Here is a 922,746-nt window from a genome sequence, read left to right as displayed (position 1 = left end):
AAATACTGAAGATTTAAATAATCAAAAGATGTAATTTTCTTTCTACATAGAGCACACTGATCAAAATTAAGACCATATCCTGTAATCTGTAAAATTTTTAGTTCAAATGCTCTGGCTAAAGTTTCTACATCAACTCCATGACTTCTTATAAGATAAAAAGAAGTAACCAGATATCTAAATAATTCACTGCTAGTTTCACCGTCATTCATTGCTATATCCGTAAGTTCACAAAAATAAGAAGCATAGGTTAAATCATTTAAATCATTTAATAAATCTTGAAATGAATCTATTAAACTACTTTCATTTATTACATACAAGTTCTTACCTTTATAGACTACGTAATCTCCATAACAAAACTGAAGTGTAGTAGAAAATAGAGAGTTTTTACTACTTTTTGATCCTCTAGCTATAGTTGCTATCTTGCCTAATTTTTCAGTAAAAAGCCACACCAATTTATCTGACTCTTTTATATCTTGAGTTTTAATTATGACAGCTCTAGTTTTGAATATGTTCAGAAAATCATCCCCCACTACAGTTCTAATTATATTATGTCCTTATTTTAAAATAAATTCCCATACTATTTATATCCTAATTCTTTTAACAATCTATCACTATCTCTCCATTCTTTCTTAACTTTAACCCATACCTTTAAATAGACCCTTGTATCTAAAAATTTTTCAATATCTTTCCTTGCATAAGTTGAAATTTTCTTCAACATAGCACCATTTTTACCTATAATTATACCCTTATGAGAATCTTTTTCACAGAGTAATGTAGCTTCTATATTGTAAATTTCCTTCGAGTCTTTTTTCATTGAGTCTATCTCTACTGCTATTCCATGTGGAACTTCTTTTGAGAGAAGCCTGAGTGCCTTTTCCCTAATTATCTCGGATACTATAAATTTTTCCTGTTTATCCGTAATCATATCATCCGGGTAATACTTAGGCCCTTCGGGTATATACTTTACCATAAGATCTATTAATTCTTCCACATTCTTTCTCTTTAATGCAGATATAGGTATTACCTCCACAAAATTAAATATAGCTGAATAATTTTTTAAAGTTTCTGCCACTCTATGTTCTGGATTTTCATCTATTTTATTTAAAACTAAAAACACAGGTACATTGCATTTTTTAAGTTCTTCTAAAATATATAAATCTCCTTTGCCTGGCTCTAATTCAGGAGTAGTTAAAAAAAGCACCAAATCTACATCTTTGATGGAATCTTCAGCAGCTTTAACCATATAGTCCCCCAGCTTATGTTTTGGCTTATGTATACCTGGTGTGTCTACAAAAACCAACTGAAAATCATCCTCTGTTAGAATAGTCTGTATACTGTTTCTAGTAGTCTGCGGTCTACAAGATACAATAGACAACTTTTCCCCCATTATATTATTCAAAAGCGTTGATTTTCCCACATTAGGTCTTCCTATTATTGTAATAAATCCTGATTTAAACATAAATTTTCTCCTTATTTTCTAAATCTTTTTTGCAAAAGTTTCTACTAAAATTTTTTCTATATTCTTATCATGCAAATTTTCATATGTCTTAAATAGTATACTTTCCATATTTCTGATGAAAATTCTAAAATTACTTGTCTACATAATTCATATTATTCCCCTAAAAAACATATAAATATAATATTTAAATTCTCCTTTTAGCTAAATACTCTAAAAAGGAATACAGTTATCAAAACACCAAATGCTCCTCCACAAACTACTTCTATGACTGAATGAGTATCTGAATCCACCCTGCTTTGCGCCACTATAAATGCCAAAAGGTAGCTCAATATTACCACTGCTAATTGCTCTGATATAAGCGCTATAGTAGTAGCTATAGAAAAAGCTATGGCACTATGACCACTTGGCATTCCTCCTTTTAATGGAGTTCCTTCACCAAAAATTGCCTTTATAATTATTGTAGTTATAAATACAATTGCAAGTATTATAAATATTACATAAGGATTTGTACTTTTTACCTTTCTCATGACTATAAAATTAATATACTTTAGTTTATCCCAAAATATTATATATCCTACCACAACAGCATTTACAGCAGCAACTAGCACTCCACCAGCAGCCACATTTTTAGCAATTTTAGCAAGTGGATGATAGTAGTTTATAGTGGCATCTATAGCAGATTCTACAGCAGTATTAAAAAGTTCCGCAATAATAACAATACTTATCGTTATTATTACGGCTAATATCTCCATTTTACTTAAATCATAAATAAAGCATATAACTAATACTAAAAGAGCTGCTATCATATGTATTTTCATATTTCTCTGAGTTCTTACAGAATATATTATACCTTCAATAGCATAGTTAAAACTATCCAATAGCTTTTTAACCTTCATCTCTATTCCCCATTTTATGTAATTTTAACTTATATACATTATTACAGTTTGAATCCGCTTAAAATTTCCTCTTCCCTCTGCCTCATGATTTTTTTATCACTTTCTTCCATATGATCATACCCTAAAAGGTGAAGTACTGAATGTACTGTTAAATAACAAGCTTCTCTTAAAAATGAATGCCCAAATTCCTGAGCCTGTTCCTCTGCTCTTTCAAGAGAAAGTGCTATATCACCTAATACTAAATTTCCCTCATCCATATCGCTTTCTTCAAATTCATGATTTACATATACCTGTTTAAATACAGTGCCTTCTGGATACTCTAACATTGGAAAAGATAATACATCTGTTACCTTATCTATGTTTCTATTCTCCATATTTATATTTTTTATCTCTTCATTATCTATAAAAATAACACTTATTTCACAGGGAATATTTACATTCTCTTCTTTTAGAGCACATTGTATTACACCTTTTATATTTTCTTCTAGCTCCTGTGTTACTTCTATTTTATTTTGTCTATTATCTATAAAAATCATTTGCGTTCCTCCCAATTTAGTATGTAAAAGTTCTACTTTAAGTAGAACTTTTTAATTAATTGATAGATTTTTGAGAAAATTTAGGTATTTGAAAGAAAATAACAAGTCAAAGATGCGACGAATATTTTTTATCAAACAAGGAGGCAGGTTCCGCAGATAGTAAATCCTATCTAAGGGTTCTGCCGACGCAGTATGATAGAAAATAGGCTAGCATACTGACTAGTTATTTCTTTGAAAATGTCTTATCCTCCGGGTATTCTATTCTATGGTGATATATTCCTTGTAAAGCTTTTATAAATGCAACTTTTATTTTGCCTATATCTTTTAAAGTAAGCTCACAATTATTAAGCTGTCCTTCATCTAATCTGTCTTTAATTATGTTATTTACCATTTCCTTAATTTTATCCTCAGTTGGGTCATTTATTGATCTTACAGCAGCTTCTACACCATCTGCTAACATTATTATACCTGATTCCTTTGTCTCAGGTATTGGCCCTGGGTATCTAAAATCATCCTCTTTCACATCCTCTGGTTTTTCACTTGAATTTTTCATAGTAACATAAAAATATTTTACAAGAGACGTGCCGTGATGCTGCTGTATAGCATCTATTATTATTTCAGGAAGCTTATACTCCCTAGCCATTTCAATTCCGTCTTTAACATGGGATATTATTATTAAAGCACTTAAGCTAGGAGTTAACTTACTATGAGGATTATCTTTTCCCAATTGATTTTCTTTGAAAAAATAAGGTCTTCTTATTTTACCTATATCATGATAATAAGCCGCTACCCTGGCCAAAAGTGGATTTCCACCTACTTCTTCTGCTGCTACTTCTGCTAAATTTCCAACTAGTAGACTATGATGATAACTTCCCGGTGCCTCCATGAGCAATCTCTTTAGAAGTGGATTATTAGGATTAGATAGTTCTAAAAGTTTTATAGTTGTAACTATATTAAATACTCCTTCAAAAAGAGGCAAAAAACCTATAACTAAAATTCCAGAAATTATAGTTGAAATTCCAATATATACTGCCTTTTCAACTACATCTGCCATATTATCACTGATTAAAAATCCCATTGAAAAAGTAAGTATAACATTTATTACTGTCATATATAAACATGAAAATAATATATCCATTCTCTGCTGCATTTTTTTAAGAATAATAGCCCCTAATACAGCATTCACCACAGCTAGCACTGTTATGTCCAAGCTAAATTGTACAGCCACACTTATTAAAACACAATTAATAGTACTTATTACTAACGAAACTTTTTTTCCAACAAGAAGTGATACTATCATAGGTACAAATGTAAGTGGTATTAAGAAAGTAGAAATTATGCCAATGGTTCTAGCCATCAATATAGCTAGTAAACTCAGTATATTAACCATTATAAGCATTTTTAAGTCATTATATATTTTAGGACAATATATGAAAAAATATGTCCATTCCAATACCAATACTAAAAGAATCAGTACACCTAATGAAATATAAATGTGCCATTGAAAATGTGAACTATTATTTAGAAGTCCTAAGTCTCTTAATACTTCTATTTGATATTTTGTTACAGGTTCGCCTTCTTTTACTATAATTTGATCCTTTTTTATTATAACTGGTGAGACTTTTTTTACAGCTTCTTTTCTAAGTTCTTCTGTCTTATCTTTATCATAAAAGAAATTTGGTGAAATTTGAGAATATCCCATTTTAGTAGCTATATCCTTTAAGTTTTTTGACAAACTATTAGAAGTACTAACTTTCAACAATATAATTTCCTGAGCCTTTTTTATATCTTCTCTATTATCCCTTTGTGTATTGTCGCTTATATTATTGTTATCATACATATCTGAGAGAGATTTTTGCAAAAAATCCTGAAGCTGTTTTAATTCATCTTTATTCAACTTTATTATATCCTGATAATCATCATCTGCTAATCCTATATTATCTTCACTTTTTAATTTTTGTATTTTATCCTTTTCTTCCAATTGTGAACTATTTACCTGATCTATTTTAGAAAAAAAACTATTTAATTTACTGATAACTCCAGTTTTCACTTCAGGTTTTTTATTGTATTGAATTGGTACAGAATCCTCTGCCTGTCGAATGCGCGTTTCTGTGGATAATTCATCCTTAACTTCCCTTGGTGCTTTTATATCGACTTTGGCAATATCTCCTTCCTTCAAGTTATATTTTTTTGTCGTTAGTCCAGTTACAAGTAGTGAATAAATAAATATAAAACTTATCATAAAAACAATTATTTTATTAACTTTTTCTTGTAAAAAAACCTTTTTTAATGATAGTTTTTTCAATTAAGCTCACCCTTTATTCTTCATTTTATACGTAATCTCTTTATATAATCTTTAGTTATATTTTGCCCCTAATTTGTAATTGTATCTGGAATGGCTATATTTTCTTCTGCTGTAACTTGTACTTTAACCTTACAAGGATCCTGACCTTCATAAGTAACCACCTTATTTACAATTTTTATAGATTTATCCAAATTGCAAGATATATTATTGTAAAGTTTTTCTCCAGTGTCTTGTACTATTTTTTGAAGATTTCCTTTTACTGTGACTTGTTTAACTTCAAAATAAGTCTCTTTCCCAAAGATGAATTTACTTTCCTCTATTTTATCATATTTATTAAATTTATTATTATCTTTTTTTAGATACTGTTTCTTTCCCCTGAAATTAATATAATAGTTTTCTATTTTCTTGCCTGTTCTCTCATTTTTTATATTATTTACTTTTACAGTTTCAGATGCCTCATAGGTAGTCGTGCATATAATATATCCTGCAGCATGAACACTATAGGTTGATCCTTCCACTCCTTGTTCACCTTTTACAAGTAGCTGTCCCTTTTTTACATCATCCCCTAGTTTTACAACAACAGTTCCTTTAGTGGTATATGCCCTTACAACTTTTCCGTCCCTTTTGGCTATTAAATTACAAGGAGTATTTTCTTCCACTATATTAGGAGGTGATTTTCTCTGAACTACACTTACATTTAATTCAGAACCCTGTATTCTCACCTTGGCCCACATTATATTGTCATTATCCCTTACTAAATCTTTTTCTATTTTATATACATTTATTTTATCTTTGTTAATACCTGGCTTTACGCCATAGGATTTAAGCTGCTGTCTTATTATATAAGGTGGCAATCCTTCTTCAGAATTTATTTTTACACTCCATATAAAAGTAGATAAATAATATATTGTTCCTATAAATAAAATTATTCCGGATACTAAAGTTATTTTTCTCTTAAGCTTAATTATAAAAAATATAGGACCCCTTCTATTTATTATCTTTATTCTAGTTCCAGTTCTCCTTGCTATATCCTCTATCTTATCATAATCTCTTAAATTTATCTCCATAGTCATAGTTGTAATACTTTTCTTTTTAATATTTTTTATGTAGATATTATTTTTCCACATAACGTTAATAAATTTTTCAGGTATAAGGGATTGTATTTCCAATAAAATTATTCCGCTTCTATAGTTTTTAAAACTAAATTTACTTGTTTCCTTCATAGACTATAGACGTAAATCTTCCTCCTATAGTTATAGTGCTTCCTCCCATAAAAAGCACTTCAAACCTACTTCCATATATGGATATCAATCCTATACCTGAATTAACTTTTATTTGACTTTCATCAAATGTTATAATACCTCTATGATTTTCAATTATTATTTCATTATCTCCTGTAATTTTGATCTGGGGCATATTTAAGATTATATCTCCGGGCAAATCCAGTTTATGTGCAATATTCCGTTTTGCATTGTATATCTTGTCTCCCATAGTATCACCTCTAAGAATTTATATATATTAGCTTACTCCTAATAATTTATGAAATATGTATATAATAAATTACAGAAAGTTCCTAAGTTTATTAGATATATATAATTACAATCTTTGAGGCATACCGGAAGTAAAAAAAGGTTGAGATACAATCTCAACCTTTTACTTATTTAATTTAAATGTTCTTTTACTATTTGACTTACAAGTTTGCCATCTGCTCTGCCCCTAGTTTTAGGCATAACAATTGCCATAACCTTTTTCATATCTTTAATACTTTCTGCACCCACTTCATTAACTGCATTCCGAATAATTTCGGAAATTTCCTCTTTACTTAACTGCTGAGGAAGGTATTCCAACAAGATATCTATTTCAGATTTTGCTTTTTCAACTAGATCCTGCCTTTTCCCTTTTTCAAATTCAAGTATAGATTCGCGCCTCTCTTTGACTTCTTTTGCTATTATATCTATAATTTTCTCATCATCAAGTTTTTTTCCATCAGTTTTTTCTACCAACAAAACAGCCGCTTTAGCCATACTTATAGTGTTTGCTTTAAATTTGTCTCCAGATTTTAAAGCATTCTTCCAGTCTTCTTGCAATCTTTCTTTAAGAGACATTACCAGTTAATACCCTCTTTCAAAGAATTCTATTTAAATTTTCTCTTTCTTGCAGCTTCTGATTTTTTCTTTCTCTTTACACTTGGTTTTTCATAGTGTTCTCTTTTTCTAACTTCTGAAAGAACACCAGCTCTAGCACATTTTCTCTTAAATCTTCTCAATGCACTTTCTATAGTTTCATTTTCTCCAACTTTTATTTCTGACATATTATCTCCCTCCCTCCGCTAGCTCAATTCAATTTAAAAAATCAAATACAGTTAACATGGGTCAAATAGCACATAGCCATTATACAATAAACCTTTCGATACTGTCAACAATTTCATAACTCTTAAATTGTTCTAAATTTTAGCCCGGAGGCCATGCAAACGATCTACCACCTAATAAATGAAAATGAACATGATGTACTGTCTGTCCTGCCTCTTCTCCACAGTTAGTTACAATTCTATATCCTTTTTCATCTATACCAAGTTTAGCTGCAATCTGTTTTGCAACTAAATATACATGAGCAATTATTTTAGAATCATCTTCGGTAAGATCATTTATACTTCCTATATGTTTTTTAGGTATTATAAGTACATGTACCGGTGCAGCTGGTTCTATATCTTTAAAACTTAGTACCATATCATCTTCATATATTTTTTCAGATGGAATTTCACCTTTTATTATCTTGCAAAAAATACAGTCTTCCATAAATTTCACCTCCCTTAACAGTATAATATTCAATAATTAATGATAAAATCCTGCTAAAGTCAAATAAATTTTTTCAACTTTCCTTCTATATATCCATCTTTTGTACTTTCAAGTTGTGTACACAAGATTTTGCCTTCCAAATCTAAAGCTTTTTCGCACCTTGTTACTACCTTTATATAATTTGGCGTATATCCTTCGAAATATGTTCCATCATTGTCAATTTCTTGTTCATAGAGTACATCCATATTATATCCCAAAAATTTATTCATAAACTTCTTTTCTAATTTTTTATCTAACTCCAATATCTTACTGCTTCTTTCATCCTTAATTTTACCATCTACCTGTCCGGGCATATCTGCAGCTTTAGTCCCACTTCTCCTGCTGTATTTAAATACATGCATCTTGGAAAGAGCTATTCTATTTAAGAAATCGTAAGTTTTATTAAATTCTTCTTCTGTTTCCCCAGGGAACCCAACTATGATATCTGTAGTTATAGATGCATTTTCTATGGCACTCCTTATTTCATATACTATTTTTTCATATTCTGAAGTGGTATATCTCCTGTTCATTCTCTTTAAGGTTTCATCGCATCCACTTTGAAGTGAAAGATGAAAATGAGGACATAACTTTTCTAATTTTGACATTTTCTCTATAACGCCTTCTGTAAAAAATTGAGGATCTATAGATCCAATTCTAACTCTATCGATGCCTTTTACTTTATCTATTTCCTGCAATATTCTTAAAAGATTCCAGTCTCCGTCTATATCTGTACCATAAGATGCAATATGTATACCTGAAAGTATAATCTCTTTAAAATTATTATGAGATAATTTCTCTACTTCCTCAATTATTTTATCTGGAGATTTACTGCACACAGCTCCCCTGGCAAAAGGTATTGCACAATAAGAGCAAAATCTATTACACCCATCTTGAATTTTTAAAAAAGCTCTCGTTCTCTTTTGGTATTCGTCTATTTTTAAGTCTTCAAATGTTTTATTTTTCAATACGTCATTTACTCTGACTATTTTTTTTCCTTCATAAGATACCCTACTTACCCAATATACTACGTCTCCCTTATTTCTAGTTCCTAGGACTACATCTACCCCTTCTATTTCTGATACCTTGTCTGGTGCAATTTGAGAATAACACCCTACTACAGCAATTACAGCGCTATTATTTTTTTTCCTAGCTCTATGTATCATCTGCCTAGATTTTTTATCTCCCATATTGGTTACAGTACAAGTATTTACCACATACACATCTGCATAATCCTCAAAGTTTACAATATCATATCCTTCTTGTATAAATTTTTCAGCCATAGCTTCAGTTTCATACTGATTTACCCTGCATCCTAAAGTAGACATACCTACTTTTTTATTTCTTCCATAAGCATTAAAGAATTCTTTGTTATCAAGGGTTAAATCAAATTTTTTTTCATTAATTGAATTCACCTAGTAAAGACCTCCTAAATCTCCTAATTCATACATGATAAGTGATATGCATACAAAACCTGCCGTTTCAGTTCTAAGTATTCTTGGCCCTAATGTAACTATATGAGAGTTTATATTTTTAAGTTCATCTATTTCTTGTTCTTCAAATCCACCTTCAGGTCCTATCACAATAGCTATTTTCTCTAGATTACTTTTATCTTCTATAGAATTTACTATTTTTTTTACACCTGCATTACTTTCATTTTCATAGGGAACTACTATAAGGTCCATACATTCCCCTTCACTCAAAAGTTCTTTGAAACTAATTGGAACATTTACCTTAGGAATTATGCTTCTCTTACACTGCTTACAAGCTTCCTTAGCAATTTTATTCCATCTATCTACCTTTTTAAATTCTCCTGAATCATTTTTTACAACAACTCTACTTGTAACAACAGGCGTAATTTCATAAACTCCAAGTTCAACAGCCTTCTGTACTATCAAATCCATTTTACCGGACTTAGGTAACCCTTGAAAAAGATAAATTTTAATATTGCTTTCATTATATAGCGTAAGTTCTTCTATAATATTTACAACAACTTCATCTTTATCTATTTTCTCTATAGCACCTAAAAATTCTTTTCCATTACAGTTATTTATGTTTATCTTGTCTCCACATTTAAGTCTAAGTACTTTTCGTATATGTTTTACATCTTCGCCCCTAATATAGGCTATATTAAAATTTATATCTTCCTGAGGCACAAAAAATTTATTCATAACATACCACCTATTTCACTGATGCTACTATGCACACCCATTCTCCATCTTCATTTATTTCTTCTATTTTAAATCCTGTTTTATTTAATTTATCAACTACCTCTTCTTTTCTCTCTAATATTATACCGGAGCATATAAAAACTCCTCCTGGAAGCATAAAATTCTTAACTCCATCAGCTAAAAAAATTATAACATCTGCAATTATATTGGCAATTACAATATTCACCTTGCCTTTAACTACATCCATAAGATCTCCGTGAAGTATATTTACATTTTTAATATTATTATATCCAACATTTGTTGATGCAGACTTTACAGCTACAGGATCCAAATCAACTCCTGTAACCTCTTTTGCTCCAAGTTTTGAAGAAGTTATTGCTAATATACCTGAACCAGTTCCTATATCAAATACAGTATATTCAGGTTTAATATATTTTTCTAACGCCTTTATGCACATTTTTGTAGTTTCATGAGTGCCAGTACCAAAAGCCATACCTGGATCAAGTTCTACTATTATATCATCTTTTTCTGCTTCATAATTCTCCCATATTGGTTTTACTACTATATTTTTCCCAACTTTATAAGGCTTATAATACTCTTTCCACTTATTCTCCCAGTCTTCTTCATTTACTTTAGATACCGTAATTAAACCTTTTCCTTTATCTATGCCAAAATTTTCTAAGTTGTTTATACTATCTTTTATGTATTTTAAATATCCATTTAAGTTATTATCTTGCTTATAATATCCTTTTACTACTGCTGTTCCATCTTTTATTTTAAGCAAGCTTTCATCAAAATAATCCCAATCTTCTGGATGTTTTTTCTTAAATTCTACATCCTGAGAATCTTCTATAGATACACCTTTAACTTCAGTATTGTAAAGTATTCCTGAAACTGCCTCTACTGCCTCGCTGCTAGTAGTAATTGAGACTTCTATCCATTCTTTGTCCATAGGTTTCCTCCTATACAAAATTTTAACTTATACGCAGATATATTTTAAATTAATAATTCAACTTTCGCAGTTTAAAAAAAGTGTGAAACAAAGCTTTTAAGTTGAGAGTTGAAAATTGATAGCTGAGAGTAAAGGTTGATTTTTTGTAGTGTAACGGAAAAAATCCACATTAACTCTCCACTTTCCACTCTCAATTCTCAACTAAAAAAATTCAGTTAATAATTCTTCATTCTTAACTATTAATTATTAATTATATTAGTGGTGATGTTTAAGTTTATCAAAGATAGACTTTTTTCCACTTTCTCCTGCAGGTATTTCTCCACTTGCCTCCATAAGCATTACAATGGCTTCTCTCTGCTTTTCATTTAAATCCTTAGGTACATCAACAATTACATTTACGTATTGGTCACCTCTACCATGACCATTAACCCTAGGGACACCCTTGCCTTTAAGCCTAAACACAGTTCCTGATTGAGTTCCTGATGGTACATCATACTTTACATCCCCATCTATAGTTGCAACTTTTAAACTAGTTCCAAGGGAAGCTTTACCAAAACTTATATGTGTATCTGTATATATATCAAATCCATTTCTCTTAAACTTAGAATGAGGTGAAACCCTTATATTTACATAAAGATCTCCTGACTGTCCTCCATTCTTGCCACTTTCTCCTTGTCCCCTTAATGGAATTATATTTCCATTATCTACTCCTGCCGGAACCTTCACTTTTATCTTTCTATGTTTTCTTACTGCACCTTTTCCTCTGCATTCTGGACAAGGATCTTTTATTATAGTTCCTCTTCCACCACATTTATCACAAGTGCTCATACTTACAAAGCTTCCAAGAGGTGTATTTCTCTGAGTTCTCATCTGTCCTGTTCCACCGCATTTATCACAAGTATGGGGCTGTGTTCCTTTTTTAGCTCCTGTTCCACCACAAGCCTCACATTTTTCATTTCTAGCTATATTTATTTCCTTTTCCACTCCAAAGACAGCTTCTTCAAAAGTCAAATTTAGAGTATATTCAAGATCTGATCCTTTTTGTGGTGCATTTCTTCTTCTGCTGCTAGATCCAAATCCGCCACCGCCGCCTCCAAAGAAAGAATCAAATATATCTCCAAAGCCTCCCATGTCTGAAAAATCAAAACCTCCAAAACCTCCAAAGCCTGCATCACCGCCGCCATTGAAGTCAGTTGTTCCAAACTGATCATATTGCGCCTTTTTCTGAGGGTCTGAGAGTACTTGATAGGCTTCATTTATTTCCTTAAATTTTTCTTCAGCTTTTTTATCGTTGGGGTTCCTATCTGGGTGGTATTTCAATGCTAATTTTCTAAATGCTTTTTTTATATCTTCATCACTTGCACCTTTTTCAAGTCCAAGTACTTCATAATAGTCCTTCTGTGCCATTTTTTACTTTTCACCACCTAAAATATTTTCATTGAACTAAAATTTGAGTTCTAATTTGTGTAACTCCTTTTCCCTTCGGTCAAATGAGTAAGTGATTCACACCAAATCGAAGATTTGGGTTCTAATTTCTGTAACTCCTTCTCCCTTTGGTCGAATGAGTAAGTGATTCACACCAAATCGAAGATTTGGGTTCTCTACTTAAATTAAGGGAAGAGTATAAAAACTCATCCCTTAACTATTACCATTATACACACTTATCATATAATCGTGAAGAGGAAATATTATTTATCATCATCTACTTTATAATCTGCATCAACTACATTGTCATCTTTTTTTTCTGATGCACCTTGAGAACCTGCTCCTGCTCCTGCTCCTGGATTCTGTCCTGCTCCCATGTTTGGATCTGCTCCTGGATTTTGACCAGCTTGAGCATTCTGACTATATATTTTAGATGTAATTCCATAGAAAGTTTGAGTTAAATCTTCAGTAGCTTTCTTTATTGCCTCTAAATCTTCTCCATCTTTTATTTTCTTTAAAGCTTCAACTTTTTCCTCTACAGTTTTCTTATCTTCAGCTGATACTTTATCTCCCAAGTCCTTTAATGTCTTTTCTGTCTGATATACAGATTGATCGGCATTATTCTTTATATCTATGGATTCTTTTCTCTTTTTATCCTGTTCTTCAAACTTTTTGGCTTCATCTACTGCCTTGTTTATTTCATCATCACTTAAATTAGTTGAAGCTGTAATTGTTATATTAGCTTCTTTTCCTGTTCCTTTATCTTTAGCAGATACATTTACTATGCCGTTGGCATCTATATCAAATGTAACTTCAATTTGAGGAATTCCCCTTGGAGCTGGAGCTATTCCTGAAAGTGTAAATCTTCCAAGAGTTTTATCATCAGCAGCCATCTTTCTTTCACCTTGAACTACGTGAATTTCAACTGAAGTCTGGCCATCTGCTGCAGTTGAAAATACCTGACTCTTCTTAGTTGGTACTGTAGTGTTTCTGTCAATAAGTGGAGTAGCAACTCCTCCTAAAGTTTCAATTCCAAGGGTAAGTGGTGTAACATCAAGGAGTAATACGTCTTTTACATCTCCAGTTAAAACTCCGGCCTGAATTGCAGCTCCTACAGCTACACATTCATCAGGGTTAACTCCCTTTGATGGATCCTTACCAGTAAAATTCTTAACTGCTTCTTGAACAGCTGGTATTCTTGTAGAACCACCAACTAATATGATTTTATTTATATCATTTATTGTAAGTCCTGCATCATTTAATGCTTTTCTCATAGGTTCAATTGTCCTTTCAACTAAATCTTGAGTCAACTCATTAAATTTTGCTCTTGTCAAGTTCATGTCTATATGTTTTGGACCAGTTGCATCTGCTGTAATAAATGGTAAGTTTATATTTGTTTGAGTAGATGCTGAAAGTTCAATTTTTGCTTTTTCAGCCGCTTCCTTTAATCTTTGAAGTGCCATTTTGTCATTTCTTAAATCTATACCATTCTTAGCTTTAAAATCTTCTGCTATATAGTCCATAACTTTCTGGTCAAAGTCATCTCCACCTAGACGAGTATCACCATTTGTAGCTTTAACTTCAAATACTCCATCTCCAAGCTCTAGTATGGATACATCAAAAGTACCTCCACCTAAATCATATACAAATATCTTTTGACTTGTATCAGTTTTATCAAGTCCATAAGCAAGTGATGCAGCTGTTGGTTCATTTATTATTCTACGTACATTTAATCCTGCAATTTTACCTGCGTCTTTAGTTGCCTGTCTCTGACTATCATTAAAATATGCTGGTACTGTTATAACTGCTTCAGTTACAGTTTCTCCTAAATAAGCTTCAGCATCTGCCTTTATTTTTTGGAGTATCATTGCAGATATCTCCTGTGGTGTATAATCTTTTCCATCTATATTTACTTTATGGTCTGTTCCCATTTGTCTTTTTATTGACATTATTGTCTTATCAGGGTTTGTTATTGCCTGTCTTTTAGCAACTTGACCTACCAATCTTTCTCCATTTGCCTGGAATGATACCACTGATGGAGTTGTTCTTGCTCCTTCTGAATTTGCTATAACTGCAGGATCTCCACCTTCCATAACTGCAACACATGAATTAGTTGTTCCTAAATCAATACCTATTATTTTTGACATATTAACTTACCTCCTAAATTTAACTGCGTTAAAATTATCTTGCATATATTTAATTCAAACAAATTTAATTTGTATGTTTTAAACTTAATTTGCTACTTTAACCATACTGTATCTAATTATTTTGTCTTCTCTCTTGTATCCTTTTTGCAATACTTCTACTATAGAATTTTTATCATATTTATCATCTTCTATATGCATAACTGCATTATGTAGATTGGGATCAAATTCTCCTTCGCAAGGTATTTCCTCTACATTTAATTTTGAAAGGGCATTATTAAATTGCTTCATTGTCATCTCTATACCTTTTTTCAAATCTTCTGCATTTCCTTCTACATTTACTGCCCTTTCCAGGTTATCTAACACTGGTAAAACTTCTTTTAATATATCCTTACAAGCATCGGAATAAATATTATCCTTCTCTTTAATAGTTCTTTTTCTAAAGTTATCATACTCTGCCATAACTCTTGCAAGTCTATCTTTAGTAGAATCCAATTCATTTATGGCCTTCTTATTTTCATCTTTTAATTTCAAATTTTCTTTTTTTAATTCTCCTAGCAAACTTATCTCTTTATCTTCTGTTTCTTCTACTTCCTCTTCTGAATTATCCTCTGTGCTTTCATCTACACTTTCATTATCTTTATCTTTTTTTTCATTTTCTGAATCATTTTCACATTCTTCATTAAGGTCTTTTACATTATCACCTTTATCCTTTAACATTTAGATATTTCCTCCAATCTAACATTTATACATATTTTACAAAATTTATTCTATTTTTCATCAGAATAAGCATTACTTAAAATATAATTCATTTCCTTTACTACATTTGCAAGTATTGATATGACTTTAGAATAAGGTATCCTTGTAGGTCCTATGACTCCAATTTCACCTATAGGTCTTTCATTCAAACTGTAAACAGCAGACACAACGCTACAATCTTCTGCACCTTCTGTATAATTTTCCTTACCTATTTTTACTGAAATATTTGAATTACTGTTCAGTAAGCTGCTAACTTTATCTTTATTATCCATCATAGATAAAAATTCTCTTGCCTTTTCTATATCCTTATATTCCGGATAATTAAAAATATTTGTAGCCCCCTGGGTATATATATTTGAATTATCTACACTATTTAAACTATCATACAATGCAGAAATTATATTATTGAATATATCTTCATATCCTTGGAAATCATTTTTTAAATTATTTATAACTTCCAAATTTATCTGTTCAGCACTTAAATTCTTTAATCTGACGTTTAGCATATTACTTAATTTAACAAGAGTATCATCTGAAATAGTTTTTCCTACCTTTATCAAATTGTTCTTTATAATACCGCTATCAATTATAAGTACCAATAATATATTGGTGCTTGATTCAATGTTTATTAACTGTACATGCTTTATATAGCCCCTTTTAACTGAAGGTGCTCTAACTATAGAAGTAAGTTTAGTAAGCTCCGATAAAAGACAAACAGCCTGCTTTAATATTTTATCAACCTCAAATAAAGCTGCATCTATAATCTGTGATTTTATTATATACATTTCTTCTTCGCTCAAATTTGGTATCTGTATCAATTTGTCAACATACAACCTGTATCCATTATTAGAAGGTATCCTTCCTGAAGAACTGTGAAGTTGTTCTAAATAACCCATTTCCTCCAGATCCGCCATTTCATTTCTTATAGTAGCTGAACTTACACCTAAGTTGTATTTTTTAGCTATGGTTCTGGATCCAACAGGCTCTGCAGTGTTTATATAATCATTTACTATTGCCTGAAGTATTTTTATTTTTCTTTCATCCATTTCCATAATATCACCTCTTTATTAGCACTCATTGTTGTTGAGTGCTAATTGCTATGATTAAAAAATATCACTCATAATTTTTTTTGTCAATACTATATAACTATATTATGAAGTTAAATAATATGTTTTTTATAATTTAAAATGAAATTCATTGAGGTTTCTCACATTTACTTAAAATATCTAACTCACTTGAAATTATGTCAATATAAAGTCACACATTACACTATTAGATACTTCTATTCCTCTTTTACTTAAGTACAACATATGTCCCTCTTTTATTAAAATACCCATGTTTATGTACTTTTCAATTACATTACCATATACAGAATAAATATTCTTGTTAAATCTCTTGTAAAAATCTTCTGTAGAAATTCCATCTATTTTTCTGAGACCCATAAATACAAATTCCTCCATACTGTCACAGATAGAATTTTTATGTTTATCTAATCTTAAAAACTGGTTTAAATTTCCCTGTAAAATATATTCTTCTATATTTTTTGTATTTCTATACCTGTACCCATCTACATAGGAATGAGCACCTGCCCCACAACCTATATATTCCTCTAAGTTCCAGTAAATTAAATTATGCTTGCATTTTCTATATTTTTTCGAAAAATTGGATATTTCATATTGTTCATATCCCATTTTAGACAAAAAATCTAGTGTAAAATAATACATCTGTCTTTCTTCTTCTTCTCCAGGCAAATTCAAACTTTTTGACTCATGTGCTTTGTAAAAAGGAGTACCTTTTTCCACTATAAGGCTATAACAAGATATATGTTCCGGATTCAACTTAACTACATTTTGCAGAGATTCTTTCCAATCTTTTATTGTCTGACCTGGAAGTCCAAACATAAGATCTATGTTTATATTTGAAAAACCAAATTTTCTTGCCATGTCATATGTCTTTAAAAAATCTTCTAAAGTATGAATTCTACCTATACATTTAAGTATAGAATTCTGCCAAGCCTGAAGACCTATACTGAGTCTATTTACTCCCATCTTCTTTAAAGCTTTAATTTTCTCTTCTGTAAATGTACCCGGATTACCTTCTACTGTAAATTCTAAGTCATCTTCTACATTTATTTTCTTTAATACTTCATATATGTTATTCCAGGATTCTAATGATAAATAGGTGGGAGTTCCCCCACCTATAAATATAGTTTTTATTTTTCTATCTCCTATAGATTCTATATCTTTAGCCAGTGCTTTTGTATAATTTACCATAAGTTTTTCTTTTCCACTATAAGATGGGAAATCACAATAGAGGCACTTTTTTTTACAGAAGGGTATGTGTATATATAGAGCCACAGCCTTTTTAACATCTATATTTTTATCTTGCATAAAACCACTTCCAAACTCCTATTTTCCTAACAAATTTGCTATTAGCTACTAATCCTCAGTTTTAAGTATGGCCATGAATGCTTCCTGAGGGATTTCTACGGAGCCAACCTGCCTCATTCTCTTCTTTCCTTCTTTTTGTTTTTCAAGGAGTTTTTTCTTTCTTGATATATCTCCTCCATAACATTTTGCAAGTACATCTTTTCTCATAGCCTTAACTGTTTCCCTTGCTATAATTTTTCCACCTATCGCTGCCTGTATTGGTATTTCAAAAAGTTGCCTTGGGATTATTTCCTTTAATCTTTCTGCTATACCTCTACCCCTTTCATAAGCTCTCTCTTCTGGAACTATCATGGACAATGCATCTACCACTTCTCCATTTAAAAGTATGTCAAGCTTTACTAATTCAGCAGCTTTATATCCTTTTAACTCATAATCAAGTGAAGCATAGCCCCTTGTTCTAGATTTTAATACATCAAAAAAGTCATATATTATTTCATTTAGTGGAATTTCATAATTTAAAGAAACTCTGGTAGTTTCTATATACTGCATATCCTTAAAAGTTCCCCTTCGATTTTGAGAAAGTTCCATAACTGCTCCCACATATTCAGAAGGTGTTATTATTGATGCCTTTACTATAGGTTCCTCCATGTACTTTATTTCTGAAACTTCGGGCATATTTGTTGGATTTGTAAGTTCTATTACAGTACCATCTGTTTTTCCAATCTTATATATAACAGAAGGAGCTGTAGTTATTATATCAAGGTTAAATTCTCTTTCTACCCTCTCCTGTATAACATCCATATGCAAAAGTCCTAAAAATCCACATCTAAATCCAAACCCCAATGCTATAGAAGTTTCTGGCTCAAAGCACAAAGCTGCATCATTTACCTGAAGCTTTTCCAGTGCATCTTTAAGCTCACCATACTTTGCTCCATCTACGGGATATATACCACTATATACCATTGAAACAACAGGTCTGTATCCCTTTAAGGGTTCTTTGGCTTCTCTAGAAGCTTCGGTTACGGTATCTCCTACACGTGCATCTCTTACATTTTTAATGGACGCAGTAAAGTATCCTACATCTCCTGCTTTAAGTTCGTCTCTTGGCATAAAATTAGGAACAAAAATTCCTGTTTCCGTAACCTCATACACTTTTCCTGTAACCATAAGTTTTATCTTCATTCCAGGTTTTATTACACCTTCCATTACTCTTATATGACAAACTACTCCTCTATAGCTATCATAATTTGAATCAAATATAAGAGCTTTTAAAGGTGCATTTTCATCTCCCTCAGGAGCTGGCACTTTGCTTACTATTGCCTCTAAAACCTGTTCTATATTTAGTCCAGTTTTTGCAGAAACTGTTGGTGCATCAGATGCTTCTATTCCTATAACATCTTCTATCTCATTTTTTACCTCTTCAGGCCTTGCACTTGGCAAATCTATTTTATTTATTACAGGAACAATCTCCAAATCATGATCCAGTGCCAAATAACAATTTGCAAGGGTTTGTGCTTGTATGCCCTGGGTTGCATCCACAACCAAAATAGCACCTTCACAAGCTGCCAAGCTTCTTGAAACCTCATAGTTAAAATCTACATGTCCCGGTGTATCTATAAGATTTAGTATATACTCTTCTCCTGAAGGCCTTTTATATATAAGTCTAACAGCCTGAGACTTTATAGTTATTCCTCTTTCTTTTTCCAACTCCATATTATCAAGTACCTGGGAGTCCATCTCCCTCTCAGTAAGAGTTCCTGTCTTTTCAATTAATCTATCTGCAAGTGTAGATTTACCATGGTCTATATGAGCAACTATAGAAAAATTTCTTATATGTTTTTGTCTTTCGCTCTGCATACTATTTTCCTCCAATACCTATGAAAAGTTAAAAGATTTTCATTACTTGATCAATCTCTAGCTTTCCTGTACGAATAACTACAGTAAATTATATCATAACAAATATGCAGTGAAAAGTACATTATTTAGGGAGCTTACTTTCTAGATTTTTAAATGTCTCTGAAGTTTTATTTATAATATAAGAAGTACCTGAATGTACTTTTTCTCCCACTATATTTATAACTTGTTTAGATCCGTTTTCAAAATTATAAACTATTTTATTATTTAAACATAATGAATACTCCCCTACATCAACTGTAAAATCAAAGGGAGAAACAGTATAATTTATTTTAAAATTAGATTTATCTTTTATATATTTAGGTAGTCCTGCTGTTATAGTTACAAATCCCAAAAGTACTATTATAATGCAAAATATTATCACAACTCTAATACCTTTTTTACTCAAAAAAAATCACCCCACATAGAAACTAGATTTAAAACCATAAAGTTTCTATTATAAGGATGAACACTTCTACTAATTTTATACAAAAGTTTTTAAATTTATCACAACTTTCGCAGTTTAAAAACTTTGCGAAGTAAAGCTTCGCAAGTTAAGAATTAATAATGAAAAATTAATAGTGAAGGATGATTTTTAGCTGTCGCAAAAAATCTTTAAATTTATATAAGTAAGCTCTTAGTAATGTTTTGCTTTAGCAAAACGAGTGGTGAAAATCTTAATCAAAGATTTTTTGTAGTATAACGAAAAAAAATCCACATTAACTATTAATTCTTCATTCTTAACTATTAATTAAAAATATTGCTTTCCAAAGTTTTTATATTAAGTCAAGATCCCATACGTGTGAAAGTTGCATTATTATTTATTATTAAGTACCTCTGCTATTATTCTAGCAACATATTTACCTGTGGCTTTGGATTCATCCGAAGTGTTTATATCTGCTCCAATCTCCATCAGTATTGCATTGTTACTCTTATCCTGATTAAAGTACCTTGTTCCATAATTATAGTAACAAACTCCCTTGCAAAGTCCTGGAAATAGCTTATTTGAAGTATTTATCACAGAATTTGCCATAGCCATGTTTTTATCAAAATGAGGATTTTTTCTAGCCATAACCAACATAAATTTAGATATATTTTCTCCATTCATCCTAGCTGTAACTGATTTTTTATCATCTACAGAATCTCTGTGTAAATCTATTATAAGCTTAAAATCACCATACTTTTTTAAATACTTGTCAAGTGTTACAGCAGATCTGGAATAACTTTGGGTATAAGCTTCTGCATCATGCACTGTCTTATCATTTATTGCAGATATACCATAGTTATTTTGAAGTTCATTTACTATTACATCTCCTACTGCACATACATTTTGGGTAGTATCAAAACTATTTGCATCACCTGGTTTATAGCTTTCCGTAGTATGTGTATGATATATTAACACTTCAGGTTTACTCACATCTAAAGTTTTTTTAAGTTTTGGGTTATACACAGTTACGTCCTTATTTTCTAGATTCAAATCATTTTGAGTATTTGATTTAGACATACTTCCATTTTTTTTAACCTGTTTGTCATCTAACTTAAACTCATTAAAACTTACATCTTCATTTTTTGAATAGCTTAATCCTAAAAAAGCCACCTCTCTTCCTAAAAGAGATTTTGGATTATTTATATCTAATCCTACAGTCTTCAAAATAGTATTTCCTATAGAAAAACAATTTTCTGCCATATCATCTTCAGAAAAGGAAGTAGTCTTTACTGTTGGCATGGCATAGTTTAAGACTTCAACATAGAACATATTTCTCTTTACATTGCTGCTGTACGAATTGGCCTTTGCTATGCATGGCAAAATGATAACTAGTATTACCGTTAACATTAAAATACACATTTCTAATTTAGAATCACCTTTAAAATTAAATCTTCTGTAATTCAATATTTGACTGCTTTAAAATTTCTTAAAGCAATTCCCCCCTCTCATGTAAACTTAATACTGTTAATTTATATGAGAAGAAAATTAAAATTATCACAAGTGTAAATTAATTTAAATAAGTATTTATGTCCTCCAAATCAAGAGCAGGTTGAAGTGCTATGTTTATACCACCAGCAATTATTTTTGAAATTGAATCCATTACTAAATCCACGTCTTTAGGAGTCACTATAATATTTTCCCCGTAAGGTTCCATTATCTCTTGTATAACCCCTTGTTTTTCATCTTTATCCACAGATTTTAGCATTTTGTAAAATTCACTTCCACCTTTACTTTTATTTATAAGATCATCTAAAAGTAAGTCAATGGTATCATTGGCCATAGTAGCCGCATCTACCACCGTAGGAACTCCTAGAGCTATTACAGGCACTCCTAAAGTCTTCTGGCTCAATTCCATTCTCCTGTTTCCTATACCCGAACCTGGAGATATTCCTGTGTTACCTATTTGTATTGTTGAATTTACTCTATCCATCTTTCTGGATGCCAATGCATCTATACATACTATTAAATCTGGCTTTACCTTTTCACAAACTCCCCTTATAATTTCTCCTGTCTCAATTCCCGTAATTCCTAGTACTCCAGGAGATATGACACATACTGGCCTTATACCTTCATCTATTTTGTCAGGCACAAGCTGCTTTAAATGCCTTGTTACCATTAATTTAGAAACAACTTTAGGTCCCAGTGAATCCGGAGTTATATTCCAATTTCCCAATCCTACAACTAATACCGTGGCACTATCTTCTATTTTTATTACTCCTGATAACACTTTTCCAACCACTTTACTTACCTTATCTCTGATTTCACCATCGTAGTGGGTAAACTTAGGCATATCTATAGTTATATAAGATCCCTTTGGCTTTCCCATAACCTTTTCTCCTATGTCATCTACTATGTTCACATATGTTATTTTTATGTCATCTTCAATTTTTTCCTCTGTCTCTACACCTGGAACTTCTTCTCCTCTTTCTTTTCTACATACTTCTCTTGCCTCTACTGCTAGATCAGTTCTCACACTAAACATATTATCCGCTCCTAATTCAACTTTTATTTTTATCCGATGGCTACTATCCGTAACACTCCATCCACTTCAGATGGGAGATATTAGAACTCTTGAATTTCAGCAATTTAGAGTTCTTATGCTGTGTATAACGGCTAGTACGCCCCTGGATAAGTTCTTCCCCTAAAGGATAACGTATTCTAAGTGCTAAAGGCACTAAGAATACTGTTAATAAAACTTAGATGGAGAGATGTATTCCTCTTAAGCAAGCTCCACCTAAGTCTAAGAATCACTTGATAGGACTTTAAAATAATTAATAAATTTATTATTAGCTGTTTTCATACTCAATATACCAACACATAATTCAATTAACAATTAACAATTGACAGTTCACAATGCACAATTAATGAAGATTTTCTACTTGAAGTAGTTGAAATTTAATGCTATAATATCATTTGTTAAATAGAATGACCCATTAGCAAGTTTCCCCAACGCTGTTGAGGTCTATAAAACTAATAAGGGGGTGAAAGCATGGCAAATATAAAATCAGCAAAAAAAAGAATAAAAGTTATTGAAACTAAAACACTTAGAAATAAAATTATAAAATCTTCATTAAAGACTACTATAAAAAAATTCTTAGCTTCTGTTGAAACTAAAAATGTAGAAGAAGCTAAAGTTAATTTTACAGCAGCTGTAAAAGCTTTAGATATGGCTGAATCAAAAGGTATAATCCACAAAAATAAAGCATCAAGAAATAAATCTAAATTAGCTTTTAAGTTAAATAAATTAACTGCATAATAAATAAACCGGTTTTAACCGGTTATTTATTATGCAGTTGTATTTATTATCAAAAGTTCCATTTCAGTTTTCTCATCTATAGATAAACTCTTTATTCTCTTTTCTGTATTCAAACACAATACCACTGCTCTTTTTAGTTGACTTATTGTAAACTTTTTACTCTGCTTTACCATAATGCTGTAACCATATTCTGATTTTATGCTTAATTCTTTCATAATTTCTTCTTTGGTTATTCTCTCTTCCAGGCATATTTTTATTTTAAAAAGAAGGTTGAACTGTCTCTCTACCATAGATAAAATATAGCTTATTTTATACCCTTTATACATAAGTTCATTTAACATGTAAAGTGCATCTTTTATCTTTTTATCAGATATTGCATTTACCAAATCAAATATATCCTCATCACCGCTTCTTAAAAACATCTTTTTCATGTCTTCTCTCTCTATATTTTTTCCATAAGTGTAACAGCATAATTTTTCTACTTCATTTTCTATTATGCTCAAATTATTTTCGTTCATAAGGCTGCAGAATATCCTTAAATCTAATTTTTTTATATCTTTTCCACGCTCATAGAAAAATTCTTGAACTTTATTTTCCAGCTGTTTTCCCTTTACTTTATCAGCTTTTACAACACAAATGTCCTTGTCAACGCTATATATTTTTCTTCCTGGTTTATCCCTTTTACTTTTAAATACATAGTAAAATATTAAAATACAGTGCTTAGGTAGGTTTTTCAAGTAACTGTGTATGGTCTTAAATTCAGTGGACAATTTATTTTTATCTTCGCCAAAAAAAGAAGCTCTATATACAAGTACAACTTTTTTTTCACTCATAAAGGGCAGTGTCTCACAGGCATTTATTACAGGATCAAAACTTTCAAGGGAACTTCCATCAAATTTCATATAATTTAAATCCATAAAATTAGGATTTATAACTTTTTTAATTAAAGCTCTTATATTTTCTTTTATAAGTAGTTCATCTATACCACAAAACAAGTAACAATTCCCCAAATCTCCCTTTTCTAAATTTTTTTCAAAGGTAAATATGTCTATCAATTTTACTCACTTCCATTTTAATCGCATATTGTAGGTATTTTAAAAATCATATTAAATATTATAACATAAGAAGTACTGCCTTCTAGTGGATTCTCATACTTTTTAGTTGAATTTTTATTTTTAGATTTAATTCTAGGAATAAATATGCAATTGTTTCTATTAAAGACTTCAGTATCATTTTTATTTCCATCATCAAATAGAATTTGGAATTCCTTATTTCTTACATGAAGTTTGGGATTCATATCATTATCTGTCTTTAAATAGGAATTACTATTTATTATATATGTAAAATTTTTTATGGGATTGGTTATTACTTTTCCTATATACTGATCATCTTTTATATTTGTTATCCAACTGGAATGAAAGTCATCATAGCTGCATATCATAACTTTGCTTATTCCCTGTTTTATAATTGCAGCCTTTCCATTATCATTATTTATGAAAGTTATATTCATAAATGGTGCATAAACTCCCAAAAACATTAAAATAAGACATACTATTGGGACATATTTTAATTTTCTATGTCCTTTTTTATACATTAGGAAACTTACAAATACTGCAATAAAAGCAAGTCCGTCTATATACTTTAAATATATAATTTCAGGACATAGTTTCAAAACAGCCATATTGGCACCATCTATAGCTGTAAAAATAATGTCCATGGCTTTACACAATAATTTAAATAAAGGTTCTACAAAGCATACACAAAGTGCAGCATTTCCTAAAACAACTATAATTGAAAAAAGGGGAAGCAAAAATAAATTGCCAAGCATAAATCCCCAACTGAAATTTTGAATTGTAAAAGCAATATAAGGTAGTGTAAATATTTGAGAACTACAAGTTAAACTTATACTAGATGCCACTTTTTGTGGAAGCATAAAAAGTTTTTTATAAATTTTTCCATTGTACAGAAGTATTCCAAGAGTTGCTAAAAAAGAAAGGTCAAATCCTAAATCCATTACATAATATGGTTTTACAGCCATTAAAATCAGAGCTGACAAGCTAAGAGAGGATATGCTGTCATATTCTTTAAAAAATATTTTTGATAATTTAAATAAAAATATCATTATAAATGATCTCATAGTTGCAGCTGCCATACCTGTAAAAAATACATAAAGTGCTGATACAATCACAGCTATTTTAAGTCCTGCTATACTCTCCAATACCTGATATATTATAGCCATATGAAAACCTGACACACTTACTGCGTGAATTACTCCAAGTTTTTGAAACTTCTGCATTTCATCTTGACTAATATATGAAGTTTCACCATAGCATAATGCCATAACAAGAGCTGATCTTTCTTCGCCTATGACTTCTTTAAACTTTTCATATATATTTCTTTTAAATTCATACATGGAGTATATAAAATCTTTTTTTCCAGTCTCATATTTTTTTATATAGTAAGTACCTATTATACCTTTTTGTGCATTTAATTCTCTTTTAAAATTGCCATATACCTTTATATTCTCTCCTTCCTTTAACTTATCTAATTTATTTTTTAGCATGATTTTTCTTCCTCTATAATCTCCTATAAAATAGTAGTTTTTCTTTTCCACTACCCTAATTTGAGAAGTATTTTGAGGCCGTATATTAAAATACACATTGAAACTTACCACTCCAAAAATAAAAAAAATAGCATTTAAAATACAAAATTTAATTTTCAAGGTATAAAACATTATTATAAAAAAAGAAGCTGCTATTGCTGCAGCTATAAAAACATTATCTAAAAATACCAAAGCAGACAAAGACCCTAATGCCAAGGAGATAGAGTAAAACACCAATGGTCTTTTCATATCTTCCTTAACCTATTGTAGTAATAATCATAATATAGTAAAGTCAAAAAATCCACCTCCTGTTACTTTATATTATCCAAAAAATAACAGGTTAAACATACTCATTTTTACTAAATTTATAGACCATACAAAATATAAACCAAATGACAGTGCCAATTAAAAAAATCTTCCAGTAATTTATGTCAAATAAAATCTGAAAATTTCCTAAAACTAATATACCAATCAACTGAACAATAACATTTGTGATTACAATTGCATTTGAATATATGTTATTAAAAAATTTTTCATTTGAAAAACTGTATATAAATAACACAGCACAGGTATTTAGTAACGAAATAGAAGTAAATAACGGAAATCTATTTTTTTGTATACTAGCAAAGTAAAAAACTCCAAACGCTAAAACCCCCATTAAAAATCCTCCAAAAACAATAAAACTCATGTTTTCTCTAATTATATCTTTATCAATAGTATACGTATCATAGTCTCCTTCTTCTTCCTTGTACTGACACATAAGAGCTAGGGATGATAAAAATACAAGTGCGCTGTTGAACCAGAGTGACTCCACAATCATACTATTGGAAATATTAAGATCAAACAACAAACTTATCATTAAAAACGCAAAAAAACCGGTACTACAACTTATAATATACACAATCATTTTTTTTATCATATGCATAATTTTTCTTGAATCTTCTATTGTATCTATAATACTCATGAAATCCATATTTTCTGTAAATATATCACATAATTTTTTTACTATGTTGCTTTTAGTATTAGTTATTCCAACATTAGACATTTTAAGTGCAGGCAAATCCGTTAACTTCCACCCAGTTATAGCAGTTATATATCCATAACTTTTTAAAGCCTTAACTATCTTTACTTTATGCTTAGAATTTATCATAGAAAAAATACTAACTTTTCCTCCAATACGTTCAAATTCTTCATCTGTCATATTATCTATCTCCACACCAGAAATTATTTGTGAAAGCCTAGATACAAAATTTAGCTTTTTTCCTACAGATAAAGCTGTAAGTTTATTATCTTCTGTAATTATAATAGGTTTAATTGAAAGTGAAAGAGCCTTCTTTATAGAATTTACTGCATTTTCTTTGAGCATATTATCAAAACCAATTAACCCTACAAAAACTAAGTTACTCTCAATGTTTTCTTTAAGACTCGGTTCATAGTTGAAATTTCTATAGGCAAATGCTACCACATAAAGGCAATCATTAGCCATACTAATATCCGCATCTTTTATAGCCTTTATATCTTCTTCTGTTATCTCAACTTCTACCCCATTTTTCATCATATGAGTACATCTATCTATAATGGAATCCGATGCTCCCTTTACATGAGCTCTATATTTGCCATCCATTCTATTTACAGTTGTCATTATACGTCGTTCACTATCGAATAAAATTTGAAATATTCTCTTATGCCTTCTATCTAAATCTTTTTTATCCATTCCATTTTGTTGGCAAAATTTTATAAGAGCCTGTTCTACTAAATGTTCTCTAGAGTTTTCTATATTACCATTTATAGATTTAACATCATTGCATAGAAGCCCTATATGCATCATTCTATACAAGCTTTCATGTATGCCGTCCTCTAAAGATTCCTCACTAATATCAATAAATCCAGTACTTCCATAAGCTTTTACAATATCCATTTTATTTTTAGAAAAAGCCCCAACTTTATCTGTACAGACAGTGGATATCTCTGAAAGTTTTTCTACACTAGATAAATCTTTAAAATTTATATTCCTTTTTTCTAGATTTTTAAATAAAATAATTCCCATAAGTAAAATTATTACTGACAATGTCTGAGGCAAGGAAAGTAAATATACATTTGCCACTCTCTTTAAGCTATAATAGATTTCATGATGAAATATGTAATTGGATACTCCTCCAGCAATTAAAAGGCCAAAAATTAAAATTTCACTAAATGTATTAAAAATCTTATTGAGCCTAAAGCCTAAAGATTTTCTGTCCGCCTCTTCTTTCAGTAAAAGTTTTACCATGTTAGCTACTTGAGTATCCATTCCCACAGCTACAACTATCCCTGTACCATCTCCTGAAACAACAGAAGATGATTTAAATAGTACATTTTTCATATCTGAAAGTGTCAGTTCATTATCATCTATTTTGGATTCATATTTTTCCGATATAAAGCTTTCTCCTGTAACGGAGCATTCATCTATTTTTAGATCATTGCTTTCTATAATTCTCATATCAGCTGGCACTAATTGACCCTGTTCAACTATAACTATATCTCCTACTACCAATTCTTCAAAAGGTATCCTCATAGTTCTTCCTTCTCTTATTACCCTAGCTGTTCCGAAATTTAATTTCCTCAACTCTTTAAAATTTCTCTCTTCCTTATATTGTTCTAGTGCTACAGCAAAAATATTTAAAAATATTATAAGCAGAGACAAAGATGTCTGTATAAACATACCTAAATAGGAAAATATGGCAGCACATAAAATTAAAGATATAACCCATATCTCCTTAAACTGCACCATAGTAAGATAAAACAAACTTTTACTATCCGGCATAACAATGTGATTTTTCCCATACTTTTCCCTAAGAGGGCTAATTTGATCTTCATCAAGTCCATAGTATGTGTTACTATTTAATTCCTTTACTATTTCACTCCAGGAGCGTTTGTACCACTCAATCATATATTAACACCTTCCGTTTCCAGGTCTAAAGCTATTAGCAATTTATACTTAAGGCATTTTCAAAGAAATAACTAGTCAGTATGCTAGCCTATTTTTTATCATACTGCATCGGTAGAACCCTTAGATAGGATTCACTATCTGCAGAACCTGCCTCCTTGTCTGATAAACAAAGTTCTTGACATCAGATTAAGTTTTTAACTTCATCTGATACTTAGAAATTGTTATCCATGGACGTAGCCACTCTTTGCTTACACTTGGAAAAGTGTAAGTATTAGAGTGAGTAGTCATCGGATAAAAAATATTTGTCGCATCTTTGACTTGTTATTTTCTTTCAAATGCCTAATATAATTATCATCTTTTTAATAATCGTTTAGTTCCATTACATACTTTAATATTACGTCTAAAATATGGTATAATGCAAACATTATGTTAAGTTTTTTTCATATTTACTTTGGAAGAAGGAATGACGTTGGCAGTGCAGATAATACTTGTAATGTTCATAGTTGGAATTGCACTTGGATTTGTAGGGGCAGGTGGTTCTGGATTTATAATATCCATTTTGACTGTAATTTTTGGTTTTACCATTCATGTATCCCTTGGAACTGCTTTAGCTGCAATGATTTTTTCATCCATATCTGGAGCTTTTAGCCACTATAGAGAAGGCGATGCTGTACTAAAAGTGGGACTTGCCGTAGGAATTTTCGGAGCTATTGGCTCTTGGACTAGCTCTAATTTCTCTGCAATTATACCTGCCAGTGAATTAAAATGGATGACTTCAGGGATGTTATATTTGTCAGCCTTAATTTTATGGATTCGTATGTTTATTATAGAAAAAAGACATTCTTCTCAGGATAAAAATTCTTTACCTAATGGCGCTAGTTTCTGGATACGTGCCTGCGGAATAGGACTTGTTACAGGGGCCATTTCAGGTTTATTTGGCATAGGCTCTGCTTGTTTTATTCAAATCGGATTGATGTTTATTCTAGGTATGTCAGTACGTCAATCTGTAGGGACTACTATGATGGTAATTATACCAATTGCTTTAGCTGGAGGAGCAGGATATTATCACTTAGGATATTTAGACATACACCTTCTCATTGAAGTAGTTGTAGGTACAATAACAGGTTCTTATATAGGTGCTAAATTTACAAAAAGAGTACCTATACCAATATTAAAGGTTGCAATGCTTTTAGTTCCTATTACAGCCGCCACCTTGCTCATAATTTAAACTTTTTTACAAGTCATCAAAATAGAGACAAGGGATACAATTCATCCCTTGTCTCTGTTTATTTTTTACTTGAAATGCTCCAAGCTCTCTACTATTTTCTTACCCTGTTCCATATTCATGGAAGGATCTTGTATAAGCATATCATAATTAAATCCATCTTCACTCCATGATATACTTTTTATAGTATCCTCCATAGAAGTTCCATTTTTACCTCTTATAGTAATATCTTTTTCTCCGTCAAGTTTTAAATCATCTTTATTAGAAGGTATTTTGTTATCATTAAAAATTATAGTTGTAAGAATTAAAGCTTCTGCCCCATTTTTTTCATAGGTCTGATTTATCTCTTTATGCTTAACTGCCTTTGCATCCAAGTAGGTAATACTTTTCAACTTGTATCCAGATTTTTCATTTAAAGTTAATATAGGTTTTCCTGCTATCTTTTCTGCTTGCTTCATATCAATTTTATTTTCATTAAGTTTTTCATCAATCTGTTCTATCTTAACATCAGAAGGGAGCTTTTGAGTAAATAAGCTATTATCAAACTTAGGTGAAAAATCAAGCTTTGTATACTCCATACTTGATTTGGTATTAGCATTTTCCGACGTATTTTTTACTAAGAACCAATTGTCCTTATCTATCCAAAAATTCACTTCTCCTATTAAACTCTTTTCCTGTTTTGGTTTAGCAAATATGTGGTAAGTTTTAAATCCATTTATAGTTTCCTCACCTTTATAAAACAAAGTATGAGTTTTTGATATTGCGTTAAGTTCCTTCATAAGTTGAGATTTATAATCAACACTGTTGTCAGTCAAATCCCCATCTGCTTTCATAGTCATTGCCTTTTTTTCTTTTTCCATGTATATGAGCATTTTGCCTCCATCACTTGTAGATATCACTTTACCTGATTCGTTGTCAACTTCTATACGCCTTCTTATTTTATTGTTTGAATTATCTGTCCATTCCTTTATAGTACCATTCATAACCGCCTTGCCATTTTCATAATTCTCCATCTTTGCCTCTCCGTAATAGGATTTAGGCTTTTCATATGCAGTCATAGCCTTACTTATAACATCTCCAGGTATTATAGTGTCTTTCTTTAGTCCATCACATCCACTAAATATACCTGCCGTTAATATCCCCATCGTCAATATTGCTATAATTTTCTTTTTCATAATAAATTTCTCCCTTCAATATCTATTTAATTTTCAACCATAGGTATAGCACATATAAAAACAGTGCTGTTTTCTTCTGAAAATACTTTTACTTCACCACCATGTTTTTGTATTACAAGTCGTACAATACTTAATCCAAGCCCTACACCTTTCCACATATTTTTAGTTCTAGAATCATCACTTTGATAAAATGGCATAAATACTTTTTCCTTTTCCTTATCTTTAATTCCACTTCCTTCATTTTTGATTAAAATCAAGAGCCTTTTTTCTTTCCAGCTTTTTATCTCCTTATGGAAATTAATTCCAAACCAATTAGGAAGTTTCTCATCAGGTGAAAATGCTCCCATGTATATAGCTCCTCCTTCTTTTGTATATCTAAATGCATTTGCCATTAAGTTATCTATTACCCTTGTCATTTGTCTCACATCTACATTGTACTTGCCATTTACTTCTATATTTGAAGTAAGTTTTATTTTCTTTTTTTCACAAGACTTATCATATCCTGAAAAGAGCATTTCAAATAACTCTGATCCTTCAAGTTCCACAAATTTCATTTCATAATCTGTTGTAAGAAGATTGTACATCATTAGATCATCTATCATATTTTTCATATAATCACTTTTGCGAAGTATAATAGAAACTTTATTTTTTAAATCTTTCATATCTAGGTCTTCTTCACATTCCATTGACTCCGCATAAGCTCTTATTGCAGTAAGTGGCGTTTTTAAGTCATGCGATATTGCGGATATCATGTACTCCTTAGATTTTTGCTGAAGTTCTATGGTTTTTCTTTTTTCTTCAATATCATTTTTCATATTGTTAAAGTGGTTTATAAGCTCTCCTATTTCATCACTACATTTGTAATTTAAATTATCCTCATCTCCAACAGCAAACTTATTCATGCCTTCTATTAAGAGTTTGATAGGCTTATTAAATTTTTTATTTAAAAGAATTACTACTAATGCGAATACAACTAAAACCATAAATATAAAACATAAAATAACTAAAACAGTTCTATAATTTACAGCTTGAATAAAGTCATCTCTTGTCATAACTATTTTATAAAAACCAACTAATTTACTATCTTTAAATACAGGCATTTTCAAAGTATTGGCTTTAGATCCTGTTTGTATTTTATATAAATCAGAATAAATCTCACTTTTGTCAATATATCCTAACATGTTATCATCTGAGGAATATATCTGCTGACCCATTGCATTGTATACTTCTATTGCAACAGAACTTTTATCTTCATCCATTACAAATTTTTTATTCATTAAAGAACTGCCATCATATATATTAGGATCATCAAGTACTTTCTCGTATGCCTTAAATTTGCTCATGGTAGATATATAATTCATAACCTGTGTATTTCTGTTGTAACCATTTATAATTACAAACAAAATTAAAGCCAAAATTATAGGTGTCAGCATAACTGCTAAATGAGATAATATAAGCCACTTTTTTAATTTCATATCTTTCTCCTAACCTGTACAATATCATTATACAAATACTTTTCATTTCTTTATAAAACTTAATAATTTCTTTATAATTAAGAAAAAAGCCATATCACCTGCAAAAATACACATTTTGATACAACTTTTTTATATTTTGCTAAAAGCTAGTTAGTAAATTCATTTTACTTTAAATTTTTAACTTGTCCTATAGTTAAACCTGTTTTATCTGCTATAATTTTCACATTCAACACATCCTTCAATTTCTTTGCTATATTTACTTTCTCTTCTAATCTACCTTCTTCTATATATTGATTTATCGTATATTCTTTTACATCTGAAGATTTTTTATTATTTTTCCAAACAATCATAGCCTTTTCATTAGTTCTTAAACGCTTTACCCCTTCTTCTGTTATCTTTATTTCCATTTCTCTCATGATTCCAAATTTACCGCTGTAATCAATTTTCCCACACTTAACTAATTCTTTCACTCGCCAAAATATATAGGTATCAGAAATTTCTAACTCACTATTGCCCATTGCTGATCCTACAATTCTAGCTGATTTTCTAAATTCCTTTGGTATATATTTTAATATATCTATATCAAAATAATTTTCATCTTCACTTTTTATTTTTTCATTTTTGAAAATACGCAGCATAGAGTTATCTTTTTTTAATAACTCCCATGTACTTAGTAATTCTTCATATTTATTTGAATCCAGTTTTTGCTTTGCTACAGCATATTTCTTTATATCTTCTGGATTAATTTGTCCAACACTTCTAACAAAATACACATTATCTTTATGTTTAACAATTGTATCTGTTACATTTATTAAATATATATTCAAGTTTCTATCCTTTAAAAGCTCTAAAGCATATAACATACCACATATTTCTTGACCAGAACCATACCATAAATATAAAATATTACTATTCTCCACTTTAGAAATTTCATCATGAAATGTATTATAATTTTCCTTTAAATCTTCCACACCACAATTAGCAAAATACTCATCTTGATCAACAGTACTCCACCAATTAATTCTTTCTTCAATGTCTACTTCATCTTTTATAGGTCCATGTGAAAGATCATCAGAAAAAACTATAACTTTTTGATTTTCTGGCAGTTCACCCATCTTAATGGCAATTTTAAATATTGCTCCTGCACATTCTGAAAAACACATATTGATTATATTATTCATACTTATCCTGCTCCTTATTTAGTTCTTGCTTTAAACTATCGATGTATTCCTTAGCTTCAACTAACCCACACCCTGTAGACTCTCTATATAATTTAATTGCTTTAATTCTTTCATTCTCTAAAATAAGCTTTTTTAATTCATCCTTTAATGTATCAAATGCTCCTATTTTTCTAGCAATCCTATTCAAAGTTGCATTCATTCTCATATTATCACTTCGTATTTGGCTTATATCAGCCACTATCCATATTAGAAATCCTGCTGCTGCAAGCATCAGAACAATTTTATAATCCATAATTTCCCTCCAAACTTTTAACTTGTTCTATACTTAATCCTGTTTTATCTGCTATAGTCTTACCATCTAAAACATCTTTCAATTTTTTCGCCATATCTATTCTTTCTTCCATTCTACCTTGTTCTCTGTATTTATTTTCTGTCTCTTGTTCCGCTTCTGATTCTTTTCTATCCTCTTCCCAAATCTTCATGGCATCTTTATCCTTACTTAAATATTTTAATCCTTCTTCAGTTATTTTTATTTCCATTCCTATAACTCCAAATTTACCATTGTGTTCTATTTTTCCTGATTTAATTAATTCTTTTATTCTCCAGAATATGTATTCATCTGAAATTTTTTCTTCACTTTTGCCTAATACATCTCCTATTGTTCTTATGAGATTTCTAAATTCTTTTGGTGTGTATTTTAGTATATCTATGTCAAAATAATTTTCATCTACACTTTCTAACTTTCCATCTTTAATAACACGTAATATGGAGTTATCTTTTTTTAGTAATTCCCATCTGTCAAGAAGCTCCCTATATTCATTTGAATCCAGCTTTCTTTTTGCAGCTGCATATTTTTCTATGTTCTCCGGTATAATTTCTCCAGTAGACCTAGCCTTAAATTCAATTTCTTTACGTTTAATAACTGTATCTTTTACATTTATTAAATATATATATAAATTTCTATTTTTAAAAAGCTCTAAAGCATATAACATTCCGCAGAACTCTCTACTAGAGCCATACCATAAATATAAAATATCACTATCATCTACTTTAGAAATTTCACCATGAAATGTACTATAATTTTCTTTTAAATCATCTATATCATAATCAACAACTGGCTTTAATTGATTTTCTCTCTTAAAAATATCATACCAATTGATTCTTTCCTCAATATTTATTCCATCCTTTATAGATCCTTGTGAAAGATCATCAAGAAAAAATATTACCTCTTGATTATCTTGAAGTATTTCAGTACTAATAGCATGTTCAAAATTTCCTTTTGCACTTTCTGAAAAACATATGTTAATTATCTTGTTCATAGTTATCCCCCTACTGATTTTTTACTTTTAAATCTGTAATTAAATACAAAATACCTTTCAAAACTTTTAAAAAAATTGCAGCTACTTGAATATAAAATGTTTCAAATAACTGCATTAAGCATTATCTTGTTTTGTTCCATATTATATCTCTATACATTCTTTTCTCCTATAAACTTATAACCTACCCCCCATACGGTTTTTATAAAAGTAGGATTTTTGCTACTGTCTCCTATTTTTTCTCTAAGTTCTTTTATATGTACAGTTACAGTATTGTTTCCTTCAACATCCATACTATCCCATATGTGATGATATAATTCTTCTTTTGAAAATACCTTATTGGGGTTTTGTGCCATAAGACTTAAAAGTTCAAATTCTTTTATAGTCATTTGAATTTCTTTTTCATTCACAGTAACCTTTTTTTCTTCAGGTATTATAATAAGTCCATTTTTAAATTTTAATATTCCATTTATGGCAGACTCTCTATCTACCTTTTTATACCTTCTTAAATGTGCTTCAATTCTTGCAGAAACTTCAATCAAACTAAAAGGTTTTGTTATATAATCATCTGCTCCAAGCTTTAATCCTTTCACTTTATCCATTTCTGTTTGTTTTGCACTTACTATCATCACAGGTATATCTTCATTTATCCATCTTATATTCTTGCAAAGAGTAAAGCCATCCATTTCGGGAAGCATTATATCTATCATTACAAGTGCAAATTCATATGTCTTAAAGTCTTCTAGCCCCTCTTTGCCACTTGATGCCCAATTAACTTCATACCCTTCCTTTTCAAGGTGTTCCTTTAATATGTTTGCAATTGCCTCATCATCTTCAACTATCAGCAGCCTTTCGCCCATTAATCAAACCTCCATCTCTAACCTCTAAAATTATAACATAAATTTTCCATATTTACATTGTATATATATTTTCTTTACGAAGAAGTAAAATCACATTTGGAATATTTAATGAAAATTAATCATGGCAAAAAGGTTGTTGTATTCCTTGATAATGCTAAGAATCATACTAGTTTCCTAATTTAAAGTTTTTACCAAAAGGTTAAGGAAAAACTGAAGCTTATTTATCTTCCACGTTATTCACCATATATGAATCCTCAGGAGAATATATGGAATTATCTTAAAGCTAGATTGTTTAAACCTTCTTCTAGAAGTTGTATTGAAGAGTTAACTTTTAAATTGAAAACCCTATATGTGTAAGTTTTCTAACTTAAAAATCAACTTATGCATAGAAATATTTTTACAATAAATAAGCACATTTAAATATTTTGTATATAAGTCTTAGTGGAAAATTTATAAAAATATTTAACCGTACTTGTGATTGTAAAGATATTTGAAACATAAGTTGATTTTTCCTCTACAGACTCTATATATAGCCATTCTAATTGAAATTTTAAATTATACATAAAATAATACTAATAAAATTAAAATCACACTTAAAAACTTTTTTTATAAGTCTTAGCGAGGTATTTTAGAAAATCTTAGAAGCTTATATTTGTCTGAGGTACGAGTTTATATAAGCTTCTTTAGATTTTGAAAATACCGAGCTTTAGACTTACAAAAAGTTTTTAGTGTGATGCATTTTATTAGTATATGGCTTGTATAAGTAAACTTTCTACTTAGAAACTCTCTATATATATTCTATCTTATTTCAATATAGCTTTTAAATCATCATCTACTGTTGTAGTAGGCTTTATGCTAAATTTATCAACTAAAACATTCAACACATTTGATGAGAAAAATGCTGGAATAGAAGGTCCTACATAAATGTTTTTGATTCCAAGGGATAGTAAAGTAAGCAGTATACATACAGCTTTTTGTTCATACCATGACAGTACTAGTGTAAGAGGTAAATCATTTACTCCACATTTAAATACATTTGCAAGTGCTAAAGCAATCTGTATAGCAGAATAAGCATCATTACACTGACCAACATCAATAATACGTGGAATACCTTGAATATCTCCTAAATCTAAATCATTAAAACGATATTTGCCACAGGCAAGAGTTAATATAAGACTGTCCTTTGGTGCTTTTTTCACAAATTCAGTATAATAGTTTCTTCCAGGTTTTGCTCCGTCACAGCCTCCTACCAGGAATATGTGCTTAATTCCTCCATTTTTAATTGTTTCTACTATTTTATCTGCTACACCAAGCACTGCATCATGGGCAAATCCAGTTGTGAGAACACTTCCACCATTTATACCTGTAAAATTTTTATCTTCAGTATATCCACCAAGTTCAAGTGCTTTATTTATAATTTCACTAAAATCTTTTCTTCCATTTTCATCTGCCGTAATATGTTTAAGTCCAGGGAATCCTACAACATCTGTAGTAAATATCCTATCTGAATAATTTTCATTTGGAGGTACAAGACAATTAGTTGTAAATAATATAGGTGCAGGAATATTGTCAAATTCCTTTTTTTGATTCTGCCATGCAGTACCAAAGTTTCCCTTTAAATGTTTATATTTTTTAAGTTCAGGATATCCATGTGCAGGAAGCATTTCTCCATGAGTGTATATATTTATTCCTTTTCCCTCTGTCTGTTCAAGGAGCATCTTTAAATCATATAAATCATGGCCTGTAATAACTATAAATGGTCCTTTTTCAACATTTGTAGTTACTTTTACAGGAGCTGGTTGTCCATAAGCAGATGTATTAGCTTCATCTAATAATGCCATACACTTTAAGTTGACACCGCCAAATTCCATTAAAATGTTTAGCCACTCTTCTACTGAATGCGTTCCCCCAACTGCTCTCATACCTTTATAGAACCAATCCATAACTTCTTCGTCTTTTTTACCAAGCTTATAGGCATGATATGCATATGCTGCCATACCACGAATTCCAAAAAGAAGTGTAGAGCGAAGGGATACAATATCAGTATCTCCATCCCAAAGTCCATTAAAATTAAATTTGCTGTCAGCTTGAAATTTTTCACTTTGTACTTCTACGGCATTTATAATTTCATCAATCCTTGATACATCAAAATTTACATTAGTAACAGTTGAAAACAAACCTTCCATCATAACTTCATCTGCAGCTTTATCTCTATTTTTTCCTTCAGCAGCATAGGCAAGTTCTATGAGTTTACATGTAAGCTTATCCTGTTTATTTGCAACATCAGGCTGCTTTCCACATGCCCCTACTTTTGTACACCCACTTCCACAAGCAGTTTGCTCGCATTGAAAACAAAACATATTATCCATATTTACACCCCATAACCTTATTATTTTTTAATTGCTTTTATGAGATGAGTATAATATAATAATGGTAATAAATCGGTATCCTCTGTTACCAAATTAAAGGTGATTAAATGTTTGAAAAATATGTAGATATATTATCAAAAATTAGCTTATTTCAAGATATTACTAAAGAAGATATTACTGTCATGCTAAATTTCATTAAACCTAAAATCAGTCAATTCAAGAAAAATGATTTGATTGCTATAAGTGGAGATGAATTTAAAAGCGTTGGAATTGTAATAGCTGGGAAAGCTGTTGTAGTAAAGGAAAATGCTGCAGGAAACAGAATGTTTATGACAAATTTGAATCCAGGAGACATGTTTGGTGAAATGGCTGTTTTTTCAGGAAAATCTGTACTTCCTGCTACCGTTGAAGCCCAAGATAAGTGTACAGTTTTATTTTTACCTGGTGAAAAAATTATAGGTGAATGTAAAAACATGTGCTCATGGCATCGTACACTTATCCGTAATATGTTTAAAATTATATCCAATAGGGCACTAGTACTAAACAAACATGTAGAGTATTTAAATATCAAAAACTTGAGAGGTAAAATAAGTACCTTTTTAATAGAACAATATAAAAAATCAGGAAAAAGTACTTTCAAACTTCCCTTAAAACGAAATGAATTAGCCGAATTTTTAAATGTTTCAAGGCCTTCCCTTTCACGGGAAATGTGTAATATGAGAGATGAGGGACTTATTGATTTTAACAGATCATCTTTTCATATTAAGGATATTGAAGGATTGAAAAATATGTCAGAGTAAACATAAAATCTATAAGTAAAAAATCTCTATTTAATTTGTATTTAAAAAAGTAATAGTGAAAACAGTTCCCTTACCTATCTTACTTTTTACATCAATCATACCACCGTTTCCATCGATTATGGATTTTGAAAGGGCAAGACCAATTCCAATAGATTCAGTACTTTTATTCGTCTTTCCCTTATAAAATCTTTCAAAAACATGTTTAAGTTCTTCTTTCGGTATTCCTTCTCCATTGTCTTTAACTATGATCCTGGTACAAACCTGACTTACTTCAGTAAACACATTAACTTCCCCACCAGACTTCGTGTGTTCAATTGCATTCTTAATTACATTTACAATTGCTTCACTTATCCAATTATGATCATGCTTTAACATAATTTTATCTCTGCCAGGATAAAATTTGAGTTTAACATTCTTACTTTCTGCTTTTATATCTAAGAATTTTAAAGATTCCATTACAGTTTTATTTATATCTAAACTTATCATTTTAAACTTTATTGCACCTGCATCTAATTTTGCAAGTTGGAGTAAGCTTTTCACAAGCCATTCAATTCTATTTAATTGGTTTTTACTATTTTCTAAAAATTCAATTTTCTTATTATTGATTATTTCGCGTTCACGGAGCCATCAATACGCAATTGAGAGCCACCTATTCGCATAATGATTCCACTCTGTTTTTTATAAGGTCATTCGTGGAATGATTCCACTTATTCATAAATCTTCTGTACAATAAATATGGAGCTAAAAGCTACCTAATTTTACAGAAGGGAGGCCTTTTTATGGCCAATAAAATCAAAGTGAAGCTCATCCTAGAGCTTCGAGCAGCACGTATGTCACGTAACACAATTGCAGCTACCAGGCATATGTCTAAAAACTCTGTTAGTGATGTGTTTCACATCGCTGATTCTCTCGGCATTACCTTCGATACTGTCAAAGACATGGATGAGGAAATCGTATATCGGATTTTCTATCCGGATAAGCATGTCATCGAAAATATGTATAGGAATCCTGATTATGAGTATGTTCACAAAGAATTGAAGAAAGTTGGTGTTACATTAAAACTGCTTTGGCAGGAATACTGTGATAAATGTAATAGCTCCAACGAAATCTCTATGGGCTACACTAAATTCTGCGAGGGATACAGTGATTATACGATTGCAAACAAACTGACTAATCATCTGGATCACAAGCCAGGTGTCATCACAGAAGTAGACTGGTCAGGACCAGGGATGTCTTATGTTGATGCTACAACAGGTGAAGTGATTACCGTATATCTGTTTGTTGCTACACTTCCATATAGCCAGTATTCATATGTAGAGCCCTGTCTTGATATGAAGCAGGACACATGGCTTAGATGTCATATTCACATGTATGAATTCTTTGGTGGTGTCACCATCCGTACTGTTTGCGATAATCTCAAAACTGGTGTTATATCCCATCCTAAAGAAGGCGATATCATACTTAACGACAATTATGAGGCACTTGGTTCTCATTACATGACAGCAATCATGCCAACCGGAGTCAGAAAACCTAAACAGAAAGCATCAGTAGAAGGTACTGTTGGAAAGGTAGCAACTGCCATCATTGCTAAACTTCGTAATAAGCTCTATTACTCATTTCATGAATTAAAGATGGGTGTCTCAAATGCCCTTACGGACTTTAATAACAAAAAGTTCCAAAAACGTGAGGGAAGCCGAAAGGCAGTTTTTGAAGAAGAAAAGAGTTATCTTCATAATCTTCCAATCATCCCATATGAAATCGCTGAATGGATTTATGGCAGAAAAGTAAATCTTGACTGTCACGTGGTCTATAACAAGAATCGATATTCCTGCCCTTATCAATATGTTGGTAAAACAGCAGACCTAAAAGTTACCGATTCTAACTTGGAAATATATATATCAAGGGAACGTGTTGCTACCCATACAAAGTTTCCTGATTATGTAATCAATCGTTATTCAACACACGCTGAAGACATGCCTGATCAGTTCCAACAACCTGAATGGGATAATACACGAATCAGACGACGGGCTTATTCTATCGGAAGCAGTACCGGTGAGGTTATTGATAGGATATTTGCTGGAGTAAAAATAAAAGAACAGGGATACAACCCATCCCTGTCCGTTTTACGCTTGAGCAAAACCTATTCAGAAGCCCGTCTGGAAACTGCCTGCGAGTTGGCACTAACTAGAGTCAAAACGCCCCGCTATCATCATGTTAAATCTATTCTTGCTACTAATCAAGACCAGATTTATCTAGAAAATAAAAATGCATCCGTAAAACCCAAGAAAAATACAGGTGGATATGTACGTGGTGCAGAGTATTACGGAGGTAGCAGTAATGATTAACGATGAAACAAAACGAAAACTGCGTGAACTGAATCTTAGTGAACTCATTACTGCATTGGAAATACAGCAGCGAGACATCAACTGTGTCACTCTGCAATTTGATGAACGCATACAAAGGCTGATGGATTATCTTTACCAGGAGAAATATAACAGTAAGATTCAGCGACTTATGAAGCTTTCAAAGTTCAGGCTTCCCAAAGCCGAAGTAAATGATATCTATTATTCAGAACGTGGTATTGAAAAGCAGGTGATTCAAGAATTGTCCACATGCCAGTTCATTGGAAACAATTCAAATGTCATTTTTCAAGGCTTTACCGGTTCTGGCAAAACATATCTTGCATGTGCACTTGGAAGGCAAGCCTGCAAATATCAGATCAAAACTAGGTATATAAGACTTCCAGACTTATTAGTAGAGCATGATGAGGCTTCTCTAGTCACTAAGGGCTCAGCAAAACTACTTAAGAAGTATAGCTGTTATGGATTGCTAATTTTGGATGAATGGCTACTTGAAGATATCTCTGAAGAAGAACAGCATTTCATCTTCGAACTGATTGAACGCAGACACGATTCAACATCTACTATCTTCTGCACGCAATACCGTCAGGAAGACTGGCATTCAAGACTTGGTGGTGGTGTTCATGCTGATGCCATCATGGACAGAATAGTACATAATGCAATCTGGGTTGAAACAGGATCCCTGAACATGCGTGAGTACTGTGCTAAACACAAGCTATAATTTCAAGTGGATTCATTCCGTGAATTGCTGGATTCAAGACGGATTATTACTGGTACGGAGCTATGCTCCGTACTGGATTCTTTTCCGCGAAATAATCATTATCATCTATCTTTCTATTCAAAAGTATATCGTTATATATTATAAGGGACGAAATTGGAGTTTTTATTTGATGTGATATATCCGACAGAGTGTTAACTAAAAAATCTTTTTCATGCTGTATTTGTGAAAAATTATTTTTTAAAATCACCCTCATGTTATCAAAAGCATAGGCGAACTTTGCAAAAGTACCTTCTGCATTTTCATAAATTCTTATGTCAAAATTATAATCTAACATATTTTTTGCTGCTAGTATAAGTTTTTCAAGTTTTTTATATATTCTTATATATAAAATAGCATTTGTTAAAAACACTATTGCAAAAAAACAAACCATAGAAGTAAGTAAAAATTTAATTAAATTTCTATAGTTATTTTCCAATTGAGGCATCAAGCCTATATTCAATTCTGTGCTATATCCATAATATTTTAGTATTTCTCTTCCACTTTTTATATCTTCCCCACTGCTATTTTTCGTTATAATAGCTACCACTTCATTTTTCAATTCAGGATGAGTCTTTACTATTTTACCAACAACAGCTGCATTATTATCTACATAACTATCCTTTATTCTTTCATAACTCTTATCAATAGTATAAGAACTTATAAGTATTGACAATAAAGCTAAAATCAATATAATACAGGAACTTTTCCTAATTTCCGGATTTTCATAATACTCCTTCATATTTTACTCCTTTTCAACTTCCAAATCCCACTCATATCCAAATCCTCTTTTTGTTTTTATATACTTAGGATTTGAAGAGTCCTCCTCTATTTTTTCTCTTATCCTCTTTATATACACGGAAAGCGTATTTGTATCGAAGTAATCTCCACTTCCATCACTAAGCTTGTCTAGTATTTCTTCTCTATTCATAGCCCTTTTTGGATTAGTCATAAAAAGCAATAACAATTTATACTCTTGCATAGAAAGGGACATATCACATCCATTTCTATAGGCTTCTAATTTGGTTGTATTTAAAACAATTTTTCCAGATTTTAATATATCACTCTTATCCGAATTGTTTTTTTCCGTTCTTCTCAAAATTGCCTTAATTCTAGAAATGAATTCTTTTACTCTAAATGGTTTTGATATATAATCGTCCGCACCTATATCAAGTCCTAAAACAACGTTTACTTCTTCGTCACAAGCAGTTAGAAATATTACTGGAATCTGACTTTTTTTACGTATATATTTACATACATCATATCCACTTCCATCTGGTAACATTACATCCAGTATAATAATATCTAAAGTTTCACTGTCAAAAATTTTTTTAGCTTCACTAACACAGGAACACCTTTTCACTTCATATCCCTCATCTTGAAGAGTAAAATCAATTCCAAGTGCCAGTGCCTCATCATCTTCTAGAAGTAATATTTTATTCAACTTAGCACCTCCACAATATATCTTTAAAATATATTCTATACACTAAATAAGGTTTTTGTCTAGTTATATACACAAATTGATAAGCACCAGATGAAATATTTTTTTATCTGGTGCTTATCAATAGTTATCCGTGTAAATTCGCAGCCAATGGCACTGTATATTTAATTAGAGAAACAATTTGTTTTCTTTACTTTTTATTTGACTTTCTATCTTTTACAACCATAATAATTATAGCAGCGCAAATAAGTCCAGCAACAAACATAAAACCAAACCTCATATAACCACCTTCTACAAGATTAATTTATGGGATTCTCAGTGAAATTTAGCAGCATATGGCCTATATCAAACCAATTTTTAATCTAGAAACCCTATATAATATATTACACTTAATCTTCTTGTCTTATGACATCTATTATATTTTCTCTTTTAATTCTAGCTAAAGGTTTTATTACAGATATTAACCCTATAAATATTGCAGCTAATCCGCTCACAAGTATCAAATTCCATGGAATATTCCACTTAAAATCAATAATTTTTCTCATAGGTGATGATACTGCATAAGATAACAGACTGCCTACAATACCGCCATAAAATGCACCATATAATCCATATAAAACTCCTTCTTTTAATATCATCTGTCTTATATTTTTATAAGTCATGCCAATAGCACTTAAAGATGCTATTTCTTTTTTTCTTAAAATCAGGTTTGTAGTTATAGTATTTATTATATTAACTGCACCTATTAGGGAAATTACAGCTATAAATCCATACATAAGTACCATAAGCTGCAGTGTATTCCCCCTAGCAGCTTCAGCTTGTTTGGATATATCAACAGCCTTTACTCCTTCTTTATCACATATTGGTTCAATAAAACTATTAAACTTATCCTCATCTTTTTTATCCTTTAAACGTATTTCAGATATTTTAACAGGCATCTTATTTAAATCTCTGCCAGTAATATTCTTCATCACATCTTTTGTCATTATAATATGAAAAAGTTTGAGATTATCTGAATAAAATTGATATGGTGCATCATCTACTACTGCTGCTACTTTTACCTTTATCATATTGTCTTTATTAAACTCTTCATTTTCCTTTTTGTTCTTATCAATATAATCTTCTCCCTGTACTGGTCTATACATCATATTTTTATCAATATAAATAGTATCTCCAACTTTTAAATTAGTAATTGAACCATTATAGTATTTTTTATTTACAGTTAACATACTATTCTTTACTATGACAACACCATTTTCCTCAGCCATATTTGAAGTATCTACCTTACCAGATTTAATATAGCTTTTAATGCTTCTAATCTTGTCCTCATCATAAATATCAAACAATGTTGTTATAGAACTCATCTTTTTATTTTCAAATGTTACATCACTATAAGTCTTAGGTGCATTTTTGACTAAGTAGTCATTTCTCTTTTCATTTGGAATCAACATACTAGAAGAATAAGTTCCATAGGATACATATTGTTTATCTACAAGTTTACTTTGATTTACTTTGTTTATAATATTTTCTTTAAGAGAGCTTGCTCCCTTTTTATCAACTACACCAATTAATTCAAAATTCATTTTTACATCTTCAGACTGTGAACCTGTAAAAATTGTCATCATATTTATAAAAGATGAAAAGAATATAAAAAGTGTTATACTTATTACCATTGAAAAAACAGTAACTCGGAATTTTTTCTTATTTCTCTTTATATTTTTAAATGCCATTAAACTTTCAATGTTCAAAAATCTTTTTAAAATATTTCCCCTCTTTTTGCTTATCTTTTCCTTTGATATAGATGTCCTGCTGCTTATAGCAACTAAAGGTGATACCTTTGATGCAGCTCTTGCTGGAATAAATGCAGATAAATATATTGAAACCACTCCAACTAATGCACTTATAACAAGCACATAGTAGGGAATTACTATTTTTAAATTGTTAAACGCTGTATCTGACATTATACTAAATATCTTGCTCACTACAAACATTGCAAATATTCCAGACAAAAGCCCAAGTGGAATGCCTATTGCACTTATTATGGATGCTTCTCTCAAAACTATTTTTCTAATCTGTGCTGGTGTCGCTCCAACAGCTCTCAAAAGTCCAAATTGCTTCATTCTCTCAATTACACTTATCTGAAAAGAATTATATATGACGGCTATCGTTGCTATTACAATTATACCTATTATTACACCTGCTATACCATATAATTGTTTATTTAAATTACTACTGCCTTCACCTGAATAGTCCAATAAATCTTTATTTAAAATACAGTTGTCTTTAAATTTATTACTTAATTCTGATACGGTATTTGATATTCCTGCCTTTTTGTATATGCTCACATATACTGCAGATTTTTCTATATTAAATATAGTAGAATAAGTCATGCCTAAAGCTGTACCATTGTATTGAGTTTCAGCCTGATTTTGAATAATTCCTGTAATTTTAAATTTTTTTTCTTCTCCTTGATCTGTCTCAAATTTTATAGTATCTCCTATTTTTAGATCACCCTTCATATAACTAAATGCCCAGTTTTCAATTGCTATTTCTCCTTCTTTTTCAGGAAGTTTTCCCTTTACTGCATTATAGCTTTTAGGTAAAAATCCTAAAGCAGATTTATTGTATTTATTAATTTCAATCTTTTTTCCATCTTTTAAATTACTTTCAAACCACTTTTCTTGGATACCTACTTTTTCAATTTTAGGATTAGCTTTTAACTGGTGGTAATCATCTGCAGTCATTTTTTGAATCTTAACGTGGTAACTTCCATTTTGTTTTATAGCATTTTCAACAAAGGAATTTTGGAGACTTTTAATAAATAATCCTACTGCCGTAATCAATGCTACAGAAAGTATTACTCCTAAAATAGTGAGCATTGTTCTCTTTTTGTTGTGTTTTAAATATTTATTTGTTATTTCCTTGTAACTATTCATCTTATATCACCTCCCTACTTTAAATTGATTTATCTGCTTTTATTTCTCCATCAAATATAGTAATAACCCTATCTGCTTGTTCTGCTACATTTATATCATGGGTTATGATAATTAAAGTTTGATTATATTTTTTTGATGATAACTTTAAAAGTTCTATTACTTCTTTACTATTTTTGCTGTCTAAATTTCCAGTTGGTTCATCTGCAAGTATAAGAGCTGGTTTATTTATAAGAGCTCTCCCAATTGATACCCTCTGCTGCTGACCTCCTGATAACTCGGATGGAAGGTGAGTTATCCTTTCTTTTAATCCAAGCATACTTATTACTTCATCTAAGTAACCTTTATCTGCTTTCTCCCTATCCAAAAGTGATGGAAGAGATATATTTTCTTCTACATTTAAAACTGGTATGAGATTAAAAAATTGAAATACAAACCCAATATTTCTTCTCCTGAATATAGCTAATTTTTCTTCATTTAACCTATATATATCTTCATTTTCTATATACACTTTTCCAGATGTTGGCCTGTCAAGTCCTCCCAACATATGTAGAAGTGTACTTTTTCCAGAACCAGATGCCCCTATTATTGCTACAAATTCACCTCTATTAACAGTAAATGATACATTCTTTAGAGCTTCAACTTTATTTTGTCCCTTGCCATAAGTTTTTGATAAGCTTTCAACTTTTAATATTTCATCCATATTGTTATCCCCCTCTATATCCTGATTTACTTTAAATGACTAAATAAAAAACTTTTTATTATGTTTTCTTAATTCATTATATTTTTTTAAGTAATCTATAACAATAACTAGACTCTTACAATTAAAACATGAAATCTTACATTTCTGTAAGTATACAATTTTGCAATTTAAACTCATATAATAAAGTCTAAATATTTTTGACATTAAAAGCAAAACCCCAACTTAATTTTAAGTTGAGGTTTTGCTTTTAAAAATGTACTAATACTATAACTTAAATTTACCTATTTCTTCTTTCAATTTTCCCATGCTCTCACTTGACATTGCTATTTGTTCAACTATACTGTTAGTTTTAGAATTAACATCATCTATCTTTTTGGCAACATTTGTTGTACCTTCAGCTCCCTGTGATGAGGCTTCAGCTATCTGATCTATAGTTTTTAGCATATCACTTACTGATGTTGAAAGGTGCCTTGAAGTATTACTAAAGTTACCAACAAGATTGTTTACAAAGCTGGCATCCATACTATAACTTTCTGCTGCCTTAATCATAAATTTGTAGTCATTACTTATATCCTCAGATAAAAATTTTAACAACTTATTTGAACTTTTGGATAAAGTATCAACTGCCCCAGTAACTTTTTCCGTCATATTTTTTATCTCAGTAACTGTACTATTGGATTCTTCTGCAAGCTTTCTTACTTCATCAGCAACTACAGCAAAACCTTTACCAGATTCCCCTGCTCTTTCAGCTTCTATAGCTGCATTCAATGCTAGTAGATTAGTTTGTTCCGTTACTTCCATTATGGTTTCTGAAAGTATATTTATTTGCTGAACTATCTTAGAATTTTCAATGGCATCTTCAAGTTCCTCCTTAGTCTTTATAAAAATAGATTCAGTTTTTTTCTGTGATTTAGTTACATTTTGCTTAGTTTCCTGTCCTCTTTTATCTATATTATTAGCTTCTATATCACCATCTTGAGATTTCTTTGCAATGTCCTCTATAGCCTTTCCAATTTCTTCTGATGCAGCGGCCATTTCCTCTGAAGAAGCTGCTGTCTCCTGCATTCCTGCTGCAATTTCTTCCGTTGTTGCAGATACATCTTGTATATTATTTGACAGTTCATTAACATTATTGTTTATGTCCTCATTTATTGAAATAACGTTTTCAATTGATTCATTAACTCCCTTCATTATTTCTTTTATATTGAATATAAATTTATTTAGGCTTACAGCTAATTCACCAATTTCATCTTTGGAATCAATCTTTATTTTTTGTGTTAAATCTCCACCCCTTTCTGACAATAAGTCCAATTCCTTCTTCATAATGCTTAATGATTTTACTATACCTTTTGTAACTGTTAGTCCAAATGTAAGTAATAATATGGATAAAATTAAAATAATAATTATGTATACATTTCTAGCTTGTACATATATATTATTACCTTGAGTGCTTGCTGAAGCAGCCATCTTTTTATTAAAATCAACAAGCTTTGAACAGGATGAAGAAAACTCATCAAATGCTTTTTTTGAATCACCATTCATAATTTTCATAGCATCGTCAGTCTTCAATTCTCTACTTAACTGTATAACTTGCTTATGCATATCAATATACTTATTCCACTCATTCTTAACATCCTGAATTAAATTTTTGTCTTCAGTATTATAGATGGACTTTTCATATAATTTGATTTCACTGTTTATCTGAGTAATTTTGCTTTGCATTTCTCGTTCCTTTTCATTCATTGTATTAGAATCCACAGCAATTATATGTTCATACTCTAAAACTCTAAAATCAGAAGTCATATCGCTAATGTTTTGTGAATGCTGCATTGCCGGCATCCATGTTTCATCTATAATAGTAGACTTTTTATTGACTGAATCTAAAGTTATCAGCGAATATATTCCTAAAGATGTAATTGAAATAATCACAGCAGCAACTAATAGTATTAGCTTACTCTTTATTGTTTTTGGCATATTATCCTCCCCTAAATTTAAACTGTTTACACATTTTGAATTAATTTACATCAATTTAGTTATAACTCCCATTAACTAAATTACATTTGAGTTATATATCGTGCCCAAATTTAATTCCTTTACATAATAAAAGTAATTGACAACGCTTACTCTTTTAATCCTAAAAAATCCATTACAGTTTTACAAATACTAAAAAAGGACTTCTATAACATAACTATTATAGAAATCCCTTTCTTTATCTTTATCCGATGACTACCTGCTCTAATACTCCCACTTCTCCAAGTGGTAGTAAAGAGCAGCTACATCCCTGGATAACGATTTTCCCTAAAGGATAACGCCTTCTAAGTGCTGAAGCACTAAGAAGCCTGTTAATAAGCATCAGGTGGAGTCAAAACTCCATCTGATGCCAAGAACTCTGTTTATATAGCTTTTTTAAATCCTTTTCCCATTATTTCAGAAGCATCAGATATACTTATAAAAGCTTTTTTATCACAAGAAGTAACAATCTTTTTTAATTCAGGTAATTGAGATAAAGGAATTATACAAAAGAGTATCTTTTTTTGTTTTTCCGTATAGGCACCTTCTCCATAGAGCATTGTTACTCCACGGTTAAGGTCTTCAAGTATACGTTTAGTAACCTCTCTTTCTTTATCAGTAATAATGATTACCGATTTAGATTTATATAACCCTTGTACTACTTTATCCAGTACAGCAGATGTTAAATACATGGCTATTAACGTATAAAGAGCATTGGATATTCCAAATATAAAAGCACTAATGGAAACTATAATAAGATTTATACCAAAAGATGTTTTTCCTATATCAAAATTAGAATACTTTTTTCTAATGAGCATAGATATTATGTCCAAACCACCTGTAGACCCATGATATGAAAACACAATACCAAATCCTATTCCATTTAAGACTCCCCCATAAATACAATAAAGTAAATTATCATTAATATGTAACATGTTTGATATAGGTTGTGTAAGAATTAATCCTATAGAAAACGTTAACATGCCTATCAATGAATAGATAGTAAATCGTTTATTTAATTTTACTATGCTTAATATAAATAGAGGAATATTTAATATAAGTACAACATATCCTGCTTGTATTTTAAATAAATATTGTATTATTAAAGCTATTCCAGTAACACCACCGCTTAATAAATGAGCATGAGTTAAAAACATGTTGACACTAATACATCCCAAAAAACTTCCCAGAATAATAAGCACTACATTTATAATGTCATCTTTTTTTATAAATTTCATAATAAATTTCATATCTTTATAATGACCCCCCTCGCTAACTAGTATATTTATTATAATAGTTTTTTTCCACGGGTTCAATATTATAGAAATTTAATCAAGTGATTTTTAGATTCAGATAAAGTTTGCTTATAAGGATGACTTTCTCCAGCTGAACCTTATTAACAGTATTCTTAGTATATTTAGCACTAAGAATACTGTTAATAAGCATCAGGTGAAGTTAAAACTCCATCTGATGCCAGGGACTCTGTTTATAAGGCTTTACAGATATATATATAAATTAGCATAAAAATTATTTACTCTCTATTTTCTAATAAAATATTATTCTTTTCTTTTTACTTGTCCTTTAATAATGTTAGGTTGTGATAAGATGGCTGCAATACTACAATTTTTATCAACGAAATCGTTCATCTTTTCAATTTCCTTGTCATCTGCATCTGTTTTAACTAAGATATCCACTTTGATGTTTAAGCCTATTCCATTCTCAACTTCATCAAAATCACTGCTGATTTGAGCTTCACATTCTTCTAAATTAATTCTCCTTTTCTGAGCATAACTACTTATCACCATTAGCTTGCATCCAGCCAAAGCCGCTAATAGCATTTGGCCTGGTATCGCACCCTCATCCTTTCCACCATTTTCAATTGAATGGTCCATAATATATTCATGATTTCCTACTTTAGCACGTACTTTAAATGTTCCATCCAATTTTGCATTACATTTAAGTGTTAACATTACAAACTCACTCCCTCAATAATTTATCATTCTAAGTTAATCTTTATTTGCATTTTAATGTGTTTGTATATAATATGTAACTTTCTATTGTAATGTAAATAAATCTTTATAATTTTTTTACTCTACCTTCAAGTTTATCTGATGGCTACCTACTGTAACACTCCCACGCACACAGCGAAAGCGACTATACCAAATCAAAGATTTGGAATATCTGCTTTTCTATCAAAGTGGGAGCTAACAGTAGCTACGCCCCTAGATAATTCATCTAAACTTAGTGGTAGAAACAAACTTCCATTAAGTAAGATTCATTGATTATTTACTAAAGAATAAATTACTGGAACGACAATAAATGTTAAGAAAGTAGCTGTTAAAAGACCAAACATCATAGCAACTGACATAGGACCAAATAGTGCACTTCCTGAGAAAGCTAGTGGTATAAGTGCTGTAATAGTTGCTACAGAACTCAATATTATAGGCCTGAATCTTTGGCTTACAGCATATATACAAGCGTCATCTACAGAAAGCCCATCTTCTCTACCATTATTTATATATTCAATAAGAAGTATGGCATTTCTTATAACAACTCCAATTAAACTTATTACACCCATAAAAGCTGTAAGTGACAAATCCATTCCAAAAGCGTGAAGTCCTATTGACACTCCTATAAGGGACAGCGGCAGTGCACACATTATTACAAAAGGTTGTACAAATGATTTAAATTGAACAAATAAAAGTATATATACTATTGCTAAAATAAGTACACCTGCTATGCCAAGGCTTGTAAAGTACTTACTTATTTGAGCCTTTTCCCCATCATATATAACTTTTACTGGTTCTAAATTCATTCCATCTATTTTTTGCTTTAATGCATTTTCTATATCAACTGAATTATATCCACTTTTAACATCACTATAAACAGTTATAGTCCTATCCTCTTTATAATGCTTTATCTCATCCAGCTCTGAGTTAAGCTTAATAGATGCTACCTCATATAAAGGCACTTTCTTCTTAGTAACACTTGATTCAATATATAAATTTTTAAGGTCCCCTACAGATGAAATATTTGTTTTAACCATGATGTCATATTCACTACCATTTTTCCTATAAACAGAAGCTGTATAACCTTTAAGTGCAATATTTATCTGCTGCAGAATATCTGATTTCAATACTCCAAGTTGTGATGCCCTATCTTCATCTATATTTATTTCATATTGATAACTTTTTTTAGCTGCATCATCTCTTATATTCATAGTTCCAGATATATTTTTCAATTGCTGCTGTATTTTTTCAGAAGCATTCTCAATCTGATCTAAATCATCTCCAGTAATTCTCAAGCGCACTGGTGCCCCTATAGGTACTGCTTCTTCAAGTTGTTTTACTGTAGCTGTACCTCCTGAAATTTTGCTATCCAATTGTTCTTGAATATGCTCAACCAATTCCTGTCTTGTCTTGAACCTTTTAGTCTTATCCAAGTCTACCTTTACCATAATTTGAGCTTTATCATTAGAAGGATTAACTGTAGGCAATGTTACATAAAATGGAGGCATACCACCACCTATAGCTGAAGTATAAGTTGTAACTTCTTTTTGCTCTTTTAATACACCTTCTATATTTTTTACAAGCTTACTAGTACTTTTTATATCGTCAAATTTTTCATTTGCAACATCTATATATACTTCATTCTTATCTACATATGGAAAAAGCTGCATTCCGAGTGTTTTAATTAAAATTAATGCTACTACAAAAACAGCTAGTGCTGCCCCAATGATACTCTTCTTGTGTTTAAGTCCATATTTTAAAAGGTTCTCAAACATCATACGAATTGGATTTTTTCTGGTACTTTCCTTGCTTTTTCTAAAAAACAATGCAGACATAACTGGAGTTACAAACAATGCAGATAAATAAGAGCAAATTACACATATTATAACAACCTGCGGCAGGCTTTTTAAAAACTCACCTACTTCTCCTGATATTGATAATAGAGGTAAAAAAGCTCCTACAATAATTAGAGTAGATGTAAATACTGGAACAAACAGCTTCTTTATGCCATTAAATGCTGCTTCATCCCTTGTCATGCCTTCATCTATTCCAACCTGTATGACATCTCCTATTACTATGGCATCATCAACAAGTATTCCAAGGGCTATAATAAGTGCTGTAGTTGACATCTGCTCAACTTTAATTCCAAGTGCATACATAATGATAAATGTCATGCAGATAGATATAGGTATAACTGCAGATACTACCATTGAATTTCTAAAGCCCATACCTATAAGAACAGTTACAATTACAAGTATTATTCCATCTCTAAGATTTTTCATAAAGAAAGAAACAGAATCGCTTACGTCTTTAGGCTGAAAAGTAATCTCATCTATAGTTAAATCCTTTGGCATCTGCTTTTTTATCGTATCTAATTTTTTTGTTATATCTTTTCCTATTGGAACTATATTTTTATTTTTTTGAAAATACCCTGCAAGTAATACCGCATTTTGGCCATTGTCAATAAATTTATAATTTGAATCATCATCATAATCCATATATACTTTAGCTATATCCTTGATTCTTACGGTTTCACCAGTACTGCTTGAAACTCCTACAACAGTATTTTCTATATCATGCAGTGAACTAAACATACCGGTTGTATTTACTTTTATTTTACCTGTTGCTAAATTTAAAGATCCCGACGGTATGTCTACATTTTGTGCACTTAATACAGAACATACATCTGCTGCAGATACTTGATACTTATTTATTTTGTTCCAATCTACCTGTACTTTCACTTGCCTGTCCTGCTTACCTTTTATATCTATTCTTGAAATACCACCAGTATCACGAAGCTGCTTCTTTATATCATCAGCATAACTTCCTAATTGTTGATAAGAATAATTATTGCCTGATACACTTATTATGATACCAGCCGTTTCTGCAAGGTTAGTATTAATCTCACTATCATTACATCCATTTGGAAGATCAGACTTTAAATCCTTTACTTTGTCTCTTAAATCTCTCCAGGCTTTATCTTGATCAGCATCATTGTTTAAATATATGATAACTATTGATGCATTGCTTTCTGAATAAGATTCTACATAATCACATCCATCAACTTCTTCAACTTTCTGTTCAACTTTTTTGGTAACTAACTTTTCTATATCACTAGATGAGGCACCTGGATAAACCGTAGTAATCATAGCTGCTGAAGATGCAACATCCGGGGTTTCCTGTTTTGAAATACCACTATAACAGTAAAAGCCACCAATTATAACTATAGCCACCAGGAATAATACAATCTTTTTATTTTTTATAGCTGCCTTAATTAATCCCATATTATATTCTCCTCTTCCTTTATTTAACCGTAACTTTATATCCTGACTTTAGGCTTTTCATTCCTTCAACTACGAGTTCATCTCCACTTTTTAAACCGTCCACTGAAACTTTATCTTCATCAGTATCACCTAAAGTTATATTTTTCTTAACAGCATGTCCATTTTCAATCACATAAACATAATCTTCGCCATCATTTAAGACAGAACTAATTGGAATAGATATTGCATTCTTATCTCCCATATCTATATAAACTGCTGCTGTTTCTCCTATATAATATTTATTATTATCTATTAGTTTTGAAAGTTTAATTTCTGCACTATATGTTCCAGACTTACTGTCAGCCATTTGAACTACATTTATAATTTGCCCTTCTGCACTGTCATCCCCTATCTTGACCTTTGCATTTGTACCAACTTTTACTTTCTTTACATCATCATCTGAAAGTCCGACTGTAATGACTTCATTTTCACTTCTAAACAAAACTACTGGGTCTCCTGCCTGCTGCATTTCTCCTTCTTTGCCCAGTACATCTACCACATATCCATTTTGGTCTGCTGCCATAGAGGCATCTTGAATTAAATTTTCTTTTGAATCGTAATTTACTTTTGCTTCATTTAATTGTGCTAACAGTGCCTTTTTATCTTCATCTCTAGAACCTTTTTGCACTTGTTCAAGGCTCTGCTCTGCACTATTTAATGCATTCTGAGAATTGTCTAATTGTAACTTGACATCATCTAATTCTTGTTTTGAAATGGCCCCTGAACCACTTAGTTTACAGTACTTATCATACAAATCTTTATAATAATTATTACTGTCTTGTGCATTTTTAACTGCTATCTGTGCTTTACTTACATCTTCCTGCTGTGCACCGTTTACCGCCTTATTATACTGTGCAGAAGCAGCATCAACTTGAGACTTAACAGCTTGTGCTGCAAAATTAAGATCGCTTTTATCAAGATCTACCAGCTTGTCACCTTTTTTTACATGCTGGCCTTTAGATATATATATTTTTAAAATCTTAGCTGAACTTTTAAAGGATAATTTTCTAACTTCACTACCTCCAGTTAGCCCCTGATATTGCAGTGACATAGGATAACTCCCACTCTTAATTTCTAAAGTCTTTACTGGATAACTCCTTGCATACGTTTTTTCCTCATTAGATTTTCCACCAATTATAAAATATGTGCTTAATGCTGCTATAGTAACAACAGCCAAGCAAATGCAAATTATTTTCTTTTTTTTATTTAATTTTTTTACTGCTGAACAAATATACTTAAATTTATATATAAATTTCCTCATGTTATACCTCCTTTAGCTTAAACACCGTTCACAATTCAAAATTTCAGTAGATTTTTAGATTTCCTGTGACAACAGAGAATCATCCTTAATTTTGAATTGACTACTAACACAAACAATATCAATGATAAGACGCTTGTATTTTTATCAACATGCGTTTATTATAAAATGTGTGTTGTATAACTTCAATCATTAATCTATTGCCCTTTTGTTGGTTATTCAACATATAATAGACATATGTTGAATAATTATTGAAATATTTTTTGTGGAGGGTTTTTTATGGAGGGAAAAAAACTTGATAGGCGTGTGAGAAAAACTAAAAAGGCTCTACTTCAAGCCTTGACAAAACTTATGTATAAAAAGAAAGTTAATAATATTACAGTAAAGGAACTTACGGACTTAGCAGATGTTAATAGATCAACTTTTTATCTTTATTATAAAGACATATTTGATATGGTAGATATGATAGAAACTGAATTGGTTAATGATTTCAGTGAAGCTTATGACAAATTTTCAAAGGAAGCTACCACCTATGATGACTTACTATCTTTTTTTGTATATCTATTCGAGTTTGTACAAGCTAATGCTGAAATGTTTAAAATATTTTTGGGGTATGATGGGAACTACGCTTTTATAGAAAAATTTAAAGATGCTATAAAGCACTGCAAGATTCCCCTAGACGATACATCCTCAGAAGCAGAAGCTCACTATGTTATGCCTTTCGCTATATCAGGCTGTATTGGAGTAATACAGCAGTGGTTGAAAGATGACATGATTATTTCTTCTGAAGATATGGCTGCCATTCTTGTTAAAATGCTTTAAATTAGAGACTTTACGGCACCAATTCCATACTTAATATTTGTACCTTAAGTTCTTTTTTGCATAAAAAACATTTTGGATTAATTTATTTCTAACATTAATCCAAAATGTTTTTTATTTACAAGAAAAATGTTTTATTTCAGTTATGTAGCTTAAAACATTTTTTTACTCATTTCATCTATTGCCTTACTTACTGTCTCATATACATTTGGGAAATATCCCTTAGGTAAACCCGCAGTCAGGCATGGAATAAAGTATTTCTTTCCATTAGCTTTGCAAGCTTCTTCCACATGTTTGATACAATTTTCAAGTGTCCAATCCGGGAAATCAATCAAACCGCTGTGGAGTCCTCCCATAAAGGATATTTTTCCACCATATTGCTTGATTAGTTCAGGAATGTTATTAGTATTCATAACGCCTTGCCATATATCGATGCCCATTTCGATCATATATGGGACCAGGTTAGCGGCATAAGAATCGCTGTGATGAACAATCAATTCAACACCATTGGCTTTATAGTAACCATAGATTTTTTTATAAGCCGGAAGAAAGAACTCTTCAAACATTTTAGGAGCCACAAAAGAGTTTTTTTGACTTCCCCAATCATCATGATGGAAAATGCAATCCGGATGAAGTTTTTCAACTATCACTTTTGCAACATCCAGCTCATGCTGCGTAAGTGCATCAATTAACTCATGCATAGCTTCAGGTTCTTCATATAAACCCATTAACGCATCTTCCATACCCATAAGATGATGTGTCATTTCAAAGACACCTGGGGCATAGAAAGGTGCCACAAATTCCTCATTACGGTCAACAGAATTGGCATGAGCAATAGCTGGAGCCCAAGCTTCATCCGAAGTCTCGACTTCAGGAATTTTAACATATTTCTTCCATTCAGTAACATCTTTTAAAACTCTGTGTTCGTCATCATGAACAGGGAACGCACCAAGTTGACCTTCTGGCCATTGCCATGTTATCCCCCAATTATCTTTCCAAGTACAACCGTAGTTAGATCTACTTCCCAAAGGCATTTCCATGATCATATTCAAAAATTCATATTGATTAACAAAACGATCTGGATTTCCACCTTTAATAGTTTCAAGTAAATTCTGTCTTTTAGTTAACATACAACAATACCTCCTTATATTATTTATGATATTAGGCGTTTGCGAAACGCTACAACCCGTATAAATGCGGTGTATTTTTTGTTACAAAACAAAATAACTCCTCACTGATTTATGGTAAAATTGAATTGCAAAGAAACAAAATCACCATATACCTCAGAAAGGAGTTATATATTTATGATACCATATAAACAGCTTTCTTTGGCAGATATTTTTTCTGATTGCAAAGAAAAATTTGAAAATAACAAGCCTCAGTTTCTTTCTTTACTTGAAAATACTATTAACCTTGATGATTTAATCCCTGCTTCCTTCATAAATCATTTTTATGCTTCTACTGGAAGGCCCCGTAAATACAGTCTTTACGCCATGCTCCGTGCTTTGATTTTGCAGCACATTTTTTCTATTCCTACGGATTCCCTTTTGATTATTTTTCTTAAATATTCTCAAGAGTTAAGGGATTTCTGCGGTTTCCTTAAAGTCCCTGATGCTTCTAAATTCACACGTTTTAAACAGGATTTTATTCTGGACTTACAATTGATATTTGATAATCTCGTTGATATTACTGAACCAATATGCCAGCAAATTGACCCCAAACTTGCTTCTATGACTATTTTTGATACTTCTGGTATCGAAGCTTTTGTTACTGAAAACAACCCTAAGTATGCTAACCGCATCATAAAACAGCTTAAGACTTTTAAGAAAGTACATGCTTTAGATGATTCTTATGATCCTTATAAAGCTGCCTATGGTTCTATGCCTCCACACGCTTCAGCTAATCCGGCCATTCAACAAATGTACATTAACGGTCATTTTTGCTATGCTTTTAAATTTGGCATTGTAACCAACGGACTTGGTATTGTAAGAGATATTTCATTTTACAATCAGGATTTTCTAAAAGCACATCCTGATATTGTTATTGAGAAAAAATCTGATTCACCGGATGAAGATAAATCTCTTGCTGATTCTAAAGCTCTTATACCTGTTCTTATGGATTTCTTTGCAAAACATCCTTTGATAAATCCAAAAATCTTTTTAGGTGATGCTGCTTTTGACAGCATTCTGATTTATCGATACCTTTTGCATGATTTGAAATTTGAAAAGGCATTCATTCCATTAAAAACTAAACTTGCATCAAAAGAATTCGACTGCCCTTTAAATGAAAATGGTATTCCATGCTGTCCTTATGACCATTCGCTTCCAATGAAACGAGAAGGCAGTAAAACACACTTACGTTCTGGAATTCCATCAATGAAATTCGTATGTCCCAAAATGAAATGGGTATACAATAAAAAAACTAAAAAGAGCAAACGTGTAACTCTATGTGAAAATCCATGTACAAAATCTTCTTGCGGCAGAATGTTTTACATTTATCCTGAAAAGAATCTTCGTGCATATCCTGGAACTACTCGTGGAACTCTCCAATGGGAAAACACTTATAAAATCAGGACTGCTGTCGAGAAAAACATCAACCATTTCAAAGGCAGTTATTGCGTTGCGGATCGTAAGACACAAAATGAGCTAACGCTTCATTCTGACTTACTTCTAGCCGGTATAACTCAGCTAATAACAGTTATTGTAGCAAATAAAATACATAAAAATGAATATATTAGAAGCCTAAAACCATTAATTGCATAAATTTTATTTGTAAAAAATAGAAACCCAACTTTGCTTTATTTCGTGCGCCCTTTTTTATCAATATGGCTATTTCAAATCATAAAAATTTGTCTTTAAACTTCTAACAATACTTTTGCAACTTCTAAACATCTTTTATTCATTTTTATTAGCGAGTTTCGCAATTACCTATTTATGATATATTTATGCCGTTGCCAATTCTTTAGCCTTAACTGCAGCACTACCTGCATCAGGTGTATATGCATCTGCCCCTATTGAAGCCGCAAATTCAGCTGTTACAGGAGCACCACCAACCATTATCTTGAATCCTTTTAATCCACTTTCTCTTAAAACCTTAACTGTTTTCTTCAAAGCTGCCATTGTTGTAGTAAGAAGTGCTGAACATGCTACTATTTTTACATTTTCATTTGCCTTAACTGCTTCAACAAATTTAGCATCAGGTACATCTACGCCAAGGTCTACTATTTTAAATCCAGTACTTTCCATCATCATTGCAACCAGATTTTTTCCAATATCATGTAAATCCCCTGCAACTGTTCCAATAATACATGTGCCTAAAGAAGTTGAAGCTCCGCTTGCAAGATGAGGTTTAAGCACTTCTACACCTCTTGACATTGCTTTTGCTGCTATTAGCATTTCAGGTACGAATATTTCTCCTGTGGAGAATTTATCTCCTACAACACCCATTGAGTCAATCATAGCTTGAAGTATATCTTCTGCTTTGCTTCCCTCATCTAGTGCTTCCTGCACCAATCCTTTAATAAGTTTAGTTTTACCTGCCTCTAAATTAACTTTCACTTCTTCAATTTTAGACATTATCTTTTCCTCCTTATTATTTTATGTTTATTTCTTTTTACCAAATATTCCTTCTCTATATGCTCTAATATATTCCATGCAGTACTCGTCTTCACCTAATAGTGCTTCTGTTGCAAACAACATCCCTATTAAATCCTGATTTAATGGATCAAGAATAAAGCTGTCCATTCCTGCATTCATAGCCAATACTGCAAATGCCTGATTTACAATTTTCCTGGCTGGAATATTAAAGGAGATATTACTAACAGCTCCAACAACATGAATCGTAGGATACAATTCTTTGATTTTCTTCATAACTTCGGTTACCATGGTAATCCCTTCTTCTGATGTACACAGCATTTCAATCAAGGGATCAATATGCATTCTGGACGGATCAATGTTGTATTCTTTTACTTTTGCCATTAACTCTGCAAATACATCCAAACGGTCTTTAGCAGTCTTTGGGATTCCTTTGTCGCTGTTCAAGAGAGCAACACACTCCCATTTTGTATCAGCTATTGCAGGGAATGCTACATCAATCTTGTCCCCTTCCATTGACACGGAATTGAAAAGGCCTGGCTTCTTACAGTATTTCATGGCTTCTACGCATGTGTGGGGATTAGGACTATCCACTGCAATAGGCACATCGGTTGCATCCTGTACGATGTCTATAAGCCATTTCATTGTTTCCAGTTCGATATCATCATCCACTGAAGCACAAACATCAATAAAATCTGCACCTGCTTCTGTTTGCTTTATTGCAAGATTTCTTATAAATTCTGCATCTTTTGCTGCAATGGCTTTACCTGTGGAAGGAATCGCTCCATTAATTTTTTCACCAATTATTATCATAATATGCACTCCTTCTTCAAACATTTATTTTAAGTTACAATTATATCAATTAATACTACAACACTTTAAATTTCTTTGATTTGTACCTTATGCTTTTCATCTAAACTTTTTCCACTTTTAATAAATCCAATCACGGCAAATATGCCGGCCACAAGACAAATCACACCTATTATGGCTGGTTCGCTGATAATAGCATTAACTAAATTATCATTTTTAATACCTAGTATAAATTACTTACAATAGGTATCACGACCATATCACCCATTGTACAAATAGTTGATAAAAATAACACAGTGAGATTCAGAAAAATGAGATTAGGTGCTTCTACAATATTTTTGTATATAATATGTTCATCATCCTACACCCAAAAAATCCTATTAAACATTTACATTAAGAAAATACAGGCCCTAATCAGGATATGTATCTGCTGCCTTAATTGAAAAGATATGTCATAATCTCTAATTCTCCTGACTAAATTTATGCATTTTTTATTATCGTATAAGTAACAGAAGAACCAGCAGAAAGCGTTGTAATTTATCAACCATTTGATATAATTATATTATAACAAATGGAAATTTGTAATTCTATTTGCAGAATATACATTTTTTAAAAAATAATTTATACAAAATGTATGAATTAGAGGTGCTCATGAAATTAAATACATATATTATCAAAGACTACGTATCATTTCCTATAATCACAAGTTTTTTGAATTCCAATCCTATTGATTGCAACCTGGAACGTGTGACGGTTTACCATCAGGATAAAACACAGCAATCTTTCGATTTGACTTTGATTAAATTAGATGAGTTAATCTCACTTCGAAATTCTGAGCAGGATGGGGCATATATTTGTTTTGGATATGATAAAAGTATAGAATTTCACAAAAACATGGATATTATTTTTGTAACCCCAGAACTTAATCCACTAGAAATAATGGAAAATCTACAGGATACGTTCAACCTGTTTTCAAATTGGGAGAAAAATCTGCTAGAGTTGTTAGCCAATAATGCTCCACTGAGAGAGCTAGGTGAATCTGCACTTCCGTTCATAAACAACCCAATTGCAATATATACGCCGGGACTTCGAAACATTTTTTTCTGTGAGAGAAAAAAAGCGAGAAATCTGATGCTGTATTCAGAGGAAGACACCAATAAATATTTAAGTCCCGAAGAAATCGATGAACTAAAGTTTAATCCGGAATTTATCAGTACAATAGACGCTACGGAACCGACATTGTTTTCTGCAGAAATGTGGGGATATCGAATTCTGTTTTACAACATTCGCATTTGCGACATTTACGTAGCGCGCATCGTAGTCAGTGAAACAGAGCGGCCATTCAAGATGAGCGACTCACCGTTACTGAAATTTTTAAGCAGCATATTAGAAGTTTCCATGGTCAAGCAAGATTTCCCGATGAACGATCATCCTAAGGGCTTTGAAACAATCATCAACCAGATTTTAGATAAACAAAGTGTGGATGAATCAAAACTGCAGAAAATTTTACACTATAAGAACTGGAATATAACGGATCGCTACTTCTGCATTGCAGTCGAAGTCAGTAGATATGACCAGGTGATTCATACGGTTTCAACTATTGGCTCCATACTTGAGGCAAATATTCCGGGAAGTGTAGCTTTAGAGCAGAAAGACTATATTTTGGCGATTGTGAATTTAAATGCAGCGGCTAAGACAAGAGATGAACTTCTATCCGTATTGGTTTATATTTTAAGAGATGGACTTTTGAAAGCTGGTATAAGCGAAGAATTCCACAATTTTAAAAATCTCAATGAATACTATCTTCAAGCATGTGATGCAATCCGTATTGGAAGCATTTATGATGAAACAATTTGGTGCTACCGTTATGAGCAATACGCTCTAAAGCGATTAATTCTCCGGGCGGCTGCTGAATCAAAGATAGAAGCTCTCTGCCCCCAGGGCTTGCTCAGGTTAATGGACTATGATAAAAATCACAGGCGGGAATATACCAAAACCTTGAAAATATATTTGCAAAATAACCTGAGTGTTGCAAAAACTATCCGGCATCTTTATATGCAGAGGGCAACATTTCTATATCAATTGAAGCGGATTCTTGAAATATCGAAATTGGATTTAGATGATCCTAAAGTCAAGCTTCATTTGCTAATCGTATTTGAAATAATGGAAGAAAGAAAATTAATTTTGAATGCCAAAGAACATCCTTTTAAAATTTGATATAATTCCTTTTATATAAAAAGCTGTTGTAGGAACAAGCTCAAAGAATAGCACTCCGGTTTAACATAAGCGTAAACACTCATAATAACATAGATGTTTCTCATATAGATTTTTTTAATAATATTTCTGTTAACAAATATGGAATTAATGATTTAACTATGAATTTAGTATACAAATTTAATTTTGATAAATCCTTATTTCTATAAAACAGCATAACAATTTATTATATAAAAAAGAGACCTTTATAAATATAACTATTTATAGAAATCTCTTTTTTGGATTTCTAAGTCTCTCATGTATTAAATCTTTGACTTGTTATTTTCTTTCAAATGCCTTAATCCAGTATCATAGAATCTATAAAATACTCCTGAAAATCTTTTCTTTTTGATAACTCTATATATGTCGTTTTATTAATAATATCTGCTGCATTCTCTCTTATTTGTTTTGATAGCAAATATGTTTTAGCTCCACCACCTGCACAATTACCCACAGATTCAATCTTACCCTTGAGCTCTTTGGGTATCATGCCTATATCAACAGAACTTTCTATATCCATATAATTACCAAATCCACCGCCAATGTACACTTTTTCTATTTCATTAAAGTTTATGTTCTTTTCTTTTAAAAGTATTTTGATACCAGCGCATACAGCAGCCTTTGCTAATTGAACTTCTCGTACATCCTTTTGTGTAAAGGTAATACTTTCCTCATGTATACTATTTTGTACTAGAATAAACTGTCTCATATTATCTACCTCAACAATCCTATTCTGATAATCCTTGTTTTCCACTTCGTCCGCTCCTGCCATTCTACCTGCTTCATCTAATATTCCAAACTTCACAAACTGTGCAACAGCATCCAACACTCCTGAACCGCATATTCCGCAGGGTTTTTCATTTCCTATTGTTTCATATATTTTATCCCTTGATAAATCAACCTTGCTTATAGCTCCTTTTACGGCACCAATTCCATGCTTAATATTTGTACCTTCAAAAGCTGGTCCAGCAGCCGTAGAACAAGTTACTACTTCGTTTTTATTGCCCAGCGCAATTTCTCCATTAGTTCCAAGGTCTAATAACAATGAGTATTTTTCTGAATTTAACATACCACAGGATAATATACCCGCAGTTATATCACTTCCTACAAAAGCTGATATACCAGGAAGTAAGCTTACCATGCCTTTAGTCTTAATTCCAATCTCCTTAGCTTCAAGTTCCAGTGCCTTTGTAACCACTGGAATATATGGTGACCTAGTTATATTTTCACATGGAAGTCCAAGTAGTAGGTGAATCATAATAGTGTTTCCAACAATAACTATATCATATATGTTATCTTCACTTATGTTATTTTTTTTACATAACAGTTCTATCATATCATTAAGCTGACTTACAATATTATCCTTCAATATACCTAATCCCTTTGGATTCTCAATAGTAAAATTTATTCTTGAAACCACATCAGCACCATAACTCCTCTGATTATTAACTCTTGAATCTATATCTATTACTTTCCCATCATTTAGATTTAATAAATAGATTACTATAGTAGTTGTGCCTATATCTACAGCTAATCCATAGTTTTGTTGCAAACAGTTACCGTTTTCTAAATGTAAAAGACGATTCTTATAAAGTGATGCGGTAACATTAAAATCAGTTTCTCTTAACAAATTACTTATTTGAGGTAAATATTGTAAGTCAATAAGTAAATCATCACTTTCACAAGCATCACTTAACCTTCTATAATCATCTCGTTGATCATTAATGGATGGTTTCTCAATTACTAAATATTTTTTCTTCACTACAGTATCTAAAGTATATTGCTGTTCTGTCCCATTTATTAATACTTTCATATCTTTATTCTTTTCTAAAAGTACTATTTCTGTATCTTCATTTATAGTAAAATTACAGGATAACCTAAATCCACTTTCTAACTCTTCTTTAGCTAACTGTTTTATATCAAGTGGAGTAGGTTTCTTTAATCCTTTTATTACTTTAACTTTACATTTTCCACAAATTCCTTTTCCATTGCAGGGACTATCTATAAATATTCCCTTATCGATTAATACATTAAATAAATTTCCCCCTGATTTAACCCTTATGATATCTTTACCCTTTTCTGAATTAATAATAAGTTCAATTTTCTTATTCAAAATATTCATGTAATTCCTCCTATGAAGTATTTTTCTTTAAATATAATTATATTCTACTTGAATATACATAATTTAAGTTTTAGAATATAGGAGTTTCCTATATATTAGACAATAAAGTGAGACTCGTGCTTGACCTTGTAACAAACAAAAAACTCTCAGTAGGAAAAAACACATGTCACAAAGTGTCATCAACCGGCTGTGAGCCAGCACTTAAAGGTGATGAACTGACTTATGGAATGTGCAGAACCTATGGAGTAATTGAAATGTCATTAATAGAAAATGGTGATATAAGGTAATTAACTTCTTTTTTGCATAAAAAACATTTTGGACTAATTTATTTTTAACATTAATCCAAAATGTTTTCTATTTACAACAAAAGTGTTTTGTTTCAGTTATGTAGCTTAAAACATTTTTTTACTCATTTCATCTATTGCCTTAGTTACTGTCTCATATACATTTGGGAAATACCCCTGAGGTAAACCCGCAGTCAGGCATGGAATAAAGTATTTCTTTCCATTAGCTTTGCAAGCTTCTTCCACATGTTTGAGACAATTTTCAAGTGTCCAATCCGGAAAATCAATTAAACCGCTGTGGAGTCCTCCCATAAAGGATATTTTTCCACCATATTGCTTGATTAGTTCAGGAATGTTATTAGTGTTCATAACGCCTTGCCAGATATCGATGCCCATTTCGATCATATATGGAACCAGGTTAGCAGCATAAGAATCGCTGTGGTGAACAATCAATTCAACACCATTGGCTTTATAGTAACCATAGATCTTTTTATAAGCCGGAAGAAAGAACTCTTCAAACATTTTAGGAGCCACAAAAGAGTTTTTTTGGCTTCCCCAGTCATCATGATGGAAAATGCAATCCGGATGAAGTTTTTCAACTATCACTTTTGCAAAATCCAGCTCATACTGTGTAAGGGCATCAATTAACTCATGCATAGCTTCAGGTTCTTCATATAAACTCATTAAGGCATTTTCCATACCCATAAGATGATGTGTCATTTCAAAGATACCTGGGGCATAGAAAGGTGCCACAAATTCCTCGTTACGGTCGACAGAATTGGCATGAGCAATAGCTGGAGCCCAAGCTTCATCGGAAGTCGGAATTGTAGGGAATTTAACGGATTCCTTCCATTCAGTAGCATCTTTTAAAACTATGTGTTCTTCATCATGCACAGGGAAAGAACCAAGCTGACCTTCTGGCCACTGCCATGTTATTCCCCAATTATCTTTCCAAGTACTACCGTAATTGAACTCAACTCCCAAAGGCACTTCCATAATCATATTCAAAAATTCATATTGATTAACAAAACGATCTGGATTTCCACCTTTAATAGTTTCGAGTAAATTCTGTCTTTTAGTTAACATACAACAATACCTCCTTATATTATTTATGATATATTTATGCCGTTGCTAATTCTTTAGCCTTAACTGCAGCACTACCTGCATCAGGTGTATATGCATCTGCTCCTATTGAAGCCGCAAATTCAGCTGTTACGGGAGCACCACCAACCATTATCTTGAATCCTTTTAATCCACTTTCTCTTAAAGTCTCAACTGTTTTCTTCAAAGCTGCCATTGTTGTAGTAAGAAGTGCTGAACATGCTACTATTTTTACATTTTCATTTGCCTTAACTGCTTCAACGAATTTATCAGCAGGTACATCTACACCAAGGTCTACCATTTTGAATCCAGTACTTTCCATCATCATTGAAACCAGATTTTTCCCAATATCATGTAAATCGCCTGCAACTGTTCCAATAACACATGTGCCTAAAGAAGTTGAAGCCCCGCTTGCAAGATGAGGTTTAAGCACTTCTACACCTCTTGACATTGCTTTTGCTGCTATTAACATTTCAGGTACGAATATTTCTCCTGTGGAGAATTTATCTCCTACAACACCCATTGAGTCAATCATAGCCTGAAGTATATCTTCTGCTTTGCTTCCCTCATCTAGTGCTTCCTGCACCAATCCTTTAATAAGTTTAGTTTTACCTGCCTCTAAATTAACTTTTACTTCTTCAATTTTAGACATTACTTTTTCCTCCTTATTGTTTATAATAATTATTTATCCTTATTATTTTGTATAATTATTTCTTTTTACCAAATATTCCTTCTCTGTATGCTCTAATATATTCCATGCAGTACTCGTCTTCACCTAATAGTGCTTCTGTTGCAAACAACATCCCTATTAAATCCTGATTTAATGGATCAAGAATAAAGCTGTCCATTCCTGCATTCATAGCCAATACTGCAAATGCCTGATTTACAATTTTCCTGGCTGGAATATTAAAGGAGATATTACTAACAGCTCCAACAACATGAATCGTAGGATACAATTCTTTGATTTTCTTCATAACTTCGGTTACCATTGTAATCCCTTCTTCTGATGTACACAGCATTTCAATCAAGGGATCAATATGCATTCTGGACGGATCAATGTTGTATTCTTTTACTTTTGCCATTAACTCTGCAAATACATCCAAACGGTCTTTAGCAGTCTTTGGGATTCCTTTGTCGCTGTTCAAGAGAGCAACACACTCCCATTTTGTATCAGCTATTGCAGGGAATGCTACATCAATCTTGTCCCCTTCCATTGACACGGAATTGAAAAGGCCTGGCTTCTTACAGTATTTCATGGCTTCTACGCATGTGTGGGGATTAGGACTATCCACTGCAATAGGCACATCGGTTGCATCCTGTACGATGTCTATAAGCCATTTCATTGTTTCCAGTTCGATATCATCATCCACTGAAGCACAAACATCAATAAAATCTGCACCTGCTTCTGTTTGCTTTATTGCAAGATTTCTTATAAATTCTGCATCTTTTGCCGCAATGGCTTTACCTGTGGAAGGAATCGCTCCATTAATTTTTTCACCAATTATTATCATAATATACACCCCTTCTTTAAACATTTACTTTAATTTGCCACACCCATTATTCCAATTGCTGTACCCTGCATATTTTCCGGCACTACTTCTAATCCTAATGCGGCGCCCATAAAAATCAAATGGCATATCAACATATAGTAATCGTTGACAATTACACTGTCAACGACAGAAGTAAACGTCAACAAGACAAAGCTGATAATGATTAACGTCTTTTTGTTTATTCTGTCTACTAAAGCACCGCTAATGAATCAAAAAATAACACCTATTATGGCTGGTCCGGTGATAATAGCATTGACTAAATTATCATTTTTAATACCTAATATAAATTACTTGCAATAGGTATCACGACCATATCACCCATTGCACACATAGTTGATAAAAATAACACAGCAAGATTCAGGAAAATGAGATTAGGTGCTTTTACAATATTTTTGTATATAATATGTTCATCATCCTACACCTCAAAAATCCCATTAAACATTTACATTAAGAAAATATAGGTCCTCAGCTGTTCACAACATTTAATTGACCCTAATCAGGATATGTATCTGCTGCGTCAATTGAAAAGATATGTCATAATCTCTAATTCTCCTAACTAAATCTATACATTTTTTATTATCGTATAAATAACAGAAGAACCAGCAGAAATCGTCGTAATTTATCAACTATTTGATATAATTATATTATAGCAAATGGAAATTTGTAATTCTATTTGCAGAATGTACATTTTTTTAAGAATAATTTATACAAAATGTATACATTAGAGGTGCTCATGAAATTATGAGCAGGATGGGGCATATATTTGTTTTGGATATGATAAAAGTATAGAATTTCACAAAAACATGGATATTATTTTTGTAACCCCAGAACTTAATCCACTAGAAATAATGGAAAAGCTGCAGGATACGTTCAACCTATTTTCAAATTGGGACAAAAATCTGCTAGAGTTGTTAGCCAATAATGCTCCACTGAGGGAGTTAGGTGAATCTGCACTTCCGTTCATAAATAACCCGATTGCAATATATACGCCGGGACTTCGAAACATTTTTTTCTGTGAGAGAAAAAAAGCGAGAAATTTGATGCTGTATTCAGAGGAAGACACCAATAAATATTTAAGTCCCGAAGGAAGTGTATCTTTAGAGCAGAAAGACTATATTTTGGCGATTGTGAATTTAAATGCAACGGCTAAGACAAGAGATGAACTGCTATCCGTATTGGAAACATTTATGATGAAACAATTTGGTGCTACCGTTATGAGCAATACGCTCTAAAGCGATTAATTCTCCGAGCGGCTGCTGAATCAAACATAGAAGCCCTCTGCCCCCAGGGCTTGCTCAGATTAATGGACTATGATAAAAAGCACAGGCGGGAATATACCAAAACCTTGAAAATATATTTGCAAAATAACCTGAGTGTTACAAAAACTATCCGGCATCTTTATATGCAGAGGGCAACATTTTTATATCAATTGAAGCGGATTCTTGAAATATCGAAATTGGATTTAGATGATCCTAAAGTCAATCTTCATTTGCTAATCGTATTTGAAATAATGGAAGAAAGAAAATTAATTTTGTGTGCCAAAGAACATCCTTTTAAAATGTGATATAATTCCTTTTATATAGAAAGCTGTAGAAAAAAATTAAAAAATAAAAATCTTACGTCGTCAAATCCTAAATTTTGCAAAATAAAAAAGCCTTAAAAAAATTTAATAAACTCTTCTAAAGCTTGTAACATCAATTGGCGGGAATATGTGAGAATCGAACTCACCCATCGTGGTATTAGCACGACAACACAGTTTTGAAGTTTCACTTATACCCCTTAGATTACTTGTTTATTTACATATTGCTACAATTACAATATAAATAGTATATTCTACACATCAAATTGACATTTGAATTGTTTTAAGCATAACTCTTCATAATTATCTTGTCAAGACAGATTTACCACCTTGCTGCTAATTTTATTTTTATAGTTCCACTAATAGAAGGATTTGTTTTGCTTGTAGCAGTTACAGTCAAATATTGACTTCCAGTACCTTTTAAATTATTAATACTAAAATTATTACCATCAATTATAGTCAAAGTATAATAACTAGGATCACATCCACTTCCTGTAACTGTAAATGTATCATTTATAACATTATTATTGCTATCAGTTTCGCTAATAACATAACTTTGTGTGTGTCCTAGCTTAATCTTATTAGGATTAGGACTTTCAGTATCAGAAGTTCCTAATGTAATTGCTATAGTTTTAGTTAATACTGCATTAATTGTAACAGCTATAATCTTAGTATATGTATTACCATCTTCGCCTACATAAGAAACTATAATATTAGCACTCCCAACGCTTATACTAGTAACAAGTCCTGTATTATTTACCGTTGCAACTGCTGTATTATCTGAGTTATATGTAAGAGTTGGATTACTTACTGCAATTCCTTTATCTGTGACACTAGCTGATATTTGTTGTGTACTCCCATTCTCTACTCTAATAGATGCAGGGCTTACAGATAATATGTAATTATGTGCCTGAGCAACTGCTACAGGTATTGTTTTAGAATAAGTTTTATTGTCCAATCCTATGTAATTTACAATAATATTAGCACTTCCAGAAGCACTAGCAGTTACCAATCCACTACTATTTACAGATGCTATAGAATTATTATCACTTGAATAATTTATAGTAGGATTATTTACTATAGTTCCATAATTAGTTACACTTGTAGTAATTTGTGAAGTTTCTCCTACATTAACAGATATGGTTTCTGGTGAAGCACTCAATACATAGTTATATTCTGCTGCTACAGTAGCAAGAACATTTCCATTTACTATGTCATAATCACCATGATAAGTTACATCTATATTACAAGAACCTTCATTAACTCCAGTAACTAATCCGTTTGAATCTACTTTTACTATATTTTTATCACTACTTGTATATATTAATGTAGGATTTTCTATTGTAGTTCCATTTTCAGATACAACTACAGTTAATTGTTGTGTTTGTCCCTTCTTTATATTTACAAGATTAGGTGTAATATTAAATGAATAAGAAGGTTTTTGATCATTATTAGGTATTTCATTAATTATATCATCACCTGGTGCTATTTGGTCTTTATCTGCATTAACTTTGATTATTCCATCTAAACTTTTATCTAATCCAACTATTGTCCATGCACTCCCCATAGCAATAAATCTGTCATTGACTGCTAGTTTATCCGTTGTATTATTTCTACTTATGATTACAATAATTTTTCCAGTAGGCAATATAATACTCTGATTGGTTTGTACATCTATTGTTTTTGTTTGAATAATGCTGGGTATTTTTTGAAGTATATGCCCTGCTTCAAAATTAATAAAATAAGGTTGTTTTTGTATTGTATACTTATAATAAACTCCATTTACTTTTTCATTTCTTGTCATAACCAAATAATTTACATTACCACATGATATTTCAGTACCTTGATGCAAATCTTCCATAGCAAAAAGATATTTACTATCTATAGACTGTAATTTATCATCAATCTCCTTTATTAATCCTTTAAAGAAGATAGTTTTTTTATAATTATTGAGTTGTGAGCCACTCCTTTTTATACATTGGTTATAAAAATTTAATACTGTATTCATTTAACCACCTACCTATCTGATGTAAATAACATAAAAACGTTAGAATCCTCACCTGTATCATCATTTGGATCAGGTAAAGTTGTTATTTTATCTTTGATTCTTTCAATTCTCTGTTCAAGGAGTTTTGAACATTCAGATATACTCATATTATTAGTAGTATCTTCAATTTTTCTCATCATATCAACATCATTAGAAATTGCTTCTAATATATCAATTACTGTAAGTAATAAATTACGCTGCATAGTAGTTTTATTATATGTATCTGTAGAATTTAAACTATTTTCTGCCAAATACATAGTATATTCATCATCCGTAAAATAATCTTTGTGATTTAATTCAACTTTTAATCTATCTAATATTGTCATTTATATATACTTCCTTTCTTATTTACATAAATAATATTGTAGTTGCCCTGACATATCACCAGCAAATTCAAATTTAACGTTATTGATAGCAAAGTCCTTTAATACTAATTCATTTAGTCCATTGTTACCGCCAACTAATATATAATCTGTAGAATTATTAATATATACTTTGAATTCACCTGTAGTCATGTACACTCTTATATATTCATAGTTATCACAGTCAAATTCCTGTATTTTAGTTGCATCTGAGCTGTTGAATTTAATTACACCATTGCTAGATTTTATTTTGCTATATTTTACAGTTCCCATTTATATCGAATCCTTTCCATTTTTTTAAATTTATTTATTTTTGAGTATAAAAAATAGGCATTGCTATGTAGCAACACCTTTTAATATTATTTATTCATTAAAATTTAGTCCATTATATTTATAAAATCATTATTAATTTTTATTTTTTTGTGAAACTTACTTTGAATCATTGCTAATATATTCCACTACAAATTTTCTTATTTCATTCATCTCTTGAAAATCTTGGCTACTAACTATTATATTATTTTCATTAAATATTAAAGCTCCTACATATTCTTTTTGAAAACACACTAAAAAGCAATTATTTTTAACAAATAAATATATAATAATAAATTTCAACTTTGTACAAATATTACTACACAAATTAATTTTAAATGTATAATCATATTGTTTACCATTAATATCAATAGTAGCTATATTATTATCTAAATTATTAATATCTATGTCTTTCTCTTCTAATTTAATAGTTTTTAGTTCATCTAAATAATAAACGTTTGATTCTTTATCCACCATACTACATAATTTTTTTGCTTCATCTTTTAGATCATTTATAGTATCATCTTTATAATGATCCATCTTTTTTAATATACGTTGTAACAATAAAGCTGCAATTAGTATTATCATAATAATAATTGCTATATTCACTACTTTATCCATTAATAACATCCTTATCTATTATATTTTAATCTTTCAATATATCATCCATTGATTTTTTAAGTTTCATTTTTTCATAATAATCTTTACCTTTTTCATCAATTATTCTCAACTCTTTTTTAACTGCAAATTCAATTATACTCATATTTTCTCGATATCTTTTATATGAACAAACTGCATCTACATCAACACCTTTATATTCGGTTCTTATTCTCAGAGTATCATCCCACCTACTTATTTGACATACAATTTCTTCATCTTCATATTGGAATGGATCATACTCAAAATTATCAGTTGTCATAAAATCACTCTTCCTTATACTTTCAATTTGTAAAAATTTTTACCGAATTATACATTTTGTACTTGCCTAAAACAATCTACTACTTTATTACTACATTACCACCTATATCCGCATTTGTTACATTCATAAGTTTTTGTTAATTTACCCATTGAAAAAATACCAACTAAAGCAACTGATCCTGCTTTACTTAAACCACTAATTCTTTTTACATTAGTTGATCTACAATTAGGACATTTAATTACATTGTCTTCAACAGTTTGTCTATCTTTAATATCTTGAGCATATTCAACTTTTTTAGCTTCTTCAATATTTTTATCATCCTCAATGTAATTATTATCTGAATAGTTTGTATAACTATTTTCTTTATCAAGCTCAATGCTAATTGTAGCACCTACACCTTCCAATTTACTCTTATAATATTTTGCTTCTCTTAATATTAAATCATCTAATATTAAGTATGGTGGATATTCTGTCATTGAAATAGCCGTATCCATATCAATTCCAAATAATTCTACTAATTTGTTGTTTACACCTTCTGGTGTTTTACCTGTTTCTTCTAAAATGATAGAATATTTATCTATTGTTTGAGGTTCTTCTTTTTGCACTTCCTTTGGTTCTTCTCCTTTTTTCATTGGTTCACCACAATTAGGACAAAATAATGCATTTGGAGAGATCATTTTCCCACACATAGGACATTCTATTAAATTACCCATATTATCACCCCTATTAAGTTTCTATATTAATATTATACTTTTACATTTTCTACTCTTTATATTATCAATATTCTACAATTTAAAGACAAATCCTGCTAAAATATTCTATTATATTAAAATTTTACTGTAAATATCCATAATAGAATAATAGTATTAAGAGTATAAAAAATGCCCTCAAACCTACCCCATTAACACGTTTAAAGACATTTTATATTTAAAATTTGTATTTGTAAAAAGTCAAATTTTTCTGTGGGTAAAAATTGTACTAACTGCAACGATTTTTTTAAATTTAGAGTGATTGAGTTATTTTTAATGCAATTTTGCTTCAAAAAATAATAAAAGACATACCTCTATGCCCTTCTATCAAAATATTTTTATACAATATTCTATGAAATTTTATACATTTATAATGCAGTACCTAATTGATAATATAATTCAATTAACACATCAACTTCGCTAAATAAATCCTTAGCGAACTTAGTCAAGTACCTTAAAATGCCTCACATCCGTTGATATAACTTGTTTATCGCAGTTTCGCTTTTTTATTTCGTTCAATTATGTCATTGAGAATAAGGAAAATTGGTAATTATTTTACCTTTTAATGCCATATATTGCATTTAATGTGATATATTTTGCTATTTATTGAAATGAATAAGTTTGCATGATTAAAGTATATAAATACATAACATACGTTTCCTATTTTTATACTTTAATATAGTCAATTTATGTAGTTATAAATTTAAAATTGTTTTTTATAATTCTTGTTCGTGATTTTAATTTTTTAAAATTTTTACTTTATAAAAAATTTTTTGAGATACCTTAAAATTGACTTTTTTCCATAACAATAGATTTTTAAAAAACTGACTGACTAGTCAGTATTGCTCTGTGTTATGTTAACCTCTTTACTATTATAAATTTATACTTATTAATTATTATCAGTATTCATACTACTATTGCCTTTACTATTTATATTATCACTTTCCCCTTCTTCTTTCAATCTATCTAATTCTTGCGTTACGTCAGTTGTTATAGGAGATTTCTCAATAATAGTTTTCTTTGATATAGCACCCATATCATATTGCTTATTTAATTGATCTAGTAAGTCACTAGCATTTACTGGTCTACTATAATTAAATTCTACATCAATATATTCATCATCACTAAACGTTACTCCTTTTAATGACAATAACTTATCAAATACTTCAAACCTTTGGATTAATCCTGTCCTTATACATTGTTCATTGACCATTGCATATACGTCAGCCAATTGATATAGTATCTGTAAACTAACTTCCGATACATTAGATATATTACCATTACCACCAGTTGCAATGCTTGGCATATGTGCTACAAAATTGAGTTTCTGTTCCAATTTATCAAGATACATTTTAATGGTATTATAATCCATCGTAGCATTTACATATTTCATATCACTAGCATTTTCAAGTGAAATAGAATAACCTACTGCATCCTTATCAATTGTACCTTCTATTTGTTGCCCTGTAATTACTGGAATAGGACTTAGTGACAATGTATATATACTATCACCTAACTTAGATAATAAGTCCTCTATTTCATCTAATATAGGTAATATATCATACAATAGAGACTCTCCATAATTAATATTCCAATCATTTTTATTGTGGTAATGTATGGGTAATCCACTTAGATTGGGACTACTTGATATTAGATTAATACCTTCGTTTTCATTATTATAAGAATCCACCCTATCTGGATAATATACATTATAATAATCAATACCATTTACAGTCCAGTATTCAATAAAAGCAACATAATCATTAGTTTCTGTAATTACTGGATAACCGTCTGCACTATCTATTATTTTAGATACAATGTTCTTCTTATCATCCAAGTACATATATTCATAGGCATCACCAAACTTGCCTATATTATCTATAATATCATAGTCTATCTGATTATAATTGCCTTTTCTATATATGTCTTGATATGCAGATACTTTATTTTCTGAACCCGTTAAACTCAATGGTTTTCCTAATAAATATGTACTATGAAAATTTAATATTGTTTTTGCTTCCTGTATAATTAATTTCTTTGTCTTATATTCCTTACCTTTATACTGCATATCCTTTTTTTGTAATATTCTATGTATTCCATGCAAATATTCTTTATTGCTTATTACTCTGCTAATTCTATCTAAATGAAATCCCTGATTTGCTTCTTGAACAAACCATTCAGGATCACCACTATATACTTTATTAATATATTCATTTATATCCATTTAATCAATCCTTTCTACCATTTATAATTTATTCCATGCTTTATGATATATAATGCAAGTGCTGTAGCCATTACACTATCATCATGCTGGCCACTAACGGCTCCCATAGTTCCACTATCATTAATTTCAAATACCTGCATTTCCTGAAGCAATCTTGCCGAATTAATTTGTATTGCTCCAGTATCAAAGTTTTCTACAAAATCATTTATAATAATTCCCTTGCTTTTAGAATTGGTATCAAATCCTAGTCTAGTTATCATTTTATTGTTTTCATCAAATAATTTTTGCTTGTATATTCTCTGATATTTGAAAGTATATCTCAATCTTTCAATAACACTATTACCACCACTGGCTCTTTCAACATTTAATATTGCTTTATTATAGTAATGACCTAATGTATCAATTATTTCTGCCATTTGATAAGGTTTAATCTTATTATTATAAAACTCTGCTACCTGTTCACCATCTTGGGAGAATACTTCACATACAGAATAATCTTGTCCTACACCTTCAGACATATCTACTCCAATAAAATAATGTTCTCCTGCTTTCTTCGTCTTATAAACAAAAAATGACTTGCCATAATATTTTTTCAATAATACTGGCAAGTCAATCAAATTATCTTTCTTTATGTAATTATTCTTTGGAATACTTCTTTGTACTTCTGTAATTCTTTTATTGCTGAATATATTTGCACCTGTACTTATAAATGCTTCTATATCTGTAGAAGGGTATTCCTGGTGAAAAGCATCTAATCCACTACTAGCAACTTTTAATCTTCTCCACATTAATTGTTCCATACTAGCACCTAATTTAATTAATCCTACTTCTTCATCATCTAATTCTTCTTTAATAAGTGATTTGTTATTATGTTTTGCTTTATATATTTCAACACTATTTTTATAATCTTTTTCAAATAATGTACTGCCATCAATCCAATTAAAGAAGAATGATTTATAACTGTTCTCATTATTTTTTGCTTGAAAGTATAAGTCATGAAAATAATTCAATCCATTTGCAGTAGATTCAATAATTAATTTTCCATCTGGTGCTAATGCCTGAGTAATACTATTTAATTGTTTCTTGGACATTTTCCAAAATGCAAATTCTGATAAATGTACTAGATGCAATGTATCACCTCTTGCTACATCTTTATTACCTGCGCATACACAAGTAATCTTACTACCATTTGTCATTTTAATTTCCTGTCTATTGTTGGCAATTGTCTTAGGTCTTAACCAATCGGGTAATGAATTAAACTGCTGCTTTAATTTATCGAAAATAGTATTGCAACTCTTCTGGTCATGACTAACCAATAAGCAGCAACTATTAGGATATACAATACATTGTCTTATAGATAAAGCAACTGTACATACAGATAGTCCTAATTGCCTACTTTTAAGTACAATATTAAATTTATTTAATCCTTCAACAAATTCTTTTTGCTCTTTTGTTAAAATAAAAGGTACTAATTTTGTATCTTTATTAACTATTTTAATAAATGCTCCTACCCATTTAATTTCGTGTCCATCTTGCCACAAATATTTTAACTTTTTAGCATTGTCAATACTTAATGACATTATTTATCACCTTGCAGTCCAGGTATATTAATTCCATCAAGATATTCATTAACTTCATCTTCTCCATTTTTGAAGAAATCAGATTTAAAAAAATCTTCGCACCATTTAGCTGAATTTACATCACCTTTTTTGATTGCTTTATTGTACATACTATTATAAATATCAAGCATTTTTAAATTCTTTACTTGCTTCAAATATGCTTTTATTGCTTCCTGTACGTCTTCTCTCATTATCCAATCTGACATAGCAGTTTCATACTCAACTGCTGTACAATTTTTTATCTCTTTATCATAATTTTCTTTAGTTCTATCACTATCTATATACCACTTAACAAAATATGAGATTTTTTGGCTATTACCATGTAACATATTCTTTATATTTTCTGGTGGAGTTTTTTTTGCCATATATATATTACTTCCCTTCTTTATTATTTTGTTGTATTAAAAAAGACACTATAAAATATAGCATCTTTAAAATTCTTATATATCTATTGAAATCTCCTTTTAAAGTTTTTAAAGTCAACTTGAAAAACTTTAAAACTTATTTTAGAAGATTATCTCACATTTTTTGAACACTTTCTATCCACTTTCTTATTTGACACTTACAGTAATTTTATCTTGCCACTAACAATATCCTAAATTATGTTCTAACCATTTTAATTTTTCAACCTTATAACCTCTTCCAAATTTCATATTTTCACATACTTCGTAGGATAAGAATGATTTATAGGGTCTTCAGCAAAGGCAGCAGAAACTTCTCCATTTAATACTAATTCTCTAAATTTTTTACCTACCATTTTTTCATTACATCTCATCCATCTAACATTTGGTACTAATTGATTCAAAGTGAACTGGAAACCACTATTAAGAGTATTTAAATTCATTTTTATTTCATTTATAATTTCATCAACACTTATTTCACTTAACATTTATATTACTTCCTTTCTAATATTTTAGAATCCTTTATTACATTATATATCTAAATATATCGAAATTTCAATATTTACCATATCAACTTTTCAATGTCTTCCTCCATCTTAATAAAAGGAATAATTCTAATTTTTTATATAAAAAAGGAACCTATATTTCTATAAGTTCCTTTTTTTATAATTTAAAAACCATCTTAATAAATTATTTATATATTATCTTTAGTTCTCCTTCACCTTTTCTAGTAGGAATGAACCAATCACTTTTTTTAGTAGCTTGATTTCTTGGTATTGTCGTAACTTTAATACCACATTTATTTTTCAACATGGCTGTAACTTCTTGATTTCTTCTCTTTCTAATTGATGCAGATAGTGCCATAATAACACCTCCCTGTTTATAGTATACCATACTTTATTATTAAATTTCTAAAATATTTTTTAATATTTTTTCTAATTCACAACATAAACATAAAAGTTTACTTTCCCAATTATCTTCACTTAATAACATAGGATTACATGATATTAATAAAACATATTTTTCTTCATTTAAAGATAAACATTTAGATATGTATGCTCTCCCATTTTTGTCACTTAAGCCATCATGCTGAAAGATAAAATAATCCTTTCGTAATATAGCTTGGAAAATTCCCGTTCTCTTTTTTAATTTTATTTCATTAATATCGACATTTCCAAATATCTCTTCAATAATTTTAATTCCATTATTTTCAGTATCTTCACAATTACATATATCATCCTCATCTTCATATAATATAGAAATAATAGTTTTCAAAATTGCATATAAATCAATATCTTTGTCCTCAAAATCCATTTTAGATTTATTCCTTAATTCATTTTTTAAATTACTTATTATATTTTGGGCAATACGATCTATAGATCCAAATATCGCAAATATATATTCTTCACTATCATTTTCCGATTCTTCCAACTTTTTATATAATTCTATTATATTATTTAAATTCTCAAGTATGTGTGTTGGAATAGTATAATACGATTGCATAATACAATTAATATTTATATCTTCCTTTACATAACCTCCATCATATCCAACTTGTATTATTGTATCTTGCTTTTTCGGAATATACTTATATTTATATAACTGAGCTGATTCAACTATGTACTTACTATCTATAAATTTTTTTAAATTCTCTTGTAATATATCTCTTATTTTAAATTTTGTTAGATCACTATATCTACTTAATAGTTTTCCAGCTTCAGTTTTTAAATCATTTTTCAATTCTAAATTATTATCTTTTAAAATTTTAATTTCATATTCCTTATTTTCTAAAGTTTTATAATAAATGCTGTATATTATCGTACATAGTAACCATATAAAAATTATAATATATACTAATGTAACATTAGAAATCATAGTTTCTGAAAAAAGATAATATAAAATTTTTTGTGTAAACTTGGTACTTGAAGTAATTGTTTCAGGAGCTACTTTTGAAATAGCTAATGAAATTAATGTCGATATTGCAAATATTATAACATTAGATGTAGGATCAATTTTAAAAAATTTACATTTAATAATAATCCGCCCCAATCTTCTCTAGTATTCAAATATTTAGTATTTTCTTACTTGCCTTAAAATTTCACAGACACCTTTTCTATATTATAACATTTCATGTATACTTTGACTTATTATATTCAAAAATTTGCTTTAATTTTTACCATAAAAATAGGTAATTACATTTTATAACATTTCAGAAATTCTTATACACCAACCCTTTACACTCCTATAGATAAAACCTCTATAACCATTGATATATAAGGATTTTAGCCACTATAGTTCCTATATCATCAAATAAATAAATCCTGTATGCAGTATACGACTAATTATACACATTTATATTGTAGTCAAATTATATAATTGACTATAAATATTAAAGCACAAAAATCCACTAAAAGATCTTAATATATATACCTTTTAATACAAAATTTGTGCATTATAAATCTATAAATATAAATTCCCATTTTTAACGCAGCATCCAAATATATAATCATTGTAATACTGATGTTCATCTAAAAGCATTTCTTTATTTTCATCCCAGTACTGTGGGTTTATATCACTTCTATAGCAATGTAATATGTCCGAAACTTCAAAATCAAAGTTTTTGGTATCCTCTACTAAGTTGTATGCTTCTTTTATAATTCTTTCCTTTATATCATTTAAAGATCTTTCTCCATCTACCATAGTTAACGTATAGTACCCTTTATGATTGGAGTAGTTACACATCACTTCATCATTTATTATTAATTTAAAATATATTACCATGAATGGCATTTATTAATCATTCCTTTCTTTTTTTATCTATTATAAAATGTTGATTCTCCTTTATTTCTTTGATAATTTCCATATTATAATTAACACTTTTTAACACGTCTTTATTATTTTTGTCCATATAATTTCCCTTAATTTTTTTGTATAAAAAAAGATGCTACTTATTATGTAACATCCTTTAAAATTATTTTATTTGATTTTTAATATCATTTATTAATCCACTACTATCATCAACTTGAAGAATTATATCTTCATTTTTATCTTCCCTCTCATAAGAAATAACCACATATTTAACTACATTAGTTTTGGATTTTTTAAATGCAAATGCAAACAATCCAAATAAAAATACTTTTGGTACAGTTACCCTATCCCCTATAGATTCTTTTGTATTAAAATTTATATCTACTACATTCTCCATAGGAATCTCTATACTATATCCATAACTTTCCTTATCAATTTGTTTTATATAAATAGAATCAGTAAATATAAAAATTCTTATTTTAAATCCTGCATCATACACATCTGAACAACCTTTTATATAAATTCCTTTATAAGAATTCACATAATTATTACCTAAACTTTTTATATATTTTTTTCTTTCTAATTTATAAAGTATATAAAGTATTACTATAACTGTAACTATTGCTAGTAAAACTGTAAATGTCGCATCATCCATATATTAATATCCCCCAAACAGTATATTATCACATCTATTAATTTATAATAGCAATATTCTAAGTTTATTTATTTAAAGACATTACAATTATGTGCCAAACTAAATAGAAAAAAACACCAATCATGAAAAAACACATTTGTCCTTTTCCAAGCTTATTTGCTTTATTAGAATTTGATATCATTGCCTCTCTAATACCTTCTGAAGCAGCTTTTATAAGCTGTGGGTGAATTCCAACTTTTGGATGTTGACCACTTTCTACTTTTAATAATTCACTATTTGCATAAAGAGTTGAATTAACATATTCTCTGTTTATGCAACCACATAAAAAACTAATACCCCAACTTATAACACTTATTAATAAAGGTATTTGATTAATATTCAATTTCAAATTTTGAGTTCTTGTAATTGCAAAACCAATTGCTGCAATAGTAGTAGCTAAAATAAAATAAACATATTTATCTTGACTATTATGTAAAGTTTTATAAACTTCTCTAAAATTTTCGTCATTCATAATTTAACTCCAATCATATTTAAATAATATTTTTAAAAATTAATAAATATCATTTAATTCAAGACATATTGAACCTGATCTTTATCTAATGTTGCAGTTGTACCATCCATATATGTTATATCAATTTCATTTATTTGAGCTTTAACTATTGTATTATTGTACCATGCATTTTCCCATACTTTATTTTCGCCATAAGATTCACCTGGATTAATCGGCCCTGTAACTTTTCCCTTAAAGCTTGGATCATGTCTTATAGTACACTCCTGTGGATCTCCAACTGAATTATACGGAACCACCTGAAAACTAGCATATTTTACAACTTTACTAGATTTATTTATCCATGTAATATGTAAATCAACTCCACCAGCAACATTAGGTTCACTTGTATATATACTTGTCACCTGAATTATGCTTCTTGCATTATTTATAGCATCCTGTTTATCTTTTTTCTGCAATTGTGATTCATATTGACTTTTTAACTGTTTGGCTTGTGATTCTAATTCATTAACCTTTTCATTATCTGAGCTAATTTCTAGAACTTGAGCCATACAATTAATTGCATCTTGATATTCTGCTTTATTTGCTGAATCTTTTGCTTTGACTATTTGATCATTAATATATAAAGTTGCACTTTCATCAGCTTTAGTTTTAGCTTTATCATATCTTTTCTTATCTTCTGATATTACTTGTTTTAAACTATTATAAGCATTTAAATAATCTTTCTTATTAAAAAAATTCATTCCATCATTAAAATTATTATATGAAGATTGCATATCATCACATAATTTTACTTTCTTTTTTATGTCATTATCATCTTTATATTTTAAAGCAACTTGATAGTATTCTTTAGCTTTAGTGAATTGATCTAATTTATAGCTATTTTCAGCTTGCACAATATTATTATTAAAATTTCTATTATCAGCATATACTTTATATTGATAACCTCCAAATGCTGCAATAAAAATTATAATAACTACTGTAAAAACTAAAATCTTATGCTTCTTTAAAAGCAGTTTAATCTTCCCCATAATTAATCCCCTTTACTTTTTAACATTCATTGTAATTTTTTCATTCCTTCTAAAATCGATGTATTATTGTTTCATAACCAATTATAAATATATAAAAAATTAACAAAACATACAATAATATTCATAATTATATTTATTTTCTTATTCATAATATAAACACTATAATTGATTCAACTTATTATAATCAAATGATTGCTTTACTTCTTTTCCATCTGGATAAACAACAATAATCTCTAATTTTTGAGGATTTAATTTTACAATATCTTTAGCATTAAAAGTTCCTGATATCCCTCCACTATATAAAGGATTATTAGGAAAAAATTTAGATGTATCAGCTAATTTTGAATTACCATTACCTATATATATTTTTTGAGGTTGTAATACTTTAGTCTCATTTTTACCATATACTCTTAATACCATATGCAAATTTTTTAAAAAATCAATACTATCTCCTCCAACACATGCTATACATTGAAATGTATTTATATCAGTATTCCCATCCTTTAATGTTTGTATAGTATTTTTATCCGTAATATCTTTATATTGTTCAGCATTCTTTTTACTTGCATCTATTACTTCTACATAAGGAGTATAAATAACAAATATTCCTCCATATGTTTTCTGAAATGTATTTTGATCATTTGTTATTTGATTAATTCCTTCTATGTTTGTATTTTTATTTTTATATTTTTTTCCTAATGATTCTGCTTGATGAAATTGATCTTTTGTAAGTGTATTTCCAAGATCTAATCCATCAATTTTATTTTCCTCTTTGATTTTTTGTTGTGTTACTGATATCGATTGTCCAATAGTTGTCTTGTTAGAATTTTTATTGTTATTTCTATTAGCAAAATAATATCCTCCATAGAATAACAATACTAAACAAATAATACCTCCTATAATAATTCCTATTTTCTTTTTCATAATAGAAATCCCCCTCGTATGCTTATACCCATTCATAATTTATTCATATATCATTAATATTCTACAAATTTATGGCTAAATCCTTCTAAAACATATTATTACATACAATTTTTACTTAAAATGTTTTTAAATTATTTTTTTGTATTTACGACACTGAGTGGTACAAAATTTTAACCATCTATTAAGGCCACTGCATCTGAAATGTTTTGATTTTTATTTAGTCGATTTTAATTTTTTTAAGCTTTCAATTTGATGATTAATTTGTAGATAGATTTGAGGATTAATATAGGGTGTATACGGTCTACAAATTAGTACTTATAAATGGCTTGGTTGAGCTATTCAATAATCTCAATAAGAAATATAGGAAATACATGAGAATATAAAAATATAAGATTTCTACTCGTCCCATTTCAAAATAACCGACCTTCATGTGCAGAGCAATTATTACCTTTTAAAGGAATTGTCCATCGTGGCCATCTCCTATTATGGGGATTTAATGTTTTCATGGACTGATAATATTTTTACAACCTATTTAAGACAATTCTATTTTACATATAAGTATTTAAACTCAATCTCATCATTTCCAGCATCAGTAAAAAACGGTATACTAAAATATTTTATCTGATCTCTGTTAATACAAATAGTTTTCTTTTTCTTATAATCATTAAAAATGAAATATTTATTATTAAAATTTTCTTTATCTTCTATTTTGTTACTTTGTATTGCTTTATTATTGTTAAGCCAATCCACAAATTCTGTAGATTCTGCTATAGTAGTATATATATTTATTTCCTGCCTGAACCCTTTCAATAGGATATTTACATCTATAAGAGTTGTATCTAAATTTATTTTATATTTTTTTATTTTTGCCATTATCAAATCTCTCCTTTTCCTATATTCAAATTTAATTTTTATATATAGTAACTGTACTTTCCACTATTTCTATATGTAAGTGCATAGCTAAATAATTTTGTATTTTTATTTGGTGTTCCTGTACCTTGTCCAAAATTTTGGCAAATAAAAAACTCCTCTTTAGGGAGTTGCAATTTAATTTTAAATATTTCATTTAATTCTTCTAATTTAATATCTGTATGTAAATATCCATCTTTACATTTAATATTTGAATGTAGATTATATTTTTCTAATATGTTATAAAAATACTCTTTCGTACGATTCTTTAGTATATGTATAAGTTCTGGATAGCCCAAAATATCTGATATGTAGTATCGAGCCATATTTTTATCGAAGTAATATGATTTGAACATACAATCAACAGAAAGTAATATTTCCTGCTGCTGTTCAGTAAAATTATTTATGTCAACATTTAGCAAACTTAAAACCATAAGAATTGTATTGCCAGCATATTTAGATGTGTAATTAATACTCTCAATTCTCGCAAATCTATTAAGATTGATACAATCTTTATTACTATTATTTACTACGTGATTTCCGAGGCATCTTCCTTCTAGTAAATCAATATCCACACCGATACATTCATTTCTATTAATTTTAGATTTACAATATAGCCTATTAAAATCATAGAAGTATTCAATGCTCCAATCCTTGTACATTGATAAATAATAGCATGACATTAAACTGTCAATATCATCCGAAAGACAAAGATTATATTTTCCTTTCTCAGTCCACCATCCTGGTATTTGTTCTATGTATTTGTTCATTTTTCGTTAGGGAATTATAAATATCTCTAACTCTTCTGTATTTTACTCATAATCTTTTCTTAGTTACATATTATTTCTTAAATCTACTCTCATCTACTCATAGAAGAGTAGATTTATGTATTATTGCCCATTTTTTCACACCTTTCTTATCATAATTAATTAAAATTTACTTATTTTTTCTTCTATCATTTTTGAGTTTTCTAGCAGTATTTATTTTTGTTTTTAATCTATTTTCTTCAGATCTCGTATGCTTTTTATGCTGAGAATCTTTAATTATTTCACGACTTTGTTTCTTGAATTGTTCCATCATTAAATTAAATTTTTCTTCTTTACTTAGTGGCTTCTTCTGTTGTATCTGATTTTTCAACCTTTTCACCCTTCTCTTTATCTTTATTATCTTGTTCAACTTCTTTGACATCATCTAATATTGCAGTAGTATCTTCTTTTTGCTTTTTCTTTGCTGTAGATACCGCATAAATAGCATTTATATATTTTTCATACTGTTCATGTGAAAAAGTATGTTTCCTATTTTCAATCTGAGATATATAATTTTTTGAAACTCCCATATAATCTCCAATATCCTTCTGTGACAAATTATGTAATTGGCGTAAAAATTTCATTCTTTCTGGTGATAACATTTATTTTATTCCTCACTTTCTATTACTTTACTTATTCTATCTAATACTTCATTATTTTTTTGAAACTGTATGTTGTCTTGATTTATTTGCTTGTATAATTTTTGTATCATGTCTTCTTGTTTTTGTATTAAATTTACATAGCCATCTACAATTTGTTGTACTTCTTCTCTTGTAAATAAATCTTTTTTCATACAAAACGCTCCTTAATTAATTGATTTATGTTAACAAAATCACTAAAAAAAGTAAGAACCTACACTAAGTAAGAATAAATAATAAAAATAAGGTAAAATATATAATATACCTTACCCTGCTCTTATTATTTATTCTTATTTGACATAAATTCTTACTTCTTAAATATGTATAAATTAATTATGCTATGGTCTTTTTAAGCATAACTATTCCATCTGTAAGCATTTTAACTGCGTACATATACGAACCCACGATATCAGAACAATGAAGTTTTTCTTCACGTTCTTCTACTATGTTTATTGCCTTCTTTTCCTTATAACCTAATGCATCTTTCTTTATGATAAATGATTTACATTCATTTGTCGTAGAATCAAAAGTACCATGATTACTATGAAAAACTGGTATACCCCTAAAATATCCTATCATACCATTTCTAACTATACCATTTCCTGTCTGTGTAAATGTTTTATTCACATCAACAAATTCATCCATTGAATAGAAAGAACTATCTATTCTACTATTTACAACAATTCCTGCCATATCATCAACATCAGCATCATCACCATAATTAGCTAATGCAGTATCTAATTCTGCTGCTGTTATCGCTGTCGCACTTGCTGTAGCAGTTTTAAGATCTGTAGTTGAAGCTTCTATACATAAATCTGTATCCAATGCCCTCGCAAACACTACAGCTTGTTGGCTTGAAGCTTCTTCTAACTGATTGCCAATTTCAGTAACACTATCATAGTCATAGCATCTAACAATTTTATCAATAAACTTGATTTTTGCAGTAGAATCATCCTGATCTAGTGTTTCTATTGTAGATTGAGTACCTTTGACAACTTCCGTTGCATCTCCTATTATTTTCCACTTAGGAAAATGTATTGTATCTCCCTGTTGTGCAAATTCTGGTAAATCACCTATAGGTGTTGCAAGTAAAGCAACCCTTATTTTACCTAAAAATTTTTCTCTTACTAGCTGAGAATAAACTTGAGGTATTATTAATGCCATAAAATATCATTTCCTTCCTTATTTAAAATTTTGATTATAATAAAAAAGTCACTTACCTTTTTATAGATAAGTAACTTTTTATTTGCTTAATTTTTCGTATAATTCCTGATTTGTTTTGAATAAATTCATTCTATCCATTAAACCCATCTTCTGAAATTGTTCTTTAGTTATAGAATCTTCTTTAGATTTATGTTGGTCTGGTTTAAAACCACTTTGAATCTGAGCATTATTAAATAATTCCTTTAAACTTCCAATTTCAGTTTCTACCTTATCATTTTCAACACCTGACAAATATTTTGCTAGTTGTTCTGGTAAACCCTGTTCCTTTAATTTAGAAGAAATATTCATAACCTTCTCTTTCCGAGCAACTTCTTTTTCCTTATCTTCTAACACTTTAAGACGTTTCTCCATTTCAATTTCTGCTTCAGATTTTTGGACTGGCTTGTACTTATTTATTTCATCATTTGCATCCTTTAATTTTTTTGAATATTCAGTGCGAACTTTATCAGTTTCACTCTGTAGTTGCTTATTTAAGTCCTCTTGAGATACATAGTCCTTAAATGCTTCCTTTGCCTTTGTAACCTCACCTGTAACATATTCAGTAACCTTTGCTCCCTGTTCATCATTTAGACCTAATTCTTTAATATCCATATTAATATCCTTCCTTTCAAAGTTTTTAATTTAGTCCCTTAATGAGTTACTTCATTAAACCCTTATTAAAATTTTTTATTTAAATGCTATAAAGCATTATAATCATATATATTTTTATTATTAAAATTAGCAACATAGTTGAGGTACTTTTAGTGTACCTCAGATCTATGCAAGTATAATCCTCGTATGCTTTATACCGTTTGGATTGCTACAGATAGCCTATACTTGTTTTGGAGGAGGCTAAGGATTTGCACCTGCTACAAGGCTATCGGAACTTACTTTTTCATGTCAAATTATATATACAATATGCACAAAAAACTATTTTTCAGCATCTATAGAATAAATACTGAAAACAAGTACCTAAAATATAGGTAACTCTTATCAATATTTATTTTTAAAGGGATGGATTTTTTACTCCACCCTGTATTATCAATTTTTATTTAACTAAGCATCTTTAATATATTTTTTCTTTGTTCTCGTTTTATTCTCATACCTTCCTTGTATTCTTCTATAATATTGTCTATACTTTCATTACATTCAAATGCAAATACAGATAATTTCTTATCATATCTGTTAGGTCTTAAATCTACTATACTGTAACCTTCTTTTAATAACTTTTTAGCTAATATAGGACTTTTTACTATTCTTATTTCTGGTGGCTCCATTTATATCTCTCCATTCATTTTATTTTTGTTGGAGGAACTCATTGAGTATTCACCCTTTGCAGTTCCTCTAAAGTTTATATATTTAATTTTCATTATTTACATTATTATGTTTACTGAGAAGTCGCTGACTGGCGACTTATTCTTCTTCATCCTCATTCAAAATCTTATCGTAAATAGTAAAATATTCTTCCTTTTCTCCATTCTCTAACAACTCCCTCAATTCTTCTGTATCCATATAAGCATCTATAAAACACCACATTCCTAATCCATATAAAGCAAAATCTTTAATTTTGCCATTTATACAATCATTTTTATTAATTTGGTCTAGCAAAAACCAATTGTTCTTATTTATTAGTATAATTACGTCTAATATTTCTCCACCTATGTCTTCTACATATTTTTTTAAATCTTCTTTAGTTCCTGTGTTCCAAATGTCTAAAACATTCTTCATTGCTTCTTTTATATAATTTAACTCTTCTTTACTAAAATTTATCATCAAATTTCTCCTAAAAAATTATTTAATATCCATAATAAAAAAGAGATACAATTAATGTACCTCTTACATTTCAATCCCATATTTATTAATTGTGAAACTGTCAAATCCATGTTCATCTTCATTATGTGATACAAATAATTTTTTATTTTTTAAACTTACATAATCAATATCATCTATTGCCACTAATTCTCGTATATTATTTGTTCCATTATCTCTTATATAAATCATATCTCTATCACAAAATAATTTGCACCAATAATTTAATTTATTAAATTTTTCTACTACTTTTTCAATAAAATCTACTGTTATTGGTTCAGCATTATCATTTTCTTCAGATTCTATAGTTCCATCAAGCAGATTAATTTCAAATTTTTCTTCATCTGAATAAATTTCTAATATATTATTAATTTTATCATTGGCAATATAATCTACATCATTCAAGCTTATTTCATATTCATTTCCATATAAGTATCCATCGAATATGTATAATTCTTCTCCCTGAAGTTCACTAAGTATGTCTATTATGTATTTTTCTTCTGGAGAAGCAATATGTTCATTGTTCCATTTTTTATTTTTCATACAATATATTACTGTTTCAAAATATTCTTCATTTGTAGCATCTATTGGATATTTTAAATTTATTTCCTTATAATCATAATCATTTTGATATATATGTACTGTTATCCCTCTTTTAAATGTTTCATATCCTAAATTTGTATAAACCATTTCTACTTTATCATATTTTTTCTTTAATAATTTCTCCAACTCTTTTCCTATCTGTTTTTGTTCCTCATCTAATAAGTCCCATTTACTCATTTTAATTTTGTTTACATTTTTATTTTTTCTCATAAATTCATCATTCTCCTTAGAATTAATTTTTATGTTTGACTTGGATCAACTAAGTTTTTTGCATAACAAAAAGACAAGTAAGATATAATTCCCACTTGTCCAAAGTTGTCCATTAATTGTAAAAGAAATATCATAATGAAGACATATGATTAATTCATCAATCTTCACTTATGAGGACATGACTATGTCCGATATTTAATTATCATCATTAAAAATCACATAAACAATTTCATTATAGTCTACCATTGTAAATATATTAAATAATAGACGTTCTTTTACCTTTTGTATGACCATCTCTTAATATAAAGGGCTAGTACGTCACTACGTTCCTACTATCCCTAATTATATTAAGACCTAGCCGTCAAAAGGTAAGCCACTAGGGCAAACCAAAAACGGCTACTATATTTTCATTTTTTTCAGTCCCCGTCTGTAGTAAACTATATAAATAGTAAACAATTTATTTTCATATTATCTAACGATAAATAATTTAAATATAACTTTTACTATTTTTATTATTGACATTAATATATACATATGTTATCTTAATAGTGGATTATTATTTTGAAATTTTTGAAATTCCTGATTTAATTTTCATATAATAATCTTTGTAGCCGTTGATATATAAGAGTTTGAGAGGGGTTGCCACTTATTCCTATAATAATATAGTATTAATGTGGCAACCCTTTAGTAAAGCTAATTATATCAATGCCTTTCGCAATTTAATAAATACCGATTTTTATAATTCTAAATTAATATTGTATTTACCTGTCAAGGTCAATCAAAGTGAATTATTTATAATTCATCTACACAGTACAGACGGGATTTAGGCAATCAATATATATGCTTGTTCCTTACCCATACCAACCTTAATATTATTTTTATTCATCCAATCTTGTATTGATCTCAATTGTCTGCTTAGTTTATCTTTTCTTAAATTAACCGTTGTACATAGTTCATTTTTTTTAATTTTATTTTTACCATTGTTTTTTGCTTGAAGTATATAGTCCTTTATTTGTTCAATTCTTTCATTATTTTTTGGTTCTTTTTTAGATTCCTTTTTTACATATAGATCTATAGTAACATCATTTTTATATCCAGCTTTAATATTTTTAAATTGTGTAATTAACAATTTAAAAATACATTCATCTGTTAAGAATACATTAAATGTACATTTCCTTCCGTCCCTTGCTATACGCTTTAATGCTTGGTAATATTCTCCTAACACTATACTATTTTTAAATTTATTAAATTCATTATTTTTAAATACTGTATAATTTGAATATGTACCTTTTACTAGTCTAATTTCACAACTTGTATTTCCATTTAAATCTTGATTACTGTAAAATAAATATTGCAATATGTACTGAATCCATGAATAATATGGAGTTTTAATTATCCATGCATTGTTATAATTTTTCCAATCATTCTTTCCTATTAAAGCCCCAAAGTGTGTTATAAATATGCTATACATTTTATTATAAGTTTCTTTTTGAAAATCTGTCAATCTATCTTCTGTATCAATATCTGCTACGATTAAATGTTCATCTTCAGAACAAAAATCTTCTGGTAATTCAAGATTTGATATATGATTACATACATCTAATAATATATTTTTATATTTTTTTAGTGCTGTTTTAGTAGTAGGAATTGGATACATATTTATTGTACTATTAGAATAATCAAAAACCTTTGATTGATTATCTAGTTTAAATAAGTCAGGTCTTAATTTGTACCTCATATCAAAAGCTCCATTAGCATCCAAAATCACATTATTTTCTTTTGCTAAAATATAATCTACATAATGGAAACTATATAGCATTGGATATTTTTTACTTCCGATCCGTTCTATTGTATAAACACTTGAATGGCTAAATAATTCTATTACATTTTTAGCTATATCTATAGTTATTTTATGTGCTATTATATTGTCTTTTTCAGCTTTTTCAATAATAGTTTGTAATACTTTTATGTACTTTTTAATATCTAATTTTTGAAGATTAATAATTTTCATTTCAGATTTTCCATATTTGTTTTCTAATTCATTTAATTTACCATTTATAAAACTGACCATTTCTTCTATATCAGATTTTTCCTTATCTGTAATCAGTGTAAATCCTTGTAGTCTTGTTAATTCTAGTTCAGATATATAAAAGCTTTCAAATAAATTAGGAAATTCATCTATTATCATAACATCAGAATTTGATATAAGATTACCACTTGGACAATTTTTACATATTTCTAAATATCTTTTATGTGTTATACATATTACTTGTTTTTCACTTAGTATTTTTTTATGTAAATTCTGATTTTTAGAACATAAATATCCTGATATATTTTTGCCTGCATATTTATTTATATCATTTACTGTTTCCTCTAATTCTTTTGTATCCTGTTCTTTACTATCTTTGTGTGCAAACATCTGAATATATATTATTTTTTTATCCGTTGTAGTAGCTAATTTAGCAATTGATTTTTTAGTTTCAACACTTTTACCACTTGCTGCTTCATTATTCATAACTCTAAATTTATCATTATACCAATAATTTTTATTTATTATCACATCATCTAAATGTTTTAACTGTTTCTCCAGTTTTTCTTGTATGACACCCATATATATGAAACCTCCTATTACTCACTTAACAATTGTTTAAACTGATTATATTTACTCATACAATTTCTTATCTGTTTAGTATCTTTAAATATGTAGATTAATTTATTAGATTCCACATTATCGTTTTGTTCATATAATTTATGAAAGCCGTTAAATTGTAACCATCCTGCCATTTTTTCATTTTTAATTATTAATTTTTCACACATAAATCTTTTTTCGCTCCCTTTTAAAAGGAGGGAGAGTTTTCTCCCTCAACCCGCTTATTTATATAAATCTACAATTGCATTAAAGCTTGTCTTATTTAATTTGTTATTTTTACCCTTACCTGAAAATAATCTTTCAATTTCTTTAACTCTAACTTTATAACCAGATTTATTAGGAATGTCTGCTTTACTGTAATCTAATGCTTTTGAATTAATTCCTATTACTATATTTCCATTCATATCTGCCACCTGAACAAAAGCATTTTCTTCCTTTAAAATAAATTCTTTTTTAGTTATATCTTTTAGTAAATTTTCAACATAATTTTCTTTATCTTCCCTGTAATGCTGCTTATTTGCAACAAACAAAAGCTTAATATCCTCTATTTGTTCTATATCTGTATCAATAATGTAATCTTCTAATTTATCTAGTGACATATCCTCCTCCTTATAATATTTTATTTCATCATTAGTGATTGTTAGTGTATACTTCCTGCCAAAGTATCCAAATGTATTTGTATCTTCTGAATCAGCTAAACTTACATTATATTTTTCGGTCTGTTTATTTTGCAAATTGTATATAAATCCTTTTTCTGCAACTGTCCACGCATAATTAAAAGCTGAACTCTCTTCACTGTTGTATACATGCTGATATAATGCTTGTGCTAGAACTAAATCATTGCTGCATATTTTTCTAGCATCCTCCTTAGTTCTAATTGCTAAGTCCTTAAATTTTAATCTATTTTGCAGTCGAGCTTCCTTATTTGCATCATCTTTACTAAATTGATTAATGCTCTTTTTTTCATCAATTAGTTTTTTGTTTTCATTACTATAGGATTCAATTAGCCCTTTAAATTGTTCCTGTATTTTTTTCAATTCTACATTATTATTTATTTTAGAATTTTGAATAAGTTTTGGGGTGAAATATATTGAATGATTTGATATATTTTCTCTTACTTTGCTTCTAAATAGCTTAGATATAGTTGAATTTAACCCTTGTATTTTCTTACAAAAACGATCCATATGAGAATTAAAACTCTTATCTAAATTATTTTCATCTTTACCTTTCATTACATAAAATCTAGGTTGACTTTTATATATTTTGCCTAACATTTCAGCTATCTCTACAACTCCACCTCTTTTACTCATATCAATAATAATTCCTTGAAAGAACTTGCAGTATTTGTTTGTTAATCTTAACTGTTTTCTTCTATCCTCAAGTTCTTCTTCATTTAATCCAGTATATTTATAATCTTTAAATTTATCTTCAACATTATATTTTTCATAAATTTCTCCAAACCACAATGCAAAATAATCTTGTAATATAAGTGAATTTAGTTCGTTTAATGCAATTGTATTATAATCTGTAATTATTCCTGTTTTATCATCACTATTTACAAGGAATTTATGAATATTATTAGTATTCCATTCCTGGCCTTTAACCGTAACTCCATCACTTGGATTTACAATTATTTTGTTATCATCTGATATTAAATCAGCTAATGTTACAGTTTCTTGATCTTTAAATCTAGTATTATAGTATACTTCCATCTGTTCTTTAATCCTATCTAAGTTAGTCAATTCAATTTTAGTTTCTTCATCTTTTTCAGATTGTTTTACTTCTTTTATAAAATCATAATTAATTAACCAATCAAGATTATAATTTTTAAGGTTATGATCTAAATGAATTAACTGCATTTTATCTCCATCTACATCAAATGTAGCTTTTTGAAATGCATATGTGTTCATTGGAGCCTGTATAATATTACTAAGATGTTTAATGTATTTATAATCCTCATTTTTAGATAAATCCACAAATACTGGTTTAAATATTTCTCCTTGATACATCATAGGGTTTCTATACATTACTTTATTCCCTACAACACCTTCGCAAAACCATTGGTTCTTACCTAAAGTTCCTTCTATTTCTGTTGAAGATAATTTCTTTCTATATTCTTCACCTACACATTTGTCATTTGAAAATTGACTAGCATATTTTAAAAATCCTAGAATATCTGTTGTTACATATAAATAATTGCTTTTAACCTTTATTTGCCCTATAGATAATTGATTTAGTTCTCTTTCAATTTCTTTACTTAAAAAATTTGTAAATTTCTTATCAAAAATCATATTTCTATTAAGGTCTATACATTTTATAGCTGTAGCAACATATTCATCTTGATCCTCAGTAATATACTTTTCTTCAATTAAATTTTGCAAGTAACATTTAATATATTTAATATCTTCCCAATTTATCTCTTGCCCTGATCCCCTATTCTCTCTATAAATTTTAATAACATTATAAAGCATCGTTCCATGTTCCTGTGCAAGTGCTAATAATTCGTACTCAGTAGCATTTAAAGCTTCTAAAAGCTGATATGTAAGTGTTCTGTATTCATTTTCTCTTCTTGGATGAGTATAGTTAGCTATGCCTATGCAATCATACCCATTAGACACAATATTGTCCCTGTACTCTTGATAACTGTTCCACATCCATTTCTTATTTTCTCCAGTTTCATCCGTTTCAATTTTTGCTTTAAATGTAGATTCTGCTGCAATAATATCAATATCTTCTATGTTCCATTTGTAACCGAATTTATCATATATGTATTCAATTTTATGATCCCTGAAATATCTTTTAAAATCCACTATTGTATAAAATCCCTTTTGCTGTGGTAATCTTAGCTGACAACCATTTATAGTATAATCATACATATAGCTTCTAATATAATCACCCAACTCTAGAGATAAAAGTCCAAATCCATCAAAATTATTTATTGGCAAACTTTCATTATAATCTACTACTTTATAACCTAGTGACCATTCATCAATTTCAAAAATGTTATATTTTAATTCAATAGTCTGGTTTTCTGCATAGATTATTCTATTTTTATCACTACGATACAAAGGATTGTCTACTTCCTCCAACATAACAAGTTTATTATTTTCAGTTAACCATCTATTAGGAGTTTTATATGCATTATAGTTTGTTTTAAGTTCTAAATTTTTAAATTTATCCTTATTTTCTTCTTTTTTAAATTCTTTTTTTACTTGTGCATATTTCTCTTTCATAGCTTTATAATCTTGAAAATCATCATATTTTTGTTTTTCTTCATCTGTAAAATCTCTATATTCATATGGAATTAAAGTTTCAAGCTTATTCGGGAACACCTTTTCAACTTCATTATCTGGCAAAATACACACATTTAACATATCTAATGAATATGGTATCTCCCATATAGCAGTTGTTAAAAGTGCATTAGAAGTTAATCTTTTAGGTATAATACAATGTTTCAAGTTTTTTAAATTAATTCTTTTTTCTACTTCTGAATGTATTTCTTCCTGCACATAAAATTGTTTTACGTGTTTTACATGACTTCCACCTACGGCTCCTATAAATTTCATGTTAAGGTTGCTTAATTTAAATCCATTTTTAATACATTTTTCAATTAATTCTTCATTCTCCTTAGTTACCTTACCAAACTCTATAGAAGTAAATTTAACAAATGCATCTGCTTTAAATTCTCTACTATCCATTTTAGTCAGTAATTCATTTAATCTCTTAATACTTTTATGTACTTTATTTTCTAATTCTATTTTCTCAATTTGTCTTAATATAGTCGTTGCACTCGTTTGAACAAAATTATATTTATCAGGTTTTGCAATAACTTCTCCTTTAGCATTTATCGTTAAATCTTTTTCGCTTAATTGTATTACCACAAATTGTCTTTTCTTTATTTTAATATTTTGCAAACTATCGCTCCTTTTGAATAATTTTTATTTTTTAGAATACTATTTACTTTGTTTAAGCTGCAATGTTATTTCTGTTAAATCTTTTAATAATTCCTGGTTTTCCTCAAACAAAAAAACTTTAAATCTATTATTTTTCAAGTTAGTCTCTGTATCTTTCAAATCATGACCTCTACGAATTAAACACATTGCTACAGATTTTTTAAATATCTTTTTTATCATTCTGAATTGCTTCCTTTATTTTAAATTTGAGTATACACTCACTAAAGCCCAAGTGAATACGCAGGGCTGACATTATAAGAAGTAAGGGGAATTATCTTCCCCATGATCCAATATGTTTAATTATCCATTTCTATATCTATGTTAATATCATTTTCTTCTAAAAAATTTTCAAATTTATCAGTAATTATGTTTTCTATATCTTTTTGATCAAACGCATATATAAATGTTTGGCTTTCATAAAAATTACATTCCTCCCATTTATCCCAAATATTATATTGATGATATATATTTTTTTTATCCCCAAATAGCTTTGTAAAATTTTCTTTTAATCTTGTAAATACTTCTTCTAAATTAGAATAATTTTTAAATTTTTGCATATTAAATATTATATTAAATTTTTTTAAATGTTTAAATTTATCATTATTTTCTATTTTTTTGTCTAAATAATTAAGAAATTCTTCTGAAATATCTTCAGCACAATCATCTAAAATTAAAAATTCATTTTTCTTTGTAGTTTTCCATTCTAATTCATTTTCAATAGCTGCATCTTCAAGCATTATACAATCATTAGAAAAATTTTTACCTGCATAAACATACCATCCTTCCCCTTGCCATTCTATTACTGATCCAATATCTTCTTTTGTTACTTCTTCATCATATTCATCAAAATATTTAACCCAATTTTCAATTAACTCTTCTTCTGTTTTTGCATATATTGTATCTTCTTCATAATTGTCTTCATTTAATTTTTTTAAAATTCCTTCAATTACTTCTGTTTTCATTTTTAACCCTCCATTTGCCTTTGAATTTTAACACTCAGCCCCTTGCCTATCGTTTTTTGTGGAATTGAAATACTCTTAATTCCATCACTAAAAATTTTATGGTCGCCTGTTTGCCTTACTTCTTCAAAGCCACTGTTTTTTACTAACTTATTTAACTTTTTATAATCAAAAATTTTTTTAACTTTAGATTTCTCTACTTTATCTGGATATTCTTTTATAATAGAAGTAAATTCTTCTCCTTTATCATGCAAAATTTTTGAAATATCGTCTATTTCTTCATTTAATATTTCATAATAAGGATTCACAACTTCATCACATACTGTATTAATTACAAATGTTATACGTCCCATAGTTTGTATAGTTCTGCAATGTATTGTATTTGATAATTTTTGCATATCATTGTAATATGCTAAAGCTTCTAATGTCATTATTTCATCAGAAAGATTATCTACCTTATTATTTAAATCATCTACAATTTCAAAATATATGTTACTTTTACAAATTTTCTTGATTTCTTCTATTTTGTTATGAATATTAAAATACTTCTCTCTAATTGTCTTATCAGCAAAATCAGATAACTTGTCATTGCCATCTTCAAACCAATAATCCTCCAGTTTCTTCTGTATTTTTTTAAATTCATTATTTAACTTTACTTCCATTGGATTCAATGTATATTCCCTCCTTCATTTAATCTTAATTTACATAAATTTACTTAACTCGTTCAATTCATTTTGTTTGATTTGTTCTAATTCTTTATCTTCATTATTAGTAGATTTCACTTCTACTACTTTATCTTCAAAGTTATTTAAATCTAATGTAAAATCATCATTTTTAGTGTCTTTTACTGAAGTTGGCTTACTATCAACTTCTTGCATTACTTTTATATCATTGTTAGCACCTTTTACTATCTCTGAGTTACCGTCACTACTTTTAACTATCTTTGTATCATTATCAGTAACAGTGAGTAACTTCTTATCACTGTTACTTTTTTTAACTATCTTTGATTTACTTTTACTACCTTTAAGCGACTTGGATTGTAAATTATTATCCGTTACTAATTTAGTTTTACTTTTAGGTTTTCTCCCTCTTTTTGTAGAACTTTGATTGACTACATATTCATAAAGAATCCTTTTAATCTCATTATTCTCATTGAAACTTGCTGAGAGGTAATCCATAATTAACCTCTCATGCTCTTTGTTCCTATTTAATGTTAATTGAATTCTTTTGCTACAACTGCTTATTGACATCACGCAACAGCATCCTTTAACATAATCTTACTAGCTTCCATTGCCCCAATAATGTTTGAATATATAGCTTCTTCATGAATTTTAAAATTTGGTAATTTTAACTGATTTATATATTCAGATAACATAATGCTTCCTCCTCCTGTAAATATTACTTTATAGGTTGCTAAATTAATAATAGGTTTGATCCTCTCCAATATATTATTCAAAAATTCTATATATTGCTTTTGATATACTTTGATAATTCCTTCATCAATCAATCTTTTTATATCTTCCTCGACAAACCTTTCCCCTTTTCCATTTTCAATGTCTTTTATCTTTGAAAAGAAATTATAAGTACCTATTGGAATAGTATTTATTTTTTGAATTTTTCCATTATATAGCACTACTAAGTTAACCGTCCTTGATCCAATATCTACCAGTGCCACTGAACCTTTCTTATCCGTACTGTTTAAGGAAAAATATGATACATAACCTTCTGGCAATATAAGTACATTATGAATTGAAGCTATAATATCTTTTCCATTATATTTAAAATTAAATTCCTTATTTTGTAATTTGCTTGTTAATTGATCTTTATTTTGCATCTGGATTGCTGGGAGCAATAAAGTAAGATTGGTCTCTAATATTTCATCCGTTGGATGTGATTTACACAATGCATATAAAATTTGTGGTATCAAACAACCTTTTTCTATCTTATTAAATTCTTTTTGAATTTCTCCTACTTCAAAGAATGTAGTTTGGTCATTATATTGTATTCTCTGAAATCCTTCAGGATAAGATTGATATTCCGTGCTAATACGACTTGAAAATATTCCTTTAGTTCCATCATTATTCATCCACTTCTGATTCCAATTACCACTGTCTAACACTGTTATTTCAGTAACCCCTTTAATTTCTTTCTCATTTTCATTTTTTACAGTCTCTTTTTCCATAATATAAACTCCTCCTATATACTCTTTAATATTTTTTAATTTTGTAGTTTAAATTTAATTAATTGTGTATAATATAAATAGGTTTAAATTTTTAGATGGTAGAAGTTAAGTTTGCCGACTTAAGATCTACATAAATAATTACATATTTTTATTTAGGGCATGGTATTTTTCCATGTCTTTTCGTTTTTATCTTCATAACCTTCCACCACCTTTCAATATTAATTATTTATACTAAGAGTGTTTTTAAAATACTCTATTGATTATCATCTTCCCATAAATCTTTTACTTCCTTCAAATATTTCTTGTTTTTCTCTTCTTCTTCCTTAATGGCTTCCATTACTTTTCTTATAAATTTATCACTTTCAAATCCTTTTCCATAAGCTAATCTAATAGCCAGTAAAATTTTTCTAATAGTATTTTTATTAATATTTTCGTTCCTCATTATATCTGCAAACTTATCAAAATCTTCTAATAAAGTCCATGCATCATGCAATCCACCATCCATCGAATCATCATCATCGTTAAAGCAGTTGTCCAAGGTTCTTTTTATTTTTGCATATAATTCTTTTTCTTGAATTTCATAACTTAAATTCTGCAAATAAAATTCTTCTCCACTACCTAAATAAGTCCTAGTAATTGTAATTTCTTCTCCTGTTTTTTCATCAATAATAGTGTCCTCATATTCTGTTTCATCCATTTCATTTTCAATTTTCATCTTTTGAATTTTCAATTTATCAATATCACTAAGTTCTTTTTGAAATATTTCTTCTGGAATATTAAACATTTTAGATACAATAGGTAAATATTTTTTAGGAATTTTATTTTTGCCTCTTATCCATTGATTAATGTTTTGTCTTTTAATTCCTAATTCTTCAGCTAATTTAGAATGATTTATATTATATAGTGCTAATATATATTCTAACCCTATCATTTATTATCTCTCCTTGTCATTGTCAAGTACAATATTATAATACAATTTTTGCTTGTCAATGTCAAGTAAATTTAGAAATTTCTTTTCGTTAATTTTGTCTCTGATATTAATAATTAAGTCATTTTATTTTCCTCCTATTCAATTTTTTTAATAAAAAAAGTGCTATTACACACTTCAAATAGAAATAGTTCAACTAATAGAATTATCTTAAAAATAATTCTAATTACCAAACTATTCTATTTTTATTATATGTAATAGCACTTATGGCTATAAAAATACCAAACGGCAATAATCTCTTTATTTACTTAACATTTATCATTATATTACCTAATTATAGCCATGTGAACACATTTTTTCTAATTTTTATTTTATCTCTTCATAAAATGCTACTACTTTTAACCTAATAAATATTATTTTGTCATATTGCTAATTCTATTCATTTACAGTTATATTCAATCTAGCCAGTTCCTATACTCTGTATTTAACAATCTAAAGATTCTATGATATTTATGCTGCTTATGCATCTGTAAAAGATTCTTTATATTCCAACCACTTTCATGATTCAATAGTATATCCTTGATTATTTTAAATTTACTATTACTCAAATATTCCTGAAATGTTTGTTCTAAAAATTCTTTTAGGTTGACTATATTAATATCAATAATCTGTTCAATATTTGCATCAATTAATTCTTTCCTATACTTATACATCTGATATACTGGTCTATTACTATTTAGTATGCTATTAACTTCCTTACCACCTGTTAATAGCATATATTCGTTATAATTAGTCTCTCCAACTGATTCTAAAACTCTTTCTTTAATATTTGCTTTTAACATATAACTGTCTCCTTTTTTAATTAGCATATTTTACAAAATTCCTGATAGCTAAGTTTAGATTTGATTTTTACTGGTATTGTTCCTCCAATATAAGCAGTAAATACATGTTCATTAGAATTAGGTTTATTTTTGTAATCAAATGGTACAATCTCACCTAACTTGTCCCTCAGCTGCACTCTTTTAACTTCAAAAATGTTATCCATACTACTCCTCCATCTCAATATAATCCTGTATTTTTTATCTCCATAACTTTTTAAAACTATATAATCCATTTACTGTAGCTTGTTTATGTTTTGATTTACATTGTTGTACATATTCTATTAAAATATAAACACTCATTTTTTTATGTGCCTCCCTTCAACACTTACTATAAATGTGAATTAAATAATCTTAATTTGATTTTACCTAACCATTAGTGATATACTTAAGTTGCGAGTTCAAGTATTCAGCTTCTATAGGTTGGGTACTTTTTATTTTGTAAATTTCACCTTTTAGTTTTTTAAACTATAAATTACAATAGTAGAAAACTTTATTCCAACTATGATTGTTTTCTATAATCTCATTATACTCTCTCAAGCACTATTGGTCAAGCACTATATTTAAAAAATAGATCTTTTTATTTCTCTTGACCAATAGTGCTTAAAAGTATATAATTGTAATATAGTAAAAATTACTATATTAGGAGGTAATGATTATTATGATAAATATTAAAATAAACGATCAGCTAAAAAAACAAGGAAAGACAATTTATTGGTTAAGTAAAGAATGTAAATGTAATTATGCTAATTTAAAAAAACTTGCTGCAAATAACACTGATTCCATAAAATTTTCTTTGCTTGAAACTATATGTGAAGTTCTAAAATGTGATCTTCTTGATATAATGGAAATAGTTAAAATTGACAATGAAGAAAAGGTAGAGAAATAATCCTCTACCTTTTTAGTTTTTAAATCTATTACTAATTTAATCTTGACTAGCATAAAGTATTTGTAAAGCATATGAAAAATCCCACATCATATATAGGTATTTGGTCAATTTTTCATCAAAATTACCATCAATATTATCAATACGCCTATTAAAATCTTCACTTGGATATGCAGTGAATCTCTTCAAATCTTCACTTAATTCCAATGAAATACTACTATTACTAATGCGTAAAGTAAATTTATCTTTGAAACCTTTTATAAATTTTATATGATATGTAGTTTTTTTATTAGGAGTATTTATATAATACAACAATCCTTCCTTAAGAGGAGATTTTCCAAGTATAAATAGTGATTGTTTTTGATTTTCTTCTCCAAATGTAATGCTCCCATTATTTTTTTTAGCAAAATCCTCTGCAACAATAAGTACTTTAGAAATAAAATTTTGAAATTTATCTTCAGTCATAGTACAAAGCATCTCCCTTCTTTTGTAAGTATTCTACAAATTAAAGGAAAATCCTCTATTAAACACCATATAATTTAAACTCTATAAAGATAATTTAAACTAAAATTCCATTAATTGTTTCTAATTAAAAGGAATATTTTTAATGAGTTTTATATATACTACTACTGAAAAAAAATTGAAAGGAGATTATAATTTATGTATAATAAAGAACACTTATTTAAACAATTAAAAAATTTAAAATTGCAATACCAAAGAATTATTAAGATTCATGGGGAAGACATAAACGAAGAAACTATAAAAGTTAACATAGTTAAAAAATTTTTAACTATTATTGGCTACAATGAAGATTATTTTTATTTTGAACTTGTTCTAGGAAATAAAGACAGGGTAGATATGGCTATTAAAAATATCAAAACGTTGGTAGAAGTTCTTTATGTTGAAGTAAAAAAAGTTCGCCATAAATTTACGGATGACGATTTTACTCAATTAGCTAATTATCTTAATGCAAATAACATTAATTGGGGAATATTAACTAATGGGAAAACTTACATTTTATTTAATCAATTAGTTAATGGTAAAGCTAATGAAAAATTTATTTTAACGTTTAATTTATTTAATAATGAACTAAAAAATGATTTTATTATATCTAATTCACGAAATATTAATAATTTGAAATTATTATCTTACGATTATCTAATTAACGATAGTAAAAGTAATTATTTTATTCAATTAGCTAATTTTAGGAACACATTTCAAAACGAACATTCATTTAGACAATATGAAAGCACTTTATACAATTATTTAAATTATCTAGCAGATAACACTACCTATAATTTAACTAATATTAATCCAGATACTTTTAAAAAATTCTTAATCAAGGATTTTAAATTTTCCTCAGTAAATAACAAAAAAACAAATCATAGAGAGACAATAATAAATAAGTTTTCCCATGTGAATAGTTTCTATACTAAGGTTATAGAACCAATGGAAAAACGAAATCCTTTTAAAATTTTAACACAAACTGATTTTTTAAATGATATATTAGGGTATCACCATGATTTAAAAGAAAAGGAAGCAATACATGCACCATCAATTACAATAGAAGAATTAAATATGCTTTTTAAAACCCTCGATAATAACAGACATAGTTTAAGAAATAAAGTTATACTATTGTTCTTTATTTATGCTGGATTAGATAAAAAAGATTTATGTAATTTAAAAATAAAAGATATTAATATAAACTCAATGAAACTAACTCTTGCAAATAGAACATTACCTATTCCTATACATTTTAAAGGAATTTTAGAAGAATATTTGAAGGAAAGAAAATCTATTAATACGAACTGTGATTATTTATTTTGTGGTGGCAAATATAACGAAAAACATACTAAGATATCAGATTCTACCATGAATACAATTATAAATGATCAATTCAATTCACTTAATATATGTGAAGGAAGGAAAAAAATATTAAACACTTCTTTTATCAAAAGATCTTTAATAAAAGATATGTTTAATAATCAAATTCCTTTACAGGAAATTGCTAAATTTACTGGTCTATCATTGTCATCCTTAGAAGAATATATAACAAAAGATGATATTGAGAAAGTTAAATTAAATAAAGTATTAAAAAAGCATCCCTATAATGAAATGTTTGACTCATTATAAATCATAGTATCTAATTTTAAATATACTTTAATGTAGACATATATAAAAAACGAGTTAACCATATATGTCTACATTATTATTTGTAAAAAAGTCGCATATGTTTTATATTGGTGCAGTAATATATCTTATAAGGTTTTTTCCAAACTCTGTTGTCCTTGAAGCAAAAACTCCAGACGAAGTCATCATCGTTCCACTTAAACGTTCTATGGTAAATAATCCTTTTTGATAAAGCTCTCTTGCAACCAAATTATAAAATTCTTGCCTACCCCCTAATTCTTCATAAGCATCTTCTAATATATCAGATGGTGAACCTGTATAAACATCAGGAATGTTTTTATTATGTTTTTCAAACCATTCAGTTGGATTTTTAAAAAATTCAAGTATTTTTAAATGCCATGGAGTTAATTCATCAATATAATTTATATACATTAATTGTACTGAATCATCAATATCAATATTCATTGCAGAATTTAATACTGCATTTTTTAAAGCTTCCAATTTTATTTCATGATGATTTCTAATAGCAATTTGACTAGCATTCATTAGAGCTGTAACAAACATTTCATTATTACATAAATTATTTATATCAAATCCATTTACTTTTTCTGAAAGATTATCTAACTCATTTTTAATCTTTATAAGCCAATCATCTCTTCTTTTTGAAATTGGTTGGGATACTATCGTAGAAAAAAACTCTCCAAGTGCAGATCCAACTAAAGGGACTGAAGAAATTCCCGATTTAACTATAGTATGTAAATAATCACCTTTTGTATTTTTTAAATCTTTTTCTATTTCATCTGACATTATTATAATAACCTCCTACCTATATCTAATCTAACTTATTATTATTTTACCTTATTTTACAATTTGTGTACATACTATATAGTTAATTTTAGCACCTGATTTTGATAAAAATCTATATGAAACCAGCACATCAAACTTCTAGCATACCAACTATACCTATATCCAATTACTTACTCCAATTACTAATAAATTTATTAAGGAATCTACTCTAAATTTTGATTATACACTTTACTTTAGGTTCAGGTCTTATATACTTGCGGTTTGTTAAGCACTTTCTGGAATATAGTTTGCCCTAAGAAAAGGGCAAAAATAAAAATATACTTGTGTATGTGCTGAAGTATCCTGTTTATATTACTGCTATTGTAGTATATTTTTAATATTTTAATTGCTACCCTAAAATACTTATCCACACCTGTGGACAATTAATATACTGCCGATATTTCTATATCTAGCAAACCTACCTATCTAATTTATTAGTTGGTCAGATACACCCAACTGAGGGGCAAATAATACAATAGCAGTAATATTGCTTGTCCCCATGAATTTTATAGCATCGGCTTCATGTAACCTACTAGAATTATTTACCGTTGTTCCAGTGTAAGCACAACTCACATATACCTTAAAAAAGGGTATAGGAAATACACTTGCAAAATCTTAGTTTTTTTGATAAACTATATATTAGTTGGATATAAGATTATCAATAATAGTTTTGGTTTTACAAGACATATTGTTGATATTAAGTTGTAGTCACCTTTTGGGTGGCTTATTTCTTTTATATACCTTTACATGCTCCATATAGCCATTCTGAGAAAGTCCATTTTGTAGATGTATATTTACTTGTCTACATGAATTAAACGTCTTATATATGCCAATTCATGTGATTATTTTCTAAAATATCTATCAACAGTATTAATTTTGTTGTGATTTCTTTTTAAATCTTTTGTTTCTAATTGTATATACTTTCTAGTGGTCACAATTGAAGAATGTCCCATGATTCTCTGGAGTGTAAATATATCCATACCTGACTTCACTGCATTTGTGGCAAATGTATGCCGAAATAGATAAGGTGAACATCTATGTTCTAATCCAACTTTTTTACCTATTTTTTTAAAACTTAACATTAGGTTCTGCTTTTTTATATATCCACCATAGGTATTTTGAAACATGTAATCCCCACTCCCCATTTCTGTTACAACATCTATTAATTCTCTTAATACTTTTGCTGTTCTAGTTGAAATCGGTAATTCTCTTGATACTCTCGTTTTAGAAACATCCGCTCTTACTTTAACAAGTCCATCTTTTAAATCAAAATCACTAATTCTTAATTCCGCTGCTTCACCAATCCTAATACCGCAATCCAAAATCAAAAGCATCAATGAAAAATCTCTAAAACCTGTATAGGTATTTAAATCACATCCATTTAATAATTTTTTAACTTCAACATCAGTAAGTGGAATTTTTGCATCATCTGGTGTTTTTTGCAAATGGATCTTTATTGCTATATTTTCTGTAATATAATTGTTGTTGTAAAGCCATCGTAAATATGCCAATAAAGTTCTTAATCTTAAGTTAACTGTAAAAGGTGAATATTTTTTTTCAAAGGTCATATAATACACATAACTTTTAAAAATATCTGAATTTATCGACACATCAGTTTTTTCAAACTGTGTTTCACTATCCATATATTTTTTAAAGTATTTTAAGTGAATTCTATATTGTTCAAGTGTTCTTTCTCTAAGGTTTTCCAGCTCTTTTTCTCCCATAAATTTCTCATACAAATTAAAAAATTCAGATATAGTTATATTGTCAGTCGTTCTACCTACTTTTTTTAAATTTGTAATATGGCTTAACCTAATTTTCCTCTTAGCCATTGATATACATATCCTCCTTCCTTTTCATAATTTTCAACACAACATAACAGTTTATTATATAAAAAAAGAGACCTTTATAAATATAACTATTTATAAAAATCTCTTTTAAATATGTAATTAAATCAAGTAATTTCAGTGCTTGTAACATCAATTGGCGGGAATATGTGAGAATCGAACTCACCCATCGTGGTATTAGCACGACAACACAGTTTTGAAGACCATTTTAGCCGTGAAATGAGCTGTAACCAACTAATTTTAAATTGAATAAAATTCAGTAATATCAATGCTTATATGTTTTTTGTTCAATTTAATTAGAACCAGATTAAACGTAATTATATATGTGTTGTCGTCAAATGGTCGTCAATAAAAATATAACTCCAGCTTAGTTTTAGGCTGGAGTTTATCTATTTTAATTTATATGTGACCATTCTTTACAATGCAAACTGTAAATCATGTAGAAGAAAATACTAAGCATTTCCATATAAAAAGCTCGTAGGGCTTAATTAAATTAACTGATTTTAAATTGTATTTTAACTTTATCACTAAATATATTGTCTTGGTACTGTAATAACATTCCTTTATCTTCTACTGGTTCTTCAAAAATAACGCTTCCTTCTACTTCTCCACCTGGTGCTAATTCTCCAGATTTTAAAGCAGTATCTTCATTTACAGTTGAGAACGTTTCATCTTCAATTTGTCCTTTGCTGTTTTGCATTTTAAAATACAAAGGATTATACGATAGTTTTTCCTTAGCATTATTTTTTATTTTCACTCTAGCTATAATAAATTCTTTTCCATCTTTAGGTTTATCGTACTCTGAACCATTAGACTTATCAACTTTTGTTACTGTCATTTCTACACCTTTGTATTTTGCAGTTTCTCCAATAGCATAAGAATCTTTCAATTCATCTTTCTTAGGTTCTGCTTTCTTTGTTTCAGTCTGACTGCTTTTAGTACTTTGGTTTGTAGCAGTTGATTTATCATTATTTCCACCTCCTAATGCTGATCCAATACAACCTAGTACAATAATTACAATTACTACACTTACTATTTTATGTTTCATGAAAAAATTTCTCTGGTCCTTGCCGCAATGTGGACATTTTTTAACACCTTTTGCAATTTGCTCACCACATGCTTTGCATGTAGTCATTTTATTATTTTCCACTGTAGAACCCCCTTAATTATGTAACTTTAATTACATTGTAACAAAATATTCATATTATGTCTATTTTGCTAAATTATATTTTTTAAGGAAAGCTTGACTTTAAGCTGAAGCAATTTATGCTTTGGAGGAGGTTAAGCAATTGACGCAATTTCCCCTAAAATCAGGGGAAAAAGAAAAAAGCATAGCAATTTATGCTTTGTTATCGAGTTGAAGTTTCTTTTAGCACTGCTATTGTATTCTGTATCTTAATATGTTAAAAACTGCCCTAACATACTTATTAACATATTATACACATCTTGTCCATAGCTATCTGTTAATAATTATATAGAATCCTGTCTTTCGACCAGTTTACCTACCTGTATAATTTAGCATAGACGGTCATACACACCCGACTGACTAACAAGTAATACAATAACAGGAATATTACTTATCGGAGCTTATTTTCTGCGTCAGCTAAGCTAAACTATACAATTTATTTAAAGTTGCTTGTATGCTTAAACAACTAACCTATACTATTTTAGGATATAGGAAATAAAACTATTGAAAACATCATTTTTTTAAAATATAATATAGTTGCGTAGTTTAATGAAGTTTAATAGACTTTATTTAGCTGTATTTATAGGGTAGGTATGCCAGTACCTACTCTATTTATTTTTATATGTTATATTGTATTACTAAGTGCGCACCTTGTCAACATCTTAACGTAGTGATATAATTATTTTATAAAGTACTACAGAGGTGAATAAAATGGCTATTCCAGAAGGAAAAGAGAGAATAACTCTCACTCTACCTAAAGAGTTAAAAGTAAGGTTCTTAGAAATATGTGAGCAAGAAAAAAGGACTCCAAGTAAGCAATTTGAAACTATTTTAGAAAAATTCGTAAAAGATTATGCAAAAGAATAAGCCCTAGGCTTTTATCCCAGGGCTTAAATTACCTTTTGTAATATTTTTTTCTAAGATCATCCTGTTCTAATTTTCTTTTCTCAACATCTTCTCTTAAGTAGATTCCCTTTTTTATTGCTATTAACTTTCCTTGTCTATTCATATCGGAAAGACGTTGTTTACTTACACCTAAGTATTCTACAACTTCACTTGAATTCATAGTGTTCTCCTGGATTAATTTTATAAGCTCATCACGATCCATAATTTACTCCTTATCTTGCTTTTTTAATAGCTTATTTTTTTCATCTTCTAATTTATTCTTTTTTATTCTAACAAACATAAGCCTGCATCCTAATGTCACAATTATTATTGCACAAATTATCAAAGAAAAGTTTAATATTTTCATATTATCGTGTATAATGGATAGGTAAATAAAATATTTTTTAGAGAGGGAAGTTATTTCCCTTCCCTCAATTTTTGGATTTCCAGCTCTAGTTTTTTAATTTCTAACTTCGTTTTCCTGTAAGTCACGTTCAGTTGACGAATTGTTAGTATTGAAATAACTAGGGCTATTAATTTACTTATCCATTCCACTTCTTCACCTCCTTCTCCTTACAATTATATTATAACATATGTGCGTAAAAAGTCAATAGATATACTAGATTTTTATTACTTTTTTATACATAAAGTACTATTTTTTTAAATAAAAGAGGATTCTTACTTATTTTATAGAATTTATTATTATAAGCAAAATTAACATAAAGGGAGACTTGAACATGAATAAAAAAGTAAAAATTTTATCATCTACGCTAGCAGCTCTGTTACTAACATCTGGTATTACATTAACCAATGTACAAGCTCAAGGCGTTCAAAACAATTCTTCAGTGAAATCAGTTTCTAATATTAACACTTTAGGAAAAACTCAGTTTTTAGAGTATATGTGGTTTCCTCATAATCAAGTTGAGCAAATGTCTTCATTTCTTCAAACAACAACCAATGTCAATGATTTTGTACGTTTTCTAACAGGTGACATCATAGTTTCAGGATCACTAGCAGAAAAAGTAGGTCCAAGTTTATTTTTCTTTGGGAAAAACAATATATTAGCACAAGCGGATCATGGGAAAGGAGTACTTCTTTATACACCCTCCCAAGATTATTGTAAAAAGTTCACATTAGTACCATTTGGCCCTGCAGGGGAGGATAATTTTGATGTTTACTATACACTTACAGGTGTACAAGCACATGAAATAGAGAATTATATAGACCTATATAATCCTCAAAACAGTACCCAATTAGCAAATTTTATGGTAGAAAAAAGTATACTTTCTGATCCAACATATGCAAAAGGCGTTGCTACAGTAATATTTCAAAGTGAAAGTTATTTTAAAGCTAATGATCAGAATGGTGTGTTAATTTTACAAGCACAATCAAACCCTGAAATAAAATATGTTGCTACTTCTGCACGATAACTATACTAAAAATCATCCTTCTAAGTTTTGCAATTATTTAGCAAAAATAAAGATTATAGAAATGAATAGCCCTAGGCTTTTACACCTAGGGTATAAATCATTTCTATATTTATTGAGGCGTGTTTTGAGGTTGTGCAGATGTTAGATTACTTTGTACATTTGATATAGTCTGCTTTAATTGAGCATTTTCATTTGTTAATGTAATAATTTTTGCCTGTAATGTCTGTTTCTCAGCTTCCCTTTCTGCATCCGTCTTATCCTTATGACCAAGATCATTTACCCAATACTGGATAACATCATCTATAATTTTTTGCTGATTTTCTGTAGGATTAATGTTTAATTCTTTTAAATTAGCGCAAACAGTATCATGGGCGGACTTGAACCTATCTTTATCACTTACTAGTTTACCTGCGTGATATAATTGTTCCGCATTTCCCACACCAATTTTAGCCCAATGTTCTATAAGGTCAGCTGTAGTTACAATAGGATTTAAAGGTGCTATTTCTTTGCCAGCTGAAATAATAGGCTCCACAGCTGTAATAACTTTGTCTACATTATCCAAATCTTTAGATATATTTACACCTTTCTTATTAAGAAAAGCAAATACTCCTCCAGATCCTAAAACTATTCCAACTACTCCACCTGAAATTAACATTTGTATTGTTTGTACACTTAACATAAAAATTTCCTCCTAAAAATTTATTTTTGATAATTTAAAAAAGAGCTTTATAAGCTCTCCTAATTATTTAAAAAAATGTTCCATGTCTCCATCCTCATAATACCGTCAGTAGGCTTTCCCCAATTCTTTTGAAGGTTGGTTATTGCCTGGAATGTCATTTCTCCTAGTATTCCATCATCTTGTCCATTTTTTAGGTATCCCCACTTTATTAATTTTTGCTGCATCCATTTAACTACATAGCTCTTATGACCTTTAACTAATATATTTTGTATTCCTCGTAATGCATCTAGGGTTTCCTGCCATATGTTACCGTCAACATAAATTAGTTTTGCATTATATTCTGAATTAAGATCATATTCCAGAGCCTTAATTTGTTGTATCCTTGTTGGATCTTTTACATTTTCAATAAGAGTATCGGCGGCAGAATTATCTGCTACGTTACCTGAGCCAAAGAACATAGCAGCTTCTTCTTTTCTACGTCTTAATAGTCCTGGTAATACTTGTCCACCAGCTTTATCCCACATTTCAAAATCAAATGTTATCGTATCAGCATCTCTTATACCATTACAAATATTACGATATAGCGTAGAACTCAGTACGCCACCAACGCCAATGTTATAAGCCATTGAAACAAGTGCATCAAATTGATTTTGACTAAGACTTACTCCTCTACTATCTAGGTCATTTTTAATAGGTGCAGCATATTTTCTATTTAACCAATCTTCTAGCATATTAGTTGCTTGTTCTTCTGTTACTGAAGTTAATCCAGTTATTTCTTCACCTGTCATTCCATAGCCTAAAGTCGGAACACCTACTTCATCCCGATAAACAGTAGAAGAAAATCCTTCAAACCCTTTAACAAAATCAACAAGTTGTTTTGATACTAATTTACACATTTTATATTCCTTCCTTTCTTATTTTTTTGTAAAAATAAACCCCAGTATTGTTCCAACTATTCCAGAACATATTGAGGTTATAATGGCTAATTTAATTTTTGAGTAATCCTCTGAAGGCTTTTCCTCTATCTTTTCAAGCTTTGAACCAATATCTTTTATGCTGTCTTTAATTTCATTAAGTATTTTAAATATCATCTTTATCTGTTCACCACCTGAAGCAGAAAATTTTTCAACAACAATTACCCTTTCATCTAAACTTTTAAGCTCACTTTTCAGTGAACTTACATCATCTTTTAAGTTTTGGATGTAAGGACACTCTTTACAATTATCATTCATTCTAGGCCTCCCATTTAAGTAATTTTAAGTAAAATAAAAAGGCTTACATCAATAAGTCTTTAGTTCATAAAATTATTTATAATATTTTAGATATTGGAGCTGTGTATAAGTGTATTTATATTTTGATTTATTTCAGTATAAACATCTTCAACTTTTTTGCCCTCTTTTTCTCCAATTAGATGGCAACAATGGACAGTAACTATATGCAGAACTGCTTTAAGTTCATCTCTATCCTCTTTCATAAGTCTAAGTTTTTCTTTTAAATCACTAATTTCTTTCATTAAATTTTCCAAACTTATTCCTCCTAAAATTTGAAGGATACTTTTTTAAGTATCCTTCAATATAATTATATTATTCTTCTTTTTGATTTGTAGATTCTTTTGTATCTTCTTCTGGAATTTCCTCTGACTGTTTTTCTACATTGGCTTCTTTTATCAATAGTGTTTTTGATTCCTCTAAATATTTTTGTTTTAAGTGATCTTCTAATGAGAATATTTTATCATCAATTTTAACTTTGGCAGTTTGTCTAACTAACGTTCCAATGGATTTCACTAATTTATAATTATATTTATAAGCATTTTCTTCATTGATATCAATTCCTAGTTTTTTATATTTTTCTGTAATCTCTGCATCTTTACCAAGTAAATCTAAAATTTGTTTACATCTTAAGACTTGTCCCTCAAATGTATATTTATTAAAAACTAAGTCAATTGTCTTTTTCATTAAAAATGCAAATGCACTAATAACTGAGGCACTACCAATAATTGATAAAAATAAAGAACCTGATTCAACTTTTAATATTTTTAACTCATGTTCACTTAAAGATACATTAAGTATTTGACACATAATTTCATAGCTATTTTTAACAGCTTGGATGTTTTTGATAAAATACTCAGGATTAATGTGCTTATCATAAAAATGCAACTTTAGTATTTTTTCGTCCTCTTTTTCTTCTATTTTATTTTCTGTTTTTAACATAAAACTCTTAATATTTTGATAGTTACTAACAAATTTATTATAGTTATTAACTATCAAAGATGTTTTATTAATTAATTCAACAATTATAGAATTGCTTCTTGATTTTACATATTGGTAAATTGTCGAAGTCACTTGGTCATACTCGTCTAGTAAATTAATTATTTTGTTTTTTTCATCTTCTAATTCTAATTGATATTTTTTAAAAATTGTTTCAATAGCATCTCTAGACCTTATTAGTTTTTGATGATTTCCTAAAATATCAAAGTCCATTGCAAATTTTTGTACGCAACTAATAACAGCAGCTTTTCTAGAACTTAGCTCACCTAATATATTCGCATTATTTATGTCAAAAGTATCTGGATAAATAAGATTTAGTAAATTATCTTGATTTTTATTAATTTCATTAAGTAAACCAGATAATGTATCGTTATATGCGCTTAGATTTTGCATTTCATTAAGTAATTCCTCATAAAAGTCTAATAATTCATATGATGTCATTTTTATTCCCCCTTATGCTTACTATGTCAAAATATAACACTTAAATTCTAACATAAATACCCATCACATGAAACATTGATAGTAATTATCTTTTAGTTCGTAAAAATATTCTATTGTGGGTTAATAGTATTTAATATTTCTGCTTTTTCTACATCTGTAAGTTTAGTATATCTAGTAATAACCTCAGCAGCAATTTTATTTTCCTGTAACATTAAAGCCTTAATAGCATTTACAAAAATACTTTTCTTCCAAACCTCCATTTATTACACCCCCATCATATTTGCTACAGCTACCTCAACTGCAGATAACCTATCTGTTATTTGTTGTGTGTTTTGTTTATTTTTAGTTTCTATAGCTGTTTTTTCTGAAGTATAATCTGCCTCTGTTATTTCTACTATATCAGCAGATAATGTTGTTAATTCTTCATTTGTTGCAAATATTGCGTAAGTAACATTAGGTGGATATAATTGACTTCCTGCACATATTTGATTTAAATCTAATCCTTTATAATCAGGCTGATCAAATTTATTGTAAAAATTGTTTATTTTTATATATTTCATATAATCCTCCTTTTATAATACATAACCAATATATTGTTTTTCAAAACCTCTACCTATAAATGTAGAACCACTAATTATATTATTCTGTACGTCTATAGAACAAATTGCACTACAAGAGTTTTTAACAAAAATCATATCACCCATTGGTATAATAACTATATTTCCACTACTAATAATAGCAGACTGTTTCAATGCACTAAAACTTAAACTATAAATTTCAAACCACCCATATGATTTATTTACAAACATAATTCTACTATTTTTTTCATCTATATAAGCTCCAGATATATCAAAAGCCCTAGATATAGTTTGTAGTAATGTACCACTCTTATTATATAAGCATACAACATTACTATTACCTGCTAAAATATAATTTTTAGATATATAATAAATACTGTACAACGAATTTAAAGTTACAGTATTTATTACATTACCATTTAAATCATATTGTTTAGCTATATATTTATTATTATTATCAATAAACCAATTTTCATCTGCAAAAAGTGATGACACCATTGTTAAATTATTTGAAATTAAGCTATTCAGTAAAGTTGCTTTATTGGGTTTTTCTTCTGCTGTTCCTATAACTCCAAATATAGATTTATCTTTTAATATGTTTGGGGATTGTAAATTAGAGTCACCCTTTATAGTGATAGTGGCATCATAAATACCTGCACCTTTTACAATATCAGAGTTTCCAGGTGTTACTGTTTGTGCTGCTGTAGCCTGTACAGCTAAACTTCCAGTTATTTTACTACCATTTACGTATCCTACCTTTCCACTTCTTACTGTACTTGCTGCAATAGGATTAGCTGATTCTGTCGTTTCTACTACACTAGATTTTCCTGATACTCCAAATATGGAAACACCAGACTTAATATTAGACGTTACTAAATTAGTATCTCCCTTTACATAACCAGTTCCTGGATGATAACCTTGTGCTATAGCTTGATTTACAGTTGTAGGTGTAAGTACTACTGTTCCATTATTAGGCATACTACCATGTCTTAAAATACCATCTGAATTACTAAAATCTGCTCCACTTAATACCTGGTTTTCTACAGCATTCCCTTGTCCTCTTGCTATACAATTTATAGCAGCTATAATTTGATCCCATGTAGATGTGGTACTAAGACTTTGTCCTTTGCTGTTTACGGCACTAATCGTATTAGATTTTACGCTAGTGCCAGATTGAAAAACCTCGTTTATTGCATTTACAAAATTATCTTTAGCAGTTGTTAGTAACTTACTTCTATCACCAATACCATGAGCCGTATTATCTGCCTTATGTGTATCAAAATCTTCTTTAACTGCTTCTAAAGTTTTCCCATCTGCAGCTAATACATTTGATGCAGTAGTCGTTGGATTATACTTTGTATAATTACCATCACTTTCTTTTTTTAGCATATCTAATTTTTTTTGCTGTGTTATACTTCCCATAAAATCACTTCTTTCTTAGTTAGTTTTATACCACCAATCCCCTACATTTAAACTTGGTTCTGTTGTACTTGTTACTATCTTTGTTACCTGGTCTGTATTAACCAACTTCCTCCATATATTGCTTCCACCAGGAGTAATAGTTCTATAATAAATCGTATCATCCCAAAATCCTTGTGCTATCCATAAGTTATATGGATTGTATTGACTATCTGGATTACTTCCAGTGTGACAATTCACTATAAGATGCCACCATGTATTATATGGCATCCCTGATGCACTATTTTGTGGAACGTTGTAAAATCCCGAAGGCAATATATTGTTACCAGGATTGCTAATACTTTTAGTTTTAGTATTGCTATCTCCAAACACTAACCTTGAAATATCAACATTTCCTATAGTATTAGCGTTTCCACCATTTGCTGGCAATGAAGTTGGTTTAATACTATCTGCATAAGATTTTGCATTACCTTCGGCTTTGTTTGCTTTTTCCTGTGCACCCTCTGGAGTTTCTTTAGTACCTATTAAATTAGTTATGGTTGTTGCAAAGTTGGGATCATCATCCAAAGCTTTTGCAAGTTCCTGTAAAGTATCAAGTGTCTGTGGTGCTGAGTCAACTATACCTGCAACTTTATTGTCAGCATAAGTTTTAGCAGAACTTAGTGTATTCGCATCTCCTGTATCTGAGTATTTTTTAGCATTACCCTCAGCTACATTTGCTTTCTGTTGTGCACCAGATGTAGTTTCAAATCCACTATCATTTTGAATCTGTCTTGTAGATGTAGGTATTTGATTTTCAGTAGCATAATTCTTATCATTCTGTAACTGGCTAACTTTTGTGGGTATATCAGCACTCTCAGCTAATCCTGCATCATTTTCAAGCTGACTTAATTTTCTTGGTATCTCTACAGAACTTGATTTATTATTCTTAAACTTATCTAATATAGTTGGAATATTAGTACCCAAGGTAGCTTCTAAACTAAATCCACTGACCTCATATATTTCTTTTAGCTCAATTATTTGTGCATCCATAGTTATGTTTAATTTCCTATCCTGTGCTGTTATGAAATCTCCTAAATCATAATCCTGTCCATAAATAAAAGAGCCTTCTGGTATTACTTGTACCTCAAAGCTCTCTGTCTTTTTCAATTCACCTAGCTTTTGTGATCCCAATGTTAAAAGTTCATTGGCATCCTCTGCTGAACTACAGTCTATAAAAGTTTCTATCCTTTCAAGTCCGGAAACTTCACCTATTTGTTGTATAAGCCTGTCTTCATTTTCTCCCTTGCCACCACAGTATCCTACATTCTTAGCATTAATAATGCTACCAATATATTTTCTGTTTTTTATGCTGTTAAAGTCTATAGAAAAAATTACAGGCGGTAAAATATCCTGATCTGTAATTAAATTCTTGCCTTCTATTACATCAAATACCCAGGCATTATTATTAGCATCTAATACAACATCCCAACCTATCTTGGCATATTCCCCAATTTCATCTAACTTATCTGAAAGTATTTCAAACCTAGAACGCCACTTATCTTGTTTTCCTCTCTGCTGATCTGCTGCTATTGTAACCTGTGGAATTTTTCTTGATGCATCTGCAGGATTAACAACACTATTATTTACAAATGCTTTTAAAATAGTTTCTATGTTTCCAGTTTGACTGTCATAGCCATTAGAATTTACAGGTGGTACTATAAGTCTTCTGGACATAACACCTTTTAAAGTAGGACCTTTTATAATTAATGTATCTGTAGGCTCTCCATTTTGGTCATAACCACTTTCTCTGTGCATTATAATTCCAACTTTATTAAAGCTACTACCTAAGAGTATTAAATTATTCTCCTGCAACTTATCTGTATTGTTTTTATTTATATTAATATGGAGTTCAAATTCTCCTACCTTGTAAAATCTTCTAATAAATTGCAATGACTCATAATCATCTATTTCTCCAAGCAGTTCAAAATTAGGACTTATTATTCTTATAGGCACATTGTCCATGCTATGTCACCTCTTTTAGCCATATATCCCCTGTCTTAATATCTGTAGGCTCTTCAGTTCCTGTAAACACTTTTGGTATAGCAGTTATCATATTGTATAAATTGCCTGCTGCATCACCACTAAGAACAGTTTTAACATTTTGAAACCATGTATTAAAGTCATTTTGAAATTGTGATTTTATAGCATCAACTTGATTTTGTTCGCTTGTCGTCATACTACTATACCAATCTTCATATGTTTTTTTCTTAGCATTTGTCCAAGTGGTAAAATCAGTGTCATATATACTTTTCTTAGTATTTAACCAATCTAAATATTGGTCAAATATAGCTGTAGTATCTACTTGATTTACAGTTCCATGCACTATACCACATAAGTCCTTGTTTAATCTCAAGTCTGTTATATCAGCCTGTGCTATGCCTATTGATCCAGCTTTAATGCATATGTCTGCTATTCCTAATTCATAAGCATCTGCATCCCTTTGCAATACTTGTGCTACTGGAGAACTTGCAAAAGCACCTTTTTTTACTGAAGCTCTTATTTCTCGATTTACTACATCATATTTAAGAACTACCCTATCAATTCTATTTAATACACCATCTGCTACATCTACATTAAGAATTAGGTCATCTGTATTTATATAGATAAATCCATTAATCCAACCTCTCCCAGCTTTAAGTATAATAGTCATATCATTATTATTTGATACAACTTGCAAGTTTGTAGCTGGATTAGGAAACACGCCATTCCCTATAAAAGTAGCAAAATACTCTGCAAAATTTTCAGCCTTGTATACCCTATCCCATGAATCTCCTACTTTCATAGCATTAAAAAAACCTGACTTTTCCAAAATATCACCCCCTAAACTCCTACATATAGTGGCCTGTAATATACCGCCATTTCTAGGTTATCCAATCCCTTTTCCGCATCATACCTCAAAAGGTTATCTCCTACAGCTAACTGTAAAAATGTAGTTTGCAGGTCTATCCAGTTAAATACATTAGTTACTGTTCCATTGCTTTTAACAATCTCTACTCTCTTATTAGCAAAAGATGTGTTTATATTAAGTTTATCTCCTGCCTGCAGAGTTCTCCTAACCTTTATAAATTTTCTAGTATACACATTAAATAACGAAGGATTAACCACAGTTGCTAGTGCAGTAAACTCAATTCTCATGCCACATTCTACGTCACCTTTATTACACACATTTACTATTAAATTACTTATCCTATGTCCCATAGTTATTCCATCCGGCGGAATTATAAGTGGAAAATGAAAATCGCCAACCCAAAGAGCAATTTCTTCTTTAGATTCCTGGACGTCCATCCAGAACGGATTAAAACAATCTAGCTGTATTAAAAATTGCTGAACTGGTTCATGTCTATCTTTTGGAGTAACACTGTTAACTCTGCACTTTATAATATATTCTCCTGATCCATTACTATAAAAAAGAGTACCTTCCAGTTTAGGATTAAACGCAGAGTTTAATTGTTTTTTTCTTACAAACATATCCTGACTGTTATCTCCTAGTACAGCAACCTGTATGCTTAACACCCTTTCATCAAGGAGTACTCCTTGAACGGTTTTTCCATCCTGTCCAGGTGCTTTTGTTGTAAGCATTGTAGTTTTAGGCGGATCTGGATCAAACTTTTGTAACAAAAAAGGGCCTGAGTTTTTTAATTTTATACTCTGACCTCTCTCATTTGTAAATATTAAATTCTGCATACTTTATTCTCCTTCTTATGACATTTTAAAAGCAAGCCTTTGCAATGTGGCTTCCATGTCTGTACGCTGTTGGCTTGGAGTTTGTGCTACAGGACTTGATATGTTTACTTTATTATTTACTACAGTTTTAGTTTCTGAATCAGAACTTCTTCTGGGTACTCCTTTATATGCTGGAGCCATAATACTTACAGAATCAGAAATTATAGTGTCTTTTACCTTTTGTATAGCACTATCTCTGGCATCATTTATTTGTGCTGTTATACCACTAATCATCTTTACTATATCGCTTATTTTCTCAGCAAAACCATCATAAAGTTTTTGGCCAAGTGTTCTGCCTGCATTTTCATAGTCAGGAGAATAAGACTCTAATAAACTAACTATATCTTTTTGACTATCATTCATAACTATCCATTCAGCCTCTGCTTCTAATTTTACTGAATCTAATTTTTTATCATAGAAGTCTTTTGTATCCTGCAGCTTTTTTTCTAAATCAGTTTTATTAGCTTCATACAAAGTATTTAAGTTATCAAGTTGATTTTGCTTTTCCTGTTCAAGTGCTGCCTTCTGGTCTGCTATTTCCTGCTCATGAAGCCTTTTAGTTCTATCAGCTTTAGCTTTACTCAGCTGTTTTTGAAGCTGCTCTTTATTATATTCATTATGCTCATAGTCAATATTTCCCTGTAAATCATTAATATTTTTTAATTCTTTGGCATCTGTTTCAACCCTATCCTCTGCTTCTTTTTCCGACTCCAAAGCTTTTATTTTGGCATCATATACCGCATTAATGTTTTTCTCAGATTCAGTTTTCCACTTTTCCAAATTAGATATTTGAGTGTTTATAGAATCTTCCTGAAGCTTTTCCTCTTGAGTATATTTTTCCTTTAGAGCGTCTTTTATCTTATTTGTAAAATCATTTATTCCCGTAATTGTATCATTTTCAATTTTGTCTGAGGCATCATCCATTTGATTTTGAAGGTCTTTAATATCTTTGCCTAATTGAATAACAGCATCTGAATCCTCTCCAAGCAAATCGCAAAGTTCTTTATACTCCTGCTTCATACTTAACAATTTTAAATAATTAAGTGTGTATACCTGAGTCTGCCTGTCTATCTCTTCGCTAAAATCACTGCATGTTTTGCTTAACTTTTCAATATCAGAATCAAGTCCGTTAAGAGACTGCTGGTATTTATCTGTTATAGTATCCTGCTGCAATTTTTTAGTATTATTTTCTATTTCTACAGTAAGACTTGCTATATCTTTTTCCAGTGAAACTGCACTATCGTCAGCCTCGCCAACACTATCTACAAGTTCATTATATTCTTGTCTCATTTCAGAAAGCTTTCTATTTCGCAAGTCAAGTGTATCCTGCTGTTTCTTCAATTCCTCTGTGGTACTGTAAGTATCCTTACCTAACTTAACATTTGCTAAATCTATCTCGTCAAAAATCTTTTTATACTTGTCTTCCACCTTTTTAGCTGGATCTTCATCCTCATCCATACTTCCCATACCAGAATTTTTCCATTCTGCAAAAATATCTACACTGTCAGTTTCCATACCTGCAAGCTGTGCTCCGGATGCTCCTACACTAGCTATTTCTTTCATTATGCTGCTTAATGTGCCCTGTACATTTACTGCTGCGGTTTTTACTTCTGTCTGTACATTCTTCATGGCATTTCCAACTATCCCAGGAACTAAATCAGTCCAGCTCTTAACACCTTTTGTAAGTCTTTCACCTAATGTCATTCCAGAATCTTCATACAAATTTCCATATTTATTTAAAATGCTTACAATAGCATCCTGATTTTTAGAAGTTATTAATTGCTCTGCCTGTGCCTGTATGGCATCTTTATCTAATCTTTTTTCATAGTAGGTATTTACATATTGTAGTAAACTGTTTAACTGGTCTTTTGTAAGCTTTTCTTCCTTGACCTTAACCTTAACACTTTCTAATGTAGCCTCTTTTTCAGCTTTTAATTTTCTTTCAATTGCCTTTTCAAGAACATCATTAAGCTTATCAATAGTACTTACTGCTTTTTTCTTAGCCTCAAGCTCCTGCTGTATCTGTTCTTTAGACATTTTGCCTATTTTTTGTATCTGCTCTATTTCCTTTTTAGCCTGTTCTTTTCTGAGTTCTATTTCATCTTTTATAGTTTTCTTTTTTGCAGTATATTCATCCTGAATAGAATATCGTGAAGAGCCTTTAACTCCTCTAAGTGAAACACTCTCCTGCTGGTTTAAATTAGATAACTGATTGCTTAAATCTTTCGTTTCACTTGCAAGCTTATCTTTTATAGATTTTATCTGTTGCGATACAAGGTCAGCTACTTTTTTAACAGCATCTGTTGGTTTGTCTGAATTTTCTTCCATAGTATCTGCCAATAACTGCATGAAGTCACCGCCGTAAGTATCCGCATCACTTAGTGGTCCAATATCAGGAACTGAGAAATGAAGATAACTTCTTATTGTATTTGCTACCCCACTTACAGTGCTTTCAATACCGCCAATCATAGATTCTATACCATTTATCAAGCTTTGTATCATATCAGCACCCCAAGAATAAAATTGAGATGGTAAGGACGTTAAAAAACTTATGGCACTACTAAAACCACTTTGAACAATTCCGTAAAGTGCAGATAAAGTGCTGGAAATAGCACTATTCATGGCATTAAACATTGCACTTCCTAAACTAGCAAGTGTGGATGGTAAACTACTAAAGAAACTTAAAATTCCATTCCATATGCTTCTTATAGTCGCACTGGTTGCTGTAACGATACTTGATATAGCACTTTTCATTGTGTTCCATGTACTTTCCGCTAAACTTACAAGTCCTGACCAAAGGCCACTTAAGAAACTTAGAATTCCATTCCAAACGGCACTTACAGTTGCACTAATACCCTGCCAAGCAGCACTTAATAATGAAGATATTGCCTCTATGGCTCCAGTAAATACTTGCTGTATACCCTGCCAAATATTAGAGAAAGCAGTTTGTAAGTCATTCCATATTAATTGAGCATCTTGAGATAATTTAGTAAAATTTCCGGTAACTAAGTCTAGTATTAACAGTACAGCTCCAAGGAATATTGTCTTAATAGCTTCCCATATACCAGTAAAGAACTGTGACAAGCCATCAAATATAGTCATTATTCCTGTTTTCATACTGTTCCATAAACTCAAAACACTAGATACAATAGGAGTAACTACAGCTATTATAGCCGTCTTAATTCCATTCCATATCCCTACTACAGCCGTTTTAATACTGTTAAATATTTCTACAGCTCCACTTTTTAAACTATTCCAGATAGATGTTAGGGAAGATTTAATACCATTCCACACATTCACTGTTGTCGATTTAACTGAGTTCCATACATTGCTTATAGTTGTTTTTATGTTATTAAAGTGTGTACTTATAGCTGTCTTTAGTTCTCCAGCTTTGGCTTTTATGGTGTCCCAGTTCTTATACAATAAAACTCCTATAGCTATTGCTGCAACTATTCCTAATACCCACGGATTAAGCAATGTTCCTAGTAAGCTTTTAAGTCCACCAAGCTCAGTTATTTTAGTCTTAAGTTTGCCAAATGCGGTTATTGTTTTACTTATTCCAGTACCTATACTGCCTATCTTTTCAATTAACGTACCAATAATAACTAAAACCGGGCCTATAACTGCAGCTATAAGTCCCAATGTAATAATTGTTTTTTTAGTACCATCATCAAGACTTGCAAAAGATTTAATCATGGATGTTATTTTTTCAATTACAGGAGTTAAAGAAGGCATTAGATCCTGACCAAAAGCTACCGCCAATGCATGTGCAGATTCTTTCATTTCCTTCAATTTATTTGCATTAGTATTTTTCATGCTGTCAGACAGCTTTTTAACTTCTCCAGTTGAGTTTTTAGCACCATTAGCAAGGCTTCTTAAATTGTCTCCGCCTTTATTTAAAAGTACATTCCAACTTGCAAGAGATTCTTTCCCAAATATAGTTGCTATAGCTGCTTGCTTTTCTTGGTCTGTCCAACCTTTCATACCATTTTGCATATCATCAAGTATCGTAGGAAGGTCTTTCATCTGGCCCTTTGCATCAAAAACTTTTAACTTCATTCTGTCCATTGCTTTTGACATATCATCTGTAGGTTTTGTTAAATTAACAAGACCTGCTTTTAATGAGTTTGCAGCTGTAGATGCATCTATATTGGAACTTTGCAATTCACCTATAGCTGCCGCAGTAACTTCCATTGGTTGTTTTAATGAACTTGCTGTTTGTCCACAAATACTAAAGGCTTCACCTAAACTGGTAACACTAGCTTTTGTATGGTTACTTACATAAGCAAAACTATCAGCCATATGTGCCATATTCTGTGTTGTTTGGGCAGCATTATTAGTTTTCATGCCATAGGCTTCTAATGATCCACCTAAACCATCAACAACTGTTGCCAAATCTTCATTGGCTCCACGTGCTGTGTATAAAGAAGTTTTCATTATATCCATGGCCTCTGAACCTGAATATCCATCTTTGACAAGAGTAAGCAATCCTGCATTTATAACATCTGTACTTTGGCCAAAGTCTTCCGACCATTTCAAGGATGAACTTGACATATTAGCCATCAAAGAATTAACCTGAGTAATAGGCATTCCAGTAGCTACTATTTCTTTTTTAATATCAGCCATCTGGTGGTCAAAATCTGTTGCAGCTTTACTGGCTAATGCTAATCCGCCTACTATTGGGGCTGTTACTTTTCCGGACATACTAGAACCAACACCAGCCATTTTTTCTCCAGCTGAATTTAACTTTTCTCCAACTTCTCCAGCCTTTACTCCTAATGATTGCAATGCCGGACTTGTGTCAATGGCTTGTTTTTGCAAATTTTTTAATTTATTTTCAGTTGTTTCAACTTCCCTTTGGAAAGCTCTATACTTATCCTCACCAATCTTGCCATTTGCAAACTGTTCATCTACTTGTTTTTGTGCCGCTTTTAAAGTTTCAAGCTTATTTTTTGTATTTTCTATTTGTTCACTTAGTATCTTTTGCTTTTGTGCTAATAATTCTGTACTAGATGGATTAAACTTTAAAGCTCTCTCAACTTGTTTTAACTCACTTTGTAAATTTCTAGTAGTACTATTTACACTTTTTAAAGCTTTGTCTAATGGTCCAGTATCACCACCAATTTCTACGGTAATTCCTTTTAAATTACCTGCCATTTATCTACCTCCTTTCCTCTAAAATAAAAAAGGAAACCAATAATTACATATCAGTTTTCTTTCATCTTTTCTCTTAAACTCTTCCTATCAGGTTCAGTCTGCTCTATTCTCCAGCAATTTTCTAGATACTCTCTGCCTTCTTTAGTTTGTTTATAGTTATAAATAACTGCATCACGCAACAACAGCCAATACTCAAACACATTTAATTCTTCTAATTCTTTAAAAGTATATCCACTGTATTCACATACAACTTTTTCTTCAATAGTATTAACTTCATAGTGGCCCTTATCATCATCCTTGTCCTCCGGGTAATAAGGGATCTTTAGTTTGGGGAATTCTTAGTGTTTTTTATCCAATTAAAATATTCAGATAAAATTACAATTATTTCATCTATATCTAATCCGTCAGTAAACTCTTTTGTCACCTTATAGTGAGTTTTATTTTTATTCAGGATCATATTCACAGCTTCATATAAAGTATCAGGTGCCTCTATGTCTTTAACACCGGACAAAGAAACTACTTTATTAAGCATTTTCTTTGTTGGTGCTTCAAGCTGCAGTCTTACATTACGCACTTTTATATCAAAGTATCTTTTACTTATTTTGTTTAAATCAAACATTTATATCCCTCCTATACTGTTTTTGAAGTTACAGTTGCTTTTCCGGCATTAACAGCTTTAAATGAACTATCAACTTCAACTATTAATATGTCATTTCCTGATACCGCTGTAATCTCATCAGTTCCATTCCAAGCTGTGTAACCTGCTGTTGTGTTACAAACATCATTTAACTTAGGTATTGAAGTATTCGCTGCTATTTTATACATATAGCTGTTTCCATCTGATAGTGTTGGAGTTACAGCTATTTTTGTTTTACCAGTTGTTGATCCTGCCGTAGATACAACATTCAAAGCTCCTATTGTATTCTCTGTTACCTGCGGAATGTCTTCTTCATATATAATTTTTGTACCTTCATCATCCATAGGAGCTGCCTGGAATTCTGCATCTACTACAGTTTCCTTTCCCTTTGTAAATTTAAAACCAAATCCAGCTTGGTTATTTCCAACTATAGTTACACGAATATTACCATCAGCTTTATCTTCATGTACAAATCTAATTACATATAACTTTCCATCATAATTTGCCAACCCACCTATTTTAACAGTCCTTTTTCCTTTCTGTTTGTCTTCGGATACCCTTGCAGTAGAACATAATCTTGCAAGTGTCTTTCCATTCCATGTAAGTACGCCACTCTTAAGTGTTACGGTTTCCTCTGTTAAAATACTTTTTCGTATAATTCCCAAATCATCTTCTACTTCATAGAACTTTGGTTTATACTCTAGATCTGCACCACCAGAAATAAGTCCTAATAAATTTTCATTAGTTTCAATAGTTTTATCATCTGGTATTGTATCATTGAATAACATTGTATATAATTTTCCACTGCCTAAAACAATTTTCTCGTCTGCTGTTGACATCTATATTACCTCCTAAAATTTTTCTAATAAATCAAAATCGTACACAGTTTGAAAGAATTTTTCACTATCAATCCATGTACGATCTTTTTTATAGCTTATTGCTTTTTCGTTTAATAAAGCTTCAATTTTACTTTCAGAAACATAGTCTATGCGCTCTGAATATAGTTCAATACTTATAGCTCTATTAGCTATACAATTTTTTTCATCTGCACCACCTACATCTCCACTCTCTGTAAAAACAATATAAGGTAATGGTGGAGGTTTTAAAAAAAGCTCATTTGCAACTTTTAGCTCTGTTGTTTGAAACCAATTCTTAATGTCCAGCATTTTCTACCGCCTCCTTTGCTAATTCTACCATCCGCTTTTTAGCAAGTTCTTCTCCATACTTTATATGCGGGTATGCTTTTGCTCTGCCGCCTTGATGAAGAGCATGACCATTCTCTAATAAATGCGTTAACCTATACTGGCCATTTCCAACATACCATGTATTAACTTTCTTATATCCATCTTCATATATCTTTTTAATTCTAAAAGCTTTTACATATTTACCTGTATGCTGTTTAAATGTAATATGATTTTTTATTTCTTCATTTACCTCTTTTGATACAGTATCAACGGATTTTTTAATACCTTGCGTTACTTCTTCAGTATAATTGCTCATATATTCAGCTATTAAATCAGCCATTTCATCAACCTTTACACTACTCATGATTTAACCTCAAACATTTCTACTTGTCTAAGTGTCAAGTCAATACTTGGTGGGTTTGTTGTAAATATAACTTGCGCCAATTCAATATCATATTTACCAATATCAGCAACTTCTACAGTATCATGTATATCAATACCGATTACTTGTGGTATTCTAATAACTGCATTGGTTTGCACCTGTACTGCTTTTGCGGCAAAAGCTCGATTATACCCTAAAACCCTATTAGTAAAACCTAATTTTTTATATTTATAAAGTTTGTTGCCTTCTTCATCCTCTGTATAAATGTCACATATTCCATCAGAGAAAGAAATAAATTCAATATTATTTCTTTTAATTTTCATGATTTTCTTCACTCTCCATTGCTGCAGCCTGATATTTTAAGTGCAGACTTATTAACTCTGATAAAAAATTCTTTTCAAACATTTCAAGAGCCTGACTATTTGCATACCTGCAGTAATCAAAAAGTAACTGTCTTGGCAAATCTTCTGTTATAAAATCTAAAGAAGGCACACCTGCTTTATCCTGCAAATATGTCTTTCCTCTATTTATATATCCAGTTATATTCTTATCTGTATTTTCATCTTTCCACGTGACATGTAAGTAAGCTTTAACATCTAGTAATAACTGCTCGTCTGGTGTCATTGTATCTAACATTTAAATCACCTCATTAAGCTGACGCTTTAGTAGTTACAGTTCCTTCAACTTCTTTAACTGTTACTTCTAATGTAGCAGGTTTTATACCACTTATATCCAAAAGTATAAAAGCATTATCATCTAACGCCCTACCATTTCCATACATTCTGGTCAAATAAACTCTTTCATCATCCAAAAACCTAAATTCATCTGAGAACTCTATTTTTCCACCCCTTTCACCAGAACCTAATCCCATAAAATATTTATTTGCTATTCCCATAACAGCCTCATTGGCAGCAACTGCTGGAGATTGTATAACAGTAGTAGGGAATGGAAATACATCATGGCTGTAAGTTCCATCTGCAGCTCTTACCGTTGTTGCTGGAAAAATCTTAGTAAAATAATCAGATGGATTAACAACTAAAATCACATTTGCAATTGGCCTTGTCTTATCATTAGGCGCTTTAGAAAGCTGTCCCAAAATAGCTCCATATGAAACTGGATCAAATGCTGTTATTACCTTCGCAGTTTTTTTTGGATATACTCCCCCTGTTACTGTTACATCATCTGCTACAGACCTATTCATTCCTATAGGTTCATCCTTGCCAGTACCATCTATAATAGCAGTCTCAAGTGCAAGAGCTATAGCTTCACTTAATGTTCCTCTTACATAGGCATCTACCCATGATGGTCCAACATTAAGCATATCTTTAGATACAGGCATATAAGCAGTTAATTTACAAATCGTAAGATCTATTTTTCCTATAGCACCTTCAAGTTCTTTAGTAATTTTAGAATTTAAAGCACCCCATGCCGCTAATTGAGAACCCTGTTTATTTACAAGCATTTTAGTAAGTATAGTGGTATTAGTAAAAGTTATTTGATCCAACAATGGATGTGCTGTTGTTATATCATTTAAAATATTATCAATTATTGTCTCAGGAAAAGCTACATCAATATCAGCTATAGCCTGCTTTGGATTTGAAGATTTCATAGCATTAATTAATTTATCATAATATTTTTGTTCTATAGAAGTTAACTGGTGGATTCCTCTTTTAGCTAAAATATTGGAATCCTGTGTTTTTTGATACATGTTATATTCTTCAAGTACATTTTGCTGTACAGTTTCTGCAAAATCAGTAAAAGCTTGTGTTATAGCATCTGGGTCTTCGGATTTAAATGCATCCGCCAAATTTTGTTTTAATTCCTGTTGTATTAGATCTTTACTTTTCATTGCCATATTATTTTTCCTCCATTTTCTTTTTAAATATTGCCATCATTTTTTCGGCATTAGTCTTCTGTTTTGTAAATTGCTTTGGTACCTCAATCTTATTTTGCGTTTGTGTAATCTGTTCCTTCAAAGATTGTTCAAACCTCTGTTGTGCTGCTGTTATTTGAGTATCTTCCTTCCCTGCTATTTCATCAGCAAGTCCATATTGGACACATTGTTCAGCATTAAGCCAGGTTTGAGCATCTAAAAGTTGATTTAACGTTGCTTCATCTAACTTATCACCAGCCTTTGTAAGATAACTTGAACAACTTGCCTTGTCTATTACATCAACATCATTTGCCGCTTTTCTAAGTTCATCAGCATTTCCAAACATGCCCATAGCTGCATGATGTATCATCATTAAAGTATTTGGACCCATAATAACTTTATCTCCCGCCATTGCAATTACAGAAGCTATAGAACACGCAAATCCATCAACATAAACAGTCTTTTGCGCCGGATGCCTCTTTAAAATATTATAAATTCCTAATCCTTCTTTCACTTCACCGCCATAACTGTTTATATAAATATTGATGTTAGTTATGTTATCACCTGCCTGTTCAAGCTGCTCTTTTATATAATTGGCAGATGTCTCACTTTGTATTGTTTCTCCAGTCCACCAGTCTACGCTATCACCCTGTACATAATCATAAATGTACAGTTCTAGTGTATTTGGCTCTGCTGCCTGTTTTATTAAAAAAATTGGTTTAGCCACTACTCTCACCTCCCTCCAAATTATCTATTTCTTGATAGTTCTTTGTAATCCAATGCTTACCACTCCAATCCGTATTTAACATAGTATCCTTTGCTTTAGTCCTTAATTCATCAATACCATACATACCACTTGCTATAAGCTTGTCTATTTTTTCAGCTATTTCAAATACGTCTATGTGCTTAATGCATGTAGTATCTATACTTAAATAGCTTCCAGCTAGAAATGCTTTTTTACCATATCTTTTTCTATTAATTTCTTTCTGCAGCATATTACATAATGGATCTATACAAAATGTTAAAAAATCATCTACAAGGCCATCATCATTCGCTATATCTCCTAAAAGCAAACTTGGCGGTATTTTTAAAGCTTGTGCTGCTCTTTGGAAAGCCTCTTTTACTAATGATTCAATATCAATAACGTCACTTGTTGATTTCTTCGTTGTATCTCCAGCATTTTCTTCATATTCAACGCCTTTAGGTAAATTTACAACTGCATTTTCTGCTTCAAAGTAATTTTTAAATTTATTTTGAAATAAATCGTCAATTTTCTTTTTATACTCTGTATCTCCGGAAGGTGCTTTGTCTATTTTTGCTATACCTTTTCTTCCACCGCTGCGCTTATATTTTCCTATGGACACATTGATTATATTTGTATAATCATCAAGTAAGTTAATCAATAATTTCTGCATATCAGGATTATCCATCTTCAAATACAGAACATCACTCATGTAAAAGGTTTTATTAAAATTCATAGTACCGCTTGTAACATTAGTAAATGAATTTGGCACTACTGCATATTCCTGCTGGCTAAAACTATCTGCATTAATCAGTTGTCCATTAACTTCAACTGCCAATGCTTCACCATTGAATAGGAGATTTGTTATAAATCCTGCTATAAATTCAGGTGCATTTTGATTTACATTAGGTTCAACATTCCAAAGATAATATTCATCACCTTTAACCTCTTTGCCATTTAAATATGTTTTAAACTCACATTTACTTATTGTATTTGCGATAAAACTTATAGCTAAGGAGGTTGCAAACATTTTTACATCAAGTTGAGTTTCTTGATTTTCTATAGCCTTATCATTGACATAAACTGTGTCTTTATCCTGACCAAAAAAACCCTTAACCCAATCCCAAAGTTTCAATTCCCCACCTCCCTTCTAGTCAAAATGAAAAAGCCTTATTCATTCTTTTAATACGTATAAACTCCAATATCAAAGTCGATCTCTTCTCCGCTATCTTCAAGTTCAACTCCACCAGCACACATAGCAGCTATAAAAGCCATAAACCCATCTGTTTTCCTCGACTTAGGTTCTATCTTACCAAAACTAAAATTATCGTGAGCTTCTGCTTTTCGGCAAGTATTATTTGTATACCACCTCATTAAAGGATTATCTCCCCAAACAACATTATGATTAGTGAATAGACTATTAATTGTTGGATATATAAGCATTTGATCGCTAGGCCTAATAAGTTTTATATTATTAATGCCTTTTTTATCTGTATCAAATCCCACAGTTCTCAATGCTTTTGCTAATAAAGTATATCTATAATTATCCATTCCTAAAGTAGTTATATTATATTTCTGTCCTTGCTTGGCCAACCAATTAGCTGGAATGTCTGGAGATATTTCTACAGCATCCACAAAAGTTAATAAACCAATGTCTTCCCATTCTTCCAAAGGTGGTTTAATCCTTGCTAAATCATTGCAATTTCTGCATACCCAAGTATGCGATAACCAATAATATTTCCCTTTATATTTAAATAGCAAACCAGCACATACGAAATCAGTAGTTTTAGCATAATCTATTCCTGCAATACAGGTGCATCCTGATAAATCCGGAATTTCCTGATTAGTTGCCAAAATATTTTCCCATGAAGTAACTTCAACATCCTTATTGCCTTTAGGAATATTCATTCTTTTAGTCATAAAAGCACTGTTGCTAATAGGATCTTCTTTATAATCTATATATTCCTTTTCTATTTCCCTAAAAAGTTCTTCATTGTAATTCAGAGTAGGATTAGCTTTATCCCACATTTTTTTATTGTCTACTTCTTTCTCATTGTCCAGCTTACAAATAAAAGGAAGCATACCATTATCTCCACCCTGTTCATTCAATATTCTTTTTGACCTTGTTTTTATATTGTCGAGTGGTCCACCTCTAACATCTCCATCAGTTGTAGTTATTGTAGTTCTAGGATTCTTCTTTTTCCCTAAACCAGTTTTAAAAACTTGTATAGATTTATAATCCTCATACTGGTGGTATTCATCAAAATCCACTTTTCCAGGCCTGCCACCATCTTTTGTTTTAGCGTTGGAAGTTCTAAATCTCAGCTTGGATTTTGTTTTTAAATTATATATTTCTTCTTTATTCCAGTAAAAATGCTTTTTCAACTTTTTTTCATTAGATTCTAATACATCATACACATCATCAAATGAAGTTTTGGCCTGATCCTCTGCATTGGCACAAATATCAATATCATAATTTCTAATTTTGTTATATTCACTGATAAGGCAAAAATCCTCAAAACTTAAATATCCATTCTTTCCAGAACCCCTGCCAACATAAATAAATAAGTCCGGCCATCTTAAAATACCAGGTTTACTATAAGTACAATTATGCAGAGTAAAACAAAATACTTCCCACTCATATAATTCAAATGGAAAGTATTTTTGTAAACTTAAATATTTATGGAGCAACTCTTCATCAACAAAGAGATTTTCTTCTTCAAAACATTTTTCAACATAATCGCATAACTGAAACTGTTCTTTACATATTGCTATTTTGCCACTACGGACTAAATCAATATAGTTTTGTATTTCTGGTATAAGTTTTTTACAACTCGTCATCATCATCACTGCCCACATTATCAGTTGTCAGCTCTAATTGTTTCAAAATAGCAAGCTTTTGTTTGTTGTACATAACTGCATTTTTTACGGAGGGATTTTCTTTTTCATATTCATTACCAGATGCAGACATAGTAATATAGGTTCTACCACGAATTTTAATATCCTTTTGCATAGCTTTTTCCTGATTAAAATACCAAATATAATCATCAATTAAGCCTAAAAAATGCTCTACATTTGCATCTTTATTTTTAAGTTGTTTTATTAAAGATTCCTTGATTTTCTTAGCACCAGCCATGTTTTTAATCCCTCCTTTTATTGTAAATTTTTGTTATTTTACAGCCATTTTTCCTCACACGCGCGAGGCAGATGTTTTGTCGTCCCTATATACCGTTCTCCCACAGGCTAGTACTTTTTGATTTTTTTCACCCGGGGGTACTTCTACCACCTCTCAATATTTAACTGAGGTTTAAGGCTTGGAACAATCTTATGATGTATATTATAATGACAATCCTTACATACCACTAATAAATTACTTTTAGTCAGTGCTAATTGTGGGTACTTACGTAAAAATTTAATATGATGCACTGTATTAGCTGGCACATATAATCCTTTAACTTTACATAGTTGACACTCATGATGCTGTTCTTCTAATACCTCAACTCTTATATGTTCCCATAGTGCTGAATTATAAAAAGCTTTTATATTATTATTTCTTATAAGTGTATTAATCCATTGAACTAGCTCTATGCTATTCAATTTTCTTAACTTCATGATTCTGAAAATACATAGGATTTTTAAATCCATCAACTAGAACATGTAGTCCTGGAGAATTGCAAACCATAGTGCCATAACCTTTTACATCCCATGTATCGACATAAACACGCTCCCCTACATTAAACATAAAACCATACCCTCCTTTACACTTAACATAAATAAGACACTCAGAACTTAATCTAAGTGCCTTTCTAAATATTTTCTATGATACTATTCTACATCCATATTTAACTATAAAAATGTCAGCTTACAGTTTTAAAACAGTTAAAAAACAGTACTAAGACAGATTAAAAATTGTAAATTAACTTTCCTAAAGACTCTATTATTTCACATCTCTTTCTACAGCAATAGTCTTTATCCATATTTAGTTTTCTACCTATGGCAGTCCATGTTTGCTTACCATTAAAATATCTAAGTTTAACTAATTTGAATGATTCTTCAGGCAATGTTCTTAAAGCATTATCTATTTTTCTCTTTAAGTTTATATTGTAGTTCTTGTCTCTTTCTAATTCTTTTATTAAATCACCTATGTTTTCTTCTCTGTTTATAACTTCATTCTCTACAACCGAATTAAATTTATTTGTTGATTGAGACCTTTCCTTATAACTTATAGGAGCTATACCTTGATAGTTATTTTTAAGAGATTCTATATCAATATCTAAGTTTGTTATTTTAACTTCTAAATTTTTATAATTATATAAAGTAGCTTCCGTTTTTTTAAACAAATTTTTATTACATTTGTCCATCTTATCAGCTCCTTAATTTACTCTAATGTTTTAATTCGTTTTCCGCATTCTGCTTTTTCTGCCTGAAGCTTGGCTACTTGCTTAAAATCTTTTCTATTCTCAGCATCTAAAATATCAACTTCAATTTGCTTTATTTTTGTTTTATAAAAATCAGTAATTTCCAATTTAACTCACCTCATTTTATTTACATTTAATTGAATTAATTGTTTTAAATCACTTGTAATTAATTCCATACGACTTATTTGTACTACTTTTTTATGCTAAAATCTCTTATTTTTTTATTTTACTTAAAATACATTTAAACCATTGATACAACTAACTCTGTAAATGTTTTTATATACTCAGGTTACCTTTTTGGTTACCCTATTGAGTAACCTTGGAACGCCAGTATTACCAAGACTTTAAGACATATTTTCATTGGTTACCTTTTTATAAAAATACTGTGTGTATGTTTTATATGTGTGTATGTAAACCTCACATAGAACATATATATTTATATTTTAAGTAACTTTTATATAATAATATATATAAAGCCTTGATAATACTAGCTTGCAGAGGTTACCCAAAGGTTACCTTTTAGTATTTGCAATATTCTAATAGCAAGCTTCAAACCCTTTATTAGCAATGTTTTCTATTGGTTACCCAAATGGTTACCTTTTGGTTACTATTTTATTTAAACGGAATTATGTTATCTACTTCTGTGACATCTTCCAACTCAGGTGGAATAATAGAATTAACTTTCAATTTTCTTAACATTTCTTTGCTATAAGTATCAAATTTTACTGATTTATCATTAACTTTTATGACTTTATTTGATACTCCATTTAAATATCCTGCCTTCATTGCTTGCTTTCTAAAGTCCTTAACTCCCAGTGAAATTACATCAGTATTACCAACCTTATTTATATACTCATTTATCTGATTTATCATTTCAGTAGTTTTTATAAATATGCCATCACCTCTATATTTGACAACATTCTCATATTCATAAGCTCGGCCATCTTCTATCAAGTCATTATATAAATTAAGCATACTTTCCACTGCTGAATATATCTCAACTCCATTTTCCAGCACCTCGGTTTTTATGTTTTCCATGACATAATCTACATAGTTGCTTATTGGAGCTATATCATTTTTCTTAAGTAGAATATTAAATATCTCAATGCCGCAGCATATATTTATTGCAGTATTTGAAGGTCTATCCTTCAACCCCTTAATAAGCGGAATAATACTTTTTCTGATTTCTGCATATTCTTCTACCTTCAAATTCAAGACAGTATCAATTAAACTCCTGCCAAATTTATTTAATATGCTTTCATTTTCCGTGATCCACTTCATAGCCTGGGTATGTTTTTCAGTTCTTTCCCTTTTTCCTAAGTAAACTATGCAGCTTCTTTCAATTAAGGCTTTTTCTTGATTGGGATAGCTTTCTTCTCCTGCAATTATTACAGGCCTATTTAATTGATAGTACTCTACATTCAGAGATTTATTTCCCCTGGAAACTGTATCTCTATCATATAAATTTCTTAAAATATCAGATATTTTTAATATCTTATACCTGTCCATTCGTGAAGGTTTAAATTCATCATATATCTTAGGGTAATTTCCTAGACTTAATCCCTTTATCATTCCAAAAGGGCTTGCAGCACCTATGGCCTCTTTAGCATTTTTAGGGTAATTTAAAATTGGAATTATAACATTTTCAATTATGGTAGATTTTCCACTTCCTGATTCTCCAACAATTAATAAGTGATGTAGCTTTTGCTTTATCTGTTGGTTTTGATAAACTGCTAAATCATTTATTACAGTTCCAATTATGGGAATTGTTTTATCTGGAGTAGCAAACTTAAAAATGTGTTTTTTAATTTCTTTTAATTCTTCTTTATTTATAAGATCTATTTCCATTATGTTTACATTGTCTTTTCCATTGGATTTTATATTTTTAAATACTTTTCCATTTCCTATAGCTCCATCATTAGTGATAAAAATAATGTTTCCATTTTTATCGGTGAATTTAACTCCCTGGTGGATTTCTTCTAATTCCAGAGCAAAATATTTATTTATCCAGTCTTTTAAATCGACTAATTCCTCAACCCTGCCCTTAAAACTCAGGTCCAACGTTCCTAAGAAATTTCTAAAACTCCTCACATCATCAAAAACCGTTGAAACTCCTACTTTTTCTATAATATGACCGGTGGGAGATTTTAAAACTAATTTAACTCCTTCCTGATCCTCGTCCTCAAAACTTATTCTAGTTGCTTCAACTAAATTGAAATTAGTTAAATACTTTTTATACTTTTCAGCATCTTCACCCTTGCCTTTATAGGCTATTTTATATATACCGCCTTTATTTTGTTGAAGTTCATATTCTGATTTTAAATCTAAGGATCTATCAAAAACATTTAGTAAATCTTTTTTATCGTGGCCAACTTCTAACCAGTCAGTAACATCTTTGTTATCTCCTAGATTTTTTATTCCAGGTAAATTTATAAATTTAAATGACTTGGCTGTACGAAATAGCTTTTTATATATTGACCACTTGTATATTTCTCCTGCTTCTCCCGTATCACCGCAAATGTATAAGTATGCATTTTCATACATAGACAAATCTTTTGCATTTTTAACACTGGTAGCAACACAATCACTTCTTTTAAGTACAGAGTTAAGATTATTTACATCTTTTTCGCCTTCACATATAATTATTACTTTTCCATTTTTAATTCCCTCTATGACGTTATACAGGTTATATGGTAACTCTTCAGAACCACGTTTATTAATTACATTGTCGCCTTCAATATGATAGTAAGAAAGTCGCTTTTCGCCTTTATCGTTCTTGAACTTGGCTTTAAAATATGCGATTTCGCCCTTATCGTTCGTAAAAGGAAATAATCCTATAAGCTTATCCTTCCACTTATTTTCTTTTATCTGCCAATCTATGAAGCCTTGTACCCTTTCAACTTGCTGTTCTTGAACACTTTTTTCAACTGTAAGCCCCAAATACTCCCGGGCTTGGTTATATGTCATGTTTTTAATTTTTTCTATAAAGTCTATTGCATCCCCTACTTCTCCACAACCAAAACATTTAAATTTATATTTGTTTGCATCTGGAAAAAACTTAATAGATAGGGAAGGTGTTTTTTCATTATGGAAGGGGCACTTTATGTACCCCTGTCTATTAAAATGTTCTCCTGTTTCTCTTTCTATCAATTCTTTTAAGTCAATGTCTTGCAGTTCCACCTTCTCACCTCTTTTCTAAAGTACAAATTTAATTATTATTGAGCTTTAACTTCCAGTTCCTTTTCCTCAATAAATCCTTTATGAACTAAAATATTTCTTACGCCGTACCTTAGAGTGTTGTATATCTCACTTGCTATAACTTCTTTGCTATAAGGCCTTATTATTGTATGAAATTCTCTTTCCAGAGCTTTAAGTCTTGCATATAAAGTATGAGATTTATATTGGGACCTGTAATTACCTAATCTAATATTCTTATCAAAATTCTCATCTTCTAAAAAAATGTAAAACTCTATATCATGTCTATTCATATTAGAAAATTCATATTTAAGCCTGTTGTAGTCAGTTTTAAGAACTTTAGTTAAATATTTTTCTCCTAACAACTCAATTGTTTCCTTTTTTATTTCATTTAAATTAGTTTTTTTATCTTTTAAATTCATTGCCAATTCATCAATGCAAAATTTTCTTTCTATTATCAATTCATCTGTAAAATAAATATCTCTTGTTTGTCCTCCAAAACTTCCTAAAGGTAGATAACAGCTATAATCACCATAATCAAGTTTTTGTATTTTATATTCTTTTTTATTTTTGCTTAACCAGCTTAATATATGGAGGTTGACCTGTTCTCTTGAATCCACTAAGATTACTATATTGTTTAATATTTCGGTTATTTCCTTGTTAGTAAATTTATAAATCATTTAATCACCTGCCTAGTTTTCTTTTTCGTTAAGATAATCTTCAAACAATCTTTCAAAGAAATGTAATTGCTCTAACAACTGTTCATCTGTCATTTTTTTGTAATCAGGCCCATGTCCAGGTGCAAATCTATATTTAGATAATTTCTTTAAAATCTCTTTTCTGTCCATTAAACTGGCCTCTTTTAGAACGGTATGTCCCCATCGTCCTCAACTTCTACATACTCAGCGTTATTACTTTGCTGAGTATTTTGACCTGAATTATTATTTGCCTTATCTCCCCATTCTAAGAATTGAACTTCATCAGCAACTACTTCAGTGACATATCTTTTAGTACCATCTTTCGCTTCATAATTTCTTGTTTGAATTCTTCCTGCAATTCCTGCTAATTTACCTTTTGTTAAATAATTGGCAGCACTTTCAGCTTGTTTATTCCAAACCACTATAGGTACAAAATCAGCTTCCTGCTGTCCTTCTTTTTTAAACCTTCTATCAACTGCTAATGTAAATTTTGTTACTGCTGTACCATTGCCGGGTAAAAACTGCAAGTCAGGATCTTTGGTTAATCTTCCCATTAAAACAACTCTATTCAATTAAAATCACCTCTAAGCTTTAAATGACATTTGTTTTGAACTTTCGCCAGGCTCTAAATGTACCTCTAGTAAATAACTTGTCTCCATATCTGCCGTATGAAGTGCAACTGCTGCCGGAAATATACTGTACGTATTATTTAAATTCATTTGCATTTCTTTAGGCTCTGAAGCTCCCATGTGCCACCTTATTAAAAATATTTCTTCTCTGGTCAGTCTTATAAAATTTTGGAGCATTATAACTGATTTCTCACCATGTCCTATAGGAAAATCATCTTGTACTTTATAGCCTTGATAACTTTCCCACCTATTGGAGTCATTCTTTCTCCAGCATGTTTGCTTATTATAAAAATTAATTTTGCAAAAATCATGTAATAGTGAAGATATAATTACTGTTTCATCAGACAATCCTAAATCAAATCGTTTATTCTTTTCTGAAAATAATGTGTGAACATTTAAACTATGTTCTGCCAAACCACCATCATAGTTGCCATGATATTTAGTGGAGGCAGGAGCTTCAAAGAAGTCGCTGCTCTCCAAATATTTAAGGACTCTATCCATGCCTTTTCTTTCTGTACTATTTAATAATTCAATTATTTTATTTTTAATTTCTTCCGATTTCATTTTTTACTCCTCTCTAAAATGGATCTATATCATCATTTTCAGTATTTTCCTCTACTTCTTTAACTGGTTGCTCTTCCACAACTGGCTCAACATCTATAACCTGCTTATATTCTTCAAGAGCTTTTAATAGCTCATTTGCACTGTCATAGGTTAGTTTTCTAAGACTTGCACCCCGTTCATTAGCAAATGTTTCAAGCTTACTTATATCTGCTTCTCTGCCTTCACCTTCTACTAATCCTTTTTGTTCTCCAAGCTGCATAATATATTGCTTTTGTTCTTTTTGAGCCGGCTTTGGTGGGTCTGGTATTTCGTTCTCTTTTTCAAGTTCCTTCTCTGGATCTACTGGATCTGTTTTCAGGTCCTTATCATCAATATTCATTTCTTCAGCTACATATAATCCTTCAAAATCTTCTGGATATGCTTCTCTAAGTGCTTGTACTAAAGCTACTTTTCTTATCATTGTGGCTGGTCTTTTGGTCCAATTTGAATTAGTGGACCCATCTGATTTAGTACCTATATATTCATCAAGAGTGACAGTAATTTCAGTAGGAAATTTTTTATTTTTTCTATAAGCTTTGGCCCAACCACCAACTAATTTTTCCTGACCTTTAAGATAAAATGTTCCACTTCTTCGTTCAATTTCTTTTTTTAGGTTTATTACTATTATTCCGGCTTCATGACCTTCACTATCTGGATTCCTTGATTCTCGTTTTGTAAATGTATCTTTTCCAACTATCATAGTAGCTGGCTTATTACCATATTTGACAAGGTATGCTTCTCTTAAAAACGGATTTAATTTCTGTCCTTTACATAATTGAAGGAAAACCCCTACTTCTTCATTTGTAACTTTTGTTGGATCTCCTGATACTAAATATTTCTTTACTATAGAAGATGTTAATTTTACCTTGCTGCCATTAACCTCATATTCAACCCTTGTCATTGCTTGAACTTCATCATTATTTAATCCTTGCATTATTTAAGTACCTCCACCTCTAATTTTTTATTTTCAACAACTCTAGCTATTAGCATTTGTGTATTTAATTCTTGTATTTGTGTAATACTTTCAGCATTATCAACGAATACTGGGAAATGTAAATCTAGCATATTGGCTATAAAATTACTCATTTCAAGACCTGCTTTAATCTTTTCTGCATTAGATAACTTATTGAATTCTCTACCTTCATAAAGAATTTTAAAATCATCCTTAAGTTCGCCATCTTTGTTTAATTTCTCAAATTGGAGCTTGACCTTATCTAAATATTTACCTATCATTTCAGACTGTTTTTTTAACTTTATAGAGTTGTATTGTTTACCTGCATCTATAACAACTTTTAATTCTGCTATCTTAAGTTTAGAATTTTCAATCTCTTTTTTAGATTGTTCTACATCATGCTCAATCTTTTCATTCTGCTTTAGCAGAGAATCTATATTTGCATTATGAATTAAAACTTGCGTTTCTTCTTCTTTAAGTTCTGACAATCTATCTCTCATTACTCGCAATTTTTCTTCATTCTCTTTGTTAATTTCATTTGTTTTATTTCTCAATTCTTCTATTTTTTTATCTATAACCTCAAGCTGCTTACCAATTAAAGTTTTCCATTTTGCAGATGCTTGACTGTTCTTCTCTGTAATTTTTTGATTTTCACTTGAAATCCTATTTATCTCAGCCTTTTTAAATTTACCTTCCTGAAGTACTTTTTCTAAATTGATACTTAAACTTTTTCTTATAGTTTCATTAATATCTATTTCATTACCGCACTTACCACATTTCACTATATTTTTACCTAAGTTGTCTATCTTTACTTTAATATCTTTATATTGTTTTAATAGTGAGTCTTTTTGAGCTTTCATAATAGATATATCTGTTGTTTGGGTTCCCTGAAATCCTAATGATAATTCAACTTCTAAATTTTGTTTTTCTTTTTCAAAATCTTTTATCTTAGGATCTTCAGGCAATATTTTTATAGTCTCTATTTTTGATTTAAAACTATTTAATTCCTTATCATCAAATACTTTCTTTTCTGGAATTTCTATAGGCTTGGATCCTTCAACAACACCTTCACAGAATATAATATTTTCTTCCTGCTCTTTCAGTTCTCCCCTTTTATCACTTAAAAATGTTTCAGGTACCTTAAATTTATTTTTTACTAATTTCTCTTTTAAAAAGTCTCCAAGTTCTTTAAATATCTCTTCCTTGTCTATAGGTTTTAATATGCTGCTTAATAAACTCTTTGCATTTTTAGGTGCTAACTCTGGAAAATAATAAGGATTAAATATGCTTAAAAAAATATCTTTATTCTTATATAAATCCCTTGTTAAATCATTATTACTTACCTTATCTTCATTCCAATAAATCTCGATGCTAGAACCTTTCTTTCTTCTTGTCAATGTTTGTGCTTGACCATCTAATTCAAATTCCATCATAACCTCAGTTAACTTGGGTTTTTTATCATTTACAAGTTTGGTAGTAGCCTTTTCATTTCCACTTATATCACAACCTGTCATGCACCAAACTATTGCATCACCTATACTTGATTTTCCAAGTCCATTGTCTCCAGTTATCTCAGTTCTATATCCTAGTGGAAACTCTACTTCTTTTAAATAACCCTTAAATCCTTTGATTGTAATTTTGTTTATTTGCAATTTCATCCTCTCTACCTCCCCTTATTTACCTGTATACTTACAATTAATCGTTTGGCTATCTGTTTCAATATCTAGCCTATTTTTATCATGTATCCATACGCATATCATCTGACAACTTGGATCTATCTTAAAATTAAGCTCTTTAACAAGCTTATTAGCTAAAAATTCAACTTTCTTTTGTTCAGGAATTTTATTCAATTTAATCTCAAGCCTATATTTCCAAAACTTAAATAGTTTTTTAAACATTCCTCTACCCCCATTGACTTATTTTCAATCCTATATTAAGATTGAACTAGCAAATTTTTTATTTTAGTCCTTTTGATAAGGGCTTTCTTTTTTTACTTCAAAACTAAGATTGCAGGCACTATTTGTACTCTTACAAGCATTAGGACAATTTTTATTTTTTGTACAATAAATACAACATAAAGCTTCTTTTAAATCTCTCGGACATCTGCCAACCTTACAATAAATCAACTTACTACCACCCTCTTTATTACCTTATAAGCTCTTAGAGCTATATGAGATACTTCATTTAAGTTTGTCCTCTTACCAAATTTAATGCGGTTTTCTCTTATATCATCTGTAGTCATTTTTAAAATTTCTTTAAACTCCTGGTCTGTTACTTCAATGCCTCCATTCTCAAATAATTGTTTTATCATGCTTTCACCTTCTTTCTAAAAGCTTTTAACCTCCTAAATGTGGCGTTCATACTCATTCCAAATATTTCACCAATAGATCTATATGTGAAACCTTGATTCCTTAATCTTTCCATTTCCATTAGATCCTTGACTGTTAGCTTTACATGCTTTTTCTTTCTACCAATAATCCTCTTTCCTCTATCTAAAATCTGAAATGCCTGCTCTACAGTAACCGGAAATTGGCTTGCTATTATTAAGGCGTACCAATTCTCATTCAACTTTTTCACCCCTTTCCTTTAATACCAACTTCCATCTTTTAAGATATGCAGCCAATCACCATCACTTAAAGTTACTTTTAAATATCCTTTAGATTTTTCTATTTTTACTGGTGCGTGGTCTTCTGGATGTTCCCATACCTTGTAGAACTTCTCACAAAACCATCTAAAAAGTTTCTTGTCTGCATCATTCAGCTTACTAAATCCTTTTACACTCTCAGCTTTAAACATTTTTCTTCCTCCTTTCTATGCTCCACACTCTTCCTCAAAATACTTTGCTACTTCATCAGGTGTATCAAAAGTTATACTATGTTTATAAATAGATGCCCCACCATAAGCACTTTTAGTCCTAACTAGTTTTATAAAATCATCACCCTCATTGTAATAATAGTTGTTAGTATAACTCGGATATATTTTGCTTTTTACCATATTTAATTCACCTCCAAACAATCTTCTAAACAATCTTCTAAATCAGCTCCGTTTAAATATGCCAGGCAATCCTTTAAATCCTTAAAACCTTCTGTCCAGGCGTCTCCTGTCTGATTGTCTATAGCTGTAAATCCTCCCTTGTCCAATACTAAAAACTGACCTATAGGTTTTCTAGTATCAATTACCTTGCCTGCTTCTTTTTCTGAAATTATTTTAATCATTTAATATCACCTGCTACTAACCATTAATTTTTCATTTTCATTTTGCTTAATATGTGTATCCTCCAAAAATACTTGACTTATTTTTAATAACTTTAATTGAGCTGTTTTAAGCTGTTCTTTTAACTGATTGTTTTCTTTTTCCAGTATTACTTCTTCCTCGGTCTTATAATCATTTTTTACAATTTTCATATACTCACAAAGCTGCTGTTCACTTACTCTTCTGTCAGAACCAACATAAAAACATTTAAGTTTATTTCTATTAATTTCATTAGTAACTGTTCTAGTTGTAACTTGTAAGATGTTAGCTACTTCGCTAAGTTTATAGGCCTTCACTGTTTTCTTAACCTCCTTTTAAATAGGCTTACTGTTAAAACTATTGATTAAATTTCTACCCCTCCTTTGTTTCAATATCTTCCATCTTTATGTCACTCAATTTTATAAATCCTCACCATCTTTCTTTTTTTTATTAAGCATTGCACTTAATTTATGTTATACAAGAGCTGTCTTTCTGAAACTTTTAGAATGGTTGCATTTTACTCATATAGCGTAATCTTATTCTAAAAAAGTATCATCCAATGAAATGTTTAATACCTTAGCTATAGAAACCATAACTGGCATACTAGGTTTTTTTCTTCCTTTTTCTATATCACAAACAAGTGATGTACTCTTGCCTATAGCTTCAGCTAATTCTGTTTGAGATATATTTTTAATTTTTCTAGCACTTATTACTGCATCCTTAAATTGTTCTTTAATTAATTCGTCCATTTTATCACCTCGTTTTTTTATTTTATTTACGCTTCATGAGTAAATTATAGTACGCATACAGCGTAACATCAAATTTCAAATATTCCGCTTTAAGCCTAAAACTTAAGATTAATAAAGGTATTCTTACTCTATCAGCGTATATCTAATTATTTCGCTGTTTTACGCTTACAGTCAATGTTTACACTAAAAGCGTAAAATAATATAATAAATACATAATCTAACAGGAGGTTAGTAATATGAAATTATCTGCTAAATTGAGAGAACTTAGAAATACAAATAATTTAACTTTAAAGGAACTATCTAAAAAAAGCGGTATTTCAGTATCCTTTATATCTGATATAGAAAATGGCAGACGTAATCCAAGTATAGAAACATTAAAATCATTAGCTAATGCACTTGGTATTTCAGCTGATGAATTCTTAAAGACAGATAACAATTCAAAAGAAAAACCTATAGATAAAATAAATAAATTAGTTAAAGATAGTGGGATAAACACAATTGCTGCTCATTTTGAAGGTGAAGAATTTACAGAAGATGATAAGGAAGATATAGAAAATTTTATAAAGTATGTGTTATCAAAGAAAAAGCAAAAATAATTTTTAGCCGAGGAGATGACATATGGAATACACTGACTTAATTAACGAAGTTGAAAAAGAAGGTATTGAAGTAGTTGAAATGAATTTTAAGGGTAAATCTAAAGGATATTATCTAGGTAATACAGTTGCTATAAATTCTAAAATAAAAACTACAGCTGAAAAAAAATGTACTTTAATTGAAGAAGTTGGACATGCTAAAACGTCTTCTGGTAATATCCTTGATAATAGGGACGTGAGAAATATTAAGCAGGAAAAAAGGGCGAGACGTTGGGGCTATGAAAAACTTGTAGGTATAGTAGATTTAATAAATGCTTTTAATGCTGGTGTTCATGGTAGATACGAAATATCACAATATTTAAATGTTACAGAAAACTTTTTGCAAAAATCTGTTGATTATTATAAAGAAAAGTATGGTATATATTTTGAAATAGATACTTATATAGTATGCTTTGAACCAAGTTTAACAATTTTTAAGAAGTATTAAGGGAGGTGGTACGCATGTAGGTACTATATATTTTTTAATTTTACAAGAACATTTGTTTGTAACAAAGGAGGATAATTTAAAAATGAGGGGTAGTATACGTAAAAGAGGTTCATTATGGGAATATACAATTAATCTCGAACCTGATCCTATAACAGGAAAAAGAAGGCGTAAAAGTAAGGGAGGTTTTAAAACTAAAAAAGATTGCGAAGCATCTATGAATAAAATATTAGTTAAAGTAGAAAATGGCGATTATTTTGAAGCATCTAATATGAATATTAGAGAATTTTTAGACCATTGGATAAACATTTACAAATCCAATATTGAAGCTTCAACTTATGAAAGGTATAAAGAATTTAGTAAAAACATAGCAAGCCATATTGGAGGAATGGAATTATCAAAATTAAAACCAATTCATATACAGAACATGTATAAAAATCTCGAAACAAATCTATCTAGTGGCACCGTACTTAAAATACATCGTATGTTTCATCTAGCTTTAAAACATGCAGTCAATTGGCAAATGATAAATAATAATCCTACTGACTATGTAACAGCTCCAAAACGAAATAAATTTGAAGTTAAAGTGTGGGATACTGATACATTAAATAATTTTTTAAAAGATATATATGGTACTAATTTATATATTCCTGCTATGCTGGCACTAACTACTGGAATGAGGGAAGGTGAAATAGCAGCATTAAAATGGGACAATGTAAATTTCAAGGAGCATTTTATTTCAGTAACCCATAACTTTCAAAGAGTTGGTAATAATTATGAGCTTAAATCTCCAAAAACAGCTAAATCCAAAAGGAATATTGCAATGATGGATTTAACATTTAAGGATTTAAAAACTCATAGAAAATCTCAAATAAAACATATGCTTAAAAATGAAACTAGTTATAATGATGAAGGCTTTGTATGTGCCTGGGATAACGGTCAGCCATATAGACCCCATTATATATCTGATATGTTTAGAAACAGTGTTAAAAAATTGGGATATCCAATTATAAGATTTCATGATCTTAGGCACACTCATGCCACCATGTTATTATCAAAAGGTGTTAACCCTAAAATAGTAAGTGAGAGATTAGGACATTCTACTGTATCTATAACATTAGATATCTATTCCCACGTATTGCCTAACATCCAGAAAGAAGCTGTAGAAAGACTAAATGATATATTCAAATAAAAATCTCATGTCGTCAAATGGTCGTCAAGTCTAAAATTCCTCAAAAGAAAAAAGCCTTAAAAGAATTTTATAAATCCTTCTAAAGCTTGTAATATCAACTGGCGGGAATATGTGAGAATCGAACTCACCCATCGTGGTATTAGCACGACAACACAGTTTTGAAGACTGGCAGGCACACCAGCACCTATCTACTCCCATTTCAAATCACCAAGTACTATTATAAGTAAACCAAAACCCAATGTCAACGAATTCATATGTGGTTAATAAAGGATTCTTTTATCTTCCATCCTCTTGGTAAACTTTATAGTATCAAAATGCTCCATAAGTGCTAAAGCATACTTTCTGCTGGTTTGTAGTTCATCTCTAAATTCAGCAATTGATATGTTTCCATGCTCCTTTATAAAATTTATTACAATATCTTTAGCCTTTTGATAGTACTCAGAGAGAAGCCAGAAATTCTCAGAAATTTTAACTATATCTTCCCTATCAACTAAAGATTCAAATACCATTCTAAATGATTTTTTATCCTTGCACCTACTCTCTAAATCCGAGTACTTTGGTGGAATAAACTTTTGCTTTTTAAACTCACTCAGTATATTTTTTCTAATATCATTCTGCATATCATTGTATTTAGGTTTAAAATCTATTAGGGATACAAAATTTTTGTAAGTATTTATAACATTTTTATCCTCTAAAAACTCCATTATACAATCATATATTTTTTGCTTAATTTTTTTCCCAAATACTTTATTTTTAATTTCTTCTTTTGATATTCCTATTTTTAAAGGATTATTTTCATGAAACTTTTCTAATATATCCTCTAATACATTAATTTTTTCATTCAAAAAATCTTTATGAAGATATACATTTTTTTCTCCTCCATTTAATATTACTATTGTTCCACTATCTACTAGCTTTTTTAACTGATTCTTTATGCTGACTTCGTTTTTACCCAAAGCCTTTAATATATCCTCTTCTTTAGGATAACTTTCGCTCAAATTTTTAATGACACCTTCTAGTATATTTTGTGTATTCCCTTTTTCCTTTATTCTTAACTCTTCTATATATTCCTCATTAAATCTTTTAGCTTTCTTAGCAGAAGGTTCTATTATGATTCCTCCACCTATTGTACTCATAGGAGAATAACTTCTTATTACAAATCTATCTTTTCTCTGGGAAGTAAGCTGCTTTTCCAATCTAAATTGAATGTAAGAATCTTCTCCTGGATTTACTTCCTTCTTATCAAGTATCACTACCCTACATATGATTTCACTGGTACCATGGTAAATCCTTACCCTTTGTCTATTCTTCAGAGGTTTTGGTGCACTCTTTAAATAATGTAATTTGCAATCTATCATGAGAGATGGTTCCATTAAATTTTCTAATGATATGACATCTCCCCTATCTATACTACTAGTTTTTACATTTGCTAAATTTATTCCGCATCTTTCACCTGCTTCAGCTTTTTTTACCTGTTTATCATTTATTTGTATGCCTCTCACTTTAGATAATACTTTGGAAGGATATATTTGTACTTGTTCACCTTCTCTAATACTTCCACTAATTACAGTACCCGTTACAACTGTGCCAAATCCACTTATAGAAAAAACTCTGTCTACAGGAAGCCTAAAATGTCCTCTTATATCTTTACAGGAAACATCTTCTGTAAGTCTATCTATTTCTCTTGCCAGAGAATCTAAACCAATTTTAGTTTTAGAAGAAACTTTGCATATGGGAGCATTCTCTAAAAAAGTTCCTTTAAACTCTTTCTTTATATCCTCTATTACCATATCCAGCCACTCTTCATCTACTAAATCTATTTTAGTAACCACAATTATACCTTTATTTACATTTAAAAGTTGAAGTATTTCAAAGTGCTCTCTAGTCTGCGGCATAACTCCCTCATCTGCTGCAATCACCATAAGTACTAAATCTATACCACTAACCCCAGCTAACATATTTTTTATAAATTTTTCGTGACCAGGTACATCTATAATTCCAGCTTTTTTTCCTGATGGCAAATCAAAGAAAGTAAATCCAAGGTTTATTGATATTCCTCTTTCTTTCTCTTCTTTTAAAGTGTCAGTTTCCCTTCCCGTCAAGGCTCTTATAAGTGCAGTTTTGCCATGGTCTATATGCCCCGCTGTTCCTATTACAACATGCCTCATACAAAATTACCTCCAAACTGAAATGTATCAAGTTAGGCATTTCAAAGAAAATACCTTAAGCTACAACTCTGTAAAAGCATCTACCAAAATATCAAAATCCCTATCTAGCATAGTTCTTAAATCCATTATAACTTGATTATGCGCTAATCGTACAATTATAGGTACTCTTCTCTTTCTAAACTTTTTATCAACCTGTTCTGGTGACACACTGCTGCTTTCTGCTTTAATTACATAGGTAGGTATTTTTTGTCCTGGCATGGATCCCCCTCCTACCATGGAATAATCTTCTTCTACAGTAAATTTAAAATTCAAATTCTTATCTTCAAGTTTCTCCTTCAAAATAAGAGCTCTGCGTTTTTGCTCGTATTCACTTGCAAGTATCATATGCAGTGTTGGTATATTTTTTATTGCTTCACTTTCATCTAGATAATATTTTAATGTGCCTTCAAGAGCTGCAAGAGTCATTTTATCTATTCTAAGAGCCCTTGTAAGCTGATTTTCTTTCATCTTGTCTATATATTTTTTCTTTCCTACAATTATGCCCGCCTGAGGCCCTCCCAGCATTTTATCTCCACTAAAAGTAACTACATCAACACCTTTATCTATGCTTTCCTGTACTGTAGGCTCATACTCAAATCCATATCTAGAAAAATCTATAAGTGTTCCACTTCCTATATCCTCTACTACCGGTATCCTGCTTTTTACTGATAGTTTCACCATTTCTTCTAAAGACACCTCTTCTGAAAAACCAATTATTTTAAAATTAGATGTGTGAACTTTTAAAAATGCTCCCGTATTTTCACTAAGGGCATTTTCATAATCTCTCAGATGAGTTTTATTAGTTGTTCCTACTTCCACAAGATTGACTCCACTAAATTCCATAACTTCAGGTATTCTAAAAGAACCCCCTATTTCCACCAGTTGTCCCCTAGACACTATGGCTTCCTTTCCACTGCAAAGAGTATTTAAAACCAAGACTACTGCAGCTGCATTGTTATTTACAACTAAAGAAGCCTCTGCTCCTGTAATCCTTTTAATCAGCTCTTCTACGTGGCTATACCTAGATCCTCTTGTGCCTTTTTCCAGGTCATATTCTAAATTACTATAATTATGAGCTGCATCAATTACATTCTTTAAAGCACCATCACTTAAAATGGATCTCCCTAGATTAGTATGTATGATAACTCCCGTAGCATTTATTACATTTTTCAAGTTGGGCTGCTTTTTTTCTTCAATTATTATTCTAAAGCTTTTCAATATACCTTCTTTTGTAAAGTCTTCAATTTTACCCTTTAAAATAAGATTTCTATAATTGTCTACAGCTTCTCTTAAAGATTCCATTACAATTTCTTTCATTGTAGTGCCAGTCTCTAATTTTACAATTTCTTCATTCAAGAGTTCATCCATTTTAGGAAGTTTTCTTAATAATTGTTTTTTATCCACAACTTGACTTTCACTCCTTTAAACCATTATTCTACTTCTATATATTTCTTCTCCTGAAAAGGTACGACTTCACCTATTACAGAAGATTTTACTTCAAGCTTTGAAAGTTCCTTCATAATTTTAATACCTTCTGATTTGCTGCAGGTTATAAGAAGTCCACCAGACGTCTGTGGATCAAATAAAATATCTTCCATCCACTCAGGTACATTTTCTATTGAATATTTACCTTTCAAATAGTCTTTATTTCTATATGCACCTGCCGGTACCAATCCCATTTCGGCATATTCTCTTGCCTCTTGTATATAAGGTATTCTACTTGCATAAAGCTTTAATGTAACACCAGATGCAGAAGCCATTTCATATCCGTGCCCCATAATTCCAAAACCAGTTATATCTGTACATGCACTTACAGAGTATTTACTTACTATTTCTCCTGCGTACTTATTTAAAGTAGACATAACTTTAATTGCCTTATCATAAGCTTCTTTAGATGCCATTTCTCCTTTTATTGCAGTATTAATTATTCCTATACCTAAAGGCTTAGTAAGTATAATTACATCCCCTACTTCAGATCCACAATTTTTAAGTATGTTACTAGGATGTACGAGTCCCATAACTGACAACCCATATTTAGGCTCATTATCCTCTACAGTATGGCCTCCAACTACTACTGCACCTGCTTCAATAACTTTATCAGCACCACCTCTTAGTATTTCTCCTAGCACCTCTTCAGGAAGACAGGAAGGAAAACAAACTATATTAAGTGCTACTTTAGGCTTTCCTCCCATCGCATATATATCACTTAGAGAATTTGCTGCAGCTATTTGACCAAAAGTATAAGGATCATCCACTATTGGTGTAAAAAAATCAAGTGTTTGTATTACTGCTGTATCATTATCTAATTTATAAACCGCAGCATCATCCGAAGTCTCTATTCCAACCATTAAATTTTCATTTTCCATTCGAGGTAACTTACCCAGTATTTTAGAAAGGACCTCCGGTCCTATTTTAGCTGCTCACCCAGAAGTTCGAGCAAGTTCTGTTAGTCTCTTATGCTTCAAAATAACACCTCCAATAGAAATTCATTCTCTACAATATTGTACACCATTTTATAACAAACTTCATCTATCTATATCTACCTTACCTCTATCTTATCCTTTATCTTTTCAATGGTTTTATCACCTATTCTTCCTACCTTTTTTAAATCCTCAATAGAAGAAAAATCCCCATTTTTTTCTCTATAGTCTATTATCTTTTGAGCAGTAACATCTCCAACTCCAGGTATTGTTTTTAATTCTTCTTTGGAAGCTTTGTTTATATTTACCTTTCCATCCTGTCCTACTCCTCCACTACTGCCTCCTTTCCCACCAGATTCAACCTTATTTGTCCCATTCTCTACTTTTTTGTCTACATATATATAATCTTCATCCTTTAACTTCTTAGCTAAATTTAGTTTACTTGTATCCGCTGCAGCTGTAAATCCACCTGCTTCCTTTACAATATCCTGTATTCTACTATCATTTTTCAATTTATACACTCCAGGATTTTTAACTTCTCCATTTACATATACGGTTATGCCTTTATATGGCTTACTTTTAGAGGCTTCTCCAGCATTATCCTGATCTTTAAATACTTCTTCACTCTTCACTGCAGTATTACTGGATGGTCTCGAGTTCACATACCCTATAATTAAGAATAAGGCAAATACAATCAAAATAACAATTGAACCTACAATTTTTTTCTTATCTCTCATTACTATTCCCCTCTTATATAATTGTAATTTGCAATGAAATATATTTATGTTTATAATTTAAATTATTGACAATTTAAAAAAATTATGTCGCATATATATTATTTTTTTGATATAATATTTAGGAATTGTCCTAAAGGAGGAAAAAATGAAAAGAATAGTCACATTTGCACTACTGTTTTTGCTTATTTGTTCTAATAATCCCTATGGAGTAGTTCATGCTAAAGAAATGCCTCCTCCTGTTTCAGCTGATGGCGCTGTAATTTTGGATGCAGCTACTGGCCAGCTTTTGTATTCTAAAGACCCAGATACTGCGTATCCACCAGCATCCACTACCAAAATAATGACTGCACTTTTAACACTTGAAAATACAAATCTAAATGATAAAGTTATAATCGGTAAAAATCCACCAAATGTAGATGGAACTAGAGTTGGACTCTGTGAAGGTGAGCAATTAACTGTAAAGGATTTGCTATATGGTTTACTGCTAGCTTCAGATAACGATTGTGCAGAAGCACTAGCAGAACATATAGGTGGTACTATGGATAAGTTTGTAGCTAAGATGAATAAAAGGGCTAAGGAACTTGGAGCTAAAAATACCAATTTTGTAAATCCTACTGGATTATTTGATGAAAACCATAAAACCTCAGCAAGAGATTTAGCTCTAATGATGAGAGCACTATCTAAGCATCCTGAATATTCTAAGATAGCTACTACTATATCTTATACTATCCCAGCTACCAACAAATCCCCACAGCCAAGGGAAGTATGGAATGAAAATAAATTGATACAAAAACAATCCACCTATTATTACAGTGGATGCCTAGGCGGTAAAACAGGATATACCGTACAATCATTTCACTCCTATGTATCTACAGCTACAAGAAATGGACAACAGCTTATAGTGGCACTAATTCACGATAAAAATAAAACTTTTTTCCCTGACGCAGTAGCTTTATTTAACTTTGGATTTAACAATTTTACCTTTACCAAGTTATACCAAAAAGGAGCTTTAGTCACAACTTATAATAAAGATGGACTTTCTATTCCACTGATTGCTGCTTATGATTTTTACTATATCAAAGCTAAGGATGATACAAATGTACCTCAGGTAACCCTAAAGGATAAAAACTTAATGTTTAGATTCTTTAAAAAGGGAGATATAGTTGATGAAGCTTCTATATCCTTTGAAGGAAGAGAAATAGGAAAATTAAAGCTTGCAAGCAGCATAACTCATGGTGAAAAACAAGTATTAAATTCTAACAATATGCAAAAAATTATTATGAAAAATAAGTATTTACTCGCTGTACCACCTATCATTATAATTTTAGCTGTTGTATTTGTGTTGAAAAGACGTGTATTCTCTAATAAATAATTATATTAAAATAAGCTGAAACTTAAAATACATAGAGTTTTAGCTTATTTTTTCTATTAATTTTAGAATATCTTCTGGGATAGCAGTTTCTAGCTCCAATATCTTATTTCCTCTAGGGTGTGGAAATTTAAGCCTATAAGCATGAAGTGCCTGCCTATTTATATACATACTGTCGTTCTCTTTTCCATACAATGTATCTCCATAAAGAGGATGACCTAAATAACTTAAATGTACCCTTATTTGGTGGGTTCTTCCCGTTTCTAACGTAAGCTTTAATAACTGATCATTCTTAAAATCCTTTATTACCTTATAGTGAGTAATGCTTTTCTGTCCTCTTTCATCTATAATTCTTCTTATGTCTTCTCCTTCTTGTCTATATATTGGCAAATCTATAGTTCCTTCATTTTCTTCCATCTTTCCATGAATGACAGCAATATAACTCTTTTCAAATTCTTCACTTTTCATGTCTCTTGCCAGAGCCATATGAGCAAATTGATTTTTTCCAACTATTATAAGACCTGAAGTATCCATATCCAATCTACTTACTAATCTTACTATACAATCTTCTCCCTTCTCCTTAAAATAATACATAAGTCCATTAGCCAAAGTACCTGAAGGATAACTTCTTGTAGGATGCACCACTATACCCGGTCTTTTATTTACAACTATCAGATCATCATCTTCGTATGCTACTTCTATATCCATTTTATCAGGCTCTACATTTTGAGACTCCTCTTTTACAAGGTTTAAAGATATACTTTCCCCTGACTTTACTATATGGTTTAATTTTACCCTTTTATTGTTTATCTCTATCCTTCCACTCAAGGCCGCCCCTTTTATAAGTCTGCCTGAAAGTTTTTGAACTCTTTGCAGGTAGTATCTCAATTTCAATCCTTCATCTTTTTCATCTACTATAAATACTATCTTATTTTCTTTCATATAACTTTTCCTTTCTGCAGCAAACTGCTAAATACAATTAAGAATTAATTGTTAAGAATTAATTGTTATGGATGATTTTCTTTCGTTAAAACTCCAAAAAATCTAAAATATAATGCTGCTGATGCAATCTTAAATTAGAAACCCTATATGTAAATTTTCTAGCTTAAAAATCAACTTATACTCCGGATATTTTTTCAACATTCAATTATAGGGTTAATGATATATAGTGGTTCTAATTGAAATTTGAACTTATACATAAAATATACTGACAAAATTGAAATCACATTTAAAAACTTTTCCATAAGTCTTAGCAAGGTATTTTAGAAAATCTTAGGAGCTTATATATGTCTGAGGTACGAGTTTATATAATCTCCTTTAGATTTTCAAAATACCGAACTTTAGACTTATTAAAAGTTTTTAGCGTGATGAAATTTGTCAGTATATTGCTTAGTATAAATCAACTTTCAAACTAGAAACTCTACAATTAATCAACTAATGCTATTACTTCTACTTCAACCAATGCATCTTTTGGAAGCTTTACTTCTACACAAGATCTTGCAGGCATATCCTTTTTAAAGTATTTTGCATATACTTCATTTACAGCTGCAAAATCTGACATATTTTTTACATATACGGTAGTCTTAATAACTTTATCAAAACATGTTCCTGCTTCTTCTAGTAAAGCTTTTATGTTTTCAAGTGATCTCTCTGTTGCCTTTTTAATGTCACTTGAAACTAATTCTCCTGTAGATGGATCCAGTGGAATTTGGCCTGATGTGAATAAAAAGTTTCCAACCTTAACAGCCTGAGAATAAGGTCCTACAGCCCCTGGTGCTTTTTTTGTGCTTATTATTTCTTTTTCCATTATAAAAAAACCTCCTAAAATAAGCTTAAAATTTTTAATATACTAATTATAGCGTATTTATTCGCATACAATTAGAATTTATTTATGAGCTTTTTTAAAAACCAAATAATTTCTGCCGCTAATTGTATTTACATGCAAGAGTTGTCCCCTATCAATTACAACTTTTATAGTATTATTAAAGGCATCTAAGAGTGCAGTATCTAGATCTGTAAACGCCTCTTCTCTAAGTATTGCTACTCCTGGAAAATTTCTTAAAGGCTCTATGTAATCTGCAATATACACTATCTTTTCTAAAAGATTCATATCTTTCTTACCTGTAGTATGACAAGCTACTGCACTCAATATTTCCTCATCATAAATCCCCATAACATTTTTTGCTATCACTGCAGCAATATTTCCATGGAGAAGTTGAGGATTTAATGCACTTACTTCATCTATAGGAACCTGATTCTCATGTGCCATAGACAACATTTCATCATTTGACATGTGCTTAGCACAATCATGAACAAGTCCTGCTGTACTTGCCTTTTTAACATCCGCATGATAAAATTCAGCTAACTTTATTGCCGTATCCTGTACACTCAAACTATGCTCATATCTGTTTTTCTTCAGCTTCTCATTTAAATATTCTTTGATCTGTTCTTCACTCCACATCCCTTATCACTCCAAAAAATTATTTAATTTCATTTATAAAGATTATGTTGTTTAATAATGTCATAAACACTCTCGGGAAGAAGATAACTCACATTTCTGCCCATTTTAATATTTTTTCGTATATCTGTAGAAGAAATATCAAATAGAGGAGCATCTAAATATATAATTTTAGTAGAATACTTTTTTTCTACTTTTTCTTTCTGTTCTTTTATGTTTTGTGCAGTAAAATCTGGAAACCCTGGCCTATTAAATACTATAAATTGGCACAACTTAAATATATCCTCTACCCTGTTCCAATTTTCAATGTCCATTAGACAGTCTACTCCCGTTAGGAAATACCATTTGGTTTTCCTTTCAGCTTTATTAAAATGTTTTAAGGTATTATACGTATAGCTTAAATTAGGTTTATTTATTTCATATTTACTTACAGAGAATTTACTTTCCGTACCTACAGCTGCCTTTACCATCTCGTATCTCAAAAAAGCACTTGTTACATCTTTGTTCGCTTTGTGGGGAGGATTACCTGTCGGTATAAATACAATATTATCTACTCCCAATCTATATAAAGTTTCATAAGCTATATGTATATGTCCATTGTGTATTGGATCAAATGTTCCCCCAAAAATAGCTTTTTTAACCATCTATTTTCTCTCCATTTATTTTTTTATTACATTACATAATCAAATTCAAAATCATTCAGCTTAACTACATCCCCATCTTTAATTCCCATATCCATTAATTCCTGCATAACTCCTTTGTTTTTAAGTACCTTATAAAAATATCGTAATTCGTCAGGATCATTTACATTTACGCTTCCAAGTAACCTATCAACAAAGCTTCCTTCCACTATAAAAGTATTTTCTTCTTTTCTTATGGTATAAGTAAATTTCTTTTCTTCAGGTACAAATTTATCTTCTTCATTTATTTCAATATTTTCTACAGGTATAGTACCTAGTATCCTAGCAGCTTCCTTCATAAGTTCTTTAACACCCTGTCCTGTAGCTGCAGATATTTTAAATACCCTGTCATATCCTAACTTGCCAACTTTTTTTCTAAAGTTTTCAAATAATTCATTGTCATATAGCATATCTGATTTGTTTGCAGCAATTATCTGAGGTTTATCCCAGAGTTTCACATCGTACTTTTTTAATTCCTTATTTATTTTGGTAAAGTCATCGAAAGCATCTCTTCCTTCAATTCCTGATATATCTACTACATGTATTAAAAGCCTTGTCCTTTGGATATGTCTTAAAAATTCAATTCCAAGACCTACTCCTTCTGCTGCACCTTCTATTATACCCGGTATATCTGCTATTACAAAACTCTTTATTCCTGAAATATTAGTTACCCCTAGATTAGGGGACAATGTTGTAAAATGGTAATTTGCAATTTTAGGTGTAGCCTTAGTCACTATAGACAAAAGAGTAGATTTACCTACATTTGGAAATCCCAAAAGTCCTACATCCGCCAGTAACTTAAGTTCCAATGATATATATCTTTCTTCTCCTGGCATTCCTGGCTCAGCAAAATCTGGTGCCTGCCTTACAGAAGTTGTAAACCTCACATTTCCTCTTCCGCCTCTTCCACCTTTTGCAACTATGCATTTGTCTTCAGGATGGGCAAGATCTGCCATTATTTTATTCGTTTTCACATCCCTTACAACTGTTCCCATAGGTACTTTTATGTAAAGATCTTTTCCATTTCTTCCAAAACACTTAGATCCTGCTCCATTTTCACCTTTTTCTGCACGATATTTTTTCCTATATGCAAAATCCAAAAGTGTAGTACTTTCTGTATCTGCTACAAGTATAACATCTCCGCCTTTTCCACCATCTCCACCATCTGGTCCTCCAAAGGCTACATACTTTTCCCTTCTAAAAGAAATGGATCCATCTCCACCATCTCCAGAGGTTACAAATATTTTAGCTGTATCTACGAACATGCCGCTCACTTCCTTTCAAAAGTTAATTATATTAAATTAAAAAATCACTTTATTCTAAATTTTATTATTCCCACAGATAAGTAAGTAATTCACTCTAACCTCAGTATACAACTTTTTTCTTAAAATAAGGAATTTTAAAAAAGCACCCTCATTAGGGTGCCTTAATAATACTATTCAGCTGCTAATTCTTCTAACTTTAAAGGATATACGCTGGCCTTCTTTTTAGTCTTTCCTACTCTTTCGTATCTAACTACACCATCTATCTTTGCAAATAAAGTATCGTCAGATCCTCTTCCAACGTTAGTTCCAGGATGAATTTTTGTTCCTCGCTGTCTAACTAATATGTTTCCAGCTAAAACAAACTGTCCATCAGCAGATTTAGTACCTAATCTCTTGGATTCACTATCTCTACCATTCCTTGAACTACCTACTCCTTTTTTGTGGGCAAATAGTTGAAGATTCATAATTAACATAAAATTACACCTCCTCTACCTTTACATTTATATATTCACCAAAATTAAATTCAATACTTTTCAAACCAAGTAACATAGTTTCCATAAGCACCTGACATTTTAAAATGTCATCCTCTTTCATATCTTTTAAAGAAAAGCTTAAAAATCCATCCTTTATAGAGTACTTTAATTTAAGCTTTAACACTTCTGTTATTCCTATTACAGTAGTTTGAGATATGGCAGAAACAGCACTACACACCATGTCATACCCCTGGTTGACTGACTCTGCATGGCCTTTAAGTACAACTGAAACCAAATTACAGGATTTCCTTTTAAAAAATGCTTCAATCATAATTACGCATCAATTTTTTCAATTTGTAATTTAGTGTAAGGCTGTCTATGTCCCTGCTTCTTTCTGTAATCCTTTTTAGCCTTATACTTGAAGACTATAACTTTTTTAGCTTTTCCCTGTGCCAATACTTTAGCACTTACTTTAGCTCCTTCAACTACAGGTTTTCCAATAACTACACCTGCGTCATCTTTACCTACTACTAAAACTTTGTCAAGTTCAACTGTTGAATCAACTTCAGCATCTAATTTTTCAACATATATAACGTCTCCTTCTGAAACCTTATACTGTTTTCCACCAGTAGCTACAACTGCATACATTTAAAACACCTCCTCAATCCAGTCTCGCCTAAAAGGTATATAGAAAATCCATTCTTTCTATAATTTATAAAACCTTTTTTGAGCGGTCTACAGATGTCATTTTAACACATATGTTATTGTTTGTAAAGTTTTTTCAATTTACTTTAAACTCTTTCAGATGCTCTATCTGGCTCATAAACTCAAGTGGTTCTATCTTATAAGATACTTTCTTTTCATAAGTAATATATATTCTCTTGTCCCCAGCACCTATGCCTTTTATGAACCTATCCATATTATTTTTAACATCCTTTTCATAAGATACATCTATCTGTATGTGAAAATCTTTTACATTCCTGTCACAACTTATATTTGAAATTTCATTTCTTATGAGAACCATCATATAAGATAGTTTTATTTTTTTTCCTGTTCCATCACAGTACCTGCAATCTTCCTCTATATAATCATATATTGGTTTACCCTGTCTTTTTCTAGCTATCTGCACTAGATTTAACTCTGTAAAAGGGTATACAACAACCTTACTTTTGCTATTTAAAAAACCAGCTTTAAGTTTGTCCATAACCTTTTTCTTATCTACCTCATCCTCCATATCTATAAAATCTATTAATATTATTCCACTTAAATTTTTAAGCACTATTTGCCTTGCAATTTCTTCTGCCGCTTGCAAATTAGTTATAAATACTGTTTTATCCATTTTATTATTTCTTATGTTTTTACCCGAATTAACATCTATTACAAACATAGCTTCTGTTTTATTTATAACTATATATCCACCACAATTTAATTCTATTCTATTATCTCGTAAATTTAATATTTCATGTTCCATATTATAATGAGACAGAAGAGTTTTTTCACCCGTATACAGTTCTAGGTGTGCATTTACATTGCATACACCCTTTAGAAAATCCTCTATATATTTATAATCCACATCATTATTTACATATATCTTTAAATTACTGTCCCACAATCTATCTCTAAGTACTTCACCAAGTGCACCCCCACTATCAAACATGAGTTCAGGCTTTAGAGCATACTGAGCTTTATTTTTTAACTTATTATATATATCATTCAACTTATGTATTTCTTTGTTTATAAATTCTGATGGAATATTCTGGGCATCGGTTCTTATCATTACCCCAATACCTGATGGTATTTTTATTTTCTCCAGTATAAGCTTCTTAAAGGATTCATCCTGTATTTTTTGTGAAAACTTCATGCCTTTGCTAAAATTACTTAAAACACAATATTTACCTGGTAAGCTTATAATTTTGATAACTTTAGCTCCTTTTCTTCCATAATCTTCCTTTGTGACCTGTACCAAAATTTTTTCACCTTTTTTTAAGTTAAGATTTCTAAATTTGCTATCCATATACATATAGGCATTTCTCCTGCAGTTTATATCTATAAAAGCACATTTTATAGCTGGTACTACATTTTTAACTACACCTATGTACACTTCTCCCGGGTAAGCATTGCCCTTTTCTTCCTGAATGTGGCATTCCTTTAGAATACCATTATCCTTTATAGCAATTCTCAAAAAACCTTCCACACTTCTTTCAACAAATATTTCTTCCAAACCATAGTTCACCTCTCCTTCAGGTTAATATAAGTCTGATACATACTCATATAATGGGAATAACTTATTTTGTCTTCTCCCATATACTTCTTCTCTCATTATATCAATAAAACAATCTTTATCAGAATTTTCCGTATTGTCTTGTATAAAACTTGATAAAAGTTCTGGAGATAAATTTTCTACACTTCCACAACTTATCACAGTTTCTAATCTAAGCTTATTTTCAAAAACATCATAGTCCAATTTTTTTACTAACTTTTTTATATCTACTTCTTTCTCTCCCTTCTTGGTCTTCTTTATTGTATTCCAAGTTGGGCATTTCATTAAGTTTTCCATATTTTCTTTAAGCTTACTTACATCTTTATATTTTATGTTAATTATATACTTAGCTGCATTTATTTCTGCCATGGATTTAAACACTTTTTTATTTTCTACATTTTTTACCTTATCTACCCTTAACACTTCTATTCCACTAGGTGCACTTTTATTTAATTTTTCTTTAATATGATCTTCTAAAACTTCTTCTTCAAAATATAAGTCCATATATTCTCCGCAGGAATAAACTCCTACAGCTAGAGGCTGTGCTATAGACATATTTATATGTGGATTAAATCCCTTAGAATATTCTACAGGAAGCTCTGATCTCTTTATCATCCTCTGTATGGTTCTCAATAAATCAAGGTGCCCTATAAATCTTATACTATGTTTTTTACTGAACTTTATTAAATACTGCGCCCTCAAAGCATTCACCTCCTAAATTAACATTAACTCCACAATTTTTACATCCCAATCTACAATCTGGAGTTACTTCAGCCTTTTTAGCTCTTTCATTTTCTTCTATTAGGAATTTCTTATTTACTCCTATATCTATGAAATCCCAGGGAAGTATTTCTTCATAACTTCTATTTCTATAAGCATAAAAATCCCCATCTACATTACATTCTTTAAAAGCTTCTTCCCATAAATCAAAATTGAAATACTCCGACCAACTATCAAACTTAGCTCCTTTTTCGTAAGCTTTAATAAGTACTTCACAAAGCCTTCTATCTCCCCTTGCAAATACAGCTTCCAAATAGCTTAAAGGACTTTCATGCCAATTATATACTATATGTCTACTGCTTATGGAAGATCTCAATTCTCTAATCTCTTCTTTAACATCTTCCATTTTTATTTGAGCCGTCCACTGAAATGGTGTAAAAGGCTTTGGTACAAATATGGAAGTACTAACTGTTACTTTTAATCCTTTTTTTCTTTTATCCTTAGGTACTTTGAAATATTCATCCACTACTTTTTGGGATAAATGTGCAATTTCCTTTACATCTTCCATAGTTTCGTAGGGAAGCCCTATCATAAAATACAACTTTATTGTAGACCATCCAGACTCAAAAGCACTGCTTACAGAATCCATCAAATTTTTCTCTGTAACACCCTTATTTATTACATCTCTCATTCTCTGACTTCCTGCCTCTGGTGCAAAAGTAAGTCCAGTTTTCCTAACCTTTTGTATTTCATTTATAAGTCCTACAGAAAAAGAATCTATTCTAAGTGAAGGCAAGGATAACCCCACTTTGTCTTTTTCATGTTCATTTATAAAATTAACAACTAAATTTTTTAAATCTGAATAATCACATATGCTCAAAGAAGTAAGTGATACCTCTGAATATCCTGTACTTTTTATAAGTTTATCTGCTGTTTCTAAAAGTTTAGATGTTTTTTTCTCCCTTACAGGTCTGTATATCATACCTGCCTGACAAAACCTACAACCTCTAGTACATCCCCTAAAAGTCTCAAGAGTTATCCTATCATGTACTATATCTGTATAAGGCACTATAATTTTATCTGGATATTCCACATCATTAAAATTTTTGATTATCCTTTTAGTAATCTTAGGTGGCACATCATCATAAAGCGGTTTAAATTCTCTTATGGTTCCATCTTCATTATAGTTTACATCATAAAGAGAAGGCACATATATACCCTCTATATGGCACACCGCCCTTAAGAACTCTTTTTTTCTTCCTCTATACTCTTTGTAAAGATCCATAATCTCGTTCATCTGTTCCTCAGATTCACCTAAAGCAAACATATCTGCTATATCAAAGAGAGGCTCAGGGTTATAGGCACAAGGCCCTCCACACATAATTATAGGATCTTCTTCTCCTCTATCAGAAGCTCTAACAGAAAGTCCAGCCAAATTTAACATATTTAAAATATTAGTATAACTCATTTCATATTGAAGAGTGAACCCTATAAAATCAAAATTCTTTATAGGATCTTTGCTCTCAAGTCCATAAAGTGATATATTATTTTTTCTCATAAGTTCTTCCATATCAGGCCAAGGTGCAAATACTCTTTCACAATAAGTATCTTTTCTTTCATTTAGTATGTAGTAAAGTATTTTCATACCAAGGTATGACATTCCAACTTCATATACATCCGGAAAGCAAAATGCATATCTAATATCTACTTCATCTTTATTTTTTACATAGGAATTCATTTCCCCTCCAATATAGCGGGCAGGTTTTTCCACTTTAAATAATATATCATCAGAAATTCTATTCATTAAAAATCCTCCTCTTAGGTATCATTCCTATATTTTAGCATAACCAAAAATAATTTAAAATATATAAACCTAAGGCAAAGACAAAATCTATACAATCTTGCTCCTTCCTTAGGTTAAAAAGTATTATTTATCATTTAATATTTCAATAAATTTTTCTAGAGTTATATTTCCATATAACTTCAACCCTTCTATAATCTCTTCTTCATATATTGTATCCATTAAATTCATCTCATCATCTAAGACCATAAATGTATTATACTTATTCTTATCAAACAACCCCATAGCTGTAAGCAAATCCTGTCTATAGTGTATTGATAAAGTTCTATTTTCAATATAACCTCTCTTTATAAATTTATATCTTTTTCTAATTATATCACCCATAATTATATATGATATCCTTTCATTTTCCCTTAAAGAAGTAGTAACTATAAATATCCCTATTATTCCTATACTAAAATTGCTATATCCATTTAAAAATAAGAGAATGTACATAAACATAAGTGCTATTCCAATAAATATACTTGTTATTATCATAATTCTATTTGCTTTTCTATAAGTCATTTTTAAGTTTAGAATACTTCTCAATATTCTTCCCCCATCCAAAGGAAAAGCCGGTATTAAATTAAATAATCCTATAGCTAAATTTATAGAGAAGAGCATATAGAAAATGCTTAAATAAAAATTTTTATATGCAAAATAAAAAACTGCACTAAAGATTAAATTAGCTGCAGGACCAGAAATTGAAATTATTAAATCCTCTCGTGGAAATGCTTCATCTAGATCCTTAAGTTTTATAACTGTCCCTATTGCTATAAATTCTATGTCAAACCCAGAAAATTTATAATATCTAGCAACTAAATAATGAACCATTTCATGGAAAAAAACTATAATAAAAGTATAAATAAGTTTCCCTTTATACCCTATGAAAATCAGGAATATCACATATGGTATAAAATATTTACTTATTTTAATCACAGAAATACCTCTTAAAATTTATTCTTCTTCATTTACTCTAATTCGATTCATTACATTTTCAGCCCCGTTTTTAATATCATTTATATTTATATTTTTGAGTTGAGTTTCTATTTTGCTATAATCATAATTTTCATCCACAATTTCCTTAGAATAACTATATACACTTTTAGTCTGTGGAGTCTGTATAATTTTACAAACTATAACGAATGCAAATAACACTAAAACTCCTATTAGATCCCTTATAATTCTCTTGACCAAATAATTACTCTTTTGAAAAAAGAAACCCCCACTACTTCTCATTCTATCATGGTGCGGTGAATAATTGGCTCTTCCTTTTAAAGAATTATAATAATTTTGGTATTCCGAATCATAATTTCCCAATATAGATTCCCCCATTTAAAATGATACACATAATTATATATATTTAAGGGGCGACCTATTTATTACTTAAGCATACTTTCAATAATTAAAAATTAATAGTTAAGAATTAATAGTTATGGATGATTTTTTTCCGTTAACACTTCAAAAAATCTAAAACATAGGCTATTGAAGCAAAGCTCCAATAGCCTATGTTTTAAATGTAACGTAAAAGAATCCACATTAACTATTAATTCTTCATTCTTAACTATTAACTAAAAAAATATAGCTTGTCTATTAATTATGTGACTTTAGTGCTTTTACAAAAACTTCTGCAGAACCTAGATTAGTAGCTAGAGGAACACAGTGAACATCACAGATTCTAAGCAATGCAGCAATATCTGGTTCATGTGGTTGTGAAGTTAAAGGATCTCTTAAAAAAATAACTATATCCATTTCTCCCTGTGCCACTTTACTTCCTATTTCCTGGTCCCCACCTAAAGGTCCTGAAAGAAATCTATTAACTTTTAGACCTGTCATCTCATTTATAAGTTTTCCTGTAGTTCCTGTAGCAAAAATCTCATGGCCTTCAAAAACATCTCTATATCTTTTTACAAAATCTACTATATCATCTTTCTTTTTATCATGTGCTATAAAAGCAATTTTCATATAAATTCCCCCTTAAAAATTAATTTTTTTCCTTCTCATACCTATGTTCAAAATTAAGGCTATTTCTATAAATGCTGCAAGCAGTGAACTTCCACCATAACTCATAAAAGGCAATGTTATACCTGTTATAGGAAGTAATCCTATAGTCATACCTACATTTTGAAAAATTGAAAATAACATCATTGAGGCTATTCCTACACATACTATAGATCCAAAAATATCTTTAGCTTCCCTTGATATTTTTATAAATCTATAAAGTATAATAACATAAAATACTATCAAAGCTAAAGCCCCAACAAGTCCCCATTCTTCTCCAACTACAGAAAATATAAAATCTGTATGTGCCTCTGGTACATATCCTCCTGATATCTGGGTTCCTTTTAAGAATCCTTTTCCCCAAATTCCACCTGAACCAATTCCTATTTGTGATTGAGTAACTTGAAGTGAATAAGACATTTGATATTTTTCGGGACTAAATAGGGATATAATTCTCATTTTTTGATATTCTTCTATAATAGGTGTATTTAAAGCTATAACTATTAAAATAGTTAATGCTAAAAGTCCTCCTATTAATACTCTTAAATCCAATTTTGCAATAAAAACTATTCCAAGAACTGCAAAAAAACATACCATTGTCATTCCCATGTCAGGCTGCTTTACAATTAGAGCCATAGGAATAAGTGGATAAATCATAAGCTTGATAAAATTTTTTACATTGTTTATGTTTCCTTCCATATCCTCTAGTTTTTTTGCAATCATTAATATAATTCCTATTTTTGCAAATTCAGAAGGCTGCATGCTAACAGGACCGATTTTAATCCATGATGAAGCTCCATTAACTGTAGACTGAAATGCCGGTATACAATTTATTATAAGTAGAAACACACCAAACCAGTATATTATACCAACATAACCTTTTATCACAGAATAATCTACTAGAAGTATAAAATAAGTTAGTACAAGCCCTACAGCCGTATAAATAAGCTGCGATTTTAAAAAATGAGTTCCATCACTCATATGGGAGGCACTATAAATATTTAAACTTCCAAAGATACATATAATTATGGCAGTAATTAGTATAGGAAAATCAAATTCCCTTAAAAGTTTCCTGTTTATGACAAATTTTTCAAGCATTTTATATATCCCTCCAATGCAACTATAATGATTATAACACAGGAACATAAAAAAGCTATGCATAATTTATACATAGCCTATTTATTATACTTAACCTTTTTTATAGGTATACTGGCCACAAGTGCTGCTGAATTTCCCGTTAATTCCTCTGAATTTGTCATTTTTACATCTATTTCAGAACGATCTATCTCCATATACTTTGAAAGTACTTTAAGTATATCATCCTTTATATTGTCTAATACTTCCTTTGACATATCACATCTGTCGTGTATTAGTATTAATCTCAATCTTTCTTTAGCTACATCCTTGGAAGATTGCCTAGAGAACATCTTAAACAAGTCCATTCCCCACTACCCCCTTATTTAATACCAAATAGTTTCTTTATTGACGAAAATAATCCTTCATGGCTAGTATTCAAATCCATAAGAGGCACTTTTTCTCCCGTTATTCTTTTAGCTATATTTCTAAATGCTTGTCCTGATAATGATCCACTGGTCAATACTATAGGTTCACCCTTATTCGTAGAAATAGTTATATTTCTGTCATCCGGCACTACTCCTATAAGTTCTATAGCCAAACTGTCTAATATGTCATTTACATCCAGCATATCCCCATTTTTAGTCATTTCATAATTTATTCTGTTTACTATAAGTTGATGCTTTTCAATTCCCTTAGCATCTAACTTTCCAACGACTCTGTCAGAATCTCTAACCGAAGTAACTTCAGGATTTACTACAACTAATGCCCTATCTGCCCCTACTATTGCATTTTCAAATCCATGCTCAATTCCTGCAGGACAATCTATAATTACGTAGTCATATTCACTTTTTAATTCTTCAATTAAATTTAGCATATCTTGGGTACTTATATCATCTTTATCTCTTGTTTGTGCTGTAGGCAAAAGATACAAGTTTGGTAATCTTTTATCCTTTATAAGAGCCTGCTTTAACCTACACTTGTCTTCTACTACATCAAGTATAGTAAATACAATTCTATTTTCAAGTCCCATAAGAACATCTAAATTTCTAAGTCCTGTATCTCCATCTACTACTACTACACTTTTATTCAAAGCAGCTAATGCAGTACCTATATTTGCCGTAGTAGTAGTTTTTCCAACTCCACCTTTGCCTGATGTTACTACAATTGCTTCTCCCATCTATACTACCTCCATCAAATAAATTTATTAGGTAAATCTCCCTTGATATATGAACGTATACAATTAACTATAATCATCTAAGCAATAAAACCATCTATAGAATATTATACTAGACATAACAAGAATAATCCAGAATATTATTCAGTACAATTTATACCAATTATATAGCTTTAAGGTTACTAACAAAGAACTTCAGCACAAAATGAAGCTGAAGTTCTTACTAACTATGAGATATCAAATAAACTTATTTGGCAAATAGGGTTCTACTATTATTATATTTTCCCTAATCTTAGCTACTTCTGGATACTGGGGTTTAATATTATCCTCTGGTGATCTGGTAACTATGTCTGCAATTTGAAGCATTTCCGGCTGCAAACAAATTGAAGCAACTATAGCTTTTGAATTTCCCCCAAATCCAGCATGGGCATATCCATGAAGTGCTCCAAAAACTATTATATTCCCCCCTGCATATATTTCAGAACCTGCATTTACATCTCCAATTACAACTATATTTCCCGAATAATTTACTATTTGACCACTTCTAACCGTCCTATGCAAAAATTTAGTTCTTCCTTCGTAAATTCCCGAAAATACTTTGCTTGGTTTTTCACTGCTGTCCTCAAATATACAATCCTTTATGAGAAATTTTTCAAACAATATATTTTTAAGTTTATTAAATTGCTTTTCATTTACACTCTTTAATTCCGTTGTTATTTTTAGAGTGCATCCCTTATAAAACATTTTCCCAGTTGAGAGCCTTTTAATTAAACTTTCAAGCATTTCATCAAAATCTTTAAAACCATTATTATTTATAATTATATTTATTCCATCTCTATTGCCCTTAATTATTATATTATTATTCCTCATAATTAGCCTCCATAAGTCACCTCATATACTATTTCAACACCCTTTACGTAAATCCTTCCTAATTTCCAATTTTATTTTTTAATATAATACTTGTTCTTGAAATTCTTATTTAAGCTAAATTCTAATTAAAATTATTATCATATAAAATTTGCGAATAGCCCCTTCTATTCGCAAATTCTAGATTCTAATTACTGTTTTGTTGAGTATTTGTACTAGTAGATGTACTAGTAGTTATGCGTCCTGTTTCAGTAAAATATGATGAAAAAATATCTCTTGTTACAGTAGCTGCACCATATCCTCCTTGACCACCATCAAATAGAACTACACATACTGCTATTTCAGGTTTATCAAGAGGCGCAAATCCAACATATTCAGAATAGTCTGTTCTTCCTATTTGTTCCTGATTTCCTAAACTTGCAGTACCGGTTTTTCCTCCTGTAGATATAGGGAATCCATTAAATACCTGCGCTGCAGTACCTCCTTCATTAACTGATCCCATTCCAGCTTTAATGGCTTCTACAGTTTCTTGATTAATTCCAGTTTTCTGTATGACTTCCGGTTTAACCTGCTCAATAATTCCTCCATTAGAATTTAAATATTTGTCTACCAAATGTACTTTATATCTAGTTCCACCATTCACAAGAGTAGCAATATAATTTGCCATCTGAAGAGGAGTAAACTGGTTAAGTCCCTGTCCTATAGCAGCATTTTCTATATTAGCCGGTACCTTTAACTGAGCATTTGCATCTGAAACAGTTATGCTATATATGACATCAATCAAATCATCCATCTTCTCATCACTTATATCCTTTTTGTTATTAGGATCTTCCTTTACAAGTTCAGAAAATAATTCTTTATATTTTGCTTTATCAAAAGCACTCTTTCCATCTTTTACAGAATTCTTTATCAAAGTTTTGATATCATTTTTAATTTGCTTTACCTTGCTTGAATCACTGCTATTATCATATAGATTAACTGAAACTACCTTATGACCCTTATCATCCTGGCCATCTCTAAGATCAGCCATAGTTTGCCATAAATAAGTACTGGCATAGGTATTTTTATTTGATACTGTATTGTATACCTGCCCAAACTTTTCTGGAATCTCTATCCCAGTGGATGCTTTTACATCACTATTTACAGGAACGCCCAAACCAAACTTCCAGGCATATTTAGCAAGTCCATCGTCTCCAATAGCATCGCGAATGCGCTTACCTACAGTCATAAAATAAGGATTACTGGATACTTGTAGAGCCTTCGCCAAATCCACTACTCCTTTTGGACCATCCAATATAAACTTTACAATTTTTCCACCCTGATCAAACTGTCCCGTATCATCTACACAAAAGCCTGGATTTATTACTTGGCTTTCAAGACCTGCAATAGCAGTCATTGGCTTGAATGTAGAACCCGGAGGTATTAAAGATTGAGTAGCATAATTATAAAACGGTTTTGGATATATGTCATAAACATCTTGTCTTATAGTAGTGTTATTTTTTATACTTGTATCAAGTGGAAATAATGTATTTAGCACCTGATCTTCTGTCTCTCCTGGAAAATTTGAAGTTATATTTCTCTTTTCTATATATTCCTTCCCAAAAGCTCCTAAATCCGGATTGAAATATTGCCTATATAAATCTTGAGAAATCATTCCAGGAACTGCAAACATATTTGGATCATATCCTGGTCTGCTGGCCATGGCAAGTACAGCTCCCGTATTCACATCAAGTACCACTGCTGCCCCTCTAGTTGCATTGGTAGTATCAGATCTCTGCTGCCCGTAAGGATTAGATCTGAGACTTGCCATAGTAGTATCGAGTGCATCTTCTGCTGCTTTTTGAACTTTGGAATCCACTGTTAGCTGAACTGTTTGACCTGGGTAAGAGTCTCTTGTTCCTAATTCTTGAACTATTTTCCCATTTTTATTCAGCTTTACTATTTTTCCTCCCTTTGACCCTTTCAATCTATCTTCAAGTGCACCTTCTATACCTGACTGACCTACGTAATCACTACTTACATCGTAACCTTTTTCCTTGTATTTATCATAGTCAGAAGATATTTTAGATATATATCCTATAAAACTAGATCCTAATTCATTATTAGGATAATATCTTATAGGCTGGGTATCTACATCTATCCCAGGAAGTTCATTTGACATTTGTAAAAATTTAAAGGCAGTATCCTTCTTTATATTACTTGCAACTGTTACAGGTTTATACCCAGAATAACTCTGCATTTTTAAAGTATCCTTAATAATCATATATCTTCTCTGATCTTCCAAAGAATATGTACTACTTATTTTGTACTTGGCAATAAGTTTTTTGAAAGTATCCTCTGGAGTTATTTTTAGTAATTCTTTATTCACTAGACTCTTCAAATCATCCTCAGATATATTTTTATTTTTGCTTTTAATTTTCTTTTCTATTTCGTCATTTAATCCTCTATCCCTTTTAAACTTAATTTCAAGATTTTTTCTAGTTTGTTCATCATCACTTCTAAATTCAAACCTATAAGGATTTATCTTAAGTTCAAAATCATCCTTCTGACTTTCCCCACTCTCATCTAATATCTTAAATACTTTACTCATAGTAGGGAAGAAGGTCTTATCATTTTCATCCGTTTGATTGTATATGAGCACATAACTTTGGTTACTAGTAGCTAAAATATTACCATTCTTGTCCAAAATTTTTCCTCTTGGTGCCGCTTCCTGTATTTCTGTCAAAGATTTATTATTGGACTGCTCTTTATATTCCTGGCCCTTTACTACTTGAAGAAAGAGAAGTCTTCCAGTAATAGTTGCAAAAATAGCTACCATAATAACTGCTAGTACAGTATATCTTGTAATATTAGAATGCTTCTTCTCTTTCAAAAAATATCATCTCCACCTTTAAAATTTCCACTTAGCTTCCATATAATCTTTACTACAAAGATTATATATTGGCTTATACATAAAGATACACAAAATCATATCATAAATTCCTGTAAAAAATACATTTTTTATATTCACATACACTCCACATGAGTATAGAATACCCATTATTAACAAGCCCTTAAATAAGACAAGTAAAAAACAAGAAATGACAGGAATAAGTCTTCTTTTTCTAAATATACTATTTCCTACAATACCTGCAATTACACATACTATCATATTTGTAAACGAGTTTATTCCAAACCCATATGAAAAGTATATATCCTGAAGCAACCCTGCAAATACTCCAAGCCACATACCTTCCCACGTTCCATTTACAATAGAATAGCAAATTACAAATATTATAAGTAACCCTGGATAAAAACTCTTTACCGCAAAAAAAGGCATCAGTGAATTATCCAAAATAAATAGCAGAACTGATAATAGAACTAATACTAATAATTTTTTCATTTTACATCCACCCTAGTATTTTATATCCGTTTTGTCTTGAGGCACTACAATAAGTAGCTCCTGAAGCTTATCAAAATTCACATAAGGTTTTATCAAAGCATTTTTCATTACTTTTCCCTTATCATCCTCTACACTTATTACAGTTCCAATTCTTATTCCTCTAGGATATGAATTATTAATTCCTGATGTTAAGATAACATCTCCCTTTTTTATAGTAGATTCCTGTGGAAGATAATATAACTTTGCTAAAAATTGATTATTACTATCACTGTATCCTTTTACCATACCACTATTTGTCACATCATTTGCATCTGATGCAGCACCTTCAATAGTTCCACCTACTGCTAAATTTTCATTAGCCAGAGACTGTACTATAGACCAATTGCTTTCCACATGGACAACCTGTCCCACCAACCCATCTGCAGTAACTGCAACCATCTGCTTTTTTATACCGTCCTTACTGCCTCTATTTATTGCAAATTCATTTAAAATTCCATCACTACTTCTGCCTATTACGTCACAGCCTATATAATCATATTCCGATTTTTGGCTTTTAAAATTCAGCTCTTTTCTTAGCTGGGAATTATCATTTTTAAGTGAATTATATTCTACTAATTTATTTTTTAATGAACTATTTTCCTTCTTCAATTCTTCATTTTCACTTTTTACCCTAGAAAAGTTTATTATAAAACTCAGAGAATTTTTTATACTATTATTGACCTTGTATAATCCTCCTTGAAAAGAATTAAAAGTAACACCTATGCCATTTCTTACAATTGAGTTGCTATTACCCTTGATACTAAAAGAGATCAAAGCTAAAAAAATAATTGAAAGTACTATTATAGCTAATACAAGTTTATTTCTCAAAAATCTCATAATACGTCACTATTTTCTACTAGCTACTATTTTATCAATAGTATCAAGAGCTTTTCCAGCGCCTAGTGCAACACAATCAAGAGGTGCTTCAGCTATATGAACAGGCATATGTGTTTCTTGATTTATTAACTGATCCAATCCTCTAAGCATTGCTCCACCACCTGCAAGCATAATTCCTTTGTCCATTATATCTGATGCAAGTTCTGGTGGTGTCTTTTCAAGGGTAGTTTTTATAGCATCAATTATTGCTACTACAGGTTCCTTAAGAGCTTCTCTAATTTCACCTTCTGTTATATTTATAACCTTAGGTAACCCTGATATTAAGTCTCTTCCTCTTATCTCCATAGAATTTTCTTCGCCTATATCAAAAGCTGAACCTAATTCAATTTTTACATTTTCCGCAGTTCTTTCACCTATCATTAAATTGTATTCTTTCTTTATGTAGCCTATTATAGCCTGATCTAACTCATCACCAGCAATTCTTAAAGATTTGCTTGTAACAATTCCTCCAAGTGATATTATAGCTACTTCTGTAGTACCTCCACCTATATCTACAATCATACTTCCTGTTGGTTCATTTACTGGAAGTCCTGCACCAATAGCAGCTGCCATAGGTTCTTCCATTAAAAGCACGTCCCTTGCGCCTGCATGTTTTGTTGCCTCTTCTATTGCCCTTTTTTCAACTTCAGTAACTCCAGATGGAAAACATACAAATATCCTAGGGCTAGTAAATGCTGACTTAGGACTTACTTTTTCTATAAATTTTCTAAGCATAGTATGAGTAACATCAAAATCAGCAATAACACCATCTTTTAATGGTCTTATAGCCACAATATTACCAGGAGTTCTTCCTATCATTTCTTTTGCTTCATTACCTATTGCCATTACCTTCTTTACATCATTGTTTATAGCAACTACAGAAGGCTCTCTAAGTACTATTCCCTTTCCTTTAACATATATGAGTGTATTAGCTGTTCCTAAATCAATTCCCATGTCTCTTGACATTCCAAAAAATCCCATTTATATTACTCCTTTCAATATCCAAAAATTCCTTTTTGTTTTAAACTAACATATATTTCGTTTCCTATTATAAGATGATCTAATAGCTGTATGCCTAAAAGTTCACCGCATTCTTTTAATCTATGTGTTATATTTATATCCTCATTACTAGGTGATGGATCTCCTGAAGGATGGTTATGGCACACAATTATAGATGCACTATTTTTCTTTATAGCATAGTAAAATACTTCCCTTGGATGTACCAGCGCAGAATTTAAACTTCCTATAAATACATCTCTAATGCCTATAACTATATTTTTTGTATTCAACATAATAACTTTAAAATATTCCTGCTTCAATCCTTTCATTTCTTCCATGACAAGCATTGCTGCATCTCCTGGATCGCATATCTTATAATCATCACCATCCCTATAGGATTTGAATCTCTTTGCCAATTCCACCACAGCAAATATTTTAGCAGATTTTGCCTTTCCAATGCCCCTAATATTCATAAGATCTTCTAAATTAGAATTAAAAATTCCATTTAGTCCTCCATTGTCTTTTATAATCCTGCTACTTAAAGATATTATATTTTCTTTTTTTGTACCTGAACCAAGTATTATTGCCAAAAGTTCTGAATTAGAAAGAACTTCTGGTCCATATCTGAATAACCTCTCCCTAGGTCTTTCATTTTGTGGTAAATCCATAATTTTTACTAATTCATTCATTTAAAAACTCCTTATTATAGATTTAACCCCATCTCACTTAACATATTATACAACTTATTTAAAGGTAATCCTACTACATTATAATAACATCCATGGATTTCTCTTACAAAAATTCCTCCACGACCTTGAATGCCATAGGCACCTGCTTTATCTTTATATTCTTCTGTTTTTAAATACTCCTTTATGCGTTTATCGTCTATTTTAGAAAATATTACACGAGTACACACAAAGTCCTTAATTATTTTATTTGAAGATTTATCTATAATTGCTATGCCTGAATATACCTTATGCTCATTTCCGCTTAAGGACTTCAGCATATGAAAACCTTCGTCTATACTACCTGGTTTTCCAAGTATCTTTTCTTTAAAAAATACTATTGTATCACATCCTATTATTATAGAACTACTGTCTTTCAACTTTGAACACACATTTTTAGCCTTACCTTCAGCTAGCTCCATAACATAAGAACCACAATTTCCATCAAATTCAACAGAATTTTCATCAAAATCACTTACCATAACTTCAAAATTTCCTGTTAATCTCTTTAAAAGTTCCTTTCGCCTACTGGAAGCCGAAGCCAATACAATCTTCATGTCATCACTTCCTAATACCTTCTATATAGTATTATAGCCACAATTATACCAATTATAGTCATAATGTTTATACTAAACTTTACTCCTAAAGTCAATACTACAACCTTAAGATTTAATACAACTGGTTCGGTCATCCCCACAGAATAAGAATTTTTAAAAAAGTTTAGAAAACTAAAATTATTCCCAATAGCATCTCCTACAAGGCTTCCACATATAGCTCCTAAAATTATAAGAAACCATAAAAAGCTCTTACCTTTTTCAGCCCCTCTCACAAAAATCCCCTACCTTAATATTATATCTTATATAGTTTATCATTTAATAAAAGCATAAACAAGTACATATATTATTGTTCAAAAAAATTTTTTAATTAAACATAAAAATGACAAGTATTGGTGTAAATGTCCCCGTACTTGCCCTTATATTATAATCGATTATCTTAACAATATAGAATTAATTAGATTTCACTTTTTTTAATATATTAAATATATAAATATAATTTTCTTCAGCTTTATCCTTCGTTATTTCTTTAGGAAGTTTACTTACATATTCCGTTAAATCTTTTAAAACTAATTTATTATTGCCATCTTCCATTTTTTTACTCTTTAAAGAAGAACACCATTTTTTTAATTCATCTGTTTGTATAGATTTTACATCCTGTTCTGAAAGCTTATTTAGTATCTCTAAGTTTGCATTTATTATTTCCGCTATTTCAACATTACACAGATCATCCCTCTTTATTGTAAATGCCATTTTTGAATTGTCTACTTTTTGGTCTGTAAGAGATTTCATCATTTTCTCTCCAACATCCTCTTGAAACACGCCTAAAAATACCCTCGTCTTATCTGAATCCTGTACAGAAAAAGGAAATCCATATTTAGTTAACAAACTTTTTTCCTCTGCTGCGTTATTTTTATCTTTGTAAATTCCACCTTGTACAGCTATAAATTTAGTAGCTTTACCATCTACAGCGGAACTGCTCTTATTAGAAGTATTTTCAACTTTATTTTGAGATACAGTATTGGCCGCATTGTCATTTAAATTTCCTGATGTTCTAAATACCACTTTAAATATAAAAGTTCCCAATATAAATGCAGCCGCAAGTATTATACACGTAAAAAACACAAAAGGCTTAGTACTTTTCTCTCTTTTTAAATCATATCGCGTGTACTTCATTTTTTCACCCCTAATTTTATACTATTTCTATATATTAATATTAAGGGATAAAAAAATTATTACTGTTAATTATTAAATTTTTTTCATAATTATCATGTCCATGTGCTTTCCATATATGTCATAGAAATTCTTTACTATTCTAATAGCTTTATACCCAGCACTTTTCCAGATATTCATATTTTCAATTTCATTTTTAATTGTTCTAGCAAAAAATTCAGTCACATCATATTCTCTAGAAAAATACTCTATTATTTCTTTTATTAAGATGCCCCCTAAATTTGTATTTTTATATACTTCAGATAGATAAAAATACCATATCCAAAGTTCATTTTCATTTTTAAACTCAATTCTCCCCTTTAATATTCCTATTAAAATACTGCCCTTTTCTATTTTTAAAAAGAATTCACACTGACTTATATAGCTCTCCAAAAATCTCTCTCTTAGATCTTCTAAATTTGTTTCTCCCTCTAGAAAATCCTTCTTATTCATCAATTTTTGTATGGACACTAAGTCTTTTTCTTGCACATTAGAGATTTTTATATCTTTATATTCTATTTTAACATCCAGCATTGCTTCACCTCTTTTGTACATTTAATTTGATTTAACTCTATTAAAGGATTATACTTTTAAAATTCTACACAAATTTAAAAATTCCTTTATTTATTAAATCAATTGGCATAAAAACAACACTGAATTCTTAAATTACTAATTCCAATTAACTACATTACCATTAGTAGACTAATTTAAAACTCTAGCTCCCTGTAAATCTGGATCAAGTAAAATAACCTTCCAAGTATCTTCTAGTTCATTCAAGAAATTTTTCATGGAACTTACAAATTTCTCTGCATTTTTGTCTACTACTGCCATAAGTGTAGATCCTGAACCACTTATAAATTCTCCTATAGATCCTAAGTCTTTGGATTTTTTAAAAACATCATCAAAATTTCTTATCAAACCTTTTCTATAAGGTTGATGAATTTTATCTTCAAAACATATTCTAAGTTTGTCAAATTCATTGTTATAAAGAGCACTTATAAGCATAGCAGACCTAGACGTATTAAATATACAGTCCTCTTTTAAATAAGATTTAGGCAGAACTTCCCTAGAAAGAGCTGTGCTAACCTTAAAAGATGGTATCATAGCAACAAATTTTAATTTATCTGGCACATTTACCTTTGAATGTTTTATATCCTCGCCCACTTTTATAGATATTACCATTCCTCCAAGTGCTGCAGGTACAACATTATCAGGATGTCCCTCTATCTTTGTGGCCAAATCAATTATATCTTCCATATCCATTTTATTTTGCATAATTGCATTTGCAGCTGTTATGCCACCGACTATACAAGCAGAGCTACTTCCAAGCCCCCTTGACATAGGTATGTCACATTTAAGCACATTTATTTTAAATCCATTATAAGAATATCCTTGTTCATTCATAGCACTCACTATACTTTTGTATATAAGATTTTCCCTAAAATCCTCTTCTGACCTTAATCCACCATTATATATTTCAGTTTTTCCACTTATTTCTTCAACTTCAATTTCATTATATAATTTAAGTGCCATACCTAAAGTATCAAATCCCGGCCCCATATTTGCTGTAGTAGCCGGCACCCTAACCTTCACTTTAGTCATATCTAATATTCCTCCAATTTTGTAAATATTTTTGCTAAAACTCTATTCTCATTATTTATCCAAAACCAATAACTTCTTTACAAACTGTGCATGCTTTTCACTTTTTACTTTTTTAATATAATCGTCTATTAAATCTTCGTTATCTGCATTTACAAAAGCTACAACTTCTTTTTTATTTCCAGAAACACTATTAGATAAAATATAGCAACTTTTAAAGCTTGAAGATATACTTTCTATAATTTCTACTCTATTTTGTGTTTTAATTCTCAAAAGCCACTTACTTTTTAAATCCCAGCTCTTATTTATACTAGCCTTTTCACTACTAAAAGTAATAGTTTTTTCTCTTTTATTTTCAACTATATCTGCTATATCTGCAAAAACTGCACTAGCCGTAGGAAACATCCCTGCTCCTTTTCCTGAAAACATCACGTCCCCTACTGCATCTCCTTCCACTAAAATAGCATTGTATTCATTCTCAATTTTCCCCAGCATAGAATCTTGTTTTACCATAACTGGCATAACAGCTGCATATATATCATCTTCAGATATTTTGCTAATTCCAAGAAGTTTTATACTGCACTTTTTCATTTTGGCATATCTGAAATCATCGCTATCAATTTGTGTAATCCCCTCTATATTTATATCTTTCCACTCCACTCTTCTGTTATATGCAATAGTAGATAAAATTGAAAGTTTTCTAGCTGCATCATATCCTTTAACATCTGATTCCGGATTTGCTTCTGCAAAACCTAGTTCCTGGGCAAGTTTTAAAGCTTCTTCATAACTCATACCATTATGGCTCATTTTTGATAATATAAAATTTGTAGTACCATTTAATATAGATCTTATACTCTTTATTTCATTTCCCACAAGACATTCATTCATTGATTTCAGTATAGGTATTCCCCCTCCAACACTTGCCTCAAAATGAATGGTAACTCCATTTTTTTTAGCTAACTGCAAAAGCTCATATCCTCTTTCTGCCATCAAATCCTTATTAGCTGTAACTACATGTTTTTTCATATTTAAAGCTCTTTTTATATATTCATAAGATGGATTTAGCCCCCCCATAGCTTCCACTATGATATCCACCTTTTCATTGAATATATCCTCTATATTTTCTGTTAAAAGCCCCCTGTTTTTATTGTTTAAGTGTTTATCTACATTTCTAACCAAAATTTTTGATATTACTAGTTCCTCATCTAATTCATCTTTAAATTTATATCTATTTCTAGATATAAGTTCAGCTACTCCGCTTCCTACTACTCCATATCCAAGCATTGCTATATTTGCCATTTTACTTCCCCCTAATTATTTAATCTTATCAAGCTATTCCTAGGCTCAAATAAATTTACTTAAGTATTAAGTTACCTTCTAATGTTAAAAAAAAACTCTTCCCCACTGGGACGAGTTTTATCGCGTTTCCACCCAATTAACAGTGTAAATTTTTAGTTATTACTAAAATAACTAAACCCCATACAGCCTAGGATATTTATCCATTACTTAAAAGCCATTACTGTCTCTCAATATCCATAACGCAGACCTGCGGAAATACCTACTGTTAAATTTCAGTATACAACTCAAAGGTGGTTTTCAATAACATTAACTTAGGGAATATTACAGCCTATGAATCCCCTTCTCTAAAAGCAATGCATTATTTACTTTTCCTTTTCATTGTTTTTGCACATAATTAAAATAAACTTCATCTATTCCACTGCTACCAAACTTACACTTATAACGCTGTCTAACTTACCTATCTCTTCAACAAGTTCATTAATTTCTACTTCCAATTTAGAAGCATCAAAAGTTATAGATACAGCAGCAGCATTATTTATGGGTATATCCTGATTTAAAGTCAATATGTTGCCACTTCTCTGCGCTATTTTATCAAGTATATTTGATAGTGACCCAGTCTTATGAGCTAGTATAAGTCCAATAGTTACCTTGTGACTTGTTATACCTTCAGATAATGTAAACACTGAATCTTTGTATTTATAATAACTACTTCTACTTATACCTACTTTCTTTACACCTTCTGATATATCTTTTACACAACCAGTTCTCAAAAGTTCTTTTACCTTTACAACTTTGTCAAATACATCAGGAAGTATTTTAGTATCAATTATAAGAAATCTATTATTCATAAAACCCCGCCTTGTCCGCCAATCAAATACACATGTATGTTGTTGAAGTATATGAATTATAATATCATAATAAAAATAAATATTCAACAGTTTTTATAAAAATTTTTATCTCAAAATGCAAGTAATCCTTTACACACAAATTATATTTTAATTAAGAGTTAACTCAACTTTCGAACATATAAAATTTTTTAGTTAATAGTTAAGAATGAAGAATTAATAGTTAATGTGGATTTTTTTCGTTACACTAAAAAAATCTTTAATTTAAAAAGTGCTGTTGAAGCTTTGCTTTAACAGCACTACATTTTAGATTTTCTGAAGTGTTAACGTAAGAAAATCATCCATAACTATTAATTTTTAACCCTTAATTTTTAATTATATTTTGTCAATTATCTATAAAATATCCTTAAAAACCCTATACGAGTGATTCTAATTGAAATTTTAACTTATATATAAAATATACTAACAAAATAGAAATCACACTTAAAAACTTTTTTGTTAAATATAAGCAATCCTTTACACACAAACATTACAAAATCAGATATAAAGTTTTAACTAAAAAATAAACTTGTGCGTAGAAATATTTTACAATAAGCAAGTACATTTTAATATTTTGCATATAAGTCTTAGTGAAAAATTTGTAAAAAAACTTAGGATTTTTGAATTGCCTGAGGTACGAGTTTTCAAAAGTCCTTAGATTTTTGCAAATTTTCTACTTAGACTTATCAAAATATTTAACGTACTTGTGGTTGTAAAAATATTCGGAACACAAGTTTATTTTTCGTTTAAAAACTCTCTATTTCCTTTAATCTTCAAATATTATATATGGTACTGTAACTATAGCTATATTTCTTCTTCTCAAAAGCATGGTTTTAATAAATAATGCTGTTTGATTGTGAAGTATATTTCCCCACCATTTTGTAACTACAAATTGTGGGAGAACTACAGTAACTGTATCTTTAGATCCTGCTGAGTATTCTTCGGATTCTATGAATTTAACAAGAGGGCCCACAATACTTCTGTACGGTGATTTTTTTACTATTATAGGTATGTCCACATCATATTCATGCCATTTTTTCAAAAGCTTATTTGTAGCTTCATCGTCTACAGAAACGTGAAAAACTATTATATTTTTAGAAATTGTTCTTGCATAATTTAAAGCTTTCAAAAAAGATTTATTCAAAGTGTCTATAGGCACTATTACGTATCTCTTTTGTTCTGCAAAGTTTATTTCCTTAGGTTTTTCATCAATAGATAGTCTTAACTGTTCTGCTACTTTGGTATAATGTTTTTTTATAATCGCCATGAAATATACTATAGTTGGTATAAGTATAAAAACTATCCAAGCTCCACTTGTAAATTTTGTTATTCCAAGTAAAACAGCTGTAAATAAGGTTACAGAAGCACCTACACCATTTATAAAAGCTCTGTGAACCCACCCTTGTTTCCTTATTTTAACCCACCTTACAAGCATTCCAAACTGTGATAGTGTAAAAGATATAAAAACTCCCACAGCATAAAGAGGCATTAAATAGTGAGTTTCACCATTAAATAATACTACTAATAAACAAGATATAACTCCTAAAGTTATAATTCCATTAGAATATCCAAGTCTTTTTCCCCTTTTAGCAAACTGTCTTGGTGCAAAACCGTCCTTAGCTATATATGCTAACAACATTGGGAGTCCTGCAAAGGCTGTATTACTTGCCATAATAAGTATAATTGCAGTAGTTGCTTGAATTATATAAAATATAACATTGTTTCCAAATACCTGAGCTGCTATCTGAGCTACTACGGTTACATTAGAATTAGGAACTGAATGATACAATGTTGCCAGGTAAGATAAACCTAAAAATACTATAAATACAGTAAAAGAAAGAAGTCCTAATACTTTTTTAGCGTTTTTCTGACACGGTTCTTTAAAGTTAGGTATTCCATTACTTACCGCTTCAATACCTGTTAAGGCTGTACATCCTGAAGAAAAAGCCCTTAAAAATAAGAAGAGAGTTATATCTCCTGTAGCCTGAGGTATTTTATAAGCAGCTACTGGAGTATATCCAAAAATTTTAACCTTACATATTCCCCATATAATCATAACTAGTATAGATATAATAAACAAATATGTAGGTACGCCAAACATTTTAGAAGATTCTCTAAGTCCTCTAAGATTCCCTATAGTCATAAATAGTATTAGTAATAAAGTTATTTCAACTTTATATGGAAAAAGTGACGGAATTGCAGATGTTATTGCTGCTGTTCCTGCACAAGCACTAACTGCAACAGTAAGTATATACCCTATAGTAAGTGATGCACCTGCTACAAGTCCCGGGGTTGTACCTAGGTTGTCTTTGGCTACAATATATGATCCACCACCGCCTGGATAAGCATCTATAGTTTGTCTATAAGACATAGTAACTAAAAACATTAAAAGTACAATACACAATGTAGCATAAAACATATATTTATATGACATTATTCCAATTACAGGTATTAATACCCAAAGTATTTCCTCTCCTGCATAAGCCACTGAAGAAATAGCATCACTAGATAATATAGGTAGTCCCCAAAATACATTTAATTTTTCACTTTTTAATTCTTCAGTTTTTAAACTTTTTCCTATTAAAAGTTTTTCTAATTTAGATCCCATTTTTTTGCTCCTCTAAAAGTAAATTTTCTTTTAAGTTTAGTATGGAATGATTATATATTATAATTAACTTTTATCATAACCTTCTTTTGAATATTTAAAGCTTATTTTAAATTAAATTAGTCAACCTAAAGCTTAAAAATAGGTTATTTATCTATATTATTCATTAATTCTTCGATTTAATACGATTTTAGTATATTAGTAATTATTGACTATTAAAAATAATAATTATTTTTCACATATAATGTATTTATAATTCTAATTAACCAAGTAAAAACTATATTTATATGTGTTATATAAATATAGTTTTTACAATTACCCTATAATTGCACAATATTATTGCATTCTAAAATCAATATATCAAACTTTCAATATGTACTTATTTTAAATCATGTGCCAATTCTTTCATCTCAATAGTCATAGATAATACTTCCTGTAACCCAGAATTAATTTGCTGGATAGATGCTGCTTCATTTTCAGTAGTTTTTGATGTATAATCGGAAGTTTCCAAAGTTTTTGAAACAGAAGTCTGAATATTTGAAGTAAGTTCTATAACTCTAGCAGCAGTTTCCTTTGAACTATCCGAAAGTTTTCTTATTTCGTCCGATACTACACCGAATCCTTTTCCAAATTCTCCAGCCCTAGCAGCTTCAATAGCTGCATTTAATCCAAGCATTTTTGTCTGATCTGCAATACTCTTTATAGAACCTATAATTTCATATATTTTAGACGACAGTTCCTTTATACTTTGAATCTCCTTATTTAAGGATTGTTGATTTTCTGAAACCGTAACAGCAGAAGATGCTAGTCCTTGCATAGCTTGAGATATTTGCTGTAAACTTTCGTTTATGTTTTTACCCATATGTTCTAACTTGTATTTATTATACCCGAGTTTGGATAAAGTATTTGCCATCATATATAATACCTTCGCTATAGCTTCTACTCTATCTTTTTCTACAACTTTTACTTTTCTAAGTGCCTCTATATATTCATTTGGATCTACTCCTATTTCTAGGGCTATTTTTCTAAACTTGTCTTCATCAGGTGGTGCTGTCAAAACTTGTCCTCCAATAACGCTGCCAATAACTTTGCCTTGTAATACTATAGGAGCTGCATAATCCGTAAGTCCAGCGTGACAAGTATAAACAGCAGGTTTACCTGTTCTATAAGATTCTTCTCCACCTTTTTTATCGCATTCCTGGCACCTTTCATTGCCAATTTTACATCCTCTTGTAAGCTTCATGCAGAAATCGGTAAAACAACTTCCTTCTGTTACAGGTGAACCTGTATCATCTATAGAAATACTTGCAGTTCCAGTACCTTTAGAAAAATTATCTTGAAGCTCTTGCAAAAACTTCAAATCGATTATGTCCCCTATTTTTATTTCATTAAAATCTTTTTGCTGAGTTTTATTATCCATATCGACATATATCCCTCCTAATTAATACAAGCATACCTTATTGTATATTTATCGTAATTATAATCCATTTACTTTATATAATATAACTCAACTTTCGCACATATAAAATAATGCGAAGCAAAGCTTCGCAAGTTAAGAATTAATAATGAAAAGTTAATAGTAAAAGATGATTTTTAGCTATCGCAAAAAATCTTTTAATTTATACGAACCAGCCATGTTTCGCTTTAGCGAAACGAGCTATCAAAAATTTAATCAAAGATTTTTTGTAGTGTAACGGAAAAAAATCCACATTAACTATTAATTCTTAACTCTTAATTTTTAATTATATTTATCATCTAACGTTCATCCCATTCAATAGAATCTACAATACCTACGATAGAAGCATCTATTGGTATATCATTTTGAGAATCACTAGAATTTCTTGATCCACTTCCTGTAACCACAATTACAGTGTCATTAGCACCTGCACCTACAGTATCTACAGCAACAAAATGATCACCTATTAAATTTTCTTTTTCATCTATTTTTTTTACTATTAATAATTTGTTTCCTATAAGCTTTTCACTTTTTTGGGTAGAAACAACCTTTCCAACAACTTTACCTAAAAACATACATATTCCCCTCTATTAATTTTTTAATCACTAGTATTATACAATTAAGATATTTAGCAATATTTTTAATTGTTTACATGTTATTTTTCGCTTTTTTATTATATTTATTAGTATTATAACTATACTTTAATTTTAAAGTTAAATTAATTTTCAGATTTATCATTGTATAAATTCAAATCTATACAATACTTAGTTATTTTTCTGTATATAGTCGCCTTACCTATTTGTAATAATTCAGACGCCTTCATGACATTTCCCTTACAATATTGAAGTGCATTTCGAATACACCGTTCTTCTACTACTTCCAAAGGTAAAACCTCTTTTGATAAATCATTACTTATTGGTGCTTCAGCTTTTCCACCCCTACCAATAAGGTACTTTGAAGTTATCATTGTATCCTCACAAAGATAATAGGATCTTTCAACTACATTTCTAAGTTCTCTTGTATTTCCCTCAAAATTATATCTTTTCAGCTTTTCTATGTAAGAAGGGTCTATATATTTGGGATCACATGGATTCTTAATATTAAGCTGACTCACAAAATACTGAGCTAAAAGTTCTATATCCTCCTTTCTATCTCTTAGAGGAACAAGATGAATATTCATGACATTAAGTCTATAATAAAGGTCTCCTCTAAAATTTTTGTTTTCAACCTCATCTTTAAGTACTCTATTTGTTGCCGCAATTACTCTTACATCAATAGATTTTTCATAGTTTCCTCCAACTCTAACTATCTTAAGGTTATCTAATACCCTCAAAAGTTTTGATTGAATATCAAGTGGAAGTTCTCCTATTTCATCTAAAAATATTGTACCTCCATCTGCTAATTCAAATTTTCCTGGATTTCCTCCTTTTGACGCACCAGTAAAAGCACCTTTTTCATATCCGAAAAGTTCACTTTCTACTAATTCTCTAGGTATTGCAGCGCAGTTTACAGCTACAAAAGGCCCCTTACTTCTACTGCTGTAATTATGAATAGATTGCGCAAATACTTCTTTTCCCGTGCCGCTTTCACCTTCTATGAGTATATTGCAATTTGTTTTAGCTGCTCTTTTAGCTAACTTTATAACAGTTTTCTCCCTTTCATTTTTTGTAATAACATCATCAAAAGTAAATGAGGCCTTATAACCCACTAAGTTGTTTACCATTTTATGCAAATTTTTAGTATCTCTAATAGCAAGTACCAATCCTATAATTCGTCCTCTTAATTTTACAGGCACCAAATTTACAACACATCTTATCCTTTTTCCATCTATATAAAAACTGCAATCTTGTGACCACTTGTTTTCTCCAGTAAGTACTACAGTTTTTAATATTTCATCCTTTAATATTTCATTTAAATAAGTTAAATATAAAGTTTCTTCTTTTACTCCCAGTATTTTAACAGTTGTTATATTCACTTTTTTTATTAAAAGGTTTTCATCTGTAATTATGAGACCATCGTAACAGCAATCAAAAATAGCTTTAAGTATAAAAGATGATATATCATATTCCAATATACTGTCCATATCAATCCTGCACATACTACCTACATCATCTAGAAAACTCATATCTTCCATTCTATAACCTCCTCAATATGTAAATCTTCTATTTAGTTTTAGTATATCACATTTTGAGAATAATCATAAAAAATTATTGTATCATTATGATAAATATTTATATAATATCATAATGATATTGACTTTTTGTGTCATTATGATATTATATAAATATAAAGCGTCTTGTTTCAATAGGACAACAATTGGCACAAAAATTGCTTTAATATAAATGTGAATATATGTTTGAAAAAACATTTTAATAGCCCTAAACCTAAAAGCCTAAAATCTAAGTAAAAATACTCCAGCATAGTTAGACCCCTATGCTGGAGTATTTTTTGCTTATCCAAATTACTCAACTTTCACACATATGAAATTTTGATTTAATAAAAAATAATGAAAAGCAAATTTTTTAAAAAGAACAAATTTCAAATAGCAAAGAACAGATAAAGATGATTTCCCTTGTACCTCAGGAAATCTATAATTTTAATATTTTCTGACGTTAGGAAGAAACTTATCCTTATTTGTTCTTTAATCTTTGTACTTTGATATTTAAGAAATTGAGTTAAGTTATATACAATAAAAAGCTAAGAGCTTTCACCATATGCTATGATGAAAGCTCCTAACTTTTATTTATAATTTTATATAATCTTTAGCCTACTTCACGTTCGTCGTCATCTTTTTTTTCAACTATATTATTATTGTCATCATAAGTAACTAATTTGAGAGATTTTGTAGGACAAACTTCTATGCAAGCAGGTCCTCCATCCCTATCCTGGCAAAGATCACACTTATTTGCTACCACTCTTCCTTTTCCATTTACAGTAGGATTACCTTCCTCACTCATCTTAAGTCCCTTTTGGTCTACAACTTCTCCATCCTTATATTGAGAAGCTAATTCAATAGCTCCAAAAGGACAAGCTAACATGCAGATTTTACATCCAACACATACATCTTTATCTACACTAACATAACCATTTTCATTTGAAATAGCGTTAACTGGACAAGCTTTACCACAAGGTGCATCTTCGCATTGTCTGCATTGAACAGGAGCACTTACTTTAGCAGTTTTTATCACATTTAAGCGAGGATTAAAATTAATTTTGGATACATTTGTATTAAAAAAGTCCCCTCCTGAATGTGCAATACCACAAGCTGCTTCACAAGTCCTACATCCTATGCATTTATTAGGATCTGCTACTACGAGGCAATTCTTCATTTTATTAACTCTCCTTTTTTCTTGAGATATATTTAGTGTGCAATAATTCATGAGACTTAGCTCCTAATGGTTTGTCTAAGAACTCATCATATATTTTCTTTATTTCTGGATTTTCATGTGATTTTCTATAAGTAAGATTAGCGTCATGATTATATAGTCCCTTTTTCCTATTATTATAAGCTTCTTCTTTATCTGAATCAAGTATAACCTTAGGTTGTCCTCCACCACTTATACATCCTTGAGGACAAGTCATAACCTCTATAAAGTGTAAATCACATTTACCTGCCTTTACTGATTCCATAACATCTTTTACATTTTTTAAGCCGGAAACTACTCCTACTTTTAGTCTAATATCTCCTAAATCTACTTCAGCAGTTCTAAAACCTTCTCCACCTCTTACCATAGTAAGATCTATACTTGGAATAGTTTTTTTAGTATAAAGTTCATATCCAGTTCTAAGTGCTGCTTCCATAACTCCACCTGTAGCACCAAATATAGTTCCTGCACCAGTATACATACCAAGAGGAGTATCAAACTGTTCTTCTTCAATAGTATTAAAATCTATATCAGCATCTTTGAACAGTTGTGCTAATTCCCTTGTAGTTATAACTGCATCTACATCTCTGTGTCCACTGTCATGCATTTCTTCTCTTTCACTTTCAAATTCCTTGCATGTACATGGCATAACAGATACATTATAAATTTTAGCCGGATTAACCTTATTTATCTCTGCTCCATAAGTTTTAAATATAGCTCCAGCCATCTGATTTGGAGACTTACAACTTGAAAGATGAGGTAAAAGTTCTGGATATGTTTGTTCTGCATATTTTACCCATGCTGGACAACAAGAAGTAAACATTGGCAAAACTCCACCTTCAGCTACTCTTTTTAGTAACTCACTACCTTCTTCCATTATAGTAAGATCTGCACCAAAGTTTGTATCATATACTTTGTCAAATCCTAATTTTCTGAGTGCAGCTGCCATTTTTCCTTCACTTAAAGTTCCAAGAGGCATTCCAAAATCCTCTCCTATAGCAACTCTTACAGCAGGTGCACATTGCACAATTTTAAATACATCTTTGTTTTGTAAAATTTCTTTAACTCTCTTTGCCTGACCTTTATTATATGCTGCAAATAATGGTTCATCTACTTCCTTTAACAATCCTCTATCAAATAACCTTTTGCTAACTGGAGTAGGAATATCATCGTATACAGATTGATAGCCTTTACAAACTTGAATGCATTGTCCGCACATAACACACTTTTCAGTATTTATCTTCTGAGGTTTACCCTGTTCACCTTCTATAGCATCTACAGGGCAGACATCCGCACATCGTCTGCAGCCTGTACATAATTCTTCATCTATATTTATCATAGAAGTACTAGTTGGCATATTTAACATTCCTTTCTTTTCCGGATTTTTATAACTTATAAATTAGAGATTTGCGTTTATATTTAACAGTTCCATAGCAGCTTTCACACTACGATCTTTTTTATCTTCTCTAGGATCTACTAACCTTAAGGCCTCTTTTGGACATTCTTTGACGCAGGCAGGTTCTCCTCCCTCTTCCTTACATAAATCACATTTATAAGCTGCTGCTCTTACTTTAACCTGAATTCCTCCTGTAACTACTTTACCTTGAGTTCTAGGAAGTAAACTTACAGCACCTACCGGACATACTATTGTACAGGTCTGACACCCTATACATGCACTTTCATTTATAATGATACTTCCATCTTTTTCAACTATAGCATTAACTGGGCAGGCATTTAGACATGGTGCATCCTCACAATGTCTGCATTGTACCGGCATTACATTTCCTTTATTTTTAACAAAGAATAACCTTGGAGTAACTTTATTATTCATAGTTCCAATAGTTTTTCCTTGAGTATCTTCTCTATGTTTTGCAGCACAGGCAATCTCACAAGATCTACAGCCTATGCACTTGTCAGGATCGGCTATTACAAAAGAATTAAACTCTGGTTTCATTTAAATTACCACCCCTCTTTTAATTTTCACACGTTCTCAAAAATATTTTTGACATCTTTGGCTGTAACTTTCTTCTTGCAGCTGCTGCACATAAGCTTTTCTGGCTGCTCTTTTCCAAGCCTATTGTAAGCATATTTTACGTGTTCTTCTGTAGCAAAATATTCTCCGCACAAATCACATTTAACCATCTTGAATTTTTTGCCCCATATTTCTCTTTCTCCATCTTTATCCACAACTTTTATTGCATTAGTTGGACAAACATTTGCACAGGAAGCACATCCTATACATTCTGGTGAAGATTCGTGATATGGAGTTGCTACTTCTTTATACATACCCCTATTAACTGTTGAGATTGCTCCAGTACCTAATTCCTTGCAAGCTTTTGCACAAAGTCCGCACAAAACACAATTTTGTTCTGGATCCAATTTGAACCTCTTTACTCTCTTTTCCTCTACTCCAAAGGCTTTAGCTAATTCATTTACTTCTTTATTTTCAGGGCATCTTACTTTTAAAAGCATAACTATGTTTTTTCTCATTCTCTTTATTTCATCGTCATTAGTTATAACTTCTACTTCCTTACTTACAGGGAATATACAGGAAGTTACTATCTTTGCACGTCCCCTATCTACTACTTTAACTATACACAGTCTACAGCTAGCAAGCCCAGGCAATGCATCACTGTGGCACAGTGTAGGTATATATATATTATTTCTTCTTGCTATTTGTAATATGAATTCTCCTTTTTCAGCTTCACAAGCTTTTCCATCTATTGTAATTTTCATATCTACATTCACCTCCCTATAAAACCTTAACAGCATCAAACTTACAGATGTTCATGCAGTTACCGCATCTCAAGCACTTATCAGCATCTATTGTATGTGGTTTCTTAATTTCCCCTGTTATACAATCAGCTGGACAATTCTTTTTACACATATCGCATCCCTTACATTTATCTTGATCTATACCAAATGTAGTAAGTTTCTTACAAACTCCTGCTCTACATCTCTTATTCTTTATATGTTCTTCAAATTCATCTCTAAAATATCTTATAGCTGCTTTTACTGGATTTGGAGCACTCTTACCAAGACTGCACAGAGATGCCTTGCTTGTCATGGAACATATTTCAAGAAGCTCTTCTATGTCTCCTTCTTTTCCATCACCATTGCATATATCAGTGAGTATTTCAAGCATTCTCTTTACGCCTTCTCTACAAGGTACACACTTTCCACAAGATTCTTCAGCTAAGAAACTCAAGTAATATCTAGTTACATCTACCATACAGGTTCTATCATCCATTACGATCATTCCGCCGGAACCCATCATAGAATCCGCTTTAACCAAAGTATCATAATCTACTGGCAAGTCTAAATATTCAGATGGTAAACATCCTCCTGAAGGTCCACCTATTTGAACTGCCTTAAACTTTCTGTCGTTTAATACTCCACCGCCAATATCATATATTATTTCTCTAAGAGTAGTTCCCATAGGTACTTCTACAAGTCCAGTATTCTTAACTTTTCCAACTAATGAGAATACTTTTGTTCCCTTACTCTTCTCCATAGTTCCTATAGCATGATACCAATCTCCACCTTTTTCAATTATTATAGGTACATTGGCCCAAGTTTCTACATTATTTAAAACAGTAGGTTGTCCCCACAATCCTTTTTCTGTAGTGTGTATATATTTAGCTCTAGGTTCTCCTACCATACCTTCTATAGATGACATAAGTGCAGTAGACTCACCACATACAAAAGCTCCTCCACCTCTTACTATCTGTATATCGAAGGAAAAGTCAGTTCCTAATATATTATTACCTAATAAATTTTCATCTTTTGCTTTATTAATAGCTTTCTGCATATTTTCTACAGCAAGTCCATATTCATCTCTTATATAAGCAAAGCCGTTTGTACCTCCTACTGCATAGGCACACAATGTCATACCTTCTATAACACTGTTAGGATCTCCCTCCATTATACTTCTATCCATAAATGCTCCAGGATCTCCCTCATCACCATTGCATACTACATATATAGGTGATGTATCAATATCTGCAGCAGTTTTCCATTTACGTCCTGTTGGGAATCCTGCTCCACCTCTTCCTCTAAGACCTGATTTTGTTATTTCTTCAAGCACATCTTCAGGTTTCATGCTGCTTATTGCTTTTTTAAGAGCTTTATATCCGCCTCTTTCAACATAATCTTCCAAACTTATTGGATCTATTTCACCAACATTTCTGAGAGCAATTTTGTATTGTCTTTTACAAAATTCACTTTCTTTATGATTTCTTAATCTCTGTTTTGTAGCAGTTTCAAAATATAATAATTTTTCAATTATTTCCCCATTCATCAATGTCTTTTTTACTACGTCTTCTACATCTTCTACTTTAACTTTAAAATATGCAATGTCATCTGGATATATTTTCAGTACAGGACCTTTCTCACACAATCCATCGCAACCTGTTGCTTTTAATTTAACATTTACTTCTGCATTTGCCCCTAATTTAGCTATTTGTGCCTTCATTTCTTCATATACTTCCTTGCTGCCTTTAGCTAAGCAACCTGTTCCACAACATATATTGACAATTTTTTTATCACTCATGGCTTTCACTCCTATACTCACTAAGAATTTCTTCAACCAGTTTAGGTGTTAAATTTCCAAAATATTTGTCATTTATCATCATGACAGGAGCTATTGCACAGCATCCTATACAGTTAACTGTATTTATTGAAAATTTAAGATCTTCTGTAGTTTCACCTGGTTTAATTCCTATTGCCTTTTCAAGTTCATCCATTACAACCATAGAACCAGCAACATGGCAAGCGGTTCCATCACATACAGTTATTATGTTTTCCCCTTTTGGAGTAAGGCTCAATGCCTTATAAAAAGTAGCCATACCATACAGTCTACTTACAGGCGTGTCCAAATACTTAGCTAAATTCTCCAGTGCTTCTCTGGGTATATATTTGTACTTTCTCTGTATATCCTGTAGTATAGCAAGAGTAAATCTCTGCTCTTTAGGATATTTTTCAATTACATCTTGTCCAGACAGGTCTTCATTTTGCTGTTTAGTTAACATTAAATACTTCACCCTCCCATTTGAATATTATAATTGATTTCCCCCTTAAAATATTAGAAGGAATAAGATATTAGCTCTAAATCAAAGATTTGAGCCTCTATGCTTAAGAAATAATTTTAAAACATATAACATATTTAATTTAAAATTATTTTAATTACCTTATTTAAAAATTAAAATATAAATTTAGTCCTATTTAATTAAGAACTAATTATCAACATTAAATATTATATTATTTTTATATAACTATATGACTAATTTTTTAAGATTATATTCAAAAATGTATTATCAGAAATTACTATATTATTCTCTGTGGATTTGTATATACATTCATTCTTTCTCCCCTTACAAATCCAATTAATGTAACATTTAAAGCTTTTGCAAATTCTATAGAAAGATTTGTAGGTGCAGATTTAGATATTATTATAGGTACCCCAAGTCTAGCAATTTTATATACCATTTCAAAAGATACCCTGCTGCTCACAAATATTATTTTATCTTTTAAACAAATATTTTTTATAAATGCCTCACCTATAAGCTTGTCTACAGCATTGTGTCTGGCCACATCCTCACAAATAGATATTACTTTATCTTCATCACAAAGAGCTGCACAATGTGCTCCTCCAGTGAGTTTAAAAGTCTTGGAATATCCAAGATTGTCCATCATTAAGCCATAGATTTTATCAACATGTATGTAAACATTATCATTATTGATTAGACTAATTTTCATGGAATCAATAATATATGAAAAGAATTTACTTTTTTCATTTTCATTAAATGTTGTAGGAAGTACTTGCTTTGAATACAACTCTTTATTAAATTGTCTATTTTTCAAGATTACCCTGGACGCTCCACTTTTTTCATCTATCTCTAAAGATTTTATTTCATCTAGAGATTTTATAATACCTTTAAAGACCAAGAAACCTATTGTTAATTCCTTAAGCTTTTCAGGAGTACATAAGAGCACTGTCAAATGTTCACCATTTACAAATACATTTAAAGGATATTCGCAAATAGTTGATTCCTCCACTGTCTTTTTACATTCTTTGTCATATTTGACTACATGAAGTTCCATGGTTTTCTCCATTTTTGTTACCTCCTATAAAGTTGCTTTCAATAAAATCAGCTACTTTTTTTGTATCATTTATATCAAATACAGGAATATCAGTTATTAAATTTTCATTGGTTACAATAGCTACAAAATTTTGAAAATTATATTCAGAATTTTTGTAGAGTAAACATTTACTTGCATTTTTCCTGTATACTTCTATTTTAGGAAATTCGTTGCCCTTAAAACCTTCCACTATTACAATATCTACATCCTGAAAAAGCAACAGCAATTCTTCTATACTTTTTGGTCCACTTACTTTTTTTATCATAGCCACTGTATTATCCGATGCAATAACAACATTGTCTGCACCTGCCTCTGTAAATCTAAAGCTGTCTTTTCCTGGATAATCTATCTGTAACTTATGAGCATCATTCTTTATTGCACCAACCTTATATCCTCTGCTTTTTAAAATTCTTATTATTCCTTCTATTAAGGTAGTCTTACCTGAATTTGAACTAGATGAAATAATAGAAATTACTGACCTCTTATTTGAATATAAATTTTCCATTTAAAATATCTCCAGCTTTTGCTATACTAGTTCCCTTTTTCATGATAACCACGCCATTTGACTTAGTAAGTGTAAAAAGGCCATTGGAATCTTGTCTTCCTACATCATAAGCATAATAATGGTTATCTTCCTTTTTTATATCTACATACATATAACAGTCTCTTTCTTTTCCTGACTTAAAATCATCTTTTAAAGTTACAGGAAATTCTTCAGGAAATGCATCATCTCTTCCAATCATTTTTTTAATAGATGGTGCTACAAAACTTTCAAATGAATTTATTACTGAAAGTGGATTTCCTGGAAGTCCAAAGAATAATTTATCTTTAAAAGTTGCAAAAACAACTGGTTTTCCTGGTTTAATAGCTACCGAAGTAAATTTTATATCTGTTCCTATTTCCTTAAGAACATCTTCTATAAAATCGTAATCACCCACAGATGCTCCTCCAGTAGTTATGATTATATCTCCCTCTTCAAATGCAGTTTTTATAGCATTAAAAATTTTATTCTTATCATCTCTTATTATCCCATACGATTTAACTTCTGCGTTTAAATTTTTAATAAGGGCAATTAATGTGTATTCATTACAATTTCTTATTTTACCTTGCATTAAGTTTTGATCTATATTTATAAGTTCATCCCCTGTATTTATTATTATAATTTTAGGGACTTTGTAGCATTTTATTTTAGTATAACCTAGTGATGCCAATAACCCTATTTCTGCAGGTCTTACGATTTTTCCCTTTTTTAAAGCAACATCACCAATTTTTATCTCCTCACCAGTTTTAAATATGTTGGTTCCAGGAGATACCTTTTCCAATACATGAAGTTCTTTTCCTTCTACTTTTACTTTTTCTATTTGAATAATTGCATCTGCACCTTTTGGTACTGGAGCTCCTGTCATTATTTTTATGGCTTCACCATTTTTTAATACTATATCAGAAAAATCTCCCGCCTTTATGCTTCCCTTAATTTGAAATTTTGACATTTTTTCCTTAGTATCTTCACTTTTTAAAGCATACCCATCCATACAGGATTTGTCAAATGGGGGAAGATTATCTTTTGAGCTTATATCCTCTGCCAATACCCTGTTAAGAGAATTTATCAGGGACATATCTTCACTTTTAAGCAGTTTTGTATTATTCATTACTATATTGAATGCTTCATGTACGTCTATCACAGTCTATCAACTCCTATTGATTTAAAGCTTTTGGCTAAAAGACCTTTTAATCAAGGTCTTTTTAGCCATCTTTATATTAAACATTCATCTTTTTCTTTATTGAAGCATATTGATCTTTTATAAACTTTTCAGCTTCTTTCTGATCTTCTATAGCTTCTACCTTCACTGCACAATACTTTAATTCAGGAGTTTTTGATACTGGATCTAAATTATTAGCTGTAAGCTCATTACATGCACCTACCCACCATTGATAGGTCATATAAACTGCTCCTTTATTTGCCCTTTCAGTAACAAGTGCACGGGCAACCACAGAACCTCTTCGTGAACTTACTCTCATAAGCTCACCATCTATTATTTTCTTAGCCTTTGCATCCACTGGATTAATTTGTACATATCCTGGTTCATCAGCTAACTGCTGGAGTGCTCTACAGTTTCCTGTCATTGTTCTTACAGAGTAATGCCCTACTTCTCTAACTGTAGAAAGAACAAGTGGATATCCTTCATCTGTCTTCTCTATAGGAGGTCTCCATTCTGCTGCAAATAAATTTGCTTTTCCAGTAGGTGTATTAAATTTATTTCCTTTGTAGAGATAAGAAGTTCCTGGATGGTCTTCAGATGGACAAGGCCATTGAATTCCTCCTAATTCATCCAATCTCTTATAAGTTGCTCCTTTGAAATTTGGACATAAATTTATAAGTTCGTCCCATATTTCCTCAGTATTGTTATAATGCATATCATAACCCATAGCACATGCGATTTCTGAAATTATCTCCCAATCTGGTTTAACATCACCCTTAGGTTCTACAGCCTTTTTAAATCTCTGGAATCCTCTATCAGCAGAACTGAATACTCCTTCATGTTCTCCCCAAGACGTAGAAGGTAAAATTACATCTGCATGGAGTGCAGTTTTATTCATAAATATATCTTGAACTATTACAAGTTCCATTTTATCAAGTGTTTCCCTCATTTCATTAGAATCAGGATCACTTTGAACTGGATCTTCGCCCATTATATAATATGCCTTTATTTTATTCTCTTTAAGCGTTAATTCAGGAACTCGCGTTAAGTGATAACCAACTTTGTTTGAAAGCTTAACTCCCCAAGCTTTTTCAAATTTTTCTCTAATTGCATCGTCAGTTACACTTTGATAACCTGGGTACACATTAGGAAGTGCTCCCATATCGCAGGCGCCTTGCACATTGTTTTGGCCTCTTACAGGTCCTATGCCTACATTAGGTCTTCCAAAATTTCCAGTTAATAATGCTATAGAAGCTAATCCTTTAACTACATCTACAGCTTGAGCAAACTGGCATACTCCCATACCATATAATATCATAGCATTTTTAGCACTGGAGTACATTTTCATAGCTTCTACTATATCCTCTGCAGGTATACCAGTAACTTTTTCTGCATATTCAGGAGTATAATTCTCAACTATAGATTTATATTCTTCAAAACCAACAGTATGATCTTCTACATATTGTTTGTCATAAAATTGCTTGTTTATAAGTATATTGGCAAAAGTATTTACAAGAACCATATTTGTTCCATTTTTTATAGGGAGCCATAAATCTGCTATCCTACCAGACTCTGTTATACGTGGATCTACAACTATTACCTTTGCACCCTTTTGTTTTGCACTAACTATTCTCTTAGCAACTATTGGATGCGAAGCTGCTCCATTATATCCAAAAATAAGCAGTAAATCTGTATCATCTATTTCATGTATTCCATTTGACATAGCACCATTTCCTAAAACGTAAGCCAGACCGGCTACAGAAGGAGCATGTCAAACTCTGGCACAGTGATCTATGTTATTGGTTCCAATAACCGCCCTCATAAACTTTTGCATTACGTAGTTTGCTTCATTTCCAGAACCCCTAGCACATCCTGTTCCCATTATAGAATCAGGTCCATATTTCTCTTTTATTTGTGACAACTTTGAAGCCGTAAAACTAATAGCTTCATCCCAACTTACCTCTTCTAACTCTCCATTTTTTCTTATCATTGGATGTTTAAGTCTAGATGTCAATATCTTAGGATCGTTTAGAAAATCCCAGCCAAATCGTCCTTTTAAACACAAGGACCCTTCATTTGTCCTACCATTAGCAGGTTCTGCTTTAATTATATTACCATCCTTTACATGCAAGTATAACTTACAACCAGCACCGCAGTAAGGACAAACAGTTAAAACTTTTTTATCCATTGTTTAACCCCCCAATAACTTTATATATTAAATTTGCCTATAAATTACTTTTACCGATTACAATTTCATTTTAAAATATTCAGAATTTAAAGTCAAGGTTACTAAGGTTACTTTTGTTTAATTTTTTTAAATACTTTATTGAGATTTTATTGCAATTTAAAAGAATAGTTCCATTTTTTCAAGCACTTTTTAAATATGCTTTTAAAATGGATTAAAACGAAATACAGATACATTATGTTGAACATAAAAAGAGAGATCTCTCAACCTCTCTTTAGAAATCATAATCTTCACGATTACTTTTATTTTATCCAAAATACCGTTTAACCTTACTTTGACACCTATCCAAAAATAGGTGGATGTTCTCACAGATGTCTCCATCTTCCTAAACTTTCAATTATAAGTAGGCTTCATGTACACATCTAAATATTGAACTTCCGTTTATATAACGTAGGTTCAAAACTAAAGCTTACGTATACTTCAGATCTTTTATAAATATTTAAAATGCTTTGATAACGTTTTTACAAATTTATTATATAATAAGTCATTTGACCTGTCAATTATACTTTATATATTTTTTACAATATCTTTTGTAACTGTAAAATATACACATATCTGTACTACTATCATATATATATCTGTACCATTATTCTAGTAAATAGTTCCATATAATTCTTCAAATTTTGCAACTATTCCTTCGAAATTTTACTTTCCAACTCTTTCTTCAATATCCTTCCAAACTTCTTCATCTTTTTTATCTCTAATTATCTTATATTCATTTCCTTTTATAGATGTATCAAATTGGCAAATAGCAGAATAAATACAATAACTACATCCTGTCTTGCTTTTATTTTTATATGGAACTGCCTCTATATCCCCTTTTAGTATCTTTTCACTTAAGTCTACTATTGTGCTTCTTACATATTTCCTTAGTAATTCAAATTGCTCCCTAGTTGCTAGAGATGATTGAACCTTTGAAAGGTTACCATCTTTCTTTATGGAAGCACATATAATATCTGAGGTTTTTTCCATTTCGCTATCCATTTGCCTTATTATCTCAGGATCATTTAAAAGCAATCCGTTCATCCTAAGACTCTTAAGTATCCTCTTCTCTATCTCAGAGTCACTTATATTCCCTTCTGTTTTTATTATGGGATCATCCAATTTAAAATATAATATTCCTCCCGGTATACCTTCTTTATTAAATTTTTCATCCAGTTCCGCAAGTATGGCATCCAAATATATTAAAAGCTGCATTTGAAAACCATAATATATATCTGACAGCTTAAATTCCTTTCTACCAGATTTGTAGTCTATTATTCTAAGATATACAACTGAATCCTGCTCTAATAAATCTATTCTATCCACTCTTCCTATGAGACTAACTTCTTCTCCAGAGTGAAGTTTTATTGAAATAGGAGGTATATCTCCAGAATCTCCAAAAGAAAGTTCGTAAGCCCTTGGTACAAATTTACCTCTTTTCATATGTTCTGCTATAAGCCATACTGACCTTGTAAGTATCTTTTTTAAATTATCTGTAATATGTTTATACTTCTTTGAACTGTTCAATATAGACCCTGGTATACCACTTAAAGTACTATCTACTACAATTTTTACATTTTCCTCACACCAATTCTTATCTATATCATTCCAGGTTAAATTTTTTTCTTTTAACTGTATGGAAAACTTTTTAAGTATATCATGCATAAAGCTTCCCAAATCCGGAGAACTTAAATTATACATTTTTCTATCTTCAACTTTAAGTCCGTACTGTACAAAATATGCAAAAGGGCACTCTGAAAATTTCTCTAGTCTTGAAACACTTATATTCAAGTGGCTTCCATAAAGTCTTCTAACTTTACTTTTGTCTAAAATTTCAATGTAATTATTATAGGAAAATCCTTTTAAAACAGTTTCAACTTTCTTACTCCAACTAGTATTATTTTTATACCATCTATATACATTAATCCAAAGTGGATCTACAGAATTGTTATCTTCTATACTTCTTCTTATATTTGAAATCAATTCACTAAATGTATCTTTAGGTCCATTTACAGCTTCTATCCCTGCTCTCTCTCCCAAAATACCTTTTAAATTACTCTCTTCTTGAATCTTAGGAAATAATTTCTTTATAATAGATATGACAATAGATTGTCTTTTACTTTTTCCTTCTTCATCACTCATTGAATAGCTCAGTGTTAAATATTTATCTGCTTTAGTAAGTATTCCATATACTAAAAGTTGTTCTTCAAAAGCCCTGCTTCTAGTATCTTTTGCAAGTTCCATTCCTCTTTTCCTCAGTTCATCCCTGTCTTCATCTGTAAATACTCCATCTGCAGATATAGATGCTGGAAATATTCCATCATTAACTCCAACAATATAAAGTATTCTTACATCATGACTTCTTAACCTAGTTACACTACTGACTAAAACTTGATCTAATGATGCAGGTATTACTCCTATTTCATATTGGGAAAAGCCATTTGCAAGCACTTCACTAAATAGCCCCATTCCAATGGATTCATCCCCTATAACAACTGCTATTTGATCTAATATGTCTACTACTATATTCCATATTTGGCTATACTCATTTGCCTTATCTAATTTAGAAGTATTTCTAAACTCCTTTATAAGTGCCTCCACTTTTTCTGGCACCTCTAAATTGAGCAAAAAATTATATAGTCCTTCACACATCTGTTGTCCTGTCTTCTTACCTTTTATATCTTCCGAAAGCTTTAAAATAGGTTCCCTAACTTTATCCCTTATACAGTTTATATTTTTTAAATATTCTGCCTCTTCTTCAGATATTTCTTCATCAAAATTTCCATAGTTTATTCTATAATTCCACGGTTTTGGATCAGTCCATTTTTTTCCTCTTATTCCATTAGCAAGCACATAATTTTCTAGCATATCTATCTCATCAAATTCTAAATTCAAAAGTCCTGTTTTTAAATATCTAAATACAGATTCATAGGACCAATTTTTTGAAAGTATTTCTACGGCTGAAATTATTAAAATTATAATAGGACTATCATCAATTTCTCTTTTTTTATCTATAAAATAAGGTATATTATATTGATTGAACACAGCTTTTATAATATTTTCATATCCATCCAAATCTCCCGTTACAACTGAAATATCTCTAAATCTAAAACCTTCATCCCTGCACATTTTTAATATGTCCCGAGCACTATTTTCCACTTCAGTATATTTATTTAAGGCCTTAAATACCCTTATGCTTGAATTTGATCTTTTATAAGTTTTGTAAGGATATGAAAAAATATATTGTTCTAGATGTCCAATCTCTGCATTATCTTTAAATCTGCCATAAGAATTGGATTTTAATGATTTTGGTTTGTCATAGGCTATATTATTATTTTTAGCTATTTCTAAAAGTTTTTTTTCGGTAACTTTGGTAGGTAAAAATAAGTCCATACTTTCAAGAGAAGAATTCTCACTTAAAATATCTGTACATAAGGTTATATTTGTCCTATATGATTTACATATAATCTTTTCCAGTACTTTATATTCCTGAGGCGTAAAACTATAAAATTCATCAATCCATACTTCCGCATTGTTAAAAAAATTAGATCTATCAAGTTTTTCATATAGCAGGGATAGTATATCCTCAGAATCTATATAATTCTTATAAAGCCTCTCCTGAAACTCCGAGTAAATTATTATTATATCTTCTAACTTGTTTTTCAGATTTATATTTTCTATTCTATCTAGACTATCTTGTAAGAGTTTAATTGATATGTTATACTTTTTTAATTCAGTTATCATATCTGAAATCATATTTACAAAACCTTGTTTTTTAGTAGATTTACCAAATACCTTTAATTTCTTTTTATTCCTCTCTATTATTTCATAGAGAAGTATAGCTTTTCCTGAATCATTTACATGCTTTCTTGTACCACCACCTACTTCACCAAACACTCTTTCTGCAGCTCTCTTAAAACTCAGTACCTGAGCTTTTAACATTCCCTTTTGTCCTACTGATTTTAATAAATTTTTCTCTGCTTGAAAAGAAAATTGTTCAGGTACCAAAAATATGAGATTTCTATTTTCATTTTCTTCTATTCTCTTTTTTATGCTCTGAAGGCAATAATAACTTTTTCCACTTCCTGCCCTTCCATATATAAACCTTATGCTCATAATAATCACACACCTGTAATATTAATTTTTCTTCATATTCTTAATTAATTTATTCCATTCATCTACATAACTTCCCAATGACCATTGAGACATAACTGCTGTTTCTCCATTTTTCAAGTCAAACTCCCTGTCTAGTTTGCCTATTTTTTTATTATTTAAAGAGTAGATTTTTAACTCAGTTTCAGTTAAAACAACTATAAAGTCCCTATTTGGAGAAGTATACGCATCCACTGCATCTGGTATCTCTTTTTTTATTACATCAAATGATGGATATAAATCATCATAATCAGTTAAAATTGTAGGAGCTGCATACATTACATCAAAATTACCATAAGGAATTCTCCCTCTTAGCATCCACCTGCCGCTTCTCCTATCTACAGACCAATTAGTTTGCAGCTTATTTTCATCTATTTTATTTTTACTTAAGTTCATCTTTTTTAAATATAAATCTGCACTATATTTTAATCTACTCCCTGCATCATCCCCAAAAGCTTTAGAAAAATCCATCCTATTTCCATTGAAATTATCTAGAGGAAGTACACTAAAATCTCCATTTTCAAATCTTTGGTCACCATCATCATCATTATAAACTTTTTTGTCATCCATAGAAATATATTCTTCACCTACAAATAATATTTCGCTGCTAATCCCAGAAATATTACGATACTTAATTCTTGAAGTTTTGTTGTTTCCAAGGGTTTCGCCCCAAACAATATCCTTTTTCACACCTTTTTCCCATACTTTTTTTACTCCAACCTTCCAAAATCCACTTTTCCTTGGAATTACTAAATCTTTTATATTCACAATAGGCATAATCTTCCCATATGAGGAACTTATCCACAAAGTTCTATAATTACACCCTAGTCCCGACTCATCAATACACTTAAGTCCTAAAAGCAATCCAGATTTAGAATTTGTCTCTTTTTGACTCTTGGGAATTATAATCTTAGAATTATTTTTATCTATATTTTTAAATTCAGAATTGTTTATTTGTGTGCCATCCTTAACGAAAAAAAATATTATTCCATCTGTAAACTTTAACATTACGTTTCTATTTATCTGAATGAATTCATCAAAAAAATTATCTTCAGAAGACACAGTAACCACTTTTATGTACTTTTCATTTATTCCTATGGAAGAGGGGTCAATTTTAAAATTACTTTGAAAATAATCCTGACTATCTAAAACTTTTACTTTAAAACTAGGATTTTTACATGTCAAATTATCAAAGTATACTCCCTTATCACTGAATTCAGCCTTTTCACCTAGCATACTTTTAGCCTTGTCCTCAGAAATAGAAGAATCCCCTGTAAATACATATCTATCTAAAATCCATGTTCCTGCAATAGGTAAATTTATATTCTTTACGGGAACAATGTTGGGATTAAGAGAAGAATTTATATTTTTATACACTACAAATACTATACATACAACTAAAATACCAATAAGTGCAGTAAGTTTTTTCAAAAATATCACCTTTTCTAAAATTCTAGTTGTCTTCTACTGGAATGGTCAAAGTTATTTCAGTTCCCTTAACCAATTCACTTGTTATTTCAATTTTTCCTCCATGAAGTAAAACTATTTCTTTGCATATTGATAGTCCTATTCCGTTGCTGCACTTATCACTTTTGCCTTTAAAAAACTTCTCAGTGACTTTTGGGAGTTCATCTTCAGGTATCCCAATTCCAGTATCACCTACTATCACAATTAAGTTTTCATCTCTCATAAAAGCCTTTAAAGTTACCTTTCCTCCTTCTTGCGTAAATTTAAATGCATTGTCCAGCAAATTGTTAAGCACCTGTTTAATTCTATTTTCATCCAGTAAAACCAAAGGCATATTATCCTGAACTTTTACAGAAAAGTTTATATTTTGTCGCCATGCCCTTAGAGAAAATTGCTTTTTTATATATTCTATAGTACTTTTTATATCTACATAATCTTTTTTCAGTGTAATTTTACCAGATATAAATTTAGAAAAGTCTAAAAGTTCTTCTACCATTTTAGTTAACCTATCACTTTCATTTTCTATTATCTCAAGTCCAGTTTGTAATTCTTCCCTATCACTGAAATCTCCAGTTCTCATAGTAGAAGCCCATCCCTTTATAGATGTAAGTGGGGTTCTGAGTTCATGGGATACGGAGGCTACAAATTCGTTCTTTAGCTTCTCATTTTTTAATATCTCATCTGCCATAAAATTTAGTGCATCAAATAGTTCCCCTATCTCATCATCTCTCTTTTTTTCAATTCTCTCATTAAATCTTCCACTCGCCATTTTTCTTGCCATAGCTGTGACCTCTCTTACCGGTCTTGTTATACTATTTGAAATGAACACGCTTACAATTCCTGCCATTACTATTACTGCAATTCCTATAAATATGAGCATAAAAGATATTTTTTTTATTATCGTGTCCACTTCTGAAAGAGAAGTAGCAAATCTAAGTACTCCTTCAACTTTTCCATTGGATTTTAAAGCTTTAGATACATACAACACTTTTTCACTAGTTTTTTTATCTGTTTCTATAGAAATGCCTAAATCTCCATTTAAAGCATTTTTTATGTCTTCCCCTTTCACTTTACCAGGTATAAAGTTTCCTATAGAATCCATAAGCATTCTTCCTGAAACATCTATTACTTGAACTTCTGCAGAAGTATTTTTCCAAAATATATCTGCATTGTCACTTATATTTTTTTTTAAACTGGAAGAAGCTAGATAGCTATTATAAAAATCTACAGAAACTTTTATTTGATTAGAAACCATATTCTCCATATTTTTATAATAGTATCTGCTAATGGAGAATATCAAAAAAGATTCAATTATCACTACAGTAAAAATTATTATAAATAGATAGCTTCCTATCATTCTTTCCTTTATTCCATTTAACATATTATTCTTTTCTCCATCTATACCCTACTCCCCAAACAGTCTCAATATATTTTGGTTTTGAAGAATTTTCTTCTATCTTCTCTCTAAGCCTTCTAATATTTACGTCAACTATTTTTGCATCTCCAGGATAACTATACCCCCAGACAAGATTTAGGAGTTCATTCCTATTTAAAGCTTTTCCTTGATTTTCTATAAATATTTTCATCAACATATATTCTTTTGGGGTAAGTTCTAATTCCTGTTCACTTCTATAGACTTTCATGGCTCCTTCGTCTATTTTAAATTCACCCGATACAAGCACTTCATTTTTACTATCACTTTGTATTCCTATTCTCCTCAAAAGTGCATTTACTCTAGCTATTAACTCTTGGGGATTGAAAGGTTTTATTACATAGTCATCTGCTCCAAATCCAAAACCCATTATCTTATCCATATCCTGACTTCTGGCTGTAAGCATTATTATACCCATTTTAGGAAATTCTCTTCTAAGTATTTCACAAGTCTTGAATCCATCCATTCCAGGAAGCATTACATCTAATATTGTAACTATTGGATGTTCAGTTCTTGCCTTTTCTAAAGCTCTTTCTCCCGTACTTGCTTCTATCACTATAAACTTGTTTCTTTTAAAATTTATTTTTAAAAATCCTCTTATAGAAGCTTCATCTTCTACTATTAAAACCTTTTTCACACAAACTTCCCCCATATTTCAATTATCAATTTCAATTTAAAAGTATATAACCTCTCAAACTACAATTTTTTAACTCTTAACTAAAGTTACTAACTGCTTTTGATTTCAGATATCTATATAAGATTTCCAATTGAAGTTTAAACTTATACATAAAATATAATGACAAATCTCGATTAGAAAGCCTATAAGGATTCTCATCTTAAATTTGAACCTATTCGCAGAGATATTCTTACAATAATGAAGCTCTTTCAAATATTTTGCAAATAAGTCTTAGAAAAAATTCGTAAAAACTTAGGACTTTTGAATTGTTTGAGGTACGAGTTTTCAAAAGTTCTTAGCTTTTCTAGAATTTTTTACTTAGACTTATCAAAATATTTAACGAGCTGAAGGTTGTAAAAATATCCGGAGAATAGGTCAAATTTTAAGCTGTAACTCTTATAAAAATTACTTCTTCTGAAGCATATCTGCTATTGCTGCTATATTGCCAAGAGAAGAAATGGACTCATTTGGCAATATCAATTTATTTGCCGGATTTTTAGCCATTTCTTTCAATGCTTCTACTTGTTTAAGTGCTATTACCTTTTCATCTGTACCTGAATCAATTATAGCCCTATTAACAAGATGAATTGCCTTAGACTGTGCTTCTGCTACAGATTCTATTGCCTTTGCTTTACCTTCTGCCTCCAGCATTTGAGATTGTCTCAATCCTTCAGCCCTTCTTATATTTGCTTCCTTTTCAGCTTCGGCTTGCAGTATCTTGGCTTGCTTTTCACCTTCGGCTCTTGCTATATCACTCTGTTTTTGACCTTCTGCCTGAAGTATAACAGCCCTTTTATCACGTTCTGCCTTCATCTGTTTTTCCATGGCTTGCTGAATCTCAGCCGGTGGAATAATGTTTTTAATTTCTACAGACAATATTTTTATGCCGTAGGCATCTGTTATATCATCTACTACTTTTAAAAGCTCTGCATTTATTTTATCCCTTCCCGACAGTACTTCATCTAAAGTCATATCTCCTACAATATTTCTCATATTGGTTATTGTTGAAAAAACTATACCTGCTTTGTAATCCTCTATATTATACACAGCATCCTTAGCACTTAATATCTTATAAAAAATAACATTGTCAATAGATATCTTTACATTGTCTTTAGTTATAACACTTTGAGGTTCAATATCCAGTATCTGCTGCTTATTTGAAACTTTTCTTCTTGCAAAATCAGCAAAAGGAATTAGAAAATGCCATCCTGGTTCCAATACCCTATGAAATTGTCCAAATCTCTCTATAATAGTTACATAACCAGTATTTACTACCTTCATAGAAGAAACTATAACTGCAATAATAACTACAAGTACAATCAAAATAAAAATTTTACTTATCATATATTTACATCTCCTTTTTTATAATAACTTTATTTCCTTCCATTCCAATTATCTTTACGGTATCTCCATCCTTAATAGTATATCCTTCGTTCTTTATATTCCAGTACACCCCATCAACCTTTATTCCATTATTTTTTACCATTTTCTTATCTATAGTAATCTTTTTTCCCACATAAGTTTTTTCCCTAAGCAAAGTAGGCTTTATAGATTTTTTAATATTTTTTTTAACTATTGGATAACAAACAACTGTAAGCACTATGCTAACTACTAAAAACACTATAAGTTGAACTATAAAGGAATATTTTAACATTCCTGCTACAATGGCAGCAATTGCTCCTATAGTAAACCATACAAATAAGAAAGCACTAGTTACCATGTCTACAAATAGGGCTACTAAACCAATTACAGTCCATAAAATAATATTAAACATGTAAATTCCAACCCCCTATCAAAATTTTTCTATCTTTAATATTATAAATAGTATACTATATCTATTCATCAATAAATCTGATTTTATATAAATTTTATTTTTGCATCCATAAATTAAAGCTGGCATCTGAAGGCATTCTCCAATCTCCTCTAGGAGATAAACTTACAGTACCTACCTTAGGTCCATCTGGAATTGCAGATCTCTTGAATTGTTGAGTGAAAAATCTTTTTGTAAATACTTTTAGCCATTTACAAATAACATCATTAGTATAATCATTTTTAAAAGCTTGTTTTGCCAAAAACAATATCTTTTCCGGTGAATAACTATGTCTAACAAAATAATACAAGAAAAAGTCATGAAGCTCATATGGACCCACTATGTCTTCTGTTTTCTGGACTATCTTTCCATTTTTATCTTTAGGCAAAAGTTCTGGACTTACTGGGGTATCAAGTATGTCTATCAAAATATCCGATATATTTTTTGATACCTCTTTATCTGCTACATATCTTACTAAATATCTTACCAGCGTTTTAGGTATGGAACAATTCACACTATACATAGACATATGATCGCCGTTGTAAGTGCACCATCCAAGTGCAAGCTCAGAAAGATCACCTGTCCCAATTACAAGTCCCCCTTCCTTATTTGCTATGTCCATTATAATCTGCGTCCTCTCTCTTGCCTGAACATTCTCATAAGTTACATCGTGTATTTCTCTGTCATGGGATATATCTTTAAAATGTTGGAGACATGCATCTACTATATTTATTTCTCTAAGTTCCGTTCCTAAACTTTTACACAAATCTACTGCATTATTATAAGTTCTATCTGTAGTACCAAACCCTGGCATAGTAACAGTTATTATATTGTCTCTCGATATCTTTAACATATCAAAGGTTTTCACTGTAACAAGCAAGGCCAAGGTAGAATCAAGTCCACCCGATATACCTATAACCGCTCTTTTTAAATTAGTATGACTTACCCTTTTAGCAAGGGCAGAAGTTTGTATATTAAATATTTCCCTACATCTAAGTTCCCTTTCATCTTTACCTGAGGGTACAAAAGGATGTTTGTCAACAGCTCTATCAAATTTTCCATAATCCATAGTTTCAAATTGAAATTTCACTTCTATAGGTTTCTCCAAAAATAACTTTACGCTGTCCCTAAAGCTTACATTTCTTAAACGCTGCCCAGCTAATCGTCCTAAATCTACAATTGTAGTAATAACTTGATTTTCTCTTTTAAACCTTTCACCAGATTTTAGAATTGCTCCATTTTCAGAAATACACATATCCCCACTAAACACTAAATCTGTAGAAGATTCAAATACTCCACAAGATGAATATATATAAGAACACATGCATCTGGCACTTTGAGATGATATTAAGTTTCTCCTATAAGTGGATTTACTTACAACTTCATTAGATGCAGAGAGGTTTCCTATAATATTTGCACCCATAAGACATAAATAACTGCTTGGAGGTACTACTGTCCATAGATCTTCACATATTTCAATTCCAAATTTAAAATTACCACAGGTAAATATCAAGTTTGTTCCAAATGGAATATCTTCCTGAAAATAAAAGTTAACTTTTTCATCTATAACCTTTAGTCCCTCTGTAAACCATCTTTTTTCATAAAACTCCTCATAATTTGGAATATAACTTTTGGGAACAATACCTAGAATACTGCCCCGAAATATTATGTATGCACAATTATAAAGACAACAATTATATGTAAGAGGTGCCCCTACAGCTATTAGTATGTCTATGTCTTTTGAGTAATCACACAGATTTTTTAGAGCTTCTACGGATTTCTCCAAAAGTAGCTGCTGTTCAAAAAGATCTGCACAAGTATATGAGGTTATACAAAGCTCCGGAAAGACTACAAGCTTTGCTTTTTGTTCTAAAGCCCTACCTATACAAAGCTTTATATTATTTAAGTTAAATTCTATATCTGCTACATTTGTTAAAGGACATGCTGCAGATACTCTTACAAAATCCATTGATGACATTATATTTTCCTCCCTAATAATCTTTTAACTTTTATTATATACTTTATATTATAAGTGATGTAAAGCAAATTTAAAGCTATTTATGAGTTTAATCTTAAATCATAAGAAATTGCCTTTTCATTTAGATAAGTGTAAACTGTACAAGGATATTTTTTACTTAGGAGGAGGAAAATATGACTAAAGATAGATTAGCAGAATTAGACATAATGAGAGGAATCGCCTTTATTTTAGTAGTAATACAACACACTTTTGGCGGTTATTCTTTTATAAAAGATATTTCTCTAGAAAATAGACTTATTTCAAAGCTTATTTATTCAATAGGTAAAACTGCTGTACCTATGTTTGTAGCATTAACTGCCATATGCCTCATTTATGTATATTATGATCGTATGGATGTATTAAATTTCTATATCAAAAAATTAAAATTTTTAATTTTACCTTATATTTTTTGTTCCCTTATAAATGATTTAATTTTAAATCACAGCACTTATGGTTTTACCAACTTTATAGGACAAATAGTTACTGGTAATTCTGCCTACCATTTATGGTATATGGGCATGATAATCAGATTATATCTATATATACCCTTAATCTTTCTATTTATAAAGAAATTAAATAGTACAAGCACTTTCATAAAAAAATCGTTTTTTATATTTTCTTTTGTACTATACTACTTAATACTGAAAAACAACAATTATGTTACTTCTACAATTGGAAAATTATTATTTGGAACCCCATCTAAATTGCAGCAAAGTTTTATAAATATAACACCTCTACTATGGATTTTTTATTTTGTAGTTGGAGCATATATGATTTTTAATTATACAAATTTAAAAGTTATGATAAAAAAATACAAATATTCACTTATTGGTGGATACACTATACTTTTATCATATTTTTATTATGATGATATAAAAGATTTTATAGGTAATCCACTGCCATTTATAAAATTTGACCATGCTTTATATATAGTATATGTAACTACAGCAATAATTTTCTTCTATATGCTGTCTCTATACATAGATACTGTCAGCAAAAAAATTAGTATTTTACTATCATTTGTAGGAAAATATTCTTTTCCAGCATATATGCTCCATATTATTGTTATTCAAAAATGGTCAGAAAAGATACCTTCAACTCACTATCTATATAGTCCATTAATAAAACTTTTAGTAACTATAATAATAACTCCTATTATTTGTTGTGCAATAAGTTACATTCCTGGTAGCAAGTACCTGATAGGTATTAGATCAAAATTTAAAATCAAATCTACAGTAGTACAGAAGTTAAAAATAAATGTTAACAGGTAGATTATTTTTGTTTAATATGAATTTATTTATTCTTTTTGTGTACTAACATTAAAACAAGTGAAAAATAGGGCATTGTACTTAAAATTAGTTATAAAATTAAGTTACAATACCCTATTTTTATATTAAATTTTGCTTCAAAGTTGCATAGAAATTTTATCAAAAGCAAGTTACACAAATACTAATTATGTAAACATTTAAACAAATCATAGTGTACAGAAGCATCATTTCTACATTCATCAATAAAGATGCGATATAATATTCTGTCATTAATCAGAGTTTGTACAAATACACCATTTGAATAAATTGCATACTGCTCGTCTTCAAATTCAAATATGTCCTTATTAGTTTTAATAGTTTCAATCATAACTTTGTCAAACGTCTTAATTTTTTGAAAAAAACTTTTCTCAGAATTAATTATCATAATGCACTCCCCTTTATATTAAACTTAGATTAATAAACAATTAGCATGTTCCTTTTTAATATTTAATTAATTTACAGAATTACCTAACTTAGATTTAAATCCATTTTCGACCTAATATTCTTTATTAATTATAGTATATTTTTAAATCTTATTGTCGAAAGTTTACATTTCTTAAATATATTTAACGTAGAATTAACATAACACTAACAAGTAATTATTATGTATTATTCAAATTCAATAATATTAATAAAAAAGAAGATTTTGAGAGAAAATATTCTAGAGAAAATCCAATACTCCATTTCAAAAAAGCCAACTACAGTTGGATGTAAATATATTTTGGTAAAGTTCTTCTTATAAATCCTACTTTAAATACTAACTTAACTGGCAGTAACTATGATATTATTATATAATATGTTTGAAGTAGAAGTATTTTAAACATTACAGAGGAGTGAAAATATAGTTGATACTAATAGGGAAATTTAACAAACTAAGAATAACCAGGGAAGCAAATTTCGGATACTACTTAGATGCAGGAACAGGTAGAACTAAAGATGATATACTTCTTCCTAAAAGCGATATTACTGAGGATACCCTTTCCATTGGCGATGAAGTCAATGCATTCATATATAAGGATTCAAAAGACAGAATAATATCCACTTTAAAAAAACCTAAGGCAGAAATAGGTGAACTTGCCTATTTAAAAGTTGTAGCTAATACTAGTTTCGGGAGTTTCGTAGATATAGGCTTGGAAAGAGATGTACTTGTACCTTTAGCAGAACAAAAATATAAGCTGACTCCAGAAAAATACTATTTATTTTATCTATATGTAGATAAAACCAATAGAATTGCAGCTACTACAGACATAGACAAATATCTGCTTACCTTAGATCTTGAGAACAATGAAAAAGATGAAAAGTACACACTTGGCAGTGAAGTAAAAGGGACTATTTATGGATTTCAAACCAATAACAGTGCTATGGTTGCCGTAGACAATCTTTACCGAGGGGTTATATTGAATAATGAATATTTTACGGATATTTATCCCGGGGATGAACTTAAGTTAAGAATAAAAAAAATATACGAAGATGGCAAACTAGGACTCACTCCTAGAAGCGTACCTAAAAATGAAAGATTATCCTTAGAAGAGTGTATATTAGATTATTTGGAAAATCATAATGGTTTCATGCCATATAATGATAAAAGCTCTCCAGAAGATATAAGAAATACCTTTCATGAAAGTAAAAATTATTTTAAAAATGCTTTAGGTGGACTCATGAAAAGACACCTTATCCTACAAGACGAAAACGGAACAAAGCTTAAAAACAACAAATAATATGGAACTTCTAAATAGAAAGTTAACTTATACCAACCATATACTAACAAATTCCATCACACTAAAAACTTTTTATAAGTCTAAAGCTCGGTATTTTGAAAATCTAAAGAAGCTTATATAAACTCGTACCTCAGACATATATAAGCTTCTAAGATTTTCTAAAATACCTCACCAAGACTTATAAAAAAAGTTTTTAAGTGTGATTTCCATTTTGTTAGTATATTTTATGTATAAGTCAAAATTTCAATTAGAATCACTATATACAAGGTTTATAAACGAAAAATCAACTTATACGCAAGCATATTTTTACAATAATGAAACTCTTTTAAATATTTTGTATATAAATCTTAGTAAAAAATTCGTAAAAACTTAGAACTTTTGAATTGTTTGAGGTACGAGTTTTCAAAAGTTATTAGCTTTTTTAGAATTTTTTACTTAGACTTATCAAAATATTTAATGAGCTGAAGGTTGTAAGAAATATCCAGAGTATAAGTTGATTTTTTACTTAGAAACTTTACATTTTCTATAAACAAGCTTTATAATTTCATTCACTAAAAGAGGTACCAAAGAAAGTGCTAATACAAATATCCAATCATTTATTGTAAGTTTAAACACTTTAAATACTGAAGATAAGAATGGCACTGTAATAACTATACTTTGCATTATTATACCGACAACTATTGCACCTATTAAATACTTATTACTGAAAATTCCAACCTCAAACATAGATTTTTCATGATGTCTAATACTTAAAGTATAAAATAGCTGTGATACACTTAACACTACAAAAGCCATAGTCTGCGCGTGTATAAGTGAATTAGTATACAGCTTAGTTCCTATATAAAAAGCAGCTAAAGTAAGTACTCCTATCAGAACACCATTCACTCCCAAAAATATCCCACTCTTGCCTGAAAATAATCCTTTACGTGGATCTCTAGGTTTTTCTTTCATTATATCAGGATCATCAGGATCTACTCCAAGAGCCAACGCTGGAAGACTATCCGTTATAAGATTTACCCAAAGTAGATGAATTGGTCTTAAAATTGTAGGCCACCCCAAAACTATTGCCATAAACAATGCTATTATTTCTCCTATATTACATGCAAGAAGAAATACTATAGATTTTCTTATATTATTATATATATTTCTTCCTTGTTTTACAGCTTCCACTATAGTTGAAAAGTTATCATCTGTAAGCACCATATCTGCAGCACCTTTTGCCACATCTGTTCCCGTAATTCCCATAGCTACACCTATATCTGCAGTTTTTAATGAAGGTGCATCATTTACACCATCTCCTGTCATAGATACTATATTCCCTTTTTTCTTCAATGCCTTTACTATATTTACTTTATGTTCTGGAGACACCCTTGCAAAAACTTTTAAATTATCGATTCTATCATGTATATCTTTTTCTGATAATTTATCAAATTCAGCTCCTAATATAGCCTGAGATTCATGATCTGCTATACCAAGTTCTTTTGCTATAGCAAAAGCCGTATTTTTATGGTCTCCGGTTATCATAACTACCCCTATACCAGATTTTTTACACTCATCTATAGATTTTTTTACATTTTCTCTAGGAGGGTCTATCATTCCCACAAGACCCACAAAGGTCAATTCACTTTCCATTGAATCAATTTGAATTTTAGGTGAATTTATAACTTTAAAAGCAACTGACAAAACCCTAAGTGCTTCATTTGACATAGAATTTGCAGCATTAATTACATTTGACTTTAATTCTTCTGTAAAAGGGGCAACCTCTCCCTTTAAATATATATGTTCACAAATTTTAATTAAGTTATCTACTGCACCTTTCGTAATTATACGATACTCATTCCCATATTTATTTAAAGTAGTCATAAGCTTTCTATCTGAATCAAACGGTATTTCATTTACCCTACTGTGTTCCTTGCTTTCATTAGATTTAAATATATTGAATTTAACCCCCATTTCTAAAAGTGCAATTTCAGTAGGATCTCCAGTCTTAGAACTTTCCGAATAGGTAGCATCATTACAAAGTACCATGTTTTCTACAAGTTCTTTATGTATATTATTTTTTAAATCAACAGCCGAAATGTTATTTAAAATATTGTCTGCATAAAACTTTGTAACAGTCATCTTATTCTGAGTCAAAGTCCCTGTCTTATCTGAACATATTATATTTACAGAACCGAGTGTTTCTATAGCTGGAAGTTTCCTAATTATTGCATTTTTACCTATCATCCTCTGTACTCCTACTGCAAGCACTATAGTAACCATAGCTGGCAGACCTTCCGGAATAGCAGCCACAGCTAAACTTATAGACGTTAAAAACATCTCAAATAAATCTCTCTTTTGAATCAATGATGTTATAAACATAAGTACGCATATAATAATAACTACAAAGCCAAGCATTTTGCCAAGCTGGCTTAATTTTCTCTGCAGTGGAGTTAAATTTTTTTCATCATTATCTAACATTTTGGCTATTTTACCTATTTCAGTATTCATGCCAGTTGCCACAGCCACACCTACACCTCTTCCATAAGTGGCTAGGGTGGACATAAATGCCATATTTTTTTGATCTCCAAGAGCTATATCCTGATCTTCTAAAATATCTTCTACATACTTATCAGAAGGCACAGATTCTCCTGTTAATGCAGATTCCTCTATTTTCAAATTTCCGGTTTCAACCAGTCTTAAATCACAAGGAACGTACTTACCCGCATCTAATATGATTATATCTCCTACTACTATATTTTCAGAAGAAATCTCTATAACTTCTCCATTTCTTTTAACCAATGCTTTAGGTACTGAAAGTTTTTTTAGAGAATCCAATGCTTTTTCAGCTTTTGATTCTTGAATTAAGCCTATTACTGCATTTAATACAACTACAACCATTATTATGATTGCATCACTTATTTCACCAAGTGCCGCTGAAACCACTGCCGCTGCAACCAATATATATATAAGTACATCATTTACTTGTTCAAGTAAAAGCTTTAAAATTGATTTCTTCTTTTTTTCAATTAACTTATTTTCTCCATATTTTTTTATTCTAATTGAAGCTTCCTCAGATGTTAATCCATTTATTACATCTGTACCCAATTCTTTTGTTATTTCTTCAATACTTTTTTTGTACCACATAAAATCCCCTGCCTTTCATTCTATTTTTTGAATTCACCGCAATCTTATACACATTAAATAATTATTGTTGTTACAAAATAATACTCTACAGGATAATATATGTTGATATATTTTTAAAATCAAAAAATATGTATTTTAATTTAATTTTCAATACAATTAACTATATTTTTCACAAAATATTATATATAATAAATATATAACTCGACTTTCACAAGTTAAGAATTAATAATGAAAAATTAATAGTGAAGGATGATTTTTAGCTGTCGCAAAAAATCTTTAAATTTATATAAATCAGCAATGTTTCGCTTTAGCGAAACGAGTGGTGAAAAGCTTAATCAAAGATTTTTTGTAGTGTAACGGAAAAAAATCCACATTAACTATTAATTCTTCATTCTTAACTATTAATTAAAAAAATTTTATATGTGCGGAAATTGAGTATTTAATAGTATCACTATCTCAGATAAATAAAAATGTGGAGGATTATTATGGAAATTTCTAGAATTGGAGTAACTTCTAAACCTTCTTCAAGCAATAAAAATATATCTGTTAAAAAAGACTTTTCCCAGAGTTTTAATTCCCAAATGGAGAAAAAGTCAGAGCAAGAACTTAAAAATATGTTTGATAGTATAAAAAAGAAAGGAAACAGGCTTGCCATAACAAAATGCTATTCAGATGTAAGATCTTATAAAAAAATGATAAAAGAATACCTTGAATCCGTCTTAAGTTACATGTATAGCATAAAAAAAGATATAAGCTTCTGGCAAACTCAATATTTCATAACTGTAGATACTATAGATAGTAAATTAGAGGATCTAACTAATATGCTCATGAGTGAACAAAAAGATAACTTAAACGTAGCAGCTACTATAGACGATATAAGCGGTCTTTTAGTAGATATATATAAATAAGCACTTATTTATATAACTGAGGCTAGCAAAAGAATTTCTTCATTATCATTATATATTTTGGAAAATTGGGTTATTGGAAGTGGATTAGTACCTTTTCCAACTTCTATAGTAAATCCAGGTCTGCCATGGCTTTTTATGAACCAATCCTTATATCCTGAATAAGATGTTATTCCTGAAGTCTGTTCTAATCTATATCCACTTACCCTGGCAAACAATTCTCCTATCCTCCTTGATTCTGGAGGTGTAAGTGCATTGTACTGCCAGTAAATAACCTCACCCTGACTGTGATATGCCAAAACTAGTCTAAAATTATGACTATTTGTAAATGCTACCATAGACCTAGTTTCAGGTTCTGATTCAGGATAAGACCCTGAATACCTGGTAGGCCCTGGACCATATACACCATAACTAGGCTCTGCAGCTTTTGAAAGCTCCCACCCTGCATTATAGTTATGATTAATATCTACTCCTCTATTGTTAGCTTGCCAATCCTTAGAAAAATCAGTTTTTCCTTTATTCCACCTTATAAGTTCATTATAAAATGGATTACTTCTCTGTAATCCATTTAAAACTAAATCTACACCATCTGGATTTACCATTGGAACTATATATATACTACTTCTCCTCCATATATCAGCTGGATTATAACCTCTTATATTCCTGCCCTCTGCATAAGCTTTTGCAAAATTTTCTATAAACTTCATTAAAAGTGGGGTAGTAATCCATTCCAAACTATGATGAGATCCATTATAAGATACCTCATTAGGACCCACTCCAAGTCTCACATAGTAAATCTTCCTTCCAAGCACACTTTGTCCTGCATTTCCTATAATTATAAAAGGATATCTAGCTTCTAGCCCAACTAAGTCTTGTTCCAATATATCATAAGTGTAATTTATATTTGTATCAACTACGTCTATATTATAAGGTACCTTAAGCATTGTTCGCGGAATCAACCCCAATGCCTGTACTTGTGGATTAGCTACTGTTATTTTGTAAACTTGAGTTCTATATTTTTGGGCTATATTATACAATGTATCCCCAGGCTTTACGATATACGTATCATAACCAAGTATAAAATTTCGTAAAGCCCTATACGTATTAGGACCTATTATGCCATCAGGAACTAATCCATTATTTTTTTCAAAATTTTTAACTGCTTCCTCTGTTTCTCTGCCATATATCCCATCTATGGTATTTAAATTGTATCCTATTTTCCTCAGCACAGCTTGTATTTTCATAACCTGAGTGCCTCTGGAATTCAGTTTAAATATTGGCATATGAATTCCCCTAAATATTATTACTATATTATTTTTATGCAAACTTTATAAATATGTGATTAATATATTGTTTTCTAATATTCACTATAATTTTTAGCCCTTTCAATGTAGTCTTCTGCTGACCGTCTAAGAGACTTCTTTTCTTCCAAAGTAAGTCTCCTAATTACCTTTGCAGGTGAACCCATGCATAACACCCCTGAAGGTATTTTTTTATTTTTAGTTACCAAACTTCCTGCTCCTATGATGCTCTCAGAGCCAATTTCCGCATTATCTAAAATTATAGAACCCATACCAATTAAAGAATTATCTCCAATTTTAGCTCCATGTATCACTGCATTATGACCAACAGTAACATATTCTCCTATCTCTGCTGGGCTTTTTTCACCAGTATGAACAGTGCAGTTATCCTGTATGTTACTTCCTTTTCCTACATATATATTACTTACATCACCTCTGAGCACAGCCCCAAACCATATGTTTACATCTTCACAAAGTTTAACTTTCCCTATAACTTCTGCATTATCTACTACAAAACAGCTTTTATCTATATCTGGTATGTAATGTTCAAATTTTCTTATCATATAATTTACTCTCCTTAAGGATTTAATATTTTGAAAATCTATATTTAAATTATAAATCATTATAATTGCAAAATAAAAACATATGAAGAAAAAAAACTATATTATTTTAAAAATATGCTAAAATATAATACATATCATGAATTGAGTTTTTGTAAAATATATCATATAATATAAATACACTATATATGGTATTTATGCAATCTTATTTACACTATATATGGTATTTTTTATTTAAGCAGCTATACATAATAAATAATTTTTCTATTATTAGCTTAAATAAAATTCTTAAATATTTTTAGGAGGTAGATCAATTGGACTGTGTAAAAGACTTGTTTAAAAGATACTTTACAAAATCTCTTAAACAAAACAATAATAAAACAGTATATGATTTATTTAAATGGAAAAAAGTTGACGTGTTCTTAAAAGATCATAAAACAGGAAAAGTATTAGTTGATATGAAGAATCTAGAATTCCCTGAAAATTATTCTCAAAATGCTTGCGATATAATAGCTTCTAAATACTTTAGAAAAGCTGGAGTTCCTGGAGACAATGGTTATGAAAATAGTATGAAATCTGTAACTCACAGGATGGTAAATTTCTGGTGTGAATCACTAAAAGATGAAGGACTTATAAAAACAGAAGAGGAGTCTTCTATTTTTTATGATGAATGTGCATATGCTCTTTTAAATCAGATGTGTGCTCCTAATTCTCCTCAATGGTTTAATACAGGTCTTAAACTATCTTATGATATATGTGGTGCTAAACAGGGAAATTACTACTTCGATGAAAACCTCAATAAAGTAGTAGAATCTAAAGATAATTATACAAGAACCCAGGCTTCTGCTTGCTTTATACTTTCTATTGAAGATAAACTTTTAGGATCACATTCCATATCAAATCAATTTGTCACAGAGACAAAATTATTTAAAGGAGGTTCTGGAACTGGCACTAATTTTTCTACTATAAGAGCAAAAGGTGAAAAATTATCTGGTGGAGGTTCTTCTTCCGGACTTATGAGTTTTTTAAAAGCATTGGATAAAAATGCAGGAGCTATTAAATCTGGTGGTACTACAAGAAGAGCTGCAAAAATGGTATGCCTTGATGTAGACCATCCCGAAATAATGGACTTTATAAACTGGAAATCCAAAGAAGAAGATAAAGTAAGAGCTCTTGGTAAAATGGGATATGATACAGATATCGATGGTGAAGCTTACGAAACTGTATCTGGCCAAAACAGTAATAATTCAGTAAGATTCTCCGATGAATTTATGAACAAAGTAAATAAATTAAGGGAAAACCCGGATGATACTATTGAACTTATTGGTAGGGTTGACTCAAAACTTAATAAGGTAGAAAAAGTAAAAAACATATGGGATGCCTTTAACAATTCTGCCTGGAAATGTGCTGATCCTGCACCTCAATTCAGCACTACATTTAACGCCTGGCATACCTGTCCTGCAGGTGAAGATGGAAAACTAAATGCTCCTTATAACAGGATAAATTCTACAAACCCCTGCGGAGAATATGCTTTTTTGGATGATACTTCCTGTAACCTTGCTTCTATAAATATATACAAGTTCTACAATATAACCAATAATACTTTTGACATAGAAGGATATTTGCACATAATAGATCTTGTTCAGCTTATTCTTGAATCTTCAATACACTGGGGACAATTTCCTACAGAAGATATAGCTAGAAAAACTTACCTTTTTAGAACTACAGGACTTGGTATATCAAATATAGCTTCGTTATTTATGGTTATGGGTTATCCTTACAATTCAGATGAAGCTAGAACTTTAGCTGCATCACTTGTTGGAATACTTACAGGTGAGTCTTATTACGTATCTTCTCTTATGGCAAAAGAAATAGGTGCCTTTAAAAAGTTTGAAATAAATAAGCCCTATATGATGAAAGTTTTAAGAAATCATGCCAGAGCAGCCTCTGTAGATATAGAGTCTCTCCAAGCAATTCTAGGGAATAACTTTTCAAATGAATTTGAAGATCTAAATTATGTTCCGTTAAAAGTAAAACACAGCGTTCTAAAAAAGGAAGGACTTTCTTACATAGGAAAGACTTTAAAAGATTGCTGGATAAATGCACTTAAAAGTGGTATCAAATTTGGATACAGAAATGCCCAAGTTTCAGTTATAGCACCTACAGGAACCATATCCTTCGCCATGGACTGTGGAGCTACTTCAATAGAACCATTTTTCAGTCACATTGTTTATAAGAAGTTATCCGGAGGAGGATTTATGACTATTATAAATCCCGTAATAACCATTGCTCTTAAAAACCTAGGCTATACCCCTGAACAAATAGAAGACATACTATCTTATGTACTTGAAAAGGAAAATGTATCTGAAAATGACTATACTTATGAAAAAATACTGGATGGCAAAATAGAAGGTGCACCTCATTTAAAAGATGAACACCTAAGTATATTTGATACTTCAAATAAATGCGGCAGCGGTGAAAGATATATTGATCCTATGGGACATGTAAAGATGGTAGCTTCTTTGACCCCTCTTATATCAGGTTCTGTATCTAAAACTGTAAATTTACCTAAAACTGCTTCAGTACAAGATTTTAAAGATGTAGTTCTGACTTCCTGGAAATTAGGTGTTAAAGGTATCACCCTTTATAGGGATTCTTCTAAAGCCGCTCAGCCTTTAAATACCACTTTATCAGATTCCAATGATATAAAGATAGAAGATTTTACATATAACCAACTTTTATCAAAAGTGAAGGAATTACAAAAAGGAATAAAATATTCAAAGCGAGATAAAATCATTGGAATTCGCACAGGAACTACCCATCCTGCTCAAATAGATGACGTTAAAATATACACTACAGTAAACAGAAATTCTAATGGAGAAATATCTGAAATATATATAACTACAGATAGAGAGGGTACCATAATAATGGGACTTTTAAATTCCCTGTCTAAAGCAATATCCGTTATGCTGCAATACCATGTTCCGCCTCAGGATATATCACGAATGCTCAGGGGACAAAAGTATGAGCCTTATGGATTTGTTCAGAAGCATCCTTATATAAAATATGTATCCTCAATTTCAGACCTTATAAGCAAGGTAATTGATATAGAATTGGGGGATTATTCAAGATGTCAAGTTAAACCTGAAAACTACGATAAAGACAGCTTAGTTTTAGGCAACTCTTCACCTGAATTAAACACCATAAAAACTAATGTAAATGAAACAAAAATAAAAAAAATAGATGGTGAAAAAGTTTATGGTGCAGTATGTCCTACTTGTTCAAGCACTCGAATGGTAAGGAACGGCACCTGCATGGTATGTCTTGACTGCGGTTCCACTACAGGATGCAGTTAATTTGGTAAAGTAGTTGGTTCAAGGTTTAAAAAAATTGCGAAGCAATTTTTTTAAAGAACAAAGTGCAAAGTGCAAATATCAAATAAGGATAATTTTCTTCCTAATGTCAGAAAATATTAAAATTATAGATTTCCTGAGGTACGATGGAAATCATCTTTATCTGTTCTTTGTTATTTGAACTCTGTTATTTTCAAAAGCTTTGCTTCGCAATTTTTTTATATTATTCATTAATATTTAAATAAGTCATAATGAAGAAAAAATAGAACAGTAGTAACTAATGCCGTATCAATATCTCCTTCCTAACAATATAATTTTATAAGAGTTGATTTAAAAGATCATATTCCTTATCTTTTCCTGAATCTACACAATTTACTTTTCTAAAGTCCACATCTATTATTTTGTTGTTTCTGATTCCTACAGCTCTGCATCTCTCTCCAAGTATTAGCAGTTCTACAGCCCTGACACCCATTTTGCTTGCTAGAATCCTATCAAAAACTGATGGTTCCCCACCTCTCTGTATATATCCTAAGACTGTACTTCTTATAGTAATATTCAGCTTTTCCTGTATGCATTTTCCAAGTTTTTCTATGTCATACATTCTTTCGGTTATTATTATTATGTTATCAAGTTTACCTTTGTTTATGTTATCCTGCAATTTTGAACATATAGTATCTAAATCCAATTTTCTTTCAGGAGTAGATATTATCTCGCCACCGCCAGCTAAAGCAGAATACAACGCCAGATCTCCACAGTATCTTCCCATAACCTCTACAATTGTTGTTTTTTCATGAGACGAGTCCGTATCTTTTATTTTACCTATACAATCCATAACAGTGTTTAAAGTTGTATCAAATCCTATAGAGTACTCGGTATAAGCTAAGTCATTGTCTATTGTTCCAGGAAGTCCTACAACATTAACTCCCAGCTCGCTGAGTTTTTCTGCTCCATTGAAAGAACCATCTCCTCCAATTACAACTAATCCTTCTACACCAAGCTTTTTTATGGTTTCCACAGCCATTTGCCTTCCCTGCTCTTCCATAAATTCAGGACATCTGGCAGTTTTCAGTATTGTTCCACCATTTTCTGCGATTCTATCAACCTCATGATCACCTAGCGGTATTACCTCACCCTTTATCAAACCTGTGTACCCATGCTTTATTCCTAAAACTTCTATACCATAATGATTTGCTGATTTAACTACCGCTCTAATAGCAGCATTCATTCCTGGAGAATCTCCTCCACTTGTTAAAACACCTAATCTTTTCATTCTCATATCACTCTCTTTTATTTGAATATAATTCACTCAAACTTTTAGTAATTCCAGCAACCATTTTAATCCAGCTGCCGGAATCTCATTTTACCATTTAATATTTATATTAAACTATTTTTCTCCTCTTCATCAAGGACTACAACTTCACCTGAAATCTTAATTAAAAATCCAATAATAATACCACCTAAGGCTAACACAACTGCAAGAAATATCATACTTGCATTGAAGGAGCCTGTTATATCTTTGATGTATCCAACAATATAAGGTCCAAAGAATCCTCCAAGGTTACCTATACTGTTTATAAGGGCTATAGCACCTGCTGAAGCAGCACCAGTTAAGAATGAAGGTGGAATTGCCCAGAATGGTGAATATGAACCAAATGCTCCACATACAGAGATAGTTAATAACACGAAAGCTCCTATTACACTGAATTTTGCAACATAAGCACTTGCTACCATTGCAGCTGCACTTATTACTAAACATCCAAAAACATGAAGACGTCTTTCATTAGTCTTGTCAGAATGGTTACCAACCAGATACATAACAACCATAGCACAAAGGTACATCGCTCCTACAAGCCATCCTAACCCCATAGTGCTGAGCTTAAATGATGCAGATATTCCTTTAGTAATAGTCGGAAGGAACATATTTATTCCATAGTAACCTGTCATCCAGCAAAAATAACCTAAGGACATTACCAGCACATCCCTATCCTTTAAAGCATCCATGAATGTATAGCGTTTTGCTTTCTCTTTATGAAGTCTTTCCTTTGTTGTAACATCTATAAGCCAATTTAATTCTTCCTTTGTCAGCCACTTTACGTCTTCGATTTTATCATCAAGATAGAATAGACATATTATACCTAAGATCAGACATGGTATACCTTCCAATACAAACAGACTCTGCCATCCTGCTAACCCAAACACATTTGTACCTAACAATACAGTCGCTATTGGAGAACCTATTGCATTGGCTGCTGGTATTGCAAGCATGAATCCAGCTATAGCTTTAGCATGATTCTTACTTTGATAGAAATTACTTAAATACCATACCATGCATGGATAGAAACTAGCTTCCGCTGCTCCTAAAAGAAATCTAATTATATAGAATTGTACCGGAGTTTTTATAAGAGACATAGCCCCTGCAATGAATGCCCAAGAAATCATTATCCTTGCAATCCATTTTCTTGCTCCCCATTTAGTCATTATTGCACTTCCTGGTACCTCAAATATAAAGTATCCGATGAAGAATATTCCAGCACCAAATCCATAAACAGCACTGGAAAAACCAAGCTCTGCGTTCATTGTTAATGCAGCAAATCCAATGTTTACCCTATCCATTATTGCTATTGCGAAACATATAAACAGAAACGGAATTAGTCTTAATGTGACTTTTTTGACCGTTGAAGCCTCAATCTGTTTTACATCCATAATACTACCTCCAAATAAATTTATAGCATTTTCTAATTTTTCATCAAATATCTTCATTCTTCATTAATCAATTAAGTATATATATCTTCACTTCTATCCTAGGCCAATCTCGCTTATTTCAAAATATGAATTTGATACAATTTTAAGATAATTCGTAAACGATTACTACTGTATTTAAATTATAGTTGTGGAAATTAATTTCATTATTTTGATATAAAAATGTAAATTTATCAAAAAGCTATTAAGAATATCTCGTTTATAATATAGGATATCTTAGCACTCAACCAGATATCCTATACTATAATATAGTAAGGAATTTTATGGGTTAATCCATATGTTGTCCACCATTGATGTCTATATCCTCACCTGTTATGTATGAAGCTTCTTCTGAAGCAAGGAAAGCAATTGTTGATGCAATTTCCTGTGTTTCTCCTGGTCTTCCTATAGGTATATTCCCAATAATTGCGTCAGCCTGTTCTTTGGGAAGTGATTTCCATATTTCTGTGTTAATAAGTCCTGGAGCAACACTGTTTACTGTTATTCCATCAAGTGCTACTTCACGAGCAAGGTTCTTTGAGAATCCTAATACTGCAGCCTTTGATGCTGAATAGTGTGCACCACCAAATATTCCGCCACCTCTTTTGCCTGATACTGAAGAAAGACTTATTATTCTGCCGTATTTCTGTTTCTTCATCACTTTCATTACAGCCTGAGTACACAAGAATAATCCGAACACGTTTACATTAAATATTCTCTTCATATCATCTAATGTCATATCTTCAACAGTAACCTTCTGTGAGATACCTGCATTGTTTATAAGGATATCTATTCTTCCATATTCTTTAAGCACCTTTTCCACCATAGCTTCGTTTGATTCCTTGCTTGTAACATCCAATGTTACTCCTAGCGCTTTTCCACCGGCTTCTTTAACAACTTTTACAGTATCCTTTACACCTTCAGTATTCAAATCTGCTATAACAACTGCAGCTCCCTGCTTTGCAAGTGTCAATGCTATAGTACGTCCTATTCCTTTTGGTGAACCAGCTCCTGTTACTATTGCTACTCTTCCATTTAATTTAAACATAAATTATCTCTCCTCACAATTTATTTAATGTATAATTACATCTTTACAATTTTTTATTACTTTAGCATTTCCTTAGCTGTTTTTACTATATTAGTTATAGTAATTCCGTTAATTTCCATAAGCTTTTCATAAGGTGCAGACTGTCCAAACTGATCTTGAACCCCTATTCTTACTACTTTACCTTTTCCTTCTTCGGCAACTACTTCACATACTGCACTCCCTAGACCATTTATAATGTTATGGTCCTCAACCGTAATTATCTTTCCAACATTCAAACATTCAACTACTGCTTCTCTATCTAAAGGCTTAATTGTATGCATATCTAATAGCTTTACAGAAATTCCTTCCTTTTCTAATTTTTTAGATGCTTCTAATGCTAGATATACAGTATCTCCATTAGCAATAATAGCTATATCTTTTCCGTCTTTTATCTTCTTTGCTTTGCCTATTGTAAACTCTTCATTTTCATCATATATTACTGGAATAGCATCTCTTGTAAAACGAAGATATACAGGTCCATAAATTTCTGCTGCTTGTTGTACTAGCTTTTTAGTAGAATAATAATCAGCACCCATAACTACTGTCATGTTTGGCAAAGTTCTAAGAACTCCCATATCCTCTATACATTGATGACTAGCACCATCATTAGCAGGAGTAAGTCCACCATGAGAACAAGCAATTTTAACATTTAGATTTGGATAACAAACCTCTTGTCTTATCTGCTCACCCATTCTTAAAGAGCCAAATATAGCATATGTACTTACAAATGGTATTTTCCCAGTTGTCGCAAGCCCTGCAGCAACTCCACAAGCATTTTGTTCAGCTATACCAACATTTATATGTTGATTAGGTAACTGCTTTGAGAATTCTCCAGTTTTGCAGGATTTACCAATATCTATATCAACAACATATATGTTTTTATTCTTTTTTCCTAATGCTAATATTTCATCTCCAAAAGCTTGTCTTGTTGCTTTTTTCATCATACTCATTACTTTAAACCTCCTTCTAATTCTTCCATAGCTTGTTTATATTCTTCATCATTAGGGGCAACTCCATGCCATGAAGCTACATTTTCCATAAATGATACTCCTTTACCCTTTACAGTATTCATTACAATACATTTAGGTTTTCCATTCTTTACTTCTCTTATATAGTCTAAAGTTTCAACTATTTCTTCCATAGAATGTCCATTAATTCTTCTTGTTTCAAAATCAAATGCATTAAATTTCTTTTCTATATCTTGAGTTGGCATAATATCTTTACAAGCACCATCACATTGAAGTCCATTATCATCAACAAATACAACTAAATTATCTAATTGATATTTAACTGCAGTTTCAACTGCTTCCCATATCTGCCCTTCCTGGCTTTCTCCATCTCCTACTATAACAAATACCCTGTAATCTTTTTCATCTCGCTTACCAGCAATCGCCATACCAACTCCTACAGAGAGACCTTGGCCTAGAGAACCAGTAGAGATGTCTATGCCTGGACACTTATTCATGTTTGGATGTCCTTGAAGGATTGATCCATACTGTCTTAATGTGTGTATAGTTTCATACGGAAAAAATCCCTGTAATGCTAATGCAGCATACTGAATTGGACAAACATGACCTTTAGATAAAATAAATCTGTCACGATCCTCCCAATTAGGATTTTTAGGGTCAATATTCATTTCCTTAAAATAAAGTGCTGCTACTATATCAGCTGAAGATAGGGAGCCACCTGGGTGCCCAGATCCTGCTTCATAAATCATAGTAAGGGCTGTTTTCCTAAGTTCAATAGCTTTTTGTTTCAATTCTTCAACACTTATATCTTTCATATCAATCACCTCGTTAATATTTATTATATTGTATACTTGTCTACTAAGTATCCTATGATTTTATTATACTTTGGATTCAACTTTTGTCAACAATAAATTTAAAAATTTTTTCTCTTTTCTTAAATTTCAGAAAAATAAAACGTTACTGACACCACACTATATCTTGATTTCTGTGAAATCGTTTTATGTGAAAATTTTTCTATTCTTATATGAGCAAAACTTAGATAAATAAAGTTAGAAAAGCTCAGATATGCTGGCATGATTCCAGGTTTCTTAGTTAATGAGCACTTCCTAAGAATTAAGAGAGAGGTACATAACATTCTCTATAGAAAAATGTTGAAGAGATTACATGGTATTGCGAAGAATATTATAAATAATGGTATTCCGATAAGACAATGAAAATATAAGTTGTTCAGGATTATCTTTGTTAACATAATATCAAACAAAAAAACTAGGAGTTGTTGAACCAAGAATAAACTCTACAATATGTTGCATTGGTTTTTAATTTATAAAACAACATATTGTATGTTAAGTTACTTAGTGCAACAACTCCCATTATATTATCTCTTATTCCTTCCAGTACCTGTCGTACAGGTTATTCATGTGTTTAGTCATTTTTTCCATTGCCTCTTCACCATTTCCACTTTCAATGGATTTGACAATCTCCTTGTGTTCACTTACATTAATATCCCTGTATTCTGGTTTAGTAACGGTTCTATCACGAAGGAAAACCCACATTTTCTGATCTCTCATCACATTGTTTATATCATTTATAAATTTGATAAACAAATCATTATGAGAAGCCTTTGCTATCTCACTGTGCAATTTTTCATCTGTTTCCGGATTGTAAATGCCCTCATTTGCTTCTTCTTCGAATTTATTTTCAATCTTCTTTATGTTCCTAATTTCCTCATCTGTAGCTCTTTCAGCTGCAAATTTAGAAATTATAGGCTCAATATTCATCCTTGCTTCAACAATCTCTTCCGGAGTCACCGATTCCATCATCACATTTGACTTATTGTCACCGATATTTGGCTGGGTACTCATGACAAAAACACCTTCACCCTGACGGGAATAAATATATCCGTTCAATTCTAAAGCACTTAGAGCCTGCCTGACAGGTGCACGGCTTACATTGAATTGCGTACACAACTCTCTTTCTGGCGGTAATTTGTCTCCTATCTTAAATATCCCCAACTGAATTTGTGAAAGAATCTGATTGTAAATCTGAAGATATAATTTTTTACTCGATACTGGATTAAAACTCATAGAAATCACCTCATAGAAAAAATATAATTTTTATTTATATCGAGAACATAACTTTGTATATTTTTTAACTTTATATAGTAGGTCGTTTAGTATTTTTTCCTTTTTCTCAATATAAAGTATATTATATTTTTTGTAACTTGTCTACTTACTTAACAAATCACTTATGATAACGTGAATTCGACAAATTAATAGGCATTCTCCTTTCACCCAAAATGTCAAAATAAATATTGTGAAATACTAACTATATTATCCGTATTAATTAGTGATAAGATAAGACGAAAGGAGTTAAAAATGAAAATTAACGATAAAAACTTTTTATTAGAACTTAAGGGAAAAAATCCTGCAGCCTTAGAATACATAATTAATACTTACTGCAATTTAGTTTTTAAAATTGTACTAAATGTACTTGGAAACGATAATTACGAAAATGCAAAAGAATGTATTAATGATGTATATCTTTTAATATGGAATAAAAGCCACTTATATAATCCTGAAAAATCTTCATTTAAAAATTGGCTTTTAGCTGTAAGCAAATATAAGGCTATAGATTATAAAAGAAGCTTAGCTAAACAGGACAACCTTCAAATAGAAGAACAAATGTTACTCTCTAACACTGATGTTGAAAATGAATATATATTGAAAGAAAAAAAAGAAGAATTGATAAAGCTTTTACAATATGAGCATACGCTGGACAGAGAACTGTTTATACGAAAATACATTTTGGATCAAGATATGGACAGCTTGTGTAAAAATTTTAATTTATCAAAAGGAGCTATCTACAATAGGCTATGGCGTACTAAAAACTCGATTATAAGAAAATTAAATATTTCGGGTGAAGTGGAGGTATCAAAATGAATTTAAATTTAAATGAAGATGATGTTTTAAAACTTTTAAATGATGTTAATATAAATGAAAATGAATTTAGTAGTAATGACCTCAACGAAATTGAAAAGAAAAAAATCTGTAAAGATATCATTAGTAAAATAAATCCTAAGAAATCTAAGAGTAAAAGAAATTTTATTGCAGCAGCAGTCATCTTTCTGATAATTATTCCTATACTCATATCACAAAAGAATGTTTTAGCTAATATGATAGAAAAACTCACTGTCATATCTGGTATTGGAGAAGTAAAAGTTTCTTCAGATAAGCCAAAAATTCTTAAAAACAGTATTCAACAAGATAATATAACTTTAGCTAATATGTATGTAGACAAAAGCAAAATTATAGTTACTTTAACCATCGAACCAGAAGAACTTAAGCGATCTTATTACACTATTAAAGACAATCATGGTAATTTCTACAAACTTCGTAGAAGCAACAATCTTGCCATGATGCCAGATAATCGCATAGGTTCATACAGAGCAGAATACAATGGTAAAGTAAAAAAAGCTAATAGTTATACTTTAAGTATTGTAGATAATGATAAAAAGTTTACTAAAGCAACTTTTAAACTAAAAAGTTCTGATTTTAAAGAAGCTGCTAAATTAAAAATTTTATATACTGCAACTAATGGAATAACTACACTAAACGTGACTTCATTAAAAAGAGAGAGAAATATTTTAAAAGTAGATTATTATTTTACAGATACCTTACCAGATTTTAAATCTAAAATGATAGATAAAGTTAATCGAGGAACCTTTGAAGAAAGTAAAAAATTAGGATTAGAAGAACCAATTAGTGCAAAATTAATAAATAATAATTCTATACAAGATTCCCATATTATAATTTCTGATGAATATAATAACGCAGTATATGGACATAACAATATTAATTATTTAGATCAAGGAAATGAATCTTTATTTGATTTAAGCAAATTCACTGGCAAAAAGTTAAAGTTAACTGTTTCAAATGTAGTTTATCATACTGATAGTATTAATTTTAATGCTATTAATAATGATCTTAATAATTATAACAATGAAACTTCTGATTTTAACTTAGAATTAGATGTTCCCAAATCAGGCAAAAGCATTTTAAACAAAATAGTTAACTATAAGGGATTTAAATTCAAAATTATTAGTATAAACCGTTTATCAAATAACAGTATAGAATTAATTTACAATTATATAAATGACAGCAATTCAAGATTACAAACTTTAAATATTTTATTTGAAAGCGTTACTGATGGAGATGGTGAGAGTAACATTAGCCAAAATAATGGTAATATTAAAGTCTTTTATCAACTAAAAAATGAAATAGGAGACAAGTTAAAATTAAATCACATTCAATATACTTTCTCCTCAGTTGGTCCTTTTGAAATAGACCTAAATCCGTCAACAATTAAATAGCTTTTTAGTTTATCACTAACCAAAAAAACAGCATGTCAAAAATATTCTTTTTTAAAATATTCTTGACATGCTCATAATTAAATTTAGTCTATTGGTTTTGAATCAACAAATCCTTTAACTATTTCATCCTGGTTTGCTATATTTGCCATTATTAAAACTTCACAATAAAATCCATTTTCTTTCCAAACATAAGTATCTTCCTTTATTTGTTTATTTGCTTCTGATTTTTCATAAGTCTCATATTTAAGAACTTCTTTACCATCAATTTTTATCGTATTAGCTTTTTTACTCATATCATCATATGCTTTTGAACTTTTCCCCTGTGTAAATGTCAAGAATCCATTTTTTAAATTATAAAATGTATTCAATTCATAACCCATTTTTTTATTTTTTATATCAGAGTCTCCTGAAATTCCTACTGCTGAACCTTTTATAGTTATATTCTTATTAATACTTAATGGAAATTTTGGATTAAATTCTAAAAGTTCCTTAGCTTTTTTCAAATCTTGTTTTTCATATATTGGTAAAGTTGCAACTTCAGTAGAAACATCTTTCGGTATGGAATAACTTACATTTTTAACATCTTGATCATATTTTATAGAAGTTGCAATTTTTCCTACATCATCTATAGGAATACCTACAGTTAAGCTTTTATTTTCTTTACGTTGAGTTTCTATACTGTATCCTATACTATACCACACGCCTTCATTTTGCCATATAAAACATTTATCTATTATTTTATAATTATAACCCATAGGCAATGTACTTTTTATTGTAATATTATATCCGTTTATTCCTTCCAAATTCATTGCTTCTTTATTAACTTCAACTTTTCCTTTGCTTTGATCTTCTGCAATCTGTTTTAAACATTGTTCCATGTCAACTTTGGAAGCTTCAAAATTAAAAACACCATCCTTTTTTGAAAAAGACACTTCTAAAGAATTGTCTGTATCAGAAACTTTTATAACATGAATACTTGCTAATACGTATTTTGTCGGAATATAATTGGGTACTTTAACTTTAAAACCTGTAACTTCTTCTGCCTTTTTTAAGTTATCATAATATTTAATTGGTGCATCAATAAGAAATTTATTATTTTGATTTTTTACTGATGATTTATTGCTACTAACCACTGCAGTAGTTTTATCTGCTTTCATACTTTTAGCATTTACAGCAGTTGTAAGTATAGCTCCTGAGGCTACTACACAGCATATTACTGCAATAGCTGACATTTTATAGGAACCTTTTTTAAAATTTTTTATCATTTCTATTCTCCTTTTAATTTGATTTTTCGTTTCAAAAAAACTGCTAATCGTGGGATCTTATTGCTTGACACTAATTTTGAAAAATTAATTAACGTCATTCCATAGTCTTCAGCCTTCTCTTCCCCAATAATCTCAAGCACATAAGTATCACAAGCACATTCCCTTTGAAGTTTCATTTTCTTCATACAAAACCACACAATAGGATTAAACCAATGCAGTATAACGGCAAGAACAGCAAAAAAATTATAGGCTAAATCCATCCTTTTATAGTGAATTAATTCGTGTAAAAGTATATAATATAATTGTTTTAAATTATTTTTAGTACATACACACTTAGGAATATAAACTTTGGGTTTTATTATTCCTAATGTGCATGGACTTTTAAAATTATCACAAATATAAACAGGTATATCCCTAGTTATATTTGCTTTGTTTTTACACTCATTCAGTAATTTTATACTTTCCAAATCTCTTACTTCTTCCAAATTTATAATTTTCCTTTTGAATTGCAGTCTAACTGCTAATAAAAATGCAGCTATACTGAAAACTCCTACTATCCATATAAAAGAAGCTATACCTAAAATACAGGAAGTTATATATTCTTTTATTGTATTTTCTCTACTATAAACCATTTTTGATGGAGATTGGTTTATCTTGGATATTTGATTCTTAGAAGTATAGCTATATTGGATTTTTCCTTCTCTTAAAAAATCAGATGCAGCGTAAGTCATACTTTTTATTGTACTTTTATTTTCAATATTTGAACTATTTTGATGATTTTCATGTAACAAATTAAGTAAGCTTAAATTACTTTGAAACTCCACTGGTATTATTAATCTTATAACAACTATGATCCATAAAGCATGTTGAAGTCTTACTGAAATGTGTTTATCAAATAACTTTAAAATTAAAATTATTAATAATCCTGCAATGCTTGCTGTTATGGAAGCACGAAAAACCCATAAAAAGCTTCTAATCAAAATATCCATATTTAATATCCCCCTATTTTTAGTTTCAAAAGCTTAAACCCTACTTTCCTTGTTTTTTATTTTTAAGAATCTGTTCTAACTCTTGAATCTCTTTTTCTGATAGAGATTCTTCCTCTAAAAACTTGGTAAAGAGCATACTTACAGCCCCGTCATATACCTTTTCAAGAAAAGATTGATTTTCAGCCCTTACACATTCATCTTCAGATATTAATGGATAATAATTATATATTCTGCCTACTTTTTTAAATCCTATTGCTTCTTTTTTTGAAAGCCTTGTTATAAATGTTTTTACTGTTTGTGCCGACCAATTCATTTTAACTGTTAAAGAATTAATTATTTTTTCAGATGTTAAGGGATTTTGTTTCCAGAGAAGCTTCATTACTTCCCACTCAGCTGCTGAGATTTTTGGCATTTCTTTCATACTTACTCCTCCATTTTTAGTTTACAAGTGTAGATCTACAATTTCAGTCTACATATGTAAACTGAAATTGTCAAGGCAAAACTTATATTATTTACATCTTTTTATTTTACAATTCTTCTTTATAACAAAAAACTTCCAGTATACTTAGTACACTAGAAGTTTTATTTTTTGTTTGAATCACTATACTATTCTATTTTTTAATCTTAATCATACTTAGTTACAACAAATATCTGAATTATTACCCTTATCTATCTTTTCACCTTCTGATCTTACTTTAATCAGTTCTCCCACAATACTTACTGCAATTTCTTCTGGTGTTTCTGCTCCTATACTTGTACCTATTGGTGAGTAAACACTTTTAATTTCTTCTTTTGTATATCCCTGATTAAGTAATTGAGTAAAAATCTTATCTCGCTTACTCTTACTTCCTATCATGCCAATATACTTGGCATTGCTGCGAAGTACCTGCTCTAGAACAACTTTATCATAAAGATGTCCCCTAGTCACAATCACTAAATAACTATCTTCATCAATATGTAAATTTGGTAATTTGTTAAATGAATCAATGGTCATAAGTTCTGTAGGCTCTGAAAATCTTCTTCGATTAGCATACTCTTCACGATCATCTAATACTACTGTTCTAAAACCAACTGTCTCACTTAAAGGTGCAATTCTTTGAGATACATGACCTGCCCCAAAAATATAAACTGTTCCTTCAGGACGTAAAGGTTCTACCAAAAAACGCTGATTATCTATTACTTCAGCATGTATTGATATTTTTGCTGGTCCAGCTATCAGTTTCTCTAAGATATTTGGATCACAATCAATTTTACCAATAAGAGTTTTATCTGGTTTTACTATGCATTGTTGGCATCTCAAATTAGAAGTACCAGAGACATTATCTAGCACTGTAATAAACCATGCTTTTTCCCTCTTTTTCTGAATTTTTACTACTGTTTCATAAATCATTCGATTATTTTCATTCTGAGCATCTATAAAGTCTATTAAAACCTCACCTTTGCCACCACAAATCATATCCATAGAAGCTACATCATTGTGAGTTAAGTCAAAAGACTGTATTACAGTTTGTTTTAAAGCCAGTGACTTTTTAGCAAGATCTATAGCATTAGCTTCTAAACGCCCTCCCCCTATAGTTCCAATAATTGAACCGTCATTTCTAACTACCATCTTTGCACCAGCAGTACGCGGTGCCGAACCAGTTTTATCGAATATAGTCGCTACTACAAAACTTTCTTCTTTCTGTAAAAGTTTTACCATCTCTTTGTATAATTCTTTCATTTACATACCTCCATATTCATTAAATATAAGATAGATTAACGTTTCAAAACGTTTACTCTTAAATTTTATAACAAAATTTGTAATTGTTCAACTTAAATTATTTTAGGCTCTATAGCTCTAAAATTAGTTTATCTAGCACATTTTTATAAGTTTCAATTTTCCACTATCAACTGTAGACTGTTTAAAAACATGTATACGTGTTAAAAGGGCTGATATACTAATTAATTAGTGCACCAGCCCTTTTTCTAATATTTATTTCATTCTGAAAACTCTGTAATAATTAAATCCTACTTTTATTGACTAACCCCGTGTAACTTAATATAATCTCCTCTAAAGTAAGTTATTCCAAACCCAATTGGCTTGTCTTTAACATCATTTAATTTTTGCTCTACAACAAATAGTGCAACCTCATCATACATTTTTAAAAGTTCTTTAATCTCTTCTCTCGGCATTTTAGCATACATTACAATTTCCTTATTCAAACTATAAAGAGAAGCCCTATTGGACATCATTTCTGGGAAAGTAGCATTTTCAAGCTCATTTTCTATAATTGGAACTCCCTTTTGGTATATCAGATATTTTAAATCATAAGCCATGGCATCTCCTTGTGTATAAAACAATCTTCTAATTCTTATTATCTTTCTATTTTTACTTATACGAAGATTAGTTGCAAGTTTATCATCAGGCAAAACAACATCTACAGATAGAAGTTTTATGCGATCCACATCATTTATCAAATTGTTTCTCTCACTATAAAAAATAGTATATTTGTTGTAATTAGGCTTTTGAACAAAATATCCTTTTCCTGGTATAGAATATATGTATCCATCATTGGATAAAATGGAAAGTCCCTTTCTAACCGTCATCCTGCTTGTACTATATTCACTGCATAAAGCTGTTTCAGAAGGCAAATCATCCCCTGTTTTAAGTTCGCCACTAATAATTTTATCACGTATATCATCAGCTATTTTACAATATATAGAGTTTTTCATTATTTACTACTCCTTATTAAATTTCATCTAATCCATATAAAACAATTTTAACATAATTATAATATTAGAATTATAAAACGTCATTGTCAATATTATAGGCTTTTAAAAATTAAGTCATTAATAAACAGAGTCCTGAGCATACATAAAATTTAATTTCAAGTACACTTAGGACTCTATGATCCAGATGCATATTTGCCTCTTCTTCCCAAGTGATAGCTCAAGTAATCACTTTATTATCTAGAGATGGGGGTCTCAGAAATGGAAGTTTAAAACTAAATAATAATCTGGTAAATATAAGCTGTAATTTATTTACTAAAAAAATTACAGATATAAGCTATATATTTTTTAATAAGGTAACAACTTGTATATACATGTTAGTATATGTATACCTTGTATTTTTATTATATATCAGTTATTTGTGTTTTGTCAACGTTTTTATTACAATTCTTACTACTTCCGATAATATATTTAAGTAAAATATACGTTTCTTAATTCATACGTACTGTTTCATAATTAGTGTCGAAAAATAGCATTTATAAATAAAAAATATTGATTTATGTAAAAATCTATGATATTATGAACATGTATTAAAAGGTTAATAGATATCCCCTATTTATCCACATGCTCCCCCATGTGGATTTTTTTTATACAAATTAAAAGCCTACCTATAAGTAGACTTTTAATTTGTATAAAAAACTTACTTTTTGTTTTTATTATGTTTTGCTCTATTTGGTTTAGCCTTAGGCTTTATCTTTATGTTCTTTTCTTTTTGTGAACCTTTTACATCATATATGGCGCCGCTTCTTAAATCCACAAACCATAAAAATAAAACTAAAAATACAGCAGAAGATATGTATTGCCATACACTCCCATTTAAATTATATCTAAAATAGGCTGCTATTATTGTAGGCAAGAAAAAAGCTGCTATAGACAATAAAAGAATTATCCATCTGTTTGGATGAAACTTGTATAAAATACGTATTTTTAATTGATTATATACAAATAAAAATATTATTGCAATAAATGCTACCTGTAATAGTACTTGTAACCATAAAGGCATTTGCTCTCCCCCCTTAGTTTGTCTATATATATTATTATATACTTTCTAACTTATATCAATACCTTTTCTATTTATTTGTCTGAAAACCTACATGACAGTAAAATTTCTAAAAAAATAACTAAAGAGGCTGTCCATTTTAGACAGCCTCTTTTTTAGAATATATATTTTTCTTTTCCTGGTTTTCTGCTAAATACAGTCACATCATCAATTTCTTGTTGTTGACATACAAATCTAGTCATTCTTTCAACTCCGAAACCAGCTCCTGCTGTTTTAGGGAGCTCTCCTCTTTTCGCAAGCTCAATGTAGTTTCTAAGTAAACTCTCATCCGTTTTAGCTTCTCTCATTCTTGTAATTATTCTATCATATTTATATTCTCTCTCTCCACCACTTAATCCTTCTACATAACCCATAGGCCATATTAAATCATAGTTTCTATACGTACCCCTGTTATCCAAATCCTCAGCATCGTAGAATTCTCTCTTATGGTTTATTAACCAGAATGGTTGTGTCGCTTTTTTTGAAGCTATAGCTTCAAAATCATCTCCATATTTTGCTTTTAACTCTTGAGTTGTATGTCTCTCAAAAGGACCTGTTATATCTAAGTGAGATGTTCCTATTCCTAATTTTTCAAACTTGTCCTTACATTCTTCTTTTATATAGTCAAATGCATATTTTATAAGACCTTCCATAAATTCAAATACTGTGTCCATTGTACCATCTTTAAATTCAAAATCAACTTGAGTAAACTCAAATAAATGTCTTTTATCTCCTCTTTCTGGCAGCTCCAATCTTACATTTGGAGATACAATATAAATTTTTTGTAAGTTTGGATTTGAAAGAGCTATTTGTTTATGAAATATCATGGACTTTGTTAAGTTAAATTCTTGTCCTTGATAAGTAATTGCACACTCTTCTACGCTGTGACAAAGTGGATCTGTTATAGGTGCCAGCATGTTAGGTAAAAGTCTAACTACTCCATTTTTATACATATAATCATCTACTGCCCTCAATATAGCTTGTTGTATACCAAGTATAGTAGGTAATTTTTCTCTTCTAACTTTTTCCATAGTTTCATCCAAAAGTTTTAATTCCTTTTCATCTTCTAATACATATGTTTTCATATATGTGGCCTCCCTAAACAATTTATATAAACTCTCAATGAATATTTTTTCTCTAGTTTCATTACCAATATAATAATACTTTTTCATGTATTTTGCAATATCATTAATTAATATTATAATTTTTTATAAATTTATCATTTCGTTATACCTAAAATTAGAAATTCATAAATTATTTATTAATGATAAGGTTTACAATTATTAATTTATCAAAATTTCTGTTATAATGTTATTGTACACATACTAATTTAAAGTTTTCATAAAAAATACGGATAACTTTAAAAGGAGGAATATAAATTGAGCTTAAAAATTAATGGTTTAGATGACTTAGACCTTCAAATTCTTGAAATTCTTTTGAAGGATTCAAGGACTCCTTTTCTAGAAATAGCTAGGCAATGCCATGTAAGCGGTGGAACCATACATGTTAGAGTTAAAAAAATGGAGGACATGGACATAATAAAAGGTACTAAGCTTATAATCGACAATTCAAAAATTGGATTTGACGTATGTGGCTTTATAGGCATTTATTTGGATAAAGCTAAGTCTTTTAATAATTCACTAGATGAATTAAAACAAATAAAAGAAATCGTGGAAATCCATTATACAACAGGAGATTATTCTATATTTGTAAAGGTTCTATGTAAAAATATCACTGACTTACAAAATCTACTTATGAATAAAATTCAATCTGTAGATGGAGTTCAAAGAACTGATACAATAATATCTTTATTTCAACCTGTAGATAGAAGCATTGATATCGATGTTTTAGGTGAATAGCTTACTACTTACCTTCTTTTTTCATTTTCTTTTTATTTAAACTCATAAATTTTATAAAATATGCAAATAATATTTTTGTATAAAAATAAAAAGGAGATGTAATTATGAGGACATTAGATATAATTGCACTAGCATTAGTTGTAATAGGTGCGTTAAATTGGGGACTAATTGGTTTTTTTAGATTTGATCTTGTAGCGTCACTATTTGGAACAATGTCCACAGCTACTAGAGTAATATACGCTCTTGTAGGACTAGGAGGGTTGTATGCACTTTCGTTTTTCGGAAATGAAAGAAGCACTGGGGATACAAAAGAAGTCAAATAAGGCATTTGAAAGAAAATAACAAGTCAAAGATGCGACGAATATTTTTTATCAGACAAGGAGGCAGGTTCCGCAGATAGTGAATCCTATCTAAGGGTTCTACCGACGCAGTATGATAAAAAATAGGCTAGCATACTGACTAGTTATTTCTTTGAAAATGCCTAATTATAAGCGTAAGTAGAAAACAATTATAAAAGTCTTCTACTTACGCCTTAATTTTACATACTATCTGAGATTTTTCTTAATTCCTCTATTTAATGTATTTTCATAGTTTATAAACTCATATACATCATCTGAAAAAAGAGAGCTAAACTTTTTCAGTTCATCTACAGAAACATCTTCTATAGCCTTATCTCCTTCTTCACAATACAATACAATTTCACCAATTACTTTGTGAGCATCTCTAAAAGCCATTCCTTTATTAACCAAGTAATCAGCTGCTTCTGTAGCATTTAAAAATCCTCTCTTAACAGCTTTAAATGTATTGTCTTTTTTGATTTTTAATGTGGAGAGCATACCACTCATAACTTTAAGACAGCTTAATACAGTATCTAAGGAGTTAAAAAACTGTTCTTTATCTTCCTGCATATCCTTATTGTAGGCAAGAGGAATGCCTTTCATTGTGGTAAGCAGTGACATGAGCGAACCGTATACTCTCCCTGTTTTGCCCCTTATGAGTTCTGCAGCATCGGGATTCTTCTTCTGGGGCATTATGCTGCTTCCTGTAGAAAATTCATCATCTATCTGTACAAAATCAAATTCTTTACTGCTCCATAATATAAGTTCTTCACTTAAACGGCTTAAGTGCATCATTATTATAGAAAAATTCGATAATAACTCCAGGACATAATCCCTATCACTTACACCGTCTAAAAAGTTATCTACAGGCTTTTTAAAGCCCAATTCTTTTGCAGTAAAACTTCTATCTATATTATAAGTTGTTCCAGCAAGAGCACAGCATCCAAGTGGATTTTCATCCATAATTTCAACTGCATTCAATATTCTTGCTTTATCTCTTTTTAACATATTGTAATACGCCATTATGTGATGCTTAAAAGTTACAACTTGTGCCCTTTGAAGGTGTGTATACCCAGGCATCATTATATTGTTATTTTCTCCAAGATTTTTGATTACATCTTGAAGTTTCTCTATGTTCTTTATAACTTCTAATGCACTTTTTTTACAGTATAATCTAAAATCCACTGCTACTTGGTCATTTCTACTTCTAGCAGTATGCAGTTTCTTTCCTACCTGTCCTACTCGCTCTATTAAATTCACTTCTACAAAAGTGTGTATATCCTCATAATCTCCTTCTATTTTAAGTTTTCCATCTTCAATGTCACTTAAAATAGATTGCAGTCCTTTTAATATGGATTCTCCTTCTTCTTTAGACAATATATTGCATTTGGAAAGCATTTTTACATGAGCCATGCTTCCCTCTATATCTTCACTGTAAAGAAGTTTGTCAAAGCTAAGAGAACTATTAAAATCCTCCATAAGCTTGCTTTCAGATTTTTTAAATCTTCCTCCCCAGAGTTTCATATTAATTTTCCTTTTCCTTTTTTACCGCAGCTCTTATTTTAGAAGGTAAACTGAAGATTTTAATAAATCCATCTGCATCTTTATGGTCATATAAATCACTTGCACCAAAAGAAGATATACTTTCATTAAATAGAGGATGTAAGGCATCTATACTTGCTGGCATTATATTTCCTTTATATAACTTTAATTTTACGGTTCCTGTTACATTTTCCTGAGTAGACTCAACAAAAGCATCCAGTGCCTCTCTAAGACTTCCAAACCAAAGTCCATCATATACAAGCTCACCATATCTTTGAGATACTAATTGTTTATAGTGAAAAGTATCCTTGTCTATAGTTAATCTTTCAAGAGCAGTGTGTGCAGCATATAATAATGCTCCACCAGGAGTTTCATATACACCTCTTGATTTCATGCCAACCAATCTGTTCTCTACCATATCAACTATTCCAATGCCATTTTCTCCACCTATTTTGTTTAGCTGTTCCATCATATCTAAAGGGCTTAATTCTTTTCCATTTAATTTTTTAGGCTCCCCTTTTTCAAAATAAAGTTCTATATATGTGTCTTCATCTTTTGCTTTTTCAGGTGTAGTAGTCATAAAGTACATACTTGTTTTATGCTCATTTCTTGGATCTTCCAAATCCCCACCTTCATGACTTACATGCCAAATGTTTTTATCATTTGAATATATTTTTTCCTTAGTTACAGGAACATCTACTCCCTTTGAATTTGCATAATCTATAGCATCTTCTCTGGACTTTATGTCCCATATTCTCCAAGGTGCTATTATCTTTATTGTAGGATCAGAACTTGCTACTCCAACCTCAAAACGTACCTGATCATTTCCCTTTCCTGTACATCCGTGAGCTATATATTTTGCTCCTTCTGCATGAGCTATTTCAACTAATCTCTTAGCCATAAGTGGTCTTGCAAGAGATGTACCTAAAAAATACGCATCCTCATACAATATATTGGCCTTTACTGCCTTAAATAAATAGTCTTTTACAAATTCTTCTTTCAAATCTTCAATATATACTTTAGAGGCCCCTGTTCTAATGGCTTTCTTTTTTACTTCTTCCATGTCATCATCTTGTCCTACATTTATACAAGCTGCAATAACCTCTAAGTCATAATTTTCCTTTAACCAAGGAATAATAATTGATGTATCTAATCCTCCTGAATATGCTAACACAACTTTATCTTTCATGAATTCGCCCTCCATATATATTTAAATTTTAATAAACAGCTTAAACAAATAAAAGTAATTAAAATCACAGCTAAAATACTGGCTTTTTATTTTAAAACTTTATTTAAAAATTCCTTAGTTCTATCTTCTTTCGGATGTGAAAATACTTCCTCTGGAGTCCCCTCTTCAACTATCTTTCCTCCATCCATAAATATAACCCTATCAGCTACTTCTCTGGCAAACCCCATTTCGTGAGTTACTACTACCATTGTCATACCTTCCTTAGCCAGATCCTTCATTACATTCAAAACTTCTCCCACAAGTTCAGGATCTAAGGCTGATGTTGGTTCATCAAACAACATTATATCCGGATTCATTGCAAGAGCCCTCGCAATAGCAACCCTCTGCTGCTGTCCACCTGAGAGTTTAGATGGATAATATTCCATCTTATCTGCAAGTCCCACCTTACTTAAAAGTTGCTTAGCTCTTTGTAAAACCTCTGACTTTTTTTCTCTTTTTACAACTAGTGGAGCTTCCATAACATTTTGAACAGCTGTCATATGTGGAAACAAATTAAAATTTTGGAAAACCATTCCCATCTTTGTAGTTATTTTTCGAAGCATTTTTTTGTCCTTAGGGTTTAGCTTATCCCCTTCTATAACTATAGTTCCACTATCCAATTCCTCCAGATGATTTAGACATCTTAAAAGTGTACTTTTCCCTGATCCTGAGGCCCCTATAACTACAAGGACCTCACCTTTCTTTACTTTCACATTTAAATCTTTAAAAACTAAAAGATTATTAAAACTCTTAGTTAAATTAGATGCTTCTATCATATATTCATTTTTATCTAAATTTTCGCCATTATTTAAAATAGCATTTTCCATAAATCAAACCTCCACTTAAAATTACTCTAATTTCTAACTGTAAATGGCCAATCTTCTTTCGAATATTCCAAATACAGTTGTAAATACAGTTGTCATTATAAGATACAATATTGCTGCAGTTAAAAATACAGATATTGGATCAAAGCTACTTGCATATATCTGCTGAGCCGACCTCATAAGTTCAACCATAGCTATAGTAGATACCAATGAAGTATCCTTTAATATGGATATAAATTCATTTCCTACTGGTGGTATTATTATCTTCCAAGTTTGTGGTAAAATAATTTTTCTCATAGTCTCTACATAACTAAATCCAAGAGCTTTTGCTGCTTCAAACTGTCCTTTGTTTATGGATTGTATTCCACCTCTTATTATCTCAGCCATATATGCACCACAGTTTAATCCAAGTCCTAATATAGCTGCAGTAAAAGGAGTAAGCTCTATTCCAATAAAAGGTAATCCATAGTAGAAGAAAAATAGCTGCAAAAGTAAAGGCGTTCCTCTAAATATCCATGTATAAAAACTTGATACTAATTTTAATACAATATTTTTAGACAATTTCAAAAGTGCCAAAAATACTCCAAGCATAGTTCCTAATATCAAGGTGATTACTGTAAGTTCAATTGTCATTACACTACCCTTTAATAAAATAGGTAATATATTTTTAATAAATTCTATGTTCACTTACCTTACCCACTTTCTTTTTGCATATACTATTTATATATATCTTCTCCAAACCATTTAGTAGAGATTTTAGACATTGTTCCATCTTTTTTTAACTCATCTAATGCTTTTTGTACTGATGTTTCAAGTTCCTTGTCTCCCTTTTTAAATCCTATTCCCATAGGCTCATTGGTAAGTTTTTCATTAAGTACTGTATATTTTCCTTTCTTGTCAGGGCTAGATATATAATATTTTCCAACTGGTTCATCTACTATAACAGCATCAATTCTTCCTATTAATAAATCCTGAAGTTCTTCTGTAGTCTTATCATATTTTTTAACTTCTTTTATGCCTTGTAACGTTTGAACAACTTTTTCACTAGTTGTACCAAGTCCTACTCCTACTTTCTTTCCAGCTAAATCTTTTGAAGTCTTAATTGCTTCATTTCCAGTTTTAGTAACTATAATTTGTGCATTTTGTATATAAGGCTCTGAAAAATCTATTTGCTTTTTTCTCTTTTCGTCAATACTAAGTCCTGATATTATAACATCAAATTTTCCAGAGTTAAGTGCTAAAATTATTCCATTAAATTCAGTACATACAAATTGAGTCTTTACTCCCAGCTTTTTGCCTATGGCATTTGCCATATCTATATCAAAACCTTTAAGTACGTTTTGGTTATCTCTAAATTCCATTGGTGGAAAAGAATCTTCAAGACCTACCTTTAGAACTCCTGCTTTTTTTACCCTCTCTAAAGCATTCTGTCCTTTTTGTCCATCTCCACTATTACTGTTACTGCTCCCGCATCCTGCAAATAAAGCAGCTGCAAAAACAATTGTCAACATTACAATTATTGTCTTTTTTAACTTCTTCATTTTTTTTCCCCTTTTCTATAATTATTATTTTTAACTCCTTAGGTTAAATATATAAATAATTATACATTTATTTTTATATTTATTCAATACCTTTTTTGCTTTTTCATAGTATTTTATTGTATTCTTATATATTTTTAAACTGCAAAAGTTAAGCTAATTAAAAATAAGAGGGCTGACATACTAGTTAACTAGTGAAGCAGCCCCTGTTTATCCGATGACTACCTGCTCTAATACTCCCACTTCTCCAAGTTGGAGTAAAGAGCAGCTACGTCCCTGGATAACGATTTTTCCTAAAGGATAACGCCTTCTAAGTGCTGAAGCACTAAGAATCCTGTTAATAAGCATTAGGTGGAGTCAAAACTCCATCTGATGCCAAGAACTCTGTTTATTACATATTCCTGTACTTTTCCATAGTTCCCTTAAACAATTCTGCCGTAGAAGGAGGACTATAGGAAATAGCATTTGCACCTGCTTCTATAGTTTCCTCTATACTTTCCTTAGTCCTTCCCCCTGTAGCTATAATAGGAATGTCCTTATATTTTTCTCTTATTTTTCTCACAAGAGAAGCACTATTCTTACCTGCAGATACATTTAATATGGAAGTTCCCGATTCCATTCTCTTTTGAATATCATCTCTTTCAGATACTACTGTAACTATAATAGGAATGTCGATAGCCTCTCTAACAGCTCTTACAATTTCATTAGGTGTAGGACTATTTAAGACTACCCCCATAGCTCCAGTAAATTCAGCATTTAATGCTAAGTTTACAACTCTTTTTCCTGTAGTAAGTCCACCCCCTACACCGCAAAATATAGGTACATCAGAAGCTGTAACTAATGACTCTGTTATAACTGATTGGGGTGTAAAAGGATAAACTGCTAAAATAGCATCTGCATCTATATTTTTTATAACTGCTATATCCGTAGTAAATGCAAAAGATTTTATCCTCTTTCCAAAAACTATTATGCCGCTGGCCTCTCTTATTACACCAGGAAAATTTATCATATGTCCTCTAAGTACTCCTCTTATTTCTGGTACATACTTAACATCTTTTTTATTAATCTTCTCACCCATTTTTATATCTCCCAAAACCTATTTTTATATTATCTCTCTTACATATTATTGTATATTAAACACATCAAATATTCCATAAAAATTATTTTTATTCTAAACTGAAAATAATTCTTCTGCTATCTTTACAGTTTCTCTAGCATCTTTAGCATAATAATCTGCACCTATCATATCTGCATAATTTTGATTTAATACTGCTCCACCTACTACAACTTTACATTGAAGCCCCTTATCTCTTATAGCATCTATAGTCTTTTTCATATTGCTTACGGTAGTTGTCATAAGTGCACTGAGCCCTACTAACTTTACATTATTTTTTATTATAGCATTTACTACTTCGCTAATATCTACATCTCTTCCCAAATCTATAACTTCAAATCCATAGTTCTCCAAAAGTACTTTAACTATATTTTTTCCTATATCATGTATATCTCCTTTAACAGTAGCAAGTACTATTTTTCCCCTAGATATCTTATTTTCGCCATTTTTAAGCATATCTTTCTTTATTATTTCAAAAGATTGCTTTACAGTTTCAGCTGATTGTATTAACTGTGGTAAAAATATATCCTTGTTCTCATATTGTATGCCCACCTCATCTAGCGCCGGGATTATATGGGAATTTACTATATCTACTGACTTCTTACTTTTCAAGAGCTTACAAGTTAGCTCTACTGCTTCCTCTTCCATTCCATCAATAATCGCCTGTTTTAGATTTTTATCATTTTCACCTGAATTAGGAATATCACTTCCCCATTTTGCTTTTTCGCCTTCAGATTTACTGCTATATTTTTTTACGTATTCCTTCCCTTCTTTATCTATGTTTGTCAATACCTCAAAAGCTGAAATAATATCTTTCACACCTTTATCCGCTGTATTTATTATTGGCAAGTCAAGTCCTGCCTGAAGGGCAAGTGCAAGAAAAGTTCTATTTAATATACATCTTCTAGGTAGTCCATAGGATATATTGCTTACTCCAAGGGTAGTTTTTACTCCAAATTGTTCCTTTAAAATCTTTATAGCCTTTATTGTTTCAAGAACTTCTTTTTGCTGGGCAGATGCAGTTAACGTAAGACAATCAACTATTATGTCCTTTCTCTTGATGCCATAGTTTTCAGCAGTTTTGATTATCTTCTCTGCAATCTTTACCCTCCCCTCTGCGGTATCAGGTATTCCATTTTCATCTATAGTAAGTGCTATAACACAGCCTCCATACTTCTTTACTATTGGAAATACTTCTTCCATACACTTTTTTCTACCATTTACTGAATTTATTATAGGTTTACCGTTATAAACCCTAACTCCAGCCTCTAAAACTTTAGGATTTGGACTATCTATATCTATAGGCAATTGTACTACTTTTTGTATTGCCTTTACTGCTTCTTTCATAGTTTCAACTTCATCAATCTCAGGAAGTCCTACATTGAGTCCAAGTATATGCGCCCCTTCTTCTTTTTGCTGCACTGCTTCTTTCTGTATAAAATTTACCTTTCTTTCTTTAAGCTCTTTCTTATAAATATCTCTACCTGTAGGATTAATTCTCTCTCCTATAAATTTTATCCTATTACCTAAAAACACAGTATTCCTAGCTGAACACACTGCGGTATAATTTTTTTCTTTTATCTCTAAAGGTACTGTATTTTTCAAACTTTCTACCATAGTTTTTATAAATTCAGGACTTGTTCCGCAGCATCCTCCAAAAAACCTAACTCCTTTTTTTGCCATAATCACTACGTTTTCTGCAAACTCATCTGAAGTTATATCATAAATCGTATTTTCACCATCATACTTTGGGAGTCCTGCATTAGGCTGAACTATAACGGGTATAGAAGAATACTTTAAGATTTCATCTACAATATCTTGCAATTCTTCCGGTCCCAAGGAACAATTCACTCCAAGGGCGTCCACCCCCAACGATTCAAGCACAAATACCATAGTTTTCGGATCTGTTCCCATTAGAGTTCTTCCATCCTGCTGGAAAGTCATTGTACAAAATATTGGAAGAGAACTATTTTCTTTTGCTGCAAGAATAGCTGCCTTTGCTTCGTACAAATCAGACATAGTTTCTATTAGGATTATGTCTGCTCCCGCTTTTTCCCCTATAATAACCTGACTTTTAAACAATTCATATGCAGATTCAAAACTTAAACTCCCTGTAGGCTCCATAACCTGTCCTGTAGGTCCTATATCAAGTGCTACTAATTTATCCTTTGCCTCTTCCTTTACAATTTTTACTCCAGCTGTAATTACATCTTTTATTGTATAATCAGAAGAACTATACTTAAGTTCATTGGCACCAAAAGTATTTGTTATTATGATATCTGATCCTGCATTTAAGTATTCCCTATGTACTTTTCTTATGATCTCTGAATTTGTGATATTTAATGTTTCTGGAAGTTCACCTACTTTAAGCCCTGCTCTTTGAAGCATGGTTCCCATAGCTCCATCAAAAAAAACAAATTTGTCGTTAAACTTATTTAATAAATCTTTAAATAACATTCGCTGCACTCCTTTTTCAAATACAAGTTTCATGTTCAAATTATTTAATCCATTACTTCTTGTATAAAATTTTAAACTTTAAACAAATTTTCTACAATACATCAAATTATTTAATATTTTATGATTGTATAAATATACATTAATATTATTTAAAATTAATATTTATTTACTCAACTTTTTTAATTAATAGTTAAGAATGAAGAATTAATAGTTAATGTGGATTTTTTGCGACAGCTAAAAATCATCCTTCACTATTAATTTTTCATTATTAATTCTTAACTTGTAAAAAATTGCTTTGCAATTTTTTTAAACTGCGAAATACATTTTTATTAAATTATACAAAAAAGCTGCCCTTCAATCAGAAAAGCAACTTTAAATTTGACAAAATCAACTTTCCTTATCTTTCAGAATTTGTTTTATTCTGCAGGAATTAGCACCGATGCACTTTAGTGCCGGTTGTTGGGTTTCACTGGGCCAGTCCCTCCACCTCTCGTGATAAAAGTGCTTTAATATTAATACTTTAACTATCAATTGTCAATACTATTTACATGACTATTTTACTATAATTCGTAATATCAATGAATCTTACTTAGTGGGAAAAGCAGATATTCCAAATCTTTGATTTAATGATAGTCACTCTCTCTTTAAAACTTTATTTCTCCCACTTTGATAGAAGTGGGAGTATTACAGTAGGTAGCTATCAGATAAAATTTTCTAAATATTTTTTTATTTTTCTATTGACAAACCTTATCTATGTCTGGTATGATTTTCTCAATCGAATACGGAACTTCTTATCCAGAGTGGCAGAGGGACTGGCCCTATGATGCCCAGCAACCTGAATGATCATTTTCATTCAACGGTGCTAATTCCAGCAGGTGTAAACCTGAAAGATGAGAAGCATGAAGATAGAATCTTCTTGTAACTTATCTTACAAGAAGATTTTTTTATTCTGCCAGGTTATAGAAGTTTCGTCCAAAATATTAAAAAAAGTATTAGGAGGAATAACCAATGAGTGAAGAAAGAAAGTTATCATTTGAAACATTACAAGTACATGCAGGCCAGGTGCCTGACCCAACTACAGGTGCAAGAGCAGTTCCAATCTACCAGACTACATCCTTTGTATTTAAAGATGCCGATGAAGCAGCAGACTTTTTCCAGCTTAAAAAACCTGGAAATGTTTATGCCAGAATAATGAACCCTACAGAAGATGTATTTGAGCAAAGGGTAGCAGCCCTTGAAGGCGGCAGTGCAGGTCTTGCTACATCTTCCGGACTTGCAGCAATACTTTACGCTGTATTAAATGTGGCAAGTGCAGGTGACAATATAGTTGCAGCTAGCACACTTTATGGTGGAACTTATGAATTGTTTTCAGTAACTTTAAAGAAATTAGGAATTGATGTAACATTTGTAGATCCTGATGATCCTGAAAATATCAGAAAAGCTATTACAGATAAAACTAAAGCAGTTTATGCAGAAACAATAGGTAACCCTAGAATAAATGTTTTGGATATAGAAGCTGTGGCAAACATAGCCCATGAAAACAAAATTCCTCTTATTATAGATAATACTTTTGGAACTCCATATCTAGTAAGACCTATAGAATATGGTGCAGACGTAGTTGTTCATTCTGCAACTAAATTTATAGGTGGTCATGGAACTACTTTAGGCGGAATTATAGTAGATGGTGGAAAATTTGACTGGGCAGCAAGCGGAAAATTTCCTGACTTTACAACACCTGATGAAAGCTATAATGGACTTGTATATGCAGACCTTGGGCCTACAGCTTTTGCTACAAAAGCCAGAGTACAACTTTTAAGAAACACAGGAGCAACATTAAGTCCACAAAGTGCTTTTTATTTCTTACTTGGACTTGAATCACTTTCTCTTAGAGTAGAGAGACATGTAGAAAATACACGAAAAGTAGTTGAATTTTTAAGCAAACATCCAAAAGTTGCATGGGTAAACTATCCTGAGCTTGATGGAAGTCCATATAAAGAATTAGCTAGGAAATACCTTCCAAAAGGAGCAGGTTCAATATTTACCTTTGGAATAAAGGGTGGATCTGAAGCAGGAAAGGAATTTATAAACAGCGTTAAATTGTTCTCCCTACTTGCAAATGTAGCAGATGCAAAATCATTAGTAATTCATCCTGCAAGTACAACTCATGCAGAGTTAAATGAAGAACAACAAAAAGCTGCTGGAGTTACTCCAGATCTTATAAGGCTTTCAATAGGTGTAGAAAACATTGATGATATTATATACGATTTAGATCAGGCTCTTGCAAAAGCTTGATAAATAAGAGGCTGACATACTAATTAATTAGCATATCAGCCCCATATTTGCTATTGTCATCATCTTATAATTAAGTACTAAAGTTTTGCACATATAAAACTTTCACTTAATATAAAAAAATTAGGAAGGAAAGCTTTTGAAAATAACAAAGTTCAAATAGCAAAGAACAAATAAAGATGATTTTCCTCGTACCTCAGGAAATATATAATTTTAATATTTTCTGACGTTAGGAAGAAAATTATCCTTATTTGACATTTTAACTTTGTACTTTGTTCTCTAAAAGAATCGAATTAAGTATACTTAATTACAATTTTCAATTTTCTCTATAATAGCTTCAGTAAATCCGCTTGTAGTGGTATTCCCTCCTAAATCCTCTGTTAAATATTTACCTTCTCTAAGTACAGCTTCTACAGCTAGCTCTATTTTATTTGCCGCTTCTGTTTCACCTAAATAGTTAAGCATCATAACTCCTGAAAGTATTATAGCTGTTGGATTTGCTTTGTTCTGTCCTGCAATATCTGGAGCCGAGCCATGGGCAGCTTCAAACACTGCTGCATCTTCTCCTATATTGGCTCCTGGCACTAATCCAAGCCCACCTATAAGGCCTGATGCCATATCTGATAAAATATCTCCATACAAATTAGGCATAACAAGTACATCATAGTTCTCTGGATTAAGTACAAGTTTCATACTCATAGCATCTACTATTACACTTTCAAATTCAATGTTTTTATATTTTTCTGCTACTTTTTCAGCTGTTCTTAAAAAAAGCCCATCTGAAAGTTTCATTATATTAGCCTTGTGAACTGCGGTAACTTTCTTTCTTCCATTTTTAATTGCATACTGAAAAGCTGCCTCTACTATCCTTTCACTTGCTTTTTTAGATATTATTTTAACGCTTTCCGCTATTTCATCGTTTATCATATGTTCAATCCCTGCATACAGATCTTCTGTATTTTCTCTAAATATTACAAGATCCACATTATCGTATCTACATTTTACTCCAGCATAAGTTTTTATAGGTCTTATATTTGCATATAGATTTAAATTTTTTCTAAGAGTTACATTTACACTTTTAAATCCTTTTCCCACAGGGGTCGTAACTGGTGCTTTAAGTGCTACTTTATTTTTCCTTATACTTTCTATAATATTATCCGGTATTGGTGTTCCATATTTATCTAGAACTGAGGCTCCCGCCTCAAATATTTCCCAGTCAATATCTGCCCCACTCTTATCTATAACTTTTTTTGCAGCTTCACAGATTTCTGGTCCTATACCATCACCTTTAATAAGAGTAACTTTATGTGTCATTTTTTATCCTCCATTGTTATCTATTATTCTAAATTTTATACCTACTCTAACTGGCTCTTTCCTCTTTTTTTTGTGAAATATCTGGCAGCATCTTATCAACTAATAATTCTAATTCATCATTTCCTATTATGCTAGTTCTTCCTGCTTTATATTGTTCATCCACCCATTCTTTAATTTTAGCAATTCTAGTATCCCATTTATCAACTTTTTCTTCATTTTTTAATCTATAATAGGTATTAATCCAGGCTGCAATTCCAGCGTGACCGGAATATTGATTTACAGCTACTACAACTGGTCTTCCTAAAATTTTATCTGTATCAAATATATTATAGATTTCTTCATCTTTTAATATTCCATCTGCATGTATTCCAGCTCTAGTTACATTAAATTCTTTTCCCACAAAAGGGGTTCTAGGTGGAACTGAATATTCCATTTCTTTTTTAAAATACTCTGATAATTCGGTTATAACCTCAAGTTTCATATTTTTAGTATTTCCTTTTATCTGCGCATATTCAAATATCATAGCTTCTAGTGGACAATTTCCTGTTCTCTCCCCAATTCCTAAAAATGAGGTATTTACAGCTGATGCACCATATAGCCAAGCTGTTGTCGAATTATTCACTACTGCATAAAAATCATTGTGTCCATGCCATTCTATACATTCTGAAGGAACACCACAATTGTTCCTAAGTCCATGCATAATAGCCTGTACGCTTCTTGGTAATTCCACGCCACTATAGGATACTCCCAATCCAAGAGTATCACAGGCTCTTATCTTTATAGGAATGCCTGACTGTTTCGATAATTCCATTAATTTATTTACAAGTGGAACTACAAATCCATAAAAATCAGCCCTAGTTATATCTTCTAGATGGCATCTTGGACGAATTCCATTATCCAACGCTTCTTTAACTATACCTAAATACATATCCATAGTTTCTTTTCTAGTCTTTCTCAACTTTTTAAATATATGATAATCTGAACAAGACATAAGCATTCCCGTTTCTTTAATTCCCATTTGTTTTACCAACTTAAAATCTTCTTTATTAGCCCTTATCCATGAAGTAACCTCCGGGAATTCATATCCTCTTTCCATACATACCTGGGCAGCTTTCCTATCTTTCTCTGTGTATAAAAAAAATTCCGTCTGTTTTATTATTCCCGAATTGTTATCCAAATCATGAAGGTAATCAAAAATTCTAATTATCTGCTCTGTAGTATAAGGAGGCATTGACTGCTGACCATCTCTAAATGTAGTGTCCGTAATATATATTTTTTCAGGTAAATCTTTAGGTATTTGTACTCCATTAAAATTTATTTTTGGAATTTCATCATAGGGAAATATATTTTTATAAAAATTGGGACTATCTACATTATTTAATTTATATTCATAGGAACTTTTTTTCATTTAATTCATCTCCTCGGATTAATATTGGACCTATCTTTTAAAATGGCTTTTTGAATTATTTTATACATTATATTTCATATATGAATTTTGCGCCTATTTTTTGCAATTTATATTTATGTACTATTTTTGAATATTTATAAGTATATTTATGGCTTATTAGGACTATTTCTATAATAAATATGCTTATATTGTATCACTTTTATTATTGATAAGCAAATATTTATTTGTTATTTTTGACGCTATTTTATATAACGTATTCATTATAGATCTTTTATAGTGTGCAATAGGATTTTTAAATCAAATATTGGCTCCATACTAATTTAAAGTACTGTATATGTTATAATAAATGTTGTATTATCATGAACTCATAATTAGAATTTTCAAGGAGGAATAATTTTATGTTAAAAACTTTTTTATTTTATGTAGTTTTTTTCTTGTATATGGTCTATTCATTAGTTAAAAAATTAAAATTAGACAGAATTAGAAAAAGTGGTTCTGAAAAAGAAGCTGAAAATTATATATATATATCTGTGAAAAAATGGTCTGATTTTATATTAAAGCTTATAAATGCATCTGTAAAAGTAACCGGTACAGAAAACATCCCACAGGTTCCCTGCCTTTTTGTTTCAAACCATCAAGGTTTTTTAGATATACCTATAATACTATCTTCTTTAGATAGGACTGTAGGATTTATAGCTAAAAAAGAACTAACAAAGTTCAAATTAGTTTCTTACTGGATGAAGCAAATTAATTGTATTTTTATAAATAGGGAGGATATAAGAGAATCCATAAAGTCTATAAATAAAGGTAGTGAACTATTAAATAATGGACATAGTATGGTAATATTTCCTGAAGGCACCAGAAGTAAAGGCCCTAGAATAGGAGAATTTAAAAAGGGAAGTTTAAAACTGGCTTTAAAATCTAAAGTACCTATAGTTCCAATTGCTATAGATGGAAGTTATAAACTAAGAGAGGGAAATGCACATTCTATGATAAAATCTGCAAATGTAAATGTAACTATATGTAAGCCCATCTATACAGATTCTCTTTCGAGAGAAGAGAGGGAATCTTTAGCAGATAACATAAAATCAGAAATAAGTAAACATATTTATTTAGAAAATTAATATAGGATTCATCCGATGACTACCTTCTCTAATACTCCCAGAGTAATGAGCAGCTATGTCCCTGGATAACAATTCTCCCTAAAGGATAACGCCTTCTAAGTGCTTATCCCCACTTTGAAGAAAAAGCAGATATTCCAAATCTTTGATTTAGTGATAGTCGATTTCACAGAGTGCGATGGGGGGTTAGCGATGGTAGCAATCGGATAAAGGAGGACACTGAATGAAATTTATAAAAAAATACTTTAATATACTATCAATTGTATTTATTTTCATATTTCTAATGTCAGGATGTACAAGTAATACAAATTCAAATACTACTTCCAACTACAGTGGACTTAAAGTTCATTATATAGATGTAGGACAAGGAGATAGTGAATTAATACAAGTAAATGGGAAAAACCTTTTAATAGATGCTGGTCCAAATGAAAGTAGAGACAAATTAATGTCTTATTTAAGTAAACAAAATATTAAAAAACTTGACTTTGTAATTGCAACCCATCCTGATGAAGATCACATAGGTGGCATGGGAAATGTAATAAAAAAATACACTGTTGATAAGTTTTATACTCCTAAAAAAATAGTTAATACAAAAACTTTTGAGTATATGATTCAACAATTAAAAAATAAAAATATGAAAATAGATACTCCAACTCCTGGATTACAGTTAGACTTAGGTAAAAATACAACTGCAGAAATACTTGCACCTAATAGTAAGAGTTATCCAGATACAAATAATTATTCAGTAGTATTAAAACTAACTTATGGAAATACCAAATTTCTTTTTACAGGGGATGCAGAAAAAACAAGTGAAATGGAAATGATAGATAAAAATTATGATCTATCAGCTGATGTATTAAAAGTTGGTCATCATGGTAGTTCAAGCTCCACTTCACAACAATTTCTGGATAAAGTTAATCCTAAAATAGCAGTAATAAGCTGCGGAAAAAATAATAAATATGGACATCCACATAAAAAGACAATAAATAAACTTAAAAAGAAAAATATACAAATATATAGAACCGATGTAAGTGGAACAATCATACTCACTAGTAATGGAACTAAAATAAATAAACTAGATTAATAATCACAGAAAGGAATTGCAATGAATGCTCAAATTACACTAAAAAACAATTCAAGAATGAAAGGAATACTACTAGTAGTATCTGCTTCTATACTCTGGGGCGTTTCAGGACCTGTAGCTCAATATCTTTTTCAAAAAAAAGATATTAGTCCAGAATGGCTTGTAGATATTCGTCTTTTACTGTCAGGATCACTCCTACTTATATTTCTATACTTAAAGAATGGCAAAAATATCTTTAATATATGGAAATCTAAATATGGTAGAAGAAACATTATTCTCTTTAGTATCATAGGATTAATAGGCGTACAATATGGCTATTTTGCATCGATTAAATATGGTAATGCTGCTACAGCTACAATACTTCAATATCTTAGTCCAGTAATAATTGTATGTTATGTGTCCTTTAAATCTAAAGAACTTCCTTCCTTAAGGGAAACATTATCAATTCTGCTGGCTTTATTAGGTACGTTCTTCCTCATTACTAGAGGTAATATACATAGCCTAGCTATTTCCAACTTAGCTTTATTCTGGGGAGTTTTATCAGCATTTGCTGCTGCATTTTATGTAGTTCAACCTGCATATATTATTAAAAGATGGGGGTGTGATATTGTAATTGGTTGGGGAATGCTTTTAGGTGGAATATTCTTTAGCTTCGTTCATCCTTTTTGGAGAATACAAGGAGAATATTCTACTGATTCAATTTTAGGAATTACTTTTGTGGTTGTTTTTGGAACCCTTGTTTCCTTCTATTGGTATTTGGATAGTACAAGGTACATTAAAGCTTCAGAAACGAGTTTACTTTCTTGTTTAGAACCTATGTCTGCAACTACAGTGTCAATACTATGGCTTCACACTCCTTTTGGTATATTTGATATTATAGGAAGTATACTTATTTTAAGTACGGTTTTAATTTTATCCTACAACAAAAAATCTTAATAATAGATGCATTAAAATAAAGCAGATTAGTTAAACTAATCTGCTTTTATGTATATTCAAATTTATTGCTTTTAATTCAAAAAATAAAAATGGCTCCGTGGAGAGGGCTCGAACCTCCAACCCTTCGGTTAACAGCCGAATGCTCAACCATTGAGCTACCACGGAACAATAATTTTTTTACCTGGCAGCGACCTATTCTCCCACAGGGCCTCCCCTGCAGTACCATCGGCACTGTGAAGCTTAACCTTCCTGTTCGGTATGGAAAGGGGTGTTACCTTCACGTCATTACCACCAGATTATTATCGAAAATTGCCATTTCTATCAATTTTCTTTTCTATTATCTTTTAAGAGTTCAAATTACTCTGTCCTCTCAAAATTGCACAGTAAACTTTTCTTTCGTTTTTATTTGGTCAAGCCCTCGACCTATTAGTATCAGTCAGCTTAACAAGTTGCCCTGCTTACACCTCTGACCTATCTCCTCGTGTTCTTCGAGGGGTCTTACTAGCTTACGCTATGGGAAATCTTATCTTGAGGTGGGCTTCACACTTAGATGCTTTCAGCGTTTATCCCTTCCCAACTTGGCTACCCAGCTATGCTCCTGGCGGAACAACTGGTTCACCAGCGGTCGGTCCATCCCGGTCCTCTCGTACTAAGGACAGCTCCTCTCAAATTTCCTGCGCCCGCGACGGATAGGGACCGAACTGTCTCACGACGTTCTGAACCCAGCTCGCGTGCCGCTTTAATGGGCGAACAGCCCAACCCTTGGGACCTACTTCAGCCCCAGGATGCGACGAGCCGACATCGAGGTGCCAAACCTCCCCGTCGATGTGAACTCTTGGGGGAGATCAGCCTGTTATCCCCGAGGTAGCTTTTATCCGTTGAGCGATGGCCCTCCCACGAGGTACCACCGGATCACTAAGCCCGACTTTCGTCCCTGCTCCACTTGTTTGTGTCGCAGTCAAGCTCCCTTCTGCCTTTGCACTCTTCGAAGAATTTCTAACCCTTCTGAGGGAACCTTTGTACGCCTCCGTTACTTTTTAGGAGGCGACCGCCCCAGTCAAACTGCCCGCCTAACATTGTCCCGTCTCCAGTTTCATGGAGCCCGGTTAGAATTCCAGTACTGTCAGGGTGGTATCCCAACATCGACTCGGTAATGGCTGGCGCCACTACTTCCTAGTCTCCCACCTATCCTGTACAGACAATACCGAAATTCAGTGCTAAACTGCAGTAAAGCTCTACGGGGTCTTTCCGTCCAATCGCGGGTAGCAAGCATCTTCACTTGCACTTCAATTTCGCCGGATTTGTTGTCGAGACAGTGCTCAAATCATTACGCCATTCGTGCGGGTCGGAACTTACCCGACAAGGAATTTCGCTACCTTAGGACCGTTATAGTTACGGCCGCCGTTTACTGGGGCTTAAGTTCTGACCTTCGCTTGCGCTAAGTCTTCCCCTTAACCTTCCAGCACCGGGCAGGCGTCAGCTCCTATACTTCAGCTTTCGCTTTAGCAGAAACCTGTGTTTTTGATAAACAGTTGCTTGAGCCTTTTCTCTGCGGCCACTTGCGTGGCTCTCCTTCTCCCTAAGTTACGGAGTTAATTTGCCTAGTTCCTTAACAACAATTCTTCCGATGGTCTTAGGATTCTCTCCTCACCTACCTGTGTCGGTTTGCGGTACGGGCACATAAAAGCTCCATAGAGACTTTTCTCGGCAGCGTGAAATCAGGTACTTCCCCTTGCGGGTTCCCCATCACACCTCATCATTGATATACCGGATTTTCCTGGTATACCTGACTCGGTGCTTAGACATACATCCATTTGTATGCACACCTTATCCTCCTGCGTCATCCCTTTTGTCAAACGCTTTTATGCGGTATCGGAATTTCAACCGATTGTCCATCACCTACGCCTTTCGGCCTCGGCTTAGGTCCCGACTTACCCTGGGCGGACGAACCTTCCCCAGGAAACCTTAGGTTTTCGACCAATAAGATTCTCACTTATTTCTCGCTACTTATGCCAGCATTCTCTCTCCTGTACAATCCACTGTTCCTTCCGGTACAACTTCAACTCGTACAGGATGCTCCTCTACCACTCTTTCGAGTCCACAGCTTCGGTGGTAAGTTTTAGCCCCGGACATTTTCGGCGCATGATCTCTTGACTAGTGAGCTATTACGCACTCTTTAAATGAGTGGCTGCTTCTGAGCCAACATCCTAGTTGTCTTAGAAATCACACATCCTTTCCCACTTAACTTACACTTTGGGACCTTAGCTGGTGGTCTGGGCTGTTTCCCTTTTGACCACGGATCTTATCATTCGCAGTCTGACTGCCGGAATTCAAGTATATGGCATTCGGAGTTTGATAAGGTTCAGTAACTGTTGTCAGCCCCTACCCCATTCAGTGCTCTACCTCCATTACTCATTTCCGACGCTAGCCCTAAAGCTATTTCGAGGAGAACCAGCTATCTCCGAGTTCGATTGGAATTTCTCCGCTATCCACAGCTCATCCCATGGTTTTTCAACACCAACGTGGTTCGGTCCTCCACGGAATTTTACTTCCGCTTCAACCTGGCCATGGATAGGTCACTCGGTTTCGGGTCTACAACATACAACTTCGCGCCCTTTTCAGACTCGGTTTCCCTCCGGCTCCGTACCTTAAGTACTTAACCTTGCTGCATATCGTAACTCGCTGGCTCGTTCTACAAAAAGCACGCCGTCGTACTTTACGTACTTCGACTGTTTGTGGACACACGGTTTCAGGTTCTATTTCACTCCCCTCCCGGGGTTCTTTTCACCTTTCCCTCACGGTACTCCTTCTCTATCGGTCACCAGGTAGTATTTAGCCTTGGGAGGTGGTCCTCCCTGTTTCCCACAAGGTTTCTCGTGTCTCGTGGTACTCTGGATTAGATCTGACTGCTCTTTGCTTTCATTTACAGGGCTTTTACCTTCTCCGGCGGAGCCTTCCAGCTCTCTTCAATTAACACTTCACAGTATTTATGACCTATCCGCAACCCCAGGAACAAGTTCCTGGTTTGGGCTCTTTCCCGTTCGCTCGCCGCTACTTAGGAAATCGATGTTTCTTTCTCTTCCTCCGGGTACTTAGATGTTTCAGTTCCCCGGGTTTGCCTCTACAAACCTATGTATTCAGTTTGCAGTACCTAGCGTTATCTAGGTGGGTTTCCCCATTCGGATATCTCTGGTTCTCTGGCTATTTGCGCCTACCCAGAGCTTTTCGCAGCTTATCGCGTCCTTCTTAGGCTCCTGGTGCCAAGGCATCCTCCATGCGCCCTTTGTAGCTTGACCTTTATTATCGAAAATCGTCATTAACTTCGTCCAGCTTCGTCAAATACCTCATTCCGGTGCTCATTTACATAAGTAAACTCCGCTCCTCATTCGGTCTTTTCCTTGCTGTACTCGTTACTGCCAATTTTCTTTGTATCATCTTAAATGTTTAAAACGATACATAAATTGTATTTCAACAATGAAATACATCTACTACAAAGGTTATTTCTAACCTTAGCTTTACTTTATTTCTTATTTACTGTGCAATTTTCAAAGGACAATTTTTCAATTTACATTGTAAACTGAAAATGGTTTTCTAATGAAAACCTTTGGTGGGCTTAAATGGACTCGAACCATCGACCTCACGCTTATCAGGCGTGCGCTCTAACCAGCTGAGCTATAAGCCCTAAATGGTGGAGATAAAGAGATTCGAACTCTTGACCCTCTGCGTGCAAGGCAGATGCTCTCCCAGCTGAGCTATACCCCCAAAATATTTTTATTCTATTTTTAAAAAATTGCTATTAACTTCACAATCGACCTCAAAACTTTCATTTCGGTGCTCATTTATATAAGTAAATTCCGCTCCTCATTCAAGTTTTTCCTTGTCTTGCTCGTTACTATCAATTTTTTATTATCATCATATCACTTAGATTTTAAAAGTGATACTGTGAAGAATCTATGATCCTTCAAAATTAAACAGAGTGAAAAATTGCTATTAACTTCGTATATCGGCGTCAAAATCATTCGCTGCGGTACTCATTTACATTAGTAAACTCTGTTCCTCGCTTATGTTTTTCCTTGATACACTCGTTACTATCAATTTTTAAGTATTAACTTACTTAAACCATCAATTTATAAGATAGATTATACTCTATCTTTCGACTCCCTAGAAAGGAGGTGATCCAGCCGCAGGTTCTCCTACGGCTACCTTGTTACGACTTCACCCCAATTACTAACCCCACCTTCGGCCGCGTCCTCCTAAGTTAGACTACGGACTTCGGGTGTTGCCAGCTCTCATGGTGTGACGGGCGGTGTGTACAAGGCCCGGGAACGTATTCACCGCGACATTCTGATTCGCGATTACTAGCAACTCCAACTTCATGTAGGCGAGTTTCAGCCTACAATCCGAACTGGGGGCAGTTTTTGAGGTTTGCTCCACCTCGCGGTCTTGCTTCTCTCTGTACTGCCCATTGTAGCACGTGTGTTGCCCTGGACATAAGGGGCATGATGATTTGACGTCATCCCCACCTTCCTCCGCGTTAACCGCGGCAGTCTTGCTAGAGTGCTCAACTAAATGTTAGCAACTAACAACAGGGGTTGCGCTCGTTGCAGGACTTAACCTAACATCTCACGACACGAGCTGACGACAACCATGCACCACCTGTATCCCTGCCCCGAAGGGCTTCTCTTATCTCTAAGATATTCAGGGTATGTCAAGTCCAGGTAAGGTTCTTCGCGTTGCTTCGAATTAAACCACATGCTCCGCTGCTTGTGCGGGCCCCCGTCAATTCCTTTGAGTTTTAATCTTGCGATCGTACTTCCCAGGCGGAGTACTTATTGTGTTTACTGCGGCACAGAAGGGGTCGATACCTCCTACACCTAGTACTCATCGTTTACGGCGTGGACTACCAGGGTATCTAATCCTGTTTGCTACCCACGCTTTCGTGCCTCAGCGTCAGTTACGGTCCAGAGAATCGCCTTCGCCACTGGTGTTCTTCCTAATCTCTACGCATTTCACCGCTACACTAGGAATTCCATTCTCCTCTCCCGCACTCTAGATATCCAGTTTGAAATGCAGTGCCCGGGTTAAGCCCGGGTATTTCACATCTCACTTAAATATCCGCCTACGCACTCTTTACGCCCAGTAATTCCGGACAACGCTCGCCACCTACGTATTACCGCGGCTGCTGGCACGTAGTTAGCCGTGGCTTCCTCCTTGGGTACCGTCATTATCGTCCCCAAAGACAGAGCTTTACAATCCGAAAACCTTCTTCACTCACGCGGCGTTGCTGCATCAGGCTTTCGCCCATTGTGCAATATTCCCCACTGCTGCCTCCCGTAGGAGTCTGGACCGTCTCTCAGTTCCAATGTGGCCGATCACCCTCTCAGGTCGGCTACGCATCGTCGCCTTGGTAGGCCGTTACCCTACCAACTAGCTAATGCGCCGCGGGTCCATCTCAAAGCGGATTACTCCTTTAAATCAATTTCCATGTGAAAACTGATTATTATGCGGTATTAATCTCCCTTTCGGGAGGCTATCCCCCTCTTTGAGGTAGGTTACCCACGTGTTACTCACCCGTCCGCCGCTAATCCACTCCCGAAGGAGCTTCATCGCTCGACTTGCATGTGTTAAGCACGCCGCCAGCGTTCGTCCTGAGCCAGGATCAAACTCTTAATTTAAAAGTTTATATGGCTCTATAGAAAATCAATACTAACTTCACATTTCTGCGTCAAACCTTTCGCTGTGGTGCTCATTTACTTAAGTAAACTCCGCTCCTCGCTCGAGGTTTTCCTTGAACTACTCGTTATTATTGATTTTAGAAAATTGCTATTAGCTTCGCAATACTGCGTCAAAGTTTTCATTGCGGTGCTCATTTACTTAAGTAAACTCCGCTCCTCATTCAAACTTTTCCTTGTCTTGCTCGCTACTACCAATTTTTAATATATTACATTTCAGCTTGTTAGCAAAATATAATACATTATTCTTACGAAATTACTTTTTTAGCTGCTCTCGCAGCTCAAAAGAATTGCTGGTTTATTCTAAATAAGTTGTACTTATATCTTCCTCTGTTTAATTTTCAAGGATCATTTTGCCGCCTCACTTCGACAGCTTTTATAGTTTATCACGTCTTTTTTATTTTGTCAACATCTTTTTTTCTACTAACAAAATATAAATTCACGCGGCTCTCAAACAACATTTATCATCTGCTCAAGCAACGTATGTAATCTTATCATATTTCTTATAACACTACTGACATTCTATATTCAAATATTACAAATTATGTTGTAAATAATCAATATTTCTCTTTTATACTCAATATTTCGCACATAGATACACCCGGTAGAGATTATACTGATTTTAACCCAATTATAGTGTTTATCAGATAACTATCATCTCTAATACTCCTACACACTCTGTGCAAGCAACTATCAGCAGATCAAATACACTAAGAAACCTGTTAATAATCATCGGATAAACTTATTTTTGTTTTGACCCGCTGCATCATTGAAAAACATATCCCTATTTTTATATAATAATTGTAGGATTACAAAATTAATGAAAGAGGCTTTTTAAATGAATATATCTAAAATACTTGTTATAGAGGACGATGAAGAAATAAACAATCTAATCTATAATGCTTTAAAAAATGAAAATTATAATATAGTACAAGCTTTTGACGGAAAAGATGCACTTGAGAAATACAACAATTCTTTTCAATTGATTATTCTAGATTTAATGCTTCCTTATATAGATGGTATAGAAGTTTTAAGAAAAATACGAGAAAATAGTACTGTACCCGTTATTATTCTTTCCGCTAAAAATGAAGAAACCGATAGAGTTATAGGGCTCAGCATGGGTGCTGATGATTATATGATAAAACCATTTTCCACAAGAGAACTTGCAGCTAGAGTCAAAGCTCAGCTCAGAAGATACATATATTACAATAACGTTCATGATAAAAATCCAACTTTAACATATAAATCTTTAAAATTAGATGCTTCAAATCATAAGTTCTTTAAAGAAGGCAAAGAACTAAACTTGACTCCAAAGGAATTTGAACTTCTAAAGTTTTTTCTTAAAAATCCTGATAGAGTTTTTACAAAAGCACAAATATTTAATGGAGTTTGGGAAAATGACTATTTGCACGATGATAATACTGTAATGGTACATATAAAGAGGCTTAGAAACAAAATTGAAGATAATCCAAACAACCCTAAATACATAATTACTGTATGGGGAATAGGATATAAACTTGGTGAATAATATGAGTATATTAAATTGCGTTTTGATATTCATAATAATTTTTCTAATACTTATACTAATGAGCTTTTATAAAAAAGCAAATTATATTTCAATAGTCATTGATCAAATATTAAATGGAAATTTAAATCAAAGGATAAGAACACAAACCCATGTAAAAGCTTTGAGTAAATTGATTGTAAATATAAATGGATTGATAGACGAACTTCAAAAAGTACAAAAAAAAAGTAATACAATTGAAGAATCTCGTAAAAGGATGATATCGAATATATCACATGATTTGAGAACACCACTTACATCAATCCTTGGGTATATAGAACTAGTGTTAAATGATAGTAATTTGACTCAAAGTGAAAAGGATCGTTATATAAAGATAGCTTACAGTAAGGGAAATTATCTTTATAATATGATGGAAGAATTTTTTCAAATTTCAAAGATGGACTCAAATGACTTTAAACTTGATGTAAAAGAAATAAATATATGTGAAATTGTAAGACAAAACGTATTACTTTTCTTTAGTGAATTTAAAAAGATAAATATTGAACCTGAATTAAATCTTGAAAAAGACGATGTTTATGCTGTGGCAGACGAAAAATCACTAAATAGAATTTTGGCAAATCTCATAAATAACGCATTAAAGTACGGCTCACATGCCACTAAAATAGGTATTGATTTAAGCTGTGATAATGATAATGTTTTTATTTCTGTATGGGATAATGGACCTGGAATACCTAAAGAAGATTTGCCTTATGTATTTGATAGATTGTATACCGTAGAAAAATCCAGAAAGTTAAACTTAAAAAGCAGTGGATTGGGACTTACAATAGTAAAAAAGTTGGTTGAATCATTAGGTGGAAACATTTTTGTATCCAGCATTCCTTTTGAAAGAACAGAATTTAAATTTACGGTGAAGCAGAATTTAAGAAAATTGTAAGAACTTATTAAATAGCATGTAAGGATTATGTTGTATATTATAAACATAGTCCTTTTTTATTATATATTATATGGAGGTATCTCAATGGATGACATTCTTACAACTTATAATTTGACAAAAGAATTTAAACACTTTTGTGCAATTAAAAATTTGAATATACACATAAAAAAAGGTGATATATATGGCTTTCTTGGGCAAAATGGTGCTGGGAAAACTACAACCATAAGAATGGTTATGGAACTTATAAAACCAACTTCTGGAGAAATTGAACTCTTCTCAGAAAAAACCTCAAATAAAAATAGAAAAGTTCTTGAGAGAATAGGTTCAATGATAGAATATCCAGGATTTTATCCGAATCTAACAGCAGGTGAAAATTTGGAAATACACAGACGGATGATGGGAGTCCAGGGTAAGAATTGCATAGATGAAACTTTAAAAGTAGTAGGTATAAGTGATGTTAAAAATAAAAAAGTAAAAGAATTTTCACTTGGTATGAAGCAAAGGCTTGGGATTGCAAGGTCACTTTTGCATCATCCTGAATTTTTAATATTGGATGAACCAACTAATGGGCTTGATCCTATAGGAATTAAAGAAATAAGAGAACTTATTATAGACTTATGTAAAAAGCAGGGTATTACGTTTTTAATATCAAGTCATATATTAAGCGAAGTTCAGCAGATGGCAAATAAGATAGGCATAATTCATAAGGGAGAGCTCCTAGAAGAAATATCCTATGACGAACTTCAGAGAAGAAATAGACATTATATAAATATCAAAGTGGATAATGATAAAAAAGCTTCTTTTGTGCTTGAAGAAAAACTTGGAATAAAAGATTATGTCATATGGGGAAAAAATAATTTTAGGGTTTATGAAAAGCTTCAGGAAATTTCAAATATAAATAAAGCTTTAGTTTCAAATGATTTACTTGTAGATGAAATATGTTTAAAAGTGGACAGTCTGGAAGATTATTTTATAAAGCTTACAGGGGGCAATTAGATGTTTAACATAGTATACTCTGAATTTTTAAAGCTTAAAAATTCATATCTGGTAATTATAACTTTAATTGCTGCTATTTTTGTTCCAATACTTGAATGTATTCAGTCACTTTCAAACAACTATAGTGGTAGTTCAGAAACACTAAGAAATACTTTATTTATGAATTATAGGGTAAACATAGAAGTGATTTGTTTTCAGTTTTTATATATAGTTTTTTTCTCATTAATAGCAAGTTATGTTTTCTCAAGAGAATTTACAGATAAAACTGCAAATACTTTATTTGTTTATCCATCTTCTAGAATAAAAATTTTCATTGGAAAATTAATTACAGTGTATGTAATAATTGCATTTGCATATTTCATTCAATTTATATCCACATATTTGACACTTTATATATCATGGGGAAATTTACTTCCATCTTATCTTATTGTTAAAGATATAGAAGTCAACTTATATTCCATGCTATTTCAGTTTTTGCTAATGCCGATTCCAATATTAATTGGGAACTTAACGAAGAACATTATCTTTCCTGTAATATATGGCATACTTGGAGCTGTATCTTCTGCATTTATGATGCTTATGGGCATATATATGCAGGTGAACCCACTCATGTTTCCTGCATTGCCTATATATTATTTTTATAAAGGTGATCCAATTGATTATGTGCTTGTAATTTCAAGTATAGTTTTAACTTTTGGTGTATCTATATTTCTATGTTTATATCACTATATTAATGGAGATATAAACTAATTTTAATGGAGGAATTCTAAAATGTTAAATATGATATACTCAGAATTTTTTAAATTGAAAAAGACTTGCATTGCACCTCTTATTTTGATTGGCGGAACAATTATGACAATACTCATGTTTGCTGCAAGACATATAACTGAAGTTAACATGTCTTTTGAAAAATATGCTTACAATATAGAACAGACAAATTTTATAATGCTGTTTATAGTATTATTTTCAATAATATCGGCATATGTATTTTCAAGGGAATTTACAGATAAGACAGCTAATGTATTATACGCTTATCCGGCAAGCAAATTAAAAATTTTCATGTCAAAATTAGTTGTAATATATATATTGATTTTTTTAACATATGTTATCGAAATCATATCAATACCATTAAGCTATTACTTTTTAAATGGAAATTTACCCGAGATAAATGTTATAACAAAGGATTTAAAAGCAAATATATTATCTATGTTATTTCAATTTTTATTAGTTCCAATTCCTGTATTAATTGCAAACTTGAGCAGGAATATTATAATGCCAATGACTTATTGTATATTAGGGTTTATTTTGTCATGTCTACTTAGAACTCAGTCTTTTTCATATTGTGCAAAATATATTCCACTACTGTCACCATGGCTTTCAGTAGATTATTTTTATTCAAATGCGCATGTTGATTTGAATTATATTACAATTTCAAGTGTTTTGTGTTTTATATTTTTTATAAGTATTTCTATATATGAATTTAACAAAAAAGATATAAACTAAAAGGAGTTAATGATGAATAAATTTATAAAATTAGGCTTTTGCTTTGTATTACTTTTTCTTTCTATGGTTGCAGTAGGATGTGAATCTCAGTATTTAGGCGGAGATAGAAATACAAAGTGGAAAAAGGATTTAAGTTATATGCAAAAGGCTCTTCCTAGAAAACATGTAAACCTATTTTTTAAAACAAATGAAGAAAAGTTCAATGATGAAATAAATACACTAAAAAATTCAGTAGATAATTTAAATGACGATGAAATAGCTGCTAGTATCTATAAAATAACTGCATCCATAGGAGATTCACATACATCTGCATATAGGGAAACCTTAAATGCATATCCAATGGAATTTTACTATTTTAAAGAAGGTGTATATGTTGTAAATACCACAAATGAGTATAAAAAAGCTCTTTATGCAAAACTCATAAAGATAAATGGAAAAGATATGAAAAATGTCCAAGAAGCCATTTTACCCTTAATAGTAAATGACAATGAAGCAATGATTAAAAAAAATATACCAAAATATCTATCGAATCCTGAAATTCTTCACGGCATAAAAGTTGTATCTGATACAAATAAAGCGGTCTTTACTTTTGAAGGCAGTAATGGAAAAACTTTTAATTTAAATATAAACCCTATGGATAAACACAAAATTGGTGAAAAATTTATTGTAAATGAAAAGTATAATAGTTCATATCCTCTTTATATGCAAAAGGGTAACCTGAATTACTGGTATAAATATTTGAATGATGAAAAAACAGTATATTTTAAATACAATAAGTGCCAAAGTGATGAGGACTCAGGTAAATCCATAGAAGATTTTATAGCTCAAATGTTAAATTTCATGAATACTCATAATACTAATAAATTTGTAATTGATATGAGAGATAATTCCGGTGGAAGTGATAAATATATAAAACCAATTATAGACTGGCTTAAAAACAAAAAGTTAAATTATAAAAATCATCTATTTGTAATAGTTGGAAGAAATACCTTTTCATCTGCAATAGTTGATACTGTGCTACTAAAAAAGGATACTAATGCAACTTTTGTAGGGGAAGTTACTAGTGGTAAACCAAATCACTATGGTGCTGTAAAGGAATTTGAACTTCCAAATTCAAAGATGAAAATAAGTTATTCCACACAGTTTAATAAAAGTTCCAATGACAACAGCAGTACCTTTACACCTGATAAGATAATTGAATTCTCTATAAAAGATTACATTAATAAAACGGATCCTGTTTTGAACTACATTTTAAAATTCTAAAATCATATCATACCACTTAGCACCACCATGTACTGATTTGGATACACCTTTATTTTTATACCCAAATTTCGAATAATAAGGGATAAGTCTCTCTTTACAAGTCAAGATAACTCCTTTTCGCCCTGCTGACTTTGCTGATTCTATCATATGATTCATTAACTGAGCTGCAATTCCCTGATTACGATACTCTGGTATAACATCGAGTCCGAAAATAGTCTGATAGTGTCCATTTGGAACATGAAACGTAGAATCTTCAAATAGTTCATCACATATAACAGTTTCATTTATAATGCACCCATTTATAAAGCCAATTATTTTGCCATTTACTTCTGCTATAAAAAAACTTTGAGGAAATGTTTTTATACGCTGGTTAAAGGATTCTTTTGTAGCTGCTTCTGCCTTTGGAAAACAAATACTCTCCACTTCTGATACTGCATTTAAATCCTCTATAGATACTTGTCTAATTTTAATATCCATTTCAATATTCCACTCCATTACTAAAATTGTGTTATGTTTGTATATGATATATTTATTACTATAACTTAGTATTATGTATCAAAGTATATATTCTAAAAAATAATTTTGCATATAAACTATATGCAAAATTATTTTTAACTTACAACTTTACAATTCTTGTGTTTTTTCTAACTCATGAGTCAAATTTATGATTCTATCATTTAAAACAGGATGAATAACATAAGGTGCAATATCTGACAATGGCTTTAAAACAAATAATCTCTCATGCATTCTTGGATGGGGAATTATAATCTTTTCTTCTGATGTAACCAAGTTATCATATAATATTACATCCAAGTCTATAGTTCTAGGCCCCCATTTTATTATTCTCTCCCTTTTTAACTGCTTCTCTACTTCTAATAAAAAATCCATTAAATCTCTAGGCTCCATTAAGGTTTTAACCTCTAGAGCACCATTTAAAAAATTATCCTGATCTAAATATCCCACGGGTTTAGTTTCATATAATTTAGATATTTTTGCTACATTATTATAAGGTGAAGAATCTATTATATCTATGGCATCTCTTATATTTTTCTCTTTATCACCCAAATTAGAACCAATTGAAATATAAGCTGTATGCCAGCACCTATTTATTTCTACCGCTACCCACTTTAATGGCTTTCCTATAGGTGCCCAAGGCTTTTTTATTTTAACTGTCACTTTTTCTATTGCTGTATACTTTTTCAATATAAAATTAGCTAGTGACTCTGCAGCCTTTTCAATAAGATCATATTTTTCCCTTTTAAATTCTTCCTCTACTTCACAGCATAATCTAGCGTAATTAATAGTTTTACTCAGGTCATCACTTTTTCCTGCTTCACTTAAATTTAAAAATATTTGTAGTGATATAAGAAATCTTTGCCCCATATCTTTTTCAGCTTGATTTACCCCATGATAAGCATATACTTCTAAATCCTCCACATATATGGCATCCATACATAACATCCCCTAACTAAAACTAATCAATATTTAATACTATAGTTTTTCTTTTCATCTGGCCAATTACAATCTGAAATAGATTTACACATAAAACAATTTCTACATGCTTTGTCACTATCATAAAATATATTTTGAATTAAGTTATCAGAATTCTTTTTTCTATGATTACTTATCAAATCAAATATTTCATTTTCTTCTTCGTTGTCAAATCCGCACTCATCCAAAATATCTTTTCCTAACTTAATACTAGCTAATTCATGAGGTATGCCCTCTTCATATTGCTGCCATCTTCCTATATCATGCAGCAGAGCAGCTGCATATATAATTTCTTTTTCTACATGAATATTTTGTTCCAACACTTTTATATAAGTAATCCTAGCCACATCCAGTAAATGTTGAATACTGTGTTTGCAATACTTTCTATTTTCTTCAAGCTTATTAATTTTAGATAAATAAGTACAAAACTTACGGTTTTTTAAAATAGCATTAACTTTTTTCAAATTCAACACCACGCTCTATTCCATATTTATCATTCTATAAACTTCATCCCTAAGTCTAGGTTCACTTTTAAAAAGTCCCCTAGCAACTGCTGTAACAGTCTTACTTCCAGGTTTTTTTATTCCCCTCATAGTCATACACATATGCTCAGCTTCAACTACAACCATAACTCCCTTAACTTTTACATATTTCATCATTGCATCAGCAATTTGAGCAGACATTCTCTCTTGAAGTTGAAGTCTCTTTGCAAAAACTTCAACAGTTCTAGCCAGTTTACTTAGTCCTACAACTTTCCCATCAGGTATATACGCTATATGTGCTTTTCCGTAAAATGGCAGAAGATGGTGCTCACACATGGAGTAAAATGTTATATCTTTTTCAAGTACAATATCATCACTATCTACAGTAAATACTTTTCTCAAATGTTTTTCAGGACTTTCATCCAATCCTTCAAATATCTCTTTATACATTCTAGCAATTCTATCAGGTGTCTCAACCAATCCTTCTCTTTCAGGATCTTCTCCTATAGCTTCAAGCATCATTTTCACTGCTTCTCTAATCTTTTTTTCATCCATGATAAATGTATATTGAGTTTAAAAAAGCTTACCCAATATTTCTCCTTCCCCTGAAACATACTTAGTTAATTAAATAACAAGATTATATCATTTAAGCTGGCATTGCACAAGTGATTTAATTCACTTAGCAAGGCTACCTTCTTACTATAGCATCTGCCATTACAGCAGCTCTTTTATTTTCCTTTACATCATGAACCCTTACAAAATCACACTTTTTCATTATTCCTATTACTGTAGTAGCTACAGTTCCTTCTATTCTTTCATTTACCGGAAGATCTAATGCATTTCCTACCATTGATTTTCTAGAAGTTCCTAAAAGTACTGGATACCCTAGTTCTGAAAGCCTTTCTAACTGATTCATAACAGCTAAATTTTGTTCATAATCTTTAGCAAAACCTATACCTGGATCTGTTATTATATTTTTGGCATCAACTCCAGCTTTTAACGCTATATCTATGCTTTCCTGTAAATCAGTTAGTACGTCATTCATCAAATTTTTATAATTTCTATTATCTCTGTTATGCATCAAACAGCAAGGAACTCTATAATGTGCAGCTACTTCTGCCATATAAGGGTCTCTTTTAAATCCCCAAACATCATTTATTAAGGATGCTCCTGCTTTTATAGATTCTTCTGCAACTTTTCCCTTATATGTATCTATAGAAATAGGAATGTCTACACACCTACTTAATTTGCCTATTATTGGAATAACTCTTTCTAGTTCTTCCTGCTCAGATACAGGATCATAGCTTGGTCTTGTAGATTCTCCACCTACATCTATTATATCTGCCCCTTCTTCCTCCATCTGTTTAGCATGTTTTATAGCCAGCTCTATATTGTTAAATTTTCCGCCATCAGAGAAAGAATCTGGTGTAACATTAAGTATACCCATAATGTAAGTCCTTTTTCCTATTTGAAAATCTTTTTTGCCTATTGTAATTACTTTATCCATGATATCCCCTCTTATCATTAAATTCAAAACTTTTATTGAAATCGTCTCCAACATTATAACATATTTTACTAAAAACATACATAATAGATGACTATTTAATTGACTTTAAATATGACACTTTCCTTATGTATTACCTCTTTTTACAAGCTTCAACTTTTACATGGCAAATTTCCCTAGGTTTCACCTGACATATAATCATACCTGCAAGCATAAGGCCACATCCAAACATTGCCCTTAAACTTAAATATTCATTCAAAACTAAAAAACCTCCAATAGCTGCAAAAACTGATTCCATACTCATTATAATAGCTGCATGTGTTGGTTCAGCATTTTTTTGTGCGACAATTTGCAATGTATATGCAATTCCCACTGAAAATATACCACCATATAGAATAGGTATTGCAGCCTGTAAAACTCCACTTATTGTTATACTTTCAAATAAAATAGCTGTTATTAAACTTAAAACCGAACAAGTTATAAATTGAAAAAATGCCAGTTTGAGTGTATCAAACTTTTTAGAAAAAATATCTATTAAAATTATTTGAACCGCAAAGAAAAAGGCACTTCCAAGTTCAAGTAAATCACTGTGTGATATAAAAAAACTACTTGTAACGCATAAAAAGTATAATCCTACCACAGCAATTAAAGCTCCAATCCATGAATTCAGCCCTATATGTCGTTTTAAGAACATACCCATAATTGGAACAAATACAATGTACAATCCAGTTATAAAAGCAGCTTTTCCTGCTGTAGTTCCTATAAGGCCTACTTGTTGGAAAGAAGAAGCTAAAAACACTATTAATCCTGTAAAAAGTCCAGATAAAAATACGCTTTTAAAACTTTTATTTTTTTCTTTATTTTTATCCTTTTCTTTATAAAATATTATAAGTGGAAGTAAAGAAAAAGCACCTAGTCCAAATCTTACTCCATTAAAAGTAAACGCACCTACATAATTCATACCCACTCTTTGTGCTACAAATGCAAATCCCCATATAGCAGAGGTTATTAAAAGCAACATGCTAGATTTTAAAACACCTTTATTCATATTTCACATCCCCTTAAAAAAAATCGTCACATCAATAAGTTTTCTTTTATACGAAAAAAAAGCCTCACATATAACTTGAAGCTTTTTTAATATAAACTTTTGGTGGCCAGACCAGGAATCGAACCAGGGACACGAGGATTTTCAGTCCTCTGCTCTACCGACTGAGCTATCTGGCCAAAAAAATTACCTGGCAGCGACCTATTCTCCCACAGGGCCTCCCCTGCAGTACCATTGGCACTGTGAAGCTTAACCTTCCTGTTCGGTATGGAAAGGGGTGTTACCTTCACGTCATTACCACCAGATTTATTATCAAAAATTGCTATTTCTACTAATTTCCTTATATATTGTTTTTTTCTTCGCTACAATTTAGTATTATACTGTATTTTTAGCTAGCTGTCAATACTTAATAGCAAACTTTTAAAAAGTTCAAAGAACAAATATCAAAGTTTAAATAAGAAATTCCTCATCATCTGTTATTTTTTATTTGCTATTTGTTCTTTGATAACCTACATATTAAATATTAACTTACTTAAGATCATCAGGAAGAACCCAATATCCTTTAGAATTATGTGTCTTTATGTAATTCTTAAAATCTTGTGATTTATAAGCTTTTATTATATCCTGTGCCCATTTAGCATTTTTATTTTTTCCATCCACTGCAACAGTTATATAAAGATCATCTGAAAGTGTTTCTGAAATAAGTGCTTTCGATGCATCTATTTTTGCCATATATTCAATAGCCCCTGGAAGTACGGCATAATCTGCTTCATTCATAGAACGTGGTATTTGTGAAGAATCCATTTCAATTATTTTTATGTTATTTTTATTCTCAACTATATCTTTTTGAGTTGCAAGTGTCTTTACTACACCTGATTTTATCTTAATCCATCCTGCTTTTTCAAGTAATGCATAAGCTCTAGCTGCATTTGATGGGTCTTTAGGAATAAATACTTTATCCCCCTGCTTAACTTCACTCATTGATTTATGCTTGTTCGAAAAAATTCCTGCCCTCACTGTTGGTATTTTTATTATAGAAACAAGATTTGCCTTTTTCTCCTTATTATACGCTTTAACATAAGCATTATGTTGTGCAACGTTAAAATCAACACTTCCTTCTGTCAGGGCAACCTCAGATGAAAGAAGTTCCGAGAAATTTACCAAATTAACCTTATAACCTTCTTTTTCAAGAATAGGTTTTACGCCTGCGTTAAAAAGATCGTTGTAAGGTCCAGGAGAAACTCCCAGCTTTATCTCTTTCTTTTCGCTTGAATCACTGCTGTTTTTTGATCCACATGCTGACAATCCTATTGCCGACGTAATTATAAGCAGTGATGTTATAGTAGTTTTTAAAAATTTTCTTATCATTATGTTTTCCCCCTCAAAATTTTTAATTTCTTCTTACTTTTCTAGCTATTATATTACCTATTGTCTGTATAAATTGTACAAATATTACAAGTAAAATTACCGTAATAACCATTACTTCTGTATCAAATCTCTCATATCCATAGGATATAGCTACATCTCCTATTCCTCCACCACCTACAGTTCCTGCCATTGCAGTAGCTCCTATAAGACCTATCGTAGCAGTAGTAAGTGAAAGCACAAGTGATCCCATTGCTTCAGGAAGAAGGAAATGCCATATTATCTGAAAAGACGTAGCACCCATTGCCTCCGCAGCTTCTATAGTTCCACTATCTACTTCCAAAATAGAATTTTCCACAAGTCTTGCAATATAAGGAGTAATAAAAATAGTAAGAGGAACTAATGCAGCACTCGTACCTATAGATGAACCTACTATAAGTTTAGTAAAAGGTACTATTGCAACCATTAAAATTATAAATGGCAAAGAACGAAATATATTTATAATAGGATTTAAAACATTATAGATGTATTTATTTTCCAGTATTCCATTAGGCCTTGTTACTACCATTAATACTCCCAAAAGAGTTCCTACTACAGATCCTATTAAAAGTGGTATGAAAATCATGTACAGTGTTTGTAATATTGCAGTATAAATCTGCGATATAGTTATAGTCTGCATTTTATGCCACCTCCTCTACTAAAATATTTTTACTTTCAATATATTTAACAATTTCTTCAGCTAAAGTAGAATCACATTCGAGTTCTATTACCATATTTACCATAGGTGTGTCCTGAAGTTCTGTAACACTTGCATTAAGCACGTTTATTTCAGCATTAAATTTTTTCGTTGCCATAGATATCATAGGTGTAAGTGTTGAATTTCCCATAAATTTAAGCCTAAAGAATTTTCTATTTTGACTATTCTGTCTGTTGTTTTTAATAAGATTTAATATGCTTATTGGAATATCGTCATTAGTTACACTATGTACAAAATCTTTTGTAACTTTTTCTTTTGGATTTCCAAAAACATCTATTACTCTTCCCTTCTCTACTATCTCTCCTTTCTCCATTACAGCAACTTTGTTACAAATTTTCTGTATTACATTCATTTGATGGGTTATTAGCAAAATAGTAATATCATATTCTTTATTTACTCTTTTTAAAAGTTCGAGTATTGATTCCGTAGTTTGTGGATCTAAAGCAGATGTAGCTTCATCACATAATAGTATTTGTGGATTTGTAGCAAGTGCCCTGGCGATCCCAACTCTCTGCTTTTGTCCGCCTGATAGTTCATCTGGATAATTTTTTGTTCTATTATCCAGGCCTACAAATTTAAGAAGATCATTTACCCTATTTGATATTTCATTTTTAGGAACATGATCAAGAATTAAAGGAAGAGCTACATTTGCAAAAACAGTTTTTGAATTTAAAAGATTAAAATGTTGAAAAACCATTCCTATTTTTCTTCTAGTACTTATAAGCTGCTTTTTATTGAGTTTACTAATATCTTGCCCATTAACAAGTACACTTCCAGATGTAGGTTTTTCAAGAAAATTAACCATTCTTAAAAGCGTACTTTTTCCTGCTCCACTAAAACCTATAACTCCATATATATCTCCTTTATCTACTTTTATGTTAATTCCTTTCAAAGCCTCAATTTTCATACCATCCCTATTAAAGGTTTTATACACATTTTTTAAGTCAATCATCTCACGGATTCCTCCTATAAAGTATTTAATCCCTTTTGCTATTTAATACTATTAAAGCTTGTTCTGCAAGATTTCTAAAATATTTTGTACTTTTTTCAAGAGCTAATTCATCTATTTTAAATTTGGGACTATGAAGAGATTCTCCTTTTCCAACTCCTATATTCACAAAAGTACCTGAAAGAGTTTTTTGATAATAAGCAAAATCTTCTCCTCCCATTTTAGGAGATATAATTTTAACCTGATAACCATCTTTTTTAGCAACACTAATTGCCACTTCTGTCCAATCTTTATCATTGTTAGTTGCTGGTGGTCCTTCATACCAGTTGAAATTAGCTTTTGCCCCGTAAGCCTCAGCGATATTTTCCGAAATCATCTTTATTTTCTCAGGTATGAGCTCCCTATCTTTCTCATTAAGTGTTCTTACAGTACCTTCAAAATATGCTTTTTCAGGTATTACATTCCAAGTATGTCCACTTTCCATATGAGTTACACTTACTATTGCAGGATTTAAAGGATGCATATTTCTACTTACAATGGTCTGAAGTGCTGTTATTATATTAGAAACAGCAACTATTGGATCTGTTCCAAGCTCAGGGTGTGCTGCATGTGTACCCTTTCCTGTAACTTCAACTTCAAATCTATCAACAGCAGCAGTCACAGGACCTACATTTATGCCAAGCGTTCCAACATCCCAATCAGAATTGCAATGTAATCCAAATATGGCTTGTACACCATCCAGTGCACTAGTTTTTATAACTTCTTCAGCACCATGACTAGATTCTTCTGCAGGTTGAAATAAAATTCTAACATTTCCTTTAAGCTTTTTTTGATCTCTTTTTAGCAAGTAAGCCGCACCAAGTATAGTTGTCATATGAAAGTCATGACCACAAGCATGCATTTTACCTTTATTTTTCGATTTGTATGTAAGGTTTGTTTCTTCCGTAATTGGTAAAGCATCTATATCCGTTCTTATTGCAATGGTAGGTCCACCTTTCTTTCCTTTGATTTCAGCTACGAGACCTGTCTTCATTGGTAGATCCAATATATCTATATCACCTTCTCTTAGAAGTTTTGCTAATTCTTTAGTTGTATCATATTCCTCGTAAGATAACTCTGGTCTCTGATGGAAATATTCAAAAATATCTTTCATCTTTTTATTAAATTCAGTATCTTCTGAATTTTCCAAAAATTTTACATTTTGTTGTGTCATGTAGAGGCTCCTTTCTATCTTTTAAATAGACTTCTATCTTGTAATAAAAAAACGGATTCAACACCCCACTAAAGGGACGAAAAATCCGTGATTACCACCCAAATTCATATAAGCCTCACGACTTATACCTCATAAAGTACTTCAACAAACAATTGCTGATAATACCCTGTCACTATAACGTATGATAACGTAAAAACCTACATATCGGCATTTAAGCTCCAAGTGCACGTTCAGAAAATCTTTCATATCCTCTCTCACCATACAGGACTCTCTTTAATGATTTAATTAACTTACTTCTCTCTTCATAGCCATCATTTAACTGACGAAAATTGTTACTATCAATTTTCATATATATTAACTTTTAAGAGTTGAAATTACTCTGTCCTCTCAAAATTGCACAGTAAACTTTTTTCTTTCGTTTTTATTTGGTCAAGCCCTCGACCTATTAGTATCAGTCAGCTTAACAGGTTGCCCTGCTTACACCTCTGACCTATCTCCTCGTGTTCTTCGAGGGGTCTTACTAGCTTACGCTATGGGAAATCTTATCTTGAGGTGGGCTTCACACTTAGATGCTTTCAGCGTTTATCCCTTCCCAACTTGGCTACCCAGCTATGCTCCTGGCGGAACAACTGGTTCACCAGCGGTCGGTCCATCCCGGTCCTCTCGTACTAAGGACAGCTCCTCTCAAATTTCCTGCGCCCGCGACGGATAGGGACCGAACTGTCTCACGACGTTCTGAACCCAGCTCGCGTGCCGCTTTAATGGGCGAACAGCCCAACCCTTGGGACCTACTTCAGCCCCAGGATGCGACGAGCCGACATCGAGGTGCCAAACCTCCCCGTCGATGTGAACTCTTGGGGGAGATCAGCCTGTTATCCCCGAGGTAGCTTTTATCCGTTGAGCGATGGCCCTCCCACGAGGTACCACCGGATCACTAAGCCCGACTTTCGTCCCTGCTCCACTTGTTTGTGTCGCAGTCAAGCTCCCTTCTGCCTTTGCACTCTTCGAAGAATTTCTAACCCTTCTGAGGGAACCTTTGTACGCCTCCGTTACTTTTTAGGAGGCGACCGCCCCAGTCAAACTGCCCGCCTAACATTGTCCCGTCTCCAGTTTCATGGAGCCCGGTTAGAATTCCAGTACTGTCAGGGTGGTATCCCAACATCGACTCGGTAATGGCTGGCGCCACTACTTCCTAGTCTCCCACCTATCCTGTACAGACAATACCGAAATTCAGTGCTAAACTGCAGTAAAGCTCTACGGGGTCTTTCCGTCCAATCGCGGGTAGCAAGCATCTTCACTTGCACTTCAATTTCGCCGGATTTGTTGTCGAGACAGTGCTCAAATCATTACGCCATTCGTGCGGGTCGGAACTTACCCGACAAGGAATTTCGCTACCTTAGGACCGTTATAGTTACGGCCGCCGTTTACTGGGGCTTAAGTTCTGACCTTCGCTTGCGCTAAGTCTTCCCCTTAACCTTCCAGCACCGGGCAGGCGTCAGCTCCTATACTTCAGCTTTCGCTTTAGCAGAAACCTGTGTTTTTGATAAACAGTTGCTTGAGCCTTTTCTCTGCGGCCACTTGCGTGGCTCTCCTTCTCCCTAAGTTACGGAGTTAATTTGCCTAGTTCCTTAACAACAATTCTTCCGATGGTCTTAGGATTCTCTCCTCACCTACCTGTGTCGGTTTGCGGTACGGGCACATAAAAGCTCCATAGAGACTTTTCTCGGCAGCGTGAAATCAGGTACTTCCCCTTGCGGGTTCCCCATCACACCTCATCATTGATATACCGGATTTTCCTGGTATACCTGACTCGGTGCTTAGACATACATCCATTTGTATGCACACCTTATCCTCCTGCGTCATCCCTTTTGTCAAACGCTTTTATGCGGTATCGGAATTTCAACCGATTGTCCATCACCTACGCCTTTCGGCCTCGGCTTAGGTCCCGACTTACCCTGGGCGGACGAACCTTCCCCAGGAAACCTTAGGTTTTCGACCAATAAGATTCTCACTTATTTCTCGCTACTTATGCCAGCATTCTCTCTCCTGTACAATCCACTGTTCCTTCCGGTACAACTTCAACTCGTACAGGATGCTCCTCTACCACTCTTTCGAGTCCACAGCTTCGGTGGTAAGTTTTAGCCCCGGACATTTTCGGCGCATGATCTCTTGACTAGTGAGCTATTACGCACTCTTTAAATGAGTGGCTGCTTCTGAGCCAACATCCTAGTTGTCTTAGAAATCACACATCCTTTCCCACTTAACTTACACTTTGGGACCTTAGCTGGTGGTCTGGGCTGTTTCCCTTTTGACCACGGATCTTATCATTCGCAGTCTGACTGCCGGAATTCAAGTATATGGCATTCGGAGTTTGATAAGGTTCAGTAACTGTTGTCAGCCCCTACCCCATTCAGTGCTCTACCTCCATTACTCATTTCCGACGCTAGCCCTAAAGCTATTTCGAGGAGAACCAGCTATCTCCGAGTTCGATTGGAATTTCTCCGCTATCCACAGCTCATCCCATGGTTTTTCAACACCAACGTGGTTCGGTCCTCCACGGAATTTTACTTCCGCTTCAACCTGGCCATGGATAGGTCACTCGGTTTCGGGTCTACAACATACAACTTCGCGCCCTTTTCAGACTCGGTTTCCCTCCGGCTCCGTACCTTAAGTACTTAACCTTGCTGCATATCGTAACTCGCTGGCTCGTTCTACAAAAAGCACGCCGTCGTACTTTACGTACTTCGACTGTTTGTGGACACACGGTTTCAGGTTCTATTTCACTCCCCTCCCGGGGTTCTTTTCACCTTTCCCTCACGGTACTCCTTCTCTATCGGTCACCAGGTAGTATTTAGCCTTGGGAGGTGGTCCTCCCTGTTTCCCACAAGGTTTCTCGTGTCTCGTGGTACTCTGGATTAGATCTGACTGCTCTTTGTTTTCATTTACAGGGCTTTTACCTTCTCCGGCGGAGCCTTCCAGCTCTCTTCAATTAACACTTCACAGTTTTTATGACCTATCCGCAACCCCAGGAACAAGTTCCTGGTTTGGGCTCTTTCCCTTTCGCTCGCCGCTACTTAGGAAATCGATGTTTCTTTCTCTTCCTCCGGGTACTTAGATGTTTCAGTTCCCCGGGTTTGCCTCTACAAACCTATGTATTCAGTTTGCAGTACCTAGCGTTGTCTAGGTGGGTTTCCCCATTCGGATATCTTTGGTTCTCTGGCTATTTGCGCCTACCCAAAGCTTTTCGCAGCTTATCGCGTCCTTCTTAGGCTCCTGGTGCCAAGGCATCCTCCATGCGCCCTTTGTAGCTTGACCTTTATTATCGAAAATCGTCATTAACTTCGTCCAGCTTCGTCAAATACCTCATTCCGGTGCTCATTTACATAAGTAAACTCCGCTCCTCATTCGGTCTTTTCCTTGCTGTACTCGTTACTGCCAATTTTCTTTGTATCATCTTAAATGTTTAAAACGATACATAAATTGTATTTCAACAATGAAATACATCTACTACAAAGGTTATATCATAACCTTAGCTTTACTTTATTTCTTATTTACTGTGCAATTTTCAAAGGACAATTTTTCAATTTACATTATAAATTGAAAATGGTTTTCTAATGAAAACCTTTGGTGGGCTTAAATGGACTCGAACCATCGACCTCACGCTTATCAGGCGTGCGCTCTAACCAGCTGAGCTATAAGCCCTAAATGGTGGAGATAAAGAGATTCGAACTCTTGACCCTCTGCGTGCAAGGCAGATGCTCTCCCAGCTGAGCTATACCCCCAAAATACTTTTATTCTATTTTTAAAAAATTGCTATTAACTTCACAATACTTCGTCAAAACTTTCATTCCGGTGCTCATTTACACTAGTAAACTCCGCTCCTCATTCAAGTTTTTCCTTGTCTTGCTCGTTACTATCAATTTTTATCATCATCATACCACTTAAATTCAAAAGTGATACTGTGAAGAATCTATCTGATCCTTCAAAATTAAACAGAGTAGATTTTCTAACTTACTTAAACCATCAATTTATAAGATAGATTATACTCTATCTTTCGACTCCCTAGAAAGGAGGTGATCCAGCCGCAGGTTCTCCTACGGCTACCTTGTTACGACTTCACCCCAATTACTAACCCCACCTTCGGCCGCGTCCTCCTAAGTTAGACTACGGACTTCGGGTGTTGCCAGCTCTCATGGTGTGACGGGCGGTGTGTACAAGGCCCGGGAACGTATTCACCGCGACATTCTGATTCGCGATTACTAGCAACTCCAACTTCATGTAGGCGAGTTTCAGCCTGCAATCCGAACTGGGGGCAGTTTTTGAGGTTTGCTCCACCTTGCGGTCTTGCTTCTCTCTGTACTGCCCATTGTAGCACGTGTGTTGCCCTGGACATAAGGGGCATGATGATTTGACGTCATCCCCACCTTCCTCCGCGTTAACCGCGGCAGTCTTGCTAGAGTGCTCAACTAAATGTTAGCAACTAACAACAGGGGTTGCGCTCGTTGCAGGACTTAACCTAACATCTCACGACACGAGCTGACGACAACCATGCACCACCTGTATCCCTGCCCCGAAGGGCTTCTCTTATCTCTAAGATATTCAGGGTATGTCAAGTCCAGGTAAGGTTCTTCGCGTTGCTTCGAATTAAACCACATGCTCCGCTGCTTGTGCGGGCCCCCGTCAATTCCTTTGAGTTTTAATCTTGCGATCGTACTTCCCAGGCGGAGTACTTATTGTGTTTACTGCGGCACAGAAGGGGTCGATACCTCCTACACCTAGTACTCATCGTTTACGGCGTGGACTACCAGGGTATCTAATCCTGTTTGCTACCCACGCTTTCGTGCCTCAGCGTCAGTTACGGTCCAGAGAATCGCCTTCGCCACTGGTGTTCTTCCTAATCTCTACGCATTTCACCGCTACACTAGGAATTCCATTCTCCTCTCCCGCACTCTAGATATCCAGTTTGAAATGCAGTGCCCGGGTTAAGCCCGGGTATTTCACATCTCACTTAAATATCCGCCTACGCACTCTTTACGCCCAGTAATTCCGGACAACGCTCGCCACCTACGTATTACCGCGGCTGCTGGCACGTAGTTAGCCGTGGCTTCCTCCTTGGGTACCGTCATTATCGTCCCCAAAGACAGAGCTTTACAATCCGAAAACCTTCTTCACTCACGCGGCGTTGCTGCATCAGGCTTTCGCCCATTGTGCAATATTCCCCACTGCTGCCTCCCGTAGGAGTCTGGACCGTCTCTCAGTTCCAATGTGGCCGATCACCCTCTCAGGTCGGCTACGCATCGTCGCCTTGGTAGGCCGTTACCCTACCAACTAGCTAATGCGCCGCGGGTCCATCTCAAAGCGGATTACTCCTTTAAATCAGTCTCCATGTGAAAACTGATTATTATGCGGTATTAATCTCCCTTTCGGGAGGCTATCCCCCTCTTTGAGGTAGGTTACCCACGTGTTACTCACCCGTCCGCCGCTAATCCACTCCCGAAGGAGCTTCATCGCTCGACTTGCATGTGTTAAGCACGCCGCCAGCGTTCGTCCTGAGCCAGGATCAAACTCTTAATTTAAAAGTTTATATGGCTCTATAGAAAATTGATATTAACTTCGCCCAGCTTCGTCAAATACTTCACTCCGGTGCTCAATTACGTTAGTAAGTTCCGCTCCTCGTTCAGCATTTTCCTCGCTGTACTCGTTACTATCAATTTTAGTATATTACTAAATGTAATACACCAAATTACGAAATTACTTTTTTAGCTGCTCTCGCAGCTCAAAAGAATTGCTGGTTTATTCTAAATAAGTTGTACTTATATCTTCCTCTGTTTAATTTTCAAGGATCATTTTGACGCCTCATCTCGACGACTTTTTTAGTTTATCATGTATTTCTAACTCTGTCAATACTATTTTAAAATATAAATTCATAATTTAAAAAATATATTCTAACTATAATTAGTATCTGACAATTAGCAATAATGGACAATCAATAAAGATTTTTCTGATAACACAGAAAAATCTTTATTGATTGTCCATTATAAATTATAAATAGTGACTCATTTATATGTATGGATTGAGTCAAGCCTTACATCTTCTTACATAGCATTAAATATTTATAACTTTAGCAAAATACAATATAAGTATTATTGCTCCTATAAATATTCTATATACAGCAAAAACTCTCATTGGTTTTCTCTTTAAAAAATTTATAAACTTTTCTACTACAACTAACGCTACTATAAATGAAACTATAAATCCAACTGCCAGAGCAATAATTTGAGAAATATTCATAGATACATTTACTTTTATAAGTGACCATCCTGATGCTGCTATCATAGTAGGTATAGCAAGGAAAAAGGAAAACTCTGCTGCAGCTACATTTGTAAGTCCGCTTACCCATCCACCCATTATTGTGGACGCAGATCTAGACATTCCTGGCCAAAGTGAAAGGCATTGAAAACATCCTATCTTAAATGCTTGTACGAGGTTTACATTTTCAATTGTATTTGTACTATTTCCTTTCCTGTATTTGTTCTCCATATATATCATAAGGAAACCACCAAATACTAGTGCACAGGCAACAGTAACTGGATTAAATAATTTACTCTTAATTAAATCATTAAAACGCAATCCTAAAACAGCAGCAGGTATAAAAGCAACTAAAATAGTAAGCCAAAGTTTAAATCCCCATTTGCCCGGTTTAAGATTTTTAAGCGAATTAAAAATCTTATCCCAATAAAGTACTACTATAGCAAGTATGGCACCTAGCTGAATTACTACTTCAAACATATCTATATAAGCACCATTATATGTTGGTGCTTTGAAGTTTATCAGATTTCCTACTATTATCATATGACCTGTTGAAGATATTGGCAAGAACTCTGTTATTCCCTCGACTACTCCAATAGCAGCAGCTTTAATAATAAATAATAATTCCATTAACTTCACTCCCTATTAAATTTATAAACAAGTATTATTATACTATTACCGTAAGCTTTTTCACAGCATATATATTATTAATAATTTGTTACATAAGTAAAATTATCTTTTATTTCATATATGAATAAAGGATTTAGTGATGAAAATAAAATCAACTCATCACTAAATCCTATTTTTCCATATAAATTTCACTTAGATTATCTATAATAAATAGTTTAAGCTTCAGGTCCAGCTTTTGCTATATCTTCGGAAACATCTTTAAACTTCTCAAAGTTTTTACTAAACTTCAGCGCCAGCTTTCTCGCTGTCTCATCATATGCTTCTTTATCTTCCCATGTATTTCTAGGATTTAATATTTCATCAGGTACACCTGGACATCTTTTAGGCATCATTACTTTAAATACAGGATGTTCCACAAATTCAACATCCTTGAACTTCCCTTTCAAAGCTTCTCTAATCATAGCCCTTGTATAGGAAAGTTTTATTCTATCTCCATTTCCATATCCTCCAGATAGCCATCCAGTATTCACTAAATATACCTGAGTGTTATACTTGTCTATTCTTTCGCCTAACAATTTTGCATAGACAGCAGGATTCATTAACATAAACGGTTCACCAAAGCAAGAGGAAAAAGTAGCTTGAGGTTCAATTATTCCTCTTTCAGTTCCAGCTATCTTGCTAGTATATCCAGACATAAAGTGATACATTGCTGCTTCTTTAGAAAGCCTTGATATAGGTGGCATTACACCAAAAGCATCTGCGGTTAAAAATATTATAGTCTCTGGATTTCCTCCTACACCACTTTCTTCTATATTATCTATATAATTTATAGGATATGCTGCCCTTGTATTTTCAGTATATCTAGCATCATTATAATCAGGTACTCTATTCCCATCTGCCACTACATTTTCAACTACAGTTCCAAATTTTATGGCATTGTATATCTGACTTTCCTTTTCCTTATCAAGTCTTATAGTTTTAGCATAACATCCACCCTCAAAATTAAATACACCTTCATTAGACCATCCATGTTCGTCATCACCAATCAGTCTTCTTTCACCATCTGCTGATAAAGTAGTTTTTCCTGTTCCTGACAATCCAAAAAATAAGCAAGTTTTATTATCTTGTCCTATATTAGCAGAACAGTGCATAGGCATGACTCCTTTTTGTGGAAGCAAGAAGTTCATTACTGAAAATACTGATTTTTTTATTTCTCCCGAGTAACTGGTTCCCCCTATTAATATAATTTTTTTATCGAAATTTACTAAAATAAAGGCATCTGAATTTAAACCGTCTTCTTTGCCCTTAGCCTTAAATCCAGGTGCCGATATAATATTAAATTCAGGAGTAAAACACTTTAAATCCTCCTCCGTTGGTCTTCTAAACAATTGATTTGCAAACAACGCCTGGGATGCCCTTTCGCATATTACTCTTATAGGAAGGGTATATTTTTTTAAAGCTCCAACAAATCCATCAAACACAAAAATGTCTTTATCACTTATATAATTTAAAATCTTATCATACATTTTATTAAAAATATCTTCTTCTATAGAAAGATTTACATTTCCCCAGTTTATTTTGTTCCTAATGCTTTCTTGATTAACTATAAATCTATCTTTAGGAGATCTTCCTGTGTACTTTCCAGTATTAATCATAAGAGCTCCCTTATTTGATAAAAATCCTTCTCCTCTTTTAATTGAAAATTCCGTTAATTCTGATGGTGATAAATTTTTATACATATTTCTATATTTATTAATATTTAAATATGATAAGTCAATATTCATGATGTTTCCCCCTAAATTAGTTTATATTTATATATTACACCATTTATAGAAAAATGCAATAAAAAAATTATTTTAAATTTAATTATAAAGTATTTTATATATTTATACCTGTAATACTACACTATATACTTTGTGTATTTTTATATGTACTACATTAATTCTATGTATTTTTGAATATGAGCTATACTTTTTATTTATAAGTTAGGTCTATAATGAATTTTATCTTATTTAAACTTGCAAAACTACTTGATAAATTACTTCCATATTATAACTTATTTAACTATGCCCTTATATTATAATTTTAACAGTCTTATATATATACATTTATAAATCATACATTACTGTGGATGTTTATTTCCAAATTCTATTATTCAGCTTAAGAAATACAGTAAATTTACAACTTTTTAATGTAAAAATTATAATATTGTATTATAATATTAAGAGTTATTTACTTGCTCGTGTATTTGTTGTGTACTATAATAGACTTCAATCTTAAATTTAGGGCCTATAGACTTATGACAAACAATATGTAAAGTAAATAAACAAATGCTTTACTTAAGTTGAAGGTGGTGTTAAAAATTAACATAAAATCTTTTTTTAGTATTATTATTTCCAAGATCGTAATAAAATTATCAAAATTTTTATTTAAAGGAGGAAGTAATTTTCCTGGAAAAGTTGCTTTAAAATTAGATAAGAATATTCTTAAAACCATATGTAAGGATTATAAAATTATACTTATAACAGGTACAAATGGTAAAACTACAACTACAAGTATGGTCTACAACATGCTAAAGGATGGGAAAAAACGTGTAATTACAAACAATACAGGTGCAAATATGCTGACAGGTATAGTTTCATGTTTTATAGAAAATTATTCGTTTAAAAAATGTAGTGAGACAAACTATGCAGTTATAGAATGTGATGAAGCAAATGTTCCTTTATTTACAGATTATATAACTCCAGAAATTATAACTGTAACAAACTTATTTAGAGATCAACTTGACAGATATGGAGAAGTTTACACTACATTAAACAAAATTCTAAAAGGTATCAAAAAAGTACCTCTTTCAAATTTAATACTTAACGGAGACGAATCTCTTCTTGGAGATCTAAATTTACCAAACAGAACTATTTATTATGGATTTAATTGTTCTCCAACAAATATAAAAAAAGTAGATACTAATGCAGACGCTAAGTTCTGCAAAAAATGCAAAAATCCTTACAAATATAATTTTCTTACATATAATCATTTGGGCGATTACTACTGTGAAAAATGTGGTTATAAAAGACCTGAATTGGATTATACTTTAGATGAAATAAAAGAGCAGACTCCAGATGGATCATTAGTAATAATTAATGAAAAGGAATATTATATAAATCAACCAGGTACATATAATATGTATAATGCCCTATGTGCTTATTCTATAGCAATGGTTTGTGGAATATCTACTTCCTGTATATATGATTCTCTAAAAAAACAAAAGAGCAGTTTTGGAAGACAGGAAGTCATAAATATAGAAGGTAAAGAAGTTAAAATAATCTTAGTAAAAAATCCTGCTGGTTATGATCAAGCTATAAATACTTTAAGCCTTGACAACAGGATCTTTAACCTAGCTGTACTTCTAAATGACAATTATGCAGATGGAAGAGATGTATCTTGGATATGGGACGTGAATTTTGAAAAGCTGTCTTCACTGGATATAGATAAAATAATGATTTCAGGTATAAGACTTTATGACATGGCCGTAAGATTAAAAGTAGCAGGATTACCCCAAGACAACTTTATAATTTGTAAGCACTATGAAAATCTAATTGATGAAGTAAAAAGTTGTAAGTCAAATACAGTATATGTATTAGCCACTTATACTGCTATGATAACTTTCAGGAAATTTCTCAATTTCAAGGGATATATCAAAAAGCTGTGGTAAAATATTAGAGAAATAGGGAGTGTATCTAAAATGGAATTAAACATATGTCACTTATATCCTGATTTATTAAATGTATATGGAGATTTAGGAAATATACTCATATTAAAATATAGGGCACAGCAGCGGGGTATAGATATAAATGTATTTAACATATCTCTTGGAGATCCCTTTGACAGCTCTAAATATGACATAACTCTTTTTGGTGGTGGCCAGGACTATGAGCAGTCTATAGTATCAGAGGACCTTGTCAAAAATAAAAGAGAAGGTATCGTAAGTTACATTGAAGATGGTAAAGTATTTTTATCAATTTGTGGAGGCTATCAACTTCTTGGAAAGTACTATTCTACACCTGATGGCCAAAAACTGCCAGGTCTTGATGTACTTAATATATATACAGAAGGCGGCAGCAATAGATTTATAGGAAATACAGTTATATATAACGAAAAGTTTAAAGAAACTTATGTGGGCTTTGAAAATCATTCTGGTAGAACTTACATAGGAGATTTAGAACCTCTTGGAAAAGTAATTGTAGGTTATGGTAATAATGGAGAAGATGGATACGAAGGCTGCATATACAAAAATTGCTTTTGTACTTATTTTCACGGTTCTCTCCTTTCTAAAAATCCTGAATTAGCAGATAGATTTATATATACAGCTATTTCTAAAAAATATGGTGATACAAAACTTGACCCTCTAGATGATACCTTAGAATTAAATGCTAAAAAATTTATAATAGAAAGAGAAACCAAAACTAAATCTAATTAATTTACATCTTTATGTAGAGTTTCTAAACGGAAAATCAACTTATACTCCGGATATTTTTTACAACCTTCAGTTCATTAAATATTTTGATAAGTCTAAGTAGAAAATTTGTAAAAACTTAAGGACTTTTGAAAACTCGTACCTCAAACAATTCAAAAGTCCTTAGTTTTTTAACAAATTTCCTACTAAGACTTATATGCAAAATATTTAAAAGAACTTCATTATTGTAAAAATATGCCTGCGTATAAGTTGATTTTTTAGTTAGAAAACCTATATAGGGTTTCTAAGTGATAATTTAACTTATACTAGGAAACTTCTAGCATAAGCTAATGAATGAATCTTAGCAAAATTAGAATTAAGTTCGTCAAAAAGAATTTTAATATCTGATACTAATTCCCATATACAACTTCTAGCAGATGGTTTAAACAACTTTGCTTTTAGGTTTCTCCATATATTTTCTTGAGGGTTCATATATGGGGAATACCTTGGTAGAAGTACTACCTTCAATTTATCTTTGTTATCATAGTAAAAGCTTTGCATTAGCTTACTTGTATGGGTTTTAGCATTATCCATAAATATTACAATTTTTTTATTAGGATTAAGTTCCATCAGATATTCTATATGCGACTTAATTTTTTCAGATGTTATAGATTCTTGGGAAGAATAAACATCATTGACAGTATGAAAATTATTTAAAATTGAAGTAGACCCTACAATATTTACCCCTTTATGCGAAGCATTCTTCTCTAGTATAGGGGGATTACCTACAGGGCTCCAAGATGAATAGTTGTCCGACTCTATGCTAATACCAGTCTCATCTAATGCATATACAATAGTATCAGATGAAGACTCTAAAGTATCTAGCAGTTTTGGCATTTTTTTTAAAAGCTTCTTGTTCATCTTTATCAGCTTTTGTAGGTTTAGGTTGAGATCTTTTATAAGATATATTATGAGATATTAAAATGGATCTGATAGTTTCATTACAAACTTTTACTCCATATGTTTTTTCAACATATAGAGCTAAAAGCGCTAAAGTCCAAGTATGACATGTAAAATCAAAATCTATAGGGGATTTTTTTAGAACTACGTCTATAAGATCATCAACTATTTCTGGTTCTAATTTAGCTTCACTACCGCCACGATGATCTTTTATAGCTTTGATGCCAACTTCGTTCCAATTTTTAATATGTTTAACTATAGATACTTTACTTAGACCTGTTTCTATCATAATATCTCTATTTGAGCATCCTCGATATCTCATAGTAACCACAGCTAATACTAATCTAGTAAATTTAGAATTCGTAGTGTTTTTTAGCTCAATTAAATCTTCAATTTTATAATCATACAGTGATTCTATTTCAAATGATTCTATTTCAAATGATTTTCTTCCCATAATTAAAACTCCTTTCTCCGTACATTTAGTATTTGGAGAAGAATTTTAATTATTCTGTATAAGTTAATATTTTAGTTAGAAACCCTACATATATTGTAAAATTTAATTGCACCCTTAACTATTTATATGAATGATTCTAATTGAAATTTTAACTTATACATAAAATATACTAACAAAACGGAAATCACACTTAAAAACTTTTTTTATAAGTCTTAGTGAGGTATTTTAGAAAATCTTAGAAGCTTATATATGTCTGAGGTACGAGTTTATATAAGCTTCTTTAGATTTTCAAAATGCCGAACTTTAGACTCATAAAAAGTTTTTAGTGTGATGATTTTTGTTAGTATATGGCTGGTATAAGTAAACTTTCTACTTAGAAACTCTCTATAATTTTAGTCATCTATTAATGATTCCTTTATCTGTCATTCTAAACTCCTCTTCTAAAGTTATACCATCAAAAGTTCTAAAAGCAAAGCCTTCTTTTTTTAAATAACTTATAATATCTGGCAGTGCTTCTACTGTAGAAGTTTTATAGTAAGAATCATGCATTAAAACTACTGCAATTTTTTTATTCTTGCATCCATCTATTACATTTTGTTTTATAATATCTTTGGACACAAAACGTTTATCTGCATCCCCTGAAACCACGTTCCAATCTACATACTTCATTCCGTTTCCCTTTAAAGTCTTCTTTATAATATTTAAATTGCTTACACTTGCTACTAAGTTATCTGACCCACCTGGAAGCCTCACAAATACTATAGAATCTTTTCCCGTTATATTCTTTATTATATTTTTACAAACTCGAAAATCCTCTAAGTATGCATCCAAACTGCTGTACATCTCTTTATAATTATGAGAATATGTATGTACTCCTATACTCATACCGCTGTCACTTAGCTGCTTTAATATAGAAGGATTTTCTTTTGCCTTTTCACCTACTATAAAAAAAGTAGCTTTTACTCCATTTTGTTGTAATATATTTAATATCTTTGTAGTGTTATTTACAGAAGGACCATCATCAAAAGTTAAGAATACTTCTTTAGAATACGTTGGTGCATTATCTTTAGCTAAAACAATATTTTTTCTCTCTTCCGCAAAATTATATTTTACACAATCCCATTTACATATTAAGCTTATACAAGCAATTACAAATAAATAGATAAAAATACCATATATGATTGAATAGACAGGTTTTTTCATAAAAAACACCCTCTTTTTTAACGTTCTATCATATATGGTAACCTTTATTTTAATAAATAATTATAGTTTTTCTATTTTAAACTTATCATTTTCATAATCTACTCTTACCTTGCAGCCTGTATATATATCTCCATTAATTATCTTCTTTGCAATAGATGTTTCCAGAATGTTTTCTATATATCTTTTTAAAGGCCTTGCTCCATAAACAGGATCATAACCTTCTTCTGCCATAACTTCTTTTGCTTTTGGGGTTATTTGTATGGATATATTTTTCTCCTTAAGCCTATTTTCTATATCCTTTAGGAATATATCTATTATGAATTTAATTTCTTCTGTGTTTAGGGGCTTAAACATTATTATATCATCTAGTCTATTTAAAAATTCAGGTTTAAACTTAAATTTCATGTCACTCATTACTTTGTCTCTTACATCTTTATCTATTCCATTACTGCTTTTGTTCTGTAATAAATAACTGCTTCCTATGTTAGAAGTCATAATTATAATAGAATTTTTAAAATCAACTACCTTACCCTGATTGTCAGTAAGCCTTCCATCATCTAATATTTGAAGGAATATATTAAACACATCTTCATGAGCCTTTTCTATTTCATCAAATAATATTACACTATATGGTTTTCTTCTCACTGCCTCCGTAAGCTGACCTCCTTCGTCATATCCTACATATCCTGGAGGAGCTCCTATAAGTCTCGAAACAGAATACTTTTCCATATACTCTGACATATCTATTCTTATTATATTTTCTTCACTATCAAACAGAGTCCTTGCTAAAGTTTTTGCAAGTTCAGTTTTACCTACACCTGTAGGTCCTAAAAATATAAAAGAACCTATTGGCCTTTTAGGATCTTTCATACCCGCTCTTGCTCTAAGTACCGCATTTGAAACTGCTGTAACTGCTTCCTTCTGACCTATAACTCTCTTTGCAAGTTCATCTTCTAATTTTACTAATTTCTGTCTTTCCCCTTCTACTAATTTTGAAACAGGTATTCCAGTCCATTTAGATACTATCTGAGAAATTTCTTGTTCTGTAACTTCTTCTTTTAACATTGCAGCTTCATTGTTTTCTTTAATAGATTGCTCTTTTTCATCTATAGTACTTTCCAGTTTTGGAATAACACCATATTTTAATTCTGCAATTTTATTTAAATCATATTCTCTCTCTGCTTTTTCAATTTGTCCTCTTGCCTCATCCAGCTGTTTCTTTAAATTTCTAACCTCAGTTATATTTGCCTTTTCCTTTTCATACTTAGCAGTCATCTCATTATCTCTATCTTTAAGATTGCTAAGTTCCTTTTCTACTGCTTTAAGTCTTTCCATTGAAGCAGTGTCTTTTTCTTTGGAAAGCGCCTCTTTTTCAATCTCAAGCTGAAATATTTTTCTTTTAACATTATCCATTTCAGTTGGCATGCTGTCAATTTCAGTTCTTATCATAGCACAAGCTTCATCAATTAAATCTATAGCCTTATCTGGAAGGTATCTATCTGTTATATATCTATCTGACAGCTTTGCGGCAGCCACAATAGCAGAATCATGAATTCTTATACCATGATATATTTCAAACTTTTCCTTAAGCCCCCTAAGTATAGAGATAGAATCCTCTACAGTAGGTTCATCTATAACCACCGGTTGAAATCTTCTCTCTAAAGCCTTATCTTTTTCTATATATTTTCTATATTCATCAAAAGTAGTTGCCCCTATGCAGTGCAATTCACCTCTTGCTAGCATTGGTTTTATTAAATTTCCAGCATCCATAGAACCTTCTGTTTTTCCAGCTCCAACTATGGTGTGAATTTCATCTATAAAAAGCACTATTTTTCCTTCGCTTTTCTGTACTTCTTTTAATACGGCCTTTAATCTTTCTTCAAATTCTCCTCTAAATTTGGCACCAGCAATTAATGCTCCCATATCTAGTGAAAATATTATCTTATTTTTTAAGCCTTCTGGTATATCTCCTCTTACAATTCTCTCTGCCAAACCTTCAATTATAGCAGTTTTTCCTACCCCTGGATCACCTATTAGTACAGGATTGTTTTTAGTTCTTCTTGAAAGTATTCTAACAACTCTTCTTATTTCTTCATCTCTACCTATAACCGGATCAAGTTTATGTTTTTTTGCCTCTTCCACGAGATTTCTCCCATACTTTGCAAGTGCTTCATAAGTTCCCTCTGGATCCTGAGTTTCAACTCTTTGATTTCCCCTTACTTGAGACAAGGCTTCTAAAAATGCATCTTTTGTAATATCAAATTTCTTAAGTATACCGTCTACGTCAGAAGAGTGAACTTCCATGATACCAAGCATTACGTGCTCTACACTTATATATGAATCTTTGAATTTTTGAGCTATCTTTTCTGCTTGCAAAAAAACATCTTCAAATCTTCTAGTTGCATAGACGGAGGAACTTTGTGCTCCTTCTCCCAGCACTTTAGGCATCTTGTCTAATACATCTTTAGTTTCCTTTACCAGAGATTTTAAATTTACAGACATCTTTCCAAATATATTTGGAATAAGTCCATCTTGCTCAAACACTAAAGCTGAAAACATATGAATCACATCTACCTGTTGATGATTATATCTCACTGCTGTAAGTTGTGCTTCATTCATTGCATTTTGAACTTTTATTGTAAGTTTATCTATGTTCATAATAAAAATACGTCACGCAAAACTTAAAACAAGTTTTAACGCAGCTCCTCCTTTCTAAACCTCTTTAGATTAATTTAATTTATATGATAACTACCCACTCTAATACTGACACTTAGCGAAGTGTGAGTATTAGAGCGGCTATGCCCCTGGATAATGAGTTCTAAGCATCAGGTAGTTAAAACTCCACCTGATGCCTAGAACTCTGTTTATTAAACAAGAAAATATAATTTTTTCAGTTTTATAAGTAAACCTATAAAAAATTATATTTTTGTTTTAAATCAATGGCAATATTAAAATATTTAAGAGCCTCCTGAACCTTTTTCATATCATAATACATACATCCTATTTCCATATATCTTTCATACATGCAGATATTTGTTTGAAATTTCGATAGAGCATCCAGTGAAAGATTCATATACATTTCCCCTTCAGCTAACTGACCTTTTTTTATAAATATCAACGCTTTATAATAGTATGCTCTTTCTATAAGAACTATATCATTTAACTTTATAGAACAATCTAAAGCTATATTACATATACTTTCAACTATATCCCAAATTTGATTTTTTATCAAAATACCTACTATTTTGATTACAAAATTAGCAAATTCCTCTGCATGCTCTTTAGGATGTATTTTCAATGCTTCATTTATATAAAATACTGCCTTCTCACTCATATTTAAAGTAAACATAACTTCAGCATATTCAACCATAGATGTGGATTTATCTTTTAAATTATCTTTATAAAATTCATTTGCCTTTTTTTCATATACTTTGAATTTTTCAGTATCATTTTTTAAAGAAAGTATTGCTAAAATATGATAAACTTTTGCTTTTTTTATGTCTCCATCTATCATGTTTATAAATTTTGTAATCGTATCAGACAATTCATAAGCCTTTTCATAATCATTAAGAGCAATAAAACAAATTATTTTATTATATGTAATTTTTCCTAGTAATTCATTACTACCAGTTTCTGCTGCAATGTCTAACACATTATCATAATAATTTATAGCCTGTGAAAATTCTTTTGTTTTAAAAAAATATTTGCCAACATCCATATAATACAGGATTGCTTTTTCTTTAGAAAAATTTTTTTGTAAATATTCATAATACTTTACAATTATATTATACAACTTTTCTAATTCACTTTTTTCTAGATAATAGTTAAATAAGAGATGTATTATCCTAAAACATATATTATCATAGTTATACCGTTCAGCAAATTTAAAATTATATACTAAATTTTTTTCATAATTTTTTTTATCTTGTTTTTTCTCAATATCATCTATATTTTTTATTATTTGATTTTTTATATCTAATTTCAGATACTCAAAACTAATTTCAAGTTTGTCTGATAAAAATTCTAAAATCCAATCTTCTGGTTTTATTTTATCATTTTCAATGCAGCTCATTTTAGAAATTGATATCTTACTATTACACAGTTCCTTCAAAGTATATCCCTTATATATGCGTGCTCTTTTAACTTTTTCTCCAGTAGAAAGTATCTCCATAATTATCACCTATTTTATTTAATACTCTTTTAATATTCCAATTCTTTTAAAAATTTCAACACCTTCACTTAAATACTTAGCTGCTTCCTTATCCATCTTGCTATCTTCATAGAATTTTCCAAGTTTTATTGATATATCTGCAGCTTCTTTAGTATAATTCATTTTTATCGCAAAATTCAATGCATCAATTAATGTATTTTCTGCTTCTTTTTTATTACACTCAATCATATTTATTCTAAATTTCATCATGTAATAATATACTAATGATTTATTATTTTTTTCGTCTATCTTGTCCCTTATTTCTTCTAGAACTTTCTTTGAATTTATAATATCCTTTAATTTTATATAATTTTCACATATATTTATAAGTGTGTCCACAATTTTGCCATCTTTACATTTCATTCGCAGCTCTTTTGCTTTATTTAAATGTATAAATGATTCTTCAATATTATTAAACTCTCCAAAAAGTTTACCTAGATTATTTTCAATTCTTGCAGTATTTATTACATCTTCTAATTTTCTGTATACATTTAATGTTTTTTTAGAATACTTTATTGCATTATTTATATCTCCCTTTTTATTATACTCTTCTGCAAGTAAAAATAAGCTTTTAGCATATTCTTCCTTATTATCTATCTGCCTAAACTTCTCATTTGCCAGATAAGAATAGTTTATCGCTTCCTCCATATTTTCTAATTTAAAATTTATACAAGCTGTATAATAATATATTTGTCCAAGCAAGAAATCATTTCCTATATTATTTTCCTTATATACATTCTCCGCCTGCTGCAAATAACTGCTGGAAGCATGATATGATTTCATGCTTATTGTAATCTTCCCCAAACTTATAAAAGTTTTTATAATTTCTTCATATTTATTATTTTTTATAAAAACAACATTAGCAGACAATAAAAGCTGTTGAGCAATAGGATATTCTTTTCTCGCTGTATAGATTGTCCCCTTTAAATATAAATTCTTTGCTTTTTCATATTGTAAGGAATACTTTTCTGAATAATATATAGCCTCTTCTATATACTTTTCCGATTGACTCAAATTTCCACTTATTATATAAGATTCGGCTATATTTTCAAAATAAGTACATATTTTTTGTGCTTGAGTTTCTTCTGACTCCATTAAATACTCAATGGAAGTATTCAATTCACCTGCTAAGTATTCCAACAAATCCATACTAGGATTTGACTTTCCTGATTCCACCAAACTTATTTGTCCAGGTGTAATTCTATCCCCTGCCAAATCTTTTAAAGTCATATTGAGTTCTTTTCTTCTTCTCTTTATTTTTTCTCCTAAAGAAAGTATTTCCATCATTCACTCTTCCTTTATTAATCACAATTTTTGTTTCATGCCTACTTGTTCCAATATGTTACATTTTTTTCAATATATAAAAAATAAAAGCTACACCTTGGGATAACAATATCTAAATATTACATATAATTAAAGTTATATGTAATGTGAAGATTTTTGTTTAGGATAATTTTTAAACCATATTAAAATATTATCCTATATTAGTATCATTATAACATATTTTTAATTATAATATGAAAACTTTAAAAAATAAAAGCATATTGCCACAAACCTAAACAATATAGTCTAAATTAATAAAAAAACAATGTAAAATGCACATCTTTATTATTAAAAGCGTACATTTTACATTGTACTTATTAGGATTCTATACTATCTCATCCAATTCATAACTCCACCGTACATATTTCCTGCAGTATTTCTTAAGTATCTAGAAGTTTTTCTTATCATTCTCTTTTTAGATCTATCTAATTCTGGTACTACCATCATTCCTACTGCTGCACCAATTACTGCACCTGCTACAAACTTTCCACGCATTTTATTACACTCCTCTCTTTAAAAAATGCTTTTTCTTTTACAGAACTATGATTTTTTATGTTCTTTAGATAGATTATGCAAATTTATTTTTTTTAAACAGCTTAATTTTTACATTTTCATATATCAATAACCTTTATATTTTTTTCACCTTTAGGTGCAATTTTTAATATCTCATTCTTTACCTCATCATTAGCTGTCTTTATCTCATTATTCATTAACCATTTTTGAACACTTTTTTTTGATTCTATTTGTAACTTTTCCTTGCACTTTTCATCTGCCAATTCATTAAACAAATCCCCAGTATGACTATCTACTTTAACAAATATAACCTCAATGTTTTTCATAAGCTCGCTCATTTCTTCGTAATATTTTATAGATGAGGCTTCTTTTCTCTCCCATAGCCCAAGGGCGTGCTTGCAGGTTCCTTCATAGTCGTGGAACAAAACGACTTTTTTCTCTCCCTTAGACAAAGCATATTGTACTCCTCTAACAGCTGCTTTTAATTCTCCAGATATTTGCCTTATATTCTTACCTTCTTCACAAGAATGTGAATCGCTTTCTATATAATAAACTACATTACCTTTAACTGCCACCAATGCATAAGAATACATCTCCGTTGAAATGTTATAACTTCCATCCACATATACATGTAAACAATCTTTAGGATAGTTGCCCTCAGACTTTTTTAAAATCTTATCCTCTCCTTTTAAATATTCCAAAGCTGAATTTGTATCCTTAAAACTCTTATATGTAGCACCTTTAACACCTTTTACACGTTTTAGACATTCTCCCCAGGTGTTTACTATAATATTTTGAACCTTTTCATTTTTTTCAAAATCATATCCTTCTTTTATAGCATATACTTTTTTAACCATATCAATTTACGTGTTATATCAATCCCTTATGTAACACTTCTCCCCTCTTTTTCTTTTCTTTCAGATGATTTGAATACATTGCTTAGCTGATTTAAAACCTTAGAAACATTTGCACTTCCAATTATTTTTGTAATATATTGTACTGCTTCTCTTGTAACCAGAATTATATTTTCCTTACCCTGCCAATTTTCAATTATGATTTCTTCTGGTATTTCATCTATTATAGTATTAAGTGCAAAAAACGCCAGAGCAACATCATCTATTTTCCCAACAAAAGGTATAAAATCAGGTATTATATCTATAGGACTTGCAAGGTAAGCTATTACGCCTGACAGCATAATCTTAACCTTTATTTTAACCCTTTTGTCCTTAAATAATCTTATAAATAACATTATAATATCCGGTACAAGCATCCCATACTCTACGATTTTTTCATATTTTTGCGGCACCTTACTTACAACTTTTTTTCTAAACTTATGATACTTATCTAGAATAAGTATACTTCTTTTCTTTTTCTCTATGTTTGGAAATTTCTTTTTTTCCTCATATCTTATATCTTCTGCTTCTACCTCTAGTGCTCTAGGAAGTATTTCTACTTTTTTTAATTTAAGATTAAAGTAAGGTATCAGCTTTACTGCCAGATTTAAATCCACTCTTACTGTATCTCTGTCCACCTCTACCCCATAAGGAGAAAAGTTATCTAATAATTTCTTAAGGACAATATTTTTTACATTCTTAAATACCCTAAACTTATACACATGTACATCAAATATTTTTAAATTTATTATATTGTTATTTATATTTCCTATTCCCATCTTAACTTGAAAATTAACAGATATTTTGCTCTTATATGTCCCTTCTATTGTTATTATTTCATTTATACTTATCTTTTCTATATTAAGTCCTTCTATATTCACATACTCATGAACTATACCAAGTATGTCTTGTTCTGTCAAAATTGCTTTTCCAAAGGACACTTTCATATATAAATCTCCTCCCTAAATTTACAAACTTCTTATTATAAAGTATACAGTAAATTAAATTTTCTGCAATAAACAATTCTAAAATTCCCATACTAGTTCCATAAATTACTTTAGCAAAATTTATGATTTTAATTAGACTAATTTATAAAAATATTATAATATCATTATATGATTTTATAAAGTTTCGTTTGTTTTTACAAAATTCGACTATAGAACTTATAATTTTAAGTTAATTCATATAAATCACTGTAAATAATCTATCTCAAGAAAGGAGAACTTAAATGAAAAAGATAAAAAATAAGTTTATAATAATTCCTATTTTAACCTTTATTTTATCTCTTTGCATGTTACTATTTATGAATTATAGTAACAGCTCTGTACCCTATAAGTCATATATTTCGTTTCAAAAAGATGTATCAAAGAAAATAGTTTCAACAGTGTATATGACAGATTCCTCCCAAATAAGAGTAAAATTAAAAAACGGAAGCATATATGATACGGATAATCCTAGAACCCCTAATGCTAAAGAAGTACTTTTAAACGATGGAATAAGTGTATCTGAGCAATATACTGTAAATAACAGGCAAGCTTATCCTACTGCTATACTTATAATTTCCATTATGACAGCTGTTTTTATGGCACTTAAGTTTTCTAACAAATCTTCTAAAAAAATAGTATCTCTCGATTCCTTAGATGCTTCTGCCATAGAAGATTCTAATTGTAATTTTAAAAGTGTAGCGGGAAATGAGGAAGCTAAAGAGAGTGTCCAGGATATAGTTGATTTCTTAAAGAACCCTAAAAAATATGCGTCTTATGGTGCAAGAATGCCAAAAGGGATTTTATTATTCGGTGAGCCAGGAACCGGAAAAACTCTCCTTGCAAGAGCCATTGCAGGTGAAGCAGAAGTCCCATTTTATGCTGTTTCAGGCTCTGATTTTGTACAAGTATATGTAGGTGTAGGTGCCAGCCGTATAAGACAGCTATTTAAAAAAGCTAAAAGCAATAAATCTGGAAAAGCGGTTATCTTTATAGATGAAATAGACGCTATAGGTAAAAAAAGAGATGGCTCAGGAAGTACCGGAGGCTCTGATGAAAGAGATCAAACTTTAAATGCTCTGCTTACAGAAATGTCTGGATTTAATGAAAAAGAGGGAATTGTAATAATAGCTGCCACCAATAGGTTAGATATGCTAGATCCTGCCCTTTTAAGACCTGGAAGATTTGATAGACATATAGAAGTAACTCTTCCTGACGTTTCTTCAAGGGAAAAAATTATATCTCTCCACTTAAAAAACAAACCTGTAGACAATATAGATGTACATGAGTGGGCTCAAAAAACTTCTTACTTTTCAGGTGCAAAAATTGAGAGCTTAATAAATGAAGCTGCAATACTCGCCTGTAAAGAAGATAGTACTTATATAGAAAACAAGCACATTGATAAAGCTTTTTCCATAGTACTAACAGGGTATGAGAAAAAAGATAGGGATTATATAAAAGATATAGATAAAAGAATAACTGCTTACCATGAAGTAGGCCATGCTCTAGTATCCTCAAAAGTACTTCCAAATGAAAAGATTTCTAAAATAACAATCATTCCAAGTACTAAGGGAGCTGGAGGTTATACATTAAGTATACCTGAGGACAAGCTCTATCAAAATAAAGATTACCTACGTAAAAGAATAATGGTACTTTTAGGTGGAAGAGCTGCTGAAGAAGTTATCTTTGGAGCAGATTACGTAACCACAGGTGCCTATAATGATCTTCAGCATAGCACAAACATAGCCTTTAAAATGGTAACTCAGTATGGAATGGGAAGCACTTTAGGTCTTTTAAATATGAGGGAGCTATCAGATTTAAATATAAATCAAAATGAGATTATCAAAGAGTGTAAGTGTCTTACAGATTCAATATATAATGATGTAAAAAATATTCTTATTGAAAATAGACACTGCCTTAAAGCCACAGTTCAGTTGCTTATGGAAAAAGAAACCTTATTTTCAAATGACTTAAAAGATTTATTTATTTAGCAATTACTCACCTTTCGCACATACAAAATTTTCAATTAATAATTAAAATTTACGAAGCAACGCTTCACAAGTTAAGAATTAATAACGAAGAATTAATAGTAAAGGATGATTTTTAGCTGTCGCAAAAAATCTTTAAATTTATATAAATCAGCGATGTTTCACTTTAGTGAAACAAGTGGTGAAAAGCTTAATCAAAGATTTTTTGTAGTGTAACGGAAAAAAATCCACATTAACTATTAATTCTTCATTCTTAACTATTAATTAAAAATATTGCTTTGCAATTTGCTTAAACTGTAAAAGCTATTTATTGGGCGATGTTTTTTACATTGCCCAATAAATATGTTATGACTACTCCTCCTACAAGCCCTCCTAAGTGTCCAAAATTATCTACATTTGCTATAGAAAATCCTATTATAAGGTTTACCACAATTATAGATATTACATTCATTAAAAATTCCTTACCAATTTTATGTTTCATTTTTATAGCAAATACCAATGCCGCACCTAAAAGTCCAAATATTGCTCCTGACGCTCCTACTGAAATAGATGACGAAAACATAAAACTAAATACCGAGGAAACTAAACCTGATATAAGGTACATCACTATGTATTTAACTTTACCATACACTTTCTCAACAAAAGAACCCATTATATAAAGTGAATACATATTTACTCCTAAATGAACTATTCCAGCATGTAAAAACATACAAGTAAAAAGTCTATAATACTCACCTGAAGCTATAAGTGAGTTAACCTTAGCTCCCATAAATACAAGTACATTTATATTACTGTCAAATATATTTCCAGAAAGGTATGCAGTTACCGTATATACAGCAACATTTAAAGCTATTATGATCCACGTTACAATTAGGTCTTTCATTTTATATATATTTTTTGACTGCTTATTTGCTAAAGTACTTTGTTTTACATAAATCATACAATTATATATTTCTTTAGCTAATTGCTCTAAATCAGGAGTATACAAAGTTATTTGATTAAAATAAGGATTTAAAAAAATTAATCCACATTGTGGATTATTATTTTCATCCACTGTGACATGTACTTCCCTATCTAACACTATTTGTACAAGTCTTACACTTTTACTGTCAAACAGTTTCTTTAAACGTAACTTTATATCTTCAGCATTTATATTTCTATAACTTTCCACCCTAGAAAAGAAAACTACCTGCATAATAGAATTTTGCTCTCTGCATAACGCCCATTTACTGCATGTTCCATTTATACCTTCTAGCTCTATAATATTAAAATTATAGTTTTTGCATAACTTGTCTATTAAATTATCAATATATGAACTCATATTTTTCTCCTCAAAAAAACGAATACACAGTATATTATCATAAATATTTTGATATCTATAACACACTGTGTAACTTATTTTTCTCAACTTAATTCCATTTATACTATTTCTTCTACGATTATACTTAGATTTTTAAGTAAATCGACTTCATAACCTGATATGTTATCTCCAGTTTCAGGATCTTGTAATACCCTTATCACCGGTCTATCCGGAAATCCTCTGTTTTGCCTTACAACATACCCCTTAACTCCATTTGATAACTTAACGCAGCATCCAAGTGGATAAACAGCAAATGTATTTTTGAAATAGGATACTATTTCCTGGTCAAAACTACTTCCACTTCCTGAAAGTATAAGTTCATAAGCATCATTAGGGCGAAACTTTTTTCTATAACATCTATCGTTACTAACAGCATCATATACATCACATATGCAAACCATCTTTGCAAAATTTGTTATCTGTTTGTTTGTAAGTCCATAAGGATACCCTCTACCATCAACCCTCTCATGATGCTGTTCAACTATTTTAATTATAGGACTGTATGTACCAACCGTTTTTTTTAAGATTTTTGAACCGTATACAGGATGTTTTTTTATTTCAGCAAATTCTTCATCCGTCAACTTACCTTTTTTATTCAATATCTCTATAGGCACCTTTGTCTTTCCTACATCATGTAGGATAGCTCCCACACCAAGTTCCTTTATATCAAATTCATTGTATCCTGCGGAAATTCCTAAAAAAGAAGCCATAACACAAGTATCTATTGAGTGTACAAAAGTATAGTTATCATACGTCTGTATGTCATAAAGGCTTTTATTAACATCTCCAACATCAACTATGTAATTAATCATTTCTTCTACTGTTTTTAAAGAATGTCTTAATCCTTTTTCATCATAATTATTTAGATTTACCATTACTTTTGACATACTTTTCATAGTGGACTGTTTAAGTTGCGACAATTTTTCATCTTCGACATATACATCTTCTAATCTTTCATCTTCGACGTATACATAAAATACACCTAATTTTTTTAATTTATCTATATAGTTACTATTCAACTTTACTCCTGCTCGTAATAAAACTTGTCCTTCACAGGTTAATATACTCTTTCCAAGCACATCTTCTTCCATAACCCTATCTATAAATTCCAGTCTCATAATTTCACCCCAATAAAGTTTTACATTGTAATGTTTGTTAATAAAATAATACCATACAACCGTAAAAATTTAAATAATTTAAAATTAAAAATGCCTTAGCCTTCAAATAAATCATAACTCTACAAAATATTTTTCTAGATAAATAAAAATATGTATTTACTTATTTTGTAAATTTGTATATTATAATAATGAAAGCATTATTTCCATTATATGGAGGAGAATTATGAAAAAATTTATTATTATATTTATAAGTATTTTACTCACTGTTACAATAGTGGAAAAAGTATATGTGTCCTATAAGTGCAGAGATATCAACTACGCAGTTAAAAACTATTTTACTACTGGCATCTTTAATAAATATAAGCTGTGCAACATGGGTGATATAAATATGTATTTTTCCAATGGAACAGTTGCATTTATTAAAGTTTCTGGTATGTCTACTAAAATGCCTCATGAAAAACTAGAATATACCGTATTTATACAAAAAAACGCACGAGGAGTGTGGAAAATAAAAAAAGTATATCCTGCACAGATAACTTTAAAATAAAACTCTTTAGTTTTTACTACTTTTTCTCTTTCTACAATCTGCACATATTCCATTTAATTTAAAATCCAGTTCTTCATCCTCAAATACAAAGCCTGTTTTGCTTTTTATAATTTCCTCTATTTGCTGCATAGGACAGTCTATTTCTACTTCCTTATGACATATTTTACACTCCAATATATGTTTATGCTTTTTTCTCATTATAGCGTAACTATATTTATTTTCACCCAAATCAAATTTTCTAACAATTTTCTTATTTTCAAACAATTCTAAGGATCTATAAATAGTGGATAAATCTACATTTATGTTTCTTTCTCTACACTTTTCAAATAAATTATCAACAGTTATAGCATTCTCACTCTTAGATAATATATCTAAAATATTTAATCTTGCTTTTGTAACTTTTATTCTACGTTTTCTCAAGTACTTTTCTACATCCATAAATTCACCCCAAATTTTCACTTAAAAAACATCATTTTAATACCAAATATAATAAGTATTACTCCCCCTATATAATCTGCATATTTACTTACAATATGTATTTTCTGGAGGTACTTCGAAATAAAAAAAGCAAATAAACACATAATGAAGGTAATTAATCCTATAAACACAGTGCTAATAAGTAGATCTATCCTATTTGCTATATTATTTAAAGTTGTAAATCCTATTACCATTGCATCAATACTTACTGAAACTCCAAGCACTAGAATCATTCCTGGTTTAATGAGTATGCATTCTCCTTTACTCCCCAAACCTTCTTTAACCATAAAGATGCCTACTATAGATACTAATGCTCCTCCAATTACCTGGGGAACAGATGCAATATATGTATTAAATAAAAAGCCTGCATAAGCACCGCATATAGCAAAAAAAAACTGAAAAAATCCACATGAAAAAGAAAGTTGAAACTTATTTCTTTTCTCCACTGCGCCATTCAATCCCACACACAGTGAGACACCAAAGGCATCTAAAGAAAGTGCCACTGCAATCAAAAGTAAAAAATAAAATTTCATATTATTTTCCTTTCACAATTAAAATTACTTACTTAATTTTACTTTATTATTTTTCTAATGTCTATAAGTTTACTTACTATTCATATGTATTTTTCTGGAAAATTAAGCATATATCCATTACATTTAAGCCATTTCCTTCTGTTTTTGTATTGTGGAATTATAGATTCTACTAATCTCCAGTAATCTCTAGAATGATCCATATATACCAGGTGGCAAAGTTCATGCACAACTACATAATCTATAACTTCCATAGGTGCCATTAATATTTTGTAATTGAAACTAATATTACCGTTAGAGGAACAGCTTCCCCATCTAGTCTTCTGACACCTAATTGTTATTTTTTTTGGATAAACATTTAGATTTTTGTGATAAATATCCACTCGTTCTCTAAAAATCACCTTAGCCCTTTGTTTATAAAATTCGCATATGCTCTTTTTAATATTTTCTTCATTTTTTAATAAAACAGCTTTGCCATAAACTATAATTTTATCTTCTGCAATTTCTACATAACATTTTTTTATGTCTGCCTGCTGCATTTCTATTTTTAAAAAATTGCCCATCCATAAAAGTTTTTTCCCATCTAACAAACCCATGGACTTCATATTGTAAATTCTATTTTTTGTAATTTTTATATTTTCTTGTATCCATTCTATTTTATTCTTAACTATCTCCTCTATGGATAGATAACTAACATTAAGAGGCGATATTACATATACTTCACCTTTTTCATTAATTTTAATAGTTATGTTTTTTATATTCTTCTTTATTACCTTATATTCAAATGAAGAAAGTCTATGAGTTGTTTCCATTTTTCACCTTTCATTAATTTTTAACAGTAACTGGCTTTATAGTGTCTTTAACCTTTATATAGTAGGTCTTTCCTTTTTCTAATTTTTCCTGTGGCACAATAACTACTTTGTTGTCTTCTACGCTGCCTATTTTAAAAGCAACCCTTTTACCAGTAGTACCATTTATAATTTCCATATTTATTTTATCCTTTATATCAGAGCTTATTTTTTTGTTAAAAATTACAGTAAATGCTTTGTCCTGTGACACCTGCTGCATTGTATCTAAAACCTTATCTTCTGGATAAAAAAACTTATATATATTGCTAAAGTATTCTTCCGGAACCTTTTCCCATCCATCTTTAGTGCCTATACAAATTTGTGATCTATCTATATTATTCACTATATACTTAAAAGCAGACCAATATTCCTCATTTTTAGCAATACTTAAATCTATATAAAATTTTTCATTATTTATTGTAACTTTTAGAAGTCCTTGCTGGTCTGTTCCATCTTTACACTGTCCTGACAATAATTGCGCTACTGCCAAAGAATTCTCATTACCTGTATCAAAATCAGGTTTTATTCCTACTTTTTGTATTGTATTACCTGCAGGTGAATAAAATTTTTCTACAGTTAACTTCAATGCTCCTCCATCTGAAAGGTCAAACATCTGCTGTGCCACACCTTTTCCATAAGTAGTATTTCCTATAAAAAAAGCTTTTTTATAGTCCTTCACTGCTGCAGACAGTATTTCAGAAGCACTGGCAGTATATTTATCTGCCAAAAATATAGTAGGCTTGTCTATCATACTTTGTTGTTCTCCTGCCAGGTAGCCTATTTTTTCACCGCTTTTATTTTGAACTATAAGTGCTAAATTTTTTCCTATGAAATTTCCTGCTACATTTAGGGCAGAATCCATATATCCTCCACCATTATCTCTCAGGTCTATTATGTACCTTGCAGGCTTATTTGCTTGAAGCTCTTTTAACTTTTCATTAAACTTTTGTGATGTGTCTTCTCCAAAAGATGCTATGTGAATATATGCAGTATTACTATCCAACATTTTTCCATCTACTATTGGGATACTTACCTCTCCCCTTTTTACAGAAAAGCTTAATACCCTGTCCTGCCTTTGAATTACAAGATTAACATTTGTATTTTCGTCTCCTTTAATATATGAAGAAGCTTGATCAAGTGTTATATTGGCAAGTGAATGGGAATTCGCTGAAATTATAATATCCCCTTCCTTAAGTCCCACACTTTCTGCTGGAGAATTTGCAACTACAGAATCTATTTTTATCCCTGAAGGAACCTGAGACATATATATGCCTATTCCATAGATTTTATTATTTATGGAATTTAAAAAATTTGTTTCTTCTTCTTTAGAAAAATACTCAGTATATGGATCATTAAGTTTTTTCAGTGCTTCATCTATACTAGATGCATTTAATACCCCGTCTGGTATATTGCCTACATAATAAGTTTTAATATCGTTTTTCACTTCATTTAGTACTTGTGACGAGTCCGCTGCCGCTGCCGTAAATGAAAAGCCAAGTAAAAAAAATACAGTCCAAAATACCACAAATAAATTTTTTGCATATAATCTCATATCTAATTTTCTCATTGAGTTACTTTTCATATAGTAATCCTCCCAAAATTATTATAGGTTGTAATTGAAGCTTGAACTTATTCGCAGAGATATTTTTACAATAATGAAGCACATTTAAATATTTTTTACTTACACTTATCAAAATATTTAACGGACTGAAGGTTGTAAAAATATTCGGAGAATAATTCAACTTTCAAGCTAGAAACTCTATAATTAATGAAATAATTATATCATTATTGAACATTTACTTCCATTGAAATTTATCTTATTTACTTACTGTCACTCGGGAGGATAGGGCATTAATTTGGCCTTCAGGAACCTTGTCATTAGTTATTATAAGATCTTTTAATTTATCTAAAGAGTTAACTGCACTTATATCAGATATATAATTATCACTAGCATCAATACTCTCTAAATTATAAAGAGATGATACAGGAGACAAATCCGAAACTAAATTATTTCCAAAAGATAAAGTTTTCAGATCCTTCATTCCTCTAACTTCACTTATGGTACCTATACTGTTTTTATCGATATATAACCTCATAAGATATTTCATATTTTCAAGACAATTTATATTACTTATGTTGTTACCATATAAGTATAAGTTTTTCATATAAATTAGATTAGAAAGAGGACTTATATCACTTATATAATTTGACTTTAAGCTCAAAGTCTCTAAACTTTTCAAATTTGATAAAACACCTATATTTTTTATACTATCATTATCTAATCTTAGTTCCTTAAGTTCAGTTAAATTTTCAAGTCCACTAATAGTTGTAAGATTATTACTGTCACAAACAGTAATCCACTTTAACTTTGTAAGATTATTTAGGGATTCAAAAGTACTTATACTAGTTTTATTTGCAGATAATCTTTCCAAATCCTTAAGTTTTGAAATTGGACTGAGATCACTTACTTTATCTTCATTTATATTCAAATCTGTGAGATTTAAAAGATAACTCAGTGGAGATAAATCTGAAACTTTAGTTTTATCCACATCCAGCGACTCTAAATCTGAAAAATTTTCTATTCCTGAAAGTGAAGATACATTTGTGTTTCCTAAATTTAAGGTTTTCAAGTTAACCAAATTTTTAATACAAGAAATATTTGAAATACTCGTATCTGTAGCTTCTATACAAGTAAGATTAGTTAAATCTTTAATTGGATCTAAAGCACTCACATCAGTATCTGTAATATATAGATTTTGTAAACTTTCTAAATCCTTTAAAGGGGTTAAATCAGATATTCTATTTTTACCTATATTCAATACTTTAAGATCTGTTAAATTTTCTATTCCTGAAAGATCTGTAATACCTTTATCCCAAAGATTTAATTCTACTACATTGTCAAGTTCTCCCTTTTTAATATCTCCTTCAGTTTTTTCAATTTTATTTCTAATTTCTCTTTCTAAACTAGCATCTTTAAAGGTTACTACTACATTTGGATCTTCTACTAACTCATTTAAATTGTCCATACTATAAATTTCTTTGTTTCTGTATTTTACCCACTGCAATTTTTTAAATTTTTTTAGCTCCTTTAAGTCACTTATTTTATCCTTGTCCAAATTAAGTTTTTTTAAATTTGGAAGATCCTTCAGGGGGCTTATTTCTGTAAACGGATTCTCATCAAGGTAAAGTACATTTACATTTTTTAAATCTTCTAAATCTTCTATATCATCAATACTATTTTTACTTAAAATAAGGGTACTAACATTAGTTAAATCCTTAACTTTTTCTCCATCTTCTATAACATTGTTCTCTAGATTTACTGTTTTTAGTTTCTTTAAATCTTTAAGATAGCTAGGATTATTTATCTGATTCTTTGATAAATCAATTTCCTTTAAATTTTTCAATTTTGAAAGAGGCTCTATAGTCTTAATTTTGTTATCTCTTAAAACAATTCTCTCTAATTTATATAACTTTTCAAGAGGAGTTAAATCTGATATTTTATTTTTATATAGATTTAATTTTTCAAGATACTTAAGGTATTTAATAGAAGATATATCTTCTATTTCATTATTGCTCAAATCTAAAGTTTTAAGATTTTCCAAATACTCGATTCCCGAAATATCCTTTATTCCTTTGCCTTCTATATCAAGTTTAGTTAAAGCATATACATTATTTTTAGTGATATTTCCTTCAGGTTTATTTATTGCTTCCCGTACAGCCTTATTTAAATTTTCATCTTTAAATTGTATATTATTCGTGTTTTGTATGTTAGTTCCAAATACCTTATTAAATATAGCATTTGTATCCTCTATTCTTGTGGGACCTGCTAAAGCTGAAGTACTATATACACAAGCTATTATTCCTGCAGCACATATTGAAATTTTAATCTTATCTCTATCCACAAAATTACCTCCTTCTTAAAAACATAGGACTTAGGCATTTTCAAAGAAATAACTAGTCAGTATGCTATGATATTTTCTTTCAAATGCCTTAATCCGTTACATCTATGTCTTTAGATATTGAATTTATTATATACTTAGGTACATCAGTATTTGTAAGAGTCAAATTCTTAAGTGACCTCATGCTATTTATAGGACTTATATCATAAATGCTGTTATCTCCTACATCCAAAGTCTCAAGCTTTGTAAGGTTCCCAAGCTTTGATATACTTGTTATATCGTTCTTGCTCAAGTACAAGGTCTTTAGATTTTTCATGCTTGAAAGTGGAGCTATATCACTTATTTTATTACTATCCAGATACAATCTTACCATATTGTCCATTTCTGAAAGAGGTACTATGTCACTTATTTTGTTATTTGAAAGGTATAAACTTTGAATGCTCTTTGCATTTTTAAGTGATGTTATATCACTTATTTCATTTTTTATAAGACTTACAAGTTGTAAATCGTTTAATTTCTCTAATGCGCTTATATCCTTTATTTTGTTTGAGTCGCCGCGTATTTCTTTTAATTTAACTGTAGAATTTATACCCTCTAAACTTGTGAGTTTATTTTCATCTGCTAATAGCCTAGTAAGTTTTGTATTGCTCTTTAAAGGAATCAAAGAAGTTACTTTATTTTTATTTATGGACAGTGTTTCAAGTTCAGGCATAAAAGCAGTACAATTTATACTGGATATATTATTTTCATCTAATGAAAGGGAAGTTAAATTTACCAAACTCTCTAAGCTATCTATATCTGTAATATGATTTTTACTCAAATCCAAACTTTCCAAATTTTTAAGATCTTTAAGGCTTTCTATATCCGTTATATCGTTATCACTTAAATTCAAGGTTTCAAGTTTTGTCAAATTTTCAATAGGACTTATATCTGAAATTTTTGCTCCACATACCTGCAGCTTCTTTAGGCTAGTTAAATCTTCCAAATCGTCTAGTTTTTCAATTTTACTTCCGTTTAGGTACAACTGTTCCAAGTTGTCCAGATATTTTATATTGCTTAAGTCTACTATGTCATCTTTACTCAAATTTAAAGATTTCAGCCTTGCTAAATTTTCTATGCCAGAAAGGTCCTTTATCCCTTTATCAAACAAATCCAAATCGCTTATAAACTCCACATCATATTTATAAAGACTTCCAGAAGGCTTATCTATTTTATCCCTAATTGCTTTTTCCAAATTAGTATCTTTAAATGTAACTTCTACATTGGCATCATCCACTATATTATTTAATTTATCAAAATCAGTTATTTCCTGTCCGTCATATTTAAGCCATACTAAATCTTCAAATTTGCTGTTATTAAAATCTTTTATATTGTCAATCTTATCTTTATCTAAAGATATTCTTTTAAGATTTTTAAGTTCTAAAAGTGGTTTACCATCATTAAATGGATTTTGATCTAAATATAGCTTAGTTAAGTTTGTCAAATTATTTAAAGGGGTTACATCCTTTATATTATTTTTAGAAAGGTACAAACTTTGCAAATTACAAAGATGCTTTAAATATACTACATCTGATATTTTATTATCATCTAGCATAAGAGTCTTTAATCCATTTAAACTCCACAGTGCTCCTAAATTTTCAATTTTATTGCTACTTAAAGTAAGTTCTCTCAAGGAGTCCCTTCCTGCTAGTGGATCTATATTTTTAATTTCATTATTTGATGCATTTAATTTTTCAAGATGTTTTAAATGTGCAAGAGGTGTTAAGTTTTCTATTTTATTTTCATATAGATATAAAGTATTAAGTTGTTTTAAATTAGCTATAGGAGTCAAATCTTCTATTTTATTAAAGCTTAAATCTAAACTTTCTAGATTATTTAACCTCTCAAGTCCGCTTAAACTTCTTATGTCCTTATTTCTTATACTAAGTTTAGTTATACCTGAAAGGTCACTTATAGTTATAGGCTCATTTACTTTATTAAGTTTCTCCCTTATAGCTTTATCCAAATTTTTATCTGGAAAAACTATACCACTGTCTATACCCTCATAATATAAACTTGAATCACCATTATAGTCCCGTGCATATACTTTAGATACTAAGGGGGGACAACATGAACATACAAAAGTAATTGCAAGTATTAAACATATCTTTCTCCTATTCATAATTTTATACCGGAATATATTCCGATATATTCACCTCTTTTCAATAAAATTTTACTTTTTAGTTGAAAGCTTATTCTTGTTTAAATTTTCCTTCATGGCCTTCTCTTCAATTTCTCTAAGATCCAAAATTAAATTAAACTTTATAGAATACTTTTTGAATACTAAAGAGCAAATTAAAGATGCTGCTAAAAATATAGCTAACACTATCACATCATTTTGGAGGACACTATAGTCTATTCCCCAATCTATCTCTCTCATGGCAGATATAGAATATGTGAAAGGTAAAAACGGACCTATAGTTTCAAAAAATTTAGGTAGTAATTCTCCAGGGAATGTACCATTTGAGGAAGTAAGTTGTAATATTAAGGCTATTATTGCCATAAGCCTTCCTGCATCCCCAAATAAAAATACGAAATTTTGTATTATAGCTATAAATACAAAAGACAGAAATATATTAAAGGCAAAATATATTGTAACATTAGAAGGCTTAAGTCCAAGTGCCATAACTGCAGCACTTAAAAGTACAGCTTGAATCGTTCCTACAGCACAATAAGAAAGATATTTGCCTATAATCCTTGCAGGAAGCTTAATTTTTAAATTTGGATTTACATTCTCACTAATTAAAAAGAACATCAAAAGCGCACCAACCCAGATTCCCAGACTTATAAAGTATGGTGCCAGTCCTTGCCCATATCCACCTACATCATATAAAGGCTTATCTTTTACATTTAGTGGACTTGACATAAAATTTCCCATGTCCTTGCTGCTTGGAACCATTTTATCTGAAAGTTTTTCAGCGCCATCTGCCAATTTGTCATGCAGCTCTGCCACACCTTCATACAATTTATTTACACCATCTTGTAAATCAGGTATTTTATCTTTAAGAGTTTTTATACCATCTCTAAGAGTACCTGAACCATCATGTAATTTAAAAAGTCCATCTGACAAATCTGTAGATCCATCATAAAGTTTCTGAACACCTGACTCAACATCTGGTACCTTGTTATTGAGCTCTCCCAATTTATCCGTTAAAGTTTTAGAACCATCCTGTATTTTAAATAATCCATCAGATAAATCTACAGAGCCATCATAAAGGGTATTAACTCCGTTACTAAGTTCTGGAACAGAGTCTTTAAGCCTGCCAATTCCATCTGTTAAATTTTGAGAACCATTATATAGTGTATCTGTACCATCTTTCAAATCTTCAGTCTTATCATATAGTTCACCTAATCCATCATTTAATTTTTTTGCACCCGCATCTAGCTTATCGATTCCATCTATAAGTTGTTTTGCACTTTCTAATGCTGATTTTATATTGTCTACAGTACTTTCTAAAAACTTCACCTGAGTATCAAGCTCACTGCAAATAGCATATGTATTGCTGCTTTTATCTAATTTACCCATTAAGCTTTCTATACTAGTAGAAACACTTTGAAGGTATGAATTTGTATTATTTAGGGTACCCATTGTCTTAGAATAATCTAATTCTCCACCATCCGCCAAGTCCTTCAATTGTCCCTGCAGCAATTGCAAATTGTAGATTATAATTTGAGATATTGGCTTTAAACTACTATTATCTGGTATTTGTTTATCTATAGTACTTGCAATATATGTTAATCTCTGAACTTCAGGGTAAACATTTTGTACAATATATTGCCTATTTTTTTCTATTTGACTTTTAGCTGTACTTTCTGCATCTCCAACTCCAGATTTAACTTGATCAAGTCCATCTTTTAACTGCTTTGACCCATCTTTAAGTTTTCCCACACCATCCACTAAATCAGGCATATTGTCGTCCATTTCGTGAAGTCCATCTTGTAGTGATGTAGATCCATCATAAAGTTTGTCAATTCCATCCGATAAATCAGGAATTTTATCATTTAATGAATTAATTCCATTTCTAAGTGACTTACTTCCATCTACAGCATCTCCCATTTTATCAGTTATAGTAGCAGAACCTTTTAAGAGCTTGTTCACCCCATCTATAAGATCAGGCATTTTCCCATTTAAAGTTCCAAGTCCATCCCTCAGCTCATTACTTCCGTCTGCAGCATCATTTATTTTATTGGTTAAAGTGGAAGCTCCATTATATAGTTTGTCCATACCATTTCCCATAGATGGAACAGCATCTTTCATATCCGTAACTCCATCTTTAATCTGGGAAGTTCCATTAGATGCACTTTCCATTCCATCTCTCAATTCATACATACTGTCATAAACTTTTATTCCAATATTATATATCATACTTTTATTTATACTATCTTTTACTGCAATAGCTGCCTTATCAGATATAAGGCCTACTACATAATTTTTTTTCTTATTAGTTATAAATATTAAATTAGGCTTTTGTAAAATTCCTTTATCAGCTTGTACCATATGTTCTGTAAAGTCTTTTGGTATAATAAACATTGCATAATACTTACCCTGTTCCAAATACCCTTTGGAGTTCTTAAGATCTTTAGAAAATTTCCATTTAAGATCTTTATTATCTTTTAAATTATTTACAATATCATTTCCATAATTTACTTCTTCATTGTCAATTTTACCACCTTCATCTATATTTACAACAACCACTGGAATATTCTCTGTTTTTGAATATGGATCCCAAAAAGCTGCAAGATACATACCTCCATATATAAGAGGTATACATATTATAGCAAATAATCCAAGCAGCATAAGTTTACTACTAAGTATATTACGAATATCACCCCATACTACTTTAAAAAAGTTCATGCTATCTCCTCTCTTGAAACTTTATAAATAAAACTAATGTTGTAAATGTAATAAAATGTATAAAGTTTGCAATTTATAAATATGCCTAATTTAATATGACTGACTGGTCAGTTATATTAAACACCTTTTTTATATTTCTGTCAATAAGTTACGGCAAACTTAATATTGAGATTTAATTACATACAATTCTACATTATTTTGTAATATATTATCTTACAATAATTCATAATATTGAAATATCAATTTATTTATTATATAATTAAATCATATAATAAATGATATTAAATTTATTATTATAATCACATAATAAAAGGAGCTATACCATGAAAGAACAACTTTCTCCAATAGAAGTGCATAAAAAGCATATAAAAACTGCTACTACAATTTTTTTTATAGCATTAATATTAGCAGTATCTATAATAACCTATATCATATCATCCACTTAAAATAGAAATGGCAGAACCTTAAAGTTCCGCCATTTTTATTTTACACCTACATAATAACTATTTAATTTTTTTGATACATTAATTATTTATTCTAAATTTAGTTATATTGCCCTTAAGATTTTCTGTCATACTTTCAAGGTTTTCTGCAACTTCGTATACTTTATTTGCAGACTTGCTCATTTCAGCACTGGAAGCAGCTATTTCCTCAGTAGATGCAGCCATCTCTTCTGCAGTAGCTGAAGTTTCTTCTACACTACTCACTATTTTATCTTTGCTTTTTTCTAGATTATCTACAGATTTATTTACTTTTTGAATTTTAGGCATTATATTATTAACCGCATAAGTTATATTAGTAAAAGCTTCTACAGATTCATTTATAGAACTAGTTTGATTTACAATTTCATTGTCCATCTCTGAAGTTTCCTTTACTATATCCACTATTTTATTAGAAAGCAATTTAATTAAACTATCTATACTTGTAGAAGACTCCTTAGTCTGTGCAGCTAATTTTCTTACTTCCTCTGCTACAACTGCAAAACCTTTTCCAGCTTCTCCAGCCCTAGCTGCTTCTATAGCTGCATTTAAAGCTAGCAAGTTAGTTTGATCTGAAACACTGTTTATAATATTAGTTATGTCATTTATTTTCAGCACATTACTGCTAAATTCCGTTATATTGTCCTTAAACATTCTAAAAGAATCATTTACCTTTGTAATAGACTTTTCTATATTAGGCAGTTTTTCACTATTTTCTTTTGCCATATTGTCTATTTCATTAGAGCTTCTGTCTATTTCATTTATATCCTCAACTATCTTAGACAATTCATTGCTAAAGGAATCTATAACCTCATTTACAGCAACTAATTCTTGTGCCTGATTTGTATTTGCTCCAGCCACCTGGTTTATAGTCTGGGATACATCACTTGAAGATCCAGATAATTCTTTAGAAATCAAAACTAAGCTATTTGATTCATCAACTATAGTTTTAAAATCATTTCTAATAGTATACAACAAATTATTCACAGATTTTCTCATACTTTCTATACCTTTGGCTAAAACTCCTCCTTCATCTTTATAATTCAAGTATTCTCTAGGAACTTCTTTAGTAAAATCTCCTTTTGATAAAGTGTTCATATATCCTGCAGAATAAAGTAATACTTTAGTTATCTTAGATACAAAAATATTTGCTGCTATAACAGACAATATAGCTATTAGTATCACAATAATTCCTATGCTTTTAAAAACTTCAAATATTTGATTATTTATTACACTTTTACTAATGCCTATAAAAAACATTCCCAGTACATTTCCTTCATTATCCTTGATGGGTTTATATATTACCTCATAAGGCACATTCAATATTTTTGTTTCTCCCCTAAAGTCTTCTCCAGATTTCAACACTTTATTTGAAACCTCAGATAAAACTTTTGTATTTACAGCTCTATTTCCTTTGTTCATTACCGTCGTAGAAATCCTTGTATCTTTTAAAAATATAGTAACTTCTTCACCTGTCTCCGCTTTTATAGAATCTACAAATTTAGTGTCTCCACTTATAAGTTTACTTCCCTTGTATAATTTTCCGTCTTTCTCTTTCCATGCTCCACCGTATTTTTCATCTAATAACTTTAAAGCCATACCAGAATTTGACTTCAATTGATTGGAATAGCTTTCATCTGTTATATTAATCAAATTATGATGTACTAATATAAGAACTGACGCACTCAAAATCAAAATGATACATACTATTAAAAGATTTATTTTACCCCTAACTTTTAGATTTTTCATTTACACTCCCCCTGATAATATAAATATAATTTTATGAAAACGTTTATTTAATTTATTTAAAAAAAGTCAGAGCACTGCTTCCGACTTTTTGTCCTGTTTTTAATTTCTTTCATCTTAAATAAATTAAAAATTTATTCATTTCCTTTATATACTATTATATCAAAAATTTAAATTATATTCCACATTGCAATTAAACTTATCAGCGAATCCTATTTAGTAGCTTTCACAAAGTTCATGCAAGTGTTATAGTAGGTAACCATCAAACAAGATATAACCCTATCTTACTTGTTCAAAAATACTTTTTACTATAGGAACCACATAATGGCTTCCTCCCTTTTCTTTAGCATTTTCCACCATAGCTATTACTAAAAGTTTTGGATTATCCACGTTAACTACAGCAAACCATCCAACTTCTGTTCCACTAGTGTCCTCCTGTGAAGCCTTTATCTCTGCAGTACCTGTCTTTCCTGCCAAAGTCATTCCAGGTATACATGCTTCATGACCCGTCCCTTTAGGGTTTGAAACTACCTGTTCCATGTCATTTAAAATAATATTTGCATCTTCTTTAGGATATACAGCTTTTTTCCATATCTGTGCCTTGGCATTATCTTTATATATAAGGTATGGTTTTATAATATTTCCTTCATTCACAAAAGAATCATACATTGCCATTAAGTGAACTGGGTTTAATAAGATTTCTCCTTGGCCATATCCGCTGTCTGCCAGCTGCACCTCTGTTTTTATATATCCTTTTGAGGCTAATTGTGATTTAGAGAGGCCATACTCAAAAGGCATTTTCTCGCCTAACCCCCAATTTTTAAGTTCTGTTTCCATAGTATCTTTTCCAATATCCAATGCAGCTTTTGCAAAATATATATTATCCGAATAAACAAGAGCATTCAAAAGATTGCTCGGCTCACCATAATCCTCAACTCGTGTAACATAATACTTTCCCCAACTGCTGTCTTTTTGCCATTTAAGTCCAGAAATATTTTTAGACACTTGTGAATTTAATTTACCACTCTTTAAACCTATTGCTGCTGTAATAGGCTTGAAAATAGATCCAGGAACTACATTGCTCTGAAATCTATTGTATAAAGGTCTTCTTTTATCTTCGTTTAAAGCCTTCCAAGTATCACTTGACATACCCATTACAAAATCATTAGGATCAAAAGAGGGCGTACTTACAAGGGATAGAACCTCCCCCGTTTTAGGATTTATACTAACACCCATGCCAGCATCTTGCTGCAATTTATTATATAGTAAACTTTGGATCTTAGAATCTATAGTAAGTTTTATGTCTTTTCCATTATGTACTTTTCTCTTTATAAGAGTCTTTTTTTTCTTATTGTTTTTATCTACAATATAAATTTCATATCCATTTTGAGATCTTAAAGTACTTTCATATATTTGCTCTAATCCTGATTTGCCTATTACATCATCAGGTCCATAATCTTTATTTATTTTTAAATCTTCTGCAGTAACTTTATGTACATATCCTGTTAAATGTGCAGCTGCATTTTTCAGTGGATACACTCTCTCCTTTATATATTGTACTTTTACTCCAGAAATTCTTTGAAGTACAGCTAGACTACTGTCATCTTCCTGTATTACCTTTATAGGTACAAACATATCCTTTTTTACATAAGATGCAGAGAGCTTCTTATTTATATCTTCTTTTGAAATGTTTAAGAGAGTAGCTATATTCTCCTTAGATTTTTCATCATTTTGTTCTAAAGCTTCAGGTACAATCCCAATTTGTGCTGCCTGCCCATCCTCCGCTATAGGATTGCCATTTCTATCATAAATTGTACCCCTTTTTCCCTGTACAGTATTTATTCTTATTTTATCTCCTTCTTTTAAATCTGGAAATATATTAGAAGGACTCCACTCTACTTTCCAATCTGTTTTGTCATTGTCCTTCTCCTTTTTTAAACTTATACTGTTTGAAAAATCTAATTTGCCTGCTGCAGTATCCATACTTATCTTTATTGGCACTTTTGCAATTCCATCTTCATATTTTATGTCACTGCAGCTGTCAATCTTTACATTTATATTCTTTGCTTCTATTCCACTATAAATATTGTTGTAACGACTCACAAAATCTTTTTTAGCAATCGTAGATTTACTCTCTTTATCCATTTTACTGTACATTAAATCATAATTGCCTTTTGTCCATGCATCTATGTAACTATTTAAACTACTTTTTACCATATTATTTTTGCTACTACATGCAGTGACTGTAAATATAGATAAGACTATGAAAATACACCATAAAAATTTACATTTCATAAAATCATACCTCTAAGACAAATCCATATTATTTAATATGTTTTTTAACTCCCTCAGTTCCTCTACAGTTAGGGTAACTCCTTTTCCCATTTTATCATGTTCTTGTGACCAATCTCTTATATCGTATTTAGCCGTTCTATCATTCCAGCTGACTAAATTTAATTCTTTCTTCCATCCTTTAGGGGATTCTGATAATACTCCTTTATTCTCTTTTATTTCATATTTTATACCTGCCATTTTATACACCTCTCAAAATTAAAAAAATTATTTTCTATATTATACCATAATTATGGAATACTCTCCATTTAAGAATTTACATGAAAAATTAAACTTCTGAGTACAAAATTCTCAGAAGTTTAGTTTTAATTTAATTAAAATCCCTATTTTCGTATCTGTCCTTCTCCATAGACTACATACTTTGAAGTAGTAAGTTCATTTAATCCCATAGGCCCTCTTGCATGAAGCTTCTGGGTACTTATACCTATTTCAGCACCAAATCCAAACTGCTCACCATCAGTAAATCTAGTAGAGGCATTTACATAAACTGCCGCAGCATCAACTTCATTTAAAAATCTTTGAGATGCATTGTAATCATTCGTTATTATAGATTCAGAATGTTTTGTTCCATATTTATAAATATGATCCATTGCTTCATCCAGCGAATTCACTACTTTTACTGCCAATATTAAATCTAGAAATTCTGTATCATAATCTTCTTCCGTTGCCAATTTTGCATAGGGAATCAATTTTTTCGTTTCACTGCATCCTCTTATTTCAACTCCCAACCTTTTTAAAGTTTCTCCCAAATGAGGCAAGAACTTTTCAGCAGCGTTTTTGTGTACAAGCAATGTCTCCATAGCATTGCAAACTGCTGGTCTTTGAGTTTTTGCATTTACCACTATATTTTCTGCCATATTTAAATCTGCACTTTCATCCACATAAACATGACAGTTTCCTATACCGGTTTGAATTACAGGTACTGTTGAATTCTTTACTACAGAATTGATAAGTCCCCTGCCCCCTCTTGGTATGAGCACATCTACATATTCGTTAAGTTTCATCAAAGTTTCCACTGCTTCTCTTTCAGTTATATCTATAAATTCAATAGCCCCTTCTGGAAGTCCGGCACTAACAGCAGCTTTATTTATTGTATTGTATATAGCTACATTAGAGTTTATTGCTTCTTTTCCTCCTCTTAAAATGACTGAATTTCCACTTTTAAGACAAAGTGCAGCAGCATCCACAGTTACATTTGGCCTAGCTTCATATATTATTCCTATTGTTCCAAGAGGTACTCTCACTTTTCCAATACGTAGTCCATTCGGCCTTTTCCACATTTTAGACACTTCACCAATAGGATCTGGAAGTGAGGCAACTTTAATAAGTCCACCTGCCATAGAATCTATCCTTTTTTGGTTTAATTCAAGCCTGTCGATAAAAGCTTTACCTTTACCTGATTTTTTAGCATTATCGAGATCTACCTTATTAGCTTGTAAAATAAGTTCTTTGTTGTTTTGAAGTGCCTCTGCCATATCATTTAAAGCTTTATTTTTTAAATCAGGACCCATATTAGATAATGTTCTTGCAGCCCTACTTGCAGTTTTAGCTTTTTCTACAATATAACTATTTATATCCACCTTTGTAAGCCTCCTTTTATTTTTCTGCTTCAAATAAAGTTCCAACTTCTTTATTCGAAACTATATCTTCTATGACAGCATCTTGGGATCCATTTGCTATTATCATAGATATTCCCGATGACACTGCTATTTTTGCAGCCCTAATTTTAGTATACATACCACCTGTTCCAACACTACTGTGAGACCCCTTACTGCAATCTTCAATTTCCTTAGTTATTTTAGGAACACAGCTTATTAATTTAGCATCTTTATTCGATTGGGGGTCAGAACTATAAAGCCCATCAATATCTGAGAGCAAGATGAGGATATCTGCATGAATGGTCTTTGCAATCAAAGCTGAAAGAGTATCGTTATCACCAAATTTTATTTCCTCTACTGCAACTGCATCATTTTCATTAACTATGGGTATTACTCCACGTTTTAAAAGTGCTGTGAAGGTATTTTGGGCATTAGTATAATTGTCCACAATATCCAAATCATTTTTTGTAAGTAAAATCTGAGCAACTATTTTACCATGTTCTGAAAATATCTTTTCATATGTATTCAAAAGTATTCCCTGCCCAATAGCCGCAGCAGCTTGCTTTTCACATATGTCTTTTGGCTTTGTTTTAAGTCCTAATTTCAAAAAGCCAACACCAATAGCCCCAGAGGTTACTAAAACTACACTTTTACCTTGATTTTGCAAATAACAAATTTGCCTTACTATTTCCTCTATTCTATATAAATCCAAAGATCCATCTTCGGTTATAAGAGTAGAAGTACCTACCTTAACTACAACTTTTTTAGCATCTTTTAAATATTTTTCTCTAATGTTCATTTTTTACTCCCCACAAACAATTTAACTTTTATATACTCAACCTTCATAAGTTAAGAATTAATAATGAAAAATTAATAGTAAAGGATGCTTTTTAGCTATCGCAAAAAATCTTTTAATTTATACAAATATGTTTCGCTTTAGCGAAACGAGCTATCAAAAATTTAATCAAAGATTTTTTGCAGTGTAACAGAAAAAAATCCACATTAACTATTAATTCTTCATTCTTAACTATTAATTAAAAATGTTGCTTCGCATTATTCCTAAACTGCAAAAGTTAAGTTATATGTTTACCAATTTGCATTTCAATTTACGCATATTTTTTAAAATGCCTTAATATTATTAAAAGGGTATACTCTCAAAACAACATGCCCTCTTATATCTTTCAAATTTATTGGTCCAAGTATTCTGCTGTCAGTACTATTTCCCCTATTGTCTCCAAGTACAAAAACATATCCTTTAGGGATTACATATTGTGTAATAAGAGAATTGGGTTCAGTAATAGTTCCTTTAGGAAGATAATCTTCTGAAAGAAGTTGTCCATTTAAATATACCTTTCCATCTTTTATTTCAACTTTATCTCCAGCTATTCCTATAACTCTTTTTATGTAATCATCATTATTTTCGTCTTTAGAATAAAAAGTAACAATTTCTCCTCTACTTATATGACCGGTTTCAGTGCTCACTTTTTCCAAGAACACAGAATCCTTATCGTGAAATGTAGGCTGCATAGAAGGTCCTATCACAGTTGTTCTTGCAAAAACATATGTTCTAAATGTCAATGCAAATACAACTGCTAATATAACATAAAATATATACCCGCCTACATTCCTTAAAACTCCCTTATGTTCCATTTATCATACTCTCCTTTAATATTACAAAAATTATAATTAACATTTATTATAGCATAATATAAATTAACATACAGTTAACTTTATATAATATCAATTTAATTTCGAAAATATATAATAAGATTGTCAAATGGAAAATTAAGTTAAGGGGGGGGGATATTATGAATAAAAAATACTTATCAATGATAATAGCTGCACTTATTGCTGCTACATCAACAATAGCTCCAATATACCCAGTTCATGCGGCTTACGATAGTACAACTATTAATACTAATTTAAATTCTACTGTAAAACCTGATCACATTACTTTAACCTGGACTAAGGGCCCTAAAACTACACAGACAATCACCTGGAGAACTAGTACAAATGTAACTAAAGGATTAGTTCAATATAAAAACTTGACTACTGGAGAAATAAAAACCTTCAATGCTGCTAAACAAAATTTTTCCACATCAAGCACTGATATAAATACTGGATATATGAATCTATTTTCAGCTACTTTAGAAAATCTTACTCCAGGAACTAAGTATAGTTACAAAGTAGGAGATGGCCAAAATTGGAGCACTGAAAATACATTTAAAACAGAATCAAACAAAGAAGATGAGGTTAAGTTTATTGTTTTTGGAGATTCTCAAAGTGGAAATGCTGATGTTCCAAATTATGCTCCCTGGAACAAGACAGTTCAAAGTGCCTATTCTAAAAATAAAGATGCAGATTTCATGATAAATATGGGGGACTTAGTTGAAAAGGGTCAGGATTATAGACACTGGAATAACTGGTTTGATGCAGCTAAAGGTGTTATTGACAATTTGCCTGAAATGCCCGTTCAAGGCAATCACGAAACCTACAACGCAGTTGGTTGGGATTCGACTAAACCTAAATATTTTACAAATCAATTTAAAGTTCCGATGAACGGTCCCGATGGTTTCAAAGGGCAAGTATATTCTTACGATTACGGAAATGTTCATTTCGTTATGTTAGATAGCCAAGAAGATGAAGAATCTCCAAATAATGATGAATTTTTAAAAAAGCAGGCATCCTGGCTTGATGCAGATTTAACTGCAAATAAAAAGCCTTGGACAATAGTTTTCTTCCATAAGACTCCATACTACAATAAGGCTTCAAGAGCAAATGTAACTTTAAAAAATATAATAACACCTGTATTAGAAAAACACCACGTAGATGTGGTTCTAAATGGACATGATCATGCAATGTCAAGAACTTTCCCTATTAATAATGGCAAATACTATAACGATTATTCTAAGGGAACAGTATATTATGTAACTGGTAGAAGTGGAGCTAAATATTATTCAGATTTATCATCTAAAGTTTGGGATGCATTCTTCTTTGATCCACAAGATATGCCTTGCTATGAAGTAGCAGATGTGAAAGAAAATGTACTTGCGATAAATGCTTATAAACAAGATGGTACCTTAGTAGATTTCTTTGTAATAGATAAAGATCATCCTCAAAACAGTACAAAAGTAGTTCTTCCAACTGCATACAATGTAGATATGAATAATAAAGAACTAGCAGCCATAGGTGCTGATCCAAGACTAGTTATATATGGAACGCCAATTGCATTTGGAAGTAATCAAGCTGAAATCATAAAAGGTAAAGCTTATGTAAATCCAAATTATATAGCTATGTACTTAGGTGGAAGCTATGATTCGTCTTTAATGAAATTGACTATAGATAAGCAAACTTATAGTTTTAATTCCAAAGATCTTTCTCCTAGTAAAAATGTGAGCTTAGATGCTTTAATTAGAGCAGGTTTTAATTGCAGCTATAATACCCAATTTAACATGATTATGATAGATAAGTAGTTAAATTACTAACTTTTAGATTTTCTGTGACAGCAGAAAATCATCCTTAATTGTGAATTATGTATTATAGAATTTCTAACTAAAAAATAAACTTATGCGTAGAAATATTTTACAATAAGCAAGTACATTTAAATATTTTGTATATAAGTCTTAGCATAAAATTTATGAAAAAACTTAGGACTTTTGAATTGTCTGAGGAACGAGTTTTCAAAAGTCCTTACGTTTTTGCAAATTTTCTGCTTAGACTTATCAAAATATTTAATCGTACTTGTGGTTGTAAAAATATTCGGAGCATAAGTTTATTTTCGTTTAGAATTCCATAAATTGTTTTCTATTTTACACGGATCTTGACACTTGCATTAGTTCCTAAAACTAATCCCTTAGTCTTATTGAACTGAATTTTAACGGGTACTTTTTGGTTTACTTTTTCAAACTTACCATTTTTATCTTTAGAAGATTGATTTAAACCATTTTGTGATACTAATCCAATGGATTTTACTTTTCCATTAAACTTTTTGCCATTAAATTCATCCAACTTAATGGTAACAGCTTGACCAACTTTTATATTTTGAATTTCTTTTTCATCTATATTTGCAGTTACATAAACATTATCTTCATCTGCTACAGTAGCTATAGTTTGACCAGCTAATTTAAATTCTCCCTGAGTACTCTGCTTTTTAACAACTATACCACTTATAGGAGCTCTCACTAAAGATGAATCTATACTTGAATCCGGGGTATTTGTAACTTCTTGTCTGGCCAATATCTCATCTTTATTAACTTCATCGCCCTCATTTATATCAAACTCTAGTAATTTACCTTGAATTTGAGTATTTACATTAACTGAATCTGCACCCACTACTGCATCATTTGTTGAAATATAATAAGTATTCTCATACCAAAAATAAGATATTATACCGCACAATATTACTGCAATTCCTACTAATATTCCAATAGCTGCTATTTTATATTTCTTAATCATACTAACTATTTTATTAACCATGCTGTATCCCCCCTTTTCACTACTCTAATCCTATTTCCGCAAACATACCTGGTTTCAAAGATGGATTTTTACCATTTATAGTAACCTTTACTAGAACATCTGAACTTTGCGGCTCTACCTTAGAATTTATGACAGTTACTTTTCCTTGAAAATCCTGATCTGGAAGGTCAGGTACCCTAATAATTACATTTTGACCAACGGTAATCTTATTTAAAATGTAAGATGGCGCATATGCATTTACATATAATTTATCAGAATTAACTATTGAGATAAGCGGTTTACCTGGATAAGCCATATCTCCAACATTTACATTTTTAGCACTAACTGTTCCTGAAATAGGTGATGTAATAGTAGCATTATTAAGCGAATTTTGAGCAGCTTTTAATGCAGACTGTGCCTGATTTACCTGACTTTGATAAGTACTTATATTGGATGATGCAGAACTACCTGTTAGGCTTGTACTATTATACGCACTACTTTGTGCACTAGTTAAACTTGAATTTGCAGCATTTAATGCATTCTGTGCTTGATCAACTTGATTCTGAAGATCTTGGGTATCCAATTTTATAACAACTTGTCCATCTGTTACTTTTGTCCCTATGTCTACAGATACTTCTGAAACCCTTGCCGAAATGTTTGAAGTTATTTGAGTATCTTCATTTGTTGTAATCTTTCCTCCCATTATAAACGAACCCTTATCATTCTGTTCATTAGAATTTGTAATTGTCTTTGTAGGAGCTGAATTTTTATTATAACTACAGCCACCTAAAAACACTCCCATAACTACTAAACAAACTAAAATAATTTTTTTCATTTCCATCCTCCTCTTATGTAGGCACTGTAAAATAACTTTTTAACATTTTTATTATAAGCTTAATGTTGTTTAAAATAAAGAACTTTAGTCTAAAACTTCAAAATAAATTAAGTAAGCATTTCCTCCAATATCCAGAAAATCTTCAACTTCATTTATACTAAGGTTTCTAAGCAAAAAATCAACTTATACCAAATCATATAATGATTATTCCAGCTATAAGATATATAATTATATAAACAAAACTATACAATTTCATAGTACTACTTAAAAAATTTCTGAAAGGGGATTAGTATATGATTAAAATAGGTAATAGCGCAATTGAAATCAAAAAAGGAGATCTAACAAAAGAACACAGTGATGCCATTGTAAATCCTGCAAACAGCAGATTACAACATGGAGGCGGCGCAGCTCTAGCCATAGTCTCTGCTGGTGGATTTGAAATACAAAATGATAGTAATAAACTTATATCAATAATTGGAAGTGTTCCCGTTGGAAAGGCAGTCATAACATATGGACATAAGCTACCTGCCAAATTTGTTATACACACTGTAGGTCCCGTAATGGGTGAGGGCAATGAAAATGATAAGCTTAAAAAAGCTGTAACAAGTGTGCTCAATCTGGCAGAGTGCTATAATTTACATTCTATATCCATGCCAGCCATAAGTTCTGGTATATTCGGCTTTCCAAAAGATAAGTGTGCAGAAATACTTCTTGAAACCACTATAAAGTTTTTAAAAAATAAAGATACGAGTTTAAATAAAGTTGTAATGTGCAATTTCGACGAAAAAACCTATAACATTTTCCTTGAAAAATCAAAAAAATATCTACTTAAATAAAATTAGGCTTCCTTTTTGTCTTAATTTTATTTTATGAACCAAATAATAACTCAAGTAGAAAATAAAAATTCCAATTAAGCTTCCCAAAAAATCTATGAGTACGTCACTTACAAGGGAACTTCTGCCAGGCACAAACATTTGATGAAATTCATCTGTAACAGCATAAAAAAGACATACAAACATTATGTATATTAAAGCTTTTGCACCTTTTACATTAAATTCAAATAACACTCCACTAACTAAAATAGCAAGTATAAAGTATTCGAATGCATGGGCATTTTTCCTTATAATTAAATTCAGCTTTTCTTCTCTATTTTCTGTAGGATTCATATATACACTTTTAACTTGATCTTTTTGAGTTTTAATTTGAACATTGCTATTTACATTTTTGCTTACAATTTTGTTTTCCTTGATTTGTCTGTACTCTTTTCTTAAATTGTCCAATATATTATAACTTCTTTCGTTAGATATATTGCCATTATTTGATGAGTTATAAAATATAAATCCCATCCAAAGAATACATAAAATAATCAAAATTATCTTTTTAATACTTGTCACCTTCTTTGTCTTAATGCAATTATTATACCTCAAATTTAGGTAACAAGCACCTTCTATTTTACACTTAAATGAGGTATAATTTGCTATAATAAAACTATTATATATAAAGCATTTTCAAAGAAATAACCGTCGCATCTTTGACTTGTTATTTTCTTTCAAATGCATAAAGTAAATTTGCTGAATGGAGGAATAATATGTCATACACCAAGGTTAAGTATGAAGATATAAAAAAGTTGTGTAATTTGGTTTTTGAGAAATTTGGATTCAACCAGGAAGATAGTAAAACCATAACTAGCGTTTTGCTTTTATCAGATCTATATGGAATTGAATCACATGGTATCCAAAGGCTAGTCAAATACTACAGTGAAATAAAAAGTGGCCTTATAAATATCAATTCTAAAATGAAAATAGTAAAGGAAACACCTGTATCTGCAACAATAGATGGCATGGGAGGTATGGGACAACTAATTGGTAAAAAAGCCATGAATCTGGCAATTAAAAAAGCTAAAACTTCAGGAATGGGTATGGTAGTAGTTAGAAATTCAAATCACTATGGTATTGCAGGCTACTATGCCAAAATGGCTGAGGAGGAAGGACTTCTTGGAATTTCAATGACCAATTCTCCAGCTGTAATGGTACCAACCTTTGGAAAAGATGCTATGCTTGGTACAAATCCTATTGCCATATCTTTTCCAGCTAAACCCTACCCATTTTTAATGGATATGGCTACTAGCGTAGTTACCAGAGGAAAAATTGAAGTTTATAACAAAAGGCATGAATCTCTTCCACTTGGTCTCGCTTTAAATAGTGACGGTGAAGATACTACAGATCCCCTAGATGTACTTCTTAATGTACGAAAAAATTCTGGAGGAGGCCTGCTTCCTCTTGGAGGATCAAAAGAATCAACTGGAGGACATAAAGGTTATGGATTTGCACTTGCAGTTGAAATGTTTACAGCAATTTTGTCTGGAGGATTTACTGCAAATAAAGTTAGCTTAGATAGAGAAAATGGATCTGGAACATGTCATTATTTCTTTGCAGTGGATTATGGTATATTTGGGGATAAACAATCCATTGAAGAGAACTTTTCCAGTTACCTAAATGAACTTAGAAATTCAAAAAAAGCAAAAGGCGCCACAAGAATATATACTCATGGTGAGAAAGAAGTAGAATCCTATAAGGATAAAATGGAAAATGGAATTCCAGTAAATGAGACTACTCTTAAAGAAATATACGACATATGTGACTACTTTAATATAAAAGCTAGTGATTATGTAACTAAAGTAATATAATTGTAAATTATTAAAAAGGGGGCAATATTTTTGAATTCAGAAATAATTGAAAATCTAAAAAAGATTACCGGTGCAGACTGGGTTACAAATGACCTATCACAGATGCAAAGTTACTTACAGGATGAAACAGAAGCTTTAATTCGTGTTGAATCCTCAAAAGATTGTGTAGTAGTTAAACCCGGTTCACCAGAAGAAATATCCAAAATACTAACATATGCAAATGAAATCATGATACCTGTAATTGCTAGGGGCGGTGGTACAGGTGTATGTGGTGCGGCAGTTCCCATAAAACCAAGTATAATCTTATCTCTGGAGAGATTAAATAAGATCGTGGAATTTGATAAAAAGAATCTAATGATTACAGTGGAATCTGGCGTAACTTTAGCAAATTTACTTGAAGAATTAAATAAACAGGATAAATTATTCTTCCCAATACATCCCGGTGATGAGGGAGCACAAATTGGAGGAATGGTAGCCGTAAATGCAGGCGGTACAAAGGCTGTAAAACATGGAATTATGAGAAATCATGTTAAAGCTTTAGAAGTAGTTCTTCCTACAGGAGAAATAGTCACTTTAGGTGGAAAACTAATAAAAAACAACATGGGTTATGATTTGCTTCAAATGATGATTGGCAGCGAAGGAACTCTTGGTGTGATCACAAAAGTAACTTTAAAATTATATGCAAGAAATAAATACACAGGTACACTCATAGTTTCCTTTGATTCACGAAGAGATGCCTGTGACTGCGTTCCTAAAATACTTCAAGAAGGAATTACACCTTTAGCTATTGAATACATGGACAGACCTATTTCAGAAAAAGCTGCAGAACACCTTGGAACTAAATGGCCTGCAACCAAAGGCTCTGTGGATTTAATGCTCATGCTAGACGCTAAAACTGAAGATGAACTTTATGATACTAGTGAACAAATTGTAGGAATATGTGAAGAACATAATGCAGTAGACAGCATTATAGCTGAAACTTCAAAGGATCAGAAGGAAATTTTAGCTATAAGGAGCAATGCCTATACTCCTTTTAAAGACCATGTAGCTGACGGACTTGACATGGCAGTTCCACCATCCGCAGTGCCTGATTTCTTTGATGATATATCGGCTTTATCTGAAAAATACCATACTGAAATCCCAGCAGTTGGCCATATAGGCGATGGGAATATTCATAATTTCATACTAAGTGACAATGGTAAATTGCCTTCTTACTATGAAGAGTTTAAACAGGAAATGTACAAAATTGCATTGAAATATGGTGGAACAATAACTGCAGAACATGGAACTGGAAAAACCAGAAAAGAATATATGCCTCTTCAATTTACCAAAAGAGAAATTCAAATTATGGAAGGCATTAAGAAAGCATTTGATCCTAATGGAATTTTAAATCCAGGTACTATAGTAGATTAAAAATAGGGGGACAGTATTCCCCCTATTTATTTTTCAAGCCTATCAATGTTTTGCAGATGTTGTTTACATCTTCATTAGACAAACTATCAAAGTCATCTAACTCTTCCTTAATGGTATCCAAAACCTTGTATTTAAAATTTTTACGTACTTTTTTAGCCTTTCTATCTATAAAATATGCAGAAATGGTACTTGTAAGCGTTCCTATAAATCCTATACCTGTAAGCATTAAAATGGACGCTATTATCCTTCCTGCTGTAGTGGAAGGAGAAATATCACCGTATCCCACTGTAGTTGTAGTTACAAAACTCAGCCAAATTGAGTCTCCCAGTGTCCTGCCTTCTGCAAAATGCATTCCCACTCCACCTATAAGTATAGTGGCTGCGGTAAGCTGAAGTATATAATTAAATTTATTAGTTTTTATCAATGAATCTTACTTAGTGGGAGTTTGCTCCCACTAAGTTTAGATGAATTATCTAGGGGCGTAGCTACTGTTATCTCCCACTTTGATAGAAGTGGGAGTGTTACAGTAGGTAGCCATCAGATAAATTCATTTAAACATTTTTGAAACTTAAAGAAGAATGCCAGAGCCCGTAAAGATCTTAAAAAATTTATTAATTTTAAAGTTTTAAATAGTTTTGTACTTTCAACTATCCTTAAACTTTGAAATATCATATTAAATGGTATTATGGCAATTAAGTCTATAATATTTTTCTTTATGAAAGTCTTTTTATTGTCTGAAATTATAAGTCGTGTAAAATAGTCGACTACAAAAATCATCCATATTATATTATCTATTTTGTGAGCTGTATCCAGATCTCTAGCTGTAAGATTTCCTGCATCTTCAAATATAAGTATAATTATAATACTTAAAGACAGTATTCCTATAAAAACATTGTAAACTAATTTTAAGCTTTTTTTAGAAATTCTATGAATCATAACTTTCCCCCGGATAAGTTTCTCTTCTGTAAAAATATTTCTAATCTAGTGTATTCAAAATGTCCTTTATTTTTACCACCGCAAGTCCAATAGAATTATCACATATTCCATAATATATATATAATTCATCTCCACGCAAAACAACACCACAAGGGAAAATAACATCTGAAAAGAAACCCGATTTTTCATAATTTTCTTGAGGCTTAAGAATGGGATCTTTACTTCGTCCGACAACTTTTTCTGGGCAATTTGTATCAAGTAAAAGTGCTCCCATAGAATAATGTTCCATATCATCTACCCCATGGTATAATTCAAGCCATCCTTCATCTGTTTTTATAGGCGGTACCCCTGCTCCTATTTTTGCAGAATCCCAGGAGTTTTCTCTAGTGCATGCCACTATTTTGTGATTTCCCCAGTTGATCAAGTTATCCGATTCAGATATCCATATTACAGGATTGCCGGTACTCTTTGATACCGGCCTATTTAATGCAAAATACTTTTCACCTATTTTTTCTGGAAAAATCACTGCGTCTTTATTTTCAGTATTAAAAATATTACCTAATTTTTTATAACTTTTAAAATCATTAGTTACAGCTAACTCCACTACAATACCATACTTGGATACTGCGCTATAAGTCATATAATAATTATCGTCTATTTTAGTTATTCTTGGATCTTCAACTCCAAAACTTTCATATTTGTTTTCCGGGAAAATAAAAGGAACCTCGTCTATTTCAAAATTTACACCATCGCAGCTTCTTGCAATTCTTATATGTGACATAGAAGTAAGATAGTCAAAATCAACATTGCTACCTACTTTTTTTATAACTCTTGAATCACTAAAATCATAGTTTTCATCTTTTTTATTTATTGTCAGCAATTTAATTTTATTATTCTGATCTAAAAGGGGGATTCTCATATAACCTTCCATTTCCTGCTTAACTCTTTCAGCTATTCTCAAAGCTAAAACCACTTCTCCATTACACTCTGCTGCTCCTGGATTAAATACCCCTACAACCTGAAAATCTTTACTGGAGGGAGTTACCTCACTGCAGGTTATAATTGGATTACCTTTATATCTTCTTATATCCATTTTTCCTCCTATAAATTATCGAAGTATAATTCCGGATTTTTATTCATATAATCATAAAATGGATTATCTATTTCGAGTGTTTGTGCTTCAATGTCACTTATTCCTGCATATAAAATGGCCTTCTTGCCTTTAAATGTGAGTCCTCCACTAAATACTACATCATAAAGTGTTTCATTTTTACTAGGTCCTGGCAAAAAATCATTTCTACTTGCAATTATCTGTACATCTTTATATGCCATAGAATTTATATCAAGTACAAAAGTCATGGAATAATAGTGCTTCATTCCCTTCTCGTCTACTTTTGCTATATGCCCTAAAAGTCCTATATTATTTTGATCAATAGGATATATGCTATTGATTCCCCCCCATTCATCATCATTAAAAAAGTCATTTAAAATAGGGGCGTCTTCAATAACTCCCATACTCAAATCATTTAATCTTTTAATCTTTGCAAAGCCTATCTTTCCTCTTCCACCTTTAGCTCCTTGAGGGCGAGTTAATACACCTATGGTACCATCTTTTAGCTCAGTTATGCGTAAATCTTTCATTCCTTCAGGTCCTACAAAAAAAAGCTTAAGATGAAAAATGTCCTTACCTTTATATATCATAGTTCTCCATATAAGATTATTAGGATCATTTATATCATTAAACACTTCAACTCCACCTACTACCATTTCATTACCTATTTTTGTAAAAAATGGATCTTCCAAATTCATAATAGGTGATTCTATTATATGACACCACGCATCTTCATATTTTTCAAAAAAAAGAACCATGGAATCGTTGCTTCTCTTTGATTCAACTCTACCAGCTATTACTGTTCTACCATTGCTTAAAAAGGGAGCTGTTATATTATAGACATCCTTGTTAAATATTCCTACAAATTTAACTCTCTTGGCTATCTTTTTTGCTTTTTTATTATCATACTCCTTCAATAATTTATCGCAAGTAACAAGCATATTTTCACCTTCTTAGTTTTAATTAACCTAATTATATTATAATTCTTATTTTTTTAATTTTCTATATTTTTACCAAAATAAAACCAGAAAGCATAATTTCACTTCCTGGCTTCATAGAGTTTCTAAACGAAAAATCAAATTATACTCCGGATATTTTACTGTTAATTGATAAAAACATAATTAAAAATTAAGAGTTAATAATTAATAGTTATGGATGATTTTCTTCCGTTAGCACTTCAGAAAATCTAAACTATAACACCATTGAAGCTTTGCTTCAATGAGCTTTAAATTTAAGATTTTTCGCTGCTCTGCGAAAAAAATCTTCATTCACTATTCACTATTCATTTTTAATTATTAATTATTAAATTTGCTTCCCATATCATTTATATATTGAACAAAAGTTTGTCCAATATCATCCAGGGACCAAAGACCTGTAGCTTTATAACCATATTTACTATACGCAGTATAATCTTCATAATTTATGCTGTAAGTTTGTATTATAGGATACAATGGCTTGTCCAATCCGTAAGCTTTATAATCTGCAGCCATTTGATCCAAACATCTATTTACAGACCACTGCATTTCTCCCCAATAACACTGAGGTGCTGAAAAATCACAGTATTTGTTAAAAACTGAATAAGCTATATTCTGGTGATAGCTGGCTATTGGAAAAGATGTATACCCAATTATTGCATTAGGACACTGGCTTCTTATAAGCTCACATATTTCCTCTGTCTGCTCGGTTTTATTTTCTACAGCATCTTCTGCATCAAATACGTAGTAATCACTGTTATTTAATGCTTCTATAATTAAATTACCCTCACCTTGAACATCATCAAAATGATTGTAACCCCATGTTCCTACTTTAAATCCTGCCTCTTTGAAATATCCAACATACTTTAAAAAATCATCTCTGAAATTGGTGCCTCCACCTGAAGGCTTGGAACCCTCATTGTATTTAATACACACGTTATTTATTCCCATAGATTTTAATTTTGCTATTAAATTATCTATGCCTCCATAAGCATCCACTTGATTTTGAAGTTCCCATATCCACATAGAAGTAGAAGCTATACTATCCACATTTTTAGTGGAAGGGTTTATAGTTAAGGACAAATCAACCTCTTTACTATATCCTTTTACCTGTCCTTGATAAACATAATTTCCCGGTGAAGCTAAGGTATTTACTTTTTTATTCCATTCAACTCCTATCTGCACTTTTCCTCCATCAGACATAACTGCAGTTACCTCATCAGGCAGCTTATAACTATCACCTTGATTTATTGACACACTGATATTATCTATATTCTCTATTTTTGCCCCAGTTTTAAAATTCATGGTAAGAGCAGTTTTTAAAACTTTATTATATCTACCCATTAAGTTATTATCAATTTTCAATATATAATAACTTTCAGGATCATAATCTGAAACTGTAGATACAGTCATATAACTATCGTAATTGCTTAAAGATATATTTATAGGCACTTCTGCATTAGTTTTTTTGTTTATAATTTTTACATTTTCTTTGGCTGAAGACAAATCTATAGGTTGGTTAAAGTGAATTATCCAGCTTTTATCCACAGGAACGTTGTCCACATTATCCGCATTTGCTGGCAAAAGATTACCGCTGCTTTCACTTACTGGAGAACTAGAATTACTTTCTGATATGTATTTAGATTCCTCTTGTGATGCTAAAATTTTAGATGTGTCTTGCAATGTTTGAGATTTTGAATTGTCTTTAGTCGATACTACTTGAGTTTGGGATTGAGTTGTATTAGAAATATCACTCGCTAGTACAATGTTACACGGATTTAGCTGATACATTACAACAATTGATGCAAACATTAAAAGATTTTTTAAATTTTTAATCAATTTTTTCTCTCCTTTCAGATAAGCAAAAAAAATTTTCTATTTTTTGCAAATTTCTATTGACTTTTAATATACCAGTATATTACCATATTATCTCCTCAAAATCAACAATAGGTGGACAATGTATATTACACCACTTATTCCATATGATCTTTATAAATACATAATTTTCAAGGGAAAAATCAATGAATCTTACTTATTGGGAGTATTAGAGCAGGTAGTCATCAGATAAATAGTGGTAGCATTGTATTTTGTTATGAATATACTATAGGAGTAACCATACTATAGGAGGAACATAATGCACTTATTACCTTCATTTTTATTTGCCTTATCCGCAAATATAGACAGTTTCACTGTAGGAATATCCTATGGTATTAAAAAAATGAAAATTAGTCCATTAAGTACTATTCTAATAGCCCTAATTGCTACTGCAGGAACATTTCTATCTATGGTTCTAGGTAAATTTCTAATTAAGTTTATGTCTGAAAATATAGCCAATATCATTGGCAGCGGTTTTTTGATAGTAATGGGCATATGGTTTATAATTGACGCTGTTATAAAAGAGCACTGTAATGAAAACGAAAAACTGTGTAATGCTGAAAATAATCTTTTACCCTATAAAAATCTTTTGGACAATCCAGAAATAGTTGACGCTGATAATTCAGGCTATATAGATGTTAAAGAATCTATATTTCTAGCCTTCGCCCTCACAATAAATAATGTTGGAGTAGGTATAGGCGCAAGTATAACCGGTATCAATATATTACTTGCAACTATATTTACCTTCATTCTCAGTACAACAGGCCTAGTTGCAGGATGTGTTATAGGCAGCAGCTGTTTGTCTAAATTTTTCGGGAAATATGCTCCTTTTGTGTCTGGCATTAGTATTATAATTTTAGGTATCTATGAACTAATCATTTAAATTTCCATTTTGCTTATTGGGATAGTCCCTTTCCTGTCCTATGGGTATTATATAGGGCTTCCCAGTAACTGGATTTTTTATTATGCATACATTTATTTTATACACCTTTTTTATGTTTTTTTCTGTGAGTACTTCCCGAGGAGCACCTTGCATCACAACTCTTCCGCTATTTACAAGTATTACATGGTCACTATACTGGGCTGCAAAATTTAAATCATGAAGTACCATTATAACTGTTATCTTTTTGCTGAGTGATTTAACATTATCCAAAATTTCAATCTGATGGTATATGTCAAGATTAGATATGGGTTCATCCAGCAGTATAATATCTGTATCTTGTGTAAGCGCCCTTGCTATTAAAACTCTCTGCTTTTCTCCACCGCTAAGCTGATTTATATACTTGTCATGGAATTTCCAAGTATTAGTCATTTCCATAGCATGTTTGGCAATCACATAGTCATTTTCTGATTCACTTTGAAGTTTCGAAAAATAAGGAGCTCTTCCCATCAAAACTATATCTTGTACGGAAAAATCCATATTCAAATCACTGTTTTGGGGAACTACCGCAAGTTTTCTTGCCAGTGCCTTATTTTTTAAATCAAGTATATCCTTATCTTTTATAAAAACCGTGCTCTTATAAGGCTTTAAAGTTTTAGCAATATTTTTGAGTAAAGTAGTTTTACCGGAACCATTAGGCCCTATAATCGAATAAAATTTATTTTTTTTAAAATCTATGTTTATATCATGAAGTATATCAACTTCATCAAAACTGTAATTTAAATTTTTAACTTCAACTGCACACAAATTTGAATTATTCATTATATCACTCTCTTTTTAGATTTTATTAAAAGATAAATAAAATATGGAGACCCAAATAAAGCAGTTACAGCGCCCACAGGTATTTCAGAAGGAGCAGCTATAGTTCTTGCCACCGTATCGCAAATAATCATAAACACAGCTCCAATTATCAATGAGAAAGGCAAGAGCACCCTATGGTCAGGTCCAAATACCATACGCACTGCATGAGGAATTATCAGTCCTACAAATCCTATTACACCACTTATAGACACACAGGCTGCAACAATTATTGAAGAAACAGCAAGTACTATTTTTTTTACATTTTCAACTTCTATGCCCAAACTTTTAGCAGTATCATCCCCTGTAAGCATTATATTTAAATCTCTTGAAAATAAAAGTATTATAATTATACCCAGGAATATGAAAGGTATTAGCATCAATATTTGATTATAGGTTGCTGCAGAAACACTTCCCATTGTCCAAAAAACAATTTTTTCAACCTGCTGTCTGTTGAATACCATTATTATAGATATTATTGAAGATAAAAGGAAGCTCACAGAAACACCTGCCAGAAGCAGTGTAGTTGGTGGTATCTTGTTTTTTACCCTGGCTATGTTATAAACCAAAACAGTAGTTGCAATAGACCCTACAAAAGCCATCATAGTAATGGCTGTAGACCCTAGAAGCAAAGTATCCAGCTGCAGCATAAATCCAATTGCAGCTCCAAGAGCAGCCCCTGAAGATACTCCAAGTACGTAAGGATCTGCCATTGGATTTTTAAATATTGCCTGAAAGGATGCACCTACTACTGATAATCCCATTCCAACTAATGCTGAAGTTACTATTCTTGGTAAACGTATCTGTAATATTATGAGCATGTGATTTTGTGACATACTTGCTGTAGAAACTAAATTTCCCACAATAGGTATTTTACTTAGTATCACATATAGTGTTTCCTTGAAGGATATGTCTGCAGAACCAAGCATAGCTGATATTACTGCCGAAAAAAATAATATTACTATGCAAATGCAAAAAAACAACTTAAAATGCTTTTTCCGGGAAAATTTCATAAGCACATTCCTCTCTTATATATACTTAAAATGCTTCAGGATGAATTATCTTTGCCAGGGATTCTAATCCATCTGCAAGTCTAGGTCCCTGTCTGCTTATAATATCTTCATCCATTTCAAAAAGTTTATTTTTCTTTACAGCATCTAAATCTTTATAGCCCTTTGTAGACTTAATTCCATTTTTGCTATTAAATTTATTGGAACATATAAGTATATCAGGATTTTTTTCAACAAGCTTTTCAAGGCTGTAATTCCAACCTGTAACATCAGAAGCAGCATTTTTGCCTCCTGACATTTCAATCATCTTGCCTATAAAAGTGTCTTTTCCCGCAGTAAAATCACCACTTGTACCATAGCTTACTACATAATATACTGTAGGGGTGCTCTTTCCTTTTACCTTTTCCTGTACAACTTTAACCTTTTCTTTCATATTTGAAACTATACTATATGCCTTTTTATTAGCATTCAATACTTTTCCTACATTTTCTATATTGTTATAAGTATTCTCAAAGCTTTCATTTTTTGAAATAGTTAAAACCTTTATATTAAGCTGCTGCAGCTTTTTTAAAATATCCGGTTTAGTTAAATTAGTAGCTATTACCACATCCGGTTTAAGCTGAACAATTTTTTCAAGACTTGGGTCAGTTATAGTACCCACAGATGGTATTTTAGAAGCTTCTGTAGGATAAGTGCAAAAGTCAGTTCTACCTACCAAAAGATTTTGTTTGTTTAATGCATAAATTGTTTCTGTAACATTAGGCGATAAAGATATCACCTTTTTAGGCTCACTTTGAATTGTAATTTCCGTATTAGTTGAATCTTTTAATTTTAAAGGATAAGTGGTATTTTTAACAGATTCACTTTTGCTGCTGTCTATATTAGAATTGCTTGTATTAGATGCTCCGCATCCTGCTAAAAACACCGTAATCGTAATCATAATTAGTAAAACAAATTTTTTGCTACTCTTAAACATTAGTTACTCCCTCCAATTAATTAAATAAACAGAGTTCTTAGTATCAGATGGAGTTTTAACTCCACCTGATGCTTAGAAATCGTTATCCAGAGACGTAGCTGCTCTTTTACTCCCACTTGGAAAAGTGGGTGTATTAGAGCAGGTAGTCATCGGATAAACGAAAAAAACTATTACCCATAGATAACAGTTTTTAAGTAAATTATTTTACTTTAAAGCCTATCCACGTAAGCTATCCGTAAATTTTAGGCAGGTCTCCTGGCTTTGATTCATTGTATATTTACGCCTTCCCTGTTCCCAAGTGGCAAATTCATAAATATACTCCTCATTACAGTGGCGGGACCGCATAAGTTCTTCACTTATTTCCCTTTTAAACTTAACAATCAAGTACCTAAAATTCAATATTAAATTATAGAATAAGTATATCATTTCTCCTATTTTATATCAAATTCTACTTTTTATACCCCAGGCATTTTCAAAGAAATAACCAGCCTATTTTTTATAATAATCTGCATCATATCCAGGTGATACATATTTTCCACGGCCTTCTGCTGTTAATATGACCTTTACATTATGTCTCTCAAGAGCAGAAAGTTCCTTGCCATCATTGGTATACTTAGGATTAGGCTTATACCAGGACCTACTTGCAAAATAACTCTTATATGGTTCTGTAGGGAATGTATAGCCATGCCTTGCAAATATTTCATTTCTAGCAAGTGCCAGCTGCTTTTTACTCATACCTTTCAGGTCATTACTAGTAAGTGCCCTTGTATTGCTGTAAGGTATCACGTATTCTCCTGAATTATTATCTGAATCATTTTCATCATTATTATTTAAATCAGAAGAAACGTTTTGCTTGGATTCCACATTTGAAACATTTTTGCTGGGACCTTTACTTATAAGTGAGGATACCATCTTAAAGGCAACAACAAATACAATTATAGTTAAAATAGTTATACCTATCATTTTGAAATTAAATGGCCGTTTATCCTTAATTGGAGTATCATCTAATTCCTTGGTAAATTCCTCTTTATCTTTTCTATCTATCCTCTTTTGTCCATGAGATGAACTAAAATCAAAAGTATCGCTGTCTTTTAAACTATCCTCATGCTTTTTATCTTCTTTTTTATAGTTATTATTTTCTTTTCCATAGTATTTTGTATCGTCATTTTTATCCTCTTCTCTTTCATGTCCCTTTTCCTGCTTTGCACCACAGTATACACAAAACTTATCATTTTCATTAAGCTCTGTACCACATTCTCTACATTTAGCCATCTACTTGTCACCTCTAATCTTTATTTGAAAATAACTTCTTTAAAAAATACACTAGATTATGTTTATGTTCAACTTGTTCATTTTCCTTCATACATATAGGACTTTCTTTAACTTCTTCATTTTGAGAAGATGGGCATAAAATATTATCATACATATCAATGGTAAATTTTTCTCTAGAACAATCATTATCTGCCTGAATAAAAAATTCATTTAAAACCCGTTCATTTTCTATATTATTCATAACAAAGTCTATAAAAATATGATGTCTTTCATCAATTCCTTCAAGATAGAAATTATTATCTGCCATATCAAAAACATATCCTGCTTTTACATCTTGAGTAAGCCTTTTTATGCTTCCTTCAAGGAGAAATTCAATATTTATAAACTCCTTTATTTCAGGCTGCTTCACATAAGTTGTAAAACCAACCTTTCTCCTTACTGCAAAAGGAAGTGCCCTATACAAATATTTTAGTATTCCTTTTATAACTTTATCCATATTTTTATTATAAGAAACCACAATATATATCTTTTTATTAAAAGCAGCTGCATCAAAACAAGCTTTTACCATATTTATAAATATATTTTTATCTATGGAAGCAACTAAAAACAAGTCTTCTATAGAGTTAAAAACATCATAAGTTCTATCAACTTTCACTTCTCTCAAACTTTCTATGGAAGTTCCCTTATCCATATCATAATTTTCTACAAATCCTGAGGCGTATATTATTTTTTCAGGATTTTCTATGTATAACTTTCTTTCGTTCTCAGGTATTATATAGCAGTGAGTAAAATACCTATTCCTTTTTAAGGTATAGTCCTTCCCTGCAAAAGCTGACTGTCCTATTATAATTTCTCCATCTCCAGCATTTGCATAAAAAAGTGCCTTAGGATATTTACTTAAATCTTTTTCTCCGGCTAAAAATGCAGGAGCAGCATAAAAGCATAAACTGTGAATAGTGTCTTTTATGAATTCATCCTCAAGTTCGCTGCTTTTTGCAATAGTATCATAACCTGGAGTACTGCTAAATATTCCTCTTTTTTCCCTAGTATAATACTGCTGCTCTATCATATCTATTCCCTGCCCCCATCCAGATAATTCATTTTATAAAGCAGCCACAAAAAAGGCTCATCCACTCTAATAGGATTTATACTGCTGCTTCTATCTATTTCAAGATGATTGGAATTAGAACCCAGAGAAGATACTGCAAAATAACCTGCAGTTTTAAAACAAGCATCCACTGCACCTTTAAATGGGGCATCAGCTTTCAATAAAAATTTTCTAACTTCACCATCAATATTTTCAAATTCATTTAAATTAAAAAATCCTTCATGATTGTAATTTTTAAATATATTACTGTTCTCTCCTATATATTCTTCATCCTTTAAATTCTTAAGCATATCACTTTTAGTAACCACTACTGCCGTAGGTATATGCGTTTTTTCTTTAGATTCCTTGGATATAAAATTTTCAAACAAATACACTATTATATCCTTTGGTTCCTGATACTTTTCCGTAAAGTCACCTTTTTCCCTATTTACAATGCTTAACTTTTTCCTCAAAGTCCTCATTTGAAGTGGATCTACAAGAAATATTATTCCATCTGAATTCTTTATATGTTCTGCATGATTTTCCATATAGGTCTTATCTGTCATACCCTCACCTGGTATATCATAAAAAATAAGAGTCAAAGGTGGAATTTTATCCTCTTTAAATTTCAAATTTTCTATTAAAGGTTCTACATGCTGTTTGGGAGTAGGATCGAGCATTAAATTTTTCTCGAAAATTCTCTCTTGATTTTCTCTTATCTCATCATTATACCCGGAGTTTCCTGCAATAAGAGAGGCCCCTATTCTTTCACAAGTATACTTTTCAAGAACATAAAGAAGAGTTGTCATATATACGGACTTCCCTACTTGAGAAGCTCCTATAACGGATATAATTTTAGAAGGTCCTCTTCCTGAAGTTATAGGCAAATCATTGTGACAGTAAGGACATAATCTTTCATCTGTACTTGCATCGTATTTATCTTTAATTTCAACTAGTACTTTGTCCACTCTCGTCTTATTTCTTTCAGGAAGTGCCTGAGCCTTAACAATGGGATTCATTGGCCCTAATGTTCCTTTTCCTATCTTTTTATAGTATCTATTAAGAAGCTCATCCTCTACCTTTTCATATTCAGGATCTCCCTTTTCCGAGTGGGAAGCCCTAAATACTACATGATCTGATTTAAACTTTTTAAAGCAAAAAGGACATGTTATCATAAAAGGACCTCTTTCATAAGTTGCCTTCTCATAAGTATTTCTAGGTTCACTATTACCACTCCTGAAAAATTTAAAGATTTCCATAATCTCACTCCTCCATATTAAATCTTCTAAGTTGAAAATAAACACATAGTGCTTGCTATAAATATTTCTTCATATTTTCAAGAATAACTGAATATGCATTTGGCCACATATGTATACCTTCTATTGAAAATTCTTCTTTCAAGTTTCCTTCTTCATCCATTAATCCATCATTTACATTAATAAATTTGTAATTATGTTTTTTAGCTAATTTTTCAACATCTTCATTTGCTTCTAGAATAATAGCATTTGTACGTGTCTTAAATCTACTTTTTTTAAATTCTTCATCTACTCCAGGAAAGTCAGCTTTTGCATTCAATGGATAATAAGCCATTAAATACACTTCGCAATGGGGGAGCTTTTCACTTATTTGAGTTAAAATCTTATCATAGTTCCCAATTAAATTTTCCTTCTTATAATCTGGTGTATTCATATCATTTGTTCCTATATTAATAAATATTTTTGATGGTTCCAATTCAAAAATACATTCGTTCATAGAAGCTAATAATTCTGTTGTTACGAAACCTGCAATTCCACGATTATAGATAATACAATCTTTCTCTAAAGTTTGCTGCATCTCATTAATTGGGAAAAATTCCATTAATGAAGAGCCAACAAATAAAATTTGCCCTTTCTTAACAGATTGATTAAGTATCTTATAACTTTTTAATTTGTTTCTCTTTTGCCCCTGTATATAATTATATAATATAGCCTGACGTACACCCTTCATATCTTGTTTCCTTAGTATTTCCATAGTTTTTTCATCCATCACTTTAATACCCCTATTTCATTGATTATTTTAACTATACTTTATTGTTTATACCATCTTTAAACAAATTACTAAATTAAATTATAGACTTTATAAGAAAAATGAAATTTTAATTACAACACCAAAGATAAATATGCTGCATAAAATTAATAGTATCCCATCTGATTTTTTACCCTGCTTATAAAAGTGCAAACCATTAAAAATTTGAAAAACACCTAAACAAGTAAGCATATACGGCATTACTATTCTACTATCAATGTTGCCAATAAATATGCTTATGGCTAATATAATTATTAATATTCCAAGTATAAACCTAACTATTGAAAAATTTCTTTTCAAAGTCCTCCCCCTTTTGATATTTATATTTGGTTCGATTTGAATTCAAATATTGCTAATTATCAAATAGTTTCGGGTATAAGTACAATAGACATCCATCTACTATTCCAAGTATAATATAATTAATTAGATTACTTTTTAGTTTGATAACCTCAAATCCTATAAAAAATGTTAAGAAAATAATTACGAAATTTATTAATGCAAATAATTTATTCTTTTTCATATTTTACCACCTATCATCCATTAGTAGTTGAGAATCTAATATTGACTATTTATATATGTAATTGTAAGTAAAATTTTACTTAAAACCTACAAAGCTTTTGAAAAAAGCAGACTATTACCTAATTGATGTTTATTGGACTATTGGGTATATTTCCAGAAATAATTTCTAAAAAAAGATTGCCAATTTGCGGCGTGAAAAATTCTTCGTTCGATGATACTATCTCATCTACGCTCCACCATTTATAACCCTTTAGAGTTCTTACCTCATTGGGTGTCATGCTTTTAAAGGATATATCTGTATTCTCTGATTTAATAAGATAATACCTCTCATAACTAACAAAATCTCCTTTTTTGCCATTAAAGACTACTTCTCTTGTCCATATCCAAGATCCTATTGAATAGAATACCAAGCCTGTTTCTTCAAATAATTCTCTTCTTAATGCTTGTTCAAAGTTTTCGCCTTCCTCAACTCTACCACCAGGAGTCACCCATAAAACCTTCTCACTTTGATATTCCAATAGGACATGACACCATACAAAATCCACAAGAATGTTTTCTATGATGTGTTTTTATATAAAGGCTTCTTTTCTGATTACATAATTTATAGTTAATTAATTTTTCACGTTTTGTATCTATGTTCCATTTATAACCACTTAAAGCCTTATGAGGACAAGCATTAACGCATATATTACACTCTGTTGGACATTTACTCTTTGTAATTGGGCTTCCTATTGGCAAATCAAAATTAATTAGTATTGCAGATAATCTTACTCTTGGTCCATACTTTTCTGTAATCAAAACACCATTTTTACCTATCCACCCTAACCCTGCATTAACACTTGCAAATTTAAATGAGAATGGTGCAATGAGTGTTTCTTCATTTGATTGTGCAACGGGTGGTATATAATATTGAATTTTGTATTTTTTTAATACGGTGGTAATTTTTTCTAATAATAATTTAATCCTATCACTTGATTCCCGTATTAAATTTTCAAGTTTCTCTTCTTTATAACTATTTTTACTCAATAAATTCGTATGCGGAACACCAAAAACTAATGCACATTTATAATCTGATTTATATTCACTAAAGTCTATATTTGAAGTACCAAATAGAATATCAGAATTTTTCTTAAAAATCTCCAAAATATCATTGTATAAGTCGCTCATATATATTGCTCCTTTTATATAAAATATTTTTCTTCATCATATTTTACAAATGCAAACTCTCTCATAAATTGCTAATAAAAATATCTTATAGTAGTTGAGACGCTAATATTGACTATCTATATGTGATCTTAAGTAAAATTTGAACTTATACGAAGAGATATTTTACAATAATGAAGCACATTTAAATATTTTGTACATAAGTCTTAGTAAAAAATTTTTAAAAAATCTAGAACTTTTGAATTGTTTGAGGCACGAGTTTTCAAAAGTTCTCAGTATTTTTTTAAATTTTTTGCTTAGACTTATCAAAATATTTAACGAGCTGAAGGTTGTAAAAATATCCGAAGAATAAGTCAAATTTTACTTACAACCTACAAAGCTTATAACTACCACCATATTTATCAACATCCTTTATAAACACTTTTACATATTCATCTTTTTTTACTGTTATTTCTGGCATTTCATTTATGCCAACATGAATATCACAGATAAAATCAAAACTTATTCCATCCTTATTGTTCACAGGATAAGAATCTCTCTTTTTTACATAGCACAATACATCCTTATGGAGAGGAATTTCTGACTTTATAGTTATCTGCAATTTTTTATCCTTGGAAAATAAACCTTTTAGAGATTTTACTTCTTTTATATCATAATATATATCAGGTTTTCCTGTACTCACTACAATTTGGTTTTTACCGTTATTCTGCTTTACAAAAATTATATCATCATCACTTTCAACCGCTGGAAAAACATAGTACCTATACTGATTTATTTCTTTAATGGTCTCACAATACCCATTGAATTCTTTATACTCTTCCATGGTATATAATTTTGCACTTTTCAACTCTGCATCATTCAAGGAAAAATCATCTAAGTTGTCAGTTTTCATTACATACACTATATCTGTATCTTTAGGCCATTTCCATCTTATATAAAGCCTGTCTTTCTCAACTTCACAGCTAATTTCACATATTTCATTGGAGCTATCTTCAAATTCAATTATCTTCATTGCTATACCACCCAATTCTAAATATAATTAATAGTTAAGAATGAAGAATTAATAGTTACTGTGGATTTTTTCCGTTACACTACAAAAAATCTTTGATTAAGATTTTCATCAATGTTTTGCTAAAGCGAAACATTGATAAGTTATATAAATTTAAAGATTTTTTGCGATAGCTAAAAATCATCCTTCACTATTAATTTTTCATTATTAATTCTTAACTTGCGAGCTTTGACTCGCAAAGTCTTTATATTATGTGCAAAAGTTGAGTAATTACCTAAAAGTATTACCTTTAGTTTTGTCAAAACTAGTTCTCTGATTTCCCCTCAAATAACTACTTTTAGAATAATCTTTTATATCAACCATAACTGGAATAAGTGTAAATATAAGCGCAATCATAATAACTAAAAGTGCCCTATAAAGAGAACCATGGTCTGGGTAATTTAAAAATCCTACTTCCATAATAAGTCCTCCTAAAAATCCAGCTGCAATTCCACCTATTAAAAATCTCTTAAGTAAATTTTTATTATCAAATACAAAACTTATAGACATTGTTATAAGTCCAGATATAATTGTAATTAAAAGTACTCTAAGTATCATATATAAAGTAGAAGATTCAGTTAATCCATCTCTTCTGTCTACTAATAACCTCTGCTGAGTTGCATAATATATCTTACTAAAGGTTCCCTTTAAATCACTGGCATTTTTTACATTATAATATTCTCCATGAGTATCTTTTGCAATTTTCTTAAGGGTAGTAAAGTTATTTTCATTAGACATGCCTATTGTATAAATAGATATATTTGAATCTTTAAAAGGTTTAAGAGTCTCATCAAATTTTTTATTTAATCCAAAATTGTCTTCACCATCTGAAAGCAAAATTACCGCAGCCTTTCTTCCAGGTTTTTTAGTTGAATTTATTTCATCATAAGCACTGTTAATGGCTTCTCCCATGTTGGTATTTCCAGCTGGAGTTTCATATTGTTTCAACTCTTCCTCAGCATTTTTCTTAAGTGAATCTGAAACCTCTGTCATAGGTATTATTCTCTTTGAAGTATCATCAAACTTATATATTGAAACCCTATTTTGTGTGTTCATATTATCCATAAGATTTAAAACCGAAGAAAATCTCTCATTTTGAGGATCAGTATTTGCCATACTTCCTGAAGTATCTATTACAAAAACTATATCGTTCACCTTTTGAAACTTCAATCCGCTGCTTTCATATATAAATTGAAAAAGCATGCCAAATACAAAAATTGCAATAAAAGTACAGGGAATCAAAAATTTAAAAGAAGTCTTTAAGTAATTGTTTTTCCACGTAACTCCATTCAACCTTGGATTTATCATCTCTCCTACAAGGCAAAAAGTACCTATGCAAAGTGCTATGATTCCAAAGTAAAACCCCATAAGTATACTTCCACTCATCTTATACTTATAAGCATTTATAAAAATTTCCCCTATAATAAATCCTATGATACCTCCTATTAAACTCATAACAGTCATAGTTAAATTTACTCTTTTTTCTACCAACTGGATACCTCCTACTTGTTATATAAATATTCTAAGTAAAATTAGATTTATATATAAAAATCTTTTACTCTTAATGGATAAAAATACAGTTAATAGTTAAGAGTTAAGAATTAATAGTTATGGATGATTTTCTTCCGTTAACACTTCAGAAAATCTAAAATGTAACGCCATTAAAGCCTCGCTTTAATGAGCTTTAAATTTAAGATTTTTCGTAACATAGTGGAGAAAAATCCTCATTCACTATTCATTCTTAATTATTAATTCTTAACTAATTTCTGGCAGCAGTTTTTCATCTACTCCATGGATCAAATATCCATTTTCCATACAATAATTATAAAATTCCATTGAATTTCTTACATAAATAATATCCTTTGCTCCAAAACCACCCATTAAATTCAACTTTTCAATACCACTGCTCTTTATTTCATCTATGTATCCTATTTTATAATTTCTGGTTTTCCTGTCAAAATCAAAAGCATACTTTATAAAATCACTGCTGTAATCTCCAAAAAAGTATTTTTCCATGTAGGGCTTTACATCATAATTCATTATATAAATTTTCAAAGCTGAATTTTTATCCAGCATGTCGTAAAGCTTTCGGTATAATTCTTCTTTTGAAAGCACCTTAGTTTCCAAATTAGGAACATTCACATTGGCCCTTTCATTAAATTCTTCTTCAAAAGATTTTTTAAACTGATCCTCACTTAAAATATATTTAGTGCAAAAATATATTACCTTCCCCAGAAATTTTTCATCCGATTTCTTTAAATTTTCTACTGTATTTCCCAGGTATTTATCTTCTAAATAAAATGCTTTTCCAAAATTTTTTTCAAGTTTATCCAATATATCATTTACTACATTTTCATAGTAAGCCCCTACATTTTGAGCTGTATATTTATCCTGTTTTTCTATAACTTCATTTTCACAACTTTTTATTGTCTGTCCTAGATCCTTTATCCTATTTATATAACTTGAAACTTCACTGTGAACCTTTAAAAGAACATCCTCGTAAATATCAAGAATTTTCTTTGATATATTTAATTTCAATATTTCTAATTTTCTCCCATATACATCCAAAAATATTTTCTCCTGAGCTTCTTTTACCTGAGCACCTTTTGAAAAAAAACTTTTAATACCAAAGCTAGGAGCAAATCTTGTCTCATATATATCCTCAATTTCATCATTTAACTTACTTACAAATTTCAAGATAGAATCTCTTCTATTTCTTATATAACTTACAGTTTCTCCTTCCTCCGAGGTCCAGTTAAAGGCACAATATAAATTAAGCTTATTGTCCTCAAGTATATTTTTTCTAATCAAAGTCCTCATATTATTTTCTAAATCACAGTTTTTCACCGATTCCTCAGAAGGCTTTTGAAAGTTTTCAAAGAAAAACTTTTCGCATCTATCATCGTATAACTTTTCTTCTATCTCCCTTAAGTTAAAGCTTGATATTTTTTTCTCTACCTGTTTCAAATTATCTGCCATAATCCCCTGCATGTCTTCTATTGTTACTCCCCCAGGAAGTATTTCTTCAACTTGAAGTTCAATACTTGCCTCATCAATTTTTAAAACTTCATTTATAAATTCCTTCTGCTTTTTAGAGAGTGTATTCATTTCATTTAACATTCTTCCATAAAATGCTCCAAGCACAGAAATAGCAATGGCACTATTAGGTCTTTTCACCTGTGAAAGTCCTGCTGAAATATACCTATTCATAGAATTATCATAACTTATGTTTGATTTAAATATATTGTTGTCATAATACTGATTTTCCGTATCCGAATAGGCATTTGATGATGCCTCCCTATTTTTTATAAGATTTATATAGGAAATTATTTCATAGTTGTTATCCATGGAACATTTAGGAATTATGCCCTTCTCATTTTTTTCCTCCAGAACATAGGTAAGATAAAATAGAGGCCCTTCCCAGGTAACATTAAGCTGTGTCTCATCTCCATAAACAGCTATGTCTTCTTTAAAGCTAAAGCTATCCTTTTGAAAATATTCCACTTCCCTAAAAAATCCTACTGTAACTGCCCCTTCATAGACCTCATCCTCTAAATTTTGACTTTTAATTAAAACATAGAGATCTGCAGAACTGAGTTTAAATACCTCCAGCATCCTCTTTTTTAAAAGTACAGTCACTTCTGTAAGTATTACATTCAATGGATCCTTAGACGTAGTAATTACAGAAATATTTATGCTGTCAAAGGAGTTAAACATGTCCCCCTCTGACAACAACTTATCTCTAGCTTCTGTAATTTTTCGATTTAAACTTTTAAGATCTTCCTTATTACTGTAAAATCTATCTCTTATATCTTTTCTCAACGTCTTTTTATTTTTAAAATTTTCATGGAGCTGGATGCTAAAAGAATTATCCGTATCTTTAACAGATTTTGTGGAAACATTTATAAAAACTGCACCTCTGCCATTGCCCCATTTTTTATTTATACTATTTCTAATATACTCATAGGCATCTTCAGTACTATTTCCTATAAAGAGAAAAAGTATGGGGTTATTCACATTCCTTTTAGTGTCACCATCATATATTGTTTTTTCCACCTTTAAATCATACTTTTCCACAAAATTTTTTAAAACTTCTTCCATGAAAATTCCTCCCAATTACAGATCCATATTATCTAAGCCAGCAATTTTTGTACTTCTTGAAGTCTTGAAAGTATGTCATTATAAAAAGCATACAATTCGTCACCATCTACCATCTGATACTTTCTAGTGTCCAGCTCTCCAACAGATGATTTAACTTCTTCTATAATAGAACTTACTTTTGATTTTAATATTTCAACTCCATCTCCTGTAGAAAGCTGTTCTAACTTTCTATCTGAAGTTTTATCTACAATAGTCTTTTCTCCCTTATCTAAAGTCTCATATTTATCAAATATTGCTTTATACTGATATTCCTTTTGTTTTAATACATTTATAAAAGGTTCTATATCTACTTTGCTATCTTCATTTCCATTATAGACATAAAGCAAACCCTTCTTTATTATAGTTTCCGTATAAAGTGCCCTTAAAAAACTATCTACATTAGCTTCAGCTTTGCTCAAATCTGATATTATATTTTCAAGCTCCTTTTTCTTATCTATTATTTTTTCATACTTTTCCACTTCTTTTTTTACGAGCTCTGTAAGCTCTGGAGTTCTTATCAGATCAATTTTAGCCTTTTCGCTGCTGCTGCTTTCATAAATATAATATTTCTGGCTGTCACTATCTTGTACAGGGGTCAGCTTATCCTGAATAAGTTTGTTCATATCCCCTATGGCCCTTTTTACCTCTCCTATATTTACCTTGTCACCCTTCATATCCATATTATAATTTTTCATAAAATCATCTATATTAAATTCTTCAGTAATAACACACTTGTATCTTTCATTGCTCCCCTTTTGGGTATCTACTATGCATCCAAGTTCTAAGGCTCTGTCAAAGAGATTCCTTACTTTTTCATTATATTCTTTTACTCTATCATTTACATAAGTTGTACCCCAAGCTTCTTCTGGAATAGGTGATGGAAGGTATACCCAATTTTTCTCTCCATTTTGATATAAATGCCTTCCTATTCCATCCCGTTCAAACATAGTCTTTTCGTAAATCTCTTCGTAATGTTTTATAGGAGCATAGGAATACAATGGAACTCCATTTTTAGTATTAAGCCAGAATATCCTATTTGTAACCATACTCTCCTTGATGTTAATGGCATTGCCTTTATTGGAGTTTTTCTTATATTCCCTAATTCCTTCAAGAATTTTCTTTGCATTTCTAGGCACTGAAACCATACTCCATGCTGGGAAATTCAATGCCTCCGTATTACTTAAATGGAAAATAGGCACTGCATCCCTATCAAGCTTTGGTGCAATTTCATCCTTAACTATATTTATTATGGATTTATCTTCTCCGTATTCTAATGCAAGGAAATCTTCCATGGATTTTGTTATTACATCTCCATATTCTTCTGAGACAAAACTTGAAATTGAGCCAACTACATCAATATGCATTTCATCAATCCATTTTTGGGATTCCTCTAAAAGTTTCTCAGAAAATCTCCTTACAATGTCATCTGCTTCTTCTTTATTCACAACTTTTTCAATATAATCTACTAAATCCGGAACTTTTACTACTGTCCAAGAATAGGTTCTTCCAAGAGCTCCTTCTATTTCCTCTCCCTTTACAAGTACATCTCCATCTTCTTTAAATATCCTGTTCAACTCATTTAATATTTCAGTATATACCCTATAAATACTGTTATTCAGTTTGCTAAGTTCTTCAATTACACTGCTATAAAAGTCAGCCATCCTCATTATTCTCTGTTCTTCAGATTTTAATAAATACTCCTCACTTTTAGCCTCTATGTAATCATTTTTCTTGCCTTCTTTAGTAAACAATAGGGCTTTTCTAGCTTCTACAAACTTATCCTCAGCTAGTTCTTCTGCAGACTTTATTTCCGTAGAAATATTCATAAGTCTTTCATTTAAAGAAGCTACCTGTGTCTCTAAAGTCCTTACAACACAAAATCCATCTGAAAACAATACTCTAGATGCATAAAAAGGTCCTTTTTTAGGGTCTTTAAAAATTTGATTCACCATATCCTTAACTAGTTTTAAAATTTCACCTGGATACTGTGTTTTCACTTTGTCATATTCGTTAGTGTAGTCCCTCAAGTACTCTTTCATCTCTTCATCTATATTCACGGACTGCTTTTTTATTACATTGTCGTAATTAAACTTTTCCCTGTTTTTATAACCTGTTAGTGGCTTTCTATTTTGAAGATGTTCTTCAAATCTGTCTATTACAGAATCCTCATCCAATCTTGCCTTCCTTATAAATTGGTCTATTTCCTGTTCTTTAGGTATGTTCTCAAACATATACTGTATTTTTTGAAAAAGTTTATAAGCCATATAGGTAGTTATTTCTTCAAGAGGAAGTACTGCAGAAGAAGCACCTATCATTACATATTTGTAATTGGCCATATATGGTTTTGCCATGTTGTCTGTATTCTGCTTCAAGTTGCTTATATAATCCTGTATTGCAAATACTCCTCCAGATTCTCTAACCTCATTTGACATGAAGTTTACAATATTTTCTGCAGTTACATTCATGCAGTAGTCATAAGCATTGCTCATAGGTCTGCCGTCTACATTTGTAGCAGAAATAAGATGACACAGATTAAAAGGAGGCATAGGTGAATCAACTGTAAGCCTGTTTCTGTATTTTTGAGTAAATCTCTCATGTCTGTCTCCAATACCCATAAGATAATCCAACTCTTTAAGTGCTGCAAATCCATTTTTTATAATATAGGATTGTGCAGATTGGTTGTCAGAAGTCTTAGATAAGTTAACATCTGGCATAAATAAATAGCTCATAATATTTACCTTGTCATCGCCTTTTGCTCCGTAAATATTATTCATTATTCCCCTTACTATATAGGCAATATCTATGAATGTTCCACTTCCAGTTCCTCCTGAAAGTCCAGAAAGTACAAACACATGTAAAATTTCCTCTGTATCTTCCTGAAGAAGTCTTATTTTCTTTTCTAAGCAATCCACAATCTCATTAATTTTTGTAAAAAGCAGCAATCTTCCAACCTGTCTAACTCCACCAGCACCATCAGTACCGCTTTCAGAAGATAACTCTGGTGCCAGCCACTCTTTTATACAATCATCCAGTATCTTACGATCGTTTAATATAGACCTGACTTCTGCATTTGAAAGCATGACAAGTTCACTTTGAGGATCAAGTCCTACCCCACCATTCATGGGATATCTCTTATTTTTTTCTCCCTGATTTGTTTCAAAACCTAAGAATTCAACTTTCTTAGGCTTATCTTTTCTTGTATTTGAAATACTGTCCTGCTCCAGCACAAATCTTTTATTTATTTGATATTTTAATCTCAGCATAGCATCTATACCTGTTCCTCCAAGTCCTATTACAAGAACTGGATTAGGTATTGTTTCTATACGTATCTTGTCACTTATTATTCCTCCACCTTTGCTAACTTCAAGGTCTTCCAGGTGTTCCCTAACTCTAGTATTCATATTCTACCTCCCTTTGGCACTATTTTGAGTGAAATTCTAATGTTATACTTTTTGTTACTTTATTTAAAAACACTGTTACTTTATCTCTGTTATAAAGAACTAGCTTAGAACTTTCCTCAAGCTTTCTACCAGACTTTTGAAGTACACAGCCTGACTTATTTACAATTTCTATGCTGTCATCTTCTTTAAATATAAATTTTATATTATCTGTTTCTGCATACTCTTCTTTTAATCCTAAGACTTCAAAAAGTGTAAAACTTCCATTGTAATTGTCCAAGTTTCTAAATTGAGGTGAAAGAACCTCACTAGTATTTTCATCCTTAATGTGAATTTCCAGTCTTCCAAATCCCTGTACACGTCTTTTCTTCATCAGTACAAAGGCTGCAAGGCCTATAATAATTAGTGCTGCAGCCACAGCTGCTCCTATGGCCTTTGGACTTTTAAGTGCAGACTTATTGCCTTCAATATTTCTATCTGAAGAATTTTGTTTTCCCTGATTTTTATAATTAAATACATAACTTATCTTTATATTGCTGCCGCTTACACCTTTTACCTTTAGATTCCACTGACCGCTTGCAGGTTTTACAATCTTAAGTACTGAATACTTCTTTGACTTTGTAAAAACCACATCACTTGAAGGTATCTGTACTTCCTTACTTGAAGGATTTATAAGCTTTAATTCTAAAGGTTTGTCTGTAACCATGGATATATTGGCTTCCAAAACATTTGACCCTGGTACATTTATTTTAAAATCCTGAAAGGTTCCATCAGCCACAATATTTCCCTGATCCTGAACTTTTACATTTGCGCTGTCTCCATATATATCCTTTAGTATGTCTGTAAGGTCTGATGCCTTATTGGTTATATAATTTTTTCCCTTTGTCTCACTGGCTATTTGAGTTAACTGTGCTTTATCCACAGTTCCATCATAGTTGAGTCCTATAGTGTACACAGGATAACCTTTGCTTTTGCATGTGCTTATTGCACTATTTAAATCCTTTAAAGATTCACTGGCACTCCTTTGAGAATCATTTTTACCATCGGACAGCAGTATTATAAGTGGTCTATTATTGCTATTATGTCCACTATCTAATACTTTTGCACCTTCCAAAAGACCTCTTCCAATATCGGTTTTCTGCCCAAGAGGTATATTAGAAGCCATTTCCTCTATTCTCTCTTTATCCGATTCAGAATTTATTGCATCCAGGTTATGTTCTTTTATTATGGTATCTGAATAAGCCACAAGTCCTGCCTTGTTTCCCTGTACCTGTCCCATATCCAAAAACATCTTTATAGCTTCTGTCCTTATCTCTTCTGGATCACTTTGTTTCATAGATCCACTTGAATCAAGCACAAAAACTACATCTACATTTGGAGATGATGTACTGGCATATACCTTTTGTGAAGGTATAAAACTCAATTGGAGAACATACACAAAAACTGCAATGAGAACCATCTTAGCTCTAGTTTTCACAGTAAATAACACCTCTTTAAATCATTTTTTAAAAAGATCAAGTATACCCTTTTTCTTGCCCTTTTCCTCTGCTTCTTTTTCAATTTCAAGCCACTTTTCTCTAATATAAACTTGACTTTTTAATTTACTTGTCTTATCAACAATATAGGCAGTATACTCTTTTAACTTTTTTTGAGAAATTTTTATAAGTATTTCTATTACTCTATTATATATAATATTTTCCCTTTCTTCACTTAAATTTTTCTTATTTTTATATAAGGTTATGAAAAAATCCAAAAATATTTTATACCTCTCATTATATCGAGAACCCATTAAGTTTTTATATTTTTTTGTAAAAAGTATATCCTCTATACCATTAAAATATACATTGTAAAAGGTATCTTCATATTTGGAACAAAAAAAAGTCTTTTTTACCTTTATATGGCCTGTAAATCCAGAAGACTGCACTAATATATTAGGTAAAAGCCAGCTTAAGTATTCTCTATACTTTTCCTCACTCATATATGAAAAGTTATATTTGACCTTCTTAAGAAGTCTTTCATTATAGTCCATATCTGGATTTTCAATTCTCTTACCAATATACAAAAGTTCTGATATATTACAGATGGTTGTAATATTATATTTTCTTTTTAATTTTAAAATTGTTTCAATAAGTGCATTTTCTTCTCCTGCATTATCTATACTTAACTTTTCTTCCACATCCGTTATAAACTTCTCCATTACTTTTTTATCCACAATGTGCATATTTAAGTTCTCAAGTATATAATTCAGTATGCCTTTGTAACTTTCAAGGGCTGCGTCATCTCCATTATAAAATTCCAAATATAATTTAAAAGCATCTGAAAATTTTTCACTTCTGTATTCTTCAAAAGAATTGAATATTTCACTACAGTAATTTATAAAAAAGTCCTGATTTTCAGTATTTTCTTTTAGCTCAAAAACATATAGAGAAAATAAAAAATTATAGGAGTTTGGAAGGTTGTACATATTTAAATAGACTTTTTTCTTCCAATTGCCATCCTTATTTCCCTCGTCTACAACAAATTTCGCAAGCAAATCCAAAATAGCTTCGCTTCTACCTAAATAATAGTTTATGCAGTAAATTCTAATAATAATTTTTGAGATACACTCACAATCATTTTTAAAATAATTGAGCACATATAAAGTGTTGTCCTCAGATAATATTAAAAATTTTATGCAGTTATTTAAAAGCAAAGTAACATTTTTATCTCTAAAAGTGTAACCGGAGTAAATTATATCTGATATTGTAGAAATTGAATAATAAACCGGGTTTTCTTTTATATAATCTTGAATATTTTTTATTCTATCTGGACTCAGAGAAACTTCTAGAAATTGGCAGATATTATCCACTTCATCCTGTGCCATTCTTTTACGCAAATTCAACATTTCATAAATATCAGTATCTTTGCTGTAAACTGCAATATAATCAAGAGAGTCAAAGAAAAATTTATAAGCCTTTACTATATAGTTATCATCATCTATGTCTCTGGACACTTTAAGTAAAAATGTAGTTATCATATAGCAAAGCTGTACATCTACCTGTGTGCTTATCTTTTCAAGTCTTGCATTAATCTGATGAAAGAGTTCCTCATAGGCATCTTCCGATTTATACTTAATTGCAAAACTAAGAGCCTTTTTCACATCTTCTATGCTGCATTTTTCAAGTCCCTTTTTTACTATATTATAAAGAGTTACACAATTATCCACTTCTTCATCCAGTTTATTGTACTCAAACTGATCTAAAAATTTTAAAAAAGGCAGAAATACTTCTTTTGAAACAGTGTATCCTACTTCAGCCCGCTTTGAAAAACTGCTTTTGCTCCTTGGACAATCTTCTGAAAAATTCATAGCACTGTACTCATACATCTTTCGATTGTCTGCAAAATTAAATTTGCTGCCATTTTTACTTATACCACAGAGTATATAGTCTGTATTGTCTGGGTTATAGCTGTAAGTAGTAAAACTAAATTGCAGCGCCAGCTTTTTAGGTAGTGACATACAAACTGCCCCAATCCAAAAAGGAATGTTTTCTTTTACATCTGCAAGTATAATTCTTTTTTTGGAACTATTATACATCACAACACGTTCTAAAAGACTTGTAAATTTCTTACCCTTATCTCCTCCACTGCCTTTTAAAAAATTACTTATTTCATCAAAATCAACTACATTACCTAGTGGAATCTCCGTAATTTCAGGAAGATAGTCTATTTCAACAGCATTTTTTTCTTCTTCACTCAAACAATATCTAAAAATAGGCGATTCATAAAGCTCTATGGGATAAGATTCCCAAGCATTATTCGATATAAGTACATGGCAAAAGTAATTTCCATATCTCTCTGAATAATCTTTTCCCACATATTTAATTTGTGAAATACAGTACTTTCCATTTTCAAGTCTAAAAGAAGAAAAAGATATAGGAAACAACCTGTCTATCTCTTCCTTGGTAGGTTGTGTTGGAAGATTAGAAGGCGGTATGTATATGCAGTGGCTTTCTATTTCCATTCTCTCGTTATCCGTAATGCCCTTTGACATGGAATAAGTTTGAAATCCCATTCCAGAGGACAAGCCTTTTTTACAGGACGTATAAAAAAGCTGCTGAACTGCCATTATCTATCACTTCCTCTTTTCTCCCTTAATAAATTTGTATTTATAGAGAAGCCACAAAAAAGGATCTTCTACCCTATGTGGTCTAAGCTTAGTTATTCTATTACTTTCAGGATTGCATCCAAGAGCTGTCAATCCAAAATAAGCGTACTCTTTAAAATTTGAGCTAAGCTGATTTGCAAAATTTTCTCCGCCCCAGCTCCTAACTAAAGATTCCATTGTTCCATTTACATCCTCAAAATCTGCCAAATCAAAATATCCCTTGCTTACATGGCTGCTTGGATAATTTATGCAGCTTGATGGATCAATCAGTGATTCCACTGCATCAATTTTTGAAAAAGCCACGGCCACAGGTATGTCTATAAGCTTATCCATTCCTATACCATTTGCCTTTCTAATGAGGTTTGCCGTTCTAGAAAGCAAGTCTTCTATCTCTGTATTTTGCTGCGGCAATTTAATATTTTTAGGCAGTTTCCTCCTAACTTCTTCCAGTTGAAGAGGGTCAAGCAAAAATATTATACCTGAAGAGTTATATATGTACTTATTTACAGTTTTCATAGTATTTTCAGAATCTAAATCCTCACCTGCAGTATCAAAAAAAGCAATAGTAACTGCATTGCTTATCCTCTTACTTTTTAAAAAGCTTCCAAATATTCCGTTATCCTTAAAAACAAGATTATATATAAGAGGCTGCTTTACAGAGGCATCAGTTTTAGCAGAATGAGTTACTCCTATAATTTCATTTCTCTTAAAAATAGGATTATAAAAATCATTTCTATATCTATTCATAGTAGCATCATCAACTGCTGAAAGACTATAATTGAAGGCCGAAGCTATCTCATTCATTATCTTTTGAATCAAAACTGCAATGTAATGGCTTTTTCCTGCCTCTTTTGCACCAATTACTGCAAATATTAAATTATCATATTCTCCAATTGAATATGGAAGTTCCTGGTTACAGGTTGGGCATACTTTTATATTGGTTTTCTGTCCACACTCATTGCAAAACACATAATCCGGCATTTCATTTTTGTCCTCAACGTTCTTTGGTTTTATGGGCGTTAGGTTTCTTGCATTTTCACATAAATCAGGATCATTTTTGCATATAAAATTCACTTCATTTAAAGCATGTTTAGAAAAACAATAGGGACATATATAATCATCTTTTTTTCTAAAGTTAAGTTTCACAGTTAATCCTCCCCTTATGTAATTAAAAATTAATAATTAATAGTGAAGAGTGAATGATAATTTTTCTCCACTATGTTACTAAAAATCTTAAATTAGAGCTTATTGAAGCAAAGCTTCAATTGCGTTATGTTATGATTTAGATTTTCTGTAGTGTTAACGGAAGAAAATCATCCATAACTATTAATTCTTAATTATTAATTCTTAACTAAAATATAATTTCTATTTAAAGTACAGCTTTTCCTTAGCTGGTGAAACTATCCTGTATAACTTACTGTTAGAGTCATCTACAAAGAATAATTTCACATACATATTTTTTTTTATATTTTCAATAGGCAAATCAAAGTCTATGATTTCATCATTTTTTAAAGTTTCATAATCTATATTAAACAAAGTTTCTCCATCAGATTTTTGAATAGGCATATTCCCTATCTTACTGATTAAAACAAGCTGCGGCAATTCTATTTCTCCCTTTGGAGAAGATTTAGAAGATGGCGCAGACAAGCTTATCTTAGCAGATTTTAATTTACCCAAGAGACTTCTTTTTAAGTCTATTTCATAAAATATTTCCTGAGGTACTTTATTTACCACAAGCCTTCTCTGACCTTCAGAATATAATGTCTTGTTTTCATATTCCACCACAGCATAAATACAGAAATAATAATTTCCTTCTTCTATTTTACTTATGGTATAATCTCCTGTTTCGAAATCTTCCTCTCTCTCTATGATTACATGAGAAGCACTGGAATCTGAAGGTGTCTCTGGAAATCTATCCATCCTGCAGCATAAAAGTACTTTGTCTATACCTTCTGGCCATCCCCATTCCAGAGACAGTTGTCCATATTTTATTTCTGCTCTTACAAAGGGTACATCCGGAATGTTTCCATCATCAAAAATGGGTTTAATTTTATTATCCTCTGATTTCTCAGGTAATTCATCTATATGTAATTGTAAATCATCATTTACATTTTCAATTTTATCTTCATCCAGTTCTTCTAGAGAATCTTCAACTTTTACTTCATTGACACTTTCAGAGTCTATATTTTCTGTGGAGTTTTCATCTTTTTGATCTGAAGACGAATCTTCTATATAGGAATTATCTTCAGTAATTTCTGATATTTTTTTTCGTATATCATCTTCAGATAACTCAGTAAATTTATTTAGGAAGTTATTTATTTCACTCTGAGAAATATTATCTTTAACTGAAAATATTATGTCGATTTCCTCAGCTAATTCTTCCATTTCCCTCTCCTTTTTTTCGTCCATTTTACTCATACTCCCTTCAATATTAGTATATACCATTGTATTAGGAGTTCAAAATTAAAATTTTGTAAATATAAAAAAGTTCCTTGTTGTAGTCATTTCAATATCTACAACAAGAAACTCTATATACATCTTACTTTTTAAGCATTATAGTTCACATAGTTAGAACAAATTACCTGTCGACCTGAACTCAAAAATTTTATTTCAGGTCTCATATACATGCAATCATAAGATGACTTTTCACAGTTCAAACAAAAAGAACATCCTGTTCTAGGCATATTATTAATGCTTTTTATATATTCTTTAATCTCAGATGATGCTTCCGCAAACTTCGAATTGTTTTTATAAAAAAGAATATATTTCGTATATGGGTGAATAGGATTTTTCAAAATTAAGTCCTTTTTTCCATATTCAATTACAGTTCCTCTATACATAATTGCTATATTATCTACAGCTTCAGCTACAACCCTAGCATTTTTGGATATGAATATCAAACTAGTGTTATTCTCTTCCCTTAACTTTTTAAGTTGTGCCAACATATAATTCTTTATTTTATTATCCAGTCTAAAGATAGTATCATCTAATATTATAAGTTTTGGTTTAACTAAAAACGCCATGGCAAACATAAGACGCTGTTTCTCATAAGCTTCTAATTTAAAAGGAAAAGCTTTAAAAATAGTCCCACTATTATCACAACCTAATGTGCTCAACATTTCTTCCAATTTAGATTTTGATTCTTCAATAGTCAATCCAGTGTACCTGGAAATAACTTCAAAGCACTGTCTTCCCACAGACTTTATAGGGTTTAAGGATGTTAAATAAACTTTTATCAAAGATATAAATATATTGTCTATTGTTTTAGTGTACTTTGTTGCAATATCTATAATGTTTTTACCTTCAAAAGTAATTTTACTGTTTTTAGATAATTTTTTCTTTCTATTTACAACTAACAATGCATCCCCAGGTTTTACATCAATATCAATGGTTTGTTTTGATAAAACTTCATTTTTTTCCACAAATATGCACCCCTTTTAATAACTATATATCATGTTATTATTTTAACATTTCATTTGTTACTATTTTAACATTACTTTTCAGAAAAGTCTATATATTTATAAAATTGTTTCTATTTTAATAAAAAAAATAACATTGCAAATTTATTTTACAATGCTATTTCCTATATAAGAGCTACGATCTTACTTGTCCATCTTTTATCTGTATTATCCTATCAGTTTTATTAGCTATACTTACATCGTGAGTTACAATAATAAAGGTAGTACCAAACTTATCATTTATTTGTCGAAAGAGTTTATAAATACTCTCTGCATTTGTAGAATCAAGATTCCCAGTGGGCTCATCTGCAAGAACTATGCTGGGATCGTTCATAAGTGCCCTAGCTATAGCAATTCTTTGCTGCTGTCCCCCTGATAAGTCATATACCTTCTTTTTCTTGCATCCAGAAAGTCCAACTAGTTCAAGAAGTTCTTCTGCCTTTCTCTTAGCACTTCTACCGCAAAAAAAATGCTTTATTCTGTAAGGCATAAGTACATTTTGTATTGCATTAAACTCGGGGAGAAGATAATGAAACTGAAAAACAAAGCCTATACTTTTATTTCTCACTGAAGCCCTTGAATTTCTTCCTATACTTTTTATACTTTTACCCTGTATGTACACTTCTCCTGTTGTTGGCTTATCTAGCATACCCATTATATTTAAGAGAGTGGTCTTTCCACTTCCCGATGCCCCTATAATGGAATTAAAAGATCCCTTTTCTATAGATATATTTACTTCTGACAAAACTTTATTTTTAACTCTTCTTCCATATATCTTATTTACATTTTCAAGTTGAATGATATTATCCATTTTTTATTACCTCCACAGGATTAAGTCTAAATGACTTAAATGCCGGAAAGAGTGCTGCAAAGGTTGACGCAGCTACATCAATAATAGATGATGCTAAAATAAATTTATGGTTCACAACTATATTAACTAGAGGCAATCCTTCAGAATTAACTATATATCTGTTAAACCCTTTTATATACAACCATGTAAAAAGCAGTCCCAAAGCCGTTCCCAATACTCCAAGTATAAAAGCTTGTACAAAAAATATAAAAGCTGCACTTCCATCCTTTATACCCATGGCCTTTAATATACCTATCTGTTTATATTTTTGAACTACACTTATACCCAGTATACTTATGATGCTGAGAACTGCTGCAAGAAGTACAAAGAATTGAATTATTATTGTACAAATTTTTTCTCCAACCATTCCACTGGCTAAAAATTTATTCTGATCTTTCCAATTCTGCACATTAACGCTGTTATCAGAAAGTATTTTAGTTATTTTCTTTCCTTCCAGGTCTGCATTATATATATCCTTAACTGCAATTTCCATAGAAGTAGCCTTGTTTCCAAAACCAATTAAATTTTGAACATCACTTAAATCTGTAATAACCCAAGTTCCATTTATTTTAGTAGCTCCAAGATCAAAGAAACCAACTATGTTTAAAGTCAACTTTTTTCCACCCATGGTAAACAAATCTATATTATCTCCAAGCTTTAAATCAAGCTTCTTCTTCAAATCTTTTCCTATAATAACTTGCCCACTATTTTCATACATTTTTCCTTCATATATACTGCCTTTTATGTTATAAAGTGAGTTAACATCTTCAGGCATAAATCCTCTGATCTGAACAGGTTGGTTAGTATCTTTTAATTTAATAAAAACCTGAGAATCAACTACAGGCGCTGCAGTCTTTACATTTTTATCTTCTTTTACAATTTTATTTTTTATATCACTCCAATTTTCTATGCTGCCGTTATTAGAATAAACCGTAACTTGAGCTGAATTTCCTGCAATTTTATTTAAAATAGTATTTTCAAGTCCACTGCTTAAAAGTCCTATAAATATTTGCACAGAAACTCCTACTGCAATTCCCAGTATTATAACAAAGGTTTGCAATTTACTGTGTTTTAAAAATTGAAGAGCCACTTTTGATGATATAAACAACAATTATCTCCTCCTTAGAACATATTATCCACAAATTTTATATTATTACTAATTTTTATTAAAGACAAGATAATTATTTTTTCTATACATAATTAGCTTTTACACATATAAGGTTTTTTTAATTAATAGTTAAGAATGAAGAATTAATAGTTAATGTAGATTTTTTTCGTTACACTACAAAAAATCTTTGATTAAGCTTTTCACCACTCGTTTCGCTAAAGCGAAACATTGCTGGTTTATATAAATTTAAAGATTTTTTACGACAGCTAAAAATCATCCTTCACTATTAACTTTTCATTATTAATTCTTAACTTGCGAAGCTTTGCTTCGCAAAGTTGAGTAATCAATAAACGTTAGTACAAATAGGTGCCTTTTTTAAATATTTATAAAGTCCATTCTCCATATTTAAATCCAGCATACCTTTTTCATTAAGATATCTCACATAGGATACTAAAATTGTTTCTGTTAATCCATATTTTACTCTGTTATCCAGGTTAATGTTAAAATCTTTAGTTACTGATCTAAAAATTTCTTCCATTGTCATGCTTCTATTTCTATCCATTACATCATATATGCTATTTGCCGTATCTTTATAAAATTTTATATTGTCCTTTATGAGCTTTGTAATATCATCATATATGTCTTTATGTGCCACAATATATTTACTGCATTTTAAGTCATAAAGTTTCTCTTTGCTTTTCAAATCATCCGTAAGGGAATAGGAATAAGGCATTTTAGCTTGCTCCATTAATTCATATCCAACAAGGGCATCTCCTAAATATGCCACATCATCAGGAGTAATAACACATATATGAGCAGCACTATGTCCTGGTGTATGAATAATTTTGAATTTGACACCACAAACATATATATTTTCTTGATCAGGTGTAATCATAATATCTGTTTTACAAACCATCTGTCCAAAATGTTTTGCAATTTCAGCCATGTTATAATTATTATGATAAAACTTCAAGTTAATAATTGAACTGCAAGTAACAGCTTCACATTCCGGCATAGCAATAATACAATTGTACTTTTCTTTCAAATATTCAGCATTGCCTATATGATCCATATGAGCATGAGTGCATATTATAGCAGCTACTTTTAAATTATTCGTTTTTAAAACTTCAGCTATACCTTCTCTTTCTCCTCCTCTTGGCCATCCAGAATCCATCATAATTATTTCTCTATAATTGATCTTATAAAAAGGTATGCATGCCATTTTAGTATCAATGCAAAATGTATTTCCCTTTATATTTTTTATTTCCATATATCATTTTAGCAGCAAAATTACTTAACATAAAACTGCTAAATACTCGCTTCCCTTCTTTATGATATTTTTCATTCAAAATTTTATTATAAAGAACCTTCCTAACATATAAAACCAATTTCATACATTAAGAAGGTTCTATTTGCAAATTAATAATTGCACATAGCCTTATTCTTCTTTTATCCGATGACTACCTGCTCTAATACTCCCACTCCTCCAAGTTTGGAGTAAAGAGCAGCTACGTCCCTGGATAACGATTTTTCCTAAAGGATAACGCCTTCTAAGTGCTGAAGCACTAAGAATCCTGTTAATAAGTATCAGGTGGAGTCAAAACTCCATCTGATGCCAAGAACTCTGTTTATGGTCTAAACTGCTGATCCATTTTCATTACTTTACCATCTTTAATGAATAAATTAAATACAGGCTTATCTTCGTATTGACCATTGACCATATCAATGAAATTAGGTTGGTTATAGAATATATTTCCATTACTATCAAAATGAATTAGTTTTATGCTCACATCACTATCTACCTCTAATTTTACCTTATCACTTATGGTCATGTCAAAGCCATCATCTAATATAAACCACTGTCCATTATCTTCTTCAACTACACTGCTATCTCCTGTTCTCTTTACATAATCTAAAGCTTCATTTATATCTGTAACATATTTTAAATAATTACCTTCTATATAATACTTTCCATCTTCACCTACATACTCATTGGTTACTTCAAATAGCTTCTTTTCTATTCCTTTTAATTCATTTTCCGCATCTTCACTTACAGCACCACTTCCCCCAAGTATAATTTCATCTGTATACTTTGTGGTATCTATATACTCTTTTTGAGTTGATATATTCTTTCCATCAGTAAGCAAAATAGGTGCCTGAAGTTTTGCTGCTAAAGCACTCCCGGACAAAGCATCTGGAAAATTTTCTCCATTTGCAATAACTACAGTACTGCTGTCCAAATTAAAATATTTACATATGTTTAATGAAGTTTCATATCTATTCTTTCCCCATATTCTTATAATATTTCCATCCTCTATAGTTGTGTCCAATTTCTTTATCTCAGAAATAATATTATCACTTAATGCACCTTGTCCTCCTATTATGTACACAGAAGAAGGACTTATTGTGCTTATCTTTTCTTTTACTTCATCCGGTAGTGTATCTGTATTGCTTAAAATTATTGGATAACCTTTCATACCTGCTATGCTTGATATACTCAATGCATCTGGAAAATTACTGCCATTAACTACAACTAGAGGGGTTCCCTTACTTACATTCATATTTTCTACTATTACTTTGTTAGTTTCAAATCTATTTTTTCCACCAAGCCTTTTAATATTGTTAAACCCCAAAGATTTAATATAATTTATATATTCATCACTTACAGAAGCATATCCACCTAGAACGTATACAGTTCCACTTACATCCAAATGATCTCTTATATAATTAATAGAATCCTGACTGTCACTTAAAGACTTGTCTACCAAAAGAATAGGGGCATTTAATTGTTTTGAAAGCACACTACCAGCTAAGGCGTCGGGGAAATTGTTTCCACTGGTTACAATAACATTTTGTACCTTCCCGCTGCTAAAGTTGTTGCAAATATTTATTGAGGTTTGGTATCTACTTGATCCGTAAATTCTGCTCACATTATGGCTAGCAGCAGCAGATACAGTTCCAGGGAAAGCGAGTCCTAAAATTATTGCTTGCCCTAAAGCCAGTTTAAATATTTTTTTCATATGTTTTCCTCCAATATTATAGTTTGCTAATACTCAACTTTTGTACATATAAAATTTTTTTAATTAATAGTTAAGAATGAAGAATTAATAGTTAATGTGGATTTTTTTCCGTTACACTACAAAAAATCTTTGATTAAGCTTTTCATCACTCGTTTCGCTAAAGTGAAACATTGCTGATTTATATAAATTTAAAGATTTTTTGCGACAGCTAAAAATCATCCTTCACTATTAATTTTTCATTATTAATTCTTAACTTGCGAAGCTTTGCTTCGCAAAGCTTTTAAACTGCGACAGTTGAGTTAATAAAAAAAACAAATTATACTCCTTCTTGTCTCTAAAAAACTTTATTCTATGTTTACATCCCTTACATAAGGAATCCTCAGAAGATTTACCATCATATCCTTCATTTCATTTTGATTTCTGGTGTAAATTTTAAAGGTAATCCTTGCTTCTAAATCCTTATTGGTTTTATTATGATGCCTATTAACCTGAATATTAGATATTTTCATTTTTGAATTTTTTAATATATCTAATGTAGAATTAATACCTTCTTCTGATAAATTTGCCCTTCCTATAGAATATACCTCGTTTTTTTGAAATTTGTTGAATATTTCAAGTCCTATAACTATAAGCACTGTAGCTCCTACACCAGGTATATACATACCCGCACCAATTGCTATACCAATACCAGCTGTAGCCCACAATCCAGCTGCCGTAGTCAGTCCTCTTACAAATTGGTGTTCTACAATAATAGTTCCTGCTCCTAAGAAACCAACACCACTTACAACTTGAGCAGCTACCCTACTTGGATCTAGTGACACCGAATTCATACCAACTAAATCCCAAAATCCATATTTAGACACAAGCATAATAAGGGCACTTCCAACTGCTACGACAAAATGAGTTCTAAGTCCTGCTTGCTTAGAGTGGCTTCTTCTTTCAAATCCTATTAAAGCCCCAAGTACTCCCGAGAGTAGCAATCTGAGTATCATTTCCCATTCTCCCATAGTATACCTCCGATTTTAACATTATAGATTTAATTATAATATATATGGCAGATAAAATACATATTTTTATAAAAACTTTTATAGAGTTCATAAATAGAAAGTTAACTTATACCAGCCATATACTAACAAATTTCATCACACTAAAAACTTTTGATAAGTCTAAAGCTCGGTATTTTGAAAATCTAAAGAAGCTTATATAAACTCATACCTCAAACATATATAGGCTTCTAAGATTTTCTAAAATACCTCACTAAGACTTATAGAAAAAGTTTTTAAGTGTGATTTCCATTTTGTTATTATATTTTATGTATAAGTTAGAGTTTCAATTAGAGCTTTCTAACTTAAAAATCAACTTATACGCAGGAATGTTTTTACAATAATGAAGCTCTTTTAAATATTTTGTATATAAGTCTTAGAAAAAATTCGTAAAAACTTAGAACTTTTGAATTGTTTGAGGCACGAGTTTTCAAAAGTTCTTAGCTTTTTTAGAATTTTTTACTTAGACTTATCAAAATATTTAATGAGCTGAAGGTTGTAAGAAATATCCGGAGAATAAGTTGATTTTCATTTAGAAGCCCCTATATTGAAACTCTACTCAGTCTTCTACTTGCCTGGAGTTTATTGTATAAGACGTATACTTGTTATCTGTATAAACAATAGATACATTTGCAATTATGGTACAAGTTTCAGAGCCAAAATTTCCTTTGGAATAAAAATCAAATGTATAGGTCTTTATATAATCACTATCTTGTGGCATTGAGATATCATGCATAAGTTCAGCTTTATATACTTCCATATTGTCATTATAAAGACCAGCTTTGTTATAATTATTAGTTATAGAGTTTCCTGAAGATATATCAAGTTTATTGTTCTTAATATTGTTTTCAATATCATCATTGACATAATTTATAAAATCATAGATACCTGTCTCAGCACTATAATATGCCCTGGTTTTATCAGAAGTATCTGAAGCTGCTCTATTACTTTTAATACTAGTATCTACCATAAATGCAGCCAATAAAAAAGTTACTGTCATAATAATAATAACAACTATAAGGGCAGAACCTCTTTTTTTCATCAATATCCTATTTCTCCTTACAAATTAATTTGCCTGAACATTAACGGCAGTAGAACTTTCAACCTGTATATTCCCCTCTGAAGCTGAAACACTTATAAAAATTAATCCATTTTTATATGAAAAATCAACTGAATCTATATTAAAGCATTTATTTTCATCATTATCCTGAAGAGTTTTACTTTTTATATCATAATATATATTAGAAGAAGGAACATTAGATGCTGTTGGATTTGAAATCAAATTAATTATATCCTTATTAGCTGCACCAGCATCACTAACAGGACTAACTTCAATTTTGCCATCCTTGTCTTTAGATCCTAATTTAAGAATCTTGTTTCCATCTGAAGATGTTAAAGTTTTAGTATCATTAGTTGAGCTATAATTTCTTATTTGATCCGTAAGCATATTTAAAGCCTTATTTGCATTATATTGAATATCTATATTATTCTTAAAGTTAAGAGATTGTTTTATCTCGAAAAAAAAAGTTTGATAAAGGTATACTGAAAATATAGAAAATATAGCCAAAGTTATCATAAGCTCTACTAAAGTAAATCCTCTTTTTTTCATACTGAAAACCTGCCACCTTATTTTTTTAAAAAATGTGATTTTAACACCACTTCATTTTCCTCATCATCAATATTATTCCTAACTTTTACTGTAATTTGGAAAAGATTGGGTGAATCAGCCTTAACCGGTACTGAACTTATATTAATATAATAACCGTCCATCTTTTTATAACTATCATTTTTGTATTCACTACTGTCCGGATTATTTTTACTTTCCTCAAGACATTTTTGTGCTTCCATCATCATATTCTGCTTTAAAACCTGTTTGTTTACATTTTTATTAGCTGTAATATTAAGTCTAATAACAAAAGCAGATAACATTATAAATACACTGATGGCCATCATTACTTCTATATAAGTAAATCCTCTTTTCTTCATTTTGATCCCTACTTCTAAATATTTTAGATATATCATTTATCCGATCGCTACCATTGAACACCCCCAGCGCACTCCGTGAAAACGACTATAAGCAAACTCCATCTGAACCTAAGAATCACTTGATTTTACCTTAGTATAATCATACTTACTTCCTGTATAATCTATACCATAGACTTCATAACCACTGGTATCCGAAAGTACGTCTACAATAACTGTGCCCTTGTAATCAGTAACATAATTTCCCGGAGTAAGTTCTATAACTAATGAAATCCCATTATCTTTGTCAAAATTATAAGTATCTGTCCTTGTGCCAGTCCAATCTGGTACATAGGAGTTTTTTAAATTCAACTGCTGAAGTTGATTTTCTGCCAGAGACTGCAGCTCAGTAGTTCTGTGATAGGTGTCCTGAGGATACTTATCATATGCTGATTTAAGATTTGCAGTAAGGTTATTCTTTAGTATCTCAGCAGCAGATTTTACATTATTTTTTAATGCAGCAGTCATATCTCCTGTTACTTCAGTAGAAAGATTAATTGGAGTTTTATAAACCGTTTTGCCGCTCTTATCAACTCCGTACACTACATATCCCATTGGATTTTTGCTCACATATACTACTACATTTCCAGGATAACTAGAATATTTACTATCTATATTTGAATAATCATAAGGGTTAGCATTAACTATTATAGAATAATCTCTATTTATGCCAGGGTCTCCATTAGTATGATACCCATCATCATCAATTGCGTCCTTATTCAAATAATATGGATTGACAATATGCCTTGAAGCATCTCCAGGAGTAAATTTATTGTTCAAATCACTATATAGTGGTCCCTGGATCACATCATAAATTTTGTTTTCAGGCACTCCCATTATTATCCTTCTTATTGCATTAATTCTTATATAGTTAACTACTTTATTAACATTTGTTTCAACACTGGAATCATTTCCACCATCATCTGACATTTTATCAATTGCTGACAAAGATTTAAATTTGACAATATACGAATTAACTATTTTGCCGCTGTTACCTATTCCATACAATACATAACCTCCACTTTTATCCTGGGTACTTCCATAGACAACAACTACCACATTTCCCTTCTTATTCTCCCCACTAGGAAGAGTACTGTCACTCGCTATCTCATTATCTTTTGGTAAAGTATTGGATGAATAAGAAAGTAAAACAGATGAATCTCCTGATAAATTTTTAGTAACAGATTTGCTATTGTTAAAAGGATTTATCAAAGAATTACTTCCAGAAAAATTAGAATTCATGTCTTTTTCAATATTGTTTAAAATAACAGTAAGAGCTTGATCCTTCGTTTGATTTGCACTAATAGACGATTTATAGGAGTTTGTATCTTTTGCCGATCTGTTTTCAAGATAAGTTCTGACTAAAAGTACGTTGGTATTTACACTATTGTCTTTGGACTGCAGCTTAATGGCCCCTATCTTCGGTACTAAAATTATGGAAAGTAACCCTGTAATTGATAATATTATCATAATTTCTATTAATGTAAAACCTTTTTTCCTATTCACAATCTGCACCCCTTACAATCAAAAAATTTTACTTGAACATATCAGCTATACTGTTAAATCCCTGTTTTTGGCTATCATAAAAAATATAATTATCGGGGACTTTTGTATTGCTGCTTCCGCTGCCCTGTATATATTGATAAAAAATAATTTCTCCGGGAAGTTCATCTCCATTTTTTGTAGCATTATCAACAGATTTATTACTGTTATCCGTGCTCACTTCTTCATCAGAACTTTTTAACTCACCATTGTCCATTTCTTCATCATCACTAGAACCAATAGTAATGCTTTTTACATTAAGCTTTCTTTTGGTAACAGTATTTAGATTTCTTATAAAATTTTCTATATTTCCCTTGTTTCCTTTAATCTTTAAGTCTATTATAAGAGTATGAAAATTGTTACTATTTGAACTGCTATCCCCATTCAACAATTCAAAAGAGATATTTTCTCCATTTACTCCAAATAACTTGCATCCATTATAAAAATCATATATAAGCTGGGGTGTATCTATTTGCTTAGGAACCATACTATCAAAACTAGAAGTCTCCTGTCTCAACTTTTTTAACTCCTGCTGCTTAGTCTCAATAGATTTTTTCTTAGCCTTAAGAGAATTTAATTCTTTTGTTTTTAAAGCATACTTATTTTTAGCCTGCTTCACCGTATCTAATTTATAAGTTATAAAATATGTATAAATCACATAATTAAATCCTATAAACAATATTGCTATTAAAATCATCAAATCCCTTTTATTTTTTTCCATCTTTATTCACGCCTTTATATGATTCTAATAATTTCAATTTAAGTTCAACCTCTTTTACATCATCATTAAGATCTACCTCGGGAAGCTCAACAGGCTCAAATGCATTCATAGAATTTATTGCCACAATAAGTCTGGCCGCATCTATTGTATTTTTATTCACATCAAACACAACATTTATATTTTGTTTATCCATGGTAATCCCTTTTATAGTTACACCTTTAGGTAAGCCGTTCCTCAAAGTTTCTAGTACTCCTATGTAGTCGAAATCATCACCTTCAATTTTCTTTATATAATTAGCTTTATCCTCATAAGCTTTGTTTTCCTTATCTAATTTATTCACATCATTTTGTACACCACTTAAAACAGCTATCTGTGAATCTATGTCCCAAGTATCATACTTTAATAAATTTAACTTTGTATATATAAGTGCTGCTCCTATTATAATAATAGTTATTAAAAAAAATAATTCTATTTCATGTATAATTAACTTATTTTCAAATTGTTTCTTCTTATTTTTTCTATAAAACCTATCAAGAAAGTCTATACTTTTATTATATATATTTTTTACCGGTATAGAATCTCCAAGTATATCAGGATATATGTTTTCATCTACTGTACTCTTTTTAATTAATTTTGATGCTTTAATATTGAATCCTATATTAGTTTCTATTGAAGTTTGAGTACTAATAAGCTCACAAAGCTTTGAATTTGTATAAAGTTCTCCTAATACATATATCTTGTCAATCTTACTGCCGAAATGCCTTGTTGAATAAAAATTAAAAAAATAATCAAGACTTCTCATTAAGTCATTAAAATCTTCATCCTCTGTTTCATTTAATATATTGGAATAAAGAAATATTTTCCCCTTATCCAGTATAGTTAAAGTAGTCTTTTCTACATTTGCATCTATGACAGCTATACTGCAATAATCTTCATCTAAAAACAAATTTGATATGGAATCAGGATATATCCCTATTGACTGTGGGACCAATCCACAATATTTTATAAAATCTAATACCTGCTTTAATTTTATTCTAGGCACAACTGTAAGCATAATGGCCATTTTATCTTTATTGGTTAAGGAAATAACTTCATAATCATAAAGATATTCATTCATGTTAACAGAAAAGTACTCTTCTATATTATTCTTTATAAAACCTACAAGTTCCTTTTTATTCATAACTGGAGTTTCTATTATTCTTGTTATAATACTTTCCCAATTCAATATTATTCTTACATTTTTATTTCTAATTTTTAACTTTTCTCTAATACTTTTGATCTTATTTAAATTATATTCATCAGCATAGGGTTTTCCCCCAGAAATAAATTCATTCTTCTCATATATTCTACTTATTTTTTTTATTTTTGTTTTGTTTATTATCTTTGATGCAACAGCCACATCTGCATAATTTTCCTTAAAACTAAATATAATTTTTATTTTATTTCACCCCCTGTGCCATTTGAACTATAGGTAATGCTACTCCTAATATAACTACCCCAACAATTAAACCTATAACCAGGGTTAAAATAGGTTCCACAAGTGACATAATTCTAGCAATACCTGTTTCTACTTTCTCATCATATATGTCAGCCAGTTTAAACATAATCTCATCAAGCTTACCTGTTTCTTGTCCTACTCTCATCATCTGCGTCACAAGAGGCTTGAAAATATTTTCACTTTCAATAGAATCAGCAAAAGTTGTACCCCCAATTAGCTGGTTTTTAACTTTATCTATTTTTTTTGACATAAACATATTTTCTACAACAAGCTGCACATTATCCATTATAGTTATAATAGGAATTCCAGACTTTAAAAATATTCCCATACTTCTGGTAAACCTAGCTGTTATAATATCTAGCTTAACATCTCCTAAAATAGGAATCTTTAACTTAAACTTATCAACAAAATATGCAACTTTAGAAACTGTATTTATATATTTCAAAAAAATTACTGCTATAATCGTACAAATAATTATATACAGATAATTATTATCAAAAAAATTCATAATACCAAGTACAATTACTGTTATAGCAGGTAATTTCATGTTTTCAAATAGATTTTTTATTTCAGGAAATACAATAAAATTAAAGAATACAAGCATTCCTAGTGCTACAATTAAAATTAACATAGGATACACAGCTGCACTTTTAATTTTACTTTTTATACTGGCTTCTTTTTTATAAAAACTCTCCATATTATATAATACAGTATCTAAATTTCCACTGATTTCTCCTGTTTTGACCATATCAATTAATAGTTTTGGAAATTTCCCGCAGTTTTCCATAGATACATCCAAACCATTGCCTTTTTTTATACCATCCGTTATATTTAAAATTATTTTCTTCATATTCTTATTTTTAATTTGCTGCTCCATTATTTCAAGTCCATTTAAGAGAGTTATTCCTGAATTTAAAATCATAGCAATTTGCCCACAAAAATTAGCCAAAATTTCATTATCAAGTTTCTTATCTAAAAACTTAAATCTAGATAAACTAAATTTTTCTTTTACATATATTACTTTCAACCCTTTACTTTTTAAATTTCTAAATGCTTCATCAGCATCAATATCTTCAATTTCTTCCTTTATTACATTAAATTCATCATCCCAAGCTTTATATATAAATTTTTTCATATATTATCTCCATAAGTAGCCCTTAACATTTCTTCAACAGTAGTTACTCCATTTAAGACCTTATTTATACAGGATTTCCTTAAAGTATTCATGCCCTTATCCACAGCTAATTTTTCAATTTTATTTTCAGTATAATCTGTATCTATGATATTTTTAATGTCATTATCTATTTCAAGTATTTCAAATATACCTATTCTTCCCCTGTAACCTGTATTATTGCACAAGCTGCATCCTTTACCTCTCTTTAGTTTAACCGGTTCTTTAAGTCCAAGTATTCTCATTTCTCTCTCATCACTCATATATTCTTCGGCACAACTTGGGCATATCTTTCTAACCAGTCTCTGAGCTACAACGCCTGCTAAAGTAGAAGATATAAGAAAAGGCTTTATGCCCATATCCAGAAGTCTTCCAATAGTTCCTACTGCATTATTGGTGTGGATAGTTGATAGTACCAAATGTCCTGTAAGTGCAGATCTTATAGATATTTCCGCCGTTTCATTATCCCTTATTTCTCCTACAAGAATTATATCGGGATCCTGCCTTAGTATACTTCTTAACCCACTGGCAAAGTCAAATCCAATCTTAGTATTTACCTGCATCTGATTAATACCTTTTAAATTATATTCTACGGGATCTTCTATTGTTATTATATTTTTTGATACGTCATTTAATATGTTTAATATGGAATATAGAGTTGTAGTTTTACCACTTCCTGTAGGTCCTGATACCATTATTATACCATATGGACTTGCAACCATCCTCTTTAGTTTCATTAATTCATCGTTTTCCAGTCCAATTTTTTCAAGATCCATTGAAAAGCTGCTCTTATCAAGCAGTCGCATTACAATTTTTTCACCTAAAATAGTTGGGATGGTGGAAACTCTAATATCTATTGTATGCTGCTTAACTTTAAAGTTAATTCTGCCGTCCTGGGGTATTCTATTCTCAGCTATATTTAAACTGGCCATTATCTTTACCCTGCTTATTACAGCAGAAAGCATGTCTATGTCCGTTCTCATAATTTCCCTCAGCATACCATCTACTCTAAATCTAACTCTCATTTCTTTTTCATCCGGTTCTATGTGAATATCCGAAGCATTATATAGCATTGCATTTTCAATTATGGTATTTAGAAATTTTATGATTGGTGCAGCTGTTTCATCAGCTAACTCCTGATCATTTTCCACCGTCCTATTTGCAAAGTTTTTTCTATAGTCCTGTACTGCTTCTTGTGCCTTACTTTTTCCATAATATTTTTGAATATTTTTCAATATACTATTTCTAAGTGCTATAGCTGTTTTAACATGATAGCCTGTCGATACTTTTATATCCTCTATGGCAAAATAATTTAAAGGATCACTCATAACTACAAGTAAAGAACCATTTACAATGTCTATTGGAATAGCCTCACGTTTTTTTGCAGTACTTACAGGTAAAATATCTATAATATTCTGGGATACATTGATATTATCTAAATTTATCAAAGGTATGCCAAGCTGTTCTTTTACTGCATTAACTATCTGTTCATCTGTTGTAAATCCCATATTTACAAGTACTTCTCCAAGTTTTTCACCTGATTCCTTTTGCATTCTGAGAGCCTTCTCCATAACTTCTTCAGTTATAACTCCCTCATCTACAAGTATCTGTCCCAGACGTTTTTTTATTTTTGGCATAATAAACACCTCTAAAAATCATTATATTATAAAGAACATGGAAAAACCATGTTCTTTAATTAACCTATTTAACTTTTAATGGTTGAGTAGGAGTTCCACCTTTATCATAACCAAAAACAGCATATCCATCACTATATACATAAATTACAACTGCGCCCTCATGACTAGCATCGTTACCATTTACAGAAGCACTAGTAACTGATCCTCCTCTACTAATAATTACAACCGATGCATTTCTTTTAGCAAAAGGATTAATTAATTGTTCATCCGTCTTGGTTGTATCTGTAGGACAAAGGTCTCCTGCTTTAGAATTATTAGGTGCTGATAAATTAAAGTCTGATTTCATCTTCGATATAAGTTGGCCATAGTGTAAATAGCCATAAGCTCCTCCGTTATTTGTAACTGTCGTTTCCAAATAACCTCTTACAGTATTCACATTGGTAGTTACACCTGCATTTTTAGAATTGCTTTTAAATATTTGCGACTTAGGAATTAAAACTACAGCAAGTATGGCAATAATAGCAAGTACTATCATGAGTTCAATAAGTGTAAAGCCTTTCTTCTTTTCTAATGTCATTACATTTTCCACAGACATCCCATCCCTTCATTAATTAAAATAACTCAATAGCTCAGCTTTCCCATATATGGAATTTGGGCTTAATATAAAAAAATTGTGAAACAATTTTTTTAAAGAACAAAGTTCAAAGTTCAAATATCAAATAAGGATAATTTTCTTCCTAACGTCAGAAAATATTAAAATTATAGATTTCCTGAGATACGAGGGAAATCATCTTTATCTGTTCTTTGTTATTTGAACTTTGTTATTTTCAAAAGCTTTGTTTCGCAATATTTTTAAACTATGAAAGTTGATTTAAAATAACATACTATAAATTAATATATGTCTTACAACACCCTTTTGTTATAAATACCAATTTACAATATTTTGTCCACAAAATACTGTAATAATAGATGCCAGTACAATAAATGGTCCAAAAGGTATGTAGTCTTTTCTTGACTTCTTTCCTGACAGAATAAGTATTACTCCTGCAGTGGCTCCTATAATAAAGGATAAAAACAACATTAGGAAAGTAAGTTTAAGCCCAAGAAACAAGCCGCACACAGTACAAATTTCTGCATCTCCCCATCCCATGCCACCTTTTGTTATGAGAATGATAAGAGCTAAAAGTCCACCGCCTACTATACCTCCATATACATATGTCTTTATAGGCAGGCCATTATAATAATATATTACTAAAAATATAAATGTAGAAATCAGACCTACTACTGTGGTTTTAAAATAAATGTCAGTGGTATTCAAATCTATCATTCCTACCACAATTAAAATACTTATAAATACAATATATTTTACAATATCTATGCTAATTCCAAATTTAACATAAAGCATAGTGTACAACAAACCAGTTGTAAATTCTATAATAGGATATCTTGCAGATATCTTCTCTCCACAATTTCTACATTGTCCCTTTAAAATAACATAGCTTACTATAGGAATTAAGTCATACCATTTAATCCTGCTGCCACAATTTGTACAATGAGAAGGTGGATACACAATAGATTCCTCCATTGGTATTCTATATATGCATACATTTAAAAAACTTCCTATTATGGTTCCAAAAACAAAAACAATAATACTACAATAAATATACATATGCACTCCATTTTTAGGGTTAAATAAAGCCTTATGATTATAAAAAAGTTCTATAATCATAAGGCCGGTTGCATCATTAACTCAATACACACCAGATGCCCATATAAAGTGCGTATTTCATTGTTTCCCATTAATATATTAAATCATTTATTATGATTTTACCATAAACTTCACCAAAATATAAGTGTTTTTAAAACTTTGTACTTTATTTTTTGCTTTCTGAAAAGATGCTATTACCTGGCTTACTAAAGTTTGATGTTTTCATAAAATTTACAAGATCATTGGAACTAAGAGGTTTTCCAAAGAAAAAGCCCTGTACATTAATGCAATTAGCTTTTTCTAAACATTTAAGCTGCTGTTCTGTTTCCATACCTTCTGCCACTACCTCCAAATTTAAGTCATTTGCAAGATTGATAAGATGTCTTACAATAGTAAACTTTTTTTCAGATTTATCTATACCATTAATAAAAGATCTATCTATTTTTATTCCATCTATAGGCACACTGTATAGGTAATTTAAAAATGAATATTGAGTTCCAAAATCATCAACAAATATTTTTATTCCCATATCTTTTATATTTCTCAAGGCAGATGTAATTTTTTCAGTAGAATTAATAGCCGTCCTCTCAGTTATTTCAAAATTAATATATTCAGGCTTAACTTGCGTTATTTCCAATATATTTTTAATAAAAGTAATAAAAAAATCATCTTCAAATTGTCTTATAGACAAATTAACAGACATAATTAAATCGGAGTATCCAAGGCTATGAAGTCTTTTTGCCTCAAGACATGCCATATAAAAGACAATTCTGCCTACTTTCTTTATTTCGCCATTTCTCTCTATTCCATCAATAAAATATGAAGGTGTTAGTATCCCAAACTCTGGATGATTCCATCTGATAAGAGCTTCCACTCCATAAATCTCACCGCTGTTAACGTTTACCTGTGGTTGATAATATAATATGAACTCATGATTAATCAAAGCATCTTGTATATCAGTTCGAATTTTTTCTTCCATAGCATTATTTTCATACATATTAACATTAAAAAATTCATATGTGCTGCCGCGTTCTTTATTTGCACAATTTAAAGCTATACTTGCATATTTAAATACATTACCAAGCTTCCTATCATCATAGGGATATAAAGAAATTCCTAATTTTATTTCCAATTTTAATTTTTTATCTGCCAATAGAAACGAATCATCACTTATTTCCATTATTCTTTCTACAATCTCTACAGAACTGCGTCTAGATTTTATATTAGGTACTATAATAAGCAATATGTTCCCGCCAAACTTATAAATATATGATTTTTGATTAATAAGACGTTTTATCCTGTTCACAATATTATGCAATAAAACATTGCCGTATTTGTACCCTAATATATAATTGCATAAACCTAAATTAGACATATTAAGAAGGCATATTGAGAAGCTATCTTTTTCCTGTACATATTTATACATAAATTCATCAAAATTATAGATAGAATAATTTAAGTCATAATTATAAGGTAAGAAATCCTTTTTCATGGACAATATATCACCGCCCTTATATTTTGATAAATGCTCCAAAATATAATTAATTTCATATTTTAATAATTTATTATATCATACATTTAGATTTAATTCAAATTAATAGGATAATTGTATAAAATTAACTTGCCCAAGTAATACTTTGAATAAAATTAAAACCACCAATTAGCTATCATATAACTAACTGGTGGTTAAGCAAATCCTAACTCTTTTGAGTACTCTGATCTTACCTGAATATTCATCACCCTTTTTCAATTACCATTACAATGTATTAATACACTATAAAAATTTAATTTATTATTTTTTTCAAACACACTTCTAAAAAACTTCAATTAACTTTCTACCAAAAGACTTACCTTTAAAACTATACTGCTTTATTACATAACACTTTAATCTAAACTTACCAAATTTCATACATTCTTGTTGAACATTCTTACAAATTAAATATTCACAAGTATTTTTCAGATATTCCTTATAACTTACTCCAGTGAATATTTAATCATATTTACTTTCGTTCTAAATAAGTGTATTAATATCTGATTTTTTAAACTTTCTACTTCTTTAAAACAATTTCCTTAGTACTCTTTTCGAGTTAGGATTGCTAGAAGAAGTTATATCTTTCTTCTTGAATTTATTATATAGTAAACGTTTATATAAGTCAACACTTTTTTATATTATTTTTGCACTCTTTTAGTGTAGGCCATAATTTATCCCTTTCAGAAAAAATAATATTGTCAATTCCCTCAAGAGGCCATTTTATATTTATATCAGGATCATTCCATATAATACCGCCTTCATCTTCAGGATGATAAAACTCAGTACATTTATAGCAAAATTCTGCTTCGTCTGAAATAACTAGAAATCCATGGGCAAATCCCTTTGGAATATAAAATTGTTTCCTGTTTTCTTCAGATAGTGTAACTCCTATCCATTTCCCATAGGTAGAGGATCTCTCTCTTAAATCTACAACAACATCAAATACCTCTCCTTTTTCTACTCTCACCAATTTTCCTTGAGAATAGTTTTTTTGAAAGTGAAGTCCCCTTAAAACGCCCTTCTTAGATTTAGATTTGTTATCCTGAACGAACACCTCATCAAGACCTGCCGACTTAAAATCATTATAGTTATACGTTTCCATAAAATAACCTCTATTATCCCCAAAAACACCTGTTTCTATTATGTACACACCTTCTATATCTACTGGTTTAAAATTAAATTTACCTATTTCAATCATATCCCTTCCTGTTCAATTCACAATTCACAGTTCACAATGCACAATTGAAAGTTCAAATATAAATTAAAGTTTAAAGTTCAAATAACAAATATCAAATGTGGAAAGTTTTCTTCCTGTGTCAGAAAATAATTATATTGATTTTGCTATAGCAAAATTTCATTATTTGTTCTTTGATATTTGATCTTTGTTATTTATTTTTGTACAGTTTTTCAATAAAGGATTTAAGTGCATCTTCCCACTGTCTCATGCCATCACCAATGCTGCACCGGAGCATCATATTATCAAGAGAAGAAAATTCCGGTCTTTTAGCTGCCCTGTTGAGTTTTTCCGAAGTCATAGGAGATACAGTGCAGTCTATGCCAGCATGCTCCACAATTTTGCAGGCAAAATCATACCAGCTGCATTCACCCTTACCACTGCAGTGGTATATGCCATATTCACAAGTAAGAGCAAGCTTTAAAATATGATAAGCAAGATCCTCTGCATTAGTAGGATTACCTCTCTGATCATTTACCACATCTAAATGTCCTTTTTCCTTTGCAGCTTTTAATATAGTATATACAAAATTTTTACCGTATAAACCATAAAGCCAGGACGTCCTTACTATAAAATACCTGCTGTAATTTTCTCTAATATACTGTTCTCCTAAAAGTTTAGTCTTTCCGTAAACACTAACAGGATCAGGTGAGTCATATTCCCTAAAAGGTATAGTACCCCTGCCGTTAAAAACATAATCAGTAGAAATATGTACAAGTTTTATTCTTGTATTTTGTGAAGCTAATGCTAAATTTCTAGCTCCTAAGGAATTTACTTTAAAGGCACTTTGAAAATCAGTTTCACACTTATCTACATTAGTATAGGCAGCACAATTTATAATTATATCTGGAGCATAATCAGTTATAAAATCTCTGACATCATTTAATTTTGTTATATTCAATTCTTCTTTACTGGTGAATCTTACTTCAGCATCAGAATAAACTTTATCAAGTGCTCCTATTTCAGATGCTCCTCTGATTAAAATCTCTCGCAGCTGCCCAGCAAGCTGTCCTTTTCCTCCTGTAATCAATATCTTCAATTGTATTCACTCCTAAAATATGAATGATGCTGTTTATTCAACAATCCTAAAATATACTTTCCATAAGCAACTTTTTTAAGAGGCTCTGCCAACTTTATCAGTTGATTGTCATCTATGTATCCTTCTCTATAAGCAATTTCCTCTATACAAGCTATATAAAGTCCCTGCCTTGTCTGAACAGCTTCTACAAAATTAGCAGCATTTAAAAGTCCCTGGGGAGTTCCAGTATCAAGCCAGGCCATTCCTCTTCCAAAGAGCTCTACTTTAAGTTTGCCTCTTTTTAAATACTCATTATTTATGTCTGTAATTTCAAGTTCTCCCCTTGAAGAAGGTTTGATATTCTTTGCTATGTCTACCACATCATTTGTGTAAAAGTAAAGTCCTGGTACTGCATAATCGGACTTTGGCTTTGAAGGTTTTTCCTCTATGGAAATAACATTGAAATCATCATCAAATTCCACTACACCAAAATTTTCAGGGTTACTTACATGATATCCAAAAATAGTTGAACAATTATGTCTGTCTGAAGCAGCCCTTAACCTTTCCGTAAAACCATATCCATGAAATACATTATCTCCTAAAACAAGAACTACATCGTCATTTCCAATAAATTTTTCTCCAACTATAAAAGCCTCAGCAAGTCCCTTTGGCTCATATTGCACTTCGTACTGAAAGTGAAGTCCAAGCTGACTTCCATCACCAAAAAGTTCTTTAAAAGCACCTGTATCCCTTGGTGTGGATATAATGAGAATATCGCGTATTCCAGCTAGCATAAGTACAGAAATTGGATAATAAATCATAGGTTTATCATATATTGGAACAATCTGCTTAGATATTGCCTTAGTCATTGGGTAAAGCCTGCTTCCAGAACCACCGGCCAGTATTATGCCCTTTCTCAAAGTTTAACACCACCTTTTTTAGTTGAGAATTAATAGTTAAGAATTAATAGTTATGGACGATTTCCAATTGAAAGTTTAAACATCAATTAAAGTTCAAAGTTCAGATAACAAATATCAAATTAGGAAAATTTTCTTCCTGCGTCAGAAAATAATTATATTTATTTTGCCTATAGCAAAATTTCATTATTTGTTCTTTGATATTTGAACTTTGCTATTTGTTTTTATACATTTTCTCATAGTATTTCTTATACTCCCCAGAAGTCACATTATTCATCCAATCTTTATTATCTAAGTACCATCTTATAGTTTTTATTATTCCGTCCTCAAATTTTGTTTCAGGATACCAATCAAGTTCATCTTTGATCTTTGTAGGATCAATGCCATATCTCCTGTCATGTCCTTTTCTGTCTTCCACATACTTTATAAGATTTTCATCTACAGAAGGATCTACATTGTCATGTATATATGAAATTATTGTTTTAACTATATGAATGTTTGTTCTCTCATTATGCCCGCCTATGTTATAAACTTCACCATATCTCCCACTATTAATAACCTTATCTATAGCCCTGCAGTGATCTTCTACATAAAGCCAGTCTCTTATGTTAAGTCCATCACCATATACAGGAATATCTCTTTTATTCAAACAATTGTTTATGACAAGTGGAATGAGTTTTTCAGGGAATTGATAGGGACCATAGTTATTGGAACACCTAGTTATATTTACAGGCATTTTATAGGTATCAAAATATGCCTTTACCATCAAATCAGCAGACGCTTTACTAGAAGAGTAAGGGCTGTGAGAATCCAGTGGAGTTTTTTCCGTAAAGTAGCCTTCCTTTCCAAGCGACCCATAAACCTCATCTGTGGAAACCTGAATATATTTTTTGTTCTCTTTAAGACCACCTTCTATAGTCCATGCATTTTTTGCAATATCCAAAAGTGCCACAGTTCCCATCACATTCGTTTTTACAAATACTTCAGGATCTCTTATGCTTCTGTCTACATGAGATTCTGCTGCAAAATTTATTACATAGTCTATATCATGCTTTTGAAACAACTGTTGAAGTTTTTCTCTATCACATATGTCTCCTTGGATAAATCTGTAGTTAGGATTTTTAGATATGGTCTCTAGGTTTTCAAGATTACCTGCATAAGTGAGTTTATCGTAGTTTATTATTTTTACATTTAAGTATTTTTTTAACATGTAATGAATAAAGTTAGAGCCAATAAAGCCTGCTCCTCCTGTCACCAGGTATGTTTTCATATAGGTATCCCTCACTTTTTTAACTTATTTAAAGTTGTATAACTCAACTTTCACAGTTTGAAAATAATGTGAAGCAAAGCTTCGCAAGTTAAGAATTAATAATGAAGAATTAATAGTGAAGGATGATTTTTAGCTATCGCAAAAAATCTTTAAATTTATATAAATCAGCACTGTTTCGCTTTAGCGAAACGAGTGATTAAAAGCTTAATTAAAAATTTTTTGTAGTGTAACGGAAAAAAATCCACATTAACTATTAATTCTTCATTCTTAACTATTAATTTAAAAAATTGCTTCACATTATTTTTATTTTTCTCAGCACATCAGTCATCATCAAATCTTACAATATCATCTTCTTCTAAATAGTTCCCCATCTGAACTTCAATAATTTCAAGAGGTATCTTCCCTGGATTCTCAAGTCTGTGTTTTTGTCCAGGTTTTATAAAAATACTTTCTCCTGCAGGTACCAGCTTTTCTATATCATCTATTGTAACTTTTGCCATACCCTTAACAACTATCCAATGCTCACTTCTATAATAATGCATCTGATAGCTTAACTTTTTACCCTGGCTTACTTTAATCCTTTTAATTTTAAATGAATTTTTCTCTTGCTCTAGAACTTTATAATTCCCCCAGGGCCTGTAATCCTGGACATGATATTCTACCCTACTATCATTTCTTTCTTTTAAAGCTTCTACAACTTTCTTTACCTTTTGTGACTGGTCTTTTTTACAAATAAGCAAGGCATCTCTATTATCAACTACAATTAAATCATTAATACCCACAGCTGCAACTAACTTGTCTTTTTCCGAATATATGTAATTGTCCTTTGAATCAATGAGTATACTATCAGCATGAGATATGTTATTATTTTCATCTTTATCAAAAACTTCATAAAAAGAATCAAAACTGCCAAGATCATTCCAGCCTATATCTACAGGTTTAACCGCAATATTTTTACTTTTTTCCATAATGCCGTAGTCCATTGAAATTTTTTTATCTATTTTTCTAAAAGCTTCCTTTATGGTATTACTACTTTTAAAAGCATTATATATATTTTCAGCATAAAGCTTTACTTCATTTATAAATATCTCAGTATTAAACATAAATATTCCTGCATTCCAATAATATCCCTCATTAACATATGTAACAGCTGTCTCATACTCCGGCTTTTCTTTAAACTCTTTTATTTCATATCCATTTAATTTTTTATTTCCCGGTGCAATATACCCATATCCGGTATTCGGACTATCCGGTTTAATTCCAAAGGTTATAATTGAATCTTTAGTTAACGGTTCTGAACTTTTAATAATATTTGCAAATTCCTTACCTTTTATAATCATATGATCAGAAGGAAAAACAACTACTGTATCGTTACCTTTTTTAGCTATTTCATAAACACCTGCGTAAATTGCAGGGAGAGTATTTTTAACTTCAGGTTCAACAATTATATTAGATTCATTATATTTATAATCTAATTCTTCAACTTCACCCATTACTAAAAATTTATACTTTTCATTGGTTACTACATATATATCATCTAAATCTGCCAATAATAAGCTTCTCTTAAAGGTTTCTTGAAATAAGGATGGTTTATTACCTTGCAATTTAATAAATTGTTTTGGATATCTGCCACGACTCAGCGGCCATAGTCTTGTTCCACTTCCACCTGCCAGGATTATTACTTTCATTATATCAACTCTCCCTTTAATTCAGCTGCTTAATTTAATACATTTGTTACTACTATAACTTTCCCATATCAATTATCATATTTCTTAAATTTCTATAATATAAAATAAACGTTATAGCACTAAGAGTCACAATATATAAGATAAAATTTATATTTATAAAGCTAAGAGCTATACATATAACTGTAAATGATGTAAATTTTAGATATACCTTTAAAGTATTCCTTATGAAGCTTATTTTTAAGTTTAATATCTTTAGATATATCAAATGCTGCATTATGGAATACAATATATTGGTCATCAAGGTTGCCAAGGAAACTCCAATTATCCCCATGCCTGATTTAATGAAAATATAATTAAGAATAACTGCTGCTGCAGTTGCTAAACATTGTAGATACACTGAATATATCTGCTTTTTATTTGATACGGTAAAAACATTGGCAAAATAGGATATTTCGCTGAAAACTCCACCAAAAACCAATATTCGATATATATCAATACTTACAGAATATTTAGGTAAAATTATATTGGTAAAAGGTTTTATTAATATTATGCCTACTAAGCATAAAACTACTCCTAGAACTTCTACATACCTAGTATACTGTTCTATTCTTTTTAAAATTTGTCTTCTGTCATTATTTCCATTAATATATAAATTTTTTATGACTTTAGGATAATATAAAAACAAAACCGAGGATATGAATACCATAGTCCCATTTACAAGCTGATTTGAAAATGTGTAGTATCCTAAATTCCTGTATCCTAAAAAATTAATTGTCATCAACCTGTCAACTGTTGTTAGAATATAAAATCCCAAATTATATATAAGTAATGGAACTCCAACTATTATTAAATCTTTTAAAACTTTTTTATCTATGCTCAGTTTAATCTTTTCACTATTTTTATAACCATAGATAAAAACTATAATATCCGCTATGAACATAGCTATTAATACAGAATATATTTTAAAATATTTTATAGATATGATTATCAGCACAAATGATAATACATTATTGATAAGCTCTATAAAATTTATCTTTCTAACCTTATTAACCAGCCTATAATAATTAATATAGAAACTTCTATACTGCTCTAAAATTCCTATAATAAAAACCAACAAAATATAATTGCCTAAATTATCATTATATATGAACTTAGCAATTATACCAGCTGCTATTAATAATATTGACAATATGAATAATGCCGTAAAAGATGTACTAATAACTTTACTCGCTTTATCTTTCTCGTTAGTTGATTCATATATGACATATTCTCTATTCATGGAATATAATATTCCCAGATTAGAATAGGATAGATAGCTTAAAATAAGCAGCAGATTGCCGAGTACACCTAATAATTCAGGTCCAAGTGCCCCAGCATTAACTATTCCTTTTAAAAATGCAATAATTAATGCTATATATTTAATAGAAGAATACTTTAATAAGATATTGATTCTACCATTACTAAAAATTTTCTTAAGTTTCATTACTATATATACCGCCTTAACTATTTTATAATAGCGTGTTCATTTAAAACATTTCATTAATATTTTTACAAAGCTTTTCAGCTCCATTTTTATCAATAACTATACTCTGGTTATAATTCATCTGTTTTCTCCTATTTAAGTCACTACACAATTCTTCTACTGTATTTACCAACTCTTCCTTATTTAATTTATCTATAGGACCTAAATTGATTATCAATTTTTCTTGTTCCATTTTTTTAGCTATTTCCTTTTGGTTTTCTGCAATTACCAATCCTAATGTCGGCACTCCGCAGGCTGCCAATTCATACAGCGTGCTCCCGCAGGTTGATATAGCCACATCACACCTATCCATTAAATCTTTCATATTTGTGTTAAAGTGTAATTTAATGTTACTGTTCATTTTCTCATAGTTACTAAGTTCATCTATATATTTAAAAGATGGTCCTACTACAACATGAAAATTGTATTTTAATTCTTTTATAAATTGTAAAATCTTTGATGTATAGTTATTAAAATCTGACCCACCTAGAGTTATTAAAATATCTTTTACAACTTCATTTACCTTCTTAATTTTTGATTTTCTAAATTCATCTCTGAATAAAGCAAAACCAGGCCCTAAAAATAGCACTGTCCTTTTGTCAGTATTATAATTTAAATCTTCTGCATTTATATTTTGATTTATTATAAAATCCACATCAAAATGATATAAATTCATATCATCAAAATATCCCGTCTTTTTAAATAACTTTTTTGTTTTAGTAAAATAATGCTCATCTACATCATAACTGTCTGTTATCAGACAATCACACTGAATCCTTTCTAATTCCCCCAATACATTATTTTCGTCTATAGTAATTACTTTAAAGCCTTCTTTTTTAACTTTTTCTATGCCATAACTATACCTGTCACTTAACGCTTTATCTATTCTGCATAAATAAAAAACATCATTAGTTTTCGCAAGTTCCTTAGCTAAAACCAATGTTCTCATAATATGCCCCATACCTATTTGAGAGCCCCCATCTGCTCTTATTGCAATTGCAGCCATATAATCACCCTATTTAACATACTTCCAATGCAGTGGAGTACCTTTCAGTAAATTTTCACCAGCAGTTCTTCCTAAAATGTCATCAATGTATTTAGGAGGTAATCCAAATGCCGGTCTTATTGATCTAACATTTTCCTCTGTAAAAGTTTCCCCTGCTTTAATATCTTTTACTGCAAATAAAGATCTGGAGAATTCTCTGTTTTTCATCTGCTTTTCTGTTAGTTCATAGCTAACTTTTCCAATAGCTTTCTCAGTATTTCGAATTGATTGAACCATACTTTTTAATTCATGTGGTTCTAAAGAAAATGCAGCATCCGGTCCTCCATCTGCCCTTGAGAGTGTTATGTGTTTTTCAATAACTTTTGCTCCAAGTGTTACAGCTGATATAGGAACTTCTATACCTAACGTATGATCGGAAAGACCCGCTATTACATCAAAAGTTTCTCTCATATTAGGAATAGTTTTTAAATTAACTTCTTCAAATGGAGCAGGATAGGCACTAGTACATTTAAGAAGAATTATCTGATCATTGCCAACTTTTTTACATGCATCTATAGCTAATTGAATATCTGAGATTTCTGCTATACCTGCTGCTATTATCATAGGCTTTCCCCTGGAAGCCATATATGTAATAAGTGGTATATCAGTAATTTCAAAAGAAGCTACTTTATATGCCGGTACATCCATATCTTCCAGAAAATCTACTGCTGTTTTATCAAATGGTGAAGAAAAACAAACAAGACCATTTTCTTCAGCTATTTTCTTTAATTCAGGCTGCCATTTCCAGGGCATATATGCCTCCTCGTACAGATCATGAAGAGTTCTTCCATCCCATAAAGTACCCTGTTTTATTTGAAAATATCTATTATAACAATTTATAGTTATAGTGTCTGCAGTATATGTCTGTAATTTGACAGCATCTACTCCTGCATCTTTTGCAGCATATATAAGCTTTACTGCATTATCAAAACTGCCATTATGGTTAGCTGAGATTTCTCCTATAATAAATGTTTTACTAGTTTCATTGATTTCAAAATTTTTGATTTTTATATTTCTGTTCATTAAAATCTCACCTGCTTAAATCTTTCTCAAACTTCATATTATAATCATCATTTTCTACCAAATTATAATGTAACTTTTCAAATATTTTTACGGAGTATATGTTTTCTCTTTTAACATAAGCTGTCAGTACAATATTCTTGTTTTCTTTCATAAGCTTATCCTGAAGCTTTTTCAAAATCTTATATCCATAACCTTTTCCACGAAATTGTTTTGATATGCTATAACTTACTACATTTTCATTTCCTTTTTTCTCAATTCTCACTATTCCTATGTTTTTATTGGGATCGGCTAATAGATAGATAAAGCAATCCGGGTCCTTCAATTTCTTAAAATACCAATTTACATGCTGGTCATAGGGTATTTCATTATTATCAAAAGAATTTTTTCTTACCTCATCCTCATTTACCCATTCATATATTAAATCACAATGGCCTTCACCAGCAGGTATCAAAAATAAGCTGTCATCAATTTTTTTCTGTTCTATACACTTATTGATTTCTTTTACTTCAGGGTTTTTCTCTAAAAATTTTACTATTTCATTCATGCCAAAATAATCTCTACCTTGAAACTGTTCATATATTATTGATATTAACTTAAAATCCTCTTCTGTATCTAGTGTCCATCTTAAATTTGAATAATCCATTTCATTTTTATATTGAAAAATATTGAAAATATTATCGTTATCCCAAATATAGGGTGTTACATGTTCCCTGTCTCTTTGAGATGTTGATTCATTAAAAGCTTTCTCCAATGCGTAAAAACTAAATACCTCCGTGTCTAATCCTCTTGGATAAGTCCTGTCTATAGTATTGCTTACATAATCGTATTTTTCTCTATTTTTCATATAGCACTGAATTATACTTTCAGTAACTTCACTATCTATGAGTGGGCAGTCAGATGTAACCCTAACAACCACATCCGCATTATTTTCCTTAGCAGCATAATAATATCTAGATAGTACATCATCTTCCGAACCCCTAAAACATTTTACCTTTAATTTTTCACACTCTTTTACAATAGCATTATCCTTTTCTAATGTGGTTGTAGCTATTACTATTTCATCTATATTTTTTATTCTTCTTAATCTATCTACATCGTGCTCCAGAACAGTTTTACCACAAATCTCTTTTAATACTTTCCCTGGAAACCTTGTAGAACTAATCCTTGCCTGTACAATACAAACTACTTTCATTTCAGTCACTACCTCTTATAATAGTTTATTACTTTTTTAACTCCGTTTATAACATCTGATACATCTTCATCCGTCATCTTAGGAAATAATGGTATAGTTATCATTCTTTCATATAATTCTTCTGCATTTTTGCATAGCCCTTTTCGATAACCTAGCTTTTGGTAATAAGGATGTAAGTATACAGGAAGGTAATGTACATTCACTCCTATATTTTCAGCCTGCAAAGCTTCAAAAATCTCTTTTCTTGTACAAGTTAATTTTTCCAAGTTCAATTTGATTACATATAGATGCCACCCTGAGTTAGAAAATTCAGCTTCATAAGGAGTAGTAATTTCATCTACATCTTTAAAAGCTTCATTATATGTTTTAACTATGTCTCTTCTTCTGCTTATGAATTTATCTATTTTATTCATCTGACTTGCACCTAAAGCACATTGAATATCTGTAATTCTATAGTTATAACCTAAGTCTATCTGTTCATAGTACCATGGACCTTCATTATGAGTTATCAAATCTTTATCCCTAGTTATTCCATGACTTCTAAAAAGAATCATTTTTTTATACAATTCATCATCATCCGTAACTACCATACCACCTTCGCCGCTGGTTACAGGTTTTACCGGATGAAAACTGAATTCTGTCATTTGTGCCTTTGTACCTACTTTTTTACCTTTATATTCACTTCCTAAAGCATGCGCAGAATCTTCTATTATCATAAGATTATTTTTACCTGCTATTCTTCTTATTTCATCTATATCAACGGATTGTCCTGTAAAATCTACTGGAATTATTGCTTTAGTTTTACTTGTTACTTTCTTTTCAATTTCTTTTGGGTCTATGTTATACGTCTTAGGATCTATATCCGCAAATACAGGTGTACCTCCACAATATAGAACACAATTAGCTGAAGCTGCAAAAGTTATAGGTGATACTATTACTTCATCACCTTCTTTTATTCCTGCTGCAAAACAGGCCATATGCAGTGCTGCAGTGCCACTAGCAACTGCCACTGCATGCTTTGCCCCTACATAGTCTGAAACTTTTTTTTCAAACTCTCTCACAAAAGGACCAGTGGTTAGGAAATCACCTTTCAGAACTTTTACTACTGATTCTATATCTTCTTCATCTATATCTTGCCTTCCATAAGATAAATATGTTTTCCTTATTGGTCTTCCACCATTGATTGCCAATTCATTCATTAATTATCTTCCCTTTCTATTTAGTGGGCATTACTTCATCATAGTGTATATCATTAACTTTATATGCATCAAATATACCTAATCTATACATTTCCTGTCTTAACTCATTTACTGTAAGCCACTGCGTGTTATTTCCAGAATTATATTCAAATCCTTCTTCTATTAGCTTTCCGCCAGATGTAAAATGTTTATCAAAACTCCACCAATCAAAATGAGGATAGATAATATAATGTTTTTCATATTCATAAGTGGTTCTTGAATCATCTCTTGTTATCATAATTTCATGCAGCTTTTCGCCTTCTCTAATTCCAATTTCTTTTATAACAACATTATCAAGCATTGCTTTAGCTAAGTCAGTTATAGTGAAAGAAGGTATCTTAGATATATAAGTTTCTCCACCTTTTGATTCATCTAATGCCTTAAATACTAATTCAACACCCTCCTCTAAGGTTATCCAGAATCTCGTCATTCTACAATCAGTTATGGGTAATTCTTTTATTCCTTTTTCAATTAAAGACTGAAAGAAAGGGATAACTGAACCTCTGCTTCCTGCTACATTGCCATATCTAACTACAGAAAATACAGTTTCATTCCCGCCTGAATAAGCATTGGCCGAAATAAATAACTTATCTGAAACAAGTTTTGTACCTCCATATAAATTAATGGGATTGACAGCCTTATCTGTTGAAAGTGCAACTACCTTCTGAACTCCTCTGTCTAAAGCTGCATCTATTATATTTTGTGCTCCATCAATATTAGTTTTTATTGCTTCGAAAGGATTATATTCGCAAGCTGGAACCTGTTTCATTGCTGCAGCATGTATAACATAGTCTACACCATTAAATGCCCTGTAAAGTCTATCTTTATCTCTGATATCACCTATAAAAAACCTAAGCTTATTTATTTTATCAGGACATCTTAACATAAAATCCTTTTTCATTAAATCTTGCTTAAATTCGTCTCTTGAGTAAATAATTATTTTCTTAGGATTATATCTTTTTAAAATCATCTCAGTAAACTTTTTTCCAAAAGAGCCAGTTCCTCCAGTAATTAAAATTGATTTATCATTAAGCATTTATTGTCCTCCTATTATTTCATCTTTTATGCTGTTAACTATATTTTTAATATTTTCATCTTTAAAAAAGGTTTTATCAAGCAAGTGACTATTTAAATTTCCATTTTTTAAACTTCTTATACAAGCTAATATAAAACAATTTCTATTATTTATCCTTTCGCCCTCGCATCTATCCCAATCTCTTAATCCAGTTATTATATTATCTCTAAATTCCTGAAAATTATTACATTTAAAGCTGTAATCGTATTCATTGTAAAACACATTTCCAAATACAAACACCGGCTTATCTTTCACTATAGCCTCATATCCTGTTGTATTTGTCAATGTTACTACTCCCATAGACTTTTCTATTAGCGCATTCATACTGAATTCAGGATGAACTAACTTTATATTAGGTATTTTTTTTAGCTCCTTGTAAAATGACAATTTTCTATTTGCGAACATTGCAGGATGTTCTTTAACGTAAATATAAGTTCCACCAGGTATGGACTTTGCTAGATTTTCTATAAATGCAAGCTGATTTAAATAGTACGGTGCAAAAGTCATTGTGGATGATTCAGGCTGATAATGCAGTGGTGTTAAATAATATCTTTTATTTAAGTTCACATTGTCGTAATATCTCTTGAGTAATAGTGACTTTATTGGGAACACAACTTTTTTAAGCCTTTTATTTATTTTTTCAGATATTTTTGGAGATTGATCTGCGGAATATTTTAAATCTATTTGATAGGACTTCATATATTTCTTTAATCTAATTACAGGGTTTTGCATATATAACTTTCTAAATAAATTTTTAAACTTAGTCTGCTTGCTAAATTTCATGTAATCAGGTACAGCTTGTTTTTTAAATCCTTCCAAATATTTATTAAGATATTCTCTTTCCTCTTGTGAAAAGCCATTTTTTTTATAATTAATATAAAGCTCTTTCAATCCATGACGTCTGCCTAATACATCTGAAAACTCCATCTTGTTACTGATTCTGCCATGCCAAAAAAACAGGTACTTTATCCCCAAATGCTTGCTAAGATAGTAAGATATCAAATCGCTTGAACTAGACAGCTCACCTATAATGACTTCGTATTGTGTTTTTTCAAGCAGCATTAAAGAAAATTTAACAAGCATATATATAATTTGTTTTCTATGACTTTCACTGTAGTTTATAACAAGCCTATCTGCATATAAAATCTTATTTATTGGTAAGTTATAATTTAATTCAAATTTATACAATTCATCATCTATATTTACATTTTCTTCCGTGTAAGTCTTACAGAATTCCGTAAAGTCATATATATTTCTAAAGACCTTTTCCTTCTCATTTAATTCATAAGCATCTAAATAGTTGCGGTAACTAAACACACAACTGTCAACAAAGCTGTTCTCATTATCAGACAATATTTCTTTAGAAATAGTATATTCTCTTTTGGGTGCCTGCTTAGTTAAATATAAAATTTTCAATTTACTCACATCCATCTATTCTATATAACTTTTCAAAACATCTAAAACAAATATATTATATATTTTTATCAAATAACTATAATCCATATCATCATAAATTCTATTTTCACTGCAAAACTGACTTACTAACTTATCTAGTCCTAAATTTATGATTGCCAAATTATTTAATAGTGTGCTCTCATTTAACCTGTCTTTTACTATCTTTCCAAATTGGTCGTTAAAATATAAATGAATTGTACTGGAAACTGCTTTTTTTCTTCCTGCTAAATTAATAGGCACATTTTCATCTTTTAACATTCTCATCAGTAAATATTTATTATTTATTGTAAATCCATTTCCGAACCCTGATTTGCCAATATATCTCTTGTTGGAATATTTAAATGGTATGGAAGCACTGACTTCTGCCAATTTAATATCATAAAAAGGAAATTGGCATGTATTATAGTAGTGATTGCATAAACTATCCATATATTTAATGTCATCTGTGTACTGCTGACCCCATCTTAGCCAGGTAATTTCATTAAATAACTCTTGATAGCTTAGCTTTTCATATTCTATATTCTCTTTTATCTCTTCTTCTAACATGCTGTTTACATTATTGTTATCTATGAAGCAATGTAAAAAATATTTAATCAAATATTTCTCCATATGTTCGGCATCCTTACATCTCTCCAGGGCTCTTGCAATTTTTTTGTTAAGTTTTAAAGTTGCAAGCTTTTTACCTAAAAAAGGAAGTACCTTAGAATTAATTTTATTTTTAAATATTATATCATCTAAAATATTGACATATGGCGTGTGCAGTCTTGTATCCTGACCTGTAAACACATTATATTCCTTTAGTTTCAATGATTTGAAAATACTTCCTATATACATTACACCCCAGTAAGGAAAATTGAGGTTTACTATATCTTCTAATATTTTTTCATTAATATCAGATGGATCTATTAACACTTCCCTATGCTTTAATCCAAAATAATCTGCCACTTTTTTTGCATATGGAGCTTCACTATTTTTTTGGTTTTTCACTGATACATTAAATGATTCCAATGAACTGGTTGTGCAATTTTTCAAGGCATAACACATAACATTAGAATCTATACCACCTGACAACATTATTCCATTAATTGAGCCTACTCGTTTTTGATGAGATTTTATTATTTCATTTTTTAAAGTTGCTATGGATTCTTCCAAACTGATATTATTGTTAATTTCATATTTAAAACTATATGCCTTTTCTTTTTTTAAAGAATTATTATTTAAGTCAAATTCATAAATATATGTCCTGCCTATTTCATAAACACCTTCATATAATGTGTATGGCTCCATTAAACAGTCCATTACATACATCTGTTCAATTGCAAAATCACTAATTTCAACCTTTTTAATAGCTTTTGCAATACTATGAACATGCATTGACATAACCAATGTGCCATCTTTATAAAAATAATACATAGGTACAACACCATTTGGTGTTCTGAAACTATATATTTTATTCTCTACTTTATCTATGATAATAATCGCATAGTCAACCTTATATAATAAAGAATTAAATAACTCTTTGCAGACACTGATATCTATAAAGCTTAAATTTTCAAATAATTTTCTTATATCATACTTGCTCTTGGAAAAAAACAGGATTTCATATCTATCCTTATGTTTAAAATATTCAACTGTTTTAGTGAAATATATATTGTACCTATCTTTTTTTATATTACTAAAATTATATTGTTCTTCAATAAATTTGCCATTTAATTCTACATTACTATCATAAGAATTTAGAAAAAATAAATTGTCCTGTAATCCTATATCCAAGTTATCTCCTCCATTAATCAATTATTTTTCTATATACCTTCTTATTATTAATAGTGCCTATTTCTTTGTAACCAATTTTTTCATTATTCAATTTTGATATCGGTTTTGCCGGAATACCACCTATTAAATATCCTTCACAGTTAATTGATTTAGTTAGTATACTGCCCATTCCTACAATATTATTACTATTTACTTTTAAACCAAAGTTAAATTTTACACCTGCCCCAATATATATATTATCCAGTAACTTGATTTGACCTTGAACCCTATTATTTCCCAGGTCAAATCCATGTGTCCAAAATTCAGTGCCATTACCTGCAATTGTGCACTTATCACCAATATAAATATCATCCGTTAAGTCAAAATAATGCTTGTTAACAATAGTACTAAAATTTCCTATAATAATATTGCCGCCGAATCCAACACCTACATTATCGTTGTGTAAAAATTTATTATCTCTTACGATTACTGTATTGTTTCCAATAATTATGCTCTTACAACTTTTGAAAAAATTATACTTTAATATTGTAGAATTTTCTTTTATTACTATTTTGTTACAATTCTTAATTAAATTAAAGTTTCCTATGATACTTCCCCTGCCCAATTCAAGGTAAACAGCATCAATATAAGAAAAACCAATTTTACAGCTTTTATCTATTTTGTAATTCAACAATTTATTGTATAAATATATCTTCAACCTATTTATTGGAATAAACATTAATAAGCAATTTTTAATTTTCATCATGACACCTCTGCTCTCTCTTTAGCACTATCACTTAATATTACTCCATAAATAATCCAATTAATTGGATTGGTAAAATATCCTCCTCCTATTTGATATAAAAATATGAATATTAATAGTGCATATTTAAAAGTATCATTATTAATATGTTTCCACATATAAACAAAAAGGTAACTCAGATAAAATAAAAACAATAATCCTCCTTCTGCTATTGCATACATAAAGGAGTTTGCTATTTTGCTTACTAATCCATATGAAAGCAGCATATATTCATAATAGTCCGTGTTTAGATTGCCAAAGCCAATTCCTAAAAGTGGATTAGACGCTAAACATGCTTTCATTCCATTAAATCCTTTAAATACTCTATAGTTAAAGGAAGAATCTGATCCGCTCATAATAGCTTGAAGCCTTAATACTATAGAACTGTGAAAATAGTTAATGAAAATAAAAATTATTGGAATCATACATAGGATTATATATATATATACAATTTTTCTTCCAACTGTAGATTTTTTTAAATTATCACGACTTAATATAAATATAACTGTAAATAAAACTAGTACAATTCCACCTAAACCGCCTGAATATGCCATAATTACTAAAAGGATAATTAAATATAATAAATTCTCATAGTCTATAAAAAGCTTCTCACAATTATTATTGTAAAATAATATAAATAATGCTAGCACTGCGGCATGAAATGATAATTCACTAGGCTCTATATATAAAAGTTTTAATCTGGTTGTAAGAAATTTATTAGTTAAATCATTAAATACCCAAAAAACATCTGTTTTCACAAATAAGCTGGTAACAAATAGTAACATCAATAGTAAAACAGCATATTTATATAGTTTAGTAACATTAATTCTGCTAAAATTATTTTTTACTGCATTTAATAAGTATAAACATAAGAACATCTTACCTACAGATGCTATTCCTTTTTCAACATTCAGGTCATGCAGCATAAGAATTTGGAGTATAAATATAATGATTATGGGCAGTAAAAATATAAATGTAGTCGATATATTACGATACCTAAAAAAAAGGATATCTTTCAATATCAATAACAAAGCCATTATATAAAAGAGGTCAAAATTACCCCCAAAAAATTGATGTGTAACAAATAAAATACTAAGTAACCATTCCATGGTATGCCTCCAATGTTATTTGGGCAGTTTTTTTCCAAGAAAAATCCAGTGATCTTTTTAATCCCAGTTCACTTAACTTATTAAGCATATCCTTATTATTTATTGTAGTAACAATTTTTTCTTCCATATCTTCCACATCCCATGGATTAAATAGCACTGCTGCATTTCCTGTTACTTCAGGTATAGAAGTAATATTTGAAGTAACAACAGGAGTTCCACATGACATTGCTTCTAAAGGCGGCAGTCCAAAGCCTTCGAATACAGAAGGATATACAAACAATTTGGCTGCATTATAAAGTAATGCTAAATCTTCTTCTGACACATAATCCGTAAAAATTATATCTCCCTTATACTTTGATTCATTGACAAACTTGAAAATATCGTTGAACAACCAGGCTTTTTTACCAACAACAACAAGTTTTTCATCAATCAATTTTTTGTTTCTCAAATTAATATAAACAGTAAACAATCTGCTCAAATTTTTTCTTGGCTGAAGATTTCCTACAGTTAAAAGAAATTCTCCATTAATATTGAATTTTTCCCTGGTTTGTATTAATAATTCATAATCCTTTATAACTTTATATTTTTCACTGGCCGCCAAATACGTAACAACAATTTTGTCAGAATCAATTCCATATTTATTGCTAATATCCTGCTTTGAAAAATTGGAAACAGTTAAAATTTTATCAGCCTGTTTTGCCAAAGCAGGTATCAAAATCTTATTCATCAATAAATTTTTTTTAGTAAAATACTCTGGATAATGTTCAAAAGAAATATCATGTATAGTACCTACAACCTTGCACTTTTTCTTTATTACCGGAAAATACTGCAAATGAAGTACATCAAGTTTATCCCTTTGTACGTAATCCGGTAAATACTTCATATATCTCTTAACTGCATTAGAAGTCTTAAAGCTTTTTATTTTAATATTATCTTCATTGTCAATATTAATAAGTGATGCTTTTTTTAAATCATTGAAATATAAATAAACTTCTTCATCTGTAATTAATTTAGCTATTTGTTCTATTAAATTTCTATAATATGTTTCATTACCCCCGGATTTATCCCCTATAACATGTGCATCAATTCCTATTCTCATAAGTGCCCCCTAATAAGGCATTTTCAAAGAAATAACTAGTCAATATGATGGCCTATTTTTTGTTTTCTTTCAAATGCCTAAATACCAAATAATTCTTCATAGTCGTTTACAATCTTATTCCATGAATAACTATTAATTATTCTATTTTTAGCATTTTCAGATAATTTATTAATGTTATTTATATCCAACTTCTCTATTTTTTTAATTAAGGTTGATAAGTCACCCCTACTTTTCTTAAAATAAATAGCTCCATCCCTGCCAACTTCCCTATTAAAATTAACATCTACAAGTAAGTTTAACTGAGTACTTGCTAAAGCTTCTAATAAAGAAGGGTTTGTTCCTCCTACTTCATGTCCGTGTATATAACCATAGGCATTTTCCCTGATTTTCTTAATTAACTCCTGATCATAAACTGTACCAACAAACTTTATACGTTTATCTTTATCAAAGTGGGTTTTTAATAATAACTCATCATAAAACTTATTTTTTTCAACATTTGTTATAATAACTAAATCTTTATCAGTTTTTGATGCCATAATTTCTCTAATCATAACTTCATAATTATTTTCAGGAACAAACCTTCCAACAATCAAATAGTATTGTTTAGATTTAATACTATTTTTATAAAACCAATTCAACAGCTTTGGATCATCATCTGATAAAGTTGATTTTTCGATATCTGCACCATAAGCTATAAATGTAGTATTAGGATTATATTCTTTATAATTTTCCTTTATATATTCTTCAATTCCAAGTGAATCACATATTAAAAAATCTGCGTGCCTCACCATTAGTCTTTCAGAATACTTCCAGTATGCCTTTACTGCTTTGTTCCACTTGCTCCTTTTCCATTCATGTCCATCAGGGTTAACATATACTTTAATGCCCTGCTTCTCTAACTTTTTTTTATAAAAAGCTAAAAAGGGACCTATTCTACAAGCTAGTATATAAATAATAGAATCTTTTAAATTATTTTTCTTTATATATTTTTCAGCCATTTTTAATGCTTTTATATCATATAGAACAGCCCTAGCACTTCCTATATTTTTTACTTTAACATTGAAGCATCGTGCATTATTATATTCAAACTCTTTTTCATCTTCTGCCAAACATGCTATATGATACTTAATATCAATATTTTTTTTATGAAAAGTAAGTTTATCAACAAATGTCTCAAAACCACCATATCTTGCAGGTATGCCTTTTGAACCTATAATAAAAATATTTTTCATTTTTCTGTATTCACCTCAGCAAATTTTATATTTTTAGTTCTTAGCTTGCATTTTTATCTCCAAAGAATACACCTAAAGTTTTAAATATTAACTTTATATCTAAAAACGTGCTCCTATCCTTTATATATTTCAAATCTAGTTCCATCCATTCATCAAAATCAATGCTGCTTCTGCCCATAACCTGCCAGTAACACGTAAGACCTGGCTTTGCTAAAAGTTTAATTTTTTGCTCGCAAGTAAACTTTGCAACTTCTTTCGGAAGATTAGGTCTCGGACCTACCAGTGACATTTCACCTTTTATCACATTAAACAACTGTGGAAGCTCATCAAGACTGGTTTTTCTTATAAACCTTCCCACTCTTGTAATCCTTGGATCTTGCTTTATTTTAAATATGGGTCCTGTCATCTCGTTCTTATGTTGAAGGTTGTCCAAAAGCTGTTCTGCATCGTGAATCATAGATCTAAACTTGTACATTTTGAAAAGTTTACCGTTTTTTCCCACTCTAGCCTGTGAAAATATAATAGGCCCTTTAGAATCAAACTTAATTGCAACTGCCACTACAAACATAATCGGAAAAAAGGCAATAATTCCAACAAAAGAGAAAATTATATCTATAATTCTCTTAAGTAAATGGTAGTCAGCACTTTTTTCATACTTTTCCATACTTTTCACCACTATTTCAATAGATTCGATTTGCAGCCCATTCAATGAAAAATCCCCACCTTTTTTAACTAATTAGGTCTACATAACCCCCTCATATATAATAATAATGTGATATTTGAGTATAAACAAGTTTAAAATATAAGCAGTTCTGTCAAGTTTAATGAAAAAATACTAAACTATGATTTTTTGTTAAATTGGGGTAGATATATACCGCAATTTGTCTAGAAAAGTATGTAATTTTAGGCAAAAAAAAAATAACCATCAACTTAGTAGGGTTTCTAAACAAAAAAATCAACCTATACTCCGGATATTTTTTACAACCTTCAGTTCATTAAATATTTTGATAAGTCTAAGAAAAAAATTCTAAAAAAGCTAAGAACTTTTGAAAACTCGTACCTCAAACAATTCAAAAGTCCTAAGCTTTTACGAATTTTTTTCTAAGACTTATATGCAAAATATTTAAAAGAACTTCATTATTGTAAAAATGTGCCTGCGTATAAGTTGATTTTTAAGTTAGAAAATACACACTAACTGATGGATGTTCCCAAAAATAAAAACAGGGTAAATTACTCTACCCTGCTTACTACTTTCTTAACATATTCAATGTCAATGTCATTTATATCTGCTATATATTCTACCGTGAGTCCTTTTTTATATTGTCTTAATATTAGCTGTCTAATTCCTTCTTCTTTTCCTTCTTCTATTCCTCTTTCTATTCCTCTTTCTATTCCTTTTTCTATTCCCTCTTCTATTCCTTCTTGTTTAAGTTTTTTATCCAATTCAAGCTTTTTCATCATATCAAGTAGAAATTCTCTATTATCTTCGCTCAATTTCACTCTTCCCATATTTTTATATCCCTCCAATATTTCATTTGGATTTACTTCTGCAAGTACATCCATTATTACCGCATACAGCGGATTCTTTATATTATCTATGTACTCTGCTATCCACTTTTTTATCAAATTTTTATTTTGATAGTCAGTTTGGAGTAATTTCAAATATTGTGATCCTTCATCGTCTAATTCTTTTGATACCAAGAGTTGTGTTTCTATGTCTGTATTCTTTATATAGTATATACCATTATCCACAGCTTCCACTATGGCTCCCTGTTCACTTTTCAAGTACTCTACCAATTTTCTGGGATATTTATTTGATGTTAATGTTACTGTCATTTCTTTTATATTTATCTTATTAGTTCCTTCCGATAATGCTTTGTAGAGATATGCATAGGCCTTTACTTTGCCTGATGGCTACCTACTATAACACTCCCACTTCTATCAAAGTGGGAGATAACAGTAGCTACGCCCCTAGATAATTCATCTAAACTTAGTGGGAAAAACAAATCTCTAAAAAGAAAGCGATTCACATTAAATCAAAGATTTGGTGATAATCGCTTTTCCCACTAAGTAAGATTCATTGATAGTAGTCATCTATTGATATATAATCTGTAGGTGACTTATATTCAAATATATTGTATTTTCTAAATATTTTCCCCAGAGATTTAGTTATTCTTATATCTTTCAGTTTCTTTATCACTAACACATCTATTCTCAAAGGTTCATCTGTCAACTGGTACTCTGTTACAAATTCCAAGTCTTCCCTATATTCTTTTAGTTCGAGCTGTATTGCCGCTGCAAAGGCTGGATGCCATTTTATTTTTTCATTTGCCAATCTTATCACTCTACCTTAGTTTTATTTATATTATTATATCATACTGTATTTATTTATAGAATACTCATTTTATAAACCTTTCTGTATATCATCAAATGCTTCTTTAAATGGTCTCACTTTTTTCTTTTCCAGCGCATCTACACCCTCATCAATCAATTTATACAATTGAAATTTGCCCACAAGTTTTTCATAAGTTTCAATGCTCATGACAGCTAAATCTCCCTTACCATTCTTAGTTATATAAACCGGTTCATTGTATTTGTGGCAAAATTCTGATATTTCTCTGTAATTGTTTCTTAAATCTGAACTTGGTCTTATCGATGGCATAACGTATACCTCCTAGTTATGATATCAATATTATATCATAACTAGATTTTTTAAATTGATCTTATTACCTATAAGTACGATGACTAAATTTATAAAGACTGCCAAAAATGATAGGACAATAAAAACTACTATAATCAAACTTATTTTCTTCCATAATCATCTTCAAATCTTACAATATCATCTTCCTCTAAATAATTACCCATCTGAACTTCAATAATCTCAAGAGGTATCTTCCCTGGATTCTCAAGCCTATGCTTTTGTCCAGGTTTTATAAAAATACTTTCTCCTGCAGGTACCAGCTTTTCTACATCATCTATTGTCATTTTAGCCATGCCTTTAACAACTATCCAATGCTCACTTCTATGATAATGCATCTGGTAGCTTAACTTCTTACCCTGGCTTACTTTAATTCTTTTAATTTTAAATGAATTCTTCTCTTCTTCTAGGACTTTGTAACTTCCCCAAGGCCTGTAATCTTGAACATGATATTCTACTCTACTGTCATTTTTTTCTTTTAAGGATTGTACAACTTTCTTTACCTTTTGTGACTGATCTTTTTTGCAAATAAGCAAAGCATCTCTATTATCCACTACAATCAAATCATTGACACCTACTGTTGTTACTAGCTTGCCTTTTTCTGAATATATGTAGTTGTCTTTTGAATCAATAAGTAGGTTATCCTCATCAGATATATTATTATTTTCATCCTTATCAAATACTTCATAAAAAGAATCAAAGCTGCCAAGATCATTCCATCCTATATCTACAGGTGCAACAGCAACATTTTTGCTTTTTTCCATAATGCCATAATCTATTGAAATTTTTTCATCTATTTTGCTAAAAGCTTCTTCTATGGTACTGCTGCTTTCAAAAGCGTTGTATATATTTGAATCATAGTGTTTTACTTCATTTATAAAAATATCAGTATTGAACATAAATATTCCTGCATTCCAATAGTAGCCTTCATCCACATAGGTCGCAGCAATTTCAGCTTCTGGTTTTTCTTTAAATTCTTTTACTTCGTAACCATTTAATTTTTTATTTCCCGGTGCAATATATCCATAGCCAGTGTTTGGATTATCCGGTTTAATGCCAAAGGTTATAATTGAATCTCTAGTTAATGGTTCTGAACTTTTAATAATGTTTGCAAATTCCTGACCTTTTGTAATCATATGGTCAGAAGGAAAAACAACTACCGTATCATTACCCTTTTTAGCTATTTCATGAACACCTGCATAAATTGCGGGTAAAGTATTTTTAGCTTCAGGTTCAACAATTATATTAGATTCATTATATTCACAGCCTAATTCTTCAACAGAACCCATAACTAAAAATTTATATTTTTCATTTGTTACTACATATATTTCATTTACATCTGCTAATAATAAACTTCTTTTAAAGGTTTCCTGGAACAAGGATGGTTTACTGCTCTGCAACTTAATAAATTGTTTGGGATATCTGTCACGACTAAGGGGCCATAACCTTGTCCCACTTCCACCTGCTAAAATTATTACTTTCATAATACTAGGCCTCCTTTTAAATTCAGTAAATCTCTATAATGCACACTTCTGATTTATACTTATGTTATTAAATTTTTAATTTTATATTCTGTTCATTGCAATAATAACTGTTGTTTACAATATTAAACCTCCAAAAAGTTTACTTAGTAACTAATCTAAAAATTCAAACCTGCCCTTACACCCACTCTTACAATAAAATTCATTGTATATTACAACATATACCTTAAGTAACTAATAAAATATATCTTCACTAGATCTTATCCTTATCTCTAGAGGTGTTGTAATGGAACCTGCGATTAATCTTTCTAGAAAATAGGTGACAAAATGAAACCATTTTTCGATAACTTATAACTTTGAAAAGTAAATTAATAATATTTATTTGCTTAGAAATATAAAGATATATAATATACATAGCTAAAATCACTAGTCCCTTTATTATAAAAGAAATAAGATTGCTAGTTATCGCTAATTTTGAAAAAGTAACATAACCTATTCCAGCAATCATAACCATTGCAATTAAATCGCCAATGAAATGTTTAGCAAATTTCCAAAATGATTTTTTTAAGCCTTTATTTATTAAAATATAAAATGTTATAATCATATTTAAATAATTAGCAATAGATACACATATTGCTACATTCCTAACTGAACCGCTGATAACTCCTATTATGATAAAAGTAATAGTTAAAATACCATTAATTAGACCAGCTTTAAAAAGTAGTTTAGTATTTCCTATACTTTGGTATATTGCACCAGTTGTTGACATCATAAGCATTGGCCAAACGCCTAAACTTAAGAATTTAAATAAAAGAATAGAATTTCTCCACTGATTCCCATACATTATTAAAATAATTTCAGACCCAGTACAAAAACACAATGGAGTAACAAAGGTACCTATTAAAGATAATAACTTACTAATATGAATATATTTGTCTAACAGTTTTTCTTGCTTGTCTTGATAATCTGATAAAATAGGATGTAATACTGGTGTAATAATTCCTGCCAAATTACTAACTGGATAACTCATCAAGCGATATCCTTTATCGTAATATGCCAACATATAATTTCCCATTATTTTGCCAACTAATAAATTGTCTAAATTTCTTTCAAAATAATTTACAAAGCTAAATAAAAATTGAAATACACTATATGATTTTATTTTTTGTATACTCTTTTTATCAAATTTAAATATTAACCTTGGTTTAGTGCTATGATAATTCCAAATAAAATTTGCAATAGAAAAAATCACAGATTGAAAAACTAAGGCATAATACTTTGCACCTAATAAAGCCATAATAATTGTCAATATATAAGATAAAACATTGACAATAACCATTCTAACTCCAACAAGTACAAACTTCTTATCTTTCATAAGTAAAGCATTTGGAACCATATTAAGTGTATTAAAAAAAATAGATATAGATAGAATACAACAAATAGGCTTATAAACACTATTTCCATACAAAATAGATATCGGTATAGATAAACCACAAAAGGATATAGCAAGAATTATACCAATACGTGCTGTTAATCCAAAAATAATTCCCAAATCACTACTTGTCAAATCTTTACGTTGAATTATTGCTGCACCAATCCCCATATCACACAATACAGCAAAAAAAGCAGTAAAAACAGTAACAATGGCCACAATACCATAATCTTCAGGTGATAATATTCTAGCTAATATAGCAGAAAACAAAATGCTCATAATAACACTTGAATATTTTGCTATTGCATTTATGATTGACGCTTTTTTTATTGACATTTCGTTCACGATTTTAGTCCTCTTATCCACTAAATTTATCTGCTAGTTCTATACCAAGTCCAACAGTAACATCCGAATTATAATGCTGATGTTCACCCCATCTGCCAAGTCCATAAACATTTTTACTTTTAGACCAGTCAAGTAATTTCTTCATAATTTGAGGTTTACCAATTGTATTAAGAGGATAGGCATACTTATTCATGTATTTAAAGTTAGTATTCTTTGTTTCCATATTAATTCTATCACTATTAGTTTCTGTCCAGTATCCTCTAGAATTGGCACAAAAATTATGTCTAACAAGAATTCGATGATAAGAAAACTTCGGGTCAGGATAATAAATCCACTGAGCAGTTGTATCCAAATTCTCTCCAAAGTATTCCGTCTGAATAGAACTAAATTTCAGCTTTTTAATGCTCTCCTGGATTGTTTTTGGCATGCCAATTATTTCATAAAACTCCATCCATGGAATAGTTGTAATAATTACATCGGCAGTATATTTATCACCATCCGTAGAGGTAATAGTCCTTGTGTTAAAGTTAATACCATTAATACATGTATTATACTTGATATTATCTTTAATAGCATCTGACATACGAAGCCACAGTTCACCATATCCATAGTTTTTTGGATAATAAAACTGAGTATGACCAGGTTGCTTACCATAAGCATGTTTTGTTAAACAACTAAGAAGCGTTTCTTCAAAAGACACATTTGGTAGCTTATCCAACCAATATGTACCTAATTCATTAAGTTCTTTTCCAAACATCTTCTGGTTGTATGGAATCATGTAATCATCAGCTATTTTGTTACCAAGCTTCCAATAAATCCAGTCCACAAAATCTTTTGGCATTGGTGTTCCAATGTTACAACCAGCTACTGCAATAGTTTTTAAATACTCAACCTGATCTTCTAATTTCATCTGCCATATATTTGCTTCAATTGGGCTATTAATCATATTATCATTAATACTTATACGGCTATCACGATTATACATATTCCATTCACTTTTTCCCATATATTGAAATAAGAATTCATTAACTTTCGGTCTTCTAACGTCAAGAAAGTGGCCACCACCGATATCGAATGATGAACCATCAACAACAGTAGAACGACAAAGACCACCTGCAGTTTCTTCTCTTTCTAATATCAAGAAGGAGGTCTCTCCTAATACTTTTAATTTATTTGCAAAAGCTAATCCAGCAGGACCGGCTCCGAGTATTAAATATTTCATTATTATTATTCCTTCCATTTTGATAATTTTATTGGATGCAAATATGCATATTCTTCAGGCCAATAATCCGTCATAGAGTATATTCTGTAATCGCATTGTTTAGAAAATTCTTTCACTGTATCAGTAATCCACCATAGTTTTGGGGTTTTCAAATTAACATTTGTAGACGTTTTTAAATGATCCTTACTTACTGTAAACATTATGGCAGTCGGTATTGATATTTCTACAAAAAGCCTCATCGCGGCAAAGGTACCTGATAATCTACAAAACTCCTTATATATGTCATTTGGTAAAATGATGAAATCACTATAACCCGTTACTAATGGATAATCTAATCTAATAGGTAAAGTAAATCGATAAATCAAATCTTTAATCTTAGCATGCAATCTTTTTATCGGAACCTTTGTATATTTTAAATGATTTAATGAAAAATCATTGAACCCATATGCTTGTGCCAATTTTTGAGCTTCTTCTTTACTAGGTATCTCATCCTTATAACTTGTTCCATCCTGTTTAAAGGCCCTATCGGCATCAATAAACCTTTCTCTATACCAGTAATAAGTTTTATTTAGAGGAGTTAAAGACTCAATAAATGCATCACCATTATCCATGCCAAATTTGTCTAAAATATTATCCTCATTAAGTGCCGGATTCAAAATTAAGTCATCCCCTATAATTAAGTAATGAGAATATTTCTTATTTGCAATCTTATCATATGATTGTGCTAAATAACCTTGAAATTGATAAGAAGATTCATATACTGGTACCACATCTTCGCGAGTGCCATTATAAAAAGGAACCAAATAATAAATATTATTGAATCTATTTCTATATAATTTATCAAGTTTTTCCAAATTGCTATCATACCTATGATTAAAAATAACGATTAAGCAAACACTCATTAATATATCCTCCATTTTTCATGCAGTATTCTCTTTATAAAATAGTTCATCTTTTCTTTTATTACATAAACAAATTCCTGAAGAATTTTCATGTATTCGCCTTCCGAAATAGACTGGTTCAATTTAATCCGTTTCCTCCAACCTGAGGTTTTCAGCATCATTCAATGAATATGTTAAAAATTAGAAACTGCCAATAAATAAATTGGAATACAATCTTTCTTTTCCTCAACCGGTATAATTGTGATATATTTTTTCACATATTTTGCCAAGTCTTATTTCAACTATCATCAAATCAATTTTCCTACCACTTCAGATGTTATCTTATTCTCATGAAAAGCCTTAATATTAGACTGTATCCACTCTTTATCATGGTTCCACCATGCCAACGTACACAATTTTTCGATTGTGTCATCATCAAAGCGTTTACGAATTACTTTAGCAGGAATTCCACCAACAATAGCATACGGCGGTACATCTTTAGTGACTACTGCCCCAGCTGCAATAACTGCACCATCTCCAACTTTTACTCCCTGTAAAATAATAGCATTATTACCAATCCAAACATCATTTCCAATTTCAACTATTTGTATAGGCTTGAACTCACTGAGATCCCTAATATGAAATACTAGGTTATTCAGAGGGAACGTACTTATTTTAGTCAGCCAATGTTCTCCTGGCCCTATCGACACGTTATTTCCAATAGAGCAATACTTGCCAATTCTACACGCATATAGATACCCAGAATTAATGTAGCTATAATCACCAATTTGAAATGGTGCTTCCTTATCAGAAAACACGCATCCACTTCCTATCCTTACTTCTGTTCCTATTCCCATCATTTGGCGCTGTGAAATATCATAAGCTTGAATATAGCAAGAATGCTCATGATTATACCTTTTCACCCTAATCACAGAAATAAACATTCTAATTAACCTTGTTATCATTTTTCACCTCGAACTTAACTTGGATACAACCCAAACAAGTTAAAATAAAAGCTCACATTTGCAACAAACATCATAATTGTAAATTTTAGTAATACAGTTCCTGTTCCAGTTGCGTAATACAAAGATTTATAACATCCTGTCTCTTGCATTTTATAAGCTATGGCTGCCATAATAACAATTATCCAAATCTGTATTAAAATAGCAAACCGTAAATAAAGCCAATAATACATATTGGACCCTATAGTTAGACATGTAGCCATTAATAAAAACGTTATAATATCTGAATTAACTTCGCCAACCTCGAACGTATTTATTCTTTTGCGGACAATTCTAATTTTTCCTGATTTAATTGAAAAGGCTTTTTTAGTTATTCCAATATGGCCTGATTTTCCATAGAACCGATAAAAATAATATATAGATAAAGCTGAAAATATAAGTAATCCTATATTTGATATAATCATCTTCATATAATATGGATTCACAACGACATTCGTGCTTGTATCACCATTTTCAGTATATACCGCTATTTTCCAAAGAATAGAATTAACAATCGGTATATTGATAAATTTCCCTAGATAAACCATACCTACATTCAGGAAATTACTCCAAAACAACATAATACCGGAAATTGTTATCTTTACTTTATTGCTTGGTATAAATAAAATTAACCGTAAAATAAGGATGACATATGCACTTTGGTGAATCATACCACATAAGACATAACCTATTAAGCTCAATATCTTGTTCTTATTCTCCATTAAATCTTCATAGAGCACATAAAGTGCAATTGTAAATGCCAGCTGATTTCTAATTCCTGACATCATCCAACGCAGCTCTCTCAAGAATAACATAGTTATAAATAGAATCACAAAATTTCTATTTGACAAGTTAAAATGACGTCTAAGCCTATTCAACAATTTAAATTCCAAGTAGAATTGGAATCCTACAACAGTAGCCGGGAATATATTGTATACTGGAAGATGCGCAAAAATATAGTATATCAACTGTGACACATATATACCATTAAACTTACTAGATGTAACTGTGCCTACCACATTACTCTCAAAAAAATGAGCATTCTGTTCAAAAAAAGCCCACCCCATTTCCCTAATACCATCAAGACACGCATATTCTCGTGTTAAATCATCTGATGAAAGTGGCTGATATGCAAAAGATAGTATTGCTAAAATAAATATAATAAATAGTTCAGCTGCTTTTATCTGCCTTCGCTGAATTCCAATCATAAAAACACATATACACACTAAGTAAGTAACTCCTGTTTCAATCACTATTCATGATGCCTCACTTCCTCTGATAAAATTCATAATACTTTCTGCCAATACTGGTCATCGAAAAATTAGCCAAAACATAATTTCTGCATTCATTCTTCATACTAGTATTCAAACAATAATCCATTCCATATGCCAAGTCTTCTGCCGAAAATGGGGTTGCCAAATACCCATTCTTTTTATGCACAATCATATCGGGCATTCCTCCAATCTCAAAAGCTACAACCGGCGTTCCACAAGCAAGTGATTCCATGACTGCATTTGAAAGGTTTTCTTGTTTTGATGGTGCAACAAAGACATCTGCCAATGAGTAAAGTTGTGCAAGTTTTTCATCTGAAATAACCCTTCCCACGCCTATCATTTCAAAGCCATCAACCGTATCACCTACCTTGGAACTATTACCAAATACTATCGACAAATATTTATCTCTATCTAAAAACGCTAATGCGTCTTTCAAATATTCAAATCCTTTTCGTGGATCAGAATCAGCTGATGCTGCCCCAAATAATATGATCTTTTTATTGGTATTAATGCAATATTCATTTAAAGCCGATTGTTTGTTCAGAGGTTTAAAAACGTCTGTATCAATCGTATTTGAAATTGCTACTACATTCTTTTCATTAACAAGTTCACTTTTCTTAGCTGAATCAGCAATCCAGTTACTGCATCCCACGAATGCTATGTTCCCACTATCATACCCCTTCTTCTTAATCTCATATTGTTTCCTTATAAAAGTCTCAATTTTGATATTTGACTTGGCCAATGGGCATTTTTTACATCCATCAGCAAACTGTCCGCATCCAGAATCATAGTAGCATCCTGCTGTAAATGGAAACATATCATGCATCGTCCAAACTATTTTCTTTCCGCTTAACAGCAGTTTTCTTAAAGTTCTATGACTCAGCATACCATCATTTATCCAATGTAAATTAATCACATCAGCACTTTTTACAATGTCAAGTTTTAATAAATCCAAACCGAATCTTGCTTCGTAAAATACTCCTGTCAAATTATATTTATTGATATGCATATTGTTAATCTTGCGAATTACTTTAAATGCATTCCAAACGCTTCTGTTCTTAATACAGGGTGCTATACCTCTATTATTACTATTCGTACTCTTATGTAAAACTAAAACAACCGAATCCACCTCATTTAGTGTTAGGGCGTTACTAATTCTTATAGCAGCTCTTGCAGCTCCTCCTGTATCATTAGCAACTATATGAACAACCTTCATTGCATCCTCCATTTCATATATCAATTGTTAAGCTAAAAATACTATTTCTCTCTAAAAATTTAATGTATTAACAACATAACCTTCAACAGCACTTTCTTTTCTTATCACTTTCCCCGGATTTCCGATTACAATACTGTTATCTGGTACATCAAAATTAACAAATGCACCAGGTGCTATTAATACATCATTTCCTACTATAATATTACCTACAACAATTGCATTAGAACCTATCCATACACGGTCACCAATTATAGGATTACCTTTGCGAATTCCCCTACGCTCATAACCTATTGTGACACCTTGTAGTATTTCTACATCTTTTCCTATAGTTACTTTGCTGTTAATAGCAATGCCGCCAACATGGCGTACAATAAAACCGGGTCCTATAACAGCTTTGGACCCAATATCAACACCATATTTCGTTATATAATGTTCATACAATGCACGATAGAATAAGAACTTTACTTTATTATTGCGAGTCATCTCACATTTCCGTTTTAAGTATACTATTCTATACTTTGACACCATAATCCACTTCATAAATGTTCTAATATCAGTTTTTCCTGTCCATCTATATAAATCGTACAAATACGGCTTCTTTTTACATTTTTCTTCGATTACAGTACGCATTTTTATCCTCTACTTTTTACGTTTTGAATTATTTTATAAAATGCAGGAACTTTCTTAATAGTATTCTTAATTTTTACCATTATATAGCTTCTGCCAAAGATAAACATAACTTTTAAACACGGTACACCATTTTCAATAGCAATCTGCTTTCCCTCATAAATAACGCCTTTTAGATTTTTATCGCTCACACCACCAGCGGATACACTTGCTAATATTTTATCAACATATAAAAACTTTGCCCCCATCTTTTGCATTCGGGCAAGTAATTCTTTATCCATGCAATATCTAAATTCTGTGCGAAATCCACCATATTTCTCATAAGCACTTTTCTTTACATATGCTGCTGGATGTAATATTTTCATACATATATTAAGATCTCTTAAATCAACAGTAGATTTCCTGATATATGTAACATTCTTTTCCTTATCTTCCCAACGGCAATTTCCATACAACACATCCACATCTTCTGGAAATTTCTCGGCTATATAAACAAGTGCTCCTTCTTCTATGGTATCATCCGAATTGGTAATTCCTATAATCACGCCTGTAGACAAACTAATACCTTTATTAAATGCATCACTAATTCCATTGTCTGGTTCCGAGATGAACTTAACCTCAATACCTTCACTTTCTAATTGTGGAATATATGTTTTAATAATGGAAACCGTTTGATCTTTTGAACATCCATCGATAAAAACATATTCTAGTGGCCTATACTTCTGCTTCAGAATGGACTTTATTGTCTTTTCAATTGATTTTTCTGAATTATAAGTAATTGTAATAATTGATATTTTTATACCCATCCTGACTCTCCTTCACTTTAATTTCTAATCCTAACTACTCTACCTTTTGCACCACAGAATACAGAATTTTCAGGAACATTTTCAGTCACTACTGTATTAGCTCCAATAATGCTGTTATTCCCTATGGTTACACCCGGAAGGATAATGGACCTTGCACCGATCCATACATTATTACCGATTTTTACTGGACAATATTTCTTTTCGCCTTGTTTATTGATTGGCACCGCTAAATCTTTATATTCATGAGAACACGTATAAATGATGACATCTGGCCCCATCGTCACATCATTGCCAATTACGATATCATTATCCATAATGCAGTTTATTCCAATTTGCGAGTTATCACCTATTCTTATTTTTGCGCCATTACCAAAATATGCATTACGCTTAATTAAAACATTTTCGCCTATTGCTTCAAAGATCTGCTTACAGATAAAATATTTAAATTTATATGCAAATTGATATCCTGGAATTGGGTACTTAGGAAGGAACCGCCCTACTAAATAGTAAATAGCACATGCCACCCCCCGAAAAATTTTCGATGTATTGTTTTCTCTTATTATAAATCATCCCTCCAAAATTGAATCATATACCTTCATCATTACAGCAATGTTGTATTCCCAAGAATATACTTTTTCAACTCTTTTACGAGCTTCAACACCTTGCTGCCTAATTCTATTTCTATCAGCAGCATAATTTTTTATAGCATCAACTATATCGACCTTAATTTTCTGATAAGATGTAACATCAACTAATGTTCCAGTCTCATTTGTAACCATTTCCCCTGCACCATGATGGTTTAAAGTGATTACCGGCAGGCCATGTGACATAGCCTCTAAAACAACATTACCAGAAGTGTCTCTTATACTTGTAAAAATGAAAATATCAGCTTTATCATAATGGTTGTTTACATCTTGATAACTTAATGCCCCTGCAAAATGTACATAGTCTTGAATGTTATATTTTTTGACAAGTTTCTCGCAGTCGTTCCAATCCTCACCATTTCCAATTATTTCGAGCTCAAATTTTCTGAAGTTGGATTCCCCAAGAGCATCAATTAATACTTTAAGACCTTTTCTTGGCCATATTCCACCAACCCAGAGTAACTTAATATAATCTATATCTTCTTCGCTGTAGTCTTTAATGCTATTGCGGTCAAGATTATATGCTGTTTCCAGCAAACGAATATACTTCCTATTTTGCGGCATTATCTTTTCTGTTGATTGATCCGCTATTAAAATCGCAGTTGCATACTTAACTGCATTTTTAATATCAGTTGAAAACAGCAAATAGCATTTATTAATCAGATTGCGGAAACGTTCTTTCATTAAATTGCTCTTATGGAAATATGCTTTCTTAAACACAGGATTATAGAACTGGCCTCCTCCTATTGGCCCCCAAACAAATGGCTTTTCAAGCTTATATAATTTTCCCGGTGTCCTAAACTCATTAAATGTAATATGGTGAACTATATCTATATTTTCTTCGCTAATGATTTTCTTGGCGATAGGTAGAATTTCGCTTTGCCATTTTTTATAATAAAGAAAAATACCATTCGGTAATTTTTTTACTTTCTTCATCATTTTTGAACAGTCATGATAATAAAAAATAAGATGTTCCACCGAATGTTCTTTTAAATATTTTTCAATAGGATTCTTGTTGTTGGCTCTAGTAATTACATACACTTCATAGTGTTCAGCAAGATGAATAGCCCAATTCCACCCAACACCTGGTTCTGATCCCTTATTTGGCTCGCAAGCATATGCAGAAAGCAGTATTCTTGTTCTCTTTTCACCGGTTACCATTTTCTTCTTCCTCGCATAATATCATTACACTTTTTCAGCATTTTATTCACACAATCGTCAACTGTAGTATTTGTAGTATCAATAAATACCGCGTGTTTATTGGAACAAAATGCATTTTCAAGGCGTCTTTTTTGCTCATTGATTTCCTCAATAGTGATTTCGTATTTGCGTTTCAAAAGTATTTTACTATCACCAGTCAAAACAAAAATTGCATCTGGTTTTTTAATAAAATGTCCAAAGAATTTCAAGAAACCATCCGACAAATTCAAATTATAGCGTACTTTATCGATGGTATAATCATAATAATATCGTTCGACTAAAACTAAAGAACTCCTAATTTTTGCCTTTGTAATGATAGCATTACCAATAAGGAAATCCAAAAAATAGTATCCAAACTTAACTACTGAAACTATCTTTCCCGCTTTATGTTTCTTGCCATGTGGATGACTCGCATCAATTGGCTCAGCCCCTGACTTCATCTGAGATATATCCTTTAGAATCCTTACACGAGAATGATAGTGGTTAATTCTTCTAAAAGCCGTAATATACCGTTTCATAAGTTGATCTGAAATTGTAGTTTTACCGGCACCGTCAACACCAAGTAATACAATAAACAGGCCAGTCGGATGAAGAATTCGATCAATTTTACGTTTAGTATCAAATATTTTATAGTGCAGATTTGAAATGAAACCAGAGGTTTTTTTCAACAACTCCTGATGTGCTAACATTAAGTCAATAGAGTCATAATTGCTAGTTTCAATTTTTGCAACAATATCGTTTATTACTTTATTGCCAAGAAACCTAAGCAATGATTTTTTAATTGCCTCTTGATCTGAACCGCTCATATTTTTCCATAGAGTAGTCAACTGTTCTCTACTTCCATCTGAAAACTTCTTTTTTAATATTTTTTTGACTAAAATATATATAAATTGCGTTTGACAACTCGGAACATAAAAGTTTTTGTATTTCTGCCTATTTGATACCAATTCTTCAACCGACATCACAACACGTCCATTACGCTCATAGTGAGTGCAGAAATCAACTTGCAAGAATTCAATGTCATTTGAAATGACACAATCAGCTGCATAGTTTTCATGACGCCAATATTGGATTACTCGCCATCCGGTCCCATTTAAAGTTTTATCCAGTAAATCAATTGCATCTTGAATTTTTGCCACACTGATTGCCGTATCAATATCCGTGTCGAATTGTTCAGGTAGTTTGCGATAAGAATGCAAAATTACATAATCTACTTTTTGCTTTTCAAATAATTCATATATATGATTAAAAATTTCTTTACTGTTCATCTATTTTCCCTCATTATCCAAGTCTAAGCCTACCATATTCTTTAAGGAACAAACTCCTATCCATGTTGAACTCAGGCAAAAATTTTCTTATCATGCCAATTGCTCTGTCATATGCATCTGATAGACTTGCTCCGTTAAGCATGACATCAGATACAACTACATAATGCATCAAGTCAAATCCCTTCATTCTCATGCCACAATGCTCCCAATCGAACACCACATAGCCATCTTCCTTTTTCTTGATATTCCAAGGGGCAAAATCTCCGTGTGAAAACTCGTATTCCTGTCCACCAATCGTTTGCGGCGTTCCCGCAATTTCATGATATATACGAACGATATCTTCTGTCAATTCCGGTTCAACTTTATCGCCAACAAACTCTTTTGTTACCTGAATATTAAATGGGAATTGTTCGTCTCTGAGTTTGCTATCTAAAATTTTCGGAACAGCAAATGACGTGAAACTGTGCTTTTCACTCAAAAAAGCAATTTCAGCCCGCATCTCACTTTCAGTTGCATCATTTCCGATTTTTATGAAAACCGCCATCTTTTTTGTTCGAACGAAGCATTGTAGCACCAGTTTTTGCTTTCCACCGTAAGTTCCAATTATCATATTCCAGTCATCAGAGACTGTTTGTTGATATTGCTTTTCTATTTCAGAGTGAAGAATTGCCTTAACATAATACCCAAGGCCTACTACTTTCAAAACACTAAATGACAGGTAATTCAACATTTTCATCAGCAAGCTTAGCTTATTTGAATACGTAGCAATATTCTGGCTCAGTCTTTGTTTTCCGCCCTGCAAAGCAATCAAATAGCGAATCTCATCACCATTACATAGTGCAAAATGTGTCGCTGATTCCTTATTCACTTTTTCTATCTTAACTACCTGCTGTAAAATGCCTGAATTATTCATTGTAGTACCTTTCCCTCGCCCACAGATGCACTGTATATTTTCATTAAGTACTTATAGTTTTGTATTCTGGTATATTTCTGATCATAGATTTTCTTTGTTATACATTGAATATTCTTATAAGATGCAAGCCTATGTATTGCTTCTACCAGTTCATTCGGAGAGTCGCACTTAAACTTACAACCAGTTATGCCTTCCTTAATCAAACTCCCTGCATTTCCCAAATCAGAAGTGATTACCGGAGTTGCCACAGCAAACGCTTCTGCGATTGTCATGGGAAACCCCTCATACCACTGCGTTGGTAATATAAGAGCTTTCGAATTGGCAATAATTTTTCTGGATTCACTATTAGGTACAAACCCCTTCATTTCCACGCTTATCAAGCCATTCTCAATAATGTACTGTTTGCACCATTCTTCCATTGGCCCCGTACCACAGATCACAAGTTTCGGAGCTTCTTTTTCCATTTGGTTCCAAGCTTTAAGAAGGATATCAACACCTTTTAACTTGTCAATTCTTCCTGCAAACACAAACTGGTTTTCTCTACACTCATATGGGATAATTTCTTCACTACTCTCAACAAAATTTGGCTTCACAAATACTCGTTCTGGCCTGATCTGCTTCAATTTCAACAGCTTCTGCTTATTAAATTCTGTCAAACAGATATAATTCAGCTTTCCATAGATGCCAAGCATTCGATGAATTTTTGTGCTTATTACACAGGCAAGAGTCTGCATTTTACTTCCACGATAACAACTGTGTTTTACAGCACATTTCAATCCATTATTAATGCAATCCTCGCAAATATATCCGTCCCTATAAAACGTGGCTCCTGGGCAAAGTAATCGAAAATTATGCACAGTTTGAACCACTGGCTTTTTGCAGGAAAGAGCAGCGTAATATACAGACGGACTAATTAGGTTTAATGTGTTGTGAACATGCACAATATCAATCTGCTGCTCCCTGATTATCTTCTTTACCTCTCTATATGTCCTTATATTGAATACCGTTGTAAAAGGAAGTAACAACTTTTGAAATTTCGATAGTTCTTTTAGCTCAGAATTGTTTCTCGTATATAGAATTACTTTATGGCCATGTTTCTCTAACAATTTCCTTTCATTGGCAACAACCGTATCTTCTCCACCTGGAATTTGATAATAATTGTGGACAATAAGGATTTTTTGTTTTCCTTTTTCCACCCTCATTTCCCCCTTATCACAGCATTCCAGATAAACTTTGTGTTAGTGTGCCAATAGCGATTAAACAGTCTTCTCGGATCCTGAATCAAGCGATAGACCCATTCCAAATTGCTCTTTTGCATCCACTCTGGCGCTCTTTTCAGCTGTTCTGCATGGTATGCAAATCCAGCACCAACCCCCACCATCAAGCCATCAAGTTTTCCCTGATGGACTGCCATCCACTTTTCCTGCTTCGGAGCACCAAGCCCGATCCATATAAAATCGGGTTTTGTCTCGTTAATTTGCTTGATAACAGCTACATCTTCCTCTTCTGTTAGTGGATGGAACGGAGGGCTATACATTCCGGCAATTTGAATGCCTAGGTACTTCTTCGTAAGTTTTTGATATAGCGCTTTCAACGTTTCATCTGTAGAGCCATAGAAATAATGGCGATAGCCATTCTCTGTTGATATTTTGAATATCTCGCCCATCAGATTTGGCCCGGTAGTACGATGCATATTCTTATAACCACGCTTATTGCCCACAGAACTCAAAGGTCCACCATCTGGAATTGCCATAATGCCACCGTTTTGAACAGCACAGTATTCTGGATTCTCATACGCCGTTACTGTGGTATGAACGTTGGCTACAGTTATGTAATTGCCCTTTAACTCTTTAATATTAGCGTTCAAATAATCCAGAAGCCAATCCATGTCGATAGCAGCTATATTGACACCCATGATATTGCAGGTAGGGATTTTGCTTTTATCTACTTTTATCTTGTATTCAGTCTCTATCATCTTGGTGCCGCTTCCCTTTCCTACGTTTTCATATGTCGAAAGTTCCATACCTATATTACCCTTCTCCCTGAACTTTAGGAAAAAGGATAATACAATCTAAATAATTAAGAATCTATAACCAAAATAGCCACAGACAAATATCTCACCTGTCCCGATGTTCTTATCATCCAGTGTTGCAGTTAAATCCAATTCTTTTTCAGCCATGTGTTTTTCTATGTATTCATTCTAAATTGATGATTTTCTTTGGTTGAATAGATCAACCTTAGTTTCAATTATGCCTACAATTGTTACTTTATGATGTTGTATACACAAATTAGCAATTGACAAACAAACACATTTTCAATTCAATATCATAAATGTATAACATACAGAATGTAAACTAAAAACATTTATAGTTTTCCTTATACCATTCATAACTTTCTTTTAACCCATCCCTGAGTTCAATCTTGTATTTCCAACCTAAACTTGTAAGCTTGGATACATCAAGTAATTTTCTTGGAGTTCCATCAGGTTTATCAGGATTAAATTTCAATTCACCTTTGAAACCTACAACTTCTTTTATCATCTCTGCAAGTTCCCCTATAGTCAATTCCTTACCTGTCCCAATGTTCACATGCTCTTCACCATCATATGTTTCCATTAAATATACACAGGCATCTGCCATATCATCAACGTGTAAAAACTCTCTTAATGGCTTTCCAGTACCCCATACCTCAACAGAAGGCGCGTTACTTATTTTTGCTTCATGAAATTTTCTGATTAGTGCAGGTGCAACATGCGAGGTCTGAAGGTTATAATTATCATGCGGTCCATACAAATTTGTCGGCATCACGCTTATAAAATTATCTCCATACTGTCTTTTAAAGAACTGGCACATTTTCAAACCTGATATTTTCGCAAGGGCGTATCCTTCATTGGTAGGTTCAAGATAACCTGATAAAAGGTATTCCTCTTTAATTGGCTGAGGACACATTTTAGGATATATACATGAACTTCCTAAAAACATAAGTTTTTTAACCTTAAAATCATGGCACGCTTTTATTACATTACATTCTATCTGCAAATTTTCATAAATGAAATCTGCTGGGCATGTATTGTTTGCATTTATTCCACCTACATGTGCGGCAGCTAGAAAAACATATTCTGGTTTTTCTTCATTAAAAAATTTTCTTACAACTTCCTGATTTGCCAAATCAAGCTCGCTGTGAGTTTTTCCTATTATATTTATATAACCTTTTGATTTTAAATTTCTTACTATGGCTGAGCCAACCAGTCCCTTATGTCCAGCTACATAGATTTTATTGTCCTTTTCCATTATTACATCTCCCAAAATTATAGTTAAAAAATTTTATCTGGATGCTGCAGCTTCACTTTTAGCTAAGTCAATTCCAGCAATTTCCTTCATATCACTTTCAACCATCATGTGGATTAAATCCTTAAAGTAAACTTTTCTTTTCCATTTTAAAGCTTTTTCAGCTTTTGCTGGACTTCCTAATAATAAATCAACTTCTGTAGGCCTGAAATATCTTGGATTGATTTCAACCAAAGTCTTGCCGCTCTTTTTATCATAACCTTTTTCTTCTACACCTGTTCCATTCCATCCTATTTCAATGCCTGCTTCTTTAAAAGCAAGTTCAACAAATTCTCTTACGGTATGTGTTTCTCCAGTTGCCAGGACATAATCATCAGGCTTGTCTTGTTGAAGCATAAGCCACATACCTTCAACATAATCTCCTGCATATCCCCAATCTCTTTTTGCATCAAGATTTCCTAAAGTTAATACATTTTGTTTTCCTGCTATAATACTTGCAATGGCTCTTGTAATTTTTCTTGTTACAAATGTTTCTCCTCTTCTTGGAGATTCATGGTTAAATAAAATGCCATTACAGGCAAATACGTTATAAGCTTCTCTATAGTTTACCGTAACCCAGTATGCATATAGCTTTGCTGCTGCATAGGGACTTCTAGGATAAAATGGTGTTTTTTCACTTTGAGGTGCTGTACCAGGAATACCTCCAAATAATTCTGAGGTTGAAGCCTGATAATATTTACATTTAAGGCGGTTTTCTTTTATTGAATCAAGAATCCTGAGTGTTCCTAATGCATCTGTTTCAGCTGTATATTCAGGAACTTCAAATGAAACCTGAACATGGCTTTGTGCTCCCAAATTATAAATCTCATCTGGATTAATTTTTTCAATTACCCTGTTTATATTACTTGAATCTGTTAAATCTCCATAATGAAGAAATAATTTCTTATTCCCTATTTTGGGATTTTCAAATAAATGGTCTATCCTTTTAGTATTAAATGTACTTGCTCGTCGTATAATTCCGTGAACTTCATATCCTTTATCCAGTAAAAACTCAGATAGATATGAGCCATCTTGCCCTGTTATTCCTGTTATAAGTGCTTTTTTCATTCTAATTTCTCCTAACCTATACTACTTTTAATATTTCTTATACCTTTCTTACAATTTCTACACCAACACTAACGTCCATAATCCTTCCAAAAAACTCTATTTCTATTACTGCTTTCCTTTTATGCCTATCAATTCTTTTTATAATTCCTTCATAATCCTTCATCGGGCCATCTGTTATTACAATCCTGTCATTTTCTATATATCCATAGGACATTTTAATAAAATGATCTTTTTTTCCAAACCTCATTAAAAATTCTATTTCTCTATCATATAGAGGTATTATCTCATTTCCATCTCCAAGAATTTTAATTAATTTAGGAATCTTTTTCACATTAAGTAGCAAATCATTTATGTGGTCACTAATCATAAATATATACCCAGGAAACAATATTTCATTTGTTATATGCCATTTACCCATATATTTAATTTTCTTCTCATAATAAGGTATAAAACATTCCTCTAGAACATCATTAGATATCAACTTATTACAAATAAATTTTATCTTTTCTTCCTCTCCTGTTCTAACCTGAACTGCATACCACATAATTGTCCTCCTTTTGGGCAGGCTTCGCCCATCCGCAGCTAAAATACAACCTTTTTAACTGTGAATTCTATATATTTATGACATTTGGATAATCAAAACGCGGCAACGCGACGATTTTAAATATCTAAAATTTGTATTATAATGCAACTTTCTATGCTGCATTTTCATCTCCAAAGAATACACCTAAAGTTTTAAATATAAGCTTTATATCCAGCACTATACTTCTATCCTTTATGTACTCTAAATCCAATCTCATCCAATCATTAAAATCAATGCTGCTTCTCCCCATAACCTGCCAGTAGCACGTAAGTCCTGGTTTTACAATAAGCTTTTTCTTCTGATATTCATTAAACTTCATTACCTCCTGTGGAAGATTAGGTCTAGGTCCAACCAGTGACATGTCCCCTTTAATTACATTAAACAATTGGGGAAGTTCATCAATGCTGGTTTTTCTTATAAATTTACCAACCCTTGTAACTCTCGGATCTTTTTTTATCTTAAACATAGGTCCTGTCATTTCATTTTTACCTCTAAGATTGTCCAAAAGCTCTTCTGCATCATCTACCATAGAGCGAAATTTATACATTTTAAAAGGTTTTCCATTCATACCAACTCTCATTTGAGAAAATATAACAGATCCTTTGGAATCCAGCTTGATTGCAATAGCCACCATCAGCATCATAGGAGAAAAGGCAATGATACCTATGAAAGATAAAATTAAATCCATACTTCTTTTAACAAAATAATAAGCAGCACTTTTTTTATACTTTTCCATATTTTCTACTGTTACTTCCATAGGTCTGCTTTGCAATTCTGTCATATAATCCCCCCTACTTATACAATAACCAAACTCACATAACATTTTTTAAACAAAATCTTTATATCTATATGCCACTTTCTTCAAATCTAGAACTAATTTTATGTATTATATTAAACTCATCAATTTTAATCATTGCAAAAATAAACCTGTTATCAAACGTTTTATGAGAAATTTACTTCATTTAAACCTCTCATAAACAGAGTTCTTGGCATCAGATGGAGTTTTGACTCCACCTGATGCTTAAACCTCTCATAAAATTCCTCATCTGATCTGAGGCCTATTAATTCTAAATTGATATTTTCCTTTGTAACCTATTCAATTCTATGTCAAAAGTCATATATTCTAACCAATTTATCCATTCTTTTCACTAATTAGATTAATATAACGCCTTTACATTTAATTATAATACCCTACTTAAATATAGACAACCTTTAAATATAACTTATTTGCAAAATTCAAGAAAAAAATTAAGAAAAAATTTATATTTAATTTTAATTTTACTAGAATTAAAATTAGACAATTTCTAATAAATTACTTTTAAAAAACCTTGTCACATTATCCTGCTTTTTTAAACACAATTTGCATTTAAAATAAAAAATAGCGTCTGGATTTGCCAGACGCTTCAACTTTTCTTTTAGACTTTCTAATTGAAATTTGAGCTTATACACAAATATACTAACAAAATTAAAATCACACTTAAAAACTTTTTCTATAAGCCTTAGCGAGGTATTTTAGAAAACCTTAGAAGCTTATATATGTCTGAGGTACGAGTTTATATAAGCTTCTTTAGATTTTCAAAATACCGAACTTTAGACTTATAAACAGAGTTCTTGGCATCAGGTTGAGTTTTAACTCCACCTTATGCTTAGAAATCGTTATCCAGGCGCGTAGCAGTGCTTATCCCCCCACTTTGATAGAAAAGCAGAGGCCCAAAATCTTTAATTTTGTGTGAATCGCTTTCACAGAGTGCGATGGGGGGTTAGCAATGGTAGCGATCGGATAAAAAGTTTTTAGTATGATGAAATTTGTTAGTATATGGCTGGTATAAGTCTTAATAGAAAATTTATTAAAAAGCTTAGGGTTTTTGAATTGTTTGAGGTACGAGTTTTCAAAAACCCTTAGGTTTTTATAAATTTTCTGATTAGACTTATCAAAATATTTAATCGTACTTGCGGTTGTAAAAATATTCGGAGCATAAGTTTATTTTTTGCTTAGAAACTCTATATATTTTTTTAAACTCTCCAGGGATTTTCTCTTTCTATATACCGCAGTTCTATAAGAGATCCTCTCTTTTTCAGCATACTTATTTAAGCTTTTATCTTGAATATAGTACCAATCTATTAAATCCCTTTTATCCTCAGGAAGCTTGTCCATAGCTTTATTCAACTGAATTATGAGCTTTCTTTTTATCAAATCCTCTTCAATATTTTCATCTGAAGCTATCATATTTATGAACTCGCAGCCTTCCTCATTTTTGCTGTAAAGGCTGCAGCAACTTACTTTCCTTATATTGCTTCTTATCATGTTATAGAAATTCTTTTTAACAGAACTTTTCACATAGGCGGCAAATGGATATTTAGAATTTATATCATACATTCCAATTGCTTTTATAACAGAACATCGCCCTTCCTGTATCAAGTCCTCCATATCATATCCTTTTATATAAGTACATTTTGCCATATTAATTACCATACCATTGAATTTAATGCATATATCCTCTACTGCATTTTTGTCTCCACTTTGGGCTCTTGCAAGTAAAATTTCAAGCTGTAGATTTTCCATACTTTTATCCTCCTATTTTCAAATTTCATCAAGTCCGATTTTTAAGTAATAGTTCTTTCTAAGCTTGTTCAACTTTTTCCTGAGCCTATACACTCTTTGCTTAAGTGCACCATAATTGCAATTGTTTTTTCTAGAATATTCCTTCAAATTGTCATAGTGAATAATTAAATACATAGTTTTTCTTTCTTTTTCATTTAATTGTCCATTAAGATATTCAAGCATTTCCTCTAAAATAATTTTATTTAATATCTCATCTTCCATAGTCATGCTTCCTTTATGCCTAATGCACATATAGTCCATTGCATTTTCTTTGGTGAAATCGTTTTCTAAATTTAGTGTAATATTTTTTACCTTACAATTACTATTTATAGCATTTACTATGACACTGCTTATTATCTTTTTGTTGTAGCTTGTAAATTCACTCCAGGTGCTTCCCCTGAATTTTTCACAGTATACAATCATTTTGTAAATACATTTATTTATCACATCTTCTTCATAAATACTTCCACAGTGTTTAAACATCTTTTCATCATAAAGTTCTTTTACAATCTTTATAAAGTGTGTTTCTAGTCTAGCTATCCAGTAAGGTTCTCCATTTTTAACTCCCTTTATAAGCTCCTTCAGGTGGATGTCATTTTCCATAGCCATTCCCCCAATACAGTATTTTTAAAGGTAATATTTACAACATAACATCTATACCATTTATAATTGAAATGCATACTATGTAAATTAAGCTAAATATGAGAATATATACCTCTACTATATAAGACCACATTTTATCCATAAAAGTAACACTTTTTATCCAACTTTTTGTAATAAACTAGAAACAGCGGATTTAGACAACACTAGTCTAAATCCGCTGCTTTTTACTTACCTATGCCTATTTTACCTCAAGTTCCGTAGTTGAACTATCTAAAATATGTGCTGCATCTATGGATTTTAAATCTCCACTTTTTGAAGTAAATACGTTTTTTGCAATAATTGCAGTCATAGCATTTTTTACTTCCAGGTCTGTGATGCCCTCTTTTACATTTTGAACTTTTATGGAAGTTTTTTTGCCTTGCTCATTAAAGAAACTCATAACTAATGATTTACTCATATTTTTCCCACCCTTCTTTTCAATTCACATTTCACATTTCACAGTTCACAATTTTAAGTTTAAGCAGTTACTGTTATGGCATTCTGATCTTGTTTTACAAGTTCATTTAATGTTTTTCCAAGAAGCTTTTCTATTTCCTTTGCAACATCGTAGATATCCTGGTCTGCAGCAGTTGTCTTGATGTTTGAAAATCTCTGTTGTTTAATTACCTCTTTTCCTTTTGCGTCTAAACCATCCTTATACTTTAGTATTAATGAAGTTTGTAATATTGTTGACTTTACATCCATGTTTATCAACCCCTTTCAAGTAGTATATATGCAGCTTTAAAAAAACAGGCAAAATTTTTTCAAAAAAATAAAATGGTTAGAATATCTAGCTTAGAATTCCAACCACTTTTTAAAAATATGTTATTTTTTTGTCTTCTTCTTTTTCTTTTTAATTTTAGTTCCATCACTGCCATAATAATAATGGTAGTAATAGCCGTAGTAACCTTTTTCCTTTATCTCCAGCTTATTTAAAACTACTCCTATTACATTGGCATTTACCTTTACAAGTAATTCCTTAGCCTTTACTGCTGCTTCCTTTTCTACCTGGGAAGATGCTATTACAAGCAGGCATCCATCTGCATAACGGGACAAAAGCTGGGCATCTGTTACTGCGACTACCGGAGGCGTATCTATTATTATGTATTCATATTTTTCCTTCAAGTCCTGTAAAAAGTTTTCCATTTTCTTTGATCCCAAAAGCTCTGATGGATTAGGCGGTCTGGTACCGGAAGTTAACAGGTTAAGGTTTTCTACACCTGTTTCCTTTACAGCGTCCTCAAACTCAACTTTTCCAGCCAAAACATCTGACAATCCAATTTCATTTGAAGTCAAAAATATCTTGTGAAGCCTAGGTTTTCTTTGGTCACAATCTATTATAATTGTTTTTGAGCCTGACTCTGCCATAACTACTGCCAAATTTGAGCAAGTAGTTGATTTTCCTTCTCCAGGCCCTGAACTGGTGAGCATTATAGTCTGTATCTTCTTATCAAAAGAAGAGAACTGAATATTGGTTCTAAGTGTCCTATAAGCTTCGGCAATAGGATCTTTAGGATTTTTTACAGTGATTATATCTGGTTTTTCCATTGTCTTCACTCCATTTATCTATCATATGGTACCTTTATCTATCTTCTAAAGAAACTAAAAATACCCTTTCTCTCTTTTATTCTTTCCTCTGGCAGCTGTATTATTTCATTTTTGAGCATTTTTTTGCAATTATCTAGTACTTGTTCTTCTATATCCTTGTTAAATCGTAAAGCTTCCTCTAAAGCTTTACTGATACCTGGGCATCTTCCTCCTGTGGAATGAGCATCTGAAGCTATAAAGCTGCACACTCCACTTTCTATGAGAAGTTCTGCAGTTTTTTTTACTTTTTTCCCAAAGAGACCTAAAACACTTCCTGTATTTACTTGAAGTAAACATTTTTCATTCATAAATTCATTTATTTTAGAAGGTGTGTCTATAATATACTTATACCTTTCAGGATGAGCTAAAATTGGATGCACACCTCTTATTTCAAGTTCATATATAATATCCAGAGCATTTTTGGGTACATTCATCATTGGAAGCTCTACCAGCATATAATTAGTTCCTTCAATGCATCCTATTTCCCCTGACTTAAAGTTTTCAACGGTATGCCTATCCAAAAACACTTCCTGGGCTGAAACAATATTTACACATATATTCTCCTGCTTAGCTTCATTCCTCACCTTGTCTACTAATTCAATCACATCTTTATAGCTTTTCTCATAATATCCTTTATAAAAATGAGGAGTTGCGGCTATAGTTTCCACCCCATCTTCTTCTGTAAGCCTAAGCATATTCATAGTATCTTCCATGGATTTTGATCCATCATCTATACCCGGAAGTATATGACTGTGTATATCTATCATGCTATACCCCTTTTCAATGCACAACTTTCAACTCTCAACTCTCAACTCTCAACTAACTATTAACTATTAATTATTAATTATTAATTATTTACATGTTGCCTTTTGGTATTATCCCTATTACAGGCATTCCCAAAGTTCTATTTACATCTTCTTCTGTCTTTATAGTATTGTCCATGTATTCCAGCATAAAGCAAAATCCAATAGATCCCATAAGTCCAACAAAGAATGCAACTGCCATATTAAGCGCTTTTTTAGGCTTTACCGGTTTATCCGGGAATTGGGGTTTATCCATAATCTGTATATCTCCGCCTGTTGGAAATACTTTCTTGGATTCAGCTATAAAAGAATTTGATACTGCATTTACCATGTTTACAGCCTGGGATGGATCTTTGCTCTGTCCTTTTATTTCTAAAATTTGTGTACCTTGCTGTGGTGTGACCGTAATAATATTTTTAAGTTGGCCTGCACTTATAGAGCCCTTCATCCTATTAGAGGCACTTTCCATAACAGCATTTGATTCTGCAATTTGTGCATAGGTCTTTACCAAATTTTGATACATCATAACATCATTATATTGGGTATTGGATTTTTCGCTGTTTTGAGGTTTCCCAACTATTATAGTAGTACCTGCTTCATAAGTTGGTTTTATTACAAAGAAGCTTAAAATACCTGCTAACAAAGTGCAAGCTACTGTTACTATAACTATAAGTTTAGACCTTTTTTTTAGTATATAATAAAAGTCTCTAAGATCTATTGTTGTTTCTTCTTCCATTAAGATATTCCTCCTTAAACTTGATGCAAATTAATTTCCTACCACGCCGCTTAACATACTTGCAGCAGATGAGTCTACATTAGCACCTACAGCAGCTTGCAACTCGGCTTTTTCCTGGGGAGACAATTTACTATACGCAGCTCTAACGCTGCCCTCTGCTGAATAGGGATTATATGAAGAATTTTTCATATTATTTACTATAGAAATCATCTGTGATATAACTGCCTTCTGACCTCCTGTACTTACCGCACCTGAAGCTGCACTAAGGCCACTTGCTACCCTATCTAAAGCCTGCTGTCTTTCTTGTGAAACAGAACTTTTACTGCTGCTTGACTGAGTACTACTGACGGATGGAGTACTATTATTATTTGATTTTACACCTGTGCTCTCACCATTAGTTTTCGTGGAAGAGTCTAAATTCTTTACATTAGAAAAATTTTTTATAAAATTTTGTAACGAACTACTTATTTTCCCTTTAAGCATATCTTCAATATTAAGCTGTTTCTTTTCAAGAGTGACTAAAAGTTTCTGATCTTTTACATTTATATCCTTAATGCTTATTGGAAGTCTACTAGTACTAATAGTTATAGAATCCCCTTCAAGGGCCATTCCATTTTTCAACTTAGGTTGTAATTTCTTTAATACATAGGACTTTGGTAAAGTAATCTTACCTAACTTAAAGTATTCAGGGTTATATATTATCTTTCCCTTTTCAAAAGAAACATCGCCTTGAGATGACAAAAACAGATTAAAATTTTTATAGGTAACAGGTACAAAAAATACCATCTTATCGTCTTTAAAATCTGCTTCCACTGACTTTACTACAAGGTCACTAGTTTTATACTGCTTAAAATAAAGGGATATAACCCCATTCACCTCATCTTTTGAAAGTTCTGCAGTTCCACCGCTCTCCTGAGCTTTTAATACTTTTGTCAAAAGATCCGCTGAAAACTTATATTTAGGTGAACTGTAGGACGAATTCCAAAAAATAAGTTTGGCAAAGACTACTACTGCCACAATCAATAAGGCAATTATAATTAAAATCACCGGTTTTTTTCTACTTTTCAATTTACCCATACTATTTTCTCCTAAAATTTAAAAATGATTTAATAAGTTATCCTTAAATACATCACTTATTATAACATATTTAAAGATAACTTATTTACAAAAAAATTTTATTTAATTGATGTAAATTAAAACTTTATAATCCAAATTTATTTCTAGTATAATCCAAACTTATTAGCAAGTGTAATGCCTTCTGACATACTAATTCCGGCATTTACCACAGCTGTCTGAAGGCTGCTCTTTTCATCATGTGTAAGATTATTATAAAGCTGTTTTACATTCTGAGCATCTGTATTATAGTTATAACTTGAATCCGCCTCGTATTTGTCTAAAGCAGTTATAACATCTGAAATTATAGTCTTTTGATTAGTGTCTAATTTAGAAGTATCCATAGATTTAAGTTTACTTAATACCGAACTCAAATTGGCATCGTCAGAAGAAGATGACCCTCCTCCAGGTGTTGGAGGATTTTGTATGCTTATTCCTGATACAGTCTGCTCCACATCACTTACCAAACTATCAGGAACTGCTGCAGCTCCACCAATAGCTGTAATACTTGCAGTTTTAGGCACATTTGATTTTATAAAGTCTTCCATTCCAGAATAAAGTGTATTATAAGTCAAAATTATAGGTGAAGATGTTTTTGCTGCAGCTGCAGATCCAGAAAGAGCATCTGCAAATTCATTTCCAGTAGGCCCATCTGCTTTAACTACGTATAAATTATTAAAGTCAATACTACTTTTAAAATAAGACAATACCTTTACATTGGTATCAAATCTATTTTGACCACTTATTCTAGCAACTGTAGGCAGTCCTGAAATAGCACTGTCGCTTATAACTCCTTGTCCACCTATTACATAGGAGTTCTTTATAGAATCTTTATTCTGATTTATATAATTCTGTACAGCATCAGACAGTGAGTCCTTTCCCGTCAAAAGTATTGGTATACCCTGCTCTGCAGCTATCGGTGCAATGGACAGGGCATCTGCAAATCCATATCCTGAAGTTACAACTACTTTAGTAACATTTTCCAGAGAGTTTGCCACAACTACAGAAGTTTCAAATCTATTTTGTCCTCCTAAACGCTGTACATTAAGTTTCATGGACTTCAACTCATTTTCTATATCACTTGAAATGGAGGCTTCTCCACCTATTTCTATTACATGAGTTGCCTTAAGTCTTGTTATTTCGCTTTTAACACCTTCATTTAACTCTTTGCTTCCAGTCAAAAGTATAGGTGCATTGTATTTTTTTGCAACAGGTGCTGCACAGAGGGCATCTGCATAGCCTTCACCGCTGGCAAGTACTACGTAGTCAGAAGTTGCCCAACTATTTTTAGATACGGCAGTAGAAGTTGCATATCTATCCTGTCCCCATAATCTACTAGATGCTGCAAACACATTTTGCCCTGCAGCAAATACTGTAGATGAGGCAAGAAAAACACCAAGTATTAATTTTGAAATCATTTTATTTCTTCGTAACATAAGTATATCCCCCTTATTCAATTCACAATTCACAATTCACAATTCAATAGTAAGTCTTAAACTTTATTTTGTCTACCACTATTGTTTTACATGTCATGGTAATTTTAAGATTTTCTATTATATTTATACTTATTAATAAAACTCAGGTTTTAGGCCTGAGTTTTATTGAAGTTTTCAGTTTTTATGCTTGGTTACTACTTTGAAGTGCAACATTTACTAAAATATAATCGCCACTATTTAAGTATATATAGTAGTTTCCTCTAACATCAGTGCCAGGTAGTACAAAATCAACTAGATAATTTGCAGCTTCTTGTGTTGTAAAATTATTATTGTACAACAATTCAGTATCTTTTTGTACTCTATTTATTTCATATCCCAATGCAGATATTACAACTTTTTTATCTTTTGATGAATTATCAAAATAGTATCCTACATTTCTCTCCAGGTCAGCCTTAAATTTATTAAAAGCAGCATCTACATCACCATTGTATTTTCCAGCTTCAGTCTTTATTTCATCTACAATGGCATCCGCATTTAAAGTACCATCATTTGCATTAATGTATTTTGATCCTGAATTTTCTAACACATATTGTAATGTTTTACTATTTACTGTAATCTTATTTAGGCTGCCATATGAATCTTTCATCTTGTCATTAATATATTGTATATCGTTTCTTATTTGAGATTCATCAATATTTCCTGTTTCATTGTATTTTTGCTGTGCTTTTTCAAATATATCCTTAGCAGTTGTGACATTTTCCTTTAATTGTACATTTATAACATTATCGCTATCATTTGCTATTGTAAAATATTTATTATAAAGGCTATCATTTGGATCATTCAATTTGCTTACGATAGTCTTATAATTTGAATTAGATTTCACTACAGAATTAGTTAAATTTTGTCCACTAGTGGTTGATCCGCCGCTACCACCATTGCCACCATTATTTGGTGTTGATGAAGTTCCAATATCACCTTTAATATCACTGGCAACTGAATCAGGTATACTAGCTGTTCCTCCTAATACCGTAAGAGTACTATTTGTAAATCCCTTTTCCTTAAGGAAAGTTGAAGTAGCAGAACTTATTGTTTTTCCTGTTATTATAAGAGGATTTCCAAGTTTAGCAGCAAGTGCTCCACCTGTAAGTGCATCTGCAAATTCGTTACCTAAAGGTCCATCTCCAAGAGCTGCACAGACGCTGTTGAATTTAAAACTTGAAGCAAATTCTGTGAGTACAGCTACATTTGTGTCATATCTAGTTTGTCCACCTAACCTTTTTGCTGATGGAAGTGAATTTAAAATAGAATCACTTATAGATGCTGTTCCACCTATTACATAAGTTTGAGTTATTTGTGAATGTGATTTAAGATAGTTTGATATTGTATCTGGTAAACTACCTGCTCTACTTAAAAGTATAGGCATTCCATTTATAGCTGCAGCAGGTCCTGCTGAAAGGGCATCTGCATAGCCTTCGCCACTGGCAATAACTGCTTTCGTAGGTGTTCCAAGCTTTTCTGCTATTTTTACAGAAGTTTCAAATCTGTCTTGTCCACCTATTCTTTCTACATCAGTTACCTGTGCTTTTATGCTATTTAAAACGCTGTCAGGTACTACTCCTGTTCCTCCAATTACAATTACATGTTTTACGTTTAATTTTTTAAGTTCGTTTAATGTATTTTGTTCTAAACTATTACTGCTGTCACCTGTAGTTAAAAGTATAGGTGCATTGTCGGCTTTTGCAAGAGGTGTAGCACAAAGTGCATCTGCATAACCTTCTCCATTTGCCACTATAGCATAATCTGATGAAGTCCACCCTGAATCAGCAACTTTTGCAGCTGTTTCATATCTGTTAGCCCCACCTACTCTGTTCACACCAGAATCTGCAGCCTTTACCCCTGTGGAAACTGCCGTAGTCGTCACAAGTAAAGATGCTATGCTGCAGGCTGATAGAACTTTTTTGCTCTTTTTCTGCATAAATAATCCCTCCAATTATTATATAATTCTTCATAAATTATTTAACACAACATTGAATAATTCATTGAATAATTCATTACTTTACAATTTGTTACATATACATTATAGCTCAAATATATATTTTTTTAAATGTTATGCAAAAATTATGCACATATTTATATTCGTACAATTTACAATTTTCTATAGGTCAATGTAAAAATTATTTTCTTTTTACATTGACCTTACCGTTTATCTTAACCAGCTTATATGCCACAGACCATCCATCTAGAGCCTGATTTTGTTCCGGATGTACATCTGTAGGAAATGCAAAATTACATATCTTTGCTCTATAAGGACTTACTGTAAAATCTTTCAATTCAAAACTTTCAGATTTAACAGCTCTCTTCTTAGCATCCAGTACAGTCATAGGCATTTTACTTATAGTAATAGGCTGATTTGAAGCATTTCTCATAACAGCAGTTACTAAAATATTCCCATTTGTTTGAATTCCAATGCTAAAAGTTGATATACTAAACTCTCCCTCTTCCATTTCAGGAAGTTCAGCTAAAAATTTATTAAAAACCAGTTTGTCTTCATCTCTCATTCCTTCAGGAAGACCTTCATATATAGGTCTTACAGTAGATCTAACATTAAACTCTCCATTTAAAGCAACCTCCCAGTCGTCCTGAGGAATCTTGTCTACTTTAACATTTTTTTTATCAAAATAAAGTTTTATAGGTCTTGCAGAATGAGGTGGCAGTTCTCCAAGACAAGCTAAATTGAATTGCTGTGCTGCCAGAATATCTCCTTTAGAGTTCTTAATTACAAAAGGTATCATCTTTAAATTCAATTTATCTGAAAGACCATTTCTTACATATATTTTAACTTCAAGCTTGTCTCCTACATCATAAGCATATACACCTGATACATTAAGTTGTCCCTCTTTTATAGGTGGCAATTCTTTTATTTCATCTTCAAAAATCTCTTTTTGCACATCTGAAACTACATTTTCTTCTTCATCTAAAAGTGAAAGAACTGTTGAAACATATTCTTCACCGCCCTGTGCCCTGTCTTTCTGTGCTTTTTTAACCATATTATACCTCCAAATTCATATAATAAATAGCTTTCACTCATTTTAATAATATCTTAGTTAAATATATCATTACCATTTTAAGTTGTCAATTTTCAATCACTAGTAAAACTATGGTAACTTTTCCATAAGCAAATTGCAAGCGGATAAATTTTATTGATCTTAATTCTAATACCATAATATAAATGGTATAATAAGCTAAAAATATATTTAAGGAGGAAAGAACTTTGAAAAAAGTCTCTAAAAAATATTTAAGCTTAATATTCACTTTTATACTCTTATCTAGCGCTGGATTTACTTTAAACTCGCCAAGAGTGTCAGCATCAAACAACTTAAATTATTCAATTACGAATTTGAACATGTCCTGTGCCAATGTATATTCCTTTGAAGGAAACCTTGCAAAATTTCAAAATAACAATTTTTATGGGTTGATTGGTAAAGATGGTAGTGTAAAACTACCAGCGGAATTCACCTCCATATCTTCCTTTAAAAACGGGTATGCAAAAATTGCCAAAGGTTCTAAATTTGGATTTGTCAATGAAAATGGATCCATTGTAGTAGAACCACAATTTGAAGAAGTTTCAAACTTCTTCACAAATGGACTAGCTGCTGTAAAACAAAATTCCAAATGGGGTTTAATAAATAGTTCCGGTAAAATTGTAACTGAACCACAGTACGATACCATTTATGAATTTTGTAACAGATTTATGAGAGTTAGAAAAGGCAGTAGTTATGGATTTTTAAAAAGTGACGGCACTTTACTTTCTGGATGTAATTATGCCAATGCCTATAATTTTAACGATGGATATGCTGCTGTGGAAGAAGGAAGTACCTGGGGTCTTATAGATAAAGCAGGAAACTTCAAATCCTTTTACTTTGATGAAATAAAGTCTCCAATTCTTGGACTTGTTCCTATAAAAAAGGATAAACACTGGGGTCTTTCAGATATGAGTGGAAAAATAGTTTTAGAACCTAAATACACTGACATATCATATTTAAACAGTAATTTAATAAAAATATCAAGTGGAGACAAACGTGGTGCCATAGATAAAAAAGGGAACTTGATTCTAGATTTAAATTATGACAGCATAATACCTGCAGATGATGGAATGTGTCAAATAGTCCAGAACGGCCAATATGGTCTTATTGACCCTACAGGTAAAATAATTGTTCATCCTCAATTTAGCTGGATAGACACTTTTCAGGAAGGAAAAGCTATTGTATGTTCCCAGGATCAGTATGGTTTCATAGATACTAAAGGAGAACTAACTCACGAAAATCAATTTGACAAAGTATATGCTTTTAAAGAAGGCATGGCAAAAATAGAAAAGAATGGAAAATATGGATTTATAAACTCAAAAGGTGATGTGGTAATAAGCCCTATATTTGAAAATGCTTCAGATTTTAATGAAGGATATGCTGCGGTAAAGAAAAATACTGGTTCTTCTTCTGTTGAAAGTTCTGATGATTCAGAGCTTAAGAAAGAGTATATAAAATGGGGTTACATTGACAAACTTGGCTCTACTTTTATCTCTTATGATTTTGATAGTACCTCCAGTTTTAATGACGGCTGTTCCCTTGCTGTAAAAGATGGTAAGTGTACTATGATAAAAAATTCAAATATAAAATCCATACCAAACACTGTAATAAATGATCCTTTTAAAACCTGGAAGATAAAATTTTCTAAAGCCATAGATGGAAGACACACTCTTTCAAACAAAGACGATACAGTTTTAAATGACATAGACATGACCATGACAGACAATATTAGTGTTACTGACAGCAGCAAAAAATACGCAAATGTTTCCTTTACTTTTGAAGGCCCTGATACTATAGTGATAAATCCACCTTCTAATGGCTATACCCCTGGAGAAATATATACCATTACAGTTCTAAGCAATGGTAAGTATAATATACAGGATATATCAGGAAACAAATTAAAACCTAATGTTACAGAAATGAAATTTCAAGTATTAGATAACTAGTATGGAATTTTTTCGAGTTGACAGTTAAGGTGGGTGTTTTTCCGCTGTGCTGCTAAAAATAAAAAAATTGCGAAGCAAAGCTTCGTAAGTTAAGAATTAATAATGAAGAATTAATAGTGAAGGATGATTTTTAGCTGTCGCAAAAAATCTTTAAATTTATATAAATCAGCAATGTTTCGCTTTAGCGAAACGGGTGATGAAAATCTTAATCAAAGATTTTTTGTAGTGTAACGGAAAAAAATCCACATTAACTATTAATTCTTCATTCTTAACTATTAATTAGAAATATTGATTCGCAACTTTTTTATATTAAGTTAAAAACCTTATATTACATTATATTATATTGCATTATAATGTACTCCATTACTTTACAGTCAAATTAACTATATTTTTGTTGTCTCTTACAGCCATAACTCTAACTTCCATGTTTTTATATTTTTTCTTTAAATCCTGTGCATACTTCTGTGCAAGATCTTTAGCTTCTTTGTCACTAACTCCACTTTTAATTACCATTGTAGCTATGGCTTTGTTATTTTGTACATATACTTGGCCATTAAATATAGACTTTTCCTTTTTAAGCTGGGCTGTTTTATCAGTGTCTGTTGTTATCTTAGCTGCTTCTTTCTGCTTTGCTGTCTCCTTCTGCTTTTCTGTCGTACTTTTTGCAGCATCATTTTGGGAAGATTGTTTTCCAAAGGAACATCCCGATAGAGATATAAGCAGTGTTAATATCAAGGCAAGTATTCCTAATTTTTTAAAATTGTATTTCACATTATCACTCTCCATATAATTATTTCAAATCTCATTTTATCATATATGATTCAATTTTATAGTATTTCTATTTATTTTAATAAAAATTTAATTTTCTGCAAAAATAAAACTATGCTAAGTACCCTCAGCATAGTCTTATTTTATAAAATTACTGTGTTAAGTTATATTCAAATTGCTCTACTGTCACCATATAATTGTTTATGGCATTTTTTAAATTAATTTTTTCACTTTTAAGTGCAAGAGCTGCAGAATCTGCTTGAAGCTGTATGGCAACTCCCTGCTGAACTTTTGCTTCTACAGTATCGTAAGTTGACTGAGCACTTGCTACTTTTGCTTGTTCAGTTTCTACAGTGTCCTCTAAACCTTTTAATCCATAGTAGCCATTCCATAAATTAGTTTTAATAGTTAATATAGTATTGGTACGGCTATTTTCAAGATCCTCAATACTCAGTCCTGTGCTTACCTCACCTGACGCATCATTATAAGAATACTTCTTATATATACCTTCCTTTATTCTCAATATATCCAGATTGTTATTTATCTTCCCTATATTATAATTATTATCCACAGCCTTATTAATCTTATCTTCTATATTGCTGTCATCATATTTTACAAAAGACTTTTCCGCTGGAACCAGAGTCAAATCCCCATCAAGATCCATATTTATAGTCTGCTTAATAGATAATAAATTTTGTTGAAGCTGCGCTTTGGGCTGGTTTAAAGAAGCCTGAAGCTGACTTTCTTGAACTAGTAAAGATTGCAAGTCATTATTTGTAAGTTGCCCATTTGCTATTTTTACCTTGGTCTGGGCAATTTGTTCCTCAACATTTTTTATCTGATCATTAATTGTATTTATTTGGTCTTGATTAGTAAGAGCACTTAGATATTGCTGCTCTGTAGAAAATTTAAGATTCTGCAGTGAATCATCCTTATCATGTTTTGCATCTTTTATGTTCTGTTCATCTGCCTTTGGAATTACATCTGTAACAAGCTTTATATTTACATATTGTCCAGCTGGATAACTGGCCTCACTTGTTCCACTATCGTTTATAAGAGCTGCATTCATATTGTCCCTGTCAAATTGCCTCTGATATAAAAGTATCTTTTGTCCTTTAGTTTGAATAGATACGCTATTTTTTTCTATGTCATTAAGCACCTGATCTAAACTCAAAGTTGCATTACCAGTAATGCTATTTACAGGTGTTATAGTACTATTATTTGCTGCAAAACATGTACTACTTGCACTTAAAGCTAATGTTAATCCAATTGCTATACTTAGTTTATTTTTCATTTTTTTCCTCCCTTCAATATGAAAACCTCTAATTAATTAGAGAGCTTTGAAGTATCACTTCCTGCTCCACAAGCTAATTCCAACTTAGTCTGTGCCATCCATATACTTCTCTCTGCAGACTTCAAATCATTTTGTGCACTCTTTAAATTAGCAGCCTGAGTATCAAAATCTATCCTACTAAGTACCCCCACATTATACTTTATTCGGGCGGTATTATAATTGGTCTGCACTAAATTCAAGGCATCCTTTTTCGATCCAAGTATTCTAGTTTTAACTTGAAGATCATTATACAATCCGTTAATCTCCGAAGTTATATTCAATTTTTGAATCTCCAAGCTATCCGAAGCATTGTCTACATTAGCCTGGGCAAGTCTATTTGGAACACTTTGCTTATCAGAGAAAACCCCATTTACAACATCATATTTAAATTTTTGAAGTTCTATATTTTTTTGTCCAATTAAAATTTCTGCTCTATTTTTAAGGGCATCATTTAAATAATCACTGTAACTTCTTATGTAAGGTGATTCTGTAAGCTTGTCTTTAAGAAGAGTACCATATTGTGTATATATATCAATTCCTGCAATTTTATTTAAACTCTGAATATCTGAATTATACTGTCTCTGACATTTTCTGAGTTGATTTTTTTCCGATATATAATCTGCTTCAGCCTTTTTTTCATCTGAAGGAGATATAGTTCCAAGGCTCAGTTTAAGTTTAGCACTATCATACTGTTCCCCGGCATTTTTAAATTTTTGATTTTCCAAATCCACTGTATCCTTGTCATTCATAATGGTTGTATATTGATTATAAGCGGATAACTTTACCTGATTTTCAGCTACAGTTTTTATTTGAGTATATTTATATTCAGAAAACTTGTCCTGCTGCTGGCTGTCGCTGATATTCTCCATCAACTGTAATCTAGTATATTGATTTAATGTCGCTCCACCCTGATCCAATTGATCAGAATAAGAAGCTGCATTTTTTGTATCACTATTATAGGAGTTTTGGGCCTGTTTTATCGAAATATCTGCACTTTTAACATCATAAGAATTTTGAATAGCAGTATTAATAAAGCTATCTATATCTAATGTATTTCCATCTGCAAAAACTGCAGTGCTTGTACAAAGTGTTAGTGCAGCTGTAAAAGCTAATATCTTAATTTTATTCATTTCTTCCTCCTTCCATATATTAAATTATTTTCTTCCAAAATATAATGTTTCAATGATAACTAATTCTATCACAATTATATTTATATTTCCATGGTAAAGTTAACCTACAATTTTGTTTAAAATTGTATCTGATGACTACCTACTGTAACACTCCCACTTCTATCAAAGTGGGAGATAACAGTAGCTACGCCCCTAGATAATTCATCTAAACTTAGTGGGAGCAACAAACTCCTACTAAGTAAGATTCATTGATAAGTTTATACTTTGTTTATATCTAATTTATACAAATTAGACATACTCCTTTTATAATTAAACTATGAAAGTCTTTCATAAATAAGGCATTTGAAAGAAAATAACAAGTCAAAGATGCGACGGATATTTTTTATCAGACAAGGAGGTAGGTTCCGCAGATAGTGAATCCTATCTAAGGGTTCTACCGACGCAGTATGGTAAAAAATAGGCTAGCATACTGACTGGTTATTTCTTTGAAAATGCCTAATCATAAAGGAGCAATACAAAATGAAAATAAATAAAAAGGCAGCAATGCTTATAAGTTTTACTATTGGAATACTCATGTTTGCCAGTACAGCCTTTGCAGAAGTAAATTCAAAAAGTGGATATGATATACTTAAAGATTCCCTTAAATATACTGCTCAAAACTGCACTAGTAAATTTTCAAGCTTTACTGTTGATTCTTCATTTTTAGTGAAAGATAATGGTTCGATTATATATTCTAAAAATATGTTAAATAAATATAACTTGTCTAACAAATCTGTAGAAAATACAAGCAAGACAAATAATGGTACTACTGTATCAAACGAACTATACTATAAGGATAAAAATACTATTATAAATAATAATACTTTAAATGGTAATATGTATTATGTAACCAACATAACCGATAAAACTAAAGCAGATGATTCAATTCTTTCAGATCCTTTTAAAGAAAACAGAACATCTGATATTGAAAAAATAGTAGATGCTGCTATTGGTAATTTAAAGGATTCTATATCTGTAACCGAAAAACCTGATGGAAGTAAAAAACTACTTACTTCTTTAAACGAGAACCAAATACCATCACTTATAAATGCATTAATATCTTTTAAATTGAAAGAAGATATTACTAATATTAACAAACAACATTCACAATCAGATTCGTCTTCTGTAAAACTTCCACAAATTTCAAAAGACGTATTTGTTAAGAATGCCTCTGCTGAAATTACTACAGATAAGAATGGATCAATACGAAACGGACATCACAATAAAAAAAGAGGATAAATTTCAAAAAATAGGTGAACGATTTATAGAAATCAACAAAATAGATAGTAAACATGTAGAAGGAAAATATTATGAAACATTTTTAAAAGGATATGAAAATTACTCTTCAAACACAAAATCATTCAACTTTAAAGGTAATTTTCAGGATCAAAGTACTTCCGCAGATTTTAGTACTACTACATCTTACGGAAATAACATTAAGGGAAACATATATATTTCCCCAACATCTGCAAATATAAATTTTAATATAGATAATGAACCAGAATTTGATACTGATTCTTCATTTAATAAGATACTCAATTGATTAAGTGAATTTTTAATATAAAATTTGGAATATGTGCTGACAAAACTCATTGTCAGTATGTTTCCAAATGTAAGTTAAAATTTGATAAAGCATCCAACGAGGAGGGATTGCCCTTTGGAAACAGTAATTGAGATAAATAATTTGAGGAAATTATATAAAAATAATAGAGGTATAAATCATTTAAATTTAAAAATAAATAAAGGTGATATTTTTGGATTTTTAGGACCTAATGGAGCTGGCAAATCAACTACTATGAAAATTATGACAGGTCTTGTGAAACCGGACAGCGGTGATGTAAAAATTTTTAACCATAGTATTTTAGATGATTTTGAAAATGCAATAAAAAATGTAACCTGCATTATAGAAACTGCCCAATCCTATGGATATCTAACTGCATTTGAAAATTTAAAACAAACTTCAAGATATTATAAAGATGTAAATGATTCAAGAATTAATGAAGTTTTGAATTTACTGGGTCTTTCAAAATATAAAGATGAAAAAACTAAAAAGTTTTCTCTTGGAATGAAACAAAGACTTGGAATTGCTTCTGCAATTTTGTCAAAGCCCAAAATAATTATTTTAGATGAACCTTTAAATGGACTGGATATAGAAGGCATGATTGATACAAGAAATATTATAAAAAATATGGCTCAAAAAGAGCAAACTACATTTTTCATATCAAGTCATCTAATACATGATATTGAAATGACCTGTACTAAGATAGGCTTATTATATAATGGCACTTTAATTAATGTTGATACTACTAAAAATATTTTAAAAAATTATTCTTCACTTGAAAACTATTTTGTCAGCGAAGTAAATAAGAATGATAGAATTTAAAGCTGCTTTGATAAATGAAATTGAAAAATTGTATAAAAAGAAAAAAATGCTTCTATCTGCAATAATATCATTTATAATTATTATATTGGGTCAAATAGTAATTATTGCAATGAGAAATGGATTTGGACTTAGAGGGGTTTCAAACACAGAATTTCCAATATTAGTTTTATCCCTTATGTCAAATATTGTTCTACCACTATTTACCGCTCTAGTTACAATAGATAGTTTTTCGGGAGAATTTTCACATAACACAATGAAAATTTCACTTACAATGCCAATTACAAGATTGAAATTATTTACTGCAAAATTAATTTCAATAACTGTATTTATATTATCAAATCTTTTTTTTGTAATGATTTTTTCAATTACAGCAGGTTTGATTTTTAATTCAAATACGGTAACTTTATTAAGTATATTTAGAATAATTCTCTCTTATACTGTTACAATATTTCCAATGATCGTTTGTGCATTGATGGTCATATTTTTATCAAATATTTTTAAAAGTGGCATAAGTGTATTCTTTTTATCCATTTTAATTTTTATGTTATTCAAATTTTTAAGCATTATATTTTTTCAGTATTCATCTTTGTTCTTTATAAGCTTATTTGATTGGTACAAGCTATGGATTATGATAACAACGTAATCTTTAACTCTATGGATATAAATAAAATAGACATTCAAAAATTTTTTCAAGAAAATAATCGTGAAACAATTTCAATTGATGGTAATCAATATATTTTTCATATAATCCCACTTAATTATGACGATTCTTCAACTAAAACAATACTTGTGGTTCCACTTGGAAATGACAGCAATGTACTTAAAATTTTTATTATAACTATAGTAAGCATTTTTATATTTTCTTGTATAATAACAAATATAATTGTTTCCTACTTATTTTCAAGAAGAATACTTTCTCCAATAGAAAGTTTAAAAAAAGCAACCTCAGAAATAAGTCATGGTGACTTATGCTTTGAAATCGTAGAAGACGGTGACAGTGAAATAAAGGATTTATGTTCCGACTTTGAAAAAATGAGGATACAACTAAAAAATTCCATACATATGAAGATGAAGTACGATGAAGATAGAAAAATATTGGTATCAAGTATATCACATGACTTAAAAACTCCAATTACATCCATAAAAGGATATGTTGAGGGTATTTTAGATGGAGTTGCAAATACTCCGGAGAAACTTGAACATTATTTAAAAACAATTTATTCTAAATCACAACATATTATCAATAATTCTAAAAAGTATATGGGTGATACTAAAAATGGCAATATATTAATCTCCCTCAGAGAAAATAACGCAAGTATACTAATTGAAATAAAAGATAATGGCTCTGGAATAAACCAAAATGATATAGATAAAATATTTGACAGATTTTATAGGGCAGATTCTGCAAGAACAGAAACCAAAGGAAGTGGTCTCGGTCTTGCAATTGCAAAGCAAATTGTTGAAGGACATAATGGCAAGATATGGGCTGCAAGTGAAAAAAATAATGGTACAAGCATAACTATATCTTTACCAAAATTACATGAGAGGTAGATGGCTTGTTATGAAAAAAATTTTAATAATTGAAGATGATGTAAGCCTTGCTGAACTCATAAGAGATTATTTGGAACTTGAAAACTTTGAAGTTGTAATATGTACTAATGGAATAGAAGGTTTAAATAATTTTAAAGAAAATAAATTTGATCTGTTAATTTTAGATATAATGCTTCCTCAAATAGACGGTTTTAGTATTTTACATAGTATACAGGAAGAAAAAGAGATTCCCGTACTACTAGTTTCTGCAAAAAAAGAAGAAATTGATAAAATAAAAGGATTAACTCTCGGTGCCGACGATTATATAACTAAGCCCTTTAGCCCAAGTGAACTAGTTGCAAGAGTCAAATCCCACATTAAAAATTATGAAAAAATAAAAGGTAAATTTGTTAAGCCTTCAAAAAATAATATTATTATAAGAGGTTTGGAAATAAATCAAAATTGTAGACAAGTTTTTGTAAATGGCAAAGAAGTAAATTTAGCTCAAAAAGAATTTGAAATACTATCATACCTGGCTCAAAACCCTAATAGAGTTTTTAGTAAAGAAGATTTATTTGAAAAAATTTGGGGATTAGATGCAATAGGTGATACTTCCACTGTTACTGTACATATAGGACGAATAAGAGAAAAAATAGAGTCTTCTCCTTCCAATCCTCAATACATTCAAACTGTATGAGGTGCTGGATACAGACTACGAGTTTAATCGAAAACAATTCTTTAATTTATTATGTATAAAAGTTAAATATATAAGTATTTTCTTTCTAATTTTCTCAATATGATTAAGTAAGTTAAATTTTTCTTATAGGTTTTTTTGTAGCTTTATGCTAGAATTAAGTATATATACTTTAAAGGGAGATGGAAGGATAGTGAAGAAAATACTAGGAATAGCTGCAGCAGCGGCTATAGTATTGGGTATGTCAAATATTACCTATGCTAAAACTACGTATAATGTAACACGACTTGCAGGGAACAACAGATATGAAACTTCTGAAAAAATTGCAGATAACTTTGAAAACGGAACAGTTCAAAGTGTAATAATAGCCAGTGGAAAGGACTTTCCTGATGCTCTAGGTGGAAGCGTACTGTCAAAAATATACAATGCGCCAATACTTTTATTAAATGATGACTTTAAAAATTCTTCAAATGCAGTAGATTACATACAAAACCATTTAAGTAAGAGCGGAAATATCTACATTTTAGGAGGTACTTCTTCAGTAAGTGATGATTTTGTAAGCTACATAAAAGGACTTGGCTATGGAAATGTAACACGATTTGGCGGCAGCAACAGATTTGAAACCAACAAATCTATCATTAATTCCATGAATGTTCAAAAAGGTACTCCTTTAGTTATTACAAATGGTTGGGGATTTGCAGATGCTCTCAGCGTATCAAGTGTAGCTTCATGTTACAAATACCCTATATTTATGATAGATAATGGTAAACTTTCTGAAAGCAATAAAGATATTATCTCCAGCATACAGCCATCCAAAATATTTGTAATAGGTGGACAAAGTTCTGTAAGTGACAGTGTAGTAAATGAAGTAAAAAATCTTCAGCCATCCTTAACGGATAGTAACATAGTAAGAATAGGTGGAGAGACTAGATACGATACATCATTAAATATATGTAAATACTTTAATTCAAATTCAAATTCAGCCGTATTGGCAAATGGTGCAAACTTCCCGGATGCACTATCTGGAAGCGCATTAGCTTCTAAATTAAGTGCACCTATAATGCTGACAGATGGTAGGGACATATCAAAACAAAAAAGTTATATAGATGAAAAGGGCTATAATGATGTATTCCTTTTAGGTGGACTTAACTCTATAGATTTATCAGTAGAATACTTGCTAGAGCCTACTTCATCAATACCTAAAACTGAAATAGACTATATAACTGCTTTAAAAGGCTACTGTGATTCCTATGAAGATAAGACAAGCACTGTTTCAACACAGATGGAGGATATATATAATAAAACAACTGATATAAGAGTAGCTATTACCTCTGCATCAACAGCACAGGATTTATCAACAGATATAGAACAATTAATTACTTTGTTCAACCAGGGTAATTCTTATTTATCCTCTTACAAAAATGATCTCACAACACTTAAAAATAACGTTTCAAACCTTTCAGTACCTAGTGGGTTAGAAACTTACAATAGCCAGTACCTAAATAATATAAATACACAAATTAATTACGTAGACATAACTATGAAATATACAACTACTTGTCTTGACATATTTACTGAAATGAAAGATGCACTGGACAATATGGATATAGATAAATTAGAAGAATCTACTAACGCACTTGAAAATATGGGTACTGATGGAAATAGTATCTCCAATATTGAAAATGGTAATAAGGGAATAGATGATTTACAGACAAGACTTGGAAATGCTTTAACAAGTTATGGGCAGCAATAATAAAAAAGAGGGGTTTCCCCTCTTTTTTATTTTACTGCAATTACATTATTTCATTATTTGGTGACAGGCACCGAATGGGGGCAAAAGTATCCCACTATGGTGACAGGCACCAAATGGGAATTTAAATGTCCCACTATAGTGACAGGCACCGAATTGGGGCAAAAACATCCCTGTGGTGACAGGCAAAAATTCATATAATAAAAATTTTAATTCAAAAACTGTTATTATAATAGAAGAAAAAGGCTGTTTACAGTGATTTGAAAAATCGCTAATGCAACAGCCTCTCTGTTTATTCTCCTACCGTTATAACCTTACCTGAAATATCATCATCAGATGGAGAATATATTGTATATCCTGAAGTATTGTGATTTTCACTTCTTATATTTATCTTAGAACTATCACTATTGGCACGTACTAGAATGCGATCACCTTTGTTGAATGTGCTATTGTTGAATCTATAAACAACTGTCCTGCTATTAACCCAAACTGATGTAGGCGTTAATTGCTGTCCAGTTTCTTCATCTGTAAATAAGAAATCATCATTATAAGAAGTAACAATATCATCATCAATGTCCTGATTAAATGCCACATTTATAACATTCATACTAGAATTAGGACTAGCAGACCACATATCCTGATTAGTCAAAGGCGGAATATACACTACAGTAGAACCAGACTTTATATTACGTCCTGCTGCATCTACAGAACTTGTATTTTCTATGCTTACATTAGTCATACTGCCTGCATTTTTTATAGCATTTATTTTTTGATTATTTTTAATTCCTGATTGAAATACAAGTGTCACATCATTTCCACTTGTAGACCCTGTATCCGGTGCATAACCTGCTACTCGAAAATCATTTAAAGATAATACATCTAGCGGTTTTGAAAGTGATACTTTTACATATATATTCTTATTTATGAAAGTCATCTGTGCAGTACCTGCTACAAGTCCTGGTCCATCATTATTATCATCTATAGTTATATCTCCCATATATGATCCAATATCCAGTGGATTTCCATCTACATCCTTAAGATTTTTTACTCCCATCTTAATTACACTGGAGCCGCTGCTTCCTGAGCCTATAGTATAGCCAGAATTAAATTCTATAGTTACACTTTTGCCATCAATGCTTGAAGTAACCATAGCACTAGATGGTAAACTTCTTGTATTTCCCTGGCCATCTTTAAACATATAATTAGCTGAATTCTCTAAAGAAGATTGATCCATAGACTTGCTGAAAAATATTGCAACAGCATGAGGATTATCTACCCTTCTCAATATCTCTGTTACATTTGTACCTTCATTGTCCATTCCAGATAATGTAGTAGTATAATTATCCATTATATTAGGAGCTGACTCTGTATCAATTATGTTTTTTACAGTTAAAGTATATTTTGAACCTTTAAGATCATTATCCTTAAACTTTATGTCAAAAGTCCTTTTACTATTTCCATCTACAGTTATAGAATTTATATAATCAATTTTATAAGTTATATTTGTACCTGTAGAATCAAGTATAGTATAATTTCCCTTATTTTCAGCATAACTTGTGGAAACATCTTTGTTAAACTTGATTCTCATTGTTTCTTCATCCAAAATACTAGCTGTAGTTACTGCAGGTTTAGTTGTATCCCCTCCTACATAAAGGTTCATATTGGATTCATTTATATAGTTTCCAAAGGTATCTATAACATTTCCCTTTGCAGTAATTGTATTTTCTCCAGATTTAAGCAAATCTCCAATTTTTGTGATTTTTACTACAGTGTCACCAGAACCCGTATCAAAAGTTACGTAAGAATCATCTACATTCACCGTAGTTCCATTTATTTTGTAATTAGATGGTTCAAGAGCTGTCTGCTCATCCATAGGCCTATTATACTTTACATAGATAGTATCTACATTGTTACTTGTGACACTTTGAACTTGTGGGTTTCCAGATACAGAATTTACAGTAAAATCTTCTGACGTACTGCTAATTGGTATGTTAGCCGCATTGCTAAATTTACCACCAGCTTCTCCATTTGGTACAGTAAAGGTATTTTTACCTATTGGAAGTGGAGAATTAAAATATAAATCTACACCATCTGCCCATATTCCATCTAATGATTTATCTCTAAATTTAGTAGAAGAATCAGAAGTGTTTATTCCAAAAGCAGTTATACTCTGTCTATTTATTTTAAAAGAAGATAGGTTGCTGCTGTCCATTCTAATTGGCTCTGAAAATTTTACTCTCAATTTATTTCCACCTATAGGCGTTATAGAGTCAAGAGTTGGAGTACCTACAGATGAAAAAGTAATTTGCTTATCATATTTTGGTATAGTAACTCCTAAATTTTTTGTATTTACAGCACTTTTAACAGTAAAAGTTACACTTTTACTTAAATTAAAAGGATGGGAAAATGTAATCAAAACCGTTCTATTGTCTTCTTGAAGTGTTGCTGTAGCTTGAGTCTGTGCAGTATATCCAAGGTGATCTCCATCAATTTCATAATTTGCTGCCCTCTCTGCAGAATCCTTGTCCACATCTGTATTAAATACAACCTTTACCTGATTAAGTCCATTTGTAGTTACAGAACCTACTGTGGCACTTTCAACTCCACTACCTGAAGCTGCTGCATTTATATCTGATATAGTTTTGTCAGAAACCGTTCCATTTTCTTCTACAAGGTTTAAATCCGTAGTTTTTCCTGCTTTATTTTTAATATAATTCATTGCATTTGCAGTACCATTGTCATCCTGTCCAGCAACGAGTACAAGAGGCGCATCATTAATTCCAGCTACAGAGGCTGCAATTAATGCATCTGCATACTTATCACCAGAAGCATTTGCTATATAAATTTTATCTGATTTAAGTTCACCGTCAAATTGATTCAATATATTCAAGTTAGTGGCAAATCTATCTGATCCTCCAGATATCCTGTTTACAGCACCTATACTTTTATATGTAGAATCATTTATCAAAGTTTGCGTTCCCACAACAGTAACTTTAGAATTGTTACTTTTTATAAAATCTGTTACAGGGCTCATAGCCTGAGTACTATTTACTCCAAGTAGTAGTATCTCACCTTTAGCAGCTGCTACAGGCGCAGCAGATAGAGCATCTGGAAATCCTTCTCCACCTACCATCATTACATTATCTGCACTCATTCCAAGTTTTACAAGCTGCTTGGCTACCTCAATATTAGTATCATATCTATTTTTTCCACCTAATTCAATTAAATTGTAATTTTCACTTTTTAATTCATCTCTTGTTTTCTGGCATATTGAAGCCGTTCCACCTATTATATATATATTCTTTGGTTTTAACTTATCCAGTGCAGACTTTACATTGGAATTAAGTGATCCTGCCTCAGTTAAAAGCACAGGTGCATTCAATTGTTTTGCAAGTACTGCAGAGCTTATGGCATCTGCATATCCTCCACCTGAAGCTAATATTACATTGTCAGTACTTGTCCAATTTTGTGTGGCAACTACAGCTGCTGTTTCATAACAATCTGCCCCAGACAATTTTGTTACTTCTCCTGCTGCCGCTTTAGCAGAAGTAACAGGAAGTGCCGGTGAAAGCAGCAGCGATAGTACAGCCGTGGTGCTTATTGCCTTTATAGCATTTCTTTTCATATACTTATTACCTCCTACCTTATTTAGCAATATATGAATATTGTACCATACATTTTTGCTTTAATGATAGGATTTATTTATTTTACTTCAATTCGTAATTTGAAAATATTTAAAAATAGATGATATAATATTTACTTAAAAAATGATTTTTAAAACCCTTTGTAGAATTATATAATAGAAAATAACAAGATCAAAGGAGCTATTTTATATGTTACAATTAAGCCAAAATGATAAAAACGAAGTATTAAAAGCTATAAAATCCGGAAAAATTGATGCTGCCGATGTAAGTTTTCCTAACCTTATAGATACAATAATATTGAAAATGAAAAATATAGGACTTATAAACAAGTTATCTGAAAGCTTTAAAGATAAGAGAAAACAAAATAAACATATGCCTTTTGACATACTTATTGCGCTAGCAATTACAGCTAAGATGAAGCTTAAAACAAGCTTGACTGATGTTGCTTTTGCTGTAACTGATGCAGAATTGTTATCAGAGATTGGTTGGAACATATGGGATACAGATAGAAACCTTGAAGAAGGTTTATTCGCCGAAGGCGTTATGAGAAATCTAATTACTCAATATGGCACTACCGAAAAAAATGAACTCATAAAATCTTACAATCATTACATTCAAAATGTTGTATTTCCATCTCTTGATATATCTCCATCCATACATATTCTTGATTGTACTAAAATAAAAGTGAATTTAAATAATGCAAATTATGAAAATTCAGAAGTTATAAAAATTGATGGAGAATCTGTACGTGGATATAAACTTGGAACTCTAAGGGGACTAATGGATGATTCCGGTATCATTGAAGAAATAGTTCTTGATTCTATAAAGCCTCATGATTTAGAACTTTGTAGAGATATGATTTTAAACAGTAAATGTTTAAAAAATGGTGATATTCTCATAAATGACAGAGGATTTATTTCACGTGATGTTATAAATTCGTTAAAGTTTAAAAAAGGTGTAGATACATATATCCCAGCAAAAAATAGCATGACAATATACGAAGAAGCTGTAAAAATAGCTGTCTCCGAAGATAAATGGCAGAAACATCCTAACAAAAAACGAAAAACTCAAGAAATACACCTGGTTAAAGATTTAGGTATGATGTGGCAAAGTGATGAACCTAATAATGATGTCGATTTGTGTGCTTGTGTTGTTCATGACAAAAAAGATAATGAATATTATGTGTTTCTAACTACAGACACAACTAAAACTGCAAAGCAAATAATAAATACTTATGAGTTAAGACCAGAAATAGAAGAAGACTATCGTCAGATAAAGGACATTTGGAAGTTAGAAAATTTTAAGAGTACAAAATATAATTTTATAACTTTCCATATAGTAATGACACTTATCGGTTATATGTATTTTCAGTTATTTAAAAATATGGAGGAGGGGCGAAAATTTTCAGGCAAGTCCCTCCCAGTAGTTCTTAAGAACTATAAAGAAGATAAGCAAAAGTCCGTTATAATATATTCTGGCCAATATTTTGGTGTATTTTCTTTTATTGAATTTATTCAATTATATGCTGGCTGCTCCGCAGAAGTTAGGAAACTTCTTGATCCAACCTTGGCTTTAGTATAGCAAAATCAAAGGGCTACGCCCAAATTACGAATTGAAGTTATTTTACTGCAATTGCATTATTTGGTGACAGGCACCAAATGGGGGCAAAAACATCCCACTATGGTGACAGGCACCGAATGGGAATTTAAATGTCCCACTATAGTGACAGGCACCTAAGTATTTCCTAAGTATTTGTTCAATATTTAAAGGACATACTTTTTCGCCTTCAAACATATCTAGGGTTTGGGCAAACCTGATAAAGTCACAGTTACCTGCCCTTTCTCCTACGCCTGAAATTGTACAGTTTGCAAACTTAGCTCCTGCTTCCACAGCTGCAAGAGAATTTGCTAGTGCCATTCCAAAATCATTATGAGCATGAATTTCCATTTCTATAGGTACTTCCTGAAGTAATTTTTTTATACTATAAAAAACTTTCCTTGGATAAGATATGCCTACAGTATCAGAATATCTTATCCTTTTGATCCCAATTTCAGAAACAACTGTGCAAAATTCAATTAAAAAATTTATATCAGACCTTGTGGCATCCTCCATACCTACGGTTACTTCATACCCTTTTTCTAAAGCATAGGTTGTACATTTTTTTATACGTTCTAAAACCCAAGCTTTATCTTTTCCAAGTTTGGATTTAATCTGTAAATCAGATGTGGGAATAGATATATGAACTATATCTACACCACAATCTATGGAAGCATCTATATCTTTAATATTTGCCCTGTTCCAGGATGATATTTTACTTTTCAACCCCAACGCTGCAATTTTTTCAATACTTGCTTTTTCCTCTCCACCCATAGCTGCCGAACCTGCTTCTATCTGATAAATACCTATATCATCTAAAATTTTAGCAATTTTAACTTTTTCATTTATTCCAAGGGCTATGCCTGCTTTCTGTTCGCCATCTCTTAAAGTAGTATCTACAATATTAACATCCATATGAAGCACCTCCTCTTTTAGTTAAGAATTAATAATTAATAGTGAATAGTTACTGAATATTTTTAAAATCATTAAACATTGCAATCAGTTCCTTATCAAAAATGTTTCTCTTAAGTTTAATACTGTTTTTCCTTATCTCTTCCAAAAATTCTCCAATATCTACCTCCTGATAGTTTATATTAAGTTCCTTTAGTTTTATCATCACTGCTTTTTTTCCGGAATGTTTTCCTATATACATGATTCTCTTCTTTCCAATATCATAAGGATTATAGGGTTCATAAGTATCTGGATTTTTTTCTATACCATCTACATGAATACCGGATTCATATTTAAAAATATCTTCTCCTATTACAGCTTTCATAGGATGCACTTTTTGGCGGGTAAGTTTTGTATACACTTCTGCTAGCTGCGCCATAAATTTTAAATTTCCACACACTTTCCCATTTTTTATGACCTTTAGACCTAAAATAACTTCTTCTAAAGATGCAAATCCGTAAACCTGTCCATTAAAAGCTGCAGTTACAACATCCGCTCCATCAACACAGGATTCAATGCTTACAGAAGTTGCCATATAAAATTTATCATCTGCACAAAAATCCACGTATACTGAAAACCGATTTTTTATATTTTCTATAAGTCTGTTCCACCCAGCTATATTATACTTTACAACGCCCTTTATCCTGATGCTTACTATATTAAGTTTACTAAAAATTTTACAGTTATCTTCTACATTGAGCTGCTCTAAAACTTTAATATCTACTTCTAGTACTATCTTTTTATTTCTTATCTTATTTAAAAATTCCTCTGTTAATGTTTCTGCTTTTTCGTAATCTATAATTAAATGTTCAACTTCATACACATCTAATAGATCCCCCACCCTATATACGTAGTCTACATTTTCAGGAAGTTTTCTAATTTTGCGAAGTACTTCACCATTAATTTCTATAAAATCCACACCTATATTTTTAATGAGTGCTATAAATTCACCCGCTAAATCCTGGTCAACTATCTCAATCCTTTTTACAACTTCAGGTAAAGTTCTGTCTACAATAAATTTTTTTTCTTTTCCTAATATAATGGACACACATACACCCGCCTTTCAATTCACAATTCACAGTTCACAATGCACAATTAAAGTTAAAAGTTCAAATATCAAAGTTCAAATAATGATGATTTCCTTCGTACGTCAGGAAGAAAAATTATCATTATCTGTTATTTATTCTTTGTTATTTGTTCTTTAACAAATTATATATTACGAATTGCATTCATTTCCGAATGGATTTTATCCTTTCCCAATATTTTTGCAGCTTTTACTATACCTTTGTTTATAGAATCATACATCTCAATAACTTTAATTCCTCTTTTTTCTAACTTTTCTGTTGGTTCAATACCTGCCCTAAGTACAAGGACTGCATTACAGTCACCTATGGTCTTCATAGTTTTTTCCATTTTGTCTTCATGTTCATCACATTCATACACTCCTGTGCAGTATTTATCCACATTCCTCTTTTCCAAAAATTTTGTAGTTCCATCATTATAAGTATAAATATAAAATTCAGCAGCGTGTCCAAAATGTTGGTCTATATTAATGCCCGATTTAGAGGATACTGCAAACTTGTATTTTTCACTTTTAGCTGCATTTTCAGAAGTTTTGTTTTCTTCTATATTTTTATCATCAGAACATTTGCCCAAACAGCCTCCACAGCCTACATTCCTAAAATCTATAGAACGATCTTCTGAGAGTGTTCCTATGGCATCTGCCCTGCACTGTCTGCAGTGGTACATTTGTTTCATATTCACTTCACATTTTTTTCTCATTTCATTTAATTCTATATTGGAAACAAGAGGCAGCTCTTCAAATACACTTCCCGAAACTGGTATCATCTGCATTATATTTGTCATATATACGCCGCATTCCTTAACTTTTTTAACTACTTCTTTTATGTGATTATCATTTATTCCCTTGAGCATAACTATATTCACTTTGCATATTATACCTTTGGAGCACAGATATTTTAGTCCTGTAAGTTGGTTGTCTAAAAGTATTTTTGCTCCTTCTTCTCCAGTATATTTGTGTCCTAAATAATTTACTTCTTTATATATTCTTGATCCTATTTTACTGTCTACTGTATTTATTGTAACTGTGACATGTGACACACCAAGCTGTACCAGTTCATTTGCATAGAATGGGAGCATAAGTCCATTAGTAGATAAGCAAAAAGTAGTTTCAGGAGAATACTCTCTTATAAGCTGTAGTGACTCTCTAACCTGATCAAAATTTGCAAGGGCATCTCCAGGACCCGCTATACCTACTACAGTTAAATTTTTCATTTTACTCTTAACAATTTTGAACTTTTGGAGAGCTTCTTTTGGACTTAAAATCTCACTTGTTACTCCCGGCCTACTTTCATTTACACAATCATATTTTCTGCTGCAGTAATTACAACTTATATTACATTTTGGAGCTATTGGTATGTGCATTCTTGCAAATTTATGTGCATTATCTGAAAAACAAGGATGTGTACAAGTCTTATCAACAGGAATCTGCCCTAGATCTTCTTTTTCTGTCTTTTTTGCAAAAGGTGCATAAAAGTCGTTATAAGCTTTTTTCCTGTAGGTACTTTGAGTATGTGAAAGCATAATATTTGCCACAGAATCTATTAAAAATGCAGATCCACTATATGCTGTTATTACCTGCCTCTGTCCTCCAACTCTATCATGGATAGGAAACCCTATTCTTATTATTTCAAGATTCAATTTTTGTGCCATTCTTCTGCCATCTGAATTTCCTATAATTAAATTTATTTTAAGCTTTTCAGCATAATCTTCCATAGTTTTAAAATCAGTATCATCTAAAACAATACAGTCCTCTTTTTGAACCTTTAATTCTTCCTTCAACTTTTCTCTAAGCATTTCATTTTTAGATCCCATACCTATCATTTTTATTAATATTCCATTTTCTTCGCAAAGCCTTGACACTGCATATACAAGTTCCGGCTCTCCGTACAAAAGTATCCTTGCCTCACCTGTATACTTATGGTTATCAACCATAGCATCAAGATATCTTCCCTTTTGAACCAGGTATTTATCTGGTATGGAAGTGCCCATTATTTTAGATATGAGTTCAATAAATTTATTTGTATTTCTAAAACCTATTGGTATGGGACATTTGTAAAGAGGCACTTTGAATTTATCTTTTAAATATGTGCCGGGAGATTTATCATCTGATATGGTCATGCCCATTTCAATAGTGCCTACTGCTCCAGACATCTTTTTAATATCTTCTATTTTAGTTCCTCCAGATGGAATTCTCTTATATTTCTCATTATGAGCAGAATCAAGAGTATTAGATACATCCGGAAAAATCGTATATTCTACTTTAAAATCATCTAGTATTTGTTTTATATTTCTCACATCACCCGGATTTAAATTGGCACATATTATATTTAATTTTCCTGTATTTTCAGATTTTTCACACACTTGTTCAACAATACTTCTTAAAACCTGAAAATAACCTTCTGCCTGGGTAGCACCATATCCCGGTGTGGATGCTGTTATTATCTTTATATTTTTAATTTTCTCATTATCTTTTTCTTCATTATAGAACTCTTCTACTATCCTCTTTGTATCCTCTCCTATGGTTTCTGCAAGACAGGTTGTCATTACGCCAATAGTAGTAGGTTCATACATTTTAATCATATTTCTAAGACCTTTTTTCAAATTTTCAGTTCCACCATATACAGTACCCTGTTCCGTAAGAGCAGATGATGCTATATCCACAGGCTCATTATAGTGGGTGGCCATGTGTCTTCTGATATAAGTGCTGCAGCCTTGAGAACCATGTAAAATTACCATATTATTTTCTATTCCCTTAAAGGCCATTACTCCTCCCATAGGCATGCACATTTTACATGGATTTATATCTACATTTACCAATTTCTTATTGCTCATCTCCATCATCCCCTCCATAAAATTTATATATATTGCCAAACAGGACTATTTACAGTCAAATCTATTTCCTTAGCAAAATTTATAGCTCCCTGAAATCCTCCAAGTATGTGTTTTCTCTCATGATTGTGGTCACAAAAAGCAACTCCAAGTTTATAGGCAAGAGGTCTTTCCTTAACTCCTCCCACAAGAACATCTGCTCCCTTTTCAACCATGAATCTTTCAAGTTCATAAGGATTTGCATCATCAAGTATTACAGTACCCTCATTTGTAATTTGCCTTATTATTTCATAATCTTCTGGTTTTCCAGTTTGAGTTCCAACCATTACCGTTTCAATTCCAAGATCCCTAAATTGTTTTATAAGTGATATGGCTTTATAGCCGCCTCCTACATATATTGCAGCCTTTTTGCCTTTAAGCCTTCCCCTATAATATTCAAGTTCAGGTTGTATCTTTTCTTCCTCTTCTTTTATGAGTTTTTCTGCCTTCTTTACAGTTTCTTCATTTCCTACAAGATGTGCCACCTGTAAAAGTGAATTTTCAGTATCCTCAAGACCTACAAAACTTGTCTTTATAAATGGAATATCATATAATTCTTCCATTTTTTTAGCTAAATATCCCATAGAACCAGCACACTGAACTATGTTAAGTTTTGCCTCAGGTGATTTTACTATTTCATCAACTTTCCCATCACCTGTAAGTTTTGAAACAATGTCAATTCCTATTCTCTTCAAATAGTTTTCTACTACCCATACTTCTCCTGCCAGATTAAAGTCGCCAAGATAGTTGATTCCATTTAGCTTTTTTTCACTTTTTTTATTTCCTATGAGTTTCAATATGGCATTACAAGCAGCTCTATAACCAGTAGATTTATTTCCTGAAAATCCAGGAGACTTTACAGGTATTACTCTTATTTTGTATTTTTCTTCGGCCATCTTGCAGACTGCATCTACATCATCTCCGATAACTCCTACAATACAAGTTGCATATATGAATATAACTTTTGGATGAAATTCATTTACTATTTCATCTACAGCTGCTCTTAATTTTTTTTCGCCTCCAAATATAACGTCGGTTTCACTTAAATCCGTAGAAAAGCTATTTCTAAATAATTCAGAACCACTTGACAAGCTTCCACGAAGATCCCATGTGTAAGCAGCACAGCCTATTGGCCCATGTATTAAATGAAAAGCATCTGTTATAGGATTTAAAACTACCCTTGCTCCACAATACACACATGCTCTCTGGCTGACAGCTCCAGAAACACTGTTTTCCTCACATCTGATTTTTGTATCTTTGTCCTTGGAGTTATAACAGACAAATTCTTTTCTATCTTCTATGATTTCTGACTTTCTAGCTTCCAATTTTAAAAATCTATCTCTATTTTTTTCGTGAAGGTCATGATAAAAATCTTCTTTTATTTTTTCCATAAACAACCCACCCCTTTTCAATGCACAATTCACAATGCACAGTTCACAATTATGGATGATTTTCTTCCGCTAAAACTTCAGAAAATCTAAAATGTACTCAGCATTTCAGCTTCGCTTCAATAGGCTTTAATTTCATTTATTTAAAGGTTCAAGGTTTAAATAATAGTCATTTCGCAATTTAGTTGACAATTGACAATTGATAATTGACAGTTAAGGTGGATTTTTTTCCGTTATACTCCAAAAAATCTTTAATTAAATTTTTGAAAGCTCGTTTTGCTAAAGCAAAACATAGCTGAGTTGATTTATATAAATTAAAAGATTTTTTGCGATAGCTAAAAATCTTCCTTCACTGTCAATTGTCCACTATCAACTTTCAACTCTTCACTTAGAAGTCTTATCTTACTGTTTCAAAGTCTTCCTCCGCACATTCTCTCTCTTCTTTATCAAGCATGGCGTTTAACATTGTCTCAACTAATTTTATTGCACCGTAATATCCAACTTTTGGAGTATATTGATGCCCATATCTGTCCATTACAGGGAATCCAAATCTAACAAACGGGATATCTTCTGCCCTAGCAATAAACTTACCATAGGTATTTGAAATAAGAAGATCTACTCCTTCATTTTTTATAAGCTGGTGCATTTCAAAGAAATCGCTGTTGGCTTTCACAATTCCTTCTAAACCTGCCTCGTCCATCATAGCTTTAATTTCCTTCTCAAATAATGATCCTGGAGTACCGGTTATTACATATTTAGGAATCATGCCTAAAGTTATGGCAAACTGGGTAAGGGAAATGACCACATCTGGATCACCAACTATAGCTACTTTTTTACCATTAAAGTACTGGGCACTATCAATCATCATGTCAAGAAGCTGTCCTCTTTCTTCCTCAAGTTCTGCTGATACTTCCTTACCTGTCATTCTGACTAAATTCATAAGTAAATCATCCATGGCATCTATTCCAATAGGCGTTCTTAAAGTTTTATATGGAACTTTACACTTATTTTCAAGAGACTTTGCTGCAAGTTCTGAAGCATAATTTCCAAAGGCTACAGTAAAATCTGAATTTCCAGCATCAACTATGTCTTCAATTTTTGTTCCACCTTTAGGATACATCTTGTAATCTCCTGTATTTGGAGTATCAAATACTCCATTTGTATCAGGAAAAATTATATATGGAATGTCCATAAGTTTAAAAATTCTCTTCATTTCCTTCATATCTGCAGGACCTACAAATCCAGGTATTATATTAAATTTTCCATTTTTCTCTCCACTACTTTTTGAAAGATATTGAACCATACCATTTACCATATTGGAAAATCCAGTAACATGGGATCCAACATAACTTGGTGTATTGGCATGAATGACAATTTTACCTTCAGGTATCTCCATCTCTCTTATATAAGTAGGCAAATCATCTCCTATAGTTTCTGATAAACAGGTCGTATGAATAGCTATAATATCTGGATCATACATGGCAAATATATTTTTAACAGCTTTTTTTACATTAGCTCCTCCCCCAAATACACTGGCTCCTTCAGTAAATGAGCTTGTAGAAGCCATAGCAGGTTCTTTGAAATGTCTTGAAAGTACAGTCCTGTGATAAGAACAACATCCTTGTGAACCATGACTGTGTGGAAGACAATTATGAATTCCAAGGGCTGCATACATAGCCCCAACAGGTTGACAGGTTTTAGCCGGATTTATTCGCAGTTGCTTTCTTTCTACTAATTCTTTTGGTGTTGCATCTAGCATTACTGTTCACCTCCTACAACTTTTCCTTCCAATAAGGATTCCTTTTTCCAAGGGGGAGTTAAATACTTCCATGCTGGAGTATATATCCCCCCTGCAAGCTCCCTTGCAAATATTATTGCCCCCTTAAATCCTGCATAAGGACCTGTATAATCATAAGAATGAAGCTGTCTTGACAAAACTCCCATTTTTTCAATAGCATATTTCTCTTTTATTCCTGTGAGGAACATATCAGGGTGAAGTTCCTTTATCAATTTTTCCATTTCATGTGCGTTCATATCATCTATTATTACCGTATTTTCATCCATTTCTTTTTCCATTCCACCATAGTAAGCAAGAGGTACGCCTTCTGCCTTGAGGGCTTCTACCCTTTCTTTAGGTAAAGCCACATGATATTTTTCCTTGTCAGGATGTACAGTCAATTGGGGAATATTTTTACTATCAGCATCAATCTTTATTGTAGGAATAACTTCCCTGCCTTCATAATCATCACGATGGGCAAATTCATATCCTGCAAGAATGGTTTTTACCCCAAAATCTTTCAAAAGCACCTGATAAGTGTGTGACCTTGATCCACCAACAAACAAACAAGCAAGCCTACCTTCAAGTTTTTCCCTATAATACTGTATATCTACCTGAATATCTGCAAGTTCTTCTTCAATGACTTCTTCAGTTTTTTTATACAAATATGGATCATCAAAAACTTTAGCTAAATCCCTTAAAGTATCAACAGTACCTTGTACACCTATAAAGTTACATTTAATCCATGGTATCCCATACTTAGTTTCCATCATCTCTGCTATATAGTTTATTGATCTATGACACTGCACTAAGTTTACATCCGCAGTGTGGGCATTTTGAATACGTTCGTAACTCCCATCACCAGTAAGAGTTGCCACTACGTTATATCCTATTTTGTTTAAAATTCTTTCAATCTCCCAGGCATCTCCACCAATGTTGTATTCTCCTAATATATTTATGGAATACTTTTTATGCTCACCCTTTCCAGTACCAATGATCTCACTCATAACAGTATTGTTTGCTATATGATGTCCTGCAGATTGGGTTACTCCTTTATATCCTTCACAGCTAAAGGCAAGCACATTGATTCCATAAAGTTTTTTAGCTTCCTGCGCCACTGCATTTATATCATCACCTATAAGTCCAACGGGACATGTAGCATATATACCTATAGCTTTAGGATGAAAAATTTCAACTGCTTCCTTTATTGCCTGCTTAAGCTTTCCAACCCCACCAAAAACTATATCTTTTTCTTCCATATCTGTACCAAAAACATATTCCATAAAATTTTGGCTGCCTTCTTCATTTTTAGCTTTGTTTCTCCTTCCACCCCAGCTATAAAAAGAACATCCTACCGGTCCGTGAGTTATATGAACCATATCTTTAATAGGTCCCATAACAACACCCTTGCAGCCTGCATAACAGCATCCTCTAGATGTAATTACTCCAGGCACTGTCCTTATATTTGCTTCAATGACTGGGCTTGGATCTTCCTTTGTCTTTACAACTATATGCTTTTTTCGATTCTTATAGGTTTTAGCTGGATACGGCTCCAAAACTTCATCTACTATTTTATTTAGTTCTTTTCTCATAAAATCACATCCTTCCATAAAGATTAAACAGCTTCATCTCCTGTTTCTTCTGTCCTTATTCTCACAACATCAGTTACATTTATTACAAATATTTTTCCATCTCCAGGGTTTCCTGTCCTATTTGTCTCTATTAAAGTATCAACAACCTTTTTTATTTCTTCATCCTTAGCCAGTATAATGATTAACCTTTTTGAAATTAATCTGTGTGCTTCAGATATCTGCTCTGCAACTTTTTTATCTGAAAAATCCACTACATCGCTTCCAGATATATAATCTTCGATTATAGAAAAATCCACCTTTTTCTTACCCCGTCCAACAACTTTTTTGCATGTAATAGATGGAAATCCAGCTGCAGCAAGGGCATCTTTTGTCTTGCCCACCATATCCATTCTAATAATAGCTATAACTTCTTTCACCTTACATGCCTCCTTATAATTCATTTGTGCCCGAACTTATTGTATATACTTCCTCCACAGGAGTTACAAATACTTTTCCGTCTCCAAAAGCTCCTTTATTACCGGTTTTTGCACTTTTAGTAATGATTTTTATAATATCATCCTTATCTTCATCTTTTACTACTATGAGCAGCATTTGTTTTGGTATTTCATCATAAAATATTTCTCCTACTTTCACGCCTCTTTGTTTACCTCTGCCTACTACATCAAATTTAGTAACTGCCGGAAACCCCGCATCGCATAATTCTGATAAGACTTCTGATGTTTTTTCAGGTCTAATAATAGCTTTTATCAATAACATATTGAATACCCTCCCCTTTTGTGTTACACTATATAAAGTTAGAATTTGACCGATTCTGACTTATTTTTCGGGTATATCTCTTGGCGTTTCCATTCACAAACTAAGAGGTATACTCTAGTGTTTTTTGTTTTATTTTTAATATTCATTTTAATCCATCAACCCATGTTCCATAAGTATAGCTTCCAAATCGTCTTGTGCCATTGGCTTTGGTATTACAAACATATCATTTCCATCTATAGCTTTTGCAAGCGCCCTATATTCATCTGCTTGTTCAACTTCAGGACTAAACTCTATAACAGTCTTCTTATTTATTTCTGCTTTTTGAACATCGTGACTTCTTGGCACAAAATAGATAAGTTGCGTTCCAAGTTTTTTTGAAAAAGCTTCAAGTAATTCCCTCTCATTTTCAACTTTTCTACTGTTACATATAATGCCTCCTAATCTAACTCCACCACTGTTTGCAAATTTACTTATCCCTTTTGATATGTTATTTGCCGCATACATGGCCATCATCTCACCACTAGCTACTATATATATTTCCTGTGCCTTGCCTTCACGTATTGGCATTGCAAAACCACCACATACAACATCACCTAATACATCGTAAAAAACATAATCCAAATCATCATCATAAGCGCCGAGTTGTTCAAGCATGTTAATTGAAGTTATAATACCTCTGCCAGCACATCCAACTCCAGGTTCAGGTCCACCTGATTCAACACATTTTATTCCACCATATCCTTTTTTTAATATTTCCTCTAAGTCTACGTCTTCTCCTTCTTCTCTCAAAGTATCGAGAACTGTCTTTTGTGCAAGCCCTCCTAGAAGTAATCTGGTTGAATCTGCTTTAGGATCACATCCTACTACCATTATTTTTTTACCAATTTCTGCTAATCCTGCAGTTAAGTTTTGTGTAGTAGTAGATTTTCCTATACCACCTTTTCCATAAATAGCTACTTGTCTCATTTTACACTCACTCCTCACTTATAATTTTTTTATGACAATTATTGTTTAATAAGTTATAAAAAATATATCATACCTTTTTAAAAAAATCAACGTTTAAATTGTTAATTTATTAAAATAAATATGCTATAAATGTTAATATATTTAAAATAAGAGTATAAAAATTATTATTTTAATAATTAGTCACTAACTATTGTTAATAACTTATCATTAATGCTATATTTGTTTATACTATGTTATATAACTCTTAGCAATTAATTTTACTTCTTTAATATGTAGTTATATTATATAATATTTGTATAAGGTGACAGGCACCGAATGGGGATAAAAATGTCCCACTATGGTGACAGGCACCATTGAAAGGAAGGATAATTTATGTTAGAAAATACAACCTTAACTCCACAGGAAGTTGCCGATATGCTAAAAATAGCTAAAAATACAGTATATGAATTAATTAAAAGAGGAGAATTGAACGGCTATAAAGTTGGCAAAAAAATTAGAGTTGATTTAAATGATGTAGAAAATTATAAAAATAAGACAAAACGCACTACACAAAATGAATCCAGTAATGTTAAAGAAAATGATCTATCTTCTCCTGATATTTTTTATCCTACAAGAGATACTACAAATGGAGGCTTTATAATATGCGGACAGGATGTACTTCTCGATATTTTATCCAGATACATAGAAGTTCGCTGCCCTGGTACTAGAACTTTCCGTTCCTACGTAGGAAGTTACAGTGGACTTTTATCACTTTACATGGGTAAAATACAAGTAGCTACCGCTCATCTCTGGGATGGTGATTCAGATCAATATAATATACCATTTGTAAGAAGATTAATTCCCGGAATTCCAACTGTAATAATTCATCTTGCCTGTAGAATGCAAGGCTTTTATGTAGCCAAAGGTAATCCTAAAAAAATTAAAGGTTTTGAGGATTTAAAAAGACCTGATATTACCATGATAAATAGGGAAAAAGGCTGTGGTACAAGAATCCTCTTAGATGAGCATCTTAGATTATTAAACATAAGTGGTAGTGATATAAAAGGTTATACAAAAGAACACTTTTCTCACCTAGAAATAGCTAGTACTGTGGCTAGAGGTGATGCTGATGTAGGACTTGGAAACGAAAAAACAGCCCTTCAAGTTAATAATGTGGATTTTATACCTATTCAAAAAGAAAGATATGAATTGGTAATGAAGAAGGAAGACATAAATAAAGCTCCCTTTAACTCAATACTTGAAATACTCCGTTCAAATCAATTTAAATCAGAACTTCTAGGAATAGGCGGATATGATCTTACTGAAATGGGAAATATAATAGCAGAACTTTAGGGTTTGTAACTATTTGGACGTTAAATATAAACAATTTATAAAATGGATAAATTTTCTTTTAAAAAGATATATAATAACATATATACAAATATAATATTGGGGGGAAGGAAGCAACTAAATAAAAGTTATAAAACTTTATAACCTATAATATATGTAAGAGGTAATTGATTATAAAATATTATTCAATAGCAGAAATGCCTAAAAGATTGAATGTGTCAGCACAAACTTTAAGAAATTGGGATATGATTCAGATAGTAACTGTATTCAATACTAAACTCCAAGGCAAAAGAGCAAATAAAGCTAAGAAAATGATTAAGGAGTTGATTGAAGATGATACTATCAAAGAAGATTAGAATTGTTCCAAATATAGAACAAGAACAAAAATTATGGCAATCTGTTGGAACAGCAAGATTTATTTATAATTGGACACTTGCAAGGCAAGAAGAAAATTATAAAAATAGTGGTAAATTTATAAGTAATAATGATTTAAGAAAAGAAATTACGATACTAAAAAAAGAAGAATTACCATGGTTAAATGAAGTATCTAATAATGTGGCAAAACAGGCTGTTAAAGACGCTTGTAATGCTTATAAAAGATTCTTTAAAGGGTTAGCAGATAAACCACGATTTAAAAGTAAAAGAAAATCTAAACCATCATTTTATAATGATACTTCAAAACTTAAAGTAAAAGAAAATTTAGTACTAATTGAAAAAGTAGGCTGGATTAAAACAGTGGAGCAGATACCTATGAATGCTAAGTGTACTAATCCAAGAGTAAGTTTTGACGGAAAGTATTGGTACTTATCTGTAGGTGTTGAAAAAGAAAATCCAATGGTAGAATTAACTGATGAAAGCATTGGTATAGATGTTGGCGTAAAGGATTTAGCTATTTGTTCTAATGGAATGACTTTTAAAAATATTAATAAAACAAGAATAGTTAAAAAATTAGAAAAAAGATTACGCAGGTTGCAACGTAAAATATCAAAAAAATATTTAATGAATAAAGAAGGGAGCACGTTCGTCAAAACAAGCAACATTATAAAACTTGAAAAGCAGATTAGATTACTTCATAGAAGATTATCTAACATTAGGAACAATCACTTACACCAAGTAACTACAAAGATAGTGAAAACCAAGCCATCAAGAGTAGTTATGGAAACACTTAATATAAAAGGTATGATGAAGAATAAACATTTATCTAAAGCGATAGCACAACAAGGGTTGTATGAGTTTAAAAGACAAATACAATATAAATGTGAGTTCTATGGAATTGAATTTGTTGAAGCTGATAAATGGTATCCATCATCAAAAATATGCAGTAAGTGTGGGCATAAAAAGACTAACTTATCACTATCAGAAAGAACTTATATCTGTGAAGAGTGTGGAACAGTAATTGATAGAGATTTTAATGCTTCAGTTAATTTAAGCAGATATTCAGCATAACTACTTAAACAGTTATGTTTGAGGTGTAGGATTCGTTGTATCCGAAGTTAAGCCCTCGGAGTGCTATACAAACCAAAGTAGCTTAGGCAAAATGGGGCACACTGAATAGGGAAGTAAACAAGCTTTATAGAGTTTTATAAGGTTTTGGCAACGGGACATATATAATGAAAATATTTTTTAAAAAAACAACAACTGTTATTATAGCATTTTTTATGCTGTTTTCTTCTTGTAATATGGCATTTTCTAGTAAAACTGTTTATGCCGCAGATACAAATGTTACAAGCTGTGATGAAATTGGAAAGACCTATTATGGATTTCAACTTACTTCAGTGAAGGATATACCAAAAATTAATTCCACTGTCATGCAGTTTACTCATGTAAAAACAGGTGCAAAATTAATGTATCTTAAAAACGATGATACTCAGAGAGTTTTTGATATCAGTTTTCGCACCCCTACTTCAGACAACAGTGGTGTAAATCATATTATTGAACACTCAGTTCTTGATGGTTCCAAGAATTATCCTGTAAAATCTCCATTTCAGCAAATGCTTAAGAGCTCCTTGGGTTCTTTCATCAATGCCATGACAGGTGCTGATTATACTACATTTCCTGCAGCAAGTACAAATGAGCAGGATCTTAAAAACCTTATGGGAGTATATTTGGATGCAGTATTTTTTCCAAATGTTACTACTGATCCTAATATATTTAAGCAGGAAGGCTGGAGGTATGATCTACCATCTAAGGATTCCGCTCTTTCAATTAATGGCGTTGTGTACAATGAAATGAAGGGTGACTATTCAAATCCTCAGTGGCTTTTACGTAATGCAGTAAATCAATCACTGTTTCCTGATACTTCTTATAAGTGGGATTCAGGTGGAAATCCAGAGAATATTCCTTCTCTTACAAGAGATCAGTTAATCTCAACTTACAAGAAAAACTATACACCGTCAAACAGCTACATATATTTATATGGCAAATTAGATATAGGACAATATCTTCAATATATTGATCAAAACTACTTAAGCAAATTTGACAAAGTTAATGTAGATACTTCCGTTAAAACCGAAAAATCACTGTCTAGTATACCTGATAAAATAGCTTCTTATCCTGTTCCTAAAGATGGAGACACAAAAAAGAAGACTTATCTTTCTTTAAATTTTGTTACAGGCAATATAGGTGATAAGGAAACAAATACAGCATTAAGCTTTTTGAATTATTTACTTATGGGAACAGATAATGCCCCTCTTAAAAAAGCACTTACAGACAAGGGTATTGCAGAAAATGTAAGTTCTTCATTTAGTATGAATGGGATTCAGCCAGTATTTTCAATTAATGCAACTAATTCTGATGAATCTTCAAAAGACGTTTTTGAAAAAACTATTTTTGATACTCTAAAGAATATTTCCAAAAATGGATTTGACAAAGATTTTCTTAAATCTGCCCTTGAGTCCTATGACATAAGCGATCGATCTGAAAAACTTGTAACACCTATGCTTGGTGGAAACGGTCTTGTATTATCCCAGACTGCATTGTCCACATGGGTATATGATAAAGATCCTACCATGTATTTTGATACAAGTGACATAATGGAAAAGATAAAGAAATCGGATTCCAATAAGTATTTTACAAGTTTAATTGACAAATACCTGATTTCAAACAACTATCACTCAATGGTTGTATTAAAGCCTGAAGCCGGTCTTGAAAGTAAGAATACTGAAGCTGCAGCTAAAAAACTTGCAGATTATAAAAATCAAATAGGAGAAGCAGGTATTAATTCACTTTTAAAAGATACTGAGGATTTTAATGCATGGCAAAAAAGTGGGGATTCAAAGGAAGCTCTTGAGACTTTACCAAAGCTTTCTCTTAAGGATATCAAACCTGAATTACCAAATTTGAACTACAAGGTTGAAAGTCAATCAGGTATGAAAGTTCTTACCCATAATGCAGATTTAAATGGGCTTTCAAACATAAGCCTTTACTTTGATACATCAAAGGTTCCACAAGATAAATTACATTATTTGAGCCTACTTTCATCTTTGCTTGGAAATGTAGATACTAAGGAACATAGTTATGATCAGCTTTCAAATGAAATGCTGCAGTATGTAGGAAGTACTATTGGTTTTACACCTTCAGCAGTATCAAGCAATAAAAATCCTAATAACTATAGTCCTAAACTAACAGTATCCCTTTTAGCGCCTGATGAGAATATTTCAAAGTCTCTTGATTTAACTGAAGAAATTATAAATGACAGCCAGTTTACAAATAAGCAGAGAATAAAACAAATTATTGAGCAAAATAAGTCAGCCTTACAGGCAACTTTGACTTCAGGATCAGGTGCGGCTGCAATTATGCGAATGAGTTCCTATATGAGTGAAAGTGGAAGATACAGTGAAGATCTTACAGGGCTTTCCTATTATAAGTTCTTACAAGACCTGGACAGCAACTTTGATTCAAAGTGGGATGAGATCTCTAAAAACCTAAATGATACACGCAAGCTTGCATTTAACAGAGATGATCTTATAGCAACTTACAGTGGAAATGAAAATTCTTCTGAAACATTTAAAAACGAGTTAAACCGTATAAGCCCTAAGATTAACTCTCAGGTACTTCCACAACAAAAATATACTTTTGCACAACCTGATAAAAATACAGCTTTTTCTTCCACTGCAAAAGTACAAACAATAATACAGGTTGGAGATTTTAAAAAAGCTGGCTATACCTATAGTGGAAAGATGATGGTACTGCAAAACGTATTGGACAACGGATATCTTTGGAATAAGGTAAGGACAACCGGCGGTGCCTATGGAGTCCAATCTGCATTATCACCTAATGGTGAAGTTATACTTGCTTCAATGAGAGATCCAAACCTTAAAGAAACCTTAGATGCCTTTCAAGGTACGGTAAACTACCTTAAAAACTTTCAGGCAACAGACAGCGAAATGACAAATTACATCATAGGAGCTATTAAAAGTTTTGTAAATTTAAAATCCAGTGGACCTCTCGAGGAAAGTTCGCTTTGTGATTCAATGTATCTTACAAATTCTTCTGTAAATGATCTTTTGAGCTATGAGAAAGAGGCACTTTCAACTACACCAGAGGATATAAGAAATTATGGAAATATGCTGGATCAAGTTCTAAAACAAAATATATACTTTGCAGAAGGTTCTGCAGATAAGATTGAACAAAACAAACAATTATTTAATGAGATTATAAATATGCAGAAATAACTTATAAGGTGCCTGGCACCGAATGGGATCTCAAATGTCCCACTCGGTGCCAGGCACCAATTTTATTCTATTCCAGTTTTTATATTTTTTATGCAGGCTTTGTGTATGCCTTTTTCCTCCATGGCCTTCACTGTTTTTTCATAGTCATAAGTGAATTCTACAATGTCACTTTTTACATCCTCGTCTGGTTCCATTATGAGGTAGGTTCCATTAGGTCTGCCTATTTTAGGTTTTCCAATGCTTCCATCATTTAAAAGAATTTTATCACCATATTTCTTTCTATAAGGAATATGAGTGTGAGCACATATTAGAACATCTTCTTTTAGCACACCCATTGCCTCTTCTGCTTCTTTTGAATTTTCCTTTAAATATTCATTTATGGATCTATTGCTTCCATGTACAAAATGAAATTTTTTATTTTTAAAATTAAGTACTATTTCTCCAGGAAGAGACTCTAAGTAATCCCTGTTTTCCTCTGATAATTCTTCTGCTGCCCATGGCATACAAAATTTATTGACTTCATTGTCCCTTATATAATTAAATTTTTTCTCAAGCACTGCTGCATCATAGTTGCCAAGTATGTTTAATATGTGCTTTTCTCTTACAAGCTGAATTACTTCATTAGGATAAGGTCCATATCCCACCAAGTCTCCAAGACATATTATAGTATCAATGTTTTTCTTTTCTATATCACAAAGTGCTGCTTTAAGTGCTTCTAGGTTTCCGTGTATATCGGAAATAACTGCTATCTTCATAAGTTTATCATTCCTTTCTCTGTGGTGCCTGGCACCGAATGGGGTAATAAATGTCCCGCTCGGTGCCAGGCACCACATGGGATAAATTTTTATATATGTCACAAAATATACTGAGGTGATTTCATTGAAAAAAAACTTTTTAGCAAGTTTAGCATTATGTTTTGTCTTGTCCACAGGTGCAGTTCATGCACAATCATCAACTTACACCGTAGTATCTGGAGATACCATGTGGAAAATTGCAGTAAAAAACCAAGTGGGAATAAGTGAACTCATATCTGCCAATCCGCAGATTGCAAATCCTGCCATGATAATACCAGGGCAGAAGATATCTATTCCAAATATAGATGTAAAAACAACGGAAAATCAAGTTATAAAGCTGGTAAACCAAGCAAGAGTAAATGCAGGATTACAACCATTTACATCAAATTGGGAACTATCAAGAGTGGCCAGATACAAATCTCAAGATATGGCTAACAAAGGATATTTTGATCACACATCTCCTACCTACGGTTCACCTTTTACCATGATGCAAAATTTTGGTATAAAATTTACTGCCGCTGGTGAAAATATTGCAATGGGACAAAGAACTGCACAGGAGGTAATGAATTCCTGGATGAACTCTCCAGGACATAGAGCCAATATTTTAAATCCAAGTTTCAATCAAATAGGAGTTGGTCTCGCTAAAAATTCTAATGGAACTTGCTATTGGACCCAGCAATTTATAAAGTCCTATTAAGCAATAAGGTGACTGTCACCGTATTGGAACATTTATATTCCACTCAGTGACAGGCACCAAAGCACAAAAAAGGAGGTTACCCCCTCCTAAATTCACACAATTATTTAATTGATCTTCTATTTTCAATTAGTTCTCCAACTCCATTAACTGTACCTTCTATGTGTGCTACTTTATGAGTTAAATTATCTATCTCAGCTTTTCTTACATTATTGCTGTGTTCTATTGCTTTTACTACATTATATATCTCATCTTGTCTTTTTTCCATGTTGCCAAGTCTTTTTTCCACGTTGTCAAATCTTTTTTCAATGTTATCTAATTTTTGCAAAGCAAGTTGAAATATGTGATTTGTTTCCTTATCCAAATTTTTCACCACCAATAAAGATACTGTTTTTACATTATAGCATCTATAATTTTATATTTCAATCTCTAAAATATGGCAGTTTATGCAGCCATCTCTGACTGGTACCTGTCACCCTAGCGGGATATTTATAGTCCACCAAAGTGCCTGTCACCTTATTGCACTCTCCACATACATTCTATATAGTTCTCTCTTTCTGCTCTGTATGAAATAAGAAAGTATTCTATCCGAATTAATTAGTTTTTCTTTTCTTTTACCTATTAACATAGGATAACTGCTCCATTCATAATCTTCTGGTTTTTTAACTATGTTAGCCCTCACTGGATTTAAACTTATGTATCTACTTGCTTCTAAAATATAGCTGTCACTATCTATTATTTGAGAACCATACCGTCCCTGAAAAAGGTGCCCATGATAATCATATTTATTATTAAAATATTTAGCATAAAAAGTATTTATTTTTCCCATTAATTTTTTTATATGAACATTTTTTGTTTCAATTTGAAGATGGATATGATTAGTCATAAGACAGTAACTTAATATTTGAAATTCATTATTATAAAATTTTATAGCATGCTGTAAATTTCTAAGATAAACACAATAATCTTCTACACTTTTAAATATGGCTTCCTTTCTGTTTCCTCTAACTGTAATATGTAAAATTGAGCCTTCACGCCATAATCTATTTTTTCTTGGCATTTTTATACCTCACAGATAAATTATTTTTCTGTGATTATAACCAAATTACTGTGTTTTAAACAAGGTGCCTGTCACTTAGGGCATTTTTCATCCCATTAGGTGCCTGTCACCGTATTGGAACATTTATATCCCACTCAGTGACAGACACCTTTTAGATTAGCTGCTTTTTTTCATTAAAAAAAGCAGTATAATACAAGTAACAAGCTATAAAAGACGCTATAGATGTAGTAGAGAGCAGCATAAATGTAACCATTATTTGATACCTAACAGCGTTAACCGGTGAAGTTCCCGCCAAAATAAGTCCCGTCATCATGCCTGGCAAGGACACAATTCCAAGAGTTTTCATAGAATCTATTGTGGGAAGCATTCCTGTCTTAATAGAACTTCTTATTATTTCCATGGAGGATGGTAAAATATCTGCTCCAAGAGATAGTTTTGTCTCCACTTCTTCTCTTTTGTTTTTAAAATTCGAGTTCATTTGATTGAAACATAAACCTAGAGCTACCATTGCATTACTTATTATCATTCCACCTACAGGTATTATTTGATAGGGTTCATATTTAATAGCCTTTGAAAACAAAAGAATGGATAATGTAATAACAGTCCCTATTGATATGGATATAAACGATATCCACAAGCCATTTTTAAATTTTTTGCTTCTCTTTGCAGAATTATAGGAAGCGTTAAAAATCATAAATATCAACAAAAATGAGGTAAATAAAGGATTTTTTAAACCAAATATGTAATTTAACAAATATCCTACTACACTAAGTTGAATTACAGCCCTTATTACACCAATTATTGTTTCTTTTTCAAGCTTCAACTTCTGAGAATATGAAAATAAAAGAGAAATAAGTACAAGTACTGAAGACATTAAAAGTGAATAAATATCCATATTTACTCCGCCATTCATTTTAACACCTCCAAAGACTTTGCTCTGCCATTTTCTATAGTCAATACTTTATTTGCATACTTTTTACTCTGCTTAGGATTATGAGTTACCCACAAAATCGTAATACCATTTTCGTTTAAAGATTCAATCACACCTTCAACAATCAAGGTATTGTCTACATCCAGTGCTGATGTAACCTCGTCCAATAAAAGTATATCTGGTTTAAATAACAATGTCCTTATAAGTGCTATTCTTTGTTTTTCTCCACCAGAAAGATCTCTTACTTCCCTTTTTAAATAATCTTCGCTAAGTTTAAAATCTGTAAAAAGCTGTTCCGCCCTGCTCAAATCAAATTTAGAACTTCTTATTGAATAGGGAAATTTTAGATTATCCATAACAGTATCCCCAAAAAGATAGGGGGTTTGAAAACAATACGCTATCCATTGTCTCCATTTTATTGGATCATATTCCTCATAGCTTCTATTTTTATAAAATATGCCTCCTTCAGTAGGACTTATGAGATAGGAACACAACTTCAAAAATGTACTCTTTCCGCTGCCAGAAGATCCTACGATAGAAATAAAATCCCCTTTTTCTACATCTACCGATATATTCTTTAGTATAGTCTTATCATCTTTAACATATGTTACATTTTCAAATTTAAGTAACGTCATTATAACACCTTTTTTCTAATATAAATCTAATGGAGTTCTAATCAAAAATCAACGTATACCCCAGATATTTTTTTCTTAGTTTTAGTTAAAGTTTATCATATTATTATGTTTTTATCCATATAATACTTTTTCATGAAATGTGGAACAAACATTGAAGTGGGAATAACTGAACTCATAGCTGTTAAACTAGACATTACAAATACTTCAATGATAATCCGGGGCAAAAGATATTTATTCCAAATATAGATATAAAAACAATGGAAAATGAAATTGTAAAACTTTTAAATGAAGCAAGGATAAGTGCAGGATCAGCCATTTAGGGCAAATCGGGGGCATTTTCCATCCCATTAGGTGCCTGTCACCATATTGGAACATTTATATCCCACTTGGTGACACATTAACTAAAAAAAGAGAATATCCTCAAAGGATACCCTCTATTATTGATTTGACTATTAAATTTTTCAACCAGAGTAAGACTTAGCTATTTTTATGCTTTAAAGATATTTTAAGATATGGTAATATAATTCATCCGTTCATAATTATTGAAAGGAAACACGCCTAAAGGTGCTGCAATCCAGTCATACAATAGGAAAAGGAAGGTTGTACTTCCCTTACTCCCCTCTATTTCTTGCATTCACACATTCTCCAAGGTATTTAATTCCTTTGCGAGGAAAGTTTTTCCAAGCTTGTTTTCACTGTCCATAGGTCAGCCCCCTAATGTCTTTGTGAAATAAAATTTACCGCGAAAAATTTTAATTTTTCCATCCAACTCCATTAAAGACAGCTTTTCTAAAACATCTACTTTATCATCATTTACAATAACTTGTAGTTGCTCTATTGTTTTAGGTTCTTTATTTATAGCATTTAAAATTACTTTTTCTATATGGTCTACTTTTAAATCGTTTTTAACTACATTACTTATACAATACTTATTTTTACTTGTAATATTGGAATATGAGTCTAGTAATTGTTGCTGGGATATATACAAAGTTGCTCCATTCAATATCAATTTATTACATCCTCTGCTTTCTTTTGAAAAAATATTATTAGGTACTGCAACAACTTCTCTATTATATTTTTTAGCAAATTGTGCTGTTATAAGAGAGCCACTCTCTTCACCAGCTTCTACCACTAAAAGCTTATTACTAAAAGCTGAAATTAATCTATTCCTTTTAGGAAAATTCTTCGAATATGGCTTTGTTCCTGGTGGATATTCTGAAATTACTGCACCATTTTCGATAATTTTCTCCATAAGTTTTATATGTTCTTTAGGATAAACTAAATCAACACCACTACCTAAAAAAGCAATAGTATATCCTCCTGCATTTATACATGCTGTATGAGAATAACCATCTATTCCTTTTGCCATACCACTTATGACAGAAATATTGTTCTCTGCTAAAAACTCTGCTGCTTCTTTAGCTATTTTTTTACCATAACTAGTACATCTTCTAGAACCTACTATTCCTACTCCCATACAATCTTTAGTGATTGTACCTAAATAATATAAAAGTATAGGAGAATCTTTAATATTTTTAACTTCTGAAGGATATAGAAGATCATTTATAGTTAGTACCTTTATATTAGTTTTTTCACATTTTTTCAATATAGCCTCTGCTTTATTTATGGTTTCATTCTTAGAATTCAATATTATCTCAGCTACTTTTTCTCCTATACCATCTATATTCATTAACTCTTCTTTATCAGCATCAAATATGTTTTTAGGAGTTTTAAATTCTTTTAAAAGCTTCTTTGCTATTATATTTCCAATATTCCGTATTTCACTTAGCCATATCAAATAAATGTCCATTCAACTTCTCCCTTATACTACTATCATGTTTGCTTGTTCTTTATCTAATTCTCTACACATAAGTGCTTTTGCTACATGCTTCTTTAATATATTTTCTGATTCATCCATATCTGCAAAGGTTCTAGCTACTTTTAAAAACTTATGAAAACTTCGTGCACTATATCTAAATCTATCGTAAGCTTTTTCTAGCAAACTGGTACTTTCTTTATCCAATTCACAAAATTCTCTAATCATAAATGGTGTCATCTGAGCGTTGCAATTTACTCCTTCTATGTTTTGAAATCTATTGATTTGTATTTTTCTTGTTTTTTCAACTCTTTTTCTTATTTCTTCAGAAGATATTCCTCTTTCATAACTTGAAAGTTTCATAAATTCAACTGGCTGTATATTCTTTTGTATGTCTATTCTATCTAATATAGGTCCTGAAATTTTTTGCCTATATTTTAAAACTTCATAATCAGTACAATGGCATCTATCCTCTCCATAATATCCACAAGGACAAGGATTCATTGCAGCTGCTAGCATAAAATTAGCTGGATAGGTATTTGTGAATTTAACTCTAGAAATAGTTACCTTATTGTCTTCTAAAGGTTGCCTTAAAGCATCTAACGTTCTTTTATTAAATTCAGCTATTTCATCTAAGAAAAGTACCCCATTATGTGCAAGAGATATTTCTCCTGGAAGTGCATTATTGCCCCCGCCTATAAGTGAATTAGTTGATGCATTATGATGAGGTGCTCTAAAAGGTCTTTCTGTAATAAGCCTTCCTTTATTTTTTAATAAACCTGCTACACTGTATATTTTAGTTACTTCTAATGCTTCCTGCTCCGTCATATCTGGAAGTATTGTTGGGATTCTCTTTGCAATCATTGACTTACCACATCCCGGAGAACCAGAAAGTAGTATATTATGTCCACCAGCTGCTGCTACCATTGTGAATTCTATAGCTTCATTCTGACCTTGTACATCCTGAAAATCTACAAGAAAACTTCGTCTTATCACCTGTTTATCTTTAAAATCTTCTACATTACTATAATTAGAAGTTTCCTCAAGAAAATCTACTACTTCTTTTAAAGTTTCAAATCCAAATATATTTATATCATTAACAAGAGATGCTTCCCTTAAATTTTCTCTAGGAACTATTATATTATTTATACCTTTCTTTTTTGCTTCAATAACCATAGGTAATACTCCACTGCAAGGTCTTAGATCAGCATTTAAGGATAATTCCCCTATAAATCCAAAGGAAGATAAATCATTTGCACTTATTTGCTTTGACTGTATAAGAAGGCCTACTGCCATACCCAAATCAAAATGTGATCCTCTTTTTTTCATATCACAGGGCGAAAGATTTATTACTATTTTCATTTTTGGAAATTCATATTTTGAATGAACAATAGATGCTTCAAGTCTTTCTCTTGCTTCCTTTATTGCAGTATCTCCAAGTCCTACAATAGAAACAGATGGCTGACCGTAAATAGTATCCGTTTCTATTTTAACCACATATGCATCTATTCCACTGATAGCAAAGCTATTTACTACTGAAGCCAAAGATTTCATCTCCTTTTTTATAATCTTCTAGAATTTGCTACAAAACAATTTTGGTCTTTATAGCACTTTCCACAAACTTTTTATATAGCTCTCTTTCATTCCTTTTTTTAAAATATGAAAGCACTTCTTTTGTTGTTATTAGTTTTTCTTTCTTTTTTCCTATGTACATGCTATAGCTACTCCACTGATAATCCTCAGGTTTTTCAACCATATTTGCTCTTATTGGATTGAGATGAATGTATCTACTAGCTTCAAGCATTTGTTCATCTGATTTTATAAATTCTGGATGATATCTATCTTGAAATAAGTGTCCTATATAATTATATTTTTTATTAAAATACTTTGCATACATGGCATTCACTCTACCTATAAATTGTCCTGGTGCTTTATCTTTAGTTTTGACCAGTATATGCACATGGTTATCCATTAAACAATAGCAAATTATTTCATATTTATCATACTCAAAATATTTTAATGCTTCTTCAATTAATGTTAAGTAATATTCAAAATCTTCTTCATCCTTAAATATATCATTTCTATGATTTCCTCTTGCAGTTATATGACAGCTAGCTCCGGGAAACCAAGGAACTTTTGGTGTTGACAATATAAAACCTCCTCTTTGTTATTTATTTAAAACTATTGCCAATTACAATAATTTTACACACATTAAGTCAATTTTACTACAAATAATAATCAATTTTACATAATGAACTTTCATATAAAATTAAAAAGAGTATGTACTAAAAAGTGATTATTTCTCACTTCAATACATACTCTTCTCTATTTCAGTTATCTATTACAGCTTGTTGATGGAAAATTTTACACCCCTGGGGTCTTTGCGAGACCTAAAAGGTCGAGCTTGCTACTCTTTCCGCTGCCAGAAGGTCCTACGATAGAAATAAAATCCCCTTTTTCTACATCTACTGATATATCTTTTAGTATAGTATTATTATCTTTAACATATGTTACATTTTCAAATTTAAGTAACGTCATTATAACACCTTTTTTCTAATATAAATCTAATGGAGTTCTAATCAAAAATCAACATATACTCCAGATATTTTTTACTTAGTTTTAGTTAAAGTTTATCATATTATTATGTTTTTATCCATATAATACTTTTTCATGAAATGTGGAACAAACATTAAAGTGGGAATAAATGAACTCATAGCTGTTAATCTGGAGATTACAAATCCTGCAATGATAATACCGTGGCAAAAGATATTTATTCCAAATATAGATGTAAAAGCAATGCAAAATCAAATTATACCGTTAGTAAATCAACCAAGGATAAGTGCAAGACCAACCATTTAGGGCAAATTGGGAACTATCAAGAGTGGCCATATATAAATTTCAAGACATAAACAAGAAATGATACTTTGATCACACATCTCCTACCTACGCTTCACCTTTTACCATAATACAAAACTTCGGCATAAAATTTACTGCTGCCGATAAAAATATTGCCATGGGACAAAGGACTACCCAGGAGGTAATGAATTCCTGAATAAACTCTCCATGACATAGTGTCAATATTTTAAATCCAAGTTTGAATCAAATAAGGGTTGGCCTTGCTAAAAGCTCCAATGGAACTTGTTATTGGACACAGCAATTTATAAAATCCTATTAAACAATTGCTTTTTAAACAAGACGTCTGTCACTGGGGTATTTTTCATCCCATTAGGTGCCTGTCACCATATTGGAACATTTATATCCCACTTGGTGACACATTAACTAAAAAAAAGAGAATATCCTCAAAGGATACCCTCTATTATTGATTTGCCTATTAAATTTTTCAGCCAGAGTAGGACCTGACTATTTTTATGACTTAAAGATATTTTAAGATATGTCAGTACAATTTCATCCGTTCATTTATATTCAGTAAAGAGAACAGTCATAATGACCGTCCTCTTTTACTTATATATCACTTAGTTGCCTTTAACTGCTCCTATTGTTCCAACTGTAATTGTTCTAAGTTTAATATCATCACTTGATGGAACATAACTTGCATGTTCATCATTTTGATCCTTTAATGTTCTAATAGATACAGAAGGCTGAGCTATTACACCAATCTTATCTGTACCAACAGTGTCGAAATAGGATGCTACAGGATTATTGTTAAATTTAACATCATTGCCATCTTCATCTTTAGTATTAAATAAGAATCTAACAGTATTTCCTGAAATAGCTATATTATCTGCTTTAATATTTCCTCCACCTACTGAGAAAGTAAATGCATCTGTTGTAACTCCACTATTCGGATCTATTGGAGTATCAAATGTAATATCAACATATGCTTGATCTGTAGTACCTATTTTTAATTTATCAACAGTTCCTTTTGTAGCATCAGTATTGCCGACTATTCCTGCTGCCCAACCATTAGTAGTATCATCTGCAATTGTCTTTGGAGCTGCATCATAATAATAAGGTATTATTTTATCTGCAGCAGTTATTGATTTTATAGTTGCACCAGTTATATCAGTTGTTGCAAGTGTTTTATCAGGAACAGTTGTAAGTTGAGCATCTACTCCTTTTGCTTTAACTGCTTTTAAAGCATCTGATCCATCATTAAATTGAAGTATTACTCTGTCTCCATCCTTATAACCACTAGATGGAGCTTGACCTGCTAATAAGAAATCTGAAGCATCAAAATTATCTATTGCAGTATTAAATTTAAGACTAACTTTAAGGTCATCTGAATTATCTTCATAATATACTTTAAATGAAGTATCATCTACTGTTGTTCCAGTTGCTGGAGGATTCTCTACTTCTAATGTTGAAGAAACATCTAATGCAGTTCCATTAGTATCCTTAACCCCAATTACAGCTATTTTACTAACAGTATTATCATCACTCTTACCAGCTAATTTAGTACCATAAGCATCTGGGAATTTTATAGTTACACTCTTATTATCAGATCCAGGAGTTAAATCTACATCACTTGGTAATGTTTTTGTATCTCCACTAGCATTTTGGAATTTATAACTTGATTTATCTGTAAGCGTACTTGCATCCATTTCCTTGTTAAATGTAACAACTACTTTTCTATAATTATTAGCATCGGATGTATCTTTAATTGCATATGCCTTTAAAGCTTCTGGTGAGACATCACTAGAACCATCAAATGTAGTAGTATAGTCATCCATCTTATTTGGTGTTGAAGCAGTATCTATTATATTTTTGATTGTTATTGTATATTTGGAATCAGAGAATTTATATTGATTTCCACTTAAGTCTTTACCTAATTTAATATCAAAAACATCTGCTGAATTTGATGATGTATCACCTGCTATTATAGGTGTTGTTAATCTATTAGTTATATCACTTCCACCATTATCCTGTAACTTGTAATTGCTAATATTTTTAGCATAAGTAGCATCTACATTTTTATTGAATCTAACACGAATTGTAGTATCACTAAGTGTAGTTACAGAAGTTACTGCTGGTTTAGTATCATCCTCTGATAAATCGAATGATTTATAAGTATCATCATCTACTTTATTTCCATAAGCATCTTTTACATTATCTTTAACATATAATTTATTTGAACCTTTATTAAGTCCTGATACTGAAAGTTTAATCTGAGTATCATCCTTTTTAAGTTCTGCTTTGCTTATATTAACTTTTCCATCGTTTATTTGATAATTATTCAATATACTAGCATTAGCTGGATTAGTTACATCTCCTACAGTTGTCTTAGGATCCATTGCTCTATCAAAATTTATATAAACTTTTCCATCATCATTAGCTGTTATACCTGTTATTTGTGGTTTAGTAGTTAGTGTATCAATATTAAAATCTTGTGTAGTTTCTTGGATAGGGAATCCTGCTGCATCTTCTAATGTTGATGAATCTCCAGTATCAACTTTTAAAGTATTATTTCCAGTTTTAAGTGCTGAATTAAAATAAAAATCAACTTCGTTTGACCACAAATTGCCATTAACCTTAACAGAATTCTTTACTTCTGAAGTATTAGTGTCTAATCCAAAACTACTTAAACTCTGATCATTTATCTTAAATTTACTTGCTGCAGAACTAATAGTTGCACCTAAATTAACTGGTTCAGAAAATTTAACAGTTAATTTTTTGTTTCCTCTAGCTTCTACTGAATCTAATGTAGGTGCAGTAGTATCATTAAATGATACAGTCTGAGTGAATTCAGGAACAGTAGTTGATTTATCTGCTGATAATACTCCTTTTTTAACTTTTACTTCTACATTATCTCCTTGATTTCTCTTAGTTGCAAGAGTTAATAAAACAGTCTTATTATCATCTTGTAATGTTGCATTATCCACATTTTGTGTAAGTGAAGATCCATCCACCTTATAATTATTTACATCTTCTGCTGTATCAGAATCAACTTCGTTATTAAATACAACTTTGATTTGTCTCAATCCATTAGCACTAATTGAATTAACGTCATAATCAGTAGGGTTTGTTGTTTGTCCTGAAATTTCACTAATTATTGAATCAGGAACAACGCCTGTTCCTCCTATTACTTCTATATCCTTTGCATTTTCGCCCTTAATATAAGCTACAGCACTATTAGTTGCATCTGTACCATCTTTATCAACTAATACTAATGGTGCAGTATATTTTCCAGCTAATGCGGAAGCAACTAATGCATCTGCATAAAGGTTGTCTGGTGTAGCTGCGCTTGCATTTGCTACATATAACTTGTCAGCTTTTAAGTCACTCTTGAATGCATTTAATACCTTTAAGTTAGTATCAAATCTACTTGATCCACCATCTACTCTCTTAGCAGTTGTTCCAAAAGCATCCTTTATTGTATCACTTATAACATTTGTAGTTCCAACAATTGTAGCATTTGACTTATTGTCTTTTACAAAATCAATTGCTGCTTGAGACGCACTTTTATCATTATTTGCTAATAATAATATTTGTCCCTTTGCTGCTGCTACTGGTGCTACAGAAAGTGCATCTGCAAATCCTTGTCCGCCAACTACCATAACATCGCTAGCACTAACTCCTAAACTAACTAATTCTTTAGCTACTGCTACATTAGTTAAATATCTGTTTGATCCACCTAACTCTTTTAAAGTATATTTGGATTTAAGGCCATCTCTTATGCTCTGTGAAATTGAAGCATTTCCTCCAATAACATATACATTCTTTGGTTTTAATGTAGTCAATGCATTTTCTGCATCTGAACTAAGTGTATTTCCTGTAGTTAAAAGTATAGGTGCATTTAATTTTTTAGCTAATGCTGAAGCACTTACTGCATCTGCATATCCTTCACCTGATACTAATACAACATCATCTGAAGTTGTCCAGTTTGTTGTTGCAACCTTTGCAGCTGTTGCATATCTTGTTTGACCACTTACTCTTGTTACTTGTCCCTGTGCTGCTTTAACAGGACCTGCTGATAAAGCTGTAGTTAATACCAAGGACATAAGTGTAGCACTTGCAAGTGCCTTTGTACTTTTCTTACTCATATTGTAATACCCTCCTCGATTAAGTGAATTTTAATTAAAATTCTTTATATATATATATATATTTTAAATATATACTTTCTTAAAATGTATTTCCAAGTGTTAAGTGCTATTTAAGTAATTTTTACAATTATGTATGTATTCTTTTACAATCCCATTCCTTTACACTTATACTGCTTGGTCAACATTTATGAAACAGACCTTATTATACCACATATAAACTACACATTCTACTAATTTTGTGCAATCTTACGTGATTTTTCATAAAATTTTAATACTTATATAACAATAGTAACAAATTCATCCTCTATTATATCATAATAAATCCATAATTTCTACGGTTTACACCTTATGATAAAGGATTTATAAATTACTATTAATAAGATATGATTCAATTATACAACATCATTTCTAGTTTTTCCATACTTTATGCCGTAGTAATTTACGGTTATATGGGAAATATATTCCTATTATATGTCTGGAAATTAATAATCTCGTTTAATTATACTTCTAGCACTTATATATTATTCTACACAATCTATAAAAATCCTTTTTTTCAATTCATAGTTCACAACTTCCTTATTGAAGCAAAGCTTGTAAAAAGTTTAAAGTTCAAATATAAATAAACATAGTCATTTACTATACAAATGACTATGTTTATGAGAAAATGACTATATTAAAGATATGATTATTAATAGACTCAACTTTTTTTGAGAGGACAGATGACAATTGACAGAGGACAGTGAAGGAGTATTGTCCTCTTGAAAAAGTTATGTCGTAATGTTTTTATATTAAGCCAAAGTTAAATTATTAATTCTTAATTTAAAAAAAGAGCCCAAAGGCTCTTTTTTACTCTATTCCTATGATTTGCAAATCATCGGTGCTTTGAAGGGTATTTTGTATGTCCTGGGAAACAACATCTGTTCCACCAACTATTACTACATTTGAGTTATCCTTAGCATTTGCAAATATATAACTATTGGCATCTATTACCTGCGCCTGTCCTGCTCCTAAACCTGTTAAAACAACTGGTGAACCAGTTTTTGCTGCTGCCGCAGACGCTACAAGTGCATCTGCAAATTGATCTTGTGCTGCTCCACCTGCTGCTACATATATGGTACTGAAATCTAAACTATTGTTGTTTTTAAAATAATTTAAAACTGCCAAGTTTGTAGCAAATCTATTGGCACAATCTGTATCACTTGTAACTTTATTTCCACCTACGGAAGCTACTACAGCTTGTGGTAAAACTCCACTTCCTCCTACTGCTTGTATAGTTAATCCTTTGGAAGTTATTACATCTTTAACTACAGGTGCTACTTGAGTTTTAGATGCAAATAGTACAGGATATCCTTTTTGAGCTGCAATTGAAGCTACTGAAAGTGAATCCGCATACCCATCTTGTCCATTTACGAGTATTGCATTTTTTTGATTGCTCATACTAAGAACTTTTTTGGCAACTTCTGCATTAGTTCCCATTCTAGTGTTATCTGTAACACCAGCTATACGTTCTACGTCATATTTATCTTTTAAAGTATTCTCTATATCTGTAGATACAACTCCTGTACCTCCAACTATATATACCTTTGTTGCTCCCAAACTACTTATAGTTGAAGCAACTTCAGATTCTAAATTATCTCCATGAGTTAAAAGTATTGGGGCATTAAGCTGCTTTGCCAAAGGCGTAGCACTTACTGCATCTGCATATCCGTATCCATTTACCAATATTACATTTTGAGATTTACTAAACAAATCTAAAGCTACTTGATTAGCTGTGCCTATTCTTCCTCCAGCCCCACCATCTGTTCTTTTTACTGCAGCAGCTTGTACATTTGCAGCGCCTAAAGTAACTGACAGTACAAGGGCAGTCAATATAGGGCTTAAAAACCTTCTCTTTTTCAACATTAGTTTACCTCTCCTTCAATTAATTATTAACATATATAAATTAATTATTAACACATATAAACTAATTATATAACAATAGCAGTTTTTTTTATAGACAATATAAAATTTTTTAACAAATATATTACTATTCCTAAATACTGGTTGTAACTTTTTAGTGCCTTTTTAAATACACTAGTATTGTAAGCAAAATATACGAGGTGAAATCATGGCATTTTCATATAGGGAACTGCTGGCCAGAATTATAAAATGTGAAGCAGGCGGTGAAGGGGAAAATGGTATGAAGGCAGTGGCAACTACCATTATGAATAGAGTTAGAGTACCCTATGGAGAATATCAGAGACTAGGTCAAGGTGACCTTAGAAAAGTGCTTTATCAAAAAGGGCAATTTGACTGTATGCGTACTGAAATAGGGGGCGTTCCCAATCCTCAAAATATCTGGTCAATGGTACCTGAACAAATACACTATGACATAGCAGACTGGGCACTTGCAGGTAACAGATTATTTACTATAGGCTACTCTCTCTGGTACTTCAATCCCTTTGCCCCATGTCCGTGGACTTTCCCTTACACTGGCACAGGAAGTTTTCAAGTGAAAGTAGCAAATCACTGCTTTTATAATCCAACAGAACTATATGCTAAAACTTGATTATTAATAAATATGGAGGTATCTTAATGATTTCAAATTATCCCAATTACTTTAGAACTATGCCCATGACTCCTGAACCTGAACCAGAAATGCCTGAATTTGACTCCAGTGATGAAATACGCCAAACGCCAATACCATCTCATCCACCAATGCCATCCCCTAATCCTTTTGAAATGGCTCCAGGTTCTCCAGTACAACAAGACACAAATTACACTCAAGGTTACTTAAAAACCCAAATAGGTAAAAGAGTAAGAGTAACTTTCCTTTTGGGTACAGGAACACTCCAAGATCGTACTGGAATATTGGATAGTGTGGGAATTAGCTATATAATAATAAGAAATGAAGAGACAAGTACAAGAGAGCTGGCAGACATATATTCTGTAAAATTTGTGACCATTTTTGACTAGCTTCTTCAATACACAATTCATAACTGGCAATTTTTAGTGTAAAAAATAAAGAGTTCCTTTCATAGGATCTCTTTATTTTTCATCATCAATTTCTTCTATTTCAAATTTATCAAATTCAACTTCATCTATAAAATTATCAGAATTAAAAGACGTCTTACTTCTCCTATTATATTCTTCCAAGTTAGCAGGAAGCCAGTAAGGCTTTTCTATGTCAAATTTTCTGCACAATTCCAGAATACAACTTTTTAAATCTTCCTGATAATTTTCTCCGTCCTCTGATACAACTACTTCATCTTTTATTATTTTATTGTGCTTAACTAACTTTCCCCATATTTTCAGCATATGACACACCCTTCAATAATCGACATTTTATTATATATAACTGTACTTTCGCAGTTTAGAAATAATGCGAAGCAAAGCTTTGCAAGTTAAGAATTAATAATGAAAAATTAATAGTGAAGGATGATTTTTTAGCTGCCGCAAAAAATCTTTAAATTTATATAAGTCAGTGCTTAGCAATGTTTTGCTTTAGCAAACCGAGCTTTCAAAAATTTAATTAAAGATTTTTTGTAGCGTAACGGAAAAAATCCACATTAACTATTAATTCTTCATTCTTAACTATTAATTAAAAAAATTATCTTTATTTGATATTTGGACTTTAAACTTTTTTAATTCTCAATTAATTATCAACTATTTCTTTCATAAGATTCTATAAATGAATGTTTTTCTCCATCTTTTTCCCAGCCTAATATAGAATCTATATTTACATTTTCAGTGGCATGGAAAATTAATTTATCTATATCCTTATTAAAATCCTTTTTCAACTTCTTTATCATATCCTTAATTTCATAACGCTTGTTTCCTATTCTCTTTGCTGCAACCATACAAGCACAATTGAGAGGCCATATGCCACTTGATTGTATGAAACGCTCAATGTAAGATTCTTCTACATAATAAAGAGGTCTTATAAGTTCTATTCCTTCATAATTTTGAGATCTTAGCTTTGGCATCATGGTTTTAAAGCTTCCCGAATAAAATATATTTAAAAGAGTTGTTTCTATAACGTCATTAAAGTGATGCCCAAGTGCAAGCTTATTGCAGCCAAGTTCTTTTGCTTTAGAATACAGTGCACCTCTACGCATTTTTGCACACATATAACAAGGATAATCTTTTGCAATATTGTCTACTACATTAAATATGCCGGACTCAAAAATGTGCACTGGAATATTTAAATATTCACAATTACTGACTAAAAGATTTTTTATATCTTCATGATATCCCGGGTCCATAGCAATAAACTCCAATTCAAAGTTTACTTTCCAGTGTTTTTGAAGTTCTTGAAACAATTTGGCCATAGTCAAGCTGTCTTTTCCACCAGACACTGCTACCGCAACTTTATCTCCTTCTTCTACCAGTTTAAACTCACTTATTGCCCTTACAAATTTAGACCATATATGCTTTCTATATCTTTTTGTAATACTATGCTCTATCTCTTTTAAGGGCTTTCTTTCATTAAAAGGAACTAATATGTCACATCCAGTTCCTGCAATTTCATCCATACTATCACCGCCTTTTTTACCACAACAATTATAACATTTATAATTTGTAAAATAAACGTAGTATAGACATTAAATTTTAGGACATATATCCGAAAACTCTATGCTGAGCTGTTCATCCATATTTTCACTGAAAATTATCTTATTGGGCTTTTCTTCTACAACTTTAACAGGAAGCTTTACAGTAAATGTACTTCCCTGTCCTACAGCACTCTTTACGCTAACTTTACCACCGTGCATCTCAGCAAAACATTTTACAAGATAAAGTCCTATGCCGTTTCCCACTTTACCATTTATAGGTGATTTATCACACTGCTTGAATTTCTCAAACACAAATTTAAACTTATCATCAGGTATTCCTACACCTGTATCTTTCACACTTATATATACATTATCGTCTTTGTCTTCAACCCCTATGCATATAGTACCTTTTTCAGGTGTAAATTTAATTGCATTTGAAAGTAAGTTTAAAATAATTCTCTCTATTTTATTATAATCTAAAGCCATAATCCTCTCTTCTACATTGGTATCAAAAATCAAATTTATGCCTTTGCCTTTAGCATAAGGAATTAAAGATAAAGTAATATCTTCAACAAAACTTACAATATTTCTGTTGTGCAACTCCAATTTGGCAAATCCTGAATCCAATTTGCTTAAATCCTGTAAATTATTTATAAGGCGCATAAGCCTATAACAATTTTGTTTAATTATTTTAAGATACTGACTCTGCTTCTCTAAATTTCCTTCATTTTTATATTCCGTGCACAATGACATTACCTGTACTGCAGAAAAAATCACATTTAAAGGTGTCTTAAGTTCATGGAATAAGCCATATATAAACTGCAAAATTTTTTTATTGAGTTCCTGACTTTCATTTAATTTCTCACTATTTTTTTTTTCATCACTTTTAAGTTCTTCTATTTCTCTTTCGAGACTTAGAGTATAATTCATCATAATTAAATTTTTCAGCTGATTTTCACTAATTCCATCGTCTTCATTAACATTCTTCATAAATCTCACACCCATTTCCATATCATTAATAATTACATTTTATTACACTAACTTTGTTAAATGTATATATAAATTATATTAACAATTATTGCACTATATGAACGTTTATGAGAAACTATCCTTAATTGTAGTGGAAAAAATACCATTTATGCTAATTATATCACCTATAAAATTAAAAAGAAACATCCTAAGTGGAAATTTTATGTAATTTTTTAATTTTTATGTATTAATTTTACAAAACATAATTAACTATTTATCAAATGATTCTTCGGATAAATAAAATCAGCTCCACCTCTTTTGAAGTAGAACTGACTTACTTTTTCATTTAAATTTTAAATTTTTGAACTAATTCGTTTAAATTCTGAGCTATTTCTGCTTGACTTTGTGCTGTAATAGCTATCTGATTTACAGCTTTTACATTTTCCTCAATGCTCTGCTGTATTGAATTTGAACTTTCTGAAGATTTTTGTGCACTAGATGCTACACTTTGTGTTGTTTCATTTACCTGCCCTATAATAGCAGTAAGTTGTTCTGACATGGCCGCTATTTCTTCTGACATCTTACTTACAAATTCAGAATCATCATAATATCGCTTTCCCATATCACCAAATGCTTTAAATTCTGGATTTACCTTTTCATTGATAAATGCCAATACCTGCTGGCTACTTGCAGAAAGATTTTTAAACGCATCCTGTACTTTTACAATAGTCTCTTGAATTCCTGCAACTGATTCCGCAGATTGTTCTGCAAGTTCTCTTACTTCTTCTGCCACTACTGCAAAACCTTTCCCATGCTCACCTGCGCTGGCTGCCTCTATGGCTGCATTAAGTACAAGTAAATTGGTTTGATCTGCTATTCCTGCAATAGTTTCTGCCATTTCTCTTATTTCTTCTACTACTTTTCCATCTTCAATAGCTTTTACCATATTCTCTCTTTTTTGCTTATATAATTCTTGTGTTGTTTCTATAGCTGTTTTTCCCTTACTTTGTACAGCAACAGCATTTTTTTTGGATTCATTGGCTTTACTACTTCCATCTACAGCTTTTGCAGACAATTCATTTACACTTGAATCCACTTCTTCTACAGATGCAGTTATCTCTTCAAATGCCGCACTTGTTTCCTCTACATTGCTTACTACAACTTTCACTGAATTATCCATATCTTCAGACTTCGCTGAAAGCTCTTCTGCAGTTGCAGATAATTCTTCACTAGAACTGCTCATTTCATCAGAGCTTGCCATAATTGTTCTAATTAAATCAGTTATATTCTTTTGACCTTTGTTAAGTGCTAAGGCAGCTTCTCCCAATTCATCTTTTCTGGACATTTCTATAGGTGAAGAAAAATCAAATTCAGCAAATTCATTTGCAAATTTTTTAATTTTTAAAATTGGAGTATTAATATCCTTTGCAACAATAAATCCAAGTAAAACAGAACAAACTATACTTACAATTATTCCAATAACCATCATGCTAAAGGAAGACTTGTACTGACTTATGCTGTCTTTATAATCAGCTTCAGCCATTTTCATATTTAAATTTATTTCTTTATCGAGCACTGTAACCATTTTTGCTCTATAAGCTTCAGACTTAACAAATTGCTCTTTTGCAGCTTCATAATTTCCCTGCTGAACTAAACTAATAACATTTTCACGGGAATCTCTCCAACTTCCTAAATATTGTTCAAATTGTGCAAACAGCTGCTTATCTTCATCAGTATTGATAGTAGCTTTATAATCTGATATTATTTTAGTATTTTTATCTTTTAAACTACTAATTTCATCTGTTATAACTTTTAAGTCACTCTTATTTGAAGGATCAGTAATTATAAGCATATCTCCTCTAATTGCCATTAAATTTCCCTTTAATTGTTGAAGATCGTTTGTCCCCTTTAAATCTACATTATATATATTGTTCAAATTTCCATTTATTTTTCCCATCTTGATAATAGAGATCATTCCAACTATTCCTGTAAGCACTGATACTATAATAAATGATGTCAGCAGTTTTTTTAGAATTTTTATGTTCGAAAACCATTTCATATAATAACCCTCCTATTCATGTGTGTGAATAATATTATTCATCTAATTATATTATAGTATATCGACACTTTTTACAATAAATTTATATTAAAATAAAGGGACTGCACCTACTTTGTTTCCTTTATTTCATATTAATTGTACACTTCTTAATTTTAACCATTTAATTTGCAAATAAAAGAGCCTACGGCTACTTTTGAAAGTAGCTGTAGGCTCTTTTATTTGTTGACTCAACTTTTTTAGTTAATAGTTAAGAATTAAGAATTAATAGTTAATGTGGATTTTTTGCGGCAGCTAAAAAATCATCCTTCACTATTAATTTTTCATTATTAATTCTTAACTTGCGAAGCTTTGCTTCGCAATATTTCATATGTGCAAAAGTTGTTACTTACTATTTAATTGACGAAAAGCTTGTGGTTCCTCGTTTTGAACAACACTGTGAAATCTTCCATAAGTAAAGTACACCACTATACCTATAACAAGCCATACGCAAAATCCTATCCAGGTTATTGCACGCATTGATACCAAAAGGGCCAGACAACACAATATAGTTACTATAGGCGTAAAGGGTACTCCCGGACATTTAAATCTTCTTTCAATTTCTGGCATAGTTTTTCTAAGATATATAACTCCAGCAGACACAACCATAAAGCTCAATAATGTACCTATACTTACAAATTCCATAATAATATCAAGAGGTAAAAATCCTGCTATAGCAGCAGCTATACTACCTGCTATTATTGTGGCAATGTATGGAGTTTTATGTGTTTTGTGTATCTTGCAAAAACCCTCAGGAATTAACCCATCTCTAGACATAGCCATAAATACCCTAACTTGTCCATATAAAACAGCAATCATGGTGGAAATCATTCCAAGAATAGCCCCAACTCCTACAAGAGCTGAGCCCCAGTTTATTCCGATTCTTTGGAGTGCAGCAGGCAGGGCATTTTCTGAAATTATCTCTTTATAAGGTACAATTCCTGTAAGCACTGCTGCTACTGAAACATAAAGGAAACAAACAACCATAAGACATAGTATAATTCCCCTTGATACACCTTTTTTAGGATCTTCTGCTTCTTCTGCAGATGTAGCAATTGCATCAAATCCTAAAAAAGAGAAAAATACTGTACTTGCTCCTGTAAAAACACCCTTCCAGCTATAAGGCATGAAAGGTTTATAATTAGCTATATGTATATGTGATAATCCCAAAACAATAAAAAGAAGTATTATAAATATTTTCACACCAACAATAATATCATTTACTTTTGCACTCTCACTCATTCCATAACATAAAAGCCCTGTTAAAATTAATATTATAAGAACAGCCGGAAGATCTATTATCCCACCTTTAGATGGAGATGCACTAATTGCCTGGGGAAGTGTAATTCCCACAGATTGCAAGATGCCTCTAAAGGTTCCAGACCATCCAGATGCAACTGCACTAGCTGCAACTGAATATTCAGCAGTTAAACACCATCCAATAATCATTGCCACAAATTCTCCAAATGCTATATACGCATAAGAATAAGTACTTCCTGCTACCGGGAACATAGTTACAAGCTCACAATAACACAGACCGCATAGGCAAGCCACTATACCAGCTAAAATAAATGAAAGTATAATTGCAGGGCCAGCTGCATGAGCTCCTTCTCCAGTTGCTACAAAAATTCCAACTCCCACAACAGCTCCAATTCCGAGTGCTGCTATATCTCTTGCTTTAAGATTTCTCTTTAAATCTGTTTTTTTTACACTATCCATCAATTGATCAATAGGTTTCTTTTTAAAAATATTCATAAATTTCCACATCCTTGTGCATTTAAAATGCAATGTAAATAGGTATTAAAATTTAATTATGCGCTGTGGGAACTCTCGTCCAAATTTTCGTTCTGAACAACACTATGAGTTCTTCCATAAGTAAAGTAAAATACTATACCTATAGCAAGCCATACACAAAATCCTATCCAGGTTATTGCACGCATTGATGCCAAAAGTACAAGGCAGCACAATACAGTTATTACAGGTGTAAAAGGCACTCCCGGACATTTAAACTTTCTTTCTATATCAGGCATTGCCTTTCTCAAATAAATAACGCCTATTGATACCACTACAAAACTCAACAATGTACCTATACTCAAAAACTCTACAATAATATCAAGAGGTAAGAGTCCAGCTATTATGGCAGCTATAACACCTGTTAGTATAGTAGAAATATATGGAGTTTTATGTACGCTGTGGATTTTTGAAAATGCTTTAGGAAGTAATCCATCTCTAGACATAACCATAAATATTCTAATCTGACCATAAAGCATAGCTATCATAGTGGAAATCATTCCAAGAATGGCTCCGACGCCTACAAGTGCTGATCCCCAGTTAATGCCAATCCTTGCAAGTGAAGCAGGAACAGCATTTTCTGAAACTATTTCCTTAAACGGAACAATTCCAGTAAGTACAACTGCAACGGAAATATATAGTATACTAACTACTATAAGACACATTATAATTCCACGTGATACATCTTTTTTAGGGTTTCTAGCTTCCTCTGCTGCAGTTGAAATAGAATCAAATCCTATATATGAGAAGAAGACTGTACTTGCCCCTGTAAAAACCCCTTTCCATCCAAAAGGCATAAAAGGTGCATAATTAGATGGTTTTATATGAGATACTCCAAGAAAAATAAATAAGAGTATTACAAATACTTTCACACCAACAATAATATTATTAACTTTTGCACTTTCCTGCATTCCATAGTATAAAAGACAAGCTAATACTAGTATTATAAAAACAGCTGGCAAATCTATTATTCCGCCCTTAGCTGGAGATGCACTAATTGCATGAGGCAGTGTAACCCCTGCATTTTGCAAAATACCTCTAAAAGTTCCAGACCATCCAGATGCAACTGCACTAACTGCAACTAAATATTCAGCAGTTAAACACCATCCAATAACCATTGCCACAAATTCTCCAAATGCTATATAAGCATAGGAATATGTACTTCCTGCTACCGGAAACATGGTAGCAAGCTCACAATAACATAAGCCACAAAGACAAGCTACTATTCCACATAAGAAAAATGAAAGTATGATTCCTGGACCAGCTGCATGAGCTCCCTCACCAGTTGCTACAAAAATTCCAACTCCAACAACAGCCCCAATTCCTAAAGCCGCTATATCTGTTGCCTTAAGATTCTTCTTCAAACCTGTCTTTTCTACACTGTCTTTAAGTTGTTCAAGCGACTTTTTCTTAAAAATGTTCATAAAATGCCCCCTTTATTAATGTTTAAAGTATCAATGAATCTTACTTAGTGGGAGATTGTTTCTCCCACTAAGTTTAGATGAATTATCTAGGGGCGTAGCTACTGTTATCTCACACTTTGATAGAAAAGCAGATATTCCAAATCTTTGATTTGGTATAGTCGCTTTCGCTGTGTGCGTGGGAGTGTTACAGTAGGTAGCCGTCAGATAAATTTCATATATTTTTATTAAATGCATAAAAATATACCATATTGCAAAAGGGCATGCAGTTGGTGTAATTACTCAAACCTACACGCCCTTATATAATTTATACATTATTCATTATACCTTATAAAATGCCTAATTTCAATATAAAATGCATATTATTACAATAAAGTATTCATTTTTAGAACAATGTATTTTAAATAATTACAAAATTTTATTCATATTTATTTAAAATACATTTTAAAAAATCATTTTAAACAGTTGACAATTGATAGTGGAAAATTGAAAGTTAAGGGACTGTTCAAAGCAATTTAAAAAATTGCTATTACAACAGTCCCTCTCTGTCACTTTCTATTTATCTTTAATATATTCTATCCATTTCAAACCTTTTCTTTCTTCTTCCAATATCTGTATAAACTTATCTAGAAGTCCCATCTTTTTAAGTTTCCTAAAAAAGGACTTAGGATAAGGTATATATTCTTCATAACTCTTTCTCGGGTCTATCAACATAAGCGTACCATCTTCTTGAACAAATAGGTGTGGAAATCTAACTTCTAATTTCGTAAATCCTAGTTTTTTCATATGATCAACTAAATCTACTACTTTTAGTGCAAAGGATCTGCTCAATCCATATTTTCCTATATAATCATACACATTCATTCCACCTACATATTCTCTTATCATATAATGATCTCCCAATTCATAAGCCTTGGGAAAATGGGGACTTCCTTCTACAGATTTTAATATATCAAATTCAGCTTTGCAGCTAGTTGAGCTTTTAAATATTTTAAGAACTTTTCCATCTGGCATAAGATAAACTCTGCCGCTGTGGCCTTCTCCTAAATATTTACAATCTTTTAATTCAACATCATGAAATTTAGAATGAGAATATTCTTTTTTCAAAATAACACCTCCTTTGTTTTTATGTAGCATAAAAACAAAGGGCTTCAACTACGAATTAAAAGCTTGTATACTATATAGTATTAAAAATATTTAATTCTGCTACATCATTTCTATCATGCTTTCTCAAGATTTTTTAATGCCTCAGGTTCATAAGCTTCTGGAACTGCCTTTATCATAAAAATTGCAGTCACAAGAGAAAATATTAGTACTATGGTAAGAAGTATATAATAGTAAGGAAATTTATCTAGAACAAAGCCATATATAATTGCCCCTAAAGGAATAGCTCCCTGGCAAAATATACCTAGTATTGCAAAAAACCTTGAACGCATTTCATTTGGGACCATCTTTTGTAAATTTACACTCATAGGAGTATTGATTCCTGAATTAGATAAACCTATTAAAAATGTTACAATACCCAAAATTACAAATAGTTTTAAGTCATGTCCTCCAAAATATTTTACTGAAGCTGGATGCAAGGAAAATGCAAATATGAAAAATACACCTGCTTCAAATATAAGTGCCCTCTTTATAATTGTCTTTGTGCTAAATTTATTTAAGTAAGTTCCAAGAGCTATATTTCCTAAAAGTATACCTAAAGTAAAGAACGAAATTAAATACCCATACTGCTGTGAACCAAACCCTATACATTTTTTCAATACAAAAGGAAGTACTATATCTGCAAAAGGAGCTACAAGTAAATTAGCTACCATGAAAAATACAGTTAACTGCATTAAAGCTCTACTTTTCCTTATAAAGCCTATTACCTCTCCATTTTCTGTAAAAAAAGACTTTACAGTTATTTTCCCTTTTTCTGTATCTATATTTTTATAAATTATGAGCATAGAGCATACTGCTGATATTATAAAAGACAGACCATTTAGACAAAATACTGTCTTCATACCAGCAAGCCCATATATTATACCTCCAAGAGCAGGCCCTATAATCATAGAAATTGCATCACTTCCTCCTCTTAAGGAAGTTGCTTTCATAAGTTCATCTTCGCAAACAAGCTCTGGAAGAATTGCCGTAGATGAAGCTAAGAAGATTCCATCCATAATTGAAATAAAGGCCTGTAGTAAAAACAGCATATAGATACTTAAATTTTTCTCAGCAACCAAAAGTGCTAAAGCTAATACTAAAATTCCTCTTCCAAAGTCAGCTAGTACCATAATGTTTTTTCTGTTTTTCCTATCCCCTAAAATACCTGCAAAAGGTAAAGTTATAACATTAGGGACTAAATTAACTGCTGAAAATATACCCATCATAATTCCAGAATGAGTTATATCCAATATATACAGCGGTATTGCTACCTGTTGTATTCCCGTACCAATATAAGATATAAATCTTCCGAGCATATAACATAGTAAATTTTTATTATTTTTCATTTCTATCGCCTACTTAATTAATATAATATTTGAAATATTGTGAACTTTGTCTATACAATTATGGCAACATAACTGCCATCTTTGGATTTTACTTCAACAAGTTTTAATCCTCTGTATTCTTTTAAAATGTCCATACACTTTGAAAGTTTCTTAAAATCAATCATATTTACATATCTTTTATCTTTCTCAGGAATATGCTTTTGTATAAAAGAAGATCCTGCAATAGAAAGCCCAAACTTTAGAAAAGCTATAGGGCAAGGTATTACAAATCTAATTTTACCTGACTTGATGTGAACTCTCATAAATTTTCTCCTTTACTCTATACTAACTTCCACTATGTCACCATTTGCACTTTTTACATCTACTATCTTTCCTGAAAGTCCATTGTTTATTGCATCTGCAATAACACTCAAATCCAAATTTTCCATACATTTTGCACTTTCTGGTATAGGAATTTTTCCTATAGTTTTAAGCATGGTCTTTACAAATTTAACAGGTAAATTCACATTTACATTATCTCCATCGTGAGAAATAACCTTTATTTTAAGCATTTTATTTATAATGTCAGCATCATTTGAAACATTGCTGCAAACGTCCAGAGAAGTATTTTTATCGTTTAGTGCTTCAATAAGTTCCTGAGCTTTGTCAGAGGTAATTTTTCCTTCTTCCACCATTTTCAAAATCTTTGATATTTCCTCATTCATTTTCTATTTCTCCTTTTCAATATATTTATTCATTCAACATTTTAATAGCCTGATCTGCAGTTATTTCACCTTTATCAAGCATATCTACTACTTTCTTTTTATCCACAGTGTTGGTTTTTGCCACATTATATCCAAGTGCTGTTATGACCTCATCTAGTTTTGCCCTCACAGTAGGGTAGGATATCCCAAGTTCTTTTTCTACATCCTTTATGTTCCCTCTGTTTTTTAGGAAAACTTCTATAAATTTCAATTGGCTGTCTGTAAGATATTCAAACTTTGACATTTCAAAATCATTTTCAATTACAGTATTACATTTAGGACATTTTATCTTTGAAATTAAAAGTTTAGAAGAACAAACAGGACATTTGCTAATAATTTTATATGTCAAATTACCACTCTCCTTTTCTATGTCTATAATATACCACTGTAAATTAAATAAATCAATATTAATATTAAATATTTTAATATTAATTTATTTACATATTAATATTATTAAGTTTTATATTCGTAAAATTAAATTATGTGCTTTCTAACTTAAAAATCAGATTATATGCAGATATATTTTTACATTTAGTAACATTTTAACCTTTTACAAATACCTAGAGTTAAAATTTGCTTGACATTTTTAATAGACTGGCATATTATTAGTATGCTAACTATATGTAAATTAATTATATCTATCCGATGACTACCTGCTCTAATACTCCCACTTCTCCAAGTGTGAGTAAAGAGCAGCTACGTCCCTGGATAAGTTCTTCTAAGGTTCAGCTGGAGAAAGTTATCCTTATAAGCAAACTCCATCTGAACCCAAGAATCACTTGATATCATATATTCTAGGAGGCAAAAAGCTATGAGTTCTCTTGATAAGTCCATTGGTATGTATATAAACTCTGTTAATAGAAAAATTTTAAGATTTTTATCTTTAAACCTTAAAAAATATAATATAACCACAGAACAGTGGTCAGTATTATTGTCTTTAACAGAAGAAGACGGCGTCAACCAAAAACAGCTAGCTAAAAAGGTTGACAAAGATCAGGCAACTTTAGTTCGAATACTAGATATTCTTGAAAGAAAAAAACTAGTAGTACGCAAAAAAAGCGCTGAAGATAGGCGCTCATTTTTAATTTACGTTACACCTGAAGGTAAAAAATTAAAACAGGAAGTATATCCATTCATTGAACACTTATTTACAAACATTACAAACGAAATTTCAAAAGATCAATTAGATTTATTTATAGACACTTTAAATAAATTTGAAAAAAACATATCTATAGAAGAGAAGAAAATTAGCAAAAAATAATAAGCTATTTACCTTTATAAAACATGGTTAAACCTCCTCTGTTATGATTTTTATTTTGTATTGTAACAATGTATTTTTCATAGTGGAGGATTTTTATATATTCTAATATCTGCACAACTGTGCAAATGACTAATTTAATTACTAACTAGGAGGAAATTTTATGGAAGAACGTTTGGAAGAATCAATTTATGAAGAAAGGAATTATAATGTAGTACCAATAACTGTCGCACTAATCATGGCAGGATTTTTATGTATGTTAAATGAAACCTTGCTAAATATGTCATTAAAAAATTTAATGGTTCAATTTAGTATATCTGCGAATACTGTACAATGGCTTAGTACAGGATATATGCTCATTATGGGAATAGCAATCCCTGTTTCTGCATTACTTATTCAAAGTTTTACAACAAGACAGCTATTTCTAACCTCTGTAACCATATTTTTGGTTGGAACAATTATAAGTGGTTTCTCTACAGCTTTTTCAATTTTACTAGTAGGCCGATTAATTCAGGCTATTGGAACTGGTATTTTAATACCTAATATAGTAAACACTTTATTGATTATAAACCCTATAGAAAAGCGTGGAAAGGCTCTTGGTATATTTAATCTCGTAATGTTTTGTGCACCAGCTATTGGGCCAACCCTTTCTGGTTTAATTATTCAATCTCTTACCTGGAGATGGTTGTTCTTTATAATACTACCTTTTTCAGTTATATCTTTAGCTTTAGGTTACAAATATGTCGAAAATGTAACAGAACTTACAAAACCACCTATAGATCTTTTATCAATTGTACTGTCTACTATAGGATTCGGTGGATTTATATATGGTGTTAGTAATATTGGAAGCTCTTATACATATTTAATAGCAGCTCCTATAATTATTTCTTGTATAGCATTAGCCATATTTGTGCTGCGTCAATTACACATGAGTGAACCTATGCTGGACATGCATCCATTTAAAGAATCTATGTTTAGCCTTGGCTGTATACTTATGATAATTATGCACATGATTAACTTTGCTACTATGCTTATTTTACCAATGTTTCTTGAAGGTGCCCTGGGTTTAGCCGCATTTACTGCTGGTCTTTTAATGTTACCTGGTGGATTTATAAACGGAATTATATCACCAATTTCAGGTCATTTATATGACAAGTTTGGCCCTAAAGCATTAATTATACCTGGATATGCAATATCAACTATTACATTCTTTTTGCTTTCACGTTTTGTATCTATGAGTATAACTATTCCTGTTATTATTGTGCTCCATTGTTTATCTCTAATAGCTGTTGGACTTATAAATACTCCTATACAAACCAATAGTTTAAATCAATTATCTCCAAAATACTATCCTCATGGAACTGCTATAATGAACACCTTACAGCAAATAGCAGGAGCATTTGGAACTTCTTTATTTGTTGCCATAATGAGTGCATCCCAAAAAAAATACTTATTTGCTGCAGGCAATCCATCTAATGCAAAGAGTCAAGCTTTAAGTTTAGTATTCGGAGTAAAGCACGCTTTTACAATTGAAACTTTCGTTCTTGTTATTGCTCTAATTTTATCTTTATTTATAGCAAATAATGCTATTAATAAAAAATCTAAAAGCATCAGAGCCTAATAGCTTTAGACAAGGAACATCACATGTTTTCGGCAACTTGCAAAATTTCAAACAACTTTTTGCAGTTGATATCTGTCTGTATTCCATTGTTATCCCAATGATTTTTGCATCCGCAATAATCAAGGATAACACATTGTGGGACAAGATTTAAGTTTCTAGCCTTTAACCCACCTTCTATTAGGTTGAGTACACATGCTACGCCTACAACGCCTACATCTCCATATCTAATATTTTTTGCATTTGAAAAGGCATCAGTTTCGTGGGGAACAATTAGAACCTGGCAGTTATGGGATTTACCAAGCTTCGTAAGCTCATTTACCCTGCAGCTTTTAGAACAATTTCCACACAAGAAACCATCTTTGACCTTTTTTCTCTTGCATACCCCTTCCGGTTTCAAGCAAATGCAAGCAGGCAGGAGTACTTTTCTTTCCTTTGTCTTAACAAATAACTTTCTAAATGCATTACTTAATATCTCTGCTCCAACCATATTTAGATGGTACTCAACTTCCTTCCTACCACAGAAAACATTATCCTCTCTTATTCCATAGGACCTATAGTTGGTGTTTAAAAATTTCTGTACATTTGGAGTATATAATCCAAGTACCTCCATAGATCTTTTTTCAAACCACAGTGATATTTTAAAGGCACGCTTGTTTACTTTTATAATATATTCTTCACTGTTATTTTTTAAAAATAGCAGCCATGTGTTCATTCTCCTGCACTCATACTTGAATTCCCCTGAAGCAATTAACCAGAGTAGTAATTTTTCAAAGTCACTTTCATCATAAGACACAGAAGAAGGCTCTACTTCTTTCTTTAAAAGATATTTACAAGCAAGCCTTCCCCTTAAATTGTCCACACTTTTCCTTAAAAATTTTGATTTTGTCCTCAAATTAAATAGAAGTTTTAAAACATTCAAGGACATTCTATCTGCATTTAAAGCTTTTGTTATATAGGTTTTCCATAGAACTCCAATGATTAGAAATTCAAGTTCATACTCTTCTCTACTTCTAAGTTCTTCTATACTATTATTCTTAATAAAATTTATAAAATCTTCTATTATATTATTTGCTTCGATTTCAATTTTTTCGATAACTTCATTTGAAAAATTGGATATACATTTGTAATATTCATTTGAATTTTTAGATTCATCTCTAAGAAAATAGGTTATACAATTTTCCATAATATTCTCCTATTTAATCACTTTTGAATTTTTGTTATATAACTATTTGTTATATAACTATATTATCACTTTTAATAAGGAGAAGTTATGTTATCAATTTTCATATATAGAACTTTTTTAATTAATAGTTAAGAATGAAGAATTAATAGTTAATGTGGATTTTTTTCCGTTACACTACCAAAAATCTTTAATTAAGCTTTTCACCACTCGTTTCGCTAAAACGAAACATTGTTGATTTATATAAATTTAAAGATTTTTTGCGATAGCTAAAAATCATCCTTCACTATTAATTTTTCATTATTAATTCTTAACTTGCAAAGCTTTGCTTCGCAATATTTTTAAACTGCGAAAGTTGAGTTATGTTTCAAGCAATTGATAGTGTAAAATTGAAAGTTTATGTCAATAGTCCCATCTATTTAATATGGATATGTTCTGGAAATACTGTTAGAATAGCAAACATAGACAAGCCTAAATCTCAAGAATGAGATGCGGGGGATAATTATTTTTTTGGGGTTAATCTTTTTTACTAAAAAGTAGGGGTATCCCAATCCCGAACCCGTCAACTAACCTCGTAGGCAAAATTAAGGGGGATCTATATTTATGAATTTTAAAAAAATCAGGACAATGTTATTTGCCGCATTTCTGTGCACATTATCTTTTACCCAAGTACATGCAGCTAGTTACACTGTAAAACCTGGTGACTCCTTATTTAAAATAGGAGTATTATTTAAAACAAATGCAACTACAATCATTAATGATAATAGTTTAAGTGGAAATAGCATATATCCAGGTCAAGCTCTATATGTTAATTCAAAGACTTATACTGTACAAGCCTCTGACACACTTTACTTGATAGCAAAAAAATTTGGAATATCTCTTGACACTTTAATTGCTGCCAATAGTAATGTAAGCAGTTATATTTACCCTGGACAAGTATTAAACATTCCTGCAGGTTATGTTTTTAATGTAACAACCTCTCCAAAATATATAATTTCCTGTACTGACAGCGAGGTAGATTTGCTTGCAAGACTTGTAACTGCTGAAGCAGAAAGTGAACCTTATACTGCTAAAGTAGCCGTAGCCGCTGCAGTTATAAATAGAGTTCAAAGTTCTCAGTTTCCATCTACACTAAAAGATGTAATATACCAAGTATCCTATGGATATTATCAATTTACTCCAGTATTAAATGGATGGATAAACAAGCCTGCTTCTGATAGTTCTAGAAAGGCTGCTTTAGAAGCATTATATGGTTCTGATCCAACAAAAGGAGCTATTTATTATTTTGATGATTCCACTACAAATAGTTGGCTCTGGTCAAAGCCCATTGCTTTAAGAGTTGGAAAACTGGTATTCACATACTAGAATTTCTAGATTGAAAGTCCACTTATACCAGTTCATATGCTGACAAATTTCATCATACTAAAAACTTTTTATCCGATGACTACTCGCTCTAATACTCCCACTTCTTCTGAAAGTGGGAGTAAAGAGCGACTACGTCCCTGGATAACGATTTCTAAGCATAAGGTGGAGTTAAAACTCAACCTTATGCCAAGAACTCTGTTTATAAGTCTAAAGTTCGGTATTTTGAAAATCTAAAGAAGCTTATATAAACTCGTACCTCAGACATATATAAGCTTCTAAGGTTTTCTAAAATACCTCACTAAGACTTATAAAAAAAGTTTTTAAGTGTGCTTCAATTTTGTCAGCATTATTTTCGGGTATAAGTTCAAATTTCAAACTAGAATACCTCAATATAAATAGTAAAATTTAAAACCCAATTAGCACTTTAGAAAGGCTGCATTCTAGAATTAACGATTTATAGATCGTAAAGTTTAAAGCTAAATCTATAATTACTCAAAATTACTAATTATAAATCTTAGTTGAATTTATAACTTTATCATTTAAATCAAACTGGCAATTTGGATAAACTTAATTATAGAGTTAAGTATCTATATGTAGATTCACAACTTAAAAATCGACTTATACGTAGGCATATTTTTACAATAATGAAGCTCTTTTAAATATTTTGTATATAAGTCTTGGAAAAAATTCTTAAAATTTTAGAACTTTTGAATTGTCTGAGGTACGAGTTTTCAAAAGTCCTTAGATTTTCTAGAATTTTTTGCTTAGACTTATCAAAATATTTAACGAGCTAAAGTTTGTAAAAAATATCCAGAGTATAAGTCGATTTTTTGTTTAGAAACTCTATTCTAGAGATATTTCTTTGCAAGTTTATCAAAACTGTCTAAAGACTTTTCTATTTTATCATAAGAAATGCAATATGAAAGTCTAAAGTGACCAGGACATTTAAAGGATGAACCTGGAACTATTAGCAAGTTAAATTTCTTTGCTTCCTTTGCAAATTCAACATCATCAGCAATTAATGACTTAGGGAATAAATAAAAAGCTCCTTCTGGTTTAACACAAGAAAATCCTATTTTAACAAGATGATTGTATAGTAAGTCTCTATTCTTCTTATATATATTCATATCTACGCTTGAATCCAAACATTTTGCAATTACCCTTTGAAATAAAGATGGTGCATTTACAAAACCTAAAATTCTATTTGCCACATTAAGGGCAGGCATTACATCTTTAAAATCATCCATATCACTACTGCAAACTACATATCCTATTCTCTCACCCGGGAGCGAAAGGGATTTGCTATAAGAATAGCCTACAATAGAATTTCTATAATAATTCAATATGTATGGAACCTTTACTCCATCATATGCTATTTCCCTGTAGGGTTCATCTGAAATTAAGTATATACTAGTACCAAATTGTTCCTGTTTCTTGTCTAAAAGCTGTGATAAATCTTTAATAAGCTTTTCCGAATAAATTATTCCTGTAGGATTGTTTGGTGAATTTATGATTATCGCCTTTGTTTTAGCATTTATAGATTGCTCCAATGCATTTAAATCTGGCTCAAAAGTTTCTGTATTTGAAGGTACTATTACAAGCTTTCCAGCAAAGTTATCTACATAATTCTCATATTCCCCAAAAAAAGGTGAAAATGTAATAACTTCATCTCCTGGATTTAAAAGAGTTTTAAAAATTATATTAAGTCCTCCTGCTGCACCGCAAGTCATTACCAAGTTATTTTCAGTAAGCTTCAAATTGTATTTTTTATTTATGTTTTCTGCAATTTTAGCCCTTACATCTTCATAACCTGAATTGCTCATGTAACCGTGAACCATATTTGGAGATTCCTCGGACATAATTTCACTTACAGCTTTTTTTATATCCTCTGGTGGTTCTACATTTGGATTTCCCAAACTAAAGTCAAATACATTTTCTTCCCCGTAAATCGAAGCTAGTCTCTTTCCTTCTTCAAACATAGCCCTTATTATAGAACTTTTAGATACGTGTTCTTTCATTTTATTGGATATCATAAAAATTGCCCCCTTTTTTCAATTCGTAATTATAGATTCTCAAAATTCAAAGTTAACTTATACAAAGCATGTAGTGACAAATTTCAACACCATAAAAACTTTTGACAAGTCTAAAGCTCAGTATTTTGAAAATCTAAGAACCTTAGCTAAACTCATACCTCAAACAATATCTAAGCCCCTAAGATTTTCTAAAATACTTCGCTAAGACTTATGGAAAAGTTTTTAAAGGTGTTCTCAATTTTGTCATTACATTTTATGTATAAGTTTAAACTTCGATTAGGATCTCTATAAACATAAAGTTAAGAGCTGAAAGTAAAGGTCAATTTTCCAAAGTGTTAATAGAAGAAAATCATTCATAGCCCTCAACTTTCAATTTTTAACTATATTTTATCATTATATAAAATATTTTAGCACATCAACTTGCAAATGTGAAACTTTAAGCGATTTATAGTTTTAAGGTGAATTTATTCCAAAGTATATAATAATAATTTTCAATTAGAATATCCATGAATTTTCTAACTTAAAAAACAACTTATGTGTAGTCATATTTTTACAATAATCAAGCTCATTTAAATGTTTTGTCTATAAGCCTTGGAAAAAATTTTTAAAAAATCTAGAACTTTTGAATTGTCTGAGGTACGAGTTTTCAAAAGTTCTCAGTATTTTTTTAAGTTTTTTACCTAGGCTTATCAAAATATTTAATCGAGCTTGTGGTTGTAAAAATATCCGAAGTATAAGTTGTTTTTTACTTAGAATTCCTATAGAGATTCTAAGTATTACTTTCCACTAAATACAGCAAAAACTATAGTTACAATTATAATCACAATACTTCCTATATATATCGCCATTCCAAGTGGTCTGCCTGCATTTATAGTCCAGCCTATGCCAAATCTTTTTTCTACAAATAAGGATGGATCATTCTTGTTATAATATATACTATTTCCCAGTACCCAGCACTTATCATCATCTTTATCTCCAAAATTGGATTTGGCATTTTCACCATCACCTTTAAATCTTATATTGCTTCCACCCTGTCCAATCTTTAAGGATAAAGCTATACTTCCTAAAATTGTAATTAATATAAAAGCTAATATTATGATGTTTGAAAAAGTATTACTTACATTAAATATTCTAAATATCTGAACAGTAGCAACAGTTAATAGAAGATTAGTCACTACAGCAAAGGTAACCATATACATGGACCAGCTTCTTCTAAATATACTGTTTTTCCTTACAGATGCTTCTGGATCTATAGAACTAATCTGCTGTTTTGACCATCCAATTCCCTTATAGACTATAAAAAACATAAAAGTAGTAAAAATCTGAGTAAGTGGCATTTCCCAAATTAGAAACCTGGATTTAAATTGATATCCTGTTACATTGCCGGAAAAATCCCAGTGTGTAGGGATTTTATAAGGTAGAGAATCATAATTCATATATCCTAAAATTATATTTACTATAATGATAGCTGCAGGTATTAAGAAAAACCAAGCTGATACAAGCACATTGCTTTTGCTTCTAGAAAAGCTAGTGTCTACAGTTACAACTTGTTTTTTGCCTTGAAACCACAACTTTTGTGATTTAAGATTTTTCATAGCTCTGTTTGATATAAGATATATTAGAAAAATTATAAATACAAAGGCAAAAGTAGTAAACAAAATCATACCTACGTTTAAAAAACTATAATTTAACACACTAAATAGAATAATAAAGGGAATTCCTATAATTAAATTATTCTTTACAAATTGTGCTTTTATATGCTTAATTTCATCTGAATCAATCTTATCTTCAGGAATTCTCACTCCAAATACAATTTCTTTTCTCGTAAATTTAGGAGTCAACATATTGATTACGAGTATTATCACAAAAATAAAAAATAAATATATACACATAAACAAATTATCTTTCATTTAATTTCACCAACCTTAGTAGTTATTTATCTTTTTTAATATATTGCTTAAATATATCAGAACACAGATCCAAAATATCTTCCATATTTTTTCCCCTTAAATGAGCTTCACATATCAAGTAAGTAAATTCTTCCTTAAGTTTTTTGTCAAACTCCTCCGTACTTTCAGGAAACGTTCCACTTACTACAGCTCCTGTTCTCCTATCTACATTCAAGTAACCATCTGACTTTAACGCATTATATGCTTTGTTTACTGTATGAAGATTTATTCCAATGTCTTCTGCCAGTTGTCTTACAGAAGGAAGGCTCTCTCCTAATTTCAGATTACCAGAGGCTATTCCTTCTATTATTTGCCTCCTAAGCTGTTCATATATAGGCATTTCCGATTCAAAATCTATTTGAACTAACATAGCGTCCCTCCTTTTCTATTTGTTATATATAATATATAACAAATAGAAAACATGTGCAATAGTTTTTTTACATTTTTTTGTGGGAAATTAAAAGTTAATGAAATGCAAAAAAATAAAGGCCATTTCATAATGAATTTTTGTTCATTACACAATAGCCTTTTTAAGTTTTTATTCTACAATTACTCCTAGTCCATCTGGTATAACCACAACTTTAGCATCTTTCCCCATAATATCATATGCCCTTTCTAGAGCTTCTTCAAAAGTATCTGCCTGCTGCATATGCATATTCCTTATTATTTTAGGATCACACATATCTGTTACAACAATTACTGTATGTTTTGAAAGTATACTCGCAAGCATCTGAGATGCCCACTGATCAGGTACAGTTTTATTCCTGGGAACCTTTGAAACTTTTTTTAAGAATTCTTCTGGAGTATTTAAATTAGCTAAATTGTTATAAAAGGTTTCTCCACCATGACCTTGACTGCAAGCAGACACCATTATTATTACACCGCCATCCCTGCAATTGGCTTCAGCTGCTGCCATCCCCTTAACAGATTGATATATATTTTGATCAAGTGGATACCCTCCATTAGTAGAAATAGAAATATCACCTACTAATTTACTCACTTTTGATAAATTATGCACAAATTCACAGCCTTTTACATGGGCATCATTCGTATCTCCTGCAAAAGCATTTATTATCTTTTTATCTTCATCTAGTGCTACATTTATTATGAAAGCCAATCCTGCCTTTTTAGCTGCATATAGCATGTCCTTATGAACAGGATTACCCTTTAAATTTCCAACTCTTGCAGAAGGATGTGCTACAAATTCAGCACAGTGATTTGCCAGGATGGTCTTGGCAGAGGCTATTCCAGGCAGTACACTTTTTCTACCTCCTGAAAAGCCAGCAAAACAATGTGATTCTATAAACCCCTCTGCAATTAGAAGATCTGCTTCAACTGCAAGTTTATTTACTATAAGTTCACCACCAGATGGTAATGTACCGATTTTTACCAGATTGTCTTCATTCTGCGCATCATGTACTACTATCTTTTCATTTTTTACTATATCTTCTCCATATTTATCTATGAGTTCCCGCCTAGTAGTAGCTCTATGAAGACCTGTAGCTATTAATATAGTAATATTAGCATCAGAATTTGTACTCCTTATTCTTCTCAAAAGTGCAGGCATAATAATTTTACTAGGAACAGGTCTTGTATGATCGCTGCTTATTATAACTATATTTTTTTTATTCTCAGCCAATTGTTCAAGTCTTGGTGAGCTTATAGGATTATCAAGGGCTTTTTCCACTATTTCCAATTGACCAAGCTCTGCTTTATATTGGTTTGCTTTTGATTCAAGTACCCCAAGTAAGTTGTTGTCATCTATTTCAGCTTCTATTATTTTTTTATGGTATGGTAATTCTATTTTAGCCATTCTAATTTCCTCCCATAAATATATTTTTAAAGTGACTCTACAATAATTACTTTACCAAACAAATAATTATTTGTTTAGCTTTTTATATATAAGATTTCCTATAGTTTGAAGTACCTGGACAAAAATTATGAGTATTATTACAGTGTATACCATTATGTCAGTTTGAAATCTATAATATCCATACTTTACTGCCACATCTCCAAGTCCACCTCCGCCTACTGTACCTGCCATAGCTGAACATCCAACTACACTTATTACAGTGAGTGTTATACCAAGCACTATAGATGGCAGTGCCTCTTTAATCATAACTTTAAATATTATCTGCATATTACTTGCACCAAACGATTTTGCAGCTTCTATTATTCCCGGATCTATTTCTTTAAGTGAAGATTCAATTACCCTCGATGCAAAAGGTGCTGCTGCTATTGTAATAGGAACTATTGCTGCTGTTGTACCTATGGTTTTTCCAACAATAAGCTTTGTAAAAGGAAAAATTGCTATCATAAGTATTATAAAAGGAAATGATCTCAATAAATTTACTATTACATCCAATACCTTGTAGACTACTTTATTAGGCTTTAATCCACCAGGTTCAGTTACAACTAGCAAAATAGCAGGTATAAATCCTATAATTACTGCAAGTATTGTAGAAACTATAACCATATAAAATGTTTGTCCAATAGCAGGAAGTAGTATTTCCTGAAATGTTTCACTAAATCCCATGTTTACTCTACCTCCCAGTTAACATTTTTTGAAGAAAGATAATTACATATACTTTCCTTGTCTTTATCATTTACATTTATAACCAGACTTCCTAAAACATCACTGCGGAATCTTTCAAGTTTTCCCCATACTATAGAAAACTTTATATTCAAATCTATAGCCATAGAGGTTATTAAATTGTCCTGGCTTATTTCCTTAGGAAAGAATATTCTTATGTTTATACCTTCATCTGGAAGTAAACTATCATTTCCAAGCAGCTTCTTTAGATTTTTTCCTGGTTTTAAAAATATTTCTTCTACATTTCCAGAAGTTTTGATTTCACCTTCATCTATAATAGCGATTTTACTACATATTTCTTTTATAACTTCCATTTGATGGGTTACAACTACTATGGTTATTTTAAATTCATTGTTTATTTTTCTCAAAAGCTCAAGTATTGACTTAGTAGTATTTGGGTCAAGTGCAGATGTGGCTTCGTCACAAAGTAGTATACTTGGATTTAGCGCCAAAGCTCTTGCAATAGCTACTCTTTGCTTTTGTCCACCACTTAATTCAGACGGCATGCTCTTTGCTTTATCACTAAGGCCTACTAAATTTAATAATTCCTTTACCCTAGTTTTTATTTTACTTTTTTCTAATCCCCAGACTTCAAGTGGAAGTGATATATTATCATATACATTTTTTCTGTTTAATAAATTAAAATTTTGAAATATCATTCCCAAGTTTTTTCTAAAAGTCCTTATTTCTTTACCTTTTAAGTCTTTTACTTCTTTACCCATTACCTTTATGCTTCCTGTGTCATAGCTTTCAAGACCATTCAAGCACCTTAAAAGTGTAGATTTTCCAGCACCACTGTGGCCAACTATTCCAAATATTTCACCTTCTTGTATATGAAGATTTATACTTTTCAGCACACTTTTATTGTTAAAACTTTTGCCTACATTATTAATATCTATCAATATTCTTTACCCTCCCATATCAATTTTAAGAAAAAATAAAAGCCTGAGAAAAATCTCAGACTTAGTTAACTTAAAATTTCTCTCATCTTTCAGCTATCGCTGCAGGATTTAGCACCATTATACACTGTACTGGTTGCTGGATTTCATAGGGCCCGTTCCCTCAATCACTCTTGATAAGTTCAAGATTTATATTTAATTATGCTTTTAATTATAGACGTGACCATTTATTATGTCAATACACCCTATCTAAAAATGTTATAATTGTCTTAACTCAAAAACTCTGGAGGAATACCTATGAACAAAAATATAAACATTTTAATAGTAGAAGATGATACAGATATAAATAAGTTATTATGCAGGATACTAGAAAAAAATAATTACAATGTCCGCGGGGCTTTTTCAGGTACTGAAGCTGAAATGTGCATTGAAAAATATGACTTTCAGCTAATTTTACTTGACTTGATGCTCCCTGGTATTACAGGAGAAAAGCTTATAGAAAAAATACGAAAGATTAAAACTATGCCTGTCATTGTAATATCTGCAAAAACAGCTCAAGAAACAAAAATTCAAGTTTTAAAACTAGGAGCAGATGATTTCATATCAAAACCTTTCGATGTAGAAGAAGTACTGGCAAGAGTTTGTGCACAACTTAGAAGATATATGATATTTTCAAACTCAAATGAAAAACAAAACATATTAACCTATAAAAATATGACCTTAGATCGGGAAAATCACAAAGTTTTTATAAGTTCTCAGGAAGTAATATTAACTATAAGGGAGTTTTGTATACTAGAACTTCTAATGTCTTACCCCAAAAAAGTATTTACAAAAGCTAATTTATTTGAACATGTATGGAAAGATAAATTTATAAGCGATGATAACACCATAAATGTGCATATGAGCAACCTTCGCTCTAAAATAGCTAAAATTGACCCGGACACAGAATACATACATACCGTTTGGGGAATAGGTTTTAAGATGAAAGATTAAACTTAATGATTTCTTAAGTTTTTCTTTAATGTATCTTGCTGATTTTGTTCTAATATAAAATCAACAAGAAAATGGAGGTTGATATCATGAATGATTTAGTACTTCATACAAAAAATCTTACTAAAAAATACAAAAATCACAAGGCACTTGATAATGTAAATATTAAGATAAGTAAAGGTGACATATACGGTCTTGTAGGCAAAAATGGCGCTGGCAAGACAACCCTTATGAGAATAATAACAGGTCTTTCTTTGCAAGATAACGGTGATATAGAATTATTTTCAAAAACAAGCAAAGACGAATTAAACAAAGAGCGAATGAGAACAGGATGCATAATAGAAACACCCAGCTTTTTTCCTTATCTCTCAGGCAAAAAAAATCTTGAATACTATAGAATTCAAAAAGGAATTCCTGAAAAAGACTGTGTGGATAAAGTACTTAATACAGTAGGTCTTTCGGATACAGGTAATAAAAAATTCAAACATTATTCTCTTGGCATGAAGCAGCGTCTTGGCCTGGCCCTAGCTTTAATTGCAAGTCCAGATTTTTTAATTTTAGACGAACCTATAAATGGTCTTGATCCTGTTGGTATAGTGATGTTTAGAGATATATTAAAAAAATTAAATAGAGAAAAAAGTACAACTATATTAATTTCGAGCCACATTTTAGGGGAACTTTCTCAGCTTGCCACCACTTATGGCTTTATAGATAATGGGAAACTCATAGAACAAATTTCCGCAAAGGACTTAGAGGAAAAATGCAGGGAATATTTGTCGGTAAAAGTAGACGATGCAGCTCATGCTTCTCTTATACTTGAAAAGAATTTAAACTGTACTTCCTATCAAGTGCTTCCTGAGAACGAAATTAAGATTTTTAAATACCTGGATAAGCCTGAAATGGTAAGTGAAGCTTTTATAAAAAATGGCATTAAAGTATATTCCATAAGTAAGACATCTGCAAATTTAGAAAATTACTTCATGGATTTAATTGGAGGTGGCATCAATGCTTAATTATATAAAAGCTGAACTTTACAAAGGTTTAAATAGACTTTCTTATAAAGTTACTCTATTAGTCTTAGTTTTACTATCAGTGAGCGCAAATGCACTATTTACAGGTCCTAAGGTCACAGCTTTGGAATCTATGTATATGGCCATGAGCTGTCTTCCTGCAGTAGCTTTTCTAGTTATGATGTATATTGATGTCACAGAAGAGTTAAAGGATAAAACCTTAAGAAATGTAATGGTTTCAGGCTTATCAAGAGAAAAACTATATATTTCAAAAGTAATTATTCCTATAATTATATCTTTTATAACCTGCACATTGGTATTAATTTTTTTTGTAGGAAGCACCTTTTTATTTCTTAAACCCGGAAATTTAAGCCCTGTAATTTTAATAAACTTATCATTAAGGATTTTATGCGCCATACCGCTTTATATAGCTGCAATTAGTTTTGGTGTATTCCTCAGCTTTATTTTAAAAAATCAATATGCATTTGCCTATACTTATGCAGCTATATTTGCTTTAATGGGCAATTTTATAAAATTACTTTGTGCACTTGTATCCAATAAATTTTATGGAATTTACAACCTTTTAATTACTACTAACATAAGTGTACTAACTCCAATAAAAAATCCAAACTTAACTTCACTGCAAATGCTCCACTCTGCAGGACTGGGATTTGCATATACTATTATTTTTACTATAATAGGTATTATAATATTTAAAAAAATGGAAATCAAATAACTTGAAAGGGTGATACATATGTACTTGTTTATTATAATTTTATTAGGAATTTTAGCAGGTATAAGTATCACCCTGCTTTTTCTTACAAAAAGTGAGATCAAACATATAACTGGCAGCCTGAAGAAAATAAACGACATAGATACAAACCAAAAAGTGACATTGTCCTTTCAAAACCGCAGTCTTCAAAATTTAGCCCGGGAAATAAATAAAAATATAGACAAAAAACAGCAGACAGAAGTAAAGTACAAACATATGGACATGGAGCTCAGGCAGGCTATAGCAAATATTTCCCATGACCTGCGTACTCCTCTTACCTCCATTATAGGATATATTCAACTTATAAAAAGTGATGACCTATCAAAGGATGAAAAAAATGAATATATAGACATCATACTAAACCGTGCAAAATCTTTAAAAATGCTTATAGCAGGTTTTTTTGACCTATCAAGACTTGAAGCTAATGAATATGCTTTTGAATTAGAGTCTATCTCACTTTCAAATATACTCTGTGAACTAATAGCATCTTTTTACAACGATTTTACAAATAAAGAAATTGAACCTTTAATTGAAATTGATGAAAGTGTACCTGAAATTATAGGGGATGAAAATGCAATAAGACGTGTATTTTCAAATCTCATTCAAAATGCTTTAAAACACGGTGATAAGTTTATTTCCGTATCTCTAAAAAAGGATGAAAATTACATTGTAACTTCATTTACAAATAATGCTAATAACTTAAATCCAGATGATATAGATCACCTATTTGAAAGATTTTTTACAGGAGATCGAACGAGAACAGGCAAAAACACTGGATTGGGTCTTGCCATAACAAAAGCCTTGGTTGAACAAATGGGACATAGCATTACTGCTAATTTTAAAGACAACAAACTAAGTATAATTATAAAGTGGAAAATTTCTTAATTTAAATTTGATATAAGGGGGCTCGCCCCCTTATAAGCATTTTTTCATCATTTCAAGAGCTTCTACATCAGTCTTATCGTATATTTTTATAGATCGTACAAGCTCCTTATAAGCTAGTTTTGGATATCCATTTTTATAATAAAGTTTTCCCAGATATAATAAAACATCCTGATTCTCAATTAAGTTTAAAAGTTGAAGACCCTTTTCAAATTCATCAAAACAATTTATTTTTAACAAAATGGCAAGCAGATTAAATATAAGTTCACAGAAATCCTTTGAATCCTCAGTATCTTCTGAGAGGTCTGTACACTCTCTTCCTTCCAATAAATCCTTAAACTTCATATATATCATATACTTTTTATTGTCAGGTATATCCTTAGGCTCATCTGTCAATACGTCTTTAGTGGATACGGTGTCATCAAAGGTATTGCAAAGTATAGTATAATAAAAAGCCTTATCTATAAATTCCTCTGAACTTATCTTTTTTAGAAAGCCATAAGCGTCCTTAAATTTTTTCTGATAAAACAAACAAACTCCCTTATAGTAATATATTTTAGACCTGTTAATTTCATCTTTACATATTCTATCAGCTCTATCTGCATATTCATATGCAATATCAAACTTATTTTGACCATAAAATACATCTGATAAAACTAAATATATATTTGGATCCGAACTTTTATCAACATAACCGTCAAACCTAGATTTCATTTCATTTACAGAAGCCTTTTTAGCCGCCATTATTTCACAGAATTTATAAATAGCCTTCACATATCCTGGTTTCATCTTTAATATCTTATCACAATAATAAAGGGACGAGTCATTATCTCCTAGATATAAATATATGCTGCACAAAACCATATAGCTTCTATAGGAGCCCACTCCAACTAATTCATTTATCTGAATAGGAGGTTCCCCCATCTTAATACATTTTTTTAGTGAACTTATGGCCTTAAGATACTTTTTTTTACTAATAAAAGTATTGCCTCTTATAAATTCTAAGTCTGTAAAATTAGGATAATATTTTAACCCTTGATCAACAAACTTATATTCTTCTGCAAAATTTTCAAGTATTTGATTACAGGAAACAATCCTCAATATGAGTTTAGAACTAAAGCCTTCCATTGGATTAAACTGTTCATAGCTTTTCATATAGTATTTCAATGCCTTTTTATAATCTTCTTTAGCATAGTACTCATTTCCCATATTAAATAACATAAATCCATTGTGAGGATGCTTATCCAGCTCCTTTTGAATTATAGCCATATTTCTCTGCCTTTTATCTTTGGATTTCACAATTTCATTTAAATATCCATAATGATAAAATCTTATATTTTCAATTTTTATATCATCCTTACTAATAATGTGCTCTGGTGGAGGTATAAGCTGTTCATGTATGTCACCTACAAACTTGTACCCTTTTCTATTTTTCACAAGTCTTACATTCAAATTAAGGGTAACATCACCGCTGCTTATATTATCTCCTGAATAGCTTAAAGTTTGCATAAAATATACATTAGTTTTGCTATTTTTATCGTTAGTTAATTTAAGAAGCTTATTTGTATCCTCTTTTTCAAATTCATCATCTGCATCCATTATAAGAATCCAATCTTTCTCAGCCTTCTCCAATGCACAATTTCTTGCATTAGAAAAGCTGTTATCCCATTTATAATAAAAAATCTTTGCGCCATATTTTTTAGCAACTTCTACAGTAGAATCAGTAGATCCCGTATCCACAATTATAATCTCATCTACAAAGTGTTTTACACTCCCAAGACATCTTCCAAGGACATCTTCTTCATTTTTAACTATCATGCACAAACTTATGGGCACATCTATAAACCTCCTTTTTAGAGTTCTATTAATATGGTGCTGCCTAAAAGGCAGCACCAATATAACTAAACTCTTCCATTAAAATAAGCTTCAAGATTAGCGGTATTAGTTCCCGTATCATAATAAAGCCTTGTATAATTCATATAATACTTGGTAGTTAAAACTGTAGCACTACCTTTCTCAAGTGTTACCGGACTAACATCATTTACAAAATAGGAGTCCGTATCAGTTGGGGAAACTTGCAGCACTACTGTAATTGCATTTGCAGCATCATTATTCTTAATATAATAAGAGTACATTGATTGCTGAGAAGTATCCTGCTGAAGTACCGATTTTATGCCTGTTCCTGTGGTTATGGCAGTGCTGGTTGCAGTAAATCCAACTCCAGTAGTTACTGAACTTACAGTACCTGCTACTGTTACTGTTCCTACTGTTACAGCTACTGTATTTCCTACACTTACGGTTCCTTCCACTGTTACTGTATTTCCTACACTTACAGTACCTGCTACTGTTACTGTTCCCACTGTTACAGCTACTGTATTTCCTACGCTTACGGTTCCTTCCACTGTTACTGTATTTCCTACACTTACAGTACCTGCTACTGTTACTGTTCCCACTGTTACAGCTACTGTATTTCCTACGCTTACAGTTCCTTCCACTGTTACTGTATTTCCTACACTTACAGTACCTGCTACTGTTACTGTTCCCACTGTTACAGCTACTGTATTTCCTACACTTACGGTTCCTTACACTGTTACTGTATTTCCTACACTTACAGTACCTGCTACTGTTACTGTTCCCACTGTTACAGCTACCGTATTTCCTACAGTTACAGTTCCTGCTACTGCTAAATTACCACCCGATATAGTTAAAGCCTCAGCTTTGTTTGTACTACTATTATAAGCATACATTTGGGTTTTCAAATCACTAGCTGTGCCATTAAATATCAAATTATTAGGCCTGAATTCCCATCTCCTCTTTATGGTTTAATTGATTTGAATGGGCCTTATTTTTCAGGCCTACTAATATGTTATTCTTTCATCTATTAATTGTGATACATTTTATCCGATGACTACCTACTGTAACACTCACACTAAGTAAGATTTATTTATATTTTCTACAGCTTTAGCCTAGGAAAGTGGATATATACCCGAAACTTTCTATTGATAAACCTGACATATAAAGTTAAGTTTTGCAGATGCAAATCCAGAACAATTGAACTTCACCCTATAATATTTTCCATAGTATTTAGCTATTAAAACTTGTGACTTATTGGCTCCAACAACCACTCCTGTATCTTCAATCCAGTGTTTTGAATCTACACTTACTTCTACTACTGCCTTAATTTCCACACCGCTAGTATTTTCAATAAAAAATGTACCATTTATAATACGTTCTACATTTACTATAGGTGAACGTGCTGTATTAAAAATCTTTAACTCCCAATACTTTTCTACAACATTTACAATCTTCTGGTCGTGGTTTATTTTTGAAGAACAAATCACTAATTTAGGTGCACCTTCATAATTAGGGTTTGAATTTGAGGAAAAGTTAGCAAGTGCCCTGTGTTTTTCACCAGATTTTAAAACTAATCCATTGTTCTTTATAGAATTATCATGCCACTCATCAAACATATGAGTTATATCTACATGAATAATTCCATGAGAGTTTTTATTTAACTCAAACTTTACCTGTTTTTCATAATACTCAGGCTGATTTTCAAATGAAGTATTTAGATCAAAGTCCTCCTTAAGTGGGTGTACATAAAAATTTGTTTTAGAATGCGGTATATTAATTTTATTTAAGTATATTTCTAGTTCTGCAGAATCTACAACTATATTTTCAGATATGTCATTTATATTAAAATACATATAAGTTCTATATGTATTTTTCCCTGTAAACCCAACCTTTAACTCATTATCCTCTACATAATTTTTAGAATTTGAATTCGTTATTGTAATACATTTTTTACATAGAATTTGTGTTTTTTCACAAGGCATACAATTCCCCCCTCATAACTAGAATATGTGTAAAGCTTAAAAAGGCTTACAAAGTTTATCTTTTTTTAAGCCTTTTTTAAGTTTCATGAGCCAAAATATAGTTAACTAAACTTTTTAATTAATAGTTAAGAATGAAGAATTAATAGTTAATGTGGATTTTTTTCCGTTACACTACAAAAAATCTTTGATTAAGCTTTTCACCACTCGTTTCGCTAAAGCGAAACATTTCTGATTTATATAAATTTAAAGATTTTTTGCGACAGCTAAAAATCATCCTTCACTATTAATTTTTCATTATTAATTCTTAACTTGCGAAGCTTTTCTTTGCAAAGTTTTTATATTAATTCAAAATTTTATATGTGCAAAAGTTGAGTATTCAACTTCTAAGAGAGGAGAGTGAAATGATAACAATGTTTCCAAAAAAGAATTTATTTAAGGTAGGTCTTATTTTTCTAATATTACTATCCGCATTTTTTTGTATTTACAGTATAAAAAATTACAAAGCAAATACTATTACATCTAAAAACAACGTACAGCAATTTAGCAATAATAAAAGCAACAAAAACATACCTGTTCCAAAAGATAATACTAAATTTTCAAATGGAACCAGGTACGGTGAAAAAAATAACATTCAAAAGCAGCCAGGTAATAATATGAATTTTGGCAAAGATAGCAGTAAGAGATCTGAAAATGGTACACATCAAATGCCTGGTGGAGGTATGGGAGGAGGCCTTTCATCTACCAAAAGCAAATATGCACCTTTTTTAACCTTATATTTAATAGCATTTCTAATTTTGTGTGCTGGAGCTTTCTACTTTATAACTCGTAGAGATTTAAAAATAAATAGAAATAATATAAAAATATTGATTTTTTCATTATTGTGTATAGGACTATTTTTAAGAATTTCATTATCTACAGTTATGGAAGGATACGGCGGAGATATAAATTTATTTAAAGATTGGGCATCAACTGCAGCAAATAGTTTTTCTCAATTTTATACAAATGCAAGATCTGGCGACTATCCACCTTTATATATGTATGTACTATTTTTAATTGGTAAGATTGCAAGTATAAGTTCAATTAATCCATATTACACACTACTTTTGAAACTTCCATCAATAGCAGCTGATGTGATTACAGCTTATTTTATATACAGGTTAGCTAAAAAGTATTTATCACTAGAATTCAGTATTCTCCTTAGTGCATTTTACATTTTTAACCCGGTTACTTTTATAGACTCTGCACTTTGGGGACAAGTAGATTCTTTCTTTACACTAATTATAGTACTGTCACTGTTTTTGTTATCGGAAAGGAAGACGGTCCTGTCATCTATAGCTTTTACCTGTGCAGTGCTTATGAAACCTCAGGGAATTATATTTTTACCGGTTCTATTATTTGAACTAGTACGGGAAAGGGATTTAAAAATATTTATAAAATCAGTAATTGCGGGTATTATCACAGCTTTAGTTATAATATTACCTTTTTCCTACAACCAAAATGCCCTGTGGATATTTAAATTATATTCAAAAACTATATCAGAGTACCCTTATGCTTCTGTAAATGTATTTAACTTTTTTAATTTAATTGGAGCGAATTACAAAAAGATTTCAGAAGTGTTTTTTATATTTAACTATCAAATTTGGGGAATGATTGCAATAACTGCAATTACTTTATCTTGCTGGTACTTATATGCAAAGAACAAAAACAGGATGTTTGTCTTTGCTGCAGCACTTGTCCAAATTTCAGGTGTTTTCACATTTTCTACAGGAATGCATGAAAGGTATTTGTTTCCTGCTGCTGCATTATCAGTTATAAGCTTTATATACCTAAAAGATAAAAGACTGTTAACTCTAGCAGTTGGATATACTATAACAATTTACACCAATATTTATTATATTTTATTTGGTGGTTCAAGAGGAATGAATTCAGATTCTCACAGTTTAATAATAGATGCTATTTCACTGCTGAACATTATTTTGTTTATATATCTTATGAAAATATTAATAGATAATATGAATTTAATTCACAATTCACGATCCACATTTCACAATTGTTGAGTTAAGCAAATAATAGAAAGGACGTGTAACTCATGAAAATTAAAAAAGCAATAATTCCTGCTGCAGGACTCGGTACAAGATTTCTTCCTGCTACAAAGGCTCAACCTAAAGAAATGATGCCTATAGTAGACAAGCCAACAATTCAATATATAGTTGAAGAAGCTGTATCTTCTGGAATTGAGGAAATATTAATAATAACAGGCAAAAATAAGAAATCTATTGAAGATCATTTTGACAAATCCGTAGAACTTGAAGATCAACTTAAAAAGAATAATAAAACCACTTTATTAAAGTTAGTTCAAAACATATCAAACATGGTAGATATATATTATACAAGGCAAAAAGAACCTAAAGGATTAGGTCATGCCATAAGCCTTGCTAAAAATTTTGTAGAAGATGAACCTTTTGCAGTTATGTTAGGCGATGACATAGTTGACAGCAAAACACCTTGCCTCAAGCAGCTTATAGATTGTTATGATAACTACAATACTTCTATTTTAGGCGTTCAGCCTGTAAAGGAAGAAGCTATATCAAAATACGGTATTATAAGTGGCATTGAAGTTGAAAAGGGAACTCTTAAAGTCAAAGATATGGTAGAAAAGCCAACAGCCCAGGAAGCTCCTTCAAATATTGCAATTCTAGGGAGATATATTATAACTCCAAAAATATTTGAAATACTTGAAAAAACCAAACCAGATAAAAAAGGAGAAATACAGCTAACAGATGCCCTAAAAGAACTTGTAAAAACTGAGGCAATATACGGATATTGTTTTGAAGGACAAAGATATGATGCAGGAGATAAATTTGGTTTTCTCCAGGCAAATATACACTATGCACTAAAAAATAATGTCTTAAAAGATGAGCTTTTAGAATATTTATCTACAATTAAAACTGCACTTTAGGAAAGCTCTAAGTAGAAATTTCAAGTCATATAAAAACATGCTGACAAATTTCATCACACTAAAAACTTTTTATCCGATGACTACTCACTCTAATACTCCCACTTCTGCAAGCTATACATTGCACATAAGTTTGGAATTTAATTGGTAAGTAACGTATACAGAGCCAAAACATACATTTGAACATTGATAAATAAATATATTAATATGCATATAAGATTAAATATTTCAGGAGGCTTATATGCATACTAATGATTGGGTACTACAGGAATTTAATGATGCACCTTTTGCAGATAATAGACTAAATGAAAGGTTAACTAAAATAGCTAATTCTTTCTACAAAAACCCTGAAAGTTCAATACCTCAGTCATGTAAAAGCTATGCTGCAACACAGGCAACATACAGATTCTTTAGTAACAATAGAGTTAAACCGGAGGCAATCCTAATGAGCCATAGAGAACAAACTATCGAGCGTATGAAAAAGTATGACACTGTCTTGGCAATACAAGATACCACCACATTAGATTATAAAGATCATCCTGCAACTAGAGGTTTAGGTATATGTGGTAACACAGAATATGACCTTGGGTTGTTAAATCATACTACCCTTGCAGTAACAGTAGAAGGTATCCCTCTTGGTATTTTATCAAGACATGTATGGACACGTGATCCAAAAAAACTTGGGAAACGGGTTACCAAACGTGAACGCTCTACATCAGATAAAGAAAGTCAAAAGTGGCTTGACGCTTTAGATTCAAGTCTCAAAGATGTTCCACAATACATAAATGTAGTTACTGTTTGTGATCGTGAAGCTGACGTTTATGATTTCTTCCATAAAGCAGTATCGGAAGAAAGAGATTTGCTCGTAAGAGTCACCCAAAAAAGGAGAGTTCTCGAAAACGGGAAGCATCTAATTCAAGAAATTGAGAGTAGTCCTGTAATGGGTCAAATCCTTACAAACATACCTAGAGACACTGAAAACAAACGTCCACCTAGAGAAGCTACATTATCTATCAAATATTGCCCTGTTACAATAAAACCTCCAGTTAATCGTAAAGATTCAAAGTTATTACCTAATCTTAAATTATATTTAGTTTTGGCAGAGGAGATAAATTCTCCCAAAGGAGTTAAACCTATATATTGGCTTCTTATAACAACATTGCTTGTAAAAAGCCTTGAACAAGCAGTTGAAAAAATCAAATGGTATAGGCAACGTTGGAAAATTGAACGTTATCATTATACTTTAAAAAGTGGTTGTAATATTGAGGAACTCCAATTAGAGACCTCAGAAAGCTTGCAAAACGCCCTTGCAATATATTCTATAGTGGCATGGAAGCTTCTTTGGTTAAAGCTCGAATCTGAGCAAAATCCAGAAGCAATATGCGATATAGTTCTGCAAGATCATGAGTGGCAAGCACTCCATTGCGTAATTAATCGAGTACCTATTCCACCAACTCAGCCTCCAACACTACAGGAAGCTGTACTTATGATAGCTAAATTAGGTGGATTTCTTGGTCGTAAAAGCGATGGTCAGCCAGGTGTAAAAGTTATATGGCGTGGTTTAATGCGCCTTAATGATATTGCACAAGGTTGGATTGCAGCTCGTTTACCAATTTCTTACCAATGATGTGTGCAATGTATAGCTTCTGCAAGTGGGAGTAAAGAGCGACTACGTCCCTAGATAACGAGTTCTAAGATTTTCTAAAATGCTTCACTAAGACTTATAAAAAAAGTTTTTAAGTGTGATTTCAATTTTGTCAGCATGTTTCCTTGTATGATTTGAAATCTTCATCTTATAAGTTCCTATCAAAATTAAATTTGTGATATAATTTGCATATACAAATTTATGAAACAAATATAAACTAATGAAGCCATAAGGTGGTAAGAAAAATGACAATACAGGTATATTTAGTTTTTATGCTAACTTTTATTATTTATGTTATAGGAACATTGGCATATTCTACTAGAATTGTGGGAATAAGAACTGGTAGAATTGCGGTATCTTTTGCTGTATTTAATGTTTTTGTACTTATACAAAGAACAGCTAATACTATTCAAGCTCCATTGTTAGCAAAAACTATTGAAAATGGTATAAATACAGGTCATTCTAGTAACTTACTGTATATTTTTAGATGGATAGTTTTTTCTATTACTTTAGCCACAATAGCTGGTGCAATTTTAATGCCAACTTTTATAAAAGTGTTTAATAAATTGGTTGTATCATTTAGTGTTTATAGGTCTTTACCTAGATTGATGCTTCATGCATTTTCGAAATCAGGAATTGAGCAGTTTAAAAATAGCATTTCAATTCCTAAAAAAGAAAATTTATCTGAATTAAGGAACTTTAGGAAAACTCCTAAAAAGGTAATTTTACTAAACATTATTGCATTTTCTATATCTAGTGTAAGTATTTTATCATCATTATATGCTGGATGTTTAAGTCCTAATTTAAGAACTACCTGCAGCACTTTAGCATCTGTAATTAATAGTATTTCAACAATATTCATGGTTATATTTATTGATCCATATTTATCTATGATGACAGATGATGTGATAAGAGGAGAACGTACAGAATTGGAATTTAACCGCTGCATAATTTTTATTGTTGGTGGATTGATTATCGGAAGTATATTAGCACAATTAATATTAGTGCCTGCTTCACATGTGATAGTACTTATAGCAAGATTAATTTAGTTGATTTGAAAAAGATACGCGGTAAAGCTAAAATACTTTCTTCTACAATTATAGGAATTGGTTCTTACAAAAATTGAGTTACTAATAATCTATTGATATGTGCAAATTTATTTTAATTTTCAAACTGTAAAGTTTAGTTTCTAACTTAAAAATAAACTTATGCGTAGAAATATTTTACAATAAGCAAACACATTTAAATATTTTGCATATAAGTCTTAGTAAAAAATTTTAGAAAAACTTAGACCTTTTGAATTGTCTGAGGTACGAGTTTTCAAAAGGTCTTAGGTTTTCAAAATTTTTTGGTTAGACTTATCAAAATATTTAACGTGTTTGTGTTTGTAAAAATATTCGGAGCATAAGTTTATTTTTTGTTTAGTAATCTACATCCTAGACTTCAAATGTGCTGAATGCCTCTAAGAATTTATCAATATCTTCTTCAGTATGCTTTACATTTAAAAATATAGCTTCAAATTGAGAAGGTGCAATATAAATGCCTTTGCTTATCATATGTTGAAAATACTTTGCAAAAAGAGAAGTATCACATTTTTTAGCATCTTCATAATTTCTAACTTCTGAATCTTTAGTAAAGAATATAGCGAACATTGCTCCGCACCTATTTACTACAACATTTATGCCCTTCTTTTTTGCTATGTCCCCTATACCCTGTTCCAATTTTGCACCTAATTTTTCAAGATGTGCATAGTAATCAGGATTGTCATGCAGCTTCTTTAAAGTTGCGATTCCTGCAGCCATTACAAGAGGATTTCCGGACATTGTTCCTGCCTGGTAGACAGGTCCCATTGGCGAAAGTTTCTCCATTATTTCTTTTCTTCCACCATAAGCACCACAAGGAAGACCTCCACCTATAATTTTTGCAAAAGTAGTTATATCCGGCTTTATTCCATAAATGCTCTGGGCTCCTTTATAAGCTACTCTAAATCCACTCATTACTTCATCAAAAATAAGCAAGCTTCCATTTTTATCACAAATACTGCGAAGTCCTTTTAAGAAATTGGCATCTCCAGGAATTACGCCCATATTTCCTGCTACTGGTTCTACTATAATTGCTGCAATGTCTTTACCATGCTTCTCAAAAATTTTCTCCACATTAGAAAGATCATTATATTTAGCTATTAAAGTGTTTTTCACACTGTCCTCAGGAACCCCAGCGCTTCCTGGAATTCCTTCTGTCATGACTCCAGAACCTGCTTCTACTAAAAAATCATCAAAATGACCATGATAGCAGCCTGCAAATTTTATTATTTTATTTCTTCCAGTACATCCCCTAGCAAGCTTTACTGCACTCATAGTTGCTTCTGTTCCCGAATTTACCATTCTAAGCATTTCTACATTATCTAAAGTGGTACATACATATTTTGCAAGCTCCAATTCAAGCTCTGTAGTGGCGCCAAAAGATATAGCATTTTCGCTTGTATCCTTTATAGCCTTTACCACATCATCATCACAGTGTCCTAAAATCATAGGCCCCCAGGAGCATACAAAATCTATGTATTTATTACCATTCTCATCATAGATATAAGCCCCTTTCCCCCTCTTTATAACAGGTGGATTCAAAGGCACATCTTTAAATGCTCTAACAGGACTATTTACTCCTCCTGGCATATATAATTTAGATTCATTAAATATATCATCATTTCTCATTAAGTTTTACATCTCCATTTCTTCATCATTAACAGAATATTTTATTTATAAGCTTTAAATATTCATCTTCTTTTCCTTGAAGTTTTGCTTCTTTTAATACATCTATAGCCCTGTTTATATACACTTTGGCTGTACTCTGTATCATAGTTTGTACGAGTACTTCATTATCCTTGGTATACCTTTTATTTTTAAAAGTCTCTATCCTCTTTTCACATATTTCACTTCCAAAACTTTTCATCTTCTGTATTTCCGGTGAAAGCTCATCTAAAGACTGCCATTTTATAAATTCATCTATATATTCTTGGATAATATACCTGTACTTTTCCATTTTTTCTTTTCGCATAATCTTATTATTTTCATCAATACTGCTTATATTATCTATGTCATATACTTTTACACCTGGAAGACTTAATACACCTGCATCTATATCTTTAGGTACTGCAAGATCAAATATGAGAAATTTCTTTTTAGGAAGTTCTTCTTTATAAATTATAGCATGAGGTGCAGAAGTACAACTTATAATACAATCCACATTGCTATAATAAGCTTTTCTTTCTTTAAAAGTTATGAATTTAATCCAATTACAATTTTCGTATAAATCTTTAACTTTATTCAAATCACGCACTACAATATATACAATTTCAGTATTCAAACCAGCTAAATATTTGAGGACAAGCTTTCCTATTTCTCCAAACCCAATTACCATATACCTTTTTATTTTGCTTTTTTCTGCTTCTTTAACAGCTATTGATGGTACAGATACAGGTATTTTATACATTTCACAGTCATTCTTAAACTTCTTACCACAGGTTATTGCATTCTGAAACAGCCTCTGAAGCTGTCCTTTTATAGTTTTAACTTTTAATGCCATATTATATGCAGTCTTAATTTGTCCTAAAATTTGATCTTCTCCCAAAATTTTAGAATGGAAACCACAACTTACTTCCATTAAATGCTTAATAGCATCTTCACTTTTTGCATAAAAGGTATATATAATAAGTTCCCTGCTCCAACCTAAAGCATCAAATACAGCATTTATTAGTTCTTCCCCTTGTGTATTAGAATCCACATATATTTCTGTTCTGTTGCAAGTACTCAAAATTAAAACGTTTCCTGTAATTTTATAAACATTCTTTAATTTATCTTCTAATTTTGACGATACAATAGAGAACTTCTGCCTTATTTCAATATCACATTCACTTTTTACCCCTATAAGTTGTATCATTTTATCAACTCCAATATTACAACTATATTATTATAATTAAAATATAACTTTACTATATACCTAAAAAACCTTTTAACTAAGTGTTAAAAGGTTTTTACACATAAACATAAGTAATAAATGCTTTATTTATTACAATGCCCCCTATCACTTGTAGAGTTAACGGCCTATTATATAGGCAGGTCTTCTGACTTAAGCTTCATCATCTAAGTATGCCTTCCCTATTTACAAGTGGCTTGTCCTACTTAAATTCACCTAATACAGCTACAAGATAGCTCAGGATTTCCACCTGATTCCCTTTTAATTAAATATACTTAAACCTATACTATTATTTATTAAATTTTATTTTACAACATTAATTTTCATTTTAATTATAACATTATCATAAAAAGAATCAACTATAGAGTTTCTAGATTGAAAGTTGACATATACCAGTTCATATGCTGACAAATTTCATCATACTAAAAACTTTTTATAGGTCTAAAGTTCGGTATTTTGAAAATCTAAAGAAGCTTATATAAACTCGTACCTCAGACATATATAAGCTTCTAAGATTTTCTAAAATACCTCACTAAGACTTATAAAAAAAGTTTTTAAGTGTGATTTCAATTTTGTCAGCATTATTTTCAGGTATAAGTTCAAATTTTAAGCTAGAATACCTCAATGTGGATTTATAACTTAAAAATCAACTTATACGCAAGCATATTTTTACAATAATGAAGCTCTTTTAAATATTTTGCATATAAGTCTTAGAAAAAAATTCGTAAAAACTTAGAACTTTTGAATTGTCTGAGGTACGAGTTTTCAAAAGTTCTTAGCTTTTTAGAATTTTTTACTTAGAATTATCAAAATATTTAATGAGCTGAAGGTTGTAAAAAATATCTGGAGTATACGTTGATTTTTTTGTTTAGAAACTCTACCTCTATTTTACAGTGCCTTTTAAATCATACAGCGTTTCATTGTTCATGCCGTCCATTCCTTGATGCTGGAAACTACTATTTTCTTTTGAACTATTCTCTTTTTTATTATTGTTATTAGAATTTACACTTTTTTGAGCTTGAGAACTAGTAGTATCTTTCCATTCAGTAGTTGAAACAGCTTTGCCGTTTTTCTGAATCCAATTCATTATATCCTGGGAGTCTCTTCCTCCCATACCTCCTGTAAGTACATATCTTACCTCACCTTTTTTAACCATTTGTTTAAATTGATCAAGAGAAAGTATCTTGTCAGATCCTGAGAAACCTCCAAGGGCCATTACGCTTTTTCCGCTTTCAATTATTATATCTTCAGCAGAAGCAGAACTTGAAACTACAAGTGCATATTTTTCGTTTGACGTATGATTTTCAAGGAATTTTATAAGCTTTGAATTCTTACTGCTGTTTTGTCCACCCATCATCATGGAATTTCCTGATTTACTATTTGACAGGAGCTCCAATCCTGCAGCTGGCAAAGAACTTAAGCTGTGAGTTATAGCAGCAGCAGAACCGATAGCAGGTGTTACTAAAATTCCTATAAGAGCAAGTGCTGTAAATATCTTAGCAAGCCTTCCACTATTACCCTGATCCAAATTTCCTTTCTTTACTATCCTGTATATTATAAGCAGTGCAGCAGATGCAAAACACAATATGATAGCTGCTATAATTATACATTTTATAGTAGTGGATATAGTAGTAGTAAAATAGGATAACATCAAAAGATGTACCAATCCTTCTGCAATAAATGCTGCAGGCATTATCCATGATTTTATGCTGCCTTCCTTATATAGCTTCCACATAGAAGTAAGTCCTATTCCACATAAAGCTGCAATTGGAGGGGCTAGCATTGTTAAATAATATGGATGGAACAATCCTTTTGTATAACTGAAATATATGAATTCAGGTACCAACCATAATGTCCATAATGTTAACCCTAATTTTTTCTTGTTATCAAATGGGAACTTAAGTTTTTCTACTATTACAGATGCAGCAAGTCCAAATATAGCTAGAGGTAAAAACCAAACTATCTGGTCTGACAAAACATTTTTAGAAAATAATCTAGTAACACCTGCTGTTGTCTGTCCCCCAAAGCTTCCTGAAAGTCCATTTGATCCGCCAGGTCCGCCGCCACCAGGTCCTCCACCTTGATTCTTGGAATTGCCTTGTGTAGTCTCACCTCCCGGACCTCCTTGTTGACCTTGAGCAGAATTTCCTGAATTTTGTGGAGGTGTCATTCCACTAGGAGCATTACTGTTTCCACTTTGTGAATTTGCCTGGTTTTTGCCGAAATTACTTCTAAATTCTTTAGATTGAGGATTTCCTACCTTTCCTGATGGTCCTCCACCCATACCACCATTAGTACTGCTAAGTCTTTCCAGTCCATTATGTCCAAATATAAGTTCAGTAACGGTGTTATTTGTACTACTCCCTACAAAAGGCCTATTTTGTGATGGAACCAAGTCAACTGCCACTGCCCAGGATAAGGATATTACTCCAAGAATAAGTGTACTTATAATCAAATGTTTTATCCTCTGTTTTACAGGTACAGCTGAAGAAATCAAATAAGTTATATATAGAGCAGGAGCTATCATATATGCCTGAAGCATTTTTATATTAAACCCTAATCCTACAAGAACCAAACTTATTATTAGATATTTAAGCTTGCCTTTTTCAGCAGCTTTGGATAAAAATAAACAGGCAAAAAGTAATGTCACAATTAATAGATTGTCTATAGTATTATTCCTGCTGGTTGCTACAAAAACTGGTGTTATTGCAAGGCACAGAGCCGATATAAGTCCTGCTATCTCCCCAAAAGATCTTTTTACTATATAATATAAGATTCCAACTGAAATTACTCCGGCAAGTGCCTCGGGAAATAATATACTCCATCCACTAAATCCAAATATTTTTGCTGATATAGTCTGTATCCAGAAACCTAAAGGCGGCTTATCAATGGATACAAATCCCGCGGGGTCAAATGATACGAAAAAGAAATTTTTAAAATTCATGAGCATACTCTTTACACCTGCAGCATAATATCCATTTCCGTATCCTTCTATAGTTAAATTCGCAAAATTCAATATTGCAGATATGGCTAGAATTATACATAGTGCAAATCTTTCTTTTGTAAATTTAAATTTTTTCATAAGTTTTCCTCCTTAATTGAATACCCATATTTTATATAATAAAAAATTTATTACCTGAGCTATGAGTGTTACGACTATTTTTGATAAATACACGTTTAAATTAAAATCATTTATTAAAAATTTCATAAATACGAGTGTTGCAATAAGTGAAATGAGATTTACTATTGCAAATTGAGATAACTCTCGAATCACCTTTTTTCCAGAACTTTTGTATTCAAAAGTCCACTTTTTATTGAATATGAAACTATTTACAACTCCAAAACTATAACCTATAACCTGGCTTATTGTATAATGCAGTCCAAATACACTTTGACAAAGAGTAAATACAGCAAAATCTATTATTGTATTTATGACACCAGTGGCAGAAAAACGGCTTAGTAGTTTTAGTTTACCATTGAAAATAGAATCCATAGTTTTAATTAATTGATCCATATTTATCTGCTCCTTTCTACTAGGCATTTTCAAAGAAATAACCAGTCAGTATGCTAGCCTATTTTCTTTCAAATGCCTTATTTACTATATTTTCAATAACATAATTAGGTCTTCCTTTACTTTCGTCAAAAATTCTTCCAATGTACTGGCCTATTATACCCATGCAACTTAATATTGTCCCAAACATCACCAAATCAATTGATATTATGAGTCCAAAATTTACTATGCTCGTTTTTTGTAATACACATTTTGTAAACTCAACTATGATTGAAACAAATCCAATAAAAAGTGACAGTCCTCCTAAATATCCATAAAGCATAAGCGGTTTATAAGAAAATGAAGTTATACCATCAAAGGCCAGTTTCAGCATTTTTTTAAGTGGATACTTGCTATCCCCTGCAAATCTTTCATGCCTTACAAATTCTACAAAGGTCTGTTTATACCCAACCCAACTTACAAGCCCCCTCACATATCTGTTTTTTTCCGGCAGTGAGTTTAATGCATTGCACACTTTTCTATCTATAAGTCTAAAATCTCCAGTGTCTACAGGAATATCAATGCTAGTCATACTCTTTAATAATCTATAAAATGACCTTGCTGTAAACCTCTTGAAAAATGATTCTCCTTCCCTCTTAGCTCTTTTTCCGTAGACGACATCATAGCCTTCCTTCCACTTCTTAATCATATCTAAAATAACTTCTGGAGGGTCTTGAAGATCTGCATCTATTACAACTACAGCCTGGCCTATAGAGTTTTCCATTCCTGCAGTTATAGCACATTGATGACCAAAATTTCTCGAAAAATTAATAAGTCTTATGTTCTTATCCTCACTGCATATCTTTTCCGTCTTTTCCCTGGTCTTATCGCTACTTCCATCATTTATAAATATAATTTCATAACTCTCTAAAGTAGAGTCCATAACTTTTTTAAGTCTTCTATAGCTTTCATCTATTACTAGCTCCTCATTATACAGCGGTACTACTATAGAATACATTACATTTTCATTCATGTTATTCACCTCAATTTAATGTTAGGCATTTTCAAAGAAATAACCAGTCAGTATGCTAGCCTATTTTTTATCATACTGCGTCGGTAGAAACTTTATCGATCTAGCTTAGTTATTATTTTGAGGTTTCAACCTTAAAAGAAACTTAAAAGAATAATAATAAATTTAAATTAAATTTAAAATCACATAATTTATAGTATAATAATTAGATATAAGGAGGGAAATTTTATTATGAGATTACTTTTAGTTGAAGATGAAGTCATGCTTTCGGATGCCTTAGTCTATATCTTAAAGAAAAACAATTATGTTGTAGATGCAGCTTACGACGGAATCACCGGAGAAGAAATGGCAGAATCCGAAATATATGATTTGATAATACTTGACAGAATGCTTCCCGAAAAGGACGGACTTGATATTTTAAAATTTATAAGAAAAAAGGGTATTGAAACCCCGGTACTCATGCTTACAGCTATGGATTCCATTGAAAATAGAGTGGAAGGACTTGACAATGGAGCAGATGACTATCTTGTAAAGCCATTCTCTAAAGAGGAACTGCTAGCTAGAATAAGGGCTCTCAGCAGAAGGCATACAGACTTTATCCAGCATGGAAGCATTAAGCTGTCCTCACTAACTTTCGATCCACTGAGGGGAGAAATTGAATGTAATGGTAAGAAAACTAAACTTACTACAAAAGAGTCCCAACTTCTAGAACTTTTAGCACGTAATAAAAATCAAGTTCTAACTAAAGATCAGATACTAGATAGAGTATGGGGCCTTGATTCCGACGTAGAAATGAATAACAATATTGAAGTTTACTTTTCCTATTTGAGGAAAAAACTAAGGGAATTAAAATGTAATGTAGTCATTGAAACTATAAGAGGCATAGGCTACTGCTTAAAAGAGGTTTAAATTATGTTTCGTAAATTAAAAATACAACTTATTCTAATCAATTTAATACTTACAAGTTTAGTATTAATAACCATATTTTCAGGCATATATATACTTATGAGCACAAGTTTTGAACATTCTGCCTATATGCGTATGAGTAAAACAGCTGAAATGGAAAATATTCCACCCTCTGGACCTCATGATAAAAACATGACTGCTTCTGAGAGTTTTTTTATAAAAATAAATTTCAAAAATGAAGTTGAAGAAATATCTCCTAATTCTCCGTTATCTGAAAAAAGCTGCAAGAAACTATTAGAACAAATATTAAAGAAAACTAAACCAAACGGTACTACAACATATGGAAATTATATTTTAAGGTATATTAAAGTCCCTAAAAGTTACGGCTTTATTGTGGTTTTTCAAGATAAGTCCTTCGACGATGAAGTACTGCGTCGATTAATTACTATATCTGTAACGATTTATATAATAAGTCTCGTTTTTGTATTTATAATAAGTTTATTCCTTGCCAATATGTCTCTAAAACCTATTATAAGTGCGTGGAAAAAACAAAAAGCTTTTACTGCAGATGCATCCCATGAACTTCGAACTCCCCTTGCAGTTATAACCACTAATTTAGATATAGTACTAGACAATAAAGATGAAACTGTAGAAAGCCAAGATAAATGGCTTAAAAACATTAAGATTGAAACTACACGAATGACTAAGCTTATAGAAGACCTTTTATTTCTTGCTAGATCAGATTCCCATAAAAATGGATTTGATACTTCTGCATTTGATATAAGCAGTGCTGTGACTAAATCTGTAGTTCCTCTTGAACCAGTTGCCTCAAAACATAAAATAGCCATTTTATCAGATATTCACCCAGATGTAATTTTTTTAGGAAATGAGGGTAGGATCAACCAACTTATAACTATCTTAGTTGACAATGCAATAAAACATACCCCTGAAGGCGGCTCCATCAGAGTAACTTTAGAAAAAATAAAAAATAAAATTGAAATAACAGTGTCTGACACAGGGGAAGGCATAGCTCCAGAACATCTAAATAAAATCTTTGAGAGATTTTACAAAGTTGATAAATCTAGATCAAGTAGGCAGGGTAATTTCGGACTTGGACTTTCCATTGCAAAGTGTATAGTGGAAGAACATGATGGAACTATAGATGTATCAAGTACTGTAGGTAAAGGAGCTACTTTTAAAGTTATATTTCCAGTAAGTTAAAATATAGAGTTTCTAAGTATAAAGTTTACTTATAACAGCCATATACTAACAAATTTCATTACACTAAAAACTTTTAATAAGTCTAAAGCTTGGTATTTTGAAAACCTAAAGGTACTTAGATAAACTCGTACCTCAAACACATCTAAGTACCTAAGGTTTTCTAAAATACCAAGCTAAGACTTATTTATAAAAGTTTTTAAATGTAATTTCAATTTTGTTAGTATATTTCATGTATAAGGTAAAATTTGAATTAAAATAACTACAAATCATAGAGTCTATAAACGAAAAATCAACTTATACTCTAAATATTTTTTGCAACCTTCAGTTTATTAGATATTTTAATGTGACAACATTAAAGAATGTTTGTTTTATATTGCATATTAACGAATTATCATAGGGATATTGAAAACACTATTTCACATTACACCACTCGATGTTCTTTAAGAAATAATGATGCTATAAAACCACTTAAAGCACAAACTGCACCTAATGCAAATACTCCAACATAAGAATTAGTTCCCCTTATAATGTAACCAGAAATTACTGGTGCTGCAGCACCAACCAATTGAGCTACAGTATTCATAAATCCTCCTACTACAGCTCCAGCTTTTGTAGGAAACATCATAGTCGTAAATGGCCAAGCTAGGACCCACATATTAACAAATAGCGCAAATAAAACCATGACAGTCATCGTAACAGCTAGTGGCAATCTATTTCCCATTGAAGCAATGAAAACAAATACTAATGAAAATGTTGCTGCAAGGAGTAATGCTGCTGATGTTGCTTTCTTATGGCCAATTTTATCAGATATCATTCCACTTAATGGCTGACTAATAACAGATGGTAATGTTGCAGAAAGTGCCCATAAAAGTGCTGCTGATTTAACGTTAACCATATAAACCTTTCCTAAATACGTTGCAAACCATGTAAAGACAAAATATTGTGTTCCAAGAAATCCAGCATAAACTATACCCATTATATATGGGTATGGGGAATGCTTCATGATATATCCAATAGTTGGTTCATTATCAGTTTGTTTTGTTTTAGTCTGATTATCAAGTGAGACCAAACCAATTTCCTCTGGCCTATTTTTAATTATATTGGGGACGATAAAAAGTATTAAAAGTCCTGGAAGGGCAGAAAGTAAAAATCCACTTTGAATATTTGGCAATCCAAAAAAGCAAAAACTAGAGAGTAAGGCTGGCATACATGCTCCTCCAACAAAGGTACCTAAAGTTCCGCCTATTCCAAGTATTCCTGTTTGCAATCCTCGATGAGATGGTGCAAACCACCTTGCAAGCATTGGATTTGCAGGAACCCAAATTGCAGCAGCACCAGCACCAATTAGTGCACGTGCAACAATACCAACACCAAGATTAGAAATATTAAATGCGAAAACAATGCTTGAAAAAACAATTAACCCGGTACCAACAGTTATTGTCCAACGTGCACCAAGCCATCTCTCACTTATGTACGCCCAAGGCATTTGCATTAGCGCATAAGCCCATAAATATGATGAATCCACCCACCCAACAGTGGCTGCATCCCATTTATATGTCTTCATAAGCGTTGGTATAACCGTTGGAATATTATATCTCATAAACATGTCCACAAAATAGGCACAAATCATAATAATAAGTATAGCCCAAGAATATTTGTAATATCCATTATTATTTTGAATTCGTTTACATGTATTCGTTTGCATTTAAAGAACCTCCTTAATATGATATTAATACAAAATTTATATTAGTAGGAAATAAAAACTACAGTAAAAAATGGTCAGTACTTATTTTTACTGATGTATTGTTATCTGATGTTGAAATCATCAGATAACAATACATCAATTTCCTTTAAAATAAACAAATCATTGATAAGATTTAACTCTCCTTCTGCCAAAGTTTAGTTAGTTACCTTTAGGAAATACTGCACTTCTTCCTGTTGAATATTTCTCTTCTATTTCACGAATTTCTGGTAACCCTATTAATCTATTGAACTCCTCAAATGTTATCATTTTATCAAAATAGTCACTTGTTGTACCTGTTTTCTTTAAGTGTCTCATTAAATCGGTTACTGCCTTTGCAATAACATAGGTTGATGATACACAAAATATTGTTAAATCATATCCTATCTTTTCAAGCTGACTTGCAGAAAGTAACGGACTTCTTCCGTGTTCCAGCATATTAGCTAATACAGGAACATTAAAACTACTTGTAACTGTTTTCATTTCATCTTCAGATTCAACAGATTCTATAAATAAAATATCTGCCCCTGTTTCTTCGTAGGCCTTTCCTCTTTTAATAGCTTCTTCTAATCCAAAATTAGTACGTGCATCTGTTCTTGCCATAATCATTAAATCAGGATTTTGTCTTGCATCACATGCGGCTTTAATTTTTCCAACCATTTCGTTTTGTGAAATAATTTCTCTTCCTAGCATATGTCCGCATTTTTTTGGTGCAACCTGATCTTCTAATTGGATACAAGAAACCCCTGCCTTCTCGTATTCACGAACAGTTCTCATAACATTAACGGCATTGCCATATCCTGTATCTGCATCAGCAATAAGAGGTATATTTATTCTCTCAACAATATTTGCTGCACGACGTACCATTTCACTCATAGTTAATAATCCAACATCTGGTCTTCCAAGTATACTTGCAGATGTTCCATAGCCTGTCATATAAACTGCTTCAAAACCTTCTCTTTCAATAATTTTTGCTGTTAGAGGATCATAAGCTCCTGGAGCAACAAGTATTTCTTTCTCCTTTAATCTTTCACGTAATTGTTTAGGCATATTTTTCATTTGTACCCATCCCTTCATAATTTTTATTTGATAACTAATGCCGGCTAATTAGTATTACTATTGATTAGAGCAAATTCTATGCCAAGTTTTATAATATTCTCAAATATAAATTAAAAAAAGCTTACATTTTGCACTCTGCCAATATTAAGATAATACGTAAATATATTAAATATTATCTTAATATATTTAATATATTTACGTATTGTTTCATATTGTTTCATATCGTTTTATGAAAGTAAAACATTATGAAACAGTGTGAATTACATTACTTTCAAATATGCCATTTTTAAATGCATTTGCAGTATAATAAATGTGAATAGAAGAATTTAATAAAATTGTTTTTTAGATTTATCCATAAATATGTGCTACTAAAGATTATTTTAATGATAATAAAAACTATTAGGAAGGAATTTGTTAAGATGCAAGAGCAAGTAACACCTATATGTTTAATATCTCCATCCAAAGAATTAGTTAAATTAGCTAATAAAATTATAAATAGTAATAATAAAAAAATTGATGTATTTATCAAAAAGTTAGACGAGGCACTTGAGTTTTCTAAAGAATTAATATCTAAGGGAGCTAGAATAATAATCAGCAGAAAAGGTACAACAGAAATATTAAAACAAGACCTAGATATACCCACCGTTAACATAGATACAACATTATCTGACTATATTCCAATTATGGAGAAAGTCATAAAAGTTAAAGGTAAAATAGCTTTTTTTTCATATTCAGAAATATCTAATGACGTAAAAACTATGTGTTATTTATTAAACATTGATGCAGATTATTATACATTTAATACTTTTAAAGATTGTGAAATATGTATAAAGAATGCAATGGCAAAAAACATTGTTTTAGAAATAGGGGGAACTTCTACAGAATACTTTGCAAGAAAATATGGGCTAAATCATATCGTTGTTGAGAGTTCCCCAACATCTGTAAAAAAAGCAATAGAGGTAGCAGAACAACTATTAAAAGTGAAAAATAGGGAACACATAATACAAGAAAAATTAAAATTAAAGATGGAACGATATAAAACTATATTTAACTATACTCATGATGCTATTATCGCAGTTGATACTACAGGTAAAATTGAGATTTTAAATAGTCTAGCTGAAAAAATAGTAAAGTCAGATTCAAAATATTGTATTGGAAAGGATATAAAAGAAGTAATTCATAATACCAGGTTACATGATGTAACTAAATCAGGCATAAAAGAAACAGATGAGATAATGAATATTAATGGTACAATGGTTTCAACTAACCGAATACCAATAATTGTTGATCAACAGATAAAAGGAGTAGTAGCAACATTTCAAGAAATAAAATCCTTACAAAAAAGTGAACGAAAAGCAAGAGTACAATTACATAAAAAAGGATTTGTAGCTAAACACAATTTTGATGATATAATTGGCAGTTCAGAGCAGATAAAAAAAATTAAAAAAATAGCATATAATTATTCTCTTTCAAAATTTACAATACTAATTACTGGTGAAACTGGAACTGGTAAAGAGCTATTTGCTCAAAGCATACATAATACAAGCCCTCGGAAAGAGGGACCATTCGTAGCAATTAATTGTTCTGCGCTATCAAAAAACATACTTGAATCTGAACTTTTTGGATATGAGGAAGGTTCTTTCACAGGAGCAATAAAAGGTGGAAAGCAGGGTGTATTTGAGCTAGCTAATGGAGGTACTTTATTCCTTGATGAAGTAGGAGAAATGCCTATGGAAATTCAAGTAAAACTTTTGAGAGCTTTACAAGAAAATGAAATTCGCAGAATTGGAGGAGAAAGCATAATACCAATTAATATCAGATTTATTGCAGCAACAAATAAAAACTTATTTAATGAAATAAAAGAACATAGATTTCGTGAAGATTTATATTATAGACTTAACGTACTTAATCTTACAATTCCTCCATTACGTAATAGAAAAGATGATATTATTGAGATAGCTAATAATATTTTAAATGAATTGAACTATGAAAATAAATCAAACATTAAAATAGATTTCAACTCAATTTTCAGCAAATTAACTAATTATGATTGGCATGGAAATGTTAGAGAACTAAAAAGTTTTGTTGAAAGATTATTTGTTGTATCCAATGAGGAAAACAGGAAAAATAAAATCGATGATCTAATTAATGAATTAATTAGACAACACACCAAAATAGACAAACTAGATAAGCATGATCAAAATGATTTTGATTTGACTACATTTGAAAAAAATAATATTATAAAAACCTTAATGACGAATAACTTAGAGATAGGAAAAACTGCAGAAACTTTAGGATGCAGTAGAACAACCTTGTGGAGAAAAATGAAGGAATATAAGATAAATATAAAACGGAAAAATTGATATCAATATTATAGGTGCCAGGCACCATAGTGGGACATTTATGTTCCATCATGGTACCTGGCACCTAATTTAGTAATTTCAATGCAGCATTGCTCATGACTTCTACTCCGTAGGCCATGGCTCTCTCGTCTATATCATACTTAGGATGATGCTGAGGGTATATAATACCTTTTTCAGGATTACCTACACCTACAAAGATGAAGCATCCGGGAATCTTTTGCAAATAGTAAGAAAAATCTTCACTGCTCATAAAAGGCTCTATAGCATGAGCTTTATGTCCAACCATCTCTTTACCTGCTTCCAATACTACACTGGTAACTTTAGGATCATTTGCAAGAACGTAAGTACATCTATCTCTCTCAATTTTGCATTTTGCACCTGCCATATCACATACATCCTCTACAATCTTTTTTATATGGCCAAATACTTTTTCTCGTACATTTTCATCAAGAGACCTTATGGTTCCCTTTAGTTCAGCTCTTCCTGCTACTGAATTGTAAACATGTCCCGAGTTAAATACACCAACAGACACAACAGCTTGCTTCATTGGGTCTACATCTCTTCCAACAATTGTATTCAATGCCACCACTATTTGGGATGCCGTTAATATAGAATCTATAGTTTGATGTGGCATGGAAGCATGCCCTGCTTTTCCTTCAATAATTATTGTAAATTCATCACTTGCTGCCATCATGGGACCAGCAGATATTCCTACTGTCCCAAATTTAACAGGCTGCCATAGATGTGCTCCTATAATGGCATCTACATCTTTTAGTCCACCATCAGCTATAATTGCCGCTGCCCCTGATCCATCAGCTACTTCTTCTTCACTAGGTTGAAATATGAATCTTACAGTTCCCTTTATCTCATGACGAAGATTACTAAGTACTTTTATAACTCCCAAAAGCATAGCAATATGTCCGTCATGGCCACAAGCATGACATGCACCCTTATTTTGTGATTGATAAGGCTTTCCACATTCATCTTCTATGGCAAGTGCATCCATATCTGCTCGAATTGCTATAATTTTACCTGGTTTTTCACCTTTTAATTCAGCAATAACTCCTGTACCAGCAGCCTTTCTAATGTCTAAGTCCAAACCCTCAAGTACTTCAATGATTTTCTTTTGAGTAGCAAATTCTTTTTTGCTTAACTCTGGATATTTATGAAAATATCTTCTTATCTCAACTATTTCAGGGTAATACTTTTCTGTAAGTTCCTTTATATCACTCATAATTACAAACCTTTCATTATTATTTTAGGTGCCAGGCACCATAGTGGAGCATAAATGTCCCACCATGGTGCCTGGCACCTGATTGTATTTTTACTTATACTCTGAAAATACATCTAATTCATCACTATCTACATCTTCTGATTTGACATAGGTCATAGCTCTAAATGTATCTAAAGAAGTTATTACTTGAATGTTTCTCTCTACGGCAGTTCTTCTTATATGAAATCCATCTCTTCTAGAATCATTCCCTTTAGTTGGTGTATTTATGACTAAATCCACCTCTTCATTTTTTATAACATCTATTATATTAGGATTTTCTTCATTCATCTTTCTAACTTCTTTAACTTCAATTCCATTATCTCTTAAAAGTTTTGCCGTATTTCGAGTAGCCATAAATTTTATTCCCATCTTGTAAATCTCTTTAGCTATAGGTAAAAATTCTTGTTTATCATGATCTCCTATAGTAGCAAGCATTACTCCGTTTTTCATATTAGAAAACATTCCTGCAGCTAAAAATCCTTTATAAAGTGCTCCTGTAAGAGTATTTGAAACACCTAGTACTTCTCCAGTTGATCTCATTTCAGGTCCAAGTGATACTTCTACATTTGGAAGTTTCTGTGTAGAAAATACAGGCACCTTAACTGCCACTATATTGGGTTCTTTTGAAATTCCAACTCCATACCCAATATTCTTTAGTTTTTCACCCAAAGTTACTCTAGTTGCAATATCAACTATAGGTACACCGCTCACCTTGCTTATATATGGAACTGTCCTTGAAGCCCTTGGATTTACTTCTATTACATACAGATTGCCCTTATACTCTATAAACTGAATGTTAATCATACCTTTTATTCCGATTCCAGTTGCAAGTTTTTCGGTATAATCTAATATTTTTTTCTTCATTTCATCACTTATATTCTGACTAGGATACATAGTTATACTATCACCAGAGTGTATACCAGCCCTTTCAAGATGCTCCATAATTCCAGGTATAAGCACATCTTCTCCATCACAAATTGCATCTACTTCTATTTCTCTTCCCATCAGATACTTATCTATTAATATAGGATTTTTCCTATCTTTCTTAAAAGCCATGGATAAGTAGTAAGTAAGTTCTTTATCATCGTAAGTTATTTCCATTCCTTGACCACCAAGTACATAGGACGGCCTTACAAGTACAGGGAATTCTAATCTTCTTGCTTCTTCCAATCCTTCTTCTACAGACCAAACACCTTTTCCCTTAGGTCTGCTTATATTTAGTCTTTCCAAAAGATCATCAAACTTTTCTCTGTCTTCTGCCTCATCTATCTGATCCGCTGTTGTACCCAAAGTAACTATATTTTTTTCCTTTAAAAATTCTGCTAATTTTATGGCAGTTTCTCCACCAAATTGAAGTATTACACCATAAGGTTTTTCCTTATCTATTATGCTTAGTACATCTTCTTCAGTTATAGGTTCAAAATACAATTTATCTGAAATATCAAAATCTGTACTTACAGTTTCAGGATTGTTGTTTACTATAATAGTTTCTATATTTAACTTTCTAAGAGTCTTTATACAGTGAACAGAAGCATAGTCAAATTCTATTCCCTGGCCTATTCTTATAGGTCCTGAGCCTATTACAATAACTTTCTTTTTATCTGAAACCTCAACTTCGTCATATTGTTCATAAGTAGAATAATAATAAGGTGATAGGGCTTCAAATTCTCCCCCACAGGTATCTACCATTTTATAAGCAGGAGTTATACTCCATATATTTCTAAGCTTATATACTTCTTCTGGAGATACTCGGAGCATATCTGCTATTCCCTTATCTGAAAATCCCTTTTTCTTAAGCAAAGTTAGCCACTCTTTATCCATATTGGAAATATCACTGGACTTTAATTTTTCTTCTTCATCTATTATCCACTGAAATTTCTTTATAAAGAATATATCTATTCCTGTAATCTCAGCTAATTTTTCAATTCTATATTTTCTCCTAATCATTTCTGCCATTGCAAATATTCTTTCATCATCAGGATATGCTATTCTTTCTTTAAGTTCTTTCATGGTGAAGTCTTTAAATTTTTTATACTCCAAGGAATAAGCCCCTATTTCAAGAGATCTCACACCTTTTAAAAATGCAGCTTCAAAGTTACTACCTATTGCCATTATTTCACCTGTAGCCATCATTTTTGTGCCAAGTTCCCTATCTGCATTGTGGAATTTGTCAAAAGGCCACTTAGGAATTTTTACTACTACATAGTCAAGAGATGGCTCGAAACAAGCATAAGTCTTTTTAGTAACTGCATTTTTTATTTCATCTAGGCCATATCCAAGAGCTATTTTAGCTGCAACCTTTGCAATAGGATATCCAGTAGCCTTTGATGCCAAAGCTGAAGAACGACTTACCCTTGGATTTATCTCTATAACTGCATATTCAAAAGATTTTGGATTAAGTGCCAGCTGAACATTGCATCCGCCTTCTATTCCAACCTCATTTATTATATTAATAGAAGCAGTTCTAAGCATTTGATATTCCTTATCAGATAATGTCTGGCTAGGGGCTACTACTATACTGTCTCCTGTATGAATTCCAACAGGATCTACATTTTCCATATTACATACAGTTATACAGTTTCCAAAGCTGTCTCTCATAACTTCATATTCGATTTCCTTCCAGCCTTTTATACTTCTTTCAAGAAGTACTTGACCTATGGAACTAAGTTCTAGTCCCGATTCCAGTATGGTCTCCAGCTGTTCTTCATTTTCAGCTATTCCGCCGCCTGTTCCACCTAAGGTATAAGCAGGCCTTACTATAACAGGATAACCTATTCTGTTTGCAAATTTTTTACCGCTTTCCATATCCGTTATTATTTCACTTTCCACAACAGGCTGATTTATTTTATTCATAGTATCTCTAAAAAGTTCTCTATCTTCACCTTTTTTTATAGCTTCTATTGCGGTACCTATTATATTCACGTTATATTTTTCAAGTATTTTCTTTTCATATAATTCCACTGTCAAATTTAATGCAGTCTGTCCACCCATACCTGCTAAAAGACTGTCAGGTCTTTCTTTTTTTATAACTTTTTCTACAAATTCAACCGTAAGAGGTTCAATATAAACTTTATCCGCAACCTCCCTATCTGTCATTATAGTTGCCGGATTACTATTTATAAGTACAACTTCTAACCCCTCTTCCCTAAGAGATTCACAAGCCTGAGTTCCAGAATAATCAAACTCTGCTGCCTGACCTATAATTATAGGGCCAGATCCTATTACTAATATTTTTTTAATATTTTTATTTAAAGGCATAAAAACCTATCTCCCTTCTACTCAATGCACAATTCACAATTCATAATTTTCATCTATAGAATTTACAACTTAAAGACAACTTGTGTGCAAGCATATCTTTAAGTTAAGAATTAATAATGAATAGTGAATGAAGATTTTCTGAAGTGTTAGCTGAAGAAAATCATCCATAACTATTAATTCTTAACTCTTAATTTTTAATTATATTTTATCAATTAACAGTAAAATATCCGGATTACAAGTTAACTTTCAAACTAGAAACTCTATATTTTAAAGTGAGTATTTCATAAATTCATCAAATATATAGTTGTTGTCTTCCGGTCCCGGACATGCTTCCGGATGAAATTGTATTGAGAATATAGGAAGACTTTTATGTTTCATTCCTTCTATAGTTCCATCGTTTAAACTTACATGAGTTATTTCCATATCTTCAGGCAGTCTGTTCACATAATAGCCGTGATTTTGAGAAGTTATATGCACTTTACCGCTTATAAGATCTTTTACAGGATGGTTGCATCCTCTGTGACCAAATTTGAGTTTAGCTGTGCTCCCCCCAAGGGCTAATGCCAAAAGCTGATGTCCAAGACATATTCCTGTAATAGGTTTTTTGCCTATAAGCTTTTTTATATTTTCAATTTCACAGGTAAGATCATCTGGATCTCCCGGACCATTTGATAAGAATATCAAATCTGGATCAATTTCAAGTACATCTTCTGCTTTAGTATTTGAAGGAAATATAGTTACCTTACATCCTCTATCTGCAAATGCTTTTATCATGGTTTTTTTAATTCCAAAATCCAAAATAGCAATATTTTTTTTGCCTTCACCTACAATATATTTTCCCTCTGTACTCACCTTAGATACTGCATTTTTATTGGAAAAAGACTTAATTTTATCTTCTACAGAGACAAAGTCTAGATTTTCTATAGTTATAATTCCCTTCATAGTACCATTTGTTCTTAGCATTTTTGTAAGTGCTCTCGTGTCGATTCCAGAAAGTCCTACAATTTTATTCGTTTTAAGGTAATCACAAAGTTCAAGTTCAGATCTAAAATTACTGGAATAGCTGCATAACTCTCTTACAATAAATCCCTTTACCTTTGGGTTGGATGATTCCATGTCTTCCAGATTAATTCCATAATTTCCTATAAGGGGATAAGTCATCGTTACTATCTGACCATAATAGGATGGGTCTGTAAGTATTTCTTCATATCCTGTCATTCCAGTATTAAATACCACTTCACCTACACTATCTTTCAAATACCCAAAAGCTTCTCCTTGAAAGATACTTCCATTTTCTAATATAAGTTTTGCTTTCATACTATACCTCCTGCATTTTTACTAGTAAAAATACACCTATCCATCTTAAAAAACAAAAAAGGCAATAAAAAAATTATTTTAAAAAACAATTTTTCTATTGCCAAAGTTTTCATATTCAAATACAAAACTATTCATTTTTTTTAGGATATAAAAAAGCTTACCCATCACATACCTCTTTCTGGCCTCACAGGACCAATTTAAAGTGTATTTTTCACTTAAATTCTAACCTTTATTCTAATTAAAATATGGCCATATGTCAAGTATCAAAAAATGTATTTTTTAAATTATCACTTGGAATAATATTCTTGAAAATGAAAATAAACAGGTATATAATAAAAACTGTTAATACACGAACAGTTTTTATGCAAATAATATCTATATTAACCATTAAAGGAGGTTGTATATGAAAAAAGCTATTTTATTTAGCCTGGCTGCAGCAATATTTTTGACAGGCTGCGGTTCTACAAACACTACGAGTAAAAATATTAAAAACATCAATCAAAATACCAGTGATCAATTTTTAATGGGAGGAAAAATTTCAACAAATGAACAAGCAAATATAACTTCAAAAGTTTCAGCAAAGGTTTCTGAAATATCCGTTGACTTGGGTTCAAAAACAAATGAAGGCGACGTACTTATTAAACTAGATACAAAAGATCTTCAAGGACAAGTTGATCAAGCCCAAGCAGCTTTAAATACCGCAAATGCAAATTTAACTAATGCCCAAAATAGCACCCGTCCTGAACAAGTCGCTGAAGCTCAATCCTCTGTAAGCAGTGCTTCTCAAAGTTATGAAACAGTAAAAAAGAACTATGACCGTGTACAGGCTTTAGTAAATGCAGGAGCAGCAACTCAGCAGGAACTGGATTCAGCCAATCAGCAGCTTGCTACAGCAGATTCACAGTATAAAACTGCCCAAGAGCAACTTGCTATGCTACAAAATGGCCCCACAAAATCATCTATAGATGTTTACAAAGCACAGGTAATCCAGGCTCAAGCAGCTTTAAAAACTGCACAGACATCCTTAAGCAATGCTATTATTACGGCACCTATTTCCGGAGTAGTAAATACCAGAAATGTCAATGTAGGAGATACAGTATCCCCTGGTGCAACACTTCTTTCTATAATAAATTCCAGCAACCTCTATGTAAATGCCTATGCACCTTTAGATATTGTAAGTCAAATTAAAGAAGGACAAGAAGTAGCTGTAAAAGTATCTGAAATACCAGACAAACAATTTAAGGGTAGAATAGCCGTTATAAATTCTAATTTAAATTCTGAAAGCAGAGACATTTTAGTTAAAGTAAGCCTAACAGATAAAGATTCACAGCTAAAACCCGGTATGTTTGCTGAGATTGGACTTGAAAAATAGAGAAAGAGGGTATTTCAAATATGAAACAAAAACGAAAAATATTGATTGTAGGAATATTAGTAATAATCGCAGTCGCACTCAGTAGTATAGGATTTTATTATTGGTATGAAAACACCTACTATGTTTCAACAGACGATGCAAAAGTAGATGCAGACCTAGTCAACGTAACTCCACAAATCAGTGGTAAATTGCTAGAACTCAATGTAGATGAAGGAGATATTGTTATTAAAAATCAAATATTAGCCCGTCAAGAAATGTCAGACCTATCTGACTCAAAGGTAGATCAATCTTTAATACGATCACCTATAAATGGCATAATTATTAAAAAGCAGGGAACCATCGGTGAAATTTGGTCTCCTGGTCAAACCCTAGCTACTTTAATAGATCCAAATAAACTTTATATAACTGCTGACATAGAAGAAACAAAGCTTGGAAAAATAAGAGTTGGACAGCCAGTTAGCATTACTATAGATGAGTATGGGTCTCAAAAATTTACCGGTAAAGTAAAATCTGTAGGAGAAGCAGCCCAATCTGCACTATCTATTATACCAACTACTACCAGTGGTACATTTACAAAAGTAGTTCAGAGAATACCTATAAAAATTTCTCTAGACAAATTTAACAACAAAATACTTCCAGGTACCAATGCCGTTGTTAAAATTCGCATAAAGTAATGGGGTGATATAATGGAAGAAAACAACAATGAATCTATATACAGCTGGCTAGCATTAATTGTTGTAGTAATAGGAACTTTTATGTCCATACTTGACAGTAGTATAGTTAATATCGCTATTCCAAAGATGATGGCAGTCTTTGGAGTATCAATGGATGATTCAAAATGGATACTGACATCATATACCCTAGCTCTTGGTGCAATTATACCTCTTACGGGATATCTTCAGGAAGTTTTCGGATCTAAAAAAATATATATGTTTGCACTTGCAATGTTCACTTTGGGCTCCATGCTATGTGGATTTGCCTGGAACAATACATCTATGATAGTATTTCGTATTATACAAGCTTTAGGTGGCGGCATGATAATGCCTGTAGGTATGTCCATAATATATGAAATATTTCCTAGAGATAAAATAGGCCTAGCCCTTGGAATTTGGGGGATAGCTTCCATGGCAGCACCTTCCATAGGACCTACTTTAGGTGGATATATTATTCAAAATATGAACTGGAGACTTATTTTCAATATCAATGTTCCCATAGGTATACTAGGTGTAATTTTAGCTGGAATTTTACTAAAGGATCCTAAAAAAGTTACATTTAAATCTTTTGATGTAATAGGATTTTTATCTTCTACAATTGGAGTAGTAAGCATTTTATATGTACTTGGGGAATGGACTTCAATTGACTGGAGCAAAGTACAATACCCGCTGCTTTTGACTTTAGGATGTCTGAGTCTTATACTATTTATAGTAAATGAACTTACCCACCCGCAGCCACTTTTAGACCTCACTGTATTTAAATTATTTGATTTTAGTGTATGTCAAATAATAATCTGCGTTTTGACTATGGCACTTATGGGTGGAGTATACGTGCTACCCTTATTCCTCCAAAATATAAGAGGATATACAGCAATGGAAACAGGTCTAATCATGCTGCCTGCTGCACTTGTAGTTGGAATACTAATGCCTGTAAGTGGTAACTTGTTTGATAAAATTGGTGCCAAGCCCTTAGTTATACCTGGGCTTATAATACTAGCCTTAAGTTCCTATCATCTTTCAGTTTTAATAAATATGAATTCCACTAGAGAAATGATAACTTTTATTCTATGTGTAAGGTCAATTGGGCTAGGATTTACAATGATGCCAATTAATACTGCAGGAATGAATGTAGTACCACAAAACTTGATTGGAAAAGCATCTGCTCTCTCCAGTACCATAAGACAAATAGCAAGTTCCCTCAGCGTAACAATAATGTCCGCCATAATACAAAGCAAAACTAACTACAATTATTTAAAACTATCTGAGCAAATAAATGTCTACAATAAACCCGCTAATGATACGATAAATATACTTACGAAATCATATATGCAAGAAGGCCTACCCCAAGGCACAGCTAAAGCCTCTGCATTATCTACGTTAAGTAAATTGCTTCAAGGACAGGCTACCATAGACGCTATGGCTTATGCAGTTGCTATTACTTCTATTATAGTAATTGTCACTATAGTCTTAACTTTAATGATGAAAAGTAAAAAAACAGAGAAAGGAGCTGAGCACAATACCAACACAAAAGAACTTGCCACCACAAAATGATGACTTAATATTAGAGCAATCGGATAAAATAATTAATCTTTTTAAAATTATCCATAAAATTATTGGTCATAAATTCAGAGAAATTGCAGGACAATTTGGTTTTACGGCACCTCAACTGGCAGTTGTAGTTCATCTGTATAAAAAACCTGGTATGACATTAAATGAGTTGAGCAATCATTTAATGCTTGCAAAGAGTACAGTATCTGGTATAGTAAACCGTCTGGTAAATCAGGGTGTTGTAACCCGAGAGATACCTGAAAGCAACAGAAGAATTGTAAAACTATCTATATCTGAAGAATTTAAGAAAGTTAATGATATATTAGACATAAAGCAAACTTTAATTTCCAACTGTATATCCGATACTATAAGAAATATGGATAGCAAATCAGTAGATCAATTTATTCATGCATTAGAACATTACAAATCACTATTAGAAGATATTAAATAAAAGGGAAAATACTTCAGCAAAACTTGCTTACTGCTGTCGTGTTTTCCCTTTACCTTTCTCTTCATCCTTATAAACAGAGTTCTTGGTTTCAGGTGAAGTTTTTTTCTCCATCTGAAACTTATTAACAGGATTCTTAGTGCTTTATCACTTAGAAGGCGTTATCCTTTAGGGGAAATCGTTATCCAGGGGCGTAGCAGCCGTTATGCACAGCATAAGAACTCTAAATCGCTGAAACTCAATAGTTCTAATATTCCCCACTTTATAAGAAAAGCAGATATCCCAAATCTTTGATTTGGCAATAGTCGCTTTCGCTGTGTGCGATGGGGGTATTACGGCTGGTAGCCATCGGATAAACAGAGTTCTTAGCATCAGATGGAGTTAAAACTCCACCTGATGCTAAGAATCACTTGATTGAAATCACAAGTGCTATCAATTATTATACATAATAAATGCCCATGCTGCGTAGTATTTAATAGATATAATAAAAAGGAGAGGAGAATATGAACTTTAAGGATATAATTGAAAAAGACAGGGAAATAAGAAAAAAGCATGAGTTTAAAGGAACTTTTCTAGAGTACTTAGAAATTGTAAAAAAGAACCCTAAAATCGTAAAATTATCTCATAGAAGAATGTATGATATTATAATGAATAAAGGTTATGAAGTTTTAAAGCCTGAAGAAAATCCAAGAATAAAAAAATTATATGGAAATGAACCAATTAGAAGGTATAACTTTTTCAAAGATGACTTTTTTGGAATTGACAAAGTCATAATGAAACTAGTTAACTATTTCCACTCTGCAGCAATGATGGGAGAAGAATCAAGACAGGTGCTTTACCTAGTAGGTCCTGTAGGAGCTGGTAAATCATCTTTAGTAGAATCAATTAAAAAAGCCCTTGAAACCTCAGAACCTATTTATACTCTTGAAGGATGTCCTATGAGAGAAGAGCCTCTGCACCTTATACCAAAACATTTAAAAGGAAGTTTTGAGAAAGCACTCGGTGTAGAAATTGAAGGCGATTTATGTCCTGTTTGTAAATATAGGCTAAAGCATGATTACGGCGGCGAATATGAAAAATTTCCTGTAACTACTACTGACTTTTCCATACGATCAAGAAAAGGCATTGGAGTAGTACCCCCAGTTGATCCTAATAACCAAGATACATCCGTACTCACAGGTTCCATTGATATATCAAAGATGGATATGTACCCTGAAGATGATCCTAGAATATTCTCGCTAAATGGTGCTTTCAACGTAGGTAATAGAGGGCTTGTAGAATTTATTGAAGTTTTTAAAAATGATGTGGAATATCTTCACACAATAATTACAGCTACCCAGGAAAAATCAGTTCCATCTCCAGGTAAGGGTTCAATGATTTATTTTGATGGAATTATTCTAGCACATTCCAATGAATCTGAATGGAACAAATTTAAATCTGACCATACTAACGAAGCAATACTAGATAGAATAGTAAAAATTGAAGTTCCTTACTGCATGGAATTAAATGAAGAAATTAAAATATATAAAAAAATACTTGGCAAGAGTCAATTTAATGCACATATAGCACCCCACACCATAGAAATAGCAGCAATGTTCGCAATTCTATCCAGACTTTCACCTTCCAACAAGGTAGATCCTATGACAAAATTAAAAATTTACAATGGAGAAGATATCGTTGAAAAAGGCACAACTAAAAAAATTGACTTTTCAGAATTAAAAGAGGAAGCAGGTTCTAGAGAAGGAATGACAGGAATTTCCACTAGGTTTATAGTAAAAGCCTTAGATAGTGCACTTTCAAACTCAGAATACAACTGTATAAATCCTCTTAGCGTAATAGAAAGCTTAACAAAAGCAGTTAAAGATTTGGATATAGCTGAAGATGATAAACAAAGATATTTAACTTTTATAAAAGATACCATTAGAAAAGAATACAACAAAGTATTGGAAAAAGAAATAACCAGAGCTTTTATTCACAGTTTTAAAGAACAGGCAGAAAGTCTTTTTGATAATTACCTAGATCATGCAGAAGCTTATGTAAATAAAAATAAAATTAAAGATCAATCTACTGGAGAAGAATTAGAACCAGATGAGACTTTCATGAGATCTATAGAAGAACATATTGGCATCTCCGAAAATTCTGCAAAAGGATTTAGAACAGATGTAACTTCATATATGTTCTACGTTATAAGAAATGGAGGAAAAATCAGCTATACTTCCTACGAACCTCTTAAAGAAGCTATTGAGAAAAAACTCACTGCATCTGTAAAAGAACTATCCAGAGTTATAACTAAGTCAAAAGTAAGGGGCAAGGAACAAAACGAAAAATATAATTCCATGGTTGAGGAAATGAAGGCAGATGGATATTGTAACCACTGCTGTGACGTTATTTTAAAATACGCTGCCAACAACCTATGGAAGGATTGATATTATGGCTATTTTTAGAGAATTTGATCCAAGGGATCACCATGATAGATCCTTAGAAGATAGAAGGCGCCACAAGCAATTAGTAGAGAAATCCATAAAGGATAATCTTGCAGATATAATATCAGAAGAAAGCATTATAGGTCAGAGTAAAGATAAGAAAATTAAAATTCCCATAAAGGGCATTAAAGAATATCACTTTATATATGGAGACAACAGTCCCCAAGTTGGAAGTGGAAATGGATCTCAAAAAAGAGGAGATAAAATTGGAAGATCCCTAGCGAAAAATGGAGGCAAAGGCAAAGGCGGTGCAGGTAACGAAGAAGGGGAAGATATGTACGAAACGGAAATTACCTTAGAAGAACTTATGAATTACCTTCTTGAAGATATGGAGCTACCTTTGATGGACAAAAAAAAATTTTCAGAACTACTGTCTAAAAAATCCTTAAAAAAAGCAGGATATCAAAGAAATGGAATAAATCCAAGGCTCGCTAAGAAAAGAACTGTTATAGAAAAGCTAAAAAGACAGCAAAACTCTAAACGAGATATTAGAGAAGCTTCCAAAGACCCACTGTTTAAAAATAAAATTATTTCTAAAGATATAGACTCAAGATTTCCTTTCAGGCAGGAAGATTTAAGATACTTCAGGATAAAAGAGAAAAAAAAGCGTGAATTAAATGCTGCTGTTATATGCGTAATGGATACCTCAGGTTCCATGGATAGCACAAGAAAATTCTTAGCTAGATCCTTTTTCTTTATTCTGTATCAATTTGTAAAAGCTAAATACAATAATGTTGAAATTAAATTTATTTCTCACTCCACTAAAGCAAAAGTAGTTACTGAAAATGAATTTTTCCACAAAGTAGAATCTGGTGGAACCTATATATCCAGCGGATTAAATAAAGCTCTTGAAGTAATTGAAGAAAATTATAATCCTGCTTACTGGAACGTATATACCTTTTATGTAAGTGACGGTGACAATTGGGATGAAGACAACGAACGTGCTTTAAAAGCTGCCAAAGATTTATGTGAAGTCTGCAATCTTTTTAGCTATGCAGAAATCATACCCAGCTATTTTGGAAGTAATATAAAAAACATTTTCCGTCGAGGAATAGATAAAAATAACTTTTCTACTGTAACTATTAATGAGAAGCAAGACTTATGGATATCCCTTAAAAAAATATTGAAAAAAGAACTGGAAGGAAGGTGATTTTTCTGGAATATACAGGTACAGATTTAGAAAAATGGTGTGACATTATAGAAGATGCATCTAAAAAATCAGGACTTGACTTTTATCCTCAAGAATTTGAAATTGTAAGTTATACAGACATGATAGGATACGAAGCCTATCTGGGAATGCCTGCTAGATACCCTCACTGGAGTTTTGGCAAATCCTATGATAGGACAAAATCACTTTACAAATATAACCTTACAGGACTTCCTTATGAAATGGTAATAAACTCAAATCCCTGTCTTGCTTATTTGATGAAGGACAATACACTGTTACTGCAAATTCTAACAATGGCTCATGTATACGGACATAATGATTTCTTTAAAAATAACAGATTGTTTAAAGAGGGTACTAAAGCATCCTATACTCTTGAAATGTTTAAAAATGACGCAGATATGATAAGAGAATATATAAATGACCCAAGCATCGGGTATGAAGGAGTAGAAAAAATTTTAAATGCCGCTCATTCCATAAGATTTCAAACAAATAGGGCTATAGGATTAAAAAAAACAGAAGAAGAATCAAAAGAAGACTTACTAAACTTTATTATAAATCACAGTGACTTAGAAGAATGGCAAAAAAATGTTTTATATGTAGTAAAAAAAGAAACTGCATATTTTATACCTCAGGTTGAAACAAAGATTATGAATGAAGGTTGGGCAAGTTACTGGCACTACAAGACCTTAAATAGACTGGACCTTTCGCCTTCACTTCACATTGAATTCATTAAAAGACATAATGATGTAATTACACCTATTATGGGAGGAATTAACCCCTATTATATTGGCTTTAAAATATTTGAAGACTTAGATAAAAGATACGGACAAAATAAAATATTTGAAGTAAGATCACTGGAAAGAGATGCCTCTTTTATTAGAAGATACTTAACAAAAGAGCTGTGTTATGAACTAAATTTATTTGAATATGCAAAACAACGCAGTGACTACGTAATAAAAGAAATTCCTGATGAAAAAGGATGGATTGAAATCAGGAATACCCTATGCAATAATTGTGGTATGGGTTCCATTCCCAATATTGTCGTTGATGATATTTTAAAAAAGGACAATACCCTCGTATTAAAACATATTTACGATGGGAGAGAATTAAATTCAAATTATATGGAAGCTACTTTAAAATGCATTTATGAATTGTGGGGATATCCCGTGAAATTAAATACCAAAATAAGCAAAGAAGATATAGAAGTATGCTGCAGCGAGCCTACTACTATTACTTATAAAACTTTAAGATGTGATTAATATAGGGTTTCTAAGTAGAAAGTTTACTTATACCGGACATATACTAACAAAAATCATCACACTAAAAACTTTTTATAAGTCTAAAATTCAGTATTTTGAAAATTTAAAGAAGCTTATATAAACTCGTACCTCAGACATATATAAGCTTCTAAGACTTTCTAAAATACTTCACTAAGACTTATAAAAAAAGTTTTTAAGTGTGATTTCACTTTTGTTAGTATATTTCATGTATAAGTTAAAATTTCAATTAGAATCACTATATAGATTTTCTAAGTTTAAAGCCCTCTAGATAGTTAACTCTAGAATTAACCTTGTCCAAATTGTCAGTTTAATTTAAATGCTAAAATTATAAATTCAACCAAGATTTATAATTAGCAATTTTCAACACTTATAGATTTATTTTTAAACTTTACAATCTGCGTAGGTATTCTAACTTAAAAATCAACTTATATGCAGGCATATTTTTAAGTTAAGAATTGATAATTAAGAATGAATAGTGAAGGTCAATTTTTCTCCTCTACGCTACGAAAAATTTTAAATTTGAGTCTTTGCGTAAGTGATACCATATTTTAGATTTTCTGAAGTGCTAACGGAAGAAAATCATCCATAACTATTAATTCTTAACTCTTAATTTTTAATTACTAAAAACATTCGGAGTATAAGTTGATTTTTGGCTTATAATACCTATGATGCTTTAATTAAAGTCCTTCCATTATTTGTCTTGCTATATAATCCCCATCTATTTGATCATCCACTTGAATATTTATAACTTGGCTTTTGCCTGAAGCCTCCCCTGTCATATATAATATTTCTCCTGAATTATCATCTATTTTTTTAACTACTACAGCTTTATCGCCTTTTAATACTTTCAGCTTTTTACCACCTTCTACTGGTAACCAAAAGCTTTGAGTAAATTGAATTTCGTGTCCAATTTTATACTTCATAAAATACCATTGCCAAAACATTATAGAACTCTATAAAGCTTGTTTAATTCCCTGTTCGGCCTATCCCATTTTACTATAGAGCTACTTTGGTTTGATATAATAGTCCGAGGGCTTAAATTCCCATACAACGCATGGTACATATTAGTAGTATCTTTTAAGTGATTAGCCTACTAATTCATATCTTGATAGATTGATACTTGCATTATAATCTCTATCTATAACACAACCACATTCCTCACATATATATGTCCTTTCAGATAGTGAAAGCTTTGACTTTATATGTCCACACTCACTACAAGTTTTTGATGAAGGATACCATTTGTCTGCTTCTACAAATTCAATACCATTAAACTCACATTTATATTGCATTTGTCTTTTAAACTCATACAAACATTGTTTTGCTATTGCTTTTGCTAAATATCGGTTCTTCATCATTCCTTTAATATTAAGTGTTTCCATAACAACTCTCGATGGCTTGGTTTTCACTATCTTATTTGTTGCTTGGTGAATATGATTACTTCTTATATTTGCTAATTTTCTATGAAGTAATTTAATCTGCTTTTCGATTTTTATAATATTACCTGTTTTGACAAACTTACTCCCTTCTTTATTTTTTAGGTATTTGCGAGATACCCTACGTTGTAATCTACGTAGCCTTTTTTCAAGTTGCTTTACAACTTTTGTCTTATTGATATTTTTAAAAGTCATTCCGTTAGAACATATAGCTAAATCCTTTACCCCAACATCAATACCAATACTTTCATTTGTTAATTCTACTATTGGATTTTCTTTTTCTATACCTACTGATATGAACCAATACTTTCCATCAAAACTTATTCTCGGATTAGTATATTTACAGTTCATAGGCATTGTATTTTTCTTTATATCTATCCAACCAACCTTTTCAATTAACACCGAATTTTCTTTAACTTTAAGCTTTGATGTATCATTATAAAAAGATGGCTTAGATTTTTTTCTACTCTTAAACCTTGGCTTATCAGCTAACTTTTTGAAAAACTTCTTATAAACATCGCAACCATCTTTAACAGCTTGTTTAGCCACATTGTTAGATACTTCATTTAGCCAACTTAGACTATCTTGTTTGAGTATTGTTATTTCTTTTCTCAAATCATTATCTGATATAAATTTCCCACCATTTTTATAATTATCTTCTTGCCTTTCAAGGTCATCTTTTTGTTTGTGGGAACTAACTCTACAATATCCAATTACTTTTTTAGTTTCAATACCTTTTATACCTAAAAAATGATTAAGTTGCTCTTGTGAATAATATCTATACCCCACTTTATCTAATTAAGAGTTAATAGTTAAGAATTAATAATTAGAGTTTAAAGTCCAAATAACAAAGAACAGATAAAGATGATTTCCCTCGTACCTTAGGAAATCTATAATTTTAATATTTTCTGACGTTAGGAAGAAAATTATCCTTATTTGATATTTAAACTTTGAACTTTGTTCTTTACTAAGGTTGCGACGCAATATTCCTATCTTAAGTCAAAATTTCTTATGTGCAAAAGTTAAGTTATACAATCTTACAAGTCTTACTTATCTTCCATTATGCCATACTTTTTTTGAAATGTTAACTTCCCCTCTACAAGCCTGGATATTACCATACTAGCTACTGTGTTTCCTGTAGAATTAAGCACAGTAGCTGGTGCATCTATTATTACGCTTATAACTGCAATTATAGGAAGCAGCTCCGTTGGAAGTCCGTACACACTTAATATAAGCATCTCACCAATCATACCTCCACTAGGTATAGCTGCCATTACAGCTCCAACTAAAAAGGATACAAAAATTATGGAAAGTATAGCTGAAGGACTAGTCATATTTCTTCCAAATAGTCCAAACAAGAAAGTAATTTTCATAACACCACCAATTACAGAACCATCTTTATGAATATTTGCCCCTAATGGAATTACAGTTTCAACTATATCCTCTGGTACTCCCATTTTTTTTGTACACTCTAAATTAACAGGAATACTTGCTGCACTTGAGCAAGTTGCCAGTGCTGTTATCGTTGGAGCTACAGCGTTTCTCCAGAATGTTTTAATTCCAATCTTGCCACCAGCTAAAAATGCATAGAAAGTAAAGAACCCAAAATAGTAAATAACTGATATAACTATATATAGAAGAAATACTCTTAAATATCCCTGTAGTATTTGTGGTCCAAGAGATCCTATTACTGCAGCGAAATAACATCCAAGACCTATTGGAGCATAGTACATTATTATTTTAACCATTTTCATCATTACATTAGATGCCGCCTCTAAAAATTTTGCAACAGGTTCAGCCTTTTCCCCAAGAGCTGAAGTCGAAATACCAAAAAGCACTGAAAATACAATGAGCTGCAACATATTACTTTTAGAAAATAAGGAAACAAAATCTGAAACAGTAAGAGTATTTACAATCTGCTGTAAAAGCCCTACTTGCTTCACTTTATCAGCAGCACCTCCTCCAGCTGTTACAATCTTTTTAAGAGCTGAATAATCTATGCCTCTTGCAGGATTTACTATTAAAGCACCTATAAAACCAATCACAGCCGCTGCAAGCGCAGTACATATAAATACTACAAAGGTACTTGCCATAATTTTACCTAATCTTTTCATACCTTTCATGTTTGCTATAGCAGAAGTAACACTAAAGAATACCAAAGGTATTATCACCATAAACATTAAATTTAAAAATAAGTCTCCAAAAGGCTTTAATACTAGTGCCTTAGATCCTAACAATACACCTACAATTGCACCTAAAACTATTGAGCCTAATAATATAATGGAAAACTTGTAGTTTTTAAAAAAATTTTTCATTTTCTATCACTCCTTTCTACAAACTATTAATTTCTATCCTAAAAGTCCGTAATTTTTTAATTCATTTTTTAATATTTTTAAGTTTTCATCCGTCATAGTAGTAAGCGGAAGTCTCAAGTTTCCAACATTTTTGCCTAAAATATTCATAGCAGTTTTTACTGGAATAGGATTCGTCTCTATAAACATTGCCTTTATAAGTGAATATAAATCCAACTGTAATTTAAGTGCAGCCTTTATATCACCTTTAAAGAATAATTTGCACATTTTTTCCATATCACAGGGTACTATATTTGCCATTACAGATATTACCCCACATCCCCCTAAAGACAATATTGGAATTACTTGGTCATCATTTCCAGAATATATATCAATTCTGTCACCACAAAGTGCTTTCATTTCAGCAATTTGACTTATGTTGCCACTGGCTTCTTTTATTCCGCTTATGTTTTTAAATTCGCATAATTTTTTCAAAGTTTTTGGAAGTATATTTAATCCTGTTCTTCCTGGAACATTGTAAACTATTATAGGAGTTTTTACTCTATCGTTTATTACTTTAAAATGTTCTATAATTCCTTTTTGTGTAGTTTTATTGTAATAAGGAGTAATTACAAGGAGTCCATCTACCCCTACGCTTTCAGCCCATACGCTCATATCTACAGCCTGCGCAGTACAATTACTACCTGTACCAGCTATTACTGGTATTCTTCCATTTACCGTATCTACAGTAAACTTTATAGTATCTTTCTTTTCTTTTTCCGTCATTGTAGTGGCTTCACCTGAAGTTCCACAAACAACTATGGCTTTTGTACCTGATTTTATATGCCATTCTAAAAGTTCCTTTAATTTATCAAAGTTTACAGTGCCATCTTTAAATGGAGTTACAATTGCAACTGCAGAACCAGTAAATAAACTCATAAAAACACCTCATTTTTTCATTTAATCTTTAAGCATCTTCAAATAAATAACTGGTCAATATGATAGCCTATTTTCTTTTAAATGCCTTATACTTATTATATACTGATTTTTTACTTGTTTTATTGCGAAAAGTGCTTGAAATATTGCGAAAAATGCTTTAGCATATAAATATAATATAGTTGAGGTATGATTGAATGATTGAAAATACAACTCAAAAAGTAAAGAGAGGTTATTTGAAAAGTGACTTTGAAATATTTCACTTAAAAGATAAAAGAGATATTAAATTTCAATTTCACTATCATAATTTTAATAAAATAGTAATATTTATATCAGGCAATGTAACCTATTTAATAGAGGGTAAATCCTACAAATTAAAGCCCTGGGATATACTTCTTGTAAACAGCAATGATATACACAAAGCTATAATAGACTCAAACGAAACCTACGAACGTATAATTATGTGGCTAAATTCAGACTTTTTAGTAAGATATAATCATAACTGTAATTTATTAAGCTGCTTTGAGCTGGCATCAAAACAAAGATTTAATTTATTGAGACTTGAAGGTGCATGGCTTGCAGATGTAAAAAAAATACTTTTTCAAATTGAAGATACCTTTAAAAACAAAGAATTAGGTTACAGCGTACTGAGGATTTCCTATTTTCTACAGTTTATAGTCTATATAAATAGATTGTTTTTGAAACAAAAAAATATTTCAGAATCCAATGACATAAAATATGATAAGAGCATGGATAATATTCTAGATTATATAAATAAGAATTTAAGCAAAAATCTTTCTGTAGATGCTCTATCCTCTAAATTTTATGTAAGCAAGTACTATTTAATGCACAAATTTAAAGAACAAACCGGGTATACACTTCACAATTATATACTTCAGAAAAGATTGATTATGGCCAATTTGTTGATATCAAATGGTGAAAATGCATCAGATGCCTGCGTAAAATCTGGTTTTGGAGATTACTCCAACTTTGTGCGAGCCTTTAAAAAGATGTTTGGACTTTCTCCTAAAAAATACTACAAAAGCTAATCATTATAGAGTTTCTAGTTTGAAAGTTAACTTATACAGATCATGTAATGACAAATTTCAACACTTATAGATTCATTTTTAAACTTTACAATTTGCATAGGTATTCTAACTTAAAAATCAACTTATACGTAGAAACATTTTACAATAAGCAAGTACATTTAAATTTTTTGCTTAGACTTATCAAAATATTTAATCGTACTTGTGGTTGTAAAATATTCGGAGTATAAATTGATTTTTTGCTTAGAATCTCTCTTTATTTCTGTGTAATTTTATTCAATATATCCATTACATTATCTACTATATAAGTTGGCTCTTCTTCTTTTAATTCTTCTAGAGATCCATATCCATAGGTTACTCCTATAGAATCCATGTTGTTTTGTCTTGCCCCTATCATGTCATATTTTCTGTCTCCTATCATTACAGCTTCATTAGGGTTAATCTTATACTTTTCTACTACATGCTTTATTACTTCGCCTTTTGTACATCTTGTCCCATTCATATTGCTGCCAACAATGGCATCAAAATAGGGGGTTAGATTAAAGTTATTTAATATTATATTTGAAAATTTAGTAGGCTTTGATGTCGCTATAATTAATTTTAATTTCAGCTCTTTCAATTGCTTTAGTAAATCTTCAATATAGTCATACACTTTGTTTTCCATTATTCCTTTTTTCTCAAAATATTCTCTGTAATACTGCACTGCCTCAAGAGACTTATTTTCATCAAAACCATAATATTCACTAAATGAATATTTTAATGGTGGTCCTATAAATTTTTCAAGCAAATCAAGACTTTCCACTATAATACCAAATTTCTTCAATGCATACTGTACTGATTTAGTTATTCCTTCCTTAGACTCTGTAATTGTTCCATCCAAATCAAATAATATATATTTATATTTCATTTTATACTCCCCCCAAATGCTATATAAGTTAAATTATATCAGTTTGGGGAGTTCATCATCAAGGGTTTGCAAAAAAACCTTAATCTTCTGTCTATCTTTCTGTGTACCACAAAAGTTTACACTAAAAGTGAATTCATCATCAAAGGTAGTAAGTGCAACTTGAAAATAAGGATTATATTTAATAGATCCATTCATATAAGCATCTTTAATCCCAGCTCCATAAAATGAAAGCTTCTTTTTATCTATAATTCCAATATTGGTCATAGCTATAGGAGGATTGTGGAATGACTTGAATATAAGTGATTTTGCAAATTTATAAGGTAATAGAGAAAATATAATTTCAAGCATCATTGGACCATTAAGACATGAAAAACTTTTCTTTTCATGTTCCATGGATTTTTTTACCTTCAAAAGAGTTTCTTTATAATTTCCACCTATATCTTTTCCTATATCACATACCATATTTGATGTTAAGTTACATATTCCTTGTGCCTTCTTTTCTGGAATGTATCTCCTAAGATCCACAGGACAAGGAAGAGCTATATGGCTGCAATGTAATTTCTTGTAAAGAGCCCTTATATATGATGCAATAACAATATCATTTATAGTTGTTTTACTTTCCTTAGCATATTTTTTTATAAATTTAACTCTATCTTTGGTAATCTTATGAATAACAACAAAAGGACTATTATTATCCCCTTCTAAAGGGAAATAGACGCCCCCATTGTATTTGGATACCTGTGATGAAGAGAAAAATATTTTAGCCTTATCCAGATTACTAAAATTATCCAGTACCTGTTTTGCACTTCTAGAACTCATCTGAAAACTAGGGGTATAGCCCGGGTTATCTTTTAGGTTGGAATATATAGAGCTTAACATGTAAAGATAATCCTTAAAACCTGCAGCATCACAGAGCATATGATTAATTATTATACAAAGACAATCACAAGTACTACTTCTTATAATATTTACCCTAAGCTGCGGTCCTTTAAATGTATCTGTTTTTAGTACAATACATTTTTCTATCTCCTCATAAATCTTTTCAGTTTCAATTATTCTTACAATATCATCTGTTGTAAATTCACAACTTTGCCAATAAGGTGAGGATTTCTTTTCTACAAACTTACAGGTTAATAACGGAAATTCCCAAGTTGACATATGTACTGCCTTTTTTAAACAATTTTCATCAATATGGCTATCCAATTCAATTACACAATGAAGTTGATGATCATTGAACTTTTCAAACATAAATTGCATTATATCAAAAGTTTCAGCTTTATACCTTTTAACATCATTCATTAACATATCTCTCACTCCTATTAATATCTCGTGTAGCATATGCTAAACATATTGATTTTTATAGCTTTACACATAGACTACATATAAACAATGTACTTTATATTTTTTCATATAATTTACCTCTGAGAATTTCTAATTGTTCTTTTAACTTCTTGTTTTCTTCTTGTAATTCATTAATCTTTTTACCTTTAGCCATTATAATAATGTCTTTTGATTTATCAGTTTTATCATATTTAAGTTTTTGTTTTATAACTTTTTCTGTTTGTTTATCTCTAAGTTCCTCAATTCTTTGCTTAATTTCAGCATTATTATAAAGAAAAGTTTTAGATACACCACTTAGATTGCAAACACTATTGAAATTAATTTTTTCACCTTTCAAGGAAAGCTCTCGAATAGATTTGTCTACTTTTTCTAAAGTAGCTTCTGTTTTGTGTTTTGCATATTCTTTTAATCCTTTTGTACTTCCCATTCTAAGCTTCCTCCCTTGATTTACCGTTTTTATGAACGATTTTCTGTTCCTTAACTCTTAATAAAGTATCTTTTAACAGTTTTAAATATGTTTTATTTTTCTCAGCCCATAATTCTCTACCACATCTTTCACTAACCTCTATCTGCTTCTTAACATGGTCTATTTCTTCTTCATATTCTGGTATATTTTCAACAGTGGTGCAGAAACTTGCACAGGTTAAACAATGATTCATTTGTTGCTTACAAGGTAATTTAGAAGGTTTAAAGCATACACCAAAAGGTACTCTAACTGCATCCAGATTCTTCTTAACATACTCATATCTTATTAGGTTTTCTCCATCATCAGAGTTTAAATCTACTTGTTCAAGTTTGTTGGTTTCAGTATTAACTCTAAATAAGTCTAAGTCCTCAGTATTCTTCCATTTCTCGTAGAGTATATTTTCTGTTACAGTAGCATAATGAACTGTCATTTGGAGACTCTGATGACCTAAAATTTGTTGTATGATACTAATCCCCATACCTTGTTCTACATATTCCTTAGCTCTTGTATGCCTTAAAGAATGAAGTCTAAAATAATATAACTCACCATTAACATCCCTAATATCCTTTTGCTCAATAAGCCTTTTTATAGCGTTTAGTAAAGATGTCTTATTTAATGGCTTTCCTTTTAATTTACCTTCATAGGTATTAAACAAATATTTCTTAGGATTATTTTCTTCTGTACTAAGTTCTTTAGATTTATTAATAGATTTTTGAACCATTTCAGCAACCTTATCCCTAATTGGAATTTTAAGTTGTGCTATACCTGTTTTAGTTATTTCACCACAAAGATAATAATTGTATTTGTCTTCTTTACTATTCCAAATCTGTTCTAAACAATTATCATATCTAAGATTTAGTATATCCGTACCTCGCCACCCAGTTTCTCTAAGAAGAATATAGATAGGTATATACTGTGGTCTATCTAATTCCATAATATTGTTATCTAATTGCTTTAATATAGGCTCTGGAATAAATTTAACTCTTCTCATTTCGTCTCGTACAAATTCTCTTCTCGGAATATCATCTTGAAATATTAAAAATGACACTTCTTTTTTAGGTGCTTTATCATATTGAGCTATTTGAATATATTCTAAAAATGTTCTTATAAAACTTACATACTTTGAATTTTCTGTTCTATTTTTACCTTTTCTGTCATTGCCTATATAGTATAAATACTTTTCTATGTCATTTCTATTTAAATTTTCAATAAACCCATCACTATAACTATTAGAATAAAAATAGTTAAAAAAGTAATTTAAATATTTTAAAGTATTATTACATGATGACCAATTCTTTTTAGTTATAATAGTTTTAAAATACCTTTTAACTTCATCACGATAGTATTGTGGTATAGCTGTGAAGTTAATAGATAGATACGTTCCATGGCTTGCTCCACTTGCAGGAATTTTAGCACCTTTAATATTCTTTGAATACCATATATCTTTTTCGGTTTCTTCTCTATTATCGTAAAAATCTTTAACAAAGTCTAAAACACAATCAAAAAAGTTATAGTATCTTGTATTAGACTTTCCACCATTTATACCGTTAGTTCTTAAAAAAACTTTCCACTTTATCTTAGACTTCTCTAAGTCAAATTCTAAAAAGGACTTGTATTTATCCGTAAATAATGCTAACTTTTGAATACTCGGATTTAAAGGTGCTATTGTAGATTTCTTTATATATTTATTTTTTAAGTTATATACAATATAAAACTTAACTTCGTTCTTTAATTGCTCATAGTTAACGTTACTAAAGTCTAAATACTTAAAAATATAGCTATGCTTTTTTCCTATAAAAAATTCTTTAGTTAAATCCCATTTATCATTATCTAACCAATAACTATTATCTTGTTTCAAATATTTAATTATTTCTTCATACTTATTTAATTGGCCAGTTCTAATTTTTTGTAAATTGTTATTCATTGATCTTCTCCCCCATTATATATATCCAAATCTAAATTAGGTTTAGTCTTTTCAAATGCTTTCGTTATATCTTCTTTTGAGGGATGAATATATGTATTTAAAGTAGTATAAATATTCTTATGGCCAGCCCTAATTCTAAGCAGCTCTGGTTGCCATCCTGCCATTCTGAGTGTAGTTAATGAACTATGTCTAAACATATGTGGTGTAACATATATTCTTGTTTTCTTTTTAAGGGTTCTAAACAAGTTATCTATATTTACATAGTCCATAGCTTTGTTTTTGTTTTTTCCACTAATTTTTATAAAGATATGATTGGTTTCAACTTCTTCAGTATGATATTCAGCTATATATTCCATAAACATATCGGCCAAATTCTGAGATATATCTATTCTACGAGGACTTGAAACTGTCTTAATCTCTGCATTATTTTCAAGTTGGCCACGATCTTTGAGATCAATTACCATATCACTTATATCAATATCTTCAATCCATAATGATAAGGCTTCGCCTATTCGTAATCCTGTCTCATATAAGAGTGATAATAAAAATTTATCTCTAAAGTTATTGCAAGCATTTATAAGTATAGTTATTTCTTCTTTAGTTAAAGTTTTAGGTTTAGATTTTGGAACTTTAAGTTTTAATATATTACTTGTAACTTTCTTTTGTTTATAGTCTATGCCAAATAAAAATCCTTTGAAGTTTCTACTTGGAGTAGAAACAAATTTTTTAAGTCTATCTGAAATATTATTGCTATACTCTTCATACCTTAAAACATAGTCATAAAACATCAAAACAGTATTTACTACAATATTTATGGTTCTTGGACTCCTTGCTGAATCAACCTTATTAGTTGGTATTACTTTTAAACTCTTATAAGGATTTTGCAACCAATTCACAAACAACGCCAAATCATCTATAGTAACAGCTTGAAAATCCAATTTTCTTTGCTCTAAATATTCAAAGTATAATTTTAAATGCTGGCAATACATCCTTAACGTATTTCTTGCATAATTAGTATTATCCTTAAACCTTATAAATTTCAATATTGACTCTATAGGTAATCCATTATCATCTGCAACAAAGTATCTCTCTTTATTATCTTCTGTCTTTACCTTCACTACTTCCATACTGTTATATATCCTCCTATGATTTACTTATTTCAATCATAGTTTCTACTATACTCACTTTAATTATTCTAACTATTTTTATAGTAATTTAAGTTATATTCTTATATAAAAGTAGTACATGAAATACTATAAACACTATTTGTTCTGATAGGTAAAACTTTGATGTTATCTCCACCTTTTCCCCCAGTTAACACCGTACTTGAGACTTTCGAACTCATACGGCGCCCCAACAATTTATTACTTTCTAATTAAAAATAACTGAATTTCCTACTAACTTTCTTAAAGAATTGACACGATTTAACCCTTTTTCATCAAGGGACAATAAACCTAGATATTTGTTTATAGTATCTTGTTTAGTACTATGAATAAGCTTGTGGGCTTCTCCACATATCCAAACAAGATTTTTATATTCATTTGTTCCACCATCACATTTTTGTTTTTTATGATGACATTCCATGTTATCTATTTCCAAGTCTAACCCTGTAATATAACATTTACCCTGTTGTCCAGCAATCAAAGATATTCTATTATCGTCAAATTCAGCAGTTTTATTTCCATTTGTTGTTCTTAGTAGGTGGTTAATTAAGTGTTTATAGCCTCTAAGATTTTTATGGATTTTTTCTCTGCCAAGTTTTGTATAATTACAGATATCTTGACTAAAACTCATAGGTGGTTTTGTTTTACAACCATAGATTGGAAATATCGTAACATCATGAATCGTTCTGATTTTTCCATTGTAGTTTCCATATAACCGTTCATAGGTTTTCGAAAACTTAGGTTTATCTGATATATAACTCCTTAAACGTATTTCCAAGGTTTTTATAACTAAGAAATTTATTTCTCTAAAGTCTAATGATACATTTGTAGCACTATTATAATAATTGTGACTTCCTAATATCATTGAATTCAATTTATTTACTTCTATACCATTGCAATGCTTTTGGATTTTCTTAATTTGCTTCTTTAGCTTGTCAACAGTATTCTTTTTAGCTTTATCACACATTCTACTTTGACATACATATTTACCTCTCTTGGGTTTTAGTGTTAGTTTAAATCCTAAGAACTCTGTGTAATTCTTTCTTAAGTTGGTTATCTTAGATTTATCAGGACTTATATCTAAATCCAATCTCTCTTTTAACCATATTTTTGTAGCATTATAGATTTTCTGTGCAGTTTTATAGTCTCTACAAAAAATTTTAAAATCATCTGCATATCTTACTAAGAATATTTCCTTGAGATTTGTTTTCTTTAATGCTTTATCTTTGTTATTTTGTGTGTAACTATGTTTTGTTTCAAAAGTTTCCCATTGTGAACTAATCCACCAATCCAGTTCATTAAGAACTATATTTGATAACAATGGACTAATTATGCCACCTTGTGGTGTACCCTTTGTTGGTATTCCTATTCCTTGTATTTCTGATTTTAGTATTTTTCCAATTATGCTAAGCAAGTTTTTATCTTGAATTCCTAAATTCCACATTTGTTTTTTTAATTTACTATGATTGACGTTATCGAAGAAACCTTTGATGTCTATATCTACTACGTAGTGTAGTTTATTTATATTCATTAGATACATGCTTCTTGCTATTGCATGGCTTGTTGACCGATTAGGTCTAAAACCATAACTATGTTTATGGAATTTGGCTTCACATATAGGCTCTAACACTTGTTTAATACATTGTTGGATAATTCTATCTTCGATACATGGTATTCCTAGTGGTCTAGTTTTACCATTTGGTTTAGGAATTTCCACACGTCTTATACTTTTTGGTATATAGTCTGCTAGTTTATTTCGGATACGTGTAACAAATTTGTCTGTTTTCATATCCTTGAAGTAGCTTATATCAAGATTGTCAGTTCCAAATGTTGTTGAACCTTTGTTTTTCTTGATATTTCTATATGCCAGTAAGATATTATTCTTAGAGGTTATATACTGCATTAGGTCTGTAAACTTTTTATTGTTACAAGATTGATTATACAGATTGTCAAATGTGCCTTGAATTGTGTAATATTCATTATTTCTTAGTAACTGTCTTTTCTCTAATTTTAAGCTTTCCTCCAAGTCTGTTTTCTCCTTTAACGGATTTAACATCTCTTAGTCTTACTCGAACCTTGGTTTTATTCAGTATTTAATTTTCATATAACAAATTGTCTAGTGGCTATTACTAATCTATCATTACGATAGTTATCTTTGCTTCATGCCACCACCATCACTTAGATTAAGATAAGTTATAGATATACTCTTTTCCTTACCACTACTTCATAGGTAGTAAAACCTCCATATTCTAAGCTTTCCTTGTTCCGTTATTATTATCTTTACATATATCCTTAGGTTGTTGGTATAAGCCTGTAAGTTTGATAATGCCTATAACACTATATGGATTTTCATAGTAACTAATTTTACTCATCCACACTTACCACACATATGTGTTATATCCATTTCTAGATATTTGTAGTTTAGACCTGTACATTCCCAACTTTGTCAGTTGCTAAGCAACATCCTAACCATAGATATTTTATAGACACCCGTCCTATCACCACTCGACTACCTCTAGTTCGCATTTCGTGTAGGGATTATTTCATCTACTTACAGTGGCTCTCAGTCGTCTTCACCGAGCTTTCAACCTCTTAATATTTACTTATTAAGACGCTAATCGGAGTATTAGTGGAAACCCTTCAAGGCGTTACTCTATCATTTGATTTCTCGTAATAACAGTTCTAATTTCTGAATTTAATCAGCTAATTAGTCTAAGCTTTTTACTTAGAAACAAGTCGCACAATTATCTACACTATATTTCTATTAAAATATACGCAAAAATTTCAGGTTTAATGTTAAACATCAAACCTGCTTCTGTCAATTACTATTTAAAATTAATTTAATAGGATTTTCCCTATTTAAAAAATGATCTTACATTGGGGAAAATGAAGAATTATAAACTGGACACCTGCCATACCCATTGAAAAAACAGATAATAATATTACTAAAATAATGGCACCTGCATCATATTTCATCTTTTCTTCATTATTTATTATATAACCTGCAATAATTTCAATACCTAAAAGTACTAGAATAATAGGCCACAATGACACTATTAGATAATAATTCATATTTGGAAGCATCCTATTTAGCAAAAACATTGTTCCAAACATAACGAGCACTATGCCTGCCGTAAGGGTGCCAACTCTACGACCTTTAAACATCTTTATCCATCTCCCTCTTTTTACCTTTGATCAATTTTATACCTGCAGCAATTATTGCAATGCCTATGATTATTCTAGGTGCAGTTCTCGTTACATCAGAAAGCATCTCATATATCTCATTTGGAATATGCCCCCATAAAGTATTCATTACATTATCCCATATTAAATACAATCCAAGGAATAAGCATACTATACCTACAAATAATCTTTGTTTTGTAAATACTTTTTGATCAATTTTCAATAGCTTATCAAGTGAAAACAAATAATTATCTTCTAGATTTAAAAATTCTTCATCTGAAGAATAGCGTTTGTTTATACAATCAAAAAAGGAATAAAACCAAATAAGAGGTAACACAAACAAGAGAGGACCTATGTTAAGCCAGCCAGCTATAAATATTACAAAAAAGAAAGCTGACATAAAAGATATTCCCATCTTCATAAATCCCATATACATATGTCCTGCACCAGGTAAAAGTGAAAAAATAAATGTTGAAATCTTACCTTTTTTCATTCTCATTACTAAAACCCTCCATATTAATTATCTTCTGAGAAAAATTACTTATATTTGTATTTATTGAGTTTACGATACTTAAATTTGGCGGTGCAATACCCGCTACTTTTTTTGAATTTACTATAAAATTTAATGTATTTGAAAAAACAATTACGAGTGCCATACAAGCTGCAATTGAAACCCTAACTGAGTAAAAAATGAATTCATTGCTTTTCCTTTTTTTTATTTTATTCTCTACCTCATCACAAAATCCAGAAGGAGCTTTTACAAGTTCAGTATCATCAAAACCATCAGCAAGATAGGCACTACACTTTTCACATTCAGAAACATGATCTAAAATCATGATACTCTCCTCACTATTTAAGGAACCATCCTTAAGGCATCTTATGGATTTTTCAGTTAAATGTCCATTTTCATCAAACAGAACTTCACTCACATAAACTCCTCCTTCCATAAAACCTTTAATAATTTTTTTGATCTATACAAATGCGTCTGCAGAGTTTTTAGTTTTTGCCCCGTAGATTCAGCCATATGGGAAAGTTTAATATCTTTACAAAAATAATTTATGGCTACAGTCCTGTAAGGCTCCTTTAATTTATTGCACAAGTCATGTATCTTCCGTGAAGTATCATTTTCTATTACAGTATCTTCTATACAACTTTTCTTGTCTTCCAGACATTCATATTCTTCATCAGTTAAACTATTTATTTTTCGTGCAGGACTTTTCATATAATCTTTACACTTGTTTACAGCAATTTTAGTAAGCCAGGCTTTAAAATTTTCTCCTTGAAATTTCTCATAATCTTTATAAGCAGCCAGAAAAGTTTGTTGTGCCAAATCCTCTGCATCAAAATAATTTTTTGTAAAAGATAAACATATAGTAATGATTAAACGTTCATATTGTTTTATATAATTTGCAAATTCATCTCTTTGAATAATCATCACCGCCCTTTTTATCCTTACACTTACTATAACGATTCAGAAACAAAAAACACTTCATTAAATTTAAAAATTTTTTAAATGTGCTTTCAATTTTGTCAGCATATTTCTATTTATAAGTTCAAATTTTATTTAGAGTAATCATATGAGGATAATTATCGGATAAATCTCTAACTTAAAAATCAACTTATACGCAAGCATATTTTTACAACAATGAAGCTCTTTTAAATATTTTGTATATAAGTCTTAGGAAAAAATTCTTAAAAAATCTAGAACTTTTGAATTGTTTGAGGTACGAGTTTTGAAAAGTTCTCAGTATTTTTTTAAATTTTTTTCTTAGCCTTATCAAAATATTTAAGGAGCTGAAGGTTGTAAAAAATATCCAGAGCATAAGTTGATTTTTCGTTTAGAAACTCTATAGGATTAAAGTTTAAGTGCAATTTCACTTAATTTTTCTGACATAGTAGTTATCTCTTCTATACTTGCTGTAATTTCTTCAGTCGCAGCAGCCTGTTCCTGACTTGAAGCTAGAGATCCCTTACTTTTCTTGCTAGATCCATCTACTTTTTCTTCAATATTATCCGTTAATTTCTTAATCTTAGGCACTGTACTCTTAGCTTGTTCAGAAAGTTTTCTTATTTGATTTGCCACTACACCAAAACCACTGCCAGCTTGTCCTGCTCTAGCAGCTTCAATAGCAGCATTTAGTCCTAACATCTTTGTTTCATTTGCAATATCCTCTATAAAAGAAGATATCTTATTTATTTCTTCTGATAATTCTGTTATCTGACTTATATCATTATTAAGTTCCTGTTCATTGGTATGTATTTGTGATGCTGATGCTGCCAATTCTTCAATAGCAGAAGATATCCCTGTTATACTTTCCGTAAGATTGCCTGACATATTACGTAACTCTGCTTCAGTCTCCTTTGGCATAGCTATAACAAAACTACCAACAACCTCATTTGAATCTTCATCAATTAGTGGATAACCTAACATCATAACAGGAGTACCATACTTTACAGCATCTATTTTTTCAACTTTGGCTTTTCCTGTGCTTATCACTTTTTTACTGATAAAATCTGATTCAAATTCATCTCTTATTTTTATAGAATTAATATCAAATTGTTTTGAAGATTGCACATATACAAATTTTTCAAGATCAGTTAAGCATAAAAAAACACCTTCTGAAAACATTTCAGCTAATATAGGTGCAAAATTTTCAAAAGCTTTTGCTACAGGATGTAATCTTGGAAAAGCCATAGAAAAAACACCAACAGCCTCATCATGTTCGTCCACTATAGGAATTGAAGTTATTGAAAGTCTCATTCCATAAGCGGAACGAGGAACTTTCTGAGACAATACTCTTTTTTCTCGAATTGCAGTAAGAGATGTACTATTACTATCAAATTTTTTACCAACATGAAATACATCTATACTAGATAAATCTGAAGATTGTACCCATTTCATGGTATCACCTTCTATAATCCCGTACACAACTCCACCAGATACTAAATTTGCTTGAACTTTAGCAAATTCTTTTACACTGTCTATTTGATTTACCTTGATCATATCCTCACTATTCCCTTCCATTCTATATTAAACATTTTAATTAAACTGTGGTACTATAAAATATAATTTACATTATTAGTACATAATAAATATTTTGTCATATTATTGTGAAATTAAATGAATTTTTTTATTATTAGTAACAAATTTTATCTACAATTTTACATAAAATTACATTATAAGTAAATAAATGTTACTCTTTATGGTACTTTTATGTAACTATTTTAATAAAAACTGGATTTAAGACTATATTATGTTATAATAAATTAAACAAAATATTTATTATGTCTTATTTTTAATTTAAAAATATTCATGGGGAATTAAGATTATAAAAAATAGAATAAAAGTTTTATTTGAAATTACTCACATGTAATTACTCTCCTTTTTTATCTTTCTTATGATCAGTAATTTCCTCAGAAAACTCTGTAAGTAAATCAACTATTTGCTTTTTTACACTTAACTTATTATTCTCATTTATAGCTTTCCTAGTTCTTTTATAGACTTCTACACCTAAATATATAAATAAGTATACAGCTATAATTATAATTCCAGCTATAAGACCTGAGGTTTGCCCTGAAATAAAGGGCATACTTGCAATAATAACAACAAGACTTATTAAACTAATCAATGAACCATAGGGATATCCTTTTCTCTTTAACTCTTGTAAGTTTTTTTTGCGAAAACGAATATGGGAAGCTACAATAATTGCATAGGTAAAGAGTAATGCAAAACCTCCTGAACTTACTAAAAACAAATAAACCTTTGGAAATAAAAGTCCAATTATAAGCCCTAAAAGCATGGAGAATCCTGAAAACATTATTCCTCTATAAGGCACATCCTTTTTATCCCTCAATAATGCAGGTGCATAACCTCCATCTGCAAGAGAGCGAACCATCCTTCCAAGTCCAAACATAGCTGCTAACATTGTAGAAAGTATAGCAGTAATCATTATTATGTTCATAACATTACCTGCCCAACCCATTCCCCAATTATTAAGGGCTGCTACCATAGGACTCACATTTTCACTAATGGCAGCTGTAGGAATTAAAAATATAATTACAGCTGCAGAAACTATATAAAGGCCAACAAGGCTTAAAACAGTATATCTAATGGCTTTCGGAATTACCTTTTTAGGATCTTCAGTCTCTGAAGCAGCTAAACCAATTATCTCAAAACCAGCATAGGCAAACATAATTGTAAGCATACTTCCTGCAATGCTTTTTATTCCCCCAGCAAAAAAAGGCTCTCTTCCTAATTGACCTAATTTAACTTGTGAGACTCCACCTATTAACCCTGTAATTAGAAGTATGCCAATAATAACAAAACATAGTATGGCAGCTATCTTAAAAGAAGCAAGAGCACTCTCTAGCTTGCTCAATTTACTTGCACCCAACAAGTTGAGCAATGTAATACAAATAATAATAATACTTCCTATTAAAGATATGGATACTTTAGGAAACCACCTGCGAATTAAAATCGATATTGCTGCTGCTTCACTGGACATAGCTAGAACCATTCCTGTCCAATAAACCCATCCCACCATAAATTCAGTTCCACGTCCAAAAGCTTTACCTGCATAGGTAGCAAAGGATCCTGGAGCTGGGCTAGATACAGTCATCTCAGAAAGTGCAGAAAGAATAAAATATACTAAAATTCCTCCCAGTATGTAAGCAATAATAATAGAAGGACCTGATGCATGAATAGCCACAGCAGAACCTAGGAAAAATGAACCACCAATTACAGTTCCTAAAGCCATCATTGTAAGCTGACCTACTGAAAGTCCTTTATGATTACTTTTCATTAATATACCACCTCAAGCCTATATAATCTTAAGGATAGTATTTGTTAAATTTGAAAAAACATTCAATACTATTACCACCTTAATTTTTTAAGTTAACCCTATATTTTTCTAATTTTTATAAACTAAATATAGTGATTTATTTTCATTATTACGGAGTTTTCTTAATTTTGTTTACTGTTTTAAATTAACAGGTTATTATTAAATTAAAAGAAAAAGCATTTACAATTTATAAATTTAAAAATAAAGGTGGGGAATATTTATGGATTTTAGAATTGAAAGTGATTCCATCGGTTCAAAGGAAGTACCTACAGAGGCTTATTATGGAGTTCAAACATTGAGAGCAGCTGAAAATTTTAATATAACAGGATATAAATTAAATACAGAGCTTGTAAAAAGCCTTGTTCAAATAAAAAAGGCAGCAGCTATAGCTAATTATAAAGCAGGTCTTTTAAATGAAAACATTGAAAAAGCAATAATTGAGGCTAGTGATAAAATACTCGGAGGTAATTTGCAAGATCAATTCATACTAGACCCTATTCAAGGTGGAGCTGGTACCTCTGCAAACATGAATGCAAATGAAGTAATTGCAAATGAAGCTATCCAGCTTTTAGGTGGTAAAAAGGGAGACTACTCAATTGTACATCCTAATGATCACGTTAATATGGGACAATCTACAAATGATGTCTTCCCAACTGCAGGAAAAATAACTGCTTTAAAACTTCTTTTAAAAGCTATAGAACAACTAAAGAAATTAGATATGAAATTGGAAATAAAAGCAAAAGAATTCAATAATATTATAAAAATGGGAAGAACTCAGCTTCAAGATGCAGTTCCCATTAGATTAGGACAAGAATTTAAGGCTTATAGTTCCGTTATAAAACGAGACATTTCAAGACTTGAAGCCGCAAAAAAAGAATTAGAAGTATTAAATTTAGGTGGTACTGCAATAGGTACTGGAATAAACGCAGATAATAGATATATGAATACAGTCGTACCTATACTCAGTGATATTATTGGTGTACAATTAGAACAAGCTGATGATTTGATAGATGCCACACAAAATTTGGATGGTTTTGTGTCAGTATCTGGCGCCATAAAAACCTGTGCCGTTAACTTATCCAAAATGGCAAATGATTTAAGACTTATGTCATCAGGTCCAAGAACAGGTTTAGAAGAAATAAATCTTCCACCAAAACAAAACGGATCTTCCATAATGCCAGGAAAAGTTAATCCTGTAATTCCAGAAGTAATGACTCAAGTAGCCTTTAATATTATAGGAAATGATGTTACAATAACAATGGCTGCTGAAGCTGGTCAACTGGAATTAAATGCATTTGAACCAGTTATATTCTTTAACTTATTTGAATCCATAGAAACTCTTACTAACGGTGTAAAAACTTTTACAGAAAATTGTATTTCAGGTATAACAGCAAATACAAATAGATGTAAGAAGTTAGTGGATAATAGTGTTGGCATAGTTACTGCCATTACACCTTATGTTGGATATGAAAAGGCTGCCTCAATTGCAAAAAGTGCTATAAAAACAGGAAAGCCAGTAAAAGAGATCATACTTCAAAATGGTATTTTAAAAGAATCTGAATTAGATCGTATACTAGATCCTATAAGTATGACTGAACCTAGGGAATTAAAAAAATATGAATTTGCTTAATATAGGTTTAGAAAGCCTATAACGTAATATAATTTCCAGTAACCTGTTTTTCATTTATTATTTTGGTTGCTGGAAATATTTTTTATCACACAAGGAGGTTTACATATGAACAATTTAAAAGAAGAAGCATTAAAGTTTCATAAAGAACATGAAGGTAAAATAGAACTTAAAAGTAAAGTAGCTGTTAAAACAAGAGAGGATCTGGGTTTAGCATATACTCCAGGTGTTGCTGAACCATGTCTTGAAATCAACAAAAACTATAATGCCCTATACGATTATACTTCTAAGGGAAATTATGTAGCAGTAGTAACTAACGGCAGTGCAGTTTTGGGACTTGGAAATATAGGTGCTGCAGCTGGCTTGCCTGTAATGGAAGGTAAATCTATTCTATTTAAGACTTTTGCAGGAGTAGACGCTTTTCCTATTTGTGTTGACAGCAAAGATCCTGACAAGATTGTAGAAACAGTAAAATTAATAGAATCCACATTTGGAGGAATAAACCTAGAAGATATAAAAGCCCCTGAATGCTTTGAAATAGAAGATAAATTAAAAAAGGTCTGCAATATACCAGTTTTTCATGACGACCAACACGGAACAGCAGTAGTAACTTTAGCTGCTATGATAAACGCGCTTAAAATAGTAAACAAAAAATTTGAAGACTTAAAAGTAATAATAAATGGTGCAGGAGCTGCAGGTACAGCAATCGCAAAGCTGCTTGTAAGTAGAGGAGTTAAAAACATTATTGTATGCGATAGAAAAGGTGCTATATCAAAAGATAGAGAAAATTTAAGTGCTGCAAAAAAAGACCTGGCAGAAATTACAAATCCTAGCATGGTAAAAGGTGCGCTTAAAGATGTACTAAAAGAAGCTGATGTATTTATAGGTGTATCTGCTCCTGGAGTAATTACTCCTGAAATGATAAAAACAATGGATAAAGATCCCCTCATTTTTGCTATGGCCAATCCTAAACCTGAAATCTACCCTGATGAAGCAAAAGCTGCAGGTGCCAGAGTAGTTGGTACAGGAAGATCGGATTTTCCAAATCAAATAAATAATGTTCTTGCATTCCCTGGAATATTTAGAGGAGCACTTGATGTAAGAGCATCAAAAATAAACGAAGAAATGAAAATAGCTGCTGCATGTGCTATAGCAGATATAATAACTGAAAAAGAACTTAATGAAGATTATGTTATACCAGATGCTTTCGACTCAAGAATAGCACCAAAGGTAGCTTACTATGTAGCAAAAGCTGCCATAGAAAGTGGAGTTGCAAGAAGAACTGACATCACTCCTGAAATGGTAGAAGAACATACTAAAAAGCTTGTACAAGCATAATAAACACAAAAATTTAAAGTCTGGTTTTCTTCCAGACTTTAAAAATATTATCTATACAATTCCTTTATGTTCAATAATAGTAGAAAGAATAATAAGAGTTTGTGTATTACCATACTGCTGAATTTTACCTACTAATGTTTCTAACTCGGACGTCTCTTTGACTATTACTTTAACAGTCATGGAAAAACCTCCTGTAACATGATAACACTTAACTATACACTTACTTTTTCTTACAAAATCAATAAATTCTTTTCGTTTACCTGCTTTTAATGTAATATTTATAAGAGCTTCTATATTCATTCCCATCTTCTGGGGATTAATAACAGCCCTATATCCCATAATAACATCTGCTTCTTCAAGCTTTCTTATGCGTTCTGCAACTGCAGGAGGAGTTAGACAAACTATTTGCGACAATTTTTTTATTGAAATCCTACCATTTTTCTGCAGGCACTTTACAATTTGACGATCAATCATGTCCATTTTCTATTCCTCCATAATGTAAAAAATGAGACGAAAACAATTTTCTTCTGAATATCTCTTATAGGTAAATTTAATCAAAATGTAAACATTTATATGTAAATTTATTCCATTAAAATGCTACCATTTATCCAATTGTAGTACATTTTTATTATAGTTTAAATATACTATATGTCAATAAATTATCCTCAATAACTTTTAAAATAAACTTTTTCATCCTCCCAATTAATTTTTTTAATTTAATATTTAATTTACCAACTAAAAAAACAAAATAATCTATATTCAACTTTTGAAATAGCTCAACTTTCGCATATATAAAATTTTTTTAGTTAATAGTTAAGAATAAAGAATTAATAGTTAATGTGGATTTTTTTCCGTTACACTACAAAAAATCTTTAATTAAATTTTTGGATGTTCGTTTTGCTAAAGCAAAACATTACTAAGCACTGATTTATATAAATTTAAAGATTTTTTGCAATAGCTAAAAATCATCCTTCACTATTAATTTTTCATTATTAATTCTTAACTTGCGAAGCTTTGCTTCGCAATTTTTTTAAACTATGAAAGTTGAGTAAATAATATTCCAATTATGAAAACAACATACAGTAAAGCATTAAGAGATAGCCTCCAAGCTGATAAATGGCTTTTTCTTAAAGTTATCCATAAAAATAAAATTGCTATAAAAGTTATAAAAGCTGAAAGAGCCAGACTTTTATCAAACATCCATGGAGTAAAAATAATTCCAAGTGCACTTGGCACAGTAGCTTGAATCATCATAGATCCACTGATGTTTGCAAGTGCTAAATTTTCCTTTCCCTGTCTTACCCATATAACTGCATTTAGTGTCTCCGGGAGTTCTGTTGCCACAGGACTGAGTATCAATGCTATTATATGCGGTGGTACTCCAAGGAAGCTGCTTAGTGAGCCTAAATTGTGTACGAATATCTGAGAACCTGCAAAAATAAATACTAGAGATACTATGGTTTGACCTAAAATCATAATTTTTGTAGGATGTGTATTTTTAGGACTAATCTTTAAAGGTTCAAGTTTTTCTTCACTTTCTTCCTCATCTGCCTTTAATTCGCCATAAGAATAAAGTACATAAACGGCCAGAAATAAGAATCCCAACCAGTGCTTTATGGAAAAAGCTGCAAATCCCAATGCCACTTTAAATGCAAAAATACACATAAACCAAATTTGGTCTCTTCCTAACTTTCTTGCGTTAATTTTAATATGCTTTCCTATTTTTCTCTTACTACTAAACATAATTATGCTTATTCCAACCACTGCATAAGCAATGGTACTCAGTACAAGAGGGCCTCCCAAGGCTGAACCAACTCCGATGTCCTTTTGGCTTGAGTTTGCCCCAAATACTACTGCAATTAAAGTCACAATACTTTCAGGTAACGCAGTACCAAAGGCTGCAAGTACAGTTCCTACTGCATTTTTGGATATATTAAAGGCCTTGCCCACCCATTCAATACTATTAACAAAAAATTCGCAGCTAAAATAAATTAAAAGAGCTGACAAAACCATGATAATGCCAGATAAAATCATTTTAAACGCCTCCTCTTAAAGTAAAAAATAAAAAAAGACTCCTGGTGTATTAAATTAAATACACCAAAAGTCTCGTTACACATAATTGTGGATAATGCCAGGTTTTTTAAACCAATATGTTGACATTATCTTTCAAACTACTCCCTCTTGACAATATATCAATTTATCCGATGGCTACCAGCCGTAATCCCCCCATCGCGCACAGCAAAAGAGACTATCACCAAATTAAATATTTGGGATATCTGCTTTTCTTATAAAGTTTGGGATAACGGCTGCTACGCCCCTGGATAACGATTTCCCCTAAAGGATAACGCCTTCTAAGTGCTAAAGCACTAAGAATCCTGTTAATAAGTTTCAGATGGAGAAAAAACTCCACCTGAAACCAAGAACTCTGTTTATTATATTCTACTTACATAACTTTATATTGTCAATTAAAATCTCAACATTTCATTAAAAACTCTTATGGCAAAGTTATCCGTCATACCAGACGTATAATCTATGATAGCCTGGATATAATCACGATAATTCTTTAAATCATAAATTTTTTCATTATCTCTCCATCTTCCTTTAAATTGAATACAATATTTTTTTAGCCATCCAGAAAATCCCTCATGCAGCGAAGGATATATCCTTTTAAAGTCTTTAATTTTGTCTAATGTCTTTTCACCATCATAATAACCCATTAAAGTATTTAATATGGTATCTAAAACTAATTTTACATAATTTTTAAAATTATTAAGCCTTTCATGATTATAAATATTTTCATAATTAAATTCCTTTACAAGATCAATAAAATTCAAATATTTGCTTGACAATACAATACCATTATCTGGACTACTATTTTGACATAAATCTACAATAAAATTGTGCATGAGCACCGTATTGTTTATTTCTCTTATACTGTGTATACCAACAGTATCTTTTGTTATTTTATATAGTTCTTTTAATTGACTTCTCTTTAATATTCCAAGTTTAAAAGCATCTTCTATGTCCCGACCCAGATAGGATATTTTATCTGCTATTTTAACAACACAACCTTCCCAGGTATAAGAAGATATTTGTAATGTTTTTTGTATATCGTTTAAATCTACAACCTGATCTCTTGGAAAAATTGCCTCTGCCCTTACCTCTCCACAGTGACATACAATTCCATCCCTTACAGCATAGGTTAAATCAAGGTTGCTTTGTTTTCCCGCAGGGTTTGGCAAAGTTTCTATTTTATCTACAAACCTTAAACTATTTTTTTCGTGCCAGAATTCATTGCCTAAATGTGCTTTAGAAAAGTCTCCTAATATTTTTTCACCTTCATGTCCAAAAGGGGTATGTCCTAAATCATGTCCAATGGCAATTGCTGTAGTAAGCTGTGTATTTAAACCCAAATAGTTGGCGATAGTATAGCTCACAGCAGAAACATGGTTTACATGTTCTATTCTTGTGCATATATGGTCATTATCTGTTGCAAAAAATACTTGAGTTTTATGTTTTAGTCTCCTGTATGAAGTAGAATGCAATATTCTATTATAGTCTCTTGAAAATTCGCTTCGGAGCTCATGGTTTCTTTTATACAATTTGTTTTCTCTAGAAATGCTTTGTTTCCATTTTTTATTATTCTCTGTAGTAGCAACATCTAAAAATTTTTTTCTCTCCATTTTTCGACCTTCCTTTTTGCAACTTGTATGGTGTAAATATTATACCATAATTTAAAATATGCAATGAATGAATTTCATTAAGTCCCCTATACATTATAAGCACATAATAGTATGATAAGTGTTGTTAATATAAAAGTATACGAGGTAAAAAAAATTATGGATAAACTAAAGTTTAAAGATTTCGCATTAAGTGAAGATATATTAGAATCAATAGAAAAATTAGGATATAAAAATCCGTCCCAGGTTCAAGAAAAAGTAATACCACTTATTTTTAAAAATAAAGATATTATAGTAAAGTCACAAACTGGCAGTGGAAAAACAGCAGCTTTCGCCATACCAATCTGTGAAAAAATAGAACTTGAAGAAAAAAATCCTCAGGTATTAGTACTTGCTCCTACAAGAGAGCTTGCACTACAAATAAAAGAAGATTTTTACGATATAGGAAGATTTAAGAGAATAAATTGTACTGCAATCTTTGGAAAAGAGCCTATAACAACTCAGATAAAAGAACTTAAACAAAGAACCCATGTAGTAGTTGGGACACCAGGAAGAACACTAGATCATATAGAAAAAGGTACTCTTTCCCTAAAAAAAATACAATATTTGATCATAGATGAAGCAGATGAAATGCTAAATATGGGGTTTATAGATCAGGTCAAAGCTGTCCTAGATAAGCTGCCTAAAAATAGAGTAACTCTCCTTTTTTCTGCAACCATTCCCCAAGAAATACTTAAATTATGTGCTGCATATATGAATAATCCTATTAATATAGAAATAGAAGCCGAAAATCCTGTAATAAATAGAATCAATCAAATATATTATCAGATAGAGGCATATAAAAAATTCGATTTGTTAAATAAGCTAGTATATACTCAAAGGCCAGAAAGTTGTATGATATTTTGCAGAACAAAGAAGAATGTAGAAGACCTTGTGCTTCAAATGAAAGGTAAAGGTTATTCCTGCAGTGCCCTTCACGGAGGAATGCTTCAATCTGAAAGAATTGATGTCATGAAAAGATTTAAGCGAGGAGAATTTATTTTTCTTGTATGCACGGATGTTGCAGCCCGTGGAATAGATGTAGAAAATATAACCCATATCATAAACTATGATATTCCTATGGAAAAAGAAAGTTATATTCATAGAATAGGAAGAACAGGCCGTGCAGGAAAAAGTGGAACTGCCATAACTTTCGTTACACCTAAAGAATATAGATTTCTAGAAGAAATAGAAAACTCCTTCAATCTTACTATTGAAAAAGGTGACGTTCCATCAAAAGAGGAAGTGGAAAAAGGCAAGGATATATATAGAGAAAAGTTAAAAGCTGCTCCTAAGATAAAAAAAGATAAATCCAATAAACTAAATAAAGACATTACAAAAATATATATAAGTGCAGGTAAAAAGAAAAAAATAAGGCCAGGGGATATTGCTGGGACTATATCCAGCATTGATGGTATTAACCCTGAAGACGTTGGCATAATAGAAATTCAGGATAACTTTTCTTACGTGGATATACTATCTGGGAAAGGCCGCACAGTTCTCGATGGACTTAAACACAAAACCATCAAGGGGAAATCTGTAAGAGTAGAAATAGCTCAAAAATGATGCTAAACCTATAGGTTTTCTAAGCAAAAAATCAACTTATACTCCGAATATTTATACAACGACAAGTACGATTAAATATTTCTACGTATAAGTTGATTTTTAAGTTAGAATACTTATATGCGTAAAGCTAAACTAGATTAAATTCAACATTTACACGATTTTGTAAATTCTTATTAGGTTCTCTTATAGGCTTTATTGCTATTAATTCAACAATCATTTCCCTTACAACATTTCTAAATTTATTTACTTCCTCTAAAACCTTATAAGGTTCAACACCTTCATATTTATTTTTATCAACTGTTAAAATAAGTCTTTTTACTTTCCAATCCCCTCTATAACCATAGTCAGCTCTCCAATAAAACGGTTGTCCAAAATATCCAAAAGAATTTAAAAAATATTGTCTAACATGAGTAGGATCTTCAAAAGCTTCATCACTAGATCCATAAGGGCACCTAAAAATAGCTTTAGCATTTGGCTTTGCTATTCTATGAAGTTCCTGCATCATAGACAGTGGATTCTTTATATGTTCAATTAAGTGACTTGCATAAAACTCTTCAAAATAGTCATCCTCAAATGGAAGCTTAACATTAGCACATTCGTCTAAGTTTGCAGCTACATCCACACCTGGAAGCTTTATAAGATCTAAGTTTATCCATCCTTCAAGTATAGTTCTTCCGCAACCAAGATGAAGTTTCCTATACCCTTTATCTTTATAGCAATTTTCTTTTTCATTATTATATTTCGTTATAAACCACCTCCTAAACATTTACTGGAAAATATTCCTCCATACTTTTAATATATATTATTTATGACTACATAAAAGTGTGAAAAACATCCAATGAATTCATACTTTCCTTACTATAGTTATATTAAATTTTTATATTAATGTACCTTACTTTTTCCTATTATAGAATTTCTAAGCAAAAAATCAACTTATACTTCGAATATTTGTACAACCACAAGTGCGACTAAATATTTCTATGTATAAGTTGATTTTTAAGTTAAAACTCTATACGGCATTTCTTAATCAGTAATAACTTCTTTACTCTTAATCTTTTTTTCTAGTTTCGTATTTACCATAGAATAAACTACAGGTACTACCACAAACGTAAGAAACGTAGCTGTCAAAAGTCCACACATCATAGCAACGGACATAGGTCCAAAAAGTGCACTTCCTGAAAAAGCTAGTGGTATAAGTGCTGTAACTGTTGCCGTAGAACTCAATATTATAGGTCTAAATCTTTGGCTTACAGCAAACATACAAGCATCATCTACAGAAAGTCCATCTTCTCTACCATTGTTTATATACTCAATAAGAAGTATGGCATTTCTTATAACAACTCCAATTAAGCTTATTATACCCATAAAAGCTGTAAGTGACAGATTCATTCCAAAAGCATGAAGTCCTATTGAAACTCCTATAAGGGACAGTGGCAGAGAACACATTATTACAAGTGGTTGTACAAATGATTTAAATTGAATAAACAAGAGTACATATATTATTACTAAAATGAGCACACCTGCTACACCAAGGCTTGTGAAGTACTTACTTATCTGAGCCTTTTCACCATCATATATAACTTTTACTGGATCTATACTCATTCCATCTATTTTTTGCTGCAATTCTTTTTCTATATTAACTGAATTATATCCACTTTTAACATCACTGTAAATAGTTACAGTTCTGTCTTCTTTATAATGAGTGATCTTATCTATTTCCGAATTAAGTTTAACAGATGCAACCTCATATAAAGGTATTTTATTCTTGGTAACACTTGATTCAATATATAAATTTTTCAAGTCTCCTACAGATGAAATATTTGTTTTGACCATAATATCATATTCATTACCATTTTTTCTATAAGTAGAAGCCTTATATCCTTTAAGTGCAATATTAATCTGCTGCAGGACATCTGATTTTAATAAACCAAGTTGTGATGCTCTATTTTCATCTATATCTACTTCATATTCATAAGTCTTTTTAGCAGCATCATCTCTTACATTCATAGTCCCAGGTATATTTTTTAACTGCTGCTGTATCTTTTCAGAAACCTTCTGAATCTGATCCAGGTCATCTCCAGTAAGTCTCAAACGTATCGGTGCACCTATAGGCATGGCTTCCTCAAGTTGTTTTACTGTAGCTGTACCTCCTGAAATGTTGTTATCTATTTGATTTTGTACATATTCTACTAACTCCTGCCTAGTTTTAAATCTATTTGTCTTCTTTAAATCTACTTTTATCATAATTTGGGCCGTGTCATCAGCAGGCGCAACTGTAGGAAGTGTTACATAAAACTTAGGCATACCACCACCTATAGCCGAAGTATAAGCTGTAACTTCTTTTTGCCGTTTTAATATACCTTCTATTTGGTTCACCAACTTGCTAGTACTTTTTATATCTGCAACTTTTTCATTTGAGACATCTATATATATCATATTTTTATCTACATAAGGGAAGAGCTGCATTCCGAGAGTTTTAATTAAAATCAATGCCACTGCAAAAACAGCTAATGCTGCCCCAATAATAGTTTTCTTGTGCTTAAGTCCATATTTTAAAAGATTCTCAAACATCATACGAATTGGATTTTCCCGTTTGCTCTCCTTACTCTTTCTAAAAAACAAAGAAGACATAGCTGGTGTTACAAACAACGCACATAAATAAGAACAGATTACACATATTATAACAACCTGCGGCAGGCTCTTTAAGAACTTTCCAACAACTCCTGATATTGAGAGCAAAGGTAAAAAAGCTCCTACAATGATTAAGGTGGAAGTAAATACTGGTACAAATAGTTTTTTTATTCCATTAAATGCCGCTTCATTCCTTCCCATACCATCATCTATTCCAACCTGTATGACATCTCCTATTACTATAGCATCGTCAACGAGTATTCCAAGGGCTATAATAAGTGCCGTAGTTGACATCTGTTCAACTTTTATTCCAAGAGCATACATAATAGCAAAAGTCATGCAGATTGATATAGGTATAACTGCAGATACTACCATTGCATTTCTAAAACCCATACCGATAAGAACAGTTATGATTACAAGTATTATTCCATCCCTAAGATTCTTCATAAAAAATGAGACAGAATCACTTACATCCTTAGGTTGAAAAGTAACTTCATCTATTTTGAGATCACTTGGCATTCCCTTTTTTATTGTATCTAATTTTTTCTTTATATCCTTTCCTATTGGAATTATATTTTTATTTTTTTGAAAATACGTTGCAAGCAATACTGCATTTTGAGCATTGTCAGTAAATTTATAAGTTGAATCATCATCATAGTCCATATATACTTTTGCTATATCTTTAATTCTTACCATTTCACCCGTACTACTTGAGACTCCTACAACAGTATTTTCTATATCATGCAGTGAACTAAACATCCCCGGCGTATTTACCTTTATCTTACCCGTAACCAAATTTAAGGAACCCGATGGTATATCTACATTTTGTGCCTTTAATACAGAACATACATCTGCTACAGATACTTGATATTTATTTATTTTATTCCAATCTATATCTACTTTTACTTGTCTATCCTGCTTACCCTTTACATCTATCCTAGAAACACCTTCAGTATCACGAAGCTCCTTCTTTATATCATCAGCATAATCTCCTAACTGTTGATAAGAATAATTATTACCTGATATGCTTATTATGCTACCGGCTGTTTCTGTAAGATTAGTATTAATTTCACTATCATTACATCCACTTGGAAGGTCAGATTTTAAATCCTTTATCTTATCTCTTAAATCTCTCCAAGATTTATCTTCATCAGCATCATTGTTTAAATAGAGTATAACTATTGATGCATTGCTTTCCGAATAAGATTGTACATAGTCACATCCATCAACTTCCTCAGCTTTCTGCTCAACCTTTTTAGTAACCAACTTTTCTATATCGCTAGGTGAAGCACCTGGATAAACTGTAGTAATCATAGCTGCTGGAGATGCAACATCTGGGGTTTCCTGTTTTGAGATTCCACTATAACAGTAAAAGCCACTAACTATAATTATAGCCACTAGAAATAATACAATTTTTTTATTTTTTATAGCTGCTTTAATTAATCCCATATTATATTCTCCTTCTATTTAACTGTAACTTTATATCCTGATTTTAAGTTCTTCATTCCTTGAACTATAAGTTCATCTCCATCTTTTAGACCATCTACTGAAACTTTATCCTCATCAGTATCACCTAAAGTTATATTTTTCTTAACAGCATGTCCGTTCTCAACTACATAAACATAATCTTCCCCATCATTTAAAACTGAACTAATTGGAATGGATATAGAATTCGTTTGACCCATGTCTATGTAAACTGTTGAAGTTTCACCTACATAATATTTACTGGCATCTATAGCCGTAGACAGCTTGATTTCAGCACTATATGTTCCAGATTTACTATCTGCCATTTGGACTATATTTATAATTTCTCCTTGTGCTTTATCGTCTCCAATATTTACTTGCGCCTTTGTCCCAACTTTTACTTTCTTTACATCATCTTGAGATAGACCTACTGTAATAACTTGATTTTCACTTCTAAATAATATTACAGGGCCACCTGCCTGCTGCATTTCTCCTTCTTTACCTAACACATCAACAACATAACCGTCCATATCTGCAGTCATAGTAGCATCATTAAGTAAACTTTGTTTTGAGTCATAGTCAGCTTTTGCTGTATTTAGCTGATCTAGGGCTGCTTGTTTATCTTCTGGCCTAGATCCATTCTGAAGCTGCTGTAGACTTTGCTGGGCACTGTTTAATGCATTCTGAGTACTGTCTACCTGAAGTTTTGTATCATTTAACTGTTGATTTGAAATAGCTCCCGATTGATTTAATTTGATATATTTATCATATAAATCCTTATAATAATTATTGTTATCCTGTGCATTTTGTACAGCTATTTGAGCTTTATTTATATCTTCCTGCTGTGCTCCGTTTACTGCTTTACTATATTGTGCCGAAGCTGTATCCATTTGAGATTTAGCAGCTTGTACTGCAAAATTCAAATCAGTTTTATCAAGGTCTGCTAACTTTTCACCTTTTTTTACATGCTGGCCTTTTGATACATATATCTTTGAAATTTTAGCTGAGCTCTTAAAAGATAATTTTCTAACTTCACTGCCTCCTGTTAATCCTTCATATTGGAGTGTCATAGGAAAACTTCCGCTTTTAATTTCAGCAGTTTTTACCGGATAACTTCTAGCAGTAGTCTCTTTTTCTTTACTCTTTGAAAAAGCTGTAAAATACGCTGTTAATGCAATAATAACTACAACAACTAAACAAATAATAGGTACTTTTTTTCTTGAAACATCATTAGGTACCTTTTCTCTTATAACATTAAGAACTTTGTTTGGCATAATGCACCTCCTAATATAAGAATGATGAGTCGCGACCGTGTGGTCAATTCAATAAATTATACCACCTACGTACTTTTACTGTCAATACTAGAAAACTTTTTTATAAATGTTATAATTATTATTGAGACGATTACACAATTGGAAGCCGATTACTTAAATTGCATTAATTATAAAATTAGGGGTGATAACCTTGCCTAATAAAACTTTTTTTAATTTACCTAAAGAACGGCAGGAAGAAATTATAAAAGTATCCATCGATGAATTTGCAAATCACGATTTTGATTCATCTTCTTTAAATAGAATTATAACTAATTTAAAAGTTGCTAAGGGAAGCTTCTACAGATATTTTAGTAACAAAACAGACCTATATATCTTTCTTATTGACTATACTTTAAGCAAGCAGTTATCTTATATAACCAACTTTAAACCAGAAGAAGAGCATTTAGATGCCCTAACGTTGTCAAAAAAACTTGTACTACATGTATTGGAATTTGATTTTATGTATTATAACTATGCTAGCTTTCTTTTTCATGCCTGTAAAAGTAAACAATTTAAGTCATACTTACCAGTAAATCGAAAAGAATTTATAGATATAATAGATATATTTCAGGATAAAAAATTGATACGTAGGGATTTAGATAAAAATATTATGATATTTTATATATTTAGAAATATGGTACTTCTCAGGGATTTCATTATGGAAAGACTCAATATACCAGAAGTGGAATTTTCCAAAGGGTATGCGGCATATAAAAAACATGAAAAATCTATAAGTGAAATCACAGAAAAATATTGTGACTTACTACTAAATGGGATAAAGCAAAAATGACTTATACATAATAAAAGATATATAAGTCATTTTATATACGTTAGGCAGTTAATTATGTTTTGGCTCCTCTCCAAAATACTGATAATAATAACATTTTAATTTGCCATTATATAGTTTCCTATTCTTATCTGATTTTTTTCCAAAATGTTTTTCAAATCCATCATGAGCGATTATTATAAAATAAGACCAATTTTGAAGTTTTGAAAATACACTGCCCATATCCTCATAAAGTTTCTCCACTTCTTTGACATCTCCAAGTCTTTCGCCATAGGGTGGATTACTTATTATAAACCCATATTTCTTTTTTGAACTGAAATTTTGCACAGGAATTTTTTGAAATTCAATTTGTTCTGCCACTCCTGCTTTTTTAGCATTATCTTTTGCGGTTTTAATTACCCAGCCATCTATATCTGAAGCTAAAATTTTAAACTCTTTATTATTTATAGAATTTCTAGCATGCTTTCTCAAATCCTCCCATAAATCATGAGGAATTATACCCCATTTTTCCGACACAAAGTTCCTATTTAAACCTGGTGCTATATTTTTTCCTATCATAGCAGCTTCAATGGCAATAGTTCCAGAACCACACATAGGATCTACGAGTACTCTAGAAGGCTCCCATTTGCTCAAGAGAACTAAAGCTGCTGCTAAAGTTTCTTTCATAGGTGCTCCACCTGAGTTTTTCCTATATCCCCTCTTGTGAAGTCCTTCGCCGGAAGTATCCACAGTTAAAGTTACTATATCCTTTAATATTGCTACTTCTATTTTATATTCTACTCCATCTTCACTAAATTTCTCTCTGTTATACTTTTTTTTCATAGATTCAATAACAGCTTTTTTAACTATTGACTGGCAATCCGGCACGCTATGTAGTTTCGATTTTATAGATTTTCCAGTTACATGCATAAACGCATTTTCAGGCATTATGCTTCCCCAATCTACAGCAAGTGTTCCTTGAAAAAGTTCTTCAAAACTTTCAGCTTTAAATTCTGACATTTTTATAAGTACCCTGTCTGCAGTTCTAAGCCACAGGTTACAGGTAACTATATCCATCTCATCTCCAGGAAAAGTAACTTTACCATTTTCCAATTTTAAATCATCATATCCTAAGTTTTTAAGCTCTTTAGCCACTACAGACTCAAGTCCAAAAGTTGATGTGGCAATTAAAGTATAGTCCATATTATCCTCCTAAAGTTATATGTATAAATCTAGCTTTCCTTTACAAGTTCTATAGTTATTATATCAAATGTAGTTCTAATTTATATAGGAACTCAAACTTTCGCACATATAAAATTTTGACTTAATATAAAAAACTTGCGAAGCAAAGCTTAGCAAATTAAGAATTAATAATGAAAAATTAATAGTGAAAGATGATTTTTAGCTGTCGCAAAAAATCTTTAAATTTATATAAATCAGCAATGTTTCGCTTTAGCAAAACGAGTGGTGAAAAGCTTAATCAAAGATTTTTTGTAGTGTAACGGAAAAAAATCCACATTAACTATTAATTCTTCATTCTTAACTATTAATTTCTAACTTAAATACTAATCTTACACAATATATTTACTGCAAAAACAGTTATCATTTCCATCTACGTTTTTTGCAATATACATTGCCTTATCAGCCTTTATTATAAGTTCATCAATACTTTTGCCATCCTGAGGATAAAAACTAACTCCAGTACTAAGAGATATATTTATTTTATTACCACCTAAATTTATAATTCTCTTTTTAGTATTTATAATCCTAGAATGTATTATTTTATAATTATTAAAATTTTTTATATCTGGCAGCAATACTAAAAATTCATCTCCACCAAATCTAGCAATTACATCATTTTTTCTCGTAGCTTTCTTCAATATATCTGCCACCTTGGCGAGAACGTTGTCACCAGTCGTATGTCCATAGGTATCATTAATACTTTTAAAATTGTCTACATCTATGAACATTAGCCCTAACATATTGTTATTTCTACGGCAACTGTCAAGTATTTTCTCTGCAATTTCATAAAATAACACCCTGTTTCCCAACCCTGTTAATTTATCATAATAAGCCAAATTTCTAATAACTTTTTCTTTATCCTTTAGTTCTTTATTTAAAAGAAATAATTTATTGATATATAATTTTAATTGATTAACTCTCTCAAATTCATTGGTAACGTTAATAAACTCCAAAAATAGGAACCTCGATTTGCCTTCTTCTAACTTGCTTATCTTTAAATTAAATTTTCCATTATCATTAACTAGATCCTTATGCATGGTGGCTGAAAAAAACAGTCTATATTCATTATTCATTAAAGACTTTATAGATTCATTAAAATAATTTCTATTAAAACTTGGTAGTGCTTTATAAATACTTTTACCTATAATATATTTTGTTCCAATTCCAGTTATATGTTCCATATAACTGTTCCAAAATAAAATTTTAAATTGCTCATTTAAAATTACTACTCCTTCATTAACATTATCCAGAGCATCAAATAAAATTCTATTCATAAAGTTCATCCCTTACTTTATCAATTTTTTTCATCAATTCATTTAAGGATTTTAATGTTAAATCAATTATTACAGCACCCTCTATTTCCACATCATCTATGAGAAAAGTTATGTATAAAACCAAGGTATACATATAACTTTCATTTTTAATGTCTTTGCTAAAATCTATTACATTAAATACTTTTACTTCCGGTAAAGTATATGTTAAGTTGATATTTAAATAGTTCCCAACTTCACCTAAGATACAATTTAAAATTATATTTCCTATTTCTTTAACAGTATCAAAATCTATGTCTGTAAAATTCATATCATAATATTCACTATTTTCTTGTTCCTCGTTTAAGCAAAGATTTATAAAAGTTCTCATTTTTTTAGCCGGAAAGATTAAATTTGCTTTTCCTTTTAATTTTTTTTCAAAAGAAATAGAAGATACCATTAATGTTCCATCTATTTTATCAGGTAAATATCCATTTATTTTAAATTTTTCATCTTGAGAATTTAATATTTCTATATTAGGAACATCTAACAAAATCTTTTTATTTGTTATTTCCGAAAGAATACTTGCAGCCTTGCCAATACTAATATTAAATAATTCCCTTAATATATCATATCTTAAGGCATTACTATTCATTTTTATCATTCCTCATTTTATCACATATGAACTTTGCTTTTTCCTGATTAAACGGTTTATTTATAAAGTACATTATGTTATATGATTCCATATCTTCTCTTACGTTTTTTTGTACATCTGCAGAAATAACAATTATTTTACAACTAGCATCATATTCTTTTATTAATTTTATCAACTCTTTACCATTTACATTTGGCATCAACAAATCTACAAATACATAATCCGGTTTAATTTCTTTGTATTTGCTAAAGCCTTCTCTTCCATCACTTGCAAAAAAGAACTCAGCATTATCCAAAAAACTTTTTAATAAATTAGATATTATCTTTTGAGAAAAGTTAGAATCATCAACAATTAGAATCTTTAACATAATAACTTTTATTCCCCCCAGTAACCTTAAAATAAAAATAAAGCCAACAATTAATAAACATTATTAATTGTTGGCCGGGTGCACTACTAGCTTTAAAATTTCCAAGTGCCCAAATAGCGGAAATTTTTCATTGCTTCCAACTATTATTAAATTATATTCATTTTACTATCAAATATAAATAAAGTCAAATAACACTAATAACACCAATATCTTAATTAAGCTCTAATATATTCCTAAACTCCACTATATCTCTACTTAGTTTGTCCGATGACTACCTGCTCTAATACTCCCACGCACTCTGTGAAGGCGACTATCACCAAATCGAAGATTTGGGATATCTGCTTTTCTCCAAGTTGGAGTAAAGAGCAGCTACATCTCTGGATAACGATTTCCCCTAAAGGATAACGCATTCTAAGTGCTGAAGCACTAAGAATCCTGTTAATAAGCATCAGGTGGAGTCAAAACTCCACCTGATGCCAAGAACTCTGTTTATCATTACCTTTTATCATCTTTGTTATATTGCAGAGCAGCTTTGCCTTCGTCACCAGTACTTATTCGTATAACATTTTCTACATTATATACAAATATTTTTCCATCGCCCATTTCTCCAGTGTGGAGAACCTTTTTAGCAGTTTCAATAACTTTCTCTACAGGTACTTCACAAACTATTATCTCTACTTTAACTTTAGGCAATAAATTAATATCCATAGTTAACCCACGATAATATTCTTTATGACCTTTTTGCATTCCACACCCTAAAACATTCGTAACAGTCATACCTGAAATTCCTATATCTCCTAATGCTTGTTTCAGCTCTTCAAATCTTCCTCCAGAAGTAATAATATCAACCTTAGTAAGTTTGTCTCCCATTATTTTACCTCCTTTAAACATATATTTACTTTCATAATACAGCTTATGATGTTTTATGAAAATTAACTCTCTAATTCAATTCTTATTTTAAACTAGAGTTCCCTTTCTTACAATAAAATAGTCAATTGTTAAATATTCATTCCTCCATAAGCTTCTTCACCATGTTCTGTAACATCAAGTCCAATCTGTTCATCTTTATCAGTTACTCTTATTCCACTTACAGATTTAATTACTTTAATTATTATAAATGTAACTATTGCAGAATATACAACACTTGCCAGAACAGCTGTAAGTTGAATTAGAACCAATTTAGGATTCCCATGTATAAGTCCACTCGCACCGGCAGAGTTTATTGCTTTCCATGCAAATATTCCTGTAGCAATTCCTCCCCAGATTCCTCCTATACCATGACATCCAAAAGCATCAAGTGCATCATCATATCCAAACTTAGATTTTGCAAAAGTAACAGTAGTGTAACAAATAGCTCCTCCTATTAATCCAATAAGTATTGAAGCTAAAGGACTTACAAAACCTGCGCCTGGAGTTATAGCTACAAGACCTGCAACTATTCCACTGGCAACTCCAAGAGAAGTAACTTTCTTTCTATAGAAGAGTTCACAAACACTCCAACTTATTGCTGAAGCTGCTGCGGAAGTATTTGTAGTTATAAAAGCATTTACTGCTACATCATTTATAGCAAGTGCACTTCCAGCATTAAATCCATACCAACCAAACCAAAGTATTGCCGCTCCTAAACATGTCATCGGCAAGTTACTAGGTTTTCCTACATTTTTCCTTTTACCAAGCATGAGTGCTGCTACAAGTCCGGAAATACCTGAACTAATATGAACTACATTACCACCTGCAAAGTCTAAAGCTCCGAGATTTTTAAGCCATCCACCTGTTCCCCATACCCAGTGAGCAATAGGATCATAAACTAAAGTTGTCCAAAGTAAAACAAATGCTACCCAAGGCATAAATTTCATTCTTTCTGCAATGGATCCTGATATAAGTGCTGGAGTTATTATAGCAAACATAAGCTGAAACAACATATATACTTGCTGTGGAATAGTAGCTGCGTAATCTACATTTGGTGCAAATCCAACTCCTTTTAAACCTGCAAAATTAAAGCCACCTATGATTCCCCCAATGTCTGTGCCAAAACATAATGTGTATCCTATAAGTATCCATTGAATAGATATAACTGCTAAAGCTGAAAAACTATGAAGAGTGCTGTTTAAAGTGTTTTTTCCTCTAACCATTCCTGCATAAAATAAGGCCAGTGCTGGAGTCATTATCATTACTAGTGCTGCGCTTATAAGTACGAAAACTGTATCTGCTCCATTTACTCCGTACATAAAAATACCTCCTTTTAAAAAATAATTATGAATTTTGTAAAACTTATATATATAATACTAATTTTTAGATAAATTATCAATAGTAATATCAAAATTTTAATAATTTATTATAAATAGTGTATTTTTATTAACAATTGCAGAATTTGATTCATTAATATGCGTATAAGAATTTATTCCTATATATTTCAGTATTGTATATAAAATTAAGAAATATACTAATCATTATCAATGAATATTATAAGTTAAAATTATTCATTTTAATTGTTAAAAAATTATTTTTATTTAATGAATAATTACTAAATTTTATTATAAAATTTACAGGAATTATTAAAATTTTGTAGAATATATTATACAATAATAATTTAAAGTGCTTATAATATATAAATAAATTTTATCTATGCTAAAAATCTAAACTGTATTATTTAGCAAAAGGGGGCAGCTTATGATAAAATTAAAATTAATGTATTCATTAAATAAAAAAATCAAAAATCAATCTAGACAGGTATTTGAAGGTATATCAAAAGGAAGAAAAAAAGCGTTAGACAATTGGTTTAGGGATAAATGGATGCAGCTTGAGAATACAGAAAATATTATAAAAAACTTTGATGAAGATGACAGTAACTTACTACAGGAACTGGATAAAAAATTAAATCAATATGATGATTTTTGTGAGCTATTCATATTAGATGAAAGTGGAAAAATATTAAGTTCTACTTGTAAAAAACATATAGGTATTGATATGAGTACTTTTCCTAATTATAAAAGCGGCATAAAAAATGAAAAACTCATGTATGGTCCTTATGAGGATGCGTTTACTTTAGACATAGATTTATCCAAAAAGAAATTTGCAGATGAAGTAACTTTACTTTTTTCTACACCTTATTCAAATTGTTCCGGTAACAAAAGAATACTTTTAGGACGAATACTCAATGACGATATGAGTAATGTAATCCAGGATGAAGATACTCATATATACAAGGATTCCGGTGATAATTATTTATTTATGGTAAAAACAAACAGAGATATATTACCTGGAACTGCTATATCCAGAAGTAGATTTGAAGATAATACTTTTACTAAAGGAGAAAATCTTAAAGATGGTGTAAGGACTTCTAAAGGAAGTATTGTTAAAATTAAAAAACATACAGAATTTGAAATAAGATTTACAGATCCCGAAACAGGAGATCTACACCAGGGAGTTAAAAATACCATTAAAAATGGTGAAAACCTAGACACCTGGCCAGGCTATCCTGACTACAGGCATATACTTGTAGGCGGTAAAGGTACCCTTATAACTCCTCCTTACAGCAATGAAACCTGGGGCATGATGTGTGAAGGGGACATATCAGAAATATATAACTTTAAAAGTATAAATCTAAGAATACCTATTATAATATCAATTGCTTCAGCTTTGGTTATAGCTATAAATAGTGCAATTTATTCTTTAAAACCCGATGCTGGAATCATATCCTCCATACTAGCATGGTGTATACTTACTTTAGTAAGTTATACAGTGTCACAAAAATTAGTGGTAAAACCATTAAACAGGACTGTGGATATACTTCACATGATAGCTGAAGGTAAAGGAGATTTAACAAAAAGAGTAGACAAACTTTCTTACGATGAAATAGGTGAACTTTCAAGATGGTTTAACAAATTTATAAATAATCAAATGTCTATGATAAAAAGAGTTGGTATTTCTTCTAAAACATCAAAAGACTCTGTTGAAGTAGTTTCCAATTTGACTAATGCAGTAAAGGATAATATGAATACAGTAGCTAAAACTGTTAATGGTCTGGTAGATGTTTCTCAAAAGCAAAATAATGTGTTTCAAGGTACTAAAGAACACTTTAATAATCTGTCTGCATCAATACAGGAAATGGATACCCTCATAAACCAGGTTACAGACAAGATTGTAAATACTAGTGATCGTGCAGTAAAAGCCAATGATTATTTTAACAGTATACTTAACTCTATAAATGATCTAGAAAAAGCTATGAAAAAAACCCTTACTAGGATAACAGTACTTCGAGATCATTCAAATGCTATAACCAATGCAGTTACTACAATAAACAGCATCAGTAATCAGACTCAACTCCTAGCATTAAATGCCACTATAGAAGCAGCAAGAGCTGGTGAAGCAGGAAAGGGATTTGGAGTAGTAGCTGAAGAAATATCAAAATTAGCTGTTGAAACAGAGGACGCAACAAAATCCATAGGTACCTTAGTTGTCAATATTCAAAATGAAATTAAAAATACTTTCCATGAAATTAATGAAATTGGTTCTAAAGTTGAAGGTTCTACAAGCAGTGTAAAGGATAGTATAGGTACTTTCAAATATATTATAGGAAACATAGAAGATATAAACAAAAAAATGGACAATATATTCCAAATAACTAATAAAGAAAGCGAAGATGTAGATAACATGGTTATAAATATAAATCAAGCTGCAGATGAAATAAATATAAGAACCGTTAAAGGTACTAACAGCAGTGAAGAATCCCTAAATTTACTTGAAGAAATACTGAGCAAAACAACAAGGCTAAAAGAAATAAGTGATACTTTAGAATATTCATCTGACAACCTTCAAGAGATGGTAGGTGCATTTAAGATAAATTAAAAAAACAGATTCATGAACATTTTACTTTCATGAATCTGTTTTTATGACTTATTTTTATATTTTAAATTGACTTACTATATCTGTAAGTTTTTCTGCAAGTTCTGCCTGACTCTGAGAAGAACCAGATATATCTGAAATAGCCTTAGTAACCTCATTTACACTACTGGAAATTTCCTCAGATCCAGCCGCAGACTCCTGTGCAGTAGCTGCTGCACTTTGAATACCACCATTTACCTCAGATACTATCCCGCTCATCTGTTTTGAAGCTACAGCAATCTCCTCTGACATCTGATTCATAAATTCTGCATCCTTTTCGTACTGCAGTCCTGTATCCATTAGAATTTGATAATTTGGTTTAACACTATTTGATATATAATTTAAAATTTCTTTGCCGCTGTCAGACAAATTATTAAAAGCATCTTCCACCGCAAGTACCATTTTATTTATGTTTCCAACTGCCTCTGAAGATTCTTCTGCCAATTTTCTAACTTCATCTGCAACTACTGCAAATCCCTTGCCATGCTCGCCTGCACTTGCAGCTTCAATAGCTGCATTTAATGCTAGAAGGTTTGTCTGCTCTGCTATATCACCAATAGAAGCTGCCATAATTTTAACTTCTGAAACCACTTTGCCCTTTTCAATAGCCTTTATAATATCATCTCTTCTTTTATTATATATATCAGTACCTTCTTCTATACTTTGAGCTGCCTTTTCCTTTATGTCCACAGCACGTTTTTTTATTTCTGTTGAAGATTTTGTAGCTTCATTTGCCTTTTGGGTAAGTTTATGTGTATTTTGTTCCATTTTTTCACAAGAGGCACTTATCTCTTCTGTAATCCTACTTAAATCTTCAGATCCATCTGCTATTTGTGAAGTAGACTCATTTACAGACGTCATCATAGAAGAGATTTCCTCCGTAGTAGCAGATAACTCTTCACTAGAAGCACTTATATTCTCAGTACTTTGCGTTATCTCAGTTATCAAATTTCTAATATTTTTATTGGCCTTACCTAATTCTCTAGCTATAGTTCCCATTTCATCTTTACTCAATGCCTGAATAGATTTACTTAAATCTCCCTGACTTATAGCATCTGTAAATTTCAAAATATTATTTGCTTCTTTTGAAATTGATGAAGCAATCTTATTTCCTAAAAAGAAAGCCGCAACTATTCCAATTAGAGTAATTATCATTATCATATACAATGACTTATTATACGTAGCTGTATTTTCAATGTTCTTATTATCAGCTTCCTTTACTGCACTTTCACTTAACTGCTCGATAGTAGCGGTCAATTTACTTCTATAGGTAATAGCTTCTTTATTTAAATTTGCTGCTTCATCATATTTTCCCTGACGCATAAGCTCTACAATCTTATCACATATGCTCCTCCAGTCAGTTAGCTGACTTTCTAACTTAGATAGTAAATTCTTTTCCTGTAAAGTCAAACTAGAGCTTTTATATTTATTAAGCAGACTATTATCTTCATTTTGATAAATGGTTATGGTCTGCACAGTATCCTCAACTTTATTCTTATCCCTGCTTTCTACAAGATTCATTAATTCTAGACGATGATGCATTATATCGGCATGAACCTTATCAAGATTTTTAACATTTTGCAAGTTAACACTGTACATACTACTTGAAGCTTTATTTATTCTATACATATTTAGTGTGCCTATTGTTCCTACTATTACAACAAATAAAATTACTGTAAAAAAACCTATAACCTGTTTTTGTTTAATTTTTAAATCATTAAACCATCTCATATTATTTCCCCCTCGTAAGATATTAAATAACTTGTCCTAAATAGCGTAAAATTTAAATATATTACTAAATTTCCATCTTAATAAATAATGTAAATTAATATTATATTATTTAAATAGAACTATTGCTTACAAATATGGAAATTATTAAATTGTAAAAACAAAACTTCACACCTATAGATTATAGATGTAAGGTCGGTTGTATCATTAACTCCGTATATGTCTGATACCCAAATTACGGCATATATATCATAGTTTCCTTTACATTGTTAATAATATTAACACATATATATACCTTATTCAACAAAATTCTGCTTAAATTTATTGAATTCTTATTTAACTTTCTACTTCTCCAACCCTAGCCCTACTCTTAGCTGTAAAAGAAAAATAGGATCCAATTAATATGAAGCATATACCTATGACAGTATTCATAGGTATTTTTTCACTTAAAGCAATTAATGCAAAAATAGGTGCAAGCGCCGGTTTAATAAAGAAAACTATAGATGCTGTGGTTGCTGAAGTCTCATCCATAGCCATAAAATAAAACATATATCCCAATCCTGTTACTACAATTCCTAAAAATATTACTGGAATTATATTAGCAGCACTTATTCCATAAATAATTGGTATATGAGACATAAAACTTAAACCACCCTTAGGATTTATTATGCTGCTAACTACTGGAAGATTTGATAATAATATAATTAAAAGCATAATAACATCTCCAACTAAAAAACTAACACAGTTTAAAGTAATACTTCCATACTTTTCAGATCTCAGCTTTCCAACTACACTATAAAGTGAAAAAGTAACCGCTGCTAAAATAGATAATACTATACCTTTTACATCACTAACTGTACCAAAAGGATTTAGTATGCACACTATACCAACCAGACTAAGTATAATTGATATAATAGTACCTCTATTTAAATCTTCTTTTAAAAACAAATATGCAAACATTACTGTAAATACAGGGTTTGTACTAAAAATTATGGCAACCGTAGATGCCTTTGTAAATGTAATTGCCAATTGAAACAGGGACATACTGAGTACAACACATAAAAATCCTGTACCTAGGAAATAATATAAATCATCTTTTTTAAACTTCATCTTTTTATTTCTCATAGCTTTAATAGTTGGTGGAAATAAAATTAATCCTCCTATTAAAAATCTAAGAAAATTTAATTGCAATGGATTTAAACCCACAGCTAATTTGCCTACGATTTCCATCGTACTAAAAATTACAGCAGCTAAAATAATAAATACGTAACCCACAATTACAAACATCCTTTCATGAAATATTATTTAAATATACTAATTAAAAAACCTTTTTTAATTTTACTTATACCTCCTTTTATTCAACTTATATACTTTCAATTAAAAAACAACATCAAAAAACAGCATTAATATACTTTAAAATATATTAATGCCGTGTTCCTGTCACTTTTATGCAAAGGGATAACTTTACACCATAACAAAATGGCAATTCATTAAATTTATATTTATTTGTCTTCATTACCGCTTTTGGTAATAAGTATATATCTTTCATAACAGTTTGTCAACGATGCTATTATAGCTTTTTTAGCGATTCCGAAATAATTATCAGCAATATCTTTTACCATATCATCTATATCATTTATGTTTCTACCAGCCAGCAATTTTTTTATATATTCTCTTGCTGTATTCGTTACAAGTGTACACTCTATTTCATATATTTCCCCTGTAACCCTATCTAAAACAGCTGTCATTGCAATTTCAGTATAAACTTCAGTTGCAGTTATTCCACCTGGAAGTTTTGCATAACCACTAACAAATATCTTATTTCTTTTCAACTCACTTATCTCCTAAACTTTAATATTGATGAACCTTTATGGCAAAATTTCTAAACAACACCATTATATCATATTTATCGTAAAAAAACTTTAGATATGAACTCTTCTAAATCTTAAATTTTTGTACCATTTCGCTGAGTTTTTGTGAAAATTCAGCCTGACTTTGTGCAGTCAAAGCTACCTGATCTATTGCCTTAGTTGTTTCACTAACACCAATTTTTATATTTTGTGCATTTTCACTCGATTTCTGTGAAGTTGACGCCACATTTTGAATTGCATCGCTTACTTGACCAACTGTAGCAGTAAGTTCTTCCGACATAGATGCTATTTCTTCCGACATCTTACTTACAAAATCTGAATCCTCACTATAGTAATCTATTATGCCTCTAAGTTGATCAATTTTTCCATATATCTCTTCATTTATGAATCTTAACAAATCACTACCATTTTCAGATAACTTTTTAGATGCATCCTGAACCTTTAAAATAGTATCCTGTATACTTGCTACAGCATTTTGGGATTCTTCTGCAAGTTTTCCTACCTCCTGTGCAACTACCTCAAAGCCTTTTCCCTGTTCTCCTGCCCTAGCTGCCTCTATAGATGCATTTAGTGCAAGCAAATTTGTCTGTTCTGCAATACCTGAAATAGTATCTGCCATAACCCTTATATTCTTAACAACCTTTCCATCTTCAATTGCCTGCAGCATATTGTTTCTCTTCTCTTTGTACAAATTTTGTACCTGATCCATAATTTCTTTTCCATCTTCTTTACCTTTGGTTGACTTCTCTTTTGCATTGTTTGCATTATTGCTTCCCTCTATTGCTTTTCCAGATAACTCATTGATGCTTGAATCTACTTCTTGTATAGATGCAGATATTTGTTCTGATGATGCACTTGCATCTTCAATTTCAGATGTTATATTTGTTACTGCATTGTCTATTTCTTGAACTTTGGATGACAATTCTTCTGATGTAGAAGAAAGTTCTTCACTAGATGAACTCATATCCTGTGAATTATCTATTATTACCTTTATAAGTTCTTTGATATTCTTCTGGGCTTTTATAAGTGCTTCACTGGTTTTACCAAATTCATCTTTTCTATCAACTTGATACTCATGGGTTAAATCAAATTTTGATAAATTTTCTGCAAAATCTAATGTTTCCATTAGTGGATTATTTATATCCCTTGATATAAATAACCCAAGACCTATTGCAATTAGTAAGCCTATTATCATTAATATTATCATAGATCTATTTGAATTTATATATAATAAATGGTTATCTACATTAGATGCCTTAGCAATATCATTATTTATACTTATAAGTTTTTCAAGGTTGCTAAACATTTCCGTTTTATAACCTATTAATTCTTCATACTGCCTTACTATCTTATCATTATTTGCCGTATCTACAGATTTTACAACGTTTTCTCTTAACGTTCTATATTGATTAAGTTGACTTTTAAATGTAGGCCATATTTGCTTTTCTTCATCATTCATGGATAACTTTTCATAACTAGAAATATACTTATCACTTTCAGCTTTATTTTGTTGAATATCTTTTTCTAGATCATCCTTTTTAGAATTATCCTTTACATACACCAACTGTAATATATCAGACTCAGCCTGTGTCAAATTTTGTTTCATATCTGTAAGCATGTACACACTCTGAAATCTATTGCTGTACATTTCCTGAGAATTTGTATCCGCAATTCTCAATGAATTTATACCTATAATTCCAACAATAACAATTAATATAGATATAATAAGGAAACATAAAATTAATTTTATCCTTACTCGCATATTTTTAAAAAAAGCCATATATTATCTCCCCTTTCATTCCCCTATATACTATATATTACAACAATACCTAATAAAATCCAAATGACTAACATAACATTTATAACTATCATATACTACCTTATAAGAATCATTATATTAAGAAGGAATTATATGAGTATATTGAATCCTAAAAAACTTTCAGTGGAATTTAGAAAAGGAATTACTACTACGGAGCCTATTGTACCCAGACACTACACACTTACCCATTCTGATATAACTGCCGAGCTTTTTTTGACTATTGGGCTAAGCTATGCCTATGATAAAATTAATCCTACGAGAGATGAAGTTCTTGGTAAATGGATTAAAAAAAGTAAGAGCTACTCTTTTTATATACATCTATATGTAGGTGGGGCATTCAGCCCAAGGGTTATAACTATGCGAAATTATATATTTAGACGTGAATTACCTCTTGCCTTAGAAGCTATTAGATATGGAGATAAAGAATTTTTTAGTGCACATCCTGAATTAGATAATTCTCCAATAATAGTTTACTTTATGTCAACTATTTCCGAGTTTAATAAAATAGAAAACTGGGGAACTTTTTCAAATTACAATATTAGTAAACCTTCCAGCATATAGACATCTCTTATTTTAATTGTAGATGAGGTCATTGCTTATATTAAAAGCACAGGACTTAGCATGCTGTTGGTCCTTTTAGATAACTAGTGCTTAAAGATATACTTTAAAAAAGCTTAGCTATATTTTTACAAACTAAATTTAACTAAGCTTTTAATATTCCACTTTTCTCTATATACAACCATATCATCTTCTTTAATACTATATAAAACTTGATGTCTATAGTAATGGGTATAACTCCTTTTCTTCTCTATCTATTCTATCTGATAAGACCTTAAAAATTTGTATTGTATCTTGTTTAAACCCTTCAATATTATTCCTGATCTTATTAGATGTATTATATTTTGATTTATAATTTTCATATGCTTCAGTAACTTTCTTCATTTCTTCACTATACTTTTTACCAAACGTATTCAATGCTTTATCTGGACTGTTTAAAAGATAAGGATACAAGTATTTATCTTCATTTAATAAATGTATCTTAAGTTTGCCAGTAATAGTATTTATATTTTGAGCAATTTCATGTATGTTTTCATCTACAGTACACTTTTTAATATTATTCAATATATAATTAGCCAAATCCATTACTTCGCTATGCTGCCTTTTTAAACTTACTATATCCATATTCTTTCCTCCTTAGAATTGATTTACTATTAGTTTATCACTGAAAAATTATAAGTTCAGTATCATTTGTTACCATCCTTTTTAACTTATTTTAATACTTATTTACTAAATTTTACAAATGGAATTGATTTAAGTATACATTAAAAATATACTTAAAGTATACTTCTCTTAACAGAGTATATAATTAGATATATAGAAATTTTAAAGGTGGCAAACTGTATTTATAATTGAACCATAGACTACCATACAATGCCCCTCCACACATAAAAAATAGGACTAAGGTATTTCAACTCCTTAATCCTATTATATTTCTATGTTAGTTCCTCATATCCTACATTCTGCAAACAGAAATGCTGATATTATCATCTAGTAGTTTTCTGCTGAATCATATTCTTTACTTCTTCTTGTGTTAAACCGTCAGCATTAATAACAGGAACTTTTGTAGAAGTATCACTAAAACCCATCATATCTGTATTATATCCTGCTGTAACAATTGCATCTAAATTTTTGCACTTTGAAACATTATTCTCAAGATCTTCTCCTAAAATTTGCACTGAATATCCTTGAGAATTTAGATAATCTGCCATTCTAGACAACCCTTTTTCCACACCAATGTTTTTCATATGTTATCACCTCATATTTATTTTTCCACTCATAGGTGTGGATATACATACTTATCACGTTTATTTTAATAAAAGTTGTTTGTTTCATAATGGTGTATTATAATTTTATAATTTAAACTTACTTACACTTTCATCAAGTTCCTCTACAACTTTATTGAGCTTCTGTACAAAACCAGATACATTGTCATATTCTCATAAAAAACTAAAAACACTAGGAGTTTAGCTCACTAATGCTTCTAATTTTTTAAAGTTCGTTATGGCTTGTTTTAAAATTACTCTAGATGATCTATACTACCGAACCTTTTGAAAGCTTCCTCATAATCTTTTTTAGAAACATTTTGTTCATTTATTCTATAAGCAGCCTTAGCCTGTTCCGAATCACCATATCTAGCTTCATTACTAAAAGCTGTAAATACTTTCTCACAATGTCCATTCTCTAACTTATATCCTGTAATATAATTAGAGCCGCCTCTACCACCATGAGTAAATAGTACCTTTTCAGATTTACTATAGTCTGCACTATAGTTATGATCACTTGGTAAATGTTCTATTTTAATGTTTCCATTATTATATGTAATTACAGACATTGTTAAGTTTGCCTCACAACTCCCATGATGTACTAACATTTCATATACTCCATCCTGATCTATATCTATAATCCAATGATTGTCTATAGTACTTTTACCATCACCAGAAAATATAATTCCATTATTTCTCTGCCAATCTGTATCATTTAATAAATTATTATATACTTGTAATTCTTGGTGAACTTTATCTGCAGCAACAGCAGTATTATTATCACTGTTATTACTGTTTACATTACTGTTACCTGTAATTCCTGCAACAACATCATTACTTAATACTCCAATTCCTCCTAGTATAGTTACGTTACTTACATTGTTATTAGTAATGTAACTGTTTACACTGTTTTGATTACTATCGCCAACTAGTATAATAGGATTTCCATTCTTACCTGCTAATACTGAACCCGAAAGAGCATCTGCAAAACCTTTATCAGAAGCCAAGTAAACTGTACTTAAATCTAATTGCCCCTTATAATTATTTATTAAAGCTAAATTTCTATCATATTTAGTTGATTGATTATAGGTTTTAGTAGGATTTAATGAACTTACCACATTATTAGATAATACATCCTGTCCACCTATAACATTTATTTCTGTATTATTAGTTTTTACTTGATTATTTATATAGTTTTTAACCATATCAGACACATAATTTTGATCTACTAACATTATAGGATATTGTAATTTAGCTGCAATTGGAGCTGCTGAGAGTGCATCTTCGTAATGCTCTCCATTTACAATAAATACCCCTTTAGAAGTACCTAGTTCTTTTGCTACATTAACAGAAGTTTCATACCTATCTTGTCCGCATATTCGTTTTACACTAATATCCATACTTTTAAGTGTATTTTCTACCTGTGGGCTTACAACTCCTACACCACCAATAATAAACACATTTTTAACACCTAAGCCTTGTAATTTTTCTTTAGTAGAATTAGTTAAACTGCTAGTATCAGTTAAAAGAATAGGTGCATTAAATTTTTTAGCTAAAGGTGAAGCAGTTATTGCATCAGGAAAGTTCTGACTATTTACTAAAATTGCACAACTTGATTGTGTCCATCCTTGTGAAACTATTGCATTACTTGTCCCATATCTGTCTTGTCCTGCTAACCTATTAACATTATTTTTTGCAAATACACTAGTTGAAGTAGTTAATAGACTTGTCCCTAAAGCACATAACATGAATAGTAATTTAATTCTAATTTTCATTTTGTTTCTCCCTTATTATAGTATGATGTAAATATTATCTTTAAATGAGTAAAAATGATAACAAAATACCTACAGAAAATAATATAACACATGATAAATCAATTAACAATTTGTTTTGCTAATGGAGCTATACTATTCAAAAAACACAACCGCCTGTAAGCATCTATTTAAGCCACCTACAGGCGGTTCATTGGTTTATATATGTCTAACAATTATAATTTTCATTTTTATAATTTAAATTTACTTACACTTTCATCAAGTTCCGCTGCAACTTTATTGAGATTCTGTACAAAACTAGCTACATTCTCAGATGATGCATATAGTTCTTCTGATGATGCTGATATTTCTTCTGATGATGCAGAAGTCTCTTCTGACACAGCTGTAAGTGATTCCATCTTACTTGAAATAGTATCTTTTGATTTCATAATAGTTCCAACAGAACTATAAGTATGATTAATTAAAGTACTTATATCTTTAATTGCTGATAACATATCTTCAAAAGATTTCATAGTATTTTTTGCAATATCAGATTGGTTTACAAAAGCAACTTTAACATTGTTTGAAGTTTCAATTACATTTTTTGTTTCTCCTGTTATATTCGTTATAAGCTTGTTTATTTTTTCAGTTGAATCCTTTGACTGTTCAGCTAAATTTCTAACTTCTTCAGCAACTACTGAGAAACCTTTTCCTGCTTCACCAGCTCTTGATGCTTCTATTGCAGCATTAAGTGCCAATAAATTAGTCTGCTCTGAAATACCATCTATTACTCCAGTTATTTCTCCTACTTTAGAAACACTATAACTTAAACTTTCTATTTTATTTATCACTACCTCAAATAAACTATTAACTTCATTTATTGATTTAAGCAAAATATTTATTTTCTCATTACCATCTTTAGCTTTGGTTTCCGTAAAGCTTGAACTTTTATTAACCTTTGAAAGTCTTTCACTCATATCATCAAGCTCTTTTGCAAAATTAGATACTATATCAGAAATATTCATGAGATCATTTGACTGTTCAGTAGCCCCTTTAGCTACATCCTGTATAGCTTTTGCAACTTCACTCGCAGCATTTTTCACATCATCAGAATTCGAATTTAATTCAGATGACATTGTATTCACATTTAACGTTCCACTTTTTATCGTGGAAATAGTATTTTTTAAATTTCCTACCATATCTCTAAATGAACTTGCAAGTAATCCTATTTCATCTTTACCATTTACATTTATATCATTGTTTAATTCCCCGTCAGCTATTCTTTTTGAAACATTAACTAAATCATTTAAAGGAATAACTATTCCTCTTGATATTTTAATAAGTATTAGTGCAAATAGAAGAAACATTACAATAGATACTAATACTATGATAACTATAGTATTACGGATAGCTGTGCCTACATTTTCCATTGACATACCTATATCAACAGAACCAATAAATTCTCCATTTTTATATACAGGAACCATTATATCGTACACATTAATATTTTTATATCTATATTGAGAACAATAAGTTGCTCTTTTTTCTATAGCAGTTTTAGTTGCACTATCTTTTAATGTTGTCCCTATTTCATTCTTATCACTATCTGCTTCAACTTTTAAATCTTTATTCACATATAAAGCATACTTTATAGATTTATCTTTAACCATGTCGTCTATTAAAACTTGAGTCTTTAGTGAATCAGTTAATTTTTGAACCTTATTTGCAATAATTCCTACTTGAACCATACCACCAGTTGGATCTTTTACAGCCCCATATTTATAATAGTCATTATTATCAGTACTTTTTCTTATATTCTCCATTAATTCTTGCTTTTCACCCTTAAGCACAGCATATGATGCATCCTTGCTGGTAAATGGTGTTAAGAAACTACTTTCTAAATTCGAATATGTTACTTTTCCAGATGCATCCGCAACATTTATTTCATCTACATTAAATTGCTTTGCTAAAGCTTTTAAATAATCATTATTTAAATTACTTTTATTTGCAATTACAAATCCTGCAAGTGTCCTTATTCTTTCATCAATAGATTCATTCAAGGTATCCACTGCCATATTATTTTTTCCCATATCCTTAGAAACTTGATTGCCCATATTAATTCCATCAGATTTCATTTGAGATAATATTTTATTTCTTGATGCGGCTATTGATACCGATGCTATAACTGCTATAATTACAAACATTACAATCATAGGTATAACTAAAATTTTTACTTTTATTGAATTATTTAATTTTTGTTTCATTCCTTACCTCTCACATAAATATTAATAAGTTTTTAAACTAATTACCTTATTAATATAACTATACCACTTTTTTGTCTACTAATGACCATTTTTATGCATAAATTGCTAAAATGTGATTTATACCTTTCTATATTCTCTACAATAATTTAATTATATCCTACACTACTCATGTACTTTTATTTCATCAGTAGATGTATGTTTGTCTATAGTTTCCAATTTTCTAACAAGAATACATCCTAGTATACTAACTATAATAATAAACACTGCTGGAAAATAACTATTTATTCCCCATAATATGCCTGTCAAGGTTCCACCCGCAAATGATCCAATAAATTGTACTGTATTGTAGATACCAGTAATAGTTCCTCTAATTTCCTTTGTAGAAAGTTTCGTTACACTTCCCGGGAGTATTGCGCTAAGATTCATATATCCTGCCATGAAAAAAGTAGTTCCCAAAAGTATAATATAAAAATTGTTAAAGAAGAGACTTCCTCCTCCAACCAATATACCTGTAAATGAAAAAAATGCTATCATCGATAACTTTCCTCTGTCTGCCAATTTTGAAGAAACAATCATGATGATAATACCTGTTAAAGTTGCTGGTAAAAATACTTTCCACATTGAAGATGCACCAATACTTTTCTCTAATAATTGAGGAACGATATAAAATATGCTTACCATTGTATAGCTTGCAATGAAGCCTGAAATAGCTAGTTTTGTAAATAACTTATTTTTAAATAATCCTATATAATCAACTTTTTTTCCTTTCTCTTTTGTTTTCTTAACATCATCTTTTTTAAGAAATATCACTATATAAATCCATGATAAAAACACTAGAATTGAACAATATGCAAATAATTTAGGAACTGAAAGTATGTTATACAAAAAAGGTCCTCCAACAAACCCAACTACTCCTGCAGACCCACTAAAGATACCAACAATACTCATGGCTTGATTTCTTTTTTCATCTGCAATATTGTCACCAATCCACGAAAAACAAACAGCAGCTACTGCACCTACCCCTTGTAATGCCCTTGCTAGTATAAGTAAATAAATATTATCAGCTATTGCCGCCAAAGTTAATCCTGCTGCCAAAAATAATGAACCAATTGTTATGACATTTTTTCTTCCAATTTTGTCGCTTAAACTACCAAAAGGCATCTGCATAATTCCTTGAATTAAACCATATATTCCAATGGCTATACCTACAAGTGCTGGAGTATTATATAATAATGTATTACCATACACAGACATAAATGGAAGTATCATAACCATAGCAAGCTGTCTTAAAGCCATTGCAATCCCTAAACTTACAACAAAGTTCATTTCATATCTGGTAAAAACACTTTTTTCCGTAATTACTCACTCCCTTTGAATTTCAAATGATATTTATTTAAATTATATTATATTCCTTATAATTCCAAATTTCTATATAGGAATTTTACCTTATCTTGCAGCTATAATCTTTGATGACATAGGCAAAATCTTAAACTCATAATTTCTCAAACAATAATAAAAGCCCTAAGAGTTCTATCTCTCAAGGCCGATAATTCTTATTCTTTTCCTATACTACTATAATAACACATATGGGCCGGACAAAACGGACAGATTTTAAATTTAAAAAAATTTTATTTACCATTACCTAACTGTTTTCTATTTAAGTCCTCTAGTTTTTTAACGCTCTTATTATCTAATAGTGATTTTAACTGTGTTCTTGCTATTTTATTTAACTCTATAAGTCTTTTTCTTTGTTCTAAACCTTTTTCAATAAAATTGGCATTCATATTTTCCAGGTTTGCCATTACAATAAGCTGCTCAATTGTTGCATAATCTCTTATATTTCCTTTTAAATCTGAGTTCTCATCACGCCACTGTTTTGCAGTTTTTCCAAACAGAGCCATATTCAACATATCTGCCTCATTTGCTTATGTAAATCCTATTTGCTTATTTGTTAAATCGTTAGAAATTAAATTTTCTTTTATAGCATCTGTATGTATCTTATAATTTACTCTAGAAAGTACACGATTTACATTCCATTCAAGAGATAACCTACTATTTTCATCTTGTTTTAATCTTTGATAGTCCGTAATTATATAAAGTTTAAATTCTGGTGAAACCCATGAAGCAAATTCAAAAGCAATATCCTTATGAGCATATGTTCCACCGTACCTACCTGATTTTGAAACAATACCAATTGCATTTGTTGCTGATACCCATTTTTGTGGTGACAACACAAATACATTAGAACCAGCTTGATTTTTAAACTGGTCGAATTCGACCAGTTTAAAATCTGAATTGTTCATCTTCTCCCACAATCCTAAAAATTCTATAGTACTTCTATTTCTTAACCAATTTTTAACTATATCGGCGGGATAATCTGGATTTTTATGTTTTGCAATATCAGTTAAGCTTATATAATCATCTTCATTTCCTTTTGAGACAACAGAAATATTTGTTCCATTTGCATGTATAGTTTCTTTATACTCTTTCTCTTTAGGCATTAATTACACCTCGCTTCTTGCCATTTAATAATATTATTTTATCATATAGCTAATTAGCTTGTCTTATTTTCCCACTACCAACAAATCTAACTTTTTACACCTAAAATCTTCAATTGTTCATTAATCTCTGCTTCAAGTTCTGCAATTTCCTTATTATCTTCTTCTAACTGCTTATTTACTTCTTCCAAATCAATTGGAGCTTCTTCTTCAAAAGTGTCAACATAACGCGGAATATTCAAGTTAAACTCATTTTCCTTAATTTCATCAATTGATGCTACGTGAGCGTATTTATCAACATCTTTACGTTCTTTAAATGTATTGATAATTTTATCTATATTCTCATTACTTAAGTTATTTTGATTCTTACCTTTTTCAAAATCATTACTTGCATCAATGAATAATATGTCTTTCGTTTTACGATTCTTCTTAAATACTAAAATAATTGTTGGGATACTTGTTCCATAAAATAAGTTAGCTGGCAAGCCAATAACAGTATCAAGATAATTTTTTTCAATCAGAGCTTTACGAATTTTACCCTCTGCTGCGCCACGAAATAGCACGCCATGAGGTAAAACAATAGCCATTGTACCAGTATTATTTAAATGATATATGCTGTGCAATATAAAAGCATAATCTGCTTTTGAAGCTGGTGCTAATTTCCCATAATCGCTAAAACGTGGATCTTTTAATTTGGTTTCATCATTATCCCATTTTGCAGAATACGGTGGATTTGCAACCACTGCATCAAAACTGCGTGGGTGGTCAATCCCTTTTTCATCTGGTCCATCTGGCCAATCACTTTCCAAAGTATCAGCATTGTTTAGTGTCATATTGTTATAAGACACATCGTGCATCATCAAGTTCATACGAGCCAAGTTATAAGTTGTTGTATTCAACTCTTGACCAAAATACTTCATAGGCGTGCCATTAGGCAATTCTTGTCCAACAGTAAGTAGTAAGGAACCTGAGCCCATTGTTGGGTCATATAAATTAAAAAATTCATCTGATTTTTTTACACCGCTCGCAACTACTTTAGCTAAAATTTTACTTACTTGATGAGGTGTATAGAATTCTCCGCCTTTTTTACCCGCACTTGCAGCAAATTGACCGATTAAATATTCATAGATTTCACCTAGAATATCTTTTCCATCATCCCCCTTGTATTCAACTCCATCAACTAACTTAACTATATTGTTGAGTGACTTTGCACGTTCATTTGTAGAATTTCCAAGACGCGAATCTCCCAAGTTAATATCGTTGAATATACCACGAAAATCTTTCACCGCTTCTTTATTTAATTCCGCATTTTTATTAAAGTTATCAAAAATAGTTTGATAATCACTAGGAATAACTTGTGCATCATTAATTTTATTAATCAAAGACTCCCATGTATCATTTGGTGCAATTGCGTACCCCATACTTGATGAAATATCTTCTAAATAATCATCCAAATCTTCACCTACCGCTTGTTTTAGATAAGCATCATTGATAGATTCTCCCTCTACAACATCAATAACATTATTTCCTACTAAATACTTCTCTTGATGTTCTGAAAGGTATCGATAAAACATAAATGCCAATATATAATTTTTATACTCTGATGCATCCATTGTGCCGCGCAGTTCATTTGCCATAGCCCAAAGTTTACTTGTAATTGCTTGTAGATTATTACTCATTGTTTTAATTCCTTTCTACTTTTAAATTATTTTACACAAACATCTGTTGCAGTAATGCTTTCTTTTGTTCTTGCAAGTGATTTAACTTACGTTGATGAAGGGTGATAAGATTGTCTAACTGTACAAAAAATTCACCAATCTTAATTTGCTCCTCAAAGCTTGGTAGCTTCAAAATAAACTTTCTTAAATTCTCCATACTTAATGCTGGTTGAGATGACGTAGCTATTAATGGAAATATAACTTTATCATAATATGTTTTGTTTCCTATCATTTGAATAACAAATTGTGAATTTATTTCTTTTTTTAGTCTGATTCTTGCGACATTAGGAGCTAGATAGTATTTATTATCCACAGGTATTATAGCTAATTCGCCTACCGTTCCAACATAAGTGAATAGAATATCATCCCTAAACAACTTACTTCGATTTAGTTTAGAAAAGTCACTTTGATCAATATATTTCACATCATCTAATATTATTTTCCCATTTTTAACATTCAATCCCCTTAATGCAATTATTGATCCTTCGTCAGAATAAATCACATATTTAGTAAATTCAAAACCTGCAAGTTTAGTTACATCTGAAATATCTCCCAACTTACGCTGTTCCCAGGGGTCAGTAAATCCTGGGAAGCGAAGTTCTGGAAAATATTTTCCATTTTGGGGAAACATTTTTTGTAACAAACTTTTCTTCTTATCTTGCAAGTGATTTAACTTACGCTGATGAAGGGTGATAAGGTTGTCGATCTTATCAAAATATGCACCAATTTTTCTTTGTTCTTCTACTACTGGTAAATTCAAGGAACACATACATAGCTTATTATAATAAAAATACATACGAACCCCACCTTCCTGGTAGCGTTCAATAAATTTAGGAAATAAATCTGATTTGAACCAATGCCATAGAAATCTATCATCTATATCATCTGATGTTTTGAACACCTCATAAAGTGAGCTAACTATTACATTTTCAGGCAAATCATAGTATCCAATAGACCCTACATTTATTCTTGCCGGATTATATGCAAATGAATTTGGTTGAACAATAAGATACATACTTTTATCAGCTTCTTTCATTGTTCCACCATTTTCAAATTGCTCATCTTGTGGGATAAAGCCTTTTTCATTTGATATAGAATAACTTTGATATGGAATATTGTCTCGATTCTTTTCTCCAGCCAGATATGTTATATCTGAAAACCTATGCTGTTCCCAAGGGTCAGTAAATCCTGGAAACCTTATTTTAGGTACATTCGCTTTATTTTTATCCATAGTTTATCTCCTATCTTAACTGTCAATCAATAGTCAACAGTTCAATAATTAATTTTAAAGTGTCATTAGATATAAATTAACTTTCAGCCTGATCATCAGCTAATTCATAAATAGCATCACGCAAGCCATTACGGTACTTGATTTTAGACAAAGCTTGTATCCCTTTGCTGTGTGCTAATGTCTTATAATCCGCGGTTGCTTTAGCAATTATATCTCGAATTTGACCAGTATCGTCTAAATCTTGCACACCATAACGATGACGACTAAATAATTCACGCATCTGAGCACTTGTGATAATATCTGTAATTCCCCACTTCACCCGGAAATCTAGAAACATTCTATCAAGGCTGACATTGTTAGCTGCTTGAATAATATACTCGCTATCTCTCAATTTTACTGGATATTTAAGGTTATAACCTTCCGGTGGAAAATGCCCTTTGATAATAGCTATTACTGCATTCATAATCTTCACAGCATAATTTCTATCTTCCAAACCATTGGCAAATTGATCAATTTTTTCTTTCGTAGCTTGTGCTTCCTTACTCTTGCCCTCATGCACCTGGTTTAATAATTGTTCTACCAATTCAGTTAAATAATCATAATCTATTTTCACATCCTTGACATGAGTCATCCTTAACTCAATTTGATCAAAAGGAATTTTCTTTTCTTTTGATATATGTTGTTTAAGCTCATTGGTTAAAACTGTAGTAAGCATGGTTTCCTCTTCACTTGTCATACCTAATTTTTCAACTAACTCATCAGGATTTTCGTAATTGAAACCAACTGTATTTCCATCAACTTCTTCAGGTGCATATTGTTTTAATTTAGCCATACCAATATTATAATCTCTAAGCAAATCAAGCATATATTCTTTTTGCCTTTCAGATGGCGGTAGTTGTTGAAACCCATTAGTTAAGCTGCCTAATTTCTGAGCTACCTCTTTAACTTCATTAAATACATCTTCAAAAGGTTTAGCAATGATACCATCCTTTTGGTTAGATTTATGTTGTTCATCTTCTGATAAAATTGCAGAATCTTTATTAGCATAAATTGCGAGAGCTTTATTCATTAATTTCTCATTTTGAGCAGGCCAACGATAATTTACAATACGCCCCCAAGGTTTTTCTTGCATATCAGCAATACGATTCGTTCTTGAATAGGCTTGAATAAGTCCAGCCCCTTTAAGTGTTCTATCTACATAAAGAGTATTAAGTTCTGGTGCATCAAATCCAGTCAAAAGTTGATCTACCACAATCACAATATCTAAAAACTTCTTGTCTTTAGCAGTTTTATTCAAACGATTAGTAACATCCTGTGTATATCCTGCTACATCATCCATGCCAAAGCTTGTACCAAATTCTTTATTATAGGCTTTAATAGCATCATGTAATCCTTGATTACTGGCAAGCATATTATCATTATTGGATGAGTTTTGGCTAAATGTAACTGCTACTTTTAATGTTTGCCCACCATTCTTCTTATTCTCATCATTTACCCGCCCAAACTCATTAAAATACATCATTGCCATTGGAGTACTGGCTTTTCCACCACCAACATGAGTGGTAAAAAGTGCATTATACTTACCTTCGTTTGAACGATTTCGCCAGTTTTTAAAAATATCTTCAACCACTAACTTGATGTGATCTGGATTTTCATCATAAAAACTTGGTTCAACTGCATCATCCATATCTTCTTGACTTAGATTATTAATCTTCTCTATAATTTTTTCTTTAGTCCACTTAGGATAATGTTCTCGATAGAAATTTGGTAGATATTTTAATTTCATTTGTTCTTCATCAATGGTTGTTTCAAAATCCACTTTAAAACCTAAAACATTTCCATCTGCTATTGCTTCACGAATAGTATATGCATGTAACAAAGGTCCAAAAATATCTTCAGTTCGTAAACCACTAGTAGTTTCATCAAACATCGGCGTTCCTGTATAACCAACCCAGGCAGATTTCTTAAAAGCCTTTTGTATCTTTTCAAAATTTTCACTACCAGTTGAACGGTGTGCCTCATCTACTATAAATACAATATTTTTATCAGGTGCTTTAAAAGACTTACGTTTCACTAAGGTATCAAGCTTTTGGACAGAAGTAACAATGATATTATTATCTTTGCTCTTTAGTTTACGACTCAAGTCAGTAGTATTATTAGTATTTTCAACACTACCAATCACATCTTCACTTGCATCTGGATCATATGCCCTATAATTTTCATTTGTTTGTTTTGTTAAAGCAATTCTATCTACTACAAATACAACTTTATCAATTTTCGGCATGCGACTTGCAAGCCACGCAGTTTTAAAACTGGTTATAGTTTTACCAGAACCAGTGGTATGCCAGATATACCCTACTTTATTTGTGCCGAGCTCAAAATCAACTTGTTTTAATTTTTCAATTACATTCTGGGTAGCATATACTTGATATGGACGCATTACTTTTAACATTTGTTTGTTTTTCGTGCCATCCAAAATCATATAATTAGTAGCCATCTGATGTGCCATTGGAATACTTAACATTGAATCAGCAAACTCTTTCCAATTACGCACAATCGTATTATCACTTTTACGCTGCCAGTTAAAAGCAAAGTCCTTATTGAACTTATCCGGCGTAGTATTCGCCATATACTTTACGTTATTTGGCGTAATTGCCACCAATATTTGTAAAGTGGAAAAAATATCACGATATTGGTTTTCTTCGGAATATTGATGCATTTGATTTAGTGCTTCATTGACATCATGTGTATCACGTTTTTCTTCAATTTGTATTATAGGTAAACCATTAATAAGAAGTGTGGTATCAAAACGACGATCTTGTTTTCCAGTGATAACTGCAGGGCGTTCAATTTGATTAACTACTTGATATACCGTATCTCCAGCACCAATTTGTTTTTGATCAAAAACTGTTAAAAACACATGATGACCATCATCTAAATCAATTTCAATTTGAGATACACCATTAAGTCCATATAAAAATTGCCCCGCTTCATATGGTGTTTTAATATCACATATAATCTTTTTAACTTGATTAAATTCCACAGTACTTAGTGGATGATCAAGTGTATTTTGATTGTGCATTTCAAGAATCTCTTTAAAATTATCCCAAAGCTTTTCTGTAGTTTTAATTTTTGGTTCATACTTCCACAACTTTGTTTTTATAACATAATCAACAGATGTTTCACTAACCATAAAGTCACTGATTCCTTCTATGTGTTCAGGTTTAGTTATGGTTCCACTGGTAATATATTGTATTAACTCAGTTTCAAATTGATCTTCATTCATTTCTCACTTACCTCCTCTAACTTGGACAATCTGATTTTTGTTTCAAGTTCTGCTGCTCTATTTTTAATGGCTTGCAGTCTTAACTGATTAAAATAGACTTGTCCTATAATTTTTTGCTTATCTATGGAAGGTGTTTTCGGTATTTCAAGCTCTTTAAGTTGCTTTAGAGTATATTTTAAAACTTGCGAACCTTGCAGTCCAAGCACAAACTGTTTCCTGATTGTTTTATTTTCATTAATGAGATAAACCAAAAACCTTGAATCAATGTTATTGCTAGGTAATAACTTAACATAGTTTTGCGTATAAAGATATCCCTCGTGCTCTTTTCTTACTATCGTTGCAATTCCTGTGATTAAACTAAACACCACATCACCATGGCATAAGGTATTTACTTTATCATTGGTTCTGACTTGTTTATTATCCACATCATTTGAAATAATACCTACCAAATCATCTGTTAAATCTGTTTGACTATAATAAGTAAAAAGAGGTGTTTTTTCATCAAACACTTCAGTAATTCTAAACTGGGGCGATCCACTTACTAATCCAACTAATTCACTCAACTTTTTCATAAAATATTGTGCCTTTCTAAAATTACTTTATTTGCCATGATGTAATCATATCGCAAAACGAATTTTATTTCAACTATTAAAAATGTAATTTTAAAAAATTACATTTTTAATTATTCTTTTACTAATTACTTTCACTAAAAAGTGAACACGCCTTGCACTCTTTTATACACCTCCAGTGCATTTTTACTATTAAGCATTAATTTTAATGAAATAATTTAACCTAACCAACATATTAATTTTAACAAAAAACACTGAAAGCCACTGATTCCAGTGACTTTCGATTGTATAAAAATTTTAGTTCTTATTTTGTAGAGGTGAGGGGATATTATACTTGCTGTTTCTGGTGGTTAACATTTTTTCACCTTGCAAAAACACGCAGTGCTTTTGCTCTACGTGTAAAATCATTAAATATTATCTTAGTTCTATATGAATTTCTTTTCCTAGACCTTTTGCAAGCTTACTTAAAAAATCTAAAGAAGGATTGTAATTTCCACTTTCAAGCCTGCTAATATTTGATTTTTGAGTTCCCATTCTAGAAGCTAATTCTTCTTGTGTTAAATTTAATTCTCTTCTTGCTTTTATCACCTCAGAAATCAACTCATATCGAGGCTTTAGCTTATTATATTCTTCTTTAAATTCGCTATCCTTCATAAGCTCTTCTTTAATAACAGAGAAATCAACACTTGCTTTACTCATCTTCACACCTCTTTTCAAAATCTTCTTTATATCTTTTTGCTTTTTCAAGTTCTAGTTTTGACGTTTTATCTGTCTTTTTAAGAAATCCATTGAGCAATACAAAAGTATCTCTATGATAAGTGAAGTAAAATATTCTTGATGCATCTGAGCCTAATTTTATTCTTAATTCATATATTCCCTTGTATTGTTCCCCTTTAATCGGTTTTACATAAGGTTCTTTTAAATAAATGCCATACTCTTGTAAAAGTTCTATTTCACTATATGCTTTTGCTCTCATTTTAGGTGAGAGTGATGATAAAAATTCAATTACAGGGATGTTACCATTTTCTCTTTGGTAGAATTCAACCTTCCAATCCACGTTTATATCTTCTCCCTCTTATATAATATATGCATTTATTAATTATATGTTATCATATATGATAACCTTGGTCAATATTTTATCTTCTGTACTCTACAGGCTTGGTTAATTTTATTACAGCTGCTAATTATACAAATATAACAGTAGTGGAAATGGCAAGTATTGCTTTACCAAAGCTTGTAAACATCAATGTTTGATACCTTTTTTTATTTAGATTTAATGTTTGAGTTAATAATATTAATATCAACTTAAATTCATATACTTATAACTCTAGGACGTTTTTTCCAATCACTCAACTCTACAGTCCAATATCCTGACCATTCTCGCATTTCTCTATATTCTGGAGAGTTAGGATTCATCATAATTTCACGAAAGTCAATAAATCCTGGTAACCCTCCCACATCCTCTGGTGGCGTTTGACCACTTGCCTCTAACAAATATGGCGACTCCTTATCGTATTCATCTATTACATTTATAAGCTGGATTTCGTGCTTCCAGTTGTCTCCCATATCATAGGTATAGACTATATATTTCTGCTCAAACAGAAATTCTGACAGGGTGTGACCTTTCATCAAAATTGCTTCTTGATCATACTCTAAGTCTTCCTCAAAAGGGACAATTCTGGTAGTTGGCTTACTCTTGTCTATATCAAAAACAGTAAAGTCATATAGATGATAGTTTCTCCAGTCAAACACTGACTGCAACACCTTGTGTAATTGTGTAAATTGTATATCAGCAGGTACAAGAATTTTCCTTACCACCTTGTATATGTCTAAATCAAGTGTGACAAGTAACTCAAAGGCACGGTATTTATAGGCTTGCATTCCAGTAACCTTAGAAATTGCATCAATCATTTCCTTGTAAGGGTAGCACCTCTCTTTATTAGTACCAGAACATTTGACAATGGTTCGGTTTGCAGCAACACCTATTGTATCACTAAACATTTTTTCAATTCCATTATATTCATTTCCTACATAAAAAGCACATTCTTTTCCCGCTTTTGTTATCCAAGATGCTGCCTGTCTGCTACTATTTTGAACGAATTTCACCTCACCTGACAGGCGCATATATTCTGCCACAAGCTCTTGATTTAAATTCATTGAAAGAAGTGTGTTTGAAATGGCTGCCTTCATCATTTCCGCCACATTTTTTAGCAAATTTCGTTTAACTTGATAAATAGCAACAGTAAAGCGTGTCGCATCATTCACTAGAACAAGCATATCCTCTGTTCTACGATTATCCCAAACTTTAGTCCAGTTTGCCGTCCAGGAAAACAATGGATTTACAACTTCATGAATAGTCGGTGGATTTATTCCCATGGCAACCGCCAGCTTTTTTGTTAGTGCAATTTGCATATTTTCTCCTCACCTTCATCAATATTTTTTAAACACCTATCTCACCTACTCGTAAAAGCCACATCTATACTAACTTCTCAACCTCTACGGTATCTATCCTGCCTACTATACAAATATTATAATCCTTAAAATATTTCTCTTAAAAATAAAAACAAGGATTTCCAACTAAAAATCACCCCAAAAATAAAATTTATGGTTATACTCCTAATTTTGAAAACCCTTTATTTATCAATGATTTACACACTTTTATTTATCTATTCTTTATATCTTTACTAACACCTACACAGGGTGAGAACGAGGGTTTTTATATTCTAATAATGATACTTACTGTTTCCTACCCCTGTATCACCAAACATAAACAGTCTTTACCATTTTCTAACTCCAGCTATACCAATGCCTCTACCTATCTTTCCTTTCAAGCTTAACTACACACTCCACATGAGCAGTCTGTGCAAACATATCCACAGGCTGCACTTCCTTAGTCATGTATCCAAGTTCCATCAAAACTGCTAAATCCCTGGCAAGAGTTGCAGGATCACAGGACACATAAACTACAGTTCTTGGTGCCATATCTGCAATTGCCTTAAGGAGCCCAGTATCACATCCCTTTCTTGGTGGATCAACCACTACCACATCAGCCTTTATTCCTTTGCTTATGAGTTCTGGTATCACTACTTCAGACTTTCCCATTATAAACTCTACATTATTTACCCCATTCTCTTCAGCATTTATTCTTGCATTTTTTATAGCTTCATCTATTATTTCCACACCATATACCTTTTTTGCCTTTTGAGATAAAAATAAAGATATAGTTCCTGTACCACAATAAGCATCAAACACAACTTCATTCCCACTTAAACCTGCATATTCCAATGCTTTACTGTAAAGCACTTCCGTTTGAAGAGGATTTACCTGAAAAAATGAAAGAGGGGATATATTGAATTTAAAATTACCTATAGTATCCCTTATAGTATCCTGTCCCCATAGATTTAAACACTTTTTACCTAATATCACATTTGTTTTATTATTATTTATATTATGTACTATACTTTTTATTCCAGGTACGTTTTTACACATAAGTTCTATAAGTTCTTTTTTATGAGGCAAGTTTTCAGTAAAAGTTACAATTACCAGCATAACTTCACCTGTAGCAAATCCTTTTCTAGTTATTATATGTTTTATAGTACCTCTGCCTGTTTTTTCATCATAGGGCTCTACATTATACTTTTCAATCCAGTCTCTCATAAGTTTCACTATTTTATCTGAAGTTTCATTCTGAATAAGACAGCTTTCCATATCTATTATTTCATGACTTGCCTTTGCATAAAATCCTATATTTATTTTTTTATTACATTTACCTACTGGTAATTGTACTTTATTTCTATATCTATAGGGATTTGTCATACCTAGAGTGTTATACAATTTTACTAAAGTATCTTCGCTGCTTTTCTCTAAAACATTATCTCTAAATATTTTATCCTGTTCCTCTACTTCAAATTTTCCTATTCTCTCTAAACAATCTTTTACTCTCTTTTTTTTGAAGTCAAGTTGCCCTTCATAAGACATATGCTGAAGCTGGCATCCGCCGCATCTTTTATATATACTGCAGAGTGGATTTGCTCTATAAGGAGATGGTTCAAGTACCTCTACTAATTTTCCAAAAGCAAAATTTTTATTTACCTTTATGACTTTTACCTTTACCTTCTCTCCCTGAATAGCTCCCTGTATAAAAATTGTAAACCCGTCTACCTTTCCAACTCCCTCTCCCTGGTATCCCATGCCATCTATTCCAATTATATATTCTTTATTTTTTTCTATTTTTTCACTCATATATTCACCTACTTAAACAAAATCTAAAACTAATCCAATTTGTCATTCAAAATTTCCATAAGTACAGTATACAATTAAAAAAGCACTTTGTACAAAAAAAATTGCACCCGCAAAGGTGCAAAAAATAGAATCAGTTGTCTTACTTTCTCTGTTATATAATTTTAGCCACATATTGTTATATTATACATTAAAGTCATGTTAAATTTCAATAAATATTTTATATATGCAAAAATATAACTACATTATATTTACTCTGCCATTATATACTATTCCTCTTATGACGTCCATAGTAATAAATGTGCCTGTCTTTAATATTTCAGTAGCACCTCCTGCATTGCAAATAATAGGTATTTCTCTTGTAAGACATTCAATAGCAAGGTGAGAAGTTAAGCCACCTTTTTCTGATATGATTCCTGCAACTCTATCCAAAATATTAATATATCCTTTATCCAAATCTTTAACTACTAAAATATCGTCCTTTTCAACTACTTCATCTGCTTCTTTCGGACTACTTACTATCTTTGCAGTTCCATAACCCGGTCTAGTTCCTGAGCCTCTTCCCTGAGCTAGTATATCTCCTACTATATGAACTTTAAGCATATTGGTAGTTCCTGAATAACTTACAGGTATACCTGCTGCTATGATTACCAGGTCTCCTTTTTTTACATATCCACTTCTCAAAGCTATTTCAACAGAATTTTCTATCATTTCATCTGTAGACTCTACTTTTTTGGCAAGTATTGGAAATACGCCCCAATTTAAAGCAAGTCCCCTGGCTACTTTACCACTTGGAGTTACAGCTATAACATGACATCCTGGTCTGTATTTTGAAACCATTCTAGCAGTATTGCCGCTTTGAGTAGCTGTTATTATAGCAGAAGCTTTTAGTTCCGAAGCCGTAGTACATGCAGCAAGGCTTATAGCATTTGGTACATTCTGTATATGTGCTTCTCTCTTTTTCTCAAGCAAAGAGTCATAGTTAATTTGCTCCTCTGCTCTCTTGGCTATCCTTGCCATAGTTTTAGCAGCTTCCACAGGATATTTTCCATTAGCAGATTCTCCACTTAGCATTATAGCATCTGTACCATCAAATATAGCATTAGCTATATCAGAAGCTTCTGCTCTTGTAGGTCTAGGATTTCTTATCATAGAATCAAGCATCTGCGTAGCAGTTATAACAGGTTTTCCTGCCTTATTACATTTTTCTATTATAAATTTCTGAATCATTGGTACTTTTTCTATAGGAATTTCTACTCCCATATCTCCCCTTGCTACCATTATCCCATCAGAAAATTTTACTATTTCATCTATGTTGTCAACGCCTTCTTGACTCTCTATTTTAGAAAATATCTGTATATCTTGTCCTCCATTTGCTTCAAGTACTTTTCTTATAGCCATAACATCAGCTGCTTTTCTTATAAAGGATGCAGCTACCATATCTACTTCCATATAACATCCAAATTTCAAATCATCTTTATCTTTTTCAGTTATAGCAGGGATAGATATAGAAACTCCAGGTACATTTACACCCTTATGATTGCCAACTGCCCCGCTATTTTTAACTGTACAATTTATTTTATTTGCTTCAACACTTTCAACTTCAAGTCCAACTAGACCATCATCGATAAGTATACTGTCGCCCTTTTTTACATCATTGCTCAATTCAGCATAAGTTATAGAGCATTTAGTCTCATCGCCTAAAATATCTTCTCCACAATAAACAGCGAACTGCTGTCCTTCTTTCAATTCTGCCTTATCTTCCTTAAAATCACCTGTTCTTATCTCAGGTCCCTTTGTATCAAGCATTATTGCTATTGGCTTATTGTATTTTTCTCTAAGTTTTTTTACCATATTTATTCTCTTCTCATGTTCTTCATGATCTCCGTGAGAAAAATTATGTCTTGATACGTTCATTCCAGATTCAATAAGCTCTGACAAAACCTCTTCTGAACCACTTGCAGGTCCAATAGTAAAAATCATCTTAGTTTTTTGCATAGTAACACACTCCTTAACACAAAATTGGTTTAAAATATTATCTAGGCTAATGCATAGGCTATTTCATACAGCTTTTCATCAAACCTTCTTGGCTGGCTTAATGCCTCATCTATATCCAAATCAATAACTTTACCATTCCTAGTTCCAACAACTCTAGAAGACTTTCCTTGCTCTAACAATTCAACAGCCCTATATCCAAATCTTGAAGCCAAAATTCTATCTGAACAAGTAGGACTTCCTCCTCTTTGAATATGTCCAAGTTTTGTAGCTCGAGTTTCTATACCAGTAATATTCTCAACCTTCTCAGCTAAAGCTTCAGCTCCACCAATACCTTCTGCAAGTAATATTAAATTATGCATTTTCCCTTTCATCTTTGCTTCTAATATACCTCTACACAATTCTTGTTCATCATATCCTTTTTCAGGTAAAATTATATTTTCAGCTCCACCTGCAAGTCCCGAATAAAGAGCTATATCTCCACAATTTCTTCCCATAACCTCTACAATACTTACTCTTTCGTGGGAAGTAGAAGTATCTCTTAACTTATTTATAGCATCTAAAACGGTATTTACTGCTGTATCAAATCCTATAGTAAAATCTGTATATGCCAAATCATTATCTATAGTTCCAGGTAATCCTATGGTAGCTATTCCTAATTTAGATAATTCATTAGCCCCTCTAAAGGATCCATCTCCACCTATAACTACTAATCCATCTATCCTAAATGTTTTTAATATATTTACTGCTCTTTTTCTTCCTTCTTCTGTTTTAAATTCCTTAGATCTAGCAGTTTTTAATATAGTTCCTCCCCTTTGTATAATGTCTGCAACACTACTTCTCTGCATGGGTACTATTTCGCCATTCATTAATCCACTATATCCTCTTTTAATTCCCATTACGTTTAAGTTTTTATCTAGAGCTGTTCTCACTACTGCCCTTATAGCAGCATTCATTCCAGGAGCATCTCCTCCACTTGTTAATACAGCTATTGTTTTCATACGCACACCCCCTATGACCGCAGGGACTATTTATGTCCCGCTTTAGTTAAAACCAACTTAATTTACTACAATTACAATCATAATTATAACATACAATTATGTACTTTTCACCACATTATGAACTTTATTCAAATAAAATTCTAACAACCAAAATATTATAAGAATCTCTTTCTTCTAGTATTTTGGTTGTTTTATCACAAAAATATACTTCTTATCTATATAATTTTTACATTATTATCTCCAAAGCTTTTTCTCAAAAAAGACATAAGTTCCAAATCAGATTTTATCCATAATTCCCTATCCAACCTAAACTTTTTTCTTTCTTTTTTTGTACACAAATATACAGGAATATTTCCTTTAAAGTTTACAAATACGGATCTAATTCTCTCTAAAGCCTCTTTTAAAATATCTTGATCTTCAATCAAAATATAAAGTTTTTCTGTATCTATTCTCACCAGAGGCTCTATAACTTCACAAAGAAGTTTAGGCTGTTCATCTTCCCTTACACTTACTCTTCCTTTCACTATAATCATATAATCATCTTCAATTAAGCTCTTGAATCTCTGAAACACTTTGGGAAATACTATTATCTCCATAATTCCATAGAGATCTTCTAACTTTGCAAAAGCCATCATATCATTATTTTTAGTAATCTTTTTAGATACTTCGGAGAGTATCCCACCAACTATAACTCTATCTCCATCTTTTACTTTAGCTTCTTCTATAAGATTCTCTTCTAGAGTCTCCCCGCTTACTATGTCAGATATTTTAGTATCTGTTTGTAATTCTAGTGTCCTTGCATATTCATCCAGCGGATGTCCTGAAAGGTATAATCCAGTCATTTCCTTTTCCATAGCTAGCATATCCATTTTCTTAAATTCTTCTATAGAAGGATACTTTATTCTTACACTGCTGTCTTCAATTTGAGAAAATAAGCTCACCTGTCCTTCTATATTCTTTTTTCTAGAATTTATAACGCTGTCAATTACTTTTTCATGTACTGCTATAAGTTGAGACCTCAGCACTCCAAAACAGTCAAAAGCACCTGCTTTAATTAAACTCTCCACTACCCTCTTGTTTATAGAATTTAAGTCTATACTATTACAGAAATCCACCAGGTCTTTAAACTTACCATGTTTTGACCTTGATCTAACTATACTATCTATTACATTTTCACCTACATTTTTTATAGCAGATAACCCAAATCTTATATTTCCATCTTCTACTGTAAACTTTGTACAGCTTTCATTAATACTTGGAGGCATTATTTCTATTCCAATACTTTTGGCAAACCTTATATAATAGGCTACTTTTTCACTATCTCCTTTTACACTATTTAGCATAGCTGCTGTAAACTCAGTAGGATAATAATACATTAAATACGCCGTTCTAAATGCCACTACAGCATAGGCTGCAGCATGTGATTTGTTAAATGCATAGGATGCAAAATCCATCATAGAATCAAATATGTCATTGGCTATTTTTTCAGATATACCATTGCGCACACAGCCTGGTACCTGTATTTCTCCTTTTTCATCTACAATTCCATATACAAAATTATGTCTCTCTTCCTCCATAACATGGTGCTTCTTTTTTGACATAGCACGTCTTACCAGATCACTTCGACCCATGGAATATCCTGCTAAATCCCTTACAATTTGCATTACCTGTTCCTGGTATACCATGCATCCATAAGTAACAGAAAGAATGTGTTCAAGCTGAGGGGTTACATATTCTATTCCCTCAGGGTTATTTTTGTTTTTAATATATTTGGGTATTTCTGACATAGGTCCTGGTCTATAAAGGCTTATCCCTGCTATTATATCCTCCAAAGAATCTGGTTTTAGTTCCTTCATAAAAGAACTAAAACCAGGCGATTCAAGTTGAAATACCCCTACAGTTTTTCCTTCACCTATCATATTGTAAACAGCTTTATCATCATAATCTATAGTATCTAAATCAATTTCTATACCCTTATCCTCTTTAATCATTTCAACAGCATCTCTTAAAACAGTCAACGTACGCAATCCTAAAAAGTCCATTTTGAGAAGTCCTAGCTCCTCCAGAGTGTTCATAGTAAATTGTGTAACTATATTATCTTCATTTTTTTGAAGTGGCACATAATTTACAAGAGGTTCTGAAGCTATAACAACTCCTGCCGCATGGGTAGATGTATGCCTTGGAAGTCCTTCAAGTGCTCTAGCAATATCTATAAGTTCTTTAGTTCTTGACTCACTGTCATAAGCTTCTTTAAACTCAGGATTCATATCAAGTGCTTTATCTATAGTTATATTGGGAATTGAAGGTATCATTTTGGCTATTCTATCTACTTCCCCATAACTGTAATTCATCGCTCTACCTACATCTCTTATACACATCTTGGCTGCCATGGTTCCAAAAGTTATAATTTGAGACACACTGTCTTTTCCATACTTTTCTACCACATAATCTATTACTTCTCCACGCCTTTCATAACAAAAATCACTGTCAATATCCGGCATAGAAACTCTTTCAGGATTTAGGAAACGTTCAAATATAAGCTTATATTTTATAGGATCTATTTTAGTTATTTCAAGTGTATAGGCAACTATAGAACCTGCTCCACTTCCTCGTCCAGGTCCTGTCATTATCCCATTTTTTCTCGCAAATCTTATAAAATCCCATACTATAAGAAAGTAGTCAACATAGCCCATTTTCTTTATTATACCCAGCTCATATTCCAGCCTACTTTTCAATTTATCTGTTACATCATTATATCTTTTATAAAGTCCCTTATAGCATAAATCCTTCATGTACTCATAAGGATCTGTATCTTCCGGTAGGGGAAATTTAGGAAGCTTTGATTTATGAAACTCATAGTCAAAATTACATTGATCTGCTATTTTAATCGTATTCTCTAGAGACTCTGGCACGTTGGAAAACATATCATACATCTCATCTGGCGACTTTAGATAAAATTCATCCGAAGGATATCTCATTCTATTTTCTTCATCTACAGTTTTACCAGTTTGTATACAAAGTAAAATATCATGAGCCCTGTAATCTTCCTTTTTTATATAATGCACATCATTTGTAGCAACCAAAGGTATGTTTAATTTTTTAGACATAGAAATCAACTGTTCATTTATCTTGAGCTGATCTGCTATTCCATGATATTGAACTTCTAAATAAAAACCATCTTTAAAAGTATTTTTATAAAACAAAGCTGTCTCTTCAGCTTTATCTATATTTCCTTTTAATATATTGGATTGAACTTCACCACTCATACAAGCACTTAGTGCTATTAGCCCTTCACTGTGATTTTTCAAATAATTATGGTCTACCCTTGGTTTATAGTAAAATCCTTTTATAGAAGCTGTGGATACTATTTTCATTAAATTATGATATCCTTCTTCATTTTTCACCAAAAGTACCAGATGGTAGTTTTCATTTTTACCATTATTTTGCTTTATAGTCATATCTCCCTGAGATACATATATTTCGCAGCCTATTATAGGCTTGATTCCCTGTGCCCTTGCTTCTTTATAAAATTCCACACATCCATACATAACGCCATGGTCTGTTATTGCCATACTATCCATTCCAAGTTCTTTTGCCCTAGCTATAAGTTCTGGAATTTTAGCTGAAGAATCCAGGAGGGAATATTCTGTATGTTGGTGTAAGCTTACCCATTTATGTTTTCCTTTGTCCATTAAACATTACCTTCTTATCATTTTTGCAGATAAAATGCTTTTTCCCACTATATCATTTTTATCATCAAACATATTAACTTCTACTCTGCAGTAATTTATACCCTTTCCTATTATATCTACATATATAGTAATTTCGTTATCAATTTGTACAGGTTTCATAAAATATGTAGCTATGCTATCTACAAGTATATTGGCATTATTTTTCTGCCTTAAGATTACAATTGCCATGGTAGATAAAAGCATATTCAAAGTACCCCAGGAGCCTGTTCCCATAGAGTCCAACATTTCAGGGGTTATTTTTCCTGTAAAACAGTTTCTTCCATCTTTAATTTGGAATTCAAATTTTTTCAATATAGCATCTTCAAGGGTTTCTGCTAATTGAGGCTGCCTTGCCATATATTGAAGTGCTTTTATTACATCTCTCCTAGTTATAACTCCAACTAATTTTTTCCCCTTTACTACAGGAAATAATTCTATACCGTCCCAGCCCATTATATGAGCTGCATAAGCTACTGTAGTTTTAGGTGTTACTGTAATTGGTTCCTTAGACATCACCTTGCCTATAACTTCATCATCAGAACCATGACTTGGTAAATCCTTTGGTGCAACAATTCCTACTAGTTTATTTTCATCATCTACTACAGGATATCTGTCATGTTTAAATTCTTTCATCATTTGCTTCCATTTAAGTACCGTATCTTTAACGTTAAGATAAGACGGGTTAATTTGCATTATATCTTCTACAAGTACTATTTCCTTTTTTATTAAATTTTCTGAAATAGCTTTATTTATCATACTAGCTACAGTAAAAGTATCATAGCTAGTAGATATTATAGGAAGACACTTTTCGTTAGCCAGGTTCTTTATCTGATTGCTGCATCCAAAGCCACCAGTTATAAGAACTCCTGCATCGTTTAGAAGGGCAAGTCTTTGGGCTTCTTCTCTGTTTCCTATTATGACTAAACAATCTTTTTTTATATACTGTTTCATGGCCTCTATGGTCATAGCTCCTATTATAAATCGATGTAGTACTTTGTGTACTCCATTTTTTCCCCCAAGCAAACTTCCATCTACTATATTTATTACTTCACCATAAGTTAGAGACTCCATATTTTTCTTTTCAACTTTTTCAATTCTCACAGTTCCCACTCTTGGAATTGTAGTGACTATTCCAAGGCTATCTGAATCTTTTATAGCCCTATATGCCGTTCCATCACTAACCCCTAACTCACTTGCTATACTTCTCACTGAAATTTTAGTACCAGTTTCTAGTGAAAGTATGTACTTGATTATATCCTCATGCTTTGACATATAATCTGTGCCTACCTTTCTTTTCTCAGTTCATCTGCTATTTTCTCAATTCTCCTAAGTCTGTGATTTACTCCAGATTTACCTACTTTAGGATTCAACATTTCACCTAATTCCTTTAAAGATTCATCTGGATAATTTAACCGAAGCTCTGCAATTTCTCTTAAATTTTCAGGCAGCCTACTTAACCCTATTTCTTTTTGTATAAGCTTTATACTCTCCATTTGTCTTACTGCTGCATTAACAGTTTTACTCAAATTTGCAGTCTCACAATTAACCAACCTATTTACGTTATTCCTCATTTCCTTCATTATCCTTATGTTCTCTAATTCCAAAAGAGAAGAGTGTGCTCCTATTATATTCAAAAGATCCACTATCTGCTCTCCTTCTTTAATATACACTATAAAACTGCTCTTTCTCTGTATTACTTTAGAACTTAATCCATATCCATTTATAAGTTTACTCAAATCCAATGCATAATCATTGTCATGGGTTACAAATTCAAGGTGATATGTCTTTTCCGGATTACTTATGCTCCCACCACCTAAAAAAGCTCCCCTTATATAGGCCTTTTTTAGTTTTTCATTTTCACTAATACTTTTTGTTATACTATAATCCAATGAAAAAACATCCTCTTCTTCCTTTAAAAGTCCTACTTTTTTAAGTATGGATCTTACATCTGTATCTTCCGTTATCATTATTACGTACACATTATTTTTTTTTAAAGAATTACTCCTTTTAACCAGTATTCTAGTATGTATATGAAAAATATCCTTCAATATCTTAAATATGAATCTGGCAATTGCAGCATTTTCAGTAATTATCTTAAAGCTAAACTGCCTATTCCCTCCAAGCATTAAAGTTCCACTAACCTTCATTATGGCAGACAATTCTGCTATAGCTTCTTCCTCATCTATATCCGAATACCTACAAACTTCATTTTTTACCTTCAATGAAAATGACATATATATCTCCCACTTATCTCCTATTTTCCTTTAATCTTTCTGATAAATAGAAATACTCTATTATCTTCTTTCTATCAAATAACAGCTTTTTATCCATAATAGTTTCTATAAGTATGGAAGCTAATTTTTCAGAATTATGCCTTATAAGTCCATTCTTAATACTTATAAAATCCCCTTCAATTACTTTTACCCCCATAGAATCTACTAAATCTTCATTTATTTTAACTAAATGAGATTCTTCTTCTTTATATTTCCCTTCTAGCTCCGTATTTATTTTACCTACATTTATAATTACATAATCTATTACAGGAGCACCGACATGGTTAAATATAGCCTTAATATGGTCTTCTACAGAAAATCCATCCGTTTCTCCCGGTTGGGTCATTATATTTGAAACATAAAGTTTTACAGCATTTGTATTTTGCAGTGCACTAGCTATATCACCAACTAAAAGATTTGGTATTACACTAGTATACAAGCTACCCGGTCCAAGTATTACCGCATCAGCTTCTTTTATGGCTTCTACAGCTTCTTTTAATGCCCTGGCACCTCTAGGTTCTATAAAAACTTTATCTATTGGACTATTTCTTTCTATTGCTTCTTGGGGAATATTTGATTCTCCCTCTACAATAGATCCATCTTTTAATCTGGCCTTTAAAGTTAAATTGTCAAGGGTAACAGGCATTACTCTACCTGTTACCGCAAGTACAGAACTCATTTTATGGACAGCTTCTTCAAAATTTCCAGATATTCCATCCATAGCTGCCAAAAATAAATTTCCAAAGCTCTGATTTTTCAATCTTCCATCCTTGAACCTATACTGGAGTAAATCTTCCATAAGTGGTTCAGTATCAGCAAGTGCCATTATACAGTTTCTTATATCTCCTGGTGGGAGCATTCCAAGATCCTCCCTTAAATCTCCGGAACCTCCTCCATCATCTGCTACAGTTACTATAGCAGTTATATTAGACGTATAGTATTTAAGGCCTCTTAGCATAGTGGAAAGGCCAGTTCCTCCTCCAATGGCAACGATTTTAGGACCTTTTACCAAAAGACGTTTTTCATATATTAAATTTTCCAACTTCCTGGAATCTAACGACACACTTAAATATCCTTTATTTATAAGTGCTATTATAGACCTCATACCTTGAGTTATGGAAATATACACTACAAATATCCCAGATATGATTAAAAATACATAAAATGATATATAGTAAAGGCTGTAAAATCTTCTATTTACAAATTCTATTACTCCAAATATTATAAAGAGTACTCCCATGGCTCCAAGCATAACCCACCTTTTAACTTTTATGCCAGGTCTAAGCCAATCTACAATCTTCATAATTTTTTACCACCTTTATTAACATCTTCTTCTATATCTCTATGATCAATATTAACCTTATGTCCATTGTTTTTTAGTCTGTTATAAATGGCATTTGCAATAAATACAGAACGATGCCTTCCCCCGGTGCATCCTATAGAGATAATCAGTTGTCTCTTTCCTTCTTTTAGGTAATTTGGAATCAAAAATTCTAACATGTTTTCCAGTTTATTTATAAATTCATTTGTTTCCTTAAAACTCATTATATATTTCATTACAGAGGTATCCTTGCCTGAATATTCTTTTAACTCAGGTATATAGAAAGGATTTGGTAAAAATCTCACATCAAATACTAGATCTGAATCAACAGGTATGCCATATTTAAATCCAAAAGAGAGTACGGTAATCATAAGCTCTGTTTCCATCTGTCCTTCTTCTGAATATATCTTAGTTATCTCTTCTCTAAGTTCCCTAGTTACTAAGTTAGATGTATCTATTATGTTGTCTGCCCTGTCTTTCAATTCTCTAAGTTTGTTTCTTTCCATAATTATACCATTTAGAATTCTTCCATCAGGTGCTAGGGGATGTTTTCTCCTGGATTCTTTGAATCTTTTAATAAGTACTTCCTCTGAAGCATCTAAAAACAATATTTCATATTTATAACCCTGTTTCTTTAGATAATTCAAGCTTTCAAATATATCATTAAAAAATTGACCTCCTCTTATATCTATTACCAAGGCTATTTTATCTATTTTCCCATCAGTTTTATAGCATGCTTCCGCAAATTTCGGTATTAGTGTAGGAGGAAGATTATCTACACAAAAGTACCCTAAATCTTCTAAACTTCTTATAGCCTGAGTTTTTCCCGCTCCAGATAATCCTGTCACTATAACAAATCTCATAGTCACATCCCTCCATTTAAAAATATTTTTACTTTTTCTAATTATATCACAACAAACTACAACAATAAATATAACCTAAAAAGGGGAATCAGTGCAATACACAGCACCAATTCTCCACTCTCTACTCTTCCCCTATAACTCTAACTTCAGTATACAAATCTACATTAAATTTTTCTTTAACTTTATTCTGCACAATAGCTATTAAATCTAAAATATCTTTTGCTGTTGCACTCCCTTTATTTATTATAAATCCTGAATGCTTCTCAGATACTTGGGCGTCACCTACACTCTTCCCTTTTAATCCACTGTCTTCTATAAGTTTTGCAGCAAAATAACCTTCTGGCCTTTTAAAGGTACTTCCTGCAGATGGATATTCTAGAGGTTGTTTTTCATTTCTCCTTCTATTTAAATCTTCTACACGGTTTTTTATCTTCTCATAATCCCCATGCTCCAAATTAAAGGTTACTTCTAAGACAGTATATTTGTATTTTAAAATGGAACTGCTTCTATATTCTAACTCTAATTGTTTTCTATCTAATACTTTGATTTTTCCATCATTATCTATAACTTTTGCACTTTCTACAACATGTGAAATTTCACCATTATAAGCACCTGCATTCATTGTAACTGCCCCACCTACGCTTCCAGGTATACCACAGGCAAATTCAAAGCCTGATAATTTGTTATTAAGGGCAGTAGTTGAAATATCCTTTAGCGATACGCCGCTTCCTGTAATAATCTTATTGTCCTCAACTTTAACTTCATTTAGTTTTATAAGTTTAATCATTATGCCTCTTATTCCGCCATCTTTAACAAGTAAATTAGAACCATTTCCCATTATATAATAAGGTATATTATGTTCTTTACATAACGTTATAACATCTACTACTTCCTGAAATTTTTTAGGAGTAACTAATATATCTACAGGACCTCCTACTCTAAAAGAAGTATGTTCCTTCATAGGTTCGTCTATTTTTATGTCTTCTTTATCTAATATTTTCTCTAAATTTGTAGCAAAATCTTTAAACTTATTCATTATAAATATTCTCCTTGAAAATTAAAATTAAGCGTTACACTATGTAATTATAATATACAATGCAATTACAAATTGTATCATATTTTCTTTTATCTATCAAACTAAATTTTTTTCCAAAATAAAGTAAAAAAATATAGGATTTAATTTCCATTTTTTTTAAAGTATGAAATTATACTTTCCGCCGTACGTCTATCTATTGAAGGCGTATCCATAAGTTCATTCATGGTAGCCTTTTTTATATTCTCTATACTCTCAAATTTTTTTAACAATTCTTTTCTTCTCTTGTTACCTACATTAGGTATGTCTTCTAATACAGAATGGAGTACTCTTTTGTTTCTCAAACTCCTATGATAGGTTATTGCAAACCTATGAACTTCATCCTGTATTCTAGCAATGAGTTTAATTACATTGGAATGTGGAGATATCAAAACTTCTTCATTTTTATATATAAGCCCCCTAGTCCTATGTCTATCATCTTTTACCATTCCACACACAGGTATGTCTATGTTAAATTTTCTTAACACCTCTAAGGCCGCATTTACCTGACCCTTTCCACCATCCATAAGAATTAAATCTGGAAAGGCACAAAACTTTCCTGCACTAAACTTCAAATTTTTTTTCTTTATTCTTTCTATTTCATCAAAGCCATGCTTAAACCTTCTAGTCAGTATTTCCCTCATACTATCGTAATCGTTAGCTCCTTTTACAGAATTTATTTTGAATCTTCTATAATCGCTATTTTTAGCTCTTCCATTTTCAAACACTACCATAGTACCTACTGAGTCCACCCCCTGAATATTAGATATGTCATATGCTTCTATTCTGTGGGGTATATCTTCCATATCTAACGCTTCTGTAAGTTCTTCAAGAGAAGTATTGTACATCTTTTTATCTTGAATTAATTTTAATTTAAAATTTTTTAAAGTTGTCCTGGCATTTTCCTCCACCATATTTAAAGTAGCCCTTTTTTCTCCTTTTTGAGGTATTTTAATATATACCCGGGCATCTTTTTTCATACTAAGCCAATTCTGGAGAAGCTCAATTTCGTCAACTTCAGGCACATATATTGTTTTTGCTATATATGCAGTTCCCCCATAAAATTCCTCTATAAAATTTGACACTATTTCACCCTTAGGCAAATCCTGAGTATTTTCTAAAATAAAATGCTCTCTTCCTATTATTTTCCCGGATCTAGAAAAAAATACTTGAACACAGCTGTCCACATTATCTGAATACATATTTATAAAATCTTCATCTTCAAATCCTCCAGTGGTTATCTTCTGTTTTTCAATTATCTTTTGCACTGCTAGAATTTTATCTCTCAGCTCTGCAGCTTTTTCAAATTCGAGTTTTTTCGAGGCAATTTCCATATCTTCTTTAAGTTTTTTACTTATGTCTCTATTTTTTCCCGATAAGAAATCCATAACTCCACTTACGATTTTTCCGTATTCCTCTTTAGTAATATATCCAGTGCAAGGAGCCTTACACAATCCTATATAGTAGTTTAAACAAGGCCTTCCCTTCACTTCTCCTTCTTTTATTGACAGTCTGCAAGTTCTAATTGGAAATATCTTTTTTATAATTTCCATAGTTTCATATACAGCAGAAGGACTAATATAAGGTCCAAAGTATCTACAGCCATCCTTTACCATATTTCTAGCGGATATTATTCTCGGAAAATCCTCATTTACTGTTATTTTTATAAGGGGATATCCTTTATCATCCTTTAAAAGGATATTATACCTAGGTCTATATTTTTTAATTAAATTACATTCTAAAATAAGAGCTTCCATTTCTGAATCTGTAACTATATATTCAAACTCAGCAATATGTTTCACCATAGCCTTTACCTTTTCAGAATGATTCTTAGAATTTTGAAAGTACTGCCTAACTCTATTTTTTAAAATCTTTGCCTTTCCAACGTATATTACCTCACCTAAAGAGTTTTTCATTAAATATACTCCTGGTTTATCTGGTAATACCTTTAATTGATATTCAAAATCAAACACTACATCCACTCCTAAAACTACTTACAAAATATGATTGGAAGCTTGTATATTGTAAATAAAAGTCCAAATATCATTAAAAAATCCTCTATTACACAACCAATTTTAGAATTAGTATTATAAGTTAACGGCAGTTTAAATTTTTTATTCTTAAAAGGGTAAAAAAGGGGCACCCCTCTATTCGTAACCATATCACAAAGCAGATGCATTCCATATCCTATCATAAAATAGTACACCAAATAGTGTACATTATACATGTTTCCTAAATATCCTATAATAAAAGAAAACAATATCATCCCCATCAAGCTGTGAGTCAATCCATTTCTATGAGAAGATACAGCTATTATTATAAATGATATACCAATAGCTTTAATAATAGGTGCCTTAGTATAAAGATAATCGTACCAAAGTAGTCCTATTCCTAAAGAGCTATACACCATAATCTTACTTGTCTTATTTCTAAATGGAAGTATATATTTGTTTATTATACTTTTAGGGTGATCCACATCTGGAAGTATTGATGAAAACGCCACTATTAAAAGGCCAATATAATTAAATTTCCCCGGAAGTACGTTGTAAACGGACAAAAAAGTAACTATTCCCACTTCTGCATGAGTTTTCCCCTTCATATTTTCTCCTTTTTATCCTGTCATAATGTTAAATGTTTTTGCATATAATTCGATAATCCGCTTATTGCCTATATTATAACATTAAATTTACAACAAACTTACTTTTTACAACAAAATTTCCCGGGGAATTTTAAAATTTCAATTATTTTCGTAATGCTGTTCTTATAACTTGCGAAGCTATAGAAGCCGCTAACTTTCCTCCCTGTCCTCCATTTTCTACAATTACCGCCACAGCTATCTGTGGATCATCATAAGGTGCAAAACCTATAAACCATGAATGAGGTGCTGAACCCGGTCCTTCTGATTGATTATCTGCTGTTCCCGTTTTTCCTGCTACTTCTACACCTTCCACAGAAGCATTAGTTCCTGTTCCAGATTCTACAACAGATTTCATAAGGTCTTTCATAGTATTTGCTGTATTTGAAGAAATTATTTGGCCTACTTGTTCTGCTTGTATGTTCTTTACTTCTTCACCTGTACTTGTAAGCACATCGCTTACCAAATGAGGCTTCATCATGACACCACCATTGGCTATAGTGCTTGTAACTACCGCCATTTGAAGTGGACTTGCCAAATCGCTGCTCTGCCCTATGGCACTCTGAGCTATACTTCCCTTTTCATAGGATTTTAACATTGGAAATTTACTAGGTTCTACAGGTATTCCATCTGTAGGTATTTCCTTGTTAAAGAAGAACTTTTCAGCAGTTTGTTTTAACCTGTCATTCCCGAGCTCAATTCCAAGTGATCCAAAATAAACATTACTAGAATGAGTATACGCTTGTTTAAAATTAATACTTCCAAGAACCTCTCCTTCAAAATTGTGCAGAGAATATCCTCCACCTAAAGGAAGTTCACCATTATCCTGAAAATATCTATTTTGAATTCCTGATATATTTTCTAATCCACTTACAGCAGTTACAGTTTTAAAAGTAGATCCAGGTGGATAAAGTCCTGCTGTAGCTCTATTTAAAAGAGGTTTAGTTTTATCCTGATTTAACTGCTGCCACGTATTTGCAAGGTCATTAGGATCAAAAGAAGGTCTTGACACAAGTGCTATTACTTCACCAGTCTTTGGGTTTAATGCCACAACTGCCCCTTTATTTCCATCAAGCAGGTCATAAGCCATTTTTTGAGTTTCCAAATCCAAAGTTGTTTTTAAACTATTTCCAACTTTCTTTTGAGATTTTCCCTTATTCTGGATAAGGCTCTTTATACTATCCTGAATATTACTGGACATTAACTGTTCATCATATTTCTTCTCAAGTCCTGTAATTCCATATTTTTGATCCACATATCCAAGTACATGGGCAAACATTGCCCCCCCTGTGTATTCCCTTTTCTGAGTTTCAGAATTTATAGGATCGCTCTTAGTAAGTGCATTACCATTTCTATCATATATGGTTCCTCTAAGCACCTCATTTCTCTTTATCCATAATCTTCTGTTATAAGGACTATTCTCTATCTTAGGTCCCACTACCATTTCAAAATAAGTCATATAAGAAATAAGTGCTATAAAGCATATTAAGAAGACCATCATCACTTTTTTTATATTGTTCACTATGTTATTCATAATGCTACCTACCCTCTTCTGATATCTTCTGAATTATACCCAGTGAAAAAAATGTTATTAGCATAGAACTTCCTCCCCTGCTTACAAGAGGTAACGTTATACCTGTAAGTGGAATAGCATTCATAACACCACCAACTATAACTAAAACCTGAGATGCAATCATTGCACTATAGCCTACTGCCAAAAGTCTTGAGAATTTATCATTTCCATAGACAGCAGCTCTCATACATCTATAAAACAATAAAAAGTACAGTATTATTATGGCAAATCCTATAAGTATTCCAAGTTCTTCACACAACACCGCAAATATAAAATCTGTAGTATTAATAGGCACATATTCCGGATGTCCTAGTCCAAGTCCCGTTCCAGTAAGTCCTCCAGATGCTATAGAAAACATAGATTGGACAATTTGATAACTCTGATTATTTGCATAAGGCCAAGGATTTTTCCATATCATAACTCTAGTTCTAACATGATTAAACAACCTATAGCTTACTACTGACCCTGCTGCTGAAAGCAAAAAACATATAGCTACATACCTAAATTTAGAAGTAGCTATATACAGCATAGTTACAGATATTCCAAAAAATATGAGAGCAGATCCAAGGTCCCTTTGAATTACCATAAACACTAAGGATAGCATTACTACTGCACAAGGTATTATTAAATTTTTAAAATTTTTGTAATCCTTTAATTCTGCCGCTAAATAGGCTACCAAAAATAGTTTTCCAAATTCCGATGGCTGAAACTGAATTCCACCTAGGCTAACCCAGTTTTTTGAACCATTAATTTCAATACCTGAAAAAGTACCCATTGCCATAAATATTAATGTAACTACTAAATATATATATTTATACTTGCTGAATCCACTAGTATCTGGCATTAACACAACAATGAGTATGAAGCCAGTAACTCCAATTGCGAACCAAATTATTTGTTTAATAGATGCTGCAGTATCTATTCTATATATCATCACCATACCTATAACTGACAATATACTAGAAAAAATGAATATATATTTATCTCCGTCGGAGAAAAATTTTCTTATTACAAAGTAAGAATATCCTATAAGAAGACAAGTTACCAGTGCCATTATCATAGCACCTTTGTCAAAAGGTTGCTTTATAATTGCCAAATTGAGGAAGCATACAAAACATAACAAATATGTATATCTTAATAACTTTTTTTCATCTCTAGTAGTATCCAATATTCCACCACCCACTTATTCATGATAGTTTTTAAAAACTAATTATATTTTATCATCCTATAACTTTAAAGGATGTGTTTCCAATTTTAATTTCATCACCAGAAGCCAAATAATGCTTGCCTCTTAATTTTTTACCATTTAAAAGAGTACCATTTGTACTTCCCATGTCCTCTAGTATACATTCTTTTCCATTTTTCACATAAATTCTTGCATGGTGTCCTGAGGTATATGGATCCTCTAGCATAAGTTGATTATCGCTTTTTCTTCCTATGGTTATCTCCCTTCGCACTGGAATTACAGCACCTCTTCTAAGATTTGCATTTTCACCTGGATTAACTACTTCAAGTCCAAAGGATTTCCTATTGACATTTCTACCTCTCTTGCTTCCATTTTTAACATCCTTGTACATTATTCTCAGTGCCCAAAATATTATAATATATACTATACCTATGATAACAATTTTAAAAACTATACTCAATTTACTAAGATCCATTTAAATATCCTCCCTTAATACATTGAAAGACTAGCATTATAGGTGTGCTTATGCTAGTCTTTATGTAAATTATAACATCTTTTTTAAGTATTGTCCTGTGTAAGAACTCTTATTTTCAGATATTTGTTCTGGAGTACCCATGCAGAGAATGTTTCCTCCCTTTTCTCCACCTTCAGGTCCAAGATCAATGATATAATCCGCACACTTTATAACATCTAAGTTATGTTCTATAACCACAATTGTATTACCTACATCTACAATTCTCTGAAGTATATTTATAAGTTTATTTACATCATCTATGTGAAGTCCTGTAGTAGGTTCATCAAGTATATACATTGTCTTTCCCGTACTTCTTTTAGATAATTCATGGGCAAGCTTTATTCTCTGTGCCTCTCCACCAGACAATTGTGTGGAAGGTTGACCTAATCTGATATATCCTAGCCCTACATCCATAAGAGTTTGCAGCTTATTTTTTATTCTTGGTATATTTTCAAAGAATTTTAATGCTTCTTCTACAGTCATATTTAGTACATCATCAATATTTCTATTTTTATACTTTACTTGTAGAGTTTCTCTATTGTATCTTTTGCCCTTACAGACTTCACAAGGTACGTATACGTCTGATAAAAATTGCATTTCTATTTTTATTATTCCATCTCCGCTGCAAGCCTCGCATCTTCCTCCTTTTACATTAAAGCTGAATCGTCCAGGTTTATATCCTCTCACCTTGGATTCAGAAGTACTTGCAAACACTTCCCTTATTATATCAAATACTCCTGTATAAGTTGCAGGATTGGATCTTGGAGTCCTTCCTATAGGGCTTTGATCTATATTTATAATTTTATCTACATTTTCTGTTCCCAAAATATTTTTATAATGTCCCGGCCTATCTTTTGAATTGTTTAATTCCTTATGTAGTGCTTTGTATAATATTTCATTTACCAAAGTGCTTTTCCCAGATCCAGATACACCGGTAACACAAGTAAATATCCCTAAGGGAAAGGAAACGTCTATATTTTTTAAATTATTTTCTGCAGCACCTATTACTTTTATATATTTTCCATTGCATTCTCTTCTATGTTCAGGTATTTCTATCTTTTTCTTTCCGCTCAAATACTGCCCTGTTATGGATCTATCACATTTTATAATATCTGAAATAGGTCCTGCAGCAACTACCTCTCCACCATGTTCTCCTGCTCCTGGTCCTATATCTACTATAAAATCCGACTGTTTCATTGTATCCTCATCATGTTCTACTACTATCAATGTATTTCCAATGTCTCTTAAATGTTTTAAAGTAGATATAAGCCTATCGTTATCTCTTTGGTGAAGTCCTATACTTGGTTCATCTAATATATAAAGTACTCCAACCAAACTTGAACCTATTTGGGTTGCAAGTCTTATTCTTTGGGACTCTCCTCCGGATAACGTTCCTGCAGTTCTGGACAATGTCAAATAATCCAATCCTACATCTATTAAAAATTGCAACCTACCACTTATTTCTTTCAATACTTGATCACTTATAATCTTATCTTTTTCCGAAAGCTGTATCTCCTTAAAAAATTTCAATTCATCTTTTATAGACATATTACACAGCTCAAATATGTTTTTTTCTCCCACTGTAATTGCTAATACCTCAGGTTTTAATCTGGCGCCCTTACATTTTGGACATGGATTATCACTCATATAATTTTCTATTTCTTTTTTTATATAGTCGGAATTTGTCTCCATATACCTTCTCTTTAAAGTATTAACTATTCCTTCATAAGAATGATTAAATTCCATCATTCTGTTTTCTTTTCTATACTTTACTCTTATTTTCCCGCCTCTTAAACCATAAAGTAACATGTCTACTACTTTAGAATCTAATTTTTCTATAGGTGTATCCAATTTAAATTTAAACGTACTTGAAAGGGCCTTCAATATACTAAAAGTCCAGGAGCCTTCCTTTAAACTTGCTTCTCCCCAGGCTGTAACAGCACCTTCCAATATACTCTTTTTTCTATCAGGTATTACTAAATTCTCATCTATCTCAAGCAAGGTACCAAGACCATCACAAGTATCACATTTTCCAAAAGGTGAGTTAAAAGAAAAAGTTCTAGGGGTAATCTCTCCTATACTTATACCACATTCCGGACATGCAAATTTTTCACTGAAAAGTATGTCCTCCCCACCTAATACATTTACAATAAGTATCCCATCGGATAATTTTAAGGAGGTTTCTATAGAATCTGCAAGTCTGCTTCTTATTTCACTTTTAATTACCAACCTATCTACTACTATTTCAATAGTATGCTTTTTATTTTTTTCTAATTTTATCTCTTCATCTTGAAGATCTACTATTTCTCCATCAATTCTAGCTCTTACAAACCCATTTTTCACTATACTTTCCAGTACCTTTATGTGTTCTCCTTTTTTTTCCTTTATTACAGGTGAAAGTATCTGTATCTTCGTTCTCTCAGGCATTTCCATAATTTTATCCACCATTTGATCCACTGTCTGCTGGGTTATTTCCTTGCCGCACTTTGGACAATGGGGCACCCCTATACGTGCATATAATAGCCTCAAATAATCATATATTTCTGTAACTGTTCCTACTGTAGAACGTGGATTTCTACTTGTAGTTTTCTGATCTATAGATATAGCAGGTGATAAGCCTTCAATGTATTCCACATCTGGCTTATCCATCTGACCCAAGAATTGCCTTGCATATGCAGATAATGATTCAACGTATCTTCTCTGACCTTCTGCATAAAGGGTATCAAATGCTAATGAAGATTTTCCCGAACCTGAAAGCCCAGTAAAAACTATTAGCTTATCTCTCGGTATAGTCAAACTTATATTTTTTAAATTGTGAACTTTAGCACCTTTTATTACTATGCTATCTTTCATAAACTTAACTCCTTAGTTATCTAATTCTCTTATCCATATTATTTGTTTTTTTGTTTCTTTAACTTAAGTATTGCATCCCTGAGTTTAGCAGCTTCCTCAAATCTAAGTTCTTTTGCTGCCTTTTTCATTTGTCTCTCATGAGCTTCAATGAGTTCATCTATTTTTTCATTGTCCGCCTTTACTGCCTCTTCTAAACTATTATATTCTTCTTTTTCTTCTAAAACCATAGTTGACTCTATAACTTCTCTAATTGCCTTATTAATTGTTTTTGGAACTATGCCATTCTTCTTATTATACTCAATTTGTATTTTCCTTCTTCTTCCAGTTTCACTTATAGCTTTATCCATAGATTTTGTAATAACATCGGCATACATTATAACTTTGCTTTCAGAGTTTCTTGCAGCCCTTCCTATAGTTTGAATGAGAGATTTTTCTGACCTTAAAAATCCTTCCTTATCTGCATCTAAGATTGCAACTAATGCAACTTCAGGTATATCAAGTCCCTCTCTTAGAAGATTAATTCCCACTAAGACATCAAATTCTCCTTTTCTCAAATCCCTTATTATCTTCATCCTATCTATAGTAGCTATACTGGAATGAAGATATCTTGCCTTGATATTCATGTCTTTAAAATAATCTGTTAAATCTTCTGCCATCTTTTTAGTAAGCGTAGTAACAAGTATCCTATATCCTCTTGATATAGTTTTTTGTATGCTATTATACAAATCATCTATTTGTCCCTTAATTGGTTTCACTATGATTTCAGGATCTAAAAGTCCTGTAGGTCTTAATATTTGTTCTGCCACATTTTCGGAATGTTCTAACTCATAGTCTGACGGTGTAGCACTTACAAATACAACCTGATTTATCTTTTTTTCAAATTCTTGAAATTTTAAAGGTCTGTTATCGTAGGCAGAAGGAAGTCTAAAACCATATTCCACTAATGTATCTTTCCTAGATCTATCTCCCGCATACATGGCTTTTACCTGAGGAAGAGTAACATGACTTTCGTCTATAAAAAGCAAAAAATTATCTGGAAAATAATCAATAAGGGTTTGTGGAGGGCTTCCCTTAGCTCTTCCATCCATTATTCTAGAATAATTTTCAATTCCACTGCAATATCCTACTTCCCTCATCATTTCTATGTCAAAATTAGTTCTCTGTTTTAATCTCTGTGCTTCAAGCAATTTATCCTGAGATGTAAGTTCTTTAAGTCTGTGTTCTAATTCTTCTTCTATCTTTTCTATAGCTAATTCCATTTTTTCTCTTGAAGTGGCAAAATGAGATGCTGGAAATATATTTGCATGTTTTCTAAGTCCAATGGTATCTCCTGTGAGCACATCAAACTCCCTTATCTTATCAATTTCATCTCCAAAAAACTCTACCCTTATAGCATGATCTGTAGATGCCGCTGGAAATATATCCACTATATCCCCTTTTACCCTAAAGGTCCCTCTTACAAAATTTATATCATTTCTTTCATACTGTATTTCTACTAATTTTTTTAGGACTTCATCTCTATTTTTTATCATTCCCGGCCTTAGAGACAAAGTTAATTTTTTATATTCTTCAGGATTTCCAAGTCCATAAATGCAAGATACTGATGCCACTACAACTACATCTTTTCTTTCCAGGAGTGCAGAAGTAGCAGAATGTCTTAATTTATCAATTTCATCATTTATAGATGCATCTTTTTCTATGTAAGTATCTGTTTGAGGTATATATGCCTCTGGTTGATAATAATCATAATATGATACAAAATATTCTACAGAATTACTTGGAAAGAAATCTCTGAATTCTGAACATAACTGTGCTGCCAAAGTTTTATTATGTGCAAGCACTAGTGTAGGTTTCTGTACTTTTTCTATTATGTTAGCCATAGTAAAAGTCTTACCGGATCCAGTTACTCCAAGTAATGTTTGAAATTTATTTCCTTTTAAAACACCATCCGCTATACTATCTATAGCTTGGGGTTGATCTCCAGTAGGTTTAAATTTAGAATGTATTTTAAAAACTCCCATTTTTTAATCATCCTTATCCTTATCTTTATCCTTATTTTTCATATCATTTAGCATTTGAGAAAATCGGCTTTTATCAAACTTTACAACCATACTGTCCTTAGGCACTTTTCTGGGTACAAAAACTATTCCAAGCCTCTTATCTTTGTTCATCTTGTTATAGCTAACCTGTTCTAAAGCTCCAGATACATTTTTTACTTTAAACCAAATAAAATTTGAATATTCCTTTACTATTTCAGTTATTCTATCTTCACTTTCAATTTTTTCACCATTCACTTCCACCAACAAATCTCCAGTTTTTATTCCCATTTCACTTGCAGGTGAATTAGGTGCCACAGCAAGTACCATAATCCCTTCACTGCTGCTTATATATTTAGGTGCCCCTTTATTTTCCAAATACCTCTGCAGGATAATAATTCCTTCATGAGCTAAAGGTGCAAATATAACTACAAAGAATTTCAATACAATATTTAAAACTGCCAATTGTGCTACCCCAAATAAAATAATACCGTATAGCATTACAATAACACCAGATATTCGACTCTTTTCCTTTACGCTTTTAGTAAAAGTCACACTATTGTATCCCACTACAGCATAAAATGGCATTAATGTAAGAACTGCATTCTTCAAAATATTAAACGGTATAGAAGTTTTTACTATAGGCCACCATCCAGGAAGAGACACCTGCCACGAACTTGCTATTGCGGATTTATCATGAATCATAAAAAATATAGCCACTGGAACTATCCAGTATCTTCGCAGGGCAAATCCACCTATTATACTACCACCTTTACTTGTAAAAACCGGAATAGATCCTGTCTTTCCGTCCAATATAATTAAAATTCCCTCTACAAAATGTATTATAGCTACCATACTCATAAGGGCAACTACATCTATCTTTAAGAAATTCAAATTTGGAAGGTTAAACTTTGAAGATAATATAGCCATCGTAAGGCTTAAAAATCCAAGTACTGCACCAGAGTAAGAAAAACATATGAACCTTGGATTAAAAAACATAAATATTATAGATGCTAAAAATACTAAATCTACAGAGGAACTTTCATCAAAAACTATTCCTAAATAGGACATAATAGTAGTAATGACAACCCCTGCAAAAATTCCTATTACGATTTGTGATATTGTAAGTTCAAAAGGAGAGTTAATTCTTTCTCCAATTATCATCTTTTGCATTACAGTTATCTGCTTATTTTTTCTGTATAACACAAGTGCAAGAACAGCTAAAATAATTATTAAATACGGTTCTGTCAATGCAAAAGCTATGGACTTCAATGTATACAATAATATCATTAAAATTAGTTCCCCTCTCCATAAATTAAGTTAGACAGAACCAATCTGTCTAACTTAAAACTTCAAATGCCTAAATGCTTTCCTAGTTCGTCAAAATTTAAATCTATTTTATTTTGCTTTTTGCTATTTCAAGTGCTTTGCTAAATTGAGGATCTTTGTTCCTATCATAAGCAGCTTTCTTAAGTTCTTCAGGATATATCACTTCTACATTAGGTTTTATCCCCTTCTTGTGTATGTTTTCCCCATTTGGAGTATAATATTTTGATATAGTAACTTTGAGTGCAGTGCCGCTTCCTGTATCAAGTATAGTTTGAACTACTCCTTTTCCATAGGTTTTTTCTCCAACTAAAGTTCCAATTTTATAATCTCTAATGGCTCCTGAAAATATTTCCGATGCGCTGGCACTATTTCCATTAGTCAATACTGTCAAAGGTAAATTAGTAAAATCCCCACCTTTTGATTTATACTCTTTTTTATTGTTGTATTTATCAACTGTAGAAACTATAACTTTACCACTAGGTACAAAATTAGACACCATATCAACACATTGATCTAAAAGTCCACCTGGATTATCTCTTAAATCTATAATCAATGATTTCATACCCTGACTCTTCAATTTGTTCAACTGATCTTTAAAGTTTTTTGCAGTATTTTCGTCAAACATACTTACTTGAATATATCCTACATTATCCTGCAGCATTTCACCTTTTACAGTAGCAATGTCTATTTTCTGTCTTTTAACTTTTACATCAAAATTTCCTTTGCTCTCTCTATATAATGTCAGTGTAACTTCTGTATTCTCCTGACCTTTCATTAAAGATACAGCTTTATCTAGATCTTTTCCACTAACACTAGTACCATTTACTTTCTCAATTATATCATTTTTTATTATTCCCGCCTTTTTTGAAGGAGAATTATCAAATACATCCATTACAACAATATTACTGTCTTTTGCTCCAACCTGAATTCCAACACCACTATAATTTCCCTGAGTTTGAACATTAAACTCTTCAAATTCTTTTTTATTCATAAATACAGTATAAGGATCATTCAGCGATGAAGTCATTCCCTTAATGGCACCTTCAACTAAAGTTGAATCGTTTATAGGTCCATCATAATATTTATATAATTGACTTCTAATTTCAAATAATTTTCCAAAATTTCCTACAGTATTTCCCTGAGCGCTTGTTATAAAACTTGTAGTTCCAAACATTGTAAGGATATTTGTTATAAGTACAATTGCTATAGTCCATCCTATCCATTTTCTCTTGCTATTCAATTTGCTCACCTCATTTTTTGAAACATTCACTATTATAGTATTTATGTAAATCTTAAATAATTATAACACTAAAAAAAATAAATTTGTAAAACTATTATAAAATTGGCATGCAAAAATAAAATTTCTGCATGCCCTATATAACTCTAAAATTTAATTAACTATCCTATACTAATTTAAACTTCTAAGAATTTTCTAATAGATAATGCACTTCCTGCAGCGCCTATAATAATACCCACCAGAATAAATATTCCCAAAATACTAGTGATTACATAAGTAGGACTAATTAACTGCATTATCACAAGAGTGGACGCTGCTTTAACATATAATATTTTATATAGATAATAAAGTATTATATCTGATACTATTCCCCCTGCAATACCTATTATAATACCTTCTATAATAAAAGGCCATCTTATAAACCAGTCTGTAGCTCCAATGTATTTCATTATTCCTATTTCTTTTCTTCTAGAATAAACAGTTATCTTTATTGTATTTCCTATTAAAAATAGTGAAACTCCTATTAATATTATAAATATAATAGTTCCTACCCATTTTATAGTTCTAGTTATAGCTATAATTTTATCCACAATTTCTCTGGCATCTTGTACACTATATATTCCGGGCATTCCCTGTACATTTTTAACTACCTGGGACACAACTTGGGGATCTGAAACCTTCACTATGTATGCACTTGGAATTGGATTGTCCTTCTCAAGTCCCTCTACTAAAGATTTATTTTCCTTTCCCAACTGATTTCTAAACTTATCTAGTGCCTGAGATTTTGTTTCGTAACTTACATCCACTACTCCATCTGTAGTATTTATTTTATCCTCGATATTTCTCTTCTGAATTCTAGTTATATTATCCTGAAGATATATCTTTACCTCTACTTTAGATTGCACTTCCAATATACCTTGTTTGATATTCATCATAGCAAGTAGGTATATACCGAAAATAAAAAGCGTAGCTGCTACCGTAGCCGCAGATGCTATACTTATAGTTTTATTTCTATTTAAATTTCTAAATGCATCCTTAATAGAAAAACTTATAGTACTAATCCTCATATCCGTATGCACCCCTTTGCTCATCTCTTACTATAATACCCTTTTCCAGTGCTATAACTCTTTTTCTCATAGAATCAACTATATCGCTTGCATGAGTTGCCATTAGTACTGTTGTTCCAGCCTCATTTATATCCTTTATTGTTTCCATTATGTCCATAGAAGTATCTGGGTCCAAATTTCCTGTAGGTTCATCAGCTATTAATATGGATGGGTTATTTACTATAGCTCTTGCCAGTGAAATTCTCTGCTGTTCTCCTCCAGAAAGCTCATGTGGAAATGACTTGTATTTATTTGCCAGTCCAACTAAAGAAAGTACAACAGGTACTTTTTTTCTTATTTCTTTTGGATGAGCTTCAATAACCCTCATTGCAAATGCTACATTTTCATACACATTTAAAGTAGGTATCAGTCTAAAGTCTTGAAAAACTACTCCTAATTTCCTTCTATATAAAGGTATCTTACTTCTTTTTAATTTTGTAATATTGAGATTGTTAACTATAATGTCTCCTGATGTAGGTTGAACTTCTTTCAAAAGTGCCTTTACAAAAGTAGTTTTTCCCGCTCCACTAGGTCCAACTAAAAAAACAAATTCCCCTTTTTCAATTTTCAGATTTATATTTGACAGTGCGAATATGTTATTATTGTAAACCTTGCTTACGTTTTTGAACTGTATCATTTAAATCTCTCCTTATATTTAACAAGTTTTTCAGCTTGCTACATTACAAAATTCATTATATCATACGGAAGGATGAAACTAAAAATTAAATATATGAAATTATTATTAACAAACTAAGGCTTAAAGTTTACTTTTATCTGATGGCTACCTACTGTAACACTCCCACTTCTATCAAAGTGGGAGCTAACAGTAGCTACGCCCCTAGATAATTCATCTAAACTTAGTGGGAGAAACAAGCTCCCACTAAGTAAGATTCATTGATTAAAAAAGACGATGTTATACGAAATCATAACATCGTCTTCTACTAAATTACTATTTTAAAGCTATACCTTTTTTAACAGCTTTCACTATATCATCTGCTGTAAGTTTATAGGCTTTTAAAAGTTCTGCCGGTTTTCCACTTTGACCAAAAATATCTTTTATGCCTACCCTTACCACTGGAGTAGGTAAATTTTCACTTAAAACTTCACATACAGCTGATCCAAGTCCCCCAATAACACTGTGTTCTTCTGCAGTTATAACCGCACCAGTTTGTCTTGCTGCATTTATTACTGCTTCCTTGTCTATAGGTTTTATTGTATGTATGTTTAAGACCGATACTTTAATGCCTTCTTCTGCTAGATTATTATATGCTTCCAGTGCTGCATCAACCATTATACCAGTTGCAATAATAACTGCATCTTTTCCTTCTCTAAGCTGTACTGCTTTTCCTATTTCAAATTTATAATCTGCATTGTCATTTATAACAGATACTCCTGACCTACCAAGTCTTACATAACAAGGTCCATCCATTTCAGCTACAGCTTTAACCGCAGCTTCTGCTTCTACCGCATCACTTGGACATATAACTGTCATATTAGGTATACTTCTCATAAGCGATATATCTTCTACAGACTGATGAGATGCTCCATCTTCCCCTACTGTAATACCAGCATGAGTAGCGCATATTTTAACATTTAATTTAGGATAGCATATAGAATTTCTTACCTGCTCAAATGCCCTTCCCGTTGCAAACATGGCAAAAGTGCTTACAAAAGGTATCTTATTGCAAGTAGACAAGCCTGCTGCTACTGCCATCATATTACCTTCTGCTATTCCCATATCCATAAATCTATCTGGATATGCATCTTTAAACTTAGCAGTTTTAGTAGATTTTGAAAGATCCGCATCAAGGACTACTACTTTTTTATTTTCAGCTCCCAATTCCACTAATGCTTTTCCGTAAGCTTCTCTAGTTGCTATTTTATTTGACATTACTCCTCACCTCCAAGTTCAGCTAATGCTTTCTCACATTGTTCTATATTTGGTGCTGAACCATGCCAGCCAACTTCATTTTCCATGAAAGAAACTCCCTTACCTTTAATAGTCTTACATACTATCATAGTTGGTTTGTTTTTAACTGTTTTTGCTTTTTCAATAGCATCTATTAGTTCTTCAAAACTATGTCCATTTACTTCTATAACATTCCACTTAAATGCCTTAAACTTATCCCCAATTGGGTATGCTGACATTACTTCTTCGCAAGGTCCATCTATTTGAAGTCCATTAGCATCTACAAAAGCTGTAAGATTATCTAGTTTATAATGTCCTGCAGCCATAGTTGCTTCCCAAACTTCACCTTCTTCAAGTTCTCCATCACCTAGTAAAGTATAAACTCTGTAATCCTTTTTATCTATTTTCCCAGCTAATGCCATTCCTACAGCTGCAGATATCCCCTGACCTAAAGAGCCTGTAGACATATCTATTCCTGGTACTTCATTCATATTAGGATGTCCTTGAAGCATTGATCCAATCTTTCTAAGTGACTTTAATTCCTCTACATTAAAATATCCTTTTCTTGCAAGGGTACTATATAATGCTGGTGCTGCGTGTCCTTTTGATAATACAAATCTATCCCTATTTAAATCTCTAGGTTGCTCTGGATTAATATTCATTTCATAAAAATATAAAGTGGTTAAAACCTCCACTGCAGATAATGAACCACCTGGATGACCTGAACTAGATTCGGTTAACATTTTTATTATGTCTTTTCTTATAGTTACAGCAATCTTCTTAAGTTCTTCTATGTCTTTTTTCACACCCTTAACCTCCTAAGCTATATAAGCAAAAACTATACTTATTATTTTAACACAAAATTTTATTTTTATATATAATCCTGGTCATAAAATTTCACCCCTACATTTAAGATGCAGGGGCCTATAGTTCACAATATTAACTATAAAATTCATAAAATATTAGATGAAATTGGAATACTTACTGTAGTCCTACACTCACTAGAAGTGCACCATCTACCTTTTTCATATCTACATCTGTCATATGACCAATTTTTTCCTTTAATCTTCTTTTATCTAAAGTTCTTATTTGTTCAAGCAGCACTACCGAATCTTTATTTAGCCCATAGGCTTCTGAAGAAATTTCAACATGAGTAGGTAGTTTTGCTTTATTTATCTGAGAAGTAATAGCCGCAACAATTACAGTGGGACTGTACTTATTACCTACATCATTTTGTAGGATAATAACCGGCCTTACCCCTCCTTGTTCAGACCCAACTACAGGGCTCAAATCAGCATAAAATATATCTCCTCTTTTCACTACTGTTGTCATCTGACAAATCACTCTCCGAAAGCTTCGCTTCATATTCTTTTAATTCCTTTATGTCACTTGCAAAGCCCATTTCTGCGAATTCAAGATTAAGCTGCGCCATTTCCCTATATCCTTTTTCCATTTCTGATATTCTATTTAACCTTTTTTTCTCATTAATATATAATATGATAACTTCCCTAATAAATTCACTTCTTTTTTTGCAATCTTCTTTAAGTGCTTTGTTAAATTCATTGTATAGTGTTTCTGAGAGGTTTACCACCAATCTTTTAGAATTTGACATATACAAATTAATACCTCCTATTACCCTAAGCGAAAGATATATACAACGTAATTATATTACCAAATCCACAAGTGTGTCAAAGAAATTATCTTTAATTTCAACATTTTTCTACTTGTATTTTTTACATAGGGCTTTTCATATCTATATTGATTTAATATAACTTTTGCCATGTTTCTATTTAAGTCTATTATAATTTTATATGTAACAATTTCAGATATTAATTAAATATATATGTAATAATTCATTGTAGTTACTTGCATATTGTATAATATACTTTTTACACCCAATTACTAATTTTATGTTAATCTCATGGTAATCATTTGTAATGCAAATCAACTTTATGAATAAAATTTTCATTCATTAATCTTATTATTATCCTATACCAATTTCTAAGCTTATATTCATAATTTTCTGGTGTGTATATGTCTATATATCAGATTGGAAAATATGTTTTAAGAAATGTTTCAGTTTTTTCATATACATAATTACTTATATAATAATTATTGAAAACGCAGTTTGTCAAAAGCCATATGCAAGTATCCCTTTCTAAATATGTAATTAATTTAATTCTATGATTTTATTTATTAAAATTTATTTACAATTAAGATATAACTGCTGCATATAGCAATTATCTTAACTTAAAAAGTAGAGTACATATGACAGTTAAAAAAATATATATGAACTTGTTATCTTCTGTAATTTTAACTACTTTACTATCTTTTGTATTAGACTTCAATCAACTTTTTTTAGCTCTTGTCCACATCGTCTGATTGAAGATACCTATTATATACAACATCACTTTAAATTAATTTTTACTATATATGCCTATAATGCTTAACTATAAATATATCACCCCCTAAAATACCTTATTGATTAAAAATATTACTTACATGTTCTTATACTAAAACTAATTTATCTTAAACATATCCTCTTTTAATTCCACATTGGCTTTAAAATCGGTATATTTAATTTCTATCCGTTTTTTATATTTAGAATCGTATATTATGACGTATGCAGGAACATTATTTTTTATATTTACATACAACTGGGCTTTATACATATTTTTATTATTGCCAGGTATGTCTAAATTTATAACTTGATATTCTTCATTTCCCACCTTTTTAAATGAATTTTCAATCTTTTCATTCGTATAAAGGAGAGAGATATATTCTTTTATAAAACTAAACTTAAATAAACTTTGAAAATTTTTATCTATATTATAGGAATTTCCTCGCTTAATATCTTTAACATGTATCTTGCTTTCTTTATAAATAATTATTCTATTGTTGTCTAAATCAAACCTCTCTCCATATCTACTGTCATAAAATTGCTTTCCATTGTAATTTATCTGCTGTTTGTCATTTTTTATTAAAATATTTACATTGCAGTTGTAGCTGTTCAAATTCTTTAAATAATAAATTATTTTCTCTGTATTTTGAGGGTCTTTACCACAAGATGAAAAAATTACACTTAAAATAAAAAACATAATTCCTAATATCAGTAGTCTTTTTCTCACTTCGTTCCTCCAGTTTTCACAACTTTTTACTACTAATCTATTCTATTATGTTTTTCTATATTACTTTTTTATGAAATAATTATATGAAAATAAGACTATTCTGTTAATTTTTTTATTGAAAAAGGCAATTGATGCAAAACATGACTGGCATTTACAGAATACATATCTTTGGATAATTCTTCTCCCACATACCCATGTATAAATGCAGCAATAGAAGCTGCTTCAAAAGGGCCTTGTTTTTGTGCAGAAAAAGAAGCTATAATTCCCGTTAGACAATCTCCCATACCACCTGAAGCCATAGCTGAATTTCCTGTAGAATTTATGGCAACTAAGTTTCCATCTGTAATAACCGTGTTATATCCTTTTAAAAGTACAATTACATTATACTCCTTCGCAAAGTCTTTGGCTACTTTAATTCTATTTTCGCATATATATTCAATTCCTAAACTGGTAATTCTAGACATTTCTCCCAAATGAGGGGTTAAAATCACATCACATTTTTTTTCTTTTAAAATGTTAAGATTTCCACTTAAAACATTGATCCCATCTGCATCTATTACTACCGTTTTTCTGAAAGTAGTAATAACCTTTTTCACCAAGTTTAAAGTACTATCATTAGCTCCCATACCTGGTCCTATAGCAATAGCATCGCTTTTTTCTATAGTCTTTTCTAATTTTAGATTTTCTTCCAAATCTATAGTCATACCTTCAACAAGCTTTTCACTAAGTATAGGTTGTATATCTTTATAACATCCTAAAGTAACAAGCCCTGCGCCACTTCTTATTGCTCCCTGAGTACATATATAAGCTGCTCCTGTAAATCCTCTAGATCCAGCTATAACAAGTACTCTTCCATAATCTCCTTTATGACTAAACTTATCTCTAATTTTTAGTTTTCCTTTTATAAAATCTTGATCCATTATAAATTCAGATCCAGAAAATCTTTCAACAGCTAAATTTGGAATTCCTATGTCCTCTACTATCACTTCACCTGTAAATCTATCACTTCCATATTTTAAAAATCCCATTTTATATAGCTGAAAAGTAATAGTTTTATTAGCTCTCACACAGTTGCCCATAACATTTCCAGTATCACCATTAAGCCCTGAGGGAATATCTATAGAAATAACATAGCTGCCATACTTATTAATAAGATCTATTACAGAATCTTGTATTCCCAGTATATTTCTAGAAATTCCTGTTCCAAACAGAGCATCTATAGTAACATCACTTTCCTTTATACACTCTTTAAGTTGTACAAGGCTTTCTTCTGAATCTACTACATTCAAATTAATTCTTAAATTTTTTAAAATATTGTAATTTATGCTGCAATCTTCACTCATTCCGCTTTCTTTTCCAACTAAAAATACATGAACCTTTTTGTTTAAATTATAAAGATGTCTTGCTACCGCAAAGCCATCTCCACCATTATTTCCCTTTGTACAAATTACACAAAAAGAATCACATTTTTTTAGATCTATGTTTTTCACTACCTTTAGTGCTGCATTTTCCATAAGTACAATCCCTGGTATTTTTAATTCATTTATACTGTACCCATCTACAGCTCTAGCTGTTTTTACAGTCGCTATCTTCAACTTCATCTACCTCCATTACGGCATAGGCTATAGCATTATCCACTCCATGAGATATACTGAGATGAATCTTATAATTTCCACATTTATTAGCTATTAACTTTGCCTTTCCCTTTAATACTACAATTGGTTTACCTAAAGCAGTTCTATCTACTTCTATATCTCTAAAATCAAAACCACTAAATCCAGTTCCTAGTGCCTTTACTATAGCTTCCTTAGCAGCAAACCTTCCTGCTATAAATTCAGGTCTTAAATTTTTGTTTTTAAGATATTCTACTTCATTTTTGCTAAAAATTCTATCTATAAAATTTGAATGTTTACTAACAGCCTGTTCTATTCTCCTGATTTCAACTATATCAACTCCAACCCCAAATATCAAAATATAACACCTCCAATTTTAATACCTTTAATTATATACCTATTATACCTATATTATATTAATTTTTTAATATAGGTATAATAGATATATCAATTTTTTATATAAAAAAAAGAGGATTTCTCCTCTTTTCTATTAAATTAATATGCTGCATAATTTTTTTGGTTGTCAAAGTCCATAATGTAGTCGTCTACATAATCACCTATTACATCAACCAAGTGGAGCGGTGAAACTTTATTGTCATATAGTAATTTCAGTAAATTATGTACTTTATACTTTTCAGGACTTATATTTTGAATACTATCTCTTTGCACATTTATCAATTTTCCATCTAATATATCCTGTCTCTCAACTTCAATTCCATAAGCCTGCACCTCTTCAACATCCTTATGGGAATATGAAATAGCTATTTTCCCTTTAAGTAACCTATAAAAGTATACATACTCAATTTGTTTTACTTTCTCATTACTAATAAAATTCTCTATTATCATAAATTCTCTCCCCCCATAACATAGCTCATTATTGTCTTAAAAATATATTAGCACACACAGGGAAAAAAATGTGTCACTTCCTGATTAGCTTTTCTTAGAAATTATCCCTTATATATGACAATAAAAATCTATTGCTCACTTATCTTAGAAGCATATATATTTTTATCCTATTTACTAACAATTTTTATTAAATGATCCTGTCGAAAGCTTATCTATTTTGACTATCTATTTTTAAACTATCTGCAAAATCTATGTTTCCCTATAATTTTAATAAGAGGTCTCGACCATATCCATGAACTTGTTGCTGTAGAGGGATTAAAATAGTATATTGCTCCTCCTGAAGGATCCCATCCATTTAAAGCATCTCTTGCTGCATTTATAGAGCTCTGTTTCATATTTGCATGTATTTGTCCATCCACCACAGCAGTAAAAGCTCCTGGTTGATATATAACTCCTGCTACAGTAGATGGGAACCTAGGATCCCTAGTTCTATTTAGTATTACAGCTCCTACGGCTACCTGTCCTTCATAAGGTTCTCCTCTAGCCTCTCCATTTATCAATCTAGCTATTAATGTTACGTTTTGGCTATTTCCACCAGTATTGCTTCCAGTATTTATTGCAAGGGCTGCTAAAGTTGCATCTCCAACTATACCATCAGACTTTAATCCATTTTTTGATTGGAAATACTTTACTGCAGTGTAAGTTTGATACCCGTATACTCCATCTACACTACCATTGTAATACCCCCAGCTTCTAAGTTTTTGCTGTATTTGTATTACCATATTTCCTCTTGAGCCATAGTAGTATGCCACAGCTTTTACTGCATTATTATAGGGGAGCAAGAATAGAGAAGTTGATGCATATGTAAACACTATAGCAAGTATTAATACTAATTCTCTTTTAAATCCCATAATTTTCTTACCCATATGACCATCTCCTTTTAATGTTGATTCTCCTAAATGTAGTCTGTACACAAACGAAGTAAAAAATACATAAAAAAATGCTATCAATTTCACTTTAAATAAGTGGAATTGATAGCATTTCTTACCCTACTTTTCTTAGCCTTTTTCTCCAATTTGGTATTAATATGTCTTCTACTAAGTCATTCATTATAACTATGCCACATAGCTTTTCTTCATCATCTATTACAGGTAATGAAATAAGATTATATTTTGAACACATCTCTATGGCTTCATCTATATTTTCCTTATGATTTATACTTACTACATCCTTCATCATTATCGCCTTTAATGTATCTTCAAAATCTGACAATATCAAGTCTTTCAAGGACACCACACCTTCAAGCTGCTTTTGATCATTGATAATATATATATAATGTGATACCTCATCTTCCGGATTAATTTCTTTTAAAAACTCAATAGTATCTTTAACGGTTATATTTATATTAAAACAGATAAAATCCTTATTCATTATACTTCCTACAGTTTCTTCCTTATATTCCATAAGTGATCTTACTTCATCCGCATCATTTTTTTCCATATTTATAAGTATTTTTTCTGCAGTATCTTTATCTACTTCATCTAAAATGTCTGCTATTTCATCATTGGGCATATTGTATAACACCTCGTCCCTTTTAGACTGACTCAAATTTTCCAGAATATCTAGCTGTACTTCTGGATCTATTTCCTCTAATGTATCCGCTGCTAGATCCTCATCTAAACTTTCAAAAACTTTCTTTCTGTAGTTTACATCCATATCTTCTAGTATATCTGCTAAATCAGCAGGGTGGAGCTTAGACAATTTTTTATATGGTACGGAAAGTTTTAAATTGTTATTTATCATTTCTAGTGATTCTACATTATCCCAAATTATAAGGCTATCTTCAGGCTTTTTGTTAAATAAATCATAGAACTTTTTTATGATTTTTTCTATACCAAGCCTTCTTCCTAAAGCAAGAACTCCTGTATCTACTGCTACAACTCTATACTCTCCTGCCATTTCTGCAATTCTGAGGTCATTAACTCTTACAAGTTTTTTCCCATTTATATCCACTATCTGTCTATCTAAAAGATGTTTTGATAAAAGATAGGAATAACTTTGAAGTATTATTTCCCTTATACCTTCTCCTTTAATTATAACCTTATCGTTATCGTCATAAAAGTTTATGTTCCTACACTCACAATTAAGTATTTCTTTGCCCTTTTTTATCTTATATCCTATGGCTCTTGGCATTCCATGATCAGAAGATACATAAACGTCCCAAAGTTTCCCTACATATTCGTCAAATTCATTATAAACCTTTTTATAAAGAACTTTACTCAATAAGAAACTAGATAACTTTTTCATAAATATTCCTCCTTATATGCAGAGAAATATTTATAGAATCTACATGAACGTTTTAAAAGTTATCAATAGCATTGCCATCACCAATTAGATCTAATACTTCCCTGCACTTCTTCTATTAAATTTTCTTCTAAGATGCACCGACCTCCATAAGGTCCGTTTTCCATTTAACACACCACCTAAATTAAAAATTCAAATATATGCAAACAACTAAAAAAAGCCCACAGGGCTCTTAAACTAAAACTTTTTTAATCGTACGAGTTTTAGCACTATATAGCTTTAGATTTTCATCCAGCTACATTAAGTAAAACCTTACTACGGTAATACCTGTTCACCCATTGGCATCTCTCGATGTTTCGGGGCAGCAGCATATGTCTATATAGGAGCCTCACCTAACATAATTAAACATAAACATTTACTTTTATACTATAATTATATTACAAATTCACTATAATGCAACTAGTAAATATTAAATTTATTTATATTTACCTGTTATGATACTTTAATTTCATTTTGCTCATTTTAATGTAAAATATCATAATTTATCTTTGCATATTTATATTATTTATTTAGTGTGTGTCTTCTTCTCCTTATCACCATTCAAAATCTACATATTCCTAAATATTTATCTCATAATATAATATGTTATACTAAAAATAAGTGAAACTAATCTGAAACATAAGAACGGAGAATGTAAATTGAATTTAAATACTAGTTTTTTATCTATATGTAAAGATGACATGAAAGCAAGAAATATAAGTCAGTTGGATTTTGTCCTTATAACAGGAGATGCTTACGTAGATCATCCTTCTTTCGGCTCAGCTATAATATCAAGGGTGTTAGAAAATGAAGGTTTTAAAGTAGGAATAATAGCTCAGCCTAACTGGAAAAATGCAAATGATTTTATGAAGCTTGGAAAACCTAAATTAGCTTTTTTAATAAACTCTGGGAATATGGATTCTATGGTAAATCATTATACCGCATCAAAGAAAAAAAGGCATGAAGATCTTTACTCCCCAGGAGGTAAATCTGGTTACAGACCCGACAGAGCTGTAATAGTATACTGTAATAGGGCAAGAGAAGTCTATAAGGATGTTCCAATAGTAATTGGTGGAATAGAAGCCAGCTTAAGGAGATTTGCCCACTATGATTACTGGAGTGATAATGTAAGAAGAAGTATTCTTTTAGATTCAAAGGCAGATCTACTCATATATGGTATGGGAGAAAAAACCATAGTACAAGTGGCAAACCTATTAAAATACGGAATGGATATCCACAAAATTACAGATGTAAGAGGTACAGTATACCCTTGCAAAGATAAAGCATTCATAAAAGACTATGTGGAAGTACCTTCTTTTGAAAAAGTAACACAAGAAAAAGGTGCTTATGCTGAAAGCTATAAACTAGAATATTACGAACAAGACGCATTAAGGGGGAAAACCTTAATACAAAAACATGGAGATCATTATGTTGTCCAAAATCCACCACAGTTTCCATTAACAGAAGAGGAAATGGATATAGTATATGATTTACCCTACATGAGAACATACCACCCTATATATGAAAAACTTGGTGGAATACCTGCTATAAAAGAAGTAAGTTTCTCAATTACAAGCCACAGGGGTTGTTATGGCGGCTGCTCTTTTTGCGCTCTTACTTTTCATCAGGGTAGAACTGTCCAAAATAGGAGTGAAAAATCTATAATTGATGAAGCTAAATTATTAACTACTTTAGATGATTTTAAAGGATACATACATGATGTAGGAGGTCCTACTGCAAATTTTAGGCATAAGGCATGCAAAATACAAGAAAAGGCGGGAGTGTGTAAAAACAGGCAATGTCTCTTCCCTTCTCCCTGCAAAAACTTAATTATAGATCATAGTGAATACTTAAATCTATTGAGAAAAATAAGAAAAATTCCTGGTATAAAAAAGGTATTCATACGTTCAGGAATAAGATATGACTATCTAATAAATGATAAAAATACAGATTTTTTTGAAGACTTATGTAAATACCACATAAGTGGACAATTAAAAGTAGCTCCCGAACATATAAGCGAGAGGGTTCTAAATCAAATGGGAAAACCTAAGATGGACGTATACAATAAATTTGTGAAAAAATATTTTGAAATAAATAAAAAAATAAATAAGAAACAATATCTAGTTCCTTACCTCATGTCCAGTCACCCAGGGAGTGATTTAAATGCAGCTATAGAACTAGCTGAGTATATAAAAAGCATGGGTTATACCCCTGAACAAGTTCAGGACTTTTATCCTACACCTGGTAGTTTATCTACAACTATGTACTATACAGGCATTAATCCTTTAAGTGGTGAGAAAGTATATGTACCTAAATCACAAAAAGAGAAAAATGAACAAAGAGCACTCTTACAATTTTCTCTTCCCAAAAATTACAATTTAGTAAAAGAGGCTTTAATCAAATGTGGTCGTGAAGATCTAATTGGATCTGGTCCCCACTGCTTAATACCGAAAAATCCTCCAAGAAGACGTCATCGTAAAATCAGTCATAAGAGCTCTAAGTAAGAAATTTTATAGAATTTTTCGATTAGAAGTTAAACTTATACTAAGCTATATAATAACAAATTTCGCCACGTAAAAACCTTTTAATAAGTCTAAAGCTCGGTATTTTGAAAATCTAAAGACCTTAGCTAAACTCGTACCTCAGACATATCTAAGCTTCTAAGATTTTCTAAAACACCTCGCTAAGACTTATGGAAAAGTTTTTTAATGTGCCTTCAATTTTGTCATTATATGTTATGTATAAGATGAAACTTCTATTAGAATGATTACATATAAACAGAGTTCTTGGCATCAGATGGAGTTTTGACTCCACCTGATGCTTAGAAATCGTTATCCAGGGACGTAGCTGCTCTTTACTCCCACTTGGAGAAGAAGTGGGAGTATTAGAGCAGGTAGTCATCGGATAAAATTTCTAGCTTAAAAAATAACTTATGCGCAGAAACATTTTTACAATAATGAAGCACTTTTAAATATTTTGCATATAAGTCTTAGTAAAAAATTCTTAAAAAAATCTTAGAACTTTTGAATTGTTTGAGGTACGAGTTTTCAAAAGTTCTTAGATTTTTAGGATTTTTTGCTTAGACTTATCAAAATATTTAACGTACTGAATGTTGTAAAAATGTTCGGAGCATAAGTTATTTTTTACCTAGATACTTTACTAGGAGCTTTATAATTAAGGCTATCAGATGTTTTTTTCACTTTATTCAAAGCATATATGAAAACAACAATCCAGCCTACATCTCCAAGTATATTTTCTGCTAAAACTCTAATACCCATAAGCCATGCTATGAGCTCTGATATAGTTATGCAAGCTGCCAACAATACCATGTATATACCAAGTTTGTTGGCATTAGTTTTTTTAACAAATCCCAAAACAAAAAATATTACTAAAGTATTAAATACCAAGTACCCCCAGTATATATATTGATTTGATAAAACGAGAGTATATCCTAAAATAAACTTGTATTCCTCTAAGTTTTGCAGTACAGCTTCACACTTATACATCATCATAGCATATGCAGCACAAAGTACTGCAGTTATTATAAATATGTAATAAAACTTAACATTATCTTTTCTTACAAAAATATAGAGCACTGTAAAAACTATAATTGGAACTGATAGTAAGTTCAAGAAAAAGGGAACTTTCAGCAAATATAAATATTTCATACTACTGGAAAAGTACATGATAAAAATAGAAATGTACCTTAACAACATAGCCCCTATAATAATAAAAGCTACAACTTTTATTTTATCCGATAAAAATCTAATTAAAATAGCTCCTCTAAAGAGCATTATAAACATGATAAGTAATAAAAAAACATAAACGTAGAATGCCATATATTCTCCTTCTTTATTAATAGTATTCTAATTATATTTATTAATATCGCCTATCTTATATTACTATTTTTAAATAAATTTATAATTTTATCTCATCTTTTAATCCTAAAACTTCCATTCCGCCTTTAATACACTCTATAACAAGTGGGAAATCCGGTCCCCTTTCACCATCTATGTCAGTGACTATATCTTCATCACAATACACTTCTATTTTATTTGATTTAAAGTATATAAGTCCAGAAGTATCTTCCAAGTGATCTCCTCTTAACATTTTTATAAATAGTGCTATAATATCCTTTATCATTCCTGCTTTTATTATAATTACATCTAAAAGTCCATCTTGAATTTCAGCTTTATATGCAAACTTAAAGTTTCCTGCCATCTGTCCATTAAATATGAGCATAAGATACATGTCACCATCAAAAATTGCGTTCTCAGACTTGACTTTCACCTTAAGTTTTCTTAAATTTGGAAGTTGTTCTAACCCTTTAACATAATAGGCTAACTTTCCCATAGTATTTTTCAAATTTACATCTGTTTTTTGAGATACATCCGTAAATAGTCCCGTACTAGCAACATTTATGAAATATTTGTCGTTTACCTTTCCTAAATCTAATTTTTTAGGAACACTGTTTACTATCTGTTGGCAGGCCTTTTTAATGTTTTGCGGCATTCCTATAAATTTAGCAAAATCATTGGCAGTTCCTACTGGAAGTATGGCTATAGGCATATCTATATTTAACCTTTTCATACAATTTACAACATTGTCTACTGTTCCATCCCCTCCAGCTATTAGTATGTATTTGTAAGTTTCATCTATATCTTCAAATGCCTTTTTTATGTCAAATTCAAAACTTATTCTAAAAGGAACTATTTCATAACCATATTTTTGATGTATCATAATAACTTTATCTATATTCGATATTATTGTATTTTCTCCTGAATATGGATTATAAATAAATTTCACTTTATTCATATTAAACTCCTCTAATTATATAAATTACAAACCTTGATTCTTTATTTAAATATATCACCTGATATTATATCACCTAAAGTAATAAATCCACAAGATTACTTGTAAATCTTGTGGATTTATTTACAAATTATTAAATTCTAGAATGCTGAGTAGTTATTTTCCGATATACTACTCAAGGCATCTCCTGCCTGAGTGTTTGATTTAGGATTTACTGCTAGATCTCCCAAAGATACCATTCCAACTACATTTTTATTTTCAACAATAGGTAACCTTCTTATTTGCTTGTCACTCATTACTCTAGATGCATCTTCTAAATTCATATCAGGTGATCCAGTTACAGGATTTGCCGACATAATATCTCTTACAAATTTGGATTCAGCGCCTCCACTCTGGGATGCTGATCTTATAGCTATATCCCTATCTGTCACAATTCCTATAACTTTTCCATTTTTACAAACTGGAACAGCTCCTATATTATTTTGCTGCATAATTTGTGCTGCTTTTTCCACAGTATCGTCATCATTTAAACTTATTACAGATTTAGTCATTATATCTTTAACTTTCATTTCAAACACCCCTTTAGGCATTTTCAAAGAAATAACTAGTTAGTATGCTAACATATTTGACTTGTTATTTTCTTTCAAATGCCTTAAATTGAATTTCATATTTATTATGTCCTAATCTAAAGATTATGTTACTTATAAATTATTGGTATCTTTAGACTTTTTTTTATGCATATATATAGAAATGGATGATATAATAAATAAAACTATTATGGGCAATATAAATTTAAATGAAAACGGCCTTGTCAAATTTCCTCCTATTAAGGAATAGGTTATCATTTCAGGTAAAATTCCTATTAAAGTTCCAAAAATAAAATCTCTATATTTAATTTTTGTAAGTCCTGCAGCATAACTAAGTGGATCATAGGGGAATACAAAACTTAATCTCATTGCAGTCATAATCCTAAATCCATACTTTTCTATATTGTCATTTAACGTTAAAGCCTTTCCTTTAAGAATCTTATTTACAAAAGATCGGCCTAAAAATCTGGATAAAAAGAAAGCTAGTGTAGCTGATCCAAAGCATCCGATCATACTGAGCAAAAGAGCCATATATGAATTAAATATGCTCCCCGCAATTATTGACATAAGAGATGCTGGCAGTATAAGTACTACAGGTCTTATAGTATAAATTAAAATAAAAATAATATCTGAAAACTTTCCGTAACTCTGTATATAACTTCTAATGCTATCCATACTTATCCTATATAAATTTCCTTTATATTTGTATAAAATAAATATAATAGTAAAAATCAAAAAAGATACTATCAAACACTTAAAAATACTTTCTTTACTATTTCTCATAAATTAACAACTATCCTTTTTTTTAATTTTAAAAGACAAATTAAATTACTAAATATATAATAAAATAAAAGGTAAATTCTGTATATAGTTTTTAGTATTATAACTTATACATGTAATATTTACATACTTTTGATAAATATTCAATAGAAAATGTATGACCTATTTATTACATTAAAGACTTTTCCAAAATGATTTTAGTTGTGAATTGAAGTTTCTTGTATGTTTTTAACAAAAAATTTACAAGTTTGTCATAGAAAAGACACAGACTATGTACTTAACTATTTTCATAAAATGAGGTATAATTATCTTATGCAATTATATACTTTTTAATAAGTTAAGGGAATATAATTTAATTTTGTTATTTTTAAGGAGTGGTCACAGTGGCTAAAATAGCTAGAAGTTCAGTGCCTAATGCGTTTACGTTTGCTAATCTTAGTTGTGGTGTAATGTCTCTAATGATGTCTTTTCAGGAAAATTATTTATGGGCCGGTATATTTATACTACTTGCATGTTTAGCTGATAGATATGATGGAAGAGTTGCTAGATTTTTAAAAGTGTCCAGTGAATTAGGTAAACAACTGGATTCCCTTGCAGATTTAGTTTCTTTTGGAGTTGCCCCATCAGTTCTTACATTTAATATCTATAACTTTTCTACTTTTGGATTATTAGGTTATATGTTAGTATTGTTATTACCAATATGCGGAGCATATAGACTTGCAAGATTTAACATTACTGATTTTGATGGACAATTTTTTGGTATTCCAATAACTTTTGCAGGTATGTTTATGGCTTTATATTGTCTGATTACATTTAGACATCCTGTTCCTGCAGAATTTACCATTTTACTTGTCATAATACTTTCTTACCTTATGATTTGTAAATATAGGTTTAAGAAGTTTTAATTTTAGTAAATAACCACATTTTATAAAAGAGATTAAGTAAAAATGTATTTTACTTAATCTCCTTTTGTATCATCATCCTCATCCATATCATCTAAATTATTTAGAAACAATTCTTCATCTATTTCTGTTTCCACATATTTAATTTGCATTTTTTCTTTTATAACTTCAGTAGTAAGTTTACAGTATTCTGAGTATACTTCAGTAGAATCCTTTAATGTATCCACAACTTTATCAATTACATTTCCAAGCTTATATACTCTCTTTAAAGAATCTTTAACTTCACCTTTATGCACTCCTGCTATGGAATTTAATTCTCCAGCTCCACCTATTAGCAGTCTGTAGGAATTAGTTAATTTGGATAATAGCTCTGCTAAATTATTTACATCACAATAATAATCTTCAATTATTTTTCTATGGGACAATATTTATCACCCTGCCTCAAATTTAAGATTTTCGCAACATGGTGGAGAAAAATTTTTTAATTAATAGTTAAGAATGAAGAATTAATAGTTAATGCGGACTTTTCTCCGTTACACTACAAAAAATCTTTGATTAAGCTTTTCACCACTCGTTTCGCTAAAGCGAAACATTGCTGATTCATATAAATTTAAAGATTTTTTGCAACAGCTAAAAATCATCCTTTACTATTAATTTTTCATTATTAATTCTTAACTTACAAAAGTTAAGTTATATATAAATCTAGCTTCCACTTAGAAAACCTATAGTATTACTATATTATCTATATTATTATTTAATAAAATTAATGCACTAATTATAAAAATTTATAATTAGTGCATTAATTTTACTCTTATATATAATTTAATGGTATTGAATTTAATGTAAACATATTTATTTAATTCTTATTAGTGAAATTAAATACAATATAGCTTTAAAAAAACATATAATTATTGTATCATTAGAGTATATCATTTATGTTGGTAGTATTCAGTCCCATAATCTTCAAAAATTATTTTTATTATTTAGTGTGTACAGAGGTGGTATACTTTGAACTATAAATCAGGAGAAAGTGAACTTTATCACAAAGGAACACTTTACCTAGATAGTTTAAAATGCTTTACTAAACGTAAAGCACATAAAGAAAATTATAACTTATGGATTTTAGAAGGAGTCTTAAAAGGTATTACTGATATTATAAAGGTTTTTGACTCCAATGGTAGAATCCTATTTTTTAATGAAGCTGGATGTAAGTTTTATAAAAAAACTAAAGATGAAGTTAAAGGTAAAAAGTGTTTTGAAATTTTAAACATGAAAGAAAACTGCAAAAACTGCGGTTTAGAAGAAGCCCTTAGAACTAAAAAGCTAATAAGAATAGAAAGGTATTTTCCAGAGTATAACAAATTTATGGATTGCACTTATAATCCTGTGATGGACAATTTGGGAAAAGTAGCATTTATTGTAGAACAGCAAAAAGATATTACCAAGAAAAAAATATTGGCAAATACAATTAGAGAAAGTGAAGAAAGGTACCGCAAAATTATTAATCTTTCACCAGAAGCAATCATTATAACAGTAGATAATAAAATTGTACTGGCAAATCACAAAGCCTGTAATTTAGTTGGTACAGACTATGATAAGATAATTGGAGAAAATATTTATAAATATATATCAAAGGAATTTATAAAAACTGCTCACAAGCGGATGAAACAGATATTAGAAGGTAAAAAATCTAAATCCATATCTGACTATAAAATTGTACGCTATGGTAATACCCTAATAGATGTAGAAATATCAGCAAGTTATTTAATGTATAAAGGCAGCCCTGCGATTCAAGCAATAATTAGAAATATTTCTGATATGAAAAGGAGACTAAATGAAGCATCTAAGCTTCAAAGAAAATACATTGAAGATGTATCTCCTATACCTGAAAAACTTCAATTAGAAAGTCTGTACATGCCTGCTAAAACAGTAAGTGGAGACTTTTTTAGGTTATACAAGGTAAACGAAGATTTAATTCTTGGAATAATTGGAGATGTTAGTGGCAAAGGAATTACAGCAGCCCTTAACGTACTAGCATTTTTTGTTTTATTTCGTGAAGCAATTTTAACAAGCTGTGATCCACTTGAAATAGTTAAAATTTTAAATAAAAAAATTGCTGACTATTTAAGTGACAACCACTGCATCGCTGCTTGCTGTTTTAGTTTAGATTTTAAGAAAAATGAAGCAAGAGTAGCAGGTGCTGGGATAAGCCAGTTTATGTTTCAAAAAAGCAACTGCAATCCACAAGAATTCATAGTTAAAGGTCCTTTTCTAGGTATGTTTCAAGATGCAGTATTTGATGAAAATGTGATTTCCTTTAAAGAAGGTGATAGATTTTATTTTCCTACGGATGGGTTAGACTTCATATTTAATGATAATGAAATTAGAAAAAATTATCTTAAATCACACACATTAACTGAATTTATAACTTACTTGAAAGCTAAATTAAATGACATAATCAATGAAACCGGAGCATTAAAAGATGACAGTACAATAATCGCTTTGGAAATAAAATGATTTTGGAGGATATATATGAAAAGTAATGAATTTATTTTATATGGTTTGTCCAAGTACAAACAAATTATCGATAAAATCACTGCTGAGTTAAATGCTTCAAAGTACAATTTTGATATTAAGCTAATACTTACAGAAGCTTTAACTAATGCCTTTAAGCATGGTAACAATATGAACATGGACAAACCTATTTATTTAAAATATGTATATGATGATTCAAATGTTCAATTTGAAATTAAGGATTGTGGTACTGGATTTAAAGATACAATAATTAACAAACAATTAGATAATGAAAACATACTAGAAGATGAAGGAAGAGGATTATTTCTCATTAAGAATCTTTCAGATCACATTGAATTAAAACAAAATACCCTAATTATAGAAAAATCCTTGGCTAGCTAGGAAATAACAATAACATTCATCATTATAATTGTTTGAAAAAACTTATACAAATACAAAATCTATTTATCTCCCATTTTATTGAAGATGGGAGTTTTAGCCATTAAACGAGAGTATGATAGTTCGGAGGTATTTTAATGAAAAAAAGTTTAAAAAATAAATTAGGTTTAATGTTCTTTGTATTTATAACTGTTCCTCTTATTATTTTAGGAAGTTTCTCTTATATTAGGACTTCTAGTTTATTACAAAATACAGTTAAAAACCAATTAGAAAGTACTTCAAATCAAACAGTGCAGTCTATAGATGAAAAAATAGATTCGGTAGACAAGTATATTAAAATTTTAAGTTCTGATGAGAGAATGGCAAAAATTGCCTCAGGCGATACCACTTACAATAATGAAGTCTATAATTATCTACAAAAAATACAAAAAGAAAACAGTAGTATAATAGAACGTTTAGTTATCACAAATACATCAGCTAAAGGAATTATTAGTGACTCAAGTGAAAATTATAACGCCGACTATAGTGACAGAGACTACGTCAAAGACGCCTTAGAAGGCTCTAAAAACACTAATAAAAAAACTGTTTTAATATCAAAAATTACAGGCAAACCTGTAATAGGAATTGCCTATCCTTTAAAAATTGACAATAAGATTGTAGGTACATTAATCGGAATAATACCTTTTAAAGGAGTATCTAACGTCAAATTAGGTAACTTTGGATATGCATATATGATTAATAAAGATGGACTTATTATCTCCCATCCTAAAACAGATAAAGTATTTAAAGAGAATATTTTAAATAGCACTAACAACCAATTAAAATCTTTAATAAATGAAGCTAAATCAAGTGGAACTTCCGAAGGATACTATAGCTATAACGGATCACGTAAGTTTGGAAAATTTGTTTCCAATAATAATTGGATTATAGCGGTAGAAGCTGACTATGGTACATATATGTCTCCTGCTTCAAGTATTAGAAACTTTACAATTATAATAGCTATATTAGCTTTACTTATTACAATATTTTTAGCCTATAGATTTTCTATAAGAGATATAATAAATCCAATTAAGGAATTAGAAAGTTTAATGACCAAAGCTGGTGATGGTAACTTAACTGTAAGGTCTAAAATAAATACAAAAGACGAATTACAGACATTAGGTGAATACTTTAATAAGATGATTGAACATCAGGATAATACAATACATAATGTCAGAGATGCATCAGAAAATTTGGCTGCTTCTTCAGAAGAACTAGCCTCTTCTAATGAAGAAATAAGTTCTACAACAGAACAAATGACTGGCACTATAGAAAAAGTTGCACAAGATGCTGAAACTCAAAATAACTCTATTGTAGAAGTATCAGAAGTTTTGGTTCAACTGTCAAGCTTGGTTCAAATATCTCAAAATAGGGCACTCACAGCTAAAAAGAATTCCAAACATACCATGGACACTGCGGAAGAAGGAAGAAATAAAATTGAAAATACAGTTGATGCTATTGAAAATATCCGTAAATCATCAACTGCAACAGAAACTACTTTAAAAGTCCTGCAAGAGCTTTCCAAAAAAGTAAGTGGAATTATTGATACCATAAACAGTATTTCATCTCAAACTAACTTACTAGCGCTAAACGCAGCTATTGAAGCAGCAAGAGCAGGAGAACACGGGAAGGGCTTTACCGTGGTGGCAGAAGAAGTTCGTAAACTTTCAGAAGAAACTAACACTGGAGCAAATGAAATATCTTCATTGGTAAGCGAGATGGTAAATGAAATAACCAAAGCTGTAAAAAACATGAATTCCAGCAAAGATGCAGTTGAATCTGGTGTAGTAATAGCAAAAGATGCCGATAAATCTTTTGTAAGTATCATAGCCGCCGTAAATCAAATATCAAGCAACGTAAATGAAATAGTAGATGTTACAAAAGATGAAGTTGCTACTTCTGATAAAATAGTAAATCTTATTAATACAGTTGCTACTATTACTGAAAACACTGCAGCTAGCAGTGAAGAAGTTGCCGCATCTGCCGAAGAACAAAACTCAGCAATTGAAAATGTGGCAGCTAGTGCTGAGGAATCTAGCGCATTAGCCGTATCCTTAAACAATCTTGTAGAAAAATTTACAATTTGAGGTGATTTAAAATGAAGGATCTAAATATTGAAATACCAGAAAACTTTGCTGTTGACGAAGCAGATGATCTTAGACAAAAACTTAATTCTTTAATAGATAAAGGTGAAAAAAATTTTTCATTGGATTTTAGTAAGTGTACCTTTATTGATAGTACTGGACTTGGAGTTTTAGTCTCAATTTATAAAAAGTGCAAGAACATGAATGGGAGTTTTAAACTTTATTCAGTTAGAAATGCAGATGTTATGAAAATTTTTAATATGACACGATTAGATAAGGTATTTGAAATAAATAATTAACTAAAAAGGGCCTGTTACACTAGTTTATTAGTATAACAAGGCTCTTTTAACTTACCTCCACAAAATATAATAAAACAATCCTAAAGCTTGTTTATAATACTAGCAATGTATCCTGCCCCAAATCCATTATCAATATTTACTACACTTACTCCGCTGGCACAACTGTTAAGCATTGAAAGAAGAGCAGCTACTCCTCCAAAACTTGCTCCATATCCTACACTTGTAGGTACTGCAATAACAGGTTTATCAACAAGACCTCCTATGACACTAGCAAGTGCACCTTCCATACCTGCAATTACTATGACTACTTTAGCTTTTCTTATAATATCTAATTTATTAAACATCCTGTGTATTCCGGCTACACCTACATCAAAAATCTTTTCTACTTTATTTCCAAAAATATTAGCAGTTTCAAAAGCCTCTTCTGCTACAGGTATATCTGATGTTCCTGCTGTAACTATAGCTATATATGATTCTGTCTTATCTTTAGAGTTTTTTACTATAGTTATAGTTCTCCCTGATTCATTATACTTTGCATAAGGGCAAATTTCTTTTACAGCTTTATACATTTCTTTGCTAGCCCTAGTCCCCAATATATTATTATCCTTGGTAAGCATAAACTCAACAATTCCCTTTACCTGATCTACAGTTTTACCTTCACAATATATTACTTCAGGGTAGCCAACTCTTATTTCTCTATGGTTGTCTACCATAGCATATCCTAAATCTTTAAATGGAAGATCCTTCAGTTTTTCAATTCCTTCTTCCACCCCTATTTTGTTGTCTTTAATATTTTCTAACAGATTTCTGAGTTCTGATTCATCCATTTTTTCACCCCATAAAGTAAAGTTATTTATGCCACAACAATTATCAACTATAGAAACAACTTCCCCCCATAAATTCTCTCAAAATGGAATTATCCGGAACAAACTTAACATCCACTGATTTAAAGAAATGGAGGAAACTTTTAAGTCTCAATGCTTCATAATATACAGGACTAGAACTATTTATACCATCCAATTCTTTAAGTGCATAATCCTTTAGCACGCATAGCTCGTACACTAACGTAGAATTAAACATAACATCTGCATTTTCCTGAAATACAAATATATTTTTTTCTTCTCCATTTTTTATAGAAGGCCACATCTTTAGAGTATCTTCCGCACTATAGCCTCTAAAAAGAGAATCTCTAACTATTCTCCTTATAATTCTCACATCAGTAGTAGCTATTCTATTATGATTATCCAAATTTAGTTGAGTAAGAGCACTTATATATATTTTAAATTTATTCTCTTTTGGAATGGCAGAAGTAAGAAGTTCATTCAATCCATGTATTCCTTCAATTACAATTACACCTTTTTCCGGCAGCTTCAACTTGTTGCCAACCCATTTTCTACATCCTGTTTTAAAATCAAATGTAGGTACTTCAATTTCTTCTCCCCTCATAAGTGCTTCCAAATCATCATTAAAAAGTTTTAAATCAAGGGCATATATAGATTCAAAATCATAATTTCCATTTTCATCTTTTGGAGTATGGTCCCTATCTACAAAGTAATCATCCAATGAAATTGGAACCGGTATAATTCCATTGACTCTTAATTGTATTGAAAGTCTTTTTGAAAAAGTAGTTTTTCCAGAAGAACTTGGTCCTGCAATCAACACAACTTTTACATTTTTTCTTTCGCTTATCATATCAGATATATAGGCAATTTTCTTTTCATGAAGTGCCTCAGCTATCCTTATCATGTATGCAATTTCTTTATTTTCAACCTTATGATTTAGAGATCCTACATCTCCTACTTCAAGTATATTTCCCCATTTTTCAGTTTCATAAAATATCTTACTTAATTTTTTATATTCTACAAATTTAGGCAAATTATAAGGATCAGATTCCACAGGATGCCTTAGTATAAATCCTGGCTCATAATACATTAAATCAAACACCTTCAATACTCCCGTAGAAAATGCCATAGAGCCATAAAAATAGTCGTATCTACCATCTAATTCATATAATTTTACTTCATCTGTATTTACATAGTTTAAAAGTCTTACTTTATCTTCCATGCCATAGTTTCTAAAAATTTCTATTGCATGTTCTTTAGTCATCCCTATTTTTTTTATAGGTATATCCTGTTTTATTATCTCTTCCATTTTCTTTTTTATCTTTTTTATATCTTCTTCACAAAGGGGGGTATCTTTATGAATTTCCCCAAATATACCTTTACTTAAAGAATGCTCTATAGTAACTTTTGCCCCATTAAATAAATCATATACAGATTTAATAAGAACAAATTGAAGTGTTCTTGCATAGGTTTTGTTTCCTAACTTGTCCCTTATATCTACTATCTTAAAAGTTCCAGATTTCTCTAATGAATTAGTAAGTTCAAAATATTCTTCATTGACTTTTGCAAGTACCACAGGTATATCTTGTACAGGATAATTGTCCTCAAATATTTTATACAAACTGGTTCCCTTTTTAACCAATATATCTTTCTGACCAATCTTAAGATTTAATACATCTTTTCTGTCTTTCTCTTGTATTTCACAAATATCTTTGTACATCAATTTAGTACTTACCTTCCCCATATAATTCATCCCCTTTGACCTAAATATCCTACTAAATTAAGTGCTACTATCATTATACTTCATATTTATTCTAAAATGTTCTCGTTTTTACTTATATTTTTTTGTATTAATGTAAATATATAAATAGATATATATTTTCAATATATAATTTGCGACTTGAAGGGTGGTATTTTATGTTCATAGTACTTTTTAGAACTATTGTCTTATATTTACTAGTTGTAATATCCATGAGGCTTATGGGAAAAAAACAGATAGGTGAAATGGAACCTTTTGAATTAGCTGTAGCAATAATGATATCCGAATTGGCTTCTCTTCCAATGCAAGATACCAGAATTTCTATAATTCACGGTATAATTCCAATAATAACTCTTTTGACTTTACAAACTCTTTTAGCACTACTCCAGCTTAAGAGTGAAAAAATAAGATTGTTTTTTAGTGGAAAACCAACCATATTAATTGATAAGGGAAAGCTGGACTTAAAAAAATTAAAGGATGAAAAATTTAATATAAATGATTTAATGGAAGAACTGAGAATGCAGGGATATTATAATTTATCCGATGTAGAATATGCCATACTTGAAACCAGTGGCCAACTTTCTGTTATACCTAAAACCGAACTTGCCCCTGTAACTAAAACAGATTTAAAAATAAAACCTTCTCAAGATGTGCTACCCATAACACTCATAATGGATGGTAAAATAAACTTTAAAAACCTAATTATAGCAAAAAAGGATGAAGCTTGGCTCAAACAAATGATGAAGAAAAACAGCATAGTTTCCACAAAAAACATATTAATAGCTTTACTGGATTCAAAAGGGAAATTTTATTACCAACTAAAAGAAAAAAATACACAGGATGTGATTAAATGAAAAGTTCTATAACATCTTTTACCATATTCATATTGATGATGTTATCTATACTATTTTCAATACAATATTTAAATACAATATGTAGTAAATTAGAAAGTTCGAACATAAAAATACAAAAATCCATTGAATCAAATTCCTGGAATGAAGCCCGTAAAAATTATGAGAATTTCATGGTTCAGTGGGAAAAATATTCACCAAAGGTATCAATTTTTTCAAATCATAATGAAATAGACAATATAAACAGTGAGTTATGGAAACTAATGCAGCATATAACATATAGAAATGGAGAAGAATCCCTAGCCTCTGTAAATGTAATAAAAAATTTGCTGCACCATATACTGAAAATGGAGCAACTAAACATTCAAAATCTATTTTAAATGCAATTTTCTATTTAAATTCCATATATTCGATATTGTATTTATGGTAAAAACGATTTACTTCTGATATACTGTAATTGTACGTTTAGTACCTTTAGGCTTAACTAGCGAATATTGTAAAAATGTTCGGAAAATAAGTTTGTCCATAACTTTAAAAACTTTATATAGGGTTCATAACTTAAACTTATAGATTTATATGTAAAAATATTTTATTCTTATATTAATAAAACATAAGAATAAACTGAATTGCTTATAATATATTCATGTGTATACATCTAGCTTTCACTTAGAAGCCCTATATTATAGCTATAAAATATTATATTGGAAGGTGGAATAATAATGGCATTAGTTACTACTAAAAACATGTTCAAAAAAGCTTATGAAGGAAAATATTCAATAGGCGCTTTTAATATTAATAATATGGAGATAATTCAAGGTGTAGTTAATGGAGCAAAGGCTAAAAACTCTGCTGTTATTTTGCAATGTTCAGCAGGTGCAATAAAGTATGCAGGTCCTAAATATTTAAAAGCCATGGTAGACGCTGCAATAGAAGAAACAGGTATTGACCTTGCACTTCACTTAGATCATGGTCCTGATTTTGAAACTGTAAAGCTGTGTGTGGAAAATGGTTTTACTTCAGTAATGTTTGATGGTTCTCATTTTGATTATGAAGAAAATGTAGCAAAAACCCAGGAAGTTGTAAAATATGCTCATGACCACGGAGTAGTAGTGGAAGCAGAACTTGGTGTACTTGCTGGAGTAGAAGATGATGTATCTGCTGCAGAACATATATATACCGATCCAGATCAAGCAGAAGACTTTGTAAACAGAACAGGTATAGATTCCTTAGCAATAGCTATAGGTACTTCCCATGGCGCATTCAAATTTCCACCAAACTTCAAACCTAAATTAAGATTTGACATACTTGAAAAAGTTCAGGAAAAACTTCCAAATTTCCCTATAGTACTTCATGGTGCTTCAGCTGTAGATCAAGAAGCAGTAGCAACTTGCAATAAGTATGGAGGAAATTTAGCTGGTGCTAAAGGAATACCAATAGATATGCTTAGAAAAGCTTCTTCAATGGCTGTATGCAAAATAAACATGGATACTGACTTGAGATTAGCTATGACTGCTGCTGTGAGAAAAACTTTTGGAGATAAACCAGAAGTTTTCGATCCAAGAAAATACTTAGGTGCAGGAAGAGATGCAATACAAAAAGTAGTAGAATCCAAAATAGATAATGTACTTGGTTCTGCAAATTCCTTAAAATAAAAAATAAGAGGCTTCCTTATTAGGTTTAAGGGGGCCTCTTATTAAATTTTTATTAATTTAACCTTTATATATTAACTTTTATGGTATAATTCAAAATAACAATAGTTTTTTCATAGGGAGTGAATTCTTTGGAAGAATGTGAAACAAGAATAATAAAAATAGATTCTGACCATATAAGGCTAAAGCTAAAACAGATGAAGGCTATAAAAGTCAAAATGGAGAATCAAACAAATTGTATATACGACTTTGAAGATGGACGTCTTATAAAAAATAAAGGTTATGCCAGAATAAGAATTGTAGAAGATCTACTTCACAATTCGACTCATTTTTATATGACTACTAAAAAGCTTTTAAGTCAGGAAAAATATAAAGTAATGGAAGAGAATGAAACTGAAATACTTGACGCAGAAGCAGGCAAAAAAATATTTAAATCACTTGGACTAAACTTACTCCAATCTATAAAAAAGTATCGGGAAAGTTACAAATATAAAAACAGCTTAGTTGAAATAGACATAAATGACACATCCTTCTGTCCTTTCCCCTATATAGAAATAGAAACTAAAAGTGATGAAGAGTTGAATGAATTGGTAGAATTGCTGGGGTACTCCATAAAAGATACTACCTCTAAAACTATATATGAAATATTAAACGGGAAATAGGAGCCTCTATGTTTGGTTATGTAACTCCATATAAAATGGAGCTTAAAATAAAGGATTATGAAAAATTCAAAGCTTATTATTGCGGATTATGCAGGTCTATAAAATGTAACATTGGAAATGTTCCCAGAGTATCTCTAAATTATGACATGACTTTTCTTGCACTGCTTTTGGACTCTTTAGAAACTGGTGAACAAACTTATGTAAAAAAAAGATGTATCCTTCATCCCCTGCAAAAAAAGATTATTTTAAAAGATAATGATTCTTTGAAGTATGCAGCTTTTTGCAATATATACCTAAGTTATTTCAAACTTTTAGATGATGTAGTCGATGACCATTCTTTTAAAAGCAAGGTATTATCGGTTTGTCTCAAAACATATTTTAACAAAGCAAATGAAAATCATAAAAAGGTTTTTATACATATAAAAGGCAACTTAAGCAAGCTTTATGAACTTGAAAAGAAAACTAATAATAAATCCATAGATATGATAGCTCATCCTTTTGCACATCTTACTGGACTTATATTAAGTTCTTTTAAGTATGAAAAAATTAAAGAGGAACTGTATTTCTTTGGATATAACCTTGGGAAATGGATATATATTATAGATGCCTTAGATGATTTACATGATGATATGTCAAAGGGAAAATTTAATGTTATAAACAAATGTTTTAACGTGGAAAATTTAAACTATGAAAGATTTTCTAAAGAAATAGAAACTAGAATTGATTTCATTTTAGGTACTTGTGCTGCACAGTGCATGAATACTTTCGAAAAACTTCCTATAAAAAAGAATGAAGAATTACTACATAATATATTACAATATGGACTTTTAGATAAGATGGATAAAGTTTTTAAAAGGGGTGTTTACAAAGATGAAAAATCCATATGAAGTACTTGAAATAAATGAAAATGCTTCAAAAGATGAAATAAAAAAGGCTTATAGAACCTTAGCTAAGAAATATCATCCTGATCAGTATGGTAACAATCCACTTAAGGATTTAGCCGAGGATAAAATGAGAGACATAAATGAAGCCTATGACTATTTGATGAAAAATGAAGGGACAAATACATATAGTAGTGGAAGCAGTGATACCTATACTGGCAGCAATTCTAGCACATATCAGTCTGTAGAAAATGATATTTATAATGGGAATTTAAGCAGTGCAGAATCAAAACTCATGGGAATAAATACAAGAGATGCAGAGTGGCACTACCTCATGGGAATTTTAAATACTAGAAAAGGCTGGTATGACCAGGCTAGCACTAATTTAAGCACCGCCTGCAGTCTTGATCCAAATAATTTTAAATATCAAGATGCATTAAACAAGTTAAGAGGCATGAATAATTCCTATAGACAGCCTTATTATGACAACAGGAGAAAAGACCCTGATATATGTAACATCTGTGCTACATTATATTGTTTGGACTGCTTATGTGGAGGTGGAAATTGCTAAAATTATCAATTTAAAAAGAGGTGGGTGTAAATGACAAGAACTCAAAATAAAACCTCCAATATAACTAAAGGAGGTTTTTTAACTACCTTAGGAGTCATCTTAATATACTTAAGTGGTATAGTGCCAATAAATAAGGCTTCTCTTCTGGCTTTGGCTTCTTTTATCATACCATTATCGGTGCTCGTTACAAGTCCCAAAAACGCTATTACTATTTATGCAGCTACTTCCTTACTCTCTCTTTTAATATGTGGGTTTAAAATTACAGTGCTTTCCTACATAGTATTTTTTGGTCTCTATGGATTAATAAAATATTTTGTTGAAAAACTCAGGAAATTACCTCTTGAAATTATAATAAAGCTTGCTTTTTTTAATATATGTTTGTTAGTGCTATTTTTACTTTACAGCCTGTTTTTCCCTGGTCTTTTAAAGATAAAAATAAATCCTTATTTGATTGTATTAGGTGCACAAATAGCATTTCTAATATATGACTACTTATTAACCTTATTTATAAATTATGTTAACAGATATATTTTAAAAATAGTAAAATAATATTGTATTTAATAATAAACTATTGACATATGAATTTATGGTGATATAATGTTTATTGTTGAGGCTTACATAATAATGCCCATTCGCCAAACGGTAAGGCACCTGTCTCTGGAACAGGTATGTGTTGGTTCGAATCCAGCATGGGCAGCCAAGAGAGAACTCTTTATTTTAGGAGTTCTTTTTTAAAATAAAATTTAGAAATAAATTCTTGACAGAAAACTGTTTAATATTATAAAATGAGAAATAAACTAATATTTAGCTTTGAAAAAGGAACAGTAGTATTTATATCACTAAAGAGAGCTGTTGTTAGGTGAAAAACAGCGTGAACAGAATATGAACTCACCTTAAGAGCTTATCTGAAGAAAATCAGATACGGTTTAAACCGTTATTTTTTGAGTGAAACCAGTTTATGGGTTTAATTAGAGTGGTACCGCGGAAGTTAAATCTTTCGTCTCTTGATTTTAAGAGATGAGGGATTTTTTTATATTCTAGCAACAAATAAACACCACAATTCTACTAGACTTCTTTAGCTTACAAAAGCGTAAAGGCTATATTAAATTACAAATAAAGGAGAAGATATTATGTACAGTATCGAAACTGATAAAAAATGGCAAGCAAAATGGGAAGAAACATCACTTTATAAATTTGACGATAACAATTTAGATAAAAAATTATATGTACTGGAGATGTTCTCCTACCCTTCAGGTAGTAAACTTCATGCAGGACATTGGTTTAACTATGCTCCTGTAGACTCCTGGGCAAGGCTTAAGAAAATGCAGGGATATAATGTGTTCCAACCAATGGGTTTTGATTCTTTTGGTCTTCCTGCAGAAAACTATGCTATTAAAACTGGAATACACCCAAGTGATTCCACAGAAAAAAATATAGCTACTATGGAAAAACAACTTAAGTCTATGGGTGCAATGTTCAACTGGGAAAACGAAGTAATTACCTGTCGTCCTGAATATTATAAATGGAATCAGTGGTTATTTTTGCAATTATATAAACATGGTTTAGCTTATAGAAAAAATGCCCCTGTAAACTGGTGCCCTAGTTGTAAAACAGTACTTGCAAATGAACAGGTACAAGATGGATTTTGTGAAAGATGTGGTACCGAGGCAACTAAAAAGGATTTAACTCAATGGTTCTTCAAAATTACAGATTATTCAGAAGAACTTCTTCAGTGCCTAGATAAGCTAGATTGGCCAGAAAAAACAAAAGCTATGCAAAGACATTGGATAGGTAAATCCACCGGTACAAATGTAACTTTTAAAGTAGCAGCTTCCGATATTGAGTTCAGTGTATTTACCACAAGAGTTGATACCTTATTTGGTGTTACTTATGTAGTTTTATCACCTGAAAATACCTTAGTTGATAAATTAACCAAAGAAGAATACAAAGATGAAGTAGAAAAATATAAAGAATCAGCTAAGAAACAAAGTGAAATCGAAAGACAATCAATTACAAGAGAAAAAACTGGTGTATTCAGTGGTTCTTATGCTATAAATCCTATAAATGGTAGGAAAGTTCCTATATGGATAGGAGATTATGTACTAAATACTTATGGTACTGGTGCCGTAATGGCAGTTCCTGCCCACGATGAAAGAGACTTTGCATTTGCAACAAAATATAAGTTACCTATTGAAAGAGTTATAGAAGGTGGAGATTCCTTACCTTATGTAGAACATGGCAAGATGATAAATAGCGGTGAATTCAATGGTCTAACTACAAAAGAAGGCAAAGAAGCTGTAACTAAAAAACTTGAAAGTGTGGGATTAGGATCTGGGAAAGTAAATTACAGACTAAGAGACTGGTTAATTTCAAGACAGAGATATTGGGGAACCCCTATTCCTATAGTATATTGCGAAAAATGTGGAATAGTTCCTGTACCAGAAGATCAACTGCCAGTTGAACTCCCTTATAATGTAGAATTTTCTCCTGATGGTAAGTCTCCTCTTTTAAAATCAGAAGAATTCATGAATACTACATGCCCTTGCTGCGGAGGTCCAGCAAAAAGAGAAGCCGATACTTTAGACACATTTGTATGTTCTTCCTGGTATTACTTAAGATATGTTGATAACAAAAACAGTGAAAAACCTTTTGATAAAGCTAAAATAGATAAAATGCTTCCAGTAGACATGTACGTGGGCGGCCCTGAACATGCTTGCATGCATCTTCTGTATGCACGATTTATTACTAAAGCTCTTAGGGATATGGGATTCTTAGACTTTGACGAACCTTTCCTATCTCTTAGACATCAAGGTATAATACTTGGTCCTGATGGCCAAAAAATGAGTAAATCAAAGGGAAATACCATAGCTCCAGATGACTGTATACAAGAATACGGTTCTGACGTATTTAGGATGTATTTGATGTTTGGATTTGACTACAGCGAAGGTGGAGCTTGGAACGATGATGGAATTAAATCCATAAGTAAATTTGTAGATAGAATTGAAAGAACTATCTCTTCCGTAAAAGAAATTATAGAAAGTGGAGATACCGGAAAAGCTTCTATGGATACTGCCGAAAAAGAACTTAACTATACAAGAAACTTTTCAATCAAGTCTGTATCAGAGGATGCTAATAAATTTCAATTTAATACATCTATAGCTAGAATTATGGAATTTACAAATGCACTTTCCAAGTACATTCAGCAAAAAGATAAAAATATATCGCTGCTAAAAGATACTGTAATTGATTTTGTAAAAATCATAGCACCTTTTGCACCTCACTTTGCAGAAGATCAATGGGAATCCTTAGGAAAAAGCTATTCCATATTTAATGAAAAGTGGCCTGATTTTGAACCCGATGCACTTATAAGAGATGAGGCAGAAATAGCCATTCAGATAAATGGTAAAATCAAGGCTAAAATAAATGTATCCACAAACTTGAAAGAAGACCAGATAAAAGAGTTATCTCTTTCTAATGAACATATCAAATCCCTTTTAAAAGGTAAAGATATAAAGAAAGTCATAGTGGTAAAAGGCAGGCTTGTAAATATAGTAGCAAAATAACAATATGTAAATAGCTGTCATTACTAACTTCAGTTGCTAGTTTTAGCTAAAACCTGCAACTGAATTATAGCATGACAGCTATTTATACATTTGAAGTAACTTTTCTGTAGAGCGGAGTAAGCTTACAAGTTCAGACACTTCTCCTTCTTCAATTAAATTATTTAATTGAATTTGATATCTAGTTGATTCAGTTAACTTTCCCATAGAAGACATAGTAAGTATATTGTTCATTATATCAGAAACCAAGCTTGACTTTACTTCAAATAACTTTTGAGCATCTTTTATTTCATCCTTGATCTCAAGCATCTGTTGATCAAGCTGGAAAGCTGCATCTGCTGCACTCTTAAGTTTTAATTTTATTCCACCAGGTATATCCTGCTTATATTTGTAATTTAAGGAATGCTCTATAGTAGCCCAAAAATTCATGGCAAGAGTCCTTATCTGAAACTCAGCTAGTATTTCTTTCTCACCCTCTGCCATATTAACAGGGTATTTAATTATTACATGGTAGCTCCTATACCCACTTTCCTTCACATTAGATACATAATCTTTTTCATACATTATACTCATATCTTTCCTATTTCTTATTATCTCAACTACTTTTTCTATATCATCTACAAACTGACACATAACTCTAATACCAGCTATATCTTCCATCTCATAACCTATTCTGTCAAGAGGTATATTGAATTTATTGGCTTTCTCTAATATACTAGATATCTCCTTTACTCTTCCAGTAACAAATTCTATTGGTGAGTATTCATTTTTTTTTCTATATTCTTTTCTTATACTTTTAAATTTCACTTTTAACTCTTCAACAGCCTGACTATATGGTATTAAAAATGTTTTCCATTCCCCTATTGCCACATAAATCACCCCCAACGAATTATATAAGTACATTATTATTATATCAAAAATTTAAATTATTCAATATAGTATATATGTTTCCTATACACTTAATAGTATAATTTTAATAATTTTTTTGATATAATAATATTATAACTTAATAATCAATAGAAATAATATATTATTCATAATGAAGGTGGCTACAGATATGTCTAAAAAAAACTCTTTGGGTCTAAAAAGTTTAAATGAAGATGATGGCTTAAGTGAAGAAGAAAGGCAAAAACTACTACTTTACAATAAAAAAGTAGTATGTCCTGTTTGTGATAATAATTTTAATGCAAGAGCTATTAAGAAATCTTCTTATAGAATACTAAAAAAAGATTCTGACTTTTTTATAAGATATTCTATTATAAATCCCTATTTTTATGACGTATGGGTATGTGATGAATGTGGTTATTCGGCTATGAAAAGTGACTTTGAACACCTGAGTGATTATGATGCGAACATAATTAGGCAAAAAATCTCTCCTAAGTGGAAAAGTAAGAATTATCCTGAGGTATATGATATAGATTTAGCTATAACAAGGTACAAATTATCTCTTTTAAATTATTACATTATAAATGCTAGATCTAGTAAAAAAGCAATGAATTCTTTAAAAATCGCCTGGATGTACAGACTTAAGGAAGATGAAAAAAAAGAAATGGAATTTCTAAACCAGGCATTAGAAAATCTTCAAAGTGCATACTACAATGAGCCTTCTCCTATATACGGTATGGACAAGTTTACTACAATGTATCTTATAGGAGAACTTATGAGACGTACAGGTAGAGAAGAAGACTCCATAATCTGGTTCAGTGAGGTAACAACTTCTACTATAGCATCACAAAAAATCAAAAATTTAGCTAGAGATCAGAAAGATCTTATAAAGAATGTAATAGCTAAAACTGAAGATAACAATGCTATAGATGATTCAGGGGATAATAAAAAACATGGACTTTTTTCTAAATTTCACAAATAACCTGTCCATATATTTTTAGAGTAAACTTATTTTTAAGTTTACTCTATATTATTCTTATAGGATTAAATTTTACATAATCTGCAGAAGCTAGTATATACTCTACTCCATTTAATTTTCCCGTTACAGCCTTGGACAAAGATTCTCCATGAAGATGTCCATATATAACCTTCTCTACACCATATTCCTCAAACATATCTGTAAATCCAGAGGACATGAACTTTTCACTTATAGGTGGATAATGTATCATTACTATAAATTTTTTATATCCTGCCTCTTCTGCACAATTTAAAGAATTTTTCATTCTCAAAAGTTCTCTTTTGTATATTTTTTCATCATGAACAGAAAAATTATCACTTTCTGGACAATTCCAGCCTCTTGTACCGCATATTCCATAATCCTTATAGGTAAAAAAATTATTCTGTATAAAACCCATGTCTTCATACATATTATTTAGTTTAGTAATACTATTCCACCAATAGTCATGATTTCCCTTTATCATCAATTTTGTTCCTGGAAGTTGGTGCACCCACTCTAAATCACAAGCTCCTCCTTCCATGTTCATGGACCAAGATATATCTCCTGATATCAATACCTTGTCTTCACTAGTTATTTTGCTATTCCAATTTTTTTTTATTTTTTCATCATGGTTAGCCCAGTTATATCCAAAAATATCCATAGGCTTACTACCAGTTAAGTCCAAATGCAAATCTGATATTGCAAATAAAGCCAAATAATCACCTTCTACTTATATTTTTATCTATATCTATCACATAAGCTATTACTTTAGCTACCGCATCGTATAACTCAAAAGGCACATTATCCCCTATGTCCACATTACTCAAAAGATTGGCAAGCTCTTTATCATAAACTATAGGAACGCCGCTCTCTTTTGCCTTATTCAATATATTATCAGCTATTTGACCTATGCCTGCTGCAGTAACTATAGGTGCTTCATAATTATATTCATATTTTAAAGCTGCTGCTTTCTTTTTCTTATCCATAATATTCCCCTTCAATAAGAGTTCAGTAATGAGTTCATAATAACCAGTAAGGTATTTGAAAAAAATGCCTAAAGTTATGCCTTTGTATTTATAACACCTATATCACTATCCTGAAAAAACTCTCTACAAGTTGATATGTTCATCTCTTCTTTCTTTTCATCAAATCTAACATATACATTATAACCTATATCAGATAAGCTCTCCAGTACCCTTTTTTCAGTTTTCTTGAATAAATTAAGCCATTCCTTATTACATTTGATATCTATATCCATGTTACGATTTTTAACGCTTAAATATGCATCTACTGTACCCATATTTTCAGTACTTACAGAAGTTACTATTTTTACATTAGTAGAATCTATTTTTTTCCCTTTTTTCCTCTCATCCTTAATCATCAGTTTACATTGATAATCTTGTTGATTTAAATTTATAGGGACATCCATATAATAGTATGAATTAGAGACAGTATTAAATACCTTAAAATCATTCATGTTATTGTTAAGCACTTGTGCAATATTTCCACTAAGTTGATTTTTGGCATCTCCTTTTTGATCTAAAACTGTTCTTATAATATCCTTCATCTCACTGGTCTTTATGTTTATCTGTTCTTTTATCTGGCTTACAATGTCATCCATACCATTTTGCTTTGTAAAATTATTATGATGAGGACTTTCAACCTTACTACCTTCCTTTTCAAAAAACTTTAAAGCCGTATTTGAAATATCTTTTTGTTCCGAATTCTCTATACCCTTGGAAGAAATGCCTTTATCTGTACCTGTTTTTTGTTCTATATTTTTAGGAGAAATATCTTTATCTATACTTGTCTGCTTCTCCATGCCTTTAGAGGAAATATCCTCTTTTACGTTAGATGGTTGTTTTATATTTAGGGATTGAGTTTTTTCTTCACCTACTGAATTTTTGATTTTATTTAAAATCTCATTTAACTTACTTACATCCAATCCCTCACTATTTAAAACAGTTTTATTTTCTAAACCAGCCTTTTCTATACCTGTTCTACTAACAGTGCCTTTTTCATTCTGTGTAGAAGCAGTATTCTCCTTAGTCGGTATATTTATTGCTTTACTGTCACTATCTTCACTTCTATATACTTCAGCTTGGGCTTTTTCAGAAATAACTTTTAGATTGTCTTTTGTACCTTCAACTTGGTTTGGGGTTTGTACATTAGTGGAATTCTGTCCAGATAGAGTTTCTCCCAAGAACTTTATTTCATTATATATTGTGCCGTCTTTTTTGAATACATTGTTAAAACTTTTTATATTATCTTCACTTAGTTCCATATTGTTTTCCAGGAAAGTAAGCAAATCATCACCACTTATCTGTTTTAGTTGAGTAAAAAAATTTTTTAATGTACTGGTGGTAAATTTACCTTCTGTGCTTTCAGGGGATATGCCTCTACTATCTAAATATTTATCTATAAACTCATTCTCTTCATTAGGATCATTTTTTATTTTGTCTATAAAATCCAGGGTAGTTTTTATATTAGAAATATTGCTTTTGGTAAGTGGTATTCCGTGCTTAAGCATGCTTTTTACAAGCTGGTAGTCATCACTGCTTAAATTAAGATCACCGGACTCTCTAATAAAACTATCTATAGAATCTTTGCCTCCGCTTTGTTCTCCATCTTGTGAGTTCACAATTTTTAATTTAAGCTTTCCATTTTCGAACCCTTGTACTTCTAATCTTACAAGCTTATTTGGCAAAAAATCTACTGGGTTTTCTATCTCTGCAGAAAATTGCCATCCATCTAAAAGTTTTAAAAGTATTTCTCCTGTAGACTTTTTTAGATCTAAAATCCTAGCAGAAAATCTTTCACCTACTTCAAAAGATAATTTAGTAGATATACGCTTGTTATCTACATTATAACTACTGTTTATATTCCATATACCTGGCAAATTCATCACCCTTTATAAATTTATTCTCTTTTTAAGTTATGTATAAATTATCGTACAAAAATGTTTTTTCATAAAGATAAAATAAAAAAATCTGGGATAAACCCAGATTTTCTTTTAATTATTATGTTCTGCCAAACCTCTACTTTTACTCTGCTCTTGTTTCAATACCGGTGATACACTCTTATACAAAACTAGTGTAAGTGCTGTAAGTAATACTCCTTTTAATAAATTAAAAGGTACAATAGCAAATAATATCAAGGTATTTATATCTGTTATACTTCCATTTACTTTTCCTGCTGCTGCTACCATTGCGCTTATAGGGAAATTAAGTACTTTTTCATAAAGTGGAAGTAATACAAAGTAATTTAACACTGCAGCAGATACTGACATAGCAATAGTTGCCGCCCCAAGACTAATTGCTGCTGTCTTTTTAGTTTTATGTCTGTTATATAAATATCCTGCTGTAAACACTAAAACTGAACCCACTGCAAAATTTGCAAACTCTCCTATAAATGCTGTTTTCCCATCAAATATTCCATGAAGTATATTCTTTAAAAGCTCTATGGCAACTCCAGCTCCAGGTCCAAGTGCAAAAGTACCTATTAAAGCCGGTAAGTCACTTATATCAATCTGCAAAAACGATGGGAACACAGGAATTACAACTTCTATGAACATAAGTAAAAATCCAATTACACCTAACAATGATATCTTTACTAGTCTGTTTAACTTATTGCCTCTCATATCTAACATCCCCCTAAAATATTGTGTATAACCTTCTAAGGTAAGTAAAAAAGCCCTGATAAAATATCAGGGCTAATAAACGCTGCATTTTACCTTCTTTCATCCAGACTCTACTGTCGGCCTCGGAATCTCACCGAATCATACCAATTATGGCTCGCGGGCTATACCGCCGGTGGGGAATTACACCCCGCCCTGAAGATTATATTTTAAATTTTCAAATTTATTATAATACTTTTACCAGCACATTTCAACATATTCTTAAAATAACTTTTATCCAATGATTACCTGATCCAATAGTCCTATAGCCTCTCTTTGTCCGATCGCTACCATTGCTAACACCCCCATCGCACGCAGCGAAAGCAACTATCACCAAATCAAAGATTTGGGATATCTGCTTTTCTTCAAAGTGAGGTATAAGCACTGCTACGCGCCTGGATAAGCTCTTCCCCTAAAGGATAACGTATTCTAAGTGCTAAAGACACTAAGCATACTGTTAATAAGGTTCAGATGGAGAAAAGGTATTCCTTATAAGCAAACTCCACCTGAACCTAAGAATCACTTGATTTCATACTAAGTGATATTCTCTTTCTCTTTTCATCTACTTCAAGTACAGTTACCTGAACTATATCTCCTACCTGAACTATATCAAGTGGATGCTTCACAAATTTATCTGACAACTGACTTATATGAATAAGTCCATCCTGATGAACTCCAATATCTACAAAAGCTCCAAAATCTGCTACATTTCTAACTGTACCTGTAAGTACCATTCCCGGTTTTAATTGATTAATGTCTATTATTCCAGTCTTAAGTATAGGTTTGGGAAGTTCTTCCCTTGGGTCTCTTCCCGGCTTTTTTATCTCTTTTATTATATCTTTCAGAGTTGGCTCACCTACATTAAGCTTTTTTGAAAGAACATCTATGCCTATTTTATCAACTCTATTATCTATACCTGAAAGTTCTCCATTTTTTAAATCTTCCATATTATATCCAATGGTTTCCAAAAGCCCTTTTGCTGCATCATAAGATTCAGGATGAACAGAAGTATTGTCAAGGGGCTCACCGCTTTCCATTACCCTTAGAAATCCTGCACACTGTTCAAAAGCCTTGGCTCCCAATCTTTTAACCTTTAAAAGCTCTTTTCTGTTTTTAAATTTACCATTTTCTTCTCTATAAGCTACAATGTTTGATGCTATAGCAGTATTTATTCCAGATATATATGATAGAAGAGAAGGCGTTGCTATATTTAGATCTACACCTACACTATTTACACAATCTTCTACAATTCCCTTTAAAGATTCATCCAATTTCTTTGGTGCAACATCATGCTGGTACTGTCCTACCCCTATGGATTTAGGGTCTATTTTAACAAGCTCTGCTAAAGGATCTTGAAGTCTCCTGCCTATAGATATAGCTCCCCTCAAAGATACATTTATATCTGGGTATTCCTTTGCTGCAAGTTCTGATGCAGAATAAATTGAGGCTCCTGCTTCAGATACAATTACATAATACAGGTCTTTTCCTTTCTCTTCTTTAACTTCTTTTATAAGTTTTCCAATCAGTTCTTCAGATTCCCTGCTAGCAGTTCCGTTTCCAAGGGATACAACATTTACATCGTATTTATATACTAGCTCTTTTAGTTTCTTTATAGATCCTTCCACATCATTTTGAGGTGCAGTAGCATATACTATTGCGGTATCTAATAATTTACCTGTATCGTCCAATACTGCAATTTTACATCCATTTCTAAAACCAGGGTCATAGCCAAGTACATTTTTTCCCTTTATAGGTGATTGCATCAAAAGTGCCTTCAAATTGGCTTTAAATATTTTTATAGCACCTTCTTCTCCCATATCTGTAAGTTGTGATCTTATTTCTCTTTCAATAGACGGGTAAATTAGTCTCTTTAACGAATCCTCTACACTTTTTTCTATATAAGTATCTGTTATATTATTTCCTTTAAGAGATTGATTTTTTAAGTAAATTTCTATATTCTCCATATCACAACTTATCTTTACAGATAAAACTTTTTCCTTTTCCCCTCTATTTATAGCTAGTATTCTATGAGGTGGAATAAACTTAACTGCTTCTCTATAATCATAGTACATTTCATAAGGAGTTGGTTCTTTGCTCTCACCCTTCGTTTCAATTATTCCATTTTCCCAAACAAATTTTCTTATCCATTTTCTATACTTTGCTTCATCAGAAATAACTTCACTTATTATGTCAACTGCACCTGATAGTGCATCTTCTGAAGACTCAACGCCCTTTTCCTCATTTATAAATTTTTCTGCATACTTTTCTATATCATCTTGAAAGTTCCCAGCTAAAATGACTTCTGAGATAGGCTTAAGTCCCTTTTCCTGTGCAATAGTTGCTCTGGTTCTCTTCTTTGGTTTATATGGTCTATATATGTCTTCTACTTCTGTTAAAGTGCTGCTGTGCTCTATAGAATTCTTTAATTCTTCCGTAAGTTTTCCCTGCTCTTCTATTATCCTTATTACGTCTTCTTTTCTAGATTTAAGATTTCTAAGATATGTAAGCCTTTCTGCCAGTTTTCTTAAAGTTACATCACTCATGCTCCCTGTAAGCTCTTTTCTATATCTGGCTATAAAAGGTACTGTATTACCTGAATCTAAAAGTTCAATTACACTATTTATATATTTTTTATTTACACTAAGCTCTTCAGCTAATGTATCTATTATATTATCCATTTTTACCTCCTGGTTAATTTTATTTATCATAAATCTCTAAGCTAAAAGAAGGATTAAACATACTGAAAAAGTATAAATCAGCTAAAAATATATTACAACAGTTATATACACTTTGGCAAATTAATATATATTTAGAAACACATTATTTTAGAGGTTATTATTAATGAAAAAATTTATCTTTATGCTGCTATTAACTATATTTTGTATTATTTGTTCATTGAGTTTTCAATATTATTATTTTGTACATCCATTAAATTCTTCAAAAGTTAAAAATACTATTTCCTATTTATCCTCAGATAATTTTAAAGGAAGGCTTACTGGAACTTTGGAAAATTACGAAACAGCAGATTTTATAAAACATTATTTTAAAGCAGAAAATTTAAATCCTTACAATAAGGATTACCTACAATCCTTTAATGTAATTTACCCCGAAAAAATAGATGCCGCCCCATATCTCATAGTAAATGATAAAAATGGCTTTATAGTAAAACAGTATAAGTATGCTGCAGATTATAAAGAAGATATGCTAAACTTTAAAAATAGCAGTGTATCTTTTAAAAAAGATAATATTATTTCACTACCCAAAAACAGCTTTCAAGTGCAGACATCAAACCAATATTTTTTATTTTATACTCCCAAAAATGATAACTTAGATTTTAGAAGTTCCTTTATTTCAAATTCTCGGGGAAGTATGTACATTATGATAAAAGAACAAACTGCCAAAGAAATAAAAAATTATTTAAATTCAGGTTGTGAAATAAGCTGTTTCATACCTTTTCATAATAAATTAACTTCTGCTTACAACGTAATAGGATACATAAAAGGTAAAAATCCTGCTCTACCACCCCTTGTTCTATCTGCCCATTTTGACCACCTTGGTTCTGACCTTTCTGGCACAGTATATAGCGGTGCCCTAGACAATGCTTCTGGTACTTCTTTTTTACTTGGTCTTATAAAATATATAAATTCTCTTGGAAAACCAGAGAGAAATATAGTAATTGCAGCTTTTAATGCAGAAGAATTTGGCTGCCTAGGGTCAAAAAATTTTGCACAGCAATATAAAGATATCCTAAAAGGAGGAAAAGTTATAAATTTTGACATGTTAGGCAGTGATAAAAATGTTCCACTTTCCATAATGTCAGGAAAATGGGATTCAAAAAATTCACCTTTTGTAAAAGAAATAGCACAATTATGTACTAATAGCAAGATAAACTTTAAATATGCTTTTGAAAATTCCAGTGATCATCAATATTTTAGAGTTTATAACATAGACGCTCTAACTTTATCAGATGCAGACACATCAAAAATACACACACCTATGGATAAATCTCAATATATAAATACAAAATCCATAGATAGGTGCTTTAATGTAGTCTCAAAAGAAATTGACAGCTATGCTTTCAATAATAATCCTTTTATTTTATACTATAAGTACTTATTTGCCATATCGTTTTGTGGAATACTTATAATGGTTAGTTTATATTTGCATCAATTTTAACTTTTTTACTTAAACTTATCAAAATATTTAACTAGATAATTTCAACTAAGAAGCTGTTGAAATAGCAACTTTATAAATAAATCTGCTTAAAAGTTGATAATTGACAATAGACAGTTGAAGGAGGATTTTTCTTAAAAAAATCCTCCATAACCTTCAATTTTCCACTATGAATTGTCAACTATTTAAAAACATATATACATGTTAAAATGACTGACACACTAATTAATTAGTAAAACATCTCAAAGTTTCTCTGTAAACTTAAATTATACCCTGAGCCATCATAGCCTCAGCAACTTTTAAAAATCCAGCAATATTGGCTCCTACAACTATATTTCCTTCATTTCCATATTCTTTTGCTGCATTTTTAGAATTATTATAAATATTAATCATTATATTTTTAATCTTATTATTTACTTCTTCAAATGTCCATGAATACCTTATACTATTTTGAGACATTTCAATGGCAGAACATGCAACTCCTCCTGCATTAGCTGCCTTAGCAGGTCCAAAAAGAATCTTATTACTTAAAAATACATTTATTGCATCTAAAGTTGAAGGCATATTTGCTCCTTCTGATACAGCTATAATACCATTTTCTACAAGAGCTTTAGCCGATTTTTCATTTATTTCACCTTGAGTTGCACAAGGAAGAGCTATGTCACACTTAACATTCCAAATTTCTCTAAAATCTGGTACATACTTAGCAGTAGGCACACTTTTTAGATATTCTTTTATTCTTCCCCTTCTAACTTCTTTAATTTCTTTTACTACATCTAGATTAATTCCATTTTCATCTAAAATATATCCATTAGAATCAGAACAAGTAATAACTTTAGCTCCAAGTTCAGTTGCTTTTTCAATAGCATAAATAGCCACATTTCCCGAACCTGAAACTACTACTTTTTTATCTTTGAAACTCAAATTATGATCTTTTAGCATTTCTTCAGTAAAATAAACTAATCCATATCCAGTTGCTTCTGTTCTGGCAAGGCTTCCTCCATAAGTCAGTCCCTTACCTGTCAAAGTACCCTGTTCACTTACACTTTTAAGTTTATTATAATAGCCATATAGATATCCAATTTCTCTTCCACCAACACCTATATCTCCTGCAGGTACATCTCTATTAGAACCTATGTATTTGTACAGCTCAGACATAAAAGCTTGGCAAAACCTCATAACTTCGTTATCAGATTTGCCTTTTGGATCAAAATCTGAACCGCCTTTTGCTCCTCCTATAGGTAACCCTGTTAAGGAATTCTTAAATATTTGCTCAAATCCTAAAAATTTTACAATACTTTGATTTACAGATGGATGAAATCTTAACCCACCCTTATACGGTCCTATAGCCGAATTAAATTGAATTCTAAAACCTCTGTTTACTTGAACCTCTCCATTGTCATCAACCCATGGAACTCTAAAACTTATAGCTCTTTCTGGTTCAGTTAATCTTTCAAGTAATCCTGCTTTAATAAAATCAGGTCTTCTATCAAATACCGGTACTAAAGAAGCTAAAACTTCTTTTACCGCATCAAGAAACTCTTTTTCACCTGAATTTCTTTTTTGTACAGTACTTAAAACTTTCTGAACATACTCTTTGCCATTCATATTATTACTCCTTCATAAAATAATTGTAGTTATCTTTACTATTTTACTTATAATTATACCAAAATTAACATAATTTAAAAGCATATTCTATCATCTTATAGAAATTTTGCACAAATTTGAATTACTATTCATCCATATCTATATTGTCCAATATATGTAATATAATTAATTATATTTAAAATTTCTGTTCTTTAATTTAACAAAAAATACAGTGATAACCGTAAATAGAAACATGATTAATCCACAGCTAAAGAATCCAAATTTACCACCGAATTTTTCCATAACTGCACCCACGAAAGCACTACCAAAAGGAGTGCTTCCAATATTTAAAAGGGCATATATACTCATTACCCTCCCCCTATATTCATCTTCTGTATTAAACTGCAGTGTAGCATTTGCTTTATTTAAAAAAGTAAGCCCGAAGAATCCTATACATACAAACAGCATCCCTACTAATAAATAACTACTTGTAAATAAAGTTACTATTTGTAAAATAGCCAATATAAATGAATTTATAATGAGGAAATGCTTACTTCTAAGTCCTCTGCCTATTCCTGCCATAAAAATAGCTCCTAAAAATGATCCTGCACCTGAAAGACTTAAAAAAATACTATACTCCTTTGCTCCACCATTCATGACTTGCTTTGCAAATACAGGTATAATTACATTGCTATTAAATGCAAAAGTGCATACTATAGCCATCATAAACATTACAGATAGGAGTATTTTCTTATTTATAGTATACATAATTCCACCTTTTAAGTCCTGAATTAAATTGAAGTTTTTAGATTTTAATGTTGGGTTACCTTTAGCCTTTATTTGAAATACACCATAGATAACAGGTATAAAACTAATTGTATTGATAAGAAAACACTGAAATACCCCTACTTTATTCATTATTATTCCTGCAAATGCAGGTCCAACTATACGTGATATATTAAAAACAGTTGAATTTAAAGATATAGCATTTGGAAGATCCCTTTTTCCTACAAGTTCAATAAAGAAAGACTGCCTTGTAGGCATGTCCAAACTTGTTATAATCCCATTAATAACAGCTAATATAGCTAATATCCAATACTTACTATATCCAATATAAATAACGAAAGTCAATATAAAGGACTGTATCATATAAGAAAACTGAGTCATTAAAATAATTTTTCTTTTGGGATATCTTTCTGCTATAACACCTGCAATAAGCGTAATCAAAAGTACTGGTGCATATTGAAATACTGATATAAGTCCAAGAAGAAAAGGAGAATTAGTTATCTTATACACATACCAACTGAGCGCTGTATTTTGAATCATAGTTCCCATTAGTGACAAAAGCTGTCCTGACAAAAAATATCTAAAATCTCTATGTTTTAGGGATGAAAAAACATCCCCCACTGTACTTTTGAAACTCATGCTAAATCCTTCTTTCAATTACGAGTTAAAAATAGATGCAAAATAAATGCTATCAGATTATACGCCTGATAGCACTTTATTTACTTTGCCTGCTGTCTTAAATAAGCTAATATAAAATTATCAATTTCTCCATCCATTACTGAAGACACATTTCCATTCTCTACTCCAGTTCTATGATCTTTTACAAGAGTATAGGGATGAAATACATAGGATCTTATCTGGCTTCCCCATCCCATGTCCTTAAGTTCTCCTGCAAGATCTTCTATCTTTTCCTTATGTGCTCTTTCTTTAAGTTCCACAAGTTTTGACTTTAACATGAGCATTGCGGTTTCTCTATTATAATGCTGACTTCTTTCATTCTGGCACTGTACAACTATACCTGTAGGTATATGAGTTATCCTAACTGCAGATTCCGTTTTGTTTACATGCTGTCCACCTGCACCAGAAGACCTATAGGTATCTACCCTTAAATCTTCTGGCCTTATGTCTATATCTTGGTTTTTGGTAAGTTCCGGTAAAACCTCTACAGATGCAAAAGAAGTCTGTCTTTTCCCATTAGCATTGAAAGGTGATATTCTAACCAATCTATGGATACCCTTTTCGGCTTTCAAATATCCATAAGCAAATTCCCCTATTATCCTTAATGATACACTTTTTATTCCAGCATCATCTGCAGGAAGAATATCTAAAGTCTCAACTTTATATCCAGACTTTTCTGCCCATCTAGTATACATCCTCAAAAGCATCTCCGTCCAGTCCTGGGCATCTGTGCCACCTACTCCTACATGTAAATTCAATATCGCATTGTTTTTATCATATTCTCCTGATAAAAGTATTTCTATTTTAAGTTTATCAATTATATTTTCGATATCTTCCACTTCAGACAATATATCTTTGCAGCCAGACATATCTTCCTCTTCTTCCGCAATATGAGCTAGAATTTCTGCATCATTTATTCTACTCTCCAACTTATTATACATATCCAGCTTTTCATTTAAAAATTTTTCCTCAGAAGTTACTTCCTGTGCCTTTTCCAAGTTATTCCAGAAATTAGGCTCCTGCATTTTCATCTGCAGCTCTTCTATCCTATTCTTATAGTTACCTAGGTCAAAGAGACTCCTTTATTTTATTTAATGCTTTTTTTAATATGCTCAATTTTGATAGGGATTCTTCCAAATCAATTATCATACGACCACCTCAATATCATCTTAGTTATTTGCAAGTCTTCCACAACAATTTTTATACTTTTTACCACTGCCACAAGGACAAGGATCATTTCTTCCTACAGTTTTTTCTTTCTTTATAGGTTTTTTCTTCATTGCAGTTTCTTCACCTTGATTAGTAATTACATTCTTAGCTACCCTTTCTCTCTCAGGTGCTTTTTCAATTTGTACATGAAGAAGATATTTAACAGTATCCAATTTAATATTATATATCATTTCCTCAAACATTTCGCTGCCTTCAAACTGATATGCTTGAGCTGGTTCCTGCTGTCTGTAGGCTCTAAGTCCAATAGCTCTCTTTAAGTGCTCCATATCGTCTATATGATCCATCCACTTTGTATCAACAACCCTAAGTAAGATAACTCTCTCAATTTCTCTCATCTGCTCTGGAGTACACTCTTCTTCTTTTTCTTCATAAATTTTTTGGCCTATATCTATATATTTCTGCTTAATTTCCTCATTGGAAAGATTTATAATATCCTCTTTCTTTACGGAATCTTTTTGTACATAAACTTCTTCCATATATTTTATTAGCTTTTCTACTTCATCTTCAAAATCTTCTTCTATACCAGATATATGAGAATCTACAACAGAGGTTACTAAGCTTTTTATCATATCAATCATGTAATCTCTAAGATCTTCTCCCTCAAGTACCTGAGACCTCTGTCTATATATAATTTCCCTCTGCTTATTTATTACATCATCATATTGAAGTAAAGTTTTTCTTATATCAAAGTTATTTCCTTCTACTTTTTTCTGTGCACCTTCTATAGCATTTGTAACCATTCTACTTTCTATGGCCTCATCTTCTTTGAGACCTAATTTTTCAACTATTCCCTGAAGTCTATCTGAACCAAATATTCTCATCAGATCATCTTCTAGTGATACGTAAAATCTTGATGTACCAGGATCTCCTTGACGCCCTGAACGTCCTCTAAGCTGGTTATCAATTCTTCTTGATTCATGTCTTTCAGTTCCTATTATTTTAAGTCCGCCAAGAGCAACCACACCTTTTCCAAGCTTTATATCAGTACCACGACCTGCCATATTAGTTGCTATAGTAATTGTTCCCTTTTCTCCTGCATGAGAAATTATTTCTGCTTCCTTTTCATGAAACTTAGCATTTAAAACTTGATGAGGTACTCCTCTTTTCTTTAACATATCTGAAAGTAACTCAGATTTTTCTATACTTACTGTACCTACAAGTACAGGCTGACCTTTTTTATAGGTTTCATATATTTCATCTGCTATAGCTTTAAACTTTCCTTTTGCACTTTTATAAACTACATCAGGGTAATCTGTTCTTGCTATAGGCTTATGGGTAGGTATTACTATTACATCAAGTCCATATATTTCTCTAAATTCATTTTCCTCTGTCAGTGCAGTACCTGTCATACCTGATAATTTATTAAACATTCTAAAATAATTCTGATAAGTAATAGTTGCAAGTGTCTTTGATTCTCTCTCTACTTTTACATTTTCCTTAGCTTCTATAGCTTGATGTAACCCATCGCTGTATCTTCTGCCTTCCATCATTCTTCCTGTAAATTCATCTACAATGAGCACTTCACCATTTTTTACCATGTAATCTTTGTCTCTTCTCATTATATAGTTAGCTTTCAAAGATTGAACTACATAATGCTGTATCTCCATATTCTCTGGATCCGCATAGTTGGCCAATTGAAAGAAGTTTTCAGCCTTTTTTACACCTGTATCTGTAAGTATTACCGAATTTGCCTTTTCGTCTACTTCATAATCCTCTTTTTGTAAAGTTTTTGCAAAACTGTCTGCAATATTGTAAAATTCAGTTGACTTTTCTCCTTCGCCTGAAATAATAAGAGGTGTTCTTGCTTCATCAATTAAAATTGAGTCAACCTCATCTACTATAACAAAGTTAAGTCCTCTTTGTACTCTTTCTTCTTTGTAAATAACCATGTTATCTCTTAAATAGTCAAATCCGAACTCACTGTTAGTTCCATAAGTTATATCACAATTGTATGCTTCCTGTCTCTGGGACTGATCCAAATCATGTAGTATTACACCTACTTTAAGCCCTAGTGCCTCATATACAGGTGCCATGGTATCTCTATCCCTTTTTGCCAGATAGTCATTTACTGTAACTATATGAACTCCTTTTCCTGTAAGTGCATTTAAATATGCAGGTGCGGTAGCAACAAGTGTTTTACCTTCACCAGTTTTCATCTCTGATATTCTTCCTTGATGGAGCACTACTCCACCTATTAACTGCTCCCTATATTGCTTTAAGCCTATAGTTCTATATCCTACCTCTCTAACAACAGCAAAAGCTTCAGGTAATATTTCATCTAAAGATTCACCCTTAGAAAGTCTATCTTTAAATTCATCTGTCTTTGCTCTAAGTTCTCCACTCGTCAATCCCTGCATTTTTGAATCTAAACTATCTATTTTATCTACTATAGGGATAACTCTTTTTACTTCCCGTTCACTATATGAACCGAATATTTTCTGAAAAAGTTTCATTATTTTCATCCTCACCATGTTAAATTTGTTTACAAAAGTATACACCTTATAAATTATATCATCTAATTATTAGGTGTTCAACTTATTAAATAATAGTTTACTTTAGTTTAATAATATGCTTCCTATTTTTAGAGCATAAAAAGAGGAAGCTTTATGCTCCCCCTTTATTGCATCTAACTTTTAAAATTCAGGCTCTATTAATCCGTAATTTCCATCCCGTCTTTTATATACTACATTTACTTCTCCATTTTCAGCGTCCTGATATACAAAGAAACTATGACCTAAAAGTTCCATTTGAAGGACTGCTTCTTCAGATGACATTGGTTTTATTGCAAATTTCTTAGTTCTAACTATTTTTTGTTCTTGTTTGTCTTTTTCTGACTCATCTGGTATGCATTGGAACCTTAAAGATTCTGAATTGTTTCTTCTTAATAGCTTTGTCTTTTGCTTTCTTATCTGTCTCTCTAATTTATCCACAACTAAATCAATTGAAGCATACATATCTGAGTTTCCTTCTTCTCCTCTTAGTATAACTCCTCCAAAAGGAATAGTGACTTCAATTATTTGTCTAGTTTTTTGTACGCTTAATGTAGCATGTGCTACTACATCAGGGTTGAAATATTTTTCTAGCTTACATAGCTTCTTCTCCACCGCATTTTTCAATGCATCAGTTACCACGATATTTTTCCCTTTTACAGTTATTTTCATATTTCCAGCCCCTTCCTATTGTAATCCTAAACATATGTAAAGGATTAATCTATGTTTTGTTAGTTATATTTTAATACTGTTTATCATAAATTACAATAGCTATTAATGACACATTTATACTACTTTTTTATTAATAGCAAAAACTAATAATAAATAATCTTTTAAAATTAATATAGCAGCCTTAAAAAAGGCTGCTATATTGCACAGTTAGTGAATTTGCAAGTTAGCTGACCTGGTCTTTGCCCCCACACTCGCCTTTAGAAACAATCATATATCTAATTTATGGCTTAATTATATCTAAGTATTGAATTTACTAGTATTATTTAATCGTAAGTTATTTTACTTTTTATATATCATTTTTTGATTAGGTCGGGAATAGGTCGGGAATTTTGTTGTACTATAATATCCTATATAATAGGTAGGAATATTTAAAAATTATAGTGAACTATAGGAAACATTGATATTACTTTTTGCAAATTTATTATAGTTTACGAACATAAGTTTGTTATATTTTCCATAATATGATATAATTCATAATAAGTAATTTATGGAGGATAATTTTATGAGAACATCAAAAGGTATTAAACAAAAAGAAATCTATAAATTTATAAAAAATCAAATTAATTCTAAAGGATACCCTCCTACCATTAGAGAAATTTGTAAGTCTGTAGGATTAAATTCTACATCTACTGTATATAATCATTTGAAAGCATTAGAAAAAAGTGGATTTATAAAAAGAAATTTTGACAGTGCTAGATCCATAGAAGTTATAAAAGATCCTTTAAATGATAAAAAACTAATAAATGTACCTGTTATTAATAATATTAAAGATATTACTTCCATTTCATCTCTAAAAAATGCAAAATGCTCTTTTCCTTTACCCACTGACTTTGTAGAAAACCATAATAAGCTTTTTATATTAAAAAATACGGATAAAAGTATGATTGATATTAACATATTAGATGGTGATTTTTTCGTAATTGAAAAAACTAACTCTGTAGAAAACGGAGATATAGTAATTGTAATATTAACAACTGGCACCACTATTATTAGAAGGTTTTTCAAAGAAAATGGTCACATAAGGCTTCAACCTGAGAACTCTTCTATGAAATCTCTTATTGTTGATGATTGTAAAATAATAGGTAAACTTGTAGGGTATTATAGATCATACTAAATATATCATTTTAGTAATCATCAATTAAATTTACTTAATACAGTATGTTCTCTATTTCAGAGTAAAAATAAATAAGTCTACCATCTAAACTTATTTATTTTTGCTTTCTATGTGGATAACTTAAAAATATTTCTAAAACACTATAAATCAATTTAGAGATTCATTAACATCTGTCAATATCATAAAGTACAATTCATTTTAACGATTCTTCTCTGATCTTTATTAATTCTTTTAACTCATTCAAATCATCCAATGTAGCCTTATTTCGTATAAAGCTTCTAGCACTAGAACGTGATTTTAAATAACTTGCATATTCTCTGTTTTTATTTTCCCACTTTTGGTTTGCTATTGTTTGAGGTTTCTTATCCATCCTAAGCAATCCTTTCAATTATTTCATATTTATCTATTAATTCAGTCCCTGCAATTTCAATAATCTTTACATTAGCTTTCACAATTTGCTTGTAAATATTATTAGGAAGCTCTTTGAATTTTTTAAAAGCTAAAATCTGATTAACTCCACAATAATATATTTCTTCATCATCAAAATCTTTATTAACTATAACCAAAAACTTTTCTATCATATCATATCACCTTTTATATTACTTTATTTTTACTTAGTAATATTATATAATATTTGAAAGAAGGAAACCAGCTGCAACTGGTTCCCTGAGTGCTTAAGAAATTTTATATTTTTCTTTATTTGTTTTATGGAACTGGTTTAAGCCTTTAATGGTCGGGACAGTTCCTTTTGCTTTGCACTCTTTTAAGTAATCTTTTAATTCTCTTAGATTCATTTTTCTCACCTCCTTACAATATTATTATACTACACGTAGTATAATAATGCAAGTATTTTATATAACAAGTTAGTAAAAATAAAATACTTAATACCATAAGTTCAGAAGTCTAAGACTTTAAATTATTGATTTAACTTTTTAAATTCAGATCTTACATCATCGTTGCTTACTTCGCTGTAGATCATAGTTGTATCTAAGTTTTCATGTCCCAAAATCTTTTGTATTGATGTAATCTTCATGCCACCAAATAATGCTAAGGTTGCAGTCGTATGGCGTATTAAATGAGGATATATGGATTTAGAAAATCCTGCTGCTTCTGCAATTTTAGTCATTTCTCTTTCAATAGCTCTGTTTCCCAATCTTCCATAAGGATATTTAGATGAAATAAAAAGAGCATTATTTGTAATACCCTTTTTATCTCTTTCTTTCAAATACTTTTTTACATATAATTTAGCCTTAGAATTTAAATATACTGTTCTTTCTTTAGAACCTTTCCCTATGACATTTAATTCACCTTTATCCCACTTTACATCTTCTACATTTATATTTACTGCTTCAGATAGTCTACAACCTGTACTAAACAAAACCTCTAGTAATGTACGCTGGCGAATTGTTTTACATGCATCTCTAAGTAACTCCAATTCGTCTTGTGTAAGAGACTTCCTTAAATGCTTATCTATTTTAATGTTTTTAATTTTTCGCATTGGGTTTTTTAAAATCATTTCTTCTCTTTCAAGCCATCCAAAAAATGATTTTAATATACTTATTTTATTACTCAATGTAGTCTTTTTAACTCCAGAACTTGATACAACAGCAAGGTACATTCTTATATCTATCGTTGTAATTGAACTTATTGTCTTATGAAAAAAACTTGCAAATTTCAATAATTGTAATTTATAGTTATAAACTGTACATAGACTTGCTCCATCTAATTTTTTTACGGCTAAAAAATATTGAATTTTTTCTTCAATATCACTTACTACAAGAGATTTTTCTACTGGATGTATTTCATAATTCACCAGAATTTGATCTACAATATTTCGTATTTTAAATTGATCTAGCTCTGGAAATTCTAAACTTAGTTTTCCGATTAATTTAATTGTTACTTCTTCATTGCAATTCATTTTTTTGATCCTTCTAATCTACAGAAGTAAAATATCTTCCTATAGAGCTTGATATTTCACCCCGTAGATATATTAAAATTTTTATTTTGTTAACCCTTAACATTTAACCTTAGAAACAATAATAAATAAAATATTAGCTTTTGGAACTAGGGTTAAATCAGTATTAATAATTTCTAATTATCAATTCACTGTATTTATGATTTTTGTTTTTATACTTACCCACAAGATTATGATTTCTCACAACCTCATCTATATTAAAATTTTTGTATAAATCTCTTATAAATTCACAGTCATTATATGAAAGAATAAACTTGCCTTTTACATTATTTAAGCAATCATATAATCTCATATGATCCTCTTCTGAAAATTTAGCCTGGTAGTATCTTTCAGTACCATAATATGGAGGGTCTAAATATATAAGCCCATCTCCTTTGTCATATACTTTAAGTAAATCCTGAAAATCTTTATTTTCAATAACCACTCCTGAAAGCCTTTCTTGAATTTTAGTAAGATATTTAATCATCACATTTATATCTCTTTTAACACAACCATAAGACCTATGGTCACTTCCATAGCTTGTCTTAATCAGCATAAAGAATCGTGCTGCCCTTTGTATATCTGTCATTCCCCTAGTGTTGTATTGGCTCACAAAATCATAAAATAACTCTCTTGAATTAAGCATAAACGAAAGCTCTCTTTGCAATTCTCCGCAATGAAATTTCACACATTTAAATAAATTGACCAGATCACCATTTACGTCATTGTATACTTCCATATTGGCTTGTTTGTCTTTTGAAAATAAAACCCATGCTGCACCTCCAAATACCTCTATGTATCTGTTAAATTTTTCAGGAAATCTTTTAACTATTTCTTTTCTTAATAATTTCTTTCCACCTATCCATCCTATAAAACTGTTCATTTATAATTCCTCCTTTGTATTTCCAAACTTATGTTCGGTTAAATGGTAAAAAATATAGTGGCCTGCAAAGACCACTATAATAAAATTAAATTTATTGAGCTATTGTGCTTCCAGTATCTTGAGAATTAATAGAAACACTATCTGATTTTTTATTAATCTCTGCTACATCTGCAAGATCTTTCCCTTCTATAAATGCAGGAGTTAAAATTTTACCAGCTACAACTTCTGAATTTATCTTTCCACAAATAGTTTCCCTGAAGTGATCGAGTTCCTCCTGAGATATTCCTGGGATCTTTTCAACTAACAGCTTATCAAATTTCTTTTTCTTTTGTTCTCCTGCCTGTGGGATAAATTTAAACTGTTGCTCTACTATATAGTAAATATCCTGTGCCATCTTATAATCCTCGTTGTACTGATCTGCACCAAGCTGTTTTATTAAAGCTTCCCTTTTCTTCTTAAGATAAGTAACTCCAACAGCTACACCATAAGAAGCTAAAGCTCCTAAAACACTTAATACTCCACTTGAAATTATATTTGCTGCTTCATTTCCTAACATACTTTTTTCCTCCTAAAATTTAATTTTGATAATTTAAAAAAAGCTATTTTACTAGCCTTATAAAATACTAAAATAACACCTTAGATCCGCCCTGACCTTTGTTATTGTTGTAAACTACCACCGGAGCTCCACCTTTACGAATAGTAATATAATTTCCTCTGTCCAGGTGAATTCCCATATCTCCGTCAGCTCTTGGCTCTATATAAAATTTAGTACCTGGAATCTGAAATACTCCTTCTGGAATAGTTTCAGGATACATAGGTACTGTTTGTACTACTGGCTTAGGTTCAGTTGGTTGGCTTGATACTGTTTGCCCTGTAATTCCTTTTACTATGGCTGTTGCCAGTTTCTCGGGATCGTACTTGTCACAATCTGACTTTGTATCACAAAAAAATGGTTCAATCAATATTGCCGTCATGTTTGTATATTTCAATACATACAATCCTGTCCTTAATTGACTACCCCTGTTTCTAAAACCTAAACTACTAGACATTTCATCACATACCCTATCGGCATATTCTTTTCCACTAGCACTTATATACTCAACTTCACAGCCATTGGCCTTATCTGTTTCATAGGCGTTTACATGCATGCAAATATGGAGCTGTGAACCTATAGAGTTAGCTTTGTTAACTCTATAAGCAAGACTTTGTCCTAAAGATAAACCTGGGCTTGCTGAAGGTGTACAATCATAACAAGTATGCCCTAGTTGCTGTAACTTTTTAATAACAAGTGCTCCATATTCTCGGCAGTCATGTTCCTCATTTCTATATCCTTCAGCTCCTCTGTCCTCTCCAGTACCATGTCCAAAATCATAAGTTATTACCATAAAATCATTTCCTTTCCTTATTTTTTTGTAAAAATAAACCCCAGTATTGTTACAGCTATTCCTGAACATATTGAGGTTATAACAGCTAATTTAATTTTTGAGTAATCCTGTGACGGCCTTGTCTCTATATTTTCAAGTTTTGAACCAATATCTTTGATACTATCCTTAATTTCATTAAGTATTTTAAATATCATCTTTATCTGTTCACCACCTGAAGCAGAAAATTTTTCAACAACAATTACCCTTTCATCTAAACTTTTAAGCTCACTTTTCAGTGAACTTACATCATCTTTTAAGTTTTGGATGTAAGGGCACTCTTTACAATTATCATTCATTCTAGGCCTCCCATTTAAGTGTTTTAATCAAAATAAAAAGACTACTTCTAGTCCTTATTTTACTTTATAGTTAGTACGTAAAGATATTCTATTGTGGGTTAATAGTATTTAATATTTCTGCTTTTTCTACATCTGTAAGTTTAGTATATCTAGTAATAACCTCAGCAGCAATTTTATTTTCCTGTAACATTAAAGCCTTAATAGCATTTACAAAAATACTTTTCTTCCAAACCTCCATTTATTACACCCCCATCATATTTGCTACAGCTACCTCAACTGCAGATAACCTATCTGTTATTTGTTGTGTGTTTTGTTTATTTTTAGTTTCTATAGCTGTTTTTTCTGAAGTATAATCTGCCTCTGTTATTTCTACTATATCAGCAGATAATGTTGTTAATTCTTCATTTGTTGCAAATATTGCGTAAGTAACATTAGGTGGATATAATTGACTTCCTGCACATATTTGATTTAAATCTAATCCTTTATAATCAGGCTGATCAAATTTATTGTAAAAATTGTTTATTTTTATATATTTCATATAATCCTCCTTTTATAATACATAACCAATATATTGTTTTTCAAAACCTCTACCTATAAATGTAGAACCACTAATTATATTATTCTGTACGTCTATAGAACAAATTGCACTACAAGAGTTTTTAACAAAAATCATATCACCCATTGGTATAATAACTATATTTCCACTACTAATAATAGCAGACTGTTTCAATGCACTAAAACTTAAACTATAAATTTCAAACCACCCATATGATTTATTTACAAACATAATTCTACTATTTTTTTCATCTATATAAGCTCCAGATATATCAAAAGCCCTAGATATAGTTTGTAGTAATGTACCACTCTTATTATATAAGCATACAACATTACTATTACCTGCTAAAATATAATTTTTAGATATATAATAAATACTGTACAACGAATTTAAAGTTACAGTATTTATTACATTACCATTTAAATCATATTGTTTAGCTATATATTTATTATTATTATCAATAAACCAATTTTCATCTGCAAAAAGTGATGACACCATTGTTAAATTATTTGAAATTAAGCTATTCAGTAAAGTTGCTTTATTGGGTTTTTCTTCTGCTGTTCCTATAACTCCAAATATAGATTTATCTTTTAATATGTTTGGGGATTGTAAATTAGAGTCACCCTTTATAGTGATAGTGGCATCATAAATACCTGCACCTTTTACAATATCAGAGTTTCCAGGTGTTACTGTTTGTGCTGCTGTAGCCTGTACAGCTAAACTTCCAGTTATTTTACTACCATTTACGTATCCTACCTTTCCACTTCTTACTGTACTTGCTGCAATAGGATTAGCTGATTCTGTCGTTTCTACTACACTAGATTTTCCTGATACTCCAAATATGGAAACACCAGACTTAATATTAGACGTTACTAAATTAGTATCTCCCTTTACATAACCAGTTCCTGGATGATAACCTTGTGCTATAGCTTGATTTACAGTTGTAGGTGTAAGTACTACTGTTCCATTATTAGGCATACTACCATGTCTTAAAATACCATCTGAATTACTAAAATCTGCTCCACTTAATACCTGGTTTTCTACAGCATTCCCTTGTCCTCTTGCTATACAATTTATAGCAGCTATAATTTGATCCCATGTAGATGTGGTACTAAGACTTTGTCCTTTGCTGTTTACGGCACTAATCGTATTAGATTTTACGCTAGTGCCAGATTGAAAAACCTCGTTTATTGCATTTACAAAATTATCTTTAGCAGTTGTTAGTAACTTACTTCTATCACCAATACCATGAGCCGTATTATCTGCCAAATGCGAACTAAAATCGGTCTGTAAGGCTCTCTTTTTTAATTCAACATCAGCAACATCTGCATTATAATTTAGATCATCAATATTTACTGTTTCTACTCCATCTGGCTTTTTAAATCCATAATTTGCTGTTGTTTGCATTTTATGCCCCTCCTATTCGTTATAAACTTTTATACTATCCCATGTAAGAGCTTTGGCCTGGTTCCATGTAAGATTTTTTTGCTTTAAGAAGTCCCAAACCGTATATGTGTACTTGAAGTCATATGCAAGATGTGCTGGCTTTATATCTTCCAGCATATCCTTAAAGGCTTGCATGTTCTTTGGGATACCCTTTATACCTACAAATTGAACTGTAAAACTATAATTTTCTGGATGCTGAATAACATTACATTCTCCACCACTAAAAGATTCTGCGGTATTCTTTATCATCTGTGTAGTTGTTGTCCCAGATCCTCTTAGCTTTGCTTTTATAATTTCACGTCTTTCTTCATAAGATTTGTTTAAATCAGTTGCAATTTCTAAAACTTTTTCCCAAAATGCAAGCCCCCAGGTCGCAGTATCTACAAAACATTGATTCAAAATATCTTCTTCTTGCCAAGCAGAAAGACCTAATTCATAGCTGCTTACGTCATTCCATGCTTTAAACTCAGGAATATTTTTTAAATCAGGAGGTAATCTATATAGAAGATCCGGTTTATAGGGTTTAATTTCTTCATCTGTTACTGGCTGATCTTGTGAATATTGGGTTGTTCCATATTGCTCTGTTCCATACATACATTACACCCCCTTTAGGTCATTCCATGTGGTGCCAGTTTTATTTGTTAAAACTTTAGTCCATCCATCCCAACTACCGCCACGCATAACTCTCATATAAATATTATTTGGAGCGTTATTAGTGCTCCCATATCCAAAGCCTGTGGCACATTGTATACACCAACCAGTACCTTGATATTTTATAACAACAAAATAATACCATCCATTTGATGGCGCATTAGTTACAGCACATCCTTGATAAAAACCAGTTGTCAAAAGATTGTTTAAATCTGTATTACTTATATCTGTTACATTTGGCACAAAATCAGCAGCATGTTTTCCATCTACTGTATCTGAATTTCCTGCTGAATCTGCATATTCAGATTTATCAACTTTGCCATTATTATCTTTATCATAGATGCTTTTAAGCATATCTCCATAGCCTGCATTACTTATTTCAGTTTTTGTTGCATATTTATTATCACATTCTAATTCTGTATAATATCTATCATCATGAGTGTGTACTTTGGGTGATTGTGCATTAATACCATTTGAATCTAATGTTGCAACTCCACTATTAACACCCATTTCAGTACGTTTTACCTGTGCGTCATCCGTAACATTAGAAAGTCCTACATCTGATTTGGTTGTACCATGAGGATTAGTACCACTACCAGGATGAGAATATACTATAGTTTCTTTTCCGTCTATTTGTATATTCCCATTTGTAGTAGATGAATTTGTCTTATTTGCTTCTGTACTTATACCATCTAATTTTGATTTATAATCATTGTTAAAATCATTTGTAGATAAATCCTTTCCGGTGACTTTGTCTACCTTATTGCTAACTGTATTCCATAAGTTTCGTTCGGCAGCAGTTATATGTTTTACAGTATCTGATATGTGATTGTAAGCAGCATTCCAATTATCAATTAAAACCTGTGTAATTATATCCAGGATACTTTTATTTGAATGAGAATGCTTTTTATTATTTGCGTCATTCCAGTCTGATTTTTCAGTATCAGTAGTAAATCTATGAGTTTCATCTTCTGTTATTATAGTAGCAGGATGTGTTGCAGGATGAACATAATTATTAGCATTATCTTGTATTCCTGCAAGCTTATTTTTTTCTGTAGTCGTATAATCCTCTGTAGAAAGCTGCTTACCATCAACTTTATCTACTTTTTTAGAAAGTTCAGTTGTAATTGTTGCAGCAAAATTAGGATCATCATTAAGAGCATCAGCAATTTCCTTTAATGTGTCTAGTGCTGCAGGTGCTGCATTAACAACCATCTGAATTCTCTGGTCAGTTTCAGTTTTGGTATAAGTTTCATCTTTGGTATATCTTTTGTTCAATTCAGTATCAACATAAGTTTTATCTGCCTTACTATTTTCAACATTAGTAATTTTAACTTCGTCATTAGATACCCTTAGATCGTTGGAATTTTTATATCTGTCTACCTCAGTTTGAATGTTTGTAATACTATCCTGGACCTTATTAATATCCTCCGATTCAACAGTATCACCTTGGGTTTCATAACTAATATAAACAGGAGATATGTTTGAAAATATTTTAATATTTCTCTTCCATGGAGTAAGACTGGGAGTGGATACTATAACATTTTCTACTTTATCCCCTGTAAGTTTAGAACCTGTATATACGTTAATAGAAGATGTGCTAACATTATCGTGTTGAAGCTCACCTTCGTACTTACCATCAACTAAGTTCACAATTTCTTCTATTACATAAGTATTATTATCTAATTTATTAAGCTTTTCTGTGAATTTATCTATGCTTTCTGGATATGACATTTATCACACTCCCAAATTTATAGCTCCTGACACTGGTATTTCTTCATCTGCTAATGGCACGTTAATAGTTCCGCTATTTATAGTTAGGTTATTATAATCAATTACTCCATCTGTACTTAAAATTATTCCGCCTATTTTCCCATAACTTACGTAAGTAGAATTAAAAGCTAAATCACTTAAGTACTTTTGCATTGCTGCAGTTAAATTATCCTGTATTTGTTGTAATGTATAACCACCTGCAATAACTACCTTAACTGATATATCAATTGCCTTTTCTACCGCAGAAACTACCGTACAAGTTGCTCCTATAGGTGCCTGTCCTTCTCCGCTTCCTGAAGGTTCTGGATCTATATAGTTTTTTACCTTCTGTACTAATTCACTGTCAGCAGCTCTTTTATTACTGTTTATAATTGTTACTTTTACAGTACCATTTCCATTCCACAATGAAGTTACTTTAGCATCTCCTACTCCTGTAACTTCCTTTGCCCAGTTTTTATACTGTGCTTTATTTCCGCTTGTCGCTGGCGTTTGCAATTTCTCTAAAATCCTCCTTTTATAATCATCATTACCCTCAATATCTATACCATTAGTAAAATCATGTTCATTTATTACACTAGTAACTCCATTTATAGGCGTTATAAGAAGTGTTACATTACCAGCCTTTATATTTCCTATAGTCCCATCCTGGGTACACTGAACTTTAATTTCTGTTACTCCAGTATCATCTATTGTTTTGGTTTCTAGAAATTCAAATTCCACAGTTGGATTATTTTCTGTTGAGACTGTCCCTGCTATCTTTCCACTTTCAAGTAAAGTACCAGATCTACCACAAATCTTTATAACATCTTTTGATGGCTCTGCGTCTTTTCTAATTACTCCTATTTGAGCACCTATTAAATCCAGGTACCCATCATAACTATTTTGAAGATATACAAGATTTATAAATGCAGCCATAAGCTGTCTATGCTTATACTCTTCCTCTGCTACAGGTCTTGTAACACTCCAAAAAAAATCTCCTTCAATTGTACTAACATCATCAGGGGCTTTACTTAACATTCTTTTGTGTATTGTATCTACATCTTCCTTTAAGAAATCGGGTATATCAGGTACTGTCATATTTGCCATATCATCACCCCACATTCACGACATTTACAGAATTGTTTAAAGAAAAGCTTGTTTCATCTGCAGTAATTACTGTGTAGGTATAATACAGTTCACCGTTATTTTGCCATGTAAAACTAAAATTGGTGACATCTTTAGTTAAGGGATGGACCATTAAAGCCTCTGCAGTCATCCTTTTAACTTCAAGTTCTATAGCCTCCTGGGAATATCCTGTACCTGTTAACTGGTAAAATTCTTCTCCAAATGAATCACTATATAGATATTTATTTCTGTCTGTATTAGTTGCCATTTGACACCACTGCTTATATGCTATTAGTTTGTCACATTTTTTTACAGTTCCATCAGGATTTTTCACAAACTCTCCTTTACTAAAATCAAATAAATAGGAACCCTTCAAAACTAAAGGTTCCTGCACATTTGTATCTGTATTATTGTTACTATAATCACTGTCAGGAAATAGATTAGGCATTTAACTCACCCTTCCTATAACTATAAATTCAGCTCCTATTTGTGTAGCCAATACCCTATCTCCACTTTTTAATGGTTTTAAGACTTCTGGTGTTACAACTTTATGTGAATGACTATCAATACCTGCACTATTTGTCTGAGTAAAGTAATCTTTGTCTGTCTTTAAATAATCAAGTACTTTATAATCAGTTATTTCATGCTTAAAATTATCTAACTGTAATCCTGTTTCTGTAATAGTTCCATACTCGATTCCAATACCAGAAACAGCACTATTTATAGAGTTATTAGTATCATCCTTCATTGCTCTAACTAGATTCTCCATCTCCTGCATAAAATTTCCTCCTTATATAATCCATAGTTCCTACAGTCAAATCCATTTTCCCTACACTTCCTAAAGTGTGTGTAACACTAGCCACATATAAATCAGTATCATCAAAATTTACTTTGTCTCCAGCTCTTATAGTGTTTATATCAGCATCACAATTTAATGTAAAGTAATCCTCACCAGTGCTAAATAAAGAATCAGCTTTTTTCTTTGCTTCATCTGCATTTGTTACCTTATCATCCTGAACTATTTTTCTTAATGTTCCATAGCCTTTTGTTTCCTTTTCGTAAGTACCTATAACAGAGCTTAAACTATCATCACTTTGTGAACCAAGAACTTTTACCTGAGTTACAGCACCTTCAAGGGAGGTGTGTTCATCTACATCCTCTACTATAGATCCTAATTTCCATACAGTTGAATTTGTACCTATTTCCACTAAGTCAAGCTTATCTGACATTCTTACCTTATATAGTTTTCCACCCTTTTGAGATGTCTCTTTAAGGTCTTTGAATATCATATCTAAAATGGTGTCTCCCCTATAGATATTCTTAGCAAGGGATGTTCCTGTATCTGCGAAATTTCCAATGGGTATATTCCAGTCATTTGCATACTTTTTTATTCTCTGTGAGGCTGTTTCACCTTCAGTTAAAAGATATTCATCTTCAGATTGTTCCATGTAAACAGTTCGTTCTTTACAGGTAAGCTCTAATGTACGATCTTTCCTAGTTTTTTCTCTTTCCCAAACAATACCTTTAAATACTCTCACATCATTACTGCTATTAAAAGCAGTATCCCATACCTCAATGGCATTCCCTTTTACAAATCCTATGTTTTTAAGTTCATCAGTCTCAAGAAGCTTGACTGTGGCAACGTAGGCTATTGAATCTATACTTTCCTGCAGTGAAACACCTTCATTTAAATTACCTATTTTATAAATGTCTTTTGCAATAATATTTATCATGTAAACACCTACCTAACGTAAGTACAATCAACCCATCCACCATGATTGCTCCAGTATATATCTGCATAATTGCCTTGGACTCTTCCAATTTTGTAACATTCCCCTTTATTTACCGTACCCCTTATTCCGGATGTGTTGTCAGGTTGATCTCTAACATTTAGAGAATCTGCAGTTATATATATCCATTCACCTACATGATGAGAATATCCACTTCCACTTGAAGCAGTAGAAGCTGGCCTGCTGCTTTTTAATGTTGTATCAACTTTGGTAATTTTTAATTCCTTATAAGTTCTAAATGTAAAAGTAAAATATTTTCCATTATATAAACCTTCTGGTTTAACTTCTTCACTTATATTAGCTAAATTAACAAGATCATTGAATCCTATACCAGTAATAATCAGCCTTAGTGGATCTGTTCGATCTTCCCATTTCCAAAGCTTTTCAATTGTATCATTTGCATTTGGTATATCTGTATATCTACAGTAAGGTTCCCATACATCTGGAATTAAAGTCTCTATAGCTATTTCTTTTATCTTGGTACCTTTATCATTTATATCTACTTCTCCTATATCAATTATGTCTGCAGTAGTATATTTTTTCTCATGATTTACTGTAAGGCTAAGTGGATTTACAGGAAAATGGAGCTTGTCATTGTCTTTGACATTTGTTAAATACACATCAAAGTTAAGGCTCATTACTCTTTTTGCTCCAGTCTCTACAGCTTTTGCTGTGTTTTCCACTAGACTTTTAACGATATCTCCTAGATCCATAAGATCACCTCTCTGTTCTATTTTCTTCCAAAGGTATTTACATTATTTTGTAGAATTATCACCTATAGGAGGTGATAATAATGTCAAGTATAAAATTAGGAGACTGGACCATAAAAAGTACTTCTTCATCATACACTTTATGGTCCGCTCAAAATAAAATCATGGTTGAATTTAATAATAGAAAGGTTGCAGTTATTGAACTTGATACAGATAATAATATTTTAATTAGCTCAACATCTGCTAAATGTGAAATTGATAAAAATGATAATACAATAACTATAGTAGATGCTGACGATTTCAATCATAATAATATACCTGTAGGAACTAAATGCTGGTAACCTTTAATAACTTAATTTACATTCCTTAATTTGAGCCTGAATCAATTCAAGCAATATATCTACTTGTCTTGTATTCAGGCCATTCTCTATAATAATATTTATAACTTGTGAACTTATTTTTTTTATCAAATCAAGGTCTATAGAATTCAAATTTTGTAATTCCTTATCATTCACCATTATCACCTCTTTTTTTTAGGGTATAAAAAAGAACCACAATTAAGTGATTCTTTTTTTATTAATTATTGTATTGTAACTTCACCTTCTCCTAGTTTTTGATCATTAGATGAACGTGTTATAGTAATTTTATATTTTCCTGCTGTATCAATATTTAGTGGTACAGCTAAAATTGTATTGTCTTGATCCATGTCTTGTTCTTGACTAAAGAAAACACTCTCTGAATTTCCATTTAATTTATAAATTGCTAATTTCAATTTTGATGATTTAAATGGAGCTTTATTGTCAAGTCTAGCATAACATTTTTCTCCTATGTTAAAATTGTCTTTTGTATTTGTAGGATTAAGATTATTATCTATTTTTTCACAAAATGTAATCTTTTTAATACTTTGTTTTGATTCATCTGTGGTAGCTGCAACATTACTTGACGAGTTATTAGTTGTATTTGAATTAAATAAGGTTCCTGTTCCACCTTTATAAGCACCTATAGCACCATTTACTATAGTTAAAAATAACCCTATTGTACATAACACTATTCCTGCAATAGCTAATTTTTTATGATTACTATTGTGACTTTTTATGCCTAAAATTAATCCAATAATAGTTACAGGTGCTCCAATTATAGGTATAATCCATACTATAAGGCCTATTATTCCTAATATAAAAGATGTAATGCCTTTTTTACTTTTAGGCTTTTCTGTAGTTTCCATTGTAAAAAATTCCCCCTATGTTAATATTTTGTTAGTAAAATTATAACATATTTTATTATAGGGAAGGTATTTATACTAAAAACTATTACCTTTTAGTGTTTTGTAATGTTTTTCTTAATTCTGTCGCAAATTTTGCAGTTGCTTGTTTTACTATATCTTCGACATTCACATCATTACTAAATTTGTTATCCACTTTTACATTTATAGATCCATAACTAGCTCCAGCCATAGCCATTTGTGGCTGAGAAGTATAATATATAGGGTTTGTGTTAACACTTTTACTTTCTGCAGTTGTTCCAGCTAAACTAGATACAGCAGTTTTTACATTCCTTATCGAATTTGCAGCTCTTTCCATTAAGCTTACAGATTTTGTATGTGTTAAAACTTTTTCTCCACCAGTAAAATCTACAAATTCCCAACCTCTTTCGTTTATCCTGGCCAATCCTTTTTTAGCGTTATCAGTTCCGGTTGCATATCCTTGATAACCAGGTCCAGTATAAATATTAAAAGGAGTTCCATACCTTGATTTGATATATCGAATGGCAGCAACTGCATTTGCGATAGGATTGAAAATATCACCAAGGCCAGGTAAAGCAAATTCTGCAAACGTATCAGGCATACATTGCATCAAACCACTTGCTGAACCGGGTCCACTATTCATGAGTGAAGCATTACCAGTTCCAAGTTGTCCAGGATTACCTGATTCTCTACTTGCTATATCTAAAAGCTTTGGCAACCATGACATTGGGCTTCCTGTTATGGCAAGGGCACTGCTTATCCATCCTGATACATTTCCACCTACTGCACCAGCACTAGATATAATATCCGACATCCATTTATTAATAAAAGATTTAACGTCTACAGATGACATGCCTTTTATAACTCCTTGCGGTATAAATTGGCTCAATTTATAAAATACCCTTGAAGGAGAATGTATTCCAAAACCAGTTTTGAACTGTTCAATAACCTTATCCGTAAGAGTTTTTACAATGCTTGTTACATTGCCTGTTGCTGAGTTAATGCCTTCAGCAATGTCATTATCTATTCCAATTCCATATATATGTCCAGTTTTAGAGAATAAGTTTAATATTCCTTTAGATGAATCTGTTACTTTATTCATAGAATCATCCGGAATTTTTTTTTCTGATACAATTCCATTACCCAAATAATCATTTATCTTTTTACCATATTGCTTGAAACTGCTTAAAGAATCATCACCTAATGAAATTGTGGTATTTAAGCTAGCTGTGGTTTTTTGCTTTCCTCCTGAAGACGTTCCATTTCCTACAATACCTCCATTGGCGAACATTCTTACGCCAAGTATTCTTCCTGCTTGCTGCCATAAACTTAATCCTCTGTTTCTTCTATTACTTGATAGAGGAATAATTGCTTCACTACCTGCCTCACCAATAACGCTTAGCTCTGGTCCTGTTGTAACTCCACCATTTGCTTTGTAAGTAGGTTTCCCAGTAAGGATAGATAGAACGTCAGTGCCTTTAGTACTATTATTGGACACTGTATTTACTTGTTTTGATGTTGATGAAGTCGTAGGACTATTACCAATTCCAAAAAAGTTTTTAACTTTACCCCATAATCCTTCACTTTGTTTATTACCTAATCCACCCATATTACCATTTAAATTATTTACGGTATCTGATAAATTAGTCATAGATAGTGCTAAATTAGCTTGAGAATCTTGTACTAAACTATTTACATCTAATAAATTTCCATTGGAATCTAACATGAGTCCTGTGCTAGATAATAAATCATTTAATGAACCTTCATATTGACCACTTGCATCTATTAATCTTCCTTGAGAGTCTACAGTAAGTCCTGTACTACTAAGTAAATTTCCAAGTGATCCTCTATATGCATTACTTTGTAATGTAAGTCCGGATTGAGATCTATTTAAAGCTTGCGTTGTCCCTACATTTTTTGTATTGCTTTGAGTTACATCTTTAAAACTTTTTGTAAAACCAGTGGGTATTTTATTTGCAGATGAATTTGCATTATATTTATCATATAATCCAGTCGCAGCTTTTCCACCAAAATGCCAACCTATAGCTGAACCTGCTAAATATCCTACGCCTGTGCCTATAGGTCCAAATATGGAGCCTATTGTTCCGCCTATCTTTCCTCCAATGGAGCTACCAGTTAAGTTACCAGCTAAACCCGATACAGTTCTTGCTTTGTTTGAAGATGAATTAACTGCATATGCTGACGTTGCAAATGTAGCAAGAGGTCCTATTACTGGTAATGCTTTAAAAACTTTTGAGTTTGTAATAGCACCTGCTTTCTTTAAGAAATTTGCTATTTTGCTTATTCCAGAAACATTCTCTGCTGCTTTTGCTCCTGCTCCTGCAACTCCACTTGCTGTTTTACCAGCTGCACTACCATATCTGAGCCATTTATAAGCTTTTGATCCGCCTTTTATTAATTTTGAACCGCCTAATGTTCCAAGTAATATATAGTCCATTAATCCAGCTTTTGTAAGGGTGGAAGCATTAGGATTTTTAGCAGCGTTTATATTTGCACCTGTAAATGAAGATATTAACTTATCAAATATTTTCCCAGTATCAAATGCTTCTAAAAATGCATTAGTGAAAGCAGTTCCTGCACTAGTACCAGAATCACCAACTTTATCTTCTTTTCCACCTAATGCATCTAAAAAGGAAACAATTCCATTACCTAGAGTTCCCCCTATGGATGATCCCATATCACTAGCAACTTTATTTATTTGGGGTTTTCCGGGACCATTCCACCATGCACTAAAGGGTTCAGCTATTACTTTATCCCATGCTAATGTAATTTTCCCTCCAATACTAGCATTCTTCCACTGCTTACTATCCATAAGCTTGCTTAATCTTTGTTGAGCGTCTTCAATCCCTCCACCAATAAATGAACTAACATTTTCTCCTGCTTTTCTAAATAAAGATCCAAGTTCAGTTACCTTTTTATCATTTTTATCTAACCAATCCGTTACTTTAATAAGACCTGGTTTTATACCTGTCCATAAGCCAGTTCCCCATTGGTTAAGTATCTTGTTTTCAAAAGTATCTTTAAGAGTAGATATTAAACCCAAAGCAGTTTTACTTTGAGCTTGCATCATTCCACCAAATCGTTTATCCATTCCAGTTAATAACGCACTTATCGCTTTATCTGCTGCTATTCCTTGATTACCTATATTTGCAACCTGGTCAGCAGTTAAACCCAGTTGTTCCTGCAATATTTTAGTTGCAGGTATACCAGCTTCAGTTAATTGAAGTATTTCATCACCCTGGACTCTCCCTTTTGCTTTCATTTGTCCAAGAGCTAGAGTTATTTCATCTATGCCTTTTGCTCCAAGTCCCAAGCCTGCAGAGGCATCCCCTATAGTTCTTAGATCAGGCAGTATGCTTTTAGCATCCCAACCAAATGCAAGCAGTTTTTTACTTGCATTTGCTAATTGTGGAAATTCAAAAGGTGTATCATTAGCCATATTTTGTGCTTGTGCTAGAAAATCATTAGCTTTTTGTGCACTTTTAAGCATAGTAGTAAATGCCATCTGAGTTTGCTCGTAATCGCCTGCTATTTGCATTGGTTTTACAAATCCTGCCCAGGTACCTCCAACACCTAAAAGCAACCCTTGAAGTGATACAGCCATACCAATAGTCCTGCTTATTCCACTCCTTATTATACTTAAACCAGATGAAGCCTTATCTTTTATGGTAACTGTGGCTGACCATGTTGTGTTTTTAATTTTACCAAGTCCATATAATATAGTTCTTGTTGGCCCAGATATCCTATCTACAATATTTGTTTTTATTCCAACCCTTAATTTATTTAATTTTTCTAAAACAGCATTTATCCTTTTAGCAGGTTGGGTTACCTCATCATTTAGCTGTGCCATAGGGGCTACTTTACTTTTGTTTAAGTTCTTAAGTCTATTATCTATGTTATTAATGGGTTTGCTCGCCCTATCGTATATATCAACTATAGATATGACTTTAGCATTCTTCAATTTATTTAAACTACCATTTACTTTTTGCATCTGTTCAGTAACTTTATCATTAATTTTAACAGTAGGAGTTGCTGCCACCTTATTTAATTTATTTAAAGTGGAATTAACTTTATCTATTTGTTTTGTTGCTTTATCATTTATCCGTATAGAGGGTGACATGCTAATTTTATCCATTATTTTAGTTCTTTTTTCTAATCGAGCTATATACTTGTCCATAGCACTTAGTTTTTCTTTGGTATCCTCATCACCCTTAACACCAATTACTACGTCTAAATGATAAATTTCCTTTTCGGCCAATGCATCACCTCCCGAGCGTCTTTCTCAGTTTATCCTCTGCTTCCATTTCCAGTTCTGCACTTGCCAAATACCACTTCTGTTCCTCATAAGGCATTTCATCGAATTCTCTAAGTTTCAAGTGATGTCTTACCCAGAGGAAATTTATTAAGCTAAGTTTGTATCTGGACTTGATGAGTTTTTTATTGTTTCAATATCTTTAAGTTCATCATTAAATCCACTTAAATCAAGAACTTCATCTCCCAAAGAATCTAATTCACCAGCAAGCAGCTTTCTTTTTATAACTTCTTCACCACTGCTTACGTTCAATCCCTGCAGTAATTTACTGGAATTCCAATTAGGTGAAACAGTAGCTTTTACTATCAATCCCATATTAAATGCATCATTATCAAATTTACGTATTTCCCTACCCTTTACTTTATCTGTGAAAGTGCACTGATCTCTAAGTTTTGATACTTGTTTAGCAGTTAAAGCCTTAAGTTTTACAGGTATTGCCAACCTCTTCATAAATACTGTCTTAGTTGGGAGTTCATTTTCGCACAATAATTTTTCTATAATTTCATCATCAGTCATACTTTCTAAATCATTATTTACTTTCTTATTTTTATCCATTTAAAATCATCCTTCCTATTTTTTATTCTGCTTCAATAGCATCCACAAGCTCATAACCTTCAAAAGTAAAAGGTATTTCCTCGTCGATAACATCATTTGCTTTAAGATTTAATAACTGCAGCTTACTTGCCATACAATTCATAATTCTTATTGATTCATAGCCATATGCTTCTGGATCTTCAAGTGAAGCTAGTATTTCAAATCTTTTAAATCCTCTTTTTATCGTATCTGAAGTAACCTTATAGCCTTTCATAGTTCCAGAACCTTTTTTTGTTCCTGATTTATATCTAGTCCAATCATCACCAAGCACATTTATTTCCTTATTATCCGGAGTAACTTCAGCTGTACATTCTTGTACTTGTGTTTGCTGTTCTCCATCCATCATAATTTTGCCATGTCTTCCATGAATGACACGGCTTGCATCTAAAACTTTATTCATCTTTTATCACCTCTACTGTACATATCCAGTACCAAAAATTTTCTTCATTATGTTTACATAGTCAGCATTCCATTTCCAATAGAACTCATCACTCTTTGCGTTTGCTTGTAAATCACTGTCTATTGCCACTACAGGATTATTTATTATTCCATTATCTTCTAGCGTTTCAAAGTATTTTTTTAAAGCAGATATAACAACTTTTTGACCTGTGTTATCATTATCTACTTTGCCAATAAAGTCAGATCTCTTTATACTTGTATCTTCATCTACAGCATATAAAAACTTAACAGCCCTTATATATCCAAGTGCTTCACTTTGCTCACTGCTGTAAGTTTTAAGAGTATTAACATCATCTACAACTATCACGCTTTGATCTTCATTTACAAGGATTAAAGTGCCTGCTGCAAGACATGCATTTATTTCATCCTTGCTTAGTTTTGGTTCAACGTCTTCAAATATAGTCTCTTCATTGCATATACTCTCTTTTATTCCTTTTCCAGTTGCAAGTCCTGCCATATAACAAGCAGTTTCAGCAGGAGAATATTTTATACCTTCATAAATTCCACTTACACCTACATTTACAACAGCTTCATCGTTAAAAGTTTTAGACTGAGAGTTTATATCGTCAATTTGAGAGCCAGAAGCTGCTCCCATATATGCAAGTACATCACTGCCATTTAATTTATTTTTATCTATCCAAGACTGTACTGACATTTGAAGTGATGTGTCCCCAACTCCATCTAAAGTAAATGCATCTTTTTTATATCCTTCAAAAGTCGTCATAGCATCAATATAATGTTGATTTGTTATAGCTGATACTCCATTATTACCGCCTGTTAATGGTTGGTTTACTATATTTGCAAGACTCCCATTTCCATCTGCAATTATTGAAGCTTTAAGCCAAACATTATTATAGTTACTATTTATTTTGTTTACTATATCAGTAATGCTCCCCTGTACTTTAAATGCATAAAGCTGTTCAGTACCCTCATAAAGAGTTATTACTACAACACTACTGTTAACAATGTCAGGTTTTATTGATACATTAAATTTCCTATCTGTTGGATATAATGTCTCCAGCTTTATAACATCCACTGGTGTTGTAGCAGTAGTATCTTTTAAAATTAAGCTTGCTACTTTCTCATTGCCATCCGCAAGCCTATATAACAGCAACTCTTTAGGTTTTCCAAGTAATACTAATCTTCCAAGTTTATATGCAGTAAGATCCATATTTGAACCAAACTTACTTATTAATTCAGGAATATCTGTAACAGACGTTACCTGTTTTACCGGACCCCAATCTGCTTTAACTGGCATAACAACAATTCCATTAGTCCCTTGATTTAGTCTGTTTTCAGCTGCCCATTGAAACCTATTATAAAACCCAGGTACACTTGGTTTATCTGTTTCACTCCATGTTCCTTTAGCCATTATTCAACCTTCCTTCCTAGAAAATCTTTTATTATTTTCTTAAAGTTATCTTTTGTAAGTTCTTTTTCTTTGCAATTAAATAAAGCACCTACTGCTGCTGCTTTACTAGAGCCGGTAAGTGCTTTACTATTTTCAATTAAATCTTCAATTGGATACTTTATCTCTACATTATTTATCTCTTCCTGTTTTATTTTAACTGCAGGTATTGTTGCACTTGTGCTATTACTAGATGGTGTACTTTCTTTTACATCTATATTTGTATTGGAAGTATCCTTAGCTGCATCATTCTTCTTAATGTCAGGATTACTTATATCCGGCATAATATCACTCCTTCATTGATCCCCTTCCATAGATTTTCTCCATAGTAGGAGCATTATGTTTAATATTTTCTAACCTAAAAAAATCCACACTGAGTTGGCCTACAGTAAGTGGATCTGCTTCTCTATCTTCTCTTATACTGCTTATAGTTAAGTATCTTCTATCTGCTAAATTCAAAGGTATTTTTAAATCCTGGATTAATTGATTCTCTATAGTACTAATAAAATTATTAGCTTCACCCTTATTTCTGCTAATAAAGTGACATCTAATAGTTTTTGTAATTCTATTAGCTCCTAATGTTTCAGTCGTAGGCTTAATATTCAGTATTCTACACAATACAGAAGGTACCGCAAAATTCTTTCTCCAGTAATCTGGATATACAGGCAAACTCGTGAGACTATTTATATAATCTGCTACAGCTTTAAGCCATGTATCTACCGGAGATTCATCATCCTCATGTAAAGCAATAACATTAAACTGTAATCCTCGTGCAATTGCATCCCATTCCTCATCTATAACATCTTGACCTATAGTTCCATTAAATGTACAAGTATAGCTTTCTCCTGAATCTTCAGTTATAGTTTGTAAATCTAGTGCTGCTATAACTTTATCCATCAAGCTGTCTAAATCCAAGAAAGTAAGTCTTTCAGCATACAGCCATATTTGAATATTCCTTGTATAACTCGTTGGGTTATTTTGCTTATCATCAGATCCCTGTAATACTACTGCATAGGGTTTAGGAGTAGATTGGTCTGGTACAGTAGGTTCGTACACATCTTTAAGTTCTGGAATACTGTCAATTAATTTTTTTCTTATCCCTGCACGCATACATTAATCACCCCACAATTTAATTACACTATCTCTAATTTTATACTTATTATTTTCCATAGTAGGCTTTATTATTGGGTACCCTTTAGTACCTGGATGATGTACAAGTTTAACAGGATGTTTTGCACCTTTCCAATACAATGCTTTCTTATTTTTAGGTCTTATTACATGAGGAGGTGATCCATCTTCAAGTATTCCTCCATATTCAACTCCATGGCTTAATGAAATTGTGTATTGACTATTAGATACATTGACATCTCCATGTAATCCCTGCCTTGCATGTGCAGTTCTATCCTTCCATGGTGCATTTACCTTTGCTTCATTTTCTAATTTATTAGCCCAGTTATCACACAGAGCATACATTTGTGCATTCTTACGATTTATAAAATCTATTGATTTATCACTAAACACTACATCACCTTCTCAAGCCCGCAGTCATAACCACATATTTCTCCATTTATTATTTGTGGATATACGTTTTTAATCTTCATGTGGCCGTACATGCAATCAAATTCAATAAAGTCTTTACTGCTTATATCCAAATCAGCTTCGCTATCAGCAAGCATCCCATATGCTGTATTTTGGTATGATGTTCCTATCGTATTACTTGAAACGGTTATACTACTGTCATATGTTTTTTGTGGAAATATCCTAACAGTTAAGGTTTTGTCACCATTCGTCTTTGCTAGGTGTCCATCAACAATTGTTTTATTAGTTTGTTTGATTTTTATCTGGATTGGGTTTTGAGAGATACTCCATTTAATATCTTTTTTTCTTCTTTCAACCGTAATCATATTCCTACATCCACATCTGCATTTAAAACAATGCTTACTCTTCCCGTACACATACCTTTATACTTTTCAGCATTTTTATAAGCCAAATTAGCAATATCTGCAGCAGTAGAATATTGATATCTTTCCTGACCTACCTGATACTGATTAGGAGTATCATTATTCTCCTGCATAGAAGCTTTAATTGTCCATCCTTCACTAGCAGCACAGTATATACAATCAGCATCATTTAACAGAGAGTCTAATTCATCATCCGTAAATGTTTTACTATCTTTATCATTTAATAACATTCTTAATTTTGTCCTTAAACTAACCGTAGGTGTCACATAACGTCCCTCCTTAATCCATTTATTGTAATGTAGTAGTAATTTAAAGCTATTTCAAGTAAATTAAAGTTTGTATTTTCCTTTGTTTAGCATCTATTTTAACAATTTAAAAATATCAAAATTGATTATAATGGCTAAATTTGAACCAAAATCAATTTCGATATTTAAATAATTGGTCAAAATAGATATTTTGTATTAATTTTTATCTATTTCAACGCTATCTGTTGAACATTTTCATCTATAGCAGCAAATACACCCCTATAACAATATCCAACAATTTGAGCTTCAACTAAACGTGTTAAATCCTGATTACCTGTCTCAGTAGTAAGATCTTTTTTAACAAGTTCCTTAAATCCTCTTTTAGGTCTTATTAAATATGCAGTACCTGGAGTAACACCTTTATAGGTATAACTTTTCTTTCCTACCTGTACACTCCATCCATCATAATAAATAACTGTTGATATACCTGCTATGGATGGGTATATTGAACCTTCAAGTTGATGCCCACCTCGAATAGCCATCTCTATATCCGTTTGATCTGCAGAACTTGCAAGTAATATTGTTCCTGGTCTTTTAGCAGTTACCGCATCCTTTATAGCTTGATTTAACGTTCTCCATATACCAAGCCATACTGGATCATCTGTCTTTCCTTGAAATGCAGTTTTATTAGCTGTTTTATATGCAGCTCCTATTATGGGATATAAATGTATATGATTTAAAAGTGCATTATAAGCTTCACCCATAGATTTATTCAACAATTCAACATTAAACGTCTGATTAAAATCAATCATTTCTTTAGTGTATTCAAATCCAGTTGCATAAGTTTGAATTCTTGCTATTGGACCATTTTCAGCACTTAGAGACCCGAATTTTATTTCTTCACCCTCTATGTGATCTAAAAATACACAATTTCCGTACAATGCCCACTTAGCATCTAAAGTCTTAGGTAAATTAGGATCTGAAATGTTATCATATATAACATTATATAAAAGTTGGACTGCTTCTCTTCCAAGCTCTACATCAAGTACAACTTTTCTAAGTAAATCCTTTAAATTAGCTGTAGAACCAAATGACATCATCTCACCTATTGGTTTTGCAAGCTCTAAGGTTTCCATTTCACCATTTACAAGTTTCTTTTTAGCATAATCAACCTGACCATTAACTTCAAAAGGAATGTCTTCCTCTATGGTCATAGATCTTCGTTTGTCCAGGAGTGTATCCTGACTTACAACTTTAAACATTAATTAATAACCTCCTCTATGCATACTGTGGTAGTAATATAAACCATATAACATTATTAGTATCTTTAGGCTGTGTAACCCTGCCTACAAGTCTGTTAGTACCTGGTGTAACTGTAAATTTGTCTGCTGTACTGTCCCAATAAATCTTATCACCTTTGTTAAATGCCTCAGTAGTAACAATATTATCTGTTTCATACTCTGCCTGTTCAATAGTTAAATTAACTTCATCTGTTTGACCTTCATCAGTTGTAACTGATTGAGCTGCCATTCCAAAGAACCCATCAAGTAAATAGAACTTTTGCGCTTGTATAATCGTTTTTTCTGGCACGGTAACTGTAACACTTTTACCATCACTTACTTTTGCCCTTGTAATTTGCTGCTCTGTACTTGGTACTGGTTGTCCTGTATACATATAACATCATCTCCTTTTATATTCTTGACTTTCTAGCTCTTACGCCACTTCCTATATTAGTATCTGTTTTTAATGTGCTAACCCCTGCTGTACCTGCAGGTATATCTAAATGCTCTTGTGATATCAAGTTCTTAATAAATTCATCTTTTAAGATATTGTCAATTTCGCCTGAAATAACTTCTTTACTGGCACCATCCTCAACTTTGAGCATCTTTTTAACTAGATTTTGAGCCATTTCACCAGCAACTTTTTCTTTAACAGTATCATCAATAACCTTTTGGAATCCTGCTTTTTCAGTATTTGCTACAGCTTCATGAGCCTTTTTAGCAACATCCACTACGTCCATTTCACCAGTAATAGCAAGTGCTTCTTTAACTTTGGTTAAAGTTTCTTCATCACTAAAAGCCTGCCTAACATCTTCCATCTCTTTTGATACTGTTTCCTTTGTCATACCAAGTGCTTTAATTATCTGGTTATAAGTAACCTTACCAGTCTGCAATAAGCCCTTCAAATTTTTAATTATTTCATCAAAATCCATTGCTTTGCCTCCCTTATTATCATCATCACTTTTTATTGTTGAATCCATTTCCATGCCTACTATACTTGTAGGCATTCCTGGTCGATGTAACGGTGTCCAATCAATTGAAAGTGGATTATATCCTGTTACATCCATTTCTCCAGTTCCAGTATTTTTCTTTAGTTTAGGAAATCCAAATATTGAAACCTCTTTTATTCTTCCTGTCCTAACCCACCTTTTTAATTGTGGTGCATCTGCATCAATAAGTCCTCTAAAATAAGCCTTATTACCATCCATCTTTGCTCCAATCCAACTTGTCACTGGAGGAACAAACTGAGTACTTACATCCTCAGCTTTCTGGTGTCCTAAAAAACCATTTAGTGTATTTGTATTCACATAATCAACTATATTTTTCAAACTCTCAGGCTTATAATTCCACCCTCGTTTTGATTTAGTGGCCGGTATTTCAACAGCTACCTCAAGTGGATCTTTGTCCATAGATTTCATATAGTTCAAATCTACACCTTGAGCAAGTGGAATATCACTTGGTTTAACACTTGAAAGGCTTGCACCAAGCGCATCCATTTCACCATAAATTTCACTATCCATTTCACCTATAGGTTTATATAAAAACATTTCGTTCACCTACCCTTCACCAACTTTTGCAAAATAAAAAAGCCTTATTCCTAAGACTTTTTCAATATTCTTCCTAATTTAATTAATCATTATTATTTTGTTCATTATTCTTATCATCCTTAATTACTTCATGATCTTGAGTTGCTCTAGTAAATCTTTTAATTTGTGTCAACGTCTTTCTATTTTGCTGCAAAAATATTTCATCTGTTTCAGAATGATTTGATTTAATTCGATTTCTTTTTGTTTTATGTAAGAATATTTCCTCTATATTCTTTTTATCAGTCATTATATAACCTCCCCATTTTATTATAGTATTAAGAAAAGAAACAATTTTAATATTATGCCAGCAGTATAAAACCTAACTTTTAAATCATTTGTTTTAATGTTTTGTTGTAATGCTTCTGTATACCCTAAAATTAATGCATATGCACATTTACCTTCAATTTGTTTATTTAGATCTCTATCTTGAAAAATATCTATTGCTATTCTTATATACTTTTTTGTGAACATAATCCAAATAAACATAAACATTGATGCAAGAACTGCTATAGCACACAAAATATATAACATAATATAAATTGTATACACTTTATAATTTTTAGCTATATTACTAACTACACTATTAGAATTTGAAGTAAAAATATATCCTAAAAAAAAAGTTGAAATTGTTATAAATACAGGAATTCTTGATTCTATGTTTTTACTTCTCTCATCTTCCTTATCGTATTCTTTACTTATATATTCCAATAATAATTTTGAAGATAAATACTCTGAATTTACATTAGTATTATTTTTTTTTGGAACAATTTTTTTTGACTTCTTCATTACATTCCTCTTTAATCCATTATTTTACTTTATTATACAATGCATGTACATAAAAAACAAATATTCTTTATTCTAAGTAAAATAAACGACCATTTTTTTTACTTAAATTTAGTAGTAACAACACTCACCTATTTATGCTATTGTTTAGTAAATATATTCGGTAAAGGTTTCAAAATAAATTTTAATTTTAATTTTACCGTTTTATTTACTCTTTAATGTACATAGATGATTTCTTATATATGTTCTGATACCAATTTTCTAGTCCTGGTTCACTACCTGGATTCCTATCCCATCTTTTTAATCTATCAACAAAATCCTCTGGATCTTCGTTAACAGTTAAAGTTATACATAAACAATTAGGATGAAATGGATATGATGGAGCCTTATCAACTGGATATACACCAAGCCCTAATCCATACGTATCAACACCACATATATGATCACATTTATCATAATGTGGATGTGATCCAGACAATATAAACTTCACTGCATTACATGAAGGACTTATCATAGCACTTTGAATGGTGGCTTCACCATATGCTACGGTCATTTCTGTTCTTGCAAGTCTTAAAGCTTCATAACATATGTCATCAGGTACCCTTCCTTTCATTCTTTTCATCATGCCAGGGTAATCTTTTGCTAAAGTTTCGCTCCCTGTTTTAACATACTTCTCAAGCATCTTTGCAGTTTTAACACAATCCTGACCTTCAGCTACAGCCTCCTGTATTATTTCATTTATCTCTTTTCGATATTTCTTTGACTTGCTCCATATCCTATCAGATAAATATAGCCCTTTTTCTGACCTTGCCCAACATGTTTCAATAGCTCTTAAATTTGCTTGATAATGCAAATCTTTTACCTTGGAAATAGTTAATTTTGATACATTAGCTTTTCTTACAGCAGATATGTCTATTGCCTTTGCATATCCTGTAGCAGCTTCAGCATTTGCCTTAATGTATTTTTTTAATATGATAACAAGTTGACCTTCAAGTTTATTCTGCTGTTCAATTAAAATTTCTGCTAATATCTCAAGCTGTCTCTGTCTTATCTGAGAAGTTCCTTCCTGTTTAAGTTTCTCAGATATTTCATTAATAAGCCTTATATATAAGTTTCTTACCTCAGTTTCATTATTTAATCTAAGATCTATATACTTTTTTCTAGCTTGAAGCGCCCATATTTTATAACCTCCAGCAATCCTTTTGAGTTCATCTATTTCTTTACTCATCTACATTGCCCTCCTAATTTTCTGGCGAATTATTTATCTCATTATCAAGCTCTTTCTTTTCATCATCTAAACCTGCTGAATCCTGCATTCTATAATTAAGCATTTTATCCTCGATTATTTTTTCTCTTTCACCAACTACACCCTCATCATCTGAAATATATTGATTCATAGTATCAATATATTTAGCTAAGAAATTTGCAGCAGACTCATTTGAAATAAAGTTTCCAGTAATTGCAGTTTCCAACGCACTTGCCACATTATTAAGAGTTTCAGCACTTTCCTTATCATCTTTAGGAGTAACTTCGTCCCACCCAAGGGTTACATCATAACTTGAAAAATTACCACCCACAGATTGAGCTGACATTATAAGTACCATTCTTGCAAGCATACGCCACTGTTCTGTAAATTGTTCTCTCTTACGTCTTATCTTATTAGCCATAATAGGCATTTGTTCTTTTACTGAAGCCAATGCACTTGGAGTATGCACACCAAATATAAATTCAGGTGTTTCAGATACATCAACAATGCAATAAAATAAGAGGTTCAATAGTACCTGCGCATCTCCTGTAGCACTATTAACCTCTATAAATTCGGCATCTTCATCAGGTGCCATAAATAATATTTCATGGCCATTTAAATTTATTGTTCCACCTTTTTTAGCAAATTCTACAGGATCATCAATACCAAAATTATTCTTTAAAAAACTTGCTACATCTTTAAGTTTTATTTTTAATTTAGGTGTACTATGCATCTTGCTACCCTTTAAAGCATGAAGCATAACATCATGGTAAGCTTTTAATAATGGCTCTATTGGCTCAATATCACTTTGTCCATACTTTAAAGTTTCATCAGGCTCATTTTTAAAATGAACTATAGGAATAAATCCCCATGTATTAGGTGTTGTTCCGGCACTAATTCCTTCTGGTGTATCTCCTTCTATTTGTATGGTTCTTTCTTCAGCTGTTATTGACTGTATAATATCACACTTAAATTTATTACCTTCTACATCTTCCCATTCTTGATGGCTTTTCAATATATAAGCAGTGGGTTCTCCAGTAGTAGGATCTAGTAATATATCTTTAATTTCTTCTGGAGGTATAAAATTATATACTAGCCTATTAGGTTTATCGGGATATAACGGATTATTGACTTCCTCTCTTGTAATCCATACATAACTATCGCCAAGTTTTAATGCATCAGTATGTGTCTTAAGAATTTTGGATGTATTATCTAGTGCAAAACTATCAAGTATCTCCTGTGCACTATCATCTTCGCATTGAAAGTGAGGTACTCCCATAAATCCTACTGTAGAATTTATTATAGGTCTTACAAAATGTGCGCCCAATTTATAATCATCATTATTATTTTGATAAAGCTGTCTTGCAAGTTCATAATCAACTTTAGAACTATCTAGTTGATATGTTGTAGTTGCAGTTCCTCCAGATATACGCATCTGTTCACCTTTTGGATTTACTAATTTTGCCTTAATATTTTTAATAAATGTTTTTAAACCCATATCACCATACACTGCCTCCTTTCAATAAAGATAAATCCTTGCTTGATACTGGATATAATGTCTGAATTAAATATCTTAATGCATCCATAGCATGGTCATTTTCTTTTAATGGTTTATCTTCTCCACGTTTTTGTGCTTTATCATCCCATATATATGATTCAAATTCCTTTATGAGATTTGGGCAATTATCTTTAACTATGTGAATTCTTCCATCATTAAGCCATGTTGTCACATTACTTATGCCATCTATAACATTATTATCTGCTTCAAGTACTGATATCCCATTTTGTCTAAATAAATTAATTAATGATGTAGCTGAAGGATCTATTATTACATTTCTTGGCTTTATATCTTTAGTAAATTTCTTATAATCTGATAAAAATAGATTATCTGTTTTAGCCTTGCCACTATCTCCTTTATTGTAATATTCATTAATTATGAATACATGAGGTATATGTTCATATAGCCTAATAGCAGCTTTCAAATATACATGTGGATTTGTTATCCCATAGTCACACGGAATATAAAACATTAAATTATCTTTAGGTATTTTATCTATTGATATACAGTGTTCATTTTCATCAAATCCTGGATATATAACACCATCAGCCATTACCCATAGTCCTTTAATAAATCTATCGTAAAACAAACCTGAATAAGCTTTTTTTATATTTTCTTTGTATTCTTCACTCAGTGTTAAATTATCGTCTAAATCAAAATGCCAGTGACAATATCCATTTTCTTTACATTTATCAATATATTCAGTTTTTATATAATGATAAGGACTATCTGGATTTGTTGTCCAAAATGCTTTGGCACCCTTTAAACTCATTCTGGATAATGCTTGTTTAACAAAAGTTTCATGATGTAATGTAATTTCATCAGCCATCCATCCTCCAATAGTAATACCTCTTATTTTACCTTCATCATTGGATTTAGAACCTCCTCTACAATAACATATCTTTGTTCTACCATCATATTGAATTATAAGCTGTGCTCCACCTTTAGAACTATCTTGATAAACTGCTCTATCCTCACCCAAAATGTAAATCATATCTCCTATAACGTTTCTGTATAATGAATCAGTACTTTCACCAGACATTAAAAACTTATCATATGGAGAATTAAGTACAAATAAGGTCCATGCTAAATTTACTATAAATGTTTTACCACTCCTTACACTTCCTTCTAGAATATTAATAAATCCCATCTGATCATTAAGGAGTTTTTTTATAACATCTCTTTGCTTTGGAGAATATTTATATCTCATCTTTTAAACCTTCTAGCATGTCTTTTAATATTCCATCTTTTAATTTACCTTTATCATTATTCTTAACTTTGTCTACTGCAGCTTTAAGTTTTTCAATTCTTAATTTTTGCTCCTCAGTTGCTAAATTCCAATTTTTATGAAGCATTTCATCATATTGCTTTATCATACTCTCTAAGGTTTTCATTGCCCTAGATTGTGCTTTTAAAAATGTGGCCTGCCTGTCCCATGCAAATTGAAATTCATATTCATATTCTTCGTCTGATTCATCAGTAGAAGTTTTCTGTGTACTTCTATTTTTTGTTTTAACTTTAGATTTTTTTAACTCCTTGATCATTTCTTTCTTATTCTTTACATACATTATTTTCTGGCTTCTAATAACAGCAGCAAACTGTAATTGAATATTAGTCCACAACATATCTAATAAACTAATTCCTGATTCCACAGTTTCTTTTATTATATTTTTTGTTGACATAGGAAGATACTTTTTAAGAAAATCCTTTGGTAAATGTTTTGTAGGATCATAGTATTCTCCATGTCTAAGGTTATTTAAATTACCATTTGGGGCACCGCCACTATTACCAACAGCATTTTTATTACCTGGTGGAGCACCTACTTTCCTTTTTATTTTTTCTTCCCATTTATCTCTACATTTCCACACAGATATATTATTAGAGCTTTCATTTAATAAATCTGCTATTTCCTTATTGCTTATGTTTCCTTTATGTTCCTTATATATTTTAAAAGCTTTATCTCTGTTGGGACTTCTCTGTCTTGACATAACATCACATCCTTTTTTAAGCACTAAAAAAAGCTAGGAATCAAACACTAGCTTTTTTACTTACTTCTTCAATTGTTTTATACATGGTTGGCTTCGTTATATTAAACATAGAACATATATCCTTTATAGGAGTTGTCTTTTGACAATATAAATCGTAAATAGCTTTTTTCTTAGCTGCATCCAGTTTTGGTTTTCGTCCACCTTTACGACCACGTGCTCTTGCGGCAGCTAACCCCTCTTTAGTTCTTTGACTTATCAAATCTCTTTCAAATTGACTTATTCCAGCCATAAAAGTAAACATTAATTTTCCTTGTGGTGTTGTAGTGTCAAGCCATGATTCTTTTAAGCTTTTAATATTAGCACCTTTTTTTTCAATCTTATCTACTAAACTAAATAAATCCTTAGTACTTCTACTTAATCTTGTAAGATCTGCTATTAATATAACATCACCATTTCTTAATTTATCCAGTAATCTATTTAATTCTGGCCTATCTGCCTTAGTACCAGTTATTTTTTCTTTTATTATTTCTTCGGAACCTGCTGCTTTTAAAGCATCAAGTTGTCTGTCTAGATTTTGCTCTACTGTACTTACACGTGCATATCCAAATATCATAAAAACACCGTCCTTTTGTCTATTACTATACTTATATAGTAAATTAAACGGTGTATCTTGTCAATACTTTTACTTTGTTTTTTTTACTTATTTATTTACTTAGTAAATGGCTTGATTACGTTTCATGTAAATATTTGTATTTTAATAAAATAAACGAAGGTTTTATTTACTAAAATACAGCACTCAAGCTACAGGACCTCATTGCAATACTTTCATTGTAGTAGCATCTTCAATCAGATTAGTGTTTATAACGTATAGCAAATTTGAATTGAGTTGAACAGGGTGGTCGCTTTTCGGTTTTATTGCAGTACCAGATTTACCCATTAGGGTTATTTTGCCACAAAATTTTTTAATTATTCTCAACCCATTGATATTACTAACCTTGCAAGATTTATTGGAATTTTTTAGAATACGTAATAACAGGGAGGATTACTGATATCTTTTTTTAGGTGCATATATTGGTAAGATTTTTTTCATTTTACTATAAATAAGCACCATTTTATTTTTTACGCATTATATATCTTCATCAGCAATTTTTGCTGCATCCTCTTTCATCTTCTCCTTTATGCCTAAGTACCTTTTAGTCTCTTCAACAGATTTATGATTTAATGCAATTCTGACCTTCTCCAAATCTCCACCTGATTTTTCATATATCCTGGTAGCATAAGTTTTCCTTGGACTATGGCCACTTATATTTTTTAATCCAATGCTTTTACCTACTGCAGACAAAATTGCACTAAATGATTTTTGCTCTATAGGCTCAATCCCATTTTTTGCTTTATTGGATGGGAAAGCAAACTCAGCCCTTTTTTTTCCTTTAACATACTCTTTTAAATATCTTTCTAAATTGTTACCTATATAAACCTTTCTCTTCTCAGGTCTCTTTTTATTAGGATATCTATGTAAATTAGACAACCATTGATTATATTGTTTATTCTCTTGTATTAAAAAGTATCCATCCTCTAAAGCATCTTTTATTTGTCCAATTGTAAGTCCAACTAAATCCTGCATCCTATATCCTGTTGCCCTGGCCAATATAAATAACATTAGATTTCTTTCTGAGTATCTTGGGTTATAATCAACTAATTTATCTTTAAATCTTTGATACTTATTTTGTGGTATTGGTGCTGCCGTTCCTTTTTCCCAATTTCTGACCTTGCCATCCATTACTTCACCTGCTTTAGAGCTCCCTTATGCCTTTTGTAACTAGAATGATGCATCAATTCTTTTATATCACACTCACTTAATTTATCATTTTTCCTTTTCTTTTTCACTTTTTTCAGCTTATTGTAACTATCAATATCTTTTTCCTTCAAAATATCCCCTACTTTCATAAAACTCACCCCTAAAATTCATAATTAAAAAGAGCTGTCATATTATATGACAACTCTTTTTAACATCTATTTTCATTTGTCAGCCGCCTTGGTGTATCCCAAGTAACAACAGGAGCAACCTTTTTATCTAATACTATATCTCCGGAAGAATTAGTTTTGTAGATAGATCTGTTTTTTATTATAAATGATCTATCTGATATATATTTCTTAGCTTCATAATTAATTGCCTTTAAAGTTTCACGTTTCTGTACTGCAGCAAGTTGATGCTCATGTTTTAAATTACTGCAGTTCCTTTGAATACATTTTTTAACTGTTTCTTTTTTTACATCTAATTTTTTAGCAATTTCAGAGTCTGAAAACCCATGTATGTATAATTCTTTAACCTGCTCTTTGTCTAATATTTTCTTCATGCAATCAGCTCCAGTGTAAAAAGTGTATAGTTCACCCAAACCATAAAAGGGGACATCCCTTATTTTTATGAAATCAGCAATATAATTTTCTCAAATATGCTTATTACTTATTTATATATTTATCTTAACATTATTTCAATGACAAATGTGGGAAATTTTTAGGAAATTTTTCATACAAAAAAGTACCAAAAAAGATACAAAATCAAGACAAAAAAGTACCAAAAATATGACACTTTTAATCCATAAAATTCTTTGAAAGCCTTTGTAATGCTTTATTTATGCTATAATTTATTTGTCTCTCAGTTCTATCTAATTTTTTAGCAACTTCCCTTTTTCCTTTACCTTCCAAGTAAATAAGATTAACAACCTCATAGTATTTATTAGGAAGCAATTTTACTATATTCTCTACTTTTTTATTTTCTAATTCTAATTCCTTTATCTGTAATTCCAGTTGTTTTATTTTATTATCTTCAGGATCACGACCATTTATAATCATTTTTTCTATTTCAATCTTTTTATTTGCTATTACACAGGATCTTTCCCTATATAAACTAAGTTTGTTTTTAATATCGCTCATTTATATCACCTATCCCTTATGTTATAATTAGAGTAGGTGGATTAGAGAAGGTAACCCCTTGGAAAGTTAGTTCTCTAATCTTGGTAAGGCGTTCGTATAGAACGCCTTTTTTGTTATATTACATTATTTTTGTAGTGATGCATATAAATTTTATATGTATCCTAATAATTTCATGAATAGGCTCATTTAAGCCATTTTCATATACATTAATGCGACTATACCTTTTTACCTTTTCACATGGCTTATAGGTGAGCTATTTAAGCCACTTTTTGTTTACCTGTACTTTTACTACTGCTTTATGTTTCCAACCTCTGCCTACCAATTTTTTATTATGCATATGAACCGCATCCTGGATGTCTACACCTTCAGAATATAGCTTGTCTAATACTCCTATCGAAACTTGAATATTATCCAATGCCTCCTCTGCTATATGAGACATATCTCCTTCTTCTATTGCTTCAACTAATTCTTCAGATTCTTCATTTACCTTTTTCTCATGCTCTTTCCACTTATCTTCTTTACTTAATACCATTAGTTTCATTTGTAAGCTCCTTTTCTAAAGATCTATCACGTTCAATTCTATGAATAATATCCATTAAAGTATTTTTCATGGTTGGACCAAGATACTTATTAATTTCCTCTTGGGTCAAACAATAGGTTCGATTTTTTTGTGTTGCAGAGTACCACCCATGGCTCATTAAATTTTTTCTTAAACTTTTACCTGTTACATCTGCAAATTCTTTAAGAGCTTTAACCATTTTTTCAAAGATACCTGATTTCTTTAATTTATTAACCTGGTCTATCATTTGATCTATTTCTTTAAAACTATATTTCCTTAGAATTGATTTACTCTGATAATATCCTACTCCTACAGTTGCTAATTTCTTCATATATTTGGATTTTTTTCTTTGATATTTATTCACCAGGACACATCCCTTCTATTTCTTTATCTATATCCTTAATCCATCTTTCCAAAAACACAATCTGGCCTTGTGCTTTTACTTCTAACTTATCATCAAATGCTTTTCCTAGTAGCAACATTGCTTTATCTTCTACTTGCGTTTTGCACTCTTTAAGAATTTTCTCAATATATATTTTTCTAACACTTAATTCATCTACTTTAGATAACTCTAAAAAATTTACACTTTCCTCCATTTAACTCATCCTCTCATTTATATAAAAATACCGAATTACAACTTTTTATATTAAGGCTTTTTCAGCTTTTATTAATACTTCTCCTGTTTGAGCATTAAGTATTTCAAGATCTTTTACTTCTTTCTTTTTTAATATTTCCCCTATTTTGCACATTGCATCAGTACTTAAAATAAAATTTCCTAGCCACAAATTATATACTTCTTGAATCTCCTTTTCTTTCATTACTTTAGCCTCTCTTCCGACGTAAAAATACCGTATTATGTTATTATCCGTTTATCTATATATACAGATAATTAAATTATTAGATATAAGTTATTTCAGCAGATTTGGTATTATACGATACATTCATATATATTACCTACGACCTCACCATCCTCTGAAAGTTGAGGAAATTCTAAAGTATTATTATCCCTATCACCAATTTTAAAGCCTACAAACCTTCCACTACATTTATCGTATTCAACTTTGTAATAGCATTTAAAGTATTCACTTTCTTTTATAATGTCACCCTCATAGATTTCTTTATCATTCTTATCTTTCAAGCCAGTATACTGCATTAAAATAACATTTTCCTTTTCTCTATAATCTCCGCAAGGTCTTTCTTTGATTTCCATATCATCTGTTGAATAGCAAAGCCAATCATCACCATTTAAGTCATTTTTATAATTAAAAGCTAGACTTTCAACCCAACCCATCCTTTTGCGTTTCTTATCCCATGCTCTAAACTTAATGTCTCTCATTAAGCCTCTTCTCCTTCCTCTGCATCTGGACCTTCTCCAAAATCTTCAGCACACTGTTTTGAATCCGGAAACATATACATACACTCACTACCACTTACACTACAATCATATCTTCCTGTATCTTCATCAAATGTTGCACATTTACAACTCATTTTTATCCCTCCAATAGATCTTTATTTTCATAGATGTTTCCTAAAATTTTTAATGCTACTATTTGTCCATCTATAATTGAACAACTATGCAGCACACCCATATCTACGCCCTTACTTGTTAAAACAAAAGCACCACGGTTAAAACCTACTGCCCATTTTGTACTAAGCTTTTCATTTCCTAAAATGTCACCCTCAAATATTTCTTTACCATTTTTATCTTTAATGCCTGTACATTGCATAATCTCATAATCTGCTCCACCATCCCACTCAACTGTATCTACTTTCTCATAAAAGCATATTGAATTGTCTCCTGGATCTTTATCAAATTTTAGTTTTTCCCAATCAATCATTTTTTTAGATTGATTATCCCATGCTCTAAACTTAACATCTCTCATTCAAATCGCTCCTCTTAAGCAGTTTTCTCTTTTTCTGTTATTTCTTTTTGAATTATTTCACCCAAAATAGGCATTATTATATCTGCAAAAGCATTAGCTTGTGGCGAGAATCCATCTACAACATCAAATGAATACCAAGGCTCCTCATAATATTTACAAACAATATCATTTTCATAGCATTGTCTTTCTATACTTTCTCTGGATGTATAGTAATCAAAATCAATTATTTCATTCCATAACTCTCTAGCTTCTTCTTTATTTAATTCCCCTTCTTTTCGTGCTCTTACTACCTCTTCTTTCCAAGCTTTTTCAGTTTCATCCTCATAATAATGCTTATCATCAGCTACCTTGCCTAAAAAATATGATTTATCTCTTACTAGTTCTAATATAAAATGCTTAAAGCTTTTTCTGCCATGATTAGGCCAACTATAATTGTAATTACCGTAATCAGTATGAGCGTTAAACAATCCCCCGTTTTCGTCAATAGTAATTATTGCCCAACCCCCATAGGTATCTTTTAGCTTTATATCATATCTTTCACAAGTAGACTTTTTAAAACTGTATTTTTCCACTTAAATCCCCCCTATTTTGATACATAAACTATTTGAAATGCGTACTTAATTTAAAACATTTGTTTTTACAACGACCACTTCATCGGCATCATCTAATATTTTCCCAAATTGTTTTTTGGCTTCTTCTTCATCTTTCATTGCACATTTGAAGCATATGTTTGCTCCATTTTTACCATATGGTCGTAATTCAGCAATCTTGCCGCAATACTCACATTTCTGTGGCTCTTGTTCTGATATGACAAATTTATTTTCCTGTCTTTTACTCATTTTCTACCTCCTTATTTACTTCACATTAATTTCAATCTATTAAAATCCTTCATCTTTTACAATAGTTAATAACAATCCTTCTTTAACCTCTTCTAGCTCTTTCAACTCCGCATTTTGTATAAGATATAGTTCTGCATTATGTTTATTTCTAACAAGTATATCTTTTCCAACAAGTGCTTTTATTTTTTTATTACCAGCCAAGGGATTTTTTAAGTGTCCATTCTTCTCAACTTCATAATTCGTATATTCCAACATACGTCTCATATTTTCACCTTCCTAATTTTTATAAATACCAAGCCTGTACTTTTCCTTTGCTTTTTCTATTGCATCATTCAATTTAACAATCTGGTGTCTATAAAACTCTGTTATTATCATCTAATACACCACCTGCTTATTTTTTATATCAATTTAGCTTGTTGAAACTTCCATCCCCTACTCTCCATTACTGAAGCTTTTTTAGCTTTATCTTCCCATACTTTAGCTATTTCTTTTAACTCATCCTGTTTCCTTTGATTCTTAGTAACCTTCAAGGCTTGTTCAACAGTATAGCCTTGAAAATAAAGCTTTATAATTTTCTCTATATACTCGCTATTATCCAACTTTCATTACCTCTTGCTTTACTTTTTCTTTTGATTCCTCAGAAGTTTTCGTATTAGAAGGATATGAATGAATATAGTCCAACTCTCCAAACTTTTGGAATTGACCTAACCATGCTAATTTCACGGTTCCAACCCTACCATTTCTGTTCTTGGCAAAAATGCACTCAGCAATATTTTTTTCCTCTGTATCCTCGTTATAATATTCATCTCTATACAAAAACATAACTATATCTGCATCCTGCTCAATGCTCCCACTTTCACGTAAATCTGACAGCATAGGTCTATGATTGGTTCGTGCTTCTGGGGCACGCGATAACTGAGATAGTGCAATAACTGTTACATCCAAATCCTTTGCTACTTGCTTTAATCCTCTGCTTATCTTACTTATTTCTTGAGTTCTATTTTCTGCTTTACCCTGCATAAGCTGCAAATAATCTATAACCACTAAATCTAGTCCATATTTAAGTTTTATTTTTTTACATTTAGCTTTTATTTCTGATACACTCAGGCCTCCAGTATCATCTATAAAGAGCTTATTATTGGCTAATGGTCCAGTAGCACAAGCCATGTTAGTCCAGTCTTTATCATTTAAAATACCTGTATTAAGTTTTAGAAGATCTATTCTAGCTGTACTTGATATTATTTTTCTAGCTAACTGCTCTCTGGACATTTCTAAGCTAAATATGGCTGTTGACTTTGTCTTGGACACATTGGTAGCTATATTAACAGCTAACGTTGTTTTACCCATACTAGGACGTGCTGCTAGTATTATTAAATCTTGCTTTTGTAACCCTCCTGTAAATTTATTTAAATCTCTAAACCCTGTATTTATTCCAGTAACACCACTAATGTTTTTGTTATTATATACATCCTCTATTTGAGCCACAGTATGCTCTAAGACTTTGTTAAATGGTTCCATTCTGCTTTCTTTATTTAAATTGATTTTGAAAAGTTCATCTTCTATGCTATTTACCAATTCATTTGAGCTTTCAGTATCCTTATACGCTCTTTGCTTTAACATTTCGGACATTCTAATCAATTTTCTTTTATTTGATTTTTCCTTAATGATTTTTGCATATTCCTTTATATTAGAACCTCCAACACTTCCTGCTAACTGGCTTATATAAGTTATTCCACCAACTTTAGTTAGCACATCTTTTAATCGATCTGTTAGGGTAACTATGTCTATTTTTGTATTGGCTTTAAACATTTCTTCCATAGCTCCAAAAATAATCTTATGTTCACTTTTGTAAAAATCATCTGCAGTCACAGCACCAATAGCATCCATAATACAATTTGAATTAACTAAAATTGCTCCTAATAAATTGGTTTCAGCATCTACATTACTAGGTAAAGCCTCTATCTTCATTACTTTCACTCCTTTACATCAATTTGTATGCACTTGCATTAGATGGAGAAAATTCATCCTTTTCCTTTATGTCTAATAGATCCGCAATATAAGGCTTATGCCTGCAAAATTTTATACAATTTGTAACCTTCTTTTTGAAATCTTTATCACTATACTTTTTACAGTACTTGTACCAAACTTTTATTTGTTCAGCTTGTAAATCCATGTTGAAAGCTAGCATTAATTCCTTCATACCATCTTTGAAAATATCTTGATTAAGCACTTGCATTCTCTCCTTCCAGATCCATATTCTCCAATGTATTTAATGAGGACTCAATTCCTGTTTCAGTACTTTCTAAATTCATTTCCAGATAACCCTTATATACTTGTTTTTGGCCTATAAAGTTTGAACTTCTAACTATATATTTCTTTTCTATTTTGTTTGTTTTTATATATGCTATATAGTTTTTAGTCGCTTTCTTAAGATTTTCATAAGACTCTTTCTTAAGTAACTTTTGGAAATTCTTAAATGTTTGGTCTTTATTAAATTTATTTGGATACAGAGAATACCAATCTAAAAAATTTTTTGTATATATATTATCTTTAATAGATTTATCTTTTAATAGATTAATATTTTGTTCCGACTTTTGAGTCGTAGCCCCTCCGACTTTCGAGTCGTACCTCTCCGACTTTTGGGTAGCACCCTCCGACTTTTGAATCGCAGGGTCATTTTTTATTAAATATTTATAATTTGGACCTATGCCATAATATGAATAACTGCCGCCTTGATTCTTGTGGTAGTGAATCAATACCTTACACTTTTCTAATTTCTTTAGACGTCTCCTTAATGCATCTTTACTTTTTAAATTTATTATTGGAATAGTTGATATCAAATAGCTATATCTAACCCAGTAATACGGTTTATTGTTTATAACCTCAATTACCATATCACCACTATCCTTAAAATCTATAAAATATCGTAAGATTAATGCATCTACTGCATCTAAGCCATATTTAATTAATTTCTCTTGATTAAAGCCATTTATAGTAAACTTCATTTTTGCTTCGTTATTTTCCATAAACGTCACCTCATAAACTCTTTGAGTTGATCTAATTCATTTTGTTTTATAGGATTTTCATTTTTAAATTCATTTACTAAATCTGTATCATTAATACCACTTAAATCCAGTAGTGTATTCTCCTCACTTTGAGTATCTCTTACCATCTTTGAGTTACTTTGTTCATGCTCAATTTGAGTATTTTTTACTCTTTTTAAGTGTCTTTTTTTATACCCTTTTTGAGTATCTTTTACCATCTTTGAGTTACCTTGAGTAGATATGAAATTGTATAAAATTTCTTTTATAGTTGCATTTGGATTGAAAGATTTAGACAAATAATCTAATATTACTTTCTCACGTTCTTTTTTAGCATTTAAAGTCAATTGTAACCTTTTACTACTGCTTGCCATCATCTTTAGCACCCCATACAATCATACTTGCATTTTTAGCACCTATAACATTAGAATTTAAAGCATCACTGTGAATCTTAAAATTAGGAAGGGATAATTTATTTATCCACTCAGATAACATAATACTTGTACCACCTGTAAATATACATTTATACGTTCTTAAGTTAACATAAGGTTTAATACTGTTAAGTATTTCATTCAAAAATTCGGCATATTGTTTTTGATATACTTTAATCGTTCCATTTCTTATTAATCTTGGGATTTCTTCTTCTGTAAAATCTTCACCTTTAGCATTTTCTATTGCTCTTAGTTTAGAATAAAAATCAAAACTGCCTAACTTTACTGTATTTAACTTTTGTATTTTTCCATCCTCTAGTACACATATATTAATTGTCCTTGATCCTAAGTCTATAATGCATATATCTCCTTGCTTATCCTCTTCTGATAAGCTAAAATACGTTACATAACCTTCTGGAAGTACTAAGACATCCTTAAAATTAATTACCCTATCTTTACCATTAAACTTTAAATCAAATTCTTTATCCTTTAAATTTTCAATTAGCTTAACTTTATTTTCCATTTGTAAGATTGGAAGCAGTAATGTTAGATTTGTTTCTATAACATTCTCATTGTTAGATTTGCAAACTGCATAAAGTAATTGAGGTAAATAATTTCTTTCCGATTTATTAAATTCACGTGATAGTTCTCCTATTCCGATATATGTCAGCCTTCCGTCAATCTCCACCCTCTGAAATCCATCTTTATAAGATTGGTAATCTGTTGTAATTTTACTAGAAAAAATGCCTGATTGACTTTTACCTATATATTTCACATTTATATTTCCAAGATCTATTACAGAAATATTTTTATTCATTAAATTTCACCCTTTCTTTTACCTATTTTTTTAATTTAATTGCTATACCTCTCCATTATTGATATAATGGAGACAAGATACTTTGCGGAGTACCATAATCAAAACATATGATTTAATTGAATCCTTGGCAGAGGATTCTTTTTATTTCTTTTTTCATGTCTTCGACCATAAACTTGTCTACTTCCTGACTTATCTCCAAAGTTCTTTGATCTAATGTTCCATACCTATAAGCACAATTATTTAACTTTTTTCTAAGTTCATTCTTCTCTTTTTCACTAATACTATTCACTTTCACACACCTCTGCTTTCTTTAATACCAACTTCCATCTTTTAAAATATGCAACCAGTCACCATCACTTAAAACAACTTTAAGATACTTACTATCCATTCTTTTTATTGAAGTTGGTGCATGATCCTCTGGATACTCCCATGCCTTATAAAATTTCTGATAAAATCTTCCAAAAAGTTCTTTGTCTTTAGCATCCAACTTGCTGTACCCTTTTACCTCCTCTAGATTAAACACTTTTTACCTCCTCTATAAACCACTTACCATGTAGAATTTCTTCTGCTGAAATTGCGTTGTAATCATCATCCATTAACTTGGAGCTAGAACTAATGCCTAGATTATATGAGTATCTTTTGCTTTCATACAGGCAATAAATTACTTTCCCGTTTTCAAACGCTCTAAGAGCATCCATTACATCCACATGTTCATCTACAAGCCTGAATCTACTTCTAATACTGAAGTTTGATAATATAGGCTCACCTTCTTGATTCACAATCCTACCATCTCCATCTAATGCAATTACTGCTCCTTCATCTGTCCTATAAGATTCCTCACTAACAAATTGAAATTTTAAATTTGGATTTCTTTCAAGCTTATCTATTGTCTGTTTTAACGTGTACTCTTGCATACGCTTTTCCTCCCTTAATATCTAATTGGTTTTAATATTTTCATAGTTCTAATATCAACTGGCGTAAAACTATCCATACCCTAATCAATTCTTAAATAGTTCTTTGGGATTATCTCCATCTTTAAACAGCTTCTTAAATGTTTTAATTTATATAATCTCCTCTATATAACTCTGTGTTCTCTACTTATTTTTTTGAGCCATTCATCTAGCAATTCCCTATTTATCAACCATTTGTTCCCATTTTTAAAACATGGGAAATCCTGTGTATGAACTAATTCCCTTATCTTGCCTTCATGTATTCCTGCATATTCTGCCGCAGCTTTAATATCTAAAGTTGCCTTTATTTGCTCCATAATTAAATTCCTCTTTCCCTCTAAAATTTTTCTGAACCCAAAGCTTTAATTCCCTAGATTCCTTTTCAATTTTATCCAACGTTTTGACAATATGCTCCAACTTTGGTTTTTCACCTTCTGTAATAATCCCATCTTCTGTAATATCTAATAGTTCTTTTTTCACCTCATTAATATTTTCTAGTGAAGATACAATTTGAATTGTAATTCTATCCATTGCTAATATTTCAACCTGTGGAGCAATATGCCTACCTATAACACACTCATTACAGCAGTAATAATTCATAAGTTCTGGTGCATTATAAATTTCCGCCATTTTAACTACCACATCAGTAGGTATTTGCTTACATACTCCTGTTTCATAATTTAATAGTGAACTAGGACTTACTCCAAGTATTTCACTCGCACCTTCTCTACTTCTAAGCTTGTCATTAGAATTTGATGCTTCTATTCTTGCTTTTTTATAAATAGTATCAGTATCTTTTATAGATCTGCTCATATGTTTTCATCTCTTTTCTTTAATCAAATTACACTTTTTAGCAATGAAAGTTATATGAAATTGTAGTTAATTTATGTCCTTTTATTGCTAAAATTAATATATAAAAGGATTTTTATATATTTTTGTAGAATTTTATCATCACGAAAGGTGGTGATAAAATTGAAAAAATTAGGTTTAGATCACAATGATTTATTTAAGCTTGCTATAATCAAAAATTTAGGATTTTCTTCAGAAAATACAAGCAAGACTATCGAATCTTATAAAAAAGATTTAAATACAGATATGTTGGAAGCTAATTTAACGTTAGATCGTGAAGAATCTATATTAAAATCTGTTGCATGTATGATAGAAGAAAATAATAAAGCATTATTATTTCAATTAGAAAAATTAGGTATTATTCCTCATGATGAGAAAAATTTATAGCTTTTGCTCTTTGCTTCTGGACATCTAATAATATTTTTTGTTTTTTAATTATTGTTTGTGGCTGTGCTTGAACTTGCTCTTCAAGTGCAGCTACCCTTTCCTCTAAATCTTTTACTTGTTGCTCTAACTGTTTATCCATTAGCTTGCTACCTCCTTTTTAGTTGTTTGATTATTTTCAATATGGTAAAATTTTGTTGAGCCTGGACACATCTCTAATATTGGGAGGTGACGACTTTGACAAAAGAAGAAATTGCTTTACAGTTAACTCTTGCAAGACTAAATGAGCTTCAACCTACTAGAAGTTCAAACACATTAAATCATGATGACAACATAGCCTATAATGAAGAAATTGCTAATGAAACTGTAAAAATGTTTAATACCATATATAATAAACTTGACAAATTTAACGATTAATTTTAGCTATTTGAACCATAGCTAAAGAAGATTCTATTAAAAAATCATATTGTTCAGGCTCAATTACTTCTTTAGAAGTTACCTTCTGACATTGGCTTTTTAATAGATTAAATTGCTCAATTAAGCCTTCTGAAATATTTTTATCCATTAGCTTGCTACCTCCTTTTGTTTGTTGTGGCGTATTGTATCATTATTAGGTAAAAAGTTAATGCTTTCTATCATAACACCAAAATATGACGCAAGTTTACTTGCTACATCAACTTTAGGAATTCTTAGACCATTTTCATAATGTGAATATGCTGCACGGTTTATTCCTATAGCTTTTGATATTTGCTCTTGAGTTTTATTCTTTTTAATTCTGAGTTCTTTTAAGCTATACTTTTTCATACACTTCTCCTTCCTAAGTATTCTTTGATACATTTCGTATCTATGGTTTGTATTATAGTTGCTTTTTGTATCAAAGTCAATATATTTTACTTAAAAAATATACTTTTTGTATCATTTGTTTGTTTTTGTATCATTTTTTGATAATATAAAAGTGAGGTGTAATTAAATGGATATAGCACATAATTTAAAAAAGCTCAGGTCAGAAAGAGGATTAACACAGATAGAATTAAGTAAAAATTTGAATATTAACAGGGCAACTTATGCTCATTATGAAACAGGGAGAAGAGAACCTGATATAGAAACACTAAAATTATTAGCTGATTATTTCAATGTATCAGTAGATTATTTACTTGGCAACACGGATAAAAAAGAACCTAATACTGAAAATGATATTCCACAAGAATACTCAGATAAATATAAAGTAACTAAGAAAGATATTAAACAACATGATGAAGTTTTGGAACATGCACAAGCTTTTATGATGGACGACAAAGTTGGTGAAGAGGATAAAGAAAAATTGGTTGCAGTAATAAATAAGCTGTACTGGGATTCCAAAGCTAAAAACAAAGAAAAATTCGGTAAAAAAAAGAAAAAAGAATAGAGGTGTTTTATTATGATAAACATTCATGCAAGAGTAAAACACCTTATTCAAAGATATAACACAAGAGATCCTGAAAGAATAATTAAATATTTAGGAATAGATTTAAGGTATGAAGATATAGGGGAAAATACTAAGGGGTTTTACATTAGTCTAATAACAAACAAATATATAGTAATAAGCAATAAATTGAACGAAGTTGAAAAGGTTATTGTACTAGCACATGAATTAGGACATGCTCTACTTCACTACCATAGATCCACTTGCTTTATAAGAGAATACACCTTATTCCCTAGGGGGAGAATTGAAAATGAAGCGAATAAATTTGCAGCTGAACTTTTAATTGATGAAAAAGATATTGATAAATATTCTTTAGAAAATATGTGTACAAACCAGATTGCATCATATTTCGGAGTTAGTGAAAAATTAGTTGAGTATAAATTTAGTAACTAAGGGAGTGTTTATTTATGACGCGTAAACCATTAACTACTGAGAGTGAACTTAAATCTAAAATTCAAGAGATACTTCCAATGAGGAAAATCCATCTTACTGAATTTTTAAAAGGATATCGAGATAGAACAAAACAATATTATGAAACTGAACACAACGATAGCCCTGATATATTTAGATTTATGGATCCAGTATTAGTAATTTCAGTATATATAAATTCGGACATTTACAGTATTGTTTTGCGTAGTACTAGCAAAGATACCTTTGATAATAAGTTTTTTTATCTTAATAGTGATGAACTTGAAAATTTCTATAATAACCCTAGCCATATTAGAGAACAGGAATTATTAAAAAAAGCAGAAAAAGATGACTGCCTGACAATATTTAAAAATTCAATTAATGAAATATATTATAATCCATTAAACTTAGAATTTTGTAAAGAGAAATCATATGATGATGGTTGTAATGAAGCTGATGATGATTATAATACTTACAAAACAACAAGATTGCTTAAATCTGCAGTTGAGTCTTATAAGGACATATTAGATTTTAATATTCTAAATTTAAGTTATATTAATAAAAAAGTAAAAGATGATGAATTTAAATATGAAATTGAAGAGTCAGCTAAGGCATATAAAGCAGAACTATTTTTAGCATCTTCCTTAACTGCTCAAGTATCAATAGAAACATTACTTAAAGTAGCTATAATAAAGCATCTAGGGAAGGATAAAGTACCAAACCACTTATACATTTATGGATTAGGTAAACTATTGAACGATAATGGCAAAATTGATGATAGATTATTTAAGAGAATACAAGCTATAAATGACTTAAGACATGGATCTGCTCATAGTAATACAGGCACAATTGAAAAATGGGATGCAGAGCAAACATTATCTTTAGTAAGAATTTTAGTAGATGCTCTTTTTTAACCATTGACTTTAATAATATTCTTGAGATAGTTACATATTTTATTTTCATCCGTTGTGTGCTGAATAGAGGAATCATTAAACTCAGTATTAGTAAATTCTAAAGAATCTATAATTATTTGAATTTCATCTAATGTTAAATTAATGTTTATAGTATTCATACAATCCACTCCACATATTTTTTATTTTATTATATCATTTATATATAAATATTGGTTAAAAATTAGCTAAGTATAAATTTACCAAATCCAGATTATACTAAATTATAGGAAGGAATGATATTAATGTCTGATACAGATAAAATATTAAACCAAATTTTAAAAGGTCAGGAACAATTTCAAAAAACTCAGGAGAAAATGCAAAATAATATAATTAAAATTCAGGAAGACATGGATTTGGTAAAAGCTCAACAAAAAGAACATGGTCAAATATTATCTGCACTTAAGTCCGCTTCTGAAGTGCATAAAGCTGACGTTGATAATTTAACTCACCAAGTTGCAGAGCTTCAAAGTACAGTTAAAAATCTATCTGAAGAAATGTCACAAAAATTTTCTGACCTAAATGAAACAAATAAATCTCTACTTGAAATGTATGGTGCACATGAAGCTGAAATAAGAACATTAAGACGTAAGCCAGTTTAGATATAAAAATTAATCAGGAGCTAGTCTCCTATTTATTTTTAGCATTTAGTAGAACATATGTTTTGTCAAAGGAGGCCTAACCGTGGCAAATAAAATAAATTACACTAAAGGCAAGCATAAATATTACAGAACTTCTCTTTTAATCGGATATAACTCCGATGGTAAAAAAATAATGAAAGAATTCTATGGAAAAAGCAAAGGTGAAGCCGAGCATAAAAAAGAAGAATATAAGCAGGACCTTAAAAATGGAATAAACAAAGCTGCTGAAAATGAAACTTTGAATAATGCCTTTAATGAATGGTTAATAAATGTCATTCTTCCCAGTGGAATAAAAACAAGCACCTATGAAACCTACGAGTCCATATACAGACTATATATAAAAGATTCTAAGCTCGGTATAAGGAAAGTCAAAGATATTAAGCCTATTATGGTGCAAGCATTTTTAAATGAATTATTTAATAAAGGAAAACATTACCCTCTTTTAGTAAAAACTCATAAACTTATAAAGAGATTCTTTAATTATGAAATTGAAACTGATGCTGTAATTAAAAATCCATGTTCAAGTATAAAAGTACCTGGACAAGTAAACTATTTAAAGGAAAAAAATTCTGTTGAGATTACAGTGTTTACTCAAAACGAAAGAGACAAAATACTTAAATATTTATATAAAACAAATAACAGAATAGCAGGAATAGCTTACCTTGGTTTTTCATTGGGTATGCGTGAAGGTGAGATACTTGCTTTAAAATGGAATGATGTCAACACTGAAGATAGAATACTTCACATAAGAGAATCCATAAGGTATACAAAAGACTTTGACTCTGAGGGGAAAGTCATAGGAGCCAGTATTAAAATAACTGTTCCTAAAACACTAACTTCTGTTAGAGATATAGAATATCCTGATAGTTTTGATGATATGTGGAAGAAAGCAAAGTTGCAGAATGATAAAGACAAGCTTAAAGCCGGAAATAGTTTTAACAACAAGTATAATCTTGTATTTACCGATACTATTGGTAATCCCATTAGCAAGAGGTATGTAATAAGGCAGTGGCAAAAAGCTCTTAATGCACTCAATATAGAGTATAGGGCATTTCATAAGACTAGACATACATTTATAACACAGATGGCCATTGATGGCGTTCCTGAGTCCATTACGCAGGCTATTGTAGGGCATAAAAAGGGCAGTGAAGTTACACACAACATATACACCCATATTAATAAAGAGAATACTAAAAAAGCTTTAGAAAATTACAGAATTACTGTACCTAATGTATAAGTAATTGTATACTAGTTCGCCCAGGTCGGGAATAGGTCGGGAATTTTTGAATTAAAATTAATATAGCAGCCTTAAAAAAGACTGCTATATTGCACAGTTAGTGCATTTGCAAGTTAGCTGACCTGGTCTTTGCCCCCACACTCGCCTGCTGGAACTTTCGCTACCGGGAATTAACCTCTCACTACTAATCCTCTCGTATTTTACGGCAGGACTTACTTCTAAGCCGCACCATGCTCATTAAATATTTTATCTAACTTACGTGGATCGTTTCGCCTGCGACTAGCATCGACTTTCAACCACAGACCTAACTTGACTAATAAAATTATACTCTACTTTTTGCTCCAGTCAATACATTAATTTTTTTTGCTCCGTTTTTCAAAAGTTCTGCACAGCATGCAAAGGCTGTAGCACCAGTAGTTAAAACATCATCTATTAACAAAATTTTTTTATTTTTTATACTTTTTTTATTGCGTACCTGAAAGCTTTGTGACATATTACTCCATCTCTCTGTTTTGTCCAATCCTATTTGATCCTTTGTTTCCTTTATTTTTTGTAAGCAGCATATAACAGGCTTATTAGTATAACTCCCCAAACTGTTCGCCAAATATTCAGCCTGATTATATCCTCTCTTTTTCAATGCTTTCTTAGTCATAGGCACATATGTAAAAACATCAAAATCAATGTGATTATTAGCTATAATATCTCTCATACACTTTGCTATAACATCTCCAGCTTTAAAAGAACTCTTGTATTTTAATTTTATTATAAGTTCCATCATCGCTCCAGAATAATAAGCACTACTATAGCATTGAAATTTTTTATCATCATATCCAATTTCAAAACTGTCTTTACAAATTTTTATATTGCTTTCACAATCTTTACATATGGTTCTATCATCATATATATCCTTTTTACACAGTATACATCTTTCATCTCCACAATATATAAGCCCTAGTACACAATCCAATAAAAATCTTAAATTTTTAGTAATCCCATGTTCCATGCTTCCCTATTAAAATTGCTAGTTATACTCTTTGCTTTCTCAATCTCTTCTGTCTCTATATTAGAAACCAGTATAACCTCCTCTTTTAAGTTTTTTTCACCTCTTCCAACACTTCCACACAAATAAACAAATTCTTTATAAGTAAAGTTAATATCATCTGCAAAGTATACTATTAATTCTGAATTTTTTGCATTTAATACAGTTTCTTCAAAACAGTTAGTTATTAATATTGAGTTTTTGGCCTGTAAAAACTTATAGATCAATTTTTTATTCGTTTCCCCATTAGCAAAACATACTACATCCTGTGCTAAACTTCTACAATATTTATGCATATATGAAGCTACCTTTTCTATTTTACATTCGCTTGGTACATATATTATTATCTTCTTACCTATACTTATTGACCATTTTAAATAGTCGTATACCAAAAAAGGCATTTCTTTATTCATATTTAGTCTAGTAAGTATATTTCTCGGTTCGATTATTAATCCTTCATTCTTAGCAGGCAAAAATATCTTTTTACTATTTTCAACTATACTTTCTATAGAATATATTATGACTTTACTATCCTCATGAGTTAATTTGCTAATTAATTTGCATATCTCGTACTTATTGTATAATGAAAAACTACTTATATCATCATATATGATTAATTCAAACTTTTTTTCCAATTTTGCTGCATTTTCAAAATTACATATCTGCAATTTACAATTTAAATTACTTTTACATCCTTTTACATAAGCATAATCTGTAAAATGTGTATACTTTTTTATATCTTTTATTATATCCACATTGCCCATTTTTTCATTAGTAATATAAACAATATTTTTATTTTGTCTTATGTATTTTTCAATAACTTCCAGAAAAATTTCAGTAGAATTATAAGGAACCGAGATGCAATTTAAAAAAGTATCTTTAGTACCGCTCCATTTTACTATATTCTCACTTATTTTTTTTCTCTCATTAATAAGACATGCTTCATTCCACAGTAGCATTTGTTTCACTCTCCATTATATCCATTATTCTATATTTTAATAACGAATACCTTTCAAAGCTTTTATTATTATTTATCATAAAATTTAAGGCTTTTAAACTCCCCACAAGTATTACCATCTGTTTTGCCCTAGTTATAGCCGTATACAATAAATTTCTATTCATAAGCAGCGGCGGACCCATAAACATAGGTATAATAATTACCGGGAATTCACTACCTTGACTTTTATGTATGGTTATTGCATAAGATAAATCCAACTCATCTAAGTACATACTATCATATACAACTCTTTTTTCTTCATCAAACACAACTATCACTCTATTTTTTTCTTCATCTATATCTTCTATATATCCAAAGTCACCATTAAAAACACCCATTCCACTTTCCTTGTTTTCTTCTGAAATATCTTCCCATTTTAAAGTATAATTATTTTTAATCTGCATCACTTTATCTCCTACCCTAAAAGTCATGTCTCTAAACTTTTTTTCTCTCTTATTGGGACTTTTAGGATTTAGAACTTGCTGAAGTTTTTTATTTAAATTTGATACTCCCAAAATTCCCTTTCTCATAGGAGATAGTATTTGAATATCCTCTATTTTATTCCAACTACTATTAAAACTTGGTAACCTTTTATCTATTAATCCTACTAGTGTGTCTAATATATCCGAAGGATCTTGACATTTTATAAAATAAAAATCCTTATTCTTTTTGTTTAAAATAGGCATCTCTCCAGAATTTATCTTATGCGCATTAACTATAATCATACTCTCTTTTGATTGCCTAAATATCTCTTTTAATCTAACTACTTTAATACATTTACTGTCTATGAAGTCTCTGAGCACATTTCCAGGGCCTACAGATGGAAGCTGCTCTGCGTCCCCTACTATTATTAACCTAGTTCCCATAGATACAGCTTTCAATAAGTTATTCATAAGCACTATATCTATCATAGAAGCCTCATCTATAATAACTACATCGCATTGCAGTGGTGATTGCTCTCCTCTTGAAAAAAATAAAGCTTCTTCATCACTTCCCACTCCCATTTCAAGAAGTCTATGTATGGTCTTTGATTCTCGTTTTGTAGATTCTGACATTCTCTTTGCTGCCCTTCCCGTAGGAGCACCCATTAAAACTTTAAGCTTTGATTTTTCAAATAATCTAATTATGCAATTAATTATTGTAGTTTTACCTGTTCCAGGACCTCCTGTTATTATCTCCACTCCATTTTCAACTGCTCCCCTAATAGCTTCTTTTTGAGAAACAGCAAAGTTCATATTATTTTCCTTCTCAAAATCTTCTATCTCTTTATCTATATTAAAATCTATATCCTTATATTTAGTAAAAGCTAACATCAATATTTTTCTAGTTACACTCAATTCACAATAATAGTAGGTCATAGAAAATACACATACTTTATCTTCCCACTTCTCCAATTTTATCTTTCCATTTACAGAACTTTCATATATGTTTTCTTCCAGTTCTTTTTGAGTTATATGGAGTATGTCAACACCTTCTTTTATAAGGTTATCTATAGGCATATACGTATTTCCCAAGCTGCAAAACTTATTCACCAAATATCTTATTCCACTTTGTATTCTAAATGGAGAATTATTTTCTATTCCAAGGCTTCTTGCTATCTTATCTGCCGTTTTAAAACCTATACCACTTATTTCTTCTGTAAGGGTGTATGGATTTTCTTTCACAATACTTATAGAATCTGCTCCAAATTTTTTATGTATTTTAACACACTGGCTAGGAGTTATTCCGTAAGTTTGCAAAAATATCATTATATTTCTCACTTCATTTTGTTTAGAATAAGATTCCTCTATTAAAGCTATTTTTTTTGCTCCTATACCTTCTATTTCTTTTAATCTTCCTATGTTATTATCCAATATTTGAAGGGTATTTTCACCAAACTTCTCTACTATTTTCTTTGCTGTTACTGGACCTATTCCTGATATTATTCCAGAGGCCAAATATCTCTCTATGCCAATAGTAGTGTTAGGTATTATTTCTTCAGAAGCCTGAACCTTAAATTGATTTCCAAACTGAGGATGAAGAACCCATTCCCCTACAGCCTTCAAATTTTGTCCTTCAATTATATTAGGTATACATCCTACTATAGTTACTACATCTTTATTTTCTCTTATTTTAGCAACTACATACCCATTATCTTTATTTTGAAATATTATACTTTCTACAATTCCTTGTAATTCTTGCATAGAATCTCTCCTACCCCTATTTGCAAACAAAATCATATATTTATAAATAATTATACCACATTAAACTTTGTCTTAATCCAACATACTAAAAAAGCTCTATATCATGTTACAATATAGAGCTTTTCATTATTTACATATATTTTTTTATTTCTTCAACCTTATCTAATCTTTCCCAAGGTACATTAATATCAGTTCTTCCAAAATGTCCATAAGCGGCAACTTGCCTGTATATAGGTCTTCTAAGATTTAAATTTTTTATTATAGCAGCTGGTCTCAAATCAAATACCTTATTCACTATATCTACTATTTTTTCTTCCGGTATATTTCCTGTACCAAAAGTATCTACAGTTATAGATACAGGCTTTGCTACACCAATAGCATAAGCAAGTTGTATTTCCAACTTATCTGCAATACCTGCAGCTACTAAATTTTTTGCTACCCATCTTGCAGCATAAGCAGCAGATCTATCAACCTTGGTTGGATCTTTACCAGAAAAAGCACCCCCGCCATGTCTTCCATAGCCACCATAAGTATCTACTATTATCTTCCTTCCTGTAAGTCCAGAATCTCCCTGGGGACCTCCAACAACAAATCTTCCTGTTGGATTTATGAAATACTTGGTTTTATAATCTAAAAACTCTCGTGGTACAACAGGTCTTATTACATTGTTTATTATGTCTGTTTCAATTTGTTTTCTAGTTACCATTTCATCATGTTGAGTAGATACTACTATGGTATCAACTCTAACTGGTTTATTGTCTTCATATTCTATAGTAACTTGAGTTTTTCCATCTGGTCTTAGATAATCTAAAACTTTATCTTTTCTAACCTGCGCTAATCTCTTTGCAAGTTTGTGAGCAAGACTTATTGGCATAGGCATGTATTCTGGAGTTTCATTTGTAGCAAATCCGAACATCATACCCTGATCTCCAGCGCCTATAGCTTCTATGGCCTCCATTTCACCTTCCTTGGCCTCTAAGGCTTTATCAACCCCCATAGCTATATCCGATGATTGTTCATCAATTGAACTTATTACTGAACAAGTATCACAATCAAATCCATATTTAGCTCTAGTATATCCTATTTCTCTTACAGTATTTCTAACTATTTTTGAAATGTCAATATAACAATTAGTTGATATCTCACCCATAACTAAAACCATACCTGTAGTAGTTGCAGTTTCACACGCTACCCTTCCATAAGGATCTTGTTCCAATATGGCATCTAAGATAGCATCTGAAATCTGATCACACATCTTATCTGGATGGCCTTCTGTAACTGATTCAGATGTAAATAGTTTTCTCATTTTCTATACCTCCCATGTAAAAACATACTTTTCTTACAATAAAGTGAATTAATTCTATTGCATTAAATGCTAATTCAAATCCTATATTCACAATATAAACTGAAATACCTAAAGTGGCACGTCAATTAAAAAAACCTCTTCGATAAGAAGAGGTTAAATAACTTAACTACTCTCTTATCTTGCAGAATCCTGCAGGAATTGGCACCTTGGTGATTTTCACTGGTTGCCGGGTTTCATAGGGCCTTGTTCCCTCCGCCTCTCTTGATAAGAGCTATAATATAATTTTTTCATCTGTTAAGATTATATAATTTTTATAAAACAAAAAACACCTAAAAGTGCCTTTATATTTATGGTGGAGGAAGATGGATTCGAACCATCGAAGTCACTGACAACAGATTTACAGTCTGCCCCCTTTGGCCACTCGGGAATTCCTCCGCATTTGGTGCTGGCAGTAGGAATTGAACCCACGACCTACTGATTACAAGTCAGTTGCTCTACCTGCTGAGCCATGCCAGCTTATTCTATTATTATTCTAAATGGTGGGCACAATAGGGCTCGAACCTATGACCCTCTGCTTGTAAGGCAGATGCTCTCCCAGCTGAGCTATGCGCCCTTATATTTATGGTGGAGGAAGATGGATTCGAACCATCGAAGTCACTGACAACAGATTTACAGTCTGCCCCCTTTGGCCACTCGGGAATTCCTCCATGTTTGGTGCTGGCAGTAGGAATCGAACCCACGACCTACTGATTACAAGTCAGTTGCTCTACCTGCTGAGCCATGCCAGCTTATTTTATTATCCTACGTTCCTTAAAACAAGAACGCACTCAACGTAAATTAGTATACAGTTTTATTCACTTATTATCAAATTTAATATATGATTAAATTTTAATATTACATATCTCTTTCTCCATATTTCTCTATATTTCTTTCAAAATCATATTCACTTAATTTAGCTTTAATAATTTATATAAAGTCATCATATAAATTATATATAGTGTTCTTCGCAAGTACATACATAAAAGAAGGTGAATATATTGAATAAAGCAAAAAGTAATTATAAAGATCCCTTAGCATATTATAAACTTGCCTATTTTTTGAAAAATTACATTAATAACGATACCATAATTGTATGTATTGGTACCGATAGATATATAGGGGATTGCCTGGGTCCCCTAGTAGGTACACTTTTAAAATGTAAGCATTTTCCTCTACCTGTCTACGGTACAATTTCAGATCCTATACATGCTTTAAACATTGAAAGCAAACTGAATAAAATAAATTTACTTCACCCGCATAAAAACATTATAGGAATAGATGCTTGTTTAGGTGATCTAGAAACTATAGGCGATATTCAAGTAAGAGACTTTCCCGTTCATCCTGGCAAAGGTGTAGGAAAATCTCTCCCAGATGTAGGAAATTCCTCAATAATAGGGATAGTTGATTCAAATAGCAATGAAGATTTATTTAATAATACCAGCAGTAATATACGTCTTAATTTAGTTTTAAGTATGGCTGAAGTAATACTTTATTCATTAATTCATTCATATTATCTATATTACAACAATATTTTTACCGATATTTAACTATATCCAACATTTTAGTATCTATAAGAAAATTAAAATCTAACTTATTAAAAAATACATAATACTAAATAAGTTAGATTTTGTTCTTTGTTTTAATCTATTAATGTTATATCATCACCACTAAAAACTACTTCCATTTTGTCTAAATATTCAAGTACTTTGCCTGTACCTAGTGCTACACATGATACTGGTTCTTCTGCAACATAAACGGGTACATTAGTTACTTTTTGTATTAAATTACTCAATCCATTTAAAAGTGCACCTCCACCAGTCATAAAAATACCTTTATCAGCTATATCAGCTGATAATTCTGGCGGCGTTTTTTCCAGTACTGCACGAGTTGTATCTGCTATAGAATTTACAGTTTCTTTTAGTGCTATTCTCATTTCCGCAGAAGATACCGTTATATTTTTAGGAAGCCCTGTAATTAAATCACGACCTCTTATTTCCATACTTACTTCTTCATCTCTATCAAAAGCAGATCCTATTTTTATTTTTAAATCTTCTGAAGTTCTTTCCCCAATCATCAATTTATGTTCTTTTCTTACATATTTCATTATGGCTTCATCGAACTTATCACCTGCAACTTTGATGGAAGACCTTACAACTATTCCTCCAAGTGAAATTACTGCTACATCAGTTGTGCCTCCACCTATATCTATTACCATATTTCCACTTGCCTTAGTTATATCAATACCAGCTCCTATAGCTGCTGCTAGTGGTTCTTCAATTAAAAACACCTTTTTTGCACCTGCATTTTTAGCCGCATCAATTACAGCTCTTTTTTCAACTTCAGTAGCTTCACATGGAACGCAAACAACTATTCTTGGTGAAGATATTCTATTTTTACCACAAGCCTTGCTTATAAAATACTTCAACATTTTTTCCGTTACATCATAATCAGATATAACTCCATCTTTTAATGGACGAATGGCAACGATATTACCAGGCGTTCTACCTATCATCTGCCATGCTTCTTCTCCTACAGCTAGTACTCTATTTTTTATCTTATCTATGGCAACAACTGAAGGTTCCTTTAAAATTACCCCTCTGCCTTTAATATAAACAAGTACGGTTGCTGTACCTAGATCTATTCCCATATCAGTTCCTATACTAAAAAACATTCCCTTTTCACTCCTAATCTCCTTTGCTTTTCAAACTAAAAGGTAAATTTATTTACCTTTATTATCATATCATATTCTAATTATAATAGGAATGTTTTTAGCCTTCAATAGCTTTATATTTCATTTTAGTAGCCTTACCACCTCTTATATGTCTCTCTGCCTTATTATAATCTAATATACTCTTAGCTTCCTGAGCAATTTGAGGATTTATTTTAGGTAATCTTTCTGTCATATCCTTGTGTATAGTACTTTTACTTACTCCAAAAACCTTAGCCGTTTTCCTTATTGTGGCTTTAGATCCTATTATATATTTGGCAACTTCCAAAACCCTTTCTTCAATATAATCTTTCAATTTTATTCAACTCCTTTTTACAGCTACCGTTTTACAATCAACAATTGATGATGAAACTTTACATTATATATCCATAAACGTATTTACTCGTATTTATCATTAAACTAAATAATCTCTGCTAATTATTTGTTCCTATATATTTATAAATATGCTGGTTAATATTTTAAAATTCATTGTGTATGGGCCATTTCTCCATAAAATTCTAAGAAATGGCCAAATATTAGTATTTTATATATTTACCTGGGTCAACAAATTCTTTTCCTTTCAAAACAGCAAAGTGTAAGTGATCTCCGTATTTTTCATAAGCTGATCTCAATGTGCTTTTGCCAACTACTCCAATAACTGCTCCTTTTTTTATAGTTTGACCTGCACTAACTTTCACACTTGGATCTAGGTTAGAATAAACTGTTTTTAATCCATTTTGATGATCTATAATGACTTCTACTCCATCCTGTGTTGCTGTATTTACTGATTCTACCTTTCCATCCATAGCTGCGAACACGGGTTTGCCAAGTGGAGTTTGTATATCATATCCTAAGTTTGGTCTATAAGTTGCTGTAGAATCCCAATATACTGGATTTTCTGAATAACCTCTTGCAATATTACCCTCTACTGGCTTTTGAAAGGAAGTGCTTACTGGGTTAGATACTCCCTTCGATGCTTCATTATTAGATACATTGGATTTTACCTTGTTATCCTTTTTTACTTGAAGAGCATTGTTATAATTGGAAGAAGGCTTTTCATTTGCCTTTGCTGTTTCCCTAATTTTTTTCTGCTCTACAGCCTGACTTTTTTGAAGCTGTGCACTTTGATTTTTATTATTTCTTGCTGTTATTACTGCCGCTGTTACTGCAATGCATAAACATATAAACAGTATTACATAAAAGCTCTCCTTTTTTAAAAAGTTGAATGCTTTGTTAAAAGATTTTTTGTTCATAATAACACCTCCTTTTTGTAGTTTGTCCAGAGAATAGAAAAAAATACATATTTTATGAAATTTTTTTACAAAAAAAAGAGGAAATTTTCCTCTTTTTTACTTAATATTTATTTAATGTATTCTAGTAACATACAATTAGCTGATATAATTATTATTTTTTAAATAAGTTTACATTTTCTAGACTAGTTCCTTCATAATAATGAGACAATATATTTTTGTAGTTTTGGCCATTTTTGCCCATATAATTAGCTCCCCACTGGCTCATTCCAACTCCATGTCCATATCCAATGCATTGAATATACACACCATCTTTAAAATCTATACTAAAGTTTGCCGAATTCAATCCCATAATAGTTCTAAATTTCGTACCAGATATAGTAACATCACCAAGTTTAATTTCTTTTACAGAACCACTTTCATTTTTACTTTTTATACCTATCTGGTTGGGTAAGTTTTCTGAAGATAACCCTGAATTAGCATAATTTGAGTTTACCTTATTTATAAAATCTACGTATGACATTTTCACTGAAGTTTTATATTTTCGTGCACTTTCTTCTCCTGGACTTTCTACGCTCTTTAAATATCCCTCTGCTTCTCCAAATACATCTTCTGAATTTTCAGTTTTTCCTGCACTTACTGCAAAATAGTAGGGCTCCATCACCAATTTATTTTTGTAAGTCAGCACCTGTCCTGAAGTAGCTTGTACTGCATCTACAATTTTGCTCCAATACTTATCCCCCTCACTCTTAGGCCAGTTTTTCATCCTATCTTCTTTATTAACAAATACCTGGCACTTGACTGTATCACATACATCTGCACCTGTATTGCTCTTATATTTTTTGCCTCCATACACCTCCATATGTGCAACTGCAAAAGTTCTAGACGCCACAGCCTGTGCTTTAAGCGCTTCTTCTGAAAATTCGGCAGGCATTTCAGCAGCTACTACTCCTGTTACATATTGCTCTAAATCCATTTCTTTTACTGTATTTTCTTTAGTTATGTACACCTTTATTTTTTCTGACTTGGTATCCTGTTTCTTTAGTATTATATTTTTTGACTTTATTAGGAATTGAGGTAAGTTATCATATTTTTGGTTTCCCATTCCCACCATAAATAAGGAGAGTACAATTACAAATAATGTACCCATAAACACTAAAATAATAAATTTTTTTAAAAAGTCTAATATATCACCCTTCATATTTTTCTCCTGTTAGGCGTTTGAAAGAAAGTAACAAGTCATTTCTTTGAAAATGCCTTATATATATTTTAAACTACAATATTATATTTTTATTGCCGCATCTTATAAAATATTCCAATAAAAAAACAAAGAAAAAATTTTGTTCTAATCTTCTCTTTGTCTAATAATATATATAATAGGAGTATTATTCATTTATCCTCTCAATATCAGCTCCTAGTGCTTTTAATTTTTTTTCAATATCTACATAGCCTCTATCTACATGGTATATATCTGCAATTTCTGTTTCACCTTCTGCTACTAACCCACAAAGTATAAGGCTTGCACCAGCTCTTAAGTCCGTTGCTTTAACTTCTGCTCCAGTAAGTTTTTTTACACCTTCTATAACTGCGCTTCTTCCATCTATCTTTATGTTTGCTCCCATCCTTTTCATCTCTGCTACGTGCATAAATCTATTTTCAAAAATAGTTTCTGTTATTATACTTGTACCCATAACAGTACATAAAAGTCCTGTCATCTGTGACTGCATATCAGTTGGAAAGCCAGGATAAGGCATAGTTTTAATATCTACTGGTCTTAATTCATCTCTTCCATCTACAATCAAGCTACTTCCTTGTGAGCTTATATGAACTCCAACTTCAGTTAACTTGGCGATTATAGGTTTTAAGTATTCTTCATTAGCACCATTTATTTTAATCTTGCTTCTAGTTATAGCAGCTGCCACCATAAAAGTACCAGATTCTATCCTATCAAATATTGGTCTATGAGTACTTCCCTTTAAACTTTTTACTCCTAATATTCTAATAGTACCTGACCCTGCACCAATAATATTTGCCCCCATGCTATTTAAAAATTTTGCCAGATCCCTTATTTCGGGTTCTTCTGCTGCATTCTCTATTATAGTTTCTCCTTCTGCCATTACTGATGCCATCATTATATTTTCTGTAGCCCCCACTGAAGGAAAATCTAGATATATTTTATCCCCTATCAATTTCTTAGCACTTGCTTCTACATATCCATGACCTACATTCACCTCTGCTCCCAAGGCACTTAAGCCCTTCAAGTGAAGATCTATAGGTCTAGTTCCAATATTACATCCCCCTGGAAGACATAATCTGAACTTTCCAAACCTAGCTATCATAGGACCCATTATTAAAAATGATGCCCTCATTTTTTTTACTAATTCGCTGCATGGATTGCAATCTTTTATATTAGATGTATCTATTATGACTTTATTTGTATCTTTGTCTATATTTATATCTGCAGATATGCTCCTCAATATGTCACTTATTACAAAAACATCTTCAAGCATTGGTACCTTTTCTATTACACATTTATCTTCACTTAAAATACAAGCTGCTATAATAGGCAATACAGAATTTTTAGCAGTACTGATATTTACTTCCCCATGCAGTTTATTTCCTCCCTTAACTACTATTTTACTCATAATGTTCCTCCATTCTATAATTGCTAATATGTTACTTAATTTTTGTACCGCCTTATAAGTTACATTTAACAAAAACATCCATATTATATGATTCCTAATATGTCACCATTATTTCTGGAGTTCCCATAATTATATAAGTGCCCGTATCATATTTTACAACAGCATAGTTAAAATCTATTAAACCTGTGACACTTTGTATTGGCTCATACTTATGGGTATACGCAGTAGAACTGTATCCTTCCTCTAAAGCTATAGTTTTAATGTCAGATGTACCATAGCATTTTAAAATGTTTTTAACTTCACTATTCACACTACTCACGTCTTGTTTCTGAGTTTTTGCCTTTACATATTCAAAATACTTACACTTTTCTTTTCTATCACCTAGAGATCTATCTACCATACTTTTCAAATCCTGTAATTTATACTGAGTGGATTTTCTTGTAATGTTAACTGTAATGATATTATAATTTTCATTTTCTACACCCTCTACATAGCCCTCTGCATAATATCCATTAAATTCTATACAATAAATTTTATTATTTCTCCACACTTTTTTGTTACACTCACTATATCTCATTAATACCTTAAATATTTCATCTACAACCTTTTCCTTACCACTAGAAGTATTAAAAGTAGCCATAATTCCACACTCCACTGGGGTACTGTTAGTCTTTTCTAATATGTTTTTAAACATATCTGTTTCCTTTACATTAGAAACGGATTTTTGGAATAAGGTAGATCTTACACCCAAATTATCTCCTGAAGCACAAACATAATATTGAAAAGAAAATACAAGAACCAATAAACAGCTTAACATCTTTAGTTTTTTCATATATATTTAGTTCTGCACAAAATTAAGCAGGACATTTTCACCCCCTTCTATTTCTCTTTAAAAATTATGGACAACTTTTCCTTTTAATATTCAATAGATTCCTACTTAGTTTAAGCTGCTAAATTTTATTTGATAGTCTTTTTTCTTTGTATTAGAAAACTGACTATTAGTATTTCAAAAAATAAAGATTCCATAGGAGGGACCTATATTAGTATATAAATTTAAATAACAAAATGTGAATATTTTTAGATATAAAAAAAGCACTATCCAAAATCATTATTTTAATGATTTTAGGTAGTACTTTTTTATCTTGAATTAAAATACAGCAAATTATCAAAAGCTCCATTATTTCAGATTAATTCTCGCCAGTGCCCTAGCCAATGCCATTTCTGCTCTTTTTACATCGACTCCGTCTTTCTGACTAGATAATCTTTTTTCAGCTCTATCTTTAGCAGCTTTTGCTCTATCTATGTCTATTTCATCTGGCCATTCACAAGAATCACATAAAATTTTTAGCTCATTATTTATTACTTCCAGTACTCCGGTTGATGTAAATGCCTTTAATTTTTTGCCATCTTTTTGAACGATTTCGGTATCTGCAGGTTTTAAAGTGGTAACTAAAGGCATATGGTCTGGAAGAATTGCTATGTCGCCTTGAATACTTTCCGTTATTACTTCTACTACTTCTCCTTCATAGAATTCTCTATCGGGAGTAAGGATAGTTAATTTTAAAACTTCTGACATATTAATCTCCTTTAAAATTTACATTAAACAAAATTCTCTCAAACCAATTTTGCTTAATAAATCACTTTAATTTTTTCCCATATTTTTAGCTGCTTCAACCACTTCATCTATACTTCCTTTAAATAAGAAAGCAGTTTCTGGCAAATCATCATATTTACCTTCAAGAATTTCTTTAAAACCTCTTATAGTTTCCTTTATTTGAACATATTTACCCTGATATCCTGTAAATTGTTCTGCAACAGAAAATGGTTGTGATAAAAATCTTTGAATTCTTCTAGCTCTAATAACTACTAATCTATCATCTTCTGAAAGCTCATCTACACCAAGTATTGCTATAATATCTTGAAGTTCACTGTATCTTTCAAGTATATGTTTAACATCTGATGCTACTTTATAATGATCCTCTCCTACAATCCTTGGATCCAATATTCTTGAAGTGGATGCCAGTGGATCAACAGCAGGATATATACCAATTTCTGATATAGATCTAGAAAGAACTGTAGTTGCATCAAGATGCGTAAATGTCGTAGATGGTGCCGGGTCAGTCAAGTCATCTGCTGGAACATATACTGCCTGAACAGATGTAATAGACCCCTGTTTTGTGGATGTTATTCTTTCTTGAAGAGCACCCATTTCAGTTGCAAGAGTTGGCTGGTAACCAACAGCACTAGGTATTCTACCAAGTAACGCTGAAACTTCGGATCCTGCCTGAGTAAATCTGAATATATTATCTATAAATAAAAGTACATCCTGACCTTTATCTCTAAAATATTCTGCCATAGTAAGTCCTGTAAGTGCAACTCTCATTCTTGCTCCAGGTGGCTCATTCATCTGACCAAATACCAAAGCAGTCTTCTTTATAACTCCTGATTCCTGCATTTCATAATATAGGTCATTTCCTTCTCTTGTTCTTTCTCCAACACCTGTAAATACTGATAATCCACCGTGTTCTTTTGCTATATTGTTTATAAGTTCCTGTATAAGAACTGTTTTACCAACACCAGCTCCACCAAACAGTCCTATCTTTCCGCCTCTTTGGTATGGTGCAAGAAGATCTATAACTTTAATACCAGTTTCAAACATTTCAGGCTTAACAGATTGATCTTCAAAACTTGGCGCCTGTCTATGAATAGGATAGTATTGTTCTGCCTTTACTTCTCCATTTTCATCAATTGGCTGTCCTAGCATATTAAAAAGTCTTCCTAAAACTGGCTCACCTACAGGTACAGATATAGGAGATCCTGTATCTTCTGCATCCATACCTCTCATTAATCCATCCGTACTCTCCATGGATATAGTTCTTACTACATCATCACCCAAATGTTGTGCAACTTCTGTAATAATTTTTTTATCACCTGATTTTATATCTATGGCATTATATATATTAGGAAGGTTTTCTGTATCAAACTTTATATCTACTACAGGTCCTATAACCTGAACAACTTTGCCTATATTTGGCATCAATGTCCCTCCTTACTTAAGAGCTTCTGCTCCTCCAACTATTTCAGTTATTTCCTGTGTAATAGCAGATTGTCTCTCTCTATTGTATTTAAGATTCAATTTATCCAGTAAATCATTTGCATTTTTAGTTGCCCCATCCATTGCTGTCATTCTGGAAGCCTGTTCACTTACTTTTGAATTTATCATACAGTTAAGTACTTTTTGCTTTAAGTGTAAAAGTACTACTTCATCCATCATTTCATCTATTGACGGTTCAAATTTAACAAGATAATTTGTTTTTTCTTTTTTCTCAGCTTCCAATGGAAGTAATTTTTCAACAACTACTTTTTGTCTAACTGTTGAAATAAACTTAGTATATACTATATTAACTTCTCCAACCTCGCCACTTCTATAAAGGTCTAGAGCCTTATATACTATGGTATTTGCTTCATTTATAGTAGGAACATCCGAAATATCCACATATTCTGCTTCTGTACTATACTTAAGCCTTTTAAAATACGTTCTTCCTTTTTGTCCCACAGATATCAAAAGGCAATTTTCTTTATTTTTTGACATTGCAGCATCTGCTTCATTTACTACACTGCCATTAAAGCCTCCGCATAATCCTGTATCTGAATTTAAAGCTATGTAGAGTTTCTTATTGCTTTTATTACCATGTATATAAATGTTTCTTCCCTCTGCTCCTAAAACAAATTCATTCATAAGGGAACTAAATAGTTCACAATATTTATTATTTGCCTCAAGCTTTTTTCTAACTTTTCTAAGTTTAGAGGTGGCAATGAGTCCCATGGCATTTGTTATTTTTTGAGTACTGGTTATTGATCTAATTCTTCTTTTTATTGTAACAAGTCCTGCCCCTGCCATATTTCACCTCCCGCAGAAGAAACTATGCCTCTGCTAAAAATATTTTTTTGAATTCCTCTATAGCATTTCCAAGTTTATCACTTAATTCATCGGATATAATTTTTTTATTTCTTATTTCCTCACCTATTTCTTTATGATGAGTATTCATATAATCAAGGAATTCTCCTTCAAATTCTACAACTTTTTCAACCGGTACATCCATTATATACTCTCTACCAGCTGCAAACAGTATCATTACCTGATTTTCTACAGGCATTGGTTTGTATTGAGGTTGTTTTAATATTTCTGTTAATCTCTTACCTTTTTCAAGCCTTTTCATAGACTCTTTATCAAGGTCTGATCCAAATTGAGCAAATGATGCAAGTTCTCTATACTGGGCTAAATCCAATCTAAGGGTACCTGCTACCTGCTTCATTGCCTTAATTTGTGCATTACCACCAACTCTGGATACAGATATACCTGCATTTATAGCTGGTCTTTGTCCTGCATAGAAAAGCTCTGATTCAAGGAATATCTGACCATCTGTTATAGAAATAACATTTGTTGGTATATATGCAGTAACATCTCCTGCCATAGTTTCTATTATAGGAAGTGCTGTAAGTGAGCCTCCACCTAACTTATCAGAAAGCTTTGCAGCTCTTTCAAGTAATCTTGAATGCAAATAGAATACATCCCCAGGATATGCTTCTCTTCCTGGCGGTCTACGGAGTAATAATGACATTTCTCTATAGGCAACCGCATGCTTAGATAAATCATCATACACTATAAGTACATCTTTTCCCTTATTCATAAAATATTCACCCATGGAACATCCTGCATAGGGAGCAATATACTGAAGTGGTGCTGACTCAGATGCTGATGCAGATACTATTATGGTATAGTCCATAGCACCTGTTTCTGTCAAGTCATTTACTATATGAGCTACAGTAGACTGTTTCTGACCTATAGCTACATATATGCATATTACATCTTTTCCTTTTTGATTTATTATAGTATCCATGGCAATGGCAGTCTTACCTGTTTGCCTGTCTCCTATTATTAATTCCCTTTGTCCTTTCCCAATTGGTATCATTGAATCTATAGCCTTTAACCCAGTTTGCAGTGGTTGTTTAACTGACTGTCTTGTTATAACTCCTGGAGCTACAAGATCTACAGGCCTAGTTTCTGATGTCTTTATAGGACCTTTTCCATCAATAGGCTGTCCAAGCGAATTTACAACTCTTCCAACAATAGCTTCACCTACTGGTACTTCTACAACTCTACCTGTTCTTTTAACTGTATCTCCTTCTTTTATTCCCTTCTGGGAACCCAAAAGAACACAACCTACATTATCCTGTTCAAGGTTTAAAGCCATACCATAAACATCATTTGGAAACTCTAAGAGTTCATTTGCCATACATTGATTAAGGCCATAAACTCTAGCAATACCATCACCGATTTGAATTATTGTACCTGAATCAACTGTTTCTATTTTCTTTTCATATTTCTGTATTTCATCTTTTATAATTGAAGTTATTTCTTCAGGTTTTATGTTCATAGGCTCACCTCTGTTCTCCCTTAAGCATTATTTTTTTCATTTCAGAAAGTTTTGATCTTATACTACCATCAATAACTTCACCGTCTACTTCAATACATACTCCACCTATTATACTTGGATCTATTTCTTCTTGTAATAAAATCTTTTTATCATACTTTTTTTCTAGTTTATGAACAAGATCTTCTTTTTCTTTATCTTCCAAAGATATAACTGTTTTAACCTTAGCTATAGCAGTTTTATTTTTTTCAAGATAAATCTTCTCCATTTGTTTAAGTTTACCTTCAAGTTCAAGAATCCTGCCTTTTTCTATAAGGACTAATAAAAAAGATAATACGTCTTCATCTATCTTCCCTTTAAAAACATCAATAAAAATCTTCTTTTTACTTGAATTACTGACTTGTGGGTGTTTTATTATTTCTATAAAGTCGTCATCTTTATTTATTAGAGCTACTACTTTCCTTAATTCATCTAAATACTGCTCTACTTTACCTTTTTCTTCTGCAATTTTATAAAGTGCGAGAGCGTATCTCCTATCTAAATACTCATACATAGTTAGATACCTACCTTAGCTATAAAATCCTTAATAAGTCTCCTATGTTGTTCTTCATCTATAGATCCTTCTAAAGCCCTTGAAGATACTAAAACAGCCAAATCTATAACCTGACCTTTTATTTCATCTGCTGCTTTTTCTTTTTCTCTTTCAGCTTCGACTTTTGCTCTCTTAACTATAGTCTGAGCTTCTTCATGAGCCTCTTTTAGTATATCTGAGGAAACTTTTCCAGCTTTTACTTTATAATCTTCTACTATATTTTTTCCCTCTTGTTTTGCTAAACTTAATTTATTTTTATTTTCTATTCTTAATTCTTCTGCTTTTTTCATATCTTCTTCTGTTTTATTTATCTTAGTTACTATTTCATTTTGCCTTTTATCAATAGTATCATTTACTGGTTTAAATAGAAAATGTCTAAGAATAAAATATAGTATTAGAAAGTTTATAATAGTAGCAATAATTTGAGAAACATGTATCTCCATCCTATTATAAAAGCCTCCCTTCAGGCATAGATTTTAATAATATGCTATGCACTATTTAGTAAATATTAGTAATAATGCAACTAATAATGCGTATATTGATGTTGCTTCTGAGAATGCAGCACCAACGACCATTGTGCTTATGATTTTACCACTTGCTTCTGGCTGTCTTGAAACACCTTCAACTGCTTTACCTGCAGCATTACCTGTTCCAATACCTCCTCCTAAACAACCTATAGCAGCTAAACCTGCACCTATTGCTGCCATACCTGATATAAATGAATGTGCATCTAAATTCATAATAAAAAACCTCCTTAAATAAGTATTAAAATAATTATATTTTATTTTACATCTTATTGATAATTAAATATTAATGTTCTGCTGTAATTTTAATGTTAATCATCGTTAACATCATAAATATAACCATTTGAATTGTACCATCAAATACATCAAAATATGCATGGAGTGGTACTGGAATACCAAGTTGTGCTACCCAAGCTATATTACCTAATGCATTATAAACCATATCCATTATAACAACAGCTGCAGTCATATTACCAAATAACCTCAATGTTAGAGATACAGGTAACATAAATCTTTCAATAAGATTTAAAGGCAACATTGCCGCATAAGGTTGAAAATAAGCTGAGAAATAATGACCTAAACCTATCTTTATAATACCATTTGCTTGCACAAGAACAAAGGTTATTAATGCTAGACCCGCAACTACACTAAGGTCAAGCGTTGGTGGTTTTAAACCTACTAAACCTGCTAAGTTCATAAGTAAAAGGAACATTGCAAGTGTACCTATGTATGGAACATAAGCAGCATATCCCTCTCCCATATTTTCTTTTACAAGCTTATTAAAAGTTTCTACCAGTATTTCTACAACATTTTGCTTTTTGTTAGGAATCTTCTTCAAGTCTCTTGTGAATACAATAGCCAGTATAGTTAGTATTACAATTATTACCCACTGAATAAGCAAACTTGAGGTAACCCCAAATTTATATCCAAACAAATTTAGGTAAAATAAAGGCACAAATTTCTCCAAATAATCACTTCCCTCCCATAATTTATTTGTCTGTTATATTATTCCATATAACGTTAAAGATATAAACTGTAAACTATATCCTAACATATAAGCAACCATATTAAATTTATTAATCTTAAAAAGTACTAATGCTATAACACACACTATTACTACTCTAGCTATGAAACTTATAAAAGCTATAATTTTATATTTTATAGTTTTATTTAAAAGTGCATATTCTGTTATTATTCCGTTTGCTATAAAATTTATAAAAGCTATACCCAGTCCAAGCAATACTACTAATGAATAGTTTCTAAACAACCATTGAGTTACAATAACTAAAGTTATTCCTATTACTACATCAAAAATCAAAACTTTCTTGAACATACATCGAAGATCATTTTGCACTTTCATTTCCTCCATTACTTTATTGGAAACCTATTATATTTTTTGTGCTTAAATACCCAATATCCTATTCCTGCTGCCATTACAACTCGTATAATAAAACTTATTATATACAAAGATGCTGATGAATTTCTAAGTCTTTCTGATATGAGGACACCTACAATACTATTTATAAAAAATTAAATATTGCTATGGAAACACCTAATAATATAAATAATCCATAACTTTTACTTTCTTTACCATGTCCAAAATATGTCTATTCATCAAGTTCCCCCGATATAACTAAGATTATATACCTTAAAAAGATAAAAAGATACAACCTAAAAGTCTTAATTTCTCCATTTTTACTCAACTTTAGCCAGTCTATATTACACTTTTTTATGATTTCTCATTAAATCTATGTATTTCCTTAATAAGGATTCTGATAATTTACAATTTAGAATTTATTTAACTAATTAATTGTACCAAATATTTTTTAAATATACAATACACTCAATATAATATTATAGTACAAATAATGAAAATAGGAAAAAATACACTACTTTTTAACAATATATTGACATTTTAACATCATATATTAATATATTGTCTGTACAATTATGATAAATATGTATACTCATTTCCTTTAAAAAGGATAAATATTCTGGATGAAAATTCAAAATTATAACTTTTTAATTTGATTTAAACTCACTATATGTACCTTTTGCTAAATCAAAATATTGTAAAATAGCTTCTGTTATTCTATAAGCTGCCTTGCCATCTCCATAAGGATTTATAGCTTTACTCATTACATCATATTCCTTAGGATTTCTTATAAGCTCATTTGCTAACTTTATTATTTTTTCTTCATCCGTTCCCACGAGTCTTACTGTGCCTGCCTCTACAGCCTCTGGTCTTTCAGTCACATTTCTAAGCACCAATACAGGCTTTCCAAGATGGGGTGCTTCCTCCTGAAGTCCACCAGAATCAGTCATAACCATAAAACATTTATTCATTAAATTGTGTGTTTCCTTAGTATCTAGTGGAGGCAGTAAATGAACCCTAGAAACATTTCCAAGTATTTTATATACCATATCCTTTACTACAGGATTCAAGTGTACCAGATAAACAATTTCTGTATCTTTATTTTCATCTATAATCCTTTTTAATGCATTACAAATATTCTCGATACCCTTTCCCCAATTTTCTCGCCTATGAGCAGTTACCATTATAACTTTTTTATTATCATAATCTATGGTATTTAATTCATCATTACTAAATTTATAATCCTTCTCTACTGTAAACCTCATAGCATCAATTACTGTATTTCCAGTTACAAATATTTGATTTTCAGACACACCTTCTTTTAACAAATTGGACTTTGATCCAGTGGTTGGTGCAAAATGAAGGTCAGCTATAGCACCTGTAAGCTTTCTATTCATTTCTTCTGGAAATGGGAAATACTTATCGTAAGTTCTAAGTCCTGCTTCTACATGCCCAACCTTTATTTTTTTATAGAAAGCAGCTAATGCTCCTGCAAAAGTAGTAGTCGTATCTCCATGAACAAGTACTAAATCAGGTTTTTCATCTTCAAATATTTCCTCAAGTCCCTGAAGTACTCTATTAGTTATACCTGTCAATGTCTGTTTAGTTTTCATTATATTTAAATCAAAATCGGGAACAATATTAAAAAGCTGTAAAACCTGATCAAGCATCTCCCTATGTTGAGCAGTAACACATATTTTATTATCTATTTCTTTTCTCTTCTCAAGTTCCTTAACTAAAGGAGCCATTTTTATTGCTTCTGGTCTTGTGCCAAATATAGTAACACATTTAATTTTGTTCATATTAAAAACCTCCTTTTTTACTCTCTATGTTTAAAAAATCCAGCCTTCCAGGCCATAAGAACCAAAATAACCATAACTATTATTAGAAGGAAGTATGATCTTTGTGCATTTATCTCCATGGCTATTACAGAAATACTCCCCAACACTGCACTTATGCTATACATTATCATAACAACCTGTTTTTGTGTAAGCCCCATATCAAGAAGTCTATGATGCAAATGGCCTCTATCTGCTTGCATAATAGGTCTTCCATTTATTTTTCTTCTTATCATTGCAAATAAAGTATCATATATTGGTATTCCAAGTGCTAAAATAGGTACAGCTACAGAAAAAGCTGCAGCAGATTTTATTGCACCCTCCATAGATATGGCTGCAAGTAAAAAGCCAAGCAACTGTGCCCCAGTATCTCCCATAAATATAGATGCCGGATTAAAATTGTAAGGTAAAAATCCAAGTATAGCTCCAGATAATATACTAGTAAGCACCGCTGCCTCATATCTATTATTCAACAATGCTATAATAAAAATAGTTATAGAAGATATAAATGCAATACCTGCCGCCAACCCATCTAAACCATCAATTAAATTGAGTGCATTAGTAATTCCAATTACCCATATTATAGTTAGAGGAATGGATATTACTCCTATATTTATAAACTGGTATGCTCCATCAAACGGATTTGTAATTATTTCTATTTTTATCCCATAAATTATCAAAACCCCTGCTGCTCCTAATTGAAACAATAGTTTACACCAAGGCTTTATATCAAACTTATCATCTAAAAGCCCTCCTATTACTATAATAGTAGCTCCTAGTATAAGTCCCGTTTCAGATTCTGTAAGTTTACCCGTTTTCAAAAATAGAGTAATTATAAACGAAAAGTATATGGCCAATCCACCTATAAGTGGTATAGGCTTATTATGTATTCTTCTATTATCCTTAGGCACATCCATAATATCTAGTTTAATGGCGAGCTTTTTAATGAAGGGTGTAAGTATAACTGAAAATATTATTGAAACTATTGCAAATAAATACAAATTATTCATAATAACCTTCCTTAATCACATCTTATGTTTTCTACACATTCTGTTATTCTCATCTCTTTATGCATATTAATTCGATTTTCGATGTTTTTTCAAACCAATTAATTTCTGGAGTATACTCCTTACAATATACAACTCTTTTAATTCCACAGGTAATTATTAATTTTTGACATTCAGGACAAGGCATATGGGTAACATATAACGTTGAACTTTCTCTATCATCAGGAGCTACCTCTAGTAGACAGTTTACTTCTGCATGAATTGTTCTTACACAATGATTATTCTTCATGTAACACCCTGCATCCTCACAATGCTCTAAGCCTCTGGGACTTCCATTATATCCAGTTCCCTTTATCCTTCTGTTTTTAACAAGGACTGCCCCTACATGCAGCCTAGGGCATGTGCTTCTTTCCGCAACTTTAAATGCGATATCTATAAAATAATTATCCCAATCTTTTCTCATAATAAATATCTCCTTGATATATAATTATTACAACCTATATTATAAACTATTAATCAAAGTTTTAAAACAATCGACAAAGATTTTAATCCTAAAGTAAAGAGTTCACTTAAATTATAAGTGAACTCACTCCTACGCTTAGTGGTATTATTTTGTTCCGTATAACCTGTCTCCAGCATCTCCTAGTCCTGGTACTATATATCCATTTTCATTTAATTTTTCATCAATTGATGCTATGTATACATCTACATCTGGATGAATTTCTGTTACTGTTTTTATTCCCTCTGGTGCAGCTATTAAACACATAAGTCTTATATTCTTAGCACCTTTTTTCTTCAATATAGTTATTGCATCGGATGCAGATCCTCCTGTAGCAAGCATTGGATCTGTAACAATTACTTCTCTTTCTCCTATATCCTGTGGCAACTTGCAGAAATATTCTACTGGTTTTAATGTAGCTTCATCTCTATATAATCCTATATGTCCTACTTTTGCTGCAGGAATAAGTTTTATCATTCCTCCTACCATTCCAAGACCTGCTCTTAGTATAGGTATTATAGCAACTTTTTTACCTGAAAGCATTTTACAAGTTGTTTTACATATAGGTGTCTCTATCTCTACATCCTCTGTTTGAAGATTTCTGGTAACTTCATATGCCATAAGCATGGCTACCTCTTCGACAAGTTCTCTAAAATCCTTAGATCCTGTATGCTTATCCCTTATTAAAGCTAATTTATGCAGTATAAGTGGATGTGTTATTTGTGTTACTTTACTCATATATATTCCTCCTATTTTTCATTTCATAAGGCATTTGAAAGAAAATAACAAGTCAAATATGCTAGCATACTGACTAGTTATTTCTTTGAAAATGCCTAATATCAATTTTAATTATATAATATTCATTTATTTACTATATTTTTTTTCTATTTCTGTAATTTTATCTATCCTTCTTTGGTGCCTGTCTCCTTGAAATTTAGCAGATAGAAAAGTATCAACTATATCAATAGCAAGTCCTACCCCCACAACTCTCTGTCCCATGGTTAGTATATTAGCATTATTATGTTCTCTACACGCATGAGCACTGAAAGTATCACTACAAAGTGCTGCCCTTACACCAGGTACTTTGTTTGCAGCTATACTTATACCAATACCTGTTCCACATATAAGTATCCCAAAGTCATAATTCTTACTTGCAACCTCTTCTCCAACTTTTAATGCATAATCAGGATAATCACAGGATGATTCTGAAAAAGTTCCAAAATCTTTGAATTCTATATTCTTATCCTGTAAGTGCTCCATCACTTCTTTTTTTAAAGGGAATCCAGCATGGTCACTGCCTAAAGCAACTTTCATAAAAAATACCTCCAAAGTTATAATATTTTATTTAAGACATATATTATTAAGTTAAATCAATTTTTCAAAGGCAATTCCGCAAAAAAAGAAGATACTAACATCTAATTAATGTCTCTATCTTCCTTTAATTTGTTAATTAATAATAAAATACCATTTTTTAATTGTTTATAAGTATACCTGTATTCTTCTATATCTTTTCCAAAAGGATCTGTTATATCCTGCTCTAAAGAAACAAATTCATTTAAAGTATATACCTTATTCTTAAATTCAGGAAAATTCTTCTTTATGATATCTCTTATATAACCTGTCATAGTTAAAACAAGCATTGATTTTTTTATCATATCTTCATTTATCTGAACGGCTTTCCTACTGCTTATATCCAAGTTAATGTTTTGTTTGACTACCACTGCAGAATTTTTAGAAGTTACGCTGTCCTCTACTACTGCAACTCCTGCTGAAATAGCTTTTATATGTTCTATATCACACAAATAATTAAATATTGCCTCTGCCATACAACTTCTACAGGTATTACCTGTACAAACAAATAATATATTTTTCATAGATTAAAAAGCCTCCTAAAAATCCTGCGTTTAAACTTTCACATTTTAAAAATTACACCATTATAATATCAAATCCAGCAGATTTATTTAATCTATTCATCACAGCTGTCCCTATTCCATTTTCATCAAAAGCTTCAGCTATTATAATATCTACATTTTTGTCATCAAAACTTCTTAATGTCTCAAATAAATTTTTAGATACACTAATCATATTATTTCTACTTCCCAGTGATATTACTAGCCCATTTTTATAAAAATCTTTTGTTTCATCCGTAGCAAGTATACCTACCACTTTATTTTCACCTATATAATTTTGCACCATTTCGTTAATTTTTTCAATAGTTTTTTTTAAATCTCCCTTAACTATTTTTAGGGGTGCCTTTGGAGCATAGTGCCTATACTTCATTCCTGGAGCTTTAGGTCTTAAATTTTTATCTGGCTTTTTCATCACTGCAGGATCAATATATATATTATCATCTATCTCTTTTAATGCCTCTAGAGTTATTCCTCCGGGTCTAAGCACACAAGCAGGAGTTACAGTACAATCTATTATTGTTGATTCTACTCCAACTTCACACATATCCCCGCCTAATATAAAATCAACTTTTCCATTTAAATCTTCTATACATCTTTCTACATCCGTAGGACTAGGTCTTCCAGATATATTTGCAGAAGGTGCAGCAATTGGAACTTTTGATGTTCTTATTAGCTCTCTAGCTATTATATTAGATGGCATTCTAATCCCTATACTTGGAAGAGATGCGCTGGTGATATCTGGTATGATTTGTGATTTAGGAAGAATTATAGTCATAGGACCTGGCCAAAATTTCTTCATAAGTTTCTTAGCTATTTCAGGGATATCAACTACCAGCTCTTTTATATCTTCTATATCAGATATATGTACAATCAAAGGATTATCCTGCGGTCTTCCCTTAGCTGCAAATATTTTCTTTACTGCAGCAGGATTGAGGGCATTTGCTCCAAGACCATATACAGTTTCGGTAGGGAAAGCCACAAGTCCACCATTTTTTATGACTTTTCCTGCTTCTTCAACAATACCCTTATCTAAGTTTTCTTTATCTACGATTTTCACTTTTGTGTTCATCTAACATTCCACCTTTACATTAAGGCATTTTCAAAAAATATCCGTCGTATCTTTGACTTGTTATTCTCTTTCAAATACCTAAAAACAATAATTCATATTTTAAATTATATGAATTTAAAACACCTGCACTATTACAAGCCCTAAAACAATTCCGCATAAAGTTCCAAGTGTACTCGTAATACCATCCCATAGTTTTGAGGATTCTGGTATCATCTCTCCGCATACCACATACAACATTATTCCAGATGCAGCAGATAAACACGCTCCCAATACATTTTTAGAAATATTAGCTATGTAAACACCTGCAAAAGTTCCTATGGCAGTCGGAAAAGCTGTAATAAAAGCATATAAAAGTATCCTTGAAATTTTTACCTTAGATGCCATAAGTGGTGCTGACACGGCAATTCCCTCCGGTATGTCATGAATTGCAATTATGAGGCTCATCTTTATTCCAAGGGTTCCTCCTGCTGCAAAACCACATCCCATTATTATGCCTTCTGGAAAATTGTGAATCATAAGTCCCAAAGAAGCCATAAATGCAATTTTTAAATGTTTGTTGGTGCTGCCTATGTTTACTTTAGAGTCAATTATTGCAATAAGACCAGCTCCTAAAACTACAAATATTATAGTAAAAACAAAATTCCATTTATTCATAGATTCAGGAATTAAGTCAAATACTACTACAGACAGCATAATTCCACCTGCAAATCCTATTATAGCACCTAGTAGCTTATTAGAAGGTTCTCTCACTATTACGCCAAGGGAAGCCCCTATCATTGTTCCTACAAGTGACACTATGCTTCCTATTATAACTATACAAGTTATATTTGCATTCAAAAAAATCACCTTATATTATTATTTATATATCATGTTTATTTTAAGACTCTTCAATATATGAATACATTTTATTTTTTCTTATTATCAATATAATTTTCTGAGTTTTCTCTATAATATTTTATTTTTTCAATGGTTTCCTCAGTAAAGTGGGCATAAACACAACTCTTATAAATAGTGTCTAAAAGAGGATATTTGTTCAATTCCCCTCTTTTTATTATAGTGTAGTAAAAGGTATTTTCAGGATGCAAAATTTTCATTTTATTATACTGATGTGCTACATAAGAATGCCTTTTCAAAAATTCTTTATGTACCAATATCATTCTATCACTTCTAAACTTGGAAGTTGATAGAATAATTATTCTAAAATTTTGGTTGTCTCTGTACTTTGAAATATAACTTTCTACATGTACCAAAACAATTTTGTCACATATTATACTTAATTTAGCCCTTCTAATACCCATTTTTAATTTTAACTTATATCCATCATAACTAAATTTTAAAAATTCATTATTGATTCTAATAACAATAGCTAGAAAAATAAGCACTTCTAAAACTATTAAGTAAATTATATAAAATATATTAAATTTTCTGGCTAAAATAAGAGCTGTAGGCATTACACAAAAAATAAAGCACATAGACAGCATAAATATCTTGTAAGATTTTTTTTGCTTTCTAATGGCTTTATCTATGTTCATACTTCCCCGTTAGATAGCACTTAACGGTTTTTCAACTCCTCTCCCATTTTCATTACACTTACTATCAATCGTTTCCCATTTCCTTCATTTTTTCTGCCTGATCTGCAGTTATAAGTGCATCTATTACTTCATCTATATTTCCATCTAAAAATGAATCTAATTTATATAAAGTTAATCCTATTCTATGATCTGTAACTCTACCCTGTGGATAGTTATAAGTCCTTATTCTTTCACTTCTATCTCCTGTTCCAACCTGACTTTTTCTATCCTCAGCTATGCTGGCACTTCTTTCTTTCTCTGCCCTTTCATAAAGTCTGGATTTCAAAACTTTCATGCCTTTTTCCTTATTTTTAAGTTGAGATTTTTCGTCCTGACAGGATACTACAAGTCCTGTAGGTAAATGGGTAATTCTAACTGCTGAGTCAGTAGTATTTACACATTGTCCACCATGGCCTGACGCTCTAAATACATCTATTCTTATATCATTTGGATTTATAACTACATCTACATCATCAACTTCGGGAAGTACTGCTACTGTAGCCGTTGAAGTGTGAATTCTTCCACTTGACTCAGTATCTGGTACCCTCTGTACTCTATGAGTGCCACTTTCATACTTTAATCTGCTATAGGCTCCCTTTCCCTTTACCATGAATACAATTTCTTTAAATCCACCTATATCTGTGGCATTTATACTCATAGTCTCTATATTCCATGCCTGGCGTTCTGCATATCTTGTATACATTCTAGTGAGATTTGCAGCAAATAAAGCCGCTTCTTCTCCTCCTGCTCCTGCTCTAATTTCCACAAATACATTTTTATCATCATTTGGGTCTTTAGGAAGAAGGAGTACTCTTAGATCATTTTCACTTTCTTCTATAACTTCTGTAAGCCTTTTTATTTCTTCTTGTTCCATTTCCTTCATTTCCCTATCTGTTTCTTCCTTAAGCATTTCTTTGTTGTCTTCCAGCTCCTGCTGAGCTTTTTTATATTCTCTGTATTTTGTAACTATTTCCTCTAGCTCTGCATTTTCTTTGCATAACTTTTGCCACTCTTTTTGGTCTGCCATAACTTGCGGGTCACTTATCTTAATAGATAACTCTTCATACTTATTTTCTATAAAATTAAGTCTTTCTAACATAATTTTTATCACTCCGTATAAATATTTTCACAATATATTATTATATCATAACATTTTTATTTATAACACTCCTTTAATCACCCTATCTTTCCCTGCTAAATCTTTTATACACATTATATTTTTAAATCCGTTTTGCGCTAATATGTCTGAAACTGACTCTCTTTGGTCATAACCTATTTCAAACATAATAATTCCATTGCTTTCTAAAACCTTCAAACTCTCTTTAGTTATTTTTCTATAAAATTCTAATCCATCTTTGCCTCCAGAAAGTGCTTCTCTAGGCTCATAGTTTTTCACATCTTCCATTAAAGTAGGTATACTGCTTTCTTCTATATATGGCGGATTAGATACAATCATATGAAATTTTACCTCGTTTTGAATATAATATTCCATCAAATTACTCTTGACTACCTGAACTTTTTCCTCTAAGGAAAATCTTCTTATATTTTCTGCCGTAACCTCACAAGCTGTAGAAGATATATCGCAGCATTTTACATTTATACCTTCTATAAGTTTAGCAATAGATATTCCAATAATCCCTGTTCCACAACATACATCACATATATTATGAAAATTATTATGCTTTATTTGAATCAATGCTTGCTCTACTAAAGTCTCAGTATCAGGCCTAGGGATTAGCACCCCAGGTTTCACTATAAAATCAATGCCCATAAATTCACAATGTCCTAATATATATTTTACAGGCATTTTATCCTCTCTTAATTTTAAGTACTTATAGTATTCTTCAGTTTCTTTTTCTGGGACTTCATAATCACCGTTTATAAGCATAAATAATCTGTCCTTGTTTAGTACTTTTCCCAAAAGGAGTTGTGCATCCAAAGCATAGCTTTCTATTTCTCTATTTTTTAAAACTTCATACCCTTTTATTAAAAGCTCTCTTATACTACTTCCTCTAGTTTTCATAAGAATTCTCTGCTTTCATTAAGTTTTCTTCACAATCTTCATTGTGTTCGTTTTTTACAATTTCATTTCCATCGCTATCCAATTCCACAACCCTCTTTATCTCTCCGCTTTCACTATATCTACTTTCTTCTCTTTCTTTTTCAATTCCCTCTGCATACTTTAGAGCTATAATTGCCACTTCCAGTTGGCTATAATCCGGTTCTCTTGTAGTAAGTTTTTGCAGCATGAGTCCAGGATAGGCAAGCACCTTTGAAAAATAACTATTGCTTTTACCCATCCACCTTATAATTTCATAGGTGATTCCAGAAACCAAAGGCAATAGAATTACCCTGTATAAAACTCTTTGCAAAATATTACCCCAACCAGTTAAAGAAAAAAGTATTATACTCACTATCATAACTAAAAACAAAAAATTTGTGCCGCACCTTGGATGAAGCCTTTTAAATTTTTTAGCTTTCTCAGGAGTAAGTTCCTCTTCATTTTCATAACAGAAAATAGTCTTGTGTTCTGCCCCATGGTACTGAAATACTCTACTTATATCAGACATATTACCTATTAGGAATATATAACCTAAAAATATAATTACCCTGATTATACCTTCAATCATATTGAGCTGTACACTTCCATGCACTCCAAACTTTTTAAATATATTTGCTGCAAAAGTAGGAAATATAAAAAACAAGAGTACAGCTATTCCAAGTGATATAAAAATAGTAACTCCCATAAGTACATTATCACTTTTTTCCTTAAATATGCTTCTAAAACACTTGTCAAACTTGGTGGGCTCCTCTTCATCATCAAAAAATGAAGCAGAATAATTAAGTGTACTTATCCCCATTACCATAGCTTCTATTAAAGATACAAATCCCCTTATCACTGGCAGTCCTAAAAATCTATTTCTTTTAGTATAAGATATACTGTCCTCTCTATTTACGACAATCTCGCCATCTGGTTTTCTAACAGCAGTAGCCATGCCATGACTTCCCCTCATCATAACACCTTCTATCACAGCCTGGCCTCCAACTGATGTTTTTCTTGACATTGTATCACCTCGCATTAAATGGAATAAACAGAATTCTTGGCATCAGATGGAGTTTTAACTCCATCTGATGCTTAGAAATCGCTATCCAGGGACGTAGCTGCTCTTTACTCCCACTTGGAAAAGTGGGAGTATTAGAGCAGGTAGTCATCGGATAAATACATTTTAACATAAGCTATACATTAAATCACATTCTATATTGTAACAAATCAGGCTTTATTGACTTACCCATATGCCTATGTTATAATACAGAAGTTAAAATTAGAGTTTTGTTATTTAAATTTGAAAGAGGTGACTAATATGAAAAACGGCATACATCCAGAGTACTATCATGATGCGGTAGTTAAGTGTGCATGTGGAAACACTTTTACAACTGGTTCAACACAAAAAGAGTTAAAAGTGGAAATATGTTCTAAGTGCCATCCATTCTACACTGGTAAACAAAAAGCTATTGATGCTGGTGGAAGAGTTGATAAATTCTTAAAGAAATTTAATTTAAAAATCGAGGAATAGACATATTTTTCTAAATTATTATTATAAAACCTGTCTTTTAATTTAAAAGACAGGTTTTTAATTTTTTACTTTTCTCCTAGTTTGTTCATGTTCATCTTGCTTACAATATTCATAAATTCATAATTGTTCCTAGTTTTTGAAAGTAAATTTATCAATTGTTCTGTAACATTTTGAGTATTATTTTCATCATACATAACTTTTCTTATATTGAAAGCTGCTTCTTTCTCTAACTGACTTTTAAATAGTAAGTCATCTCTTCTTGTTCCAGACTTGTATACATCTATAGCAGGGAATATTCTTCTTTCTTGAAGTTTTCTATCCAAATGTATTTCCATATTTCCAGTACCTTTAAATTCCTCAAATATCATGTCATCCATTCTGCTTCCAGTTTCAATAAGTGCAGTAGCAAGTATAGTAAGACTTCCACCTTCTTCTATATTTCTAGCCGCACCAAAGAACTTTTTAGGCATTACTAATGCTCCAGGATCTAGTCCTCCTGAAAGAGTCCTCCCTGTAGGAGTTATAGTCAAATTATATGCTCTAGAAAGTCTAGTAATACTATCTAATAATATTACCACATCCTGCCCTTGTTCTACCATTCTCTTAGTACGTTCAAGTACCATATATGCAACTTTAGTATGATGTTCTGGTTCCTCATCAAAAGTTGAATAAATAACTTCTCCATTTATGGACCTTTGCATATCCGTAACTTCTTCCGGTCTTTCATCTATAAGCACAACTATTAATTGTATTTCTAGATGGTTTTTTGAGATACTTTGGGCTATTTTTTTTAGAAGAGTAGTTTTACCTGCTTTAGGTGGGGCAACTATAATTCCTCTTTGTCCTTTTCCTATAGGCGAGATTATATCCATAAGTCTTGTAGATAAATCCGCACTATTTGTTTCTAATTTTATCCTTTCGTTCGGATAAACAGGGGTGAGTGTTTCAAAAGGTTTTCTTCCCACTGCTCTTTCTGGATTCTCTCCATTTACTTTTTCAACATACAATAATGCCTTAAATTTTTCGCCTTCTTTAGGAATCCTAACTTTACCGCAAACTTCATCTCCTGTTTTTAAATTGAATCTTCTTATCTGAGATGGAGACACATATATATCATCAGGTCCTGTTAAATAGTTCTTTCCTCTTAAGAATCCATAATTATTATTTTCTATTATTTCAAGTACTCCCCTTGCACTATCTGATTCACTTATCATTTCTTTAAGTTTTTCTCTTTTTTCGTTTCCATTTGTCTTTTGTTCTTCATTTTTGTCTTCCTGTGCTTTGTTCTCACTATGCCTTACAGTATGTTCTGCTTCTTTATGTCTATTTGCAGCTTCATCCTTAGGGCTTATTTTTTCTCTAAGTATAACACCACCCTTTTTGATATGGGCAGGAGATACTTTTTTTATTTCCTCAATCAATTGGCTTTTTTTATATTTTGATATATTTTTTATTTCCAAAGTTTTTGCAATTTGTTTTAATTGCAAAACCGTCATATTATCTATATCTTTATCGTCCAAAAGGTAACACCTCACAATTGTCTAATTTTATATTACAATTAAATTTAGGGAAACATTTAAAATATAATTGAAAATATCATTACTAATTAAGAAAATTCCATATAGAAATGCTTATATACATATAACATTATACCCTTTTTCTATATTTTAATCTACATTATTTTTGATAATTACAAAAATTTATATCATAGCATATATTTTTTTATTAGCTCGAGTATTCCTTAATATTTTTTCTTCTACACTCTTACGATTTCCTATACAAAATATAGGAAACCCTAGCAACTCACATCCTCCAATTATAATATTTTTTTTAACTACTTTATTTATATTATATTTATAATAGTGAACGTTCCCACAAAGTCCACATTTTATTTTTAAGGATAATACCCCATTATTTATAGAATTTACCTTTAAAGAGGTGAAACTTTCATTAATTTTGTTAGTGTCAAATATAGAGAAATCCTTGATACAGTATTTCCCTTCTGGACTTATAACAGCAATACTTATATTCGTTTCAAATACCATAAACCTCACCCCCCATAAAATTGGTATTTCAAAATAAAGCATAGTATTTTTTTTAAATATCTTAATACTATATACATTACTATTTCTATAAATATTACTAAAATCCTTCATAAAAGTTGTTTATATTACTTTTATTTATATTATTTTTTCGACAAAAATTGGTATATGTAGTTTTCACTAACACATACCAATTTCTTAATTTAAAAATATACTAATTTTTATTATTCAAAGAAGCTTTTATGAAATCCTTAAACAATGGATGCGGTCTATTAGGTCTTGATTTAAGTTCTGGGTGAAATTGTACGCCTACAAACCATGGATGGTCTTTTATTTCTACAATTTCTACTAACCTTGAATCAGGGCTCGTTCCTGAAAGGACAAGACCTGCCTGTGATAAATTTTTTCTATAATAATTATTAAATTCATATCTATGTCTATGTCTCTCATATATAACTTCTTCTTCATAAGCTTTAAAACAATTACTATCCTTTAAAAGCTTACATGGATATATTCCAAGCCTCATAGTACCACCTTTTTCATCTATATCCTTTTGATCTGGCATTAAATCTATAACAGGATATTTAGTGTCTGGATCTATTTCTGAGCTATGAGCTCCGTCATATCCAAGTACATTTCTGGCAAACTCTATTACAGCACACTGCATACCAAGACATATTCCGAAAAAAGGAATTTTATTCTTTCTAGCCCAACCTGCAGCTAATATTTTACCTTCTATTCCTCTGTCACCAAATCCTCCTGGAATGAGCACTCCATCCATGTCCTTTAAGTGTTCTCCTACATTTTTACTAGTGACATCTTCAGAATTTATCCACTTTATATTTACATTAGCGTCGTTAGCATATCCTCCATGATTTAGTGCCTCAACTACAGATATATATGCATCATGAAGTTCTACATATTTTCCAACTAAAGCTATATTTACATTCTTAGATAATTTCTTAATATTATTTACCATTTTAATCCATTCGGAATTATCTATTTCACTGCATTCTAATTTCAACTTCTTACATACCAATTCATCTAATCCTTCTTTGTGAAGCATCAATGGAACTTCATATAAATTTTCAGCATCTAAGTTTTGAATAACAGAGTCTCTCTCTACATTGCAAAATAAAGCTATCTTTTCCTTTAAATCATTAGATATAGATGCCTCTGAACGACATACTATTATATCTGGTTGTATTCCTATACCCCTAAGTTCCTTAACTGAATGTTGAGTAGGTTTTGTTTTCAATTCTCCTGACTTTTGCAAATAAGGTACTAGAGTAACGTGTATAAAACATACATTTTCTATTCCAACATCATATTTTATCTGTCTTATGGCTTCTAGAAAAGGCTGGGATTCTATATCTCCTACAGTACCACCTATTTCAGTTATAACTACATCAATATCTTGTTCTTTGGCAACCCTATATACTCTTGATTTTATTTCATTTGTTATATGTGGAATTACTTGAACTGTACTTCCTAGATATTCCCCTTTTCTCTCTTTTGATATTACTGACCAATATATTTTTCCTGTAGTAACATTATTATTTTTGCTTAAATTTTCATCTATAAATCTTTCATAATGTCCTAAATCCAAATCCGTCTCTGCTCCATCATCTGTAACAAAAACCTCACCATGCTGATATGGACTCATGGTTCCTGGATCTACATTTATATATGGGTCAAATTTTTGAATTGAAACCTTTAATCCTCTATTCTTTAGAAGCCTTCCTAATGAAGCTGCGGTTATTCCTTTTCCTAGTGAAGATACTACTCCTCCGGTTACAAATATATATTTTGTATTCATAAAATTTCTGCTTTTAAAAGCAGTGTCACCCCCTGTTTTTTATCCTATAAAGTTTTAGTATTACAATTTTTAATTTAACTATTTAAAAATATAAATAACATTATAAAAAGGTTAATATAAACTATTCTAATTAATTATTGACAAACTAATTAATTAGTTTTATAATAACAATTACCTTCATAAATAGTAAAATGGTGTATTTTTGTTCAAAACATATTTACTATGATATCACACTTTCTATTTATATTCCATATTTTTTTATTCTTTTCTACAAATATTTATTTTACTTTATTTATTATATCTTCTGCCTCAAAATACATTTCTCTTATTTTTTTATCAAGCAATAATTTTTCTTCTGCTCTTTTTATATTCCTTTTTACATTTTTACTGTTAACAGAGGGAAAATCTTTTTTCAATAATTCCATATCACAGCATTCATATTTTTTAATAAGCAAAAAAAATAAGTATCTGCAAGATTCATTTTTTAATATTTTAAACATGTCTTTCCTACTAAATCCCTTGTATTCACATAATATTTTAATTATTTTAGTGTATACTTCTTCTTTATTCCTAAAATATTTCATTGGAATCAACCTTCTCTTTTCATTACTATATATTTAATTAATTGCCATATGTGAATACTTTAATCAAAACTACTCAAAAAATTTATTCATTAACTTTTATATTTACTTTTAGCTTGGTATTTTTTAATGCTTGTCCTGCAGTACTAATCTTATAATTTATCATTATATCCCCACCTTGTTCGTCTACGTTTATATTCAAACTATTTGTTTCTATTCTCAGCTCTATAGTTCCATAAGGTGTTTTATACATGGACACATTTTTTTTATCCTCATCAAAATCCATTTTAGTACTAGTACTCCCCATTCTTATAAGAGAAAACTTATCCTGTTTTATCTTCAAAGTAGTAGTAGTTCCTTCCATTCCAGATAATTCAGTTTCTTTATAAACTGCATAATAGGAATCATTTTTTTTATAAAAACTTCCTGGAGTAACAACTTCTATAGGTTCTTCCTCATCAGTTTGTTTACTGGATACAGATATAATAGCCTTTTTTTTCATAATTTTGTTATTAAAACTTTATCAAACCCTATGGATTTTAGTAAAGTTATAACGTGTTTCGCCTCCCTTTTAGTCTAAAATAACTAATATATACATTATATCAGACTAATTTTAATATTAAAATCTATTCCAATCCTGAAATACTTTTTCATACTTTGGAAACCTCACCAAATAAGTAAGGTTTCCATCACTCCAAACTAGGCATTTAAAATAAAATAACAATACTTTACATAGCAAGTTTACCATTAGGAGTGTTAATTATTTGAATTATTCTCTCCTCATATCCCGTACTTGTATTTACATAAACTTTAAAGTAATCACCTTTATAATTCCCAGAAAATTCATAACATAACACTTCCTTATTAGTTTCCGTAGGAATTATAGTAAGCATCTTACTTGTTACATTTAGTCTCTTGCTAACTCTCTTCTCAGCTTCCCCATATGTTAACTTAGGAGTTTCTATTTTTCTATTTTCTTCATGGGATATTAAATACTTTTCTGCTTCCACACCTATAATTTCTCCATTATCTAAAGCTATCTTTAGTTTAATCTGATCAGGATAAACAAGTATACCATTTTGACTATACACATAGTTTATAACTGCCACATTATTATATCTTAAGGAATACGTAATGATCATATTTTTATAACCTAAATTACTTAAATACTTCAACCCAATTTCAGAAGCCTTTTTAACGTCCATAGAGCTGTTATTTATGCTCTTATCATTTATTAAGTAGTATACCTTTCCTCCATTTTTACTTATTTCACATACCACTCTACTGTCTTTTTTAGTTCTTTCCTTTAATGCTGCAGTAAATCTATATACACCTATGTTGGATTTTTCATTAACAGAAGATACATCCATATTTTCTATCTTATCTTTTCCAATAACCTTCCTAGCAATTTTTTCTGCCTCACCTTGAGAAACTTCTTTTTGTAATTTTATTTTAGGGTTTATCTGAAGTGTATTGTCTGAAAACGGTCCATCATAAATTAATGTAGGATATTGAAGAACCTGTTTTTGTATTCCCTTAAATTGTTCAGATATTGATACATCGTTACTTTTAGCAAAAACGCCTGTAATCTTTTTTCTTATTTCTCCCCATTTTACTTTTCCCTGATTTATATTGTTAGATACTAATTCTAGCTGATTTTCCAGTACATTGGATTGCTTTTTTAATTTTTCTATATCATTATAATCTTTTTCACTTAACTGTTTTCCTTCTGTAGATGACCTGCCTAAACTATAGCAGAAATCTCCTACCTGAGTTAAAAACTTACTGGTATCCGATATAGTAGATTGGGATACTGGAAGTGAATGCAATTTATCACTAGCTATAGCAGAATACCTAAATATTTCGTCAAAAACTACTATCTGTTGTTCCCTTGATCCAATTATAGCCGCTTTGGTTAAATTAGTTCTTATATTTTGAACTGCATCTATTAATTCATACATACTTTTACCATACTCACCCTGCAAATAATTTCTATAATCATTTCTTTCAAGCGTCATTAATACGGCAAATGTACTAGAAAACACTACAATTAAAGTTACTATGGCAGTATATATTATCCTTTTTTTAGAAAACTTCATAAATTTCCACCTCTTTTTTATGACTAATCTCACCATTTATCCGATCGCTACCATTGCTAACGTCCCCCATCGCACACAGCGAAAGCGACTATCACCAAATCAAAGATTTGGGATATCTGCTTTTCTATCAAAGTGGGGGATAAGCACTGCTACACGCCTGGATAAGTTCTTCTAAGGTTCAGCTGGGAAAAGTCATACTTATAAGCAAACTCCATCTGAACCTAAGAATCACTTGATCCGATGACAATTCCTGCATTATTGCATTTTGCCTCTTTTTATATTGTTTGCATTTACCTAATTGTTATGTATTATTTGTTTAATATAAAATTTAAAAGCCAATACTATATTTATTGCTTATTATTAATTTTTTCTTAAATGTTAGTTAAATGAGTTTATTATTTTCCGTACATTTTATATAATTAAATTACATACTTAACCAGAAGGTGATTAAATGAAAGTTTTAATTCTTTCAATTTCTGCAGGAGGCGGACATGGTAACGCTGCAGAAGCTATAAAAAGTTACATAGCCTTAAAAGCTCCAAAATCAGAAGTAAAGATTATTGATACCATTAAATATATAAATCCTATAATAGACAAAGTAGTAATTGGAAGTTATTTAAAATCCCTAAAAGTATCCCCTTATTTATATGGGAAATTATACACTTACTCAGAAGATGATTACACAATTACAAACACTATAAGTTCTAAGCTTATTGAAGCTATGACTTGTAAATTGATTCCACTTATTCGTGAATTTAAACCTGATATATTAATAGCTACCCATTCATTCTCTACAGAAATGCTATCGGTGTTAAAGTCAAAATACAATATGAACATACCCTGTATGTCCATAATCACTGATTATTACTCTCATAGTTCTTGGCTTCATCCTTATATTGACGCTTATGTGGTTTCTAACGAAGATATGATAAGCAAAATGATTTTTAAAGGGATATCCAAAGACACTATTTATAACTTAGGAATACCTGTTAAACCAGATTTTAATATGAATTATGATAGAGGAGACACATTAGAATCATTAGATTTATGTGAATCCAAATTTACCATACTAGTTATGGGTGGAAGTCTGGGACTTGGAAAAATAGTAGATATATATAAACAGCTAACCAATATAAATGAAGATATCCAGATAATCATAATAACAGGTAAAAATAAAAAACTTTATGCAGAGCTTTCAAAGATTAAAGATTCTTCTTCAAAGGAAACCCGCATCATAGGTTTTACTGACCATGTAAATAAATATATGCAAGCTTGTGACCTTCTTTTAACAAAACCAGGAGGACTTACTATTACTGAGGCCTTAATATGCAAAATACCCCTTGGTTTATTTTCTCCAATACCAGGTCAAGAAGAAAAAAATGCTCAGTTTCTACTAAGACATAATTTGGCTGTAAATTTAACTGACATAGAAAAGTGTGGTGAAAACATAGAAAAACTTCTTCACTCTAAAGATGAACTAAAAAACATGGTAGAAAATTGCAGTAAATTTTCTAAACCTTATGCTGGGAATGATATATTTAATTTAATAAATTGGCTTGTACAAAATAAATCAAATAAAAATTCCTTTACAGAAGAAGATAAAATTTATGAAAAGAACAATCCTAAAACTTTTTTTAAATCTGCAGAAAAATACTTTTTGAAAACAGCTTTAAAATTATTTGAATTATAAATTAACTTGTGTTAAATATAGATTTCTATTCATATATTACAAGTTAGGGCTAATTGACGGTATGAAATTCTCAAATTTTGAGAACTTACCATATCCAGCCCACTTGTACTAGATTTATATTCCCAACTTATTTAACACTTCTATTATTTTAAATCTAACTTTTATATTATTTTTGTCACTTATGTCAAATTTATTGTTGTTTACCATCTTATATTCCTCCGGTGTCAAAACCTTTTTCATTTCTTGCTCTGTCTTTTTGTAGGATACTTGTCCTTTTGTAATATCTACAAAACATAATGGTGGAAACATAACACACCACCAGTTTTGACCTCGTCCTTTGCCTATAATCACTCTATAAGCCTCATACCTTCCCTGAGGAAGAGTTATATTTCCATAAGTCTTTATAGGAAAATTTACTTTGGATAAGGTACTTTTAACTTCATAGTTATAACCCTGTTTACTTATTACTCTACGGGCTACTTTTAATACATCCTTATCATTTTCCATTAAAACTTTTCTTGATTCCTCTATATTTTTACAGTCCTTTAGTTTAGGTTGTATATATTTCAATATTTCGTCTCTTACTTTTAGTTTAAGTGCCTGATCACTTTTTGAATCACTATTTGCTATAACATGAAATCTTATAATCCTAGATGCCATATCATCTTGTATATTGTCACTTTTTACTTCACATAAATAGGAACATACAGTAAATATACTTAAAACACATATACTAAATACTAATAAAAATTTCTTCATAATCTCATCCCCACTTTTTAATAACTATTGAATATTTCATTAGTAATTATTTACATATATTTTAATTATATTCACTGTATTTTATTATTTTACTACACCAATTCTCCTTATCTTAGTATCTACATTTACATTTACAACTGCATCCTTATAAGAATCCTCCCATTTATCTTTTACTTGCCTCCACATGAGAGGATGATATCTTTTTATATAATCCTTAAATCCTATAGGATCAATCTTAAGATCCCTTTGAGTAACTTTTATAGCATCTTTACATTCCTGTGCTATGGCCTTATTAAAGCTTTGTTCAATATAGCTCAGTTTATCTACTGATAAAACCTTATCATTAGTATAATAATTTTTTATCTCACCTTCAATATTTAGTTTTATATTAAATACCAAGTTCCCCTTTTCTTGGGACACCTTTATTCTTCTATTGCTACCATTTATCCTTATATCTACAGGATGACCTTCTAAATATATCATTCTTTTACCACTTTTTAATTTACCTTGTAACAATTCTATATTAGAAGTCTGAACTTGATTTAAATCACCCTCATATTTAAAATTTTTTATAGCTGCAGTACCTGCTATTTTTATATTTTTTTTGTCCTTATCCATTTCAACTTTTGGTATTATGCTATTTCCATTTTCACTCATACTAACTAGAAAATCATTTAAAGTTACAGTCTTAACTTCATTGTCCTTGGCATCTCCTTCAACTAATCCCAATATATAATCTTCTGTACTTTTTCCCATAGGTGTTTTAATTTTTATATATTTATCTGAGCTGCCACTAGCTAAAACTATATACATATTTCTATTTAAAGAAGGCTCTCTTTGCAAATAATCTATGACTTCTTTTACTACATCAGGATATTCCATTAAACCTTTACCTAAAACAAGCAGTTTAGTTTGACTAAACTTCACAGTTCTACTGCTTTTAGACATTGCTGTATCTACAGCATCCTCCATTGAATATCCATCTACATCAACATATTTGTCCCCAGATATACCTCCTTTACCTGGTTCTAATTTACTCAAATCCGGTATTCCAAAAGTTACATGAATCTTTTTTAGATTTACAGACGTTAGAGGATCTGTTGACTTTACATTTTTTAATTCTTTAACCTTACCTATATCCTCTCCTGCATCTACTCCTATTACAGATACCAATTGAGTTCTTTCTATCTCAACTTTATCCCAGCATCCAGTTAGCACAGTACAAACTAAAAATATGCACATAAACTTACTTGCATTTAAGTTTCTTTTAGGTTTGCTGAACAAAAATATAATTAAAGGAAGCAATATTAAGCTGTACGCAGCTGCCACAGGCATTACTGTGTTAATTATATGATATAGTTCTGCTATATTTTCAGGATACATAGCTGTCAAATATATAAAGGGAGCTATTAAAGCTGAAGAGATCTTTATATCACCTAATCTAAATACATCTTTCACTATATCTGAAGACAAGTAATATACATTAGAAAAATTGCAAAAGTAAAACATGATCCATACAGCCATTGCTATACCTTCCCATCTCTCTATAAAGGCTCCTCTTATATCTACAGATTTTATCATTGTTATAGTAGGCCATAATAAAGCTTTAGTTTGTTCTTCAGAAAAAATAGCTAGAGACAGTATAACTGTAACAACATAAAATAGAGTTACAAACAAGATGCTTTTTAAAGCTATTTTTCTTATACTTACTTTATTTTTTGCAAAAGGACCAACTAAATATATTATCTCTATGCCAATAAAACTATATATTGTATTTTTAAATGCTTTTAAATAATCATAAGCATCACTGTTAATAAAGTTAGGGATACTATTGTTAAAATGTGCTTTATTTAAAGTGAACAAAAATATTAATCCCATTGATACGAACATTATCCAAAAAGAAACTTCATTAAATTTTATTAAATCTCCTAATTCATTTCTTATAAGATAAATTCCCGTAAATATCATTACAATTATTAGAAATTCAGAAGGAGTTTTTTCAAGTAAATACATTTTTATAACTTCTATAAATATCCTCATACCCATGGATATAAAAAATATATTATATGCAACAAATATAAGTGCCAAAATACCTCCAAATATCTTTCCAAAGCTATTTTGTAATATTATACATAACTTGTTATATCCATTTAATTTTATAACTTTATAGGCAATGTAAATTAAGAAATAAACTAATATTCCTTCTACTATGGTTCCAATCCATCCATTTGAACCTAAATAGTTTACCACTTCTCCAGGATATGAAAATGCTCCTACACCTATCATAGTTATTACTATAGTACTGAACATTCCAAATTCAGTTATAAAATTTTTTTGTGTCATGTAATAACCATCTCCTTACCAATTCACAGTTCGCAGTCCATAATTTACAGTATATGTAAATTTAAATTTTCAAATTATCTTTGCCTTATTTTGTCTTGAGTTTTCATATACCCTGGTCTTCTTTTAAAAAAGCTAAAAGGCAATCTCAGGTACATATCCTTAAAGTCATTAATGTTTTCATTTACCATTGGAGCCAGATATGGTACTCCAAAACTTTTAAGTTTAGCTAAATGTATCAATGTTAATATAAGTCCAATCATAATTCCATAAAGTCCAGCAATTGCAGATGCAATTATGAGTAAAAATCTAATAAGCCTAAATGCTGCTGTCATCTCATAATTAGGTGTAGTAAAACTCGTTATAGCTGTAATTGATACTATTATTATCATTATTGGGCTTACTATTCCAGCTTGAACTGCTGCCTGACCTATAATAAGACCTCCTACTATACCCGTAGTTGCCCCTATGGCCTTTGGCAATCTAGATATGGATTCTAAAAGCAGTGCCAAACTTATCTCCATAATTATGGCCTCTACAAAAGCTGGGAAAGGTACTCCTTCTCTTGAAGCTGCAATAAAATATGCCAGTTTAGTAGGTATTATTCCTGTATGAAAAGAAGTAACAGCAACATAAAGAGCAGGCAATATAAGTGAAAGAATAATAGACATAAACCTTATTATTCTAATAGTGGATCCATATATCCACCTTTGATAATAATCATCTGGTGACTGAAATAAGTTAGGCATTGTAGCTGGAACTATAATTGCAAAAGGAGAATTATCTACTAAAACAGCAATTCTGCCTTCATAAAGTGCAGCTGCTACTACATCTGGTTTTTCAGTGCTCTGAACCTGAGGAAAAAGAGACCACTTATTGTCTTCTATAAGCTGTTCTACATATCCACTATCTAAAATGGCATCTATTTTAATGTTATCTAATCTTTTCTCAAGTTCCTTTAGAGCTTTGGTATTTACTATATCGTCTATATACATTATTACAACATCGGTTTTAGATCTTACCCCCAGTGGTTTGGGCACAATTTTAAATCTGGTATCCCTTACTCTTCTTCTAACAAGTGCTGTATTGAATCTTATAGTTTCTGTAAATCCATCTCTTGAACCTCTTAAAACAGTTTCTCCTGAAGGTTCCGTTACCCCTCTGGCAGGCCATAATCTAGTAGAAATTACATAAAAACTTTTCATTCCTTCAAGAAACATCAAAGTATCTCCTGATAAAACCAAATCCACCCCTTTTTTTAAATCGTCTAAATCCTTCATATCAGATACACTCATCATTCTATCTTTTATATTATCTACATATTTTACATATCTTGATCTAGCCATTAACCCTCTAAGTAGATCATTTAAAAGCAGTTTGTCTCCCATTCCATCTATGTATACTATTGCAGATTTTACAGATCCTATATAAAATTCTCTAAAAACCACATCTGAATCATCTTTAAACAGATCTTTTAAATATTTTATATTTTCATCTACACTAGAAGACACCGTGCTTCTTATCTCTTCTTTCACTTTTATCACTTCCTTAAAAAGAATAGATAGAAAAGGCGTATAATACAACTGAGAGAACTATTAAAATTACGCCAATTACCCTAGATTTAAAAGCAGTTTTTATTAACCTATTTCTTTTAAATTTTTTTGATTCAATGAATGTCAAAATGATTCCTTCAATTACCATAAGTATAAAAAAATATTTGTCAAACAGGTGAACTATTCTCACATTTTTCCCTCTTCCCTTTTGTCAACTTTGTATGAAGTAATTTTAAGTTATTTTTCACCTAATAAAACTTATTTATTCATAAAATTAATTTCTCTAAAATTTATATAAAAAATCCTATTTGGTTATAAACTTTCTAACCAAATAGGATTTTTTACTAAGATATAGAGTTTTCAAAAGTTCTCAGTATTTTTTTAAATTTTTTGTTTAGACTTATCAAAATATTTAACCGAGCTTGTGGTTGTAAAAAATATAGGGAGTATAAGTTGATTTTTATTTAGAAACTCTATAACTACATTTTTAAATGGTTCTTGTAATAAACACCTCTCTATACCTAGTTTTCATATTATCATAACATTTCTGTGCTTTTACCATATCATCAAAAAAAGCAAAAATGCTTGGACCGCTCCCACTCATAAGTGAACCCACTGCTCCAAAATTTATCAAATCACTTTTTATTTTTCTAAGTATGGGATATTTTTTTAAAGTTACATTTTCCAAAACATTTTTCATGTTTTTACTCAGCATCTCCAATTTTGATTTATTAACCGCATCTATTAGAATTTCTGTATTAGGATGTCTTTTTATTTTACTTATGTCTAAATCTTTATATACCTCTGCTGTACTCACTCCAAAAGGCGGTTTAATCAATATAAGTATATGATTTCTAAACGGCCTGAGTGGTGTAACTTTCTCTCCTATCCCCTGACACAGTGCTGTACCTCCTATTATACAATAAGGAACATCTGCCCCTATATTTAAACCTAATTCACTCAATTCTTTATCACTTACTTCAGGAGTATAAATATTTCTCATAACCTTTAGTATAGCTGAAGCATCCGCACTTCCACCGGCAAGTCCAGCTGATACAGGTATATTTTTATCTATGTTTATACTAATTCCATTCTTTATATTATATTTATCAATAAACAATTTTGCTGCTTTATAAACTAAATTTCTCTTATCACTGGGAATATATCTATTATTAGAACATATCTGTATTCCAGTTTTAATCTCATCTACTTTTAAAACATCATATAAGTCTATATTTTGCATTATCATTTTCAAAAGATGATACCCATCTTCTCTTTTTCCCACCACGTCTAATGAGAGATTTATTTTAGCATAAGCTTTTACTAACATTTCAATCCTCCAAAGTAGCTTAATAATATTAAGGTATTTTAAGATAGTATAATACTATTTTAAAATTAAAGCTATACTTTTAAAATTTAAAAGTATAGCTTTTTCCTATATCATAGCTAGTGAATTTAAATTTGATTTTTCTTTATTTAGCTTCTCATTTAACAGTTTTATTAGAGGATCTAATTCTTCAAAGAATATTATTATGAGATCTCCTTGTTTTGCAGTGTCTATTGCTTTTTCTAATGCCTCTTTTTCATCTAGAATAATTTCCACCTTGTTCATGTCAAAGCCTGACTTTGTAACGCCTACTTTTAGTATCCTTGCTATAGCTCCAATTTCTCTACCTCTTCTATCTTTATCTTCTTTAATGTATACATAATCAAAGTTCTTTCCCGCAATACATCCTATTTTTTCAACACTCTCGTCTGTTCTGTCACCTGGTACCCCGATTATTCCAACTAATCTATTATATTTTAAATTTTTAGCACCTTTTATAACAGCTTTATACCCTTCTATATTGTGTCCATAATCTAAAACTACTTTTACTCCATTTAAATCATACATATTAAACCTACCTGGGTTAAAAGAAAAATCTCCATAAAAAGTTTTAAACCCTTTCCTTATAATAGAACAGTCTATATTAAGCCCTACTGCAGCTGCACAAGCAGCCATAGCATTTTCTACATTGTAAGTTAATTTTCCATCTAATGATATTCTTATATCTTCTACTTTAGCAATAGGTACTATTTTTTCTGTCTTTTCTACATACATAATATTATCTCTAATGTATACTCCATATCCTCCACTATTTATGTTCTTTCTCAAAACTGGATTATCCTTATTTTTCGAAAACATAATTATAGTACTTTTTATTCTATTAATTATACTTATACTTACTAAGTCATCTGCATTTAAAACTACATACCCACCTTTTTTTACAGCCTCTCCTACAAGAGACTTCACATAAGCTAAATCCTTCATGGTATGTATTCCATCTATACCTAGATGATCTTCCGTTATATTAGTTATAACTGCTACATCTGCTAGGTCATAAGCAAGACCTTTTTTTATTATGCCTCCCCTTGCTGTTTCTAATACTGCTGCCTCTACATCCCTATTTGCCAAAATAGTTTTAGCACTATAATATCCTGTAGTATCACCTTTACATATGCACTTATTATTTACATATATTCCACCTGTAGTAGTCATTCCAACATTATATCCGGATTTTCCTAAAATATGTGCTATAAGTCTTGTAGTTGTAGTTTTCCCATTAGTTCCTGTAACTGAAACTACAGGTATGGATTTATATTTATTAAACATCATATCTACTATAGCACTTGCTACATCTCTGCTCTTACCTTGGCTAGGATAATGGTGCATTCTAATACCTGGTGCTGCATTAACTTCTAATATAGCACCTCCATTTTTGTTTATAGGTCTACCTATATCTTCACAGCATATATCTATACCACACACATCAAGTCCTATAGCCTTTGCTGCTCTTTCACAAATATTTATGTTATCTTGACATATTATATCAGTACAATCTACTGCTTTTCCTCCTGTAGATAAATTACCATTTTCCCTTATTATCAACTTTTTACCTTTAGGTAATATACTATCTAATCTATAGCTGTGTTTACTTACACAAGACCTTAATTCTTCATCTATTTTTATTGTAGTCAAAGGTTTCTCATGTCCCTCTCCTCGCGCTGAATCTTTATTTATATTTTTTATTAATTCAACTACAGTACTTACTCCATCTCCTACAACGTAAGGAGGTACTTTTTCTGAAACAGCTATTACCTTTCCATTTATCACACATATCCTAAAATCTTTTCCCGTTATATTTTTCTCTATCATTATGTTATCATATTTTTTTGATAACATATTGTAAGCATTTATAGCTTCCTTCTCATTTTTTATATTTATAAATACACCTTTTCCTTGATTACCATAACAGGGTTTTAAAACTATAGGATACCCTATCTCTTTAGCTTCTATAAACAATTCTAAAGGGCTTCTTACAATTCCACCTTCTGCTACAGGAAGACATTGATTTTTAAGTATCTCCTTAGTCAATATTTTGTCACAGGATATATCTACAGCTACAGCTTTTGTATTATAGGATATAGTGGCTTCTATAATCTTACTATACTTTCCATACCCCAATTGAAATATACTGTTATCTCCTATTCTAGTTACAGGTATTCCTCTCCTTTTAGCTTCCGATATTACAGCTAAAGTACTTGATCCTATTTCTTCTCGTTTTAATATTTTCTTTAGATCTTCTATAGCTTCATTAAAATTATACTCTTTTCCCTTTATAAGAGAATTTATTAAATTTACAGCGATCTTTCCCGCTGTTACCCCTGTATTTTTGTATAAATACTCATATATTATATAATATTTGTCACCACTTATTTCTCTAGCTTTTCCATAGCAAGCATCTACTCCCAAACTATTTTCAATGGAAAGTATAATGTGTTCGCATACATGAGCTAAGTAAGTGCCTTCTTCTAATCTTTTTCTAAAACCATGCTCTTCATCAATTCCACACCTGTGTTCATTTAGTGCAGGTATGATCTTTAACAATTTATAATTAAACCCAGGTATGTCTTTAGTAGGAACTTCGCTGTATCCTTCTAAATCTACATACATTTTTATGCATTTTTTATGAGCAAATATATTTCTTCCCTGAAAAATTCTAAAATTATCTATTCTCATCTTCGTATATATTGCCCGTTACGCAAGCATAGGACTTTTAAATTTGTTTAAAGACTCTGCTTACTTCCCTATTCATAGTATCCGATTTTGCTTATTTGCTACTTTCGTTTGGTCCGATACTCCAAGGGCTTAAAATCCCGTTTAACTATAACGGTATCATCAGCACTTATCTTTACGTTAGGCATTTTCAAAGAAATAATTAGTCAGTATGCTAGCCTATTTTTTATCATACTGTGTCGGTAGAACCCTTAGATAGGATTCACTATCTGCGGAACCTGCCTCCTTGTCTGATAAAAAATATTCGTCGCATCTTTGACTTGTTATTTTCTTTCAAATGCCTTGTTTACTGATTTAACGGTGTCTTCAGACTCCTCCCTTTATATCTATTTGACCTTTTATTGGTTTTTATTATTTCATTAGGAATGACAAAAATCAAAATTTACTAGATATTATAGGCTGATTTATTTAGTAAATTAAAATTATCTCCACATTTAAGAACATGCAATTTTACATCAAACATGGATAACACTTCATCTGGATGTTGTTCTGAAACATTACTGTAAGTTATATTAGAACCATCTATTATATATACTGCTCCAGAACCAACTACTGTAAATTCTCCATTTTCCTTAACTATAATAGCTGTATCCTCATCAATTCCTATGCCTAAACTTTGAGGATTCTCTGCTATTCCTACAAGCAATCTCCCTATCCTGCCTCTCTGTGCAAAATGTTGGTCTATGATAACCCCTTTTATAAAGCCAAGTCCCGGAGCCATTTTTAGAGTACACTTTTTAGGGGACTCCTCATCAGGACCTGTTACTATCATAGTATCACTCATAACAGAAGCACCTGCGGAAGTTCCCACAAAAGTACATCCATTTTTATATAGCTCTTGGATTTTAGAATACAGTGGTGTTCCTCCTATTAAACTGGTTATTCTAAGTTGGTCACCTCCGGTAAAAAATATCATAGAAGCATCTTCTATTACAGTTATATTGCTTATATTAAATGCATCCTTTCTATCTTTAATATTTAATATTCTTATATTCTTTATACCTAATTCTTCAAATATTTTCTGATACTCGTATCCTAATTCCTCCGGAATTTCAGAAGCAATAGTTGCAATTACAAGTATATCTTTACTTTTTTCCAGCATTCCAGAAACTTCTTTTAATATTTTTTTATCACCTTTTTTGTCCTCTGCCCCTCCTATTATTATCAAGTTTCCCTCTACTTTTTCTTTCAAACTTATACACCTTCTCCTGTGGATATTTTATATCTTTTCCATATTTTTAATTATTATGCGTAAGACAAAAACTTCAGCACTTTACTGCTGAAGCATATAAATTAAGTTATTCATTTTTAACTTAGCTTTCACCTATACGGAACTTTGACTTAATATAAAAATATTGCGAAGCAAAGCTTCGCAAGTTAAGAATTAATAGTGAAAAATTAATAGTGAAGGATGATTTTTAGCTGTCGCAAAAAATCCTTAAATTTATATAAGTCAGTGCTTAGTAATGTTTTGCTTTAGCAAAACGAGCCTTCAAAAACTTAATTAAAGATTCTTTGTAGTGTAACGGAAAAAAATCTACATTAACTATTAATTCTTCATTCTTAACTATTAATTAAGTTATATAACAGCTCTTCCTGGTATAATAAGCTTTTCTCCAGCTTTTATAACATCGGGATCTTCTATGCTGTTTAGTTTCACTAAGTTTTCCACTGTAGTATAATACTTTTTAGCTATCTTCCACAGGGTGTCCCCTTGCTGGACTACATATATTGTTAGGCTGGATTTTTTATCCGGGAACTCTCCCTCTAAGGTATCTATATTTACTAAAAATTCCTTATGGGTAATATAGTTTACCCGAGCATAAACCTCTATCACTGCTTTTATCGCTATAGTGTCTACTTCTATTTCTCCCTCTATACTTTCTAAAGACACTTTTGCTATACACTGCATATCAATTTTACTTTCAGGTATATCCACACTACAGTTAAAAGGTATTTCCTCATTAGACCTTCCTATTTGATTTTCTGAATTTTTATATAGTATCTTGGCATTTAAAACTCCCTCTACTATAACCTTATCCTCTACTATTTTCTTATCAGTTATGCACACATCTCCATAACACATAATTACTTCTGTAGGTTTAATTCCTTCACTTATTTCTATATTGGATTTAACCATACTTTGAGCAGTATTTTGTCCATGCATAACATTCAATTCATAATCTTCTTTTTCCATTTGCATAAGAGAAGATGGAGAATATGCATCTTCTATTATATCCATATCTTCTTTATACATAACCTTAGTATTGGATTTCACAAGTACTTCTAGCTCAACTATTCTGTTTTCCCCTAAATCATCTTCTCGCATAGTATGTTCTACTTCATCAATGTTAAAATCAGTATGGCTTTCCATAGAAGGATTAACTCCCTGCATTGGAATTTCCTTATTTACAAACACATCTTTCTCTATGCATACAATATCTCTTGTATCCTTTCCCCTATAGAGCATTCTAATAAGCACATAGGCTTCTACAGATATTTTATCTTCTAACACCTTTATATCTTTTTTATGAATATTTATATTATATTCTAGTACACTTCCAACCTGCGGTTTGTCCACAGATATCTGAATTTCAGTTTTAGCAACTAAATCTCCTGAAACTGTACCCACTATTTTATCTACAGTAGCAGGATTTTTTAACATCTGTATGTCCTCAGATCCAGTTACATCTTTTATAACCTCAAATTCATATTTTTTATACACTTCTGCCTTTAATTTTATAATTCCCTCAATAGCTATTTTTCTCTCATTTGCTATAGTACAATTCATATGTTCCACATAACAATCTGAATCACATAACATCATATGTTCTGTGCCGGGTACCTCCACATAATTGGAAAATGTTCCTGTATAATTGACACTGTAAATGCCCATGTTTTCGCTTTCTTCTGCTAAATAAAGCAAAGTATATTCTATTTTACCCTCTACAAATACTTTATCCTGCATCACTTCTTTATTAGTTATACTTGGCTTTGCATTAAGAATTAAAATTTCTTTAACATCCGGATTTGTATCAGGTATTACATATTCTGCTTTTATAACAGTATCCGAAAAATCTTCGGCTAGTAACTGTTCACATTCTATATTTTCTTTAATAAAATCTATGCTCATATTTATTACCTCCTCCATAAAAACCTACTATTTATTTATATAAATTTGAGGTAAAAAATATGCTAATATTGTAAAGATTTTTATGCTGTCTATTAATATTGACATTTAAAGAATTTTGACGTAATATTAAGTTGGTTGTTAACCATATAACCTCTCATAAATTCTCAATACCCTTTTATACCATAGTTGAAAGATGGAATAGCCATCTTTCTTCTTACCCTATAGAATTAAAAATAGTATATAGAATGATAATCATTTAAAATTATTATTCTATATACTATCCTTAATTCTACTAAAATTCTACTAATTACCACTTAGAAAAGAGTAAAGGTAGTGGTTCCTGTAATTTGATTTGATTAATATTGCAAAAATAAATCGGCTATTTGATACCAATTTACGCCGTTTTATACTGGGAAAACTAACTGAACTGTCTTAGTTAAAACATCTGAATAGCTATATGTCACTTTCCTTTGGGTGTCACTTTCTAATCTAATCACAAATATACTAGGATAAGCTTTTTCTATCGTTCCCTTATTAACAAAAACTTTTCTCCTACCACCGTTTGCTTTTAGGGTTACCTTATCTCCCACATGATTTTCAATATTTTTTCTTATAGAAGCTAATACATTAGATCCTTCCATCATTCCAAACACCCTCTTTCAACATTTTATATTATACTCCCTATGTGCCATTATGTCAATTAAACTTTTTAGTATATCAGTTAATAAATCGCTTTGTCAATATTAATTTTTTGTAAACAGAACCAGGATACTTCTATTTATAGCATTTTATATTGTTATTTCTTTAAGTCACTCATATATACAATAATATTTACTATTTTTATGATTTTTATACATAGAGTGATTTGGGAAATCCTTCTCTATACTTTCCTCTTGTTTGTAATCCTCCAATACCATTAGTTCTTGTTATAGTATTTTCTAATGCCTCTTGAATGGATACAACTTTTTCTATATTGGTATACGCTATTTTTTCGCACAAAAATACTGGGTCCAAACAATGAATAAGTACTCTACTAGGTGAGCTTGCAAAATTAGCTCCTGAATCTAAAATCTTCTCGTAGCAAGACTGGCATGCCCCTGCAAATATTACTAAATCATCATAGTTAGATTTGTAATTTCTGAGTTCGGATACTGTTTTTACAAAATACTTGGAATTTTTGTAGTTGTTTAAATCTGTATAGTCCTTAGTACCTTTAACTATAGCATCATGTCCTGTAATCACAACTATATCAGGCTTAATTTCCTTTGCTAACTCCACTACCTGACCAGGTTGATCTTTCTCCGGTATATTTTTCCCAACTACATCTAATAAAAGCTGCTTATATACTTTAAGACATACATCTAAATATTCCGAATCTCCATCTATATGAAGTATCTTTCCGGGTCTTCCAAAAGTAAGTTCTTTACCTGATTTATGAGATAAAAATTTTGTTATATTGTATTCTTGCCTAAACCCTCCCCTGCTTGCTAAAATATCTTTAATAGATCTATTAACTTGTCTACTAAATATCTTTTCACTTTCTGTAAGAGAATCTTCAGATACAGGTTCTAAATCATCTTCAGCTGAATCTGCAATTATTCTCAAGTTTATTCCCTTTAGAATATATAGTTTTCCTTCTGCTTCTTCTTTCACATCTATTATTTTAAAAGTTATATCTCTATCGTAAGATTTCCTTACCACTACATCTCCTATTTTCATATTTTCATACATCCCCATATAAAAAGTCATGGTATATATTATGAATACAATGCCTTTTAAGTGCAAAAAATAAGGACTATACCGGATTTAATTTAAAATTCCAGGTATAGCTCCTAACCTTCTTTGATAATTTTACTTCTGGTTATATATTTTTTTAAATTTCTCAATAAAATCAATATATTTACCCTGCTCAGAAATTAATTCCTGAAGTTTATTATTATAAGTCTTTAAAGGCCAATTGACTTCATTATAGTAGTATCTATTAGCTAACCTCCAAAATCTTTGAGGAAATAGCAAAAAAGCAAATATTACCCTGTATTCTTCTTCTTTAATAGGACTAACTTCATTATATGAATTAATTATAAGCTCTGCATTAGCTATATCCCAGTTGGATCTTTTTAAAACCTTACCCATAAAGGACGAAATATCATAAGCCCTAACTTCCCTTTTACAATAGTCGAAGTCTATTACATTTACTCTATTATTATTATCAATTACTATATTGTGATAGGTAAAATCGTGATGACAAAAACCTTCTTCCTTTTCTGTAATATTACATAACTCATCATATTTAGAATCATTCAATACCTCTATGGCCTTTCTTCCAAAATCTTTATAAAACTGAACTTCTTTAGTGTAATTTAAGTCAAAATCTCCCTTGCTGCTTTTTTTTCTACCCATATCTCTCATTTTATCAAGAGCTTTAACCCTTTTTTCCATAAGGTGGTGCCACCTACCAAGATCTGTCTTTAATTTGCTGTTTTCCGGCGGCTCATATCCTTTGGAAGCTGCATGTAAATTTGCCAGGCACTTAGAGGCATTTATGACATCATCTCTATTTTTAAAATCACATTCCCTGCCGCTAATCCATTCGGAAAGAGTATATATATCTTCATTTACAAGTGCATATGGATTTCCATCTACATTATTGCAATACTTATCTACATATGGGAACCCATTTTTTATAAGATGCTCCTTTGCTCCATAAACAAACAGAAGTTTTTGAGTCCCATAGTTTACCTTTTTTAAGCACTTCATTCCTTTATCTGTTTTTAGAAGATATACTCCTTTGCTTGGTTTTATATTTTCAATTTTTACATCAAATTGTCTTTCTATTTCAAATTCTCGCATCATGTTAATCACCCCTATATATTTATATGAGGTCCTAAATTAATTTAGAAGAATATTAACATTTTGAGCTTTATTTTAATATAATGAAATATACTAATTTAGAGAGGAATAACTTTATGAAAATAGGCATTGATGGACGTGCCGCAAAATGGTATAGAGGTACTGGTATAGGTACTTATACTTACCAACTGCTAAATTGTTTAAATAATATTGATAATATAAATAATTATTTACTTTTCATGCCGGAGGGATTTAGAGACAATATAAATTTTAAAAAAAACTTTAGACTAGATACGCTCCCTCAAGACAATAATTACAACTTTTGGCAAGAAGTCAATGTACCGAATACAATAAAAGATACTAATATACAATTGTATCATGTTCCTCAAAATGGAGTTGGACTTCCCATTCATAAAAATTGTAAATTTGTCATAACACTTCACGATGTAATTCCCTATAGAATGCCTTCAACCGTAAGTGATAGATATCTCAAGGTTTTTTCAGATTATATACCTAAAGCAATACCCCAATGTGATGGGATTATTACGGTTTCAAATTTTTCTAAAAAAGATATCATGAAGGCCTTTGATTTCCCAGAAGACAAAATATATGTTACCCCTCTAGCCAGTGAAGAGATCTATAAACCCCTGGATAAAAGAATAAGCAAATATGTTGCTAAAAGATATTACTCTATAACTGGAGATTATATACTATACGTAGGTGGATTTAGCCCAAGGAAAAATATACTTGGACTTATAGAAAGCTTCAGTAAATTAGTGTCTTCATATAAAAGTCCTTTAAATCTAGTTATCGCCGGAAACAAGGGAATATCCTACAGCATATATAAAAATCGTGCTGAAGAATTAAATATATCAGACAAAGTTATATTCCCAGGTTTTATATCTATGGATCATCTTCCATATATATACAACGGGGCTGAATTATTTGTATATCCTTCTTTTTACGAAGGATTTGGTCTTCCTCCAATAGAGGCTATGGCCTGTGGTATACCCGTAATAGTATCAAATGCAACTTCCCTTCCTGAAGTAGTTGAAAATGGTGCTCTTCTCGTAGACCCTACAGACCAAACTAATTTATATGAATCCATGTTAACCGTACTTTCAGATAATGATCTTAGAAATAAATTAATATCCTCAGGTATGAAAAGAGCCTCTGAACTAAGTTGGGGGAAAACTACCCAAAATACCTTGGATGCATACAACAAAATTCTAAGAAAATAACCAATTTAAAATTGTAAGAAACCGCATATATCTTTGAAATACATAGATTCTAAGGATATATGCGGTTTCTTACATACTTTATTTATTTTTTTCTAAATATATTATTCACCTAATTTAGGATTTTATCTCTAAATTCCTGTAAAAATTCTTTTCTATCTTCTTTATATCTGGTTTTTCTCTTCAATCTATCTAAAAATACTTCTTCTTCCCACTCCTTACGCTTACTATAATAGTCTCTTGCTATAGTGTAAAAATCATTAGGGAAATCTAACATAGCATATAATACTTCAAGCTCTCTACGACTTAAAGTATTTTTATTGCAATAACTGTTTATTATAGAATTAGTTTTATCTATGTCAAAGGCAAAATTTTTAATAACTTTATTTATAAAGTTACAAAGATCATGAACTTTAAGATCTATGATAGCATAATCAAAATCTATAAAATACGCTTGATTTTCATTTATTAATATATTATGGTACGCTAAATCGTGATGGCATACTACTATTTTATCCTCTTCACTACATAATTTATAATAATGAGATTGTTGAAGTAATATTATGCTTTTTTCTATTTCCTCTATATAGTAATTCCAATTTTTAATAAATATTTCGTCAAACTCTGTCTTCTTATCATGAATATTCGCTATATTTTTAAAAAATTCCATTTCTTGAATTCTTCTCTTAAAAGCATCAATCAATTTCCCATTATTACTCTTGTTATATATACCTGTCTTAAATCCCTCAGAAGCAAGATGAAATTCGCCTAAGCCTTCTGCTGCAATATTCAGTTCTATAGGATTACTAAAGTTACATTCCGTTCCATTTACTGTATCCATTATACAGTACATATCTCCATCCCAAATAGTATATATTTCTCCTGCTTTATTTTTCACAAAATTTATTATTCTAGGGAATTTTGTTCTCACATAATTTAAAACATTATATATAAACTTCAGCTCATCTAAAGTATAATCTACTTTTTTTAACACTTTTTCTCCTTTGTCTGTAGAAATCATATATACACTTCTAACCGGTACAACATCATATACTTTTAAATCAAATCTATCAAAAAGCTTTGTACACAAATCATACTTGGTTAAATATTTTTTTTCACCATATCTGTCTACCAATTCTGCCTCCCCCTTACCATCTAAAATTTAATTAGACTCTCTCCATCTTCATCTATAGCTTTATTTAGTTTAAGTATATATTCTTTTTCCGTCCAATTTTTTGTACCATATATATATTTGCTGCAGCATTTCATAACCTCATAAGGATAAGAAATCATTGACAAAATAAACTGCACACTACCGTGTTTTAAATGTTCGTACTTACAAAATTCCATTATAATTTCATAAAAATTTTCACTTATGCCTTTTCTTTTTATCCTATTTAAAAAATATACTGCATCCATCTCTACCATGTTATAACAGCATCCTTCTATATCTATAACTTCTATATTTCCTTTTTTTCTCAGATTGTTAAAATATGTGTTTCTGAGACACATTTCCACCCTTTTCATGCTTCTAATTATTAAATCCGTATAACCATTTTTATCTATATTATTCATACAGCTTTCTGCTCTTATTAAATACTTTTTTCCTATTTGATTTAGTTTTTCCTGAAATATAGTTTTGTTTTGTAACTTCTCTATTCTATCTAGATATTTTTTCAATTTCTTCGTATAAACTTTATACTGTTCTACTTCTTTTCCTATATTGTTATATAGTCGTTTATTCATAATACCACTATATTTTAAAGTTCTTCTATGAAATTCACTAATTATAAACATCTGTTCTTTTATGTTATCCAGAGATATATTCTTGTACTTTATTGTATTATCAAATTCTTTTACTTTAAATATTTTTTTTGATTCTAAATAATTAACAAAGCATGATTCAACATCCTCAAAGTACACTTTTAAACCACCTCTTTGTTTTACCTGTGAGATTGCCCTATCTATGCATTTTTTTCATTTCCTTTAACATCTTTTTCCTCTTTTTTTCTAGTTTCATAACTTCCTTTTTTCTTTTATTCATTTTTTCTAGCTGCTTTACAGTCTTCTTTAAACTATCCACTTTACTTTCATAATATCCTAAATCCTTATTTTCAAATTCATCTATATTTTTATTATGAGATTTCTTATGTGACATTAGATGTTCCTCCTTTTAAAATCTTAATTACATTTGCTCTTCTTAAACTCATCTATGAATTCCAGTCTTTCTCTTGTGTCACCTAAAATTCTCCTTAACTTTTTAATAAACGCCTCTTCTCCCCAAGGCTGTTTTTCCCAATAATACTGTATTCCAAGCTGCCAATACCCTTGAGGGAACTCCATAAAAGCTGACATAATAGGTATATCCTCTGTTTTTACAACATTTATAGCATTATATGCATCAATTATAAAAGACGCATTATTCATATCCCATTTGCCGTTTTTCATCCTTCTTATAAGCAAACTAGACAGGTCATGAAGATGTGTATCTAATATACAGTAATCAAAATCTATAATGTTTATTTCTCCTTCAGTATCTATTAAAATATTATGATTGGCATAATCATGATGACAAAATCCATTACTTAAGATTTCTTGTTTCATTTCATCTAAATATCTGGTCTTTTTTAAATCTTCTATAGATTTTTCCGCAATATTTATTTCCTTTTCCATAGAATTTAGATACAATATATCAAATTCTTCCTTATGGTCTTTTTTTAATATTCTTTTTTTAAAATCTACTATTTCATTTTCTCTAGTTTTAAAAGTATCTATCCACTTAAACCATCCTATCCTAGGATTCATATTTTTTAGCACTTTAAAATTACAGCTTTTTTTATGAAGTTCTGCTAACTTAGAAGTTGCAACTAAAACATCCAATGGATTTTCAAAATTACACTGTCTAGAGTCAACCCATCTGCATAAATAGGCATAACCCCTTTCTATTTCTATATAATCTTTTCCCTGCTTAGTTTCAATTATTTCAGGTATGCTCTTAAAGTTTTTATTTTGGAGATGCTTTATGGCAGAAATTATAAATAAGAAATGTCCAAAATCGTAATTTATTACCTTTAAGCAATATTTATTGTATTTTGTATGAACCTTATATATACTTTTAACTTTTTCTATAAATTCAATATGGAGATCATAAGCATCTTCAACATATTTTTTTACTTCTAATATATCCAAAAGCCTTTTCCTCCAAAAATTACTATATATGTAGTATATGAATAAATATATCCGTGTGTGCTAAATTAAAATATCCACCTAATTATTCATCTGCAATTTGTATTCACCTTTTTATATTAGTATTAATATTATATAATATAACATTTTAACCATTTTAGAATTACTAGAATGTGGAGGTATAAAATCAATGAAAATTGCCATTGACGGAAGAGGAATCAATTGGTATAAAGGTACCGGTATAGGCACTTATACAGCTAAGATCTTAAAATATATGCTTAAAAATCATACAGAGAATTTTTATAATATATACTGGTCCGGGAGCAATTACGAAAAATTTTTATATGAAAATACTAAAATATTGATGAGCTCTAAAAAACACCATAGATTCTTTGAAGAATATTATTTTCCAGAAAATTTAAAAAAAGAAGCTGTAGATATATACCACATTCCCCAAAACGGTATTGGCATATCAAAAAATATAACCTGCAAAAAGGTAGTTACCATTCACGATTTAATACCATATATACTTCCTGAGACTGTAGGTAAAGGATATTTATCAAAATTTTTAAAAGAACTTCCTAATATTGTTGAACTGGCAGATGGAATAATAACTGTATCGAATTGTTCAAAAAAAGATATTCTGAAATTTTTTCCTATAGATGAAAATAAAATATTTGTAACTCCTTTAGCTGCAGATAAAAAATATAAACCTTTGGATAAAGATAAATGCCAATACAACATAAAAGATAAATATAACATAAAAAATTCCTTTATTCTCTATATAGGTGGTTTTAGCTCTAGGAAAAACGTATCTTCACTAATTACTGCTTTTTCTAAAATTCATAAAAATTTAGATAAGAATTATGATTTAGTTATTATAGGTTCCAATAAAGATGAATTATGTAAATTGAGAAACTTGAGTACAGATTTGAATATAGATAATAACATTAAGTTTACAGGATTTGTAGAAGAAAACATGCTTCCTACTTTTTATAATGCCTGTGACGTATTTATATATCCATCTTTATATGAAGGTTTTGGACTACCTCCTCTAGAAGCAATGAGCTGCGGTACCCCTGTAATAACCTCACGTATTTCATCTATTCCTGAAATAGTAGAAGATGGTGGTATACTTATAGATCCATTTGACTTAAAAAGCCTTATGTATTCCATGGAAGCATTACTTAACGATGAAAATATAAGAAATGAGTTGAGTACAAAAGCCTTAAAGCAATCCTCTAAATACTCTTGGGAAAAATCTTCTGAAAAAACTATTAAAGTTTATAAAAAAATTTTAGATATGTAAATACTCCCAAACTTTTTAATAAACAGGGTTCTTGGCATCAGATGGAGTTTTGACTCCACCTGATGCTTATTAACAGGATTCTTAGTGCTTTAGCACTTAGAAGGCGTTATCCTTTAGGGAAAATCGTTATCCAGGAACGTAGCTGCTCGCAACGTACACTTGGAGAAGTGGAAGTATTAGAGTAGGTAGTCATCGGATAAAATAAAACCTTTTAACTACTGACGCTCCTAGTTAAAAGGTTTTATTTATGTTAAAAAATCCCTATGATTAATCCCCTATATTCCTATTATACATCATTTTGCTAATTTTGTAAACGTTTCATATAATTATTTTAAAATTGTTTCTACCCCTTCTATTATAGATTTATAATTTTCATTTTTAATGTTTGTTTCATTTAAGACCCTTTTTATTTTTTCTCTTATATCAGGAAAATTTTTTGTATAATTTATACTAAATGATCCTTGTTCTACACTCCCAAAGAGATTCCATATTGTACTATCAAAATACGTTATGCTTTTATTTAAATCTACAAAATTATAAGCATCTGTGCTAACTGGAAATCTTCCATACTTATTTAATAAATCCATTTGAAGCTTTCCATCTGTAAGTGCAAATTTTACAAATTCCTCTGACAAATTTGATTCAGAAGTATTTTTATTTATAACTAAATTAATTCCACCTAAAGACACATCCCTATTACCTCCATCTTCAAAGGCAGGTAATTTCATTACTCCCCATTTACCTTTAGACTGTGGAAACTTGTTCATTAAAGTTACAGCATAAGTAGGATCTGCAATAAAGGATACTATCTTGTTTAGTTGTGCCTTGTTTATAACTTCATCTTTAGAAGGAATTTCTTGTATAAGCCCTTCTCCATAAAGGATCTTTGATATTTCAATAACTCTAGCCCACTTTTGCGATTTAAAGTCTAATTTCCCAGATTGGTTAAAATAAGATGTTCCCAATTGATTTGAGAGTAGTAGATAAATATCATTATTGTCTTCTGAAGAATTTGCAATAAATATCTTTCCAGTATCTTTACTTATTTTCCTTCCTACTTCTATATAATCGCTCCAGCTTTTAATTCTATTTATATCTATTCCTTCTTTAGCAAATATATCTTTTCTATATAGCAAGGCTTTAGGATAAGTGTCCCAAGGTAAAGCATAAACTTTCCCTTTTACAGTATCATTATAAATTTTATTGGCTAATAATTCATCTTTATATCCCTTTACCGAACCTGTCATCTCTAAAAATTTTTCTGAATTTTTAGTTATAATGTGCTTTATACTGCTATCATTTATTGTAGTTATGTCTGCTTCATACTGCGGTCCATTAAATATCGCTTCAACATTGTTATCTGTATCCTTTACTGTAATAACATTTATATTAACTTTCTTATGCAATTTTTCAAATGCCTCTGCTGCAAGTTCAAATTGAGGCCCATGCTCTACGTCCGTAACAATTTTAATATTTCCTTTAAGTACTCTTTCATTATTTTCGCTATTTTGTTTTTTATTACAAGAAACTACTATTAAACATAACATTACTGTCATTATTAAAAGTAATGTTATTCTTATACATCTTTTCATAAAAACTCTCCTATTGATTTCAATCTAATATGTATATTTTATAATAATACCAATTATCTTTCAACTTCAGTGATTAATCGCAAATTTCTTATTAAAATAAAATATCCAGAGAATAAATCTCTCTGGATATTTTAAAGGTTTAGCCTTTAGACATTTTATAATTTCCTTCAGAATTAAAGTCTTTTTCCCAAGCCTTTTCTGCATAAGGCTTGTATTCCTTTGATACTTTATCAAGTTGTTTTTGAAATTCTAGATCTTCAAGCATCATTCTTGCACCTTCATCTGTAGGCCTCGCACCTGTCTTTTTAGCAATTTCCCTAATTTCATTGGTATTGTCAATCATCATGCAAGGCAATAGCAAGTTCTTATTATATGGTTGTCTATTTCTTAATTCCTTAAAAAAATCTGACTTAAATACATCTACAAGTTTTTTGCCTTTTAAATTATCTACTGCAAAATGGGCAAATATACAAGGCTCTACTTCTTCCTTGGAATTTATGTGACAATAGTATTTTCCTGCAATACATCCTCCAACATAAGGTGCATCATTAAAAAAGTCAATAGTAAAATATGGCTTAGTATTTCTTATTTCTCTTATTTTTTCTCCTAAGCGTATTCTCTGCTCTGGAGTAAGCATCAAATTTACATCAGGTTCTTTACCTACAGGCATAAATAAGAAATACCACCCCATTTTTGCTCCCTTTTCAACAAGCATGTCTATAAATTCACTTGATGTAACTGTATCTATGTTATACCTACTGGTTGCAGTAGATACTCCAAATAAAACTCCTCGTTCCTTCAAAAGATCCATTGCATGCATAACTTTTTTAAATATACCTTTTCCTCTTCTTTTATCTGTCTCTTCTTCAAAACCCTCCACAGAAAACATAGGAATTACATTTCCCAGCTGTTTTATCTTATCTGCTAATTTCTCATCAAAAAGGGTGCCATTTGAAAATGGTGTAAATATACAATCATTATATTTCTTATATATGTCAAGCATATAGTCATTTATAAACGGTTCTCCACCAAGAATTATAAAATAATAAATTCCAAGTTTTCTAGCTTCACCAATAATTCTATCTACTTCCTCTTTGGGAATATCATCCTCTTTACTATAACTTGAAGCATAACATCCTGTACACCTTAAATTACATCTCATAGATGGACTCATCAATATTGTAAATGGTGTCTTTATACCTGTATCTTGAAAAAACTGCTCTCTTTTTGGCATTCCATACCAAACTGCATTTGAGAAAAAATTGGTAAAAAGTTTATCCATACACTTTTTATTAGAATTTTCAATAATGTCTATAACAAGTTTATGAATTGCTTGATTAGTTTCGTATAATTCCTGAACTCTTTCTACTCTAGCTAAATTCTCTTCGTCTTTTTTTACTGTTTTCTTAATCAAAGCAAACAGCTTATCAAGGCTTTCTTCTGGGTCTCTATTCAACAATTCTACACCGGCTTTAGCTAATGCATTCTTAGTTGCCTTTTCCAATATTCCAGTTACCTTCATCTGCCATTCCTCCTGATAAATAATAATATGAAAAATAAGTCTTTAAAAAATAGCCATTTCCTTCTCATTTATGGGAAAATACGCAATAATATAAAAAAATGAATTTCTATTAAACAATATGAATTATTTAAACCGTATACCATAATTATACCTTTTAGCAGTTATTTGTCAATAAAATAACATTAGATGCATTTATTAGCATAACAACATTTAATAAAATCTAAAATAATATTATATTAATTTTAGATGCAAATATTCAATAATTCCTGCTTAATATTACACAATTCATTTTATCCTGCAATTTTTCATCTAAAACACTTTTTCATTTAAATGTTTTAGACATAACCTCCCTATATATCTCATCTATACTTATTTTATTTTTTAAAGCAAGTTTTTTACAATCCTCATATTCAATTTTGCTTTTTATTTTTTTACCTTTGTAATAAGCATTTTTTACATTTACTTGCCCATACTTTGTAACTACCTTTGTAAAATCTCTATATAACATATTCCTTTCTATTTTATATTTTCTAAATCCCAAGGTAGTAGTTTCTGTTAAAACAATATCTCTAATCTCTTCTTCTGCTTCATCCTTATAAAGCACGCTCAATTTTACTGCCGGCCTTCCCTTCTTCATTATTATGGGCGTCAAGTACGCATCTAAAGCTCCTATTTGTAACAATTTATCTATTATATATTGATATTTTTCAGGATTCATATCATCTATGTTGCATTCTATAACCTGTGCTTCTTCTCTAATACATCCTAATTCATCTTTAGAGCTAGATTTATCCATGTTTCTTCTATCTAATATATATTCAGTTTTCTCATCTTTATTCCAATAACAATCCTTATGGCTATTCTTTTCATAAGATATAGGTTCTCCTATAAAAACCCTCAAAACATTTGGAATATCATCGTTATCCTTACTTCCTATTCCGTATCCTATTTTTGTTACTTTAAAATCCTTATCCGAAGTAAACTTTGGGCATAGATAAGATAAAATAGCTGCACCTGTTGGTGTAGTGGCTTCAAAATTTACTTTAGATTCTATAGGAACGTTCTTTAATATCTCTGCTGTAGCAGGTGCTGGCACAGGTAATATACCATGAGCGCATTTTACAAACCCACTACCAACTTCCACCTTAGAAGCCTCCACTTTATCTACATTCAAATAATCAAAACATATAGCAGCTCCAACAATGTCTACTATAGAATCTACTGCCCCAACTTCATGAAAGTGAACTTCATTTATAGGTTTACTGTGCACCTTTGCTTCAGCTTGCGCTACTTTTTTAAAAATTCCCTTACTCATTTTCTTAACCTTAGAACTTAAACTGCTTGAACTTATCATGTTTTCTATATATTCTAAGTTTCTATGTTGATGTGAACATACAGAATTATTTTTCAAAACTACGTCTACTTTAGTTCCTGATATGCCATTTTTTACATCTTTCTTAATATTAAGCTCATAACCATCTATATTAAGCTTTGATAATTCAAAAGTTAAATAGTCCTTATCTACTCCAGCATCTATTAAAGCCCCTAAATTCATATCCCCACTTATTCCAGAAAAGCAATCATAATAAAGTATTTTCATAATTTTAATCTCCCACTCCATAAAGGTTTTCTAGTTGAAAGTCCCTATAACATAATTATTAATCTTATATGATATAATAATATCATATAAGACTAAAGGAGGTTACATAATTTGTCTAATAAATTAGATAGAGATTTTTACGGAAGGGATACCTTATTAGTTGCAAAAAATCTCCTAGGTAAAGTATTAGTTCATGAAATAAATGGTAAAAAATTATCTGGAAAAATAGTAGAAACAGAAGCTTATAAGGGAATTATAGATAAAGCTGCTCATGCCTATGGAAATAGACGTACTAAACGAACAGAAGCCTTGTATGGTCCCTGTGGTTTTTCCTACGTATTTATGATATATGGCATGTACTATTGCTTCAATGTAGTAACTGAAAGTGAAGGTATTCCTGAAGGAGTCCTTATAAGAGCATTAGAACCTCTCACTTGTCTAGAAGACATGTCCTTGAACAGATATGAAAAAGAATACAACCTATTAAATAAACGTCAAATTAAGAATTTGACCAATGGCCCTGGAAAACTTTGCAAGGCACTTCTCATAGACAAAAGCCAAAATAGAAAAGATCTTTGTAAAAGTGACCTTTACATCCAAGGAAATAATATTGAAAATATCAGCATAAAAAGTTCTAAACGTATAGGCGTAGATTATGCTGAGGAAGCTTCACATTATCTCTGGCGATTTTATATAGAAAATAATCCTTACGTATCCGTAAAATAAACTATGAAAGAAATTATAAAATGAATTATGTATATATATTAGAATGTAGTGATGGAACACTTTATACAGGTTACACCAATGATTTAGACAAAAGAATATCCACTCATAACAAAGGAAAAGGTGCAAAATATACTAGGGGAAGACTTCCTGTAAAATTGATTTACTTTGAGGAATATGACTCAAAAAGTGAAGCTTTACGTAGAGAATTTACCATAAAGAAAATGACCCGTCAAAGTAAATTACATTTAATAAAAAACTGCCAGCAACTTTGATATTTTTACAAACTTACTGACATTATCTTTTAAATGGAAACTGCCTCTATATTCCGTAATTACAATTTCTTCATTAAATATATTTTTTTAAGTTACTTTTATTTTTTAAGATATTTACTAAATATTTTACCTCCTGATCTCTATTTTTGTCCATAATTAAAAGCACATCTTCAGAATCTATCACTATCAAATCCTTAACCCCAAATACTATTATAAGTTTATCACCTCCAAATACAGTACAACTTTCGCTAGACTCTATTACAGTATTCCCCTTTACATTATTACCCTTTACGTCCTTAAGAAACCTCCCTAACGCAGTAAAAGTACCTATGTCATCCCATAAAAATTCACATTTAATGACATAAGCTTTTCTGGTTTTTTGCATTATCCCAAAATCTACAGATATCCCATCTATACGTTTATATTGTTCCTGTATTACCTTCTCCTCCTGTTTTGTATCCAGGCTTTTATATATAAGAGCCATACACTTATACATTTTAGGAAGGTACTTCTGCATTTCTCTTAAAAAAACATCCACCCTCCATACAAACATACCACTGTTCCATAAATAGGTTCCTTTTAATATTAAATCTTTTGCAACTTCTATGTTGGGCTTTTCTAAAAATCTTTCTACTTTAAAAGCATTAACTCCTATATTTATTTTTTCGCCCATTTCAATATAACCATATCCTGTTTCAGGTCTTATGGGTTTAACTCCAATAGTTACAAGTCCTTTTTTCTTTTCTGCAATTTCCACCGCTTTATTTATGGTGTCTATAAATAATTTTTCACTTTCTATATAATGATCTGAAGGCAAAATTATCATAGTAGCTAGAGGATCCTTTTTTAACAATTTCACCGCTGAAAATCCTATACAGGTGGCTGTTTCTTTATTTTCTGGTTCTGCAAATATATTATTTCTACTTATATCTGGAAGTTCTGCTTGAACTCTATCTATATATTCCTCATTAGTAACCACATATATATTATTTGTATCAACTAAAGGCTTGATTCTATCTACAGTATTTCTTAAAAAACTCTTATTATTTACAATTTTTAAAAATTGTTTTGGATTTTTAGCTCTAGATAATGGAAATAATCTTGTTCCTTTACCTCCTGCAAGAATTAGTGCATACAACAATAAATTCACTCCAAATAATACTTGCTATGTTTTATACTATGTATAAATTATCGTAATTGTGAAATACTGTTTAAAATATTATTATCATTGCAAGGCTAAAAGTATAGTGCCCTAAAAATATTTTTAAGGCACTATATTTTATACAGCTTGAAGATTTTTATTCTGAATTTCTTCTAACTTGTACTGTTCAATACCTATATTATTTAGTTTATTCCACAGTTTTTCCATAACCCTTTCAGGATTATAATAAAATTCACCTTCTTTTATCTTATAAAATATCCAACCCAATCTTTCTAAGTCTAATTGTGTTTCCATAATTTTCTTAGAGCTGTAATTTTTCTGAGACAACTCACTATCACATATAATTGCAACCCTATTCCTCATATCCTCCACAACAAAGTCTATTTTGTACTTACCTATTTTTACCTCAGGCACAATTTTATATCCCTTGTTTTTTATAATGCCATACACGTCTTTTTGAAATCTAGATTGAAATGCATATTCCATACTTTTATTTTTAACACTATACTTATTATAATTTAGGAAGTAATTTAAGAGAGAATAACGCACACATTCCTCATTTAAATCTTCTAAGTCTATTGAATGGAATAGCCACATCTGATTTCTAGCTCTACTTGCAGCTACATTAAATCTCCTCATGTCATTTTCTTTAGTAAGTGGAGCAAATTTTACATCCTTTGAAATAACCATAGATAAAAACATTATATCCCGTTCATCACCCTGGAAGGAGTAAGCATCTCCACATATGAGCTTTCTACTTATCATCTCTTCTACCCCTATTTTTTCTCTAAGCATATTTTCTATAAGATGACCTTGCGGTTCCCCAAGTAAAGATATAACGCCCATAGACATATTAGAATATCTTTTATCCCTACAGCAGGAAACGACCTTGTCTACTAAGCATTCAGCTTCCTTAACATTTATAGGCTTAGATGCATCTCTAACTCCTCCATTTACTTTAACAGTGTTTATTGCTGGATAAAATTTTTCATATATTTTAGGATATCTAAGAGGTATTATTTCACCTGAGTAGCTTAAATCATTACTGAAATTTATTATTTCCGGTACGCATCTGAAATGCTCCTTCAACATTAATCTGCTTGGAAATACCCTAAGTGCTGTATCATACAAACTAACTTGGAGATCAAACCATTCTTTTTGAGGTATATTTCCCAAATACTTGTCTATTAAATCATGCACCACATTCTGATCAATACCTATAGTTTCTGGGCTTATTTGTTTGTCATCCCCTACTATAACTGCTCTCTTAGCCCTCATAAGTGCACACAATGAGAATATATCGCTCTGACTACTCTCATCAAATATTATTACATCAAACATATTTTTAGATAACTTTATGTTTTCAATAACCCTATTTAAAGGCATAATCCATACAGGTATAACTTTTTTACATTTTTCCATTTCTTTTTGAGCTATCTTCCTATACTGAGGCACCATCTTACCTCTGCCTTTTCCAATTCTTTTTACTGCCTGAGCCCAAGAAAATAAGCTTCTCTTTTCACTTTCCTTAGTTTTAATTATCTGATTATACCAGGTCTTCCTTGATACTATGTCTTTTATAAGCACCTTCTCTCTATTTTTTTCATTTTCTATAAGATCACCTATGTTATCGTCATCGAAATCATACGTGCTCTGCAATAAGCTATTCCATTTAGCCCATTTCCATGCTTGTCCCCAACTGTTGAACTTTTCCTTATCATAAGACCAATTATCCAATATATTTATGCAAGTTTTGGGGCATACTTTTTTCATTTTTCCTATTAACTCGTCTATTTTAAGTGATTTATTTTTTACACATTTAATTTCTTCAAATTCACTTAATATCTTCTTAACTTCATCTATATTCAAATCGTCCACAGCTTTATAGAGGTCTCTCAACTTTTCCGTAGTTTTTATCAACTTTTTCAATATCTCTATATATGCTTTGTCTTCATTATATTTATTCATATTCTTTATAAAATTTACACATTTAATTAAATAATCATAGGTTTCTTTCTTATGCCAATCAATATTTTGCGGAACTGATATTTTTCCAAGAGCCCTTAAAATTTCTCTTTTATACTCCATATCCCAATTTATTATAACATCCAAGTAGTCTAAATTTTGTTCAATAGCAATAAACTCACTTTCCCTTAAATTAGAGTTTATTGTCTCTCCACCGTAATCTTCCATTACATTGTTCCACATAGTTTTTAATGCAGTAAAAATCCTCTCTTGTTGGGTATAGAGTTTAACTATTAAGGCTTGATCCGTATTTTTTAATAATTCTCCATTTACCTTACAATATTCCAGTATATATTTACATTCAGGATGAAAAATCATAAATATTTTTCCTACTTTTCCTTTTTCATTAAATACATCAAATAAAATATCAAAGTCCTCTATAAATTTATTTTTGCTTACATTTTCAGGAATTTCTATTTTGCAATTTCTAATCTGATTATTAATTCTACTCAAGCTCAACATATATTCACTGCTTTTACACAACAAGTCTCTAAATGTTTGCTTTGATATCTTACTATTGTGATAATCCTGAAATACATTCCACCATATATTTTTTTCCTGAAGTTTGGTGATTTTACTTTTGCATATATTTGCAAGCTCTAGAACTTTTTCATAGTTACATTTATTATCATTAGGTATATGCCACCCTTCTACAGTTTTAATATAATTTTCATATTGACCATTTAATTTTTTATACTCTGAAATTTTATTACATATTTCATTGAAGTCAGGTAATTTATTTATTATGTTTTTCATGCTATCAAACTTACACTTTTTATCCTTATCTAAATCCCCTAAGAGATATATTAACAAGTTGAATTCCTTATCTGATAGCGGCATTACTTGATCAATTTTTATTCTATCTTTCATCCAACAATATTTGTCTTTATTGTCTTTGACCCACTTTGCTATATATACAATGTCATACTCCTTTCCCTCATAATTTATATTTCTATTTTCCCCCTCTCGAATCTTTTTTAATTTTTCATACAGAAGCTCCTCATTTCTCCTGCAGAAGCTTAATTCTTTTTCCAAACTTTTAACTTCTTCATCCATAATTTCAGGATCCATAGAGAGGTTGTCCGTTATTTTTCTTACAGCTTTGTTAAGGTCATTTAAAGAATTGATATCGTTTCCCAAAACGCTTATACATAGTGGTCTTATTTCTTCAGGTATTTTTTCTGTCAGTACTTTAAGTGCCCTACTTGTCTGACTAGTCACAAGTATCCTTTTGCCATTTGCCAGTAAGTGGCATATTAAATTCACTATAGTATGACTTTTTCCTGTTCCTGGTGGTCCTTGTACAACTACTCCATAATTTTCACATATTTTTTTTACTATACTTTTTTGTTCTGAATTTGCAGGAAGAGGGAATAACAAATTATCCGACACATCCTTCCATTCGCTTTTGTCAACTCCACTGTAATCTGACCCATCTTCATCCACTAAAGCTTTAATAGTCTCAGGTATTTCATATCCATTATCTATTTCATCAATTATATTAGCTATTTCAACCTGCCATAACTTCATACTATTCTTTCTTACCAATATAACGGAGGAATTGTAAATCACAGGGAACTGCTCGAAATCAATTTTCTTTTTTGAAAACTTACTCTGACTCAACTTACCCTTAACGTCTATGTTGGAAATTAGATTTAAAAATACTGACTTAATTTTTTCTATATTTCTTGGATCTAAATTCACACGACTTACTTCATCTGCAAGGGAAATAATATCAGACATATTACATTCTTTCAGTCCTTCAAAAAGTGAAGTTTCTAGCCTAGTCTTACCTGAAGGTATTAATATAAATGAACCCTTTGCCTTATTAAATTCTATCTTCATTCTAGTAGCCAAAACAGGGTGAAGTATTTTTTCCTTATCTATATTCCATACAATTAAACCATGTCCAAAAACTATTTCAAAATTCTCTCCATTTTTTTCATTTTCCTGGTATAGATTAAAAAACTCCTGATACAGCTTTCCACACTTTTTGTTCACCTCAATCCAATTTTCACTGGTAACAGTTTTTCCAACAATACATCCAGCCATATGGGAAAATTCTTCTTCCCAGTACAACTTATCATAATCATAAACATTTCTTACGGATTTTTCATTTAGTTTTTTTAATCTTAGCAAATAAGAAAATATCTCTTTTATCTTTTCCCTGTATTCCATAATCCCCCTCCTAATAGTGGTTAACTAATTAATCTATTTACTTTTATGTTAAATTATACCATCATAAGGGAAATACTTCAAAAAAATCGTTAAACAAAATTCAAATATATGTGACGGCATTTTTTTCAATGATTTTATGTACCTCATGAAATACAAATTTCAGCCAAAAAAATTCAGTGAAATATATTTTCACTGAATTTTTTTTATTTCTTAAATTGCATCTAAGAGTTTTTCCTATTTATTTTTTTATACACTAACTTATACAATATAAATAAAACTATAAAGACAACTAATGCTATATCTGCAAAATGAAACCATTGTCTTATAATCGTCCATTTTTCTCCCATTTTATAACCTGCGTATCCTAAAATAATACTCCATATAGAAGATCCAAGTAAAGTGTAAATTATAAATTTTTTAACTTCCATTTTACTTATCCCTGCAGGAAGAGAAATAAAAGTTCTGATTATAGGTAATAGTCGAGAAAAAAACACTATTTTTTCTCCATATTTGCTAAAATAATAATCGCTTTTTTCAATATGGGACCTAGATAATCTGAGTTTTTTTGCATATTTTTCAACTAAAGGTCTTCCACCTATTTTTCCAATATAATATGCAGCTAAAGAGCCTACTGTACCTCCTAATGTACCAACTATTATAACAAGAGGTAAACTTAGTCTTCCCGTATAACTTAGGTATCCTCCAAATGGCAGTATAGCTTCACTTGGAATAGGTATACAGGCGCTCTCAAGGGCCATAGCTGCAAACGTGCCTATATATCCCGTTTTATCTAAGACAAAAATAACTATTTCAATTATTTTTTCTACCATTATGTTTCCCTTTCCCTATAATATATATTTTTTGATTATAATTATATATTATCATGTAATACTTTTGTATTAACTTTTTATAAATAAATTTTTGTCCTAAATAAAATTACTTTTTACAGGAATCCCTCTCAATCAATTTATGTGACAATACATAGTTCTTTTTTTCGAATTCTTGTTTATTTATTAATTTTATGAGCATCCTCATGCCAACAGATCCCATGTCGTAAGTAGGTTGTGCTACAGTTGTTAACTTAGGATAAAATATGGAGGCAGAATATATATTGCCAAATCCCATTACATCCACATCTTCAGGCACCCTAATATTATTATCTCTAAGTGCATTTATAGCACCCATAGCCACCTCATCACTGGTACAAAATACTGAATCTACTTTAGTTTTACTGAGTATTTCACTCATTCCCTTATAACCATCTTTTGCTTTAACATTTCCAAAATAAACCTTACTTTTGTCTAATTCAAGGTTATTTTCCTCAAGAGCCTTTCTGTACCCCTTGTACCTTACAGCACTAGCATTTGCCATATCTGTATTTTCGCCTATGTAAGCTATATTCTTATTGCCATTTTTTATCAAATAAGTTACACCTTCATATGCAGCTTTTTCATTGTCAATAGTTACGCTAGGTATACTTTCTTTTTCATTTGTAGTTTCTACTAAAACCATTGGAAGCTGAAGTTGTTTTATGAGATCCAATATTTTTGGTTCTAAGGAATTACTCATATATAAAACCCCATCTACCATCTTCTCTTTCAGAACCTTTAAATATTCCATTTCTTTTTCTATATCTAAATCAGTATTGCATAACATTATATTATAATCATATATATTTGCTACATCTTCAGCTCCTCTTACAATTTCAGGATAAAACTGATTAGATATATCCGGGATTATTATCCCTATAGTTCTTGTTCTTTGAGTTTTAAGACTTCTTGCTACTATATTGGGCCTATAACCTAGTTTTTCAATAGCTACTAAAACCTTTTTTTTAGTTTCTTCATTTACAACGTCTACATCATTAAGTACTCTAGACACTGTAGCTATTGAAACCCCTGCCTCTCTAGCAACGTCTTTAATTGATGCTGCCACCTTATCACCTACCAATTACTTTTTTTATAATTATACTTATAAACCTAACTTATTACAAGCTAATTTACAATATTTAATATATCCAATTAAAACTAATCACTAATTTTAAAATAAATATCTATTTAAAATTAGTGATTATCATATTTTACTAACTGCTCTATTTATTTACTACTTCCATTGCAATATTTAGTTTTTCTCCATTAATGTTACAATTATTATATTTTCTATTGGCATTATAAATAACATCCATAGAAAGAGTTTCCTTTTTTATTCTTTCATCAAATTTTTTCACTATAGCTTCAAGTTTTTCATTACCTGAAACATATAGATTTATCTTATCTGCAACTTCGAAACCACTTTCTTTTCTCATATTTTGAACTTTACTTAAAATTTCTCTCAAATTTCCTTCTTCTCTAAGTTCTTCTGTAATTGTAGTTTCTAAAACAATTCCTGTACTTCCTTCTCCTGCAAAGGCAAATCCCTCTAAGCCTTCCATTGTAATAAGTAAGTTCTCTGAATTTAGCTCTATTTCTGATTCTGCTATATTTATTTTTACAGTTTCCTTGTCATTTATCTTTTGTGCCAATTCCATTTGATTCATGGATGATATTTCATTCTTTATTTTTGGTATTAATTTACCATACTTTTTACCTAGCACAGGTAAATTTGGTTTTATACTAAAGTTAACATACTTTGATAAATCTGCATTGAAAACTATCTTTTTAATATTTAATTCATCTCTTATTATATCTCCATAATATTCAGGAAGAGTATTTACGCTTATAAGCATTTCTGAAAGAGGCTGCCTATTTTTTATATTAGCACTATTTCTAGCACTTCTTCCAAGTTTAACTATCTTATAAGCTTCTTCCATATCCTCTTCAAGCTTAGCATCTACTACATTTGAATCGTACTCCGGCCACTTACACAAATGTAAGCTTTCTACTGCATCCTTATCAAGATTTACAACAAGATTTTGATAAATTTCTTCTGTTATAAATGGTACAAATGGTGCAGCTACCAGACATAAAGTATTTAATACTTTATATAAAGTTAAATATGCTCCTATTTTATCATCCGTTAACTTTTGGCTCCAGAATCTTGACCTATTTCTTCTTACATACCAGTTTGAAAGTTCATCTACAAAGTTTCCTATATTCTGAGCAGCTTGAGTAATTCTATAATTATCTAAGTGATCTTCAGTTTGCTTTATAAGAGAATTCAACTTGGAGATTATCCACTTATCCATTACATTTTCGCTTACAAAATCTTTATAGTCCATAGGGTTAAAATTATCTAAATCTGCATAAAGCACATAAAAAGAATATACATTCCATAGGGTACCTAGGAATTTTCTCTGACTATCCTGTACTGCTTCTTCATAAAATCTAGATGGAAGCCAAGGTGCACTTTCAGTATAGAAATACCATCTAGCTGCATCTGCTCCTTCATTTTCCAAAATAGTAGAAGGACTTAAAACATTTCCTTTATGCTTTGACATTTTTAGTCCATGTTTATCCAAAACGTGTCCTAGAACCACACAGTTTTCAAATGGGCTTCTATCAAACAATACAGTAGATATAGCCATAAGCGTATAGAACCATCCTCTAGTCTGGTCTACTGCCTCAGATATAAATTGTGCAGGGAAATTTTTCTCAAAAACTTCTTTATTCTCAAAAGGATAATGATGCTGTGCAAAAGGCATTGAACCTGAATCAAACCAGCAATCAATTACTTCTGATACTCTCTTCATTTCTTTTCCACAATGAGGACACTTTAATTTAACTCTATCTATATAAGGTTTATGAAGCTCTATATCATCTGGTACATTTATTCCTTTTTCCTTCAATTCTTCAATACTTCCTATGCACTCTCTATGACCACATTCACATTCCCATATTGGAAGAGGTGTCCCCCAATATCTTTCTCTGCTAAGTCCCCAATCTATTACTCCTTCAACAAAGTTTCCAAACCTACCAGTTCTTATATTATCAGGATACCAATTTGTGTCGTTAGTATTTTTAACTAGTTTATCTCTCATTTGAGACATTCTTATAAACCAAGTGTCTCTTGGATAATATAAAAGTGGAGTATCACATCTCCAGCAGAATGGATAGGAGTGAGTAAACTTTTCTGCCTTATAAAGTATTCCTTTTTCTTTTAAATATTCTATTATTTTAGGATCAGCATCTTTTACGAAAAGACCTTTCCATGGAGTAACTTCTTCTTTATATCTTCCTTGAGTATCTACAGAATTTGTCATAGGAATATTATATTTTTTCCCTGTAATACTATCATCTTCACCAAAAGCAGGAGCTGTATGAACTATTCCAGTACCTTCTGTTAATGTTACATAATCTGCATGAACAACATAATGTGCTTTTCCTTCAAAGGATGCGAAATTGAAGATTGGTTCATAATCAAGTCCAACTAATTCTTCTCCTTTGAATTTCCTTAAGACTTCATATTCTCCCTCTAGCTTTTCTAACATAGCTTCTGCTAATATTAAATGTTGTTCTTGATTAAGAACTTCTACATAATCATAGCTTTTATTTACAGCTAATGCCATATTATTAGGAAGTGTCCAAGGTGTAGTTGTCCATGCTATCATGTATTTATCTTGGTCCTTAATTTTAAATTTAACGTATACTGATGTCTCTTTTACATCTTTATATCCTTGAGAAACTTCATGTGAAGAAAGTGCGGTTCCGCATCTAGGACAATATGGCACTATTTTATGACCTTTATATAAAAGATCTTTTTCCCATATTTTTTTGAGTGCCCACCATTCTGATTCTATGTAATCATTGTGATATGTTACATATGGATTATCCATGTCTACCCAAAATCCTAACCTGTCAGACATTTCTTTCCATTGGCTTACATAAGTAAATACACTATTCTTACATTTTTTTATAAAATCTTCTACACCGTATTTTTCAATTTGTGGTTTTCCAGAAATTCCAAGACTTTTTTCAACTTCTAGTTCAACAGGAAGTCCATGTGTATCCCAACCTGCTTTTCTCAATACTTTATATCCTTTCATAACCTTATATCTTGGTATGAGGTCTTTCATAACTCTAGTTAGAACGTGTCCTATATGAGGTTTCCCATTTGCAGTTGGAGGTCCATCGTAAAAAGTGAAGTATTCACCATCCTCATTTTCTTTAAAACTTTTTTCAACTACTTTTTTATCTTCCCATAATTTTAAAACATCCTTTTCCATCTGTACAAAACTTTTATCACTATCAATTTTTTTATACATGGATTTAACCCCTTTCTATTCTCATTGTTAAGTTTTTACTATTTTTCAATGTTTATACACCACATAATTTTTAAACTAAAAAATACACAATAAAAAAACTTCATCCAAATAGGACGAAGTTTAACTCGCTGTACCACCTATGGGTAATAAATTTAAGTACTACCATACTCTATTCTGTAACGTAGAATTACGTAAGAATTTACTAAAGCAATTATAAAAATACTGTTCAATTCTTCAACTCCCAGGTGATTTTCTTTAAGCTTTTCTATGGGTTTTCAGCACTTCCCCACTCTCTGTAAATAAAAACAAACTTAAATACTTTTCCTGTTCAATGTTTTTCAATTACTACCTGTATAATTTCCTTTTATTATATTATATGAATTTTCTATTGTCAATTTTTTTAGACAATTTTTTTTGTATTATATGATTGAATTGTGATAATGTCTTAGTATACCGCATTTGATTATGTCCCAAATAAATAAGTTTATAGTATAATAAATCCTCATGACTAAGAAGTGAGGTGGACAAAATCAGAAAGGTAGTTTTAACAATGAATGAGAATGCAAAGTATAATATAATCAAAAAATTAGTAGAGAGTAATGGTAACAAGCAAAGAGCTGCTGTACAGATTAATTGTACTGTTAGACACATTAACAGAATGATTAAAGGGTATAAGGAGCAGGGAAAAGCCTTTTTTATACATGGGAATCGCGGTAGAAAGCCTGTCCATGCTTTAGATAATTCTATAAAACAGACTATTGTTGACTTATATCGAACAAAATATGAAGGCACCAATTTAACTCATTTTTCAGAACTCTTAGAAGAATTTGAAGGAATCAAAGTTTCATCAAACACTATAAGTTCCATCCTTTTGAAGGAATTCATCCTGTCCCCTAAGGCAAAACGTTCTTCTAAGAAGGCTCTACACACTAAACTTAAAGATATGCAAAAATCTACAAAGTCAAAAAAGCAAGCTAGCGTTATTCAAAGTTCTATTCTTGCTATCGAAGATACCCATCCTAGGCGTCCCAGATGTGCCTACTTTGGAGAAATGCTTCAGATGGATGCTTCTCTTCATCCTTGGTTTGGTGGAGAAAAAAGTCAGCTCCATATAGCTGTAGATGATGCCACAGGTGATATTGTAGGTGCTTATTTCGATACCCAGGAAACCCTAAATGGCTATTACCATGTACTTGAGCAAATACTGAAAACCTACGGTATTCCTTATATGTTTTACACCGATAGGCGTACAGTTTTTGAGTATAACAAGAAAAAATCCCCTTCTATTGAAGAGGACACTTTTACTCAATTCGGTTATGCCTGCAAGCAGCTAGGAATCCAGATTAAAACAAGCAGTGTTCCCCAAGCCAAGGGACGCGTGGAACGAATGTTCCAAACACTGCAATCAAGACTCCCGATCGAATTGCGTTTAGCTGGTATAAGCACAATTGGGCAGGCAAATGAATTTTTAAACTCCTACATAAAAAAATTCAATGCTCAATTTGCTTTACCTGTTGATAATATCAAATCTGTATTCGAAGTGCAACCTGATATTGAAAAAATTAACTTAATTCTTGGTGTACTTGCTAGTAGGAAAGTAGACAATGGGAGTTGTGTAAAATACAATAAAGGATATTATCTTCCAGTAGATGCTAATGGTCACCCAGTATATTACCATAAGGGTACCTGCGGTGTAGTAATAAAGGCATTTAACAATGACCTATATTTTTGTGTAAACGAAAAAGTTTATGCACTTGAATTGCTTCCAGAACATGTTCCTTCATCAAAAAATTTTGATCTTGCAAAGACTTCAAAAGCTCCAAAGAAACACTACATACCACCGATGAGTCATCCATGGAAGCAGGCTTCATTTGAACATTATTGCACTAAACAGGCTCATAGACAAAAAGAAAACATAGCTTAAAGAACTAAAAACCCTTTTACTTAAAAATTTTTAAGTTGAGAGATGTGTTTGCTATACCTAAAAATAATGTTATAAGCCTAACAAAGCACCAGCTATTGCTGGTGCTAATAATTAAAACTTTTTGGGACATTTTCAAAATTAGTTGACATTTTTTTAGACAATTTTTTTTGTATTATATTCCTAAAACCTGTAATATAGCACTTACTATAGCCTGTGCAGCTTTATTTCTACCCTCATCAGTTCCTAATATTCCCGCATCATTTTTATTAGTAAGAAAGCCTAACTCCGTTAAAACCGTTGGTGCAATAGTATGCTTTGCTATATAAAGCCAGCTTCCACCTTTAAGTCCCCTGCTATAGGTTCCAAGAGTACTAGACAAACTTTTTTGTATAGCCTCTGCCATTTTCTCTCCCTTTACACTTCCTGTATAATACAGTGTTTCAGTTCCTTCTGCAGCTGGATCATCAAAAGCATTGGTATGAATTGAAATCATATAATTTGCACCTGCATTGTTTGCAGTATCACATCGTCTTTGAAGACTTTCAGTGACAGTTAAAGGAGTTGTTTTTCGATCATCTGTAGTCCTAGTATAAATTACTTTGACTCCCTTGGATTCCAGCATTTTCCCAACTTTTAAGCCAACACTTAAAGTTACATCATCCTCTTGAAATCCGTTTCCATTTGAACCTACATCACTACCTACGCCATGTCCAGGATCTATAACTATTACAGGCGCACCTTTCGATGGTGTTACTGGTGTTGGAACTACTTGTTTTGCTTTTACAGTTAAAGTAAATGTTACAGTTTTACTGTATCCTGCTGCAGTTCCCTTATATGTAAATATACCTGCTTTAGAAGTATCAACAGTGTTTGAATTCCATACAATACTTACTTTTTTACTAGTTCCATCACTCATAATAGCTTGTACACTAGTTGGTAAAGAATACTTACTTCCTACAATTATACTATCTGATAAGTTAGATATTGAACTTACGTTTACTGTACTTTCTTCCTGAAGAGATGGTAAAGATTTTAAAATTCCATTTGCAATAGCCGATGCACTTTTATTTTGGAAATCTTCACTTCCAATTAATTGACTTTCTTTAGGATTAGTCATGAATCCAAGTTCAACCATAACCGCTGGTGCTGTAGTTCCCATCAGTATTTTATGCTGAGCTGTCCCTTCTTTAATTCCTCTGTTAGACAGTCCTGTATAACTTATTAAGTCACTTTGAATATTATTTGCTGTATTTTTAGCAGAATCATTTGAAACTCTATAATAAGTTTCTATTCCATTCACCAAGGCACTTTCCGTATAACAATTAACATGTAGGCTGACAAACAAATTTGATTTTGCGTTATTTGCTATATCAAAACGAGCTTGTAAATTTGTACTATCATTCCAGGTTACATTATCATCTTTCCTGGTATAAACCACGTTTACTCCATTTTGCTCTAATATTTTTCCAGTCTTTAGTGCCACAGACAAATCTACATCTTTTTCTTTCAATCCTGATCCACTTACATTTCCTATATCAGTTCCTCCATGGCCAGCATCAATTGTAACAGTATACTTGTTATTAGAACTTGGATTAGATTTTACTCCAAATTGCACTTTAGCCTCCCTGGACAGGTTTTTTCCACTTACAGCTTTCACTCCACTTTTTACACTTAAATTATAAGTTTTACCATATGCATACTGACTTTTAGGGGTAACTACTACACCCATCCCATCCTTTTCAAGCTGCAAAGATATGGGGACAGCATTTCCTGTATTATCTGTTACCACTATATTTGAATCATTTACTGTACTTTGGTCTAATTTCATGTTGAACTTTATATTCCAGGATTTATTGGTTTCCACATCATTTCCTATAGTAATTCCACTATAATTAATTGCATGTACAGTATTTCCTTTTGCAAACACAATTAATACAAATATAAGACTTAATAATATCATCATATAAATTCTTGTAATCTTCAAATAATAACCCCCGTTCAACAGAATAATTGCCTTAGTGTAACATATACTATTATAATTATAGTATAAAAAATAAGAATTTTGTAATTAAAAGTTTTTATTTTAACATATTAATTCAAAATAATCAAAACATATTTTACAAAGGGGCGATATTCTATGAAAATAAGATGGTTGGGTCATTCAAGTTTCTTATTTGAAGATTCAAAAGGTAGAAAGCTTTTAACAGATCCTTTTGACAAAACTGTAGGCTATAAAGTTTTTGAAGGAGATGTTGATGTAGTTACAATAAGCCACAATCATTTTGATCACTGTTATACGGAAAAGATAAACTACAAACATATTATAAATAAAATAGGCTCTTTTAATCTATGTGACATACCTATTTATGGCATACCTTCTTATCACGACAAAGTTAAAGGTGCAAAACGAGGTGAAAATGTAATATTTATCATTGAAATGGATGATTATAGGATATGTCATCTTGGAGATGTTGGATACGTATTATCTCCAGAAGAGATAAAAAGCTTAGGGTCCATAGATGTGCTTTTGATTCCCATAGGAGGAAATTTCACTATAGATGGAAAAGAGGCTGCTGAGCTTGCAAAATCCATCAATAGCCACATAGTAATTCCAATGCATTATAAAACTTCTCAGTTAACTTTTGAATTAGATGGATTAGAAAAATTCCTTAAATATATGAAAAATGCAGAAAGAATTGAAAGCAATACATTAACTCTAGATAACAAACCTGAAGATTTTAATCTAGTTAAAATTCTTAACTTTAAATAACTTACTAATATCAAGTGATTGTTAGGTTCAGGTAGAGTTTGCTTATAAGGAATACCTTTTCTCCATCTGAACATTATTAACAGTATTCTTAGTGGCTTTAGCACTTAGAATACGTTATCCTTCAGGGGAAGAACTTATCCAGGCCCGTAGCAGTGCTTATCCCCCCCACTTTGAAGAAAAGCAGATATCCCAAATCTTTGATTTGCTGATAGTGGCTTTCGCTGTGTGCGATGGGAGGAGCAATAGTAGCGATCGGATAAATTAACCTTTTGTTTGTATAGGGCTTCTAAGTGAAAATTTGACATGCACACAGGAATATACTTACAAAGTTCTTAAATTTGTGTTTTTATTATAGAAGTCCATAACTAAAAAAATAAACTTATACGCAGAAATATTTTTACACTAAACAAGCACATTTAAATATTTTGTGTATAAGTCTTGTTAGAAAATTTGTGAAAAAGCTTAGGACTTTCAAATTGTTTGAGGTACGAGTTTTCAAAAGTCCTTAGGTTTTTATAAATTTTCTGTCTAGACTTATCAAAATATTTAGCCGTGCTTGTGGTTGTAAAAATATGCGGAGTATAAGTTTATTTTTGTTTTGAAGCACTATATTACTACACTCTAATTATGTTCTACATGCTCTAACCCTGCATTAAGCAACTTATTTATATGTTCATCGTCTAGGGAATAATACACCGACTTTCCCTCTCTCCTAAATTTAACTAGCCTTGCAGTCTTTAAAATTCTAAGTTGATGAGATATTGCGGACTGACTCATTTGAAGTATTTCTGTAATATCACAAACACATAATTCTTTTTTAAATAGTGCATATATAATTTTAATTCTTGTATAATCCCCCAGTACTTTAAAAAGTGCTGACAGATCCATAAAAGTCTTCTCATCCAACATACTTTTTCTGACACATTCTATGCAATCCTTATGAATCTCAGTACAAGAGCAAACTTCAATTTCCGAATTGTTATTCATATTATCAACTCCTCGTCATGAAGTATTATAATATATTTAGCTAAAGTTTTTCAACTAAAAGTCAATACTACTACATCATTGGAATCTAAACTTTTCTTTACGTCAATAATTCTCTGATTACTGGATCCTTTAAATTTTAATTTTGTATCTTTTTTGTTCTCTTCAAATTTTCCATCCACTAGCACATCTACATTATTTAAAAGACATTTCTTTGCCGTATCTGAACTATTAACTATAGATTCAAAAGTGTATCCTGTATAACACCATATATTTAAGTTTAATTCTTTAACTTTAGCAGCCATGTATGCAAATTCTTCAGGTTGTTCAAATGGGTCACCACCTGAAAATGTAACTCCACTTAACATAGGATTATCTTTAATATCGCAAACCAGTTTATCTATATCTTTTAGCTGACCACCTTTGAAGTCATGGGTAGATAGGTTAAAACATCCTTTACAATTATGTCTACATCCCTGAGCAAAAAATACCCGTCTCATTCCAGGGCCATTAACTAGGCTCTCGTAAGCAATACCTGCCAATCTAATTTTTTTGCCACCCATTGATTTTTCCTCCTTCTTATATATGGTCTAGTTACTCAAATTCGCAGTTTAAAAACTTTGCGAAGCAAAGCCTTTTAAAAATAACAAAGTTCAAATAACAAAGAACAGATAAAGATGATTTCCATCGTACCTCAGGAAATCTATAATTTTAATATTTTCTGACGTTAGGAAGAAAATTATCCTTATTTGATATTTGAACTTTGTTCTTTGTTCTTTAAGAAAATTGTTTCGCAATTTTCTTATATTAAGTCAAAATTTCATATGTGTAAAATTTAAGTTAACTACTATTACAGTTACTTTAGCAATATACATGTTTGTTGCTTCCCTGGGATATTCTATCCCTTCTTTCTGCTGTCTTACCTTCTCCAAATCTTTCATCCAAAGATAGATATCCTGTAACCCTTGATATACCCTGTATATTATTGCTTCCGCATTTAGGACAGACATCTTCCCCATGCATATAAGTTCCACATTCTTTACAATATCTTATGTGAAAGTTTATCCCTATATAACTTATATTTGTATTATCATAGGCATAATCAATTACACTTTTAACAACTTCTTCTGATGGATAATCATCAACTTCTATATAACTTATGTGGCCTCCATTACAAAGTTTGTGATAAGGAGCCTCTATATCAATTTTATCTTTTATAGATATTGGATATCCTACAGGTATATGGTAAGAATTAGTATAATACTCTTTGTCTGTAACCCCAGGTATTTCTCCAAATATCTTCTTATCATGTACTATAAACTTTCCACTTAATCCTTCAGCTGGTGTAGCATAGCAGCTCCAATTTAAATGTGTCTCCTCTATAAGCTTATCTGTATAATTTCTTATATATGTAATTATCTTTATTCCAAGTTCTCTTGAACTCTCATCCTCACCGTGGTGTTTACCAGTTAATGCAATTAATGTTTCAGCAAGTCCTATAAACCCAATAGCCCAAGTACCCTGCTTCAATATTGGTTCTATTGAATCTTCTGACTTTAAGTTCTCCGCACCTTTCATAAGTTTCTGACCTGCTACAAAAGGTAAATCTTTAACTCTGAGTCTCTTTAAAATGCCATATCTATGCATTAAAGATTCTTTTGCTAACTCTAACTTTCCTTGTAACAACCCAAAAAATTTATTTATATTTCCCTTAGATAAAATTCCAAGTCTAGGTAAATTAATAGTAACAGGAGCTATATTTCCTCTTCCCTTTACTCCTGGATCTCCATTTACATTTGAACAGACATAGGTACGGCATCCCATAGTTGCAGGTATTACACCTTTATCATAATATGCTTTATTAAAATCAGCATCTAAATTCATAAAAGTAGGATTCATCCTCTTTGAAGCTACCCTACATGCAATTTTAAATAGATAATAATAAGGATCTTCTTGATTTTTATTTACGCCTTTTTTAACTCTAAATATTATATTAGGAAATATAGGTTGTTCTCCTCTTCCAAGTCCTTTTTCATATTCTGTCAAAAATACTTCACATACAAGAGCTGCATCCTTTGAGGTTGGTATACCTATATTTAGTGAACTAAAAGGTACCTGTGATCCTGCCCTAGAATGCATGGTATTAAGATTGTAGATTATTCCCTGCATGGCCTGTTCTATACTTCTTCTCAATTTCTTTTCAGAAATATCCTTTATTTTTTCCTCTTCTACTCCCATTTCCTTGAGGTTCTTCAATATTTCTTTTCTTGTAGGTTCAACAAAAATACCCATATCATTGTCAAAATCCGGATGGGACTGTCCACCAAACATATCATTCTGTGCTGACTGCAGTAATATACAAGAGAGTTCTGCAGCCGATTCTATTCTCTTAGGAGTTCTTATATTCCCATATCCTGTATTAAACCCATCTAAAAGCATTTCCTTTGTTGGTATGTGAAGGCAATTTACAGTTAAATTATAAGAATCTAAGTCATGATAATATATATCCCCATTTTCATGAGCCTTAGCTAAATGTTTAGGCATGGTAGCTAAATTATGCCATTTGTTAGACTCACTGGCAATCCTCAAAAGCTTGGCACTAAAGTTATTTCCAACATTTGCATTATCTCTGTCTGTTTGAACTCCTATTTTATCAATAGCCTTCATAAGATCAGACTTTATTTCTCTTATATCATTTCGCTCTCTTCTATAATTTGAATAAGCTAGACCAATTTTAACATAGCCTTTCTTCATAAGTACTTCTTCAACTATATTCTGTATATCTTCTACATTTACTTCCTTAAGATTAAGATTTTCTATATTTTCTGTGACTTTTTGAGTTAGATCAATAAATTCACTTTCTTTTAAATCAAAACCTATTTCATCACAAGATCCTTTTATGGCATTAGTTATCTTAATGGAATCAAAGGGAACCCTTCTACCATCTCTTTTCACAACATGTAGCATATACTTTCCTCCCAACTACTATATATTGTATAAACGACTTGATTATTATACCTTGCCATATATAAAAAAGCAATTTATAAATTGAGCTTTATTTTTACTTTAAACCTATAAAAACCTATAAAGCACACTTTTTAATTGAAATACATCAAATACCTATAAGATAAAATTTCTAGGAATAATATTTAATAATATAGATAAAAATAACATAGATAATCTTATCTTTAGGAGGACTTTCATGATCGGCAAAATAATTGATATGAATATTACAGACGCACTTGTAAGTTTTCAGGATGGTACTACTGCCAATATAGGGACTACTCATTTACCACTCGATTCTAGAATAGGTGATAGAATAAACATTCATCCCATATCGGAAGTTACATTAAATGACAAGTATAAACAGCATCCAGTTTTGTTTTAAGCCTAATTGATATGCTGTATGAAAAACTGTGGTACATTTTTATCGCAAATAGTTTTGAAAGTTTAGGGGATTGTGTAGATTTTTTACACAATCCCCTTTCCTTAGCTTACCTTAATAGCACAAACAGGACAACTGTCCTCTGCTTCCTTCGCAGTGTCCTCTGCTTCTCCTGGGACATTATCTTCAATTGCCTTAGCTTTTTCATCATCATCCATCTGAAAAACCTCTGGACATATACTTGGACATAACCCACATCCTATACAAGTGTCTTTATCAACTACAGCTTTCATACTATTTTCCTGTTATTAATAACAAGTTTTCACTCCTCGCTATATAATTAGTTACTTTAAAGTACACCTTATATTATTCCAAAAATAATGCTTATTATAATAATTTAATTTCTATTTTAATTTTTTTATAAAGTTATTAAGCAAATCATTATATTCCAATGAGTTTGATATGTATTCTTCTGCCTTTTTAGCTTCCATATTTTTTACCAAATCAGAATTTATTGGCATTTCAGCAAGAAGTTCTAATCCAAGATAATCAGCTTGTTCTTTCGCCGAATTTTCACTAAATAGCCTTACTTTTTCACCACATTTTCCACATTTAACATAGGACATATTCTCTACTACACCTAATATATTTACCTTTAGGTCTTCTGCCATTATAACAACTTTTTTTACTATCATAGATACCATGTCCTGAGGAGTAGATACTATTATAACACCTTCCATTGGAATTTCCTGCATCACAGTAAGAGCTACATCTCCGGTACCTGGAGGCATATCTATAAGCAAATAATCTAATTCTCCCCAACTTGTATCTGAATACATCTGTTTTAACACTCCTGTTATCATGGGTGCTCTCCATATAACAGGTTGTTCTTCCTCTTCTGTCAAAAGATTTAAGGATATAACTTTTATTCCTGAAGAAGATTCTACTGGAGAAAACTTTATTTCTTCACTTTCCCCCACTTGTAGTATATCAGCCCTTTTATCATTTATTCCAAAAAATCTAGGCATAGATGGACCTGTTATATCTCCATCAAGTACTCCCACCTTATATCCAGAATTTCTTAATTTTGATGCCAATATTCCCGTAACTGTAGACTTACCTACTCCACCTTTTCCACTCATAATACCTATTATATGCTTTGTGTTTCCATACTTAGGCGATATGTATTTACATCCACCTTTATCATCTTTACTGCACTGTGATTTACTTGAACAACCATCGCAATTACTCAAATCATTTCTCCTCCTTTTATATAGTTAATCCACATTAAATTTTAAGCAACATTTCCTATATTTTTAAAAACCATTAGGCTTACTTTCCGATATGCTCTTGTTCCATCCGCCACTGCTGTATGTATCCTGTACATAATAAACCTTCTCACTTTGATTTTGTCTATCAAAAAGTGTAACAGTCATTTTATACAATGTGGATTTATAACCTTCTGTCTTTATTGTTACCCACACATCATAATTATCTTCATCATTATTCCCAATGTTTGCATTTTTAAATTTACTAGTAAGGTCTGATTTAAATTCTTCCTGTTCAGTGGAAAGTATAAATCTTTGGGCATCTATATCATCTTTTAAATTTATTCCTATTTTCTTAGTTTTATCCTTTTCACTAAAACATTTATTTAATGTATCCATTATGGACCCATAGTACACAGATTTAAAGTCGCTTGGCGGCATCCTTGTATTCCAAAAATTATTTATCATATCGTTATCTATTCTATTTGATACTATATATACCTGACCTTTGCTATAGAGATTTCCTAAGTCTTTCTTATCAAGTCCTGCTATATAACTAAACTTGTGAACTTTATTGTTTCCTTCATCTATTTCGAATACATAATCAGGATCCAATGATGACTTTTTTGATACTTTTTTAGCAGAAGATAGTATATCATACAAATTTTTAATGGTACTTTGATCAGTAACTACAAATTTAAATCCCTGATCCCTTGTATTTTGAATAATTATCTGTTTAACTTTTCCCTGTTGTTTCATATATTCAAAATCCGAATTTTTTAAACCCGCCTTAACTTTTAATTGATCCAATTTACTACATCCACACAATAAGGTTACAGGTATTAAAATCCAGGATATTATAAATATATTTAATCTTCTTTTGATAGTTTTATCCAATGTTTTCACCCACTGTAGAATTTTTAAGAATTCAATATGCAAAAATTATATTTACAAATATATTCTAATCTACAGCGAAGGATTCTCACCCCTTTCTATCTTAATGAAATCTATGATTATTATACCATAATTAGTATAAAAAAATCCCCTTTCATATAATAAACCTGAAGGGGATAAACCTTATATTTTCTAATTATATTCTAAAGTTTTAACAATAACCTCAAATATAGTAGGCATATTTTCTTTGAAGTTTGATTCTTTTACAAAAAAAGAAAATCTGCAAAATTGTTTTCCTTCTTCTGTAAAGTATTCTATACACTTATAACTATCTCCGATTTCCTTTGTAATTGTATACTTAAGTAAATATCCTTTCCTACCATTCATATAAATTTGTTTTATAGAATACTCTTTATACAAATTTTGTTTTTCGGATATACTCTTGCTATTTTGTAAAAATAATTTTAAGTCACCTTTTAAATTCCATACTTCAACAAAACCATTTATGGTGTTATCATCGCTCTTAAAATCACTATGATATAATATTTCATCTCCAAATGTGTCCTGATTTCTACAAGTCCATCGTGCTGGCAACTTATATAGCAGCCTGCCTTCCAGTCCTTTATATTGAGTAAGAGATTCCATATTATTTTGAATAAGAGCTGTAAACTTTAGCCTCATATCAAAATTTTTTTCAAGTCCTAAAAGCACTATCATAAGTCCTATTATAATTATAGTAACCCCAATTTTTTTTTTATTTATCACTATTAATCTCATAATAAGTAACCAATATTACTTTCTAACAGGTATTACTATAGTATTTGCTCTAAAGTCATAAAACATAAGCCAATGTCCCATCGTGTCTTTATCCTTTAGGGGTACCCATGTAACAAATCCAGATTTTCCTCCATAAGGCTGATCCGTTCTGCTTTTAGTTCCCGGAATTCCATATATCAAATATTTTACCCTTCCATTTTTATCACATTTATACCCTGCTAAATAATAATTATATTTTTTTATATATGGATAATACCCTACCATAGGATAATATATATAAGAATATTTATTATAATCAGCAATATTATACATGTCATCCATAGAACTTATAGGTACCTTATTCCATACACACCTCTTTAATTCCTTATTGATGTCTTTTACTTCCTTAAAGCCACTCATAAGCTGCATGAAAAATTTTCCTTCTGGACCTTTAGGATAACCTCTAGATACACTATCTTTTTCACATTCTCCCTGACATCTATTCAAGTTTAATTTTTTATGGCATCTTAATCGGGATTCATCCACATATATTGAGCTATCATTATTTCTGTCTTCTTTAGAATTTATGTTTCTGTCTTCATTTTTTTCTGTAACATTAGATTTTGAGTTATCTTCGATAATCTCTTCTTCCATCACTTCCGTATCTACTTGAACTTCTTTATTTTCTTCTTCACTTTCCGGTTCATTAGCTTCCTCAGATTCATCTTGCTCTTCTTTTTCTTCTTCTTGTTCTTCTCTATAAGAATCTTTTTCTTCTATTTCTATATTTTCTTTAACTTCTTCTTCGTCTTTTTTGGCTTTCTCTATAATATCCTCATACTGATCAAATACACTTTTTGCTTCAGTTTTTTCTGATTTTTCTACTTCACTTACTTTGGTTTCTTCTAAATCTTTGCTCTTATTTTGAGATACCGGAAATGCTTTCCACTCAGGTATTTCCGTACTTGCAAACCCGCTCATTACAGATATTATGTTATCGTCCACCATTCTCACTATAGCAGCTCCTGACACCTTATCCATAGCTATGCCACTTCCTGCTACATCATTTGCAGCATATTCATAACTTATATCTGCTCTTCCATAATCATCTATGTTCATTTCGCCAATTTTGATTATATTTTTTATATCTTTTTTATTACATATTAACATCATGTAATAGGGTGTTTTTTCTTTTTTTAAATTTTGTACATAATAAGATATTTTACACTTATCATTTTTCATCTCCAACTTTGCATATCCTGAAGCAATTTTGTCAGAAGCTAAAGAGTATCCTTTTTCATCTTCTTGTAATATTATAAAATATCTACTATAACTCTTTTTTTGTGCCAACTTCTATACCTCCATATATTATATTCATTATAATATATGAGATAACTTTCAAAAAGTGAACAAATAGTTTTAACTTATCTTCAAAAACATGTCGCATTTTAATGTATGCATATGTCATATATACAATCAGATAGTCTTCCAAACTCTTCTATAGATAGCGTTTCGCCCCTTCTTCTTTCATCAATTTCAGCTTTTTTAAAAGCAGCCTCCATATCTTCTTTAGGAACCTTTAAGGTCTTTACAGCATTCCAGAGAGTTTTTCTCCTCATATTAAATGAACATCTTACTACCTTAAAAAATAATTTTTCGTCTTTCACCTTAACTCTAGGTTCATCAAGTTTGGTTAGCTTTATAACTATGGATTCCACTTTTGGTCTTGGAATAAACGATGAAGGACTTACTTTCCTTATTACTTCAACATCGCAATAATATTGCACTAAAATCGAAAGGGCTCCATATTGTTTGCAATTAGGTTCTGATGAGATTCTCTCTCCTACTTCTTTTTGTATCATTATAGTAAGAGTTTTAAAATTGTAGTTTTCATTCAACAGTCGTGTAATAATAGGAGTTGTAACATAGTAGGGTAAATTTGCAACAATTTTCACATTTTTTTCATCATCTATTATTTTATTAAAATCTATTTTAAGTGCATCTTTATGTATCAACTCAAAATTTTTAAAGTCCTTTAGTTCTTCCTTTAAAATTGGAATTAAATCTGAATCCAATTCAATAGCACATACTTTACCTGCTTTTTTTAAAAGTTCTCTTGTTAAAGTTCCCACTCCAGGTCCTATTTCTATAATAAGATCCTCCTTACTTATGTCAGCGCTATTTACTATGTCATCCAATACTGTATTGTCTATTAAAAAATTTTGTCCTAAACTTTTTGAAAATTTAAATCCGTATTTTTTTACTACATCTGCAGTAGATAAATCATTCATTGTGCTTCTCCTTGTCTATTATATTATTTACTTTACTTATAGCCTTTTTAAATTCCTCTTTTGTTATTCCATAATCATTTAGTCTATTTAAAAACTGAGAAGTATTGCAATATCCTATTCCAAGTTCTTTTCCCATCATATCCCTCTTCGTCTTGGAATTTGATTTTCCTGTCAATCCAAAGAATACCATATCACTTATTTCAAATTCTTCTCTTTTTTCCTTTACCTCATACTTGGCACTTTTTAGAGCCTTTATTATAGTTTCTGGGGACGCATTTTCAACCCCAATATCTCCATTTTTTATACCATCCTTCTGAGATATATAAGCGTGCTTTATTCCCTTTACCCTTTTAGATATAATCTGCCTTATTTTATTTCCTGCAAAATCCGGATCCGTAAACACTATGACGCCCTGTCTTTTTTGAGCTTCTTTTATTTTATCTATAATCTTTTTATTTATTCCAAAACCCCCTACAGCTATAAGCTGAGCATCAACCGCCCTTTTAACTGCAGTTATATCATCTCTTCCTTCAACCACTATTACTTCCTTAATCATAAATGTCCTCCTATTTTATTAAATCTATTAGGCATTTGAAATAAAATAACAAGTCAAAGATGCGACGAATATTTTTTATCAGACAAGGAGACAGGTTCCGCAGATAGTGAATCCTATCTAAGGGTTCTACCGACGCAGTATGATAAAAAATAGGCTAGCATACTGACTAGTTATTTCTTTGAAAATGCCTTATTATAGATAATAGATACCTTATACTTATACTCGAAAATATTCTCATAAAATTAAAAGAAAAAATAGGAGCATGTGCTCCTACCTAATTACATAAACATTAACCCATCTTACACCCCAGTTGTCTACTTCTGAGCTAGAATCAAAAAATAAATCTAATCTATTTCCCTTGATAGCCCCACCTGTATCTTCTGCTATAGCATAACCATAACCTTCTATATAAAGCTTCGTACCAAGTGGTATTACTCTAGGATCAACTGCTACTGAACTATAATCTCCATTATTTCTCCTGGCTACAGTGCCAGATGCAGTTATACCAAATGCTGGATCTCCAGGACTCTTGCCTGTACTGGCATAATCTGCAGTATATGCAGTTGCCCTCATTTGCAGTGATTCAACATAGTTAAGATTAGTTCCTCTAGACGGAGTATAATTGGTCAATGTTCCTATGGCTATGACTTTTTGTACCGGCTGTTTTTTTATGATTTCGCTAATTACTTTTTTCGAAACCTCTTTACCATTTTGGTATACAACCCTAGTCACAGTCTCCCTCTCTCCATTTTGTCCTTCTTGCACAACCTTTTTAGTTCCATTTTCAACCTGCTCGTCACTTTTCAAAATTGTGTCATAGTTTATAGGTCTGTCCTCTTTTAGGTCTTTTGTTTTAACCCTAGTCACTACTACATTCATTCCCTTTTTCAACGCATGCTTTCTGGATGGATATACTATATCAAGTTTTGAAATTCCTATCTTCTCTGCCTTTAACATATCTTCAACATTATCCTCGGCAGACTCTAAATTCAACTTTTTATTGTCAACTTCTACTTTAACTTTTACTACTCTTTTGATTTTCAACGTGGTGTTATTTTCCACCCTATTGTCTAGACTAGGCTTCACTTTATCCTTAGGCCCTATGCTTATTCCATTATTATCCAGAACCTTTCTATAAGTATTACAAAACGTAGTAATATTCTTACTACTTCCATCTACTGAAACAACTATTGTCTTTCTTGTACTAAATACTACTCCGATTAAAATAGATAAAATTACAACTGCAATAATTTCTACTCTAAGGCCATTTGGAAAATATTTTTTCAAGTAAGTCTTAAACTTTTCCACCATAAAAATACCTCCTCTGGGCGAGAGCGACATATTCCATTATAAATGGAACCCAAAATCATGTCAAATATCACTCTGCATTAAGACTGTTATAAAATGTTAAATGCAGCCTTGTGCATAAAACTATAAATAAAATAATTATTTATGATTCCGATATTATACTTCATGAGTAAATAACTCGCATTAAACCTACTAATTGGAGTTTTCTACTCAACCTACAGTCTATGCTATTTTTTTGGTGGTTTAAAGTGCCTATTATATAAACTATGCTGTTAAATCTATTTTTATTACTAAAAATAGATTTAATAAAACCTCTCTTTAATTTTACACTATTTTACCATATTAAGCAACTGTTTCATGTTAAAAATTGTTAATTGACTTATTTTACTATCCTCTACGCCTTTGATTTCAGCTATCTTAGCTATAATAAATTTTATATATTCAGATCTATTTCTCTTTCCTCTAAAAGGAACCGGAGCCATATAGGGACAGTCTGTCTCAACTAAAATTCTATCAAAGGGTACTTCTCTTGCAACTTCAACAGCTTTCTTTGCATTTTTGAAAGTTACTACCCCTGTAAATCCTATGTAATATCCTAATTTTAAAAATTCCCTTGCAATTTCAACACTTCCAGAAAAACAATGTATTTCTCCAATAACATTCTTAAACTGTTTTACTATATTTAAAGTATCTTCATGAGCTTCCCTATCGTGTATAATTACCGGTAATTTTAATTCATCTGCTAATTTCATCTGCTTTATAAATACAGCTTTTTGCACTTCTTTCGGAGGATTTTCTTTGTAATAATAGTCAAGCCCTATCTCCCCAATTGCCTTTACTTTTTTATTTTTAGCTAAAATTTTTAATTCTTCTAATATATCATCAGTAAATACGTCAGAATATTCAGGATGCACTCCTACTGCTGCATAAAACATATCATGTTTATCTGCTAATTTAACAGATGCTCTAGCTCCTTCAATAGAAGATCCACAATTTAATACTCCAACTATATTGTTTTTCTTCAACTCTTCTATTACTTTATTCCTATCTTCATCAAATTCTTCATCATCATAATGCGCATGGGCATCAAATATGTTTAGTTCCATATGACTTCTCCTAACCTAATTTTAAATTCTTTGGCAGTTTTAAAAAATTGCGAAGCAAAGCTTCGCAAGTTAAGAATTAATAATGAAAAATTAATAGTGAAGGATGATTTTTAGCTATCGCAAAAATCTTTAAATTTATATAAGTCAGCGCTTAGTAATGTTTTGCTTTAGCAAAACGAGTCTTCAAAAATTTAATTAAAGATTTTTTGTAGTGTAACGAAAAAAATCCACATTAACTATTAATTCTTCATTCTTAACTATTAACTAAAAAAGTTGCTTCGCAATTTTTTTATATCAAATCAAAATTTCACATGTGCCAAAGTTGAATTATATAAAATTCACATTACCTTACTGTGCTTCCACTTGGGATTTCATCAGAAAGTGATAGTATGGATAATTTACTATCATCATCTGAAGCTGCAGATAATATCATTCCTTCTGAAATTTCACCTTTTAATTTTACAGGTTTTAAATTTGCTACAAATACTACATATTTGCCCACAAGCTGTTCTGGCTTATAATACTTTGCAATTCCTGAAACTACCTGCCTCTGTTCCTTTCCCATTTGAAGTTGAAATTTAAGTAGTTTATTGGATCCTTTTATGTTTTCACATTTTAAAACTTTAGCAACTCTTAAATCTATTTTATCAAAATCATCTATAGTTATTTGTTTTTTTAAAGATTTTTCATTAGAACTCTGTGCTGCTTTTTTTTCTTCTTTTAGTTTATTTAATTCCTCTATTTTTTTATCTACATCTATTCTAGGAAATAATAACTCTCCCTTACTTATCTTTGTTCCAGCTTTAGTTCCATTAAAAGAGGCTATACTATCCCAGGAAACAACGTTTGTATTAAGTTGTTTATACATTTTAGTGCTTGTTTCAGGTAAATATGGAGAAACACATACAGATATTATTCTAAGTGACTCTAAAAGATTGTAAAGCACTGTTCCAAGCCTATCTTTTTTAGCCTCATCTTTAGCTAATATCCATGGTGTAGTTTCATCTATATATTTATTTGATCTAGTTATAAGATCCCATATATTATCTAAAGCTTCTGGTATTCTTAAATCGTTCATATTCTTCTCTACTTTTTCAGGAGTTTCTAATGCTAAATTTATAAGTTCATCATCAATTTGTTCTTTTTTTATTGGTTCTTGCACTACTCCATCAAAATATTTTTCAACCATAGCACAAGTTCTAGATAATAAATTTCCCAAATCATTAGCTAAATCTGCATTAATTCTTTTTATAAATATTTCATTATTAAACAATCCATCTGAACCAAATGGTATTTCTCTCAATAGATAATATCTAACAGCATCTGCACCAAAATTATCTACTAAAACTACAGGATCTACTACATTTCCCTTTGACTTTGACATCTTTCCCCCATCTACCAGAAGCCATCCGTGTCCGAATACCTTTTTAGGAACAGGAAGTCCTAATGCCATAAGCATTATAGGCCAATAAATTGTATGAAACCTTAATATGTCTTTACCAACTAGATGTACATCTGCTGGCCAGTACTTATTGTATAACTCTTCATTTTCACTACCGTATCCAAGAGCTGTTATATAATTTGCAAGAGCATCTATCCAAACATATATTACGTGTTTTTCATCAAAAGTTACAGGTATTCCCCAATTGAAAGATGTCCTAGAAACACACAAATCTTGAAGTCCAGGCCTTAAGAAATTATTTAGCATCTCATTCTTTCTAGATTCAGGCTGTATAAAATCAGGATGATCCTCAATATACTTTATAAGTTTAGGCGCATATTTTGACATTTTAAAGAAATATGCTTCTTCCTTAGTTTTCTCTACTGGTCTTCCACAATCAGGACACTTTCCATCTGCTGCTTGGGTTTCTGTCCAAAAGGATTCACAAGGTGTACAATATAATCCCTCATAACTTCCCTTATATATATCACCTTGGTCATACAATTTCTTAAATATTTTTTGAACTGCCTTAACATGGTAACCCTCTGTAGTTCGTATAAACTTGTCATAACTTATATTCATCATATCCCACAGCTTTTTAATTCCAGCAACTATTTCGTCCACATATTCTATAGGAGTAACGCCCTTTGCTTCAGCTAATCTCTGAATCTTCTGTCCATGTTCATCTGTTCCTGTCAAAAGCATAACATCATAACCTGTAAGCCTTTTAAATCTTGCAAGAGCATCTGCTGCTACAGTAGTATAGGTGTTTCCTATATGAAGTTTTGCAGATGGATAATAAATTGGCGTAGTAATATAATAAGTTTTCTTGGTCATGTTTTTCTCTCCCTTTTTCTTCTAGTTTTATTGTATTTCTAATTATTTTTTCATATAAAAAAACCCCCATATGGAAAAATTCTTTCCACATAGAGGCGTAAATTACGCTTTACCACTCTACTTTACTTTTACTTCACAATAAAAGCATCATTAAGTAACTATTCATTACCTTGTAATGTAACGGTTACTACCGTACCACTCTACTATTATTTCAAGCGATATACTCTAGAGCCATATTCATAAATCTTATTGCATTCGGCTCTCACCCAAACCTGCCGACTCTCTTTGTGCAAACTAATTTACTACTCTTTCCTTCACAGTATTTAACAATATAATATGTCATATAATTTTATGTGTCAACATTTTTTGTTTGAAAAATTTCTTCACTTTTCTTTTTTATACTTTTTAAATCTTCCCAAAATGCAGATTTTTTATTCACATCTCTTAAAACTGCTGAAGGATGAAAAGTTGCAGTCATATAAAAACCTTTTTTTTCAACCCACTTTCCTCTATCTCTTGTAATTCTCCAATCCTTTCCCAATATGCAGCTCATAGCAGTTGCACCGAGACAAACTATTATTTTAGGCCTTATAAGTGCTACTTGATTTCTCAAATATGGAATACAGGCTTCTTCTTCCTGCTCATAAGGAGTTCTGTTATTTTGGGGCCTGCACTTACAAATGTTACATATGTAATAATCCTTTTCCCTATATAAATCAAGTGCCTCAAGAGCTTTCGTCAAAAGCTGACCTGCCCTACCTACAAAAGGTATTCCCGTTCTATCCTCATCTGCTCCTGGTGCTTCTCCTATAAACATAATATGTGCCTTAGGATTTCCATCTCCAAAAACCATATTAGTTCTGTTATCTCCTAAACTACATTTATGACAATTTAAACATTCTTCATAGAGCTCTTTCCACCTTAACAACTTAACTCACATCCCGAATAATTATGAATTATACTATATATTATACAACTAATTATTATAAGGTAAAATATAAACTTTCATACCAATTTTCAATTAAAACATAATTCTAGTTACTATAACTGCTGTGATTATTGCAGTTATATCTGCCATTACTGCCGCCCAAAGGGTATGCCTTATTTTTTTTATACCAACTGCTCCAAAATAAACTGTAAGAGTATAAAATATAGTTTCCGTAGAACCCATAATTATAGAGGAAATTCTACCTATGTAACTATCTGGTCCAAATTTACTTAAAGTTTCAGCGAATATTCCAAGAGCCCCACTGCCTGATAAGGGCTTTACAAGCACAAGAGGTACTACTTCAGGAGGAAGTCCTATAAATTTTACTACAGGTTTTACAAATCCTATAAAGTAATCTAAAACTTTAGATTCTCTAAAAACCCCTACTGCTATTATCATTGCTAGTAGGTACGGAAATATCTTAATACATATATCTATCCCTTCCTTGGCTCCTTCTACAAAACATTCATATACCCTAACTTTTTTCATTTGACCATAGGTAACCATAAATATAATAATTATTGGTATTATTGCTTTTATTATGTACTTCACTCTACCCTACTCCTTTTAAATAAAGTTAAAAATATCTCTGGAGAATTTTACAACATACTACCCCTACTATTGCAGATATAGTAGTTGTAATTATGGCTGGTATTATTGTTTCTGCAGGATTTTTAGATCCCATTGCCGCTCTTATAGATATAACCGTAGTTGGGACAAGCTGTATGCAAGCTGCATTTAAAACTAAAAAAAGCGCCATATCATCACTTGCTTCTTCTTTCTTTTTATTGAGATTACTAAGCTGATCCATAGCTTTTATTCCAAAAGGAGTGGCTGCATTAGATAATCCCATCATATTAGCAGTTAAGTTCATAACTATTGGCCCTATAGCTCTTTCATCTTTAGATGCATCCTTAAACAAAACTTTCAAAATGGGTCTCATTAAACTTGCTATTTTATTCATAAGGCCACTTTTCTCTGCTATTTTCATTACTCCACACCAGAGACACATTATTCCCAAAAGACTTATCATAAGTTTTACTGAAGCATCTGAAGAAGCTATAATAGACTTGGACACTGCCTCTCCCCTTCCAGATAATATTCCAAACCCTATTCCAAAGGCTAAAATAAAAAACCATATAATGTTTATCACAATATAACCACTCCCCCTATAATCCAAAATATACAAATATTTATCATATAACTAATATATGATAATAAGAATATAAAATTACCTATAAGTAGATGGATTTTATAGAGATGAAATGATTGAAAATCCCTTTTAATAGTGTTACCATTTATGTTGTGATAATTTTTAAATTGGAGGTTAATAATGACCATTAGAGATATAATGAAATATATAGAAAGTGAATATCTAGTTATAAATGATACTCCCTGTGAAATATGTGGAGGAGAATATTTAGCTGAAAATTCAAATGTATCCATAGTTGATGGTATCCCCTACGATGTTTGTAATTGTGTATGTTCAGAATGCGGCCATGAAAAAACTTTTCAATTTTGTGCACCATTTGTAGAAGATGAAGATTTATCAAAAATAAAAAATATATTAAATTAAGGAGAATTATTAATGAAAGAAAACACTTTAAATTTGGCCCAACAAGATATCGACGAAGCTCTGTCAGTTATTGAAAGTTTGGAAAAAGCCATCATGAGAGACAGCTCACAGAATCAGGTATTGAAAGACAAATTTCATCTTCTTTACGACAAAGTAAACGAATTGGAAAATATACTAAAAAGTGAAGGAATTATTTAAATAAAAAACACTATCTAATCATCATTGATTTTGATAGTGTTTTTATTATATTTATTATTTATATTTAGGTATTTCAAATTCTAATGTTAAATTAGAACCTGCTGTTATATCCTGCATTTCCTTTATTATATTTGGTATTTGTTTATATGCCCAAGATATATCCGTAGCATATTCATGCTGTCCGGGATTCCCAGGATTCCACCTCATTTTATAAATAGTGTTTTGATTTGTTGACGGATTGTTTATATACCACTTTCCTATCCACTGCGCTCCACCTGAAATAGCTCTCTCTACAGTAGTCCATCCATTCTCATATGCAGTTTTAGTTCCATTTAAAACAGCATTATCGTCTGTTGCATTTATTCCAAAGAAATTATATACAGGTACTCCATAAATATAATTTCCACTACTATCTGTTGCTCCACCATTTGCGAGCTTAGAAGTACCATTTCCTGTTTCAAGCATAGCATGTGAAACTAAATAAGATACACTTATATTATTATTTTTAGCTGCATCTAAAAATGCTTGTCCTTTTCCATCAAAAATTCCTTTTCCTTTTAGAAAATTATTTAGACTATCTGCTGTAACACCATCAGAATATGTAAGCTTTAAAAATTGATATTTACCATAACTGTCAAGAAAATTATTTGGATCAGCATAATATTTTATCTGATTTTTAGTTGCAGCATTGTCCATTACATTAGCTGCTACAAATACAGGTGTACTATCCGAATTTAACTGCGTATTTACCATATCGTCTAAAGCTATATCATAATTTACAAATTCACTAGACTTACTATCTACATTATCCACACATCTAAAATAATCTACAAAATAATTATCATATTCTGTATTTCCATCTTTATGGGCTCCAGTAACACCTGTCCTTTTTACATAAATTACTGCTTTGTATTTTTCACCGTTAGTACCTGCACTCAACGTTTTTAAAGATGTTATTTTTCCGCTTTCTTCATTAGTATATCCATTTGTAAGCTCAGTATAACTTCCTTCTTTATCGTTTTGTCCATTTACAAAAATTCTATACTGAACATCTGATGAACTATCACATTGTATTAAAAAGCCTTGTTTCTCGGATGACAAAAGTGGTACATATTCAAATTTGTTGGAAGTTATTTTAGGAAGATCTGTATAACCTGTCCCATCTGAATATTTATTACTTGTAGTAAACTGCATACTTAAAGGGTTGGACAAATTTTTTCCTGAAGCTGATTTTAATCCTTCCCCTATAACAAGATTATATTTTTCACTTGGATCATATCCTGATACCTTAGGACTTACCATCACAGTACTTGGATCATTTCCCAAAGTTACTGCCACAGGAACCTGAACATTATTTTTATCATTAACTTGTATGTTAGTACTATTTACAGTACTTGGTTCCAAATTGCTGCTGAATTTAACAGTCCACTCTTTATTGGTATCAATATTTATCCTAGGAGATCCCAGTGAAGAATTTGCAGATACCTTAAATTGAAAAGCAACTAGTGCAAAAGCTGCTGTTATTATAAGTGTCTTTACATTCTTATTCAATTTTTTCCCCCCCAAATATTTCAATTTTAATTATTTTATTACTTGAACGTATTACTCTAGGTAAAAGTCTTCACTTGTTGGTATTTTCATAATTACTATTCGTAAGCCGTCTTTTAAATTCGTTCATTCCATACTTTTCACTTACATATACTCTGTGCAAAGTATATATTCCTTGGTCCTTATTAGCCCACCCCCCTGCTGTAGTAAAAGCCATACTATATCCTTCTGTCTTTAATGCCTTTATGGCACTTTCATTCCATTTGCCATAAGGATATGCAATATACTTTATTTTTTTATTAAGAAGTTTTTCTAAGAATTCCTTTGAATCTTTTAAAGTCTGTATTTGTTTGTCATAAGTTAACCTATCAAGTTTATCGTGATTTACTGTATGACTTTCAATATCCATACCATAACTATCCATTTGCTTTAACTCACTGGAAGTTAAAAAATCTTTCTCGTTATTTATACTACTTGTAATCATAAACACAGTAGCCTTAAATCCAAACTCCTTTAAAACAGGAAAAGCATTCTCATAGTTATCCTTATATCCGTCATCAAGAGTTATCACTACAGATTTATTAGGAACTGGTTTATTATAAGCCAAAAAATTATAAAGTTCATTTAAAGTAAGGGTAGTATATCCATTGTCCTTTAAATACTTCATCTGTTCTCTAAATTTTCCCTTTGGCACCCTTAATTCATTTCCCTTTTCATAATCTATGGAATGATAATATAAAATAGGAATAGACTCAGAGTTATATTTTAAATTATTTCCTGTAAATTCTCTATCCTTAACAGGTGATACCTTTTTTATATTTGTTTGATTTTTTTTATCAAACTTTACATTTGATTTATTATCGACCTTTTTTTGGTCATTTGAAGATACAAGTTTAGTTTTGTAAACACTATGTACACCAATTATAAAGAAAATCAATAAAACTAGAGCAATTAAACCTTTTATATTTTTATTTTTCATATTATCGCTTCTTTCCAACCTAACCTGGATGATGCCTACACTTTTCTCATTAGTTATGTAGATTATAAATTTTCTAGTAAATAAAGTAGGCTTTTTCCTAAATTTATTATATCAAACAATCATATACATAAAAAGCTTAATTTCAAAAGTCTATAAGTTCATTTTTTTCTTTAAGCTATTGTTTTAAATTCATATCCCTGACCTTTTAGATATTCTATAATTTGAGGTAATGCTCTAGCCGTTTCTTCTTTACCATAAGTATCATGCATAAGTATAACAACTTTTTGTTGTGAACCTACACTTCTTTTTACATGTTCTAAAAGCTGATCTGCATTTTTTCTTCTTCCCTCTGCATCAAAATCATAGGCATTCCAATCTATGCTGTACATATCTTTTTCCTTTAGTCGTGCGTTAAATTCATTTAAATTAGGATCATGGTAGTATGCCCTTGACATATACCCTCCTGGAAGTCTTAGTACTCTAGTATTAAAATCTTGTCCAACAATATTCCTTATAGCTGCATTATCCTGTTCAACTTCTGCCATAACAGTACCTACATCAAGTCTATTCCCAGGATATAACCTTCTCATGCTGTGTGTATAAGTATGATTTCCAATAGCATGTCCCTCTTTTAATATTTCTTTTACTAATTCCTTACTTTTTTCATTTTTTTCTACATTTTCTCCTAGCAGACAAAAGGTTGCTTTCACATTATAATTTTTCAAAGTATTCAATATTATAGGTGTTACAGTAGTAGAAGGTCCATCATCAAAAGTTAGAAATGCTATCTTCTTTCCATCATTTGGAGCTTTATTGTCCAATATATCTTTTACTTTTTGTGCGTCATAAGTATATTTCATTCCATCTTGAGATACATTATGTCTAATGTTCTTGTCCTTATCTGAACCTTGTTTATTACTACTTTTTACATTACTTTTAGATGCCTTCTTCTCACTAACTTCACTCCCAGCTTTTTTATCAGCAGATATTACCTTATTAGTTTTTGATTTATTCCCATGAAAATAATTATATCCACCATAGGACAAACCAAAGACTACAATCAATCCAAGTAACATCAATCCACTATTTTTAAAAATCTTACTAAAGTTGTTCCTTGTTGTCATTATATATTATCTCCCATCCACTTTTATTAAATTAAACTTTGCATAAAAATCCTTTCCCTAACATATTAAAACATGTATCTTCATTTTTGTTAAACAAAATATTAACAAATTATAAATTATTTCAGTTTTCGTTACATTTATAAAGCCTATTGTATGTTTGATTTGAAATAAAAACTATATTCAACATTATCCACAACATTATTACATATTTTGTGGATAACATGTTATTTTTATATAATATAAGTTATCTTTTCCCACTAATTTTCTGTCTAGGGTAAAGTTTAAAATCTAATATGCGTACCTCATTACTGCTATATTAAAAAAATATCTCTGAATAATAGTCATAAATACGGTATATCTAATAATATAATAGATACTACTAGTTGTAGACTTTTCCACATTATCCACAGATAATATGTTAATAAATTGTGTTATTAACGTATTATCTATAAAACAATATTTGTTTATACATAATTTTCATACTATTTATCCACATTATCCACACTTTTGTGGACAACATGTGGATAACATATTATTTAGTAACACATTTAATCCTATATCCATATAATATTATTAACCACATAGTCACAAAGCTCATAAAACACAACTAACATTTTCCAATACAAAACAATATACCTTTTTATCTCAAAAATTAAGGGGATTACCTGTCCCCTTAATTTTATAATTGTAGTTCAATTAAATATTTTTTGTAATTTTCTTAACATACTTTTAAATTTATGTTATTATTATGGTAAGATCTTTTTATGGAAGGTGAGGTTATTTATGAAAGATAACGTTATTAAGGTAGATTTTTCAAGAAATAGGAAAAAAGATCCATTTTCACTTCTATTACTAATAAAGAAAACTTATAAGAAATTCTTTTACTCTATGTTTAAACCCTGCAAAACAAAGGATAAAAATAATAAAAATGTGATTCGAAGTTTTAAAGATATATCTTAAGGTGCCATTAAGTGCACCTTTTTATTATGTGTGTTAAAATATAATAAAAAAATCTAGGAGGAATTAAATGTGAAAATCGGGCTTGGTTATGATGTCCATAAATTAGTTTATAATAGACCTCTTATTTTAGGAGGCGTAAATATCCCTTTTGAAAAAGGCCTTATGGGACATTCAGATGCAGATGTACTTCTTCATGCAATAATGGATAGTCTTCTTGGAGCCTTATGTTTAGGTGATATCGGCAAACATTTCCCTGATAATGATGATAAATATAAGAACATATCTAGTCTTAGATTGCTCTCACATGTATCAGCTTTAATTAGAGAAAAAGGATATACTATAGGAAACATAGATTCTATTATAATAGCCGAAAAACCTAAACTCTCTCCATACATACAAGATATGAGAGTAAATATAGCTAAAACTCTAAATATAACTACATCTGTAATAAGTGTAAAAGCAACTACAGAGGAAGGTCTTGGCTTTACCGGCAAAGGAGAAGGTATAGCTGCTCAAAGCATCTGTTTGTTAACAGATAATTCAAAATAAGCTACTCATAAACAGGGTGCATGGGAGTGCTATATCAGGTAGTCATCGGATAAAAATAACTTACTTAAATTTGATCTGCACAAATCTAGGTAAGTTGCATAAAGTATCATGGTAAACTTATTTTTATCCCTTTTATTTTCCTTCATAGTTATTTACTATATTTTGAACTAGTTTCTTAATTGCACTCGCCTGGCAAATTAAAGACATTACCACAAAGAAAATAACTATCCTATCTTCATCCTCAGATTTTAAATTCATATCCTTTACCATATCTTGAAATTTTTTTTCATTAAAATGTTCTTTATTCATCAAATCATCAAGGCTATCGTTATGCAAATCTGAAAATATCTTATAGGCATTTTCCCAGGATATTATATCATCTTCTCTATCGTTTATCTCATTAAAGGCAAGCCTAAAAACCTTTTTTATTTCCTCTGTGGTTAATATAGGTCTCATATAACTTAATAAAATGAGCTGTGTCAGATGAACTTTTGTATATCCCCTTTTTTTCCCATCCTCGGGTTTAGATATGACTTCATTTTTAATATAATTCTGTACTATATTATTTGTGTATTTTTCACCCTGAAACTTATCATTTAGGTAGTCTGTAACTTGAGATAAAAATAAATCATACCTAGGTAAGTCTTCATAAGGTACTATAGTATTATCTGATATATTCTTAGCAGCTTTATTTATATATTCCATGCCAAATTTGTGTTCTTTCATTATTTACAACCTCCAAAATAACAGTTATTTTAACCTTAAAAACCATATTAATATTATAGGTTATATATATATTCTTTACAAACTCACTATTTATTAAATCCACGGGAATTTGTTACATTTTCTATATAAATCATGATAAACCATTATAAATCATATTAAATTGTCTTAAATCACTTATAACAAGTTAATTTAATGCTTGTTATAAGTTATATAATACTATATAATACTCTCATACTTAATGTTATAAAAATTTAATATTATTAATATCCACTAGCTATAAATATTATGTTACCATATAAGAAAAGATTATTTTCTTTAAGGGGGGTGGCTAAAGTTAAGTTAAATAAAAAACTTTTTATTATATCATTAGTGATGGCTTTTTTGTTCTTATCCGTAGATTTGTTTACACCACAGGGAAATATCTTAAACATAAATAACAATACTGTATATGCAAGAAACTCTGGTGGATTTAAATCAAGTGGATTTTCACACAGCACAAGTAGCTTTTCACATAGTAGTAGTTCCAAATCTTCTGGTGGTAGTTTTAAATCGGGTAGTTTTTCTTCCCCTAACTCTACCTATAAGCAAAAAAATAGCAGCAATAGTTCTGGAGGAGATTTTAAGTCAGGCAGCTTTTCTAATACACCTAATTCTTCTTCAAAATCTAGTAATCAAAATACTAACCAAAGTAATTCTGGCTCCGGTCAAAATTATAGCAGCGGAAGTCATAGATCTTTTTTCCCTATACCTATACCCATCCCCTGGGGTCACAGCTCCAGTTATTATGGATATGGTGGAGGTCATAGTCTTTTAGCAAACTTCTTTTGGGGCTTTGTTAAATTTGTAATATTAATTTTAATATTACTATTTATTATAAGAAAGATAAAAAAATTTAAAAACAGAAAATAATGAGGAGGATTTTTTATGGGAGTATTAAAAAGAGTATCAAATATTTTTAGGGCCAAAGTAAACAATACTTTAGATGATATTGAAAACCCTATTGAATTGCTTGATCAAAAACTAAGGGATATGGATGACAGTCTAAACAAAGCTAAATTATCATCAGCACAAATACTAGGTAATGTTCATGAAATTGAAAAGAAAATGGAAGAATCAAAAAGAATATCTACTGAATTTGATGAAAAAGTAAAACTTGCAATGAGCAAGGGAAATGAAGAATTAGCTAAAAAGGCTCTAGCTAGGAAATTAGAAGCTGATAAAAGTTACAGTTCTTTAGAAACTAGTTACAAAGATGCTTGCCAAAAAGCTGAAGCAGTTAAAAGTAAGTTAAAAGAATTAGAAGAAGAAATACACAAAACCAGAGTATATAGAGATGAAGCTGCAGCAAGATTTAATAATGCAGAAGCCACTAAAAAAGTAAATGAAATACTATCTAATGTAGAAACAGGAAGCAATAAAATAAATATTGATGACATTGAAAGAAAAATTCAAAAGAAAGAATCTTTGGCTGAAGGACTGGGAGATTTAAGAGAAGAGGATTCTTTAGAAAAAGAATTTAAAAAATTAGATGAAGTTGATCTTGATAAAGAATTGGAAAAATATAAACAAAATTAGGTGATATCATGAGTAAAGCTGACCAGTTCTTAAAACGTGAAAAAGATAAATATGGCAAAATATTTGTAGCTATAAATTATGCTATAGATAACATTTCTCCTTTTTTAGATAAAGATATTTTAAATAGGAGAAAATATGTATCCAAAGTATCAACCTTAAAAAAATATATAGATTTAATTGAAGCTGCACAAGGTGAACTTGATACAGGAGGGTTTTTAAACAAGCTAAAAAGTGATAAATATATTTCTTTACTAGAAGATTATAAAAATGACAATTTAGAATCTTTATCCCAACTTGAGAAATGCAGCACCTGCCAGTGCCTTAACTGTACTTCAGATTGTAAATTTGACAGTTGTCTTGGATGTAAATGTGGTTCCAGAATTATTCACTGTACTAGAGATAAAATAAATGTCACAAAACATGATAACTTTTCTCTAAACCTTACTAATGACAAAACTGGTGAAAGCGATAATTATACAGTACTGGCAGTTCTTCAAGATGTACAATTAGACAAAAAGTATATAATAATAGAAAATACCTTATCTAAAGAGAAATTTATTCTGTATTATTATCCTGGGATTTCAGAAGACAGTTATGGAGAAATTTCCGATGCAGAAGAATTTGACTTTGTAGTCTCAACTTTTCAAAGTATGGAAGAATAAACGAATTTTCAGACACTTGTCCACAGAAATCATGAACTTATCAACATTTTCTGTGGATAAGTTATATATATTCATATTAATACAACACTTCTAATCAAATTTCAACTTTTATATATTAGCATAAACAAAATTCTAATTTATCAATTCATAGTGCCATAAGCAAGAACTTATCCACAATGTGGATAAGTTCTTGCTTAGTTTAAATATAATTGTTATTTATTTTAACTTTTAAATAATTCAATGCTTCTTCTCTAGTTTGTATTTTTCCTAAATATCTAAATCTTGTCACATCCTCAAGAACATTTTTTACTTCAGGCCCTGATATATTTAAAATCTGAATAACATCATTTCCATTTAAAATTTTATCCTCGCTTATACTACAATATAACTCATACTCTTTTAACATCTCTTCAATAAACATTTTAAATCTAACTTTCTCATTTTCAACATCCAAAAGCATTCTTGTAGCATAGTTATCACAATATGCAGCAGTTAGTATTTCTATTATATACCCATCATATTTTGAAAAAAACTTATAAAAATCATTCTTCTTATCTTTAGAATTTTGTTTAAAAATTTTCAGTGGATACATATGACCATCTACTATATTTTCTATATAGCTTTGTGCTTTTTTGGGGAATTTCATGTTCCTACAGAAATTCCTAGCTATGATAGCTCCTTTCATTTCATGTCCCCAAAAACTTACCTTGTCTCCGTCCTTTCTATAAGCTTCATATTTACCTATATCATGCAAAAAACAAGCTAAAGACATATACTCTCTCAACTTAAATTCACCTATTTTATCTTGAAACACATGTAAATTTAATCCTTCAACACTTACCTTACCATTTAAGATATCCTTAAATACACAATAAGTTAAATTCATATGAGTAAATACATCTTCTATATGATACGCACATTTTCCTATAGTTTTTAATTCTTCTATATAAGGTATAATATTTTTTAGTATTCCATAGTTATCTAAAACTTCAAAAGCCTTTCCCTGATTGTCCTTTTCTAATATAAGCATAAATTCTTTAAAGACTCTTTCCATAGGCATATCCATTATCCTATAACCTAATTTTTCAATGCATTTTTCCGTATCCAAATTAAAATGCATTCCATAAGATATATGAAACCTAACGCCTCTAAGTATCCTGATGGGATCATTTTCTAAGCTCATATCAGTTACATTTTTAATTATTCTATTATCAATAGATCTTCTTCCATAAAAGGGATCAATAACTTTAACTTTATCTCCACTAAGCTTTATAGCTATAGCATTCATAGTAAAATCTCTATTCTTCAAATCCTCCTCAATAGAATCCCCCTCCATAAGAGATATATCTATTGAATTATTTCCTAGCATACATCTATATATACCTATTTCCTGTTTTATAGGAAAAAATTTATATTGTCTATTCTCAAGTTCCTCCATAAATTTTTCAATATTTCCATTAAATATAAAATCTATATCTTTAGGTTGAGCTGTTATACCAATCAACCTATCTCTTATATACCCACCAACTAAATAAACTTCTCCTCCTACTTTACTTACTACTTCTCTTGCGCTTTTAATAAAGTCTTTCACATAATCCAAATTAATCACCTACTTACTTATTATTTTATCACATAGAAATACTCTATTTCTATAAATAAAATTTCCTTTTTTTAAAATTATCAACATTACGTGTCTAAATTGCAGATATATTTTTGCAAAAATAATTCTAATACAACCTACTCTACTTCTATTTATTGAAGTGTACATCTCTTATTTTAATATAAATACTCTCTTATATCCATATAGATTATCAATATTACAATTTCTTATCGAAAATTTCGACTTCAAATATTTAATTATCCATTTAGTTACTATTTTATAAAAAATATTTTTTCAAATTTCCTGATTTTGTACTTAATTCTAATATTAATTTCTTACATTTAAATCCTTGTTTATCATATATTATAAACTTTTATTAATATTGTTATTGACTTTTGAATATTATGGTAGTATATTAACTTTAGATGGAATTTGATTAGAAATTTGTAAAATACTTTATGAAATTATATTGACTTTTAATGTAATTTTTGCTATTATCTAATTGTAGTCGTGTCGAATTATGGAATTAGAGGAGGAAAATTAATGAAATCAACAGGTGTTGTAAGAAGAGTAGACGAGCTAGGAAGAATTGTCATTCCTATAGAATTAAGGAGAACTTTAGACATTGCTGAAAAAGATGCCTTAGAAATATATGTAGATGGTGAACAAATTATATTAAAGAAGTATGAGCCTGCATGTATTTTCTGCGGTGACGCAAGAGACGTTGTAAATTATAGAGGTAAGAACATCTGCAAAAGTTGTTTAAATGCATTAAAAGAAGGCAAATAATCATTATTTAAAGGACCTGCATTATAATTATAATGCAGGTCTCTTTTTCTGTATTGAACTTATCAATGAATCTTACTTAGTAGAAAAAGACAATATTACGGTAGATAGCCATTGGACAATTTAAGGTAAAAAAAACATAGCTAAATTTCCTAAATACAAAATGGATTTAACTATGTATGTATATTTAAATTTTAAAATAATATGTCATTAAACTATTATCTAACTCTTCTTCCACCCGTAAAATCTGATCTATTATCCAAAGATGCTATTTTAACTACATCTCCTGTTTTAGGTGCATTAATAAACTGTCCTCCACCTACATATATTCCTACATGATACGCTGGAGAACCAAAGAAAACCAAATCTCCTGGCTGAAGTTCATCTCTTGATACAGCTGTACCTACCGTTTGCTGTTCCTGTGAAGTTCTCGGCAAATTAATTCCAAAATGAGCATATACATATTGAACTAATCCTGAACAATCAAACCCTGAAGGAGATGTTCCTCCCCATACGTATGGAACTCCTAAAAAGTTAGAAGCATATGCTACTACTGCATCAGATGATGCTATAGAATTTCCTCCTCTTGAAGCACTTTGTTGAACGTTACTTGCAGCTGAAGCAACTGCTTTTAGAGTTGCTTGATTAGCAATTTCTAAAGATTTTTCTTGTGCATCTAAAGATGCTATTACATTTTTTGCACTTTCTTTATCACTATTAAGCTTGGCCAACTTTTTTTCATTTTCTAACTTTAGTGCCAATAGCTTATTATTTTCACTATTTAATTTTTCTTTTCCATTAGCTAATTGATCTTTTTTATCTTTTAAATTTCCTATAATATTCTTATCAAAACCCATTACTTTCTTAACATTATCTACCCTAGATATAAAATCATTTAAATTATCTGCATTCAATATTACTCCCAGGTAACTACTTATGCCATTTATATACATAGCCTTTACTCTTTGATTGAACACTTGCTGCTGATTTTCCATATTTTTTTGGGCGGAATCTATATTAGCTTGAGTTTGTTTTATATTATTAGAAATTGATGCTATATTCTTTTTATTATTTTCTAAATCATTCATAGTCTGTGTTATCTGGTTGTCCATTTTTTCAGCTTTAACTTCCAATTCCTGCTTTTGTTGTTTAACCTGCTCTAATGAAGTCGATGAACTTGATGCACTTGGCGCAGCCAAAACATTTGCCCCTGTTGACAATGCCAAAGTTAATGCAATTGCAACAGATAAGGTTCTTTTATTCAAAACTTTTCTACCTCCTCGTAAAATATTTAATAGCTTACAAATTTGAGCTTCTTATAACCCCAAAAAGCTGAGATTAGCAAGTAACGTACATCTATTATAACATTAAATTGATACATACCTCAACACATGCAGAAAATTTTCGCAAGAAATATTGTGAATTTTAAATAAAATCAAATACTATTCTAGTAATTTATCAATTATATCCTGTTTCTATTAACGATTTTTTACAAAAGATATATAAATTTTAAACTTGCCTTTATTTTCTAACTATAGGTCTAAAAATTCTTATAAAATTCACATTTAGAAAGTTTTCTACCCTTTGTTTACCATAACATATCCCTTGTATTTAAATTTATAAATAAAAACATAGCTAAATCCTCAATCACAAAAGTGAATTTAGCTATGTATGTATACTGAAATTTAAAATAATATGTCACTAAATTATTATTTAACTCTTCTTCCACCTGTAAAATCTGATCTGTTATCTAAAGCTGCTATTCTAACTGAAAGCCCAGTACGTGGTGCTTCAATAAACTGACCATCACCTACATACATTCCTACATGATATGCTGGAGAACCAAAGAAAACTAAATCTCCCGGCTTAAGCTCATCTCTTGATACAGGTGTGCCCACATTTTGCTGTTCCTCTGAAGTTCTTGGCAAATTAATTCCAAAGTTTGCATATACATATTGAACTAATCCTGAACAATCAAACCCTGAAGGAGATGTTCCTCCATATACATAAGGGACTCCTAAAAAGTTAGAAGCATATGCTACTACTGCATCAGATGATATTATGGTACCTCCTCTTGAAGCACTAACATTACTTGCAGCTGAAGCAATTGCCTTTAAAGTTGCTTGATCAGTAATTTCTAAAGATTTTTCTTGTGCATCTAAAGATGCTATTACATTTTTTGCACTTTCTTTATCACTATTAAGCTTGGCCAACTTTTTTTCATTTTCTGACTTTAGTGCCAATAGCTTATTATTTTCACTATTTAATTTTTCTTTTCCATTAGCTAATTGCTCTTTTTTACTTTTTAAATCTCCTACAACATTCTTGTCAAAACCCATCACTTTTCCAACATTATCTACCCTAGATATAAAATCGTTTAAATTACTTGCATTTAATATTACTCCCAGGTAATTACCCATGTTATTTGTATACATAGCTTTTGCCCTTTGATTAAATACTTTCTGTTGGCTTTCTATACTAGCTTGCACAGAATCTATGTTAGCTTGAGTTTGTTTTATACTATTAGAAACTGAGGCAATACTTTTTTTGTTATTTTCTAAGTCGTTCATAGTTTGTATTACTTGGTTGTCCGTTTTTTCAGCTTTAACTTCTAATTCCTGCTTTTGTTGTTTAACCTGCTCTAATGAAGTCGATGAACTTGATGCACCTGGCGCGGCTAAAACATTTGCCCCTGTTGACAATGCCAAAGTTAATGCAATTGCAACAGATAAGGTTTTTTTATTCAAAACTTTTCTACCTCCTCGTAAAATACTTAACAGCTTACAAATTTCAGCCTCTTATAACCATAAAAAACTCAAATTCGCAAATAACATGTTTCCATTATACCATTAAATTGGTATATACCTCAACACATATAGAAAATTTATATCAGAGATATTATAAGTTTTTAATAGAATCAGCTTATTTTTTATCAATTTGTTATTCATGTTCTATATTTATTAACGATATTCAATAAATGTTATACAAATTTTAAACTTGCTATTTTTTTATTATAGGCCTAAAGAATGCTTATAAACTTCAGATTTTGAAAGTTTTCTATCCTTAGCTACTTTTTTTATAGCTTCTTTTTTATCTAATCCATCTTCCATATACATTTTTATATGTTTTTCTATAGACACGTTTATCCATTTTTCACTTTCTTCTCTTAAAAGTTCTTTTTCATCCTTACCTTCTACTACCAGTACAAATTCCCCTTTTGCATCATTACTTTCATAATAATTCATAGCTTCTTCTAGTGTAAATCTCAATATTTCTTCATGAACCTTTGTAAGCTCTCTACAAATGCCTATATGTCTATTTCCTAGGACGGTTGCTAATACTTCTAAGGTATTTTTTAGTCTATGGGGTGCTTCATAAAATATCAATGTTTCAGTTCTATTTTTTACACCTTCTAGTATACTTCTCCTATCTTTATTTTCCCTAGGTAAAAATCCAATGAATGTAAAGCTTGAAGTATCCAGTCCTGAGTAAACCAAAGCTGTTGTTACTGCAGTGGCACCAGGCAGGACTTCAAATTCTATTCCCTGTTCTATACAATTCTTTACCATAATGCTTCCCGGATCTGATATACCTGGTGTCCCAGCATCACTTACTAGAGCTATATCTTTACCATCTTTCAACTTTTGTATTAATAATTTACTTTTCTCATTTTCGTTGTATTTATGGCAACTTATAAGTGGTTTTTTTATATTGAAATGATTTAATAGCTTTAAACTCTGTCTGGTATCCTCTGCTGCTATTAAATCTACATTTTTAAGGGTATCAAGAGCTCTTAAAGTTATATCACTCAAATTTCCTATAGGAGTTGCCACTAAAAAAAGTTTTCCCATTACACATTATCTCCTTAAACATCTTCCGTATATTCTATCAATTTCATCTGTATAGCTTCCATCTAATTTATGTACACATATAGGTGCTTCCCATTTTAAAAACGGTTTTCCATTATTTTGTCCCTCTATAAGTACCATATTAGGTGCCTTGTTAACACATGGCTGTACCATTGTCATTAGCTTAGGCTCTATATTGTATTTCCTCATAGTACACATTATATCTACAAGCCTATCCGGTCTATGTATCATATATAGCTTTCCATTATCTTTTAATAAAGTCTTTGCTGCCTTTATAACATCTTCTAATGTACAGCATATTTCATGCCTTGATATTGCATTTTCGTATTGGGCATTTGTAATTCCCGAATTTTTCAATTTATAAGGTGGATTTACCGTTACTACATCCACTTTTGGTAACTTTTTTAAAAATCCAAAATCTACTAAATCTCTGTGAATAAACTCAACTCTTTTCTCCATTCCATTAAAAATTACAGAACGAGTTGCCATATCTACCATACTCTTTTGAATTTCCATACCTGTTATATGCTCAGCCTTTGTTTTACCAGCTATTATAAACGGTACTATCCCTGTTCCGCTACATAAATCAATTATATTCATTCTAGGTTTAATTTTAGCAAAATTTGCAAGTAAGACAGCGTCCACTCCAAACCTAAAGCTATTTTTTTTCTGTATAATACATATTCCGTTTATTTGTAAATCATCTAATGTTTCATCACTTCTCACCAAATTCAATTTCACTTAAACGTCCTCACTTATAAAATTTATTTTACACAAGTTTACACATTAACTTAAATTGTAATTTAAATAAAATATGTTGTCAAATATTAGATACTTAACTATCATTAATTTTTGTAAAAAATAAAATCCCATCAAAATTAAGGGATTTAATAAATAATATATTACTAACTATGTTTAATGTTGTTCAGATTGCTTTACCTTTTGTTGATCTGTAGTTATAGTCTGTGAGGTACTCTGTGAGCTGACAGTACTGCTGCTCTTACTACTCCCGCTTGTACTATTGTTGCTTGTACTATTTCCACGCTCAATACTGTTAAATTTATTGCTTTCTATAATTATATCTACTCTCCTATTTTTAGCTCTATTTGCATCTGTCGAGTTATCAGTAACTGACCTGTATTCTCCATAACCTACTGATGTAAGCTTTTCAGGTTTAATACCTACTTTATTTTGTAAAAATTGAGTGACATTAGCTGCTCTAGCACAAGATAGCTGCCAATTAGATGCATATTCATTATTGCTAATAGGAACATTGTCTGTATGTCCTTCCACCCTTATAGAATTTCCCATTTGACTTATCATTTTTCCTATTCCCATTAATGTATTTTGGATTTCAGGTTTTATTTCAGCTTTTCCTGTATCGAAAAACAAAGTATTACTTAAACTCACAACAAGCCCTCTTTCATCTATCTGTGAGCTTACACTTTGACTTAATCCGTTAGCTGCAAGATATGAGTCCACTTGTTTTTTTAGTTGCTTTAATTTATTTGCTTCCATCTTAACCTGTTGTTCTGATTCGTCACTTTCAGTTGGCTTATCTACTGTTTTAACACTATCTTTGACACTAGAAGTATTATCAGCACCTATTATTGTTTTTCCCCCTCCCATTGCTATACTGAGAGATTGAGAAAGTTTATTATATTTAGTTTGGTCTACCTGGCTCATAGCGTACATAACTACAAAGAATATCATAAGAAGTGTCATAAAATCAGCATAACTAAGCATCCATCTTTCTGCACTTGGTCCTTCATCTGGTTTTTTATTTTTCTTCTTCATAATGCAGCCTTCCCATCCATTCCTTCATATTTTGCCAACTCCTGCTTGTTCAAAAATCCCTTTAATTTTTCTGCTATGGTATTTGGATTTATACCTTCTTGAATATATAATATTGCTTCAATTATAAGAGTTTTTTCCTTAACTTCCTTTTCATCTTGCTGCTTCAATCTATTGCCTAATGGAAGCCATAATAGATTTGCAGATCCTATACCATATAATGTAGCCAAAAATGCACTTCCTATTTTACCTCCTAAGCTAGCTGTATCTGTAAGGCTACCTAAAATATGAACCATTCCCATAACTGTACCTATAATACCCATAGTAGGTCCATATCCTCCTGCACTTTCAAATACACTTGCCCCTTGCTTATGTCTCTCAGATGTGGATTCAAGCTCCAATTCTAGTATATCTCTTACAGCTTGAGGATCTACTCCATCTACTACAAGTTGAAGACCCTTTTTTATAAAAGGATCTAAATTAGGGTCATTGGATATTTCACCTTCCAAACTTAACAAACCATTTTTTCTAGTTTTATAGGATACATCTTTAAAATACAAAATTAAATCAACTAAACTTGCTTTTCTAGGATTAAAAATCACTTTAAATATCTTAGGTACTCTTTTTAATACGTCTAATGGAAATGATAAAGCTACAGCTCCAAATGTTCCACCAAAAACTATTACAGCTGCCGCAGGGCCAAAAAGTGCCGTTGGGGTTCCCCCATCCATCATAAAACCAGCTGTTACTGCAGCAATTCCAAATATCGTAAATATAACAACAGATATATCCATATTTCCCTCCATCTAGTACATTTTCTAACTATAATTTATTTAATCTCCTATCTATATTAATTATTCGTGTAAAATAACTTACTCTTTATACAGAATTTGATATTTATATAAATTAAAAAGGCCACCTTATGGTGACCTCCTAACAATTAGTTTTCTTCAACTGGTGCTCCTACTGGACAAACATTAGCACAGTTTCCACATTCTATACATTTTTCTGGATCTATTACAAATTGACTATCTCCTTGGCTTATAGCATCAGCTGGACATTCTGAAGCACATGAACCACAACTTACACACTCTTCTGTAATTTTATATGCCATCTTATGTAACACCTCCTTAACTTTTAGATAATGTTTTCATCCCCTGTATTTTATCACATTTGTTATAATTTTAAAAGATAATTTTAGGCATTTGAAAGAAAATAACAAGTCAAATATGCTAGCATACTGACTAGTTATTTCTTTGAAAATGCCTTATAATACTGCATAACCTAAATCTTCTATACACTGGATAATTTTATTCTCTGTTATAAAGTAATTATCATATACTATGCTTACTTTTCCTTTTTCTTTGTTTATTTGGCAGGCTATCACCCCTTCACTACTGGAAATAACCTTTCTTATTTTATTAACATCCTCAGAAGTACGTATATTAGGAATTTTAAATACTGATTTCATATGTTACCTCCTTAATCCTCCTTAAACAATTGTTTAATCATATCTGCATCTTCTGTTTCTTCATCAATTTTTATCTCATTTTCATTTATACTACCTTCAAATCCTCCCGAAATTACTTTAACTCCACTTATAGGCACTTCTTCTACTATATCATCACCATCTTCAACTTTTATCTTTATTTTAATACTTTCCTTTACTACAGAATTGTCTATAACTTCTCCCTTTCCATCAGGTGTACTAACTACAGACCCTATCTTAGGCAACTTCTGTCTTATTTTTTCATAAGTATCTTGTTCATAATTCAAACAGCACATAAGTCTTCCACATATTCCTGATATTTTAGTAGGATTCAATGATAAATTCTGTTCTTTTGCCATTTTTATAGAAACAGGTACAAAATCGCCTAAAAATGTAGAACAACACATAGCTCTGCCGCAAGGCCCCAGACCCCCTATCATTTTTGCCTCATCTCTTACTCCTATCTGTCTAAGCTCTATTCTTGTTCTAAATATGGATGCAAGATCCTTCACCAATTCCCTAAAATCTACTCGTCCGTCAGCTATAAAATAGAATATAACCTTATTGTTGTCAAAAGTATACTCTACATCTATAAGCTTCATATTTAATTCATGTTGTTGTATTTTTTCAATACATATATTAAAAGCTTTTTTCTCTTTTTCTTTATTTTCATTATATTTTTGTATATCTTCTTCCGTAGCTATCCTTAAAACGCTTTTAAGTGGTGAAACTATGTCACTCTCACTTATATCTTTTGGTTCTATGACACACTCACCAAATTCTATTCCCCTTGCTGTTTCTACTATTACACTATTTTCTCTTTTTATATTTAAGTTACCTGGTGAAAAATAATATATTTTACCGGCCTTTTTAAAACGTACTCCTATAACTGTTACCATATTTTTACACCTCCTGCATTTTCACCAACATAGAATTAAAAACTAAAGTTCTATTTACATTACTTTCTAATTTTTCTCTAGCATCCTTTACTACATTAATAATATCATTCAACTTATTAAATGAAAACATTTCTCCTATAGTCTTTATATCTTCAAATTTATCAATATTTATAATAAATTTTCTATTACCTGTTTCTTTGTATACAAGTACATCTCTTATATACGACAAAATACAAGTTAATACTTCTTGCCATTCATACTTGTCTTTAGATATACAATCTGAAAGTTTTAAACAGGAACTAACATTCTCACGGCATAATTCTTTAAATATATTTAAAATTATATTTCTCATTTCACTTAAAGATATATCCGAAATAAATTTTTCTGCTCTTCCAGGTATTCCATCACTAAATGCTAAGACAGATCTTAACTCTTCGGTAGATAAGCTAGGAAATTTGGCATTTAAAAAAATCTTCATATCTTTTTGGCTTAACCTATTAAGTTTATATACTTGACATCTAGACTTTATTGTATCCAATATTCCATCTAACTTTTCACATAAAAGTAACATAAAACTTCCACTGGGAGGTTCCTCTATAGTTTTTAGTAATGCATTTTGAGCTGCTTCTGTCATTTTATCTGAATTATATAGTATTATTACTTTTTTGTCACCCTCATAAGGTTTTTTATTCATCTCTTCTATTATATTTTTTACTTCCTCTATCCCAATGGATTTTTTACCTTTTGCTATTTTAAATTCAATTATATCTACATACTGCTTCATCTGCTTTTTTCCCAATATATCTAAAGCTATTTCTTTAGCAAGAAGACTTTTACCTATCCCATCTTCTCCTACAAAAATATGGGCATGAGAAAATCTATTGGAAGTTACAGAATTTTTCATCTGGAGTTTTATATTCTCATGCCCTATTATATTGCAAAATTCCAACTCAATATACCTCCTATTAAATCTTTACAAACTTATCTACATCTACTACAAATATATTTGCTCCTCCAACTTCTACCTCCACAGGATAGGGCATATATACCCCTGTAGAACTTGCTACAGATGAAGGAGTTGTTATAATTTGATTTCTTGTTTTACATACGTCTTCTATATGGGCTATTACTTCATCAACGTCATCTTCTTCCACTCCTATGAGCAAAGTTGTATTACCTGCTCTTAAAAATCCGCCTGTAGTTGCAAGTTTAGTAACCCTAAATCCACCTTCTGTTAAAATTTCCAAGAGATCAGTAGCATCATCATCCTGAACAATGGCTATAATTAATTTCATAAAACATCACCTCTTGTAATTTATTTTACAAACAATTGCCTAAATTTCTCAAATTAGCTTATATTTATTATACCATAAGTACTTATTGTCTCATATAACTGAAACTTTTAATTAATACATTAACTTTTTACTATAGTATTTTTTTTATCAAATCATATATATCTTCATGGATTTTATCTACAGTCTTTATTTCACTACCTTCTATACATGAAATTTTGTTCCAACTATATTTATCTACAATATGAATAGCATTTTTATAAGAATTAACTAAATACTCATAATCTCTTTCATGTATGTCCTTTTCTGCATTACCCGTAAATTTATTATTTCTCTTAGTCATAAGTTTTTTACTATATTCAGGAGGCATATCCAAAAATATAACACAATCTGGTACAGGAAGTCCCAATATATCAAATTCAAAATTCCAGAGCCATTTTAAAAACTTATTTTTCTCTTCTAAATCATCAATCTTAGAAGCTTGATGTATCATATTAGCTGTTGTATATCTATCTGCAAGTATTATTCCGCCATTTTCATAAAACTTTTTCCACTCTATCTTATAAGATGCAAATCTATCCACTGCATAAAATGTTGATGCTGCATATGCGCTTACATCTTCAGGTTTTTTTCCAAAATCCCCGTTTAAATACATTCTTACTAAAGCTGAAGACTCACTATTATAATTAGGATATTCTATTTTTTTTAAATTGCAATTTTCATTTAAAAGCCTTTTATAAAGTTTTTCTGTCTGCGTAGCTTTTCCGCTGCCATCACATCCTTCTATGACTATAAGTTTTCCTTTTTGTAAACTCATTTGCTTTCCTCCAAAATTTATTTTACAACTTTTATTTTATTGTCTTTTACCCCAATTAAATCCATACTATTTTTTATATAATATTTAATAACTTGAATGACATTTTTATCTATCAGCTCTCCCATAGACAATACAGGAACCCCTGGAGGATATGGTATTACACTTGCACCGCTTATCCTTCCACATGAATTATTTAAATCTACCATTTCTTTTTCTACATCTATAACTTGAAATGGAAGCATTCTGCTTTGAGGTATTCCGTATTCCACTCTATTTGTTTTCTTACATTTAATTTCTTCTAAATTACAATTCTTTAATACAGTATACAATCTTTCAAACTCCTCTTTTTCATTAAAGGGAGAAAAAATCAATACTAAATTAGAATTGTCACTCATTTCACACTGCATATTTAATTTTCTCAAATAATTTAAAAGTAAATTTCCGCTGTATCCTGACTCTAGATTTATAGTATATCTGGTTAGATCTATATCTGCTACACTTGGTGCTGCCTTTCTTTCTTTAGAATTAAATTGTATTATATCCTTTCTGCCAATTACCTGCAATCCTCTTATAGAGTTTATCTTATTCCTATAGTATTCAGCTACCTCTATAAGTTTTTCGTAATCACTGCTGCCATACTTCTCAAGGTAAAATCGAGCATAATCCATAGAACAAAGTGCTATGTATGAAGGACTTGTACTTAAAAACGCATTATAATAAAAGTCTACTTTATTTATGCATTTCTCATTATTCACATGTAAATAAGCAGTTTGAGTTAAACTAGGCAGCGTTTTATGTGAACTAGTAACTACCATGTCTGCACCAAGTTTCACGGCACTCTCAGGTAAATTTTTATTAATACCAAAATGTGCCCCATGAGCACAATCAACTAATACTTTTATGTTAAGCTTTTTTGCCTCCTTTATTATAAACTTGAGATTGCTGCATATTCCATAATAATTGGGATATGTAACTACTATCCCTTTTATATCCTTATTTCTCTTTAGTACCTGTAAAAAATGCTCCAAATTTATGCAAATAGGAGCATTTATTTTTTCACTTATAATATTTTCTAAATATATAGGAATTAACTTCCTCATAATTATTCCATTTAGTATAGAGCTATGGCAATTTCTTTCTACTAAAACTTTATCTCCTTCATTAAAATTACTAAATAACATTATCATATTTCCGGAAGTGCTTCCATTAACTAAAAAATAAGACTTTTTACTTCCATAGAGCTTTGAAAGACGCTTACTTGCATCTAATATTATACTTTTTTGATTATGAAGATTGTCTACACCATCTACTTCAGTAATATCAAATTTTAAAATATTAGATATAAATTCTCTTCCTATTGAAGTATTATAAAAACCTCTTCCATTTTTATGACCTGGCATACAAAATGATATATTATTTTCCTTAATGTATTTTAAAACTCCTTCTAAAAGTGGTAATTCTGACAATGAGTTATCTCTCCTCTTATAATAAAACGTGCTATAGTTTTACTTATTCTTTCTTTATAGTATTCGTAAAAATCTAAATCATTTTCTAATTTTATTAATCTTTCTTCACAATTTTTACATATTCCTCTACCATATATTATTATACCATCACTCAAAGGTTTTCCACATATGATACAATATTTTTTTTTCATCTACATCCTCCTAGAAGCACTACTTACAAATTAATACTATTACTTTTGTTATTTAAATTTTTACCCTTAATGCATAAAATATTCAATTTAAAAAATTCTTTTTCAGTTTTATATTCTATAATATATACTATTCAGTTTTACCCCTAAACTTATTTTGTCCACATAAATAAATTTAAATAGTAGTATTTATATTTATATTTTATAATGCTATATTCAAAAGTATGTTTTCATAAGATATAATATAAATATAGTATATAAAGAAACTAACTAAGATACCCTGCTAATTTTTACAAGGAGGCATACATGATTTCAATTTATAAAACTATAGATGAGTCAAATAATATACAATCTTTAGATACCATAGAACATGGCTGCTGGATTAACGTTGTAGCACCTTCAGATGAAGATTTACTTTTAATATCAAAGAAATCTGGTGTTTCAATGGACTTTTTAAAAGCTGCTCTAGATGAAGAAGAAACGTCACGTATAGATACTGAAGATAATAATCTACTAGTAATAGTTGATATTCCTTTTACAGAAATGGAAGTTAACTCTTTAACTTATGATTCTTATCCATTAGCTATAATTCATACAGAATCTACTTTAATTACGGTTTGTTTGAAAAACAGTAAAATTCTTACTGATTTTATAGATGGTAAAGTTAAATCCTTTTACACGTTTAAACGTTCTAGATTTATTTTACAAATACTTTATAGAATAGCAAGCTATTACCTGATCTATTTAAGACAAATAGACAAGAAAAGCGTAATGATTGAGCAAAGACTTCATAGATCCATGAAAAATAAAGAGTTTATTCAACTTTTATCTTTGGAAAAATCTCTTGTTTACTTTTCAACCTCCTTAAAAGCTAACGAGATTACTTTAGAAAAAATGTTAAAGTTAGAACTTTTGCAGAAGTATCCTGAAGATCAAGATATTCTAGAAGATGTTATAATTGAAAATAAACAAGCCATAGAAATGACAAACATATATAGTAATATCTTAACAGGAACTATGGATGCATTTGCCTCAGTTATATCAAATAACTTAAACATAGTCATGAAACTCCTAGCTTCAGTAACTATAGTTATGTCAATTCCAAATATAATATTTGGTTCTTTTGGAATGAATTTAAATGGAATACCTTTTGCTAAATCTCCAAATGGCTTCTGGATGTTATATGTCATAACAGCTTTAATTTGCCTGGTGTGTATATTATTTTTAAAGAAAAAGAACCTATTTTAATTTTAGGATGTGATGATTTTGATTGGGAAAAGATTGAAAAGGGGAGATACTATAGGCCTTATATCTCCGGCAAGTGCAGAGAAGCCTGAAAAAATCAAAGAAAAAATCGAGGTTTTAGAAAATCTTGGTTTTAATATTAAACAAGGAAAACATATATACGACAAATGGGGTTATTTAGCTGGTAAGGATGTGGACAGGGCTTCCGATATTATGGATATGTTCTCAGACAAAAGTGTAGATATGATATTATGCACAAGAGGTGGATACGGCAGCATGAGACTTCTTCCTCTTATTGATTTTAACATTATAGAAGAAAATCCTAAAATATTTGCAGGATTTAGTGACATAACCACTTTGTTAAATAACATATACGATAAATGCCATATGATTACCTTTCACTCTCCAATGTGTACTTCTAATTTTTATGATTTTACATTAAAGAGTTTTTTAGATACCCTAATGTGTGGATATGCTCCCTTTACTATAAAAAACCCTGAGGACATTCCCACACAGTATTTTAATGGAGAGTACGCATGTGGTACTCTTATAGGTGGTAACCTATGTCTTATATCTAGTCTTCTAGGTACTCCTTATGCTCTAAATACTGAAAATAAAATACTCTTCATAGAAGATGTAGGAGAAGAACCTTATAGAATTGACAGAATGCTTACTCAATTGACACTAAGTGGAGATCTTCAAAAATGTTCAGGTTTTATTCTAGGACAGTTTACAAATTGTGAACTTCCACATTATGAACGAAGTTTAACTTTAACCGAAATACTTGAAGACAGAATACTTAGCTTAAAAAAACCAACTTTAATCAACTTTCAATCTGGCCATTCATATCCAAGAATAACTTTACCAATTGGAAGCAATGTAGAAGTAAATTTTAAAGAAGGAGAAATACATGCATTAGAACCTGTAGTAAAATAGATCATTTAACTACAAATATAAACTACACCAATCTTTTATCCAATGACTACCTGCTCTAATACTCTCACGCACTCTGTGAAAGCGACTATCACCAAATCAAAGATTTGTTGATAGTCGCTTTTCTCTAAGTAGAAGTAAAGAGCAGCTACATCCCTGGATAACGATTTTCCCTAAAGGATAACGCCTTCTAAGTGCTGATAGAATTTTACATATCTTTATCATATTTACTTATAAAATATATATTTGAAAATACAACAAACAGGTACGCAATAACAATGGCTAAAACTACTGACCAACTCACACCCATCAGTGCAAATGCCATCATCAATGCCCCGAATACCAATATCATAAGATCATATGCCTTAGCTTTAGCTTTATTTCTTATTGCTATGTTTCTCTCATCTTTTTCATCAATTTCCCTTTGCTTAGCTATCTCCGGATTTTTTTTCATAGTATATATATCAAAGGCAGTACCAAGGTTCTGTCCAAATACCCCAGCTCCAATTCCAATAAGAATATATGGCAAAGTCTGAATGATACCTTGATCATTTCTCGTAAGCTTTGCTAATATAGCACCTGTAGCCAAAATTGCAAAACCAACGAGTGAAAATACTAAATACATTGCAGCACTCTTATTTTTCATTTTTTTCCTCCTCATAGATAATACTTCTTATAAGCTGTTTTCCACATAACAGCTATTTTTCTAAATGATATGGAAAGTTAACTTTACATTTTTATATTACTACCATATATTATGGATGTCAAGTATACTTTCCACAAAAATAATCAAGCATGTTCTCTCCTATTACATCAACACTTCATAAACTTTTAAGCCTGCAAGGATATAGTGGTTACCTACAGTTTATTAGTGTTAACCCTAAAAGTATACTGCAGAAAATATCGCTTGAAGTACTTTACATAGTTTAATTATTCATACATCGTTAAATATTCTCATTCTACAACACAAATGTTTTAGCCAAAATAAAAATAGCTTATACAGTTAAATTTCAGAGAGATAACTGTATAAGCTATTTTTAAATCGCTTATATTAAATTGGAGGCGCCATCCAGATTTGAACTGGAGATAAAGGTTTTGCAGACCTCTGCCTTACCACTTGGCTATAGCGCCATACTTTTTTTAACAAAATTTATAATATCATTTTAAATACTTTTTGTCAACTCTAATTACTAAAAAACTTGCCCTTAAATAAAACATGATAATATTTTCCAAACAATTAAACATATAAAAAGTATATGCTATAATATTAATCAGAGGTGATTTTATGAGTTATGAGAATTTAAAATCAGCTGTAGATTCAAGTACTAATATTGTATTTTTGGGTGGTGCAGGAGTTTCTACAGAATCGCAAATACCTGATTTTAGGTCTGAAACAGGATTATATAAAACTAAAAATAATTTTTCATATCCTCCTGAAGTAATGTTAAGTCATAGTTTTTTTATGTCTCATACTGAGGATTTCTTTGATTTTTATAGGGCAAAAATGATATACAAAGACGCAAAGCCAAATGACGCTCATTACGCTCTTGTGGAATTAGAAAAAATGGGAAAGTTAAAAGCTATAATAACTCAAAATATAGATGGTCTCCATCAAATGGCAGGATCAAATAATGTATTAGAGTTACATGGTTCCATTCACAGAAATCATTGCACTAAATGTGGAAAATCTTTTGATTTAGATTATGTACTAAATACCCCAGGTCTTATACCAAAATGTGATAAATGTAATGAAACAATAAAACCAGATGTAGTTTTATACGAAGAAAGTCTAAACATGCACACATTAAACAAATCTGTAAAATACATCCAACAAGCTGATATGTTAATTGTAGGAGGTACTTCCTTGATAGTATATCCTGCTGCAGGGTTAATTAATTATTTTAAGGGAAAATATTTGGTTCTTATAAATAAATCTTCTACTTCTTATGATACTGAAGCTAATATAATTATACATGATAGTATAGGAAAAGTTCTAAAAAGTGTATTATAAGATTTATTCTTTTTAATAAACAGAGTTCTTGACATCAGGTGAAGTTTAAAACTCCACCTGATACTTATAACAGACTTCTTAGTGCTTTAGCACTTACAAGCGTTATCCTTTAGGAGAAATCGTTATCCAGGTACATAGCCGCTCGCCACGTACACTTGGAGAAAACCGACTGTCACAGAGTGTGTAGGAGTATTAGAGGAGGTAGTCATCAGATAAAATTAATTTATGATAAAAAAAATTAGAGTACTAATCAGTACTCTAATTTTATTACCTGGCAGCGACCTATTCTCCCACAGGGCCTCCCCTGCAGTACCATCGGCACTGTGAAGCTTAACCTTCCTGTTCGGTATGGAAAGGGGTGTTACCTTCACGTCATTACCACCAGATTATTATCGAAAATTGCTATTTCTATCAATTTTCTTTTCTATTATCTTTTAAGAGTTCAAATTACTCTGTCCTCTCAAAATTGCACAGTAAACTTTTCTTTCGTTTTTATTTGGTCAAGCCCTCGACCTATTAGTATCAGTCAGCTTAACAAGTTGCCCTGCTTACACCTCTGACCTATCTCCTCGTGTTCTTCGAGGGGTCTTACTAGCTTACGCTATGGGAAATCTTATCTTGAGGTGGGCTTCACACTTAGATGCTTTCAGCGTTTATCCCTTCCCAACTTGGCTACCCAGCTATGCTCCTGGCGGAACAACTGGTTCACCAGCGGTCGGTCCATCCCGGTCCTCTCGTACTAAGGACAGCTCCTCTCAAATTTCCTGCGCCCGCGACGGATAGGGACCGAACTGTCTCACGACGTTCTGAACCCAGCTCGCGTGCCGCTTTAATGGGCGAACAGCCCAACCCTTGGGACCTACTTCAGCCCCAGGATGCGACGAGCCGACATCGAGGTGCCAAACCTCCCCGTCGATGTGAACTCTTGGGGGAGATCAGCCTGTTATCCCCGAGGTAGCTTTTATCCGTTGAGCGATGGCCCTCCCACGAGGTACCACCGGATCACTAAGCCCGACTTTCGTCCCTGCTCCACTTGTTTGTGTCGCAGTCAAGCTCCCTTCTGCCTTTGCACTCTTCGAAGAATTTCTAACCCTTCTGAGGGAACCTTTGTACGCCTCCGTTACTTTTTAGGAGGCGACCGCCCCAGTCAAACTGCCCGCCTAACATTGTCCCGTCTCCAGTTTCATGGAGCCCGGTTAGAATTCCAGTACTGTCAGGGTGGTATCCCAACATCGACTCGGTAATGGCTGGCGCCACTACTTCCTAGTCTCCCACCTATCCTGTACAGACAATACCGAAATTCAGTGCTAAACTGCAGTAAAGCTCTACGGGGTCTTTCCGTCCAATCGCGGGTAGCAAGCATCTTCACTTGCACTTCAATTTCGCCGGATTTGTTGTCGAGACAGTGCTCAAATCATTACGCCATTCGTGCGGGTCGGAACTTACCCGACAAGGAATTTCGCTACCTTAGGACCGTTATAGTTACGGCCGCCGTTTACTGGGGCTTAAGTTCTGACCTTCGCTTGCGCTAAGTCTTCCCCTTAACCTTCCAGCACCGGGCAGGCGTCAGCTCCTATACTTCAGCTTTCGCTTTAGCAGAAACCTGTGTTTTTGATAAACAGTTGCTTGAGCCTTTTCTCTGCGGCCACTTGCGTGGCTCTCCTTCTCCCTAAGTTACGGAGTTAATTTGCCTAGTTCCTTAACAACAATTCTTCCGATGGTCTTAGGATTCTCTCCTCACCTACCTGTGTCGGTTTGCGGTACGGGCACATAAAAGCTCCATAGAGACTTTTCTCGGCAGCGTGAAATCAGGTACTTCCCCTTGCGGGTTCCCCATCACACCTCATCATTGATATACCGGATTTTCCTGGTATACCTGACTCGGTGCTTAGACATACATCCATTTGTATGCACACCTTATCCTCCTGCGTCATCCCTTTTGTCAAACGCTTTTATGCGGTATCGGAATTTCAACCGATTGTCCATCACCTACGCCTTTCGGCCTCGGCTTAGGTCCCGACTTACCCTGGGCGGACGAACCTTCCCCAGGAAACCTTAGGTTTTCGACCAATAAGATTCTCACTTATTTCTCGCTACTTATGCCAGCATTCTCTCTCCTGTACAATCCACTGTTCCTTCCGGTACAACTTCAACTCATACAGGATGCTCCTCTACCACTCTTTCGAGTCCACAGCTTCGGTGGTAAGTTTTAGCCCCGGACATTTTCGGCGCATGATCTCTTGACTAGTGAGCTATTACGCACTCTTTAAATGAGTGGCTGCTTCTGAGCCAACATCCTAGTTGTCTTAGAAATCACACATCCTTTCCCACTTAACTTACACTTTGGGACCTTAGCTGGTGGTCTGGGCTGTTTCCCTTTTGACCACGGATCTTATCATTCGCAGTCTGACTGCCGGAATTCAAGTATATGGCATTCGGAGTTTGATAAGGTTCAGTAACTGTTGTCAGCCCCTACCCCATTCAGTGCTCTACCTCCATTACTCATTTCCGACGCTAGCCCTAAAGCTATTTCGAGGAGAACCAGCTATCTCCGAGTTCGATTGGAATTTCTCCGCTATCCACAGCTCATCCCATGGTTTTTCAACACCAACGTGGTTCGGTCCTCCACGGAATTTTACTTCCGCTTCAACCTGGCCATGGATAGGTCACTCGGTTTCGGGTCTACAACATACAACTTCGCGCCCTTTTCAGACTCGGTTTCCCTCCGGCTCCATACCTTAAGTACTTAACCTTGCTGCATATCGTAACTCGCTGGCTCGTTCTACAAAAAGCACGCCGTCGTACTTTACGTACTTCGACTGTTTGTGGACACACGGTTTCAGGTTCTATTTCACTCCCCTCCCGGGGTTCTTTTCACCTTTCCCTCACGGTACTCCTTCTCTATCGGTCACCAGGTAGTATTTAGCCTTGGGAGGTGGTCCTCCCTGTTTCCCACAAGGTTTCTCGTGTCTCGTGGTACTCTGGATTAGATCTGGCTGCTCTTTGCTTTCATTTACAGGGCTTTTACCTTCTCCGGCGGAGCCTTCCAGCTCTCTTCAATTAACACTTCACAGTATTTATGACCTATCCGCAACCCCAGGAACAAGTTCCTGGTTTGGGCTCTTTCCCGTTCGCTCGCCGCTACTTAGGAAATCGATGTTTCTTTCTCTTCCTCCGGGTACTTAGATGTTTCAGTTCCCCGGGTTTGCCTCTACAAACCTATGTATTCAGTTTGCAGTACCTAGCGTTATCTAGGTGGGTTTCCCCATTCGGATATCTCTGGTTCTCTGGCTATTTGCGCCTACCCAGAGCTTTTCGCAGCTTATCGCGTCCTTCTTAGGCTCCTGGTGCCAAGGCATCCTCCATGCGCCCTTTGTAGCTTGACCTTTATTATCGAAAATTGCTATTAACTTCGCATATCTTCGTCAACCTTTTCGCTGTGGTGCTCATTTACATAAGTAAACTCTGCTCCTCGCTCAAATCTTTCCTCGATCTGCTCGTTACTATCAATTTTCTTATTATCATCATATCATCTTTAAAATGATACTTTACTACAAAGGTTATATTATAACCTTAGCTTTACTTTATTTCTTATTTACTGTGCAATTTTCAAAGGACAATTTTTCAATTTACATTCCTAATTGGTTGTAAACTGAAAGAAGAATCTATCTGATCCTTCAAAATTAAACAGAGTGAAAAATTGCTATTAACTTCGTATATCTTCGTCAAAATCATTCACTGCGGTACTCATTTACATTAGTAAACTCTGTTCCTCGCTTATGTTTTTCCTTGATATACTTGTTACTATCAATTTTTAAGTATTAACTTACTTAAACCATCAATTTATAAGATAGATTATACTCTATCTTTCGACTCCCTAGAAAGGAGGTGATCCAGCCGCAGGTTCTCCTACGGCTACCTTGTTACGACTTCACCCCAATTACTAACCCCACCTTCGGCCGCGTCCTCCTAAGTTAGACTACGGACTTCGGGTGTTGCCAGCTCTCATGGTGTGACGGGCGGTGTGTACAAGGCCCGGGAACGTATTCACCGCGACATTCTGATTCGCGATTACTAGCAACTCCAACTTCATGTAGGCGAGTTTCAGCCTACAATCCGAACTGGGGGCAGTTTTTGAGGTTTGCTCCACCTCGCGGTCTTGCTTCTCTCTGTACTGCCCATTGTAGCACGTGTGTTGCCCTGGACATAAGGGGCATGATGATTTGACGTCATCCCCACCTTCCTCCGCGTTAACCGCGGCAGTCTTGCTAGAGTGCTCAACTAAATGTTAGCAACTAACAACAGGGGTTGCGCTCGTTGCAGGACTTAACCTAACATCTCACGACACGAGCTGACGACAACCATGCACCACCTGTATCCCTGCCCCGAAGGGCTTCTCTTATCTCTAAGATATTCAGGGTATGTCAAGTCCAGGTAAGGTTCTTCGCGTTGCTTCGAATTAAACCACATGCTCCGCTGCTTGTGCGGGCCCCCGTCAATTCCTTTGAGTTTTAATCTTGCGATCGTACTTCCCAGGCGGAGTACTTATTGTGTTTACTGCGGCACAGAAGGGGTCGATACCTCCTACACCTAGTACTCATCGTTTACGGCGTGGACTACCAGGGTATCTAATCCTGTTTGCTACCCACGCTTTCGTGCCTCAGCGTCAGTTACGGTCCAGAGAATCGCCTTCGCCACTGGTGTTCTTCCTAATCTCTACGCATTTCACCGCTACACTAGGAATTCCATTCTCCTCTCCCGCACTCTAGATATCCAGTTTGAAATGCAGTGCCCGGGTTAAGCCCGGGTATTTCACATCTCACTTAAATATCCGCCTACGCACTCTTTACGCCCAGTAATTCCGGACAACGCTCGCCACCTACGTATTACCGCGGCTGCTGGCACGTAGTTAGCCGTGGCTTCCTCCTTGGGTACCGTCATTATCGTCCCCAAAGACAGAGCTTTACAATCCGAAAACCTTCTTCACTCACGCGGCGTTGCTGCATCAGGCTTTCGCCCATTGTGCAATATTCCCCACTGCTGCCTCCCGTAGGAGTCTGGACCGTCTCTCAGTTCCAATGTGGCCGATCACCCTCTCAGGTCGGCTACGCATCGTCGCCTTGGTAGGCCGTTACCCTACCAACTAGCTAATGCGCCGCGGGTCCATCTCAAAGCGGATTACTCCTTTAAATCAATCTCCATGTGAAAACTGATTATTATGCGGTATTAATCTCCCTTTCGGGAGGCTATCCCCCTCTTTGAGGTAGGTTACCCACGTGTTACTCACCCGTCCGCCGCTAATCCACTCCCGAAGGAGCTTCATCGCTCGACTTGCATGTGTTAAGCACGCCGCCAGCGTTCGTCCTGAGCCAGGATCAAACTCTTAATTTAAAAGTTTGTATTGACTCTTCTTATTACGAAATTACTTTTTTAGCTGCTCTCGCAGCTCAAAAGAATTGCTGGTTTATTCTAAATAAGTTGTACTTATATCTTCCTCTGTTTAATTTTCAAGGATCATTTTGCTGTCTTACTTCGACAGCTTTTATAGTATATCATCTATTTCTTACTTTGTCAACATCTTTTTTTCAAAACTTAATTTTGAATTGCATGAGACATTACAATTGATATTCTCAAATTAATGTCTTCGCTTGATGACGACAGTTGCTATTCTAACACATTACATATATACATAATTCAAAAATATCACCATTATATAAAATTATCTTATAATACATACACTATGATACTTATTCCTTAAATATTCTTATACTGACACACTAGGTTATGTTGTTTTTTTAATATAAACAGAGTTCTTTGCGTCAGATGGAGTTTTGACTCCACCTGATGCTTAGAAATCGTTATCCAGGGACATAGCTGCTCTTTACTCCCACTTGGAGAAAAGCAGATATCCCAAATCTTTGATTTGGTGATAGTCACTTTCACAGAGTGCGTGTGAGTATTAGAGCAGGTAGTCATCGGATAACAAAATAACCAGAGCTCTTGGTATCAGATACCTAATGCTTATTAACAGTTTTCTTAATTTCTTTAGCACTTAGAGTACGTTATCCTTTATGGAAAATCATTATCCAAATATGTAGCCAATCTAATGCTCCCACCTAAAGAAGAATGGGAGCCATCAAATAAAGTTATCATTTTTTGTCATTCAAAACTTTCAACATTCTTTAAAAAGCAATCGGCCATATCGCACTGGCAATAAAATTGAAAGTTTTCTAGAGATTTTTGCAAAGAATATAAAGTATAACTCACCATATCTTTCTTTGCATTTTCACCCATATGTCCTATTCTTACTACTCTACCTTGTAAATATCCAAAAGATCCTGCTATTAAAACATTGAAATTATCTACCATATATTTTCTAAGCTTAAATTCATCTATTCCTTCTGGTACTTCAATAGCTGTAACTGTATTCGAATATCCATTTTCATTATAAAGACTTAATCCTGCCTCTTTAACTGCTATTCTAACACTTTTACCTATTTTACTATGTCTTTTCAAAATATCTTTATCTTTTAAAATATTATCCACCGCCGCTTTAAGCCCAACTATATCACTTATAGGCGGCGTATACGGAAACCACTTATCCTCATAATAATTTTTCCAAACTAGTAAATTGCAATAAAAAGACTTTATTGGTTTCCTTCTGTCTTTCATAGCTTCAAAGGCATCCTGACTTATACTTATTATTGTAAGTCCTGGAGGTGCAGAAATGCACTTTTGTGATCCACCTACCACTATATCTATATTCCAATTATCTACTTCTAACTTTTCTCCCCCCATTGCAGATACACTATCTACTACCGTTAATATTCCTTTTTCTTTAAGCATAGGACATATTTTTGATATGTTATTTAACATTCCTGAAGGGGTGTCGCAATGGACAACTGCAGCATACTTAAAGTTACTATCCTTATCTAAAAATTTCTTCAGTTCATCTACATCTATTTCCCTTTTTCTATTTCCTTTAAAAAACACTGCTTCTCCGTCATAAAGTTTTACAAAATCAGCAAACCCTTCACCATATATACCATTATCAATTACAAGTACCCTATCTCCTTCTTCTGTAAGAGAAGCACAAGCTGCTTCAAGACCAAGTATTCCTTCCCCACTTAATATTCTAACCTGATTTTTAGTATTTAAAAATTTAGCTATATCTTCACAGGTACCTTTATAAAAATCATAAAATTGAATATCTAAGTCAGGATTTGTACATCTTTCACTTCTGGCAAACCTAACATTATCTCTAACTTCTGTAGGCCCAGGCGTCATTATATATGGAGCTTCCATAAAAATCACCTCTTAAATAATTTTAGTTAGAATTATATCATCAGCTATATGCTTTTCAAAATGTATGCATACAATTTGAGCATGCACACATTATATCAATAATTTAACCTATACTTAATTCAAAATGCATTTAAAAGCTCTTTATATGCTAAAATATAATTGACATTAATAGTTTAAAGGAGGGACTTCTTTTATGAATGCTAAAGAAGAGCTTATAGAAAAAATCAAAAAAATATGTGATGGATATGATACAACACCTACTGGCGGATATATTTTTGGTGATGGTCCTATTCCCTGTAATATATTATTCATAGGTGAAGCCCCAGGCAAAACTGAGGTAGAACAAGGTAAACCTTTTGTGGGAATGGCAGGAAAGACCTTTGAAAGTTACCTAAACTCCATAGGTTTACAAAGAGAGAATATTAGAATAACTAACACTTGCTTTTTAAGACCAATAAAAATAAACCAAGGGAAAAATGGGAGAAAAACTATAAGTAACAGGCCTCCTAAAACTTCTGAAATTGAGCTATTTAAAGATATACTAAATAGAGAAATTGAACTAGTTTCCCCTAAAATAATTGTAACTTTAGGAAATACTCCTTTAAAAAGGCTTACTAAATTTAACTCTATAGGTGAATGCCACGGTAAAGTCTATTTTAATGAAGATTTAAAAAAGAATATATTTCCTATGTATCATCCATCTGCGTTAACTTATAATAGAAATGAGTCTTTCAAGCTTATGTATGAAAATGACTGGGAGAAATTAAAAAATACTCTAAGCAGTATTTAAAGTTCCCTTTTACTAATATATATTGTAAAAACTTTATAAAAATAACTTCTATGATGATTTATCATAGAAGCTATTTTTATAAAGGGCGTATCTTTATAAGATAGATTCTTTTTACTATATTATTTCTTTAAGGTTTTCAAGCTGTTTTAATACTTTTATAGTATCTTCTATATCATTTATAGATACCATCTCAGATGTGGAATACTTGTATCTACATGGTACTGCAATTTCTCCGGTTCTTATTCCAATTCTCTCTTTATGTACTAATTCCCCTTCAGATTTGCCTGTGCTTATGCTGTATTGTAGATTTATTTCTGATCTCTTAGCACAATTTTCTAACATCTCTTTTATATCTTTATGCATTATAAGCGAACTATCCATAATTTTAATTACTGGCCCTTCATCTATATTTATGTTGTTTTTTCTTTCCTCCGCATTTGCCGCATTTTCAGTACCAACTATTATACAATAATCAGGGTTTATATTATTTGCAGCAATTCTAGCACCTATTCCTCCTATTTCACCTTGAGATGCAAATACAAAATCAAGCTCTGCATTTTCTACTTTTACATACTCTATAAGCTTTAAAAGTATGTAGCATCCTACCTTATTATGTAAAAGTGGACTTATAACATTATTGTCACCTACACTTAAATACGGTCCTACAAGAGATGCCATATCCCCTTCATTTACCTTTTTTAAAGCATCTTCCTTTTCATTCACGCCTATATCTACAAATTCGCCTTCGTGAGAAGTATATATTTTTCCTAAGGTGCCATTATCAAACCTTATAAAACTATGGGATATATCCTCCTTTTTAAAATTTCCTATGTTGTCCACCCTTATCATGCCATCATCATCTATATGATTTACTATAAATCCTGCAGAATCCATATGAGTACACAGCATTATTTTAGTTTCACCAGAACCTAATTTTACTATTACATTACCTATATCATCTTCGTACATATCTTGATTAATTTCATTTAAACGTTCCTTTACTACTTCCCTCACTTCATCTTCTTTGCCACTAACTCCAAAAGAATTGATTAATTTTATTAGAAGTTTATCCATAAAAATTTCACCCCTCAATATTTTAAATTATCATCTATAAATCTGACAAATAACTTTTTACCAAAGTTAAAGTACTTTCATAATCCATCAAGCTGCACATTGAAATATTATAATCCATATGTTTGCATGGTATTAATACCGCTGCTGTCTTGCAGTTATTAATAGGTAAATGGACTGGTTTAAGTTTACTCGTATCCTTAGTACTTATGCTCTTTTTATAAGTAATTCCCATATTATCTGCCTTATTTCTAATAGACTTTACAATATCTCTATTAAATATAGACTCTTCCATATTAAAAGGTATCACGGGTCCTCCTGTAAGTTCATTTGTTTTTAAATATTCCGGTACACCTTCCCCATCAGTACTATTTATAGTATCTAAATCTATTATTATATCAGGCTTAACATTGTAAGCCGCAGTATAAATTCCTCTTTTATCTATATTTCCCTGGACATAAAATACTCCATATAAATCACACTCATATTTTTCCCTTAATAATTCTAAAAGTATAGAACATCCTATTCTATTATCTAAAGCCTTACCTTTTACCAAATTATCTCCAAAATCAGAAAAACTGCTGTCAAATACCACAAAATCTCCAAGTGAAACAGTCTTCCTGCACTCATCTTTGCTTGAGGCTCCAATATCTATACACATATCATCATAGGATATATTTTTATTTCTTTCACTTTTATCCTGAAGATGTATTGGTTTTATGCCTATAACACCGTGTACTTTTTTGTTTCCAATTAAAACAGTTTTGCAAGGCAGTGCTCCCTTTTCCATTTTACCTAAAGTTGAAAACTTTAGGGTTCCATCATCATTATAAGCTGTAATTATAAGACCTCTCTCATCCATATGAGAAGCTATCATTATTTTAGATGATGAATTATCATTACCACCGCTGCGGACTATAACATTTCCCATTCTGTCTATAGTTACATTATCAGTAAAAGTGTACAACTCCTCTTTTATTACATTTCTAATTTCTTCTTCGTAACCAGAAGGTCCTATACAGTTAGATAGCTTTTCTAAAAGCAAAATAATCCCTCCAATTCATCCTCTTTTAACTCTTGAATAAACCTAGCCAAAAGTCTTCCTGTGTTTTTGATATCTTTCAAATTTACCACTTCTACAGAAGTATGCATATACTTTATAGGAATAGATATAAGAAGTGTAGGTATTCCTCCTTCTGCAGTCTGAATATCCCAAGCATCAGTTCCAGTGTTTCCCGGCTCAACTTCAATTTGGTATGGAATGTTATATTTATCTGCAGTTTGTATTATCCTGTTTTTAATTTTAGTATGTATATTAGGGCCTATACATACAACTGGTCCTGCTCCCAGCTTATTTTCCCTATCACTATCCCCTAAAGTTCCACCATCAAAAGTAACATCAAGTGCTATACCTATATCAGGTTTAACTTCATAACTTGCCATTTTAGCTCCTCTATGTCCTACTTCCTCCTGACATGAGCACACAAAATAAACATTTAAATCTGGATTTACATTTTTAAGTTCTTCCGCACAAATGTACATAGCAAAAATGCTAGCTCTGTTATCTATTGACTTACAACTTACATTGTCATTTAAAAGCTCTACCATGTTTCTATCTAAAGTAATATAATCTCCTACTTTAATTAAACTTCTTAACTTTTCTATACAAAAGCCAGTTTCTATATATAGGTTTTCCATACTAACTTTATTTTTTTGTTTACCACTATAATCATATTTTAACCCCACAACTCCAGATACATTTTCTTTTCCATGAATGATAACTTCTTGAGCAACAAGGCTTTTGGCATCTATTCCTAATCCTTTAAATTTTATAAAACCTTCTTTTGTTATTTCTTTTACCATTAAAAAAATTTCATCTGCATGAGACATTATCATTAATTTGCTAGAGGTTTTTCCCTCTTTATGTATATACATATTATTGAGCTTACTTATAGTTATATCTCCAAATTGGTTAAAATTATCTTCTATAATCGAATACAACCAGTCTTCTCTGCCACTTGGTGCATGAGTTTCGCATATTTCTTTGAATAAATCTAAGTCCTCCATTTTTACCTCCAATCAAATACACTGATAATTTAATTACACATTAGTTATCATATATTCTGCAGCTAACTTTATAACCTATCATAATCCAATTATAGCATACATATAAACAGAGTTCTTGGCATCAGATGGAGTTTTGACTCCACCTGATGCTTAGAAATCGTTATCCAGGGACGTACCTGCTCTTTACTCCCACTTGGAGAAAATCAGTTATCCCAAATCTTTGATTTGGTGATAGTCGCTTTCACAGAGTGCGTGGGAGTATTAGAGCAGGTAGTCATCGGATAAATAAAAGTTTTCACTTAGAAACTTTACGTAAAATTTCTAGGTGAAAACTTATTTTTATTCACTATATCTTATTCTATCTATAATTGATTCCTTTTTTAATTTATTTTCAATTAAATAAGTTATGAGTATTGTTATTATATAGGGTTTCTAACTAAAATATTAACTTATACAGAATAATTAAAATTCTTCTCCAAATACTAAATGTACGGAGAAAGGAGTTTTAATTATGGGAAGAAAATCATTTGAAATAGAATCACTGTATGATTATAAAATTGAAGATTTAATTGAGCTAAAAAACACTACGAATTCTAAATTTACTAGATTAGTATTAGCTGTGGTTACTATGAGATATCGAGGATGCTCAAATAGAGATATTATGATAGAAACAGGTCTAAGTAAAGTATCTATAGTTAAACATATTAAAAATTGGAACGAAGTTGGCATCAAAGCTATAAAAGATCATCGTGGCGGTAGTGAAGCTAAATTAGAACCAGAAATAGTTGATGATCTTATAGACGTAGTTCTAAAAAAATCCCCTATAGATTTTGATTTTACATGTCATACTTGGACTTTAGCGCTTTTAGCTCTATATGTTGAAAAAACATATGGAGTAAAAGTTTGTAATGAAACTATCAGATCCATTTTAATATCTCATAATATATCTTATAAAAGATCTCAACCTAAACCTACAAAAGCTGATAAAGATGAACAAGAAGCTTTTAAAAAAAATGCCAAAACTGCTAGATACTTTAGAGTCTTCATCTGATACTATTGTATATGCATTAGATGAGACTGGTATCAGCATAGAGTCGGACAACTATTCATCTTGGAGCCCTGTAGGTAATCCCCCTATACTAGAGAAGAATGCTTCGCATAAAGGGGTAAATATTGTAGGGTCTACTTCAATTTTAAATAATTTTCATACTGTCAATGATGTTTATTCTTCCCAAGAATCTATAACATCTGAAAAAATTAAGTCGCATATAGAATATCTGATGGAACTTAATCCTAATAAAAAAATTGTAATATTTATGGATAATGCTAAAACCCATACAAGTAAGCTAATGCAAAGCTTTTACTATGATAACAAAGATAAATTGAAGGTAGTACTTCTACCAAGGTATTCCCCATATATGAACCCTCAAGAAAATATGTGGAGAAACCTAAAAGCAAAGTTGTTTAAACCATCTGCTAGAAGTTGTATATGGGAATTAGTATCAGATATTAAAATTCTTTTTGACGAACTTAATTCTAATTTTGCTAAGATTCATTCATTAGCTTATGCTAGAAGTTTCCTAGTATAAGTTAAATTATCACTTAGAAACCCTATAATATAAACAATATAAAATTAATTTTTATCATATTATATACATTTTTATTAAACGCATCATCATTCCATGCTGTAACTTCATCATCATAACCATATTTTTTAGCAATACTTTTTCCATATTCCAAATTTTTAGCATCATACTTTTTAAACAGCACAGTTTTTACAATTTCATTTTCATTTTCAGGATTTAATCTTGTAAGTGTTCCAACTAATTGAAGTGTGGCATTTATATTTTGCTTATACACTTGTTCAGTTATATAGTAATTTACAAAACAAGTTATCACCGAAATACTTAATATAGTAATAATCATTACATTAAATACTCTCTTTAATAATGGATTTTCTTTTAAATATTCAATCATATCTTTACACATCCTTCTGTCCATATATATCCCATTCCCCTAATATTCTTTATATATTTAGGCTTTGAAGGATTATCCTCTATTTTTTCTCTAAGTCTTCTTATATTTACTGCTATGGTATTTTCATCTACAAATGTGTTATCTATGTCCCATAATTTATTTAAGAGCTGACCTTTGGTTATGATTTGTCCTGCATTATCCATTAAATACTTTAAAAGTTTTATCTCAGTCCTACTTAGAAATAATTTCTCTTCATTTTTTAACACTTTCATATCCGTTATAGAAAAAACTATATCTCCAGATACGATTTTTTTGCTTTGATTTTTATTAGAATTTCTTCGAAGGAGGGCATTTATTTTAGACATTAATACCATAAGACTAAATGGCTTGGCTATATAATCGTCTGCTCCCATATCAAGTCCTGTTACAATATCGATTTCTTGATCACAAGCCGTTAAGAATATAATAAGTAAATCATTCTTTTTTCTAATTTCCCCACAGAAATCAAATCCATTTCCATCAGGCAACCCTACATCAAGGAGCATAAGGTCAATGCTATTTTCTGCTAATATTATTTTTGCTTCGTCAATAGTTCTTGATGAAAAAACCTTGTATCCTTCTTTATTCAATTTAAAGCTAATTCCCCTATTTAATGATTTATCATCTTCTACCAATAAAATACTTTTCATTATACCTAATCCCCTATTTTCTAATTATAAATATGTAAATATATTAATATTTTATCACAGTAAAATTGATATACTAACACAAATTAGATATACTAATACTATAATTTAAATATAAGGAGGTACTCATGTCAGATTTACCAAGTCACGTTACTAAAAAAATGATACTTTATTTTGGAAATGATATAAAAAGAATAAATCATGCTTTAAAAGTATATGGTTTCAGCAAAACTATAGGCCAATTAGAAGGATTAAACAATAATGAAATGCTTATACTTGAATTAGCTTCCATACTTCATGATATAGGGATTAAAGAAAGTGAAAGGAAGTATAATAGTTCAGCTGGAAATTATCAAGAAATTGAAGGTCCTCCTGTAGCTAAAGAACTGCTTAAAGAAATAGATCTAGATGATACAATAATTGAAAGAGTATGTTTTTTAATAGGTAATCACCATAGTTACAATAAAATTGATAAAATAGACCTACAGATATTGATTGAAAGTGATTTTTTAGTAAATGCATATGAGGATAATATTAAAATATCTGATATAGAATACATGAAAAGTAAATATTTTAAAACTTCTACGGGAAAAGAACTGCTTAATTCAATTTATGTTAAATAATTAAGGCCATATTTTATGGCTTTTTTCCATATAAAAAAATATATAAAAAAAGAAGTACATTCAAGTACTTCTTTTGGTGGCTCACCGGGGAATCGAACCCCGGACAACATGATTAAAAGTCATGTGCTCTACCAACTGAGCTAGTGAACCTTATTACCTGGCAGCGACCTATTCTCCCACAGGGCCTCCCCTGCAGTACCATCGGCACTGTGAAGCTTAACCTTCCTGTTCGGTATGGAAAGGGGTGTTACCTTCACGTCATTACCACCAGATTATTATCGAAAATTGCTATTTCTATCAATTTTCTTTTCTATTATCTTTTAAGAGTTCAAATTACTCTGTCCTCTCAAAATTGCACAGTAAACTTTTCTTTCGTCTTTATTTGGTCAAGCCCTCGACCTATTAGTATCAGTCAGCTTAACAAGTTGCCCTGCTTACACCTCTGACCTATCTCCTCGTGTTCTTCGAGGGGTCTTACTAGCTTACGCTATGGGAAATCTTATCTTGAGGTGGGCTTCACACTTAGATGCTTTCAGCGTTTATCCCTTCCCAACTTGGCTACCCAGCTATGCTCCTGGCGGAACAACTGGTCCACCAGCGGTCGGTCCATCCCGGTCCTCTCGTACTAAGGACAGCTCCTCTCAAATTTCCTGCGCCCGCGACGGATAGGGACCGAACTGTCTCACGACGTTCTGAACCCAGCTCGCGTGCCGCTTTAATGGGCGAACAGCCCAACCCTTGGGACCTACTTCAGCCCCAGGATGCGACGAGCCGACATCGAGGTGCCAAACCTCCCCGTCGATGTGAACTCTTGGGGGAGATCAGCCTGTTATCCCCGAGGTAGCTTTTATCCGTTGAGCGATGGCCCTCCCACGAGGTACCACCGGATCACTAAGCCCGACTTTCGTCCCTGCTCCACTTGTTTGTGTCGCAGTCAAGCTCCCTTCTGCCTTTGCACTCTTCGAAGAATTTCTAACCCTTCTGAGGGAACCTTTGTACGCCTCCGTTACTTTTTAGGAGGCGACCGCCCCAGTCAAACTGCCCGCCTAACATTGTCCCGTCTCCAGTTTCATGGAGCCCGGTTAGAATTCCAGTACTGTCAGGGTGGTATCCCAACATCGACTCGGTAATGGCTGGCGCCACTACTTCCTAGTCTCCCACCTATCCTGTACAGACAATACCGAAATTCAGTGCTAAACTGCAGTAAAGCTCTACGGGGTCTTTCCGTCCAATCGCGGGTAGCAAGCATCTTCACTTGCACTTCAATTTCGCCGGATTTGTTGTCGAGACAGTGCTCAAATCATTACGCCATTCGTGCGGGTCGGAACTTACCCGACAAGGAATTTCGCTACCTTAGGACCGTTATAGTTACGGCCGCCGTTTACTGGGGCTTAAGTTCTGACCTTCGCTTGCGCTAAGTCTTCCCCTTAACCTTCCAGCACCGGGCAGGCGTCAGCTCCTATACTTCAGCTTTCGCTTTAGCAGAAACCTGTGTTTTTGATAAACAGTTGCTTGAGCCTTTTCTCTGCGGCCACTTGCGTGGCTCTCCTTCTCCCTAAGTTACGGAGTTAATTTGCCTAGTTCCTTAACAACAATTCTTCCGATGGTCTTAGGATTCTCTCCTCACCTACCTGTGTCGGTTTGCGGTACGGGCACATAAAAGCTCCATAGAGACTTTTCTCGGCAGCGTGAAATCAGGTACTTCCCCTTGCGGGTTCCCCATCACACCTCATCATTGATATACCGGATTTTCCTGGTATACCTGACTCGGTGCTTAGACATACATCCATTTGTATGCACACCTTATCCTCCTGCGTCATCCCTTTTGTCAAACGCTTTTATGCGGTATCGGAATTTCAACCGATTGTCCATCACCTACGCCTTTCGGCCTCGGCTTAGGTCCCGACTTACCCTGGGCGGACGAACCTTCCCCAGGAAACCTTAGGTTTTCGACCAATAAGATTCTCACTTATTTCTCGCTACTTATGCCAGCATTCTCTCTCCTGTACAATCCACTGTTCCTTCCGGTACAACTTCAACTCATACAGGATGCTCCTCTACCACTCTTTCGAGTCCACAGCTTCGGTGGTAAGTTTTAGCCCCGGACATTTTCGGCGCATGATCTCTTGACTAGTGAGCTATTACGCACTCTTTAAATGAGTGGCTGCTTCTGAGCCAACATCCTAGTTGTCTTAGAAATCACACATCCTTTCCCACTTAACTTACACTTTGGGACCTTAGCTGGTGGTCTGGGCTGTTTCCCTTTTGACCACGGATCTTATCATTCGCAGTCTGACTGCCGGAATTCAAGTATATGGCATTCGGAGTTTGATAAGGTTCAGTAACTGTTGTCAGCCCCTACCCCATTCAGTGCTCTACCTCCATTACTCATTTCCGACGCTAGCCCTAAAGCTATTTCGAGGAGAACCAGCTATCTCCGAGTTCGATTGGAATTTCTCCGCTATCCACAGCTCATCCCATGGTTTTTCAACACCAACGTGGTTCGGTCCTCCACGGAATTTTACTTCCGCTTCAACCTGGCCATGGATAGGTCACTCGGTTTCGGGTCTACAACATACAACTTCGCGCCCTTTTCAGACTCGGTTTCCCTCCGGCTCCATACCTTAAGTACTTAACCTTGCTGCATATCGTAACTCGCTGGCTCGTTCTACAAAAAGCACGCCGTCGTACTTTACGTACTTCGACTGTTTGTGGACACACGGTTTCAGGTTCTATTTCACTCCCCTCCCGGGGTTCTTTTCACCTTTCCCTCACGGTACTCCTTCTCTATCGGTCACCAGGTAGTATTTAGCCTTGGGAGGTGGTCCTCCCTGTTTCCCACAAGGTTTCTCGTGTCTCGTGGTACTCTGGATTAGATCTGGCTGCTCTTTGCTTTCATTTACAGGGCTTTTACCTTCTCCGGCGGAGCCTTCCAGCTCTCTTCAATTAACACTTCACAGTATTTATGACCTATCCGCAACCCCAGGAACAAGTTCCTGGTTTGGGCTCTTTCCCGTTCGCTCGCCGCTACTTAGGAAATCGATGTTTCTTTCTCTTCCTCCGGGTACTTAGATGTTTCAGTTCCCCGGGTTTGCCTCTACAAACCTATGTATTCAGTTTGCAGTACCTAGCGTTATCTAGGTGGGTTTCCCCATTCGGATATCTCTGGTTCTCTGGCTATTTGCGCCTACCCAGAGCTTTTCGCAGCTTATCGCGTCCTTCTTAGGCTCCTGGTGCCAAGGCATCCTCCATGCGCCCTTTGTAGCTTGACCTTTATTATCGAAAATTGCTATTAACTTCGCATATCTTCGTCAACCTTTTCGCTGTGGTGCTCATTTACATAAGTAAACTCTGCTCCTCGCTCAAATCTTTCCTCGATCTGCTCGTTACTATCAATTTTCTTATTATCATCATATCATCTTTAAAATGATACTTTACTACAAAGGTTATATTATAACCTTAGCTTTACTTTATTTCTTATTTACTGTGCAATTTTCAAAGGACAATTTTTCAATTTACATTCCTAATTGGTTGTAAACTGAAAGAAGAATCTATCTGATCCTTCAAAATTAAACAGAGTGAAAAATTGCTATTAACTTCGTATATCTTCGTCAAAATCATTCACTGCGGTACTCATTTACATTAGTAAACTCTGTTCCTCGCTTATGTTTTTCCTTGATATACTTGTTACTATCAATTTTTAAGTATTAACTTACTTAAACCATCAATTTATAAGATAGATTATACTCTATCTTTCGACTCCCTAGAAAGGAGGTGATCCAGCCGCAGGTTCTCCTACGGCTACCTTGTTACGACTTCACCCCAATTACTAACCCCACCTTCGGCCGCGTCCTCCTAAGTTAGACTACGGACTTCGGGTGTTGCCAGCTCTCATGGTGTGACGGGCGGTGTGTACAAGGCCCGGGAACGTATTCACCGCGACATTCTGATTCGCGATTACTAGCAACTCCAACTTCATGTAGGCGAGTTTCAGCCTACAATCCGAACTGGGGGCAGTTTTTGAGGTTTGCTCCACCTCGCGGTCTTGCTTCTCTCTGTACTGCCCATTGTAGCACGTGTGTTGCCCTGGACATAAGGGGCATGATGATTTGACGTCATCCCCACCTTCCTCCGCGTTAACCGCGGCAGTCTTGCTAGAGTGCTCAACTAAATGTTAGCAACTAACAACAGGGGTTGCGCTCGTTGCAGGACTTAACCTAACATCTCACGACACGAGCTGACGACAACCATGCACCACCTGTATCCCTGCCCCGAAGGGCTTCTCTTATCTCTAAGATATTCAGGGTATGTCAAGTCCAGGTAAGGTTCTTCGCGTTGCTTCGAATTAAACCACATGCTCCGCTGCTTGTGCGGGCCCCCGTCAATTCCTTTGAGTTTTAATCTTGCGATCGTACTTCCCAGGCGGAGTACTTATTGTGTTTACTGCGGCACAGAAGGGGTCGATACCTCCTACACCTAGTACTCATCGTTTACGGCGTGGACTACCAGGGTATCTAATCCTGTTTGCTACCCACGCTTTCGTGCCTCAGCGTCAGTTACGGTCCAGAGAATCGCCTTCGCCACTGGTGTTCTTCCTAATCTCTACGCATTTCACCGCTACACTAGGAATTCCATTCTCCTCTCCCGCACTCTAGATATCCAGTTTGAAATGCAGTGCCCGGGTTAAGCCCGGGTATTTCACATCTCACTTAAATATCCGCCTACGCACTCTTTACGCCCAGTAATTCCGGACAACGCTCGCCACCTACGTATTACCGCGGCTGCTGGCACGTAGTTAGCCGTGGCTTCCTCCTTGGGTACCGTCATTATCGTCCCCAAAGACAGAGCTTTACAATCCGAAAACCTTCTTCACTCACGCGGCGTTGCTGCATCAGGCTTTCGCCCATTGTGCAATATTCCCCACTGCTGCCTCCCGTAGGAGTCTGGACCGTCTCTCAGTTCCAATGTGGCCGATCACCCTCTCAGGTCGGCTACGCATCGTCGCCTTGGTAGGCCGTTACCCTACCAACTAGCTAATGCGCCGCGGGTCCATCTCAAAGCGGATTACTCCTTTAAATCAATCTCCATGTGAAAACTGATTATTATGCGGTATTAATCTCCCTTTCGGGAGGCTATCCCCCTCTTTGAGGTAGGTTACCCACGTGTTACTCACCCGTCCGCCGCTAATCCACTCCCGAAGGAGCTTCATCGCTCGACTTGCATGTGTTAAGCACGCCGCCAGCGTTCGTCCTGAGCCAGGATCAAACTCTTAATTTAAAAGTTTGTATTGACTCTTCTTATTACGAAATTACTTTTTTAGCTGCTCTCGCAGCTCAAAAGAATTGCTGGTTTATTCTAAATAAGTTGTACTTATATCTTCCTCTGTTTAATTTTCAAGGATCATTTTGCCGCCTCACTTCGACAGCTTTTATAGTATATCATCTGAGTTTTAATCTGTCAACATATTTTTTTATTTCTTATAAAATATATAAAACATATTGGCTTAAATCTTTTTTCTCAAGACAACGAAGATTATTATACCACAGGTTAAAGTTCTATAATCCATAATAACTTAAAAATTTTAAGTTTATGTCACTAATACTTCTATATTCTATTTATTTCTACATTTTTTATATAAAGATACACATGGATATGTTTATGTAATTTATACTTACAAACTCCTGCTTTTAAAGACCAAACCTTACTTTTTTATTATTATCCTCTTGGATTAATCTTATTAAAAGTTAAATGATCTTGCCACTTTCCATTTATAAATATGTACTTTTCATTCAATCCAATTTCCTTAAACCCACAACTTAAAAGAACTTTCTGAGATCTTATATTATCTACTAATGTAGAAGCTTCTATTCTATGAAGGTCCATTTCATTAAAGGCATACTCAAGAGTTAATTTTAACGCCTCCTTCATATATCCCTTCCCCTGCTCATCTTCATCTATAGAATATCCTACAAATGCGCTTTTAAACACTCCCATAACTATATTAGATATCTGTATCTTTCCTATAAACGTTTTATCTTTATATATTCCAAGATTCACACTTTTGCCACTCAAAAATTCCCTGTAACTTTCAATTAAAATCCTCTTTTGAATATCTAAAGTATAAAAATTTTTTTCACGGTCAGGCTCAAATTTACTCAGATAATCTTTATTCTTTATATAATAATTTAGTACACTTTCTGCATTTTCTGGCGTTAGTACTGAAATATTTATCTTACTACCTTTTATATGTAATCCCCTATTAATGCTTATGTTTTTAAATTTATCTAGTTGTAATCCAAATAATATTTCATTCTTATATCCAGAATCAGACTTAATACTATTTGCTATTATACCTTCAAGTTCAAATCCTAGATCTGTAAATGCAGCTATATTTATATCTTCATCTGCTAATATATTTATTTTATTTAAATTAGCATTTTTAAAAAGTATTTCTATAAATATACTAAGTGAATTTTTAAGCAACCTGTAACTAGACTCCCCCCACTTATAAAATTTTATTCTAAGTATACAGCATTTATTTTTAGAGGAAATTTCAATTATGAATACCCGTCCTAAAGTTATGCCACAGTTATCCCTTATTATATATTCACTATTACTCCCACTAACTAAACTAATAGTTACAAGTTGTTCTTTAAGCATTTCTATCTCTCCCAATTAAATCAATACTATAGAAATTCCAATTTAAAAATTAATTCTTATATTTTTGTATATACTAATTTAAAATTAAACTTTCTTAATTAATTATAACATAAAAAATGGCTATTATTTTATCAGCAAAAATGCTTTTTCTTCCTTAATACTAGTTGTAATAATCTTTCCATTAAATAAAAGCTCCAACCTAACAGGCTGAAGCTTTATTTAATATTATCCTAATATTATAAAGTTAACTGGTCTATAGTGATTCTAATTGAAATTTTAACTTATACATAAAATATACTAACAAAATTCAAATGACACTTAAAAACCTTTTTTATAAATCTTAGTAAGGTATTTTAGAAAATCTTAGAAGCTTATATATGTCTGAGGTACGAGCTTATATAAACTTCTTTAGATTTTCTAAATATCGAACTTTAGATTTATAAAAAGTTTTTAGTGTGGTGAAATTTGTTAGTATAAGTAAATTTTCTACTTAAAACCATATATGATATTTACTTTAATTCATGAATGAATAAACCACTTCTAAGTTTAGGTTCAAACCAGGTGGACTTAGGAGGCATTACTTTTCCCGCATCAGCAATTCCCATTAAGTCATCTAATGTAGTTGGATACATGGAAAAAGCAACTCCTTCTCTCTCCTTGTCTACCCTTTTTTCCAATTCATTAAGTCCCCTTATCCCTCCTACAAAATCAATTCTAGGATTTGTACGCGGATCATCTATTCCAAGAATTGGGTTCAGCAAGTTATTTTGAAGGACAGAAGCATCTAGTTTTTCAACAACATCACAAGCATCATAAGTACCCTCTTTTGCTTCAATCTCATACCACTTTCCATTTAAATACATACCATACGTATGTTTCTTAGAAGGTCTATAAGGATCTTTACCTTCATATTCTTCCACATTAAACTTTTCTGAGATCTTATTCATATATTCATCACGGGTAAGGCCATTTAAATCTTTTACAACTCTGTTATAATCCATGATACTTAACTCTGAATCTGGGAAAAGTACAGACAGGAAGAAATTAAATTCTTCATCTCCCTTGTAATCTGGATTTTCCTTTCTTCTTTTAATACCAACTTTAACTGCAGAAGCTGTCCTGTGATGACCATCTGCTATATAAAGACTGTCTATATTATTAAACAACTGACAAATAGTATCTATTACCTTGTCATCATCTATAACCCATACAGTATTTGTAACGCCGTCCTCAGCTACAAAATCATAAACTGGTTTTTTTTCATTAGTCCACTTATCTACTATATTATTAATTTTTTCATTATATCTATATGTTAAAAAAATTGGTCCTGTATTTGCATCACAAGTATCAACATGATTTATTCTATCCTGTTCCTTGTCTTTTCTTGTAAATTCATGCTTTTTTATTTTATTATCAATATAATCATCTATGGAAGTACATCCTACTATACCTGTCTGCGCCTTCCCATTTCTAATCAGTCTATATATATATAGATTTTTCTTATTATCTTTTATAAGCAAGTTATTATTTATCATATTTTGCAAATTTTCATTTGCCTTTTCATATACTTTTTTATCATAAGGATCTATATTTGTATCTAAATCAATTTCAGCTTTATCTATATGCAAAAAAGAATATGCATTGTCTTTTGCCATTTCTCTTGCCTCTTCACTATTCATAACATCATAGGGAAGTGCAGCTATTTTACAAGCTACATCTTTCCTTGGTCTTATGGCTTTGAAGGCTTTTAAAGTTGCCATTTTAGTCCTCCTTATGCATTAACCAAATTTTTATCTAAACATTTTTCAACTATATCTACAATTTCCATTCCAATTCTCTTTTGAGCCTCACCTGTTGAACCACCTATATGAGGTGTTACTGATACTCTATCATTATTTAAGAGTTCTTCACATGGTTTAGGCTCATTTTCAAATACATCTAGTGCAGCTCCTGCTACCTTTCCTGTATTTAATGCCTTTGCTAGAACTTTTTCATCTATAACTCCGCCTCTTGCACAGTTTATTACGAAAACTCCATCTTTCATAATGTTGAATTCTTTTTCTCCTATTACAGCTCCCTGCTCTTTATTGAAAGGTATATGAACCGATATATAATCTGCCTTCTTTAACAAATCGTTGAGTTCACAGAATTCATAATTATTATATCCCTTTGCCATACCAAGAATGTCTGTATATATTATCCTCATTCCCATAGCAGCTGCTCTCTTTGCAACCTCTTTTGCAATTCTTCCAAATCCTATAAGCCCCAATGTTTTTCCATACAATTCTACGCCTTTATATTTCTTTTTCTCCCATTTTCCATCTCTCATAGTTACATTGGCTATATTAATATATCTTGATACTGCAAATATGTGGCCCATAGTAAGCTCTGCTACTGACACAGTACTAGCATTTGGAGTATTTCTAACTGTTATTCCATTTTGAGTAGCATATTTTACATCTATATTATCTACTCCAACCCCACCTCTTATTATAAGTCTTAAATTACCTTTTTTAGCTTCATCTATAAGTGGTTTTCTTATTTTAGTAGCAGATCTAACTACTATTACATCAAATTCTTTTATTTTTTCTTTTAATTCATCTTCTTCAAAATGTTTGTCTACAACTTCATACCCATCTTCTATTAATTTATTTAAAGCTTCTTTTTCCATTCCATCACTAACTAATACTTTTATCATTTCCCTAGCCCCCTTAAAACTTATAATCCTAATATGTCATTAATATTTTCCAAAAGTTCTTTTATATCATCAAGAGTGCAATCAGCCATATGAGCTATTCTAAATGCTTTCCCTTTTAACTTTCCGTATCCATTTGATATCTGGAATCCTCTTTCACCCAACTTTTTATTAAGTTCTGCTACATCTATATCTCTAGTATTCTTTATATTAGTAAGAGTATTTGAAAGATATCTTTCATCTGCAAATAATTCAAAATATTTTTTAGCCCATTCTCTCACATATTTAGCCATTTCCAAATGTCTATTATATCTATTTTCAAGCCCCTCTTCTAAGATTCTATCCAATTGATAATCCATTGCAAACATATGTGAAAGGGATGGAGTAGATGGATATTGATAATCTTTCTTTTGTATATAATTATATATTGAAAGTAAATCCAAATAATATCCTCTAAACTTTACATTTTTTGCTCTTTCTACTGCTTTTTTTGAAAAAGAGCATATAGCCATTCCTGGAGGAAGTCCTAAAGCTTTCTGGCTCGATGTCAAACATATATCAATGCCAAGCTTATCTACTTCTATTTTAGTACCTCCCATGGAGCTAACTGTATCTACACACCATACTATATCTGGATATTTTTTTACTACTTCTGCTATTTCTTCTATTGGATTCATAACTCCTGTAGAAGTTTCATTATGAGTTATGCAAAGTGAATCATATTTACCTGTAGCTAAAGCTTTGTCTATTTCATTGACATCTGCTGCATTACCCCATTCTACTTCGTATAAATCTGCTGGTACGTTATTACATTCTGCGATTTGATGCCATCTTTTTCCGAAAGCTCCTATTGAAAAAACTGCTGCCCTCTTAGCTGTACTACATCTTATAGCACCTTCCAAAAGTCCTGTTCCAGATGATGTTGAAAGTAAAATTTCTTCCTTTGTATGAAATACTTTTCTCATTTTGTCACTAATGTCTCTTTGAAGCTTGGAAGCTTCTTTACTCCTATGTCCTATCATAGGTGTAGCCATTTTCTCTAATACATCTTCTCTAACTTCTACTGGTCCAGGAATAAATAATTTCTTATGCATGTTTTTACCTCCAAATAATTTTATTTAATTAATAATCTAATGTTATTTAACAGTTTAAAGTTCTACACTGATAAAGCGCGTGTTGTAAAAAATAAAAGCCAACCAGATCCCTTTAGGGACGATTGCCTCGCGTTGCCACCCTTGTTGGTTATAATAATATAACCCTCTCATTAAAATAACGGTTTTTCCGTATTATTCATCATAATAATTCTCCAAGGTGGATTCACAAAAGCATCGGTATCAGTTTACACCTTCCACTGACTCTCTACTACCTAACTTACGCTACTATTCTCTTCATAGAATAATATTAAATTTGAAATACTATTAGCAAAATATTTAACATATGAGAATTTATTATAAATAAAAAAGAACCAATCAAATCCCACATAGGGACGATTGGTTCGCGTTGCCACCCTTATTAGTTATATATATAATACAACTCTCTCATTAAAGTAACGGTTTTTCCGTATTATTCATCATAATAATTCTCCAAGGTGGATTCACAAAAGCATCGGTATCAGTTTACACCTTCCACTGACTCTCTATTACCTAACTTATGTTACTATTCTCTTCATAGAACAATATCAAATTTGCTAACGTTTGTCTTTCATTGGTATTATTATATAGTTTATATTTTTATATGTCAATACATATTTTTAAAATTAAAAAATAATTTTTTAATAACTATGTTTGATCTAAACTGGTTAAGACTTTGTCATAAAGATCTTTAATACATATACCATTTTGCAGGTTTCTGCAATTAGTACAGCTTTTGGTGTCAGAATTTCCTATGCCAGAATTAAATGAAATATCTTTTCTTTCATATCCCGGACAAGAATTAGCAATACCTACCATTTGCCCTATACTTCCCATTTTAGCTGCCCCCTTTCACTGTTAAATTTAATTCATACTTATCACTTGTTCAATTTTGTAAAGCAAATCTTTACTGCATTTGTTATTTACAAAATTCACACAATTACTGCAACTTCCTGAGATATAGCTTACCTGTAATCCCAGAATACTATTTTTAGATTCATATTCTTTACAATTTTCTGCAACAATTCTTTTATCTTGGGCTGAAATCATAAAACTCACTCCTGAAAAATATTGTATCTTTATTATTCCCAAGCTAAAAAATTTAATTCTAAAATAGCCTCCAACATTAGAATTGTTAGAAGCTATTTGTGTAATTCAGGATCAAAAGTTTATTTATTCAGATCTAATACCTGTATAATATCTTTTTGAGTTTGATCTATTTTCTTACCTCTATATCTTATTGCATTTATTGGACATATATGTATACATCTCAAACATAAAATACATTTGCTATGAAAAACTGCATGTCCATTTTCAAATGTTATATTACCTTGAGGACAATTTCTAAGGCATAATCCACATTTAACACAATCTTTAGTTGATGATATATTTCTAGATAATTTAGGTACCCTACCTTTGAACACGTTATTCAGTACTTTACTAAATTGAAGCCTTATTAAAGAATTAGATTCTTTTACAATCCTCCCCTTTATAAAACTTTCTACTATATTTGTAATCTTTTTATCAACAGAAACAAGCAAATTTTCTATTTCACTTTCATTATATTTTTTACCTATAAAGAAGTAAAAATTATTAGGCATTTTTATGCTAATCTGTATAGATGGTACATATCCTTTCTTCTTTAAACATCCTGCAACAAAACAAGAAGCTGAAGATGATGAAGCACCTTGTGTAGAATATACTATAACCCTTGTATTTTCTTTTGTATTATTCAGTCTATTTAAAAAATTTGTTACAATTTTAGGTGGTAATTTCCAATGGACAGGAAAGCCAATGATTATGAAATCATATTTTTTTATTTTCCTCTCTTCTAGAGATTGAATATATGCTAAGTCTATATCTACATTATAAAGCTGAAATTTTTCCTTAAACCTATCCGCCACCCACTTGGTATTTCCAGTACCGCTAAAATAATATAAAATACCTTTCATACTAATCTAATCCTTTATTTTTAAATAATTAAAATAAAAGTAGTTACTCCTCTCCCTATAATATACTGTAAATATTTATTCTGGTCTTCTATTTTTATATTTTTTCCTATGTTCATTCATAATTTGTCTTAAAATTTCAGCCGAAGTAGGAGGCGTAAAAGCTATAGCATTAGCTCCTGCAAGTATAGTTTCTCTTATATTTTCCTCTGTAGGTCCTCCTGTAGCTATTATTGGGAAATTAGGATATTGACTTCTAACTTTTTTAACTATTTTAGCAGTTTCCTCAGCTCCAGATACATTTATTATAGTAGCTCCTGCTTCTATTCTCTTTTGCACATCCTCGTATTCAGATACTATGGTTACTATTATTGGTATATCTATGCTATCTCTCATTTGTTCTATAACTTCATTAGATGTAGGACTATTTACAACAACTCCCATGGCACCTTTAAATTCTGCATCTAATGCTAAATTTAAAATTCTTTTGGCTGTTGAAATTCCGCTTCCAACCCCGCAAAAAACAGGTATATCTGCGGACAAAATAATTGCGTGTGTTATAAGAGGCTGCGGTGTAAACGGATATACAGCAATAACTGCATCTGCATCAGTATTTTTTATAATAGCTACATCCGTAGTAAATAAAAAAGACTTTAGCCTTTTTCCAAATATTCTTATTCCACTTGCTTCTCTAATAACTTCAGGTACTCTAATCATATGCTTTCTTTCAATTCCATCTACTTGTGGTATATATTTAGCCATGTTTTCCCCCTCCTTGTATTTAACTATCTGTTTGACAATTATTATCACATCTATAAGCTTTTTCTCCAATATAACCTAATTCCTTTAAAACCTTTCTAACTATTCTCTTTCCAATTTCATCCTCTTTCATTTCACATAGTGCATCTTCTATGTATCCCCAATTTACCCATTCCACTTCTGCAGATTTTTTTATATTTCCACCATCATACTTGGCCATAAAAGTAAGCATTATTATTTCCTTATTGTTATTTTTTACATATTCGCTTCCTAAATATTTCAAATCCTTTACCTTAAGTCCTGCTTCTTCAAATACTTCTCTATGCACAGTTTCTTCTACTGTTTCTCCATTTGTAACATATCCGGACAATAAAACCTTAGAATCTTTAAATATATAACTTTGTTTTAATAACAATATTTTATTTTCCTTTATTACAGCCACTATTACACAAGGTCTTGGAGTATCAAAATACATTATATCATCTTTAGGACAATAAGGTACTCCACCTTCATCCCAGCTGTATTTTTCTTCTAACTCTCCTCCACACATGGGACAATATTTAAATTTCATATACACACTGCTTCATAAAGCAGCTACACCTCCTTAACCTGAACAAATAAAATTTTCCAAAATTTATATATTAATTATACTATAAAATTAGCAAGTACATTATAAAATATATATTAAAATAATATTTTTTTATTTATAGGCATACTTTTATTTCATCTTTTAATATTATAAAATTTTCACCTAAAAAACAATCATAGGCAAGAATTTTTACCCCTTCTTTATCAGCATACCTAAGGTGCTCTCCAAACTTTTTATCAATTTCATCGTAAGGCTTGAAACACTTAATGCCTTCCATTTGAATTAAAAATAAAACTGCAGCCCCCATATTAGATTTTTTCACTTGGACTAATTCCAATAAATGTTTTCTTCCTCTTTCTGTAGGTGCGTCCGGAAACCTGGCAACTCCATTTTCTTCAAAAGTAACTCCTTTTACTTCAAGATAATATTCCTTATTATCTTTATCCAATAACTTAAAATCAAACCTGCTGTTTCCGAAAGTTTTTTCCCGCTCTATGTTTTTGCAATCTCTAAAATAACTTATTTTGTTCATTTTTAGCGCTTCATCTACAATTCTATTTGGAATTTGAGAATCTATATTTATTAATCTTGTTCCTTTGTAGGCAGCTATTAAATCATATTTTGTCTTTCTATTTGGGTTATTTTCCTCTCTTAAAATTACTGTAGCTCCAGGTATAAGAATTTCCCTACACCTTCCTGTATTAGGTACATGAATCATTAATTGCACACCATCTATATTTACATAGGCCTGAAATCTATTAGGTCTACTAATAAACCTAGCCTTTACTATTTGTTTGTTAAATATCAATACACCATCTCCAATAAAACCAAATTTAAGTTAATCAAAATAAAACCACCCTTTTAAAAAATAAAAAGTGGTTTATTAATAAAAATTTTAGAGAAATAGTTTGAATATTATAAGAAATATCACTCCTGGTATTCCAAAAAATCCTGCAATAAGTGCTGTAATTGCATTAATACCTATACTAAATGAAAAGTATTTTCCTATTAAATTCACTATAACTAGCAGTACTACACCAAGTACAGCATTTATAATAAGTTTAAATAAAATTTTTAAAGGCCATGAAAATACTTTTACTAACACATAAAGCCCTAATATGGCAATTAAAAAATATCCTATATACTGAAACATATCGCTTGTTAACATATTGCTTATTCCTCCCCATTTTTCTTATAGTAAAACATTTGAATAAAAAACTTAATATAAATACTATCTAATTTATATTCTAACAATTAAAAAATATTAATAAAAGGAATAAGCTAAAAATTTTTGTTTAAGATGATTTTTTATTTTCCTTTAAATTAGGGAACATACTATTGTAATTCAAATCTATTCCATTTTTCTTTACTTCATTTAATAAATACATGTATTTTGATTTTGCTGCCTCTTCCATATATATAGCATAATCAACCAAGTGTGGATCTTTCACAGTATCAAAGTATATAGCACACCTTTCCAACTCTTCCCTAGCTTCATTTATATCATTTAATAATCTTTTTTGATTTTTTGTGTATTTCGAATTTTTTGCCAACAAATATTTGATTATATTATACTTGTTCATAAAATCAGAATCCTCCTAAATTATATGTTATTTTAATAATTGACATAAATTAGCGTCAATATACATTATTAAAGAATCCTGATTTAAACGCATTATAATTTACTTTATATCTCCACTCTACCTTCTAGTGCTTTTGAGAGAGTGATTTCATCTGCATATTCTAAGTTTCCACCAACAGGAATACCATGTGCTATTCTAGTTACCTTCACTCCAAGGTGTTTCAATATTTTAGATATATACATAGCTGTAGCTTCTCCTTCTACATTTGGGTTAGTTGCAACTATAACTTCTTTTACATTCCCATTAATTCTTGTTATAAGTTCCTTAAGCTTTATATCATTAGGCCCTCTTCCTGCCATAGGTGATATATTGCCGTGCAGCACATGATAAACACCATTGTACTCTTTAATTCTTTCCATAGCCATTATATCCTTAGGCTGTTCTACTACACATATTACGCTCTTATCTCTATTTGGATTTGAACATATAGCACAGGGATCTGAATCTGTAAAATTTCCACAAACAGAGCAGTATCTTATAGTACCTCTTGCATTAACTAAAGCTTTTGCAAACTCCTTTACTTCATCACCTGGTAAATTCAATATATAAAGGGTAAGTCTTTGAGCTGTTTTATATCCTATTCCCGGTAACTTCGCAAACTCTTCTATTAACTTTTCAATAGCTGCAGGATAAAAATCCATAGTATCACCTCAATTTAAAACCCCATCAATAAGATGGGGTCCATAATCTTAAAACATTCCTGGTATATTAAGTCCACCAGTTACTTTTTGCATTTCAGAAGCAGTCTCCTTTTCTGCATTCTTAAGTGCCTCATTACATGCAGCTAAAATTAAATCTTGAAGCATTTCTACATCTTCTGGATCTACAACTTCTGGTTTAATTTTTATATCTACTATTTCTTTTTTACCATTTACTGATACAGTAACTGCTCCACCGCCAGCAGTAGCAGAAAACTCTTTATTTTGAAGTTCTGATTGCATAGTCTCCATTTGTTTTTGAAGTTTCTGGGCTTGCTTCATTAAATTATTCATATTTCCGCCGCCACCAAAATTAGGTATTCCGCCTCTTGCCATAGTATATTTCCTCCTCAATTAACTAATTTATATTTAATTATACCATATTTTTATCAATTTTTATCTAAGGTTATTTTACATTTATTCATCAAATATTTCCACTATATCCTCCCCAAAGGTATCCTTTAATAATTTCTCCTTGGATACAGATACATCCTCCACTTCGTCTTCTATAATATATCTAATCATAACTTTTTCCTTCAACACTTCTGAAAAAACCTGTTCAACTATTTTTCTATTTCCATCCTTCTCCAGTCTCTGTTTATGGAAAGCATATTCTTTACCATACTCTATAGTTATTATACCTTTTTCACATGTAACTACTTTTCCTGTAGTAAGTGCTGCAAATAAAACCATTTGATGCTTACTTTTAAGTGATTCAAGTATATCTTTCCAGCTTTTTTTAACTATATCCAGTGTTATCTTTGAATATATATTTTCTTTATTTGCTATCTGTACTTCGTCATTTGATGAACTATTTTTTGTCTTATGTTCTTCAGTACTACTTTCTCTATGGGTATCTTCTATTTTTTTAGGTACAGTTTCTTTTTCCACCTTGGAATTAATCTTTTCATTTGATATTTTAATTTTTCCTTGCCTGAGGGCTTCTTCCAATCTATTTAATCTTGCAAGTATTACTTCCTTTGACGTATCATATTCTATTTTACACATCTTTATAGCTGAAAGTTCTAAATAAATTCTGCTTTGTTTAGTCCATTTAGATTGTTCCTGGGCATCTTGAAGTATTCTTATATCTCTCATTATTTCTTCTACACGTATTTTCTGCGCTTGATCTTTTAAAAGATTTATATTTTCTTCTGACATATCAAGTACATCTTCTGGATTGTTAGACACCTTTACCATTAAAAGATTTCTTAAATGAATTATCAGGTCCTTAATAAAATTAAATATATCTTTTCCACTTAGAACTATATCATCAATTACTCTCATCGAAGATTCTACGTTCTTTTCTATTATACTGTCTGTAAGTTTTAATAAATTCTCATTAGTAACTAGACCTAACATGTTAACTACATCATCATATTCAACTTTACCATTTCCCATAGATATTGCCTGATCCAATATGCTAAGTGCATCCCTCATGGCTCCATCGCATATTCTGGCTATTAAATTCAGGCTTCTGTCATCTGCAAAAATTCCCTGTTCACTAACTATACATCTTAGTCTATTAAATATCTCTGAACTTTTTATTCTTCTGAAATCAAACTTTTGACATCTTGAAAGTATAGTAACAGGTAATTTCTGAGGATCAGTAGTAGCAAGAATAAATATTACATTTAGAGGTGGTTCTTCTAAAGTCTTTAAAAATGCGTTTACTGCTTCTTGAGTAAGCATATGAACTTCGTCCATTATATAAACTTTGTATTTACCCTCCTGAGGAGGATATTTTACATTTTCTATTACATCTTTAATGTCTTCCAATCTTCTTTTGGAAGCAGCATCCATTTCAATTACGTCTATTGAAATACCTGCATTTATTTTTTTGCACATCTCACATTCATTACAAGGTTCTCCATCTTGAAGGTTCAAACAATTTACCGCTTTTGCCAGTATTTTAGCCGTAGAAGTCTTTCCTGTACCCCTTGTTCCAGAAAATAAGTACGCATGGGCTATTCTGTGGTTTAATATTTGATTTTTCAATGTAACTGTTATATGATCTTGACCTACCACATCTGAAAAAGTTTTAGGTCTCCATTCTCTATATAATGCAGTATAAGGCATATTATCACCTTCCCTCATATATTATAGCCTATCTTTAATCGTATAACAAAAAAGATACCTTATGGTATCTTTTAATTTTCAGTCATTATTAAAGTCGTGCACCTTGCTTCGTCTAGTAAACTATAAGCGTTACCCATACAGTTAACTCAAACCAGGTTTATCCACGGCACACGAAAATATTCACTTACCGCTGCTTCCTTCCGGACCTGACGGGGTTCATGAGTTTCCGTTGCGTGGGATCCAGTTCTCAACGCCACTTTTATGGGCCAGACCTCACATTTTACAGCCTAAGCTAGGAATTCAACCCTGCTATAGCGGATTGCAGGTTACAGGGCACCGCTAACTCCCCATCTAGCACGACAAAGTTAAAATGGCGGAGAGAGGGGGATTCGAACCCCCGGTAGAGTTGCCCCTACACACGCTTTCCAGGCGTGCTCCTTCAACCACTCGGACATCTCTCCACAGGTTTACTCATGAAATAAATTTATATTAAGTTTTGTGGTTCAGAAACCACCACAACAATCAGTATTATACTATGAATATAATAATATTTCAACACTTTTTATAAAAAAATTTATATGTAAATATCTACCTATGGTTTGATTGGGAACAAATTGAAAAAGTATGATATTACACATATCATTTAATTAACAAGAATAAATCATATTTATCGTATCTGCATATTTGTATCATTCGGCTGTCCGTATATAATATTATTATGAGCCAGAAAGGACGGATGATTATGGATTATATTTCTACCCCAGAGGCGACTAAGAAATGGGACATTTCAGAGCGGCGAGTACAAAAACTTTGTGAGGAAAACCGCATACCGGGCGTTTCAAAACTTGGCTATATGTGGCTGATACCAAAAGACGCAGAAAAGCCAATTGACGGCAGAACAAAGAGAGGAAAGGAGCTCCAACATGAATAATGTTTTGATTATAGACGATGACAAAGAGCTTTGCGCTCTTATGAAAAAATGTGTAGAGCAAGGGAATTTATCTGCTATTATTGCACATGGCGGTGTAGAGGGGTTGCGTCTGGCAGACGAAAACAAAAATGGCTGCTCTCTTGTAATTTTGGACGTAATGATGCCGGATATAGATGGTTTTCAAGTTCTGAAAAAAATTAGGGAAACAAGTAATATCCCGGTGCTTATGCTCACTGCTAAAAGTGATGAGGACGATAAGGTTTCCGGACTACGGTTAGGTGCTGACGATTATTTAACAAAGCCATTCAGTATTAACGAGCTGATGGCTCGTGTAAATTCTCTTATTCGCCGCTACACTACTTTAAACCCGACTTTTGTAACGGACACTGATTATATAATGTTAAAAGGCATGGTGATTGATAAAGCAAATCGCATGGTTTCTGTTAATGACATTCCAGTTGAGCTTACAAGCAAAGAATTTGATTTACTTTCATTTCTGGCTTCCAATAAGGGACGGGTGTTTACCAAAAAACAGATTTATATGCAGGTATGGGAAGATGAATATGCTTTTGACGATAGCAATATTATGTCTTTTATCAGTAAATTGCGGAAAAAGGTTGAACCAGACCCCGACCGTCCATTTTATATTTTAACAGTCCGAGGTGTAGGCTATCGTTTTAATAAGGAGGCTTGACGTAAATATGAATGTCTATCTGATTTTTGCGTTGGTTCTTACCCTGCTTATTATAGTGTACCTAGTTTCTGTCTTACGGCGTGTCAAAATACAACTTGCACTTATGAAAGACGCTTTAGAAGATATAAAAAATGGAAACCTTAATCGACGTGTTTTAGCAACGGAGAGTGATATGACAAGGCAAATTTGTTATGGTATTAACGAAATTGCACTAAGCAGCCAATCACGGCTTATTCAGCAAAAACAATCAGAGCAGGCATACAAACGGATAATGGCAAGTCTTTCCCATGATGTGAAAACACCACTTGCTTCATTGGTTGGTTATTTGGAAGCAATCGAAAGTAAAATTGTTGTAGGAGAAGAAAAGGACGAATATATCCATGTTGCATATAATAAAGCCCAGCACTTAAAACATTTTGTAGAAAATCTGTTTGAATGGGTTAAATTAGATTCCGGGGAACAAATTTTTCATTTCGAGATTTTTGATTTAAATGAGTTAACTCGTAATATTATAGCTGATTGGATTCCAATTTTAGAAAACAGTCATTTTGAATATGAATTTGATATACCTGAAACAGAGTATTTCATTCGTATAGACGCAACTGCGTATACCCGTATTCTCAATAATCTATTACAAAATATTATTACCCACAGTGAGGGTGATAATATGTCGATGCATATTTTTGAGAATGAACAACAGGCTAAAATTGTAATAACAGACAACGGGCAAGGTATATCTTCTGATAATCTCTCACTTATTTTTGAAAGAATGTACCAATGCGACCATTCACGGGCTGCCAAAGGAAACGGGCTCGGACTTTCTATTTCTAAAGAGCTTGTCAGCGCTCATAAAGGGACGATTACAGCGGCTAGCATTCTCGGCTCTGGAACTACATTCACGATTTTATTGCCAAAAGCCCTGTGACATCACAGGGCTTTCTTACTACTAAAACAAGATAAAAGCAAGATTACGGCAAGGTTTTGGCAAGGTTAATGTTTTATACTTTTAATTGTGATTGTTTCTGCCTTTATATCGGGATTATCACATTGGTAAAGCACAGTTATAGAAAGTGAGGAATTTTTATATGAATGATTTTGTGATTGAAACGAAACAACTGACAAAAATTTACGGAGAGCAGACAGTAGTTAGCTCAGTGAATCTCCATGTAAAAAAAGGTCGGATTTATGGTCTGTTAGGGCGCAACGGAGCCGGGAAAACCACTATTATGAAAATGATTTTAGGGTTAACTCCAATCACATCTGGCGAGGTAGATGTGTTAGGACGAAATATCAAAGGTCAAGAAAAACGGGTATATCCCCGTATCGGTGCTATTATCGAAACACCAGGATTTTATCCAAATTTGACAGGAACAGAAAACTTGGAGATTTTTGCGAAGCTGCGTGGTACAGCCGCCCCACACGCAGTTGAAAACGCATTGAAAGTAGTAGGATTACCTTATAAAGATAAAAAGTTGTTTAGTAAGTATTCCCTCGGAATGAAGCAGCGCCTTGGTATTGCTAATGCTATTTTGCATGACCCCGAACTATTGATTTTGGACGAACCTACAAACGGTCTTGACCCTATCGGCATTGCAGAAGTAAGAGATTTTATTAAAAATTTGAGCGTTGAGTGTGGAAAGACAATTCTTATTTCCAGCCATATTCTCTCGGAAATCTCATTGCTTGCGGATGATATTGGAATTATCGACCACGGTGTTCTATTGGAAGAAAGTAGCATGGAGGAACTTAAACGAAAAAGCGGTAAGTATATTCTACTTCAAGTTTCTGATGTTTCTAAAGCGACCTTAATTTTGGAACGTCAATTGGGCTTGAAAGAATATTCTGTGCAAGATGATCATACGTTGAAACTCTATGATACCTCTCTGGATATGGCGTGTGTCAATAAGGCACTTATGTTGAAGGAGGTGTCGGTTATCAGTTCGGGGCTTTGCAATGATACTTTAGAGGACTATTTCAGAAAAATTACAGGAGGAGATGGCATTGCTTAAACTTATTCAAATAGAATTTCTTAAACTACGACGTAGAAAATTTGTGTGGATTATGATGTTGTCAGCTTTCGTAATGCCATTTCTAGCATTCTTATTATTCAAATATGCAAAAAAAACAGTTTGTGACCCTGTACAATTTTATAGATGGTCAGCGTTTGGTTATACGATGTTTATTATCTTGCCCTTCGTTTTGGGAGTACTTTGCACCATGCTTATGTATGAAGAAAATCAGTATGATATGCTCAAACAACTTTGGATTGTGCCTATCAGCAAAATGGGATACTTTTTCAGTAAATTTTTTGTTGTTTTGATTTACTCCATTTGTTTCATGCTGATTACAGCTGTTGCTTCTGTTATGTTCAGCATACTTTCCGGATATGTCGTATTTCAATGGGGAAGCGTTTTATTCTTGCTGAAAAAATGTTTAGAGATTGGTGTTATTACTGCTTTTGCAATGCTGCCGATATTTGCAATAGCTGCGTCGCAAAAAGGATACATCCTCCCAGTTTCTATATCATTGGTTTATGCCTTTCTTGGATTTACTTTAATGACGGTAAATATGTATCTACACCCATTATCCAGTATGTCAGTTATTGTCCTTGGAAATATTCCGAGTATTGCAGTTCCACGACCAATTAACGTTCCTTTAGCGTTTCTTTGTATTTTTGTTTGGGATATTATTGCAGTATTCCTTGTAAAGGTAACATTGAAAAGAAGGAAATGAGGTGTGAATAATGAGAAATTTACTTTGGGCTGAATTCCAAAAGATTCGCCGTTCAAATATTGTTTGGATTGCAGTTTTTGCAACAGTTATGATAGCTGTTATTGTTTTTATACAGGGATGGTTTACATATAATGGTTCACGGGATATAGACAGTGCAGGATGGTATATGACTATGGCTCAGCCTTTGGCAACAATTTTTGTTCTTCCTGCAGTCATCTCTCTTTTGGGAAGTTATATGATTTGTCGTGAAGAAGATGAGGATACTATAAAATCTTTGCTACTTATTCCTATAAATGAAACAAAGTTAATTGCTGCAAAAATGATTATTACTTTTTTATTCAGCATTTTCATTTATTTACTACTATTTACAATAGCATTTTTCACTGAGGCAATATTACATCTTTCCGATTTATCGGCAGGAATGGTTTTAGATTTTCTGAAAATATATTTTCTTCAAGGTGTGGGTATATTCCTTGCTATCTCGCCTATTATTGCCTTGGTATCATATATGAAAAAAGGATATTGGATTGCATTAGTATTAACTGAAATGTACTCTTTTACGGGAACATTCATGAGTATGTCAAACACCCTAAAAACATTTTATCCTATTACAGCAGCATTTGGAGTTGCTGGTTACTATGAAACTACTGCCCAAGATCGGATGGGGAGTATTATAATCTTGTTACTATGTGGTTGTCTTTCTGTTTTTATACTCAAAGGTTTCAAATATATTGAAAAAAATTAGACATACGCTTAGACGTATGTCTAAAAACGATGGCAGAAAGGTAAATATTTATGAAAAAAAGATTGTATAGGATTAGACAAGGGAAATGGATTGCTGTTATTTGCTGAAATTTATTCTTTTGCCGGAACATTTATGAGTATGTCAAATACCCTAAAAGCTTTGTATCCTATTACGGCTGTATTTGCCATTTCTGGCTACTATGACGCATCGACATGTCAAATACTACTTAGTTGCATTAGCCTACTGCTTTGCGGGGGACTTGCCACATTAATAATTGTTGATCTGAACAAAACAACGGCAAAAATGAAATAACTTTTCAGATCTGCCAAGCGGCGGTGAATACTACGAAACCAATTTATTTATACCAAAGCTCGACACATGAAAAAAGCATAAAGAAACTCGCGTAAGTCCTTGATTTACACGAGTTTCTTGTTGGCGGAGAGAGGGGGATTCGAACCCCCGGTGCGGTTTTACACCGCACAATTGATTTCGAGTCAATCACCTTCGACCTCTCGGACATCTCTCCATATTACCTTTTACTTCTAAAAAATTTTTCTAACATTTCACTACACTGTTCATTATACATCCACTGAATATCTACCCAACGATTTAAACGTCTATTTTGTAATATATTAACCACAGAGCCACAAGCCCCCATAGTAGGATCAAAAGTGCCTATATACAGTTTATTTATTCTGCACTGTAATATAGCCCCTGCACACATAGGACACGGCTCTAAAGTAACATACATACTACAGCCAGTTAATCTCCAATTACTTAATATCTCTGATGCATTTTGAATGGCAAGCATTTCTGCATGGGCAGTAACAATTCCAACTGTCTCTTTTAAATTATGACAGCTTGATATTATTTCATTATCTTTTACTATAACAGCTCCTACTGGAACTTCACCTAATTTCAACCCTATTTTTGCCTGCCTTATGGCTTCCAGCATAAAGTCCTTCATAAAATACCCCAAAAGTTTAAGTATTTATTGCATTATGACACATATAAATTGAATAAATATAATATAAATATAAAATAAGGATATACTATAAAAAACAATGAAAATCCTCATAAAATAAACGCCCTGCAAATATAATATTTACAAGACTTATGGTGCGCCCGAGAGGAGTCGAACCTCCGGCACGCGGTTTAGGAAACCGCTGCTCTATCCTACTGAGCTACGAGCGCATATATAATCGCTACTTAACTATTTTATTATAGTTTATAATAATTGTCAATTTTTTTTAGTTAATAATTGAAAAATTAAATATATTAGTGATTATAACCTAATTATAAGGGAGGAAAAATATGATTAATGAATTAAAGAGTTTATTCTTAGCTGGAGTAGGTTCAGCTGCATATACTTATGAAAAAGCAGTAAATCTAATTTCTGAAATGGTAGAAAAAGGGAAAATAACAGTAGATGAGGGAAAACAATTATCCGAAGAATTAAAGAAAAATGCTTTAGCTAAAAAAGATCAAATAAAGCCATTAACCAAAAATGAAGTTATATCTATATTAAATAACATGAACTTTGCTTCCAAAGAAGATATCGCATCAATAAATGATAGATTAACTAAACTTGAAAATAAAATAAACAATAATGACTAAAGCCATTTTAGGCTTTAGTCATTTGAGATAACTTATGAGAAAAATATATTCACAAAGATTTAAGGAAATAGTGAAGGTACTAGCTAAGTATGGTTTTAAATTCTTAAGAGAAACTAAAACCTCCAATAAGAATAAATCTCCTGAAAATCTAAGAAAAGCTTTTGAAGAACTTGGACCTACCTTTATAAAAATAGGCCAAATACTTAGTTCAAGGCCAGACATATTGCCTTCATCCTACATTAAAGAACTTTCAAAGCTCCAAGATGATGTACTTCCAGAGAAGTATGAAGATATAGATATAGTATTTTTCAATGAATTTAATAAAAATATAAATGAATGCTTTTTATATTTTGAAAGAAATCCTATAGCCTCTGGATCAATTGCACAAGTACATAATGCAACTTTAAAAAATGGGAAAAAAGTCATTGTAAAAGTGCAGAGACCTGATATAAAACAAAAAATGGAAACAGATATATCCATATTGTATAAAATCATGAAACTTACTAAAAACAAATTTAAAGATGCACTAATAGATCCAGAAGAAGCTTTAAAAGAACTGCTCTCTTCCACTAGAAAAGAGCTGGATTTCAACCTCGAAGCAGACAACATGATAAGATTTAAAGAACTAAACAAAAACGTAAAATTTTGTTATGTTCCCTATATAATAAAAGATTTATGTGGAAGCAAAGTACTTACCATGGAAAAAATCTATGGATTTAAAATAAATAATATAGAAAAACTAGAAAAAGAGGAGTACTCCTTACAGGACTTAGGCAAAAAATTAGCCTTATGTTTTTTTAAACAAGTTTTCACAGACGGGTTCTTTCATGCAGATCCTCATCCAGGTAATTTATTGATACAAGACAACAAAATATGTTTTATTGATTTTGGAATAATGGGTTCCATTTCTCCTAGATTAAAATTACTTTTAAACGATGCAATTATGTCCATTGCCTATAAAGACACAGATAAGCTTGTATCTGTAATTATGTCCATAGGTATAAAAAAGGAATTAACTGATAGAAATAAATTGTATGAAGATGTAGAATTGTTTCTGTCAAATTATCTGTTCACTTCTCTCAAAAACATAAAAATTTCTGTACTTATAACAGAAATTTTTAAATGTGCAAAAAACAACAATATCACTTTACCTAGGGATTTAATATTATTAGTAAAAAGCTTAATTATAGTAGAAGGCTTAGTAGCTGAAATAGCTCCTGACATAGAAATTTTAGATATAGCAGTACCCTTTGTGAAAAACAATAATGAATTTTATTTTTTAAAAAATTTTGATTTAGAAAATATACTTATAGATTCTGGTAACTTCACAAAAAATTTTTTCAAACTTCCTATGAAAACTGTAGAATTAATAGACAGTATATTAAATGGAAGAGCTAAAATTCAACTAAAATTTAATAAAATAGATGATTCATTAAATCAATTAAATAAAATGGTAAATAGACTTTCTATCTCACTTATATTATGTTCTATGATTATAAGTTCTTCCTTAATTTTAAATTCAAATACAGGTCCAAAAATACATGCTGTACCTTTACTGCATGTTATAAATTTTTTATTTTTTATAATAATCGGCATTACTCTAATAATTTCAATAATTAAATCTGGAAAACTTTAAAGAGAGATTCAACTTAGGATCTCTCCTTTTATTCCATTTAAAATTCTGTACATAAGATTATCTATCATTTCATTTAAATCTTTGTTTTTTTCATTTATCAATTCATAAACAGCAACAGAACAAATTGTCCCGAATAAATCATATGCTAAAAATGAGGAATTACATGTTTTTATGTATCCCTTCTCCATAGCATCATCTAAGTAGGATTGTATATATACTATGTATTTTCTTATATATTCCCTTAATTCCAATTGTCTTACTTCTTGGCCCCAAAGTTGGCTCATAACTACCTTAAAGAAATCCCTATTTTCATAAACTAATCCCCACTGAACTTTACATACAATTTTTATTCTGTTTAAAGGATTTGTTTCATTTTGGGATTCATCTTCTATGCTTTTTCTTATTACATTCATGCCCTCTTCTATAATATATTTAAATATCTCTTCTTTACTTTTAAAATGATAGTATAATGTTCCCTTTGCTACTCCTGCATCTGCTGCTATAGCATCCATAGTAGCACCACTGTATCCATTCTTGGAAAAGACTTTTATAGCAGATTCAAAAATGGTTCTTTTAGTATTACTCATTAATACCACTCCAGATTTTTATTATATAACTGCTGACTGGTCAGTACAATTATATTTATTTACATTATACTTTTGTTATTAAAATAACTCAATAGTTTTTAATACATTAATTTTACAAAAATTATTTCTATATTAACATTATAGTGTTAAAATAAGCTGTAAATAAAATGTTTTAAGGTAGGAAAAAATGATTAAATATTTTAATAGGAAAAGTAAAAAATATGAAATAGAAAAAGTAGCAGGAGGAACTTATTTAAATTGGACTTATTCTTCCCCTTGTGGAATGAAATTATTAGAACTCATAATTAAGAAAAAAGTTTTTTCCAAATTATATGGAAACTTTTGCAATAGTAAATACAGCAAAAAGAAAATTAGTCAATTTATAAAAGACTTTAATATAGATATAAATGAATTTAGAGAAAACTATAAGAATTTTAGATGTTTTAATGACTTTTTTTCAAGATCTCTCAAAGATACTGCAAGACCTATTGATAGTAACAAAAATATATTAATATCTCCCGGGGATGGAAGATTAATGGTATATGAAAATATAGATTTAAACAAAATCGTTCAGATTAAGGGATATACATATAGTCTTTTTGATTTAATAGATGATCCCAAAATAGCTGTAAAGTTTAAAAATGGTACCTGTTTAATATTAAGACTTTGTCCTACAGATTACCATAGATTTCATTTTATAGATTCTGGTATATGTGAATCTACACATAAAATTAAAGGTAATTACTATTCTGTAAATCCAATTGCCTTAAAAAATATTGCTAATCTTTTTTGTAAAAACAAAAGAGAGTGGAGCATATTTCATTCAGACAACTTCAGTGATATACTATATGTAGAAGTAGGTGCTACCTGTGTAGGTTCTATAATTCAAACCTATTTACCTGAAGGAACTATTAAAAAAGGTGATGAAAAAGGTTACTTTAAGTTCGGTGGCTCTACAGTTATATTATTTTTTGAGCAGAACAAAGTAACTATAGATAAAGATTTGCTAAAACAATCAAATCTAGGGTATGAAACCAAAATACTTATGGGAGAGACTATAGGAACCAAATTTACTTACTAAGGATTATTTTATTTGTAGGCCTTTAATTTACAATACTTCCTAATTTTATAATGGACATTATAAAATTAGGAAGTATTGTATTATATTAAAATTTGAGTTACTATAGCAAATGTGAATAAAATACTATTTAACAAGAGAGTGAGGTGATTATAATAGAAAAAGATGTTTTTTCTTTAATAAGAACTAATTATAATAATTTATCTCCTACTCAAAAAAATATTGCGGATTATATCCTTTCAAATCCTGAAAAGGTTATTTTATATTCAATAAGCGATCTTGCAAGTGAGTGCAATACTAGTGAGCCAACTATATTTAGATTTTTAAAAAAAATCGGCTACGAATCATATCAGGTTTTTAGAATTAAAGTAGCTCAGCAAATTTCAGATAATTCAACAAAATCTATATATGGAGAAATACAACCGGATGATGATATAAATACAGTCAAGAGAAAAGTCATAGATTTAACAACTGATTCCATAAATGATTTAAATAACATCGTGGATAAACAGCAGGTTAATTTATTTATTGATACCATCATTAAGGCTAAAGAAATTATTTTTTTTGGTGTAGGGGCCTCAAATATGATTGCTGGAGATGCATATCATAAATTTCTCCAACTTGGTTTTAACGTGAAATTTTGTAACGACCCACATATTATGAATATGATAGCTTCTCACTGCCATAAAGAAGACTTAATAGTTGCTATATCACATTCTGGAGAAAGCCGTGAAATAAAAGATGCTGTTGATTTTGCTAAAGAAAATAATGCTACAATTGCTTCTATAACTAGTTATCCGCATTCAGCTTTAGCTAAAAAATCAGACATACTATTATTGAGCTCTTCTCGTGAAACAGAGTATCGTTCAGATGCTATGATATCTAGAATAAATCAGCTTGTAATAATTGATATTTTATACGTATCAGCAGTTTTACGTGTTGGTCAAAAATGTATAGATAGTATAAATAAATCAAGAGTTGCTGTGGCAAAAAACAAAACTTAAACAAAAAACTTATTTTATGATAATTACCTTTAATTATTGTAAAATAAGTTTTTTTATTGCTAAATTCGGCCCTAAAATTTGATAAAAATTTAACTATTATTGACATAAAAATTTTGAGGTAGTATATTAATCATAGTAGTAAAATTACTACTATGATTAATATACTAGTAGTAAAAATACTATCACATTTATAAATTTAATTGTTTTTACCATTAAATTTATAAGCTATATTTCTTAGTTTTAAGTAAACGTTTCATTAAAAACAAAATATATTTGTAAATCACTTATTATTCAAATTGGAGGGGAAAAATATGAAAAAAAATGTTGGATTTATAGGACTTGGAATAATGGGAAGACCTATGGTATTAAATCTTATGAAGTCAGGACATAAAGTAACTGTATACGATATAAACGAAAGTGCTGTTGAGAAGTTAGTGCATGAAGGCGCAGTCGCTGCCAAATCTCCAAAAGAAACATCAGAAAATAAAGATATAATCTTTACAATGCTTCCAAATTCAAAGCATGTAGAAGAAGTTGTTTTAGGTGCAAATGGTGTAATTGAAAGTACAAAAAAAGGTTCAGTTATAGTTGATATGAGTTCAATTTCACCAGTAGTTTCAAAAAAAATTGCAGATGAAGTTAACAAAAAAGGTGTTGAGATGTTAGATGCTCCAGTAAGTGGAGGAGAAACAGGAGCTATAGATGGTACCCTTGCAATAATGGTAGGTGGAAAAGAAGAAGTTTTTGACAAAGTTAAAGATGTACTTCATGATATGGGAAAAACAATTACACTAGTTGGCGACAATGGCTGTGGTTGTACTGCAAAATTAGCTAATCAAATTATGGTAAACTTAAACATTGCTGCAATGAGTGAAGCACTAGTTTTTGCTGCAAAAGCAGGTATTGATATCGAAAAAATGTATAACGCTATACGAGGTGGACTTGCCGGAAGTGCTGTATTAGATCAAAAAGTTCCAAGAATACTTGATAGGAACTTCGTACCCGGTGGAAAAATTTCTATCAATCTTAAAGATATAACTAATGTCATGGAAACTGCCCATGATATAGATGTTCCACTTCCTTTAACAGGTGAATTATTAGAAATATTCCATGCTCTTAAAGCAGACGGAAAACAAAATGATGATCACGGCGGTATAGTTCAGTTTTATGAAAAAATCGCAAATGTTCAAGTTAAAAGGAGCTGAGATTATGAGTAATAATAAAATATTAGCTAAAGAAGCTTTTAATAATATACCTGAAGTAAATACAGAAGTTGTAGATAAAATGCTTAATAAAGAATTGAAAGATTTAAATAAAAAAATAGTAGTACTTGATGATGATCCAACAGGTGTGCAAACTGTTCATGATATTTCAGTTTACACTGATTGGTCATTGGACAGCATTGAAAATGGTTTTAAAGAAGAAAATTCAATGTTTTTTATCTTAACAAATTCAAGAGGTTTTACTGCAGCTGAAACGGAAAAAGCACATAAGGAAATATCTTTAAATATTTCAAAAGTAGCTAAAAAACTTAATAAAGATTTTATTATAATTAGCAGATCAGATTCAACCCTTAGAGGACACTATCCTCTTGAAACAGAAATTTTAAAACAAACTGTAGAAGCAAATTCTGATGTTAAATTTGATGGAGAAGTATTAATGCCATTTTTCAAAGAAGGTGGTAGGTTTACCATTAATAACATTCACTATGTTCAAGATGGTGAATACTTAGTACCAGCTGGTGAAACTGAATTTGCAAAAGACAGAACTTTTGGATATACAAAATCTCATTTAGGCGAATATATTGAAGAAAAAACAAAGGGAACTTTTAAAACAAAAGATACAACTTACATATCACTTGAGGATATTAGATCTTTAAATATAGAAGGTATTACAAAACAATTGCTTGATGTGAAGAATTTCAATAAGGTGGTAGTCAATGCTGTAGATTATATAGATGTTAAAATATTTGTCACAGCTTTAGTAAAATCAATAAAATCAGGTAAAAACTTCATGTACAGAAGTGCAGCTGCTTTAACCAAAGTACTAGGTGGGGTAAGTGACAAAAACTTACTAACTAGAGATGAACTTATTAAAGTAGATTCTAAAAATGGAGGATTAATAATAGTTGGTTCTCATGTTAAAAAAACTACTGAACAGTTAGAAGAATTAAAGAAATGCCCATTCATAGAATTTATTGAATTTAACTGTCATCTTGTTTTAGATTCTGAAAAGTTTGAGGCAGAAGTACAAAGAATTATTGAAAAAACAGAAAAACTTATTGCATCTGGTAAAACTGTAGCAGTTTACACTTCAAGAAAGAGAATAGACCTTGGTGAAAATAAAAAAGAAGAAGAGTTAAAACTTTCTGTTAAAATTTCAGATGCAGTAACAAGTATTATAGAAAAATTAAATGTAAGGCCTAATTATATTGTCGCTAAAGGTGGAATTACATCAAGCGACGTAGGAACGAAAGGTCTTAAAGTAAAAAGAGCAACTGTAGCCGGACAGATAAAACCAGGAATACCTGTTTGGACTACAGGAGCTGAAAGTAAATTTCCTGGAATATCATATGTTATATTTCCAGGGAACGTAGGAACTAAGACAACTTTAAGAGAAGCAGTTGAAATTTTAAATAAATAATTTAAAGAGGATTAGGAGAGAAAATATGTTAGTTAATATGAAGCCGCTCCTTGAAGATGCAAGGTTAAAAAAGTATGCTGTTGGTTCATTTAATGTGTATAACTATGAAACTATAAAAGGTGTAATCCAAGCTATAAAAAATCAAAAAATACCTGCTGTAATTGCTTTCGGTGAGAAATATTTAAAAAATATGGATGTTGATTCTGTATATAACCTAGTAAACACTTTATCAAAAAATATTGATGTACCTTTTGCCTTACATTTGGATCACTGTAAAAGTTTAGAAAACATATATAGAGCTATAAGGGCAGGATTTACTTCAGTAATGTATGATGGTTCAGCACTACCCTATGAAGAAAATATTGCAAATACTTTAAAAGTAGTTGAAGTAGCTCATGCATGTAATGTATCCGTAGAGGCTGAGTTAGGTTCTTTAGCATCAGGATTAAATTCTCACGAAGGAAAACTAGATGATGAGGAAATTTATACAAGCCCTGCTAAATCACAGGATTTTGTAAGAAGAACGGAAATTGATGCACTTGCAGTATCCATAGGAACAGTACATGGAATGTATAAAGGTATCCCAAATATAAGGGTAGATATCTTAAAAAAAATAAAAGAAAAAGTAAACATTCCATTTGTACTTCATGGAGGTTCAGATACACCTGAAGAAAAATTAAGAGATTGTATAGCAAACGGAATATGTAAGGTAAATGTTAATACTGAAATATCAATGTATACTGTAGAAAAAATAAGACAAGCATTAAATGACGGTAACAACTATCATTTATCTGACATATCTTTGATGGAGATAAATTTCGTTGAAGATATTGTAAGTAGGTATATTAAAATTTTTAGTTAATATTTTAATATATCATATAGCTTAATAAATTAACATATGGAATGACTCATGCCATTCCATATGTTATATTACGCATTATGTAAACGATGCAACAAATATTATCAATAGTATGGAGGTAAAGATATGCCAATAATAATAGTAGGTATAGGTGTTTTATTATTACTTTTATTGATGGTAATTTTAAAGATAAATAGTTTTATTTCTTTAATTATAGTTTCTGTTTTGGTTGGTATTATGGAAGGAATGCCTTTAGTTAAAGTAGCAACTTCTGTTAAAAGCGGTTTAGGGGGAACCTTAGGCTCATTAGCACTTGTTCTTGGCTTTGGAGCCATGCTTGGAAAACTTATGGCAGATTGTGGTGCAGCCCAAAGAATAGCTGTTACTCTCATAGCTAAGTTTGGTAAAAAAAGAGTTCAGCTTGCAGCAGTTCTAACTGGTTTTGTAGTTGGGATAACATTATTTTATGAAACTGGATTTATAATATTAATACCACTCGTGTTTACTATTGCTGCAGAAGCCGATGTGCCAGTGTTATATGTTGGTTTACCACTAGTTTCTGCGCTCATAACTGCTCACGGATTTCTACCACCTCACCCGGGTCCAACAGCAATAGCCGGAATATTTAAAGCTAATTTGGGTAAAACATTGCTATATGGACTACCTCTTGCATTTCTATCAGTTATTGTAGGAGGACTCTTATTTACAAAGACATTTAAAAAAGAGTATTTGAATTGTGATATTCCTAAGGCACTTTTTAATCCAAAGCACTTTACAGAAGAAGAAATGCCAGGGTTTAAGATAAGTTTATTTACAGCAATTATTCCAGTTATATTAATGTCATTTCAAGCTATTATTGAAATTTTTGCACCAAAGTCTTTTATTGTATCTTATGCTTCATTCTTTGGAGATCCATCTATAGCCCTTTTAATAACTGTCATAGTAGCTATGTTTACTTTTGGAATTAATAGGAGAAGAAAAATTGATGATGTTATGAAATCAATTGCAGACTCTGTATCTTCAATAGCAATGATACTTCTTATCATAGGTGGAGGTGGCGCTTTTAAACAAGTACTTGTAGATAGTGGGGTTGATAAATATATTGCTCATATTATGCAAGGAACTTCTCTTTCGCCATTACTATTAACATGGCTTATAGCAGCTGTTTTGAGAGTAGTTCTTGGATCTGCAACAGTTGCAGGTATGACAGCAGCAGGTATATCCGCACCACTTATAGCAATAACTAATGTGAGTCCAGAACTTATGGTCATTGCAACTGGAGCAGGAAGTTTAATATTTTCACATGTTAATGATGCAGGATTCTGGATATTTAAGGAATATTTTAATCTTTCTATAGGTAAAACCGTCAGGACTTGGTCGGTTATGGTTACTATAGTTTCAGTTTTAGGATTAATAGGTGTACTTGTTTTAAATATGATTGTATAATTAAAATGGATACATAAAAGGTGTATGTAAGTTATTTATATGCACCTTTTGTTTGTTAAATATATGGAATTGGGGAACAAATAATAATGTTTTTTAGTGATGAACAAATATGATTTAAAAAATGAAAATATGTAAGGAGAACCTAATTATGCTTAAATATAAATGGTGCATATGTGATATGGATGGAACACTTCTCAATTCCAAGGAAGTTATATCAGAAGAAAATGAAGCCGCATTAAAAAAACTTCAACAAAATGGAGTAGAAGTGATTATTGCTTCTGGAAGAATAGATCTTTTAATGAAGCCCTTTATAAAGCAATTAAATTTAGAAGGAAATATAATATGTTGTAATGGAGGACTCATTAAGAATATAATGACTGAAAAAATTGTTTATTCAAAAACAATAGATAAAAATATAGTAAAAGAAATAATATTATATTGTTTAAAAAATAATATTGGTTTTCTAGTTTATACTAATAATATGGTATATTCCAGTAAGAAAAATTATAAGGTAGAGAACTATGAAAATATAAATAAATCTGCACCTCCTAGCTTGCAGATACCAATAGAATACATAGATAATTCTACAGTTGAATATCTAGAAAAAGTGGACGTGTTTAAAGTTTTATTGATTTCTGATACTGAAGGCGTAAAATTATTAAAAAGTTATTTTTCGAAATATAAAAGCCTTACTGCCGTTAGTTCGCTTGATGGCCTGCTAGATGTAATGGCATCGAATATTTGTAAAGGTAGTGCATTAAAGATTTTATCTAAAAAATTCGGAATGGATTTAGACAAGGTTATTGTATTTGGTGATAACTATAATGACATTGAGATGTTTGAATGTGCTGGAATGCCTATAGCTATGGGAAATGCTGTAGAAAGTATTAAAATGAAGGCAAAATATGTAACTAAATCCAATAATGAATCTGGAATAGCCTATGCTATCAATAATTTTATACTAAACAAATAGTTTTATACAAAGCGGATAGTTAAATTTATCCGCTTTTGTATGCTACAAATTTAGGAAATTCAACTCTCTTATAAAAAAATTCTAGAAGTTTTTATATAAAAGAAGTTTATGAATTAATACATTTTCTTTTTACAGGAATCCATACTTCACACTTATATTCCCCCTGCTTTTTATCATTCCAAAAATTCTTTTCAATACATGGACCTTCCACTTGTTCAAATCCAGAAGAAGGAAACCATTCAGAATATATACGTCTCCATATATCCTGTATAATCAAGTTATCTGGCATAGTTCCATGACCTTCAAATACTGCCCATGTAAGTTTAGGTATCTCAAGTATGGTAAATTCATCTGATATCTCAGTTTTAGGCATTTCATGTCCCATCATATATTTTCTTGTACCGTCTTCTTTAAAGTCATAATGAAATCCGTACAATAAGGTACCTTTAGGATTACCTAATATTTCATTAATTCTGTCATGTGTTCCATCTTCAAAAATCTTACTGATGAATTTCGGTATTTCTCTATAAGCAGCATCATTAACTTTAGTTGTCATAAAACCTATTCCAAAAGCTTTAAAAGCTTCCTTTTCTACTATTCTATAAATCATTTCGCATTCTCCTTTTATTGATATTTGAAATGAGATTTTTGGAAAGGCTTTAATTTTTCCATTAAACTTTTTTAAAGCTGATGGCGATATTCCATGAAGCCTTTGAAATGCTTTAGTAAACGCTTCTGGGCTCTCATAACCATATTTTAATGCCACATCAATAACTTTTTTATCTGTTGAAGCTAATTCTTCTGCAGCAAGAGTTAGCCTCCGATTTCTTATATATTGGCTTACAGTGACCCCTGTTAATGCATAAAACATACGTTGAAAGTGATATCGTGATGAACATGCAACCTTTGATATATCTTCTATATTAAGTTCCATATCTAGATTGTTTTCAATATATTCAAGTGTATTATTTAGCAGCTTAATTGTATCCAAAGATCTCATCTCCTTTTAAAATCATTATATAAGAATTAGGGAATATACTCCTGTGTTTTTGTGCTTTACTTTGTCTTATGACATAAAACATACTTTTGCTTATTCATCCTTTATACCATATTCAAGGATATATTTAAAATTCAAACATAAAAAACACTGTAAAATTCTTTTGAATAATACAGTGTTAAAATAATTGTTTACTTTTTTACGTAATTAGTACTAATCTTTTTCAGCAGCTTCTGCATCTGCTTTAGTGACATGAACTGTATTTCGTGGATGCTGAGGAGGTGCATAAATAGCATATACTTTAAGGGCTTTATCCCCTGTGTTGATAACATTATGCCATGTACCTGCAGGTATCATTATTGCAAAGTCATCATATACTTTTTTCTGAAAGTTTAAATTATATTTACTTTTTCCCATTTTAACAAGTCCCTGGCCTTCTTCAATGCGTATGAATTGGTCAACATTTGGATGAATTTCTAAACCAATATCATCACCAACATTGATGCTCATTAATGTAACTTGTAGATGCTTTCCTGTCCATAAAACAGTACGAAAAGTATTATTTTGTTTAGCTGCTTTATTAATGTTAACTACAAAGGGTTGTGGTCCATAATCTTTCAATTGAATTGATCCATTACTCCTTGATAATTGTGAAGCTTCAAGTCTTGAATCATCCTCAATTTCATCATCAAAAGGAATATAAGGATCATTAAATTGTCTCAAATAATTTGGGTCATACAAAGGACATGGATAAGCATTATACATTTGTGTATTAATGCAGTCACTGCATGGATACTTTCTATAATTATTATACATATTGTTCCTTTCTTTCATAGTCTTACGAAATTATAATATGTTTTAGTCCTTCAAAATGTGATTAAATACAAAAATCCCTTGGAATCAAGAATTTAGACTTCAAGGGTTTTGTATTATTAGTATTCAGTTTTATTAAATATTATTAACTCAACTTTCGCACATAAAAATTAAGGGGAAAGCCTTGAGAATAAACACATAAAGCAAAGAAACATTCCTTTTGGTATAATAGAATTGCAAAAAACACCACACCAAGGAAAGGAATGTTTCTTATGAATACTATTATATCAAATGATACTAATGATAAACAATTTAATTTTACTATAAATAGATTTTTTAAAGACAACAAAATTGGACATATACTTAAGCAATGCAATTTTTCTAAAGAAAAAGGATTTCCATGTATTAAAATATTTCAATATATTTTTATGCTTGTTTTTACTGGAAAAAACTTATTTAGGAACTTGGAGTCTGGAAAAAATAATCAATTTTCAAAGGATACTGTATATAGATTTCTTAATTCACCAAACTTTAATTGGAGAAAGTTTTTGTTTTTACTTTCTTCATTAATCATAAAAAATATTATCGTACCACTTACTTCAAAAGATAGAGTTAATGTACTTGTAATTGATGATTCTTTATACAGTAGGTGCAGGAGCAAATCTGTTGAACTTCTTGCAAGAGTTCATGACCATGTTGAACATAAATATGTTAAAGGCTTTCGCCTTCTCACCCTTGGTTGGTCAGATGGCAATACTTTTTTACCTCTTGCTTTCACTCTGCTTTCTTCCGAAAAGGAGAAAAACAGACTTTGTCCTGAAAACCACAATATTGATAAAAGAACCAATGGTTCTAAGCTCCGTAAGGAGGCTGTTTTAAAGTCACCTGAGGTTATGATTAGTTTACTTCAACAAGTTTCAAAATATGCTATTCCTGCATCGTACGTTCTTTTTGACAGTTGGTTTACGTACCCAAAAACTCTTATACGGATTCTAGAACTCAAACTTAATACTATTGCCATGGTCAAAGCAATGCCAAGGGTTTACTACAATTATAACGGTAAGTTATTGAACCTTAAAAATCTCTATGCTAATTTAAGAAAAAAGCGTGGTAAGGCAAAAATTCTTTCTTCTGTTATTGTAGGTATTGGCTCTGACAAAAATGGTAATGAGGTAAAAGCAAAAATTGTATTTGTAAGAGATAGAAACAGAAGTAGAAAATGGCTTGCTTTAATTTCTACCAATATATCCTTAGATGACAATGAGATAATAAGAATTTACGGAAAACGCTGGGATATAGAGGTTTTCTTTAAAATGAACAAGTCTTTTCTAAAACTTGCTAAAGAGTTTCAGGGGCGTTCTTATGATTCCATGGTTTCACATACTTCTATAGTTTTTACCAGATACATTATGCTTACTTTAGAAAGCCGTAAGAATAATGATGTTAGAACTATTGG

The 922,746-nt window shown here is 31.2% G+C and carries 841 protein-coding genes, 18 tRNA genes, 12 rRNA genes, 2 other RNA genes, 6 pseudogenes, 11 riboswitches and 7 other annotated features (2 of these 897 cut by a window edge); of the genes and pseudogenes, 160 read left to right on the top strand and 719 right to left on the bottom strand.

What is annotated here, in order from left to right; translation table 11 throughout:
* The 22 genes from recO to gpr all read right to left on the bottom strand — a co-directional run.
* On the bottom strand, positions 1-530 hold the 5' portion of the coding sequence (gene recO / locus B5S50_RS15620; protein WP_065077208.1) for a DNA repair protein RecO. It extends 244 nt beyond the left edge of the window; the window shows 530 of its 774 coding nt (coding positions 1-530); its start codon is at positions 528-530; the stop codon falls past the left edge of the window.
* 47 nt (positions 531-577) lie between these two features.
* Positions 578-1,459, bottom strand: coding sequence for a GTPase Era (gene era / locus B5S50_RS15615; RefSeq protein WP_065077209.1), 882 nt, complete (start codon positions 1,457-1,459; stop codon positions 578-580).
* A 197-nt stretch (positions 1,460-1,656) separates the two neighbouring features.
* Positions 1,657-2,355 carry a diacylglycerol kinase gene (locus tag B5S50_RS15610; protein ID WP_065077210.1) on the bottom strand — a complete coding sequence of 233 codons (699 nt, stop codon included), beginning with the start codon at positions 2,353-2,355 and terminating at the stop codon, positions 1,657-1,659.
* A 41-nt stretch (positions 2,356-2,396) separates the two neighbouring features.
* Positions 2,397-2,891 carry an rRNA maturation RNase YbeY gene (gene ybeY, locus B5S50_RS15605; RefSeq protein ID WP_065077211.1) on the bottom strand — a complete coding sequence of 165 codons (495 nt, stop codon included), beginning with the start codon at positions 2,889-2,891 and terminating at the stop codon, positions 2,397-2,399.
* 223 nt (positions 2,892-3,114) lie between these two features.
* Complete coding sequence (locus B5S50_RS15600; RefSeq protein WP_065077212.1) at positions 3,115-5,196, bottom strand: HD family phosphohydrolase; 2,082 nt, start codon at positions 5,194-5,196, stop codon at positions 3,115-3,117.
* Positions 5,197-5,264: 68 nt separating this feature from the next.
* On the bottom strand, positions 5,265-6,419 hold the full coding sequence (gene yqfD, locus B5S50_RS15595) for a sporulation protein YqfD (RefSeq protein ID WP_065077213.1): 1,155 nt from the start codon (positions 6,417-6,419) through the stop codon (positions 5,265-5,267).
* The gene (gene yqfC, locus B5S50_RS15590; protein WP_065077214.1) at positions 6,403-6,687 is read right to left on the bottom strand and encodes a sporulation protein YqfC; all 285 of its coding nucleotides are present in this window, start codon (positions 6,685-6,687) and stop codon (positions 6,403-6,405) included. Before yqfC ends, yqfD begins: the two co-directional genes overlap by 17 nt.
* A gap of 170 nt (positions 6,688-6,857) precedes the next feature.
* Positions 6,858-7,301 carry a GatB/YqeY domain-containing protein gene (locus tag B5S50_RS15585; RefSeq protein ID WP_013237470.1) on the bottom strand — a complete coding sequence of 148 codons (444 nt, stop codon included), beginning with the start codon at positions 7,299-7,301 and terminating at the stop codon, positions 6,858-6,860.
* 29 nt (positions 7,302-7,330) lie between these two features.
* A complete protein-coding gene (rpsU, locus tag B5S50_RS15580; RefSeq protein ID WP_007061146.1) occupies positions 7,331-7,507 on the bottom strand; it encodes a 30S ribosomal protein S21 in 177 nt (58 codons plus the stop codon).
* Positions 7,508-7,646: 139 nt separating this feature from the next.
* Positions 7,647-7,991 (bottom strand): histidine triad nucleotide-binding protein, encoded by a 345-nt coding sequence (locus tag B5S50_RS15575; protein WP_065077215.1) that lies wholly within the window; start codon positions 7,989-7,991, stop codon positions 7,647-7,649.
* A 59-nt stretch (positions 7,992-8,050) separates the two neighbouring features.
* Complete coding sequence (gene mtaB, locus B5S50_RS15570; RefSeq protein ID WP_065077221.1) at positions 8,051-9,355, bottom strand: tRNA (N(6)-L-threonylcarbamoyladenosine(37)-C(2))-methylthiotransferase MtaB; 1,305 nt, start codon at positions 9,353-9,355, stop codon at positions 8,051-8,053.
* 87 nt (positions 9,356-9,442) lie between these two features.
* Positions 9,443-10,198: a 16S rRNA (uracil(1498)-N(3))-methyltransferase gene (locus B5S50_RS15565; protein WP_065077216.1), complete on the bottom strand. Its 756-nt coding sequence runs from the start codon at positions 10,196-10,198 to the stop codon at positions 9,443-9,445.
* Positions 10,199-10,208: 10 nt separating this feature from the next.
* The gene (gene prmA / locus B5S50_RS15560) at positions 10,209-11,150 is read right to left on the bottom strand and encodes a 50S ribosomal protein L11 methyltransferase (RefSeq protein ID WP_217302296.1); all 942 of its coding nucleotides are present in this window, start codon (positions 11,148-11,150) and stop codon (positions 10,209-10,211) included.
* A 255-nt stretch (positions 11,151-11,405) separates the two neighbouring features.
* A complete protein-coding gene (gene dnaJ / locus B5S50_RS15555; RefSeq protein ID WP_217302295.1) occupies positions 11,406-12,557 on the bottom strand; it encodes a molecular chaperone DnaJ in 1,152 nt (383 codons plus the stop codon).
* A gap of 281 nt (positions 12,558-12,838) precedes the next feature.
* Complete coding sequence (gene dnaK / locus B5S50_RS15550) at positions 12,839-14,722, bottom strand: molecular chaperone DnaK (RefSeq protein WP_065078750.1); 1,884 nt, start codon at positions 14,720-14,722, stop codon at positions 12,839-12,841.
* Between the two features lie 84 nt (positions 14,723-14,806).
* Entirely contained in the window at positions 14,807-15,439 is a 633-nt protein-coding gene (gene grpE, locus B5S50_RS15545; RefSeq protein ID WP_065078749.1) for a nucleotide exchange factor GrpE, read from the bottom strand.
* A gap of 50 nt (positions 15,440-15,489) precedes the next feature.
* Positions 15,490-16,530: a heat-inducible transcriptional repressor HrcA gene (hrcA, locus tag B5S50_RS15540; RefSeq protein WP_217302294.1), complete on the bottom strand. Its 1,041-nt coding sequence runs from the start codon at positions 16,528-16,530 to the stop codon at positions 15,490-15,492.
* Between the two features lie 189 nt (positions 16,531-16,719).
* On the bottom strand, positions 16,720-17,868 hold the full coding sequence (gene hemW, locus B5S50_RS15535; RefSeq protein WP_065078747.1) for a radical SAM family heme chaperone HemW: 1,149 nt from the start codon (positions 17,866-17,868) through the stop codon (positions 16,720-16,722).
* Positions 17,869-17,916: 48 nt separating this feature from the next.
* Entirely contained in the window at positions 17,917-19,725 is a 1,809-nt protein-coding gene (gene lepA, locus B5S50_RS15530) for a translation elongation factor 4 (RefSeq protein WP_063601566.1), read from the bottom strand.
* A 121-nt stretch (positions 19,726-19,846) separates the two neighbouring features.
* On the bottom strand, positions 19,847-20,170 hold the full coding sequence (locus B5S50_RS15525) for a hypothetical protein (RefSeq protein WP_207644815.1): 324 nt from the start codon (positions 20,168-20,170) through the stop codon (positions 19,847-19,849).
* Between the two features lie 408 nt (positions 20,171-20,578).
* Entirely contained in the window at positions 20,579-21,607 is a 1,029-nt protein-coding gene (locus B5S50_RS15520; protein ID WP_065078752.1) for a stage II sporulation protein P, read from the bottom strand.
* A 148-nt stretch (positions 21,608-21,755) separates the two neighbouring features.
* Complete coding sequence (gene gpr / locus B5S50_RS15515) at positions 21,756-22,730, bottom strand: GPR endopeptidase (protein ID WP_065078746.1); 975 nt, start codon at positions 22,728-22,730, stop codon at positions 21,756-21,758.
* A gap of 507 nt (positions 22,731-23,237) precedes the next feature.
* Here gpr and rpsT point away from each other — a divergent pair.
* Positions 23,238-23,504 (top strand): 30S ribosomal protein S20, encoded by a 267-nt coding sequence (gene rpsT / locus B5S50_RS15510; protein ID WP_013237456.1) that lies wholly within the window; start codon positions 23,238-23,240, stop codon positions 23,502-23,504.
* Positions 23,505-23,533: 29 nt separating this feature from the next.
* Here rpsT and holA read toward each other — a convergent pair whose 3' ends face one another.
* From holA to B5S50_RS15495, 3 genes are all read right to left on the bottom strand, one after another.
* Positions 23,534-24,559, bottom strand: a complete 1,026-nt coding sequence (gene holA, locus B5S50_RS15505) for a DNA polymerase III subunit delta (RefSeq protein WP_065078745.1) — start codon at positions 24,557-24,559, stop codon at positions 23,534-23,536.
* A gap of 17 nt (positions 24,560-24,576) precedes the next feature.
* On the bottom strand, positions 24,577-26,355 hold the full coding sequence (locus tag B5S50_RS15500) for a ComEC/Rec2 family competence protein (protein ID WP_217302293.1): 1,779 nt from the start codon (positions 26,353-26,355) through the stop codon (positions 24,577-24,579).
* A gap of 91 nt (positions 26,356-26,446) precedes the next feature.
* The gene (locus tag B5S50_RS15495) at positions 26,447-29,035 is read right to left on the bottom strand and encodes a cation-transporting P-type ATPase (RefSeq protein ID WP_065078743.1); all 2,589 of its coding nucleotides are present in this window, start codon (positions 29,033-29,035) and stop codon (positions 26,447-26,449) included.
* Between the two features lie 463 nt (positions 29,036-29,498).
* On the opposite strand from B5S50_RS15495, the gene B5S50_RS15490 reads away from it, so the two are divergent.
* Positions 29,499-30,263: a sulfite exporter TauE/SafE family protein gene (locus tag B5S50_RS15490; protein ID WP_065078742.1), complete on the top strand. Its 765-nt coding sequence runs from the start codon at positions 29,499-29,501 to the stop codon at positions 30,261-30,263.
* Between the two features lie 65 nt (positions 30,264-30,328).
* Here the strand turns inward: B5S50_RS15490 and B5S50_RS15485 are convergent, their stop codons facing one another.
* The 6 genes from B5S50_RS15485 to B5S50_RS15460 all read right to left on the bottom strand — a co-directional run bounded on the left by B5S50_RS15485 (position 30,329) and on the right by B5S50_RS15460 (position 36,267).
* Positions 30,329-31,435: a hypothetical protein gene (locus B5S50_RS15485; protein WP_065078741.1), complete on the bottom strand. Its 1,107-nt coding sequence runs from the start codon at positions 31,433-31,435 to the stop codon at positions 30,329-30,331.
* A gap of 26 nt (positions 31,436-31,461) precedes the next feature.
* Complete coding sequence (locus tag B5S50_RS15480; protein WP_217302292.1) at positions 31,462-32,910, bottom strand: HAMP domain-containing sensor histidine kinase; 1,449 nt, start codon at positions 32,908-32,910, stop codon at positions 31,462-31,464.
* 164 nt (positions 32,911-33,074) lie between these two features.
* Complete coding sequence (locus B5S50_RS15475) at positions 33,075-34,091, bottom strand: DUF1835 domain-containing protein (protein ID WP_217302291.1); 1,017 nt, start codon at positions 34,089-34,091, stop codon at positions 33,075-33,077.
* Positions 34,084-34,383 (bottom strand): ribosomal protein L7/L12, encoded by a 300-nt coding sequence (locus tag B5S50_RS15470; protein ID WP_065078738.1) that lies wholly within the window; start codon positions 34,381-34,383, stop codon positions 34,084-34,086. The genes B5S50_RS15475 and B5S50_RS15470 overlap by 8 nt, the downstream gene beginning before the upstream one ends.
* The gene (locus tag B5S50_RS15465) at positions 34,373-35,410 is read right to left on the bottom strand and encodes a DUF1835 domain-containing protein (RefSeq protein WP_065078737.1); all 1,038 of its coding nucleotides are present in this window, start codon (positions 35,408-35,410) and stop codon (positions 34,373-34,375) included. The genes B5S50_RS15470 and B5S50_RS15465 overlap by 11 nt, the downstream gene beginning before the upstream one ends.
* 149 nt (positions 35,411-35,559) lie before the next feature.
* Positions 35,560-36,267: a response regulator transcription factor gene (locus B5S50_RS15460; protein WP_065078736.1), complete on the bottom strand. Its 708-nt coding sequence runs from the start codon at positions 36,265-36,267 to the stop codon at positions 35,560-35,562.
* Between the two features lie 246 nt (positions 36,268-36,513).
* Here B5S50_RS15460 and B5S50_RS21960 point away from each other — a divergent pair, with 246 nt between their 5' ends.
* Positions 36,514-36,624, top strand: a complete 111-nt coding sequence (locus B5S50_RS21960; RefSeq protein WP_368041486.1) for a hypothetical protein — start codon at positions 36,514-36,516, stop codon at positions 36,622-36,624.
* 446 nt (positions 36,625-37,070) lie between these two features.
* Here the strand turns inward: B5S50_RS21960 and hcp are convergent, their stop codons facing one another.
* A complete protein-coding gene (hcp, locus tag B5S50_RS15450) occupies positions 37,071-38,636 on the bottom strand; it encodes a hydroxylamine reductase (protein WP_063601579.1) in 1,566 nt (521 codons plus the stop codon).
* 107 nt (positions 38,637-38,743) lie between these two features.
* Here hcp and B5S50_RS15445 point away from each other — a divergent pair, with 107 nt between their 5' ends.
* The gene (locus tag B5S50_RS15445) at positions 38,744-39,436 is read left to right on the top strand and encodes a Crp/Fnr family transcriptional regulator (protein WP_217302290.1); all 693 of its coding nucleotides are present in this window, start codon (positions 38,744-38,746) and stop codon (positions 39,434-39,436) included.
* 30 nt (positions 39,437-39,466) lie between these two features.
* On the opposite strand, the gene B5S50_RS15440 is transcribed toward B5S50_RS15445, so the two are convergent.
* Complete coding sequence (locus B5S50_RS15440) at positions 39,467-39,976, bottom strand: HAMP domain-containing sensor histidine kinase (protein ID WP_254306608.1); 510 nt, start codon at positions 39,974-39,976, stop codon at positions 39,467-39,469.
* 239 nt (positions 39,977-40,215) lie between these two features.
* Here B5S50_RS15440 and istA point away from each other — a divergent pair, with 239 nt between their 5' ends.
* Together istA and B5S50_RS15430 are read left to right on the top strand one after the other, a co-directional pair.
* Positions 40,216-41,781 carry an IS21 family transposase gene (istA, locus tag B5S50_RS15435; protein WP_217302289.1) on the top strand — a complete coding sequence of 522 codons (1,566 nt, stop codon included), beginning with the start codon at positions 40,216-40,218 and terminating at the stop codon, positions 41,779-41,781.
* A complete protein-coding gene (locus tag B5S50_RS15430; RefSeq protein WP_217301826.1) occupies positions 41,774-42,517 on the top strand; it encodes an ATP-binding protein in 744 nt (247 codons plus the stop codon). Before istA ends, B5S50_RS15430 begins: the two co-directional genes overlap by 8 nt.
* A gap of 46 nt (positions 42,518-42,563) precedes the next feature.
* Here the strand turns inward: B5S50_RS15430 and B5S50_RS15425 are convergent, their stop codons facing one another.
* The 9 genes from B5S50_RS15425 to B5S50_RS15385 form a co-directional block, all read right to left on the bottom strand.
* Positions 42,564-43,295 (bottom strand): hypothetical protein, encoded by a 732-nt coding sequence (locus B5S50_RS15425; protein WP_217302288.1) that lies wholly within the window; start codon positions 43,293-43,295, stop codon positions 42,564-42,566.
* A gap of 3 nt (positions 43,296-43,298) precedes the next feature.
* Positions 43,299-43,997 (bottom strand): response regulator transcription factor, encoded by a 699-nt coding sequence (locus B5S50_RS15420; protein ID WP_217302287.1) that lies wholly within the window; start codon positions 43,995-43,997, stop codon positions 43,299-43,301.
* 386 nt (positions 43,998-44,383) lie between these two features.
* On the bottom strand, positions 44,384-46,930 hold the full coding sequence (locus B5S50_RS15415) for an FtsX-like permease family protein (RefSeq protein ID WP_217302286.1): 2,547 nt from the start codon (positions 46,928-46,930) through the stop codon (positions 44,384-44,386).
* 19 nt (positions 46,931-46,949) lie between these two features.
* The gene (locus tag B5S50_RS15410; protein WP_065078733.1) at positions 46,950-47,630 is read right to left on the bottom strand and encodes an ABC transporter ATP-binding protein; all 681 of its coding nucleotides are present in this window, start codon (positions 47,628-47,630) and stop codon (positions 46,950-46,952) included.
* 264 nt (positions 47,631-47,894) lie between these two features.
* A complete protein-coding gene (locus B5S50_RS15405; protein WP_217302285.1) occupies positions 47,895-49,604 on the bottom strand; it encodes a methyl-accepting chemotaxis protein in 1,710 nt (569 codons plus the stop codon).
* 419 nt (positions 49,605-50,023) lie between these two features.
* The gene (locus B5S50_RS15400) at positions 50,024-50,890 is read right to left on the bottom strand and encodes a YitT family protein (RefSeq protein WP_065078731.1); all 867 of its coding nucleotides are present in this window, start codon (positions 50,888-50,890) and stop codon (positions 50,024-50,026) included.
* Positions 50,891-51,196: 306 nt separating this feature from the next.
* On the bottom strand, positions 51,197-51,610 hold the full coding sequence (locus B5S50_RS15395; RefSeq protein ID WP_065078730.1) for an OsmC family protein: 414 nt from the start codon (positions 51,608-51,610) through the stop codon (positions 51,197-51,199).
* 305 nt (positions 51,611-51,915) lie between these two features.
* On the bottom strand, positions 51,916-54,933 hold the full coding sequence (locus B5S50_RS15390) for an efflux RND transporter permease subunit (protein ID WP_217302284.1): 3,018 nt from the start codon (positions 54,931-54,933) through the stop codon (positions 51,916-51,918).
* Positions 54,934-54,952: 19 nt separating this feature from the next.
* Positions 54,953-56,233: an efflux RND transporter periplasmic adaptor subunit gene (locus B5S50_RS15385; protein WP_217302283.1), complete on the bottom strand. Its 1,281-nt coding sequence runs from the start codon at positions 56,231-56,233 to the stop codon at positions 54,953-54,955.
* Between the two features lie 276 nt (positions 56,234-56,509).
* On the opposite strand from B5S50_RS15385, the gene B5S50_RS15380 reads away from it, so the two are divergent.
* Positions 56,510-57,052, top strand: coding sequence for a TetR/AcrR family transcriptional regulator (locus B5S50_RS15380; RefSeq protein WP_065079336.1), 543 nt, complete (start codon positions 56,510-56,512; stop codon positions 57,050-57,052).
* Positions 57,053-57,201: 149 nt separating this feature from the next.
* Here B5S50_RS15380 and B5S50_RS15375 read toward each other — a convergent pair whose 3' ends face one another.
* Positions 57,202-58,179, bottom strand: a complete 978-nt coding sequence (locus B5S50_RS15375) for a uroporphyrinogen decarboxylase family protein (protein WP_217302282.1) — start codon at positions 58,177-58,179, stop codon at positions 57,202-57,204.
* A gap of 174 nt (positions 58,180-58,353) precedes the next feature.
* Here B5S50_RS15375 and B5S50_RS15370 point away from each other — a divergent pair.
* Positions 58,354-59,698 (top strand): annotated as a pseudogene (locus B5S50_RS15370) (transposase).
* A 293-nt stretch (positions 59,699-59,991) separates the two neighbouring features.
* Here the strand turns inward: B5S50_RS15370 and B5S50_RS15365 are convergent.
* Complete coding sequence (locus tag B5S50_RS15365; protein WP_217302281.1) at positions 59,992-60,624, bottom strand: corrinoid protein; 633 nt, start codon at positions 60,622-60,624, stop codon at positions 59,992-59,994.
* A gap of 27 nt (positions 60,625-60,651) precedes the next feature.
* Positions 60,652-61,455, bottom strand: a complete 804-nt coding sequence (locus B5S50_RS15360; RefSeq protein WP_217302278.1) for a methyltetrahydrofolate cobalamin methyltransferase — start codon at positions 61,453-61,455, stop codon at positions 60,652-60,654.
* 648 nt (positions 61,456-62,103) lie between these two features.
* Between B5S50_RS15360 and B5S50_RS15355 the strand changes: the two genes are divergently transcribed.
* Entirely contained in the window at positions 62,104-63,669 is a 1,566-nt protein-coding gene (locus tag B5S50_RS15355) for a CdaR family transcriptional regulator (RefSeq protein ID WP_065079327.1), read from the top strand.
* Between the two features lie 334 nt (positions 63,670-64,003).
* Here the strand turns inward: B5S50_RS15355 and B5S50_RS15350 are convergent, their stop codons facing one another.
* A complete protein-coding gene (locus tag B5S50_RS15350) occupies positions 64,004-65,827 on the bottom strand; it encodes an ASKHA domain-containing protein (protein WP_065079328.1) in 1,824 nt (607 codons plus the stop codon).
* Between the two features lie 107 nt (positions 65,828-65,934).
* Between B5S50_RS15350 and B5S50_RS15345 the strand changes: the two genes are divergently transcribed.
* Complete coding sequence (locus B5S50_RS15345; protein WP_217302280.1) at positions 65,935-66,114, top strand: hypothetical protein; 180 nt, start codon at positions 65,935-65,937, stop codon at positions 66,112-66,114.
* Positions 66,115-66,219: 105 nt separating this feature from the next.
* Here B5S50_RS15345 and B5S50_RS15340 read toward each other — a convergent pair whose 3' ends face one another.
* Genes B5S50_RS15340 through B5S50_RS15330 form a run of 3 tightly spaced genes read right to left on the bottom strand, consistent with a single transcriptional unit; the run spans position 66,220 to position 68,723 of the window.
* Complete coding sequence (locus B5S50_RS15340) at positions 66,220-67,197, bottom strand: uroporphyrinogen decarboxylase family protein (RefSeq protein WP_065079329.1); 978 nt, start codon at positions 67,195-67,197, stop codon at positions 66,220-66,222.
* 34 nt (positions 67,198-67,231) lie between these two features.
* Entirely contained in the window at positions 67,232-67,864 is a 633-nt protein-coding gene (locus B5S50_RS15335; protein ID WP_217302279.1) for a corrinoid protein, read from the bottom strand.
* A gap of 55 nt (positions 67,865-67,919) precedes the next feature.
* Positions 67,920-68,723: a methyltetrahydrofolate cobalamin methyltransferase gene (locus B5S50_RS15330; RefSeq protein ID WP_217302278.1), complete on the bottom strand. Its 804-nt coding sequence runs from the start codon at positions 68,721-68,723 to the stop codon at positions 67,920-67,922.
* An 842-nt stretch (positions 68,724-69,565) separates the two neighbouring features.
* On the opposite strand from B5S50_RS15330, the gene B5S50_RS15325 reads away from it, so the two are divergent.
* Together B5S50_RS15325 and B5S50_RS21955 are read left to right on the top strand one after the other, a co-directional pair.
* Positions 69,566-69,994 carry a hypothetical protein gene (locus B5S50_RS15325; protein WP_065079313.1) on the top strand — a complete coding sequence of 143 codons (429 nt, stop codon included), beginning with the start codon at positions 69,566-69,568 and terminating at the stop codon, positions 69,992-69,994.
* 71 nt (positions 69,995-70,065) lie between these two features.
* Positions 70,066-70,326, top strand: coding sequence for a helix-turn-helix domain-containing protein (locus B5S50_RS21955; RefSeq protein WP_083985766.1), 261 nt, complete (start codon positions 70,066-70,068; stop codon positions 70,324-70,326).
* Between the two features lie 337 nt (positions 70,327-70,663).
* Here B5S50_RS21955 and B5S50_RS15315 read toward each other — a convergent pair whose 3' ends face one another.
* From B5S50_RS15315 to B5S50_RS15135, 38 genes are all read right to left on the bottom strand, one after another.
* On the bottom strand, positions 70,664-72,349 hold the full coding sequence (locus B5S50_RS15315; RefSeq protein WP_217302277.1) for an Ig-like domain-containing protein: 1,686 nt from the start codon (positions 72,347-72,349) through the stop codon (positions 70,664-70,666).
* A gap of 8 nt (positions 72,350-72,357) precedes the next feature.
* A complete protein-coding gene (locus B5S50_RS15310) occupies positions 72,358-72,714 on the bottom strand; it encodes a hypothetical protein (protein ID WP_217302276.1) in 357 nt (118 codons plus the stop codon).
* An 18-nt stretch (positions 72,715-72,732) separates the two neighbouring features.
* Positions 72,733-73,023: a hypothetical protein gene (locus B5S50_RS15305; protein WP_217302275.1), complete on the bottom strand. Its 291-nt coding sequence runs from the start codon at positions 73,021-73,023 to the stop codon at positions 72,733-72,735.
* A gap of 156 nt (positions 73,024-73,179) precedes the next feature.
* Entirely contained in the window at positions 73,180-73,680 is a 501-nt protein-coding gene (locus tag B5S50_RS15300) for a hypothetical protein (protein WP_217302274.1), read from the bottom strand.
* Between the two features lie 25 nt (positions 73,681-73,705).
* Entirely contained in the window at positions 73,706-73,978 is a 273-nt protein-coding gene (locus tag B5S50_RS15295; RefSeq protein ID WP_217302273.1) for a hypothetical protein, read from the bottom strand.
* A 95-nt stretch (positions 73,979-74,073) separates the two neighbouring features.
* Complete coding sequence (locus tag B5S50_RS15290) at positions 74,074-74,691, bottom strand: zinc-ribbon domain-containing protein (protein WP_217302272.1); 618 nt, start codon at positions 74,689-74,691, stop codon at positions 74,074-74,076.
* A 925-nt stretch (positions 74,692-75,616) separates the two neighbouring features.
* Positions 75,617-76,951 (bottom strand): phage portal protein, encoded by a 1,335-nt coding sequence (locus B5S50_RS15285; RefSeq protein WP_217302271.1) that lies wholly within the window; start codon positions 76,949-76,951, stop codon positions 75,617-75,619.
* Positions 76,952-76,965: 14 nt separating this feature from the next.
* Positions 76,966-78,531 carry a terminase large subunit gene (locus B5S50_RS15280; protein ID WP_217302270.1) on the bottom strand — a complete coding sequence of 522 codons (1,566 nt, stop codon included), beginning with the start codon at positions 78,529-78,531 and terminating at the stop codon, positions 76,966-76,968.
* Positions 78,531-78,935, bottom strand: a complete 405-nt coding sequence (locus B5S50_RS15275) for a hypothetical protein (protein WP_217302269.1) — start codon at positions 78,933-78,935, stop codon at positions 78,531-78,533. The genes B5S50_RS15280 and B5S50_RS15275 overlap by 1 nt, the downstream gene beginning before the upstream one ends.
* A 284-nt stretch (positions 78,936-79,219) precedes the next feature.
* A complete protein-coding gene (locus B5S50_RS15270; RefSeq protein ID WP_217302268.1) occupies positions 79,220-79,459 on the bottom strand; it encodes a DUF1413 domain-containing protein in 240 nt (79 codons plus the stop codon).
* Between the two features lie 202 nt (positions 79,460-79,661).
* Positions 79,662-79,835 carry a hypothetical protein gene (locus B5S50_RS15265; protein ID WP_217302267.1) on the bottom strand — a complete coding sequence of 58 codons (174 nt, stop codon included), beginning with the start codon at positions 79,833-79,835 and terminating at the stop codon, positions 79,662-79,664.
* A gap of 39 nt (positions 79,836-79,874) precedes the next feature.
* Positions 79,875-81,020 carry a hypothetical protein gene (locus B5S50_RS15260; protein WP_217302266.1) on the bottom strand — a complete coding sequence of 382 codons (1,146 nt, stop codon included), beginning with the start codon at positions 81,018-81,020 and terminating at the stop codon, positions 79,875-79,877.
* Positions 81,021-81,431: 411 nt separating this feature from the next.
* A complete protein-coding gene (locus B5S50_RS15255) occupies positions 81,432-81,761 on the bottom strand; it encodes a hypothetical protein (protein WP_217302265.1) in 330 nt (109 codons plus the stop codon).
* A gap of 181 nt (positions 81,762-81,942) precedes the next feature.
* On the bottom strand, positions 81,943-82,434 hold the full coding sequence (locus B5S50_RS15250) for a hypothetical protein (protein WP_217302264.1): 492 nt from the start codon (positions 82,432-82,434) through the stop codon (positions 81,943-81,945).
* A gap of 64 nt (positions 82,435-82,498) precedes the next feature.
* Complete coding sequence (locus tag B5S50_RS15245) at positions 82,499-82,945, bottom strand: hypothetical protein (RefSeq protein ID WP_217302263.1); 447 nt, start codon at positions 82,943-82,945, stop codon at positions 82,499-82,501.
* A 53-nt stretch (positions 82,946-82,998) separates the two neighbouring features.
* A complete protein-coding gene (locus B5S50_RS15240; RefSeq protein WP_217302262.1) occupies positions 82,999-83,973 on the bottom strand; it encodes a hypothetical protein in 975 nt (324 codons plus the stop codon).
* Between the two features lie 159 nt (positions 83,974-84,132).
* Positions 84,133-84,897, bottom strand: a complete 765-nt coding sequence (locus tag B5S50_RS15235; RefSeq protein ID WP_217302261.1) for a hypothetical protein — start codon at positions 84,895-84,897, stop codon at positions 84,133-84,135.
* 543 nt (positions 84,898-85,440) lie between these two features.
* Positions 85,441-85,770: a hypothetical protein gene (locus B5S50_RS15230; protein ID WP_217302260.1), complete on the bottom strand. Its 330-nt coding sequence runs from the start codon at positions 85,768-85,770 to the stop codon at positions 85,441-85,443.
* Between the two features lie 38 nt (positions 85,771-85,808).
* Positions 85,809-86,576, bottom strand: a complete 768-nt coding sequence (locus B5S50_RS15225; protein ID WP_217302259.1) for a hypothetical protein — start codon at positions 86,574-86,576, stop codon at positions 85,809-85,811.
* Positions 86,577-86,742: 166 nt separating this feature from the next.
* On the bottom strand, positions 86,743-86,943 hold the full coding sequence (locus tag B5S50_RS15220; RefSeq protein WP_217302258.1) for a hypothetical protein: 201 nt from the start codon (positions 86,941-86,943) through the stop codon (positions 86,743-86,745).
* Positions 86,906-87,214 (bottom strand): helix-turn-helix transcriptional regulator, encoded by a 309-nt coding sequence (locus B5S50_RS15215; protein ID WP_217302257.1) that lies wholly within the window; start codon positions 87,212-87,214, stop codon positions 86,906-86,908. Before B5S50_RS15215 ends, B5S50_RS15220 begins: the two co-directional genes overlap by 38 nt.
* 5 nt (positions 87,215-87,219) lie before the next feature.
* Positions 87,220-87,405, bottom strand: a complete 186-nt coding sequence (locus B5S50_RS15210; RefSeq protein WP_217302256.1) for a hypothetical protein — start codon at positions 87,403-87,405, stop codon at positions 87,220-87,222.
* A 178-nt stretch (positions 87,406-87,583) separates the two neighbouring features.
* Positions 87,584-88,414 carry a hypothetical protein gene (locus tag B5S50_RS15205; protein ID WP_217302255.1) on the bottom strand — a complete coding sequence of 277 codons (831 nt, stop codon included), beginning with the start codon at positions 88,412-88,414 and terminating at the stop codon, positions 87,584-87,586.
* Positions 88,415-88,492: 78 nt separating this feature from the next.
* Positions 88,493-89,065, bottom strand: coding sequence for a DUF4355 domain-containing protein (locus B5S50_RS15200; RefSeq protein WP_217302254.1), 573 nt, complete (start codon positions 89,063-89,065; stop codon positions 88,493-88,495).
* 440 nt (positions 89,066-89,505) lie between these two features.
* Positions 89,506-89,730 carry a DUF5659 domain-containing protein gene (locus tag B5S50_RS15195; RefSeq protein WP_217302253.1) on the bottom strand — a complete coding sequence of 75 codons (225 nt, stop codon included), beginning with the start codon at positions 89,728-89,730 and terminating at the stop codon, positions 89,506-89,508.
* Positions 89,731-89,866: 136 nt separating this feature from the next.
* Positions 89,867-90,226 (bottom strand): hypothetical protein, encoded by a 360-nt coding sequence (locus B5S50_RS15190; RefSeq protein WP_217302252.1) that lies wholly within the window; start codon positions 90,224-90,226, stop codon positions 89,867-89,869.
* Positions 90,227-90,289: 63 nt separating this feature from the next.
* Positions 90,290-91,075: a hypothetical protein gene (locus B5S50_RS15185; RefSeq protein WP_217302251.1), complete on the bottom strand. Its 786-nt coding sequence runs from the start codon at positions 91,073-91,075 to the stop codon at positions 90,290-90,292.
* A gap of 823 nt (positions 91,076-91,898) precedes the next feature.
* Positions 91,899-93,686, bottom strand: coding sequence for a hypothetical protein (locus B5S50_RS15180; RefSeq protein WP_217302250.1), 1,788 nt, complete (start codon positions 93,684-93,686; stop codon positions 91,899-91,901).
* 17 nt (positions 93,687-93,703) lie between these two features.
* Positions 93,704-93,859, bottom strand: a complete 156-nt coding sequence (locus B5S50_RS21950) for a DUF5659 domain-containing protein (protein ID WP_368041505.1) — start codon at positions 93,857-93,859, stop codon at positions 93,704-93,706.
* An 87-nt stretch (positions 93,860-93,946) separates the two neighbouring features.
* Positions 93,947-97,639, bottom strand: a complete 3,693-nt coding sequence (locus tag B5S50_RS15175) for a hypothetical protein (RefSeq protein WP_217302249.1) — start codon at positions 97,637-97,639, stop codon at positions 93,947-93,949.
* A 39-nt stretch (positions 97,640-97,678) separates the two neighbouring features.
* Positions 97,679-97,858 (bottom strand): DUF5659 domain-containing protein, encoded by a 180-nt coding sequence (locus B5S50_RS15170; protein ID WP_217302248.1) that lies wholly within the window; start codon positions 97,856-97,858, stop codon positions 97,679-97,681.
* Positions 97,859-97,974: 116 nt separating this feature from the next.
* Positions 97,975-98,640 carry a hypothetical protein gene (locus tag B5S50_RS15165; RefSeq protein WP_217302247.1) on the bottom strand — a complete coding sequence of 222 codons (666 nt, stop codon included), beginning with the start codon at positions 98,638-98,640 and terminating at the stop codon, positions 97,975-97,977.
* A 2-nt stretch (positions 98,641-98,642) separates the two neighbouring features.
* Positions 98,643-99,299 carry a type II toxin-antitoxin system HicA family toxin gene (locus B5S50_RS15160; RefSeq protein ID WP_254306765.1) on the bottom strand — a complete coding sequence of 219 codons (657 nt, stop codon included), beginning with the start codon at positions 99,297-99,299 and terminating at the stop codon, positions 98,643-98,645.
* A gap of 39 nt (positions 99,300-99,338) precedes the next feature.
* Positions 99,339-99,887 carry a hypothetical protein gene (locus B5S50_RS15155; RefSeq protein WP_217302245.1) on the bottom strand — a complete coding sequence of 183 codons (549 nt, stop codon included), beginning with the start codon at positions 99,885-99,887 and terminating at the stop codon, positions 99,339-99,341.
* Positions 99,887-100,819, bottom strand: coding sequence for a ParM/StbA family protein (locus B5S50_RS15150; RefSeq protein ID WP_217302244.1), 933 nt, complete (start codon positions 100,817-100,819; stop codon positions 99,887-99,889). Before B5S50_RS15150 ends, B5S50_RS15155 begins: the two co-directional genes overlap by 1 nt.
* A 253-nt stretch (positions 100,820-101,072) precedes the next feature.
* A complete protein-coding gene (locus B5S50_RS15145) occupies positions 101,073-101,750 on the bottom strand; it encodes a YdaS family helix-turn-helix protein (RefSeq protein ID WP_217302243.1) in 678 nt (225 codons plus the stop codon).
* A 452-nt stretch (positions 101,751-102,202) separates the two neighbouring features.
* Positions 102,203-102,589 carry a hypothetical protein gene (locus B5S50_RS15140; RefSeq protein ID WP_217302242.1) on the bottom strand — a complete coding sequence of 129 codons (387 nt, stop codon included), beginning with the start codon at positions 102,587-102,589 and terminating at the stop codon, positions 102,203-102,205.
* 20 nt (positions 102,590-102,609) lie between these two features.
* The gene (locus B5S50_RS15135) at positions 102,610-102,792 is read right to left on the bottom strand and encodes a hypothetical protein (protein WP_217302241.1); all 183 of its coding nucleotides are present in this window, start codon (positions 102,790-102,792) and stop codon (positions 102,610-102,612) included.
* Between the two features lie 494 nt (positions 102,793-103,286).
* Between B5S50_RS15135 and B5S50_RS15130 the strand changes: the two genes are divergently transcribed.
* Positions 103,287-103,514: a helix-turn-helix transcriptional regulator gene (locus B5S50_RS15130; RefSeq protein WP_217302240.1), complete on the top strand. Its 228-nt coding sequence runs from the start codon at positions 103,287-103,289 to the stop codon at positions 103,512-103,514.
* Between the two features lie 36 nt (positions 103,515-103,550).
* Here B5S50_RS15130 and B5S50_RS15125 read toward each other — a convergent pair whose 3' ends face one another.
* Entirely contained in the window at positions 103,551-103,976 is a 426-nt protein-coding gene (locus B5S50_RS15125; protein WP_217302239.1) for a hypothetical protein, read from the bottom strand.
* 195 nt (positions 103,977-104,171) lie between these two features.
* On the opposite strand from B5S50_RS15125, the gene B5S50_RS15120 reads away from it, so the two are divergent.
* Positions 104,172-105,644, top strand: coding sequence for a tyrosine-type recombinase/integrase (locus B5S50_RS15120; protein ID WP_217302238.1), 1,473 nt, complete (start codon positions 104,172-104,174; stop codon positions 105,642-105,644).
* A 102-nt stretch (positions 105,645-105,746) separates the two neighbouring features.
* On the opposite strand, the gene B5S50_RS15115 is transcribed toward B5S50_RS15120, so the two are convergent.
* The 3 genes from B5S50_RS15115 to B5S50_RS15105 form a co-directional block, all read right to left on the bottom strand.
* Entirely contained in the window at positions 105,747-106,448 is a 702-nt protein-coding gene (locus tag B5S50_RS15115; protein WP_217302237.1) for a hypothetical protein, read from the bottom strand.
* 881 nt (positions 106,449-107,329) lie between these two features.
* A complete protein-coding gene (locus B5S50_RS15110) occupies positions 107,330-108,319 on the bottom strand; it encodes a tyrosine-type recombinase/integrase (protein WP_217302236.1) in 990 nt (329 codons plus the stop codon).
* Between the two features lie 508 nt (positions 108,320-108,827).
* Positions 108,828-109,484 (bottom strand): DUF4352 domain-containing protein, encoded by a 657-nt coding sequence (locus B5S50_RS15105; RefSeq protein ID WP_217302235.1) that lies wholly within the window; start codon positions 109,482-109,484, stop codon positions 108,828-108,830.
* Positions 109,485-110,231: 747 nt separating this feature from the next.
* Here B5S50_RS15105 and B5S50_RS15100 point away from each other — a divergent pair.
* Complete coding sequence (locus tag B5S50_RS15100) at positions 110,232-110,387, top strand: hypothetical protein (RefSeq protein WP_217302234.1); 156 nt, start codon at positions 110,232-110,234, stop codon at positions 110,385-110,387.
* A 28-nt stretch (positions 110,388-110,415) separates the two neighbouring features.
* Here B5S50_RS15100 and B5S50_RS15095 read toward each other — a convergent pair whose 3' ends face one another.
* Positions 110,416-110,628, bottom strand: a complete 213-nt coding sequence (locus B5S50_RS15095) for a helix-turn-helix domain-containing protein (protein ID WP_217302233.1) — start codon at positions 110,626-110,628, stop codon at positions 110,416-110,418.
* A gap of 194 nt (positions 110,629-110,822) precedes the next feature.
* Positions 110,823-110,960 carry a hypothetical protein gene (locus tag B5S50_RS15090; RefSeq protein WP_175413080.1) on the bottom strand — a complete coding sequence of 46 codons (138 nt, stop codon included), beginning with the start codon at positions 110,958-110,960 and terminating at the stop codon, positions 110,823-110,825.
* 182 nt (positions 110,961-111,142) lie between these two features.
* Between B5S50_RS15090 and B5S50_RS15085 the strand changes: the two genes are divergently transcribed.
* Positions 111,143-111,835: a hypothetical protein gene (locus B5S50_RS15085; protein ID WP_217302232.1), complete on the top strand. Its 693-nt coding sequence runs from the start codon at positions 111,143-111,145 to the stop codon at positions 111,833-111,835.
* Positions 111,836-111,944: 109 nt separating this feature from the next.
* On the opposite strand, the gene B5S50_RS15080 is transcribed toward B5S50_RS15085, so the two are convergent.
* The 44 genes from B5S50_RS15080 to B5S50_RS14865 all read right to left on the bottom strand — a co-directional run bounded on the left by B5S50_RS15080 (position 111,945) and on the right by B5S50_RS14865 (position 145,434).
* Positions 111,945-112,514: a bZIP transcription factor gene (locus tag B5S50_RS15080; RefSeq protein WP_217302231.1), complete on the bottom strand. Its 570-nt coding sequence runs from the start codon at positions 112,512-112,514 to the stop codon at positions 111,945-111,947.
* Between the two features lie 59 nt (positions 112,515-112,573).
* A complete protein-coding gene (locus B5S50_RS15075; protein ID WP_217302230.1) occupies positions 112,574-113,410 on the bottom strand; it encodes a glycoside hydrolase family protein in 837 nt (278 codons plus the stop codon).
* An 18-nt stretch (positions 113,411-113,428) separates the two neighbouring features.
* Positions 113,429-113,746: a hypothetical protein gene (locus B5S50_RS15070; protein WP_217302229.1), complete on the bottom strand. Its 318-nt coding sequence runs from the start codon at positions 113,744-113,746 to the stop codon at positions 113,429-113,431.
* A gap of 86 nt (positions 113,747-113,832) precedes the next feature.
* Positions 113,833-114,039 carry a hypothetical protein gene (locus tag B5S50_RS15065; RefSeq protein ID WP_217302228.1) on the bottom strand — a complete coding sequence of 69 codons (207 nt, stop codon included), beginning with the start codon at positions 114,037-114,039 and terminating at the stop codon, positions 113,833-113,835.
* A 58-nt stretch (positions 114,040-114,097) separates the two neighbouring features.
* A complete protein-coding gene (locus tag B5S50_RS15060; protein ID WP_217302227.1) occupies positions 114,098-115,222 on the bottom strand; it encodes a hypothetical protein in 1,125 nt (374 codons plus the stop codon).
* 110 nt (positions 115,223-115,332) lie between these two features.
* Positions 115,333-115,482, bottom strand: a complete 150-nt coding sequence (locus tag B5S50_RS15055) for a hypothetical protein (protein WP_217301974.1) — start codon at positions 115,480-115,482, stop codon at positions 115,333-115,335.
* A gap of 3 nt (positions 115,483-115,485) precedes the next feature.
* Entirely contained in the window at positions 115,486-115,782 is a 297-nt protein-coding gene (locus B5S50_RS15050; protein WP_217301973.1) for a hypothetical protein, read from the bottom strand.
* 12 nt (positions 115,783-115,794) lie between these two features.
* Positions 115,795-117,222 carry a hypothetical protein gene (locus B5S50_RS15045; protein ID WP_217302226.1) on the bottom strand — a complete coding sequence of 476 codons (1,428 nt, stop codon included), beginning with the start codon at positions 117,220-117,222 and terminating at the stop codon, positions 115,795-115,797.
* Between the two features lie 15 nt (positions 117,223-117,237).
* Positions 117,238-119,223, bottom strand: a complete 1,986-nt coding sequence (locus tag B5S50_RS15040; RefSeq protein WP_217302225.1) for a siphovirus ReqiPepy6 Gp37-like family protein — start codon at positions 119,221-119,223, stop codon at positions 117,238-117,240.
* A gap of 1 nt (position 119,224) precedes the next feature.
* Positions 119,225-120,070: a hypothetical protein gene (locus B5S50_RS15035; protein ID WP_217302224.1), complete on the bottom strand. Its 846-nt coding sequence runs from the start codon at positions 120,068-120,070 to the stop codon at positions 119,225-119,227.
* Positions 120,071-120,081: 11 nt separating this feature from the next.
* On the bottom strand, positions 120,082-120,945 hold the full coding sequence (locus B5S50_RS15030) for a phage tail family protein (RefSeq protein WP_217302223.1): 864 nt from the start codon (positions 120,943-120,945) through the stop codon (positions 120,082-120,084).
* Positions 120,946-120,960: 15 nt separating this feature from the next.
* Positions 120,961-126,141 carry a phage tail tape measure protein gene (locus B5S50_RS15025; protein ID WP_217302222.1) on the bottom strand — a complete coding sequence of 1,727 codons (5,181 nt, stop codon included), beginning with the start codon at positions 126,139-126,141 and terminating at the stop codon, positions 120,961-120,963.
* 50 nt (positions 126,142-126,191) lie between these two features.
* Positions 126,192-126,341 (bottom strand): hypothetical protein, encoded by a 150-nt coding sequence (locus tag B5S50_RS21655; protein WP_254306607.1) that lies wholly within the window; start codon positions 126,339-126,341, stop codon positions 126,192-126,194.
* A 122-nt stretch (positions 126,342-126,463) separates the two neighbouring features.
* Positions 126,464-126,760 carry a hypothetical protein gene (locus B5S50_RS15015; protein WP_217302221.1) on the bottom strand — a complete coding sequence of 99 codons (297 nt, stop codon included), beginning with the start codon at positions 126,758-126,760 and terminating at the stop codon, positions 126,464-126,466.
* 11 nt (positions 126,761-126,771) lie between these two features.
* Complete coding sequence (locus B5S50_RS15010) at positions 126,772-127,617, bottom strand: hypothetical protein (protein ID WP_217302220.1); 846 nt, start codon at positions 127,615-127,617, stop codon at positions 126,772-126,774.
* Positions 127,618-127,629: 12 nt separating this feature from the next.
* Entirely contained in the window at positions 127,630-127,944 is a 315-nt protein-coding gene (locus B5S50_RS15005) for a hypothetical protein (protein ID WP_217302219.1), read from the bottom strand.
* On the bottom strand, positions 127,931-128,326 hold the full coding sequence (locus B5S50_RS15000) for a hypothetical protein (protein WP_217302218.1): 396 nt from the start codon (positions 128,324-128,326) through the stop codon (positions 127,931-127,933). The genes B5S50_RS15005 and B5S50_RS15000 overlap by 14 nt, the downstream gene beginning before the upstream one ends.
* The gene (locus B5S50_RS14995) at positions 128,323-128,667 is read right to left on the bottom strand and encodes a hypothetical protein (protein WP_217302217.1); all 345 of its coding nucleotides are present in this window, start codon (positions 128,665-128,667) and stop codon (positions 128,323-128,325) included. The genes B5S50_RS15000 and B5S50_RS14995 overlap by 4 nt, the downstream gene beginning before the upstream one ends.
* Entirely contained in the window at positions 128,657-128,980 is a 324-nt protein-coding gene (locus B5S50_RS14990) for a hypothetical protein (RefSeq protein ID WP_254306606.1), read from the bottom strand. The genes B5S50_RS14995 and B5S50_RS14990 overlap by 11 nt, the downstream gene beginning before the upstream one ends.
* A gap of 13 nt (positions 128,981-128,993) precedes the next feature.
* A complete protein-coding gene (locus tag B5S50_RS14985; RefSeq protein WP_254306605.1) occupies positions 128,994-130,199 on the bottom strand; it encodes a phage major capsid protein in 1,206 nt (401 codons plus the stop codon).
* A gap of 1 nt (position 130,200) precedes the next feature.
* Positions 130,201-130,944, bottom strand: coding sequence for a head maturation protease, ClpP-related (locus B5S50_RS14980; RefSeq protein WP_217302216.1), 744 nt, complete (start codon positions 130,942-130,944; stop codon positions 130,201-130,203).
* The gene (locus B5S50_RS14975) at positions 130,937-132,094 is read right to left on the bottom strand and encodes a phage portal protein (RefSeq protein WP_217302215.1); all 1,158 of its coding nucleotides are present in this window, start codon (positions 132,092-132,094) and stop codon (positions 130,937-130,939) included. The genes B5S50_RS14980 and B5S50_RS14975 overlap by 8 nt, the downstream gene beginning before the upstream one ends.
* Positions 132,095-132,141: 47 nt before the next feature.
* Complete coding sequence (locus B5S50_RS14970) at positions 132,142-133,806, bottom strand: terminase TerL endonuclease subunit (RefSeq protein WP_254306604.1); 1,665 nt, start codon at positions 133,804-133,806, stop codon at positions 132,142-132,144.
* Positions 133,787-134,095, bottom strand: a complete 309-nt coding sequence (locus tag B5S50_RS14965; protein WP_217302214.1) for a P27 family phage terminase small subunit — start codon at positions 134,093-134,095, stop codon at positions 133,787-133,789. Before B5S50_RS14965 ends, B5S50_RS14970 begins: the two co-directional genes overlap by 20 nt.
* A gap of 143 nt (positions 134,096-134,238) precedes the next feature.
* Entirely contained in the window at positions 134,239-134,556 is a 318-nt protein-coding gene (locus tag B5S50_RS14960; protein WP_217302213.1) for an HNH endonuclease, read from the bottom strand.
* A complete protein-coding gene (locus B5S50_RS14955; RefSeq protein WP_217302212.1) occupies positions 134,549-134,701 on the bottom strand; it encodes a hypothetical protein in 153 nt (50 codons plus the stop codon). Before B5S50_RS14955 ends, B5S50_RS14960 begins: the two co-directional genes overlap by 8 nt.
* A gap of 160 nt (positions 134,702-134,861) precedes the next feature.
* Positions 134,862-135,320 (bottom strand): hypothetical protein, encoded by a 459-nt coding sequence (locus tag B5S50_RS14950; RefSeq protein ID WP_217302211.1) that lies wholly within the window; start codon positions 135,318-135,320, stop codon positions 134,862-134,864.
* 17 nt (positions 135,321-135,337) lie between these two features.
* The gene (locus B5S50_RS14945) at positions 135,338-135,484 is read right to left on the bottom strand and encodes a hypothetical protein (protein WP_217302210.1); all 147 of its coding nucleotides are present in this window, start codon (positions 135,482-135,484) and stop codon (positions 135,338-135,340) included.
* Positions 135,485-135,989: 505 nt separating this feature from the next.
* Positions 135,990-138,557, bottom strand: coding sequence for a CHC2 zinc finger domain-containing protein (locus tag B5S50_RS14940; protein ID WP_217302209.1), 2,568 nt, complete (start codon positions 138,555-138,557; stop codon positions 135,990-135,992).
* A 35-nt stretch (positions 138,558-138,592) separates the two neighbouring features.
* Entirely contained in the window at positions 138,593-139,252 is a 660-nt protein-coding gene (locus B5S50_RS14935) for an ERCC4-type nuclease (protein ID WP_217302208.1), read from the bottom strand.
* A gap of 12 nt (positions 139,253-139,264) precedes the next feature.
* Complete coding sequence (locus tag B5S50_RS14930) at positions 139,265-139,420, bottom strand: hypothetical protein (RefSeq protein WP_217302207.1); 156 nt, start codon at positions 139,418-139,420, stop codon at positions 139,265-139,267.
* A gap of 14 nt (positions 139,421-139,434) precedes the next feature.
* Complete coding sequence (locus B5S50_RS14925) at positions 139,435-139,842, bottom strand: single-stranded DNA-binding protein (protein WP_217302206.1); 408 nt, start codon at positions 139,840-139,842, stop codon at positions 139,435-139,437.
* Between the two features lie 12 nt (positions 139,843-139,854).
* The gene (locus B5S50_RS14920; protein ID WP_217302205.1) at positions 139,855-140,463 is read right to left on the bottom strand and encodes a metal-dependent phosphohydrolase; all 609 of its coding nucleotides are present in this window, start codon (positions 140,461-140,463) and stop codon (positions 139,855-139,857) included.
* Positions 140,464-140,476: 13 nt separating this feature from the next.
* A complete protein-coding gene (gene bet / locus B5S50_RS14915; protein ID WP_217302204.1) occupies positions 140,477-141,436 on the bottom strand; it encodes a phage recombination protein Bet in 960 nt (319 codons plus the stop codon).
* Entirely contained in the window at positions 141,436-143,112 is a 1,677-nt protein-coding gene (locus B5S50_RS14910) for an AAA family ATPase (RefSeq protein ID WP_217302203.1), read from the bottom strand. The genes bet and B5S50_RS14910 overlap by 1 nt, the downstream gene beginning before the upstream one ends.
* 15 nt (positions 143,113-143,127) lie before the next feature.
* Entirely contained in the window at positions 143,128-143,352 is a 225-nt protein-coding gene (locus B5S50_RS14905; RefSeq protein ID WP_217302202.1) for a hypothetical protein, read from the bottom strand.
* A 63-nt stretch (positions 143,353-143,415) separates the two neighbouring features.
* Positions 143,416-143,580: a hypothetical protein gene (locus tag B5S50_RS14900; protein ID WP_217302201.1), complete on the bottom strand. Its 165-nt coding sequence runs from the start codon at positions 143,578-143,580 to the stop codon at positions 143,416-143,418.
* Complete coding sequence (locus B5S50_RS14895) at positions 143,577-143,765, bottom strand: hypothetical protein (RefSeq protein ID WP_217302200.1); 189 nt, start codon at positions 143,763-143,765, stop codon at positions 143,577-143,579. The genes B5S50_RS14900 and B5S50_RS14895 overlap by 4 nt, the downstream gene beginning before the upstream one ends.
* Positions 143,762-144,031: a hypothetical protein gene (locus B5S50_RS14890; protein WP_254306603.1), complete on the bottom strand. Its 270-nt coding sequence runs from the start codon at positions 144,029-144,031 to the stop codon at positions 143,762-143,764. The genes B5S50_RS14895 and B5S50_RS14890 overlap by 4 nt, the downstream gene beginning before the upstream one ends.
* 9 nt (positions 144,032-144,040) lie before the next feature.
* Positions 144,041-144,250 (bottom strand): hypothetical protein, encoded by a 210-nt coding sequence (locus B5S50_RS14885; protein ID WP_217302198.1) that lies wholly within the window; start codon positions 144,248-144,250, stop codon positions 144,041-144,043.
* Positions 144,251-144,265: 15 nt separating this feature from the next.
* Positions 144,266-144,448, bottom strand: a complete 183-nt coding sequence (locus B5S50_RS14880; RefSeq protein WP_217302197.1) for a hypothetical protein — start codon at positions 144,446-144,448, stop codon at positions 144,266-144,268.
* 2 nt (positions 144,449-144,450) lie between these two features.
* On the bottom strand, positions 144,451-144,669 hold the full coding sequence (locus B5S50_RS14875; protein WP_217302196.1) for a hypothetical protein: 219 nt from the start codon (positions 144,667-144,669) through the stop codon (positions 144,451-144,453).
* A gap of 6 nt (positions 144,670-144,675) precedes the next feature.
* Complete coding sequence (locus B5S50_RS14870; RefSeq protein ID WP_217302195.1) at positions 144,676-145,002, bottom strand: helix-turn-helix domain-containing protein; 327 nt, start codon at positions 145,000-145,002, stop codon at positions 144,676-144,678.
* Between the two features lie 219 nt (positions 145,003-145,221).
* Positions 145,222-145,434 (bottom strand): helix-turn-helix transcriptional regulator, encoded by a 213-nt coding sequence (locus B5S50_RS14865; RefSeq protein ID WP_217302194.1) that lies wholly within the window; start codon positions 145,432-145,434, stop codon positions 145,222-145,224.
* 236 nt (positions 145,435-145,670) lie between these two features.
* Between B5S50_RS14865 and B5S50_RS14860 the strand changes: the two genes are divergently transcribed.
* The 3 genes from B5S50_RS14860 (at position 145,671) to B5S50_RS14850 (ending at position 147,703) form a co-directional block, all read left to right on the top strand.
* Positions 145,671-146,030, top strand: coding sequence for a helix-turn-helix domain-containing protein (locus B5S50_RS14860; RefSeq protein WP_217302193.1), 360 nt, complete (start codon positions 145,671-145,673; stop codon positions 146,028-146,030).
* A 22-nt stretch (positions 146,031-146,052) separates the two neighbouring features.
* Positions 146,053-146,514: an ImmA/IrrE family metallo-endopeptidase gene (locus B5S50_RS14855; protein ID WP_217302192.1), complete on the top strand. Its 462-nt coding sequence runs from the start codon at positions 146,053-146,055 to the stop codon at positions 146,512-146,514.
* Between the two features lie 82 nt (positions 146,515-146,596).
* Complete coding sequence (locus tag B5S50_RS14850) at positions 146,597-147,703, top strand: site-specific integrase (RefSeq protein ID WP_217302191.1); 1,107 nt, start codon at positions 146,597-146,599, stop codon at positions 147,701-147,703.
* A gap of 99 nt (positions 147,704-147,802) precedes the next feature.
* On the opposite strand, the gene B5S50_RS14845 is transcribed toward B5S50_RS14850, so the two are convergent.
* The 5 genes from B5S50_RS14845 to B5S50_RS14825 form a co-directional block, all read right to left on the bottom strand.
* Positions 147,803-147,899: transfer RNA gene (locus tag B5S50_RS14845), tRNA-Sec, on the bottom strand.
* A gap of 64 nt (positions 147,900-147,963) precedes the next feature.
* Complete coding sequence (gene selB, locus B5S50_RS14840) at positions 147,964-149,871, bottom strand: selenocysteine-specific translation elongation factor (RefSeq protein WP_065079315.1); 1,908 nt, start codon at positions 149,869-149,871, stop codon at positions 147,964-147,966.
* Positions 149,872-149,931: 60 nt separating this feature from the next.
* Entirely contained in the window at positions 149,932-151,314 is a 1,383-nt protein-coding gene (selA, locus tag B5S50_RS14835; protein WP_217302190.1) for an L-seryl-tRNA(Sec) selenium transferase, read from the bottom strand.
* A gap of 26 nt (positions 151,315-151,340) precedes the next feature.
* Positions 151,341-152,375, bottom strand: a complete 1,035-nt coding sequence (gene selD / locus B5S50_RS14830; protein WP_154105005.1) for a selenide, water dikinase SelD — start codon at positions 152,373-152,375, stop codon at positions 151,341-151,343.
* Positions 152,376-152,449: 74 nt separating this feature from the next.
* Positions 152,450-153,067, bottom strand: a complete 618-nt coding sequence (locus B5S50_RS14825) for a helix-hairpin-helix domain-containing protein (protein ID WP_065079318.1) — start codon at positions 153,065-153,067, stop codon at positions 152,450-152,452.
* Positions 153,068-153,212: 145 nt separating this feature from the next.
* Here B5S50_RS14825 and B5S50_RS14820 point away from each other — a divergent pair, with 145 nt between their 5' ends.
* Positions 153,213-154,439, top strand: coding sequence for a D-alanyl-D-alanine carboxypeptidase family protein (locus B5S50_RS14820; RefSeq protein ID WP_065079319.1), 1,227 nt, complete (start codon positions 153,213-153,215; stop codon positions 154,437-154,439).
* A 39-nt stretch (positions 154,440-154,478) separates the two neighbouring features.
* Here B5S50_RS14820 and B5S50_RS14815 read toward each other — a convergent pair whose 3' ends face one another.
* The 52 genes from B5S50_RS14815 to B5S50_RS14560 all read right to left on the bottom strand — a co-directional run bounded on the left by B5S50_RS14815 (position 154,479) and on the right by B5S50_RS14560 (position 209,829).
* Positions 154,479-155,378 (bottom strand): RluA family pseudouridine synthase, encoded by a 900-nt coding sequence (locus tag B5S50_RS14815; RefSeq protein ID WP_217302189.1) that lies wholly within the window; start codon positions 155,376-155,378, stop codon positions 154,479-154,481.
* 484 nt (positions 155,379-155,862) lie between these two features.
* On the bottom strand, positions 155,863-156,243 hold the full coding sequence (locus tag B5S50_RS14810) for a RidA family protein (protein ID WP_065078836.1): 381 nt from the start codon (positions 156,241-156,243) through the stop codon (positions 155,863-155,865).
* Between the two features lie 78 nt (positions 156,244-156,321).
* Positions 156,322-156,897 carry a bis(5'-nucleosyl)-tetraphosphatase (symmetrical) YqeK gene (yqeK, locus tag B5S50_RS14805; protein ID WP_065078837.1) on the bottom strand — a complete coding sequence of 192 codons (576 nt, stop codon included), beginning with the start codon at positions 156,895-156,897 and terminating at the stop codon, positions 156,322-156,324.
* A gap of 29 nt (positions 156,898-156,926) precedes the next feature.
* Positions 156,927-157,538, bottom strand: coding sequence for a nicotinate-nucleotide adenylyltransferase (nadD, locus tag B5S50_RS14800; RefSeq protein ID WP_065078838.1), 612 nt, complete (start codon positions 157,536-157,538; stop codon positions 156,927-156,929).
* Positions 157,539-157,564: 26 nt separating this feature from the next.
* The gene (gene obgE, locus B5S50_RS14795) at positions 157,565-158,839 is read right to left on the bottom strand and encodes a GTPase ObgE (protein WP_065078839.1); all 1,275 of its coding nucleotides are present in this window, start codon (positions 158,837-158,839) and stop codon (positions 157,565-157,567) included.
* 170 nt (positions 158,840-159,009) lie between these two features.
* The gene (gene rpmA / locus B5S50_RS14790) at positions 159,010-159,312 is read right to left on the bottom strand and encodes a 50S ribosomal protein L27 (RefSeq protein ID WP_013237408.1); all 303 of its coding nucleotides are present in this window, start codon (positions 159,310-159,312) and stop codon (positions 159,010-159,012) included.
* Between the two features lie 4 nt (positions 159,313-159,316).
* Positions 159,317-159,643 (bottom strand): ribosomal-processing cysteine protease Prp, encoded by a 327-nt coding sequence (locus B5S50_RS14785; RefSeq protein ID WP_065078840.1) that lies wholly within the window; start codon positions 159,641-159,643, stop codon positions 159,317-159,319.
* Positions 159,644-159,645: 2 nt separating this feature from the next.
* Positions 159,646-159,960 carry a 50S ribosomal protein L21 gene (gene rplU / locus B5S50_RS14780; RefSeq protein ID WP_013237406.1) on the bottom strand — a complete coding sequence of 105 codons (315 nt, stop codon included), beginning with the start codon at positions 159,958-159,960 and terminating at the stop codon, positions 159,646-159,648.
* Between the two features lie 133 nt (positions 159,961-160,093).
* Complete coding sequence (locus tag B5S50_RS14775) at positions 160,094-161,533, bottom strand: ribonuclease E/G (protein WP_065078841.1); 1,440 nt, start codon at positions 161,531-161,533, stop codon at positions 160,094-160,096.
* 24 nt (positions 161,534-161,557) lie between these two features.
* Positions 161,558-162,274, bottom strand: a complete 717-nt coding sequence (locus B5S50_RS14770) for a TIGR03936 family radical SAM-associated protein (protein WP_217302188.1) — start codon at positions 162,272-162,274, stop codon at positions 161,558-161,560.
* Positions 162,243-164,096: a TIGR03960 family B12-binding radical SAM protein gene (locus tag B5S50_RS14765; protein WP_065078843.1), complete on the bottom strand. Its 1,854-nt coding sequence runs from the start codon at positions 164,094-164,096 to the stop codon at positions 162,243-162,245. The genes B5S50_RS14770 and B5S50_RS14765 overlap by 32 nt, the downstream gene beginning before the upstream one ends.
* A 123-nt stretch (positions 164,097-164,219) precedes the next feature.
* The gene (locus tag B5S50_RS14760; RefSeq protein ID WP_065078844.1) at positions 164,220-165,071 is read right to left on the bottom strand and encodes a M50 family metallopeptidase; all 852 of its coding nucleotides are present in this window, start codon (positions 165,069-165,071) and stop codon (positions 164,220-164,222) included.
* Positions 165,072-165,089: 18 nt separating this feature from the next.
* Positions 165,090-165,452: an endopeptidase gene (locus B5S50_RS14755; RefSeq protein ID WP_065078845.1), complete on the bottom strand. Its 363-nt coding sequence runs from the start codon at positions 165,450-165,452 to the stop codon at positions 165,090-165,092.
* Between the two features lie 273 nt (positions 165,453-165,725).
* Entirely contained in the window at positions 165,726-166,097 is a 372-nt protein-coding gene (gene mgsA, locus B5S50_RS14750; RefSeq protein ID WP_065078846.1) for a methylglyoxal synthase, read from the bottom strand.
* Positions 166,098-166,109: 12 nt separating this feature from the next.
* The gene (gene rodA / locus B5S50_RS14745; RefSeq protein ID WP_065078847.1) at positions 166,110-167,231 is read right to left on the bottom strand and encodes a rod shape-determining protein RodA; all 1,122 of its coding nucleotides are present in this window, start codon (positions 167,229-167,231) and stop codon (positions 166,110-166,112) included.
* 77 nt (positions 167,232-167,308) lie between these two features.
* Positions 167,309-167,575 carry a cell division topological specificity factor MinE gene (minE, locus tag B5S50_RS14740; protein WP_013237398.1) on the bottom strand — a complete coding sequence of 89 codons (267 nt, stop codon included), beginning with the start codon at positions 167,573-167,575 and terminating at the stop codon, positions 167,309-167,311.
* A gap of 14 nt (positions 167,576-167,589) precedes the next feature.
* Positions 167,590-168,387: a septum site-determining protein MinD gene (gene minD / locus B5S50_RS14735; RefSeq protein ID WP_065078848.1), complete on the bottom strand. Its 798-nt coding sequence runs from the start codon at positions 168,385-168,387 to the stop codon at positions 167,590-167,592.
* Between the two features lie 234 nt (positions 168,388-168,621).
* The gene (minC, locus tag B5S50_RS14730; RefSeq protein ID WP_065078849.1) at positions 168,622-169,254 is read right to left on the bottom strand and encodes a septum site-determining protein MinC; all 633 of its coding nucleotides are present in this window, start codon (positions 169,252-169,254) and stop codon (positions 168,622-168,624) included.
* A gap of 184 nt (positions 169,255-169,438) precedes the next feature.
* Positions 169,439-172,123, bottom strand: a complete 2,685-nt coding sequence (locus tag B5S50_RS14725; protein ID WP_065078850.1) for a penicillin-binding transpeptidase domain-containing protein — start codon at positions 172,121-172,123, stop codon at positions 169,439-169,441.
* A gap of 18 nt (positions 172,124-172,141) precedes the next feature.
* Positions 172,142-172,633 (bottom strand): rod shape-determining protein MreD, encoded by a 492-nt coding sequence (mreD, locus tag B5S50_RS14720; RefSeq protein WP_065078851.1) that lies wholly within the window; start codon positions 172,631-172,633, stop codon positions 172,142-172,144.
* 12 nt (positions 172,634-172,645) lie between these two features.
* Entirely contained in the window at positions 172,646-173,509 is an 864-nt protein-coding gene (mreC, locus tag B5S50_RS14715; protein WP_065078852.1) for a rod shape-determining protein MreC, read from the bottom strand.
* Between the two features lie 9 nt (positions 173,510-173,518).
* Complete coding sequence (locus tag B5S50_RS14710) at positions 173,519-174,529, bottom strand: rod shape-determining protein (protein ID WP_065078853.1); 1,011 nt, start codon at positions 174,527-174,529, stop codon at positions 173,519-173,521.
* 14 nt (positions 174,530-174,543) lie between these two features.
* On the bottom strand, positions 174,544-175,236 hold the full coding sequence (gene radC / locus B5S50_RS14705) for a DNA repair protein RadC (protein ID WP_065078854.1): 693 nt from the start codon (positions 175,234-175,236) through the stop codon (positions 174,544-174,546).
* 14 nt (positions 175,237-175,250) lie between these two features.
* Positions 175,251-175,829 carry a Maf-like protein gene (locus tag B5S50_RS14700; protein ID WP_065078855.1) on the bottom strand — a complete coding sequence of 193 codons (579 nt, stop codon included), beginning with the start codon at positions 175,827-175,829 and terminating at the stop codon, positions 175,251-175,253.
* A gap of 11 nt (positions 175,830-175,840) precedes the next feature.
* Entirely contained in the window at positions 175,841-176,101 is a 261-nt protein-coding gene (locus tag B5S50_RS14695) for a DUF4321 domain-containing protein (protein ID WP_063556554.1), read from the bottom strand.
* Between the two features lie 178 nt (positions 176,102-176,279).
* Positions 176,280-177,002, bottom strand: coding sequence for a hypothetical protein (locus tag B5S50_RS14690; protein ID WP_065078856.1), 723 nt, complete (start codon positions 177,000-177,002; stop codon positions 176,280-176,282).
* 72 nt (positions 177,003-177,074) lie between these two features.
* Positions 177,075-177,572 carry a GNAT family N-acetyltransferase gene (locus B5S50_RS14685; RefSeq protein ID WP_065078857.1) on the bottom strand — a complete coding sequence of 166 codons (498 nt, stop codon included), beginning with the start codon at positions 177,570-177,572 and terminating at the stop codon, positions 177,075-177,077.
* Positions 177,573-177,740: 168 nt separating this feature from the next.
* Positions 177,741-178,640 carry a homoserine kinase gene (thrB, locus tag B5S50_RS14680; RefSeq protein WP_065078858.1) on the bottom strand — a complete coding sequence of 300 codons (900 nt, stop codon included), beginning with the start codon at positions 178,638-178,640 and terminating at the stop codon, positions 177,741-177,743.
* Between the two features lie 51 nt (positions 178,641-178,691).
* Positions 178,692-179,936, bottom strand: coding sequence for a homoserine dehydrogenase (locus B5S50_RS14675; RefSeq protein ID WP_065078859.1), 1,245 nt, complete (start codon positions 179,934-179,936; stop codon positions 178,692-178,694).
* Between the two features lie 103 nt (positions 179,937-180,039).
* Positions 180,040-180,324: a binding site (T-box leader), on the bottom strand.
* Positions 180,325-180,346: 22 nt separating this feature from the next.
* Positions 180,347-180,784: an ACT domain-containing protein gene (locus B5S50_RS14670; protein WP_217302187.1), complete on the bottom strand. Its 438-nt coding sequence runs from the start codon at positions 180,782-180,784 to the stop codon at positions 180,347-180,349.
* An 802-nt stretch (positions 180,785-181,586) separates the two neighbouring features.
* A complete protein-coding gene (locus tag B5S50_RS14665) occupies positions 181,587-183,428 on the bottom strand; it encodes an APC family permease (protein ID WP_065078860.1) in 1,842 nt (613 codons plus the stop codon).
* Positions 183,429-183,804: 376 nt separating this feature from the next.
* Entirely contained in the window at positions 183,805-184,845 is a 1,041-nt protein-coding gene (locus tag B5S50_RS21855; RefSeq protein ID WP_217302186.1) for a PocR ligand-binding domain-containing protein, read from the bottom strand.
* Between the two features lie 335 nt (positions 184,846-185,180).
* Positions 185,181-185,456, bottom strand: a complete 276-nt coding sequence (locus B5S50_RS14655) for a EutN/CcmL family microcompartment protein (RefSeq protein ID WP_013237380.1) — start codon at positions 185,454-185,456, stop codon at positions 185,181-185,183.
* A 143-nt stretch (positions 185,457-185,599) separates the two neighbouring features.
* A complete protein-coding gene (locus B5S50_RS14650; RefSeq protein WP_242872124.1) occupies positions 185,600-186,979 on the bottom strand; it encodes a sigma-54-dependent Fis family transcriptional regulator in 1,380 nt (459 codons plus the stop codon).
* 664 nt (positions 186,980-187,643) lie between these two features.
* The gene (locus tag B5S50_RS14645) at positions 187,644-188,210 is read right to left on the bottom strand and encodes a 4Fe-4S dicluster domain-containing protein (protein WP_065078192.1); all 567 of its coding nucleotides are present in this window, start codon (positions 188,208-188,210) and stop codon (positions 187,644-187,646) included.
* Between the two features lie 4 nt (positions 188,211-188,214).
* Positions 188,215-189,603 (bottom strand): [FeFe] hydrogenase, group A, encoded by a 1,389-nt coding sequence (locus B5S50_RS14640; RefSeq protein WP_083985648.1) that lies wholly within the window; start codon positions 189,601-189,603, stop codon positions 188,215-188,217.
* 42 nt (positions 189,604-189,645) lie between these two features.
* A complete protein-coding gene (locus tag B5S50_RS14635; RefSeq protein ID WP_013237376.1) occupies positions 189,646-190,200 on the bottom strand; it encodes a 4Fe-4S dicluster domain-containing protein in 555 nt (184 codons plus the stop codon).
* A gap of 26 nt (positions 190,201-190,226) precedes the next feature.
* Positions 190,227-190,982 carry a 2Fe-2S iron-sulfur cluster-binding protein gene (locus tag B5S50_RS14630; protein ID WP_023162856.1) on the bottom strand — a complete coding sequence of 252 codons (756 nt, stop codon included), beginning with the start codon at positions 190,980-190,982 and terminating at the stop codon, positions 190,227-190,229.
* Positions 190,983-190,998: 16 nt separating this feature from the next.
* Positions 190,999-192,798: an NADH-ubiquinone oxidoreductase-F iron-sulfur binding region domain-containing protein gene (locus B5S50_RS14625; protein WP_065078190.1), complete on the bottom strand. Its 1,800-nt coding sequence runs from the start codon at positions 192,796-192,798 to the stop codon at positions 190,999-191,001.
* Complete coding sequence (gene nuoE, locus B5S50_RS14620) at positions 192,791-193,276, bottom strand: NADH-quinone oxidoreductase subunit NuoE (protein ID WP_065078189.1); 486 nt, start codon at positions 193,274-193,276, stop codon at positions 192,791-192,793. Before nuoE ends, B5S50_RS14625 begins: the two co-directional genes overlap by 8 nt.
* A 295-nt stretch (positions 193,277-193,571) precedes the next feature.
* Entirely contained in the window at positions 193,572-194,360 is a 789-nt protein-coding gene (fdhD, locus tag B5S50_RS14615) for a formate dehydrogenase accessory sulfurtransferase FdhD (protein WP_065078188.1), read from the bottom strand.
* A complete protein-coding gene (gene mobB / locus B5S50_RS14610) occupies positions 194,323-194,892 on the bottom strand; it encodes a molybdopterin-guanine dinucleotide biosynthesis protein B (protein WP_065078187.1) in 570 nt (189 codons plus the stop codon). Before mobB ends, fdhD begins: the two co-directional genes overlap by 38 nt.
* Positions 194,870-196,069 carry a gephyrin-like molybdotransferase Glp gene (gene glp / locus B5S50_RS14605; RefSeq protein ID WP_065078186.1) on the bottom strand — a complete coding sequence of 400 codons (1,200 nt, stop codon included), beginning with the start codon at positions 196,067-196,069 and terminating at the stop codon, positions 194,870-194,872. The genes mobB and glp overlap by 23 nt, the downstream gene beginning before the upstream one ends.
* A 76-nt stretch (positions 196,070-196,145) precedes the next feature.
* Entirely contained in the window at positions 196,146-198,275 is a 2,130-nt protein-coding gene (gene fdhF / locus B5S50_RS14600) for a formate dehydrogenase subunit alpha (RefSeq protein WP_217302185.1), read from the bottom strand.
* A 301-nt stretch (positions 198,276-198,576) separates the two neighbouring features.
* Positions 198,577-198,762, bottom strand: a non-coding RNA gene (ssrS, locus tag B5S50_RS14595) — 6S RNA.
* Between the two features lie 215 nt (positions 198,763-198,977).
* Positions 198,978-202,430 (bottom strand): helicase-exonuclease AddAB subunit AddB, encoded by a 3,453-nt coding sequence (addB, locus tag B5S50_RS14590; protein WP_217302184.1) that lies wholly within the window; start codon positions 202,428-202,430, stop codon positions 198,978-198,980.
* A gap of 21 nt (positions 202,431-202,451) precedes the next feature.
* On the bottom strand, positions 202,452-203,906 hold the full coding sequence (locus B5S50_RS14585; RefSeq protein ID WP_242872123.1) for a hypothetical protein: 1,455 nt from the start codon (positions 203,904-203,906) through the stop codon (positions 202,452-202,454).
* A 13-nt stretch (positions 203,907-203,919) separates the two neighbouring features.
* On the bottom strand, positions 203,920-205,314 hold the full coding sequence (locus tag B5S50_RS14580) for an ATP-binding protein (protein WP_065078181.1): 1,395 nt from the start codon (positions 205,312-205,314) through the stop codon (positions 203,920-203,922).
* 1 nt (position 205,315) lies between these two features.
* Complete coding sequence (locus B5S50_RS14575) at positions 205,316-206,002, bottom strand: response regulator transcription factor (protein WP_207644804.1); 687 nt, start codon at positions 206,000-206,002, stop codon at positions 205,316-205,318.
* Between the two features lie 444 nt (positions 206,003-206,446).
* Positions 206,447-207,385: an SPFH domain-containing protein gene (locus tag B5S50_RS14570; RefSeq protein ID WP_065078179.1), complete on the bottom strand. Its 939-nt coding sequence runs from the start codon at positions 207,383-207,385 to the stop codon at positions 206,447-206,449.
* Between the two features lie 4 nt (positions 207,386-207,389).
* Positions 207,390-207,815 (bottom strand): NfeD family protein, encoded by a 426-nt coding sequence (locus B5S50_RS14565; protein ID WP_065078178.1) that lies wholly within the window; start codon positions 207,813-207,815, stop codon positions 207,390-207,392.
* 94 nt (positions 207,816-207,909) lie between these two features.
* A complete protein-coding gene (locus B5S50_RS14560) occupies positions 207,910-209,829 on the bottom strand; it encodes an NAD(+) synthase (RefSeq protein ID WP_065078177.1) in 1,920 nt (639 codons plus the stop codon).
* Between the two features lie 173 nt (positions 209,830-210,002).
* Between B5S50_RS14560 and B5S50_RS14555 the strand changes: the two genes are divergently transcribed.
* Entirely contained in the window at positions 210,003-211,139 is a 1,137-nt protein-coding gene (locus tag B5S50_RS14555; RefSeq protein ID WP_217302183.1) for an acyltransferase, read from the top strand.
* A 178-nt stretch (positions 211,140-211,317) separates the two neighbouring features.
* Here the strand turns inward: B5S50_RS14555 and B5S50_RS14550 are convergent, their stop codons facing one another.
* Positions 211,318-211,560: a hypothetical protein gene (locus tag B5S50_RS14550; RefSeq protein WP_065078175.1), complete on the bottom strand. Its 243-nt coding sequence runs from the start codon at positions 211,558-211,560 to the stop codon at positions 211,318-211,320.
* A 460-nt stretch (positions 211,561-212,020) separates the two neighbouring features.
* On the opposite strand from B5S50_RS14550, the gene B5S50_RS14545 reads away from it, so the two are divergent.
* Positions 212,021-212,893: a S1 RNA-binding domain-containing protein gene (locus B5S50_RS14545; protein WP_065078174.1), complete on the top strand. Its 873-nt coding sequence runs from the start codon at positions 212,021-212,023 to the stop codon at positions 212,891-212,893.
* Positions 212,894-213,394: 501 nt separating this feature from the next.
* Here B5S50_RS14545 and B5S50_RS14540 read toward each other — a convergent pair.
* A complete protein-coding gene (locus B5S50_RS14540; protein ID WP_217302182.1) occupies positions 213,395-216,019 on the bottom strand; it encodes a calcium-translocating P-type ATPase, PMCA-type in 2,625 nt (874 codons plus the stop codon).
* Between the two features lie 485 nt (positions 216,020-216,504).
* Here B5S50_RS14540 and B5S50_RS14535 point away from each other — a divergent pair, with 485 nt between their 5' ends.
* Positions 216,505-216,927 carry a YaaR family protein gene (locus B5S50_RS14535; RefSeq protein WP_065078172.1) on the top strand — a complete coding sequence of 141 codons (423 nt, stop codon included), beginning with the start codon at positions 216,505-216,507 and terminating at the stop codon, positions 216,925-216,927.
* Between the two features lie 8 nt (positions 216,928-216,935).
* Here the strand turns inward: B5S50_RS14535 and B5S50_RS14530 are convergent, their stop codons facing one another.
* Both B5S50_RS14530 and B5S50_RS14525 read right to left on the bottom strand, forming a co-directional pair.
* Entirely contained in the window at positions 216,936-218,207 is a 1,272-nt protein-coding gene (locus B5S50_RS14530; RefSeq protein ID WP_065078171.1) for a M14 family metallopeptidase, read from the bottom strand.
* Positions 218,208-218,281: 74 nt separating this feature from the next.
* Entirely contained in the window at positions 218,282-218,788 is a 507-nt protein-coding gene (locus B5S50_RS14525; RefSeq protein WP_065078170.1) for a gamma carbonic anhydrase family protein, read from the bottom strand.
* A gap of 311 nt (positions 218,789-219,099) precedes the next feature.
* Here B5S50_RS14525 and B5S50_RS14520 point away from each other — a divergent pair, with 311 nt between their 5' ends.
* On the top strand, positions 219,100-222,141 hold the full coding sequence (locus tag B5S50_RS14520; RefSeq protein WP_065078169.1) for a vitamin B12-dependent ribonucleotide reductase: 3,042 nt from the start codon (positions 219,100-219,102) through the stop codon (positions 222,139-222,141).
* Between the two features lie 313 nt (positions 222,142-222,454).
* Here the strand turns inward: B5S50_RS14520 and pfkA (B5S50_RS14515) are convergent, their stop codons facing one another.
* The 6 genes from pfkA (B5S50_RS14515) to B5S50_RS14490 all read right to left on the bottom strand — a co-directional run bounded on the left by pfkA (B5S50_RS14515) (position 222,455) and on the right by B5S50_RS14490 (position 229,016).
* A complete protein-coding gene (pfkA, locus tag B5S50_RS14515; RefSeq protein WP_065078168.1) occupies positions 222,455-223,408 on the bottom strand; it encodes a 6-phosphofructokinase in 954 nt (317 codons plus the stop codon).
* A gap of 104 nt (positions 223,409-223,512) precedes the next feature.
* Positions 223,513-224,841, bottom strand: coding sequence for an MFS transporter (locus B5S50_RS14510; RefSeq protein WP_065078167.1), 1,329 nt, complete (start codon positions 224,839-224,841; stop codon positions 223,513-223,515).
* Positions 224,842-225,166: 325 nt separating this feature from the next.
* Positions 225,167-225,925, bottom strand: coding sequence for an SDR family NAD(P)-dependent oxidoreductase (locus tag B5S50_RS14505; protein ID WP_065078166.1), 759 nt, complete (start codon positions 225,923-225,925; stop codon positions 225,167-225,169).
* A gap of 56 nt (positions 225,926-225,981) precedes the next feature.
* Positions 225,982-226,914, bottom strand: coding sequence for a transketolase family protein (locus B5S50_RS14500; protein ID WP_065078165.1), 933 nt, complete (start codon positions 226,912-226,914; stop codon positions 225,982-225,984).
* Positions 226,914-227,747 (bottom strand): transketolase, encoded by an 834-nt coding sequence (locus tag B5S50_RS14495; RefSeq protein WP_207644803.1) that lies wholly within the window; start codon positions 227,745-227,747, stop codon positions 226,914-226,916. Before B5S50_RS14495 ends, B5S50_RS14500 begins: the two co-directional genes overlap by 1 nt.
* Positions 227,748-228,314: 567 nt before the next feature.
* Positions 228,315-229,016, bottom strand: a complete 702-nt coding sequence (locus B5S50_RS14490) for a FadR/GntR family transcriptional regulator (RefSeq protein ID WP_065078163.1) — start codon at positions 229,014-229,016, stop codon at positions 228,315-228,317.
* 291 nt (positions 229,017-229,307) lie between these two features.
* On the opposite strand from B5S50_RS14490, the gene B5S50_RS14485 reads away from it, so the two are divergent.
* Both B5S50_RS14485 and B5S50_RS14480 read left to right on the top strand, forming a co-directional pair.
* A complete protein-coding gene (locus tag B5S50_RS14485) occupies positions 229,308-229,871 on the top strand; it encodes a sigma-70 family RNA polymerase sigma factor (RefSeq protein WP_217302181.1) in 564 nt (187 codons plus the stop codon).
* On the top strand, positions 229,868-231,301 hold the full coding sequence (locus B5S50_RS14480; protein WP_065078162.1) for a hypothetical protein: 1,434 nt from the start codon (positions 229,868-229,870) through the stop codon (positions 231,299-231,301). Before B5S50_RS14485 ends, B5S50_RS14480 begins: the two co-directional genes overlap by 4 nt.
* 83 nt (positions 231,302-231,384) lie before the next feature.
* Here the strand turns inward: B5S50_RS14480 and B5S50_RS21635 are convergent, their stop codons facing one another.
* The 7 genes from B5S50_RS21635 to B5S50_RS14450 form a co-directional block, all read right to left on the bottom strand.
* Entirely contained in the window at positions 231,385-232,566 is a 1,182-nt protein-coding gene (locus B5S50_RS21635) for a hypothetical protein (protein WP_254306602.1), read from the bottom strand.
* Between the two features lie 2 nt (positions 232,567-232,568).
* Positions 232,569-233,555: a M56 family metallopeptidase gene (locus tag B5S50_RS21630; RefSeq protein ID WP_254306601.1), complete on the bottom strand. Its 987-nt coding sequence runs from the start codon at positions 233,553-233,555 to the stop codon at positions 232,569-232,571.
* A 40-nt stretch (positions 233,556-233,595) separates the two neighbouring features.
* On the bottom strand, positions 233,596-233,976 hold the full coding sequence (locus tag B5S50_RS14470) for a BlaI/MecI/CopY family transcriptional regulator (protein ID WP_065078160.1): 381 nt from the start codon (positions 233,974-233,976) through the stop codon (positions 233,596-233,598).
* Between the two features lie 213 nt (positions 233,977-234,189).
* Entirely contained in the window at positions 234,190-235,275 is a 1,086-nt protein-coding gene (locus B5S50_RS14465; RefSeq protein ID WP_065078159.1) for an XdhC family aldehyde oxidoreductase maturation factor, read from the bottom strand.
* A 293-nt stretch (positions 235,276-235,568) separates the two neighbouring features.
* On the bottom strand, positions 235,569-236,267 hold the full coding sequence (locus B5S50_RS14460; protein WP_065078158.1) for a GntR family transcriptional regulator: 699 nt from the start codon (positions 236,265-236,267) through the stop codon (positions 235,569-235,571).
* Between the two features lie 697 nt (positions 236,268-236,964).
* Positions 236,965-237,327, bottom strand: a complete 363-nt coding sequence (locus tag B5S50_RS14455) for a hypothetical protein (protein WP_013237345.1) — start codon at positions 237,325-237,327, stop codon at positions 236,965-236,967.
* A 152-nt stretch (positions 237,328-237,479) separates the two neighbouring features.
* Positions 237,480-238,448 (bottom strand): asparagine synthetase A, encoded by a 969-nt coding sequence (locus B5S50_RS14450; protein ID WP_065078157.1) that lies wholly within the window; start codon positions 238,446-238,448, stop codon positions 237,480-237,482.
* Positions 238,449-238,742: 294 nt separating this feature from the next.
* Here B5S50_RS14450 and B5S50_RS14445 point away from each other — a divergent pair, with 294 nt between their 5' ends.
* A complete protein-coding gene (locus B5S50_RS14445; protein ID WP_065078156.1) occupies positions 238,743-239,222 on the top strand; it encodes an Lrp/AsnC ligand binding domain-containing protein in 480 nt (159 codons plus the stop codon).
* A gap of 104 nt (positions 239,223-239,326) precedes the next feature.
* Complete coding sequence (locus B5S50_RS14440; RefSeq protein WP_065078155.1) at positions 239,327-239,545, top strand: DUF378 domain-containing protein; 219 nt, start codon at positions 239,327-239,329, stop codon at positions 239,543-239,545.
* 222 nt (positions 239,546-239,767) lie between these two features.
* Here the strand turns inward: B5S50_RS14440 and argH are convergent, their stop codons facing one another.
* From argH to B5S50_RS14405, 7 genes are all read right to left on the bottom strand, one after another.
* Positions 239,768-241,084, bottom strand: a complete 1,317-nt coding sequence (gene argH / locus B5S50_RS14435) for an argininosuccinate lyase (protein WP_065078154.1) — start codon at positions 241,082-241,084, stop codon at positions 239,768-239,770.
* A 1-nt stretch (position 241,085) separates the two neighbouring features.
* Positions 241,086-242,291, bottom strand: a complete 1,206-nt coding sequence (locus B5S50_RS14430) for an argininosuccinate synthase (protein ID WP_217302180.1) — start codon at positions 242,289-242,291, stop codon at positions 241,086-241,088.
* A gap of 86 nt (positions 242,292-242,377) precedes the next feature.
* Positions 242,378-243,157 (bottom strand): amino acid ABC transporter ATP-binding protein, encoded by a 780-nt coding sequence (locus B5S50_RS14425; RefSeq protein ID WP_065078152.1) that lies wholly within the window; start codon positions 243,155-243,157, stop codon positions 242,378-242,380.
* A gap of 33 nt (positions 243,158-243,190) precedes the next feature.
* Positions 243,191-243,841: an ectoine/hydroxyectoine ABC transporter permease subunit EhuC gene (gene ehuC, locus B5S50_RS14420; protein WP_023162835.1), complete on the bottom strand. Its 651-nt coding sequence runs from the start codon at positions 243,839-243,841 to the stop codon at positions 243,191-243,193.
* A gap of 29 nt (positions 243,842-243,870) precedes the next feature.
* Positions 243,871-244,695, bottom strand: a complete 825-nt coding sequence (locus B5S50_RS14415; RefSeq protein WP_065078151.1) for an ABC transporter substrate-binding protein — start codon at positions 244,693-244,695, stop codon at positions 243,871-243,873.
* Positions 244,696-245,083: 388 nt separating this feature from the next.
* Complete coding sequence (locus B5S50_RS14410; RefSeq protein ID WP_065078150.1) at positions 245,084-245,770, bottom strand: hydrolase; 687 nt, start codon at positions 245,768-245,770, stop codon at positions 245,084-245,086.
* 93 nt (positions 245,771-245,863) lie between these two features.
* Positions 245,864-248,263 carry a homocysteine S-methyltransferase family protein gene (locus tag B5S50_RS14405; protein ID WP_217302179.1) on the bottom strand — a complete coding sequence of 800 codons (2,400 nt, stop codon included), beginning with the start codon at positions 248,261-248,263 and terminating at the stop codon, positions 245,864-245,866.
* A gap of 394 nt (positions 248,264-248,657) precedes the next feature.
* A riboswitch (SAM riboswitch) is annotated at positions 248,658-248,765 on the bottom strand.
* 286 nt (positions 248,766-249,051) lie between these two features.
* A riboswitch (SAM riboswitch) is annotated at positions 249,052-249,160 on the top strand.
* Between the two features lie 111 nt (positions 249,161-249,271).
* Here B5S50_RS14405 and B5S50_RS14400 point away from each other — a divergent pair.
* The gene (locus B5S50_RS14400) at positions 249,272-250,555 is read left to right on the top strand and encodes an O-acetylhomoserine aminocarboxypropyltransferase/cysteine synthase family protein (protein WP_217302178.1); all 1,284 of its coding nucleotides are present in this window, start codon (positions 249,272-249,274) and stop codon (positions 250,553-250,555) included.
* Positions 250,556-250,855: 300 nt separating this feature from the next.
* Here the strand turns inward: B5S50_RS14400 and B5S50_RS14395 are convergent, their stop codons facing one another.
* Positions 250,856-251,866 (bottom strand): isocitrate/isopropylmalate dehydrogenase family protein, encoded by a 1,011-nt coding sequence (locus tag B5S50_RS14395; RefSeq protein ID WP_065078147.1) that lies wholly within the window; start codon positions 251,864-251,866, stop codon positions 250,856-250,858.
* 46 nt (positions 251,867-251,912) lie between these two features.
* Positions 251,913-253,274, bottom strand: coding sequence for a 2-isopropylmalate synthase (locus B5S50_RS14390; RefSeq protein ID WP_065078146.1), 1,362 nt, complete (start codon positions 253,272-253,274; stop codon positions 251,913-251,915).
* Between the two features lie 398 nt (positions 253,275-253,672).
* On the opposite strand from B5S50_RS14390, the gene B5S50_RS14385 reads away from it, so the two are divergent.
* The 3 genes from B5S50_RS14385 (at position 253,673) to B5S50_RS14375 (ending at position 256,415) form a co-directional block, all read left to right on the top strand.
* Positions 253,673-254,398 (top strand): 1-acyl-sn-glycerol-3-phosphate acyltransferase, encoded by a 726-nt coding sequence (locus B5S50_RS14385; protein WP_065078145.1) that lies wholly within the window; start codon positions 253,673-253,675, stop codon positions 254,396-254,398.
* 220 nt (positions 254,399-254,618) lie between these two features.
* The gene (locus B5S50_RS14380; protein WP_065078144.1) at positions 254,619-255,479 is read left to right on the top strand and encodes a ComEC/Rec2 family competence protein; all 861 of its coding nucleotides are present in this window, start codon (positions 254,619-254,621) and stop codon (positions 255,477-255,479) included.
* A 21-nt stretch (positions 255,480-255,500) separates the two neighbouring features.
* Positions 255,501-256,415 (top strand): DMT family transporter, encoded by a 915-nt coding sequence (locus tag B5S50_RS14375; protein ID WP_065078143.1) that lies wholly within the window; start codon positions 255,501-255,503, stop codon positions 256,413-256,415.
* A gap of 90 nt (positions 256,416-256,505) precedes the next feature.
* On the opposite strand, the gene B5S50_RS14370 is transcribed toward B5S50_RS14375, so the two are convergent.
* The 6 genes from B5S50_RS14370 to B5S50_RS14345 all read right to left on the bottom strand — a co-directional run bounded on the left by B5S50_RS14370 (position 256,506) and on the right by B5S50_RS14345 (position 262,090).
* Positions 256,506-256,580: transfer RNA gene (locus B5S50_RS14370), tRNA-Asn, on the bottom strand.
* Between the two features lie 14 nt (positions 256,581-256,594).
* Positions 256,595-256,711: ribosomal RNA gene (gene rrf, locus B5S50_RS14365) — 5S ribosomal RNA — on the bottom strand.
* 110 nt (positions 256,712-256,821) lie between these two features.
* Positions 256,822-259,711 (bottom strand): 23S ribosomal RNA (locus B5S50_RS14360).
* A gap of 309 nt (positions 259,712-260,020) precedes the next feature.
* A tRNA-Ile gene (locus B5S50_RS14355) sits at positions 260,021-260,097 on the bottom strand.
* A 4-nt stretch (positions 260,098-260,101) separates the two neighbouring features.
* Positions 260,102-260,177: transfer RNA gene (locus B5S50_RS14350), tRNA-Ala, on the bottom strand.
* 403 nt (positions 260,178-260,580) lie between these two features.
* Positions 260,581-262,090: ribosomal RNA gene (locus B5S50_RS14345) — 16S ribosomal RNA — on the bottom strand.
* The 16S, 23S and 5S rRNA genes sit together here with 3 tRNA genes alongside, the layout of an rRNA operon.
* 895 nt (positions 262,091-262,985) lie before the next feature.
* Between B5S50_RS14345 and B5S50_RS14340 the strand changes: the two genes are divergently transcribed.
* The 6 genes from B5S50_RS14340 (at position 262,986) to B5S50_RS14315 (ending at position 268,368) form a co-directional block, all read left to right on the top strand.
* Positions 262,986-263,675, top strand: a complete 690-nt coding sequence (locus B5S50_RS14340; protein WP_065079164.1) for a response regulator transcription factor — start codon at positions 262,986-262,988, stop codon at positions 263,673-263,675.
* A 1-nt stretch (position 263,676) separates the two neighbouring features.
* Complete coding sequence (locus B5S50_RS14335) at positions 263,677-264,606, top strand: sensor histidine kinase KdpD (protein ID WP_217303813.1); 930 nt, start codon at positions 263,677-263,679, stop codon at positions 264,604-264,606.
* Positions 264,607-264,690: 84 nt separating this feature from the next.
* Positions 264,691-265,602, top strand: coding sequence for an ABC transporter ATP-binding protein (locus B5S50_RS14330; protein WP_217302177.1), 912 nt, complete (start codon positions 264,691-264,693; stop codon positions 265,600-265,602).
* On the top strand, positions 265,603-266,352 hold the full coding sequence (locus tag B5S50_RS14325; RefSeq protein ID WP_065079166.1) for an ABC transporter permease: 750 nt from the start codon (positions 265,603-265,605) through the stop codon (positions 266,350-266,352).
* Positions 266,353-266,373: 21 nt separating this feature from the next.
* A complete protein-coding gene (locus tag B5S50_RS14320) occupies positions 266,374-267,105 on the top strand; it encodes an ABC transporter permease (protein ID WP_065079167.1) in 732 nt (243 codons plus the stop codon).
* 12 nt (positions 267,106-267,117) lie between these two features.
* Complete coding sequence (locus B5S50_RS14315; protein WP_217302176.1) at positions 267,118-268,368, top strand: S41 family peptidase; 1,251 nt, start codon at positions 267,118-267,120, stop codon at positions 268,366-268,368.
* On the opposite strand, the gene B5S50_RS14310 is transcribed toward B5S50_RS14315, so the two are convergent.
* From B5S50_RS14310 to pckA, 18 genes are all read right to left on the bottom strand, one after another.
* Entirely contained in the window at positions 268,357-268,845 is a 489-nt protein-coding gene (locus tag B5S50_RS14310; protein WP_065079169.1) for a GNAT family N-acetyltransferase, read from the bottom strand. The two genes, B5S50_RS14315 and B5S50_RS14310, sit on opposite strands and share 12 nt — an antisense overlap.
* Before the next feature lie 147 nt (positions 268,846-268,992).
* Entirely contained in the window at positions 268,993-269,820 is an 828-nt protein-coding gene (gene folK / locus B5S50_RS14305) for a 2-amino-4-hydroxy-6-hydroxymethyldihydropteridine diphosphokinase (protein ID WP_065079170.1), read from the bottom strand.
* Positions 269,821-269,846: 26 nt separating this feature from the next.
* A complete protein-coding gene (locus B5S50_RS14300) occupies positions 269,847-270,323 on the bottom strand; it encodes an HD domain-containing protein (protein WP_065079171.1) in 477 nt (158 codons plus the stop codon).
* A gap of 15 nt (positions 270,324-270,338) precedes the next feature.
* Positions 270,339-270,896 (bottom strand): GTP cyclohydrolase I FolE, encoded by a 558-nt coding sequence (gene folE / locus B5S50_RS14295; protein ID WP_013237311.1) that lies wholly within the window; start codon positions 270,894-270,896, stop codon positions 270,339-270,341.
* A gap of 133 nt (positions 270,897-271,029) precedes the next feature.
* On the bottom strand, positions 271,030-271,848 hold the full coding sequence (gene folP / locus B5S50_RS14290) for a dihydropteroate synthase (RefSeq protein ID WP_217302175.1): 819 nt from the start codon (positions 271,846-271,848) through the stop codon (positions 271,030-271,032).
* A gap of 130 nt (positions 271,849-271,978) precedes the next feature.
* The gene (locus B5S50_RS14285) at positions 271,979-272,893 is read right to left on the bottom strand and encodes a DMT family transporter (RefSeq protein ID WP_217302174.1); all 915 of its coding nucleotides are present in this window, start codon (positions 272,891-272,893) and stop codon (positions 271,979-271,981) included.
* Positions 272,894-272,993: 100 nt separating this feature from the next.
* Positions 272,994-273,069, bottom strand: a tRNA-Phe gene (locus B5S50_RS14280).
* 9 nt (positions 273,070-273,078) lie between these two features.
* A 5S ribosomal RNA gene (gene rrf, locus B5S50_RS14275) occupies positions 273,079-273,195 on the bottom strand.
* A gap of 223 nt (positions 273,196-273,418) precedes the next feature.
* Positions 273,419-274,258, bottom strand: a complete 840-nt coding sequence (locus B5S50_RS14270; protein ID WP_217302173.1) for a MetQ/NlpA family ABC transporter substrate-binding protein — start codon at positions 274,256-274,258, stop codon at positions 273,419-273,421.
* A gap of 22 nt (positions 274,259-274,280) precedes the next feature.
* Complete coding sequence (locus B5S50_RS14265) at positions 274,281-274,934, bottom strand: methionine ABC transporter permease (protein WP_217302172.1); 654 nt, start codon at positions 274,932-274,934, stop codon at positions 274,281-274,283.
* A gap of 1 nt (position 274,935) precedes the next feature.
* Complete coding sequence (locus B5S50_RS14260) at positions 274,936-275,964, bottom strand: methionine ABC transporter ATP-binding protein (protein WP_217302171.1); 1,029 nt, start codon at positions 275,962-275,964, stop codon at positions 274,936-274,938.
* 25 nt (positions 275,965-275,989) lie between these two features.
* The gene (locus B5S50_RS14255) at positions 275,990-277,174 is read right to left on the bottom strand and encodes an amidohydrolase (protein WP_217302170.1); all 1,185 of its coding nucleotides are present in this window, start codon (positions 277,172-277,174) and stop codon (positions 275,990-275,992) included.
* Positions 277,175-277,243: 69 nt separating this feature from the next.
* Positions 277,244-277,489, bottom strand: a binding site (T-box leader).
* Between the two features lie 110 nt (positions 277,490-277,599).
* Positions 277,600-280,489, bottom strand: a 23S ribosomal RNA gene (locus B5S50_RS14250).
* 310 nt (positions 280,490-280,799) lie between these two features.
* A tRNA-Ile gene (locus B5S50_RS14245) sits at positions 280,800-280,876 on the bottom strand.
* Between the two features lie 4 nt (positions 280,877-280,880).
* Positions 280,881-280,956 (bottom strand) — tRNA-Ala (locus B5S50_RS14240).
* Between the two features lie 284 nt (positions 280,957-281,240).
* A 16S ribosomal RNA gene (locus B5S50_RS14235) occupies positions 281,241-282,750 on the bottom strand.
* A 529-nt stretch (positions 282,751-283,279) separates the two neighbouring features.
* Complete coding sequence (locus B5S50_RS14230; RefSeq protein WP_013237304.1) at positions 283,280-284,113, bottom strand: undecaprenyl-diphosphate phosphatase; 834 nt, start codon at positions 284,111-284,113, stop codon at positions 283,280-283,282.
* Positions 284,114-284,328: 215 nt separating this feature from the next.
* Positions 284,329-285,897 carry a phosphoenolpyruvate carboxykinase (ATP) gene (gene pckA / locus B5S50_RS14225; protein WP_217302169.1) on the bottom strand — a complete coding sequence of 523 codons (1,569 nt, stop codon included), beginning with the start codon at positions 285,895-285,897 and terminating at the stop codon, positions 284,329-284,331.
* 569 nt (positions 285,898-286,466) lie between these two features.
* Between pckA and B5S50_RS14220 the strand changes: the two genes are divergently transcribed.
* Positions 286,467-287,825: a Mur ligase family protein gene (locus tag B5S50_RS14220; protein WP_217302168.1), complete on the top strand. Its 1,359-nt coding sequence runs from the start codon at positions 286,467-286,469 to the stop codon at positions 287,823-287,825.
* Between the two features lie 30 nt (positions 287,826-287,855).
* Positions 287,856-288,590: a type 1 glutamine amidotransferase gene (locus B5S50_RS14215; RefSeq protein ID WP_217302167.1), complete on the top strand. Its 735-nt coding sequence runs from the start codon at positions 287,856-287,858 to the stop codon at positions 288,588-288,590.
* Positions 288,591-288,887: 297 nt separating this feature from the next.
* Here B5S50_RS14215 and B5S50_RS14210 read toward each other — a convergent pair whose 3' ends face one another.
* The 9 genes and pseudogenes from B5S50_RS14210 to B5S50_RS14170 form a co-directional block, all read right to left on the bottom strand.
* A complete protein-coding gene (locus B5S50_RS14210; RefSeq protein WP_217302166.1) occupies positions 288,888-289,463 on the bottom strand; it encodes a transposase in 576 nt (191 codons plus the stop codon).
* Positions 289,426-289,980 carry a winged helix-turn-helix domain-containing protein gene (locus tag B5S50_RS14205; RefSeq protein WP_217302165.1) on the bottom strand — a complete coding sequence of 185 codons (555 nt, stop codon included), beginning with the start codon at positions 289,978-289,980 and terminating at the stop codon, positions 289,426-289,428. The genes B5S50_RS14210 and B5S50_RS14205 overlap by 38 nt, the downstream gene beginning before the upstream one ends.
* 396 nt (positions 289,981-290,376) lie before the next feature.
* On the bottom strand, positions 290,377-291,183 hold the full coding sequence (locus B5S50_RS14200; RefSeq protein WP_013237300.1) for a polysaccharide deacetylase family protein: 807 nt from the start codon (positions 291,181-291,183) through the stop codon (positions 290,377-290,379).
* A 60-nt stretch (positions 291,184-291,243) separates the two neighbouring features.
* Positions 291,244-293,841: an ATP-dependent chaperone ClpB gene (gene clpB, locus B5S50_RS14195; RefSeq protein WP_013237299.1), complete on the bottom strand. Its 2,598-nt coding sequence runs from the start codon at positions 293,839-293,841 to the stop codon at positions 291,244-291,246.
* 250 nt (positions 293,842-294,091) lie between these two features.
* Positions 294,092-295,354: a helix-turn-helix domain-containing protein gene (locus B5S50_RS14190; protein ID WP_013237298.1), complete on the bottom strand. Its 1,263-nt coding sequence runs from the start codon at positions 295,352-295,354 to the stop codon at positions 294,092-294,094.
* 18 nt (positions 295,355-295,372) lie between these two features.
* Positions 295,373-296,677: a helix-turn-helix transcriptional regulator gene (locus B5S50_RS14185; protein WP_041705024.1), complete on the bottom strand. Its 1,305-nt coding sequence runs from the start codon at positions 296,675-296,677 to the stop codon at positions 295,373-295,375.
* Positions 296,678-297,046: 369 nt separating this feature from the next.
* Entirely contained in the window at positions 297,047-297,211 is a 165-nt protein-coding gene (locus B5S50_RS14180) for a YtxH domain-containing protein (RefSeq protein WP_013237296.1), read from the bottom strand.
* 125 nt (positions 297,212-297,336) lie between these two features.
* Positions 297,337-298,086 (bottom strand): annotated as a pseudogene (locus tag B5S50_RS14175) (ribonuclease H family protein); the annotation flags it as partial.
* 26 nt (positions 298,087-298,112) lie between these two features.
* The gene (locus B5S50_RS14170) at positions 298,113-299,069 is read right to left on the bottom strand and encodes a YkvA family protein (protein WP_122058661.1); all 957 of its coding nucleotides are present in this window, start codon (positions 299,067-299,069) and stop codon (positions 298,113-298,115) included.
* A gap of 281 nt (positions 299,070-299,350) precedes the next feature.
* Here B5S50_RS14170 and B5S50_RS14165 point away from each other — a divergent pair, with 281 nt between their 5' ends.
* The gene (locus B5S50_RS14165) at positions 299,351-301,096 is read left to right on the top strand and encodes an ATP-dependent metallopeptidase FtsH/Yme1/Tma family protein (protein ID WP_217302164.1); all 1,746 of its coding nucleotides are present in this window, start codon (positions 299,351-299,353) and stop codon (positions 301,094-301,096) included.
* 304 nt (positions 301,097-301,400) lie between these two features.
* Here B5S50_RS14165 and B5S50_RS14160 read toward each other — a convergent pair whose 3' ends face one another.
* Both B5S50_RS14160 and B5S50_RS14155 read right to left on the bottom strand, forming a co-directional pair.
* A complete protein-coding gene (locus B5S50_RS14160) occupies positions 301,401-302,414 on the bottom strand; it encodes a rhomboid family intramembrane serine protease (protein ID WP_217302163.1) in 1,014 nt (337 codons plus the stop codon).
* Positions 302,415-302,512: 98 nt separating this feature from the next.
* Positions 302,513-303,571 (bottom strand): HD-GYP domain-containing protein, encoded by a 1,059-nt coding sequence (locus tag B5S50_RS14155; RefSeq protein ID WP_013237291.1) that lies wholly within the window; start codon positions 303,569-303,571, stop codon positions 302,513-302,515.
* Between the two features lie 223 nt (positions 303,572-303,794).
* Between B5S50_RS14155 and B5S50_RS14150 the strand changes: the two genes are divergently transcribed.
* Positions 303,795-304,118, top strand: a complete 324-nt coding sequence (locus B5S50_RS14150) for a hypothetical protein (RefSeq protein WP_013237290.1) — start codon at positions 303,795-303,797, stop codon at positions 304,116-304,118.
* Positions 304,119-304,124: 6 nt separating this feature from the next.
* Here B5S50_RS14150 and B5S50_RS14145 read toward each other — a convergent pair whose 3' ends face one another.
* The 7 genes from B5S50_RS14145 to B5S50_RS14115 all read right to left on the bottom strand — a co-directional run bounded on the left by B5S50_RS14145 (position 304,125) and on the right by B5S50_RS14115 (position 314,766).
* Complete coding sequence (locus B5S50_RS14145; RefSeq protein ID WP_013237289.1) at positions 304,125-304,556, bottom strand: Fur family transcriptional regulator; 432 nt, start codon at positions 304,554-304,556, stop codon at positions 304,125-304,127.
* 17 nt (positions 304,557-304,573) lie between these two features.
* A complete protein-coding gene (locus tag B5S50_RS14140; protein WP_013237288.1) occupies positions 304,574-305,128 on the bottom strand; it encodes a manganese efflux pump in 555 nt (184 codons plus the stop codon).
* A gap of 80 nt (positions 305,129-305,208) precedes the next feature.
* Complete coding sequence (locus tag B5S50_RS14135; RefSeq protein ID WP_217302162.1) at positions 305,209-305,937, bottom strand: M48 family metallopeptidase; 729 nt, start codon at positions 305,935-305,937, stop codon at positions 305,209-305,211.
* A 13-nt stretch (positions 305,938-305,950) separates the two neighbouring features.
* Positions 305,951-307,555: a S41 family peptidase gene (locus B5S50_RS14130; RefSeq protein ID WP_065077118.1), complete on the bottom strand. Its 1,605-nt coding sequence runs from the start codon at positions 307,553-307,555 to the stop codon at positions 305,951-305,953.
* A gap of 235 nt (positions 307,556-307,790) precedes the next feature.
* Entirely contained in the window at positions 307,791-309,875 is a 2,085-nt protein-coding gene (locus B5S50_RS14125; protein ID WP_065077117.1) for a leucine-rich repeat domain-containing protein, read from the bottom strand.
* 88 nt (positions 309,876-309,963) lie between these two features.
* Positions 309,964-312,033 (bottom strand): leucine-rich repeat domain-containing protein, encoded by a 2,070-nt coding sequence (locus tag B5S50_RS14120; protein WP_065077116.1) that lies wholly within the window; start codon positions 312,031-312,033, stop codon positions 309,964-309,966.
* A 51-nt stretch (positions 312,034-312,084) separates the two neighbouring features.
* The gene (locus B5S50_RS14115) at positions 312,085-314,766 is read right to left on the bottom strand and encodes a YhgE/Pip domain-containing protein (RefSeq protein WP_065077115.1); all 2,682 of its coding nucleotides are present in this window, start codon (positions 314,764-314,766) and stop codon (positions 312,085-312,087) included.
* Positions 314,767-315,089: 323 nt separating this feature from the next.
* Here B5S50_RS14115 and B5S50_RS21850 point away from each other — a divergent pair, with 323 nt between their 5' ends.
* Positions 315,090-315,212: a hypothetical protein gene (locus B5S50_RS21850; protein WP_275507568.1), complete on the top strand. Its 123-nt coding sequence runs from the start codon at positions 315,090-315,092 to the stop codon at positions 315,210-315,212.
* Between the two features lie 78 nt (positions 315,213-315,290).
* Here B5S50_RS21850 and B5S50_RS14110 read toward each other — a convergent pair whose 3' ends face one another.
* The 6 genes from B5S50_RS14110 to lepB all read right to left on the bottom strand — a co-directional run bounded on the left by B5S50_RS14110 (position 315,291) and on the right by lepB (position 322,591).
* The gene (locus B5S50_RS14110) at positions 315,291-316,994 is read right to left on the bottom strand and encodes a methyl-accepting chemotaxis protein (protein WP_065077114.1); all 1,704 of its coding nucleotides are present in this window, start codon (positions 316,992-316,994) and stop codon (positions 315,291-315,293) included.
* A 276-nt stretch (positions 316,995-317,270) separates the two neighbouring features.
* On the bottom strand, positions 317,271-319,286 hold the full coding sequence (locus B5S50_RS14105; protein WP_065077113.1) for a penicillin-binding transpeptidase domain-containing protein: 2,016 nt from the start codon (positions 319,284-319,286) through the stop codon (positions 317,271-317,273).
* A 12-nt stretch (positions 319,287-319,298) separates the two neighbouring features.
* Positions 319,299-319,523 (bottom strand): YdbC family protein, encoded by a 225-nt coding sequence (locus B5S50_RS14100; RefSeq protein ID WP_063555361.1) that lies wholly within the window; start codon positions 319,521-319,523, stop codon positions 319,299-319,301.
* A 143-nt stretch (positions 319,524-319,666) separates the two neighbouring features.
* Complete coding sequence (locus tag B5S50_RS14095; RefSeq protein WP_065077112.1) at positions 319,667-320,923, bottom strand: glutamate-5-semialdehyde dehydrogenase; 1,257 nt, start codon at positions 320,921-320,923, stop codon at positions 319,667-319,669.
* A 16-nt stretch (positions 320,924-320,939) separates the two neighbouring features.
* Positions 320,940-321,740, bottom strand: coding sequence for a glutamate 5-kinase (gene proB, locus B5S50_RS14090; RefSeq protein ID WP_065077111.1), 801 nt, complete (start codon positions 321,738-321,740; stop codon positions 320,940-320,942).
* A 320-nt stretch (positions 321,741-322,060) separates the two neighbouring features.
* The gene (gene lepB, locus B5S50_RS14085) at positions 322,061-322,591 is read right to left on the bottom strand and encodes a signal peptidase I (RefSeq protein ID WP_065077110.1); all 531 of its coding nucleotides are present in this window, start codon (positions 322,589-322,591) and stop codon (positions 322,061-322,063) included.
* 158 nt (positions 322,592-322,749) lie between these two features.
* On the opposite strand from lepB, the gene B5S50_RS14080 reads away from it, so the two are divergent.
* Positions 322,750-324,414, top strand: a complete 1,665-nt coding sequence (locus tag B5S50_RS14080) for a metallophosphoesterase family protein (protein ID WP_217302161.1) — start codon at positions 322,750-322,752, stop codon at positions 324,412-324,414.
* 331 nt (positions 324,415-324,745) lie between these two features.
* Here B5S50_RS14080 and B5S50_RS14075 read toward each other — a convergent pair whose 3' ends face one another.
* Positions 324,746-325,417: an HlyD family secretion protein gene (locus B5S50_RS14075; protein WP_242872084.1), complete on the bottom strand. Its 672-nt coding sequence runs from the start codon at positions 325,415-325,417 to the stop codon at positions 324,746-324,748.
* 19 nt (positions 325,418-325,436) lie between these two features.
* Positions 325,437-326,231: an efflux RND transporter periplasmic adaptor subunit gene (locus tag B5S50_RS14070; RefSeq protein ID WP_065077108.1), complete on the bottom strand. Its 795-nt coding sequence runs from the start codon at positions 326,229-326,231 to the stop codon at positions 325,437-325,439.
* Positions 326,232-326,524: 293 nt separating this feature from the next.
* Here B5S50_RS14070 and B5S50_RS14065 point away from each other — a divergent pair, with 293 nt between their 5' ends.
* The gene (locus B5S50_RS14065; RefSeq protein ID WP_217302160.1) at positions 326,525-327,067 is read left to right on the top strand and encodes a macro domain-containing protein; all 543 of its coding nucleotides are present in this window, start codon (positions 326,525-326,527) and stop codon (positions 327,065-327,067) included.
* Here B5S50_RS14065 and B5S50_RS14060 read toward each other — a convergent pair.
* Positions 327,056-327,616 (bottom strand): VanZ family protein, encoded by a 561-nt coding sequence (locus B5S50_RS14060; RefSeq protein ID WP_065077139.1) that lies wholly within the window; start codon positions 327,614-327,616, stop codon positions 327,056-327,058. The two genes, B5S50_RS14065 and B5S50_RS14060, sit on opposite strands and share 12 nt — an antisense overlap.
* A gap of 203 nt (positions 327,617-327,819) precedes the next feature.
* Here B5S50_RS14060 and B5S50_RS14055 point away from each other — a divergent pair, with 203 nt between their 5' ends.
* Together B5S50_RS14055 and B5S50_RS14050 are read left to right on the top strand one after the other, a co-directional pair.
* A complete protein-coding gene (locus B5S50_RS14055; protein WP_217302159.1) occupies positions 327,820-328,917 on the top strand; it encodes an Ldh family oxidoreductase in 1,098 nt (365 codons plus the stop codon).
* Positions 328,918-328,947: 30 nt separating this feature from the next.
* Entirely contained in the window at positions 328,948-330,330 is a 1,383-nt protein-coding gene (locus tag B5S50_RS14050; protein ID WP_065077105.1) for an FAD-binding oxidoreductase, read from the top strand.
* Positions 330,331-330,352: 22 nt separating this feature from the next.
* Here B5S50_RS14050 and B5S50_RS14045 read toward each other — a convergent pair whose 3' ends face one another.
* The 5 genes from B5S50_RS14045 to B5S50_RS14025 form a co-directional block, all read right to left on the bottom strand.
* Positions 330,353-330,754 carry a potassium channel family protein gene (locus B5S50_RS14045; RefSeq protein ID WP_217302158.1) on the bottom strand — a complete coding sequence of 134 codons (402 nt, stop codon included), beginning with the start codon at positions 330,752-330,754 and terminating at the stop codon, positions 330,353-330,355.
* A gap of 113 nt (positions 330,755-330,867) precedes the next feature.
* Positions 330,868-331,266, bottom strand: coding sequence for an ion transporter (locus B5S50_RS14040; protein WP_217302157.1), 399 nt, complete (start codon positions 331,264-331,266; stop codon positions 330,868-330,870).
* A 40-nt stretch (positions 331,267-331,306) separates the two neighbouring features.
* Positions 331,307-332,359 (bottom strand): glycoside hydrolase family 130 protein, encoded by a 1,053-nt coding sequence (locus B5S50_RS14035; protein WP_065077103.1) that lies wholly within the window; start codon positions 332,357-332,359, stop codon positions 331,307-331,309.
* Positions 332,360-332,367: 8 nt separating this feature from the next.
* On the bottom strand, positions 332,368-333,318 hold the full coding sequence (locus B5S50_RS14030) for a DUF1861 family protein (RefSeq protein WP_065077102.1): 951 nt from the start codon (positions 333,316-333,318) through the stop codon (positions 332,368-332,370).
* A 354-nt stretch (positions 333,319-333,672) separates the two neighbouring features.
* Positions 333,673-335,190: an Ig-like domain-containing protein gene (locus tag B5S50_RS14025; RefSeq protein ID WP_217302156.1), complete on the bottom strand. Its 1,518-nt coding sequence runs from the start codon at positions 335,188-335,190 to the stop codon at positions 333,673-333,675.
* Between the two features lie 295 nt (positions 335,191-335,485).
* Here B5S50_RS14025 and ytaF point away from each other — a divergent pair, with 295 nt between their 5' ends.
* Positions 335,486-336,109 carry a sporulation membrane protein YtaF gene (gene ytaF, locus B5S50_RS14020; RefSeq protein WP_065077100.1) on the top strand — a complete coding sequence of 208 codons (624 nt, stop codon included), beginning with the start codon at positions 335,486-335,488 and terminating at the stop codon, positions 336,107-336,109.
* On the opposite strand, the gene B5S50_RS14015 is transcribed toward ytaF, so the two are convergent.
* The 87 genes from B5S50_RS14015 to B5S50_RS13585 form a co-directional block, all read right to left on the bottom strand.
* On the bottom strand, positions 336,098-336,928 hold the full coding sequence (locus B5S50_RS14015) for a heme ABC transporter ATP-binding protein (protein WP_065077099.1): 831 nt from the start codon (positions 336,926-336,928) through the stop codon (positions 336,098-336,100). The two genes, ytaF and B5S50_RS14015, sit on opposite strands and share 12 nt — an antisense overlap.
* A complete protein-coding gene (locus tag B5S50_RS14010; protein ID WP_065077098.1) occupies positions 336,928-337,977 on the bottom strand; it encodes an iron ABC transporter permease in 1,050 nt (349 codons plus the stop codon). Before B5S50_RS14010 ends, B5S50_RS14015 begins: the two co-directional genes overlap by 1 nt.
* A 25-nt stretch (positions 337,978-338,002) precedes the next feature.
* Positions 338,003-338,950, bottom strand: coding sequence for an ABC transporter substrate-binding protein (locus B5S50_RS14005; RefSeq protein WP_065077097.1), 948 nt, complete (start codon positions 338,948-338,950; stop codon positions 338,003-338,005).
* A 227-nt stretch (positions 338,951-339,177) separates the two neighbouring features.
* Positions 339,178-339,357, bottom strand: a riboswitch (cobalamin riboswitch).
* Between the two features lie 82 nt (positions 339,358-339,439).
* A complete protein-coding gene (locus B5S50_RS14000) occupies positions 339,440-340,222 on the bottom strand; it encodes a YARHG domain-containing protein (protein WP_217302155.1) in 783 nt (260 codons plus the stop codon).
* Between the two features lie 13 nt (positions 340,223-340,235).
* Positions 340,236-341,291, bottom strand: a complete 1,056-nt coding sequence (locus B5S50_RS13995) for a hypothetical protein (protein WP_217302154.1) — start codon at positions 341,289-341,291, stop codon at positions 340,236-340,238.
* 2 nt (positions 341,292-341,293) lie between these two features.
* Positions 341,294-342,568, bottom strand: a complete 1,275-nt coding sequence (locus tag B5S50_RS13990; protein ID WP_065077094.1) for a GTPase domain-containing protein — start codon at positions 342,566-342,568, stop codon at positions 341,294-341,296.
* A 55-nt stretch (positions 342,569-342,623) separates the two neighbouring features.
* Positions 342,624-343,334 carry a GDSL-type esterase/lipase family protein gene (locus tag B5S50_RS13985; RefSeq protein WP_254306600.1) on the bottom strand — a complete coding sequence of 237 codons (711 nt, stop codon included), beginning with the start codon at positions 343,332-343,334 and terminating at the stop codon, positions 342,624-342,626.
* Positions 343,335-343,424: 90 nt separating this feature from the next.
* Complete coding sequence (locus tag B5S50_RS13980) at positions 343,425-343,673, bottom strand: hypothetical protein (RefSeq protein ID WP_065077093.1); 249 nt, start codon at positions 343,671-343,673, stop codon at positions 343,425-343,427.
* Positions 343,674-343,725: 52 nt separating this feature from the next.
* Positions 343,726-343,893: a hypothetical protein gene (locus B5S50_RS13975; protein WP_154104929.1), complete on the bottom strand. Its 168-nt coding sequence runs from the start codon at positions 343,891-343,893 to the stop codon at positions 343,726-343,728.
* 118 nt (positions 343,894-344,011) lie between these two features.
* Positions 344,012-344,410: an NUDIX hydrolase gene (locus tag B5S50_RS13970; protein ID WP_217302153.1), complete on the bottom strand. Its 399-nt coding sequence runs from the start codon at positions 344,408-344,410 to the stop codon at positions 344,012-344,014.
* Positions 344,394-345,059 carry an epoxyqueuosine reductase gene (locus tag B5S50_RS13965; protein ID WP_065077091.1) on the bottom strand — a complete coding sequence of 222 codons (666 nt, stop codon included), beginning with the start codon at positions 345,057-345,059 and terminating at the stop codon, positions 344,394-344,396. The genes B5S50_RS13970 and B5S50_RS13965 overlap by 17 nt, the downstream gene beginning before the upstream one ends.
* A 361-nt stretch (positions 345,060-345,420) precedes the next feature.
* Positions 345,421-346,068 (bottom strand): hypothetical protein, encoded by a 648-nt coding sequence (locus B5S50_RS13960; protein WP_217302152.1) that lies wholly within the window; start codon positions 346,066-346,068, stop codon positions 345,421-345,423.
* A gap of 267 nt (positions 346,069-346,335) precedes the next feature.
* Entirely contained in the window at positions 346,336-347,595 is a 1,260-nt protein-coding gene (locus B5S50_RS13955) for a VWA domain-containing protein (protein ID WP_217302151.1), read from the bottom strand.
* Positions 347,596-347,859: 264 nt separating this feature from the next.
* A complete protein-coding gene (locus tag B5S50_RS13950) occupies positions 347,860-350,205 on the bottom strand; it encodes a hypothetical protein (RefSeq protein WP_065077088.1) in 2,346 nt (781 codons plus the stop codon).
* A gap of 32 nt (positions 350,206-350,237) precedes the next feature.
* A complete protein-coding gene (locus B5S50_RS13945; protein WP_217302150.1) occupies positions 350,238-353,645 on the bottom strand; it encodes a tubulin-like doman-containing protein in 3,408 nt (1,135 codons plus the stop codon).
* A 19-nt stretch (positions 353,646-353,664) separates the two neighbouring features.
* On the bottom strand, positions 353,665-355,119 hold the full coding sequence (locus B5S50_RS13940; RefSeq protein WP_217302149.1) for a VWA domain-containing protein: 1,455 nt from the start codon (positions 355,117-355,119) through the stop codon (positions 353,665-353,667).
* Between the two features lie 21 nt (positions 355,120-355,140).
* On the bottom strand, positions 355,141-357,747 hold the full coding sequence (locus tag B5S50_RS13935) for a hypothetical protein (RefSeq protein ID WP_217302148.1): 2,607 nt from the start codon (positions 357,745-357,747) through the stop codon (positions 355,141-355,143).
* A gap of 6 nt (positions 357,748-357,753) precedes the next feature.
* Entirely contained in the window at positions 357,754-358,932 is a 1,179-nt protein-coding gene (locus B5S50_RS13930) for a zinc ribbon domain-containing protein (RefSeq protein ID WP_065077084.1), read from the bottom strand.
* Positions 358,933-359,151: 219 nt separating this feature from the next.
* Positions 359,152-360,195 (bottom strand): hypothetical protein, encoded by a 1,044-nt coding sequence (locus tag B5S50_RS13925; protein WP_065077083.1) that lies wholly within the window; start codon positions 360,193-360,195, stop codon positions 359,152-359,154.
* Positions 360,196-360,332: 137 nt separating this feature from the next.
* A complete protein-coding gene (locus tag B5S50_RS13920) occupies positions 360,333-361,208 on the bottom strand; it encodes an oligopeptide/dipeptide ABC transporter ATP-binding protein (RefSeq protein ID WP_065077082.1) in 876 nt (291 codons plus the stop codon).
* A 172-nt stretch (positions 361,209-361,380) separates the two neighbouring features.
* Positions 361,381-362,055, bottom strand: a complete 675-nt coding sequence (locus B5S50_RS13915) for an ABC transporter ATP-binding protein (RefSeq protein ID WP_065077081.1) — start codon at positions 362,053-362,055, stop codon at positions 361,381-361,383.
* Positions 362,048-363,205, bottom strand: a complete 1,158-nt coding sequence (locus B5S50_RS13910; RefSeq protein ID WP_368041485.1) for an ABC transporter permease — start codon at positions 363,203-363,205, stop codon at positions 362,048-362,050. The genes B5S50_RS13915 and B5S50_RS13910 overlap by 8 nt, the downstream gene beginning before the upstream one ends.
* Before the next feature lie 340 nt (positions 363,206-363,545).
* On the bottom strand, positions 363,546-364,472 hold the full coding sequence (locus B5S50_RS13905) for an MBL fold metallo-hydrolase (protein WP_065077079.1): 927 nt from the start codon (positions 364,470-364,472) through the stop codon (positions 363,546-363,548).
* Between the two features lie 358 nt (positions 364,473-364,830).
* Positions 364,831-366,222, bottom strand: a complete 1,392-nt coding sequence (locus B5S50_RS13900) for a cell wall-binding repeat-containing protein (RefSeq protein WP_217302147.1) — start codon at positions 366,220-366,222, stop codon at positions 364,831-364,833.
* Between the two features lie 344 nt (positions 366,223-366,566).
* The gene (locus B5S50_RS13895) at positions 366,567-367,229 is read right to left on the bottom strand and encodes an MgtC/SapB family protein (protein WP_217302146.1); all 663 of its coding nucleotides are present in this window, start codon (positions 367,227-367,229) and stop codon (positions 366,567-366,569) included.
* A 595-nt stretch (positions 367,230-367,824) separates the two neighbouring features.
* Positions 367,825-368,307: a pilus assembly PilX N-terminal domain-containing protein gene (locus B5S50_RS13890; protein ID WP_217303810.1), complete on the bottom strand. Its 483-nt coding sequence runs from the start codon at positions 368,305-368,307 to the stop codon at positions 367,825-367,827.
* Positions 368,308-368,331: 24 nt separating this feature from the next.
* Positions 368,332-368,874: a PilW family protein gene (locus B5S50_RS13885; protein ID WP_217302145.1), complete on the bottom strand. Its 543-nt coding sequence runs from the start codon at positions 368,872-368,874 to the stop codon at positions 368,332-368,334.
* 17 nt (positions 368,875-368,891) lie between these two features.
* Positions 368,892-369,251 carry a type II secretion system protein gene (locus tag B5S50_RS13880; RefSeq protein WP_217302144.1) on the bottom strand — a complete coding sequence of 120 codons (360 nt, stop codon included), beginning with the start codon at positions 369,249-369,251 and terminating at the stop codon, positions 368,892-368,894.
* A gap of 108 nt (positions 369,252-369,359) precedes the next feature.
* Positions 369,360-370,793 (bottom strand): type II secretion system protein, encoded by a 1,434-nt coding sequence (locus tag B5S50_RS13875; RefSeq protein ID WP_217302143.1) that lies wholly within the window; start codon positions 370,791-370,793, stop codon positions 369,360-369,362.
* Between the two features lie 28 nt (positions 370,794-370,821).
* On the bottom strand, positions 370,822-371,550 hold the full coding sequence (gene pilO, locus B5S50_RS13870) for a type 4a pilus biogenesis protein PilO (protein WP_217302142.1): 729 nt from the start codon (positions 371,548-371,550) through the stop codon (positions 370,822-370,824).
* Complete coding sequence (gene pilM / locus B5S50_RS13865; RefSeq protein WP_254306599.1) at positions 371,537-372,949, bottom strand: type IV pilus biogenesis protein PilM; 1,413 nt, start codon at positions 372,947-372,949, stop codon at positions 371,537-371,539. Before pilM ends, pilO begins: the two co-directional genes overlap by 14 nt.
* 40 nt (positions 372,950-372,989) lie before the next feature.
* The gene (locus B5S50_RS13860) at positions 372,990-374,183 is read right to left on the bottom strand and encodes a type II secretion system F family protein (protein WP_217302141.1); all 1,194 of its coding nucleotides are present in this window, start codon (positions 374,181-374,183) and stop codon (positions 372,990-372,992) included.
* Positions 374,180-375,856, bottom strand: a complete 1,677-nt coding sequence (locus B5S50_RS13855; RefSeq protein ID WP_217302140.1) for a GspE/PulE family protein — start codon at positions 375,854-375,856, stop codon at positions 374,180-374,182. The genes B5S50_RS13860 and B5S50_RS13855 overlap by 4 nt, the downstream gene beginning before the upstream one ends.
* Positions 375,857-375,920: 64 nt before the next feature.
* Entirely contained in the window at positions 375,921-376,445 is a 525-nt protein-coding gene (locus B5S50_RS21845) for a type II secretion system protein (RefSeq protein WP_302180670.1), read from the bottom strand.
* A gap of 330 nt (positions 376,446-376,775) precedes the next feature.
* Positions 376,776-377,525, bottom strand: a complete 750-nt coding sequence (locus B5S50_RS13845; RefSeq protein ID WP_217302138.1) for an A24 family peptidase — start codon at positions 377,523-377,525, stop codon at positions 376,776-376,778.
* Between the two features lie 53 nt (positions 377,526-377,578).
* Positions 377,579-377,662, bottom strand: a riboswitch (cyclic di-GMP riboswitch).
* A 68-nt stretch (positions 377,663-377,730) separates the two neighbouring features.
* A complete protein-coding gene (locus B5S50_RS13840) occupies positions 377,731-379,056 on the bottom strand; it encodes a bifunctional diguanylate cyclase/phosphodiesterase (RefSeq protein ID WP_254306762.1) in 1,326 nt (441 codons plus the stop codon).
* A gap of 661 nt (positions 379,057-379,717) precedes the next feature.
* Positions 379,718-380,284, bottom strand: coding sequence for a dTDP-4-dehydrorhamnose 3,5-epimerase (rfbC, locus tag B5S50_RS13835; RefSeq protein WP_217303808.1), 567 nt, complete (start codon positions 380,282-380,284; stop codon positions 379,718-379,720).
* Between the two features lie 196 nt (positions 380,285-380,480).
* Complete coding sequence (gene rfbD, locus B5S50_RS13830) at positions 380,481-381,368, bottom strand: dTDP-4-dehydrorhamnose reductase (protein WP_217302136.1); 888 nt, start codon at positions 381,366-381,368, stop codon at positions 380,481-380,483.
* A complete protein-coding gene (gene rfbA, locus B5S50_RS13825; RefSeq protein WP_254306761.1) occupies positions 381,365-382,216 on the bottom strand; it encodes a glucose-1-phosphate thymidylyltransferase RfbA in 852 nt (283 codons plus the stop codon). The genes rfbD and rfbA overlap by 4 nt, the downstream gene beginning before the upstream one ends.
* A 262-nt stretch (positions 382,217-382,478) precedes the next feature.
* The gene (gene rfbB / locus B5S50_RS13820) at positions 382,479-383,534 is read right to left on the bottom strand and encodes a dTDP-glucose 4,6-dehydratase (protein WP_217302134.1); all 1,056 of its coding nucleotides are present in this window, start codon (positions 383,532-383,534) and stop codon (positions 382,479-382,481) included.
* A 320-nt stretch (positions 383,535-383,854) separates the two neighbouring features.
* Positions 383,855-385,222, bottom strand: coding sequence for a mannose-1-phosphate guanylyltransferase/mannose-6-phosphate isomerase (locus B5S50_RS13815; RefSeq protein ID WP_217302133.1), 1,368 nt, complete (start codon positions 385,220-385,222; stop codon positions 383,855-383,857).
* A gap of 52 nt (positions 385,223-385,274) precedes the next feature.
* A complete protein-coding gene (locus B5S50_RS13810) occupies positions 385,275-386,705 on the bottom strand; it encodes an oligosaccharide flippase family protein (protein ID WP_254306598.1) in 1,431 nt (476 codons plus the stop codon).
* Between the two features lie 43 nt (positions 386,706-386,748).
* Positions 386,749-387,750 carry a UDP-2,4-diacetamido-2,4,6-trideoxy-beta-L-altropyranose hydrolase gene (pseG, locus tag B5S50_RS13805; RefSeq protein ID WP_217302132.1) on the bottom strand — a complete coding sequence of 334 codons (1,002 nt, stop codon included), beginning with the start codon at positions 387,748-387,750 and terminating at the stop codon, positions 386,749-386,751.
* Positions 387,751-387,759: 9 nt separating this feature from the next.
* Positions 387,760-388,812, bottom strand: a complete 1,053-nt coding sequence (gene pseI / locus B5S50_RS13800; protein ID WP_217302131.1) for a pseudaminic acid synthase — start codon at positions 388,810-388,812, stop codon at positions 387,760-387,762.
* A gap of 7 nt (positions 388,813-388,819) precedes the next feature.
* The gene (locus B5S50_RS21945; RefSeq protein WP_217302130.1) at positions 388,820-390,004 is read right to left on the bottom strand and encodes a GNAT family N-acetyltransferase; all 1,185 of its coding nucleotides are present in this window, start codon (positions 390,002-390,004) and stop codon (positions 388,820-388,822) included.
* Between the two features lie 8 nt (positions 390,005-390,012).
* Positions 390,013-391,203, bottom strand: a complete 1,191-nt coding sequence (pseC, locus tag B5S50_RS13790) for a UDP-4-amino-4,6-dideoxy-N-acetyl-beta-L-altrosamine transaminase (RefSeq protein WP_217302129.1) — start codon at positions 391,201-391,203, stop codon at positions 390,013-390,015.
* A 16-nt stretch (positions 391,204-391,219) separates the two neighbouring features.
* Positions 391,220-392,278 (bottom strand): UDP-N-acetylglucosamine 4,6-dehydratase (inverting), encoded by a 1,059-nt coding sequence (gene pseB / locus B5S50_RS13785; protein WP_217302128.1) that lies wholly within the window; start codon positions 392,276-392,278, stop codon positions 391,220-391,222.
* Complete coding sequence (locus B5S50_RS13780) at positions 392,279-393,733, bottom strand: hypothetical protein (protein ID WP_217302127.1); 1,455 nt, start codon at positions 393,731-393,733, stop codon at positions 392,279-392,281.
* A gap of 15 nt (positions 393,734-393,748) precedes the next feature.
* Positions 393,749-395,545, bottom strand: coding sequence for an asparagine synthase-related protein (locus B5S50_RS13775; protein WP_217302126.1), 1,797 nt, complete (start codon positions 395,543-395,545; stop codon positions 393,749-393,751).
* 13 nt (positions 395,546-395,558) lie between these two features.
* Positions 395,559-396,287 carry a hypothetical protein gene (locus B5S50_RS13770; protein WP_217302125.1) on the bottom strand — a complete coding sequence of 243 codons (729 nt, stop codon included), beginning with the start codon at positions 396,285-396,287 and terminating at the stop codon, positions 395,559-395,561.
* Complete coding sequence (locus B5S50_RS13765) at positions 396,287-397,435, bottom strand: hypothetical protein (RefSeq protein ID WP_217302124.1); 1,149 nt, start codon at positions 397,433-397,435, stop codon at positions 396,287-396,289. The genes B5S50_RS13770 and B5S50_RS13765 overlap by 1 nt, the downstream gene beginning before the upstream one ends.
* The gene (locus B5S50_RS13760) at positions 397,419-398,534 is read right to left on the bottom strand and encodes a glycosyltransferase family 1 protein (RefSeq protein ID WP_217302123.1); all 1,116 of its coding nucleotides are present in this window, start codon (positions 398,532-398,534) and stop codon (positions 397,419-397,421) included. Before B5S50_RS13760 ends, B5S50_RS13765 begins: the two co-directional genes overlap by 17 nt.
* Before the next feature lie 77 nt (positions 398,535-398,611).
* Positions 398,612-399,766, bottom strand: coding sequence for a beta 1-4 rhamnosyltransferase Cps2T (cps2T, locus tag B5S50_RS13755; RefSeq protein ID WP_065079893.1), 1,155 nt, complete (start codon positions 399,764-399,766; stop codon positions 398,612-398,614).
* 40 nt (positions 399,767-399,806) lie between these two features.
* The gene (locus B5S50_RS13750) at positions 399,807-400,430 is read right to left on the bottom strand and encodes a sugar transferase (RefSeq protein ID WP_065079917.1); all 624 of its coding nucleotides are present in this window, start codon (positions 400,428-400,430) and stop codon (positions 399,807-399,809) included.
* Between the two features lie 566 nt (positions 400,431-400,996).
* The gene (locus B5S50_RS13745; RefSeq protein ID WP_217302122.1) at positions 400,997-401,551 is read right to left on the bottom strand and encodes a hypothetical protein; all 555 of its coding nucleotides are present in this window, start codon (positions 401,549-401,551) and stop codon (positions 400,997-400,999) included.
* Positions 401,552-401,843: 292 nt separating this feature from the next.
* The gene (locus B5S50_RS13740) at positions 401,844-402,101 is read right to left on the bottom strand and encodes a hypothetical protein (RefSeq protein WP_065079891.1); all 258 of its coding nucleotides are present in this window, start codon (positions 402,099-402,101) and stop codon (positions 401,844-401,846) included.
* 69 nt (positions 402,102-402,170) lie between these two features.
* A complete protein-coding gene (locus B5S50_RS13735) occupies positions 402,171-402,428 on the bottom strand; it encodes a type II toxin-antitoxin system Phd/YefM family antitoxin (protein WP_065079890.1) in 258 nt (85 codons plus the stop codon).
* A gap of 140 nt (positions 402,429-402,568) precedes the next feature.
* Positions 402,569-403,948, bottom strand: coding sequence for a mannose-1-phosphate guanylyltransferase/mannose-6-phosphate isomerase (locus B5S50_RS13730; RefSeq protein WP_217302121.1), 1,380 nt, complete (start codon positions 403,946-403,948; stop codon positions 402,569-402,571).
* A 250-nt stretch (positions 403,949-404,198) separates the two neighbouring features.
* Complete coding sequence (locus B5S50_RS13725) at positions 404,199-405,713, bottom strand: lipopolysaccharide biosynthesis protein (protein WP_217302120.1); 1,515 nt, start codon at positions 405,711-405,713, stop codon at positions 404,199-404,201.
* 22 nt (positions 405,714-405,735) lie between these two features.
* On the bottom strand, positions 405,736-406,944 hold the full coding sequence (locus B5S50_RS13720) for an FAD-dependent oxidoreductase (RefSeq protein ID WP_217303806.1): 1,209 nt from the start codon (positions 406,942-406,944) through the stop codon (positions 405,736-405,738).
* A 5-nt stretch (positions 406,945-406,949) separates the two neighbouring features.
* Positions 406,950-407,846 carry a hypothetical protein gene (locus tag B5S50_RS13715; RefSeq protein WP_217302119.1) on the bottom strand — a complete coding sequence of 299 codons (897 nt, stop codon included), beginning with the start codon at positions 407,844-407,846 and terminating at the stop codon, positions 406,950-406,952.
* Between the two features lie 287 nt (positions 407,847-408,133).
* The gene (locus tag B5S50_RS21840) at positions 408,134-408,790 is read right to left on the bottom strand and encodes a CatB-related O-acetyltransferase (protein ID WP_302180669.1); all 657 of its coding nucleotides are present in this window, start codon (positions 408,788-408,790) and stop codon (positions 408,134-408,136) included.
* Between the two features lie 14 nt (positions 408,791-408,804).
* Complete coding sequence (locus tag B5S50_RS13705) at positions 408,805-410,079, bottom strand: hypothetical protein (RefSeq protein WP_217302118.1); 1,275 nt, start codon at positions 410,077-410,079, stop codon at positions 408,805-408,807.
* Positions 410,080-410,092: 13 nt separating this feature from the next.
* On the bottom strand, positions 410,093-411,316 hold the full coding sequence (locus B5S50_RS13700) for a glycosyltransferase (RefSeq protein WP_217302117.1): 1,224 nt from the start codon (positions 411,314-411,316) through the stop codon (positions 410,093-410,095).
* Between the two features lie 51 nt (positions 411,317-411,367).
* Entirely contained in the window at positions 411,368-411,946 is a 579-nt protein-coding gene (locus tag B5S50_RS13695) for a serine O-acetyltransferase (protein WP_217302116.1), read from the bottom strand.
* A 2-nt stretch (positions 411,947-411,948) separates the two neighbouring features.
* On the bottom strand, positions 411,949-412,749 hold the full coding sequence (locus tag B5S50_RS13690; protein WP_217302115.1) for a glycosyltransferase family 2 protein: 801 nt from the start codon (positions 412,747-412,749) through the stop codon (positions 411,949-411,951).
* Positions 412,750-412,766: 17 nt separating this feature from the next.
* Positions 412,767-413,273 carry a DapH/DapD/GlmU-related protein gene (locus B5S50_RS13685; protein WP_217302114.1) on the bottom strand — a complete coding sequence of 169 codons (507 nt, stop codon included), beginning with the start codon at positions 413,271-413,273 and terminating at the stop codon, positions 412,767-412,769.
* Between the two features lie 42 nt (positions 413,274-413,315).
* Complete coding sequence (locus B5S50_RS13680) at positions 413,316-414,554, bottom strand: glycosyltransferase family 4 protein (protein WP_217302113.1); 1,239 nt, start codon at positions 414,552-414,554, stop codon at positions 413,316-413,318.
* Positions 414,548-415,861, bottom strand: coding sequence for a hypothetical protein (locus tag B5S50_RS13675; RefSeq protein ID WP_217302112.1), 1,314 nt, complete (start codon positions 415,859-415,861; stop codon positions 414,548-414,550). The genes B5S50_RS13680 and B5S50_RS13675 overlap by 7 nt, the downstream gene beginning before the upstream one ends.
* Positions 415,862-415,874: 13 nt before the next feature.
* Positions 415,875-416,774, bottom strand: a complete 900-nt coding sequence (locus B5S50_RS13670) for a hypothetical protein (protein ID WP_217302111.1) — start codon at positions 416,772-416,774, stop codon at positions 415,875-415,877.
* Positions 416,771-417,970, bottom strand: a complete 1,200-nt coding sequence (locus tag B5S50_RS13665) for a glycosyltransferase family 4 protein (RefSeq protein ID WP_217302110.1) — start codon at positions 417,968-417,970, stop codon at positions 416,771-416,773. Before B5S50_RS13665 ends, B5S50_RS13670 begins: the two co-directional genes overlap by 4 nt.
* A 2-nt stretch (positions 417,971-417,972) precedes the next feature.
* Positions 417,973-418,797 carry a WecB/TagA/CpsF family glycosyltransferase gene (locus B5S50_RS13660; protein WP_368041484.1) on the bottom strand — a complete coding sequence of 275 codons (825 nt, stop codon included), beginning with the start codon at positions 418,795-418,797 and terminating at the stop codon, positions 417,973-417,975.
* Positions 418,798-419,128: 331 nt separating this feature from the next.
* Entirely contained in the window at positions 419,129-420,064 is a 936-nt protein-coding gene (locus tag B5S50_RS13655) for a GDP-L-fucose synthase (RefSeq protein WP_217302109.1), read from the bottom strand.
* 33 nt (positions 420,065-420,097) lie between these two features.
* Positions 420,098-421,168 (bottom strand): GDP-mannose 4,6-dehydratase, encoded by a 1,071-nt coding sequence (gmd, locus tag B5S50_RS13650; RefSeq protein WP_217302108.1) that lies wholly within the window; start codon positions 421,166-421,168, stop codon positions 420,098-420,100.
* Positions 421,169-421,205: 37 nt separating this feature from the next.
* Complete coding sequence (loaP, locus tag B5S50_RS13645; protein WP_217302107.1) at positions 421,206-421,712, bottom strand: antiterminator LoaP; 507 nt, start codon at positions 421,710-421,712, stop codon at positions 421,206-421,208.
* 151 nt (positions 421,713-421,863) lie between these two features.
* Positions 421,864-422,532, bottom strand: a complete 669-nt coding sequence (locus B5S50_RS13640) for an exopolysaccharide biosynthesis polyprenyl glycosylphosphotransferase (protein ID WP_217302106.1) — start codon at positions 422,530-422,532, stop codon at positions 421,864-421,866.
* 1,200 nt (positions 422,533-423,732) lie between these two features.
* A complete protein-coding gene (locus B5S50_RS13635; RefSeq protein ID WP_217302105.1) occupies positions 423,733-424,314 on the bottom strand; it encodes a sigma-70 family RNA polymerase sigma factor in 582 nt (193 codons plus the stop codon).
* Between the two features lie 18 nt (positions 424,315-424,332).
* The gene (locus B5S50_RS13630; protein ID WP_217302104.1) at positions 424,333-424,956 is read right to left on the bottom strand and encodes an RNA polymerase sigma factor; all 624 of its coding nucleotides are present in this window, start codon (positions 424,954-424,956) and stop codon (positions 424,333-424,335) included.
* A 238-nt stretch (positions 424,957-425,194) separates the two neighbouring features.
* Positions 425,195-425,413, bottom strand: coding sequence for a DUF2922 domain-containing protein (locus B5S50_RS13625; protein WP_065079871.1), 219 nt, complete (start codon positions 425,411-425,413; stop codon positions 425,195-425,197).
* Between the two features lie 59 nt (positions 425,414-425,472).
* A complete protein-coding gene (locus tag B5S50_RS13620) occupies positions 425,473-425,700 on the bottom strand; it encodes a DUF1659 domain-containing protein (protein WP_217302102.1) in 228 nt (75 codons plus the stop codon).
* A gap of 120 nt (positions 425,701-425,820) precedes the next feature.
* Positions 425,821-426,543: a CpsD/CapB family tyrosine-protein kinase gene (locus B5S50_RS13615; RefSeq protein WP_065079869.1), complete on the bottom strand. Its 723-nt coding sequence runs from the start codon at positions 426,541-426,543 to the stop codon at positions 425,821-425,823.
* A 38-nt stretch (positions 426,544-426,581) separates the two neighbouring features.
* Positions 426,582-427,349, bottom strand: coding sequence for a tyrosine-protein phosphatase (locus B5S50_RS13610; RefSeq protein WP_217302101.1), 768 nt, complete (start codon positions 427,347-427,349; stop codon positions 426,582-426,584).
* 88 nt (positions 427,350-427,437) lie between these two features.
* Positions 427,438-428,121 (bottom strand): YveK family protein, encoded by a 684-nt coding sequence (locus B5S50_RS13605; RefSeq protein ID WP_217302100.1) that lies wholly within the window; start codon positions 428,119-428,121, stop codon positions 427,438-427,440.
* 30 nt (positions 428,122-428,151) lie between these two features.
* Positions 428,152-429,198, bottom strand: a complete 1,047-nt coding sequence (locus B5S50_RS13600) for a DUF2140 domain-containing protein (protein ID WP_217302098.1) — start codon at positions 429,196-429,198, stop codon at positions 428,152-428,154.
* 143 nt (positions 429,199-429,341) lie between these two features.
* On the bottom strand, positions 429,342-430,670 hold the full coding sequence (locus tag B5S50_RS13595; RefSeq protein ID WP_217302097.1) for a cell wall-binding repeat-containing protein: 1,329 nt from the start codon (positions 430,668-430,670) through the stop codon (positions 429,342-429,344).
* A gap of 181 nt (positions 430,671-430,851) precedes the next feature.
* On the bottom strand, positions 430,852-432,645 hold the full coding sequence (locus tag B5S50_RS13590; RefSeq protein WP_217302095.1) for a cell wall-binding repeat-containing protein: 1,794 nt from the start codon (positions 432,643-432,645) through the stop codon (positions 430,852-430,854).
* A gap of 199 nt (positions 432,646-432,844) precedes the next feature.
* Entirely contained in the window at positions 432,845-433,717 is an 873-nt protein-coding gene (locus tag B5S50_RS13585; protein ID WP_217302093.1) for an SLAP domain-containing protein, read from the bottom strand.
* A gap of 224 nt (positions 433,718-433,941) precedes the next feature.
* Between B5S50_RS13585 and B5S50_RS13580 the strand changes: the two genes are divergently transcribed.
* Positions 433,942-435,699 (top strand): WG repeat-containing protein, encoded by a 1,758-nt coding sequence (locus B5S50_RS13580; RefSeq protein ID WP_217302092.1) that lies wholly within the window; start codon positions 433,942-433,944, stop codon positions 435,697-435,699.
* A gap of 363 nt (positions 435,700-436,062) precedes the next feature.
* Here the strand turns inward: B5S50_RS13580 and B5S50_RS13575 are convergent, their stop codons facing one another.
* From B5S50_RS13575 to B5S50_RS13565, 3 genes are all read right to left on the bottom strand, one after another.
* A complete protein-coding gene (locus B5S50_RS13575) occupies positions 436,063-436,470 on the bottom strand; it encodes a hypothetical protein (protein ID WP_217302091.1) in 408 nt (135 codons plus the stop codon).
* Between the two features lie 148 nt (positions 436,471-436,618).
* The gene (locus tag B5S50_RS13570; protein ID WP_217302090.1) at positions 436,619-437,761 is read right to left on the bottom strand and encodes a TolC family protein; all 1,143 of its coding nucleotides are present in this window, start codon (positions 437,759-437,761) and stop codon (positions 436,619-436,621) included.
* A gap of 32 nt (positions 437,762-437,793) precedes the next feature.
* Entirely contained in the window at positions 437,794-438,930 is a 1,137-nt protein-coding gene (locus tag B5S50_RS13565; RefSeq protein WP_217302088.1) for a TolC family protein, read from the bottom strand.
* Positions 438,931-439,449: 519 nt separating this feature from the next.
* Between B5S50_RS13565 and B5S50_RS13560 the strand changes: the two genes are divergently transcribed.
* The 7 genes from B5S50_RS13560 (at position 439,450) to B5S50_RS13530 (ending at position 445,329) form a co-directional block, all read left to right on the top strand.
* On the top strand, positions 439,450-440,208 hold the full coding sequence (locus tag B5S50_RS13560) for a hypothetical protein (protein ID WP_122060233.1): 759 nt from the start codon (positions 439,450-439,452) through the stop codon (positions 440,206-440,208).
* Positions 440,165-440,512, top strand: a complete 348-nt coding sequence (locus B5S50_RS13555; RefSeq protein ID WP_217302087.1) for a hypothetical protein — start codon at positions 440,165-440,167, stop codon at positions 440,510-440,512. Before B5S50_RS13560 ends, B5S50_RS13555 begins: the two co-directional genes overlap by 44 nt.
* A gap of 114 nt (positions 440,513-440,626) precedes the next feature.
* Positions 440,627-441,352 (top strand): ABC transporter ATP-binding protein, encoded by a 726-nt coding sequence (locus tag B5S50_RS13550; RefSeq protein ID WP_217302086.1) that lies wholly within the window; start codon positions 440,627-440,629, stop codon positions 441,350-441,352.
* Positions 441,339-441,995, top strand: a complete 657-nt coding sequence (locus B5S50_RS13545) for an ABC transporter permease (RefSeq protein WP_243121157.1) — start codon at positions 441,339-441,341, stop codon at positions 441,993-441,995. Before B5S50_RS13550 ends, B5S50_RS13545 begins: the two co-directional genes overlap by 14 nt.
* On the top strand, positions 441,974-442,903 hold the full coding sequence (locus B5S50_RS13540; RefSeq protein ID WP_217302085.1) for a cell wall metabolism sensor histidine kinase WalK: 930 nt from the start codon (positions 441,974-441,976) through the stop codon (positions 442,901-442,903). The genes B5S50_RS13545 and B5S50_RS13540 overlap by 22 nt, the downstream gene beginning before the upstream one ends.
* Positions 442,904-442,913: 10 nt before the next feature.
* Positions 442,914-443,579, top strand: a complete 666-nt coding sequence (locus B5S50_RS13535; RefSeq protein WP_217302084.1) for a response regulator transcription factor — start codon at positions 442,914-442,916, stop codon at positions 443,577-443,579.
* A 190-nt stretch (positions 443,580-443,769) separates the two neighbouring features.
* A complete protein-coding gene (locus B5S50_RS13530; protein ID WP_217302083.1) occupies positions 443,770-445,329 on the top strand; it encodes a cell wall-binding repeat-containing protein in 1,560 nt (519 codons plus the stop codon).
* 289 nt (positions 445,330-445,618) lie between these two features.
* Here B5S50_RS13530 and B5S50_RS13525 read toward each other — a convergent pair whose 3' ends face one another.
* The gene (locus B5S50_RS13525) at positions 445,619-448,951 is read right to left on the bottom strand and encodes a cell wall-binding repeat-containing protein (protein ID WP_217302081.1); all 3,333 of its coding nucleotides are present in this window, start codon (positions 448,949-448,951) and stop codon (positions 445,619-445,621) included.
* 208 nt (positions 448,952-449,159) lie between these two features.
* Here B5S50_RS13525 and B5S50_RS13520 point away from each other — a divergent pair, with 208 nt between their 5' ends.
* On the top strand, positions 449,160-450,551 hold the full coding sequence (locus tag B5S50_RS13520; protein WP_217302080.1) for a transposase: 1,392 nt from the start codon (positions 449,160-449,162) through the stop codon (positions 450,549-450,551).
* A gap of 42 nt (positions 450,552-450,593) precedes the next feature.
* Here B5S50_RS13520 and B5S50_RS13515 read toward each other — a convergent pair whose 3' ends face one another.
* The 9 genes from B5S50_RS13515 to nifH all read right to left on the bottom strand — a co-directional run bounded on the left by B5S50_RS13515 (position 450,594) and on the right by nifH (position 461,947).
* Positions 450,594-451,481, bottom strand: coding sequence for a homocitrate synthase (locus B5S50_RS13515; RefSeq protein ID WP_217302079.1), 888 nt, complete (start codon positions 451,479-451,481; stop codon positions 450,594-450,596).
* Between the two features lie 49 nt (positions 451,482-451,530).
* A complete protein-coding gene (locus B5S50_RS13510) occupies positions 451,531-452,565 on the bottom strand; it encodes a homocitrate synthase (protein ID WP_217302078.1) in 1,035 nt (344 codons plus the stop codon).
* Between the two features lie 161 nt (positions 452,566-452,726).
* A complete protein-coding gene (gene nifB, locus B5S50_RS13505; protein ID WP_217302077.1) occupies positions 452,727-455,432 on the bottom strand; it encodes a nitrogenase cofactor biosynthesis protein NifB in 2,706 nt (901 codons plus the stop codon).
* A 23-nt stretch (positions 455,433-455,455) separates the two neighbouring features.
* Positions 455,456-456,859, bottom strand: coding sequence for a nitrogenase iron-molybdenum cofactor biosynthesis protein NifE (gene nifE / locus B5S50_RS13500; protein WP_254306597.1), 1,404 nt, complete (start codon positions 456,857-456,859; stop codon positions 455,456-455,458).
* A gap of 394 nt (positions 456,860-457,253) precedes the next feature.
* The gene (gene nifK / locus B5S50_RS13495) at positions 457,254-458,615 is read right to left on the bottom strand and encodes a nitrogenase molybdenum-iron protein subunit beta (RefSeq protein WP_217302076.1); all 1,362 of its coding nucleotides are present in this window, start codon (positions 458,613-458,615) and stop codon (positions 457,254-457,256) included.
* Positions 458,615-460,225: a nitrogenase molybdenum-iron protein alpha chain gene (gene nifD, locus B5S50_RS13490; RefSeq protein ID WP_217302075.1), complete on the bottom strand. Its 1,611-nt coding sequence runs from the start codon at positions 460,223-460,225 to the stop codon at positions 458,615-458,617. Before nifD ends, nifK begins: the two co-directional genes overlap by 1 nt.
* 23 nt (positions 460,226-460,248) lie before the next feature.
* Entirely contained in the window at positions 460,249-460,641 is a 393-nt protein-coding gene (locus tag B5S50_RS13485; RefSeq protein ID WP_217302074.1) for a P-II family nitrogen regulator, read from the bottom strand.
* A gap of 13 nt (positions 460,642-460,654) precedes the next feature.
* Positions 460,655-460,981 carry a P-II family nitrogen regulator gene (locus B5S50_RS13480; RefSeq protein ID WP_122060243.1) on the bottom strand — a complete coding sequence of 109 codons (327 nt, stop codon included), beginning with the start codon at positions 460,979-460,981 and terminating at the stop codon, positions 460,655-460,657.
* Between the two features lie 147 nt (positions 460,982-461,128).
* Positions 461,129-461,947: a nitrogenase iron protein gene (gene nifH, locus B5S50_RS13475; RefSeq protein WP_122060244.1), complete on the bottom strand. Its 819-nt coding sequence runs from the start codon at positions 461,945-461,947 to the stop codon at positions 461,129-461,131.
* A 372-nt stretch (positions 461,948-462,319) separates the two neighbouring features.
* On the opposite strand from nifH, the gene B5S50_RS13470 reads away from it, so the two are divergent.
* The 4 genes and pseudogenes from B5S50_RS13470 (at position 462,320) to B5S50_RS13455 (ending at position 467,949) form a co-directional block, all read left to right on the top strand.
* Positions 462,320-463,279, top strand: coding sequence for a helix-turn-helix transcriptional regulator (locus B5S50_RS13470; RefSeq protein ID WP_122060245.1), 960 nt, complete (start codon positions 462,320-462,322; stop codon positions 463,277-463,279).
* 239 nt (positions 463,280-463,518) lie between these two features.
* Positions 463,519-463,632 (top strand): annotated as a pseudogene (locus B5S50_RS13465) (IS607 family transposase); the annotation flags it as partial.
* A complete protein-coding gene (locus B5S50_RS13460) occupies positions 463,610-464,722 on the top strand; it encodes an RNA-guided endonuclease TnpB family protein (RefSeq protein WP_122060246.1) in 1,113 nt (370 codons plus the stop codon). The pseudogene B5S50_RS13465 and the gene B5S50_RS13460, both read left to right, overlap by 23 nt.
* Positions 464,723-464,886: 164 nt before the next feature.
* A complete protein-coding gene (locus tag B5S50_RS13455; protein WP_217302073.1) occupies positions 464,887-467,949 on the top strand; it encodes an insulinase family protein in 3,063 nt (1,020 codons plus the stop codon).
* 62 nt (positions 467,950-468,011) lie between these two features.
* On the opposite strand, the gene B5S50_RS13450 is transcribed toward B5S50_RS13455, so the two are convergent.
* Complete coding sequence (locus tag B5S50_RS13450) at positions 468,012-468,704, bottom strand: metallophosphoesterase (protein ID WP_023162702.1); 693 nt, start codon at positions 468,702-468,704, stop codon at positions 468,012-468,014.
* Positions 468,705-468,828: 124 nt separating this feature from the next.
* Here B5S50_RS13450 and safA point away from each other — a divergent pair, with 124 nt between their 5' ends.
* Positions 468,829-469,440, top strand: coding sequence for a SafA/ExsA family spore coat assembly protein (safA, locus tag B5S50_RS13445; RefSeq protein ID WP_023162701.1), 612 nt, complete (start codon positions 468,829-468,831; stop codon positions 469,438-469,440).
* Positions 469,441-469,540: 100 nt separating this feature from the next.
* Here safA and B5S50_RS13440 read toward each other — a convergent pair whose 3' ends face one another.
* The 8 genes from B5S50_RS13440 to B5S50_RS13405 form a co-directional block, all read right to left on the bottom strand.
* Positions 469,541-469,801 (bottom strand): hypothetical protein, encoded by a 261-nt coding sequence (locus tag B5S50_RS13440; RefSeq protein ID WP_023162700.1) that lies wholly within the window; start codon positions 469,799-469,801, stop codon positions 469,541-469,543.
* A 147-nt stretch (positions 469,802-469,948) separates the two neighbouring features.
* Entirely contained in the window at positions 469,949-470,497 is a 549-nt protein-coding gene (locus B5S50_RS13435; RefSeq protein ID WP_217302071.1) for a transposase, read from the bottom strand.
* 151 nt (positions 470,498-470,648) lie between these two features.
* Positions 470,649-471,410, bottom strand: a complete 762-nt coding sequence (gene fetB, locus B5S50_RS13430; protein ID WP_023162698.1) for an iron export ABC transporter permease subunit FetB — start codon at positions 471,408-471,410, stop codon at positions 470,649-470,651.
* Entirely contained in the window at positions 471,407-472,063 is a 657-nt protein-coding gene (locus B5S50_RS13425) for an ATP-binding cassette domain-containing protein (RefSeq protein ID WP_217302070.1), read from the bottom strand. Before B5S50_RS13425 ends, fetB begins: the two co-directional genes overlap by 4 nt.
* Positions 472,064-472,769: 706 nt before the next feature.
* Positions 472,770-473,873, bottom strand: coding sequence for a DNA-processing protein DprA (gene dprA, locus B5S50_RS13420; RefSeq protein WP_217302069.1), 1,104 nt, complete (start codon positions 473,871-473,873; stop codon positions 472,770-472,772).
* Between the two features lie 12 nt (positions 473,874-473,885).
* Positions 473,886-475,433 carry a YifB family Mg chelatase-like AAA ATPase gene (locus B5S50_RS13415; protein WP_368041483.1) on the bottom strand — a complete coding sequence of 516 codons (1,548 nt, stop codon included), beginning with the start codon at positions 475,431-475,433 and terminating at the stop codon, positions 473,886-473,888.
* Positions 475,434-475,461: 28 nt separating this feature from the next.
* Positions 475,462-476,028 carry a transposase gene (locus B5S50_RS13410; RefSeq protein ID WP_217302067.1) on the bottom strand — a complete coding sequence of 189 codons (567 nt, stop codon included), beginning with the start codon at positions 476,026-476,028 and terminating at the stop codon, positions 475,462-475,464.
* A 215-nt stretch (positions 476,029-476,243) separates the two neighbouring features.
* Positions 476,244-476,417 carry an ATP-binding cassette domain-containing protein gene (locus tag B5S50_RS13405; RefSeq protein WP_217302066.1) on the bottom strand — a complete coding sequence of 58 codons (174 nt, stop codon included), beginning with the start codon at positions 476,415-476,417 and terminating at the stop codon, positions 476,244-476,246.
* Positions 476,418-476,549: 132 nt separating this feature from the next.
* On the opposite strand from B5S50_RS13405, the gene B5S50_RS13400 reads away from it, so the two are divergent.
* Positions 476,550-476,738, top strand: coding sequence for a hypothetical protein (locus B5S50_RS13400; protein ID WP_217302065.1), 189 nt, complete (start codon positions 476,550-476,552; stop codon positions 476,736-476,738).
* A gap of 614 nt (positions 476,739-477,352) precedes the next feature.
* Here the strand turns inward: B5S50_RS13400 and B5S50_RS13395 are convergent.
* Positions 477,353-480,880 (bottom strand): cell wall-binding repeat-containing protein, encoded by a 3,528-nt coding sequence (locus B5S50_RS13395; RefSeq protein ID WP_217302064.1) that lies wholly within the window; start codon positions 480,878-480,880, stop codon positions 477,353-477,355.
* Between the two features lie 846 nt (positions 480,881-481,726).
* On the bottom strand, positions 481,727-482,782 hold the full coding sequence (locus B5S50_RS13390) for a cell wall-binding repeat-containing protein (protein ID WP_217302063.1): 1,056 nt from the start codon (positions 482,780-482,782) through the stop codon (positions 481,727-481,729).
* A gap of 205 nt (positions 482,783-482,987) precedes the next feature.
* Between B5S50_RS13390 and B5S50_RS13385 the strand changes: the two genes are divergently transcribed.
* Together B5S50_RS13385 and B5S50_RS13380 are read left to right on the top strand one after the other, a co-directional pair.
* Positions 482,988-483,428: a cell wall hydrolase gene (locus B5S50_RS13385; RefSeq protein ID WP_023162692.1), complete on the top strand. Its 441-nt coding sequence runs from the start codon at positions 482,988-482,990 to the stop codon at positions 483,426-483,428.
* Positions 483,429-483,454: 26 nt separating this feature from the next.
* Entirely contained in the window at positions 483,455-483,835 is a 381-nt protein-coding gene (locus tag B5S50_RS13380) for a hypothetical protein (protein WP_023162691.1), read from the top strand.
* A gap of 72 nt (positions 483,836-483,907) precedes the next feature.
* Here B5S50_RS13380 and B5S50_RS13375 read toward each other — a convergent pair whose 3' ends face one another.
* From B5S50_RS13375 to B5S50_RS13325, 11 genes are all read right to left on the bottom strand, one after another.
* The gene (locus B5S50_RS13375) at positions 483,908-484,177 is read right to left on the bottom strand and encodes a hypothetical protein (protein ID WP_023162690.1); all 270 of its coding nucleotides are present in this window, start codon (positions 484,175-484,177) and stop codon (positions 483,908-483,910) included.
* Positions 484,178-484,521: 344 nt separating this feature from the next.
* Positions 484,522-485,394, bottom strand: a complete 873-nt coding sequence (locus B5S50_RS13370) for an ATP-binding protein (protein ID WP_065079836.1) — start codon at positions 485,392-485,394, stop codon at positions 484,522-484,524.
* Positions 485,395-485,463: 69 nt separating this feature from the next.
* On the bottom strand, positions 485,464-486,402 hold the full coding sequence (locus B5S50_RS13365) for a sensor histidine kinase KdpD (protein ID WP_217302062.1): 939 nt from the start codon (positions 486,400-486,402) through the stop codon (positions 485,464-485,466).
* Positions 486,403-486,727: 325 nt separating this feature from the next.
* The gene (locus tag B5S50_RS13360) at positions 486,728-488,440 is read right to left on the bottom strand and encodes a methyl-accepting chemotaxis protein (RefSeq protein ID WP_217302061.1); all 1,713 of its coding nucleotides are present in this window, start codon (positions 488,438-488,440) and stop codon (positions 486,728-486,730) included.
* Between the two features lie 381 nt (positions 488,441-488,821).
* Complete coding sequence (locus tag B5S50_RS13355) at positions 488,822-490,231, bottom strand: amino acid permease (protein WP_217302060.1); 1,410 nt, start codon at positions 490,229-490,231, stop codon at positions 488,822-488,824.
* A gap of 56 nt (positions 490,232-490,287) precedes the next feature.
* Positions 490,288-491,691 (bottom strand): amino acid permease, encoded by a 1,404-nt coding sequence (locus tag B5S50_RS13350; RefSeq protein ID WP_217302059.1) that lies wholly within the window; start codon positions 491,689-491,691, stop codon positions 490,288-490,290.
* A gap of 552 nt (positions 491,692-492,243) precedes the next feature.
* Positions 492,244-492,795, bottom strand: a complete 552-nt coding sequence (locus B5S50_RS13345; RefSeq protein WP_217302058.1) for a protein kinase — start codon at positions 492,793-492,795, stop codon at positions 492,244-492,246.
* A 113-nt stretch (positions 492,796-492,908) separates the two neighbouring features.
* A complete protein-coding gene (locus tag B5S50_RS13340) occupies positions 492,909-494,180 on the bottom strand; it encodes an MFS transporter (protein ID WP_217302057.1) in 1,272 nt (423 codons plus the stop codon).
* A 50-nt stretch (positions 494,181-494,230) separates the two neighbouring features.
* Complete coding sequence (locus B5S50_RS13335) at positions 494,231-494,482, bottom strand: hypothetical protein (protein ID WP_065079829.1); 252 nt, start codon at positions 494,480-494,482, stop codon at positions 494,231-494,233.
* A gap of 12 nt (positions 494,483-494,494) precedes the next feature.
* Positions 494,495-494,884 (bottom strand): hypothetical protein, encoded by a 390-nt coding sequence (locus tag B5S50_RS13330; protein WP_065079828.1) that lies wholly within the window; start codon positions 494,882-494,884, stop codon positions 494,495-494,497.
* Between the two features lie 25 nt (positions 494,885-494,909).
* The gene (locus B5S50_RS13325; protein ID WP_013237152.1) at positions 494,910-495,272 is read right to left on the bottom strand and encodes a DUF2089 domain-containing protein; all 363 of its coding nucleotides are present in this window, start codon (positions 495,270-495,272) and stop codon (positions 494,910-494,912) included.
* Positions 495,273-495,734: 462 nt separating this feature from the next.
* Here B5S50_RS13325 and B5S50_RS13320 point away from each other — a divergent pair, with 462 nt between their 5' ends.
* Both B5S50_RS13320 and B5S50_RS13315 read left to right on the top strand, forming a co-directional pair.
* Positions 495,735-496,184 carry a MarR family winged helix-turn-helix transcriptional regulator gene (locus tag B5S50_RS13320; RefSeq protein ID WP_217302056.1) on the top strand — a complete coding sequence of 150 codons (450 nt, stop codon included), beginning with the start codon at positions 495,735-495,737 and terminating at the stop codon, positions 496,182-496,184.
* Positions 496,185-496,344: 160 nt separating this feature from the next.
* Positions 496,345-497,802, top strand: coding sequence for an MDR family MFS transporter (locus tag B5S50_RS13315; RefSeq protein ID WP_217302055.1), 1,458 nt, complete (start codon positions 496,345-496,347; stop codon positions 497,800-497,802).
* 19 nt (positions 497,803-497,821) lie between these two features.
* On the opposite strand, the gene B5S50_RS13310 is transcribed toward B5S50_RS13315, so the two are convergent.
* Positions 497,822-498,985, bottom strand: coding sequence for a DUF116 domain-containing protein (locus tag B5S50_RS13310; protein ID WP_217302054.1), 1,164 nt, complete (start codon positions 498,983-498,985; stop codon positions 497,822-497,824).
* Positions 498,986-499,440: 455 nt separating this feature from the next.
* Positions 499,441-499,578: riboswitch (cyclic di-AMP (ydaO/yuaA leader) on the top strand.
* Between the two features lie 7 nt (positions 499,579-499,585).
* Here B5S50_RS13310 and B5S50_RS13305 point away from each other — a divergent pair.
* The gene (locus B5S50_RS13305) at positions 499,586-500,347 is read left to right on the top strand and encodes a LysM peptidoglycan-binding domain-containing protein (RefSeq protein WP_065079824.1); all 762 of its coding nucleotides are present in this window, start codon (positions 499,586-499,588) and stop codon (positions 500,345-500,347) included.
* Between the two features lie 848 nt (positions 500,348-501,195).
* Here B5S50_RS13305 and B5S50_RS13300 read toward each other — a convergent pair.
* The 6 genes from B5S50_RS13300 to B5S50_RS13275 form a co-directional block, all read right to left on the bottom strand.
* Complete coding sequence (locus B5S50_RS13300) at positions 501,196-502,380, bottom strand: pyridoxal phosphate-dependent aminotransferase (protein WP_217302053.1); 1,185 nt, start codon at positions 502,378-502,380, stop codon at positions 501,196-501,198.
* 776 nt (positions 502,381-503,156) lie between these two features.
* Positions 503,157-504,290, bottom strand: a complete 1,134-nt coding sequence (locus B5S50_RS13295; RefSeq protein ID WP_217302052.1) for a DUF1648 domain-containing protein — start codon at positions 504,288-504,290, stop codon at positions 503,157-503,159.
* 22 nt (positions 504,291-504,312) lie between these two features.
* Positions 504,313-504,699, bottom strand: a complete 387-nt coding sequence (locus tag B5S50_RS13290) for a GntR family transcriptional regulator (RefSeq protein WP_217302051.1) — start codon at positions 504,697-504,699, stop codon at positions 504,313-504,315.
* Between the two features lie 168 nt (positions 504,700-504,867).
* A complete protein-coding gene (gene larA / locus B5S50_RS13285; RefSeq protein WP_217302050.1) occupies positions 504,868-506,142 on the bottom strand; it encodes a nickel-dependent lactate racemase in 1,275 nt (424 codons plus the stop codon).
* A gap of 66 nt (positions 506,143-506,208) precedes the next feature.
* A complete protein-coding gene (locus tag B5S50_RS13280; RefSeq protein ID WP_065079817.1) occupies positions 506,209-506,865 on the bottom strand; it encodes a methionine ABC transporter permease in 657 nt (218 codons plus the stop codon).
* Positions 506,866-506,867: 2 nt separating this feature from the next.
* Positions 506,868-507,824, bottom strand: a complete 957-nt coding sequence (locus B5S50_RS13275) for a methionine ABC transporter ATP-binding protein (RefSeq protein ID WP_065079816.1) — start codon at positions 507,822-507,824, stop codon at positions 506,868-506,870.
* Positions 507,825-507,903: 79 nt separating this feature from the next.
* Positions 507,904-508,004, bottom strand: a riboswitch (SAM riboswitch).
* A 114-nt stretch (positions 508,005-508,118) separates the two neighbouring features.
* Between B5S50_RS13275 and B5S50_RS13270 the strand changes: the two genes are divergently transcribed.
* From B5S50_RS13270 to B5S50_RS13255, 4 genes are all read left to right on the top strand, one after another.
* Positions 508,119-508,814: a response regulator transcription factor gene (locus B5S50_RS13270; protein ID WP_217302049.1), complete on the top strand. Its 696-nt coding sequence runs from the start codon at positions 508,119-508,121 to the stop codon at positions 508,812-508,814.
* Between the two features lie 86 nt (positions 508,815-508,900).
* The gene (locus tag B5S50_RS13265) at positions 508,901-509,824 is read left to right on the top strand and encodes an ATP-binding cassette domain-containing protein (RefSeq protein WP_065079814.1); all 924 of its coding nucleotides are present in this window, start codon (positions 508,901-508,903) and stop codon (positions 509,822-509,824) included.
* On the top strand, positions 509,817-510,557 hold the full coding sequence (locus tag B5S50_RS13260) for an ABC transporter permease subunit (RefSeq protein ID WP_217302048.1): 741 nt from the start codon (positions 509,817-509,819) through the stop codon (positions 510,555-510,557). The genes B5S50_RS13265 and B5S50_RS13260 overlap by 8 nt, the downstream gene beginning before the upstream one ends.
* A gap of 18 nt (positions 510,558-510,575) precedes the next feature.
* Entirely contained in the window at positions 510,576-511,478 is a 903-nt protein-coding gene (locus B5S50_RS13255; protein WP_065079812.1) for a HAMP domain-containing sensor histidine kinase, read from the top strand.
* 30 nt (positions 511,479-511,508) lie between these two features.
* Here the strand turns inward: B5S50_RS13255 and B5S50_RS13250 are convergent, their stop codons facing one another.
* The 4 genes from B5S50_RS13250 to B5S50_RS13235 form a co-directional block, all read right to left on the bottom strand.
* Positions 511,509-513,311, bottom strand: coding sequence for a glycosyltransferase family 2 protein (locus B5S50_RS13250; protein ID WP_217302047.1), 1,803 nt, complete (start codon positions 513,309-513,311; stop codon positions 511,509-511,511).
* Between the two features lie 65 nt (positions 513,312-513,376).
* Positions 513,377-514,021 carry a DUF6385 domain-containing protein gene (locus B5S50_RS13245; RefSeq protein WP_217302046.1) on the bottom strand — a complete coding sequence of 215 codons (645 nt, stop codon included), beginning with the start codon at positions 514,019-514,021 and terminating at the stop codon, positions 513,377-513,379.
* Between the two features lie 36 nt (positions 514,022-514,057).
* Entirely contained in the window at positions 514,058-514,261 is a 204-nt protein-coding gene (locus tag B5S50_RS13240) for a hypothetical protein (protein ID WP_217302045.1), read from the bottom strand.
* A 210-nt stretch (positions 514,262-514,471) separates the two neighbouring features.
* Positions 514,472-515,311 (bottom strand): DNRLRE domain-containing protein, encoded by an 840-nt coding sequence (locus tag B5S50_RS13235; protein WP_217302044.1) that lies wholly within the window; start codon positions 515,309-515,311, stop codon positions 514,472-514,474.
* A gap of 401 nt (positions 515,312-515,712) precedes the next feature.
* Between B5S50_RS13235 and B5S50_RS13230 the strand changes: the two genes are divergently transcribed.
* From B5S50_RS13230 to B5S50_RS13215, 4 genes are all read left to right on the top strand, one after another.
* Positions 515,713-517,368, top strand: coding sequence for a glycosyltransferase 87 family protein (locus B5S50_RS13230; protein ID WP_217302043.1), 1,656 nt, complete (start codon positions 515,713-515,715; stop codon positions 517,366-517,368).
* Between the two features lie 32 nt (positions 517,369-517,400).
* Positions 517,401-518,270: a UTP--glucose-1-phosphate uridylyltransferase GalU gene (gene galU, locus B5S50_RS13225; protein ID WP_065079808.1), complete on the top strand. Its 870-nt coding sequence runs from the start codon at positions 517,401-517,403 to the stop codon at positions 518,268-518,270.
* Between the two features lie 238 nt (positions 518,271-518,508).
* Positions 518,509-519,894, top strand: coding sequence for an IS4 family transposase (locus B5S50_RS13220; protein WP_217302042.1), 1,386 nt, complete (start codon positions 518,509-518,511; stop codon positions 519,892-519,894).
* A 263-nt stretch (positions 519,895-520,157) separates the two neighbouring features.
* Positions 520,158-520,961 carry a lipid II flippase Amj family protein gene (locus B5S50_RS13215; protein WP_065079807.1) on the top strand — a complete coding sequence of 268 codons (804 nt, stop codon included), beginning with the start codon at positions 520,158-520,160 and terminating at the stop codon, positions 520,959-520,961.
* A gap of 387 nt (positions 520,962-521,348) precedes the next feature.
* On the opposite strand, the gene hemL is transcribed toward B5S50_RS13215, so the two are convergent.
* The 5 genes from hemL to B5S50_RS13190 all read right to left on the bottom strand — a co-directional run bounded on the left by hemL (position 521,349) and on the right by B5S50_RS13190 (position 528,407).
* Positions 521,349-522,623: a glutamate-1-semialdehyde 2,1-aminomutase gene (gene hemL / locus B5S50_RS13210; RefSeq protein ID WP_217302041.1), complete on the bottom strand. Its 1,275-nt coding sequence runs from the start codon at positions 522,621-522,623 to the stop codon at positions 521,349-521,351.
* A 28-nt stretch (positions 522,624-522,651) separates the two neighbouring features.
* Positions 522,652-523,848, bottom strand: a complete 1,197-nt coding sequence (gene hemA, locus B5S50_RS13205; RefSeq protein WP_065079805.1) for a glutamyl-tRNA reductase — start codon at positions 523,846-523,848, stop codon at positions 522,652-522,654.
* A 156-nt stretch (positions 523,849-524,004) separates the two neighbouring features.
* A riboswitch (cobalamin riboswitch) is annotated at positions 524,005-524,184 on the bottom strand.
* Between the two features lie 583 nt (positions 524,185-524,767).
* Positions 524,768-526,966, bottom strand: coding sequence for a glycosyltransferase family 39 protein (locus B5S50_RS13200; protein WP_217302040.1), 2,199 nt, complete (start codon positions 526,964-526,966; stop codon positions 524,768-524,770).
* Positions 526,967-526,978: 12 nt separating this feature from the next.
* Complete coding sequence (locus B5S50_RS13195; RefSeq protein ID WP_065079803.1) at positions 526,979-527,398, bottom strand: GtrA family protein; 420 nt, start codon at positions 527,396-527,398, stop codon at positions 526,979-526,981.
* 58 nt (positions 527,399-527,456) lie between these two features.
* The gene (locus B5S50_RS13190) at positions 527,457-528,407 is read right to left on the bottom strand and encodes a glycosyltransferase family 2 protein (RefSeq protein ID WP_217302039.1); all 951 of its coding nucleotides are present in this window, start codon (positions 528,405-528,407) and stop codon (positions 527,457-527,459) included.
* A 228-nt stretch (positions 528,408-528,635) separates the two neighbouring features.
* Here B5S50_RS13190 and B5S50_RS13185 point away from each other — a divergent pair, with 228 nt between their 5' ends.
* Together B5S50_RS13185 and B5S50_RS13180 are read left to right on the top strand one after the other, a co-directional pair.
* Positions 528,636-529,313, top strand: a complete 678-nt coding sequence (locus tag B5S50_RS13185) for a response regulator transcription factor (RefSeq protein ID WP_217302038.1) — start codon at positions 528,636-528,638, stop codon at positions 529,311-529,313.
* A gap of 3 nt (positions 529,314-529,316) precedes the next feature.
* Positions 529,317-530,531, top strand: coding sequence for a cell wall metabolism sensor histidine kinase WalK (locus B5S50_RS13180; protein ID WP_065079800.1), 1,215 nt, complete (start codon positions 529,317-529,319; stop codon positions 530,529-530,531).
* A 421-nt stretch (positions 530,532-530,952) separates the two neighbouring features.
* On the opposite strand, the gene B5S50_RS13175 is transcribed toward B5S50_RS13180, so the two are convergent.
* On the bottom strand, positions 530,953-532,236 hold the full coding sequence (locus tag B5S50_RS13175; protein ID WP_065079799.1) for an MFS transporter: 1,284 nt from the start codon (positions 532,234-532,236) through the stop codon (positions 530,953-530,955).
* A 198-nt stretch (positions 532,237-532,434) separates the two neighbouring features.
* Complete coding sequence (locus B5S50_RS13170; RefSeq protein WP_217302037.1) at positions 532,435-533,331, bottom strand: oxaloacetate decarboxylase; 897 nt, start codon at positions 533,329-533,331, stop codon at positions 532,435-532,437.
* 383 nt (positions 533,332-533,714) lie between these two features.
* On the opposite strand from B5S50_RS13170, the gene B5S50_RS13165 reads away from it, so the two are divergent.
* A complete protein-coding gene (locus tag B5S50_RS13165; protein ID WP_217302036.1) occupies positions 533,715-535,694 on the top strand; it encodes a sigma-54-dependent Fis family transcriptional regulator in 1,980 nt (659 codons plus the stop codon).
* A gap of 64 nt (positions 535,695-535,758) precedes the next feature.
* Here B5S50_RS13165 and B5S50_RS13160 read toward each other — a convergent pair whose 3' ends face one another.
* The 3 genes from B5S50_RS13160 to B5S50_RS13150 all read right to left on the bottom strand — a co-directional run bounded on the left by B5S50_RS13160 (position 535,759) and on the right by B5S50_RS13150 (position 541,542).
* Positions 535,759-536,928 carry a M20 family metallopeptidase gene (locus B5S50_RS13160; protein ID WP_217302035.1) on the bottom strand — a complete coding sequence of 390 codons (1,170 nt, stop codon included), beginning with the start codon at positions 536,926-536,928 and terminating at the stop codon, positions 535,759-535,761.
* A gap of 90 nt (positions 536,929-537,018) precedes the next feature.
* The gene (carB, locus tag B5S50_RS13155; protein WP_065079796.1) at positions 537,019-540,225 is read right to left on the bottom strand and encodes a carbamoyl-phosphate synthase large subunit; all 3,207 of its coding nucleotides are present in this window, start codon (positions 540,223-540,225) and stop codon (positions 537,019-537,021) included.
* Between the two features lie 267 nt (positions 540,226-540,492).
* Entirely contained in the window at positions 540,493-541,542 is a 1,050-nt protein-coding gene (locus B5S50_RS13150; protein ID WP_217302034.1) for a carbamoyl phosphate synthase small subunit, read from the bottom strand.
* Positions 541,543-541,945: 403 nt separating this feature from the next.
* Between B5S50_RS13150 and B5S50_RS13145 the strand changes: the two genes are divergently transcribed.
* From B5S50_RS13145 to B5S50_RS13115, 7 genes are all read left to right on the top strand, one after another.
* On the top strand, positions 541,946-542,914 hold the full coding sequence (locus tag B5S50_RS13145) for an HlyD family secretion protein (protein ID WP_217302033.1): 969 nt from the start codon (positions 541,946-541,948) through the stop codon (positions 542,912-542,914).
* A 20-nt stretch (positions 542,915-542,934) separates the two neighbouring features.
* Positions 542,935-543,588: an HlyD family secretion protein gene (locus B5S50_RS13140; RefSeq protein ID WP_065079793.1), complete on the top strand. Its 654-nt coding sequence runs from the start codon at positions 542,935-542,937 to the stop codon at positions 543,586-543,588.
* A 12-nt stretch (positions 543,589-543,600) separates the two neighbouring features.
* The gene (locus tag B5S50_RS13135) at positions 543,601-545,178 is read left to right on the top strand and encodes a DHA2 family efflux MFS transporter permease subunit (protein ID WP_065079792.1); all 1,578 of its coding nucleotides are present in this window, start codon (positions 543,601-543,603) and stop codon (positions 545,176-545,178) included.
* Positions 545,162-545,626 (top strand): MarR family winged helix-turn-helix transcriptional regulator, encoded by a 465-nt coding sequence (locus B5S50_RS13130; RefSeq protein ID WP_242872181.1) that lies wholly within the window; start codon positions 545,162-545,164, stop codon positions 545,624-545,626. Before B5S50_RS13135 ends, B5S50_RS13130 begins: the two co-directional genes overlap by 17 nt.
* A gap of 500 nt (positions 545,627-546,126) precedes the next feature.
* On the top strand, positions 546,127-548,049 hold the full coding sequence (locus B5S50_RS13125) for a PrkA family serine protein kinase (RefSeq protein ID WP_065079790.1): 1,923 nt from the start codon (positions 546,127-546,129) through the stop codon (positions 548,047-548,049).
* Positions 548,050-548,053: 4 nt separating this feature from the next.
* Positions 548,054-549,256 carry a sporulation protein YhbH gene (gene yhbH / locus B5S50_RS13120; RefSeq protein WP_065079789.1) on the top strand — a complete coding sequence of 401 codons (1,203 nt, stop codon included), beginning with the start codon at positions 548,054-548,056 and terminating at the stop codon, positions 549,254-549,256.
* 5 nt (positions 549,257-549,261) lie between these two features.
* Complete coding sequence (locus B5S50_RS13115) at positions 549,262-550,533, top strand: SpoVR family protein (RefSeq protein WP_065079905.1); 1,272 nt, start codon at positions 549,262-549,264, stop codon at positions 550,531-550,533.
* 698 nt (positions 550,534-551,231) lie between these two features.
* Here B5S50_RS13115 and B5S50_RS13110 read toward each other — a convergent pair.
* The 5 genes and pseudogenes from B5S50_RS13110 to dapA all read right to left on the bottom strand — a co-directional run bounded on the left by B5S50_RS13110 (position 551,232) and on the right by dapA (position 555,220).
* A complete protein-coding gene (locus B5S50_RS13110; protein WP_065078881.1) occupies positions 551,232-551,477 on the bottom strand; it encodes a hypothetical protein in 246 nt (81 codons plus the stop codon).
* 162 nt (positions 551,478-551,639) lie between these two features.
* A pseudogene (locus B5S50_RS13105) lies at positions 551,640-552,662 on the bottom strand (RNA-guided endonuclease InsQ/TnpB family protein); the annotation flags it as partial.
* Positions 552,636-552,776, bottom strand: a pseudogene (locus B5S50_RS21600) (recombinase family protein); the annotation flags it as partial. The pseudogenes B5S50_RS13105 and B5S50_RS21600, both read right to left, overlap by 27 nt.
* A gap of 260 nt (positions 552,777-553,036) precedes the next feature.
* Positions 553,037-554,305: a dicarboxylate/amino acid:cation symporter gene (locus B5S50_RS13100; protein WP_217302032.1), complete on the bottom strand. Its 1,269-nt coding sequence runs from the start codon at positions 554,303-554,305 to the stop codon at positions 553,037-553,039.
* Between the two features lie 33 nt (positions 554,306-554,338).
* Complete coding sequence (dapA, locus tag B5S50_RS13095; protein ID WP_065078862.1) at positions 554,339-555,220, bottom strand: 4-hydroxy-tetrahydrodipicolinate synthase; 882 nt, start codon at positions 555,218-555,220, stop codon at positions 554,339-554,341.
* A gap of 194 nt (positions 555,221-555,414) precedes the next feature.
* On the opposite strand from dapA, the gene B5S50_RS13090 reads away from it, so the two are divergent.
* Positions 555,415-556,266, top strand: coding sequence for an AraC family transcriptional regulator (locus B5S50_RS13090; protein ID WP_065078863.1), 852 nt, complete (start codon positions 555,415-555,417; stop codon positions 556,264-556,266).
* Between the two features lie 253 nt (positions 556,267-556,519).
* On the opposite strand, the gene B5S50_RS13085 is transcribed toward B5S50_RS13090, so the two are convergent.
* The 13 genes from B5S50_RS13085 to B5S50_RS13030 all read right to left on the bottom strand — a co-directional run bounded on the left by B5S50_RS13085 (position 556,520) and on the right by B5S50_RS13030 (position 570,049).
* A complete protein-coding gene (locus B5S50_RS13085) occupies positions 556,520-557,170 on the bottom strand; it encodes an HAD-IA family hydrolase (RefSeq protein ID WP_217302031.1) in 651 nt (216 codons plus the stop codon).
* Between the two features lie 33 nt (positions 557,171-557,203).
* Positions 557,204-558,475 carry a WS/DGAT domain-containing protein gene (locus B5S50_RS13080; protein ID WP_217302030.1) on the bottom strand — a complete coding sequence of 424 codons (1,272 nt, stop codon included), beginning with the start codon at positions 558,473-558,475 and terminating at the stop codon, positions 557,204-557,206.
* Positions 558,476-558,566: 91 nt separating this feature from the next.
* Entirely contained in the window at positions 558,567-558,938 is a 372-nt protein-coding gene (locus B5S50_RS13075; protein WP_065078866.1) for a DUF6262 family protein, read from the bottom strand.
* A gap of 1 nt (position 558,939) precedes the next feature.
* The gene (locus tag B5S50_RS13070; RefSeq protein WP_122057631.1) at positions 558,940-560,901 is read right to left on the bottom strand and encodes a tyrosine-type recombinase/integrase; all 1,962 of its coding nucleotides are present in this window, start codon (positions 560,899-560,901) and stop codon (positions 558,940-558,942) included.
* On the bottom strand, positions 560,898-562,028 hold the full coding sequence (locus B5S50_RS13065; protein ID WP_065078868.1) for a tyrosine-type recombinase/integrase: 1,131 nt from the start codon (positions 562,026-562,028) through the stop codon (positions 560,898-560,900). Before B5S50_RS13065 ends, B5S50_RS13070 begins: the two co-directional genes overlap by 4 nt.
* A 244-nt stretch (positions 562,029-562,272) precedes the next feature.
* Entirely contained in the window at positions 562,273-564,090 is a 1,818-nt protein-coding gene (ltrA, locus tag B5S50_RS13060; protein WP_254306596.1) for a group II intron reverse transcriptase/maturase, read from the bottom strand.
* A 223-nt stretch (positions 564,091-564,313) separates the two neighbouring features.
* Positions 564,314-564,436, bottom strand: a complete 123-nt coding sequence (locus tag B5S50_RS21835; RefSeq protein ID WP_302180668.1) for a hypothetical protein — start codon at positions 564,434-564,436, stop codon at positions 564,314-564,316.
* A gap of 487 nt (positions 564,437-564,923) precedes the next feature.
* On the bottom strand, positions 564,924-565,229 hold the full coding sequence (locus B5S50_RS13055; protein ID WP_217302028.1) for a DUF5668 domain-containing protein: 306 nt from the start codon (positions 565,227-565,229) through the stop codon (positions 564,924-564,926).
* Positions 565,222-565,746, bottom strand: coding sequence for a hypothetical protein (locus tag B5S50_RS13050; protein ID WP_217302027.1), 525 nt, complete (start codon positions 565,744-565,746; stop codon positions 565,222-565,224). Before B5S50_RS13050 ends, B5S50_RS13055 begins: the two co-directional genes overlap by 8 nt.
* Positions 565,727-566,176: a hypothetical protein gene (locus tag B5S50_RS13045; RefSeq protein ID WP_217302026.1), complete on the bottom strand. Its 450-nt coding sequence runs from the start codon at positions 566,174-566,176 to the stop codon at positions 565,727-565,729. Before B5S50_RS13045 ends, B5S50_RS13050 begins: the two co-directional genes overlap by 20 nt.
* Positions 566,173-566,685: an RNA polymerase sigma factor gene (locus B5S50_RS13040; RefSeq protein WP_207644818.1), complete on the bottom strand. Its 513-nt coding sequence runs from the start codon at positions 566,683-566,685 to the stop codon at positions 566,173-566,175. The genes B5S50_RS13045 and B5S50_RS13040 overlap by 4 nt, the downstream gene beginning before the upstream one ends.
* Before the next feature lie 417 nt (positions 566,686-567,102).
* Positions 567,103-568,251 (bottom strand): methyl-accepting chemotaxis protein, encoded by a 1,149-nt coding sequence (locus B5S50_RS13035; RefSeq protein WP_065078872.1) that lies wholly within the window; start codon positions 568,249-568,251, stop codon positions 567,103-567,105.
* Between the two features lie 370 nt (positions 568,252-568,621).
* On the bottom strand, positions 568,622-570,049 hold the full coding sequence (locus B5S50_RS13030; RefSeq protein ID WP_217302025.1) for an amino acid permease: 1,428 nt from the start codon (positions 570,047-570,049) through the stop codon (positions 568,622-568,624).
* 259 nt (positions 570,050-570,308) lie between these two features.
* Here B5S50_RS13030 and B5S50_RS13025 point away from each other — a divergent pair, with 259 nt between their 5' ends.
* Together B5S50_RS13025 and B5S50_RS13020 are read left to right on the top strand one after the other, a co-directional pair.
* A complete protein-coding gene (locus tag B5S50_RS13025) occupies positions 570,309-571,718 on the top strand; it encodes an aspartate ammonia-lyase (RefSeq protein ID WP_065078874.1) in 1,410 nt (469 codons plus the stop codon).
* A gap of 105 nt (positions 571,719-571,823) precedes the next feature.
* A complete protein-coding gene (locus tag B5S50_RS13020) occupies positions 571,824-573,053 on the top strand; it encodes an NADP-dependent malic enzyme (RefSeq protein WP_065078875.1) in 1,230 nt (409 codons plus the stop codon).
* 51 nt (positions 573,054-573,104) lie between these two features.
* Here B5S50_RS13020 and B5S50_RS13015 read toward each other — a convergent pair whose 3' ends face one another.
* The 3 genes from B5S50_RS13015 to B5S50_RS13005 form a co-directional block, all read right to left on the bottom strand.
* Positions 573,105-573,533, bottom strand: coding sequence for an Lrp/AsnC family transcriptional regulator (locus tag B5S50_RS13015; RefSeq protein WP_217302024.1), 429 nt, complete (start codon positions 573,531-573,533; stop codon positions 573,105-573,107).
* A gap of 555 nt (positions 573,534-574,088) precedes the next feature.
* Positions 574,089-575,087 carry a sodium:calcium antiporter gene (locus B5S50_RS13010; RefSeq protein ID WP_065078877.1) on the bottom strand — a complete coding sequence of 333 codons (999 nt, stop codon included), beginning with the start codon at positions 575,085-575,087 and terminating at the stop codon, positions 574,089-574,091.
* A 431-nt stretch (positions 575,088-575,518) separates the two neighbouring features.
* A complete protein-coding gene (locus B5S50_RS13005) occupies positions 575,519-576,736 on the bottom strand; it encodes a deoxyguanosinetriphosphate triphosphohydrolase family protein (RefSeq protein WP_065078878.1) in 1,218 nt (405 codons plus the stop codon).
* A 156-nt stretch (positions 576,737-576,892) separates the two neighbouring features.
* Here B5S50_RS13005 and B5S50_RS13000 point away from each other — a divergent pair, with 156 nt between their 5' ends.
* Positions 576,893-578,338: a DEAD/DEAH box helicase gene (locus tag B5S50_RS13000; RefSeq protein WP_217302023.1), complete on the top strand. Its 1,446-nt coding sequence runs from the start codon at positions 576,893-576,895 to the stop codon at positions 578,336-578,338.
* A gap of 127 nt (positions 578,339-578,465) precedes the next feature.
* Here B5S50_RS13000 and B5S50_RS12995 read toward each other — a convergent pair whose 3' ends face one another.
* The 3 genes from B5S50_RS12995 to B5S50_RS12985 all read right to left on the bottom strand — a co-directional run bounded on the left by B5S50_RS12995 (position 578,466) and on the right by B5S50_RS12985 (position 583,707).
* Positions 578,466-579,104 carry a methyltransferase domain-containing protein gene (locus tag B5S50_RS12995; protein WP_242872147.1) on the bottom strand — a complete coding sequence of 213 codons (639 nt, stop codon included), beginning with the start codon at positions 579,102-579,104 and terminating at the stop codon, positions 578,466-578,468.
* Positions 579,105-579,361: 257 nt separating this feature from the next.
* A complete protein-coding gene (locus tag B5S50_RS12990; protein ID WP_217302022.1) occupies positions 579,362-582,418 on the bottom strand; it encodes an efflux RND transporter permease subunit in 3,057 nt (1,018 codons plus the stop codon).
* A 14-nt stretch (positions 582,419-582,432) separates the two neighbouring features.
* Complete coding sequence (locus tag B5S50_RS12985; protein WP_217302021.1) at positions 582,433-583,707, bottom strand: efflux RND transporter periplasmic adaptor subunit; 1,275 nt, start codon at positions 583,705-583,707, stop codon at positions 582,433-582,435.
* Positions 583,708-583,888: 181 nt separating this feature from the next.
* On the opposite strand from B5S50_RS12985, the gene B5S50_RS12980 reads away from it, so the two are divergent.
* The gene (locus tag B5S50_RS12980) at positions 583,889-584,536 is read left to right on the top strand and encodes a TetR/AcrR family transcriptional regulator (RefSeq protein WP_242872151.1); all 648 of its coding nucleotides are present in this window, start codon (positions 583,889-583,891) and stop codon (positions 584,534-584,536) included.
* 48 nt (positions 584,537-584,584) lie between these two features.
* Here the strand turns inward: B5S50_RS12980 and B5S50_RS12975 are convergent, their stop codons facing one another.
* The 6 genes from B5S50_RS12975 to B5S50_RS12950 all read right to left on the bottom strand — a co-directional run bounded on the left by B5S50_RS12975 (position 584,585) and on the right by B5S50_RS12950 (position 590,254).
* Positions 584,585-585,715, bottom strand: coding sequence for a class I SAM-dependent RNA methyltransferase (locus B5S50_RS12975; RefSeq protein WP_217302020.1), 1,131 nt, complete (start codon positions 585,713-585,715; stop codon positions 584,585-584,587).
* Positions 585,716-586,083: 368 nt separating this feature from the next.
* On the bottom strand, positions 586,084-587,028 hold the full coding sequence (locus tag B5S50_RS12970) for a sensor domain-containing diguanylate cyclase (protein ID WP_065079063.1): 945 nt from the start codon (positions 587,026-587,028) through the stop codon (positions 586,084-586,086).
* Positions 587,021-587,659, bottom strand: coding sequence for a chemotaxis protein CheC (locus B5S50_RS12965; RefSeq protein ID WP_065079062.1), 639 nt, complete (start codon positions 587,657-587,659; stop codon positions 587,021-587,023). Before B5S50_RS12965 ends, B5S50_RS12970 begins: the two co-directional genes overlap by 8 nt.
* Complete coding sequence (locus B5S50_RS12960; protein ID WP_065079061.1) at positions 587,652-588,026, bottom strand: response regulator transcription factor; 375 nt, start codon at positions 588,024-588,026, stop codon at positions 587,652-587,654. The genes B5S50_RS12965 and B5S50_RS12960 overlap by 8 nt, the downstream gene beginning before the upstream one ends.
* A gap of 63 nt (positions 588,027-588,089) precedes the next feature.
* Positions 588,090-588,173, bottom strand: a riboswitch (cyclic di-GMP riboswitch).
* 348 nt (positions 588,174-588,521) lie between these two features.
* Entirely contained in the window at positions 588,522-588,896 is a 375-nt protein-coding gene (locus B5S50_RS12955; protein ID WP_217302019.1) for a P-II family nitrogen regulator, read from the bottom strand.
* 128 nt (positions 588,897-589,024) lie between these two features.
* A complete protein-coding gene (locus B5S50_RS12950; RefSeq protein WP_217302018.1) occupies positions 589,025-590,254 on the bottom strand; it encodes an ammonium transporter in 1,230 nt (409 codons plus the stop codon).
* Between the two features lie 442 nt (positions 590,255-590,696).
* On the opposite strand from B5S50_RS12950, the gene B5S50_RS12945 reads away from it, so the two are divergent.
* On the top strand, positions 590,697-592,874 hold the full coding sequence (locus B5S50_RS12945; RefSeq protein WP_217302017.1) for a methyl-accepting chemotaxis protein: 2,178 nt from the start codon (positions 590,697-590,699) through the stop codon (positions 592,872-592,874).
* A 54-nt stretch (positions 592,875-592,928) separates the two neighbouring features.
* Here B5S50_RS12945 and B5S50_RS12940 read toward each other — a convergent pair whose 3' ends face one another.
* From B5S50_RS12940 to B5S50_RS12925, 4 genes are all read right to left on the bottom strand, one after another.
* Entirely contained in the window at positions 592,929-594,641 is a 1,713-nt protein-coding gene (locus tag B5S50_RS12940; protein WP_217302016.1) for a methyl-accepting chemotaxis protein, read from the bottom strand.
* Positions 594,642-594,974: 333 nt separating this feature from the next.
* The gene (locus B5S50_RS12935; protein WP_083985732.1) at positions 594,975-595,913 is read right to left on the bottom strand and encodes a DMT family transporter; all 939 of its coding nucleotides are present in this window, start codon (positions 595,911-595,913) and stop codon (positions 594,975-594,977) included.
* Positions 595,914-596,140: 227 nt separating this feature from the next.
* Entirely contained in the window at positions 596,141-596,470 is a 330-nt protein-coding gene (locus B5S50_RS12930; protein ID WP_065079051.1) for a DUF3870 domain-containing protein, read from the bottom strand.
* 106 nt (positions 596,471-596,576) lie between these two features.
* On the bottom strand, positions 596,577-598,289 hold the full coding sequence (locus B5S50_RS12925) for a methyl-accepting chemotaxis protein (RefSeq protein ID WP_217302015.1): 1,713 nt from the start codon (positions 598,287-598,289) through the stop codon (positions 596,577-596,579).
* A gap of 132 nt (positions 598,290-598,421) precedes the next feature.
* On the opposite strand from B5S50_RS12925, the gene B5S50_RS12920 reads away from it, so the two are divergent.
* Positions 598,422-598,889, top strand: coding sequence for a staygreen family protein (locus tag B5S50_RS12920; protein WP_217302014.1), 468 nt, complete (start codon positions 598,422-598,424; stop codon positions 598,887-598,889).
* 216 nt (positions 598,890-599,105) lie between these two features.
* Here B5S50_RS12920 and B5S50_RS12915 read toward each other — a convergent pair whose 3' ends face one another.
* The 43 genes and pseudogenes from B5S50_RS12915 to B5S50_RS12705 all read right to left on the bottom strand — a co-directional run bounded on the left by B5S50_RS12915 (position 599,106) and on the right by B5S50_RS12705 (position 654,235).
* Entirely contained in the window at positions 599,106-599,510 is a 405-nt protein-coding gene (locus tag B5S50_RS12915) for a hemerythrin domain-containing protein (RefSeq protein ID WP_217302013.1), read from the bottom strand.
* A gap of 362 nt (positions 599,511-599,872) precedes the next feature.
* On the bottom strand, positions 599,873-600,133 hold the full coding sequence (locus B5S50_RS12910) for a YkuS family protein (protein WP_065079047.1): 261 nt from the start codon (positions 600,131-600,133) through the stop codon (positions 599,873-599,875).
* Between the two features lie 272 nt (positions 600,134-600,405).
* Positions 600,406-601,926, bottom strand: coding sequence for a cell wall-binding repeat-containing protein (locus B5S50_RS12905; RefSeq protein WP_217302012.1), 1,521 nt, complete (start codon positions 601,924-601,926; stop codon positions 600,406-600,408).
* A gap of 227 nt (positions 601,927-602,153) precedes the next feature.
* Positions 602,154-604,166 carry a methyl-accepting chemotaxis protein gene (locus B5S50_RS12900; RefSeq protein WP_217302011.1) on the bottom strand — a complete coding sequence of 671 codons (2,013 nt, stop codon included), beginning with the start codon at positions 604,164-604,166 and terminating at the stop codon, positions 602,154-602,156.
* A 162-nt stretch (positions 604,167-604,328) separates the two neighbouring features.
* Entirely contained in the window at positions 604,329-605,492 is a 1,164-nt protein-coding gene (locus B5S50_RS12895; protein WP_217302010.1) for an MFS transporter, read from the bottom strand.
* Between the two features lie 302 nt (positions 605,493-605,794).
* A pseudogene (locus B5S50_RS12890) lies at positions 605,795-606,667 on the bottom strand (KilA-N domain-containing protein).
* 86 nt (positions 606,668-606,753) lie between these two features.
* On the bottom strand, positions 606,754-608,343 hold the full coding sequence (locus B5S50_RS12885) for a type I restriction-modification system subunit M (protein WP_217302009.1): 1,590 nt from the start codon (positions 608,341-608,343) through the stop codon (positions 606,754-606,756).
* A gap of 31 nt (positions 608,344-608,374) precedes the next feature.
* Complete coding sequence (locus tag B5S50_RS12880; RefSeq protein WP_217302008.1) at positions 608,375-609,613, bottom strand: restriction endonuclease subunit S; 1,239 nt, start codon at positions 609,611-609,613, stop codon at positions 608,375-608,377.
* Positions 609,614-609,689: 76 nt separating this feature from the next.
* Entirely contained in the window at positions 609,690-612,899 is a 3,210-nt protein-coding gene (locus B5S50_RS12875) for a type I restriction endonuclease subunit R (RefSeq protein WP_217302006.1), read from the bottom strand.
* Positions 612,896-613,471, bottom strand: coding sequence for a restriction endonuclease subunit S (locus B5S50_RS12870; RefSeq protein WP_217302005.1), 576 nt, complete (start codon positions 613,469-613,471; stop codon positions 612,896-612,898). Before B5S50_RS12870 ends, B5S50_RS12875 begins: the two co-directional genes overlap by 4 nt.
* Before the next feature lie 411 nt (positions 613,472-613,882).
* Entirely contained in the window at positions 613,883-614,167 is a 285-nt protein-coding gene (locus B5S50_RS12865; RefSeq protein ID WP_217302004.1) for a helix-turn-helix domain-containing protein, read from the bottom strand.
* Positions 614,160-614,525 carry a type II toxin-antitoxin system RelE/ParE family toxin gene (locus B5S50_RS12860; RefSeq protein ID WP_217302003.1) on the bottom strand — a complete coding sequence of 122 codons (366 nt, stop codon included), beginning with the start codon at positions 614,523-614,525 and terminating at the stop codon, positions 614,160-614,162. The genes B5S50_RS12865 and B5S50_RS12860 overlap by 8 nt, the downstream gene beginning before the upstream one ends.
* Before the next feature lie 254 nt (positions 614,526-614,779).
* Positions 614,780-615,880: a plasmid pRiA4b ORF-3 family protein gene (locus B5S50_RS12855; RefSeq protein WP_217302002.1), complete on the bottom strand. Its 1,101-nt coding sequence runs from the start codon at positions 615,878-615,880 to the stop codon at positions 614,780-614,782.
* A 399-nt stretch (positions 615,881-616,279) separates the two neighbouring features.
* A complete protein-coding gene (rlmD, locus tag B5S50_RS12850; RefSeq protein WP_217302001.1) occupies positions 616,280-617,710 on the bottom strand; it encodes a 23S rRNA (uracil(1939)-C(5))-methyltransferase RlmD in 1,431 nt (476 codons plus the stop codon).
* A 237-nt stretch (positions 617,711-617,947) separates the two neighbouring features.
* Positions 617,948-619,705: a pyruvate kinase gene (pyk, locus tag B5S50_RS12845; protein ID WP_217302000.1), complete on the bottom strand. Its 1,758-nt coding sequence runs from the start codon at positions 619,703-619,705 to the stop codon at positions 617,948-617,950.
* A gap of 41 nt (positions 619,706-619,746) precedes the next feature.
* Positions 619,747-620,703 carry a 6-phosphofructokinase gene (gene pfkA / locus B5S50_RS12840; protein ID WP_065079032.1) on the bottom strand — a complete coding sequence of 319 codons (957 nt, stop codon included), beginning with the start codon at positions 620,701-620,703 and terminating at the stop codon, positions 619,747-619,749.
* A gap of 215 nt (positions 620,704-620,918) precedes the next feature.
* Positions 620,919-624,395 carry a DNA polymerase III subunit alpha gene (locus B5S50_RS12835; RefSeq protein WP_217301999.1) on the bottom strand — a complete coding sequence of 1,159 codons (3,477 nt, stop codon included), beginning with the start codon at positions 624,393-624,395 and terminating at the stop codon, positions 620,919-620,921.
* Positions 624,396-624,401: 6 nt separating this feature from the next.
* A complete protein-coding gene (locus tag B5S50_RS12830; RefSeq protein WP_217301998.1) occupies positions 624,402-625,706 on the bottom strand; it encodes a DRTGG domain-containing protein in 1,305 nt (434 codons plus the stop codon).
* Positions 625,707-625,717: 11 nt separating this feature from the next.
* Positions 625,718-626,668, bottom strand: a complete 951-nt coding sequence (whiA, locus tag B5S50_RS12825) for a DNA-binding protein WhiA (protein WP_217301997.1) — start codon at positions 626,666-626,668, stop codon at positions 625,718-625,720.
* Between the two features lie 13 nt (positions 626,669-626,681).
* Complete coding sequence (gene yvcK / locus B5S50_RS12820; RefSeq protein ID WP_065079028.1) at positions 626,682-628,010, bottom strand: gluconeogenesis factor YvcK family protein; 1,329 nt, start codon at positions 628,008-628,010, stop codon at positions 626,682-626,684.
* Entirely contained in the window at positions 628,007-628,891 is an 885-nt protein-coding gene (gene rapZ / locus B5S50_RS12815) for an RNase adapter RapZ (protein WP_063555621.1), read from the bottom strand. Before rapZ ends, yvcK begins: the two co-directional genes overlap by 4 nt.
* Positions 628,892-629,012: 121 nt before the next feature.
* Positions 629,013-629,927 carry a UDP-N-acetylmuramate dehydrogenase gene (murB, locus tag B5S50_RS12810; RefSeq protein WP_065079027.1) on the bottom strand — a complete coding sequence of 305 codons (915 nt, stop codon included), beginning with the start codon at positions 629,925-629,927 and terminating at the stop codon, positions 629,013-629,015.
* Between the two features lie 140 nt (positions 629,928-630,067).
* The gene (uvrC, locus tag B5S50_RS12805) at positions 630,068-631,936 is read right to left on the bottom strand and encodes an excinuclease ABC subunit UvrC (RefSeq protein WP_065079026.1); all 1,869 of its coding nucleotides are present in this window, start codon (positions 631,934-631,936) and stop codon (positions 630,068-630,070) included.
* 17 nt (positions 631,937-631,953) lie between these two features.
* Entirely contained in the window at positions 631,954-632,562 is a 609-nt protein-coding gene (locus B5S50_RS12800; RefSeq protein ID WP_065079025.1) for a metal-dependent hydrolase, read from the bottom strand.
* Between the two features lie 142 nt (positions 632,563-632,704).
* Positions 632,705-634,132 (bottom strand): penicillin-binding protein 2, encoded by a 1,428-nt coding sequence (locus B5S50_RS12795; protein WP_217301996.1) that lies wholly within the window; start codon positions 634,130-634,132, stop codon positions 632,705-632,707.
* A 4-nt stretch (positions 634,133-634,136) separates the two neighbouring features.
* Positions 634,137-635,339, bottom strand: a complete 1,203-nt coding sequence (locus tag B5S50_RS12790; protein ID WP_127719664.1) for an FtsW/RodA/SpoVE family cell cycle protein — start codon at positions 635,337-635,339, stop codon at positions 634,137-634,139.
* 52 nt (positions 635,340-635,391) lie between these two features.
* Entirely contained in the window at positions 635,392-635,832 is a 441-nt protein-coding gene (locus B5S50_RS12785; protein WP_217301995.1) for an FHA domain-containing protein, read from the bottom strand.
* 69 nt (positions 635,833-635,901) lie between these two features.
* The gene (gene uvrA / locus B5S50_RS12780) at positions 635,902-638,724 is read right to left on the bottom strand and encodes an excinuclease ABC subunit UvrA (RefSeq protein ID WP_217301994.1); all 2,823 of its coding nucleotides are present in this window, start codon (positions 638,722-638,724) and stop codon (positions 635,902-635,904) included.
* A 38-nt stretch (positions 638,725-638,762) separates the two neighbouring features.
* Entirely contained in the window at positions 638,763-640,745 is a 1,983-nt protein-coding gene (gene uvrB / locus B5S50_RS12775; RefSeq protein ID WP_217301993.1) for an excinuclease ABC subunit UvrB, read from the bottom strand.
* A 3-nt stretch (positions 640,746-640,748) separates the two neighbouring features.
* The gene (locus B5S50_RS12770; RefSeq protein ID WP_217301992.1) at positions 640,749-642,050 is read right to left on the bottom strand and encodes a PDZ domain-containing protein; all 1,302 of its coding nucleotides are present in this window, start codon (positions 642,048-642,050) and stop codon (positions 640,749-640,751) included.
* Between the two features lie 103 nt (positions 642,051-642,153).
* On the bottom strand, positions 642,154-643,329 hold the full coding sequence (locus B5S50_RS12765; protein ID WP_217301991.1) for a S41 family peptidase: 1,176 nt from the start codon (positions 643,327-643,329) through the stop codon (positions 642,154-642,156).
* A 173-nt stretch (positions 643,330-643,502) separates the two neighbouring features.
* Entirely contained in the window at positions 643,503-644,393 is an 891-nt protein-coding gene (ftsX, locus tag B5S50_RS12760) for a permease-like cell division protein FtsX (protein ID WP_065079017.1), read from the bottom strand.
* A complete protein-coding gene (ftsE, locus tag B5S50_RS12755) occupies positions 644,383-645,069 on the bottom strand; it encodes a cell division ATP-binding protein FtsE (protein ID WP_065079016.1) in 687 nt (228 codons plus the stop codon). Before ftsE ends, ftsX begins: the two co-directional genes overlap by 11 nt.
* A gap of 312 nt (positions 645,070-645,381) precedes the next feature.
* Complete coding sequence (locus B5S50_RS12750; protein ID WP_217301990.1) at positions 645,382-646,323, bottom strand: transketolase family protein; 942 nt, start codon at positions 646,321-646,323, stop codon at positions 645,382-645,384.
* Positions 646,323-647,147: a transketolase gene (locus tag B5S50_RS12745; RefSeq protein ID WP_065079014.1), complete on the bottom strand. Its 825-nt coding sequence runs from the start codon at positions 647,145-647,147 to the stop codon at positions 646,323-646,325. Before B5S50_RS12745 ends, B5S50_RS12750 begins: the two co-directional genes overlap by 1 nt.
* Before the next feature lie 175 nt (positions 647,148-647,322).
* Complete coding sequence (locus B5S50_RS12740) at positions 647,323-647,673, bottom strand: type II toxin-antitoxin system PemK/MazF family toxin (protein WP_013236988.1); 351 nt, start codon at positions 647,671-647,673, stop codon at positions 647,323-647,325.
* Complete coding sequence (locus tag B5S50_RS12735) at positions 647,633-647,953, bottom strand: CopG family ribbon-helix-helix protein (RefSeq protein ID WP_029170139.1); 321 nt, start codon at positions 647,951-647,953, stop codon at positions 647,633-647,635. The genes B5S50_RS12740 and B5S50_RS12735 overlap by 41 nt, the downstream gene beginning before the upstream one ends.
* Before the next feature lie 907 nt (positions 647,954-648,860).
* Positions 648,861-649,469 carry a germination lipoprotein GerS-related protein gene (locus B5S50_RS12730; RefSeq protein WP_065079013.1) on the bottom strand — a complete coding sequence of 203 codons (609 nt, stop codon included), beginning with the start codon at positions 649,467-649,469 and terminating at the stop codon, positions 648,861-648,863.
* A gap of 95 nt (positions 649,470-649,564) precedes the next feature.
* Positions 649,565-651,064 carry a bifunctional ADP-dependent NAD(P)H-hydrate dehydratase/NAD(P)H-hydrate epimerase gene (locus B5S50_RS12725; RefSeq protein WP_065079012.1) on the bottom strand — a complete coding sequence of 500 codons (1,500 nt, stop codon included), beginning with the start codon at positions 651,062-651,064 and terminating at the stop codon, positions 649,565-649,567.
* A complete protein-coding gene (gene acpS, locus B5S50_RS12720) occupies positions 651,036-651,440 on the bottom strand; it encodes a holo-ACP synthase (RefSeq protein WP_065079011.1) in 405 nt (134 codons plus the stop codon). Before acpS ends, B5S50_RS12725 begins: the two co-directional genes overlap by 29 nt.
* A gap of 137 nt (positions 651,441-651,577) precedes the next feature.
* Positions 651,578-651,928 (bottom strand): DUF6514 family protein, encoded by a 351-nt coding sequence (locus B5S50_RS12715; protein ID WP_065079010.1) that lies wholly within the window; start codon positions 651,926-651,928, stop codon positions 651,578-651,580.
* Between the two features lie 236 nt (positions 651,929-652,164).
* Positions 652,165-652,854, bottom strand: coding sequence for a spore cortex-lytic enzyme (gene sleB, locus B5S50_RS12710; RefSeq protein ID WP_065079009.1), 690 nt, complete (start codon positions 652,852-652,854; stop codon positions 652,165-652,167).
* 118 nt (positions 652,855-652,972) lie between these two features.
* Entirely contained in the window at positions 652,973-654,235 is a 1,263-nt protein-coding gene (locus B5S50_RS12705) for a magnesium transporter (RefSeq protein WP_065079008.1), read from the bottom strand.
* 237 nt (positions 654,236-654,472) lie between these two features.
* A riboswitch (M-box (ykoK) riboswitch) is annotated at positions 654,473-654,639 on the bottom strand.
* Positions 654,640-654,972: 333 nt separating this feature from the next.
* Between B5S50_RS12705 and B5S50_RS12700 the strand changes: the two genes are divergently transcribed.
* Complete coding sequence (locus B5S50_RS12700; RefSeq protein WP_254306759.1) at positions 654,973-656,775, top strand: YgiQ family radical SAM protein; 1,803 nt, start codon at positions 654,973-654,975, stop codon at positions 656,773-656,775.
* A 639-nt stretch (positions 656,776-657,414) separates the two neighbouring features.
* On the opposite strand, the gene B5S50_RS12695 is transcribed toward B5S50_RS12700, so the two are convergent.
* The 4 genes from B5S50_RS12695 to B5S50_RS12680 form a co-directional block, all read right to left on the bottom strand.
* Positions 657,415-658,110, bottom strand: a complete 696-nt coding sequence (locus tag B5S50_RS12695) for a hypothetical protein (protein ID WP_065079006.1) — start codon at positions 658,108-658,110, stop codon at positions 657,415-657,417.
* A gap of 79 nt (positions 658,111-658,189) precedes the next feature.
* Positions 658,190-659,086, bottom strand: coding sequence for a YegS/Rv2252/BmrU family lipid kinase (locus B5S50_RS12690; RefSeq protein WP_217301988.1), 897 nt, complete (start codon positions 659,084-659,086; stop codon positions 658,190-658,192).
* A 137-nt stretch (positions 659,087-659,223) separates the two neighbouring features.
* Positions 659,224-659,652 carry a CBS domain-containing protein gene (locus B5S50_RS12685; RefSeq protein WP_065079005.1) on the bottom strand — a complete coding sequence of 143 codons (429 nt, stop codon included), beginning with the start codon at positions 659,650-659,652 and terminating at the stop codon, positions 659,224-659,226.
* A 132-nt stretch (positions 659,653-659,784) separates the two neighbouring features.
* Positions 659,785-660,345 (bottom strand): TVP38/TMEM64 family protein, encoded by a 561-nt coding sequence (locus tag B5S50_RS12680; RefSeq protein WP_254306595.1) that lies wholly within the window; start codon positions 660,343-660,345, stop codon positions 659,785-659,787.
* Positions 660,346-660,833: 488 nt separating this feature from the next.
* Between B5S50_RS12680 and pssA the strand changes: the two genes are divergently transcribed.
* The gene (pssA, locus tag B5S50_RS12675; RefSeq protein ID WP_154104993.1) at positions 660,834-661,355 is read left to right on the top strand and encodes a CDP-diacylglycerol--serine O-phosphatidyltransferase; all 522 of its coding nucleotides are present in this window, start codon (positions 660,834-660,836) and stop codon (positions 661,353-661,355) included.
* 53 nt (positions 661,356-661,408) lie between these two features.
* On the opposite strand, the gene B5S50_RS12670 is transcribed toward pssA, so the two are convergent.
* Entirely contained in the window at positions 661,409-661,777 is a 369-nt protein-coding gene (locus tag B5S50_RS12670) for a hypothetical protein (protein WP_065079003.1), read from the bottom strand.
* A gap of 583 nt (positions 661,778-662,360) precedes the next feature.
* Here B5S50_RS12670 and B5S50_RS12665 point away from each other — a divergent pair.
* The 4 genes from B5S50_RS12665 (at position 662,361) to B5S50_RS12650 (ending at position 666,687) form a co-directional block, all read left to right on the top strand.
* Positions 662,361-663,869, top strand: coding sequence for a PAS domain S-box protein (locus B5S50_RS12665; protein ID WP_083985728.1), 1,509 nt, complete (start codon positions 662,361-662,363; stop codon positions 663,867-663,869).
* A gap of 15 nt (positions 663,870-663,884) precedes the next feature.
* The gene (locus B5S50_RS12660; protein ID WP_065079002.1) at positions 663,885-664,268 is read left to right on the top strand and encodes an ATP-binding protein; all 384 of its coding nucleotides are present in this window, start codon (positions 663,885-663,887) and stop codon (positions 664,266-664,268) included.
* A 134-nt stretch (positions 664,269-664,402) separates the two neighbouring features.
* A complete protein-coding gene (locus B5S50_RS12655) occupies positions 664,403-666,391 on the top strand; it encodes a methyl-accepting chemotaxis protein (RefSeq protein WP_217301987.1) in 1,989 nt (662 codons plus the stop codon).
* An 11-nt stretch (positions 666,392-666,402) separates the two neighbouring features.
* Positions 666,403-666,687, top strand: a complete 285-nt coding sequence (locus B5S50_RS12650; RefSeq protein ID WP_063555594.1) for an STAS domain-containing protein — start codon at positions 666,403-666,405, stop codon at positions 666,685-666,687.
* Between the two features lie 80 nt (positions 666,688-666,767).
* On the opposite strand, the gene larB is transcribed toward B5S50_RS12650, so the two are convergent.
* Together larB and B5S50_RS12640 are read right to left on the bottom strand one after the other, a co-directional pair.
* Positions 666,768-667,514, bottom strand: coding sequence for a nickel pincer cofactor biosynthesis protein LarB (gene larB, locus B5S50_RS12645; protein WP_065079000.1), 747 nt, complete (start codon positions 667,512-667,514; stop codon positions 666,768-666,770).
* Between the two features lie 43 nt (positions 667,515-667,557).
* Positions 667,558-669,273: a nucleoside kinase gene (locus tag B5S50_RS12640; RefSeq protein WP_065078999.1), complete on the bottom strand. Its 1,716-nt coding sequence runs from the start codon at positions 669,271-669,273 to the stop codon at positions 667,558-667,560.
* Positions 669,274-669,446: 173 nt separating this feature from the next.
* Between B5S50_RS12640 and B5S50_RS12635 the strand changes: the two genes are divergently transcribed.
* The 9 genes from B5S50_RS12635 to leuS all read left to right on the top strand — a co-directional run bounded on the left by B5S50_RS12635 (position 669,447) and on the right by leuS (position 677,465).
* The gene (locus tag B5S50_RS12635; protein WP_217301986.1) at positions 669,447-670,142 is read left to right on the top strand and encodes a DUF421 domain-containing protein; all 696 of its coding nucleotides are present in this window, start codon (positions 669,447-669,449) and stop codon (positions 670,140-670,142) included.
* Positions 670,139-670,519: a DUF4363 family protein gene (locus tag B5S50_RS12630; protein ID WP_065078997.1), complete on the top strand. Its 381-nt coding sequence runs from the start codon at positions 670,139-670,141 to the stop codon at positions 670,517-670,519. The genes B5S50_RS12635 and B5S50_RS12630 overlap by 4 nt, the downstream gene beginning before the upstream one ends.
* Positions 670,520-670,858: 339 nt before the next feature.
* On the top strand, positions 670,859-671,791 hold the full coding sequence (gene fba / locus B5S50_RS12625) for a class II fructose-1,6-bisphosphate aldolase (protein WP_065078996.1): 933 nt from the start codon (positions 670,859-670,861) through the stop codon (positions 671,789-671,791).
* A 128-nt stretch (positions 671,792-671,919) separates the two neighbouring features.
* Positions 671,920-672,450: a class IV adenylate cyclase gene (locus B5S50_RS12620; RefSeq protein ID WP_065078995.1), complete on the top strand. Its 531-nt coding sequence runs from the start codon at positions 671,920-671,922 to the stop codon at positions 672,448-672,450.
* A gap of 8 nt (positions 672,451-672,458) precedes the next feature.
* Positions 672,459-673,337, top strand: a complete 879-nt coding sequence (locus B5S50_RS12615; RefSeq protein ID WP_217301985.1) for a DUF5685 family protein — start codon at positions 672,459-672,461, stop codon at positions 673,335-673,337.
* Complete coding sequence (locus B5S50_RS12610) at positions 673,321-673,902, top strand: J domain-containing protein (protein ID WP_217301984.1); 582 nt, start codon at positions 673,321-673,323, stop codon at positions 673,900-673,902. Before B5S50_RS12615 ends, B5S50_RS12610 begins: the two co-directional genes overlap by 17 nt.
* Before the next feature lie 30 nt (positions 673,903-673,932).
* Positions 673,933-674,451: a hypothetical protein gene (locus B5S50_RS12605; protein ID WP_065078992.1), complete on the top strand. Its 519-nt coding sequence runs from the start codon at positions 673,933-673,935 to the stop codon at positions 674,449-674,451.
* Positions 674,452-674,527: 76 nt separating this feature from the next.
* Positions 674,528-674,602: transfer RNA gene (locus B5S50_RS12600), tRNA-Gln, on the top strand.
* Positions 674,603-674,703: 101 nt separating this feature from the next.
* Positions 674,704-674,910, top strand: a binding site (T-box leader).
* A 122-nt stretch (positions 674,911-675,032) separates the two neighbouring features.
* The gene (gene leuS / locus B5S50_RS12595) at positions 675,033-677,465 is read left to right on the top strand and encodes a leucine--tRNA ligase (protein WP_065078991.1); all 2,433 of its coding nucleotides are present in this window, start codon (positions 675,033-675,035) and stop codon (positions 677,463-677,465) included.
* A 78-nt stretch (positions 677,466-677,543) separates the two neighbouring features.
* Here the strand turns inward: leuS and B5S50_RS12590 are convergent, their stop codons facing one another.
* The gene (locus B5S50_RS12590) at positions 677,544-678,332 is read right to left on the bottom strand and encodes a GTP pyrophosphokinase family protein (RefSeq protein ID WP_065078990.1); all 789 of its coding nucleotides are present in this window, start codon (positions 678,330-678,332) and stop codon (positions 677,544-677,546) included.
* A gap of 187 nt (positions 678,333-678,519) precedes the next feature.
* Here B5S50_RS12590 and B5S50_RS12585 point away from each other — a divergent pair, with 187 nt between their 5' ends.
* A complete protein-coding gene (locus B5S50_RS12585; RefSeq protein WP_065078989.1) occupies positions 678,520-679,329 on the top strand; it encodes a DUF2225 domain-containing protein in 810 nt (269 codons plus the stop codon).
* Between the two features lie 43 nt (positions 679,330-679,372).
* On the opposite strand, the gene B5S50_RS12580 is transcribed toward B5S50_RS12585, so the two are convergent.
* The 5 genes from B5S50_RS12580 to B5S50_RS12560 form a co-directional block, all read right to left on the bottom strand.
* On the bottom strand, positions 679,373-680,059 hold the full coding sequence (locus B5S50_RS12580; protein WP_065078988.1) for a metallophosphoesterase: 687 nt from the start codon (positions 680,057-680,059) through the stop codon (positions 679,373-679,375).
* A 4-nt stretch (positions 680,060-680,063) separates the two neighbouring features.
* A complete protein-coding gene (locus B5S50_RS12575; protein ID WP_013236956.1) occupies positions 680,064-680,330 on the bottom strand; it encodes an EscU/YscU/HrcU family type III secretion system export apparatus switch protein in 267 nt (88 codons plus the stop codon).
* 74 nt (positions 680,331-680,404) lie between these two features.
* The gene (locus tag B5S50_RS12570; RefSeq protein ID WP_242872150.1) at positions 680,405-682,249 is read right to left on the bottom strand and encodes a hypothetical protein; all 1,845 of its coding nucleotides are present in this window, start codon (positions 682,247-682,249) and stop codon (positions 680,405-680,407) included.
* Positions 682,250-682,357: 108 nt separating this feature from the next.
* Entirely contained in the window at positions 682,358-682,984 is a 627-nt protein-coding gene (locus tag B5S50_RS12565; protein WP_065078986.1) for an ECF transporter S component, read from the bottom strand.
* Positions 682,985-683,071: 87 nt separating this feature from the next.
* A riboswitch (FMN riboswitch) is annotated at positions 683,072-683,188 on the bottom strand.
* Positions 683,189-683,532: 344 nt separating this feature from the next.
* On the bottom strand, positions 683,533-685,698 hold the full coding sequence (locus tag B5S50_RS12560) for a Tex family protein (RefSeq protein ID WP_217301983.1): 2,166 nt from the start codon (positions 685,696-685,698) through the stop codon (positions 683,533-683,535).
* A 163-nt stretch (positions 685,699-685,861) separates the two neighbouring features.
* Here B5S50_RS12560 and B5S50_RS12555 point away from each other — a divergent pair, with 163 nt between their 5' ends.
* Positions 685,862-687,196 (top strand): M28 family metallopeptidase, encoded by a 1,335-nt coding sequence (locus B5S50_RS12555; protein WP_065078984.1) that lies wholly within the window; start codon positions 685,862-685,864, stop codon positions 687,194-687,196.
* A gap of 258 nt (positions 687,197-687,454) precedes the next feature.
* On the opposite strand, the gene gdhA is transcribed toward B5S50_RS12555, so the two are convergent.
* The 5 genes from gdhA to raiA all read right to left on the bottom strand — a co-directional run bounded on the left by gdhA (position 687,455) and on the right by raiA (position 694,635).
* Positions 687,455-688,801 carry an NADP-specific glutamate dehydrogenase gene (gdhA, locus tag B5S50_RS12550; RefSeq protein ID WP_065078983.1) on the bottom strand — a complete coding sequence of 449 codons (1,347 nt, stop codon included), beginning with the start codon at positions 688,799-688,801 and terminating at the stop codon, positions 687,455-687,457.
* 165 nt (positions 688,802-688,966) lie between these two features.
* Positions 688,967-690,205, bottom strand: a complete 1,239-nt coding sequence (locus B5S50_RS12545) for an MFS transporter (RefSeq protein ID WP_065078982.1) — start codon at positions 690,203-690,205, stop codon at positions 688,967-688,969.
* Positions 690,206-690,285: 80 nt separating this feature from the next.
* Positions 690,286-691,393, bottom strand: a protein-coding gene (prfB, locus tag B5S50_RS12540; RefSeq protein ID WP_217301982.1) for a peptide chain release factor 2 whose coding sequence is annotated in 2 segments (ribosomal slippage) — positions 690,286-691,314 and positions 691,316-691,393 — 1,107 coding nt in all. Because the reading frame shifts where the segments join, the coding sequence is not laid out codon by codon here.
* A 20-nt stretch (positions 691,394-691,413) separates the two neighbouring features.
* Complete coding sequence (gene secA, locus B5S50_RS12535; protein WP_065078981.1) at positions 691,414-693,927, bottom strand: preprotein translocase subunit SecA; 2,514 nt, start codon at positions 693,925-693,927, stop codon at positions 691,414-691,416.
* A 180-nt stretch (positions 693,928-694,107) separates the two neighbouring features.
* On the bottom strand, positions 694,108-694,635 hold the full coding sequence (gene raiA, locus B5S50_RS12530) for a ribosome-associated translation inhibitor RaiA (RefSeq protein WP_065078980.1): 528 nt from the start codon (positions 694,633-694,635) through the stop codon (positions 694,108-694,110).
* A 562-nt stretch (positions 694,636-695,197) separates the two neighbouring features.
* Here raiA and lexA point away from each other — a divergent pair.
* Positions 695,198-695,809, top strand: a complete 612-nt coding sequence (lexA, locus tag B5S50_RS12525; protein ID WP_217301981.1) for a transcriptional repressor LexA — start codon at positions 695,198-695,200, stop codon at positions 695,807-695,809.
* 193 nt (positions 695,810-696,002) lie between these two features.
* Here lexA and B5S50_RS12520 read toward each other — a convergent pair whose 3' ends face one another.
* The 17 genes from B5S50_RS12520 to B5S50_RS12440 form a co-directional block, all read right to left on the bottom strand.
* On the bottom strand, positions 696,003-696,179 hold the full coding sequence (locus tag B5S50_RS12520; RefSeq protein ID WP_217301980.1) for a hypothetical protein: 177 nt from the start codon (positions 696,177-696,179) through the stop codon (positions 696,003-696,005).
* A gap of 1 nt (position 696,180) precedes the next feature.
* Positions 696,181-696,390: a hypothetical protein gene (locus tag B5S50_RS12515; protein ID WP_217301979.1), complete on the bottom strand. Its 210-nt coding sequence runs from the start codon at positions 696,388-696,390 to the stop codon at positions 696,181-696,183.
* Positions 696,391-696,725: 335 nt separating this feature from the next.
* Positions 696,726-697,727: a tyrosine-type recombinase/integrase gene (locus B5S50_RS12510; RefSeq protein ID WP_217301978.1), complete on the bottom strand. Its 1,002-nt coding sequence runs from the start codon at positions 697,725-697,727 to the stop codon at positions 696,726-696,728.
* A gap of 163 nt (positions 697,728-697,890) precedes the next feature.
* Complete coding sequence (locus tag B5S50_RS12505; RefSeq protein WP_217301977.1) at positions 697,891-698,646, bottom strand: DNA adenine methylase; 756 nt, start codon at positions 698,644-698,646, stop codon at positions 697,891-697,893.
* Between the two features lie 91 nt (positions 698,647-698,737).
* Complete coding sequence (locus tag B5S50_RS12500; RefSeq protein ID WP_217301976.1) at positions 698,738-699,202, bottom strand: hypothetical protein; 465 nt, start codon at positions 699,200-699,202, stop codon at positions 698,738-698,740.
* 67 nt (positions 699,203-699,269) lie between these two features.
* A complete protein-coding gene (locus B5S50_RS12495; RefSeq protein ID WP_217301975.1) occupies positions 699,270-700,031 on the bottom strand; it encodes an N-acetylmuramoyl-L-alanine amidase in 762 nt (253 codons plus the stop codon).
* Between the two features lie 17 nt (positions 700,032-700,048).
* A complete protein-coding gene (locus tag B5S50_RS12490) occupies positions 700,049-700,366 on the bottom strand; it encodes a hypothetical protein (RefSeq protein WP_063601129.1) in 318 nt (105 codons plus the stop codon).
* Between the two features lie 88 nt (positions 700,367-700,454).
* Positions 700,455-700,604 (bottom strand): hypothetical protein, encoded by a 150-nt coding sequence (locus B5S50_RS12485; RefSeq protein ID WP_217301974.1) that lies wholly within the window; start codon positions 700,602-700,604, stop codon positions 700,455-700,457.
* Between the two features lie 3 nt (positions 700,605-700,607).
* Positions 700,608-700,904, bottom strand: a complete 297-nt coding sequence (locus B5S50_RS12480; RefSeq protein WP_217301973.1) for a hypothetical protein — start codon at positions 700,902-700,904, stop codon at positions 700,608-700,610.
* Positions 700,905-700,916: 12 nt separating this feature from the next.
* Positions 700,917-702,329, bottom strand: a complete 1,413-nt coding sequence (locus tag B5S50_RS12475) for a hypothetical protein (RefSeq protein WP_217301972.1) — start codon at positions 702,327-702,329, stop codon at positions 700,917-700,919.
* 12 nt (positions 702,330-702,341) lie between these two features.
* Positions 702,342-702,962 (bottom strand): YmfQ family protein, encoded by a 621-nt coding sequence (locus B5S50_RS12470; RefSeq protein WP_217301971.1) that lies wholly within the window; start codon positions 702,960-702,962, stop codon positions 702,342-702,344.
* Positions 702,963-702,965: 3 nt separating this feature from the next.
* A complete protein-coding gene (locus tag B5S50_RS21595) occupies positions 702,966-704,753 on the bottom strand; it encodes a pyocin knob domain-containing protein (protein WP_254306594.1) in 1,788 nt (595 codons plus the stop codon).
* Positions 704,754-704,756: 3 nt separating this feature from the next.
* Positions 704,757-705,878 carry a baseplate J/gp47 family protein gene (locus B5S50_RS12460; RefSeq protein ID WP_217301970.1) on the bottom strand — a complete coding sequence of 374 codons (1,122 nt, stop codon included), beginning with the start codon at positions 705,876-705,878 and terminating at the stop codon, positions 704,757-704,759.
* 4 nt (positions 705,879-705,882) lie between these two features.
* Positions 705,883-706,344, bottom strand: a complete 462-nt coding sequence (locus B5S50_RS12455; RefSeq protein ID WP_217301969.1) for a DUF2634 domain-containing protein — start codon at positions 706,342-706,344, stop codon at positions 705,883-705,885.
* Positions 706,345-706,674, bottom strand: coding sequence for a hypothetical protein (locus B5S50_RS12450; RefSeq protein WP_217301968.1), 330 nt, complete (start codon positions 706,672-706,674; stop codon positions 706,345-706,347).
* Complete coding sequence (locus tag B5S50_RS12445; protein WP_217301967.1) at positions 706,649-707,629, bottom strand: XkdQ; 981 nt, start codon at positions 707,627-707,629, stop codon at positions 706,649-706,651. Before B5S50_RS12445 ends, B5S50_RS12450 begins: the two co-directional genes overlap by 26 nt.
* 8 nt (positions 707,630-707,637) lie before the next feature.
* Positions 707,638-708,399, bottom strand: a complete 762-nt coding sequence (locus B5S50_RS12440; RefSeq protein ID WP_217301966.1) for an SH3 domain-containing protein — start codon at positions 708,397-708,399, stop codon at positions 707,638-707,640.
* 80 nt (positions 708,400-708,479) lie between these two features.
* Here B5S50_RS12440 and B5S50_RS12435 point away from each other — a divergent pair, with 80 nt between their 5' ends.
* Positions 708,480-708,737 (top strand): hypothetical protein, encoded by a 258-nt coding sequence (locus B5S50_RS12435; RefSeq protein WP_217301965.1) that lies wholly within the window; start codon positions 708,480-708,482, stop codon positions 708,735-708,737.
* A gap of 3 nt (positions 708,738-708,740) precedes the next feature.
* Here the strand turns inward: B5S50_RS12435 and B5S50_RS12430 are convergent, their stop codons facing one another.
* The 46 genes from B5S50_RS12430 to B5S50_RS12200 all read right to left on the bottom strand — a co-directional run bounded on the left by B5S50_RS12430 (position 708,741) and on the right by B5S50_RS12200 (position 739,347).
* Positions 708,741-708,911, bottom strand: a complete 171-nt coding sequence (locus tag B5S50_RS12430) for a hypothetical protein (RefSeq protein ID WP_217301964.1) — start codon at positions 708,909-708,911, stop codon at positions 708,741-708,743.
* A gap of 65 nt (positions 708,912-708,976) precedes the next feature.
* Positions 708,977-709,621: a DUF4190 domain-containing protein gene (locus B5S50_RS12425; RefSeq protein ID WP_217301963.1), complete on the bottom strand. Its 645-nt coding sequence runs from the start codon at positions 709,619-709,621 to the stop codon at positions 708,977-708,979.
* Between the two features lie 85 nt (positions 709,622-709,706).
* Positions 709,707-713,918, bottom strand: a complete 4,212-nt coding sequence (locus tag B5S50_RS21590) for a tape measure protein (protein WP_254306593.1) — start codon at positions 713,916-713,918, stop codon at positions 709,707-709,709.
* A 144-nt stretch (positions 713,919-714,062) separates the two neighbouring features.
* Positions 714,063-714,527, bottom strand: coding sequence for a hypothetical protein (locus tag B5S50_RS12410; protein WP_217301962.1), 465 nt, complete (start codon positions 714,525-714,527; stop codon positions 714,063-714,065).
* A 22-nt stretch (positions 714,528-714,549) separates the two neighbouring features.
* Entirely contained in the window at positions 714,550-714,966 is a 417-nt protein-coding gene (locus B5S50_RS12405) for a phage tail tube protein (RefSeq protein ID WP_217301961.1), read from the bottom strand.
* A 12-nt stretch (positions 714,967-714,978) separates the two neighbouring features.
* Positions 714,979-716,397, bottom strand: coding sequence for a phage tail sheath family protein (locus tag B5S50_RS12400; RefSeq protein ID WP_217301960.1), 1,419 nt, complete (start codon positions 716,395-716,397; stop codon positions 714,979-714,981).
* Positions 716,397-716,717: a hypothetical protein gene (locus B5S50_RS21585; RefSeq protein WP_254306592.1), complete on the bottom strand. Its 321-nt coding sequence runs from the start codon at positions 716,715-716,717 to the stop codon at positions 716,397-716,399. Before B5S50_RS21585 ends, B5S50_RS12400 begins: the two co-directional genes overlap by 1 nt.
* Before the next feature lie 4 nt (positions 716,718-716,721).
* Complete coding sequence (locus B5S50_RS12390; RefSeq protein ID WP_217301959.1) at positions 716,722-717,543, bottom strand: hypothetical protein; 822 nt, start codon at positions 717,541-717,543, stop codon at positions 716,722-716,724.
* 3 nt (positions 717,544-717,546) lie between these two features.
* On the bottom strand, positions 717,547-717,906 hold the full coding sequence (locus tag B5S50_RS12385; RefSeq protein ID WP_183128079.1) for a hypothetical protein: 360 nt from the start codon (positions 717,904-717,906) through the stop codon (positions 717,547-717,549).
* 47 nt (positions 717,907-717,953) lie between these two features.
* The gene (locus tag B5S50_RS12380) at positions 717,954-718,337 is read right to left on the bottom strand and encodes a hypothetical protein (RefSeq protein WP_217301958.1); all 384 of its coding nucleotides are present in this window, start codon (positions 718,335-718,337) and stop codon (positions 717,954-717,956) included.
* Positions 718,334-718,660 (bottom strand): hypothetical protein, encoded by a 327-nt coding sequence (locus B5S50_RS12375; protein ID WP_217301957.1) that lies wholly within the window; start codon positions 718,658-718,660, stop codon positions 718,334-718,336. Before B5S50_RS12375 ends, B5S50_RS12380 begins: the two co-directional genes overlap by 4 nt.
* A 206-nt stretch (positions 718,661-718,866) precedes the next feature.
* Positions 718,867-719,901, bottom strand: a complete 1,035-nt coding sequence (locus B5S50_RS12370; protein WP_217301956.1) for a hypothetical protein — start codon at positions 719,899-719,901, stop codon at positions 718,867-718,869.
* Positions 719,902-719,917: 16 nt separating this feature from the next.
* Complete coding sequence (locus B5S50_RS12365) at positions 719,918-720,313, bottom strand: DUF2190 family protein (RefSeq protein ID WP_217301955.1); 396 nt, start codon at positions 720,311-720,313, stop codon at positions 719,918-719,920.
* A gap of 16 nt (positions 720,314-720,329) precedes the next feature.
* On the bottom strand, positions 720,330-721,466 hold the full coding sequence (locus tag B5S50_RS12360; protein ID WP_217301954.1) for a hypothetical protein: 1,137 nt from the start codon (positions 721,464-721,466) through the stop codon (positions 720,330-720,332).
* 82 nt (positions 721,467-721,548) lie between these two features.
* Positions 721,549-721,752 carry a hypothetical protein gene (locus tag B5S50_RS12355; protein WP_217301953.1) on the bottom strand — a complete coding sequence of 68 codons (204 nt, stop codon included), beginning with the start codon at positions 721,750-721,752 and terminating at the stop codon, positions 721,549-721,551.
* 20 nt (positions 721,753-721,772) lie between these two features.
* Positions 721,773-722,291 (bottom strand): hypothetical protein, encoded by a 519-nt coding sequence (locus tag B5S50_RS12350; RefSeq protein ID WP_217301952.1) that lies wholly within the window; start codon positions 722,289-722,291, stop codon positions 721,773-721,775.
* A 205-nt stretch (positions 722,292-722,496) separates the two neighbouring features.
* On the bottom strand, positions 722,497-723,516 hold the full coding sequence (locus tag B5S50_RS12345) for a hypothetical protein (protein WP_217301951.1): 1,020 nt from the start codon (positions 723,514-723,516) through the stop codon (positions 722,497-722,499).
* A gap of 13 nt (positions 723,517-723,529) precedes the next feature.
* Complete coding sequence (locus tag B5S50_RS12340; RefSeq protein ID WP_217301950.1) at positions 723,530-725,032, bottom strand: phage portal protein; 1,503 nt, start codon at positions 725,030-725,032, stop codon at positions 723,530-723,532.
* A 1-nt stretch (position 725,033) separates the two neighbouring features.
* Positions 725,034-726,302: a PBSX family phage terminase large subunit gene (locus B5S50_RS12335; protein WP_217301949.1), complete on the bottom strand. Its 1,269-nt coding sequence runs from the start codon at positions 726,300-726,302 to the stop codon at positions 725,034-725,036.
* A complete protein-coding gene (terS, locus tag B5S50_RS12330; protein ID WP_217301948.1) occupies positions 726,292-727,080 on the bottom strand; it encodes a phage terminase small subunit in 789 nt (262 codons plus the stop codon). Before terS ends, B5S50_RS12335 begins: the two co-directional genes overlap by 11 nt.
* Before the next feature lie 40 nt (positions 727,081-727,120).
* Positions 727,121-727,693, bottom strand: a complete 573-nt coding sequence (locus B5S50_RS12325) for a recombinase family protein (protein ID WP_217301947.1) — start codon at positions 727,691-727,693, stop codon at positions 727,121-727,123.
* 513 nt (positions 727,694-728,206) lie between these two features.
* On the bottom strand, positions 728,207-728,860 hold the full coding sequence (locus tag B5S50_RS12320; RefSeq protein ID WP_217301946.1) for a tyrosine-type recombinase/integrase: 654 nt from the start codon (positions 728,858-728,860) through the stop codon (positions 728,207-728,209).
* Positions 728,860-729,027, bottom strand: a complete 168-nt coding sequence (locus B5S50_RS12315; protein WP_217301945.1) for a hypothetical protein — start codon at positions 729,025-729,027, stop codon at positions 728,860-728,862. Before B5S50_RS12315 ends, B5S50_RS12320 begins: the two co-directional genes overlap by 1 nt.
* A 59-nt stretch (positions 729,028-729,086) precedes the next feature.
* On the bottom strand, positions 729,087-729,437 hold the full coding sequence (locus B5S50_RS12310) for a DNA-binding response regulator (protein WP_217301944.1): 351 nt from the start codon (positions 729,435-729,437) through the stop codon (positions 729,087-729,089).
* A 235-nt stretch (positions 729,438-729,672) separates the two neighbouring features.
* Entirely contained in the window at positions 729,673-730,014 is a 342-nt protein-coding gene (locus tag B5S50_RS12305; RefSeq protein ID WP_217301943.1) for a sigma factor-like helix-turn-helix DNA-binding protein, read from the bottom strand.
* Between the two features lie 253 nt (positions 730,015-730,267).
* A complete protein-coding gene (locus B5S50_RS12300; RefSeq protein ID WP_217301942.1) occupies positions 730,268-730,555 on the bottom strand; it encodes a MazG nucleotide pyrophosphohydrolase domain-containing protein in 288 nt (95 codons plus the stop codon).
* Positions 730,533-730,937, bottom strand: coding sequence for a hypothetical protein (locus B5S50_RS12295; protein ID WP_217301941.1), 405 nt, complete (start codon positions 730,935-730,937; stop codon positions 730,533-730,535). Before B5S50_RS12295 ends, B5S50_RS12300 begins: the two co-directional genes overlap by 23 nt.
* Positions 730,930-731,169 carry a hypothetical protein gene (locus tag B5S50_RS12290; RefSeq protein ID WP_217301940.1) on the bottom strand — a complete coding sequence of 80 codons (240 nt, stop codon included), beginning with the start codon at positions 731,167-731,169 and terminating at the stop codon, positions 730,930-730,932. The genes B5S50_RS12295 and B5S50_RS12290 overlap by 8 nt, the downstream gene beginning before the upstream one ends.
* A gap of 45 nt (positions 731,170-731,214) precedes the next feature.
* Positions 731,215-731,391 carry a hypothetical protein gene (locus B5S50_RS12285; protein ID WP_217301939.1) on the bottom strand — a complete coding sequence of 59 codons (177 nt, stop codon included), beginning with the start codon at positions 731,389-731,391 and terminating at the stop codon, positions 731,215-731,217.
* A 110-nt stretch (positions 731,392-731,501) separates the two neighbouring features.
* Positions 731,502-731,909 carry a YopX family protein gene (locus B5S50_RS12280; RefSeq protein WP_217301938.1) on the bottom strand — a complete coding sequence of 136 codons (408 nt, stop codon included), beginning with the start codon at positions 731,907-731,909 and terminating at the stop codon, positions 731,502-731,504.
* Complete coding sequence (locus B5S50_RS12275) at positions 731,909-732,061, bottom strand: hypothetical protein (RefSeq protein ID WP_217301937.1); 153 nt, start codon at positions 732,059-732,061, stop codon at positions 731,909-731,911. Before B5S50_RS12275 ends, B5S50_RS12280 begins: the two co-directional genes overlap by 1 nt.
* 2 nt (positions 732,062-732,063) lie before the next feature.
* Complete coding sequence (locus B5S50_RS12270) at positions 732,064-732,456, bottom strand: YopX family protein (RefSeq protein WP_217301936.1); 393 nt, start codon at positions 732,454-732,456, stop codon at positions 732,064-732,066.
* A gap of 14 nt (positions 732,457-732,470) precedes the next feature.
* Complete coding sequence (locus tag B5S50_RS12265; protein ID WP_217301935.1) at positions 732,471-733,028, bottom strand: hypothetical protein; 558 nt, start codon at positions 733,026-733,028, stop codon at positions 732,471-732,473.
* Between the two features lie 45 nt (positions 733,029-733,073).
* The gene (locus tag B5S50_RS12260; protein ID WP_217301934.1) at positions 733,074-733,295 is read right to left on the bottom strand and encodes a hypothetical protein; all 222 of its coding nucleotides are present in this window, start codon (positions 733,293-733,295) and stop codon (positions 733,074-733,076) included.
* Positions 733,296-733,334: 39 nt separating this feature from the next.
* Entirely contained in the window at positions 733,335-733,559 is a 225-nt protein-coding gene (locus B5S50_RS12255) for a hypothetical protein (RefSeq protein WP_217301933.1), read from the bottom strand.
* Positions 733,560-733,693: 134 nt separating this feature from the next.
* Positions 733,694-733,894: a hypothetical protein gene (locus B5S50_RS12250; RefSeq protein WP_217301932.1), complete on the bottom strand. Its 201-nt coding sequence runs from the start codon at positions 733,892-733,894 to the stop codon at positions 733,694-733,696.
* On the bottom strand, positions 733,887-735,263 hold the full coding sequence (gene dnaB, locus B5S50_RS12245; protein WP_217301931.1) for a replicative DNA helicase: 1,377 nt from the start codon (positions 735,261-735,263) through the stop codon (positions 733,887-733,889). Before dnaB ends, B5S50_RS12250 begins: the two co-directional genes overlap by 8 nt.
* 13 nt (positions 735,264-735,276) lie before the next feature.
* Entirely contained in the window at positions 735,277-735,525 is a 249-nt protein-coding gene (locus B5S50_RS12240; protein ID WP_217301930.1) for a hypothetical protein, read from the bottom strand.
* Positions 735,518-736,321, bottom strand: a complete 804-nt coding sequence (locus tag B5S50_RS12235; RefSeq protein ID WP_217301929.1) for a hypothetical protein — start codon at positions 736,319-736,321, stop codon at positions 735,518-735,520. Before B5S50_RS12235 ends, B5S50_RS12240 begins: the two co-directional genes overlap by 8 nt.
* A 5-nt stretch (positions 736,322-736,326) precedes the next feature.
* Positions 736,327-736,713 (bottom strand): hypothetical protein, encoded by a 387-nt coding sequence (locus tag B5S50_RS12230; RefSeq protein WP_217301928.1) that lies wholly within the window; start codon positions 736,711-736,713, stop codon positions 736,327-736,329.
* On the bottom strand, positions 736,697-737,584 hold the full coding sequence (locus B5S50_RS12225) for a ParM/StbA family protein (protein WP_217301927.1): 888 nt from the start codon (positions 737,582-737,584) through the stop codon (positions 736,697-736,699). Before B5S50_RS12225 ends, B5S50_RS12230 begins: the two co-directional genes overlap by 17 nt.
* 112 nt (positions 737,585-737,696) lie before the next feature.
* Positions 737,697-737,873 (bottom strand): aspartyl-phosphate phosphatase Spo0E family protein, encoded by a 177-nt coding sequence (locus B5S50_RS12220; RefSeq protein WP_217301926.1) that lies wholly within the window; start codon positions 737,871-737,873, stop codon positions 737,697-737,699.
* A gap of 21 nt (positions 737,874-737,894) precedes the next feature.
* Positions 737,895-738,107, bottom strand: a complete 213-nt coding sequence (locus B5S50_RS12215) for a hypothetical protein (RefSeq protein WP_217301925.1) — start codon at positions 738,105-738,107, stop codon at positions 737,895-737,897.
* Complete coding sequence (locus tag B5S50_RS12210) at positions 738,100-738,498, bottom strand: hypothetical protein (RefSeq protein WP_217301924.1); 399 nt, start codon at positions 738,496-738,498, stop codon at positions 738,100-738,102. The genes B5S50_RS12215 and B5S50_RS12210 overlap by 8 nt, the downstream gene beginning before the upstream one ends.
* A gap of 161 nt (positions 738,499-738,659) precedes the next feature.
* Positions 738,660-738,851: a helix-turn-helix domain-containing protein gene (locus tag B5S50_RS12205; protein WP_217301923.1), complete on the bottom strand. Its 192-nt coding sequence runs from the start codon at positions 738,849-738,851 to the stop codon at positions 738,660-738,662.
* On the bottom strand, positions 738,820-739,347 hold the full coding sequence (locus tag B5S50_RS12200; protein ID WP_217301922.1) for a helix-turn-helix transcriptional regulator: 528 nt from the start codon (positions 739,345-739,347) through the stop codon (positions 738,820-738,822). Before B5S50_RS12200 ends, B5S50_RS12205 begins: the two co-directional genes overlap by 32 nt.
* A 159-nt stretch (positions 739,348-739,506) precedes the next feature.
* Here B5S50_RS12200 and B5S50_RS12195 point away from each other — a divergent pair, with 159 nt between their 5' ends.
* Positions 739,507-739,770, top strand: coding sequence for a hypothetical protein (locus B5S50_RS12195; RefSeq protein WP_217301921.1), 264 nt, complete (start codon positions 739,507-739,509; stop codon positions 739,768-739,770).
* On the opposite strand, the gene B5S50_RS12190 is transcribed toward B5S50_RS12195, so the two are convergent.
* Positions 739,742-739,909: a DUF4988 domain-containing protein gene (locus tag B5S50_RS12190; RefSeq protein WP_217301920.1), complete on the bottom strand. Its 168-nt coding sequence runs from the start codon at positions 739,907-739,909 to the stop codon at positions 739,742-739,744. The genes B5S50_RS12195 and B5S50_RS12190 overlap by 29 nt on opposite strands.
* Before the next feature lie 95 nt (positions 739,910-740,004).
* Here B5S50_RS12190 and B5S50_RS12185 point away from each other — a divergent pair, with 95 nt between their 5' ends.
* Positions 740,005-740,184, top strand: coding sequence for a hypothetical protein (locus tag B5S50_RS12185; protein WP_217301919.1), 180 nt, complete (start codon positions 740,005-740,007; stop codon positions 740,182-740,184).
* Here B5S50_RS12185 and B5S50_RS12180 read toward each other — a convergent pair.
* Together B5S50_RS12180 and B5S50_RS12175 are read right to left on the bottom strand one after the other, a co-directional pair.
* Positions 740,174-740,332, bottom strand: a complete 159-nt coding sequence (locus B5S50_RS12180) for a hypothetical protein (protein WP_217301918.1) — start codon at positions 740,330-740,332, stop codon at positions 740,174-740,176. The genes B5S50_RS12185 and B5S50_RS12180 overlap by 11 nt on opposite strands.
* The gene (locus B5S50_RS12175) at positions 740,332-740,571 is read right to left on the bottom strand and encodes a helix-turn-helix transcriptional regulator (protein ID WP_217301917.1); all 240 of its coding nucleotides are present in this window, start codon (positions 740,569-740,571) and stop codon (positions 740,332-740,334) included. Before B5S50_RS12175 ends, B5S50_RS12180 begins: the two co-directional genes overlap by 1 nt.
* A 166-nt stretch (positions 740,572-740,737) precedes the next feature.
* On the opposite strand from B5S50_RS12175, the gene B5S50_RS12170 reads away from it, so the two are divergent.
* The 5 genes from B5S50_RS12170 (at position 740,738) to B5S50_RS12150 (ending at position 744,465) form a co-directional block, all read left to right on the top strand.
* A complete protein-coding gene (locus B5S50_RS12170; RefSeq protein WP_217301916.1) occupies positions 740,738-741,172 on the top strand; it encodes a helix-turn-helix domain-containing protein in 435 nt (144 codons plus the stop codon).
* A gap of 12 nt (positions 741,173-741,184) precedes the next feature.
* A complete protein-coding gene (locus B5S50_RS12165; RefSeq protein ID WP_217301915.1) occupies positions 741,185-741,622 on the top strand; it encodes an ImmA/IrrE family metallo-endopeptidase in 438 nt (145 codons plus the stop codon).
* Between the two features lie 14 nt (positions 741,623-741,636).
* Positions 741,637-742,551, top strand: coding sequence for a HEPN domain-containing protein (locus tag B5S50_RS12160; RefSeq protein WP_217301914.1), 915 nt, complete (start codon positions 741,637-741,639; stop codon positions 742,549-742,551).
* Positions 742,552-742,832: 281 nt separating this feature from the next.
* Positions 742,833-743,189, top strand: a complete 357-nt coding sequence (locus B5S50_RS12155; RefSeq protein ID WP_217301913.1) for a hypothetical protein — start codon at positions 742,833-742,835, stop codon at positions 743,187-743,189.
* An 82-nt stretch (positions 743,190-743,271) separates the two neighbouring features.
* On the top strand, positions 743,272-744,465 hold the full coding sequence (locus B5S50_RS12150) for a site-specific integrase (RefSeq protein WP_217301912.1): 1,194 nt from the start codon (positions 743,272-743,274) through the stop codon (positions 744,463-744,465).
* Positions 744,466-744,787: 322 nt separating this feature from the next.
* On the opposite strand, the gene B5S50_RS12145 is transcribed toward B5S50_RS12150, so the two are convergent.
* The 9 genes from B5S50_RS12145 to B5S50_RS12105 form a co-directional block, all read right to left on the bottom strand.
* Positions 744,788-745,468 (bottom strand): ComF family protein, encoded by a 681-nt coding sequence (locus B5S50_RS12145; protein WP_065078979.1) that lies wholly within the window; start codon positions 745,466-745,468, stop codon positions 744,788-744,790.
* Positions 745,441-746,463, bottom strand: coding sequence for a hypothetical protein (locus tag B5S50_RS12140; RefSeq protein WP_065078978.1), 1,023 nt, complete (start codon positions 746,461-746,463; stop codon positions 745,441-745,443). Before B5S50_RS12140 ends, B5S50_RS12145 begins: the two co-directional genes overlap by 28 nt.
* Positions 746,447-748,684 carry an ATP-dependent RecD-like DNA helicase gene (locus B5S50_RS12135; protein WP_065078977.1) on the bottom strand — a complete coding sequence of 746 codons (2,238 nt, stop codon included), beginning with the start codon at positions 748,682-748,684 and terminating at the stop codon, positions 746,447-746,449. The genes B5S50_RS12140 and B5S50_RS12135 overlap by 17 nt, the downstream gene beginning before the upstream one ends.
* 130 nt (positions 748,685-748,814) lie before the next feature.
* Complete coding sequence (metK, locus tag B5S50_RS12130; protein ID WP_217301911.1) at positions 748,815-749,990, bottom strand: methionine adenosyltransferase; 1,176 nt, start codon at positions 749,988-749,990, stop codon at positions 748,815-748,817.
* A gap of 171 nt (positions 749,991-750,161) precedes the next feature.
* Positions 750,162-750,261, bottom strand: a riboswitch (SAM riboswitch).
* A gap of 79 nt (positions 750,262-750,340) precedes the next feature.
* Positions 750,341-750,425, bottom strand: a tRNA-Tyr gene (locus B5S50_RS12125).
* 5 nt (positions 750,426-750,430) lie between these two features.
* Positions 750,431-750,506, bottom strand: a tRNA-Thr gene (locus B5S50_RS12120).
* A gap of 21 nt (positions 750,507-750,527) precedes the next feature.
* Positions 750,528-750,603, bottom strand: a tRNA-Val gene (locus tag B5S50_RS12115).
* Between the two features lie 9 nt (positions 750,604-750,612).
* Positions 750,613-750,697: transfer RNA gene (locus B5S50_RS12110), tRNA-Tyr, on the bottom strand.
* Between the two features lie 5 nt (positions 750,698-750,702).
* Positions 750,703-750,778, bottom strand: a tRNA-Thr gene (locus B5S50_RS12105).
* A gap of 249 nt (positions 750,779-751,027) precedes the next feature.
* Here B5S50_RS12105 and yyaC point away from each other — a divergent pair.
* Positions 751,028-751,576, top strand: coding sequence for a spore protease YyaC (gene yyaC / locus B5S50_RS12100; RefSeq protein WP_065078975.1), 549 nt, complete (start codon positions 751,028-751,030; stop codon positions 751,574-751,576).
* 92 nt (positions 751,577-751,668) lie between these two features.
* Here yyaC and B5S50_RS12095 read toward each other — a convergent pair whose 3' ends face one another.
* The 27 genes from B5S50_RS12095 to B5S50_RS11965 form a co-directional block, all read right to left on the bottom strand.
* Entirely contained in the window at positions 751,669-752,700 is a 1,032-nt protein-coding gene (locus B5S50_RS12095; protein WP_013236940.1) for a rod shape-determining protein, read from the bottom strand.
* Between the two features lie 97 nt (positions 752,701-752,797).
* Positions 752,798-753,052 (bottom strand): sporulation transcriptional regulator SpoIIID, encoded by a 255-nt coding sequence (gene spoIIID, locus B5S50_RS12090; RefSeq protein WP_013236939.1) that lies wholly within the window; start codon positions 753,050-753,052, stop codon positions 752,798-752,800.
* Between the two features lie 220 nt (positions 753,053-753,272).
* Positions 753,273-753,989: a M23 family metallopeptidase gene (locus tag B5S50_RS12085; RefSeq protein ID WP_217301910.1), complete on the bottom strand. Its 717-nt coding sequence runs from the start codon at positions 753,987-753,989 to the stop codon at positions 753,273-753,275.
* A 151-nt stretch (positions 753,990-754,140) separates the two neighbouring features.
* Entirely contained in the window at positions 754,141-755,187 is a 1,047-nt protein-coding gene (spoIID, locus tag B5S50_RS12080) for a stage II sporulation protein D (protein WP_065078973.1), read from the bottom strand.
* Between the two features lie 184 nt (positions 755,188-755,371).
* Entirely contained in the window at positions 755,372-756,631 is a 1,260-nt protein-coding gene (gene murA, locus B5S50_RS12075) for a UDP-N-acetylglucosamine 1-carboxyvinyltransferase (RefSeq protein WP_217301909.1), read from the bottom strand.
* Positions 756,632-756,725: 94 nt separating this feature from the next.
* Positions 756,726-757,463: a hypothetical protein gene (locus B5S50_RS12070; protein WP_065078971.1), complete on the bottom strand. Its 738-nt coding sequence runs from the start codon at positions 757,461-757,463 to the stop codon at positions 756,726-756,728.
* Positions 757,464-757,808: 345 nt separating this feature from the next.
* The gene (locus B5S50_RS12065; protein ID WP_065078970.1) at positions 757,809-758,207 is read right to left on the bottom strand and encodes a F0F1 ATP synthase subunit epsilon; all 399 of its coding nucleotides are present in this window, start codon (positions 758,205-758,207) and stop codon (positions 757,809-757,811) included.
* A 66-nt stretch (positions 758,208-758,273) separates the two neighbouring features.
* The gene (atpD, locus tag B5S50_RS12060; RefSeq protein ID WP_013236933.1) at positions 758,274-759,668 is read right to left on the bottom strand and encodes a F0F1 ATP synthase subunit beta; all 1,395 of its coding nucleotides are present in this window, start codon (positions 759,666-759,668) and stop codon (positions 758,274-758,276) included.
* Positions 759,669-759,680: 12 nt separating this feature from the next.
* Positions 759,681-760,532 (bottom strand): ATP synthase F1 subunit gamma, encoded by an 852-nt coding sequence (gene atpG, locus B5S50_RS12055; protein WP_063555565.1) that lies wholly within the window; start codon positions 760,530-760,532, stop codon positions 759,681-759,683.
* A 22-nt stretch (positions 760,533-760,554) separates the two neighbouring features.
* Complete coding sequence (gene atpA, locus B5S50_RS12050; RefSeq protein WP_063555564.1) at positions 760,555-762,069, bottom strand: F0F1 ATP synthase subunit alpha; 1,515 nt, start codon at positions 762,067-762,069, stop codon at positions 760,555-760,557.
* 4 nt (positions 762,070-762,073) lie between these two features.
* The gene (locus B5S50_RS12045; protein ID WP_063555563.1) at positions 762,074-762,619 is read right to left on the bottom strand and encodes a F0F1 ATP synthase subunit delta; all 546 of its coding nucleotides are present in this window, start codon (positions 762,617-762,619) and stop codon (positions 762,074-762,076) included.
* A 2-nt stretch (positions 762,620-762,621) separates the two neighbouring features.
* Positions 762,622-763,101 (bottom strand): F0F1 ATP synthase subunit B, encoded by a 480-nt coding sequence (locus B5S50_RS12040; RefSeq protein WP_063555562.1) that lies wholly within the window; start codon positions 763,099-763,101, stop codon positions 762,622-762,624.
* 51 nt (positions 763,102-763,152) lie between these two features.
* Positions 763,153-763,398: an ATP synthase F0 subunit C gene (gene atpE, locus B5S50_RS12035; RefSeq protein ID WP_063555561.1), complete on the bottom strand. Its 246-nt coding sequence runs from the start codon at positions 763,396-763,398 to the stop codon at positions 763,153-763,155.
* Positions 763,399-763,468: 70 nt separating this feature from the next.
* Complete coding sequence (locus B5S50_RS12030; RefSeq protein ID WP_063555560.1) at positions 763,469-764,149, bottom strand: F0F1 ATP synthase subunit A; 681 nt, start codon at positions 764,147-764,149, stop codon at positions 763,469-763,471.
* Between the two features lie 33 nt (positions 764,150-764,182).
* Positions 764,183-764,536, bottom strand: coding sequence for a hypothetical protein (locus tag B5S50_RS12025; RefSeq protein ID WP_063555559.1), 354 nt, complete (start codon positions 764,534-764,536; stop codon positions 764,183-764,185).
* A 668-nt stretch (positions 764,537-765,204) separates the two neighbouring features.
* Positions 765,205-766,359, bottom strand: coding sequence for a non-hydrolyzing UDP-N-acetylglucosamine 2-epimerase (wecB, locus tag B5S50_RS12020; RefSeq protein ID WP_065078968.1), 1,155 nt, complete (start codon positions 766,357-766,359; stop codon positions 765,205-765,207).
* 17 nt (positions 766,360-766,376) lie between these two features.
* A complete protein-coding gene (locus B5S50_RS12015) occupies positions 766,377-767,405 on the bottom strand; it encodes an MraY family glycosyltransferase (RefSeq protein ID WP_217301908.1) in 1,029 nt (342 codons plus the stop codon).
* Between the two features lie 49 nt (positions 767,406-767,454).
* Entirely contained in the window at positions 767,455-767,865 is a 411-nt protein-coding gene (locus tag B5S50_RS12010; RefSeq protein WP_217301907.1) for a cytidine/deoxycytidylate deaminase family protein, read from the bottom strand.
* Positions 767,866-768,009: 144 nt separating this feature from the next.
* Positions 768,010-768,639 (bottom strand): uracil phosphoribosyltransferase, encoded by a 630-nt coding sequence (gene upp / locus B5S50_RS12005; protein ID WP_063601747.1) that lies wholly within the window; start codon positions 768,637-768,639, stop codon positions 768,010-768,012.
* Between the two features lie 126 nt (positions 768,640-768,765).
* Positions 768,766-769,215 carry a ribose 5-phosphate isomerase B gene (rpiB, locus tag B5S50_RS12000; protein ID WP_065078965.1) on the bottom strand — a complete coding sequence of 150 codons (450 nt, stop codon included), beginning with the start codon at positions 769,213-769,215 and terminating at the stop codon, positions 768,766-768,768.
* 101 nt (positions 769,216-769,316) lie between these two features.
* Positions 769,317-769,775 (bottom strand): low molecular weight protein arginine phosphatase, encoded by a 459-nt coding sequence (locus tag B5S50_RS11995; protein ID WP_065078964.1) that lies wholly within the window; start codon positions 769,773-769,775, stop codon positions 769,317-769,319.
* A gap of 52 nt (positions 769,776-769,827) precedes the next feature.
* Entirely contained in the window at positions 769,828-770,880 is a 1,053-nt protein-coding gene (locus tag B5S50_RS11990) for an L-threonylcarbamoyladenylate synthase (protein ID WP_065078963.1), read from the bottom strand.
* A 114-nt stretch (positions 770,881-770,994) separates the two neighbouring features.
* A complete protein-coding gene (locus tag B5S50_RS11985; RefSeq protein WP_065078962.1) occupies positions 770,995-771,717 on the bottom strand; it encodes a ZIP family metal transporter in 723 nt (240 codons plus the stop codon).
* A 68-nt stretch (positions 771,718-771,785) separates the two neighbouring features.
* Positions 771,786-772,412: a hypothetical protein gene (locus B5S50_RS11980; RefSeq protein ID WP_065078961.1), complete on the bottom strand. Its 627-nt coding sequence runs from the start codon at positions 772,410-772,412 to the stop codon at positions 771,786-771,788.
* A gap of 64 nt (positions 772,413-772,476) precedes the next feature.
* The gene (gene prfA, locus B5S50_RS11975) at positions 772,477-773,550 is read right to left on the bottom strand and encodes a peptide chain release factor 1 (protein WP_065078960.1); all 1,074 of its coding nucleotides are present in this window, start codon (positions 773,548-773,550) and stop codon (positions 772,477-772,479) included.
* 60 nt (positions 773,551-773,610) lie between these two features.
* Complete coding sequence (gene prmC / locus B5S50_RS11970) at positions 773,611-774,474, bottom strand: peptide chain release factor N(5)-glutamine methyltransferase (protein ID WP_217301906.1); 864 nt, start codon at positions 774,472-774,474, stop codon at positions 773,611-773,613.
* On the bottom strand, positions 774,464-775,516 hold the full coding sequence (locus tag B5S50_RS11965; RefSeq protein ID WP_065078958.1) for a DUF1385 domain-containing protein: 1,053 nt from the start codon (positions 775,514-775,516) through the stop codon (positions 774,464-774,466). Before B5S50_RS11965 ends, prmC begins: the two co-directional genes overlap by 11 nt.
* 297 nt (positions 775,517-775,813) lie before the next feature.
* Between B5S50_RS11965 and rpmE the strand changes: the two genes are divergently transcribed.
* Positions 775,814-776,026 carry a 50S ribosomal protein L31 gene (gene rpmE / locus B5S50_RS11960; protein ID WP_013236913.1) on the top strand — a complete coding sequence of 71 codons (213 nt, stop codon included), beginning with the start codon at positions 775,814-775,816 and terminating at the stop codon, positions 776,024-776,026.
* 65 nt (positions 776,027-776,091) lie between these two features.
* Here rpmE and rho read toward each other — a convergent pair whose 3' ends face one another.
* The 6 genes from rho to ypeB form a co-directional block, all read right to left on the bottom strand.
* Entirely contained in the window at positions 776,092-777,546 is a 1,455-nt protein-coding gene (gene rho / locus B5S50_RS11955) for a transcription termination factor Rho (RefSeq protein ID WP_217301905.1), read from the bottom strand.
* Between the two features lie 180 nt (positions 777,547-777,726).
* Positions 777,727-778,071, bottom strand: a complete 345-nt coding sequence (locus B5S50_RS11950; RefSeq protein ID WP_065078956.1) for a hypothetical protein — start codon at positions 778,069-778,071, stop codon at positions 777,727-777,729.
* A gap of 211 nt (positions 778,072-778,282) precedes the next feature.
* The gene (locus B5S50_RS11945) at positions 778,283-779,887 is read right to left on the bottom strand and encodes a CTP synthase (protein WP_065078955.1); all 1,605 of its coding nucleotides are present in this window, start codon (positions 779,885-779,887) and stop codon (positions 778,283-778,285) included.
* A gap of 278 nt (positions 779,888-780,165) precedes the next feature.
* Positions 780,166-780,471: a hypothetical protein gene (locus B5S50_RS11940; RefSeq protein WP_063601737.1), complete on the bottom strand. Its 306-nt coding sequence runs from the start codon at positions 780,469-780,471 to the stop codon at positions 780,166-780,168.
* Between the two features lie 82 nt (positions 780,472-780,553).
* Positions 780,554-780,970, bottom strand: a complete 417-nt coding sequence (locus B5S50_RS11935) for a DUF1934 domain-containing protein (RefSeq protein ID WP_065078954.1) — start codon at positions 780,968-780,970, stop codon at positions 780,554-780,556.
* Between the two features lie 226 nt (positions 780,971-781,196).
* Complete coding sequence (gene ypeB / locus B5S50_RS11930; RefSeq protein WP_217301904.1) at positions 781,197-782,567, bottom strand: germination protein YpeB; 1,371 nt, start codon at positions 782,565-782,567, stop codon at positions 781,197-781,199.
* Positions 782,568-783,018: 451 nt separating this feature from the next.
* On the opposite strand from ypeB, the gene B5S50_RS11925 reads away from it, so the two are divergent.
* Positions 783,019-784,257 (top strand): glycosyltransferase, encoded by a 1,239-nt coding sequence (locus B5S50_RS11925; RefSeq protein ID WP_065078952.1) that lies wholly within the window; start codon positions 783,019-783,021, stop codon positions 784,255-784,257.
* Between the two features lie 114 nt (positions 784,258-784,371).
* On the opposite strand, the gene spoIIR is transcribed toward B5S50_RS11925, so the two are convergent.
* The 11 genes from spoIIR to B5S50_RS11875 form a co-directional block, all read right to left on the bottom strand.
* Positions 784,372-785,016, bottom strand: coding sequence for a stage II sporulation protein R (gene spoIIR / locus B5S50_RS11920; protein WP_065078951.1), 645 nt, complete (start codon positions 785,014-785,016; stop codon positions 784,372-784,374).
* An 84-nt stretch (positions 785,017-785,100) separates the two neighbouring features.
* Complete coding sequence (locus B5S50_RS11915) at positions 785,101-787,359, bottom strand: Ger(x)C family spore germination protein (protein WP_065078950.1); 2,259 nt, start codon at positions 787,357-787,359, stop codon at positions 785,101-785,103.
* Positions 787,360-787,433: 74 nt separating this feature from the next.
* On the bottom strand, positions 787,434-788,891 hold the full coding sequence (locus tag B5S50_RS11910; RefSeq protein ID WP_065078949.1) for a spore germination protein: 1,458 nt from the start codon (positions 788,889-788,891) through the stop codon (positions 787,434-787,436).
* Positions 788,892-788,904: 13 nt separating this feature from the next.
* Positions 788,905-789,057, bottom strand: coding sequence for a CLC_0170 family protein (locus tag B5S50_RS21940; RefSeq protein ID WP_368041504.1), 153 nt, complete (start codon positions 789,055-789,057; stop codon positions 788,905-788,907).
* 339 nt (positions 789,058-789,396) lie between these two features.
* Positions 789,397-790,239 (bottom strand): 4-(cytidine 5'-diphospho)-2-C-methyl-D-erythritol kinase, encoded by an 843-nt coding sequence (gene ispE, locus B5S50_RS11905; protein ID WP_065078947.1) that lies wholly within the window; start codon positions 790,237-790,239, stop codon positions 789,397-789,399.
* 105 nt (positions 790,240-790,344) lie between these two features.
* Entirely contained in the window at positions 790,345-792,969 is a 2,625-nt protein-coding gene (gene cphA / locus B5S50_RS11900; RefSeq protein ID WP_065078946.1) for a cyanophycin synthetase, read from the bottom strand.
* Between the two features lie 442 nt (positions 792,970-793,411).
* The gene (locus B5S50_RS11895; protein WP_065078945.1) at positions 793,412-794,218 is read right to left on the bottom strand and encodes a cyanophycinase; all 807 of its coding nucleotides are present in this window, start codon (positions 794,216-794,218) and stop codon (positions 793,412-793,414) included.
* 387 nt (positions 794,219-794,605) lie between these two features.
* Entirely contained in the window at positions 794,606-796,159 is a 1,554-nt protein-coding gene (locus B5S50_RS11890) for an SPOCS domain-containing protein (RefSeq protein ID WP_065078944.1), read from the bottom strand.
* A 404-nt stretch (positions 796,160-796,563) separates the two neighbouring features.
* Complete coding sequence (locus B5S50_RS11885) at positions 796,564-796,800, bottom strand: Veg family protein (RefSeq protein WP_029170030.1); 237 nt, start codon at positions 796,798-796,800, stop codon at positions 796,564-796,566.
* Between the two features lie 208 nt (positions 796,801-797,008).
* Positions 797,009-797,878, bottom strand: a complete 870-nt coding sequence (yabG, locus tag B5S50_RS11880; protein WP_065078943.1) for a sporulation peptidase YabG — start codon at positions 797,876-797,878, stop codon at positions 797,009-797,011.
* Positions 797,879-798,010: 132 nt separating this feature from the next.
* The gene (locus tag B5S50_RS11875; protein ID WP_065078942.1) at positions 798,011-799,012 is read right to left on the bottom strand and encodes a CotS family spore coat protein; all 1,002 of its coding nucleotides are present in this window, start codon (positions 799,010-799,012) and stop codon (positions 798,011-798,013) included.
* A gap of 113 nt (positions 799,013-799,125) precedes the next feature.
* On the opposite strand from B5S50_RS11875, the gene B5S50_RS11870 reads away from it, so the two are divergent.
* Positions 799,126-800,250, top strand: a complete 1,125-nt coding sequence (locus B5S50_RS11870) for a glycosyltransferase family 1 protein (RefSeq protein ID WP_065078941.1) — start codon at positions 799,126-799,128, stop codon at positions 800,248-800,250.
* A 109-nt stretch (positions 800,251-800,359) separates the two neighbouring features.
* Here the strand turns inward: B5S50_RS11870 and B5S50_RS11865 are convergent, their stop codons facing one another.
* Genes B5S50_RS11865 through B5S50_RS11850 form a run of 4 tightly spaced genes read right to left on the bottom strand, consistent with a single transcriptional unit; the run spans position 800,360 to position 803,436 of the window.
* The gene (locus B5S50_RS11865; protein ID WP_065078940.1) at positions 800,360-801,382 is read right to left on the bottom strand and encodes a CotS family spore coat protein; all 1,023 of its coding nucleotides are present in this window, start codon (positions 801,380-801,382) and stop codon (positions 800,360-800,362) included.
* A 20-nt stretch (positions 801,383-801,402) separates the two neighbouring features.
* A complete protein-coding gene (locus tag B5S50_RS11860) occupies positions 801,403-802,170 on the bottom strand; it encodes a spore coat protein (RefSeq protein WP_217301903.1) in 768 nt (255 codons plus the stop codon).
* A gap of 37 nt (positions 802,171-802,207) precedes the next feature.
* Positions 802,208-802,405 (bottom strand): hypothetical protein, encoded by a 198-nt coding sequence (locus tag B5S50_RS11855; protein WP_065078938.1) that lies wholly within the window; start codon positions 802,403-802,405, stop codon positions 802,208-802,210.
* A 23-nt stretch (positions 802,406-802,428) separates the two neighbouring features.
* Positions 802,429-803,436, bottom strand: a complete 1,008-nt coding sequence (locus B5S50_RS11850) for a CotS family spore coat protein (RefSeq protein ID WP_217301902.1) — start codon at positions 803,434-803,436, stop codon at positions 802,429-802,431.
* Positions 803,437-803,623: 187 nt separating this feature from the next.
* Between B5S50_RS11850 and B5S50_RS11845 the strand changes: the two genes are divergently transcribed.
* Positions 803,624-804,742, top strand: coding sequence for a glycosyltransferase family 1 protein (locus B5S50_RS11845; RefSeq protein ID WP_065078936.1), 1,119 nt, complete (start codon positions 803,624-803,626; stop codon positions 804,740-804,742).
* Between the two features lie 326 nt (positions 804,743-805,068).
* On the opposite strand, the gene B5S50_RS11840 is transcribed toward B5S50_RS11845, so the two are convergent.
* The 3 genes from B5S50_RS11840 to larC form a co-directional block, all read right to left on the bottom strand.
* A complete protein-coding gene (locus tag B5S50_RS11840) occupies positions 805,069-806,334 on the bottom strand; it encodes an ABC transporter substrate-binding protein (RefSeq protein WP_217301901.1) in 1,266 nt (421 codons plus the stop codon).
* A 139-nt stretch (positions 806,335-806,473) separates the two neighbouring features.
* Positions 806,474-807,856: a radical SAM protein gene (locus B5S50_RS11835; RefSeq protein ID WP_065078934.1), complete on the bottom strand. Its 1,383-nt coding sequence runs from the start codon at positions 807,854-807,856 to the stop codon at positions 806,474-806,476.
* Between the two features lie 322 nt (positions 807,857-808,178).
* Complete coding sequence (gene larC, locus B5S50_RS11830) at positions 808,179-809,459, bottom strand: nickel pincer cofactor biosynthesis protein LarC (RefSeq protein WP_217303800.1); 1,281 nt, start codon at positions 809,457-809,459, stop codon at positions 808,179-808,181.
* 108 nt (positions 809,460-809,567) lie between these two features.
* Between larC and B5S50_RS11825 the strand changes: the two genes are divergently transcribed.
* Complete coding sequence (locus tag B5S50_RS11825; RefSeq protein WP_217301900.1) at positions 809,568-810,182, top strand: DNA-3-methyladenine glycosylase; 615 nt, start codon at positions 809,568-809,570, stop codon at positions 810,180-810,182.
* A gap of 20 nt (positions 810,183-810,202) precedes the next feature.
* A complete protein-coding gene (locus B5S50_RS11820; protein ID WP_065078931.1) occupies positions 810,203-810,454 on the top strand; it encodes a GIY-YIG nuclease family protein in 252 nt (83 codons plus the stop codon).
* 73 nt (positions 810,455-810,527) lie between these two features.
* Here B5S50_RS11820 and B5S50_RS11815 read toward each other — a convergent pair whose 3' ends face one another.
* From B5S50_RS11815 to ileS, 5 genes are all read right to left on the bottom strand, one after another.
* Complete coding sequence (locus B5S50_RS11815; protein WP_065078930.1) at positions 810,528-811,595, bottom strand: mannose-1-phosphate guanylyltransferase; 1,068 nt, start codon at positions 811,593-811,595, stop codon at positions 810,528-810,530.
* A gap of 138 nt (positions 811,596-811,733) precedes the next feature.
* Positions 811,734-815,819: an AAA domain-containing protein gene (locus B5S50_RS11810; RefSeq protein WP_217301899.1), complete on the bottom strand. Its 4,086-nt coding sequence runs from the start codon at positions 815,817-815,819 to the stop codon at positions 811,734-811,736.
* A gap of 221 nt (positions 815,820-816,040) precedes the next feature.
* The gene (locus B5S50_RS11805; RefSeq protein WP_217301898.1) at positions 816,041-816,649 is read right to left on the bottom strand and encodes a DedA family protein; all 609 of its coding nucleotides are present in this window, start codon (positions 816,647-816,649) and stop codon (positions 816,041-816,043) included.
* Positions 816,650-816,755: 106 nt separating this feature from the next.
* On the bottom strand, positions 816,756-817,754 hold the full coding sequence (locus B5S50_RS11800) for a LacI family DNA-binding transcriptional regulator (RefSeq protein WP_065078927.1): 999 nt from the start codon (positions 817,752-817,754) through the stop codon (positions 816,756-816,758).
* 157 nt (positions 817,755-817,911) lie between these two features.
* On the bottom strand, positions 817,912-821,019 hold the full coding sequence (gene ileS / locus B5S50_RS11795) for an isoleucine--tRNA ligase (protein ID WP_065078926.1): 3,108 nt from the start codon (positions 821,017-821,019) through the stop codon (positions 817,912-817,914).
* A 106-nt stretch (positions 821,020-821,125) separates the two neighbouring features.
* Positions 821,126-821,360 (bottom strand) — a binding site (T-box leader).
* Positions 821,361-821,569: 209 nt separating this feature from the next.
* Here ileS and B5S50_RS11790 point away from each other — a divergent pair.
* Entirely contained in the window at positions 821,570-822,943 is a 1,374-nt protein-coding gene (locus tag B5S50_RS11790) for an ISNCY family transposase (protein WP_217301897.1), read from the top strand.
* A gap of 172 nt (positions 822,944-823,115) precedes the next feature.
* Here B5S50_RS11790 and B5S50_RS11785 read toward each other — a convergent pair whose 3' ends face one another.
* Positions 823,116-824,927 (bottom strand): N-acetylmuramoyl-L-alanine amidase, encoded by a 1,812-nt coding sequence (locus tag B5S50_RS11785; RefSeq protein ID WP_217301896.1) that lies wholly within the window; start codon positions 824,925-824,927, stop codon positions 823,116-823,118.
* 153 nt (positions 824,928-825,080) lie between these two features.
* Here B5S50_RS11785 and B5S50_RS11780 point away from each other — a divergent pair, with 153 nt between their 5' ends.
* Entirely contained in the window at positions 825,081-825,713 is a 633-nt protein-coding gene (locus B5S50_RS11780; protein WP_065078924.1) for an MBL fold metallo-hydrolase, read from the top strand.
* A 621-nt stretch (positions 825,714-826,334) separates the two neighbouring features.
* Here the strand turns inward: B5S50_RS11780 and B5S50_RS11775 are convergent.
* From B5S50_RS11775 to B5S50_RS11765, 3 genes are all read right to left on the bottom strand, one after another.
* Complete coding sequence (locus tag B5S50_RS11775; protein WP_063555512.1) at positions 826,335-826,700, bottom strand: helix-turn-helix transcriptional regulator; 366 nt, start codon at positions 826,698-826,700, stop codon at positions 826,335-826,337.
* A gap of 50 nt (positions 826,701-826,750) precedes the next feature.
* A complete protein-coding gene (gene nrdG, locus B5S50_RS11770) occupies positions 826,751-827,260 on the bottom strand; it encodes an anaerobic ribonucleoside-triphosphate reductase activating protein (protein ID WP_217301895.1) in 510 nt (169 codons plus the stop codon).
* Positions 827,261-827,558: 298 nt separating this feature from the next.
* Positions 827,559-829,664, bottom strand: coding sequence for an anaerobic ribonucleoside triphosphate reductase (locus tag B5S50_RS11765; RefSeq protein WP_065078922.1), 2,106 nt, complete (start codon positions 829,662-829,664; stop codon positions 827,559-827,561).
* Positions 829,665-829,899: 235 nt separating this feature from the next.
* Here B5S50_RS11765 and B5S50_RS11760 point away from each other — a divergent pair, with 235 nt between their 5' ends.
* Positions 829,900-830,085 carry a hypothetical protein gene (locus tag B5S50_RS11760; protein ID WP_065078921.1) on the top strand — a complete coding sequence of 62 codons (186 nt, stop codon included), beginning with the start codon at positions 829,900-829,902 and terminating at the stop codon, positions 830,083-830,085.
* 101 nt (positions 830,086-830,186) lie between these two features.
* Here B5S50_RS11760 and B5S50_RS11755 read toward each other — a convergent pair whose 3' ends face one another.
* The 13 genes from B5S50_RS11755 to B5S50_RS11695 form a co-directional block, all read right to left on the bottom strand.
* The gene (locus B5S50_RS11755; protein WP_065078920.1) at positions 830,187-830,375 is read right to left on the bottom strand and encodes a ferredoxin; all 189 of its coding nucleotides are present in this window, start codon (positions 830,373-830,375) and stop codon (positions 830,187-830,189) included.
* A 111-nt stretch (positions 830,376-830,486) separates the two neighbouring features.
* Complete coding sequence (locus B5S50_RS11750; protein ID WP_065078919.1) at positions 830,487-831,335, bottom strand: Mrp/NBP35 family ATP-binding protein; 849 nt, start codon at positions 831,333-831,335, stop codon at positions 830,487-830,489.
* 63 nt (positions 831,336-831,398) lie between these two features.
* Positions 831,399-832,256, bottom strand: a complete 858-nt coding sequence (locus B5S50_RS11745) for a hypothetical protein (RefSeq protein WP_242872149.1) — start codon at positions 832,254-832,256, stop codon at positions 831,399-831,401.
* Between the two features lie 180 nt (positions 832,257-832,436).
* The gene (locus B5S50_RS11740) at positions 832,437-833,009 is read right to left on the bottom strand and encodes a hypothetical protein (RefSeq protein WP_242872148.1); all 573 of its coding nucleotides are present in this window, start codon (positions 833,007-833,009) and stop codon (positions 832,437-832,439) included.
* A gap of 27 nt (positions 833,010-833,036) precedes the next feature.
* Positions 833,037-834,350 (bottom strand): hypothetical protein, encoded by a 1,314-nt coding sequence (locus B5S50_RS11735; RefSeq protein ID WP_217301894.1) that lies wholly within the window; start codon positions 834,348-834,350, stop codon positions 833,037-833,039.
* Positions 834,351-834,448: 98 nt separating this feature from the next.
* On the bottom strand, positions 834,449-835,291 hold the full coding sequence (rsmA, locus tag B5S50_RS11730) for a 16S rRNA (adenine(1518)-N(6)/adenine(1519)-N(6))-dimethyltransferase RsmA (protein WP_065078915.1): 843 nt from the start codon (positions 835,289-835,291) through the stop codon (positions 834,449-834,451).
* Positions 835,284-835,847 (bottom strand): ribonuclease M5, encoded by a 564-nt coding sequence (gene rnmV, locus B5S50_RS11725; protein WP_065078914.1) that lies wholly within the window; start codon positions 835,845-835,847, stop codon positions 835,284-835,286. Before rnmV ends, rsmA begins: the two co-directional genes overlap by 8 nt.
* Before the next feature lie 270 nt (positions 835,848-836,117).
* Positions 836,118-837,158, bottom strand: a complete 1,041-nt coding sequence (locus B5S50_RS11720) for a 3D domain-containing protein (protein WP_065078913.1) — start codon at positions 837,156-837,158, stop codon at positions 836,118-836,120.
* Positions 837,159-837,484: 326 nt separating this feature from the next.
* On the bottom strand, positions 837,485-838,261 hold the full coding sequence (locus tag B5S50_RS11715; RefSeq protein WP_065078912.1) for a TatD family hydrolase: 777 nt from the start codon (positions 838,259-838,261) through the stop codon (positions 837,485-837,487).
* A gap of 343 nt (positions 838,262-838,604) precedes the next feature.
* The gene (gene metG, locus B5S50_RS11710) at positions 838,605-840,539 is read right to left on the bottom strand and encodes a methionine--tRNA ligase (RefSeq protein ID WP_065078911.1); all 1,935 of its coding nucleotides are present in this window, start codon (positions 840,537-840,539) and stop codon (positions 838,605-838,607) included.
* A gap of 88 nt (positions 840,540-840,627) precedes the next feature.
* Positions 840,628-840,866 (bottom strand) — a binding site (T-box leader).
* A 22-nt stretch (positions 840,867-840,888) separates the two neighbouring features.
* Entirely contained in the window at positions 840,889-841,467 is a 579-nt protein-coding gene (locus tag B5S50_RS11705) for a uracil-DNA glycosylase family protein (protein ID WP_217301893.1), read from the bottom strand.
* 93 nt (positions 841,468-841,560) lie between these two features.
* Positions 841,561-842,079 (bottom strand): spore maturation protein, encoded by a 519-nt coding sequence (locus B5S50_RS11700; protein ID WP_217301892.1) that lies wholly within the window; start codon positions 842,077-842,079, stop codon positions 841,561-841,563.
* Between the two features lie 25 nt (positions 842,080-842,104).
* Positions 842,105-842,680, bottom strand: coding sequence for a nucleoside recognition domain-containing protein (locus B5S50_RS11695; protein WP_065078909.1), 576 nt, complete (start codon positions 842,678-842,680; stop codon positions 842,105-842,107).
* A gap of 180 nt (positions 842,681-842,860) precedes the next feature.
* Between B5S50_RS11695 and B5S50_RS11690 the strand changes: the two genes are divergently transcribed.
* Together B5S50_RS11690 and B5S50_RS11685 are read left to right on the top strand one after the other, a co-directional pair.
* Positions 842,861-843,103 carry a hypothetical protein gene (locus B5S50_RS11690; protein ID WP_063555496.1) on the top strand — a complete coding sequence of 81 codons (243 nt, stop codon included), beginning with the start codon at positions 842,861-842,863 and terminating at the stop codon, positions 843,101-843,103.
* A gap of 12 nt (positions 843,104-843,115) precedes the next feature.
* Positions 843,116-843,301, top strand: coding sequence for a hypothetical protein (locus tag B5S50_RS11685; RefSeq protein WP_065078908.1), 186 nt, complete (start codon positions 843,116-843,118; stop codon positions 843,299-843,301).
* 54 nt (positions 843,302-843,355) lie between these two features.
* Here B5S50_RS11685 and B5S50_RS11680 read toward each other — a convergent pair whose 3' ends face one another.
* The 3 genes from B5S50_RS11680 to B5S50_RS11670 all read right to left on the bottom strand — a co-directional run bounded on the left by B5S50_RS11680 (position 843,356) and on the right by B5S50_RS11670 (position 846,952).
* Positions 843,356-844,852: a glucosaminidase domain-containing protein gene (locus B5S50_RS11680; RefSeq protein WP_217301891.1), complete on the bottom strand. Its 1,497-nt coding sequence runs from the start codon at positions 844,850-844,852 to the stop codon at positions 843,356-843,358.
* A gap of 70 nt (positions 844,853-844,922) precedes the next feature.
* A complete protein-coding gene (locus B5S50_RS11675; protein ID WP_217301890.1) occupies positions 844,923-845,828 on the bottom strand; it encodes a polysaccharide deacetylase family protein in 906 nt (301 codons plus the stop codon).
* Between the two features lie 170 nt (positions 845,829-845,998).
* Positions 845,999-846,952: a polysaccharide deacetylase family protein gene (locus B5S50_RS11670; RefSeq protein ID WP_065078905.1), complete on the bottom strand. Its 954-nt coding sequence runs from the start codon at positions 846,950-846,952 to the stop codon at positions 845,999-846,001.
* A 783-nt stretch (positions 846,953-847,735) separates the two neighbouring features.
* Here B5S50_RS11670 and B5S50_RS11665 point away from each other — a divergent pair.
* Both B5S50_RS11665 and ispF read left to right on the top strand, forming a co-directional pair.
* Positions 847,736-847,912: a hypothetical protein gene (locus B5S50_RS11665; protein WP_154104991.1), complete on the top strand. Its 177-nt coding sequence runs from the start codon at positions 847,736-847,738 to the stop codon at positions 847,910-847,912.
* A 69-nt stretch (positions 847,913-847,981) separates the two neighbouring features.
* Complete coding sequence (gene ispF / locus B5S50_RS11660) at positions 847,982-848,461, top strand: 2-C-methyl-D-erythritol 2,4-cyclodiphosphate synthase (protein ID WP_065078904.1); 480 nt, start codon at positions 847,982-847,984, stop codon at positions 848,459-848,461.
* 132 nt (positions 848,462-848,593) lie between these two features.
* Here ispF and B5S50_RS11655 read toward each other — a convergent pair whose 3' ends face one another.
* Positions 848,594-849,187: a DUF1836 domain-containing protein gene (locus tag B5S50_RS11655; protein ID WP_217301889.1), complete on the bottom strand. Its 594-nt coding sequence runs from the start codon at positions 849,185-849,187 to the stop codon at positions 848,594-848,596.
* Between the two features lie 324 nt (positions 849,188-849,511).
* On the opposite strand from B5S50_RS11655, the gene B5S50_RS11650 reads away from it, so the two are divergent.
* Genes B5S50_RS11650 through B5S50_RS11640 form a run of 3 tightly spaced genes read left to right on the top strand, consistent with a single transcriptional unit; the run spans position 849,512 to position 851,424 of the window.
* Positions 849,512-850,096, top strand: a complete 585-nt coding sequence (locus B5S50_RS11650; RefSeq protein WP_065078902.1) for a hypothetical protein — start codon at positions 849,512-849,514, stop codon at positions 850,094-850,096.
* 15 nt (positions 850,097-850,111) lie between these two features.
* Positions 850,112-850,762 (top strand): PspA/IM30 family protein, encoded by a 651-nt coding sequence (locus tag B5S50_RS11645; RefSeq protein WP_065078901.1) that lies wholly within the window; start codon positions 850,112-850,114, stop codon positions 850,760-850,762.
* An 8-nt stretch (positions 850,763-850,770) separates the two neighbouring features.
* Complete coding sequence (locus B5S50_RS11640; RefSeq protein ID WP_217301888.1) at positions 850,771-851,424, top strand: DUF1292 domain-containing protein; 654 nt, start codon at positions 850,771-850,773, stop codon at positions 851,422-851,424.
* A 199-nt stretch (positions 851,425-851,623) separates the two neighbouring features.
* Here the strand turns inward: B5S50_RS11640 and B5S50_RS11635 are convergent, their stop codons facing one another.
* A complete protein-coding gene (locus tag B5S50_RS11635; protein WP_065079068.1) occupies positions 851,624-853,015 on the bottom strand; it encodes an HDIG domain-containing metalloprotein in 1,392 nt (463 codons plus the stop codon).
* Positions 853,016-853,567: 552 nt separating this feature from the next.
* Between B5S50_RS11635 and B5S50_RS11630 the strand changes: the two genes are divergently transcribed.
* The gene (locus B5S50_RS11630; protein WP_065078899.1) at positions 853,568-853,813 is read left to right on the top strand and encodes an AbrB/MazE/SpoVT family DNA-binding domain-containing protein; all 246 of its coding nucleotides are present in this window, start codon (positions 853,568-853,570) and stop codon (positions 853,811-853,813) included.
* A gap of 215 nt (positions 853,814-854,028) precedes the next feature.
* Here B5S50_RS11630 and B5S50_RS11625 read toward each other — a convergent pair whose 3' ends face one another.
* The 14 genes from B5S50_RS11625 to B5S50_RS11560 form a co-directional block, all read right to left on the bottom strand.
* A complete protein-coding gene (locus B5S50_RS11625; RefSeq protein ID WP_217301887.1) occupies positions 854,029-855,075 on the bottom strand; it encodes an NlpC/P60 family protein in 1,047 nt (348 codons plus the stop codon).
* 444 nt (positions 855,076-855,519) lie between these two features.
* Positions 855,520-856,557: an NlpC/P60 family protein gene (locus B5S50_RS11620; RefSeq protein WP_065078897.1), complete on the bottom strand. Its 1,038-nt coding sequence runs from the start codon at positions 856,555-856,557 to the stop codon at positions 855,520-855,522.
* 264 nt (positions 856,558-856,821) lie between these two features.
* On the bottom strand, positions 856,822-857,661 hold the full coding sequence (gene rsmI / locus B5S50_RS11615; RefSeq protein WP_217301886.1) for a 16S rRNA (cytidine(1402)-2'-O)-methyltransferase: 840 nt from the start codon (positions 857,659-857,661) through the stop codon (positions 856,822-856,824).
* Between the two features lie 6 nt (positions 857,662-857,667).
* The gene (locus B5S50_RS11610; RefSeq protein WP_217301885.1) at positions 857,668-858,420 is read right to left on the bottom strand and encodes a tRNA1(Val) (adenine(37)-N6)-methyltransferase; all 753 of its coding nucleotides are present in this window, start codon (positions 858,418-858,420) and stop codon (positions 857,668-857,670) included.
* A gap of 174 nt (positions 858,421-858,594) precedes the next feature.
* Positions 858,595-859,476: a flagellar motor protein MotB gene (locus tag B5S50_RS11605; RefSeq protein ID WP_217301884.1), complete on the bottom strand. Its 882-nt coding sequence runs from the start codon at positions 859,474-859,476 to the stop codon at positions 858,595-858,597.
* Complete coding sequence (locus tag B5S50_RS11600; RefSeq protein WP_217301883.1) at positions 859,473-860,267, bottom strand: flagellar motor protein; 795 nt, start codon at positions 860,265-860,267, stop codon at positions 859,473-859,475. Before B5S50_RS11600 ends, B5S50_RS11605 begins: the two co-directional genes overlap by 4 nt.
* Before the next feature lie 146 nt (positions 860,268-860,413).
* Complete coding sequence (locus B5S50_RS11595) at positions 860,414-860,587, bottom strand: DUF362 domain-containing protein (RefSeq protein ID WP_063555847.1); 174 nt, start codon at positions 860,585-860,587, stop codon at positions 860,414-860,416.
* 153 nt (positions 860,588-860,740) lie between these two features.
* Positions 860,741-860,944 (bottom strand): heavy-metal-associated domain-containing protein, encoded by a 204-nt coding sequence (locus B5S50_RS11590; RefSeq protein ID WP_013236833.1) that lies wholly within the window; start codon positions 860,942-860,944, stop codon positions 860,741-860,743.
* Positions 860,945-860,955: 11 nt separating this feature from the next.
* Complete coding sequence (locus B5S50_RS11585) at positions 860,956-861,861, bottom strand: stage 0 sporulation family protein (protein WP_217301882.1); 906 nt, start codon at positions 861,859-861,861, stop codon at positions 860,956-860,958.
* A 4-nt stretch (positions 861,862-861,865) separates the two neighbouring features.
* Positions 861,866-862,810 carry a DNA polymerase III subunit delta' gene (locus B5S50_RS11580; protein WP_217301881.1) on the bottom strand — a complete coding sequence of 315 codons (945 nt, stop codon included), beginning with the start codon at positions 862,808-862,810 and terminating at the stop codon, positions 861,866-861,868.
* A gap of 16 nt (positions 862,811-862,826) precedes the next feature.
* Entirely contained in the window at positions 862,827-863,156 is a 330-nt protein-coding gene (locus B5S50_RS11575; RefSeq protein WP_065078891.1) for a cyclic-di-AMP receptor, read from the bottom strand.
* A gap of 130 nt (positions 863,157-863,286) precedes the next feature.
* Positions 863,287-863,970, bottom strand: a complete 684-nt coding sequence (locus B5S50_RS11570) for a deoxynucleoside kinase (RefSeq protein WP_065078890.1) — start codon at positions 863,968-863,970, stop codon at positions 863,287-863,289.
* Positions 863,971-863,987: 17 nt separating this feature from the next.
* Complete coding sequence (locus tag B5S50_RS11565; RefSeq protein WP_217301880.1) at positions 863,988-865,436, bottom strand: aminotransferase class I/II-fold pyridoxal phosphate-dependent enzyme; 1,449 nt, start codon at positions 865,434-865,436, stop codon at positions 863,988-863,990.
* Positions 865,415-865,627, bottom strand: coding sequence for a sigma factor G inhibitor Gin (locus B5S50_RS11560; RefSeq protein WP_065078888.1), 213 nt, complete (start codon positions 865,625-865,627; stop codon positions 865,415-865,417). The genes B5S50_RS11565 and B5S50_RS11560 overlap by 22 nt, the downstream gene beginning before the upstream one ends.
* A 303-nt stretch (positions 865,628-865,930) precedes the next feature.
* On the opposite strand from B5S50_RS11560, the gene B5S50_RS11555 reads away from it, so the two are divergent.
* Positions 865,931-866,872, top strand: a complete 942-nt coding sequence (locus B5S50_RS11555; protein ID WP_217301879.1) for a magnesium transporter CorA family protein — start codon at positions 865,931-865,933, stop codon at positions 866,870-866,872.
* Positions 866,873-866,890: 18 nt separating this feature from the next.
* Positions 866,891-867,805 carry an LD-carboxypeptidase gene (locus B5S50_RS11550; RefSeq protein WP_217301878.1) on the top strand — a complete coding sequence of 305 codons (915 nt, stop codon included), beginning with the start codon at positions 866,891-866,893 and terminating at the stop codon, positions 867,803-867,805.
* A 205-nt stretch (positions 867,806-868,010) separates the two neighbouring features.
* Here the strand turns inward: B5S50_RS11550 and B5S50_RS11545 are convergent, their stop codons facing one another.
* Together B5S50_RS11545 and B5S50_RS11540 are read right to left on the bottom strand one after the other, a co-directional pair.
* On the bottom strand, positions 868,011-868,448 hold the full coding sequence (locus tag B5S50_RS11545) for a DUF6442 family protein (protein WP_065078885.1): 438 nt from the start codon (positions 868,446-868,448) through the stop codon (positions 868,011-868,013).
* A 411-nt stretch (positions 868,449-868,859) separates the two neighbouring features.
* Positions 868,860-868,933, bottom strand: a tRNA-Cys gene (locus tag B5S50_RS11540).
* Positions 868,934-869,087: 154 nt separating this feature from the next.
* On the opposite strand from B5S50_RS11540, the gene B5S50_RS11535 reads away from it, so the two are divergent.
* The gene (locus tag B5S50_RS11535) at positions 869,088-869,813 is read left to right on the top strand and encodes an NAD-dependent protein deacylase (RefSeq protein ID WP_065078884.1); all 726 of its coding nucleotides are present in this window, start codon (positions 869,088-869,090) and stop codon (positions 869,811-869,813) included.
* A gap of 269 nt (positions 869,814-870,082) precedes the next feature.
* On the opposite strand, the gene rrf (B5S50_RS11530) is transcribed toward B5S50_RS11535, so the two are convergent.
* The 4 genes from rrf (B5S50_RS11530) to B5S50_RS11515 all read right to left on the bottom strand — a co-directional run bounded on the left by rrf (B5S50_RS11530) (position 870,083) and on the right by B5S50_RS11515 (position 877,118).
* Positions 870,083-870,199 (bottom strand): 5S ribosomal RNA (gene rrf / locus B5S50_RS11530).
* Between the two features lie 110 nt (positions 870,200-870,309).
* Positions 870,310-873,199, bottom strand: a 23S ribosomal RNA gene (locus B5S50_RS11525).
* Between the two features lie 495 nt (positions 873,200-873,694).
* Positions 873,695-875,204: ribosomal RNA gene (locus B5S50_RS11520) — 16S ribosomal RNA — on the bottom strand.
* Between the two features lie 768 nt (positions 875,205-875,972).
* Positions 875,973-877,118 (bottom strand): alanine--glyoxylate aminotransferase family protein, encoded by a 1,146-nt coding sequence (locus tag B5S50_RS11515; protein ID WP_217301877.1) that lies wholly within the window; start codon positions 877,116-877,118, stop codon positions 875,973-875,975.
* Between the two features lie 193 nt (positions 877,119-877,311).
* Here B5S50_RS11515 and B5S50_RS11510 point away from each other — a divergent pair, with 193 nt between their 5' ends.
* The gene (locus tag B5S50_RS11510) at positions 877,312-877,908 is read left to right on the top strand and encodes a uracil-DNA glycosylase (protein ID WP_217301876.1); all 597 of its coding nucleotides are present in this window, start codon (positions 877,312-877,314) and stop codon (positions 877,906-877,908) included.
* A 114-nt stretch (positions 877,909-878,022) separates the two neighbouring features.
* On the opposite strand, the gene B5S50_RS11505 is transcribed toward B5S50_RS11510, so the two are convergent.
* From B5S50_RS11505 to B5S50_RS11495, 3 genes are read right to left on the bottom strand one after another with little or no spacing between them, the layout of a single operon-like run.
* Entirely contained in the window at positions 878,023-878,982 is a 960-nt protein-coding gene (locus tag B5S50_RS11505; protein WP_217301875.1) for a M42 family peptidase, read from the bottom strand.
* Positions 878,983-879,016: 34 nt separating this feature from the next.
* On the bottom strand, positions 879,017-880,024 hold the full coding sequence (locus tag B5S50_RS11500; RefSeq protein WP_217301874.1) for a M42 family metallopeptidase: 1,008 nt from the start codon (positions 880,022-880,024) through the stop codon (positions 879,017-879,019).
* Positions 880,015-881,046 carry a M20/M25/M40 family metallo-hydrolase gene (locus tag B5S50_RS11495; protein ID WP_217301873.1) on the bottom strand — a complete coding sequence of 344 codons (1,032 nt, stop codon included), beginning with the start codon at positions 881,044-881,046 and terminating at the stop codon, positions 880,015-880,017. The genes B5S50_RS11500 and B5S50_RS11495 overlap by 10 nt, the downstream gene beginning before the upstream one ends.
* A gap of 511 nt (positions 881,047-881,557) precedes the next feature.
* Between B5S50_RS11495 and B5S50_RS11490 the strand changes: the two genes are divergently transcribed.
* Complete coding sequence (locus tag B5S50_RS11490; protein WP_217301872.1) at positions 881,558-882,097, top strand: winged helix-turn-helix domain-containing protein; 540 nt, start codon at positions 881,558-881,560, stop codon at positions 882,095-882,097.
* Complete coding sequence (locus B5S50_RS11485) at positions 882,060-882,635, top strand: transposase (RefSeq protein WP_065079513.1); 576 nt, start codon at positions 882,060-882,062, stop codon at positions 882,633-882,635. The genes B5S50_RS11490 and B5S50_RS11485 overlap by 38 nt, the downstream gene beginning before the upstream one ends.
* Before the next feature lie 22 nt (positions 882,636-882,657).
* On the opposite strand, the gene B5S50_RS11480 is transcribed toward B5S50_RS11485, so the two are convergent.
* Positions 882,658-883,023 carry a hypothetical protein gene (locus tag B5S50_RS11480; protein ID WP_217301871.1) on the bottom strand — a complete coding sequence of 122 codons (366 nt, stop codon included), beginning with the start codon at positions 883,021-883,023 and terminating at the stop codon, positions 882,658-882,660.
* Positions 883,020-883,712, bottom strand: coding sequence for a response regulator transcription factor (locus B5S50_RS11475; RefSeq protein WP_065079161.1), 693 nt, complete (start codon positions 883,710-883,712; stop codon positions 883,020-883,022). The genes B5S50_RS11480 and B5S50_RS11475 overlap by 4 nt, the downstream gene beginning before the upstream one ends.
* A 125-nt stretch (positions 883,713-883,837) precedes the next feature.
* Between B5S50_RS11475 and B5S50_RS11470 the strand changes: the two genes are divergently transcribed.
* Entirely contained in the window at positions 883,838-884,332 is a 495-nt protein-coding gene (locus B5S50_RS11470; protein WP_065079162.1) for an HD domain-containing protein, read from the top strand.
* A 74-nt stretch (positions 884,333-884,406) separates the two neighbouring features.
* On the opposite strand, the gene B5S50_RS11465 is transcribed toward B5S50_RS11470, so the two are convergent.
* From B5S50_RS11465 to B5S50_RS11365, 21 genes are all read right to left on the bottom strand, one after another.
* Positions 884,407-884,482 (bottom strand) — tRNA-Lys (locus B5S50_RS11465).
* Positions 884,483-884,487: 5 nt separating this feature from the next.
* A 5S ribosomal RNA gene (gene rrf, locus B5S50_RS11460) occupies positions 884,488-884,604 on the bottom strand.
* Between the two features lie 110 nt (positions 884,605-884,714).
* Positions 884,715-887,604 (bottom strand): 23S ribosomal RNA (locus tag B5S50_RS11455).
* A 495-nt stretch (positions 887,605-888,099) separates the two neighbouring features.
* Positions 888,100-889,609: ribosomal RNA gene (locus B5S50_RS11450) — 16S ribosomal RNA — on the bottom strand.
* 438 nt (positions 889,610-890,047) lie between these two features.
* Complete coding sequence (locus B5S50_RS11445) at positions 890,048-890,992, bottom strand: GNAT family N-acetyltransferase (protein ID WP_065078254.1); 945 nt, start codon at positions 890,990-890,992, stop codon at positions 890,048-890,050.
* A 509-nt stretch (positions 890,993-891,501) separates the two neighbouring features.
* Positions 891,502-892,752 (bottom strand): DUF1015 domain-containing protein, encoded by a 1,251-nt coding sequence (locus tag B5S50_RS11440; RefSeq protein ID WP_065078255.1) that lies wholly within the window; start codon positions 892,750-892,752, stop codon positions 891,502-891,504.
* Positions 892,753-892,763: 11 nt separating this feature from the next.
* On the bottom strand, positions 892,764-893,690 hold the full coding sequence (locus B5S50_RS11435) for a D-2-hydroxyacid dehydrogenase (protein WP_065078256.1): 927 nt from the start codon (positions 893,688-893,690) through the stop codon (positions 892,764-892,766).
* A gap of 20 nt (positions 893,691-893,710) precedes the next feature.
* Positions 893,711-894,781, bottom strand: a complete 1,071-nt coding sequence (locus B5S50_RS11430; RefSeq protein WP_065078257.1) for an alanine--glyoxylate aminotransferase family protein — start codon at positions 894,779-894,781, stop codon at positions 893,711-893,713.
* Between the two features lie 111 nt (positions 894,782-894,892).
* Positions 894,893-895,088, bottom strand: a binding site (T-box leader).
* Positions 895,089-895,166: 78 nt separating this feature from the next.
* Positions 895,167-895,365 (bottom strand) — a binding site (T-box leader).
* Between the two features lie 100 nt (positions 895,366-895,465).
* The gene (locus B5S50_RS11425) at positions 895,466-895,654 is read right to left on the bottom strand and encodes a hypothetical protein (RefSeq protein ID WP_065078258.1); all 189 of its coding nucleotides are present in this window, start codon (positions 895,652-895,654) and stop codon (positions 895,466-895,468) included.
* Positions 895,655-895,681: 27 nt separating this feature from the next.
* Positions 895,682-895,867: a hypothetical protein gene (locus tag B5S50_RS11420; protein ID WP_013236796.1), complete on the bottom strand. Its 186-nt coding sequence runs from the start codon at positions 895,865-895,867 to the stop codon at positions 895,682-895,684.
* A gap of 119 nt (positions 895,868-895,986) precedes the next feature.
* Positions 895,987-896,769, bottom strand: a complete 783-nt coding sequence (locus B5S50_RS11415; RefSeq protein WP_065078259.1) for an EFR1 family ferrodoxin — start codon at positions 896,767-896,769, stop codon at positions 895,987-895,989.
* Between the two features lie 75 nt (positions 896,770-896,844).
* The gene (locus tag B5S50_RS11410) at positions 896,845-897,528 is read right to left on the bottom strand and encodes a hydrolase (protein WP_065078260.1); all 684 of its coding nucleotides are present in this window, start codon (positions 897,526-897,528) and stop codon (positions 896,845-896,847) included.
* A 19-nt stretch (positions 897,529-897,547) separates the two neighbouring features.
* Positions 897,548-898,096, bottom strand: a complete 549-nt coding sequence (locus tag B5S50_RS11405) for an NAD(+) diphosphatase (protein WP_065078261.1) — start codon at positions 898,094-898,096, stop codon at positions 897,548-897,550.
* A gap of 133 nt (positions 898,097-898,229) precedes the next feature.
* Positions 898,230-898,922, bottom strand: a complete 693-nt coding sequence (gene sfsA, locus B5S50_RS11400; protein ID WP_065078262.1) for a DNA/RNA nuclease SfsA — start codon at positions 898,920-898,922, stop codon at positions 898,230-898,232.
* 87 nt (positions 898,923-899,009) lie between these two features.
* Positions 899,010-899,267: a pro-sigmaK processing inhibitor BofA family protein gene (locus B5S50_RS11395; RefSeq protein ID WP_029170132.1), complete on the bottom strand. Its 258-nt coding sequence runs from the start codon at positions 899,265-899,267 to the stop codon at positions 899,010-899,012.
* 142 nt (positions 899,268-899,409) lie between these two features.
* Positions 899,410-899,697 (bottom strand): DUF2508 family protein, encoded by a 288-nt coding sequence (locus B5S50_RS11390; RefSeq protein WP_013236790.1) that lies wholly within the window; start codon positions 899,695-899,697, stop codon positions 899,410-899,412.
* A 104-nt stretch (positions 899,698-899,801) separates the two neighbouring features.
* Positions 899,802-900,398 (bottom strand): recombination mediator RecR, encoded by a 597-nt coding sequence (gene recR / locus B5S50_RS11385; RefSeq protein WP_013236789.1) that lies wholly within the window; start codon positions 900,396-900,398, stop codon positions 899,802-899,804.
* Positions 900,399-900,446: 48 nt separating this feature from the next.
* Positions 900,447-900,791 carry a YbaB/EbfC family nucleoid-associated protein gene (locus tag B5S50_RS11380; RefSeq protein ID WP_013236788.1) on the bottom strand — a complete coding sequence of 115 codons (345 nt, stop codon included), beginning with the start codon at positions 900,789-900,791 and terminating at the stop codon, positions 900,447-900,449.
* 81 nt (positions 900,792-900,872) lie between these two features.
* On the bottom strand, positions 900,873-902,534 hold the full coding sequence (dnaX, locus tag B5S50_RS11375) for a DNA polymerase III subunit gamma/tau (RefSeq protein WP_217301870.1): 1,662 nt from the start codon (positions 902,532-902,534) through the stop codon (positions 900,873-900,875).
* Positions 902,535-902,628: 94 nt separating this feature from the next.
* Positions 902,629-902,894: signal recognition particle sRNA large type (ffs, locus tag B5S50_RS11370), an RNA gene on the bottom strand.
* Between the two features lie 11 nt (positions 902,895-902,905).
* Positions 902,906-902,995 (bottom strand) — tRNA-Ser (locus B5S50_RS11365).
* Between the two features lie 281 nt (positions 902,996-903,276).
* Here B5S50_RS11365 and B5S50_RS11360 point away from each other — a divergent pair.
* The 6 genes from B5S50_RS11360 (at position 903,277) to B5S50_RS11335 (ending at position 907,637) form a co-directional block, all read left to right on the top strand.
* On the top strand, positions 903,277-903,465 hold the full coding sequence (locus B5S50_RS11360) for a helix-turn-helix domain-containing protein (RefSeq protein WP_217301869.1): 189 nt from the start codon (positions 903,277-903,279) through the stop codon (positions 903,463-903,465).
* Positions 903,458-904,159, top strand: coding sequence for a response regulator transcription factor (locus tag B5S50_RS11355; RefSeq protein ID WP_217301868.1), 702 nt, complete (start codon positions 903,458-903,460; stop codon positions 904,157-904,159). The genes B5S50_RS11360 and B5S50_RS11355 overlap by 8 nt, the downstream gene beginning before the upstream one ends.
* A 7-nt stretch (positions 904,160-904,166) precedes the next feature.
* Positions 904,167-905,084, top strand: a complete 918-nt coding sequence (locus B5S50_RS11350) for a sensor histidine kinase KdpD (RefSeq protein WP_217301867.1) — start codon at positions 904,167-904,169, stop codon at positions 905,082-905,084.
* Between the two features lie 160 nt (positions 905,085-905,244).
* Positions 905,245-906,168, top strand: coding sequence for an ABC transporter ATP-binding protein (locus B5S50_RS11345; protein WP_217301866.1), 924 nt, complete (start codon positions 905,245-905,247; stop codon positions 906,166-906,168).
* Complete coding sequence (locus tag B5S50_RS11340; RefSeq protein ID WP_217301865.1) at positions 906,161-906,892, top strand: ABC transporter permease; 732 nt, start codon at positions 906,161-906,163, stop codon at positions 906,890-906,892. The genes B5S50_RS11345 and B5S50_RS11340 overlap by 8 nt, the downstream gene beginning before the upstream one ends.
* Positions 906,893-906,902: 10 nt before the next feature.
* On the top strand, positions 906,903-907,637 hold the full coding sequence (locus B5S50_RS11335; RefSeq protein WP_217301864.1) for an ABC transporter permease: 735 nt from the start codon (positions 906,903-906,905) through the stop codon (positions 907,635-907,637).
* A gap of 433 nt (positions 907,638-908,070) precedes the next feature.
* Here the strand turns inward: B5S50_RS11335 and B5S50_RS11330 are convergent.
* The 3 genes from B5S50_RS11330 to B5S50_RS11320 form a co-directional block, all read right to left on the bottom strand.
* Positions 908,071-908,163 (bottom strand) — tRNA-Ser (locus B5S50_RS11330).
* A 3-nt stretch (positions 908,164-908,166) separates the two neighbouring features.
* Positions 908,167-908,604 (bottom strand): nucleoside deaminase, encoded by a 438-nt coding sequence (locus B5S50_RS11325; RefSeq protein ID WP_065078271.1) that lies wholly within the window; start codon positions 908,602-908,604, stop codon positions 908,167-908,169.
* 150 nt (positions 908,605-908,754) lie between these two features.
* Positions 908,755-908,831: transfer RNA gene (locus tag B5S50_RS11320), tRNA-Arg, on the bottom strand.
* A gap of 120 nt (positions 908,832-908,951) precedes the next feature.
* On the opposite strand from B5S50_RS11320, the gene B5S50_RS11315 reads away from it, so the two are divergent.
* Positions 908,952-909,254, top strand: a complete 303-nt coding sequence (locus B5S50_RS11315; protein ID WP_063601844.1) for a phasin family protein — start codon at positions 908,952-908,954, stop codon at positions 909,252-909,254.
* Between the two features lie 34 nt (positions 909,255-909,288).
* Positions 909,289-910,890, top strand: coding sequence for an AarF/ABC1/UbiB kinase family protein (locus B5S50_RS11310; RefSeq protein WP_065078272.1), 1,602 nt, complete (start codon positions 909,289-909,291; stop codon positions 910,888-910,890).
* 8 nt (positions 910,891-910,898) lie between these two features.
* On the opposite strand, the gene B5S50_RS11305 is transcribed toward B5S50_RS11310, so the two are convergent.
* Positions 910,899-911,477, bottom strand: coding sequence for a TetR/AcrR family transcriptional regulator (locus B5S50_RS11305; RefSeq protein WP_065078273.1), 579 nt, complete (start codon positions 911,475-911,477; stop codon positions 910,899-910,901).
* A gap of 187 nt (positions 911,478-911,664) precedes the next feature.
* Here B5S50_RS11305 and B5S50_RS11300 point away from each other — a divergent pair, with 187 nt between their 5' ends.
* From B5S50_RS11300 to B5S50_RS11270, 7 genes are all read left to right on the top strand, one after another.
* Positions 911,665-912,558 carry a phosphatidylserine decarboxylase gene (locus B5S50_RS11300; protein ID WP_065078274.1) on the top strand — a complete coding sequence of 298 codons (894 nt, stop codon included), beginning with the start codon at positions 911,665-911,667 and terminating at the stop codon, positions 912,556-912,558.
* Between the two features lie 143 nt (positions 912,559-912,701).
* The gene (locus B5S50_RS11295) at positions 912,702-913,559 is read left to right on the top strand and encodes a MurR/RpiR family transcriptional regulator (RefSeq protein ID WP_023162512.1); all 858 of its coding nucleotides are present in this window, start codon (positions 912,702-912,704) and stop codon (positions 913,557-913,559) included.
* A 311-nt stretch (positions 913,560-913,870) separates the two neighbouring features.
* Positions 913,871-914,764, top strand: coding sequence for a 2-hydroxy-3-oxopropionate reductase (garR, locus tag B5S50_RS11290; RefSeq protein ID WP_065078275.1), 894 nt, complete (start codon positions 913,871-913,873; stop codon positions 914,762-914,764).
* Between the two features lie 4 nt (positions 914,765-914,768).
* Positions 914,769-916,202 carry a four-carbon acid sugar kinase family protein gene (locus tag B5S50_RS11285; protein ID WP_065078276.1) on the top strand — a complete coding sequence of 478 codons (1,434 nt, stop codon included), beginning with the start codon at positions 914,769-914,771 and terminating at the stop codon, positions 916,200-916,202.
* 25 nt (positions 916,203-916,227) lie between these two features.
* Entirely contained in the window at positions 916,228-917,064 is an 837-nt protein-coding gene (locus B5S50_RS11280) for a class II fructose-bisphosphate aldolase (RefSeq protein WP_065078277.1), read from the top strand.
* A 123-nt stretch (positions 917,065-917,187) separates the two neighbouring features.
* On the top strand, positions 917,188-918,507 hold the full coding sequence (locus B5S50_RS11275; protein ID WP_065078278.1) for a gluconate:H+ symporter: 1,320 nt from the start codon (positions 917,188-917,190) through the stop codon (positions 918,505-918,507).
* Positions 918,508-918,655: 148 nt separating this feature from the next.
* A complete protein-coding gene (locus tag B5S50_RS11270) occupies positions 918,656-919,480 on the top strand; it encodes a Cof-type HAD-IIB family hydrolase (protein ID WP_217301863.1) in 825 nt (274 codons plus the stop codon).
* Positions 919,481-919,586: 106 nt separating this feature from the next.
* Here B5S50_RS11270 and B5S50_RS11265 read toward each other — a convergent pair whose 3' ends face one another.
* Both B5S50_RS11265 and B5S50_RS11260 read right to left on the bottom strand, forming a co-directional pair.
* Positions 919,587-920,480: an AraC family transcriptional regulator gene (locus B5S50_RS11265; RefSeq protein WP_254306591.1), complete on the bottom strand. Its 894-nt coding sequence runs from the start codon at positions 920,478-920,480 to the stop codon at positions 919,587-919,589.
* A 210-nt stretch (positions 920,481-920,690) separates the two neighbouring features.
* Complete coding sequence (locus B5S50_RS11260; RefSeq protein ID WP_217301861.1) at positions 920,691-921,293, bottom strand: cupin domain-containing protein; 603 nt, start codon at positions 921,291-921,293, stop codon at positions 920,691-920,693.
* A gap of 269 nt (positions 921,294-921,562) precedes the next feature.
* Here B5S50_RS11260 and B5S50_RS11255 point away from each other — a divergent pair, with 269 nt between their 5' ends.
* A protein-coding gene (locus tag B5S50_RS11255) for a transposase (protein ID WP_217301860.1) crosses the window boundary here: on the top strand, positions 921,563-922,746 show its 5' portion. Its footprint extends 205 nt past the window's final position; only the first 1,184 of its 1,389 coding nucleotides appear in the window; the start codon lies at positions 921,563-921,565; the stop codon falls past the right edge of the window.

This window comes from Clostridium sp. 001, from assembly GCF_019056555.1.
Classification (GTDB): Bacteria; Bacillota; Clostridia; order Clostridiales; family Clostridiaceae; genus Clostridium_B; species Clostridium_B ragsdalei.
This window is presented reverse-complemented; position numbering and strand designations above follow the sequence as displayed.

What these genes read in the sequence shown, in the direction of transcription:
- era (WP_065077209.1), bottom strand. Translation starts at nt 1,459, where the DNA reads ATGTTTAAATCAGGATTTATTACAATAATAGGAAGACCTAATGTGGGA.
- B5S50_RS15610 (WP_065077210.1), bottom strand. Translation starts at nt 2,355, where the DNA reads ATGAAGGTTAAAAAGCTATTGGATAGTTTTAACTATGCTATTGAAGGT.
- ybeY (WP_065077211.1), bottom strand. Translation starts at nt 2,891, where the DNA reads ATGATTTTTATAGATAATAGACAAAATAAAATAGAAGTAACACAGGAG.
- yqfD (WP_065077213.1), bottom strand. Translation starts at nt 6,419, where the DNA reads ATGAAGGAAACAAGTAAATTTAGTTTTAAAAACTATAGAAGCGGAATA.
- yqfC (WP_065077214.1), bottom strand. Translation starts at nt 6,687, where the DNA reads ATGGGAGACAAGATATACAATGCAAAACGGAATATTGCACATAAACTG.
- B5S50_RS15585 (WP_013237470.1), bottom strand. Translation starts at nt 7,301, where the DNA reads ATGTCTCTTAAAGAAAGATTGCAAGAAGACTGGAAGAATGCTTTAAAA.
- rpsU (WP_007061146.1), bottom strand. Translation starts at nt 7,507, where the DNA reads ATGTCAGAAATAAAAGTTGGAGAAAATGAAACTATAGAAAGTGCATTG.
- B5S50_RS15575 (WP_065077215.1), bottom strand. Translation starts at nt 7,991, where the DNA reads ATGGAAGACTGTATTTTTTGCAAGATAATAAAAGGTGAAATTCCATCT.
- mtaB (WP_065077221.1), bottom strand. Translation starts at nt 9,355, where the DNA reads ATGTCTACTTTAGGATGCAGGGTAAATCAGTATGAAACTGAAGCTATG.
- B5S50_RS15565 (WP_065077216.1), bottom strand. Translation starts at nt 10,198, where the DNA reads ATGAATAAATTTTTTGTGCCTCAGGAAGATATAAATTTTAATATAGCC.
- prmA (WP_217302296.1), bottom strand. Translation starts at nt 11,150, where the DNA reads ATGGACAAAGAATGGATAGAAGTCTCAATTACTACTAGCAGCGAGGCA.
- dnaJ (WP_217302295.1), bottom strand. Translation starts at nt 12,557, where the DNA reads ATGGCACAGAAGGACTATTATGAAGTACTTGGACTTGAAAAAGGTGCA.
- dnaK (WP_065078750.1), bottom strand. Translation starts at nt 14,722, where the DNA reads ATGTCAAAAATAATAGGTATTGATTTAGGAACAACTAATTCATGTGTT.
- grpE (WP_065078749.1), bottom strand. Translation starts at nt 15,439, where the DNA reads ATGTTAAAGGATAAAGGTGATAATGTAAAAGACCTTAATGAAGAATGT.
- hrcA (WP_217302294.1), bottom strand. Translation starts at nt 16,530, where the DNA reads ATGGAAATGGATGAAAGAAAAATAAAAATACTTCAGGCAATAGTAAAT.
- hemW (WP_065078747.1), bottom strand. Translation starts at nt 17,868, where the DNA reads ATGCAAGATAAAAATATAGATGTTAAAAAGGCTGTGGCTCTATATATA.
- lepA (WP_063601566.1), bottom strand. Translation starts at nt 19,725, where the DNA reads ATGCAGAGCGAAAGACAAAAACATATAAGAAATTTTTCTATAGTTGCT.
- B5S50_RS15520 (WP_065078752.1), bottom strand. Translation starts at nt 21,607, where the DNA reads ATGTGTATTTTAATGTTAACGGTAATACTAGTTATCATTTTGCCATGC.
- gpr (WP_065078746.1), bottom strand. Translation starts at nt 22,730, where the DNA reads ATGTTTAGTGTGAGAACTGATCTAGCAGTAGAGGCAAGAGAAGTATGT.
- rpsT (WP_013237456.1), top strand. Translation starts at nt 23,238, where the DNA reads ATGGCAAATATAAAATCAGCAAAAAAAAGAATAAAAGTTATTGAAACT.
- B5S50_RS15500 (WP_217302293.1), bottom strand. Translation starts at nt 26,355, where the DNA reads ATGAAAAGACCATTGGTGTTTTACTCTATCTCCTTGGCATTAGGGTCT.
- B5S50_RS15495 (WP_065078743.1), bottom strand. Translation starts at nt 29,035, where the DNA reads ATGATTGAGTGGTACAAACGCTCCTGGAGTGAAATAGTAAAGGAATTA.
- B5S50_RS15490 (WP_065078742.1), top strand. Translation starts at nt 29,499, where the DNA reads ATGACGTTGGCAGTGCAGATAATACTTGTAATGTTCATAGTTGGAATT.
- B5S50_RS15485 (WP_065078741.1), bottom strand. Translation starts at nt 31,435, where the DNA reads ATGAAAAAGAAAATTATAGCAATATTGACGATGGGGATATTAACGGCA.
- B5S50_RS15480 (WP_217302292.1), bottom strand. Translation starts at nt 32,910, where the DNA reads ATGAAATTAAAAAAGTGGCTTATATTATCTCATTTAGCAGTTATGCTG.
- B5S50_RS15475 (WP_217302291.1), bottom strand. Translation starts at nt 34,091, where the DNA reads ATGAATAATATAATCAATATGTGTTTTTCAGAATGTGCAGGAGCAATA.
- B5S50_RS15470 (WP_065078738.1), bottom strand. Translation starts at nt 34,383, where the DNA reads ATGGATTATAAAATTGTTCTGATGCTTGCAGCAGCAGGATTTCTAATA.
- B5S50_RS15465 (WP_065078737.1), bottom strand. Translation starts at nt 35,410, where the DNA reads ATGAACAAGATAATTAACATATGTTTTTCAGAAAGTGCAAAAGGAAAT.
- B5S50_RS15460 (WP_065078736.1), bottom strand. Translation starts at nt 36,267, where the DNA reads ATGGGCGAAAGGCTGCTGATAGTTGAAGATGATGAGGCAATTGCAAAC.
- B5S50_RS21960 (WP_368041486.1), top strand. Translation starts at nt 36,514, where the DNA reads ATGAATCCTCAGGAGAATATATGGAATTATCTTAAAGCTAGATTGTTT.
- hcp (WP_063601579.1), bottom strand. Translation starts at nt 38,636, where the DNA reads ATGGATAATATGTTTTGTTTTCAATGCGAGCAAACTGCTTGTGGAAGT.
- B5S50_RS15445 (WP_217302290.1), top strand. Translation starts at nt 38,744, where the DNA reads ATGTTTGAAAAATATGTAGATATATTATCAAAAATTAGCTTATTTCAA.
- istA (WP_217302289.1), top strand. Translation starts at nt 40,216, where the DNA reads ATGGCCAATAAAATCAAAGTGAAGCTCATCCTAGAGCTTCGAGCAGCA.
- B5S50_RS15430 (WP_217301826.1), top strand. Translation starts at nt 41,774, where the DNA reads ATGATTAACGATGAAACAAAACGAAAACTGCGTGAACTGAATCTTAGT.
- B5S50_RS15425 (WP_217302288.1), bottom strand. Translation starts at nt 43,295, where the DNA reads ATGAAGGAGTATTATGAAAATCCGGAAATTAGGAAAAGTTCCTGTATT.
- B5S50_RS15415 (WP_217302286.1), bottom strand. Translation starts at nt 46,930, where the DNA reads ATGAATAGTTACAAGGAAATAACAAATAAATATTTAAAACACAACAAA.
- B5S50_RS15410 (WP_065078733.1), bottom strand. Translation starts at nt 47,630, where the DNA reads ATGGATGAAATATTAAAAGTTGAAAGCTTATCAAAAACTTATGGCAAG.
- B5S50_RS15405 (WP_217302285.1), bottom strand. Translation starts at nt 49,604, where the DNA reads ATGCCAAAAACAATAAAGAGTAAGCTAATACTATTAGTTGCTGCTGTG.
- B5S50_RS15400 (WP_065078731.1), bottom strand. Translation starts at nt 50,890, where the DNA reads ATGAAATTTATTATGAAATTTATAAAAAAAGATGACATTATAAATGTA.
- B5S50_RS15395 (WP_065078730.1), bottom strand. Translation starts at nt 51,610, where the DNA reads ATGTTAACACTTAAATGTAATGCAAAATTGGATGGAACATTTAAAGTA.
- B5S50_RS15390 (WP_217302284.1), bottom strand. Translation starts at nt 54,933, where the DNA reads ATGGGATTAATTAAGGCAGCTATAAAAAATAAAAAGATTGTATTATTC.
- B5S50_RS15385 (WP_217302283.1), bottom strand. Translation starts at nt 56,233, where the DNA reads ATGAGGAAATTTATATATAAATTTAAGTATATTTGTTCAGCAGTAAAA.
- B5S50_RS15380 (WP_065079336.1), top strand. Translation starts at nt 56,510, where the DNA reads ATGGAGGGAAAAAAACTTGATAGGCGTGTGAGAAAAACTAAAAAGGCT.
- B5S50_RS15375 (WP_217302282.1), bottom strand. Translation starts at nt 58,179, where the DNA reads ATGTTAACTAAAAGACAGAATTTACTTGAAACTATTAAAGGTGGAAAT.
- B5S50_RS15365 (WP_217302281.1), bottom strand. Translation starts at nt 60,624, where the DNA reads ATGTCTAAAATTGAAGAAGTGAAAGTTAATTTAGAGGCAGGTAAAACT.
- B5S50_RS15360 (WP_217302278.1), bottom strand. Translation starts at nt 61,455, where the DNA reads ATGATAATAATTGGTGAAAAAATTAATGGAGCGATTCCTTCCACAGGT.
- B5S50_RS15355 (WP_065079327.1), top strand. Translation starts at nt 62,104, where the DNA reads ATGAAATTAAATACATATATTATCAAAGACTACGTATCATTTCCTATA.
- B5S50_RS15350 (WP_065079328.1), bottom strand. Translation starts at nt 65,827, where the DNA reads ATGAATATTTTGAATAAGAAAATTGAACTTATTATTAATTCAGAAAAG.
- B5S50_RS15340 (WP_065079329.1), bottom strand. Translation starts at nt 67,197, where the DNA reads ATGTTAACTAAAAGACAGAATTTACTCGAAACTATTAAAGGTGGAAAT.
- B5S50_RS15335 (WP_217302279.1), bottom strand. Translation starts at nt 67,864, where the DNA reads ATGTCTAAAATTGAAGAAGTAAAAGTTAATTTAGAGGCAGGTAAAACT.
- B5S50_RS15330 (WP_217302278.1), bottom strand. Translation starts at nt 68,723, where the DNA reads ATGATAATAATTGGTGAAAAAATTAATGGAGCGATTCCTTCCACAGGT.
- B5S50_RS15325 (WP_065079313.1), top strand. Translation starts at nt 69,566, where the DNA reads ATGGATATTATTTTTGTAACCCCAGAACTTAATCCACTAGAAATAATG.
- B5S50_RS21955 (WP_083985766.1), top strand. Translation starts at nt 70,066, where the DNA reads ATGGACTATGATAAAAAGCACAGGCGGGAATATACCAAAACCTTGAAA.
- B5S50_RS15315 (WP_217302277.1), bottom strand. Translation starts at nt 72,349, where the DNA reads ATGAATACAGTATTAAATTTTTATAACCAATGTATAAAAAGGAGTGGC.
- B5S50_RS15310 (WP_217302276.1), bottom strand. Translation starts at nt 72,714, where the DNA reads ATGACAATATTAGATAGATTAAAAGTTGAATTAAATCACAAAGATTAT.
- B5S50_RS15305 (WP_217302275.1), bottom strand. Translation starts at nt 73,023, where the DNA reads ATGGGAACTGTAAAATATAGCAAAATAAAATCTAGCAATGGTGTAATT.
- B5S50_RS15300 (WP_217302274.1), bottom strand. Translation starts at nt 73,680, where the DNA reads ATGGATAAAGTAGTGAATATAGCAATTATTATTATGATAATACTAATT.
- B5S50_RS15295 (WP_217302273.1), bottom strand. Translation starts at nt 73,978, where the DNA reads ATGACAACTGATAATTTTGAGTATGATCCATTCCAATATGAAGATGAA.
- B5S50_RS15290 (WP_217302272.1), bottom strand. Translation starts at nt 74,691, where the DNA reads ATGGGTAATTTAATAGAATGTCCTATGTGTGGGAAAATGATCTCTCCA.
- B5S50_RS15285 (WP_217302271.1), bottom strand. Translation starts at nt 76,951, where the DNA reads ATGGATATAAATGAATATATTAATAAAGTATATAGTGGTGATCCTGAA.
- B5S50_RS15280 (WP_217302270.1), bottom strand. Translation starts at nt 78,531, where the DNA reads ATGTCATTAAGTATTGACAATGCTAAAAAGTTAAAATATTTGTGGCAA.
- B5S50_RS15275 (WP_217302269.1), bottom strand. Translation starts at nt 78,935, where the DNA reads ATGGCAAAAAAAACTCCACCAGAAAATATAAAGAATATGTTACATGGT.
- B5S50_RS15270 (WP_217302268.1), bottom strand. Translation starts at nt 79,459, where the DNA reads ATGTTAAGTGAAATAAGTGTTGATGAAATTATAAATGAAATAAAAATG.
- B5S50_RS15265 (WP_217302267.1), bottom strand. Translation starts at nt 79,835, where the DNA reads ATGGCACTATCTGCATCAATTAGAAAGAGAAGAAATCAAGAAGTTACA.
- B5S50_RS15255 (WP_217302265.1), bottom strand. Translation starts at nt 81,761, where the DNA reads ATGCCATTCATGGTAATATATTTTAAATTAATAATAAATGATGAAGTG.
- B5S50_RS15250 (WP_217302264.1), bottom strand. Translation starts at nt 82,434, where the DNA reads ATGGATGATGCGACATTTACAGTTTTACTAGCAATAGTTACAGTTATA.
- B5S50_RS15245 (WP_217302263.1), bottom strand. Translation starts at nt 82,945, where the DNA reads ATGAATGACGAAAATTTTAGAGAAGTTTATAAAACTTTACATAATAGT.
- B5S50_RS15240 (WP_217302262.1), bottom strand. Translation starts at nt 83,973, where the DNA reads ATGGGGAAGATTAAACTGCTTTTAAAGAAGCATAAGATTTTAGTTTTT.
- B5S50_RS15235 (WP_217302261.1), bottom strand. Translation starts at nt 84,897, where the DNA reads ATGAAAAAGAAAATAGGAATTATTATAGGAGGTATTATTTGTTTAGTA.
- B5S50_RS15230 (WP_217302260.1), bottom strand. Translation starts at nt 85,770, where the DNA reads ATGGCAAAAATAAAAAAATATAAAATAAATTTAGATACAACTCTTATA.
- B5S50_RS15225 (WP_217302259.1), bottom strand. Translation starts at nt 86,576, where the DNA reads ATGAACAAATACATAGAACAAATACCAGGATGGTGGACTGAGAAAGGA.
- B5S50_RS15215 (WP_217302257.1), bottom strand. Translation starts at nt 87,214, where the DNA reads ATGTTATCACCAGAAAGAATGAAATTTTTACGCCAATTACATAATTTG.
- B5S50_RS15210 (WP_217302256.1), bottom strand. Translation starts at nt 87,405, where the DNA reads ATGAAAAAAGATTTATTTACAAGAGAAGAAGTACAACAAATTGTAGAT.
- B5S50_RS15205 (WP_217302255.1), bottom strand. Translation starts at nt 88,414, where the DNA reads ATGGCATTAATAATACCTCAAGTTTATTCTCAGCTAGTAAGAGAAAAA.
- B5S50_RS15200 (WP_217302254.1), bottom strand. Translation starts at nt 89,065, where the DNA reads ATGGATATTAAAGAATTAGGTCTAAATGATGAACAGGGAGCAAAGGTT.
- B5S50_RS15195 (WP_217302253.1), bottom strand. Translation starts at nt 89,730, where the DNA reads ATGGAGCCACCAGAAATAAGAATAGTAAAAAGTCCTATATTAGCTAAA.
- B5S50_RS15190 (WP_217302252.1), bottom strand. Translation starts at nt 90,226, where the DNA reads ATGATAAATTTTAGTAAAGAAGAGTTAAATTATATAAAAGAAGCAATG.
- B5S50_RS15185 (WP_217302251.1), bottom strand. Translation starts at nt 91,075, where the DNA reads ATGAGAAAAAATAAAAATGTAAACAAAATTAAAATGAGTAAATGGGAC.
- B5S50_RS15180 (WP_217302250.1), bottom strand. Translation starts at nt 93,686, where the DNA reads ATGGGTGTCATACAAGAAAAACTGGAGAAACAGTTAAAACATTTAGAT.
- B5S50_RS21950 (WP_368041505.1), bottom strand. Translation starts at nt 93,859, where the DNA reads ATGGCAGGATGGTTACAATTTAACGGCTTTCATAAATTATATGAACAA.
- B5S50_RS15170 (WP_217302248.1), bottom strand. Translation starts at nt 97,858, where the DNA reads ATGATAAAAAAGATATTTAAAAAATCTGTAGCAATGTGTTTAATTCGT.
- B5S50_RS15165 (WP_217302247.1), bottom strand. Translation starts at nt 98,640, where the DNA reads ATGAAAACAGAAGTAATTGAAGGAATTTTAAAAAAATTAAATGAAGAC.
- B5S50_RS15160 (WP_254306765.1), bottom strand. Translation starts at nt 99,299, where the DNA reads ATGGAAGTAAAGTTAAATAATGAATTTAAAAAAATACAGAAGAAACTG.
- B5S50_RS15155 (WP_217302245.1), bottom strand. Translation starts at nt 99,887, where the DNA reads ATGTCAATAAGCAGTTGTAGCAAAAGAATTCAATTAACATTAAATAGG.
- B5S50_RS15150 (WP_217302244.1), bottom strand. Translation starts at nt 100,819, where the DNA reads ATGGAAAAAGAGACTGTAAAAAATGAAAATGAGAAAGAAATTAAAGGG.
- B5S50_RS15145 (WP_217302243.1), bottom strand. Translation starts at nt 101,750, where the DNA reads ATGATAGGGTTAGAATATATATTAGCACTATATAATATAAATCATTCT.
- B5S50_RS15140 (WP_217302242.1), bottom strand. Translation starts at nt 102,589, where the DNA reads ATGTTAAAAGCAAATATTAAAGAAAGAGTTTTAGAATCAGTTGGAGAG.
- B5S50_RS15135 (WP_217302241.1), bottom strand. Translation starts at nt 102,792, where the DNA reads ATGGATAACATTTTTGAAGTTAAAAGAGTGCAGCTGAGGGACAAGTTA.
- B5S50_RS15130 (WP_217302240.1), top strand. Translation starts at nt 103,287, where the DNA reads ATGATAAATATTAAAATAAACGATCAGCTAAAAAAACAAGGAAAGACA.
- B5S50_RS15125 (WP_217302239.1), bottom strand. Translation starts at nt 103,976, where the DNA reads ATGACTGAAGATAAATTTCAAAATTTTATTTCTAAAGTACTTATTGTT.
- B5S50_RS15120 (WP_217302238.1), top strand. Translation starts at nt 104,172, where the DNA reads ATGTATAATAAAGAACACTTATTTAAACAATTAAAAAATTTAAAATTG.
- B5S50_RS15115 (WP_217302237.1), bottom strand. Translation starts at nt 106,448, where the DNA reads ATGTCAGATGAAATAGAAAAAGATTTAAAAAATACAAAAGGTGATTAT.
- B5S50_RS15110 (WP_217302236.1), bottom strand. Translation starts at nt 108,319, where the DNA reads ATGGCTAAGAGGAAAATTAGGTTAAGCCATATTACAAATTTAAAAAAA.
- B5S50_RS15100 (WP_217302234.1), top strand. Translation starts at nt 110,232, where the DNA reads ATGGCTATTCCAGAAGGAAAAGAGAGAATAACTCTCACTCTACCTAAA.
- B5S50_RS15095 (WP_217302233.1), bottom strand. Translation starts at nt 110,628, where the DNA reads ATGGATCGTGATGAGCTTATAAAATTAATCCAGGAGAACACTATGAAT.
- B5S50_RS15085 (WP_217302232.1), top strand. Translation starts at nt 111,143, where the DNA reads ATGAATAAAAAAGTAAAAATTTTATCATCTACGCTAGCAGCTCTGTTA.
- B5S50_RS15080 (WP_217302231.1), bottom strand. Translation starts at nt 112,514, where the DNA reads ATGTTAAGTGTACAAACAATACAAATGTTAATTTCAGGTGGAGTAGTT.
- B5S50_RS15075 (WP_217302230.1), bottom strand. Translation starts at nt 113,410, where the DNA reads ATGTGTAAATTAGTATCAAAACAACTTGTTGATTTTGTTAAAGGGTTT.
- B5S50_RS15070 (WP_217302229.1), bottom strand. Translation starts at nt 113,746, where the DNA reads ATGAATGATAATTGTAAAGAGTGTCCTTACATCCAAAACTTAAAAGAT.
- B5S50_RS15060 (WP_217302227.1), bottom strand. Translation starts at nt 115,222, where the DNA reads ATGACATCATATGAATTATTAGACTTTTATGAGGAATTACTTAATGAA.
- B5S50_RS15055 (WP_217301974.1), bottom strand. Translation starts at nt 115,482, where the DNA reads ATGGAGGTTTGGAAGAAAAGTATTTTTGTAAATGCTATTAAGGCTTTA.
- B5S50_RS15050 (WP_217301973.1), bottom strand. Translation starts at nt 115,782, where the DNA reads ATGAAATATATAAAAATAAACAATTTTTACAATAAATTTGATCAGCCT.
- B5S50_RS15045 (WP_217302226.1), bottom strand. Translation starts at nt 117,222, where the DNA reads ATGGGAAGTATAACACAGCAAAAAAAATTAGATATGCTAAAAAAAGAA.
- B5S50_RS15040 (WP_217302225.1), bottom strand. Translation starts at nt 119,223, where the DNA reads ATGGACAATGTGCCTATAAGAATAATAAGTCCTAATTTTGAACTGCTT.
- B5S50_RS15030 (WP_217302223.1), bottom strand. Translation starts at nt 120,945, where the DNA reads ATGCAGAATTTAATATTTACAAATGAGAGAGGTCAGAGTATAAAATTA.
- B5S50_RS15025 (WP_217302222.1), bottom strand. Translation starts at nt 126,141, where the DNA reads ATGGCAGGTAATTTAAAAGGAATTACCGTAGAAATTGGTGGTGATACT.
- B5S50_RS15015 (WP_217302221.1), bottom strand. Translation starts at nt 126,760, where the DNA reads ATGTTTGATTTAAACAAAATAAGTAAAAGATACTTTGATATAAAAGTG.
- B5S50_RS15010 (WP_217302220.1), bottom strand. Translation starts at nt 127,617, where the DNA reads ATGTCAACAGCAGACGAGAAAATTGTTTTAGGCAGTGGAAAATTATAT.
- B5S50_RS15005 (WP_217302219.1), bottom strand. Translation starts at nt 127,944, where the DNA reads ATGCTGGACATTAAGAATTGGTTTCAAACAACAGAGCTAAAAGTTGCA.
- B5S50_RS15000 (WP_217302218.1), bottom strand. Translation starts at nt 128,326, where the DNA reads ATGAGTAGTGTAAAGGTTGATGAAATGGCTGATTTAATAGCTGAATAT.
- B5S50_RS14995 (WP_217302217.1), bottom strand. Translation starts at nt 128,667, where the DNA reads ATGAAAATTAAAAGAAATAATATTGAATTTATTTCTTTCTCTGATGGA.
- B5S50_RS14990 (WP_254306606.1), bottom strand. Translation starts at nt 128,980, where the DNA reads ATGTTAGATACAATGACACCAGACGAGCAGTTATTACTAGATGTTAAA.
- B5S50_RS14985 (WP_254306605.1), bottom strand. Translation starts at nt 130,199, where the DNA reads ATGGCAATGAAAAGTAAAGATCTAATACAACAGGAATTAAAACAAAAT.
- B5S50_RS14970 (WP_254306604.1), bottom strand. Translation starts at nt 133,806, where the DNA reads ATGATGATGACGAGTTGTAAAAAACTTATACCAGAAATACAAAACTAT.
- B5S50_RS14965 (WP_217302214.1), bottom strand. Translation starts at nt 134,095, where the DNA reads ATGGCTGGTGCTAAGAAAATCAAGGAATCTTTAATAAAACAACTTAAA.
- B5S50_RS14955 (WP_217302212.1), bottom strand. Translation starts at nt 134,701, where the DNA reads ATGTTTAATGTAGGGGAGCGTGTTTATGTCGATACATGGGATGTAAAA.
- B5S50_RS14950 (WP_217302211.1), bottom strand. Translation starts at nt 135,320, where the DNA reads ATGGACAAATGTAATAAAAATTTGTTTAAAAAAACGGAAGCTACTTTA.
- B5S50_RS14935 (WP_217302208.1), bottom strand. Translation starts at nt 139,252, where the DNA reads ATGATTTATAAATTTACTAACAAGGAAATAACCGAAATATTAAACAAT.
- B5S50_RS14930 (WP_217302207.1), bottom strand. Translation starts at nt 139,420, where the DNA reads ATGGACAGAAAAGAGATTTTAAAGAAATTATCTAAATATAGATTTGCA.
- B5S50_RS14920 (WP_217302205.1), bottom strand. Translation starts at nt 140,463, where the DNA reads ATGAAATCGGAAGAAATTAAAAATAAAATAATTGAATTATTAAATAGT.
- bet (WP_217302204.1), bottom strand. Translation starts at nt 141,436, where the DNA reads ATGCAAGGATTAAATAATGATGAAGTTCAAGCAATGACAAGGGTTGAA.
- B5S50_RS14910 (WP_217302203.1), bottom strand. Translation starts at nt 143,112, where the DNA reads ATGAAATTGCAAATAAACAAAATTACAATCAAAGGATTTAAGGGTTAT.
- B5S50_RS14905 (WP_217302202.1), bottom strand. Translation starts at nt 143,352, where the DNA reads ATGTTTAAAAAACTATTTAAGTTTTGGAAATATAGGCTTGAGATTAAA.
- B5S50_RS14895 (WP_217302200.1), bottom strand. Translation starts at nt 143,765, where the DNA reads ATGATAAAACAATTATTTGAGAATGGAGGCATTGAAGTAACAGACCAG.
- B5S50_RS14885 (WP_217302198.1), bottom strand. Translation starts at nt 144,250, where the DNA reads ATGTTTAAAGCTGAGAGTGTAAAAGGATTTAGTAAGCTGAATGATGCA.
- B5S50_RS14880 (WP_217302197.1), bottom strand. Translation starts at nt 144,448, where the DNA reads ATGGTAAAAAGCAAAATATATCCGAGTTATACTAACAACTATTATTAC.
- B5S50_RS14875 (WP_217302196.1), bottom strand. Translation starts at nt 144,669, where the DNA reads ATGATTAAAATAATTTCAGAAAAAGAAGCAGGCAAGGTAATTGATACT.
- B5S50_RS14865 (WP_217302194.1), bottom strand. Translation starts at nt 145,434, where the DNA reads ATGGACGAATTAATTAAAGAACAATTTAAGGATGCAGTAATAAGTGCT.
- B5S50_RS14860 (WP_217302193.1), top strand. Translation starts at nt 145,671, where the DNA reads ATGAAATTATCTGCTAAATTGAGAGAACTTAGAAATACAAATAATTTA.
- B5S50_RS14855 (WP_217302192.1), top strand. Translation starts at nt 146,053, where the DNA reads ATGGAATACACTGACTTAATTAACGAAGTTGAAAAAGAAGGTATTGAA.
- B5S50_RS14850 (WP_217302191.1), top strand. Translation starts at nt 146,597, where the DNA reads ATGAGGGGTAGTATACGTAAAAGAGGTTCATTATGGGAATATACAATT.
- selB (WP_065079315.1), bottom strand. Translation starts at nt 149,871, where the DNA reads ATGAGGCATGTTGTAATAGGAACAGCGGGGCATATAGACCATGGCAAA.
- B5S50_RS14825 (WP_065079318.1), bottom strand. Translation starts at nt 153,067, where the DNA reads ATGAGAGATAAGAAAAAAATTGTAGGTTCAATTGTTATTTTGATTGTA.
- B5S50_RS14820 (WP_065079319.1), top strand. Translation starts at nt 153,213, where the DNA reads ATGAAAAGAATAGTCACATTTGCACTACTGTTTTTGCTTATTTGTTCT.
- B5S50_RS14815 (WP_217302189.1), bottom strand. Translation starts at nt 155,378, where the DNA reads ATGAAAGAAAATAAGATAGTATTTATAGTAGATGAAAAAGATGAAGGA.
- B5S50_RS14810 (WP_065078836.1), bottom strand. Translation starts at nt 156,243, where the DNA reads ATGGAAAAAGAAATAATAAGCACAAAAAAAGCACCAGGGGCTGTAGGA.
- yqeK (WP_065078837.1), bottom strand. Translation starts at nt 156,897, where the DNA reads ATGTGGAGTGAAGAACAGATCAAAGAATATTTAAATGAGAAGCTGAAG.
- nadD (WP_065078838.1), bottom strand. Translation starts at nt 157,538, where the DNA reads ATGGTTAAAAAAGCTATTTTTGGGGGAACATTTGATCCAATACACAAT.
- obgE (WP_065078839.1), bottom strand. Translation starts at nt 158,839, where the DNA reads ATGTTCGTAGATACAGCTAAAATATTTGTAACCTCTGGAGATGGTGGA.
- rpmA (WP_013237408.1), bottom strand. Translation starts at nt 159,312, where the DNA reads ATGTTAATTATGAATCTTCAACTATTTGCCCACAAAAAAGGAGTAGGT.
- B5S50_RS14785 (WP_065078840.1), bottom strand. Translation starts at nt 159,643, where the DNA reads ATGATTGAAGCATTTTTTAAAAGGAAATCCTGTAATTTGGTTTCAGTT.
- rplU (WP_013237406.1), bottom strand. Translation starts at nt 159,960, where the DNA reads ATGTATGCAGTTGTAGCTACTGGTGGAAAACAGTATAAGGTTTCAGAA.
- B5S50_RS14765 (WP_065078843.1), bottom strand. Translation starts at nt 164,096, where the DNA reads ATGAATAGAATTTCTGATGATATATTATTTAAAGTGGAAAAACCTGCC.
- mgsA (WP_065078846.1), bottom strand. Translation starts at nt 166,097, where the DNA reads ATGAAAATTGCTTTTATAGCACATGATAAAAAGAAAGATGATATAGTA.
- rodA (WP_065078847.1), bottom strand. Translation starts at nt 167,231, where the DNA reads ATGCTTGAAAAATTTGTCATAAACAGGAAACTTTTAAGGGAATTTGAT.
- minE (WP_013237398.1), bottom strand. Translation starts at nt 167,575, where the DNA reads ATGGACTTGTTTAAGATGTTCTCTAGGCAATCTTCCAAGGATGTAGCT.
- minD (WP_065078848.1), bottom strand. Translation starts at nt 168,387, where the DNA reads ATGGGAGAAGCAATTGTAGTAACATCAGGCAAAGGTGGAGTTGGAAAA.
- minC (WP_065078849.1), bottom strand. Translation starts at nt 169,254, where the DNA reads ATGAGGAATAATAATATAATAATTAAGGGCAATAGAGATGGAATAAAT.
- mreD (WP_065078851.1), bottom strand. Translation starts at nt 172,633, where the DNA reads ATGAAAAAATTATTAGTATTAGTTCTATTATCAGTTCTGCTATTTATT.
- mreC (WP_065078852.1), bottom strand. Translation starts at nt 173,509, where the DNA reads ATGAGATTTTTGAGAAATAAACTTGTATTAGCTATAATAGTACTTTCA.
- B5S50_RS14710 (WP_065078853.1), bottom strand. Translation starts at nt 174,529, where the DNA reads ATGGGATTTTTTGGAATGTCAAGAGACATGGGAATTGATTTAGGAACA.
- radC (WP_065078854.1), bottom strand. Translation starts at nt 175,236, where the DNA reads ATGAATGAATTAGTAAAAATTATGGATTTACCACAAAATGAAAGACCT.
- B5S50_RS14700 (WP_065078855.1), bottom strand. Translation starts at nt 175,829, where the DNA reads ATGAAGATTGTATTGGCTTCGGCTTCCAGTAGGCGAAAGGAACTTTTA.
- B5S50_RS14690 (WP_065078856.1), bottom strand. Translation starts at nt 177,002, where the DNA reads ATGAAGTACACGCGATATGATTTAAAAAGAGAGAAAAGTACTAAGCCT.
- B5S50_RS14685 (WP_065078857.1), bottom strand. Translation starts at nt 177,572, where the DNA reads ATGCTGGATGTTAAAATAGAATATAAAGATATAAAAATCTCTAATGTG.
- thrB (WP_065078858.1), bottom strand. Translation starts at nt 178,640, where the DNA reads ATGACTAAAGTGAAGGTTAGGGTGCCGGCTACTACAGCAAATATGGGG.
- B5S50_RS14675 (WP_065078859.1), bottom strand. Translation starts at nt 179,936, where the DNA reads ATGGCAAATATAGCAATGCTTGGATATGGAGTAGTAGGAAGCGGAGTA.
- B5S50_RS14670 (WP_217302187.1), bottom strand. Translation starts at nt 180,784, where the DNA reads ATGAATAATAGATTTCTTATAATTGATACTAAAATACTTCCTGATGTA.
- B5S50_RS14665 (WP_065078860.1), bottom strand. Translation starts at nt 183,428, where the DNA reads ATGGGATCTAAATTAGAAAAACTTTTAATAGGAAAAAGTTTAAAAACT.
- B5S50_RS21855 (WP_217302186.1), bottom strand. Translation starts at nt 184,845, where the DNA reads ATGGATAATAAAACTCAGCAAAAAGATTTTAATGAAATAAAAATAGGG.
- B5S50_RS14655 (WP_013237380.1), bottom strand. Translation starts at nt 185,456, where the DNA reads ATGTTTTTAGGTAAAGTTGTTGGAAAGGTTGTTTCTACCCAAAAAAGT.
- B5S50_RS14650 (WP_242872124.1), bottom strand. Translation starts at nt 186,979, where the DNA reads ATGTGCAGGATTGATATGGACAGTATATTGGAATATGATATATCATCT.
- B5S50_RS14645 (WP_065078192.1), bottom strand. Translation starts at nt 188,210, where the DNA reads ATGAAGAATTGCCTCGTAGTAGCAGATCCTAATAAATGCATAGGATGT.
- B5S50_RS14640 (WP_083985648.1), bottom strand. Translation starts at nt 189,603, where the DNA reads ATGCCAACTAGTACTTCTATGATAAATATAGATGAAGAATTATGTACA.
- B5S50_RS14635 (WP_013237376.1), bottom strand. Translation starts at nt 190,200, where the DNA reads ATGAAACCAGAGTTTAATTCTTTTGTAATAGCCGATCCTGACAAGTGC.
- B5S50_RS14630 (WP_023162856.1), bottom strand. Translation starts at nt 190,982, where the DNA reads ATGAAAATTACAATAGATGGAAAAGCTTGTGAAGCTGAAAAAGGAGAA.
- B5S50_RS14625 (WP_065078190.1), bottom strand. Translation starts at nt 192,798, where the DNA reads ATGAGTGATAAAAAAATTGTCAATATATGTTGTGGAACAGGTTGCTTA.
- nuoE (WP_065078189.1), bottom strand. Translation starts at nt 193,276, where the DNA reads ATGTTAACTAAACAGCAAAATGAAGACCTGTCTGGACAAGATGTAATT.
- fdhD (WP_065078188.1), bottom strand. Translation starts at nt 194,360, where the DNA reads ATGGAGAAAACCATGGAACTTCATGTAGTCAAATATGACAAAGAATGT.
- mobB (WP_065078187.1), bottom strand. Translation starts at nt 194,892, where the DNA reads ATGGAAAATTTATATTCAAATAAGAGGTCAGTAATTTCTATTATTTCA.
- addB (WP_217302184.1), bottom strand. Translation starts at nt 202,430, where the DNA reads ATGAGCATAAGGTTTATATATGGAAGGGCAGGAAGTGGAAAAAGTTAT.
- B5S50_RS14580 (WP_065078181.1), bottom strand. Translation starts at nt 205,314, where the DNA reads ATGTTAAATGGAATAAAGGAAAGAATGATAGGAAGCTATCTATTTATA.
- B5S50_RS14570 (WP_065078179.1), bottom strand. Translation starts at nt 207,385, where the DNA reads ATGATAAGTAAAATTTTTATTTTGATTGTACTTGTAGTTATTATTGCA.
- B5S50_RS14565 (WP_065078178.1), bottom strand. Translation starts at nt 207,815, where the DNA reads ATGTTTAATATTATTTTATGGACTGTAATTGGTTTAGTAGCCCTATTT.
- B5S50_RS14560 (WP_065078177.1), bottom strand. Translation starts at nt 209,829, where the DNA reads ATGTCATCAATGGATTTTGTAAGAGTATCTGCAGCATGTCCTTTAACA.
- B5S50_RS14555 (WP_217302183.1), top strand. Translation starts at nt 210,003, where the DNA reads ATGACTAAAGATAGATTAGCAGAATTAGACATAATGAGAGGAATCGCC.
- B5S50_RS14550 (WP_065078175.1), bottom strand. Translation starts at nt 211,560, where the DNA reads ATGATAATTAATTCTGAGAAAAGTTTTTTTCAAAAAATTAAGACGTTT.
- B5S50_RS14540 (WP_217302182.1), bottom strand. Translation starts at nt 216,019, where the DNA reads ATGTGGTACAAAAAAAGTATTGAAGAAATAACAAAAGAATTGGGTACA.
- B5S50_RS14535 (WP_065078172.1), top strand. Translation starts at nt 216,505, where the DNA reads ATGGAAATTTCTAGAATTGGAGTAACTTCTAAACCTTCTTCAAGCAAT.
- B5S50_RS14530 (WP_065078171.1), bottom strand. Translation starts at nt 218,207, where the DNA reads ATGCCAATATTTAAACTGAATTCCAGAGGCACTCAGGTTATGAAAATA.
- B5S50_RS14525 (WP_065078170.1), bottom strand. Translation starts at nt 218,788, where the DNA reads ATGATAAGAAAATTTGAACATTACATACCAGATATAGATAAAAGCTGT.
- pfkA (WP_065078168.1), bottom strand. Translation starts at nt 223,408, where the DNA reads ATGAAAAGATTAGGTGTTTTAACAAGTGGAGGAGATTCTCCAGGAATG.
- B5S50_RS14510 (WP_065078167.1), bottom strand. Translation starts at nt 224,841, where the DNA reads ATGGATGTAAAACAGATTGAGGCTTCAACGGTCAAAAAAGTCACATTA.
- B5S50_RS14505 (WP_065078166.1), bottom strand. Translation starts at nt 225,925, where the DNA reads ATGTTTAAATTAAATGGAAGAGTAGCAATAGTAACAGGAGCTGGTTCA.
- B5S50_RS14500 (WP_065078165.1), bottom strand. Translation starts at nt 226,914, where the DNA reads ATGAGTATGATGAAAAAAGCAACAAGACAAGCTTTTGGAGATGAAATA.
- B5S50_RS14495 (WP_207644803.1), bottom strand. Translation starts at nt 227,747, where the DNA reads ATGAAAGATATAAGTGTTGAAGAATTGAAACAAAAAGCTATTGAACTT.
- B5S50_RS14490 (WP_065078163.1), bottom strand. Translation starts at nt 229,016, where the DNA reads ATGAGTTTTAATCCAGTATCGAGTAAAAAATTATATCTTCAGATTTAC.
- B5S50_RS14485 (WP_217302181.1), top strand. Translation starts at nt 229,308, where the DNA reads ATGAAAATTAACGATAAAAACTTTTTATTAGAACTTAAGGGAAAAAAT.
- B5S50_RS14480 (WP_065078162.1), top strand. Translation starts at nt 229,868, where the DNA reads ATGAATTTAAATTTAAATGAAGATGATGTTTTAAAACTTTTAAATGAT.
- B5S50_RS21635 (WP_254306602.1), bottom strand. Translation starts at nt 232,566, where the DNA reads ATGATAAAAAATTTTAAAAAAGGTTCCTATAAAATGTCAGCTATTGCA.
- B5S50_RS21630 (WP_254306601.1), bottom strand. Translation starts at nt 233,555, where the DNA reads ATGGATATTTTGATTAGAAGCTTTTTATGGGTTTTTCGTGCTTCCATA.
- B5S50_RS14470 (WP_065078160.1), bottom strand. Translation starts at nt 233,976, where the DNA reads ATGAAAGAAATGCCAAAAATCTCAGCAGCTGAGTGGGAAGTAATGAAG.
- B5S50_RS14465 (WP_065078159.1), bottom strand. Translation starts at nt 235,275, where the DNA reads ATGAAAGAATTATACAAAGAGATGGTAAAACTTTTACAGAAAGAAGAA.
- B5S50_RS14460 (WP_065078158.1), bottom strand. Translation starts at nt 236,267, where the DNA reads ATGAAAAACTCTATATATTGTAAAATAGCTGATGATATACGTGATAAA.
- B5S50_RS14455 (WP_013237345.1), bottom strand. Translation starts at nt 237,327, where the DNA reads ATGCCTTTATGGTTACAAGTACTATTACAGGTAGCATTTATTGCAATA.
- B5S50_RS14450 (WP_065078157.1), bottom strand. Translation starts at nt 238,448, where the DNA reads ATGAAAACATATGTATTAGAAGATGAAAAGGAATTAAAACTTTTGGAT.
- B5S50_RS14440 (WP_065078155.1), top strand. Translation starts at nt 239,327, where the DNA reads ATGAGGACATTAGATATAATTGCACTAGCATTAGTTGTAATAGGTGCG.
- argH (WP_065078154.1), bottom strand. Translation starts at nt 241,084, where the DNA reads ATGAAACTCTGGGGAGGAAGATTTAAAAAATCTGAAAGCAAGCTTATG.
- B5S50_RS14430 (WP_217302180.1), bottom strand. Translation starts at nt 242,291, where the DNA reads ATGAAAGATAAAGTTGTGTTAGCATATTCAGGAGGATTAGATACATCA.
- B5S50_RS14425 (WP_065078152.1), bottom strand. Translation starts at nt 243,157, where the DNA reads ATGGAAAATGCTATTTTAAATAATGGCGAAAATTTAGATAAAAATGAA.
- B5S50_RS14415 (WP_065078151.1), bottom strand. Translation starts at nt 244,695, where the DNA reads ATGAAGAAGTTAAAAAAGACAATAATTGTAATGTTGACAATTGTTTTT.
- B5S50_RS14410 (WP_065078150.1), bottom strand. Translation starts at nt 245,770, where the DNA reads ATGGGTGAGAAGATTAATAAAAAAGATGTTAAGTATGTACCAGAAATA.
- B5S50_RS14405 (WP_217302179.1), bottom strand. Translation starts at nt 248,263, where the DNA reads ATGTTATTTAAAGATTTATTAAATAAGTTTAACGACAAATTTGTTTTT.
- B5S50_RS14400 (WP_217302178.1), top strand. Translation starts at nt 249,272, where the DNA reads ATGAGTGAAGAAAGAAAGTTATCATTTGAAACATTACAAGTACATGCA.
- B5S50_RS14395 (WP_065078147.1), bottom strand. Translation starts at nt 251,866, where the DNA reads ATGACACATAAAGTTACTCTTATTAAAGGTGATGGTATAGGACCAGAA.
- B5S50_RS14390 (WP_065078146.1), bottom strand. Translation starts at nt 253,274, where the DNA reads ATGAAAAAAAGTTCCTATGAATATAAATTAAATAATGTAGATAGTCCC.
- B5S50_RS14385 (WP_065078145.1), top strand. Translation starts at nt 253,673, where the DNA reads ATGTTAAAAACTTTTTTATTTTATGTAGTTTTTTTCTTGTATATGGTC.
- B5S50_RS14380 (WP_065078144.1), top strand. Translation starts at nt 254,619, where the DNA reads ATGAAATTTATAAAAAAATACTTTAATATACTATCAATTGTATTTATT.
- B5S50_RS14375 (WP_065078143.1), top strand. Translation starts at nt 255,501, where the DNA reads ATGAATGCTCAAATTACACTAAAAAACAATTCAAGAATGAAAGGAATA.
- B5S50_RS14340 (WP_065079164.1), top strand. Translation starts at nt 262,986, where the DNA reads ATGAATATATCTAAAATACTTGTTATAGAGGACGATGAAGAAATAAAC.
- B5S50_RS14335 (WP_217303813.1), top strand. Translation starts at nt 263,677, where the DNA reads ATGAGTATATTAAATTGCGTTTTGATATTCATAATAATTTTTCTAATA.
- B5S50_RS14330 (WP_217302177.1), top strand. Translation starts at nt 264,691, where the DNA reads ATGGATGACATTCTTACAACTTATAATTTGACAAAAGAATTTAAACAC.
- B5S50_RS14325 (WP_065079166.1), top strand. Translation starts at nt 265,603, where the DNA reads ATGTTTAACATAGTATACTCTGAATTTTTAAAGCTTAAAAATTCATAT.
- B5S50_RS14320 (WP_065079167.1), top strand. Translation starts at nt 266,374, where the DNA reads ATGTTAAATATGATATACTCAGAATTTTTTAAATTGAAAAAGACTTGC.
- B5S50_RS14315 (WP_217302176.1), top strand. Translation starts at nt 267,118, where the DNA reads ATGAATAAATTTATAAAATTAGGCTTTTGCTTTGTATTACTTTTTCTT.
- B5S50_RS14310 (WP_065079169.1), bottom strand. Translation starts at nt 268,845, where the DNA reads ATGGATATTAAAATTAGACAAGTATCTATAGAGGATTTAAATGCAGTA.
- folK (WP_065079170.1), bottom strand. Translation starts at nt 269,820, where the DNA reads ATGGATGCCATATATGTGGAGGATTTAGAAGTATATGCTTATCATGGG.
- folE (WP_013237311.1), bottom strand. Translation starts at nt 270,896, where the DNA reads ATGGATGAAAAAAAGATTAGAGAAGCAGTGAAAATGATGCTTGAAGCT.
- folP (WP_217302175.1), bottom strand. Translation starts at nt 271,848, where the DNA reads ATGGATAAAGTAATTACAATAGGCAAAAAAGATTTTCAAATAGGAAAA.
- B5S50_RS14285 (WP_217302174.1), bottom strand. Translation starts at nt 272,893, where the DNA reads ATGAATAAAGGTGTTTTAAAATCTAGCATGTTGCTTTTAATAACCTCT.
- B5S50_RS14270 (WP_217302173.1), bottom strand. Translation starts at nt 274,258, where the DNA reads ATGATAAGAAAATTTTTAAAAACTACTATAACATCACTGCTTATAATT.
- B5S50_RS14265 (WP_217302172.1), bottom strand. Translation starts at nt 274,934, where the DNA reads ATGCAGACTATAACTATATCGCAGATTTATACTGCAATATTACAAACA.
- B5S50_RS14260 (WP_217302171.1), bottom strand. Translation starts at nt 275,964, where the DNA reads ATGATTGACTTAAAAAATGTGTATAAAACCTTTAATAGGGATGGTATG.
- B5S50_RS14255 (WP_217302170.1), bottom strand. Translation starts at nt 277,174, where the DNA reads ATGACACAACAAAATGTAAAATTTTTGGAAAATTCAGAAGATACTGAA.
- B5S50_RS14230 (WP_013237304.1), bottom strand. Translation starts at nt 284,113, where the DNA reads ATGGAATTATTATTTATTATTAAAGCTGCTGCTATTGGAGTAGTCGAG.
- pckA (WP_217302169.1), bottom strand. Translation starts at nt 285,897, where the DNA reads ATGAATATTGACTTATCATATTTAAATATTAATAAATATAGAAATATG.
- B5S50_RS14215 (WP_217302167.1), top strand. Translation starts at nt 287,856, where the DNA reads ATGGAATTAAACATATGTCACTTATATCCTGATTTATTAAATGTATAT.
- B5S50_RS14210 (WP_217302166.1), bottom strand. Translation starts at nt 289,463, where the DNA reads ATGCCAAAACTGCTAGATACTTTAGAGTCTTCATCTGATACTATTGTA.
- B5S50_RS14205 (WP_217302165.1), bottom strand. Translation starts at nt 289,980, where the DNA reads ATGGGAAGAAAATCATTTGAAATAGAATCATTTGAAATAGAATCACTG.
- B5S50_RS14200 (WP_013237300.1), bottom strand. Translation starts at nt 291,183, where the DNA reads ATGAAAAAACCTGTCTATTCAATCATATATGGTATTTTTATCTATTTA.
- clpB (WP_013237299.1), bottom strand. Translation starts at nt 293,841, where the DNA reads ATGAACATAGATAAACTTACAATAAAAGTTCAAAATGCAATGAATGAA.
- B5S50_RS14190 (WP_013237298.1), bottom strand. Translation starts at nt 295,354, where the DNA reads ATGGAGATACTTTCTACTGGAGAAAAAGTTAAAAGAGCACGCATATAT.
- B5S50_RS14185 (WP_041705024.1), bottom strand. Translation starts at nt 296,677, where the DNA reads ATGGAAATACTTTCTTTAGGAGAAAAAATAAAGAGAAGAAGAAAAGAA.
- B5S50_RS14180 (WP_013237296.1), bottom strand. Translation starts at nt 297,211, where the DNA reads ATGCGTGGAAAGTTTGTAGCAGGTGCAGTAATTGGTGCAGCAGTAGGA.
- B5S50_RS14170 (WP_122058661.1), bottom strand. Translation starts at nt 299,069, where the DNA reads ATGAAAGTGTCCTTTGGAAAAGCAATTTTGACAGAACAAGACATACTT.
- B5S50_RS14165 (WP_217302164.1), top strand. Translation starts at nt 299,351, where the DNA reads ATGAAAAAGATAAAAAATAAGTTTATAATAATTCCTATTTTAACCTTT.
- B5S50_RS14160 (WP_217302163.1), bottom strand. Translation starts at nt 302,414, where the DNA reads ATGAGTTCATATATTGATAATTTAATAGACAAGTTATGCAAAAACTAT.
- B5S50_RS14155 (WP_013237291.1), bottom strand. Translation starts at nt 303,571, where the DNA reads ATGAGACTGGAATTTATAGATAGGGTTATGGAAGAAGATGTGCTTGGA.
- B5S50_RS14150 (WP_013237290.1), top strand. Translation starts at nt 303,795, where the DNA reads ATGAAAAAATTTATTATTATATTTATAAGTATTTTACTCACTGTTACA.
- B5S50_RS14145 (WP_013237289.1), bottom strand. Translation starts at nt 304,556, where the DNA reads ATGGATGTAGAAAAGTACTTGAGAAAACGTAGAATAAAAGTTACAAAA.
- B5S50_RS14140 (WP_013237288.1), bottom strand. Translation starts at nt 305,128, where the DNA reads ATGAAATTTTATTTTTTACTTTTGATTGCAGTGGCACTTTCTTTAGAT.
- B5S50_RS14135 (WP_217302162.1), bottom strand. Translation starts at nt 305,937, where the DNA reads ATGGAAACAACTCATAGACTTTCTTCATTTGAATATAAGGTAATAAAG.
- B5S50_RS14130 (WP_065077118.1), bottom strand. Translation starts at nt 307,555, where the DNA reads ATGAAAAGTAACTCAATGAGAAAATTAGATATGAGATTATATGCAAAA.
- B5S50_RS14120 (WP_065077116.1), bottom strand. Translation starts at nt 312,033, where the DNA reads ATGAATAGGAGAAAGATATGTTTAATACTTGCAATTACTTTTGTATGT.
- B5S50_RS14115 (WP_065077115.1), bottom strand. Translation starts at nt 314,766, where the DNA reads ATGAACTTTTTTAAAGTAGTATGGGGTGATATTCGTAATATACTTAGT.
- B5S50_RS21850 (WP_275507568.1), top strand. Translation starts at nt 315,090, where the DNA reads ATGAAAGAACAACTTTCTCCAATAGAAGTGCATAAAAAGCATATAAAA.
- B5S50_RS14110 (WP_065077114.1), bottom strand. Translation starts at nt 316,994, where the DNA reads ATGAAAAATCTAAAAGTTAGGGGTAAAATAAATCTTTTAATAGTATGT.
- B5S50_RS14105 (WP_065077113.1), bottom strand. Translation starts at nt 319,286, where the DNA reads ATGAAATGTAAATTTTTATGGTGTATTTTCATAGTCTTATCTATATTT.
- B5S50_RS14100 (WP_063555361.1), bottom strand. Translation starts at nt 319,523, where the DNA reads ATGGCAGGTATAAAATATGAAATAAAAGAGAATAAAGGAGTATTATCA.
- proB (WP_065077111.1), bottom strand. Translation starts at nt 321,740, where the DNA reads ATGAACATTAGAGAAAAATATTTAAAAGATGCTAAAAAAGTTGTAGTT.
- lepB (WP_065077110.1), bottom strand. Translation starts at nt 322,591, where the DNA reads ATGGAACATAAGGGAGTTTTAAGGAATGTAGGCGGGTATATATTTTAT.
- B5S50_RS14080 (WP_217302161.1), top strand. Translation starts at nt 322,750, where the DNA reads ATGAATAAAAAATACTTATCAATGATAATAGCTGCACTTATTGCTGCT.
- B5S50_RS14075 (WP_242872084.1), bottom strand. Translation starts at nt 325,417, where the DNA reads ATGGTTAATAAAATAGTTAGTATGATTAAGAAATATAAAATAGCAGCT.
- B5S50_RS14070 (WP_065077108.1), bottom strand. Translation starts at nt 326,231, where the DNA reads ATGAAAAAAATTATTTTAGTTTGTTTAGTAGTTATGGGAGTGTTTTTA.
- B5S50_RS14065 (WP_217302160.1), top strand. Translation starts at nt 326,525, where the DNA reads ATGATTAAAATAGGTAATAGCGCAATTGAAATCAAAAAAGGAGATCTA.
- B5S50_RS14055 (WP_217302159.1), top strand. Translation starts at nt 327,820, where the DNA reads ATGTCATACACCAAGGTTAAGTATGAAGATATAAAAAAGTTGTGTAAT.
- B5S50_RS14040 (WP_217302157.1), bottom strand. Translation starts at nt 331,266, where the DNA reads ATGATTCATAGAATTTCTAAAAAAAGCTTAAAATTAGTTTACAATGTT.
- B5S50_RS14035 (WP_065077103.1), bottom strand. Translation starts at nt 332,359, where the DNA reads ATGGATATAAGAAGATATAAAGGTAATCCAATTATAACCTGCAGTGAG.
- B5S50_RS14030 (WP_065077102.1), bottom strand. Translation starts at nt 333,318, where the DNA reads ATGCTTGTTACTTGCGATAAATTATTGAAGGAGTATGATAATAAAAAA.
- ytaF (WP_065077100.1), top strand. Translation starts at nt 335,486, where the DNA reads ATGCACTTATTACCTTCATTTTTATTTGCCTTATCCGCAAATATAGAC.
- B5S50_RS14015 (WP_065077099.1), bottom strand. Translation starts at nt 336,928, where the DNA reads ATGAATAATTCAAATTTGTGTGCAGTTGAAGTTAAAAATTTAAATTAC.
- B5S50_RS14010 (WP_065077098.1), bottom strand. Translation starts at nt 337,977, where the DNA reads ATGAAATTTTCCCGGAAAAAGCATTTTAAGTTGTTTTTTTGCATTTGC.
- B5S50_RS14005 (WP_065077097.1), bottom strand. Translation starts at nt 338,950, where the DNA reads ATGTTTAAGAGTAGCAAAAAATTTGTTTTACTAATTATGATTACGATT.
- B5S50_RS14000 (WP_217302155.1), bottom strand. Translation starts at nt 340,222, where the DNA reads ATGGCTAAATGTAGAGAATGTGGTACAGAGCTTAATGAAAATGATAAG.
- B5S50_RS13995 (WP_217302154.1), bottom strand. Translation starts at nt 341,291, where the DNA reads ATGATAGAGCAGCAGTATTATACTAGGGAAAAAAGAGGAATATTTAGC.
- B5S50_RS13990 (WP_065077094.1), bottom strand. Translation starts at nt 342,568, where the DNA reads ATGGAAATCTTTAAATTTTTCAGGAGTGGTAATAGTGAACCTAGAAAT.
- B5S50_RS13985 (WP_254306600.1), bottom strand. Translation starts at nt 343,334, where the DNA reads ATGGATGAAAAAACTATGGAAATACTAAGGAAACAAGATATGAAGGGT.
- B5S50_RS13975 (WP_154104929.1), bottom strand. Translation starts at nt 343,893, where the DNA reads ATGAAAAAGAATAAATTATTTGCATTAATAAATTTCGTAATTATTTTC.
- B5S50_RS13965 (WP_065077091.1), bottom strand. Translation starts at nt 345,059, where the DNA reads ATGAGCGACTTATACAATGATATTTTGGAGATTTTTAAGAAAAATTCT.
- B5S50_RS13960 (WP_217302152.1), bottom strand. Translation starts at nt 346,068, where the DNA reads ATGAAGATAATTGAATTTGAAGATAGCTCCAATGAAATATGTGAAATT.
- B5S50_RS13950 (WP_065077088.1), bottom strand. Translation starts at nt 350,205, where the DNA reads ATGGAAGAAGTTTTAAAAAATTTTGTGGAAAAGTATGATTTAAAGGTG.
- B5S50_RS13945 (WP_217302150.1), bottom strand. Translation starts at nt 353,645, where the DNA reads ATGAATACTAGAGTTAGGGAACACCTGGAAGACCTTGAAGTTAGCAAA.
- B5S50_RS13935 (WP_217302148.1), bottom strand. Translation starts at nt 357,747, where the DNA reads ATGGCAGTTCAGCAGCTTTTTTATACGTCCTGTAAAAAAGGCTTGTCC.
- B5S50_RS13925 (WP_065077083.1), bottom strand. Translation starts at nt 360,195, where the DNA reads ATGGACGAAAAAAAGGAGAGGGAAATGGAAGAATTAGCTGAGGAAATC.
- B5S50_RS13915 (WP_065077081.1), bottom strand. Translation starts at nt 362,055, where the DNA reads ATGGATAATATCATTCAACTTGAAAATGTAAATAAGATATATGGAAGA.
- B5S50_RS13905 (WP_065077079.1), bottom strand. Translation starts at nt 364,472, where the DNA reads ATGGAAATAAAAAATATAAAGGGAAATACATTTTGCATTGATACTAAA.
- B5S50_RS13900 (WP_217302147.1), bottom strand. Translation starts at nt 366,222, where the DNA reads ATGAAAAAAATATTTAAACTGGCTTTAGGGCAAGCAATAATTTTAGGA.
- B5S50_RS13895 (WP_217302146.1), bottom strand. Translation starts at nt 367,229, where the DNA reads ATGGGAGAATGGGAAATGATACTCAGATTGCTACTCTCGGGAGTACTT.
- B5S50_RS13890 (WP_217303810.1), bottom strand. Translation starts at nt 368,307, where the DNA reads ATGAAAAAAAGAGGTTCTGCCCTTATAGTTGTTATTATTATTATGACA.
- B5S50_RS13885 (WP_217302145.1), bottom strand. Translation starts at nt 368,874, where the DNA reads ATGAAAAAAAGAGGATTTACTTTAGTAGAGCTTATGATAACTTTGGCT.
- B5S50_RS13880 (WP_217302144.1), bottom strand. Translation starts at nt 369,251, where the DNA reads ATGAAGAAAAGAGGATTTACTTATATAGAAGTAATGATGGCCATCAGT.
- pilO (WP_217302142.1), bottom strand. Translation starts at nt 371,550, where the DNA reads ATGGAAAAAAATAAAAGGGATTTGATGATTTTAATAGCAATATTGTTT.
- B5S50_RS13860 (WP_217302141.1), bottom strand. Translation starts at nt 374,183, where the DNA reads ATGAAAAAATTTATATATAAAGCTTGGGATGATGAATTTAATGTAATA.
- B5S50_RS13855 (WP_217302140.1), bottom strand. Translation starts at nt 375,856, where the DNA reads ATGCCAAAAATAAAAAAACGTCTGGGACAGATACTTGTAGATGAGGGA.
- B5S50_RS13845 (WP_217302138.1), bottom strand. Translation starts at nt 377,525, where the DNA reads ATGTATATTTATTGTAGTATTATTGTTTTTGTTTTTGGAACCATAATA.
- B5S50_RS13840 (WP_254306762.1), bottom strand. Translation starts at nt 379,056, where the DNA reads ATGAAAAAGGATTTCTTACCTTATAATTATGACTTAAATTATTCTATC.
- rfbA (WP_254306761.1), bottom strand. Translation starts at nt 382,216, where the DNA reads ATGACTAAGGCAATATCTAAGCAGATTGTTCCAATATATGATAAACCT.
- rfbB (WP_217302134.1), bottom strand. Translation starts at nt 383,534, where the DNA reads ATGAAAACATACCTGGTGACAGGAGGAGCAGGCTTTATTGGCTCTAAC.
- B5S50_RS13815 (WP_217302133.1), bottom strand. Translation starts at nt 385,222, where the DNA reads ATGAAAGTAATAATCCTGGCAGGTGGAAGTGGAACAAGACTATGGCCG.
- B5S50_RS13810 (WP_254306598.1), bottom strand. Translation starts at nt 386,705, where the DNA reads ATGAAACTTAAGAAAATTTTTAGTAATGGTAGAATCAATATCTTATTA.
- pseG (WP_217302132.1), bottom strand. Translation starts at nt 387,750, where the DNA reads ATGGCTGCAATTGCAATAAGAGCAGATGGGGGCTCTCAAATAGGTATG.
- pseI (WP_217302131.1), bottom strand. Translation starts at nt 388,812, where the DNA reads ATGAACAGAAATATAAAAATCAAAAATTTTGAAATCAATGAAACTAGT.
- B5S50_RS21945 (WP_217302130.1), bottom strand. Translation starts at nt 390,004, where the DNA reads ATGAAAGTAGTTTGTATTGTACAGGCAAGGATTAGTTCTACAAGGTTT.
- pseC (WP_217302129.1), bottom strand. Translation starts at nt 391,203, where the DNA reads ATGAATGAATTGGCAATCAATGGTGGAAGACCAATAAGGAAAACATAT.
- pseB (WP_217302128.1), bottom strand. Translation starts at nt 392,278, where the DNA reads ATGCTTAATGATAAATCAATTTTAATTACTGGAGGAACTGGCTCTTTT.
- B5S50_RS13770 (WP_217302125.1), bottom strand. Translation starts at nt 396,287, where the DNA reads ATGAAAATTAAAAATTGCTTATTAATGTTTATTCCAATAAATAGGTTG.
- B5S50_RS13765 (WP_217302124.1), bottom strand. Translation starts at nt 397,435, where the DNA reads ATGGAATGGTTACTTAGTATTTTATTTGTTACACATCAATTTTTTGGG.
- B5S50_RS13760 (WP_217302123.1), bottom strand. Translation starts at nt 398,534, where the DNA reads ATGAGAATAGGAATTGATGCACATGTTATAGGGGATAAATCCGGGGGT.
- cps2T (WP_065079893.1), bottom strand. Translation starts at nt 399,766, where the DNA reads ATGAAAAATATTTTTATTATAGGTTCAAAAGGCATACCTGCAAGATAT.
- B5S50_RS13750 (WP_065079917.1), bottom strand. Translation starts at nt 400,430, where the DNA reads ATGGAAAAGTATGAAAAAAGTGCTGACTACCATTTACTTAAGAGAATT.
- B5S50_RS13735 (WP_065079890.1), bottom strand. Translation starts at nt 402,428, where the DNA reads ATGCCATCGATAAGACCAAGTTCAGATTTAAGAAACAATTACAGAGAA.
- B5S50_RS13730 (WP_217302121.1), bottom strand. Translation starts at nt 403,948, where the DNA reads ATGAAAGTAATAATTTTAGCAGGTGGAAGTGGGACAAGGTTATGGCCC.
- B5S50_RS13725 (WP_217302120.1), bottom strand. Translation starts at nt 405,713, where the DNA reads ATGTCAATAAAAAAAGCGTCAATCATAAATGCAATAGCAAAATATTCA.
- B5S50_RS13720 (WP_217303806.1), bottom strand. Translation starts at nt 406,944, where the DNA reads ATGAAATATTTAATACTCGGAGCCGGTCCTGCTGGATTAGCTTTTGCA.
- B5S50_RS13715 (WP_217302119.1), bottom strand. Translation starts at nt 407,846, where the DNA reads ATGAGTGTTTGCTTAATCGTTATTTTTAATCATAGGTATGATAGCAAT.
- B5S50_RS21840 (WP_302180669.1), bottom strand. Translation starts at nt 408,790, where the DNA reads ATGATAACAAGGTTAATTAGAATGTTTATTTCTGTGATTAGGGTGAAA.
- B5S50_RS13700 (WP_217302117.1), bottom strand. Translation starts at nt 411,316, where the DNA reads ATGAAGGTTGTTCATATAGTTGCTAATGATACAGGAGGAGCTGCAAGA.
- B5S50_RS13695 (WP_217302116.1), bottom strand. Translation starts at nt 411,946, where the DNA reads ATGCGTACTGTAATCGAAGAAAAATGTAAAAAGAAGCCGTATTTGTAC.
- B5S50_RS13690 (WP_217302115.1), bottom strand. Translation starts at nt 412,749, where the DNA reads ATGGGTATAAAAATATCAATTATTACAATTACTTATAATTCAGAAAAA.
- B5S50_RS13680 (WP_217302113.1), bottom strand. Translation starts at nt 414,554, where the DNA reads ATGGTAACCGGTGAAAAGAGAACAAGAATACTGCTTTCTGCATATGCT.
- B5S50_RS13675 (WP_217302112.1), bottom strand. Translation starts at nt 415,861, where the DNA reads ATGAACAGTAAAGAAATTTTTAATCATATATATGAATTATTTGAAAAG.
- B5S50_RS13670 (WP_217302111.1), bottom strand. Translation starts at nt 416,774, where the DNA reads ATGAATAATTCAGGCATTTTACAGCAGGTAGTTAAGATAGAAAAAGTG.
- B5S50_RS13660 (WP_368041484.1), bottom strand. Translation starts at nt 418,797, where the DNA reads ATGGAACTTTCGACATATGAAAACGTAGGAAAGGGAAGCGGCACCAAG.
- B5S50_RS13655 (WP_217302109.1), bottom strand. Translation starts at nt 420,064, where the DNA reads ATGGAAAAGGACAATAAAATCTATGTAGCTGGACATAAGGGACTGGTT.
- gmd (WP_217302108.1), bottom strand. Translation starts at nt 421,168, where the DNA reads ATGAAAAAAGCACTTATAACAGGAATAACAGGGCAAGATGGCTCATAT.
- loaP (WP_217302107.1), bottom strand. Translation starts at nt 421,712, where the DNA reads ATGTGGTATGCAGTTCAGGTTAGAACAGGAGAGGAAGAAAAGATAAAA.
- B5S50_RS13640 (WP_217302106.1), bottom strand. Translation starts at nt 422,532, where the DNA reads ATGACAGAATTGCAAAGCAGACCTATGGAAGTAACAGTAGAAAATATG.
- B5S50_RS13635 (WP_217302105.1), bottom strand. Translation starts at nt 424,314, where the DNA reads ATGGAAAATCTACAGCTTGAAATTTTACTTGCAAGAGCCCAAAGTGGA.
- B5S50_RS13630 (WP_217302104.1), bottom strand. Translation starts at nt 424,956, where the DNA reads ATGGAAAATGACATCCACCTGAAGGAGCTTATAAAGGGAGTTAAAAAT.
- B5S50_RS13625 (WP_065079871.1), bottom strand. Translation starts at nt 425,413, where the DNA reads ATGAGTAAATCATTAGTTATGAGTTTCTTTAATGAGCAAGGCAAAAAA.
- B5S50_RS13620 (WP_217302102.1), bottom strand. Translation starts at nt 425,700, where the DNA reads ATGGATGTAAAGTCAACAATATTACAAACTTCATTAATACTAAAGTAT.
- B5S50_RS13615 (WP_065079869.1), bottom strand. Translation starts at nt 426,543, where the DNA reads ATGGAAAAACCAGATATAATCACTGTAAAAAATCCTAAAGATCCTATT.
- B5S50_RS13610 (WP_217302101.1), bottom strand. Translation starts at nt 427,349, where the DNA reads ATGATAGATATACACAGTCATATACTTCCGGGTATAGATGATGGATCA.
- B5S50_RS13605 (WP_217302100.1), bottom strand. Translation starts at nt 428,121, where the DNA reads ATGGAAGAAGAAACAACAATAGATCTTAGAGACTTTTATTATATACTA.
- B5S50_RS13600 (WP_217302098.1), bottom strand. Translation starts at nt 429,198, where the DNA reads ATGGGTAAATTGAAAAGTAGAAAAAAACCGGTGATTTTAATTATAATT.
- B5S50_RS13595 (WP_217302097.1), bottom strand. Translation starts at nt 430,670, where the DNA reads ATGTTACGAAGAAATAAAATGATTTCAAAATTAATACTTGGTGTTTTT.
- B5S50_RS13590 (WP_217302095.1), bottom strand. Translation starts at nt 432,645, where the DNA reads ATGCAGAAAAAGAGCAAAAAAGTTCTATCAGCCTGCAGCATAGCATCT.
- B5S50_RS13585 (WP_217302093.1), bottom strand. Translation starts at nt 433,717, where the DNA reads ATGGTTAAAAAAGCACAGAAAGACAGGGCACAGGGCGGTGAAGAATAT.
- B5S50_RS13570 (WP_217302090.1), bottom strand. Translation starts at nt 437,761, where the DNA reads ATGAAAAATAAACTAAGTATAGCAATTGGATTAACATTAGCTTTAAGT.
- B5S50_RS13565 (WP_217302088.1), bottom strand. Translation starts at nt 438,930, where the DNA reads ATGAATAAAATTAAGATATTAGCTTTTACAGCTGCACTAACACTTTGT.
- B5S50_RS13560 (WP_122060233.1), top strand. Translation starts at nt 439,450, where the DNA reads ATGAAAATAAATAAAAAGGCAGCAATGCTTATAAGTTTTACTATTGGA.
- B5S50_RS13555 (WP_217302087.1), top strand. Translation starts at nt 440,165, where the DNA reads ATGGATCAATACGAAACGGACATCACAATAAAAAAAGAGGATAAATTT.
- B5S50_RS13545 (WP_243121157.1), top strand. Translation starts at nt 441,339, where the DNA reads ATGATAGAATTTAAAGCTGCTTTGATAAATGAAATTGAAAAATTGTAT.
- B5S50_RS13540 (WP_217302085.1), top strand. Translation starts at nt 441,974, where the DNA reads ATGGATTATGATAACAACGTAATCTTTAACTCTATGGATATAAATAAA.
- B5S50_RS13535 (WP_217302084.1), top strand. Translation starts at nt 442,914, where the DNA reads ATGAAAAAAATTTTAATAATTGAAGATGATGTAAGCCTTGCTGAACTC.
- B5S50_RS13525 (WP_217302081.1), bottom strand. Translation starts at nt 448,951, where the DNA reads ATGAAAAGAAATGCTATAAAGGCAATAAGCACCACGGCTGTACTATCG.
- B5S50_RS13520 (WP_217302080.1), top strand. Translation starts at nt 449,160, where the DNA reads ATGTTACAATTAAGCCAAAATGATAAAAACGAAGTATTAAAAGCTATA.
- B5S50_RS13515 (WP_217302079.1), bottom strand. Translation starts at nt 451,481, where the DNA reads ATGGATGTTAATATTGTAGATACTACTTTAAGAGATGGCGAACAGAAA.
- nifB (WP_217302077.1), bottom strand. Translation starts at nt 455,432, where the DNA reads ATGAGCAATAAGAAATTGGTAAATGTAGATATAAATCCATGTAAAATG.
- nifE (WP_254306597.1), bottom strand. Translation starts at nt 456,859, where the DNA reads ATGGAAAAAATAAAAGAAGATTTTTATCATGACCTTCACGAAAAAAAT.
- nifK (WP_217302076.1), bottom strand. Translation starts at nt 458,615, where the DNA reads ATGCTAGATGCAACACCAAAAGAATTAGTAGAAAGAAAGCAACTGCGA.
- nifD (WP_217302075.1), bottom strand. Translation starts at nt 460,225, where the DNA reads ATGAGAAAAGAACTAAATAAAATAGTAGATGAAGTTTTGGAGCCGTAT.
- B5S50_RS13480 (WP_122060243.1), bottom strand. Translation starts at nt 460,981, where the DNA reads ATGTTATTGATAAAAGCTATTATTAGACCTGAAAAAACATCAGAAGTC.
- nifH (WP_122060244.1), bottom strand. Translation starts at nt 461,947, where the DNA reads ATGAGACAAGTAGCTATTTATGGAAAAGGTGGTATAGGAAAATCTACT.
- B5S50_RS13470 (WP_122060245.1), top strand. Translation starts at nt 462,320, where the DNA reads ATGTTAGAAAATACAACCTTAACTCCACAGGAAGTTGCCGATATGCTA.
- B5S50_RS13460 (WP_122060246.1), top strand. Translation starts at nt 463,610, where the DNA reads ATGATACTATCAAAGAAGATTAGAATTGTTCCAAATATAGAACAAGAA.
- B5S50_RS13455 (WP_217302073.1), top strand. Translation starts at nt 464,887, where the DNA reads ATGAAAATATTTTTTAAAAAAACAACAACTGTTATTATAGCATTTTTT.
- B5S50_RS13450 (WP_023162702.1), bottom strand. Translation starts at nt 468,704, where the DNA reads ATGAAGATAGCAGTTATTTCCGATATACACGGAAACCTAGAAGCACTT.
- B5S50_RS13435 (WP_217302071.1), bottom strand. Translation starts at nt 470,497, where the DNA reads ATGCCAAGAAAAAATAGATTATGGCGTGAAGGCTCAATTTTACATATT.
- fetB (WP_023162698.1), bottom strand. Translation starts at nt 471,410, where the DNA reads ATGAATGGCGGAGTAAATATGGATATTTATTCACTTTTAATGTCTTCA.
- B5S50_RS13425 (WP_217302070.1), bottom strand. Translation starts at nt 472,063, where the DNA reads ATGACGTTACTTAAATTTGAAAATGTAACATATGTTAAAGATGATAAG.
- dprA (WP_217302069.1), bottom strand. Translation starts at nt 473,873, where the DNA reads ATGGACATTTATTTGATATGGCTAAGTGAAATACGGAATATTGGAAAT.
- B5S50_RS13415 (WP_368041483.1), bottom strand. Translation starts at nt 475,433, where the DNA reads ATGAAATCTTTGGCTTCAGTAGTAAATAGCTTTGCTATCAGTGGAATA.
- B5S50_RS13405 (WP_217302066.1), bottom strand. Translation starts at nt 476,417, where the DNA reads ATGACGTTACTTAAATTTGAAAATGTAACATATGTTAAAGATAATAAT.
- B5S50_RS13400 (WP_217302065.1), top strand. Translation starts at nt 476,550, where the DNA reads ATGAAATGTGGAACAAACATTAAAGTGGGAATAAATGAACTCATAGCT.
- B5S50_RS13395 (WP_217302064.1), bottom strand. Translation starts at nt 480,880, where the DNA reads ATGAGTAAGAAAAGTACAAAGGCACTTGCAAGTGCTACACTTATGTCC.
- B5S50_RS13390 (WP_217302063.1), bottom strand. Translation starts at nt 482,782, where the DNA reads ATGTTGAAAAAGAGAAGGTTTTTAAGCCCTATATTGACTGCCCTTGTA.
- B5S50_RS13385 (WP_023162692.1), top strand. Translation starts at nt 482,988, where the DNA reads ATGGCATTTTCATATAGGGAACTGCTGGCCAGAATTATAAAATGTGAA.
- B5S50_RS13380 (WP_023162691.1), top strand. Translation starts at nt 483,455, where the DNA reads ATGATTTCAAATTATCCCAATTACTTTAGAACTATGCCCATGACTCCT.
- B5S50_RS13375 (WP_023162690.1), bottom strand. Translation starts at nt 484,177, where the DNA reads ATGCTGAAAATATGGGGAAAGTTAGTTAAGCACAATAAAATAATAAAA.
- B5S50_RS13370 (WP_065079836.1), bottom strand. Translation starts at nt 485,394, where the DNA reads ATGGATGAAATTGCAGGAACTGGATGTGACATATTAGTTCCTTTTAAT.
- B5S50_RS13365 (WP_217302062.1), bottom strand. Translation starts at nt 486,402, where the DNA reads ATGAAGAATGTTAATGAAGACGATGGAATTAGTGAAAATCAGCTGAAA.
- B5S50_RS13360 (WP_217302061.1), bottom strand. Translation starts at nt 488,440, where the DNA reads ATGAAATGGTTTTCGAACATAAAAATTCTAAAAAAACTGCTGACATCA.
- B5S50_RS13355 (WP_217302060.1), bottom strand. Translation starts at nt 490,231, where the DNA reads ATGAATATTTTTAAAAAGAAACCTATTGATCAATTGATGGATAGTGTA.
- B5S50_RS13350 (WP_217302059.1), bottom strand. Translation starts at nt 491,691, where the DNA reads ATGAACATTTTTAAGAAAAAGTCGCTTGAACAACTTAAAGACAGTGTA.
- B5S50_RS13340 (WP_217302057.1), bottom strand. Translation starts at nt 494,180, where the DNA reads ATGAAAAATAATAAAAATTTACTATGTTATATGCTCGGAAGATTTATA.
- B5S50_RS13335 (WP_065079829.1), bottom strand. Translation starts at nt 494,482, where the DNA reads ATGAGAGTTCACATCAAGTCAGGTAAAATTAGATTTGTAATACCTTGC.
- B5S50_RS13330 (WP_065079828.1), bottom strand. Translation starts at nt 494,884, where the DNA reads ATGAATGAGGAAATATCAAAGATTTTGAAAATGGTGGAAGAAGGAAAA.
- B5S50_RS13320 (WP_217302056.1), top strand. Translation starts at nt 495,735, where the DNA reads ATGAGTTCTCTTGATAAGTCCATTGGTATGTATATAAACTCTGTTAAT.
- B5S50_RS13315 (WP_217302055.1), top strand. Translation starts at nt 496,345, where the DNA reads ATGGAAGAACGTTTGGAAGAATCAATTTATGAAGAAAGGAATTATAAT.
- B5S50_RS13310 (WP_217302054.1), bottom strand. Translation starts at nt 498,985, where the DNA reads ATGGAAAATTGTATAACCTATTTTCTTAGAGATGAATCTAAAAATTCA.
- B5S50_RS13305 (WP_065079824.1), top strand. Translation starts at nt 499,586, where the DNA reads ATGAATTTTAAAAAAATCAGGACAATGTTATTTGCCGCATTTCTGTGC.
- B5S50_RS13300 (WP_217302053.1), bottom strand. Translation starts at nt 502,380, where the DNA reads ATGATATCCAATAAAATGAAAGAACACGTATCTAAAAGTTCTATAATA.
- B5S50_RS13295 (WP_217302052.1), bottom strand. Translation starts at nt 504,290, where the DNA reads ATGAAAGATAATTTGTTTATGTGTATATATTTATTTTTTATTTTTGTG.
- B5S50_RS13290 (WP_217302051.1), bottom strand. Translation starts at nt 504,699, where the DNA reads ATGTTAGTTCAAATAGATTTTGAATCGGAAATGCCTATATATGAACAG.
- larA (WP_217302050.1), bottom strand. Translation starts at nt 506,142, where the DNA reads ATGGCTAAAATAGAATTACCATACCATAAAAAAATAATAGAAGCTGAA.
- B5S50_RS13280 (WP_065079817.1), bottom strand. Translation starts at nt 506,865, where the DNA reads ATGGGATTTAGTGAAACATTTCAGGAAATACTACTTCCTGCTATTGGA.
- B5S50_RS13270 (WP_217302049.1), top strand. Translation starts at nt 508,119, where the DNA reads ATGAACAAAAATATAAACATTTTAATAGTAGAAGATGATACAGATATA.
- B5S50_RS13265 (WP_065079814.1), top strand. Translation starts at nt 508,901, where the DNA reads ATGAATGATTTAGTACTTCATACAAAAAATCTTACTAAAAAATACAAA.
- B5S50_RS13260 (WP_217302048.1), top strand. Translation starts at nt 509,817, where the DNA reads ATGCTTAATTATATAAAAGCTGAACTTTACAAAGGTTTAAATAGACTT.
- B5S50_RS13255 (WP_065079812.1), top strand. Translation starts at nt 510,576, where the DNA reads ATGTACTTGTTTATTATAATTTTATTAGGAATTTTAGCAGGTATAAGT.
- B5S50_RS13235 (WP_217302044.1), bottom strand. Translation starts at nt 515,311, where the DNA reads ATGCCTTGTGAAAAAACACAAATTCTATGTAAAAAATGTATTACAATA.
- B5S50_RS13230 (WP_217302043.1), top strand. Translation starts at nt 515,713, where the DNA reads ATGATAACAATGTTTCCAAAAAAGAATTTATTTAAGGTAGGTCTTATT.
- galU (WP_065079808.1), top strand. Translation starts at nt 517,401, where the DNA reads ATGAAAATTAAAAAAGCAATAATTCCTGCTGCAGGACTCGGTACAAGA.
- B5S50_RS13220 (WP_217302042.1), top strand. Translation starts at nt 518,509, where the DNA reads ATGCATACTAATGATTGGGTACTACAGGAATTTAATGATGCACCTTTT.
- B5S50_RS13215 (WP_065079807.1), top strand. Translation starts at nt 520,158, where the DNA reads ATGACAATACAGGTATATTTAGTTTTTATGCTAACTTTTATTATTTAT.
- hemL (WP_217302041.1), bottom strand. Translation starts at nt 522,623, where the DNA reads ATGAGAAATGATGATATATTTAATGAATCTAAATTATATATGCCAGGA.
- hemA (WP_065079805.1), bottom strand. Translation starts at nt 523,848, where the DNA reads ATGATACAACTTATAGGGGTAAAAAGTGAATGTGATATTGAAATAAGG.
- B5S50_RS13200 (WP_217302040.1), bottom strand. Translation starts at nt 526,966, where the DNA reads ATGAAAAAATTTAAATTTACAAAAGAAAGATTTGCACTATGTATAATT.
- B5S50_RS13195 (WP_065079803.1), bottom strand. Translation starts at nt 527,398, where the DNA reads ATGGATCAATTAATTAAAACTATGGATTCTATTTTCAATGGTAAACTA.
- B5S50_RS13190 (WP_217302039.1), bottom strand. Translation starts at nt 528,407, where the DNA reads ATGAATGAAAATGTAATGTATTCTATAGTAGTACCGCTGTATAATGAG.
- B5S50_RS13185 (WP_217302038.1), top strand. Translation starts at nt 528,636, where the DNA reads ATGAGATTACTTTTAGTTGAAGATGAAGTCATGCTTTCGGATGCCTTA.
- B5S50_RS13180 (WP_065079800.1), top strand. Translation starts at nt 529,317, where the DNA reads ATGTTTCGTAAATTAAAAATACAACTTATTCTAATCAATTTAATACTT.
- B5S50_RS13175 (WP_065079799.1), bottom strand. Translation starts at nt 532,236, where the DNA reads ATGCAAACGAATACATGTAAACGAATTCAAAATAATAATGGATATTAC.
- B5S50_RS13170 (WP_217302037.1), bottom strand. Translation starts at nt 533,331, where the DNA reads ATGAAAAATATGCCTAAACAATTACGTGAAAGATTAAAGGAGAAAGAA.
- B5S50_RS13165 (WP_217302036.1), top strand. Translation starts at nt 533,715, where the DNA reads ATGATAATAAAAACTATTAGGAAGGAATTTGTTAAGATGCAAGAGCAA.
- B5S50_RS13160 (WP_217302035.1), bottom strand. Translation starts at nt 536,928, where the DNA reads ATGAGTGATATAAAGGAACTTACAGAAAAGTATTACCCTGAAATAGTT.
- carB (WP_065079796.1), bottom strand. Translation starts at nt 540,225, where the DNA reads ATGCCTTTAAATAAAAATATTAAAAAAATATTAGTAATAGGATCTGGC.
- B5S50_RS13150 (WP_217302034.1), bottom strand. Translation starts at nt 541,542, where the DNA reads ATGAAAGCAAAACTTATATTAGAAAATGGAAGTATCTTTCAAGGAGAA.
- B5S50_RS13145 (WP_217302033.1), top strand. Translation starts at nt 541,946, where the DNA reads ATGAAAAAAGCTATTTTATTTAGCCTGGCTGCAGCAATATTTTTGACA.
- B5S50_RS13140 (WP_065079793.1), top strand. Translation starts at nt 542,935, where the DNA reads ATGAAACAAAAACGAAAAATATTGATTGTAGGAATATTAGTAATAATC.
- B5S50_RS13135 (WP_065079792.1), top strand. Translation starts at nt 543,601, where the DNA reads ATGGAAGAAAACAACAATGAATCTATATACAGCTGGCTAGCATTAATT.
- B5S50_RS13125 (WP_065079790.1), top strand. Translation starts at nt 546,127, where the DNA reads ATGAACTTTAAGGATATAATTGAAAAAGACAGGGAAATAAGAAAAAAG.
- yhbH (WP_065079789.1), top strand. Translation starts at nt 548,054, where the DNA reads ATGGCTATTTTTAGAGAATTTGATCCAAGGGATCACCATGATAGATCC.
- B5S50_RS13110 (WP_065078881.1), bottom strand. Translation starts at nt 551,477, where the DNA reads ATGAAGTATAAAATTGGACACGAAATTCAATTTACTCAAAGCTTTTGG.
- B5S50_RS13100 (WP_217302032.1), bottom strand. Translation starts at nt 554,305, where the DNA reads ATGAAAAATTTTTTTAAAAACTACAAGTTTTCCATTATATTATTAGGC.
- dapA (WP_065078862.1), bottom strand. Translation starts at nt 555,220, where the DNA reads ATGAGTTTATTTACTGGTTCTGCAGTTGCAATTGTAACTCCATTTAAA.
- B5S50_RS13090 (WP_065078863.1), top strand. Translation starts at nt 555,415, where the DNA reads ATGATTGAAAATACAACTCAAAAAGTAAAGAGAGGTTATTTGAAAAGT.
- B5S50_RS13085 (WP_217302031.1), bottom strand. Translation starts at nt 557,170, where the DNA reads ATGAAATATAAATATATATTATTTGATTTGGATGGAACAATTACAGAG.
- B5S50_RS13080 (WP_217302030.1), bottom strand. Translation starts at nt 558,475, where the DNA reads ATGTTAATGAATGATGTTAAAAGGTATAAAGCTGAAACTTTTGATATA.
- B5S50_RS13075 (WP_065078866.1), bottom strand. Translation starts at nt 558,938, where the DNA reads ATGGGAAGTACAAAAGGATTAAAAGAATATGCAAAACACAAAACAGAA.
- B5S50_RS13070 (WP_122057631.1), bottom strand. Translation starts at nt 560,901, where the DNA reads ATGAATAACAATTTACAAAAAATTAGAACTGGCCAATTAAATAAGTAT.
- B5S50_RS13065 (WP_065078868.1), bottom strand. Translation starts at nt 562,028, where the DNA reads ATGGAAGTAGTGAAGGTAAAGACAGAAGATAATAAAGAGAGATACTTT.
- B5S50_RS21835 (WP_302180668.1), bottom strand. Translation starts at nt 564,436, where the DNA reads ATGAGTAAAATTAGTTACTATGAAAATCCATATAGTGTTATAGGCATT.
- B5S50_RS13055 (WP_217302028.1), bottom strand. Translation starts at nt 565,229, where the DNA reads ATGTTTAAAGGTCGTAGAGTTGGCACCCTTACGGCAGGCATAGTGCTC.
- B5S50_RS13050 (WP_217302027.1), bottom strand. Translation starts at nt 565,746, where the DNA reads ATGAGAATGAAAAAAGGTAAGATTTCAACATTTATTTTTTCACTTTTA.
- B5S50_RS13035 (WP_065078872.1), bottom strand. Translation starts at nt 568,251, where the DNA reads ATGATCAAGGTAAATCAAATAGACAGTGTAAAAGAATTTGCTAAAGTT.
- B5S50_RS13030 (WP_217302025.1), bottom strand. Translation starts at nt 570,049, where the DNA reads ATGAAAAGTAATCATAAAGGACTTTCAGTAGGTCAGCTTACAATGATG.
- B5S50_RS13025 (WP_065078874.1), top strand. Translation starts at nt 570,309, where the DNA reads ATGGATTTTAGAATTGAAAGTGATTCCATCGGTTCAAAGGAAGTACCT.
- B5S50_RS13020 (WP_065078875.1), top strand. Translation starts at nt 571,824, where the DNA reads ATGAACAATTTAAAAGAAGAAGCATTAAAGTTTCATAAAGAACATGAA.
- B5S50_RS13015 (WP_217302024.1), bottom strand. Translation starts at nt 573,533, where the DNA reads ATGGACATGATTGATCGTCAAATTGTAAAGTGCCTGCAGAAAAATGGT.
- B5S50_RS13010 (WP_065078877.1), bottom strand. Translation starts at nt 575,087, where the DNA reads ATGATTTTATCTGGCATTATCATGGTTTTGTCAGCTCTTTTAATTTAT.
- B5S50_RS13005 (WP_065078878.1), bottom strand. Translation starts at nt 576,736, where the DNA reads ATGGAGAGAAAAAAATTTTTAGATGTTGCTACTACAGAGAATAATAAA.
- B5S50_RS13000 (WP_217302023.1), top strand. Translation starts at nt 576,893, where the DNA reads ATGGATAAACTAAAGTTTAAAGATTTCGCATTAAGTGAAGATATATTA.
- B5S50_RS12995 (WP_242872147.1), bottom strand. Translation starts at nt 579,104, where the DNA reads ATGTTTAGGAGGTGGTTTATAACGAAATATAATAATGAAAAAGAAAAT.
- B5S50_RS12990 (WP_217302022.1), bottom strand. Translation starts at nt 582,418, where the DNA reads ATGGGATTAATTAAAGCAGCTATAAAAAATAAAAAAATTGTATTATTT.
- B5S50_RS12985 (WP_217302021.1), bottom strand. Translation starts at nt 583,707, where the DNA reads ATGCCAAACAAAGTTCTTAATGTTATAAGAGAAAAGGTACCTAATGAT.
- B5S50_RS12975 (WP_217302020.1), bottom strand. Translation starts at nt 585,715, where the DNA reads ATGGACTATACTTTAATTGCCACATCAACTTTTGGACTTGAGTCTGTA.
- B5S50_RS12970 (WP_065079063.1), bottom strand. Translation starts at nt 587,028, where the DNA reads ATGAATAGAATTTTATTTGATGCTCTGGATAATGTTAATGAAGGAGTA.
- B5S50_RS12965 (WP_065079062.1), bottom strand. Translation starts at nt 587,659, where the DNA reads ATGAATAGTAATGCCTTAAGATATGATATATTAAGGGAATTATTTAAT.
- B5S50_RS12960 (WP_065079061.1), bottom strand. Translation starts at nt 588,026, where the DNA reads ATGTTAAAGATTCTAATTGTTGATGATTCTAACTTTTCTCAAAAGATA.
- B5S50_RS12955 (WP_217302019.1), bottom strand. Translation starts at nt 588,896, where the DNA reads ATGGGAGACAAACTTACTAAGGTTGATATTATTACTTCTGGAGGAAGA.
- B5S50_RS12950 (WP_217302018.1), bottom strand. Translation starts at nt 590,254, where the DNA reads ATGTACGGAGTAAATGGAGCAGATACAGTTTTCGTACTTATAAGCGCA.
- B5S50_RS12945 (WP_217302017.1), top strand. Translation starts at nt 590,697, where the DNA reads ATGATAAAATTAAAATTAATGTATTCATTAAATAAAAAAATCAAAAAT.
- B5S50_RS12940 (WP_217302016.1), bottom strand. Translation starts at nt 594,641, where the DNA reads ATGAGATGGTTTAATGATTTAAAAATTAAACAAAAACAGGTTATAGGT.
- B5S50_RS12925 (WP_217302015.1), bottom strand. Translation starts at nt 598,289, where the DNA reads ATGGCTTTTTTTAAAAATATGCGAGTAAGGATAAAATTAATTTTATGT.
- B5S50_RS12920 (WP_217302014.1), top strand. Translation starts at nt 598,422, where the DNA reads ATGAGTATATTGAATCCTAAAAAACTTTCAGTGGAATTTAGAAAAGGA.
- B5S50_RS12915 (WP_217302013.1), bottom strand. Translation starts at nt 599,510, where the DNA reads ATGGATATAGTAAGTTTAAAAAGGCAGCATAGCGAAGTAATGGATTTG.
- B5S50_RS12910 (WP_065079047.1), bottom strand. Translation starts at nt 600,133, where the DNA reads ATGAAAAACATTGGTGTGGAAAAAGGGTTGTCTAGAATGGCAGATTAT.
- B5S50_RS12905 (WP_217302012.1), bottom strand. Translation starts at nt 601,926, where the DNA reads ATGAAAATTAGAATTAAATTACTATTCATGTTATGTGCTTTAGGGACA.
- B5S50_RS12900 (WP_217302011.1), bottom strand. Translation starts at nt 604,166, where the DNA reads ATGAAACAAAAATTAAATAATTCAATAAAAGTAAAAATTTTAGTTATA.
- B5S50_RS12895 (WP_217302010.1), bottom strand. Translation starts at nt 605,492, where the DNA reads ATGAACTTTGTTGTAAGTTTAGGGATTGCAATGGCTTTAAGACAGCTT.
- B5S50_RS12885 (WP_217302009.1), bottom strand. Translation starts at nt 608,343, where the DNA reads ATGAGTAATAATCTACAAGCAATTACAAGTAAACTTTGGGCTATGGCA.
- B5S50_RS12880 (WP_217302008.1), bottom strand. Translation starts at nt 609,613, where the DNA reads ATGGATAAAAATAAAGCGAATGTACCTAAAATAAGGTTTCCAGGATTT.
- B5S50_RS12875 (WP_217302006.1), bottom strand. Translation starts at nt 612,899, where the DNA reads ATGAATGAAGATCAATTTGAAACTGAGTTAATACAATATATTACCAGT.
- B5S50_RS12870 (WP_217302005.1), bottom strand. Translation starts at nt 613,471, where the DNA reads ATGAAAAAGTTGAGTGAATTAGTTGGATTAGTAAGTGGATCGCCCCAG.
- B5S50_RS12865 (WP_217302004.1), bottom strand. Translation starts at nt 614,167, where the DNA reads ATGAGTAAAGCAAGTGTTGATTTCTCTGTTATTAAAGAAGAGCTTATG.
- B5S50_RS12855 (WP_217302002.1), bottom strand. Translation starts at nt 615,880, where the DNA reads ATGCAAATTGCACTAACAAAAAAGCTGGCGGTTGCCATGGGAATAAAT.
- rlmD (WP_217302001.1), bottom strand. Translation starts at nt 617,710, where the DNA reads ATGAGTGAAAAAATAGAAAAAAATAAAGAATATATAATTGGAATAGAT.
- pyk (WP_217302000.1), bottom strand. Translation starts at nt 619,705, where the DNA reads ATGCAAAAAACTAAGATGATTTTTACTATTGGACCTGCAAGTGGTTCA.
- pfkA (WP_065079032.1), bottom strand. Translation starts at nt 620,703, where the DNA reads ATGAAAACAATAGCTGTATTAACAAGTGGAGGAGATGCTCCTGGAATG.
- B5S50_RS12835 (WP_217301999.1), bottom strand. Translation starts at nt 624,395, where the DNA reads ATGGACAAAGGAAAACATAAATGGGTAAGCTTACACCAACATACAGAA.
- B5S50_RS12830 (WP_217301998.1), bottom strand. Translation starts at nt 625,706, where the DNA reads ATGTCAAAGCATGAGGATATAATCAAGTACATACTTTCACTAGAAACT.
- whiA (WP_217301997.1), bottom strand. Translation starts at nt 626,668, where the DNA reads ATGTCATTTTCATTGAAGGTAAAAAATGAAGTTTGTAGGTATTCGGAT.
- yvcK (WP_065079028.1), bottom strand. Translation starts at nt 628,010, where the DNA reads ATGAAGATTGTAGATTGGCTTAGACCTGGCATAAAAGTTAAAAGGTGG.
- rapZ (WP_063555621.1), bottom strand. Translation starts at nt 628,891, where the DNA reads ATGAGATTTGTTATAGTGACAGGATTATCTGGAGCGGGAAAAACTCAG.
- murB (WP_065079027.1), bottom strand. Translation starts at nt 629,927, where the DNA reads ATGAATAAGTTTAAAGATTTTGCTACAAATTTAGAGAAAATATTAGAT.
- B5S50_RS12800 (WP_065079025.1), bottom strand. Translation starts at nt 632,562, where the DNA reads ATGAAGGGGAAAACTCATGCAGAAGTGGGAATAGTTACTTTTTTGTCC.
- B5S50_RS12795 (WP_217301996.1), bottom strand. Translation starts at nt 634,132, where the DNA reads ATGAATAACATAGTGAACAATATAAAAAAAGTGATGATGGTCTTCTTA.
- B5S50_RS12785 (WP_217301995.1), bottom strand. Translation starts at nt 635,832, where the DNA reads ATGGATCTTAGTAAATTGAGTATAGTTTTTAAAATTGTTATCATAGGT.
- uvrA (WP_217301994.1), bottom strand. Translation starts at nt 638,724, where the DNA reads ATGAAAGATAGCATAGTAATAAAAGGTGCTAAAGTTCACAATTTAAAA.
- uvrB (WP_217301993.1), bottom strand. Translation starts at nt 640,745, where the DNA reads ATGGGAGTTTTTAAAATACATTCTAAATTTAAACCTACTGGAGATCAA.
- B5S50_RS12770 (WP_217301992.1), bottom strand. Translation starts at nt 642,050, where the DNA reads ATGATATTATTGTATACATTGAAGTCCATAGCTTTTGCATTGACAGAA.
- ftsX (WP_065079017.1), bottom strand. Translation starts at nt 644,393, where the DNA reads ATGAGGATTAGTACTATAAGTTTTTCTATTAAGGATGCATTTAGAAAT.
- ftsE (WP_065079016.1), bottom strand. Translation starts at nt 645,069, where the DNA reads ATGATACAGTTCAAAAACGTAAGCAAGGTTTACAATAATAACATATTC.
- B5S50_RS12750 (WP_217301990.1), bottom strand. Translation starts at nt 646,323, where the DNA reads ATGTCAAATAAAATAGCAACTAGAGAAGCTTACGGAAAAGCATTAGTG.
- B5S50_RS12740 (WP_013236988.1), bottom strand. Translation starts at nt 647,673, where the DNA reads ATGACAACAGTAGTGAAAAGAGGAGATATATTTTATGCTGATTTGAGC.
- B5S50_RS12735 (WP_029170139.1), bottom strand. Translation starts at nt 647,953, where the DNA reads ATGTCAAATTCTAAAAGATTGGTGGTAAACCTCTCAGAAACACTATAC.
- B5S50_RS12715 (WP_065079010.1), bottom strand. Translation starts at nt 651,928, where the DNA reads ATGATAATAGAGAATTTTATTAGTAATGAGAAAGTAAAACAAATTGAG.
- sleB (WP_065079009.1), bottom strand. Translation starts at nt 652,854, where the DNA reads ATGGGTAAGAAAATTATGGGATTTAAAAGAGAATTAGTATTAATACTT.
- B5S50_RS12705 (WP_065079008.1), bottom strand. Translation starts at nt 654,235, where the DNA reads ATGAAAAAGTTATCTAGTTTCTTATTGAGTAAAGTTCTTTATAAAAAG.
- B5S50_RS12700 (WP_254306759.1), top strand. Translation starts at nt 654,973, where the DNA reads ATGAAAGCAAGAAATATAAGTCAGTTGGATTTTGTCCTTATAACAGGA.
- B5S50_RS12695 (WP_065079006.1), bottom strand. Translation starts at nt 658,110, where the DNA reads ATGGCATTCTACGTTTATGTTTTTTTATTACTTATCATGTTTATAATG.
- B5S50_RS12690 (WP_217301988.1), bottom strand. Translation starts at nt 659,086, where the DNA reads ATGAATAAAGTGAAATTTATTTATAATCCATATTCAGGAGAAAATACA.
- B5S50_RS12685 (WP_065079005.1), bottom strand. Translation starts at nt 659,652, where the DNA reads ATGAAAGTTAAAGATATAATGACTAAATCTGTAATAAGTTTAAATGAT.
- B5S50_RS12680 (WP_254306595.1), bottom strand. Translation starts at nt 660,345, where the DNA reads ATGGATAGCATTAGAAGTTATATACAGAGTTACGGAAAGTTTTCAGAT.
- B5S50_RS12660 (WP_065079002.1), top strand. Translation starts at nt 663,885, where the DNA reads ATGAAAAGTAATGAATTTATTTTATATGGTTTGTCCAAGTACAAACAA.
- B5S50_RS12655 (WP_217301987.1), top strand. Translation starts at nt 664,403, where the DNA reads ATGAAAAAAAGTTTAAAAAATAAATTAGGTTTAATGTTCTTTGTATTT.
- B5S50_RS12650 (WP_063555594.1), top strand. Translation starts at nt 666,403, where the DNA reads ATGAAGGATCTAAATATTGAAATACCAGAAAACTTTGCTGTTGACGAA.
- larB (WP_065079000.1), bottom strand. Translation starts at nt 667,514, where the DNA reads ATGGATGAATCAGAACTCAGAAATCTGTTAGAAAATATTAAAGACAAC.
- B5S50_RS12640 (WP_065078999.1), bottom strand. Translation starts at nt 669,273, where the DNA reads ATGGGGAAGGTAAGTACTAAATTGATGTACAAAGATATTTGTGAAATA.
- B5S50_RS12635 (WP_217301986.1), top strand. Translation starts at nt 669,447, where the DNA reads ATGTTCATAGTACTTTTTAGAACTATTGTCTTATATTTACTAGTTGTA.
- B5S50_RS12630 (WP_065078997.1), top strand. Translation starts at nt 670,139, where the DNA reads ATGAAAAGTTCTATAACATCTTTTACCATATTCATATTGATGATGTTA.
- fba (WP_065078996.1), top strand. Translation starts at nt 670,859, where the DNA reads ATGGCATTAGTTACTACTAAAAACATGTTCAAAAAAGCTTATGAAGGA.
- B5S50_RS12615 (WP_217301985.1), top strand. Translation starts at nt 672,459, where the DNA reads ATGTTTGGTTATGTAACTCCATATAAAATGGAGCTTAAAATAAAGGAT.
- B5S50_RS12610 (WP_217301984.1), top strand. Translation starts at nt 673,321, where the DNA reads ATGAAAAATCCATATGAAGTACTTGAAATAAATGAAAATGCTTCAAAA.
- B5S50_RS12605 (WP_065078992.1), top strand. Translation starts at nt 673,933, where the DNA reads ATGACAAGAACTCAAAATAAAACCTCCAATATAACTAAAGGAGGTTTT.
- leuS (WP_065078991.1), top strand. Translation starts at nt 675,033, where the DNA reads ATGTACAGTATCGAAACTGATAAAAAATGGCAAGCAAAATGGGAAGAA.
- B5S50_RS12585 (WP_065078989.1), top strand. Translation starts at nt 678,520, where the DNA reads ATGTCTAAAAAAAACTCTTTGGGTCTAAAAAGTTTAAATGAAGATGAT.
- B5S50_RS12575 (WP_013236956.1), bottom strand. Translation starts at nt 680,330, where the DNA reads ATGGATAAGAAAAAGAAAGCAGCAGCTTTAAAATATGAATATAATTAT.
- B5S50_RS12570 (WP_242872150.1), bottom strand. Translation starts at nt 682,249, where the DNA reads ATGAATTTGCCAGGTATATGGAATATAAACAGTAGTTATAATGTAGAT.
- B5S50_RS12565 (WP_065078986.1), bottom strand. Translation starts at nt 682,984, where the DNA reads ATGAGAGGCAATAAGTTAAACAGACTAGTAAAGATATCATTGTTAGGT.
- B5S50_RS12560 (WP_217301983.1), bottom strand. Translation starts at nt 685,698, where the DNA reads ATGGATAATATAATAGATACATTAGCTGAAGAGCTTAGTGTAAATAAA.
- B5S50_RS12555 (WP_065078984.1), top strand. Translation starts at nt 685,862, where the DNA reads ATGAAAAAATTTATCTTTATGCTGCTATTAACTATATTTTGTATTATT.
- gdhA (WP_065078983.1), bottom strand. Translation starts at nt 688,801, where the DNA reads ATGAATGGCAAAGAGTATGTTCAGAAAGTTTTAAGTACTGTACAAAAA.
- B5S50_RS12545 (WP_065078982.1), bottom strand. Translation starts at nt 690,205, where the DNA reads ATGAGTTTCAAAAGTACAGTGGGGGATGTTTTTTCATCCCTAAAACAT.
- secA (WP_065078981.1), bottom strand. Translation starts at nt 693,927, where the DNA reads ATGAAACTTTTTCAGAAAATATTCGGTTCATATAGTGAACGGGAAGTA.
- raiA (WP_065078980.1), bottom strand. Translation starts at nt 694,635, where the DNA reads ATGAAAATAACTGTAAAAGGGAAAAATATCGTGGTAACTGATGCATTG.
- lexA (WP_217301981.1), top strand. Translation starts at nt 695,198, where the DNA reads ATGAGAACATCAAAAGGTATTAAACAAAAAGAAATCTATAAATTTATA.
- B5S50_RS12520 (WP_217301980.1), bottom strand. Translation starts at nt 696,179, where the DNA reads ATGGATAAGAAACCTCAAACAATAGCAAACCAAAAGTGGGAAAATAAA.
- B5S50_RS12515 (WP_217301979.1), bottom strand. Translation starts at nt 696,390, where the DNA reads ATGATAGAAAAGTTTTTGGTTATAGTTAATAAAGATTTTGATGATGAA.
- B5S50_RS12510 (WP_217301978.1), bottom strand. Translation starts at nt 697,727, where the DNA reads ATGAATTGCAATGAAGAAGTAACAATTAAATTAATCGGAAAACTAAGT.
- B5S50_RS12505 (WP_217301977.1), bottom strand. Translation starts at nt 698,646, where the DNA reads ATGAACAGTTTTATAGGATGGATAGGTGGAAAGAAATTATTAAGAAAA.
- B5S50_RS12500 (WP_217301976.1), bottom strand. Translation starts at nt 699,202, where the DNA reads ATGTTAGGAAATGAAGCAGCAAATATAATTTCAAGTGGAGTATTAAGT.
- B5S50_RS12495 (WP_217301975.1), bottom strand. Translation starts at nt 700,031, where the DNA reads ATGGTAATAACTTATGATTTTGGACATGGTACTGGAGAGGACAGAGGA.
- B5S50_RS12490 (WP_063601129.1), bottom strand. Translation starts at nt 700,366, where the DNA reads ATGAATGATAATTGTAAAGAGTGCCCTTACATCCAAAACTTAAAAGAT.
- B5S50_RS12485 (WP_217301974.1), bottom strand. Translation starts at nt 700,604, where the DNA reads ATGGAGGTTTGGAAGAAAAGTATTTTTGTAAATGCTATTAAGGCTTTA.
- B5S50_RS12480 (WP_217301973.1), bottom strand. Translation starts at nt 700,904, where the DNA reads ATGAAATATATAAAAATAAACAATTTTTACAATAAATTTGATCAGCCT.
- B5S50_RS12475 (WP_217301972.1), bottom strand. Translation starts at nt 702,329, where the DNA reads ATGCAAACAACAGCAAATTATGGATTTAAAAAGCCAGATGGAGTAGAA.
- B5S50_RS12470 (WP_217301971.1), bottom strand. Translation starts at nt 702,962, where the DNA reads ATGTATGGAACAGAGCAATATGGAACAACCCAATATTCACAAGATCAG.
- B5S50_RS21595 (WP_254306594.1), bottom strand. Translation starts at nt 704,753, where the DNA reads ATGTCATATCCAGAAAGCATAGATAAATTCACAGAAAAGCTTAATAAA.
- B5S50_RS12460 (WP_217301970.1), bottom strand. Translation starts at nt 705,878, where the DNA reads ATGGCAAATATGACAGTACCTGATATACCCGATTTCTTAAAGGAAGAT.
- B5S50_RS12455 (WP_217301969.1), bottom strand. Translation starts at nt 706,344, where the DNA reads ATGCCTAATCTATTTCCTGACAGTGATTATAGTAACAATAATACAGAT.
- B5S50_RS12450 (WP_217301968.1), bottom strand. Translation starts at nt 706,674, where the DNA reads ATGCAGGAGATGGAGAATCTAGTTAGAGCAATGAAGGATGATACTAAT.
- B5S50_RS12445 (WP_217301967.1), bottom strand. Translation starts at nt 707,629, where the DNA reads ATGATAAATATTATTGCAAAAGACATTTATAAAATAGGTAATTTAAAT.
- B5S50_RS12440 (WP_217301966.1), bottom strand. Translation starts at nt 708,399, where the DNA reads ATGGATCTAGGAGATATCGTTAAAAGTCTAGTGGAAAACACAGCAAAA.
- B5S50_RS12435 (WP_217301965.1), top strand. Translation starts at nt 708,480, where the DNA reads ATGTCAAGTATAAAATTAGGAGACTGGACCATAAAAAGTACTTCTTCA.
- B5S50_RS12425 (WP_217301963.1), bottom strand. Translation starts at nt 709,621, where the DNA reads ATGGAAACTACAGAAAAGCCTAAAAGTAAAAAAGGCATTACATCTTTT.
- B5S50_RS12410 (WP_217301962.1), bottom strand. Translation starts at nt 714,527, where the DNA reads ATGGATAAAAATAAGAAAGTAAATAATGATTTAGAAAGTATGACTGAT.
- B5S50_RS12405 (WP_217301961.1), bottom strand. Translation starts at nt 714,966, where the DNA reads ATGAATAAAGTTTTAGATGCAAGCCGTGTCATTCATGGAAGACATGGC.
- B5S50_RS12400 (WP_217301960.1), bottom strand. Translation starts at nt 716,397, where the DNA reads ATGGCTAAAGGAACATGGAGTGAAACAGATAAACCAAGTGTACCTGGG.
- B5S50_RS21585 (WP_254306592.1), bottom strand. Translation starts at nt 716,717, where the DNA reads ATGCCGGATATAAGTAATCCTGACATTAAGAAGAATGATGCAGCTAAG.
- B5S50_RS12390 (WP_217301959.1), bottom strand. Translation starts at nt 717,543, where the DNA reads ATGCGTGCAGGGATAAGAAAAAAATTAATTGACAGTATTCCAGAACTT.
- B5S50_RS12385 (WP_183128079.1), bottom strand. Translation starts at nt 717,906, where the DNA reads ATGTATGCTCTGTGTGATAACTGGGCTAATAAATTAGAAAATGAAGCA.
- B5S50_RS12380 (WP_217301958.1), bottom strand. Translation starts at nt 718,337, where the DNA reads ATGATTACGGTTGAAAGAAGAAAAAAAGATATTAAATGGAGTATCTCT.
- B5S50_RS12370 (WP_217301956.1), bottom strand. Translation starts at nt 719,901, where the DNA reads ATGTTTAAAGTTGTAAGTCAGGATACACTCCTGGACAAACGAAGATCT.
- B5S50_RS12365 (WP_217301955.1), bottom strand. Translation starts at nt 720,313, where the DNA reads ATGTATACAGGACAACCAGTACCAAGTACAGAGCAGCAAATTACAAGG.
- B5S50_RS12360 (WP_217301954.1), bottom strand. Translation starts at nt 721,466, where the DNA reads ATGTTTTTATATAAACCTATAGGTGAAATGGATAGTGAAATTTATGGT.
- B5S50_RS12355 (WP_217301953.1), bottom strand. Translation starts at nt 721,752, where the DNA reads ATGACTGATAAAAAGAATATAGAGGAAATATTCTTACATAAAACAAAA.
- B5S50_RS12350 (WP_217301952.1), bottom strand. Translation starts at nt 722,291, where the DNA reads ATGAAGAAGTCAAAAAAAATTGTTCCAAAAAAAAATAATACTAATGTA.
- B5S50_RS12345 (WP_217301951.1), bottom strand. Translation starts at nt 723,516, where the DNA reads ATGAGTAAAGAAATAGATGAACTCAAAAGGATTGCTGGAGGTTATAAA.
- B5S50_RS12340 (WP_217301950.1), bottom strand. Translation starts at nt 725,032, where the DNA reads ATGGGTTTAAAAACATTTATTAAAAATATTAAGGCAAAATTAGTAAAT.
- B5S50_RS12335 (WP_217301949.1), bottom strand. Translation starts at nt 726,302, where the DNA reads ATGAGATATAAATATTCTCCAAAGCAAAGAGATGTTATAAAAAAACTC.
- terS (WP_217301948.1), bottom strand. Translation starts at nt 727,080, where the DNA reads ATGTCAAGACAGAGAAGTCCCAACAGAGATAAAGCTTTTAAAATATAT.
- B5S50_RS12325 (WP_217301947.1), bottom strand. Translation starts at nt 727,693, where the DNA reads ATGATATTTGGATATGCACGTGTAAGTACAGTAGAGCAAAATCTAGAC.
- B5S50_RS12320 (WP_217301946.1), bottom strand. Translation starts at nt 728,860, where the DNA reads ATGGATGGCAAGGTCAGAAATTGGGAAAAAGGAACGGCAGCACCAATA.
- B5S50_RS12315 (WP_217301945.1), bottom strand. Translation starts at nt 729,027, where the DNA reads ATGAAAGTAGGGGATATTTTGAAGGAAAAAGATATTGATAGTTACAAT.
- B5S50_RS12310 (WP_217301944.1), bottom strand. Translation starts at nt 729,437, where the DNA reads ATGAAGAAAATATTAGACAAAGAGCAGGTTAAAGAATTATACATACAT.
- B5S50_RS12305 (WP_217301943.1), bottom strand. Translation starts at nt 730,014, where the DNA reads ATGAGCGATATTAAAAACAAACTTAGTTTATATAGGGAAAGATCCTGT.
- B5S50_RS12300 (WP_217301942.1), bottom strand. Translation starts at nt 730,555, where the DNA reads ATGAAACTAATGGTATTAAGTAAAGAAGATAAGTGGAAAGAGCATGAG.
- B5S50_RS12290 (WP_217301940.1), bottom strand. Translation starts at nt 731,169, where the DNA reads ATGGAGGAAAGTGTAAATTTTTTAGAGTTATCTAAAGTAGATGAATTA.
- B5S50_RS12285 (WP_217301939.1), bottom strand. Translation starts at nt 731,391, where the DNA reads ATGAAAGAAAAGGAGATTCAAGAAGTATATAATTTGTGGCTAGGAAAT.
- B5S50_RS12280 (WP_217301938.1), bottom strand. Translation starts at nt 731,909, where the DNA reads ATGAGAGACATTAAGTTTAGAGCATGGGATAAGAAACGCAAAAGGATG.
- B5S50_RS12275 (WP_217301937.1), bottom strand. Translation starts at nt 732,061, where the DNA reads ATGAGTTGTAAATGTGCAACATTTGATGAAGATACAGGAAGATATGAT.
- B5S50_RS12270 (WP_217301936.1), bottom strand. Translation starts at nt 732,456, where the DNA reads ATGAGAGATGTTAAGTTTAGAGCATGGGATAATCAATCTAAAAAAATG.
- B5S50_RS12260 (WP_217301934.1), bottom strand. Translation starts at nt 733,295, where the DNA reads ATGAGTAAAAGACAGGAAAATAAATTTGTCATATCAGAACAAGAGCCA.
- B5S50_RS12255 (WP_217301933.1), bottom strand. Translation starts at nt 733,559, where the DNA reads ATGAGACGTATGTTGGAATATACGAATTATGAAGTTGAGAAGAATGGA.
- dnaB (WP_217301931.1), bottom strand. Translation starts at nt 735,263, where the DNA reads ATGAAGATAGAGGCTTTACCTAGTAATGTAGATGCTGAAACCAATTTA.
- B5S50_RS12235 (WP_217301929.1), bottom strand. Translation starts at nt 736,321, where the DNA reads ATGGAAAATAACGAAGCAAAAATGAAGTTTACTATAAATGGCTTTAAT.
- B5S50_RS12230 (WP_217301928.1), bottom strand. Translation starts at nt 736,713, where the DNA reads ATGATGGCAAGCAGTAGTAAAAGGTTACAATTGACTTTAAATGCTAAA.
- B5S50_RS12225 (WP_217301927.1), bottom strand. Translation starts at nt 737,584, where the DNA reads ATGAATAAAAATATTTCTGTAATAGATCTTGGAAATATAAATGTGAAA.
- B5S50_RS12210 (WP_217301924.1), bottom strand. Translation starts at nt 738,498, where the DNA reads ATGCAAGAGTACACGTTAAAACAGACAATAGATAAGCTTGAAAGAAAT.
- B5S50_RS12205 (WP_217301923.1), bottom strand. Translation starts at nt 738,851, where the DNA reads ATGGAGCAAATAAAGGCAACTTTAGATATTAAAGCTGCGGCAGAATAT.
- B5S50_RS12200 (WP_217301922.1), bottom strand. Translation starts at nt 739,347, where the DNA reads ATGAGCAGATCTATAAAAGATACTGATACTATTTATAAAAAAGCAAGA.
- B5S50_RS12190 (WP_217301920.1), bottom strand. Translation starts at nt 739,909, where the DNA reads ATGGATAAACAGTTAGAGCAACAAGTAAAAGATTTAGAGGAAAGGGTA.
- B5S50_RS12180 (WP_217301918.1), bottom strand. Translation starts at nt 740,332, where the DNA reads ATGGATAAAAATATTTCAGAAGGCTTAATTGAGCAATTTAATCTATTA.
- B5S50_RS12175 (WP_217301917.1), bottom strand. Translation starts at nt 740,571, where the DNA reads ATGAAAAAGTATAGCTTAAAAGAACTCAGAATTAAAAAGAATAAAACT.
- B5S50_RS12170 (WP_217301916.1), top strand. Translation starts at nt 740,738, where the DNA reads ATGGATATAGCACATAATTTAAAAAAGCTCAGGTCAGAAAGAGGATTA.
- B5S50_RS12165 (WP_217301915.1), top strand. Translation starts at nt 741,185, where the DNA reads ATGATAAACATTCATGCAAGAGTAAAACACCTTATTCAAAGATATAAC.
- B5S50_RS12160 (WP_217301914.1), top strand. Translation starts at nt 741,637, where the DNA reads ATGACGCGTAAACCATTAACTACTGAGAGTGAACTTAAATCTAAAATT.
- B5S50_RS12155 (WP_217301913.1), top strand. Translation starts at nt 742,833, where the DNA reads ATGTCTGATACAGATAAAATATTAAACCAAATTTTAAAAGGTCAGGAA.
- B5S50_RS12145 (WP_065078979.1), bottom strand. Translation starts at nt 745,468, where the DNA reads ATGGAACATGGGATTACTAAAAATTTAAGATTTTTATTGGATTGTGTA.
- B5S50_RS12140 (WP_065078978.1), bottom strand. Translation starts at nt 746,463, where the DNA reads ATGCTACTGTGGAATGAAGCATGTCTTATTAATGAGAGAAAAAAAATA.
- B5S50_RS12135 (WP_065078977.1), bottom strand. Translation starts at nt 748,684, where the DNA reads ATGCAAGAATTACAAGGAATTGTAGAAAGTATAATATTTCAAAATAAA.
- metK (WP_217301911.1), bottom strand. Translation starts at nt 749,990, where the DNA reads ATGAGAAAACTATTTACATCTGAATCAGTTACAGAAGGCCATCCAGAT.
- B5S50_RS12095 (WP_013236940.1), bottom strand. Translation starts at nt 752,700, where the DNA reads ATGTTTTTTAGTATAGGAACTGATATGGGAATAGATCTAGGTACAGCA.
- B5S50_RS12085 (WP_217301910.1), bottom strand. Translation starts at nt 753,989, where the DNA reads ATGAACAAAAAATCTTTTAACAAAGCATTCAACTTTTTAAAAAAGGAG.
- spoIID (WP_065078973.1), bottom strand. Translation starts at nt 755,187, where the DNA reads ATGAAGGGTGATATATTAGACTTTTTAAAAAAATTTATTATTTTAGTG.
- murA (WP_217301909.1), bottom strand. Translation starts at nt 756,631, where the DNA reads ATGAGTAAAATAGTAGTTAAGGGAGGAAATAAACTGCATGGGGAAGTA.
- B5S50_RS12070 (WP_065078971.1), bottom strand. Translation starts at nt 757,463, where the DNA reads ATGAAAAAACTAAAGATGTTAAGCTGTTTATTGGTTCTTGTATTTTCT.
- B5S50_RS12065 (WP_065078970.1), bottom strand. Translation starts at nt 758,207, where the DNA reads ATGTCAGAAGTTTTAAAATTAACTATCCTTACTCCCGATAGAGAATTC.
- atpD (WP_013236933.1), bottom strand. Translation starts at nt 759,668, where the DNA reads ATGCCAAATATAGGCAAAGTTGTTCAGGTTATAGGACCTGTAGTAGAT.
- atpG (WP_063555565.1), bottom strand. Translation starts at nt 760,532, where the DNA reads ATGGCAGGGGCAGGACTTGTTACAATAAAAAGAAGAATTAGATCAATA.
- atpA (WP_063555564.1), bottom strand. Translation starts at nt 762,069, where the DNA reads ATGAACATAAAACCTGAAGAAATAACTTCAATTATAAAAGATGAAATA.
- B5S50_RS12045 (WP_063555563.1), bottom strand. Translation starts at nt 762,619, where the DNA reads ATGTATGAGTATTTAGATAGGAGATACGCTCTCGCACTTTATAAAATT.
- B5S50_RS12040 (WP_063555562.1), bottom strand. Translation starts at nt 763,101, where the DNA reads ATGGAGATACATGTTTCTCAAATTATTGCTACTATTATAAACTTTCTA.
- atpE (WP_063555561.1), bottom strand. Translation starts at nt 763,398, where the DNA reads ATGAATTTAGATGCACATTCATTTATATCAGGTATGGCAGCAATAGGT.
- wecB (WP_065078968.1), bottom strand. Translation starts at nt 766,359, where the DNA reads ATGAACAAAATTAAATGTGTTACTATATTTGGCACAAGACCAGAAGCA.
- B5S50_RS12015 (WP_217301908.1), bottom strand. Translation starts at nt 767,405, where the DNA reads ATGAATAATTTGTATTTATTTGCAATAGTTTCAATAATATTTTCAGTT.
- B5S50_RS12010 (WP_217301907.1), bottom strand. Translation starts at nt 767,865, where the DNA reads ATGAGAAAAGATTGGGATAATTATTTTATAGATATCGCATTTAAAGTT.
- upp (WP_063601747.1), bottom strand. Translation starts at nt 768,639, where the DNA reads ATGAGTAAAGTAACACAAATAACACATCCACTTATACTGCATAAATTA.
- rpiB (WP_065078965.1), bottom strand. Translation starts at nt 769,215, where the DNA reads ATGAAAGTTGCTTTAGGCAGTGACCATGCTGGATTCCCTTTAAAAAAA.
- B5S50_RS11995 (WP_065078964.1), bottom strand. Translation starts at nt 769,775, where the DNA reads ATGAAAAATATATTATTTGTTTGTACAGGTAATACCTGTAGAAGTTGT.
- B5S50_RS11990 (WP_065078963.1), bottom strand. Translation starts at nt 770,880, where the DNA reads ATGAACACAAAAGTGAAAATCGTAGATAAAGAAAACTTAGATAAGGGT.
- B5S50_RS11980 (WP_065078961.1), bottom strand. Translation starts at nt 772,412, where the DNA reads ATGAACATAGATAAAGCCATTAGAAAGCAAAAAAAATCTTACAAGATA.
- prfA (WP_065078960.1), bottom strand. Translation starts at nt 773,550, where the DNA reads ATGTTAGAAAGACTTAATTTTATAGAAAATAAGTATGAAGAGTTATCT.
- prmC (WP_217301906.1), bottom strand. Translation starts at nt 774,474, where the DNA reads ATGAAAACTAGAGGAAGTAGTATAAGAGAGCTTTTAATAAAAGGGTAT.
- B5S50_RS11965 (WP_065078958.1), bottom strand. Translation starts at nt 775,516, where the DNA reads ATGTCAAGAAAAACATCAGTTGGAGGCCAGGCTGTGATAGAAGGTGTT.
- rpmE (WP_013236913.1), top strand. Translation starts at nt 775,814, where the DNA reads ATGAAAAACGGCATACATCCAGAGTACTATCATGATGCGGTAGTTAAG.
- B5S50_RS11950 (WP_065078956.1), bottom strand. Translation starts at nt 778,071, where the DNA reads ATGGTATTTGAAACGAATATAAGTATTGCTGTTATAAGTCCAGAAGGG.
- B5S50_RS11945 (WP_065078955.1), bottom strand. Translation starts at nt 779,887, where the DNA reads ATGAATACAAAATATATATTTGTAACCGGAGGAGTAGTATCTTCACTA.
- B5S50_RS11940 (WP_063601737.1), bottom strand. Translation starts at nt 780,471, where the DNA reads ATGAAATATTTTAGGAATAAAGAAGAAGTATACACTAAAATAATTAAA.
- B5S50_RS11935 (WP_065078954.1), bottom strand. Translation starts at nt 780,970, where the DNA reads ATGAAAAAAAAGGCTATTATATCTGTATCCAGTAAACAAACTGATGAG.
- ypeB (WP_217301904.1), bottom strand. Translation starts at nt 782,567, where the DNA reads ATGAAGTTTTCTAAAAAAAGGATAATATATACTGCCATAGTAACTTTA.
- B5S50_RS11925 (WP_065078952.1), top strand. Translation starts at nt 783,019, where the DNA reads ATGAAAGTTTTAATTCTTTCAATTTCTGCAGGAGGCGGACATGGTAAC.
- spoIIR (WP_065078951.1), bottom strand. Translation starts at nt 785,016, where the DNA reads ATGAAGAAATTTTTATTAGTATTTAGTATATGTGTTTTAAGTATATTT.
- B5S50_RS11915 (WP_065078950.1), bottom strand. Translation starts at nt 787,359, where the DNA reads ATGACACAAAAAAATTTTATAACTGAATTTGGAATGTTCAGTACTATA.
- B5S50_RS21940 (WP_368041504.1), bottom strand. Translation starts at nt 789,057, where the DNA reads ATGGTAATTGAAGGAATCATTTTGACATTCATTGAATCAAAAAAATTT.
- ispE (WP_065078947.1), bottom strand. Translation starts at nt 790,239, where the DNA reads ATGTTAGTAAAAGCTTATGCTAAAATAAATCTCTCATTAGACGTGGTG.
- cphA (WP_065078946.1), bottom strand. Translation starts at nt 792,969, where the DNA reads ATGAGAATAGATAATTTTAGAATTTTTCAGGGAAGAAATATATTTGCT.
- B5S50_RS11890 (WP_065078944.1), bottom strand. Translation starts at nt 796,159, where the DNA reads ATGAGCATAGATTTTATTAAAGAAAATATAGAATGTGAACAGTTACTA.
- B5S50_RS11885 (WP_029170030.1), bottom strand. Translation starts at nt 796,800, where the DNA reads ATGGAAGGATCTAATGTATTAGCTTCTATAAGAAAAAATATTGAAAAT.
- yabG (WP_065078943.1), bottom strand. Translation starts at nt 797,878, where the DNA reads ATGAAAATAGGAGATGTAGTGGTAAGGAAATCTTACGATAGAGATATA.
- B5S50_RS11875 (WP_065078942.1), bottom strand. Translation starts at nt 799,012, where the DNA reads ATGATGCGAGAATTTGAAATAGAAAGACAATTTGATGTAAAAATTGAA.
- B5S50_RS11870 (WP_065078941.1), top strand. Translation starts at nt 799,126, where the DNA reads ATGAAAATAGGCATTGATGGACGTGCCGCAAAATGGTATAGAGGTACT.
- B5S50_RS11855 (WP_065078938.1), bottom strand. Translation starts at nt 802,405, where the DNA reads ATGTCACATAAGAAATCTCATAATAAAAATATAGATGAATTTGAAAAT.
- B5S50_RS11845 (WP_065078936.1), top strand. Translation starts at nt 803,624, where the DNA reads ATGAAAATTGCCATTGACGGAAGAGGAATCAATTGGTATAAAGGTACC.
- B5S50_RS11840 (WP_217301901.1), bottom strand. Translation starts at nt 806,334, where the DNA reads ATGAAAAGATGTATAAGAATAACATTACTTTTAATAATGACAGTAATG.
- B5S50_RS11835 (WP_065078934.1), bottom strand. Translation starts at nt 807,856, where the DNA reads ATGAAGGTAACTGGAATATTGGAAAAGGCAACTAAGAATGCATTAGCT.
- B5S50_RS11820 (WP_065078931.1), top strand. Translation starts at nt 810,203, where the DNA reads ATGAATTATGTATATATATTAGAATGTAGTGATGGAACACTTTATACA.
- B5S50_RS11810 (WP_217301899.1), bottom strand. Translation starts at nt 815,819, where the DNA reads ATGGAATACAGGGAAAAGATAAAAGAGATATTTTCTTATTTGCTAAGA.
- B5S50_RS11805 (WP_217301898.1), bottom strand. Translation starts at nt 816,649, where the DNA reads ATGGTAGAAAAAATAATTGAAATAGTTATTTTTGTCTTAGATAAAACG.
- ileS (WP_065078926.1), bottom strand. Translation starts at nt 821,019, where the DNA reads ATGTATAAAAAAATTGATAGTGATAAAAGTTTTGTACAGATGGAAAAG.
- B5S50_RS11790 (WP_217301897.1), top strand. Translation starts at nt 821,570, where the DNA reads ATGAATGAGAATGCAAAGTATAATATAATCAAAAAATTAGTAGAGAGT.
- B5S50_RS11780 (WP_065078924.1), top strand. Translation starts at nt 825,081, where the DNA reads ATGAAAATAAGATGGTTGGGTCATTCAAGTTTCTTATTTGAAGATTCA.
- B5S50_RS11775 (WP_063555512.1), bottom strand. Translation starts at nt 826,700, where the DNA reads ATGAATAACAATTCGGAAATTGAAGTTTGCTCTTGTACTGAGATTCAT.
- nrdG (WP_217301895.1), bottom strand. Translation starts at nt 827,260, where the DNA reads ATGGGTGGCAAAAAAATTAGATTGGCAGGTATTGCTTACGAGAGCCTA.
- B5S50_RS11765 (WP_065078922.1), bottom strand. Translation starts at nt 829,664, where the DNA reads ATGCTACATGTTGTGAAAAGAGATGGTAGAAGGGTTCCCTTTGATTCC.
- B5S50_RS11760 (WP_065078921.1), top strand. Translation starts at nt 829,900, where the DNA reads ATGATCGGCAAAATAATTGATATGAATATTACAGACGCACTTGTAAGT.
- B5S50_RS11755 (WP_065078920.1), bottom strand. Translation starts at nt 830,375, where the DNA reads ATGAAAGCTGTAGTTGATAAAGACACTTGTATAGGATGTGGGTTATGT.
- rsmA (WP_065078915.1), bottom strand. Translation starts at nt 835,291, where the DNA reads ATGAATGATTTATCTACTGCAGATGTAGTAAAAAAATACGGATTTAAA.
- rnmV (WP_065078914.1), bottom strand. Translation starts at nt 835,847, where the DNA reads ATGATTAAGGAAGTAATAGTGGTTGAAGGAAGAGATGATATAACTGCA.
- B5S50_RS11720 (WP_065078913.1), bottom strand. Translation starts at nt 837,158, where the DNA reads ATGGTGGAAAAGTTTAAGACTTACTTGAAAAAATATTTTCCAAATGGC.
- B5S50_RS11715 (WP_065078912.1), bottom strand. Translation starts at nt 838,261, where the DNA reads ATGGAACTAAACATATTTGATGCCCATGCGCATTATGATGATGAAGAA.
- metG (WP_065078911.1), bottom strand. Translation starts at nt 840,539, where the DNA reads ATGACCAAGAAAACTTATTATATTACTACGCCAATTTATTATCCATCT.
- B5S50_RS11690 (WP_063555496.1), top strand. Translation starts at nt 842,861, where the DNA reads ATGACCATTAGAGATATAATGAAATATATAGAAAGTGAATATCTAGTT.
- B5S50_RS11685 (WP_065078908.1), top strand. Translation starts at nt 843,116, where the DNA reads ATGAAAGAAAACACTTTAAATTTGGCCCAACAAGATATCGACGAAGCT.
- B5S50_RS11675 (WP_217301890.1), bottom strand. Translation starts at nt 845,828, where the DNA reads ATGAAAAATAAAAATATAAAAGGTTTAATTGCTCTAGTTTTATTGATT.
- B5S50_RS11670 (WP_065078905.1), bottom strand. Translation starts at nt 846,952, where the DNA reads ATGACAACAAGGAACAACTTTAGTAAGATTTTTAAAAATAGTGGATTG.
- B5S50_RS11665 (WP_154104991.1), top strand. Translation starts at nt 847,736, where the DNA reads ATGAAAGATAACGTTATTAAGGTAGATTTTTCAAGAAATAGGAAAAAA.
- B5S50_RS11655 (WP_217301889.1), bottom strand. Translation starts at nt 849,187, where the DNA reads ATGAAAGAACACAAATTTGGCATGGAATATATAAATAAAGCTGCTAAG.
- B5S50_RS11645 (WP_065078901.1), top strand. Translation starts at nt 850,112, where the DNA reads ATGGGAGTATTAAAAAGAGTATCAAATATTTTTAGGGCCAAAGTAAAC.
- B5S50_RS11640 (WP_217301888.1), top strand. Translation starts at nt 850,771, where the DNA reads ATGAGTAAAGCTGACCAGTTCTTAAAACGTGAAAAAGATAAATATGGC.
- B5S50_RS11630 (WP_065078899.1), top strand. Translation starts at nt 853,568, where the DNA reads ATGAAATCAACAGGTGTTGTAAGAAGAGTAGACGAGCTAGGAAGAATT.
- rsmI (WP_217301886.1), bottom strand. Translation starts at nt 857,661, where the DNA reads ATGGGAAAACTTTTTTTAGTGGCAACTCCTATAGGAAATTTGAGTGAT.
- B5S50_RS11605 (WP_217301884.1), bottom strand. Translation starts at nt 859,476, where the DNA reads ATGAAGAAGAAAAATAAAAAACCAGATGAAGGACCAAGTGCAGAAAGA.
- B5S50_RS11600 (WP_217301883.1), bottom strand. Translation starts at nt 860,267, where the DNA reads ATGGATATATCTGTTGTTATATTTACGATATTTGGAATTGCTGCAGTA.
- B5S50_RS11595 (WP_063555847.1), bottom strand. Translation starts at nt 860,587, where the DNA reads ATGGCATATAAAATTACAGAAGAGTGTGTAAGTTGTGGTTCATGTGCT.
- B5S50_RS11590 (WP_013236833.1), bottom strand. Translation starts at nt 860,944, where the DNA reads ATGAAATCAGTATTTAAAATTCCTAATATACGTACTTCTGAGGATGTT.
- B5S50_RS11585 (WP_217301882.1), bottom strand. Translation starts at nt 861,861, where the DNA reads ATGGTAACAGTTATAGGAGTACGTTTTAAAAAGGCCGGTAAAATATAT.
- B5S50_RS11575 (WP_065078891.1), bottom strand. Translation starts at nt 863,156, where the DNA reads ATGAAATTAATTATAGCCATTGTTCAGGATGATGATGCTACTGATCTC.
- B5S50_RS11570 (WP_065078890.1), bottom strand. Translation starts at nt 863,970, where the DNA reads ATGAGTTTACAAAAAGGAAAACTTATAGTCATAGAAGGATGTGATGGC.
- B5S50_RS11560 (WP_065078888.1), bottom strand. Translation starts at nt 865,627, where the DNA reads ATGAAAAAAAAATATTGTATCATATGTGGAAAACCTTTGAGTGATGGT.
- B5S50_RS11555 (WP_217301879.1), top strand. Translation starts at nt 865,931, where the DNA reads ATGATTTCAATTTATAAAACTATAGATGAGTCAAATAATATACAATCT.
- B5S50_RS11545 (WP_065078885.1), bottom strand. Translation starts at nt 868,448, where the DNA reads ATGAAAAATAAGAGTGCTGCAATGTATTTAGTATTTTCACTCGTTGGT.
- B5S50_RS11535 (WP_065078884.1), top strand. Translation starts at nt 869,088, where the DNA reads ATGAGTTATGAGAATTTAAAATCAGCTGTAGATTCAAGTACTAATATT.
- B5S50_RS11515 (WP_217301877.1), bottom strand. Translation starts at nt 877,118, where the DNA reads ATGGAAGCTCCATATATAATGACGCCTGGGCCTACAGAAGTTAGAGAT.
- B5S50_RS11510 (WP_217301876.1), top strand. Translation starts at nt 877,312, where the DNA reads ATGAATGCTAAAGAAGAGCTTATAGAAAAAATCAAAAAAATATGTGAT.
- B5S50_RS11505 (WP_217301875.1), bottom strand. Translation starts at nt 878,982, where the DNA reads ATGGATAAACTTCTAATAAAATTAATCAATTCTTTTGGAGTTAGTGGC.
- B5S50_RS11495 (WP_217301873.1), bottom strand. Translation starts at nt 881,046, where the DNA reads ATGGAGGACTTAGATTTATTCAAAGAAATATGCGAAACTCATGCACCA.
- B5S50_RS11490 (WP_217301872.1), top strand. Translation starts at nt 881,558, where the DNA reads ATGGGAAGAAAATCATTTGAAATAGAATCACTGTATGATTATAAAATT.
- B5S50_RS11485 (WP_065079513.1), top strand. Translation starts at nt 882,060, where the DNA reads ATGCCAAAACTGCTAGATACTTTAGAGTCTTCATCTGATACTATTGTA.
- B5S50_RS11480 (WP_217301871.1), bottom strand. Translation starts at nt 883,023, where the DNA reads ATGATTGAATATTTAAAAGAAAATCCATTATTAAAGAGAGTATTTAAT.
- B5S50_RS11475 (WP_065079161.1), bottom strand. Translation starts at nt 883,712, where the DNA reads ATGAAAAGTATTTTATTGGTAGAAGATGATAAATCATTAAATAGGGGA.
- B5S50_RS11470 (WP_065079162.1), top strand. Translation starts at nt 883,838, where the DNA reads ATGTCAGATTTACCAAGTCACGTTACTAAAAAAATGATACTTTATTTT.
- B5S50_RS11445 (WP_065078254.1), bottom strand. Translation starts at nt 890,992, where the DNA reads ATGCTTAAAGAACAACTTGTAACTATTAGTTTAGTTAGTGGGAGTAAT.
- B5S50_RS11440 (WP_065078255.1), bottom strand. Translation starts at nt 892,752, where the DNA reads ATGGCAACTTTAAAAGCCTTCAAAGCCATAAGACCAAGGAAAGATGTA.
- B5S50_RS11435 (WP_065078256.1), bottom strand. Translation starts at nt 893,690, where the DNA reads ATGATAAAAGTATTAGTTAGTGATGGAATGGAAAAAGAAGCTTTAAAT.
- B5S50_RS11430 (WP_065078257.1), bottom strand. Translation starts at nt 894,781, where the DNA reads ATGCATAAGAAATTATTTATTCCTGGACCAGTAGAAGTTAGAGAAGAT.
- B5S50_RS11425 (WP_065078258.1), bottom strand. Translation starts at nt 895,654, where the DNA reads ATGGGAAGTATAGGGCAAATGGTAGGTATTGCTAATTCTTGTCCGGGA.
- B5S50_RS11420 (WP_013236796.1), bottom strand. Translation starts at nt 895,867, where the DNA reads ATGATTTCAGCCCAAGATAAAAGAATTGTTGCAGAAAATTGTAAAGAA.
- B5S50_RS11415 (WP_065078259.1), bottom strand. Translation starts at nt 896,769, where the DNA reads ATGAAAGGTATTTTATATTATTTTAGCGGTACTGGAAATACCAAGTGG.
- B5S50_RS11410 (WP_065078260.1), bottom strand. Translation starts at nt 897,528, where the DNA reads ATGGCTAAATATATACCACAAGTAGATGGAATTGAAAGAAAGCATATG.
- B5S50_RS11405 (WP_065078261.1), bottom strand. Translation starts at nt 898,096, where the DNA reads ATGAAATTTAAATATTGTCCCATGTGTGGAGGAGAGTTAGAAGAAAAA.
- B5S50_RS11395 (WP_029170132.1), bottom strand. Translation starts at nt 899,267, where the DNA reads ATGTTTCAGTATATAGGATATTTTTTAATTGCCATATTAGGGCTTTAT.
- B5S50_RS11390 (WP_013236790.1), bottom strand. Translation starts at nt 899,697, where the DNA reads ATGAACAAGTATAATATAATCAAATATTTGTTGGCAAAAAATTCGAAA.
- recR (WP_013236789.1), bottom strand. Translation starts at nt 900,398, where the DNA reads ATGGATTTTTATCCTGCAGCTATTGAAAAGTTAATAGAAGAGTTTGCG.
- B5S50_RS11380 (WP_013236788.1), bottom strand. Translation starts at nt 900,791, where the DNA reads ATGGCAAGAGGCGGAATACCTAATTTTGGTGGCGGCGGAAATATGAAT.
- dnaX (WP_217301870.1), bottom strand. Translation starts at nt 902,534, where the DNA reads ATGCCTTATACTGCATTATATAGAGAATGGAGACCTAAAACTTTTTCA.
- B5S50_RS11360 (WP_217301869.1), top strand. Translation starts at nt 903,277, where the DNA reads ATGGATTATATTTCTACCCCAGAGGCGACTAAGAAATGGGACATTTCA.
- B5S50_RS11355 (WP_217301868.1), top strand. Translation starts at nt 903,458, where the DNA reads ATGAATAATGTTTTGATTATAGACGATGACAAAGAGCTTTGCGCTCTT.
- B5S50_RS11350 (WP_217301867.1), top strand. Translation starts at nt 904,167, where the DNA reads ATGAATGTCTATCTGATTTTTGCGTTGGTTCTTACCCTGCTTATTATA.
- B5S50_RS11345 (WP_217301866.1), top strand. Translation starts at nt 905,245, where the DNA reads ATGAATGATTTTGTGATTGAAACGAAACAACTGACAAAAATTTACGGA.
- B5S50_RS11335 (WP_217301864.1), top strand. Translation starts at nt 906,903, where the DNA reads ATGAGAAATTTACTTTGGGCTGAATTCCAAAAGATTCGCCGTTCAAAT.
- B5S50_RS11325 (WP_065078271.1), bottom strand. Translation starts at nt 908,604, where the DNA reads ATGAAGGACTTTATGCTGGAAGCCATAAGGCAGGCAAAAATAGGGTTG.
- B5S50_RS11315 (WP_063601844.1), top strand. Translation starts at nt 908,952, where the DNA reads ATGATTAATGAATTAAAGAGTTTATTCTTAGCTGGAGTAGGTTCAGCT.
- B5S50_RS11310 (WP_065078272.1), top strand. Translation starts at nt 909,289, where the DNA reads ATGAGAAAAATATATTCACAAAGATTTAAGGAAATAGTGAAGGTACTA.
- B5S50_RS11305 (WP_065078273.1), bottom strand. Translation starts at nt 911,477, where the DNA reads ATGAGTAATACTAAAAGAACCATTTTTGAATCTGCTATAAAAGTCTTT.
- B5S50_RS11300 (WP_065078274.1), top strand. Translation starts at nt 911,665, where the DNA reads ATGATTAAATATTTTAATAGGAAAAGTAAAAAATATGAAATAGAAAAA.
- garR (WP_065078275.1), top strand. Translation starts at nt 913,871, where the DNA reads ATGAAAAAAAATGTTGGATTTATAGGACTTGGAATAATGGGAAGACCT.
- B5S50_RS11285 (WP_065078276.1), top strand. Translation starts at nt 914,769, where the DNA reads ATGAGTAATAATAAAATATTAGCTAAAGAAGCTTTTAATAATATACCT.
- B5S50_RS11280 (WP_065078277.1), top strand. Translation starts at nt 916,228, where the DNA reads ATGTTAGTTAATATGAAGCCGCTCCTTGAAGATGCAAGGTTAAAAAAG.
- B5S50_RS11275 (WP_065078278.1), top strand. Translation starts at nt 917,188, where the DNA reads ATGCCAATAATAATAGTAGGTATAGGTGTTTTATTATTACTTTTATTG.
- B5S50_RS11270 (WP_217301863.1), top strand. Translation starts at nt 918,656, where the DNA reads ATGCTTAAATATAAATGGTGCATATGTGATATGGATGGAACACTTCTC.
- B5S50_RS11265 (WP_254306591.1), bottom strand. Translation starts at nt 920,480, where the DNA reads ATGAGATCTTTGGATACAATTAAGCTGCTAAATAATACACTTGAATAT.
- B5S50_RS11260 (WP_217301861.1), bottom strand. Translation starts at nt 921,293, where the DNA reads ATGTATAATAATTATAGAAAGTATCCATGCAGTGACTGCATTAATACA.